The following is a 922,746-nucleotide window of genomic DNA, read 5'->3' as shown; positions in this document are numbered from 1 at the left end:
TTCAATGCCGGCTAAAGCATTAGGATTTACCAGGTCTTTTTTACAGCCAAAAAGAGAACATGCGGCCAAAGCCAGGGAGAGGGTTTTTAGGTTCATAGTGAAAGTATTTATCTTAAAAATACAGGACAATACCGTTTGGTTCATTGCAGTGGAAATTAATTGTGGGTTAACAATCTTTGATGTGGAATTAACAAATCCGGCAGGTAACGAAAACGTGTGATTTTTTATCAGCACAGGAATGTCTATCTTTATACCACGTAGTACCACATCAACCAGATTCGCTTGTTATAGGAAGTGTCCAAATTTATTTTGAATACCGTGCAATTAAATAGTGAACCGGATTTACTATTAAAAGTGTCGCAGGGCGATGAAGCTGCCTTTGCACACCTGTTCCACACCTACCAAAACAGGCTGGGAGCCTTTGTTATGCAGCTTACGGGATCCAGGCCGCTCGCAGAAGAAATTGTACAGGAAATATTTATCAGGATATGGGAAAAGCGGGAGAAATTAAGCCAGGTGGAGCATTTTCATTCCTACCTGTATACGGTGGCCCGCAACTATAGCTTGTCTTTCCTGAAAAAGCTCGGAAAGGAACTGGCCCAAAAGCAGGCATGGGAAATGAGCATGGCTACACGGGCGGAAGAGGAAGATACTGTTATCAGGAATTACCGGCGCATAATAGACCAGGCCATCTCAGAATTGCCCGCCCAGCGTCAGAAAGTATACCTTTTAAGCAGAGACGAAGGGCTCCGCCAGGCTGAAATTGCAGAACGTATGGCAATTTCACTGGAAACAGTAAAAAAGCATATGGTACTTGCGCTCCGCTCTATCCGGAGCTATGCAATGGCTCACCCGGAAATCAATATACTGATACTTGTTCTGGCCACGCCTTTCAGCATTTGAAAAAAGAATTCTCATCCATTACCTCTTTTTAGTACTTCCTGCTGTCTTATAGTATAGAATCAATCTATGCTAATGGACAACACCCGGTTGCGATACCTGCTTAGCCAATACGCGGGCAAAACGATCACCCAGGCGGAAGAATCCGAATTAAGTGATTTTTTAAATGCGGCAGATAATCAAACGCAGCTGGAATTGCTGATAGAGGAAGCCTGGATAAAGTCAGGTGAGGAAGATGAAAACATTTTTCCCTCGCCCGAACTGAACCAGGGATCGTTAGCCGCTCCATTAAGACCGGTTCGCTGGCTGCGTTGGGCCGCTGCGATATTGTTGCTGATTGCCGGCGCCGGTGCATGGCTGCTGGTTGCAAGGAGGGGGAAAATGGAAAAAGAACCATCTGCCATAGCCGTAAACACAAAAAAAGATGTAGGGCCGGGCGGGTCGAAGGCGATGCTTACGCTGGCCAATGGTAAGGAAATAGCGCTCGACAGTACCCTTAAAGGTACATTAGCCAAACAAGGAGAGGCGAACCTGCACGTGAGCCCCGGAATGCTTAAATACGACCCAAACAGGCAGTCATCTGTCAATACAATAGCCTATAATATATTAAAAACGCCCAAAGGAGGACAGTACCAGCTAGAATTGCCCGACGGCTCAAAAGTGTGGCTCAATGCGGCATCTTCCCTGAAATTCCCTACCGCCTTTCCTGGAAAAGAAAGACGGGTGGAACTAAGCGGAGAAGCTTATTTTGAAGTGGCCCGGAATGCCAGTCAGCCTTTTTTTGTATCGGTAAATAACGCCAGCATCGCGGTACTAGGCACCAGTTTCAATGTAATGGCCTATGCGGACGAGGCGGCCATGAGAACCACCCTGCTGGAAGGCGCCGTAAAAGTAAGCCAGGCAAGTACTTCCAGCTTGTTGAAGCCGGGAGAACAATCACTACTGGAGCCTAACGGCCGGATGGAAGTAATAGAAAAAGCCGATGTAAACCTGGCAGTTGCCTGGAAAAACGGTCTTACCTCTTTTAAAAGCGCAGATATCCAAACAATCATGCGACAGGTGGAACGCTGGTATGATGTGGAGGTGGTATATAACGGAACTATACCCTCCCGAAGGTTCACAGGAGATATTCCACGCGATGCCAACCTGTCTGAATTATTACGGCTACTGGAAATAAGCAGGATCCATTTTAAAATGGAACAACGGAAGCTGATCGTTATGCCGTAAGCAACTGAATCTAATTATTATATCAACCAAATCACTATTACCATGAATAACGGTCCCTGAACGACGTGTGGTAAGAACCGGGGCATAAAAAACCAGGAGCGATCTCACCCGTTCCTGGTAAAAAAGCCTGGGTCTGATACCTGACATCAATACTTAGCAGAAATCAAGAATTATCTCAACCCAAACACTACAAATGTATGCAATCTAATTGTCATGCAAAGCCCGTCTATATACCCGGGCTATTATCAACCATCAAAGATCGTGTCCTGACATTCCGGAAATCAGGTGCCCATCTGAGGATAAAAAAACAACTGATTAAGCAAATGAAAATTACAGCTATCCTCTTAACGGTAGTTTGTTTGCAGATCAGCGCAAAAAGTCTGTCGCAACAGATCACTTTGTCGCAAAAGAACGCACCGATCCAGAAGGTATTTGAAGAAATAAAAAAACAGTCAGGCTATCAATTCTGGTATGAAGATGCCATGCTTACGAAAAGTAAGCCGGTCGACATTTCCATCCGGAACGGATCCCTGGAGGAAGTACTGGCACTGCTGTTTAAAAATCAGCCTTTCAGCTATGAGGTGATAGGAAAGATCATCGCTGTAAAAGAAAAAGATATACAACTGCAGCATGCCTTACCCTATATGACGATACCTGAAGTAGTGCTTCGTAAAATAAGCGGCCTGGTAAAGGACAGCACAGGAGCGCCCATTCCGGGAGTCACCATCCTCATAAAAGGTACCAAAACCGGTGTTACCACCGATGTGCAGGGCCGGTTCAGTATCGATGTGCCGGATGGCAACGTGGTACTGGTTTTTACCTCGGTTGGGTTTGAACCCAGGTCCATCACACTGGGTACTTCCACTTTCCTGAACGTAACACTTACTACTGCCTCCAGCGGGCTGAATGAAATGGTGGTAACGGCGCTCGGTATCAAACGCCCGAAGGGTACACTGGGATACGCTATCAGCACCATTAAAGCAGATGAGCTTACAAAGGCAGGTACTACCATGAACCCCTTCCTGGCTTTGTACGGTAAGGCGGCAGGCGTTGGCGTAAACGTTGGTACCTCCGGTCCACAGGGTGGCGTAAGGATCAATATCCGCGGCGCAGCCAGTATGAACCCCGATCAGAACGTAAGGCCCCTGTTTGTGGTAGACGGCGTTATTCTCAGCGACCGTAAAACACAGATAGGCGGCGACGTAGGACAGGGTTTCGACTATGGCGCCGGTATCAACGATATCAACCCCGATGATATCGAATCTATTGATATCCTCAAAGGCGCAAAAGCTACTGTATTGTATGGCAGCGATGCAGCAAACGGTGTAATGATCATTACCACTAAAAACGGCCGCAATGTGAAAGGCTTCGGTATGACGGCCAACGTGCAGCAAACCATTGAACAACCGGTGTCTTACCTGAAACTGCAAACCAAATACGGCCTGGGAGATAACCTTTACGATACCACTTATGCCACCATTAATGGCGTACAAACCAGGATGCTGCCCAATAAACGCTTCAGCTTTGGCCCTGCTTTCGATGGCGCCGATGTGATGTTCTACGACAGCTCCATCGTGAAAAATTCGCCACACGCGAATAACTTTATGTCCCTTTTCCAGAACGGCCGTTCCACTTCTGCTAACGTAGCTATTGCCGGTAGCAATGAAAAAGGCAGTATCAGGGCTTCTTATACCAACTATAACTACCAGGATATTTCCGGCGATAACTCCTGGCAAAAAAGAAACTCTTTCAGCTTTAACGGAAATATCAAGGCCTCTGAACTGGCTTCCTTTGAAGTGATCTCCAATATTTACAGCATCTCTACACAAAACCGTCGTTCACAAAACGATGGCCCTGTGGCATGGGGATACCCGGTTGATTATGACTATAACCTTATATACCCTTATTATACAGATGCCACCGGTTATAAAAGAGACCTTTCCAATGCCCGCGTATCTGATGCGTTTACAAGGCTGGGCAGCTACCTGTGGAATACCAAAATGAACCGTTATAAGGATGAGAATATCCACATGATCACCTCTGCCAAGGTAACGCTGAACTTCACGAAAGAGCTGTTCCTCGTAGGTCAGGCAGGGCTGGATTATGATAACACTAACTACAACACGGAAGTAAGCGTAACAAGGGTGCTCCCAACGGTTGCAGGGGGAAGCTTTGGCGTGGCAAAGGAAAATTCCACCACTCAAACCTACCAGGCATTATTGAACTATAATAAAACCTTTTTAAACAACGATCTCCGCTTGTTTGCATTCGGAGGTGGCGTATACCGCCTGCGTAATGTAGATTATCTTGGTACAAATACCGTTGGTGGACTTACCTTCCCCGACTGGTACTCTTTTGCCAACCAGCTGGGCACACCTAATGCAGACAATGCCTACCTGCTGAGAAATTACACAAGAGGGTCTGACGTATTATATAGTTTACTGGCATCGGCAGCCTTATCCTGGAAGAATGAGTTTACATTGGAATTGCAGGGACGCCAGGACTGGAACTCCACACTGCCTCCTGAAAACAACAGGTACTTCTATCCTGGTGCTGCACTTACCTGGAACTATACCGAACGCTTCCCGCTTGCCGGCGTAAACACCGGGCAGCTGAGATTATCCTGGGCAGACGTGGGTAACGGTACCACCCGTTATTTTGCCAATAACCTGTATGGATACAACCGCCTTCCAAGCACGGATGCCAATTCCGTTTCACCACCGGATAAACTGTTGCCGGGCGCGCTGAAACCTGAGCGTAAAAGGGAATTTGAAGTGGGTATCAACAATACCTTCCTCCCTCAGGACAGGATCATCCTCGACTTCTCTTTCTATACCAATCACCGTTATAACCAGATCATCAGTCTGCCCATTTCTTCTGCCTCCAGTTCTACCGGTATGATCGTAAACGCCGGAGACGTAAAAGCCTGGGGCTTTGAGCTGGCGTTAACAGGCGTACCGCTGGTTGGTAAAAATTACCGCTGGAGCCTTACTCTGAATGCCGCCAGCCAGGGATCAAAAGTAATAGACCTGTACCAGGGTGTTACCAATTATCCTTTCAGTAACCTGATCAATGGCGCCGCTGCATCTATTCATGCAGATGAAGGCCGCCCTTATGGCGAAATCGTTATGCTGGACTATAAACGCGATGAAGCAGGCAATAAAGTAGTAAACAACCAGGGCATCTATATCCTTGATGATCAGAAAACAACCGTGGCCGGTAACATAATGCCAAAAGTTTACGGCGGGTTCATCTCCGACTTCATGTATAAAAACTTCAATTTCCGCATAGGGTTGGATTATAAATATGGCGGTACCATTTTCAGTTATACCAATAACCGCTTAACAGGTGTAGGCCAGCTGGAAAATACCATGCAATACCGTGATGAAGAAAACGGAGGGCTGGCTTATTACATCAACAGCAACGAACAAAAAGTGCCCTGGCAGCATTCACTGCCGGCGCCAGCCCAATCCCAAGACGGTAAAGTATATCATGATGGCCTGATCCTTCCTGGTATGAAATTGGACGACAATGGTAAATACGTAACCAATGATATTATCACCAGCGCTTCTACTTACTATGGAAGTTACGCCAACGACCTGGCCACTTCTTTCCCACCAGACAGGTTGTTTAAAAACAACTATATCAAGGTGAGGGAAGTAGCGCTTTCCTATACATTGCCTACCGATATCTCCAAAAGGATAAAGATGCAAAGGCTTACTATTACAGCCGCTGCCCGTAACCTGTTCTACCTTTATAAATCTATTCCCAATATTGATCCGGAAGGAGCGTTGGGAGCAGATGTTTTCGTGGAAAATACCATCTACCCTTCCCAAAGGACTTATTCCCTGGGGTTAAATGTTGCTTTCTAATGTATAAACTGAAAAAAATGAAAAAAGCTTATTTATATATTTTCCTGCTCTCAGCCTCCTTCCTGGGAGCTTGTAAAAAGGACCTGGAAGATCGCTTTTACGATAAGGACAAGCTCTCTACAGGCAGTGATATAGATGTGGTGCCCGGCTTATTCACCGGCGTGCTTACAAACAATAAAATATTTGCACAGGACTACGGAGAGTGGTATTACCTGCTCAATGGTGGTACCAGTATTACGGGGTATGAGCAGGTGGCGCAGCGTTTTGTGTCTTACCGTTACGATTGGTTTTCCACCTATAATGATTTAACCACGGGTAATGGTTTTGACGATTCACCTATCAACGGGCAGTCTTTTTTTCAGCATAGTTATACCCGGTTGAAGAATTATGAAGTGATCCGCGATTCCGTGGAGGCGCGTACCGGTCAGCTAAAGCTGGATGGAGATGTGTACCTGAAACTGGTGAGTTTTATCAAATGTTACCAGAGTGCAAAGCTGGTGGATTTCTTTAATTCAGTCCCTTATTCAGACGCTTTCCAGGGCGCTAAAAAAGAGCCGAAGTATCTTTTCCCTAAATATGATGATCCGAAAGAGATCTATCAGTCTATCATACAGGAATTGGGAACGATTGTAGATGAATTGCCTGGTGCATATTCACAGATGTCTGCTTCAGCTAAAACTGTTTTTACACAACAGGATATCGCTTTCAGTGGTGATATCAATAAGTGGGTAGCATTGATCAATTTTACCCGCCTGAAATTACTGGTAAGAATTGCCGGCGTGGAAGAAGCATATGCCAAACCACTGATCCAGGCAACGTTGGCAAAGCCATTGCCGCAAACAGATCTTTACTGGTTCTATTGGTTTGATATAGATCCAACCGGTGGTGGAACATGGATCCGCGGCGTGTATGAAAATACTTTCGCTTCTTTCATTCCGAATATCATTATGAAAAGGCTGAACTATGGTACACCTGCCTATCAGCAGGGAATTGATGATCCACGCTTACCGGTACTGGCTATGCCAACAAAATATATGGATTACCGTGGTGTGTCTGCCAATATCGAAGAACAATCTGTATTGTATAATAACGGAGAACGGTATTATCCATATGCAGATAATATAGCTTCTACCTTTTCTACCAATGCAAAATCCACTTACAATCATGCTACGTTCCACCGGAATTCGAAAATGCCGGTATATATGAGCACATTAGGGGAACTGGATCTGTTGCTGGCTGAAATTGCATTGAAAGGATTGGCAAACACAGGTAAATCAGCAGAAGAGCATATTAAGGATGAAGTAACGCATTCCGTTGCCTTCTGGTATACAATTAACCAGCTGAGCAGCTACGCTAAAACCCAGATGACACCTGAACAAACAGCAATGGTATATCCTACCAAACCATCTGATGCAGTGATAAGCGCATGGGGCGATGTTGTTAAAGCCAAATTCGCCGCCGCCCCCACACAGGACGATAAAATGGAAATCCTGATGCAGCAGAAATACATCCATCTCAACCTCTACCAGCCATATGAGCTCTGGGCAGAGCTGAGAAGGACCCGTCATCCGAAACTGGAACCGTTTACCTGGCATTCTTCTGTATGGAAGCCAATGCCGGAAAGAGTGCGTTATCCAACTATCGAGCTGACCAATAACCCGGATAATTTCAAAAAAGTGGCCGGTGAAAATAATCTGACCAGCCCAATTTTCTGGGTGCCTGCTGCGGCAAGAACAAAGAATCCTTACTGGGATAATTATAATTATCAATAGCAGAGAGCAATGACGTCGGAAGGGAGCTGGCTTATTTGGCCGGCTCTCTTTTTTAGTGCCATACTGCGATGCCCGCCGCCGCCAGTGTTAATCCCACCAGGGCATAGTAAGCTCCTTTGGTAAACGGTTTGTTGGTAAAACGTATATTGATCAACGTTATCAACAGGAATATACCGGTTTTGGGAACCACTTTATAGTAGTTAACATGCGGATATTTCAAAGCCACCATTATTATACCCGTTACCAGCAGCGCGATACCGAGCAGTAATCCTTTATGATCGCGGGTCTTTGTGTGATAATCGGATCGTTGCGTTACCAATACGGCAAGGTATCCCAAAAAACATCCGAAGTGAAGTAACAGAACTATACTAAAGAGCATGGGATGTTTTTTTAGCGGTGAAAGCAATATGATATACTCCCAGCCCCGATGCTATCACGATAGCCACCAGGTGAGGGATCAGTTTATCAATTGTATGTGCAGGGTTGTTCAGCACCAGGCAAAGATCCATTACGGGAACAATGGTGCCGGCAAGCAGCAATATGCCCAGTGCGCGGCGCTCCCCGGTCCATAGTATGCCCAGTATAGCGATACCAGTGAACAGGTCGCGGATACCTTTGATATAATGAAAGGAAAAATTACCATTTTCAGGGACGCTGATACCAAAGTCGGCTTCTGCTACTAATGGGCTAAAGAGAAAACGAAGGCCGATAAATACCAGCAGAGCTCCCATTGATAAGGTGGCATAGAAGGCGGTTTTTTCAGAGATGTTTTTCATTTGTTGCTTTTTTATGATGATGCAACAAAAGTACACACCGCTTTCCGCCTGTTCGTTCACCCAGGTTAATAAATCTACATCGCCAATCGTTTCCTGATCCTGCTCAAAGACGGAGGTTTTACGCCTACAAAGGAGGAAATGTAATATTGAGGGATGCGCTGCTGCAGGTCGGGGTAGTTATTTATAAAATGCAGGTAACGCTGTTCTGGCTGGTCTTCATAAAAAGAGGTGGCCTTTTTCAGTGCATATACATACAACTGTTCGCAAATTAAGCGGCCAAACTTTTCACCTTCTTTTACTTTACTGTAAATAAGTTGAAGGTTTTCATATGAAGCGCATAAAATTTCTGTTGGTTCAATGCACTGGATACTGCGCCGGGAAACCGAGTGATCAAGAAAGCTTTCATAGTTACAGGTAAAATCATTTTCCTTTCCAAAATCAAACGTCAGTTCTTCACCGGAATCTTTGATACTGTAGTAACGGATCAATCCCTTCTCTATAAATCCTGCTTCGCGGCATACCTGTCCCTGCCGCAGGAAATAATCATTTTTCCGGAACTGCCGGCTTACGAACAAAGAAGATATAAACTGTTTTTCGTCTTCATCCATGCGGATAAAATGCCCGATAACGTTGATCAGGTTAGTGTGTATGCTCATCTGTAAAACGGTTTAACTGGGCTTGTATGCCTTGTTTTTCGGTATCAGTTTTGGCCAGCTGGAAGGCTTTTTCAAAGCTTGCTTTTGCTTTTTTATTGTCGATATTCTTATACAGTTCTCCCAGCAGAACATAATAAAAGTGATTATTCTCCAGCTTTAATTTTTCTGCTTCAGCCAGCGCTTCGTGTTGCCCGTTTGCCTTATACAATGCAAAGGTACGGTTCAGGGCTACACTGGGAGAGTAATTGATCATTAGGAGGGCATTGTATAACTGAAGGATCTCGTTCCATTTTTCAGGCGTATCTTCCTTTATACAGTGCCAGTAAGCAATACGGGCTTCCAGGTGGTAGGAACTTACTTCATTTCCTTCGGCGGAAAGCTGCAGGAAATGAATGCCCTGGTTAATTAGTGAATAGTCCCATAGGGATTCGTTCTGCGCCTCGTACAATACTACCTCGCCTTCACCTGCCTGCCTGGCATTGAAGCGGGAGGCGTGAAAGCACATCAGGGCAATAAGCGCGTTTGTTTTGGGCAGATTGGTTTTGTCGTATGCAGCAAGCATTAAACCCAGGCGCAGCGCTTCCAGGCAGAGGTCCTGCTGCAGTATCTGGTTCTGTGTCTGCGAATAATACCCTTCACTGAAAAGCAGGTAAATAATATGCAGCACATTGTCCAGCCGTTGGGGGATATCATTTTCCGGCGGAAGCTCCATTTTGATCTTCTCCGCACGTAGTTTCTCTTTGGCCCTGAATAATCTTTTATTAATGGTTTCCTTATTGGATAAGAAAGCTTCTGCAATTTCATCTATCCCAAAACCGCAAAGGATACGCAGTGCCAGGCCTATCTGTGCTTCGCTGGCAATAGCGGGGTTACACACGGCAAAAAGCATCTGCAACTGGCTGTCCTGGATATTTTCCTGGGAAAAGCTCAGTGCTTCCGCCTCATCGGTCAGCTCCTGCCGGACTGTTATTTCAGGCAATACTTTTGTGTCAAATATTTTATTTCTCCTGAAATGATGTATCGCTTTTTGTTTGGCTACGGTATAAAGCCAGGCGGTTGGATTGGGCGGAAGCCCTTTCATACCCCACGTTTCAGAGGCCAGTAAAAATGTTTCACTCACAATATCTTCCGCAATTTCAATATGCTGTAACCCGAAAAGCCTGCTGATCACAGCCACCATCTTGGAGAATTCCTGCTTAAATAAATGCTTCAGTGATTCGAGTTCCTTTTCCATATTAAAACAGTAAAAACCACTCTAACGAAAGAGTGGTTTTTTATTTTTCGCTGATTACCGGTTACAAAACAATTTCCCTGATCTCAACACTGCCTCCGGTTTCCAGTACCGGGCAGCCGTGCGCCAGTGTGGTAGCCTCTTCCAGCGTATCGGACTTTACTACCAGGAACCCGCCCAGTCTTTCCCTGATCTCCACAAACGGGCCGTCTGTAATCACACCTCCCGGTTTCAGTACTTTTCCCTCCTGGGCAAGACGGCTGCCTTTGTTCCCCAGTTTGCCCTCTGCGGCAATACCGCCCGCCCAGTCCTGCCACTTCTTTGTCAGCGCCCGGAAATCTTCTGCAGATAGGTCGCGATAGGCGAAGTCTGCCTGGCGGAATAGCAATAAGAATTCTTTCATCTCTTCATAATTTAAATCGTGGTGAAATATAGGAATTAATTCGCTTTCACCTTGAATAATCCAGGTGTATAACTTCCTGCCGCGGTACGGAAGGCGATATTAAGACGGTTATAGCTGTTAATGGTGGTAATAGCTATGGTCAGGTCTACAATTTCTTCTTCTGAGAACTGCTGGCGCACCTGGTTGTATACATCGTCCGGTACATCGCTGTTGGTGATCCTGGTTACTGCTTCTGCCCAGGCAAAGGCTGCCCGTTCACGGTCGGTATATACAGTAGCTTCTCTCCAGCCTGCCAGCATATAAAGGCGTTGTTCCGTTTCTCCTTCTTCCCTTGCGTCTTTGGAGTGCATATCCAGGCAAAATCCGCAACCGTTCATTTCTGATACCCGGAAGTAAATTAAATGCTGCAGTGACCTTTCAATGGATGATTCCGCAAGGTATTTACTTACTCCGGATAATGCTTTCACTGCGTTGGCGCCATTGGTCAGCAGATTAATTCTCTGTTTCATGTTTATAAGTTTTATTGGTGAATATTTGTTTGTTTATACACCAATAAGGATCGGTAAAAAGGAAATTGGACATCTACCCGGAAATTTTTTTAATTTTTTTCGGGCAGATGGATAAAGGCTGTCAGCGCCTGTGCCTGGCAGAAATGAGAATTAATCATTTGTTAATCACCCCGCTTTCACAATTGTAAAACACTTTGGCGGGCCGTAATTTTTTCTTTTGACGGATGATTGCACAAACTTATCCGCGTACCGGGAAAATGCTGGCCTTTTTTATTTTCACATGGTCGTTTACAGTTATATCCGCTAAAGCTCAGGAGGTAAGGCCCCTCTATAAGGACTCTGTTCCCAACAGTATTGGTAAAACCGCCCCGGCAGATGTCCCTACCATCACCATCTATAAGCCTGAAAAGCCTAACGGCGCAGCGGTGATCATCTTCCCCGGTGGCGCATACGCGTTCCTGGCCTTTGCGGAGGAAGGCACCAAAATAGCTGAAGCGTTTATTACAAAAGGGGTTACCGCCTTCGTGGTAAAATACCGCCTGCCTTCAGATGCTACCATGCGGGATAAAAGCATGGGGCCTCTCCAGGACGCGCAGCAGGCCATTAAGCTGGTACGTATGAATGCGGCTGAATGGGGGCTGGATCCCCATAAGATCGGTATTGCAGGATACTCCGCCGGCGGCCATGTAGCGTCTACATTGGGCACGCACAGCGGACGTAGCTATATACCCAATAAGGAAAATACGGACCTGCGCCCCGACTTTATGATCCTCGTATATCCCGTGATCAGCATGAATAAAGACCTTGCCCACCAGGGCTCCAGCATTAACCTGCTGGGGAATGAACCATCCAAAGAAAAGATCGCCTTCTTTTCGAATGAAGAGTGGGTGAACAACAATACGCCGCCGGCCTATATCACGCATACCAGCGATGATGCCGTAGTGAATGTAAATAACAGTATTGCCTTTTACCAGGCCATGCTGAGAGGAGGTATCCCTGCTGAACTGCATCTCTATCCCACCGGCAACCATGGCTTCACCCAACGGTTACCAGTAAACGAATGGCTCGATCCTATGTTGTGGTGGATGAAAAGAGGGGGCTGGATCCCCAACACCCCCTGATCTGATATTAAATCATGGCATAGCCGTATGAACAGGTCGCACAGCAGGCTTTGAGTGCAGCAGCTTTATCAGCGGCCGCTCTACCTTGTAGTAGAAGAAAATGCCCACTGCCACCGCCAGTACCATATGCACAATAACCGAAAGGTCGGCATTCAGGAAGTAACCAGTGGAAGCATATATCTGCGCGATAAAATAATAGAAAGTATAGTGGGTAAGATAAATGGAATAAGAAGCGTCACCTATCAGTAAGCCCAGCCTGTTGTTCCAGAGTTTTGTCCATATACCCTGCTGTTCAAGGAAAATGCATCCGGCCAGGATACACGCACTGGGCAGGCCCCATAACAATACCCGTTTTAAACTGCCGGTACCGCTGGTAACACTGCTCAGCTCAGATATATTTCCAAAGCCATAAACAACATTATAAACATAACCGCCTATTCCCAGCAAAAGTAATAACCCGGCTATGCCGGTAGCTACCTTTACATGCCGGTACAGCCAGAAAATGATCACACCAAAAAGGAATTCCAGCATAATAGGGTTGGTATAAAATATCAACCGGAAATCAGTTGGCTTCAGCAGCTGGCCTATAGTCACCAGCACGGGGATAACAAGTAACAGCAATAAGGTCTTATATCTTGTACGGAATAAGATCAGGAAGAAAAAAAGACAATAGAACCACCATTCAAAACTAAGCGACCAGCCTACTACCAGAATTGGCGCCAGCCACTTCTGCGAGTTCAGTACAGGTAACATAAACACTGTGTCCCTCCATCCGTAAAGGATAGCCGTAACAGGATACATCCGGTCAAAAAAGCAAAAGAATACCATATAACAAACACTTGCTACATAGTAAATAGGATTGATCCGCAAGAAACGTTTTTTCAGGAAATCTATTCCATCACGCGCACCAAAATAATTACTGGCCACATAACTGATAATAAATCCTGAGATACCAAAGAAGAGGTCTACACCAATAGCGCCGAAGTTTTCAAGGAAATAGAATTTTTGCTGATGGGAAACGGTAAATGCTTCCTGCAGATCTATGGCATGCACATGTACCACAAGGATAACTGCTACTGCCCTTAATAACTGTATGCTGTTAATCTTCATAAATGGGATACTGATTGAGGGTAAAGGATGGCAACACCGGTCACTTTTGTGTAAAGCAAGTTAAGCTGGGCTGCTGTAATTACACCTCAGTCGGTATCGTGTGCTCAGCCATGCAACGATTGCCAGGTTTCCCTGCTGATGGTAAACCAGTTATGCAGTATTTCTTCTTCGTAAAAAGTACCATCCGGCCTGAAGCCGGCTTTTTCTAAAACACGTTTCGATGCAGCATTGCCTGCATCTGCCATGGCATAAATATTTTCCAGGCGAAGCCGGTTAAAGCCATAGTCCAGGCAGGCCTGTGCACACTCCGTAGCATATCCTTTCCCCCAGTATTTTTGGATGAAGCGGTAGCCAAGATCATAATAATTAACATGGCCATTGGTAGGCTTTTTCACCAGCTTTAATCCAGCCCATCCCACAAACCGGTTGCTCTCTTTTTCCACCACTGCCCATCTGCCAATACCATTCTCCCGGTATTGTTGCCGGATAAACCGGATCACTTCCCGCGATTCTTCAATAGTGCTTAAGGGCTTATTTCCCAGGTATAAGTGCACGGCCTTGTCTGAATCCAGTTCAAACATGCCGGCCGCATCAGCCGGTATCAGTTCCCTTAAGATCAACCGGGGCGTGGATGCAAAGATCTCCATACACGTGTTATTTGGCACCCAATTTAAAGGAACTATCTTAAACAGGAACAATAAAAAAGGAATTTATTCAGGTATCAGCAGGAAATTAGTGCCCGCTTCTGCTTTGGTGGATTTTTTCTGGTACTGGTAAGGAGAGAAACCGGCAAATTCTTTGAAAGCCCGGATGTAATGGGACTGATCGGCATAGTTGTGCTCAAAAGCAATATCAGACAGCTTACTGTAGTTATTGCTTTTTAACTGCTTTAATGAATTCTGAAAACGGCATATCCGGGAAAATAATTTCGGGGAGATGCCAACGCCCTGTTTAAACCGGCGCTCAAAACTTCTTTCCGTTAACTGCAACTGCTGCTGCAGGTCTTTTAATGCAATACTTCCGCCCGATTCAATGATCTGTGACAACGCAAAATGCGTGATCTCATCGGCCGATGCACTGTTTTTATTGATCTGGTTAAATAAAAATGTGGAAATGATATCTATCTTCCCTGTTAAAGAAGGTGCATTGCTTAGCCTTTCTGCCAGGTAAAAATCTTTGGTAACTGCCAGTATATCCAGGTCCATACAGGAATTGGTTAACTCATCGGCATTCAAACCAAAAATGGATTTCAACGCGTGCGGGTAACAAATTACCCCTATTGAACAAATGCTGCCCGTTACATGCAGCTCCGTATATTTGGTGGTTTGGCCGTACAACAGCAAGTCGGGTAGCTCTTTGTTTTCCTGGTAGAAAATACCATCCGCCGATTGCTGGATAATCAGGCCGGGACAGCCATCTGCCATTGGCCCCAGAATTTTAGGCTCATGAACAACGCCATTACTCTCCAGCGTCCAGAAATAACGAACGTGGCTTTTAAGATAAGATGGCGGTGGCAGCTCCTGGTACCTCATTTTATGGCAGGTGAATTACTTTCAAGGTAAGATTTTTTAATGATTTCATGATAACCCTTAGCTTTGCAAACTAATTAACTCGCCCCATGAGAATTGCATTATTCCGTTTTATCAGCAGCCTGGTGATCACAATAGCGACCAGCTTTGCATTTGCGCAAAATAAGATCGTTGTTTTTCAGTCTGATTTTGGTTTGAAAGACGGGGCCGTTTCAGCCATGAAGGGCGTAGCCAACGGGGTATCGACCGATCTGAAGTTGTATGACCTTACCCACGAAATCCCCGCGTATAATATATGGGAAGCTGCCTACCGGCTGGAACAAACAGTTCCTTACTGGCCCAAAGGTACGGTGTTTGTTTCTGTAGTGGATCCTGGTGTGGGCACCAGCCGCAAATCGGTAGTGCTAAAAACAAATAATGGCCACTTTGTGGTAACGCCCGATAATGGTACGCTTACCCTTATTGCAGCCTCGGAAGGCATTGCAGCAATACGTGAAATAGATGAAGCCGTAAACCGCCGTAAAGATTCTCAAAAATCCTATACCTTCCATGGCAGGGATGTATATGCCTATACCGGCGCGCGACTGGCATCCGGCGCCATTACCTTTGAAGAAGTAGGACCGTTGTTACCCAGTGAAGTAGTGAAGATTCCCTACCAGGCGGCGGTACTGGAAGGCGGAAAACTGAAAGGAAACATCTCTGTACTGGATGTGCAATATGGTAACGTATGGACCAACATCAGCGCCGACCTGCTTAACCAGCTGCATCTGCAATACGGCGATATCCTGCAGGTAACATTCTTCCACAACGGGAAAAAAGTACATCAAACCGCTGCGCCTTACAGTCAAACCTTTGGTGCGGTACCGGAAGGTAAGCCACTGGGCTACCTGAACAGCTTAATGCAATTATCGTTTGCACTTAACATGGGTAATTTTGCGGCTACCTATCATATAGGAAGCGGCAGTGAGTGGAGTGTGGAAGTAATATTATCTCCCAAAAAATAATTATAAGCCGATGGGATTACCGTGGCGGCCCAGTTTCGGAAGTATATACAATACACTGATACCGTAAATATCAGGCTGCCGCTTCGCCAGGCTCTTCATAAAAGAGCCCTTCACCTCAATGGCCCCGTTCTGTTTTTTACCAAGTCCTATCCGCATACCGATGTTTCCTACCGGCCCAAAGGAATGCTGGGTAATGGAATCTGTAAGGGTGCCGCCGTTAACGTCTTTGTACTTAACATTTACAGGACCGTAATGATAGGCGAATCCGCCGCCTGCAAAGAATCCCACGGCCTTTTTATTATCAAACGATGAAAACGAGCCGAAATTGAAGTTGATAATAAGCGGTATATCTACCATAGAACGGAACTTCTTCACCGGCCCATCTTTTCTTTCACCGGTGTAATAATATATGATATTACCATCGGCATCGTAATACCAGTCCATCTCTTCTCCTTCTCCAGATCCGCCGGAGCCGCCGGCCGTCAGAGGAATGCCTACAGATATCGCCATTTTATCCGTTTCCATTACGTTATAACGGATAGCATAGGTTAAACCGAAGCTTGGAATGCTTCCGCCCCGGGATGTATGATCAATGGAAGTAGTGAACCCGATACCATGCATAAAACGCTGTGAGAAAACCGGTAGGCCGGCAATACAGGCAATTGCTAACAGTACAATTTTTTTCATGTGGCAACGGTGGGATTAAGGATACAGTATAAAGTTAAAGTAAAAAGCTATTGAAACGGAAAACCGCCCCAATAGCTTTTTACAAACTTCTCTTGTGTTATTGTAGTACGTCCAGTATGGCGTGATCAATGCCCTGCAGGGTATTTGCAGCAGGTTTGATCAGTTCCAGTACGGTGATCTTATTGTTGCCTTTTTTCAGCCACTCAGCGGGTACATACAGGGTTTGCTGCGGACCTACCTGCCAGTACCTGCCCAGGTGATGGCCATTGATCCATACCACTCCTTTGCCCCATTGCGTCATGTCCAGGTAGGTATCGCCGGTAGCGGAAAGCGTGAAACTACCTTCTTTCAGCACGGGGACATCTGCAGCAGTAGCAGAAGGTGTAACTGCAGGCTGTACATCAAAAGGAAATTTAAACTGCTGCCACTGGTGTATGGCCTGGCCGTTAAATAATACTTCTCCCACAATTCCCTTCTTATTTTTCAGCAGGTAGGCACCAAAGTTGATGCGTCCAAGATTCTCCACGAGTATATCCAGGGTTACCGTACCGGCAGGAAGCGTTACTTCCACGCTGTCCTGCGCCAGGCGGCGGTCAAGGATAGCTACTCTTTTTCCGTTAACGAATATAAGGCCGTAATCGCGGAGGTCTTTTATTTTCAGCAAACCGCTATGTCCTCCCGGAATAGAAGTACGGTATAGTACAAATCCATAGGCCTGGTTCAGGTCTTCAAACGTCAACGGATCTACGCTTTTAATGGCGGCAGGCAGTTTACTGAAAACACCAGCACTGCGCTTAAAATTGATCACTGGTGTGGTGATCACTGGTTTCTTCGCGGCCACTTCCGGCAGGGTTACACCGGCAGGAAGATGGCGTGCAATCACTTCCCTGAACTTCATGAATTTAGGCGTAGCATTCCCTGCTTCATCCAGTGGCGCATCATAGTCGTAGCTGCTGATCTGTGGTTCGTAAGGGTTCTTGTCGTTGTAGTTGGCGCCGTTCATATAACCGCGGGTAGTACCACCGTGAAACATGTACATATTAATGGAAATACCAGCTGCCAGTACACGGTCTAACCGGTCGAGGAAATTTTCGTAAGGGATGGTGTGGTGCTTCTGCCCCCACGAGTCGAACCATGCAGGATACCATTCAGCAATATAAAAAGGGCCTTTGCCGTTATGGTTTTCCCTTACCAGTTGTTTTACTTTTTGCGGGTCATCTATACCGTTTACTGCAGGCAGTAAGCCTGGCAAATGCCCTTTGGCCACGTCTGCGGCAGGATCGCAGGTATACAGCAACCCATCGAATCCTGCATCAATAAACATCTTCCGGTTAATATCCAGGTAACTTTTATCATTGGAATAAGAACCATATTCGTTTTCTATCTGCACCATCAGAATGTTACCGCCATGGTTGATCTGCAACCCTGATAATTGTTTTCCTACAGCTTTGATATAGTTGTGGTAAGCAGCAAGATATTGTGGTTCTTTACTGCGCACTTCAAGGCCTTTTATATTCTGCAGCCAATAAGGATATCCGCCAAACTCCCATTCTGCGCAGGCATATGGGCTGGGACGGAGCACTACCCATAGCCCTTCTTCCTGGGCTATTTTTACAAAGGCTGCAACGTCGTTGTTACCGGAAAAATCATAATGCCCTTTTTGCGGTTCGTGCATATTCCAGAATACGTAGGTGCCTATGGTGTTCAGTCCCATAGCCTTAGCCATTTTCAGGCGGTCGCGCCAGCTTTCCCGCGGTACGCGCAGGTAATGGATCTCTCCGGAAATCATCTGGAAGGGTTTCCCGTCCAGCAGAAAGGTGGAGTCGCCCAGCTGGAATGTATGTTGTGCGGATAGCTGGAAGCTGCACAATATCATTAAAATAACAACGCTTAATTTTTTCATTGTCTACAGTTTATTGCTTAATGTTACCTGTCAATGTAACTACTGACCGTGGCGGAATAACGACTGTGTTTCCCGGAACATCGCCTGGCTGCAGGTTACCTGCTGAACTGGTGGTATAGCTGCGCATGCCGCCTGGTTTCAAGCCTTTGCAATGAATAATGGCAGTGGCTGCACTGCTGCCATTATTGATCACTACTATCCGGAGGGTATTGTCCTTGTTCTTATAGGCAGACAGATAGAGGTCCTTTGAAGCAGCGCTGTTGCTCATATCTGCCTGGACCCTTTTTGCGCCGGGTCTTATAAACCGGCTATAGTTGCCCAGCACCCACATCATTTTGCTATCGCGGGGCTGTCCGTCTGTTTTATTTTTATCGATATAAATCAACCCGTCTTTATAATTATAAGGGGAGATAGCCAGCCACCATTGCCAGGCGGCGGCGTTGGCAATGGTAAGATCCGAGTGGATAACACGCGCCATATACAATGCGGCATCCATGCCCAGGTCTGCGCCGGAGCCGTTTATTTCCCCGGCATTATCACCCAGGATGCAGTATTCCGATTGCCAGAACTCCAGCCCGTTCAGCGCTGTATGCAGCCGTTTTCGTATAGTGATGGCCGTATCTTCAGGTGAAGTGGTGAAATAACTGTGTGCGGCAATACCTTTATATACATTGGGAAGGTTGCCTATATAGGCGGCGCTGTGGGGGGCAAAGAAGGCGTTTATCTGTGAGCCCTTGTCCGGTTTGTCTTCCGCTGCATACAGGTAATTGATTTTACCAGCCTCTGTTACCAGTATTTTCGTTGGTAGTTTTGCTTCGCTGAAAGTTTTGCTGATAGCTTTGGTGAAGCCGGCAATCTGTTCGTTGTTATAAGGACAGCCTTCCTGTCCGCCGTCGCTCCAATCCCACTGTGGTTCATTTACCGGGCTGATATAATTGAGCTGAACGCCTGTGGCTGAGTGGATGCCTTGTATTACATCTTTCAAAAAAAGAGCAACAGCAGTATAATTTTTTTTGGGAAGATTACTCAGTCCTTTATCGGCAAATGCTTTACCATTGAGGGTATACGCCACCGGCGGGCTATTCAGGAAACCCAGGAACCGGGTAACGCCGCGTTGCTTTGCGGCCTGTAAGAACCATAATTGCCCGGATTGTTTTTTCCAGTTGTAGGTATTGTTTTCCTGCAGGAATGACTCCGCCCGGCGCCATTCGTCTTTTATGCCGCTGTTGTTACCCTGTTCAGCACTGCCAGCACCAATATTAAAGCGCCACATAGACAAGCCTATACCTTTAGGCTGGCCACCGGCGGTTGTATCGGTACTGAACAGCCAGTCGGCGATCTGGTTACGCTTGCTGTCCGGCCAGTTACCGGTAAACTGACCGGCCCACGCATCGGAGGCCGCAAAGTTGCGGATCGTCTGCGCAGTTTTTTGTAGGTCGATGTTTACCTGGATAATGTTGCTGTTGCTTTGCTGCGATGATGCAGTATGCAGCGCAAGGCACAGTGGCAGCAGGCAGAAGATTTTTTTCATGTTCCTAAAACGCTTTGCTTCACACAAAGCCGCCGGAAAATAGTAAAATGGCTGTTAAATATTTTTCAATTATGACAACCGGAAAGTCAACGCGGCGACTTTGTGTGAAGCGGATGAGGATTTAATAGCCTTTGTTCTGCTCCAGTTGCCCGTTGGAGGCCAGTATATCAGCTCTTGGAATAGGCAGCCAGTAATTTTTTTCACTGAAAAGGCGATCCTTCAGCGCTATTTTCCTTGTATAGGTATATACGCCGCCACTAACGGCAACGTCTATACCATAAGCGGGTACGTTTTCTGTTACGATCGCAGTTTTCCACCGCCGTACATCATAAAAGCGATGTTCTTCAAATGCCAGTTCAACCTGTCTTTCATGTTGAATAGCGGTCCGCATCTGGTCTTTGCTTAAGCCAGGCGTAAGTGCGGGTTGCTGCACGCTGCTGCGTTGGCGGATCTGGTTTACGGCTGCATATACACTGGCATCAGGGCCTACGGCTTCGTTTTGCGCTTCTGCATAGTTCAGCAGTATCTCTGCATACCGGATGTAGATCCAGGGCTGTAACCCGGCTACGTTCCAGGGATTGTCTATAGGGTTGTTATCGTCCATGAATTTGCGGAGATAGTAACCCGTTTTGGTGGAGTTCCAGTTGGAAGGGCCATCTTTTCCGTCTTTTCCACCGGGGGAAAATGTTTGTATGGTAGATCCCCGGTAAGAAGCGCCATTATAGAGGATGGTAGCATAGAACCGCGCATCCCTGTTCGCATAAGGATTTTGCGGATTGTAGCCGGAGGCAGGATCGGTGATCTGTTTACCGTTCTTCATTTCATAAGCGTCTACGAGGTTCTGCAGCGGTGTGTTACCGGCCCATCCTCCGTAGCCATTAGGGCCATTGGATATTTCCAGGCACACGTGGCGCGCGCCCACGGCATAGCGCCGGCCAAAAATAATTTCGTTGTTATCCGGCTTTATGAACAACTGGCTGTAATCTGCCGCCAGGGTGTATTGCGACAGGTCCATCACTGCTTTTGCGGCATCGGCAGCTGCCTGCCAGGTGCCAACATTGTAAAGAGGGCTGGCGGCATACAACAGCAGGCGTGCTTTCAGCGCCAGTGCGGCGCCTTTGGTGGCCCTGCCAAGTTTCCAGCTATCATCGTTGGTGAGCGGCAGGTCTGCTGCTGCGGCGGTAAGCTCGCTCACGGCATAATCCATGGATTCCTTCAGGGTTGCTCTTTTAAATAATGCCGGGTCGGTGAGGTTGTCGGTGAGCTGGTATTCTTTATCGCCCATCATCACTACGCCGCCATAGTTGCGGATCAGGTCGTGGTACCGGTAAGCGCGGATAAAGCGCAGTTCAGCGGTCAGCTTTTTACGGAGAGCAACGCTCATTTCCACGCTGTCGATGTTATTCAGTGCGTAGTTACATTCCCGGATACTGCGATAGCTTCTTCCCCAGATAGTACCCGCAATACCGGTATTTTCCGGCGCTACCTGTCCCTGCTGGATCACCCAGGTATTATCATCATTATTATAAATAGATTCGTCGGTAATGGAGCTCCACAACCCGTATTCAAAACCTCTTCCGAAACCTGGATTAGTACCTTCTCCTTCCTTGTCCTGCAGTTTGATGCTCAGGTACCGGTTGATCACATAATTCTGGAACAGGGCGGAATCGGCCAGTACGGCCTCGCCCAGGATACGGTCTGTTGGCGTAATGTTCAGGTAATCCTGCTTGCAGGATGCCAGCAATCCTGCGGCGGCTAAAGTTAAGCTGTATATAAAGTGCGTTGTTTTCATGACTTTTTTTTTCTGGTTTAGAATCTAACATTTACACCCAAATTGATAATCCGCTGTTGGGGGTAAAACTGCCCGCTGCTGCTGGTTCCTTCGGGATCATAATCTTTTACCCTGGTAAGAGTGAAAAGGTTAAATGCGTTGGCATATACTCTCAGGCTGCCAATTTTGATACGTGATAAAACGCCGGAGCTGAAAGTATAGCCCAGCGATACGTTTTTCAAACGCAGGAAGGAAGCGTCGTTGAGCCAAAAGGTGTTGGCAAAGCGGCCGCCGCTGATGGAAGAGGAAGCGCGTTCATCTACCCTTGGATAAGAGCCGTTGGGATTGGAAGGGCTCCAGCGGTTGTCTGCCCAGCTGCTGTAGTAATTACCGATGGTGCCGGATTCAGGGAGCACATACTGGCTCACGTTTGCTTGTCCGGCAAATAACAGCGACAAATCAAATCCTTTGTAATCACCTCCTAATATAATACCGTAGGTGATCTCAGGAATATTGCCATACTTTGTTCTTACCTGGTCGTCTGCATTGATTTGTCCGTCGTTGTTCACATCCCTGTAAATCAGGTCGCCCAGTTGTGTGCCCGCCGGATGGGGATACTTATTCAGCTCGTCGGCTGTACGGAATATGCCGATGGCATCATACAGCAGGGAGGTATTCATCGGGCCGCCGGTTTGTCTTTGATAAGGCAAGGTGCCGGGAGCCTCATCTATAAAGATGATCTTATTTTTTGCGTAGGTGATGTTACCTGATACGTTGTAGTGAAAACCGCCTCCGGTGGTATTGTCATATCCCAGGGTAGCTTCAATACCATTGCTGTTCACCTTACCGATGTTTTCGGCAGGCACCAGCGGTGTATTCGGATCAAACGGATTCACAATACCGGAAGTTTGCGGTAGCGATGCATTACGCTGGGTAAGGATCTTGGAACGCTTCTGCTGGAAGTAAATAAATTCCAGGTTAAAGTGTTGGAGGAAGGCCATATTGAGGCCAAGGTCCATTTTCCGGGCAATTTCCCAGGTAATGAACGGGTTGCCCAGTTTGGTAAGATCGATACCTGGTATGATCTGGCCACCTACTACGTATTGGTTAACGAAAGAGTAGTTATCAAAATACTGGAACAGTCCCACGTTGTCGTTACCCAATGTACCATAGGAACCACGCAGTTTCAGATCATTGATGAAGCTTATGTTTTTAAACCACTCTTCTTTTGAAACGCGCCATCCGGCAGATACTGACGGGAAGAAACCATATTGCTCACCTTTAGGGAAGGTAGAGGAGCCGTCGTAACGGGCCTGTACTTCCAGCAGGTATTTTTCCATATAGTCGTAGGCAATTCTTCCGAAATAACTTTTCCTGGTGAAGCTGTAGCTGGTACCGGAATTGTCTTTATCGGTAGCGGCAGATCCTCCCTGCGACATTTCCGGTGTTTGAGGTGTCGGGAAATTCAGGCGCGATGCACCCAGGGTATCCCTGTTGGTTTGGCTTTGCTCATAACCCACCAGGGCAGTTATATTGTGCTGGCCAAAACGGCGGGTAAAGTTCAGTTTAATATTGGAAGTGATCAGCGACATGTTCCGCTGTTGCTGGGCAAGGGATGCCAGCCCGTTGGAACCGCCTACTACGGTTTTGTCGTACGACTGTGTAGCGGCATTAAACGTGTATACTTTATAAGGTGTGCTGAAAACTTTATTGGCGCTCCAGGATTTGTCGGCCGATAAGAATCCGTCCAGGGATAAGCCTTCTACACCAGGGATGGCATACGATCCTTTCAGGATACCGTTAAATACCTGTGTGGGGTTGCGGGCAGTGCCACCGGCGTCGGTTACCTGCATGATAGGGTTATTGTTCTCAATACCGGTGGTAGGCAAACCGTTGGGATACCTGTCCAGCACTGTTGGGTAGGCGCGGTAAATACCCCGGAAAATGTCGCCGGCACTGGTAGTAGGATACAGGCGATCTTCCTGGCGGCCGGATAAATACAGGCTTACCTTTAACCGCTTGGTCACATCAGCATCTATATTAGACCGGAAGTTATACTGGTTGTATTTGGTCACCCCGCTTTTATACAACCCATCCTGGTTGATCATACCGAGAGACACATAGTACCGTACATTTTCACCGCCACCGTTTACAGATAAACTATGCTGGTTCTGGGTAGCTGTTTTTTTCAGCGTAGCCTTCTGCCAGTCGGTGTTAGGATAATTTACCGGGTCTGAACCGTCGCGGAATTTCTGGATCTGCTCATCGGTATAAAACTGGTTCATACCACCGGCAGGGTTGTTATAATACTGGATCTCATTCCTGATCTGCGCATAAGTGGCGGCATCGGCCATTTTAGGCAGGCGGCTGGGGGAGGAAAATCCCTGGTTAAAGCTGTAATTGATCACAGGTTTACCGGTTTTACCCCTCTTGGTGGTAATGAGCATAACGCCATTGGCCGCCCTGCTGCCATATACGGCGGCAGATGCGTCTTTGAGTATGGAGATGCTTTCAATATCATTAGGGTCCAGGCGCTCCAAACCGCCTATCTGCCCGGGCACCCCGTCCACTACCATCAGCACATCGTTGTTGCCGGTGGTGGCCAATCCGCGGATGGTGATGCGGGACCCATCGTATCCCGGTTCACCGGAACGGTTGTTGGCAATGATCCCGGAAAAGCGCCCTGTGAGGGCATTCGATACGTTAGGTTGGGGGCTCTGCACAATGTCTGCTCCTTTAACCACGGAAATAGACCCGGTTAGTGTGGCCTTTTTCTGGGTGCCATATCCCACTACTACCACTTCATTCACACTTTTGCTCAGTGGCGTCAGTGATATTGTTAAGGGAGACAGGTTCCTCACCGGCACAGTCAGCGCCTCGTAGGAGATATGGTTGAATATCAGGGTATCGCCTGGCGCAGCGTTGAGAGAAAATTTGCCGGTAGCATCTGTAAGTGTGCCGGCTGCCTTATTTTTCACACGTACTGTAACACCGGGCACCGGTTCGCTGGCGTCAGATACTTTTCCTGTAACAGTGCCTTGTTGCGCCTGCACTTTCATTCCCATCAGCAATAAAGTGAATGCCAGCAGAAGGCAAGGGAAAGGTTGGCTCCGCAAAAGGACAAACTTCTGATAGTCCGTTCCGGATAACAATTTTTTCATAACGTAATAGTTTAATGAATTGGAAGAGTGGAAAACCCGTTTTGGCTGCATGAAGGATACACACATCCTTATCATGATAGCTGCAATGTACTATGCCTGCCAGAGATCATAGAGGGGGTAAATCATTTAAAAAAGGGGGTAAAATCGTAAAATATAGCAGGGGGTATTTCCTGGCACCTCTCTCCTAAGTACATTCTAAAACGTTAACCATGGCGGATTCAGTAGTTTTACCCCTCACTTTCTGTAACATTGAAGTCCCGGTTAAAAGAATGCCGGTATTTCTTTACATAATCGGAGGGGTTCATTCCGAACAGCTTTACAAACTGTTCGCGGAAGTATTTCACATCGCCAATGCCTACCTGCATGGCGGCCTGCGTTATGGTATAGTTCTCCTTGAGTAACAGTACGGCGGCTTTCCGGAGGCGGATAGACCGGATGAAGGAATTTATGGTTTGCCCAGAAATGGATTTCACCTTTTTATACAAACTGGAATGGCTCATCCCTATTTCAAGGGTGAACTTTTTAATGGAGAATTCCTCGTTTTCCAGGTTGTCTTCAATAATTTCGATGCACCGCTTCAGGAAATCCTGGTATTCGGCAGGTACTTTAATATTGCTGTTTTTCAGGGTAATACGGTCAAAGAAATACTGCTGGAGCAGGTTGCGGTTCTTAATGATGTTATTCACTTTGGCCATCAGCAGGTCTTTGTCGAATGGCTTGGTGATATAGTCATCTGCACCGCCTTCAAGTCCCCGAAGCCTTGTATCGGATGCCGACGACCCGGTAAGCAGGATCACCGGGATATGACTCACGGTATCTGTTTGTTTGATCTTGGTACAAAGCTCCACTCCATCCATCCCCTGCATTTGTATGTCGCTGATCACCAGGTCGGGCATAAATTTCTGGACGGCGGCAAACCCGCTGGTCCCATTGTCGGCTTCATATACAATGAACCGGTCCTGGAACAGCTGCTGGAGATATTGCCGTATTTCGTCATGATCGTCGATCAGCAGGATGGATTTCTTCTCGGTAATGGTAGTAGTGGCGGGGGCAGCTTCCGCTTCCCGGTGCTCCGGTTTGGGTAAAGCAGCCACTGTGGCTAGTTCTTCCAGGAAAGCGGATTTTTGCGGCGCATCTTCCCTTAGTAAGATGCCCTCAAAATGCAGGTTCCCTTTCTTCAGGGTAATGTGAAAGGAAGTGCCTTTGTTTATTTCGCTCTGGTAGGTAATAGTGCCATGGTGACTGTCAATAAAATGTTTCACCAGGTACAATCCAATCCCAAAGCCAGTTTGCAGCGACTCTTTCCGGTCCTGCGCCCGCCGGAACTTTTCGAAGATCCGGTTGCCCGCGCTGCCGTCTATGCCACAACCGCTGTCTGTTATAATAATACCAATATCTGTTTCATTGCCGGATACCTCAAAAGTGATACTCCCGTTTTCAGGGGTAAATTTAAAGGCATTGGACAGAAGGTTGAAAATAGCGATTTCCAGTTTTTCACTGTCGCCACATATTTCCAGTTGCGTGTACTGGCACAGGAAGCGGTAATCGATCTGTTTTATCCTGGCCTGTTCGGAAAAGCACAGGTATACTTCTTTACAAAGGTGTACAATATCAAGCCTGGAAAGGTTCAGCTGATCAGCCTCCCGGTCGGCCTTACGGAATAGCAGGAGCTGATCCACCAGGCTAAGCAGGCGCCGGGCATTGCGATATACCACACTCAGATCGGGATAGTCCCTGTTTTGCAGCAGCTCCTTCAGCGGGTTGATGATCAGCGTAAGAGGCGTCCGGAATTCATGGGAAATATTAGTGAAGAAAGAGAGCTTCTTCTCATTCAGTTCTTTTTCCTTCTCATTTTCAAGATGGGCCAGCTTTATTTCATATTTTAATCTCTCTTCCCGTGCTTTATACTTTATATACCCGTAAATAGCGGCCATAATGCTGCTTATGTAAAGGAGGTAAGCCCACCAGGTTCTGTACCATGGGGGCAATACCACTACAGATACAGTATGTATGGCATGGCTCCACAACCCGTCGGCATTGCTGGCTTTCAGCTCAAAAATATAGCTTCCTTCCTGCAGATGGGTATAGTTGGCAGTCCTGGTTTGGCCCACGTAGTTCCAGTTGTTGTCCCATCCCTTCAGGCGGTAGGCGTAGCTGATCTTGTCCGGCAGGGTATATTCCAGCGCCACAAAGTCAAATGCAATGGTGGCTTTATCGTAGGGTACAGTTATTTCCCGGATCTCTTCCTGGCTCCGTTCAGACACATACTGGTCCTGCTCCGTAACGGAGGTATTATTAATCCTCACGGCGGTTAACAGCACCGGTGGGATGGTAGTTTGAGTGTAGATACTGTCAGGATAAAATATATTGAACCCTTTGATACCGCCAAACAGCATCTCGCCGGATTGTAACTTCAGGGCGGCGTTAAAACTGAACTGGTTACTCTGGAGCCCATCGGAGGCGGAAAAATTACGGAAGCTCTTTTTCTGTGGGTCAAATCTTGATAACCCGTTAAAAGTGCTGAGCCAAAGGTTGCCGCTTTTGTCTTCAAGCATCCGCAGGATGGAGTTGCTGGGAAGTCCTTCTGAGGTGGTGAATCGTGTATAATTTCCTTTTTTCCGGTCAAATCGCAATAGTCCGCCGCCGTCTGTACCTATCCAGAATGCTCCGTTCCGGTCCTGGTGGATGGAGCGCACAGTATACCCTATGTTAAAACGCTGGTGCTGTTTCCGGTCCTGGTCTATCCGGATAAGAGTGGAATAGTTGCCTCCCCACAGTTGTCCGTCCTGGTCTTCCGCCAGGCATTGCAGGTTCACCAGGCTGCTGTCAAAAAGCTCGAAGCGGTTTTGCTGCCGGTTAAACCGGTACAGGGTACCATTGTTGGTAGTGCTGGCCCAAACCTGTTGCTGCCGGTCTTCGTATACCAGCCATACGTTATTTTCGGCCGCCCGGGTGTGGGGATTAAAACATACAAAATGCTCAAAGGATCGGGTGGCGGGGTTATAGCGGTTTACGCCTCCAAACCAGGTGGAGATCCACAGGTCCTGCCGGGCATCCTGTACAATGGAGGTTATAAAATTACTGCTGATCCCTGTTTTGTTGTTCCCGGTATGGCTGTAGGTAGTCCAGCTGTTGTGCTCCCGGTTCCAGTATTTAAGCCCCCCACCATCGGTACCTATCCAGATATTCTGGTATTTGTCTTCACAAAAAGAGAAGATAAAATTTTCCACCACCCTGGCCACAGGATCGTTGTTGGGGATATTTAGTTCAAAAGGGTTGGGTTTTGGTTCCACGATATTGATACCGCCGCGCAGGGTGCCAATCCACTTCCGGCCCTGGCGGTCTTCATAAATGGAGTACACGGCGTTACTGCTCAGTTGTTGTTCGCCGGCAGAGGTAAAAGAACTGGCGGTACTGTTTAATGTATTTACCAGGTAAATACCGTTGCCATCGGAGGCGCTCCACATTATGCCGTCGTTACCAATGTACAGGTTCACCATTTTGCTGTTTACAGGTAACACATTCCCGGTGTATTTGCCGGTAGATGGAACATAACGGAATATACCGGTATCTGTTCCCAGCCAGATATTGCCGGCCTTATCGGCAGTAAGGCAGTTGCCCCTGGTAATGTCCCTGTTGATGATGGTTAACTGCTGCCTGGTTATATCATACCGGCATAAGCCTATATCCTGTACAAATACCCAGGCGGCAGTGCCGCTGAATTCAATGGCGGTTACTTCATAACCGGTAATACCGCCACGGTTTGTTGTTAAAGGAATCTGTTTGCCGGTAGCCTGCTGGTTGTTGAACAGCAGCAACCCGCTTTTTTCTGTGCCTATCAGAATGTTGCCGGCTTCATCTGATTTAATGGTATGGGTATTTTCGCTGATGATACGCGCCCCTTTGCTGTTAAGAGGGGTATAACGGGGCAATGAGAATTTTTCGCTTACCGGGTTAAATACACAAACGCCTCTGCGGCCGCCCACCCAAAGCTGGTGATGGGTATCGTCTGCCAGGGTGTATACGCCGTTATCCAGGAGAGAAGTGCTGTCGTTGATCTTATTACGGTAGATCCTGAATTTGTATCCGTCAAACCTGTTCAGTCCATCATAAGTGCCAAACCACATAAACCCTTTGTGGTCCTGGTATACGCTGAGAACGGCATTGTTCGAAAGACCGTCTTCTATACCCAGGTACCTGATGGGATAGTTGATAGCGAAGCTATCTCCCGTTATAATGCTCAACAATAATATGATAAAACAGATTTTCCTCACACCGTGCATAGGCTCATTTTAACAGCTATAAAGCTATTATTTCTGCCAGAGATTACCACCAATAAAATCTGTTTATGGGTTTAATTCTTCTATTGTTTGCTTCACCCGGTAAATCCTTCCTGCCCATATTTTCCATTGGAAATATGCCTGTGCCGCAATAACAAGGACGAGCAGGATCATCAGGAGGGACTTGTATTGTGTCCAGCGGACACTTAAAATGAAGAAGGCAAAGATACCGGCAAAGGCAAGGACTTTTGTGAAGATAGAAACCAGGGCATATTTCCTGATGTGCTGCAGTTTTTTCCGCATACTTTCCAGCAGGTTATATTCTGCCGCAGGATAACGGGCCAGTATATAACCGGTAACGCTTTGTGCAAGCATGCACAATACAGAAGCAACCAGCAACAGGTTCAGGTAAAAAGGTTTTTTGTCGCCGTCAAAAAAGTCGTAGTACACCAGGAGGAAAATACTGTACCCGATGGCTTCCAGTATTACCTGTTTCCTGATATCTTTTAATACGGGAGAAGTATGCCGGCTCATAATGGCGGCAATGTTGCTGCTGGGGGTGGGAGTGCTGTCCCAGGCTGATTTTAAAGGATCCATATAATTATAATTTTAAAATGTTTTTGATCTTACTTTTAATCCTGTTGAGTTTTACGCCTACATAATTTTCATCTATCCCGATGATATCAGCAATTTCCTGGTAGCTCATATCTTCCAGGTATAGCGCGATGATGGCTTTCTCTGCATCGCTCAGCTGTTTGAGCGCGGCAAAAAGCTGATCCTGCTGCACAGATGTAGGCTGTCCGCTGTTATCGGGTATATCGGGTAAGCTATCGGTATAGGTGATACGCGGTTGTTTACGCCGGAAGTCCGCCAGCGCGGTATTGAGCGCCACCCGGTAGATCCATGTACTGATGCGGGCATTGCCTGCAAATGAAGGATAGGATTTCCACAGCTGGTAGATCATCTCCTGGAACAGATCCTCCCTGTCTTCCCGGCTGTCGCGGTACAGGCGGCACAACTTATGCAGGATGCCCTGGTGCTGCTGTATCGTATCGGGAAATGCGGATTGGTCCATACAGTTTATTTACCTGGTTAGTTGTATTGCGTGGAAAAAACTTACACTCTCACCAAAAAATATCTTCAATCCTTTACCAGATTAGCTTGTTTACTGTTGCCCAGTTGCGGGTAGTGCAGGGGATGCCCAGTTTTTTTCCAGTCGTGCAATCACATAAGTGGCCAGCAACAGCTTTTCTATTTTCTCTGATAACGCCGCAGCATTATTGCTGCGGGAAGCAAACATCACATTCCCGCTCTGTATATAGGTGGTTACGTTTTTGAAGCCTGCTGCATCCAGCAGCTGTCGCAGGTGCTCCATCTTCACGATCCTTTTTCCGACATTCACCGCTCTTAAAAAAGCAACGTATCTGGTCATATGGTTATCAACTTTACTTTGTATGTTTGTTATCATGCACTATTTACAGATCATCCACAAATTATACAACTTACCGGAAGATGTCAATCAGGGGTATTCGGAAGCAGAAATTGCAGCACTGGAAAACCGCCTGAAGATTCAGTTACCTGCAACCCTGCGCCAATATTATCTTACCATAGGTAAAAACAAAATGGTGAACGATAGTTTTAACCGTTTAACTTCCCTGGGAGAAATTGGATTTTCGGAAGATGACCACCTGGTCTTTTATGAAGAGAACCAGGCGGTGGTGTTATGGGGGATTGAAAAGGCAGACCTGGGCATGCCCAATCCGCCGGTATACGGTACGTACGACAGTGCCCGGAGAGAATGGTTTACCGATGCTGATACCACAGAACACTTTTTATTGTCGATGGCCTGGTGGAACGGTGCTTTAGGCGGACTTGCCCATACGGCTTTCACCGACCTGGAAGAGGATCTTACACCGGAACGTATTGCCCATGTCACCGCCAACTGGCAGGAGCAAACCGGTATTTCCAACCAGCTGCTGCGTTTTTTCACCAACGATTATGAAGATATCCTGGTATTCACTACGGAACAAAACGGGCAGGTGAATGGCATTTATACAGGCACTAACCGGGAAGAGAAATACAATGCTATTATGAGCACGCTGCAAATGGAATGGAGCTACCGCATCGACCGCGATGAATAAGTGACCCACCAATACCACCCAACGGTAAGCAGCAACCCGTAGAAAACGCCCCCCAATGCGGTGGCCAGGTAATCCATGTTCTTACAGTCGATATGATGGAAATGCTCATTCAGCAATAACACCAGTCCGCTTAAAACAGCCAGTATAGCCCAGAAGCGGGCTTTCAGCCGCATGGACACTTTTGGAAGATTATTTACCCTGGGCAGTTTCAGGAAGAAATAAAGCATCACCAGCAAACCTGCTACAGAACTGATATATTGCATCAGGTACCACATTTTCATGGGATGACGCCCCACTGTAATATCCTTTTGTAAAAAGTGTATATGTGACACAAATTTTCCTTCCTGATGTGTGAATGCATCCAGGAAGAAATGGGTGAGCACGCCAATGAGGATGGAGTAGATCACTACGGCATAATGTTCACGGAAATAGGCATCCCAGTTAAACGGCCTGAACAGGTATAGCCGGTCGCTGGCCCATGCCGGCAGGTAAGGAATCACTACCGGTTTTATAATTCCGTGGTAGCCGTATGCCAGCAGGATGGCTAACGGTAAGTCATATACGAAAATTCCCCACCATTGATGCCCGCCATTGAAATAAGGGTTCAGTAAGATGAAGTACAAAAAATCGGGTACCATGCTGCCGATAATTAAACCGGTTGCTGACAGGTATTTGCGGGAGGTATTTGTAAAGGGAACAACAATCGCTGCGTGTGAAATCGTAAATGGCATCTTAGGGAATTGTCTTATAAATTTAATTGAATTTTAATAAATCTTATAACGAAATGTTAATGTTATAATCGTCCATCATTTCCGGTAAAATGTCCAACGCTGTTGCCATGATTTACACTTATTTTTATTAAGTCTTTGAAAACATAAAAACAATGTGCTATGGCAAACTGGAAAATTGATGAATCACACAGCGAAATAGGATTCAAAGTTAAGCATCTCATGATTACAAACGTGAGCGGATATTTTACCCGTTTTACCGGGACCATTCAAACAGAGAGCGACGATTTTCGTGACGCCAGGATCTCTTTTGAAGCAGCAGCGGATAGTATTGACACACAGAACAAGCAACGCGACGAGCATTTACGCAATGGTGAATTTTTTGACGCTACCAATCACCCGAAGATCAGTTTCGTTTCTAAAAGAGTAAAGAAAATAGATGACGAGAAGTACAAATTACTTGGTGAGCTGACGATTAAAGGAGAAACACATCCCATTGAACTGGATGTATTGCATGGAGGAGTAACTGTAGATCCATACGGGCAAACAAAGGCAGGCTTTGCGCTCAAAGGCCGCCTTCACAGGGCGGATTACGGCTTACGCTGGAACGCCACCACTGAAGCCGGCGGAATTGTACTTAGTGATGAAGTAAAACTTAACATGGAAATACAGCTGGTGAAAGAATAATTTTCACCCATAAGCAAAAATGGCCGCGGAGAAGAAGGATTTCCTTTCTTCTCCGCGGCCATTTGGTTAAAAAAGGAAAGCTAACGCCTATTGGCTATCTTTGTGCTTTCCAATAGTAGCACATGAAATTTGAACAGTATAATATCTCCCCGGAAATAAAGGAAAGTTTAGCAGAAATGGGCTTTAAAAAGCCTACAGACATACAGTTTAAGGCAATTCCCTCCATCCTTAATGGGGATGATGTAATGGCCGTAGCACAAACCGGCACCGGTAAAACGGCTGCTTTCGCCATTCCCATTCTGCACCGCCTGCAACAGCAGGACCGCCGCTACCGGAAGGGTAAATACGAGGTGAAATGCCTTGTCATGGTACCTACCCGGGAGCTCGCTATCCAGATCGCAGAAGTTTTCCAGTCAATCGCACAGTATACCGACCTCTCCATTCTCGCCCTCGTAGGGGGAGTGGACCAGGGGCCGCAGATTAAAGTGCTGGAAAAAGGTGTGGATGTGCTTATTGCCACACCCGGCCGGATGTTCGACCAGATCAACCAGGGGCATATTGACCTCAGCCAGGTACAGATCCTCGTGCTTGATGAGGCCGATCATATGCTGGACCTGGGTTTTATCCGGGATATCCGCGATGTGATCAAACACGTTCCACGCGAGCATCAGACCCTCTTTTTCTCTGCTACCCTGAACAAAGACATAAAAGACCTGGCATATTCCGTAGTGAATAATCCTATCCGCATACAAATATCTCCCAAAGATCCTGTTGCCAAAAATGTAAGCCATGCGGTAGCTTTTGTGGAAATGGATGATAAGCGTTTTTTCCTGGAAAGACTGATCAAAGAATTTCCTGAAAGCAAGATCCTCGTATTTGTACGCACCAAAGTGCGTGCAGAACGGGTAATGGCGGCTATGGCCCGTATCGGCATCAAATCCCTTACCATGCACGGTGGCAAGGAGCAGGGCGATCGCCTGGATGTAATGGAGGAGTTCAAAAAAGGCGATATCAAAGTGCTGGTTACCACAGATGTAAATGCCCGCGGTATTGATATCCCCAATGTAGACTATGTAGTGAATTACGACTTACCCGATGTGCCGGAAAATTACGTACACCGTGTAGGCCGTACCGGGCGCGGTGTACAGAAAGGCCAGGCTGTTTCTTTCTGCAGTACAGAAGAAAGGCCCATCCTTGATGAGATCCAGAAGTTCCTTGGTAAAGAAATTACTGAAATGAAGATCAATAAAGATGATTACCGGGAAACCATCAGCTTCTCTGAAGATATCCCCAACGACAACTGGCAGCTATTGCTGGATGAGCATAATAAAGAGATGGAACAGCTGCAGAAGAAAGTGAAGAAGAGAGCGGCGGCAAATTTGAAGAAGAAGGCAAAAAAGAAATAAACAAAACGGTCCCGGCTTAATACCGGGACCGCCATTCAAACATATTCTCTAAACCTGTAACTATTGTTTTACTGCTTCCACGTTTACAGTGACATCAACAGTGGGTGCTACTGCCCATACACCGGAAGGTAATTTGTCTGCATATTTTACGCCGAAATCAAGACGGTTAATGGTGGTTTTTGCAGTGAAGCCTGCTCTTCTTAAACCCCATGGATCTTTGATCACACCGTTGTAAGTAACGTCAAAGGTTACACGTTTTGTAGTGTTGCGGATAGTAAGGTCTGCTAACAATACATATTTATCTCCTGATACTTTTTTCAAAGACACGCTTTTCAGGGTGATGGATGGATATTCAGCCACATTAAAGAAGTCATCTGTTTTCAGGTGCCCGTCACGCTGATCAACACCGGTGGAGATGCTGGAGGCATCTACGGTGAAATCTACTTTTGCATTCTGGAAATTGGTGCTGTCGGCAGTTTCAATGGTACCATTGAATTTAGTGAAATGGCCCTGAACATAGCTCAGGCCTAAATGCTTCACGCCAAAGATGATGCTGGTATGCGCGGGGTCCGCGTTCCATTTTACCTGAGCAAAGGTAGTGATGCTGGCCAGTACCAGGAGGGTGGTGAAAAAGAAACCTTTTTTCATGATTGTTTTTTATTGAATTTAGTTAATTGTTTATTTGGAAAGCTGACGGTCAACAGACCAGCGTCCGGCGCCTTTGATGATCAGGGCAATGTTGATACCGATCACCAGTAAGTGATATTCAAATCCTTCTCCCGGTTGTGTACCGCCCCAGTTCATAAAGAATCCGTTGGCAGAGTGAATATTCATGGCTACCAGCATGATAACGGTCAGCATTGCTGCCCATATTCTGGTAGTAAATCCCAAAAGCAGCAGCAGGGAACCGATGCTCTCGGTAAAGATGACAAGAAAAGCAAGGATAGCCGGTGTGCCCTGGGAAGTGAAGTAGCTCATAGTGGCTTTGAATCCATAGCCGCCGAACATGCCGAGTAATTTCTGGGCGCCGTGGGGCAACATTACCAGGGCCACGGTAATACGGATAATAAAGGATGTGAGATGATCGTCTGTGCGAAGTATTCTTTTGAACATAAGATATTTATTAGCGTTTGTACTTTTATTGTATATACAAGTGTTAGGGCAAAAAAAATCAGTCGCGGAGTTTATCCAGTAATTTGTTGATGGTATTCACTTCTGCTACAGTGAGCTTTTGTGTTAGTTCCAGGTGGCTTTTCTCCATTACAGGATCGAGTTCCTTTAACAGGGCCTGTCCTTTTTCGGTGATCTCAATTTCCACTTTCCTGCGGTTACTGTCGCACTGCTTACGGGTAAGTAAGCCCTTCTGGCGGAGTTTTTCCACCAGCCGGGTGGCATTGCTCATCCTGTCCATCATTCGCTCCTGTATATCCAGGAGGTTTAAGGGGCTTGGACTGCTTCCGCGAAGTATCCGTAATACATTGAATTGCTGGCTCGACAGGTCGTATTGCTTCAGTATCTGTGAAGTCCATACTTCCAGCCAATTGCCGGTAAATATGATATTCAGCATGGCTTTCTGGTATTCGTCCTTAAACCGGGTCTGCTTCAGTTCCTCTTCCAGTTTCATAATTACATTTACAACTATTGTTTATACAACAAAGGTAGGTGTATTTTTCAAATTACCAAATTTGTGGGTGGGGAATTTGTCTTGGAACACTGATTATGATGATTATGGTGATTAGTTTGATTTTATTTTTGGGGGGATAAAGCGATTGTTTGCTGTTTATGGTTTCGCATTCAGGCAGGGGAATTTGTCTTGGAACACTGATTATGATGATTATAATGATTTGTTTGATTTATTTTTTTGGGTAGATAAAAGTGACTACCGGCTGTTGTTTTTTGGAAGCCAGCTTCAGCGGGGATTGGCCGGGAGCATTGAATGCGCTGATTAGTTTGACTTTACTTTTTGGTAGATAAAGAAATTATTTGCCAATCTATTTTGAAGCCGCCCACAGTGGGAAATTTGCCCTGAAACATTGATTACGTCGATTTGTTTGATTTTATCCCTGGAGAGAGAAAGTGATTATATTTTTTATAACTACTAAGGGAGATATAAGCGAATAAAAAGCTCATATCTCCCTTATAGTAAAAAGCCTAATGTTCTATCTCCCAATATCTCCCCTGATTTTACAAACAAAATCTAAAAATAAAATCAAGCTAATCATTATAATCATCATAATCAGTGTTCCAGGACAATTTCCGCTTAACTATTTAGTCCTCCGTCAATCGTCAGTGCAGAACCATTGATAAATCCACTTTCCGGGCCCGCCAGGAAACCTACCAGGTCGGCAACATCAGTGGCGGTGCCATAGTGGCCCAGTGCAATATGCTGGCGCTGATACTCCGCATGAGGGCCATCAGCGGGGTTCATATCTGTATCTACCGGTCCGGGTTGTACCAGGTTGGTGGTGATGCCCCTTGCCCCCAGGTCGCGTGCCAGCCCTTTATTGAAAGCTGTAAGCGCGGATTTGCTCATGCTGTACAACGTACCTTGCGGCCCCACTACACGGTCGGCCATACAGCTGCCGATAGTGATGATCCTGCCGCCGCTGCCCATATGCCGCGTAGCTGCCTGGGTGGCCATAAATACTGCACGGGTGTTTACGGCCATTGTATGCTCGTAATCTTCCAGGGTATAATCTGAAAATTCTTTCATTACTGCAGTGCCGGCGTTGTTAACGAGTATGTCTATACGGCCATAACTGTTAACGGTATGATCCACCGCCGCGATCACCGCGTTCACATCGGCGCTGTCTGCCGCTATTGCGGTCACTTTCTGCCCTTGGACAGTTAACTCCTCCACCAGCGCTGCTGCCGGCGCAGCACCTTTTACATAGGTAAATACTACCGTGGCGCCATCTCCAGCCAAACGTTTTACAATGGCGGCGCCCATACCGCGACTACCTCCTGTTACCAGGGCTATCTTATTTTCCAGACGTTTCATAATAAATGATTTTATGCTGGCAAAACTAGACCGGTTAACCCAGGTAAAGAAGAGGAGTGATAATTGTTAAATACTAACCTTCATGTTAGAATTGGGCTGGAGGTACTTTTCACGGAGTATGTTCAGATGATGTGCCTGGTGCCCTGCTATCGCAAATCCAAGTGCAAGTACCGAAAGTTCCGTTTTCCAGCTCATACCGGTTCTTAACAGTGCTGCTTCTGAAAAATTGTTGAACTGCATAATACTGGCATTACGCACTGCTTTCAGCTCCGCCAGTATTTCTGCTACGCTCCGCTCATCTATTTCCGCATTGGCGGCATAGTCGTCCTGTTCCATTCCCGGCGGCACCTGGGTGTCTTTCCGCGCAAATAACAAGGCACGGAAAGAAAATACCCGCTCCGTATCGGTAATATGCTGAAGCACATTCTTCAGGGGCCATTTATCTGGTCCATAGGCATAATTACCCAATGGCTCCAGCGCTGCTGCATCTAATTCGTTCAGTGTTTGCAACGACTGCTCCAGCGCGGTTTTAAGGTCTACGTCCGGTACAAGGTTGATATAAGTGGAGTAATATCCCGGGTCCGGTTTAATAGCGTTTTTTTCATCTGGTGAGTTTTAAGGGAGGATGAATATACGAACATTTTCCAGCGGTGGCAGACTCTTCGCACGGCCTTATTCATCTTAATAATATATTTAATATATTTGTATGCGATCGATATATCCTGACTACCTATAACCTCCTTCTATGAAATACCTGTTACGATGCCTGTTGTTGCCGGCACTCATGGGATTGGCCACCGCCCTGCCAGCGCAGGAAAAGAACGGTAATATTCCCACCCGCTGGGACGCCCGGTGGATCACGGCCGGCGATGCCACTCCTTCCGCCTACGGCGTGTTCCTTTTCCGGAAACAGTTCCAGCTGCTCAATTATTCCGGCCCCTTTATTATTCATCTCTCTGCGGATAACCGTTACCGTTTGTATGTAAACGGCCGGTTAGCCGGCATGGGACCTGCACGATCCGACCTGGCCAACTGGTATTACGAAACTATCGATATCAGCGCTTACCTGAAATATGGCCCCAACATCATTGCTGCGGAAGTAGTGAACTTCGGCCCGCATATGCCACGGGGCCAGTTCAGCAAAGCAACGGGCCTGCTGATCCAGGGACATACGCCCAGGGAGGCGGCTATTATCAATACCGGAACGGCCTCCTGGAAGGTAATGGAAGATGAATCCCTACACCCCGCCCCGGTAATAACCGCGGATAATGTTTTCTACGGCGCTTATCACGGCGATAGCATCACGGCACAGTATCATCCCTGGGGCTGGGAACAGCCTGCATATAATGATAGCGCCTGGGAGGTTGCCACAACTGCTGCCGGGGTGGCCCTGCAAGGTCGTAGCGCGGGCAGCTGGCCTTTACTTATGCCATCGCCCATTGGCCGCCTGCACCAGGAGCGGCAATCGTTCCCCGCTATTGTTTCACAACAGGGCGCAACCGCAGGCATGGGGTTGCTGAAAGGTACATCTCCACTAACTATACCGGCTAAACGAAAAGTGACACTGCTGCTCGATGCCGGGCAGCAAACCATCGGCTTCCCTGAAATGCTGATCAGCGGCGGATTGGAAGCAGCTATCAGCATTACCTACCGGCCGGCATATGCCAGCAGTACGGTGATAAAGGATATAATACACCCGGATGGCGGCACCCGTCGTAAATTCACGCCCTCGGGCTATAGAAGTTTCAGGTATGTGCAGCTGGATATCGAAACGGGGCGGTCGCCCCTCACATTGGTCGATTACTACAACGTATATACGCAGTACCTGCTGAACGACAGGTCGGCTTTCAGCGCCGGCGCAATGGCCGACTCGCTGTGGGCGGCCGGCAAAAGAGCCGCACTTAACGGAGCGCAGGATAACCTGTACAATGATCCTTTCAGCGAGCAACTGCAATACATACAGGATGCCCGTATCCAGGGGCTTGCCATCAGTTTTTTTTCGGGAGATGATCGACTGTTGAGAAATGCGTTGGTACAAACGGATCAGTCGCGCATTCCGGAAGGACTGGTCCGTTCCCGTTACCCGTCGAACGACCGGCTGGTATCAGTAACGGATGCACTGGCATGGATCGGTGCTGTTCAGGATTATTTACTTTACAGGGCGGATAAGGAATTAGCGAAACAATGTTTTCCCGGGATACGCAGCATCCTCGACTGGGTGGATCGCTACCAGGACCCGGCTACGGGCCTGCCTGGCAGTATGCCTTACGACGATAGTGTGGCATTGTCGCCAGCCACGGGTCAGTACCTGTATGCCCTCCGTCAGGCGGCTGTTATTGCTGGTTATTGCGATAAAACGACCGACTCGCTTACCTATACACGCACGGCCGATAAACTGAGGGAGGTATGGTACCAGCAGTGTTATGATGCAGGGAAAGGATTGTATGCAGAAACCGCAGCAAAGAAAACATTTTCCCGTTATACCAATGCCATGGCGGTGCTGGCACAGGCAGTACCGCCCCGGCAGGTGAAAAATGTAATGCAGCGTTTACTGGCTGAAAAAACGCCCGGGGAAGAATCGCTGCGCGAAAAGTATTATATTTTTAAAGCAATGCAGGAAACCGGTGTTACAGAAACTTTCCCTGCCGAATTGCAGTCGCTCGCAATACTGCTGGAACAAAACAACGCTGCAGCTTACCAGGCAAATGCTGCTGTGGCCAATCTTTTCCTGCTGGGTATCACCGCAGGTATCCAACCGGCTTCCTATGGCTTCAGAACAGTATTGATTGCACCAGATCCCGGCACATCGCCGCAGGTAAAAGCTACTATGGTACACCCCGAGGGTTTAATTAAGGTAGACCTGATATTTAAGAATAATCGTGTAACCGGTACCGTTGTAGTCCCGTTCGGTATAACCGGCAAATTCCGCTGGCGTGGTAAAGAGATCACTTTGTATGGAGGCCCGCAGGAAATTTCGCTCTGATCGCGAATTTTGTCTTGGAACACTGATTACGCTGATTATACTGATTAGTTTGATTTTATTTTTTAATTTTATAAATTATTAAGGGAGATAAGAGCGAATACCACTCTTATCTCCCTTAATAATTATAATAACCATCGCTTTCATCGGATTATGCAGATTTGCCTTATTGCTATCTTTTAAGGAAAGGCATAAACGAACATATCCGCTTATCTCTAAAAATCCCAAAAAATAAAATCAAACTAATCAGTATAATCAGCGTAATCAGTGTTCCAGGACAAAACTCGCATCGCCGAAGGCGATCTACGCGCGCTTTTTCTTCGCGTAAAAATAATTTATCGCCAATGCGCCAATGCAAATGAACAATCCAAAGAATTCCCGTGTTTCTTCAATCCAGGGTTTGGTAGCTTTCATGGTTTCAGCAAGGTTCTCTGCATTGTGTTTGGTGAACCAGTCTTCCACACCGTTCTGGTCAAAGAACTTATATATGGCGTAGGCCAGGTATACCAGTATACCCGCAATATACCATTTCGGGTAAAAGCGGTTACGCGAAGCCAGCCAGCAAAGCAGGGCACTGTAAAGGTAGATGGGCATCCACACGTAAGGATCAGGATCGTTATACTGCAAGCCTGCAAACAAAACAAACATCAGGCAAAACACAACATTCAATATTTTCATGACGCAAAGATTAGGGCTTAAACATACACAAAAGAATTTCAAAAGCATATTCCTTGTATTATTTTATCCCGGCAGTGTGGAATAGTGGAATGACAGTCTGCAATTTTGTCACTTTTAAAGAAAATGTTAAAAGACCACTTGTTTAGGCTAAAATAATGTTATATATTCGGTTCATTACATCGTTCCACGTGAGAACCAAAATCTGAGATTGAAATGTTTGTTACTAGAGCAAAAGATTCTCACTAATTATTAATTATTGTATTGAATTCACTATCGTAAACAATTAAACAACAGTCGGATGACCTAAATCAGCTTGACCATTAGTGTTTGTTTTATAGTTCATTCATTCTTTTAAAATCGTAGTTTTTGTTTAACTGTTGATCGGACACTATTTTCTTTTTTGACGCCGTGTAGCGCATCATGCACGGGTGATAAAAACTAATGCTTTGTATTTATTGAAAATTAACCTGCTGTAAAAATGAAATGCAGCGGGAACGGGTTCTGTATGCAAAGTTGTGACTGTTCAATAAGGTGACAGATAGATAGGAATCCTTATTTACTAACAATTTTTCTTAAACGTTTCCCTTAAATCACGTTATGAAAAAGCAATTTTACCAGGCACTCGCTGCACTATGCGGCCTCTTGTTGCTATTAGCCGGCAACAATGTATCAGCACAAACAAAAGTTACGGGTAAAGTAACCGACAAAGCCTCCGGCAATGCGCTGCCAGGCGTTACCGTGTTTGTGAAAGGCAGCAACCGGGGTACTGCCACAGATCCTTCCGGAACCTTTTCCCTTATGGCCAAATCAGGTGAAACACTCGTGTTCTCCTTCGTAGGTTATGATCCGCTGGAAACAGTGATAGGACCCGGTCCGGTAAGCGTTTCCCTAAGCGAAAAAGTAGGCTCGCTGGAAGAAGTAGTGGTAACCGGTTATGCCAGCCAGAAAAAGAAAGACCTTACCGGTTCGGTATCCATTGTAAAAGTGGAAAACCTCACCAAACAACCTACCTCCCAGATAGCCAATCAGCTGCAGGGCCAGGTATCGGGTGTTACTATTCTCGGCTCAGGCCAGCCGGGCCAGGAACCACAGGTGAAGATCCGTGGTGTAAACACCTTTGGAAACAATACACCATTATATGTGGTAGATGGAGTGCCCATCTCCAATCTTACTGATGTAAATCCCAACGATGTACAAACCATGCAGGTACTGAAAGATGCAGGCGCTGCCTCCATCTATGGTGCCCGTGCTGCCAACGGCGTTATCATCATCACTACCAAAAGAGGAACCGGTAAAGTAAAGGTGTCCTACGATGGCTACTATGGTACACAACGTCCTAAAAGCGGAAATGTATGGAACATCCTCAGTCCGCAGGAACAAGCCAACCTGAAATGGATGGCTATTGCCAATACTACTCCCAATCCTGTATATAATGATGAACAATACGGCTCTGGCGCAACACCACGCCTGCCTGATTATATCGCTCCGCAGGGCGCAATGGAAGGTGACCCCGGCACTGATCCATCTACCTATTTCGTAAATCCGAATTATAAAGTAGCCAGTGATGTGGATGCGTTCCACCGTATCGTAAAGGCCAATAAATCAGGTACCGACTGGTTCCACGAAATATTTAAACCAGCCCCCATCACAAGCCACAATATTTCAGTAGCAGGTGGCGGCGATATTGGCAGCTACTTCTTCTCGTTTTACTACTTTAACCAACAGGGTACTTTAACCAACACCTACAATAAACGTTATGCAGTTCGTGCCAACAGTACCTATAACATCACCAACAAGATACGTGTAGGTGAAAACCTGGAATATTCCCTCATCAATAACCCGCAGATCGGCGCCCTCACTGAAGGTAGTGGTATTGGTATGGCTTTCCGCGAAATGCCTATCATCCCTGTACATGATATTAAAGGGAATTACGCAGGTAGCTTCGGTAAAGGTTTGGGTAATGCCCGTAATCCCGTGGCCATCCAGGACCGTTTTGGTACCACCAAAACACTGGCCAACCGCCTGTTAGGTAATGTGTTTGCTGAGGCAGACATCCTGAATCATTTCACCCTCCGCACCAGCTTCGGTGGTGAAATCTATTCCTTCAATAATCATAGCTTTACTTTACCCGAATACGAAAACGCTGAAAACAATAAAGTGAATTCGTATACAGAAAATTCAGGAACCGGTTACGATTGGACCTGGACCAACACCCTCACCTATCATCAGAACTTTGACAAGGTACACGACCTCAAAGTACTGATAGGTACAGAAGCATTTGATAACCAAGGCAGTACTGTTGGTGGATCTAACCTTGATTATTTCACCTTCGATCCTGATTTCACCAACCTCAGTACTGGTTTCGGCACACCTACCAACTACAGCGGCCGTTTCTCTGATGGATTATTCTCCCTGTTCGCAAGGGTCGACTATTCCTATAAAGACCGCTACTTATTGGGCGCACTGATCCGTCGCGATGGTTCCTCCAGGTTCGGTTCTTCTAACAGGTATGGTAACTTCCCCGCAGTAAGTGCTGCATGGCGACTTACACAGGAAGAATTCATGAAAGGTATCAGCTGGCTCTCCGATTTGAAGATCCGCGGAGGCTGGGGTATTATGGGTAACCAGATCAACGTAGACCCGCAGAACTCTTTCACTGCTTATGGGTTTCATAAAGGAAATTCTTTCTACGATCTGAAAGGTACCGGTAACACCATCATGCAGGGTTTCTACCGCACCCGTATCGGTAACCCCGATGCAAAATGGGAAAGCAATGTGAACGCCAATATCGGTATAGATGCGACCCTCTTCAAAGGCGCCCTGGAAATAACGGCAGACTACTACCGTAAGGATGTAAGGGATTTGCTGTATAACCCTGAATTACCCGGCGTTTACGGTATCGCCAACGCTCCTTATGTGAATGTGGCCCAAATGAAAAATAAAGGGTTCGACTTCTCCGCTACGGCTAACCTGAATCTTACCAAAGATCTTAAACTGGACCTGAACGGTAACTTCACCACCTATAATAATGAGATCGTTAGAATATCCGACGCTGCTCCCTATTTCGACCAGGAGCAACGCCGGTTCAACGGTACCTTCATTATCCGTAATGCTATCGGACAATCCATTAGCGAATTCTTTGGTTATAAGGTAGATGGATTCTGGAACAGCCAGGCTGAAATTGATGCAGCGAACGAGGCCACCCGGAAACAGTATAACAACAACTCACTGGTATATCAGACAGACACCAAACCAGGCCGCTTCAAATATGCCGATGTGAACGGAGACGGAAGGATCACAGAGGCCGACCGTACTTACCTCGGTAATCCTAACCCAAAATTCAGCTATGGCCTGAATATCGGGCTTACCTATAAAGCCTGGGATTTCAGCATGTTCCTATATGGTGTACAGGGCAACAAGATCTGGAACCAGGTGAAATGGTGGACTGATTTCTATCCTTCCTTCGAAGGTGCAAAAAGCAAAACAGCACTGTATGATTCCTGGCTGCCAACCCGTCAGAATGCGAAAGCGCCTATCCAGGAAACATCTCCGTCTTTCAGCACCTCCAACGTACCCAACTCCTACTTCGTTGAAAACGGTTCTTACCTGCGTGCAAAAAATATGATGCTGGGATACACTATCCCAAGTAATGTGCTCAGTAGAGTAGGTATCACAAAATTCAGGGTTTATGCGCAGGCGGCTAACCTGTTTACCATCACCAAATACTCAGGTATAGATCCTGAAATTACTGGTGGCACCAGCAACTTCGGCGTAGATGAAGGAGCTTATCCTAATCAGCGTCAGTATCTGCTTGGTGTGAATGTAACATTCTGATAATTTTTTCCTGAAAAGCAAAATTGAGAAAAATGAAAACATTACGATATTTAAGTGTATCTCTTGCGTTGACAATAGGAATCAGTGCTTGCAGCAAGAATTTCCTGGAACGTGGACCACTTGGCTCCCTCAGTGAAGAAATAGTGCCCACTAAAGATGGTGTCAATTATTTACTGATAGGCGCCTACGCCTCGCTCGACGGACAGCAAACTGCCCAGGCTGCCCTTGGTGGTGGCGGCCCCTGGGAAGCTTCCCCTACCAACTGGATCTATGGAAGTGTAGCCGGTGGCGATGCCCATAAAGGCAGCTTCAGTGGTGACCAGCCAGGCATTGATCCCATCGCAAAATTTACAACAGATCCAAGCAATGGTTTTTTTAATACCAAATGGAGAGCGGTATATGAAGGGGTAATCCGTTGTAACACTGTGCTGGCAAAACTCCCGATTGTAACAGACATGACCGCCGCCCAAAAAACTGAGGTGGAAGCCGAAGCCCGCTTCTTGCGCGGTCACTACTATTTTGAACTGAAAAAAATGTTCAATAAAGTACCTTATATCTCAGATACTACCCTGGAAGTGCGTGTTAAAAATGATAAAGATATCTGGCCCTTTATTGAAGCCGATTTTAAATTCGCCACAGATAACCTGCCAGCTACACAAAGCGACGTAGCAAGGGCAAATAAATGGGCGGCTCAGATCTACCTGGCCAAAACATATCTCTACCAGAAAAAGTACGCGGAAGCAATGCCGCTGTTCGACCAGGCTATCGCATCAGGCGTTACTTCCAATGGTTTGAAGTATGCGCTCACAGCCAGGTTCGAAGACAACTTCGATGCCGCCACAAAGAATAACTCTGAATCTGTATTCGCCATCCAGATGACGGCAAATGATGGTACCAACACCATTGCCAATGCGAACCAGGGCGAAATGCTCAACTTCCCCTATAACAGCCCATTCGGCTGCTGCGGATTTTATCAGCCTACCCAGGACCTTGTAAACTCTTATCGTACAGACCCCGCTACTGGTCTGCCTAATCTCGATACCTGGAATGCAGACACGGTAAAGAATGATCAGGGCATTGTTTCCTCCAAACCGTTTACACCGGAAACAGGTACGCTGGATCCTCGCCTCGACTGGACCGTTGGCCGCCGTGGAATACCTTATCACGACTGGGGAAATCACCCGGGCGCCGACTGGATCAGGGACCAGGCTTATGCCGGGCCATATGCACCAAAGAAAATGGTATACTGGCAGTTTAACCAGGATAAATACAAAGATGCACACTCCTGGGCGCCAGGATCTGCCATCAATGTATTGCTTATCCGCTTCGCAGATGTAATCCTCATGTCGGCTGAATGCCATGCACAAACCGGCGATCTGCCCGGAGCTACCGCCCTGGTGAACCAGGTCCGCGACAGGATGATTAACCACCCTGAACACTGGCTGCATAAATACCTGGACGACAGCAAACCGATGTTAGGATTTGATCCTACCAAAATGGCTGCTAACTACAAGATAGGCAGGTATACTGCTACCTTCAGCAGCAAAGACCAGGCGCTAAAAGCCATCTATTTTGAACGCAAACTGGAACTGGCCACAGAAGGCCACCGTTTCTTCGATCTCGTACGCTGGGGTATTGCGGATGTGGCCCTGAATGCCTTCATCCAGTATGAATCAGGCATCACCAACGACCTGAAAGGCGGACATTTCACCAAAGGAAAGAATGAATACTTCCCGATCCCACAACGCCAGATCGACATCACTATGATAGGCGGGGTAAGGGTGCTGGATCAGAATCCGAATTACTAACAGCTATATCTGTCGCTTTTTTAATTGTTACGAATGCAGCGGATCTTTTCGCTGCATTCGTTTTTATACAACATTTCGTACTTTACAATGCCCGTTAAAATATTTACTGATGACCAATCAACCAATGAGTAACCGGAATTGTCTCGCTGCCTTATTTTTTATCATCACCAGCTTTGTCATCGGTATCAGTTGCCATACGCCCACTAAGGAAGAAAAAGGAAAAGCACTGGCAGATAAATATTGCTCCGGTTGTCATTTACCCGTAAATGCAGAACTGCTGGATAAAGAAACCTGGCTGAAACATGTATTGCCTGCTATGGCGCCCAAACTGGGCATAAAAGTATGGGGAGAGAATTCCTATTATCCACCCATGCCCGGTGATAAACCGGGGCTGATTTCCATCCAGGATTGGGAGCTGCTGGTGGAGTACTACAAAAATACCGCCCCGGAAAAACTACCGCCTGCAAAAGCGCCGCAGCCGTTGCAACGCGACTGGTCCGTTTTTACTGTGAAGTACCCCGTACTGAAAGATACCATCCCCGTAGCTACCACCATGGTGGCATTTAACCCGGATAACGGCCATCTTATGACCAGCGATGGGCTCACCAATACCCTCACGCAATGGGGCCAGGATTTACAAACCGTTAACATTCGCAGTTTGCCATCTCCCGCTGTTGACATACTCTTTGTAAAGGATACTGCAGGGCAGCAACAGGCCATTCTTACTGAAATTGGTAACATGAGGGCCCTGGATGCGCCTGCTGGCATTATTACCAGCGTGCAGCCCAACGACCCGGAAAGCAGGCAGCACGACCTCATGGCTTTCCTCAAACGGCCTGTACAAACCCTGCAGGCGGATTTTGATAAAGATGGCCTGCCCGATCTGCTGGTATGCGCATTCGGCCATAACCAGGGGGGCCTTTACTGGCTGAAACAGCTGCCGGATCACAGTTACAGGCAGTTGCCTATCCGGGAAGTGCCCGGGGCTATTCACGCAGAAACAGGCGATTTTAACCACGACGGCTATACGGACTTCATGGTATTGTTTGCCGCCGGCGATGAAGGGATCTGGCTATTTGAGAATGATAAGAAAGGAGGCTTCCTATCTACCAACCTGCTGAGATTCCCGCCACTCAATGGTTCTACCAGTTTCCAGCTGGCCGATTTTAATGGTGATGGTAAACCTGATATACTATATACCTGCGGTGATAACGCAGATTTTTCCATGGTGCTTAAACCTTATCACGGAATATTCGTCTACCTCAATGACGGAAATAATAAATACAGGGAAGCCTGGCATTACCCCGTGAATGGCTGTACAAAGGCGGTGGCTGCGGATTTCAATAAAGACGGCAAAACCGATATCGCCTCTATCGCCTTTTTTGCTGATTTCCGGCATCAGCCCGGGGAAAAATTTATTTTCTTTGAAGGTGGAAATAAAGCGCTTACGTTTACGCCCCATTCACCGCCGCTCGACAAAGAAGGCAGATGGATCTGTATGGACGTAAAGGATTATGATCACGATGGCGACCTGGATATTGTACTAGGAAACTACGCACAGGGTTTTATCATACTTGATGATTATAAGCCTGACTGGAAAGAATATCAGCCTTTTATAGTATTGCAAAACAATGTTGCCCGTTAAATGCAACGTAAAAATCGTTTGTTTATTTGGAATGAAAGGAGACAATATGTATCTTACGGCCGTATTTATTGCTACGTGCATTGTTGCTTGTTACAGGTCTAAACTTATAGAGAAGAGCACTCATATATTACAGATCTTTAAAGCACCTTCGTTCTTGATCAGTATTTTCCCAACATATACCTTATTGCATCGTGTCTGCCGTCAGAGACGCCGTGCTGTAAAGATATCCTGATGTATAATCAGGTTTTAGAATGGCGGAAGGAGAGGCAGTAATGCCTCTCTTTTATTTAGATGCCTCCCTATCGTTCAACCATTGATGTGAACGGTTTTATCTTCTTTTTTTGCCATCTATCATAAAAAAGTGGCCCGATTCTGAAAATCCCATTATTACTGGTTAATTTTATTGGGAAATCAGCATTATTAGTTTAAATAGGATATGTCAGTGGCTGAATATGTATACGATCAGGATAAAGTGAGCACGCTGCTTAGCACGGTCATAAGAAACAACGGAAACGAAAAAGCAAATAACTGGCTGCAACAGCGGTTGCAGCTACAACAGCAAACCGGTGCCATCCCGCAGTTTAATCAAACTTTCACAGCTATTCCGCGTTTCACAGGTAAAGAGATGATCCGTATTTCCACAACGGAAAGTGAACAGCTGCAGGCATTGTTGCCTTCATTTTTCGTACAGGGCTGGACGTTAGACCGTCTTGCGAGGGTATGGTGGCTGCTGCAATTGCCGGTAACCAACAAATCTGTGTACCTGGAAGTAGTGGAAAACCTCTTCAACGCGGCGGAAATGAACGAGCTGGCGGCCTTATACAGCGCCCTGCCCCTGCTGCCATGGCCGGAAGAATGGACTGCGCGCACCTCGGAAGGCATCCGTTCCAATATAGGCGTTGTGCAGGAGGCCATTATGCTCCGCAACCCTTACCCGGCAAAATACCTGTCGGAGCCCGCCTGGAACCAACTGGTAATGAAAGCCATTTTTACCGATAAACCACTACACCTGATCATTGGCTTGGACGAAAGAGCCAATGCCGCACTGGCAACGATCCTGGTCGATTTTGCCCATGAAAGATGGGCCGCCGGCCGAACGCTGGATCCTATGCAATGGCGGGTGCTGGTGAACTTTGTAGGAGAAGCCAACTTTGCAGATATCACCCGTGTATGGCATTCTGTGAACAGCACAGAGAAAGAAGCCGCCGCACTGGTGTGCGCCCAATGCCATTATCCACCTGCTAAGGCTTTGCTGGCCACCGACCCGGCATTACAGGCCGAAATTCAGGCCGGTAGCATAACCTGGGATACGCTGGCCCAAAAAATAATTAAATAACCAACAATAAAATTGATCAGATTATGTGCGGAATCCATGATTTAACAGAGAAAGATCTCCAACCACTTACCTATAGCCCCGCTTATCTTAATAAAATAAAAGGCATGCGCTTCTTTGATCCGCATGTACATATGACGGCCCGTACTACAGACGATTACCAGGCAATGGCCGATGCCGGCGTGGTAGCCATTATTGAGCCAGCATTCTGGTTGGGGCAGCCCCGCACAGGTGTTGATACCTTCCGCGATTATTTCAGCAGCCTCCTGGGGTGGGAGCGTTTCCGCGCTTCCCAGTTTGGTATCAAACACTATTGCACCATTGGCCTCAATTCCAAAGAAGCCAATAACGAAAAGCTCGCTGAAGCCGTAATGGAAATATTACCACAGTTCATTTATAAAGAAGGCGTAGTAGGCGTGGGCGAAATCGGTTTCGATGATCAAACCCCCCTGGAAGAAAAATACTACCGCGCCCAGCTGGAACTGGCCAAAGAAGCCGGTTTGCCCGTTCAGATACATACTCCTCACCGGGATAAGAAAAAAGGCACCCAGCGCAGTATGGACATCGCACTGGAGCACGGACTGGAACCTCACATGATCATTGTAGACCATAATAACGAAGAAACAGTCAAAGAAGTACTGGATCGTGGCTTCTGGGCTGCATTTACCATCTATCCTTTTACCAAAATGGGGAATGAGCGCATGGTAGCTGTAGTTAAACAGTACGGAAGTGAGCGTATTATGGTGAACTCCGCTGCCGACTGGGGTATCAGCGATCCCCTGGCCGTTCCTAAAACCGCCGCTTTAATGCACGAAAGTGGTATTGACTCGAATGACATTCATTTGGTAACTTACACCAATGCTGTAAAAGCCTTTGCGCAGAGCGGTCAGATAAACGAAGCGGATTTTGATGTAGCAGCAAATATTGATCAAAGTGAGAAATTTAACGGAAGCTCTATTTTGCGCGGAGGACAACAGCCTCGAATTGATAAAAACACAACCATCATCCGGTAACGGCCTGACAGCTTCGGTTCTGCTGGCAATGAACCATGAAAACCTAATTACACGGTGAGTTATATTGTTAGCAAATTGATCGGATATCTGCGCCTGATGCGACCTGCCAATATCGTAACTGCAATAGCAGATATATTGGCTGGCGTTGCTATTTCGGCCTATTTTATAAATGTTACGTTCAGTACTGTTACGCTGGATCTTATCCTCCCGGTTGTATGCCTTTGCCTTGCAACCATTGGCCTGTATGGCGGCGGTGTTGTTTTTAATGATGTATTTGATGCGGAACTGGATAGCACGGAACGTCCTGAAAGGCCTATTCCCAGCGGGGTTATCACAAAAACACAAGCCGTTATACTCGGCAGCTACCTGCTCCTGGTGGGTGTCCTCGCTGCCTTTTCGGTAGGCCGTCTCACGGGTTATGCCGGATGGCTCGCTATTGGAGTGGCCGCCTCGGCGCTCATTTATGATAAATGGGGAAAACATCATGCCCTGCTCGGCCCGCTGAATATGGGCCTCTGCCGCGGGCTTAATCTTCTCCTGGGCATAAGTATTGTGCCCGGAATGCTGGAAATATACTGGTGGATGGGCTTTATCCCCATTCTCTATATTGCGGCAGTAACCAACATCAGCAGGGGAGAAGTGCACGGGGGCAGTGTTAAAAGTTTACGCCTTACCGCTGCCTGCTATGCAGTGGTATACATTACAATGGGTATCCTGGCCTGCATACATCATCATTTCTGGCCGGCACTCCCGTTTATCCTGCTGTTCATTATTATGATTAATGTACCGCTGTTCAGGGCTATGAAAAACCCTTCCGGGCCAAATATCGGGAAAGCGGTAAAGGGTGGCATCATTGCATTGATTGCTATGAACGCAGCCTGGGTGGCGGCTTTTGCTACCATTCCTTTTGCAATAGCAGTCATACTGCTGTTACCAATATCACTGGTGCTGGGAAAACTTTTTGCCGTTACCTGACAACCGCTGCAGGCATCCGCCCGTTCAATGAAAAGCCGGTCAGGGCTTTATGATAGCCCGGTCCGCTGCCTGTTTGAATACAACAAATAAAAAGTAATATTCTCAGCATTTCTGATTCACTTTTAATCATTACAATAAACAACCCGGCGGGAATAGCTGGAAAAGCGATCCCCCCGCCATCGCAGTGCGTTGACGAAAGCTCAGCATGCAACAAAAGATGTGAAATACAACCGATGTTACAGGGTTAACAACACGGGTATCCCGTGTTTCTTTTCTGGTCAAACAATCTAATCTGGGCTGTGGAACTGTCATTATTTTCCGCAGCGGCATAAAGTGCTGTATTTCTCTTTTAATACACAACAGCAAACGGGATGAATGAAAGGAGGAATGTGCATGCGTATAACCCCGCCTGCCGGAATCGCCTGCCGGTAAGGATTTGACAGGCGCTATACAGAACTACGCAATTTATGAAATAATGGTTTATACTGTAGGGAAAATCCCTTACCTCAGGTTTTTTGCGTACCGGTGAATTGTTCTACCAGCTAACCCAAAAAAACAAGCCCTGTTCCCCTGGACCTTTTTCTTGTGAAAAATCACGTTTTTTCTATGTACTTTTAAAGGCTATAGTTTTTTTTAGTCAGATGATGCGGATTTAGCCATGGAATATATTCAACAAAACTTCGATGTCAACTTCTCTTACGGTGTTTTCTTCAGCAGCAATTTATTCGATCCTGCCAACACCTGTTTAGCTACCTTCCTGGAATCAAAAGCAGAGAGTGCATACGTAAAAAAATTACTGGTGATCCTGGATGGTGGCGTAGCCGCTCACCATCCGGAACTAACCCAACAGATCAATCGTTATTTTCAACAGGTGCGCGGCTTTCAGCTCGCCCCTGAAATTATTACCATCAGTGGCGGGGAAGCTGTAAAAAATGACCTGCCCCTGCTGTTCAGCCTCGTGGATGCCATCGATAAGTATGGTATCGATCGCCACTCTTACGTGATAGGCATTGGCGGAGGATCCCTGCTGGACCTCGTAGGATTTACCGCTGCTATTTCACACCGCGGTGTGAAGCATATCAGGATCCCTACTACCGTGCTGTCGCAAAATGATTCCGGTGTAGGTGTGAAAAACGGTATAAACTATAAAGGGAAGAAAAATTTCCTCGGTTCCTTTGCCCCTCCCGCTGCTGTATTCAATGACCCGGTGTTTTTAACTACGCTTGATCCGCGCGACTGGCGCTCCGGCATGGTGGAAGCCGTGAAAGTAGCGCTGATCAAAGACGCTGCATTCTTCAACAGCATTGAACAGAACGCAATAGCGCTTACCACAGGAGATATGGCAGCCATGCACGACCTGATTTACCGCTGCGCCGAATTGCATATTCAACATATCGGCGGTGCAGGCGATCCGTTTGAAAGCGGCTCCTCACGTCCGCTCGACTTTGGCCACTGGAGCGCACATAAGCTGGAACAGCTCACCAACTTTGAATTGCGCCACGGGGAAGCTGTGTCTATAGGTATTGCGGTAGACAGCGTGTATTCGTTCCTGTTAGGATGGCTGCCCGAAGCTGATATGCATCGCATTCTTACCGTGTTGAAAAATATGAAGCTGCCGGTATGGCATCCGTTGCTGGAAATGCAGGATGGTAAACCTTCTCCGGTAGTAGCCGGATTGGAAGAATTCCGCGAACATCTTGGCGGCCGCTTAACCATTTCCCTGTTGCGCGCAATTGGAAAAGGAGAAGAAGTACATGAAATGGATCTTAACTTATTATACAAGTCAGTAGACATCTGCAAAAATAATCAGTAATGAAAACAGCTGCGGGACATCTTACCTACTGTACAAATATTCATCCCGGCGAAAACTGGGGAGATCATTTTGCACAACTGAAAAAATTTATACCTGCCATTAAACAACAGGTATCGCCGGATCAGCCGTTTGGAATAGGATTGAGACTGGCTAATACCGCCAGCCTGGAACTGAGCAAGGAAGCGGCTTTGAAAGAATTTCAGCAATGGCTGAAAGAAGAGGATTGCTATGTGTTCACGATGAACGGGTTTCCTTATGGCGGCTTTCATAACGTAGTGGTAAAAGACCAGGTACATGCGCCCGACTGGACCAGCGCTGATCGTGTGGCTTATACCATCCGCTTGTTCAGGATCCTGGCAGCGCTGCTGCCGGAAGGAATGGAAGGCGGTATTTCCACTAATCCACTTGGATATAAACACTGGTGCAACCGTTGTGAGGAAGAAAAGAATTCCTACACGGAAAGCGCTACGCTCAATATGCTGCTGGTACTGGAACAACTGGTACGCATACACCGCAGCGGAGGACCGCTGATGCACCTCGATATTGAACCGGAGCCTGATGGCATGATGGAAAATACCAGCGAGTTTATCAACTGGTACTTCAATGACCTGCTGCCTGCCGGTATCCCGTTTGTCAAAGAGAAATTTAATCTGGAAGATGACCAGGCGGCGGCTGATATCATTAAAAAGCATATTCAGCTGTGTTACGATGTTTGTCATTTTGCACTGGTATATGAGGCGCCTCAGCGGGTGATTGAACGGATGCAGCATCACGGCCTGAAGATCGGTAAGCTGCAGATCAGCGCCGCACTGAAAGCCGATATGCCGGCGGATACCGCCGCCCGTAGCGTGGTAACGGATGCATTCCGTAAATTCAATGAGCCCGTCTACCTGCACCAGGTGATCGCAAAAAGAAACGATGGTACTTTTATTCATTATCCCGATCTGCCGGAAGCCCTGGCAGATGAAGGAAATCCGGCCGTAACAGAATGGCGCTCCCATTTTCACGTGCCGGTGTTCCTCGATAAGTTTGAAGTACTGCAATCCACACAGGAAGATATCAGGCAGGTGCTGGCTATACAACGTGAACAGCCTTTTACCACGCACATGGAAGTGGAAACCTATACATGGGACGTATTACCGCCCGCATTAAAACAGGAGATGTCTTTGTCCGTTTCCCGTGAACTGAACTGGATAAGAACGCAACTGTAAGCCATCTTGGAATTGTGCGCCCGGAATTATAGCTTTATGCCGGAATTGCAACGGCGATCGAATTTATGAGAAAGACAGTAGTAATTGATGTAGTAGGGCTCTCCTCTTCTTTGCTGGAGCACCTGCCTTTTTTAAAGGCTTACACCCAACAGCGCCATATGGCCACTGTGATGCCTATGTTACCCGCGGTTACCACGGCGGTACAAAGCACGTACCTTACCGGCGAATGGCCCAGTGAACATGGAATAGTAGGTAATGGCTGGTACGACAGAACCGATGCGGAAGTTAAATTCTGGAAACAATCCAACAAACTGGTGGATGCCCCAAAAATATGGGACCGCGCCAGGAAGCTGGATCCATCCTTTACTGTTTCGCAGATGTGCTGGTGGTACAACATGTATGCGAACGTTGATTACTCACTTACTCCCCGTCCCAATTACCTTTCCGATGGCCGCAAAGTGCCGGATTGCTATACAACCCCGTCGACGCTGCGGGATTACCTGACGGAACAACTGGGCAGGTTCCCGCTGTTTAATTACTGGGGCCCGACTGCCAGCATCAAATCAAGCCAGTGGATTGCAGCTGCATCTATCCTCACCGATAAATTATACGATCCCACCCTCACTTTTATTTACCTGCCTCACCTGGATTACTGCCTGCAGAAATTCGGACAGGACCCGGTAAAAAATGCAAAGGAGCTGGCAGAGATAGACGCTGTATGCAAACAGCTGATCACTTACTACCAGCAAAAGAATTGCGATCCGATCGTATTGTCGGAATATGGTATCACCAATGTGAATAATCCCATTCATCTCAACAGGATACTGAGGAATGAAGGCCTGCTGGCACTGCGCGTGGAAAATGGCCTTGAACTGCTGGATGCAGGAGCCTCAAAAGCCTTCGCCGTGGCAGACCACCAGATCGCGCATATTTATATCAACGATCCTTCCTGCTATAAAAAAGTCCGTACCATCCTGGAAAATGTTCCCGGGGTAGAACTGGTGCTTGACAGGGAAGGCAAACGTCAGCATCACCTGCATCATGCCCGCAGCGGCGATCTCATTGCAGTAGCCGATGCCCGCAGCTGGTTCACCTATTACTACTGGCTGGACGATAACAAAGCCCCCGATTTTGCCAGGATCGTGGATATTTTCCGCAAACCCGGCTACGACCCTGTGGAAATGTTCATGGATCCCGCCGATCCGTTCATCAAGCTGAAAGCGGCAGGAAAATTGCTCAGGAAAAAGCTCGGTTTCCGCTACCTGATGAACGTGATTCCACTGGATGCCACCCTTATCAAAGGCTCTCACGGCAGGCTGGAAGAGAACCCCGGCTACCACCCGGTGGTAATCAGTCCCCAGCCCATTACTACACCACAATTACAGGCAACGGACGTTTACGGTGTAATATGGAAGCAACTCACCGGCGAATAGCTAACTTCCTGGAATACAATCGTTTACCATTTTGCAAGTGATGTAACCGGATAGAAAAACGCCCCATAACTCAATGACAACCAATCAGTAGCCGATCAAGTCCACCTCAGCACCACATAGTCTCTGCATTTACAGCATGCGCTAAGCATATGCCATTCATGTCCAAGACAAACTTCGCGCTCATCAAAAAAACTACACATCCCTGATTTATTTTTCTACATTCATGCAACCGATTGTTTTTATGCACGAAAACGACAATAATATTAACGTTATGGAAAGAAGAGATTTCCTAAAAACCGGTAGCATGGCTGGTTTGGGAGCAGGATTAACTATTCTGAATTTCCCTGTATTCGGGAAAAATGCGCCCAGCAATAAATTAGTGCTGGGAGTAATGGGGGTTAACTCCAGGGGTAACTGGCTGGCCCAATGTGCCGCCAAACTGCCCGGGGCCGAAATAGGCTATGTATGCGATGTGGAAGACGGTGCCATTGCCAAAGGCCTTAAAGCCATTGCAGGCGCACAGGACCGTAAGCCGGAGGTGATCAAAGATATCCGCAAACTGCTGGAACGGAAGGATTTTGATGCGCTCCTGGTGGCAACCCCTGACCACTGGCACGCTCCTGCGGCTATTATGGCCACTGCTGCCGGCAAGCACGTGTACGTGGAAAAGCCCTGCGCCCATAATCCGGGCGAAGGCGAGATCCTGCTGGCGGCTGCAAAGAAGCATAACCGCCTCGTGCAAATGGGTAACCAGCGCCGCTCCTGGCCCAATCTTCAGCAGGCTGTAAAAGAAGTGAAAGAGCAAAACGTGTTGGGCAAAGTGTATTATGGCCGCGGATGGTATGTGAATAACCGTGAGCCTATCGGTATCGGGAAAAAGATCCCGGTTCCTTCCACGCTCGACTGGAACCTGTGGCAGGGACCCGCTCCCCGCCGTGATTACCTGGACAACATTGTTCACTATAACTGGCACTGGCGCTGGCATTGGGGAACCTCCGAAACCTGCAATAACGCCACCCACGAACTAGATTGCCTTCGCTGGTTTATGGATGTGGAATTCCCTACTAAGGTCACTTCTGCAGGCGGCCGTTATGCCTATGCTAAAGACGACTGGGAAACGCCGGACACCCAAACCCTGAACTTCGAATTTGAAGGAAATAAAGCCATCGCCTGGGAAGGACGCAGCTGCAGCCCCTTTAACCTGGAAGGAAGCGGCCGAGGGTTTGCCTTGTTTGGTGAAAACGGCAGCCTGTACAACTCGGGTGGCGACAGCTACAAGCTCATCGATCCGAAAGGGAAAGTGATCAAGGAGGTAAAACAGGCCGCTAATCCCAACCAGAGCGTAACCAACACCGTAAGCCCGGCCGGCGAGTTTTACGACGCCGTGCATATCAACAACTTCCTGGAAAGTATCCGCGGCAATGCCACTCTTAATTCAGAGATCAATATAGGTTATCGCAGTACGCTGCTTTGCCTGCTGGGAAATATTGCGCAACGTACCGGCCGTATCCTTCATACCGATCCATCAAACGGCCATATCCTGAACGATAAGGAAGCCATGAAAATGTGGGATAGGGAGTATGAAAAAGGCTGGGCTCCCAAAGCATAAATAAACATTTTTCTTCCGGGTAATAGGCACAAAAAAATTGGAAAAACACTTTGACTGTTACCCGGAATTCTTATCTTTATCAAACTATAAACCCTTCTCCTATTGGGTTTATAGGCTAACAATAAATATAATAAGTTGTTATCCCCCATAACTTTTAGTTATCACTACTATTAATTACGATCCCCTAATTTTGGTCTACCTGTAATATTTATAACCAACCAGACCAACCACGAAGTTGCGCATACCCGGAGGGATGAATTGAATGGAATTTTTACAACAATCTCAGTACCTGCCAGTATTGCTGATAGGGCTTATAGTAGGTTATTTGTCCGGTTTATTGGGAAAAGGGGGGAGTGCTATCAGTACACCAGCCCTGCAGATCTTTGCCGGCGTAAACCCGTTTTTGGCCCTGGCATCGCCGTTGCCGGCCTCCATTACCAGCACATTATCCGCCACGGCTGTATATAGTAAGGAAAAGCTGTTTAACAAACGCGTGATCCTGCTGAGCGCGGCTTTCGGCGTTCCGGCCACTATTTCCGGATCATGGCTCAGCAGCTACCTGCCCGGTAAAATGCTGATGATCATGACAGCCCTGTTTATTATGATAACGGGTATGTCGCTCATGTATTCCTTTATGCGGAACAAACCTCATGGTGAAACAACGGTATCATCTGAAGAGGTGCCTGCGGGTAAGCTGCTGATAGCCGCATTGTTTATCGGTTTTTTATCGGGGTTACTGGCAAATGCCGGGGGAATATTGTTCAGCTCCTTTTTTATAAAGAAATTAAAAATGCCTATAAAGCAGGCGCTGGCCTGTGCGGTGGTTTTATCAGCTATTTTATCGGTACCAGGCGTCTTAACTCACTGGTGGCTGGGGCATATAGATTGGAATATCGCACTGCTGCTATCACTTACGGCATTCCCTGCTTCTTATCTCGGGGCTAAAACAGCCGTGAAAATGAAAACTCCTGCCCTCGAAAAATTATTTGCACTTACCCTTATCGTATTCGGTGTATACGATATCTTCTTTACCATCATGAAATAATCAGGCGTGCGCTTTCATCTTATGGATGGCTTCCTGTTCATATGGCGGAAGTGTGCTCACTATAATCTCGTAGGCATTCTGCAGGAAGTTTTCCAGTTCAGTGGCTGGCAGCGCATCCTCCTGTTTCAGCTGTACCCAGTGATAACGCGCCAGGTGAGGCGCCGGCACAATACCAGGTCTGGAGATCAATTGATGGAACTGGTGCTGGCTGCACTTAAAAGATACCCTGTGGGGCGGCTCCAGGGAAATCATGCAGAATAATTTTTCGCCTACATAAAAGCGCAATTCATTGTCCCACTTTTGTTCAGTGATGACAGCCGGAAGTGACCGGCACAGATCAAGGGTATGATCAAACATAGCAGCAGGTTTTAAAGAATAATTATTAGGGCCGTTTTTTTAGGACGACTTGTGTCAATAGTTTACAGGCACAGACTAACATATCAAAATATGAAGTATGTGTGGTTAACGTAAATCTAAGCTGTAAATAGTGAATGAAACTGCACTATAAAAATAGGGAATAAAAACCAATCGCGAATGTTAAAAAGATTTTCCTTCTGGCAGAGAATTCTTATACCTGCAACCATTGCGGTTTTGAGGGAAAAATAGATTTCTTTCTTAATCGAAATTTAATCCGGTATATAAAAGGGTTTCCGGCTTGTACAGCTGCCTTTTTGAGTGGTGGTACAAGCCGGAAGTGAAGCCAGGTAAGCGTTTTTATGGCTGCGCCGCCGCCCAGCGCGCCATTTTCTGCTCCAGTACAGATAGCGGCACACAGCCGTCTTTCAACAGCTCATCATGAAAAGAGGACAGGCTGAACCGGTTGCCAAGCGAGGCTGTATACTGGTTCCGTAACCCGCGTATCTTCAGCTCCCCGATCTTATAGGAAAGCGCCTGCCCGGGAATAGCCATATAGCGCTCAATTTCAGCAGTAGCTTCCTGCGTGGACACGGGCTCATTGTCCATCATGTATTTGATGGCCTGCTCACGGGTCCAGCCTTTGGTGTGCATACCAACATCCACGACTAAACGAATAGCCCGGTGAATTTCATCCGTTAAACGTCCAAAGTACATGTATGGATCAGTATACAGTCCCAGCTCTTTTCCCAGGCTCTCACAATAGAGGGCGTAACCTTCGCCATAGGCGCCAATCCAGGAAAACCGGCGGAACTTAGGCAGGGAGTCATTTTCCTGCTGCAGTGAAATCTGGAAGTGGTGACCTGGAATGGCTTCATGTAAAAACAGGCATTCCATACCGGTGTACGGAAAGGCGCTTGCATCCAGGATAGGCACGTAAAATACGCCTGGCCGGGTACCATCTGCGCTGCCCTGCATATATTCGGCAGATGCGGAAACTGCCCGGTAAGCTTCGGTTTGACGGATCTCGAATTTTGTTTTGGGAAGATGACCATACATTTTTTTTACACCAGGCATGATCTTGTTTTCAATAGCTTTGAAGGAATCCAGGATGGCCGCAGGTGTTTTAAAGATGCGCAGCTTTTTATCGCTGCGTACAGATGCAAAAAAGGCCGGCAGGTCGCCTTTGAAACCCGTGCTGTTCTTCACCTCTTCCATTTCTCCTCTTATCCGGGCCACTTCTTTTTCTCCCAGGGCGAAAATTTCTTCCGGGGAAAGACTGGTAGTGGTCCAGCTTTTTATCAGGAAGGCATAATAGGCCTTACCGTCGGGAATATCCCCAATGCCGCTGCTGTTGCGGGCCTTAGGCAGGTATTCCTGCTGCATGAAGTCGCGCAGTTTGGCAAACGAAGGCAGTATATATGTTTCAATGGCTGTGTTGTAATCCTTTACCAGGCTGGTTTTGGCCGCAGCGTCCAGTGAGTCGGGTATGGTTTTCAGCGGAGCATAGAATACATTGCCGGCGGTATCTTTTTTAGCAAGAGCCGCTACCTGTGGTATTACTTTTACCACCAGGCTTTTGGGCAATACATAGCCGGTGGCCATCCCCCGGCGCATATTGGCAATGGCCGTATCGGTCCATACTGCAAAGCGCTCCATACGATGCATAAAGTTCTGGTAGTCCTTTACGGTTTTAAAGGGCTGGGCGGAGGAGCCGGAACCCAGCTGCGCCAGCGTAAGGGGCAGGCAGGTGAACTGCTGCACCGGCATCAGGTGGTCGTGAAAGGTAAGCGCCTCCCGGTTAATGCTGAATTCGCGCTGGAGCATATCGTACGTAATGCGGTCGTTGCCGGAAAGTGCAGCTGTATCAATGCCTTTAATAGCCTGTTGATAGCTGGTATAAAAAGAATCGAGTTTTGCGCGGTAGCCTTCACTGATGTCTATAGGCAACTGGTCGTTATATTGATTTTCTCCATTCTGGGTGGCCTGTAATGGATTGAGGGCCATACTTTCGTTGTAATACCGTTCGGCCAGGTGGCGCAGGGAGTCCTGCATGGCTTGCGGATTACCATGATTTTCCGGTTGCTGGCAGGCCCCGGCCAACAGGGTGGCCCACAGGAGAAGAGCCCCTTTTTGTTGTAACATTTTCATATTGATGCGTTGTGAACAGGTAGTAATTTACCGTTTTATCCAAGAAAAAAAGCATTCCGAAGAATCGGAATGCTTATTTAGAACAGTGAACAATGAAAAAAAAGGTAAAAAATATTATTTAAGATTTTTTATACGAATGCTTTTGAAAGAAACTTCATTACCATGATCCTGTAAAAGGATGTGCCCTTCGGGCAACAGGCCAAAGTTTTTCCAGTTTTTATACTTGCTGATGGCCACCAGATCCTTGAAAGCCTGGGAGCCTCGCTCATATTCCAATACTTTGAATCCATTTAACCAGTGCTCAACGTGGTTATTTGGATACACAATAATACGACCTTTGTTCCATTCTCCAATAGGGTTGATGGCACGTTTTTCCTGTTTTCTTGTCATGAGGTCGTAAAGACTTGCCAAAGTACGGTTTCCGTCGCGTCCCAACTTGGCATCCGGGTGCCTTTCATCGTCCAGTACCTGGTACTCCAGCCCGATGGCCGACTTACCGCCTGTTTCGTAGGCCTCGCTTACAAAGTATTTTACCCCGCTATTGGCGCCCGGCGTGAGTTTAAAGGAAAATTCCAGTTCAAAGGCGCTGTATTGTTTTTCCGTAATGATATCGCCACCACTGCCTTCTTCATCTCCTGTAGAATGACCAATGGTAAGCACGCCATTCTGCATGGTCCAGCCGGCAGTAGGGAAGTTCTTTTTATACACACCCCTCCAGCCTTTGCTGGTTTTTCCGTCCCATAACAGCTGGTAGCCGTTTTTCTTTTCCTGGCCGGAAATAGTGTTATCCACATTATTTACAACGTAAATATTGTCGTAGGGCGTATACTGGGAAGCTGCCGGATTTTCTATCAGGCGGATATTTTTCCAGTAGATATTTTTGTTTTCATCTGCCGCGTTTTTGCCGATGCTATGCACCTGTAAAGCAATGAAACCCTTTGGCAGCGCGGTGTCTACCAGGTGGGCGGCAGGCACTCCATTTACCCAGGTACGCATTTCATTGCCCCGGCATTCAATGCGGTATTTGTTCCAGCCATCTTTTTTGAAGGCGTTCTGCCCTGCAGGATTCAGTTCCATAGGATACTGCCAGCCCCTGCGGCCTTCTTCATAAATACCGCCACTCCATTTACGGTCGGAGGGATCAATCTCCATCTGGTAGCCAAACACACGGCCATTCTGGTAATCGGCCCGGCTTTGGCTGCGGAACTGGATGCCAGAGTTGAACTCCTTACCCAGCTTGAATTCCAGCTCCAGGATAAAGTCGCCGTACTCCTTGTCTGTAGCCAGGAAAGAGTTTGGCGTGTTCTGTACCGTGGTGCCCACGATTTCGCCGTTCTGCACATTATATTTTGCTTCTCCCCCCAGTTGTTTCCAGCCTTTCAGATCTTTACCGTTGAAAAGTTGCTGCCACTGGGCTTTCTGGGCGAAAAGGCCACCATACATACACAGTAGGGAGCCACATAAAAGGATCGTCTTTTTCATAACTAAAACGGAATAAGGTGACCAAAATAAACAATGAAAATGATTTTTACAACCGATTGCAAAAGATTAATCTTATTTTTTATTTTTTATGAACATGATAATCTGATCAATACGAGGTTTGACAGAATTATAATTAAAAATATTTCTGCAAACGATTGCAGCAATGTGAAAATATCTTATTTTGTTTCCCAATAGTCCACGTAGCGCAAAACCGAAATCGTCAGACCAATACTCTTTATCTACAATCATTATAAACTACGTTATGAAAAAAATTTTTTCACGTCTAACTTGTATAATAGCATGTTTGCTATTTTATCAACTCATCCAGGCACAAAACAACCCGGTTACCGTAGAAGGTAATGTGCTGGACGCTCAGAAGCAACCACTGGTTGGTGTAACAGTGGCCATCAAAGGAAAAAATTCAGGTACCCAATCGGATGGTAACGGGCATTTCCGCCTTAAAGTTGCAGATGCTGCCAATGCAACGCTCGTATTTACCTACATCGGATACACCACCTATGAAGAAGCTGTAAAAGGTCGTGCAATCGTTTCCGTAATTCTTCAGGAAGACAGGAAAAAACTGGAGGAAATAGTAGTAGTGGGATACGGTTCACAGAAGAAAAAAGATGTGACCGGCTCTATCTCCTCGGTGGGTACCAAAGCCATCCAGGATGTGCCGGTTACCAATCCCCAGCAAGCACTACAGGGCCGTGCTCCCGGGGTGGAAGTACTTAATAACAGCAGCAAGCCCGGCGATGAGCCCACTGTGCGTATCCGCGGCAGCCGCTCTCTCAGGGCCGGCAACGATCCGCTCTACGTGGTAGACGGTATTCCTTATGCTGGTACCCTCAGCGATATCGGCACAGGAGTAATACAATCGATGGATATTTTGAAAGACGCCTCTGCAACAGCCATTTATGGTTCCAGGGGCGCCAACGGTGTAGTGCTCATTACCACCCAGAAAGGCAAGGAAGGAAAACCCGTGGTTTCCTACAGCGGCTCCTATGGTTATGTACAGCAGCTCGGTGAAACGGACATGATGGATGCTTCCCGCTTCATCGAAATGCGCCGCGAAGCCAACCGTACCATCGGCAAATACGATGATGCCAACCCCGATGCCTCCGACAAGAAAATTTTTAATGCCGTTGAATATGCCAATATCAAGAAAGGCACAAACGTGGATTGGCAGGACCTGATGATCTCTCCGGGTTATCAGACAAATCATGGCCTCAGTGTAGCCGGCGGTACAGAAAGAACAAAATACACCGTGGGACTTGGCTACTTCAAAGACCAGGGCGTACTGAAACTGCAGGATTATGAGCGTTATAATTTCAATATAGGCATCGACCAGATGATCGGCAACCGTGTTCGTGTGGGAGCCACCCTGTTGGGCGCTTACAGCGAACGTAACGGAGAAACCTATAACGGTATCGATAATGCCCTGAAAATGCTGCCCATTGCCGCTCCCTACGATGATAACGGGAAACTGATCACTTATCCTACCGGCGACAGCCAGCAGCCTAACCCGTTGCTGGATTATGTGCCTGGTAACCGCATTGAATTAATGAAACGTTTCCGCATCTTTACCAGCCTGTTCGCAGAAGTAGAGATCATAGACGGTCTGAAATACCGCCTCAATGTAGGCCCGGATGTTCAGAACTACAACTATGGCCTTTTCCAGGGTAAAAACAATACCAACCTGCTGATCGGCGGCGGCGATGCTACAGCCTCCAAAGGGAACGCCGCTACCATGGCGTATACCATCGAAAACATCGTTACCTATAACAAGGAGATCAAGAAACATAATATAGGCTTTACCGGTTTATACAGCGTTCAGCGCCAGAACGTGGATATTTCCACTACCAACGTGAGAGGTATCCCTGTAGAAAGTCAGCAATATTATAACCTGGGCCAGTCGCTTAATGTAACAGGCGTAACCAGCAGTCTCAGCTCCTGGACCATCCTTTCCTATATGGGCCGTTTGAACTATGGATATGACGACCGTTACCTCCTTACCCTCACTCTCCGTGCAGATGGATCTTCCAGGTTTGCACCCGGAAAGAAATGGGGGTACTTCCCTTCCGTTGCAGCAGCATGGAATATGGTAAATGAAAAATGGATGAAAGGGCAGCAGGTACTGGATAACCTGAAACTGCGCGCCAGCTTTGGGCGTATCGGTAACACCGGTATTAATCCCTACGCTACCCAGGGGAACCTGAGCCGGATCCCGTATTCCTTCGGAAACAAAGGTGTGCTGGGTTTTGTGCCCCTGGATCTGCGTAATCCCAATCTCACCTGGGAGTCTACCACTTCTACCGATATCGGCCTCGATTTCGGGTTCCTGAACGGCCGTATCACCGGTGTGGTGGAATGGTATAATCAACGCACCACCGACCTGCTCATGCCGCAAACGCTTCCTTTCAGCAACGGGTTCAACGAAGTGCTGATGAACCTCGGTACTTCCCAGAACCGCGGTTTTGAATTTGGTCTTGGCGCTACCATCATCGACAATCCCAATGGATTCAGCTGGAAAATGGATGCTAACCTGTTCCTCAACCGGTCCAAGATCCTTTCGCTCGGCGATGGCAGAACAGCGGATATAGGCAATGCCTGGTTTGTTGGCCAGCCTACCTATGTGTACTATGATTTCAAGAAGATCGGCATATGGCAGGATAAAGATGTCGCACTGGCTAAACTGTACAATGTGAAGCCAGGTGAAATCAGGTTGGAAGATGTAAACAAGGATACGCTTATTGATGCCAAAAACGACCGGCAGATACTGGGCTCACCTCAGCCTAAATGGTCGGCAGGTACCACTCAGCGCTTCTCCTACAAAGGATTTGAATTATCGATCGTAGCCTTTGCACGCATTGGAAGCATGATCAAAAGTGATTTCTACCAGAACTATAACACGCTGTTTGGCCGATATAATAACCTGAACATCGACTATAATACACCAGCCAATCCAACCAACGATTTCCCACGGCCCAACGCCAACCAGGAAAGACCCAGCAATTACCAGTCGCTCAGCTATTTCGACGGCTCGTTCTTTAAGATCAGGAACGTTACACTGAGCTACGCCTTTTCAGACGCACTTGTGAAAAGCATGCACATGCAGGATTTCCGGGTGAATGTTGGGGTAAAGAACCCAATGATCCTGGCGCCTTACCGTCAAACCTGGAAAGGAGTTGACCCGGAAGACGTAAATGTGATCGGCATTGATGCCCCTGCCACCTGGATGCTGCAGTTCGGAATAAATGCCAAATTTTAAATCAACCATCTTTAAAAGAAAACGTTATGAGAAATATAATTCCTGTCATCATACTGCTGGCCCTTGCCGCCAGTTCCTGCAATAAAATGCTGGATGAAAAGATAGTCACCAACGTAACAGATGATTTCTATAATACCAAGGCGGGTTTTCAGACGGCCGTAAATGGTTCCTATGTGTCTATGCGCAACTTCTACAGTACAGAACGCGGTATGACGCTCACCGAAACAGGCACAGATATCATCACCAACGGTTCTGATGGTAACTATAAATTCACCAGTCAGTATACTTCACAGCTGGATTCCCGCTACGATCACGTAAGGGAAGTTTGGAACAGTTTCTATCAAACCATCAACACCTGTAATGTGGCAATTGACAGGGCAGATAAGATCACCGATCTCGATGAAGCCACGAAGAAAAAGGGCGTGGCGGAAGCGAAGTTCTGCAGGGCACATTATCATTTTGTGCTGATGGAGATGTTTGGCGATATACCGTTACGCATGAAGGAGAACACAGAAATTGTAAGAGAGGCGTACCGCGACTCGGTGTCTGCCGTTTATGATGCTGTGATCAGCGATCTGCAGGCCGCTGCAGCTGATTTACCCACCACACAGGCTGAATGGGGACGTGCTACCAAGCCAGCTGCAGAGCACTTGCTGTCGAGAGTATACCTGACCCGTGCTTCCTCTCCCCAGGCAAAGCCCGGCGATTATGCCAATGCCGCCAAATATGCCGATATGGTGATTAAGAACTATGGTTTTAAATTGCTGGCTGATGTTGGACAGGTATGGGCGCAGGGCAAAGAAAACAATGACGAAACCATCTGGGCGGCGCAGTATACTACCGATCCGCTGTATGGTTATCCCGATAACAATGCCTGCCGCTTTTTCCTGATGCAGTACGATGTGCTGAAAGGAATGAAGCGCGATTTGCCCAACGGTACGCCCTGGAAGCGTTTCAGACCCACAAAGTTCCTGCTGGATACGCTGTATAAAGACAGGGTTCACGATGTGCGTTATGAGAAGTTTTATACCGTGCTGTGGAGAACCAATGCCCCCATCGATAACCTGAAAATGGGGGATACGGCAGTGTACCTCCCGGGTTATGATGTATCCGACGCCGTGATTGCCAGTAAGCCTTACATGCTGGTGCCACCAAGATTATACACAGAAAAACTGTACCCTTCCCTGAATAAATTTGCTGATGCCCTTCGTCCGGATAACCAGGCCTCCGGCGTAAGGCCCTTTATTGCTATGCGCCTGGCAGAAGCTTACCTGATAGAAGCAGAAGCGCTGATGATGGATGGCAAAAAACAGGAGGCTGCCGATCTCGTAAATGCGATCCGCTGGAGAGCTGCACGCATTGGCGCTACCCCGGCTGAAACACAGGCTAACCGTGATGCCATGACTGTATCAGCCGCTGATATGAATATCGATTTTATCCTGGATGAAAGAGGCCGTGAGCTGGTAGGAGAACAAATGCGCTGGTTTGATCTTACCCGCACTCATAAGCTGGTGGAAAGGGTAAAGCTGCATAACGAAGAAGCCCGTAACAATATCAGGTCAACGCATATGCTGCGTCCTATTCCACAGGATCAGATAGACAGATCAGTGAACGAATTCCGGCAGAACCCGGGCTACTAATCGTTTTCCTTTATAAAAAAATGCAGCGGAGATCATACCCATGGTCTCCGTTGCATTTTTTGCTAAATGCTAAATGCTTATCTTCAGTAAGCCTTTTTTAACACAATAAAACCCTCATTTCTATGGCACAGAAAAAGATATTATTACTGACAGGAGATTATGCAGAAGATTATGAAACAATGGTTCCGTTCCAGATGCTGCAGATGATTGGGCATGAAGTACACGCGGTTTGCCCCGATAAGGCAGCCGGTGAAAAAATTAAAACAGCGATCCACGATTTTGAAGGCGACCAGACCTATAGTGAAAAACCGGGACACGGCTTTGTGTTGAATGCTTCCTTTAATGATGTGGCCGGCGCTGATTATGATGCACTGGTGATAGCCGGTGGCCGGGCTCCGGAGTACCTGCGCCTGAACAAAAATGTGCTGGAACTGGTAAGGCATTTTTTCCTGGAAGATAAACCGGTGGCAGCTGTTTGTCATGGTATCCAGATCCTGACCGCAGCCGACGTAGTACGCGGGAAGAAACTCACGGCCTACCCCGCAGTAGCACCTGAAGTTACTGCATCCGGAGGCACTTATGTATCTGTGAATGTGTACGAAGCGGTAGTGGATGGAAAGCTGGTAACAGCGCCTGCATGGCCGGCTCATCCGCAATGGATCGCGGCATTCCTGCAGGTACTGGGAACCAGTATCACACTATAATTTTTCTGATGTATAAATGGCTGATTAAAAAGTAAATAAAGAAAATTTAAATTATCTTTCAGCGGATTTTCAAATTAAACTGCCATTGCTTACCTTTGCAGCCAAATTCAGGAGGCTATCCCTGCATTGGTCATTGATAATTTGTAATTCGTAATTGATTTTTATATATGTCCGGACAGCTTAAAGAAGTTCGTAACCGAATCAAGTCTATTCAATCTGGTCAGCAGATCACTAAAGCCATGAAAATGGTAAGTGCTGCTAAATTAAGACGTGCCCAGGACGCTATCATGCTGATGCGCCCTTACGCCGTGAAGCTCCAGGAAATGCTGCAGAACATCGTTTCCAACAGCGAAGGCAATATTGACACGCCACTGGCAGCACAGCGCCAGATTGAAAAGGTACTGATTGTGGTCATTACTTCAGACAGGGGTTTGTGCGGAGCCTTCAACTCCAACCTGATCAAAACAGCAAAACGCGTGATCCGCGAAAAGTATGCGGAGCAGTTTGAACAGGGCCAGGTTGAGATCTTACCAATTGGTAAAAAAGGATATGATCATTTTGTACAGAACGGTTATAAAGTAAATGACAGGTTCTGGCAGCTTTTTGGCAATCTTACTTTTGATCATGTGAAAGAAGCGGCTGCCGTAGCCCTGCAGGGTTTTATAAACGGTACTTACGATGCTGTTGAAATTGTTTACAGCGAATTCAAAAATGCCGCTACCCAGATATTTGTAGCAGAACAGTTCCTGCCGATTGCAAAAGTGGAAAGTACGGATAAAGGTGGTCTGAAAGCAGACTACATCTTTGAACCGGAAAAAGATACCCTGATTGCTGAACTGATGCCTAAAATACTGAACACCCAGTTCTTCAAAGCCATCCTGGATTCCCATGCTTCTGAGCACGGCGCCCGTATGACTGCGATGGACAAGGCTACAGAAAACGCCAGCGAATTGCTCCGTTCCCTGAAGATCTCTTACAACCGTGCCCGTCAGGCGGCCATCACCACCGAGCTGACAGAAATTGTGAGCGGTGCTGCGGCATTGGCGAACTAAGCTGTTGAAGGGTTTATTAACACTAAGTCAACAACTGAATTAATATTTTCAGATTAGGGTCAAAGACTGTATTTTCGGTCTTTGACCTTTTTTGTAAATCCACATCTCCTGTTTAACGTATGGAAATATCACAGATCATCCCGCACGTGGAAGCATTAATTTTTGCGGCCGACAGGCCGTTACCTTTGCTGGAAATAGTGGATCTGCTCAACAATGCTCTGGCTTTCCTGGAAGACCGCACCAACCTGGACCAGGTGGAAGCCGCTATGGAAGCCATCAGGGAAAAATACAGCTCTGAATTTTATGCTTTCGAAGTACGCAGCAGCGGGGGAGGCTACCAGTTCCTCACCAAAAAAGATTATTACCAGACAGTAGCCCAGCTCAACGGGGATAAGTTCCTGAAGCGCCTTTCTACAGCCGCCCTGGAAACCCTTGCCATTATCGCTTACCGGCAGCCGATTTCCAAAGGTGAAATTGAATATATCCGTGGGGTGAGCACCGATTATTCTATCCAGAAGCTCCTGGAAAAAGAACTGATCGTGATCACCGGCCGTAGCGAAGATCAGCCCGGAAAGCCTTTGCTGTATGCCGTTTCCCGCTCTTTTATGGACTATTTCGGGATCAGTTCCGTAGCAGACCTGCCCAAACTGAAGGAATTATTTGATGAGGAAATGGTGCAGCCTACGCTCATCAACGATGATACCGCCACCTTAGGGCGAGGGGAACACGGTACTCATACCGCCGAAACTGCCCATTCGCTGATGGTATCGGAAGACGGGGAGCTCCTGGACCCCGATCGTCAGCTGGAACAGCTCACATCGCCCGACGCAGAAGAGGAACCACCAGCTTCGGAGGATGAAGAAGTGGAACCGGACGATGAAATTGTTCGCTTTGATGATATTATTGAAGAGGTGAATGAAGAATTGGGGGAGGAAAGCGAAACCAGCCTGGCAGAAACAGATGAGGCAGATGAAGATAGTGAAGATGAAGACCCTTATGCCGTAAAAGATACAGCTTCCCGCGCCAATGATGAAGAAAGCGAAGACCCGGATGGTATTATTGAAGATATCATCTCCGGAAAAGAAGAAAAGGAAATAGAAGAAGCAGCAGAACAGGAGGAGGAAGAAGAAGAACAGGAGGAAAAAGAACAGGAGGAAGAAGAAGATGGTGACGAGGAACCTGAGAGCACAATGGAAGACGCCATTTTAGGAGAAAAATTACTGGAAATAAGCGGACCGGGCATAGAGTATGATGATGAGGAGGAGGAAGAGGAAGATGATGAAGATGAGGATGACGACGACTACGATGACGAAGATGATGAAGAAGACGAAGAAGACGATGATGATGAAAACAGCAAGAATTCCGGAAAATAAAAGCAATTCCAAATAAAAATAGCGGCTCAAAAGGCCGCTATTTTATTAAAAAAATCATTGTAATCATCATAATCCTGAGTCAGACAACCTCCGCGGCTATTACCCGCGCAAAAAGCCCGCTCAGCAGCTTATCTGCCTTACCCGCCACGGCAATAATTTCTTCTATGGAAACAGGGTGCAGGTTATCGGGATCGCATTCGTCTGTTACTACTGAAACAGCTGCACAGGGTAATTGCAGCTGGTTGGCCACAATTACTTCCGGTACGGTACTCATGCCTACCAGGTCAGCGCCAATCATGCGGAGAAAGCGGTATTCCGCCCTTGTTTCCAGGTTGGGCCCCATAACGGAAACGTATACACCTTTTTTTAACGTGGCACCCATTGAAGCGGCAGCGCTTTGCAGTTTGCTGCCCAGTTCCGGGTTGTAAGGGTGGCTCATATCCGGGAAGCGGGGACCATACGCAGGTGCGTTGAGGCCACGGAGGGGATTTTCCGGCTGCATATTAATATGATCATCCAGCAGTACCAGGTCGCCTTTTTTAAAATCGGGGTTCATACCGCCGGCGGCATTGCTGAGCAGCAGCTGTTGGATGCCCATTGCTTTCATGACGCGTACGGGGAAAGTGATCTGTTGCATCGTATAGCCTTCATAGTAATGAAAGCGGCCCTGCATAGCTATTACCGGTGTATTATCAATATGCCCGAGGATCAGGTGACCTTTATGCGATTCCACGGTGGATTCCGGGAAATGGGGGATCTGTTGGTAGGGAATGGAATGCGCTATTTTGATATGATTTACCAGTTCCCCGAGGCCGGTGCCTAATACTACGCCAATGCGCGGCTGTTCAAAGGAAAAGGATTGCAAATAGGTGGTAGCCGCAGCTATTTGTTGCAGTAACAGGTCCATGTGTTTGTTGAATTTGCTGCAAATTAATTCCCTTTGCGCGCAATCAGGTAAAACAGTGGTGGAAAATATCGTTTAAACCATAGCAGGATCTTTTCTTCCCGGGCAATCAGCACTATTTTTTTTCGTGTATGCATGGCCTTTAGGATCTTCCGGGCGCAGCGGTCAGCAGGAATACCGTTTGCCTGGCCGGGGTCCATTTTGCGGTAAGGTTCGCCGTTGGCGGTAATGGCGGAATAGGTGATAGGAGTGTGGATGCGTCCGGGGCAAACGATGGTGGTATATAAGCCGGGGATGGGTTGTTCTGTTTGCAGAGTTTCGAAATAGCCCTGTAATGCGTGTTTGGCGGCATTGTAGCCGGAGCGCCAGGGATATCCCATAAGTCCGGCCATACTGCTGATCACGATGATCTGTCCGCTGCCTGTTTGCCTGAAGTGTGGCAGCAGGGCTTTGGTGAGCATTACGGCGCCGAAGAAGTTCACTTCCATCAGCTGGCGGATGGCGGCTACGGAGGTATCTATCAGTTTGGAACGTTGTGTAACGCCGGCATTGTTAACAAGTACATCTATTTTCCCGAAAAACTGCAGGGCGCGTTGGGCGCCTTCATTTACCTGCGATTCGCTGGTGATGTCCATCAGGAGTATTTCGCAGTGGGGTGTATGCAGCAGGCATTGCAGGCGCACTGTTTCCAGGGCAGGCTGGTTCCGTGCGGCGAGGATCAGCCGGGCTTTTTCCTTTGCCAGCAAAAGCGCCAGCTCATGGCCTATACCCGAGCTGGCGCCTGTGATCAGTATTACTTTATCTGTAAAGTGCATTTAACCGGTGTTACGATTTTAAAGGCACCAGTCTGATGTTTTTCCATCTTACCTTGATACCGCCACCGGAATGGATCTGCAGGGCTATCTGGCCATTAGCTGCACCAATCTTTTCATCTTTCAGGGTGATCATTTCGTGGCCATTGAGCCAGGTGGTTACATTATCGCCCTGTACACGCACTTTCATGGTGTTCCATTCACCCATTTTCAGGTATTTTTCTTTTTCCTTGTCGGGTTGAATGAGCCATCCACGGCCATATGATTCGTAAATACCGCCGGTGTGCATATCAGGAGGGGCTACTTCTGCCTGCCAGCCGGTAATTTTGGTGCCTTCCAGTGAAGAGTGGAAGAATACGCCGCTATTGCCGTTGGCTTCCTGTTTGAATTGCACGGTTAGCTCAAAATCCTTGTACTGCCCATCGGTGGCCAGGTAGCCATATTCTTTATCCGGGCCGCTTTCGCATATCAGTTCACCATTTTCCACATACCATTTCTCTGTACCGTATACTTTCCAGCCATCGAGATTTTTACCATTGAATAAAGACTGTGCTTTTTGGGCAAAGGCACTGCCGGTTCCCAGTAACAGGGCGGCTCCAAGTAGACAATTGAAAAAGGTTTTTTTCATAACACTGCTAAAGTTTAGTGATTGTTCTGTAAAAAAAAGTCCCCCGGGTAAACCGGAGGACTCCAATATAAGTTCAAATTCCTGAATTATTAAATCAGAAAACTATCTTGCTATATTCACTGCTCTTTTTTCACGGATCACAGTTACTTTAATCTGACCGGGATACTGCATTTCTGTTTGTATCTTATTGGCGATTTCGAAAGAGAGGCGATCAGCGTCTCCATCGGATACTTTATCGCTTTCTACGATAATACGCAGTTCCCTGCCGGCCTGGATAGCATAGGCTTTTTCCACACCATCGTGGGCAAGTGCCAGGTTTTCCAGGTCTTTGATACGTTGCAGGTAGCTCTGCATGATTTCGCGGCGTGCGCCGGGGCGTGCACCACTGATAGCATCGCAGGCCTGAACGATGGGAGAAATCACATATTGCATTTCCATTTCATCGTGGTGGGCACCGATAGCATTTACCACGGCGGCGTGTTCCCCATATTTTTCAGCGAGCTTGGCGCCGAGGAGGGCGTGGCTCAGTTCAGTTTCTTCATCAGGTACTTTACCTATATCGTGCAGCAATCCCGCACGTTTGGCTAATTTGGGGTTCAGTCCCAGTTCTGCTGCCATTACCCCGCAGAGGTTAGCGGTTTCTTTGGAGTGCATGAGCAGGTTCTGGCCATAGGAAGAGCGGAAGCGCATTTTACCTACCAGGCGTACCAGTTCTTTATGCAGGCCGTGGATACCCAGTTCAATTACGGTTCTTTCACCGATATCCATTACCTGTTCTTCCAGTTGTTTCTTGGTTTTTTCCACCACTTCCTCGATACGTGCAGGGTGGATACGTCCGTCCTGTACCAGGCGTTGCAGCGATAAGCGTGCAATTTCACGGCGCAGCGGGTCAAAGGAAGATAATACGATGGCTTCGGGGGTATCATCCACGATGAGGTCTACACCGGTAGCCGCTTCAATGGCGCGGATGTTACGGCCTTCACGGCCAATGATCTGGCCTTTGATCTCGTCGCTTTCCAGGGTAAATACAGTGATGGTATTTTCAATGGTTTGCTCTGCGGCAGTACGTTGAATGGATTGGATGATGATCTTCTTGGCTTCCTTGTTCGCTTTTAACTTGGCGTCTTCAATAATTTCCTGGATATGAGAGAGGGCCTGTGAGCGGGCTTCTTCTTTTAAGCTCTCTACCAGTTGGTGCTTCGCTTCTTCTGCTGTTAAGCCGGCCACTTTTTCGAGGCGGCGGATATGTTCTTCCTGGTGTTTTTCCAGTTCGGTGCGTTTGATGGTCACCAGTTCCATCTGACGGTTCAGGGTTTCCTTGATAGCGTCATTTTCGTTTAATTGCTTCTGGATTTGCTCATTTTTCTGGTTTAATGCCTGTTCCTTCTGTTTGATACGGTTTTCCGATTCTCCCAGTTTCTGGTTACGCTGCAATACGTCTTTCTCGTATTCACTTTTTAGTTGCAGGTATTTTTCTTTGGCTTCCAGTAATCTGTCTTTCTTAAGATTCTCTGCACTGATCTGTGCATCTGCAATGATTTTCTTAGCCTGTAGTTCAGCTTCATCTATCTTATGCTGCGTATTTTTGGCAAAAATCACCTTACCTAGCACAATCCCAATGATCAATGCCACTACTGCAGCTATTGTCGTGATAAGTGTAACATCCATATGAATTATTTATACTTGATTTATGTAGTATTCTCCTACCCATATCGCTGCTAAAACACGACAGGGGCGAGAACTGACCCGCGAAAATACAAAAAAATAGCAGTTAAAGCGTCTTTGATACGTGATAATTAACCAATTAGCTAATTCATTGTTAAGCAATGGGTAACGTGATCAACCCAATGCCTGGTTGATAATTTCTTCCAGCTTTTCCAGCTTCTCCTGCAAAAAAGGTGCAGTGCTAGCCTGGGCTTTACCGCCGCTGGTTACAGGATGTGTGGCGTACATGATAAGGGCCATAGCAATATAGTCCTGCAGGTCTTTCCCTGCATATGCTGTTTTAAAATCGACGATCTTCTCATTCACTTCTTTCATAATACGACGTACTTCCGCTTCTTCTTCCGGTTTGATCTTGATCCGGTAAGAGCGGTCGGCTACTATGATATTAACGGGAATGAGTTGCTCCATGATGTATGATTTTAGGTTAGCTGTTCAGCAAAGCAATGCAGCGGTCAATTTCTTTAATGTAATCATTGATCTTGCCGCGGATCTCTTTTTTGAACGCTTCATCTTCTGCTATGGTGGTAGTGGTGCCCTGGGCAGTAGATGCAATTTTCATCAGTTGCAGTCTTTCTTCCAGTCCCTGTACCGCCTGTTGCTGCCGTTGCAGCTCCTGTTGCTGTATGCTTACTTCTTCTTTCAGCAATGCATTCTCGGCCTGCACCTGCTGGAGTTTTTTGACCAGCAGGTGCAATCTTTCTTCTACACGTTGAATGTATTGCTCCAGAACCATTTCAATATACTTATTTTCTTATCTCCGCCTGTAACTGTGTTTCAAACGTTTTGATAAGTTTGTCCATTACACCATCAATTTCCTTATCTGTAAGTGTTTTCTGAGGGTCCAGGAAGGTAAAGCTCACGGCGTACGACTTCTTATTAGCCCCCAGTTTTTCACTCTCAAATACATCGAACAGGTTTACCTGTTGTAACAGGCCGGATTTCACGCTGCGAGCTGCTGATTCCACTGCGGCAAATTTTACCTGTTTATCAAGCACCAACGCCAGGTCTCTCCGTACTGCCTGGAATTTCGGTATTTCCTTGTAAAAGTTATCACTTTTTTGCAAGAGTCCCAGTATTTTATCCCAGTTGAAGGTAGCATACCATACCGGCTGGCGGATATCAAACTGCTTCAATTTAGCCGTGGGCACGCCTCCCAGTGTAACTACCACCTGGTTTTTTACCTTGATGTCCCACGACGGCTGCAGGCCCGGTTCAGTGCTTTCTGCCCAGGTGAACTGCTTATAGCCCAGTTGCTGCAGGATATTGATCACAAATCCTTTCAGGAAATAGAAGTCGACCGGACTGGATTTGTGCATCCAGGTTTCCGCTGTTTTTTTACCGGTGAGATATAGTACAAGGTGATTATTTTCACCATAGCCTTTTTCCAGCACACGGTAGGTTTTACCGAATTCGAAGAAAAGGAGGTCTTCGTTTTTGCGGTTCAGGTTATGGGCAACGCTTTCCAGGCCGGTTTCCAGCATGGAAGGGCGCATGATATCCAGTTCCACGGTAAGGCTGTTCATCATTTTTACCGCATGTTCCAGCACCTCCGGTGTATAGTATTTACTGTTGGTGATAGAGTTGGTGAATATTTCGTTGAACCCGTTACCGGCAAGATAATCAGCAACTTTCTCCTTCACCCTTTCGGCATCCGGCTGGGCGGAGAGGGCCGGGGAGATGGTAATTTTAGACGGGATCTCAATATTATCAAGTCCGTCGATCCGCATTACTTCTTCCACCAGATCGGCCGGCAGGCTGATATCCGGTTTACTGAAGGGCACGGCTACACGCAGACCTTCCTCGGTTTCGGACAGGATATCGAAGCCCAGGCTGCGCAGGATATTTTTGATCCTGGTGTCAGGATAATTGCCACCACTGAGTTTACGGATATAGCTATACGTAGTTTCCACCTGTGTTTTTACTTTAACAGAGGGATACAAATCAATGATCTCAGAAGCTGCTTTACCGCCGCTGAGCTCACAGATGAGATCAGCCGCGCGTTGAAGGGCAAACACCACATTGGAAATATCCACCCCTTTTTCAAAACGGGTGGCGGCATCAGTCCTCAGCCCGTGCCGGAAAGAGGTAGTACGGATCCCGCCTGCACTGAAAAAGGCGCTTTCCAGGAAAATATTATGGGTGGCATCTGTCACACCGGAGTACAATCCGCCAAATACGCCTGCTATGCACATGCCTTCGCCTGCGCCGTTGCAGATCATCAGGTCGGTAGCCTCCAGTTTCCTTTCTTTTTCATCCAGTGTAACAAAGGGAGTGCCCTGCGGCAGGTTTTTCACCACTATGGCATTGCCTTTTACAGCCGCAGCATCAAAAGCGTGCAGGGGCTGGCCGGTTTCATGCAAAATGAAGTTGGTGATATCCACAATGTTGTTGATAGGGCGAACGCCGATGGCGGTGAGCCTGGCTTTCAGCCATTCCGGGGATGGGGCCACCTGAACGCCGGTAATGGAAATACCGCTGTACCGGGGGCAGGCATCTGTGTTTTCGATGGTAACGCTGATGGCCAAAGGGGTATCTGCTTTAGGCAGGGCCTTTATTTCAGGCAGTTTTACCTGGTATTTATGTGTTTGTTCTATATTATTAAGGAAAGCGCAAACGTCTTTAGCCACGCCGATATGGCTCATGGCGTCCATACGGTTGGGGGTAAGCCCTATTTCGAAGATGTGATCCTGTGCGGGTTTAAACACTTCGCCGGCGGGAGTGCCCGGTTGCAGGGAGGCGTCGAGCACCAGTATGCCATCATGGCTGTTACCCAGGCCTATTTCGTCTTCCGCGCAAATCATTCCCTGGCTTTCTTCTCCACGGATCTTTGCTTTTTTCATGGTAAGCGGTTCGCCACCCAGTGGGTAGATGGTGGTACCAATGGGGGCCACCACTACTTTTTGCCCGGGGGCTACATTGGGAGCGCCGCAAACTATATGCAGGGGCTCACCGTTGCCGGTGTTAACGGTGGTGAGTTTCAGCTTGTCGGCGTTGGGGTGTTTTTCTGCCGTCAGTACTTCGCCGATCACTAATCCAGCCAGACTTCCCTTTACTGCCTCAAATTTCTCCAGGCTTTCCACCTCCAGTCCAATTCTGGTTAAAATGGTAGACAGTTCCTCCGGTGTAGGCTTTACCGGTAAATATTCACATAGCCAGTTGTATGAAATCGTCATTTATCTGCTCGGTTTATAAAGTGGCGTAAAGTTAACAACTAGAATTGATTTTCAGGCTTTGCGGCTTATCCACTTTGATTCTTTGGATTTAAAAACGCCATAGAACCGCCATGGTGCTGTATTTTTGCAGGATGTGGAAAATCTTTTCTCACAATGTGTGTGAATAATCAGACCTTTGCATGGGAATTTCCTGTGTTTTGGTGGATAACCATATTGCTGTCAGTGGACAACTGACATTTTGCTTGTGGATAACCTGTGTATGGGGCTTAATAAATTTAATAACGAAAGAGAGGGCATTAATCGGAAAAATGCCTTTACCTTAGTTTGCTCGGCTTGAAAAAGTTTACAATTTCTTAACGTAGCTATCGCCCTATAGAATGCGGGAAAATGCAGATATCGATTGTAAAAACAAAGGAAAGGCCCATTGACAGTAACCTTTTATTAACTTTTTTTAATACACTAACCATAAATGGATCTCAATCTTAAGAAGGACCGCAATGTGCGCAGAAAACCGTCCATTGATGTGTCATCCTTGGTGTATGGCAAGATACCACCACAGGCTAAAGAATTGGAAGAAGCTGTTTTGGGAGCCGTAATGCTGGAAAAAGGTGCATTCGACACCGTTATAGAGATATTGAAGGGAGAGTGTTTTTATGTAGAAGCACACCAGATTATTTTTAGTGCCATGACCCGCCTGGCGGGTAAGTCGATGCCGGTGGATATCCTCACCGTTACAGAAGAGCTGAAATCGATGGGCTTACTGGAACAGATCGGCGGACCATTTACCGTTATGAAGCTCACCAACATGGTGGTGTCTTCCGCAAATATTGAAGCGCATGCCCGTATCATCCTCCAGAAATTTATTCAAAGGGAACTGATCCGCATTTCAGGGGAAATCCTGACAGAGTCTTATGAAGACACGGCGGATGTGTTTGACCTGCTGGACAGCGCGGAATCAAAACTATTTGAAGTCACGAATAATCACCTCCGTAAAAACTACGATTCCATCGACCGTGTACTGGTGAACACCATGAAGCGTATCGAGGACCTGCGGAATAAAGGAGATGATATCACCGGGGTACCTTCCGGGTTCCCATCACTGGATAAGGTAACCTATGGCTGGCAGTCTACGGATCTGATCATCATAGCTGCCCGTCCGTCGGTAGGTAAAACCGCTTTTGCGCTGAACCTTGCGCGCAACGCCGCTCTTCACCCCCGCTTCCCGAAAGGGGCAGCGGTATTTTCCCTTGAAATGTCGTCCGGCCAGATCGTACAACGTATCCTCTCGGCCGAATCAGAAATAAAGCTGGAAAAGATTTCCCGTGGTAAGCTGGAAGAATATGAAATGAAGAAGCTGATGACCCATGGTATTGAACGCCTGGCCAAAGCCCCCATCTTCATTGACGATACCCCGGCCCTCAACATCTTTGAGCTGCGGGCCAAATGCCGCAGGCTGGTGCATAACCACGGTGTAGGTGTTATCATCATCGACTACCTCCAGCTCATGAGCGGCAGTGGCGATGGTAAAGGATCCAACCGTGAACAGGAGATCAGTAAAATTTCCCGCGATCTGAAAGGACTGGCAAAAGAGCTTCAGGTTCCGGTAATCGCCCTCTCGCAGCTGAGCCGTGATGTGGAAAAGCGTAAAGACGGTAATAAAATGCCCCAGCTGAGCGATCTCCGTGAATCGGGCGCCATCGAGCAGGATGCGGACATGGTAATGTTCCTGTACCGACCTGAATATTATGAAATCAATACCAATGAAATGGGCGAATCCAATAAAGGTGAAACCCACGTTCGTATAGCCAAGCACCGTAATGGTCAGCTGGATACTATCAAACTCAGGGCTGTACTGGAATACCAGCGCTTTGAAGATGATGGCAGCCTGGAAAACCCCGGCGGAGGCAGTCCATTCGCAGGAATCAACCGTCCGCAGCAGGGCGGAGGCAGCAACGACGAAGCGAAGCTGTATATCCAGAAGGGATCCAAGATGAATGACATGAACTTCGATGAAGGATTTGAAGATGCACCATTTTAGCGCATAAAAAAGATATTGCTAAAGGCCGGCATCGAGAAGATCGCCGGCCTTTTTTATACGCGCGCGGATTTTGTCTTGGAACACTGATTACGCTGATTATGATGATTTCGCTGATGTTTTTTTAAAGTCTTTTAGAACTAAATCAGCAGCTATTTTTTTGAACACTGATATGATGACTACGCTGATTTTTTTTAGAATCTTTTAGAACTAACTCAGCAACTATTTTTTGGAACACTGATATAATGATTTCACGGATTTTTTTTAATCTTTAAAACTAATTCAGCAGCTATTTTAAAGATCTTAAAAGGTGTTTCTTAAATTAAAAAAAACATCAGCGAAATCATCATAATCAGCGTAATCAGTGTTCCAAGACAAAATTCGCGCTTAATACCAGAGCAATCAATGAAACAGCTGTATTTAAAGTACAAAGGACACTACAAAGACAATTTCAGTTTAGCCTATCCAGTAGTTATATCCCAGTTGGGACACACGTTAGTAGCATTATCGGATAGTATTATCATTGGTCATACCGGGAAGGTACCGCTGGCAGCGGTATCACTGGGTAATGGTTTGTTCTCCATATTTATGGTGGCGGGTATAGGTATGTCTTATGGCCTTACTCCGTTGATTGCACAGGAAAACGGGCGTGGCAATAAAGGCGCCATCGGGCATTTATTGAGTCATAGTCTCATTATTAATATGGTAGTGGGCGTGCTGTTGTCGGCTGTAATTTATGTAGGCAGCGGCCATTTATCTTTCCTGCACCAGGAGGGGGATGTGGCGGACCAGGCGAGGCCTTTCCTGCGTTTCCTGGGCTTTTCCTTTATCCCGCTGATGCTTTTCCTTTCCTTCAAACAATTTGCGGAAGGGCTGGGCTTTACACGACAGGCCATGAACATCAGTATTATCGGGAATGTGCTCAATATCCTGATAGGGATCACCCTGGTGTACGGCTTGTTCGGCCTTCCCCGCATGGGCGTGATCGGCGTGGGGATTGCCACCTTTACAGACCGCCTGGTTATGGGGATCACCATGGCCATTTATGTGTTGCGTGCGCCCCGTTTTAAACCCTACCTGCAATCGTTCGGGTTTAAAAACCTGCAGGCGGCTGCCATTAAAAAGATCCTGGGCATAGGTACGCCGGTGGCCATGCAATATCTTTTTGAAGTAAGCGCTTTCAGCGGCGCCGCCGTAATGGTAGGCTGGATGGGCGCTGCGGAACTGGCCGCCCACCAGATAGCATTGAGCCTTGCTGCAATGACCTATATGATGGCCAGCGGTATCTCTGCCGCAGCCGGTATTAAAAGCGGCAATAATTTCGGGAAGAAAGATTTCCGGGAATTACGTTTGTCTGCCATAGCCAGTTATCATATGGTGCTGTTGCTGATGGGAGGCGCTGCTTTGTTGTTTACATTGGGTAACCGTCTGTTGCCATCTTTCTATATCCAGGATCCGCAGGTGATTGTGATCGCTTCCCGTTTACTGATCATTGCTGCGTTTTTCCAGTTGTTTGATGGTATGCAGGTAGTGGGACTTGGTATCCTGCGCGGTCTGGGCGATGTGCGTATCCCTACCGTGATCACCTTGCTGGCCTACTGGGTGCTGGGTATTCCTTTGGGTTACCTGTTGGGCATCAAACTGGGCTATGGTGTGGAAGGCGTATGGTGGGCGCTGCTGCTGGGCTTACTGGTGGCTTCCCTGCTGTTGTTCGCACGGTTCCAGATCAAAACAAAGAAACTGTAACGCGGATATCAGTCTTCCTATATTATCTTCGCAGGTCAGGAGAATTAAAACCACCATATGTCAGTTTTTTATGCGCCGGAAATACAGCCGGATGCCACAGCATATACTATGAACGAGGATACATCCAAGTATTGTATCCAGGTGCTTCGTCATGAAAAGGGCGATGAGGTGATACTGGCAGATGGGCGGGGCCATAAATTTACCGCGGTGATCACCGATGATAACCGTAAGAAATGTGTAGTAAAGATATTATCATACGAAATGGTGCCTGTTCCTGCCAGGGCGTTGCGGATCGCTATCTCTTTCACGAAAAACGCGTCGCGTATAGAATGGTTCCTGGAGAAGGCTACGGAGATCGGTATTCAGACCATTATCCCGTTGGTGACCCAGCGTACGGAGAAAGAAAAGATAAAACCGGAACGGCTGCAGAATATCCTTGTATCAGCTATGCTGCAGTCGCAGCAGTTTTATTTACCGGAGCTGCAGGAGCCGCAGGCGTTTGATAAACTGGTGAAGAATAATAAAGACCCGCAACGGTTTGTTGCGCATTGTTTGCCGGAGCAGAAGACCCCGTTGCAACAGGTGATGCAGCCCGGGAAAGATACAATTATACTGATAGGACCGGAGGGGGATTTTACATCGGAAGAAATAAAACTGGCGCTGGAAGAAGGTTTTGTTCCGGTATCACTGGGCGATACCCGCCTGCGTACAGAAACGGCGGGTATGGTGGCGGTAACGCTGATGAATGCCGGTTACTGACGTAAGCCGGCGCAGATCTTTTTCACAATAGTTGGGCCTTCATAAATAAAGCCGGTATAAACCTGTACCAGTGCGGCCCCTGCATCCAGCTTTTCCTGTGCGTCTTCAGCAGTGAAAATACCGCCCACTGCAATAATAGGAATACTGCCCTGGCTATGGGTATGAATATAGCGGATCACTTCTGTTGCTTTCTTTTTTACAGGCAGGCCGCTGAGCCCACCGGCGCCGATATCATTCACTTCCGCAGCAGGTGTTTTTAATCCTGCCCTGCTGATGGTGGTGTTGGTAGCTACAATACCTGCCAGCTTAGTTTCCTTTACAATTTCAATGATATCATCCAGCTGTTCGGTAGTAAGATCCGGTGCTATTTTAAGTAAGATGGGTTTGGGTTTTATTTTCTGTGCATTCAATACCTGCAGGTGATGCAACAGTTGTTTTAACGGCTCTTTTTCCTGCAAGGCGCGGAGGTTTGGCGTGTTGGGAGAACTTACGTTCACCACAAAATAATCTACGCCATCGTATAGTGCATGAAAGCACTTTTCATAATCGCTTACTGCTTCTTCATTCGGGGTCAGTTTATTTTTCCCGATGTTGCCACCTACGATAATATTGGATTTTTTGCGTTGCAGCCTTTTTGCGGCGGCTACGGCGCCTTCGTTGTTAAAGCCCATACGGTTAATAAGGGCCTTATCTTCCGGCAGGCGGAACAACCGTGGTTGCTCATTTCCCGGCTGGGGCAGCGGCGTTACAGTACCTATCTCCACAAAACCAAAACCGAGGCAGGTAAGTTCATCAATATACTTTGCATCCTTATCGAAACCAGCCGCCAGTCCTACCGGGTTAGAAAATTTAAGCCCGAATACTTCGCGTTCCATGCCCGGGGTTTTAACGCCGCAAAAGGCATTCAGGATATTTTTTCCCAGTGGTAACGAATAAACTGTCTTAATACCACGCATTACGCTATGGTGAATACTTTCCGGCGGATAGCGGAAGAGGAATTTTTTGATCAGGTTGTACATTGCGGGGACAAAGATAAGCATTACCCGGTTGGGAGCAAGAAGGGAGGCGAATTTTGTGCATGCAGGTGCAAGAACAAAATTCGCGCAAGTAAAAATCCTTCCTATATTTGCCCTTCATCATGCTCGAGCTCCAGACATTTGAAGCATTATTTAAGGAAAACCATGCTCATTGCCTGGCCTTTGCCACCCACTACACCGGGGATTCCCATGTAGCGGAGGAGATAGTACAACAGGTATTCCTGCGTTTGTGGGAAAAAAGGGATACTATCACTATTACCGGGCCGGTAAAAGCATATTTGTTTTCTGCCATTCGTAATACCGCCATCAGCCAGTGGCGCAAGGATGTTGTGCGTTCTGAAAAGGAGAACGGGTACGGGAAGAGCAAAGAGGTCACTGTTGGTGCAGGCGAAGAAATAAAAGAGCTGGAACGGCTGTACCGGCAGGCACTGGAAAGGTTGCCGGAGCGCTGTCGCGAAGTATTTATCCTCAGCCGCCAGCAGCATATGAAATATGCAGAAATAGCGGAGGCAATGAATATCTCCGTAAAAACGGTGGAAAACCAGATGGGCAAAGCATTGAAGATCCTCCATGAGGAATTGAAAGAGTACCTGCCATTGCTGACAGGGTTCCTGTTTTGAAAATATTTCCGGGCGCATAGGGGCATCGTTATTTCCCGCGCGTCTTATTAATATATTACCGCCCCAGGGCGACGACTGTAAAAACTTACAACAACAGATGACACCATCTTTTCCTAACGAGGCACTGCCCGACGAGGCGCTGTACACCTTGCTCTGCAAGTATCTGCTTGATGAAGCGGACGCGGAGGAGCGTGCGTGGGTGGAAGAATGGAAGGAAAGGGATCCAGGTAATATGGCCCTGCTGGTATCGTTGGGAAAGGTGCTCGATACAGCTGCCGCCAATGAAAAAACGGTGGCTGCAGATACCGGCTACGCCTGGTCCCAGCTCAGGGAAAAAATAGATGACAAGCCGGCACTGATCGCCATTAAGCCCAAACCACGTTTTACCTGGCTGAAAGTGGCCGCTGTATTACTGGTGGCTTTGGGTACAGGATGGTGGTTCCTCACACGCAGCAAGCCGGAACAGGTATACGCCGGCCCCATAAGCGCAGTTTTAAGCGATGGAAGCCAGGTGCAGCTGTCAGGCGGTGCGAAGCTGGCGCTTGCAAAGGGCTTCAGCAGCAATAACCGGAAAGTAACACTTACCGGTGCTGCCAGTTTTGATGTACACGGCAGCGCGGAAAACCCGTTTGTGATCATCCTCGGGCATAATGAAGTAAAAGTGCTGGGCACCCGGTTTATGATCAACTATGAACCTGGCGCCGCCACCCTGAAAGTGCATGTAAGCAGTGGAAAAGTAATGGTGATCAATCATGATAAGAAAGACAGCGTATTGCTTACCGATGGTATGTTGCTGCAGAGCGATGATAACAGGCCTTCTTTCCGTATCGCATCTCATGTAACTGATATGGGTAAAAGGTCATTGTCTTTTCATGATACGCCGCTGGAAGAAGTATTGCATACTATTACCGAAATATATGATATCAAAGTGGAAGTAATGGATACCGACCTGCTGAAACTCCCGGTACGGGCTAACTTCACGGATGAGTCGACAGAAGAGGTGATGAAATCGCTGGCACTTATGCTGAATGCTTCATATGAAAAAGTAAACGACCGTCAATACAAATTAAAATAGGTTTTAGTCCTCAGCTAGAGCTGTAGTCACACTTTCAATTTAGCTATATTATGTCGTTAGCCTTAAAACTGCTGACGGGAATATTGATATTAAGTTTTCCCCTCTCTGCTTTTGGGTGGGACTGGCAAACAAGAGTAACGGTAGTAGTAAAAGATCAGCCCATTGAGGCAGTATGTGGATTATTGGAAAAAGAATATGGTATTCATTTTTCATACAGCAGGGAACTTGTTAACCTGTCACGGAAAGTTACCTTAACCATCCATCAGCAACGTCTTAAAAAGGTACTGGATGAACTGTTTGCCCCCGATGATATCCGGTTTGCCCGTGTAGGCGAACAGGTTGTGCTATCGCCTGTGCAACGCAGCAGCCGTACCATCAGCGGCTTTGTCAAAGATGCGGTAAGTGGTGAGAACCTGATCGGCGCCACGGTATATTCGCCTGTGCTCAAACAGGGCACTACTGCCAACCAGTATGGATTTTATAGTTTAACCACGGTAAAAGATACCAACAGCCTCGTGATTTCTTACATAGGTTACCAGCCTTTCGTGCAAAAGGTTGCTGCAAAAGGTAACCAGATGATCAATATTCACCTGCAGCCCCTGGGTAGTTTAAAGGAAGTGGTGATCAGCGCAAAGGAAAGTGTAAAATTGCAGGAGCAGACCCAGATGAGCAAGGTAAACCTGAACACTTCTGAGCTGCAGGCCATGCCCCGCTTACTCGGAGAAGTGGATGTGATGCGCACGCTGCAATCGCTGCCAGGTGTGAGTGGTGGTGCCGATGGAGCCGGTGGCCTGTATGTACGGGGCGGCGGCCCTGATCAGAACCTGGTATTGATAGATGGTTCCCCGGTATTTAATTTCTCACATTTTTTTGGGGTATACTCCCTGCTGAACGCCAACGTGGTAAAAACAACCGATCTGTATAAAGGCGCCTTCCCCGCGCGTTTCGGCGGCAGGATCTCTTCCGTGGTGGATATTGCCATGAAAGAAGGCGATATGAAAAACTATCACGGAGATGCATCTATAGGGCTGATCGCCGCCAAGTTTAATATAGAAGGACCTATTGTAAAAGATAAAACCTCGTTCATGTTATCTGCCCGCCGCTCATATCCTGATCTCTTTATAAATGCAGCTTTTCAGGTAGATAATACACTGGGCTCCGGTGGCAATTTCCAGGCTTTCTTTTATGATATCAACGCGAAGGTGAATCATATTTTTTCCTCCAAAGATCGCCTGTTCCTCAGCTTTTACCAGGGAGAAGATAACCTGTTACTTAAACAAACGGTGGATGATACTTCATATGCCAGTAACCCATCGAAGTATGTTGGTGAGAAAATGAAATTTCATGTGGGCTGGGGCAATACCATTGCGGCTATACGGTGGAACCACATCTATGGGCCCAAACTGTTTTCCAATATCACGCTGAATTATTCGCAGTACAAATTTTTCACGGAGTTGGAACATAAATATACGCTGGCAGCTTCCGGCGAAAAGTCGGATGTATATGGAAGATACAGTTCGCGTATGGCCAACAGCGGCGGGCGCGTAGATTTTGATTACCGGCCTGATCCCCGCCACTCTATCCGTTTCGGAGCCATCTCCACTATGCATAATTTCAAGCCGGGGAGCTCCGTATTTGAAGATAAAGACAGCCATGTTACACCCCTGGATACGCTGGATGAATCGCCGGGAGTAACCGGCCTGGAATTGTCGTTGTACGCAGAAGACAACTGGCAGATCAAGCCAGACCTTTATGCAAGCATCGGTTTGCATGCGTCGGGGTTCCTGGTGGAAGGCCGTTCTTACTATTCGCTGCAACCCAGGCTGGGACTGCGTTATCTGCTTCCGCGCAACTGGGCGGTAAAGGCGGCATACACGCATATGAACCAGTATATCCATTTACTTTCCAGTAACGGTACCTCATTACCTACCGATATATGGGTGCCTTCCACGCAGAATGTGGCGCCTATGTTTTCGAAACAGATAGCTGCCGGTGTGGCAAAAACAACGGCTAACCTGAAGTATGAATTTTCATTAGAGGGATACTTCAAATCCATGCACAACATGATTGAAAATAAGGAGAGCAACAGCATCCTTGCCCCGGTTGAAACGCGCTGGGATGAAAACGTAACAGTAGGTAAAGGCTGGAGTTATGGTGCAGAGCTGATGCTACAGAAAAAAAAAGGAAACACCACCGGATGGGTGGGGTATACGCTGGCCTGGTCTACCCGGCGGTTTCCGGGTATAAACAACGGGGAAATTTATCCTTACAGGTACGATACACGCCACGATATTGAACTGGTATTGGTGCAGCAACTGGGGCCGCACTGGGAGTTTTCCGCTTCCTGGCATTTTAACAGCGGAATGCCGTTTACCTTGCCTGTATCGGGGTATGCAGGCACAGATGGCGCCTCGCCCTGGGAGCCCGGCACAGGTAATACGGGCATCGACCGGTACGATAACCGGAACAATTACCGGGGAGCAGCCGTACACCGGCTGGATGTAGGCATTACATGGAGCAGGCAGAAAAAGCGGTGGACCAGGAGCTGGAACCTGAGCGTGTTTAACGTATACAACCGGAAGAACCCATATTACTATTATATCAGTGCAGATCCTGTGCAACAGCAGCGTTATTTGTCTAAAGTAACTATTCTGCCCATATTGCCCAGTATCACTTATGCGATTAAGTTTTAAAGAGATTTGTATGAAGCAGTTTTTCGTAGGTGCGATCGGGTTATCCATGCTGTTAAGCGCATGTGAAAAAAGAGAAGAGATCAGTTTGCCTTATGAAGGCGATAAAATTGTAGTGAACACGCTGATACAACCGGATAGCGTGGTGTATATCCGTGTAACGCGCAGCGTGCCTTCCAGCGTGTATGACGATGCCGGGTATAAAGATATTCCCGGCGCCGCTGTGACCCTTACGGCCGGCGATGAGTCTGTATGGCCCCTGCAAACACAGGTAATAAAAGGGCTTTCTTATTATGTGTCGGACCGGAAAGCGGTACTGGGGCTGCAATACAAAGTAGCGGTAACGGCTCCTGGCCTGCAGCCGGTAACAGGCGCCGACACGCTGCCGGCGGCGCCACTGGCCTATAATGCCGGCGCACAGCGCAGCAGCAGCCGGGTAGAGTTTACCTTGAAAGATCATCCCTCCTCAGCGGATTACTACCGGGTAAGGATCTATATGACCGATGCCGCCACCGGCCGGGGTACATTCCTGTTGTTCAGGCTGGACCCCGCCTTCAATAACAGCCTGGCCGATTTCTTCTCCAAAGGCAATTACAACAGCCTTATCATGAATGATAAACGCTTCAATGGAAAACAGGTAACCTTTGTTTTGCAAACAGAGGAGCCTATCATGAATGCCGGTGAAATGACAGTGGAAGTAAGTGCGCTCACCTATGGCACTTACCAGTATCTCAATACACTCTTCGCACAGCGGGAATCCGGTAATGTTATTACCGGTTCGCCTGTAAGGGTATTCAGTAATGTTACAAATGGCTATGGTATTGTAGGAGGCATCAATACCCGGAAGATGGTGTTTAAAATAGAGTAACAGCCGGTTTAAAAATAAAGCCCCCTTCTCTCAATGATATTTGTAAATAAGATAATATCACAGTAAAGGCCTTCTTTGTTTATAGAAAGAAGTATGCTTTAAGCGTTTTCTCCCCTTATATTAATACTTCGCTATATTTTTGTTACCCCGTTCTTTCTTTTAAAAACCTCCCTATTTTTAGGATATATATTTTTGTATGCCTGAACAATTCCCCGTTGATCTTATTCATCGGCTACGTACTGGTGATTTTAAACTATTTGAGCTGATTTTCAATACTTACTGGGAAGAACTGTATGCCTACGCAGCTAAAGTAACAGGTAGTGAAGAGGATGCACAGGACATCATACAGGACTTGTTCACCAGTATCTGGGAGCGCCGGCAGCAGCTGGAGCTGCATACCCATGTCCGTTATTACCTGTTTAGCGCTGTGAGGAAGCAGATCCTCCGTAAGTTCCGCGATGACGGATTAAAAGAAAAACACCTGGAAAAATTTGTTACCCATAGCGAGCTGCGCTCAGAGCTTACTCTTAATACCCTGATCCATAAAGACATCCTGAACCAGCTGCAGCAGGATCTTCAGCATTTACCTGAAAAAGAAAGACAGGTATTTGAGTGGTACCATTTTGATGAGCTGAGCATCCGGGAAATAGCCATGATGCATGGTACGGCCGAGCAAACGGTACGTAACCAGCTGGGAAATGCCTATAAGAAAGCCCGGCCGTTGCTGAATCGCCTGTTAATGTTCCTATGATTTTCTCCTCCCGTATTACCATAATGTTAAGCCGTTAATCCCAATAGTTAAAAAGGGTGGTTTGTGGAACTTATTCATAAAACACCACACCTTGATCCGATCAAAAATAAATGCACTCATCAGCAAATATCTGGATAGCAAAGCTACCCCGGAAGAAGAGCATTTGCTTGACAGCTGGCTGGATGTACTGGCGAAAGATGCTGGTCCGGTAAATGAGCAGGATGCACGCAGCAGGGAACAGCTGCGTCGCAGCATTTTAAAGGTCATAAAAGAGCGTACAGGTCAACCTGCTACTATCCATACCCTGTGGAGGAAAATAGCCGCTGCTGCGGCTGTATTGCTGGTAATGGGCATAGGCGGCTGGTGGGTAATGAATAACCGGGCGGCACAAAAAGTAGCGTGGCTGGAATTGCATACAGCCATTGGGGAAAAGAAAATGTTGTTGCTGCCGGACAGTAGCTGTATCTGGCTGGGGGCCAATGCCATACTGAAATACCCCGATCATTTTACGGGCGACCGGCAGGTGCAGCTGGTAACAGGAGAAGCTTTTTTTGATATAGCACCGGCTCCGGGCCACCCGTTCAGCGTTATTACCGACAGTTTACAGGTGCAGGTACTGGGCACCTCGTTCCATATCAGGGCCTATCCTCAGCAGTTGCTGGAAATAGGTGTGAGCACGGGGAAAGTAAGCGTTCACAAAGGAGGCCAGGTAATGGGCATCTTAACCGCTAATCAGCTGTTGCAGGTTAACAGGAATAACTATACTTTCTCCAGGCTGTCGGTATCTTCGCCGGATATCAATGGCTGGAAGCAGGATAAAATTGTGTTCGATAATATGCCGGTGGAAGATGTCTTAATGTTACTGGAAAATTATTACCCGGTGAAGTTCCACGTTAAAAGGCCTGTTGACAGGCAAATTAGCGGATCGCTCAATATGCACTTAACGATTACGCAGATCATAAATGTAATGGAAGATCTTACGGATCATCAGCTGAAAATAACATCTGCCGGCGCAGGAAATTACTCTATAGACCAATAAATATTTATTCCCTGAACTGAAATTAAAACATCCGTTTATGAATGTACGTAGTATTCACTTGCGTACAAGGAGCTCTGTGAAACAGATTTTTCTTGTAGCGCTTATGCTGTCGCTATGCGGTAGCGTCATGTCCCAGCAGAAAACGGCCATTGTGCAGGAGCTGCACATTAATGCAGGCCCGCTTGCAGATGCGCTGAAACTGCTGCAGCAACAAAGCGGCGCCGATATTGTGTACGACGCAGCTTTATTAAAGAACCTGTCGGTGAAAACACAGGACTTCCGTTCACAGCCAATAGAGGAAGTGCTGCGTGCTTTGCTGAAGGGAAGCGGTTTCCAGTTCTCCGCAACGGAAGGCGTATACATCATTAAAAAGGAAAAAAGTAAAACCACTATCACCGGTAAGGTATCCGATGAAGAAACCGGTGTGGGCTTACCCGGTGTAAGCGTAATGGTAAAAGGAAACACACAGGGCAGTATCACTGATCCCAACGGGGCTTTTACCCTGCAGGCTGATAATACCGGCGATACCCTGCTATTTACTTCCCTGGGATATAAATCTACCCGTATAATTTTAAACGGGCAGCAACGGGTGGCTGTTAAACTAAAATCAGATGCCAGCCTGCTAAGCAGCGTGGTGGTAGTAGGATATGGCTCTACTACCAAAGGTGATCTTACCGGCGCGGTGTCGCATGTGGGCGCAGAGAATTTTAACACCGGTGTGTTCAGCTCACCGGAGCAGTTGCTGCAGGGAAAAGTGCCCGGCCTTAATATTACCCGCAGCGGTGATCCCAATGCCACACCAGCGGTGATCCTGCGTGGTCCTTCTACTTTCCGTGAAGGAGAGGCGCAGCAGCCTTTCTATGTAATTGATGGTGTTCCTGGCGCCAATATTCAATTGGTATCGCCTTCAGACATTGTATCGATGGATGTGCTGAAAGATGCGGCCTCCACGGCCATTTACGGCGCCCGCGCTGCCAATGGCGTGATCATGATCACCACCCGTCGCGCAAAACCCGGCCAAAGCTGGATCAGCTACAATGCCTATGTAGCCAGTGAGCGTATCTCCAATTCCATTGGCATGATGTCGAGCAGTGAGCTTACCAGATACCTGCAGGACAATGGAAAAACGATCACACCTGCATACGACGATAAAGCCAACAACAACTGGCAAAAACTGGTAACCCGCAATGGCTTGTCGCACAGCCACAACATCTCCTTCGGAGGCGGCAACGAAAAAACAGTATTCGACGGAAGCGTGAACTACCTGCAGAATAATGGCATCATGAAAACATCGTCACTGGAACGGCTAAACGTAAGAGCCAACCTGGAACAACGTGCTTTCAACGACCTGTTAAAACTGAACCTTTCTATCAGTAACAGTTTAAGCACACAGAACCAGATCCCTGAGCTGGTGTTTATGAACATGCTGAACTATATGCCTACCGTGAATATCTTTAACCCGGACGGCACTTATAAGGAGGACTTTTCACGTACCCGCAACTATCTGAACCCTGTGTCGCTGATAGATAATAACAGCGACCGTACCAAAAACAAGATCATGCTGGGAAATGCCCGCGCTGAACTGAAATTATTGCCAGGATTGCGTTATACCCTGAACGTATCCATGCAGGATGAACAGATCAACCGCGATATTTATAACAACCGTGCATCCGGCCTCGCACAGGGCGTTAAAGGAAGGGCTACCCGCAGCGCCTATACGAATTCAAGGAAAGTACTGGAAACTTATTTTAACTACGACCTGCTCACCGGGAAACATGACCTGCGCTTACTGGCCGGTTACTCCTGGCAGGAAGATCGCCGCGGCGACGGGTTCCAGACCTCCAACCAGGGATTTGTATCAGACGCCACACAAGGCGATAACCTCGGGCTGGGAAGCCCTGTGGATGGATTCCTGCCTAATTTTGGCACTACCCGTATCCAGACCCTGCGCTTTATCTCATTCTATGCAAGAGCCAATTACCAGTTCAATGAAAAATACCTGCTCACCGCTTCTGTGAGAAGGGACGGCTCTTCTGCCTTTGGCGCCAATAACCGCTGGGGCTATTTTCCCGCTATATCCGGCGCATGGAAAATCAATAAGGAAAGCTTCCTGTCCGGTGCTTCCTGGGTAGATGACCTGAAACTTCGTGCAGGCTATGGCGTTACTGGTAACTCCCTCGGGTTTGATCCGCTGATCGCTATTCTCCGGTATGACATCACCGGAAAATTCTATAACGATGGTAAACTGATAAATGGGATCGGCCCGGTACAGAATGATAACCCAGACCTGAAGTGGGAACGCACAGGTATGGCGAATATCGGGATCGACTTCAGTACACTGAAAGGCCGACTGGGACTGTCTTTAGATGTTTATGACAAGCGCACCACGGACCTGATCTATTCCTACAACGTGCCTACTACACAGTATTTTGTTCCTACCATGCTGGCTAACGTAGGATCTATGAGTAATAAAGGCATTGAGCTGCAGGTGAATGCAGTACCGGTGAAAACAGCGCATTTTACATGGACTTCCTCCGCCAACATTGCACATAACAAAAACAGGGTATTATCTCTCTCCAACGATATCTTCTCCGTAAAATACCTTGAAACTGCTGAACTGGGCGGTCGCGGACAATCCGGCAATAAATCACAACGGGTAGAAGCCGGTTATGCACTGGGCTCATTCTATCTGTGGCAGTACCTCGGTAAAAATGCCGATGGATTGTCGCAGTACCAGGGCTCCAAAGGAAACGTGATCACCGACCCTGCTTCCACCGACCGTGTATACAGCGGAGATGCACAACCTGCTTTCACTTATGGCTGGAGCAACAGCTTTACCTGGCGTAATTTTGATGCCAATATCTTTTTGCGCGGCGTATCGGGCAACAAGATACTGAATGCCACCCTGGCCAACCTGAATGCACCCAATGAGGCAGGAAGCATCAATATCCCGCAGTATTCACAGGGTGAATCGCCTAATGATACCAAAGCCTCTTTTATTTCTTCCCGGTTCCTGGAAAATGGCTCTTACCTGCGGCTGGATAATGCTACCATTGGTTACAGTATTCCAATGGAAAACAAGTATATCCGTAAACTGCGTTTATACGTTACCGGTAATAACCTTTTCGTGATCACGAACTATTCGGGAATTGATCCGGAAATCAATATGGGCGGACTTACACCTGGCATTGACAACAGCAATTTTTATCCAAAGACCCGTTCTTTCCTCTTTGGCTTAAATGCAACATTCTAAAAACTGACGGTTAAAAACAGCTACATGAAAAATATTTTTATCACTGGAATGACAATCGGTTTTACGTTACTTTCAGCATGTACCAAGCTGGATGTGGATGTGGAATCCGAATACATAAAAGAAAATTTTCCTACCACGGCTGATGCATTCATCTCCGCCTCGGGGCCTATTTATACGCAGCTCAGCAGCGGTTATGCGGTGGATTACTGGCGTATGCAGGAACTGTCGACCGATGAGGCAATTATCCCTGCACGCGGCGGTAACTATGTAGATGGTGGTGTGTATATGCAGCTACACCGGCATTCGTGGACACAGGACCATATCACCGTGAAAAATGTATGGCAATGGGCTTTTGGCGGCGTAAATACCTGCAACCGCATTATCACGCTTTTTGAAAAGGCGCCCGACAGCGATTCTAAACCACGCGCCATAGCAGAAGCAAAAGCAATGCGTGCATTGTATTATTTCTACCTGATGGACCTGTATGCCAAAGTGCCCATCATTACTACCTTTGGAGATCCTACGCCACCGGAACAATCGACCCGTGAGCAGGTGTTTGATTTTATAGAGAAAGAGCTGAAAGATGTATTACCATTGCTGAGAGCTGAAACAGGACAGGTCACTTATTCCAAGCCTACCAAATGGTTCGCTTTTGCACTGCTGGAAAAATTATACCTTAATTCAGTTGTGTACACCGGCAAGCCAAGATATACTGAAACCGTAGCCATGGCAGACAGTATCCTTGTTGGTAAGAAATATACGCTGGATGCTGATTACGCCAGCATTTTTATGCCGGATAACGGCCCGAAAATCACTGAAACCATTTTTGCTATTCCCTATGATGGAAACGTGATCAAAGGCAACCAGTTCTCCCGCTTTGGCCTGCATCCTAACCTGGTGGTGAAGTATTCCCTGCCATTCCGCCCCAGTATTGCCATGAGCACTATTGGTTCCTTCTATGAAAAGTTCAATTTAACCGGCGATGTACGTAATAATACCTGGCTGGAAGGACCACAGTTTAATCCCGATGGGTCGCCTATTATGATTAGCACTACTAACAAAGGTCTGAACGATAAGTACACCGGGCCTGAACCGGATAAAAAGATCAGCTGGCAGCTTTCCTTTTCAAAAGAGATGGTGCTGCGGGTGGATTCTTCTATGGATATCGGGAATGATGAACTGGCTAAGGCGGCCGGGGTAAGATCTATCAAATATTATCCTGATAAAAATACCGAACCTTCCGAACGGAACTCCAATAATGATGTGCCCGTTTTCAGGCTGGCAGATGTGTTGCTGATGAAAGCGGAAGCCATCCTGAGAGGCGCCGCAGCCACTGCTGTAAATGGAGAAATGCAGGATGCGGATGTACTGGTGAACAAGATCCGTACCCGTGCGCATGCCCCGCAGGTAAGCGGTATCAACCTCAACAGCCTGCTGGAAGAACGCGCCCGGGAAATGGCCTGGGAAGCGTGGCGCAGGAATGATATGATCCGTTTCGGTGCTTTTGAAGGCACCTGGGGCTTTAAAAAAGATGCCAATACCCTGCACCGCATTTATCCAATTCCAGTAGATGAAATAACGCTGAACCCCAAGCTAGTGCAGAACCAGGGGTATTGAGTGTCCTGAATGAATGCTGTTATCAAATTAGTTCTTTGATCATAGATATTCAATGCTGGTTAAATGATGATGGCAGGCCCATCGGGGGCGGTTTTCAGGAGCAGCCCTCAAACCACCTTCAGCTGCTGCAATTAAGAGTTGTGGTAGTGAGCATGAAAGGAAAAGGCATATTAAATATGTCAGGTGTGTGTTAAGAAGACGAACACTGTGAACTGTCGATAGAGGCGTCGAAAGGGTAAGAAGATGTCAAAACCAATGTCCAGTACCGTCATTGGGACAAGCAGCAAAGTTACCTGATTACTGTTGCTGTGGCATCCGGCGTATAGACAGCGTGATCTTAACACAGGCGTTTACCGGGAACAGGAGAACCTGTCGCGGGCATGTTAAGAGAAAATATCAAGCTGCAAGGACAGCAAGATAGAAAGTATCGATGGCCTGCACAGGGGCAGAAGCCTTCGTAGTAGTAAAGAAGTTCCTGTAATGGGAATGGAGCGAAGGGAGGCTGTTATCAAGTTTTTTTTTCATGGAAGAAAACTGAGCTGGAGCTCAGGAGGTACTGAAATGAGCAAAACAAAATCGTTTAGTATAAGTCGCCGATTGGTGAGTTTAGCCTATTATCAGGTAAGATCGAACAAGGGAGCAGGTGGAGTAGACGGAATCAATCTGGAATCGTTCCATATAGGATACAGAGATCATCTGTACAAATTATGGAACCGAATGAGTTCAGGAAGCTACATGCCCCCACCGGTGAAACTGAAAGAGATACCGAAGAAAGGAGGTGGACTAAGACCTCTGGGTATACCCACGATATCGGACCGAATTGCCCAGACAGTAGTAAGAGGCTTATTAGAACCGGGGTTAGAGCAGATCTTTCATGATGATTCTTATGGTTACCGGCCTGGAAGGTCGGCACTACAAGCGTTGTCGCGTGCAAGAGAGCGGTGCTGGAATCAGAGTTGGGTAGTAGATGTTGATATCAAAGGTTACTTTGACAACATTCCGCACGACTTGTTGATGAAGGCTGTCAGACTACATTGTAAGATTCGCTGGATGCTGCTGTACATTGAAAGATGGTTGAAAGCACCGTTGCAGCAATCAGACGGAAGGATAGAGGAAAGAACTAAAGGAGTTCCCCAGGGTTCAGTTATTGGTCCTGTACTGGCAAATTTATAACTGCATTATAGTATGGACAAGTGGCTGGAAAAGTGCTACCCGCACTGTCCTTTTGAAAGATACGCAGACGATGCTATCATTCATTGTGGAAGTATGGTAGAAGCGGTAAACCTGAAAGCATCGTTAAGTGATCGACTGAAAACATGTGGGTTAGAACTGCATCCAGAGAAAACCCAGGTGGTCTACTGCAAGGATAGCAACAGGAGGCAACAAGGAGTAACGAAAATGTCTTTCGACTTCCCTGGCTACACCTTCAAACCACGATTGGCACGAAATAGTCAACGTGGAGTTTGGTTTACCAACTGGCTACCGGCAGTAAGCATTGGGTCGATGCGCTCGATGAATGAGAAGATGGGTAAATGGGAAGTGCTGAAACGAACGACGAATACATTGCAGGAAGTAGCGGCAGAGATCAATCCGGTATTAACCGGCTGGATTAATTACTACAGTAAATTTTACAAAGCAACACTTGTGAATTATATGCACATAGTCAATGTAAAACTTGCGCGCCGGGCAAGACGAAAATACAAGCACCTGAGAGCCAGTGAAATGAAAGCGATACGGTGGTTGCACGGAATATCCGTCCGACAGCCCACGCTCTTTGCCCACTGGGCACTCTTAGGATCGAAACCAACGATTTGATAACCGGAGCCGTGTAACGGGAGACTGTTACGCACGGTTCTAACAGAATCTCGGGCTGAGATGCCCGGGTTTACTTACTAGAACCGCCGGAGACGATTTTCCCTTTTGCGTAAGTCGTTTTCCTGATCCGATCATTCTACCCCGATTTCCTGCTATATTTTTGTGAGATGTAATAATACCCCGGAGTTATTAGCTGTACATAGTTTATGCCTCCGTTGTTTGCTACCTCCATTTTCAGAGGTAAAGAGTGATGAATTAAGTCCTGACAGCGGCCCTGAACCGGCCGCTGGAGGCACAAACCCATAGCCCATGTGTAATTACCAGACATTATACCACGGTGCTGCAGGATATGTAATCCGCTGCCCGCATTGCAAAGGTATCCAGTTGGCCTTTGGCACGACGGTTGTTAACCTTGATATCACTGAGTTTGAGTGTTTCAAAAAAATGGTCGGCCGCTTATCAGACGATCATTATCATGCGTCGGAAAACGAAAAGATGATTTGTTTGCCCCTGCCGGCCGATCATGTAATGATGCTGGTAACTCCCGCTGAAATTACTGCGCTGGCAAATATAACAGCGGAGGTACAGGCATTGATCGATGCTTACAATATCCTGGAAACTTCTTCCGGATGCGAATCTGCAGGTTAATGGTGAAAGCCGCCGCCTTCTTTCCGTGAAAGCGGTTCTCTCACCGGATTTTCTTCCAAATATTTTACGCAGCGCGTGCAGCATATCCGGACGAATTAAAAAGATCGGCAGGCATATGCATACACCTGTGCCGTGATGGCATTGGGTTCAGCCGGCATGGTGCCCGGTAAATATGCCATTGCCGTATTTTCGCCTCCCCGGATAAGACGGGGCAACAGCGTAAGGGCGCAGAAAGCCATCCAATATATTTCCGATAAACTGAACGCCAACATTTACGCCGAGAAATAGTCCATATCACTGGAAAGGTAATTGGTGAACAGCGCCCGTACTGCCGGGGCTGTTCACCAATTACTTTTTCCCCGTTAATTCGTAAATTCATAAAACAAGTTATCACTTTAACATGTTTTAGAGCTATGGACGTAAAGGATTATTATAAGATACTGGGAGTAGAGAAAGCGGCAACAGCTGAACAGATTAAGAAAGCCTACCGTAAACTGGCGGTAAAATATCACCCCGATAAGAATCCCGGTGATAAAGCTGCTGAAGACAAATTCAAAGAGATCAATGAAGCCTACGAAGTGCTGAGTGACCCCGAGAAGCGGAAGAAGTATGACCAGTTCGGGGAAAATTATAAATATTATGAGCAGCACGGGGGCCGGCCGGAAGATTATGACTGGTCGCAGTTCGGTGGTGGCGGCGGACAGCGCCGCACATACTCCTATGGCAGCGGCGATATGGATGATATGTTCGGCGGCGGGGAAGGCAATTTTTCCGATTTCTTTGAACAGCTTTTTGGCAGCCGGTTTTCAGGGAGCGGTGGCCGCCGGCAGCAACAGGGGCCGGGCAGGGGCCGTGATGTACAGGCAACAATGGAAGTATCCCTGGAAGACGCATACACCGGCGCAACCCGGCAGGTGGAAGTAGGGGGCAGCAGGCTCAATATTAAGCTGAAACCCGGGCTGTACGAGGGCCAGGTGATCCGCTTAAAAGGAAAAGGGCATCCCGGCCGTAAAGGCGGTGAAAGCGGCGACCTGCTCATTACCATTCAACTGGCAGCAAATCCGCAGTATGAACTGAAGGGGAAAGATATTTATACAGATTTGGCAGTGCCTTTGTATACAGCTGTACTGGGAGGCAAGCTAACCGTAAATACACCGGGCGCATCCCTGAACATGAATATCCCGGCAGGAACAGACAGTGGTAAGGTTTTCCGTTTAAAAGGCAAAGGGATGCCTGCTTACGACAACAGCGGACCCGCCGGGGATCTATATATTAAGGCGGTCGTACATATTCCGTCGAAACTTTCCGACAAGGAAAAAGAATTGTTTCAGCAACTTTCACAATTAAATGAGAATGGTCATGCTTAAACTTTTTGATTATCTGGAAGAAGTGATTTCCACCGAAAGAATCTCACAACTTAATAATCCACGCCTGCTGTATACCGCCAGCGAAATTATGCAGGAACTGGGATACGGGCAATCGGGTATGGAACAGGAACCGCTTGACAGGGCCATGCACGCCTGTGCGGCCCTGAACATACCGGTGGACTATAATTTCAAGAAAGTATACTGCTTCAGGGATGGTGAGCTAACCACCGACTGGCAGCTGTCTGAACTGGCTACCTACCTGTTCATGATCAACTGTAACCCGCTGAATCCTTTTGTGGCGAAAGCCCAGCTGATATTTATGATGAAAGACCGGGTATGAGAGATATCAACCGGACAGGCATCCTCATAGTGGTGATAATGGGTACTACTATGGCAGGGATAGACTCGAGCATCGTTAATATATCCCTTCCCGTTATGAGTAAGCAGTTCAACTGTACGCTCGACGAAATTGAATGGGTAATTACCGTATACATGCTGAGCTTTTCCATATTGATGCCGCTTACCAACTGGCTGAAGAACAGGATCGGCTTTTTTAATCTCTATATTGGCGCCATTTCCCTTTTTACCTTAGGATCTTTAATGTGCGCCTTGTCTACCAGCCTGGATTCCCTGCTTACTGCAAGGGTGGTTCAGGCCCTGGGAGGCGGGGCCATGGCGCCCACTTCTATGGCCATCATTTCCTATGTGTTCCCCGCCAGGGTGCGGGGCACAGTGCTGGGATGGTGGGGCCTCGGCAACCTGGTAGGTCCGGCTATAGGCCCAACGCTGGGAGGAATACTCACTGAAAAATTCGGTTGGCCCTCCATTTTTTATATTAATCTTCCTATCGGGATCCTTACCGTGGCGCTGGCTTTCCGTTACCTGGGTGTGCTGCGGAAGCAACCGAGGCTGAAACTGCCTTTTGATCTTACGGGGTTTGTAGCGCTTACCATCTTCCTGGTTTGTCTGCAATATGGAGTGGCACGGGCGGAGGTAGTAGGCATTACCTCTCCCGGGATACTGGCCACTCTGGGCGTGGCAGTAATAGCGCTTGCTTTTTTTATCTGGATAGATAAACACAAAAAAGAACCGATCATCAATCTTAATCTGTTCGCCAATTATTCTTTTGTGAGTTGTATCCTCGTTACTATATCGCGGGCTGCTGCCCTGTATGGCGGGTTATTTCTTATGCCCTTCCTGTTGCAGGAGCAGATGGGCTTTTCTGAGGGAATGTCCGGCCTGCTGATATTGCCTAACTCTGTATTTATGGCCGCCATGATGCCTTTCGCAGGGCGCTGGTCTGATAAACATGGCTCCCGGGAAATATCCATGCTGGGAATTGCCCTGCTGGCTGTGTCCATGTACCTGTTTGCTTTATTAGATAAAGGAAGCAGCCTTACCGCAGTGATCATTGCCATGACGGTGAGAGGCTTTGGGATGGGGCTTTTACTTGCCCCGCTGAATGCCGCCACATTGAGCGCCGTGCGGCCAGGTGAAGTAACCATGGCTTCTTCTGTCAGTACTTTGATGCAGCAGGTAGGCGGGGCTATTGGTATTGCCGTACTGGCCATTGTTACCCAGGCTGCCTATAATAAACATGTGCTGGCAGGACAGGAAGGCCATTACGCGCATCATCTTGCCCTGAAGCAGGGTTTTCATATTTCCCTTTTTATATTACTGATAACCTTGATCCCCGCCTGGTTCCTGCCTCGCAGGAATGTGGTGCTGAAAGATATGGATACTCATATTGATACCTGATACTTTTAGTGCATGATTATTGGTGGAGATAGGTTAACTTTTCCGGCACTTATGGCAATAAATGGTAAGAAGCATATATTGATGATCGATGATGATGAAGATGACTTTTTCCTTGTAAACGCGTTATTACAGGACATTTCACCCGATCAATACGTTTTACAGTGGGTTTCTTCCTATAAAGAAGGCTTGCTGGCAATTGAAGCCCGGGCGCATGATCTATACCTGGTTGATTACCGTCTTGGTGCCTACACAGGTATTGATGTGTTGCATCATTTCCGCAACCTGGGATATAAAGCCCCCGTTATTTTATTTACAGGCAAAGGCGATTATCTTATAGATAAGGAAGCCATGCAGGCAGGTGCATCCGATTACCTGGTTAAAAGCGAGATCAGTGCGGCCCTGCTGGAAAGGGCCATCCGTTATACGCTCGATAAATTCAGTCATCTGCAAACAATCGAAAAAAGCGAGAAACGGTATTTCAGCATCTTCGAAAAATCCAACGACCTTATCCTGCTGGCAGACTGTGAGCACAAGATAGTAGCTGCTAACCCGGCTGCCCTTAACGTGCTGAAATATGAGGAAACGGAGCTGTATAACACCCATCTCCGTGGCCTGTTTGCAGATCAGGGAGTAATCAGTGATTTCCTGGATCAGCTTTGCGGGGAAGGAGGAGTGGTGCAAAAGGAGTATGTATTCCGCAGTAAATCAGGGCAGCAGCTGGATGTAATGATCAACGCCTCATTGCTGGATGAGAAGAAACAATTATACCTGTGCATCATCCAGGATATTACAGCCCGTAAACGGAAAGAAAGAGAAAAGCAGCAACAGGAAAAATTTGTGATTACCGGCCGCATTGCCCGGCTTATTGCACATGAAGTGCGCAATCCGCTCACCAATATCCTGCTGGCAGTTTCCCAGCTGAAAACGGAACCAGTGGCCGAAACAGAAGATGCCGCGCTGTACCTGGACATCATGGAGCGCAACTGCCATCGTATCAACCAGCTGGTAACAGAACTGCTCCAGTCGACGCGCATGTCGGAGCTGAATATGGTGCCACTTGGTCTGAACATGCTGGTGGAAAAGGCGCTGGACCTTGCGGCAGACAGGTTGCAGCTGAATGCTGTTACGGTGACTAAGGAAATATGTGAACCGGATTGTATGATCCTTGCAGATGAAGACAAGATCCTCATTGCTTTCCTGAATATTATCATCAATGGTATTGAAGCAATGAAAGCGGGGGAAGGAAAGCTCGGTATTAAAACATGGCAGGATACCGAGAAGGTATTCGTTCGTATAGCCGATAACGGTAGCGGTATTTCCCCGCAGAACCTGGCTAAACTGTTTGAGCCATTTTTTACCAATAAAACAAAGGGAACAGGGCTTGGGCTAACCGCTACCCAGAATATTATACTTCAGCACAAGGGCACCATTGCCGTGGACAGCGAATTGGGAGAGGGAACCAGCTTCCTGATGAGTTTCCCGATAGCGGGGGCGAACGAAAGCGAGTAATGTTTCAGCCGGCAAATACGCTGAAGTATCTACCGGCTGCGGCTATTTATATATCTTCTTCTTCCGACTTAATGCCTGTTTGTGTAAACACGATCTTCCGTTGTTTATACAGGTTGCCGATCGTCATTTTGAATGTTTTCTTGCTCATGCCAAAAAACTCCTGTATCTCCTCCGGGGAGGATTTATCATGATAAGGCAGGTAACCGTTATTCTCCTGCAGCAGGCGGAGGATTTTTTCCGATTCATCTTCCACTTTATTAAACCCGGGTTTACCGGCAATCACATCTATTTTATTGTCTTTGATCTGTCGGATAAAGCCTGTTAATTTTTCGCCTGTTTCCATAGGGCGGAATATATCGCTGTGATGCAGTATTCCTGTATGCTGATTGTTGATGATCACCACGTACCCGATATCTGTGCGGCGGTATACCACCATGTTTACCTGGTCTTTTTCCTTTACGGTAAGGTTTTCATTGCTGAGGTAACGGTCAATTTTTTCTGTAGCAGCAATGCGGCCGGTCAGCTCATCGATATATATTTTCACCAGGTATTCCTGCCCGGGCACCATGCGGGTGAGCTGCTGCGACGATGCCACAAAGAGGTCTTTCATCAGTCCCCAATCCAGGAAAGCGCCCTGTTTGGTAACACTCACTGCTTTCAGCATCACAATATCCCCTGCAATCCCGTACGGGCGCTGGGTAGTGGCAATCAGCCGGTTTTCAGAATCGTGGTAAAGAAATACTTCCAGTTCATCACCCACACGGGTACCATGAGGCACAAACCTTGCCGGCAGCAGGATTTCCTGGTCCACGCCTTCGAGGTATACCCCAAAATCAGCTTCTTTTTTCACCCTTAACAGGTTGTATTCACCCACCTTTATCATAAAAAACGATTAATTGTCCGGCTGCAAGTTACTTATAGATTGCCGGATTACGGGAATCATATTCTGCTTACTTTTGCAAACATCAGTTATCAGGCAATCCTTGAATGCCGGGTATCCGGTCTAAACCAACCAAACCATCTTATGACGATTTTATCATTCACCCTGATCCTCCTCTGCGGGGCCTTTATGGCTGGGCTGCTGGGGTCGCTGACCGGGCTTGGCGGCGGCGTTGTGATCATTCCCCTGCTAACCCTGGTGTTTCATGCCGATATCCGGTACGCCATTGGCACTGCTTTGGTGGCTTCCATTGCTACTTCCTCCGGCTCTGCTTCTGCCTATGTAAAGGAAGGTATTACAAATATCCGGCTCGGTATGTTCCTGGAAATTGCCACTACCACCGGAGCTGTTGTGGGCGCACTGTTAGCGGTGTATATGCCCACCAATGTAGTGGCTATCATTTTTGGCCTGGTCCTCATTTTTTCTTCCCTGATGTCGTTCCGTAAAAAAGTGGAATTCACCGCAGGGAAAGACGATAGCAAAGCAGCGGAGCAGCTACGGCTCAATGGCAGCTACCCTTCTGCCGGTGGGATAGTTGATTACAAGGTGCATCATGTGCCTGGCGGCTATCTTATGATGACCTTCGCTGGTGTAATGTCGGGGTTGCTGGGTATAGGTTCCGGCGCGCTGAAAGTGCTGGCAATGGATAATATTATGCGTATCCCCTTTAAGGTGTCTACCACTACCAGCAATTTTATGATTGGTGTTACAGCTGCCGCCAGCGCGGTGGTATACCTGCAGCGGGGATATATTTCCCCCGGGCTGTGTATGCCGGTTGTGTTGGGCGTGCTGGCAGGCGCTTTTGCAGGCTCACGTTTGCTTGCACGCGCCAATGTAAAATGGTTACGTATAGTCTTCAGCGTAGTGATCGGCCTCCTGGCGCTGCAGATGATCTACAATGGTGTCACCGGAAAACTATAAGCTATGAAACAGGTATTATCAAAATATTTCCGCGATAAGGATGTTCAGCAGCTTATTGGTAAACAACTTCGTATAGGCGTTATAGTTTCCAGTATTATCGTGTTTATCGGCGGAGTGATCTATCTTGTTCGTCACGGGCATGAGCAGCCCTCCTATGCCGATTTTACCGGTGTAAGGGAAGGACTGACCAGCCTTCCCGGCATCTGGCAGGGCGTAATGGAAAACAAAGGTATGAACATCATCCAGCTGGGAATTGTGCTGCTGATTGCTACTCCTATTATTCGTATAGCCTTTTCAGTGATTGCTTTTTTAGTGGAGAAGGATTTCCTTTACGTTGGTATTACCCTCCTGGTACTGGGCATCATTCTCTTCAGCATGCTGGGCGGAATAGCGGGATAAAATCCGCGTTGCCGCTAAAGCGTAACAGCTATTACCGTATCGATGTTGTCAACAGCGGAGGCTGGAACGTTGATAACAAGTTCGTCGCCGCTGGTGGCGGAGGTAAGCTGCTTGTTGTTGGCCAGCAGGCGGATGCTGGTCACTTTGCTTTTTATGCCGGGAACATGGAGCTTCCCGTTAGCGGGCCAGTTGAAAACATGCAGGTACAGCGTGGTAGTGTTACCTTTCACCTTTTGCGTACAACGTCCCCAGGATAAGGCTGGTAGCGGAGTCCCTTGTGTTCCATATATAGAAGCGCCGTTTACTTTCATCCAGCGGCCAATACCTTTCAGTGCGGTAATACTGCCTTCAGGAAACTGGCCCAGTGCATCGGGCCCTACATTCAGGAGGTAGTTGCCGTTTTTGGAAGCGATGTCTGCCAGGTTTCGTATAAGCGTTTCCGTGCTTTTCCATTTCTGATCGTAATCTTTATATCCCCAGGTACCGTTCATGGTCATACAGGTTTCCCAGTCGCGGCCATCCAGCTCCGACTGATTGGGAATCTTTTGTTCCGGTGTTTTATAGTCGCCGGGAAAGTTGGGGCGCTTTAAGCGGTCGTTTGTAATGATATTGGGTTGCAGTTTCAGCACTTCCTGCAGTTTTTGTGCATATTCGTCTGTCATATTGGTAGGAGTATCCCACCAGAGCACAGCCACTTCGCCGTAATTGGTGAGGAGCTCTTTTACCTGCGGCACGGCTACTTTATCTATGTAGTCTGACATGGTAGCGGAGGTTTGCAAAGGGTCCCAGTTGCCGGTATGCGCCTGCGTGTAGGCGTCTATCTGAGCAGAGTCAGGATTGGGCCAGCCTTCTGTGGCTACTTTGCGGGCAGCGGCCCCGCCGGGATTATTCCAGTCCTGCGCCTGTGAGTAATAGAACCCGAGTTTGATGCCGTATTTCTTACAGGCGGCGGCCAGCGGCGCCAGTACATCTTTGCCGTATGGCGTGGCATCAACGATGTTCCATTTGCTGGCGGCAGATTTGAACATGGCAAAACCATCATGGTGCTTGGCGGTGATCACAATATATTTCATGCCTGCGTCTCGGGCTGTTTTTACCCAGGCGTCTGCATCATATTTAACAGGATTGAATTGTTTGGCGAATTGCTGGTATTCCAGCACCGGTATTTTACCGCGGTTCATGATCCATTCACCGCCGCGCCCCACCTGGTGGCCTTTGTAGTTACCAGCCAGTACGGCATAATCGCCCCAGTGAATGAACATCCCGAAGCGGGCGTCCCGCCACCACTGCATGCGCTGGTCGCGGGTAAGTGTGTGCTGCGCGTGCAGAAGCGCTGTGGATAAGAGCATCACCAGGAATAGCATCACTTTTTTCATAAACATATGTGGAAATTGATATTGTTATTGCAAACGATTGCATAATCCATGTAAAAATAAGCGCTTAGCGCGCCGGTCTTTTTCAATTCACATAAATATCTATAAAAAAAATGGTCCCGGATGGGCTGATTTTACCGGAAACTGGTAGTTTTTTAGTTGGCTCTTTTATCCCGGGGAAAGGGATAAAAGAGCCAACTGGGGAATATATTTATTGGGCCACTTCCATTTCGCGGAGTTCCAGTACCTGGGTGGTCCATACACGCAGCTCATCGCAGAGTGCCGGATTGTTCAGGAGTGATTGTCCGTAGGAAGGGATCATTTTCTTTAATTTTATCTGCCATGCTTCTGTTTCCACGTCTTCATTAAAGCAGCGTTTCAGCAGGTTAAGCATAATGGAAACAGCGGTAGAAGCACCGGGAGAGGCGCCCAGCAGGGCAGCAATGGAGCCGTCGGCAGCACTCACCACTTCAGTACCAAATTCCAGGATGCCACCATGTTCAGGATCTTTTTTAATCACCTGTACACGCTGACCGGCAATTTCCAGTTCCCAGTCTTCCATTTTGGCCTCAGGGAAATATTCCCTCAATGCCTCCAGTCTGTCTTCCGGCTTCTGCCTTACCTGTGCAATCAGGTATTTGGTGAGCGGAATATTATCGAGGCCGGCAGACACCATTGGTACGATGTTGTTGGCTTTGATGGATAGAGGCAGGTCCATAAAGGAGCCGTTCTTCAGGAACTTGGTGGAGAACCCTGCATAAGGGCCAAACAGCAATGCCCGCTGTCCGTCGATCATACGGGTATCGAGATGCGGCACAGACATAGGAGGCGCGCCCACAGAGGCTTTGCCATATACTTTTGCACGGTGTTGTTCAATTATTTCAGGATTGTTGCAACGCAGCCATTGTCCGCTTACCGGGAAACCGCCGAAACCTTTTCCTTCCGGGATATCTGATTTCTCCAGCAACGGCAGGGAACCTCCGCCAGCGCCAATGAATACGAATTTGGTGTTGACGGATTGTTTTTCGCGGGTACCACGGTTCTTTACCTTGATGGTCCAGCTGCCGTCGTCTTCTTTTTTGAAGTCGCGCACATCATGGTTGAAGTGCATGGTTACGCCTTCCATTTTTTCGAGGTGACCGAACAAGGCACGGGTCAGAGCGCCAAAGTTCACGTCTGTACCCATTTCCATGTGTGTGGCCGCTACTTTCTGGGAGGCATCGCGGCCTTTCATTACCAGGGGCATCCAGTTCTTCAGCTTCTCCGGATCTTCAGAATACTCCATCGTTTTAAACAGATGGCACTGCTGCAGGGCATTATAACGTTTTCTGAGGTAATCCACATTCTCTTCTCCCCAAACAAAACTCATATGGGGAACGGATTGTATAAAATCGTGCGGATTGGAAATGATATTATTTTCTACCAGGTATGACCAAAACTGGCGTGACACTTCAAACTGCTCTGCAATGTTCACCGCTTTTTTAATGTCTACTGATCCATCCTGTTTCTGTGGCGTGTAGTTCAACTCGCAAAATGCGGAGTGCCCTGTGCCTGCATTGTTCCATGCATCGGAGCTTTCCGCAGCTGCCACGTCCAGTCGTTCAAAAATTGCAATGGTTAACCCGGGTTCCAGCTCTTTCAGGAGCATTCCAAGTGTGGCGCTCATGATCCCGGCGCCGATTAAAACCACATCCGGACCTGTTCCAGCTGTACTCTTGCTTCTAAACATAACCCCATTTTTATTCGAGGTGCAAAGTTACAATCAAAACATTTATGCAGGTAGAATAAATTGATCGTTTTACTACACTTTAACAATATTATTACAATTCTTTCTGAACGGATTGAAAGTTTTGAATTTGTTACATGGATATATATTTTTATCTTTTAGTTAAGCATTTGGCAATGAAATAATTGACTACCCGGAAAGTTTATTTTTATTCTATGATGAACAGACGCCTGTTTTTAAAAGGAGTATCCGCAGCAGTAGTTATTTCTGCCTGCGGCAAGATAGTAAGGGCCGTAACTCCCCGGCACTTCGACAGCAAAACCGTTTTCCGCTTTGCCGTAGGGTCCGACTGGCACTACGGGGAGCCCAAAACCAATTACGACCAGTACTTCCTGGACCTCCAAACAGCTTTCAGCCAATTCCACCGGCAATACCCCTGCGAGTTTTTTACGCTCAACGGAGATGTGATCCACAATGATCCCGCCCTGTTGCTGCCCGCAGCTGTCAAACTGAAACAGCTGCATCCCAGACTGCTGGTAACCCACGGGAACCACGACATGGTGCCGGCTGCTGCCTGGGAACAGGCCTGGGGAATGCCTCTCAATCATGATATGGTAATTGGCAACCACGTGATCCTGCTTGGTAATACCGCAGACGAGAAGGGAAAGTACATCTGTCCCGATGTTGACTGGTTCGCCCGTAAACTGGAGGAATATAAAACGGCTCAAAATATATTCATCTTCCTGCATATTACCCCGGTAAAATGGACAGACAATGGCCTTGATTGTGCGGAATTCCAGGCGCTGATCCGCAAATACCCTAATATCAGAGCTATTTTCAACGGCCATGATCATGACCAGGACAGCGTGAAGATGCTCGACAACTGCCCCATTCCCTTCCTGTTCGACGGCCATGTTGGCGGTAGCTGGGGCGTAGGCTATCACGGGTTCCGGGTAGTGGAGCTCAAAGAAGATGGCAGCCTGCTCTCCTTCATCATGAATCCGCTGAAGCGACAGAATGAACAGGTTTTTCCGAAAGTTTAGCTATTTTGCCGGACATTCGGGATGCTAAAAGAAAATCTATGCTGGAGGAAATTGAAAAGGACTACGGGTTTACCTATCCAACGCTGTACAAACAATTGTATAAGGATGGTATGCTGAACTGGGGCGAATTTGGAGAAGACTGGCTGGATAAGGTATATCCCGCCATCAAAACTGCGCCTCCATTACTGCTATACGCCAATGATCTTGAAATAATGTCCCTTTCCACGGTAGAGGAGGAAATGGATGAAGGACTGCTCTTTGCAGACCCGGTACACCGTTTTGTTCCCTTTGCCATGAGTGGCGCCGGCGACTGGTTTGCTTTTTACTATAACCTGCAAAACGGTGATGATGTGCCCATTGTACAGGTGTTTCATGATTCCAATGAAGCCTGCATCCTTGCCAAGAACCTGCAGGATTTTATTTTCCTGCAGATGCTGGAAGCTGTAACAGACCTGGATCCCAGGAATCCTTCCCTGATTGCCCATGGCAACATGAAAGAGAATTGCCGCAACTTCCTGCGTACACATGCCCCTTATCTGACGCCAAAACAGGCGGGGATTGTAGAAGCTGTATATGATTTTGGAAGACTGACCAATGTGGCCCTGCATGAAATTGTAGAGAAAGAAATGAATTTTGAATGGCTGGATAGCAGCTTCCCGTACCAGACAAGAGAATAACAGGTCTGCTCAGCATGTGAGCGCATGCTGAGCAGGCTCTATATATTCTAATCTTTGTAAAAATCTATCAGCGAGCCGAAATACTGTTCATTCCAGCCGGCAATGATATCTTCATAAGCTTCATCCGGGATATTCACATGTTTCAGCTCCACATCTGTTCCCTTGGGAGATGGATGTAGCTTGATGGTTACTATGGAAGGGTTTTCTTCTTCCTCTTCCTCATCTTCCATAAAATACCATTGCTGCACAATCTTTTTGTCCTGTTCAAACTCCAGGTTCTTACCTACGATACTCCCTTCCCATAAAGAGAATTCAGTGCCCGGCTCTGTCGACATTTCCGCTACTTCGCCTGTCCATAACTGGATAGTGGCGGGATTGGTAAGTGCAGCATACACTTCCTCCGGCGGCGCTGCGAGCATAAAATGTTTTTTGTAGTCCTTCATGCTTTCAAAGCTACTGAATTGACGAATTATTATTTACTTTCCTGTAAAATTTGATCATATGCAATTAACCAAACTGATCCCGAATATCTTTTATTCGGATATGAATGTGGGCTTGCAACTATTTGTGGATACGTTGGGTTTTTCAATGGCTTACCGGGATGATAATGCAGAACAGCCTTTTTGTATTATCAAGCGGGATACACTGGTGATCCACCTGGTGGAAAGCCATGAATGGGCGATCAAAGACAGGCCCCAGATAAGATTGGAAACAGATGATATAGAAGCAGCATACGCGCTGGTGAAGGGAAGTCACCCCGAACTGCTGCACCCCAACTTATCCGAGATAAAGCTGCAACCCTGGGGGGCGCTTGAATTTGCCCTGAGAGATGCCGAAGATGTTTGTGTTATCCTTCAACAACCGTCCTGATGTTCATTTCCGGCCGTTTATTGTCCATTTCCGAACGGGGAAAGTTGTGTTTACTCCCTGAAACCCTTTGTGGGTAAGGGGGTGCAACTATGGCGGCCTTCTTGTGTCTTTAGGGTGTCCATCAAATCAGCCTAGCCATGATCAGGAATTATCTGAAAATCGCCTTTAGAAACCTGTTGAAGAACAGGGGTACCTCCTTTATCAACATTTTCGGCTTATCTGCCGGTATGGCCGTTACGATGCTCATCGGGCTGTGGATATGGAATGAGCTGTCGTACGATAAGTACCACGCCAATTACGACCGTATTGCTGCAGTGTGGCAACGGATGACGAAGGGCGACGAAGGGGGAGCCTTTAATTCATTACCCATTCCCCTGGCAGCCCATTTACGCAGCACCTATCCCGACGATTTCAAACAGGTGGTAATGTCGGCAGACGGCATACATACTCTTTCAGCAGGCGATAAAAAGTTTACCAGAAGCGGTGTGTTTACAGAGCCTGGTGGTCCTGAAATGTATAGTATAAAAATGTTGAAAGGCACGCGCAACGGCCTGAAAGAACCAGCATCTATATTACTTTCCGCCAGCCTAGCGAGCGCTTTGTTTGGCGACAAAGACCCGATGGACCAGCTGGTGAAGATGGATAATAACCGTCACCTTGTGCTGAAGGTAACCGGTGTATATGAAGACCTCCCCGAAAATACCTCTATCAGCGGCACCGACTATATTGCGCCATGGGCACTGTTTATTAACAACTGGACCTGGATTGGCGATATGAAAGATAAGTGGGACTTCAATGCCGTAAAGTTACAGGTACAGATAGCCGATAATGCCGACATGGATAAGGTGTCCGCAAAAATCAGCAATGCACTGGCCTCCCACATCACCCTGGATCCGGGTGTGAAAGAAGAACTGTTTCTTCACCCGATGAGCAAATGGCATTTGTATTCTTCTTTTGAAAATGGTGTGAACACAGGCGGACAAATACGTTATGTGAGACTATTTGGCATCATAGGGCTGTTTGTATTGATGCTTGCCTGCATCAACTTTATGAACCTGAGTACCGCCAGGTCTGAGAAACGGGCAAAGGAAGTAGGGATCCGCAAGGCCATTGGCTCCATGCGCCGGCAGCTGATCTGGCAGTTCTTAAGTGAATCTGTACTGGTGGCATTCTTTTCTTTTGTTTTATCTATATTGATCGTATTAATAGTCCTGCCCTGGTTTAACCAGGTGGCCAATAAGCATATTGGCATTTTATGGGGAAGCCCGGTATTCTGGTGCGTGGGTATTGGCTTCACCCTGTTCACGGGCCTACTGGCCGGCAGTTATCCCGCGCTTTACCTGTCGTCTTTTCAACCGTTAAAAGTATTAAAAGGCACTTTCAGGGCCGGCCGCTTTTCTGCCCTGCCACGTAAAGCCCTGATAGTGTTACAGTTTACAGTATCTATTATTTTAATCATCGGTACTATTGTTATTTACCGGCAGATCCAGTTTGCGAAAAATCTCCCTGTGGGATATACCCGTAACGGGCTGCTTTCCATACAAATGACCACCCCGGAAATTTACCGGAATTATAACGTGATCAAACGCGAACTGATAGCTTCAGGCATGGTTACCGCAGTGGCAGAGTCGCAGGGACCGCTTACAGATATATGGGCCAGCGCAGGCGATTATAAATGGAGAGGGCAGCGACCCGATCAGATGGGTGGGTTTAACGTGATCGGAGGCAGAATGGATTATGGTAAAACGGTGGACTGGAAATTTATTGCGGGCCGGGATTTTTCTGAAGAATTTGCTACAGATTCCATGGGACTGATCCTGAATGAAGCTGCTGCAAAGTATATGGGATTTGATAATCCTGTGGGAGAGATTATCCGTAAGGACAGCCTGGAGTATCATGTACTTGGCGTAGTACATGACATGATCATGGCCTCCCCATACGAGAAAGTTCAACCCGCACTTTATTACCTGCTGAAAGAGCCCGGTAACTTTGTGAATATAAGGATCAACCCTGAAGTGAGCACTGGTAAAGCAATGGCCGCTATTCAGAACATCATGCAGAAATATAATCCTGCTGCACCGTTTGAATACAAGTTTGCCGATGAAGAATATGCAAAGAAGTTCAGTGAAGAAGAACGTATTGGTCAGCTGTCTACCTTCTTTGCCCTGCTGGCTATCCTCATCAGCTGCCTGGGCCTGTTTGGTCTTGCTTCCTATCTTGCAGAACAACGTACCAAAGAAATAGGCATCCGCAAAATACTGGGCGCTACTGTATTCCAGTTGTGGAAAATGTTGTCAAAAGATTTTGTGGTGCTGGTAAGTATCTCCTGCTGCCTTGCTATTCCCGTGGCCTGGTATGCCTTAAATAAATGGTTGTTGAAATACGAGTATCATACTACCATTGTATGGGAGATATTTGCATTCACCATGCTGGGAGCTTTACTGATAGCTTTGCTCACGGTGAGTTACCAGGCGGCAAAAGCCGCGCTGGCCAACCCGGTAAAGAGCCTCCGGGCAGAATAATTTTTCTTTTCCCTGTGCGTTAAAAAGGGTATTTTTATTGAATATCCTCAACCTGCATTGAATAATGAAAAACGCACGGCTGTTTGTTGCATACCTGTTCATCTTATTGTTCATAGCTACTAACGGCCATGCACAAACGCCTGCGGCATGGATACGCATTAACCAGCTCGGATACCTTCCGGGTGGCGTTAAAGTAGCTGTATGGGGTAGTAAAGGAAAGGAGCAACCCCGCACATTTGAGCTGGTGGCTGCCGGTTCGGATAAAGTGGTTTTTAGCGGTAGTACAGGTAAGCCTTTCGGTGCTTACGGGCCGTTTGATCAAACCTGCCGGCTGGATTTCTCCGCTTATTCATCTCCCGGAAAATATTACCTGAAAACAGGCAGTACCACTTCTCCTGTTTTTCGTATAGGCGATAACGTTTATACCGGCGCACCTGATTTTTTACTGCGTTATATGCGACAGCAGAGAAGCGGCTTCAATCCAACGCTCAGGGATTCCTGCCATATGTACGACGGGTATACCATGTATGGTCCTATGCCCGACAGTACGCATATTGATGTAGCAGGCGGCTGGCATGATGCTACTGATTACCTGCAGTATGTAACCACTTCTGCTAACGCCACCTTTCATTTACTGGCCGCTTATCGTGATTTTCCGGGTGTTTTTGAAGATAGATATTCGGCCAATGGCCTGCCTGGCAGCAATCATATCAGTGATGTGATGGATGAAGCAAAATGGGGGCTCGACTGGTTACTGAAAATGCATCCGTCGGATCACCTGATGTTTAACCAGGTGGCCGACGACCGCGATCATAAAGGTCTTCGCCTGCCGGGGGAAGATAATTTTTATGGTAAAGGCATTGAGCGGCCTGTATACTTTTGTACGGGTACGCCGCAGGGATTGGGTAAATACAAAAACAAAAGCACGGGTGTGGCCTCCACAGCCGGAAAATTTTCCAGCGCATTTGCATTGGGATATGAGCTGCTGAAAAACACTTTGCCCGGTTATGCAGCGTTGTTGAAAACGCGCGCGTTATCTGCCTGGCAAATGGGAAGGAAACAACTGGGCGTATGTCAAACCGCATCGGTATTGTCGCCCTACATTTATGCAGAAGATAACTGGACGGATGATATGGAACTGGCGGCTGCACAGTTGTACGGGATCACCCGGGAAACACAGTACCGCCAGGCTGCCAGGGATTATGCCGCCGGGGAAAAAGTAACGCCCTGGCTGGGCGCCGATACCGCCAATCATTACCAGTGGTACCCCTTCATCAACCTTGGGCATTATGCACTGGCGCAACAGGATGCAGCAGGAAAGGCACGGCTCACAGCCTATTACGAAACCGGTATTCAAAGAGTTTGGAGTAAAGCAAAACAGAATGCTTTTTACCGCGGTATTCCATTTATCTGGTGCAGTAATAATCTTACCGCGGCATTTGCCATCCAATGTTACTGGTACCGGCAACTGAGCAATAAAAATACTTTTGAGGCCCTGGAGCAGGCGAATATCGACTGGCTCTTCGGCTGTAATCCCTGGGGCACCAGCATGGTGTATGGATTGCCAGCCAATGGAGATTTTCCATCAGACCCGCATGCCGCTTTTTCCGCTATTGGCCACTATCCCGTGGATGGAGGACTGGTAGATGGCCCGGTGTATACCAACATCTATAAAAACCTGATCGGTATCCACTTATCGGCGCCTGATGAATATGCTGCTTTCCAGAGTGGCCTTGCTGTGTATCACGATGACGCAGGCGATTACAGCACCAATGAGCCCACTATGGATGGCACGGCTTCCCTGGTATACCTGATGGCGGCCAAAGCGCAGGAAGGGGCGGGGAAACGCCAATACGATCACGGAGGCCTGATCCGGGGAGATAGCAGTAAAAAACAACTGGTACTTGTTTTTACAGGAGATGAATACACGGACGGAGCACAAGTGATCCGGCATACATTGCAACAACAGCATGTAGAGGCAGCATTCTTCTTTACGGGGAAATTTTATCAACAACCCGCTAACCAGGCGCTCATCAGGCAATTGAGAGCAGATGGCCATTACTTAGGCGCGCACGGTGATCAGCATCTTTTGTATTGCGACTGGCATCGCAGGGACAGTTTGCTGGTCACAGAAAAACAATTTACGGATGATCTGCAGGCCAACTATGCAAAAATGGCAGCAGCAGGAATTTCAAAAGAAGAAGCACCCTGGTTTTTGCCGGCATATGAATGGTACAACGACAGCATTGCTGCCTGGACTGCCAATGCAGGTTTGCGGCTGATCAACTTTACTCCGGGAACACGTTCCAATGCAGATTACACCTACCCTGAGCTCGGAAAACAATACCGTACATCAACAGAGATTTATCAATCCGTTCTGCAGTTTGAAGCCAGCCATCCTGCAGGTCTGAATGGGTTCCTGTTGCTCATGCACATCGGCACAGATCCCCGCAGAAAGGATAAATTTTATAAGCGCCTGGATGCGCTGATCACCGTGTTGAAGCAGCGGGGATATCATTTCAATTCGTTGAGCCAGGTGTTGCAATAACATTATGCTCTTTTGGTGGCCTGCTGATTTTTAGCGAACTTAATGTATTGAGAATACACATAAATGCAAGAATCAAAGCAAAAGTAAAGACAACCAAAACCAAGAACTGGTAGTAATTGAATACTACATGTGACTGTAAATCGACCAAACTTAAACCCGCTAAATTTTTTCTATGAGCTTGTTTCTATTGAAAATGGCTAAAGGCCGGTCCTTTTTGCTGTTTCTGTTCATGAACGTGCTGGCTGTCACTGCCTATGCGCAGGTGAAAATTTCCGGCCAGGTTACAGATAACCAGCAATCGCCTATTCCCGGTATAACGGTGGTGGTGAGAAATACAAAACTGGGCGCCCAAACAGATGGCGAAGGGCGTTACACCATCAGCGGCAACCTGCCGCCGGGTAACTACACGCTGGCTTATACGGGAATTGGTTTTGCACCTGGTGAAAGAGTATTGGTGGTAAGCGCCAGTACGGGCAGTTATACGCAGAACATCCAGCTGACCGCGGAAGTATCCAAGCTGGATGAAATTGTGGTAACCGGTACTTCCGAGGGTACTACCCGCAGGCAGCTGGGTAACTACATCAGCACCGTAAAAGCCGATGAACTCAGCAAGAGCGGTTCCGGTAACGTGCTGGCAGCCCTGCAGGGTAAAACTGCCGGTGCGCAGATTTCCCAGAACTCGGGAGACCCTGCCGGTGGCATCTCCGTAAAACTCCGTGGTATCAGTACTATATCCGGTTCTACAGAGCCTTTGTATATCATCGACGGAGTTATTATCGATAACTCTACCACGCGTGTAACCAATGCCGATCCGAGCTACAGTGTTGGCGGCGCTGCTGATCCGGCGGGAGGCGCAGGGAACAACTTTGTAGGGAACGTAGGACAAAGCCGGATTTCAGACATTAACCCGGCAGATATTGAGCGTATAGAAGTATTGAATGGCGCCGCTGCCGCAGCTATTTACGGTTCCCGCGCCAATGCCGGGGTGGTACAGATCTTCACAAAAAGAGGCAGCGCAGGCGCGCCGGTAGTTAATTTTTCCACCTCCTTTTCAGTGAACCAGCTACGTAAAAAACTGGATGTAAACCGGGCACCGATTAAGTTTGGCGGATCGCCGGACGATTCCACACAAAACATCCTGACACCCGCCGTTCTGAGTACCACACCAGTAAACAGGTACGACTACCAGGATTACATTTTCCGCACGGGAGTGGGTACGGACAATAATATATCCGTGGCCGGTGGAAAAGACAAAACAAAATATTATGCTTCCGGCAGTTATTTCTATAACCAGGGCATTATCAATAAAACGGATTTCAGCCGGTTTAGTTTCCGCCTGAACCTCGACCAGGAGCTGGCCAGCTGGATCAGCTTTAACGCCAGCCTGAACTATGTGTACAGCAAGGCCAACGAAAAGCCTGATGGAAATACTTTCTATTCTCCCATGAATGGCGTTACCATTATCGGTAACTACTACGATATACAAAAACGTAATGCCCTGGGACAATTAATGAAAGTAGGGGAACGTGGCCGTGTGAACCCTGTTTCCATTATGGAAGACTTTAAACAGCAGCAACATGTAGGCAGGGTAATTGCCGGCGCAGGAGTTAAGCTGCGGCCAATTAAAAATCTTACGGTAGATTACCGGCTCGGTATTGATAACTACAACCAGGAAGGCACCACCTTTATGCCTGCATTCTCTTATTTTGTGAGCCCCGGTTTTTATGGCGGCGGACCTACCCTGGATCCTGCACAAAATGGTTATGCCAGCGCGGGTAATAATAATTCTTTCCTGATCAACCATGATCTTAATGCTACTTACAACTGGGATATCAGCGATAAGCTCAGTTCTGTAACACAATTAGGTTACTCTGTACAATACCAGCGCATGCACTATACCCTGGAACAGGGAAGAGGGCTGCCACCTTTTGTGCAAACAGCAGATAAGGCAACTACTATTATGCCCGGTGCGGATCAACGCACGGAACTATCCATTTCCGGTGAGTATATCCAGCAGAACTTTAAATACCGTAACCAGCTGTTTCTTACCGGTGCGCTGCGTGTAGACGGATCATCCGTATTTGGTGTGGATGAAAGGAATCAGCTGTATGCAAAGGTGAGCGGCAGTTATGTAATATCCGGCACCGATTTCTGGGAAAAATCAGCGGTGTCCAAATGGTGGAACCTGTTGAAGCTAAGGGCTGCCTATGGCGAGTCCGGTAACCTAACCGGTATCCCGGCATATGGCCGTTATAATACCTATAATGCCACCGCTTTTATAGGAGCCGCGGCTTTCCAGTCGCCCTCCACCTATACCAATCCCGATGTGAAGCCAGAGAAGCAAAAGGAACTGGAAGTGGGTACGGACCTGGCATTCTGGGATAATCGTATAGGCCTCTCCGTTAACTACTATCACAAGCGGGTGGAAAACCTCCTGATCAGTCGGGCTGTGGCGCCTACCAAAGGGTACTCTTTCTACCAGGATAATATCGGCACCTTACAGAATACCGGTGTGGAAGCAATATTGAATATCATGCCGGTGAAAACCCCCAACTTTACCTGGAATCTTACCGCTATCTATAACCGCAACCGCAATAAAGCGGTAGATATAGGGCAGGCGCTCATCCTGTATAATACGGTAGGCGGCGCTCCGGTAGGTATTGCTGCCGGGGAACCGATCGGGTTTTTCTATGGCACCTTTTTCGCCAGGGATGAAAATGGAAATCAACTGAAAACGCCCGCCGGTATACCAGTTACAGAAGCCGGCAAGCAAAACACGCCGCTCACCTATACAGTAGCACGCGACCCTGCCACCGGGTTACCACCGGTCGGCGCTACTGCACTGAATAAAAAGATCGGTGATCCCAACCCCGATTGGACCGGTACGCTCACCAGTGATTTCCAGTATAAAAAACTCGGGCTTCATATACAGGTAGATGCTGTACAGGGAGGAGATGTATTCAACGCCGATTGGAGAACCAGGCAAGGGGTGGATAACGGAAAAGTAGCAGAACAGGAAGACCTGGGGCTGCTTCCGCGTGGTTTTGTCGCAGGTAATTATAACATCCAGGAATGGAGGATTGACGATGGCTCCTTTGTGAAGCTGCGGGAAGTAGCTTTCAGTTACAGCTTTGGTAAGCTGAAGGGACTAAGTGATCTTACAATTAGTCTTGGTGGCAGGAATCTTATTTCCTGGGACAACTATAAAGGATATGATCCGGAATTGAATGCAGCAGGGCAAAGTACCGTATTGCGCGGTATTGATTTTGGTGCGGTGCCGGTACCACGAAGTTATAACCTTGCTATCCGTGCAAAATTCTAATCACAAAAAAAGAACAACATGAAACGACATATTCAATATAGCACTATCGCCATCGCTTTACTCTGCACTTTCACAGCGTGTAGGAAAGATTACCAGGACCCCTCAGGGCCCTCATCGGAAGGCGCTTACAGCTCACCCGCTACATTAGCCAATGTAGCAGTAGGTTTACAGACCTGGTACTCAAAGAACCGGGAAAGCCTTTTATACACCACCGTCACTTCCGGTAGTTTGCTGGTAGGGGAAACTTTTGTTACCAACCCGGGCAATACAGATGAAGCGCAAATTGGAGCAGGGGGAAGTAAAATTCTGACCACCAATGTAGTGGTAACCGGGATGTGGAATGTTTCCAATAAGATCAGGTATGAAGCAGACAGTGTTTTACGCCGTACGGCGGCCATTGTTGAAGATAAAAGCTTTGCCAGCGGTTTGATTGCCTACACCACTATCTTTAAGGCACTGGCCATTGGTGTACAGGCCAATTTCTGGGAGCAGGTACCGGAAAATACCAGTACGCCTGTATTGTCGTCCGGCGGTGTAAAATTTGTGCCTGCGAAACAGGGGTATATAATGGCTGTTGCGGCGCTGGACAATGCCATCAGTACTGTAACGGCCACGCCTGTAGGAAGCAGTTTTTTAGCCAATATACCCAAAAACGTGGACATCATTAATACTTTGTATGCCCTGAAAGCACGATATGCATTGTGTGCCGGCGATTATGCTGCAGCCATCAGGGCAGCTGATAAAGTGGACCTGAATGTAATCTCGACTCTTTCTTTTAATCCGCAGATCACCAACCCGATCTTTGCATTGGTAACAGCTACGAATAATATCTATAACGTGGTCGACTCTACGATGGGTTTACCGGTGCCCATCCAGCCGGATCTTGCCGACAAACGGATACCATTCTATATTGCGAGGCCTGCAAAGCCAAGGTTCAATATCAATGGTTTTTTTGCAGGCAACCTTACCGCTGTTCCTATTTATCTTCCCGGTGAAATGTTGCTTATTAAAGCGGAAAGTTATGCCAGGCAGCATGATATTGTTAATGGATTGCTTTACCTGAATAAAGTTGTAACCAAAACAGCCTCCGGAGATATCTATGGCGTTGGCGCATCACTGCCTCCCGTAACTGCAGCCACTGAAGCAGAATTGCTGACATTGATCTATAAGCACCGGAGAATAGAATTGTTTATGAACGGCCAGGAGCTGGAAGATAGCCGCCGGTTTGGCCGGCCCGTGGCAGAAAGGAAACGGAACTATTTCCCTTACCCGTTTGTGGAACGGAATGATAATCCAAATACACCGGATGATCCGGCGTTTTAGTAAAGCGCAGTTCTGGTTGCCGGGGGAGGTGGCAACCAGAACTGGTTTTTTATAAAAAGATATCTATGTCTTTAAAACTAATGATGTGTTTTTTGTTTTTGCTGGCAGTTATATCAGCTGATGGTCAGCGACCGGAGGATAGTATATATTCATTTGCAGAATTGCCACCGGCTTTTCCGGGCGGAGAAATAGAAACAAGATTTTATAATTTTTATTTAGGAGCAGAAACAGAAAAACTATCGTTAAAATATAATTATGAGAATAATGATATTGTAGCTGAAGGAAAGGAGATGTTAAAACAGAGAGACAAGTTGTTTGGAATAGTTACAGGTTTGGCGTATTGTATCTTGATACCGCATTACGTCCATGTTTTTCCCCGGTTAGTGTGTATAGGGCCTCAATAGATCCCTGCTCCCGTTCATTCTTACAGGAGATATTCTCTTTCTCAGATCAGCCGGAATTCATTATTGATAGTTTAAATCGCCTGCAGCAAACTTACAGGGCTGCTGATTTTAAGAGTTGTTTTGCCATGATCAGAAGTATCAGGGAGACAGATACTACAAGGTTTTGTATTGGCCGGATAAGGTTATCGGCCATCTGTTTTGACAAACAATATACCCGGGGAATTTTATACTATGAATTCCGTTGTGGCTGGTTATGTGCCAAAGGTGAGGTATTAGCCATTGAAAGAAAAGCTGGCCATTGGCGGATTGTAAATAGCTATGCAAAGTGGTTTTTCCTGAAACAGCCAAAGCAAACTCAGGAACACAATGCCACCGTTGTGGTGTAATTTTTGATTTGGCGTTTTGCTATTAGTGAACAGCATTCATCCTAAAAAACTGATGTCATGAATAGAAACAGACTTTCGGCCAGTTTACAGGCAGGACTTAATAATCAAATGACCCAGGAGGCACTGGCAGCGCAGATATATTTGTCGTATGGCGCCTGGGCTGCAAGCGCAGGATACAATGGAATTGCCAATTTCCTTTTTCGCCATGCAAACGAAGAGCGTAATCATATGATGAAATTCCTGGAGTATATCCTGGAAAGGGGCGGGAAGGTTGAGATAGCTGCTATCCCACAACCACCGGCTGATCCGACCAGTGTACAGCATTGTTTTGAGCAGGTGTTTCAGCAGGAAATCAATAATACTGCCGGCATTTATAAACTAGTAAAGATGAGTTTCGATGAAGGCGACTGGGCTTCATGGAATTTCCTGCAGTGGTTTGTGAAAGAACAAACGGAAGAAGAAACCCTTGCATTGGGTTTGTTGGACAAGATTAAAGTGGCAGGTGGTGAACGGGCTACGGACGAGGCATTGTATGCGTTAGACCGTGACCTGGAGAAAGAGCCGGATGAGGCCGAACTGGCAGAAACAAAAACTGTAGAGAACCCATAACGAAAGAGCTGATCATAATGTTATAAAGCAGGGGCAACAATGTAACCCCTGCTTTATAATTTATTGTACCCTGCAGGACGACATCTTATCGTTTGCCGAAGGGTTTAATGCTGTAAAGTCGGGAGTGTCGCTGGTGCGTGTCCAGGAGCTGCCCGAAAAGTTATCATCTCCATACATAATCAATGTGCGGCCGGCGGGTATTTTAACAGAAGAGGCCCAGTCGTTGGGAACTCCCAGTGCAGCCAATTGAGACATGGTATAATTGCCAACAGGCAATACCTGGCTGACAGTGCCGCCATAACTGGTATTCTGGTAAAAAGTTACGCCGCCTGCATTTACCACATGAGGAGTAGGATGTGCCCATACCAATGGTGTTTGCCCTTTGATCATTTTTGCGGCGTCACCTACCAGCCGTAAGTAAAAGTCGGATGATACATGTACCCCATCCGCATCCAGTGTCAGGAAGTATTGATTGGTAGGAATCATCGACGCATCTTCTGCAGCTTTAGCAATAGCAGTAGCTTCATCGTATTCATCAAACATACCCACATATACACTTGGTATTCCCTGGTTCCTGATATTGGCGAATTGCTGCCATATGAAATCTCCATGTAATCTTGGGATCTGGTTGGGCGCACCGCCTTTCCAGTTGGACCATGCGAAGCCAGGAAACGCTTCGGCCTGATAATCAATTCCATTACTGTTGCAATATGCAAAATCGGCTGCAATAGTGGATACATAATTATTGGCGCCGGTAATATTGCTGAAGGTACCGGTTGCCCAGGGCATGATCATATTGCTGGCGTTATAGGCGGGTAGGTTTGCCGTTTGGGTACGCCAGTCGCGCGGTCCGCCAACAATCACATAACAACCCTGATCTTTGAACCAGTTAATTACATCTGTCCAGGAAGTAACGTTACCCGGACGGTTCGTTACACCTACACCCCATATGCAAACTACCGGTTTGCCATTTTGTTTGGCATAGGCTGGCGAGGCGGTAAGATGAAGGGTATTTACGATCACATTTGTCCAGTCGGGTTTTATTTCTGTCTGGAAATTTGTCCATCCGGAGATATCGTACATCACATAAAACTTGCGTCCGTAGGTTTGTGCGGCAGCCATTACCTTACTGGCAATCCCGTCCTTTTGCGGGGTACTTTTACCAAATCGTTGCATGGCTGCACAGTCGATACCGTATTGCTGCATCCACATGAAATGCGTATTCACGGTTTGATCGGTCCAGGACGAGAATAACTTCGCAGGCTGACCATTGCCCAGGTTGGCATAACCGGTTTGAAAAGTAGTGGTATATTCTCTTGTATCGGGCCACAGCTCGAATGTTTGATTACCTGGTGAAGGAGGGAGGCCGCCGGGAGTACTGCCCCAATGTATCCAGTTATTGGAAGGGGAGCCATCATTTTTGCAGGCAAACCATCCCTGGTAGCCAACTACCAGTTTTCCTACCACATCGCCTACCGGCGAAGCGGCCATGGTACGGATGCCGCTTTTGATATGCGGGGTGGCAGGATCATCAGGTTGTTTTAGCATGTCTTTATTGGAACAGGCTATACTGGTCAACAGGAGGCAATGGTACCCCAGCTTTTGCATAACACCGGGCAGGGTGTTGAATAAGGAAATCATTTGTTTCATGAATTTGATTTTGATGATGGTTTATAAGTGGAATTGTATAGTACAGTTTGTTCAGGATGCCGGGTAAGGCAACACGTTATACGGAATGTGGAATTTGCATCAGGATAGCCTGGATTTTTAAGAGAGGAAAATTAGCTATAGCCTGTTGGCAGGCCTAATAATATAACCGGAAAATAATGGTGCAGTAAGGTAGAATGGCAGTGGTAGCGGGGTTTACAAGAAATATATTTTTCTGCTATATAATGCTGTCAGACCCGCTTTTACGCTATTAATATATTTGTTAGCAGCTGTGTTAATTTGTTTGTTAATCGGAGTTTAATCCGTAACTTATCTATATAATAATAAATGAAACACCCAATCCCTCAATAATAATATGATACAGGATCCGGTTAAATCCCAGCCTGCAGCCACCTCCAGCGCAGCTGCGCATAACCATAATACTGCGGGCATTGCCCGGCATGCACCGAAGGAAAAACCTGCAGCCTCCGGCCCCTTTGCAGTAAATCCGGGCGAAAAATTAATTACCTCTCCCTTTCAGCTGAAGCCCGCCGGAAAAGAAATATTCACGGCAACTCAGTTGCAGGCGGTACCTTTCCGGCTGCCAGTAAATACGGCCGCGGTGGTACAGCGGATAGAAACGATCACTGAAAAACAGATACCAGTGCAAACGCATGGCAACTGTGGCCTGTTTTCAATTATTGCAGCAATGCGGGCAATGGGATTTGATGAGGCCGTGCAGCAAAAGATGACAAAAACAATGGATAAATTCACCTCCCAATCACCGGATACATTTGTAGGGGAGATTTTTAACATTGATCTTATGTTGCAACTTATTAATAGTAATCTTAAATATGAAGGTAAGCAACTACTGACTGCAAAAACTGTTAGTTTTAAATCCCATAAAGAGCTTAAAAAAATACTGCATACCTATAATGCTATTCCGCAGGTTTCTTTGCTGATAGGTTATTCAAAGCCGGATGAATATGATGAGTATTATAGAAAGAGAGGAGAGTGGATAGGTAAGCTCAACGAAGGCGGAGAAAAATTGGAAATAGCTAAAAGTGAGATGGATGTAGCATTGGAGACAAAAGTATCGCACAAGGATTTTATTCCCCAACATGCTCATTGGGGAATGATCAACGGTATGGAAGGCCCCGGAATGGTAAAGATTGCAGACACCATTGAAGAGCATTCTCCTGACGCAAAACATGGATATAACACAAATTTTCGTACTGATAAGCTCTTTAATTCAAACATGAGCCTTGCATCCGGAAAGTTTGACTGGTCAACTTTTATAGATAAAGACAACGATGAAGTTACCTATAATAAAATGACCGGCACAAAGGAAACCAAAGACCTTAAAGATAATGAGCGCTATAAAAAGATTAAGGGAGATAACATGATGGAATCAATGGATCTGAGTGGGAAACTGGTTGTAGTGGAACTTACCGCAGAGGGAAGGGAATTGCTGGCTACAAAGCCTGTTGCTACTGATAAGGACCCAAAATGATGGCGAATGCTCCTGTTAAACCAGTCCATGCAGGCTTGCGGCCTTAATGAGCGCTGCTACATTTTTTACCTGCAATTTCTGCAGCAGGTTTTTACGATGATTTTCCACAGTGAACTTGCTTAAAAAAAGCATTTCTGCAATGCGCCTGGTGGTGATACCGGAAGCAATAAGTTTTAAAATTTCCTGCTCTCTCGCGGTAAGCACCGGAGCATCATTCATATTCTTTAATCCCGGCCTGGCGATAATTTCTTTCACAGCGTTACTGAATACGATCTGGTGCTGCAGGGCATCGTGGATACCACGCACCAGCTCCTCTATAGATGCATTTTTGAGAAGGTAACCACTCGCGCCGTTTTCCAGCATTTTCATAACAGCGCTGCGTTGATCATGGTTGCTCAATGCCAGCACTATAGTATCGGGTGCTTTTGTTTTGATGTCCTTACAGAGGTCCATCCCATTCCCGTCCGGAAGGATAATATCCAGTAACACCACATGAACAGGGTTACTATTGAAAAATTGAAGAAAGTCACGGACGTTGGTAAACGTACCTGCAATTTCAAATGCTTCTTCTCCTGAAAGCACATTCACCAGTCCCTGAAGCACTACGGGATGATCGTCAAGAATGGCCAGCCTGTATTTCGGTTGTAACATACATTTCAATGTTTATGGAAGTACCTGGTTGATTGCCTTTGGAAAGGATGTCTATTTTACCATTCAGATAGGCGACCCGGGTTTTAATATTGATAAAGCCCATGCCCTGGTTTTCATGCAGAACACTTTCATTGAAACCGGTGCCATCATCTTCCACAGTAATAAAAAATCTGTTGCTCCGCTGGTTACATTGCAACAGTATATTTTTCGCATCGGCATGTTTTATTGCATTGGTTAATAATTCCTGGGCAATGCGGTAAATGATCACCTGTTCTGCCTGCGGAATATTTGGCTGGATGTCAAAGCAAAGGAAGCGGACGGTTGTTTTTTCTGATTCAAATGTATTGCAAAGATCCTTCAATGCAGCTTCCAGCCCCAGTCGTAATAACATTTCAGGCATCATATTGTGGGCAATCCTCCTTAGTTCTGCCACAGATGTATCCATCTGGCCGATAACATTGTCCAGCTCCGGCCGTTGACCGGTATTTGCGCCGCCGGCAATTTTGGAAAGATTGATCTTCGTTGACGCCAATAACCCTCCCAGGCTGTCGTGAAGATCCCGCGCTACCCGTTTGCGCTCTTCTTCCTGGCCTTGCAGCATTGCATGTGAGATCTTTATCTGTTCCTGCTGGAGGGCTGTTTTCTTTTTGTTTTTATAAAAGAAATATCCCAGTAGTAAAACTGCCAGTAAAAGTACACTTATCAAGCCCAGCGACCAGCTTAACAGGACGGTTCGCTTTAAGGCATAACTTACTTTATCATTGGATGCGTTTAATTCCACAATTTTCCGTTGATTTTCTGCATTCCTGAATTTTATTTCCAGTGCATTGATCTTTGTTGTCAGGTTGCTTTGCGCAACACTATCGCTTAAATAACTATAGCGTTTCAGCCATACGAAAGCTTCAGGAATATTTTTCAGATCTTCATAGGTGGCCATCATGCCATAGTACAATAAGAGCCGGTTAGCAGAGGTATTCATAAATGGCAGCCTGCTGTAAAGATCAAGACCTACACGGCGGGCCTGGACCAGATCTTTCTTATTATACAGCGCATAAAATTTTTGCAGCAACAGGCGTTGTTCGGGATATGCCTGATGCAGTTGCTGCGCAAGCGCAATACCTTTTTCTGCCACTGCAAGGGACTGGTCAAATTTTTCGGCAATGGTAAGCCGCATACTTTCTCCTGCATAGTAATCCAGCCACTCGCTTGCCTGTGGATAAGGCGTCAGCAGTACCCTCATACTGTCAATGTACAAAGCGGCATTAGCTGAATCGCCCGATAACGAATAGTTCTCTGATAAGGTATGATAAGCGGTGGCGAGGTAGCTGGTATTTCCTTGCTTGTTCCGTAATGTTTCAATAGCAAGTTGCAGGTATATTTTAGCTTTGGCATGCTCTCTCAGGTTTTTAAACCCATAGGAAAGATCGAGGTAATTCTTCCCCAGGTAAAGCTGGTCGCCTGACTTTTGCGCCAATGGTATTGCCTGAGTTACAAGCAGGTTCACATAGGTTTCAGGATCATCTTTGTCGAAGTGGAATACCCGTGCGTAATCGTGCCAGCACATAGAACGGAAAAGTAAAGCCTCTTTGCCAGGAAATTTCTTTAATATACTTTCTGCCTGCATGAAAAGTTTAGCGGCTGAATCGGGCGCTGTGGTGGCAAGTTGCCGCCCTTTGTAGAATACAGAAATGCCTTCCAGGAAGGGGTGTCCTTTACTGAGCCCTATTCCAAGCTGCGCATATTTTTTTGATAGCACGGAGTCTTCATCTGCCCATTCATCAGACAGGAGAAAGCTCACGCTGGCTTTGGTACTATCATTTACTGCCTGCTCAAGAATATGGGCAAGACTGTCTTTATCAAATCTTCCCGGTGCTTGTTGGGCGTTACTCCGGGTAACAGACAGCATAAGAATAAATACGAGGGTAAAAAGTTTCATAACAATTCGCAAGTTGTTACATATAACCATAATAATAAAGATACATCAGAAGAATGACTGAAAACAGCTATATACAAAATGACCATTTCACGGCATTGCTTGTCCTTGTTTTTGTAAGTAATTTTGTTCCACGTACTGATATAAAAGGTTTGAAGCGATTGTTCTGTAGCTTTTAAAGATTCATCTTATAACGCCAGGCGCTTAATTTAGTCAGCTTGCGCTGCACATAAACAAACGGGGTAGCCGAAAACCGGGTTAATTCAGAGTAGGCTAAATTACAAATCATAGCATATGTACAGAAAATTATCCATTGTAAGTATCCTGTTCGCTGCAATGCTCACATCATCCTGCTCCAAAGATAAGGATGATAATCCAACATCCGTTACACATAAGGTACAGTTTAAAGCTACGGCTACGGCTGGGGGGAATATTAGCACTGCCTCTTATGGGGTAGATGGCGACGCTCATACAGCCACCAATCTTAGTGGTACTTCATGGACCAGTCCTGAGCTTACGGCTCCAGCCGGCGCATATAATGCTAACATTGTGGTAAATGGAACCGGTACCAGTAATACTTCTACGCTAAAGGTGGGAATTTATGTAGATGATGTATTGAAGAAAGAAGAAACGGCCAGTCCGGGTACGGTATTATCTGTTCTTCTCACGTATAAATTTTAATGTGGCCAAAACTGCCTTTCATGCAATACCTGAAATATATATCCGCTGTTATTTTTCTGATGTTTTTTTCTTTTACCGGAGGTGCACAGGCAAAGTTAGAGAAGAGAATGAAAGAAGCGCTGGAGCAGCGTTATAAGGATGATAAATATTATGCGGATCTTCAAAGAGGTATTTATAATAGGGAGAACTGGAAGAATTCATGGGTGGGAGTAAGCCTGACTGATATTTACAAAAATGGGGCGCTCCTACAAAAGCTTTCCCCGATGGAAGCGGGGCCAGGTGGTGGTATATGAAAAAGTATCCAATTATTCGGGAGGTAGCTATACCCCAGGATATACCATGTATTTAAAGCAATATTTACGGCTACACTGCTGATCTTAAGTTTCTCCGGGCGCTCACAGGGTAAGTACTTTGAGGTGGTTATTGAGAAGGGAACATATGGAAATTACGGGATGGTAAAGCCACTCAATGGCCAGTATGATGCGAAGCTTTTCTATAATGGCAAAAAGCAACGGCAACTTTTGGAAGGTATCCTGGAGTACCTGAAAAACCGGCCCATTCTGAAGATTGATATGATACTCAACGGCGGCACCGTTGTGGTTTACCGCGATTTTGCCACCATCGGGAACAAGCAAAACTGTTTTGCTGATCTCACAGGGATTATCTATATGTTTGCAGTTCCCGAAGAAGGATACATTTCCATCCGCGCCGGAGGTAACTCCAAAATATATGCTTCTGTTTTCGATGCAAAATTGCGCATAAGCCCCGGAGATGATGTAGTTTCAGAACAGGATGTACCGTTTAATGAATTTAAATTTATACAGCCCACTGATGGCCGTACACAAAGCGCTGTTTCCCCGCATGGCGGCCTTTTAGGGCAGGCAACTTCACGTAAGATCAATTATAAGTTGGCTTATCCCGACAGCATCTTTGATCCGGATGGAAAGATCGTAAATGCAAATAATAAAAAGATCATTGAAACTTTCTTTGATGGGTATGTAGCAGACCTGGATCAGTTTCTGAAATCGAAGTTTAATATGAAGTAACCGGATAGTAATTATCCTCCCTAATAACAGCTATCAATCAGGAATGTTAATGCTGATGTTTTCGCAGGTTTTCTACTTATCCGGTAGAAAATCTTTTTTTCTGGGTTTTACTTGGTTTCATTCCACTGAAATCATAATATCGTTAACCACACCGCATCCTGTGGCCTGTTAATGCAGCATTTAATAATCCTAAAGGACTTTTATTTACTCATTAAAACCCATATCCCTCAAACAGGAGAAAATTGTTTGTATGGATCCTCGGTGGATCACTGGCATTTGTTAACCAATCCTGCCAGAAAAGCGACATGGAAGATGCGTTATCTACAGAAAATGCAGCGATAGGCCATGAATCAATAGGTCTTTTAATTGTTGTCCATAATTTATGGAGATATGAAACATCCGGGATCGCTATGATTGCCCGTGATCCGGCCGGAAGAATTTCAACCCCGTTAAATCATTTCTTACCAAATGGCAAGTCCTCCGTCTATTTTATTATTGTCTTTTGTAATAGAAATTAAAATCACTTAAAATGGACAGGACAATTTTTATTACAGGAACATCATCGGGATTGGGAAAAGCTACGGCAAAGTTGTTTTCAGAAAAAGGTTGGACGGTAGTTGCAACCATGAGAAATATTGAAGAGACAGAACTTGCGCAGTTGCCCAACGTACACCTTTTGGAATTAGACGTTAATAACCCGGAACAAGTTATTGAAGTGACAAGAAAAGCTGAAGAAATCAGTCCCATAGATGTATTGTTCAATAATGCGGGTTATGTTTTAGCAGGAGCATTAGAAGCTATAACAGATGAACAATTAGATCATCAGCTCAACACCAACCTGCAAGGTACAATTCGAGTCACAAGAGCTTTACTTCCCTATTTCAGAAACAGGAAGGAAGGATTAATTATTACGACAACTTCTTTGGGCGCCTATATCCCCGAGCCATTCATGGCTGTGTACAGTGCAACTAAATCTGCATTGGAAGCCTGGACAGAAGGAATGTATTATGAATTAGATCGTATAGGGATCAGGATTAAAACTATAGTCCCCAGTTTTATGAATACTAATTTTGTAGGAAATGCCAAAATTGCACTTCATCCTGCTTACCAGGAAAGCCTTGACAAAGTCATTAGCACATTTTCTAACTCAGAAGCGGGAACAAACGCAGATAATCCGGAAGATATTGCATTAATTGTTTATGAAGCTGTGACCGACGGAAAAAAACAATTGCATTACTTTGCAGGCGATGACGCAAATACAAGATATCAATCGTTGAAAAAAGACGGAATAGATGTTGTAATTGATGCAAGGAGTAAATCCATTTTTGAACAATAGGAGCTATGGAACAGTTAATTAACTATTTATTGCAATTCGGGCAACTGAATCAAAAGCAAATAGATCTGATTGAAACCCGGGCCTCAGAAAAATTATTATCTAAGAATGAATATTTTTCCGAGGCGGGGAAAATAGCCCGACAAATTGCTTTTGTTAAGGAAGGCGTTTTAATGATTTGTTATTATAATAACAAAGGAGAAGAAACTGTTCACCATTTTATATGTGAGGATCATTTTGTGGTTGATTTGGAAAGTTTCAACCACAAAATTCTTTCAATGATCTATATACGGGCTGTTACAGACTGCAAATTAATTACATTTACTTTTGAAGATTGGCACGAGCTCGCTACGACTATCATCGATTGGAATGCGATTGTCAATAAAATTACCGTCAAAACATTATTGGATAAAGTTCATATGGTGCAGCCAATGGTCATGCTGGACGCGAAAACAAAATACTTGAATTTTCTTAAAAACTTTCCGAATCTAGCCAATAGGATTCCGCTTATATATCTTGCCTCTTATTTGGGAATTACGCCGACTTCGTTAAGCAGGATAAGAAGAAATATCCGCTAAAAACTATGGGATCCTGGCGTGGGAAGAATAGTTAATCAGAACGGACAATTTGAATGGAAGGATTTAAGTAAAAGTCAGATCAGCACTTCAGGGCAATGCAATGAGATTAGCAAATGTATGTTGTAAATCTGCTGACCATAACACTCACTTTTTAAAGTTTATCTATCTGAAAAAAAACAAGGAACCCGTGCAAATACCAGATTTACGCGGGTTCCTTTGCTTAACATTATTAGCTGAATACTGTGTGATGAGCCCTATGGCTCAAAACCCGAGTCACTTTATATGTGAAAGATATTGAGCGAATAGTAAAGGGCTATATTTTCTTGCCAAAATAAATATAGAGCTCCGGGTACACTAACTTAATAGCCTTGGGATAAACGCCGCGGTTTCTCCTGCTACCTACAGATGATTTAAGCAACGGGCAAAGCCCCTCCGTCGATGAGATAATTTGCACCGGTGAGATAAGCAGCGGCAGGTGATGCTAGAAAATATACCAACGATGCAACCTCGTTTGGCTCTGCCATCCTGCCCATCGGTATACCTCCAATTTCACGCATTAAATGTTGGAAAGCCTCGTCAGGTGTCAGCCCTGTAGAGCTGGCGATTTGCTGTATGAATTTTTCCATTGGCGGTGTTTTAGTTGCTCCTGGAGATACTGTTAATACCCTTATTCCCTTCCCGGCTAGTTCATTTGCCAATGCTTTGCTATAGCTGTTCAGGGCGGCCTTGGCAACTGCATAGGCCATATTATGCTGCCACAGAGGAAGCATACCGGAAACGGAAGACATATGAATGACAACACCGCTTTTCTGCTCAAGCATTTTAGGCAACAGGGCTCTGTCCAGTCGTATAGCAGCGAGCAGATTCAATTGAAGCTCGCTCTCCCAGTGCTGATCAGTCAAAGCACTGAATCCGCCACCCGGAGTGGTAAGTCCGCCTATATTATCAACCAATATATCAATTCCTCCAAACTTTTCGTTAATGTCCTGTGCCAGCTTCGTTACCTGCCCGGCTTGCATTAGGTCCGCTGCAATAAAATGATGATCAGAATTGCTTTCTTCTGGCGGGTTTCTGGCAGTGACGATAACTTTAGCCCCTGCCTGCTGTAATCTGTCTGCAATTGCTTTCCCGATACCTTTTGTTCCTCCTGTTACTAAAGCCGTTTTGCCTGTGAGGTCCTTGTGCTCATTTTGTTTGTTTTGCATTTTGTTGTCTTTGCTGATGTGATACAATGAACTAATGAAGCAAAGGTCGTTTGCAAACAACAAAGCAGGGTAACGAAAAACAATGCAATTGTTACAAAAATCAAATACTCCTGAATTGGGTAGGGGTAAGCTGCGTATATTTTTTAAAGAAGTTATTGAAGTGTGTTTTCTCCTTGAACCCCAAAGCAAATGCAATTTCTGAAACAGCTTTATCTGTATGCTTCAATAATATCTTGGCCTCTAACAAAATCCTTTCCTGTATGATCACTGAGGTAGGCTTATGCAGCATTTCCTGGGATACCTTGTTCAGGTGGTTCACATGAATTAACAGCCGCTTGGCAAAATCGGAGGAAGAACGCAGGCGCATCGGAGCGTTACCATCTTCTATTGGGAACTGCTGTTCCAAAAGTTCAATAAACTGCCTGGCAATCTTTTCAGAAGCACTGGAAAGCCTACGCTTAGCACTTTTAATTGGTTGCGCTTTTACGGCAAGGTGTATCAGCTCATAGACTAAAACCCGCATTCTGTCGTATTTGTATGCGTAGTCAGATATCCAGTCAGTATACATGTCTTCAAAAAGTTGAGCTGCCTTATGCGCCTGCTCGTCACTAAGTTCAATGACGGGCATTCCATCTGGCTTGAATACAGAATAATCTTCCGGATTGCCGAAATGATGGAAAAAATTTGCCGTAAAAATGCAGAAATGACCCCGTTGTTCCCCGGTAATATGTTTCCAGTTGTAAGGAACGCGGGGATTGGAAAACAGCAGGGCCTGCTTTTCGATGTTAAACTTTTTGTCAGAGTAATGAACCTGGTTTCTCCCTGCTATCAGACAGATTTTGAAATATGCTCTTATGTTGTACGGAATAGGTTTCAAACCACAGCCTTCCACCGAGTCAAATTTGAATACGTTAAAATGACCTATTTCTGCTTTGAAACTATCCGGAATTGATTCGAACCGTTCTTTATAAAAATCTTCTATGGTCTGCAACTGGATCATAATATGATATTACGAAAATAAAATCATAGTAGGCAATATGCAGGATAGCAAAGCAGATGAGGTTACCAGGGAACCTTACGGTACAAAGCCTGAAACATCTGCTAAGGTATTTGAAGAGATTGAGCGAAATTTAAACTGTGCAATGTAGCTGTCGTATATTATAAATATGAATTTCTGGGGGTAATAATTTACCAGTGAATTTCCCCTGTTTCAGGATTAGTTTCTTCACTGAAAAATTTAACGGTTGGACCGTTCTGGTCAATCAATGCGTACTTTACAATCCGGCTTGCCGCGGTATCTACGGGGCCACCATTGTTAAAGGTAAAATCAGTACTGGTATATCCCGGGCAAACTGCATTTACTTTGAAGGGTGTATCACGCAGTTCGTAAGCCAAATGAACGGTATAATTTCATTAACACCGAGATTATTTAATGTAAGCATGAAAGATAAAAATTAAAAAATTTAGATGTGCAACGATAAATCAACTCATCTACGGTATAACAAAAGTCATGTTCAATTCCAAGCTTTATCCCGGAATTGAACATGGCATTAAAGAAAAAGTCTGATAGGATTAAGTAATGTATGAACAATCGTGGCAAGCTTCCTTTCCAAGCTCTTTTCTTTCCGATTCAATAAGTGCCGACGGCTTAGATATTTCTTGTTCTGCTTCAGAAGCATTCTGAGCTTTGGTAGTCAAATTTATGCTGGTTAAACAAACGAGTAATTCGATAATATTATTTATATTATTAATGTTAATAAAGAAACACATTTTTTACCTATAAATTTATTTACATCCAGAAGGTGTGCCTTTCATTATTTGATTATATTTTTATTCGCTCCCTAGGCAATCGTATGGCTACCGGGTTCAGCCATATAAACGAAAGCTTTGAGCTAAATGGGAAGAAGTCTTTGGTAAAGCTCATAGCTCGTACAAATTTCGATTGTAACTCAGCCATTCCAATTTTAAGAGAATCAGTTGCCTCATATCTTAGCATAACAGACTGGATTATACAGGTAGAATTAGTAATTCCATTTCTTTTGCAATAATTTTCCCAGTAGGATTCTAGTCCTTGCTCACCTATTTCTAATAATGACAATTTCCTTCTTATATAAGCTATGAAATCGTCATCCAATCCATCTGAGTAATACAAATTTTCAATCTGCCCTTTTGTGTTTAAGATAATAGCCACTGTGTACATATCCACAGAGTCCATGCTTGAGCTATATGGATTTACGATTGCATTGCTGATCTCCTGAACCATTTTTTCGGGAAATGATTCTTTCTTTTGTCCAAAGCTAAATAAGAAGCTGAATGAGCAAATTACAAAAAGTATGAACTTCATAATCGATTCTTTATAAAACAGTGATTGGTCTCATTAGTTACTACATTTGGTGCCCTTCTCTCCACTTTTATATTTAAGTGCAAGGTTAATCAAATCGTTAAGATTGCTCGGAAATATACTAGCAAGGGCTGACCAGTAAACTGTATCAGAGGCGCCTATCCAGATAAGTGCCTGCGCGTCGTAAGGATCTAATCCTGGAAACATTGATTGCATCATAGCAACGGTACTTTTGTAATACTTTCTCAGCATATCATTGTGATCCATTGTTCCTGTAGAATTAATAATATTATTTCTCATGGTTGTTGGGACTATGCCTATTATTCAATTAACTGCTACAAAGAATTTATCTCCTCCATTTACCATACACTTTTTCAAACAGTCTTTGAAATACACTTTTATCTTCAGTTAGTATCTCGCCAATACCCTCAAATTGAGGTTGAATAGGTATTTGTTTGGCTGCGTTAGTTTTAAGCCCATCATTTAAACTGATCTCTAACGCAAAAGTACTGTCCATAGAAACAGTGGAGCGGGAAGTCACATAGCCCCGCAGCATGCCATATTCTTCAAAGGGGTAAGCAGATAGTTTGATTAATACTTTTTGGCCAGCTCTGATCTTTCCAGCACCATTAATGCCAATAGTACCCCTTGCAAGATATTGTTGCGTACTTGGCACTATCATTAATACTCCTTCTCCAGACTGTATAAACTGGTTCTCCTTCCAATATTTAAAAAATAGTACTTTCCCCGATATGGGACTACTAAGTACGTAATTTTGCCGCCAGACAGCATAGGCTCCTTGAAATCTTCTGGAAGCATCTCGTATTCGCTGTTGTAAATTATTTTCTTCACCTTGTAGCTGAAGCTCTGTTTCAGTAATGTTTTTCTGATATTCTTTTTCTTGCAACATACTCTGTAAAATGCTACTATAATTTCCTTCTGTATTCATTTTCTGGTCCAGCAGCTTTTTTCGTGCCTCTTCAAACTCAAAACGAGAAATAACTCTGTCGGTGACAAGTGTAGAATCAATTGCATAACGATTATGTTGTATTTTTAGTTGTTCCTGTAATACTACGTCCTTTTTTTTCAGCTCTGTCGCCAATTTAGCTTGATAGGTAGCCTGCGTGAGTAAATGTCCAACTTTTGCTTTGTAGCTATTGTGCGTCATAAAAAACCTATATTGTTCAACGGCCTGGAATAGCTCTGTGTATTGTGCTTGTAATTCACCCAATTGTAGACCCGATGGAATATTAAGTTGATCAATGATACGAAACAGATATATACTGCTGTCTATGCTGGCGCGGAAGGCAGTTACTCGTTCCACATCTTCATAATGGGCAGGATTGGAAAGTACACAAATCACCTGACCTGGCGCTACTTCTTTGTTATTTTGTACTAATATCCGTTGAATAGGGGCACTACTACGGGCAATCAACTTCACTGGTGGATTAATTGAAGAAATGGTAACCTTTGAAAGTATAATATCAGGATATTTCATAAAATAAGAACCAATGAAAATACCGATTATGAGAATACCGACTAAGCTAATACCCCATCGAAAAATCCAGGCAGGCATTTCCCCCATAATTTCCTGTACTTCCTCGCTGCGGATTTCATAACCGGTATGAAATTGACCGTTCAGCGGTTCTGCTGCAGGTTTCCTGCTAATGCTATTATTTACTTCTGATGTATCAGCCATATCGTTCAAAAATAAATGAAATAATCAGGCTCCCAATTCAAGTTGGTTCTTTACCAATTCAAAATAGTTACCCTTTAATGCGGTCAGTTCTTCATGTGTGCCCGTTTCCACGATCTTTCCTTTTTCCAGCACGACAATTTGATCAGCATTCTTTACTGTACTCAAACGATGGGCTATTACCACCACCGTTTTACCTTTAAAGAAACGATCCAAATTTTCCATGATCACCTTTTCGTTGTTGGCATCAAGCGCGCTGGTAGCTTCATCGAAAAAGAGATAGTGGGGATTTTTATAGACCGCCCTGGCAATAAGCATACGCTGCTTCTGACCCGCGCTGATTCCGTTACCGGTATTGCCTACCCTAGTGTTGTACCGCAAGGGTAATTCTTCTATGAAGTCACGAATATTGGCTACCTGCACAGCATGTAGCAGTTTATGTTCATTCACCCTTTCATCGCTTATTGCAATGTTATGAGCAATGGTATCAGAAAAAATAAAGCCATCCTGCATGACGGTACCGCATTGCTGCCGCCACCAAGCCGGTGATATCTGTTGAAGATCTGTTCTGCCGATCCTTACAATGCCTGCCGTTGGAGTATAAAATTGCAACAGCAGCTTTAACAAAGTTGTTTTTCCGCTGCCGCTAGAACCCACAATAGCAGTTATCTTTCCTTCGGGTATCGCAAGGTTGATATTTTGTAGAACGTAGGGGGACTGTGGGCCTTCATATTGGAAAGACAGTTGTTGCAGTTGTATACTTCTGTTTTTGCTTTCCATAAGTGAAAGTGCATGTCGCTCTTTATTTTCCTCTTCTTCGAGTCCGTGAATTTCATTCAAACGTTCCAAGCTAATTTTGGCATCCTGTGCTGTTTGAATGAATCCCAATAATTGTTCCAGCGGACTATTCATCTGGCCGATAATGTAACTCACGGACAACATCATACCCAGAGTCATGTTGCCATTGATGACTTCCCGAGCACTCAGAAATGAAATGAGTATGTTTTTAAGTTGGTTGAAGAACATACTGCCGAGCTGTTGATACTGCCCCAAGGCCATGCCCTGGATGCTGATCTTATAAAGCTTTAACTGCACTCGTTCCCATTCCCAGCGTTTGGCCGTTTCGCTATTGTTCAGTTTAATTTCCTGCATGGCAGTGATAAGCTCAAATAATACATTTTCATTCTCGGTCATCCGCTGAAAGCGTTTGTAGTCTATATCCTGACGTTTGCCTAAAAAAAGAAGTATCCAAATAAAGGAAGTAAGGCTGAATACAAGGAATATTGTAAGGATCTTCCAACTGTAAACAGCCATTACCGCCATAAAAATGATCAGGTTTACAAAGGAGAACAAGGTTGATAACGTGGTACTACTTAGGAAAGTCTGTACTCGCTGATGATCAGAAATCCTTTGACGTAAATCACCAATTAACTTAGTATCAAAAAACTTAATGGGCAGCGTCATCAATTTAATGAGAAAATCGGAAAGGATATTGATGTTGACTCGGCTGTTCATATGTAACAGCAGCCAATTTCGGAAAAACTCGATGGCCGTGCTTCCAACAAATAGTACTAGTTGAGAAATAAGTACCAGGTAAACAAATCCAATGTTCTGATGATTGATACCATAGTCCACCAAGCTTTGCGTTAAAAATGGCACCATCAGAGTAAGTAGACTTCCTATCAATACACTTATCAATAATTGAGTAATATACTTTTTATAAGGCCGAATATAGGGTATTAAGAACCTTAATCCACGACGCTGAGAACCATCCTCTTGGTATTGCCCTAACATTTCGGTTGGTTCCAGTAACAGTGCTACACCTTGGTTGTTATGAGAAATCCAGGATTTCAAAAAGGTCTCTTTATCTACCCTGATCAGCCCATGTGCCGGGTCAGCCAGTAGCAATTTTGTATTGTTCCTCCAAATACCACGTCTCTGTGGGGGAAGCACCACAAAATGCTCCTGGTTCCAGTGTAAAATACATGGCAACGGAGCTTGCCCAGTTAATTGTTCGAAATTAATTTTAGTCGCTAATGTTCGGAATCCTATTTTCTCTGCAGCCTCACTGATGCCTAATACACTGACACCATCCCGGCTAATATAGGCTAGATTACGCAGTTGGGCCAGGAAATAACTTTTACGATAATATTTAGCTATCATACGGAGGCAGGTAGGTCCACAGTCCATTACATCATATTGTCGATAGAAAGGAAATTTCATTTTGGAAGGATTAAGCTAATTATTATTTACATAAATATTTTGAATATGGGTTATGACATATTGTTATGAAATGTATAATATTTTTTATGTGAATTATTATTTAATTATTTTTTCTAGTAAAGAAAGCTGATTTATAGTAAAAAATAATTTACTAAATTCATATTACCTTAAACAGATTTTATTATTCAAAAATCTTTCTTATGAAAAAACAATTCCAGAGTTTGGACAACTCATTATTCCAGCCCATTCAATTAAATGAAATACAGAAATTAAGAGGTGGCATATACATCTCAAAACAAAAAACCTACGAAGTGACCACTAAAAAAGGTTCTGGAGAAGATAATCAGGATTCCAATACTGTGGAAGATTGATTGTAACTCAAACTATTTAGAAAGGAACTATTTCAGCCGCTATGGTTAAATAGTTCCTTTCTTTTACCTTCCTTTCCGTTTGAAGAGTTGTTTTTAATTTAAATATTGTATGGATAACCCGAAAGCCGTTGGTTGCTTAATGTTATTTTTATTATTAAGCTTCAACCTAAACATATCAGCACAAACTGTTTATTATCTTCTCAACAGATCAGATTCTTTATACAGGGCAAAAAATTTCAAAATGGCTGCAGATATGATGGATAAAGCCATATCATTAAAAAAAGGAATTATTACCAAAGGGCAATACTACGATGCCGCCTGCTATAATGCTTTAGCCGGCCAAACCGATAAAGCTTTTCAGTATTTGAACCAATCAATTCAAAAAGGTTTTTTAGATATTGATGCATTGCAAAAAGACGCGGACCTGATTTCCTTACATGCAAAAAGCAGCAGTTGGAACCGTCTCCTGGATTACTTAAAAAAAACTATTAAGGATCAGGAGCAAAAGCTGAATTTGCCCTTGAAATCGGAACTCGAAGTGATATATAAATTGGACCAGCAATATCGGTTGCTGCTAGATTCAGTTCAAAAAAAATTTGGCGCGAATTCAGCACAACTGAAAGAGCTTTGGTTCCAGATCGATGTAACGGACAGCATTAATCTTTCAAAAGTAAAAAGAATCATCCAAAGCTATGGTTGGCCGGGTAAGGATTTAGTCGGAACAACTGCTAATAGAGCTGTATGGTTAACAATCCAACATGCGGATATTACGGAACAGAAAAAATACATACCACTTTTAGAGGCATCAGTCAAAAAAGGGCAATCAAGTCCTGACAACCTTGCTTTTTTAGTAGACAGAATAAATGTGGAAGAAGGGAAGCCGCAAATCTATGGAAGTCAATTCAAAGAAAATCCCCAAACGGGAGAAAATGAATTCCTGAAAATCGAAGATATTAAAAATGTAAATAAGCGTAGAGAGACTATGGGCTTAGAGCCTATAGAAGTTTACGCCGAAAGGTGTGGGGTCAAATATTCCCAGACTCACCCATAATTTTTAGCTATTTTTTTACATTCTACACTTAATTTATGATCGTTATTTTCAGTCGGAGTGGTGGCGATTTAACAACAGATGAAGTGATGGCATGGGTCAATTACCTGGGAGAAGAAGTATACCGGCTAAATGTGGAAGATTACGAAGGACCGAACAGTTTTTTTAAGCTCCTCTTAGATGATTCCGGAAAGTCCTTCGATATACAGCGGTTGGACGATCCCCCTTTAGCAGTAGCGGATATTTCCGTGATCTGGCTAAGAAGGGGGCATAATCTACAAAGTATCCGGGATCGACTAAAGGAGATCCATGGAAAAGATTTTTTTTATGATTTAATGCTCTTCCTTTCACAGGAAATTAGAGCAACCAATAGACTCATTCAGTATTTTGCCGGGGAGCATACCCACTGGATAGATAAACTGGAGCACAGTAATCCTTCCAAGATCTACCAGCTTCAATGCGCCAGTAGTGTTGGTTTTCATATTCCCTCAACGATCATCACGAATAACAAAAAAGATGTCATTACTTTCCAGCAAAAGCATGGGAAGATCATAACCAAGCCCGTTGTAGATTCTACGTTTTTGTTCCCGGATAGTAACAAAGGGGGATACGGACTCTATACTGCTTTAGTTGAAATGGAGACGGTAGACCATCTACCTGAAACTTTCTTTCCTTGCTTGTTTCAATCTTGTGTAGAGAAAGACGTTGAGTTGCGTATTTTCTACTTAATGGGAGAAGCGTATACGATGGCCATCTTTTCGCAATCAAATGTAGAAACACAAGTGGACTTTAGATATTATTCAGGCAAGCAGAATAGATGGGTACCCTTTAATCTACCGAAGGCAATTTTGGAAAGAATACAAAAACTAATGGAGTTATTAAATCTTACTACAGGCTCACTTGATGTGGTTAAGGCAACAAATGGGGATTATGTATTCCTGGAAGTAAATCCCTCCGGTCAATTCGGAATGGTTTCCATCCCATGTAATTATCATTTAGAAAAAAAGCTGGCACAAAAATTAATCAGTTATGAAAGAAAGAGAAAAGAAGCTATTAAGTGAGGAAGTAATACAGCAAACAGGGAAGCCATTATCTCATTTCCCTCCCTCCTTCCAATTGAGCCAACAATTGGAGCAGGAAAGTTATAGCATCCGGAGAACAGATACCTGCAGTCATTTCCACTCCGACTCATATGTTTGTTTTGAATTCTATAAGCCCCTTTCGTTAATGATAACCTTTGAGCATGAACAACATATTTAAGCTATTCGCCTGTTGCCAACCGGTAAAAGGCTATAAAAGATCTATTATTTACGATATACAACGGATAGAGTATTTTTTTATTCCCAATATCCTTTATGAAATTCTCACCGAATGTAAAGGTGAATCCATACCGGCTATTATAAACAAATACGGTGATGAAAATGTAAGCACGATAAATGAATATTTTGATTTTTTATTAAAAAATGAACTTGGATTCTGGTGTCATGAAAGTGAATTGGAATTATACCCGGATTTAGATCTTTCCTGGGATCATCCTTCTTTTATTACCAATGCAATCATTGACTTTGACGCTAACAGCAGGCATGATCTGAAAAAGATAAGCCTTGAATTATCAAAGCTCCTCTGTCTTGCTATACAATTTAGGTTTTACCACGTTCCTACGATAGATTTCTTATTAGCTTTACTCGCTGATTTCAAAAATAGTACGGCAAGACATATAGATATTATGCTGCCTTTTCATAGTTCCTATAGCCAGAAAGCGTTAGAGCAATTACACGAATCTAATTACCGATTGTCTTACGTGACGCTTTTCAATACGAAGAAGATAAGGAAAATAGAATCAAAACAAAACAATTTTAGCGTATTTCACATCAAAGACGGCATAAAATCTGAACAACATTGCGGGCAAATTAACCCCTTGCATTTCCAAAACAGTTGCAATACCTCTTTTTTTACAGAGGCCCAATCCTTCAATTCCTGTCTTAATAGAAAAATTGCAATTGATGTACAGGGCAATATAAAAAATTGTCCTTCACTGTCACAGCATTTTGGTAATATCCAAGATACCTCGCTCATTCATGTTTTTAAAAAAGAAAATGGTCTTCAACAATATTGGATGATTTCAAAAGACCAAATAAAAGTATGCAGAGATTGTGAATTCAGGTACATGTGCACCGATTGCCGTGCATATACAACAGATCCTATCGACCTCTACTCTAAACCAGTAAAATGTAAATATGACCCTTATGAAGCAGAATGGTTACCGTAAAATTATTGTTTTTCAACAGCATAGGAGAAATTCTTAAATTACAATGACACACCTCCTTGGAGGTTTACTATTAAAAAGTATATTGATTTTTTTTAATGTGGCCCCAAATTACATGACTGTTGGGTGCGGGCCAAATATGAGGGAACATATGCTGATCTAATGCCACATAGATGGAAGATGGAGCAATTGCTATAGCAAAATATGCTGTCTCTAAAAACAGGGCGTTGCGCGAATGCTTACGTCCATATATTGAAAGTATTTTGACATTGAGATTACTTTGGGACCGCAGATGAGAGCTGCAAAGAAGCCGTCTATCTTCTCCGGATCCATTTAGGACAAGACTGGCTTAAAGTATTAGGAACACCTTACCATCTTTGAAGGTTGTAAACGATTTTATTCTCTTCCCTTCAATAAGAAAATACCTGACATAATTCTTGCTTTTATCAATTGCAATATAGGTTTGTCCGGCCTCATCTTTGGGTATTATCATTTTTTTAAGTGCTTGATCAGCGTTGCTGTACTTTTCAATTACTAAATCGTTTACATTAACTCCCTTATCTTTCAATTCAATACTTACTTTCTCCAACGCATTTTTTAACAATTCTTTCCTTTCACTGGTTGTGATATTCTTATTATTTGCCGGTTCAAAATTGAGATATCTGGTAGTAATCGTATCCAATGACCAGTTGTCTGACTCAAGATTTAATAGAAAGCCTCTAATAATATCTGCCTGAGGAAGAGATTGACTATTTGCTGTCATCAATGTAGGCGTAATACCTAAAATCATGAGTATCCCAAGAATAATTTTCATAAATAAATGTTTTTATACAATGAGACTTTTTAAATATTTATTTACATGATCCTAAATTAAGAGGAGCAGTACCACTGATCCCTATAATAGTCCCCAATGTCAGGACCGGTAATTTGTAGATCTAAGCTTTATCAAGTGCTAATAAAATGGATGCGCCTGCGCATTTATTTTGTTAGCACAAGCCCCGTCAGGGGCTAAGCAGCAATAGTTTTGTAAAGATCAGCTGGTGTTTTTGTATCCCAGTGATTGATGGAAGGGCTCTGTGTTATAAAACTCAAAGTACCGTTGCAATCCTTGATACAAACTTACTCCGTCTTCGTATACGTTCAAATAAATATTTTCATATTTCACGCTTTTCCATAACCGTTCGATGAAAATATTGTCAATCGCTCTGCCCTTTCCGTCCATGCTGATCTGTATTTCATGCTTTTTCAGTATGCCGGTAAATATCTCGCTGGTAAACTGGCTTCCTTGATCAGTATTGAATATTTCGGGCTTACCATTTGTTACTATAGCCTCTTCAACTACGCTTTTGCACCAGTCTGCGGTCATCGTATTGCTGACACTCCAATTTACTACGTACCGGGTATGCAAATCAATTACCGCACAAAGGTACATGAAGCCTTTACGCATAGGCACATAAGTAATGTCTGTTGCCCATACCTGATTGGCTTTCGTAATCGCTAGCCCTTTAAGTAAATAGGGGTATACTTTATGCGATGTATTCGGATCACTCGTACCAGGTCTTTTATATAACGTCTCCCAGCCCATTAGCTTCATTAAGCGGCGAAGCCGCTTGCGATTGACGAAATATCCCAGGCCGCGCAACCAGATCTTTAACTTCCGTTCCCCGAAAAATAGAGTCTTATAGTACTGCTATCAAGCAAGCGCATTATTGTCAGATTCTCCTCCGTTTCTGCAAGCGGTTGGTAGTATAATCCACTACGATGCAAGCTCAATAACCAACACTGTTGCCGAATCCTTATTGATGGATTTGAAGATTCAATCATTCCCCTACGGGAGACTAATGACTTCACCGCAACTTTTTTTCAAAAAGTCATTCTCCACCTTCAACTGACCGATTTGGGCATATAGCTTCTCCATTTGCGCCTCCTGGTCTTCGCTATTGCTTACCTGAACATCAAAGTCAAATGCTCCGGCCAATTTCGCGGCAGCTTCCCGCTTCCACTTGTTTATTTGTGTCGGGTGTAACTCATACTTCTTCGCCAGCTCTTCAATTGTGCTGCGCTCCTTAAGGACTTCTAATACTACTTTTGCTTTGAAGCCCCCGGTAAATTTACGTCTGCTCTTTTTAGTCATTACTTTGGCAATTTAAGATGATTTTTTCTAGCTTAAATACCGGACCTTTTTTCAGGGACCATTATATAAAATATCCTCATGAATCTAGCATATTTGCGCATTATAGGTAGCCAAAGGAGATGTACAAAATAGATTGGGGACGAATATTCGAACAAATTTTAAGGTCCACATAAAGTATAAGGGAGGATCGCGGAAAGACCAAGGCAACTAGATACTACTAGATTTGAAAGCTTATTGAGAGGCTGTTAACCCGAAAGTTATTATATGGCAAATAACAAAATGAACACAATATAAAGCTTACTTCAAGTTGGCCCAAGAGCGAAATACCAGTTTATAGTTAAAGAGGGCGTCTTCATCATTAAGAAATCTGAAGGAAATTTCGTCTATGCCAAAGTCCGAACTAAAGGTTTTGAAATAAATAATTTGCGAGCTTTTATCCTCAGAGATAAAATAAAAGATGGTGTAATTTGTTACACCCCCTAAATTGCCCATTCCGCCTGCAGTCGTCATTGGGGCGCCATAAATCGAAGTTAGAAAATCTTCAATAAGTTCGTTTGTGCTATTGGTATCGGGGTGAATTATAATTCTATTTATCTTCTGATTTGCATTTTTAGACAGAAAAATTGACTGGGCACTGATTACTTTTTCACCATTTGATATTGACGATGTTTCACCGTTGTATTTGAACCAAGATTCAGGATTGGGATCTGGAATGAACAATTCTCTATCTTGAGAGCTGAAAGGGGAGATAGGCGAAACTGATTGAATTGCTGATCCCAATATTATTTCATTAACACCGAGATTGTTTAAAATAAGCATGAAAGATAAAAATTAAAAAATTTAGATGTGCAACGATAAATCAACTCATCTGCATTATAACAAAAGTCATGTTCAATTCCAAGGTTTATCTCGGAATTGAACATGGCATTAAAATAAAAAGAAACTGATAGGATTAAGTAATGTATGAACAATCGTGGCATGCTTCCTTTCCAAGCTCTTTTCTTTCCGATTCAATAAGTGCCGACGGCTTAGATATTTCTTGTTCTGCTTAAGAAGCATTGTGAGTTTGGTAGTCAAATTTATGCTAGTTAAAAAAACGAGTAATTCGATAATATTATTGATATTCTTAATGTTAATAAAAAACACATTTTTTATCTATAAATTTATTTACATCCAGAAGGTGTGCCTTTCATTATTTGATTTATATTTTTATTCGCTCCCTAGGCAATCGTATGGATACCGGATTCAGCCATATAGACGAGCTAAATGGGAAGAAGTCTTTGGTAAAGCTCATAGCTCGTAAGGTTCCCGAACATAAAATCAGACCAATAAAAAACGAAAATTTCCTAAGCTATTCAGGGTTGCGAGAACTATTCTCGAATATCATTACTATCAAGCAATTGGTGCTCTTCTATTATTTGGTTCGAAGCGCTTTTGAAAATAGGACCAATAAAAATGGCTGAGCTTAGGTCGTATTTCGTATCGCCAAAATTGTAAATCTGCTCAAAATACCAGGATGGCTGGAACCCGTTGCGAGAGGCTGCAAATGCCAAATAATCCGCATTTATTATTGTATAGATTGTAAGGAGCAAATTATAAGTTTTTCCAGCAGGACGTCCATGCAGGAATGCAGACCATTTTATATCAGCTTGTTTTAATTTTAGCAGATCATTTTTAAACTCTTCTGGAGTATTCTCAGATAACTTAATGGAGGAAAGTTTTCCGTTTGGATTAACTGTTATCAAAAGAGCATAAATAGCTGATTTCCCGTTTTTGACAAACGAAGGCGACATGGGAACTTGCTTATAAAAAAACCTTGTTAGTTTGTCCTTCTGATCATCCAATAACTTGTTTTGTGCATACAGGCTGTATGGCTTAATTATAAAAATGAGAGTAGCCAATGCTATAAGGTACTTTGTCTTCATACATTTAAATTTAATGATCATTTCGCTATTTACAACCGGAAGGTGTTCCTTTTTGTCCGATTTGGTATGCTACTATTATTTTCATTATATTCAAAGCTGTTCCAGTATAGTTTTGAAGATCCTTCACCTGAATACTGGTAAACTGATATGTTTTAACCAAACCCTCCCATCCTAATGCACTGGCTTCAGTGTCACTCAAAGCAGGGAACAGCTCCTTTAACCCTTCCGCTATTTTTTGGCGATAACTCTCAGCCATTGCTTCATGCTGAACAATCCAGGGTACTTTATTGATTGCGAGAACGCCGTGGATAATTTCGTGATAAATAGCAGTAGCGATAAGTTCTTTCGATTTTCCAGGTAAACTGTCCTGATTTAAATCAATATAGATGGTACCATATTGCTCGGAACTCTTCTCAAGTTTAGTAAAGTGGCTGTCGTTTGGATTATATTGACCTATATTCTAGTACTCTTTTGGATACCTGGAATGGAAATATCTGTTGTATTGGTTAATATTAAAGTCTGTTCATCAACTTCCAGAACTAGAGACTGATCTTTGAAACAATCCTGAATATAGTTGCCCTTAACAGCAGTCAACAATCTTTTCTTGCTATTCCCATTGTCTCTTTTCATCTGCAATACGACCCTCGCATATGCTTGAATACCCATTGAACCAAGCATATTATCCTTGGATGGGTCTTTATCCTCTGACCCCTTCTTTTCATGATGCAAGGCCAAGATTGAGCAGCCATATTTTTTTACTAGCTCATTGTAAGGGTGGAGGGGAGCTCTTACAGAATTTGAAGCATTTGAATCCCCAGTGAAAGTATCTGTCCAAGTATCAACTATTACACAATCAACTTTTCCCTTTGAAAGTAATTCATCTAGTCTCTTGATGATGTTTGAAGCAGGGAAAACAAAAGTGATATTATCCAATATAGCTTTGTCTGGAAATATTTGTAGTTGCTTATTCATCAAAGCAGCAACATTCACTGCTAAATCCTCTGTAATGACAAGTATTACTTTCTGATATCTAATGTTAAGTGGGATATCAAGAAAATCCTCATCTCCATTAGCAATGGAAAGTGCAAACTGTCTTAAAAATGTACTTTTATTGCAATCACTAGCACCTGTTAAAAAGCTGATTCCATATTGGGGGATCAAGCCTTCCCATAAGTATGGAACACTCATTCCACTGAAAGCTGCAAGCTCAGAGCCTTTCATTACTTCTTTATTAAGAAGTTCCATTATAAGGCTGTCATCTTGGTTTTCTGAATTTGATTCTAAATCTATTTTTTCATTTTGCTTGATTGGACAGTCAGTGCTTAGTCCTGGTATTTGCTCTGACTGACTGCTTATTATTTGATTTTGATTCTCTTTGTTCATAAATTTTTAATTTTATGACACAAAGATTCTCCAATACAAAAAGTCCTAAAGTCATAAAAAGGTCTTTCAAGACTAATTAAGTATGGGAAACTCAATACAGTAAATGATTTATCTAATCACCTTTTTATTGGGCAATTCAATCCTATCTCCAATTTTTGCTTTCTTTTCCTGCTTATCAAAATAGCTTTGAACTGTACTTTCACTTAGTTCATCACCATTTTTATCAAGGAAATTATCAATAAGAAACTGCATTACATCTTTCTTATTGGCATGAATATAAGGCTCTCCTTTATCTTGACCATTTAGGAGATCATAAAAAAGAGTAGTTAAAACATTGGTTTTGCCTAGCCACTGTATTTTGGGATTATTACTTTTCTTCTTAGAGAAGGAAATAGTATCATCTGGCAAACCATATTTGGAATGCAGATAACTTTTAATGGAGGCAATTGTATCAATAATTATAGGATACTTACTAAGCCAGTTTCTTCCTTCCTGTATTGAAATCAGATGGTTAACTTCAAAAAGGCACTTTTGCAAATAGTCATGAGAAATTTTTATATCCTTCTCATGAAACACATAACTATCTAAGGAATTTAGAACCTCTCTTTCCTGCTCCTTGCAAAGTCTCTGAATGTGATCTTTAAAAAAAATCTTATAAGAATTTGCTCCATCTGCAAAAAAATCATCAATTACTATGTAACCTTCTTCCTTATTTATTTCTAACACAATTGAAATCTCTTCCTCCTCCTCAAAAAACTGCCTCTCTATCCTTAGAATAGCTAAAGGATTCTCCACTAAATCTTTGAAAAACTGTAATGGATGGGTATTGGTCATATTGTTTTCTATTAGAGAATATGGAAGATAAAGAAAAATGGCCAGTCAATTTCTTTCAGAGTAGGGCTTTTTGACTGGCCATCATACATCAAAGCAGCCTTTGCTTTAGTTTCCCCATATCCTCACTAATCTTAGTATCCACCACTTTGGCATAAATCTGTGTAGTAGCCAGATTAGTATGCCCTAACATTTTACTTACTGTCTCAATAGGTACCCCATTGCTCAATGTTACTGTGGTAGCAAATGTTCTCCTTCTAACATGGGTGATGATTTCTTAAGGATACCACATAATCCAGCAATTTCAGAAAGGTATCCATTCAGCTTTTGATTGGATAATACAGGCAAAACAGATTCATTATGCTGCTTAATCTGCCAATTGTACTTATCTAGTATTTTGATGGCTTTAGGAAGTAAGGGAATAGAAGATCTTTGATCTGTCTTTATCCTCCTTTTGATAATCCACCTGTTACCATCAATACCAATCTGTATTTCAGCTTTAGTTAATATCTTCATATCAGAGAATGCTAATCCTGTATAGCATTGGAAAATGAACAGATCTCTTACCTGTTCCAGTCTGGGAATGGTGAACACTTTTCCTTCTATTACAGCTAGTTCTTCTTTAGTTAGAATGCTCTTATTCCCTTCTTTGTATGGTGTTTTGTGCCTTAAGAAGGGATTATGTTCTAACCATTGATATTGTATACTCAAGTTAATGATAGCCTTTAGATTCTTGCAGTGCTTTACCACTGTATTATGGCTGTTTTGAAAAACTACTTTTAAATAAAGATCAAAACTGGCAACAAATTCCTGCTTTAGATCTCTCAAAAGGATATCTTTCTCCTTGTATTGATAATTCAGGAAATCCAGGTGGTAATAGCTGTATCAGTGCCAATCTTGCTTTTGAAGAGAGCATTATGATAGTCTACCAGTTGGAGAAGTGTTTTACTGGTTTCTTTTTTTATTCCAAAAACCTTGTTCTTTATGCTGGAAAGTGTTATAGTTTGCTGATTCAGCAATAGTTCATTGTATGCCTTAAATACTTCCAGCTTCTTTGTATTGATATAGTTATTAATTAAAACAGCTTGTTGGCTATCTCCTGAAACCTTTACAGCTTTGCCATTCCAGAGTTTTTCATCAATAGAGAATCCTGTAGAAAATTCATATCTGTCATGGTTTACTACAAGTCTTGCATAAATAGGAGCAAGATTTTTCTTGTTTTTCTTTTTGAGTTTAGCAAAAAAACAAAATGTCCACTCTGTTTTCCATGTTTTTCAATTTTGGGAGTAAAGGGTAAATGTGTAAGAGATTAAAAGTGAGAATGTTAGAGGTGGTAAAAAGTCCACCAGAGATTTTGGGTAAGTCCACCAGATTTTCCACCAGAGAGTTGGAAAAACATATAAAATGGGAGAGGGTAAAAACAAAAAAGGCCTACCAGACTTGTATCTGATAGAGCAATTCATTTTTCAGTGACCCCTTCGGTACGTTTTTCGAACTTTTTTATGGAAGATTTAAAAAGGCTCGCAAGCATGGTTGTTTAATAAACAGCCTGCCTGCGGGGCTTTTCTGTATATGATCATTGTGAACCTGAAAATTGTGCTGTATGTTAAAGTTATCATGTAAAGATGCCAGGCCGCTTGATTTGGTTGATTACCTGGCTTCCCTCGGCCATCATCCCCAAAAGATCAGAAACCAAGATTATTGGTATTTATCCCCGTTACGGCAAGAACGAACCCCCTCCTTTAAGGTTAGCCGTCGGCTGAACATGTGGTATGATCACGGCATTGGGAAGGGAGGTAATCTCATAGACTTCGGGCTGCTCTATTTTAACTGTCCAATTTCCGACTTTTTGCAGCGCTTGGCTCAATACCAGCCATCCCCAACTTTTTCTTTTCACCCGCCGGCCCCGGCGTCCTTTGCTGGTGAAAAAAAAGAACCAGATGAAGATAAAATAGTGGTTGTTGCCACCCCCCCCTTGAATGATGCGGCGCTGTTGGGTTATATTCACAAGCGGCGTATTCCAGTAGAAATTGCCCGCCGTTTCTGTGAGGAGGTGGATTTTCTTTTATATGGAAAGAAAAATACCGCTATCGGTTTTCGGAATGAGGCCGGGGGCTACGAGCTGCGGAGCGAGTATTTTAAAGGGAGTAGCTCTCCTAAAGATGTAACCTTTATCAATAATGGTACTGAACAGGTTTCCGTATTTGAAGGCTTTTTCAGTTTTCTATCTTTTCAATCTACTGCTCTTGATCGGACCACCTCACAGTCAAATTGTCTTATCCTCAATTCACTTTTTTTCTTTGAAAAGAGCCGCCCTCGCATGGAACAACACCAGCAAGTCCAACTGTTTTTGGATCGTGATACTGCCGGGATCAGCCATACCAAAATAGCCCTGAAATGGGGTGGAAACCGATACATAGATCGCAGTGATTTTTATCAAGGGCATAAGGATTTAAACGACTGGTTAATTAGTCAGCGCAACAACCCAAAAGAAAGCCAGCGGAGAGGCAAAGGGCTTTAAGTCGCTTAGGTAGCCAGCTATGTTTTGGTAAAACCAAAACTACTGGCTCACCTCATGCTACCGCATTCGGTGTGTAGCTTTTTTCATGCTATCGCATTCAAAAATCTAAAAGTGAAGTTGACTATGATGCAGGAGAATGAACCAATCAAAAAGAAGGTAGGCCGGCCCCGCAAAGGAACGAAAAGAGATCAATTCCTGGCTATCAAATGTAATCAGTGGGAACGATCCATTATTGAAGATAAGGCTAGAAATTCAAATCTTACTGTATCAGAATACCTTCGGAAAATGGGCGTTGCCGGAAAAATTGACAGACGGGAAAAGGTGTTCCCAAAAGAGGTATTGGAGTTAACCGGAACACTGAACCACCTTGCTGCCAACCTCAATCAGATTGCTAAAGTACGGAACGGCATAGAACAATTATCCCTAACGGAGCTAATACAGCTGAAAATGCAATCAGGCGACTTGAAAAAGCTAGCGGAACAGATTAAAAAGTATTTCCGATGATAGGTTATGTAGGTACTGGAAGTTCTTTCCTTGGCTGTATTCAGTATTGCCTGAATGATAAAGAAGAACTTTCCGAAAAACAAAAGGAGGAGCTTTCACGAATTGATGGCTTGCAACATAGTGGCCGGGCAGAAATTCTATCGTACAACCGGTGTTTTGGAAATCCGAAGGAGTTAGCCCAACAATTCCGAGATGTGGCTAAATTAAGTAAGCGGGTAGAGAAACCGGTGTTCCATTTTTCGTTGCGGCTGGCTCCGGGAGAATCTCTCAACCGCAATCAATTGGAGGAGATAGGGCATGAATGTGCAAAAGAGTTTGGGGTAGCCAATAACCAATATATCTGTGTGTTACATAAGGATATCAGTGAGCAGCATATTCACATCGTAGCCAACCGCGTAGGACTTGACAAGAAAGCGGCCAGTGATAGCAATAGTTATAAGCGGATGGCGGCACTTTGCCGGAGGTTGGAAAAGCAATATCATCTGCAAGAAGTGTTAAGCCCCAAGGCTTTTTTATCTCCCAATGAGCGATTATTACCCCGACATGATTCACGAAAAGCCCAATTACAAAAAAACATTAGGCAAGCATTGACAGAAGTTAATCATTTTGATAGTTCACAGAACGGATGAAAGAACTGGGGTATATCGTTCTTAAAGGTCGCGGTATTGCTTTTATTGATAATAAGAAGGTGAGGATTAAAGGTAGTGAAGTAGGCTTTTCTTTGTCCAAGATAGTGCAAATACTTGACCTGAAACAGAAGTTGGAAATCAATGTAAAAGAGCAGGAGAATTATAAACAGGCTATAAAACGAGGTGTGGCGGGGCAGAAATCTTTTACCGCCACACAAAGACTGTTATTAGATATAAAGGTAGATGCCTTGATGGAGCGTTCTCCTTTTGTTCCTATCATAAAGGAAGTTGTTAGCATATTAGATTTGCTTTTGAGGCCAGAACAGTCTTTTAATTCATTGCCTTATGAGCTGACAGCCGAAGGGTATAGAAGAATGAAAAGAGACGACGGCTAGGACTACATTGAATTAAAGAATACAATGACATTTAAAGGCTTTCATCTCGCGCTTAAAGCTACAGGTATTAAACCACTGGCAAAAGTCTGATGATCTTGTTGTTTAATGAATGCCGATATTCTAATCCTTAGGGATTACCTTCAAGTTGGTATGCTCAAAATCAGACAGCAATTGTTCATATTCGAACATATAAAATAATTGATAATTCATAAAATTATGTTATTTGCGTTTGTGCGGTTTGGTGGCATTATTGTACATTTATCTAGGGCTATATTCAAAGTCCATTTTCCATGCTGAGAAATTATATTAAGATTGCAATAAGACGACTTATAAAAAGTAAGTTCTATACAAGTATTAATATTTTGGGACTTACGATAGGCCTAACGGTTGGAATATTGATCCTGCTTTGGGTACAGAATGAGATAAGTTATGACAGGTTCCATGAGAAGAGCAGAGATATTTACATGGTAACATCAAATACAGGTTCAGGGAATAGTAAAGTAATGTCTTCCGCTACATTTGCCCCACTAGCAACTTTTGCCAAGAGAGAAATTCCAGATGTTAAGGAAGCCGTGCGTGTAAAAAACAATTGGGACTTTTCTCTATTTCAATACAAGAATAACAAATACACTGAAAAAAAGAAATGCTATGTTGATCCATCTTTTTTTACGATGTTCAGCTTCAAAATGTTAAGGGGAAATCCCGATGTACCATTTCAAGGTGATTTTAGTGTTGTGATTACAGCCAAGACTGCAAAACGTTATTTTGGTGATGCCGAACCAATAGGAAATATTTTGCAGACGGAGAAAAATGAGAATTTCGTGGTTTCAGGTGTTCTGGAAGACTTTCCTGAAAACTCAAGTATTAACTATGATATGTTTTTTCCAATGAGTCTCAGTGCTAAACTTTCCGTAAGAAGTGGGAGTGCTGTACCCATTGAAGAAGATTGGCAAAATTCCTATTATACGACATTTTTGCAATTACAACCAGCAGGAATCGTTAAGACTGTTGAGAGGAAACTATTGGTGAATCCCATTAAAAAAAGCCAAAATGATGGCCCTGAGCCTGTTTACCGTCTTCAAAGGCTAATTGATATTCATCTCTTCAATACAGATGGAAGTGAAGGACAAATGCAAACTGTAAGACTTTTCTTTATTATTGGAATTGCAATTCTCCTTATTGCATGCATAAACTATGTTAACCTATCTACGGCACGGGCTATGCTTAGAGCAAAAGAGATAAGTGTTCGAAAAATGGTTGGAGCGGATCGATCCCAGTTATTTATTCAGTTCGCAATTGAGACTGCTCTGATTTTTTCCTTTTCCCTGATAGCTGCACTTATTCTTACACCAATTCTAATGCCCTTGTATAATAATATATCCGGAAAAAACCTTACGTTCAAAGTAAGTGAGCCTAGTGTTTGGGGGCTAATTGGAACAACTGGCCTCATTTCGTTTATAGTATCAAGCGTCTATCCAGCCATGCTGTTATCCTCATTTGAACCCTTGAAAGTGCTTAAAGGAAAGCTATCGATCGGCATTAGTACAGCGCAATATCGAAGAATACTGGTTACTATTCAGTTTGCGGTTTCGGTTGCATTAATAACGACTACCCTGATTATTCATCTTCAATTAAATTACATTCACAGGAAAGAGCTTGGATATGATAAAGAACACGTATTGATGTTCAAGATGATGGATCTATTACCGAGTGCTCAATCATTTAAAGAAGAACTTGCAAGGCAACGAGGTATACAAGGCGTAAGCTTTGCCAGTGATGAGATTGTGGAATTAAAATCTTCGACGCCAGACACGGACTGGGAAGGGAAAAATCTAAATGATGGTTTTGATATTAAGACGTTAATTATTGATGCCGATTTTTTGAAAATTTTTAAACTTTCAATTGTAAAGGGCAAGGGTTTTACGAACATAACCTCTGATTCAATGCACTTTATACTCAATGAAACAGCGGTTAAAAATGCCGGTATTACGAATCCCATTGGCAAGAGATTTACTCTCTTTAATACTGAGGGTACAATAATTGGTGTAGTCAAAGATTTTCACTTTGCTTCCTTAAAGCAAAGAATTGAACCAATGGTTTTTTCGTATAGACCAGTAAGTCGGGAGATTTTTATAAAAACCACTGGAAAGGATGCACCATTTGCCATCGCTTCTGCTGAGAATCTATGGATAAAATATGGCTCCACTTTCCCATTTTCATATACTTTTCTTGATGAAACGTACGATAACCTGTATAAATCCGAGCAACGTTCAGGAAGGTTATTCAGTTTATTTGCAATTATTGCCATATTGATATCTTGCTTAGGTTTATTTGGGTTGGCAACATACACGGCAGAGGTAAAAGCAAAGGAAATCGGAATTCGGAAAGTAATGGGGGCGAGCATTATTAGTATTGTTGAGTTGCTGATTATGGATTTTATCTGGCTGATAATTATCGCGGTTATCATTGCATCACCGTTGGCATGGTACGGAATGAATCAATGGCTGCGGAATTTTGCTTATAGCATTGAAATTAAATGGTGGATATTTGCGCTTGTTGGAATATTGGTAACACTCTTTGCACTGCTTACTGTAAGTTTTCAATCAATTAAGGCGGCTTTGATGAATCCTATCAGAAGCTTGACAAGAGAATGATATATAAGAATAGTAGAGATTGAAACCTATATATTCGTGATCTATGGATTTTTTGGCGCTTGACTTTTATTCGTTCTTCCATAATTAATTACGTCCTTGTAGTATTGAAGTGACCATTCTTCTTGAGCTTTTTCAGGAAAGAATAGGAAGCTTCCTTTTACCTGTTTACTACGGACATAGAACAGGTAGGGCATGTCTAATCCGTCTATACCTTCGCCAATCGTTCCAAACGGTAAATTATAGGCCGGTATATCTGTATTAAAATCCTTCATTACGACCTTTAAGTCATTTATACCGTTATAACTTGCTAAGATAATAATGCTGCCATGTCCAAGCTTTCTATACAATTTCTTTAGCCGATCCACTTCTGATGATATACACTCCTGGCACATTCTATATGTGAATCTATAAACTAAAACACCTGAGCTGCTGACCAGTACATCCATTAAGGGTATCTCCTTTCCATCCACATCCTTGACCAGGGTATTAAAGTCAGGCAATTTTACATAGCTTCCCTGCAAATAATACATCCGCTGCCTTTGAGCGCAAAATTCATTTGCTTGAGAAATCTTTAATTGCAAGTCTGCCTGGAATCTTCCATTCATCAAATATCTTTGATAGACTAACGCCCCAAAGAAGAAAAGGATAGATATGGTCACAATTATGTACTTCACAAAAATATAATATTAAATATTGCCGATAACGAGGATTTTATGTATGAGTATTGAAGATTTAAACTTCGTCAATGTAGAGTCAATATTTGAATGGTGAAAAGTTATTCTATTCCGCTTTGAATAATTGCCCCAAATATTTGACAGGTAATACGATGATCCGCAACACACGATTATGTAAGTTGCCAAAACTATAACTGCAGTAGTTTTATGGTAAAAATAGTTCTTTATGGTTCTGATAGAAACTGAAGTTATTAGAAAAAAAACCGCTACGCTTGGAATATAAACATATCTATCCGCCATTAATGACCATCGAGCCATTGGAACCAAGTGCAGAAGTAGGATAATATTTACAAGGAAAAACAGAACACAAAATACTAGCGTTCCTTCGCTTCGATCCTTACGATTCCAGATTTTGATAGTATGAAAAATAAGCAATAATACCAATATTGGATAAATTATTAAGTAGCCTGGCATTTCCTGACTTGGTAGGAATGGGAAGGCGTTACTTTTCCACAAATAGACTGGAGAAATTAAGTTTATAATATAAGTGATAGTAGCATAACAGGCCAAAACTACCCTTTGATATAATGTATAATAATTTTGGCTATCTACTAATTTGAATCCAGTACTACGTTGAGCATATATTGATATAACTCCAAAAGCGAAGGCTATTATAAAAAAAATATACTTCTCCCTTATTAAATATAAAAAATTATGAGCCCTTTTACAGTATACATCAATTACTAATAAACACAACGGCAAAACGATTGCTTGTTCCTTTGCCCCAATTGATATGATAAATAACAAGAGCGAATACTTCAAATAGAGTCGTTTCCCATCCTTAACGAATTTAACATAACAGATCAACGATAAAAAGAAGAAGAAGGAGTATAGAATAATTTTTGATGAAGAAATCCACACTACGGCTTCAGTTTGCATTGGATGAAGACCGAATAAAAGACTGACAATAAATGCGATAATTTCTGCGTTTTCATCACCCGATCCAGATGATGAGATTAACACTCTAATCAACTTATATACCAGTAATGCATTTAAGATATGTACACTCACATTCAAGAAATGGAACCAAAAGGGATCAAGTCCAAAAAAATAATAGAGAAGTGAATATACAAAGGTGTTAATTGGAGAGTATTGACCATAATAGAAGCTTGTGAAGTAGTTAAAGATATTTGAGAATGCTAAATTATAAACTTGCTTATTATTTAGCAACTGCCAATTATCATCACTTTCATATAGGAAACCGTTATGAAGAGAATTGAAAAACACAATAAGTATCAAAGCAATGGTAATTAGCTGGTAGCGCAGATTTTTATACTTCAGAATGGCAGAAATTCCCGTATGTTTCTGAATAATCAACATTATTAGTTTAGTTTGTATTTTACAAGTATAAATTCTCCATTTGTGTGCTGGTCCATCAGGTTCTTAAATACTTTAATCTCATTGTCGGTTTTTCCATGCTCCCTCAAAAGATCATGCATTTCAATTAAATTACTTGAATTAAATACAGAAACAATTTTGTCACCGTCAATGCTCGAAGGAATCTGTATGGGAAGATAATTTATGTCGTCTATTATTCCACGAATATTGAGCGATTCTCCATTACTTGCATTGTAGATATAAAGACATATAGTATTATTGTAGTTGTAATTACATACATAAGTGCTGTCCTTTTGGTAAAAAAAATCCAGTAATGTTGCTGATGCAATTTGTTTAAATGTAGCTTCCTCTGTTGATATTTTGTTTTTTTGATAATCCCTGGGGAGAGACTTTTCCCCAAAATCATAAAACACGATTGGGGAAATCATTTTATCAGAGATTCCATAAATGGTGTCGCCTACAGAGGGAATAAAATACGTTTTATTATTTGAACTAATAAAGTGAGAAGCAGCAAGTGGAAATAATATCCCACTGCCATCTGATTTATATGGAAAGGCAAACATCTCAGGCGTTCCTTTCTGATCTGTTAGGATTATATTATAATGGACTGATTTTTTGAAAAATGAAGTGTTTTCGCGGTATTTTGTATAAAAAACATACTTGTTATCAGAAAGTATCTTAAACTTGAAACTATAGAACCTCGTAGCAATCTCATTCACAAATGAACCTTCATGAGTAAATCTTAAGATTCTCCTATCATCCGCCAGTAACTCTACTCCTTTACTTGTAACATCAAAGTCCCACAACTCCAAATATTCACCTGGCCCTCTTCCTGCCTTTCCGAATTTTGAAAGGAAATGTCCGCTTGAGTCATATACGAATATCGCCTTAGATATACTAAAATCTGCAACATATATCTTATGATCAAAAAAAAGAATTTTGTTTGCCGATCCCAGTATGTTTTTTTGATTAAACTCAAGGGGAATAATTTCGATAGAGGAAGGGGTTGCAAACTTGGATAATTTTACAATAGAAGATTTTTCAGCGTCCACTTTTATCTTTCTAAAATCGCCTTTTACTTTAATCTCAGCCACCTCTACAGAACCATCTTTGCAGCTAAGCAATAACAATATTAAAGTAATTAAAGAATAGTAATTGGAATATCTCATAATTTAAAGGGCTATTATTTTTTCTGGTTATTCATAACCATTTTCATATTACCATTGCTCATATAATTGTATGGCCAGAGCTTTTCTACTGGCCATACGATTATACTAATTAGTAAATATAGAAACAAAAACAAGGCCTTTTAAGTGCGGGCCTCAATAAGAAATCTTACTCCGTTGTTTGAGTTTGGGAAATAGAAAGATCAAGGGCATACCGGTTGTACGAGAGCACATGTAGTGGGTGTACAGTTTGGATTCTCGCCCGGAGGGCAGGACATTTTCTGACAACTCGTTGTGATTGTGAATGCATTTCCATTATCATCTACGCAATTAACAGACGCGCTTATTGTCGTAGGAGTTGGATTATACCCAGCGAAAGCAGCACCCTTTGTGTTGGAATGCAGGAACAATACAGTAGTAATGCTCACAACAGTTAGAATCGTTAGGAACTTGGATAGAAGGTTGTTTTTTTTCATAATGATAGATTTTGAATATAAGAATAGGTATTAAATATTAGCAATATTGATTTCTGTAAGGTAAATTTGGTTCTGACTTTTCTACCAACTCTCCAACGCTAAACTTGTGGTCAGGTTAAAACGAACAATTAATATAAAATAGTAGTATAGGACTATTGAGGAATATCAAAGCAGTTTACAAAATGTTTATTGAATATATAATTTATTCTTTAATTTACAAAAAAAGAATTTTTAGGATGAAATACTTCGCGATATGGTCGCCATAATTGACGCCTATGAAATAGATATTGACAATGTTGCAATTTAGTCTTTTGAGTGCTTATGTAATTAGATTATGCAATGGTCATTATTACTATAGATCTGGATAACTTGAAAGTTGTCATGCTAAATTGGACAAAATGGATAAGAGGTCAACATTGAATTCTAACATACTTGTATCAATCGTTATTCCTTGCTTTAATGAGGAAAGTAATATAGTGCCGCTATTTGAAGATTTGAATAAGAAGCTCATATATATACCAAAGTTTGAAATTATTTATGTTGACGATGGAAGTACAGATAATACTTTAATAGTCATCAAGCATTTGTCAAAGCAAGACACCAGAATAAAGTATATTAGTTTATCAAGAAATTTTGGACAGCAGAATGCGATAAAAGCTGGGTTAGATTATGCTTTGGGCGATTGTGTAATAACGATGGATGGAGATTTGCAGCATCCATCGGACATCATATTTGAAATGATAGAGAAGTGGGTAGAGGGTTATCAGATTGTCAATGCTATTAGAGAGACGGGAAATAATATCCCATACTTTAAGAAGATTTCCTCGCAAGCATTTTATCGTATCATAAATTCAACATCAGAAACATATATTGAACCAAAAGGTGCGGATTTTCGTTTATTAGACAGGTCAGTAGTGAACATTTTAAAGGAGATGAAAGAGCCGTCTCCTTTTTTTCGTGGACTGGTATCATGGATAGGTTTTAGGCGAACGACAGTTTCTTATAAAATGTCCAAACGGTATTCCGGCATAAGTAAATACTCTCTATCGAAAATGCTCATTCTTGCTGATAGAGGATTAACATCATTTACTACGTTTCCATTGAGAATCTCTTTCATAATTGGATTACTATCTACTATAGCAGGATTCTCGTACGGACTTTATGCATTATTCATAGCATTTTTCACGTCTAGTGCGGTTCATGGATGGACTTCTATAATAATATGTATATTGTTTTATTCAGGGATCCAGCTTATTGTTTTAGGAATATTAGGGGAATATGTTGGAAAAATTTATATAGAGAGTAAAGGGCGACCGACTTATATCATTAAAGAGAATAACTGTTAGATTATATTATTGATTGAGGAAGATAAATTGGAGTATATACTCCTGATCTAGCGAGAAAAGGATTTTTTTAAATACGATTCATTGATGTTCACGAAATTCTATTTTGATTTGATTCTTTAGAAGTTACTACGATATTATCCGTAATAAATAAATGTTTTCAACATATGAAAGTTTTGTCAGCACAACGGATATTACTTATGCTTTCCATAATGATAAGCCCTTTACCTGCCTATTTGATTTACTCATAGAAGTCGGTCAATAGATTAAAAATCTTTTCCACAGGGGCAGTCTTCAACTAGACCAGGCTCAAAAAGATTGATGAACTCTCTAACTGCGTACAAGCCTTCATTATATTTAAAGTTCAATGCTTTCTTATATAAATCAGAGTACTGTTTATATCCTTGTATATCAATTTTTGTATGTACTATTTCGTCTCTAAACTCCTTAACATTATTAAAATGTGCGTATCTAGGGCTTTTTGCGTAATCCTTATTGTACATCTTTTTAATAATGTTTAATTTTTCATCGAAACGAAGCCAACGTTGGGCCTGCTCTTTTGTATACACTTCAATAAACTTTGTTTTAGGCAGTGATATATCTTCTGATGGGAGAATCCTGTTTACAAATGCCTCTATAGAAGTCATTGCCATTATTATGAGACTACTAGCGTAACCGAAATACTGATAAAATTCTGTCATAGAGTTTTCTGAAATAGTAGTCCCCTCATTATTCCTAAAAAGTCCTAAGAGTTCTTTTCGTCGCTCCTGAATAGGTCTTAGCTGTGATTGGGCCATATTAAAATATAGCAAAACGGGATCGGCAATTGGAATAGCGCAGGCATTGCCTTGATCATTGTAACTAAAACATCTCACTGTTTCGTTTTCATAAAAGAGTAAAATATCTAGATCCTTCAAATCTGAATATTTATATTTTTTTGATATAGCCGCGTCTAACTCAATTTGGTCAACGGAATCATTGAACTTCAATTTTGTAGAGTTGACAGTTTTTCTTTTAATGTGGCGCAGTAGATCTTGATTTTTCATAATTCTTAGTTGAAAGGGACATTTTTGAAATCTCTTGTAACCTAGCGAACTTTTATTGATTTGTCAGGAATTCAAAGGCTTAAACCCTATTGGTTTGAGCGAATTAAAAGCGAATTCAATTCGCTGGTTATTGTTAGCTTCATATTTAGCGAGAAAGCTTTTCATTTCTTCTATACATTTACTAGATGATTGTAAATTGTTAGCTGTATTAAGCCACTCCTTGAATTTGGAATATTCAGGGAAACACCATGCTCGTTGCTCATCATCCAAACGGTAAAGATTTGAATTTGGAGTTTCTTGTCTTATGAATATGCCAAGTTCACAAGCTGTTAACTTCCTTATGAAAAAGTCTACAGCCAGGTCTTTGATATCGCCATTGTCACAAGGCGCAATGTCCCGCGTATTTTTGTAGAGAATGAAAAAATCGTTATTCACGGAGCTATTTTCTTTGCAAAAATCACGAAAATAGTCACAAAGAATGTTGCAGTACTCTTCTTGGGATAACGCTGTGGGGATGGAATAGTAGACAATGCCTTCAATAATCTCTCCTTCTATAATTTGTGGCATTTTTGATTCATTTATCAATAAATTTTGGAGAAAATTTTTATAATCCTCTTTGGAGTTATATAGATCCTGATGTTCTGTTGGATATGAAAGTAGCATTGCTATCTCCTTTAATTCTGTCTTGTTCCTTGATGCCCCTTCCTTGTATTTTATCCTTTCTAAATGGATCATTATCCTTATATGGTTCTCATATTCTTTGACACTGTTAAAGATGCTTATATTTTTAAGCTTGTGAATAAGACCAAAACGTTCACTGCTACTTAGCCATTTATTTACTATTTCTTTATAATCTGAGAAATCCTTTTGTCTTGCATCATCGAATTCTTGATATGATATTTCTCCCTCCGGGATTTGATAAGAGAAATACTTATAAAATGAATTTGGATCAATTATAGATTTAGCGTTTATGTTAGCATATAATCCCAAATTTCTGTTATCCCGATATGAGAAAATTTCGGTTACTAATTTCGTTATTAATACCCTTTGTATTTCAGTATAGCCACTTGTGTTGTTAATATGTTTAATAATGAATGTGTCTGAATCGTCATCTGAAGGTTGAGAGGTAGGCGTTTTGCTTTGATAATTTTGTATTGAAAGTATATCAGCGCGTGTCAGGTCGGAGAAATTTTTGTCAATTTCGTCTGTCCTTCTAAAGCGTAGGTAATAATGATTCTGTTTCTTGTTAAGTAAGAAAAAAATGCTTTTATACCTATATATATCGTTGTAAATATTAATGAATTTGAGTTTTAGTAGTTGAATGAGATAGAAGTCGTGAATTGATATTTCGGTAATTATCCCTCGTGAATCGAATATAAATGAGTTGCATAACCGAATTACGTCGCGGCTGTTTTTTACAATTTCGTCGGTGAAATTTACTTCTCCTCTAGTGTTAGTATTGATGATTATGGTTATTTGTTTCTCAATAGAAGCATCAAACTCTTGTGAATTTTGTAGCTGAGATGCAATCTCATTTCGTAGGAAGGTTACCGATAATTTTGGAAGATTGAATTCAAAAGGAATTATTTTTTCAAGAAAGGTATCGCTGTCGCATTCATTTATAATTTTGATTGCTGCGTTTACATATTCCTTATCATAACAAATCACGTATACAACATTGTTGAAATTGGCTGTGTTTCTGATTAGCCTTAGAACTTCGATTATCTCAAGTTTATTTAGTCGGTCTACATCATCAATGAACACCAAAATTTTTTTTGGTATTTTGGGAAGGGCGTCGTTAATCCGACCGTATAAATCTTTTTTCTCCTCCTTAGAAAATAGAATATTGATAGCTTCTGAAACTAATTTTCCATATTTACTTTCGCTTATAGTTAGTAATGAGTTGGCATAATCTGCTATGTCTTTTGATAAACTGGGATCGTAGTAGTTAATTTTCTTTATCAAGAGTTCAAAAAAATCTTCAATAATTTTAGTTGGAGAATGGCTCCTCCATGGATTAAAATCAATTATAATTGTATTCTCGTCATTTAAATGATTCTTTATAAGATTGCAGAATGAAGTTTTACCCGTCCCCCATTTGCCACTGATTCCAATTGCAAATGCTCCGGCGTTAGGCGGCTGGACTTCTATTTTTTGTGCTATATATTCTGCAGTTTTTGATCTATGGTATTTGTCCATAGAAGGAGTTGTTATTGGTTTGTCTTGTATAAATGGTTGTGTAGAGGCTTGAGGTAGGGGAGGCACTTGCTTGTTGTGATAGTTTTTTAAAAGTAGAACGTAGTAAGGAATAGAAAAGAGTAACAGTAGGTCTACATACCTGCATTGCTCTATGGTCTTCGTGCTTGTATAGATATACTCTTTTGAAATTAGACGAAAGCCTAATACTAGAATAAGAGAAATTGTAACAGGGACAAAGAAACTCGGATTAATGTTTAGTTTGTCTTTCCATGCCTTCACCGTAATCATAATTGCTAGGACAACCAAAAATACGAAAAGTAGGTCGTTTACATATGAGCTAGTGACTTTACAAAGGAGTTTTTGTATAACGAATCTATCATAGAGGGATGTTAGTGGATTGAAGAATAATACTCCTACTGATATTGATAGAACTATTAATAAGTACTTAGGGGTAATTATGAGATTTGAGAGAGATAGAAGGACTTTTTTCATATTGGAGCTATATGTACAGAGATAATGATATGTGTTCAACAGACCCTACGAGAGGTAGTAGTTAACCTCGTGATTTCTTCCCTTGGCTTTTAGTAGCCTTAATTATTAGAGTTGCCACTACTAAATCATCCACCCCAATCAACTCCGCCATTTTCATTATCTCCTTCACAGTAAACCGGCTACAATCAGCCTGCCTTTTCGTAAAATTATTATAATTAATACCCATATGCCTCGCCATCGTTGACGGCGGCATAATATCAAAGATTTTGTTGAAATCTGTGATGCCACCGCGTTCTATCAATTCCTTGATTGCATTATATCGCTTATCCTTTGCCATAGATTTAAAGTAGCAAAAAAGTTCTAAAGCATAATGAAATGATTACTAATGCTAATCAATTTGTTTAATTTTAATTATCAAATTGATTATCATTAGTCGCATTTCATTTGAAATGTTCCTTATCTTTGTAGTGTTATAAGGCCTGAAACGCTGTTTTAGGCATAATTAATAAAAATATTAGCTTTGCGGGGCTTCGTAAATGAATTATCCGCATTGCCATCGTTCTCATTCCCGTACGCCTTCGGAAGCCCGGGAATAGAGTAGGGCGGTGCCTGCACCTTATGGCGCAGGCTCGCTTGTTGGTTACCTGGGCTTCCGAAGGCGTACAGGTACCGCAAGTTGAGTTCTGCGCTATTTTTGTGCGCAGTGGTCAACTATTATCTAAACACTAACCCCCTTCTTTATGAACAGGATGATAGGACCACCGGATAATTTACTAGGTGAAATTTATTCAAAATTGATCGCCCTGCCCTGCTCCTTCCGTGAGAAAATAGAGGAGGAATGTGCATGGAGTACGCCTACTTTTTACCGCAAACAAAGGTTGATTTCAGGTTTGAGCAATACTGAAAAGGAAAAGATTGCCGAGATTTTTGAAGACGTGATTAAAAGTATTGCGGGCGACTGTGATAAATATCGTCGACCCAAACGGTGATTTGATAGTGTCCCATATGTGAAAAACCAACCACAATGGAAGCACTTTATATTGAAGATAATTTGATAGAACAGCGACTAATGATGCTCTACATGGGTGATCTTGGCGTAAAGTTGCACATAGCCGGAACTGGTTCGGAAGGCTGGACAATGGCGCATAAGGTGCTTCCATCTTTTATTATGATGGATATGGAAATGCCCGATATGGATGGCGAAACGTTATTGAAGTTATTGAAAGCTGATCATCAGTTACGTCATATACCATTGATCGTAATAACAGCAGATTTATTGATTGATAGAAAGGTAAATATTTGGGATATGGGGGTTATAGAATGCTTGATTAAACCGGTCAGCAAAAGCAGGCTTGCTGATTTACTAAAACAGCTATTCCCGTAAATGGGAGTGAGTAAAGTTCTTTGACATATTGAAGATTCTTTGGCTAGTAATCTATTGTATTATAAATGTGGGGGAAATAATGTCCTGTTGCCCGTGGAGGTTCAAGTCAATAACCGCTGAAATATGTATTGGTTGCGTGTTATTGGCTCGGCCTCCGTGGGATAGGGCTATATATGGTTTATATATCGCTCTATCGCCTTTTTTATCTCAGCTATTCCGTATTCGGGAAAGGACGCCGATAAAAAATGCTCCAACGCTGCTGCTGTCCCCAACTGCTTCCATTCAAAAACAGGGAAACTGATTAAACCTTTAGGATGCTGTTGCCGGACAAAGGCCACTAAGGGGATATATGGAGGAGCGTAAAAGATAGCATGTTCTATCATTTTGCTATATAGTTCAGGTTTGAAACCCTCTTTAAAAGTTTCAACTATTTGTATAGCTGTTAAGCTATCATAAATGGCCCTTACTATTCCGGCATATCTGGGAATACCTTCATCCATAAAGAAATCTACAAGGTAGTCCTTGAAACGTTCGTCCATTAGATCAAATAGGTCAGTAGATAAATATTTGTATTCTTGGGCAAACTGTTCAAGCGAGAAGGTATCAGTGTTTTTATCAACAATATACTCAATCAGGCGGCTTTCCTGTTCCTTGATCTGTTCTATACTTGTTTCCAGTTCCGCGTATTTGGGACGGGAGAATAGATCAAAGTAGTAGCTTTTAAAGAATATAGATTTCCGGTCAAAGGTAACCTGCATGTACAAGGGGTGAACATCCTTGCCATGAAACCGGACCGGCTTAATCCGTTCGTTGAAGTACGGTTTATAAGTGACTTTATATGTCTTTGCCAATACTTACCTCATTTTAAATTGTTACACGAATTTAAGAATAAAAGTTTTACCAAAATGTAATTATTATCAAAACTTTTCTTAAATTAGTATTCCTAGCCTTGCCCGTAAGGGAATTGTGCTGGTTGGTAACGTGAAAATGAAAGTGGGTTATGGAAAGAATGAAGCCGGACACAGCAGTAGAGATATTGCAAAGGCATGGTTTACAAGTAAGCAGGGAACAGGCCGTATTGATCTTAGAATTTGTTTACACTATGGCAGCAATTGCTATAGCACAATGTTTACGTGATGAAGACAGTAGACATTTACATTCGGGTGAGTACAGACGAACAGGCGGAGAAGGGGTATAGCCAACGTAGTCAGGAAGAGATGCTTCGCAAGTACTGCGAATTGAATGCTATTCAGGTACGCAGGATTATCTACGAGGACCATTCTGCCAAAACATTTAATCGTCCTGAATGGCAGAAGCTACTGGCTGATTTGCGTAAGCATATAGGACAAACGGATTTAGTTCTGTTTACAAAATGGGATAGATTCAGCCGGAACGCTGGCGATGCCTACCAAATGATTAGCCTGTTAAGGAAAGTAGGAGTTGAACCGCAGGCCATTGAACAGCCTTTAGATTTGTCAGTTCCAGAAAACAAAATGATGCTGGCGTTTTATCTGGCGGCACCTGAAGTGGAAAATGATCGCAGAGCATTAAATACCTTTTCCGGTATGCGCCGCGCAAAGAAGGAAGGAAGATGGATGGGAACAGCGCCCTTTGGCTATACCAACAAGGTTACAGAAGTAGGCCAGAAATATATCACTCCTAAAAATCCACACGCTGAAATTATCCAATGGGTATTTGAAACATTGGCTAAAGGGATATTTACTACAGAGCAAGTTTGGAAACAAGCAAAAACAAAAGGGCTGACTATATGTAAGAACGGCTTTTGGGTGCTTGTACGCAACCCTGTTTATTGTGGGAAGATCTTAATCCCCAAGTACAAAGAGGAAGAAGCGCATTTTGTGAAAGGACAACATGAACCAATCATTTCAGATGCACTTTATTATGAAGTACAAGATGTGTTAGACGGTAGAAAAAAGAAACAGCGGGTACAAATTGAGGTAGATGAAAATTTGCCGCTCCGTGGTTTTCTTGTATGTCCCCGCTGTGGAAGGGTGCTAACCGGCAGCGCATCTAAGGGGAAATACAGGTATTATCATTACTACCATTGTTCTTCATCTTGTGGCAGCCGGTTTAGAACAGATGCAGTCAACAAACTATTCACAGTTGAGTTGAGAAAGCTGGTGCCGCATCCAGGTATGATAGAGATTTATAAATCAGCCATGATCAGCGAGTATAACAGCCAGACAAAAGACCACATGAATGGCCGCCGGTTATTGTTAGAGCGACTGGAAGAATTGAACAAACAACTGGCAAAAGCAAGACGCCTGATGTTGAATGAAGAAATTACGCCTTCCGAGTACCGCAAAATAAAAGCAGAATATCAACCTGAAATTAATTCCCTAGAGGCACAAGTATCGAACTATGCAACCCCCTCCAATAAGATTGATGACTTGATTAACAGGGCTGTGGATAATGTTTCCAGGCTCGATTGCCTTTATGAAAATAGAACTATAACAGAAAAGCGTTTGATCGTGAGTTCGATCTATCCCGAAAAATTGACTTTTGACGGTTTGAATTATCGAACTCCCCGCATCAACGAAGCCGTTCGGCTGATATGTAGTCTGGACGAGGCTTTTGAAGAAATAAAAAAAGAACATTCCAGTAATTCTACCGAAATGTCCTTTCAAGTGACCCCCCTGGGGCTCGAACCCAGGACCTACTGATTAAGAGTCAGTAGCTCTAACCAACTGAGCTAGGGAGTCTTTCCACCATCTTTGTTAAAAAACGTGAGCGCAAATTTAACGGATCTTCTGAATATTTGTGTACTTTATTTAATTAAATTTGAGAAGAAGGACGAAATGTGGATAAATATCAATTATGTTGATAATCTAACCGTTAGCTCATTATAAAATTTTTTTTCATGCAAGAAGCGTATATAGTTGCCGGCTACCGCACCGCGGTGGGAAAATCCAAAAGAGGAGGATTTCGCTTTTACAGGCCCGATGATCTGGCTGTAGATGTCATCACCGGGTTACTGAAGTCCTTGCCACAGCTGGATCCTAAGCGGGTCGACGATCTGATTGTAGGAAATGCGGTACCGGAGGCAGAGCAGGGTTTACAGATTGGCCGTATGATTTCTGTAAGGGCTTTGGGTATTGATGTGCCGGGAATGACGGTGAATCGCTACTGCGCATCCGGGCTGGAAACAATTGCTATTGCTACTGCCAAAATACAAACCGGGATGGCCGATTGTATTATTGCAGGAGGTACTGAAAGTATGAGCCTGGTACCGGTAGCGGGTTGGAAAACAGTGCCCAACTACACTGTGGCCAGTACTAATCCTGATTATTATATTGGTATGGGACTCACCGCTGAAGCAGTGGCTAATGAATTCAAAGTAAGCCGCCAGGACCAGGATGAGTTCTCTTATAAATCACATCAGAAAGCCTTGAACGCTATTCAGAACGGCTATTTCAAACCAGGTATACTGCCCGTTTCCGTAGAAGAGGTCTATGTAGATGAAAAAGGTAAAAAGCAGAAACGTTCCTATATCGTTGATACCGACGAAGGGCCACGTGCAGATACTTCCCTGGAAGCGCTGGCAAAACTGAAACCTGTTTTCGCTGCCGGTGGTTCCGTTACAGCAGGTAATTCTTCCCAAACTTCTGATGGAGCCGCATTCGTGGTAGTAATGAGCGAGCGCATGGTGAATGAGCTGGGACTGAAGCCGATCGGGCGTTTGGTAGCATGTGTTTCCGCCGGGGTGCATCCACGGATCATGGGAATAGGCCCTGTAGCCGCAGTGCCAAAAGTATTGCAACGTGCAGGCAAATCATTGCAGGATATCGACCTGGTAGAGCTGAACGAGGCCTTTGCTTCACAGTCTATTGCCGTTATCCGTGAGCTGGGCATTAATCCGGATATTGTAAATATCAATGGCGGGGCCATTGCCTTAGGACATCCGCTGGGGTGTACAGGGGCCAAATTAACTGTACAGTTGCTGGGCGATTTAAAAAGATTAAATAAGAAGTATGGCATTGTTACTGCCTGTGTGGGCGGTGGACAAGGCATTGCAGGTATCATTGAAAATATCAACTGATAATACTGGTCAACTCACCTTAATACTAAAAAAGGAGCCATTGGCTCCTTTCTTTTTTTTATGTTTCATTTATTTCCAATGTACTCAGGTATTGATATACCGGCAATGGAACCCGTGTGCAGTCCACAAACACGATACGGTGCGGATTATCAGGCCGGCGCAGATCAATACCGAATTGCGCAATCATTCTCTCAAAAAAGAAATCACGTATTCCTTTCGATCTCCCGTTCTCATATGTATTAAGGCAGGCCCGCGATACTCCCAGCATATTACTCATTTCATGTTGTGTTAGTTTTAGCGATTTGCGGATTATTTTTATTACATGGTGATTGTACAATTGCATGGATTAGGTTTAAAAATGTTACAAAAATGTGCCACTGTAACAATTATTGACTATATTTGTATTGTAATGTGTAAGTGATTGATCTTAATAGTGTTGAATTGATACAGATAACAAATTTTTGAGAAATAGATTTTCATTTTGAGCATAGCATGCCCATTACCGGGATACCGGTAAAAAAGTAGTGGAAAGGCAATCACATTAATTACAGATACTAACAACTATTGGAATAACCCGGTGTAGAAAAAAGAAAAAGAAACGTGAGATAGCGGGGTGCGAGTACCAACCGGCAGGTCGCCGGAACTTTAAAAAAATCCATCACTGATATTTTTTGTTGTAAGACAAAAAACCAAAGGGGCTGTCTTTCTTTGCAGGAACGGGCAGCTCCCTTTAGGTTATAGTATATTTTCAAAATTAATGGATTTCAACGGATGAAGCAAATAAAATATTTTGTAAGTTATTGATTCAAAATGATATAAACATTGTTTAAATGATAATTTAAATATCAGGATGATATAAAAAATATCATCCTGATTCTTTTAATTAAGATAATATCACTTTCTTTTTTATTAGATTAAAGTTTTTATTAATTTGGCGGTATAAACGGCCCCTAAGCCATCAACCATATCGCTTTATGGATCGCAGACAATTCCTTACCTTATCACCTGATCGCCATCAAACGCGGACTGCCACTGCTATTGCCCGTACTGCCACCGGAATTACTCCATATACCGGCGCCTGGGATACACTGCAGCGCATTCACCTGCTGAAACGTACCCTGTTCGGGGTTACACCCGCAAACGTAAATGCCTTCAGCAGTCTCACTATGCAACAGGCGGTAGATACTCTCCTAACCGCACAGCCAGATCCATTACCGCCCGTTAATAACTATGGTATCGATGATACCGGCGTTACACCCGGCGCAACATGGGTCAAAGCTCCACTCGGCGATGAAATGCTTGAAAGGAAAAGGATTGCGTCCTATAAAGCATGGTGGACAGGCCAGATGATTAACCAACAGGCAAGCATACACGAAAAGATGGTGCTCTTCTGGCATAATCATTTTGTTACGGAAACAGGTATGGTAAACGATAGCCGTTTTCTCTATCAATATAATCTGACCCTGCGCCAACATGCCCTCGGTAATTTCAAGGCACTTACCAAAGCTATCACCCTGGATCCCGCTATGCTGGTATATCTTAATGGATACCTCAATTCCAAGGGAGCAGCTGATGAAAACTATGCAAGAGAACTGCATGAACTTTTTACAGTAGGAAAAGGACCGGATTCACATTATACAGAAGATGATGTAAGAGCTACCGCACGTGTGCTCACCGGCTTCCGTGTAGACAGGACTAACATCGTAAGCCTCTTCGATACTACCCAACATGATCTTGGCAACAAGGAATTTTCAGGATTCTATCTGAATAAAGTAATCTCCGGGAAAACCGGCCAGGATGGCGCCAAGGAGCTCGACGAGCTTCTCACGATCATCTTCCAGCAACCGGAAGTAGCAAAATTCATCTGCCGCAAACTGTACCGCTTCTTTGTATATTATGATATTGATGCAGCCACGGAACAAAACGTCATAACACCCCTGGCAGATATTTTCCGTAGCAGCGGCTACGATATTAAAGTAACGCTCAATGCACTGTTTACCAGCGAGCACTTCTTCGACCCGCTCAATATGGCCTGCCTTATTAAAAGCCCGGCCGACTTCTGCGTGGGTATCTGCCGCGAATATGGCATTCCCTTTCCGTCGGACTACACCAATCAATATAAAGCATGGGCAGTGGTGCACGACAGGGCCGCCGCTATGCTGCAGGATTTCGGTGATCCCCCACTGGTGGCTGGGTGGGACGCCTATTACCAGGCCCCCGCATTTCATGAACTCTGGATCAATACGGACACCCTGCCCAAACGCAACCGCTTCAGCGATGGCCTTGTAAGCGCTGGCGGGTTCAACGGCCTCCGTATAGATACACTCGCTTTTGCCAGCCGGCTTCCTCACCCGGAAGACCCGGTGGCGCTGGTCAATGATTCTCTCGATATACTTTATCGTGTAGGCGTTTCCGATACTGTGAAAGGATTCCTGAAAAATAAGATCCTCCTGAGCGACCAAAGTCCCGATAGCAACTATTACTGGACCCAGGCCTGGAACGCCTGGAAAGCCTCACCTACAGACGCCTCCCTGAAAGATAACGTGGAAAGCCGCCTCCAGGCACTGTATAAATACATTATGGACCTGTCTGAATATCAATTATCCTGATAGCAGAAAAACCTTTTTATGAAAAGAAGAGACTTCCTGAAATATACAGCGCCAGCTGCTATCCTGCCAACTTTAATCAATGGCTTTACTGTTAAAGCTTTCAGTTCATCTCCTATGCTGGATGCACTTAGTACCGCGTCGGCCGATAATGATCATGTACTGGTGATGATCCAGATGACCGGCGGTAATGATGGGCTTAACATGGTTGTTCCACTGGATATCTATGGTAAATACCAGGCCGCACGTTCAAACATCGCCATACAGGAAGGAAAGGTGCTCCGGCTCGATAACTACACCAAATCCGGCCTGCATCCTGCTATGACGGGCATACAGAAATTGTACAACGAGGGAAAGGTAAGTATCGTTCAAAGTGTGGGATACCCTTCCCCCAATTTTTCACATTTCCGCGCTACAGATATATGGCTCACCGGGTCTAACTCCAACGAAGTACTTACTACCGGTTGGGCAGGCCGCTATCTTGATACACAATACCAAGGATTTCCCGATGGATACCCTAACGACAAAGCGCCGGATCCACTGGCTGTTCAGATAGGCTCTATCGTATCACCCGCTTTCCAGGGACCGTATGCCAGCATGGGCATCGCTATTACCAGCGCTACAGATTTCTATAACCTGATAGATGGTGTTACAGACCCGGTTCCCAATACCAAATGGGGAAAAGAGCTGGAATATATCCGCCTGATTGCAAAACAAACCAATAGCTATGAAAAAGCTATTACTGCTGCTGCTAAGAAAGTAACCTCACAGGGCGCTTACCCGGCCAATAACAGCCTGGCCGAACAACTGAAAATAGTGGCTCGCCTGGTCGCAGGCGGACTAAAAACAAAGCTCTATATGGTAAGCACCGGTGGTTTCGATACCCATGCCAACCAAACAGAGGGCGGAGATACCAGTAAAGGCGGGCACGCCAACCTGCTTGGTGGCGTTTCAGATGCTATCAAAGCCTTTATGGACGACCTGAAAGGACTGCACGCTTCCCGCAGGGTAGTGGGCATGACCTTCTCCGAGTTCGGCCGTCGTATTAAATCAAATTACAGCATGGGTACAGATCATGGCGCTGCTGCTCCCATTATCATTTTTGGAGATTATGTAAACCAGGGAGTACTGGGAAATTCTCCGGCACTGCCAGACGCATCCTCTGTAATAGATAATATTCCCATGCAGTACGACTTCCGCTCTATCTACGCATCTATCCTGGAACAATGGTTCTGCGTGGACCAGACGGTATTGAAAACCATTCTCCGGGACGATTACCAGCGCCTGCCTCTTATCAGCGGCGTAGCCTGCGGTACCATTACCGGCCTGCCAGACCTTGATACGGAAGATAAAAAGCTCATCACCAACTCACCAAACCCATTCGCAAATTATACTACGGTCACCTATGTTACCGGCAGCGGCAACACATTGGTTCAGATCTTTGACACCACAGGCCGCCTCATTGGCATCCCCGTGAATAAAGTGCATACTCCCGGTACCTATACCTTCACCTTTGATGCGCATAACCTGCCCAACGGCATTTATTATGCCCGCTTCCAGAACGGCCCGGTACAACAGGTTCGCCCTATGCTCAAAGTAAACTGACCTTATAATTTCATTAATATTCGTGCAACGCTGTTGCAAATAGATGGATTTTGCTACCTTTGCTTCCGTGTACAAACGCTATCTGCATAAAATATTAGCAATTATTCTCCTGGGAGTATTTATTGTAAATACTGTCCCAAGGGAGTTTATACACGAATTTGCAGGTCACCACGATACGGCAGACGCCCTCCATCAACACGGCGGGCTTACCATCTCTGAACAACACCGGCACTGCGATTTCCTGCAGATAGGCGTAGAGCCCTACGAGTTATTTGTTACTATATACATACCACCGGTCCAAAAAGTAATCTGGATATTTTCCCCGCTTACATTACCGGAAACCACTCACGTACCATACTTCAATCTCACACCCAGGGCGCCGCCTGCCTCCCTGGCCTAGCTTTTTTATTGCAGCGTGAACCACCTGTTCACGTTGGGTATTCATTTTTACAGATTCTATACTTTTCAGATATGCATTATTTGCGTGTATTTATACTCGGGCTTTGGAGTGTAATGTTACTGGCGTTACCAGCTGCCTATGCCGGTACTAACCCCGAAGATGGGGAATATTCAAATTCACTGACCGGTAAAGTAGTGGACAAGTCAACCCATATGCCACTGCCGGGCGCTACAGTTTACCTGCCGGATCTTCGCGTGGGCGCTGCTGCCGATGCACAGGGAAATTATACCATCAAAAATCTGCCAAAAGGAAAATATGTGGTAGATGTACACTACATCGGTTATGCCGCTTATAGCGCTCCTGTAACGATATCTGGCGCTACCACCCAGGATTTCGAGCTTGGTGAAACACTGATAGAAAAAAATGAAATCGTTATCACAGGCGCCAACCTGGCTACATCTGCCAGGAAAACACCTACGCCCATCAGCGTGATCCGCCGCGATTATCTCGACGACAATATCTCTACAAATATTATAGATGCGATAGCAAAAGTGCCGGGTGTTACACAACTCTCCACCGGTCCAGCTATCTCCAAACCTTTTATCCGCGGTCTTGGTTATAACCGCGTAGTGGTAGTAGGAGACGGTGTGCGCCAGGAAGGCCAGCAATGGGGAGATGAGCACGGTATCGAAATAGACGACTACAATGTAAGCAGGATAGAAGTACTGAAAGGCCCGGCTTCCCTGATCTATGGATCTGATGCGCTGGCAGGTGTGGTGAACATTGTTCCGCCGGCACCGCTGCCTTTGGGAAAAATAAAAGGTAACGTGGAAGCCAACTACCAGACCAACAATGGGCTGATGGCATACCATGCAGATATTGCCGGTAATAGCAATGGCTTTAGCTGGGGCGCCTTCGTTACACAAAAGCAAGCGCACGATTATAAAAATAAATACGACGGCTACGTATTTAATTCCCGCTTTAACAATACCAACTTCGGCGCTAATATCGGTATCAACAAACAATGGGGATATTCTCACCTTTCCTTCTCATCCTTTAACCAGCACCTGGGCCTGGTGGAAGGTGACCGCGACAGCAATGGCGATTTTGTGAAACTGATCAATAACAACGGCACAGAGGAAGAAGTACCGGTAACCGGCAGCGATAATAAATCTTATAGCATGACGGTGCCCAAGCAGCAGATCAATCACCAGAAAATAGTATGGGACAATAGCCTGTACCTGCATAATGGTGGCCGTATTGGTCTTACCCTGGGATATCAGCTGAACCAGCGCCGCGAATTTGGCGATGTGCTGGCGCCATCTACACCGGAACTGTACCTGCACCTGCAAACTTTCAACTATGCGTTGAAGTATTACCTGCCCGAAATGAACGGCTGGCAAACAACCGTAGGTGTAAATGGGATGCAGCAAACCAATCAGAATAAAGGAGAAGAATTCCTGATCCCTGCATACGACCTGTTCGATTTTGGCGCATTTGCAGTAACCAGCAAAACATTCAATAAGCTCACCCTGACCGGAGGCGTACGTTTCGATAACCGCTCGTTGAATTCCAAATCACTACTCCTGGACGCAGATGGCAAACCGGCCAATACCGGGGATACAAAGTTTGACGCCTTTAAGCGCAACTTCAATAATGTATCTGCCAGCGTTGGGCTCAGCTATGAGGCCAGCGATCAGGTGGTGCTGAAGCTCAATGCAGCAAGAGGTTTCCGCGCTCCGAACATTGCAGAGCTTTCCGCCAACGGCGTTCATGAAGGAACTATCAAGTATGAATATGGCAACCAGGATCTCAAACCGGAGGTAAGCACACAGGTAGATGCGGGCGTGGATTTTAACACCGAACACGTTTCCCTGTCGGCCAGCCTGTTTTACAACCATATCAATAACTTCATCTTCTCCCGCAAACTGTTCAATGCAGCCGGCACGGACTCCATTCCTGCCACAGATAACGATGAAGGATATGCTGCGTTTAAATATCAGCAAACAGATGCCAACCTTTATGGTGGAGAGCTGATGCTGGATATTCACCCGCATCCGATCGACTGGCTCCATTTTGAGAATACTTTTTCTTATGTAAGAGCTACTACTGCTAACAGTTCCGACTCTACGAAATATCTTCCTAATATCCCGGCAGCACACTGGTTGTCTGAATTAAAAGGAAGATTTAAGAACGTAGGAAAAAGCCCGCTGAAGAATGCCTATATAGGTGTGCAGATGGATCTGAATTTTGCACAGAATGACGTGTTCTCTGCTTATGAAACAGAAACCCCCACTTCCGGTTATACCCTCTTTAACGCCGGGTTGGGCAGTGATTTTGTAAATAGGAAGAATAAAACATTGTTCTCCCTGCATTTCGCAGTCAATAACTTAACAGATGTGGCTTATCAGAATCACCTGAGCAGGTTGAAATATGCACCCATCAACGAGGTAACCGGCAGATCAGGTGTATATAATGTTGGCCGGAATTTCAGTGTGAAACTCGCAATCCCGATTGATTTTAAATAGTGTTAATGTTTCTTTTAAAAGGCTCCTGCATCCGCAGGGGCTTTTTTTATGCCGGTTGCTGTTTCTTTTACGGAATCTGCTATCCTGGTATAGGTAGCCTTGTTATTTTTTATTTTAAAGAAGATCTTCCGGGATGTTGCAGGTGTTGTATTGATTCCTACTGCAGTATCCGTTCCCGTTATTATCAGTTGGGGGACGGGGATAACGGTATCGCTGGTATCTATAGCCCGCATATAATTGATCAGCCGCCTGCCTTCCCTGGTAATATGAATGGTTTGCATACCTGTTCCGGAATTAGCAATAGATGCAGTAATGCCCGCCGCCTCAAATATGGCGCTATCGCTGTTAATATTTCCACTGGTAAGGGTAAAGGGCACTGGCTCAGCCTGTATATCCGATATAACAGCAGCTCCGGAAGAGGTTTTGGTGGCCGGCTGCTTGCAGCTCAGTATTAACACAGGGAGCAGTAATAAGGTTCTTTGCACGATGAATAACTTGTTTGAAAAGATAAAGCTATTAAATTTTATGGAACCGGTCATTGTCCACTGACTATATATAAAGGTTACTTATGTATTAATTATAGCAATAACATTATAATATTTAATGATTTGTATAATTTTACAGGGCCGAGGTAAACTCCCTGCAGGCGGGCTTGATAAGTAAAATCGTTTTTCCGGTACAAATACCGGCTTGTTTTACCATTGATGTAAAAATTTAGTTGAAATATTGATAGATTTTGTAGTTTAGAGGATCATTACTTAAGTAAGTGTCAGATTGAATGTCCTGCCAGGAGGAACAGTTCCCTCAGTTTTCAAAAATTGGTTTTTGTATTAAGATTTTTCTGACCACCATTGGTTCAGATTTTGGTTGAAAAAGAAAGGGGCTGTTTTCACAGCCCCATATTTTTTTCGGTTATCTTATTTTAATGTTGATGTGTGGGCTTATTCAGCTTTGCCGTTTCCTCATCATAGTATACAAAGAAATACAGATAAATAGCTCTCGACAACCGCATCAGCCATGGTTGTATAAGCACCAGCAGCACCCCGTTCACGCCAAGCCATATAAAGATGCTGTTATCTCTCCAGGTTAATCCAAAAAACAACCAGAACCAGATCAGGTTAAATACACTGAACGCCACTGATAAAGCATAACTAACATAGCCTGTTCCAAACCAGAAGCCCGTTTCCAGCTCATATTTCTGTCCGCATACAGGGCAGTTATCGTACATGTTGAAGATCTTCGAAAACCTGAGGTGAAACGGGTTCTGATCCCTGAACATATCTCCTTTCCTGCATCTGGGGCATTTCATAGTCAGCATGCTAACAAAATAATTAGGGCGCCTGGGCTGTTGTGTACTCATCTTACAAAATTAATCAATTACTTCTTAGCCACCCAAAGCGCACTATACCGCTTCTGTTTTGCGCTCACCGATCTGTTGTCTCCACATGGCATAATACAGGCCTTTTTCAGCCACCAGGTCTGCATGCTTGCCCACTTCCACGATATGTCCTTTTTCCAGTACATAAATACGGTCGGCATGCATAATAGTGCTGAGGCGGTGTGCAATCATCACGGTAATATGTTGCTTGGTGGCCGTTACTTCACGTACCGTTTTGGTAATTTCTTCCTCTGTAATGGAATCCAGCGCTGATGTAGCTTCATCAAATACCAGCAGGCGCGGTTTACGCAGCAGGGCCCTGGCAATGGATAAACGTTGTTTTTCACCCCCGGAAATTTTAATACCGCCTTCACCAATTACTGTTTCAAGTCCTTTGTCGGCCCTGGCCAGTAAGGAATAGCAGGAGGCTTTGTCCAGGGCTTCCATGATGTCTGCATCGCTGGCGCCAGGGTTTACAAATAACAGGTTTTCACGGATGGTGCCTGCAAAAAGCTGGGTATCCTGCGTAACGAAACCTACCTGGTGGCGCAGGTCTTCCATGTCTACGTCGTTGGCATCTACCCCGTTGTAGTAAATATGCCCTTCATTGGGTTTGTACAATCCAACCAACAGCTTTACCAGCGTGGTTTTACCAGATCCTGAGGGTCCTACGAAAGCAATGGTTTCCCCTACATTTACGGAAAAGTTCACCTTATCCAGGGCTTTGGTGGCCGCGGTGAGGTGTTTAAACCCTACCTGTTTGAACAGCAGCTCATCAATATGCGTCACCTTTACAGGGTTGGCGGGCATTTCCTCTACCGGCGTGTTCAGGATGCTCTGGAAATTCAGCAGCGACACCTGTGCCTCGCGGTAATTCAGGATAATATTGCCAAGTTCCTGTAGCGGCCCGAAAATGAAAAAGGAATACAGCTGTAGTGTCATCAGCTGTCCTATGCTCACTACATCACGGTAAATGTAAAACAGGAGCAGGAACAGGATGGCTGAGCGCATCAGGTTCACAAAAGTGCCCTGTACAAAACTGATACTGCGGATGCTCCGCACTTTTTTCAGTTCCAGTAACAGGATCTTCATGGTAGTGGAGTTTAAGCGCCCGATCTCCTGGTTGGAGAGGCCCAGACTCTTTACCAGCTCGATGTTCCGGAGTGATTCTGTGGTAGATCCTGCCAGTGCGGTGGTTTCCTTTACAATTGTTTTCTGTATCACCTTGATTTTCCTGCTCAGTACACTCATCAGGATGGTTAACAGGATACAGCCGGTGAGGTACACAAAAGGCAGGCTCCAGTGCACCGTGATGGCGTATACCATTACAAATACCACACCTATCAGCGATACAAAAAGCACGTTTACAAAGGCGGTTATGAATTTTTCACAGTCAACCCGTACCTTCTGGAGGATAGCCAGCGTTTCACCACTGCGCTGGTCTTCGAACTGCTGGTAAGGCAGGCGGAGTGAGTGTTTCAGCCCATCGGTATATACCTGGGCGCCGAATTTCTGCACAATAACATTCACAAAGTAATCCTGGAAAGCCTTGGCTATCCTGGACACCATTGCCACACCTATGGCTGCGGCCACCAGTAACAGTACCCCTGTAAGGTACTCGTTCTCCGGCCGGAATAGCCCGTCTTTAAAAGTTTTTGGATGAGAAGCGAACCTGTCAATGATCCATCCGAAGATCATAGGGTCCATCAGTGAGAAAAGCTGGTTAATACTGGCCAGAGCCATTGCTAATACGACCAACCATTTATATCTCTTCAAATAATGCAGTAATAGTTTCATATGTCCGTTTTCCTGAGGTGCAAAGTTACTGTATGTTGCAACATATTCCGGGGAAAAGTACTGGCTATTTTAGTCAAAAAACGTTAACTTAATAGTAAGTTCTTTGTAAAGACACAGGTGAGATATCTATTATCTAAATAAATCTCCACATATGAAAACGTATGATGAAAAACATATCAAAAACATCGTACTGTTAGGTGCACCCAAAAGCGGCAAAACTACCCTCTCTGAAACCATGTTATTTGAAGCCGGCATCATCAGTAAACGAGGCTCAATTGAAGAGAAAAATACCGTGTCTGACTACCACGATATTGAGCATGAACGGGGAAACTCCGTATATGCTACCCTGATGCACACTGAATGGAAAGATTATAAGATCAATATTATAGACACCCCCGGACTGGAAGATTTCATAGGGGAGGTAATTGCAGCCATCCGCGTATCTGATACGGCTGTTCTCCTGCTTAATGCCCAATACGGGGTAGAAGTGGGAACGGAGCTGGTATGGGATTATGTGGATAAGTACCGGAAACCCACCATACTGGCCGTTAACCAGCTGGATGGGGAACTCGCCAACTTTAATAAAACAGTGGAAGATGCCGTCCGGGTGCTCGGCAGCCCTGTTACCATTATGCAGTATCCCGTTAACACCGGTCCCGGGTTCAATGCCATCATCGATCTCCTGAAAATGACCATGTACCGCTTCCCGGAAGGTGGTGGTAAACCCGAAAAACTCCCCATCCCCGATAGCGAAAAGGAAAGGGCTGATAAGCTACACAACGAGCTGGTGGAGAAAGCCGCTGAAAATGATGACACCCTGATGGAACTGTATTTTGAAAAAGGTAGTCTTGATGAAGATGAGCTTCGCCAGGGTATCAAGATAGGTATGCTCAATCATCACGTGTTTCCCCTGTTCTGCTTATCCGCTAAAAATAATATGGGCAGCGGCCGCCTGATGGGATTTATCGATAATGTAGCCCCCGGTGCAGTGGAAATGCCTGCGGAAACCACTACCGGAGGCAAATCTGTTCCCTGTGATCCTGCCGGTCCGGCGGGATTATTTGTTTTTAAAACTTTACAGGAGCCACATATCGGGAGACTTACCTATTTTAAAGTAATGTCGGGAGAAGTAAAAGGCGGTATGGAGCTGGTCAACGAAGCAGGCAATACTACCGAGCGTATCAGCCAGCTGTTTATTGCAGACGGGAAAAATCGCAATAATATAGAACGCCTCCGGGCGGGGGACATAGGTTGCACACTGAAAATGAAAAACACAGTCACCAATCAGACACTGGCAGAGAAAAATTTCCCCGGGCAAATTACTCCTATCGATTTTCCAGCCCCTAAAGTGCGTGTAGCCATTGAAGCGAAGAACAAGGCCGATGATGAAAAGCTCAGCGAGGTACTGGCGGAAATTCACATGGAAGACCCTACGCTGATTGTGGAGTTTAACCGGGAACTGAAACAGGTGATCCTCCACGGACAGGGAGAACTGCATTTACTCGTTACCAAATGGCGGCTCGAAAATATTTATAAAATGCAGGTGGCATTCCATGCGGCAAAAATACCCTACCGTGAAACCATTCAGAAGCCCGCCCAGGCTTCCTATCGCCACAAAAAGCAATCCGGTGGTGCGGGCCAGTTCGGAGAGGTATTTATGAAAATAGAGCCCTGGTATGAGGGTATGCCGCCCTATAAAGAGCACACCGTGCGCGAATCTGAAGAGATAGCGCTGAACTGGGGCGGCAAACTGGTATTCAACAACTGTATCGTAGGGGGCGCTATTGATAGCCGCTTCCTGCCATCCATTCTCAAAGGGGTGATGGAGAAAATGCAGGAAGGGCCACTTACCGGCTCGTACGTACGCGATATACGTGTGAGCGTATACGATGGTAAAATGCACCCGGTGGACAGTAACGATATTTCCTTTAAAATAGCCGGTATGATGGCTTTCCGCGAAGCCTTCCACCAGGCGGCACCGCAGCTGCTGGAGCCGGTTTACGACCTGGAGGCGGTGGCTCCGGATGTTATGATGGGCGATATTATGAGCGAACTGCAAACGCATCGGAGCATTATAACGGGAATGGATACACTGAATGGTTACCAGGTCATCAAAGCACGCACGCCACAGGCGGAAATAGACAAGCTGTTTGCAGCGCTGCGTAATGTTACCCAGGGCAAAGCCAAGCTAAAGTCCCGGTTCGCTGAATACGCGCCCGTTCCCGCAGAAATGCAGCGGAAGCTGAGTGAAAGTTATAAAGAAGATCTGGGTGTGTAACCGCTATAGGCGCCGGATTTCATTTCAGAAAGAAGACCTGGATGTAATCGCCTGATAGTTGCGGGGAAGATTGCTCCTGCCGAACTTTTGTTGGCCGAATAGTGAAAGGAACATTGTTGCTTTGCATCAATTCCGCCATAGGCCACATTTCCAGCTGTGCTGATTGGTACTCAGGATTATGTTGGTTATAATTTTGAATTTTACTTTATTCCTTTCACCCTGTTCGGACTTAGTTCCCCCAATTTTCCCTGTCAAGGCTCCTGAACTGTATGGCTTCGGCCATATGCACAGGTTCTACACTATGACTTCCTTCAAGGTCGGCAATTGTTCTGCTTACCTTCAGTATCCGGTCGTAAGCACGGGCGGATAGCTTTAGTTTCTCCATGGCCAGCCCCAGTTGTTCCCTGCATTTATCACTGATCACGCACACCGTTGCCAACAGGCGGCTATGCATTTGCGCATTGCAGTAAATCCCTTCATAAGCGGCAAACCTGCTGGCCTGGATAGCCCTAGCAGCGATCACACGTTCACGTATATACGTACTTTTCTCTGCGGCATTGGTCGACGACAGGTCCGCAAACTTCACCGGCGTTACTTCCACGTGGAGGTCTATACGATCCAGCAGCGGCCCGGATACTTTATTCAGGTATTCCTGTACCTGCCCGGGAGCACAGGAACATTCCTTATCCGGATGGTTGAAATACCCGCAGGGGCATAGATGCGTTGCCTTTTTCCAAAATTGACGAGACAGTACCTAAACCATTGGGAAGCAAGTATTTAAGTAATCCCGTGACGCTGGGTGAGAAGGTGCGAAATCGACGAATTGAAAAAGGAATGCTCCAAATTGAACTAGCAGAACTGATGGGCGTTTCTGAATCAAGTGTTACTTTATGGGAAAACAATAAATCCCAACCCGGCATTCAACTTTACCCCAAGGTCATTGAATTTTTAGGCTACTTCCCCTTTACCTTAAATACTGATAAGCTAAGTGGAAGAATAACGATGTATCGCTATATGAACGGGCTCACTCAAGCTTCATTAGCTAAAATGTTAAGCGTAAATGAAATCAACAATCCAATATTACGAGTGCGGAAAATCAATGCCAGGAAGAAATATTCGAGGAAAAATTATTGCGCTTTCAACTGATAAACTTGCAATGTTTGACAAAAACGATTTTGATAATCGAGGAGCGGGATATGTCGAAAATCCAGTTACCATTGGAGAGAAATTAAGGAACAGGCGACTTGAAAAATTGATGACACGAGAAGAAGTTGCGGAATTATTTGTTGGATGAGCCCGATATATTTAGTACTCAAAGGAATCCGGTGTTGGCAATCTGCGCCAGTGCCATTGCCACTCAGGTTCTGGAATTGGATATCAAGGAATTTTATTCTTAAAAATATATGGCTGCAGATTGAAAGTCAGGTTGTATATCTCACCTTTTTTTACCGTTATCTTATATTGAATACTATTAAAGTTTAATCCTCTAACGAGTATATTATATGTGCCTGGATCTAGTTCCTTGTTGAAGAAACCGGCCTCATTGCAAGGTATTCGTTGTTTTTTGATCCATATATCACCCATGTTTATTGGAGTTGTATATGAATCCCTCTTAATGTATCCTTTAATAACCGAATTAGGGATGTCAGCTTTTTCAATTATCAAACGCACCTGTGATGTATCATTGGAATTAACATTAACTATCTTATTAGTATGTTTACAAGAATGAAAAACAAACATCCCACAACATGATACTATCACGGTTCCAATTGTTATTAATCTAGTGGCTTTCATGAATATATAATTTATTTACAAGTTCTCTTCCCGATCGGAGTAGCATTTTCATTAGCAACACCTGTTTGTTCTGCCTCAAGTCGTGCCTGTATTCTTTCTTTTGCTTGTTGTGTCATAACTTGACTATTATTCCAAAAATCCAATCCTCCCCACGCGAGATCCGAATAAATACCTATTTTTTCCGTATAACCAGCCGCATTACCATATCTAAACATTGCTTCGGCAATTTCACCCACAAAAAAATTAATCATCTGATCATGCTGAATTTTGTTGTAATCCGGGTTCTTTGAATTTATGTAAGCATTTACGATATCAGGATATGACTTATTAGCGTTTATTGGGTCGTTAATAAAATACAAAGAAATATGAGCATGTACCGCTTCATGGAATATTGTTCTTGCTATTGATAATTCAGTTGCATTTTTTAACACGTCATAATTGAGAACAGTTGTCACTGACCTCCCCTCTACATGGGTCTGTGCATTCAGACCTGTTCCCAATTTGCCTTCCTTGATCGTCCAGTTCCAACCGGGCGCGTTTCCATCTATTTTTCGAATCATTATCCCAAGTGTATAAGTCTGACCAAGCCCCCTAATCCTTTCAAGGATATTGATGAGACATGGATGAGTTAATGAATCTCGAATGCTGGCTGCAAACGCCTTAAACAAATTCTCTTCCTCTATTGTGTATCCTGTCTCCCCTGTTTCCCCGCCACCTTGTCCGGGAATCCTTGGCAATGGAATGCCAGGGTTTTCGCTATCCCTGCAATTTATATATTCTACGTTACTTATTGACCAACCTTTCGGTTGTCCATTCCATGCTGAACATTGCGCCCCCTGTCCAGTGGGAGTAGGACAAGCTCCTCCGGAACTTCCTGTAGTTGTAGTCACTGTAAAGTCTCCATGGCCAAGATCAGCTCCTTCACAATAGGAAGTCCAAGTACAATTTTGGTCACAAACAATCATTTCAGTTTTTGCACCACTTATGACCTCTACCTGCCTATGGGGGTCTTGTATCATACCAAAATTATAGTGCCTTAGCCAGGTGTTTCCCTTAAAATCATCAATCAAAACCCAGCCGGTAAACCGTGCAAAGTCAATTCGCCTAATCGTGTCGCCTTTATTATTATCCAATGAATATGTTCCTCTAAAAAATTGAGCATTTCCTTTTGGGTTCGCTTGTACAATAAGAAACTGAAGAGTCCCGACGGTTCTCACATTGTAGTGTGCATCGGATTTCTCATTGTGAAAAAGCCCCGGTTTCAAAGGAATATAGTAATAGTATAGGCTATCTTTTGGCAGAGCTGTAGACATTTGATTCCATTCAGGATTCCAATTAATATTCAATGTGTCATTAAACCGGGCTACTAATTGACGAGCAAATCCAGTTGAATCAAATTTTTTCTGAAAATCTTCTGTGCTATTAATCGGATGGTCTGATTTCGAAACAGAGGAATCTTTCTTGGTGCAACTTATAAACAAAATTACTAACCCTATTTTACAGAATATGGATATTAGGTTAATGGACGTTTTCATATGATTATTATTTTGCCGAAAACAATCGCAATTTGCTGATAAGCGGTTATAGAGCTGATATTAAAGTATCTTCAGCCATGCACTTTGGGGCATTGTTGGCTTTATCTGTGCAGATTATGCCTAATTCTAGAGCTAATTTTTCAATTTTTCCAAGCAGTTTTGATACACATTTGGCCTATTAATCACAATACTATCTATTGTTCAATGTAGCCCTTCTAGAGTTTTTTCCCCGGCTCAGAATATAAGTGTGAATGTATGAGCAATAGAGGACAGGGCCATTAAACTTGTGTAAGAAATTTCCAAGAGAACCGTCGGTTTGATCATCGGTCAGGCGCCGGATCTGTTCACCGCCATACCAGGATGGTAGTAGCTGGCGGTAGACCTCTTCCTGCGCTAGTTGCGGGGAGCGGCATGCCGTTATTTACGGGTAGTGACCAGCTCTACGCCTCTGCGTTTCTGAATTTTATCAACGGCAGCAATTTCTGGGCGCAGCTCACATCAACGTCAATGATACCTGTTATTAATCAAATTGAGCTTCCGCTGAGAAAACTGAATTCTCGGATAGTAGAAGGAATGACAGTTTTGCCGCCGCAGCGTTATAACGGGCATGGATACACTGAACGGGTACCAGGTGATCAAAGCCCGTACGCCACAGGCGGAACTGGATAAGTTGTTCGCCGCATTGCGTAATGTTACCCAGGGCAAGGCAAAGGTCCACGCTGCGTTTGCGGAATATGCGCCCGTGCCCCCGGAAATTCAGAAGAAACTCAGCGATGAATACCTGAAAGAAGAAGTAGTGTAACCTTCACCTCCAGCCTTCCCTGTCAAGGCTCCTGAACTGTATGGCTTCGGCCATATGCACAGGTTCTACACTATGACTTCCTTCAAGGTCGGCAATTGTTCTGCTTACCTTCAGTATCCGGTCGTAAGCACGGGCGGATAGCTTTAGTTTCTCCATGGCCAGCCCCAGTTGTTCCCTGCATTTATCACTGATCACGCACACCGTTGCCAACAGGCGGCTATGCATTTGCGCATTGCAGTAAATCCCTTCATAAGCGGCAAACCTGCTGGCCTGGATAGCCCTAGCAGCGATCACACGTTCACGTATATACGTACTTTTCTCTGCGGCATTGGTCGACGACAGGTCCGCAAACTTCACCGGCGTTACTTCCACGTGGAGGTCTATACGATCCAGCAGCGGCCCGGATACTTTATTCAGGTATTCCTGTACCTGCCCGGGAGCACAGGAACATTCCTTATCCGGATGGTTGAAATACCCGCAGGGGCAGGGATTCATAGATGCCAGCAACATGAAGTTGGCGGGAAAGTCGATAGCCGTTCTTGCCCGGGAAATGGTCACTCTTCTTTCTTCTACCGGTTGCCGCATTACTTCCAGCACCTTCCGTTTAAACTCAGGCAGCTCATCAAGGAACAGTACACCGTGATGTGCCAGTGAAATCTCTCCCGGCTGCGGGATGCTGCCGCCGCCTACCAATGCGGCATCACTGATGGTGTGATGCGGGGAACGGAACGGGCGGTGGGTGATCAGTGAAGTGTGCTCCGGCAACTTGCCGGCCACGGAATGAATTTTAGTGGTTTCCAGTGCTTCCTGTAAGGTGAGTGGCGGCAGTATGGTAGGCAGTCGCTTTGCCAGCATGGTTTTGCCGGCTCCGGGCGGTCCTATCAGTATTGCGTTGTGACCACCGGCAGCGGCAATTTCAAGGGCACGCTTGATCTGTTGCTGGCCTTTAACTTCACTGAAATCAATATTGAAACCGGTCTGCGTGGAATAGAACTCATCACGCCGTGCTGAAACAGGCGTAAGACTACCAGGATCATTCAAAAAGTTAATGGCTTCGGAAATATGTGAAATGCCATATACTTTCAAACCATCCACCATAGCGGCTTCCAGCGCATTCTGCCTGGGCAGTATAAACCCTTGGAAGCCGTCTTTCAACGCCTGCATGGCTATTGGCAGCGCGCCTTTAACAGGCTGGATGGTGCCATCCAGCGAAAGCTCTCCCATAAGCACATAGTGCTCCAGGTGCATGGGCGATACCTGCCCGGAAGCGGCAATAATACCGGCGGCAATGGGCAGGTCGTACGCTGCGCCGGCCTTGCGTATAGCCGCAGGCGCCATATTTACCACGGTCCGCGTTCTGGGCATGCGCAGTCCCATACACTGGATAGTGGACTCTATACGCCGTTCGCTTTCCTTTACAGCATTGTCTGGCAGCCCGACAATGAATAATTTATTGCCTTTGGAAGATACATTTACCTCTATGGTAATGGTAATGGCATTTACGCCAAGGATGGCGCTGCCGTAGGTTTTAACAATCATATGGATATCTGGGTTAACAGGTACGAATATAAGCATTTAACTGCTGGAAAACGTTGTTAAGCTCCCGGCAGTTAAATGCTTCCAGTTATTTTATCTGAGTAAGCAGATCCAGTACCTTCTCTCTTTTAAGGATCAGGTAACCAATTTTTTCTTTGGCGATTCCATCTTTCAGCAGGTAAGTAAAATGAAGGTCATCATCAATAACGGTCGATTCAAAATACTTGAACTGGATCCGTTTTTCATTGCTCAGTTCTTCCGCTACTTCATACAGGTGTGTGGAAAGGATGAACAGGCAGTTGGTGCTTTGAAGAAATCCCCTGATCACGGCCAGGGAACAATTCCGGGCATCTTCCACGTTAGTGCCTTTAAACATTTCATCGATCAGTACCAGCCAGTTTTTACCGTTGCTGATTTGCAGGATGGTATTTTTGATGCGTTGTACTTCACTGTAAAAATAGCTTTCTCCCTTAAAAATATTATCCTGTACCTGGATGTTACTGAAGATGCCGTGAAAGAAGCTCAGCTCCATATCCTGAGCAGGCACGCCCATGCCTATATGTGCCAGGAACACGGCCACTCCTGCGGCTTTGATAAAGGTAGTTTTGCCGGCCATATTGGCGCCGGTAAGAAACATGAAATGAGCCGCTTCATCGAGCTTTACATCATATGCCACGGGCTCGGGAAGAATGATATGATAAAGTTGTGTGGCTTTAATAACCGGCCTGCTGCTGCCGGAAAAAACAGGGAACTGCAGGTTGAAATGCTTAATGGCCTTGGCCATCGCATAAAAGGCATCCAGCTGCTGGTAAAGGGTTACCAGTTCCTGGATCACTTTCCTGTGTTTCTTCCGGATATAATTATCATAACGGAGGATCTCTACAAAATTCAGCTTGCCTTCTTCATCAGCTTTTAAAATATCATAAAATTCCTTTTTGGTAAGCAGCTGCTGTGCCCTGTCCAGCAACACTTTCAACACCGTTGGCGTTTCATCGGAATTGAAGGCATTGATAAATGTGCGGAAGCCTTTCAGTAATATTACCAGCTGCGTGAAAGAGAATTTGATATAACCGTAATCAGGCGCATAGATGGTTTTATTGAGTACCGCATGAAGGTATAAAGCAATGCCTTCGGTACTGGAAATGGGCTCAATCTGCGCATCCATATAGTTTTCCACCACTACTATGGTTCCGTTGGAGATGATAGACGGCCAGTTGCTTTCCCGTTCCAGGATGTATTGCAATGCACGCTGCCTGTTCTTAATGGCATTGATGTCGGATAAAGGATTACTGTACAGTTGCCGCAGGTATTCACGGCCGCCGGCTGTGGTAGTGAAATCAAGGCGGTGGAACAGGGAGAATTCTTCGTCGCGGTTAAAAATAGACAGGTCGTAGTAGGATGTTTTGTCCAGTTGCATGCAGCATCTTTTTGGTGAATATACGGTGGAAGATGCAAGGATAGAAAAATTCCATAAGAATTGAAAGGCTGTGCCGGCATTACCGTAAATGCAGCCATCCCAGCTGCATTTACGGTAGCAAAAATATTATCGGCTGAAGGCCAGTCGCTGCCCCAATACGTTCTCATTAAAAACGCCGTTGGCATAAGCGAGGTGGCCGCTTACAAAAGTATGTGTTACCGCAGCCGGGAAAGTATGACCTTCAAACGGGCTCCAGGCGCATTTATAATGAATATTCTCTTTGGTAACATTGGTCTGGTCCTGCAGATCCACTATTACGCAATCGGCATAATACCCTTCTCTCAGAAACCCTCTTTCCTTTATCTGGAAACAGATAGCGGGCGCATGGCTCATTTTCTCCACTACTTTTTCCAGGGAGAGGTTGCCTTTCTTTACATATTCCAGCATCAGCAGCAGGCTGTGTTGCACCAACGGAACGCCGGAAGGGGCCTGCAGGTAAGGCTGTTGTTTTTCCTCCCAGGTATGGGGGGCATGATCGGTGGCAATGATATCCAGCCGGTCGTCCAGGAGCCCCTGCCAGAGTGCGGTTTTGTTGTCGGCTGATTTAATGGCAGGGTTGCATTTGATCAGGTTGCCATATTGGGCATAATCATCTGCGGTGAAGTGAAGGTGATGAACACACACTTCTGCTGTAATCCGTTTTTCAGCCAGCGGCAGCATATTACCAAACAGCTGAAGCTCCCTTGCTGTGGAGATATGCAGGATATGCAGGCGGGCATTGTGTTTCTGTGCAAACTGGATAGCTACCAGGGAAGATTCAAAACAGGCTTCTACGTTGCGTATCAACGGATGATCCGCTGCGGTGAGGCGATCCCCTTTTTCCCGCTGGTAGGCTTCCATGTTGGCGCGGATGATTTTTTCATCTTCGCAATGGGTGGCGATCAGCAACTCACTGTTGGAGAATACGGTTTCAAGGGTGAGGTAGTTATCTACCAGCATGTTACCGGTGGAAGATCCCATGAATATTTTTACGCCGCAAACACTTTCTTTTTTGGCGTTTGTTTTCAGTATTTCTTCCACATTATCATTGGCGGCTCCCATAAAGAAGGAGTAGTTGGCCAGCGAATGTTGTTGGGCAATGCTGTATTTATCTTCCAGCAGTTCCTGTGTGAGCGCAGCCGGTTTGGTATTGGGCATTTCCATAAAGCTGGTGGTACCGCCGGCTACTGCAGCGCGTGCTTCAGTATAAATATTGGCTTTATGGGTTAAGCCCGGTTCCCGGAAATGCACCTGGTCGTCTATAACGCCCGGTAACAGGTGTTTACCTTCCCCGTTAATTTCAGTGTAGTTACCGCTGATGGTGATATTTGGCGCTATTTTTTCAATGCGGTGGTCTTTGATCCATACATCCTGTACCGTGGTGCGCCCTTCGTTTACCACGGCTATATTCCTGATGAGGTAGTTTTGCATGGCGCAAAGGTAAAAAAATCAGCGTAATCACGGTTGATCAGTCTGATCCTGAACAAGACAAGTCGCCGGAGGCGATCATAGATCCTATCCCTCCAAATGAATCGAAAACACAATCATTCTTGATTGCAGTTTCTCCACCACATTGGAATACCGCAGGTTGGGGTCTTTCACGTGTACATTGCCGAAACCGTTGCTGATCTTAAACTCCGGGGCAAAAATGAAGCTCTCGAAATAAAATTCAAAGCCGGCGCCGGCTTCATAGCCATAATCGCTCTTCCTGATCTTTACAAGATCTTCCGCCCGGCGTAAACGGGCATTGGAAGCAAGGTCATAATCATATTTAAGGCCTGCAATAGTATAAACGCGCATATTGCCTATGCGGTCTGATTTAAACTTGATCTGCAGGGGGAAGCTCAGTAATATAGACTCGATCTTTTTATCCGTATCCTGGGGTTTGGGGTAAGTGTCGCGGTAGTAAAGGTTTTTGGAAGCAAATATAAGCTGCGGGTTAAAGCGCAGGTCAAAATGCTCACTCAGCCTGGCATTGGCCAGCAGTCCCAGGTTAAACCCCATAGTTTTCAGCGGCTCCGCTATCATAATAGAGTCATTGGCCAGGAAAGCGGGGGAATGCTCCAGTTTGAAATACGACTGGTTTGCGGCCAGCGTAATACCAAAGTAATAGGGTTTTGCATCGTGTTCCAACATATTCATCTGGGTTTGCGCCCTTGCAGGAAGTACCCCGAATATAATGAATATCAGCGCGTAGCGCAATAAATGGAACATATGCCGAATGTTAGCGTTTTGCATGTAACGGCCTGGAAACGGGTATTGGTTAAAATAGTTCGCATTGCTTCACCCTGGGGAAACGCTTTCACAGATTCCGGCAGGTAACTGTAAGCCGCCTGGCTTTTGGCTACCCACTTCCCGATCAGGGGAGTAACATAACGAAAATACGAATTATATAATTGTTTAATAGGAAAAACTGTGGGATTCGAAAATTCAAGTATCACCAATTTACCACCCGGCTTTAAAACCCTGTACATCTCAGACAATCCTTTCTCCAGGTTCTCAAAATTACGCACACCGAATGCCACTGTTATCGCATCAAACGTTTGATCGGGAAAACTTATTGTTTCGCTATCGCCGGCTTGCAGGGTTATTTTGTTGCTTAACCCCGCTTTCAGGATCTTTTCCCGGCCGTGGCTCAGCATTCCCTCGGAAATGTCAATTCCCACAATTTTGTCGGGATGCAGCCGCTTTTCCGCCATAATAGCAAAGTCGCCCGTACCGGTAGCCACGTCCAGCATGAGTTTGGGCTGAAGCGATTTCAGGTACCTCAGTGCCTTTTTGCGCCATATAATGTCGATCCCGAGCGACATAAAGTGATTAAGAAAGTCGTAGCGGTAAGCAATATCATCAAACATGGTCGCTATCTGCTCCTTCTTGCTTAATTTTGATCCTTCAAAGGGAACGATCTTCTGAACATTTGCATTTTCTGACATAGTGCGCAAAGTTAAAGAAATGTAGTCATGTGACAGTATGCAAAAACAGGGATACGGGATTTTTAATGGAACAAAGCAATATCATTATGATTATTAAATCAGCAGAATATCTTATCAGCAGCCCCAGTTGGGAGAAATGCCCCAACCCCATATGGCCGGAATACGCATTCATCGGCCGTTCTAACGTTGGTAAATCTTCGTTGATCAATATACTGGCTAACAATGAAAAACTGGCCAAAACTTCCGGAACACCGGGTAAAACACAAATGATTAATCATTTTGCCATCAATAACGCCTGGTACCTGGTAGACCTGCCCGGCTACGGATTTGCCAAAAGAAGTTTGTCGCAGCGCCGCCAGTGGGAACAGATGATCGAAAATTACCTGCGTAAACGGCCCAACCTCGCCAGCGTATTTGTGTTGATCGACAGCCGCCATCAGCCACAGAAAATTGATATTGATTTTATTAACCAGCTGGGAGAATGGAATGTGCCGTTCAGCCTTGTGTTCACTAAGGCAGATAAAAGTACCCAGGCGGAAGTCAGTAAAAATGTAAAAGCATTCCTCAATAAAATGAGGGAAACCTGGCAGTTCCTCCCCCCGAACTTTATTACTTCTACCGTGAAGAAAACCGGCAGGGATGCCATCCTCACTTACATTGATGAGCTGAATGCACAATTCCGGGCCATCGCTTAGTAATGCTTTCTTATATACACATTATTGTTACCCCGGTATTCCGGGGTAATTTTTTATATTTATTTGTTTATCTCAGCCAGTGATGGTATTTTTTGCTTAAATACTGTTGGAATGCCGGATATCGCAGATGAAATACTGTGTAAAAAGATAATAGAGCAAGATGAAGATGCCTTCCGGGTGCTATACGAAAAATACCGGGATCACATATATGGCTATACCATGAAGCTCTGCGGGTTACCGGAAGTAGCATCCGACGCCGTTCAGGAAGTATTTATGAAGATATGGGTAAAAAAAGATACCCTGAAACCGGAGTTATCTATCAAATCTTACCTCTATACTACTACCCGCAATTATGTATTTGATTACCTGAGAAAAGCAGTACATGACCAGAAATTCCGTGAATATTTTCTGCAGATGTATACAGAAGATACCGGCCTTATGGACGATATCCTTTACACCAGGCAACTGGAAGTCATTAAAATGAATGCCATTGCCCGGCTGCCGGCCCAGCGTCAGCTGATTTTCAGAATGAGCAAAGTGCAGGGCTGCTCTAACCAGGAAATAGCAGATCAGCTGGGTATTTCCGTTAACACCGTGAGAGATCAGCTGGTAAAAGCTTCCCGCTTTGTAAGACACTATCTCTGCCAACACGCCGATATTTCGATTATCGTTACCGCCTTTTGCCATATCATCCGTTTCTGAAAAAATATTTTCAGGAACGATCGTCTTTTAATGTTATCCGATCGTATTAGTGTTATGTCAACCGTGAACAATGGAAGAAAGTAAGGAACGGATCAGGCTTCTCTTTATTAAATTAACCAAAAGGGAATGTACCCGGGAAGAGCGGCAGGAGCTTCTCGCCTGGTTACAGGAAAACCCTGCGCCGGAGCATTTGCCGGAGGTGGAGGATTTACTGCAGCAGGAAAACTGGCCCGTAATGCCGGCAGATACAGCCAACCGGGTTTTCACCGCCATTATGCAGCAAACACCGTCCAAACCGGTGATCCCGCTGTGGAGAAGAACCGTGTTCAGGGTGGCGGCGGCCCTGGTACCGCTTGTTGGCTTGGCAGCACTCGTATTGTTCTTTTACAGGGATAAAAATGATAAACGCCACTTTGCGAATAACACCCGCCAGGTGCAAACCATACGGCTGGAGGATGGTACCGTGATAAGTCTTAACCAGCGAAGCAGCCTCACCGTAAGCACATCTCCCGGTAAAAATAAACGCAGGGAAGTATGGCTGAAAGGAGAAGCCTTCTTTACCGTGATACACCAGGCCGGTAACCCGTTTGTAGTACATGCTGCCAGTGGTATTGATATAAATGTACTGGGTACTGCCTTTAATGTGAGCAGCATAGACAACAACGCTGCGGTAGTGCTGAACGAAGGAAGCGTAAAAGTTAATACCAGCACAGGAGACGCCCTGCTGCTGCATCCTGGCGAAATGGCCGATTACAGCGCAAGTACCAGAATGCTCACCAGGCTGAAAGTAGATACCCTCTTCCAGACATCCTGGAGATACAACCTGATGGCATTCAAAGGAGAATCCTTGAGAACAGTGATGCAAAAACTCGGTGAACAATATGACTATGAAATAGTATTTGATCAGGAAGAAACAGGAGAATTACTGTTTACAGGTTACATACCGTCTGATAACCTGCAACAGGCCATTGCTACGATAGAACAGACCTTTAATTTAAAATTCATTTTACAACACAGAATCATTCGTGTAAGCAACAAAAAAATCCTTTAGAGACAACCAAAACTTAGTTATGAAAAGAGTTAAATCAATCAGTACCCTACTGATAATGGTCACTGCTTTGCTATGCTGTTTGCAATGGTCAGAAGCACAGAAATTAAAAGCGGGCACCCCTGAAAACAAAGTAAACGCTGTACCACTTATTACCGTGATCAATGAACTGGAAGCAAAATTTGATGTACGCTTTAGTTACAACACCAATCTGCTGAAAGGAAAAAATGTGCTCCTGCCAAACACAAATACCTTTCAGGCAGATAATATTGAAAGTAACCTTAACAAGTGTATGGCGCCGCTTGGATTGGTATGCAGGAAAATCAACGGAAAACTATACGTGGTAAAAGCGGAAGATGCCACTGATGCAAAGTCCGTACAGGCTGCAACCGCTAACACCGCGCCACTGCAAAGTATTAAAGGTTCGGTAAGGGATTCTCTGGGTAATGCATTGCCAGGCGTTATTGTTCAGGTGAAAGGTACCTCCAAAGCCGCAATTACAGATAAAGACGGCAATTTTTCCATCGATAATGTAAAGGATGGCGATGTACTGTTGTTCAGCTTCATGGGCTATACGCCAAAAGAATATACCGTGAAAGGAGAACAGTCTGTTCACATTGTGCTCAGCGATCAGGCCATCAGTATCGACCAGGTGGTGGTTACGGCGCTCGGTATCAAACGCCAGGAAAAAGCCCTGGGATACGCTGTGCAACGGGTAAAAGGAGAAGCAGTACAAACCGTGAAAGGAGTAGATATGGCTACTTCCCTTACCGGCCAGGTATCCGGCCTTGTGATCAAGAACTCCACGGAATTTTTTGCGAAACCTACTATTGAACTAAGAGGGGAAAGCGCTTTACTGGTAGTAGATGGTGTACCCTATGGTAATATGACCTTACGCGATATTCCTACAGATGATATAGAAAGCCTCGATATCCTCAAAGGGCCCACTGCTTCGGCATTATACGGCTCAAGGGCTGCCGGCGGCGTAATCCTCATCACCACAAAAAAAGGAACAGGTACAGGATTATCTGTAAACGTGAACAGCAACACCATGTTCCAGAGCGGTTTCCTGGCCATACCTAAATCACAAACTTCTTACGGCCGTGGCCAGAACGGGAAAATTGATAACGACTACGTATGGGGGCCCAGACTGGATGCAGGAAATACAGCCAGGGACTGGAATCCCGTTACCAAACAGTTTGAAGATAACAGGCCGCTGAACTCCATAGGCAAAGATAACCTGAAGAATTTTATGGAACTGGGCATTGTTACCAATAACAACATCAACGTGTCTCAAAGTGGTAAATACGGCAGCTTCCGCGCTTCCCTGAACCATATCTACAATAAAGGACAGTTCCCCAATGCCAAACTGAATATGTATAATTTCACCCTGGGCGGGGAATTGAAGGCTTCCGAAAAATTCAGTCTCGAAGGACATATGGGCGTAAGCAAGCGGATGGCCCCACAGGTATGGGGAACCGGCTATGGTAACCAGGGATATATTTACCAGCTCACCATGTGGACCGGCCCCGAATACGATATCCGCCAGTACCGCGATTACTGGAAAACTCCCAATCAGACGCAGAACTGGATGTATACCAACTGGTACGATAATCCCTATCTCATCGCCTACGAAAAACTGGATGCCATTCAGCAGAATACTACCAATGCAAGTCTTACCGCCAATTATAAATTCACCCCGGATCTGAACCTGCTGGTACGCATCGGTTATGATGTTTACAACAACAAAGAGACCTTTACCAACCCAACCGCCAATATCTATTCTACCCGCGGTGGATGGAATGCCCGGGGATTATACAGTATCAATAATACCTGGGGCTGGAGCACCAACGATGATGCCATGCTTAGTTACAATAAAAAGGCGGGCGACTGGAACTTCGAAGCAATGGTAGGCGGAACTATTTATTACTGGGTGGATGAAGGATTGAAAGCCTCCACGAAAAACGGGTTAACAAGCCCTACTTTCTTTTCGCTCAACGGCTCTGTAGAACCGCCTACCTTCACGCCCGCCTATAGCAGCAGGCAGGTGAACAGTTTGTATGGAAGAGCTGCCGTAAGCTGGCGTAATACAGTGTTTATTGACGCTACTGGGCGTAACGACTGGAACTCTGCACAACCGGCAGACAACAGGGCATATTTTTATCCGTCCGTTGGTTCCAGTGTGGTATTGTCTGAGTTATTTAAGATGCCTGCATTTACTGATATGTGGAAAATACGCGGTTCCTGGGCTACGTTTAAAACGCCCGCAGGTGTGTATGATATCAACCGCTTGTACTCTACCGTTACGGGCGCCTGGAATGGCACCAATTCCGCCAGTTATCCCAGCAACCTGCTGGGCGTTAACCTGCTGCCAAGTTCACAACGCACCTGGGAAATTGGTACTGCCGCTTACCTGTTTAAAAAGCGCCTGAATATAGACGTTGCCTATTTTAATAAGTATTATTACAACCAGCAAACTTCCGTTTCTATTCCCGGCTCCTCGGGCTTCCTCAGCACACTGGTAAATACATCTGAAACCTATGTAAGGAAAGGCCTGGAAATTACTGTTGGCGGTACTGTAATGAAGAAGAAAGATTTTCAATGGTTATCTACCATCAACTGGTCCAACCAACACCGTTATTATGTAGACCTCGATCCTGTATACTCCGCGCAAAGCCCCTGGGTGAAGAAAAAGGAAAGACTGGATACCTATACAGATTATTACTGGCTGAGAGATCCGGATGGCAATGTAATACACAACAGCGGCTATCCCGTGGAAAGCGATTACAGGAAAAAGTACGGTTACAGTGATCCGGATTTCAGCTTCGGTTTTATTAACACCTTCTCCTATAAAAATTTTACCGCATCTCTCAATATAGATGGCCGTATCGGCGGACTGATGTACAACTATATCTATGATAAAATGTGGGACTCCGGTACCAACCCTGAATCCGATAATCAGTACCGTTATGATGAAGTAGTAAACGGCCTTACCAATTATGTAGGCCAAGGTGTAAAGGTTACTTCAGGAAGTGTGGCTTACGATAACTTCGGTAACATTACCAGTGATACCCGTAAGTATGCTGTAAACGATACAAAAGTATCTTACCAGAACTATGCACAGAACTTCAGGGGCGGTGATTATGGCGTGCAAAAGAAAACCTTTGTAAAGGTGCGTGAAATATCCGTTGGATACCGGTTTCCTGCCACTATGCTGGCGAAGAGCGGTATAAAAAATGCATCTGTTTCACTCACTGCACAGAACCTGTTCCTGTTCACCGCTTTCAAATTTTCAGATCCCGATGTGGATGATGAAAACCTGAACTCGCCATCGCAACGGATGCTGGGTATCAATTTCAGAGTAGGGTTCTGATATCTTTCAACATCAAAATAAATCTCATGAAAAATAATTCATTGAAATATATACTGGCAGTATCCCTTACAGCCGCGTTGACTGCAGGCTGCTCCAAATTTGACAAGATCAATACCAACCCCAATAAAACCACACAGGTGAGCTCCGCTATGCTGGCCACCAATATGATCCTGAGCATTACCAGGTCTGATATCAGCACCACCAAAAGCTTTATGCAGCCTTACCTGTTAGGCAAATATCTTACCTGGGGAGAAGGACAGGAGAGCTTCCAGTATAACAGGTTGGGCAGAACCAATTTTAACAGGATCGCATTGCTGCGTAACGTACCACCCATGATAGGTTATGCGCCGGATGAACAACTCCGGAAATCCTATAATGCCTTGGGACATTTTATCAGGGCCTGGCAATTTTTTCAGACCACCATCCAGGTAGGCGATATTCCTTATTCACAAGCTGTAAAAGGAGAGTCTGAGAATCTTATTCAACCTGAGTATGATACACAGAAAGCAGTGTTCCTCGGTATACTGAATGAACTGGACAGTGCTAACCTGCTTTTTGCAGAAGGTAAAGACTTTGGCGGCGATCCTGTTTATAACGGTAAAGTAGATAACTGGCGCCGGCTGGCCAACAGCTTCGAATTACATGTGCTGATGAACCTGTACAGGAAAACAACTGATGCGGATCTGAAAGTTATAGAACGGTTTAAAGATATAGTGGCCAACAGGCCGCTGATGCGTTCCTATGCAGATAATTTTGCGCTCACCTATACCGCTGCAGCCGGGCAAAACTATCCCTGGTCTGATGTACCGGCCGGTTCAGGTAACTCCTTTGTGAAATCCAATTACACGATGCTCACCGCCACGCTGATAGATCCGCTGAAGGCATTGCATGATCGTCGTTTGTTTTACTACGCCAAACCTTCGCCAGTTAAAATTGCAGCTGGTAAAACGGCAGATGATTATGATGCCTATGTAGGTGCAGAACCGTCTGACGCGTTTCCTGCTTTGCAGTCTGTCCGGTTGTCTAAAGATTATTCCGATCTGAACAACCGCTATGTGAACCTGGTAAATGCAGAACCGGTAAGTGTTTTCAGCTATTCCGAATTACAGTTTGTATTGGCAGAAGCAGCGCTGCGCGGCTGGATTACCGGTACGCCTGCGCAAAACTATTATGCAGCCGGCATCACTAATTCCATGAAATTTACAGCAGCATATACACCGGATGTAGAAGACTATCATCACAATATGAAAATGGACGACAGTTATATCCAGGGCTATGTAACATCGGTGGCGCTCACGGGCAGTATGCAGCAGCAGTTGTCGCAGATCATTACACAAAAATACCTCGCAGGGTTCCTGCAGGGAGCAAACTACAATGCCTGGTATGAGCAGAGAAGAACAGGTTATCCTGTATTCAAACTGAATGTAACCACTAACCTGAATACGCCTGCCACGCAGTTTCCTGTAAGATGGCTTTACCCTGATAATGAGCTGAGTTATAACAATGCGAATCTCAACAATGCTATCCAGCGGCAGTTCAGCGGTAGCGATAATGTGAACAGTGTGATGTGGTTATTGAAAGATTAAAGCAAGAAGGGGGATGAAAGTGATATTCGTTTTCATCTCCCTTCTTAATAATAATTTCTTCATCAGTAAGCTACTTTACCGTACGTCGTTATGCAGGCATCTGAAAGGTTGGGGGTTAGAATGATTGCATCGCTTTTAAAAGTGACGAAGAACTGATTGCTTTCGCCGATTGTCAGCACAGTTTCGTTGTTAACCTGCTTAATATGAAACGTGTCGGCGTTTTCTTTTACATCATTGACAAATAATGCATACTGATTGCCGTGGAAAACTATTTCCTGCTTATTGGTAACAGCTGCGCCTTGCCCGCTGAAACATCCTTCTACTTTTGCCAGCCGCCATTTTCCTTCTACGGAAGTAAGCAGAGGAGCGTCTTTCTTCTTACAGGCAGAAAAAACAGTTATTAAAAACAGGATAGGGAGGAAATAATAAAATTTCATAACAGGAGATTTGGGTGTTATTAAAACAACAATTTCCAGATAGGGTGATCAGTTAAATATTTTATTGTTGATGATCGTTTGATTGATCTTTTTTTCAAAATCTGCAAAATAAGCAGGGACTGATACAAGGGGTATATCTAAATAGATTTCAGTACTGTCTATTGGATTTTTTTGTACATATATAAATGCCCGGAAAGGGACATCAGTTGCACCACGCGAAGAGTAAGTATTTGGATCGGCTTTGATAGCTGTTCTTGGAAAGCTGCTTAGATAAGGCTTCAGGCTGTCATGCACATTACGGGGCAATTCCCTGGTGCTTTTCTCATTGTTTTTTTGAGTAATCACGTAGCTGCCGTTTGCTGTGATTTGCAAGGTTTGGCTTTCCACATTGGGAACGCTCCAGCCTCCGTCAAAAACAAACAATGAGGTAGTATCAGGAGCCTCCACCATATCTTTTTTACAGGAGAGCGCGCAGAGAGATGCCAGCAGCAATACGGCTGCCAATGATTTTGGTAGTATCATACAGAATGGGTGTTTATTGAATGTATAGAGCAGAAACCAGTGAAAAGTTACAATGGAAAGAGGGGATTGTATAGCTTGATAAGGGGAGAAAACGCCACCTGACGTGGTAGCACGTCAAAAAAATTGGAGAGAGGTACAAAAAAACGGGGCGCCTTAGTTCACTATCTTATTGGCGCAGCTGCTGCTGGCAAAGGCTTCGGGTTTGGCTTTAAAGGCAAAGCCCATCCCCAGGATATAGCCCATTGCTTCCCGTAGCGCCAGGTTGCTTTTGAACTGAGGGTTGGTATTGATGTCTGCGTGCACTTCCATGTCTACATCATATTCTGTAAACAGGTCGCACAGTTCATACGCAATTTCAATACTCTTGGCTACTTCTACCAGCATGCGCTCTTTGATAGAATAGCGGTCTTTGGTTTTTTCATTGTGAATAAACATAAATCCGCCATGACCTTCCCGCAGGAATACGATCACTGTGGCGAATTCCGTATCTACTCCTTTTACCTGGGAATCAGTTCCGATGCATACCTTCAGCCGGAATCCCTTTGCGGTTTCGCGGACGATGGCTTGTCGTACTTCTTCCTTTACCGGAAGGTGGATAACCTCTCCATTAAATCTTCTCCATTGCATACATGTATATATTAAGGGTGAACATGCGTAATTGGGTTATGCTATAATGCCTGCCTGCTGAAGTAATGCCATGCGCTAATTGGGTCAACAATATGGAATGCGTTCATTGGGGATAACAGCAATATATACGAATATACGAAAAAGCTGTTAGCAATAACCAACAGCTATATATTAAAAAAATAAGAAGATTCAGAGTGGAGGAGGGCTAGAACTGCCCCGTGCTGAGCATTACAAGGGTACATGCCTCAACCGGACGGATATTATGCTGCCGGGCAATATCTTCCAGCTCCGGGTTTTCTGCACCTGGATTGAAGATGATGCGGTTGGGCCGCAGCTGTAATATATAGTCGTAATATTCTTTCTGTGCCACCGGGTTCAGGTACATGGTCACAGTATCTACTTTTTCAAGCGGCGGATGTTCGGTGATTATCGGCGTATCACCAATGGTAGCCGCACGTTTTCCTATCGCTACTACCGGGTGCCCTTTGGCCTTCAGCCGGTTCACGGCCAGGTGGCTGTATCTTTCCGGGTTAGGCGATGCGCCCAGTACCACGGTGAGCTTTTTATCATTATTGGTTTCCATACTGCTAATTTACGGAATTCGGGGCAGGTGATAAGCGCTCCGGGCTTTTACAGGGGAAACGCTGATATGGCTGTTTTCGTATAGACGGCAGGGTGATTGCAACCGAAGGGAAACCGCTTCTTCCCGTAAGGTAATAATGCTTCTTCGTATAGATAACACGGTTATGGCAAGTATCAGGCCCGGAAGGAGGAGAAACGTACTGGTTGCGGTAAACGCCTGCAAAACATCTGTAAATGCAGGTGTATGGATAGGCAGCCACTTCTCTGCCCGGACCAGTAATGCAAACAATGCCACATTGCATAGTAAAAGGGTAATATCGACTGTGCAAATCACTGTCAGTATTCCCTGGATAATACCGTCTGCTATGTAAAACGGTTTCATCTTTTTGGTATTCCGGATTTTCGGAGAAATGGAAATATATCTCCAAATATTATTTGATCAGCTTTAGCAGGCTGCTATAGAACCAGCTTTCTTCTGATTTGATAAATGCGCCGATGGTTTTATCTGTTTGCTGCGCAAATTTGGTGATGTTGGAGATGGAATCCTTAAAGGCCTTCATCTCTTTGTCTTTAGGATCACCCTCTGCCTGCTGCAGCTGTAACAGCACTTTCATGATGGGATCCAGCTCGCGTTTCTTTCTTTCACGGGCTATATAGGTGGCTACTTTCCAGATATCTTTTTCTGCTACAAAGAATTCCTTTCTTTCCCCCGGGATCAGGATACGTTCTACCAGGCCCCAGTTAATCAGTTCCCGCACATTCATATTGGTATTTCCCCGGGAGATGTTCAGTTCCTCCATGATATCATCGGCACTCAAGGGATCAGGCATTACCAGCAATAAAGCGTGGATCTGGGCCATTGTACGGTTAATGCCCCACTGGGCGCCCAAAGAGCCCCATGTTTGGATAAACTGCGCTTTTGCTTCCACTAAATTCATGTAGGTCGTTATTTTATAGCGTTTGACGGTTTACAGCATCAAATGTATACCAGGTTTTTGAACTTTCAAAATCTAATGAAACATTTTACCGGTGAATGACGGGGCGATCAGCGGCAGGCATCAACGATATTCTGGTAGTTCAGGGCAACAAAAAGGCGGAGTATTCACTCCGCCTTTCGTATAGCTATTACAATTTTTTATACCAGCATGGTTACCGGGTTTTCCAGGAAACCTTTCAGGGTAGCCAGGAAACGGGCGCCTACAGCTCCATCCACGCTTCTATGGTCGCAGCTCAGGGTCAGTTTCATGATGTTGGCTGTTTTTATCTGGCCTTTTTCCACTACCGCAGTTTCTGTGATGTTACCAACCGCGAGGATCGCTGAATCCGGCGGGTTAATGATCGCAGTGAATTCGTCGATGCCCAGCATACCCAGGTTGGAGATGCTGAAAGTATTACCGCTGAATTCCTGTGGTTGCAGTTTCTTGTTTTTGGCTTTATCGTACAGGCCTTTTGCATCACTGGCAATCTGGCTCAGTGTTTTCTGATCTGCAAAGCGGATCACCGGTACTATCAGGCCTTCTTCAATGGCTACTGCAGAACCAATATGTATATGCTGGTTTTCGCGGATAAAGTCGCCCATCCAGCTACTGTTCACGGCAGGATGCTGACGCAGTGCCATAGCAGCGGCCTTGATCACCATATCATTGAAGGAAATCTTAACGGGGGAAATTTCGTTGATGGATTTACGGGCTTCTATCGCCTTATCCATATTCACATCTATTTTCAGATAGAAGTGAGGCGCACTGAATTTGCTTTCGCTGAGGCGTCTGGCAATCGTCTGGCGCATTTTGGTCAGCGGAATATCTTTGAAGCCTTCCTGGCCGGCAGGTACAAAGGCTGGAGCAGCTGGCGCTGTACCGGCTTGTGCTGCAGGAGCCGTTTTGGCAGCAGGAACATAGCTATCCACATCTTTTTTGATGATACGGCCACCATCGCCGGAACCCGGAACCTGGCTGATATCAATACCTTTCTCTTCTGCCAGTTTCTTTGCCAGCGGAGACGCTTTTACACGGCCATCAGTGGAGGTAGTTGCAGCAGGGGCAGGGGCCTGGGCTGGCGCCGGAGCAGGAGTACCGTTCTGGGAAGGGGCCGGGGCAGATGCAGCCTGGGCTGGTGCCGCGGGGGCAGCGCCTTCAGCTGCCAGGATCGCGTCTACATTAGTACCCGCTTTACCCACAATGGCTATAATACCATTTACTTTGGCGGCATCGCCTTCTTTTACACCTATATATAATAAAGTACCGTCGGCATAACCTATAACTTCCATGGTCGCTTTATCCGTTTCCACTTCAGCCAGTACATCATCGCTTTTTACAATGTCGCCTACTTTTTTATTCCAGGCAACTATTTTACCTTCTGTCATGGTATCGCTCAGGAGCGGCATCCGGATAACAGTAGCATTTTTCAGTGCTTCTTTTAATGCAGCATCATCAGCCGGAGCGGCAGCGGCCGGAGCAGCCTGTGGAGCAGGTGCCGGTGCGGCGGCAGTTGGTGCAGGAGCGGCAGCATCTTTTTTACCTTCGCCTTCCAGCAGGGAGCTGTAATCTTCTCCAGGTTTACCTACAATGGCAATGATCCCGTTTACCTTAGCTGCTTTCCCTTTCTCAACACCTATATAAAGGAGGGTTCCTTCTACATAACCCATCACTTCCATAGTGGCCTTATCTGTTTCCACTTCAGCTATAACATCGTCTGCTTTTACTGTATCGCCCACCTTTTTATGCCATTCCGCAATCACCCCTTCCGTCATCGTATCACTCAAAAGGGGCATTCTGATAACTTCTGCCATAGTGCTTTATTCAAAATTTTGTTCAAACCTACATGTTTTTGCGCAAAAACGCAAAGAAGGAATTGTAAACTGTTTAAAAATGTCTGTCTATCCTTAATATTTAATCAGCGTATGTACGCTAGAAATCCAATTCCATGTTAAGCCGGTCTTTCAGCTCTTTTACCAATGGGTATTTCTCTGCCATCTGCTGGAACTGCTCCCGGCTGGAAAGCGGGGCCGGACCAATATCCTGTACCTGCTGGCTTTCATCCAGCTGCAGGGTGAGCACAATGGCGGGGTTGTTGAATTTCTTCTTCAGGAATTCTGCAATCACCAGCTTTTCTTCTTCCATAAACCGGAACTGTACAATGTTCCGGCTTACAATTCCAACCTCAGCAGTACCCAGTAGCTTCAGCTGGGCCAGCTGCAAATTACTTACCACCGTCATTTTGTTGGCCTGCCGGTACAGATCAATAAATTCTTCCCAGTACACATGGATAGCTCCCATGGTAATAGGGGTGGATTGCACCTGAGTGGTGCCCTGCTGTTTGGCAGCCATTGCCTCTTTCATAGCGGCAAGCCCGGTCAGTTTGCCGGCAGGGGCCGTGGCGGCTGCTGAACCGGAAGTCCCTGCAGCAGGAGAGGCCACAGGAGCTGTGGCTTGAGCTGTTCCCGGTGAACTGGTAACAGGTATACTGGAGGAAGGCGCCATAGCAGGCGTATTAATCACTCCCGTATTTCCATTGGAAGAAGGCGTAGCGGGCACAGGGGCCGGTGCTGCTGGTGGTGGCGTTTGGACAACTGGCGCAGCCTGAACCGGCGGAGTTTGTACCGATGTTTTTTGCACCGGTGCTGCCACCGGTATGTCTACCGTTAAACGGGGGCCCGCTGCTGCAATGCTTTCTGTAGTGGCCGGAGTACCGGTAATGGTTTTAGCGGTTACCGGCTGGGCAACAGGCGCCCGCAGTTTTTGCGGCGGAGAGCCATCAGCTACCAGCTTTTTTTTTGAGACCTCTCCGTTGCTGTCGTCACTCACCAGCGTTACAGCCTGTTGCAGGAAACACAGCCTGATCAGGGCCATTTCCACATGCAAACGCTTATTACGTGCCATGCGGTAATTGATCTCGGTTTCATTCAGCAGGTGCAGGGCGGTGATCAGGTAAGCGGGGCTTACCTGGCCCGACAGCTGTTTATAACGCTCTTTCAGGTTACCGGAAACCTCTACCAGGTGAAGGGCCTTATCTTCTTTACATAATAACAGGTTACGTAAAAATTCCGCCCATCCGTTCAGGAAATTATCTCCTTCAAAACCCTTCTGTAAAATTTCATCAAATATCAGCAGGGCATTGGCTACGTCCTGTTGCAACACAGCCGTCATTACCCGGAAAAAATAATCGTAATCAAGAATATTGAGGTGTTCCAGGGTATTCTGGTAGGTAAGATGCCCGCTTGTAAAACTTACGATCTTATCCAGCGTACTCAGGGAATCACGCATACACCCGTCGGTTTTCTGCGCTACCAGGTGCAGGGCATCAGCTTCTGCCTGGATATGCTCCTTATTACATATCTCCTGCAAATGGTCTACCGTATCCTGTATGGTAATACGCTTGAAGTCGAAGATCTGGCAACGGCTCAGAATGGTCGGCAATATTTTATGCTTTTCCGTAGTAGCCAGGATGAAGATCGCATAAGACGGCGGCTCCTCCAGGGTTTTAAGAAAAGCATTGAAAGCCGAGGAACTGAGCATGTGTACCTCATCTATGATATAGATCTTGTACTTTCCTGCCTGCGGCGCAAAGCGCACCTGTTCCACCAGGGTGCGGATGTCATCTACAGAGTTATTGGAGGCAGCGTCCAGTTCATGGATGTTGAATGAACTGCCCTCATTAAACGATTTGCAGGAATGACACTCATTACAGGCTTCCCCATCCGGCTGCAGGTTTTCGCAGTTAATGGTTTTAGCCAGGATACGGGCACAGGTGGTTTTCCCTACTCCACGCGGACCGCAAAACAGGAAGGCATGTGCCAGCTGTTTATTGCGGATGGCATTTTTGAGTGTGGTGGTAATATGTGCCTGTCCTACTACTGTTGAAAAGTTCTGTGGACGGTATTTACGGGCTGAAACGATAAAATTCTCCATATGAGTGCTACGCTTTCGCGAGCGCCGAAAATACGCACAAATTCAGTAAGAGAAAAATGCGCAGCAGTAACGGCGCTTTAACGGGTCTATTCTCCCGGTTCCAATGATAAAACAAACTCCAGATATGACTTTTTTAGTAATATGATGCTGTTGCTAAAATGTTCCATCGTGGCAGAACTGATTTCATGTAGTTCCTGGATGGCTGCATAATCCGGTACCATATCCTGCATAAAAGTGCAATCACGCTCATTGAACCGCTTTAATCTTTCTTCCATGTCTTCAGGGAAATTTAGAAACAGCTTCCCCTGCCGGATGTTTTCCATAACCATCCGGAATCCCCAGCACTCGGCCGACAATTCATCAAACAATGCCTGCAACGATTCCATTTCTTCCCCGCCGGAATTAAACAACAGGCTGATACAATGAATGATCCGTATCACCTGTTCATTCAGCTGCCGACTGGTTTGCTGGTACTGCAGGATCTGTGTGTATTTTTCCATAAGCAGAACGGCCGTAGCCTGGCTGCGTTGCATAGCTATGCTGTAGTGATATTGAAACGCCTGCTGGTCGTGCTGCTGAAGCCACATTTCTTCGGCGGCAACATGTGTGGATAACATCCTGGCCAGCTGCGTGGCGCGTGCTGCACTGTATTTTTGCCCGTCAAATTCAAAATAACTGGTCTGGAACTGCCCGTTGCTGATGGCCTGAAGGGTTTCTGCATCCTGGCGGTCGCGGTAAAAAGCCCGCATTCTTGTAATGTTATCCGGATGATAGAGGTCCTGAAAGCTACTTGTCTTTATTTCCGCGGGTGTAAGCAGCCGGGTGAACTCCCCGCTAATGCCGGCGAACTCCCTGTTATCATAGTACTCATTAAATGCCCTGGGATACTCGTACAGCCGGTGATGGTGAGAAAGTTCTTCAATATACGTGGCCGGCGATATCTCAGTAAGCGGCGCTTCACCGGCATGCGTCGTAAAATTATACACCAGTGAAGTCATTTGTTCCTGGATACTTTCCGGCTCGTTAAACAGGTTCCAGGCGCTGGTGCTCACAGGTTTGCACTGTACTGCTGCCGCCAGATAATGCGCTTCCCGCGCTTCCCGCGAAAGGTGTGAGGTCCATTGCTCCCTCAACTGTACCCGGCTCTTAAGAAATGTCTGGAAATAATTGTCGGTAATAACCGGCAGCCCGGCAGCATCCAATGCCAGGTGGTTCTGGGCGGCATGATACCGGATCATGCCGCGTTGTGCCATAAAAATATTGGAAAAACGGAGTGCCCTTTCTGCAAGGTCCGGTAATTTATGAAAACAGTGATCCAGGCAATAACCGCCCATTTCCTGTCTTCGCAAACCGCTTACCGCTGTTTCTGTACTGGTAAGACCTACTGCTACCGTATCTGCATAGTGCTCCATTTCCCCGCTCAGCTCCAGGTACTGCCGGTTGATGACAGCATATATTTTCCGCAATACATATTGCATACCGTTCAGGATCCCTGTAGTGATGTGCGCAAAAAAATTCAGCGGGCTGCTCCCCCTGCTCCAGCGCAGTTCTATTTCATTCCAGCGGTCATTTTCATACAGCATGCTATATAACATCTTGTTCAGCGCATAGATATAGCTGCCAAGCTTCATACTACGCTGCGAAAAATGCGCAAATTCATGCGCCAGCAGCATTTTGAACTCACTCACATTTACGCTGTTGATCAACCCTAAACCAATTTCCAGGTTTTTCCCCGCCGGCCAGAATAAACTCAGGAAGCTCGAATGATAGAATACCGCGGTATTCATGTCTGGTACAACGAATATCTTTTTAGGAAAACTGATGCGCGTATCTTTTACCAGCCGTGTAATAAAGTCAAATAAACGGGGATGATGATCCGGAAAGATCTGTGTACGGTAAGGACTAACTGCGGGACGTTTGTTAAACAGAAATTTTATCAGAAAAAATAAGACCATGCCACCCAGTACAATAAAACTGAGCCCGGTGATGCCGGTACTCCAGGCCGGATAGGCACGGAATAACATGATCCCTCCCCATATGCAGGCAACAGCCAGGGCGATGGCTGCAAATAATAATACCACGTAGAGAATAAAAAACAACACAACGTAGCTGATGGCTTTCACTACTTGTTGCCTAAATAATAACGTGGGCTCAATAAGTGCCAGATCCGCGTTATCAGGGCACTCAGGGTATAAGTTGATCATAACAAAATGTCAGGTTAGATGCGGTCGTAACAGCAAAAGGGATTTAAATGAAGATAATATCATAAAATTATTCATCTCCCAACAGTATCGTATATTGATATGAGATGTATTATTCCCTCTGCTGTAACGGATCCATAGCAATTACTTTTAGTATTATATTATGGCTGACATATCTATCCACATGCTCTGAAAGAGTACTGTCTGCCTGAAGACAGTACTCTTTTATTGTTAATAATATATTTATCCTTTCTTATCCAAGTATCGGGTGCCTTTTATAGGGAGCTGTACGGTCAAATAAATAGCGGTAGGTGGCCAGCTTGCGGGAAGGAACAGCGCCAAGGCTTTCTGCCACATTTTGCATTCTAGGATTAAAATCGCCGATCCATTGCATTTCATATTCTTCGTAATTCGACTTTCCGTCCTGGATTAATTTTGCGCCTTCCACGATCATATAGGCATCTACGCCCTTTCCCTGGAATTCAGGGACGATACCAAATATAATCCCTACCATCTTTTTGCAGTAGCCGGTTTGTTTTAGCCACAGGAATTTCAGCTTTTGTAACAAACCAAACCTGCCGTTCATATGCTTAATATACTGGTTCAGATCCGGTAGGTTCAGCCAGATAGCAATGGGATCTTCGTTATAGTAAACAAACCAGGCAATTTTTTCATCCAGCAGTGGCTTCATCTGTTTAAACAACACCAAAGCCTGTCCTTTTGCCATTTCCTTACCACCCATATGCTGTGCCCATGCCTTGTTGTATACGATACTAAAGGCTTCTGCAAAACGCGGCAGTTCATTTTTACGGATATGCACCGCCCTGAATGCAGGATCCGCTTTAATTGCAGCATGCCGGTTGAAAAATTTCGGTTGCAGCTGATCGCTTACCTTCATTCCGTAGCAGATCTGGTTGAAAAAAAGCTGGAAGCCGTACTCCTCAAATAAACGTATATAGTAGGGAGGATTGAAGTTCATGCAGTATAATGGCTCATGAAACCCTTCTGTGAGCAACCCCCACCAGTTATTCCGTTCCCCGAAATTGATGGGGCCATCCATCGCGCCCATTCCTCTTTCCTGCAACCACTGCCTGGCAGTATCAAAAAGCAGGTTGGCGGCTTCCTGCTGATCTATACAATCAAAGAAACCCACGCCACCTACCAGGCATTCGTCTCCTTTGGTCTTATATTTTTTATTAACAAAAGCGGCAATCCTGCCGGCTAACCTGCCTTTGTCATCTTTTAAAATCCATCTGATGCATTCACCATGACGGAATGCCTTGTTTTTTTCAGAATCAAAAACACTGTTAATATCCTTGTCCAGCGGCCTTATCCATCCAGGTACATTCTTGTTTAATTCCACATGCACGTCGAGAAATTGCCGGGCTGTCCGTTCGTCATTTACAATAATCAATTGCATTGAAACCGTTTATACAAATGTAATAAAAATGCATTGGCATTATTTTTTCTTCTTTCCCCGGTATGAAAAGAAGCTACATTTATCCCGCTATCCTGTTCCTGCTTATTGTGGTATTCAGCCTGGGGTACTGCCAGCAGCAACGCTATGTCCGTAAAGTGCTGTCTGAAAACCAGCGCCTGTGGAACGAGAACCGCGATCTACGTAAAAGCCTTGACCAGTCCGGGGCCATGTCCGAGCAAATTACCAACCACCAGGAGCTTCGCCAGCGGGTAGCCGGCCAGTTTATTGAGCGCAGGGCGTATTACCGCCGGAACTGGCAGCAATTTATCGCTGTTACCGCCGGGGATTACCGCACCGGGCTGCTTGGCGGCATCAAAGATCTGGACATTATTGTAAGAAATCAAACGGAATATGCGCTCGATAATGTGGTTGTCAGTGTATCCTATATGCGCAACAACAACGAGGTTTTTAAAACAGAAAGATACACCATCACCAATATCCCCGGGAAAGGCACCCGCAGCATTGCCGCCTCCAACAGCCGCAAAGGCAGCAAGGTAGCTGTAAAACTGGTGAGTATTACCAGTCAGCCGATGAACTTCTGCTGGGCGGCTGATAAGCCCGTTCCCGCAGGTAATCCGGATCCGTACGAATGTGTGCCATCCGTGAAAAATACAACCGAATAGCCACCTGTACCACACGGGATAATCAGTAACTTCACCGCATGATCCGGCTAATACCTACTACCATCGCCAGTGAAGCGATAAAGAATTTATATGAAGAAGCTTTCCCCGAAGAGGAAAGAAGACCCTGGGATCAGCAATTGATGCTGATAGCGTCAGGAAAGTTACAGTTACTGCATATTGTAAATGACGATACATTCGCGGGCTTTATATTTTTCTGGCGTCTTCCCGGTTTCAGTTTTATAGAGCATTTTGCCATTCACCCCGGAGCGAGGGGAGGTGGCGCAGGCACGCAGGTAATGTTGCTGATGGAAGCTGAGCTGGGAGGGATTGTACTGGAAGTGGAACCGCCGGTAACGGAGCAGGCTATACGTAGAATTGGCTTTTATGAGCGGCTCGGTTACCAGGCATTTACAGAGCCTTATCACCAGCCCTCATATTATCCTCAATATCCGCCATTGGAATTGCGCCTGATGCAAAAGGGATTATCGTCCGGTACGGCCACTTTTCAAACTGTAAAGGACCGGTTATATAAATACGTTTATAATAAATAAAAAAGTACGGATAATATCCAGCGCATTAATGATGTAATCTCACAAACATCTTTGCCACTGTTATCATCCGTACTTTCGTCATATATCCAAAGGTGGTTTATCCTACACGTGAAGGACGGTCACCCTGCTGTCTTTCCTGCGGTTGCCTTGGCTGCTGCTGTTGCTGTATTCTTTGCTGTTGCTGCTGTTCCCTTACCCTCTGCTGTTGTTGTTGTTGTATCCTTTGCTGTTGCTGTTGTTGCTGTTGTTCTCTTTGTACCCTTTGTTGTTGTTGCTGTTGCTGTTGTATCCTTTGCTGTTGCTGTTGTTGCTGTTGTTCTCTTTGTACCCTTTGTTGTTGTTGTTGCTGTTGCTGTTCTATCCTCTGCTGTTGTTGCTGTTGCTGTTGTTCTCTTACCCTTTGCTGCTGTATCCTTTGTTGGTCTTGTTGCTGTTGTTGTTCCCTTTGAACCCTCTGCTGTTGCTGTTGTTGCTGCTGCTGAATTCTCTGCTGCTGTTGTTGCTGTTGTATCTGTTGTTGTTCGGCAGTTCTGTCTGGTGTTATTCTCGATGGCCTGTTAAAGTTGCCCGGATTATTGTTATTGTTATTGGCCGGATTCACCGGTTGTGTAGTACCTGTTCTCACCCTTCCGTTATTGTTACCAGGGAAGTTATTACCGGTATTGTTATTGGCCGGCTGGTTCACTTCACCGGGGCGTACCCTGTTACCTCCATTATTACTGTTGCCTGGTTGGGTAACAGTATTTCCGGGTGTAACACGGCCGGGACGGTTGTTATTATTGTTATTTATTGGTTGTACCGGTCTTGTACGGTCTATCTCACGTCCTCTCTGGATAGCGGCAGCATCCGGGCGGTAAATACGTAACTGGTTATTTTCAACCCTGCCACCAATTGGTCTGCTGGTGTTTTCCACTCTCACAGGGCGTATAGCCTGGCCTGAATAACGTTGTACCTCGTTGGCACTCGGACCGGCATATACTCTTCTGCCACCGTAATTATTGGTGTTATTGATAACAGTGGTATTGTTGATAATAGTTACATTCCTGCTGTTATTAACATAGTAGTTATTGATCCGTGGGCTGTTAATGTACTGTCGTGGTACAAACGCCCAATAATTGGCTGGCGCATTATAAGTATACTGTGGTCCCATTGGCGCCCATCCATAGTAGTCGCCGCCGGTTCTCCAGCTTACCCATGCCGGCGCCCAGTCGTAGCCGGGTACCCACATCCATCCCTGGAAGTCGTCATATAACCAGCGACCATAGTGGAACGCTGCCCAACCCCATGCGAAATCAGATGCCCAGGTCCAGCCGTAGTCGGTGTATACCCAGTGCCCGTTTGTATAGTAAGGCCTGAAGTCTGGCCCTGCATTAGGGATCCACACCCGGTCGTACCCGGGGTAGCTTGCCCAGCGGCCGTAAGGGCTCAATTCGTCGTAAAAGGAAATAGATCCGCTCACCTGTACCTGCGGTCCGCTGGCATAGGAAGAGCCATATTGATCATCGTAAGCCGGTGCATATGTAGATGCGCAACTGCTGACGAAAAAGCCCAAAAATAAAAGTGATATTCCTGTATGTTTTAATAAACTGTTCATAACTCCTGTTTTTTAGTCCTGTAGGTATTGTTTTTTGTAAGACCCTGGAGATGTAATGAATGCTTTGTAAAGATTGTCTTTATATCAACAAGCATTTTTAAATGGTTTGTGAAAAAGTATTAGAAGGCGGAATCATTTTAAATTGTTAAAGGATTATGTTAAAATTTTTATAACGCGCTTTGCTGCAGTTACAGCGCTATATATGCTATCAGACAAAAATGATTCCAAATTCGTAATCGCTGTAATAGCTTGCATTCCAGCGGATAACAGAAGCATATATGGAATAATAAAACATTCCCGTAATATTCCATCGGTTGCATTGATATATGCTTGGCTTTTAACCGGGATCCTGTCGTACAGTCGTTACGTTTAGTGTGTGTTACAGTAATGTTTCATGTGCAGGATAACATGTATAAATGCAGGCGGGGAGAGGAATAAGAAGGAAATGATAATTTGGGGCGATGCGGGGCAGTGAAAGCACTATTGTGCCGGGGTAAAATGCCGGAGCTCTCACCCCGGCATTTTGTACCTACACGGTGTATTCACCCACTTTAGTGCCGTCATCTTTCAGCATGGTGAGCACCAGTTTCTGCTGATCGGCTTTTATTTTTATCAGAGTACGATAACCATCTTTTGGTCCGCCGCCAATAATAAGCGGGTATTCATGCTCTCCTTTTACAGGCGCATATACGCCATATTTGTGGGTATGGCCGCAAATAAGGATATCAATTTTATGTTTGTTGAACAGGCTGCCAAACATCTCGCGGCAATGTTTCACGCCGTGCCAGTCGCCGGAATGGTAATGCGGAATATGCATCATTACAACTTTATGCTTTGCTTTTCTGAAAGCAGGACTTTGCAGTTGTTGCTCCAGCCAGCGTGCCTGTTGCTCGCGGTAGGCATCAAAATCAACGATGCCTGCATATACCGGGTGTTCGTCTTCCTTATCTTCTCCTGTGTCCAGTACAATGGCCGACACGGGACCTATGTTAAAAGTGAAATAATTGTTGTGGCCGGGATTGTCGAAGTACTGGTGCCATTCCCGGGCGTATTTGCCGCGGGTTTCATGGTTGCCGCGTACATACATGAACGGCGTTTGCGTGGAAAAGGTATCGCCGCAGGGAGTGAGCATATGGTCAATGATCTGTTGCTCGTCTGATTGGTAATCGAATACATCCCCGTTAAAAAACACGAAATCGTAAGGGTCGTTGCCGTTCAGCTTCATCAGGTGGGGAATAGAAGCAGGGCGGTCGTGGATGTCGTTGATAATCACCCAGGAAACTTCCTTCTTCTGCGGATCGGGCGCGGTAAATGTATAGGTGGCGCTTTCTATGGTATCGCCATAGGTAAGCTTATAAGGTTCAAACGACACAATATCTTTTGAGCAAACCTTGTAACTGTACTTTTTTCCGGGCTCCAGCTGTTCCAGTTCTATGCGGTGCAGGCGGTTATTGGCTTCTACCAGCCCGTTTGTAACGCGGTGGGCCTTTTTATTCAGCTGGCCGTCTGTTCCGTATTCCACCCAGCTGTAGCAGGGACGGCTGGTAAGCCACATCACTGAAATGGTATGCGGACCGGGATACTGAAGATAAGGTTTACACAGGAAGGCATGCTCAGGCCCTGCCGTGGGGGTAGTTCCCGGAAGTATAGCCGCTTTGGCCGCAGCCGGTACAATGCCGGTGATGCCCAGTAATCCTGCTTTGGAAAGGTTGCCCAGGAATGATCTCCTGGATTGTTCACTGTTTGACTTTATCATATTTATATATTATGTATATGTCAGGATAGCTGTTAAAAATAGCAAAGGAATTAAGAAAAGAAAGCTATTTTTATATGAATGGCGCCTGTAGCTTCACGTTATTTATGAATAATGAAAAAATATAATTTGATAGACTGCGCTTTACATTGCCGGGGCATAAAACTTTACTAATGATAAAATCGGTGAAAAATGCGGTGGGAAAAGGTTTTTTTTCGTCGTTAGCGTTTTGATTTTCATCCATTAACTATTACCTTTGCGGCAAATTTGGGAACTGTACGCTATAAATTGCTGCCGTTTTTGAACTATTACATTTTAGTATTTTTATAAACCTCTTTAAAAATATGCCTAACACAGGTAAGATCAAACAAATAATCGGTCCCGTGGTGGACGTGCACTTTGATGACAAATTGCCCGAAATCTACAGCGCATTGGAAATTACCCGCGAAAATGGTCAGAAAGTAGTATTGGAAGTACAGCAGCACCTGGGTGAAGACAGTGTTCGTACAGTGGCGATGGACTCTACAGACGGTATGGTTCGTGGCATGACCGTAGTTGATAAAGGCGCGCCTATTAAAATGCCAGTTGGCGACCAGGTTAAAGGACGTTTGTTCAATGTGGTAGGTGAAGCAATTGACGGCTTGGGTGATGTTGATGCTTCAAATGGTTACCCGATTCACCGTGAACCGCCTAAATTTGAAGATCTCGCTACTGAAACAGAAGTACTGTTCACTGGTATTAAGGTAATCGACCTCATCGAGCCATATGCAAAAGGTGGTAAGATCGGTTTGTTTGGTGGTGCCGGTGTAGGTAAAACAGTATTGATCCAGGAACTGATCAACAACATCGCAAAAGGTTACGAAGGTTTGTCTGTATTCGCCGGTGTTGGTGAGCGTACCCGTGAAGGGAACGATCTGATGCGCGAAATGATCGAAGCAAACATCGTTAAGTACGGCGACAAGTTTAAAGAATCAATGGAACACGGCGACTGGGATGTTGCCGCTGTAGATAAAGAATTACTGAAACAATCACAGGCTACGTTTGTGTTTGGTCAGATGAACGAACCACCGGGAGCACGTGCGCGTGTAGCCCTGTCCGGTTTAACACTGGCAGAATATTTCCGTGATGGAGATGGTTCTGCAGGTGGTGGTAGAGATATCCTCTTCTTCGTAGATAACATCTTCCGTTTCACACAGGCAGGTTCTGAAGTATCCGCGCTGTTAGGCCGTATGCCTTCTGCGGTGGGCTATCAGCCAACACTGGCTACTGAAATGGGTCTGATGCAGGAACGTATCACCTCCACTAAAAATGGTTCCATCACTTCCGTACAGGCGGTTTACGTACCTGCGGATGACTTAACGGATCCGGCTCCGGCAACAACCTTCTCCCATCTGGATGCTACCACCGTATTGGATCGTAAGATCTCCGATCTTGGTATCTATCCTGCTGTGAGCCCGCTGGACTCTACCTCCCGTATCCTCACACCGGCTATCGTAGGTGAAGCTCACTATAACTGTGCACAACGCGTGAAAATGATCCTGCAACGTTATAAAGAGCTCCAGGATATCATCGCCATCCTCGGTCTGGATGAACTGAGCGACGAAGATAAGCTGACAGTATCCCGTGCACGTCGTGTACAGCGTTTCCTGTCACAGCCTTTCCACGTAGCAGAACAGTTTACCGGTCTGAAAGGTGTACTGGTGCCCATCGAAGAAACTATCCGTGGCTTTAACATGATCATGGACGGTGAAGTAGATGAGTATCCGGAAGCAGCTTTCAACCTGGTAGGTAACATCGAAGCAGCTATTGAAAAAGGTAAGAAATTACTGGAAGCAGCGAATAACTAATTAAGTCAATGATCCCGGTATTGCCGGGATCATTACCCTTCACCATTTACGATCATAACATGCTATTAGAAGTATTAACACCTGAAAGAAAAATATATGCCGGAGAAGTGTACGGAGTACAGCTGCCGGGCATTGACGGTTCTTTTGAAATACTGGATAAACATGCTCCATTAATTGCAGCCCTCGGAAATGGTAAAATGAAAGTGCTGAAAGATAAAGCTCACTCCGAGTTTTTTACCATCAGCGGCGGATTTGTGGAAGTGTTGCGCAATAAGGCTACCGTACTCGTTGAAGGCGCTGTAGCAGTGGAAAAATAAGCATACCAGCAAAAATATAATAACCGGGCCGGGTAAGAATACCCGGCCTTCGTTTTGTCCTAACTATTCCAATCTTAGATGACCCGGTGAATGACAGGATTGCCCCACCGGGATTTCCTCTCTATTCATTATGTACAATACATTACCGGTACGGCTATACGAGATATCCGCAGTAACTACATGTACATCAATAGACAACCCTATCAAGGCTGTATATATTACCTAATGAATATGCCTTTGACGATAATCAGTTAGTGATCAGGTAAAATGCTGGTATCGATCTATAGAAGGAGCAAAAAATTTCATGGGTTTTGCCTTCATAGGTGTATCTTATCGGTTATTTTACTTACCTGAAAACGGGCTATGTAGCTGGTTTGACCTGCCAATTACTTTAGCAAGATATTTAATTTGTTTTAAATAAACGGCATTCATCCTGTTCATTTTTCACTTTAAATAACGGCCCCAGCCCATATTGTTCTTTTTCAGAATATTACCGCTAATTTAAGGAAGGATCAATTGGGTAGTTTGCCATCATGGCAAAGGTACTGCCAAGGTTTTTAAGGGATTGCTGCCATATTTGCTGCTCTCTGCGCTCAAATATCAGGGAAGTATCGCTGTCAGACAAGATCCAGGATTTGTCCTTCACCTCCTCATCCAGCTGCCCTTCGGTCCAGCCGGAATAACCAATAAAGAACTTTACCCTGTTGGGCTCCAGTAAACCCTTATTGATGGCATTCACCACCTGGTCAAATTTACCTCCCCAGAACACCCCGGGCAATATCTCCTGCCCGCCGCTGATCAGCTCCGGGTGCCGGTGCACAAAATGAATGGTATCCGTTTGTACAGGGCCTCCATAGTAAACAGGAATATTAGTGATCAATACCTCCGGCACAAGATCACTAAGCGTTTGATCAAACAACTTGTTAATTACAAAACCAAAACTGCCTTTTTCCTGGTATTCACAAAGAAGTACTACCGCGCGCGCAAAATTCGGATCTTTCAAAAATGGATCAGCTATCAGCAAAATGCCGGGCGACAAAGTTACCATAGACAAACAATTTTATAGCCTGTTCAAATTTAACTAAATGATTGAATAGTAAAGAAAAAAGAAAATAAGAAGGAAAGTAGGGAAAATAAAAAAGGAGGCTAGAAAACCTCCTTACCATTTTATCAACCAAAATCTAAATCGCTTATGGAACGAATCCACATCGATGTATGTAGAAAGTTTAATTACTTTGTTATGATCCTTAACTAATCAAAATTAGTACCAGATTCTGAAGCAAAGGTAAGGAAAGAAGCAATAATAAAATCAGCAACACCCAGTTAAAATTACGTTAAAGTGATATTGTATTGCGAAAATAACGCACAGAGGCAGGATACGGTCCGGAATTTTGTATCATAGTTGCTATAGCAAACATCTTTTTTAACATATTTTAATATTTCTATGCACTTATCTTTGAGATAATAAAGCCTGATAAAACTTACATGATACCACTGAAGAAGATTTTCCCCGTTATCGTTGTACTGATCACACTGTCACTGTTAGGCATTATCTATATCCAGGTCAGTTGGATCAGAAGTGCTGTTCTCATCAAACAGGAACAGCTTTTTCAGCGTGCCATCAATATGACCCAGGATGTATACAACGACATGATGTACCGCCGTCAGGCCGCAGTGATGTTTAAACTGGACGCCAAAGAGCCACCGGCTACTACAAAAGGATTCAGCCTGGATATTAACCGCGTGCCTTACCAGCCACCGGCAGTGAGCGACTTTTTTACCGTGCAGGAAGTGAGGCGTTGTATCCAGTCCAATATGAGGAAAAATCACCTCGATTCCACCAACTTTGAGTTCGCCATTCTTGGGATAGTGCCCGGGTCCGATCTGGCCAATATCAAGATGCAATCTGCCGGCTTTGTGCAGATGTACCAGAAAAGCCAGGAAGACAGCCTGAAGAGGCTCAACGACTATAAAGTACAGGTAATCAATCTCACGGAACAAACTGATTTCAGCCCAAGAGTGGAACGGCTGATGATTGTTATGCCTGCCGATGATTCTATTGCCAAACAGTTAGGGATCATGATCTCCGGCGGTGTACTGTTCACCATGATCATTATCACCGCCTTTGCGCTTACCATCCGCACCCTGCTGAACCAGAAAAAACTTTCGGAAATAAAATCCGATTTTATCAATAACATGACCCATGAACTGAAAACACCACTGGCTACTATTTCACTGGCCATCGACGCTATCAGGAATGAGAAAGTTATGTCAAAACCGGAAAAAATCCAGTATTTCTCCGGCATCATCAAGGAAGAAAATAAACGGATGAACAAACAGGTGGAAAGCATCCTGCAGTCTGCCCTCCTGGAGAAAGATGAAATAGCGCTGAAACTGCAGGCTACAGATGTACACCAGGTGATTGAAAATACCGCCAACAACCTGCAGCTGCAGCTGGCTGCAAAGAACGGCTCGGTAAGCCTCCAGCTGGATGCCATCAATCCCGTTATTATGGCAGACGATGTTCACTTCTCCAACCTCATCTTCAACCTGATGGATAACGCGATCAAATATTCCAATGATCAGCTGGAGATAAGGATTCAAACTTATAACACCCGTAAAAGCCTGTTCATCGTGATTGCCGACAACGGTATCGGTATGAGCCGCGATACTATTTCACGTATCTTTGAAAAGTTCTACCGCGCACATACCGGCAATGTACATAACGTGAAAGGTTTCGGCCTTGGGCTTACTTATGTTAAAGCCATTGTAGATGCACATAAGGGAAAAATTAAAGTGGAAAGCGTGGTAGGTAAAGGCAGTAAATTTACCCTCGAATTTCCACAGGAATTAGATAAAGGCTAAAGCATATGATACTGAGTGAAAAAGAAATACAGCATTTTAAAAATCCTATTGCAGTTCCGGGCCTGGGCATCACCATGCAGGAAAAACTGAAAGAAGCCCGCGTACTGGTAGTAGGCGCCGGCGGGCTCGGAAGCCCGGTGGTACAATATCTCAGCGCCAGCGGGGTAGGAGTGATCGGCATTGCAGATTATGGAGTGATCAATGATGAAGACATGCATCGGCAACCCATTTACCAGATGCAGGATATCCGCAAGCACAAAGCGAAAATGGCAGCCAGCCGGTTGTGGGCAGTCAACCCGTATACAAAACATTATCCCATTCTCATGCAGGTAAAACCTGAAAGCATTAACATGATGCTGGTGGGATTTGACCTGGTGATCGACTGTACCCAGCACCTGCCTACCCACCTGGTGATCAACGATGCCTGCCTGGTACATAATAAACCGTTTATTACAGGGGAAGTGCATAACTGGATGGCCTGGTTCGCCGGTTTTAATATGCCTATGCCGGATGGTACCACCTCCGCTTCTTACCGTTGTGCATTACCACTTACGGAAGAATACCGCAATTTCGATGCAGGCGCCCTCGGAGCTACTCATGGCGCCCTCGGCACCCAGATCGTTTGCGAAGTGATCAAATACCTGATCGGTGTTCCGCTGGGTATTGCCGGTAAATTTTATGGTATCGACTACCTGCATAACCAAACCATCGTGCACGACCTGCAACCCGACACTGCGTTGATTGACAGCACCCGTGCAGCCGGTGTTCTCACCGCAGAAGAATACGGCCTGGAAATAGTTCCCGACGTGGAGGATTAGCTAGTTCTCCCGCCTTCGGCGGGAAATTGTCTGTTGCAGGATTAAACTTATTAATCATGATTATCAGGATTTGATTATGTCGTGATTTTATGGTGAATAATTAAGGGAGATAAAAGCGAACAGTTATCCGCTTCTATCTCCCTTAATCTTTAAAATCAATGATGATCAAAATCCTGATAATCATGATTAATAAGTTTAATCCTGCAGAAAGACAATCGCCGAAGGCGATCCTCTCCGCTGCATTAAACTTCCGCAAGCACCGTTTTGGCGCCTATTTTCAGTTCATGCTTCACGCCCAGCTTAAGTGAGTAGTTCTCCACCTGGTGCCCGCTGGGAAAGCCAAAGCAAACGGGGAAGTCGTAATCTTTAACGAGATTGCTGATAATTTCATACTCCGACTGCCCGAAAGGCGTATCCGTTTCCTGGCCATCTGTGAAAGCGCCTACCACAAGCCCGGCGAGGTTATCCAGCCAACCGGCGCGTTTCAGGTTATACATCATACGGTCCACATTATACCGGTATTCACCGATATCTTCCAGCAGCAGGATCTTTCCTTTTGTATTGATCTGCGATGGTGTACCTGAAAGGTTGGCGAGGATAGACAAATTACCGCCCACCAGTATGCCGGTGGCTTTTCCTTCCCTGTTCAGCGGATGTGCCGGTGCGGAATAACGATAGGTTTTGCCCCGCAATGCTGCCGCCAGGCTTTCGGTATATTCATTGTCAACTGTGGCGGGAGTAATACCGCTGCACATCATGGAATGCAGTGTGGCAATGCCTAAACGCCTTTGTACATGCGCATGCAGCGTGGTAATATCACTGTAGCCGCAAAGCCATTTGGGATGCTTCCTGAAACGGGTGAAATCCAGTTTATCTATGATGCACACCATGCCATAACCACCACGGCCAAATATAATCGCTTTTATTTCAGGATCGTTTAGCATATCCTGCAGCTCTTCCAGCCGCAGCTCGTCCGGTGCGGAGAAATTGTGAAAGCTGGTTCCCACAGTAATCCCGAGATGCACCCGGTATCCCCAGGAAGTGAGTACGCCACGTGCATACTCCGCCGCCTGCAGATCCATTTTGCTGCTGGAGCAGGTAATTCCGATCAGATCACCTTTTTTCAAATATGGCGGAATTTTTACCATTGTTCCTTTTGTTTACCTTTGCAGATTAGTTAGCGTAAATTCATTCTTTTTTCGCCGACTAAGGTGATAAATTGTTATGGTGATTCCAAAAACAATCATCGATTTAAAGTTTATTTAAGCATTCGTTAAGAGAATATGGCAAAATTTAATAGATATTTAATAACTGCGGCATTACCGTATGCCAATGGCCCGGTGCACATCGGACACCTTGCCGGCTGCTATCTGCCTGCAGATATTTACGTACGTTATTTACGTGCAAAGAAAGCAGATGTAAAGTTTGTTTGCGGTACAGATGAGCACGGAGTTCCCATCACCATCAAAGCAATGAAGGAAGGAGTAAGCCCCCAGGATGTGGTAGATAAATACCACAAAGTGATTGGCGACAGCTTTGCTGCAATGGGTATTTCCTTCGACATTTTTGCCCGCACCAGCGCCCCTGTACACCATCAGACCTCGCAGGATTTTTTCCTGAAGATGTACAATGATGGCCTGTTTGAAGAAAAAGAAAGCGAACAGTTTTTTGATCCGGAAAAGGAAATGTTCCTGGCAGACAGGTACATTATAGGTACCTGCCCCAACTGTGGTAACGATAAAGCATATGGCGACCAGTGTGAGCGCTGCGGCAGAACCCTCAGCCCCGACGAACTGATTAACCCGCATTCTGCACTGAGCAATGCGCCACTGGTGAAAAAGAAAACCAAACACTGGTACATGCCGCTGCAGAATTATGAGCCGTGGCTGAAGGAATATATCATTGACGGGCATAAAGAGTGGAAGAATAACGTATACGGTCAGTGCAAAAGCTGGTTGGATAGCGGTCTGCAAAGTCGCGCTATGACCCGCGACAGCAACTGGGGTATCAAAGTACCCCTGCCCGATGCAGACGGAAAAGTATTGTATGTATGGTTTGATGCGCCTATTGGTTATATCTCCGCTACAAAGGAACTGACCGAAAACTGGGCTGACTACTGGTGTAAAGACGATACCAAACTGGTACACTTCATTGGTAAAGACAACATCGTTTTCCACTGTATCATTTTCCCCGCCATGCTGAAGGCGCACGGCGGATTTGTATTGCCCGACAATGTACCGGCCAACGAATTCCTCAATATTGAGGGAGAAAAAGTATCTACCTCCCGTAACTGGGCAGTTTGGGTAAATGATTATATCCAGGACTTTCCCGATCAGCAGGATGTGCTGCGCTATGTATTATGCGCTACTGCTCCGGAAACAAAAGATAACGACTTCACCTGGAAAGATTTCCAGGACCGGAATAACAGCGAACTGGTAGCCGTATTTGGCAACTTCGTGAACCGTGCTATGGTGCTGATGCATAAACTGTGCGGAGGAAAAGTACCGCCGTTACATCCGGAGTTCATCAACGACGGCGACACGGAAATACTGAAAGAATTTGCCCTGGCAAAAGAGAAGATAGAAACCAGTATAGAAACTTACCGCTTCCGGGAAGCATTGTCTGAAGTGATTGAATTTGCCCGTAAAGGCAACCAGTACCTCCAGAAGAATGAGCCCTGGATCCTGGCCAGTGTACTTGATAAGCTGAAGGCAGGGGAACAGCACCCGAAATACCCGCAATACGAAGAAAAGGATATGGCTTTTTTACAGGGACGTATCAACATCTGCCTGCACATCGCATTGCAGATGACCGCTAACCTGGCCATCTTCTCTCACCCGTTCCTGCCGTTTACAGCTAAAAAGATCTGTCACATGCTGAAGGTGGTAGACCGTATGCTGGAATGGGACAATGCAGGCAGCGACAAACTGCTGAGCGTAGGCTATTCCCTGCGTCCGCCGGAACTGCTGTTCAAACAGGTGGAAAATGAACAGGTCACTGCACAGGTGGAAAAACTCCATGCCGGTTTAAAACAGGCGATGGATGCCTCTGCAGCAGCGGCTCCTGTTGTGGAGGAAACACCACCGGCCCCTGCAAAACCCGAAATTCAATACGATGATTTCGCCAAGCTTGACCTGCGTGTAGGCACCATCCTGCAGGCGGAGAAAGTAGCCAAGGCAGACAAGTTACTTAAATTGCTGGTAGACATCGGCACAGAACAACGTACTGTTGTTTCCGGTATCGCTATGCACTTCAACCCGGAAGATATTGTAGGCAAACAGGTAACCCTGGTGGCCAACCTGGCCCCCCGCAAAATGCGCGGCATTGAAAGCCAGGGCATGATCCTCATGGCAGAAGATAACGGGAAGCTTATTTTCGTGAACCCCGCCGAAACGGTGAAACCAGGTAGCGGAGTAAGCTGAAACCAGGCAGGGTAGAGCGTTCCCGCTTCAAGTCCACCTCCCCTCCGCATCGCCTCTGTGTGCACAGCACGGATACTTCGGGTGCGAAGCAGGTGTAAAGCAGGTGTACAGGGAGCGCAAAGCAACTACAAAAAGGATGAAGGGGCTGTATCATAACTAACTTAATGGGTGTGAGAATCGCATATACGAAAATTTTCTCCACCCGGTACCCGAGTAAAATCGGGTAAAAGTTATTTATGATACAGTCTCTTCATCTTTATAAAAATCCAAAGAACAAAAATCAAGCTAATCAGCCTGATCATCAAAATCCTGGGTCAGACAAAATCCGCATCGCCAAGGGCGATCGCCGGTACAATTTTGTATCGGCTTTATTTTTATATGTGGATTATTATATGTTTATCTCCCTGCACCTGAAATATCCCTCAAATTGTTAAGCTCCTGCCCATTTTAACCGCCTTTACAAAAAAGTATTACAGAAATCGTATGCCCCCTGATGGTGGAACTCCAAAAAATGCTAAATTCAGGGATCGGTAAATTTAAGTTACAAATGCTGGAAGCTCCGCGTAAGCCGACAGCTAAAAGCCAAAGCAATGAGACACATCAACAAAGTAGCCGTTTTAGGTTCGGGGGTAATGGGATCAAGGATCGCCTGTCATTTTGCAGGTATAGGCGTACAGGTGTTACTGCTGGACATAGCGCCAAAGGAACTCAATGAGGCGGAAAAGAAAAAGAACCTGCCACTGGATCATCCGGCCGTGAAGAACCGGATTGTAAACGAAGCACTGCAGGCAGCTGTTAAATCGAACCCCTCGCCCGTTTTTACCAAAGATGTGATCAAACGCATTAAAACAGGCAACTTTACGGATGATATGAAACGCCTGGCAGATGTAGACTGGATCATTGAAGTAGTGGTGGAAAACCTGGATGTGAAGAAAAGTGTGTTTACCCAGGTGGAACAATTCCGGAAACCGGGTACACTCATTACCTCCAACACTTCCGGTATCCCCATCCACCTGATGACGGAAGGCCGCAGCGAAGATTTTCAGAAACATTTCTGTGGTACCCACTTCTTTAACCCACCCCGCTATCTCCGTTTACTCGAAATAATTCCAACACCACATACAGATCCCGCCGTCATTGATTTCCTCATGCACTACGGTGATCTTTTCCTCGGAAAAACAACCGTACTGTGTAAAGATACCCCGGCATTCATCGCCAACAGGGTAGGTGTATTCTCTATCATGGCCATTTTTCACATCATGCAGGAAATGGGTCTCGGCATCGACGAAATTGATGCGCTCACCGGCCCGGTAATAGGCCGTCCCAAATCCGCGACCTTCCGTACCGCCGATGTGGTAGGAATAGATACCCTGGTGAAAGTAGCCAAAGGCGTGATGGAAAACTGCCCGCAGGATGAAGCCATCGGCATCTTTAAAATACCTCCATTCCTCCAGAAAGTAGTGGAGAACAACTGGCTGGGAGATAAAACAGGCCAGGGATTTTATAAGAAAACAAAAGGCGAAGGCGGCAGCAAGGAAATTCTTACGCTGAACCTGCAAACAATGGAATACGGCCCCAAGCAACGGGCAAAATTTTCCAGCATTGATGCTGCCAAACCCATTGAAGACCTGAAACAACGCATTAAAGCATTGGCGGGAGCTTCAGACAAAGCCGGTGAATTCTACCAGCAGTTCCATGCCTTCCTTTTCTCTTATGTATCACACCGCCTTCCTGAAATAGCAGACGACCTCTATAAAGTAGACGACGCTATGAAGGCGGGTTTCGGCTGGGAAATTGGTCCCTTTGAAACCTGGGACCTGCTCGGTGTGGAAGCATCCGTAAAACTTATTGAAGCCAAAGGGCTCACCGTGGCTCAATGGGTAAAAGATATGCTGGCAAAAGGCATCACCAGCTTCTACAAAGCAGATAACGGCAAGAAATTATATTACGATATAAGTACGCAGGCCTACAAATCATTACCCGGGGAAGGACAGTTCATTATCCTGGAAAACTTCTCCAATAATATAATCTGGAAAAACAGCGCCTGCAGTCTTATTGATATAGGCGATGGCGTGGTTTGTTTCGACTGGAAAACAAAAATGAATACCATTGGCGGGGAAGTGCTGGAAGGTTTGAATAAGGCGGTAGACCGCGCTGAGAAAGACTTCCGCGGACTGGTTGTAGGCAACGAAGGCACTAACTTTTCTGCCGGCGCCAATGTGGGTATGATCTTCATGCTGGCGGCAGAACAGGAATATGATGAACTGGACATGGCCGTGCGCCTTTTCCAGCGCAGCACTATGCGTCTCCGTTATTCCTCCGTACCGGTAGTGGTGGCGCCACATGCGCTTACACTGGGCGGTGGTTGTGAAATGTGCCTGCATGCAGATAAAGTACAGGCCGCAGCCGAAACCTATATAGGGCTGGTGGAGCTGGGCGTGGGCCTGATTCCCGGCGGCGGTGGTACCAAGGAAATGACGCTCCGCGCCAGCCTGGAATTCAAAGAAGGCCGTATAGAAGAAGAGCCCCTGAAAGATTATTTTATGACCGTTGCCACCGCTAAAGTGGCCACCTCCGGTTTTGAAGGGTTTGATATGGGCGTACTGAAAAAAGGACATGATGAAGTAACCATGAACCTCAGCCGCCTCATCGCCGATGCCAAACGCAGCGTAATAGCGCTGGCCGACGAAGGATACACCCGCCCCCTGGAAAGAACAGATATCAAAGTAATGGGCCGCGGTGCTTTAGGAGCCTTACTGGCTGGCGTATACGCCATGAAGTTCGGTAACTATATTTCAGAACATGATCAGAAAGTAGCCAATAAACTGGCTTATGTAATGTGTGGCGGAGATCTTACAGAAGCATCTTTTGTAAGCGAACAATACCTGCTGGATCTCGAAAGGGAAGCCTTCCTGAGTTTGTGCGGTGAACGCAAAACGCTGGAACGCTTACAAAGCGTGATTAAAACCGGCAAACCGGTACGAAATTAAAAACTGTTATTTCAATGTATGGGAAATGTAGTGAAGATTAGCCATAAGATCATTCGCTGCATTTCCCTTTTTATTTTCATCTTTTTAGATTAATTCCCGTGTCAATTCTATCCTTACAGAATATTTCCAAAAGATATGGAGCCGTGCAGGCATTGTCAGGTGTATCCTTTGATGTGCCGGCTGGTAGCGTGTTCGGTATACTCGGGCCTAACGGCAGCGGTAAAACCACCCTGCTGGGTATCGTTACCGACGTGCTCAGGCCGGATACAGGCAGCTTCACCCTTTTCGACAGGGTTCCTTCTGCGGCAGAACGCCGGCAAATAGGCACGCTGCTGGAAACGCCTAATTTCTATCACTATCTCAGTGCATATAAAAACCTGGAGATATCCGCTGCCATCAAACAACGCGGTAAAGACGACATTGCAAGGGTGCTGGAAATCTGCGGCCTCACACAACGGCAGCACTCTGCTTTTAAAACCTATTCGCTGGGTATGAAACAGCGGTTGGCCATTGCCGCTGTACTGCTCGGTGATCCGGACGTATTGATCCTTGATGAACCTACCAACGGCCTCGATCCCTCCGGCATTGCCGAAGTGAGGGAGCTGGTGCGCAAACTGGCAGATAGTGGCAAAACCATTATCCTGGCCAGTCACCTGCTCGATGAAGTGGAAAAGGTATGCACGCATGTGGCCATTTTAAGAAGCGGCAAATTATTGTTGTCGGGGCCCGTAAATACTGTGATCAGCCGGAACGATTTCGTAGAAATGGCCGCGGCGGATCTTCCCGCGCTCTGCGCGGTGATGCTGAAGTACCCGGGTTGTACGGGCGCCGTTATACAGGGTAGTATCGTGAAGGCTTCGTTTGCAGAACTACCCAACCCTGCGGCTATCAACAATTATTGTGCAGAGCAGGGCATCTGGCTCGGCTACCTGCAGCTCCGTAAGAAAAGTCTTGAAACCGCATTCCTGGAAATCACTAACATCAACGCATCATGAAACAGATCATCTATACCGAATGGCTCAAAGTAAAGAGTTACCGCACATTTTGGGTAATGCTGCTGCTGGCGCTGGTGATTATTCCCGCAGGCAATTTCATGGTGGCCGATAAGTTCAGCGAAAACCTGGAACAGGTGAGCAAAATGTTTGGCAATCCCTTCAGCTTCCCGGAAGTGTGGCTCACCATGGCTTCCATGAACAGTTATATTTCCATATTGTTTGGGCTGTTGCTGATCATACTGGTAACCAATGAATACACTTACCGCACCAATCGCCAGAACGTAATTGACGGATGGGAGAGGAGTCAGTTTGTATACGCAAAATTATTCTGGCTGGCAGCTATCTCTCTGCTCACACTGGTAGTGGCTACCATCAGCGCCGCCCTGATAGGAGTTATATACGGCAATAAGCCATTCAGCTTGGAAGGATACCAGTATATGCTGTATTACTTCCTGCAGTTTAATGTGATGCTTATCATCGCCCTGTTGATAGGCGTGCTGGTAAAGCGGGCGGGGCTTGCTATTGTGCTGTTTATTGCCTACAATATGATGCTGGATCAGCTGTTGTCTTTTTTCGTGAAAAGATACATAGGGCCGGTAGGAGGCTTGCTGCCGCTGCAAAGCGGCGATGAACTGCTGCCGTTTCCACTGGTAAGTAAAATGGTGTCTGCCAGCGATCAGTATGAAACCTCTGTATACATAACGGCCATGATTGCCTACATCGCTTTAGGCATCTACCTGGTTTTCAGGAAAATATTAAAATCCGATCTGTAGAAATATCCATATATTTCACATTCTTTTAAAGCGAAATGTTTAGCAGAGAGCTTAAATTTGTTGAGTAAAGCTAAAAGGTGAATTATGGCAAAACAAGAGCGGATTATACTGGTAACAAACGATGATGGCATCACGGCGCCGGGTATCCGGGCGCTGATAGAAGCAGTAAAACCTTTAGGCAAAGTAGTAGTGGTAGCACCCGACAGTCCCCAATCGGGCAAGGGGCACGCCATTACCATCGGTATTCCGCTGCGTCTGGAAAAGGTGGACATCTTTGAAGGGATAGAAGCATGGCAGTGCTCAGGCACACCGGTAGATTGTGTAAAGCTGGCCCGTGATAAGATCCTGCATGGTAAAAAAGCAGATATCTGTGTAAGCGGTATCAACCACGGCGCCAATCACTCTATCAATGTGATCTATTCCGGTACAATGTCGGCCGCCATGGAAGCAGCTATTGAAGGTATTCCCTCTGTAGGCTTCTCCTTCCTGGAATACAGCTATGATGCAGACTTTTCGCTGCCCAAAAAAGTGGCGCAGGAGGTCACTAAAAAAATGCTGGCATCCGACCTGCCCTCGGGTACCTTGTTTAATGTGAATATCCCGATAGTAAGTGAAAAGGAATTTAAAGGACTGAAGATAAGCCGTCAGGCTGATGCTAAATGGGTAGAGGAGTTTGATGAGCGCCGGGATCCGCATGGTAAAAAATACTACTGGCTCACAGGAGAATTTAAAAACCGCGATAACGGACAGGATACGGATGTATGGGCACTGGATAATAACTATGCCTCTATTGTACCGGTGCAGTTTGATCTGACTAATTATACATTGAAAAAGAAGCTGGAAGAAGACTGGAAAGATCTGTGAACATTCGTTATATCGCCATTATAATTACAGTATGTTAAAAAAAGACAATCTTCCGTTAGGAATTTTACTGGGGTTTTTAACACCCCTGTTCGCGTTTTTCCTGTACTATTTCTTTGTTATCAAACCGCATAACAATGTGGGGCTGGGACAATTCCTCGGTATCCTGAAAGATAATAAGCAGATGATCCCGAAGCTTACCAGCATCTGCCTGTTACTGAACGGACTGGTGTTTTTCCTGTATACAAGGAAACGGCTGGATATTACCGCCAAAGGTATATTCCTGATGACCATGCTGTATGCCATTGGCATATTATTACTTAAACTGATCAGATAATTTTAATCAGACAATATTGAAATATTACATTATTGCAGGAGAAGCGTCAGGTGATTTGCATGGCAGTAATCTTGTAAAACAATTAAGACAATTAGATACGTCTGCGGATATACGCAGTTGGGGAGGCGACCTGATGGAAGCTGCAGGAGCCAAAGTGGTAAAGCATTACAAGGAACTGGCCTTTATGGGTTTCGTGGAAGTGGTGATGAACCTGCGCACTATCTTAAAGAATATAGAGATCTGTAAAAAAGATATTACCGCTTTTAAGCCTGATGTGCTGGTACTGGTAGATTACCCCGGGTTTAATATGCGCATCGCCGAATGGGGAAAGCAGCAGGGTTTTAAAATTGTGTATTATATCTCCCCGCAGGTGTGGGCCTGGAAAGAAAACCGGGTGAAAAAGCTCCGGCAGTATGTAGACAAGATGTTGTGCATCCTCCCTTTTGAACCGGAGTTTTATCATAAATGGAATTATGTAACAGAGTATGTAGGACATCCTTTGGTAGAAGTAATTAAAGCGGCCAAAGAACAGCCTGCAGATGCCCCTTTATCAGATAAACCGGTTATAGCTGTGCTGCCGGGTAGCCGTAAACAGGAAGTAAGTGTAAAGCTGCCTATTATGCTCACTATGGCCAAACATTTTCCGCAGTACCAGTTTGTAGTGGCGCAGGCGCCCAGTTTGGATGATCATTTCCTGGAAAGCCTCACCGGGCAGCATCCCAATGTATCCATGGTAAAAGGACAAACCTATAAGCTATTGCGACAGGCAAAAGCTGCGCTGGTTACTTCCGGAACCGCTACGCTGGAAACAGCTTTGTTCGGCGTTCCTGAAGTAGTATGTTACAAAGGAAATCCTATTTCTTACTTCTTCGCAAAGCGCCTCATCAAAGTAAAATATATTTCCCTGGTAAACCTGGTAATGGATAAACTGGTGGTGAAAGAACTGATCCAGCACGATCTTACGGAAGAAAACCTGTTGACGGAATTAAATGCGTTACTGAACGATGAAGCCGCCAGGAGCCGTGTCATGAACGACTATTCGGAGCTGTGGCATAAACTGGGCGAGAAAGATGCTTCCCGCCGCGCTGCGGAAGTGATCTACGAATACGCAGTTGCCTAGTGTCTCCTGATAAGCCTGATCACCATAATGATAATGGCGATTATAAAAAGTAACAGGGAAATTCTGTTCATCCCGTGCATCATGGCCACGTAACGTGTTTTTGGTGCATTGGGATCTTTCTTGCCTATATACAGGTACCTCAATATTTGTTTCCAGATACTTTTCATCTCCCAAAGATCGAAAAATCAATGCTATTTTTGGTCCTTCTGAAAAAATAGGACATGAAATATTTGCTGTTAACAGTGGTGCTGTTTTTAACCCTGTTTACCAATGGAATAGCGCAAACCAACCCCATGCTCAGCGGTTGGGAATTTTCCCGGGCCGATGAGGGCATCTGGCGGCCGGCCACCGTACCAGGTACCGTTCATACCGATTTGCTGGCACAGCATTTAATTCCTGATCCTTTTGTGGGTACCAATGAGAAAGCCGTACAGTGGGTAGATAAGAAAGACTGGCAATACCGCAAAAGATGGCATATTAAAAAACAGGAGCTGAGTGCAGAAGTAATAGAACTGGAGTTTAAAGGGTTGGATACTTATGCAGATGTATACCTGAATGAGCATTTAATCCTGCAATCGGCAAACATGTTTATTTCGCATACGGTAAATGTAAAAGAATGGCTGGTGGCCGGCGACAATGAATTGCGCATCCTGTTTAAAAGCCCTATCAGAACAGATATGCCGAAATTTCTGCAAGACAGCATCATCTATCCCGCAGGTAACGATGCCAGTGATATTCCTTTAAGTATTTATGCCCGTAAAGCTCCTTATCATTACGGCTGGGATTGGGGCCCGCGATTGGTTACATCTGGTATCTGGCGTCCGGTAGTGTTGCGGAGCTGGAATAAGGCAGTGATCCGCGATGTATACTGGCAGCAGCTGCAACTGGATTCTGCCAATGCAGACATGCAGGCGGAAGTAACCATTGAAGCTACTGTTGGAGGGGATTATACCCTGCAGGTAACACAGGGAAAAACCACTGCTGCGCTGGCCAAACTGCCTGTTAGCCTGCAGGCTGGCACCAATGTGATAAAAGTACCTTTCTCCATAAAAAAGCCAATATTGTGGTGGCCCGCCGGCATGGGCGATCCTTACCGTTATGAGCTGCAGGCAAGCCTGCTCAGTAATAAGAAAGTACTGGCGGCGCAAAGCAATATGTTAGGGCTGCGCACTATTGAAATAGTGAACAAACCGGATAGCTTGGGTGAATCTTTTTATGTAAAAGTAAACGGGCGCCCCGTGTTTATGAAAGGCGCCAACTATATTCCCCAGGACAATTTCCTGCCACGCGTTACAGCAGCAAAGCAGGAAAAACTGTTCCATGATATGGTGGTTTCCAACTTTAACATGGTACGTGTATGGGGTGGTGGAATTTATGAAGATGATAATTTTTACAGGTTGGCAGATCAGTACGGGATACTGGTTTGGCAGGATTTTATGTTTGCCTGTACCCTTTATCCTTCCGATCCGGCGTTCCTGGAAAATGTAAAACAGGAAGCGGCAGATAACATTAAACGTTTGCGCAATCATCCTTCGCTGGCGTTGTGGTGCGGCAACAACGAAATTGCAGTAGCCATTAAAAACTGGGGCTGGCAAAGCGGTTACGCCTATACGAATATGCAGTGGCAAAGTTTGCAGCAAGGATATGATAAATTGTTTAAAGAAGTGCTGCCTCAGCAGGTAGCCACGTATCAGCCGGGGGCTTTCTATTTTCATTCTTCCCCCATCAGCAACTGGGGCAAACCGGAAGACTTCACCAAAGGCGACAATCACTACTGGGGTGTATGGCATGGCATGGAATGGTTTGAAGCATTCAATACGCATATACCGCGCTTCATGAGCGAGTATGGCTTCCAGTCCTTCCCCTCTATGGAAAGCATCCGCACATTTGCCACGAAAGACGATTATGATATTTTTTCCAACGTGATGCAGGCCCACCAGAAAAGCCCGGCTAAAGGCAACACCGCCATTAAAACATATATGCTGCATTACTACCGTGAGCCAAAGGATTTTCCCTCGTTTGTTTATCTCAGCCAGGTATTACAGGCCGAAGGAATGAAAGTAGCCATAGAAGCTCATCGCAGGGCCATGCCATATTGCATGGGCACCCTCTACTGGCAGCTGAACGACTGCTGGCCGGGCGCTTCCTGGTCCGGCAGGGACTACGACGGTCGCTGGAAAGCATTGCAGTACTATGTAAAAGAAGCTTTTAAGCCACGGCTGGTATCCAGCGTTATTGAAAACGGGCAGCTGTGTACCTGGCTGGTAACAGATGCGTATGAAGGTAAAGCTGATCTGCTGATGAAAGCCGTGGATATAAATGGAAAGCTGATCTGGCAGAAAGAAATAAAAGACATCTCCGTAAAAGCGGATACCAGTGAAAAATTGCATGCCATCGATACCGCTGCTGTTTTGCAGGGAAATAACCCGGCAAGGGTAATATTCTATGCGCAACTGCGAATAGACAATAAGGATATGGAGCGGAATATCTTTTACTTTGCTCCGGCGAAGGAGATGAACCTGGAAGCGCCCCACCTTGATATTGTAACCAGTAAGGTGGCTAAAGACAAAGGCATTGTTTATATCCGTTTGAAAACAGACAAGCTGGCAAGAAATGTTTACCTGTCGCTGGACAATGCCGCAGTAACAGATCATTTTGAAGAAAATTATTTTGATCTGCTGCCGGGTGAAACCCGGACCATCCGGCTGCAAACGGGGCAATTGCCCGAAATCGTTCACCAGGGTTTGAAAGTAACTACTTTAGTATCGTCTTATAAAAACTAACAATGAAAAAGAAATACCTCCTCTTACTGGGATTTGCGCTGCTGGGCTTCAATAGCCTCCAGGCACAGCATGAAGAACCACCTTATGTGCCTGAAACAGACCAGGCGGTGGTAAAAAAACTGGACGAGTGGCAGGACTGGAAATTCGGGATGATCATGCACTGGGGCCCATACTCCCAATGGGGCGTGGTGGAATCCTGGAGCATCTGCCCGGAAGATGAAGGCTGGACACAACGTAAGCCGGCAGGCATTCCTTATTACGACTATCTGCAGAAATATGAGGCGCTGGGGAAAACTTTTAACCCGGTTCATTTCAACCCTGAGAAGTGGGCTAAAGCAGCCAAAGATGCAGGGATGAAATACCTGGTGTTCACTACCAAGCACCACGATGGCTTCTGTATGTTTGATACGAAGCAAACCGATTATAAGATAACAGCGGCAGACGGAGCTTTCAGCAAGAACCCACGGGCTAACCTTGCCAAAGAGGTGTTCCAGGCTTTTCGTGAAGAAGGGATCCATGCCGGGGCATATTTTTCCAAGCCCGATTGGCATACGGAATACTACTGGTGGAGCTATTTCCCGCCAAAAGACCGTAATCCTAATTACGATCTGAAGAAGTATCCTGAAAGATGGAACCAGTTCAAGCAATACACCTATAACCAGATTGAAGAGCTGATGACCGGCTACGGCAAACTGGATATCCTCTGGCTGGATGGCGGCTGGGTACGCCCTTTGAAACAGCAAACCAAGGAATCATTGTCCTGGAGCCAAACCGCTCCGCAGGACCAGGATATAGACATGGGTAAAATTGCATCCATGGCCCGCAGTCATCAGCCAGGGCTTATTGTGGTAGACCGTAGTGTGCATGGCTCTTACGAGAACTACCGCACCCCTGAGCAGCAGATCCCTGATAAGCCGCTCAGCTATCCCTGGGAAACCTGTATGACCATGGGTAGCTCCTGGTCGTATGTACCGGGCGACAAGTACAAATCCGTAAATGTGCTGATCCATAACCTGGTGGATATTGTGGCCAAAGGCGGTAACTACCTGCTGAATGTGGCGCCCGGTCCAGACGGGGAGCTGCACAACGATGCCTACACCACTATGAAACATATCGGCGAATGGATCCATATAAACGGGGATGCTATTTATGGCACCCGTGCAGTAGCCCCTTATAAAGATGGTAAGGTATGCTTCACCCGTAAAAAGGATGGCAGCGTGTATGCTATTTACCTGCTGGATGAAAATGAGCCATTGCCTGCCACGATCTCTTTCAAAGGCCTTACGCCTGCCAAAGGCGCCCGCTTACAACTGCTGGGAGCCAATAACAAGCTGGTGTGGAAAACTACAGCGGCCGGGGTGGAAGTGCAGATCCCTGCATCTCTCCGTAATAAAGGGTTTCAGCATGCGGTAGCTATTAAAATACCAGCTGTGGAAAAAATGTGATTATGATGTAAGTTAATGTGAATTAGTGTTGATAAAACAAAAAAGAGATGGGCGCATTACCCGCGCCCATCTCTTTTTTGTTTTATAGTCGAACTGATCACAAATGGTAGCTATATGAACAGAAACCCAAAAGTCTTGCTTGTTGAGGATGATAAGGCATTCGGCGGTATTGTCAAACAGCACCTGGAACAAGCCGGTTACACCGTTGAGCATTGTTTTGATGGCGTGGATGCCTGGAATCTTTATTCAAGGTCCAAATACGATATCTGCCTGATCGACATTGTACTTCCGAAAATGAACGGTTTTGAACTGGCAAAGGAGATCCGGAATGTTACCATGCTCACGCCCATTTTTTTCCTGTCGGCCGAAAAAACCGGGGAAGAAGACCGTATCAGCGGTTTCCAGCTGGGAGGGGATGGTTACCTCGTAAAACCATTCAGTTTTGAAGAGCTGGTAAAGAGAATGAAGGTGATCCTGAAATGGACCCGGCCCAACCGCACCGAGTTGCTGGTAGGGCATACGGTCGACAACATCACTTTCCATTACCGGAAAATGAAGATTTTTGAAGCCAACAGCAAGCTGGCCAGGGGGAGGATTTCTCCCATTGAGGCTAAAATGCTGCGGTATTTCCTCAGCCGCCCCAATATCATCGTACAAAAAGACGAGGTGCTGCTCCGGGTATGGGGAAAAGAAGATTTTTATGCCAGCCGGAGTATGGACGTATTCATTGGCCGCGTCCGCAGGTTACTCAAACTGGTGCCCCGCATTGAGCTGGAAACCGTTTATAACGTAGGTCTCCGGCTGAATGTACCGGAAGACATTCTGCCGGTAAAGATCACTGTGCCCCTTCATTGATTTATTTTTTCCCTGCTGAATAATCATCTGTCCACCCTTCCCGGTATCCGCCGGGTAAGGGTGGCTGTTTTTTGTCAGACACTGCTTTTTTCTTTCAGATTATATTAAATCGTAACTTTATAGTAATGGAAACAGTGGTTGTACAAAAATATAATTTAGACGAAGAGCAGGAAAAGAAGGAAATCGTTCGGCATTACCGTGCTTTATTGAGGGCGTTGAAACCCCGTTTGAAAAAAGGCGACAGGGAGCTGGTACGTACTGCTTTTGAAATGGCAGCAGATGCACACAAGGAAATGCGGCGTAAATCCGGGGAGCCTTACATATTGCATCCGCTGGCCGTAGCGCAGATCTGCGTAGAGGAAATAGGCCTGGGCGTACGTTCCGCCATATGTGCCCTGCTCCACGATACCGTGGAAGATACCGAAGTAACACTGGAAGATGTGTCGCGCGAGTTCGGGAATGAGATCGCACATATCGTTGATGGTCTCACAAAAATATCTACCGTAATAGATTCCAGTACCAGTACCGCACAGGCAGAGAATTTCAAGAAGATATTACTGACGCTGGCGGATGACCCGCGGGTAATCCTTATCAAGCTGGCAGACAGGCTGCACAACATGCGCACGCTCGATAGCATGAGCCGGGAAAAACAGCTGAAAATAGCTTCTGAAACCGTGTTCATCTATGCGCCGCTGGCTCACCGTCTTGGGTTATACAATATCAAATCCGAACTGGAAGACCTGGCGATGAAATATACGGAGCAGCAAACCTACCGTGAAATAGCCAAACGACTCAAGGAAACCAAACGTGAGCGTACCCGCTATATCAACGAATTTATCAAGCCTATCAAGGAAGTGCTGCAGGAAGAAGGATTTGAATTCGAGATTTACGGCCGTCCGAAATCAATCCATTCCATTCATAACAAGATCAAAACAAAAGGCGTTGCCTTTGAAGAAGTATACGATCTTTTTGCCATACGTATCATCCTGGACTCTCCTATAGAAAAGGAAAAGGCGGATTGCTGGAAGGTATATTCCATCATTACTGATTTTTACCACCCCAGCCCCGAAAGGACCCGCGACTGGCTCAGCAACCCGAAATCCAACGGCTACGAAGCGCTGCACGTAACGGTAATGGGCCCTAGCGGTAAATGGGTGGAAGTGCAGATCCGCTCCAAACGTATGAACGATTATGCGGAAAAAGGGGTGGCCGCCCACTGGCGGTACAAGGAAGGTAGCAATGCCTCCGCCCAGCAGGAATCCAAATTTGATCAGTGGTTTACCCAGATCAGGGAAATCCTGAACAATCCCGATTCCAATACGCTCGATTTCCTGGCCGATTTTAAGAGCAACCTCTTCACAGAGGAAATTTATGTATATACCCCCAAAGGGGACCTTAAAATATTGCCCGTAAATTCTACAGCACTGGATTTTGCCTACTCTATCCACAGTGCTGTGGGCAACAAATGTATTGGCGCCAAGGTGAACTACAAACTGGTGCCCCTGAGCCATAAACTGCGCAGTGGCGACCAGGTAGAGATCATTACCTCCAATAAACAGAAGCCTTCGGAAGACTGGCTCAACTTTGTGCTTACGGCCAAAGCCAAATCCAAGATCAAGGATGCGCTGAAGGAAGAAAAGCGTAAAGTGGCCATGGACGGGAAGGCCGCGCTGGAGCGTAAGTTGTCGCATTTGAATATTTCTGCCAGTCAGCATAATATCAATGAGCTGGTTCAGTTCTACAAACAACCTTCCCCGCTGGATCTGTATTACCAGGTGGCAGTGAGGAACATTGACCTGAAAGAGCTGAAACAGTTTTCTGTACTGGGCGATAAACTGGAGCCGCCAAAACCGGTGAAAGTGCCGGAGCATGTACCGGAAGAACATGTGAAACATCAGCTGCCCTCTAAAAAAGATGCAGAGCTGATCATTTTCGGGGAAAGCTCAGATAAGATCGCCTATAAACTGGCGAACTGCTGCCGCCCCATTCCAGGCGACGACGTATTTGGCTTTATCACAGCCAGCGAAGGATTGAAGATACACCGTACCAATTGCCCCAATGCCGCCCAGTTACTGGCTAACTACGGCCATCGCGTGGTAAAGACCAAGTGGGTGAAAAACCGCGAAATTTCCTTCCTTACTGGTTTGCGTATCATCGGTATGGATGATGTGGGTGTAATCCATAAGATCACCAACATTATTTCCGGTGAACTGAAGATCAATATTTCCGCCCTCAGCATTGAGTCGAAAGAAGGCTTATTTGAGGGGCTGATCAAGGTATATGTGCACGACAAGGAAGAACTGGATGAGCTGGTAGAAAGGCTTAAAAAGCTCGATGGCATACAATCCATCCAGCGCCTGGAAGAATCTTAATCAGACCTGTAAACAACGGATAAAGAATTATTGGCCATGGGAAGGTTTCTTGCTGAAATCTTCCCATTTCTCTGTAATTACGCCGGGGAATTAGTAATTTGTTTGTAATTCTTAATATTCGCCTTAATTTTGCGACTTCTTTTAAAGCAACAAACCTCCGATATTTAATTAAATCATTATGGTAGACGTTTTGTTAGGCCTGCAATGGGGCGACGAAGGCAAAGGTAAGATTGTGGACTATTTTGCCGGCAGGTACGACGTGATTGCCCGTTTCCAGGGTGGACCAAATGCTGGTCATACTTTGTATGTAAACGGTCAGAAAGTAGTATTGCGCACCATCCCATCAGGTGTATTTCATGATAAGACCATTAACCTGATCGGTAACGGTGTGGTGCTGGATCCTGTAGCTTTCAAGAAAGAAAGTGAAGATATTTCAGCTCTGGGAGTAGATCTGACAAAAAATCTGTTTATTGCTGAAAAAACGCATATCATTGTTCCTACTCACCGTGCACTGGACAAAGCTTCTGAAATAGCAAAAGGAAATGATAAAATAGGTTCTACTTTAAAAGGTATAGGCCCCGCTTACATGGATAAAACCGGTAGAAACGGTTTGCGTGTAGGTGATGTGTTATCCCCTGATTTTAAGGTAAACTACGAGAAACTGAAGCAGAAACACCTGCAGCTGTTATGTCAGTATGATATAAATGAATTTTCAGAAGATATTGCCAACTGGGAAGCTGAGTTCTTTGAAGCTATTCCTTTCCTGCAGAAAATGAATGTGGTAAGTGGTGAATATTTCCTGAACGAACAATTGAAAGCAGGTAAAAAGGTTTTGGCCGAAGGCGCCCAGGGAAGTATGCTGGACGTGGATTTTGGAACTTATCCTTTTGTTACTTCTTCCAATACCATTTCTGCCGGCGTTTGTACCGGTTTAGGTATTGCACCGCAGTGGATCAAAGAGGTAATCGGCGTTACCAAAGCATATTGCACCCGCGTTGGCAGCGGACCTTTCCCTACCGAACTGCATGATGCTACCGGTGAACAGCTGCGCTCCGCAGGTCATGAATTTGGCGCAGTAACCGGCCGTCCGCGCCGCTGCGGCTGGATCGATCTGGTTGCACTGAATTATACCTGCATGCTGAGCGGCGTTACCCAACTGGTAATGACAAAAAGCGATGTACTCGACGAATTTGATGAAGTGCTGGCCTGCACTGCTTACGAAATTGACGGAAAACAAACAAAGCAATTGCCCTTCCAGCTTAACGGTCTGGACATTAAACCGGTATGGGAAACGTTTAAAGGATGGAGTGATAAAACTTCTACCTGCCAGCAGTTCAACGAGTTACCGGCGGAAATGAAAGCATTTGTTGCAGCAGTAGATACTTACCTGGGGGTTCCCGTGAAATACGTTTCCAATGGACCTGGACGTGATCAGATCCTTGAAAAGTAAGAGCAAAAAAGTAAGGAAAAAAAACAGCAAAAAAAATTTGGCGAATAAAAAAAACTATTAAAACTTTACGGCAAAGAAATAAGGTAACCTATTATGAAATCAAAATCTGATAAAGAGAAAGAGACCAAAAAAACTACTTCTCCTAAGACTGCAAAAGACGCTCCCAAAGCTGCGGCCAAGCCTAAGAAAGAGGTGGATGACGATGATGATGAGGAGGAAGATGATGAAGATGTGAAACCTTCCAAATCTGCCTCAAAGAAATCAGATAAGTCTGCATCCAAATCCAAACGCAAAGACGACGATGAGGAGGATGATGACGATTCAGATGATGATGACGACCTGGATGATGCTTGGGAAAAAGGAGAGGATGATGATTATGATCCTGATTTTGAAGAATTTGACATGCCTAAGTCAAAGGGTAAACGCGGCCGCCCCAGCACCGGCAGCAAGAAAACCGATGACGACGATGATCTGGGTATCGATGATGAATTCAAAGATATGGATCTGTTCAACGATCGTTTTGATGATGACGATGACGATTTTTAGTTGTGATCTGATTGGAAATTGCTCTTTTGCAAACTCTTGACGAGATTTTTAAGTACTAAAAACACGATTGTTATCAGGATTTTCCACACTTTTCCGGTTGATGATCAGAAAATATTTAAGCAACAAATGTTGGATTGGGGAAACCAGTTCAACATTTGTTGTTTTTTAGACAATAATAACTACTCCTCCCCATGGCACCGGTATGAAGCCGTACTCGCCGCAGATGCGTTGCATACCCTCGAAATAAACGCCGGTAACGCTTTCCCCGCTTTACAGCAGTTTCATCAAACACATGGCGACTGGCTCTTCGGGCATCTGGCCTACGATCTTAAGAACGAAACAGCACCGGGCCTTCAATCCAGGCATTACGATGGCATCGGGTTCCCGGATATGCATTTCTTTGTGCCCCGTGTGATCATACAACTGCAAAATGAACAGGCACATATCGGCGGGGAATCTTTCACCAGGGAAGAAGCACAGGAAATACTCACCGCCGTTTTACACACACCTCCGGATGCAGCACAGGTGGTTACTTCCTCAGTACAACCGCTGCAAAGCCGCCTGGATCATCAACGCTATCTTACCGCAGTGAAAAACCTGCAGCAGCATATCCTGCAGGGCGACTGCTACGAGGTTAATTTCTGCCGCGAGAACTTTGTCGAAAATATAAGCGTACATCCCCCTGCCTTATTCACCCGGTTGAATGATCTTTCGCCATCGCCTTTCGCCGCATATTACCGCCTGCATCAATGCTACCTGGCCTGCTCCAGCCCTGAGCGGTTTATCCGCAAAGAGGGGAGTACCGTTATCTCCCAGCCTATTAAAGGTACCAGCAGGAAAGATGCGGATCCTGTTAAAGACAGGCAGTTGCAGCAGGACCTGCTGAACAGCGCAAAAGAACGTGCTGAAAATGTAATGGTGGTAGATCTTGTACGCAATGATTTGTCGCGCACGGCCATGCAGGGAACAGTGGAAGTAACTGAGCTTTTTGGCATCTATTCCTTTGCCCAGGTACATCACATGATCTCTACAGTTTCTGCACAGATATCTCCCGGAACACCTTTCACAGAAGTGTTGCGCAACGCTTTCCCAATGGGCTCTATGACGGGCGCGCCAAAGATCAGGGTGATGCAGTTGATTGAACAATATGAGCAAACCCGCCGGGGACTTTATTCAGGAGCCATAGGATATATTACGCCGGCAGGTGATTTCGACTTCAACGTGGTGATCCGCAGTATGCTGTATAACGCCGGTAACCGTTATCTCTCTTTCCAGACCGGCTCCGCTATCACTTTTTACAGTGATCCCGAAAAAGAATGGGAAGAGTGCTTACTGAAAGCCGCTGCTATGGAAAAAACCGTTACCGGCTGAATAACTGTTCCATCGCTTCATTGATGGTAGGATAAGAATACTGGAAACCGGTCCGTTGTATTTTGTCGGCGGAAGCCTTTACACTTTTCAACACTTCCACACTCATTTCTCCCAATGCCAGTTTAAGGGCAAAAGAAGGCACATAAGTGGTCATAAAGCTCTTGCCTTTGGCCATCCGGGCCATGCTGAGAATCAGCTCACGGTTGGTAACGGGGTTGGGTGCTACTGCGTTGTAGATCCCCTCCAGCCGGTCGTTTACAATGGCGTTGAAGTATAGCCGTACAATATCGTGGATATGTATCCAGGGAACAAACTGTTCACCGGATCCAAGTATGGTGGCAAATCCGAAGCGCAGCGGCTTGTAGAACTCCTTTAAGGCGCCGCCATCCTGGCTGAGCACAATGCCTGTCCGGAAAATTACCAGCTTTTTATCAAGCCCGGTTACTTTGGATATACTTTGTTCCCAGGCCTGGGTAGTAGTGGCCAGGTAGTCTGTTGCGGGAGGGTCTGTTTCTGTGAAGATATGATCTGAGTACTCTCCATAGAACCCGGTTGCCGACGCGCTGATCACTTTCTTTACCTTGTTGGGGAAGTTTTTCAGTGCGGTATAGATCAGTTCACTGCTTTTGGTGCGGCTGTCTGTAATTTCCTGTTTGCGTGCAGCCGTCCAGCGTTTTTCACCCACATTGGCGCCCGCCAGGTGTACAATATAGTCTGCCTGTTGAATGGCTTCTTTGTCTATTGTTTGCGTTTCTACATTCCAATGGGCATATGTAACATCCCTGTTGCTGCGTTTATCAGGGCGCCTGCTGAGGATAATCACTTTATAGCCGCGCTCCAGCAGCAGCCGGGTTAATGCCGTCCCTATAAGCCCCGTTCCACCGGTTATAATAACGGTATCCATTCAATAATAGCTGCTTTTAAAAAATAATTTAATAAAAATACACAATAAATCGGGCCTTTTGGAATTTATGTAAAAGCAGGGCTTACCGGCTTTAAATAGACAAGTTAATTTCTGAATTTTAATGTAAGTTTGAAAATGGCATCAACAAACGGGCCATCTGCATTATCATAAAAATAATCTGAAATCTATATTACCGCATGCATACGCTATACCGCCTACAATTATTATTGCTGCTGCTTTTCGCCGGCACAGTAGCAATGGCACAGAAAATAACCTATTCTGAACCGGAGAAGGACGACTATAAAAGCACCGAATTTGAGATTATAGGTAAAGTAGCAGGCAATATACTGGTGTATAAAACAGACCGCGGCGAGTATGTAGTGTCTGTTTATGATAACGGGATGCAGCTGAAAGAAAGGGTGAAACTGGACTTTCTGCCACGTAAGGTGATCAGTATGGACTTTGTGGCCTATCCAGACAGGGTGCTGATGATTTACCAGTTTCAGCGTAAAGACGCTGTATATAGTTTCTGCGCAACCATGTCGCCCGAAGCAAAATTTGCAGATGCACCCCTCCTGATCGATTCCACCCGCATTGGTATGTATTCCAAAGAGAATAAGGTATATTCTGTGGAAGTGTCGGAAGATAAAAGCCGTATCATGGTGTATAAGATCAACCAGGATAACGAGAACAACAATATATTCTACACCTTCCTGTACGATAGCGCCATGAGCCTGGTGAACAACAGCCGGCTTTCCATGCCCATGCAGAAGAGGCAATTCCTCAGCAATTTTAATCTTACCAATACCGGTGACCTGATCTTTAACAAACTGGAACGTACCTCCAACCGCGACTATGTCATCAGCGGAAGCATGATAGTGAAACGCCCGCTGGTCGACAGCTTTGAGACGTCTCCCATGGCGCTCAAGGCACAGTTGCTGGATGAGGTGAAAATGAAGCTTGATAATAATAAGCAAACGGCGCTTGTTACCGCTTTTTATTACAAACAGAAGAGGGGTAACGTGGAAGGGCTTTACCTGTATAAGTATGACTACGCCAACTATAAAACCATATACGAGAAATCGCAGGTATTTCCCGACGATCTGAAAGCCAATGCCCGCGGCGAATCCAGCACCAACGCCGCCTTTAATGATTACTTCATCCGTAAGATCATTAACACCAGCAACGGCGGGTTCCTGCTTACGGCAGAATCATTTTCCACTTCTTCCCGCTACCAGCCCTGGAACCGGTGGAATTACATGTATGGCAGTCCTTATGGCGGTATGTATGCCCCTTATTATTACTCACCCTATTCTTCCATGTATTACAACCCGTACTACTGGAACAATTCACAGGGATTACGCTACCATTACGACAATGTAGCGGTGCTTTCCTTTGACGATGAAGGCAACATGCAGTGGAATAACTTTGTACATAAAAGCCAGTTTGATGATAATGCAGACCTTTACCTGTCGTACCTGATGGTAAACGTGGGCAGCGAATTACGTTTTCTGTATAATGAACTGGACAGGAGAAGTTATATGTTAACAGATGTTAGTCTGGCCCCGGGAGGTAAAGTGAATCGCATGCCTACGCTGCGTAACCTGGACAAAGGTTTCACCTGGATGCCCCGGTATGGCAAACAAATCAGCGCCCGTACTGTGGTGATACCATGCATTTACAGGAATTATATTTGCTTTGCTAAAATTGACTTTTAATCACACCTTTGCACTGTGATAAAATTTTTTCGCTCAGGCAATCCGTTAACGGTATTGCTGTTGTTAATATACACGCTGGTTGTTAAGTTTTACTATCTGATCCATCCGTCCACTTACATGGCAGACGGATCAGAAGGGCTTTTGTATCACCTCCTGGTGAAATGGATGGCAACATTTACCGGCGGCAGCCCGCTGGTATTTACCTCGCTGGCAATATTGCTGCTGTTTTTACAGTCGCTGTTCTTTACCCGTATCATTAATCATCACCGGTTATTTCCCAAGCCCACCTACCTGCCGGCCATGTGCTACCTGTTGTTTACCTCCATGCTGCAGAGCTGGAATGTATTTTCACCGGCACTGATCGTGAACCTGATCATGTTATGGGTATTTACAAGCATAACGGAATTGTATACACGTACCTCAGCCCGTGATGTGGTGTTTAATATCGGGTTTGCCCTGGGAATAGGCGGGCTCTTTTATTTCCCGTCTGTTATATTCTGTTTCCTGTTGCTGGCCAGCATGCTCATTATGCGTGCCTTCCGGCTGGCAGAATGGATCATTGCCGTGCTGGGGCTCATTTGTCCGCTGTACCTGATGGGCACCTACCTTTTCCTTACCGGCCAGATGACCCTGCTCCGGAAGATCCCGAATATGGGAGCCTCCCTGCCTATGATCAGTGATTACAAGGTATGGGGAGCCATGGTCGCATGTTTGCTCTTTTTTGTGATAGGATGGCTGCTGTTGCAGCGCCCGCTTAAAAAAATGCTGATACAGGGCCGTAAAATATGGGCCGCATTAATCATATATGTACTGGTAGCCATCACGGTACCCTTCTTTAATGTTCACTTTTCGGCAGCGTACTGGGTCCTGGCAGTTTTGCCGATCTCCATGTTTGCCGGCAACGTATTCTGGTCGGTCACCAACGACACATTTGCCAACATTATCCACTTCATTGCCCTGGCATATGTTATCGTAATGCAATATTTCAGCTGATTTCCTCATTTTAAGGGCCTGATTACCAGTATTTTGTTAAATCAGGACAAACGGCAATGGAAAATTGCGAACGGCGAAGTAATTTTGTCCTTTCCCATTAGTTTTGTCATTCGTAAAAATGGTGGCAAAAACGAGGAAAAAAACGTTTTAAAAGCATTATTTACATATAAACACAAAACATTTTCAGATGAAATTTGGCGTTGTCACCTTTCCCGGTTCTAATTGTGATCATGATATGATTGATTCCCTGCGTAACGACCTCGGGCAGGAAGTTATAGAACTGTGGCATAAGGATAAAGACCTGAGCGCATTCAGTACGGAAGATTGCATCGTATTACCCGGTGGTTTTTCCTTTGGCGACTACCTGCGTTGCGGCGCTATTGCGAAGTTCAGCCCTATGATGCAGAGTGTGATCGAATTTGCCAACAAAGGTGGCCGTGTAATTGGTGTTTGTAACGGTTTCCAGGTGTTATGCGAAGCAGGTTTGCTGCCAGGCGTATTATTACAGAACCAGCACCAGCAGTTCATCTGCAAAAATGTATACCTGAAAAGTGAAAACACCACTGCATCCCTTACCAAAGATGTAGCAGGCAGGCCGTTAATGATCCCTATCGCACACGGAGAAGGCCGTTACTATGCAGACGACGCCACCCTGGATGAGCTGTTTAAGAACAACCAGGTATTATTCCGGTACTGCGATGAGTTTGGCAACATTATTGAAACTGCTAACCATAACGGCGCCATCCGTAACATAGCCGGCATCTGTAACAAAGCAAGAAATGTTTTTGGTATGATGCCCCACCCGGAAAGAGCTACAAGTCTCGCCCTGGGAAATACAGATGGGCAGCTGATTTTACAAAGTCTTATTAATAATAATTAGATAGATCAAACCTACCAACCAATTAAAAAGAAAAGCATGAAAAAATTATTAACAGCACTGGCTTTATTTGCCCTGCCTATCCTGGCAAGCGCGCAGATAGAGAACCCGGTAAAATGGAGCTTTACAGCGAAGAAGGTGAATGCCACTACCTACGAAGTACACGCTACTGCCACTATTGATGCCGGCTGGCATCTGTATGCACAGGAAGCAGGGGAAGGCCCGGTACCAACCTCGTTTAAATTTGCAAAAAACCCATTGGCCGCTTCTGTAGGAAAAGTGGAAGAAGTAGGCAAATTGCATAAATCGTTCGACAAAAACTTTAACTCAGAACTGAAGTTCTACGAAAACACTGTCGACTTCATACAAAAAGTAACGGTAAAAGGTAAAGCCGCTACCAAAGTAAAAGGTTCAGTAGAGTTTATGGTGTGCGACGATCATCAGTGTTTGCCTCCTAAGGAAGTGGAATTTGCAGTAAGTGTTGGAGGAAAATAAATTGAATCCGGTAACTGATAACAATACTCGCAAAACGAGTTCCTTTTGAGGAACTCGTTTCTTGTTTTCTCAGATTTATATTATTTAAAGCCTATTGACTATATGAAGCATTTGCTTTCATTTCTGATACCTGTCTTTGCCCTCTTTGCATTTCATGCAAACGCGCAGGACGCAGACCCGAAGCCTGTTAAATGGCAGTTTTCTGCAGAAAAGAAAAACGACCAGGAATATGCGCTGCATCTGAAGGGCACCATAGATAAAGGTTGGCTCCTGTTTTCCACTACCATGGGAAACGATGATCCCAATACCAGGGTAGCGCTGGATAGCAGCATTAAAGCCACTATTACCGGTATCACGGAAAATGGCAAACTGGAGAACCGTAAAGAACCGTTATTCGATAATCTCGAGATCAGATATTTTGAGAACGAAGTGGAACTGGTAGCGGCGGTAAAAGCCACCGGCCCCGTTTCAAAACTTTCCGGCACCATTACCTACATGGTATTGAAAGGAGAGGATGCGGTACCGGAAGAAACTACTTTCAGTGTACCGGTAGAAGCCCCGGCCACTGCCAAAGCAGCTGCTGATACTACAGGCGCCCCGGCCGCAAACGATGATATAGCCGATGATGATGCTTCCAATAAATCTTTGTGGTGGATCTTCCTGGCCAGTTTTGGCGGCGGGTTTATTGCACTGATCACGCCCTGCGTATTCTCTATGATCCCTATTACAGTGAGCTTCTTTACCAAGCGTAGTGAAACCAGGGCACAGGGGATTAAAAATGCATTTACTTATTCCCTGTCTATTATTGTCATTTATACACTGCTGGGCTTCCTGATCACCAAAATTTTCGGGGCAAGTGCCCTGAACTCACTGGCCAGCAATGGTGTTGCCAATATGATCTTCTTTGTGATCTTCCTGTTGTTTGGATTCTCGTTCCTGGGGGCTTTTGAAATAAGCCTGCCCAGTTCCTGGGCTAATGTGTCGGACTCCAAAGCGGGCATGGGCAGCATGTTAGGTATTTTCTTCATGGCGCTTACACTGGCCATTGTGTCGTTCTCCTGCACGGGTCCTATTTTAGGCAACCTGCTGGTACTGGCTGCCAAAGGAGGTAACTCCGGGCCGCTGATAGGAATGTTTGGTTTCTCACTGGCACTGGCTATACCATTTTCTTTATTTGCGCTGTTCCCCAGTTTGCTGAATAAGATCGGTAAATCCGGAGGCTGGCTCAATGCCGTGAAGGTAACATTGGGCTTCCTGGAACTGGCACTGGCGCTGAAATTCCTGTCGAATGTGGATATGGCTTATCACTGGAACCTGCTCGACAGGGAAATATTCCTTGCGCTGTGGATTGCCATTTTTGCGCTGCTCACGCTGTACCTGGTGGGTAAGCTGAAGCTGAGCCACGACAGTGATGTTCCTTTCCTCACCGTTACCCGTCTTTGTTTTGCCATTGCAGCCTTCACCTTCACCATTTACATGGTGCCTGGTATGTGGGGCGCGCCGCTGAAAGGGATCAGCGGATTCCTGCCGCATGAAGGCTCACAGGATTTTAATCTCAATAAATCACTGGTCGATATCCAGGCATCCCTGGAAAGTGGTGCCGGAAGCGGCGCCGGCGGCAATAATGTGAATGTGGTGAAACCAAAGAAACTGGTAGATATCCTGCATTCGGAAATTCCTGGTGTCGAAAACCTGTTCTTCAATTATGAAGAAGCGCTGGAAGCCGCTAAGGTGGCTAATAAGCCGTTGATGCTCGACTTTACTGGTCATACCTGTGTGAACTGCCGCAAGTTTGAGAAATCGGTATTGTCTGCACCTGCGGTAATGAAAATCCTGCGCAACGATTTCGTGGTGGCTTCCCTGTATACCGATGAGAAAACCTCTCTGCCGGATGAAGAGAAGTATGTGTCTAAAGCAACCGGTGAAAAGGTGAATAACGTGGGGCAGCGGAACCAGGATATCGAGGTAACTAACTTCAACCGTAACTCACAGCCCTACTACATCCCGGTAGACCTGGAAGGTAAGCCGCTGGCAAAGAAGGGCTATGGTTATGATCCGAAGGAAGACGTAGATGCTTTCGTAAAATATCTCGAAGACGCAAAAGCGGAATTTGCAAAACGTCATGCGAAATAGATAACTGTTTTAAAAAAAGAAGGCCGTTTGTATCATACAAACGGCCTTCTTTTTTTAAACAGTTATCAGAATGCATAGCTAATGAGTTCTGCGCCGCTAACTTTCTCCTGCTGGCCGGTGGTAAGGTTTTTAACGCTTACCAGGTTTTCCTGCAGTTCAGATTCACCGAGGATGATCACATAGGGAATGGCTCTTTTGTCAGCATATTTCATCTGTTTATCCATCTTGGCCGGTTCATGAAATAATTCGGCTGCAACTCCCTGCCGGCGCAATTGCATCATGTAGTTGAAAGCTGCGCGGGCGCTGGCTTCCCCCAGATTCAGGAATAATATTTTGGTAGATTGCTGCGCGGTTTGCGGGAATAATTTCAGTTCTTCCAGTACATCGTAAATACGGTCAACACCAAAGGAGATGCCAACACCGGAAATACCAGGAAGCCCGAAAAGGCCCGTCAGATCATCGTATCGGCCGCCGCCGCCAATGCTGCCCATTTTCACGGCAGGCGGTGCTTTTACTTCCACGATCATACCGGTGTAGTAATTGAGGCCGCGTGCCAGTGTTACATCAATGATAGGGGCGGTATTGAAAGTGGCATAGCCGGAATTGAGCACAAATGACAGTTCTTCAATACCTTTCAATGCAGTAGCGGAAGATTGCAGGAGTGTTGTCAGCTGCGCCAGTTTTTCTTCGCTGCTTCCGTCGATGGCCAGGAACTTTTCGATGGTATCAATATCAGTACTGCTTAACCCCCGTTCCTGTAATTCTTTTCTTACGCCGTCTGCCCCTATTTTATCCAGTTTATCTATGGAGATGGTAATATCGGTGAGCAATTCAGTTTTGCCGATCACCTCAGCGAGGCCAAATAATATTTTACGGTTATTGATGCGGAGCTCATATCCCTGCATACCTAATTTAGTAAGTACAGTATCGTAGATCAGCAGTAATTCTACTTCATTCAGTAAGGAGTTGCTGCCTACCACATCAGCGTCGCACTGGTAGAATTCGCGGTAGCGGCCTTTCTGTGGCCGGTCTGCCCGCCATACCGGTTGTATCTGGTAGCGTTTGAAGGGAAGGGCCAGTTCGTGCTGATTCATTACCACATAACGTGCAAAGGGAATGGTGAGATCGTAGCGCAGGGCTTTTTCGGTGATAGCGGCCACCAGTTCCCTGTTGTCGTTGGCTTGCCGGGCTTCGTCAAAAATCTCTCCGTTGTTCAGTACTTTGAACATCAGTTTATCCCCTTCCTCCCCGTATTTCCCGGTGAGGGTGGACAAATTTTCCATCGCGGGTGTTTCCAGCGGCTGAAAGCCGAATACTTCGAAAGTTTCGCGGATGGTCTGGAAAATATAGTTACGTTTTCTTACTACTACGGGGCCAAAATCACGGGTGCCTTTAGGAATACCGGGCTTTATCATCTCAAAAAAATATTAAAAGTTTTATGGTTGCTGGTCTGCGATGTTTTCGCAGGCCTCATATATCATTTTATAAACAGGAGCAAACAGTGCATCATCAAACCAGGGATCAGGAACATCCTGCTGATCCGGTAACAGGAAGGCTACTTTTGCTTTATCGGCGTTGTTACGGGCCTGCCGCAATACATCAGCATAATTATTCCTGTCCATAACATAGATGCGGTCAAAGGTATCAAAGTCGGCGGTCCGGAACTGCCTGCCCCGTAACCCGGTGATGTCTACGCCATTTTTCCTGGCTTCCTTTACGGAGCGGTGATCCGGTGGATGGCCCACGTGCCAGTTACCGGTGCCGGCGGAGTCAATTTCCCATTCCAGTCCCCTTGCTGCTGCGAGGTGCCTCATGATCCCCTCTGCCAGCGGAGAGCGACAAATATTGCCCAGGCAAACCATCAGTATCTTCATGCGGATGAATATTTGAATATCAGGCCGCAAACCTACAAGATATTATGGAAATCTGCGTCTATTTGCATCTTTTAACGGTAACAGGGGAAAAAAACAGAGATTTTCAAGTTATAGAGAAGTATTTACCGCAAACTGTAATAATCAGTAAATGATTATATTTTAAATCAAGAAATTACAACATGTTGAAAAAATGCCTCAGATTGCGGCTGGACAAGTAAAAGAGTGCGGTTTTAAGGCAGTTTTTTAACATTCTTCTAAAATTCTCTATACCCGATTAAAAAATTATTTTTTGTATAATTGTAATTCGCAACATGGAAACACACGAAGAACAAACAAGCAGACGGCAGGAAAACAGGTATCGGCCAATGGGTGAGCTGATCAGGGGAATATTCTTTATACTCTTTGGCTTGTTCGCAATTTTTGCGGAAAAGCTGGGACTGGGAGAATTCAGATTATCCCCGCAGATGATGAGTATTGTTGGCGCGGTTTTAATAGTCTACGGCCTCTTTAGGGTTTATAACGGAGTGAGAAAACTTTTTTTTAACAGGAACTAAAGAGGTGTGATATGTTTTTCAGTTTAAAAAGAATGAATGCTGTATATTTAGCAGCTATTATATTGGTGATGGCCTCGTGCGGGCCAAATCCCAATGCGAAAAAACTGGATACGGCAACAGAAGGCACCATCCATATCAGTGTGGATGAAACATACAAGCCGCTGATTGATTCAGAGATAAAGGTTTTTGAATCACTGTACCCGAAAGCACATATCATCCCTACCTATAAACCGGAGGCTGATTGCTTTAAAGATCTTTTAAATGATAGTGCCCGTTTGATAATCGTTACCCGCGATTTCAACCAGCAGGAACGCGACTACTTCAAGCAGATTAAAATTACGCCTAACAGCCTTTTACTTGCCTGGGACGCACTTGCGCTGGTAGTAAATAAAGATAATCCTGATTCTGTGCTGAACATGGAACAGGTGAGAGGGATCATGGATGGCACCAACGATGAAAGGAAATGGCAGCTGGTGTTTGATAATGCCAACTCAAGCACTGTGCGGTATATCATGGATTCCATTAATAAGGGTAAGCCTTTGCCAACCAATACAATGGCTGCGAAAACAAACCCGGAAGTGGTGGATTATGTAACAAAAAACAAGGACGCGATTGGTGTAATAGGTGTTAGCTGGATCTCTGATCCTAACGATTCATTGTCAATGGCTTTTACACGTGAAGTATCTGTAGTAAGACTGAGGGCAGATAATGGTTCGGAATTTGTTAAGCCATACCAGGCCTATATTGGTATTGGCACCTATCCGTTAAAACGCGGCTTCTTCTATTGCCTGAAAGAACCATATCATGGTCTTGGCAGTGGATTTGCAACCTTTCTCGGTAGTTATGAAGGACAGCTTGTAATGAAGCAGTTCCGGTTATTCCCGGCGAGATTGAATGTAGTATTCAGGGAAGCCAACCTAAAGTAGAAGAAAAACACAACTAAAACTAAAAAACCAGATTGCATGAACAAACGGAAAAGTTTAATCGTAGCATTGCTTTGCGCCGCCTCAAGCGGTGTGATGGCCCAATCTGTGGAAGACGGACTGAAAGACCTGTATTACGGTAAGTACCTGTCTGCCAAGCAGAATTTAGAGAAAGTGATTGCGGCAAAGCCTACGGAAGACAAAGCGTATTATTACCTCGGTATAGCCCAACTTGGTATGGAAGATGTTGCCGGTGCAACAGCCACTTTCCAGAAGGGTTTACAGGCGGTTCCTACCTCTGCTTTACTGCAGGTTGGTATGGGGCGTATTGACCTGCTGAAGGGAGATGCTGCTGCCGCTAAAGCCAAATTTGAAGGTGCCAGCACTGCCACACAGGGCCGCGACGGAGATGTTGCGCGTGCTATTGCCGATGCCAACACCGAAATCAAAGGTGGCGACCGTGCATATGCACTCACTGTAATGGAAAAACTCCTGAACAATGAGGGCCGTAAGAAAAAAGAACAATACACGCCAACTGCAGCCGACTATATTGAACTGGGAGATGCTTACCGCTTCCTGGGTGGTGAAAACGGTGGTAAAGCCATCACTACTTATGAGAAAGCACTGGAGCTTGATCCTAACAACGCTGAAGCAGTAATGAAGCAGGGTTTGGTGAACTATAACGCCAGGCTGAAAGCTGAAGCAGTGGCCGATTATACCAAAGCTACCAACATGGACCCTAAATATGGCCCGGCTTTGTATGAACTGTTCCTGTTCTATACTACTCCTAAGAAAGATCAGCTTTCCTGGGAAAATGCAGCACAATACCTGGAAAAATACATGGCGGTAGCCGATCCTGCTGATAAAACCAAGAATGAGCTGCTGGCAGCTTCTATCTCTTTCTTCAAGAAAGATTATGACGGCGCTATCAGCAAAGGTCAGGCAGCATTGGCAGGCGCCAGCGATGCCTATAAGAACCAGTTGGTACTGCTGATCGGTGACTCTTACCTCCAGAAAGGTGATTCCCTGAATGCGCAGAAAACAATGGATGCTTATGCGCAGCAGGTTGGAGAAAGCAAACTGGATTCTGCAGATTACAAACTGTTGTCAGCCATCTACATGAAGCTGAAATCTTCTGATTCTGCTACCCAGGAAGGTTACACCAACAAAGCGCTGGGTTACCTGGAAAAATATGCTAACTCAATCACTGCAAAAGATCCTGAAACATTCCTCCAGATCGCCGATCAGCTGAAAGCAGCTAAAAAATATACTGCTGCTGCAGAATGGTATGAAAAAGCGAATGCACTTAGCGTTGCAAATAAGGAACAATTACAGGCAATCGACTACTTTAACGTAGGTATTAACTACTACTATGGCGCTGTAACCGCAAAACCAATTGACACTGTTCTCCTCGCCAAAGCAGATTCCGCTTTCCAGAAGGTAATCGAAGTAAAACCAGATCTGGGAACTGGTTACTACTGGAGAGGTCAGAGCAATTTTGCGAAAGATCAACAGGCACAGGCTGGTGTTGCAAAGCCTTTCTATGACAAATACATAGAAATGTCTGAAGGAGATCCTGCCAAAAACAGGAGCACCCTGATCAATGCTTACACTTATGAGCTGTTATACTACTACTTTAAGGAGGATAAAGCCAATGTTAAGGTTTATGCAGATAAACTGACTGCTATCGATCCTAATAACATTTCTGTTAAGCAGATCACCGAAAACATGGCCGCCCGCGAAAAACCAGCCGCTAAGCCAGCTGCTAAGCAGGGCCAGAACAAGAAATAAGCATTATTTGCATATAATTGCTAAAAAACCTCCTGTACTCACAGGAGGTTTTTTAGTTTCCGTTTGGTGAAAAAAGATAATATTTTAACTCTTAATAGATTTGATAATTGGTCAACTTACAGTATTTTTGCGCATTCGGACACTGTTTTTATCGGGAAGCTTATGTATACAGAAACTGTATTTTTGTCAGCAACGACTACTCCTTTTAGCTATTTCCCTATAGTACTGCAATTAATTGCTGCTTTAGGTTTCGTTGGGATCACGATGTTAGCTACTCACTTTTTAGGTCCTAAACGCAAAACCAGCGACAAGCTTATTAACTTTGAAAGTGGTATCGAGCAAAAGGGCAATGCCCGTCAGCCGGTGGCCATCAAGTACTTTCTGACCGCTATTCTTTTCGTGTTATTTGATGTGGAAGTAATCTTTTTCTACCCTTATGCGGTTAATTTCAGGGAATTGGGATGGGAAGGCTTTACCGCTGTGCTGATGTTTGTAGGCTTCTTTTTATGTGGATTTATCTACATTACAAAGAAGGGTGCACTGAAATGGGAAGATTAATTAACTCTTTAAATTAAAACCAATGGCTCGTCCGGTTCAATATAATAACAAGGTGAAGATGGTGGAAATCCCCGAGGGATATTCCGGTGAAGGGTTTTATGCCACCTCTTTTGACAAGGTGATAGGTTTGGCGCGTAAAAACTCTATCTGGCCTTTACCATTTGCTACCTCCTGCTGTGGTATCGAATTTATGGCTACCATGGCCGCTACTTACGATATGGCCCGTTTTGGGGCTGAACGTATGGCCTTTACGCCGCGCCAGTGCGATTTGCTGATGGTAATGGGCACCATTTCCAAAAAAATGGGACCTATTGTACGCCAGGTGTACCTGCAAATGGCAGAACCACGCTGGGTAATGGCCGTGGGCGCCTGCGCTTCCAGCGGTGGTATATTTGATACCTATTCTGTATTACAGGGGATCGACCAGGTGATTCCGGTAGATGTGTATGTGCCGGGATGCCCTCCAAGACCAGAAGGTATCATCGATGGCTTCATGAAAATACAAGCCCTGGTAGGCCAGGAAAGTCTGCGCCGCCGTAACTCCGACAGGTATAAAGAACTGATGGAGTCTTACGGGATCAAGTAAGCAGAGGGGAATGGTTAATTGTAAATCGTAAATTTCAAATTGTTAATGTCTTTAACAAACGAACGCATACAGCAACGCCTGACGGAGAAGTTTGGAGATGTGCTAACCGGCTTTGAAGAGCCGTTTGGGCTGCTTACCCTCACCGCACAGAAAGATTATAACCTGAAAGTAATGCAATTCCTGTTTGATGATGAGGAATTGCGTTTTCGTTTTTTAACGGATATCACTGCTGTGCATTATCCCGAACGGAAGAACGAAGAACTGGCAGTAGTATATCACCTGCATAACCTGCAGGATAATATCAGGCTCCGTCTGAAAGTTTTTGCACCCGTAGCCAAACCAGACGTTTTTACAGCAACCAAACTGTATGAATCTGCCAACTGGATGGAAAGGGAAACTTACGATTTCTTCGGGATCAACTTTGTAGGGCATCCTAACCTGATCCGTGTACTGAATGTAGACGAAATGACCTATTTCCCCATGAGAAAGGAATTTCCGCTGGAAGACTCCATGCGCATCGATAAAGATGATGAGATGTTTGGAAGGGGAGGAAATCTTTAATACAACGAGGTTATGTTAGATCAAAAACAACATATAAAACTGCCGGAAGGCTCTATAGAAAAAGATACGCAAACGCTTAACCTGGGCCCTACACACCCGGCTACGCATGGCGTATTTCAAAACATTCTGGAAATCGATGGCGAACGTATCGTAAGCGCTGTTTCTACCGTAGGGTATATTCACCGCGCATTTGAGAAAATTGCAGAACGCCGCCCTTATTACCAGATCACACCACTCACAGACCGCCTGAACTATTGCTCAGCCCCCATCAATAATATGGGCTGGCTGCTCACAGTAGAAAAGCTCCTCGGCATTGAAACGCCTAAAAGAGTGGATTACCTCCGCGTAATCATCATGGAGCTGGCCCGTATAGCCGATCACCTGATCTGTAGCTCCGTAATGGGAGTAGATACCGGTGCATTAACCGGTTTCGTATACGTGATGACCTACCGCGAACTGATCTACGAAATTTACGAAGAGATCTGCGGGTCCCGCCTTACCACCAACATCGGCCGTATTGGCGGATTTGAAAGGAATTTCACACCGGCTGCCTTTGCAAAAATAGAACGCTTCCTGAACGAATATCCCGCTGTGCTGAAAGAGTTTGAAACCCTGCTTACCCGTAACCGTATTTTTATGGAACGTACACAGGGTGTAGGTGCTATCTCCGCAGAAAGAGCGCTCAGCTACGGCTTTACCGGTCCTAACCTGCGCGCTGCCGGTGTGGACTATGATGTACGCGTGGCCAATCCATACAGCTCTTATCAGGATTTCGACTTTTCTATACCGGTAGGTACTACCGGCGACAGCTACGACCGTTTCCAGGTGCGTAATGCCGAAATGTGGGAAAGCATCAGCATTATCCGCCAGGCGATGGATAAACTGAAAAGCCTGCCGGCAGATGTATACCACGCAGATGTACCTGCTTATTACCTGCCTGAAAAACAGGATGTTTATACAAAAATGGAGGCGCTCATCTATCACTTTAAAATAGTGATGGGAGAAGCAGATATACTTCCCGGTGAAGTGTACAACGCAGTGGAAGGCGCAAATGGGGAACTTGGTTTTTACCTGATCAGCGATGGTGGCCGCAGCCCTTACCGGTTGCACTTCCGCCGTCCCTGCTTCATTTACTACCAGGCTTACGCCGAACTGGTACAAGGCTCTATGCTGAGCGATGCGATCGTTTGTATGAGTAGCCTGAACCTGATTGCAGGTGAACTGGATGCGTAGTTGCGCTATTGAATATTTCGAAGATTAAAGCTGAATAAAAAAATGGCTGTGGTTCAATTTTCTGAAGAGAAACTGAATAAAGTAAAAGAAATCATTGCACGCTACCCGGAAGGAAAGCAGAAAAGTGCGTTGATACCGGTGTTGCACCTGGCTCAGGAAGCATTTGGTGGATGGCTGAGTGCAGAAACAATGGACTACGTTGCTACTTTACTGCAACTGAAATCAATTGAAGTGTATGAAGTAGCTACCTTCTACAGCATGTTTAACCTGAAACCCGTAGGCGCCTATTTATTTGAGGTATGCCAAACAGGTCCATGCATGGTAAGTGGCTCCGATCAGATCATTGATTACATTAAAAGCAAGCTGGGTATCGGCGTAGGTGAAACTACCGCCGATGGGCTGTTTACCCTTAAAACGGTAGAATGCCTCGGCGCCTGCGGTTATGCTCCCATGATGCAATTGGGCAAACATTACAGGGAACACCTTACGCCGGCCAAAGTAGATGAAATCATTGCGGAATGCAGGTCTAAAGCAAACGCGAACTGATGCATCCTAAAAACAACATGATCGTGCGTGCAAAGGAAATGTATCAGCGCCACAAATTATTAATAGCGGAAGCTATACTGCTGATGTTGTTACTCACAGCACTGTGGCGGATCGATAACTGGCTTGTTTCCGTTATTTGTGGTGTCAGCGCAGGACTCCTGTTCTACAGGCTGGCAGAACGCATTTCGCAACACGGCATACGTAAGGCATAAAAGATATACACAAATCTGGTAATGACGCCGGAAATACCGGTAACATTACACCATAAGGAAGACAATGGGACGCAAATTACTGTTAGATAAAGCACATATTGAAGGCATCCGGTACTTTGATACCTACCGGAGCAACGGCGGTTATGCTGCAGCTGAAAAAGCGCTGAAAACCCTGGGACCGGACGGCGTACTGGATGAAGTGAAGAAGAGCGGCCTTAGAGGTCGTGGCGGCGCGGGGTTCCCTACCGGCCTGAAATGGAGTTTCATCGCCAAACCGGAAGGCGTGCCACGCTACCTGGTTTGCAATGCCGATGAATCGGAACCAGGTACGTTCAAAGACCGCTACCTCATGGAATTCATTCCCCACCTCCTCATTGAAGGATTACTGATCTCCAGCTTTGCCCTCGGCGCTAACAGTTGCTATATCTACATCCGCGGCGAGTACGCCTGGATCCCGGATATCCTGGAACAGGCCATTGCAGAAGCAAAAAATAAAGGCTGGCTGGGAAAAAATATCCAGGGCAGTGGTTTTGATCTTGAAATATATGTACAACGCGGCGCCGGCGCCTATATCTGCGGTGAAGAAACAGCCCTGATAGAATCCCTGGAAGGCAAACGCGGTAACCCACGTATTAAACCGCCATTCCCCGCGGTGAAAGGCCTGTGGCAGTCGCCTACCGTGGTAAACAACGTGGAAACACTGGCTGCAGTAGTGCCTATTATCAATATTGGCGGCGACGAATATATTAAATACGGCACCGGCAAATCTACAGGTACCAAGCTTATCTCTGCCTGCGGTAATATCAACAAACCCGGTGTTTATGAAATCGAAATGAATATCTCCGTAGAGGAATTCATCTACTCTGATGAATATTGCGGAGGTATCAAAAATAATAAAAGGCTGAAAGCCTGTATCCCCGGCGGTTCTTCCGTACCGGTATTACCCGCTAACCTGCTGCTGAAAACTGCAAAAGGCGAAACCCGGATGATGACCTATGAAAGCCTTGCCGACGGCGGGTTTGCAACAGGATCTATGTTGGGCTCCGGCGGATTTATTGTAATGGACGAAGACCAGTGTATTGTTCGCAACACCCTTACCTTCGCACGCTTTTATCACCATGAAAGCTGCGGCCAGTGCAGCCCTTGCCGTGAAGGCACCGGATGGATGAAGAAAGTGCTGCACAACATCGAGTATGGTAAAGGCAAAATGAGCGACATCGATTTACTGTGGGATATCCAGCGTAAAATAGAAGGAAACACGATCTGCCCGCTTGGCGATGCAGCAGCATGGCCGGTAGCAGCAGCCATCCGTCACTTCCGTGATGAATTTGAATGGCATGTGGCAAATCCCGAAGAATCACAGACCCGTAACTTCGGCCTGGCCCATTACGCAGATCCGTTGCCGGTACCAACACCAGCAGCGGTATAACGGGTATGTATCTACTGAAAAAAAGAATCTATATATAACAAACGTTGCTCCCCGCGAGCACAAAAGATATTAAGATGGCGGAGGAAATAAAATTATTTAAGGTTAAGATCGATAACATCTCTGTAGAGGTGGAACCCGGTACAACCATACTGAATGCGGCCCGGAAGATAGGAGGAGAAGTAGTGCCGCCGGCCATGTGTTACTATTCCAAACTGCAGGGCAGCGGCGGTAAATGCCGTACCTGCCTGGTAAAAGTATCCAAAGGCTCCGATGCCGATCCGCGCCCCATGCCTAAACTGGTGGCCAGCTGCCGTACTACCGTAATGGATGGTATGGAAGTGGCCAACATCACTTCCCCGGAAGTACTGGATGCACGTAAGGGCGTGGTGGAATTCCTGCTGCTCAATCACCCGCTGGACTGCCCGGTTTGTGATCAGGCGGGAGAGTGCCACCTGCAGGACCTGAGCTACGAGCACGGCGCCGACAGCACCCGTTACGAGTTCAAACGCAGAACATTTGATAAAGTGGATCTCGGCGATCATATCAAACTGCATATGACACGCTGTATCCTTTGCTACCGTTGTGTATACACTGCCGATCAGCTCACAGAAAAACGCGAACATGGTATCCTGGGCCGTGGCGATGCTTCCGAAATCAGCACCTACATCTCCCAGTCGCTCGATAACGACTTTATCGGTAACGTCATCGACGTTTGCCCGGTAGGCGCGTTGACCGATCAAACCTTCCGCTTTAAAAACCGTGTATGGTTCCTGAAACCGGTAGATGCGCACCGTAACTGCGAAAATCCGAAATGCTGCGGTAAAACCGTATTGTGGATGCGTGGCGATGAGATATTCCGCGTAACTGCCCGTAAAGATAAATACGGGGAAGTGGAAGATTTTATCTGCGATACCTGCCGCTTCGATAAGAAAGATGCAAAAGACTGGATCATTGAAGGTCCGCGCAAAATAGAACGTAACAGCGTTATTTCCCAGGGTCACTACGTAAATACCGTAAAACCTAAAGATCCGCTGGTGGAAGTACTGGATGGAAGACAACCACGGTTGTTATTTGATATCCACTCTGAAAGCAAGGTAAACAGGCCTGATATCGAACTGTCGAAGATCGACGGCCCTGCTCACTCTGATGATTTTAAGAAGTAACAATCGTAATTACGTGTAAGTATGACCTTATTAAGCATAGATTGGTTTTTTATAATTGAAAAAGTGCTCCTGATATCGGGAGTGCTGGTACTTTCACTGGTAGTGGCCATGTATTCTACCTGGGGCGAAAGAAAGGTAGCTGCCTGGATCCAGGACCGCTTAGGCCCTAACCGCGCAGGTTTCATGGGATTGCTGCAACCGCTGGCGGATGGTGGTAAACTCTTCTTTAAAGAAGAAATCATTCCCACCAATTCCAACCGCTTTCTCTTTATACTGGGTCCCTCCATCGCTATGCTGGTAGCCTGTATGACCAGCGCCGTGATTCCCTGGGGCGATTCGCTGGTAATTGCCGGCCGCACTGTTTCCCTGCAGATCGCGGATGTGAACATCGGGATACTCTTCATCTTCGGCGTAGTGAGTATGGGCGTATATGGTATTATGATAGGCGGTTGGGCATCCAATAATAAATACTCCCTGCTGGCCTCTGTACGCGCAGCTTCGCAGATCATTTCCTACGAACTGCCAATGGGACTGGCACTGATCGCATTACTGATGCTCACCGGTTCCCTGAGCCTGAAAGATATTGTAGAGCAACAGCGTCATGGTTTATGGAACGTGGTGTACCAGCCATTAGGATTTTTTATCTTCCTGGTATGCGCTTTTGCAGAATGTAACCGCGCTCCGTTCGATTTACCGGAAGCCGAAAACGAACTGAATGGTGGTTATCACCTGGAATACTCTTCCATGAAACTCGGTTTCTTCCTGTTTGCGGAATATATCAACATGTTCATCAGCTCCGCGCTCATCTCCACTATGTATTTTGGAGGCTACGCCTTCCCTTACATGGATAAACTGGGCCTGGATCCGAACATGGTGACTATCCTCGGGTTCCTGGCATTGTTTGTAAAAACACTGTTGTTCATTTTCTTCTTTATGTGGGTACGCTGGACGGTTCCAAGATTCCGTTACGACCAGCTGATGCGCCTGGGATGGAAGGTGATGATCCCGCTGGCACTGGTAAATATGTTGATCACCGGCGCCCTTGTATTGGCCCGTCAACACTAATTATTATCTGATCAAATACACACAGAACGTGTGGATTAAATAAAGCATTCATTATGCAAGCATTAACTAACAGGGCAAAAGCAGTAGACCGCCGGCCAATGACATTGGCCGAGAAGATGTACATCCCTGCTATTGCCAAAGGTATGGGTATCACTTTTAAGCACCTTTTTCAGAAGAAAGCGACTGTTAGCTTTCCTGAAAAAAAGCGTGATTTCAGCCCCGTATTCCGCGGGTTACATGTGCTGAACCGGGATGAGGAAGGACGCGAAAGATGCACCGCCTGCGGATTGTGCGCAGTGGCCTGTCCTGCTGAAGCTATTACCATGGAAGCAGCAGAAAGAAAAGAAGGGGAAGAGCACCTATACAGGGAAGAGAAGTATGCAGCGAAATATGAGATCAATATGCTCCGTTGCATTTTCTGTGGTTTTTGTGAAGAAGCTTGTCCGAAAGATGCTGTTTATATGTCTGAAACATTTGCCCCGGCAAACTATCAGCGTAAAGGCTTTATCTATGGAAAAGATGATCTGCTGATTCCTCATCCGAAAGAAGGCAAATAATATTATTCACAGCGCACATTTAGCTAAAAATACAATAGTCAAACATAGCAGAGATGGGAATGAGTATACAACAAATAATTTTCATGGTGCTGTCGGTCGTAGCGCTGGTATCAGCGTTGGGCGTGGTATTGAGTAAAAATCCTGTAACGAGCGTGTTGTGCCTGATCGTAACATTCTTTACCATAGCGGGGCACTACATCATGATGAATGCCCAGTTCCTGGCAGTAGTACATATCATTGTATATGCGGGGGCTATCATGGTATTGTTCCTGTATGTACTGATGCTCATGAACCTGAATGCTGAACTGGAGCCCCAGAAACGGAACTGGCTGAAATATGCCGGCGCTATCAGCGGCGGTGCATTACTGGTGGTACTGGTAGCTGCATTGCGCGATGCCAGCATGCCGGCCCTGAGCACAAATGCTACTGATATCGGGTTGATCAAAAACCTCGGTATGATCCTGTTCAAACAATATGTGGTGCCGTTTGAGGTGAGCAGTATCCTGTTCCTCAGTGCAATGATCGGCGCCGTGGTAATCGGTAAAAAAGAATAGCCATACGGATTGATGATCCGTAATTTCTAACTCGTAATTTATTTTATGCCTGTTCAATATTACATATTCCTGAGTATCGCCTTGTTTTGTATAGGTGTGATGGGTGTTCTGATGCGCAGAAATGCGATTATTATTTTTATGTGCATAGAGCTGATGCTGAATGCAGTGAACCTGCTGATGGTATCATTTTCCAAGATGTGGGCAGATGCAGGCAGGGTTGATGCCGGTTCTGCACAACTCTTCGTATTCTTTATAATGGTGGTAGCGGCTGCGGAAGTAGCGGTTGGACTGGCTATCATTACAATGGTGTACAGAAACACACACTCAGTAGATATTAACATTCTTAACAGGCTGAAAAATTAATAATTCTGCTTTCTCAATTATTAAATTTTTCGACGTCGTAAATAGAATTGATAAATGATTAATCTTGTTTGGCTGGTACCATTTTTACCATTATTGGGTTTCCTGGTGAATGGATTGGGACGCAGATTTTTATCCAAGTCCCTGGTAGGATTTGTTGGCAGCGGCGCCGTACTGGCGTCCTTTGTGATTAGCTTATTAATATTTCTGGAAGTTAAAGCCCCGGGATTTTCTGCACAAACAGTACACCTGTTTGATTTCATATCTGTAGGCTCCCTGCAGATTCCTTTCGCTTTCCAGGTAGACCAGTTAAGTGCCCTGTTCCTGCTGGTGATCACCGGCGTTGGTACACTGATCCATATCTACTCTACTTCTTACATGCACGAGGAGAGCGATGAGAGCTTCGCAAGATATTTCGCTTATCTCAACCTGTTCGTCTTTTCCATGTTAATACTGGTGCTGGGCGCCAACTACGTGATGATGTTCATAGGCTGGGAAGGTGTTGGTCTTTGTTCTTATCTCCTCATCGGTTTCTGGTTTAAAAATACCAGCTATAACAACGCTGCTAAAAAAGCATTCGTGATGAACCGCATCGGCGACCTTGGTTTCCTGATCGCCATCTTCTTTATGATCATGCAGTTTGGAACAGTTACTTTTCCGGAAGTATTTGCCAAAGCAGCGCCACTGGGTATGAACAACGGCATTATCACTGCTATTGCCATGCTGATGTTTGTAGGTGCAATGGGTAAATCTGCACAGATTCCTTTATACACCTGGTTGCCGGATGCAATGGCCGGTCCTACGCCGGTATCTGCCCTGATCCACGCCGCTACAATGGTTACTGCGGGTATCTACATGATTGCACGCAGCAACGTGATCTATACCCTGGCGCCGCATATCCAGACGGTGATCGCGGTTATTGGTCTTGCTACTGCCTTGTTTGCAGCTTCTATTGCACTAAAGCAGAATGATATTAAGAAAGTGCTGGCTTATTCCACCGTGAGCCAGTTAGGTTATATGTTCCTTGCCCTGGGTGTGGGCGCTTACGGAGCTGCCGTGTTTCACGTAATGACACACGCTTTCTTCAAAGCCCTTCTGTTCCTCGGTTCCGGTTCCGTGATCCACGCAATGGGCGGTGAACAGGATATCAGGAAAATGGGCGGACTCAGAAAATTTATGCCTACCACTGCCTGGACATTCTTTGTAGGATGCCTGGCCATTGCAGGTATTCCCGGTTTCTCTGGCTTCTTCTCCAAAGATGAGATCCTGGCAGAAGCGTTTGCCAACAACCCCGTTCTATATGTACTGGGGCTGATAGGTGCGCTGATGACAGCTTTCTATATGTTCCGTTTATATTATATCACCTTCAGCGGTAAATTCCGTGGCACGCACGAACAGGAGCATCACCTGCATGAAAGCCCCGCTGCCATTACCATTCCATTGGTGATCCTGGCGGTACTTTCCGTAATTGGCGGTTATGTTGGTTTACCGGAAGTTTTTGGAACAAAGAATATGCTGGCAGAATACCTGGCGCCGGTGTTTGCACCGTCTGCGCCTTTTGCTGTGGAACATCACTTGTCGCACAACACAGAATGGTTGCTGATGGGCGTGAGCAGTGTACTGGTGATTGTATTTATCCTGCTGGCACGGCAGAAATTCACGAAGTTTGAAGATGCAGGTCAGGAAAGCACTGGTTTGGCAAAAGTGCTCGAAAACAAATGGTATATAGATGAACTGTATGATACTATTATCGTAAAACCATTGTATGAATTGTCCCGTTTCTTCCGCGATGTTGTGGAAAAAGCAGGTATCGACAAACTGGTAAACGGTGTAGGCCGCGGCGTACAATGGGGTGGTCAGCAGATCCGCCTGGTACAGAACGGACAGGTAGGTTTTTACATCTTTGCGATGGTCATCGGTATGATCTTATTATTTGTGATCGGATTCTTATTATAAACCAATAGCAGAAGTTACAAGCGCAGATAAATTATGTTGACAGTTTTATTAATATTGATTCCTTTCATAGCGGGCCTTATTGCATTTGGTCTGAAGGGATCCGGGCCAAAAGTGCTGGGCATGATCTCATCGCTGGCAACAGTGGTGATAGCAATTGGATCGTGGTGCCGCTTTCGTACTGCTCCCGACAGCCTGAACTTTGTTGCCAACTGGATTCCGCAGCTGGGGAGTCAGTTCCATGTTGGATTAGATGGAATGGGTGTGATGCTTTGCTTACTTACAGCGATTGCTTCCCTGCTTGTTTTCATTACTATTTATAACCGCAACTACGAAAAGGCGAATGTCTTTTATGGTTTGATGTTATTATCGCAGGCCGGCTTAACCGGTGTATTCACCGCTTTTGATGCCCTGCAGTTTTACATATTCTGGGAACTGGCCCTGATACCTGTTTATTTCCTCTGCTCTTTGTGGGGTGGTGAAAAACGGATCGCCGTTACCTTTAAATTCTTTGTGTACACTTTCCTGGGCTCGCTGCTGATGCTGATAGGTATTATCTACCTTTATTCGCAAACCCCGGATCACTCTTTCAGCTGGGCTTCCTTCACCTCCATGCAGGTGAACCCGGAAGACCAGAAATGGCTGTTCTGGCTGTTCTTCGTGGCTTTTGCCATTAAGATGCCGGTATTTCCGTTTCACACCTGGCAGCCCGATACCTACGAGCAATCGCCCACCCCTGTAACTATGATCCTTTCCGGTGTAATGGTGAAAATGGGTTTGTTTGGCGTGATCCGCTGGCTGCTGCCGGTATTGCCGCAGGGTGCTGCTATGTGGTCTGATGTGGCTATTGTACTCTGTATCATCGGCATTATCTACGCTTCCTGCATCGCCATGGTGCAAAACGACCTGAAACGGTTAATCGCTTATTCTTCCATCGCCCACATCGGTTTGATGTGCGCAGCTATTTTCGCCAATAACGAACAAAGTCTCCAGGGGATCATGGTACAGATGTTTAACCATGGTATCAATATCATCGGCTTGTGGATCATCGTGGAAGTAATCCAGAACCGCCTGGGTATTAAGAACCTGGACCAGATGGGTGGCATGGCGCAGAAAGCGCCGCGGATGGCTATTTTCCTCGTTATTATCAGTTTGGCTAACATCGGTTTACCACTCACCAACGGTTTCATTGGGGAGTTCCTGATGTTCAGCGGGTTGTTCCAATATAATCACTGGTTTATGGCATTTGCCGGGTTAGGTATCATCCTTTCTGCTGTATATACCCTGGGTATGATTCAGAAGGTGATATTTGGCGAGGGAAATGAACTGACCGCCACTACTACAGATCTGCAGCCGGGTGAAACACTGGCTCTGAGCCTGGTAGTGATCATGATCATAGTGCTGGGCGTTTATCCCAAACCTATGCTGGACCTGGTGAGCGGCACATCTGAAGTGGTAAGTAAATTATTCTGATCTTCAGCTGTCAGCTGAATACCGGAATGGAAAAATTTGTAACGGGGTTTTGTAACGCAAAAATATGAATGCACTAATTTCTACTGCTTTATCGGGCGTTGTACTGATGTTTGTTGGTTTATTTGTACGCAATAAGCAGCATATTAAATTTTTTGCCATCGCGGCCATCCTCATAGCATTTATTGCTAACCTGGCGCAATATCCGGCTGTAGAGCATGGCGGGTATATCATGTATGGCATGATTGAAGTGACCAAATTTGGTGTGTTGTTCAATGCTGTAGCATTGGGTGCCACCTTGCTATATTTCCTGTTATCAGGCAGTGAGTTTGAAAAGGTAGGAGAGCATGTGGCCGATTATTTCGCCCTGATATTTTTTATACTGGCGGGTATTTCGCTGGCCACCTCATTCAGTAACCTGCTCATGTTGTTCCTGGCGATTGAAATTATGTCTATCCCGCAGTATATCCTCGCGGGGGCTGATAAGAAAAGCCTGAAAAGTAATGAAGCTTCCCTGAAGTATTTCCTGATGGGCTCTTTCTCTACCGGTATCCTGCTCATGGGTATTACCCTGATTTATGGCGCTGCCGGCACTTTCGATATTTCGGGGTTAGGACTGGGCGCGGAAAGCGTACATCCGTTGGCGTTATGCGGTATCATCCTGATGGTATTTGCACTTGCTTTTAAGGTATCTGCGGTTCCATTCCATTTCTGGACACCGGATGTATATGATGGTTCTCCCACTGTGTTCACTTCTTTTATGTCTACCGTTGTAAAAGCAGGTGGATTTGTGGCTTTTCTGCGGATGTTCCACAGCAGCTTTGCCGGCGGTAACATCAGCGAACACTGGACACTGATCCTTTCCATTATCACTGCTGCTACCCTTGTACTTGGTAACTTCAGCGCAGTATTCCAGCAAAGTGTGAAACGCATGCTGGCTTATTCCAGTATCGCACAGGCAGGCTTTATGTTGTTTGCCATAGTGGCAATGAACAACAGGGGCGCAGAAGGAATTATCCTTTACGCTGCTGCCTACAGCATTGCCACCATTGGTGTGTTTGCAGTGCTGATGAAGCTGAAAGACTACACCTTCGAAGGGTTCAACGGCCTGGCCCGCAAACAGCCTTTACTGGCCGGAGCGGTGGCAGTGTTCCTGTTTTCCCTGGCAGGTATCCCGGTAACCGCCGGTTTCTTTGCCAAATACTTTGTTTTATCTGCAGCTATTGAGCACGGTCATATTCTATGGCTGGTGCTTATCGCGGTATTGTGCGCTGCCATCAGCGTATACTATTATTTCCGCGTGATCATCGCCATGTATTTTAAACAGGGCGAACCGGAAGTAGAAGCTGTTTCCGGTGGCTTTAAAGCAGCCCTGGTGCTGGCTATAGCCCTGGTACTGGTATTGGGCCTGTTCCCTAACCTGTTATTATGCTGGCTGTAAAAGCTGTTAGCTTATAAATTAACCGGGAAGACCGAAGCGATTTAAATGATCCGCTTCGGTCTTCTCTTTTATACAACACGCCGTTCATCCCAAATTGAATGGATTAAATAGGTATATTACGTTAACTTTATAGGTAACCCGTTATTATGCAATCAAGAGATATTTTTTCCCTGGCATACCGTTCTGTAACCAGCAACAAGTTGCGCACAGGCCTTACTGTGTCTATCATTGCATTGGGTATCACGGTACTTGTAGGGATCCTTACGGCAATCGACAGCATGAAGAGCAGTATCTACAGCAGTTTTGCAAGTATGGGCGCCAACAGTTTCTCTATCCGTAACCGCGGGATGCAGGTGCATATCGGGGATGACGACAGGAAGGCTTCTAAAGGGAACAAGAATATAAAAAAGGTCAAAAAATCCAACAGCAATAAAATTATCCGTTACCAGGAAGCCGTGGCATTCCGCGACCGTTATACGTTTCCTGCTACTGTTAGTGTGTCTTTCCAGGCTACCGGTATTGCCACCGTTTACAAGGATGATAAGAAAACCAATCCCAATGTACAGGTAATAGGAGGTGATGAGCACTATCTCCAGATCTCCAATTATGAAATTTCACAGGGAAGGGATTTTAACCAGCTGGATGTACAATCCGGAAGAAATGTAGCGATACTGGGAGTTGATGTGGCGGAAAAACTCTTTGGCAAGCAATTAAAGAATATAGTGAATAGTACCATCCGGGTGGGGGATATCCGCTACCGGGTAATAGGTGTACTGGCGTCTAAGGGTAGCAGTAAAATGATGAGTGCAGATAACGTGGTGATCACCACGGTGAATAATACCCGCAGGGTATTTAACCGCCCCAATGCCAGTTACCAGATCGCAGTGGCCGTGAAAGATATTAAGCAGATGGATGCCGCCCAGGGGGAAGCCATTGGGCTTTTCCGCATTATACGGGGATTGAATATCAATGAAGAAGATAATTTTGAGATCAGCAAGAGCGATAGTATTGCAGAAATGCTCTTTTCCAGTTTGGGTAAGGTAAACCTCTTTGCTATTGTGATAGCTTTTATTACACTGTTTGGTTCTGCTATCGGGCTGATGAATATAATGCTGGTGTCTGTAGCGGAAAGAACGCGTGAAATAGGCGTTACCAAAGCACTGGGAGCTACTAGTCATGTGGTACGCACCCAGTTCCTGTATGAGTCCATTATTATCAGTGTGATGGGGGGACTGATCGGGGTATTTGTGGGAATGCTGCTGGGAAATATCGTTTCCGCCTTATTAGAATCTTCCTTTATTGTGCCCTGGTTCTGGATCTTTGTGGGGGTATCTATCTGTGCTGCAGTAGGGCTCGTTTCCGGTTTATACCCTGCCTATAAGGCTTCCAAATTAGATCCTATCATTGCCTTGAGATACGAATAATATTTTATTATCTTGTTGTTTTCCATGTTCATGTAAAACAACAGCTGTATGCCCTTATTAATTGTTATTGCGGCCATTCTTTTGCTGGTAATACTGGTTGCCTGGTGGCGTTTAAATACTTTCCTCTCTTTCCTTATAGTGTCTTTGCTGATGGGGCTTGCGTTGCATATGAACGTAACAGACATCACGCAGTCTATTCAAACCGGTATCGGTAAAACACTTGGCTCCCTGATTGTTGTCATTGTTTTCGGCAGTATGCTTGGAAAGCTGGTGGCAGAAAGTGGCGCGGGGCAAAAGATTGCCGGCGGTTTGATGAACCTGTTCGGGCCAAAGTATGTGCAATGGTCGCTGATGCTTACGGGTTTTATAGTAGGCATCCCTTTATTTTATAACATAGGGTTTGTATTAATGGTGCCCCTGATCTTTACAGTAGCGGCACGTACAAAATTGCCGGTAGTGTACCTGGGCATCCCCATGTTGGCGTCTCTGTCAGTTACACATGGGTATTTACCGCCGCATCCTTCTCCCACTGCTTTGATACAGCAGTTCCATGCAAATATGGGGCTTACTTTGTTATATGGCTTTATAGTGGCTGTTCCTGCTATCATCCTGGCAGGACCGGCGTTTTCACGTTTTCTGAAGCACTATACCAATCCCCCGGGGCAAATGTTTGTAGCGCCTCCCATTCCTGAAGAGCAGTTACCAGGCATGTTTGTAAGTCTTTTTGCCGCGTTGCTGCCGGTATTTTTGCTGGCCATTACCGCTATAATGAAATTATGGATACCTGCAGATACATTCTTTTTCAGGTTGGCTAACTGGCTGGGAGAGCCATTGATAGTGATGTTGCTGGCAGTACTTAACGGCATGTATTTACTGGGGTTGAGAAGAGGCATGCCCGCAAAAAAAGTAATGGTGGTAATGGATGATGCCGTACGCGATGTAGCCGTTATTATCCTGGTAATAGGAGGCTCCGGTGCGCTTACGCAATTGCTGCACGACAGTAAGGTTAGCAGTTACATTGCAGCCACATTGCAGAATATGCACCTGCACCCGTTAATACTTGCCTGGGGAATAGCCGCCATCATCAGGGTGTGCATTGGATCTGCAACAGTGGCAGGCCTCACCACTGCGGGAATTGTTGCGCCAATGATAGCTGCTTCCGGTGTAAATGCCAACCTGATGGTATTGGCTACCGGCGCGGGCAGCCTGATGTTTTCACATGTAAATGACGCCGGTTTCTGGATGTTCAAGGAATACTTTAACTTAACTGTAAAAGATACGATCAAAACCTGGTCGGTAATGGAAACCATTGTGTCGGTAACCGGATTGATAGGATGCCTGATCTTAAGCTTGTTCGTATAACTTCAAAGAATACACGTAGTTAAAAAAATATTTCTTATGGAATGGTACCGGCTTACAAATATAGCGCAGGTTGATTCTCCGGCGATTGTTATTTATGAAGACAGGATAAAGGAGAATATATCATTGTTAAAAACAATGATCGACGACGTACAACGTTTACGCATACACGTAAAAACGAGTAAGATCGCCGAAGTGGTGCAGCTGATCATGGAAGCAGGAATAACAAAGTTCAAATTTGCCACCATTGCGGAAGGAGAAATGCTGGGGATGATAAATGCAAAGGACGCATTAATGGCATATCAACCGGTAGGACCAAAGATAGTACGTTTACTGGAGCTGGTGCAGAAGTATCCGCAAACTGCGTTTTCATGTGTTACAGATAACGTTGATGCCGCGCTGGCTATCAGTACGGTTTTCTCCGCGCAGGGCCGTCGTTTGCCGGTGTACCTGGATCTGAATGTCGGGATGAACCGGACTGGTATTAAACCCGGGCGGGAAGCGCTGGAACTGTACAAATACCTGGATACATTACCAGGTGTGGTACCGGTAGGGCTGCATGCCTACGACGGTCACCTGCATGATACGGATATGGATATACGAAGGGAGCGCTGCGATGCAGCATATGCACCCGTTGCCGAATTGGCGGAATCTATTGTAAATAATGGTTTCCCACAACCGGAAATTGTTGCCGGCGGCACGCCTACTTTTCCGGTGCATGCGGCAAGAAAAGGTGTTACCTGTAGCCCCGGTACTTTTGTTTTCTGGGATGCGGGTTACGCGGCGCACCTTCCGGAGCAAGCCTTTAAATGGGCTGCACTGGTGATCAGCCGTGTGATTTCAGTGATTGATGATGAGCATATCTGTATTGACCTTGGTCATAAATCGGTGGCAGCAGAGAACCCTCAACCGCGGGTACAATTCCTGAATGCACCGGAGGCCATACCTGTATCACAAAGTGAAGAGCACCTGGTATTGAAGGTGGAGAATGCTGCCTTATACCCGGTAGGTACCGTGTTTTATGGGGTGCCAAAACATATTTGTCCCACGGTGGCATTATATGAAAAAGCCTACGTAGCTGCGCATAACGCGGTAATGGCGAACTGGCGCGTAATAGCGCGCGACAGGCAAATTATCATCTGAAGAAAACACAAACGAAAAAGCTATTTAAAGGAATTTTAAATAGCTTTTTTGTTTAGTAATATAATTGCGATAAAACGTTTGTATCATCAAAGGTTTTGGGCTTTAATCCCAGGAACTCTGTGTATTGTGAAAGGGTGAGCAGTGGTTTCAGTTTTGCATGTAATCCATTCTGCATACTGTTCATCTTGGTGGTATATGCTTTCAGGTTGCTTTGCTGTAAGGGTTGGATATTGACTTTTTGCCGCAGGTAATTGGTCACTATATTGAGCAACCGTGGTTTCTGTGCATCTGTCAGCATCAGTGATTTATCCAGTTTACTGACAATGGAGCTGGCAGTACCTTCTATATTCATGGTGGGCGCCTGGAATGCCGTAGTGATGGATGAAGGCGTAGCAAAAGCCGTATAGCAACAAGCCAGTGCCATTAATAAACCAACGGTGAACAGTTTTTTCATGAGGCGTGGATTTGATGTTGTTGATCTCTCTAAATATACTGAATACTGTTATTGCATCACCATTTTTACATAGCGTATTTGTGTATTTCCTTCTTCATCGATAGTAATGTATTCAGACAGAACGGTTTTGTTATTGATCCAGTGTACAAGGCCGGGGCCCCAGTCGTCAATACTGGCTTCTCCCACTGCTTTTATGTCGTTACCATTTACTGAAAACAGTTGAAACCCATTCGGGTCAAAGGCGGCTACCAGGTCCATTGACGCGGTGAGGATATATTTTTTATCCGGTGAAATTGCAGGGGCAGACCAGGTCACCATGGAATCGCCATTCAGGACATTCACCAGCTCGAAGGCGCTGCCTTCATAGTACGAAACAAAAAAGCCTTTTCTTTTAATTGAAGGATAGTTGCCGGCATAGGTGTAACCTATATAATCCTCCCCATCGCTGTTATTATTGGCCATGATCCTTTGTTTTCCATTTTCCAGCCGGATGGTCAGTTTATTACCTTCTCTTTTCACAAGGGTATCTTTTGCCAGCACATCTGTTTCGTTGGAATCAACAGGTGCCAGCGGAAACTTATCGAAATCTGCTTTTTCGATAAAGTATACGAAGAAAGTTTTATTACCCAGCTGAACAGTATCGTCAGGAGTATTATTAATGGCAGGAGGTGTGGAATCGTTGGCAGCGGTGCTGGTTTTATCTGCTGTTTTGCTTTTGCAGCTCAATATTAGTATTGTGCATACACACAGCAGAAACCATAACTTATTCATCATCTTTTTGTTGCGTTTGAGTATACAAATGTAAGTAATTAGAATTTCGAAAGAGGCTCAGCGGGAGAGTCTTTCTCCATCTGCTTTGGTTAAAGTAAAAAAGAAAAGATACCCGGTAAGGGCACCGCTTAAAAAGCCCGCCAGGTGCGCGGCATTATCCACACCTTGTGAAACTGCGGCGGCAATTATATTCAGCGCTATAAATAAGCCGATGTAAGCCAGGAATGCCTTCCGTATCTCGCCAGGGAAGAGAGGAGTGGTTAGCAGCGCCAGGAATACGCCGTAAATACCAAAAATAGCTCCCGATGCACCCACACCTACTGCGCTTTTATGATACCAGATGCTGACATAGTCGGATATTAATCCTGTGATCACATAGGCCAGGCCATAACGGAAACTGCGTAATACCGGTTCCAGGAATATGCCGCCAATAAATAGTCCCAGCATATTTGTAAAAAGATGTACAAGCCCCGCATGGAGGAACATACTGGTAAACAGCCGCCAATACTGATGTTGCCCGATGGTAAGTGACCAGTAATTGGCACCGGCATGCAGCAGATGGGCTCCATCCCCCCACCATATATCCATTCCTGTTAGTATGGTGTAAAAAAACACCAGTGCGTTTATGCCGATCAGCGCCAGCGTAACCGGCATCGCCTTTAATCGGTCTGTGATTTTCATCTCCTAAAAGTTAATGAAAAAACACCAATTACGCACTATTCATATTGATATTGAAGAGCAAAATGATTATCGCTTCCAAGTTTCGTAAAACCTTCGCTGTGTAAATGTACCCATGCGCCTGCAGGATACTGCCGGCCCCCATTGTAATAGTAGGCATACTGAACAGTGGTGGAGCGTTCGTATTCCAGCAAATGCTCCTGGCAGCGGGTCTTTTCTTTTTCAGTGATCTTTACAAGAAAAGGATTGCGCGCATTCAGGTGTAAAAAAGCATCCGACAGATCACCCTGTGGAGAGGGATTTACTACAGGCGCTACTGCATGGCTGAGCAGCAACTGGTTTACCAGCGGGTGCAATGGATTAATGGAATCGTCACATTCGTACTTCGCGGTTCTTAAAGTGATGAGGGTATCTTCTTTTTTACCGGCGAAACTATCTATGCAGATGTCTTTTCGGACAGGATGCTCCGAATCATAATTCCAGCTCACCGCCTGGGTGGAATCGGAATACTTCATGGCGGCGGGTACGCCGTTCTTCCAACGTATATTCGCCACGCGCAGGAGGCGTTCGCGGGCGTCAAAATACTCTACTGTGGCAATATTGCCATCATTATCCCAGGAAGTTACCCTGGCGCGTTCTTTTACTTCGGTGATATTATTTTCCCGGTTGAATAGTATCATCCCGGTGATCCGGTGTGAGCGATCATAGGAAAAAGTACTGATGCTGGTATCGTCCTGTTGCCGGTGATGAACCAGTTCGGCCAGATTGCCTTGCTGGTCGTAACGGAAGATATACTGGGGGATATTATCGCCCTGGATACTGATGGCGGTAAGCCGGGGAAGCCCCGGGCGATGATTCCTTGTACTGCAGGCAGAAGCCGTAACAATGATAATAAAGAAGCAAATAATATTTCTCATACTCATGGCGGAATATGGTATGAAAATACTAATAAGATTTGAGTTTTTGGAGGGTGGAGCTGCTGAGGTTACAGAAGGGGGAAATGATGCGTATTCTCCAAAAAAAATCCCCGGCTGATTCAGCCAGGGATTCTCTTTTTTCCAACAGGTTGGAATATTACTCAGCAACCACTTCAAATTCCAGTTCGGTTTCGTTGCCTTTACCGAAATCGAGGCGTGCTTTGTATGTACCCAGTTCTTTTACATCATCCAGGATGTGGATGCGGCGACGGTCAATTTCATAACCTTTCTGTTCTTTAATTGCACGGGCAATCTGAACACCGGTTACGCTACCGAAGATCTTACCGGAAGTACCGGTTTTAGCGCCAATTTTAACAGGAGAAGCTTTCAGTACTTCAACTACTTTCGCAATTTCAGCCAGCAGTTTCTCTTCTTTCACTTTCTGCACTTTCAGGCGTTCCTGCAGTTGCTTCATGTTAGAAGGACTCGCTTCTACCGCAAATTTCTGGGGAATCAGGAAGTTCCTGGCGTAACCATTTTTTACGTTAACCAGTTCATTCTTCTGACCCAGGTTATCTACGTCTTGTATTAAGATAATTTGCATAACTTCTTACTTTAAAAGGTCAGTAACATAAGGCAATAAAGCCATTTGACGAGCTTTCTTAATAGCCTGGGCTACTTTACGCTGAAATTTCAGGGAGTTACCCGTAATACGACGTGGCAACATCTTGCCCTGGTCGTTCAAAAATTTCTTCAAAAACTCCGCGTCTTTGTAATCTACGTACTTGATGCCCAACTTCTTGAAACGGCAATATTTCTTCTGACGTTTCTCAGTTTTTACGGCTGTTAAGTACTTGATTTCTTGTTTAGGTTTAACTGCCATAATTTTAAGCTTCAGTGGTTTTAGATTCAGCATTCACGCCATGTCTTTTGCGACCGTTGTAAGCAACAGCGTGCTTATCCAGTGCAGTAATCATGTGACGTAATACATTTTCATCGCGATTCAGCTGGATTTTCAGCTTCTCATTGAGGTCGGATGGCGCATTGTATTCCAGAACAACATACATTCCTGTAGTTTTTTTCCGGATAGGATACGCCAGTGATCTTAATCCCCAGGGATTTTCGTGCGTGATTTCGCCGCCGTTATCTTTAATGATATCAGCGAACTTCTTTTGGGCGGCTTTGTAGTCGTCCTCAGAAAGCACAGGGGTAAAGATCACCATCAATTCGTAGTTCATAATTCCCTGTTTTAAATGGTTTAATTAAAAAATTAGGACCGCAAAGATACAGAACTATTCCTTATTTCCACGCAGGAACGGCCGATTTCCCTAAATATCTTGTCTTTTATCAAGAATAATGCGTAATTGGTTGATAACCAAATGTAAGAAGCCGTCCGGTTTCACGGAACGGCTTCTTTTTGCATGGTTTTTTCAAAAAAAGCTTAACGGTTAATGAGAATCTTTGTTACCTGCACCTGCTCGCCGGACTGTATCCTCAGGAAATAGATACCCGATGGCAGCTGGTCAACAGCTATGGTCCTGTAGTTCCGGCCTTTAATCAGCGCGGTTCTGCCCTGGTAGCGAACCCGGCCCTGTACATCTATCAGCGTCACGCTGGCATCGCCGCTGCGGGGCCAGTCGAGCCAATACTGCAACTGTTGCCCAAATATGCACCATAACAATTTCAGCCAGGAATCCCGGCCGGTAACCAATACCATTTTAACCGGACTGTACCTTACAGTGCTATCCAGGCCGGTTATTTTTAAACGGTAGGCAGAAAATCCGGGCCATGGCCGCTCATCATAGGAAATATAATCAGATCTTTCAACACTGCTGCCCTGCGCCATCACTGTATCCACCGGCTCATAGGTCCGGAGGTTCCGGGAACGCTCTACCACAAAATTACTGCTGTTGATTTCATAAGGAGTATGCCAGCTAACCAGCACTTTGCCCCCGTCGGCCTTTGCATCAAAGTTTTCTACCGGTAACGGGTTGGCTAAAATACCCAGGTTATAGCGGCTCAATACGGGGTAATGATCTGTGGTAGTAGTACCGTAACTGCTTACCAGCCCGGCCACTTGGGTTTGGATCCGTGCAGATGCCGGTAAATACGCAACGCCCACTTCGTTGGAACTGATCACATTATCTATCACCGATGCATAACTTACCGTAGAACGCTGGCCGGATAAGCTTAACGGCAGGGTCAGTGGCCGGTAATTAATGCTGTCGCGGATAAAGTCGATATAAGAAGTGGTGGTATCCGGCAATAATTCTGTCGTAATTGTTTTGGACAGATCATCATTAAAATCTCCCAGCATAATAAGGTTACTGTACGGATATTGCAGATCCAGTGTGTCTTTCAATTCCTTTAGCCCGTCTTTACGCCTGTTCCAGGAGGCAATCTTTTCCGGCTTGGTACCTGTATTGGCCTTGGCATGTAACAAAATGAACCGGATCCGGGCGGAATCATTACCCAGTTTCGCGGTAGCTTCCATTTCGTAAGGGAACCTGCCGGACGACCAGTTATAGTAAGCGTTACTGCTACCACCCTGTCGTAATATACCATAGGTGCTGATCTTCCTGATGACAGCGGTTTTATATACAAATGCCAGTTTCTGCGCTGCTACGTAATCAACGTCTGTGGTGCTATCGGCATAGGAGCCAAAATCAGATAATACATAGTTGTATCCTGGTAACTGGCTTACCACTGCGCGGAAACGGGCAGTATCCACCACTTCAGCCAATGCAAAAATGTCCGCATCCAGCTTTTTAAGGATAGTGGTTACATTGGCCTGCTGCAAACTGTCGTTGGCCGGGTTCTGAGCAGGGCTTCCAAACCATTCTATATTCCAGTTAACCACTTTCAGTGACCGTAATGAAGTGCCGCTGAGGGCAACAGAACGGCCAGCGAACCCGGTGGAATTAAATGTGAGGTTACCGCTGTAAGCCTGGTCAGCAGCTGTGGGCGCGAACTTCACCCATACTTCTTCCGGACCTTCGGTCAATGTTGCAGCGGTAAAAGTTAACTGGCTGCCGTAACTACCGCTACTGTCTGCCGATACTTTGAAACCGGCGGGGGCGGTGATTTTCAGATCTCCGGTAAAATCATTGGCCCAGAAGCTGACGCGTTGCGCTTCTGATGTTTGTCCTGATTTGACATAATCAAAATCAATGGCGGCGGGGCTGTTGTTCAGGCTGGGCGCCGGCGCTGCGGTGGTATCTGTAAGACTGAAATCATCAATGGTCCATCGTGCGGCCTGCACAGCCGGGCCTGAAGTATAAACAAAGGCAATATAAACTGCAGATTGCTTGTAGGCAGCGAGATTAATACCGGAAGACAAGGTCCACACATCGCTGGCAGCTTCAGGGAAACGGCCGTTCAGTGTTGTCCATGTAGCGTTGCGGGGATCGCCGCTGCCGGAGTAATTGGTAGAAACACGCAGGCTGAGTGCCGGTCCGGCAAACGCAGTTCGGCTGGAGAATTGCAGCAGCGGAAACTGCATTCCTGTAAGATCGAATGCAGGAGATATCAGCCAGTCTTCATTTTCAACCGCACCTCCGCTGTAACCGTTTATCTGTACACCATTGGTGTTTTGCTGTCCGAAATTGGTACAGCCCCAGAACTGTGCACCAGTCACACTATATTGAGTAAAACCTCCGCTCAGCTGGCTACTGCCAACCGGCGTACAGTCGTTGAAGTTATAGCTCAGCTCCTGGTTCCCTGTAGTAAAATGCCATTGTGTGGTATCTGTGATCCCGGCAAAGTCGTTATCCGACAGGTCCTTCACGATCCCGCTATCCAGTGTAATATAATAATGATGGTGGGGTTGCAGGATATGCTTCAGTGTAAGCGTGTTATTATTGATAATAACTGCGCTGCCGGTTACCGGGAAGCTATCTGTTATCCCGCTGTTGCTGTTGTGCAACCTGATATACCCGTTGCCTGCTTTTATATTTTCGCTGAAAGTAATTTCGGGAGATATAACAGGCGATACATCTACAGCTGAATTAGCCGGTTCCAGGGAGCTGATTACCGGCGGAGTGGTATCCCGGCCACTTCCCGATGCAGCTATATTGTCAACCGCAAATCCCGGCCTGGAGCCGGCACCGCTGATCTGACGGTTCACCCAGCGCAGTTGTACTATTGCCTGGTTACTGCATTCCGGCGGCAGTGTTATCAGCACGTTCACCAGATGTTGAGGTACGGTAACACCGGAACCCGTTTGCTGGATAGTGTCGTTCTGGTAAGTAGTTTCACCAATACTTGTGAAGGTACCGGCAATGCCTATACGATATTGTACCACTACCTCATTGATCCTGGTGTTGGAATTGCCATCGTAAGGATTCCTGATGGTCATAACGTCGTAGGCTAAACGCACATTTTGCTGACCGCTGGTATTAAGGGATAGTACCAGTGAATTGTCGGCGCTGCCACTGTTTAAGAATCCCAGTTTGCCGGCATAATTATAAACACCATTGGCGGTAGAGGACGCACTGCCGCTTATCAGCGGCTTGTCCGAAGCAGGGGCAGCCGTATTAAAACTACCCGATGGGCTGCCGCTCAGCAGCCATCCCTGCCATCCTGCGGGATATACCGTAGCAGACGAGGGCAAGGCATCGAAATTCTGTTCATAAGGCAAGGGCTGCGCCGCCGGATTGGTTTGGGCGCCCGCATTGCCGCAAACAAGAGAAGCAATAAGTAATAAAGAAAGTAGAGGTTTTTCCATAGTAATTTTTGAAAAATGGGGAATCAGATTTCGGTATAATAAATCTACTGAATAAACCGTTGCCCTGGATTTTTCAGATATGATTATTTTGTTAATTTGAAGGAAATGTAACATGGCCCTTTTTTTACATTTGTTTTGAAGCTGCCCTTTTTACAGCATTTCTAACCGGAGATAACCAATCCGGGCCGGATATTTCCCATCCTGTTTGCATTTTATGGTTTTGAGAGGGGTTACTTGCCATCTTGTCAGCCTTAGTCCTGCTGGCATACACTTTGGAAAAGGTCTGTAAAAAAATCAGATAATCAATGCAAAAAGGTGCAATACGTGTTCAGACAGAGAACATCTTTCCGATTATAAAAAAGTTCCTGTATTCAGATCATGAAATTTTTATCCGCGAACTGGTAAGTAACGCCGTGGATGCTACCCAGAAATTGAAAACCCTGGCCAGTGTGGGAGAATTCAAAGGAGAGCTGGGCGACATTGCTATTGATGTAAGAGTAGATAAGGAAAAGAAAACCATTACTATTGCAGATCACGGTATCGGTATGACTGCTGAGGAAGTGGATAAATACATTAACCAGGTAGCCTTCTCAGGTGCGGAAGAATTTCTGAAAAAATATAAAGGACAGGAGAACGGCACTAATATCATCGGGCATTTTGGACTTGGATTTTATTCATCGTTTATGGTGAGCAGCCAGGTGGAAATCTTCTCAAAATCATGGAAGGAAGAAGCGCCTGCCGTACGTTGGGAATGCGATGGAAGCCCCGAGTATGAACTGGAAGAGATCAGCAAGACCGACAGGGGAACAGAAATTGTAATGCACATCAATGAAGAAAGTGAAGAGTTCCTGGAAGATGGACGTATTCGTACCATTCTCGAAAAGTTCTGTAAGTTCCTGCCTGTTCCTGTTACCTTTGAAGGCACACAGATCAATAATACTACTCCGGCCTGGACAAAGAAGCCAAGCGAATTAACTACAGAAGATTACCAGAATTTCTACAAAGAATTATACCCGTTTGCGGAACCTCCTTTATTCTGGATCCACCTGAACGTCGACTATCCGTTTAATCTCACCGGTATCCTTTATTTTCCGAAGATCAATAAGAGTTATGAAATGCAGAAAGATAAGATCAATCTGTATTCCAACCAGGTGTATGTAACAGATGAAGTGAAGGACATTGTTCCGGAATTCCTGATGCTGCTGCATGGTGTGATCGATAGCCCGGATATTCCGCTGAACGTTAGCCGCAGTTACCTGCAGGGCGATCCTAATGTGAAAAAGATCAACGCGCATATCACAAAGAAAGTAGCGGATAAACTGGATGAGATATTCCGTAACGACCGTGCTTCCTTTGAAGAAAAATGGGATTCCATCGGCCTGTTTGTCAAGTATGGTATGATGACCGACGACAAGTTCATGGAAAAGGCCAATAAATTCCTTATCATGGAAGATGTGGATGGTGGTAAATTCTATACGCAGGAAGAATACCGCACCGCCACCGCAGCACTGCAAACCAATAAGGAAAAGAAACTGGTGATATTGTATGCTACTAACCCGGTACAGCAGGACAGCTATGTACAGGCAGCAAAAAATAAAGGATTTAAAGTAGTGAAGATGGAAACGTTGGTGGATGCGGCATTCATCAACAACATGGAAATGAAATGGGAGAATATTTCCTTTACCCGTGTAGATGCAGATATTGCTGATAACCTGATCGATAAAGAAGAGAACACGACTACCGTATTATCTGCTGAACAGGAAAGTACATTGAAGGAGCTGTTTGGTAACCAGGTAACGCAACCCAATATTAAGGTAGAAATGAAAGGGCTCAGCGCTGAAGCACAACCGGTAATTGTAACCCGTCCTGAGCTGATGCGTCGTATGAAAGATATGGCGGCTATGGGCGGTGGCGGAATGAACTGGTATGCAAATATGCCCGATGAAATAAATATGACCATCAATGCAAACCATCCGGTTTATACACAAATCCTGAAAGAAAATGACAACGCGTTGCAGCAGAAGCAGATAAAGAATCTGGCGGACCTGGCATTATTATCGCAGAATTTACTGACGGGCGCGGATCTCACTGCATTTGTGAACAGAAGCGTGGAATTGATGGGCGAAAAAAAGTAATAACACTACACAATAAATAAATTGACAGTATTTATTCTTTTTAGTTTTTATTTGTAGCGGGATGCCCATCTGAATAAAGAAACTGAAGGAAGAAAATATTGTAAAAACCTGTCCTCCGGCTCATGCCGGGGGACTTTTAGTTTGTAGTAGTTATATGAAAAAAAGAGCAATTAAAATTTTGTGCCATGTCTTTGTGCTGAGTGCGCTCGCACTTTTCTCCTGTTCAAAAACTGAAACGGCTAACCCGGTACAGGTTAATCCGCCGGGAGACACCATACCGGTTAATCCACCGCCGGCAGCCGGAGATACGTTCCCTCCACAGCAAACAGGTATCACTGTGCGAAAGATAGACACCAAAGGCGGGAATATCAGCAATTATGTGCTTTATATCCCTGATGGTTATAATGAGAAGAAAGATTATAAATGGCCCATCGTGATTTTTCTTCATGGAGTGGGGGAAATGGGGAATAATATTGATGTGATAAAACAGGCGGGACTGGTAAAAGTAGCAGCAGGGAAACCGTTTGTGATCATAGCGCCGCAATGCCTCAGCGGTTGGTGGAACCCGCAATATCTGGATATCTTATATAAGGAAGTGGTTAATAAATATCATGTGGATCCTATGAGGGTATATCTTACCGGGTTGAGTATGGGTGGTTATGGGACCTGGGACTGGAGCTCCGCACATCCTGAAAAATTTGCCGCCATTGTTCCTATCAGCGGTGGGGGAGATATAAACCGGATGAAGAATCTGAAAACTATGCCTATATGGGTTTTCCATTCGGCAGATGATCCTACTGTAAATGTGGAGAATTCACGTACCCTGGTGCAGCAGTTGAGGGCCCTGGGGAATAATGTGCAGTATACAGAATATCCAACCGGCGGGCATGATGCCTGGACAAGAGCATATGCTAACAAGGATCTTTACACCTGGTTGCTGAAGCAGCATAAATAAACGAAAGAAGCTGTCTCATAAATATTGAGGCAGCTTCTTTCGTTTATAATAATATTTCCGTCAATTTGATTTGAAAATTAAAAACCAAGGGTTCGCCAGCCATTTTAAGCAGCCTTCTTACGAAGATTATGTGCTAATGCTAATAATCCGGCTTCAATACTCACTTTGTCCAGCCCTCGCATCATAAATCGCTTAAATAGGTGATTATGCTTGATATTAGCAAAAACAGGTTCGGTGTCATGGCATCTTTGCTTACGTTTTTCGATGCCCCGCTTGGTTTTCAGCCTTTTTTCTGCTCGCCGTTTTAAGCGGTTTAAATTGTGATTTACCTCGATTATTCGATTCCCTTTTTGCCCATGGCAATCACTCCGTAATGGACATCCATTACATTTTCCAGCTTTATACCTGGTGATGGTTTGCTTAAAGCCAGCCTTAGTAAGATGCTGGTGACTACCAATATTTTTCATCGTTTTCCCAGACGGACAGATATATTTGTCTTTTTCCTGATCATAGGTAAGTTTATCTGTCCTATATGGGTTTTTATTCCGGCTATTTCCATGTTGATCACGGTCAAAATGATTATACTTTACATAGGCCGTAATACGTTTTTTTTCAAGCCATTCGTAGTTTTGTTCACTTCCGTATCCTGCATCAGCCGTGATATTGGAAGGCATTTTCCCATACTGGCGTCTAAATATATTCAGATGCCCCTGCAGGGTATTGGTATCAGTGGTATTCTGATGAAGACTGTAATTGACAATGTATTGGTTATTAGTGCTTATCTGTAGGTTATATGCTGGTTTTAATTGTCCGTTTTTCATATGATCTTCCTTCATTCGCATAAAAGTGGCATCTTCATCTGTTTTGCTATAGCTGCTTCTGTCATCCCCCATTATGTTTTCCTGTTCGGCATAACGCGCTAGTGCAGAAGGCCAATTTTTCTTAGCATAGTTTAATCTCTGCCTTATTTTTTTATCTATTGGTTTGTCTTTTAATGCCTCATTTATCGTGGCTATTGTTTGCTCAATTTTTTCACTGGCAATTTTATCAAAGCCCGATGGATCGTGATCGTCATCTAACTCGGCAGCAGCAATAGATTGAGCGTATTGCCATAATTCATTCAGCTGCTGCTGCATTTTTGCCTTGTTGTTTTTTATGGAATTGCCCCATACAAAAGTGTATCTGTTTGCATTGGCTTCTATTTTTGTGCCGTCGGTGTAAAGTTCTTTCAAACTCAAAACTCCTTCTTCACATAATAGTAATACTACCTGCGTAAAGATAGGTTGCAAGGTTTTTTGAAGACGTTGGCCCCGGAATCGGTTAATTGTATTGTGATCGGGCTTACTCATGCCACTTAACCACATAAAGTTGATATTCTGATGAAGGGCTTCCTCTATCTTGCGACTACTATATATATTATTTATATATGCAAAAACCAGTACCTTCAGCAACATTCGGGGATGATAGTTACTTGCCCCTCCTGGTTTATACTGCTGCATTAACTGCCCAATGTCTACTTTGTCCAGAATATCGCTGACTACCCGTACAGGGTGATTTTGAGCCACCAGCTCACTTAAATCAGGAGGTAGGAGCATTCCCTGATACTGGTGATTGCTCTTAAAGGACACTACTAATGATTTTCCTCTTGCCATAAATTAAAAATAGGCAATCATTTTGGCTGCAAATACCCCAAAATCAAAATATTTATCAACCACCAACGTGGATAAATGGACCCTAATTAGTAAATAAAAAAAGGCTGCATCATTTATTTATGATACAGCCTCTTTTTAAGGATTTATGACGGAATGTTACTGTCTGTCCAGAAACTTCCATGACCGGTAGATTAGATTCTGCTTTCTGGATGCCTCCGCGACGGTGGCAAAAAACATATTGATTACCGGGGGGCCTAGGTAGTTAGATGCCGGATTAAAAAAGGTGACCATGATTTTTCTATCACTTGGTGCCCAAATTTTAAAATCCGCGCCGTTACTGCCTAATAAACCCCTGATTCCTCCATCCCCTAACATTCCAGTCTGTTCGTATACCTCATTAATAATGCCTTCCACTTTAACAGAAGTACCGGGTTCTGGAAATATTGAGATCTTTACCAGTTGTTTACGTTCATCTACACCTAAGTATATCGACCTGGGATTAAATGATTTTCCGTTGCCCCATATCACAAGGTCATCGTCAATGTACCGATACCAGGATTGTGCGTCGGGAGCAGGAATAAAATATTCAGCGTCACTTTTACCAAATGGTGCTACTGATCCCAGGCTGCTTAAATCAGACCCTAGCCGGAGTTTCCCTATTCCTAAGTTGTGGAATGCTAGCATTGATATGCTCCTTTTAATTTTCACAATATAAATCATTACTGCCATATCTAACAGTCACGTCCATAGAATTTCAGAGGCCTCCATTTCGTTGGATCCAGCCTGGTAAACGGGTTTAAGATCAGCCATAAAAGCCTTCTGATCTTTACTGGCTACATATTTTAGAGAATTACGAATCTGGTGAACTACACAGCTTTGGACTTCCGTTTTAGGATAAATGCTAGAAATAGCCTCTGCAAAGCCTTTCAGGTTATCGATACAAGCTATCAATATATCAGAAACGCCACGTTGTTGTAAATTACTTAATACACCCAGCCAGAAGTTGGCCCCTTCACTTTCTGATACATACATACCCAGCAGATCCTTACGGCCTTCAGGGTTAATACCTAAAATATTGTATACACAGCGGTTCACTACCTTACCTTCATCCTTAACCTTATAATACATGGCATCCAGCCAGACAATGCAGTAGACCTGCTCCAGTGGCCTGTTTTGCCAGTCCTTTACCAGCGGTATAACCTTATCTGTAATGGTTGATAGAGTACTGGCTGATATATCTGTATCATACATATCTTTTATGTGAGCTGAAATATCACGAAAGCTCATGCCATGGCCGTACATGCCAATTATTTTATGCTCCAGACTCTCAGTCAGAATAGTTTCCCTTTTTTTAACTATTGAGGGCTCGAAAGTGGTGGTGCGATCACGGGGAGTCTCAAGATCTATTGTCCCTTCTGCGGTTTTGAGACGTTTTGAGGTGCGCCCGTTTTTACGATTGCCGTTATCCCGCTTTTCATCATCCAAATGTTCCTCCAGCTCTCCTTCCATAGCCGCTTCCAGGAACTCTTTGAGGAGAGGGGCAAACGCGCCATCCTTACCAAATAAGGATTTACCAGAACGAAACTGTTCTAAAGCCTTCTTCTTTAAGGCATCGTAGTTGAAGTTCTCTTTGCTCATAAAAAATAAACTGTATTAAAGGTCTGAAATTATTTTTAACCTTTGACACAGTTCATTTTACAGTCTCATATTTGAGACAGCTTCTTCCTTTTATCAATTATTTGAAGAGGTTCTGATATCAATCACTTTTAACTGGAGGGAGGTTTGTCCGTTCCATTCATTTTCATCGAGAGTAAATACCATATCAAACGGTTTTTTTCCTGCCATTAAGGGGAATTTATCTGCCATATAAAAGCCGATCCCCGACATAGTTGGACCATATCTTCCCTGTTTTACAGAAAATTTGATATGGTCATCTTTTACAATCTTCGAATAGCCGTTATCCACCAGGTTCCTGGCAAGAAAAACAGGACGGAGGTTTTCCGGTCCCAATGGCTCAAATTGCCGGAGAATATTATAAAATGCAGGTGTGATCTCCTGGAACTGGATTTCGGTATCAATTACAATTTCCGGTACCAGCTGATCCGGGTGGATGGTTCGTGCCACCACTTCTTCGAAACGTTCCTGGAATGCTTTTACATTTTCCGTTTTAAGTGTCATCCCTGCTGCGTAAAAATGCCCTCCATAGTTTTCAAGGAGATCTTTACACTGGTGAATTGCCTCATAAACGTTGAAGCCCATTACAGAACGGGCGGATCCTGCAACCTTATCATTCGATTGGGTTAGGATAATGGTGGGACGGTAATAGTACTTATCGATCAGCCGGGAAGCCACAATGCCTACCACGCCTTTGTGCCAGTGTGCCTGGTAAAGCACGGTTGATTTCCTGCGGGCAATGTCTGCATCATTTTGTAGCAGTACAATTGCTTCCTGGGTAATGGTGCTGTCAATTTCTTTCCTGTCGAAATTATCCGAATGAAGCACAGCTGCAATGGCAGCGGCTTTCTCCACATCATTTTCGATAAAGAGATTAACTGCTTTCCGGGCATCATCCATTCTGCCGGCAGCGTTTACACGCGGTGCGATAACAAATACCAGGTTGGCAATAGTTAATTTTTCTTTCAGTGCGCTGAGGGTGATCAGTGCTTTAATACCGGGTAGCGGATCTTCATTTACTTTTACAAGACCATGAAAGGCCAGTATCCTGTTTTCCCCGGTCATTGGAACAATGTCGGCTGCAATACTGGTAGCAACCAGGTCCAGGAATTTATTGGCTTCCGATTGGGGAAGGCCTCTTTTTTGTGCAAAAGCAGAAATCAGTTTGTAACCAATCCCGCATCCGCTAAGTTCTTTATAGGGATAGGGGCAGTCGTGCTGCTTCGGGTTCAGGATGGCCACAGCAGGAGGCAGTACAGCATCGGGCAAATGGTGATCACAGATGATAAAGTCGATGCCCCATTCTTTTGCCATGCTGATATGTTCCACCGATTTGATGCCACAGTCGAGCGCAATGATCAGGCTGAAATCATTGTCCCTGGCATATTCAATACCCTGCATGGAAATACCGTATCCCTCGCGGTAACGATGTGGAATATAAAATTCAATATTGGTGTAGAGCTTTTGCAGAAAGGCGTATACAGTGGCAACTGCGGTGGTGCCGTCTACATCATAATCTCCATAGACCAATATTTTTTCGTGCTGGAAAAAAGCCAGTTCAATTCTGGAAATGGCTTTATCCATATCTTTCATCTGCCAGGGATCATGAAGGTCTTCCAGTGTAGGGCGGAAAAATTGCCGGGCAGCCTCATAGTTGGTTACATTGCGTTGCACCAGTAACCGGCATAACAACGGATGTATGCGTAATGATGACTGTAGTAACTGTTCCTGATTTGGTTGATATGCCTTTACCGTCCAGCGTTTTTGCATTATTATATTTTAAAGGCCTAAGCTTTACGCTTCTTCCGCATATTACATTATTTTTTATTCTTACTAAAATGTTCTGTCGGTTGTAAATCGCACCAGGGATTCCAACCCGTTCCTAACCGCGTTTTCAGGAAATCTATTTAAGATGGCAAGGGCTTCGTCCCGGTATTCAAACATTTTCTGCCTGGTGTAATCAATACCGCCAGATGCTTTTACCAGGCGGATCACTTCTTCCACGCGGTCTTTCTCTGTATTGTGATTTTTTACTATATTAATAATCTTTCTTCTTATTTCGGTAGAAGCGTGTTCCAGGGTATAGATCAGGGGGAGGGTCATTTTTTTTTCACGGATATCGATGCCGGTTGGTTTCCCGATTTTGGCGGAGCCGTAGTCGAACAGGTCATCCTTAATCTGGAAGGCGATGCCTACTTTTTCGCCGAAAAGGCGCATTTGTTCCGTGGTATGATCGTCGTTGCTGCTGCTCCATGCGCCTGCAGCGCAGGCGGAAGCCAGTAATGAAGCTGTTTTGCGGCGAATGATCTCGAAGTAAATATCTTCCTTAATATTAAGTTTCCTGGTTTTTTCAATCTGCAACAGCTCACCTTCACTCATTTCTTTTACGGCTTCCGATAATATCTGTAAGGTCCGGAAATCGTTGTTGTTGAGGGATAGCAGCAGCCCTTTTGACAGGAGGTAGTCGCCTACCAGAACAGCAATTTTATTTTTCCAGAGGGCATTAATAGAAAAAAGGCCGCGGCGTTCGTTGGCGTCATCCACTACATCATCGTGCACCAGCGTGGCAGTATGGAGCAGTTCCACCAGCGCCGCTGCGCGGTAAGTGCTTTCCTGGATATTATCGCTGAAAAGTTTTGCGGATAATAAAACAAACATGGGCCTGATCTGCTTTCCCTTGCGTTTTACAATATAATGCATGATCCGGTCCAGTAATGGCACATGACTTTTTACTGAATCTGCAAATTTACTTTCAAAATCCTGTAATTCTTTACCTATCAGGTGTTTAATATCGTCCATGAATTAAATAAAAAGGATTGCTAAGCTAGCTTTTATAAATCATATTTTAACATTTTGGCCTCTAATTTGTATAGTGAGTATAACATTCCTTTAACAGGAGTTAAGGAATCCTTTAACAGGAGATATACATATCCTTAACTTAACTGGATTTAAGGTATATAAATACTTTCATTTAAGCTCTAATTTTGAGGGACTTATCAATGAAAATAATATTGCAAGAAAAATTTGTATATTCATTTATGATATTTACCTTTGCTAGGTAAAAAACGGGTTATTAGTAAATTTTTAACAGTTTTTAATAAAAAAAACAATTATGGCAAGCAAAAAGTACTTATTACTGGCAGGCGCTGTGGGTTTACTATCAGCATCTACTAGTTTTGCACAGGTTCAACCAACCGGCTACGATGCTCTGGATAGCACCAAAGTGTCTAGCAAGCGTATGGTACAGCAAAATAACTTCACGAACCACCAATCAAATTTCCCGGCTAAACCGAGAGATATGTGGGAACTGGGTTTTAGTGGTGGTTTACACCTGATCAGCGGAACTGTTCCTCCTCAACCAGGTTTTGGTGGCGGTATCTCCCTGAGAAAAGCATTGGGACATACTTTCTCCCTGAGAGCTGAGTACATCGGTTCTATCGATAAGGGTCAGGACTACAAACTGCGTCCAAACATGCCTGCTGGTGGTATCAACCCATGGGCTAAGACAGCTGCTTTAAACGGCGGTATGATCGTTCCTAACTACAAATCCCAGAACCATCAACTGTCTTTGGATGTGATCGCTTCCCTGAGCAACATCCTGTTCTACAGAGCAGAACCTAAAGTTAACTGGTATTTACTGGCTGGTTACTCTATTGTAATGGCAGACGTTGACGTTGACGCATTGGATGCAAACGGAAATGGTTATGACTATTCCAGCATTAATTTCGGTGCAAAACGCAGCGATATCAGAAAACAGATCAAGAATCTGAGAGATGACAAATACGAGCAGAACGCTCCTTCTCAGGGTAACAGAGTTTCCATCGGCCGTAACGATGACAACCAGCTGCTCCGTCATGCACTGGATCTCGGTACTGGTGTGGCGTTTAAAGTTTCTAAACGTTTCAATATTGGTATTGAAGAGAAAGTTACTATGCCGTTTGACGCTTACCTGGATGGATATCCTGGTCCGGGCGGTTCTACCAAGGACTTCTATTCTTACACCAGCCTTCGTCTGAACTTCAACCTGGGTAACCCAGCTAAACGCGTACAGCCATTATGGTGGATCAACCCACTGGAATACGCTTACAGCGAGCTGAGCAACCCACGTCACATGAAGCTCCCAGCTCCGGTTCTGCCTGATGCTGATGGCGATGGCGTAACTGATCAGTTCGATCGCGAACCTAACACTCCAGCAGGTGCACCAGTTGATGTTCACGGTGTTGCTAAAGATACTGATGGTGACGGTGTTCCTGATTACAAAGACAAACAGCTGATCACTCCAACTTACTGCCAGCCAGTTGACGCTGATGGTGTTGGTAAATGCCCAGATCCAGAATGCTGCAAAAACCGTGTTGAACAATCTTGCTCTACACTGGTTCTGCCTAGCGTTTCTTTCAAAGGCTCTTCTACCAAAATTGGTAACGATCAGGAAGCTATCCTGGCTTCTGTAGCAGCTACCCTGAAATCTAACCCTTCCTGCAACGTTCTGGTAACAGGTCACGCAGGTGCTAAAGGTAAGAAAGGTGGTGTTGACCTGAGCAGCCGTCGTGTTGATTCAGTAATCGACTACCTGGCTGATAAACAAGGTATCGACCGCGGTCGTTTCATCAAACAAAACACTCCTGGTGAGTCTGGCACTGTTGACTTAGCTCCTGCTAACTAATCAGTATCACTCATTAAGATGATAACTAAAAAGTCCTCTCCCGTTTGCTCGGGAGAGGATTTTTTTTTGAAGCAAACACTCCCCTGCGAAATATTGTTGGAGTGTCAATATTTACCCCTAATTTTGGAGGCTTTTTTAATAAACTTATTATTACGTGGGAATTAACATTAACAGGGTATCCCTGGCTGGACTGGTAGTAGCTCTTGGTATTATCTACGGCGATATCGGAACATCTCCACTCTATGTTTTCAAGGCCATTGTAGGAGGGAATCCCATCAGCGACCTGTTGGTGATCGGGGGTATTTCCTGTATCATCTGGACACTTACCCTGCAAACAACCGTTAAATACGTTATCCTCACCCTCCGGGCAGATAATAAAGGGGAAGGTGGCATTTTTTCACTCTATGCGCTCGTAAGGCGCCATGCCAGGTGGACTGTTATCTTTGGGATGATCGGTGGAGCTGCCCTGCTTGCCGATGGCATTATCACCCCGCCCATTACCGTTACATCCGCCATTGAAGGTCTCAGAACCCTGGAAGTCTTTAAAGACCTGGGACAGATGACCATCGTTAAAATAGTGCTTACCATTATCACAGGGCTTTTTGTGATGCAACAGTTTGGTACCGTTTCCATTGGCCGGATGTTCGGCCCTATCATGGTACTCTGGTTCTCCATGCTGGGAATACTCGGTATTTCACATATAGCGGATGATTTGAGCATTTTCAAAGCCTTTAGCCCCCATTACGCCATTGAACTCCTGACAACTTATCCTAAAGGATTCCTGATCCTCGGGGCCGTATTTCTTTGTACAACAGGGGCGGAAGCACTTTATTCCGACCTGGGCCACTGCGGTAAAGGTAATATCCGGGTATCCTGGATCTTTGTTAAGTTATGTCTTATACTGAACTACCTCGGACAAGGTGCCTGGTTACTGACACAAAAAGGACAAATCCTGCCAAAAGATCAGAACCCTTTCTTTACCATCATGCCAGAATGGTTCATCATTTTTGGCGTATTAATAGCCACACTCGCCTCTGTAATTGCCAGCCAGGCACTCATATCAGGTTCTTTTACCCTCATCGCGGAAGCTATGCGGCTTAACCTTTGGCCCAAAATGCGGGTGAACTATCCCACTGAAATGAGGGGGCAGTTATATATACCAGGCATTAATACCATGCTGTTTGTTGGCTGCGTTTCAATTGTCCTCATCTTCCAGGAATCATCGAATATGGAAGCGGCATACGGATTATCTATTACTATTTGTATGCTCATGACTTCCTGTCTCTTTGCTTTCTATCTCTATACAAAACGGGTATGGGTAGGCTGGATACTGCTATATCTTATTGTTTATTTCACCATAGAATTCTCATTCCTGTTCGCGAACGTGATCAAATTTATGCACGGAGGTTACGTGACGGTAATAGTAGCCGGCGGCCTCTTCCTGGTGATGATAGTATGGTTTAAATCGCGTAAGATCAAAAACCGTTATGTGGAATTTGTGCGACTGGAAGATTATCTGCCCATTATCCAGGAACTGAGTAATGATACCTCTATTCCCAAATATGCTACACATCTTGTGTACATGAGCAGTGCCGATAACCCGAAGGAAATAGAGCATAAGATCATCTATTCTATTCTCAATAAAAAACCCAAAAGGGCAGACATATACTGGTTTGTGCATGTAGATGTAGTTGACGAGCCTTACCTGAGCGAATACTCTGTACAAACAATTATTCCAAATGAAGTGATACGCGTAGAGTTCCGCCTGGGTTTCAAAGTGGAACAACGCATTAATCTCATGTTCAGAATGGTAGTGGAAGATATGGTACGTAATAAAGAAGTGAATATCACCAGCCGTTATGAATCATTGAGTAAGAATAATGTAGTAGGCGATTTCCAGTTTATTGTGATGGAGAAATTCCTGTCGCACGACAATGACCTGCCTTTATACGAGAGAATGGTGATGAAGATGTATTTCTTCCTGAAAAAGATCAGTTTGTCGGAAGAAAGAGGCTTCGGGCTGGACTCCAGTTATGTAACCATCGAAAAGTACCCGCTGGTAGTAGCGCCGGTAACCAATCTGCAGTTGAAGCGGATCGTACATTAACGATAAATCCTTATCATAGAAAGCCGGGTCTTATTAAGATCCGGCTTTCCTTTTTTTATATGACCAGTTGTCCTGATAAACGGAAAAAATCCACTTTTTTTATAGATATTGGGATTTCCGGATAACAATGATGAATAACCCATCATGTAATTCCAATATCTGAAAACGCTTAAATTTAGTATGGTGAACAAATTTTTTGGCGTGCTGGTAATGCTGGCACTGCAACAAAACGTATGGGCGCAAACATCTCCTGCCGCTGGTTACAGGGACCTGCCTGATCCCAAACCCGTTAATAAAGCTTCCTGGGCGGCTGTTAATGACACCAGGCTTCACGTTGCATTCGGTACTGCGGATACCCGTTATGAAAAAAGAAATGCACCGGATAATAATGGATTAGCGCCTTCCTGGGAAACAAAAGCCTGGAAAGGTGAAAAGGTTCATACACAACTGGTGATATGGTCTGCTGCAGCACAGCCTGAAGTTAGTATCCAGGCTTCCGCCCTGAAAGACAGCAAAGGGTATACAATTGCCGCTTCTGCGATCACCACCGGCTTTGTGAGATATGTGCTCACAGATGGCCTTAACAAAGATGGCAGCGGTTGCGGGCACCGTAACCCAAAAGATTTCGATTCATCGTTGGTAGCAGATGGCATTGATATCATTAATAAAAGCACCATCGCCGCCAGTACTACTCAGCCGGTGTGGCTGAGCATCCAGGTGCCGGCAAATACACCTGCAGGCGCATACAAAGGCTCGGTGAGTGTTAAATCAGGCACTACAACAGTGAATATGCCCTTTGGAGTAACAGTGCTGGAACATACCCTGCCCGCTCCGAAAAACTGGCAGTTTCACCTCGATCTGTGGCAAAGCCCATACGCAATAGCACGTGTATACGGTGTAAAACCCTGGAGCGATGCACACTTTAAAGCCATGAAACCGTATATGAAAATGCTGGCGGATGCAGGGCAGAAAGTGATCACTACTACTATCATTTATGATCCCTGGAACAGCCAGACAGAGGACATCTATGGTACAATGGTGAAATGGACGAAGAAGAAAAATGGCAGCTGGACCTATGATTACAGCATCTTTGATAAATGGGTGCAGTTTATGATGGATCAGGGTATCCGGAAGGAAATCAACTGTTACAGCATGATTCCATGGAACCTGAAATTCTATTATTATGATGAGGCGGCAGGAAAAGATACTTTCATTGTGGCCAAGCCGGGTTCTGAAGAGTATACCGGACACTGGCAACCTATGCTGACTGATTTTGTAAAGCACCTGAAAGCAAAAGGCTGGTACAACATCACTGCTATTGCTATGGATGAAAGGCCTATGGAGGCAATGCTGGAAACTCTGAAGGTAATCCGCAGTGCGGATAAGGATTTTAAGTTATCATTGGCCGGCAGCTATCATGAGCCACTGGCCAATGAAATACATGATTACTGTATCGCGCTGAAGGAATCTTTCCCTGAAAACATTATGAAAGCACGTTTGGAGAAAGGCTTGCCTACTACCTTTTATACCTGCTGTACGGAAGGGTTTCCAAATACCTTTACATTTTCTCCTCCGGCTGAATCAGCTTTTATGGGCTGGCATGCAGCGAAGAGAGGATACAACGGTTACCTGCGCTGGGCCTTCAACTGCTGGGTAGCTGATCCGCTACACGATTCCAGGTTCCGCACTTGGGCCGCCGGGGATACTTACCTTGTTTATCCCGGCCCGAGATCTTCCATTCGTTACGAGAGACTGATTGAAGGTATACAGGATTATGAAAAGATAAGAATCCTGCGGGAAGCATTTGTAAAAAGCGGCAATTCTGCAGGGCTAAGTAAACTCAATGATCTCGTAAAACCTTTCGAGGAAGAAACGCTGAGAACCACGCCAGCGGCGGATATTTTAAAAGTGGCAAAACAAGGATTAAACGAATTATAACAGGTATAACTCATAAAAAAAATCCTCCGGGGAACCGGAGGATTTTTTTTAACACAACTAAAAAACAATCAAATGTGTTCATCAATCGGGCTTTTTCCCATCTAAAAAGGTATTGATCGTATTAATTTCTGTATGATTATTAGGTCCCTGATCACCACTCACCGTATAGTTAGAGTAGAAGTGCTCAGCAGAACCAGCGCCATTATCCAGGTTCACATTTCTGCGCAGGTAAGCCGGTACATTTTCCAGTTCCGCATTATTGTCCATGTTCTTCACGTTGAAACTGATGCTGCGTAATTTGGCTACTCTTTCCGCCTGTTTGCGTTTTTGTTCTTCCAGATCTTCATAAGCCTGCTGCATGGGCACTTCGGGAGGAGCAGGCGGTACATTTGCTGCACTTTCTTCTTCCTCTTTATACACCATTTTCATTTCAGGCGCAGGGGTACCTGGTTCCACGTAAATGTGTGAAGGCCTGTTTAAATAACCTCCTGCTGCATTACCCTGTTGTGGCTGAATAATATTTACACCAGGCTGCTGCGTATGTGCAGGCGGGACTTGTTGTACAGGCTGTTGTTGTATTGGCTGCTGCTGAACAGGCTGCTGCTGAACAGGTTGCTGCTGAACAGGTTGCTGCATCTGCTGTTGCATTTGCTGCTGTATCTGTTGCGGGTCAGGCTGTTGTGGTTGTACAGGTGGTACCTGCTGAATATTCAGCACATAGTTCTGACGTGCAGGAGCAATAGGCGCCTGTTGTTGCGGCTGCGGTGGCGTATAAGCCATCACAGGCTCAGGATGGTTCACTACAGGCTCCATCAGGCGTGGTGCCATCAGGTCTTGTGGTTCCTGGAATAAAGTGCCTTGTGCCTGTTGAACGCTCATCTTTTTTTCATCACCGTCTTTGCCCAACTGCATTACAATTTTAGGCTCTGTGCGTTCAGTATTGGCGGGAGTAATTTTTTGCTGTGTGATGGGTTTTTGTTCAAAACCGGTAGCAATAATGGTTACGCCCAGTTGCCTGTCCAGTGTTTGATCGTAACCCACACCGAGGATCACATCGCAATCTTCACCAGCCTGGCTTTGCACGTATGCCTGGATGATATCCATTTCATCGAGGGTGTGCTCAAATTCGCCTTCGGAAGAAGAGATATTGATGAGGATCCATTTGGCGCCGCGTATATCGTTATCGTTCAGCAGCGGGGAAGTCAATGCGTCTTCGATAGCCCTTTGCGCGCGGTTTTCACCTTCTGCCAGTGCAGCACCGAGGATGGCCACGCCGCCGTTACGCATAACGGTACAAACGTCGGCAAAGTCAACGTTGATCTGACCAGTGGAATTGATTACATCAGTGATACATTTAGCGGCGGTAGCCAGCACGTTATCTGCTTTTTCGAACGCGGCCTTGAACTTCAGGTCGCCGAATTTCTGACGTAATTTATCATTGGAGATAATCAGCAGGGTATCTACATACTCTTTCAGGCGGGTAACACCTTCATCAGCCTGTAGCATTCTCTTTTTTCCTTCGTAGGAAAAAGGAGTGGTAACAATACCTACGGTCAGAATACCGAGCTCCTTACATATCCGCGCGATGATAGGAGCGCCACCTGTTCCGGTGCCACCGCCCATACCGGCAGTTATGAAGGCCATTTTGGTATTTACCTCCAGTATTTTTTTGATTTCTTCAAAGGATTCTTCCGTCGCCTGTTTCCCGATTTCAGGATTTGCACCGGCGCCAAGTCCCTGTGTCAGGTGCGGTCCCAACTGTATTTTATTGGGAACAGGGCTATTGGCAATAGCTTGTGCATCGGTATTGCAAATAATGAAATTTACCCCTTCAATGCGCTGGCTATACATATGATTCACCGCATTACTTCCACCGCCACCGATACCGATGACTTTGATGATAGAAGATTTTTCCTTAGGAAGATCAAAATGTATCATGACTCTATACTTTTATGGGTTAGTACGAATAATTAATAATGAACTATTAAGAATTAAGTGCGTGTATGCTTGTATGTTATTACTATGGTTCATTTGTCCTGTCATTATTAATTATCGTTCTTAATTCTTATTATATTAAACGTTTGCTTTTTGCAACAATTGCGCCACTTACTATTAAAGTTTTGCATCTTCTTCTTCCGTGAACATATCAATGATCTTTGTTTTCATTTTGTCCAGGAAGTTTTTCAATGAGGCGTTCCTTTCTTTTGCTTTCCGGTCCTGTATTTCCTGGCTGCTTGGAACCGTTTCTTCTATCCAGTCTTCGGTTGGAGCCACCGACTGTGCAGCCTGTTCTTTTGCCAGGTAACTGGTATTAATTTTTACATAATTTTCTTCCAGTGCTTTACGATCATTTTCAAAATCGTTGTATCCTTTCAGGATGAGGCCTACGCAGGTGGCATACATGGGTTTGGTTAACTCATCTATATGGCCGCTGGCGAGGTGCTCGTTGGGGAAACCTATACGGGCGCTTGCACCGGTAGTGTATTCTGTTAACTGTATAAGATGCTTTAGCTGAGATCCGCCACCTGTAAGGATAATACCGCCGTTCAGCATTTTGTTATCCATACCGATCTGCTTGAGATGATACACCACGAAATCGAGTATTTCACTCATGCGGGCCTGGATAATATGCGCCAGGTTCTTCACGGAGATCTCTTTGGGGCTCTGGCCTCTTAATCCCGGGATCGTGATATAGGCGTTGGTTTTAGCTTCATCTGCCAGTGCATAACCGAACTGTACTTTCATCTGTTCTGCCTGTGTTTTTAATACACCCAGGCCGTTCTTGATGTCGTTGGTAATGTTTTCACCACCGTATGGAATAACTGCAGTGTGTTTCAGTATACCTTCATAAAATACTGCCAGGTCGGTGGTACCGCCACCAATATCCACAATGGCTACACCTGCCTCAAAGTCCATATCGCACATTACCGCTGCAGCAGAAGCCAGTGGCTGTAATACCAGGTCGCGGATTTTAAGACCGGATTTTTCCACGCTGCGGTTAATGTTGCGGATGGCGTTTTTATCGCCGGTAATAATATGGAAGTTGGCGCCCACCTTTACCCCGGACATACCGATAGGATAAGTGATGTTCTGCAAACTATCCACTATATATTGCTGCGGGATCACATCAATGATCTGATCGCTTGCGGGAATAACTGTTTTGTACTGATCGTTGATCAGCTGGTCAATATCTTTTTGGGATATTTCCGCATCAGTGTCATTGCGTACAATATCTCCGCGGGTTTGCAAACTTTTTATATGATGACCGGCTATACCAACATATACCTCGTTAATTTCCAGGTTAGGGTTGGATGCATAACAATTTTCGAGTGCTTGCCTGATAGCTTTAATGGTTTGGTCGATGTTCAGCACCATACCGTGCTGTACACCAAACGATGTAGCTTTTCCGAATCCCAGGATTTCCAGTTTCCCGTATTCATTCTTCCGTCCTGCAATGGCAGCAATCTTCGTAGTACCTATATCGAGTCCTACAATGATGGGAGCTTCCTGATTCATGGCGTTTTTTGTTTTTTTGATGTGTTAACAGATTTATTCCCTGGCTTATACACTGCTTTGGGTTGTTGTTTGGCCGGCGCAGCTGCTTTTTCTTTCTTCACCTTTTCTTTTTCTTTCTGCGGTTTGGCTTTTTCTTTTACTGCGTGCGCCGGTTTTGACACCGGTTTGGCAGGTTCGGTATGTACCGGCTTTACTGTTGCCGGTGCTGCCGTTGTTGAATCTTCGCTGTCCGCTATCGGCGGTTCATCTGCACCAGCCAGTTTCAAACTATCTGTTTTGATCACTGGTTGCAATGGAACAACGCCATCTTTACGGGTACACACCACTTCGTTTTCAAATGCGATGTTGATGCGTGTATAATTATTCCAGCCTACTTTGTTCAATCCTTCTTTATAAAAAGCCAGCAGTTTGGTGAATTTTTTATCTATGTCTGTACCTTCTCCGAATGCAATCACCTGGTCGCCCAGCTTAGGTATGAACTCAAACCTGCGATCATCTGTGATCATGAGTTGTTCTACCTGTGCCATCCAGAAAGGATCTTTACCGATGTAGGTGCCCAGGTCCACGATTTGTGCGGCTAACAGGCTATCAGGTTTCTGCAGCTTTTCTGCATCCGTAGGAAAACCTGTAAATACCGGCACCCTGGCTGCATACCGGCTGGATACCGGTATATGTTCGCCTGCCCCATCGAGGTAAAAGCTGTTACCGGAGAAAGTAAATACCCTTGCCACCGGCTCGCGTTGCGTTACTTTGATATTCAGCTGCCGGCTGTTGTCAAAATAAATTTCCGCATTTTTTACCCAGGGATCCTGGTCTACAATGGATTCCAGTTCTGCTATATTGATATCGGCAATACTTTTACCAACCGGGTTCAGATTTTTATCTTTCGTGATCAAAGATTTTATATCCTTTGATTCTATAAAGAAATTATCATCTTTCCCCTCAAATTTTACCAGTATACTTTTACATTTACCGGCATCCTTGTCTTGTATAGCAGCCACCAGCAATACTGCAAAGCCTGTGAGCGCTGTTCCCCAGAGAACAGCGATACCCAGTCGTTTTAATATTGTGGCAGTTTTGGACAAGCTTTTTATTTTTTAATGTAATGTTGTTTTGTTTTTAAGGAGATGAGCCACAGGTTCTTTTAACTGATCTATATCTCCTGCTCCTGCTGTGATCAGTAACGGAACATCGTGCTTTCCCAGATATTCCATTACATCTTCTTTTGATAAAATTTTTACAGGCACTGTTATTTTATCCGCGATCATTTCGCTGCTTACCCCCGCTATCGGCAGCTCACGTGCCGGGTAGATAGGGAGCAGTATTACCTCGTCTGCCAGGGACAGGCTTTCTGCAAAGCCATCTGCCAGGTCACGGGTGCGGGTAAATAAGTGCGGCTGGAAAATAACCGTGCATTTTTTCCCGGGAAACAATGCCTTTGCACTGGTGATCAATGCACGCAATTCTTCCGGATGGTGTGCATAATCATCGATATATACCTGTTGATCTGTTTTTACCGCGTATTCAAATCTCCGTTTGATGCCTTTAAAACTGGCGATGGCAGCACGGATCCTGGCGGCGTCTATTCCCAGCAGCTGTGCTACTGTAATAGCGGCTACTGCGTTTTCCACGTTGTGCATGCCACCAATGTGCATTACAACGTTATCGATCATCCAGTCCTGCTGCATTACATCAAACTCGTATCCGCCGTTGATCATGCGGATGTTGGCGGCGTAAGCGTTGGCAGCATCGTTTTGTAAACTGTACAACAACTTGTTTGTTGCATTCAGCTCTTTGTTGCGGTGCAGGCCGAACTTAGCAATCAGCGTGCCATTGGGCTTGATGTTATGTGTATACTGGATAAAAGCGTCTTCCATTGCTTCCGGTGTGCCGTAAATATCCAGGTGGTCTGCATCCATGGCAGTCAGCACTGCGATATCCGGACTTAATTTCAGGAAAGAGCGGTCGTATTCATCTGCTTCAATTACTGCTACCGCTTTTTCGCTGCTCCAGAAATTTTTATTATAGTTTACACTGATACCACCGAGGAAAGCATTACAGCCATAACCGCTATCGGTAAGCAGGTGAGCGATCATGGTGGAAACAGTTGTTTTACCATGTGTGCCCGCCACGGTAATGGCAAACAGGGAACGGGTAATTTCCTGCAGCACATCACTGCGCTTTACCACTTCATAGCCATTGTCACGCAGCCACTGCAACTCTGTGTGTGTAGCCGGAATTGCCGGTGTGTACACTACCAGGGTAGCCGCTTTATCGATCAGGTTAATATCGTCTGTATAATGGATTTGCATACCTTCTGCCTCCAGCTGCTTTGTAAGCGCTGTGGAGGTACGGTCATAACCGCTTACCTGCACTCCCTTCTCATTGAAGAAGCGTGCAATAGCGCTCATGCCAATACCACCGATGCCGATGAAATAAACCCTTTGTATGTTGTTCAAATCCATATATTCTTCTAAAAAAATCTTTGCTAAATAATTCCCAGCACCTGGTTGGCAATTGTGACATCAGCATGGGGATTGCCCAGCTTGCCGATATTGCTTTCCAGTTGTTCCATCAGCGCTTTGTTTTGCAAAAGGCTGAACAGCACATTACCCAGTTGTGCAGGCACCTCTTCATCTTTAATGATCAGCCCTGCCTGTTTATTAACCAGGTTCATGGCGTTGGATGTTTGGTGATCTTCCGCTGCAAACGGGTAAGGCACAAATATCACCGGCTTCTTCACTACACACAGTTCCGCGATCGCCAATGCACCGGCTCTTGATAACACTACGTCTGCTGCTTTGTAAGCAAAGTCCATCACGTTGATGAAGTCGTATACTTTAATATGCGATCCATATGGCGCAGCGGCAGCTTTTGCTGTTTCGTAATAAAGCTTCCCTGTTTGCCAGATCAGCTGAATATCTTTTCCCGCTATCTCTTTCAGGAGCGGTTGCAATCCTTCGTTAATGGACTTAGCCCCCAGGCTGCCACCTACGGCGAAGATGGTTTGCTTTGCGGTGCTCAGCCCGAAATGCTGCAGGGCGTCTTCACGCGTTACGGCCGACTGTGATATGCTGTTTCTCACGGGATTGCCGGTCATTACCAGTTTTTCGGCCGGGAAAAATTTATCCATACCATCATATGCCACACAGATCTTCTTCGCTTTCTTGCCCAGTATTTTATTTGTTTTCCCTGCAAAGGAATTCTGTTCCTGTATCAGGGTAGGTGTACCATTTTTCTGTGCCCTGTTCAGCATCGGAAAGCTGGCGTATCCACCCACACCCACTACTACATCCGGCTGGAAATTTTGCAGGATAGCCTTTGCACGCCGAAGGCTTTTCCATATCTTAAAAGGCAGCAGGATATTTTTGAAGATATTGCTCCTGTTAAAACCGGCTATTTCCAGTCCTTCTATCGGATAACCTGCCTGCGGCACTTTCTCCATTTCCATTTTCCCGGTAGCACCTACAAATAATATGTTGATATCCGGTTCTATTTTTTTCAACGCATTCGCGATCGCTATCGCCGGGAAGATGTGTCCTCCCGTACCGCCGCCTGCTATGATCACTTTGCGTTGCATGTGTTGTTCCTGATTACTGATTATTGTTATAAATACGTATTAAGCGACGGCAGCGTTTTCCGCCTGCGCAATAACTCTTTCCAAACGTTCTTTCTCTGCCTGTTTTCCTTCCATTTCTTCCACGTTGCGGGATACACTCAGGATGATACCGATGGCCATGCTGGTAAACAATACCGAAGATCCACCCATACTCACCAGCGGGAGTGGAAGCCCTGTAACCGGGAACAGCTGTACGTTTACCGCCATATTGGTTAATGCCTGTATTACCAATGTCACACTGAGTCCTACTGCCAGGAATGCTCCAAAAGCATAAGGACATCTTTTATAGATCCTGATACTTCTCAATAATAAAATCATATAAGCCGCCAGTATCAGGAAAGCTCCAAACATGCCATATTCTTCTATGATGGTAGCATAGATATAATCGGAATAGGCATGCGGCAGGAAGTTACGCTGTGTACTATTGCCGGGTCCTTTTCCCAGTAATCCGCCACCCGCTATGGCAATGTTGGCCTGCTGTACTTGGTAGGGTGTTTCTGTATGATCACCGTGAATAAAGTTATCGATACGTTTTTCCCAGGTTTTGGTACGCATTTCCATTGATGTGAGTTTCGCCACCATGAAAAGAAGTACTATCAATACTGCTCCTGCGGCCACCATGGAGGCAAGGAACCTGATGGGTACCCTGCCTATAAAGCAGAGTAGCATACAGCTGGCTCCCAGCAGGAGCGCAGTGCTCATATTGGCGGGCATGATCAGCGCGCAGATGATGCCAACCGGGATGATGATGGGCAGAAATCCTTTTTTGAAATCGTCGATCAGGTTTTGCCTTCTTGATAACTGCCTGCTTACATACATGAATATGGCGAGTTTGGCCACATCCGATGTCTGGAAGGTAAGGTTGATGATGGGCAGCTTGATCCACCTGCTTGCTTCATTGATATTGGAACCAAAGGCCAGCGTGTACATCAGCAATGGTATGGATATAAGGAACCCTATCTGCGCCACGCGGGAATAAATGGTATAGTTCACGCGGTGAGCAAAATAGATGATCACCAGCCCCATAGCCAGTACCGTAAGCTGCTTCAGGAGATAATACTCCGTATGGCCGCCTCTTTCACGGTAGGCAAGTGAGCCGGTAGCGCTATATACAGCAAGCAGGCTTACCAGCGATAGAAAAAGTACTACCGCCCAGATAACCTTGTCGCCTTTTGTTCTATAGAGCAATGCCATCGGTTCCTGTTTTTGTTTTCTTTTGTTTTTTAGATATAACCCTTTATTCTGCTTATCAGCACCTGTTTACAATGCTTTTACTTCTTCCTTAAATTTCCTTCCACGGTCTTCGTAATTTTTAAAAAGATCAAAGCTGGCGCAGGCGGGCGATAATAAAACGATGTCTCCCTTTGCTGCCTGTTTAAAAGCTTCCTGTACGGCATCGTGCATACTGGTGGTGTTGATCATCACCGGTGTGTCTTTTGATAACGCCGTAAAGATGGGGGTGTTGTCCACACCCATACAAATAATTGCTTTTACCTTTTCTTTCACGAGATCGCGGATGGCATCGTAGTCGTTGCCTTTATCCACGCCGCCCATGATAAGCACAATCGGTTTATCAAAACTTTCCAGTGCAAACCAAACTGAGTTTACATTGGTAGCTTTGCTATCGTTTATAAAATCCACGCCTCTCACCGTGGTCACATATTCCATGCGGTGTTCAAGACTCTCGAATGACGCAAGGCTCTCGCGGATCTTTTCATTTCTTATATCCATGGTCCTGCCTGCAATTGCTGCTGCCATTGAATTATACAGATTGTGTTTTCCCTTTAAAGACAGGTCATACATTGACATGATAACCGGTTCTCCGTTGACATCTATGTGCAACTGGTCGTTGGCAATAGAGCCGCCTTCTTTCAGTGGTTTCATGATGGTAAAAGGTATTGATGCTGAATAAATGGGTTGCTGCGCTAAATGTCGCATGATCTCAGGATCATCCATGCAGTAGATGAAGTAATCTTCAGCTGTCTGGTTCATGGCAATTCTGAATTTGGAGGCTACGTAATTTTCCATTTTATAGTCGTAGCGATCCAGGTGATCAGGCGTAATGTTCAGCAGGATGGCCACATTGGGTTTGAAGTCCTTAATGTCATCCAGCTGGAAGCTGCTGATTTCAATCACATAATACTCCGCTGGTGCGGTTGCCACCTGCCTTGCGTAGCTCACGCCAATATTGCCTACCATAGCTACATCCAACCCTGCGTTTTTAAAGATGTGATAGGTGAGGGCAGTAGTGGTGCTTTTGCCGTTGCTGCCGGTAATGGCAATGATCTTTTTACCTGTCGAGAAACGGTAGGCCAGCTCAATTTCAGAAATCACAGGTATGCCTTTTTCGCGTACCTTTTTCATCAGTTCCGACTTTTCGGGGATACCGGGACTTTTAACAATTTCGTTTGCATCCAGTATGATATCCCAGGAATGATGTCCTTCTTCAAAAGATATCTGGTTTACCGCCAGTTCCTGTTTATAGTTATCTTTTATAGTTCCTCCATCGGATACAAATACTTCATACCCTTGCTGTTTTCCCAGCAAAGCCGCTCCTATTCCGCTTTCTCCTGCGCCTAATATGACAAGTTTATATCCCATTTCGTTTAGTCTGCCTGCTTGATTTTTATTATTATCTCATTTTTAATGTTGCAATACCTGCTACCACGCACATGATGGTCACGATCCAGAACCGCACTGATATTTTACTTTCATGATAACCGATCTTCTGGTAGTGGTGATGTAGCGGCGACATTTTCAGGATGCGCCGGCCTTCGCCATATTTCTTCTTGGTGTATTTAAAGTAAGATACCTGTAACATCACCGATAATGATTCCACCAGGAACACACCGCAGAAGATGGGGATCAGCAACTCTTTCCGCACAATAATGGCAAGGGAAGCGATGATCCCACCCAGTGCAAGGCTACCGGTGTCGCCCATGAAAACCTGCGCGGGATAAGCGTTATACCAAAGGAAGCCGATACATCCGCCCACAAAGGCTGCAATGAAAATAGAGAGCTCACCAAGATTGGGGATGTACATGATGTTCAGGTATTCCGCAAACTGGATGTTACCCGATACATAAGCAAAGATGCCAAGCCCTATACCTATAATACCTGAAACACCTGTTGCCAGTCCATCCAGACCGTCTGTAAGATTAGCGCCGTTTGATACTGCGGTAATAATAAAGATGACTATCAGGATGTAAAGAACGAACGTATATTTTTCTGCTCCCGGGATCCAGGAGATCAGTTTGGAATAATTGAACTCATGGTTTTTTACGAACGGAATGGTGGTGATGGGTGTTTTAACATCCACAAAACGGTGCCCGTCGCGGGTTACACGTTCCGGGTGATTGGTCACCTGTCTTTCATACGGTGCCAGTGGTTTTGCTCCTATTACTTCACGTGATACCACCACATCTGTATTAAAATAAAGGGTACAGCCAACGATCAAACCAAGTCCTACCTGGCCCATGATCTTGAAACGTCCTGCCAGTCCTTCTTTATTCTTCTTAAATACTTTGATATAATCATCCAGGAAACCGATCAGCCCCAACCATATAGTGGATAATAATATCAGCCAGATATACACATTGGCTATCTGTGCAAACAGCAGGGTAGGGATTACAATGGCGGATAGAATAATAAGCCCGCCCATGGTTGGGGTGCCCTTTTTGGAGTTCTCGCCCTGCAGGCCCAGTTCCCGGATGGTTTCACCGATCTGTTTTTTCTGAAGAAATTTAATAATCCTTTTACCAAACAGCAAAGAAATCACCAGCGACAGCAACAATGCCATCGTTACACGGAAAGTGATATACTGAAACATACCACCGCCGATGACGCTGATCTTAAATTCTGTTTTCAGGTAATTTAAAAAATAATATAACATATGTTTTAGTCGTAACCTGTTCTCCGCTGCAGGAGTACAGGCTTTTAAGTCATTGGATTATTAAGTATCTGTTCTTCAGTTTTAGTTTATTTCTCCAGTATTTTCATCAGCTCCAGCAACACTTCTTTATCATCGAAGTGATGTTTTACACCTTTGATCTCCTGGTATTTTTCATGTCCTTTACCGGCCACCAGGATAATATCTTCCCGGTTGGCAAGCGACAGTGCCGTTTTAATGGCTTCTTTTCTGTCGGTAATGGAAATAGCTTTCTTTTTCAGGTGAACAGGAATGCCGGCTTCCATTTCCCTGATAATTTCCGCTGGGTCTTCCGAACGGGGATTATCGGAGGTAAGAATAACACGGTCGCTGTTTTCCACTGCCACATCTCCCATCACCGGGCGTTTTGTGGTATCCCTGTCTCCGCCGCAACCAACTACTGTGATCACCTGCTCATTGCCTTTGCGCAGATTTTTGATGGTGGCCAGTACATTTTTTAATGCATCCGGCGTATGTGCGTAATCAACGATAGCGATGATCTGTTCTCTATCTGAAATGATATAATCAAATCTTCCTTCTGCGCCTGTGGTATCGCTCAGCGCCTGTAACACTTTAGCTTTATCTATTCCAAGTGATACTGCAGCACCATAAACAGCCAGCAGGTTATACGCATTAAACTCACCGATCAGGCGGAAATGCACTTCCGTATCTCCTACCAGCATGATTAACCCTGTGAGATTATTTTCCAGGATCTTGCCCTTGAAATCAGCCAGTGTGCGCAGGCTGTACGTAGCTTTCTTCGCTTTTGTATTCTGCAGCATCACCATTCCTCTTTTGTCGTCCAGGTTGGTGAGGGCAAAAGCGGAGGAAGGCAGGTTATCAAAGAACGATTTCTTTACCCGGATATATTCATCAAAGGTTTTATGATAATCCAGGTGGTCGTGGGTGATATTACTAAAGATGCCCCCCGCGAATTTTAGCCCGGCAATACGTTGTTGGTGAATGGCATGGGAGCTTACTTCCATGAACACGTACAGGCAGCCGTCGTCCACCATCTGTGCCAGCAGGGCATTCAGGCTGATGGGATCGGGCGTGGTATGTGTGGCCGGTATAACGGTGTCGCCTATCTGATTTTGTACTGTGGATAATAATCCGCAGTGGTATCCCAGTTTGGTAAACAACCGGAACAGCAGGGTAGCAATGGTTGTTTTCCCGTTGGTGCCGGTAACGCCTACCAGTTGTATTTTATGGGAAGGGTTATCATAGAAGTTGCCCGCCATGATACCGCTGCTGGCGGCACTGTTGCTTACCTGTACATAGCATATATTATCTGCCAGTTGTTCAGGTAATGTTTCACAGATCACCGCTGCTGCACCCAAACCAATCGCTTTTTCAATGTACACATGTCCGTCTGTGTGTACGCCCTTCACCGCAATGAAAGCATCTCCGGGCTTTATTGACCTGGAGTCGGTGGCGAGTGCGTGAATGGTAACATCGGTATTACCATGCACTGCCAGGATGCTTACATTATACAATATGTCGCGCAGCGTTTTCATCTAGCTCAGTTCTATTACGATGGTTTGTTCGTTTCCTATTTTTGTTCCGCCGGGGAGTGATTGCATTTTCACTTTACCGGCGCCTTTAACTACTACGCGTAGCCCGGCGTTTTCGAGCAGGTACAGGGCATCTTTGAGGCCCATTCCGGTAACATCCGGCACAGCGCCTTTTGTTTGCGTTACCTGTTCAAAAGCAATTTTGCGGTCTGCTACCCTGGCGCTTACCCAGCTGTTGTTAGCGGGGGCGTTGTTGATAGGCAGCTGCAGTTTACCCAGGATCTGTTTCCATTCACTGCCTTTGCCATTTTTCAGTGACAGCAGGGTATCCAGTTGCATGGTTGCCTGCATGGGTTTTTGTCTTTCCACTGCGATAGCGTACAGTTTATCTGCCACTTCCCTAAAAACGGGACCCGCAACGCCCGCACCGTAAAAGTGCAAAGCATGCGGTTTGTTTTTTATGACTACCACGCAGGTGTACTGCGGATCATTTGCCGGGAAGTATCCGGCGAATGACGACTGGTATATTTTATCTGCGTACCCGCGGTTACCGTTAGCCACGAGTGCGGTACCTGTTTTGGCTGCGAAGGTGTAGAACTGGCTGCGCAACTTCTTCGCGGTACCATTAACCGGTACGCCTTCCAGCATGGCCTGTACCTGTTTCAGCGTGCTTTGTGAGCAGATGCTGTCCATTAATACGGTAGGCTCAAACTGTTTTACTACCTGGCCGTATTCCTGTATGGAATTGACGAGGTAGGGCTTCATCATTTTCCCGTTGTTGGCCACTGCATTGTACAGCATGCACGTTTGCAGCGGGCTGATAAGTACTTCATACCCGAATGCCATCCAGGGTAGGGAGGTAGCGCTCCATGTTTTGGAAGCAGTTGTTTTAATGACTGGTCTTCCTTCGCCGATGAGGTCTATACCGGTAAACTGATCGAGCCTTAATTTTTTCAGATGGGCTACGAACTTGTTGGGTTGCCGGTTATAGAACTGGTAGGCCAGTTTTGCCATGCCTACATTTGAGCTCAGCTCAAATGCGTGTTTGATGGTTACGTTTTGCGGGCCGGGATGGGGTTCAGAATCGAATACGGTTCTGCGGCCTACCTGCCAGCGGCCACCGTCCATGTTTACCATGGAATTCATGGTGGCGTATTTATCTTCCAGCACTGCGATCATGGTGGCCAGTTTGAAAGTGGAACCGGGTTCTGCTACCTGCAGTGCATAGTTCATATCTTCCCAGTAGCCGTTGCCATCGGGTTGTTTGCCGAGGTTGGCTATAGCTTTTATTTTACCTGTTTTCACTTCCATCAGGATGCAGGTGCCGTGTTCGGCTTCGTTCTGCACCATCATGTTCATGAGGGCCGTTTCCACGATATCCTGCATATTCACATCTATGGTGGTCACTATATCGCGGCCGTTTTCGGGTTCAATATCGTAACCGTCAACGGGCACATAGGTACCACCTGCGATGCGGCGCATCAGTCTTTTACCGGTAACGCCTTTCAGGTATTCATTGTAGGTTCTTTCGAGGCCTACGCTCTGGGAATTCTCACGCGCCAGTCCGATGGTTCTGTTGGCAAGCAGTTTAAAGGGATTGATGCGCTTACTTTTTGATTCAGCGATCATGCCGCCTTTGTTTTTGCCGAGGCGGAACATCGGGAAGCTGCGTAATTCCTGGTATTGATTAAAAGGCACGTCTCTTTTTAATAAAAAGTAACGGTCCTTTGATTTATATCCTTCCTGTAGTTGTTGTTTCCAGGATGCTTTGCTGCGGTCGGTGAATATCTGGGAGAGGCGGTAAGACAGGGAGTCGAGGTTTTCCTTGAACACCTGGCCGTTTTTGTCCCGGAGGCCGTCTGCTGCAAAATCTATCCGGATGTCGAAATAAGGAATGGAGGTCGACAGCATCCTGCCTTCCTCCGAGTAGATGGTGCCTCTTTCCGCATCCAGCGCCACGTACCCGGTATGCAGGCTATCGGCCATACTGCGCCAGTAGTTGCCCTGTACGTTCTGGATATAGAACACTTTCACCAGGATAGCGATGCTAAACAGCGCCATGCCGATGAGGCACAGATACACTCTCCACAATATGTCCTTTTTTACATCCACGATGTTGTATTACCATTTTACCTTTTAGCCTTTAGCTGTCAGCTGTTTACCCTGAGGCAAACGGCTGACGGCTAAAGGCTGATAACTTATAAGAAGACGCCTGACACTGGCTGCATTTATAATTGAGATGCTTGCCATTGATTTGATTTACCAGCATCCCCGACCTGAGTTATGGGTCAGGCGGGCAGCGTCAGGCATCAGTATTAAAATCATTTTTCTGTTTCCTTTTTCAGTACAATCTTCTGTGGAGGGGAGCTGAGCTGTTTAAGGCCCAGCGGCTCTACGGATTTACTGACCTCACTCATTTTGCTTCGAAACATGAGCTCACTTTTCACATTGATATACTCCCACTTCAGCTCTTTAATTTCTTTGCCCAGTTTGTTAATGCGCCGGATTTTCTTTTCAGCGAGATGGCTATTGGCAATGTAGATCAAAGCCAGGAGGGAAAGGAACCCGATAAAGGGCATGTTTTGCACCAACGCTCTGTAGTTGATGCGCAAACGCCATTCTTTACGTTCCGGTGGGATGATGTTTTCCTCCGCCGGATTTTCCTGTATCTTTTCTAAATCGTCTCCCACGCGCTATGTCTTTTTAAAATTGACAATATAAACCTGAACGCAAATCTAAACGGATGTGTATAGGATAGGGTAGGATGTGATGGGCGGTTTGAACCGCGTCACGCTTGTTTTTCGGCCACCCTCAGCTTTGCACTTCTGGATCTTCCATTAAGCTTCAATTCTGCATCACTGGCGGTAACCGGTTTTTTTGTGATTAATCTGAACAATTTAGGGGGTGTTTCTTTTGCGAACGGATCTTCCGGTGCTTCTTCAAAACTTCCTGTCTTCATAAAATTCTTCACCATCCTGTCTTCCAGTGAGTGGAAAGTGATGATAGCAAGCCTTCCTCCGGGTTTCAGCACATTTGTAGCCTGTTCCAGTAAATCTTTCAGAGCGCCCAGTTCATCGTTAACGGCTATACGCAATGCCTGGAAAACCTGTGCCAGGTATTTTTGCGGATTGCCTTTTACAATAGGCTGGATCACGGATTTGAATTCTGTGATGGTGCGCATGGGGTGTGTTTTGCGCTGCTTTACAATTGTTTGAGCCAGGGTTTTTGCATTGGTTACTTCTCCGTAGTCCTGGAAAATCTGTTGTAACCTTGCTTCTCCCCATGTGGCCAGCAATTGGGCGGCAGTAAATGCTGTCCGTGTATCCATCCGCATATCCAGATCGCCATCGAAGCGGGTACTGAATCCTCTTTCTGCAGTGTCGAACTGGTGCGATGAAACGCCCAGATCCGCCAGTACGCCGTCTACCTGATCTGCTTTATGTAGTTTCAGAAAGCGTTGCAGGTGACGGAAGTTTTGTTGTACAAAAGTTACGCGTTCGTCTATAATCCTGTTTTGGTAAGCATCTTCGTCCTGATCAAATACTATCAGCCGTCCTTTTTCGCCTAGTTTTCCAAGTATGGCTCTTGAATGTCCTCCGCCTCCAAACGTGGCGTCTACATAGATCCCATCGGGATTTATCTGTAGCAGCTCCGTTGTTTCCAGTAGCAGAACGGGTAAATGATATTGTTGCTCGCCCATATGCTCCCCTCTTTAAATTGATATGTTGTTGTCTCCTCCTCCCATTACCTGTTGAGCCAGATCACTGAACGCTCCCGGTGAGAAATTTTCAAAGAACTCCTGGTATTTACCTTTATCCCAGATCTCGATTTTATTGGTTGCTGCTGCCAGCACAATATCTTTTTCCAGATTGGCGTACGACAGCAGGTTTTTTGGTACCAGCAGTCTTCCTGCGCTGTCTAACTCCAGAATAGTAGCCCCGTTTAAGAAGTAACGTCTGAATTCCCTTACTTTTGGATCAAAGTCATTCAACTTGCTGATACGCTCAAAAATAGGCTGCCATTCATTCATGGGATACAGGGACAAGCATTTTTCAAACCCTCGGTTAATCACAAACTGGTCTCCGGCCCCGTCTGTTAACTGCTTTTTAAACCCGGCAGGTAACAGAAAGCGTCCTTTTGCGTCCAGCGTCGATTCATATTCACCGAGAAATCCTGTCATACCATGGGGCAAAGTCCTTGAAAATCCTTTTCTAACACAAAATAACACTTTTTCCCACTTTTTAACGAAAAAATACTTTATAAATTTTTTCCACAGATGCAAATGCCTCCATCAGCGCCCTTTTCCTGCTATTTATGCACTAAAATGGTGTATTAGATAAGAATGCGTGTTGATAATATGTTGATAACTAGTGTCTGTGTGTTTATAACTTGTAGATAGCCTGTAGCGTAAGACTTATACCGGGTAACAACAGGTGGGAAAATGACGACAGGAAAATATTTATACGTTATATGTTTTTATAATTTAATGGAGGTTTTTAGCGTACCCTGAATAACAAAAAGTAAATTCTGCATCATCCCAGGAGATAACATCCGCCGGCTCAGCCATAGTGGAAAACCCCTCTTTCGGCGATTTAATTCCCTCTTTTGCAAAATTTTAACAGCAATGAAAATCTCTCTGCCTTACATTTACATTTAATTCTTAATTTTGCCACTCTTTTATGCGGAAATTTTTATTGTACATCAGTGTTCTTGTGGTTATTGTATCTACCTCCTGTAACAACCAGTTACGGAGAATAGAGAAAAGCAACAACTTTGAGAAAAAGTTGGACTACGCGAACCAGCTGTTCCAGAAGAAAAAATACAATACGGCAATAACACTCTATACAGACCTTGTACAGGTGTATAAGGGTACTGATAAGTTTGAGCCTATGTATTACAATTTCGCATATTGTTCTTATTATGTAAAGGATTATGTTCAGGCAGCGTTCCAGTTCAAAAACTACCTGGACCTGTTCCCAAACAGCCCCAGGGCTGTGGAGATAGATTATATGCAGGCATATTGCTATTATAAACAATCGCCCAAGGTATCGCTGGATCAAACCAATACCATGAAGGCCATTGCTGCAATGCAAACCTTCATCAATAACTATCCTACCGCCGATAAAGTGTCGGAAGCCAATCTGGTGATAGAGCTGTGCAGGCGTAAACTGGAAAAGAAAGAGTTCTCCAGTGCTGAACTGTATTATAACCTGGGCTTCTACAAAGCCGCCGGTATTGCCTTCAAAAACCTGATGCGCAACTACCCGGACTCTGATAAAAGCGACAGTTACAAAGTAATGGCCATCAGATCTTACTATAATTATGCTAAAAACAGCATTCCGGAGAGACAAAAAGAGCGCTACACAACGGTTCTCGACGAATACCTGGATTTCGCGGATCACTACCCGAACAGCAAATTAAAGCCTGATGCCGAAAAATTTTATACCTTAGCACAAAACAACATAAAAACACTGGATAATGAGCAAATTAAAGCGAAGTCTAACCAGTAGCCTTAATCCCTGGGTAGAAACCAAAAACACTACCGATATTAAGAACAGAACTGGTAATTTATATGAGTCTATTGCCGTGATAGCCAAACGCGCCAATCAGATCAATATTTCCGTGAAAGAGGAGCTCCATTCCAAACTGGAAGAGTTTGCCAGCCATACTGACAACCTCGAGGAAGTGCACGAGAACAAGGAGCAGATCGAGATTTCCCGTTTTTATGAAAGACTGGCAAATCCGGCTATCCAGGCTACTCAGGAGTTCCTGGACAACAAAATTTATTTCCGCAAGAACGACGACGATTTGTTTAGCTGATCCGCCACACATTATTTTGTGAGGTGCGCGATTGCGAAAAATAAAAATATTAATTTCATGGCGGCAGAATGATTTCTGCCGCTTTTGTTTTTATATATGTCCATGGACGCTATCAAAATGCTACAAGGAAAGAAAATCCTGCTCGGGGTGAGCGGCAGTATTGCCGCCTATAAAGCCGCTACCCTTATCCGCCTGCTGGTAAAGGAAGGAGCGGAAGTGAAAGTGGTGATGACCACTGCAGCTGCCGGTTTTATTACCCCCCTCACCCTGGCCACCCTTTCTAAGAATGAGGTTCCCCTGAATATCAGCGACCATAATAGCTGGAATAACCATGTTATGCTTGGCCGGTGGGCAGATGTAATGCTCATTGCACCCGCTTCCGCCAATACCCTCGCTAAAATGGCCCTGGGCCTGTGCGACAACCTCCTGCTGGCCGTATACCTGTCTGCCACCTGCCCTGTGCTGTTTGCCCCGGCAATGGATGAAGACATGTGGCACCATCCCGCCACCCGCGCCAATGTGGATAAACTCATTTCATATGGCCACCGCCAAATTCCCGTGGAATCCGGTGAACTGGCCAGCGGACTCTTTGGAGAAGGCCGCATGGCGGAGCCCGAACAGATACTAGCCTTCCTTGAACAGCATTTTCGCCAGGAAAACGGAAAAAAAGCACTGAATGGGACTACGGTCATTGTTACTGCTGGCCCTACCATAGAGCATATTGATCCTGTTCGATATATCACCAACCACTCCAGCGGGAAAATGGGTATTGCTATTGCGGAGGCCCTGGCGGATGCCGGCGCCAACGTACAACTGGTACTTGGTCCCACCTCCCGGAAAACGACCCATCCCGGAATTACTACCATCCCCGTGCAAACCGCCCAGGAAATGTTTGATGCAGTAACATCCCGGTACCCCGGCGCCGGAATAGTAGTGGCCGCTGCAGCAGTGGCAGATTACCGCCCGGCAAATGTGGCAGATAAAAAGATCAAGAAAGGCGAGGCCCAGCTGCACATCGATCTCGAAAAAACTCCCGATATACTCCGCTCATTGGGCGACCGCAAAAGGCCACAGCAGCTGCTGGTAGGATTCTCCCTGGAAACAAACAATGAAAAGGAATATGCACTGAAAAAACTGCGTGAGAAAAACCTCGACCTGATTGTGATGAACTCTCTGGCAGATGCAGGTGCAGGGTTTAATTATGATACCAATAAAGTAACGCTGTTTGACAGGAACGGGAACGAACGCAGTTTCCCGCTCAAATCCAAACAGGCCGTGGCACAGGATATTGTTTCCGCTATAATCGAATTGCAACATGCATAACCGCTTCCCCTTGATCCTGCTGCTGGCAGGCGCCTTTTTACTATTTTGCTGCCCTCCCGTTAAAGCCCAGGAAATCAGGGCCAATGTATCTGTAGTAGCCCAACAGATCCAGGGAGTGGATAAAAAAATATTCACCACCCTCCAGAACTCCATCCGGGACTTCCTCAATAACCGCCACTGGGCCGCTGATGCCTTTACACCGGCAGAACGGATAGAATGTAATTTCCTGCTGAATATTACCGGTACCTCGGGGAACGACAGCTACAAGGGAACATTGACCATACAGGCCACCAGGCCGGTATTCAACAGCAGCTATGTAACCAGCCTGCTGAACATCCAGGATCCCAACGTGGTTTTCCGCTACGTGGAATTTCAGCAACTGGAATTCAGCGACAACAGGGTGGTGGGCAACGACCCGCTGGCATCCAATTTAACCGCTATCCTCGCATACTATGTGAATATCATTCTCGGCCTGGATTATGATTCCTTTTCCCCCCGCGGCGGAGATCTGTATTTTAAGAAAGCACTGAATATTGTAAATAACGCACCGGATGGAAAGGAAATTTCGGGATGGAAAGCTTTTGAAGGGAACCGCAACCGTTACTGGTTGCAGGATAATCTCCTCAATGCAAAATTCCTCCAGTTTCATGATGTGATGTACCAGTACCACCGGCAGGGGCTGGACCTGATGTACGACGATGTGATGAAAGGCCGGGCAGCAATCCTGAACTGCCTGAACATGCTTTATTCTATCCACCAGGATATCCCCAACTCCATGCTGATGCAAACCTTTTTCCTTTCAAAAGGACAGGAGTTATTGAAAATATTCTCCCGTGCCACACCACAGGAGAAAAGCCGTGCAGCGGAATTACTGTCCCAGATGGATGTGCCCAATGCACAGAAGTATCAACAGATGAAGTAACAGCTATGATGAATATGATGATGAAATACGCCACCCTGGCCTTGTTAGTGTTGTTCCTATTCGCCTGCAGTGACGGCGACAAGGTGCCGCGTAAGTATATTTCAAAGGAGCGTATGACAGGGATCCTGGTAGATATGTCCATTGCAGACGCCTACAGCAACGAACAACAGATGCAGGTTACTTTCACGCCTAATTTTGATTCCCTCAGGCAGGAAAAGGTGAAGATCTATTACAAACAGATACTGGATCTTCACAAGGTAAGTGTGAAGGAGTTTATGGAAAGTTACCGGTATTATGAAAGCCATCCCAACAGGCTGAAGGAAGTATTTCAAATGGTACAAACTGATATTGCTGCAAGGAAACAGCGCTTGCCTAACCCGGTGGATGAAAATGCACCGCTCCGGTTCCGTATGAAGAGCATTTTCCCATATGCAGACAGCGTGCTATTGCTGCCGAAGGTGGACACCGTCCGCCCTTTTATCAAACGGCAGCCCTAATCTATAAAACACCAAAACATGAACAAAGTAGTAGCAAATGCCGACGAAGCCATACAAGATATCCGGGATGGCGCGGTACTGATGCTGGGAGGATTTGGTTTGTGTGGAATTCCGGAAAATTGTATCACCGCCCTGGTGAAAAAAGGCGTGAAAGACCTTACCTGTATCTCCAATAATGCAGGAGTTGACGATTTTGGTCTTGGCCTGTTACTGAAAACCAGGCAGATCAGGAAAATGATGTCTTCCTATGTAGGCGAAAATGCAGAATTTGAAAGACAGCTCCTGGCCGGTGAACTGGAGGTAGACCTCATCCCACAGGGAACCCTTGCCACGCGCATCCAGATGGCAGGTATGGGTATCCCCGCTTTTTTTACCCCCGCTGGTTATGGAACCGAGATCGCTGAAGGGAAAGAAGTGAGGGTATTTGATGGAAAGCCCCACCTGATGGAGCTGGCGCTGCACGCCGATTTCGCTATTGTAAAAGCCTGGAAGGGTGATACGCTGGGTAACCTGGTTTTCCGTAAAACCACCAGGAACTTCAGCACTTCAATGGCCCGTGCCGGGCATATTACCATTGCTGAGGTAGAAGAGCTGGTGCAGCCCGGAGAGCTGGATCCTGATCAGATACATGTGCCGGGTATTTATGTACGCCGCATCTTCAAAGGCGTTAACTATGAAAAACGGATCGAACGCAGAACGGTTAAGATCTAGTTCATCAAATTTTTCATTCTCAAATCTTACATTTTATGTCGCTCGATAAATATGGTATAGCCAAAAGAATTGCGCAGGAACTGCGGGATGGTATGTACGTGAACCTGGGCATTGGTATTCCTACACTGGTATCTAACTATATACCCGCCGGCATTTCAATTATGCTGCAGTCTGAAAACGGGATACTTGGTATGGGACCATATCCTGCTGAGGAAGATATTGATGCAGACCTGATCAATGCCGGGAAAGAAACCGTGACCCTCTTGCCAGGAGGGAGCTTCTTTGATTCTGCAGAAAGCTTTGGTATGATCCGCGCCGGCAAGGTAGACCTTACCGTGCTGGGTGCTATGGAAGTATCCGATACCGGTGATATTGCCAACTGGAAGATCCCGGGTAAAATGGTGAAAGGCATGGGTGGCGCTATGGACCTCGTAGCTTCTGCCAGGAACATCATTGTAGCCATGATGCACACCAATCCCAAAGGCGAAAGTAAATTATTACCCGCCTGTACCTTACCGCTTACCGGTGTTAACTGCGTAAAGAAAATTGTGACCGAACTGGCAGTGCTGGATGTAACGCCTGAAGGATTTAAGCTCCTTGAGCGTGCACCCGGCGTTACCGTGGAAGAGATCCGCGCTAAAACTGCCGGGAAACTGGTTATTGATGGCGATATCCCTGAAATGAAAATTTAGCGAAAACTTCGTATATACTTTACCGTGTCCTGCCTCCTTCCAGGAAGCAGGGCATTTATTTTCGTTAAAATGGACGCTTTAATAGCCTATATTTTGTTTTTGGAATACATACTACTCTGAAACAAAACATCTAAATCTCTAAACTTAAAAATCCCTAAATAATTGGTACCTTTCTACTTGCTAAAATAGTTCGAGGTGCAAGTTGGATTTCTTTGTTATAACGGTAAATATATTCCTGCAGCTGACCCGATTTTTACGGCAGATAATCGATCTTTCAGATACGGGGACGGCTTTTTTGAAACCCTGAAAGTATACCAGGGACAAGTATTGCTGGCGGACCTGCACTTTGAACGGCTGCTCGCCAGCTTACACCTGCTACACTTTGATATCCCTGCGCATTTTACAAAAGCATATTTCGTTAAGCAGATACTGGAGCTCTGCAGCAAGAATAATGTATCACAACTGGCCCGTGTGCGGCTCGCTATATTCCGCTCTGATGGCGGCCTCTATGATCCTGTCAATAATTTACCCAATTATATTATCCAATGCTGGGAATTGAGCAGAACCGTATTGGAATTAAATAATAACGGGCTGATAACAGATATCTTCCCTGATGTGAAAAAGAGCTGCGATAAGCTCTCTGCAATTAAATCAAACAACTGCCTGCCATATGTAATGGCGGCAATGTATGCCAAACAGCACCGGTTAAACGAAGCTATTTTGCTTAATCCATACGGCAGGGTGGCCGATAGTACCATTGCCAATGTATTTGTAGTACGGAATAAGGTGCTGTATACTCCGCCATTGTCTGAAGGCGGGGTATGCGGCGTAATGCGCAAATACCTGCTGAGAACAGAACTACCGTTCAAAATAGAAGAGAAACCCCTCAATATAGAAGACCTCGAAAATGCGGACGAAATATTTTTAACCAATGCGATCTATGGTATCCGCTGGGTAGGTTTATTCCGCGACAGCAGCTATGGCAACGCTACCGCCGCTATTTTACACGAAGTATTGCATGAAAGCATGCTGTAAAAAATAATCACCGGGATGGAACAAAAGATCAGTTTATGCTGGTTTCGCCGTGATCTGCGGCTGGACGACCAGGCAGCTTTCTATTATGCGCTGCGTTCTGGTAACCGGGTTGTACCGGTGTTTGTTTTTGATACCCATATACTGAATGACCTGGAAGATAAACAGGACCGTCGGGTTACCTTTATTCATGAAGTACTTGGGGAAATGCAAGCGCAATTACAACAGCTGGGCTCATCGATGGATGTGTTCTATGGTACACCGGAAAATGCGTTCGAACACTGGACCCATAAATACGAAGTAGCCGGCGTTTATACCAATCATGATTATGAACCATATGCGAAGAACAGGGAGGCCGCTATAGCAAAGCAACTCAGCCGGAAAGGAATATCGTTTTACAGTTATAAAGACCAGGTGATACTGGAAAAGGACGAAGTTGTGAAGGATAACGGTGAGCCATATACGATATTTACGCCTTACAGCAGGAATTGGTATGATACCCTTACCTTTTTTCATCTCAAACCATATCCCTGTAAAAAATATTATCAGCATCTTTTTAAACAACAGGTAATAAAGATTCCTTCCCTGGAAGAAATAGGATTTACGCCCGGAGAGAAGTATTTTCCTTCAAAAGATCTGGAAGAAACACTGATCAGGCATTATGATGAAACCCGTGACTTCCCGGCTGAGAATGGCACATCGAGACTAGGCATTCACCTGCGGTTTGGCACCGTGAGCATACGTGCCGTGATGCAAAAGGCCATGCAGCTTAATGCCACGTTTGCAAAGGAATTGATATGGAGGGAATTTTACCAGATGATCCTCTGGCATTATCCGCACGTGGTTGGAAATTCTTTTAAGAAGGAATATGATAAGATAGTGTGGCGGAACAATGAGGCTGAGTTTGAAAAATGGTGTAAAGGAGAAACAGGCTACCCGATTGTAGACGCAGGTATGAGGGAGCTGAACGCTACCGGCTTTATGCATAACAGGGTGCGTATGATCACTGCCAGCTTTTTAACTAAACACCTGTTGATCGATTGGCGTTGGGGAGAAGCTTATTTCGCAGCCAAATTACTGGATTACGATCTGGCCTCAAACAATGGCGGCTGGCAATGGGCGGCAGGTTCGGGTTGCGATGCGGCGCCTTATTTCAGGGTGTTTAATCCTGCGCTGCAAACGCAGAAGTTTGATAAAGACTTAAAATATATCCGTAAATGGGTACCGGAATTTGAAGGATTTGAATATGTGAAGCCGGTGGTGATGCATGAAGACGCGCGTAAACGTGCGCTGGAAGTGTATAGTAAGGCACTCCGTAAATAAAAAATGCAGTGAGCTAATCACTGCATTTTTTTTAGGAAAGAATTATTTGTTGAAGACCTCTTTCAGTTTGCTGTCCAACGCTTCATGTTCTTCTCCTCCTCCGCCATAACGCGCTATAATTACGCCTTTGGGATCAATTAATATCTGGGTGGGTAAAGAATGAATGCCGAAGTGCTCACTGATATCTTCGGGGTTAGGCTCATTCTTCATGCGTTTATTCATATCCAGTCCCCGTAGTACATGTTTCCATACACCGATACCGTCCTTTTCCACCGCCTTTTTCCAGGCATCATGATTACGGTCGTCGTCCGATACGCTGATCACTTCAAACCCTTTATCCTTGTATTGTTTATACAATTCCAGCAGGTGAGGGTTACCTGCACGGCAAGGCACGCACCAGCTGGCCCAGAAATCTACCAGTACATATTTTCCTTTGAAATCAGATAAGCTGAGTGGCTGATCATTGATATCTTTTTTGCTGAAGTTAAAAGCAATGCTGCCAGGAGAGCCTTGTTCAAGACTTTTTATTTCTTTGGCGATATCCAGGCCCTCTTTACTTTTTTGCAAGGCGGCGCTCAGGCTATTGTAATAGTATCTGGCGGAGTCCAGTGTCATACTGCCAATTTCAAAACGCATCAGGTAAACGCTGAGGAAGGAGTTATGATGTTCGCGGATAAATTTTCTTGACAGCTGGCTGTTGGCATTAAAGTACGGCGCCAGCTGCTCCCGGATGGCTGCTGCTTTATCATGGTCTTTTTCGTTGCGCAAGGCCTCCAGTAATGGTTTGTATTTTTCGGCAGCTGCTTCCTTTTCTTTTTCCAGCTGCACGTTTTCATCGTTACTTACAGAGCCTTTCATAACAATGGTGCTCAGATCGCCGTTTGCTATGTTGATAGTCATGGCGGCTGGCTCCAGGAACAGGTATGCCTGTTCTTTTTTATTGCCGGTCATATTCCTGATCAGCGTTGCGGAAACCACGCCGGGAGCTGGTTGTAACAATGTGCCTGTAAAGCTGAACCTGCCGTCTTTTACTTCAGCGCTGTCTGTTACATACTTTGCGCCATTGCTGTACTGCAGGTAATATTTGGCAGGTGCATTTCCGGTAACGGTGCCGGCTATACTGAGTTTTTTCTGTGCGTTAACCAGTTGACTTAATACTAACGGTAACGACAATACGCAGAATATTTTTTTCATAATTTTATTGTTCGTTTTGTGTAAGATTTGGATTAAGGATGATTTCTTCCTGCGGGATACGCAATAATATCTTAGGGCTGGTGGCCGGGATGGTCATGGCCCCACTGCTGGCAGAGGAATAGTCCCGTACCATTGGTAAGCCATTCCGGAAATAATCAAACCCTGAATGCCCTTCAAAGGCCAGCTCTATCCGGCGTTGCAATAGTATTTCATCAAACAGCGCCTGCCCGGAAAGATCCACGGCAGCAAGACCTGCACGGTTACGGATAATGTTCAGATCTGCCAATGCGGCATCTTTTTTACCGAGCTTTGCATTAGCCTCTGCACGGTTCAGATATACTTCTGCCAGGCGGATATAACGGAAGGGCGATTTGCTGTAAATGGCATTGTATAGATACATGTACTTAACGGTGGCAATACTGTCGTCGGGAAAGCCTGGCGTTACATTTACTTTGTAATGGGAACTGCGCAGGTCTGTTTTCGCAATGCGCGACAGCAGGTCGGAAGAAGGACGATAATAACCGCCTGTATAATTGATTTGTGGCGGGTACGCATATTGCTGGCTGATGGAGGCATTTCCGAAATCCATGTTGCCTGCAAAAACATCTTCCTTATTAGCTACATTGCTGCTGTTATAGTAAGCGCGGTATGCATCGTTTTGGAGTAGAATATACTTGTTACTGTTAATTACCTGGTCGGCGTAGCTCACTACTTTCTGGTTGAATGCAGCATCCGGCTGCTGGAAGGTACCGCCCATATAAAGATACACACGCGATAACAAGGCTGCTGCCGCCTGCTTCCCGGCGAAGCTGTTGGACTTTTCCTGGTTAAACAGGGAAATAGATGTTTCCAGGTCCGCAATGATCTGTTCATATACTGCTTTTGTGCTGCTGCGGGCGGGTTTATAATCGATGCCATTGGCAGCGGTAGTAATAAGCATTACACCCGGCGATGATGCCGCATCCTGGTAGTAGGGCCTGGCATAGAAGCGCACCAGGTTAAAGTATACAAATGCTCTCACGAACAATGCTTCTGCTTTGGCCTGCAGCACAACCGGGCGTTGCTCATCTTTGGTAACATTATCCAGCAATTTGTTGGCATGAAGAATAGTGAAATAGCTTCCTCTCCATAAGTTGTACGTCCAGCTATGATCCTTATCAGGAGAGTTGACATAGTTAAATGCATCGGTGTAAAAGTTAGGTCCCAGGTCCAGTGAATGGACATTATTGCTATGTGCTTCAGAAAGAAACATGGTGATATCACCATATCCAAAGCTACTTCCCATGGAAACTCCCGTGGTGATCATTGGGTAAAGCCCCAGTGCCGCCTGTGCAAATCCTTCAGGGCTATTGAACTGGGCCTCTTCATTGGTAACGTTGTGTGGGCGCAGTTCATCCAGTTGTTTATTGCAGGCGCTTAGTGAAATAAGAGTTACGGCGGCTATTATAATTGTACGCTTCATTTTTTCAGTAGTTTAGAATGTAACATTAAGACCGGCAGTAATGCGCCGTGGATTGGCATTTCCGACGCCTACACCTCCGTAGGAGGTAGAGGTGCCAATAGTAGCGCCTTCAGGATCGGCCCCTACATAGTCTTTATGTTTGATAACGAAAACATTGTCCATGCTAACGAATACGCCTGCACGCTGTGCATGTATCTTCGCTAATGTTTTTTGCGCCAGATCGTACCCGACCCTGATGTTCCGCATACGGATATGACTGGCATTGCCGTATATAAGCGAGGAACGGCTGTCGAACACCCGCCAGGTGCTCATTTTGCTGCTATATACATCGGGATAGTTCGCATTTTTATCACCGGGCTGCTGCCATACTTTCTGACTGGCCTGCCAGTTTACATTATTCCGGCCAAGAAAAGGAGCGGAGGGATCCTGGAAGTTATTGATAAGGCTCATGGCGGTATAGTTGCCTACCTGGAACCACATCTCCGCGCTCAGGGAAAATTGCTTATAAGTGAAGGTATTGGTGAAGCCGCCAAAGAATTTGGGTGTGGCGGAGCCAATCGTCTGGTAATTGCGGATATCTGCTATTCCGCCAATGCCTTCTACTACCTGCTTTTTTCCGGAGGCATCATAGTTTTCAAACAGTGGTGCGCCGTTATCAGGATTTACCCCTACATAACGGATAGCTTTAATTACATTCAGATCTTCTCCTCTATAACGGTAATACGCACGGTTGTAATTGTCGAGAAGAGAATCGCCGTACAGTTTTTTTATGGTGTTTTTATTAAAGCTTACATTAAGGTTGGTGGTCCAGCTGAAGTTCCGGGTATCTATATTGCGGGTGTTCAGCATTAGTTCAAGTCCTTTGTTCAGCACTTCTCCCACATTTTGATACTGCTGGAAGGAGCCTTGTGCAGAGCCCACAAATACCTGTTGTAGCAGGTTTTTACTGAGTTTTGAGTAGAGATCGGCCGAAAGCTCTATGCGTTTCCACAAGCCGATATCTATTCCTGCTGTATTATTAACAGTGGTTTCCCAGCTGATGTCGGGATTTTCCAGCTGTGTAATGGAGGAACCTATATTATTAACGTTATCATAGGTATAATTGGTGTTTGCTGAGTAAAGGGTTTGATTCAGATATCCATCGCCCACGTCCCTTCCGGAAGTTCCGTGCACTACCCGCAGCTTGAGTAGGTCTATAGCTTTCACATCTGCCAGAAATGCTTCTTTGTTAATCAACCAGCCGGCGCTAACTGCGTAGAAAGTACCGTATCTTTTATTGCGGCCAAAATTGGTGAAGGCATCAGTACGAAGAGAAGCGGCTGCATAGTATTTAGCGAGATAATTATAATTCAGTTCACTGAAGGCGGAAAAGCTGGCTCTTTCAGTATAACCACCCGAGGGTCTGTAAGGGGAATTGTAAGCGACGCTGATGGCGCTGCCAAAGTTTTTTGCTGCACCCATATTCCTTTCCCCGGGCAGCAGGTTATACATGTCAATGGTACTGGTTTCATTAGTACGTTTTGCCCATTCTGTACCAGCCAGGAAATTCAGGCTGTGGTTGCCAAACTGTTTGATGGCACTCAGTGTATTGGTAGAAGTAAAATTAAAGAACCTGGTGTCTGCTATGGTAAGCGTTCCATTGGGAACTGCGGCGCCTGGCGCAAACAGGTAAGGATAACCGCCATATTTCCCTGAATAGCTGCGGGAATCCATGTAAGAATTCCGGTGGTTGCTGATATAATCGATGGTATTGGCGGTTTTAACGCTCAGCCAGGGCAATACCTGGTAGCTCAGCCATGCAGTTCCGGTGAAGTGCTGGTTACTTATAACCGCCGTATTATCGAACTTCTTTTCACCTATAAAATTCTGCGACCAGGTAGTATAGGGCACGCCAAAATTATTGGATTGTTTCACAGGAATACTGTCGGCCAGCGATCCATCTGCATTGTATGGTGTTACAAAGGGCTGGGTCATGTAAATTACCGGCACACCGTTGCGGGAAATGGTTTTATCGATAATAGCACTGGTGTTCAGCCCGCCGGAAACCTTTTTGGAAAAATGCTGGACAATGTTCAGCCGGAGATTACGACGATCAAAAGTATTACCCACATTAATTCCTTTTTCCTTGTACCAGTCAACGGCGGCATACAGTGTTGTTTTATCATTGCCACTGTTAAGCCCCAGGCTGATATCAGAAAAATTTCCATCATCAAACATTGCTTTTTCCCAGTCGAAGTTCTTTGTTTTATCTTCATCGGTATAGATCCTTCTTTGCCGGATGAAATCTGCCGCAGTGGGGAACTGTTGCTGAAGGGAAGGTGTTTCCTCCCATCTGCGTTGCATCACTTTGTCCATCAGTGCAATATTTTCAGACGTATTCATCATGTGGATGGCGCGGTTCTGTTTTATAGCGCCATAGCGGGTATCCAGTGTTACATGCACGCCGCTGTTCGCAGCGGCCCTTTTGGTGGTCACCACAATTACACCCTGTGCCGCGCGCGACCCATAGATGGCGGTAGATGCAGCATCTTTCAGGATGGTAATGCTTTCCACATCAGCAGGATTTACCACGTCCTGTAAATTCTGCGAGTTGGAAATTACGCCGTCAATAACGATCAGTGGTCCAAAGTAGGCGCTGGTACCGGATGGGAGAGACGACTGGCCGCGGAGCAATACCTGTCCTCTTGCACCGGCATCGGCGGAAGGTTCCACTATATACATGCCGGTGGTTTTGGCCTTCAGCATAGAGAGTATATTGGAAGAAGAAACGGAACTGCGTAGCTGATCACCCGAAATCTTTTGGACAGCGCCGGTTAGCTCGCTGGCCTGTTTATTCGTATAACCCATTACCACTACGCCACCAAGACTGGTAGCATCTTCATCCATCGTAATATGGTTTTCTGTACCGGAAATAACCTGTGTTTTCTGGCGGTAGCCAATGCTGCTGATCATTAAGGGGCGACCTTCTTCAGAAGCAATAACAAATGCGCCGTTGGCATCGGTTACTGTGCCCCTGCCACTGATTATGTCGCGGACGGTGGTACCTGGTAGCGGCTGTCCTTTGCGGTCGGTTACTTTTCCTTTGATCATCGGCTGTGCTTTGGTAACGTTGATATTGTTGTAAGGCATTACCACGCCGATCATATTGCCGCTGGTCCTAAACTGAAGACCAGATGCATCTTCCAGCTCTTCCAGCACTTCCCGCAGGCTTCTCTGTTTAGAAGCCAGGGTGATCCGCCTGACCGGCAATGTACCCGCAGCATAGAAGAATTTTACCTGGTAGGTGCTTTCGATTTTTTTGAAGGCAGTGGCAATGTCTGCCTCCCTGAACGCAATTGATTTTCTTTGCTGTCCGTATGATAGCATACGGGTAGTTAGCATTAACAACACCAAAAGAGGGAACTGCCATTTTACCGCAGTGCTTAACGGCGCACGGAGGCGCGCATAATTAAAAGTCATGCATCAGATTTTTTAATGATGGTTGATGTGGGTAACTGCATGCAGGCACCGGCAGCCTGCATGTGATCCCGATTCAGCGATTTTGGTGGAAACGCCTGTTATTAAAATTGAATCAGCACTTTGTCCGGTTGTATTTGAAAACTACATCCGGCTGTAAAACAAAAGATGTTCAAAACCTTTTCTAATTTATCGTTGTCGAACGCGCCGGAAAACCGTTTGGTATATAACGGATTTCCATTTACGCGGAATGGTATTCCATACCAGTTTTCCAGTTGCCGTATTACTTCGGATACGCTGGCATTATCAAATACTAATTTGCCTGTTTTCCAGGTACGCAAAGCGATGGTATCAAAAGATGCTTTGCTCATTTCCTGTTTCGTTTCATTCCACTTCGCCTGTTCACCGGGCGCCAGGGTAAGTGGTGCAGCTGTGCCTGATTTTTCACTCACTTTTACTTTTCCGCTGAGCAATGATACTGTCGACTGTGGCTCATACGGATATGATTTTACCAGAAAGGAAGTGCCCAGCACTGTTGTCTGAATTTGTTTGCTGGTTACCATGAACGGATCTTCCGGGTTGGTTTGTACATCAAACAACGCTGCACCTTTTACCAGTTCCACGTGCCGGTGTTTATTGCTGTAATCGGAAGGAATCCTTACAGTTGTATTGGCGTTCAGGATCACTGAAGAGCCATCCGGCAAAGTGAGCAGTTTGCGTTGTCCCCATTCACTGGAGTATACCAGGAGGGTGTTGGAACCTGCAGCCGGCGTACGCGGTTTCAGCCGTGGCCAAAGCAGGGCGATGCCTCCCAGCAGCAGCACTGCAGCAGCACGCCATGCTATTTGCCGGTAGTTGATGCGGCGCACAGGGCGGGTAGCTTTTACTGCCTGTTGCAGCCTGTTTAATTGTGCAGCCCTGTCTTTTTCTGCTTCGGCTGCGTTAATATTATAATACAAGGCTACCGCTGCAGCTACCTTATCCTTTATTTCAGGGTGCTGCCGGATATAACTTTCCCACTTAGCAATAGCCGTGGCACTGTTTCCCCGGATATATTGCAGAAAGGTATCGTCAAGCAACAGGTCTAATTCATTCAGGTCCTTTGGCAGCATTCTCCATCCATTTTTAAAGTAGAGCGACAATCAGCTCTCTTTTACCGGGTATGTACCGGTAAATTTTCAGATTTTGATATTTTTTATTTTAAAGAAGCTTTATTGAAAATAATCTAACAAGGAATTTATAAGGGAAGTAACAGCAGTAATGTTCTCAAATGCAGGTTGCCGGATTTGAGATCCTGTTCAAGTGATTGTTTGAGGGATTTAAGTGCTTCGTACAAATGATTGTAGACGGTACGGTGCGTAAGCCCGGTGATGTCTGTTATTTCATCATAGCTCCTGCCTTCATAAAAGCGGAGATTAATTAGTTCTTTTTGCCTCGGGCTGAGTAAAGCGATGGCTTCCTGTATGCGCCCGATGGCTGCTTTGCTTTGTTGCTGCTGCATCAGCAGTTGTTCAGCAGAGGGTGTATCGCTGCCGGTTTCGGTTTCCATCCAGAGCGATAGCAGGCCATTGTCTTTTTTTTCCTGTTGAAGATGTAATAACAGTTTGCGTTTGAAAGAGGTGATAATGTAGCTGCGTACATTATTGACGGTATCCAGGCCTTCCCTTTTCTCCCAGAAATAAAGAAACACCTGTTGGATACAGTCTTTCACCGGTTCGCTTCTGGCGCATATTTTAAGGCCCAGGAAAAGGAGCAGGTGATAATACTTTTCATACAAGGTATATAGTGCCTGTTCCTCTCCTTGCCGAAACCTGTTCCACAGGTCTGTATCCTTATTATCGATCATACCGCAACAAAAGAACGAAAAAATCGGCTGCTTACGGACGGATTTTTTCCGCTGCTTCCATCAGCGCTTCCACAGCGGCTTTTCCCTCTTTGCCCAGATCCAGGCTAAAATCATTCACATACAGATCAATGTGCTGACGCATCACAGATTCATCCATTTCCTGCGCATGTGATTTTACATAATCAGACAATTGCGGATAAGTAGTATAACTATTCTGCAGGCTGTTATGGATAAGTGTGTCGAGTTGGGCACGGGCAGCTTCCGGTATATCCTTACGGATAAAGATCCCTCCCAGTGGGATAGGGTTACCGGTGGTTTGTTCCCAGTATTCACCCATGTCCATCAGTTTTACCAGGCCTTTAAGCTGGTAGGTGAAGCGGTTTTCATGGATGATCACGCCTGCATCCACATCGCCGTTCAGTACGGCGTTTTCTATTTCAGAAAACAGCATTACCTTTTTGTTGGTGGCTTCCGGGAAAGCAATAGAGAAAAGGAGGTTGGCGGTAGTGTTTTCGCCTGGAATGGCGATGGTCTTGTTTTTTATCTCTTCCAGGGGAATATCTTTTTTTGCAATGAGTAATGGCCCGCAGCCCCGTCCCAGTGCGCTGCCGCTGTTGAGCAGCTCATACTGGTCTTTTACTTTGAGATATACTGCAAAGCTCAGCTTTGTAACGGCCAGTTTGCCTTGCAGCGCCCAGTTGTTCAATGTTTCCACATCCTCAAGATGCGTATCAAAGGTAAATTCCTTTGTATCTATTTTGTTGTTTACCAGTGCATCAAAAATGAAAGTATCATTCGGGCAGGGTGAAAAACCTAAAGATAAATGCATAGCTGTCGAAATTTTATATGCTGTCGTTAAATGCCGGCCAGTGTTTCCACGGTCTTTATCAATTGTTCGTTAAGTGTTTTTACGGCCAGGAGGATCTTCCATTTACTTTTATCCCTGATTTCCACGTAGTTAGAGATGCTCCTGAGTTGAAGGAATGGTATTTCTTCCAGCAGGCAGGCATAATGAAAGGCAGCGCCCTCCATACTCTCTATGTCCGGGTCGTATTTGGCCACCAGCTTTTGTATGGTAAACTGGCTGCCGCTTACAAGGTTTACGCTCACGCCGGTTGCAAGGGGCAGGGGAGGCACTTCGGGCAGTCCCGCAAAGGTGTTCACCAGGCTGTTACCGGTAAATGGCGGTTGTGATGGCTGCCAGAGCTGTATATCAAATAAATCTTTAAACTGATCGTTGTCTTCCGCACCGAGGTCGGCCAGGTACTCCTTTTTAATGAGCATTACTTCCCCCAATTCGCGGTGATGGCGGAAACAGCCGCCAATACCGGCCTGTATGGCTATATCGGGGCGGTTTACCACCAGGTGCCTTCCCAGGCTGAAAGCGGTGTGCATCATGCCAATACCGGCAATCAGCACATCTATATTGCAGTTCGCGGCTTTAAGGGCCGGGATATGTGTGTCGAGATACTGTAAAAAGGGCTGTATTTCCAGTGTGGTAGCCGCGGTCACCAATATTTTCATCCGGTAAAAATAAGGCAAAAATGATTGCTTGCCGTGTAAAACAATTGACAGGAATTAGGATAAATTGGCACTACTCGTTTAATAGTGGTATTTTTGCAAAAATTTTTTGCAATAATGATTTATTTAACGCGAGTAGAGAACTTCAATGCAGCGCATAAGTTATCTAACCCGGGCTGGAGCAAAGAGAAGAACGAAGAAGTTTTTGGTAAATGTGCCAACGAAAACTGGCATGGTCATAATTACGAACTGCACGTCACTATAAAAGGTAATCCTGATCCGGAAACGGGTTTTGTATTTAATGCCAAAACTTTGGGCGTAATTATCCGGGATGCGGTGATAGAAAAGATAGATCACCGGAATCTTAATATGGATGTTGATTTTATGAAAGATAAATTCACATCCGCCGAAAATTTATCGATCGCTATCTGGGACCAGCTGGCCAAACACCTGCCGGCGGAAGTACAGCTGCACTGTATCAAATTATATGAAACCCCACGTATATACGTAGAGTATTACGGTGGGAAATAATACATCCTGTCCCGGCCTTTGAAATATATTAAATCATATAAGAATGGCGTATAATAAGAACGAAAGTTATGATGAAAAGATCACGTCCGGTCTTGTAGAAAATTATAAAGAATGTTTGCACTTGCTGGGGGAAGACCCTGAAAGAGAAGGGCTGCAGAAAACACCCGAACGGGTGGCCAAAGCCATGCAGTTCCTCACACAGGGATACCAGCAGGATGCACGTGAAATACTGGAGGGCGCAAAGTTTACAGAAGCATATAGTGAAATGGTGATAGTGAAAGACATAGAGTTGTATTCTATGTGCGAGCATCATATGCTGCCCTTCTTTGGAAAAGCGCACGTAGCCTATATTCCAAACGGTTATATCACCGGTCTGAGCAAAATTGCCAGGGTAGTGGATGTATATGCCCGCCGCCTGCAGGTGCAGGAGCGCCTTACGCACCAGATCCTGGATGCTATCCAGGAAACGCTGCAGCCACAGGGCGTTGCCGTGGTAATTGAAGCGCAGCACCTGTGCATGATGATGAGAGGAGTACAAAAACAAAATTCCCTTACCACCACATCCGCGTTCAGTGGCCAGTTTGAGCATGGCACCACCAGGGCAGAATTCATGAAACTGATCTCCAAATAAAAAATCTATATTACTAATTACGGATTTATGGGTAGATGATAATAGTAATTTACATTTATCAGCTACCTGTAAATCCGTAATTCTTATTTATATTTGAAAAAATATTAATTTATATCCACATGAAGCATGCTTTTGTATTTCCCGGACAAGGTTCCCAGTTTCCGGGTATGGGCAAAAATCTGTACGACACCAACGTAAAAGCAAAAGAACTTTTTGAACAGGCAAATAACATCTTAGGCTTCCGTATTTCTGATATTATGTTCAGCGGCACCGAAGAAGACCTGAAACAAACCAATGTTACCCAGCCTGCTGTTTTCCTGCATGCAGTGATTGCCTTCCTCTGTACAGAGCACGCACAACCGGAAATGGTGGCAGGCCACTCCCTGGGAGAATTTTCGGCCCTTGTAGCCAATGGCGTACTGTCGTTTGAAGCAGCCCTGAAACTGGTGGCCATCCGCGCCAATGCCATGCAGAAAGCCTGCGAGCTGCAACCATCTACCATGGCTGCTGTACTGGCCCTGGACGATGCCAGAGTAGAAGAAATATGCGCTGCTGTTACTGCAGAAACCGGAGAAGTGGTAGTGCCGGCTAACTATAACTGCCCCGGTCAGCTGGTGATTTCCGGTACCCTCAAAGGGGTGGAAATCGCCTGCGAAAGAATGAAGGCTGCCGGTGCTAAAAGAGCCCTGATCCTCCCTGTAGGCGGTGCTTTCCATTCGCCGTTAATGGCTTCTGCCAAAGAAGAGCTGCAGGCAGCTATCAACACTACTACCTTCAATACACCTTCCTGCCCGGTTTACCAGAATGTGGTGGCCGTAGCGGTAACCGATCCTGTACAGATCAAACAGAACCTGATAGATCAGCTAACGGGCGCGGTTAAATGGACACAATCCGTACAGGCCATGGTAGCCGACGGTGGTAAGGAATTTACGGAAGTTGGTCCCGGTAAAGTATTACAGGGTCTGATCCAGAAAATTAACAAGGAAACAGTGGTGAACGGTATCAACTGATAATATCATCTCTGTAAAATAAAAATGCAGTGGATAACCCGCTGCATTTTTATTTTATAATACTATTTCCATCTCGTATTGCGACAGGTAATTCGTTAATCCCGCCTGTTGCAGGAACCTGTCTATTTCAGGGAAATGCTCATCGATATTAATGATGCTCACGGCCGCTCCCATGAACAGATCGGAGGCATACTGCAGCATGGCGCTTCCTACGCCTCTTCTGCGAAACTCCGGGTGTACGGCTATATTCCTGATCCTCCGGGTGTCTTTATGCACACTGATAAATCCCGCTGTATGCCCGTCTATAACAGCCTCCCAGGTAACGGAGAACGGCGCTTCCCGTTGTATGCTGCTGATAGTGTTAGACCAGGTAGGAACCATATCCATAAAGGTGGCCAGCAGGGACCAGTTGGGTGTCCTGTTTTCTTTTATGGAGATGCCCGCTGGTTTTTTACGCGTATGTATATTCCCCTTGAAAGAATGAATGGTACGGGTTTTATCAAACCCGGTATTCGTATATGCCTTGATAGCAGGAAGGTTGGTACTGATCACCTCCAGGATAATTTTACGGATGCCCTGTGCCTGGTAAGCAGGTATGAACTGGTCGTACATTTTCTGCACGAGGTGCTGCCCGCGGTATTCGGGGATAATACCGGTTCCACCGTTGTATAGCATAGTGGGATGCACTTTGTTATCTGCGGCATGTAAAATGAAGCCGCCAAGTGTATTGCCTGCAAAGGCGCCGATAGAATAATCCCGCAGGATATTTTCACCCTGCATCTTTTGTTCCAGTATGGAGGGCGTAAGGTGCAGAGGTACTATATAATCGCTGAAAGCAGCATTGAAGGTATCGCAAAGACCAGGGGTAGATACGTTGTGAAGTGTACGGAAATCGTGGATATAGATCATAGTGGAATGGGTATGTCGCCAATATTAGCAAGGATTGACGACATACCGTCCCGGAATTTTATGAGCGGAAAAATTATTGCAGTTCTATGCTGACATTGATCCATTCGGGATCAAATTTATCAGTATATTTTTGGTAGAAATTAATGGCTGGCGTGTTCCATTCCAGTACCTGGAAAACAATTCCGCTGAACTGTTTTTCTTTTGCCTCGATCACCAGCTGGTCGAACAACAATTTCCCGATGCCTTGGCCCCGCCACTCCTTGGTAACAATGATATCTTCCAGGTACATCCGGCAGCCTTTCCAGGTAGAGTAGCGCGTATAGTAAAGCGCAAACCCATGGATCACTTCCCGGCCGTTGATCACTGTGCTGGCTACAAATGCCTTCCACACCGGGTTAGGGCCAAAACCGGCTTCTTCAAAATGCTCCTGGCTTACCGTAACCTGTTCCGCCGCTTTTTCATATGCTGCCAGCTCACGGATCAGCTCCATCAACCGGGCGCTGTCTTCTCTTCGTGCAACCCTTAACGTTATATCTTCCATATCTCGGTATATTAACCAAAAATAATCAAAATTTCAAGTTCCTTACCGGCCCGTTGGGATAAAGGACGTAGCAAATATCTATAGCTAAAATGACGAACAATATTGTAATTTGTAGGTTGTTTAGGTGAAAATGGCATTAATTGCTTCTTACATGAAAAATATGCTTGCGCATTATACAGCTTATAACAGCTGGGCTAATCAACAGCTGGCAAAGGTATTGCTTAAACTAACGGACGAACAGCTGAACAGGGAGCTGGGGGGAGGTTTTTCCACGTTACGTAATACCGTTTATCACATATGGTATACGGAAAGCCTCTGGCATCAGCGTTTGCAGCTCACTGAAAAAACAACGGATCCCACTGCAGGCTTCAGCGGCAGTTTTACAGAAGCCTGTGCCGCCTGGCTTTCACAGTCGGCCTTACTGGAAGAATGGGTGGAAAAAGCCAGCCAGGTAAAGCTGAACCATACCATTGCATATACCCTCAAGAAAAGCGAACACTATAAAATGGCCGTACAGGATGCGGTGATGGAGGTATGTAACCATAGTACCTTTTACCGCGGTCAGCTGGTATATATGTTAGGGGTATTGGGAGTGGGTAAGATACCGGCCACGGAATACAATCGTTTTAAGCCAAAAAAATAATCCGGTTTTATTATTTTTGATAGATTTTCCGCCTTTTAAAATTCCTATATGAATGCTGCTTCTTTTTATGCAAAGGCCCCGAAACACCTGGTGGCAGTGGATTGTATCATCTTTGGATTTGATGAAGGCCGCCTGAAATTATTGATCATGGAACGGAAGGTGGCGCCTATGGCCGGCGAATGGTCGCTGGTAGGCGGTTTTGTGCAGGAAGATGAAAGCACCGATGAAGCGGCCGCCCGTGTACTGGCGCATACCACCGGGCTGGACGATATTTATATGAACCAGCTGCATTGCTATGGCAATGTAGGCCGCGATACCGGCGCCAGGGTAATATCCGTTGCCTACTACGCCCTGATCCGTATCAAAAATCATGATAAGCCACTGGCCCGCGAACATGGTGCGCACTGGCTGGAGCTGCATGAAATACCAGAACTGATCTTCGATCATGGTAAAATGATTGAAGATGCACTGGCCGCACTTCGGAATAATGCACAGTTCCATCCCATAGGTTTTGAACTGCTGCCGGAGAAATTCACCCTCTCCCAACTGAGAAGCCTCTATGAAGAAATATACCGCAAAACCCTTGATAAACGTAACTTCCGCAAGAAGATCCTGTCGCTGGATGTAATGGAAAAACTGGAGGAAAAAGATAAAACCTCCTCTAAAAAAGGCGCTCACCTCTACCGCTTCGATCCTGAAAAATATGAGGCCCTGAAACGGAAAGGACTGGTATTCGAAATCTAGCCGGTAAAATGAACAAAATGGATGGAAGCAGGGACTGTAAATAAAATTATTTTACAGTCGGTTGATTCCCCATTATGTCATGTTTACACCGTATTGGCCTGTATGCCCTGCTTTTTATTTCGCAGGCATTATATGCCCAGCATAATGATATTATTGCAATTAAGAATGCGTTACCACGGATAACGGACAGTGCAAACTATGTGGATGCATTGAACAGGCTATCAACGCTCTATCTGCCCCGCCAGCTCGATAGCAGCGGGGTATACGCCAAACGCGCCAAGGAGCTGTCGGAGCGCATCAGTTACAACAAAGGACAACGCGACGCCCTGCGCGGTATGGGCCGCTATTATGCCCTACGCCCTCACCGGTATCTTTCCTATCTTTTCTATGACAACGCCCTTACGGCCTGCCGCGCCGCAGGCGACTCTGCCGGGGTGGCTGTAGCCCTGATGAATATCGGCACCTTCTACCAGTACCAGCAAAAACACGAGGAAGCGCAGCGTTATATTAACCGGGCACTGAAAGTGACCTGGGATATGGGACTGGACTCCCTGCGGACATGGGTGCTGGCCAGCTACTACCTCATTAATGAATCAGACTCCGTTGCATTGCCCGTTGCCCAAAAAGGGCTACAGCAGGCCATCTCGCTGGCTCACAGGTATCACGACGAACTGGGGATCCTGTATACCAGGTTATTTGCAGCCAATGAACAGCTGCGCGCAGGTGAAATAAAAAAAGCAGAAGAAAACCTGAAAGGTGTAATAGCTGCGGCCGACAGCGCCGGCCTTAATTATATAGCTATGTATGCCTGCCTCCAGCTAACAGGCTACCGCATCTGGCAGCAACAACCGGATTCTTTACAGTACCAGCGCCAATCGGTGAGCTACGCAGTAGCCGGCGGTTATGCCGGCTTAATGCTGCCGGTGATCACAAGCCTGTATAACAGGTCACTGCGAACGGGCGACTCCCCCCGGGCTGCCGGCTATAGCCGCCTGGCCCTCGGCGTAATGATGCAGCAACAGGAAGATATGCAGGCCGGCGAAGCAGATTATCTTTCCTATGCCTTTGGCGATGAATGGCTGGATTCCCTGCAACAACAAAACCAATCACAAAAACAACAACTGGCAGTTAATAAAGCCGCCAATCATTTCTGGTATTACCAGCTGCTGATCATAGCTGCTATCGCGATTTTACTGGTTATCCTGGTAACATATTTTGTGCGCGCTTACCGCCTCTCCCGGAAAAATACTGCTAGCATGGCCGCCCTGCAGGAGGAGATCCGGCTGGGTAACAACGCTCTCAGGGATAGCGACGACTTTAAAAATAAACTGATCTCCATGATAGCGCATGATTTCAGGACACCGCTGCATAACATCGTTAATATTACCGGGTTTATAGATGAAAAGTCGCTCACCGTAAGGGAAGCCGCCAACATGATCTCGGAAGTGGAACATACTGCTGCCGGTACCCTGGTTATTTTTGAAGAAATATTGCGATGGATCCGTACCCAGTTATCCGGTTTTGTATACCGGCCCGAAATATTCCGGCTGGAAGAAATGATCAGTCATACGGTAAAAAACCTGCAACACCTGGTCGCCGGGAAAGAGATCCGCATAGTAGTGGATATCCCGGCAAACACCACCGTTGCGGCCGACTATGAAATGCTACAGTTTATCCACCGGAATTTTTTACATAACGCTATTAAATTCTCCCCGGATCAGGGGATGATAACGGTAAAAGCTACATGTAAGGATGGCTGGCTCACCGTTGCCTTCACAGATGAAGGCTCCGGGATAGATGCCGCCATGCTTCCTCACCTGTTTAACTGGAACCGCAACGCCATTGAAGGAGAACGCGCCGGTAAAGGCGCAGGCCTTGCGCTCATCATCTGTAAAGATTTTATTGATAAAATGAACGGAAAGATACATGCTGAAAACAATGCCGATGAAGGCAGTACTTTTTATTACCAGTTGCCGGAGTGACCAGGAAAAAATATGACGCACAGTATCCGATATCTGTATTATAAACATATATACGCCGCCGGCCTGCTGGCGATGATATTGTTATGTACTACACAGCGGGCCGCCGCCCGGCAATCCCAATTACCGGGGCTGTTACAGGAACTGTCTGTTCAGCAGGACAGTATTGACCGTATTAATACCCTTGGCAAGATTGGGGCATTATATATGATGATTAACCTCGACAGCAGCTTTACCTATGCCATCAGGGAATATGAAATGGCAGAAAAATATCAATACAAAAAAGGATTGGCAGATGCCTTTGATGTAATGAGCTTCTGTTATGCCCTGAGAACAGATTTTAATATTGCCGGTATTTATGGCTACAGGGCACTGCAGCTTCACAAAGCTGTGGCCGACAGCGCCCGTATCGCCAAAACGCTTAGCAACCTGTATCTCTATTACCGGAATATGGGGCGACCGGAAGATGCCAACAATTATTTCTATGAGGCCTTTCATATGGCGGCCAGGCTGCCGGCGTCGCAGGACTCTGTTTATAGCATACTGCTGGTGAATTACGCCATGCGTTTTTACAGGGATACCACCCGTAAGGACTCCGTACTATGGGCGCTGAGAACTGCAGCAGATATCAGCCGGAAGTATCCTTACAGCCGGCTGCCGCTTTATATCGATGCCTATGCCGCTGATACATTGGTAGTACAGGGAAGGGGGAAAGAGGCAGAAGCGAGGATCAATCAACTGGCGGAGGCGGCGCTGAAAAGGGGATTGACCTATGTGGCAATGGATATTTATAACCGCCTGGAAGATTATAACCGGCTGGGGTACCGTACGGATTCAACCCGCTACCGGGAGCTGTCTTATGAGCTGGCAAAAAAAGCCGGTTGTATTGAGCTGAACCTGCCCACCCTCGCAGGGTTATACGACTACTACCGACAACAGCGGAATACAGCGAAAACAGGCTACTACAGCAGGGAAATAATGCGGCTGGCCGCACAGTACCGCTACCAGCAGGAAAAGGACCAGGTGAATTACATCGCTTTCTTTTTGAAGGAACAGTCGCTGCAACAACTGGCCCGTAACAACCAGCGGCAGCAGCAGGAGCTGGAACAGGTGCGGCTGCGCAGAAAACAAAGCCAGTTTATTATAGCAGGGCTGTTCATTATTGTGATCCTGTTATTCATCCTGCTTTACAGCCGGCACCGGCAATACCTGGCCTGGAAAAGACAGGAGCAGGCATTATCCGACAGCTATACCGGCGTTGCCCTTAAAAATATAGCCCTGCGGGCAAATGATGAGTTCAAGAATAAGCTGATCAGTATTATTACCAACGATTTCCGTGAGCCGTTACAATATATCTCCTCCGCAGCGCTGCAACTGCGCAACCAGGACGCAAGCCAGGCGGAAATGACGGCTCTGGTCAGGGAAATAGCAGCCGTATCAGGTAATACGCTGAGCATATTTGATAACATTTTAAAATGGATCCGTATGCAGTTATCGGGATTTGCCTACCAGGGAAAGCCTTGTTTGCTGGATGATACTGTTGATCATACGTTGAAGCAAATGGCATCCGCCATAAAAGAAAAAGGCCTGGTGGTGGTGAACCTGCTGCCTGCCGACTGTTGGGTAATGGCCGATCCTGAGATGCTCAGGGGGGCCCAGCTCCACCTGTTGCGGCTTTCCGTACAATATGCACAACCAGGCAGCCTGCTGGTATTATCGGCCTGGAATAAAGACGGGAGGGTGTATGTCCGCATTATTGCGGACACCGGCGCCGGTGCCGGTGATATCCTGCAACGCCTCTCCGGCTGGCAGCAGGATATGCACGCCCTTAGTTTTGCTATTACGCGCGACTTTTTAGATAAGATGAAGGGCGGCCTGCAGGCAACGGCCAGTGAAGGGAGGTACCTGGTGTTCACCGCCATGCTGGAGGAGGTTAAAAATACAAACGGATAACAGCTGCGGATGATCGCTGCTGTTATCCGTTTTAATATTGAGCAGTATATTATTTACCGGATTTATCCCCGTCGTACGCCCATTTAATATAGTTGGCGCCCCAGGTAAATCCTCCGCCAAAAGCAGCCATCATCACGTTATCTCCTTTTTTCAGGAACTTTTCATAATCCCACAGGCATAAAGGAATGGTACCTGCAGTAGTGTTACCATAACGGTGAATATTCATCATTACCTTTTCGTCGGGCACATTGATGTACTGGGAAGTAGCGGCAATGATACGTTTGTTTGCCTGGTGAGGGACCAGCCACGAAATATCTTCTGCAGTAAGGTTATTACGTTCCATTACATCCTTCGCAGCCTCCGCCATGTTGGAAACGGCATATTTAAACACCATTTTACCTTCCTGGTATACGTAGTGCTCACGGTTATTTACTGTTTCAATGGTAGCAGGTTTTACAGATCCGCCGGCTTTCATGTGCAGGTATTCGCGGCCATGACCATCACTTTTCAGGATGCTGTCTATTAAGCCAAAGCCTTCAGTATCCGGTTCCAGCAGTACGCCGCCGGCGCCATCTCCAAAAATGATACAGGTGGTTCTGTCGGTATAGTCAATGATGGAGCTCATTTTGTCGGCTCCGATAACCATTACTTTGGAGTAACGGCCACTTTCAATGAACCGTGCACCGGTTTCCAGGGCATATAAAAAACCGGAGCAGGCAGCGCTGATATCAAAGCCAAAGGCATTTTTTGCGCCAATTTTATCGGTTACCACGTTGGCGGTAGCCGGGAAAGTCATGTCAGGGGTTACAGTGGCCACAATCAGCAGGTCAATTTCTTCCGGGGAAATTCCTCTTTTATTGCAGATTTCCAGTGCTACGGGAACACACAGATCAGAGGTGCCTTTCCCTTCTCCCTTCAATATCCTTCTCTCCGAGATGCCCGTCCGGGTTATTATCCAGTCGTTGGTTGTATCTACTAATTTCTCTAATTCCTGGTTGGTTAGCACGTAATCGGGAACATATCCACCCACCGCTGTAATAGCGGCCGTTATTTTATTCATATAAACTAAATATGTGTTTAAAACGAGGCGTAAAAATACGATATAAACGTATATTTCCTAAAAAAGTCGCATATGACAAATATTAGGGATTGTCAATCCATTAAAAGTTAGCATCTTTGCCCCAGTTTTCCCGAATACATTATTAATCAATTTCCAAAAGTTTAATAAATTTACTGAACCTTACGTCGTCGTATGATTGCTTATCTGAATGGAAAATTAGCCTATAAGTCGCCTGCTCTTGTTCATGTGGATGTGAATGGAATCGGTTATGAAGTACAGATCAGCCTCAACACATATTCCCGGATACAGAATATGGAGAGTTGCAAACTGTTAACCTTCCTGCAGATTAAAGAGGATGCACACACGTTGTATGGCTTTTTTGAAGAGGCGGAAAGAAGCCTTTTCCTCCTGCTGATCAGTGTTTCCGGGGTAGGCGCCAGCACTGCGCGCATGATGTTGTCTTCCCTTCAGCCGGAAGACGTGCAACGTGCTATCATGATGGAAAACGAGAAAATGCTCGAAAGCGTCAAGGGAATCGGTGCGAAAACAGCCAAAAGAATAATTCTGGAGCTCAAAGATAAGCTGACGAAACACAAGGATACCGGTATACATTTATCTGCAAGTGTGAACAATACAATCCACGAAGATGCGTTAAATGCTCTGATAACTCTGGGAATAGCCCGGAATATGGCAGAATCGTCGATCCAGAAAGTCCTGAAAAATGAGCCGCTATTGCAAAATTTGGAAGAACTGATAAAGAAGGCTCTGAAAACGTTATAAAAGAAGTAAATAAAATCCTCTATAAAAACCTATTTTTCTTGGCAAGAAAGACATACTATGGTGCATTTGTGGTGATAACAATTGTATCCTTTATCATTGTTGATACTGCCGCTAGGGATCGTTCTGGGAATCTGAAATTATTGAGAAGTAGATGGCATCCGGATACCACCATTACTCCTCAAACCAAAATCGATACTACCGGGAAAAAAGATACCTTGAAATACCCCCTTCAAGACAGACGCGGCCCCAAAATAACGGATCAGGGGTCAGGGAACGCTATTGACCTCAAGGACCCCTCGAATATCAACAAGTCAGTAGAATACGACCCGGTTACCAAACAATATACCGTCACGGAGAAAATAGGGAACCAGTACTACCGGAACCCTACCTATATGAACTTCGACGAGTTCTATAAGCTGCAATCCAGACAAAGTGAACAGGACTACTGGCAGAAAAGGGCCAGCGCTCTCGGTAACCTGAACCAGCGCGCCAACGGGCCTGCGCTGTACAACGGCAACAACCTGTTCGACCGTATCTTCGGCGGCAGCAAAGTAGATATCCGCCCCCAGGGTAGCCTGGAGCTTACCTTCGGATACCAGGGCCAGAATATCAAGAACCCCGTACTGGTAGAACAAGCCAGGAAAAATGGCGGTTTCAATTTCGATATGGGCATCAATATGAACGTAGTAGGTAAGATCGGGGATAAACTGAAACTTATCACCAATTATAAGACCGAGTCGCAGTTCGACTTTGAAAACCAGGTTAAACTGGAATACACCGGCTACAATGATGAAATTATCAAGAAAATTGAAGCGGGTAATGTAAGCTTTCCCCTGCGCAGCACCCTCATTTCCGGTATCCAGTCGCTCTTTGGGGTGAAAACCCAGCTGCAGTTTGGCCGCTTAACTGTTACAAGTGTGCTCTCTAACCAGAAATCACAGAAACAGAACCTCATGCTCAAAGGCGGTACCCAGGTACAGGACTATAACCTCAGGGCCGATGAATATGAAGATAACCGGCACTTCCTGCTGGCGCAATACTTCCGCGACAACTTTAACACCGCCATGTCTAACCTGCCGGTAATTAAATCGCTGGTCAATATCACCAGGCTGGAAGTATGGGTAACCAATAAAACCGGGGCCACCACCCAAACCCGCGATATCGTTGGTTTGATGGACCTGGCGGAACAAAACCCCTACAATAAGAGAGACATCAATGTACTCACCAGCTCCAAGCTGCCGGACAGGGGAACCAACGACCTCTATTCAAAACTGATCAGCGACCCGGCCAGCCGGAACACCGGAACAGTGGTGAGCCGCCTCCTGAATATAGGCCTGCAGCCGGTATCAGAGTTTGAGAAAACATTTGCCCGTAAGCTCGATTCCACCGAATACATTTATAACCGCCAGCTGGGCTTCATCTCCCTTAACCAACAATTACAACCGGATGAAGTACTGGCCGTAGCCTACCAGTATACCTACAACGGAAGGGTATACCAGGTGGGTGAGTTTTCCCAGGATGTACCCCCGGATCAGAACAACAGCGCCAACCAGCCGGTTTTGTTCCTCAAATTGCTTAAAGCCACTTCCGCCCGTCCCACCCTCCCGGTATGGGACCTGATGATGAAAAATATTTACGCCACCGGCGCCTTCCAGGTAAATAAGGAAGACTTCCGCATGGATGTATATTATAAAGATCCCGGCGCCGAAGGACGCCCTCCCAGCGATAAACGGTATATCCCCGATGCCAAAGGCAACTACGCCGGCGCACCGATCATCACCATCCTCAACCTCGACCGCCTCAACAACCAGCTGGACCCACAGCCGGATGGCGTGTTCGATTACGTGGAAGGCTATACGATCAATTCCCTTACCGGTAAGATCATGTTCCCCGTACTGGAACCATTCGCAGACGGATTGAAAAAAGCCTTTAACGGCGATGCCGCCCTGGAAAAACAATATCTCTATAATGTATTATACGACTCCATTAAAGTAGTAGCGCAGCAGTTCCCGCAGCTGAACCGGTATGTGATCAGGGGATCCTACAAATCGGCCAGCAGCTCCGAAATCAATCTCGGCTCCGGTACCACCATCCCGCCGGGATCAGTAGTGGTAACCGCCGGCGGCCAGCAGCTCCGCGAAAATGTGGACTATATCATCGACTATAACCTCGGCAGGCTGAAAATCATCAATGGGGGAGTGCTCAACTCCGGCGTACCTATCAATGTGCAGTTTGAAAATAACTCCCTCTTCGGACAACAGGTCCGTAACTATTTTGGTACCCGGCTGGATTATCTCGTGAACGATAAACTGAGCCTGGGCGGTACTGTAGTGCGCATGAGCGAAAGACCATATTACCAGAAAGTGAATTATGGAGAAGACCCTATTAAAAACACCATGGTGGGCCTGGATGCGAACTATGCCTCCGAATGGAAAGGTCTTAACCGCTTCCTGGATAAATTGCCCAACTATACCAGCACCTCTCCCTCCAATATCCTGTTCACCGGTGAAGTAGCCCGCCTGTTCCCGGGTCACAGTAAACTGGTGAATGAGCCGGGCAGCAGGAGCGGTACCGCTTACATCGACGACTTCGAAGGCGTGAAAAGCGGTTATGACCTGAAGTTCCCTGCTACCAGCTGGGCACTCGCCTCCACGCCAAAAGGCGCTACCGACGCTAATGGCAGGGTGATGTTCCCCGAAGCAGAATTGAATAATATACTGGATTATGGAAAGAACAGGGCAAAACTGGCCTGGTATATTATTGAGCCCACCCTCCAGTTGCCCAAATCACCGAACCTGCCGGCAGGCATTTCTGTGGATGATCAGTCGGACCCCCGGGTAAGGCTGGTATACCAGAAAGAAGTATTTAAAAACAGGTCTACCGACTTCGGACAAAGCCAGCTGAGTACCCTCGATCTGGCTTACTATCCAACAGAAAGAGGTCCTTATAACTTTACCAATACGCCTATAGCTATGGACAACAACGGCCATCTGAGCCGTCCACAGGGTAAATGGGGCGGTATTATGAGGGCCATCGATAATAGCGACTTTGAAACAGCCAATATAGAATACATCGAATTCTGGATACAGGATCCTTTTATCAAACAGCCTAACAGCACCGGCGGTTCCCTGTATTTCAACCTGGGTAACGTATCGGAAGATATCCTCAAAGACTCCAAAAAATTCTTTGAAAACGGGATGCCCGATCCTAACCGGGACCCAAATAAGATCGATTCTTCCAAATGGGGACGTGTACCCAAGTTCCAGCAGCAGATCACCCAGGCATTTGACAATGATCCGAATATCCGCAACTACCAGGACGTTGGATACGACGGTTTAAAATCGCAGGATGAAGCGGCCTTCTTCAAAGGCTATATGGATACGCTGCGTCAGAACTTTGGCGGAAGCCCGGTATATAATCGCGCCGTTCAGGATCCGGCGAATGATGATTATAAACACTACCGCGACCCGGTATATAATGGTCTGAACATCCTGCAGCGTTATAAGAACTACAGCAACCCGGAAGGCAACTCCCCCGTATCTGATCCGAAATCACAGTTCTCTTCCGCAGCTACCAATATCCCCGAATCGGAAGACCTGAACAGGGATAATACCATGAACGAAACGGAAGAGTATTTCCAGTACCGGGTGGATCTAAAACCCAATATGGCGGTAGGCTCCAACTTCATTGTAGATAAAATAGAAGCGGATGTAACGTTGCCCAATAACCAGAAAACAACCGAAACCTGGTACCAGTTCAAAGTGCCGCTGAACCAGTACAACACCAAAATTGGTAACATACCGGATTTCAAATCCATCCGTTTCATGCGTATGTTCCTCACCAATTTCAGCGATTCCATCGTAGTGCGTTTTGGTAAACTGGAACTGGTGCGCAACCAATGGCGCCGTTACCTGTATGAACTGCGCCCCGGCGATCCTATCCCGCTGGATAATACCACTACCTTTAATTCATCTGCTGTAAATATTGAAGAAAACTCTTCCCGTACACCTATTCCATATGTGTTGCCTCCGGGAGTAGTTCGCCAGAATACCATCAGCACCAACAATACTACCCTGCAGCTGAATGAACAATCCCTGTCTGTTCAGCTCTGCAACCTGCAGGACGGCGAAATGCGCGCCATGTACAAAACACTGAATATGGATCTGCGCCAGTACAAAAAACTGCAGATGTTCATTCACGCGGAAGCAGTAGGTACCGCCACCTCGCTGAAAGACGGGCAGATACAGGCAGTGATCCGTATTGGTAGCGACTTTGTAAGCAACTACTACGAATACCGCATTCCGCTGAAAGTAACAGACTGGAATGGTCCGAAAACAGCGCTCGATATCTGGCCTGAGCGCAACAACCTCGATCTCCTGATGTCGCAGCTCAGCACCCTGAAACAGCAACGCAATATGTGCGATTCCTGTTCACCGCTGCTGCCTTACCCTGCCAACCCGGTAGCCGACCAGTACGGAAACTTTATGACGGTAGTAGGTAACCCCAGCCTGGGTGATGCCCGTACCATGATGATAGGTATCCAGAATCCCAAAGATGACGGACAACCCCGCTGCGCGGAAGTATGGCTGGATGAACTGCGCCTTACCGATTTTGATGAAAAAGGCGGGTACGCCGCATTGGCAAGGGTAGATGTACAACTGTCAGACCTGGGGTCCATTTCCATTTCCGGTAACATGCATACGGCCGGTTTCGGAAATATTGACCAGCGTGTAAACGAACGGTTCAGGGATAATTTCCTGCAATACGATGCAGCCGCCAATCTCGACCTGGGTAAACTGCTGCCAAAGAAAGCAGGGATCTCTATTCCCGTATACGCCGGCTACTCGCAATCGGCCAGTAACCCGGAATATGATCCTTACGACCTGGATATAAAACTGAAAGATAAAATTGCCCTCGCCAGGAGCCGACGGGAGAAGGATTCTATCCGGCGTGATGCGCAGGATTTCACTTCCATCAAAAGCCTGAACTTTACCAACGTCCGGAAACTCAACCTGGGCGGTGGTGGAAAACGGCACCTGTGGGATATAGAAAACTTTGACATCAGCTATTCCTTCTCACAGATCCTGCGCCATAACCCCATCATTCAAAGCGATGTGCTCACCAAGCACAGGGGAGGCCTGGGATACAATTTCGCCGGCCAGCCGCATTACCTGGAGCCGTTTAAAAAACTGATCAAAAGTAAAACGCATTGGCTCGACCTCATACGCGACTTCAATATTAACTATGTACCTTCTATCCTGAGCTTCAGGGCAGACGTTTCCCGGCAGTTTGGCGCTACCCGCGTGCGCAACGTAGGCGGCGATGTGAAATACCAGCTCCCGGAAACCTATAACAAGTACTTTACGTTCGACCGCTACTATACTGTTAAATGGGATCTGACACGAAGCATCAACTTTGAGTTCAATGCGGTGAATAATGCCCGTATCGATGAGCCCAACGGGCGTATCGATAACTCGGCGAAAAAAGATACGGTACGCCGTAACTTCTTCAAAGGAGGGCGTAATACCAATTACATGCACAATGCCAACTTCACGTACACATTGCCTACGGCGAAGTTCCCGGCGCTAAGCTGGACCAACATCGCGTTTGGCTACAGTACGGAATACCGCTGGACAGGCGCTTCCCAGCTGGCTTTGTATCTCGGTAACGCTATCGAAAACTCCCAGCAGAAAACACTGACGGCAGAATTCAAATTCGTAGAGCTGTATAATAAATCGAAATTCCTACGCGATGTAAATGCCAGGAAGCCGCAAAACAATAATCAAAACAATAACAATAACAATAAAAACGGCAACCAGCAGAACCAGAACCAGACCGCTTCTTCCGATGAAATTTCACCTTGGTTGAAAGGATTGCTGAAACCATTGATGATGCTGAAAAGGATAGGGTTCAACTTCAATGAGAACGCCGGTACCCGTTTACCTGGTTATATAGACAGTACCAGGATCATTGGTATGAACTGGGCCACCATGGCGCCGGGCCTGAACTTTGTATTCGGCTACCAGCCAGACCGGAAATGGTTCGACAAGTTTGCACAGAAAGGGCTCATTACACCGGATACCTTATTTAACATCCAGGCCCAGCAACAATTTACACAACGTTGGGATTTACAGGCCCAGCTGGAACCAATAAATGACCTGCGCATCGATCTGACCATGACCAAGTCGTTTACCAAAACACATACGGAACTGTTCAAAAATCTCACAGATCCAGTGGACTTCCAGCACCTGAGCCCATATGATGCCGGTGGTTTTGAAATTACTTATATCGCCATCAAAACTATGTTTGGTAAGATCAATACTTCGGATGGTATTTCACAAACTTTCCGCAACTTTGAATCGTACCGTAACGCCATTTCAAAACGGTTGGGCGCAGCGAATCCTTATAATAAAGATCCGGGCATTCCAAGCGGCGATCCTAAAGATCCAACTTACGCATACGGTTATACCCGGTATGCACAGGATGTGCTGATACCAGCCTTCCTGGCGGCATACACAGGTACCAGCCCCGATAAGGTGTCGCTGCTGAAACAGGGTAACGATAATGTGAGAAGCAATCCTTTCAGCAATTATATTCCAAAACCGAACTGGAGCCTCACTTATAACGGGTTAACCAAGCTGGAGCCATTCCGCTCTTTCCTGACCAATTTTACTATCAGGCACGCCTATACGGGAACGCTGAGTATGAGCTCTTATAATACTTCCATGTATTTTGAAGATCCGCGGCTCACAGGCTACCCGGCGTTCAGGGATACCATATCCGGAAACTATTACCCATATTTTATGGTGCCCAACCTTACGCTCACAGAGTCCTTCTCCCCGTTACTGGGAGTAGACCTTACTTTTGTAAACAGCCTCAATGCCAGGGTGGAATTCAGGAAGAGCCGATCTCTCAGTTTGAGCCTTATCGATTACCAGCTCACAGAAGTGCGCTCCAGTGAGATCATTATCGGCGCAGGCTACCGCGTAAGAGGCCTTCAGCTCCCATTCTCCTTCAGCAGGAATGGTGGCAAAAAGCTGCAGAACGATATGAACTTCAGGCTGGACCTCAGTTTCCGGGACGATAAAACAGCCAATAACCGCCTGGATGCCGACCTGGCCATTCCAACCAGCGGTCAGAAGGTAGTGGGTATCTCCCCGTCTATCGATTACGTAGTGAATAACCGGTTAAACCTGAAATTCTTCTACGACCGCAGGCAAACCATACCGGTAATCTCCACGGCATACCCGATTACCAGCACCAGTGGCGGTATTACCTTCAGGTTTGTACTGTCGCAATAGCAGCCGGATATATATAAACGGATTTATAGTTAGATGGACAACGGCGTGAATTGTCCCGTTTGTCTAACTATAAATCCGTTTTTTCATAACCGGGGATTGATAATTATTTACTAGGTTTGCGGCGTGAAAGGGTTTGGGATCATATGCATATTTCTGGGTCTGCTGTTACAAAACTTCAGCAGGAGCGTGATCTTCGTGCAGTTTAAAATGAACCAGTCCTATATCGCCGGCGTTCTTTGTGAAAATAAGAACAAACCTGAAATGCACTGTAACGGTCGCTGTCATCTTAAAAAGGAACTCGACAGGGATGCGCAGCAGGATAAAAATACCAACAGCGGGAAAGATAAATATGAGGTGATGTTTGTAGAAACGTTACAATCTTTCCACACTACGCCCCCGGTTGATCAACCCGTTTTTAACGCATACTATAAGGCGCCCCGCCTTCATTCGCTGGCCCTGTCCGTCTTCCACCCGCCCCAACTGGTAGTAGCCTGATTTTTGAACCTTAACTACCTGACTAATCCTGTTTGCTATCAGCGAACAGTATAACGACGTACATACATGAAACAATGTTGTTTACTCCTCATTGCATGCATGGCTGTGGCAAACAGTTATGCACAGCAGATACATGGGCGCGTGGCAGATGCTCAAACCAAAGAAGCCCTGCCAGGTGTAAATGTAAGGCTGTTACATACCGCTACCGGGCGTAATACCAATACACAGGGGAAATATGAATTAACTGTTGCTGAAGCAGATTCCATAGAAATATCATATGTAGGATATGTTCCTATACAGCTGCCCGTTGATGCAGCGGCAAAAACGCCGGTGATTTACCTGCGGCAGAGCACTACCAGTCTGAATGAGATCATCGTTTCTTCTTCGCGCGATAAGCAGCAGCGCTCAGAAGCGCCAATAGCCATCAGCACCATTTCCGCCCAAACACTGAGCGAAACCAAAGCCACTACACTGGATAGGGTACTGAATAAAGTGAGCGGCGTATACATGGTAGATCTGGGCAACGAACAGCATACCATGGCCATCCGCCAGCCTATTGGTTATAAAAGCCTTTTTCTTTACCTGGAAGATGGTATTCCTATCAGAACTATCGGCGACTTTAATCATAATGCACTGATCGAAATCAATATGGCTGCATTAAAATCCGTGGAGGTGATCCGCGGGCCTGCTTCCTCATTATATGGCAGTGAAGCGGTAGGCGGCGCCGTTAACTTTATTACAGCTTCTCCCACATTGGTGCCTACTGCCAGAATTCAACTGGAAGGTAGCAACTGGGGATACAAAAGAACAGACTTCAGCGTATCCAATACAGTAAAGAAGGCAGGCTTCGTACTGAGTGGTTACTATGCCAACCAGGCCAATAGCTATATGGACCACAGCGATTTTCATAAACTGGCGCTCACCGCAAAAGTGGAATACCAGGTGAATGAAAAGAATAAATGGACCAACGCTGCTACACTGATCAATTATAAAACAGACCAGACTGGTGGGCTCGACAGCACTCATTTCTTTGCAAAAGATTACCGCAACTTTCAAACATTTACCTATCGTGAAGTAAAAGCATTGCGGTTGCGCAGCACGCTGGATCATGAATGGGATGCTGGTAACCATACTACTTTTACTGCCTTCTTCCGTAATAATACTATCGGGCAAAATCCCTTCTATGCTATCAAAGACATAAGAGGTACTCTGAAAGCAAACGGGCAAATCAACAGCGATGGCTTCAACAGTTATGGCATTATAGCACAGCACAAAAAACAGTTCAGCTGGAAACAGGCAGCGCTCATTGCCGGTATAAGCGCGGATTATAGTCCTGCTACCTATATCGCTAACTATATAGATATTACGAAAGATGCTGCCGGTTATTACACCAGTTATCGTAACACTGATTCCCTGCTCACCGATTACCGCGTTGGACTACTGAACAGTGCCGTGTACACACAGTTTGAATTTTCACCGTTGCCGGAAATGAGGGTAGTAGCAGCTTTACGTTACGATCGGATGGATTATAATTTTGAAAATCATCTCACGCCTTCTGCATATACCGGCGCACCCAGTGAACGGAATAACTTTAATGCCCTGACACCTAAGCTGGGGCTTACTTATAACCTCGGTAAAGATCGTGGGTTGTATGCAAATTATAGTGTTGGGTTTGCGCCGCCTAATATCTCAGAATTGTATACAGGGGTAAAAGTGCCGGTGCTGAAATCTGCTACTTACCGGAACTATGAAGCCGGCGGCTGGTTTGCATTTGCAAAGGAGAAAGGATATGCAGATCTGAGTATTTACCGCATGAACGGCAGTAACGAAATTATCAGTGTAAGAAATGCCGATGGCGTGTACGAAAACCGGAATACCGGCGCTACCACCCACAGCGGCGTTGAATGGAATATTAAATATACGCCGCTTCGAAGTGTATTTGTACGCACCAGCGGCACTTATGCAGCGCATCTTTTTAAAGCCTATTCAGATGGAAGCAAAGTATATAACAACAACCAGATGAGCGGTGCGCCTAAATGGATCACTAATACCGAGATCACCTGGAAACCTGTATTCCTGGATGGTTTCAGGATAGGCGCCGAATGGCAGCATATCAGCAGATACTATATGGATCCTGCCAACACTTCCATATACAATGGATACGATTTGTTTAACGCCAGGGCAGGTTACAGCTATAAAGGATTTGAATGCTGGCTCAACTGCATGAATGTGGGAGATCAGCTGTATGCCACCACTGCAGAGAAATCTGCCTATGGCAAAACGTACAGGGTTGGCCCGCGTCAGACTTTTAACCTGGGCGTGGCCTATACATTTACCGGAAAAAAATAAGCAAATGAAGCAGGCAGCAGTATGGGTAGTAACGATGATAATATTTGCCGCATGCCAGCCGCACAGGTTGCAGCCAGGCAAAGCACTGGTAGTGTCGCATGCAGGAAAGGATGCTTCCTGTCCTTATCTTACAAAAGATGCGGAAGGCCGGCCGGTATTGAGTTGGGTGGAAACAGTCAAAGGCGCCGATACAGGTTTGATGTATTATTCGGTATCTAACGATAACGGGTATACGTTTTCTGAGCCGGTAGCGATCCCTGCTTCTTCAGGTGTATACCCGCATGATGAAAATTTACCTAAGCTGCTGTATAAGCCCGGCGGTACCGTAATAGCCCTTTTTGGAATAGAAGCCAATGACCCGAGGAATAAGTATGCAGGTAAAGTGATGTATACCCAGTCATTTGATAACGGGAAAACATGGCAGGCCGCCATACCTATGGTAACTGATACAGCGGGGTACGACCAGCGGTATTTCGATATGGCGCTGCTGCCGGGAGGGGAAGCAGCTGCTATCTGGCTGGATAACCGGAAGGATACCAGCGCGGAAGGTTCCACACTTTACTTTGCCACCACCCGGGGCCGCAGCGGGTTTCAAAACGCTGTTCCTGTAGCCACCACTATCTGCCAGTGCTGCCGTACCAAAATGTATGTAGCAGAGAATGGAGATATCCATTTGGCTTACCGTGATATTATCAACGATTCTATCCGCGATATGGTGCACCAGGTGTCTGCTGATGGGGGCCGTACATTTTCGGCACCGGTGCGTATCAGTGCAGATAACTGGGTGGTGAACGGCTGCCCGCATACAGGGCCAACACTTACTGCCAACAGTAAAGGGCTGCACTTCGCATGGTTTACAATGGGCGGCGGACAAGGCGCTTTTTACTGCCGCTCGGCAGATAACGGTAACACCTATACGCAAAAGGAATCACTGAGCAGATCGCCTATGGCAAAGCATCCGCAAATGGCTACCATAGCAGACCAGATCCTGGTGGTATGGGATGAACCGGTAAAGTGGAAAAACGATTTTAACAGCCGTATCGGTTTCCAGTATAAAGCAGCAGATGGAAAAACAAAAGAGGCAGGAGTCCTTACGGTCGATAGTGCCTATGCCAATTTCCCGGTGATCAGCGCAGTGAGCGCCGGTAAAGTATTGGTGGCCTATAAGAGAAGAGTGGGAGATAAGAGCGAGGTAGTGGTAAACCTGTTAGGTATGCCGTAACACAATTTTGGGATTTAGTCATTTGCCTCTTAAAAGGGATCAAATAACTAAATCCCAAAATTCAAAAACTTGTTTCAGCTGTAACCCAATGAAAAGCCTTTTTGTCCGGCCCAGTCTTTACGCGATGATGCCCAACGGCCATAATTGCCTTTCCGGGAATTACCGAAATAAAAGCGCCATCCTTCTTTCCACCGGGGATAATACAGACGCAGCAAATACATAGTCATAAATGTAAGCATAGGGATAGGTTTTCATGATCAGGATAGTTAGCATAAATTTTCTGCAATAAAAAAATCCACAGAAAATATATAAATGTTTCCAAATATAAAAACTATCCTCAAGCCACGAAATCACACCTATGTGTTATTTTTTATCTATGTAATAAGCGTTAGCCTGTTGTAAAGGCGTAAGTACCAGGTCGTTGATACAAACATGCGGCGGCAGCGATGTACAATAGTATACTACGTCTGCTACATCCTGGGCGCTAAGGGGAATAAATCCTTTATATACATCTTTCGCTTTATCTTCATCTCCCTTAAATCTCACCAGCGAAAATTCAGTTTCAGCGGCGCCGGGATGAATAGCAGTTACTTTTATCCGGTATGGCAGCAGATCAATGCGCATACCCTGGGAAATAGCATCTACCGCTGCTTTGGTGGCACAGTATACATTGCCTCTGGCATATACCAGTTTGGCCGCAGTAGAGCCGATATTGATAATATGCCCGGTGGTCCGGGAGCGCATCCATGGAATCACCGTGCTCGACACATACAGCAATCCTTTTACGTTGGTATCTATCATGGCATCCCAATCATCTGTACTGCCTTCATCAATGGTGTTTAAACCGGCAGCAAGACCTGCATTGTTCACAAGGATGTCAATTTTGCGCCAATCTTCCGGAATAGTGCCTAAAACAGCTTTTACCTCCTCCTCTTTTCTTACATCAAAATTCAATGCCAGCACATTGATACCAAATTCCTGCGTTAGCTGGGTTTGCAATGCTTCGAGCCTTTCTTTCCGGCGGCCGGTGATAATTACATCATAACCTTTACCGGCATAAGTAGTAGCGCAAGCCTGACCAAAACCGGCAGTGGCGCCAGTGATAAGAACAATTCCCATGAGCGGTTATTTTTTTCTGCAATTTACTAAGGTTCAGCGGACCAACGTAACAGTTCCTTTTTTCATGATCTCTTTCCCGTTGAAATCAGTACCCTTCAATATCCATATATAGGTGTCTATCGGAGCAGGCGTTCCTTTGAAAGTACCGTCCCATCCGGTGCGGAAATCAGTAGAAGAATAAATTTCCGTTCCCCAGCGGTTGAAGATCCGGAAAAATTTGTAAGTGGTAATGCCCACCGGGATAAACCGGAAGTGATCGTTCAGCCCATCCCCATTGGGGGAAAACGCATTGGGGATATACATGTCGGGGCCGGTATAATACTTTACATGCACGGAGTCGAACCCGAAACAGCCCTGCTGATTGGATACCCGCAGTGCAAAAGATATATCCCTGTTATAGTTAAGCACCGGTTGCGCAATGTTGGGGTTGCTAAGCCCGTCGGCGGGCGACCAGGAATAAAAATCGCCTCCGCTGCCCTGCATCACCATTTGCTGCCCTTTGGCCAGAATGGTGTCGTTACCGGCATAGGGATTCACTTCATAGATCCGTATATTTTTGCTGACGGTTTTTACACATTGCTTATCCGTTAACAGGGTCAGCGAAATCGTATATACGTCTCCTTTAGGGAACACATATCTCATGGCGCGCTCTGCGCCCGGTGTTATCACACTGTCGAGCATACCAAGGTCCCAGATATGACTGGTAATATTTCCATACACATAGGAGGAGGTATCATTGAACTGTATGGGATCGCCCCTGCAAACGCCGGTGCTGGTAAAGCCCGCTGTTAATCCGGGGTAATTGAATACTTTGCCTTCGGAGCTGTCGGTGCAGGCCAGTCCGGGATTCACTACCATTTTTACTTTATAAACACCGGTGTCGGGATATTGGTGATAGAACATTGTTCTGGTGTTGGTGAGGGTATCTGTGCCATCACCAAAGGTCCAGTAATAGGTAGATGTATAACCGGCTACGCTGGAATTGGTAATAGGAACATGTAAAGAAGGGTCTTCTGTACAGTTATTCAGCACAGATGGAAAGATGGCAGTGATCTTTGTCTGACAGTTGAATACGGTCAGCAGTATATCCTTACTGTGGGAGCCCAGGAATTGTTTGGTAACCGGATCATATTCATTTATACATACGGTTACCACATATTTTCCCGGTCGGTCTGGTGTACAGGTGATCAGTCCTTTGGAGGAAATGGAAATACCAGGGCTTCCGCCCATGGGGTTGCTGCCCGAGTAAGGAGGTATATAACTCACTGTGGAATTATAGGGAGGTGGGGTAGTGGAATTGCTTTCATTGGCGTTGGAGCCATCTGTTAATGCGCTACAGAGATTATAGGTCAGGCTGTCGCCATCTTCATCATAAGCAGCATAATCCAGTTGAAACGGCATGGCATTACAGATCACAATGGCAGTATCCCGGTCGAAGTACGCGCTGTTATTATTGGGTCTCGATTCTATACCCGGAATTACGGTGTAGTATGTGGAGCCTTCATGTTCGGAATTATAAATGTTACTCAGCTTTTCGCCCCGGCAGCACCGCTGTGAGGAAACATAATAGCCGCCGGCAATTGGCGGCAGCTCAATAGTGGCGGTATAAAAAGCTACTTCAAGGTGTTGGGCCTGCGGGGCAAGACAAGGATTTTTCAGCGTATCTATCAGCGGGCGGGTAAAAGAAATATAGAGGTAAACAGATGATAAAACTTTGGAGCCGTTGGAACTAAACACGTTGGCAGTAACGGGGTTCTCAAATCTGTCAATACAACCCTGGCGTTCGCCACAGGTAAAATCTGCGTCGCGGTATAATTTGAGAGTGATGAGATAACGGTAGCGGGAGTTATCTTCAGTCATTCCTAATGTCTTATAAAAAATTTCGCCACCAATGATATGATATCCAGCCGCAAAAACAGGGAACAAACAGCAGCTCAATATCATTAAAACTGCGCTCTTCATGATGGGGGATACTGCTCTCTGAATTTAACAAAAAAAGAGCATATCCGGTTCAATCACGCCAACTTTATCTTACAAGTGTGACGGTTCCCTTATGTTGAACGGTATTATTGTTAATATCTTTTCCCTGAACTACCCAAACATAGGTACCCACTGCAGCAATACTGCCGTTAACGGTGCCATCCCATCCCTTCAGATAAGCCGTGCTTGAGAATATCAGCTTACCCCAGCGGTCAAACACACGGAAGAATTCCATCTGCACAATACCTACTGGCAACGGGCGGAATATATCATTCAGGCCATCTCCATTAGGAGAGAAAGCGTTAGGAATATATATATCAGGTCCTTTTATAAAGCGTACAAAAATGTTATCTGTTCCGGAACAGCCTTCCTGCGTATAGGCGGTAACGGTATATGTAATATCGCGGTTATACGTAGTTACCGGATTATAAATGTTGCGGTTGTTTAATCCATCCGGCGGGCTCCAGGTATACCGCACACCGCCGGTAGCGTTCAGCTGGAACGGCGTGTTCAGCATGATAATGGTATCGTTGCCGGCAAACGCATTTACTTTGGGCACTACTTTTACCAATGCAGTGGCGGTAACCGGTTTGGGACATCCCAGTGTATCCGTTACAGTTACTGTGAATAAAGTGGTATCAGGCGGATGTGCCAGCGTAACGGCCGATGAGGCTTTATCTACATAAAAGGCAGGCGTCCATTTGTAGTAGGCGCCACCGGTAGCGCGCAGCGTAAGCGGAACGCCAGAACAAACGGTGGTGTCCGGAGCGGCAGTGGCCCTGGGAGGGTCCACTACTTTAAGTGTAACGGTATCGGCTGAACGGCATTTTCCCAATGTTACCTGTATCTCATAACTTTGTTTGGGCGGCGCAGGTGTTACATACGCATCTGCCAGTGTAGACACTACCTGGTTGCGGTCAAGATCCGTCCACCGGTAGGTATAAGCTCCATCGGTAACAGCCGGTAAATGCACTTCGTCATTGGTGCACACGGTGCTGTCGGAAATGGTTTTCACACGAATGGTATCTCTTACATCTACCTTTATATCCTTGAAATTGGTACAACCCTGTGCATCGGTAAACGTTACTTTGTATTCCGACGATTTTGGAGGGAATACAATGGCATCAGGCGTAGCGGGATTCAGGATAAAATAGTTATCGGGCGTCCATGCGTAAGTGCCGGGAAGTGTGCTGGTAGCCCACATCTGCAGGCTGTCTTTTGCACAAAGCAATGTATCGTTGGTAGCGGTAAAAGGAGGCTTATCGTATATTACCAGTGGCTTTGTAATGGTTTGCTCGCATCCTTTTACATTCCTTGCTAGCAGCTTTACATTATAGGTGCCCGGTGTTTTGTAGGTATAAAGGGGATTGACCAGGTTAGACGTATCGCCGTTACCGAAATCCCATTTGTAGTACTCGATGGCACCGGCGTCAGATTGGGTAGGTGCGGAGTTGAACCTGGTTTCTTTATTTACACAGGCGCCGGCAGTAGTGAATGCAGGCTTGAATACCGGGTACGCATATACGGTGGCAATGGCGCTGTCGCCGCAATTGCTGGCTTTATCCACATACAGCTTTACCGTATACGTGCCTTGCCTGGCATAAGTATGCTGAATAGGATCCGCACTGTTGGTATCGAGAAAGGTGCCGTCCCCAAAGTCCCAGTGGTAGGGTTTTCCCAGTGTACTGTTGTTGGTGAAGGTGATGGTTAAACTGCTGCAGTCTGCATATTTTTCCGGCATGGAAGCAGTGGCCAGCTTCACACAGGAAGTGATGTTGATGTGGAAATCTTTCCGTAATGTACCGATCTTCTGCCCCTTGCGGAATTCATTTACACACACCGTTACCACGTACTTTCCGGCTGCCGGGGCTATGCCGGAAATAATACCGGTTTTAGGATCTATGGTAACAGTAGAACCCAGCGGGCTGCTGCCGCTGAAGGGCGACACATAGCTGGCGAAGTTGTAAGGTGGCGCTACTGCTGCCGGGGGAATATCTCCTTCACTGGTTTGCCCGCCCTTATACGCATCGCAGAACTCGTAGCTGAGGGAATCCGCATCAGGGTCTGTAGCAGAAAAATCATAGGTAAATTTCTTATCGGCGCAAACAAGCGTTGCTTCTTCTTTATTAAAGACCGGGCTTGAATTATTGGTAGCGCCGGAGTTGCTGCCAGGTATATCTGCATAATAGGTGGCGCCGGTGCCAAGGTCGCCGGGACGGCCGCCGGGAATAGGCTCTGCTACTATATTCTCCATATAAGGGTCGCGGCAGCAGCTCTGGAAAGCAATGGTATAGCCGGAGCTGTTCACCGGGAGGGAAATAGTAGTGGTGTAAGTGCCTATCTGGTAACAGATCACCGGTGGATTAACAATACACGGATCAATTTTGGCAAGGGTTTTTACTTCAAAATTGGTACGGGTAATCTGGTAACGTCCTATGGTGCGGTAATCGCTTCTGTCGAAAGACGACAGTACAACAGCGCTGGGCATTTTGGCAATACGTTCCCCATCGCCGCAAATGCGGTATAATTTCAGCGTGATGGAATATTGAAGCATATTCCCGCTCTGCCCGAGATACTTATAGTAAACCTGTCCGCCTATGATATGGCTGGCCTGCGCCACCAGGGCGCACACCATGCATAGCAGGATGACAAGGAGTTTTTTCACAACAGGTATTTTTTTGATTTATAGTTGACAAAACGCTATAAACTGTTCCAATATCACATTGCTTTCTTCGGCTATTTCCCACATTCCCATGTGGCCTACGTTTTCAAAAATATGTATACTGCCTGTTGCCGGTAAAGTTATCTGCGGCAGTATGTTATCCAGTGGCACGGCATTATCATCTTTTCCGATCATAAATAATACCGGCGCCCGGAGGGTTTTCAACACTTCTGTTCTGTCCGGTCTTTTTGCCATTGCTTCATAGTACGCCACCAGAGCGGGAAGCTGGCATTCCATGCCCATTTTCACATAGGCGTCTACCAGGTCGTTGTGTTTACTTTTGGTAGCAGGGCTGAACATATTTGGCAATGTTTGCTTTAAAAATGTTTCGGCCCCGTACTGCTCCATTATACGAATGGATTTGCGCCTTCCTTCCTTTTTCTCTTCGCTGTCTGCCCTGGCAGTAGAATGAAAGAGGCCCAGTCCTTTCAGCAGTGCGGGGTATTTTTCCGCCAGTGCCAGCGCAATATATCCGCCCATAGAGTGACCGATGATAATTGCTTCACTGATATTTTCTGCTAACAGGATGGCATATACGTACTCCGCCATGGATTCAATGGTAAGCGGAGTAGTAAGGGGCGATAACGCGGTGCCGGGTAAATCAGGGATAATAATCCGGTAATGCTCTTTTAGCCGCATTGTTTGGTTGCTCCAAAGCGTTGCATTTTCTGAAAAACCGTGTATAAGCACTATCGTTGCACCCTTGCCTTCGTCGAGCCAGGTGATGTTTCCGTTATTGATTGATTTCCGCATGTCTTAAGCCGGGAATAAATCGTGAAATAAAAGCATGTACCACTAACAAGATACAAAATATTAGTGCTGCTTTCGAAACCAGATCACCATTTTTTACATAGAACGTAATACCTGCCTCCGGTGTTACAGTTGCTTTAAAAACAGCTTCTTTCCAATAGGGTTGCGGCTGATGAACGTTCCCTGCAGGGTCAATGACAGCGGAAATACCGGTATTCGCGCACCTGGCTATCCATCGCCGGGTTTCAATGGCCCGTATGCGTGCATATTGTAAATGCTGCCGGTGCCCTTCTGTGTTTCCCCACCATCCATCGTTGGTGATAATGACCAATAAGTTAGCGCCTGGTTTAATATGGGTGGCCATGTAGTTACTGAATACAGATTCGTAGCAGATAACGGGGAACACGTTGATACTGTCCTGCGGATTGGTAAACATTTCCACTCCTGGCATCCTGCCGTAGCTGCCTGTAATGCCGCCAAAATCCAGCGCCACGCTTTGCATAAACGATAAATAGCCTACATAGGGCACTAATTCGGCCCCGGGCACCAGCTCATACTTGTGATATACCTGGATGTTCCGGGAAGTATCCACCTGGATCGCGCTGTTATAGGCATCCCAGCGGGTGCCGTCGTTCATGGTCCTGGCGGTAGCCGGTATTTCATCGGTAGCGTTGTACCGTTTCGTGGTAGCAGCGCCGCTGATGAGTTTTGCCTTCGGGTAGTGCTGAAGCATCTCGCGGATGGCAATGATCTCCGGCTGATAATTCAGCTCATGTTCCCAGGCGCCCGTTGGGAATAGAGCAGTTTCCGGCCATATAATATAACGGGTATTGCTGTCTGCTTTTTCTTTTGTGAGATGTAAAAGTTTTCCAAGCTGCTCCATCGCCGATCCTGCGCTGAACTTTTCATCATAGGGATCTATGTTCGGCTGCACAATTACCACTTCGGTTTTCCGCGCAGCATTATCTGCCGGGGCGGATATAAAAGCTGATATGAGCAATGGTACACCTGTTACCAGCAGCGGTTTCCAGCATTCGCCCAGCAGGATCTGTTTCCAGGTGAAATCGTATAGGCGCGCCCGTTTCCATACATTGTAGATCACAATATTTGCCAGTAGTACCCAAAAGGTGCCTCCGCTGGTACCGGTATACTCATACCACTGGATCCATCCCGGCCTCAATGCAAAAGCATGGCCCAATACCAGCCATGGCCAGCTGAATTCCCAGGTTTGATGAATGTATTCAAATGTTAACCAATATACGATCAGTGCAAAGTAAGCCACCGCTTCCGGCAGCTTCCGCTTCGTGTTTTTGTATCCCAGCCAGGGAATGCTCATCAGCAATGCGTTGAAGCAATTGGCAAACACACCGCTCAGCGGAAGCGTGGTATTGCCTACCCACCAGGTAGACGCCACATTCCAAACAAGAAAAGCCAGGAAAAGAAGACCAAAATATTTCCAGCGGTGCTGTACTTTATCACTGATATACAACAGGGGCGTAAAAGCAACGAAAATGAGCGGGGTAAGCGGCATGGTGGGCCAGGCAAGCCAGCAGATCAAACCACTCAGTATACTCAACAACAGGTAAGGCTTCTTCATGTAGGAATTGCGGATTATGAATGACGAATTATGACGAAGATAAGCGCGGAATCACTGAAAACAAAAACGCCCGGTACTTGGTACCAGGCGTTTATATCTGACATGTTGCTTATCTGCTGTAGTTAGGTGCTTCCTTGGTGATCACCACATCATGCGGGTGGTTTTCCTTCACGGTAGCTGCGGTAATTTTTACAAACTGCGCACCTTGTAAGGCTTTGATATCTTTGGAACCGGTAAGGCCCATACCAGCCCGTAAACCGCCTACAAACTGCTGTACTATTTCAGACAGCATGCCTTTGTAAGGAACACGGCCTACAATGCCTTCGGGTACCAGTTTCTTGATATCATCCTCATCCTGGAAGTAACGGTCTTTACTGCCTTCCTGCATGGCTTCAATAGAGCCCATACCACGGTAGGATTTGAATTTACGTCCTTCGTAAATGATGGTTTCCCCGGGGCTTTCTTCCACACCCGCAAAAATGGATCCTGCCATGATGGTAGATGCGCCTGCTGCAAGGGCTTTCACCATATCGCCGGTATAACGGATACCGCCATCTGCAATAACCGGGATACCCAGTTTCTTCAAGGCATCAGCAGCTTCCATAACGGCGGAAAGTTGCGGGAACCCTGCACCTGTAACGATACGGGTAGTACAGATAGAACCTGGGCCTACACCTACTTTTACAGCGTCGGCTCCTGCCTGTGCCAGGGCCAGCGCACCTTCCGCAGTGGCTACGTTACCGGCAATCACCTGCAGTTTCGGGAATGTTTTCTTTAATTTCTTCAGGTTGTTCAGTACAGCAATGGAATGACCATGGGAACTGTCCAGGCAAACCACATCTACGCCTACATTGATCAGGGCCTGTGCACGGTCCAGCAGATCGGCGGTGATACCTAATGCGGCGCCTACCAGTAAACGGCCAAATTCGTCTTTTACTGCGTTAGGGTAGCTGGTCAGCTGCAGGATATCACGGTAAGTGATCAGCCCTGCCAGTTTGCCCTGCTTGTTAACAACCGGTAATTTTTCAATCTTATATTGCTGGAGGATTTTTTCTGCCTTTTTCAGGTCGGTGCCTTCGGGAGCAGTGATCAGGTTTTCGCTGGTCATCACTTCTTTTACAAGGCGTTTTTTATTTTTCTCAAAACGTAAGTCCCTGTTGGTCAGGATCCCCACCAGTTTGCTGTTGTCGTCAACAATGGGAATACCGCCGATACCGTTTTCTTTCATCAGTCGCAGCGCTTCTCCGATGGTGGCATCCACTTTCAGTGTAACGGGATCTATGATCATGCCGCTTTCACTGCGTTTTACACGCCTTACCATTTCGGCCTGCCGTTCTATGCTCATGTTTTTGTGGAGAATACCTATTCCGCCTTCCCTTGCCAGCGCAATGGCCAGCGTCGCTTCTGTAACAGTATCCATCGCTGCAGATACCATTGGTATATTCAGGCGTATGTTTTTTGTTAATTGCGTAGAGAGATTTACTTCTTTAGGCAGAACTTCAGAGTAGGCCGGTACCAGGAGTACATCATCAAATGTCAGTCCGTCAGCTACAAATTTGGGTTTAGATTTTCCCGCAGGCATGATGCAACTATTAATCAGTTAAAAAATAATTGCACGCAAATGTACACCTAATTACCCAATAAATAAAATAATCACTCCCCACCCGGCCTGGCAGGTTGTTAATTAATCATTAACAAACCAGTTCATAAAGTTGTCCAGGTAAGCTTCTGAGCACACTTTGCATCTCCAGGTTAAATACGGCGGTAGCTACCTGGCTGCCTGATAACCGTGTTTGCAGGTACAATTCCTCCAGGTGCCGCTGTGATTTTTCCCGGAAAAGCGACATGATCAGCTGTTCTTCTTCGCTCAGTTCCGGGAATAACCGGGTTTGTGCTACCGGTACGGAGCCGGCTCCCGTCTTTTCCTGCCAGCCCATAAATGCCAGTACATCCGCTGCACCGGTGAGCAGCGCTGCTTTATTTTGCCCGATCAGGTAATTACAACCTGCCGATTGCGGATCATGCAGCCTTCCGGGGATACAGAACACATCGCGGTGATAGCTGTTGGCCAGGTCGGCGGTGATCAGTGAGCCTCCACGCATTCCGCTTTCTATTACTATAGTGGCATCGCAGAGCCCGGCTACAATCCGGTTCCGCTTGGGAAAGTTCTGCCGGTCGGGCGCCGTCTGACTTGGATAATCAGTAAGCAGCCCGCCCTGCTCCAGCATCTGCACAGCCACCTGCTTATGCACCGGCGGATAGATCCGGTCCAGCCCATGTGCCAGCACCCCAATAGTGGGAATCCCAGATGTCAGGGCGGTTTTATGGGCAATAATATCAATACCATAGGCCAAACCGCTAACAATGGTAACACCAGCCTCTGAAAGGCCCGCAACCAGCGCCTCACAAACGCTCCTGCCATAGGCAGAAGGGTGCCGGGTGCCCACAATATTGATCATCCGCGCGGCATTCAGCGATGCATTGCCCCTGTAATACAGCATTGCCGGGTTATCATAGCAATGCAGCAACCGTTGGGGATATGCCGGATCTGTACAGAATAACGGCTGTATCCTGTGCTTCTCCATAAACGCTATTTCCTTTTCTATCTCCGTAAAATCACGGAAACTACGGATAGCGCCCGCTCTTATGGCGCCTACGGTTTCAATCCTTTCCAGCTCCTGCCTGCGGGCATTGAAAATGTTGCCGGCGCTGCCGAAATGTTCCAGCAGTTTCTTTATAGTTATATCGCCGATCAGGGGAATACGGGTTAACGCCAGTTGATACATGAGTTCCTGGGGCATAACAAACAATAATTTCCGCATAATTTACAATTTTCTCCCGGCACTTTTTTCTCCCTGGCATGAATTATTTTTGCAGCTACCAACGGATATTCTTATGAAGATGAAATGGATACTGACAGGCATAATGGCAGCAGGATTACTGGCCTGTAAAACTACCCGGCCGGTAGCAGAAAAAAATGCGGGATCGCCACTGCTTCCCGGAGGCCCCGCATGGGCTGCACTATGGCAGCAGCAATCCGGCGAATACAAAGCACTGTGCCTCCAGGCATACCAGCTGGCAGCCCTTCGCCTCGATCAGTACATCGCGGCCAAAGGCAGCAAACCACTGGCGGTAGTTACTGATATCGATGAAACCGTACTCGACAACAGTCCTTACTCGGTACACCAGGCGCTGGCCGGCAAAACATACGATGATAAAAGCTGGATGGAATGGACGGCCAAAGCCGTGGCAGACACAGTTCCCGGCGCTCCCTCCTTTTTTAAATACGCTGCTTCCAAAGGCGTGAAAGTATTTTATATCACCAACAGGCTGGAAGCCGAAAGGGCGGTAACCCTGCAAAACCTCCAGCACTACCAGTTCCCGGATGCAGACAATGAGCACCTGTTTCTGAAAACCACTACTTCCGGTAAAGAGCCGCGCCGGCAACAGGTATTACAGCAATATGAAATTGTAATGCTGTTTGGAGATAACCTTGGCGACTTCTCCTCCACCTTCGATAAAAAACCTTTTGAGGAAAGAAATACCGCTACATTACAGGCTGCGCCGGATTTCGGCAGCCGGTATATCGTTCTCCCCAATCCTATGTATGGCGACTGGGAAGGAGCGCTCTACAATTTCCAGTATAAGCTAACTACCCAGCAGAAAGACTCCATACTGCGAAGCAGGTTGCGGAATTACTAATGCGGCGTTCCCCGTCGCCGGCGCTGCAATGCTATCCTGATCCGCAATATCAGCCGATGAAGGCGCTCAGGTGCCGCTCTACGGATAATTGCAGCAGGACACTGGTACACGCATTGAAATAAAGGCTACCACTAAATTACCATCCTGGCAAAAAGCGGCCAAACCAATCCGCCGGTTCTGGCGCTTTTTGCCGGATTTTGTACCCGGAAGAATTATAAAAAAATACCCGGCAATCAGCTCAGCTATACGACAATGTAAACCGATTTCTGGTATCCTGAGTGCATGCACTAAGCACATTGAAAGTGCATTATTAGTTCGAGTTGACCACATAATGGGTGTATGAGGAGTATATCCTGAGTGTATGAGGAGTGCTACACATAGACGACTCCTAAGTATCCAACAAGTATCCAAGAAGTATTCGGAAAGTAACTCTATTCCCATTCATGCCTTAACCTGACAATACTGATGATTAAAAATAATTAAGGGAGATATAAGCGTCCGCTTACATCTCCCTTAATTATTACAAAATCCCAAAAGTATAATCAGCGAAATCATCATAATCCTGGAAAAGACAAAATCCGCTACAGGCTGATAATCCGGAACACCGTACGCCTGTTGGCAGCTCTTCCTTCTTCGGTGTCATTGGTAGCAACGGGGTTACTTTCGCCGTAACCCTTTGCAGTAAGCCGGTCTGGCTTAATGCCTTTCTCAGACAGGTAGCTCACAACTGCTTTTGCACGGTTCTGGGAAAGCAATTGATTGTCTTTGTCCGATCCTACATTGTCGGTATATCCTGAAATTTCAATTTTTACAGCCGGGTTATCTTTCAACAGGTTTACCAGTTTGTTGAGCTCTGTTACAGATTCAGGTTTCAGGTTATATTGTTTGCTGTCGAAGAAAATATTATTTAACACGATGCTCGCGTTGGCTGCCAGTGGTTGTAATGGAATATTTTTTTCGTAAGGTACACCCGGGTTATGTTCTTTCAGTGAAAAATTATCGGAGTAAAAAAGATATCCTTTCCTGTTCACGTGCATGGCATAATCTTTTCCTACCGGTAACGGGGCCAGGTAGTCGCCGTTTTCATTGGTGGTAACGGTAGCAATATTGTACCCACCCTGCAGATCGGTGATATCGATATTGGCGGTGAGGCGTTTATGCGTGAGCGTGTCGTACACATACCCTTTAACATACAGTGTTTGCAGGGGGCGTGCTTCGGGATAAAGTTCAAAGCTGTAAATATCCAGTGCGCCGCGGGTATCGGAGCGATCAGAGGCCAGGTAGGCGGTTTTCCCGTTTGCTTCCACTACCAGCGATGCGTCTTCATCAATGGTATTGATAGGATAGCCAAGGTTGGTGGCGGGCCCCCAGCTGCCATCCGGTTGGCGCCGCGAATAAAAGATATCCAGTCCGCCATACCCGGGATGCCCGTCGGAAGCGAAGTACAGTGTTTGCCCGTCGGCATGGATGAAAGGAGTTGTTTCCCTGCCGTTGGTATTGATATTGGGCCCCATCCTTTCCGGAACGCTCCACTGCCCGTTGGGTTGCCGCCTGGTTACAAATATATCTGCACCGTGATCTGGTGTTTCACGTGCAAAATAAAGTGTTTGTTTGTCGGCGCTGAGGCAGGGTTGTGATTCCCAGTCGCGTGTATTAATGGGCGCTCCCATATTCTTTGGTGTGGTCCAGCCTGAAGCCGTTTTTTCTGAGTAGTAGAGATCGCAGCTGCCTTTGCCTTCCGGAAATTCGCAGCCTGTGAATACCAGCATGGTACCATCTTGTGAAATGTTTTGTGCGCCTTCATTGAAAGAGGAATTTACAGGTTCACCCATGTTTTGTGCAGCAGACCAGTGATCGTTATCCCGGTTTGTAATATAGAAATCTTCGTTGCGGCCATTTACACGCCTGGTGAAGATCAATGTTTTACTGTCAATGGTTAATGAGGGGAAGTATTCCGGGTCTTTACTGTTTACCGGATCTCCGAGGTTTTCGGGGTGGAATGGTACTGCCTGCCTGCCATTGTTTACGGCGAATTCATAATTCACTTTCAGTTTTTCCGCATTGGCGCTTTTCGACTTTACAGTTGCAATGTATTGATTGATTAACTGTAACGCACCTACGAAATTACCTGTTCCCGCCATGGCTTTTGAATAGGGTACCATTACCGGGCGCAATCCGCTGCTGTCCAGCTGTTTTAATTTTTCAAAAGCAGCTGTGGCGGCAGCATAGTCTTTCAGTTCCACATAGCATAAACCCATTTGCCCGTAGGCATCCGTGAAATTGGGCGCTGCTTTAATAGCTTCCTGTAGCAGCCCGATAGCGGCTTTGGTCTGGTAAGTTCTTACGGCATCAATAGCGCGGTCAAAACTGGCTTTGGCCTTTTTAGGAGCGTTCTCATAGGTAACGGTCTGGGCTTGCAACAGCAGCCCGGAACCCAACAGGCAACTTAGTATTAACAGGGAGGTTTTCTTCATAGTATGTATTCGCAATGTAATTAACGAAATTACCGGGAAAAATAGTGTAAGCGAATTTTGTCTTGGAACACTGATTAGGCTGATTATAATGATTTGTTTGATTTTATTTAATAATAAGGGAGATAAAAGCGGATATACACCTTTTTATCTCCCTTATTAATATTTATTGCTTAAAAAAATAAAAGTAAAAATCAAACAAATCATTATAATCAGCCTAATCAGTGTTCCAAGGCAAAATTCGCATCGCCGAAGGCGATTAAGGAACGTTGATATACTTGTGGATCTGTAACGACATGGTCCATTCGGGATGATCCTTGATATACTCCGTGATCAGCGGCGTCATTTCGGCGCTGCGTTCCCACTCCGGCTGCAGGTACAGCTTACAATGTTTGCCCGCTAAGGCGGCATATTTTTCGGCCCAGGCGAAATCTGTTTTATTAAAGATCACCACTTTCAGCTCATGTGCTGCCTTGCAGATCTCCGGCAATGGCGCCTTGAATTTTTTGGGCGATAAAGTAATCCAGTCCCACTTACCACTGAGCGGGGAAGATCCGGATGTTTCAATATGCGTATGAAATCCCTGTTTATGCAGGGAGCGGGTAAGTGCATCGAGGTTATGAAGCAGCGGTTCTCCGCCGGTAATCACCGCAATGCGGCCCGGGTAAGCGGCTGCTTCCGTTACAATTTCAGAAACGGCTACCTGCGGATGTTTGTCTGCATCCCAGCTGTCTTTTACATCGCACCACACACAACCTACGTCACAGCCACCCAGCCTGACAAAATAGGCTGCCCTTCCCTGGTGGTAGCCTTCTCCCTGGATGGTGTAAAAGCGCTCCATCACAGGGAGAGTATCGGTATTAATATTTATTGTTGTTACAGACATGTCTTACTTCACAAAGGTCCGGTTTTTTTAGCGTCCGGCTGCATTTAATGCTAAATCAGTTTTCCGGTCTGCCGGTTAGTTCATACTTCCTCTCAAACCAATAGCGGAATGATAGGTGTTTTTAAGTAATGCAGCGATGGTCATGGGACCTACACCTCCCGGTACCGGGCTGATATAGCTGCATTTGGGCGCTACTTCATCAAACTTCACATCACCCTTCAGGCGGAAACCGCTTTTCTTACTGGCATCTTCCACACGGTTAATACCTACGTCCACAATTACAGCGCCTTCTTTCACCATATCCGCAGTTACAAAATCCGGCCGGCCTATAGCAGCAATGATAATATCTGCCTGACGGCAAATTTCAGCCAGGTTATGTGTCTGGGAATGCGTAAGGGTAACAGTGCAGTTACCAGGGTTGGTATTGCGGCTCAGCAAAATGCTCATAGGCGTACCTACAATATGGCTGCGGCCTATTACCACGGCATGCTTTCCTTTGGTGGGAATGTTGTAGTGCTCCAGCATCAGCATAATACCGTATGGAGTAGCCGGAATAAATGCAGGTAATCCGCTTACCATTTTACCTACGTTCATGGGATGAAAACCATCCACATCCTTGCTTGGATCAATGGTATTGATCACCAGCTCTTCGTTGATATGTTTGGGTAATGGCAATTGTACAAGGATACCATCCACATCCGGGTTCTCATTCAGCAGAATGATCTGGTCCAGCAGATGCTTTTCAGAGATCTGTGCATCAAAACGCAGAAGAGTGGAATTGTAACCGCATTCTGCACATGATTTTACTTTGGATGCTACGTAGGTTTCACTTGCCGGATTATTACCTACCAATATGGCAGCCAGGTGAGGGACCTTTTTCCCAGCGGCCTTCAATTCGGCCACCTGGGCGGCTAATTGGGCTTTTATAGCCTCAGAAACGAGTTTACCGTCTAAAATTTGCATGTGCAAAGGTAAGAAAAAGCTGTATGTAATCAGCTATGAAATCCGCTTTTTGGGAAGTGCCTGCTGCAGTAAGTAGGGGGAGGGGAAGAAAATATTTCCTAAGATCCGGCAAAACAAGCCCCTGTAAAGGAACTTGTTTTGCCCGGGCATTGCGCCCGTCAGGAACTTACGATTGGTTCAGTGGAAATTATAAGGCAAAACTTGAATATAATTCTTCCTGCTGATATACGCAACGGAAGAGCCAGATCACAGGTGTTATTAAATTTTTGGCGCCGCATCCAGGATCTCCGGTGCAGATGCGCCTGCATATTTTTCAAAATTACGGATGAACTGACCGGCCAGATCCTTTACCTGCCTGTCGTATGCAGCCTTGTCTTCCCAGGTATTGCGCGGATCCAGTATATCGGATGGAACGCCGTCGCAGTGATCCGGGATGGCGAAACCGAATACAGGATGCGGATGGAAGGTTGCCTTATCGAGACTACCGTTCAGTGCAGCAGTGATCATGGCACGGGTATACGACAACTTCATCCGGCTGCCGGTACCATAGGCCCCACCGGTCCAGCCAGTGTTGATCAGCCACACATTAACATCGTATTTGCGCATTCTTTCACCCAGCATCTGCGCATACTGTGCAGGATGCAAAGGCATGAAAGGCGCGCCGAAACAGGCACTGAAAGTGGATTTTGGCTCGGTGATACCAGCTTCGGTACCGGCTACTTTCGCGGTATAACCGGAAATGAACTGGTACATAGCCTGTCCGGGCGACAGCCTGGATACCGGTGGCAATACACCATAGGCATCGCAGGTAAGGAAGAATATGTTTTTGGGAATGCCGCCTATGGCAGGCTCCATCGCATTTTCAATATAAGGCAACGGGTAAGATACACGAGTGTTTTCCGTGATGGAACAATCTGTATAATTTACCGTATGGGTACCCGGAAAAAATTTGATGTTCTCCAATAACGCACCTTCACGTACGGCATGAAATATCTGCGGCTCTTTTTCTTCGGAAAGATCAATACATTTTGCATAACACCCTCCTTCAAAATTGAATACGCCGGTAGCGGTCCATCCGTGTTCGTCGTCGCCTATCAGCTTACGTGCAGGATCTGCGCTCAGCGTGGTTTTTCCGGTGCCGCTCAGACCAAAGAAAATAGCGGTATCACCGTCGTCGCCCATGTTGGCGGAGCAATGCATGCTCAGTACATTTTTGTTCTGCGGCAGTTCATAATTCAGGATGGTGAAAATACCTTTCTTGATTTCCCCCGTATAGGCGCTGCCGCCTATAAGAATGATCTTCCTGGTAAAGTTCACTACAGAGAAATTCTGTTGGCGGGTGCCGTCGGTAGCAGGATCCGCCAGGCAGCCGGGGGCCTGGATCACGGTCCAGTCGGTGTGCATTTCATCCAGCTCATCTTCCGAAGGGCGTAAAAACATGTTGTAGGCGAACAGGCTTGACCACGGCAATTCTGTGATCACTTTGATGTTGACCCGGTAATCCTGGTCGGCGCATGCATAGCAATCACGCACCCATACATCTTTGCCGCTGAAATAACGGGTGATCCTGCTGTATAAACGATCAAAATTTTCTTCAGAGATAGGGAGGTTAAAATCGTTCCAGTTAACAGTGCCCGTTGTGATGTTGTCTTTTACAATGAATTTGTCTTTGGGTGAGCGGCCGGTATACACCCCGGTGTTTACGGCCAATGCGCCTGTATCGGCATATACTCCTTGTTTACGGGCCACCGTTTGCTCCGCTAGTTGTTCGGGTGACAGTTGGTAATAGACGTTCGTTACGTTCTCTATGCCAAGTCCCCGTAAGTCAGCAACAGGATTCCTTACGCTACTTATTTGCATAAAAGCAAGATTGTTTTGGTGTATAAGCAAAACTAGCGATTTTTTGATATTATCGAATTCTATAGGTGTTATACCATTGAAATTTAGAAATTAGTTACCGCTTTATGGGTGATCGTTGCAATATCTTCAAAATGTGTGTGGTTCATTGCTAGATTGTCTAACCAAAAAAGAGAGAATATACTATTAATTAGTTGTAAGGAAATATTAGTACGATTTTGTCATTTAATGTTGCAGATATTGACCGATTTGCTAATTCAAGCCCTTTTCACATTTCTACCTCCCGAATTTTACATAGGTTTGAGCCCTCATTTGAAATTAAGCGACATGAAGAATCTGCCTTTGGATCCGCAGCTGTTTGTAAAGAACCGCCAGCGCTTTGTGGCTAAAATGCAGCCGCAGTCTATAGCTATTATCAACTCCAACGACGAACTGCCCACCAATGGCGACGCCTTGTACAAGTTCAAACAGAACTCAGATCTGTATTGGCTTACAGGTATTGAGCAGGAAGATACCATGGTGGTATTGTTTCCCGATAACCCGGATCCTAAGTACCGCGAAGTACTGGTATTGGTACGCCCGAACGAATTAAAGGAAAAGTGGGACGGGCACCGGTTACGCAAAGATGAAGCCTACGCTGTATCCGGTATGTCTACCGTAATATGGCTCGATAGCCTGGATGCACTTTTACAACAGTGGATCAACGATGCGGCCAACATCTATCTGAATTCCAATGAAAATAATCGCAAGGCAAACCTGGTACCGGTAAGGGATTACCGCTATGCACAGGAAATGAAAGAACGCTACCCGCTGCATAATTACCTGCGCGCAGCCGTTATCTTCAAAGAATTGCGTGCGGTAAAAACACCGGAAGAAATTAAAGTGATGCAGGAAGCAATGGATATCACGGAAAAAACTTTCCGCCGCCTGCTGAAATTTATCAAACCAGGTGTGTGGGAACATGAGATCCACGCGGAAATTTTGCACGAGTTCCTGCGCAACCGCTCCGGCGGCGAGGCTTACGGCTCTATCATCGCTTCCGGCGACCGTGCGCGCACCCTCCACTACGTTTCCAATAACCAGGAGTGTAAAGACGGGGAAGTGGTCCTGATGGATTTTGGTGCGGAATACGGCGGATACAATGCCGATCTTACCCGCTCAGTACCGGTAAACGGAAAATTTTCACCACGCCAGCGCCAGGTATATGATGCCTGCCTGCACCTGCATAACTACGCGAAATCCATTCTCCGCCCCGGTATTACCATCGCTAAATACCACGAAATGGTAGGAGAGGAAGCCACCAAACAATTTATAAAGATCGGGTTGCTTACAGAAGAACAGGTAAAAAACCAGGACCCGGAAACACCGGCCTACCGCAAATACCTGTACCATGGCATTTCCCATCATCTCGGCGTGGATGTGCACGACCTCGGTCCTTCTTTCCATCAGCCAATCCCGGTAGGTGCTGTAATGACCATCGAACCAGGGATTTATATTGAAGAAGAACAACTGGGTATCCGCATCGAAAACAATATCTGGCTCACGGCCGAAGGTAATGTGGACCTGATGAAGAATATTCCCATCACTGCCGATGAAATTGAAGCGCTGATGGCAAAATAACGATGGTGATTTTTATGATTATCCTGGTAAGCAAAGATTAAAAGACAATATTCTATCTTCGCTCACCAGGATAATCACAAATCATCATAATCATAGTTAATGAAACAATTACCGAATATTCTTACCCTATGTAACCTCTTTTGCGGTGCGCTGGCCATTATCTGTATATTGCACGCTCCTGAATACCGCGCAGAGATTAACGGTGCCGACTATACGATTATCAGCCCTGAACCGGTATACTGGGCTTCCGCCCTGGTAGTGATTGCAGGGATCTTTGATTTTTTTGATGGCATGATAGCCCGTCTTCTCAAAGTATCTGGTCCTATGGGAAAAGAACTGGATTCACTGGCGGATGTAGTTACTTTTGGCGTGGTACCTGGTATGATGCTGTACCGCCTCCTGCGCAGCGCGTATTTCCAGCAACCGGATGTTTTTGATGTGTCTGTCATCAACCTGGCGCCGGCCTTACTGGTGCCCTGCTTCGCCGCCTATCGCCTGGCTAAGTTCAATATTGATACCCGTCAGTCGGAAAATTTCATCGGGGTGCCAACTCCCGCAGTAGCCGTGCTGGTGGCCTCTTTCCCTTTGATCGTTTTATTTAACCCGTTCAACCTGGCCCACTGGTTCCAGAATATATGGGTGCTCTATATCATCATTGCCCTGCTATGTTACCTGATGGTGGCCGAAATCCCCATGATCAGCCTGAAATTTAAAAGTAAAAGCCTAGCGGCCAACTGGCCCCGTTTCCTGCTGATCCTTCTTACCATTATAAGCATACCGCTCCTGCAATTCGCTGCCGTTCCCTTTATATTTATTTGTTACGTAATATTATCGGTAGCAGTACCGCCGAAAATAGAAGCGGTTTAACATTCTGGATTTTTTGATGTAGGTTTGCGGCAAAATTTCTAGCACAATGACTTTTACTGCACATATCAATGTGATGCCACTGAAAGAATTATTAGATCCGCAGGGAAAAGCGGTAATGAGTGGTCTCAAGAACCTCGGCCTGGGCCAGGTACAAGATGTACGTATTGGTAAACACATTACTCTGCAAATTGAAGCCGCCAGCCAGGAAGAAGCAAGGCAGATCGCTGAAAATGCCTGCCAGAAGCTGCTGGCAAACCAGGTAATGGAATCTTTTGAAGTACAAATACAATAATTAATTGCGGATTACGGATTACGGAGCTGTGGGGAGATAACTGGAATTGTCTCCGGGCTGCATCTCCCCACACATTCGTAATTCGTAATTCGTAATTAAATTATGAAATTATATCTAGTTCCATCTCCCATCGGTAACCTCGCCGATATTACCTACCGGGCCGTAAAAGTGCTGGAAGAAGCAGACCTGATCCTCGCGGAAGATACCCGCACGTCCGGCGTACTGCTGCGGCATTACCAGATCAACAAACCCGTTACACCCTACCATCAGCATAATGAGCATAAAATAGTACAGCATCTCCTGCAACAGCTGCAGGATGGTAAAACAATGGCTATGCTCACAGACGCCGGTACACCGGGCGTATCTGATCCCGGCTTCCTGCTGGTAAGGGAATGTGCCCGTGCAGGCGTACCCGTGGAATGCCTCCCCGGCGCCACGGCCTTTGTGCCCGCCCTGGTGAACAGCGGCATCCCCATGACCCGATTTGCCTTTGAAGGCTTCTTCCCCCTCAAGAAAGGCCGCCATACCCTCTTTACAAAACTCGCCACGGAAGAACGCACCATCGTTTTCTACGAGTCGCCCATGAGATTGCTCAGAACCCTGGCCGACCTGATCCAGTACTTCGGACCAGACCGCCAATGCTGCGTTTGCCGGGAACTCACCAAAATGTTCGAGGAAAATAAACGGGGCACACTACAGGAAGTACACGATTATTTCAGCGAAAAAGGGGTAAAAGGAGAAATTGTGGTAGTAGTGCAGGGCGTTGAATAATTATTTTTAACTTCCCGTTGATTGCCGGCATACCCTTGCCGCACCCGTGCTGTTGTTTTGTATAACAAATCATTTAGCCATGCCCGTTACTGATATTGCCGCATTACGACTGCAACACCAGCAGTTGATCAAAACTGCGTTTAAAAAACCACAGGACCTTGTTGCCTACTTCGGCGCCATGCAGGCCCAGGAGCATGCCAACAGCAAATGGGGCGTTGGCGTCAGGCTTCCCGGCAGCACCGATGCAGATATAGAAAAAGCCCTTCTCAACAAAACCATTATCCGCACCACCGTATTCCGCGGCACCCTGCACCTGGTAGCCGCCGCCGATGTGCGCTGGATGTTGCAGCTCATCGCTCCTTCTATAAAAACCCGCATGGGCAGTATGATGCGTAAACTGGAAATGGATGAAGCCCTCCTGAAGAAAACCGGCCAGCACATCGCTAAAGCATTACAGGGAGGGAATCACCTTACCCGCAAAGAGCTGGTTACCCTGCTACAGGAAAAAGGCATCAATACAGACGATCATCGCATGAACCATATCATTTACCACGCCGCTATAAACGGTATCATCTGTAACGGCCCCCTGAGTGGTAAACAATTCACCTATACATTGCTCGATGAATGGCTTCCAGGTACCACCGCATACAATAAACAGGAATCGCTGGCAACGCTGGCAACGCGCTACTTTACCAGCCATGGCCCTGCTACTGTAGCCGATTTCTCCCAGTGGGCAGGCCTGCCCGTTACAGACGCCAAAGCCGGACTGGAAGGCGCACAATCCGCCTTAAAATCACTGGAAGTGAATGACACCACTTACTGGATGGCCCCGGGAAAGAAACAAACACCACAGGATACCGCATTGCTGCTGCCGGCCTTCGATGAATATTTCATTGGCTATAAAGACCGCAGTACGCTGATAGACATGCAGTTTGCCAAAAAAGTAATGACCATCAACGGCATTTTTAATCCTGTTATGGTGAGCAATGGCCAGGTCACCGGCACCTGGAAACGCACGTTTAAAAAAGACAGTGTAGCCATTGTTACCGACCCGTTTAAACCACTCAAAAAGGCTGCCCTTAAAGCATTTGAGCCTGCTGCACAACGGTATGCGGATTTTCTCGGGCTTACCCTCAGCAGTTTCTCCTGATTTATATCCCGGCCCTCCCGCATTCATCAAATATCAATGGCGAAATCGCTAAATGATCCTTATTTTAGCTGCTTAAACCAAATGAAACGGAATGAAGTACCCGGTTACAACAGGCAGCTGTATGGCCATCGCTTTGCTGGCAGGCAGCTGGTTAAAGCTAAGCGCGCAGTCGGACCGCTGGCAGCAGAGAGTAAAGTATACAATGGACGTGAAGGTGGATGCGCCGGCCAACCAGTTCAAGGGGCAACAACACCTTGAATATTACAACAACTCCCCCGATACATTAAAGAAGGTCTTTTATCACCTGTATTGGAACGCTTTTCAGCCGGGAAGTATGATGGATGTGCGCAGCCGTGAACTGGGTAAAATTGTGCTGGGAAAAGGTAAGAACGGCAACGAGCTCCGCGACTGGGACAACCGGGTACGCGACCGTATCTCCAAACTTAAGCCCGACGAAATAGGCTACCAGAAGATCATCTCCCTTAAACGCGATGGAAAACCACAGGATTTTAAAGTAGTGGAAACCATCCTGGAAGTGCCGCTGGATAAGCCGATCCTGCCGCACTCCAAAGCAGTGTTTGATATGGAGTTTGCCTCACAGGTGCCGGTACAGATCCGTCGCAGCGGCCGCAATAACTCGGAAGGCGTTGACTTTTCCATGGCGCAGTGGTATCCTAAAATGTGTGAATACGATTATGAAGGATGGCATGCCACTCCTTATATTGCCCGTGAATTTTATGGCGTGTGGGGCGACTATGACGTTAAGATCACCATCGATAAAAAATATGTAATAGGCGGTACCGGTTACCTGCAAAACCCTGATCAGATCGGGCATGGGTATGAAAAACCTGGCGCAAAAGTAACGCCGCCCTCCGGTAACACGCTCACCTGGCATTTCATTGCACCTAATGTGCATGATTTCATGTGGGCTGCCGATCCGGACTACAAGCATATCACGCAGAAAGTAGATGGCTTTACCGCCCACTTTTTTTACATCGACAATGAATTTACCCACAATACCTGGCCGCAGCTGGCAAAAATGGTTCCTGCTGCCTATGCCTATATCAAAGCACACTACGGCGCCTATCCTTACGAACAATATTCCTTTATACAAGGAGGCGATGGTGGCATGGAATACCCCATGGGTACCCTTATTATGGGCAACGGTAAAATGGGTGGCCTGTATGGGGTAGCCATGCATGAATGGATGCACAGCTGGTACCAGGGAATGCTGGCCACCAACGAAAACCTGTATCCATGGATGGACGAAGGCTTTACCACCTTTGCGGAAAACAACGTGATCTATAACACCATCGATTCACTGAAAGGACGTAATGCAATGGAAGGCTCTTACGCCGGTTATTTTGCGCTGGCAGGAAGCCCGTATGAAGAGCCGGCCAGTACACATGCCGATCACTTTAATACCAACTATGGCTACAGTCTTACCGCTTACTCCAAAGGCGCTGTGTTCCTGGAACAGCTGGGTTATGTAATTGGCGCTCAAAACCGCGACAATGGCCTGCTGCGCTACTATAACGAATGGCGTTTCAAACATCCTAACGTAAATGATTTTGTGCGGGTAATGGAAAAGGAAAGTGGTATTGAGCTGGATTGGTACAAGCAGTATTTTATCAATGCGGTGAAGCATATCGATTATGGTATCGACAGCGTTTTTGCAAAAGGCAATAAAACAGTGGTGCGTTTACGCAAAATAGGATATATGCCTATGCCCATTGATTTTATGGTAACTGATAAAAGCGGCAACAAAGTGCTGCATTATATTCCATTGTCCATCATGTACGGTGAAAAACCTAATGAGTACCCGGATGTAAAACGTATAGTCGATCCCGTTTGGTACTGGACAAACCCTGTTTATGAAGTGGAACTGGATACCCCGCTTTCAGATATCAGGGAGCTGGAAATAGATCCCAGCCAGCGTATGGCGGATGTGGACAGAAGTAATAATAAAGCCGTGTTTTAAAAAGATACGTTGTTAATAAATGAGTACCGGGATGTTGTTTATAAAAACAAAGTCCCGGTACTCATTTATGTCTATGTCAATAAAGCTGCAGCCCTGCGTTCTCCTTCTTCCATCATTTCTTTCATTACCTGCGGTATAAATTCCAGTCCTCCCATATGTACATCCAGCGCTTTTTCCGGGCGGATGACATGTAGCTTAATCTTTCGTTTTCCCCTGAAGGGATTGGCGGCAGGTGCATCAAAGTACCGTGCTATATCTGCGGCGCTGATGCCTGCTTTTTTCAGATTTTTTTTTACTGCATCAAGGTAGGTAAGTGCATTGTTGATGAGCTGTGTTACCAGGATATCTGTGGCAGCTATTTCATTGGTGTTGTTATCCACATGCTGTTCCAGGATATCGAGCAGGTTTTTAAATAAGATATCATTTTCGCCTGGTATTTCCGGGGTGAGAAGGATCACATAGATCTCCGTGGCGCCTTTTTCTATAGCCAGTTTCACAGGATGATAGTGGGCGCCTCCGGCGTTGGTGAACTGCTGTACATGGTCGGGGAGAGAGGCCACTTCCACTGGCGGCATAAATACAGGCATACTGCAGGATGCCTGCATAGCTTCACGGAAAGTGTAATTATCGTGAAGGGATATTACATCATAATCTTTCGTCACTATATCCGTACCTGACGGGGAAAAGTAAGTGATGCGGTTGGTTTGAAGACAACGGGCGCTCACGAATATTTCCTTGTTCAGTTGCTGCAAGGCACGGAAACGGGTATCCGTAAAAATATTGGTGATCTTATGCGTAAGGGCGGTGGCGTTGTAAAGGGAGTTGTTTTGGGGAAAGCGTTGTAGCATGGAGCTGGTGCTTACCAGGTCGGCGGTGGTGTTGCTGGTGAATAGTTTTTCCAGCAATGTTATTTCGCCCAAAGCCGCCAGGGGGGCAATTAAAGAGCTGATGCCGGTGCCGCAGAGAAAGTCGAAATCAATGGCTGGTTGTTGTGAATATAAGTGCTTCAGAGCGCCAACAGCAAATGCTGCCCTGGAGCCGCCGCCACTGATGACTAACGCAGTTGTAGCCATGAGGATTTTTTAGGTAGCGACAATTTAACTAAAAAATCAAAATATCAGCTGCTGTAATTGGTTTTCCCAGGTATGTCCCTGTAGTTCCTGGTCCTTTAATTTTCCTAGGTGATGGTCATTGTGATGCGCAATAAAATACAGCATCTCACGGATAGTAAGCTTGCCAAGCAGGGGATGGGGAAGGCGGTACTTGTCCAGGTCACTTTCCGGCCAGCCGGCCAGTTTGCTGATTAATTTATCTTTCTGAAGAAGAAAACCCTGTATCAATGCAGTTCGCTGCGCCGGGTAGATCACCCCTGGCTGGTAAGCCCTGGTCGACTTTGCACCGGCATTCAGTACCCGCTGGTAGTCTGCTACCAGTTGGTCATATGATCTTGACGGGATGGCGCTGGTGCCGAAATAAAGCAACGTCACTTTGGGAAATCCCAGGGCGCTGCTTACGGGCCTGATGGATTTTATGAGATGATCGAGCTGCTGGCCGGCAGACCATTTACCGTAAGGAGATGCGGTAAATCGTATATCCGGCAACGTATTCACAAAATCCACGAAGTTGTCGAAACTGGTATTTAATAGAGATTTGATCTCGTGCTGGTTCAGGTACATAGGAAACAAAATTTAGAGGATTTCAAATACACAATACCTGGCTTTGTAAACAATATACCCGGGGCACTGCATTCTCCTTTGAAGTTACGTCAGATTTGCGAGCCGGCCAATAGCAAGTTATATATAAAATGGATTTATGTATAATAAAACCGCCATGTAGCCCGGGAATATTGATCAGCTATGAAGAAAAACTTAAATTATTCCAGCACAGCGCATTCAAAGCCTTGTTTTTGAACGAATTCTATAATAATATTCTCTTCCACCTGGAGATCGGCAATGCGTAATACTTTATCGCAATCGTCCAGGTCCACATGGCAGGCGCCTACCGGAAAACTGGAAGCAATGGCCCGGATCATCTGCTGGCGTTCTTCCGGGCTGCCTATATTGGTTTTGAATATTCCTATCATCGCACAATGTTTTTAGTGTGATTCTTTTTCGTCGTTTTGAGGGGCTTCAGGATCGCGGTAAGGGCCACGGCCACGTTCCCGGTCGCGGTCATCACGTTCGCGTTCCCGGTCATCACGTTCGCGGTCACGGCCGCGGTACCAGTCGTCGCGTCTCCAGCCTTCAAAGCCGGTTCTGCAGCGGTTGCGCAGTTGTTCCCGCATTTTCTCCTGTTCTTCCGGCGTCATGGTGGCCATGCGTTCTTTCAGGCGGGCCTTCCATTCCCTGCCCCGGTTGAATTTATCGTGATGGTTGTGATGCCATCCGAAAAGCAGTTTGCCCAGTAACAACAGTCCCAGTGCCTGCCAGAAAGTGATTACCGGCCCATGGAACAGTTCAGGGATCAGGCAGTTCCATAACAACATGGTAGCAAATCCTACCGCCGTAATGAAAAGTGCGCCGAGTACTACAAATTTTAGTACCTGCAGACCACCTCTTCTTCTGCCAAAATTGTTTCTCATATCTTAATAATTAAATCAGTCGTTAAGTAATTCGTTATACAGCTCCGCCAGTCGCTCCCGGAGGAACAGTACTGCATAACGTTTGCGTGACAGGAGGGTATTAACCCCGATGCCGGTTTCTTCACTCATTTCCTTAAAGGATTTTCCCTCCAGTTCGTGTTGCAGGAATACCTGCCGCTGATCGGCCGGTAGCTCGTCGATGGCTTCCATAATGGCTTCCGACATAATTTTTTTCGTCATGGGGGTGTCTGCCTCCATATTCCTGTCGGAAAGCAGTTCGGGGAGAAATAGCACTTCTTCGCCTTCTATCTCGCGCGTGAAATCAGAAAAAGGAGTTTCTTTCTTCTTACGGAACCAATCGGTGATCTTGTTCCGGGTAACGGCAAACAGCCACCCGGTAATTGAATCCACCTGGCTGCCAAGGCGCAGGTATTCGGTAAACTGGTAGAAAACATCCTGTAAAATATCCTCAGCATCCGACGCATTACTTACCCGCTGCCGGATAAAGTGCAGCAATCGCTTACGCTCCTGCTTCACGGTTGCCTGTATGCGTTCGTTTTGCTCTATGGCCATAATGCTATTTGTAAGGACCAGTTGTTTCATCTTAATAAGGATGACGAAACAACAGAATGGATATTTTATAAGGACAAAAAAAATCTTCTTAAATTACGTACAAGGAAATCTGTTGTTTATGCATGATCATGCCCACGCTCATACCCCTCCTTTAAATAATGCCCAGGTTAACAGGGCTTTTATATGGGGAATTTCCCTTAACCTGGCTTTCGTAGCAACGGAGTTTATTGCCGGTTTTCTTACCCATTCCCTGGCCCTCATGGCCGATGCAGGGCATAATCTCAGTGATGTGGCCAGCCTGGCCCTGTCGCTGCTCGGTTTCCGCCTGGTCAAAATAACCTCCAACCCCGGCTATACTTACGGCTACCGCAAAAGTACAATTCTTATTTCCCTGTTTAACGCCATGCTGCTGCTTATTGTGGTAGGAGTGATCGGGTACGAGGCTATCCGCCGTTTCAGCCAGCCCTATGAAGTGCCCGGAACGCCAATTGCCATAGTAGCGGGCATCGGTATCCTCATCAACGCATTTACCGCCTGGCTGTTCTTTAAAGACAAAGAAAAAGACCTGAATATTAAAGGAGCCTATCTCCACCTGGCCGCTGATGCCCTGGTATCGCTTGGAACGGTGCTGGCCGGCATTATGATCATCTACACAAAATGGTACTGGCTGGATCCTTTACTGAGTATTATTGTAATGATAGTTATTGTATTTGGTACCTGGGGCCTGCTGCGCGACAGCCTGCGCCTGTCGATGGATGGAGTGCCAAAGGATATCGACCTGCAGGAGATCCGGAAAAAGGCCCTGGCCCTGGATGGGGTAAAGGATATTTATCATATCCATGTGTGGGCGCTCAGTACCACAGAAAACGCCTTAACGGCCCAGGTAACCATAGATCCCCGGCTGGACGCGGCCGGCATCGAAGCCCTGAAAAAAGCGCTGCGCCATGAACTGGAGCACCTGGGCATCCGCCACTCCACACTGGAAACAGGATTTGGATCTTAGCCAATACACCGGCGGAAACGTTGGGCATCCGCCATCCTGCACTGCAGACCGGGGTTTTAGCTCTTAGCCAATACCACGAACTTCTCCTTAAAACTTTCCTCCGGGAAAATATCATACACCTTTACCAGGCGCGGTTTTAAACCGCTATCTGAGATTTCCTGGGCCAGGTCACCGCCTTTGAGGCATATAAGCCCCTTTTCAAATTGCTTACCCGGCACAGTGGGTTTCTTTATTAAATGTTTGCTCCAGCGCCACAGGTCTCCAAGGGGAGCCACCGCACGCGATACCACAATATCGAATTTCCGGTTTTTGATATCTTCCACCCGGCTATGCGCCGCAGTGACGTTTTTCAGTTGCAACGCTTCCGCTACCCCTTCCACCACCTTGATTTTTTTACCGATGGAATCTACCAGGTGAAACTGTACTTCGGGGAAAAAGATGGCCAGGGGAATGCCGGGAAACCCGCCGCCCGTGCCCAGGTCAAGGATCTGGGTACCGGGCTGGAAATCTGCGATAGCAGCTATACTGAGAGAGTGTAATACGTGTTTTTCATACAAGGCATCTATATCTTTACGGGATATCACATTGATCTTCTCGTTCCATTCCTGGTATAATCCCTGCAGGGCCTCAAACTGCGACAGCTGTTCCGGTGTAAAGTCGCTGAAATACTTTAAAATAATCTCCATGCGGCAAAAGTAAAGCAAAAGCAAATAAGCAGGAAGCTATTTGCCTATGCTGGCTACCATTTGTTTTTGGACCTGAAGAACAGGGCAGGGGTAAAAATGATATAATACAATACCATGAAAATGTCCATCAGCCAGCTGAATTTAAACAGGTCGCTTTCATCCAGCCTGCGCATGGCGGAATAAGTAATAATGGACTGTATCAATACTTTACCTCCGAAAATTCCCAGCACATACCAGAGGATGGGCGGCGGAAAGAACAGCGCGAAAATAAAGGCCGGGTAAAAGAGGAAATGCGTCAGTGAAAATAGTCCCAGCACAAACTTGTGGCTGAAGCGGTAATGCTTGCCGGTAGACATATGCCTGGTTTTTTGCCGGAACCAGCTTTTCCAGCTCAGCTTAGGTTCTGAGTAAGTGAAAGCCTGTTTGTCGATCACCACGCCTACATTTTTCCTGTTGGCCGCTGTGTTTACAAACAGGTCGTCATCGCCGCTGGCGAGGTGCTGGTGGCTTGTAAAACCTTTATGTTTAAAGAAAAGTTCTCTTTTATAGGCCAGGTTACGGCCTACTCCCATATAGGGCATGCCGCTCATGGCGAAGGAAAGGTGCTGTAGCGCGCTGAAGAAGGTTTCATACCGGATGATCTTATTCAGGAACCCCGGCTTTTTATGATAGGCGCCGTATCCAAGTACAATTTCCTTCTTGTCTGTAAAGCCCTGGCTCATCAGGGAAAGCCAGTAGGTGCTGCCAGGTTTGCAATCGGCGTCCGTAAGCAGTACATTTTCAAACCGGGCGCCTTTCAAACCGATGGAAAGCGGGTATTTCTTACCGGGAATAAATTTCGCGGGCTGCTTGATCTCGATATGCCGGTAGTGAGGATAACCCGGCTCAATAGAGCGCAGGTAATACTTGGTATCGTCTTCGGAGTTATCGTTCACCACGATCACCTCGTACTCCGGTTTCATATGATGGTGATACCGCTGCTGCAATACCCCCGGCAAATTCTTCTGCAGGTTCAATTCTTCATCCTTAGCACAGATGATCACTGAAAAAGGCCCGTCCGGTGTGTGGTCCAGGTCAAATTTACGTCTATAAAAAGCTACCCGGGAAAATACAAAGAGAAAATAAATGATTTGTATCCCTGCTACGGCAGCAAAAAAGTATAAGGCAATTTCACCCAAATGGTCCATAATGCTGGCAAAAATATAATATTTTTATTATCTGTAAAAGAATTAATTATGAACATTGCACAGGGGCTTCCCGGCAACCCAACCAGCCGCTTCTTCCCCCGCGCTGATCTTCACTTCATTTCAATATCTTTGCGGCCTGAAATATCGATGAGTGAATTTTGAACTGATAACTACAGACAGCGGCAGTAATGCCAGGGCCGGGAAGATCACCACTGCCCACGGGGAAATAGAAACGCCCATTTTTATGCCGGTAGGTACTGTGGGCAGCGTAAAAGCTGTTACGCAGGAACAGCTGCGTGCAGATGTACAGGCCCAGATCATTCTTGGCAACACCTATCACCTGTACCTGAGACCCGGCCTGGAAGTATTATCACTCGCCGGAGGCCTGCATAAGTTCAATGGCTGGAACCGGCCCATCCTTACGGATAGCGGCGGTTACCAGGTGTTTTCCCTGGCTGCCAACCGTAAGATCAAGGAAGAAGGCGTGGTGTTCCAGTCGCATATCGACGGCTCCCGCCACCTTTTCACCCCTGAAAATGTGATGGATATCCAGCGCACCATCGGGGCCGATATTATTATGGCCTTTGATGAATGCCCGCCCTACCCGTCGGAATACCGCTATGCACGTAAGTCGATGGAGCTTACGCACCGCTGGCTCGACCGCTGCATCAAACGTCTCAATGATACCGAGCCTGCCTACGGTCATGAACAAACCCTGTTCCCTATTGTGCAGGGCAGCACCTATAAAGATCTCCGTAAAGCATCGGCTGAATATATCGCTTCCCACAACTGCGCCGGCAACGCCATTGGTGGCCTCAGTGTAGGAGAGCCGGAAAATGAAATGTACGAAATGTGCGGACTGGTATGTGAATCCCTGCCGGCAGAGAAACCCCGTTACCTCATGGGCGTGGGAACCCCCTGGAATATCCTGGAAAACATTTCCCTGGGTATAGATATGTTCGATTGTGTGATGCCTACCCGCAATGGACGTAATGGTATGTTGTTCACCTGGAACGGGGTAGTGAATATCCGCAATAAGAAATGGGCCACCGATTTCAGCCCCATCGATGCCAACAGTCCCTGCTTTGCTACCAGTGCCTATTCAAAAGCTTACCTGCGACACCTGTTTGTAGCCGGGGAAATTTTAGGCATGACATTAGCCAGTATCCACAACCTGGCATTTTACCTGGAACTGGTGAAGGAAGCCCGTAAACAAATACTGGCCGGCACTTTCTCTACCTGGAAAACCGGGATGATAGCACAGCTGAAAACACGGTTGTAAAAAGCCTGGACTATAAAATAAACTAATATCTTTGGGGTCATGACTAAAATTGACTGGTACATTTTACGTAAGCTCATAGGTACTTTCATTTATTCCCTGATGATATTCCTATTGATTTCTGTGGTGATAGACACTACGGAAAAGGTGGACGACTTCATGAAGCACCACCTGTCGCTGCATGAGATCATAGTGGATTATTATTTCGGCTTTATTCCCCACATCCTGGCTTTACTGTTCCCGCTGTTTATATTCCTGTCGGTGATTTTCTTTACTTCCAAGATGGCATACCGTTCGGAGATCATCGCTATCCTGGCTGCCGGCGTAAGCTTTCGCCGTTTCCTGCGGCCTTACTGGATGGGTGCATTCCTTTTTGGCGGGGTGCTCTGGCTGGCCAACTACTGGGTGGTTCCCAATGCAAACCGTATCCGTACCAGCTTTGAAAACAAATACCTCCATAGCCATGATGATGAGAAGTCGCAATACGACCGTACCACCCGTATCGATAGCTTCACTTATGTCACCTTTGGCACTTATGACCCCAACTATAAAAGCGGAAGCAACTTCGTGCTGTCTGTTGTAGATAAACAAAACATGACCTTCAAACTGAAGGCCGACCGTATCAGCTGGGATTCCACTTCCAAAAAATGGAAACTGGATTACGTGACCATGCGCACCATGAACGGTTTAAAGGAAACCTGGACCAGCAAGCAGGATACCCTGCTCAAAATACCCCTGGTACCGAAAGACCTTGTGGAAGAAAAGAACCTCCAGGAGGCCATGACCACTCCCGATCTCCGGCGTTATATCCAGCGGGAAAGCATCCGGGGGGCGGAAGGGCTGAATACCTATTGGGTAGAATATTACAGGAGAACTTCGGCAGCTTTTGCCGTGGTGATCCTCACGCTGATCGGGGGTATTATTGCCGCCAAGAAGGTAAGGGGAGGAAGCGGATTACACCTGGCGGTAGGTATCGTTATCAGTGCAAGCTATATTATATTCCTGCAATTCGCTACGGTGTTTTCTGTAAAAGCAGACCTGAACCCGCTGCTGGCAGTGTGGATCCCGAATATGCTGTTCGGCGGGCTGGCATTTTACCTGTACCGCAGGGCGCCGAAGTGATGGATAAAGCATGGATACTCCCTGGTTAACCCATATTTAACTCATATTTACGCCATACTTACGCCGTATATACCCCGTACCTATAAGATATGACGTATCTATATCTTATCACTTTCTTTCTGCAGGTATCGTATAAGTTGTACCTGGTACAATGCTGTTGTCATCCTATTTATGAAAAGCTGGATCTACCGTTCCCCGGCATTTTCCCGGGAAGTTCTCTTCAGGATAAAAATACATTTCTCATCTCTTAATAAATTTATTTCAAAGATTTTTTCTTTCAAAATTTTCAATTCATTCTGAAAATTTTACATTTCTTTAACGTCTCTATAAATATTCAATATTTTTCATTTGTAAGATGGTTATAATTATATAATTAAGTAGATGCGCCGCGGCAATATGGCTCCTGTTTTTCATACGCAGATCGTTGTTAATTTGGCATTAAATACCACTAAATGGTGGTAACTTCGTTAACAAATCATTACTTTTGACTATTGATCGATTTTGTTTTCATTACATAACAATAGCAGTAAAATGGGGTACATAAAAGAGAAATTCAAGGTTAAAGCAGATGAACTTAACATTGAAGTAAAAGACCTGGTAAAGAATCACGGCACCAAGAAAATTGAGGACGTAACACTGGCACAGGTTTATCAGGGTATGCGCGGCATCACCGGCCTGGTAACGGAAACTTCCCTGCTGGATGCCAATGAAGGAATCCGTTTTCGTGGATATTCCATCCCGGAATTAAGGGAACATTTACCAAAAGCGCCAGGTGGCGCAGAGCCATTACCTGAAGGCTTATTTTACCTGATGCTGATCGGAGAATTGCCTACAGAAGCAGATGTACAATATCTGTCCAGTATGTGGGGCCGCCGTTCTCATGTACCCAACCATGTTTTTGATGCTATTGAAGCGCTGCCCATCACCGCGCATCCCATGACCATGTTCAACGTGGGTATCATGGCCCTGCAAACAGAATCCTCTTTCGCACATGCTTACGCTGAGGGAATAAATAAAAAAGATTATTGGAGCTACACCTATGAGGATACCATGAACCTCATTGCCCGTCTGCCGCGTATTGCAGCATATGTTTACCGCCGCAAATACAAAGGTGGTCAGCATATTCAGCCAAACGGCATGCTCGACTGGGCCGGTAACTTTGCACACATGCTCGGTTACTCTGATGAAGGGTTCAAAGAATTGATGCGTCTTTACATGGTGATCCACGCCGACCACGAAGGTGGTAACGTGAGCGCACACACGACGCACCTCGTAGGCTCCGCACTTAGTGATGCTTATCTCTCTTTCGCAGCCGGTATGAACGGCCTTGCCGGTCCTTTACACGGCCTCGCTAACCAGGAAGTGATCAAATGGATCCTCCAGATGCGCGAAGAACTGGGTGGTGGCGTTCCTACCAAAGAGCAAATCGAAGCATACGTGCGTAAAACTTTAGCCGAAGGTAAAGTAGTACCAGGCTATGGTCATGCTGTACTGCGCAAAACAGATCCACGCTTCACCGCACAAATGGAGTTCGCCAAAAAACACCTGCCCGATGATGAACTGGTGAAAATTGTATGGCAGGTGTATGAAACCGTTCCACCGATCCTGCAGGACCTGGGTAAAGTGAAAAACCCATGGCCCAATGTAGACGCCCATTCCGGCGCATTGCTGGTACACTACGGTCTTGTTGAATATGAATTCTACACCGTATTGTTTGGTGTGTCCCGCGCATTAGGCGTACTGGCTTCCCTCTGCTGGGACAGGGCGCTCGGGCTTTCCCTGGAAAGACCGAAATCTGTTACCACCGAATGGATGAAACAGTTCGTGGAAGGAAAAGTAGATGCAATAGCCGAATAGTTTTAATAATTGTTTTTTTAGTAAAAGAGGCAAGTGGTGAATTTTTACCATTTGCCTTTTTTATTTTTGTTGTTCACCAAAAAGAAATAGCCATTTCTACTTTTACCGCCATATTATCCAATCCGATAGAATACCTGAAAGGAGTGGGTCCGCAGAAAGGAGAACTGCTGCGTAAGGAAATCAAAGTATATACCTTCGGCGACCTGCTGCAATATTTTCCTTTCCGCTATGTGGACCGTACCAGGATCGATAAAATAGCTTCCCTCAGTGGCTATGAAGATTTTGTGCAGATCCGCGGAAAGATCGTGAACATGGTAGTAATGGGCGAAAACAGGTCGAAAAGGTTAGTGGCCACCTTTAAAGACGAAACCGGTACCATTGACCTGGTATGGTTCCAGGGCTGGCAATGGATGCAGAAATCGCTCCGCGAAAATGTGGCTTACCTTGTGTTCGGCAGGATCTCTGTATTTAATGGCGTTACCCAGCTGGCACATCCGGAGCTGGATCTGCTTACTGAAGAAATAGCTACGGGCAAACAATTCCTGGAGCCGGTTTATTATACCACAGAAAAGCTCAAAGCCCGGGGACTAACGGCCAAGGCTATAGGAAAACTGACGAAGAACCTGCTGGAACAATTATCTCCCCTGGAGATCAGGGAAAACATCCCGCTGGATATATTGCAGCAGTATAGGCTCATGCCAAGGTCTATGGCTTATTTCAGGATACACATGCCTGCCAGCGAAGATGATGCGCGACAGGCACAGCGACGCCTGAAATTTGAAGAACTGTTTATTGCACAAATCCGCATATGCAGGCTAAAACTCAAAAGGCACAAGCAATCGCATGGATTTGTATTTGGCGCCGTGGGCGAATCTTTTAATGAATTCTACAACAATCATCTTCCCTTTTCTTTAACAGGCGCACAGAAAAGAGTATTGAAAGAAATACGTACTGATACTGTGCACGGACGGCAGATGAACCGCCTCCTGCAGGGAGATGTAGGCAGCGGTAAAACAATGGTGGCCCTGCTCACCATGCTGCTGGCAAAAGACAACGGCTTCCAGGCCTGTTTAATGGCGCCCACGGAAATCCTCTCGCAGCAGCACTTCAAAGGGATCTCTGAGTTGCTGGAACGTATGGATGTAAAAGTAGCCCTGCTAACCGGCAGCATCAAAGGCAAAGCGCGCAGGCAGATCCTGGCTGGCGCGCTCGACGGCAGTATCGATATCCTGGTAGGTACGCATGCCCTCCTGGAAAAAGAAGTGGAGTTCAAAAACCTTGGAATGGCCATCGTGGATGAACAGCACCGCTTTGGAGTGGCACAACGGGCACGCCTATGGGAAAAAAATACTATCCCGCCGCATATTCTTGTTATGACGGCAACGCCTATACCAAGAACACTGGCTATGACCATCTACGGCGATCTCGACGTATCGGTGATCGATGAAATGCCCCCGGGGCGTAAACCTATTACCACCGTTCACCGTACAGAATACCAGCGCCCGCAGGTAATGGATTTTATTAAGGAAGAAGTGAAGAAAGGAAGACAGGCTTACATTGTGTACCCGCTGATCGAAGATTCTGAGAAGCTGGACTATGAAAACCTGATGAAAGGATATGAAGAAGTAAAGGCCTTCTTTCCCGAACCGCAGTTTTATATCAGTATGGTGCATGGCCGCCAGCCGGCAGAGCAGCGGCAGACCAATATGCACCGCTTTGTTACCGGAGACACCAATATCATGGTGGCCACCACTGTTATAGAAGTAGGGGTGAATGTGCCCAATGCCTCGGTAATGGTGATAGAAAGCACAGAGCGTTTCGGGCTGTCGCAGCTCCACCAGTTGCGCGGAAGGGTTGGACGCGGAGCGGAGCAGTCGTTCTGTATACTCATGACAGGCAATAAATTAAGCCAGGATTCCCGGGAACGGATCAACGTAATGGTGCAAACCAACGACGGTTTCATTATTTCGGAGAAAGACATGGAACTGAGAGGCCCCGGCGATATTGAAGGCACCCGCCAGAGCGGGGTGCTGGACTTTAAACTGGCAGATATTGTGGCAGACAAACCGATCCTGGATGCCGCCCGCGCCAGCGCTGAAAAGATCCTCGAAGAAGATACCGATCTGCTTTTGCCTCAGAATCAGGCATTAAAAGAATTTTTGGCCGCCCAGAGAAGTAAATCTATCTGGAGTAAAATTTCCTGATGGTTTTTACGTTTATTAACCGATGGATGAATGAAAAAAGTATAGAAGCTACTGAAGCTGAGATTCACCTTGTTTCCCATTTAGCCTATCGTACCTCAATTCAGAAGTTTTTGTGCTTGTCCCGACCGTAACAATTTGAGTGGCTTCTGCGTTTAATAGTATTATATTAGTTTTTAAGAATAAAATAAATCTGATCCCGTTGAAATTTACCTTCCCGACCGGCCTTATTGGATGGATGATTTGCTTTTTGTTCACCGGACGATCCGCCCAGGCGCAACAGCAACGTGCAAACTTCACACCCCTGAATTTTATTGAGAACAAAGGCCAGTGGGATAGAAATATCATCTACCAGACAGAACTGGATGGCGCCGCTATCTTTCTTAAAAAAACAGGATTCACTTTCCTGATGATGAACCAGGAGGACCTGTGGAATCTCAACGACTATGTTCATGGCCACTCTCACCGCGCTGATACTGTGTTCGTTCCCAAAAGCAGCGTTAAACCGGTACAGCCCCAGCCAGGCAACGGCCAGCCGCCTCCGCGGCCCGGTAAAATTCCCGATGTTCGCGGGCATGCTTACAGCGTTACCTTCGTGAACGCCAATCCGGATGTACAAATAGTTCCCGAAAAAGAACAGGAAGCCAAAAGCAACTACTTCATTGGTAACGACCGTACCAAATGGGCCACCGGCGTAAGTTCCTTTCAGGGCATTAACTATAACTCACTGTATTCCGGCATCGATGCACATGTTTATTCAGAAGGCTCCCAGCTTAAATATGACCTGATTGTGCATCCCGGCGCTAATCCCGATAATATCCAGATGGTGTACGAAGGCGCTACCGGTATGGAACTGAAAAAAGGACAACTGTATGTGCATACTTCTGTGGGAGATGTGATAGAACAACTGCCCTTTGCATATCAATACATCGATAATCAACGTGTAACCGTTAAGGTGTCTTATAAATTGAACGGTAATAAACTGGGTTTCAGAATATCCGGGGAATATAACCCGGCTTACCCTTTGGTAATAGACCCGATCTATGTGTTCTCTACCGTATCCGGTGCACGTTCTGATAACTGGGGCTTTACTGCTACTTATGATGATGCCGGTAATTTATACGGCGGCGGTATCGTGTTTAACCCCGGGTATCCCGTAACAACCGGCGCCGTGCAAAGCGTTTATGGCGGTGGCACCTTTGATATCGCCATCTCCAAATTCAATCCCAACGGAACCCGGTTGGTGTACGCCACCTACATGGGCGGCAGCGGCCTGGAACAACCGCATAGCTTATTCGTAGATCAACAGGGCAACCTCGTCATTTCCGGCAGAACCACTTCCAGCGACTATCCCAATACCGCTGTAAAAGGAACACGCGGAGGATGGGATATAGCCATTACCAAAATAAATGCAGCAGGCAGCGCCATCATCGGTTCGCTGATCATTGCAGGTACCGGTGACGATGGTGTGAACATGCGGGCCGACCGCCAGGGTGGCGACTGGGTACTGCTGCGCAACTATGGCGACGATGCCCGCAGCGAAGTGGTAGTGGATGATGCAGGTTATATCTATGTAGCCAGCTGCTCCCGCTCTACTGATTTCCCTGTAACTCCAGGCGTATTCCAGGGTACCAACAGGGGCTCACAGGACGCCGTGATCATGAAGATAAATCCGCTTTGCCAGGACCTGGTATGGGCCAGTTACCTGGGTGGCACCAAAGAAGACGCCGCCTATGTAATTGCATTGAACGGTCTCAATAGCCTGTATGTAGCCGGCGGCACAGCCAGCGATGATTTCCCCGCAACAGCCGGCAGCCTGTATCCGCAATACCGCGGTGGCGTATGCGATGGCTTTGTGGTGCATATTTCCGGCGATGGAAGAAGTATTACACAGGGTACTTTCCTGGGATCAGATAATCCAGCTGCAGACCAGGTATACGGTATCCAGTTGGATAAAAACGGATTTGTGTATGTAATGGGCACTACCGAAGGCGCATGGCCCATTAAACAAATCAGCGCCAATGGATATAATGAAGACGGGTTGCAGTTTATTGCCAAATTACAGCCCAACCTGTCGGCCTTCGTGTATTCCACTACCTTCGGCAGAAAAAGAACACTGGTTTCCTCTCCCAATATTTCCCCCACCGCTTTCCTGGTAGACCGCTGCGAGAACGTATATGTGTCCGGCTGGGGCGGAGGTATCAATACTTCCCTGCATTATCCGAACTCGGGAACTGCCGGCTTAACCACCACCAGTGATGGATTGCAGCGCAGTACCGATGGGATGGATTTTTATTTTTACGTGCTGCAGCGCGATGCGGTGAGGTTTAGTCCTACCCAGGGTCCGCTGTATGCCAGCTACTTTGGCGGAAATGGTTTGTACGAGCACGTGGATGGCGGTACCAGCCGCTTCGACCGTAACGGTATTATTTACCAGGGTATTTGCGCCTGGTGTAATGTGAGTCAAAGCGGCTTCAAGCCACGGTATCCTACTACGCCGGGCGCCTACTCCAGCACGCCGCCGGCCGCCTGTAATTTCGGCGCATTAAAGATTGCCTTTAATCTTGATGGAGTGAAAGCCGGCGCAAAAACACTGGACCGGCGCACCAACTACTGCGTGCCGGAAACGATCACCTTTGTGGATACCACCCGTCTGCCGGGTAAATCATACCAGTGGTTTTTCCCCGACGATGGCACCACGCTCAACCTGGGCCCGGAAGGAGATACTGTACAGCATACCTTCAACAGGGTAGGTACCTTCCGTGTAAGGATGGTGAAATATGACCCGTCCAGTTGCAATGGCTCAGATACCGCCTATGTAACTGTGAAGCTGGGCAACAACAGGGCAGTGCTCCAGTTTGAGGCCAGGCGCCAGGATCCATGCGATAGCCTGAAGTATATGTTCACCAACGAATCCACACCGGCTGCTGATTTCAGGGATAGCTCATTTATCCTCGACTATGGCGATGGCACACCGCCATTCTATACCGGCATAGATACTTTTCCGCTGATCCATTACTACAAGAACGCGGGCATCTATAATGCCACCCTTACGCTGGTGGATACCAATTTCTGTAATGCGCCGCAAACAATCACCTACACACTTCGTGTAGCCCAGAACGTAGTAGCTAAGTTTACCGATCCGGGAACTATTTGCGTAGGCACTGAATTGCAGATGGATAATACCACTGAAGGTGGTGAAACCTTTACCTGGACCTTTGAAGATGATGGTTCTGTTTCCCATGATCCTTACCCGATACATAAATTCAATAAAGCCGGTCGCTGGAAAATTACCCTGGAGGTAGATGATCCGAATACCTGCAATAAAAGGGATGTTATTACACAGGAAATAGATGTGGCGGCGCTGCCTACAGCAGACTTTGACTTTTCGCCCACGAAGGCGATCGAAAATACACCGATACAGTTCCTGAACGGTTCATCAGCGAATGCTATACATTACCTGTGGAATTTCGGAGACGGGGATACTTCTTCCCTGGCCAATCCCAGTCATCAATACTTGAGAACAGGTACGTATAATGTATGCCTCACTGTTACTAACGCAGAAGGATGTACGGATACAAAATGCGAGGAAGTAAGTGCTATTGTGGTACCACTGTTTGATGTACCGAATGCATTTGCACCAACCGGCAAGAACAATGTGTTTTACGTGAAAGCATTTGGAGCCACCAAATTCAATCTTAAAATATTTAACCGTTGGGGACAATTGGTTTTTGAAAGTTCAGATCCTCAGATCGGCTGGGATGGCCGGTTTAAAGGGAATCTGCAACCTATGGATGTTTATGCCTATATCGTAAATCTTGAGTTTACGGATGGCACTAAAGGCAGCAGATCAGGAAGTGTAACCTTGTTAAGATGATGAGCCATGAATCAGATCGTTAAATTATCAACATGTCTGGCAATTTTATTAATTGTTTCAATGGGTGGGGCGTATGCGCAGGATCTCCATTTCTCACAATTCTTTAATTCGCCGCTGACAACTAACCCTGCCAATACCGGGTTTATCCCGGACGGCAATTACCGTATTGGCATTAATTACCGCGATCAGTGGACCAGTGTTCCGATCCCATACAGAACAATGTCGGCATATGGCGATTTCCAGTTATTCCGTGACCAGCTGGAATATGGCTGGGTGGGCATTGGCGGTGTATTGCTCCGCGATGTGGCCGGCGCCGGGAACCTGACCTCTACCAAAGGATATGCTTCCATTGCTTATCATCAGTTACTTGGGTTCAGCAGCTTATTGTCGGCCGGCTTTAACGTAGGCTCCGCCGGCAAACGGGTAGATATCACCAAGCTCACTTTTGCCGACCAGTGGAATGGTAAGTTCTTTGATTCGCAGATCCCCACCGGTGAACCTATTACCCAAAGCAGTGTCAATTATTTCGACCTGCAGGCAGGGTTGAATTATGCTTATTTCCCTACAGATAATATTTATGTAAACGCAGGCTTCTCTGTACAACATATCAACACGCCAAGAGAAACTTTCTTTGATGGCAACAACGTGGTGCCCCGCCGTTATATCGGCTTCTTAAATGCCAGTTTGAAGATGAGCGATAAGGTGATCCTGAACCCTGCAGCTTATTATGCTACACAGGCCGGCGCACGGGAACTGATGCTGGGCGCCAATGCCGCTTATAATCTTTCCGGCGACGGCGTACAGCAGCTCTATGGCGGTGTTTACTACCGCGCCAATGATGCGGCTATTTTCCTGGTAGGCTACCAGATCAACTCCATAAGGTTGATGTTTAACTACGATATCACTACCTCCAGCCTGTCTGCTGCCAACAACCGGCGGGGCGCTTATGAAATAGGTATTGTTTATACAGGTCTTTACAGCAACCGCACTTTTAACAATGCCAGGAGATCTACCATCTGCCCATCTTTTTAACTGCCGGGATATTATCACCTGACCGGCAATATGATTATTTTTGTTCCATGACAACGTTTAATAAAGTAACTGCCGCTCATGTAGCGGCATTACGTGAAATAGCCGGCGACCAGTACGTTCTGGCAGATGCGGAAAGTATGAGCCGTTACGCACAGGATGAAACCGAAGACCTGCATTATCTTCCCGAAGTGGTGGTAAAGCCGGAAACCACTGAACAGGTGAGCCGGATCATGAAATTGTGCAATGAAGCGCTGTTGCCTGTAACGCCCCGTGGCGGCGGTACCGGTCTTAGTGGTGGTGCGCTTGCACAGTTTGGCGGCGTGCTCATTTCAATGGAACGGTTTAACCGGATCACGCTTATAGATGAAAGGAACCTGCAGGTCATCACGGAGCCGGGTGTGATCACCGAAGAATTGCAAAATGCCGTAAAAGAGAAAGGATTGTTTTATCCGCCCGATCCGAGCAGTCGCGGTACCTGCTTTATTGGCGGCAATATTGCGGAGAACTCCGGAGGTCCCAAAGCCGTGAAGTATGGTGTGGTAAAGGATTATGTGCTGAACCTGGAAATGGTGCTGCCTAACGGGGAAGTGATCTGGACCGGCGCCAATGTATTAAAAAATGCTACTGGTTATAATCTTACCCAGTTGGTAGTGGGCAGCGAAGGTACCCTGGGCATTGTTACCAAAATTGTGTTGCGCTTAATTCCATTACCGAAAACAGACCTGCTGATGCTGGTACCTTTTCGCTCTGCGGAAAGCGCCTGTGCAGCGGTGAGCGCTATTTTCCGCGCGGGTTACACGCCTTCCGCCATGGAGTTTATGGAACGTGACGCCCTTGAATGGGTTACCAGATATGTACAAAGCAGTGCTGTAAAAATTGAAGACGATATACAGGCGCATCTGCTCATTGAAGTAGATGGCAACTACCCCGAAGTGCTGATGCAGGAAATGGAAGGCATTGCCGGTGTAGTGGAAGGTTTTGATATAGGGGAGATATTGTTTGCGGAGGATTCCCAGCAGAAAGAAGAACTTTGGAAACTGCGCCGCCGGGTGGCAGAAGCAGTAAAGGCAAATTCCGTTTACAAGGAGGAAGACACTGTTGTGCCCCGTGCGGAATTGCCGGTGTTACTGAAAGGGGTGAAAGAGATCGGCAAAAGGTATGGATTCCATTCGGTATGCTATGGCCATGCCGGCGATGGTAACCTGCACGTGAATATCATCCGGGGCACGCTCACCGAAGAACAGTGGAATGGTACCCTCACGGAAGGTATACGGGAAATTTTTCAGCTGGTGAAAACATTGGGTGGTACCATCTCCGGCGAGCATGGTATTGGCTTAGTGCAGAAGAACTATATGGATATTATTTTTGACCAGACCTCCATGCAGCTTATGAAGCAAATAAAGCAGATCTTTGACCCAAAGAATATATTAAACCGGGGTAAAATTTTTGATTGTTAAACCTTTCCACCGGTAAATAGTTAAATTAATAAATGTGCCCATGAAACGTTTACTTATATGTTTTTTCTTCCTGGCCGGAGTGCAGCTGGCCCAGGCCCAGTATTATAAAACAGACACTGCTACCCGTAAAGGCTTCGACCCTTCCCGTTTGGTACTGGGAGGCTCGCTGGGAATGGTGTTTGGCGATTATACCAATGTAGATATTTCCCCGCTGGTAGGTTACCGTTTTTCTGATTATATAGCCGCCGGTGTGAATATTAATGCGCAGTATGGCCAGAATAAATGGTGGGAATATGACCGCGTAACGCAGCGGGATAAATACACCATTTTTGGCGGTGGTATCTGGGGCCGTGTGTACCCGCTTCCAATGGTGTTTATACATATCCAGCCTGAATATAACTTCATCACGCAGAACACTACTTATTACCCGCAAAATGCGGAGAAGCAAACCTATAAGACCAACTATGGTGTTCCCAGCCTGCTGGTGGGCGCCGGCTATACTCAAAGCGTAGGCGGCAGGGTAGGTATTGGTATTTCCATCTTATACGACGTGATCCAGGATCGCCGTTCTCCTTATAACAACAACCTGGTATACAGGGTAGGAGCGGGTCTGGGCTTCTGATGCGGATTTTGTCCTGGAACACTGATTATGATGATTAGTTTGATTTAATTTTTAGTTTATTTATAAATGACGAAGGGAGATAAAAGCGGTATCCGCTTATATCTCCCTTAATTATTTTCAAACTCCAAATAAAAATCAAACTAATCATCATAATCAGTGTAATCAGTGTTCCAAGACAATCGCCGAAGGCGATCTCTTTCGCGCATATTAACCGCATATTAAATGTTTATAAATGCTAAACTTATTTTTAGTAAGTATTTATCTTTGCAGGGTATTAAATTTCAGGAACGATGGAGATACAATTAGTAGTTTTTGATATTGCAGGCACTACCCTGCATGATGAATCCAATGTAGCAAAGGTATTACAGCAAACTATCGGGCTGGCAGGAGTAGCCGTAACGCTGGACCAGGTGAATGAAGTGATGGGATATGCCAAACCCTATGCCATCCGCTATTTGCTGCAGCAGCAGAAAGACAGCCGCTATGGCAATGAAGCTTTTATTGGCGACCTGCATGGGCGTTTCGTAGCTGATATGAAAACGCATTATGCCACACATCCGGCAGTGCGGGAAAAAGACGGGGTATCGGCCGTGTTTGCCGCGTTAAAGGCGAAAGGCATAAAAGTAGCGCTGGATACGGGTTTTGACAGGGCAATCACCAACGTGATCCTGGAAAGGGTAGGCTGGCAGCAGAAAGGGCTGATAGATGCGGTAGCCACCAGTGATGAAGTACCTTTTGGCCGTCCTTATCCTTATATGATTTACCGGATCATGGAAGAACTGGAAATCCGAAGTATACAGACCGTCGCTAAAACAGGCGATACTATTTCCGACCTGGAAGAAGGCACTAATGCCGGTTGCCGCTATGTAATAGGCGTTACCACCGGTGCCTATACCCGCGAAGAACTGGCAAAAGGCCCGCATACGCACCTGGTGGCCTCACTGGATGAGCTTTTATCTATATTTTAATCACACTATCATTTTTATCTCATGCAACAACAACAGGCAGATGTAGCAGTAATAGGCGCAGGTATAGTGGGATTGGCCATGTCGTACCACCTGGCATCGAAGGGGAAAAGAGTAGTGCTGTTTGAGCGCAACAGCAAAGCGATCAGTGCTTCCATCCGCAATTTCGGGCTGGTCTGGCCTATAGGGCAAACCGCCGGTAAAATGCACGACCGGGCCATGCGCAGCCGCCGCACCTGGAAGGAGCTGGCCGCTGTGACCGGCCTGCAGTGCCAGGAAACAGGATCGCTTCACCTGGCGTATGAAAAAGATGAACTGGCCGTGCTGGAAGAATTTGTACAGGCCGCTCCCGGCAATGGTTACAATTGTGAACTGGTGCCCCCCTCGCAAATAGGAAAATATACTTCCGCTGTTAAAACAAACGGGTTGAAAGGCGCACTGTGGAGCGCCTCCGAAATGACGGTAAATCCACGGCAGGCAAGTGCCGCCATTGCAAAGTACCTGGAAGAGCACTTGCAGGTAACGGTCCGTTTTGGCACCGCGGTAAATGGCATCAGCATGCCTTATATAGAAACAAAAGACGAGCGCTGGAAAGTAGATGAAGTATTTGTATGCAGCGGTGCGGATTTTGAAACGCTTTATCCCGCTCAGTTTGCAGCCGCGCCCCTGAAGAAATGCAAGCTGCAGATGATGCGTACCATTCCCCAACCGGGCAACTGGCAGCTGGGGCCTGCGCTCTGCGCAGGTTTAACACTCGGGCACTATGCGGCCTTTGAAAGCTGTAAAACCCTGGAACCGCTGAAGCAACGCTACGCACAGGAAATGCCGGAGTATGTGAAATGGGGTATCCACCTGCTGGTTTCACAGAATGGCGCAGGAGAGCTTACCATCGGCGATTCACATGAATATGGTCCGGACTTCGAACCATTTGATAAGGCGTTTATCAATGATCTCATCCTGCAGTATATGCATACCTTCCTGCAGGCGCCGGAGTATACCATCCAGGAACAATGGCATGGCATCTATCCAAAATTAACTAACGGAAAAACAGACCTGGTGTTCTCTCCCGAAAAAAATGTCACCATTGTAAATGGTCTTGGCGGAGCCGGTATGACCTTATCATTCGGTCTCGCAGAAGAAGTGGTGGCGGGCATGCATACCTTTGCGTAACCTTGATAAATTTAAATTAGGTTATTGCTTAAATAATTAATAAATTAATTGCAGATTAAGCGTTATGAGAACATCTGTTGATGAAAACGATAGTACTATCTTACTAAATTTCAACATTATTTATTTTTTTAATTGCCAGCATTAGCAACGTTTCTGCAGCGATGTTTATTTAACAACGCTGCACGTTCATAACGTGTTAAATATAAAGCAGGTTTCTATATAGTTACCTGCTTTTTTTATGTGTACTGCCATTACTGTAAGCCAATTATTATATAAATTACATCATTCTTCGTGCCTTCACGGGAACATGTTTTAGCATAATAAAAAAGCAGTCGCATGAACAGTAGTATAAAGAATCTTAAAGAAAGAGACTGGACGGAAACAAGAGCGCATTCCAGCTGGCAGATATTCAAGATTATGGCGGAGTTTGTTGAAGGATTTGAGAAACTGGCAAAAATAGGCCCCTGTATCTCCATATTCGGATCGGCCCGTACAAAACCGGGGAACCGTTATTATGACCTGGCCCAGGAAATATCCACCAGGCTGGCAGAAGAAGGCTTTGGTATTATTACCGGGGGCGGCCCCGGCGTAATGGAAGCGGCCAACAGGGGAGCCCAGGCCGCCCATGGAAAATCAGTAGGCGCAAATATTACCCTGCCTCACGAACAGCATCCCAATATTTATATAGATCCGGAAAATAGCCTCAATTTCGACTACTTTTTTGTCCGCAAAGTAATGTTCACCAAGTATTCCCAGGGCTTTATAATGATGCCCGGTGGTTTTGGTACCATGGATGAATTCTTTGAAGTGGCCACGCTCATTCAAACCAGGAAGATGGATGAAACCCCGATGGTGCTGGTGGGAAAAGAATACTGGAGCGGCCTGCTCGACTGGATCCGCAACGTAATGATGGAAAAGGAAAGCAATATTAATCCTGAAGACCTTGACCTGTTGCAGTTGTTTGATACGGCAGATGAAGTGGTGGAATACTTCCGTGTTTTCTATACAACCAATAAATTAAGACCGAATTTTTGATAATTTCCATTTTAGGAAGCAAAAGCGGATATACATGAACGTAGCCCCGGATAGAATAAAACCCGGCAGAATAACGTTTATGGATATATCCGCTTTTGCTGTTTGAAGGCAACAGGCTCACAGTTAGCCGCTTTTCCTTAGCTTTGCAGAAATTTTAATATATGGAGCTTATACCGGCAGCAGTGGAAGCCTACGCAGAAAAATACACCAGTCAGGAAAGTGAATTGATGTACCAGCTGAACAGGGAAACACATCTGAAGGTAGAACAGCCACATATGTTAAGCGGGCAGGTACAGGGACAATTTCTCAGTATGGTAAGCCATATGATCCAGCCCCGCCGCATCCTGGAGCTTGGCACTTATACCGGTTATTCGGCTATTTGCCTGGCAGCAGGCCTTGTACCCGGGGGAATATTGCACACCGTAGATATCAACGAAGAACTGGAAGCCCTTTGTCATCAGTATTTCTCGGCAAGCGGGAATGCCGGCAAAATAAAAATGCATATCGGCAAAGCGGCTGACGTCATTGAACAACTGGACGAAGTATTCGACCTGGTGTTTATTGACGCGGACAAGTCCGGATATGAACAGTATTACGACCTGGTTTGGGATAAACTGCGCCCTGGCGGATTTATCCTGGCTGATAACGTGCTGTATCACGGCCAGGTACTGGCGCCTGAAAATGAACAGGGCCGCCAGGCAAAGGCCATGGTAAGCTTTTGTGAAAAAGTGCTGGCAGATGATCGTGCCGAACAGGTATTAATTACCATCCGGGATGGTGTATTGCTGATCAGGAAGAAATAAAACGCCCATTAAATCCGAACATACATGCAAGTAAGAAAATTCTTATTGGTAGTCAGTTTTCTTATTGGCTTCGTTACCATACTGCAGGCACAGAACATCACAACGCAGCAGTATATCGCCACCTATAAAAACTTAGCCATCGAGGAAATGCGCCGTTCAGGTGTCCCCGCCGCCATCAAACTGGCGCAGGGAATTATAGAAACACAGTCCGGCAACGGTACCCTGTGTTTGCAGTCGAACAACCACTTCGGTATTAAATGTAAAAATACCTGGACCGGCAAAACCATCAAGTACGATGATGACGCAGCCCAGGAATGCTTCCGGGTATACGAATCCGCCCGTGATTCCTACCGTGATCATTCCGATTTCCTGCATGCCAACCCACGCTATGCATTCCTTTTCCAGTTTGACGGGGAAGATTATAAATCCTGGGCCTTTGGTTTGAAACAGGCCGGGTACGCCACCAATAAAACTTATCCACAGCAGCTGATCAAAGTAATTGAAGATTACAACCTTCAGCAATACACGCTGATTGCTATGGGGAAAGATCCTTCCGATGGCGGCGCTGCTTCCGATGGTACCATGTATGCGGAAGTAACGGAAAAAGAAACCAGGACATCCACCGGAAGAAAAAATCATAACAACACTTCCACTGCCGGACCAACCCGCAATTATCCCAAAGGGATCTTTGAAATCAACGGCCGCAAAGCAGTATATGTAAAGGCCGGCAGCTCCCTGATCCAGGTGGCCGACCAGCGTAATATGCGCCTCCGCAAACTGGTGCGCTATAACGATCTGGAGAACGATAATCCGCCTGCAAAAGACATGATCATCTTCTTACAAAAGAAAAGCAAAAAGGGAAACAGGGAATTTCATAACGTAGTGAACGGGGAAACCATGCACGATGTAGCCCAGGCAGAAGGGGTACAGTTAAGATGGTTGCGCCGCCGTAATAAAATGCATGAGGGAGAAGAACCGGCAGCCGGCCAACGGTTAACACTCGATGGCTTTGCTTCCGCAGCACCGCGACTGGCCAAAAATACCAGGGTACTGAAAGAGGAAGACCAGGAACCTCCTGAAGATTTTTCCCCGCGTAAAGCGATTGATGACATTAAAGAAGAAGTAGCTAAAAATACAGCCGGTGGCACTGCTGTACCGGAAACAAAACCTGCGCAGCAGGGTGGCGTACCGGTAGCAATGATAGAAGACCTGAAGAAAGCCGGCCAGGTAACCACCTCCGGCACCGCGGGTACACCAAGGGCATCCACACCGCAACCTGCTCCCCGCCCGGCTACGCCGGCGCCGGTACAGAAATCCAATACGCAGTACCACGATGTGCAGCCGAAAGAAACATTGTATGGCATAGCCAGGATGTATAACAGGTCGGTAAGCCAGCTGCAGGAGTGGAATAACCTGCAGGGATCTGATATCAAAATCGGCCAGCGTTTGCTGGTAAATAAATAAGCAGCGATCTTTTTTTGCTGATGATTGTTAAATAAGGAAATGCAGAAGTATTATGTCAGTGATTAAAGTGCATGACAAAGAGTTCCAACCCTATATTGATGAAGTAGCATTGCAGCAGCGGGTAAAGGAAATGGCGGAACAGATCAACAAAGACCTGCAGGGAGAACGCCCTTTATTCATAGCTATCCTTAACGGCTCATTTATGTTCGCCGCAGATGTGTTTAAATATCTCACTATTGAAGCGGAGATCTCTTTTATTAAACTGGCGTCTTATAAAGGCACCAAATCTACCGGCAACGTGGTGCAGGCCATCGGGCTGGATGAAGATCTTTTCGGGCGCACCGTGGTGATCCTGGAAGATATTGTGGACACCGGCAAAACGCTGAGCCAGTTCCTGCCCCAGCTGGAGCATCAGCAACCCAAAAAATTACTGGTGGCCTCCCTGCTCACAAAGCCGGAGGCAATGGTGCATCCCATCAAAATTGATTACCTGGGCTTTTCCGTTCCCAATAAGTTCCTGCTGGGATATGGCCTCGATTATGATGGCCTGGGCCGGAACCTGCCAGCCATTTACCAGCTGGTGGAAGCAGGGCAGTAATTATTTTTTCCGGGCGCTTGCCCGGAAAAAATCTTAACTTAATACATGCTCAAGTACCTTTTACTCTTTCTTTTTTGGGGTGGAGGGCTGCAGGCGCAAACAATCTGGGTGTCGGGAGCGGTAGAAGACAGTTTATCCCACCGTCCCATTGCAGGAGTACAGGTGAAGGTGATGGATGACACAGTCCATGTAGTCACAAACGCTTTCGGTCTTTTTAAAATTGCTATCCCCACGGCATCTGCCACGTTATTGCTCACGCAAAACGGTTACCAGCCGAAACAGGTAACGGTGCGCAAATACGACAGGCTGTTAATAACGTTGTCGCCTATACGAAAGGATGCGGACCCCGTGGCCCTTGCCAAGGCCCGTTCAAAACTGCAGCATAACAGTAATCCCAATTACGGCAACACCGGTATGGGCACCCGTGCCTTTTACAACGAAACTTACGGCGCTACCTACGAAAATAAATTTGTGCCTGTTTCCACGCACCCGGTATCGGCTTTTGCGCTGGATGTGGACCGGGCTGCCTACAGCAATATCCGCCGCTTCCTGCGGCTGAAAGAACCCGTACCTGTAGATGCAGTGCGCATCGAAGAAATGATCAATTACTTCCACTACGATTACCAGTTGCCGTTAGCCGGTGAAACAATGGCGTTGTACAGTCATTATACCACCTGCCCCTGGGAAAGCGCCCACCGCCTGTTACAGGTGGCCATCCGGGCGAGGGCGCTGGAAACAGACAGCTTTCCCGCCAGCAACCTGGTTTTCCTGCTGGATGTATCCGGTTCTATGGGCACGCCCAATAAGCTGCCCCTGTTACAGGCAGCCTTCCGTATCCTGGTCAATAACCTCCGCCCGGTAGATAAAGTGGCGATAGTAGCCTATGCCGGTGAGCCCGGCGTTATTTTGCCTGCTACTCCCGGGGATCAGAAAGAAAAGATCCTCAATGCAATAGATAACCTCAGCGCCGGTGGCGCCACTGCCGGCGAAGCCGCTATAAAACTCGCCTACCGGATTGCCTCAGAGCAATATATCCCGGGAGGTAACAACCGCGTGATACTGGCCACCGACGGAGATTTTAACGTAGGGCTCAGCAGCGACGATGAAATGGAACAGCTGATCATTGAGCAGAAGGAAAGCGGCGTATTGCTAACCTGCCTGGGCTTCGGCATGGGCAATTACAAGGATTCAAAGCTGCAGTCGTTGTCCAGTAAAGGGAATGGTAATTTTGCTTATATAGACGACCTGGAAGAAGCCAATAAGATATTTGCCCGTGAATTCGGCAGCACCCTGTTCACCATTGCCCGCGATGTGCAGTCGGAAGTATGGTTTAACCCGGCGCTCGTAAAATCGTACAGGCTTATTGGTTATGAGAACAAAGTGCTCCCGGCAGACACTTCTGTGAAAGGGGAGTTCAGCGGAGGAATCATTGGCAGCGGGCATTGTTCCGTGGCATTGTATGAAATTGCCCCTGCGCAAACCGTTACAGATGATACCGTATTGGCTAAGGTGAAAATTTCCTGGCGTGATCCGCAGGATACGGTGATACAGCATTTAACCGGTGTTGTTCCCGCTGCCGTGGAAAATTTTGACAAGGCATCTAACGACTGCCGTTTTGCAGCAGCCGTTGCATTATTTGGGATGGTGTTGCGTAAATCGTCTTACTGCGGTAAAGGCAATGCCGGAATGGTGAGCGATATTGCGCGTCATGCACTGGGACCAGACAAGGGCAACTATCGCCAGGAGTTTTTGAAGATGGTAAAAATGCTGCGCAAAGGAAAGCATTGATCCCTTTATTTTATTAACCGGTAGCACTTCCTGATCATCTTCTGCTGAAAATCAAAAGGCAAGGTCTGATTGGTAATATCCTTAATGCTGGAGGCATTGATCTTATCGGCTTCCAGTACAAACCTGCGATAGTTATTGCTGAAGTAAACAACCCCTTCTTTTTTGGTAGCCAGCAATACTTTATTGAGCATGTCTGCATGATCCCGTTGCACATCGAGGAAATCCTTCATCCGCTTGCTGTTGGAGAAGGTGGGAGGATCTATGATCACCAGGTCGTAGGTATTGAGTTTAAGGGTGTCAAGGAATTGCAATACATCGGCATGTACAAAAGTATGTTTAGGGTTATCAAACCCGTTCAGTTTCATATTTTCTTCCGCCCAGGCCAGGTAGGTTTTGGAAAGATCCACGGATGTTACTTCTGCAGCGCCGCCGGCAGCAGCATATACGGAGAAGGAACCGGTATAGCAGAACAGGTTCAGCACCTTTTTATCTTTTGCTTCTTCTCTTACCATACCACGGGTAATGCGGTGATCGAGGAACAGGCCGGTGTCGAGATAATCGGAAAGGTTCACTTTAAATTGAAGACCCGCTTCATGGGCCGTCATGATATGGCTTTCCAGGCTTAGCTTTTCGTACTGGCTTTTCCTGTTTTCCTTACGCTGCCGTTGTTTTACCCATATCTTATTGGGGGCTACCTCCAGCACTTTACTGATCAGTTCCAGGCAGGTATCGAGCCACTCTTCATGAGCATCTTCTTCCATACCGTGTTTGCGGTGGTATTCTGCAATGTAAACATGATCTTCATATATTTCTATACTGAAAGGGAATTCAGGAATATCATCGTCGTACACCCTATAGCAGGTGATGTTTTGCCGCCTGGCCAGTTTGGAGGTATGCCGGAAAACTTTCGTCAGCCGGTTTTCGAACATCTGCATTTTTTGTTCCATCGCGTGTGGAGTTTAGAGCGCAGTGCGCCTTCGGCGCAGGAAATTTGTCTTGGAGCAGGATTACGCTGATTATACTGATTTGTTTGATTGGATTATGTACCGATTTTAATGATTAAGGGAGATAGGAGCGAGTATCCGCTTATATCTCCCTTAATCATTTATAAAATCCAAAAGTAAAAATCAAGCTAATCAGTATAATCAGCGTAATCCTGCTCCAAGACAATCGCCGAAGGCGATCCCCTTCGCTGCATTAGCTAAATATATCCCTTACCTTTTCGAAGAATCCTTTTTCAGATTTTTCCGGGTTGGGTTTAAAGTTATCGGACGATTGCAATTTATCCAGCATTTCCTTCTCTTCAGCGCTTACATGTTGTGGCGTCCATACGTTCACATGGATCAGCTGATCGCCTTTTTCATATGAATTAACGGAAGGGAATCCTTTGCCTTTCAGGCGGAATATTTTACCGCTTTGTGTACCGGCGGGTATTTTAATTTTGGCTTTCCCGTCGATGGTAGGTACTTCCAGGGAGGTGCCATATACTGCATCGGGGAAAGAGATGTGCAGGTCGTAAGCCACATTGAGTCCATCGCGTTGCAGTTCCTGGTGTGGTTCTTCTTCGATCAGGATGAGCAGATCGCCGGGAGCGCCGCCTCTTTCGCCGGCATTACCTTTACCGCTCATGCTCAGCTGCATGCCTTCCTGAACACCTGCCGGGATATCGATGCTCACCATTTCCTCACCATACATACGGCCTTCACCTTTACAGTGGCCGCATTTGCTGGTAATGATCTGTCCTTCCCCATGACAGGTAGGGCAGGTGGTAACGGTTTGCATTTGTCCGAGAAAAGTTTGGGTAACTTTTCTTACCTGGCCGGAACCGCCACAGGTGTTGCACGACTGGAATGCGTTCTTGTCTTTTGCGCCCAGGCCACCGCAATGCTGGCAGGGTACATATTTCTTTACTTTGATCTTCTTGTTGGCGCCCTTGGCGATCTCCTCGTAGGTAAGACGGATCTTTACCCGGAGGTTGGAGCCACGGGTACCGCGACCACGGCGGTTTCCACCACCACGTGCGCCACCGCCGCCAAAGAAGCTGCCGAAAATATCATCATTACCAAAAATGTCACCGAAGTTGGAGAAAATGTCGTCCATGTTCATTCCACCACCGCCATATCCACCACCACGGTTGCCATTCATACCGGCATGGCCAAAGCGGTCATATTGCGCCCTTTTATCGGGGTCGCTTAATACTTCATAAGCTTCAGCTGCTTCTTTGAATTTTTCTTCTGCCTCCTTGTTATTTGGGTTGCGGTCAGGGTGAAACTGCATAGCCACCTTACGGTAGGCCTTTTTGATTTCATCCTGGGAAGCAGATTTGGCAACAGCCAGAATTTCGTAATAATCTCTCTTGGTAGACATTATAAAAATCACTTAATGCCGGTGCAAGCACCAGCCTTTGTTTCGGTAAAAAATATTGTTTTACGTCATCGCTGGCATAGGTTATTATGCCACATCGTCATTTTATTTGCCCACAATTACCTTAGCATGACGGATCAATTTGTCATTCAGGTAATAACCTGGTTGCAGTTCATCTACTACCTGGCCAACCAGCTCCGGCGTGGGAGCGGGAATTTCGGTAATAGCCTCATGCAGATCCGGATCAAATGGGGTGTGTATACTCTCCATTGGCTTCAGTCCCTTTGCTTGCAGGGTACTTCTCAGTTTATTGAAAACCAGCATTACGCCATCTTTGGCAGCAGCAATGTCTGTGGTATTTTCCAATTGCTTTATGGCTCTGTCGGTATCATCCAGCACATCCAGCAAAGATATGATAACTTCTTTACTGGCTGTTTGCATCAGTTCTATACGTTCCCGGGCAGTACGTTTACGGTAATTGTCAAATTCCGCCTGTAACCGGAGATATTTGTCACGGATCTCGCTTACTTCTTTTTCTTTCTTCTCCAGTTCACTCACTTCTTCTGATTCAGTATTCGTATTTGAACTATTGCTTATATTTTCTTCTGGCATGCTTTCGTTTTCGCTACCAGCGTTAGCCTGACCGTTTGTCTGCATGTCTTTTTCGTTTTCTGTCATAATAAGTAATAATTGTCTGCGCAGATATCCAGTCAATTTCTTTGCCAACAGCGGTTTTGCCGACAAAAAGGCAGAATTGGGGCGAAAAACCAAAGGCTAACCGCTAAATAGCTACCTTTGCCCCTCGAAATACAATAGATGACTAAAGTTTTTTTAAAGAAACAGATACAGAACAGGGTATTACAAGGGCATCCCTGGATTTTCGGCAATGAAGTGGCCGAAATAAAAGGAGATATAAATGCCGGTGATATTGTAGATGTATATACGCATAAAGGTTTTTTCCTGGGCCGCGGGTATATCAACCCCCAGTCGCAGATCCTCGTAAGATTGCTTACCCGTGATAAGAATGAGGAGATCAATCCTGAGTTCTTTTACCGCCGGCTCCTGAAATGCTGGGAGTACCGGCAGAAACTGGGATATGTGGAAAACTGCCGCCTGGTATACGGGGAGGCCGATGATCTGCCTGCACTGGTGATCGATAAGTTCAATGATTACTTCGTTATACAGACACTCGCATTGGGTATGGAAAAATGGAAAGATGCCATCGTGGATGCCATCAACCGTATTTTTTCTCCCAAAGGGATCTATGAGAGAAATGATGTGCCTGTAAGGGAGCTGGAAGGGATGACCCAGCAGAAGGGCTTTCTCAGCGCGCCTTTCGACACTAACCTGATCATTAATGAGAACGGGTTGAAGTTCCATGTGGATGTAGTGAATGGCCAGAAAACCGGTTATTTCCTGGACCAGCAGGATAACCGCCGTGAGATCCGTCATATTGTAAAGGGCGCCGATGTAATGGAGGCCTTTTGCTATACCGGTACTTTTTCCTGCCACGCTGGTTTTTACGGCGCCAAAAGTGTGCTGGGACTCGATATTTCCGAAACAGCCGTAAGCACCGCCCGCCGGAATGCAGAGCTGAATAACCTGCAGAACATTTGCCAGTTCCAGGCAGTGAACGCATTTGATCAGCTGAAACAGTGGACAAAAGAGGAGAAGAAATTCGATGTGGTAATATTGGATCCTCCGGCCTTTACTAAAAGCCGTGAAAATATCTCCAAGGCTGTAACGGGTTATAAGGAAATCAATCTTCGCGGAATGAAATTGCTGAAGCCGGGCGGCTTCCTGGTAACGGCTTCCTGCACCAACCTGGTATCGCCCGACCTGTTCCTGCAAACCATTGACGCTGCGGCAAAGGATGCAAAGAAAAGACTGCGCCAGGTAACTTTCCAGACGCAGGCACAGGACCATCCTATCCTGAGAAATATTGAGAACACTACTTACCTGAAATTCCTGATCGTAGAAGTTTCCTGATAAGGACAATTATTAAAAAAGAAAAAGTCACGATCTAAACCGTGACTTTTTCTTTTTATTTTGATGCCAGATATATCTATATCTACTTTACAACATTGAATTTCCCGGATTCTACCAGGTTGCCCCGCTGATCCCGTAACTGGAAAATGTATAAACCATTATAATAATTATCCAGGCTAACCGTTGTTTTAGAACTGATGCCTTTTAACTGATCTATTTTTTTTCCGAGGAAATTATATACAATAAGATCGTACAAGCGATCGTTATTATGTTGTTGAACTTCAAATGTTATGACGGTTGTAGCTGGATTGGGATATAACTTCACAATTTTGCTACCCCCCTCCGTGTTTGGTTGGGATTTATCGCTTTGAGCCTTACCTATGCTGGTAAAAAGGCTGAAAACCATTATGAGAATCAGGGTAGAGGTTTTCCACATAGTATTATAAAAATAAAGTTTTTTTCAAATATTTCCTAATTTTTTGTTTGATAAATTCAGCCCGTCCAAGGCCCACGTGTCCTTACATAAAAATAACAAACTACAGGCCATTTTGTTAGCTTTTTCTCACATTTTATGTAATTTTTAACGCTAGAAAGTTTATTTTCATAAATAATTGATTTATAATAGTTTAAAATCTGGGACAATTTACGCTTTCCAGTGTCGAGTTCCGGCTGTTCAGGAAACCCTTGAAAACCAGTGAAATTTCGAAGCCTCCAAACGTCTGGCTGGCAGTTCTCAGCTTTGAAATATTGGTGTCGTAACTCATTCCTACCTCGTATTTATCCATATCAATTTTGATGGTGGGGATAATGGCATCGTTCCACCTGAGGAAGAGGCCGCCATAAATAGCCCTGGTCGATTCCAGTCCCTGGTCCATCAGGCCGTACCCGATTAATGCACCGCCAATATATTCCGAATAGGTGCCCTGGTGTAACTGGTTGTAGTGGGCGATCACCTTCAGCCTCTCATCTACTGGTATTGTAATACCCGCATTAAAGGTCAGCTTGGGGTGCAGCTCAATATTCTGATCATTGTAGAAAGAAATTTTAGCACGGTTAAAATGGAAGTAACCGGCCCCGATAAAATAATTCACATCTTCCCCAATCACACTGTTGTAGCTCAATCCCACGCCGGCATCCAGGTAGCTGTAGCCTTTCAGCGCCAGCTTGCCTTCCTCCCCTGTGGCGTTGGCAGGATCAAAACGCCCGTTGGTATACTGGTTGTTGAAGGTCATGTTGGTAGGATCGAATTGCCGTTGTACAAACCCGCCCATGAATCCCATGGAGAGGAAACTGCTTTTATCCCCGTTGAGGGATTTGTGATAGTTGATGGCAGGGAAGATCTGTGTGGACTGTAGTTTGGATGTTCCTGCACGGTCGTAGGTAAGCTGTAAGCCCGTGGTAATATAATCGTTGCTGCGGCCCACCGGGAATTTTATTTCACCGCTTACCGTACCGGTCTGGTAGGGAATGGTAACGCTGTTCCACTGGTTGCGGTATACGGCCTGTACACGCACATCGCCGTTGAAAATGCCTATCAATGCAGGATTGCGGAGAACAGGCGTTTCATAGAACTGTGAAAGATGTATATCCTGGGCATACAGCGGAGTTGCATACGTGATGCAAACAATCGACAGTAATACGCGGTATATGGTTTTCATGTTAGCCAGGTTAAATAATTATCTGAGTAATGTTACGTTGCCTTTCATCTTAAAAAATTCATTGGTATCACAATATGCTTCAATGAAGTAGATATATACATCTGATGGTTGGGGCTTGCCATTAAAGGAGCCGTTCCATCCTGTGCTGATATCATCAATGTTGATCCGTTCACGGTGATATACTTCCTGTCCCCAGCGGTTAAAGATCCGGAACGTTTTTATAAGGCTGATGCCCTTTCCGCGTGGATAGAATATATCATTTTGCCCGTCGCCATTCGGGCTGAAAGTGTTGGGAATAAACACCACATCGGTATTACAAACGAGGTCCACATTCATGATGTCACTTTTCGTGCATCCGTATTGGTTAGTGCCGGTAATACTGTAGGTAATGGGTTTCCTGACAGCGGCAGTAACATAAGGAGAGCTGGTGTTATCCAGGTAATCATCCGGGCTCCATTTCCATTTTACAATATCGGGGCTGCCACTGGCCATCAGCCGCACAACATCTCCCACCATTACCGTTTGGTCTTTACCTGCATTTACATGTGGTACCGGTTTTACAGCTACTTTTACAGACAGTGGCGCGCTCATCGGGCAAATGGCATCGTTGGTGCCGGTTACCTGGTAAGTGATATCTGCTATGGGTGTGGTTACCGGGTTGGCAATGGTATTATTGGTTAAACCGGTAACAGGCGTCCAGTTGTAGATAGCAGCGCCTGTTGCTTTCAGTTGCACCGAAGTACCGTAACAGGCAATGGTATCATTGTTTACGGTAAGATTTACTTTAGGTACCACCACCACATCTGTAGAATCAAATACCGTACAACCGTATACGTTAGATGCCTGAACCAGGTAACGGGTATTTACCAACGGAGAGGCAACAGGATCTGTACAGAGCACACAACTGAGCTGAGTGGCGGTAAGCCATTGAACAGTGCCGTCGGATAAGGCGTTGAGGTTAACGCTGTTTCCTTCGCAGATCTTTGGCTGACTGGCAGCTGCTTTTACAACCGGTGTAGGATGAATATTAATGGTTTTAGTGACAGAGTCCCTGCAATTACGGGCATCGGTTACCACCAGCTTTACTGCCTGTCCGCCGGAAGTACTGTACTTACCGGCTGGCGGCGTTTGGGCAGTGGAGCTCTGGCCGTTGCCCAGGTCCCAGTACCAGTTTGCAATCGGGATATTGGGTGAGGTAACAGTATTGTTGATAAAGCTTACCGGCTGGCCTGCACAGGTAACGGGGCCGGTGGTAAAATCAGCCTGCGGCGCCAGAATATCAATATCATCCGGTTTATACACAATATCATCACAATAGGCGGGATCATTATAACGAATGGTGAGCTGGTTATCGAAGGTGCCTGCAGTGGCCCATGTTTTTATATAGGTCTGATCCGTGGAAGTAAACGTAGTGCCGTCCCCAAACTGCCAGGTGTAGCTGGATACCAGCCCCAGTGGTACGTTCAGTACGCCATAGGTGGCTTTGCTGCCGCGGCAGACAGAGCTGACGCCTGCGGTAAAATCTGCCCGGAAATAATACACCGTCCGGAAACTGCTGTGGTTACAGTTGTTGTCTATCTCTCCTATAGTAAGACGAACGGTATAGTTACCAGGTGTTGTATAATTATGCACCGCATCCCGGGTGTTTACCAGCGGGGAGTTGTCGCCAAAATCCCACTGGTAGGTAGAGTTGGCGCTGGTGCCGATGGAATTATTGGTGAAGATGAATTTACTTTTATCATTGCAGTCACGTACTACGGAGAACTGTGATACCGGCCCGGTTACAGTTACAGTGGCAGGTGGCGCATCGGTGAAACAGCCATTACTGCCGGCTTTCATTTGTATTGTAAGGGTACCGTTGACATTAAAGGAATGCCGGATATCGTTGTTGCTGCCGGATGCCGTTTGCCCGTCCCCGAAATCCCAGCTGTAGGTGTCGGCGAAGCCGGCGTTGGCCAGTAGTCTTACCGGGGCGCCTGTGCAGGTGCTTTCCGGCGATACGGTGAAGCTCACATTGGAAGGAGGATTGCCTGTATGTACAAATTTATCGAAGGAGGCAGTTACCACACATTGCCCCTGTGTAGTAACGGTAACGCCTATATCATAAGTGCCGGTTTGTGTATAAGTGTGGTTTACATTGCCACCGGTGGTGGATTGAGTAGTGCCATCCCCGAAGTTCCAGGCCCATGATACTACGGGGTCACTGATATCGTTGGTGGAAACAGCCGTAAAGGCTGCAGTGAAAGGCACGCACCCGGAAAGCGGTGTTGACATGGTAATTTGTGGCAATGAAATATCGATGCAGGCGGCTTTCTTCAACGTGGCCGTACATCCGTTACTGTTAGTAACGGTGAGGGTCACATCATATTTGCCGGCCTGCGTATATTGATGAGGTATATAAGCGTTACTGGTAGTAACCGGAGCAGTACCATCGCCAAAATCCCAGGTCCGGCTGGCCGCGCCTGTTGTGGCATCGGTGAAATTGGCGGTGAATACTTTGCAGCTTTTTGTTACATCTGCCGAAAAAACCACCTGTGGGGTGGCACCTACTACAAGTTCCCTCCAGTAAGTGCTGGTGGTTGTTCCCCCGCTTACTTTATACACTGCTTCCAGGGTGATTTTTACGGGCCCGCCACTGGTATAAGTTACCTGAGGATGCTCTTCATGTGATGTTCTGCCATCACCAAAATCCCAATTATAGGTAAGAGGTGTGCCGGTGCTTGTATTTCTCAGGGTAAGTGTAACCGGTGTACAAAGGCTACCCGGCGAAGCGGTATAGGTGAAGTCGGCCTTCTGTGCCAGTAAGGAGTTGGCCTGCAAAAGGGATATGAGCAGTAAGGTCCAAAAACACTTTGCCTGTAGGTATTTCATAGGGTGCACAGGTTTTCCATAGACTAAATGACTACACAAATTAGTAAAAAACACATATATAATTTTTTTGATTTTCGGAATTTTCCGTACCGGGGGATGAAAATGCGGCGGAGTGCCTGCAAATCAATAACATCGGCGACAAAAAATCCGTTGGCAATGTTTTACCTGATCAGTGTAACATTCCCTTTCAGCAGGTTCACAGCGCCTTTATCACACACTACTTCCACATAGTATACAAATACATCCGGGTTCAGGGCAGTGCCTTTGTAACGCCCATCCCATCCGGACGAAGGATCATTGGTGTTCACACCGCTGCGTTCAAATACCAGTTGCCCCCAGCGGTTAAAGATCCGGAAAACACGGATGGATTGCATGCCCTGACCGCACACATAGAATATATCATTCTGACCATCGCCATTGGGTGAGAAAGTGTTTGGGATGAATATATTGCCTTCATTACACACCAGTTTGATGGCTATATCATCGGTACTTTCGCAACCAAAACGGTTGGTAACCTTTACATGGTAGGTGATATCATCTGTTGGGGTAGCCGTTGGCGTCAGGCAGTTGTAACAGCTCAGGCCTGTTACAGGCGTCCATTCGGTTTTAATAATGTCGTCGCTTCCTGTTACGGGCAACGGAATAACAGAACCGGTGGCAATCACCATGTCCGGGCCGGCGTTCACTACCGGCGCCGCACGTACGTAAACTTTTGCCAGCACCGTATCTGTAAAACAGCTGCTGTTATTATAACCTACTACCTGGTAAGTGATGGTACCATCAGGACTGGCCACTGGGTCGGCGACATCGGCCCGGTTCAATCCCCTGGCGGGAATCCACTGGTAGCGCAAGGCGCCGCCTGCATTCATTTTTACGCTTTCGCCGGCGCATATTTCCGCATCCTGTGCATATATTCTGAAAGGCTGGGTAACCGTAACGGCCACTTCGCCTGTATTCGTGCAGCCGTATTCGTTAGTTGCTGTAACATGATATACTGTATCGATATCCGGCCTTACCTGTGGTGATATACTGGCCACATCGGAGATGTTGTAATCAGTCCAGTTCACCATTACATTGGCGGTAGTATTTGCCTGCAGCTGTAGTACAGCACCGCGGCAGATAGTAGCGGTGGCAGGGGAAGGGTTTAATAACGGTGAAGGATGTACGATCATTTCAGCAGTAGCCTCTGATGGACAGGAGCCATCCCCGTTGGTAATTCTTAATACTACCGGTATGGTGCCTGTGCTGTTTAACAGTATTTCCGGCGGAGCAGGCACGTCGTATGTTTGCCCCGTACCGAGGCTCCACAGCCATTTGGTGCCCGCAATGTTTTTGCTGTCGCTGCCGGATAGCTGTACTTTGCCGGATACGCAAAGTGGGGCAATGGGTGCAATGACAGCTGCTGGCTGAGGGGGAATTACCACCGGCAACGTCTTCTCGTTTATACAGCCATAAGCGCTGGTTACCACCAGCTTAACGTTGGTAGTACCGGGCCGGGGATAATTGAACAATCCATTCAGGCCTGTGGCATTATTATCCGGGTTGCCCGGTACGCCAAAATCCCAGCTGTTAGCGAAATCCAGGCCAAGCGAATCTTTCGTTAACGTTTTACTTTTATTGGTAAATGTAACTTCCCCACCACCACATACCTGGAAATCGTTCGTAACGAAATCTGCTATTGCCTGATCCACGATGATCTTATCATTTCCTTCTGCTTTAACCACGCAACCCTGGTTGTCGAGTAATGACACGCGTGGATAATAGATACCTGCTTTCGTATAGGTGTGTGCGGGAGAAACCGGTGTGGTGGAAGTGAGCACGGTACCATCATCAAAATCCCACATATAGCTGTCTGTTTTAACAGAAGTGGCGCTGATACTTACCCTTAAAGGTACGCAGCCCTGGGTTGGCGTGGTTTTCATATTGCCGTCGGGTCCTTTGATGGTGATGGGCAGCGTAGCCGTACTGGAGCAGCCCCCTTCGGAATATACCGTTAGTACTACATCATAGGTACGGGCGCGTGCGTAAATATGTACGTCCGGATCGTTTTTGGAAGAAGTGCCATTGTCCCCGAAATTCCAGCTGGAGCTTACAAAATCCGTTGAGGTGTTTGTGAATAACACTTTCACCGGTGGGCACAGATCCAGGTTGTCCGGAATAGTAAAAGAAGCTTTGGGATCAGGAACGGTGACCACATTTGTTTTGGTGATTTCATCCGTGCAGCCTGCAGGAGTGGTTACCTTCAGGGTTACATTGTATTTACCCGGCGCACTGTATACCTTTACAGGCCTGTTGCCGGAGCCGGTGGTATTGTCGCCGAAGTTCCAGGCATAGTTCTGGATAGTGCCTTGCGACTGATCCACAAACGTGAAGGATTTATCAAGACAGGCAATATTGGAGGGTACCATGAAATCGGCCTTCACCCTGTCGAAACGGATCACCTTCTGCACTTTTACCACACAGCTGAACTTATCGGTTACCGTTAATGAAACCGTATAATCGTTAGCGTTAGTATAAGTATGCTTTATATCAATTGGTTGTGTGGTGTAATTTTCTTTATTGCTCTGATCGCCGAAGTCCCATTGCCAGTTGAGGATACTGTTGCCACTGTTCACAGTAGATCTATCAGTGAAGCTGAAGATCTCATCTTTGCATCTTTTACCGGTATAATCAAAATCAGGCGTAGCGCCGTTCACATCAATGCTTGCTGGCGGCGCCTGGCGGGTGCAGCTGTTCTTGTCTGTAATGGTGAGCCTGATGGTGAAGGTGCCTGTTTGATTATAGGTATGCGCAATACCTGTGGCCGGATCAAAATTATAGGCCGGTATATTTTGTATGGGGCTGCCATCTCCCCAATCCCAGCTGTATTCATTGATATTCGAATTATTTAGTGGTCCTAACGATATATAAATATTTTCGCCCCTGCATATTCCTGGTTTATCGGGAGTAATGACTGGTTTTTCATCGATGATGTTAACCGATTGGGTAGTGGTGGATGTACAGATCCCGTTATCGATAGTAAGCCGCACCTGTTTCAAACCCGTTGTCTGGTATTTGAAATCCGGATGCTGATCTGTAGAAGTGGCGCCGTTTTCGCCAAATTCCCATAACCATGTTTTTATGGGCGTAGGGATTGGGCCGAAGGTAGAGTTGTCGGTAAATTTCCGGTGATAGGGATCCACGCAATCGGGGGGTGTTTCAAACCTTGCAACAGGTGGAATGATCTGGATATAATTTCGTTTTATTAACTGTTCAATACACCCGTTGTTGTTTACCACGAGGATAATGTCGTGGTTACCGATTTCATTAAAAGTATGATTAGGGTTTTCTTCTGTGCTGGTGCTGTTATCCTGTACAAACGTCCATATCCAGGAAGTACCGCGGGGAACAGAAAGGTTAGTGAACTGCACCGGATCTTTAGCGCATGATTTCAGAGGAGTGGCAGAAAAATCCACCACCGGCCTTGTTCCGGCCATGATGATGGTGGTACCGCTGGCCGTACATCCGCTGGCCGTTGTTACTGTAACAGTAACAGAGAAAGTGCCCTGGGTGGTGAAAATATGGTGTGGCCTTGCTGCGGTGGAAGTGGCGCCATCTCCGAAATTCCACTGATAGCTAACAATGGGATCTGTAACATCCAGTTCTGCATAGAAATCTACAGGTAACGGAATACAGCCTTCGGTGATATTGCGGTAAATACTGAGATTAGGTTTCGCAATATTGATATACCCGGGAAGGGTGATGGTTTTATTGCAGCCGGAGGCGTTTGATGCAGTAAGAGTAACCGTAAAGGATCCTTCGCGGGTATAAGTGTGGGAAGGATTTTCCAGGGTAGAAACAACGCCATCGCCAAAGTTCCAGTTCCAGGAAGTAGCGTTAACCGATTGAGCGCTGAATTGTGTAGTAAAAGGAGTATTACAGGCGCTGAGCGGTGTAGCCATCGGGTTGATCTGCGGAGAGGGATTGATGTGAATGGTTTGCTGTGTTTCCTCCATGCAACTGCCAAGCGTAGCCTGCATTTTTACGATATAGTCGCCCGGTGTGGCAAATTGTTTGATGGCATTGGCAGTGGTTTGTATGGTACCATCGGGGAATGCCCATGTTACCTGACCGGGAACCGGTTGTGTGGTATTGGTGAAGTTAACCGGTTGATCTGCACATGGAGTGGAAAACGTAAACGCCGGTTTTACTTTTTCAATAGAAATATAATCTGTTTTGGTGAGCGGAACAGTGCACCCGCCTGAAGTGACAGCCGTTAATTTTACTGTAAAGCGGCCTTCCCTTGTATAGGTGTACTGGTTGGCTGTGCCCGTGGAACCATCGCCATAATCCCACGTATAGGTAACCGGATCAGGGGAGTTGTTGATGGTATTATTAAAGAAGGTGACGGCAAACGGAGTGGTGCAGCTTTGGGTTTTGTCTGCCGAAAAAACAGGTGTAGGCGCGCTCTGTATTTTTACGGGTTCAGGACCTTTGAATGCCGTACAGCCGTAACTGTTAGTAACTGCGCTGAGCACATTATAAGTACCCGCCTGTGTATATGTGTGCGTTACATTGGCGCCAACCGCGCCGCCTCCATCGCCGAAATCCCAGGTAATATCTGCAATGCTGCCATCACCGGGTGTTGAAAGATCCCTGAATGTAGCCATGAAGGGCGCGCACCCGGTAGTATTAAGTATGCTGAAGTTGACCACCGGTTTATTATACACCTGGATATCAAGCTGTTTTACGATGACATTGGCGCCATAGGTAGCCGTCAGTTTAACATGGTAGATCCCGGGATCCTGGAATGTTTTGGAAGGAGTGAGGTCGTTGGTAACATTGGCGCCAAGTCCGAAGTCCCATTCAATCTGCTGGTAGCCGGGGTCCGCTGCAGCGGTAAAGTTTACCAGGAAAGGAGGACATCCGGCTTTTTTATCTGCATTGATGGTAACTGATTGTGCGCGGACAGTCGGTGCCGTCAGCAGCCAAAACAAAATATGTTTAATGACAATCCGTAAATAATAGCGTAGGCTTTTCATGGCATAGGTTGGCGTTAAGGCCGTTTCACAGGTATCTTCAAAGCATAAAAATAACAATAATGTTTGGAAAAGCGATGTATTTATGTATGTGGCTGAATGGCCGTAACTTAGCATAAAAAGAGTTCCGGATATGGATAGTCAGTATTGGAATGACCGCTATCTTAAAGGAGATACCGGCTGGGATATGGGAATGGTATCACCACCTTTAAAGGAGTATATTGATCAGCTGGTAGACAGGGATATTCGTATACTCGTTCCCGGTGGGGGCAACAGTTATGAAGCCGCTTACCTGGCCGGACAGGCTTTTGGCGATGTAACCGTGTTGGATATTGCACCGGTATTGGTGGAACAGTTGCAAAAAACGTTTGCCCGTACCCGTGTGAAAGTGTTGCAGGAAGATTTTTTTGATCATAAGGGCAGTTACGACCTTGTATTGGAGCAGACTTTTTTCTGCGCCCTGCCTCCGTTTCTCAGGACAAATTATGTGGAGCATATGTATTCGCTGATCAAACCGGGCGGGCATCTGGCAGGAGTTTTGTTTAACCGTCACTTTCCGCAGGAAGGCCCGCCTTTCGGGGGAACAGAGGAAGAATACAGGAAGTTGTTTTCTCCTTTGTTTGATATCAAAACGTTGCAGCCCTGCTATAACTCGCATCCGGCAAGACAGGGAGCAGAATTGTTTATTAATTTTATGCCGAAAATAAAGACGATATGGGACGAGTTCTATTAGCCGTTGTGATGATGCTTACAGGTATTACTGCAATGGCACAACAGGAAAAGATGGTAGACGCCGCTGAATTTGATAAGGATATCCGTCAGCCGGATGTACAGGTATTTGATGTACGCACCGCCGGGGAATTTAGCACCGGTCATCTGCCACATGCTTTACAGGCCGATTATACAAAGAAAGCGGAGTTCAAAGAACGGGTACAGTATCTCAACAAGAAAAAGCCGGTGTATATTTATTGCCTGAGTGGTGGCCGGAGCAGTGCTGCCGCTAAATGGATGAGGGAAAACGGTTTTACGGATGTAGTTGAACTGGAAGGTGGCATCAATGCCTGGAAGCAGGCCGGAAAGCCACTGGATGGCGTGGCAGAGAAAAAGCCTCAACTCAGTATAGCTGAGTATAATAAGTCGGTGCAGGCAAAGGGCTATGTGCTGACAGATGTAGGAGCCGCATGGTGTCCTCCCTGTAAACAGATGGAACCGGTGCTGGGAAAATTCTTCCAAAAACATCCGCAGGTGAAAAAAGTATTTGTAGATGGCGGTAACGACCAGGAAGTGATGAAGTCTGTAAATGCGGCTAAGCTGCCCACTTTTATTTTTTATAAAGATGGTAAGGAGATAGCGAGAAAGGAGGGAGTAATGGAATTGGCGGAGTTGGAGAAGCTGGCAGGATTATAGCTGAACAAAGAATTTTAAAAGCCCGGAACTAACAGGAAGTTCCGGGCTTTTATTTTAAAATCCGTATATCCCGCCATATTTCGTTTTCGCGTATTCCAGGAATTCCCCGAATGCCAGTTGTTTCCCCGTTACTTTCTCACACAACTCGCTTGATGTATACAATCGTCCGAACGGATGGATATTGGTACGTAACCATGTCAGCAAAGGCTCATAATTACCGGCGGCAATGCCTGCATCTAAACCGGGTACCTGTTTTTGTGCGGCTGCAAAGAATTGTGCGGCATAAAAACTACCCAGTGAATATGTAGGGAAGTAGCCAAAGCTGCCATGCGACCAGTGGATGTCCTGTAGTACGCCGTGTACATCATCCGGTACGGTTACGTGCAGGTATTGACGGTAGTATTCATTCCAGGTATGTTTCAGATCTTTTACATCAATGCTGCCATCGATCAGCCCTTTTTCAATTTCATACCGGATCATGATATGGAAATGATAGGTTAGCTCATCGGCTTCTGTGCGGATGAGGGAAGGCTGAACTTTATTAATGGCTTTATAGAATGCGTCCAGGGGAATGTTTCCGAGGTTTTCAGGGAACAGTTGCTGGAGGCGTGGGTAATGATATTGCCAGAAGAGAAGGCTGCGGCCTACATTGTTTTCCCACAGCCGGGACTGCGACTCATGGATACCGAGGCTGGTGGCTTCACCGCAGGGAAGGCCATATTGTTCCGTGGGCAATCCCTGTTCATAGAGGGCGTGACCGCCTTCATGGATGCAGCTCCAGGTCATATTGCCAAAATCGTTTTCATCAATGCGGGTGGTCACCCTTACATCAAGCGGGTTGAAGCTGGTGGTGAATGGATGCTCTGAAACATCCTGCCTTCCTGCTTTCAGGTCGTATCCCATCTTTTCAAGAAGGGAGATACCGAATTTCCATTGTACATCGCGGTTATAGTGCAGGTGGAGGAAGTCCTTGTTAATAACGGGTTGCTGTTCTATCTGGCTGAGCAGCGGGGAAAGGGCAGTTTTCACCTCGTTGAAAATAGTATCCAGCATACCGGTATGCGCGCCTTTTTCATACTCGTTAAGCAGTGCATTGTAGGGGTGTCCTTCATAGCCGAGAATACCGGTTTCCTGTTTTTTCAGTTCCACCATCCGTGCAAGTGCGGGGGCGAAGAGAGAGTAGTCGTTCGCCTTACGTGCCTTGATCCAGGCGTGATAGCTTTCGTTGGTCGCTTTCGATAGGTCAGCTACAAAGGAGGCCGGGTATTTTTTATTCTTTTCGTAATCCTCGGTAGAAAGAAGGATATTCTTTTGTTCTACCGGATCCAGATCTGTATTTCCTTTCAGCGCCAGGAGGATGGCGTCCAGCTCAGGGGCAGTGAATAGTTCATGTGCGATAGCGCTGAGGGTAGTGATCTGCTGACCCCGGAACCCGGCTCCTTTTTCCGGAAGATAGGTTTCCTGGTCCCAGCCAAGTACGGCCAGGGCGTTTCTTACGTCCGCAATTTTTTGCATTTTTATTTTGTAATCCGAATACTGTTCTGCTGTAGATTTGCTTCCGGGCATAAAAGATATTTTTTGCAAATTTAGCTGATGCCACGAATGAACCATTAATTTTTGCACATATGAAGATAAAAGAGATCATACAGGCCATTGAACAGTTTGCGCCTTTGCAATACCAGGAGAGTTACGATAATGCCGGGCTGATTTTCGGGCGTGCAGATGTGCAGGTCACCAATGCCCTGCTCACACTGGATGCAACGGAGGAGGTGATTGATGAAGCCATAGCAAACGGATGTAACCTGGTGATAGCCCATCATCCGATTGTTTTCGGGGGATTAAAGAAGATCAATGGGAATTCCTATGTGGAGCGGGTGGCAATTAAGGCTATTAAACACGATATAGCTGTTTATGCGGCACATACCAACCTGGATAATGTTCGTAACGGGGTATGCGCGCAGATGGCGGCTAAACTGGGGCTGGAACAAACCCGGGTATTACAGCCCAAACGGGGATTACTGAAAAAGTTATACACATTTGTGCCGGTGGCGGACGTGGAGATAGTAAGGGCTGCTTTATTTGAAGCAGGCGCCGGTCATATCGGGAATTACAGCGAGTGCAGTTTTAACAGTGCCGGTGAGGGCACCTTCCGGGGGGCCGAGGGCACAGATCCTTATGTGGGTACGCCTGGTAAAAGACATTTTGAAGCTGAAATAAAGTTGGAAGTAATTTTTCCGGTATATTTGGAAGGAAAAATTTTACAGGCGCTGTTAGGTAGCCACCCTTATGAAGAGGTGGCCTACGATGTGATAAGCCTGGAAAATGCTTATCAGCAGGTGGGTTCGGGATTGATTGGCACCTTGCCGGAGGCAATGGATGAGCTGGATTTTTTACAGTTTGTGAAAAAGCAGTTCCTTACCGGTTGTGTGAGATATACCCCTTTGAGAGGGCGTTCCGTAAAAAAAGTAGCGTTATGTGGGGGAGCGGGCAGTTTCCTGTTAAAACAGGCGATAGCTGCAGGGGCAGATGCCTACATTTCTGCTGATTTTAAGTATCACGAATTTTTTGATGCTGATAATCAATTAATTATAGCAGATATCGGACATTTTGAGAGTGAGCAGTTCACTGTGGAATTATTTTATCATATATTGACCGAAAAATTCCGTAATTTTGCGCCTCTTAAATCTACGATTAAAACAAACCCGGTAAATTATTTATAATACATGGCAACCGTAAAAGAATACTCCGTTGAAGAAAAATTAGCGTCTGTACTCAGATTGCAAAAGATTGATTCCAAGCTGGATGGGATCCAGGTGCTGAAAGGGGAGTTGCCGATGGAGGTAAAAGACCTGGAAGACGAGATCGAAGGCCTGAATACACGTCAGTCTCACATTGAGAATGAAATGAAAGGTATACAGGACTTTGTTGCCAGCAAGAAGAACGCCATCAAGGAAGCGGAAGCGTTGATCAAGAAGTACGAGAAGCAGCAGGATAATGTGAAGAATAACCGTGAGTTCGAGGCCATCACCAAAGAAATGGAGATGCAGGCGCTGGAAATCAAGCTGGCTGAAAAGCATATCAAGGACGCTAACGAAGAGATCAAGGAAAAAAGCCGCGTATTGGAAGTAGCCAAGAAAGCGGTGGCGGATAAAGAAGCGAACCTGAAGCATAAGAAAGGCGAACTGGAAAAGATCATCGGCGAAACAGATAAAGAAGAGAAAGCTTTCCGCAAAGAAAGTGAAGAAGCTAAAACCAAGGTAGATCCCCGTTTATTACAGGCTTACGAAAAGATCCGTAAAAACTACCGCAATGGTTTGGCTGTGGTAACTGTAGAGCGTGATTCCTGTGGCGGGTGCTTTAATGCCATCCCTCCTCAGCGCCAGGCGGAAATCCGTCAGCATAAAAAGATCATCGTTTGTGAACACTGCGGACGTATCCTGGTGGATAATGATCTTGAAGCTACCGTGACGATCTAACCATCCCGGCATAAACATTTTGAAAGGACATCTGAGGATGTCCTTTTTTTATTGGCGTATGTGTATAAAAAAATATACTAATTTATTTAGTTTTGTTTTACTAATTATATTAGCTTTGTGATGATTGCCTTTGCGCAGGTACCTTGCGTAGTAGTTCTTTTATTTTGTGGCAGGGAATTAGCTAAACAATACAACTTTAAAAAATGTGAGGTGTTATTTGGGATTTGGAAGATGTTATGAGAGATTTGGCCTTTAATTCAGGAATTTTTCCCGTATGCGTATTATTTTTTCTTTGTTGTTATTGTTGAGCGTCGGATTTAACGTGAGCGCCAGGCAGAAAGTTTTTGATTTTAATACCCGCTGTGAGCAGGCGTATGATGCTATCATGCAGTTGAGGTTAAACACCGGAAGGGCTTTGCTGGAAGCAGAGAAAAAAGAACACCCGGATAACCTGGCGCCTTATTTCCTGGATAACTATGCGGATTTTTTCCCGCTCTTCTTTAATGAAGATCCCGCAGAGTATTCAAGGAAAAGGAGCCTGCGATCGTTCCGGCTGAATAAAATGACGGAGGGATCACCGGATTCTCCTTACTACCTGTACACACAGGCGGCTATTAAATTCCAGTGGGCGCTGATCAAAATAAAGTTTGATGAAAAATGGGATGCCACCTGGGAGATCCGGAAAGCTTATATGATGCTGAAAGAAAACCAGCAGCGGTTTCCCGGTTTTGTGCCCAATAACCTGTTGCTGGGCGCTATGCAAACCGTATTCGGGACCATTCCGGAAGGATATAAGTGGATCACCAATATCCTGGGCCTTAAAGGCAGTATGAAAGAAGGAATGGCCAATGTGAACAAGTTCATTGAGAGCAATGCGCCGGAAGCGAAGATGTTCCGGGAGGAATCCTACTATTATTATTGCTACCTGATGTTGTTTATTGTGAATAAACCGGAAGAAACGTGGGAATTCCTGCAAAGAAAACAGCTGGATACAAAAAACAATTACTTGTTTGCTTTAATGGTGGCAAACCTGTCGCTGAACAACCAGAAGGCTGCCACCGGGATAAAAGTGCTCCAGGAGCGTAATGATACAGCCGAGTATGCGGACATCCAATATTACAACTATGTAATGGGCTTACTGAAACTTACCAGGTTAGACCAGGACGCGCACATTTACCTGGAACGGTTTGTCAATAACTTCAAAGGCAAGTTTTATGTGAAGGAGTGCCTGCAGCGGCTCAGCTGGTACTACTACCTGGAAGGGAACCAGGCAGCGGCAGATAAATACCGGGCTTTGATCCTTACAAAAGGCGGGCTGGAAACGGATGCAGATAAACAGGCACTGAAGGAAGCCAAAACCGGCAAATGGCCTAATCCCTTCTTATTGCGGGTACGTTTACTGAGCGATGGCGGGTATTTCACCAAGGCGCTGGCATTACTGCTCACAAAAAAAGCCGCGGACTTCCCGGCAATGGAAGATAAACTGGAATATGCCTACCGCCTGGGCCGCATTTACGACGAAAGCGGGCAAGACGATCAGGCTATTGCCATGTATGAAGTAACCATAAAAGTAGGCAGCAACAGGCCGGAATATTATGCGGCACGCGCTTCCCTTCAAATGGGTTACATTTATGAAAAAAGAAATGATAAAACAAAAGCCATAGAATGTTATCAGCGTTGTCTGAACATGAAAGGCCATGATTATAAAAACTCCCTTGACCAGCGAGCCAAAGCAGGCATGCAACGGGTCAACGGAACCTGAGCTTTCAACATCATAAAGGAATTTCCTTACTTATGTTACAGCGATTAACCATCAAGAACTACGCAATTATCGATCACCTGGAAGTAGACTTTTCAGGAAACCTGAACGTGATCACCGGGGAAACCGGTGCAGGTAAATCTATTCTGCTCGGGGCCCTTTCCCTGATACTGGGAGAAAGAGCGGATCCCGGGGTATTGTTCGATAAAACCGGCAAATGCATCATAGAAGGATTTTTTAAAGTGAAAAAATCACAGGTGGCCAATTTCTTCCAGGAACATGAACTGGATCTGGAAGACCAGCTGATCATAAGAAGGGAAATAAGTGCCGCAGGTAAATCAAGGGCCTTTGTAAATGATACGCCGGTGAATATCTCCCAGCTGGCAGAGCTCAGTGGCTACCTGGTAGACCTGCACCAGCAGTTTGATACACTGGCGCTCGGCAATGCCGATTTCCAGAGGGAAGTGATCGATGCACTGGTGAACAAACCCGCGGAACTGCAACAATACCACCAGGAGTTTATTCAGTACACACAGGTACAGAAGAAATATAAACAACTGCTCGATAACCGTGATAATGCAAACAAAGAGCTGGACTATAACCGTTTTCTCCTCGATGAACTGGCGGAAGCAGGTTTTGATCCGAACGAAATAGAAGACCTGGAAGCGGAGCTGCAAACATTAAGTCATGCGGAAGAGATCAAGAATACCCTCAACCGTGTTTATTTTCAGCTGAAAGAAGATGAACAACCCATCCTGCAGCAGCTAAAGCAGCTGCAGTCGTCACTGCAAGGGTTGTCAGGTTTTCATAAAGATGTACCGGCAGTGGCTGAACGCCTGTTATCTGCTTATCTGGAGCTTCAGGATATCGCCGGGGAAGTGGAAAGTATTAATGATCATGTACAATACGACGCCCAACGGATAGAGCTGGTGAATGAAAGGATGGCGCTGGGTTACCGGTTATTCAAGAAACATGGTGTACATACCACGGGTGAACTGCTGGCTATAAAGGAAACGCTGACACAGAAGGTAGACGATGTACTGAACCTGGATGAGCAGCTGGCATCGCTGGAGCAGGAACAAACGCGGCTGAAAGAAAACCTTATGAAAGCAGCCGGCGTTATTACCGGTCACCGCCAGGAACAGGCGGGGCCTTTTGAAAAACATGTGAATACCCTGCTTGCACAGGTAGGTATGCCCAATGCCCGTCTGAAAGTAGCTATCACACCCGGAGAGCTCAATCCATATGGACAGGACACCATCGAATTCCTGTTTGACGCCAATAAGAGCAACCAGTTTGCACCGGTAGGTAAGGTGGCATCCGGTGGTGAATTGAGCCGCATTATGCTATGTATCAAGTCGCTTGTAGCGCAGTCAGTAGCATTACCCACGCTGATCTTCGATGAAATTGACACAGGGATTTCCGGAGAAGCGGCCCGCCAGGTAGGGGTTATCCTGAAAGGCCTTGCCAAATCGCACCAGATCATCTGTATTACCCATCAGCCGCAGATTGCAGGCAAAGCAGATGCACATTACTTCGTGTATAAGGATGCCAAAGCTGATAAAGTAACTACCAGTGTACGTTTGTTGTCGCCGGATGAACGGGTAAATAAGATCGCCCAGATGCTGAGCGGAGAGCGGCCCACCGCTGCCGCGCTGGAAAATGCACGTGAAATGCTGGCTGTACATTAACAACAGCCTTTCCATAACAGCTGTTAGCCTTTAGCAGATTGCCTTTAGCTGGTATAAAACCATCTAAATGCCGTTGCAGACAGCTAACAGCTTTTTTTTTCAACTATAACGACTATTTTTGCCGAAATTAATTTTTGACCAAATGGCTCATAACTTATTAAAAGGGAAGAAAGGTATCATCTTTGGCGCACTGGACGACAAGTCTATTGCCTGGAGAACAGCACTGCGTTGCGTGGAAGAAGGCGCTGAAATTGTGCTTACCAATGCCCCTATTGCCCTGCGTATGGGTGAGATCAACAAACTGGCGGAAACCTGTAAAGCACCTGTTATTCCGGCTGATGTTACCAATATGGACGATCTGACCAACCTGTTCAACAAATCCATGGAGCATTTTGGAGGCAAGATCGACTTCATTCTCCATTCTGTTGCTATGGGTATGAACATCCGTAAAGGCAGAAGCTATACTGATCTTGATTACGATTTTAATCACAAAACATTTGATATCTCTGCAATGTCGCTGCACCGCGTTCTGCAAACAGCCTATAAACTGGATGCACTGAATGAATGGGCCTCTGTTATTGCATTGTCTTATATCGCGTCTCAGCGTGTATTCCCGGACTATGGCGAAATGGCAGATGCCAAAGCCCTGCTGGAGTCAATTGCACGCAGTTTCGGCTACCACTATGGCACACATAAGAAAGTACGCGTAAACACTATCTCCCAGTCGCCGGTTAAAACAACTGCAGGTGGTGGTGTGAAAGGTTTCGATGGCTTTATGTCTTATGCGGAAAAAATGAGCCCATTGGGTAACGCCACTGCAGACGAGTGCGCCAGCTATGCTGTGGCCATGTTCTCTGACCTCACCAGGATGGTGACTATGCAGAACCTGTTCCACGACGGTGGTTTCTCCTTCACTGGTGTTTCCAAGCCAGTGATCGACCAGATGGAAAAATAAATATTCTATTTATTGAGCCCGGCGATGTGGCAGATGATGACATCATCATTGCAGCATCGCCGGATCAGCAGATACCAAAATAAAAGCCGCTTCCTTATCAGGAGCGGCTTAGTAATTATTTGTCATAGTAAAACGGGAGTGTGCGGTAAGCGATAGTGGCTAATATTCATCCTCGTTAAAGAAGAAGTCGTCCTGCGACGGATAATCAGACCAAATATCTTCAATCCCCTCATAAATTTCTCCCTCATCCTCCAGCTCCTGAAGGTTCTCGATTACTTCGATCGGTGCACCGGAACGAATGGCGTAGTCGATAAGTTCGTCTTTAGTAGCTGGCCATGGAGCGTCCTCCAGGTATGAAGCTAATTCTAATGTCCAGTACATCTTATTAAAATTTTTACTTTTTAATTTTCCGCAAAAGTATTATTTAATTTGAAATAAACAACTTTTACTATTTTATCGGTTAATTACTTTTCTTTGGGTTATGCTAACCGCTCGCAATGTCACCAAAAATTATTCCAATTTACCCATATTAAAGGGGGTAGATATTACTGTCAGTAAGGGAGAGATAGTAACTATCGTAGGATCGTCCGGGGCGGGCAAAAGCACATTGCTGCATATCCTCGGAACCCTTGATACGCCTACTGCGGGGGAGATATGGCTGAATGATGTCAATCTGACGGCTTTAAAGGGAAATACCCTGGCCGATTTCAGGAACCGTCATATTGGCTTTATTTTCCAGTTCCATCACCTGCTGCCGGAATTCACTGCTCTTGAAAATGTTTGTATCCCCGGCTACATTGCCGGCACCCGGAGAAGCCAGGTAAAGGAAAAAGCCGTGTTCCTGCTGGAAACGCTGGGCCTCAAAGACCGGCTTGAGCACAAACCCAACGCCCTCTCCGGCGGAGAGCAGCAAAGAGTGGCCGTGGCGCGCGCCCTGATCAATGATCCGGACGTGGTAATGGCCGACGAGCCAACCGGTAACCTCGACTCCCGCAACGCCAGGGAGCTGCATCACCTTTTTATGGAACTGCGGGATCAGCTGAAGCAAACCTTTATCATTGTTACGCACAATGAAGAGCTGGCGCCTATGAGCGATCGTCAGCTGGTGATGAAGGATGGTAAAATTATTTAGCCGTAAATACGGATGCCGGCCCTGAAAGTATTACAGTGCGCATTTACGATATCGCGGATCTGGGTGGAATAACCGCCTCCCATGGCCACTGCACAGGGAATATGATGTTGCCGCAGTGAATGGAAAACCATTTCATCCCGCTCAAGGCAGCCCTGCTGCGTTATTTTCAGCTTCCCGAACTTATCTGTTTCCAGGATATCCACCCCGGAGAGATAAAAAACGATATCGGGTTTTACCCGGTTAATCAGCACGGGCAGAGCATCTTCAAGTAATTGCAGGTAGGCGCCGTTATCCATACCATCTGCCAGGGGAATATCCCAGTCGGACGCTTCTTTGTGAAAGGGATAATTGTGCGCGCCATGCATACTAAACGTATATACATGGGGGTTACCTGCAAACAGCGCCGCGGTGCCATTGCCCTGGTGAACGTCCAGGTCTATCACTAGCGCCTGCCGGATCAGTTGCCTGTGAAGCAGGTAATTGGCGGCTACGGCAAAATCGTTGAGCAGGCAGAAACCTTCCCCATGATCTGCAAACGCGTGATGGGTACCTCCCGCCACGTTAAAGCCAATACCGTGATCCAGCGCATGCAGCGAAATGTTAATGGTGCCCTGTGTAATAACGATTTCGCGTAAGGTGAGGGCGGGCGACTGCGGGAACCCTATCTTCCGCTGTTCACGCGGTTCCAGCGTTTGATCCCGCAGCCTATGCCAGTACTCAGCGGTGTGTGTGAGGAGGATAATGTCTTCTGTGGCGGGTTCAGGGGCAAACAACTGCCCGGGTGTAATAACACCTTCCCGCAGCAGCTGGGCAGGTATCAGTTCATATTTGAGCATCGGGAAGCGATGATCGGCCGGCAGGGGATGGATATATATATCGTGACTGGCAATTATCATTGTGCGCGTATAATCGATTTTCCGGCTATTACAAACACGGGGTCCCTTTCGCCAGGTTCAAGGGTAGCCGAGCCGGTAAAGTGGCCAAAAGCGGGTAAAATGCCGCAATGGCGGCCAAAATAAAAACAAGGTAAACGCAGTCGTTGCCTGCCTGCACCCTGCATTACAAAAGCCGGGTGCAGGTGCCCGGAAAAAGTATAGGCGAAGCCATTGTTATCTTCACAAGGCTCATGGATAAAATGAATGTTACGCAGGGTAAGCGCAGGATGTACGTTGATCTGCAATTGTTCGTACACATCATCGGCCATGATATCATGGTTACCTTTTACCAGGTCGAAGGAGATCCGGGAAAACTGTTGCCGCCATAGCCTGAAATACTGCACCTCGTTGTTTTCCCGGCTATGGAACATATCGCCCACTATAATGATCCGCTCCGGCAGGTAATGGGTGATCAGCTGTTGCAACCGGAAGAGGTCTTCCTGTACAATGCCCGCCGGTACTGCAATTCCGGCCTTCCGGAAATGAGCGGCTTTCCCCAGGTGCAGATCTGAAAGGATCAGCGCTTTCTCTTCTTCCCAAAAAATTGCCCGCTGGGGCGATAAATGCCAATGCTGCTCCTGAAAGTGAAATATTTCCCCAACCACTGGTTCAACTGTTTTTTAATGAGGTGCAAATTAGAGATTTCTTAGCCGTTCACCGTGATCAATTTTTTGATCCTGTCTTCCAGCTTTTCGCTGGTCATGGTATCACGCAAGCTGTCTACCTTAATAGGAAAGCAGAAAGGTGTAAGTTTTTGCGGCGTGGTGATCACAATCCGGCTTACTGCGATACGTTCCAGCGTTTCCCTCAACCGGGCTTCTTCCATCTGGTAAAAGAAAGCTTCATTGAATGCCTGTTTCAGCAACAGGTTTTGCGGATCATAATCCCTGAACACATTGAACAGCAGCGACGCCGATGATTGCAGGTGACGGTTGGCCTTGTGTTTGCCAGGATAGCCCTGGAATATTAAACCGGCTATTACGGCGATATCGCGGAATTTGCGGCGTGCCATTTCCGTGGCATTTACACTGGTTTGCAGTTCGGCCAGCAGGTTTTCGGTAGAAAACAGTTCTTTGGCATTTTCGGCCGTTAAGGGAATAGGCTGGTCGGATAACAATTCAAAGCCATAATCGTTCATAGCCATAGAAAAAGTAATGGGCTGGATACGGCTGATCCGGTAGGCCAGCAGTGCTGCCATTACTTCATGTACCAGTCGCCCTTCAAAGGGATATACGAAAAGATGATAACCATCCTTTGTATTGATCTGTTCAATCAGCAGCTCGCCTGCTTTGGGAATATGCGACAGCTCTTCCTGCAAATTGAACAGCGGCTGCAGGGCGATCAGCTCAGGATCTTTTGTGTTCCTTGATAAGGCTTCATTGAATTTTTCCCGGAGCATGCGCCCCAGGTTCGACGACAATGGGATACGGCCTCCCTGGTAGCTGGGTACGATGGATCTTTTCGAATTTGATTTGCGGACCAGTACCGTCATATCCTTGATCAGCACAAATTCAAGGTTGCGGCCAGCCAGCGTAAAGGAGTCGCCGGGAGATAACCGGGAAATAAAGCTTTCCTCTATTACGCCAATATAGCCACCGCTCATAAACTTCACTTTCAGCATGGCATCACTTACAATAGTACCGATGTGCAAGCGGTGGCGCATGGCCATCATGCGGCTGCGGCAGATATAGAAATTACCTTCCCGTTCTACTTTTTTGAATTCATCATAACTGCCCAGGGCGTCACCACCGGTGGTAAGAAAGGAGAGGAGCCACTGCCAGTCATCTTCCGTGATATGCTGATAACAAAAGGTATGTCGTACTTCTTCCCAGATGTCGGTGGCATGAAAGCCGTCGGATACTGCCAGTGTCATCAGGTACTGGAGCAATACATCATAGGCAAGTAGCACAGGCATCCGGCTTTCAATGAGGTCCTGTTCCATAGCAGCTTTCAGTGCAGCCGCTTCTACCAGTTCCAAAGCATGTGTGGGCAGAAAGAAAATTTTGCTGATAGCCCCGGGCTGATGCCCGCTACGGCCGGCCCTCTGGAGAAACCGGGCCACTCCTTTAGGGCTGCCTACCTGTATCACACTGTCTACCGGCCGGAAATCCACGCCCAGATCCAGGCTGGCGGTACATACCACCGCTTTCAGGATGCCGTTGTGCAGGGCTTCTTCCACCCATATGCGCAGTTCCATGTCTATAGACCCGTGATGCAGTGCCAGTGCGCCGGCCAGCCTGGGATCTTCCCGTAGCAGGGCCTGGTACCATAGTTCAGATTGGGACCGGGTATTGGTGAATATCAGCGTGGTTTGACTGTCGTTGATAACAGGAAGCGCCTGTGGCAGCATTTTGATCCCCAGGTGCCCTGCCCAGGGATAGTTTTCTATTTCATGGGGGATCACGCTTTTCAGGGTAATATTCTTTTTCAGTTTGGCGCGGATAATAAGCCCATCGCTGTGATACGGTCCCAGCAATACTTCCATCGCCTCGTCGAGGTTGCCGATAGTAGCGGAGATCCCCCACACCTTCAGCTGGTTTTCATGCAGTCCTCTCAGGCGGCTGAGGCCAAGCTCCACCATCACGCCGCGCTTGCTGCCTATGAGTTCATGCCATTCATCTACCACAACGGTGTGCAGGTGTTTAAAAACGGAGGGATATTCTTTTTGTGCCAGCAGCAGGTGCAGGCTTTCCGGTGTAATGATCAGCACTTCCGGCATTTGCTTTTTTTGTGCTGCGCGGGTAGAAACAGGCGTGTCGCCGCTGCGGATGCCTACCTGCCAGGGAACATTGAGCTCCTGCAGCGCGCTTTCCATGGCTCTGCCAAGGTCTTTGGCGAGTGCGCGCAGCGGTGTTATCCACAAAAGCTGTAAGCCATTTTTTGTTTTACGGGTATAATCCTTTGGGTGCGCATCAATCCATGCGATAACGGCTCCCAGGAACAGGGAGAAGGTTTTCCCGAAGCCGGTAGGGGCATTTACAATTCCCGATTTACCCTGCAGGTAAGCCTTCCAGGCATCCTCCTGGAATTTGAAGGGCTTCAGGTCTTTTTCGCCCAGCCAGTTATTGATCACTTTCCATCCACCCGAACGTTGTTGCATAGGAATGAAATTAGCATAAAATGATAAATCGTGAAACGCTTATTTTTGCGTTATGCTCGCAAAATTTTTCCATCTCACCGAACATAAGACAACTGTAAAAAAAGAGATACTGGCAGGGTTAACCACCTTTTCCACTATGGCGTATATACTGGCGGTTAATCCCAGTATCCTGTCGCGCACAGGAATGGATTTCAATGCGCTGATCACCGCTACGGCATTGGCGGCAGCCATTGGTACGCTGGTAATGGCGTTGTATGCCAGGCTGCCTATAGGCGTGGCGCCCGGAATGGGATTGAATGCTTTTTTTGCTTATACTATTGTGTCCTCTATGGGCTATAGCTGGCAATTTGCGCTGACCGCCGTGTTCCTGGAGGGGATTATTTTTATTTTTTTGTCGATGTTCCGGATCCGGGAGGCGATCATCAACAGCATACCGGAGAACCTGAAACATGCCATTTCAGTGGGTATCGGCTTATTGATTGCATTGATAGGGATGGCCAATGCGGGCATTATTGAAACGGGTATGCACCATGTGGGCAACGGAAAACTGGACGGAGTGATCCTGAAAATGGGAAACATTACCAGTATAGGCCCCCTTATTGCATTGATAGGGCTGATTGTCAGCGCTGTGCTGATGTACCGTAATGTGAACGCTGCATTGCTGATCGGTATACTGGCGGCCACGGTGGTGGGAATCCCGCTGGGAATTACGCATCTCCCGGCAAACGGCCAGCTGGTAAGCCTTCCGCCCCCGCTGACACCGGTAGCCTTCAAACTGCAGTTTGATAAGGTATTCAGCCTGGATATGGTGATGATCCTCTTTACCCTGCTGATGGTAAATCTTTTTGATACTGTAGGTACGCTGATAGGGCTTTGTAATAAAGCCGGGCTGCTGGATGAGAAAGGACGGCTGCCCCGCGCCAAACAGGCGTTGATGGCCGACGCAGTAGGCACCACGGCGGCAGGGCTATTAGGTACCAGCGTGGTAACGGCTTATGTGGAAAGCGCCAGTGGTATTGCTGCAGGAGGTAAAACCGGTTTAACATCCCTTACGGTGGCTGTAATGTTCCTTCTCTCCCTGTTCTTTGCCCCGGTGTTTGCCATGATCCCGCAGGCGGCTACAGCACCCGCGCTGATCATTGTAGGTATGCTGATGATGGGGGCTGTTACCAAAATAGATTTCAACGATGTAACAGAAGCGATTCCTGCGTTTTTAGCTATTGTGATGATGCCTTACAGTTACAGCATAGCAGAAGGGATTGTGTTTGGTATGTTGTCTTACGTATTGTTGAAAGTATTAACCGGGCAGTACAAAAGCATCAGTCCTGTTATGTATGTACTGGCAGTGTTGTTTATCATCACTTTTCTTGTGAAGTAATTATTCTTTTAGTGTAACGGTATCATCGCCTACGTAAAGGGTATGCATCATACCACATTTAAGGGCATAGTTATTTTTCTGATGCCCTACGGGGAAATTGAAACACACGGGATAATTGAAATCCTTTACTTTTTCCAGCACCATATCGTATACTGTTCTGCCAAATTCTTCGCCCGGATCATCCGGTTTAATGCGGTTAAACCCGCCAATGATAAGACCAGCGAGGTTGTCGAGCTTATGTGAGCGCTGGAGGGTGCCCAGCATACGGTCAAGGCTATACGGATATTCCCCTACTTCTTCCAGGAACAGGATCTTCCCGTTTGTATCAATTTCAGAGTCGGTGCCCGACATACTTTGGATAATGGAGAGGTTGCCGCCGGTGATCACGCCCCGTGCTTTTCCTTTGCGGTTACGGGTATCCGGCAATACGGTGTATTGCATTTTTTTACCGGTGAGCGCCTGGTAAATAGACATGATGGTATCCTGAACAACAGGGTCTGATTTTCCGAAATCATCGGGGAAGCTATTGCACATTTTTGAGTGCAGGGACGCTATGCCGAAATGCCGTCCGATATGGCAATGCAGTACTGTCGCGTCGCTAAATCCGATCACCCATTTGGGTTTCCGCTGAAAGTGTGAGAAATCGAGCTTGTCAATGATCCGCGCGGTGCCATAGCCTCCACGGCCACACATAATTGCTTTTATATCATCATCGTTCAGCATGGTCTGCAGGTCCGCAAGCCTTTTGGCATCAGTTCCGCCGAAGCTGTAGTCGCGGTCGCCAACGGTTTTGCCTATACGTACATTAAACCCCCAGCTTTCCATAATACGGATAGCAGGTTGTATTTCATCCCTGTTAATGTATCCCGCGGGACAGGTAATGCCAATGATATCGCCGGGCTTCAGATAAGGAGGAACAAGTGGCTCCTTCTTATCTGAAGGAACGGATAATCCAATGCCGGCAAGTGTTTGCAGCGCAGGTAATCCTGCGCCGGTGGTAATAAGGGCAGACAAAAAGTGTTTCCGGTTCATACGCTTAAAATAAGCATATTTCGCCAGATAACTATACTGTGATCATTTCGCGGATAGACCAGTGGGCAACGTATTGTTCATCTTTCAACCGGATGATGTCAATAATGCGGAGAGTAGCTTTCCGGCCGGTGGGCGCCTGGCCCATAAAAGGAGCGGAGAAGGTTCCTGTAAATGCTTTATGGGTAACTACTTTATCATCTTCCGCTATCATATCAAAAATTTCCAGCTGAAGATCCGGCATAGCAGGATGTAACAATTTTAAAATAAAATCGCGGGTGGCATTGCGGTCCTTGCTGCCTTCCGGCGCCGTATGATTTACAAAGTCCGGCGCAACGATTTCTTCAAACGCCTGCAAGTTGCCTTTCACCAGGAACTCTTCATTGAAGCGTTTTACCACTGCCTTATTCTTTTCGGATAATGTTTGCATCTTCTTTCTTTTTTATGCACACAAAATTATCGCGGAATATTTACGGCCGGTAACGGGAAAAGCTCAGATGATCGCCTTTTTGGCTCTGATATGATTGGGAGTGAGGCCATAGCGCTGTTTGAAGATGCGGATAAAATGCGATGAGCTTTCAAAGCCACAGGTGGCGGCTACTTCGGCTACCTGCTGTGTAGTGGATTCCAGCAATGTGCGTGCATAAGACAGCCGTTGTTCATTGATCCACCGGCGCGGGGATATTTGATACTGCTGTTGGAAATCACGTTTAAAAGAAGCCAGGCTGCGGCCGGATAACCTTGCCATCTCATCCAGGGTAACCGGTTGAAACAGGTGTTGCTTTACAATGAATGTAATGTCCTGTGGTTGCGCATATACAATCTGCTGCATAAAGGCAAGTACGGAAGCATGCTGTGGTGTACCCAGTAATAGGAGGAATGCCTCGTATAACTTTACAGACAGCAAGGCAGCCAGCGTAGATGGCTCCTGCCTGAAGTAAGCAGTATACTGCTCCCTGAAAGCCTCCAGCAAAGGGGTTACCGGGACTGTGAGATAGTTGGTGGCAGCAGCTTTTACCGGCGTTGTATAATTGTATTTGTGCAGGAACCTGCGCAGTTGTTCATCTGAAAAATATAACAGCAAACTTTGAAACTGTAATCCATCTTCCACAAAATCCGACATCACATAGAAGCCACGTTTCATCAATAGTATAGAGCCTGCTTCTACTTTCACGGTGTGATGGTCGAAATGTAAAAGTTTATGCCCTGTTAATACAAATATCATTACATTTTCCGTCAGGAATATGGTGCGCTTATCGGCCCTGTTTCTTTGCTTTAGCTGGGCAAAATGGATGTTGCCTGCTTTAAGGATCTGTTGTCCCTCCTGGTTTGTTGGAAATTTGACTAACATAGGATAAAGGTAAGGGAAATTGATTTTTAACCTTTCCACATCCCAAATGTTATTATGGCAGCATTTTTGAATCCATTTCCAAAACCTGATGCTATGCGTCTCCTCTTTTTTTGCTTATCACTTCTATTTGTTACCACTGTGGTAACCGCCCAGAAAAGCGCCTGGCTTATTACACCCGGAAAATCTATAGGACAGATAAATCTTGAAGCTCCTGCCCAGAGCCTTTCCGTATTGGGAAAACCGGATGGCGGCGATGCAGCCATGATGAAAGCATGGCGCATCTGGTACAGCCGCAGAAAAGATAACAGCATCGATTCATCACATATGCTGGCGGTATTTACTGCTATGCGTACCCAGGATACGCAGTTTGTAAAACAGATACGGGTTAATTCACCGAAATTCAGAACCAGTAAGGGAGTAGGACCGGGAAGTACTATTGCCGCTATCAGGAAAGCATATCCCGGTGTGGAGAAAGCGCAGGCTTATGAATCGGCAAATAAAGCAAGAAAGATTGTGGTATATGAAGACAAAAAACTGGGAATTGCCTTTGAAACGGCTAATTCCCGGAGCAGGAAACCGGTATGTTCCATGGTAGTTGTTTTTGATCCCGGTGAATCAGCTGCGGGTGTCCTGGATTTTCATACGGGGTTTGATCTTATGAACCCCGTAGTTCCATAGTTTTTTGCCGGGCTTCTCTTTTTCTCTGTCGGGCCGGGATCTACAAAGCACCGGCCATTATGCGCAATTGATAAACTCTCCTTTTTAGAAAATTCATAAATGGAGGGATAAGCCATTTGGTTACTATAACCGCTAACTTTTATGGATCATTTTATCTTGTGTTCTTTACACCCTATATTATAACTGACAGCGACGCCGGCTATACCATGAATATCGGGGTTATATTGATTGTTATTAAAGAGATAAGAAAAACTAACACCGAATGAGTGATGACTAACCGGGAATCTTATCCCCGTACCAAGCGCAACGCCCGATACATGTACCTGGTTGGTGGTTACTTCTTCATCATCCACAAATTCCACACTGCGGGTGGAGTTCTGAAATCCATAACCTGCTCCTGCATAAAATCCCCATTTTGTAAAAGTTTTCCTGGTGGCCGCGTTCCCGTAATTCCATGTTAAAAGGAACGGTACGTTGGCCATGAAGATACTGGTAGAATTGCCACCGGTACTACTGTTGTAATTATCACCGATAGAGGTGCCAAGACCAAGCTGCACACCGGCAGAGATAACCGATTTATCGGAGAAACGTATCATGTTCAGCCGGGGAGAATAAACGATTCCTCCACCCAGGAAATTATGTGTGGAAAATAATCCGCCGCCTATTGCATGGGAAAACAAGGGCGATTGCGCCCGGGCAGTAACACATTGTATTAAAAAGCATCCTGCACACAGTAATGCGTATGGTCGTAACATTGGTACCGGGAATAGTTTCAGAGATACTGCGTTAGCGTTAAAAAACTACCTGGTGTGTAGCTTTAATCACTGAAATAACAAATATACTTTGTGTATGGCTCAGATTATCCAACTCACCAAGTTTGTTCACATAAAATTCACGGTATTCGTCCATGTCTTTCACCTGTACCTTGATCATGAAGTCGAATTCACCGGAGATATTAAGGCATTCCGTTACTTCTGTAAAGCTGAGTATTTCCTGGATAAATTTCCTGCCGCATTTTTTATTGTGTTCTTTCAGTGTGATATAACATAACACGGTAAGGCTCTTATTAATTTTCCGGGGATCTACTATGGCGGCGTATTGCTTGATAACGCCTGCCTGCTCCATCTTCCGTATACGTTCATATACCGGGGTAGTACTGAGGTTTAACTGACGGGCTATATCCCGGATGGTCATTTTAGCATCCTCTTGTAATAATTTCAGGATGCCAAGATCTTTCTCATCCAGGTTTAATTGTATATCCGTATTATTTTCTTTTTTACCGGCCATGAGTATTTCAATTTGGAACAAATATCTGATTTATTGAAAGATAATAGCTGTTTATTCTAATTTTTTAATAATTAAATGTCGTTTGAGATGTTTTGCTAGGTTTGTGCCGTGAAACGAAAACAGATTATATTGACCGTAGCCTGTATGGCTATTTTCTTTGAAGCGCTGGATGTGTCTGTGCTTAATATGGCCATTCCACAGATGGAATCATTTTTCCATTTCGGTGTAAACGCCATTCAGTGGGTGCAAACAGTGTATGTATTATTTTATGCAGGATTTGTATTACTTGGCGGCAGGTTGGCAGATACCGTCGGGAAGAAGAAAGTATTTGTGACAGGCGCCAGCTGTTTTGTGATGGCATCCCTGGTGGCGGGATTTGCCACAGGCTTTTCCTGGCTGCTGATATGCCGGGCCTTGCAGGGAGCAGGCGTGGCGCTGGCCATCCCGGCAGCAATGGCTGTTATTACCAATACCTTTACTGAACCTGCTGAAAGGAACCGTGCCTTTGGTGTTTTTGGCGCCACTGCTGGTATCGGGTTTGCTACGGGGCTGGCTACGGGCGGCTTAATCAGTAATTATCTTGGCTGGCAATGGGTGTTTTTTATTAACGTGCCGGTAATAGGATCGGCTATTATACTGGCCATGATCTATATTCCGGCAGACGAAAAGCCGGTGATAAAGCCGGAGCATAACCTGTTGAGCGCTCTGCTGATCACCTGCCTTATGATGCTGGCGGCGTGGCTTATCCATGATCTTGGTAATATTGCTCATCACTTTGTTCAGTACGGTTTGTGGTTGCTGTTGTTCCTCGCCGCAGGTATATTTTTTATACGCCGGGAACGCGTACATCCTTCACCGTTAGTAAACTTCCGCTTGTTCCGGTTACACGGAGTGATCACAGGAAACATTGGTGCAGTAATGCTTGGCAGCATCTTTCTGAGTTATATCTTCATGCTTACCTTATACCTGCAAAAAGATCTCCGTTTCACATCCTCACAAGCGGGGCTGCTGTTATTCCCTTTCAGTATTTTATCCGGTATTGTTTCGAAATTCATACTGCCACATCTTTTCAGAACATTGGGTGTAATAAAAACAGCCATGCTTGGTAATACATTTATGGGGGGCGGCATCCTGTTTTTTATGGCCAGTTATTTTACGGATTATTCTTTTTTATTTATTCTCTGCGCAGCTGCCTGTATTAATTCATTTGGTATGGCTATCACATTTCCCTGCGTCACCATCCTGGCAGTGCAATCTGTACCGGAGCCGCAGCAGGGGCTTGCCTCGGGGATCAACGGTACGGCCAATGCATTGGGAGGCGGACTGGGCCTATCTTTATCAGCACTGGTGATGCAGCTGGCAGCAACAAAAGGCTGGAGCAGTTATAGTGTCGCGTTAACCATGCTGGTGATCATTGCGGTGCTGTCTGTTGTACAACTAGGGGTGTTCTACCGGAAGAATGCCTCAGCTCCCGGTATTGTGGCCGTTCACCCGTAACAGCTCTTTCAGGTCTTCAAGGGTATTGATCTCTGCTACTGGCTTGTCTTTCCTCCAACGGTTAATACGTGGGAAACGCAGGGCAACGCCGGATTTATGACGGTTGGAAGCGGCAATGCCTTCAAAGGCAATTTCAAATACCAGTTGGGGTTGCACTGTTCTTACCGGTCCGAATTTTTCAAGGGAGTGGCGTTTGATCCAGTTATCAACTTCGGCAATTTCTTTATCTGTAAGGCCGGAATAGGCTTTGGTAAAGGGTACCAGCTGATCCCCGTCTTTCACGGCAAAAGTATAATCGGTATATAAATTTGAACGACGGCCATGGCCTTTCTGTGCATATATCATCACCGCGTCTATGGTGAGCGGGTCAATTTTCCACTTCCACCAGTCGCCACGCTTGCGGCCTACCTGGTAAGCAGCAGCCTTTCTTTTGAGCATTAATCCTTCGCTGCCTTTATCGCGCGACTGTAACCGTAGTTGTGTTAATTCATCCCAGCTACCGAAAATAATTTCCGGTGATAATTGTAACACTGGTGCCTGTATGTTTTGCACCAATGTTTCCAGCAGGGCACGCCGTTCTGCCAGTGTTTTTTCCCGGATATCTGTTCCTTCCCATTCCAGCAGGTCATAACTAAGGAAGATGACCGGCGCTTCCTGCAGCTGTTTGCGGGTTACATTTTTACGGCCAATCCTTGTTTGCAGTGTCTGAAATGGCAATGGTAATCCATCGGCAAAAGTGAGTATTTCCCCATCCAATACAGTTCCATCTGGTAATGCAGTATTCAGGGGAACAAATTCCGGGAACTTCTCGGTGATCAGTTCTTCTCCCCGCGACCATACGAACAGTTGTCCTTCCCGCTTGATGATCTGCCCGCGGATCCCATCCCATTTCCATTCCGCCTGCCATTCTTTTTCCGTTCCCAATGTTCCGGGCGGTCCTTCCAGCGCGTAAGCCAGATAAAATGGGTAGGGCCGCGACGCGTCTGCACCGGTGGTATGCTGATGTAACAATTCTTCGATGGTAACATTATGCGGATCCCAGTTGCCGCTGATCATATGTGAAAGGGTAGCAGGCTCGATGTCGTAAGTTCTGGCCAATGCGTTCACCATCATTTTCTGCGACACGCCTATACGAAAGCCCCCGGTGATCAGTTTGTTGAACACAAACCTTTCCCCGTTATCCAAAGCATCCCATGCCTGTAAAATAAAAGCCTGTTTGGTTTCTTCCGTTGCCTTTTCCAGTTGCTGCAACTGTTCCAGCCAGTAATGAAGAGGGGCAGCCACAGGATTTGTCCGCGGGGGAAGCAGTAATGCGATAGTTTCACCAAGATCGCCTACTGTATGATAACATTCTTCAAAAAGCCAGTCGGATAACCCCGTAACCTGTATGCACCATGTTTTAAGCTGTGTGCTGTTAACCGTCCGTTTAGGGCGTCGCCCGGAAAACAAGGCCAGCACCCATGTTTTATCTTTATCCGGCGCTGTGGCAAAGTATTGGCTCAGCGCCCCCAGCTTCTCGTTGGTTTTGGTGCTGTTGCTTAATAATTGTACCAGTTCAGCAAATTGTTGCACGGTTTAAGATTCTGGGTTATTAATAATTTCTTCATCGCCATAGGAAGTAGTTACTTCTCTGGCGGCAATACCTTTCTCTGTCAGATAACGGGCAAATACGCTGCTGAAGCCATGTGTGGAATATACCTGTTCGGCGCCGGTAGCGGTAACTGCGTCCAGCAGCCCGGCCCAGTCGGCATGATCAGATAACACAAAGCCCGCATCCGCATTCCTGCGCCGCATATTACCGCGTACCTGCATCCAGCCGCTGCAGATGCCCAGGGAATAAGGCTGGAACCTGCGCATCCACACATTATCTTCTGCCGAAGGCGGTGCAATGATCACAGCATTCTTAAAAGCTGTTTTTGGTGTTTCAGGAGTGATCCTTTCCACGGGAGGTAAAGGCCAGCCTTCCTGTAACAGTACTTCATGCGGAATGGCAATGGCGCCATGCGCCAGGAAGTGATCCACTTTATCTTTCAGGTGATACAGCAGCCGTTGTGCTTTACCAAGACTGTAAGCCAGCAGTACACTGGCTTTACCGGCCTGCTGGTTTTCGTATATCCATTGGGTGATACCATTGAAGATCTGTTGCTGAGGCGCCCACCGGTAAATGGGCAGGCCGAAAGTAGATTCTGTGATAAAGGTATGGCAGCGGATGGGCTCAAACGGGGCCGATAGCCCGTCGTTCTCCAGTTTGTAATCGCCGCTGGCTACCCACACTTCTCCATCCTGCTCTACCCGTATCTGTGCTGAGCCAATAATATGACCTGCGGGATGCAGGGACACTTTCACGCCATTAAAGAAAATCGTTTCCCCGTAAGCAGCGCCCTGCACCTTTATATCGTTACCAAGGCGTAGCCGTAGCAAGGGAACACTGGCATTTTCACATAAGTAGTATTGATTTCCCCAGCGGGCATGGTCAGAATGCGCATGTGTGATCACAGCGCGCTTAACGGGTTTCCAGGGATCAATGTAGAAATCCCCGGCAGCGCAGTATATGCCGTTATCGGTGAATTGCAGCACGTTCATATAGGGAATGTACGCAAAAAAAATCGTGCCACGACAACCATCGTGGCACGATTCAGATGATGTTGCAAGGCAACTATTTATTCATTTTAATATCTGCGCTGTCCCCCTTCTGGATAATGTAGATATTTTTATTTTCAAAGTAGGAAGGTGTTTGTTCTCCTTCTTTCAGGTACACCGGCAGGAAGTTGTAATTAGTGATCACTTTAGGTGCATTACTCACCATGCTGTTGAAATAAACGCCATTTGAGTACAGCAGCTTTATAAAATAGTAAGTCAGGTCAAAACCTTTGAAAGCCATGTCCGACGGGCGTGCTTTATATACCCTGCGGAAATAATCAGAAATATACCGGCTGTAGTAGTCTGTTTTGTCGTTGAAATAGGGAGATGAATAGTATACCTGTAAGCCTTTAAACTCGGGTTCTTTCAGCTTGATCACATCCCAGGTGGGCATACCAAAGATCTGCAGGGGATAAGTGGCGGCGGAAACGCTCAGCTTGCGCAGCATGCTTTTGGCGCCGGCTTCATCCAGGGCAGTTATAATGACAGCATTGGTGCGGTCTGTAAGCAGGTATTTGGAAATTTCTTCCGGTGTGGTAGCTTCATTCCATACTACTTCTCGGATCCTCGATTTCCGGGTGCTTTCCATTTTTTCGTAGGAAGCCTTGAAATCTGCTGCCAGTCTTGTTTCAAAGGCAGTATTCCTGCGGAACAGCACGATGTTCTTATTGGTGAAAGCGTCCTGGATATAATTCTGGAGCGCATCACAATGTGTTTTTAATGTGCTGTTGGAGATATATAAAAACGGGTTGTCGCTGATACCGCCATCGTTGGGATAGGTACCGGAAACGAAATTGATCTCTTTGCTTTTGGCAAAATCGCTAAGCTCTTTCAGTTCGGGATTGCTTACTGCTCCGAGGATCAGATCTGTTTCGTCGAGTGCTTTGCTGCGGATCAGGGAAGATACGCTCTGCCTGGCTTTGCTGTCGTATACGGTCACTTTCAGGTTATATCCCAGTTGCTGCAGGGTATCCAGTGCAAGCTGGGCGCCTTCATAAAATTCAAGACCGGGCAATACATACCGGGGCATAGTGCGGCCGGGGATTTCTGTACTGTTGGCAAAAACGGAATCGAGGTATAATGGTGCAAAGAATGCAATGTTGTAAGAGGCTTTTTTAACTTCTTTACCGAATGCAGGTACATTAAAAGGCGCCTTTGCAGCTTCTTTCTTATTATCCTCCGGTTTTTTTTCCGGTTTAGGTTTACTCAGAGATGGCGGTGGCCCGTCTACCTTACTGGTGCTTTTCCTGGTAGATGAGCAGGAGCTGATCAAAACCAATAAAGCCAATCCGGATAACAGGTGCTTAATAGAAACTAAGTGGTTCATAATTGGCGCTAATTTACAAAAATCATTCCGGGGAATGTGAAATAAAGCATTACGGAGTTATGGATAGAAGAAATTATTCTGTCTATCCACAACTCCGTAACTATAGCTCAGTATTTTATTGCCTCCTTTTTATTCCCACTCAATAGTAGCAGGCGGCTTGGAGCTGATATCGTATACCACGCGGTTGATGCCTTTTACCTTGTTAATGATGTCGTTAGACATTTTAGCGAGGAATTCATATGGCAGATGCGCCCAATCGGCCGTCATACCATCTACGGAAGTCACTGCGCGTAAAGCTACCGTAAATTCGTAGGTACGTTCGTCGCCCATTACGCCTACGCTTTGTACCGGCAGCAGGATGGTGCCTGCCTGCCAAACCTTGTCGTATAAGCCTGCTTCTTTCAGTCCTTCTATATATACATTATCTGCTTCCTGCAGCATGTGTACTTTTTCGGGGGTAATGGCGCCGAGAATGCGGATAGCCAGTCCGGGGCCTGGGAAAGGATGACGGCCCAGGAATATATCGCTGATGCCTATTTCACGGCCTACGCGGCGTACCTCGTCTTTAAAGAGAAAGCGCAGCGGTTCTACCAGCTGCATGTTCATTTTTTCCGGTAAACCGCCTACGTTGTGGTGGGATTTGATGGTAACGGAAGGGCCGTTCACAGAAACGGACTCAATTACATCGGGGTAAATAGTGCCCTGGCCCAGGAAGGAAATATCGGTAAGATGGGTGGCTTCCTGCTGGAAAACATCGATGAACAGGCCACCGATGATCTTGCGTTTTTGTTCCGGATCGGAAACGCCTGCCAGTTTCCCGTAAAAAAGATCTTTTGCGTTGACCCCTTTTACGTTCAGGCCCATATGTTTATAAGATTCCAGTACGGTTTCAAATTCGTCTTTCCTCAGCAAGCCATTATCCACAAATATGCAGAACAGGTTTTTACCGATGGCTTTATGGATCAGTTCTGCGGCAACAGTAGAGTCAACGCCGCCGCTGAGGGCCATTACTACTCTTTTATCGCCTACCTGTGCTTTGATCCTTTCCACTGTTTCGTGTACAAAAGCGGCCGGAGTCCAGTCCTGGCTGCAGTTACAGATATGTAACAGGAAGTTGCGCAGGATCAGTTTTCCTTCCAGGGAGTGGGTTACTTCCGGGTGGAACTGTAAGCCGAACATGGGGTTGGCTGCCAGGGTAGTATTTTTGAAAGCCGCTACCGGTATATTTTCTGTAGTGGCAATGATTTCAAATCCTTCAGGGATGCGTTTAATGCTATCTGCGTGGCTCATCCATACCTGGCTTTTTGCAGAGATATCATATAACAACTTTTCCTCTTTGTCGTTGTGCTCCATAAAGGCGCGTCCATATTCGCGGAGGTTGCTTTTAGCTACTTCGCCGCCAAAAACTTTGGCCATCATCTGGGCGCCATAGCAGATACCGAGTACCGGCACCTTTGCGGCGATGGCCGCAATATCAAGGATGGGCGCATTTTCGTCATTTACCGAAAAAGGACTGCCTGATAATATAACACCTTTAATGGTTTCATCCCAGGCAATAGGCTGAAGGCAAGGTTTAATTTCGCAATAAACATTCAGTTCACGGATGCTGCGTGCAATCAGCTGTGTATACTGGGAACCGAAATCGAGGATAAGTATCTTTTCTGTCATGGTGGTGCAAAGATAAAGTCCTTCCACGAATTTCGGATTTGGAAATTCGAATTTCGGAAATCTGGCGTATCTTTCTGTTATAATTTAAACCCATGATATCAACAAAATCGTTCCTATGTCAGGCCGCTATGGCCTTTTCTGCTGCTGTACTCCTTTATTCCTGCGACGTAATCGGACAAAATCGTGTAAAAGGCAATGGTCATGTAATTAAAGAGGAAAGGAAGGTTGCGCCTTTTCACAGGATCAAGGTAGAGGGCAGCATGAACGTATATCTCACCCAGGGCGCTGCTAAAGCAGCTGTTATTGAAGCAGAGGATAATATTGCTCCGCTGGTGGAACTGGTGGAAGAAGATGACCGTCTCGTTGTAAGGATCAGGCGGGGCGTTTCCATCAGCACCCATAAAGACCTGAACGTGTTCCTCACCACTCCTGAGATAGATGACGCCAGCCTGGCAGGTTCGGGCGATCTGAAACTGGATGGAAAATTTACTTCCCGTTCTGATGTGAAATTCAGCCTGTCCGGTTCCGGTAATCTCAAAGGAGAAATCAATGCGCCTGCAGTAAAGGCTTCTATTGCCGGTTCGGGCGATATGAAGCTGAAAGGGGAAACAAAAGATGTGAACCTTTCCATTGCCGGCAGCGGTAACTTCGAAGGTGATGAGCTGCTGTCTGAAAATGTAAATGTTAATATTGCCGGTAGTGGTGATGCAGATGTTTACGCCAGTGTAAAACTGGAAGCGAAAATTGCAGGTTCCGGAAACGTAAATTATAAGGGTTCTCCCCAGATATCCTCTTCTGTAGCGGGTTCAGGCAATATTAATAAAAGATAGGCATCAACATTTACAAATCTTTAACATTTTAAATATCATATTTGTTAGTGTCAGAGAGTTTATAGAGATGTTTTGAAGAAAACATATCAAAGTCCTTGAGTCCAGGTACAGCATTCGCTATAATTAACCCGCTGATGCTGTACCTGGCTGGGGCACAAGACAGAACCCCATAAAAATATCCCCGCTCCATCAACATTTCGCGTCAAATTATCATTAAATCACATGAATGATTGCTGTTTTTTTGTATGTTTACGGCTTGAATTGCAGATTTTACCGTTTGAATTGTTGATTTACGTTTTGAATTGTTGAACTCCTATTCCTTTTATGAACGAAAGACCGAAGGTCCTGGTGGTATATTATACACAAACAGGACAATTGAAAAGGATTATTGATCATGTGCTGGCCCCGCTGGAAGGCAAAGCCGACTTTACATTTGAGGAACTGGTGCCTGTAACGCCTTTCCCTTTCCCTTGGGGAAAGCAACAATTTTACGACACTATGCCGGAAACTGTTCAATCCACCCCTCGTGGTATTGAACCGCTGAAAGTGGACGTGAATGCGCATTTCGACCTGGTTATCCTGGCTTATCAGCCCTGGTTCCTTTCCCCCTCACAGCCAACCGCTGCCTTCCTGCAAAGTGAGGCGGGCAAACAGCTGCTGAAAGGTAAAAAGGTGATTACGCTGCTGGGAAGCCGTAATATGTGGCTGAACGCACAGGAAAGAGTAAAAAATTACCTGCACCAGGCGGGTAGTACCCTTGTGGGTAACATTGTGCTGGTAGACAAATCACCTAATCTCATTTCTGTGATCACTATTCTGCGGTGGGCTTTCAAGGGAAAAAAAGAGGCCACCCGGTTTTTGCCGCAGGCAGGGGTGCAGGAAAACGAGATCCTTACTTCCGAACGGTTTGCCGGGCCCATAGCCGCAGCACTGCAACATGACAAATGGGACACACTGCATTCGGAACTATTGTCGCTCGACGCCGTGGAACTGCTTCCCAACCTGGTAGTTCTTGAAAACAAAGGTATCAGGGCATTCCGTTTCTGGGCTAAGTTCATCAGTGCAAAGGGCGGTCCTGGTGCGGCCTCCCGCCAGGGACGTGTATCCATGTACCGGGCGTTACTGCTGGCAGGTATCTTTGTTTTAACACCTATATCCCTGGTTACTTCCATTATACAGTTAAATCTGAAAAAGGCCAAACTGCGCCGAGAAGTGGACTATTATAAGGGTATTTCCCTGAGATAAAAGCGTATCAAGTCCACCTTAAAGGTACACCAAAGCCTGGTGTAATGCCGGTACAAAGCGACCTTTACACCATGGCTTGATACTTGTAATTCCAATTAGAATTCTATATTTACGTCTGTATACAACGTATATTAAATTAAAATATATTTTACTGTGAGCTGGCTGGCAAGGCAGGACAGTTCAGACCAGGTTTTACATGTAGCCTTAAAAGACGAATAAATTCAAATGAAGGAAGTTTATATTACCAGGCTGTCTAAATTTTTACCGAACAAGCCTGTAGAAAATGATGAAATGGAGAGCATTCTCGGCATGGTAGATGGAAAGGCTTCCCGTGCGCGTTTGAAGATACTTGGTAACAATAAGATCAAAACCCGTTACTACTCTTTGGACAAGGAAGGGAAATCCACCCATTCCAATGCGGAAATGACAGCAACAGCTGTATCGCAGTTATTCGATGAGCAGTTCCCCATCAGCAAACTGCAATTACTGGCCTGCGGTACTACTTCTCCGGATCAGTTGTTACCCAATCATGCCGCCATGGTGCATGGCATCCTGAAATGCCAGCCGGTGGAGCTGATTGCAGCTACAGGCGCTTGTGCTGCAGGGATGCAGGCATTTAAATATGCCTGGATGTCTATCCGTTGCGGTAATACTTCCAACGCTGTAAGCACTGGCTCTGAAAAATTCTCCGCCTGGATGCTGGCGCAGAAATTTCAGCCGGAAGCTGAAAATCTGAAAAGTCTCGATGAAAATCCCATCATCGCCTTTGAAAAGGATTTCCTCCGCTGGATGTTATCAGATGGCGCCAGCGCCGCCCTTTTCCAGGATAAGCCTAATGAAGAAGGTTTATCCCTGCGGGTTGACTGGGTAGAAATACTCTCATATGCCAATGAGCTGGAAACCTGTATGTATGCCGGCGCTATCAAACAACCGGACGGTACTACCACCGGTTGGATTGATATGACCCCGGAAGAATGGGCACAGCACAGCGTATTCTCCTTTAAACAAGATACCCGGTTACTTGGTAAAAATATTGTTCCTTCCGGAGCACAGATGTGGAAAGAGCTGGTAGAGCGCCACAATATTAATCTCGATGAAATAGATTTCTTCCTGCCCCACTTGTCATCTGAGTTTTTCAGGTTAAAGATAGATGAGGAAATTACCAGGTTAGGTGTTCCTATTCCTTTGGAGAAGTGGTTTACCAACCTGGCCAGCGTAGGTAATGTTGGTACTGCATCCCCTTACCTGATGCTGGAAGAACTGATGAACACCGGCCGTTTTAAGAAAGGACAGAAAGTTGTAATGATGGTTCCGGAAAGCGCACGTTTTTCATATGCTTATGCACACATCACTGTGGTGTAAGCAATCATTTCTAAAACTGCTCTCATGAAAAAAGAGGAAGTACCGCAGGATAGTGATAATCTGCATGAAGGTACATTCAAGCAAATTATGTATGCGGTGGATAATTCCGGCAATTATGTAAAGGTGCAAAGTGCCGGCTGGGAGCCGGAAAACATTGCGCTTGACCAGGCCTGGGAAGAAGTAAATGAAAGGGTAAAAGCGGCGCGCGCCCGGGTGGAAGCCGGCGAAATAAGCCCTGTAGCCTATTACATGGAAAAGAACCTGATGGACCTGCCTTTGCTGGCCAGCTATGTAGGTAAATTTCAATGGCAGGTGAAAAGGCATATGAAACCAGGCGTTTTCAAAAAGCTCAGTCCCAAACTATTGCAGCGTTATGCAGATGCCTTCAAAGTGAGTTTAACAGATCTCCTGCAGATCAGATAAGCATAATGTCAATAACGGATTTGTGGGTAGGTGTTATCCGATGATCTTCCCACAGATCCGTTATTCGTAATGCTGCTACAAATAATATTATGACTAATTCTTTTTTCCAACACAACCAGACCGCGCATTGTGAAAGTGGTGTAATATCAAACCTGCTGGGGCATTATGGTTTACAGATCAGTGAACCAATGGCATTTGGTATTGGTGCAGGTATTTTTTTCGGCCACCTGCCATTCCTAAAGGTAAACGGAGTGCCGGGCACCACCTACCGGATATGGCCGGGGGCCATTTTCCAGCGGGTGTGTAAGCGGTTGGGTGTGCGGATGGAGTCACAGAAATTTTCCACACCGGAAAAAGGAATGCAGGCGCTGGATAAAGTAATTGAGGCAGGTATCCCTGTAGGGCTGCAGTCCAGCGTATATTACCTGCCTTACTTCCCCGCTTCCTACCGGTTTCATTTTAATGCACATAACCTGGTTGTTTACGACAAAAAGGATGGGCAATACCTGGTAAGTGATCCGGTAATGGATTCAGTGACCACCATTGACCCGGAAAGCCTGGCGCAGGCCCGCTTTGCCAAAGGATTCCCGGCGCCAAAAGGAAAAATGTACTACCCTGTACATGTACCTCCTACCGCCTCATTTGAAAAGCCGATCAAAGCGGGTATAGAACAGGCATGTCACTTTATGCTGAAAGTGCCTATCCCCATGTTTGGTGTGAAAGGGATCCGTTTTCTTGCCAAAAGAGTAGCTAACTATGCTGAAAATCCTGGCGACCGGAAAGCGACGCTGTACCTGGGAAATATTATCCGGATGCAGGAAGAGATCGGTACCGGCGGTGCAGGCTTCCGTTTCCTGTACGCTGCATTTTTACAGGAAGCAGCGGTGTTACTGAAGAAAGATGAACTGAGCAAACTGGCGGGAGAACTGACGCAAACCGGGGACTTATGGCGTAATTTTGCATTTGCCGCCGGCCGTGTATGTAAAAGCAGATCAGCAGATAATGTTTCCTATAAAGAGCTGAGCCAGATGTTACTGGAATGCGCGGCCTCCGAAGATGCTTTTTTCCGCAAACTGGCACAGGTGAAGTGGTAATTAAATATTTAAAAAATCATGTCCGGCATATCTGTAAAAGAATTATATAAAACCTACAAGGGGAGTACAGAGCCTACACTGAAAGGACTTACATTTCAGTTCGGGAAGGGAAAGATTGCCGGTTTGCTTGGCCCTAACGGTGCCGGCAAAACTACTACTATTTCAATATTATGCGGCATTGTGCGGGGCGACAGCGGGGAGGTGATCATACAGGACTTAAAGCAGGAGGCTTCCCACAGGGAAGCCATCAAACATATTATCGGAATAGTACCGCAGCAGATAGCCCTTTATCCGCAACTCTCTGCCGTTGAAAATCTTACTTATTTCGGCAACCTGTACGGTTTTAAAGGGAAACCGCTGCAACAAAAAATTATGCATTACCTGGAACTGTTTGGCCTGGAGAAAAGTGCGCACAAGGAAATACATAAATATTCCGGTGGAATGAAGCGGAGGGCCAACATTATTGCCGCTATCCTGCACAACCCCAAATTACTGGTGCTGGATGAGCCTACTGCAGGAGTGGATGTTCAGTCGCGTAGTATGATATTACAATTCCTGCGTGATTACAACAGACAGGGAGCCAGCATCCTGTATACTTCCCATTTGCTGGAAGAGGCACAGTCGTTATGCGAAGAAGTAGTGATCATGGATGCAGGTAGAATGATAGTGCAGGGTAACCCGTTAACCCTGATACATCAGCATCCCGGCTGTAATAACCTGGAAGACGTATTCCTGCATTTTACCGGAAATGCGCTCCGGGACTAATTTTTAAATGCTAAAGCGAAGGGCTAAAAAGCGATGTTAAGACTACTGGCAACAATCAGGAAAGAGTGGCAATTACTGTTACGCGATAAAACAGGGATCATCCTCCTGTTTATAATGCCCGTGGTATTAATTACTGTAATGGCGCTGATCCAGGATGCCCCATTTAAAGATTACCAGGATATCAGGTTCGATATTTTAACGGTAGATAATGATCATGGCCGTTTGGGCCGCTCTGTGAAAGAAGGGCTGGCTTCAGGCGGACAATTCAATATTATCGATTCCCTTGATGGCCGGCCGGTAACTGCCGGACAGGCCAAGCAACTGGTGAACGAAGGTAAATACAAGATCAGCATTATTATACCTGCAGGTGCTACAGCAGCTATTGTGAGCAATGCCAACCGTATTGTAAATGACATCACCCACAGGATGGGAATGTCGGTATCATTACCGGTAAAGCAAACGCCCGATTCACTAAACGTGACGATCTATTTTGATCCGGCTGCAAAGAAAGCATTTAAAGGCGCTATCCACCAATCGGTAGATAACTTCCTTACACAAGTGGAAACCGATCTGCTGCTGAGCCGCATTAAACAACAATTGCGGAGCAAAGACAGTAGCGCCGGCACTGCAGACACTTTAGCCATCCGTTTACAGGCGGTAGGACTGAAGGAACAAAGCACCGGTTCGGGGAAACAATTGGATGTAATATCCAATTCTGTTCAGCACAACGTACCTGCCTGGAGTATTTTTGCCATGTTTTTCATTGTGATACCTATTGCAGGGAACATGATCCGGGAAAGGGAAGATGGCAGCCTGTTGCGGATGAAACTGATACCGGGATCTTACCTCGCCATCCTTGCCGGTAAGATGCTGTTTTTTGTAGGAGTTTGTGTCCTGCAGTTTTACCTGATGATGCTGGTGGGTATTTATGTGCTGCCGCTGCTCGATCTGCCGCAGCTGGTAATGGGCCATCATCCGGGGGCAACATTACTGGTAGCAGGCGCAATTGGGTTGGCAGCAACGGCTTATGGTATCCTGATTGGCACGGTATTTAAAACGCCTAACCAGGCGCTTAATTTCGGAGCTATCTCTATCGTGATCTTGTCGGCCGTTGGCGGTATATGGATACCGCTGGAGGTAATGCCCGCCAGGATGCAGCTGCTGGGGCATTTGTCGCCTTTAAGCTGGGGGCTTGATGCCATCAACGATATTTATTTGCGTAACGGAGATATGGCATTTGTGTGGAAGAATGTGCTGAGATTAATACTTACCGGACTAGCCATGCTGGCCATAGCCGGATGGGTGGAAAAAAGAAGAATGAACTGATAAATGTTTTCAAAACAATAGTAAAGCTGTATTTTTACTCCCCACAAGGGCATTCGCCTGTTGTGAACAACAGGTGATAAACCTACAACATTATGGAAGAATTAAAAAAGAAACTGAAAGAACAAATCATTGAGGCGCTCAACCTTCAGGACACCAAACCGGAAGATATTGATGACAATGCACCGTTATTTGGAGAAGGCCTGGGACTCGATAGTATCGATTCACTTGAATTGATGGTATTACTGGAAAGACAGTATCACATCAAAGTAGAAGATCCCCGCGAAGGCCGTAAGATTTTGCAGTCAGTTCAATCTATGGCAGAGTTTATCCAATCGAAACAACCGGCATAAGTAAGCAGGCTACATGGCGGAAAGAGTGTTTATAACAGGGATAGGAATGATCACCGCTATTGGTGATAATGTAGCCGGAAACCTGCGCAACCTGCGGTTACAGCACAGCGGGCTGGGATATAGCAGCTATATTGATACCGTTTACAAGAATGTATTGCCGGTTGCAGAAGTGAAACATGCCAGTGATTCCCTGTTTGCACTTGCCGGCATGCCGGCAAAGGAGGGCTATACCCGTACCACCTTACTTGGGCTGGCTGCTATGCGGGAAGCATTGCAGGATGCAGGTATTACCGACATACAATCTGCCCCCACGGGCTTTATCAATGCCAGCACAGTAGGCGGCATGTGCGATACCGAGAAGTTATATTTTGATATCATTGATCCCGGAAAGACAGGATCCTTTTTACAATACATAGATACACTGGATTGTGCGGACTGCACACAGCGTATAGCCGATACCGTAGGGTTCAGTGAACATATTGCCACCATCAGCACTGCCTGTTCCTCTTCTGCCAACGCGCTGATGTTTGGCGCGCGAATGATTAAGCAGGGCATGCTGCCACGGATGGTATGCGGCGGTACAGAAGCGCTCACCCGTTTTACATTGAATGGATTCAACTCACTCAAGAATGTGGATAAGCAGTTTTGCCGGCCATTCGACCAGCAACGAACCGGTTTGAACCTGGGGGAAGGTGCGGCATACCTGGTGCTGGAAAGCGAAACTTTCGCCAGGGCCAATAACAGTCGTATCCTGGCAGAGCTGAGCGGGTACTGCAATACCAATGAAGCTTTCCATCCAACGTCTCCCTCGCCGGATGGAGACGGCGCCTATGAAGCCATGAAAACGGCGCTTGAAATGAGCGGGCATTCACTGGAGGAGGTATCCTACATCAATGTGCATGGTACAGCTACCCTCAATAATGATGTTTCCGAAGGAAAAGCACTGGAGCGTTTATTCGGCGATAAAGTGCCCCTTTTCAGTTCCACTAAACCGTTTACCGGTCATACACTGGCAGCGGCAGGTGCCATAGAAGCCATTTACTCTATACTGGCTATTCAACATGGGTTAATTTTTCCCAATCTCAATTTCTCGGAAAGAATGGAGGAATTGACCATCAGCCCGGTTACCACCCTGATGGAAGGGTACCCGGTAAATCATGTTATTTCAAATTCATTCGGCTTTGGGGGCAACAACGCTTCCCTGGTGATCAGCAAATATGAAGGGTAAGTGTTACATACAAGCAATGGCGGCCATCTCCCCGCAGCCAACTTTTGAAGGGGATATTTTTTCGGCGCAGCTGGTACATACAGACAGTAATCTGCTTGCCTGTGCAGAGCCTGATTATAAACCGTTTATTCCGGGTAACAGCCTGCGTCGTATGACAAGGGTGCTTAAAATGGGATTAACGGCTGCGCTTAAATGCAGCCAGGAGAGCGGCATTACCACACCAGGCCCTATTGTTACCGGTACCGGTAAGGGCAGTTTGCAGGATACTGAAAAATTTATCAAAGAAATCGTTGAGTACAAGGAAACCGCGCTGAATCCTACTCCTTTTATTCAATCCACCTACAATTCTGTAAATGGTTTAATTGCCTTACAGCAAAAATGTACGGCTTATAATAATACTTTTGTACACCGTGGTTTTTCCTTTGAAAATGCTTTACTGGACAGCATGATGTTGTTGCAGGAAGGCGCCACGCATACGCTTACCGGCGCTTTTGAAGAAATTACAAAGGAGCATTTTTACATTAAAAGCCGGATCGGATTCTGGAAAGATCAGCCCACAGATAGCAGGGAGCTATACCGTCATCTTTCACCGGGCAGCATTGCCGGGGAAGGCGCAACATTCTTCACACTAACGGGCACGCCTACCCCACAAAGCTATGCTGCTATTTCAGATTTCAGGATGCTGTATAAGCCAACCGGCAATAAATTAACGATTGCCCTGAGAGCCTTCACCGAAGCTCCCGATCTTATTATTACCGGCCGCAATGGGGATAGCAATTTTGAGCACTATTACCAGGAGCTGGATCAATGTTTCCCTGGCATACCACAGCTGCCATTCAAGCATCTTTGCGGTGAATATGATACGGCGGGCGCATTTGGGTTATGGTTGGCCGCGCGGATCCTTAAAGCGCAGCAAATACCCGCAGCATGGTTTCCCGGTATAGGGCATTTGCCTACGCCTGTTCATTCCATCCTTTTCTATAATCACTTTTATGGCGAACAGCATGTTATGCTGAAGCTGGAGAAAGTTTAGCCTGCCTTTCTTTTCTATTGCTTCCCGGAGATCCATGAATTCAACGAATATACTTTTCTGATGAAATCGGCAGGTGTTACCAGGCTTTCCGTTGATTGCTGTATTAACCTGGAAGTTTATGCAGATCTTTGTCCTGGTGATGCAGTCCGGAAATTATAACATCTTGCCTAATGCTTCTGCGTCAGGCAAAAACTCTTTCATATTTTCAGGCACAGTGTGCGCCTGGTAATGAGTATAAGTGCCTACGCTCATGGCTTTATCAATGGATTTGATGGCATAATCCACTACCATATTGTCTTTCTGTTTGCAGAGCACAATCCCGATACTTGGGTTTTCATGAGGCAGCTTTACTTTATCATCCAGTACGTTCAGATAAAAATTCAGCTGGCCGGCATATTCCGGTTTAAATTTTTTACGTTTAAGCTCAATGGCCACAAGGCACTGCAGGTGCCGGTTATAAAAAAGGAGATCTACAAAGAAATCCTGGTTATTTACTTCCAGTTTATACTGGTTGCCGATAAAAGGATATCCTTCCCATACTCATAATAAACTTCCTGATATTGTTTACTATTTCGTTTTCAAGGATACCTTCATCATCTTCTTCATTGATATTGACAAAGTCGATGAGATATTCATCTTTAAATACTTCCAGTGCTTTAGATTTGATATTTTCCGGCGGGGTTTTATTAAAGTTATGGGGCATGTTGCCCTGGTGTTTGAAAAGATTGGCGTTGATCTGACGTTCTAATTCCCGGACGGACCAGAATTGTTCTGCCGATTGAATGATATAGAACAAACGCTCACTTTCACCAGTGCACTTTTCAAGAATGCGGTTATGATGTGTAAAACTTATACTGTAAAAGCAGGTTTGAAGTTGGCCCATCACTGATGGGCCAATTTCAAACCTGCCATATACATCAAAAAACTGGCGCATTCTTTTTAGACTGCTTGCGGAAAATCCTTTAAGGCCAGGTAGTTGCTGTTCAAGATCAAGTGCTATTTGCTCTATCACTTTTGCTCCCCAGTTCTCAGCATTTATCTTCTCAGAAAGCATCTGACCTATTTTAAAATACAGCTTTAACTGTTCCTGGTTGGCCAGCCTGGCAGCAATGTACCTGCTGCGGACAATGTTTTGTTTTAAATCCTGTACAAATTCCTTGTAAGACATGTCTTGGTTTTTTTATAAAGTGTATGATATGAATAGCCTGATATGGTTTATAACAGAGGAATCATCGTAGTCAACAAACATTTAAACGGGCATGAATTTAAAGGATACTTTATTAAAATCCCGTTCATTTTATTCAGGGGTGAAATGATCCGTTCATTCTCATGAACAGCATGCACAAAAAAAGCGGAGACATAAGCCCTGCTTATATCTCCGCTTCAATTGGTGAGAATATTTTATCGTACCCTGTATACCGGGTAGCGCATATATTCCGGCTCTGCGTAGGGTGAATTTTTAAACACAAAATTTAACTGCGCACTGGCACTGTTGGCAAACGCAGTATCAGCCGCTTTCTTCTTATTTAATAATTCCTGCAGTTCCGGATGTTGTTTTAGATATTCAGCGCCGGTATCTTCAAAAACATAAGGAGAATATCCTTCCTTTTGTCCGAGTATAGCATCAAAAAAGTTCCATGCAAAAAATGAATCGCCGCCAGTGGGTTCCAGTGTTTCTATCAGGTAACGGTTAGCGCTCTGGTTCATCGGGATATAATAATCGCCTTTTCGGAACCTGATGGAATCTTTGCTGCTGCTTACTTTGATATTGGTATGCAGGTAATGTTTTTCAAATGGTTTTGTATAGCTCTGGAAGTCGGCAATATGATATACTTCCACGAGTATGGTGGTATCATGTTGTAACGGCTGCATTTTTACCTGGTTATTTTTCAGGAGGTTGATCACCGTCCACCAGCCTTGTGGGATGATATATGCTTCGGGTTTTTCCACAAAATTTTCTTCTGTGGCATAGTTATAGAATTTCACCTGCCGGGTATAGGGCTTGGTGCGGTCATAATATAACCTGGGCAGCCCGGAAATAGCGCTGGGCTTGTGCCCCGACGCGAAGCCACGGAAAGTGATCAGGCTGTATTTATTCATATCAAACTGCCAGGCCAGCGGGAAGGTTTTTTGTGTAAGTGCGGCTTGTTTTGCGTGTTCGCGCAATTGTTTAATTGTTTCGCTGTGTGTGGAGGTAAATTCAATGAAGCATTCCATCAGGGCGTAGGTAGCTTTTACGCGCAACGGATAGGGTTTCAGCATATGTGTTTCCGGCACAAAACCGAACGTGTGGAAAAGGGTGGTATAACCGCTGGAATAACGGGGTAAGTCGGCAAATTCTACCCAGCCGCTATCGGGTGTTTCCCCGAAGTGATTTACATAGGGCACCAGGTCGTATCCTTTCTTTTTCATGAGGGCATATAAGCCGGGTTCAAATGTTTTGTTCATGAATTCGCCCATTGCTCCCCCTAGCTTATTATGTTGGGTGGTGAGCAGGGTCATGATATGCTGATAATCGGCCCCGTTGCTAACATGGTTATCTATAAACACATCCGGATCAGTGAGGTGATAGATCTGCTGGAAGGCAAGGGCGTTCTTTGAATCGGCTTTTATAAAATCCCGGTTAAGATCCAGGTTTTGGGCATTGCCACGGGAACCAAAGGCATCGGGACCGTTCTGATCTACCCGGTACCAGGGAGAACGGTTCAGCATTCCGCCGATATTGTATACCGGGATAACAGCAAGAATAATGTTTTCAGGGAGATGGATTTTGCCCTGTGCCAGGTCGCGCAGGAGCATCATACTGGCGTCTATGCCATCGGGCTCACCGGGATGAATGCCGTTATTGATGAGAATAACCCGTTTATTTTGCCGGTGAAGGCTTTTAAAGTCGAAATTTCGCCCGGGGGAATAAGTAACCAGGTGCAGGGGAAAACCGGCATCTGTAGCCTCGATAGCCTGTATATTTATTTGTGGAAAACGTTTGGCGAGCTGCTGGTAATATTGTATAACTTCAGTATATGTAGCCGTTTCGCGGCCATTGGTCTTTTCATATCTTGTTGTGAGGTCCTGCGTGTAGGAGAGCAGGGGAAACAGGGCGGCAAAAAGCAGAAGTATCTTTTTCATCATCTTGCTTGATATAACGGAAAAACAAAAAGCCCTTCCTTTTGGAGGAAGAGCTGTAAATATTGTTACTGAAGCAATTAAGCCAGAGTTAATACTCTCTTAGCCAGCTTGCTTTTCAGATTTGCAGCTTTATTCTTGTGAATAACGTTACGTTTAGCGAGTTTATCAAGCATAGAAGCTACCTCTGCCAGATCTTTCTCCGCTGTTGCTTTATCGGTAACTGCTTTCAAATCACGGATGGCGTTACGGGTAGTTTTACCATAGTAACGGTTACGCTCATTACGCTTTCTGCTTTGACGTACGTCTTTTTTTGTTGCTTTATGGTTTGCCATTTTTCAAATTTCAAGTTTCGGACGGCAAAGGTAACTATATTACCTTTACAAAACAAACTAAATGTAGTTTTTCCGGTGAACTGCAAATATAAGTACCTTTTATCACAGATAATCACTTGATTTTTTCTCATTTTTTCCAACCAGCGTATCAAAAAACGAGCGATATTTGCAATCCCATATATTAATATATTGGGATCAACAGAAAAGTATTTGAACTGAAGATCAGCAAAACTCGTTGTAAATGAAGGACTTCTCATTCGTCACCAACTCACATCCTGCTTACATTGAATCGTTATACCAGGATTTCCGCAAAGATCCCAACTCTGTAGACCCGGATTGGGTTAAATTTTTCGAAGGATTTGATTTTGCAGTATCCAATGTTAACGGCAAAGCGGCGGCAACAGCGCCGGTAGCAGGAGGCAGCACTTCGTTGCCGGTGAGCGACGACCAGCTGGCGAAAGAACTGGGTGTATACCGCCTGATACAGGCATATCGCAAAAAAGGCCACTTAATTGCTAAAACCAACCCCATCCGTGAAAGAAAAGACCGCAAGGCCAACCTCGACCTCGCCAGTTTTGGATTAGGGGACGCTGATCTTAAAACAGAATTTTACGCAGGAACCACCATCGGTGTGGGTAAAACCACCCTGGAAAAGATCGTTGCTTACCTGCAGCAGATTTATGCCGGTTCCGTAGGACTTCAATACACCTACATCAACGACCGGGAAAAGGCGAAATGGATGGAGAAAGAGTTTGAGACAATCATGCTGCAGCCTTTATCCCTTGAGCAACGTAAACGCATCCTGCAAAAGCTGAACCAGGGCGTTATTTTCGAGAAGTTTCTTCACACAAAATATATAGGGCAGAAACGTTTTGGCCTGGAAGGCGGCGAAGCCACTATTCCCGCGCTGGATGCTATTATCAACGTGGCGGCTGAATACGGGGTGCAGGAATCCGTGATAGGAATGGCGCACCGCGGCCGTTTGAACGTACTGGCCAATATCCTGGGTAAAACCTACGAGCAGATCTTCAATGAATTTGAAGGACTGGCTGTTCCGGATATGACCATGGGCAGCGGCGACGTGAAATACCACCTCGGCTTCCGCTCCCAGGTAACTACTCCTGCAGGCAAACCGGTTAACCTGCAACTCATGCCCAACCCTTCCCACCTGGAAGTGGTAGACCCGATCGTTGTAGGATTTGCACGCAGTAAAGCGGACGTGATCTACAACAGCGACTACGATAAAATACTGCCCATCCTCATCCATGGTGATGCCGCAGTGGCAGGACAGGGAATTGTGTATGAAGTGGAACAGATGAGCAAACTGAAAGGATACTACGTAGGTGGTTCCATTCACTTTGTGATCAATAACCAGATCGGCTTTACCACCGATTTTGACGATGCCCGCTCCTCTGATTACTGTACCAGCGTGGCATCTATTGTACAGGCCCCGGTGTTCCATGTAAACGGTGACGATGCAGAAGCAGTGGTGAAAGTATCCCAGCTGGCCGCCCGTTACCGCCAGGAATTCAACGAAGATGTGTTCATAGACATGGTTTGCTACCGCAAACATGGCCACAACGAAGGTGATGAGCCTAAGTTTACACAACCGAGCCTCTACGCCCTTATTGAAAAACACGCCAATCCGCGTGAAGTATATACCCAGTTCCTCCTGAACAACGGCGAATCTGAGGCACAGGCGCTGGCCAAAGAAATGGAGAAAAGCTTCTGGGACGACTTACAGGCCCGCCTGGATGATGTAAAACAACATCCGCTGCCCTATGTGAGCCAGAAACCGGAACAATGGTGGCAGGCCCTGCGCAAAGCTACCCCCCAGGATTTTGAGACTTCCCCGGTAACCGCTATTAAGGAAGAAGATTTTAAACGGCTGTTCGACAGCCTGATGAAATGGCCGGACAACTTTGTTCCACTGCGTAAAGTGAGTAAACTGCTGCAGGATAAAGTAAAACTTTACCAGGAGGAGGGTAAGGTAGACTGGGCCACCGGCGAACTGCTGGCCTATGCCAGTCTCCTGATTGAAGGTAAAGATGTGAGAATGAGCGGGGAAGATGTAAAACGTGGTACCTTCTCCCACCGCCATGCAGTATTGTTTGATGAAAATACCAATGAAACTTACAGTCGCCTCGGTCATTTGCAGGAAAACCAGGGTAAGTTCAGAATTTATAACTCTTTATTGAGCGAATATGGCGTATTGGGCTTTGAATATGGTTATGCCATGGCCAATCCCAATAACCTGGTATTATGGGAAGCGCAGTATGGCGATTTCGTAAACGGTGCGCAAACGGTTATTGACCAGTATATCAGCAGTGCAGAACAGAAATGGACTACGCAGAACGGCCTGGTGATGTTATTGCCACATGGTTATGAAGGAGGTGGACCAGACCACTCCAATGCCCGCCCGGAACGCTTCCTGCAGCAATGCGCAGAGGAAAATATGGTGATCACCAATATTACCACTGCGGCTAACTTCTTCCATGCGTTACGCCGCCAGTTAACCTGGCAGTTCCGCAAACCACTCATTAACTTCTCTCCAAAAGCCAATCTGCGGCATGTAGGCGCTTATTCGGCTATGGAAGAATTTACACAGGGTGGCTTTAAGGAAGTACTGGATGATCCGTTTATAGACGATGCAGCAGTAGTGAAGAAAGTATTACTTTGCTCCGGTAAAATGTATTTTGATCTGAGTGATAAACAGGCTAAGGATGATCGCAAGGATGTGGCGATTGTACGCCTGGAACAATTGTACCCGCTGCCGGTTAAACAACTGGAAGCCATTGCACAGAAGTATAAAGGCGCTACCTTCTTCTGGGTACAGGAAGAACCGCTGAATATGGGTGCTGCAGCATTCCTGCAAATGAACCTGAAACAGATCAACTATGGTGTTATCAGCCGCAACCCGAGTGCTTCCACAGCAACGGGGTATGCAAAAGTGCACGCACGTGAGCAGCAACAGATCATAGACACGGCTTTTAACATCTAAAAAAATTCAAAGTATAAACAGAATAACCAGGCTTTACGTTAAGGTTAACCACTCAACGAAAAACCTGGTATCACCATCAACTGATTAAATATGGTTATCGAAATCAAAGTCCCTACGGTAGGAGAATCTATTAGCGAGGTAACAATTGCAAAGTGGTTGAAGAAAGACGGAGATTATGTTCAGCAGGACGAGGTATTGTGTGAAATGGAATCTGAGAAAGCAACCTTCGAACTGAATGCAGAAAAGGCGGGTGTCCTGAAGATAGCCCCTGCTGCACAGGAAGGAGCTACTTTGAAGATTGGTGATGTGGCCTGTACTATTGATACAGATGCCGCTGCACCGACCACCAGCGCTGCTCCGGCTGCTGAACCTGCTGCAGCTGCAGCTACTGCACCGGCGCCTGCTCCCGCAGCGGAAGCACCAGCAGCTCCAGCGGTAAATAAAGGGACGATTGAAATGAAAGTGCCTACAGTAGGAGAGTCTATCAGTGAAGTAACACTGGTGAAATGGTTAAAGAATAATGGTGATTATGTAGAGCGTGATGAAGTGGTTTGTGAGCTGGAATCAGAGAAGGCTACCTTCGAGCTTAATGCAGAAGAAGCCGGTTCGCTGATTACCGTAGCAAAAGAAGGAGATACTTTGAAAATAGGTGATGTAGCCTGCAAAATAGATACAAGCGTTGGCAGACCGGCGGGTAAAGCCGCACCAGCGGTGGCAGCTCCTGCTGCACAACCGGCAAAGGCTGCACCACAACCGCAACAGGCGCCTGTTACCAGCATTCCCAATGATGTGAAAGCATCACCGGTGGCTGCAGCAGTGATTGCCGATAAACATGTGGATCCCTCCAGCATCAAAGGTTCCGGCGCCCATGGCAAGATCATGAAAGACGATGTATTTGCCGCCCTGCAAAACCCGGGCGTGGCTATCGGTCAGGAAATGTTCTCCCGCAATGAACGCCGCGAAAAAATGAGCAACCTGCGTAAAACCGTTTCCCGCCGCCTGGTGGAAGCGAAAAATACAACGGCAATGCTAACTACCTTCAACGAGGTAGACATGACCGAAATCATGGCGCTGCGTGCCAAATACAAGGAAGTGTTCAAAAAACAGCATGAGGTGAATCTCGGCTTCATGAGCTTCTTTACAAAAGCATGCTGCTTCGCTTTACAGGAATTCCCTTCCGTAAACGCCTATATCGACGGAGAAGAACTGGTGTACCACGATTACTGCGATATTTCCATCGCCGTATCTGCTCCGAAAGGGCTGGTAGTACCGGTGATCCGCAACGCAGAAAGCCTGGATATGGCAGGTATTGAAAAAGCAGTAGTAGAGCTGGCTACCAAGGCCCGCGACAACAAACTGACCATGCCCGAAATGACAGGCGGTACCTTTACCATTACCAATGGCGGCGTATTCGGTTCCCTGATGAGCACACCTATCATCAACATCCCGCAATCCGCTATCCTGGGTATGCACAAAATCCAGGACCGCCCGATGGCCATCAACGGTCAGGTGGTAATCCGTCCAATGATGTACCTGGCGCTGAGCTACGACCACCGTATCATTGATGGCCGCGAATCAGTAAGCTTCCTCGTAAGAGTAAAAGAAATGCTGGAAAATCCTGAACAGCTGCTGTTCGGGAAAGACCCGCTGAAAGCATTGCTGAAACTCTAGTTTCAGCTTGCAACATATAATGAAATCCGGTCTGGCAACAGGCCGGATTTTTTTTATGCTATTTCCCGGGACGTCAGTATTAGCCCGTATCTTCGCATATGACCCGTTGGGAAAATTACTTAGCATCTGCAGAAAAAATTATCGGCGCCTACCAGGGCAGCCTGCCATTACATCATTTCCTTAAATCGTTTTTTAAGGAGCACCCTTATATGGGAGGGCGCGACCGGCGCTGGATTTCACAGCTGGTATATCATTATTTCCGGCTTGGGAAATGGGGAGAATCGCTTTCTGTAAAAGAGCGGATTATTGCCGGCGCATTTCTTTGCGAAACTGCCTCCAGCGATTTCCTGGCTGCTATCCGGCCGGCCTGGAATGAGCAGGTTGCGTTGCCGTATGCAGACAAGGCAGCACTGCTGCCTGCTCCATTGACCGCCGATGCCCTGTTCCCATTTTTGACTGAACTGTCGGATACAATAGAACCTAACGCATACGCCTATACTATTTTAAAACAGCCCCTGTTATTTATCCGGGTGCGCAATAATAAGCTCGATAAAATATTGCAGCTACTGGATAAGGCGGCCATTGCATACGAGCTGTTTCCCAATAATGCCACTATAGCATTGCCCAATGGCACTAAAATAGAGGCAATAGTGCCGGAGAAAAGCTGGTACGAGGTGCAGGATGCTTCCAGTCAGCGCACGGGAGAATTATTTCATCCGCAGAAGCAGCAGCGCTGGTGGGATTGCTGTGCAGCCAGTGGCGGTAAGTCCGTTCTGCTCAAAGACCAGCAGCCGGGTGTGCAGCTATTGGTATCCGACGTGAGAAGGTCTATCCTGGAAAACCTGCAGCAACGCTTCGCAGTAGCTGGAGTGAAGAATTATGAAGCCCGGGTGGCAGATCTTACTGCAGAAAATTTTCCTGCCTCCATGGGCAATCAGCAATTCGATGGTATTATCCTGGACGCGCCCTGCAGTGGTTCCGGCACCTGGGGCCGTACACCGGAAAGTATTACTTTCTTTAAAAAGGAAGAGATCAGCAAATACCAGCAGTTGCAACAGAAGATAGCGCGTAACGTAGCGCCGTTTGTAAAAAAAGGCGGCTCACTGATCTATATCACCTGTTCTGTTTTTAAGCAGGAAAATGAAGAAGTGGTAAAATATATACAAACCATCTGTGATCTGCGGAAACAGGAAGGGGGCGTGATTGCCGGGTATGATAAAGGCGCGGATACGATGTACGCTGTGAGATTATCTTAGTTTTTTGATAAAAGAAAAAGGGTGGAAAGATCTCATCTTCCCACCCTTTTTCTTTTATCTGATTTGCAAAATTATAACACAGGCATACTCCGCTGGATAATTCCACCACCGATCACATCATCGCCTTCATAAAAAACTGCGGACTGTCCCGGTGCAATTCCCTTCACACTTTCATAGAAGTTTACCTTTACCTGTCCGTTTTCGTTGTACAGGTTACTCAGTGCGCCTTTATCTTTATAACGGATCTTGGTAACAGCCTCCATACCTTCGGGAATGGTATCATATTTACCCATGTTAATGCCGCTCACAAACATTTCGCTTTTCTGGAGTTCGTCTTCATTACCTAAAACCACTGTATTGGTTTCTGGGATGATCTCAGTTACAAACACCGGGCGACCGAGGGCAATATCAAGCCCTTTACGCTGCCCAACGGTATAGAAGGGGTAACCCTTGTGATGACCTACGATCGTGCCGTCTGCCAGTACAAAATTGCCTCCGTTTACCCTTTCTTCCAGGCCTTCTACTTTTCTTTTCAGGAAGCCCCGGTAATCGTTGTCAGGAACAAAGCATATTTCATAGCTCTCGGCTTTTTTAGCCAGTTCCGGGTACCCGAAATCAAATGCCATCTGGCGTATCTCTGTTTTACGGTATCTGCCCAAAGGAAGAATAGTGCGGGCCAGTACATCCTGGTGGATACCCCACAGCACATAGCTCTGGTCTTTGGTTTCATCCAGGCCTTTACTGATCACATAGCGGCCGTTGTCGTGCTGACGGATCTGGCCGTAGTGGCCGGTGGCAATAAATTCGCAATCCATCGCGTCTGCACGTTTCATCAGTGCGCGCCATTTTATATGCGTGTTGCATAGTACGCAGGGATTAGGCGTGCGTCCTGCAATATATTCCTCGACAAAATTATTCACTACAAAATCACCGAATTCATTGCGGATATCCAGCACGAAGTGCGGGAACCCATGATGCACCGCTGCAGCGCGGGCGTCGTTAAAAGAATCCAGGTTACAGCAACCGGTTTCCTTTTTACTGGCACCGGCAGATGCATAATCCCAGGTTTTCATGGTGATTCCTACCACTTCGTAACCCTGTTCATGCAGCATCAGCGCTGTAACAGTGCTGTCGATACCGCCACTCATGGCTACCAGCACTTTACCATGCTTGCTCATTTATAAAAGTTTAGAGCAGCAAAATTACTTAAATTTAAGCCAACGGCCATCTGTGCTTTATTGATCCTGACAATGGGCTGATTGATTCTGATTATATTTAGCCCGTTTTAGTGATTATTCAGAGAAAATTATAAATTCTTAATTGTGAATTATATATTTATTAGTTTTAGCCACCTTTTAGCATAAATCAGTTACGATGCTGCCTATATTAAATAAAGAATTTATATTAAAAAATCCAGATTCCGGTGTTCCTGTAAACACTTTCAGCTTTCCTGAAAAGATCCTGCAATTTGGTACTGGCGTGCTTTTGCGCGGTTTGGTAGATTACCTGGTAGACAAAGCCAACCGGCAGGGTATTTATGAAGGAAGAATTGTTGTCGTGAAATCGACTGATGGCGATACTGCCGATTTTTCCAGCCAGGATAGCCTGTTTACTACCCACATTAAAGGTGTTTCCCAGGGAGAACTGGTAGATCAGGTCCTGATCAACGCAGCTGTTAGCCGGGTTTTGCAATCGAATGCAGAATGGGCGGCAATTTTAGCCGCTGTTCATCAGCCCGCTTTACAAACCATTATTTCAAATACCACGGAAGTGGGTATCCAGTATGTCCCTGAGAAAATCGCAGATGGTGTGCCGGCTTCCTTTCCCGGAAAGTTGCTGGCTGTGCTATGGGAGCGGTTCACCTATTTCAAAGGCAGCGCCAATACCGGTTTTGTGATTGTTCCTACGGAACTGGTGGTAGATAACGGACGCCTGCTGAAAGATATAGTACTGCAGCTGGCCGCTTACAACGAATTGCCGCATACCTTTATATCATGGGTAAACCAGGATAATCATTTCTGTAATTCACTGGTAGACCGGATTGTTCCGGGCAAGCCCCGCAACCTTGCTGAAATTGAGCAAAAAGCCGGGTATACCGATAAATTATGGATAGAAGTGGAGCCTTACCTGTTATGGGCTATTGAAGGGAATGAGCATGTTCGTTCTGTATTATCTTTTTATAAGGCAGATGAAAGAATGCTTATTGAACCAAGCATCACACCATTCCGGGAACAGAAGCTGCGGTTGCTGAATGGTAGCCATACGGCAGCGGTGCCATTGGCTTTCCTTTCCGGCCTTAATACGGTTTATGAATGTATGCAGGATGACTACATGAGCCATTTCTTTAAAGAAGTGGTGCTCCGGGAAATACTGCCTACTATTGAAGAGGCCTGTCCTACCGCTACTGCATTTGCACCGGAAGTGCTGGATCGCTTTGCGAACCCGTTTATAGCACATAAGCTCATCAGCATTACCTTCCAGGAAAGTTCCAAGATGAATGCCCGCAATGTGCGCACACTGCTCCGTTATTACGAGAAATATAAAACGCTTCCGCATCACCTGAGCCTGGGTTTTGCAGCCATGCTGCTATTCCTTTGCCCGGTGCGGGAGGAGGCCGGAAAATATTATGGCAACAGGAACGGGGAAGAGTATGTTATTACAGACGACAATGCCGCTGTATTTGCTACCTGGTGGCGTGATCACAGCAATATAGACGATATGGTGGCAGGTATCTGCAGCGATAAACGGTTATGGGAAACAGACCTGGCCGCTATTCCGGGATTTGCCGAACAGGTAGCCCATCTTTTAAAAATGTTGAAAAGTAACGGTGTAAAAGCATTTATTCAATCGCAGCTGCTCAAAAATTAATGATGTTATGAAGGAATTCCTGTCTGAAGATTTTTTGCTACAAACGGAAACGGCTAAACGGTTATATTTTGATTATGCCGCTTCAATGCCGGTAATAGATTATCATAATCATCTGCCGCCTGATGAAATAGCTGCGAACAAAACATTTGCCAACCTGTATGCCATCTGGCTCAAGGGAGATCATTATAAGTGGCGCGCCATGCGCGCGAACGGCGTACCAGAAGAGTTTATTACCGGTAGCGCCGACGACTATACGAAATTTCGTCACTGGGCCGCTACTACACCTTATACCATGCGGAACCCTTTGTATCACTGGTCGCACATGGAATTAAAAAACCCTTTTGGCATCACTGATCTTCTCAATGAAAAGACGGCAGAAAAGATATACCACGACTGTAATGCACAATTACCACAGTTATCCACACAAACACTGCTGCAGCATTATAAAGTAGATACATTGTGCACTACGGATGATCCGGTGGATTCACTGGAACATCACCGGGCCATTGCCGGTAAACCTTTTGGGACAAGAGTACTGCCTACTTTCCGCCCCGACCGGGCTATGGCGGTGGATAACCCTGAAGTGTTCAACCGGTTTGTTAATGAGCTGGCAGCAGTTGCCAATAAGGAAATCAACGGGTTTGATGACCTTATGGAAGCATTGCACAGCAGGCATACTTATTTTCATGAAGCCGGCAGCCGCTTAAGCGACCATGGCATCAGTACTTTTTATTTTTCACCTGCCAGTGGAAAGGAACTGGACACCATTTTCCGGAATGCCCGTCAGCACGGGACTGTTACGCCATATGAAAATGCGCAGTTTAAAACTGCAGTGTTGCAGGCGGTTTGCGAATGGAACCAGGAAAGAGGATGGGTGCAACAGTTCCATGTGGGAGCTATCCGTAACAATAATTCCCGCTTACTGCAGCGGGTGGGGGCAGACGCCGGTGTGGATTCTATTGGTGACTGGCGTGTTGCTGAAACGATGAGCGCATTTTTTGATGCACTGGATAAGAAGAATAAACTGGCGAAGACGGTAGTATACAACCTGAACCCATCCTATAATGAGGTTTTTGCCACCATGGCAGGCAATTTCCAGGATGGCACTGTTCCCGGTAAGATCCAGTATGGCTCCGGATGGTGGTTCCTGGACCAGAAAGATGGCATGGAAAAGCAAATGAACGTGTTGAGCAATATGGGATTATTGAGCAGGTTTGTGGGAATGCTAACAGATTCCAGAAGTTTTCTATCTTACTCACGACATGAATATTTTCGCCGTATTTTGTGTAACCTGATCGGCAACGATGTGGAACATGGTGAATTGCCAAATGATATTGCCTGGTTAGGAAAAATGGTACAGGATATATGTTACTATAACGCAAAAGCATATTTTGGATTCTAATGAAGCCGGTAAAAGTTATCACATTCGGAGAAATATTATTACGCTTGTCGCCGCAACTGGCGAAGAATACAGCCGCCATTTATGTTGGTGGCGCAGAAGCCAATGTGGCAGCGGCATTGGCGAGCTGGGGCACAACAGTGGCCTATATCAGTAAAGTTCCTGAAAACGGCTTGTCGAAAGATGTGCTGGCGCAGCTAAGTAACCGCGGTATTTATACCGACAGGGTCCTCTGGGGTGGTGAGCGTATCGGTATTTACTACCTGGCGCAGGGCAGCGATCTTAAGCATGCTGAGGTGGTATATGACAGGGCCTGGTCTTCATTCAGCCAGATTACGCCGGGCACTGTAGATTGGGATGCCCTGCTTGGAGATGCTGAATGGTTCCACTGGAGCGCTATTACGCCGGCATTGAACCCTGATGCAGCTGCAGTCTGCAAGGAAGTATTACAGGCAGCTACCCGGAAGGGTATGACCATCTCCACGGATCTTAATTATCGCAGCAAGTTATGGCAGTATGGGAAAAAGCCGGTGGATGTAATGCCGGAGCTGGTGCAGTATTGCGATGTGACCATGGGAAATATCTGGGCCGCCAACAATATGCTTGATACTGCACTGGATACTGTTGCGCTGGCAGCCAATACAAAAAATGTATTCCTGCAGCAGGCGGAAAAGGTAGCCGAAGAAATTACGGCTACGTATAAACGTTGCAAACGGGTGGCTTTTACTTTCCGTTTCAGTAATTCAGCCACGCATAATCTGTATTATGCCTTTTATTATAATAATGGGCAGATGAGCATTTCACGGGAATACGACACCAATGAAGTGGTGGATCGCGTAGGAAGCGGGGATTGTTTTATGGCCGGGTTGATCCATACACAGCTGCAGGGGCTGGATGATCAGCAGATCATTTCTTTTGCAGCGGCCGCCGCCTATTCCAAATTTTTTGTGGAGGGAGACTTCAATACCACTTCTGAAAAAGAAATAATAAAACTGATATAACAATATGGCACCAAGTTCCGAAACAATTATAGCTGCATTCGAGCAAAGCGGGATTATCCCGGTTTTTTATCACGACGACGAGAATGTTTGCCTGGAAGTACTGCAGGCCTGTTATGATGGCGGTTTACGCGTATTTGAATTTACCAGCAGGGGAGAAAATGCACGTAAGAACTTTGCTGCTATGCGCGACAGGAAACTGGCTGCTATGCCTGATCTGTACCTGGGCATCGGTACAATAAAGAATGCTGCGGATGCTGCAATATATGCCGGTATGGGTGCTGATTTTATTGTATGCCCGGTAGCGGATCCGGAAACGGCCGCCTATTGCCGGTCTGAGAACATCACCTGGATCCCGGGTTGTATGACGCCTACTGAGATCTCTGTTGCAGAAAAGAATGGCGCCGGGTTGGTAAAGCTTTTCCCGGGTAACGTGCTGGGCCCCGGCTATGTGAAATCCATTAAACCCCTGTTCCCGCAATTGAAATTTATGCCTACCGGTGGAGTAGAGCCCACACAGCTCAGCATGGACGCCTGGTTTGACGCCGGCGTGGTTTGCATGGGAATGGGATCCAATTTACTGTCCAAGTCCCTGATAGAAAGTAAGGACTGGAGCGGGCTGAAAGAGAAAATAATGCAAACGTTTGCATTTCTCAGCGCGATGAAGTAACTTATGCACATTATAAATTCCAAATAGACCGTAATGAATTCCACAACTTTAGGCAAGTATCGCTGGCGGGTATGCGCACTTTTATTCGTAGCCACAACCATTAATTATATAGACCGGCAGATATTGGGGCTGCTTAAAACGGATCTGTCGGCAGAGTTCCACTGGACAGAAACGGATTACAGCAACCTGGTAATGGCGTTCTCCGCCTGCTATGCGATTGGCTTGCTTTTCTTTGGGGCATTGGTAGACAAGATAGGATCCAAACTGGGATATGCGCTTTCTATTGTTGTGTGGAGCTTGTCGGCCATGGCGCACGGACTGGTACGTTCCACGCTGGGATTTGGCGTGGTAAGATCCATATTGGGAATAAGTGAGGCAGGTAACTTTCCTGCTGCTATCAAAGCCACTGCAGAATGGTTTCCCAAGAAAGAGCGGGCACTGGCCACGGGGATCTTTAACTCAGGTTCCAATATAGCCGCGGTGGTTGGCCCGGCAATGGTGTACTGGCTGGCTACTAATCATGGCTGGCGGAATGCCTTTGTATGGACAGGCGCCATTGGTTTTATCTGGCTGATATTCTGGTGGATCTATTATGAAGTTCCTGCCCGTCATAAGAAATTATCTAAGGCAGAATTTGATCATATTCATTCCGACCAGGAAGTGGAAGAGGTGAAGCCCAAACCGGTTAAATGGGCTAAGCTGCTGGGGATCAGACAAACCTGGGCTTTTATATTCGGTAAGTTACTTACTGACCCGGTATGGTGGTTCTTCCTTTTCTGGTTACCCGGTTACCTGGAATCCATTTTTCATGTAAATATGAAAGAATCATTAGGATTGCCGGTGATCATTATTTATTCCATTACAAGTTTCGGCAGCATTGGTGGTGGCTGGTTATCTTCCTACCTCATTAAATCCGGCTGGCCGGTTTTCAAAGCGCGTAAAGTATCTATGCTGATCTTTGCGTTGTGTGTACTGCCTATTATGCTCATCCAGTACTCAAATAATGTATGGTTTGCCATCGCATTGATCAGCCTGGCTACGGCTGCGCATCAGGCATGGTCTGCTACTATATTCACCACTGCTTCAGATATGTTCCCTAAACGGGCGGTAAGTTCTGTTGTTGGTATTGGCGGTATGGCAGGATCCATTGGCGGTACCCTGTTCCCGATGCTGATCGGTGCCATGCTGGATCACTATAAATTAATCGGCAACATTGGTATCGGATACAATATCCTGTTCACTATCTGTGCATTGGCCTACCTGATAGCCTGGCTGGTGATGCACTTCTTCGCACCTAAAATGGAGCAGGTGAAACTTGATTAGCATGGATCTTGCCGCGAAGGTTGTCTGACAACCTTCGCGGCAAGATCCGCGTTAAAGCGAAACGCCTCTCTTCCACGGAATGAAATCGTCCTGGTTGAGTTGTTCTGCCTTAGTATGGACTTCACCACTGGCGGTTTTGATCACATATTCAAGGATCTCTTCGCCCATACCGGCAATGCTTTGTTCTCCGCTGATGATGGTACCGGTATTGATATCGATGATATCTTTCATACGGGTAGCCAGTTTGGTATTAGTGGCCAGTTTTACCACGGGGGCAATGGGATTGCCGGTAGGTGTGCCAAGTCCTGTAGTAAACAACACTATATTAGCGCCGGAACCAACTTCCGCAGAAGTGGATTCCACATCATTGCCTGGTGTGCAAAGCAGGTTCAATCCAGGTTTAGTTACATATTCTGTATAATCCAATACATCGGTTACAGGGGAAGTACCTCCTTTCTTTGCCGCTCCGGCAGATTTGATGGCATCTGTAATAAGGCCATCCTTGATATTTCCGGGAGATGGATTCATATAAAAGCCGGAACCAACAGACTGGGCCTGGTTTTCATAAGCACGCATAATGCGGATGAATTTATCGGATATTTCTTCCGTCTGACAACGGTTGATCAGTTCCTGTTCCACTCCGCACAGTTCAGGGAATTCAGAAAGAATGGATGTACCACCCAGTGCAACCAGCAGGTCTGAAGTATGACCTACCGCGGGGTTAGCCGAGATGCCGGAAAACCCGTCGGATCCGCCGCATTCCAGTCCTATTACCAGTTTGGAAAGAGGACTTGGTTTACGCGTCTGTTTGTTAGCCTCCACCAACGCAAGGAAGGTATCCTTGATAGCGGCAGACAACATTGCAAATTCCGAGGCACTTTTCTGCTGTTCGTATACCAGTACCGGCTTGTTGAAGGCCGGGTTTAACTTTTTGAGTGATTCCTGGAGAATTGATACCTGCGCATGCTGGCATCCCAGGCTAAGAATGGTGGCGCCTGCCACATTGGAGTGATGGATATAGCCGGCCAGGAGGGCACATAAGGCATCTGAATCCTGGCGGGTACCACCGCAACCTCCTTCGTGAGTAAGGAACTTTATACCATCAATATTTGGGAAAACCACATTTCGTTTGCCCGTTTCCGTTAGTTCGCCTGCTTCATAATTTTTAATGGCTTCCAGGTCGCCGCTCCTGTAAAGAGCTACCAGGTCTGTTACCTGTTCGTTATATACTTCTGCAGGAGAGAAACCCAATCCCTTTTCGAAAGCGGTTTTAATCACCCCTACATTCCTGTTCTCACAAAAAACCAATGGAATTACCAGCCAGTAATTACGGGTGCCTACCTGTCCATCGGCCCGGTGGTAACCCATAAAAGTGCGGTTTTTCCATTTACTCACATCAGGGGCCTGCCATTCCAGTGAACTGTCTTTTTCGTGAAATGCGTTGGCATCATGTATCACATTTTCAGTGGTAATGGATTCCCCCTTTGCAATATTCTTGCTGGCTTTTCCAACCAGTACACCATACATTGTGATGGGATCCCCCTCCAGGATATCGTTGATCAGGAATTTATGTTTAGCAGAAATATTTTGTTGCAGTTGAATGTTATGTCCGTTAAATGAGATATCGGTTCCTACCGGTATATCCTGTAAGGCTACCAGCACATTATCGTCAGGATGAATTTGTAAATAAGCGTTCATAGCAGCTAAAGTAGTAAATAACTGCTCCGGCTGGTGATAGTAAAATGTTAATCCTTGATAAGATTTTGACTATTTGATTATATGGCTGTAACACTTTGTGGGTGCCGGTCAGGAAAGAATTAGAAATTGTTAATCCGCTATCAGTTGGGTTGGGCTCCCGGTATGCAAAAAATATGTTTTGATGTAATATTATGCAAACGTTTGTAATTACAGCATATTTTGATATTTTTAAGTATGACAGCGGGTTTCAGGCGGCAGGGCCGATGATCCCTTTGCAAAAACGGGCACATTTGTCGGAACCGGCCAACGGTAGTAAGCAGCTTTAGAAGGTTTCAGCCGGGAACAGTATTTGGCCGGATACTCCAGGGAAGAGCAATTGAGTATTAATATTTTATCATTCTGACAATTATTCCGTAGTGCCTTCAGCCATCTCTTATTAGATCCTGTTATTCATCTTATAAAAAAATAAATGTCAATGCACGTTAAAAAACTGATCTGTACCTTATTGCTTTTTTCAGGTATATCCATCAATCCCAAAGCCCAGGATGCCGGTAAAGGAAGGAACTATCTATATGAGGAATACAGGAAAAAAGGGAGTGATGCTGCTTTTAAAGACATTACGCAATGGAGGGAAGAGCGATACAGGTCTGTTACAGAAAAAATTGCAGCACTGCCTGTAGCCAGCAAAGCTTTGTTGCTGAAAGAGGCAGATAAGGCATTGTCATTTAGCTGGCCATCGTTACCGGCTACTTTATACCTGCAATACCGTGATAACGGCAACCGTGTAAATTTTGAAAATGCGCAGTTTGAGCGCCGCAAAGTTTTGGCTGCATTAGTAGCGGGTGAGCTGGTGGACGGCAAAGGAAAATATATCCCGCAGATAGTAAATGGCCTGTGGTTGATACTGGAAGAAAGCACCTGGGTGTTACCGGCTCATATAGGCGCACAGAAAGCGGGCAGTGGGTTGCCCGATCCCACTGAACCGGTGGTGGATCTGTTTGCCGGCGAAACTGCTGCCACGCTTAGCTGGGCCCGGTTTTTACTGCATGATCAGCTGGATAAATTTTCGCCGGTAGTAAATAAGCGGATCAACTTTGAGTTGCAGCACCGCATCATAGCGCCCTTCCTGGAACGAACCGATTTCTGGTGGATGGGATGGGCCGGCCGTTCTGTGAATAACTGGAATATCTGGATCAATACCAATGTATTGCAGACAGCTTTACTGAGTATAAATGAAACGGATATACGAAATAAGGTAATTGAGAAAACAATACGCAGTGCGGATAACTTCGTGAATGGCTACCCTGATGATGGTGGTTGCGACGAAGGCCCTACCTACTGGGGACATGCCGGCGGGAAACTTATCGAGTTTATTGACCTGTTGAGCAGTGCTTCAAAACATCAGCTTGACTGGAGCCACAACGAATTGATTCATCGTATTGGCGCCTATATTTACAAAATGCATGTAGATAGCAGCCGGTTTGTGAATTTTGCAGATGCCTCTGCCAGTACTATCCCGCCGGCGCATACAGTTTATTTGTACGGAGCGGCCTTCCATGATCCATTACTTACCAATTTTGCCGCTTATTTGTCGCGGTTGGAAAACCCAGACAGTAACCGGGTTAAAACACCTTCCCTGGCTTTCTTTGTGTACAATATAGAATACCGTAGTGCATTGCTGCAGGCCAAAGCAGCGGCGCCCTATACTGCTGAAAACTGGCTTCCCGATCTGCAGGTATTGTCCCTGCGTTCATCAGCCGGTGAAGCAAAGGGTTTGTTCTTCGCAGCACAGGGTGGTCATAATGCAGAAAGCCATAATCATAACGATGTGGGGAACTTTGTGCTTTATATGGATGGTAAGCCTGCTCTTATTGATGTTGGTGTGGGCACTTATACCAAACAAACTTTTAGCGCCGACCGCTACAGGTTGTGGTTTATGCAGTCGCAATGGCATAATTGTCCTACTATAAATGGTATTCAGCAACGCGATGGCCGGCAGTTCGAGGCCACTGCTGTGCAGTATGCCAATAATAAGCTGAGTATGGATATTGCCGCTGCGTACCCTGCAGAGGCACAGGTGCAGTCGTGGAAACGTACCTTTACATTCAATCCTGCAAAAACTTCCCTGCAATTATCTGAAGCATACCAGCTTAAAGAATGGAAGGAGCCTTTCCTGTTGCATTTCATGACCTGCCTGCCTGCCGATACCAGTGCACCGGGGCAGATACTGTTAAAAGGCAGTACCGCTAACCTTTTACTTACTTATGATCCGGCCTTGTTTGAAGTGATAGTGGAAAAGCAGGAGGTGAAAGACGGCCGGTTATCACCGGTGTGGGGTGATCATGTTACACGCATCAGCCTGAAATCACGCGGCAAAGCACTGACCGGTAAGCATTCCGTTGGATTTACCATGAGCCATAACCCAAGGTGACAGCTTTTGATGGATGGTTTTACTGGTAGAGCAGGGTTGTTCTGGTTGCCGCTTCTTTTGCCCTGGCTCATGTGTTTGATCAGCGGCGCCATAAAAGACTTTTTAAATAAATACTTGATTTTTGCAAACGTTTGCATTATTTTAGAGCTTTCGCCCGAAACCGTTATGCTGAAAGGGCTGTATCCAGCTATGTTATCAATAACCTGAAAATATTAAAACACAATATGAGTACCACGTTCGAATCAAGATATGCCAGCAGTCCGGCTGAAGTAAAGCAAATGGACACCACTCAGCTCAGGCAGGCATTTTTAATAGAAAAAATTTTTGACGCAGATCATATTGCATGGACGCATACGCATTACGACCGTTACCTTACAGGTGGTGCAATGCCCGTGAAAGGCCCGGTGGCACTGGAAACAATTGATCTGCTGAAAGCTGCTTATTTCCTGGAGAGGAGAGAACTGGGAATGATCAACGTAGGTGGTGATGGAATAGTGGAAGTAGATGGAGAGAAATTTGAGCTGGCGTACAAAGAAGCGTTATACATCGGCAAAGGAAAACAACAGGTGATCTTCTCCAGTAAAGATCCGCAAACACCCGCTAAGTTTTACCTGAACTCCACACCTGCGCATCATAGCTATCCAACCCGTAAAGTGTCCAGGAAAGATGCGGAAGTAGTAACACTTGGCGCATTGGAAACTTCCAATCACCGTACCATCAACAAACTGCTGGTGAACAGTGTACTGGAAACATGCCAGCTACAGATGGGTATGACAGAGCTGCAACCGGGCAGCGTATGGAATACGATGCCCGCGCATACGCACGACAGGAGAATGGAAGTATACTTTTATTTTGAAGTGCCGGAAGGGCAGTCTGTATGCCACTTTATGGGGCAGCCGCAGGAAAGCCGTCATATATGGATGCAGAATGAACAGGCGGTGATATCCCCGCCCTGGTCTATCCACTCCGGTGCAGGCACCAGCAATTATACTTTTATATGGGGTATGGCCGGTGAGAATCTCGACTATGGTGACATGGATCACTGTAAGATCACTGAACTACGTTAATGAACTGATAATAGCTGCTATCATGATGATGAAAAAAATTATCGCAGGAAGCTTGCTGGGCTTGTCTTTCCTGCAAGCCGGGCTGCCGGTATATGCAACAGGGCCGGTTACCGGCCGGCATACCGTGGTTGCCGCCGATGCTTTCACTGCGGCTGCAGTGAGAGCACAAATGGAAAAAGTTGCTTCCTGGCAATGGCATCATATTACAGCCAATGGCTGGAATCATGCGCCCACCGATTGGACCAACGGCGCCATGTACGCCGGTATGATGTCGCTGGCACAGGTAACTTCCAACCCTTTCTTTATTGACCGCCTTGTGCAGGTAGGGAAAGATAACGACTGGAATACAGGACCAGACCGTTTCTTCGCAGATGAATACTGCGTAGGACAGCTGTATTCACAATTGAGCAGTGTGTACAAAGATCCGGTAATGACAGAGAAGTTCCGTAAGCTGGCAGACAGTATTGTAGCGGCGCCGCATACCGAATCGCTCGAATGGAAAGATGGTATACATCACCGGGAATGGGCCTGGTGTGATGCATTATTCATGGGCCCTCCGGCATTGGCTTATTTAAGCACTGCTACCGGCGATCCCCGCTACCTGGAAACAGCAGACAAGTTATGGTGGAAAACCACCGATTATCTGTACAACAAGAAGGACAGTCTTTATTACCGTGATGGAAGTTACATCGGCAAAAAAGAAAAGAATGGTACCAATGTGTACTGGAGCCGGGGAAACGGCTGGGTGATGGGCGGCCTGGTACGTATGCTGGATAATATGCCGGCCGGTTATGCCGGCAAGGCACGTTTTCAGGATCTGTATAAGCAAATGGCTTACCGCATCGCGGCACTGCAAACAGCAGATGGCACCTGGCATGCCAGCTTACTGGACCCGGACAGTTATCCGGCAAAGGAAACAAGTGGCACCGGTTTTTACGTATATGCGTTGATGTGGGGTATGAACAATGGCCTGCTTCCTGAAAAGGAATTTTTACCGGTGATACAAAAAGGATGGGAAGCGCTTACCGGTTGCGTACAACCAAACGGTAAACTGGGCTTTGTACAGGAAATAGGCGCTGCGCCAGGAAAAGCCACTGCCGGTGATACAGAAGTATACGGCGTAGGTGCGTTCCTGTTAGCTGGCTCTGAGCTCATCAAATATGATCTCAGGAAAAATGCTGCAGCCCACCTGGTCATCTCTAATAACACTGGTATCAACAGGATAGAAGAAGTAACAGAAATTCCCTACGCTGATTTCAGTGCAAAGCTGTCCAAACAAACGCTGAAGGGGTTTAAAGTAACAGATGTATTAAGCGGGCAGGAAATCCCTTACCAGTTAGTTTATGAAGGCGGTAAATTTGTAAAGCAGATATTATTACAGGTAACCGTACCGGCAGCCGCCAGTTTATATGCGGCAGTGGCAGAAGGAACTCCTTCGCCTGTAAAAGCAAAAGCCTATGGTCGTTATGTGCCGGAGCGTAAAGATGATTATGCATGGGAAAATGACCGCATGGCTTATCGTATGTATGGTAAAGCGCTTGAACAGGTGCCGAAGGAAATGGCCTATGGCATTGATGTTTGGGCCAAACGCACTACCGATATGGTCATTGACACCTGGTATAAACTGGATAACTATCACCACGACAACGGGCAGGGACTGGATTATTACAGCGTAGGCTTAACGCTGGGAGCCGGTGATACCGCGCCATACGGAAAGGATACCATCTATTTCCCCAAAAATTACCGCCATTCCAAAACTCTTGATAACGGACCGTTGCGTACCACTTTTTCCCTTACTTATGATACCTGGCAGGCAGGCAATACTGCCGTTACCGTTACCAAAACCATTTCCCTGGATGCAGGTTCCCAGCTTAACAAAATGCAGGTACAGTATAGTTTCAAAGGGAGCAGTATTCCTGTGTTAACAGGTATTGTAAAACGCAAGGAAGCTGGTACAGTGCTGCTGGATGAGAAAACCGGCGTGATGGGTTACTGGGAGCCGGTGCATGGAGAAGACGGTACACTGGGCGTAGGCTGTGTTTTTGCCCGTGAAATGCCCGGGATGAAAACTGACCAGGTACATTTGCTGAGCCCTGGAACAGCGGAAAACGGGCAGCCATACGAATACTATTTCGGAGCGGCATGGAATAAAGGGGGGAGGATCACTTCAGCCAAAGAATGGTTCCACTACCTGGAAACATTTGCGCAAAAGATTAAACAACCTTTACAGGTAAAAATTCAATAACTTTTCAGCAGGCTGGTGAATGGCCTGCTGAAAAATACCTATCTCATTTATCATGGATTTATTTCAGTTAAAAGGAAAAACTGCGCTGGTTACCGGCTGCAAACGTGGTATAGGAAAGGCAATGGCGGTGGCGCTGGCTTCCGCAGGCGCTGATATTATAGGGGTTTCTGCCTCCCTGGAGCTGAACGGCAGCGAAGTGGAAAAGGAAGTAACGGCACTGGGCCGCAGTTTTAAAGCCTATCAGTGCAACTTTTCCGACCGTACCAGTCTCTATGCCTTTATCAGGCAACTGGAGCAGGATGTGCCGGTAATAGATATCCTCGTTAACAATGCAGGGACAATTCTCCGGAAGCCCGCGGCAGAGCACCCGGACGAGTACTGGGACGAGGTAATTAACATCAATCTGAACGCCCAATTTATCCTGACCCGTGAAATCGGGAAGGGAATGATTGTCCGTGGAAACGGAAAAGTTATCTTTACAGCATCTTTGCTCACCTTCCAGGGAGGAATTAATGTACCAGGGTATGCCGCCAGCAAAGGCGCTGTAGGATCGCTGGTAAAAGCATTTGCCAATGAATGGGCTTCAAAAGGGGTGAATGTGAATGCCATTGCCCCGGGATATATTGCTACGGATAATACCGCGGCCCTGAGGGCGGACCAGCAACGCAGCAGCTCCATACTGGACCGTATTCCTGCAGGCCGATGGGGTGAACCGGAAGATTTTGCAGGACCTGTAATATTTCTCGCCTCAAAAGCGGCGGATTATGTGCATGGTACTATCCTTACAGTGGATGGTGGCTGGATGGGAAGATAAAGAACATTTACAGCTAATAGTCTCTATACATGAGCAAACGTACTGAAAAAACGATTGTAGATATTGCAGAAGAACTGAAGCTCTCAGTATCTACCGTATCCCGTGCCCTGAATGATAATCCTAACATCAGCGCACGTACGAAAGACAAGGTGAAGAAGATGGCCCGTAAATTAGGCTATCGTCCCAATGCGCTGGCTGCCGGTTTGCGTAACAATAAAAGCAAAACCATCGGGCTCATTGTGCCGCGTATCTCTATGTTCTTTCCAGCTGCAATCAGTACTATTATTCAAAACAAACTGCAGGAACATGGTTATAACCTTATCATCTGCCAGTCGAACGATTCATATGAACAGGAAGTAGCGTTGGTAAACACGCTGTATTCTGCACGGGTCGACGGCCTGGTTGTATCCACCACTTTGTATACTACCGATTTTTCCCATTTTGATGTATTCAAGGATAACAAAATACCATTGATATTTTTTGACAGGGTGCCCAAAGATTATAATGTAAAAGTAATTAAGGGAGATGACTACGTAGGAGGTTACACCGCAACTACTCACCTGATAGAAAAAGGATGCAAGGATATAGTTCACATATCGGGCCCGCTTAGCTGTAATCTTTATGTGGAAAGGGTAGCGGGCTATAAGAATGCCTTGCAGGAATTCAAATTACCATTCAAAAAAACACGGGTGTTCTACCATGAGCTTACCCGCGACAATGCCTGGCAAACCTGCGAGAAAATATTCTCGCAACCACCGTTTCCCGATGGCATATTTGCCTCCAATGATACTACTGCCATTACCATTATGCAGTATTGTCGTAAGATCAATGTAAGGGTGCCGGAAGATCTGAAAATAGTGGGTTATTCCAACGATCCGCGCACCGAAATAGTTACGCCGTCTGTTACCAGCATCGACCAGTACCCGGCCATGATGGGCGAGCGCGTGGTAGCTGCCCTGATGGAACTGATCAATACTGCACCATCCAATACGCCACGTTATTCACAGGAAATAATACCTATTCAACTGATAGCCCGCGAGTCTTCTGCCGGTACAGCAAAGCGCGGCGGAAAAAAGAAATGATCATACTATAATCACGTTATTATGAGAAAGAACCTGCTCTTTACGGTACTGTTGTTACCCGCTTTCTTCATGCAATCGTATGCACAAGCGGGAAAAGCAGATAAGGCTTTACTTGCCAAAGCAGATGCCACCCTGCAATTTGCCGCCCGGCAATATAAGCTGATGATGACCCACGTACCCGATACCGTATTACCACGCAGCACCAGCAAAGATGGCAGCCTGATGACATCCAACTCCAGCTGGTGGACATCTGGTTTTTATCCCGGCACCAACTGGTATCTTTTTGAGTATACAAAAGACCCGGCCTTTAAGAACGAAGCGCTTAAGAGAATGGCCTTAGTAAAAAAAGAACAGTATAATACAAATACACATGACCTTGGATTTATGATGTACTGTCCTTTCGGAAATGCGCTGCGCATTACGAAAGACACTGCCTGCAAAGCTATTTTGCTTACCAGCGCGCGGTCATTATCCACCCGCTTTAATCCAACGGTAGGGTGTATAAAATCCTGGGATCATGGCACCTGGAAGTTCCCTGTGATCATTGATAACATGATGAACCTGGAACTGCTCAACTGGGCCACCCGGGAAAGCGGTGATAAAAGGTTTGCAGATATAGCACGCACACATGCCAACACTACCATGAAGCATCATTTCCGCCCGGATCACAGCTCTTATCATGTGGTAGACTATGATCCTGTCACCGGCGCCGTAAATGAGCGTAAAACGCACCAGGGGCTGGCAGACAGCTCTGCCTGGGCCCGTGGACAGGCATGGGGATTATATGGTTATACACTTATGTACCGCGATACGAAAGATAAAGCTTACCTGGAACAGGCACGTCATATTGCCGACTTTATACTGAATAATCCGCATATGCCGGCCGACCTGGTGCCATACTGGGATTACGACGCACCGGATATTCCAAATGCCCTGCGTGATGTATCGGCCGCTTCTGTGGCTGCATCTGCCCTGCTTGAACTGAGCCGCTATACAAACAAGGCGGATGGCAAACGTTACTGGAACGCAGCAGAGAAAATGCTGACAAGTCTTTGCAGCCCTGCTTACCTGGCAAAGGAAGGGGAGAATAATGACTTTATATTGATGCATAGCGTAGGCCATCTGCCTGCTAAATCCGAAGTGGATGTACCGCTTACCTATGCTGATTACTATTTTGTTGAAGCATTGCTGCGGTATAAACAATGGGCGAAATAATACGGTAAATTTTTTTGCATGGACAGACGTTTTTTTATCAAAGCTATTCCCATGGCGGGCATAGCCAGTTCCATAGGTTCGGGGAAAGGAGTTCTGACAGCAGTGGCCGCGGATAAACCGTTGCCGGGCGACAGGGCATATAATGTGGATCTGATGCTCCGTATATGCAGCCCCGTTATAGAGCAGCTTAGCAGGGGAAAACTGAAGGCCACTATGCCTACCGAAGTGGCACCCGGGTACTCAAAACCGGTGGAGAAAGTAACCTACCTGGAGGCGTTTGGCAGAACCCTTGCGGGGATTGCTCCCTGGCTTGAGCTGGGAGACGATAATACACCTGAAGCCGGCAAACGTATGGCCATGCTGGAAATGACCCGTAAGGCAGTTGAAATGGCAGTAGATCCTGCATCGCCTGACTATATGAACTTTACCGGTAAGTTTGATGCACAGCCGTTGGTAGACGGCGCGTTCCTTGCACATGGATTATTGCGTGCACCCAAACAGGTATGGAGCCGGTTACCGGCAAAAACGCAGCAGCAGGTGATTGACGGATTGATCAGCCTGCGCAGCATTAAAGCATTTACAAATAACTGGGTATTATTCTCCGCCATCATTGAAGCGATGTTGCTGAAGTTTGGCGCCAACTGGGACCGCAAGCCAATAGACCTCGCCGTGCAGAAGATCATGGAGTGGTATAAAGGCGACAGCATGTATGGGGATGGCGCACATTTTCATTACGACTATTACAACTCTTTTGTGATCCAACCTATGCTGGTGGATGTGCTCAAGGTGATGGCTGAAAAAGAAGAAAGCAGTAAAGCAAACTATGAACTGGCATTGAAACGTATGCAACGTTATGCCGCTATCCTGGAAAGACAAATATCCCCCGAGGGCACTTTCCCTGTTGTAGGCCGCTCTATGCCCTACCGCAATGCAGCATTTCAGGCATTGGCACAAATTGCACTGGAGGAAAAGCTACCGGAAGAGCTTTCGCCGGCCCAGGTAAGATGCGCACTAACGGCAGTGAATAAACGAATATTCGAGGCGCCTGGTACCTTCGATAAAAAGGGATGGCTGCAGATAGGCTTTTGCGGGCATCAGCCGGACATTGCGGATATCTATACCTCTACAGGCAGCCTGTACCTGTGCAGCACCGGCTTCCTGGCATTGGGATTACCGCCTGCGAATCCATTCTGGTCGGATCCCGCGCAACCATGGACAGCCGTAAAGGTATACAGTGGTGCTGCGGTAAAAAAAGATCATGCTATTGACTACTGATGTAACATTGTTTAAGATGCCGGTTCAGCAATAATGCGGATGTCTGTAGCGCAGGAATTGCTACCTCCTGCCGGGCGATGGCGGAAATAGCCGGACTGGTTTTTCTCCGTCGGGTGTCAGCCATTTTTCATACACCAGCCGCACCGGTTCATAATTTTCCGATACCAGGAACTGTTGCATACGGTGGTTGTTGGATAACGTATACCTTACTATCCTGCGTACACCCATCTCTACGTATATCCGTTCCAGTTTGTCATTCATCATCCTGTAGATGCCCTGCCTGCGGAATTCACTGGCCACATAACCATCGGAAACATACAACGTATGGCCGGTGTAATCTTCAATCCGGCTTTCATCTGCTTCTTCCAGGTAGGCAAAAATAAAACCCGCCGGCGTAGCATCTGCATAGGCCAGCAGGCAGGTGCCGTTGCAGGTTTCCTGCATTTCCATCACGTGCTGCATATAGTCGACAGCGATGTTATCCCAGTTTGCTGTTTTGAGGAAAAATGCTTTTTCCGAAAGATGCAGCTGTTTCATCATGGCATTGATGAGATCGTAGTGCTCCCTGATCTGTATAGATGTAATAGTGATCATTTCGTATAGCTGAAAACGTTAGTCTGGTTTAACCGGGCTACCTGTCCAGCTGGTACCCGGTTGTAAGTTTTCTCCTTTCATCAGCAGCGATAGTGGCGCAATGTTTACATCATCTCCCACTTCACTGTCGTACAGGATGATAGACCTGGCGCCAATGCTGCTCCTGCGGCCTATTTTAATAGGTCCAATCTTCATTACCCTGTCTTCAAACAGGTGTGTTTGCGGACCGCTATCTTCATTCAGCACACTGTCTGTACCTATTTCCACCATATCAAATTCGGTGATGTCTGCGGTGTTCAGTAGTACGCGGCGACCTGTTTTTACGCCCAGTAAGCGAAGCAGTACGGGTAGCCATGGAGTGCCCTTCAGGTATTCCAGCAGGAAGGGGATAGAAAGCGCTTCGTAGGTAGAAGTGATAGCTTCACTGCGCCATACCTTGGAAGTCCACATAGGGCTTTGTAAAGCCTTGTATTTGCCGGTAAGTATCCACTTAAGCAATACGGTAAAGAGGAATGCAGGCAGCCCCAGGAAAAAGAGATAATAGAAAGGGAACTGCAGCAGGATCATCCACCAGGATTCATCTGTTACCAGGTCATGCGCATAGGCGATGAAGAGGATACTGCAACAGATCACCACTGTTTCAGGAATAAGGATACGGATAAACTCCACAGTAGCCCTTGCCAGTTTACGTTGCGGAGAAGGATGGGTAGTTAGTTCCGGTGGAAAGAAATGACTTTCCTGGCGCCGTGGCAGCGCAATAGCCGGCGAACCAAACCAGTCGCGCGCGGTGCTTGCAGCCAGTTGTTCCTTGGAGGGGGGTGTGGACAACACGCCTATCAGCATATTTTCCGGCAGTTCATATCCCTGTGGTATCAACGCGCTGTTGCCTACAAAACTTGTATTATGGATAATCGTTTTTTCCAGTATCAGTTTTTGTCCGCGTACATCTGATTCACCGAGTGTTACTGCGTCGGCAATAAAGGCGCCATCACCAATTTCCAGTAAAGGATGGGTAACGCTGCTGGCGGTAGATACTTCTGTGTTACGGCCGATTTTAGCTCCCAGCGCGCGGAACAGGGAAGAAATATACACCGTGGCAAAAATGGGATGTATCACGATCAGAGATAGAGACATGAGCTGATCGGCGAACCACTTACGAGCATAGAATGCACTGTAAACCGGGTAAGTGCCTGGCTTTATTCCCCATTGCAGTAAACGGGTGAGCAGCACGGTTTGCGCGGTGAATAGTATAATATAGCTCAGCGCCAGCGCCGGTGTGATCACCATGTAATTAAAATTGTAATCCGGCGCCGCGTTATCCATCTGGTTCAGTGTGATGATGGTAGGCAGTAACGGGAGTAACACCGTGAATGGGAATACCAGCAGGAACATGGAAAAGATAACACTGTATTTTCTGCGGGTTGCATTGGATACCGGTAATGGTTGCGGTAAGTCGCTGACATTTTTGGTTACTTTTAATACAGCCGGACTGCCTTGCCATACTTCACCGGATTTTACTGTACTGTTGGCAGGCAAAAAGCTAAGGTCCTGTAATTCGCTCCAGTCTTCCATTACAGTGCTGCCGCCAATGACCGCGCTGCTGCCTATATAGGCGTGATCACCCAGGTGCACTGTACGCAGTTTTAACAGGCCGTCTTCGATAAAAGCATTATTAATCACGGCCTGTGAACTGATGCTCACATCACTGCCAATGGTAACAAGATCTTCAGCGCCGATCGTCACCGCACCAAGTTGCGCATCCGGCGCTATTTTCACGCCAAGCATCCGCAGGTAAGCGGGGTATAGCGGTGTACCATTAAGAAACTGGGATGGCATCAACCGCTGGATTGTTTTTACCAGCCACCAGCGGAAGTAATAAGTACCCCATAATGGATAATCACCTGCTTTCATTTTTCCTATCACCAGCCATTTGGTACTGATAATAAGAATAGAGAAAAGAGGTGGTAGCAGGCAAAACATCACGAGCGCAGTAATAATAGCATATCCTAAATGACTGGTATCCTGTTCTACATAATAGTATCCCAGGTAAGGCAGGAATATCTGCATCGCAAATAATCCAAAAATCACCAGTACAGCAATGGTTTGGGCTATCCAGCAGCTGAGGTGGCGCCACCAGGGTATTTTATTAAATACACGTGGTGGTTTCTGATCTGCCTGTGGTTGTGCAGCCCATACGTTTACCAGTTCCTGTAAGGGGCGGTGTATATAAATATCTTTGAGAGATGCATTAGGCACATTGGCCTCGCGGCGCAATCGTGATACAAAAGCGGCTGCCAGTAAGGAGTGTCCGCCGAGGTCTGTAAAAAAATCCTGTTGAAGATCGATGGCCCGGTCAGGAAATATTTTCGATAGTATAGCGGTGATCCTTTCCGCTACAGGTGCATCCGGATCGATAGCTTCGTGGGTGGTTATTTCTGCGAAGGCTGCCGGCAGGGGCAGGGCTTTGCGGTTTATTTTTCCGCTGGGAAGGCGGGGCATATCTTCCAATGCTACAATGGTGCCCGGCACCATATAGGGCGGTAATACTTTGGCGAGTGCGGTGCGGAGGGCCTGTTCATCAAAAGGGGCATTATCTTCTTTCAAGATATAACCCACCAGCTGATCCTGGTCGTTGCTGTCTTTTTTTACAGCCACTGCTGCTGCCGCGATACCGGCAATGGTATGGAGCTGGTTTTCAATTTCTCCCAGTTCGATCCTGTATCCCCGTAATTTGATCTGGTCGTCCAGCCGGCCCTGGAAATCGATACTGCCATCGGGTAAAATGATAGCGGCGTCGCCGGTGCGATACAGGCGGTCGCCGGGCAGTTCAGTCATACTGGCTGGTTTATCCACAAACTTCTCATGTGTAAGCTCGGGTCTGTCGATATAACCTGCGCCTACACCGGGGCCGGAGATCACCAGTTCTCCACGTTCTCCCAGTGGGAGGATATCCAGCTTCTCGTCTACAACCGCCATGTTGTAATTAGGCAACGGCTGGCCGATGGTAATATAATCCCCGGGTTTGAGCGCAGCGAAAGTAGCGCTTACAGTGGTTTCCGTAGGGCCGTAACTGTTATAGAAGCGGCGTGGAGGAATGGCCCACCTGGATAATACCTGGGGGGTACATGCTTCTCCGCCGGCATTGATGAGGCGTAGCGAAGGAATATTATCGTCCATGATGGCAAGTAAACTTGGAACAGCATGCAATATGGTGATATTTTCCCGGCGCAATACATCGCCCAGTTCATCGATAGCCTTGGCCGTAGTTGCATCGGCCACCCAGAGGGTAGCGCCGGCAAAATAGCTAAGCCAGGTTTCTTCGCACCACATATCGAACGATACGGAGAAGCCCTGGTATACTTTATCAGTAGTGCGGATGTTTAATACGGTTTGTTCCGCCCTGATCAGATGGCAGATCTGCCGGTGGCTGATCGGGATGCCTTTAGGCTTACCGGTGCTGCCGGAAGTATACAGTACATAGGCGAAATTTTCCGGCTGCGGACCAGCGCTGAGGGAAAACACCTCGGAATGATCCGGTACCGGAGGTACGGTTAATATTTCGGCGTTCAGCTGCAGGGGCACTTCGCTGAAACAGGCCGCAGCCTTTACTTCAGTAAGCACTCCTTCCACTCTTTCCGCGGGCATTTCCCGGTCGAGCGGTACATAGGCAGCACCTGCCTTTATAATGCCAAGTATAGCAGCATGCAGCTCCAGGCTGCGTGGCCACCATATGCCCACCACGCTTCCAGGGCCTATTCCTTTTGATTGAAGATAGGCGGCAATAGCGTCACTCCAGTGATCCAGCTGTTGGTATGTAAGTGTTTGCTGCCGGAATACCAGTGCGGTGTGTTGGGCGTGTTCCTGCACGGTTTGGGAAAAGATATCCGCCAGTGTTTCATGATGAAGCAGCTCTGGCTGTTGGGGCCCTTTAACTATACTGTAAACATTCATAAGTTCGCGTTCCCGTAGGTTTGGTATTGCAAAGTTAGGGGGAAGAATCGGAGCACAGCCTTATAATAGGCTTAAAAATAATAGGTTCTTTGGGGAAAAAAGCGTATAATTTGTTAAGGTATTTTTAAGGTTACATCTTCAGACAGCTAAACTTTAAATATCATTCATGCAAAAAAGGCGGATTACCTTTGCAGGTATGCTTCTATTTTATCCAATACACCTTTCCAGTAATCGTTCATTTTAATTCTTTCTTCCTCATTTTTCAGCCATTCGTGATGAAAGGCGATAACAGTTTTTTCCCTGGCCGGAATCACCCTTATTTGCAGGGTAGACGCATCTGTATCGGGAGCCTGCTGCCATTTTATCCTGATCACTTTCCCGGTAGTAACGGAGGTAACCCTGATAGTGATACCTGAGCTGGTGGTATAGGTATCGCTTTTTTCGAAGGGAAGGCCAGCGTTACTGTCCAGCCAGTATCCGAGAACGGGTTGGGTAAACAACGTTTCCCAGGCATCTGCCGGAGCGATGGTAAAAGTGCGTCGGATGCCGGTTTCCCAGCCCTGGGAGTTAGTGAGGCCAACAAGTTTCTTTCCGGAGGTCATTGTTTTTCCGGAAAGATAAGAAAACCCACGGATATTGGTATATGTAAAGGATTGATGCTGAATATTGATATAGCTTTTATTCCTCCCGTGGAACAAACGCAAAAATTTATATATGGAAATGCGAAATAATTTTTTATTTTTAAGGTAACCTATTAAGCACTACTGAGCATCTGCGAGAGGATGTGTTTATAGCAACCAAAATCTGAAAAACGGAATTATCACAAGCGATATACTAACTTGATTAACATCTAAACCAGGCGCTGATCTTTCGTGAGAAACTAATGCGCATGCCTGCAGGCATGTGATGACGCTTATACAATAGTGATATTTTTGACTTTCTGATAAATTTTTTTTCCTCGTCTAACCGGCAGGCACTATTTAGTGCTGGTCCTTTTTTTCATAAGCAAAAACGGGGCTGTCCTACACAAGCGGGCAGCCCTTTGTTTTGATTGCTATTGAATGTTGGTAAGAAGAGGAAAGGGGAAGATGATTATATTTTTCATCCGTCTTTATTCTCTTTTTTTGCAGCTTCCCAGCCGATGATCGCGCTTTTGCGTGTGCTTCCCCAGTGGTATTGGCCGGTATCGCCGCTGGCTTTAATAACACGGTGACAGGGGATCAGGAATGCCACCGGGTTTTGGGCTACCGCGGTGCCTACTGCCCGGGATGCGTTCGGATGCTTAATGGTTGTTGCCAGATGCGAATAAGTAGTCAGGTTCCCCACCGGGATTTTCAGAAGCGCTTCCCATACTTTCAGCTGAAAATCGGTTCCCCTCAGGTGCAGTTTAATTTCAGACAGCCGGCTCCAGTCCTGTGTAAAAATATACAGGGTATTTTGCTGGATAAGATCTACCATCTGGGTAAACCGGGCATGGGGAAATTGGGCGGTCAGATCCTCAAAGGCCTGCTGCTGGTTGTCTGCAAAGGCCATGTGGCAAATACCTTTGGAAGTAGAAGCCACTATGATATCGCCAAAGGGGCTTTCTGCAAAACTATAATTAATGTGCAGTGCTTTACCGCCGTTTTTGTATTCGCCCGGTGTCATGCTTTCTATATTGATGAACAGGTCATGCAGGCGCCCGGTACCTGAAAGCCCCGCTTCAAAGGCTGCATCGAAAACGGTCACCTTTTCCTCCCTCAGTATTGTTTTTGCATAATCCAGTGTGAGATATTGAAGGAACTTTTTAGGAGTTACTCCTGCCCACTCTGCAAACACCCGCTGAAAATGAAACGGGCTCATATGTACGGCTGCGGCAATTTCCTGGAGATCAGGCTGTGTTTTGAAATGCGCTTTTATATAGTCTATTGCCGAGGCAATGGTGTTGTAATGATTCATGGCTTCAATGTTTTTTAAACAAAGGTAGCTTCGTGAATATCGGCAAAAAACCCGGTTATTGCGGATTAAATACTGCGGCAGGTACTTTTTTGAGGGATCCGCGACTGTTATGCCGTATTGCTGTACAGGCAAATTGAACCGCTGCAGGTAGACGGGTACCTGCAGCGGGCAGGGGATTGATGAACAGAAATATCCCGGCCCTGAATTGCCGCCGCTCCGGAAGCTGTATCCGGCAGGTACCGGTGATGCCTATACGTTAACAGGATAGGATGAGTAGAAAAAATTCATTTGTGAATTAAATATATAAGATGCTGATAGCTAGTATCGGCGGATGCTTAACCTATTTCTGAAAGAATGAACCGGCAGTAATTTTTTTTACTGCGATGAAAATTGGAATTTCTTTTTTATTTTTAAGCTACCAGTAATACTGGCAACCTTATGATGTAATTGTAGCGGCAACCAAAAACCTGAATCTAAACCTTTAAATATTGCAACTAAACCTAAAATTCAATACTGTAGAGCATTGTAGCTAATTTAGTAACCTGGTCCTTTTATGCATCCCAATCCGGTTTCATGAGCCGGAACAGGGTGTTTATTGCCAAAATCTGAATACTACCATTGTAATTTTTATCAACAATTAAATCTAACTGACATGAGGAAACTTCTACTCGTGCTGGCAGGTGTGCTATTGATCGCTACCTCGCTGCTGGCACAGCATTCCCGTACCGTGAAGGGAAAGATAACAGACGATACAGGGAATGGATTGCCCGGTGTTTCTGTAAGCCTGCCCGGAGGAAAAACAGGCACGGTCACCGATTCAAAGGGAGAGTTTTCCCTTTCTGTACCAGAGAATGCGCAATCACTCAAAGTATCTTTTGTAGGATACGAAACAAAAACATTAGCTATTAACGGTAACACAGTAGGCAGTGTAATCCTGATGCCAGATTCAAAAGCTATTTCAGAAGTAGTGGTGGTTGGTTATGGTACGCAGCGAAAGAAAGATGTAACCGGCAGTATTGCTTCTGTTAAAGGAACCGCTATCGCTGAATTGCCGGTACAGAGCTTTGAAGCCGGGCTGGGCGGACGTGCCGCCGGCGTACAGATCACTGTGCCCAACGGGATTGTGAATAACCCGCCGGTATTCCGTATCCGCGGTTCCAACTCTATTTCCATGAGCGCATATCCGTTAATTGTTATTGACGGGGTACCTGCATTTTCAGGAGATGTAGGCGCCGGTATTTCCAACTCTCCCCTGAACCCATTATCAAGCATTAACCCGGCTGATATTGCTTCTATCGATATTGCAAAAGATGCTGCTGCTACCGCCATTTACGGTAGCCGTGCTGCCAACGGTGTAGTGTTTGTAACTACAAAAAGAGGAAAGCCCGGCCGTCCGAAAGTAACCTACGATGGATGGGTTGGTACCACCAGGCCTACCCGCCTGCCGAAAGTGCTGAACACGGAACAGTTTCTTGAAATGAAAAATGAAGCACTGGCAAATGCCGGTAATACCGATCGCTATGTAGCCAATCTGGATGCCAACGGCAAAGTGATCGATACAAAATGGATGGATGTGATATACCGCGATAAAACAATATCGCATAATCATAACGTGAATGTTTCCGGCGGCTCGGAGAATACCAGTTATTATTTTTCAGCCGGATACACCAAGCAACAGGGTATCCTGAAGAAAAATGACTTTGCCCGTAAAAGCCTGTTGTTCAGTATAGACCAGCAATTAGGAAAAGCATTTTCCATTGGAGCGCGGATGTCTTATTCCAATGAACAAAGCCTGATCTCCGGATCATCCGGCTCGCTGGAAGGAGAAGCCTTTAACTCGGGAGGGCTTGCCCGTCTTGCTTTTCTTACTTCTCCACTGGTATCCCCATATAACAACGACGGAAGCTATAATATCAGCGGCTCGGGTATGAGCGGCGGAAAAAATACACTGCCCATCGGTATCTATAACCCACAGGTACTGCTGGATATGGATCATTCCAATACAGAAGCCAGTCATATCCAGGGTAATGTTTACCTGCAGTTAAAGCCGGCCGACTGGATCACGTTAAAGACCCAGTATGGTGCAGACTATATCCTGATGAATAATGATATCTATCTTAATTACCTCTCGGGCGATGGTGTTTCTTCTACCGGCGATGTTAACAGTATTTATACGCAGAACAAACGTTGGGTATGGACAAATACCGCACAGCTGGACCGTTCCTTTGGAAAGCACAACCTTAGCCTGCTGGCAGGTTTCGAACAACAGCGTGATGCCCGCGAACGCTATGGCCTGCGGCGTCAGAAGCAGATGGATAATTATTTCAATAACAGTGAAGGTGGCTGGCTCACGGACCTGTCGCGCTATTTGCTGCGTAAGGAGAACTACCTGTTATCTGCCTTCGCCCGTTTAAATTATAATTATAACGAGAAATATTATTTAAGCGCCAATGTGCGACAGGACCAGTACTCTGCCTTTGGTCCTAATTTTAAGAAAGGTACCTTTTATGGTTTTTCTGCAGGATGGGAAATTACGAAAGAAGCATTCTGGACAAACGCCGGTCTTAATAATGTGTTCAGCAGTTTCAAGATCAGGGCCAGTCATGGTAAGGTGGGCAACTTCGCGGGCCTTGGCGACTATGATGCCTTATCATTGTACAAGCCTTCTCCTTACGGCGGCAGTCCTTCTATTTATTTTAACCAGGCGGGCAATCCTGATTTGAATTGGGAAACCAGTAAGAAAACAGATATAGGGTTTACCTATGGCATATTAAACAACAGGATCAGTGGTGAATTTTCTTACTACTATAATGATATCAACGGGTTAATCCTGTTTGTACCGCAGATGCCGTCTGCCGGTATCCCTATTACCAGTATCACTGCTACTATTGCCACTATTCCTACCAACGTGGGCAGTATGTATAATAAAGGAGTTGAGTTCAGTGTAAATGCAGTAGCTATCGATAAGCGCGATTTCTCCTGGAACATAGGTTTCAATATTGCGCACAATAAGAATGAGATAACATCGCTCGCCGGAGATATCACTGCTATTCCTTTCGTTACCAGCAGCCTGGAACAAACCAGTATCAATAAAGTAGGGTATCCTGCCAGTATGTTGTATGTAGTGCGTACCGATGGTGTAGACCCTGCCACCGGCAGAAGGATCTTTATTAATGCAAATGGCGATAAGGTCTATTTTAATAATGCCGATGCGGTTAAGTATAAATATGAAGACGGTAAAACGGCGCCTACTGTTGGTGTCAAAGATGCTGTTGCCTACAGGAACACAAATCCGAAAGTATTGGGCGGACTGGAAAATACTTTCCGTTATAAAGCTTTTGAATTGAATGTACTGCTTACCTATCAAACCGGTTTTTATGTTTACTATGGCAGTAATGCAGGGTTAAGGGATCAGCGTTACTGGAACAACAGCACAGATGTGTTGAACAGGTGGAGGCAACCGGGGGATCAGACAGATATGCCGCGCGTAGTATATGGCGATAACATTTCCAACGGTTCTTCCTTTGCCATTGCTGCGAATGTTTTCAAAGGCGATTTTGTAAAATTAAGTACGGCAGCACTTACCTATAATATTCCTGATAATGTGGCAAAATCCATACGGTTACAGGGCGCCAAAGTGTATGTAAGGGGCCAGAACCTGGCGTTGATCACAAAGTACCCGGGACCCGACCCGGAAGTTTCCTCCAATGGTAATAATGCTTCCGGCCAGGGTGTGGACCGTAATACACTTGGCAATGGCCGGACATTTACAGTGGGGCTTAATGTTAACTTTTAAACTGAAGGAAGATGAGAAAATATGCTTTAAATATATTGGTTGTTGCAGTGATAGGTTTGAACGCCTGCCAGAAAGATTTGCTGGACCCAGTGCCATCTACAGATATCCCCGATTTCAGGGCTTTTGAAACCAAGGAGCGGATTGCCAGCCAGGCGAATGGGCTGTATTCTGTAATGAAGCATGGTAAGTTCCTGGGCGGGAAATACCTGATCGCCAATGAAGTGAGAGGAGAGGACTTTGTAAATGAAAAATCCAACAACGTAACATTGAATGCCAGCTGGAGAATGGTGCCAACCGGTGAAACGCAGGAAGTAAAGGAGATATGGTCGCAGGGATATATCACTATTAACAACGTAAATGTTTTCCTGGCAGGCATGAATGCAGTTGGTAACCAGGTAGTGGGCGATTCTGTAGCAAAGCTGTATGCCGGCGATGCGAAGTTTGTACGTGGCGTAAGCTATTTTTCACTGCTGCAACTATTTGCACGTCCTCACTGGGACGGGGCAGGCAGTAAACCCGGTTTAATCATTCATACAGAAGGCCATGCTAAAATCGGAAATTATGCACGTGCCCGCAGCACTGTGAATGAAACCTATGCACAGATTATCCGCGACCTGGATTCAGCGGAGGCATTATTACCAAAACCCGCTGCCGGGGCATTAACTTCTATTACACGTGCCAATGCCTATAGCGCCATCGCTTATAAAACCCGGGTATACCTGTTTATGGAGCAGTATGATAAGGTGATAGCAGAGGCGGCAAAGATGGTATCCGGCAGCGCACCGTTTGTTTCACCGGGAGGGCACGCATTGGAAGCAGATATTCAAAAGGTATTTGCACCGCCGTATTCTACAAAGGAATCAATATTCTCACTGCCATTTACCGGTTCTACAGATGATTTCCCGGGTACGCAAACCCAGCTGGGATATTATTTTACACCTGCTTCCAAACCGTTTACAGGTAATGGGGAATATTCAATGCATCCCAATGGCGTGATCGCTGATTCTTCCTGGAAGCCGGCCACAGATGCTCGCAGGAAGTTCATTGTTCAATCGCTCGGGAAGAACTACTGGACGAAGTTCCCTACTCCCAGTCCCTTTACAGATTATATTCCTGTGATCAGGTATGCAGAAGTGTTATTGAACCTGGCAGAGGCCAGGGTGCGGCAAACCAATTCAGTTGATCCGACTGCAGTGGCGTTATTATCCGCAGTAAGACACCGCTCCGATGCCACGATCACTTATACCATTGCCGATTTTGCCAATGCTGCTGCATTGCTGACAGCCATTACCCGGGAAAAACATATTGAATTGCTGGGAGAAGGCTTCCGGAGCATGGAAGTTACCCGGCTGGGTATCCCGTTCCCTGCCAAAAGCAGTACAGTGCCTGTTATTGCACCAACTGCAGCGCAATACATATGGCCTATATCTTCCGATGAGCTGATCTATAACAAGCTTTGCGTTGACAATAACTAAGTCCTCTTAATAGCAAAAAAAGCCCCCCGTATCCATTTGGGTGCGGGGTTCTTTTTTCAGTCGTGCAGCGGTATGTTTGGAGCCGGCGCCTGTTGCACAGAAGAAAAAGCCGGTAGATACCCCTACTACCTATTGTTCTTTTTTGTAGATTCCTTTCTGAAGGAAGCATTTATAGACTTATTTAAACCCATTGTCAATGAAAATCAGGAAAAGCTATGTAGTGGTGGCGGCATTTATGGCTGTCGGTACCCTATGTTCACACGCATTGCCTCAGGAGCCGGAAAAGGCCACTAATCTAAAGGTATTACCGAAAGACATCAGTCACGACGACCTCATTAAGGTAATGCGGGGCTTTAATGCCGCCCTGGGTGTGAAATGTAATTTCTGTCATGAGCCTCGAAAGGACGATGCAAAGAAGCTGGATTTTGCCAGCGACGCCAATCCGCATAAGGGCACTGCCAGGGATATGATGAAGATGACCAAACGTATCAACAAGAAGTTCTTTAAGGGCAGTGAAGTAATGGCGGTTTCCTGCTATACCTGCCACCACGGGAATGAAGAACCAAAAACCAAACCCGATGCCGCACCGGAAACGGCAAAGTAAATTTTTAGAGAGGGCGTATCAAAGTATGATATGCCCTTTTTCTATCAGGAACCTCATGGACCGGCCGCTGTTTAAACAAAACCCGGTGCCTTCATTTATTTTTTGATACACCTTTTTTATGTAATCCCCGGATAACGGCAATTTCAGGCGTTTTTGCCTCCGGGCAGACCTGGTTCATATGTCTTTTTTTTAATTTATCCACATCCTGACGAGAAAAATCAGTATCTTTGCTCCCGTCTGTTGAGTTAAAAGCATAAAGCACAGAAATATCTATTCTCTCCAGTCCGGAAATCTTTTCTTTACTGCTCTCCTCAATTGTGATAACGCTAAAGACGAAGAAGCGTTATTTTATATTTATTACATCAGATATATCAATATGTTATTTGAACAACTAGGGCTTATTGAGCCCATTTTAAAAGCAGTTAAAAACGAAGGGTACACCACACCTACTCCTATACAATTGCAATCTATTCCTATTGTATTGGAAGGGAAAGACCTTCTCGGCTGCGCACAAACGGGTACCGGTAAAACGGCCGCGTTTGCTATCCCCATCTTGCAGTTATTACATAACAGTACCCCGGCAAAACAGGGCTTTAAACATATCCGTACACTGATCCTCACACCTACCAGGGAGCTGGCGGTGCAGATCGATGAAAGTTTTGCCGCTTATGGCAAACACACTGGTCTGAAACATGATGTGATCTATGGTGGTGTTCCCCAGCACAGGCAAACCATTGCCCTGCGTAACGGAACCGATATCCTCATTGCTACCCCAGGCCGTTTGCTCGACCTGATGAACCAGGGGTATATATACCTCAGTCACCTGGAAATATTTGTATTGGATGAAGCCGACCGTATGTTGGATATGGGCTTTATCAACGATATCAAGAAGGTGATCAGGGAGCTGCCACAGCAACGCCAAACGCTTTTCTTTTCGGCTACTATGCCGCCAAGCATTGCGCAACTGGCTAACTCCTTGCTTTATAAGCCGGAGAAAGTTACCATTACACCGGTATCTTCCACCGCAGAAAGGATTGAACAATCTGTTTATTTTGTAAAGAAGAAAGATAAACAGTCCCTGCTGGAAACGATTCTGAAAGACCGCCGTATTGAGCGTACCATCGTGTTTACGCAAACCAAGCATGGCGCCGACAGGATCGCTAAAAACCTGAAGAAATGCAATATCAATGCGGATGCCCTGCATGGTGATAAATCGCAGGCTTCCCGTCAGAATACCCTGAACAATTTTAAGAGCGGCCGCCTGCGTGTATTGGTAGCTACGGATATTGCCGCCAGAGGAATTGATGTGGATTCACTGGAGCATGTAATCAATTACGATCTGCCAAACGTGTCTGAAACTTACGTACATCGTATAGGCAGAACCGGTAGGGCAGGTGCAGCAGGTTATGCGCTTTCTTTCTGTGATACCACTGAAAGGCCATATCTCCACAGCATCAATAAACTTATCCGGCAAACGATTCCATCTGTGTCACACCCGTTTGAAGAGGCGGCCCTGATGGAAGCCAACAGTGCCAACCCCGATATGCCAAAGGCCCCACCAAGAAGGCCCAGACCGCATAACCGCAGAGGCAAAATTGATAAGCGCGACAAAACGTTTTAGTGTTAGAAGATAGTTATAGTGACAGGGATGTTGTACCACAGCATCCCTTTTATTTTGCATATACCCGCCAGCCTGCAGCCAGTGAACAGCAAGATGCAGGTGCGCGCCAGCCGGGAACTGAAGGCACTACCGGTAACGGGTAAACGTGTATTTCACTTTATTCCGGGGCCACAGACGGCCCTCTCTCAAGCGGTTATTGAGCTTACTTTTTCCTGAATAAGAGATACGTATCAGAACATTATCTATATTTGCTGTACCTAAAGAAAAATCTTTACCCCGGTTTTATCCGTAAATACCAGGAATAAGCTCATTTTAACCGAACCCTTAACCAATCCTGATGGATCAGCAGCACTATATGGAGCAGCAACTGCGTAACATGGGTCTTAGTGAAGAAGCTATTGCCATGTACAAGCAGCAACTGGCACACCCGGCTAGCCGGTCTGATTGGCCAGCCCTTTATAGGGATAGTGTGAAACAATTCAACCAGTTATTTTCAGGCGATGATGCAGATGTAACCGATGGAGATGAACATCCGCCGGTCATATATCTGAATCAGCACAGCAGGCTGGATGCCGCACAGCAATGGGCCGTTGCCTGCGGGGCGGATGTTGCCTTTGTAAACCGCCAGTACCTTAACGATCTTAGCACCGGCGCCGGTAAGGAACAATGCCGTGAGCACTTGTTGGAATGGTGGGACATCAGGGATACTGCTACAATGCAGGAAAAGCTGGGCTGGTTACTGGAAAGCGGCCACCGGATAGAATATGATATTATCTGGCAGGCCATCAATGCAGTATCTATGAAAGAAAGTAAGGCCTTTCTGAGAGAACACATTGCTACCAATGAGCTTGAAGAGGCTGTAGTGATGGAGCGCCTGCGTAATACCCGCGATGCGCTTGACCTTTTCAGAAAGCGAAAACTGATCAGTGAAAACCTGCAGCCGGATATGCTTATCTGGGACTTTGCCCGCATTATAAACCTCAGCCGCCTTGGGTATGATGCCGGTTATACCAGTTATGAGCAGTCAAATGAGTATATCCTGGCCTGTGTTCCGCTGATTAAACGTACCTATTCTTCCTGGAAACAGCTTTCCGTTTCCTACCAGTTTGCCCGTTGTGTATGGAACGGTGTGGAAATGGGCAGCTTTGATATCCTGCGTAATAATATGGAATACCTGTTATCTGCACCCGAAAGCCCCTGGGTGCAATTGTCGTTCAACCCTGGCCGTTAGTGCTGCATAATCCTTCTGCTCACTGTTTTTCGGTTATACCGGGATATGCTTCGGCAAACTTTCGGGGTCCAGGTTTTTCAGCCGGCGATGAAATCACGTTGACGGTTAAACGTAGAGTTGTTCATAATAATAAGGATGTAATTGCATAGGAGATTATAATTACCCCTTCCTGTGTGCTCTTTTGTTGCCCAATCTATATTCAGTGCGGATCTTAAGCTGCATCCCCTGCTTTAAATTTATAGCCAAACAGTATTCTGTTATATAGACCATCGTTGATGGTTAATGAAGTGGATAAACTTCCGGTTTACACCACGGCTCCATTCTGTTTTTGAAACCTCTTCCCGGCTTACCTTTTTAAAGAATTGATAAGCGGTATAATTTGTCAGCAGTTCCTTCCCTACTTATAATAATACGATTATAATACGGAAACAGGTCGGCGTAAGATACGCGCAAGACTTTAGTATTCTTAGATAATTTCATCTTAGTGGTAACAATAAAAGATGAAATTATGATGATGAAAAACAACCAGTTCATAGCTTTATCACCAGGTAAATTGCTATGGGAAAAGATCAATAACTTCCCTTTGGATGAACCAGGGATAAAGCTGCCGTTTTCAAAGAAGCTGGCCCGGGAACAGGGCTGGAGTGAGGCTTTCACGAGACAGGCGGTACAGGAGTATAAGCGGTTTATTTATCTTTGCTGTATTTCTCCAACGGGTGCTTCTCCTTCCGGGATCGTAGATAAGGTCTGGCATCAGCATTTGCTTTACACGCAGAATTACTGGGAATTATTTTGTGAGAAAACATTGGGCAGAAAGATCCACCACTTCCCTTCCGGTGGAGGGATGGCAGAGAAACGGAAGCATGCCGCCTGGCAGGAGGATACGCTGCAGCTGTACCGGCAGTGTTTTGGAGAAGATCCCCCGGAGGCTATCTGGTTAAATAAATCCCCCATTATTTTTTCTTCCCTGTTCATGCGCTTTAACTTGTTTCCCCGGCGCTGGTTAATCCTTCTCCTCTTCCTTTCTTTCTTTTTCTTTACCGGTTGTGCAGGTAACAATGGTTCTTTATTTGGTTTTATGGCAGTACTAATGCTGTTTGCATTTCTCCTTACGGGAAGTAATAAAGACAAAAAGACGAAAGCGGACGGGGATGTTGATACCAGTGGAAATGGCTGTAGCAGTGGCAGCAGCTGCGGTAGCAGTTGTGGCAGTGGGTGCGGAGGTGGGTGTGGAGGCTGCGGGTCCTGATCTGAAAAAATGAGCTATGAAAAATAATATGTTTCCCCGGGTGCTCTTCGTTTATATTCTCGCTGCCGGCATGTTTTCTTTGCCCTTCTTATATGTTTACCATGTTACCTTGCAGTGGAATCCTTTTGCCATTAACGGGAAGGAATTCCTGGTTTTCTATGGCACCGGCATTATCACTGGGTACTTCACATTGTTATTATCCCGGAAATTCGCCGTTTTTCCCCTTTTTTTAAGCAAATGGATGATTGTATTACTGGTGGCCGGCTTAGCCAGGTTGTGCCAGGGACTTTATTATCATAAGCCGGTTGGTTACCTGCTGTTATTAGTGATGAGTTTGCTGCTGCTCTGGCAGCAGGTGTTATATATTAAAAAGAGATAGACAAATTGCCTATCTCTTAGAGCTGTAAGGGGGAATTCATAGTGTTTCCATAGAATAGAATAGTATTAGCAGGTAGATGTTCTTACCCTCGCCTGTAGTCTTTTTGGAGTTCACAAGGGACAAAATTCGCTAGGTTTTCTGACCAGATTGGTGTAATATTATTAATAAATCGAATGTCAATTTTTTAAAGTGACAATGGTAACAACAATGGATGAAAGGTATCTTTTATGCAGCGGACTGCACTTCATCATTGTTTTTGTAGAATTTGTAACGGCAAAGAGCTTAGCCAACGAATATATTCAGGCTTACATATCAAAAGTCAGCATTTAATAACTGGTAATTAAACTTATTAGATGAATTGACCAATAAACGCGATGAAAATGCGGTTGTGTCCAACATTGTGTACTTTGAGAGATTCCGGAAGGCATTCATAATGTGTAAGTTATAGAAAGGAAATACTATTTGTATAATAGTAATAATTTATATGATAAAAGAAAATTCAGATTCGTAAAGTATTTTTATTTTACTTGCTTCCTGCTTACTGTAAATTATTTATATTCAGGGATACGATGCGAGCTTTTTTCAGACGTAAGACCAACGGAGAGCCGCCTGATATCAGCCGGAAGCTCATGGAATGGTTTTCTTTTTTCCTATCTGATAAGTATTATGGAACTAGAGTAAGGATATGGGCCCATGTGCTTATGTGGGGATGCATGGCATTATTATATGCTTTTCTGTTGAGCTCAAGTTTCGGGGTATCAATAAGCGCCAGCCTGGTGTTTGTAGTCCGCAATATTCTGGGCGCAATGTTTTTCTTTTACATTGTTTTTTACTTTATTATACCCAAAGTTTTACTTAAGGGCTATTTCTTTCTGACGATATTATTTTTGCTGATACCTTTTTTGTTCTGGTCTATCATCAATTATCTTTGTTCATTGTATGCGGTTGTTTTTCTGGATATTACGGATAGCGCGCTGAAAAGTTTCCTGGTAAGAGTAGTAAATGCGGGATGGGTTGATACTTTTTCACCTAATCATCTCTTTAAAATTTTTCTTCCTGTATTGATGACTGTAGCGCCACCTATGTCACTCAAGCTGATCCTGGACATTATCCGTGCGTCTACCCGGACGTTGAGGCTGGAACGGGATAACCTGAACCTGGAAGTAGATTTTCTCCGTTCCCAGCTCAATCCGCATTTCCTTTTCAATACGTTGAATAATATTTATTCACTATCTATCAGGAACGATTCGCTGGCATCAGACTTGATTATGCACCTGTCGGAAATGATGCGCTATACACTCTACGATTCCAACACGGAAATGGTGCCGCTGCACCTGGAAGCAGAGTTCTTAAAAAACTACATAGAGCTGGAAAGTGTGCGCTATGGAAAAAACGCCAGTATACGTTTCGATTGCGATACAGAAAAAATGGATGGTTACCAGATAGCGCCATTATTGATGTTTCCTTTTGTAGAAAATGCTTTTAAATATTCGCATAGCACCACAACAGATAAATGCTGGATCTATGCATCAATGGACGTATCAGATAACAAACTGAAATTTGAAATTTCAAACAGCAAAGGAGAGCTGCCGGAAGGTAAAAAGATAGCTGGAGGGATCGGATTGAGCAACACCCGTAAAAGGCTTATTCTGTTATATCCTGATCAACACATTTTATTTATTGAAAATAATCCCGAATATTACAAAGTTGTCTTGACACTAACGCTGAATTAAAAAAATATGGATCAAGTAATTACCTGCCTTGTAGTGGACGATGAGCCGTTTGCGAGGGATCTGATGGAAAATTACATTGGAAGGGTGCCTTATCTGCAACCTGTAGCTTTTTGCGAAAACGCCTTTGATGCAATCAATGAACTGCAACGGCAATCTGTAGACCTGCTGTTCTCCGACATCCAGATGCCCAATATTAATGGTATTGAAATGATCCGTTCTTTGAGCAACCCGCCTGTTGTGATTTTTACTACCGCTTCAAAGGATCATGCCATTGCGGGATTTGAACTGGATGCAGTAGATTACCTGGTGAAACCCATATCTTTTGACCGCTTCCTTAAAGCGGTAAACAAGGCACGGGCCCACATCAGCCAGCGATGGCAGCCAACAGCTGCTGAAACAGCCAAACCCAAAGCCCAGGTTGCCAATCACCTGTTTGTAAAAGACAATAACAAGCTGACAAAGATCCTTTTCGATGATATTTATTACGTGGAAGGGATGAAAGACTATATCAAGATCGTGTGCAGGGAAAAAAATATTATCACCTACATGCGGATGAAGGCTATAGAAGATATTTTGCCGCCCGACCAGTTTATGCGCATCCATAAATCATACATTGTGCGGCTTCAGGCCATTAAATCCATCATGGGGAATACGGTGGAAGTGGTTAACGGTCAGTCTGTGATCATTTCCAAAGCTTCCCGGCAGGACCTTAAGCGCCTGCTTGGCATTGCTAACTATAACGATGAGGAGGAAGAATAGCAATAGGCTCAACCCGGTCAGTTTGTCGAAGAAATGTGTAATTATGTCTAATAAAATATGATATTTGGGATCATTGCGCGAGCTTCGGTTGTGAATTTATAGATCAGGTCACTTTAAATGCATATTTTATGTTGGAAAACAAATTGTCTGTGAATTGCCGCCCTATGTTAATTTTAGAAAAGGAAATTATTTCAAAAGCTGATATAAATGCAATAGAAAACATAAGGGCTTCCAAGAATGAAGGAGCGGTAACAATACCATCCAGTATTCCGACTACTCCTACTACTTTAACAGGAGGTTTGTACGCTAGATCTTAAAACAAATTTGATTATTATTCCTAATTGATTAACCCCTTTGGTCAGAAATGCAATACAGATGTGCCATAGTAGATGACGAGCCTCTGGCATTAGATATACTGGAAAGCTATATCCAAAGAACCTCCTATCTGAAACTTGTAAAAAAAGCATCAGAGCTGGATACTGTGGAAAGCCTGATCGCTGAAAGAAAAGTGGATGTTGTTTTTTTGGATGTTAACCTGAGAGGCAATACAAGGGAAATTATAGCGCAGTTTCTGAAAAAGGACTGTGTTTTTATTCTTGTTACTGCCTATTCCAGTCGTGAGGTACAACATCTTTGCCGGGAAGAAAGACAGGGTTACCTGGGTAAACCCGCCAGTTACAAAAAGTTTGTAGATGAAATGGAAAGAGTGATTCCGGGTGTCAAAATAGCAGTTACCTGAGATCCTGAAAACATTTTATCTTTATTCAGGCATACGAAGCAGGGAAGCCTGGCTTTCCCACTAAAGTAAGTATGCCCGTTATGTATGTCCCGTCTGCGTATCTGCGATTTCTATTTACTGAGAATGCCATTATTGTCATATGAAGAAGTGTTGGAACTTCACCGTAACACTTCCAATGACCAGGACGCCTTTGTAGCTGCCCTCCGGAAAATATATTCCCGCCCGTTACTACAGGAAGCTGTTTTCCTTGCCAGCCCGGAACTGTATACTGAAATGATGAAGTGGCTGCCGGCAGCGGATAATTCCCTGAAGCTACCGCTCGCCCTGTATCGCTATCTGCTGAGGATGAGCACCCGCTGTACTCCCTACGGTTTATTCGCCGGATGCAGTACAGGGTATATTCATACAGGCCCTACACAGCTGCCGGCCCCGGCCCTACAGCAGCATCAGCCGGTGGCCAGGCTGGATATGGCGTATTTATCCGAACTGATGGCGGCACTGACCCGGCTGCCTGAAATTGGTAATCAACTGCACTATTTCCCCAACAATAGTTTATACCGCTCCGGCGACGGCTACCGGTATTTTGAGTACCAGCTGCGCGATAAAAGACGGCATTATTTTCTCAGTGCCTTTTCACAGAATGATTATACGGAAGCGCTGCTGGCAGCCGCCCGCAAAGGAACAGACCTGCCAGGGCTGATTGCTGTATTAACGGGCATGGATATCCCGGATGCCGAAGCCAGGGCTTTTATTGAAACCCTCATCCATAACCAGATACTGGTAGCCGACTTATCACCGCAAATTACCGGTGGCGACAATCTGGGCAAACTGATCGGAAGTCTGCAGGCCCTGAGCCCTGTTCCGGCCTGTGTGCCTGCATTACAACAGGTACAGCAGCTTTTACAGCAGCCTGCAGAGGGCATAAGTAGCTACCGGGAAGTGATTGATATCCTCGCCTCACATTTCCCGGCCCTGGGCGCCAAAGATCCTATACAGGTGGATCTTTTTTTTAGGCCCGATTCCGTCCGCCTGGCTGAAACCGTCACTAATACCTTGATGCAACGGTTGGAACGGCTGCGTGTATTCGGCAATCCGGGCGCCGGTGGCGACCTGCAGCAGTTCAAAGAAAGATTTCTCCGGCAGTACGATCAGCGGGAAATACCCCTGATGATGGCGCTGGATAGCGAATCAGGTATCGGATACGGTGTAGCAACCGGGGAATATGCCAGCTATACCCCTCTTATAGACGATCTTGTAATGCCTGTGGGGAAAAAGGACAACATGGTTAACTGGAACGCCCAAACGAAGTTTGTATTAAAACATTTCCTTGCGTCCCGGGTCTCGCAGGCTGCCGTGATTTCGTTAACGGATGCAGACCTGGATGAACTGGCAGCGGGTACAGACCAACCGGAATTGCCCCCTTTCCTTTGCCTTATGGGCTCACTGATAGCTGCTACTGCGACCGACATGGATAATGGCAACTTCAGTTTTTTACTTAAAGCCTGTCATGGCCCCAATGCCCTGGCCCTGATGGGCCGGTTTGCCGCTGGTAACCCCGGGCTGGAAAACCTGTTACGTGATCTTACTAGAAAGGAGCAGTTGTTGGAGAAAGACAGGCTGCTGGCAGAAATTGTGCATTTGCCGGAAGGTCGTATAGGAAATGTTCTGCTGCGGCCATCCCTGTACGATTATGAAATACCGTTCCTGGGAAAGAGCAGCCTGCCTGAGGATTTCCAATTGCCGTTAAGCGATCTGCTGGTAAGTGTGCGAAACAACCGGGTGGTATTGCGTTCGCAGCGATGGCAGAAAGAAGTAGTTCCCCGGCTCACCAGCGCTCATAATTTTACCCGCGGGCTATCCGTCTATAAATTTTTGTGCGATCTACAACAGCAGGACGCCTTTTCTGTGCAGTGGAACTGGCGAATATTACAGGAGGAGCCTTTTCTTCCCAGGGTGGTATACCATGAAGTAATCCTGGAAAGAGCCAGGTGGTACCTGACCCGCGAAGCCTTTGAATCACTGCTGGCATCTCATCCGGCTGATGAGGCATTACTGCTTTTAAAAGAGCAACGCCAATTGCCCCGGCATGTACAGCTGGCGGAAGGGGATAACGACCTGCTGATAGATTTCACCAGCGCTTTTGGCCGCATGTTGCTGACAGATAAACTGAAGAAAGGAAACGTAATATTATATGAATGCCTGTTTAATGAAACCACCCGCCTGTCTGTAAATGAACAGGGCGCTTTCTGCAATGAAATTATTATACCGCTATGTAATACCGCCTGGCAGCCGCCTGCCGGTTTAACGGCAGTGCCGTCCGCAACAAGCCTGCAGCGTAGCTTTGCCCCCGGCAGCGAATGGATGTATATCAAAATATACTGTGGCCCTAAATGGATGGATAAGCTGCTGCTGAAAGTATTGCAACCCCTGACCAGGGAATTGCAGCAGGCCGGGATAACGGACCATTGGTTCTTTACCAGGTACCAGGATCCGGATCATCATATACGGCTCCGGTTTCATCTTCCACAATATCATCAGCACAGCAGCATGGCGATGCAGCGGATAGAAGAAATATTACATCCTTATCTTAACAACGACATTGTCCGGAAAATACAACTGGATACATATGTACGCGAACTGGAGCGTTATGGTCCGGCTTTAATGGAGCATAGCGAAGCTTTCTTTTTTCACGACAGTGAAGCGGTGTTGCAATTGTTGCAAACCATTGGCGGCGCTGAAAACCAGGAACGATGGCTGCTGGCATTAAAGGGGGCTGATGAGTTATTGAACAGTTTTGGCTATACACCAATGATGAAAATGAAACTGCTGCAGCAGCTGCAACAACAGTTCTTTGCAGAATATCATGGGAATGCCGCATTGCTATTACAGCTAAACAATAAATACCGTACACACAGGAGACTGATCAATGCTGCGCTGCTGGATAACGTACACGATTATACGTTGCCCGATGGGGCGCGCAAAGCATTCATGAAACGTGCGATGGCATGGAAGGATATTATTCGGGACCTGCAAACTATACAGCAGAATGCAGTAACGGAATTACCACCGCATTACCTGCACATGTTCCTGAACCGGATGTTTACAGCCAATGCACGTTTACATGAGCTGGTAATTTATCATTACCTGATGAAATATTATGTATCCCTGGTTGCCAGGAGCTAATGCCATTCATCCATAAATTACGGATTCCATAAAAACCTTATTATTTTTACAGGGTAGTTTAAATATCCCCTCATCAATCATTGTAAATAGAAAATCATGAAAACACGAATAGTTCTCCTGGGATGTTTGTCCGTGATGACCCTGTTATCTGTTCAGGGCCTGGCCAATAACGGTGACAGCAGTGCCATTCGCCGTACCGCAGCAGATCCCGGCAATGCAGGACTGAAGCTGCCTGCCGGCTTTAAGGCCACCGCAATAGCGGAAAACCTGGGCGCCGCCCGCCATATAGCGGTAACACCGCTGGGGGATGTCTATGTAAAAATACAGACTTCAAAACCGGGAAAAGCCATTGCGGTTATACATGGGAAGGACATAAAAACCTTTGGCACCTACCGGGGGACCGGCATGGTGATTAAAGACAAATACCTGTATGCCTCCTCCGATGAGGAAGTATACCGTTACGCCCTGAATGACAAATTTGAAGTGATCAATCCCGATCAGCCGGAGAAGATCGTAACGGGGTTGATTAACCGCCACCAGCACGAATCCAAATCTTTAACGCTGGATAACGAAGGCAATATTTATGTGAACATCGGGGCTTATTCCAATTCCTGCCAGGTACAGGATCGCGCGAAAGGGTCCAAAGGAATAGAAGGATGCCCTATCCGTGATTCCGCAGCAGGGATCTGGCAGTTCCGCGCAGATAAGCAAAACCAGACGTATGGCGATGGTACGCGTTATGCTACCGGTCTCCGTAACGTGGTGGGGCTCGACTGGAACACGCAGGATAATCAGCTGTTTGTAATGCAGCATGGAAGAGATGGCCTGTTTGATATGTTCCCTGAATATTACAGCCTGCAGCAAGGCAACGAGTTGCCTGCGGAATGCATGTATGCCCTGAAGAAAGGAGACGATGCCGGCTGGCCTTATATTTATTACGATGGACAGCAGCATAAAAAAATACTGGCGCCTGAATATGGCGGCGATGGGAAGAAAACAGGTGGCGAAAACGCGATTGACCCGGTAGTGGCATTCCCTGCGCACATGGCGCCCAACGGTTTATTATTCTACACCGGCAGCCAGTTCCCTGCAAAATATAAGAACGGCGCCTTTATTGCCTTTCATGGTTCCTGGAACCGTCAGAAAGGACAAAAGGGTTATTTCGTAGCCTTTGTGCCATTTAAAGATGGTAAGCCATCCGGCGAATGGGAAATTTTTGCAGATGATTTTGCCGGCGTGCCGGATATCCAGTCGCCGGGCCAGGCAAAGCACCGCCCCTGCGGACTGGCACAGGGGCCCGACGGTTCCTTGTATGTAACAGACGATGTGAAAGGAACGGTTTACAAGATCACCTACAGTGGTAAATAATGATATGTATGAAGAAGATTATTTTAACAGGTGTTGTACTCAGTACAACACTTTCTTTTTTATCTGCACAAACAAAAAAGCCCAATGCCGGCAGCGCTGCAGCCAGAGGGAAAAAAGTGTATGAACAGTATTGCCTTACCTGCCACCAGGTAGATGGCAGTGGTGTACCACATTTAAATCCTCCTTTGATCAAAACCTCCTTTGTGCTTGGCGATAAACCAACATTGATACAGGTGATATTAAAAGGAATGCAGTCGTCTGTTCCGATAGATGATGAGTATTATTCCAATAATATGCCCCCGCATAATTTCCTGAAAGACCAGGAAATAGCGGATGTACTTACTTATGTAAGAAACAATTTCGGTAACAAGGCCAGTGCGGTTACAGCCGCTGAAGTAAAAGCGGTCAGGGCTAAAAATTAACTGAAAACTCCGTAGAAGAGGCCGGATCAAACGCTGATCCGGCCTCTTGCCGTTTAATGCGGCCCTGTATTATGTGCCTCGTTTATCGTATTTTTAAAATATGAAGATCCTCTGGAACTATTTGAAGCCTCACAGGTGGCTTGTCGTTTTATCTTTATTACTGGCGGGTATCAGCCAGATACTGGTGATGACAGATCCGTTGATCTTCGGCAAGATCATCGATGATTACGCAGGTAATGTAAAAACACTGCCGGAACAGACACTGGTAAAAGGCGTATTGTTCTGGCTGGGTGTTGCCATTGTGGTGGCCCTGATGGCCAGGCTGGCTAAATCCTTCCAGGAATATTTCCTGCGCCTGGCGGTACAAAAGTTCGGTATGCTGGTATTCAACGACGGGCTTAAACAAACCCTGCGGCTGTCGTTTGAGGAATATGAAGAACAACGCAGCGGCGAAACGCTGGCTATATTGCAAAAGGTAAGAACAGATACAGAAAGGTTCATCACTGCTTTTATTAATATTTTGTTTACCTCGCTGGTAGGCATGGGCTTCCTGATCTGGTACGCTATTACCAAACACTGGGCGCTGATTCCGGTATTTGTGATCGGTATTATTTTCCTGGGTGGACTCACTGGTTTGCTCAGTAAGAAGATGAAAACGGTACAAAGGGCTATCAACCGTGAAACCCTGCAGCTTTCCGGCGCTATTACGGAATCTCTCCGGAATATAGAACTGGTAAAGAGCCTGGGGCTTACCTTCCCCGAAATAAGACGGTTGAAAACCTTTACCAAAGAGATTTTTGACCTGGAAATGGAAAAGACCCGGCAGGTAAGAACGTTGTCTTTTTTACAGGGCACCACGCTCAATGTGTTAAAACAAAGCATCCTGTTTATTTTGCTGTGGCTGATCTTCCGGAATATACTTACCACCGGTGAGCTGATCACCATGCAGTTTATTACCACGGCTATTTTTGTACCGTTGCAGGACCTGGGTAACATCATTATCCAGTACCGCGAAGCAGAGGCATCGTTGCAGCTGTTTCATAAACTCATGCAACGCCCGGTGGAAGAGCGTCCCGAGGAGCCCGTGGAAATCGGCGATTTGCGGCAGATGCGCTTTGATGAGGTAGTGTTCCGTCATAAAACCGCTACTTCCAATGCTATTGATCATATTTCATTTTCCGTGAAAACCGGCGATACTATTGCGTTTGTCGGTCCGTCTGGCTCAGGGAAATCTACCCTGGTAAAATTACTGGTAGGACTGTATAAACCTGTGGAGGGAGAAATATATTTTAATGATGTGCCATCAGGTGATATCCGGTATAATGCGCTGAGAAGGCAAATCGGATTTGTAACACAGGATACGCAACTGTTTGCGGGCACTATCAAAGAGAACCTTTTGTTTGTAAAGTCGGATGCCACGGATGAAGAAGTGATTGAAGCCCTGGAGAAGGCCTCCTGTACCGCCCTGTTGGCGCGTTCCGGCAAAGGGATCTATACCAGGCTGGGAGAGGGTGGTGTGAAGCTATCAGGCGGGGAAAAGCAGCGGATCTCCATTGCACGCGCGCTGATCCGGCACCCGCGCCTGCTGATCTTTGATGAAGCTACTTCCGCGCTGGATTCTATTACAGAGGAGGCGATTACCGATACTGTAAGGAGCATTTCCGCCCGCAGGGAGCAGATCACGGTGCTGATTGCACACCGGTTGTCGACCATCATGCATGCCGACCGGATCATTGTACTGGAAAAAGGTAAGATCGCTGAAACAGGTACACATGAAGAGCTGGTGGAGCATAAGGGACTGTATTACGCCATGTGGCGCCAGCAGATTGGGGAAAGAAGGACTGCGGAATTAGCTGTGGAAAAGGAAACGCCTGATGAAGAAGATGAGCCTGGCTGGGATGCTTTATAGCATTCTATGGTTCCACCAAATAAAACTTAGTAAATAATACCCGAATCAAAAGAGGCTGACCATTACTTTTTGGTCAGCCCCTTACTTAACTATTGAGCTGGTGTCAAAATTATGTCATCAGCTATTACTAAGAGATTAATTTTATATGCTGGGAACTCAATGCTGAATTCAGCTCAAATAGGACCCTTTTCCATTAATGTATTAACGGGCCAGATATATCCAACCTTTAAACTCTCTGCCATTTGGATAAGTACAATTATAAAACGTCAGCGAGTAAAAATAGGTGCCTACTGGAGCCTCTTCTAGCGTGCCCTGTTTGAATCCATTCCAATAAGACATCCCACTAATTAGTCCTATGTCTTTCAGATTATCTCCAAAACCGTTTACCCCCACCTCATTTTCAAGATTTGCATAAGATCTTCCGTCCCTATCAACGATATTTAATTTGTATTTATAAGCACCAATAGGCTTGTTACTACTGATTGGATCTTTAGAGGCAGTTCTTATTTCCCAGGCGTCATTTACCTTATCAAAATTTGGACTAAAAGCGTTGGGAATAAATAGATTATCCAATGATCCTGTAGCTACTGGAGATACAGTAACCGTTTTCTGACCTATAAACGCCATATTATTTCCTTGGTCTAACACAGTTACAATGTATGTTGTAGGAGCGGTGGGCTGAGGTTCAATAATAATTTGTGCTTTATTCTCTGATTTGATAGTGGATCCCGGTGTAACAGCTCCATACAAATAGAAGTAGTTTCCACTACCTCCTGAGGCCGTTGTGGTTAGATCTCTTTGGCGACAATCTCTTATTCCAACAGTTATACCGTTAGATTTACCTGACCAGATACAGGATTAAACAAAACGAACATTGTAGAAATGAGGGATAAGCTAAAAAAGTAGATATTGAAGTAAAAGGTTTTCATATATGACTAATATAATTGGCTAAGAAAGGACGAAAATTTGTATCATGTTTAGTAAAGATCCTGGAATTAACACAGGGAGATTACTCGGGAATGCAAGAAACCCAGAAACGGCTTTCATTGGAACAATTACTTTAATTTTGGAGGATGAAACATGAATAACGTTCCCTGATAAAGGAACATCTCCTGGTTCAAGTAAGATGTGCCCATCAGAGGTTGCAGGTAAAAAAAGTATTCTCTTTTCATCTCTACCTTTGACGAATCCCTCCCCTGTGATAGTGATGGTATCTCCAATACGTACGGTAGTTGGTACAACTGAATAGATCCTGGGGGTAAGGCTTGAATAGAAATAAGCGGTGTCTACATATGGCCCCCCTTCTTTCTTAAGTACAAGCTGTGCTAGTAATTTATCCGAATCTGGAAAAACCCCAGTAGGCAATTTTAGTTGTATTCTGTTTCCCATGACGTTTCCTTGAACGGGGATACCGTTGATGGTAATAACATTTTTTTCCGGGTCAGGACTGAAATTTTTTCCGTAAACAGTAAAGGATTGTCCTTCCTTGACAAAGAGAGGACGAATGGAGTCAATGTTGAATTTATCGCTGGGTAACTGTATTGGAGGTTGTTTGTTACAGGCATTCAACATAACGCTCAACAAACAGAGGATCCGGAAATGACGTTGGTTCATTGTGGAGCAGTATTGGTCTGAATGGACAAGAGATGTTGGTTTTGTTTGCTAACAGATTTTAGTAATGCCGGATCATCCTTTACATCTGTTATTGTAATAATTTCAACAGTAGTTTTAAGCGAGTCTTTGGATTGGATGCTGGCAGTTGGCTCTTTGATTTCCTCTAACAGGTAATCCTTTTTGCAGGCATAAAGCAAGATACCTACTGAAATCAGAAGGAGGGGCAGTAGTGTTGGTTTTTTCATATATACTTTAAGGGTTTCTTAATATTGGTTGACGACAACAAACATCTTCATAGTGATACAGTTACAATGAAATGATACAACCACTACTATTTTTTACCCTTTGAAATCAGTACTTTTTCTAAATTTAATATTGAGGACAGGGTCTATGCAGGCACTTTCAAGGGTTGGGTATCATAATCAGGATCATAAGGGGTAGCACGACGTACTACTGCAAACACGGTGTGCAGTATTTTATTGCGAATATTGTTTCTGACCAGGTTGGAATGTTTTCCTGCAGCCGTTTTACGCTCGAAGTATTGCTGGGTATGGCGGTGGTGGAGTAATAAGGTACTGACACCACTACTAAGTAAAGACTTGAGCTTTTTATCAGCCTTTGACGATACTCTGGTTCCCCCTTTGATACTGCTGCCACTACTATGCTCAAGGGAGCGCCCCCACTGTAACAAGCCATTTGACGGCTTTTACTGAATAAGGTAAAGCATTCAGTGACTACTAACAGGTATGTTCCTGTGATAATTCCAAGTCCTGGCACAGAATGGACGAGTTTAAAGCATTGCTCTGTTTGTGGGTCACTATTAATCAGTTCCAACATCAATTTTTCCACTCTTTTGATCCTGGTATGCAGCAGCTTTATCACCTCCAAAGTATCAGCTACTACTTCCGCACCGCCCTGAATAGCCAGGCTGCGGACTTCCCTGGCAGGCACCGCCAGCAGGACTTTGGCTTTTACTAAACGATCCCTATAAGCCAGCAGCATTTTTAAGCGCTGTAAAAGTTGTGCTGGTAACTTATGTGGTTTTAACTCATCGGCATAGCGCCTGGTAAAACGAGCTATACTTAATGCATCCTGCTTATCAGTTTTTCCTCGTTTGACAGACAGTCCGTTGCTGATGGCCGAACCTGCTACCACACTGTATTCAATCCCTTTTTCGGTAAGATAATACCAAAGTGGTTGGCCGTAGATTCCAGTATGTTCCATGCAGATCAGGTACTCGTCTATGGCAGCTTTTGAGGTCAGCCATTGTACCATGCGTCTGAACCCTGTTTTGTTATTATCTACTCTGAGATAGACATTTTGGATATTGTTGCCTACCAGGCATACGTCTAGCCATTGTTTGGAAATATCAATTCCAACAAACAAGTTTTTCATATATGCTTAAATTACTGATGATTAAACGGTTAAATATCCTGACGCCCTTACTGGGTACATGTGCCCCGGCATTCTATTTAGGTTCTTTAACCTGAGAAGCAACTGTGGACTCATGCAACGATTAGGTCAGGAAACCTAGCGACGCTCTTAGTTTACCATAGTTGCCATTTATTTTAAGCAAGTTACGTATTATCATTAATATAATTACAATGTAGTCAGCTTTTAGATTTCTATACAAATCTAAGGGCGACGCCCGGGGCACACATAAATTCCGGGAATTACAAGATTGCCTGTTAAATCCTATTTAAACTTATATTTTTGTGCTCCAAATGATCGTTCCGTGGGCAAAAAATATTATATAATTGATTTCGACAGCACCTTCACACAGGTGGAAGCATTGGATGAACTGGCGCGTATATCCCTGCAGGACCATCCGGAAAGAGAACAGATTTATAAAAAGATTGAAGATCTGACCAACCTGGCCATGGAAGGGAAGCTTTCTTTCAGGGAAAGCCTGGCTGCCAGGGTACAATTACTGGAGGCCAACAAAGACCACCTGAAGTTATTGGTAAAACATCTGAAAAAACTGGTATCCACTTCTTTCTCCCGTAATAAAAATTTTTTCAAACATCATGCTGATGATGTGTTGATCGTTTCCGGTGGGTTTAAAGAATTTATTACACCGGTGGTGTTACCTTTTCATATCAAAAAGGAGAATATTTACGCAAATACTTTTTTGTTTAATGAAGAAGGGAAAATAGTGGGCTATGATGCAGCCAATCCTCTTTCCAACGAAGGCGGTAAAGTGAAACTGCTGCATGAATTGCAGCTCCAGGGTGAAATTCATGGTATCGGCGACGGGTATTCCGATTTCCAGCTGAAGGAATCGGGAATGATCAAGAAATTTTATGCGTTTACAGAAAATATAGAACGCAAGTCGGTTACCGAGAAAGCAGATCATATTACGCCAAGTCTCGATGAATTCCTGTATGTGAATAACCTGCCCTCCGCGATTTCCTATCCCAGGAACCGTATTATTTGCCTGGTAGCAGGAGATGTACCGGAAGCTGCTGTAAAATACCTGAAGAAAGATGGCTTTACGATTAAGCATGCAGGAACAGATGATAAGTTGTTGTCGGCTGCGGGGATATTGTTGTTGGGAGAAGGAGAGAAGATCAGTGCAGAGCAGCTTAAAAAAGCGGTGAAACTAAAAGTGATAGGTTACGCGGGCAACAGCAAAAAGCATATACCGCAGGAGCTTTGCACGGAAATGGGGATTGTGATTTTTGACAATATCCGCAAACCTGAATCCGTGGCAAAAAGAATTGCCAGGTTTATCAACAACGGAGATTCGTTTAAGAGCAGTAACTTTCCCAATATCCAGCTGCCCGAAGTGAAGAATGCGCACCGCTTTATCCACATTCACCGCAACGTTCCGGGCGTAATGGCAAAAGTGAACCAGGTACTGGCAGATCATCGTATCAATATAGTTTCACAGTTCCTTATGACCAACAAAGCGATCGGGTATGTGATCACTGATACCGGTAGTGAGTATGATAAAGGAATATTAAAAGAACTGAAGAAGATTAAAGATACTATCAGCTTCCGTGTATTGTATTGAGCAAGCCGGATAAATATTGAAAGCCGTATCGTTCAGCAGCGATGCGGCTTTTTTCTGGTAGTATTAAATCCTTTGTGTAAATAAATGTAAGTAACTGTATTAGGGGGATAAACCACCCGGGCAGGTGGAGCGAAGCGTAGCGGAGCCTCACTTCGCTCCACCTGCCCGGGGACGGCGGCAAAATGTGCCCCGTTTTTTTTACCTTTAAATACAGTTTTTTATGGACGAACAACAATCACAACTCCCGAAGGACTTTTTCAAACAGTTCAAAAGCAAGGAAGAATTCAATTCTTTTTTCAACAGCCTGTATAAGCAGGGCGTGGAAGAGATGCTCAAAGGTGAACTGGACGAGCATCTGGGCTACGAGAAGCACGCCCCGGAAGGCCGTAATTCCGGCAACAGCCGCAATGGTTCCTACAAGAAGAAGGTCAAAACCGATTCGCTGGGCGATATGGTGCTCAACATTCCCCGGGATCGCAACAGCGAGTTTGAGCCCCAGTTGATCCCTAAGGGCCAGCGCATGAGCGATAAATTGGAAGAAGCCATTATCGGCATGTATAGTCGAGGTATGACCAACTCCGATATCAGTGAGCAGGTAAAGGAGGTCTATGGCGTAGACGTCAGTGAAGGCACCATCACCAATGTTACCAACCGGGTGATCGAGCTAGTCAAGGAATGGCAGAACCGGCCCCTGGAGCCCTTATACTACGTTGTTTGGATGGACGGCATCGTGCTGAAGGTGAAGCAAAACGGTAAGTATATCAACAAGTGTATTTACCTGGTCATCGGCCTTAAAAAGGACGGTCTCAAGGAAGTGCTGGGGATGTGGATGGCAGAGACCGAATCGGCCTCTTTCTGGATGGCGGTTCTAACGGACCTGAAGGCCCGTGGAGTAGAGGATATCCTGATCGCCTGTACGGACAATCTCAAGGGCTTTACAGACGCCATTAGGGGCGTTTTTCCGGACACCGTTACCCAACTGTGTATTGTCCATCAGATCCGCAATAGCTGCAAATATGTGGTCTGGAAGGATCGGAAGGAGTTTTGTGCTGACCTGAAGGAGGTCTATGCCGCTCCCAATAAGGAGGCCGCCGAACATGCCCTGGAAGGCTTTGCCAAAAAGTGGGAACAAAAGTACAAGCATGCTATCCTGTCCTGGCGCAATAACTGGGACAACCTGACCAGCTATTTTGCCTTCCCCCTGGAGATTCGTAAAATCATCTACACAACCAATACTATCGAAAATGTGAACCGGGGGATTCGGAAGTATGTCAAAACCAAGGTTCAGTTTACCGATGATATGGCTGCCCAGAAGGCGGTCTACCTGGCCCTGATGAATATTCAAAAAAAGTGGAATGCGCCCTTGCACAATTGGGGGTTCTTACTACATCAATTTGTTACTATCTTTGAAAACAGATGCCGCGTCTAATGCCAGTTACTTCTGATTTACACAAACTATTTTATACTCTCTTTTTTCTGGCTCTTTGCCAACGCCCGAGTTGGGGTTTATAATAAAACCAAATGTCTCATTTATACCAATTGTGCTTTTAAACTAAGGTCCATACTTACGGCATGGTTTATTATTGCACCTACCGATATATAATCTACTCCTGTGGCTGCATAGTCTGCTACTGTATTCAAATTTATGCCGCCCGATGCTTCTGTTTCATATTTACCATCTATCAATTGTACTGCCTTGGTTAATGTGGGCAGGTCGTAATTATCCAGCATGATGCGGTGTATATTGCCCACACTCAATACGCGTTTTACATCATCAAGGTTGCGGGTTTCTATTTCTATTTTCAAATCCAGATTATTTGTTTGCAGATAGGCCACCGTTTTTTTAATAGCTTTTTCAATGCCGCCGCAAAAATCTATATGGTTGTCTTTGAGCATCACCATATCATAAAGGCCCATACGGAGGTTGACGCCGCCGCCTATGCGCACTGCTTCTTTTTCATACACACGAAACAATGGGGTGGTTTTGCGTGTATCCAATATTTTGGTTTTATAGTTCTTTATTTTTTCTACATACTGATTGGTAAGGGTAGCAATACCGCTCATGCGTTGCATACAATTAATACCAGCCTTTCTGCCATTAGTATGGTATGTACATCGGCAGCTACTTCAAAAGCTATCTCACCATTCTGTACGTGGTCGCCATCTTTTTTGTATAAGGTAAATGTTGCGCCGGGTTGCAGGTAATGGAATATTTCCTGTGCCAATGTAATGCCGGCCAGTATGCCACCTTCTTTTATCTTTAGTACGGCTTTCCCTTTTGCCGCCTTATCTATAGCGGCTAGTGTAGAGTGGTCGCCGTTACCAATATCCTCTTTAAGAGCTGCTGCAATAAACATCGTATTATCCATATACGCACAATATGAGTGCAAATATAATAAATGCCTTTTTTCTGCCTTCTTCCACCAATATTGTAATACTTCCGGATTTTCCGCATTGCGCAAACCATTTTCCCGAATCCATAACCTTGCTTTTATACCAGCAGCTAATTTTGCGCCTGATTTTTAAAATGATTCAACTAACCTATATGCGTTTACTTATCAACCGGACTGCGGTACTTTTATGCTTTTTTTGTACTGTATGTTTTTCCGTTAATGCGCTGGCTGTTGCTGAGCCCTTATCTGCTATCAGGGGACTGGTAGTTACATCAGATGGAGCGCCCGCAGCTTATGTAGCAGTGCAGATCAAAGAAAAGAACAGGGGAACTCTTACCAATGAGAAAGGTGAATTTGTATTCAGGAAGCTGATGCCCGGAAAATATACCTTGCAGGTGATGCTGATCGGTTATAAAACAATGTCGAAGGAAATTGTTGTGGAAGAAGACCAGATTGCGCAGGTAAGATTACAGCTGGAAGCGTCTGACAAGCAACTGAAAGAAGTAATTGTAAGCGGTGCCAGGAACAGGTATAAGAATGATAGCCTTTCCGGCTCATTGCGATTGAGAACTCCCATTCTTGAAGTGCCGCAAAATATCCAGGTAGTATCTGCGAATGTAATGGCTGATCAGCAGGCGTTTGACCTGGTAGATGGTATTACGCGCAATGTAAGCGGCGCTACGCGCGTAGGCCATTGGGATAACCAGTATGCCAACATCCGGATGCGTGGTTCCAAGATCCCGGCTTTCCGTAATGGTATGAATATAGAGGCCAGCTGGGGACCAACAGCAGAAGATGCCGCTATGATTGACCGCATTGAATTTGTAAAAGGACCTGCAGGTTTTATGCTGGCAGGGGGCGAGCCCGGTGGTTTTTATAACGTGGTAACAAAAAAGCCAACCGGTATCACCAAAGGAGCAGTTAACATCAGTATGGGAAGTTTCAGCACTTATCGCGCCGCCTTGGATTTTGATGGTAAACTGAGCAAGGATGGTAAGCTGCTGTACAGATTGAACCTGGCAGGGCAGCAAAAAGATTATTATACCAGGTACAATTATAACAATCGTTACCTGTTTGCGCCGGTATTGAAATACCTGGTAGATGACCGTACGTCCGTTACACTGGAATATACTTACCAGGGAGCCACCTACCTGGCTAATGGCAACTATGTTTTTTCTAAAAATAAATTATTGGATGAAAAGATTTCCAATGATTTCTTTTATGGAGATCCTTCCTTTACCCCGGGCAAACTGAAAGATCATAGCGTATACCTGTACTTCGATCATAAGTTTAACGACAATTGGGAGGCGCATGCGCAGGTGGCATATTTTAATTTCAGTATGGTGGCTAACAGCGTGTGGGCCGACAGCGTAGCGGTAAACGGGGATATGCGCAGGGCATACAGCATTGCTGACGAAGCAGGACAAAACCGTTTTGCACAGGCTTCCATTTCGGGGGAGGAATACACCGGAACGGTGCGGCACAGGATATTGGCTGGTGTGGATATGGGCAACAAAAAATTCTGGGGGGATTTCAGGCAGCTGACTTCTGATCTTAAAATGGGTGGAGGAAAAATGTTCAATGTGTATAACCCCGAATACAGCATTCCATTTGCATCGTTCCCGGTAACAGATCGCACCCAGCCTTTGGCTATAAGGGCGGGGGCCGGTGGATATGTTACATCTGTAAATTACACCTCCGCCTATGCGCAGGATGAGTTGGGCTTTTTCAATAACCGCCTGCGTTTATCGCTGGCAGGGCGTTTCACTTATGCTGAGACAGTTGGAAAAACCAAGGCGCTGGCTATTAAGGATAATGTATTTACGCCACGGGTTGGCCTGAGCTATTCGATAGATAAGTCCACTACCATTTATGGTTTGTTTGACCAGTCGTTTGTGCCGGTGGCTGGTGCTGACTCGAACCAGAACGCATTTAAGCCCATTAAAGGCATAGATGTGGAAGCGGGAGTGAAGAAGGAATGGTTTGATGGTAAATGGGTGGCATCGGCTACTGTATACCGCATTGCCCGCCAGAACGCTGTGGTGAACCTGGATATAAAGGACAGTCGCGGCGCTAACGTACAGGAGCAGCTGGGAGAAACACTTACCAAAGGTGTGGAAATAGATATTAACGGGGAAATATTACCGGGGTTGAATGCAACTTTGAACTATGCTTACACCGATTCAAAAATCTCCAAAGAAGCGCCAACAGCCATTACAAAAACGGTGGGAAATATTACGCCGAATACCGCCACGCATATTACCAATGCCTGGCTGAATTATCGCATTGGTAAAGGGTTTTTAAATGGATTTGGTGTAACGGGAGGCATCCAGTGGATGGCAGACAGGTATGTGGGGAGCGCTACGAGAGTGTTTAGTATTCCTAACTATTTCCGTACAGATGCCGGATTGAGCTATGTGAAAGGGAAATACAATGTATCCCTGCTGGTCAATAACCTGCTGGATAACCAGCGGTTGCTTACAGCCGCTTCTATTCCTACTACTGCCAGCGGCTTTTATAATTACATTGTGGAAGCGCGGCGCAATTTCAGGATGACGATCGGGTACCGTTTTTAGTATCCATCTTCCTAAAATAAAAAAGGAAAAAGGTGCACAGTTACCCGTGCGCCTTTTTCTTTTACAGGGAGGAAGTCGCAAATGGCCCTGTATAATGTCGCGTTAATACCTTCCGGGAATGCAGGGATTGTGGTAATTTTCAGTAAGAATTAAGCGATATGAAAACAGTAAGCACTATTGATCAGTACATAGCAGATTTTCCCCGGGAAATACAGGTGTTGCTGCAGCAAATGAGAGCAGCTATCAAGGCAATTGTACCTGAAGCGGGTGAGAAAATAAGTTACGGTATTCCAACATTTACATTGAACGGTAACCTGGTGCATTTTGGGGGCTATAAGCAACACATCGGGTTTTATCCGGGGGCTTCCGGTATTAAAGCATTTGAAAAAGAACTTTCTGTTTATAAGAATTCCAAAGGCGCTGTGCAGTTTCCGTTGGACAAACCGCTGCCCATTGCATTAATCAATAAAATAGTAAAGTTCAGGGTGAAGGAGAGCATGGCCAAAAATGCTGCCAGGCATACCGCCGCTCCCGGGGATCTTTTTGCTTCCCTACCGGCGCCGGCACGCCGTGCATTGGAAAGTAAAGGGATCAGGACTGTGCAGCAGCTTTCCAGGTTCAGCGAGACGGAAATACTGGCGCTTCATGGTATGGGTAAAAGCTCCGTGCCTAAATTGCAGCATGCGCTGGAAGAGAAGGGATTATCGTTTAAAGGGGGGAAGTAATTATTGGAGGAAACTGCTGAGCTCTTCCACTGTTTGCCGGGCGGTTCGTCCTACGCCTATCAGGGTAGCGGAGGCGAAGCCGGTCCACGAGCCGTAACCGGTTAACCAAAGGCCGTTGATACCTGTTGCTTTGGTGTTGTTTGTTTTAATCCTGCCATCTGGTTGTATTATTCCAAGTGGGGCCAGGTGTGAGAGGGCGGGCCGGAACCCTGTACAGAAGATAATTGCATCTGCCGCTTCCTGTTGGCCATTGGCCCACGCTATCCCATCTTTGTAAAAGTGATCGAATGCCGGGAGGAAATGTGCATACACACCTCTTTCTTTTGCTTCTTTTACAGAAGGCACCATTACAATATGCCCAAGTGAAGGTGGTTGATAATCCCTGCCCTGTTGTTTTGCTTCGTATTGCCGGGTAGCTGCGTCAAAAAGATATTTTCCGTCTATATCGTCCGGTAAAAATCTGGGTGGCTGTAGTGTGATCCAAAGGGTTGCAGCTACTTTCGAAACTTCTGCAAGGATCTGGGCGCCTGAGTTACCTTCTCCTACAATGGCCACGCGTTTCCCCGCGAATATTTCGGGTTCTCTGTATTGCGATGAATGAATCAGTGTTCCATTAAAAATGCCTGTGCCGGGAATATGAGGAATGAAGGGGTTGCTGAAAGTGCCGGTAGCGCTCACTACAGCCTTTGCATAGTAGTAGCCGGCGGTAGTGGTTAGTATAAATGTATCCTCCCGTTTATCCACTGCCGTTACTGTTACGGGCCTTTCTACCGGGAATTTGTATCGTGATTCGTAAGCGGTTAGGTAGGCGATGGTTTCTGCACGGCTGGGGTAATGATGCTGGCCTCCTGGCATAATAACACCGGGGAGTGAGCTCCATTGCGCCGGTGAGAACAGTGAAAGGGATTTCCAGGCATGCTGCCAGCTTCCTGCCGGAAGGGTAGCCGCATCGAGCAGGATATATTTCAATGTGGTTCTCCGGAGATAGTATGCAACAGATAGAGCGCTTTGTCCTCCGCCGATAATGATGACGTCGTATATGGTTGGTCTTTCGTTTGTCATATCCACAAATTACTAAACATCTGCTTATTGCGCATAGCTATCACTGCATACCAGGAAACATCAGGGTATTTATGTTATATCACCTTTTACTTCAGTAAAATTTCATTGTGAGGAGATATTGGAACACCGAAAGAATGCCAGTGGTAAATGTGAGGCCAGAGGATATCACAAAATAACGGAATTGCCGGAATATTTCCATTTTGACTAAATATTAGTCCGCTCAGGCTAAACCGGTATTGCGATTTGTTCCGAATTTTGAGCTATGAAAGCATATTTATTATATGAAGCAGGAGGAGCCGATAAACTGGTTCCCGGCGAAGCACCAAAACCTGCTTTAAAAAGCGGGGAAGTTTTAATCAGGGTAAAGGCTATCGGCATAAACCCGGCAGATGCAATTTATCGTAGTACACCAGCATTTATCACCCATATATTCGGCGAAGAGCGCCCCGTGATCATGGGTTGGGATATATCCGGAGAGGTTGTCGAAAAGTCAGATAACACTGATGGATTTGAGGTTGGTGATGCAGTTTTTGCACTTTTACAAAATGCCCGCGGTTATGCCGAATTTGTGGCGGTCAATGTAGGGTTGTTAGCTCATAAACCAGCGCATATTACTTTCGAAGAAGCTGCTGCTGCACCCATGGCTGGTTTAACAGCATGGCAGCCACTGGTGCATGGGATGAATATCAAAAAGGGTGACAAAATTCTTATTCATGGAGCATCAGGTGGTGTGGGGCACTATGCGGTACAAATAGCCAAATACCTGGGTGCGGAAGTAATTGCAACGTCTTCAGGGAAGAACCGGGATTTTGTTATGGCTCTCGGTGCGGATAAACATATTGATTATCAAACAGAAAATTTCCGGGAAGTAATTAAAGAGGTCGATTTTGTTTTTGATACTGTGGGAGGAGAAACATTGGAACATTCTATTGATATAGCTAAGCCGGGTGGCACCATTATTTCAATTGTGGCGCTTACACAGGAAGATATAATGTTCAAAGCGAAAGAAAAAGGCGTAAATTTATCTTTAAGAGCGTTGCAATTTAACGGGGATGATCTCAGGGCATTCGCGGGTTTAATGTCTAAAGGCATAATAAAGTCTTTCATCGACAGAATTTATCCTTTTACTGCTATCGCTGAAGCGCACACCCAGGTAGAAACCCGCCGTACCGCAGGGAAAATCGTACTTACAGTTTAACAGAATGATTCATCAGATAAAAACAATCGGGCAATTTTATAAGTTAAGAAATTTACCTCAACCGGAGCATCCTCTGATTAGTGTTATCGATATTGCTACTGCCCCTATATATAACCAGATAGAATCGGGAAATGTAGTCTTCGGATTTTATGTGATATCATTAAAAAAAGGCAGTACAGCAGAGACAAAATATGGCCGGCTACCCGAAGATTTTAACGCGGGCGTTTTAGGCTTCCGGGCACCCGGGCAGGTAGTAAAGGTAACACCCAACAAAGCTGTAAGTGCTATTGCATCAGGATGGATGCTTTGCATTCACCCGGATTTCTTATGGCATACGCCGCTTGCCAGGAAAATTAAGGCCTATGATTTCTTTTACTATGATTTCAATGAAGCGCTGTTTTTATCTGAAGAAGAACAAACTACGATCAATACAATTGTTGCAAATATTGCTCACGAGTTTCAAAAAGCCAGGGATATATTTAGTGAAAAGATTGCGATTGCTTTAATTGATGCATTGCTGGCATATATTGAACGGTTCTATCAGCGGCAATTTAATACCAACAAGGTTGCCAGTCATAAATTACTTGACAAATTAGATGATTTACTGAACAGATATTTTGATAGCGAAAAGTTATCCAAACCAGGTTTGCCAACTGTTGCAGCGGTGGCTGAAGCATTACATATTTCTCCACACTATCTGAGCGCAATGTTAAGATCAATCACCGGGAAGAATACCCAACAACATATCCATGAAAAACTCATTGTCAAAGCCAAAGAGCTGTTATCCACTACCGATTTGTCAGTTAGTGAGATCGCTTACGCTTTAGGCTTCGAACATTTGCAATCGTTCAGCAAATTGTTTAAAACAAAAACCAATCAATCACCGTTGGAGTTCAGACAATCCTTTAATTAGTATGAACCCGCAGCTAATTATTTGCTATACAAGAGAAACGGAATTACAGCGGAACGGTATATAGGTAAGCAGGAGAGGACGGAACAAGTTATAAGTAATAACTGACGGCGATAGTGTAATCGTACATTACCTTCGCCAGTAGACTAAGAATTTATGCCTTCAATGCGGAGCAAGTTGAAAAGTTGGGGGATGTCCATAAATTTTAAGCATAGAGTTTAGTTAATCTATAGAGAAAGAATTCTACATCCCGCACCCCTCGTAGTGCATTTCTAAAGGCCTTTACTTTTGCATTGAATGATTCTGCCGCCGCATTGGTGGCTCTGTTGTTGAAGAAGTTGAGGATACCCAGATAATGAGTTCTGATAGTCCTGGCAACGGTCTTGAAGGATAAAATCCCCGCTTCCTCCACGTCATTATACCACAAAGCCAGCTTCTTAAATGCTTCTTCTTTACACTTACAATGTCTGTAAACCTCACCGAGTCGCAGGGATAGCTGGTAGGATTTATGAATAAGGGGGTAATGACTAAATAAAAGTTCCGCTCTCTGCTGCTGCTCTCTGGTCCATAGTCTGGGATGCTTAAATAGCAAGTATCGGCTTCTGGCCAGCAGCTGTTTAGCTGTATCGCCGTTAGCGAGCCTGACTGGCTCATACTTCATTGCGGCTCGTTTTGCCTGCTCGTATTCCAGATTCTCCTGTTCCAGGGCTTCCCAGCGATGCTTTATTCTGATTTCCTGTACCGCATCAAAAGCCAGGTGTTGCACATGGAAGCGATCTATCACCCGATGGGCGTTAGGGAAACAGGCTTTAACAGCGCTATTAAGGCTACCAGACATATCGATGGTAACTTCCTGTACCATCCTACGCAGGCGCTTAGGGATTTTAAACAGTATTTCTTTCAGAAATTCAGACTGAGTGCCCTTGATCATAGCCACTATTGAGCCTTTGCGCCCTTTGGCCAGCTTATTAGTGACAATTGTATACAGTTCTCCACTGGAAAAGGCTGTCTCGTCTATACTTAAAGCGGCACCAATGTTTTGTTCAAAAAGCATCCATTCAGTAGCATGTTCTTTCTGCTCCCAACTGGAAAAATCACTTAAATGATGTTTGTATTGTTGCCCGAGTTGTTTACCGTCAACATTGTAAAGATGGCCAAGTTGAACGGGGCTGATGGGGTGATTATCTAAGTAGTCCTTTTAAAAAATAACCGAATTCCAATGTCATTCGCGTTCCTTTTTTCACTATTTCCCAATCTCTTGTTACTGTTTCTCCGGTGGCTACAACCTCCCACCGACGCCGCTTTACATATAAAGTAACCTTCTTTCTGCGGATAGGAAAATCCTGAACAGCAACGGGAGGAAGAAAGTCTTTGGCGTGAAGTTTTTTATGCTGATGCTCAGCTGGAACAATATTCTTTTCTTCTAAATAAATACTTATTTCAGTCTCACTTTGACAAGCATCAGTTATCTCGAAATAATATAAAATCCCTTCTGGTAGCAGGGCCTCGATCAGAAGGCTAAAATTCTTATCCACGGCTATTAATCTTAATTGGGTGCAAAAAAACTATTTTTTTACATATCCCCCAACTTTTCAACTTGATCCGTTTTGCGCCAAAGGTCACCTGTCAATACCCCCGAAAATGCAAAAGGGACAAATCATCCGTCTGATGATTTGTCCCTTTTCGCGGACCGGACGGGACTCGAACCCGCGACCTCCGCCGTGACAGGGCGGCATTCTAACCAACTGAACTACCGATCCTTCCTACAGTCAAGCTTTTCAGCCATTCTGTATTCCCCGTTTGGGGTTGCAAATATATAAATAATAAATTCAATTCTCCAAATATTTCTCTCAGGTTCCTTTTTTATACTCCAGTAATGCCAGCCGCCCATAGTGATCTGATATGCGCGTGGTTTCCGGCAAACGGTATTGTGTGCATAGTTTCAGCACAATACCTGTAGCAGTTGACAGGGATATTTTATGACCTGTGGAAACAAATACAGGGTTAATAGCGGTTTGTGTGCGCAGGGCATTGCCTATATGTTCCCCTGCATCCAGCAGTGGAGCAATACTTCCCCTTTCTTCTCCCAGCTGGCTGTATTCACCACATAGCCGTGTTTTACCGCAGCCGATCACGGGTTTGTTAACTGTAACTCCAAAATGACAGGCCATTCCAAAACGGCGCTGATGGGCCAGGCCCTGGCCATCGCAAATAATGAGGTCTGGCTGCAGGGGCAGTTTTTCCCAGGCCTTTAATAACGGGGGCATTTCCCGGAAAGAGAACAACCCTGGTATGTAGGGAAAAGTAACTTCCATACAATGGGTAGCTATGGCCACTACCTGCAGGGTAGCATAATCCAGCAGCACAATGCTGCCTGCAATCAGGTTGGAATCTTTATCGTATTCCACATCGGTGCCGGCAATAATTTTTATGGTATCCGGCAATTCATCTGTGATGATCACCTGCCGGCGTAATTCTTCCTGAATGGCAATAGCTGCATCTTCGGTTAGCATAAACAGGCTTTAAAAACAAACCGGAAGATACCACTTTTGAGGTAAGATGTACACTTATAAATATTCTTTACCGTTTGAAAAAGTAAATTTATATTTGGCTGACGCCAATCAGTCCACATTAAACGATCAATCAAAATACAGTAACAATTTTTTTTACGAATGAATAGTACAAAAGTGGTACTACTTCCTTTTGTCGGGATTTGCTAAATCGATTTTTACTAGAAAAAAGAGCCTGGAATTCGCAACGTTAATATCCACGTAATATTAGACATTTACTTTTGTAGGGACTGTTATATTTCAACTTATGTCTGCGCTTAAGAAAGTATCTTTCCATCATACAACCGGTATGTCCGGTCAGGCTCATTTCGAGGCTTCCGTAGCTGCCTACTGGGATAAGTTACTGGGCATTGCCGTGGCGAAAACAAACCCGCACGACGCATTTGATATTGTACAGGATGTGTTACTTTCATTATGGATGAAATGGGAGGAAGTGCCGAAAGATGAAACACTGGAATTTTACCTGCTCAACGCATTGAAGCTGCGTATCTTTAAATATTACCGTACAAATGGCCGTTACCAGGCACACCTGAAAAAGCTGGAAATATTATTGAATAATACCCTGGAATCACCTGGCGCCATTGCTTCCGATGAGTTGCACGGATTAAAGGAAACCATTATCAATGAAGCCCTGGAAATACTTTCTCCCAGCCAGCGGCAATTATTTATTCTTCGCGTAAACCATCATTATTCTTACCAGAAAATAGCACAGCAACTTGGTATAGACGCAGGATCGGCGCGGGTTTTATACAGCCGTGCCCTCAAACAGGTAAAAGCACATATTAAAGCAAATCCGGCTTTGTCTGCCAGCCTTGTTTCCTCTTTTTTGCTGTTTACAATTTCTTAACCTTAGGGCGAGTTAACATTTTTTGTGTTGCGGGTATTCATTAACAGATGGCAACACAAAAATATCCCAGGGCCGAAGCCCTGTTGAAAAAATTTCATGCGGGAAAATGTACGCCCGAAGAACTGGCACTACTGGACAACTGGTATGACGGTTTAAACAGCGATGCAAACCTGTCAGCCCTGGAATCAAACCTTTACCGGCAACAGTTCCTGGCCAACTTCCATAGTATGCTGCCGGCTACACCTGTGGCCTGGTGGAAAAAACGTTCCATCCAATGGGCAGCTGCAGCCAGTATATTATTACTGGCAGGCGCCGGGTTTATGTGGGCCCGTTATACACAGAAATCATCTGCTCCCCTGGCTGGCTTAAAATCATTCCAGGTAACCAATGAAACCAATGAGATAAAACTGGTGGTATTGCCGGATAGTTCCCGCATCTGGCTGAATACAGCAGCTTCACTTCGGTGGAAGGAAGACTTTAATAAACAGAATCGCAATGTACAACTTACCGGAGAAGGCTTCTTCGAAGTACAGGGCAACCGGAACAAGCCATTCGTTATCCGCACCCGCGATCTTGCTATCCAGGTGCTGGGCACACAATTTAACGTGGAAGCCTATGCCGGCGAAGGACTTACCCGCGTGTCCCTGGTACAGGGTAAAGTAAAAGTACGCACGGGAAAAGACAGTACTGTATTGAAACCCGGCTATGCCGCTGCCTATAATAATGAAGACAAAGCACTAAATATTTCCGCTACGGAAGCAGGAAAAGTGGCTGCCTGGAAAGAAGGCGCCTTCAGCGCTACTGATCTCCCTTTCAAAGATGCCGTAATGCGATTGTGCACACGCAACGGTTATCAGGTGAAATGGGAAAATACACAGGGCATCGAAAAGAATGTATCTGTGCTTTTCAAAAAAGACAGCTTCAGAAAAATGCTGGGAAATCTATGCTACATCAGTCGTAAACAATTCCGTATTTCTGACAGACAGGTGATCATCTATTAAAAAACACGTGAACGCTCCTGAAAAATTCAACACATGAAAATGACATTTACTTCCGCTGATCAGCATACCCGCAGCAGCGGGCCGGCTGTATCCCGCCTGAAAAGATTCCTGCTATTGGGATGTGCCCTGTTGCCAGCTACCTTTGGATACGCCAGGCAGCAAGGGTTGAGCGAAAAAGTGAAACTGGATATTTCCCGCGCCTCCCTCTCCCAGGTGCTGAGCGCCCTTGGGCACCAGAGCAGTTTTACATTTAACTATGTTAAACAGGACTTCGACAAAATTATTGTCAGGGATTACAAGGCAGATAATATTACATTGAACGAAGCCCTCAATATACTCCGTAATAAATCAGGTATAGAGTATAGCGTGAGCGATAAAGCCATCCTGCTGAGGAAGGCGGAAAAAGACCCGGAAGTGCAAACTACCCAGGCAATCACCCGCAAAATCGCCGGCCGTGTAACTGCAGAAAATAATGAGCCTATTCCCGGTGTATCCGTTTGGGTAAAAGGCACCAAAATAAGAACGGTGACCGATGCGGATGGTAAATTTGAAATCACCCTGGAAAACGACAAGGCAATACTCAGCTTCAGCTTTGTGGGCTATGAAACAGTGGAAATGCCGGCCGGTACTTCCAATACGCTGAACCTCACGCTGAAAACGAGCAACAACTCATTGAATGAAGTAGTGGTACTGGGTTATGGTACCGCTAAAAAGGGCGATCTGTCCGCAGCGGTGTCAGTAGTGCCTGATATGAAACAGATCAAGGAACGTCCTGTACTGGATGTGGCCAATATGTTACAGGGTAAGGTACCTGGTATCACGGTTGTAAGTAATGGGGGGCATACCAGTAATGCCAACAGTGTAGTGATCCGTGGGGTAGGATCTCTGAACGATAATGTACTGTATGTGGTAGATGGTGTGCCCGGCGCACCCTATAACCCTGCAGATGTGGAGTCGATCACAGTATTGAAAGATGCGGCTTCCGCCTCCATTTATGGTGCTTTCTCCGGCGCCGCAGGGGTTATCCTCATTACTACCCGCCAGGCCACAAAAGGAGTGCCCAGTGTGCAGTATACCGGTTTTGTAGGCGCCAAACAACCATGGCGCACCTTACAATCGCTTACAGCAGAACAACAGGGTAAAGTATCCGATCTGGCACAAACCAATGCCGGCCTGCCTCCGCTGGAAGGATGGAATCCTGCCAAAAACCCGGATGGCCTGGTAACCCGTACCAACTGGATGGATGAAATTTTCCGCACCGGCCTGATACAACGTCACAATATCAGCGTAAACGCCGGAACAGATAAATTCTCTACCCTCTTCCAGGCCCGTTACGAAAAGGAAGAAGGTACACTGATCAATACCTATAATAAAAATATCTCCCTGAGATTTAATGCGAATTACGAGTTTAACAAGCACGTTAAACTGCGCCAGGATCTCTTCTGGAATAATAATGATAACAGGGATGCGGAAACTGCCAGCGGTTACAGTGGCGTTATCCTCTCTGCCCTGTACATGCCACGCTCTGCTACCCCATACTACAGCGACGGTACCTTTGGAGGCGTAGGACCGAGAGGTTCCCAGTATAACGGTATCTATGGAGATGTGATCAATCCTGTAGCCACCCTGCTGAGAAATCAGCCCTATAACAAAAGAAATGACCTGCAGTCGGTGACCGAGTTAACGGTGTCAGATATTATTCCCGGCCTTACTTACCTCTCCCGCTTTTCTTACCGTCAGCAAAATGCGCTGTGGAAAAACTTTGAGCCTAAAAGAACAGAGCCTGGAAAACCAAATGATCAGAATACATTAACCTATTCTACCGATAAAGGTTATAAATGGATCTGGGAAAATACCCTTAACTATAATAAGATCATTAACCGGCATAACATCGGTGTAATGTTATCCATGACCGGCCAGGAAGAAGCTAACCGCAATTTTTCTGCCGCTGCAAAAGGATTTGAGAACGAGGCCGATTGGGCACAGTTTTTTACCAATGCCACCATCTTTGATCAGAATCAGCCGGCTGATGATGAATGGAAAGACAGAACAGTATCTTATGTAGGAAGGGTATCCTACAGCTGGGCCGACCGCTACTTTGTAACTGCCAGTTACCGTAATGACGTGGCTGGTAGATTGGCGGAGGGGCACAGGTCTATAGGAGTTCCCGGTGTAACTGCCGCATGGAAGATCAGTTCGGAATCTTTTATGGATAATGTAAAGTGGCTGGACCTGCTCAAGATCAGGGGCAGTTGGGGAAGAATCGGTAACCTGGGCTCGATTGGACACTATTACGGTTATGCCAAGCTCACGCCGGATTATACATTTCAGATCGGGGATGGCGCGCCAAGGTCCAATTCCCTTGCAGTAACAAGTGCATTTAATCCATCGCTTTCCTGGGAAACTTCCCAACAATCAGATATCGGTATCGATATCGCCATTCTGAAACAACGCCTGTCAATTACCGCCGATTATTTTGATAAACTTACCTATGACCTGATCCAGCTGCAGCAATCCAACTGGCCTAATACTTTTGGTATAGGCGCACCGCTGATTAACAAAGGGGAAATCAGTAATAAAGGTTTTGAAGTAGCGGTAACCTGGAACGATCATATCGGTATGGTAGGATATAACCTGGGAGCTAATATTGCAACATTAAAGAACAGGGTGAAATCTATAGATGAAGACCCGGCTTCTGTATGGTTGCATGGCGATGCTTTCAGGGGCGTGCTCACACCTTTCCGTTCTAAAGCAGGAGAGCCATTCTATTCTTACTGGCTGATAAAAACCGCCGGCATCTTCCAGTCGGACGATGAAGCAAAAGCCTACCAGAAAGATGGTAAAATGATCCAGCCCAATGCAAAGGCCGGCGACCTGAAATTTGTAGATCAGAATGGAGACGGCGCTATCAATGATGGCGACCGCGTATATATGGGGAACGCATTTCCCAAACTCACTTACGGGTTCACTGCCAGCTTTACCTGGAAAAATTTTGACCTGAGCCTGTTTATGCAGGGCGTAGGCGGTGTAAAACTGTTCAACGCTTTCAAAATGACTACCCTAAGCGGCTCCGAACAGGGATACAACCGCTGGGATAAAATCCTTGATGCCTGGTCTCCGGAAAATAAAGGATCCAGTATTCCCCGCATCTCCGCTAATGATCCCAACAAAAACTTTCAGACCAACTCCGACTGGTACCTGGAAAACGGTAATTACCTGAGATTAAAGAACCTGCTGATCGGCTATACCTTTAAGAAAATGAGCTGGAACCAGGGACTTCGCGTATACTTCAGCGGCGACAACCTGCTCACCTTTACCAAATACACCGGTATGGATCCGGAAGTAGGCGGTGTAGGGCTTGATGGCGGCCAGTTCCCGGTATCACGCGTGTTTTCCCTGGGTGCAAATATTAAATTCTGATCAAACCAAATGCTTTTATGAAAACAACATTCAAACATATATTTCTTGCGGGGTCACTGATGCTGGGGGCAAGTGCCTGTAACAAATGGGTAGATACAAAACCCAACGGTGCGCCTACTACTGCCTATTTCTGGCAGAGCGATAATGATCTGCGGAAGGCTACCAACGACATGTATGTGGCCATGCGTAATGAATCTACCTGGGGCCGCGACCTTTTCTGGGTGCAGGATGCCAGCGACGACCTGATTGTAGGAAGAGCGAAGGCCGATGGTGAAAATATCAAGAACTTCATTCCAAGTGGCCGGGAAGGCTACCTGACAAGCGGCTGGAGCGATCTGTATAAAATGATGAACCGGGCCAACCAGGTGATCCAGAATGTGCCCACTTCAAAAAATACCACGGAAGCTGCCCGCAACCAGGCATTGGGCGAAGCGTATTTTATGCGCGGATTTGCTCATTTCTGGGTAGCCTATCTCTGGGGGCATAAAGACCAGGGTGTGCCTTTCGACGGACCAGAAAACCCGGAATTCGGAAAACGCATTCCGCCACAACTGCCATCTGTAACAGATAACTATGCACAGATCATCAGCGATCTGGAAAAAGCAGCCAGCCTGCTGCCCCTGTTTGAAACATACAGCACCTCCGACCAGGGTCGCGCACATCGCGCCGCAGCCTGGGGATACATGGTAAAAGTATATGCTTACTGGGCACAGTACGACGCTTCCAAATGGGCACTGATCCCCGCTCTCGCAGATAAGATCCGGGACGAAGGGCACCGCGCGCTCATCAAGGGCCAGGCAACCAGCCAGCAGAATTACCGCGCTGTATTCAGCATCGCCAATAACTGGAGCTCAGAATATATGTGGTCTGTAACTTCCGGTGTACAGGGAGGCTCCGAGTTTCCCGGCGTAGTACTGGAAAATACCGGTTGGGCTATCTTCAACGGCTGGGGCTATTTCCAGCCTACAGAAGAACTGTATGACGAATACGAAGCCAATGACCCAAGACGGGAAGTGACCATCCTGAAATTCGGAGATAAATTTACCTTCTTTGGCCTGGTGCGCTCTTACTACTCCACCAACAGCTTATCCGGTTTCCAGATGAATAAGTACATGGAGCCTTATTCCTATGGTAAAGACGGCGTGATCACTACCAACACCAATATTAACCAGAGCCCGGACTATCCAACCACTGCGCTCAATTTACCATTGATGCGTTATGCAGAGATCCTGCTCTTTAAAGCAGAGGCGCTGATCAAGCTGGGCCGGAGCGGCGAAGCTGCCGCGCCGCTGAATGAAGTGCGCAGCCGCGTAGGATTGGCAGGCATAGCAAATCCTACCATGAATGATCTCAAACATGAGCGCCGTGTGGAACTGGCCTGCGAATGGACAGACAGGCTGCAGGATCTGAAACGTTGGGGCGATTATGCGAAGATCAATGCGCCTTTGCATGGCCGCATCCACAGCGATAAGGTAAACCCGGCATCGCCTTACGAAATAAAACAGGTATGGCCTGCACGTAATTTTGATCCGGCTAAGCATATGGCATGGCCGATGAACCCTGATGTAATAGCGCAGAGTAACGGCGTTTACAAACAGGTGCCTGGCTGGAGGAATTAACCGGCAATAGCGAACAATGATACCGGCGGATGGTAAGCGTAAAGATATTTGCATATCTTCATGCTTGCCATTCGCCTCTTTTGTTCATTCCTTATGCTATTGTACTATGCCACGGAATCATTTGTTTACCGCCATTATCTTCTTCTTTGCCACGTTTACAGTTAGTTGCGCGGAACGCAGCCCTGCACAAACAGAACCTGATACCACCGATTCAATACCCGGTACCAGCCGGCCGTTGTTCAGGGATTTTATGGGACTTAACGGTCATGTTACGCTCAAACCTGACCTGTACAAACAGGTATGCAGGTTGTTACGCAGTTATCATAACATCAGCTGGGATGTAAAAGCTCCCGGCGATGCCATCACCATTCCCAACACCATTAATAACATTAACTGGAAACGCGATGTATACGGCCCGTGGAAAGCGGCAGGGTTTGAAACAGATATCTGTATGCAGTTCCTGGGAGTGGGATTAGGTAACCCGGATTATAAAAAGTTATGGGCAGGGCATGAGCAATGGGCATATGATTACGGGAAAGCAATGGCCACCTATTACGGCCCTTCCGGCGCAGAAAAATTATGCACCTCCGTGGAAATTGACAACGAGCCGGGAACGCGTTTTGATCCGGCGCTATTCAAAACCCTCTTCACGAAGATGGCGGAAGGCATACGTGCCGGGGATCCGCTGATGAAGATCGTTACGCCTGCAGTGGCCGTGAAAGCAGATCCTTACTCACAGGGATTGAATGATTTGTATGGAGATAAAAAGATACTGCCTCTTTATGACGTGATCAATATACATACTTATCCTACCATCGAAAAATCGGCCAACAGCGAAAACAGCTGGAACAGGAGTTACCCTGAAGATAATTCCCTGCAATACCTGAAGGTGATTGAAGAGGCAATTGCCTGGCGTAACAGGTATGCAAAAGATAAGGAAGTTTGGGTAACAGAATTTGGTTATGATGCCTGTACACCGGAGGCCATGAAGCACCGGAAAGACTGGGCATTGAAACTAAACTGGCAGGGGGCAAGCGATCTGCAGCAGGCGCAGTACCTGGTGAGGTCTTTCCTGGTATTTGCCACGCTGGACATCAGGCGGGCTTACCTGTATTATTACAATGATGAAGACGAGGCCTCTTTCCACGCTGCTTCGGGGCTTACGCGGAATTTTGTTCCGAAGATGTCGTTCTGGGCGGTAAAGCAATTGTACCATACATTGGGCGATTACCGTTTCCGGCGGGTGGTGAAAAAAGAAGCAGATTCCCTGTACGTGTTTGAGTTTGTGAAAGGAAATGATTCACGGTCGATGGCCTGGGTGGCATGGTCGCCAACCGGCGCCCGGACCCATGAACAGAAAGGGTACCAGCCGCGTGTAGTAAATGCGGAACTGCATGACCTGCCATCATTGCCGGTAAGCGTTACTGCTATGAGCACAACCAGCGAACCTGCAAAAGAGGTGACATGGGAGAAGACGGGAGTTACCAGTATCCGTTTACCGGTTAGTGAAAGCCCTGTTTACATGATGTTCCGGGCCGACAAATAGTTTTTATATTAGCCGGATGAATCAATAGCAAAATAACCCGCCGGTGAGATCACCGGTCTGCCGGGACGTTCCACGGATGCAGACAACCTCGGACAAAGCTTTGCCATGCTGGCAGGAATTGCGCTGGTAGCTATTATTATTCAACGGAGCTTTTTACGTCCGGAAGCAAATGATATTGACCTGGTAAATAATAAATGATAATGATTAAAAAGATAGTAACAGCGTTCCTGGTGATGTGCCTGGGCACTGTATATGCACAACAAAAAGAAGTCCCTGTTTTTGTTTCGGGAGCAGATGGTTATAAATCATTCCGTATTCCCGCTATCATCGCATTGCCGGATGGCGAACTGCTGGCCTTTGCAGAAGGCCGTGTAAATGGTGGTGATGATTTCGGGGATATTGACATAGTGATGAAACGTAGCAAAGACAAAGGCAAAACCTGGTCGCCCATGCAGGTAATAGCAGGAGGCGACAACCTGCAGCTGTCCAACCCCGCACCGGTAGTAGATCTTACCGATCCGGCCTATCCGCAGGGAAGGATCTTTCTTTTTTATAACACCGGTACCCACCGGGAAAAAGATATCATTAAAGGGATAGGAATAAAGCATTGTTATTACATCACTTCCACAGATAGCGGCCGTACCTGGGCGCCGCCAGTGGATATTACGCTGCAGGTGCATCGCCCCAGGCAACCGCAGATAGATACTGCGTTTAATTTTGCGGAAGACTGGCGCTATTACGCCAATACGCCGGGGCATGCCATGCAGTTTTCCGAAGGAACTTTTAAGGGAAGGATCTTTATTGCCGCCAATCATACTGCGGGTAAGGCATTACCGGCTGCGCGGCACTACATAGCGCATGGCTACTATACCGATGATCATGGTAAAACATTTCATTTAGGCAGCAACGTGGATATACCTGGCAGCAATGAATCTATGGCGGTGCAGCTTTCCGGTAACAGGTTGATGATGAACAGCCGCAACCAGGCCGGGGATGTGAAAGAGCGGATCGTATCTATCAGCAGCGATGGCGGCGCCACCTGGGATACTACTTATTTTGATCATCAGCTGCCGGATGCCGTATGCCAGGGCAGTATACTAAACGTAGGCACCTTCAAAGGAAAAAACATCATTGCTTTTTGCAACGCCGCTGATTCACTGGAAAGGAATAACCTTACGCTCCGTATCAGTTTTGATGACGGGCGAACCTGGAAAAAAAGTTATGTGATCTATAGAGGAAATGGTTCAAAGAAAGCCGGTTATGCCTATGCTGCTTATTCTGATATTGTGCAGGTGGGGAAACGGAAAACAGGAGTGCTGTATGAAAAAGATCATTATACTTCCATTGTATTTACAGTGGTGAACTGGAAATAAACCATATTGCGGAGACTGTCGCAAATAGTACGCTATTTTGTCGGATTTGGCCATGCCGGGAATAAAATACTCGTGCTATGTTTGCATTAACAACAACGGTTAACATTTAAATCTTACAAAAATGCAAACAGCTAATAACGCCATCAAGATCACAGTAACTGCAACTATTAACGCACCCGTTGCAAAAGTCTGGGAATTCTGGAATGCACCGGAGCATATTGTAAAATGGAATACTGCTTCCGATGACTGGCACAGTCCGAAATCTGTAAATGACCTGCGCCCGGGCGGTAAGTTTGAAACACGTATGGAAGCAAAAGACGGTAGCTTTGGTTTTGATTTCGGCGGTGTATATGACGAAGTGAAAGAAAACGAGCTCATTGCCTACACCATGGGCGATGGCAGAACTGTAAGGGTTATTTTTTCTGCCGCTGGCAACACTACTACTGTTACAGAAACCTTTGACGCTGAAGATACGCACAGTATCGAAATGCAACAGGGTGGCTGGCAGGCTATCCTGGATAATTTCAAAAAATATACAGAAGCGCTGGCGGGTTAATTTCCCGGCTGTTCCTCGTTCTCCGCAAAATATTCTGCCGCATGGATCAAGCGGTCCATGCGGTTTTTTGTATCTTGACGGTATCATTTAAACAGGTAGCATATGGGACTTATTTTCCTGCAGATCTTACTGGGAATTACGGCAGTCTCCACTGCATTAATAGGGGGACTTTTTTACGCCTATTCCTGTTCCGTGAATCCCGGGCTTGGCCGGTTACCCGATAGCGGTTACCTGCAGGCCATGCAATCCATCAACCGGGCTATTCTCAATCCTGTATTTTTTGCTTCCTTTTTAGGGTCGCTGGTGTTGTTGCCTGTTTGTACATGGGCGTATTTCAGTTATGAGGTATCGCCAGGGAGCTGGTGTTTGCTGGGAGCTACTGTTGTTTATTTCGCGGGTGTTTTTGGGGTGACGATGGGCGGTAACGTGCCGCTCAATAATGCGTTGGACAAAGCGGATCTTACAGTCGCCGGAAATGCTGAACTGGCACGGCACCGGGCTGCTTTTGAACAGCGGTGGAACCGGCTGCATACAGTGCGTACGGTAGCGGCGGTGGTTGCTGTAGGGTTAGTGGTAGCGGGGTGTATAGGATTAAAATGACCGGGTTTTATGTTTGAGGTAAGTTTGTTTCCCATGCACATAATAATAAAACAACGCTCCTCCAAAATATGCCACCACGTCCCAGGTATCCCCGGTATAAACGGACGAAAACTGTGGCATTAGCCATTCAAGAACAACAGACATATAAAAAGCAATGAAAAGTAAGTAGTACAGCGGATAGTTGTAGTGGTTATCATGTACAAGGTACCTGCGGGTAAAGGTGAGGGCAATATGTGCCATAACCGGCACTGCAATGAAATCGGTAAGGTAGCCGTTCAATAGCGGAACAGGCAGGTGTAAATACCTGAAAAAATGGATGATACACCAAAGGGCGCAATAAATAAGAAATAACGGATCAAATAAAGGTTTCATTTTATAACACGAACATAATGGCGCCTCCGAGCAGCAGCGTTACCAGTAATACCATTACAGCAAACAGGTAGAAGCCGCTGTTCTTCAGCAATTTTACGGGTATGGAGTCTGTTGGCTTAACCGGGAGAACACTGCTCCTGAGCCTTTGCCATATAGGTTGATTTTCCTCCTGCTGATCATGCGTTTCCCCATTCATATCATTTGTATTTAGAACAAATGTACTAATTTATTTAGAACATTTGTTCTAAATACTCTTTTTTTAGATCAATTGTTCTAAATTTGGGAATGGATACACGGACAAATATTCTCAAAACAGCATTGGAGCTTTATAACAGCCAGGGTGTGAATGCCATTACCAGCAGGCATATTGCTGCAAAAATGGGGATCAGCCCGGGTAACCTGCATTATCATTTCAGGCAAACAGATGAAATCATAAGCACACTTTATGAATCACTGGCAACTGATTTTGACAGGTTGATGTCGGAACTGGAATCAGTTAGCCCTGCTACCCTGGATACGCTCCGTGATTTTTCCGTCCGGTCGCTGGAGCTGGCATACAAGTACCGGTTTATATTTTTGCATTTTGTGGAGATCACCCTGCGGATACCATCCATCAGGAAAGATTATTATGCCTTAACCCGGCGCCGCACAACGGAGTTCTTTACTATTTTCAGGCAGCTGAAAGCAGACGGGGTGTTTCGGGATGATTTGCCGGAGAGCATCTGGGAGGCGCTGGTAACCCAGATATTTATTGTGGGCGACTTCTGGCTGTCGAATAACGAGTTAACAGGGCGGCTGAGGGGAGGCAATGCCATAAAGCATTACAGTAAAATTATTGCAGGTATGTTTTATCCCTACCTCACCCCGGCCGCGCAACTACGTATAACGGAGTAGCTGCTATTATGATTTAAGAAATTCAATGATCATGGTAGTTACCAAGGCAGGTAATTTGCTCTGCTTATCGGCCGCGCAAACTTCACCTATGTAATCCCCGTGGCCGCCCGGCAGTATGGCCACCTGGGCATGCGGCAATGTACGGCCCAGTAGCAGCGAATGTTCCGGCAGGATCGCATCTGTATAACCACTAATCACGAGCGCCGGCGCCTGTATGCTTTTTATAGCTTCATCGCTGATGTCCTTAAAGTTTTTCATTCTCGCCACATCCCGGCGGAACATGGCTTCAAATCCTTTTGGATCGGGGTTGGCTGCGAGGAAGGCTTCTTTTAACGGAGGAGGTACCTGATCAATAGTTGGGTTATTAAAGCCGTCGAAGAAACCTGGTGGGGTACCATTACGTTTGTAGAGCGCGGAAGCCAGCACCAGTTTATTCACCAGTTTGGGGTGCCGTATGGCAATTTGCAGTGCCGTAGTGCCTCCATTGCTGAAACCCATAATGTTTGCTTTGGCTATATGCAGCTGCGCGAGCAGGGCGGCCACATCATCTGCATCCTGTTCAAAGCTCAATGGCCGGTCTATATCCGCAGTGTGGCCGTGCGCCTGTAACTCTATAGCAATTACCTGCTGGGTTTTTGATAACTCCGGTAAAATGGTACCATATGTAGAAACGATGGTGGACCCACCGCCATGCAGCAATACCAGCGGGGCACCGCTGCCATGGATCTCGTAATACATTTTTAAGCCGTTCACCGTTGCATAGTGGCCTGTTTGCTGCTGTGCATTCATCTGGAAATGTGTTAGTATTAATAAGAGAACAATAATGGAGATACGTTTCATGCGATACTAATTTTGATAATGTAAACCTACATTAAAAGAACAAACCGGGATGGGTGCAAAAATGTCAAATTGAAGGGCTATTACGACAAAACAATAAGCAGCTTTAAGCATGGCTTTTTTCCCAACTTGGCTTATATTGGCGTTATTTAATTGTTTAACCTGATATTCTTATGACTCCCGAAGAATATAAGCAAAGATTTAAAGAAGAAGATCCTGTTGGATGGTTTTCCATAGATGAAGCTCTGGAAAAGGTATATGGTAAAACTGAGCCCCGTCATTATGGGCCGCTTTGCGGGATACATTATATGGCCGGCGGAACAGATCCGATAGATGGCGCCAGCATTTATGATTCTGCCAAACAGGACTTCCACCGTCATATTATCAGTTATGGAATGTCGGAGCTTTACTACGACAGTGAAAAGGCTGGTGGTGAATTCAGTAAATGGGGCTTTGAATTTACTTTCAGGCTGAAGCCGTTTGCCGATGACCAGGCAGACCCTTTATGGGCAGTGCATGTAATGAACAACCTGGCGCGTTACGTATTTAACAGCGGTAAGTGGTTTGAAGAGAATCATTTTATACCTGCAAAAGGCCCCATACGGCTGGATACCCAGACGGAAATTACTGCATTCGCACTGGCGCTTGATCCGGAATTGGGAAGAATAGAAACCCCGCATGGGGAAGTATCCTTCCTGCAATTGGTAGGGATCACTAACAGTGAACTGGAGCAATTAATGCGGAATCCTACCACTACAGAGGTAGCTGCATTGATCAATGATTTAAGGAAAGATAACCCGTTACTGATAACGGATCTCAACAGGAAATCTTAAATGATAAACCGGGTGAAGAGATCCCGTTTTCACCCGGTTTATATCTTACAAAAACTGGCTTAACTGCGCAGCAGAATAGTTGACAGATTTCAACGTTTTATTATCTGACTTCCTGTACACCAGGTAAAGATCATCTACCTTTGTATAATAACATGCTGTATTTTCAGTTTTGCTGTAATGTGCAACGGTGCTTTCCGCTTCTTCGGTCGATTTACAGGCTTTACTCATATTAGACCTGTGCACTTCATTAAAAAGCGCACTGAATTTCTCTCCCAGCCCAAACTCCAGGATAGCGCCGGATAATACGTATTGAAGGTCGCAGAGTGCATCTGCTATTTCCACTATATTTTTTTCCGCAATAGCCGCTTTCAGTTCGTTCAGTTCTTCCTGGATCAGCGATACCCTTAAATCACATCTCTGCGGACTTGGGATAACAGGTGCTTTTTCAATTGGATGCCTGAAGGTGCTGTGAAATTCTGCAACACTGTTTAGCGCTTTTACATCTTCCATGATCAGATAATATTTATGTCCGAATGTAAGGATTATTTGAAAATTATGTATTACGGCAGAAGATGTATGGTTATTGCGCAACGATTAGGTAACTTTCCACGCAAATTGATATAGATCCAATGGACGGCCAGGCACTGATTCTCCGGAATGTAAGCAATTATATCTCCATTACCGGGGAGGAGCAAGCATACTTCCTTTCGCTCCTGCAATCAAGAAATTATCACAGGAAGGAATATCTGCAGCGGGAAGGCAGCAATTGTAATAACTTTACCTTTATCACTACCGGGTGTGTGAAAAGTTATCTCCTGGATCAGAAGGGAGATGAACATATACTTACCATCGCGCCGGCAGACTGGTGGGTGGTTGATTATATGAGCTTCGTTTTTGAACAACCCGGCAACCTGTTTATTGAAGCCATCGACAATACCAGTACACTTATACTTACAAAAGAGAAGCGGGAAGAATTGTTCAGGAAACTTCCTCAGTTTGAACGGTACTTCAGGATCCTTACAGAGAGGGCCTTTGCAGTAAGCCAGCAGCGGGTTACAGATATATTAAGTCTTACAGCAGCTGCGCGTTTTGAAAAGTTTCAGCAACGTTATGCACACATTGCCGCTTCGCTCACGCAGCAACAAATCGCTTCCTTTATCGGCGTAACCCCTGCCTTCTTCAGCCGGATGCTGAAAGCAAAACGCAAATAATTTTCCTGCCATTATTTAACATCCGGATTGACCTAGGTCAACCCGGATCTGTTTCCATGTGCCCACCTTTGTGTAAATTTTTCAGTAAAACAAGAAACAATGGGAAAACAGGCATTACTTATTATTGATGTTCAGAACGATTACTTCATTGGAGGTAAAATGGAATTGGTAAACCCTGAAAATGCTGCAGGAAATATCAATAGGTTATTGGAGAATTGCCGGAAAGAGGGCATACCAGTCGTTTACATTCAGCACATGGCCATCGATCCTTCTGCAGGGTTCCTGGTAGTCGATACGCCAGGCGCCGAGATTCACCAGGCTATAGCCCCTGTAAACGGGGAAAAGGTGATTGTAAAGCAGTATCCCAATAGCTTCCGTGAAACGGCATTGCACGAATACCTGCAGGCGCAGGAAATTACAGACCTGGTCATTACAGGAATGATGACGCATGTATGTGTGGATGCAACCACCCGGGCGGCGAAAGACCTGGGCTATAGCTGCACCGTTATTTCTGATGCCTGTGCCACCAGGGCGCTGGATGTTGAAGGGGAACAGATAACGGCTTCACTGGTGCAGAAAACTGTAATAGGCGCACTGGCATTTTATTACGCGGACATTCAAACTACGGATGAGTTCCTGGGCCGTTGATTACATCCGGGGAATCCGCCCTTTAAGCGGAGCCCCCGGTAGCTGTATCATACTTGTCGGATACTTCTCAGTAGCTTAGGAATCGTCTATGCATAGTACTTCTTATATAGTTTTCATACTGTCTTTATGCACTTCTCATGCTCTTTCAATGCACTTCCAATGCACTACTAATGCACTACTAATGCACTAGGTCTAATGGTTTAGTCCTGGGTCTTGTCCTGAGCTGGTCGCCAGGGGTAATTTTTCGTTTTTTTAACCTGTTATAAAAAAAATCAGGAGAGCCGATTTCCTGTGTGACATAGGGTTGTCACACCCCACCCTTAGCTTTGTAAAAGCAACAATTTATTTACACCTAAAACAGCAAATGAAAATGGAAAAAAGGATCATCGATCCCTGGAAATGGGGGGAAGCAACTAATTCAGCCCAGGCAGTTGAAGTGAAAAACCCAACCGGAACGCTGTACTGTTCAGGACAGGCAGCCATAGATGCCAACGGGGCGCCAAGCGCTGCAGATATGCGTACCCAGCTTATCCAGACAATAGAGAACCTGGAACACCTGATTAAAACCGCAGGTTACGAGTGCAGTGGAATTGTAAGGCTAAATGTTTACACCACTTCCGTTGCAACCTTTTTTACGGAATGCGGAGATGTGTATGCAGGCTTCATTGCCAGATATGGTATCAAACAGGCAACTACCCTGCTGGAGGTGAAGGGGCTTTTTGCAACCTTAACAGTTGAGCTGGAAGCGACTGTTGTAAGATAATCAGCGTAATGTACAGCAGGGACTGATGCTACATCAGTCCCTGTTCTTTTTAATAAACGGTAATTAATACTATTCCGATGGATATTAAAAGGCGGCTGGAACGAATTGTACATATTTTCTTTTTACTGCAATCCAGGTCTGTTGTTACCAATAAGGAACTGCAGGAGCGGTTTCATATCGGGCGCAGAACAGTTTACAGGGATTTAAAAGTGCTGGAACAGGCCGGGGTGCCCGTAATTAATGAATCCGGGCAAGGGTTTTCTATTATTGAGGGATTCAGAGTGCTGCCATCCAGGTTTAGCCAGGAAGAGGTACTAAGTTTAATGGTGGCAGAGAAAGTAATGCAAAAGCATGAAACGGCGTTTGTAAGACAACATTTCGAAACTGCTTTAATTAAGATAAAGGGCTCGTTTCGCGCGCAACAGAAAGATCACCTATCACACCTCGAAAATAAACTGCAGATCAACGAGCCGTTCAGGGAAACTAAGTATCTGCCTGATATCATTGATGTACTGTTAAAAAGTATCCTCAGTAAAAGAGTAGTGGAGATCTCCTACGTAAAGAGTGGCACCAGCCTGAAAGTGGCCCGCACAATTGAGCCTGTTGGCCTGTTTTATGAAAACGGCTCCTGGTATGTGCTTGCCTGGTGCCGGTTAAAATCGGGATACCGGAATTTCCGGTTAGACAGGATCCAGAGGATAATACGCTGCGATGATAACTTTAAACAGGAGCATCCATCTGTTGATGAGTTACGGAAAGCTGATTCACAAAATAATATTACCCCTGTTGTTATAGCTGTTGACCCGGATTATGCACACTTCCTGTATTGGGAACGTCAGAACTATGGGTTTTCGCGGGAAGAAATGCTAAGTAATGAAATAATAATGTATTTTGATTGCAGGCAAAGCCCTGTTTCTTTTGCCAGATGGTTTATGCGCTTCGTTGATGTAGCAAAGATCCTGGAGCCGGCTTATCTTCCTGCCGAAGTTAGGCGCATATTGGAAGCAGGTATGGATAATATAGGGAAGTAATTGAAAATGATTATACCTACTTTTGTTTTTCTTTGTACGATGAATATTCGATATTTAAGATCCGCCATTTAATACTCTCCTGCGAAAATCCATATTTCAGAATTATTCTATTTTACAGTCTAATTGTTAACAGCATAGGATTGAGCAACAATAATTTAAATATGGAACAGGGTGAACGGGAGACGCTGAAACTGGTTGCACTGGGGGATGAGCGGGCATTCAACCGTATTGTCAGGAAATATTCCCAGGTAATCTATCCCTATCTGCTTTACTGGCTTAAATCGCCTCAGCTTGCCGAAGAGGTTGCCCAGGACGTCTTTTTACGTATCTGGAAAAACAGGCAGAAACTTCCCGATGTCAGCAATTTCCCGGGTTATGTGTATGTGGTTACCTGGAACCGCGTTCATTCCCAGTTCGAACGAGGGCTGCTGGAAACAGAAGCCCCTGATGTTGCGCAGGCGGACCAGGCGCTGACCAATCCTCAAACAGCCCTTGAAACCAAAGAGCTCGCAGCAATTATGCGCCGGGCTATTGAATCACTGCCACCCAGGCGCAAGGAAATATTCCTGTTGAGCCGCAACGAACATTTAACCTATGAGGAAATTGCCGCCAGGTTGGGGATTTCGAGGAGCACCGTAAGGGAGCACATGGTGGAGGCATTGGTTTTTCTACGGGCTTATTTAAGGAGAAATGCCGGAGTTATTATCGCCCTGTTATGGGCGTTCATAAACCTGTTGTGAGGAAGTAATTAAATGAGTATAAATTTTTTTTTATTCCGACCCGTCCTACCGGTATTTAAACCGGGTCTTTAGTACTGAATAGAATGACTGAACAGCAACTGACATATTATTTTGAACGATACGCAGAGGGAAACCTGAGTAAAGAGGAGCGTGTTGTTTTCGCTGATTTGCTGAAAGATCCGGCAAACAAGGAAATGGTGCAGCAGATCCTGGATAGGGACTGGCCATTATGGGAACGTAATCAGCTGGATTTTTCGCAGGAAATTGACCGTATAGAACTGGGGGTAGCTGCTATGATCCGGGCGGATCATAGCTTCTCAGATCCTCCTCCTGTCCGCCGGGTACGTTTCCTGGAAAAATGGGGCTGGGCGGCGGCAGTATTGATCCTGCTGGGCGCCGGTACCTACTTCTATATAACATCAAAGAAAGCGGGGCAAGAGGTAGTGAAAGGAAAGGCAGTACCCGGTATTTTACCCGGATCCAATAAGGCGCTGCTTACTTTGTCTGATGGAACTACGATTACACTCGACAGTGCTGCCAGTGGAGCCATTGCCCAACAAGGGAGTTCTTCAATTGTCAAAACAGCCGGTGGTGCAATTATCTACGATGCGAGGGGCGTTTCCCAGGGAGAGGTAATGATGAATACCATGTCTACACCACGTGGTGGGCAATACCGTCTCACACTTCCCGATGGAACAACCGTGTGGCTGAATGCAGCAAGCTCCATTACTTTCCCTGCTTCATTTACAGGAAATAGCCGCAAAGTAAAAGTAACCGGTGAAGTGTATATGGAGGTTGCGAAAAACGTTAAAATGCCTTTTATGGTGGATATTGATGGAAAAGCTACTATTGAAGTGCTGGGAACCGGTTTCAATATTAATTCCTATGCCGATGAGGGTACAATTGCCACAACGCTTGTTGAAGGTAAAGTCAGGGTATGGCCTGGTAATATCACAACCGGTTCTGCATCAGAAGAGGAACAACATATGGCTGTTACGCTAACGCCCGGTCAGCAGGCGTTACTGCCAAACAATACAACCACTGTTAACATTAGTTCCAACGCCAACCTGGAACAGGTGCTGGCATGGAAGAATGGTATTTTCAGTTTTACAGGTAAGTCTTTTCAGTCTGTAATGAAAGATGTTGAAAGATGGTATGATATCCAGGTCCGATATGAAGGAGCTATTCCAACAAGAAAATTAAAAGGAGAAATGGACAGGGGAGTTCAATTAAATGATTTAATCCGTTTCCTGCAGGGGTTCGGCCTGCATGTTGAATTGAAAGACAGGATATTGATGGTAGGAGAAAAGTAAATAAATCCAGGCTCTGAAATATGATATGTTCGTAAAATAGTTTTGCCAGTAAACCAACCAATCAACCAGGACAGCACAATATAAGCATCGCCTCTCGCGATAGGATATTGCATGTCCGCCAATTTCTCCCTTAACAGGGCATTATATATATTCCCTTACTTAAAACAAAAGGCCAATGATGGGGAAACATCATTGGCCGGGCAGTTTAGGTAACATTCAAAGACAAAGTCTGCACAGACCGCCTATTAAGCACCTAAAACAGTTTCAAAGGTATGACAAAAACTGCTTTTTGTGGATGGCCCGCCCGTGGGGGGAGCCGTCCCTTAACCAAAATCGTGTTAGTGATGAAACTAACTTTCTTTTTTCTTACCGCGGCTTTCTTTAATGTGGCTGCCAAAGGGTTCTCTCAAAGTATCACCTTCTCCGGAAAAAATGTAGCGCTCGAAACAATTTTTTCAGCCGTAAAGCAACAAACCGGCTACCTGTTCTTATACCAGGAAACCGATCTGTCCAAAGCCAAACCAGTGACTGTTCAGGCTACCAATGAGCCGCTTTTTCAGTTCCTGGAAAATGTATTCAGGAATCAGCCTTTAAAATACCTGGTTGTAAGTAAAACAATAAGCATCTATCCTGTTGTGCAGCCGGCCGGAAATAACACCACGGCGGCGGCCGTATTTCCTGAACCGCTCCCGGCATTTTCCGTTAACGGCATTATTCTTAACCGCGAAGGAGAGCCGCTTCCTGGCGCCAATGTATTTATAAAGGGTACCAGAAAAGGCACTGCAACAAGGGTCGATGGCTCTTTTACTATCGATGCCAATACAGGCGATGTTTTATTGATAAGCAGGATTGGATACGGAAGTATAGAGTTAAAATTAACCTCTGCCACAAATGCCGTTATAGTTGCTTACCCGGAAAATAAAGCCGGTAGCGGGACGCTGAAAGTCGGTCAATCTGTTTTCTCCGGTTCATCTGGATTTACATTAATACTTCCTCCCTCTGTCTCTAAACTGGATGAAGTGCAGGTGATTGCTTACGGCACCACTACGCAGCGCTTTAATACCGGCAATGTTACCAGTGTGAAAGCAGAAGAGATAGAAAAACAACCGGTAAGTAATGTATTGGAAGCATTACAAGGTAATGTACCGGGGCTCTTCATTACCCGTTCCAGTGGCAGCCCTGGCAGCCAGATGAATATTTCTATCCGGCAGCAGCAAACGATTCCGCTGCCCAATGTCAACAAAAGTATGCCGCTGTTTATTATCGATGGAGTGCCTTTCGTGGAAACACCATTTTCAAGCGCAGGAGCTTCCGGACCGGTAGATCCTATGAACTCCATTAATCCGGCAGATATTGCGGAGATATCCGTACTGAAAGACGCCGATGCCACTGCCATCTATGGCTCCAGGGGCGCCAATGGGGTTATCCTGGTCACCACTAAAAAGGGTAAAACTTCGGAACCACATTTCGATTTCAATATTTATTCAGGGGCAGGTAAAGTAACCAATTATTTACCGATGCTCAATCTTTCTGAATACCTGGCTATGCGCAGAACCGCTTTTGCCAATGATAATGTAACACCTGATTTTTCGAATGCCCCGGATCTCACTGTCTGGGACACTACAACATCCAGGAATTTCCAGAAAGATTATATCGGCAACACCGCCAGGCAAACAGAGGTTACCGGTGCATTTTCAGGCGGAAATCAATATTTGCGCTACCGTTTTTCAAATACTTTCAGGCAGGAATCTACGGTGTTTCCGGGCGACTGGGGATATAAGCGCTACTCATCCCATCTGAGCATTGACAACACTTCGCGTAACGGTAAATTCACACTGGGAGTTTCGGCAATGTACACCAAAGAATCCAACAACCAGGTAGCTACTGATCTTACACGCGTAACATATATATTGCCACCCAACTATCCTGTACATAACCAGGATGGCAGTTTAAACTGGACCGGCGGATTTACTAATCCTGATTCCTACCTGTTGCAATCGGCCAATTTCAGTTCGAATAACCTGTTGGCGAATGCCAGTTTACGGTATACTATTCTACCAGGATTAGAAGCGAAAGTAAATCTTGGATATAATAAGATAGCACAAACAAACGAAACCTATCTTCCTAAAACCTCTCTTGATCCCAGCAGCAGCTCAGGAGAGTCTGCTGCTACCTATACTTCCGATTACATCGAAAGCTATATAGTAGAGCCGCAACTCACATATAATAAAACATTGGGTGATGGTCAGCTCAGCGTGCTGGCGGGAGGAACCTGGCAGCAATCCAGTTTTGCCGAGCCATATTATGTAAGAGCCACAGGCTTTTCCAACGATAAGCTGATGAGCTCCTGGACAGCCGCTTCCAACATCTCGTACAAGAGCAGCAGCTTCAGGGAATACAAATACGTTTCCGCATTCGGACGTATTAATTACATACTGAAGGACCGTTACATTTTTAATTTAACCGGCCGCAGGGATGGTTCCTCCCGCTTCGGCCCCAACCGCCAGTTCGGTAATTTCGGATCTGTTGGAGGAGCCTGGATATTCAGCAGTGAGGAGTGGACAAAATCAACCCTGCCATGGTTAAGCTATGGTAAGCTCAGGGCCAGTTATGGAACAACCGGTAACGATCAGATCCCGGACTATGGATACCTGGCGTCCTATGGTAATCTTTTTTACCAGTATGGCAGCACCGGCATTTATCCATTGCGGAGCGCCAACCCCGATTTTGGATGGGAGTCCAACCGCAAACTGGATATTGGCCTGGAAACCGGGTTCCTGGATGATCAGCTCTTCTTCTCCGCTTCCTGGTTCTCCAGCCGTACGGATAACCAGTTGGTCATTTCGCCGTTATCTTCCCAATCAGGATTTTCTTCCTTTACCGGGAATATGCCGGCGCTGCTGCAAAGCTCAGGATGGGAGTTTGAACTGAAAACAAAAAATATCAGCCGCAAGGGATTCTCCTGGAACAGTTCTTTTAATATTACCATCCCCCGCAATAAGCTCATCTCTTTCCCTGGTTTAAAAACAACCGCTTATGCCTATGTTTATATAGAGGGACAGCCTATCAATAATTTAAACGGCTATCATTATACAGGCCTGAAAGATGGTATCGCTACCATTGAAGATCTCAACAAAGATGGAAAATTTACAACAGGGTTATTACAAACAGCTAACGGAGATTACCAGGTGATAGCTTCCGGTATGCCTGATTTCTATGGCGGTTTCAGCAACTCTTTCAAGCTCGGCAGGTTCCAGCTGGATATCCTGTTACAATTTGTGAAGCAAACCAAATCTTCTGTTCGCTCTTCTGTAGATATGCAGCCCGGGGGATTATCTAACCAGGATAACAGGATTATTTCCGATGGCTTCAGGCCATCCGTACTATCCGGCAGTGAGGCTACTTATGCCTATAAAAATTACTACCTGTTATCGGATGCCGGTTATTCCGATGCCAGTTTTATAAGACTTAAAAACCTGAACCTGTCTTATGAACTGCCATCTTCCTGGACAAAATCAATCAGGTTAAAATCGGCCGGGGTATTTGTGCGGGCGCAAAATTTATTTACCATCACCCGTTACCTGGGATTTGATCCTGAAACCGCCGGGGCCGTGCTGCCGCCGTTAAGGCAGATTGCAGCGGGCATCCATTGCTCACTTTAAACAATAAACAAATGAAAAAACAACTCTTTTTATATACTTGTTGGGTGTTATTGGCCGGATCGATGATGAGCAGTTGTAAGAAGCTGATAGAGATAGGACCGCCCAAAGACCAGCTGGCTTCCAACAGTGTGTTCCTGGATTCCACCACGGCGGAAGCGGCCATGGTGGGCTTATACGCCAATGTGGCTAACCCCAATCCCGGCAACGATATGGGTACTTTAATTACGCTGTTCAATTGTATGTCGGCCGATGAAGCATACGCCTATTCCATGAATTATTATGATGATTTTACCAACAATTCCTTAACGCCCCTGTACTATTATATAGACGGTTTATGGAGCACAATTTATAAAAATGTGTACATCGCCAATTCTGTTATAAGCGGGATGCCCGGATCTCCTTTATCTGAAGCATACAAACAAAGAACGGTAGGAGAAGCTAAGTTTATCCGTGCATTCTGTTATTTCTATTTGGTGAATGAATACGGAGCCGTACCATTAGTATTGTATACCGATGTAAACACTACTACCATGCAACCCCGCGACAACGTGGATGCCGTGTATGATCAGATAGAAAAGGACCTTACAGATGCGCAAAAAGTATTGCCCGCTACATTAGACTATTATGGCGGTAAGCGTATACGCGCTACTACCTGGGCTGCAGAGGCGCTGTTAGCGAGGGTATATCTTTACAGGGGAAAATGGCAGCTGGCCGAAAATATGGCTACTTCCGTGATCAACAATCCCGGGCTGTTTAGTTTGAATGCGGCTGTTGACCAGGTATTCCTGGCCAACAACCAGGAAGGAATCCTTCAGTTTGTAAATGGGATTACCAGTTCATGGATAGCCAACAATTTTGTTCCTTCTGCATTGAGCACAACGCCGAAATTTGTATTAAAGGATGGTCTTCATGAAGATTTTGAACCGGGCGATAAACGCAAAACCAGCTGGGTGGGCTATAAAAATTATGGAGGCATTAACTATCCATATCCTGCGAAATATAAGTATATGGCAGGTGTTGGCCCGGTGGAATATAACCAGGTATTGCGCTTGTCTGAACAATATTTAATCCGTGCCGAAGCCCGGGCGCAACAATCCAATTATACCCAGGCCGCAGCAGATATTAACAGCGTCAGATCAAGAGCGGGTTTGCCGGCTACCAATGCCGCCGATAAGGCTGCGCTGATGACTGCCATTGAACATGAGCGCCGTATTGAGTTTTTCTGTGAATGGGGATATCGCTGGCTGGATCTGAAAAGATGGCCGGGTGTAAGTAATCCTGCTGTGTCTAGGGCGGATGAAGTATTATCCCGTCTTAAAGGAAATCAATGGCAGCCAACGGATGCGCTTTATCCTATTCCGCAATCGGCTATCAATTCCAATGTAAACCTAACCCAGAACAAGGGATACTTTTAGCGTAAACAGCAACCAAACATATTATGCGTTATCTATCATTATTCAGGCAATGCTTGCCTGCCGCCCTGCTCATGACCGGAACGGTTGTGGTACAGGCACAAACCGGTGGCGGCAAACCGTTCACACTAACCGGGCAAATAACTGCTCCGCAATATACCGGTACACTTTATCTTCAGTATGAGCTGAACGACAGGGAAATGGCAACTGATTCCGTGTTGCTGCAAAAGGACGGGCGTTTCGTATTCAATGGCAGGTTAAGCCGGCCGGTATCAGCAAGCGTATATATGCAACCATCAGCTGCTAAATATATTTCCCGGCGTTTTTATTTAGAACCCGGGAAAGTTGAAATGAGGGCAACCGGTTCCCTCGATGCAGCCACGGTAACAGGTAGTCCCAATACAGCTGTGCTGGATGAATTTGTCAGGAATGGAGAAAAGTATGCAGCTGCTTTTACTTCCCTGAGCACACGGGCCTACTACAATCGTGGTATGAAAGATTCCGTACAGGCTATAGATGCGGAAAAAAAACAGGTGGAGATAAAATTTAATGAGGGAGTAGCCAGCATTATCAGGCAGCATCCAAACGCTTATGCATCCTGGGATATGGTGTACAGTTACCGCATAGGCCTGGATCCTGAAACGATCACTCCTTTGTTCGAGGCGCTCAGTGCCCGGTTTAAGAATTCGGAAGAGGGAAAAGCACTGGCAAAGCAGATCAGCAATGTCAGGAAAATAATGGTAGGCTCGCCCGCTCCGGATTTTATACAGGCAGATGTGGCAGGAAATACCATCAAACTATCTTCTTTCCGTGGTAAGTACACACTGGTTGATTTCTGGGCCAGCTGGTGTGGCATCTGCCGCGCAGAAAACCCAAATGTGCTGCGTGCCTATAATGCCTACAAAGATAAAGGCTTCACGGTGCTGGGCGTATCGCTGGATGATTCCCTGCACCGTCGTCAATGGTTACAGGCCATAAAGGATGACAACATGCCCTGGCAGCAGGTATCGGACCTGAAAGGAAGAAATAATGAAGCTGCTGTGCAATACGGTATCAAGGGGATTCCGCAGAATGTGCTCATAGACCCTGATGGTAAAATAATCGCCAAAAATAAACGTAACAGGGACCTGATGAATACGCTGATGAATATTTTTGACCAGGGATACAATATGCGCATGGATGGAAATATAACAGGTGAGAACAGCAGCAGGATCATTTTTAAATATTATAAAGACAATAAATACCAGTATGATACCGTACCTATTCACAACGGTAAATTTACCTGGCTGACTGAAATGCAGGAACCACAAAGGGTCAACGCAATCATCTTTCCCCAAAACGAGCAGTTTAGCTTTTTCTCCGATATTGGTTACCTGCAATTATCAGCTAACGTAGATTCATTACCCAACTTCAGTTTGGATGGCTCTGATATGCAGTATGAAGCTAACCGCTTCTATGTTACTACAAGGGAACTTAGCCAGGAGCAAAAGGAACTGCTGCAGCAACTCACTGATGCGCCACAGGAGGAAAAACCAAAAGTCGGAGAGCGGATCCTCACGCTGGCAAGAAGCCGGTACATGGAACATGTTGAGCAATATGTAAAGGCACATCCCAACAGTTTATTTTCATTACAACTGGTAAAAGATATGGCAGAAGATATTTCCGGCCCCAAATACAACATCGTTTATCCGCTTTATACATTGTTGCCGGAAGTAATCCGTGGAACGCCTTCAGGCAGACGAGTAGCTGAGATGTTGCCTGTGATGAAAAGAAGTGCAGAAGGAACCATGATTGCGGATTTATCCCAGGCTGATTCCAGCGGACATGAAGTTTCTCTTGCCGGCTTTAAAGGAAAGTATGTGCTGATAGATTTCTGGGCGAGCTGGTGTGGTCCCTGCCGTGCGGAGAATCCTAATTTGCTGAAAGCATATAATACCTTCAGGTCCCGGGATTTTACAATAATAGGCATCTCTCTCGACAGCGATGCCAGCAAATGGAAGAAAGCCATTAAAGAAGACAATCTGCCGTGGACACAATTGTCTGATCTGAAAGGCCGCGAAAATGCTATTGCACAATATTATAACGTACGTGGCATTCCCTGGAATATCCTGGTTGACCGCGACGGGAAAATTGTAGCTAAAGATTTAAGAGGCTTTGCCCTGGAGAAGAAATTGCAGGAGTTGATAAAATAATTTATTGTCCCAAAAGCGCGCCTGCCCGGGTCATACCCGGGCAGGCGCGCTTTTTAAAATATCACTATTTAAACAGGTGAACGGTAACACCTATTTCATAGGTACCGTCAACATAGGTTTTAATGCCTCCTGTTTGTGTGGTATACATCGCCTGTATGCCTACCATTTTCATAATATTCACACCAATACCTCCCGTAATACTTTTCGTGGTATGATACATGGTCATAACGTTGGCCACATCATTAAGAAAAGAAACGTTCACACCGGCATCAAGAATGTTATCAAAACCACGTACTCCACGGTAACAGATCTTAGGCTCAATGGAAGTGACGGCTTCATTTACTGTAAACTTGTACGAAGCTGCTGTAAAGAATATGCCGCCACCGTCTGCTTCTTTGTCGTCACCGGTAAACAGGCTTCTTACATTGGGCAGAGAGGCTTGTATGTTCAGCTTCTTATTCATATAGGCCATACCGTATTCAGCTTCGAAGTAATCATCCCGGCGGTTGAACGCGCCTACGGAGGGGTCGTTCGGGTCGCCATTCAGGTTCTTATAATCGATGCGTTGCACATTCCATACCATGGACAGGCCGAAGTGCAGTTGCTGGTCCTGGTTGCCCAGTGGCAGGTGATAGGCGTAGGTGAGGCCAATGCGTGTTCTGTTGATCAAACCCGCTATATCATTGAAAATATGTAAGCCTGCGCCCACCCTGTTGCCTACAGCATAGTCGGCGGAGAAGAACTTGGTAACCGGAGCGCCCTCGATGCCATTCCACTGGTTACGGTAGGCTGCATTCAGGTGCAACCCTTCTTCGGCACCAGCCATAGCAGGATTAGCCAGGTACTGATTCTGGAAGTACTGGGTGGCGGATGGCTCCAGTAAAGCCTTTGCATTACTGAGCGACTGGCCGCTGACCTGGCTGTTAATGCCGGCAGCCAATAAAAGGCCACCGGCAATGAGCGAACGTATATTGAGTTTATGGCTCATAATAGATAGTTGTTACTGAATTAATTTCTGTCTCTGATGATCGTGATATAACCTTTTGCTGTTTTCGCTCCACCGTCAATCGTTAAGATGTAGTAGTAAGTACCTTCTGCCAATGGGCTGCCATTCATAGTACCATCCCAGTCATTGCTGTAATTCCTGCGTGTGTATACAAGACGGCCTGTGCGGTCGAAGATCTTCACTTCATTATTCGGATAGCTATCCAGGTTCCGGATCACCCATCTATCATTCTTACCGTCTCCATTTGGTGTAAGGAGGTTTACTGCGTCTACCTTGAAGTCTGTCATTACCGTAACTGTGAAGTCGGCGGTATTGCTACAGCCTGCACTATTGCTTGCAGTAACACGATAAGTAGTGTTCTGCATTGGTCTTACTTTCAGAACAGCGCTTTGCCGGTCACTGATGATACCATCGGCATTATCCCACTGGTAACTGTTGCCGCCTGTTGCGCTGAGCTGTACAATATCTCCTTTGGAGATATTGCTGCCTTTATCGCTGCTGATGGTGATAGCTCCCAGCGTAGCCACTTCCATATTGAAGGAGCGGCGTAGAGTATCTGTACCGCCATTTGCCGTACCACCATTATCCCTGATAGTAACAGTTATGGAAGATATACCGGTAGCGTTACCTTTCAGCTGGTAAGTGATAAGACCTGCTGCGCTTATGCTCAGCTTATCGAAATTGGCAGCTTTGTTGGTGAAGATGCTAAAGCTATAGGTCTGTCCCGCTTCTACTGCAGAGGCGCCATTCAGTTGGATCGTGTGTTCCCGGCCGTCGGGGCAAATCGTTACATCGTTTATTGCAGCGAGGGTTGGCGCCTGGTTCACTGCTTTCACCTGTATAGTTACCGGTACAGCAGCACTGGTGTTCAATCCATCACTAACGGTAATAGCCAGGGTAACAGTGGTATTCACCCTGCTGTTCAGTTTTACCTGGTCTTTTACCAGGATGTTGCCATTGGCATCTATTGAGAAAGCGCCGTTGGAGTCATCAGCAGTGATGATCCAGTTCTGCAGGCTGCCTGCTGTTTCAGTAGCGGTCACTTTACCGGCCAGTGTGCCTGGTGCGCTTCTTTCCAGTATACTGAAGGCCAGTCCGCTGGTGATAATTGGTGCCGTGGCATCATAAGTCGCCGTAAGTGTGTTAGACGCTGTGTTGCCATTGGCTCCTGCGTTCTGTGCCTTATCAGCAGGAAGCTGAACTGTAACAATGCCGTCGGACGCAGGTATTATTGTTACTGTGTAAGTGATATTGTCTGTTGTTTGCAGGTTACCGGCCGTACCGTTAGTCACGGTGAAATCGCCTGCTGCCAGGCCGGTTACAGCTTCATTGAAAGCAACAGTCACTATAAACGGAGCATTCACACGCGTAGCGACAGCAGCAGATAATTGTACGGATGGAGATCCTGTTTGAATAAATACGCCGGAAGTATTGCCAACATTGTTCAGTGTTAACACCGCATTGTTGCCGGCAACATCTTTTATTACGGCGCCGTTCAATGTCAGCGTGCCCAACGCGATACCATCCGGATCCATATCCCCTGGTTGTACGGTGTAGCTGAATACCAGCCTGTTTGCCGTAGCGGTAGTGCAGGCCGCTTTAACCGTACCGGAGTTAAGGATAATATTAAGATAAGGAGCGCCGCTTGTATTAAGCTGGATGTTTTCACTGAAGGATACGGTAAAGTTCATTACATCACCGGCTTTATAATAACCGTTTGCCGGTACGGTTACTGCATTTACTATAGGCGCGGTATTGTCATAAGTAAAGTTGAGCCTGTTGGAAACTGTATTGCCATTGCCGCCGGTATTTACTGCCGCATTGGCGGGAAGCAATATGCTTACTGCACCATCTGCAGCTGGTGTTACCGTGAAGGTATAAGTGATGTTGTCTGTTGTTTGCAGGTTACCGGCCGTACCGTTTGTTATAGCGAAATCTCCTGCTGTAAGGCCTGTTATAGATTCACTGAACGCTGCTGTTACTGTGAATGGCGTATTCAGCAATGCATTGGCAGCGGAAGACAGTATTACAGTGGGATTGCTGGTGCTCACTCTTACATTGGCAGTATTCCCTATATTATTCAGTGTTGGCACCGCATCGTTGGTAGCAAGGTCCTTTATAGTGGAACCGTTAAGCGCCAATGAATTAACAGTGATACCATCCATATCATTGTCGCCGTTCTGTACGGTATAGCTGAAGTTCATTGCATTTGCACCGTTAGTACCGGTGTAAGCTGCATTGACCGTTGCCGATCCGATCGTGATACCCAGTGCTGGAGTGCCGCCAGTGGTATTAACGAGGATATCTTCGTCAAAGTTAACTGTAAAGCTCAGTATGGTACCTGCATTGTAGTACCCGTTTCCAGGAACCGCTACAGATGTAACCTTAGGGGCGATGCCATCATAAGTATTGGTTAATGTGTTGGAAGCCGCATTGCCATTGCTGCCTGTATTTATAGCTGCATCCGCCGGTACGCTGATGCTTACATTACCGCTGGAGGCAGGCGTAACCAGCATGGTGTAGGTGATATTGTCTGCGGTTTGCAGGTTACTTACCGTTGCATTCACCGCTGTAATACCGGCAGCAGTGAAGCCCGTTACCACCTCGCTGAAGGCGGCAGTTACCGTGTAAGGACCATTCACTATGGCTGGTGCTGCGGTAGACAATGTTACCGTTGGATGCTGCGTATTAACAAATATGCCTGTGGTATTGCCTGTATTATTTAATGCCAGGTTTGCATTGTTATTGGCGGCGTCATGAATGGTACTGCCATTTAGCAACAGGGAGCTTACTGCAATTCCATCCATATCCATATCTCCATTCACTACAGTATATCTGAAGTTCAACGCATCTGTACCGGAAGTGCCGGTATAAGTAGCATTTACCGTTGATGAACCAATGATAAGGCCCAGCTGGGGAGTACCGCCGCTTGTATTCAGTATGATATTTTCACTGAAGGATACCTTGAAATTCAATACATCACCAGCTTTATAGTACCCGTTTGTTGGTACGGCTACTGCATTTACGATTGGCTTAGTGCCATCGTATGTAAAGTTAAGTGTGTTGGAAGCGAGGTTAGCGTTACCTCCAACATTAACTGCTGCATTAGTAGGTATCTGTACGCTTACAGGACCATCGGTACCTGGTGTTACCGTTAAGGTGAAAGTGATATTGTCCGGAGATGTAAGACCGGAAACAGTGGCATTGGTGAGTGAGAAATCGCTTTCGGTCAGTACTGTCACCGGCTCGCTAAAAGTAGCTGTTACAGTGAATGGCCCATTGATCAATGCGTTGGCAGCAGAAGTCAATACTACGGTCGGATTGACAGTGTTTATCCTGACATTAGCAGTATTCCCTATGTTAGTCAGCGTTGGCACAGCATTGTTGGTAGCAAGATCTTTTATTGCGGAACCATTAAGTACAAGTGAATTAACAGTGAGGCCATCCATATCATTATCCCCGTTTACTACCGTATAACTGAAGTTGAGTCCTCTTGCGGTGGAAACACCTGTATAGGTAGCATTCACAGTAGTGGTGCCGATAGTAAGGGTGAGATAAGGGGGACCGCCGATGGCATCCAGTTGGATGTCCTCATCGAAGTTGACGGTAAAGTTCAGCACTTGTCCAGCTCTGTAATATTGATCTGCCGGTACGGTTACAGATGCAACAGTTGGCTGGGTGATATCGTAGGTAACGCTCAGCGTATTGGAAGCCGCGTTACCATTGTCGCCGATATTTACTGTTTTATCTGCCGGTAAGGCAATGCTTACAGGGCCTTCGGCGAGTGGCGTTACTGTTAATGTATAAGTGATATTATCTGTGGTGTAAAGGCCGCTAAGCCCCGCAGACACTGTGGTGAAATCACCCATCGTAAGGCCGTTCACCGGCTCGCTGAAAGTAACAGTAACAACAAATGGCATATTAACATAACTGGCCGCAGTAGTAGATAGCGTTACTGTAGGGATAGCAGTATTTACCCGTACAAATGTTGTGTTGCCAATATTATTCAATGCCAGGTCAGCGTTGTTAGTCGCATCATCCCTGATGGTAGCGCCATTTAATGACAGGGTGCTTACATTGATGCCATCCATGTCCATGTCGCCGCTTTGTACTGTGTAACTGAAGTTTAGCCCATTCGTACCGTTGGTGCCGGTACAGGTGGCGTTAGCAATTGCAGTACCGATGTTGAGCCCCAGTGAAGGAACACCGCCGGTTGTATTCAGCGTGATGTCTTCGCTGAATCTGACAATGAAGTCGAGCGTTGTACCTGCTTTGTAGTACCCGTTTGCGGGCACCGCTACGGCCGTAACTGTTGGGACGGTACCATCAAAGGTATTATTGAGCGTGTTGGAAGCAGTATTGTCGTTGCCGCCGATATTTACTGCCGCACCTGCCGGTAAGCTGATGCTTACGGCGCCGTTGGAGGTAGGCGAAACCAATACGGTATAGGTGATATTGTCTGTAGTAAGTGGGGCGCTGACGGTTGCATTTGTTACACTGAAATCATCCCCGGCCAAACCTGTTACGGCTTCGCTGAAGACAATAGTGATATAGAAAGGAGCATTTACTAATGCTGGCGCTGTTGTAGACAGTGTTGCGGATGGATGCTGTGTATTGACAAATATACCTGTGGTATTGGCCACATTATTCAATGCCGGGTTTGCATTGTTACTGACAATGTCTTCAATGGTACTGCCATTAAGCAGGAGAGCGCTTACTGCAATACCATTCATATCCATGTCGCCATTCACCACAGTATAACTGAAATTCAATGCATCTGTACCTGCCATGCCGGTATAGGTAGCATTTACGGTAGATGAGCCAAAGGTAAGACTCAGTTGAGGATTGCCGCCGGTTGTATTCAGCGTAATGCTTTCGCTGAAATGAACAGTGAAGTCCATTATGGAAGATGCTTTATAATAACCATTGGGTGGTACATCTACTGATGTTACTGAAGGGGGAGTAGCATCATTGATGCGGGACAGCGTGTTGGAGGCGTTGTTGCCATTGGCGGCGATATTCTCTGCCACATCGGCGGCTATGTTCACGGTTACAGCGCCATCAGTAGTTGGTGAAACTGTTATGGCATAAGTACGGGAGTCAATAGTAGTAAAATTAGTTACGGTACCATTGGAAACGGTCACATCGCCTGCCACAAAGTTGATTACGGATTCGCTGAAAGTGATGGTAGCATTGAATGGTGCATTTATAATAGCAGGGGCAGTGCTTGTAACCGCTACGGCCGGATGTGATGTGTTTACACGTACATTCGCCGTAGAGGCAATGTTGTGAAGTGTGAGATCGGCAATATTGGTAGCAATATCGCGAATGCCTGAACCATTGAGCAGAAGCGCATTTACTGAGATGCCGTCCATATCCGTATCGCCGTCCATTACGGTATAACTGAAGGTGATACTGTTGTTGGTAGCGCTGCTGTAAACAGCATCCGCGCCCGCCGATCCTATACCGAGTTTAAGCTCCGGTGAACCACCCGTGAGGTCCAGTGTGATGTTCTCATTGAAGTTAACCGTGAAGGTTAATGCTTCTCCTGCTTTATAGTAGCGTGGTGTTGGTACAGATACAGAAGTAACTACCGGACGTGTTACGTCATAGGTATACACTAAGGTATTGGAAGGGGTGTTCGGGTTATGCCCAATGTTTTGAGCTGCATTTGAAGGAAGACTGATCGGCCGGGTACCTTCGGAAGCTGGGGTCATCAACACCTTATAAGTGATATTGTCGGAGGTTGACAGGGAGCTTACCGTTGTATTCAGCACACTGAAATCGCTTACGGTAAGGCCGGACACCGGTTCACTGAAGGTAGCCGTAACAAAAAACGGTGCATTGGTTGGCATAGGCACAGTTGATAATGTTACAGACGGTATGGAGGTGTTTACCCTTACCAGGGCAGTTGAGGCAACGTTCTGTAATGTGGTGGATGCATCGTTACCCAGTGCATCTTTGATAGTGCCGCCGTTGTTTTGTAATAGTGGTGCTACAGTGATACCGTCCATGTCCATTTGGTCAAACTGTACAGCATAGCGGAATGTTAATTCATCGGTACCGGTCCCGCCAATATATGAAGCCTCTACCATATCAGCGCCAATAATCAGGTTGATATATGGAATACCTGTGGTTTGGTCTACAATAACCACCTGATCATATTTTACTTTAAAGCTAAGGGTCTTATAAATTCCGTAGTAGTCGTTTGCCGGCACAGTGACGCTTATGATTTGTGGACCGGTGGCAGCTGTTGCAGGAGAAGAAGGATCTTTGAAATGCCTGTCGGCTGCAAAGCTGCTGGAACCAACCAGTATAAGGAAAAGTATCAGCAGGTTCCTGTTGATAGCCCGGATAAATAGGTCGCTCATATAAAACTGTTAAATGCAGGGGAAAGGGTTTTGCCAGCCAGTCACTGGTGCTTTCACAGCATAGCGCATTCCTGCTCCCTGATCAAGAATTAATTTGTTTACGTTATTATTGGTTGTACTGATCTTGATAATTTTGACTGCAGGTAATCTGGTGAGGGATAAAGTTCTCTTGTTACCCTGGTCCATCTGTCCCATCAGTACGGAGTTGTTATTTTACTTTGATCGGCTAAGGTTGATCCATAGAATCGGTTTTAATGAGGGTTTAATTTATATAACTGGTTTTCTGAACGCTGTGAATTGCCTTGCCCCGGTTGGTTGCTGCCGTATTGGTTATACAAACGGCACTTACATGCGGATCTTTGTATTGGTAAACCTGATAACCGGTATCCGTGAACGCGACACGAAACTCCGGTCCTGCTCCAACCACCAGGGTAGACGGCAAAAAGATAAGTATGAGAGATAAAATAGCGGCATTCTTTGAAAAATGCCTTCTGTTTTGTGTATGCATAGGCCAGGTATCTTACGACACAATAAAATGAGCTCCAAAAAACAGATGTAAAATTAGCTTCCCTCTAAACGGCAGAATATTACGTTTGGGTTGAGCGGTTTTCAAAAGATGAGGGTTAAAACTTGTTGCGAAAAGTGCTGGACAAATGTATATCTTCTTTTTTTCAGGAGCAAGTAAAATTTAACCGGCAAAGCCACTCATAGAGAGTGGCTTTGGGGGCTGCGCGGCCCTTGTTGATTTATACCGTAATAAAGCTGGATAAGTAAATTGAATCAGAATCCAAACTTACCGTTGTTGTTCTTCCATTCCTCTTTGGCAGGAATTTCTTCAATTGTATCCCAATGTTCTGCTATTTTCCCATTTTCTACCCTGAACAGGTCATAGAAAGAATTATGTTTACCTCCCAGCTGACCTTCACTTACAACAAGCACAAAGTTGCCTTCGCCTAACACCTGGTGTATTTTATCGTATTTCATGGTAATCCCTGCTTTGGCCATCTCACCTAATGCTTTTCCTAAACCGGAAAGCTGGTCAGGGATCAGGGGATTATGCTGGATGTAATTATCACCATCAAAGTAACCTGCTAACTTTTCCATCCGGCCGTTCACCAGGATATCATCTACAAATGTTCTTACCAATGTTTTGTTGGCTGCTGTTTTATCCAGGTCTGTTATCTGTGTTGCGCCATCCGTCATGGTATGACCACTGGGGTTAGGGCCTGCTGTTGTTTGCAGGTTATCCCAATGCTCCACGATCTTTCCATCTTCAAAACGGAAAACATCAAAACCAATCTTAGGGCCAAAGAAGTTATAATCAGTATGTGCAAATACATAGTTCCCATCTTCAAAAACCCTCACGGTAGTTACTTTTGCGGAACCTTTTGGCAGTTGCTGAAGGGCTGCGCCAAAGCCAGCCAAACCGTCTGCAACTGCCAGGTTATGTTGCTTGTAGTTGTTCGGATTGATGACGGCAACCGGTGCTGCTGCACCTGTTTCAATTGCTTTTAAAAGGTCGGTGACCTGCTGTTTTTTTGTGCTCATACCTGTATTGTTTATATGTGACGTGTTTGTGAGTTTGGGTGAACATGAAGTAATGCTGATGACTGCAGCTATTTGCCATGTTGTTTTTAGTGCTTTCATTCTTCTTTTTTTGTGGTACAAAGATGGCACAAGTAAAAAGGCCGGGAAAGGTAGAAAAGGGAAGAAGAATGATACTTTTGGGAACTTACCGATGAAGGCAGGCTGCCCTGAACTCGATAGGGGTCTTTTCTGTATGCTTACGGAAGTACTTAATGAAATTGGTAGGTTCTTCAAAGCCAAGATCGTAGCCAATTTCTTTAATGGAAAGATGCGTATGGGTAAGCAACCGTTTGGCTTCCAGCATTACTCTCTCATCTATAATAGTTTTGGGCGACTTACCCATTGTTTTGGAGGTGGCATTGGTCAGACGTTTCTCTGATATATTCATCCGGGAAGCATAGCCACTTACTGATTTAAGGGTTTTGAAATGTGCTGCCAGCAAGTCTCTGAATAATATTGTATAGTCAAGGTCGGGGCCTTTGGCGATCTCTTTAAAGCCTTGCTTTCTCCTTTCTCTTTCTGCAAGTAAAAGCAGGTTATGAAGCAGGTTGTGCAAGAGCTGGTAATGGTAGACATCATTGTCTTTTGTTAGCTCTGTTTCAATAGCATTGAAAATAACCTGTAATGAAGGAGAAGAGGCAACACTGATAACAGGAATATCCAGGAGGTCATTGAAAAGAATTGTACTGTGCAGGTACATTGCATCTTCTGCCGTTTTCCCAAAAAAGTTATCTGTAAATAACAGGAGCTTACCATCATGCCTGCTCCTGGTATCAATTGCCTGTACCCTGTCTTTGTTAACAAAGAGAAAGGAAGGTCCTTTTACCTTTACAGGCTCAAAGTCTATAAGATATTCAGCAGTTCCCTTTTGTACCCAAAAAATATGATAGAACTCCGCCCTGTGAGGTATAGCAATAGTATCGCGGTGTTTTGCAACGGTATCTGCAATTGAAATAATTTCAATTTCCAAGGGAAGCCCTGCTTTAAATTTTACCTGCGTGATTGCCGATTGCATACACAAAAGTATTGGTTTTTCAGATCAGTTGTCTGATTGGTGATAAAGAATATTCTGGCTAAATTTGAAGGAAATTCCCAATATTGAATAAAGATAGAATATCTAACATTATATCAGGGATCAGGCGTTATTACCATGTTTCAGAAGCTTCTCTTGATCTGCTGGCCGGGCATTTGGAAGAACATAAGTATTCCAAAGGGCAGTTGCTTACCAGGCCTGGTACAAAAGACCATTATGTATATTTTATAGAAGAAGGATGTACCCGCACTTATTTTCCTGTAAAAGGAAAGGAGGTAACTAACTGGTTTAGTTGTGAAGGTGATATTACTTTTTCATCTACCTCATTTTATCATAAGATGCCCGCTTATGAATTTATAGAAGTACTGGAAGATGCCAGCATATATTTGATCAGCATTGAAATCCTGGAGCAACTATTCGCATCGGATATAGACCTGGCCAACTGGGGCAGGGTAATTCACCAGGAAGTATTATTTAAAATGCAAACTTTGCGGCTGGATAGATTAAATCTTACAGCGCATGAACGGTATGATAAATTTTGCCGGGAAAATCCTACTCTTTTAAACCGGGTAAATTTAGGCTACATGGCTTCCTTTCTTGGTATCACCCAACAGTATTTAAGTAATTTGAGGGCGCAGAACAGGATTTTAAGATAGATGAAAAAAAAGCTGCCAAAAGGATTTTACCTTCGGAAAATAAATACATGAAATGAAGTCTGAGATAGAAAAATGCCTTGATGGACAGCTGTTCAATACCTCTGATAGTGAAATTCAGTCGCTTATTCACAGGGCAAGAAAACTTACCCGGGAATACAATAGTACAGCCAGTGATGATACTTCCAGCCGAAAAGAAATATTATCGCAGTTATTCAATATTATCGGAAGTAATGTGAATATTGATACGCCATTTTATTGTGATTATGGCAAGCATATTTCCATTGGCAATAATGTTATTATTAATATCAACTGCACCTTTGTTGATTGCAATAAGATTGAAATAGGTAACAATGTACTGATCGCTTCCAATGTACAGATATACACTGCCACACACCCGGTAGAAATGCAGGAACGATTGGTGGAAGGTTGGACAGGGAATAAAGAGATCCCCTATTTCCGCACTTTCGCACTGCCGGTTAAAATAGAGGATAATGTGTGGATAGGAGGTGGAGTAATTATACTACCCGGTGTAACCATCGGAAGAAACGCTGTAATAGGCGCCGGTAGCGTTGTAACCAGGTCTATCCCTGAAAATTGTGTAGCCTTTGGCAATCCGTGCCGGCCAGTGCGTTCAATCAATGAATCAGGAGAGTAAATTCCCTGTTACTGTTTCAGGTAATGATGCGCCACACATCCGGATTTGAAAGGGATGGTTTCAACCAGCTTTAAATTAATGTTTTCATGAAGACTGCCATCATCCATCAATCGTCTGCCTTTCCCCACTATTACCGGATGAATAACTAAGCGGAATTCATCGATAAGACCTGCTGTTATCAATTCCGGAAGCAGGCTTACGCTGTCTACCGCAATTTTTTGCCCGGGTTGCTGTTTCAGTTTAAGAAGCTCTTCTACGGGATTACTACGAATGATCCGCGTATTATCCTGTACACTGTCTAATGTCCGCGAAATAACAACTTTGTTGATAGAAGTAAGTTTTTCCGCAAACCTGTTTTCATCTGCTGTGCCGGATTGGTTTTTGGCAACGTCAGACCAATAGGGGAACATGAGCTGGTACATAACGCGGCCGAAAAAGATCAGGTCTACGCCGTCCATCATTCCTGTGAAATAGTCATGAAGCTCCGCATCAGGAGTAGGAAAAGTATGATCACAATACCCATCCAGGCTGATGTTCAAACCGAAAATTACAGTTCTCATTTTAGTGGCTTTGTTGGATTAGAGATATAAGCCAAAAATAAGACATGACATTAAATATGGGGAGGGCAATCCGGACAAAAAAAGGGACTTTCAGGCCAAAGAATATCTTCCTGGCTCTATTTTCCCCGAGCCATCAACGAATCGGATTTGGCAGCAATCCTGCGCAGAATCCATGTCCGTATCAAAAATAATTTTTACATTTTGTGCTAACGCCGGATGAAATAACAACAGGTTAATGATCAGTAAACCGATATACTTCGTTCGTTTCATAATGTCAGTAAAAAGCCGTCCCATTCTGCAATGGGACGGCTCCTTGTGTTTAGATTTTAATAATCCGGAAGGTTTTGTTTTTCTTGTCGCCTTCCAGTATCAGCATATAAGTGCCTGCTGCCAAAGCGCTGATGTCTTTGCTGATTTGCCGTTCACCTTTCTGAATATTCCATTGCCGCAATATATTGCCCCGGATATTCAGCAGGGTCAGCCGCCGGTACGATTGACCACGCAGGTCTATGGTCAGTTGCCCGTTGGTTGGATTGGGATAAAGGACAGGCCCTTTGCTATCTGTTTCTGCCGCAGGATATTCCGCTTTGCTGTAAGCCATACGGGCTGCGGGTTCGTTTGCCGCGCAATTATCAATACTGAACCAGTTAAATTTCGGGCTGCCAGACAGTATATGCACGCCGGTATAATTGAGTGCCGGCAGCCTGATGGTATCCGTAACCGTTTGCCATACACCACCGGTGGATGGTATATAGATAGTATCAAATTTATAGGTACTGTGACCGATCCATATTTTAGACGGAGCTGTGGACAATACCCTGAAACTGATATTGTATCTGCCGGCTACAGGCACCACCAGGTTACTGTATGCGAACCAGTCGCCCGCTTTCAGGCTGGTAAAGTTTTGTCCCCCTCCTGTGTCTGTACAGGTTTCCAGTACCGGCCCGGGAGCGCGGTTGGAAGCGCTTTCGGCCTCGTATTTATTATTAACGGTACAGGTATAATCAACGTTTACAACAGCGCTGTCGGATATACCATTTCCTGTGGCTATGATGGCGAATGTTCCGGGCGTTGCACCGGCAGTAAAGACGCCGTTTGTATCGATGCTGTTTCCTGTGCCGGTGATACTCCAGTTCGCCTTAAAGGTATAAGGGTTGTTGTACTGGTCATATCCTTTTGCCGCGTATTGCTGGGAGGCACGCAGTGGTACCGTTAACGAATCCGGTGTGATCACAATGCGCGTAAGCGCAGGAGGAGTAATTACATGCACGATAGCGGTGTCTTGTTTATTTCCGTCGGTAGCCATCACCAGGTAATCACCTGCAACATTGCCATTAAACAAACCGCCGCTGCTGATACTGCCACTGCTAGAGGCGGACCATACCGGCAACACAGGTAACTGGCTACTGTCCTGCGCATATCCTGTTGCAGTAAACTGCTGGACCTGTCCTAAAGTAATGGTTGCGCTGTCTGGTTTTACCACAATGCGCTCAAGATGAACAGAGTCTGCGTAAATAATGCGCAGCCAGTTGAAGTTCCATCCGTCTTTGTTGGCGATAATGCGGATGGTTTGCTGACCTTGTTCCAATCGTATAGGCGCTGACGTAACAGTGACCCATTTCTGCCATCCGCCACTTGCCGGCAGGCTTACCGTTTGCAGTGTGGTGGTATCCAGTTGAACACGGAGACTGGAAGCGCTGTTGGCGGCAACACGAAACTGTATCCTGTAGGTGTCGCACACCGGCACATTAATATCGTACTCAAACCAGGTACCGGATCCTATATAGCTCATATCGAGTCCTCCTCCAACGTCTGAGCAGGGTTCTGTGCGATTGGAATTACTATTGTCGAAATTTTCCGCTTCTATTTTAGCGGGTATGAGCTTGTAGTTGGCAGTGCGCCGGTTCACAAAGGCCTTGCCGGTCTTGGTGGTGCTGTCTACGGTAGCAGTGGCAATTACCTGCCCTGAATTGTTCAACGTAGCAAGCCCGTTGGCCGTTATCGTATTACCCGTGCCGGTGATGCTCCATACCGGTGTAATAGCTATGGTATGGCCGTTTTGGTCCAGGGCGCTGGCAGTATACTGTTGCTGCTTCCCTGGTAGGAATGACAGGTCTGCCGGTGTTACCGTGATGCTGTCTAATACCGGTGTACCAAGGCCTTTCTGGTAAACGCGTGCATAGTCTACCAGCATACTGTCCGGCCAGTCGGCCTCCACAATTGAGCCGCCCATTCCCCCGCCAATAGCCAGGTTCAGGATGAGATGGAATTTCTGATCAAAGGGCCAGTCTTTCCAGTCGGTATGCGGGTTGGCGTAAGACAGGATCTGCGTGGTGTCATATATGAACCTGATGGTATCCGGCGCCCATTCCATAGTGTATACATGGTATACAGTATCAGCATCCATCAGTTTTTTGCTGTTACTGATACCTCCGCCATTGGTCCAGTTATGGTTTTGTGTGTGAATGGTTGACAATACTGTTCCGAAGTTATTGCCAACATGCTCCATAACATCCAGTTCCCCGCTTTTAGGCCATCCGCCATAGGCGCTGGTGGTGGGCATCAGCCATATAGCAGGCCAGGAGCCGCGCGCGCGTGGCAGCCTGGCTCTCACTTCAACCCTGCCATAAAGGAAATCAAATTTGCCTTGTGTAATGAGCCGGGCGGAAGACCAGGGCTCAGCAGTGTTCCCCGTGGGGAAATCTTTTTTCCCGGTGATCACCAAACGGCCGTTCCTCACCTGGGCATTATCGCGGGTTGTATCTGTATATACCTGTTGTTCCCCGTTGATCCATCCTTTGGGGCGCGGATCCACTGTCCATTTGGTGCGGTCGGGTTTTCCACTGCCATTGAATTCATCTGCGAATACCAGTGTCCAGTTGGGATTGCCTTCAAATAGCACGTTTCCTTTTGCCGTATAGCTGGCAACGTTAGCCGTGGTCAGCTCTGCACCGGCAATACTGAGTTTCAGGGTGGTCCTTGAATAATTGGCCGGAGAATTTCCGCTGAGCGTAATACTTGCCGTGCTGTCATTCACCCGTTGAACACTGCTGATAGTAACTCCTGGCGGCAAATTAAGGGCCGACCAGTTAGAGGGTGTCAGCGTTGGCCTCAGTGTGCCTCCTATTACGGATGCCGTCAGCACCGCCCCGTTCTCATGTCCCATCAGGATGGTGGTATCTTTTAACACAATGGCGGTGGGGTTTGGTCCCTGTATCAGGTCGAAATACAGGATACCATTCGCTTTTTTGCCATCAATGTATTGTATGGCGATGGTGCTGAAATCTGTCCGGGTCTTCACGCTCTGGAAATTATAGGTGGCTTCTTCCCAGTGGTTCACACGGGAAGGCTTGAAGGTAAAGAAGACGGCTTTGCTATAGTTGTTGCCGGGTTGCAGTTTGAACATAATTTCATCCAGCGTGCTGCTGTATACGAGCATTTTGAATGTACTGTTGGTAGAGAGATCAAACGAATCTCTCAGCTGACAGCTCGCGCTCATATACTCAAAGCAGCTGGTGTCTTTTGTGAATTTGGCTACCAGCGGACTGGTATTCAGGCCTGAAGGATCAGGATTGGCTACGCCAAACTCCACTTTGCCGGTAGTGGTATTGCCGGCATAATAAGTCCATTTGCCGGAGCAGAGGCCATGCCCCTCCATATCGTCCAGCAGTAGGTATTGCGCGTTAAGTGTGCTGCACAGCAAACATAACGGGAGCAATAATAAAGGGAATATTTTCAACCGGTTGCTGCAAACCTGCAGCAACCAGGTAGTACGTCGCAAAGAGGTCCTTTTGCGGGCGTCAGATCTTGGTTTGCTCGTTTTCATAACGTTTCATTTTAGGGTGGAATAGCCGGTACAGCTGTTAGCCGTACCGGCAGGGTTTTTCGGGCTTTCGATGTTACAAAAGAAAGAACAGGAGCTTCAATCGTCTATAGGTCATAAATTGGGATTCACTACTGCATCTGCGCCGGGTATAGGCATCCAGTAGTTTGCTTTGGTAATATTGCCGTTCAGTTGCAGATCGCCCGCAGCCTTGTTGGCATTGGCGGCTTCTACCAGCTCCAGTCTTACCAGGTCGAACCAGCGGTTCCATTCACCTGCAAATTCCCACGCCCGCTCGTTTACAACAGCTGAGGCAAAGTTGGCGCCTGACATACCGCTTTGTAGATCAGGTAAACCGGCCCGGCGCCGTACAGCATTAATTGCCGTATAGGCTTCACTGTTAGGCGTGCCTGTGGAACGTGCCTGCGCTTCTGCATAGATCAGCAGTACATGCGCATAACGCATCATAATAACGGGGTTATTGGACATGTACACATCTTTTTTACCCGACTGGATAGTGAACTTTTTATAATAAGGGTGATGTGTACTGGTTTGCTGCCAGGGAATGGTGGTGCCATTACTCAGTTTGAACTCCGTGCTGAAGGTGGCGTCTTTCCTGGGGCCGGCGGGGAAGTTGTTGAAGAAATTAAGTTCCGGGAAGAAGTCGCTCCACCCTCCTTCATCTTCCGGCATGGTAGACAATCCGTAAAATGAATTGTAAGTGACCCAGTTTCCGCGTGTGAAAAGCGTAAATACATCTTCCACGGTTCCTCCTGCAAAAATTTTCAGGTAATCGCCGCTGTAAAGGTCAAAACCATAGGTCGCTTTGTTGTCTATTACCTCTTTGGCTTTGGCAGCTGCCAGTGCATACTTTGCCTGGTCTTTCAACGGCCATCCTGCTTCTGTAAGATATACGTCTGCCAGCAGGGCTTTTGCCGATCCTTTATTGGGCCGTCCCCCGGTACGTCTGCCATTGGGCATCCATTCTTCGGCCCGGAGAAGGTCTGCTTCTATCAGCTGGTATATATCAGCCGGTTTACTTTTTTTCAGGTTAAGGTATTCGGGCAGGTATTTCTCTGATGGAATGATGGGAACTTCTCCCCAAAGCCTCGTCAGCCAGTAATAGGAAAGCGCACGTAAGTAGCTGGCTTCGCCCACCATCGCCCGGATAGTGTCCTGATTGCCATTCAGTACCTTGTTATAGTTGTTAATGATGTTGGTGGTTGACTGTATCGTCTTGTAACAGCCCAGCCAGATGGGATTCATCCTGCTGTTCAGTGATGATACTTTAAAAAGATCAAATTCCCTGAATTCCTCCTTATTAGAGCCCGGATGTGTAGTGAGGTCGTCTCCGCCCATTGTCATGGCAATTTGTGATACGGTAGTGAACCCACTTGTCCAGGGCACCATCAGGCTTCCGTAGGCGCCCGTAAGCACGGTTTCCAGGCCAGCCTGACTGGTTAATGCGTCGTCGCCAGCCACCAATCCCCTGGGGCTTTCTGTTAGTTCCTTACTGCATCCCGCTGCCAGGATCAGGCCGAGGAACAGGTATATCGTATATTTCAGATAGTATCGTATAGTCATAACTGTTATTTTTAAAAGCTCAGTGTTACCCCTCCGGTGATGGTTTTTACATTTGGATAAGTCCCAAAATCAATACCCTGGCGGATATCGCCGGATGATGAATTGCTTTCCGGGTCTATGCCGGAATAGTTGGTCCATGTCAGCAGATTGGTAGCGCTTACAAATACTTTGATGCCTGCAATATTTTTCAGTCTGGATTTGGAAATACTATATGCAAGGCTGATATTTTTCAAGCGCAGGAAGTCGCCCTTTTCCAGGAAGCGGGTGCTTTGCGTGATGTTTTTGTTGGTTGAGCTGAACGCAGGTATATCTGAAGTTTCATTCACACCGGGAATATAACGGTCCTTGATGTCAACATAGGTGGCTTCACGTGCATCAGCGCCATAATACATGGCAACTGCTTTATTGTAGTTCAGCCTGTCGAACCCAAAGAGCCCCTGGAACAACAGGTTCAGCGTAAATGCCTTATAGGTGATGGTGTTGTTCCAGCCAATGGATGTTTTAGGAATACCGGTACCGATGATATGATAGTCGTCAGCATCTATTTTTCCATCGTTGTTCAGGTCTACATAACGGGAATCGCCTGGCTTGGCGCCAAACTCACCTGCTTTGGCATCGCCCGGTTTCCATGTACCGAGATAAGTGAGCCCCCAGATAGAGGCCAGCGGTTGGCCTGGCATCACTACAAATTCAGACTGGGGAGACATGCCGCCGCCAATCTTACGGGTATTGGGGTCAAAGATCCTTGTTTTACCTTCACCCAGGGAAACTACTTTGTTCTTAATGAGAGACACATTGAACCCCGTATTCCACCGGAAGGCTCCCTTATCGATCACATCTCCATCAACTGAAAATTCCCAGCCTTTATTCTGTACAGCTCCCACATTTCGTGTAATAGAGTTGCCTCCCAGGTACATCGGAACGCTTTCCTGTAACAGCAGGTCACGTGTATCTTTGATAAAATAATCGGCGCTGACAGATATTCTGCCTTTCAGCAACCCGATGTCAACTCCTATATCTTTCTGTTCTGTAGTTTCCCATTTCAGATCAGGGTTACCGATATTGCCAATCACCAACCCTACCTGGTGACTGCTGTTGTTAAACGATGTTGCTATATTTGAATAGGATGAAATGGTGCTGTAGGGACTAATTGCCTGGTTACCGGTTAGTCCCCAGCTTCCGCGTAGTTTTAAATAGTTGACCGCGCTCACTTGCTGCATAAATGGCTCATTACTTATTACCCATCCCGCCGACACAGAAGGGAAATAGCTGTACCTGTTGCTGCCACGGAATTTGGAAGAGCCATCCCTTCTTACTGCGGCAGATAAAAGATATTTGTCGTTATATCCATAGTTCACACGTCCCACCAGGGAAAACAATGCCCATTTGGAATAGCCGGAGCCGGGATTGCCTGCTGTGCCAAGAGCAAGGTTATTCCATTGAAAATTTTCATAGGTGAGGTTGGAAGATCCGGCGGAAGAGTAATTGTAGGTAGATTGCTGATACTCCATTACTGCGGTAGCGTCCAGGCTATGCACTCCGTTGAATACCCTGCTGTAATTCAGGGTATTGGTATTCTGGAGCACAATTTCCTTATTGGATCTTATACTGGCGCTGGAGGTATTATTATTGGTGATTTTTCCACCAAAGGACTTGTCTTCATACTGCAGGAAGTTAGCTCCATATTGCATATTGAAAGTCAGTCCCGGCAGTATTCCGAATTTAAAACCACCAATGAGGTTCGCAAGCATCCTGTCTCTTACAGCCAGCCTGTTAACGGTTAGCGCCACCGGATTATATGACAGTGAGCCTACCGGATCATTCACCACAAAACTGCCGTCTGCATTATACACAGGCGTTGTAGGAGCCCAGGTAATGGCCTGTGCCAGTGGGCTGCTGGCGCCATCTGCCGGAATATCTATATTTTGCGCTGTACTGTAAGACCCGGTAATATTCAGAAAAGTAGAGATGCTGTTGCTAAGGTTGGCGTTAATATTGGAACGTAATGTATACCGCTTATAAAAGGAATTGTTGATCACTCCATCCTGGTTGAGATAATTGCCAGAAATGAAATAGCCGCTTTTATCGGTACCACCGGCCAGGCTGAGCATATATTCCTGTGCCGGCGCTCTTCTGAAAATTTCATTTTGCCAGTCTGTACCACCTTTAGCGCGGAAATCGGCGATTTGTGCATCTGTGAATTTGGGTGTGGTACCAACAGCTGTAGCATGTGCATTAACCGTTTCTGCAAAGTCGGCGGCGTTCAGCAGGTCCAGTTTCTTAATAACCGTGGATGTTGACTGCCGTGTTGTGAAATTCACTTTCAATCCGCCTTTGCTGCCTTTACGGGTAGTGATCAGAATTACACCGTTAGATCCGCGGCTACCGTAAATGGCTGTTGCAGCCGCATCTTTCAGTACCTGTATGGAAGCAATATCATCCGGGTTGATGGCAAAAAATTCTGCACCTACAAAACCATCTACCACGTATAACGGGTCATTACCGCCATTCACAGAATTGGAACCGCGGATGCGGATACGGGCGGCGCCACCGGGAGATCCGGCGGAGTTGGTAACCTGTACGCCTGTAGCGCGGCCTTGTAATACCTGGTCGAGACGGTTCACCGGCGCATCCTGGAAATCTTTGGCAGTAATAGAGGAGATAGCGTTAGTAAGTGTTCCTTTCTTCTGCTCTCCATATCCCACTACTACCAGTTCGTTGATATTGGAGGAAGATGGCTCCAGTGCGAGAGACAGCTCCTTCTTCCCGTTCAGCGGCATCTCCACTTTGTTGTAGCCAATGGAGGAGATGATCAACACGATGTTGCCATCAGGCACGGTGATTACATATTCTCCATCCACATTGGTGAACACCCCTTTGGTTGTACCTTTCACCAGAACCGTGACGCCGGGTAGAGGCTCTCCTTTTTCATTGGTGATCCTGCCCCTGACTACCTGGTCTGGCGGGGTAACAATCTCATCTCCCGCAGGTTTGCGTTTAATGACGATGGTTTTGTCTGATATGCTGTAGGTAAACGGCAATCCCCTGAAGCACGCCTCCAGTGTTTCTTTCAGTGAAGCTTCCTTCAGTTGCAGGTTTACCTTCCGTTCCTGTAGCAGCTGTTCATCGGTATAAAGGAAGGTATACCCGGTCTGTTTCCTGATCTCCTCGAAGATCTTGTCCAGTGGCGCATTGCTCCGTGAAATGGTAACTGTCTGAGAATACCCTGTTGCATGCACCTGCAGTAGGACAACGGTTAGTAAGAGTACCGTCAGTTTCATGATCAGTAATATTTTTTTCGATAATCGTGGAAATTTTTTATCCCACGCAGCGCGAAGCTGCCTGCTTTGGGAATAAAGCATCAATTGCATACTTTTGTATGGTTTGGGTAAATAATGAATAATTGCTACGAGCGATTTTACATACAGACCCAGCTTTCACCGGGAGCGGGCCAACGCTTCCGGTTTTTTGTGTCCGTATGGTACAGGGAGTGGAATTTTAAGGACTCATGTTGTATCAGTTTTTAGTATAAATGCATCAGGGAGATACGATGATCTGTTTTCCTTTGATCTCAAAGTGTACTTCTCCGGTCATTTCCATCATATTCAATACCCGCGATACCGGCACATTCCTGGGTATGATACCCCGGAAATGCGCAGGAACGGAAGCGGTGTATACCACATCCACATCATACCAGCGTGCGATCATACGCATGATGGATGTTATATCGTTCCCTTCCAGCTGAATAAAACCGTTTTTCCATGCTACTGCTTCTTCGGTATCTGCATGCTGTTGTAAAGCAAGCGTATGATTTTGCCTGTCCAGGTAAGCGCCCTGTCCCGGCGCCAGTTGTTTACTGACCCCGCTATTGCTCACTTTTACCGCACCCTCCAGCAAGGTGGTTTTCACCATGGTTTCATCGGCATATGCCATGATATTGAATTGTGTGCCCAGCACGGCTACTTCGAGGCTGTCGCGCTGACCGGTGCGCACCATCACTTTAAACGGCATTGCCTTGTTATGCGCTACCTCAAAGTAGGCTTCCCCGCTTAGCTCTACCTGCCTGGAACTGCCATTGAAGGCAACAGGATATTTCAGTGAGCTGGCCGCGTTGAGCCATACATTGGTCCCATCAGGTAAGGTTACCCGGAACTGTCCTCCCCGTGGCGTACGCAGGGTGTTATATTGAACAATATCAACGTTCTCGGGGCCTGCTGTTTGCGGGGTATACAGCAGTTGCCCACCAGCCGGTTGTATAATACTGGTGTTGCCCTGTTGCGTCAGCGCCCCGTTGGTGGCACTGTCTAAAGGGATTTCGGTACCGTCTGCCAGTACCAGCATGGCCTTGTTTCCCCCGGGAGTAACATCATTGGATACCGTGGTTTTGGCAATAGTGGTGGATTTGCGGGCAGCTGGCTGTAAAAACCAGTAGAGGCCGAAGGATAATACCAATGCGGCGGCAACAGCTGAAATCCAGCGCAAACGGCGCCATGGGCTGAGGCGAATAATCGCAGGCGGTAAATCTGTGTCTCCTGTTGAATTATCTCCCTGTGCTGTAATTTCGTTTTCCGGCTTATCGGCTGTCAGGATCCTGCTTGCTATATTATCCCAATAGTTCATATCATAGCCGGCAGCGGCATTATCCGGAAGTTCCTTTAACAGCATAGCCTCCACCTGCCGGGTAATGTTGCCATTATCATCTTCCCTGATCAGCGTTATCAGTTCCTGCAGCTCTGTATCAGTAGCAGAGCGCTGCATTGCCTGCCCAAGCAGGTATGTAAGGCGGTTTTGTGTTGACAATTTGAGATTGGTTTACAGTTTTTAAACGGGATGATTTTGGTGTGTTCTTCAAACGTGAAATATCCCTCCTATATAAAAGACGCGCAAGTTTTCATTTAGGACCTATGGGAGGGAAAAATATTTTTATAATTTCAATAACCACAGAATAACTACAGGAAAGAGCATGCCCAACTGCTCCAGGTGTTCGCGGATGGAATGCAGGGAACGAACAAGGGAATTCTTTACAGTATTGGGCGAGAGGGAAAGCTTTGCGGCTATTTCGGGTATCTTCAGTCCCTGTTCCCGGCTTAGCAGGTATATCCGTTTGGCCTGTGGGGGTAATTGCTGTACGGCAATACCTACCTGTTCTCTCATGAAGGCATAGGTCATATCCTCTTCCGGGCTAAATACCGCCTCGGCCGGGAGATTGGCTATGGCCTTATGATGCACTGCCTGTTTACGCAGATAGGTAAAGCATTGATAGAGCGCGATACGGTATAACCAGAAACGGGGTTGTTTTATTTCCTTCAGTTTGTCGCGGCTAATCCACAGCCTGAGAAATGTTTCCTGGATGATATCTTCGGTGACAGACTCATTTTGAATGATGCGGAATGCCATTGCCCTCAGGTGGGGAGCATATATGTGAAAAAGCTGTCTGAAAGCCGTTTCATCGCCTTCGGAAATTAATTGAAAAAGTTGGTTGTTATCCTGTAGGTATGCATTCATGTGGGACAGCCTTCCCGCGAAAGTAGCAAACATTTTCTGATGGTGCATACCTGGAGCCGGCTATTTCGCCAGGCCCTTCCTGCTGCGGAGGAGCTCATATACATAAAGCGGCACCGCCCATCCCATCCAGAACAAAGGTGTAGATATTTCTTCATAGCTGCCCAACTGCTGCACATAAGGGATCTTATAGGCAAAGCCCGAAATGAGGAAAGCCACCGTAACGATATAACTGCGCGTCATCCATTCCCGGTGCAGCTGGAATTTCTTTTTAACCGCGGTATAATAAGCCATGAAAGTAGCGCTGATCCATACGGTTGCCCATACCTGGAGCGTAAAGGCATTGGCCCAGTTCACCTTGTAGGCTGTAGTAAAGGCCAGTACCAGGGCACAGCTGCTGCTCACCAGGATCGCCAGCAGGTATACAAAACCAATAAAGCGATGCAGTTTCCAGCTGTAGTTGCGCAGCTTTGGCCAGAACTGGATAATACCGGTAATAAGCGCTCCGCCTCCTGCCGTAATATGCGCGATCAGCACCCAGCGTAATTCGAAATATTTGCCAAGGGCTTCAGGTGTCAGTTCCAGGAAGCGGTCGGCGCCATGCATAAACAGCCAGGTCATAAAAATGACGGCGATCCAGATCAGTAAAGGAACCATGTCGGTGGAGGAAGGCCTGAATGCCGCTTTGCTCTTGTTGTTCATCTGTAGTCTTATTTTATACAAATGTCTTACCCGGCCTGCAACCATACAATAACCGAAAAAAAATTCGGTAAGCACCATCATCATTCCTTAGAAAGGAATGCTTAATTTTACCGAAACCTATATGCGATGTACACCAAAAAGATAGAAGAAGACCTTGACTGTGGTATCCGCGTAGCTTCTAAAGTGTTTGGCGGCAAATGGAAATGCTGTATCCTCGATGCTATCAACAGGGGCATTAACCGCCCGGCCGATATTGGGCGTTATATTACCGATGCTTCGGCCCGCGTGATCGAAATGCAATTGGCTGAACTGCTGTTCTTTGGTGCTATTGAGAAATGCGCAGAAGAAAGTTTTCCCAAGCGTACTGAATACCGCCTTACGCCGCTTGGCGAAAGTATACTGCCCATCCTTGAGCAGATGGACCGTTGGGGGCTCACCCATTCCGGATTCATCAAGGACCGGCAACAAGAGCTGGAAAATGCGGAGGTGTGAGGAGCCTTCTCACAAAATATCGGGTTTATCCTGCCACCGACCTGGTTTTCTATTTAACAACAGGGAAATTCCCACCATCGATAATCAGATTCGTTCCTGTTAAATAGGACGCAGCCGGCGACACAAGGAAGTAAATAAATTCCGCTGTTTCTTCCGGTTCTGCCATTCTTCCTATCGGCACGCCCCCAACTCTTTCAAAAAGTTTACCGGACATTTCTTCTACAGTGATATTTGCTTTATTCGCGTAGTCTTCCAGGAAGGCAGTCATCGCCTCAGTTTTGTTTAAACCCGGAGATACCGTAAGTACTCTGACGCCTTTATCTGCGACCTCTGTAGCCAGCGCCTTGCTATAGGTGTTTAGTGCCGATTTTGCAGCGCTGTAGGCCATTGTAGATTCCCAGATAGGAAACTGGCTACTGGTAGAGGATATATGAATGATCACCCCTGTCTTTTGCTCCAGCATTAATGGCAGCAAGGCCCTGTCTAACCGTACGGAAGAAAGCAGATTAACCTGCAGGGCTTGATCCCAGTGCTCATCTGTCAACGTGTTAAATCCTCCTCCCGGATAGGTGTTTGCTCCCATGTTGTTAATCAGGATGTCTATTCGTCCAAATTGCTCACGAACAACAGTTGCCACTTTGTTAACATCTTCCGGGCGGGATAAGTCTGCCGCAATAAACGGATAGGTAGCCTCCGGTTGGTTTCGGGCCGTAACGATAACTGTTGCTCCTGCTTGCTGCAATCTGTTAACTACGGCTTTGCCAATTCCCTTTGTTCCACCGGTTACAAGCGCAATTTTACCGTTTAATACACCATCGGCTGTTTGTTCTCTTTTCATACTATTTGTTTTAGTAGCGTATTGCTCGTTTTGAAATAATCTATTTACTTTAGTTCCATAAAGTAACTATAACGGATGCTAACATTCATATTGACCACACAAATTGGCGGTAACATCCAGGTAACTAAAGCCAATAAGTGGTAACATTCATGTAACTAATGAAGAAGTTTAAAGAACATACTTCCACCTGCCCAATCGTTCATACAATGACCTATATCGGGGGCAAGTGGAAACCGATAATCCTAGGCAGGCTTGTAAATGGAGCTGTCCGCTTCGGCAAGTTGGGCGTACAAATACCGGATATATCGCGCAAAATATTAACCGAGCAATTAAAGGAATTGGAAGAAGATGGATTGATTATCCGGCACAGCTATAACGAAAAGCCACCGCGCGTAGAATATGAGCTGAGTGAAATCGGAAAGACCGTTATCCCTGTTTTGATGGCTATGACCGAATGGGGAGCACAGATGCAGGATGCTATAACCAAACATAAGCGCAACACCATACAATCCCGCTGATATTTTCACGCAACACTGCAGTAGCTGTTCCAATAGACTGTAATCACCCGGAGTATTTATGTTTTGATTTTAACCCGTGAATTTTGTCGGCAGATACGTTCAGATCAGCCAGCAATTCATAGCATTCGGCTTCTTTGTTTGGATCATTTAACAGTTTCGCAAGTTCAGCCCGTATGATCAGCGCTTCTGCATACAGATCATTCCCGGTTTCAATTCCTGGTTTTTAAAAGCATTGTCAAGTGCCCTGGTCGCAGCTACGTAATCTTCTTTAAAATCCCTCAGTCTTACCGCAAGTGCAATAACCTTTCCAAGATCAGTTAAGCCCTTCTGGTCTGTACTTTCATACTCCGCTTCATCTTTACCTCCCCGCTGTATGAGTATAACCGCATTGCCTGAAGGATCTGTTACAGTGAAACGTGTCTGCAAAGGTTTCATGCCCGAAATCCTCGGTAAACCTGATGAAGGTACTCTTCCAAGCTTCTTTTTAAGGCGACTGGAAAACTCCTGGTAAACACTTTGAATATCATCTACGATGATCAGGCAGCCATTACCTGGAGTTGAAATATCCATACCTTTGTTGTAATAGAAATGTAGCTGGCAACCATCCCTTTCAGTAACAGCATACTTATAGGGCCTGTCCTGTCTGTAAGTGATTTTAAAACCCAATGTTTCCCAGAAGGTAAGCGTTGCATCTACAGCAACATATTTCAAAACGGGTATAGTAGCCCATGCGCTGTCTTTCATTGCATTTTTAGATTAAGCCTCAAAAATACAGGCACAAAAGAACTTTATGGCTTTACATACTTTTTTCACAGTAAAGCTTTGGCGGCTTTCTATTGGATTATAATAGATAAATTTGATTTATGCAGGATTTTATACACGATAAAAAGCTTTATTATAGTCCGGTGGAATTTGCATTCTCCCATATTGGAGGCACCTGGAAAATACCTATTTTACTATGCCTGAAGGACGGTCCGGTGAGATATGGGGACCTGAAAGAGAGGATTCCGCGCATAACAGACAAGATGCTGCATACGCAGTTAAGGGAAATGGAAGGTAAACAAATGATCAGCCGGAAAGTTTTCAGGGAGAAACCTCCGCGGGTGGAATATGCATTGACCCAACGTGCAAGGGATGCTTTTCCTTTAATCGAAGTCTTGAAGAAATATGGAGAATTATTGATGATACTGGAAGACAAAAATATTGAAAAGGTAAAATCTGAGTAAGGCCTGATAGGGTAAGATGTTTTTAGTACCTCGGTCGGATAAATACTTCAGAAAAGCTAATGGTGGTGTAAAACAGAATTAAGATCAGGCTATTGTCGGATTAAGAAAATCATAGCAGACCAGGAGCATGCAGTGTTAATTCAAGCGGGTTTAAATAAAAAAAGAGGCTGTATCATAAATAACTTTTACCCGATTTTACTCGGGTACCGGGTGGAGAAAAATTTCGTATATGCGATTCTCACACCCATTAAGTTAGTTATGATACAGCCTCTTTGCGGGCTGAACGGGGCTGTAATCGAACCCCTAGTGCCTCTTTTGACGTTTATTGGCAGTATCGAACTTGACAAATCAATTGAAAACCATTTATCAAATAGTAAGAAAGTAGGCGTAAAATCAGGTAAGAAGAGAACAAAGGGACAACGCTTATAAATTCCAAACGATACCGGAAGCAGGAAATTCTTTGAACACCTTACTGAATTTATTTGCAAACTGGAACATATTAATACAAAAAAAACTATAATATTGATAGTCAATCACAGAAAAAAGTAATAGGAAAAAGGGCTTTAGAATGCTAAAATTATGATTCTCCTCTTTCTCCCGGAAGAGGAGATTGAGTTTGAACCCATTGTCCTCGTAAATTTGGATATCTATGACTTAAGAAGCTCGAAATGCTCATCGTTTTTCCTGAATGAATTGTTGCACATGAGCCCGCCTATTTTGATTTTATCTGCCCTATTACAGAAAAATATAAATCTTTAAAAGTTATAGTACCCTTCGCTTTCCAGTCAAACTTTAAGTCAAATTGTTCATCCCAAAGTTCCAAGCCGATGCAAGCGAATGCCCAAGCGATACTATCTTCATTTACTTTCATCCTATTTAGTGCGTTGGTAAGCCGATCTTCTATATTTGGATGTTTTGTGCCGTTAGTAGTTGAACGGAAAAAGATCATAGACAAAATCCCAATTACAACACCCAATTCAAGAATGAATTTATTGCCATTGGCTCCTTGTAAAATATTATCGATTGCTTCGTTATCAGCATCATATTCCATTTCTTGAAAACAGGATGGGCAATCTTCATCAGGTAAGTTGTCAAGGTGCTTCTTAGCATGGGCCACTTCATGGCATAGAATAAACTTAATTCCCTCTGTGAATAGAATATTTGTCTGCTCAATATAGTTTCGGTCGGCAGCGTTATATCGTTCTGGATTTGGTAACAAATCCTTATCCCACTGATCAAATACTCTTATGAGAAATCTACCATAATCAAATACTTCCTTGGCCTTTTCAATTTTATCTGGACTTATTGGGTTTACAATTTTTCCATGTTCGGCGTTAATTTTCGGATAATCTATCGTTTCTACATAAAGAGTATAAATTGCATATGTTATACACCATTGATACGAAAGGAAGGTTTCATGTAATTGAATAGTACGGGTATCATTAATAATTCTTGGTGTCCGATATCTGGTGTCTGTCTCTTGGATTTGAACCTCGCCAAATTGTAAGTCCAACTCTCTATTTAGCTTTCCATCTGTAGTTAACTTCACCAATTGATCGAAAAACTCTTTATTCGTGTTTTGAAAAAAATGAATTGTAACGGCTATAACGGCACGTATTGGTTGAGTGCCTGACAACTTACGTTCTTTCCCATGATCAATAATGCCTTCTTGTTGCCAAAGCCACTTATCCATACCCAGTTTTTTTAAAACTTCAAAAATGTTCATTTTTTTCTTTTTAAACCGATTCCAAAATTCACCTTTCTCCAAAAACTTTTTCTCTCCTTCGGTTTTTGTGAACTATTAAACTCTTCTTTACTGCGTGTATCCTTTCGGCGACCTTTTTCTACTTCCACATCATTCCATTTTCTTGCATATTCAATTTTACTTTTGTTGATAAAGTAGTGTGATTTACAATCAAAATTCCAGTTGCCGATTGATGGATATAGCGAAACTGTTTTTCCATCAAATGTAAGTTGCCAATCGGTCGGCGACAATGGAGTAACTACCTCTTTGCCACAGCCACACACACATTTGTGTATGGCTGTACAAAAAGGGATGGAAATATACAGGACATTATCCTCAATATCAACCGGAATGGAATTTACAAATCTATGCTGTAGCATCTTCATTAAATATTTTGGATACTCCAATAGAATATGAGCAATGGTGCTCGTTTTCCATATCTACATAAAATCCGCATAACTTCTTCCATTTCAGAATTGCTAGGATGGCATTAAGCGCATTAAGCTCTGCAATTTGAATATTGGTGGCGTAGTCGTTATTATCTGAATTTTCAGAAAATATACGGATAGGTAGATGATCGTGTTTATCTGGTGTACCTGTTGTTACGCGGACAGCACCAGTCAATTTATCATCTACAACATTTACACCTAACCCCACATCAAAGAATGGAACTTTCACTTCTGCCAAATAATCCGTAATCAGTTTACGTACTGCGTTATTATCCACACAAACAAATACATAACGCATTGTCTTTAGCTCATGCAAATTCTCTTTAGTGAGATAATAGTCGTGAGCATGAATATGCTTGTGCATATTTGAATACTTCCGTTGATAATATACAACCTTCGGAAGTTGTTCATTCAGATCTTCAGTTGACGCTGCACCGGGTGAACGGAAGGCATTGTGCTGATCAAAACGGTCTCCATCATACAGATGAATAGCCTCTACCGGGCATTTGGCAATAAAATCCAAAATATACGCTCCTGTGCCACCAAGGCCAATAATAGCAATTTTTTGCCCCGACATTTTTTTGCTGATTACATCAATGTTAGCTCTGCTCGAGTTAGTATCGATGTATTGGAAAACTGTCTCGTTGCCAGAGTCAGCAATAACCTTAAATGTCTTTTCCGTTACATCAGGAAACTTATACTTTGCCGGAGCACTAATAATATCTGCATAGCGCTTCACCTTTTGATAATAGTCAGGGTAGCCGGTAACTGGCTTATTAGAAAAGGATCTGTTGACTGTAATGTCTTCCCCTAACTTATTATTTGCATTGCTATGCTGAATTGCGCTAATAACAGAACCGTCCATCTCACACGGATTTTCTCCAATAAAATGAATCACATGGTTATCTGGTGTGGCAGTCATGGTAGAATTAGCCAGCGTCAAAGTGCTAACTAAAATCCCATACTGAAGATGTTGTTGTTGATTCAGGTAAGGAATGTGGTGGATAAGTAAGTATCCACCACGAACCTCGATTTCATATCCTTCGTCACGAAGACGCTTCAGATCCTGACTATGATTTATCAGTTGCAGTTGCATCGAAGATCATTTTGTTTTTGACACGAACAATAGAACCTTTAACCATAGTGCCTTCTGGCTTAGGTTCATAACCTTTAATGTATGTGACTGTATATCCGATGTTCGGATTGTTGTTGTTAGGGCCGAAAGCCAATTCAACAACCTGTTCAAAAGATATTTCGGGATGCTTCCAGGCTTTTTCGCGAGAGTTCACATATATAATAAACTCCGTTGGATTGGGTTTGGAAATAAAGCGTTCCTTGCCATCGCGGGCAAGATCGACCACTTCATCATCGGTGATGTAATCATCTTCCCAGCCTTCCTTAATATCCAAGAATATATCATGATCTGCCGGAATGTTACCCAACTCGCGAATCTGAATACCACGAATGAATTGCTTATACCAGGTAAACTTTACACCATTGATATAAAACTCCAGCTTCTTTTTTACAAAGAAGTACTCTTTCTCTGGCCTGGCAAGGTTTACCTGCTTGTCGTTTTCGATAAGCTCATCCTTATATGGTTTGCTGATAGATAAGAACAGTTCTGTATCCAAAGGAATGCCGGCCAACTTCTTTAATTCTTTGCCGGTCTTGTATTGATCAAATGTTTCGTATTCTTTGCCTTCGATCACAAATCTCAAAGGCTCTTTTGGCTTGTGGGAATGCAATTTCCCTTCATGAATGTTAGTATTCATTTCTTAAATAATTAAAATTTCTAAAATTAAATTCCAGTCTACTGCATCTATCATTTCAGCAATAGGTGTACGGTTAAACCGACCTGTCAAAATCCTGTCTGTGCGATAATAATATTTAAGCTATGATACCAGTCCAACAACCCCGGAGTGAGGTCGTAGGGTTAAAATCACGAAAGGGCTTGTTTATTTCAATTAAAGGAGGTAGTTTTGAAGTGCAAGAACAATACTACCGAATGCCTCGCAAGGGCTTTGGGTTCCTTTAAAGGAATTAAAGCCAGGTGATTTTCGCCTGGTTTTTTAATTAATTTCCATCATTAGTTTTTAGTGTCTTTTACTGAACTTGGATCGTTACCCGGTTTTACGGTATCACTATCCCTTATCGGCCCTCCATTTGGTCTATGTATGCGAACTTCACCGCCACCGTTATTCGATGAAAACTGCTTAGCAAGTTGTTCTGCTTGCTTTTGAGTTTCAACTACAGCAGACGCTTTTTTGCCGCCTTCCTTTTGAACATTCCAGTTGTCTTGTCCTTTTTTTTGTGTTACATGATAGTTTGCCATTAGTATATCAGTTTTTTTCAATAATTAAACTCTTGGAACAACACGCGCCGCAGTCTTAATATCGACAGCTTGCACGCCTAATGACTGAAGCATTTGCCGCATGTCATTAAATACAGGTTGTTCATTATTAGGGTCCGAAATGGTTAGTATCGCGGTAAAAGGAACCCCTTCACGTGGTATTGCAACGCCGTCTCGTGCCAGGTATTCTACATCCAGACTCCAGTCTGTTGTTGGCCCCACACCACGTGGGAAAGTCTTTTCATAAACTTTTACAGGACTCCATTTAAATGAATGTTCAATCTGGTCTTTTTCAAACAAACTACCTTCTCCTTCATCCGGTGTATAGATAGCATTCAGGCGACCCAGGTATTTTCCGTTTTTCTGCTGCTGCCGTAGCGCAGCGTCTATATTTATTCTAACGAATTCGGCTCCATACCGGTAATCGAATCGCGGAGTGCTTACGATGGTCAGTTTCGCATGCCCAAAACATTTGCCATCTCGTACAAGGCTGGGCGGCCACGAAAACTTAAAACTCAATTTATGTCCGATTATCGCCCGATTTGCAAAAACCAACGTGATTGCAGAAGGCGTACCATTTAAAATTTCTTCCGACCCTTTTGGCATACCAAAACCAACCAAATGTTTGGTCACATTTCTTAGATTTTTGTCGTTTAGCGAATCCGGCAAGGAAGCATGGTGAATGCCAAGACCTATCAGTGTTTCTCTTGATACGCTGCCTTCAATAGCATGATCAAGGCTTGCCAGTGTTTTGGCTACATTTGGCGCGGCGTAACTTGTACCGCAACCATCTACTATTTTACCTTTAGAATCCAGAGATAGCAAACCATGTCCCAATGTTGGATGAATAGTTCCCGAACCGCCTACATGGGCAAAATCCGGCTTAAGCCCAACCCTAAGTCCAGGCCCCCTGCAACTGTAGTTACTCAGTGTATATGGAATGACCCCATCAATATTGGGTGGATTAAGTGCTGACACGCTAACATTACGGCAACTTTCAGCGGGCTTTTTTATTGTATCGTTCCTTGAAGAAGCTAAAATCTTCAAGGCCTCAATTGTATCTTCCGGCCACTCCCTTCTCATATCAACAGGACGGGTATTGCCAGCAGAAATAGCAAAAACCACATCATTTTCCTCAGCAATCTTATCCAGCAATTGGGCAAAAAGACTATAACCGGTTGTTGATGCGTGTTCTTCTATATTCATACTAAAGTTGAATACCCGAACACCTGTTCTTGCTTTCAACTCTTGAACAGCGCTTTCTAATTCGCTAAAAAACTGAAATGGTTTTGGAAAATAAGTATCATACTTATGCTCAAGGGGGAGAATATCTAAATCAATAATTTTACATCCATCAATTTCCCTGCAAATAGCGTTACCATTGAGGGTTTGTCCTGCGATTGCCAACCCGGCTATGAACGATCCATGATTCTCGTCTTTATCCGAAGGGCTTATTAAGCCCCATCTATCTTCAATCCAGTCGCCATATATATCTGAAACTCCGCCATCTACCACGCATATTTTTGGGTAAGAGACATCATCTTCCATTGAAGGAACTACAAAGTTCTTTCCTCTCTTTATAGAAGTGGCTGCGCTACTTTTCATAATGATAGGAGGTAGCGATATTTTTTTTACCAGTGGGTGTTTGTCCAGAAATTCTAGTAGTTTGTTGTGTTTTTTTATGTCAAGGTCTATAATGTGCTTTTCTCCTGATTTAGATTTTGCCAGTGAAGACGATACCGGGAATGATTGTATCACGGGAGAGGATGAACTTTTTTCCAGTTTTACTCCAAAAATAACCGCAGCTCCGGCTCCAGTAATAACCCGTGAGGCAAAAAGACCGTTACCAACATTTTCTAAACCGTCAATAAAGCTTTCAAATAGATCAAATTTATGTGCACTCAATAAATCCCAGTCTTTTCTTGCAGGTGGTGCTTCAAATAACTCAACCACGTAAGAACCACCTGTTTGAGGATTGGATAGCCACTCGATAGCTTCTTTTACTGAAAATTTTCTTTTATCACTAGCGGTGTAGGCAGTAATATTCTCAATAGCACCTATCTCACTTCTTAGCCGAGTTGGTTTAGGTTCGCTTTTCCCATCTTTCTCTTTATACTTAACTTCTGTTTCTACCCGGTTAAATTTTCCATTAATTACGTCAATGCTTTCGGGGGTTAGTTCAACAAATAATTCACCCAAATCTCCTGCGCCTACCACAGGGGCAATATCTCTTTTGAATATCTGAGAAGTAGGTCTATGGCTTTTTGCTAATGCCGCCTGCTTTAAAGTTACTTTAGCGTAAGATACCTTTGTATAGCTGCTTACCAACTGCATGTTCCTGATCTCGCCCAATTGTTTTTGAAGATTGTCTCTGTGGTCAACGAAATCAGCATCGTTCCCGTCAAAAAAGTCTTTGGGGGAACCTCCGCCATTGTGCTCCAAAGCTTCAATGAAGTCATTGGTGTTTAAAACTATTTGAACAGGACTATTTGCCATAACTTATATTTTTTCCGAATCTTTAAACTTTGATAACTGTTTACTTAAAGTAGACGGAGTTATTCCGAACAAAGAAGCTATATCTTTTTGTTTGAAAGAATACGCTCTGTCTTCCAATAACATTGTAATAAAATCTTCATCACTATGTAGCATAACATTTCTTTTGCCCACATCCACTCTCCCTGAATTGAGTAATGCAAATTGTTTCATTACAGAAATGATACTACTTCCTTTTTCCAAAACGAAAGCCCGTTTCAGCCACTTTGATAACATTTCAGCATCCGCACCCGACGATCCTTCAAGACACCATGCTAGAAATTTTATCTCACTTTCATTAAATTCTAACGGAGTTAGGAATTTTTTCAACAAATGCATCATTACCTCTGGTGATGGTTTAGGAATTTCTATCTGGATGTCGAATCTTCTCCAGATAGCGGGATCTAAGAGGCTTTCATGATTGGTTACTCCTATTGTAAAACCTTTTTCATGGCGAGAATCAAGGCTTTGCAATAATGTATTTACAACCCTTTTTACCTCCCCAACTTCCTGTGGATCGTTTCGCAATTTGGCAATGGCATCAAATTCATCAAGAAGCAGCACACATCTATATCTATTCGCAAAAGCAAACAAGTTCCCAATATTTCGTGATGTAGTTCCTAAAAAGGACGACATTAATCCTTCCAATCTTGCCAGTACTACCGGTAGTCCGATTTGCTTTGATATCCATTTTGCAAGATGGGTTTTGCCGGTTCCAGGAGCCCCATAAATCAGGCATGAACTAGCTGGAGTGGCATTTATTTCTAAAAGCTTTTCAAACTTCATCCACTCATTTACAATTGACTGTATGGCCAATTGGATATTGTCATCAAACAGAGGCATTTCATCAGGCAGCTCTGCCGGAAAAAACACTTCAGCAAGGGGGGTTGACGTTTCCTTGTCAACAGGAATAGGCGTTTTGGCTGTTAGCGTTTCACCTATGGTTGCTACGAAGGATTGCTGAATTTTGCTGGGAGACATTTCCAGGCTTGCTTGCGAAGAAGACAGTAATCCTTCCAATGACTTGGCTTCCTTTTCGTGTCCATCCTTCTCCAGACCGTCTTTTAGCCGGTTAATCTGATGTAATATAGCCTCATTAGGATTTGCCAACGCGGATCTACATAATGCCTGAATTATATTAAAATATTTTACCATTATCGATTTGTTTATTGTGGCCTTTAAATGCAAATATAAGACATTAATTTCCATTTTTCAAAATAAATTTCCATAATCTGACAATAAATTTCCAATTAGGATATATTGTGTCTCAATAGAACAGACTTTATTGGTCTTTCTCGGTTATTAGATAATCTATCGGGTTACTCAGCAGCCCGATCCATTTACAGACTGAATAAAACCTCATTGCGCTAAACTAGCAGGGTGCCACTCTAACGCCCATTGATGTTGTAGTGTTGCCGATACTGTGCCTGTGCAATGATAGACAGTGAGATTAGTGATCTATTAAGAAATAGACTACTATAGGATTTAATCCAGAATAGAATTGAAAAAAGTGCTGCTGAATAAGAAAGAAATATTCAGTAAGGCTGAAGTAAATCTCCTGGCTCAGCATTTAATGCAGTAGCTAAGAGCGTAAGGTAGGAAACAGAGAAATTGACTTTCCCTAGCTCTATTCTATCAATTTGAGAATATCTTTTTCGCCACAAGCAAAGGCAAGCTCCATTTCTGTTAGACCCTTTTCAGAGGCAAAGTCCTGATGTTTTCTCCCAACTTCCGGAGAAAACATCATCTCTATAATAAGACTTTCGGGTCTTCCTTTGCACTCAGCAAAAGAAGATTTTATAGATAATTCGATATAGGGATAATTATTCTACTTTTGTAGTAGCTAAGTGCCACGGCTTAGTCAATTGACCTGAAATGTTTTTGGCACATGTCATCTGCATTCTTATATGTTAGAGTAAGTACTGATGAGCAGGCGCTCAGGGGATACTCGCTTTCATTTCAGGAAAAGAAATTACAGGAGTACTGCTCGCTATACAAAATACAAGTCGTTGATATTATTAGAGAAGATCATTCTGCTAAAACATTCAATAGACCCGGTTGGAACAAATTGATGCGTAGCTTGAAAGAGCGGCAGATTTCTTTCCCGAACTTTCTTTTATTTACCAAATGGGACAGGTTTAGCAGGAATGCATCGGAGGCCTTCGCTACAATTGCACTGCTTAAAAAACTGGGAATAGTTACACAAGCAATCGATCAACCGCTTGACCTGTCAATTCCAGAGAACAAAATTCTGCTTGCAGTCTATATTGCCACCTCAGAAGTGGAAAATGAAAGACGTTCGCTAAATGTCAAGCAAGGAATACATGAGGCAAGAGAACAAGGAAGATGGACTTCTCATCCACCTTTAGGCTATACCTATATTTACACCAGTCAGGGAGAAAAATGTCTGGGCATTAAAGAGAATGAGGCCACATTTATCGAAACTGCATTTATACTTATCGCGGCCAACCCAAAACGTAATGTTCAATCTATATATGAACAATTACTTGCTCAGGGAATGCAGTGCAGCAGAAGTAATTTTTGGCGAATTCTACAAAATCCGGCGTATTGCGGTAAAGTCAACGTTCCAGCTTTTGAAGACGAACCTTCACACTTTGTCAACGGCAAGCATACAGGAATAGTCTCAGAACTCCTATTTAAACAGGTACAGCAGACTCTGAAAGATAAACGGAAACAGACCGTGATTACTGAATCCCTAAACCCCCAACTTATTTTAAGAGGTTTTGTCTATTGTCCTCAATGTCATAAGAGGTTAACCGGGAGCCGTTCAAAAGGACGACACACATATTATTCCTATTATCACTGTCAACATTGCAAACATTTTAGAGCCTCTGCGGACAAAGTCAATCAGCTATTTCAAAACGAAATCGAAACCTTAACTGTTGGTGAAGGCTATATAAATATCTTCCATCGTATACTGAGCCATTTTCTGCAGCAGGAAAAAGAAGATATTAATAGAACACAACTTTTGCTCTCAAATAGCATACACAAGCTAATCGATCGTATTGTTAAGACTAATAGGCTTCAGTTAATGAATGAAATAACAGTTGAAGATTTCCAGCTCATAAAAGTCGATTGTGAGCGTTACATCAAGCAACTTGCAATAAACTTTCAAGAATCTAAAAAGAAAGGGAAAGCAACTAATTATATCCTAAAATCGACCCTAAGGAAATTAAATGACCCTGGCTGGTTTTGGTCTACCGCGGACGCTCTCAATAAAAGGCAATTTCTACACCTTTTAATTGACCAGGAAATTATATTATCAGAACATCCAAAAATGACCAACAGTTTAATCTGGCAAGCACAGATGGTATATGGTGTGGCTTGCCAGGAAGAGTTTAAGGAGCCTCGGAGATTCAATTGGGTTAATGAGCTGGAATCAATTAATGAGGAACTGATAGCGGAGATAATGTTCTATGAACAATCAAGGTGTAGAACCATTAATGCTCAAAAGGCGCAGTATATTCTCGATTTTATGGTTAATATGGTTTTGTTGGTGTTAAGAATAACGTGATTGGGTAGGGGCGTGGAGATATTCGTTCAAATTTGGCAACCTGTTAAGGGAACTAAGAAATGTCAATATATTCATTAAACAGCTTTTTTACTTACATTTGTAAATAGAAAAGCCCCATAGAAATGGGGCGACCACTATCTGTGATACAGTGGTTTTCTTTAGTTCGAGATCTTTCTAAACCTGACGTGAGGAGAATAAGAAATGAGCTTATAATCTTTGTCAGAACTCTAATGTGATCGATGGTATATCTTTGCCATCATCTAGAACGAATACTCGAGAGGATTTGTAACAGAAGCCCACTATCAGGTGGGCTTTTTTTTGTAAATGAATGCATTTTAGCGTATCCATCTGTATTTCTTTTCTCTACCTTTTCCAGTTAATTCCCCAATCACTTTGTTAACCAACACAAGCGCGTTGAGTGTCGAAGATATACTTGCTACGCAATCCCGTCTGCTACTTTCCTGTAGTTTTGTTCCAATCTCTGACGTCAATAGTCCATTGAATATTTCTGAGGTTGTGTATGCCCCATTATTTTCCTGCAGGTAGCTTTCTACAAAAGGCCTAATGGTCTTCTGGCTCACTTTGAAATCATTATTATACAACGCGGAGCCGCTAGCCTTTTTTGGTGGCAATGACTGTACTATTCCCTTATTAGATAATAAGCTAAGAGCTTTTTCCAGTTCTTCAATTTGAAGTTTATGGTGACTGATCTGAGACAGATGGTACTTTATCTTCTCAGTCAAAATTGTCTCTATGGGCAGATCTATGTTCAATTGGGAATTGAGGTCCATTACGTGTCTGTTTGGTGCGAAATTACTAAACCCAAATAAAACAAACAAGAACTTGTTTGTTTTATTTGAAAAAATATTTGATAGAATGATTGGGTTTTGGATTTCTTGCTTTCATCAATGGAGGGACGCTCTCTGGAAACTTAAGAAAAGACTGATTTGCGCTAAATGGCCAATTGGAATTTCTAATTGATTTGTTAGAAAAGACTATTTGTTATTAAATGCAGATATATAAGCTATTGGTATTTTATACTAATAAGGGGTTCGATTCCCGTTCAGTATCATTATGTATTAATAAGGCCACTCAGTCGCTGCTTATCAACTGATAGAGTTTAAATTGTTGATAATGAATTTGTTTGCCGTATTTGCAGTTAAAAGTGGAAAATTAAGGCAAAAGGAAGAGGATAATAGTGAGGTTCGAATGTAAATAATTAATTTACGGTGCTTTAAAAGGAAAAAGGGAACCAAAAATCTTATTTGACTTTTGATTCCCTTCTGCGGACCGGACGGGACTCGAACCCGCGACCTCCGCCGTGACAGGGCGGCATTCTAACCAACTGAACTACCGATCCTTAATACAGACGGGCCTTTCAGCCGATCTATATCCCCCTTTGGGGAGTGCAAATGTAGCAACAATATTTTCAAACAACCAAATTTTTTTGAAGAAAACTGCAAACAATCCGGATTTTGATATATTTAAAGTATTTCCCATATTGCAGCGGTGTTTGAAAACGACCCGTCAATAAAATGAGCTATACCGGTATCATCACCCTGGGTATCATATTCCTTAATGTGCTTACATCCTGGAAAGGATTTAAAAGCCGCACCCTTTTCAATAAGTATGAGTTTGAGGTGGAAAGGATCCTGCTATACAGGGAATACCGGCGTCTGATCACTTCCGGCTTCCTGCATGTAAGCTGGAAACATCTTATATTCAATATGATTTCCCTGTTCCTGTTCAGCATAATGCTGGATGCACATACAGGGCCGGTTGCCTACACAGCTATTTACACCGGAAGCCTCATAGGTGGGAACCTGCTTTCTCTTTACATTCATCGCCGCGAAAGCGATTACAGCGCAGTAGGCGCCTCGGGAGCTGTTTGCGGGATTATTTTTGCTGCTATTGCCCTGTACCCTGGTATGATAGTGAGCTTTTTCGGATTGTTCCCCTTGCCCGGATGGCTGTATGGCATCGGGTATGTATTATATTCGATTTATGGTATTAAGTCGCGCCGCGATAATATAGGCCACGATGCGCACCTCGGGGGCGCCATGGCAGGAATGTTTATCGGGTTATTGATAACACCGGAAGCTATCCTGCAAAACATGGCCGTTATTATTGCGCTTACGCTGCCCTGCATATTTTTTATGTATGTAATTATCCATAAGCCTCACCTGCTCCTGGTAGACAACTTTTACTATAACCAGCATCATATAGAGGGAGATATAGACGACCTGTATAACGCGGAAAAAGCCAACCGGCAGAAAGAGCTGGATGCTATCCTCGACAAAATCCATCACAAGGGCATCAACAGTTTAACCAAAACAGAAAAGGAAAAACTGGAACAGTATTCCCGGCAGATAAGCTGATAAATAATGCCGGCCTTTGCCCTTACCGGATAACCGGGCGCCGATGGTTTTATACCTGCCGGCGTTTAGATTACTGTCCATTATTTTACTTTACCTATGTGCCAATTTTCATTACTTTAGCAGCGATACCACCAACCTTATCATCAATCATCAGCGTATTCTGCAACGATAATGCACGATAGTACCTATATTGACAAATCACTGTTTCAGCGCATTTCAGAGGGCGATGAAGCGGCATTTGGTATCCTCTTCAATACTTCCCTGATAACACTGGAGCCATTTATACGGAAAATGGTGAAATCGCCCGAGAGCGCCAAAGAGGTGATCCAGGCTACTTTCCTCCGGGTATGGCTCAGCCGCGACAAGCTCACTGATATTGATCATCCCAGGGCCTGGCTTTATAAGGTAGCGGCCAACGAATGTTATACCTACCTGAAAAAGGAAGCCACTGAATACCGGCTGCGGGGTACGGTAGCTGCAGCAGAAACCGAAACCGATACTGCCACCCGGCGGCTCACATTAAAGGAGTTGCATGCTATCATTGAAGAGGCGGTGATGTCATTATCGCCGCAGCGCCGGCGCATTTACCAGATGAGCCGCAACCAGGGTATGAAAATACCGGAAATAGCCACTGAACTGGATCTGTCGCCCAGCTCAGTGAAAAATGCACTGGTGTTTTCCCTGAAAGCCATAAGGGAGCATCTGCGTCGTAACGGGCATGCTATTCCCCTTGTTTACCTGATTTTTATCTGTAAGTAAAAAATATTTTTAAGCAGATAGGTCCTTTATGCCGTCGGCTTATTCTTAATATCGGGGAACCGTTTAAATCCCGGTTTTCTTTTTATGCATGCAGGAGCAAAGGGCCATATATTTATTACAGCAGCGGCTTTCAGGTAATGAAACCCCCGCAGAGCAGGAAGAACTGTACACATTGCTGGAAGACGACGGTAACATGGAAATACTCATGGCCGCGCTCACAGACCTGATGTGGCAGGCGCCTGCCGGCACAGAGCCAGTGGACATGGATGCCCGTAACGCTTTGCTGCAAAGTATTACCGGAACAGATCTTACCACTCCTTTCGTGGAAACTGTAGCGCCGGTGAAAACTATTCAGCGCTTCTGGTGGGCCGCGGCCCTTGTAGCCGGCCTGTTGCTTGCAGCAGGGCTGTACTTCCTGTTACGCCCTGCAGCCACTGTGAAGCCGGTGCCCGCACTGGCCCAGCGCTATAAAAATGATATTGCCCCGGGAGGAAATAAAGCCATGCTCACCCTGGCAGATGGCTCCCGCATTGCGCTGGATGAAGCCCTGAATGGTACTCTCGGTCAGCAGGGCAATACCCGCATTATCAAAACCCGGAATGGTCAGGTACAGTATTATGCCGCCGGCAATAACGCCGTTGTTACCTACAATACATTAAGCACTCCCCGGGGAGGCCAGTACCAGCTTACCCTGCCGGATGGCACACGGGTATGGCTCAATGCCGCCAGCTCACTGCATTTCCCTACGGCGTTCACGGGCAGTAACAGAACCGTGGAGCTCACAGGGGAGGGTTATTTTGAAGTGGCTGCCTTGCCCGGAAAACCTTTCCTGGTAAAGGCCAACGGCGCCGATATTACTGTGTTGGGCACACATTTTAATATCATGGCCTATGCCAACGAACAGTCCATGGCCGTTACTCTCCTGGAAGGCGCTGTGAACGTAGGCCGCAATGGCACGGTAAAAAAACTGCTGCCCGGGCAACAGGCCCGTATCACGGGTAATAGCAGCATCACGGTTTCAGATACAGATGTGCAGGAAGCGGTAGCCTGGAAGAACGGCTTTTTTATCTTCGACCGTGCAGATATCACTACCGTCATGCGTCAGCTGGTGCGTTGGTACGATATAGAAGTGGTGTATGAAGGCACGCCGCCTGAAATACGCTTTGGGGGAGGGATGCAGCGTAGCCTGCCACTGTCGGCCATTCTCAGGCTACTGGAAAAAAATGGAGTATTATTTAAAATAGAAGGAAGAAAAATAACCGTATTACGATCGTAAGTAAGCCATATTTTTTAACACTTAAATCTGACCAGCTATTGAATTGAAAATAATCAGCTAAAACCAGCGCCATTAAAAAAACCAGTGATGGGCAAACATCACTGGTTAGCGGCAATAAATTATTCGTGTAAACTCATTTTTATCACCGAAATCAAATGTATGATTTTAACTGCTTTGTTCCAAAACAGGGAGGAGGGATCGTGTTCCCCTGCCCGCAGGCCTGATCATCAGTATATCAACACTTCCGGAACGCATCACCACCAATGCAGATCTTACATGCCGGTATTTGCCGGCTCAATGAAAAAAAATAATCTGCCAACCAAAATTTGGAGGATCATGAGGTTATTTGCTCTTTTACTAATGGCAGGTATGTTGCAGGTGAGCGCCAAAAGCACGGCGCAACGGGTTAGCCTGACTGTCAGAAACACACCGTTATCAACGGTCTTCAGTACCATTAACCGGCAAACGGGGTACATCTTTTTTTATAATTATGATGCACTGCAAACTACCCGCCCCGTTACGCTGGACGTAAAAAACGTTACCATCCAGGAACTATTGCGCGCCTCGCTGATGGGGCAGAACCTGGAATATGCCATTGAAGACAAAACCATTACCGTTACCCGCACCATTCCGCGCATGCCAGAATTGCCGGTGGCGCCGGCACAGATAGTTATTACCGGCCGTATTACCAATGAAAACGGCGTTCCGCTGCCCGGTGTTTCCGTAATGGTAAAAGGTACTTCCAAAGGCACACAAACCAATAACAACGGAGAATATACCGTGGTAGTAAAAGATGAAAATGCGGTATTATCATTCTCCTATGTGGGTTATGAAAAACAGGAGCTCATAGTAGGAAAAAGCGGAGTTATCAGCATACAGCTGAAACCATCCAATAATAAGCTCACCGCCATTGATGTGGTAAACACCGGCTACCAGACCATTTCCCGCGAAAGGGCCACTGGATCTTTCTCCGTGATAGATCCGTATCGCCTTCGCAGTAAACTGAAACCCGATGTGAAATCGGCCCTGGAAGGACAAGCCACCGGCGTGGTGCTTACCAAAGAAGGCAACCTCGAAGTACGCGGCGTGTCTACCCTGCTGGGTACCGCTGCCAGTGCGCCTTTACTGGTAATAGACGGCTATCCTTCCAGCGCAGGGCTGGAATCGCTCAACATCGATAATATCGAATCGATCACAGTACTGAAAGATGCGGTAGCCGCCTCTATTTACGGCGCACGCTCCTCTAACGGCGTGATCGTAATTACCACCCGCTCGGGCAGGAAAGGCGCGCTGCAGGTGGAATATAAAGGGTCTACAGGTATCACGCTCAAACCGGATCTGTCTAACCTCAACAGGGCCTCTTCTGCTGATTATATAGATGCGGAAGTTGAACTGTACAACCAGGCCCCTAACAGCTATCTTACCAGCTACAACAACTACCAGAGCACCTCCCGGGTAAACTACCTGATGATCGCAAAATCTCAGGGATGGATGAGCGAAAAAGATGTGACAGCGGAACTGGATGCCCTGAAAAAAAATGATGGGCTGGCGCAGATGGAGAAATATTATTTCAGGAACCAGTTCACACAGCAGCACAATATTTCCCTGACCGGCGGCAGCGAAAAAAGTATGCTCAATGCTGCGGTAAGATATGTGTCTAACCAGAATAATACAGTCCGCAATTCGGATAACCGCCTCATCTTTGATGTGAAGAACGACTGGCAGCCGCGCAAGGGCGTGAATATCCGCTTGTTCTCCAATGTGAACTATACTACTTCTTCTGCACCGGTAAGAGGCTGGCAGGATATGCTGGCATTCACAAACGCCTCGCTGATACAGCCGTATAACCTGCTGGTAGACCCGGCTACCGGAGAGCCGCAGAATGTGCCTTCCAAAAACCAGAAGAAGGAAGACAGGTATGCGGCCTTAACAGGTATGAAACCACTTTACTATAATCCTTTGGAAGACCTGGGACTGGAAACCAGCAGTACCAAAGCATTACAGATCAGGCTGGGAGGCAGCATCAATGTGAGGCTCCTGGAAGGTTTGAACGTGGAAGCAGGAGGTACCTGGAGCCGCGGCGATGCACAAAGCCGTTCCCTGTACGATAAAACGGCTTACCGTGTGCGGCTCTGGTATGACGATAATACTTCCGTCTCCAACAGTTCCAAACACTATATCCCCGATGGGGCCGTGGTGAATGAAGCAAGAAATTTCAACCAGAGCTACATGTTCCGCACACAACTTAATTTCAACCGTACCATCGCCCGCAAACACCGCGTAAGCGCTATTGCAGGTAATGAGATCAGCCGGAACACGTTCGATAACAATACCCTGCCAACCCGCTTCGGGTATAACGATCAGGCAGGTACGTTTTCTACTTTTAATTATGCCGATTACAATGCAGGTTCCTATAATGCAGATATGCTGGGTACCAGCAGGCCCACAGCCAGTATAGGCAATTATGCTTACCAGGACAACCGTTTTGTTTCCTGGTATGCCAATGGCTCCTATGAATACGACAACCGCTTTATTCTCAGTGGAAGTATACGGCTGGATCAGACCAACTTCTTTGGTACCGATCCCCGCTATCGCTATAAACCGCTGTGGTCTGCCGGCGGTACCTATAAACTGGCGCAGGAAAAATTCTTCAATATACCGGTCATCGACCGGCTTGATCTGCGGGCCTCTTATGGTATCAATGGAAATATCTCTCTGAACTCAGGTCCTTTCCTGATCATTGCCCCCGGCAGTTATTCCATTTATACGGGAGATGTGTCTTACAGTATCTCTTCTCCACCCAATAACTCGCTGCGTTGGGAAAAAACAAAAAGCACCAACTTTGGTGTGGATATTTCGCTGCTGAACAGGAGGATCAATGTAACTGCAGATTATTACCTGCGCAACAGCAGTGACCTGTTGGCATCCGATGCGATAGATCCTACAAGGGGCTTCAGCTCACTCGTGAAGAATATCGGGGAAGTGCAAAACAAAGGATATGAAATTTCAGTAAATGCGGATGTGTTGCGTAAGCGCAATTTTGTATGGAATACCTTCCTCAACTTCAGCTACAATAATAATACAGTAGTTACTTACAATGTGAATTACCAGTATCCTTCCAATATCACCAACGGCGCCATCAAAAAAGCGGGCGATCCGCTGGATGCCCTGTACAGCTACAGGTTTGCCGGCCTGGATAACAACGGCGTGTCGCAGTTCTATACCACTAAAGGAGGAAAAAGCGGCGGTGGTAACGTAGATGTAAGCGACCTGGTCTATAGCGGTACCCTGCGTCCTAAATATGCCATCAGCTTAACCAACTCCTTCCGCGTGCAGAACTTTGACCTGTCGTTCATGTTTATTGCAAAGATGGGGAATGTGTTAAGGAGAGATGCTTTCAGCGGATCTAATATTCTTAATAAACATGTATCGGAAAGATGGAAACAACCAGGTGATGAAGCCCATACCATTTACCCGAAACTCAGCAGCTGGAATATGGATATGTTTTATTTCCCTTATTCTGATATACTCATAGAAAGTGCGAATTACCTGAAGCTGCGCGATGTGACTTTAACATATGACATCAATCCCAGCCTGCTGAAACGTATTGGTTTCACCAGCACACGCATTTATTTCCAGACAAGGAATCTGTTTATGATCACCGCCAACAGCGACCACCGCGATCCTGAAACATCAGAGCTGAACCTGTCGGGCGGTACCGGCGCGTTTACAGAACAGGGATTCTCTTCCCTGTCGCTGCGGCCCGAATTCTATGTAGGGTTATCATTCAGTCTTTAACAATTAATACGGCGATCATGAAACAGCGTATACTCATACTCGTTATTATCATAGCAGGAAGCGTCAGTTCCTGCCAGAAATTCCTGGATGTAAAACCCAAAGGAAAACTGATCCCTTCGGAGGTGGCCGATTTTGATCACCTGCTGGATAACAGTAATATTGCCCAGTGGGTGTTTGTCGACAACAATAGCGGTTGTAATCTTGGTTATTTAACAGATAACCTGTCGCTTTCCGAGGGAATAGGAAATATCAATTATAAGGCAAACAACCATCCTAACATCGACCGGTACTGGGCCTATGTTTTCAGGCAGCCTTACAAGAATCCGGCTACATCGGATTATTTCTGGGACTGGGGTACCTACCGGTCCATGGCTTATTTCAACAACGTGATAGATGGGGTACGGGCCATTCCCAATCTCACCGCAGAAAACCAGCAGTATGCAAAAGCAGTGGTAGCGCAGGCGCTGGTAAACAGGGCATGGTCGTATTTTATCACCACGCTGGTATATGGGCCTGTGTATAAGCCCGGTACACCCAACGATACAAAAACGATCCCATATGTAACCAGTGCTGATATGGGCGCTCCGTTGCCGGATCTGTCTACCCAGCAGCAGGCTTTTGCCCAGGTGGCCGGCGACGTGCTCACCGCCCTGCCGGATGTGCCGGAAGTAACCAACTGGCCATCACGCCCCAATAAAGCGGCAGCCCAGGCTTTGCTGGCATACTATCATTTGTTTACACAGAAGTACGACAGTGTAGTGTATTACGCCAATCTTGCATGGACTGCTGCCAGCAAAGGGGGGACCGACAAACTCATCTACGACTATAACAGCTTTTCATGGACGGATCCTTCCAACCTGATCAACAGCACTATTATAGGACCGGATAATTTCCTGAATGCAGCCAACAGCCGGGAGAACCTGTTCTACCGGAACCTTGATGCAGGCGCAGGCCAGTCTTCTTCCAGCTATCCTTCCGATGAAGTGATTGCATTGTATGACCAGGCCAATGACCTGCGGTTCAAATATTTCTTTTTAACTGCACCCGGTTATAAAACCACTTATAATAATGTTGTTTATGACGATGGCAACCGGATCCAGTATTACCGCGGTTCTAAAACAAACATGACTGCAGGCTTCACTTACCCGGAACTGCTGCTTATGCGCGCCGAAGGATATGCCCGTACCAACCAGTTGTCTGCCGCCATCGCCGATCTGAACACGTTGCGCCGTTACCGTTATAAAACAGGTACCCCTGCGCTGTCCGCAGGCTCTCAGGATGAAGTGATCAGCCAGGTGCTGGAGGAAAGAAGAAGAGAGCTGCCGCTTGGATCGTTCAAGCGTTTCCTGGATCTGAAAAGGCTTTGCCTTGAAACCGGTAAACCCTGGAGCAAACAGAAGATACAACACCGGATAGGAACAGAAATACACGAGGGAACGGTGGATTCAAAAGATTTTATTTTAACCATCTCCAACGTGGTATTGAAGTTTAACCCGCAATGGAATATACCGCTGGATGGAAGACCATTTTAAATCATAAATCAATATCACATGAAGCACATCTTAGTATCAATGCTGGCTTTATTCCCTGCTGCCCTTATGGCCCAGGATGGAGTATATGTACTGAAAGGAAAAATAGGGACCCTGAATGCACCCGACAAATTGTTCCTGACCTATAGGGCCAACGGAACTACCATAAGGGATTCCGCTGCGTTGCAGCAGGGCGTATTTGAATTTAAAGGCAAAGTGGGTGATCCTGTGAAAGCCACGCTGGTATTGCGTCACGGGCCACCCACCAATATGATGTCGTACAAATCGGATATGCTGGCCGTATATCTTGAAAAAGGCACTATTGTTCTCAGCGGTAAAGACTCCGTGTATAACGCCACCGTAAAAGGTTCCCGTTTGAACGACGATCAGCAGCGCCTGCAGGCGAAGCTGAAACAGACCACAGCACAGCGGGATCAGCTGATGGAAGATTATATTGCTGCCAGCAACGAAACCCGGAAGTCGCCTGAATTCAAAAAATCCTACGATGAAAAAGGTAAAGCCATCCGTGATGAAGAGAAAAAGATTTACCAGGCATTCATCAAAGAAAATCCAAAATCGCTGGTGAGCATCGATGCCCTGCAGAGTAGCGCCAGCTCAATTCCTGAAAATCCTGCGGAGCTGGAAACGCTGTTTAATACACTTTCGGCTTCCGTAAAAGAAAGCACGAAAGGGAAGGAGATGGCGGCGCTGATCAATGGCTGGAAGCAAACTGCTATCGGCGCTACTGCTCCTGTGTTCACACAAAATGATACACTGGGCAAGCCGGTGAATCTTACTGATTTCAGGGGTAAGTATGTACTGGTTGATTTCTGGGCAAGCTGGTGTGGCCCATGCCGTGCGGAAAACCCGCATGTGGTGGCGGCCTTTAACAAGTATAAAGACCAGTCTTTTACCATCCTGGGCGTATCACTGGACCAGGCCAACGGGCATGATGCCTGGCTGAAGGCCATCCATACCGATCAGCTCACGTGGACGCATGTATCAGACCTGAAGTTCTGGGAAAACGAGGTAGCGAAATTATACAGCGTGCGGGCTGTGCCACAGAATTTCCTGCTGGATCCCAACGGGAAAATTATAGCGAAGAATTTGCGCGGGGAAGAGCTGGACAAAAAACTGGCGGAAATACTGCCACACTAACTGCCATCCTCTGTTGTTTGTAAAAAGGGTGTATCCAAACAGGATACATCCTTTTTGTTGGGCATTATCTCCTTCCGGCGCCCGGATAAATAATTCCGGGATCTTCATTTGTTTTTTGATAACGTGCTGTTTTTATTTGATTTTTTCGAAGTCGTAATGCCCTTTGATATGTTTGTTAAGATAGATGCCCTTTGAGCCTGACGACTTCATTGCCAGGTATACGCTTTCGGGTACATCTTTATAATCATATACCATCCCCGATACAAATATGATCCGGAGCGTACGCTTCTCAGCGTCATAAATCATATGGGCTACCACGGAAGAGGGCATATCTGCGCCGGATCAATTATCATACCGTGAGCCACTTATCAGGCTGCATTTTATGGTCCTCCAAACCGGGAATATCTTTGGTTGTTACCGCCTTGTGCCGCTGTGCCGGCCGCTCAGGTCTCGCTGCATGGAAATGTTACAGGTGCCGGTTCAACTGATGTTTAATCGCTTTCATGGAAAATAAGCACTGATTTTACCTGTTGGTCCGGCGTTGATGCAAACGTTTGTTGTTTGAAGACCGCTGGATTTATTTTGCTTTAAACTGATATAAAATTAACATTTATTTAATGAGTTCTTGTAGTTTTTGGAGAATTATGTCCAACTAATTAAAATTTTCATAAAAGTTCTTGCAGGATTTAAGGAAGTTTGCCTATCTTGAATCAGCATTTTACTCTAATGTTGTTCACTTGTACCAAATTGATGTAGATTTAAACTGTAGCAAACAATCATCTAAATGGTGACCGATCGCCAGGAAACATTCAAAAAAACGTTATTAAAGCACCTTTACTTCAACAGGGAGTTGTCTTGTGCTGATCTCACGCTGCTCACCGGCAGGAGCCTTCCGCATACCACCAAAGCCTTGAATGAGCTTGTGAAAAGTGGCCTGGTACAGGAATCGGGCTATGCCATTTCTACAGGCGGGCGCCGTCCGCAGATGTACTCTGTGAAACCGGACTACCTGTATATACTGTCCGTAGCAATGGACCAGTTTGTGACCAGTATCAGTATACTGGATATGCAGAACCGGGTAGTGGGAGAGGAACGCCTGGTATCGCTGGATTTATCCGCGCATCCGGATGCGATCGCACAACTGGGACAGGAGCTGAAAACGTTTATGGATGCTTCAGGTATCGCGGTGGAAAAGTTTGCAGGCATTGGTATTGGAATGCCGGGCTTTGTAGATGTAACAAAAGGTATCAACTACTCTTTTTTCGACAGGCACTACGGCAGTATCAATGAATACCTGGAGGCGCTTACCGGCGTGCCGGTGATTATTGACAACGACTCCAGTCTCATTGCGCTGGCGGAGTGGAAACTGGGTGCAGCACGTAACCGGCAAAATGCACTGGTCATTAATATAGGCTGGGGCATTGGTTTGGGAATGGTGCTGAACGGAGATCTTTTCAGGGGAGAGAACGGGTTCGCAGGGGAGTTCTCACACATCCCGCTTTTTACCAATAATAAGATCTGCAGTTGTGGAAAAATGGGATGCCTGGAAACAGAAACATCTTTATCGGTGATTGCAGAAAAAGCAGTGGCCGGGATCAGTGAAGGCAGAACCACCGTTATGAAAAATTTGTCGATGGACAACCGCGACGACACGTTTAGAAAAATAATGGATGCAGCGGTAAAGGGAGATAAGTACGCAGTGGAATTATTATCACAGGCGGGTTATCATATCGGGCGCGGCATCGCTATACTTATTCACTTGTTAAATCCAAACCTGATCATCTTAAGCGGGAGAGGAACATTGGCCGGAAAATTATGGCTGGCACCTGTACAGCATGCATTAAATGAGCATTGTATACCAAAAATTGCAGAAAATATAGAGATTATGATATCGCCTCTGGGGTATGCGGCGGAAAGACTTGGAGCGGCAGCACTTGTTATGGAACACCTCGATAAAGGCCAGCTTAGTAAAATAGAGTATTAAACACGTTCACTTGTAATATCAATCCAAAAATGAGGCAGTAACTACCTGCTGCATGAGGGCTTCCCCATGCTGTCAGAGGAACTATGCCTTGATTATTTATCCACATCTAAATTCACAGTAATGAAAAGGTGGCTAGGCTTTCTGCTGCTAACATGTTTAGTAGCGGTGTGCTGTCAAAGCGTTTACGCACAGGAAAAAAAATGGGTATCAGGTACCCTGAAAGACGCTTCCGGCGCTCCCGTTATCTATGCAACAGTCATTGAAAAAGGTACAACCAATGGTGCTACAACCAATGAAAAAGGCGCATTCAAACTCCAGGTAGGCCCTGGTGCAACATTGGTTATTTCCAGCATCGGTTTTACAACCAAAGAAGTACCGGTAGGTACATCCCTTCATTTTAACCTGGTACTGGAAGATGCTTCCAAAGGATTAAATGAAGTGGTAGTTACTGCATTGGGCATCACCCGTCAGAAAAAATCTGTTGGATATGCAGTGCAGGAAGTAAAAAGCGCTACACTGGTGGATGCGCATGAACCAAACCTTACCAACGCCCTAACCGGTGTGATAGCAGGTTTACAGGTAATCCGCTCCAGCACCGGCCCTGCAGGTTCTTCCAAAATTAACCTGCGCGGAAACAATTCCCTCACAGGAAACAACCAGCCATTGATTGTAGTGGATGGTATCCCTGTCGATAACTTCGTAGGCGTAACAGATGGCAATAACGATTTCTGGAACCCGTCACTGGATATGGGTAACGGTCTTGCTGATCTGAATGCAAACGACATCGCCAGCATCTCCGTATTAAAAGGCCCTTCAGCAGCTGCATTGTATGGCAGCCGTGCCGGTAACGGTGCAATCCTGGTTACTACAAAAACAGGTCGTAAGTCAACCGGTATGGGTATCAACGTATCATCCACCCTGGGTTTTGAAAGTGTTTTCACTAATCCCGATATGCAGAAAAGTTTTGGCCAGGGATCTGTTGGCGACTATGATCCGATTGGTACTACCAGCTGGGGACCAAAAATTACAGGCCAGGATGTTACCAACTGGAACGGGAAAACAGAAAAACTCCGCTACTTTAATAACATCGGCAATTTTTATAAAACAGGAGTAAATCACAATGAGAATATTTCCTTCCAACAACAGCTGGATAAAACATCTGTATATACTTCCCTCAACTACATGAACGATAACAGCATGATTCCGGGTACAAAACTTTCCAGGGTAAACCTCATGGCAAGGGCTACTACCAAATACGGCACATCCGAACGTTTATCTACCGATTTTAAAGTACAATATTCCAATACCGATGCCCGGAACAGGCCTACAAGCGGTGTAAACAGCAGGAACTACTCTTCCCTGTTGTATACCATGCCGGGTACTATGGATATCACCCAGTTTAAAGACCCGTTGAATGAACTCGGCAAAATGCGCTGGTACGGTACAGGTAACCAGGTGAACCCATACTGGGCAAGCCGTTACAGCCAGAACGAAGATACACGTAACCGCTTTATCATGAACGGAAGCATTAAGTACGAGTTCACCGACTGGTTAAATGCGGAAGTAAAAGCAGGTGCGGATATTTATACTACCAACACCGAAGCCAAAACATATTCCGGCAGCCCGCTTTCTACCAATGGCAGCTATAGTGTGGGTAAATTCACCTTCTCTGAGCTGAACTACAGCACCCTGATCTCCGCTAAAAAAGATAACCTTTTCAGCCGCTTTGGCGGATCTGTAAGCGTAGGCGGTAACCTGATGCAACAGCATTCTTCCAGGTTGAGCAACAACGCAGCTTCCCTGCTGGTACCGGACCTGTTCAGCATTAAAAACTCTGAAGGTAATCCCGGTATTACAGATGAAGTAACAGAACAGCGCATTAATTCAGTATATGGTACGGTAGGCGTAAACTGGGATGGTTACCTGTTCCTCGATGGAACCATGCGTAACGACTGGTCTTCAACGCTCAGCCCTGCCAACCGCTCTTTCTTCTATCCTTCTGTGAGCTTCTCTTATGTTTTCACAGAACAGTTTAAGAGCCTGCCCAAATGGCTTAGCTATGGTAAGCTTCGCGCTTCCTATGCCGAAGTAGGTAATAGCCTTTCTCCTTACCAGTTACTGAATACCTACACCATCGACAGGGATCCGAACGGTCACCCGATTGCTTCCAGGAAAACTACCCTTTTCGATGCAAACGTGCGCAGTGAGCTGATCAAATCCCATGAAATAGGTGCTGAGCTTCGCTTTGTGGACAACAGGTTTGGTATCGACTTCAGTTATTATAAATCCAATGCTACCCGCCAGCTGATCGATCTGCCAATGGACCCTGCCAGCGGTTATGAAAAAAGAAAGATCAATGCCGGTAATATTCAGAACAGCGGATTCGAGATCATGGCAGATGCCAGAATCCTGGACAAAGGTTTTCTCTGGAATATTTCCGCTAACCTGTCTATGAACCGGAATAAAGTGATAGAAATATCTGCTGCTGATAATGTGAACAGGTACCAGCTGGGCGGCTTTGATGATGTATCTATCGTAGCAGTTACAGGCCAGCTGTATGGAGAAATTTATGGTAGCAAATTCCTTCGTGTAACAGATGAAAAAAGCGAGCATTACGGACAGCTGCTGCTTACTGCTGAAGGACGCCCTCAGCGCGGTGAACAGAATGTGCGTTTGGGTAACCAGCAATCAAAAGCATTACTTGGTATCACCAACAGCTTTGGCTACAAAAACTTTACCCTGGCCTTCCTGATTGATGCCCGTTTTGGTGGCGACATGTTTTCTGTAACCCAGGCAATGATGCAGAGAAGCGGAACCGCGGAAGTAACAGCGCCGGGTGGCCAGAGAAATGACATGGTGATTGCAGGCGTAGTGTCAAATGGCAGCGGCGGATATACTGCCAATACCAAATCCATTACCACCCAGCAATACTGGGAAGCGGTAAACAGCAACGTGGGTAACCTCGGTGTTTCTGAGCTCAATATTTATGATGCTTCCAATATCCGTTTGAGGAACATCCAGCTGAGCTATAACCTGTCAAAAAAATTACTGGGCAGAACACCTATCCAGTCAGCTAAGGTAGGTGTATCCTGCAATAACGTATGGATGATTTCCAGTCATATGCGCGGCCTGGACCCGGAATCTGTATTTGCGGTAGGTACAAATGCCACTGGTTTTGAAAACGGTGCTCCTCCAACCACCCGCACTTTCCTGGTGAACCTGAGCCTTAGTTTTTAATTTTTAATTGTAACTGAAATGAAAAAGATACTCATAAAATCAGGTTGGGCGCTGACTGCTTTTGCGATGGTGATGTCTGCCTGTAATAAGTTTGAAGAGATCAATCAAAATCCAAAAGATGCCAGCCTTAACCAGGTACAGGTGGAATACTTTATCAACAATTCCATCATTGGCGCTCAAATGGATCCGAATATTGCAGAACGCTCTTTTGTATTGTACTGGAAAACTGCCAGTCGCCAGCACCTCAGCGGCGGTCTCTCTTCCGGCGCGGTAGACGATGGATGGTCTTCTGAATACTACCGTTACAGCTCCACCTGGCTGAACAGCATTAACACCGCTATCCAGATCGCGGATGAAAAAACAAAAACGGGAGATACCAAACCATATACAGACAACCTGAAACAAGTAGCACGTATATGGCGCGCTTACCTGTTAAGCGAGTTGTCCGACAATTTTGGCCCCATTCCCATCAACGCATTTCAGGGCGTTAACCCTGAATTCGTAAGCGTAAAAGATGTATATTATTTTGCGCTGGATGAATTAAAGGATGCCAGTGCTAAATTAAATACCAGCATCGTTGCTTCAGATGAACTGAAAAAAACAGATCCTGCTTTCGGTTATGATTTCATGAAATGGAAACGTTATGCCAATTCTATGCGGTTACGCCTGGCCATGCGTTTGTCTGAAGTGGATCCCGGTAAAGCTAAACCTGAATTTGAAGCAGCAGCTGCAGGAGATCTAATGACCAGCATGGACGATATTTTCCAGGTACAGGAAAAAGCCGGCTGGGATGCGCTTACCGGCGTAATGAGCCGTGAATGGAACGCCCAGATACTGTCTACAACGCTGGAGAATATTTATACCGGTTTGGGTGGCGTAAAAACTGCCGACCAGGTAGATGTTTCCCTGCAGTCTTATATCAGGCCTGCAAACTGGGCGGGGCTGCAGTTAACAGATCATTTCTCCACTATGACCAATGATCCGTTCGCCGGTTTCTGGTTTGATGGTTTGCCACAAACCATTGATCCCCGTGCATACAAAGCATTTATTCCGGCAGGCGATTTCAACAATCCTAACTTCAGCAAATACCCTTCCTACGATCAGCCAACCTGGGAAACTACCGCGCGTAATCTCCTGGATGCCAAAGGAGACGTGGTGAAGAAACTGGATGGTAAGTTTGCCTGGAATGGCTCCAATGCCGGTGCATGGGGCGTAAAAGGCACCCGTAACCAATGGAGGGCTTTCCCCGGGGCGGCTCCCCGTTTGGGTCAGCAATTCAGGAACAGCACCAACAAACGTATCTTCTTTGCACCATGGGAAACACATTTCCTGCTGGCGGAAGCTGCTGTAAGAGGATGGACGGTACCACTGGGCGGCAAGGCTGCCTACGAAAAAGGTATCGCCCAGAGTTTCGAATACTGGAAAGTAGATGGTTTCCTGAGCGCCTATCTCACTTCCACCAATTATAACATGACAGGCACTTCTGTAAGCTGGGATCATACTGCTGAGCCACCGGCCACGCATACAATGGATTTCAAAAACGGTTACACAGGCACTGCAGGTACAGTGGCCATTAAATACCCCGTTAATAACCTGTATAAGAACGGTACTGTTAAAAACGATCTCTTAACAAAAATCATCACTCAAAAGTATATCGCGCAGGTTCCCTGGCTGCCGCTGGAAGGATGGAATGATAAACGCAGGCTTGGGTTGCCTTTCTTCGAAAATCCAAACGTAGAAGAGCCACTGGTAACATTGCCGGCACTCAATGCTTCCAATTATATGACCAGCAATGTGAAATTCTTCCCGCAGCGTATTAAGTATCCTTCTTCCCTGAAGAATACCAATGCGGCAGGATATAACCAGGCTGTAAGCTTCCTTGGAGCAGGTGGCGATGAGGTATTAACACCATTATGGTGGGCCATTAAGCAATAATTTGCTGTTCACTTGTAAAATAGCCGGCCGGAGAGCTCTCTGGCCGGCCATTTGTTTTTTTAAGTGAGCCCTGCCGGTATTTTAAAAAACTCTTTTAGGTAGCATGGATAATTAAGACTATCTTGTGCACAAATACAATATAATGCAACAAGGTACAGTTAAATTTTTCAATGAATCCAAAGGATTTGGTTTCATTACCCCATCAAACGGTGGCCCGGATATTTTTGTTCATATTTCCGGTACTTCCAGTGAGCTCCGTGAAAACGACACCGTTATGTATGAAGTAGAAAATGGTAAAAAAGGTTTGAATGCAGTTAACGTAAAAGTTATCTAAGTTTACATATCTTATCTTATTTCTAGGAGGGCTGATCAGATGATCAGCCCTCTTTTTTTATGATCAGCCTTCCTGTTTCTTATCCCTGAATGCCTTAGGCGTTTGTTGGGTACGGGCCTTGAATACCGTCGAAAAATAAGCCGGGGATGAAAAGCCGCATTCATAGGCTATTTCGGCAATTGATAGTTTTGAATTTACCAACAGGTACCTGCCTTTTTTTACCCGCGCTTCCAGGATATAGTCGTTTACATTGCAGTTCAGCAGCAACTTCACCTTACGGTACAGCTGCATCTTTGAAATAGCCATTTCCTGGCAGATGTCTTCCACACCAAAATGGTCGTTGCCCAGGTTCTTTTCCACAATGGCTGTGAAATCATTTACAAACCTGCGGTCAGGCTTGCTGGATTGTTCACTGTGTACCCGGGTTTCGGGTTCTGCGATGTAATGATCTTTCAGCAAGGCCCGGTTGTTAAGCATGCTGCTGATGCTTTCTGCCAGATATTTCAGGTGGAAGGGCTTACTGATATAGGCGTCTGCGTTATGCTGCATCCCTTTTATCCGTTGTTCCTCGCTGCTATTGGCGCTCAGGAGGATCACCGGAATATGCGAGGTACGGATATCCTTTTTCAATGTTTGCAATACCTGTATGCCATCCATACCGGGCATCATGATATCGCACAGGATAAGGTCTGGTATATGTTCAAAGGCCAGTTTCAGCCCTTCTTCACCACTGCCGGCATGAAACACTTCGTAGTGCCCGCTGAGGAAATCAGCAAGGAAATGATTCAGGTCGGGATGGTCTTCGATCAGCAGCACGGAATGCGGGTGTGCCTGTACAGACGCCGGCAGTTCCTCTGCGGGAGTGTTGTTAAGATCGTCGTCTGTATAGCCGTGCAGGGAATGATTGATCACGTTCATGTGCTCATCTTCCTGCTGTATTTCTTCGGGGGCAAAAGGGGCGGAAGTACCGGGCAGGGTGATACTGAAAGTAGTGCCGGCGCCCTTGCTGCTTTTTACGCTGATGCTGCCATGATGCAGGGAAATGATCTCCCGGGTGAGTGCCAGCCCTATGCCGGTGCCTTTATGTTCATTGTTCCGGCTCTGGTAAAACAGCTCAAATGCATGCGCCAGTGTATTTTCATCCATGCCGCTGCCGTCGTCTTCAATACGGATCACTGCTTCCTGCCCGGCCCCGGGCTGTTCAAGATAGATATGCACCTTGCCATAGTCGCCCGTAAATTTAAACGCGTTGGACAGCAGGTTATACAGCACCCGGTCAAACAGGTGCTGGTCGAACCAGGCTTTAATGCCCGGCTGCCGGCTGATGAGGCGGAAGTCGATATGTTTTTTTACGGCAATGCCTTTATAGGCTTCCATTATATCCAGCATAAAGCCGGGCAGGTCGTTTTCAGCTACTTTCAGCTGCAGTTTCCCGCTTTCGATCCGCCGGAATTCCAGCAACTGGTTCACCAGGCGCATGAGATGCGTTACGTTTCTGCGCATCAGCTCCAGCTGTTGTTTTTGCGGGGAAGAGAGTTGCCTGCTGCCCATCAGGTTTTCCAGCGGCGCCTGTATCAGTGTGAGCGGGGTGCGGAACTCATGTGAAAGGTTGGTGAAGAACGTGAATTTGGCTTCTGTGGCTTCCTGGGCCCTGGCGGTCATTTCCACCAGCTGGTCACGCTGCTGGAGGATCTCATCCCGTTGCTGCTTCAGTTGCCGGTTAATCCGCCTGTTGGTGCGTAAAATAAAGAACAGCACGATGCCCAGCAGGAAAGCAATGCCCAGTGTGGTTACCACTATGCGCAGCAGGTGCTGCTGGTCCTGGTACAGGGAGCGTTGTTCCTGCAGCAACGATTGCTGTTGTTCTATTTCCTGGTGCTGGGCCTGGATCTTATCTATCTGTAACCGCATCAGCTTTACATTGCTGCTGTCTATCAGTACAGTCTGCAGCAGGGTATTACGCGGCACCTTTTTCCCGGAGAGTATATCGGCGGCCATGCTGATGGCCTCTTTGCCGCCGCTGGGGTACAGCAGGGAGGCGCTGAGGATATCGCGGGATACGAGGTCTATGCCGGCATCGGGGTAGGGCGAAGCGTCTACGCCGATGAAACGGGTATGCATGTTGCCTTTTGCCCGGCAATAACGGTACATACTATACGCCATTACGTCGTTCTGCGCAAAAATGATATCGGCCTGCTGCACAGCGGAATCGTTGCGCGCAGCGGCTTCCCGGGTTTTATCAGCTACCCAGCTGCCTTCCAGCGTGGCTATCACTTTCAGGCCGGGATAGCGTAGCAGCGCATCATGAAACCCCTGGTGCCGTTCTACTGTAGGGGAAGAGCCCCGCAGCCCCGTTACTTCTATAATGCGTCCATGCCCGTTCAATTGTGCAGCTATATATTCTGCCGCCAGTTTGCCGATGTTGTAATTATCGCCCCCTATATAAGCGGTGAAGGAATCAGTGGCGGCCTTGCGGTCCAGGATGATCACCGGGATGCCCTGGACATAGGCGGTGGCAATTACCGGCGCCAATGGCGCTGCCTCATTGGGCGATACTACCAGTATATCAATTTTCCCTGCCAGCAGTTCCCGGATCTGCTGCACCTGCCGTTTACTGTCGCTTTCTGCGTCGCGATACAGTAACTGCATCTCCGGATGATAAAAAAGCTCCCGCTTCATTTCCGTAAGCATGTTCCGGCGCCAGTCGTCGTTACCGGTACACTGGGAAAACCCAATCCGGTACTTCGGCCCTGTTTCCGGGCGGCATCCTGTTATATATAATAACAGGGGAAGACATATTAAATAGAGATATCGTGCTGGCAATGTGGGAATAATTTTGGTCCTATTTCTAAAAACAATGATACAAAATTGAAAGAGATCCTGTGGTAATATATCTGTAATGATATATAAATTGTTATTTATCAGCATAATAAATGAAATTATGCACTTTGTTATAATTTCAAAAGAAACTGGTGTGATACAATAACGGCAGCCTTTTTCAAAGAAGTAGGTTTGACACATCGATCAAACTATTTCTACGTTATGAACAACAACATTGTTTTCTTTTGGGCCTTTGTAGTAGCGCTTGGCGGTTTTCTTTTCGGTTTTGATACTGCTGTTATCTCCGGTGCGGAGCAGCATATTCAGCAATACTGGCATTTAACAGAAGTACAGCACGGTCTTACCGTGTCTATCGCCTTAATAGGAACAGTGTTTGGCGCATTGGGAGGCAGTACGCCGTCGGATAAGCTGGGGCGCCGCGCCACTTTATTGCTGGTGGCTTTAATATACCTGGTATCGGCAATCGGTACTGCCATGGCCACCAACTGGTACTTTTTCCTGGTATGCCGTTTTATCGGCGGCCTGGGAGTTGGCGCTTCTTCGGTAACTGCCCCTGTATATATTTCAGAGGTTTCCCCCGCATCCTACCGGGGCCGAATGGTCGCTTTATTCCAGTTTAACGTGGTTTTTGGTATTCTCGTCTCTTATTTATCAAACTACTTCATTGGTGGATATGGCGGTGAAAACTCCTGGCGTCTTATGCTGGGCATCCAGGCTTTCCCCGCAGCCCTGTTCCTGGTATTGCTCCGCTGGGTACCGGAAAGCCCGCGTTGGCTGCTGCTGCGCGAGAAGAAAGAAGCGGCTGCCATCAAAACCCTGCAGATCATCAACCCTGGGGGGTATACGGAAGATATCAATACCATCCGGCAGTCGAGGCACCAAAGCATTGGCGCGCCGAAGGAACGGCTGTTCTCCCGGAAATACCGCACACCGGTAATGCTGGCGGTATTATTCGCGGTGTTCAACCAGGTGTCGGGCATTAATGCCATTATTTATTACGCTCCCCGGATCTTTGAAATGTCCGGTTTAGGGACGGCCTCGTCCCTGCTTTCTACAGTAGGACTAGGCGTCGTGAATTTCATTTTTACGTTAACGGCTATACGGTTCATTGACCGTATCGGCCGCCGGCAGCTGATGCTGATAGGCACTGTGGGGCTTATTGCTACACTGGGACTTACTGCCATCTCTTTTTATACCCACACGGGTGGTATAGCGGTGATCTCTTACCTGCTCATCTATATAGCTTTCTTCGCCTTCTCGCAGGGCGCCGTGATATGGGTATTTATCTCTGAAATATTTCCAAATGCCGTACGCGCCAAAGGGCAGACGCTGGGAAGTTTCACCCACTGGATCATGGCGGCCCTCATTGCTTTTACCTTTCCCTGGCTCGCCAGCCACATCGGCGGCGGTCACATTTTCGCCTTTTTCTGCGGTATGATGGTATTGCAACTGCTTTTTGTGTGGCGACTGATGCCGGAAACAAAAGGGCAAACACTGGAAGAAATTGAAATGACAATGGTGGTGCATTAAAAAAATAGTTTATGAAAAACAAGTATAACATTGCCTGCCTCGGGGAAATATTGTGGGACATTTTACCAGACCAGGAATTGCCAGGCGGCGCTCCTATGAATGTAGCGTATCATTTGCAGAAACTGTCCCAGCAGGTAGCGATGGTATCGGCCACAGGAACCGATGGTCATGGCAGGCGGTTGCTGCAGCTCATGCACAACATGCAGCTCTCTAACGCTTACGTACAAACGAATAATACTTATGCCACCGGTAAAGTAAATGCCTGGATGGACGCGCATAGCGATATGCAGTACGATATCCTGTATCCCGTAGCCTGGGACCATATTGCCTGGAATGATTCCCTGGAAGATCTGTTATCGGGAGATGACCTGCAGTATATTGTTTTTGGCAGTTTGATGGCCAGGCACGAAGTATCCCGCAATACGCTCCGGAAAGCGTTGCAGTCGCCCGCCGTAAAAGTACTTGACATTAACCTGCGCGCACCCTGGTATTCCCGCGAAACGCTGGAGTGGCTCATGAGCAGCTGCCAGCTGCTGAAGCTGAATGTCGGGGAACTGGAACTGATCAGCGCCTGGTACGGAAGCTGGTCAGCTCATGAAGACCAGGTACAGGCTTTGTCCTCACGTTTTGACATCCCTACGATAGTCGTCACCCTGGGCAGCAAAGGCTGCATGGGATATATAGACGGGGCCTTTTATTACCAGGAAGGGCAGCCGGTGAAAGTTGCAGATACCATTGGCAGCGGAGATGCATTCCTGGCAGGCTTTCTTGTAAGCAGGTTGCAGCAGCGCTCTCCCGCCTGGAGCCTGGCCTATGCCAATGCGCTCGGCGCGCTGGTGGCATCCCGCCACGGCGGTTGCCCTGAATACCATCCAGCCGATATATACAGCATGATGAAAGTACCACAGCACACTTAGCCAATTATTACATTTCCACACCACCATTTCACAAATTCCATTTATGAAAAAATTGTTTTACTTATTACCGATGTTGCTGTTCAGCCTCTTCGCTATGGCACAGCAACGTAACATTACCGGTACCATTATCAGTAAACAAAACAGAACACCATTGCCCGGTGTTACCGTACAGGCGGGCAACAGGAACACCATTACCAATGGCAGCGGGCAATTTACACTGCCGGCTGCTGTTGGCGAAGTGCTTAACTTCTCCTACATCGGCATGAAACCTATGTCGTTGAAAGCAACGGAAGGTAATATGTCCGTAGAAATGGAAGAAAACGCCACCGATCTGAACCAGGTGATTGTAACCGGTTACCAGACGCAGAAAAAGGCAGACCTGACCGGCGCCGTATCCGTAGTGAATGTGAGCGAAATAAAAGACATTCCGCTCGGCAACCCGGTGAAAGCCCTGCAGGGCCGCGTTCCCGGCGTGTTCATCACCACCAGCGGCGATCCCAACAGCAATGCCACTGTACGTATCCGCGGTATCGGTACTTTGGGCAACAACGACCCGCTTTATGTAATTGATGGTATCCCTACCAAAAGAGGATTGCAGGAACTGAACCAGAATGATATTGAATCCATCCAGGTATTGAAAGATGCATCGGCAGCTACTATCTATGGCTCCCGTGCGGCCAATGGCGTAATCATTGTTACCACCAAAAGAGCTAAGAAGGGCTATAGCCGCATCACTGCAGATGTATCTGCTTCCCTGCAGGATTACAGTACCAAGCTGAAAACACTGAACACGGATGGCCGCGGCCGTGCCTACTGGCAGGCTGCTGTAAATGATCATGCCAACCCGAATAATAACCAGATCTACCAGTACGACTGGAACGGTGATTACAATAACCCCGTGCTCAACAAAATTATACTGCCGGAATTTATTGACGCCGCTAAAACCATGAAACCAGCTGACACCTACTGGTACGACCAGATAGCCCAAACTTCCCTGCTGCAAACCTACAACGTATCCATCGCCAACGGCAACGAAAGAGGTAATTCCTATTTCTCTGTAGGCATGTATAATAACAAAGGCATCGTAAAAGAAACGCAGCAAAGGAAAATAACCGCCCGCTTCAATACAGATTATTCCTTTTTTAAAGGCAGGCTGAAGATCGGTGAAAATCTCTCTGCCACTTATATCAGGGACGCATTGGTGCCGGCCGGCGATATACTTTTCGCTGCCCTGGTACAACAGCCTGTTGTGCCCGTGCACACCGTTGATGGCGGATGGGGCGGACCCGCTCCCGGTATGACCGACAGGCAGAACCCGGTAAGGCTCATTGAAGATAACCGGCAGAACAAAAGCAATTTCCTGCGTTTGTTTGGCAACGTATATGCTGATGTGGAGATCATTCCCAACCTCCACTTCAAAAGCAGCTATGGTATAGATTACAATGGTACTTATCAGCGTACGCTGCGTAGATCCTATACTTCAGGATTTCTTTCCGATCCATCCAACTTCTCCCAAACATCCCAGGATTATAATGGCAACTGGGTATGGCAAAATACGCTTACCTACAACGTAGCCTTACAGAAACACCGGTTCGATTTTCTTTTGGGAGAAGAACAGATTAAATATATGGCGCAGAACTTTTACGCCAGCCGGCAGGGATACGCCCTGGAGAATATTGATTATGCTTACCTGAATGCAGGATCTTCCAATAAAGATAACGGCGGTACCGGTAGCGGCTATACGTTATTATCTTATTTTGGTAAAGTCAACTATTCTTATGATAATAAATACCTCGCATCGGTTACCCTGCGCCGTGATGGATCTTCCCGCTTTGGAAAGGAAAACCGTTTCGGGATGTTCCCCGCAGTATCGCTTGGATGGCGCGTGAGCGAAGAGAACTTCCTGAAAGAAAACCTGCCTTTCCTGTCGGACCTGAAACTGCGCTATGGCTGGGGTAAATCCGGTAACCAGGAAATTGCCAACAATGCTACCTACACGCTGTACTCCGCTATTTATGGCATAGATCCCACCTGGGATTTTGACAATGGCAGCGCGTATGACCTGGGCGGGGCCGGCTCCGGGCAGTTGCCGTCAGGCTATACCTTCATCCAGCGGGGCAACCCGGCACTGAAATGGGAAAGCACCATGGAATCTAATGCCGGTATAGACTTTGGCCTGTTCAATAATCACCTTAGCGGTTCTATAGATTATTTTGTTAAGAAGACTTCCGATATCCTTATCAGCCCGGCTTACCTTGCTGTGATTGGTGAAGGCGGTGCCAAATTCGTGAATGGCGCCTCCATGCAGAATAAGGGGCTGGAAGTGCTGTTATCGTACAATGGCAATATTGCGCCCGGACTGGCCCTCACCGTTACCGGTAACGTGGCCACTTACCGCAATAAGATCACTAAACTGCCGGAAGATGTGCTTACTTCCTATGCCGGCAACGGGCAGGATAAAACTATCCTCGGGCGTTCTATTAATTCCACTTTCGGATACGTAGCAGATGGCTTGTTCCATTCACAGAAAGAAGTGGACGAATATGCCGACCAGATAGGGAAAGGCGTGGGCCGCATCCGCTATAAGGATCTGAACGGCGACAACGTTATTGATGATAAAGACCGCGATTATATCGGGAAAGGTGATCCTGATTTTACCTACGGACTGAATGTAACACTGGAGTATAAACACTTTGACCTTACCTTCTTCCTGCAGGGAATACAAGGCATCCAGGTATATAATACCTATAAAACGTACACTGATTTTGCTTCCATATGGCCGGGTACTAACTGGGGCGCACGTACGCTGGATGCGTGGACGCCACAGCATCCAAACGCTTCTATCCCTGCGCTTACACTGGTAGACCGTAACAACGAGAACCGCACCTCTACCTATTTCCTGGAACCGGGCTCCTATCTCAAACTGAGGAACCTGCAACTGGGATACAGCTTCCAGCACCTGTTCAGCAAGCGTTTACAAACAGCACGGGTATACCTGCAGGGCAGCAACCTGCTCACCTTCAAGAACAAAGGCTTTACCGCTACCGATCCCGAGAATCCCAACAACGCGTATCCCATCCCGGTGATAGGTACTGTTGGCTTCAACCTGTCTTTCTAAATACTTAACACTGCCATCATGAAGTACACAAAATATATACTTTTACTCAGCTGCCTGTTGCTCGGCGCATGCAGCAAATTCCTGGACCAGGAGCCACAGGGCGTTATTTTGGGCGATGACCTGAATTCGCCGGCCAACCTGGAGAAAATGGTGACCGCCGCCTATTCTTCGCTGGGTAATGATCATTACACTGCTCCCTATTCCAGTATGTGGCCCTATGGCAATATCCGCAGCGGCGACGCCTACAAAGGCGGTGATGGGGCCGGGGATATCAGCGACTTTCATTTTTACGAAACCTTTTCCCTGAACAGGATAGACAACGGTTCTTCCGATTTGCTGTGGTTTCGCCTGTATGTATGCATAGGCCGTGTTAATGACGCCCTGGGCCGTTTGAACAAGGCGAATGAAAATGATTTCCCTGAAAAGGTAGTAAGGCAGGCGGAAATGAAATTCCTGAGAGGACATTATTATTTCCTGCTGAAAACATTGTTCAAATACGTTCCTTACATCGATGAAAATGTGCCTAAGGAAAGCTACGATACCATTTCCAACCGCACTTATTCCAACGTGGAACTATGGACAAAGATCGCGGATGATTTCACTTTTGCCGCTGCTCATCTCCCCGATATACAACCACAGGTTGGAAGAGCCAATAAATTTGCAGCAAAGGCTTACCTGGCTAAAACACTGTTGTACGAAGCTTATAAACAGGATGAAAATAATAACGTAACAGCTATTGATGCTACGCTGCTGCAACAGGTAAATTCATTGTGTGATGAAGTGATCAGCTCCGGTAAATACCAGCTGGCAATTGATTTTGCCAATAACTTCCTGTCGAAGGGTGAAAATGGCCCGGAATCTGTGTTTGCTATCCAGTATTCAAAAGATGATGGTACGCCCAAAGGCCGCCTCGACTACGGTCATGCGCTGGATTATCCTATGAACCAGGACTATGGCTGTTGCGGGTTCCACTCGCCCAGCAGTAACCTGGTGAATGCTTTTCAGACAGGCGCCAACGGGCTTCCCCTGTTTGAAACATTCAACAATACCAACATCGCTACAGAAGCAGATTTTCAAACCCATACTTTTGATCCGCGGTTAGATCATACAGTAGCTATTCCGGGGCATCCGTATAAGTATGATCCTGCATTTATTTACCAGCGTGCCTGGGCGCGCGCTCCTGAAGTGTATGGCAGTTATCTTAGTTTGAAAGAAACGGTATTGCCCGGAGATGCTACGTTTCAGAAAGTGCCGCCTTTTATGTCGAGCTCCAAGAACTGGGAAATTATCCGTTATGCAGATGTGCTGTTGTTTAAGGCAGAAGCATTGATAGAACTGGGCCGCGCTGCGGAAGCATTACCTCTCATTAACCAGGTGAGAACAAGAGCCGCTGCCAGCACCGGTTTATTAAAGCAGGCAAATGGCGCTTCTACCTCCAGTTATAAAATGAACACTTATCAGCCGGGCGTTAACTGCACCTGGACCACCGGTTTCGCCCGCCAGGCCCTGCGTTGGGAACGCCGCCTGGAATTTGCCATGGAAGGCTCCCGCTTCTTCGATCTGGTGCGCTGGGGTATTGCAGCTGAATATCTCAATGCTTATTTTGCTGTGGAAAAAACACGCCGGGCTCACCTGAATGATGCTTCCTTTAAAAAAGGCAGGGATGAATACCTGCCCATACCATTAAACCAGATTAACTACAGCAAAGGGTTATATAAACAAAACACTGGCTGGTAAAATAAAATATCATTGTTATGAAGAAGAGACTTTTTTCCATCTTGCTGGCAGCTTTACTACCCGGATGGCTATATGCACAGGACAATGCAACGCCTACTCCTCAGTGGAGACCGGTGTATCACTTTACCGCGCCCCGGAACTGGCTGAACGATCCCAATGGGTTAATTTACCTGGATGGCGTATATCATCTGTATTACCAGCACAACCCGTTTGAAAATAAATGGGGGCATATGAGCTGGGGGCATGCCACCAGTAAAGACCTGCTGCACTGGAACCATCTGCCGGTAGCTATACCAGAAATAGAAACAAAAGATACCACCACCTGGATCTTTTCCGGCTCGGCGGTACTGGATAAGCACAATAGCAGCGGTTTTGGTAAGAACGGAAAAGCACCGCTGGTGGCCATTTATACCGCCGATCAGCCAAAGCAGCAAAAGGAATCACAGTTTATTGCATACAGCAACGATGGAGGTTTAACCTATACAAATTATGAGGGCAACCCGGTAGTGGATATTCACAAAAAAGATTTCCGCGACCCCAGCGTGATATGGCTGGAAGACCAGCACAAATGGCTCATGACAGTAGCTGTGCCTGCTGAACATAAAGTGCAGTTCTATGCATCCGACAACCTGAAGAACTGGGAACTGCTGAGCGAATTCGGCAACCAGGGCGATACCCGTAAAATATGGGAATGCCCCTCGCTCACACCCATGAACGTTGATGGTAACCCGGCAAAAAAGAAATGGTTGCTGATGATCTCTTCCGGGAACCAGGATGCTGCTACAGGCATGCAGTATTTTATTGGCGACTTCAACGGCAAAACATTTATTAACGATAACAAGCCGGAAGAACAGCTGTTTGTGGATTATGGCAGGACTTTTTACGCCGCTATTCCCTATAACAACCTGCCGGATAATAAGCGCATGATGATAGGCTGGTTAATGCCATTTGAAACGCCAACCTCGCCATGGCGCGGGCAAATGTCTATTCCCCGCGACCTGCAACTGAAAACTACGCCAACGGGTATACGTTTATTTCAGCAGCCTTCTGCACAGATCAGTACTTATCTTCATAAACTTCCCGCTGCACAACAACTGCAACTGAAAGCGCAATCGCTTAACAATAAGGAGTTGCAGTTGAGCAGCAGCAAAGGTTTCAACGTGAACGCCTATTGGGCAGACGCAGAGTTTACACCGGGCACAGCTACTGACTTCGGCTTTAAAATAGCGCAGAACGTAACAGTAGGCTACAACGTGCAACGGAATGAGCTGTATATCCGTGATGGAAAGGATACACAGCACCTGAACATCCAGCCTGTCAGTAACAGGATCAGGTTACAGGTATTGCTGGATAAATCGTCGGTAGAAGTGTTTGTAAACGATGGGGAAAAAGTGCTTACTACTTTGATATTCCCGGATAAGGCAGCTACTGGTTTTTCGGTATTCGCAGAAAACGGGGAGGTAAAATTGAACGGGTTAAAAGCATGGGATTTAAGTAAATAGCCAATTTCTGAAAACATAAGGCGCCGGCTCTTTTGAGTCCGGCGTTTTTTGTGTTAACTTGTGGTGTATTAAGTTTGTCCCATGCCCGTTAGTAAGCAGAAAAATGTTATCAATGTTGCCATTGCCCTTGTATGGATCATAAACGGGATATACTGTAAAGTATTGGATTATGTTCCCCGACACCAGCTGATCGTAGCCCGGATACTGGGGGAGGCTCATGCAATCGCGCTTACACGCATCATCGGTATCCTGGAGGCAGGGATGGCCATATGGATCCTTTCCCGTATGAAATCGTGCTGGTGCGCTATTGCACAGATCCTGCTGGTAGCCGCCATGAATATCATAGAATTTATTGTTGTGCCCGACCTGCTGTTGTTCGGACGAATAAATATTATCATAGCCGCTGTTTTTATCCTGGTCATTTACCGCAATGAATTTAAAACCCATGTTAGCCTTTATTAAAAATCATCCTTTTGCAGTTGAAGCGTTCTTTGAAAGTTCGCTGGTGCTCACCTATGCTTTTCCTGTAGCGGTGTTGGAAACCTTACTGCCTCCCCAGCTGGAGCCGGATGTATTCCAGGACCAGTGGGCTTTCATAGCTATTGCTATCGTGAAAACCAAAAACCTGAGACCAAGGGGATTTCCCGCTTTTATGGGAAATGATTTTGTATTGGCGGGCTACCGGGTGTTTGTGCGTTATACCAATAGCGAAGGTAAGCGGTTAAGAGGCTTATATATTTTGAAATCAGAAACAGACCGTAAGAAGATGCAGCTTTTGGGAAACCTGTTTACCCGTTACCGTTATACCACTACAGATATTACCGTTAGCGGGGAGAAGGATATCATTTCTGTCAGGTCAGTAGCTTCGGGATTGGATATTACTGTTGATGCGGGGGATGTAGCTGCTGCATTGCCGGAAGGCTCCCCGTTTAATAACTGGAAGGAGGCAAGGCGGTTTGCAGGCCCGCTCCCTTTTACATTTACCTGTAACGAACAATCGGATGAAGTATTGATCATTGAAGGGGTAAGAGAGCACTGGACGCCGGTACCGGTTGCTGTATTGCATAGCGAGGTCGGGTTCCTGCACCATCCTGCACTACAGGGAGGGCGGCTGGCGAACGCATTTATCATCCGGCAGATTCCTTATTACTGGAAAAAAGGAAAAGTGGATATATGGAGAAGATAAACAGAGCACCGTTTCAGGGTATCGGAAATATTATCCGGTTCAACTGGCATTTTTATGTGATGTTTTTACTGTTGCTAGCAGTGGGTTTGCTGTTCACGCAATATACATTAACCAGGTTGATGTTATGCGGAGCTGCTATTGCTACCTTGTTGTCGTTATTGGTCTCCTGGTATATTTACGACCATTCAGATCTGTATACCCTGCGGTGGTTGGATAAGATGGGGCTCCGGCCGCAGCGTATAGTGAATATTCATGCCGGGTTTGATGAAACCAGTCATTTGCTGGCGCATAAATACCCGGAAGCGCGTTTACAGGTATTTGATTTTTATAACCGGGAGAGGCATACCGAGGTGTCTGTTGAACGTGCCCGGAAAAGGTATGCGCCTTATGCCGGTACGGAAGTGATCAGCACCGCCGCTGTTCCGCTGGAGCCTGCATCGGTGGATCTAGTGTTTCTTTTGCTGGCGGCGCATGAAATCAGGGATCCCGTGGAAAGAACCGCTTTTTTTAAAGAGCTGCATCGTTGCCTGGCAGCAGATGGAAAAATTGTAGTATTGGAGCATTTAAGGGATGTGCCTAACTTCATCGCCTATACGATTGGGTCCCTGCATTTTTTTTCAGGAGCAACCTGGAAGAGAACATTTAGCAGCGCCCGGCTGCAGCTGGAAAATGAGAAGAAGATCACCCCTTTTCTGACGGCCTACATATTACGGAAAAATGGAACTGCATCTTAGAATTGCCGGTTATATACTGGTGTTATTATCCCTGGTACATGTTTTCTTTCCCCGTTACTTTAACTGGAGGAAGGAGTTTGCCGTGATCAGTCTCTTGAGCAGGCAGATCATGTATGTGCATACTTTTTTTATAGGGCTGATGGTGCTGCTGATGGGGATGGCGTGTATATATGCCGCGGAGGATATTGTGCATACACGGCTGGGGCACCTCCTTGCGCTGGGGTTCTTTATTTTCTGGTTATGCCGCCTGGTTTTCCAGTTTTTTGTTTATTCCCCGTTGCTATGGAAAGGGAAACGTTTTGAGACAACTGTACATATTGTGTTTTGTTTTCTCTGGGGATATTTTAGTGTTGTTTTCCTGTTGGTATTCCGGTCATAAAACCACCTCATCCCACGCCGCATTGTTTTTTTCGTTTACTTTGTCTACCGAAGCAGCTGATTTATGTTCCACGCAAACGACATAAAGGAATGGCAACGCCGTATTAGTTTATACGACGATGAGGTAGCGTACAGGGAACTGTTCCTGCACTTCTATAAGCCTCTGCAGAAGTTTGCGGTCTCCTTTGTTAAATCTGCCGAAACGGCGGAGGAAGTGGTGTCGGACGTATTCATCAGCCTGTGGGAACGCCGCCAGCAGCTGGAGAATGTGAATAACCTGCAGGTGTACATGTATGTAAGCGTAAAGAATACGGCCCTGAAATACCTGCTCAGGCAAAAGAAGCAATCGGCCATTACCATCGACGAATTGTCTGTAGAGCTGGCAAGCCCGCATCAGGACCCTGAACAGATGTTACTTACGGCAGAGATGCTGACCCGCATTGAAGCCGCCATAGAAGGATTGCCACCCCGCTGTAAGATCATTTTTAAGCTGATCCGTGAAGATGGCCTGAAGTATAAAGAGATAGCAGAAATCCTGAATGTGTCTGTTAAAACCATCGATAACCAGCTGGCTGTTGCCCTTGCTAAAATAGCCAGGGTACTGAATGTACAGCTGAAGAAATCGTCCCGCTGATACCCCGTCTAATTTTTTTTGTTTCTTTTAGTAGATATTGATCCCAAAAGGTACCTATATACAGAGTAGCTATCGAAACGTTATGAATAATAAGCGCATATGGGAACTGATAGGCAGGAAACTGGCCGGTGAAGCATCTGCAGAAGAACTGCAGGAGCTGGAAGGTTTATTGCGCGAACATCCTGATCTCCACTTCCCGGTGGAAGCCATTTCAAATATCTGGAAAACAACACCTGATCCGGCCGAAAGGGCGGAAGGAGAGGAGGCGCATACCCGCCTCATTAACCGCATGCAGGAACGCGGCATCAGCATTGGTTTGCCGGCTGAAGAACAGCAGGCCGCTGTATTCCAGCTGGAGGACGGTAAGAGAAGGTCCTGGCTTCGTTATGTGGCTGCCGCTGCAGTTGCCGGGGTGCTCATCGCTGCTGCTGCCTGGTGGTGGCAGCCTTCAGGGAAAGCTGCTCATTCACCTGCTATCAGCGAAGTGGCCACCCGAAATGGTTCCCGCACTTCCGTACAACTGCCCGATGGTTCCCATGTATGGCTCAACGCCGGCAGCAAACTTACCTACGGCAAAGATTTTGGCAATAACAACCGCGAGGTGAACCTCAGTGGTGAAGCCTTTTTTGATATCGCTAAAAATGCAGATTATCCCTTTATCATCCATACGGCCAGGATGGATGTAAAAGTGTTGGGTACCCGTTTCAATTTAAAGGCTTATCCGGGCGATAAAATAACGGAAGCCACCCTGCTGCAGGGAAGTATTGAAGCTTCCCTCAAAGGGCGCCCCGGTGAGCGGATCATCCTTAAGCCCACCGAGAAGATACTGGTATCAGATGATTCCAGCGCTTTACACACGTTGAAAACCAATGAACCGGTGATGGCCGTGAAACATCTTACCTACTATGCAGAACAGGAAGATGCTATTGTGGAAACTTCCTGGATGGAAAATAAACTCGTATTCCGCGATGAATCGTTTGCATCGCTGGCAGCGCGTATGGAACGCTGGTACGGCGTAACCATTCAGTTTGCAGATAAACAGAAAGAAGAGTTGCGTTTCACAGGTGTATTTGCACAGGAGAATATTCAGCAGGCATTGCAGGCATTACAAATGACTGCTGCATTTAATTATACCATCCACGGTACTGAAATTATTATTAACCAGTAATATTTCCGTTATGAAAAAAGGTAACAGGTTTAATTCGTCTTGAGCTGCTGGTAATAAAAAAGGGAAATGCGCCAACATTTCCCCCTGAAGCATAACAGGAAGCTTCGCCAATCCTTGAAAACAGCTGGCTTCCATTTTATTACCTCTAGATCTAAAAGTATGAAAAAATCGCTAACAACTGCGAAGCGACCCTCCTATGCCTTCAAAAAAGTCTTATTAATTATGAATTGGACCGCCGTACTGCTGCTGGCAGGTGTGCTCCAGGTATCTGCCAATGCGAAGGGGCAGGGAACAATAACCCTCCGGCTTAAAGAAGCGGAGATCGCCAAAGTGCTGAGTAGCATTGAAAAGCAAGGCGAATACCGTTTTCTGTATAATAACGCATTGAAAGATATCAGGAAAAAAGTGGATGTGGATGTGACCAACACACGTCTGGCTGACCTCATGAGCGAAATACTGAACAATACCGGCCTTAAATACAAAGTGATTGACAACAATCTGGTAGTGATCATGGCTAACACCGGTGAACTGCAGGATATTAAAATCACCGGTAAAGTAACCAGTAAAGATGGAAATACACCGGTGCCCGGTGCTACTATCAGTATTAAAGGTACTTCCCGCGGAACAGTTACCGGGCCGGATGGCACCTATACGCTCACGGTGCCGGAAAACGCCACTCTGCTGGTATCCTTTATCGGCTTTACCAGCCAGGAAATACCGGTGAACAGCCGTTCGGTGATCAATGTAACCCTGGTGGAATCGGTAAGCATGGTAGAACAGGTGGTGGTGGTAGGTTATGGCGTACAGCGTAAAGTAGATGTTACCGGCGCTATCAGCCAGATCAAAGGAGAAGAGATCAACAAACAACCTATCAATAACCCGGTAAGCGCCCTCCAGGGGAAAGTGCCCGGTGTAACCATCACCAACCTCGGGAAGCCTGGTGCTGCCCCTGAAATCAAGATCCGCGGCATGGGTACCGTATATGGCAGCACAAACCCATTGTATGTAGTGGATGGTGTATGGTATGATGATATCAATTTCCTTAACCCCGCTGATATCGAAAATATGAGCATCCTGAAAGATGCTTCCAGCGAAGCCATCTACGGTATACGTGCAGCAAACGGGGTGGTGCTCATTACTACTAAGAAAGGAAGATCCGGCAAACCAGTAGTGAACTACAATGGTTATGTAGGCTACCAGAAAGTAACCAACGATGTGAAAATGGCGGATGCCAGCCAGTATGCCACACTGGTAAATGAACTGCAGGAACGCAACGATAAAGCTCCTCTGTTTGATGATCCTTCCCAGTTTGGAAGAGGTACAGACTGGTACCACCAGACACTGAGGAACGCATTGGTCACCAATCACCAGTTATCTGTAAGCGGTGGGTCCGATAAATCTACCTATAATTTCTCTGTGGGTTACCTGCATCAGCAGGGCCTGGTAAATACTAACGATTTTACGCGTTACACCGCCCGGTTGCAAAACGATTTCCAGGTATTTGAGCCCCTGAAGATCGGTTACACCGTTACTGCATCTGCCAATAAATCAAATGACGTTCCCGATTTTATCTGGCGCCAGTTTTATGCTGCTGGCCCCGTGGTACCGGTGCACTATGCAGATGGCACCTATGGCGATCCGAACGATTATAACCTCGGTGAAGGCGCTAATTTCAACCCACAGGCAACTCTCGACTTTTTCAACCAGATCACAAAAAAGCAAACCGTTACCGGTAGTGTATACGCCGACCTGCGGTTTGCCAAACACTTTACCTTCCACACCAGCGCCGGAGGCGAATATGGAGAGAACCTGATGCGTAACTATGTACCTGTATTTGCAGCTACCATCGCGCAACGCGCCACTAACAGTAAACTCACCCGGGAAAATACCGACACCCGCAACTGGATCGTGGAAAATACACTAACCTACCAGAATAAATTCAAAGACCATGATCTGAGAGTATTGCTGGGCCAGGGTGCACAACGTTATCAAACCTATAAGCTCACTGCCACCGCACCTAATGTACCTAATAACAGTGAAGGCGATATGTACCTGAAACTTGGAAGTACAGCAGGAAGGGAAATAACAGACGAAGGCGATGTTTATACAGTATCCTCTTACTTCGGAAGGATCAACTATTCCTTTAAGAACAGGTACCTGCTTAATGCTTCCCTGCGTGCTGATGGAGCCTCCCGCTCCTATGGCAATCAACGCTGGGGCTATTTCCCTTCTGTAGGGGTGGGCTGGATCATCAGCGAAGAAAGCTTTATGAAGCAGCAGCACTTCTTCGACAACCTGAAATTGCGTGGTAGCTGGGGACAAATAGGAAATGCTTCTATCATTTCCAATATCTCTGTATTGAGAGTGGCCCAGGACCCTTATCTCACGGCCGTCTTCGGCGGTAATGTATATACCGGCGCCAGTATCAACTCTGTAGTGCCGCCAACCACTTATTGGGAAAAAGGCGTAGGTACAGATGTAGGCTTGGAAGCCAGTATGCTCAATAACCGTTTATACCTGGAAGCAGGTTTCTACAACCGTAAAACAGTACAGGCCATTTTTGATGTAAATATCCCCGGCTCTGTAGGTACCAATTCCGGTACTATTATCGCCAACCAGGCGGATCTGCAGAACCGCGGACTTGAAATAGCATTAAGCTGGAAAAGCCAGATAAAGAAAGATTTTACCTACTCTATTGGTGGCAACGTGGGATATAATGAGAACAAAGTATTGAGCGTTGTTTCCGGTAAAAACCCAATCTATGCAGGTGGCGGCGGACTTACCAGCGGGGCCCGCAGCACGCGTACTATGGTAGGCAGGCCCATTGGCGAGTTTGTTGGCTACATCGTGGATGGAATTTTCCAGACAGATGCGGAGGCATTAAGCTCTGCACAACCTAAAGCAAGGGCTGGCGACTTTAAATACAGGGATGTAAGCGGTCCCAAAGGTACACCCGATGGCGTAATTGATGCCAACGACCGTGTTCCGCTGGGCAATCCCAATCCCCGCTTCAGCTATGGTATCAATACCTTTTTTTCGTGGAAACAATTTGACCTCACTCTCGACTTCCAGGGTGTTGCAGGTGTGGATGTATACAACGTGAACCTCGGTGCGCGCTTTGGTAACGAAAATTTCACGAAAGATTTTTATGATAAACGCTGGCATGGGGAAGGTACTTCCAATACCTATCCTTCTGCTTTCATTGGCGGACGAGATAACTACCTGCCAAACTCTTTCTTCGTGGAAAACGGTAGCTACTTCAGGATCAGGAATATCCAGCTGGGTTATAATTTCCCGGCTAAAATGACGGAAAGATGGGGTATGAAAAACCTGCGGGTATTTGCAAATGCACAGAATGCATTTAACTTCTTCCAATACCGGGGATTCACACCAGAAATTGGTGGTAAGCCTAAAGAAGCAGGTATCGATAACAACGTATACCCGCTATACGCGACCTACAATTTTGGAGTAAATGTTACTTTCTGATAATAAAGCAGACTTGTTATGAAACGAAATATCCAACTTAATATACAACGTTTAGCCGGAGGCGTTATAGTACCGGTATTACTCGCTATCGCAGGTTGCGGGAAATCATTCCTTGATGTGCCGCCCCAGGGACAGCAACCCAGCGAGCAATTCTGGAAAAGTGAAGCAGATGCCACCAAAGCGGTAAACGCCATCTATGCGAATCTCCGCGAGTGGAAACAAGTGGGGTTCGCAGCGATAGCCATAGAAAGCCTGGGCTCCGATGACACGGAAAAAGGAAGTAATGCTGCCGATGCGAGCTTCCTCAATAAGTACGATGATTTTTCAGTGACCGCTACGGAAGGCCAGATCCTCGATTTCTGGAAATCACAATACCAGGAAATCAATTTCTGTAACCAGGTGCTGGATAATATTCCTGCCATCAGTATGGATGAAGCGCTGAAGAACCGTTACCTCGCGGAAGCGAAATTCGTACGTGCGTATGCGTACTTCCGCCTGGTTCGTGCCTTCGGTGATGTGCCGCTGCGTTTAAAAGTACCTGTGGATGCCAGTGAATATAATATGCCAAGAACACCTCAGGCTGAAGTATGGGCTGCTATAGAAAAAGACCTGACGGAAGCTGCAGCGGTGCTCCCTCCGGCTTATCCCGCTTCCGATGCAGGAAGAGCTACCAAAGGCGCGGCGCTGGCGCTTCACGCAAAAGTGGCCATGTACCTTAAAAAATGGCCGGATGTGCTTAACTATACCAACCAGGTAATGGGCCTCGGCTATACGCTGTTTCCCAACTACGAGCAGCTGTTCCGCATCGCCAATGAAAATTCAAAAGAATCGGTATTTGAGATCCAGTGCCAGCTGATCCTGAACAGTAAAGACGCCTCCAATTCCCAGTACTCGCAGATCCAGGGAGTGAAAGGGGTTGTTGGCGGCGGATGGGGATTCAATGTGCCTACACAAAGCCTGGTAAGTGAATATGAAGCCGGCGATCCCCGCAGGGACGCTACCATCATTTTCAGGGGAGAAACCACACCGGAAGGGGATCTTATTCCACCTACCGGCGATAATCCTATGTTCAACCAGAAATCGTATGTGCCTTTCCGTTTGTTTGTAACGGGCTATACGGAAGGTGCTGATCAGAACGTACGCGTGATCCGCTACTCGGAAGTGCTGCTCATGAACGCAGAAGCTGCCAACGAACAGGGCAATACCACCCAGGCGCTCTCCTCGCTGAATGCAGTACGGGCCCGTGCACGCGGAGGCAACGCTGCCATCCTGCCGGATGTAACTACTACCAATAAAGATGCATTACGCAACGCTATCTGGCATGAAAGAAGGGTGGAACTGGCCATGGAAAACGATCGCTATTTTGATGTGATCCGCCAGGGAAGAGGTGCGGCGGTATTTGGCTCCAAAGGCTTCGTGGCCGGGAAAAATGAAGTATGGCCTGTTCCGCAGGATGAAATTGATATCAGCGCAGGTACACTGACACAAAATCCGGGTTACTAATCTCTAATACAATTACTATGAACTTCAGATATCAATCATACCTACTGCTGGCAGCCATCACGCTGTTTGCATCGTCTTGCTATAAAAAGTTTGATGCAGATAGCTATAAGCCGGCATTGTCGATCGGTGGCTATACCTCCGCTTCTGAGATCGCTCCCACCAACCTGGTGGCCTACTGGGGATTTAATGGCAACCTGGTAGACAGCGTTTCCAAAACCAGCTGCGACAACCACGGGACTTCCTTCACCACCGGTATTAAAGGCACTGCGCTTAAAGGCGCGGATAAAGCATACGCCTTATTCACACCGGGAACATCTATCACCGGCCTCAAAGCGTTTACCATAACACTGTGGGTAAATAACCCGCAGAACACCAACGGTATCGTAGAACTGCTGAGCCTCAGCAATACCAAAAGCTTCTGGGGCAATATCGATATCTTTTTTGAGAACGGCAGCACAGATACAAAAGCGGTGCTTAAAATGCATGTGGCCAGCTCGCATGGAGAAGCATGGCTCGGCAATTACGATGTACAGAACGTGTGGGGAAAATGGACCAGCTTCGCCTTGTCTTACAACGGGGTGGATTCCTTTAAGGTATATGTAAACGGCCTGAGGATTGCCACACAGGTGGTAACAGGCGGTGGACCACTGGAGTTCCTTAACCCCGGTAAAATGGTATTTGGCACATCACAGTTCCAGACCGTTCCCAGTCTTACTTCTGAAGCTACTGCACAGGATTGGGCAAGCTATCTCACCGGCGGCCTCGATGAAGTGAGGATCTATAACAAAGCATTGGAAGAAGCAGATGTAAGCGCCCTCGTAAAACTGGAAGGACGGGGAAAATAGTTTTTTGTATGAGATGGATAGCTTGTTTATTAATGATAATAACAGCAGGCTGTAGTAAGGGCGGGGGCGACAATACGTCGCCTCCGCCCGTTACGCCGGCTTCGTTCAGCTTTCAGTTGCTGAGTGTGGATAGCGTATCTGCCGGGTTTTCCTATTACGGCACCGGCACTCAACCTGCTGTCAGGATTACTTTTTCTGATGCAGTAATGCGTAGCTCTGTTGCGGCCGCCTGTTCCTTTACCGGGAGTAATGGTAACGTGGCATACCATGTTACATGGGAGCATGGCGATAGTACCATTGTGCTGAAACCCGCAGCGCCGCTGTCTAACCTTACCGCCTATACGATAAATGCAAGTGTTGGTTTGCTGTCGGTGAAGAACGTAAAACTTCAAACGGCAGTATCCCTTTCACTGGTAACAGCCATCGATACCACCGATAAATTTCCCCGCATCTCCGATGAGGCGTTGCTTACACTGGTACAGCAACAAACCTTCAGGTACTTCTGGGACTTTGGTCACCCGGTGAGCGGCCTGGCCAGGGAAAGGAATACCAGCGGGGAAACCGTTACCTCCGGCGGCTCCGGCTTTGGTATTATGGCCATCATCACCGGTATAGAACGGCACTTTATTACCCGCAGTGAAGGACTGGCGCGTATACGGCAAATAACCACTTTCCTCGGCACTAAAGCGGCACGGTTTCACGGCGCCTTCCCACACTGGCTCAATGGCAGTACTGGGGCAGCTATCCCCTTCAGTGAAAAAGATAATGGCGCCGACCTGGTGGAAACTTCCTATCTCGTCCAGGGCCTCCTCGCCGCACGCCAGTATTTCAAAAATACAGATATAACGGAAACGCAGCTACGAAATGATATCAATGCTATCTGCAACGCGGTGGAATGGAACTGGTTCCGGAAAGACAATGCCAACGTGTTGTACTGGCACTGGAGCAACGAATATAAATGGGATATGAATATGCCGGTGAAAGGATGGAACGAATGCCTCATCACCTATATCCTTGCTGCATCTGCTCAAACGCCTGTGCCCAAAGCCACTTACGACAGCGGTTGGGCAAACAACGGCGCCATGCGTAACAATAATTCGTACTACGGCATTAAACTGCCGCTGGGACCTGCTTTGGGAGGACCGCTGTTTTTCTCTCACTACTCCTTCCTGGGTATTAATCCTAAAGGATTAAAGGATGCCTATGCAGATTATGAGGAACAGGTGGTGAATCATACCCGCATCAACTATGCTTATTGTGTAGCCAACCCGGCGAATAATTATGGCTATGGCCCCGATTGCTGGGGACTCACAGCCAGCGATATCCCCAACGGCTATACGGCGGGCTCGCCCACTAATGATGCAGGCGTTATTGCACCCACTGCTGCATTGTCGTCGTTTCCTTATACGCCGCAAGAATCCATGCGGGCGCTGAAATTCTTTTACTATAAACTGGGCGATAGAATTTGGAAGGAATACGGTTTTACAGACGCTTTCTCGCTGCAGCACCTTTGGTTCGCAAACTCTTTCCTGGCTATCGATCAGGGCCCGGCGATAGTGATGATAGAGAACCACCGCAGCGGGTTATTGTGGAACCTGTTAATGAGCTGCCCGGAAATAAAAACCGGTATGCATAACCTGGGCTTTACCAGCCCCCATCTTTAAAAAAAGAAAAGAAACAAAGAAATGAAGCATATACTGTATATCAGCTGTTTGTTTTTCCTGTTGCAGCCTGCTATAGCGCAAAAGAAAATGCCTGTTGACCGGAAAAAGATATCCGACGACCAGTTGCTGGAACTGGTGCAAAAACAAACCTTCCGTTACTTCTGGGATTTTGGTCACCCTGTATCCGGCATGGCGAGGGAACGCAGTAACAAAACATTTGATTATGGCGATGAAGTAGTAACCACCGGCGGTACAGGCTTTGGCGTAATGGCCATCATCGTGGCGGCAGAACGGAAATGGATTACCCGGGAAGCAGCTGCTGAACGGCTGCTGAAAATAGTGAACTTCCTCCGTAAGGCCGACAGCTATCATGGCGTTTTCCCTCACTGGCTGAATGGCGCTACCGGGAAAACGATCCCCTTCAGCCGTAAAGACGATGGGGGCGACCTGGTGGAAACCTCCTTCCTGTTCCAGGGGTTACTCTGCGCCCGCCAGTATTTCAATAACGACTCTCCAACGGAAACGGACCTGCGTAATAAGATCAACTGGACCTGGAATGAAACGGAATGGAACTGGTACACACAGGGCGGCCGCAATGTGTTATACTGGCACTGGAGCCCAAACAACGGCTGGAGCATGAACCACGAAATAAAAGGCTGGAATGAATGCCTTATTACCTATGTGCTGGCAGCTTCCTCTCCGCGTTATTCCATCAACCCGGAAGTATACCACCAGGGCTGGGTGAATAATATCTACTTCAGGAACGACCGTACCTTTTATGGGGTCAAACTGCCGCTGGGATTTGATTACGGCGGACCATTGTTCTTCTCCCACTACTCTTTCCTGGGGTTGAATCCACATGGGCTGAAAGACCGCTACGCCGATTACTGGGAACAGAACCTGCATCATACGCTGATCAACCGCGAGCACTGCATACGCAATCCAAAAGGATTTAAAGGATATGGCGCCAACTGCTGGGGCCTCACTGCCAGCGATACCTATGATGGCTACAATGCACATTCACCGGAGAACGACTGGGGAACCATTACGCCCACAGCAGCCCTGTCGGCCTTCCCATATACGCCCGAATATTCCATGCAGGCGCTGAAGCACTTCTATTACGACCTGGGAGATAAGATCTGGACGGAATATGGTTTTGCGGATGCTTTCAACGAAAGCAAACAATGGTATGCGGATTCGCACCTGGCTATAGACCAGGGACCTGTTATTGTGATGATAGAAAATTACCGTACAGGGTTATTATGGAAGCTGTTTATGAGCTGCCCGGAAGTGAAGCAGGGATTGAAGAAACTTGATTTTCAAATTGCAGAAAAATAGTGGTGATGAAAAGATGGATATATGCGCTGATAGTGATGTTAATAAGATTGGATGCAAACGCACAAACCACGTATTGCAATCCCGTGAATATCGATTACGGGTACTGTCCTATTCCTAATTTTACCACCTGGGGAAAACACCGCGCTACGGCCGACCCGGTGATCGTAAATTATAAAGGCGACTACTACCTGTTTTCCACCAATCAATGGGGATACTGGTGGAGCCCCGATCTGCTCAACTGGCATTTTGTGGAACGGAAATTCCTGAAACCATATCATCATGTATACGATGAATTATGCGCCCCCGCCGCCTGGGTAATGGGCGATACGCTGCTGGTATTCGGTTCTACCTATACCAGCGATTTTCCAATCTGGATGAGCACAGATCCCAAAGGCAATCAATGGAAAGAAGCGATAGATTCATTGCAGATAGGCGGCTGGGACCCTGCTTTTTTTGCAGATGATGATGGCCGCCTGTACATGTACAATGGCAGCAGTAACCGCTACCCGTTGTATGGTGTGGAAATGGACCGTAAAACCCTGCAACCCAAAGGTACACGTAAGGAAATGTACCTGCTGGAGCCGGATCGCTATGGCTGGCAGCGGTTTGGAGAAAACCTGGATAACACTTTCCTGGATCCTTTTATTGAAGGCGCCTGGATGACGAAGCATCATGGGAAGTATTACCTGCAATACGGCGCCCCCGGAACGGAGTTCAGCGGCTATGCCGATGGAGTAGTGGTAGGCGATCACCCGTTGGGGCCTTTCACTCCCCAGCCTGACCCGGTTTCGTATAAGCCTGGGGGTTATGCCCGCGGGGCAGGGCATGGTGCTACGTTCCAGGATAATAAGGGCTTCTGGTGGCATGTATCTACCATGGTTATTGCTGTCAAAAACAGCTTCGAGCGCCGTATCGGCTACTGGCCTGCCGGCTTTGATAAGGAAGATGTAATGTTCTGTAATACTTCTTTCGGAGATTACCCGCATTATATTTCCAGGGGTGCAGACACCAGCGCTTTTGACAATGCAGGATTCACCGGCTGGATGCTGCTGAATTATAACAAGCCGGTCACTGTATCTTCCGTATATGGCGGGTATCTTCCCAATAATGCCGTGGATGAAAGTATAAAAACTTACTGGAGCGCTGCTACCGGTAATAAAGGAGAGTGGGTACAGACAGACCTTGGTAAAGTAAGCCGGGTAAATGCAGTACAGGTAAATTATGCCGACCAGGATGCTCCTTTTCTGGGCAAGCAAACGGATATTTATCACCAGTATATACTTTGGTTTTCAGAAGATGGAAAGCATTGGAAGATGCTGGCTGATAAAAGCAAACAGCGTAAAGATGTACCCCACGATTATATTGAGCTAACAAAGCCGGTGCAGGCGCGTTATATCAAAATGGAAAACATCCATATGCCCGGCGGAAAGTTTGCGCTCAGCGGGCTAAGGGTATTTGGAAACGGCAATGGTGCTGTACCGGATGCTGTGAAAGACCTGCTGGTGCTTCGCACGGAGAAGGATAAACGAAGTGCATGGATCAAATGGTCGCCGGTAGATAATGCATATGCATATAACATCTATGCCGGTACTTCTCCGGATAAATTGTACAACTGCATCATGGTGTATAATAACAACGATTATTACTTCAAAGGAATGGATAAAGACCGCCCCTATTATTTCTGTATAGAGGCCATCAATGAAAACGGCGTATCAGCCAGGACAAAAGTGATAAAATCAGAATAAAACAAACAGTATGAAACATAAACGTACCCGTTTTAAAAGCGCGCTTGCGGCAGTGGCACTGCTGGCTGCAGGCCAGGTACAGGCGCAATCTTCTCCGGCAAAAATGAATGCCTTCATTAATACGCTGATGGGAAAGATGACGCTGGAAGAAAAGATAGGCCAGCTTAACCTGCTTACACCAGGCGGCGGCGTAGCAACCGGCGCTGTAGTGAGCAGCGATGTGGAAACAAAGATCAGCAAAGGTAATGTGGGCGGTTTGTTTGGTGTAATTGGTGTGGAAAAGATCCGCCAGGCACAGGAACTGGCAGTTACCAAAAGCAGGCTTAAAATTCCGCTGATCTTCGGATCAGATGTGATCCACGGATACAAGACCACGTTCCCTATTCCGCTGGGGCTATCCTGCAGCTGGGATTTACCGCTGATTGAGCACAGCGCAAGACTGGCAGCAACGGAAGCCAGTGCCGATGGCCTGTGCTGGGTGTATTCACCTATGGTAGACATTGCCCGTGATCCGCGCTGGGGCCGCGTTGCAGAAGGCTCGGGGGAAGATACCTATCTGGGCTCAAAAATAGCCGCCGCCATGGTGCATGGCTACCAGGGAAAACAACTCGGCGATAAAAACAGCGTGATGGCCTGCGTAAAACATTTCGCCCTGTACGGCGCCGCGGAGGCCGGCCGTGATTACAACACTACCGACATGAGCCGCATCAAAATGTACGAATACTACCTGCCCCCGTATAAAGCAGCTATAGATGCAGGCGCAGGCAGTGTAATGACTTCCTTCAATGAAATTGATGGGGTTCCTGCTACAGCCAACAAGTGGTTGCTTACAGACCTGCTCCGGAAGCAATGGGGCTTTAAAGGCTTTGTGGTAACAGATTACACCGCTATCAACGAAATGATGGAACATGGCCTGGGTAACCTCCAAACCGTATCAGCGCTCGCATTAAAAGCCGGTGTGGATATGGACATGGTAGGCGAGGGGTTTGTTGGCACGCTGCAGCGATCACTTAAAGAACATAAGATAACACTGGCTGAGATCAACGACGCCTGCCGTCGTGTGCTGGAGGCAAAATATAAGCTGGGCCTGTTCGATGATCCTTACCGCTACTGCAATACTGCCACTGCCGCCAAAGAAGTGCTGAGCGCCGATAAAAGACAGGCTGCAAGAGAGCTGGGCGCACGCTCCTGCGTGTTACTGAAAAATGACCGGCAAACATTACCGTTGAAAAAGTCGGGCACCATTGCATTGGTAGGGCCGCTGGCCAATAACAAAAGCAATATGCTGGGCACCTGGGCGGTAAGTGGCGATACCGCATTGTCTGTACCCGTTCTCGATGGCATGAAACAGGTAGCCGGCAGCAGTGTGAATATTCTTTACGCCAAAGGCGCCAACATCAGCGATGATACCACCTTTGCAAAAAAGGTAAATGTATTTGGCGAAAGGATCGATATTGATGCCCGTACTCCTGGACAGTTGCTCACGGAGGCAATTACTACCGCCTCAAAGGCAGATGTAGTGGTAGCCGTGGTGGGAGAGGCCTCCGAAATGAGCGGGGAAGCCGCCAGCAGATCGGATATCGGTATCCCGGAAAGTCAGCGTAAACTGCTCGCCGCACTGGCACAAACAGGCAAACCACTGGTGGTAGTAGTAATGAGCGGAAGACCATTAACGCTCACCACTGAAAATGAGCAAGCTACTTCCTTGCTGGAAGTATGGTTCCAGGGCCACGAAGCCGGCAACGCCATCGCCGATGTCCTCTTCGGAAATTATAATCCTTCCGGCAAGCTCACCATGAGTTTTCCCCGTAATGTAGGACAGATCCCCATCTACTATAATTATAAAAATACAGGCCGCCCTCAACCGGAAGGCCCTACACAGAAATTCCGCTCCAACTACCTGGATGTGCCCAATGATCCGCTGTTCCCTTTTGGATACGGCCTGAGCTACACTACGTTTAAATACGAAGGGCTCACGCTCAGCTCCAACAAAATAAGCGGCAGTAAAACGATAGATGTGGCATTTAAACTCACCAATACGGGCGCCTATACCGGCGAAGAAATTGTGCAGCTGTACCTGAGAGACAGGGAAGCATCTGTTACCAGGCCGGTAAAAGAACTAAAGGATTTTCAGAAGATAAAACTGCAACCGGGTGAAAGTAGAACCATTCATTTTACGATCGACAGGGAAAAGCTGTCTTTTTTTAACAGCCAGTTGCAATGGGTGGCCGAGCCGGGAACATTCGACCTCATGATTGGCGCCTCCTCTGCCGATATCAGGCTGAAAAACACATTTGAGCTGCAATAACCCCCTGAATTTTTATTACTGGTTAAAAGAAAGCAGGGTCGCCCGGAAGGGCGGCCTTTGCTTTTGGAGCACCTGCAAAAACCGCCGCTGAAAGCTTATATTTGAGAACAGACTTTAAGCTTTTTTTATGGAACCCATCACTGCAATTCAACTGAAAAATATTCCTTCTCTGAAGGATGTGCCGCTGGAACAGCTGCAGTGGCTGATTTCCCAATCGGAAGAAAAACTGGTGCCGGAAGGGGAGCTGCTGTTTAAAGCCGGCGACCCGGTAATAGCCACTATCATCCTGATTTCAGGAAAGGTGCGTATCTCTGCCACCGTTAATGGGCATTACCGGGAAATTGTGGAACTGAACGACGACAACATCACCGGGTGGCTTCCTTTTTCCCGCGTAAAGAACGCCATGGGAAATGGTCTTTGCCTGAAAGACACCAGGGTGCTGATTTGCCCGGCAGAAAAGATCAAAGCACATATTGAACAGCATTATGAACTAACAGAAGCGCTGGTGCATATCATGACCACCCGCGTACGGGAAACCACTTCTTCCCAGCAGCAGAATGAAAAAATGATGGCGCTCGGGAAGTTATCTGCCGGCCTGGCCCATGAACTGAATAACCCGGTAGCCGCTATTTGCAGAAGCTCAGACAAACTGTTTGAGAATATCAGCCATATCCCCGTTATATTTAAAGAAATGGTGGCATTGTGCCTGTCGCAGGACCAGGCCACAGCCATTGTGGATAACCTGCAGCAATGGTGGGCCAACAAACCAGCGAAGGCATTATCCGTGCTGGAGCTTTCTGATAAAACGACTGCTATTGAAGATTGGCTGGAAAGCAAAAACATCTCCCGGATTGAAATAGCGGAAATACTGGCAGAATGCGGTGTGGAGCCCGCTGCATTGGAGGATTTCAGCCGCTTGTTCGATCCCGCGCACCTGGAAGTGATCTTAGGCTGGATAGATAGCTCGCTGGAGGCGAACAGGATGGTAGGCGATCTGCAGATCTCCTCGAAAAGGATTTTTGACCTGGTGAGTGCCGTGAAAAGATATACTTATATGGACCAGGAACCCGACAAACAATTTATCGATATCCATACCGGTATCCGCAATACGCTCACGATGCTGGATTACCGGTTCAGGAAAGGTAATGTGGAAATAGTGGAAAACTTTGATGCCTCGCTGCCAAAAATAAAAGCCCTGCCCGGGGAACTGAACCAGGTATGGACCAACCTGGTGGATAATGCCCTGGATGCCATGGAGCCGGCTCAGAAAGGACGGCTGGAAATAGCCACCACAAAGGACCGGCAATGTGTGCATGTTACCATCACCGACAACGGGCCGGGTATCCCGGAAGAAATACAATCGCGTATATTTGAGCCTTTCTTTACCACCAAAGACCTGGGAAAAGGAACCGGGCTGGGACTGGATGTGGTAGCACAGATCGTACAGCGTCATCGCGGATCTGTGAAACAAACTTCTGTGCCAGGTAAAACAATTTTTACCATTTCATTTCCCATAGAGAACAATTAAGAAGATATGAGCTTGCCAATAATATTTGTTATAGATGACGACAGACAGGTGCTGAATGCAATTACGCAGGATCTGAAGTCATACTACCGTAAATCGTACCGCATTTTAAGCACGCTTTCCGCCAACGAAGCGCTGCAAAGCCTGGTAGAACTGAAAAACAGGAACGACACTGTAGCCATATTCATTTCAGATCAGCGGATGCCGGAAATGGAAGGCGTTGATTTCCTGCAACAGGCCATGGAAATATTCCCTGCTGCTAAACGGGTATTGCTGACTGCTTACTCTGATACCAATGCAGCCATAAAAGCCATCAATGAATTACGGCTGGATTATTACCTGCAGAAACCCTGGGACCCGCCGGAGGAGAAGTTATATCCCGTTATCAATGATCTGCTGGAAGACTGGCAAACCAATTACCGGCCTGAATTTCAGGGAATCAAGGTGCTGGGTTTTCCTTTTTCGTCTGATGCTTACCGCATCAAGGAATTCCTGGCGAGCAACCTGATCCCCTATCATTCTATTGATGCCGGCAGCGATGAAGGAAAATTGCTGTTGCAGCTGAATAACCTGGAGCCATCGGCATTACCGGTGGTGATACTGGAACAGGGAGAAGTAATGCCATCCCCGGCTATCATTGATATTGCAGCAAAAATAGGATTGAATCCCACGCTTAAGAATGAGATCTATGATGTTGTGATCATCGGCGCGGGGCCTGCCGGTTTGGCGGCTTCAGTATATGGTGCGTCTGAAGGATTGAAAACGTTGCTGATAGAACGGCATGCGCCAGGCGGACAGGCAGGTACCAGTTCCCGTATTGAAAACTACCTGGGCTTTCCATCAGGACTAAGCGGCGCGGAACTTACCCGGCGTGCTATTACACAGGCTACAAGATTTGGTACGGAATTTTTGTTGCCGCAATCGGTGAAAGAAATCAAGCTTAAAGCAGATTATAAGATCGTTTGCCTGGAAAACGGCACAGAAATAAATGCAAGGGCAGTAGTGATCACCACCGGTGTGGATTACCGTAAACTGGATACAGCGGGAATAGCACAGTTCACCGGTGCGGGTATTTACTATGGTGCGGCTACTACGGAAGCTGCTTCCTGCCGCGACCGCAGCGTGTATATATTGGGTGGCGGTAATTCTGCCGGCCAGGCAGCCGTGTACCTGTCGAAGTTTGCAAAGGAAGTATTTATTTTGATCAGGAAGGAAAACCTGAACGCTACCATGTCGTCTTACCTGATAGACCAGATCAATGCGATCGCCAATATCACGATCCTGAACAATAGTGAAATAGTAGAAGCATCGGGCACCGACCGGCTGGAGAAACTGAAAATAGAGAACCTGCAAACCCATGAAATAAAAGAAGTACCTGCAGATGCCTTGTATATTTTTATTGGCGCAAGGCCATATACCGAATGGCTGGGAGATCTTATCATCAAAGATGAAAAGGGTTATGTACAAACCGGAAGGGAAATGAAATCGTTTGATTATTTTGGTAAACTCTGGAAGCTGGCGCGTGATCCTTATTTGCTGGAAACCAGCTGCCCCGGCATTTTTGCAGCCGGCGATGTAAGGTCCGGCGCTATGAGTCGCGTGGCCTCCGCCGTAGGCGAAGGTTCTATGAGTATTAGCCTGGTGCATAAGTACCTGGCGGAAGTTTAAAATATTTTTTTATGGCTTTATGTTCACACCTTGAAGCAATTACTGAAATAAAAGTAAGCAGTGATCATGTTTGCGAAGAATGTATAAAGCATCATGGCAAATGGCTGCACCTGCGTACCTGTCAGACCTGCGGCGTTACACTTTGTTGCGATGATTCGCCTTCAAAGCATATGACACAGCATTTTCATGAAACGGATCATCCGGTGGTCGCTTCAGCAGAACCGGAGGAACGGTGGCTGTGGTGTTATAAGGATGGGGAGGTGGCGGAGTATTAAGATAACAAGAGGAAGGCAATGGTCTTCCTCTTACACCACCGTTACTTTCACGCCCATATCTTCCATTTTTTTAACAACATGTTCTGATATACCACTATCAGTAATTACCTCGTCTATTTCTTCCAGGGAGCAAATGCGCCCGAATCCTCTTTTGCCAAACTTACTGGAATCGGCCAGTACAATGGTTTTCTGGGCAGTGGCCATCATTTTCTGGTTGAGATGCGCTTCCATAATATTAGTGGTAGTAAGACCAAACTCCAGGTCAATACCATCTACACCGAGAAATAATTTACTGCAGGAAAAATCTTCCAGTATCTTCTCCGCATAAGATCCTGTTACAGAAGTAGAGCTGTTGCGCAGATGCCCGCCAAGCTGGATCACTTCGATGTCGGGCCGGCGCAGCAGTTCCAGCGCCACGTTCAGCGCCCCCGTGATAACGGTAAGGTGCCCTTTGGGCTGTATATTTTTTGCCAGCGCCTGTACAGATGTACCGGAAGCAATAATGATGGCATCGTTCGGCACTATCAGCGCAGCGGCTGCGTGCCCGATCAGTTGTTTTTCCTCCCGGCGTATATTCTCTTTTTCATTCACCGGTTTATCCATCGTATATGGATTGTGCACCGTAGCGCCTCCGTGTGAGCGGAACAAAAGCGACTTATCTTCCAGCAGCTTCAGGTCTTTTCGTATAGTCACTCCCGATACATCCAGCTCCTTACAAAGTTCCAGTACATTAACATATCCTTTCTCGTGCAGCTTGCCGAGAATAAACTTATGACGTTCTGCAATATTGATCATAGACATATCAGATAAAAGTAACGTATTAAAATGTGTTGACACGGGATCATCTGAAAAAAAATCCTGATTACAAATATCCGCGAATTTTGTTTCAATTAGTTAAATATGGTTACATATTAATCGGTTAATATCCTTCGTTTCTCTCCATAGAAACTTTAAAATGAAATAAAAAGAAAGTTATAGATATATAATAAATATATGTATTATGACTGCAAATGAGAGAATTGTATTTTTCTTTTTATTTCTTTTCCGTTCATCAATAACTTTTTCAGCTTTTTCATTTTATTTTATACTTTGGTTTCAAATTATTTCTTTTTGTTTTTATTACTATTGTAGAGAAATTAAGTGAAACTAATTAAAAGTTATGTGGCAATAAAATGAAAAGAATCGAATCAATCAGGCAATTAAGGGAGGCAGGTGAACAACCATGGGATCTTATCATTATAGGCGGTGGAGCTACCGGTCTTGGTATAGCCATGGATGCCGCTACCAGGAATTACCGCACGTTGTTGCTTGAGCAGGCCGACTTCGCCAAAGGTACTTCCAGTCGCAGTACCAAACTGGTGCACGGCGGGGTAAGATACCTGGCGCAGGGCGACATTGCCCTGGTACGGGAAGCCCTGTACGAAAGGGGACTGCTGCTTAATAATGCCCCGCACCTGGCTCACAACCAGCAATTCATTATCCCTCAGTATAACTGGTGGCAGGGCCCCTTTTATACTATTGGCCTGAAGATCTACGACCTCCTGTCAGGAAAACTGAGCCTTGGACGTTCCAGGCATATCAGCCGGAAAGAAGTTATTAACCGGCTTCCCACCATCCGCAGGGAAGGACTGAAAGGAGGTATTGTTTATCACGATGGCCAGTTTGATGATGCACGCCTCGCAGTAGACATTGCACAAACTGCCGCTGAAAACGGGGCCGTACTGCTCAACTATTTCAAGGTAAATGGTCTTCTTAAAAACAATGCAGGCAAAATAAGCGGCGTATGCGCACAGGACCTGGAAACGGCAGAAACGTTTACGCTGCAGGCCAGAACAGTGATCAATGCTACCGGCGTATTTGTAGATGAAGTACTGCAACTCGACAACCCGGCTGCGCCAAATATGGTGAAACCCAGCCAGGGCGTACACCTGGTGCTGGACCCTTCTTTCCTCAACAGCAAAAGCGCTATCATGATCCCGAAAACGGACGATGGCCGCGTATTATTTGCAGTGCCCTGGAATAATAAAGTGTTACTGGGCACTACCGATACACCGCTCGATGAGCACAGCATGGAGCCTATCGCACTGGAAGAAGAGATCAGCTTCATCTTAAATACCGCCGGTAAATATCTTGACCGCCCGCCTGCACGCGAGGATGTACTCAGCGTGTTTGCAGGGTTACGCCCGCTGGCAGCCCCACAGAAGGAAACAGGCAGCACAAAGGAAATCTCCCGCAGCCATAAGATCCTGGTGGCGCCATCAGGGCTCATCACCATCACCGGCGGTAAATGGACCACCTTCCGCAGGATGGCGGAAGATACCGTGGACCAGGCCATTAAAACCGGGGGGCTGGTACCGGTGGGCTGTAAAACAAAATCACTGCACATCCACGGCTACCAGCAACAACCTTCTGCAGCTGCGCCACTGGATATATATGGCAGTGATGCCGCCAGGATACAGGCTTACATTTCCCTGAACCCTGACATGAAAGAACAGCTGCACCCACGCCTGCCATACATCAAGGCACAGGTGATCTGGGCAGTGAGAAATGAAATGGCCCAAACAGTGGAAGACGTACTGGCCCGTCGTTTACGCGCACTCTTCCTGGACGCGCAGGCTGCTATTGACCTCGCGCCCGCTGTAGCCGCAATTATGGCTGTTGAGATGAACAAAGACATGGAATGGCAACAAAAACAGGTAAAGGATTTTCTGCAGGTAGCGCAACATTATCTCCTGAAGAACGGAACTACCTATAAACAACTGAAGGTTACGGTATAGACTAAACGAAAAAAAGCACCCACGTAAACATCCACGTAGAAAAAGAAAGACATGATCAGATACATTATGGCAATGGATCAGGGCACAACCAGCTCGCGGGCCATTATTTTCGACAAAGCAGGCGCAGTTATTTCCACGGCGCAGAAAGAATTCACACAACTGTTTCCACAACCGGGATGGGTGGAGCACGATCCTTCTGAAATATGGAGCAGCCAGATCGGGGTAGCTACCGAAGCTATGGCCAAGGTAGGCCTGGAAGGAGGCAACATCGCAGCCATTGGTATTACCAACCAGCGGGAAACAACCCTGGTCTGGGACCGGGAAACCGGTAAGCCGGTGTATAACGCCATTGTTTGGCAGGACAGGCGCACGGCTGGTTTCTGCGATGAACTGAAAGCAGCCGGCAGGGAAACCATGGTGCGCGAAAAAACAGGATTGGTAATAGATGCTTACTTCTCTGGAACAAAAATCAAATGGATCCTTGATAATGTGCCCGGGGCACGGGAACGCGCCAACGAAGGCAGGCTGGCCTTCGGAACGGTAGACGCCTGGCTGATCTGGAACCTCACTCATGGCGCCGTACATGCCACCGATATCACTAATGCCTCCCGCACCATGCTGTTTAATATCCATACCCAGGCATGGGATAACGAACTGCTGGAGATGCTTGGTATCCCCGCATCCATGCTGCCGGAAGTAAAGCAGTCGAGCGAAGTATGCGGCGAAACCGCCCCCGGCATCTTTGCCGTGCAGATCCCTATTGCAGGCATCGCCGGTGACCAGCATGCCGCCCTCTTCGGGCAAATGTGCACTGCACCCGGCATGGTGAAAAACACCTACGGCACCGGTTGTTTTATGCTCATGAACATTGGGGAAACACCGATCATCAGCAAGAATAATCTCCTTACCACCGTGGCATGGAAAGTAAACGGGCAGGTACAATATGCGCTGGAAGGTAGCATCTTCATTGCAGGAGCTATTGTGCAATGGCTGCGCGACGGGCTTGGTATTATCAGGGCCTCTTCTGAAGTGGAAGCACTGGCGGCCAGCGTGGCGCAGAATGATGGCGTATACCTGGTGCCTGCATTTGCAGGTCTTGGCGCCCCACACTGGGATCAGCACGCACGCGGCACACTGGTGGGCATGACACGCGGTACCAACGCAGCCCATATTGCACGTGCGGCATTGGAAAGCATCGCGTATCAGACCATGGAAGTACTGAATGCCATGGAAGCAGATGCCGGTATCAGTATCAGGGAATTAAGGGTAGATGGAGGCGCCACCGGCAACAACCTGCTCATGCAGTTCCAGGCTGATATCCTGCAAACAAAAGTAGTTCGTCCGGGTATCACAGAAACAACCGCTCTCGGCGCCGCTTATCTCGCCGGACTGGCCACCGGTTACTGGCAGAACCTGGAAGAAATTGCCAGCCAGTGGAACATGGAAAAGTGCTTCTCTCCAAAACTGGAACAGGAACAAAGGCAGCAATGGATCAACGGATGGAACCGCGCAGTAAACGCTACAAAAGCATGGGCTCATCAATAAAATCATAAACTATGTATCCTTATTTAGCTGAATTAATAGGTACCGCCCTGCTGCTCCTGCTGGGCAATGGCGTGGTAGCTAACGTAGTACTGCACAATACCAAAGGCAACAACAGCGGCTGGATCGTGATCACCACCGGCTGGGCGCTGGCCGTATTTGTAGGAGTAGTGTTTGCGGGCCCATACAGCGGCGCACACCTCAATCCTGCTGTCACCATTGCACTGGCCACTGCCGGTAAATTCAACTGGGCAAATGTGCCTTTGTTCATTGCCATGCAGATGCTGGGCGCTATGCTCGGTACCACGCTGGTATGGCTTAATTACAAAGACCATCTGAACAATACGCCCGACGTGGGATTGCAGCGCGCCGTATTTTGCACGGAGCCGGCTATACGAAATATCTGGCGCAACTTTATCTGCGAAGCTACCGGCACCTTTGTGCTGCTTTTCACCATCTTCTATTTTACCGGGGCAGAATTAGGACCGGAAAGAACGCCGGTAGGGCTGGGTTCTCTCGGCGCACTACCCGTAGCTTTCCTGGTATGGTCTATAGGGTTATCCCTGGGTGGTACTACCGGTTACGCCATCAACCCGGCCAGGGATCTGGGCCCGCGTATCATGTATGCACTGCTGCCTATAAAAGGAAAAGGTCACAGCGACTGGAACTACTCATGGGTGCCCGTTTTTGGACCAGTCGCCGGCGCTGTGCTCGCAGCTTCCTTATACCTGTTACTGAAGTAATTAACGCTTACCCATACACGCAATTAATAACACGTTAGAACCACCTGCAATGAAAAAAAAGTTCAATATCAGCCTGATCAGTTGTGCAATGGCAGTAGCAGCCATGTGCAGCTTCAATGCCTGTAAAACATCCAGGACAACGGCTGCTGCCAAAAAAGATTATCCTTCATTTTATAAAGTAGGGCACCGCGGCACCAGGGGACTGATGCCTGAAAACACCATTCCGGCTATGTACCGCGGACTGGAAGAAGGCGCCAATACCATCGAGTTTGACGTGCACATCACGAAAGACGGACAGGTAATGGTATACCACGATGCATCTTTTACGCCGTCTTACACCACCACGCCCGACGGGAAAGATATCCCGGCGGAAAAGCGTAAGGATTATATTTTTTACCAGATGAACTACGCGGATATCCGCCCGTTTATTATTGGTGAAAAACCATATCCGGCCTATCCGGAACAACAACGCATGCGCTCCTATGCGCCGCTGCTGTCTGAACTGATAGACTCCGTGGAGGCCTATACGAAAGCGCATCATCTGCCGGCGCCTTATTACCTGCTGGAGATAAAATCTTCCGAAAAAACAGACGGTAAAGAACAACCCGCGCCGGAAGAATACATGGATAAACTGATGGCGGTAAAACAATTGCAGCCATTGGGAAAACGCCTGCTGGTGCAATCGTTCGATATGCGCCCTCTACAGGTGCTGCACCGCCGCTACCCCGGTATGGCACTCGGATTTCTGACAGATGATAAAAAGAACGGATTCGATCAGCATATTGAACAACTGGGCTTTACACCGTTTTTCTACAATCCTAACTACAAACTGGTAACACCCGAGCTGGTAAGCAAATGCCACGCTAAACATATTCAGATTGTTCCATGGACAGTGGACGATGTTAATGAAATGAAGAAACTAAAAGGACTGGGCGTTGATGGTATTATTACCGACTACCCAAACAGATTACGCGAAGCAGGGCTCTGACCATTATCTTATCTACCAAAACACTAAAAAAAACAAGCACTTATGAAATGGTTTTCACGACTCCGCCAGTTAAAACCGGCGATTTTTCTGTTGCTGTGTATCGGGATCACAGGCATTGGCAGCCTGTCCCTGCAGGCACAGGATATTCCCGTTACTGGTAAGGTAACTGCCGCCAATGGTACGCCACTGATAGGGGTGAATGTACAGGTAGCAGGTACCAGCCGCGGCGCCGCTACTGATGTAAACGGCGCTTTTAAATTGAATGCACCCAAAGAAGCTACACTGAAATTTACCTTTATTGGTTACCTGCCAAAAGAAGTAAAAGTAAAATCTTCCACTGTACAGGTAGTATTGCAGGAAGATATCCAGAAACTAAACGATGTTGTGGTAGTAGGTTATGGCACACAAAAGAAAGCCACTCTCACCGGCGCCATCACCACTGTAAATATGGTAGACAAGGAAGGGCAGCCGCTTACCAACGTGAGTAACGCCCTGCATGGTGTGCCCGGCGTATTCGCCAACCTGAGCAACAGCCAGCCTGGTGTGGATCGCAGCACCATCCGTATCAGGGGAGTGAATACCTTTGGCAGCACGGATCCCAGGGCCAACGATCCGCTGGTGCTGGTAGATGGTATTGAATATTCTATGGACGAGCTCAATCCAAATGATATTGAAACCGTTACTGTACTGAAAGATGCTGCTGCTGCCATTTATGGCTCCCGTGGCTCCAACGGCGTTATCCTTGTTACCACAAAAAAAGGAAGAGGCAGTTCCCGTGTAAACTACAGCTATTATTATGGCCAGCAGAAAGCTACTTACCTGCCGGATGTGATCAGTGATCCCATTGTTTACATGAAACTGAAGAACCAGGCCCTTATTAATGAAGGCAAAGCAATCGAATACAAGGAATCTGATATTGAGGAATATAAAAAAGGAATGGCGACAGATCCTTTCACTTACCCGGCCAACAACTGGTATGATATTGCGCTGAAGAATGGTGTAATTCAAAAACATGACCTGAGCATTTCCGGCAGCGGCGAAAAGTATAATTACCGCTTATCTCTCGGTTATCTCGACAGGAACGGTATTCTTTTCGGGCCCGGTAACCATGAGAAGAAATATTCTGTAGGACTGAATGCTTCCATGGATGTAACCAAACGCCTGCGCGCCGGTATTACTATGGACGGTTATTACAGAACCTACACCACACCGTTTTATACTGATACCTGGACCTACCTGGCCCGTACATTGCCTATCCTTACAGATACGCTGCCGGACGGCCGTTATGGCAACTCCTGGCTCAGAACCGCCGGCCGTAACAACTGGGAAAACCCCCGCATGCTGGCATACAACGGGTTGCAGACAAAACAGATCCAGCGTTTCCTGACCACCGTTTTTGCAGAATATAAACTGCCCTTCGATATCAACTATAATATTAAGTTCGGTGTGGATAAATACGATGGCTTGCTGAGCGGCTTCACACCACGTATGCAAACCTTTAATCCGAAAACCGGCGATACCATCAACTGGAATAGCCCGGCCACCGCGCCACGGTCGGCCAAAACGGATTATAATGATATGAACATCCACTTCTATAATACGCTCGACTGGAAGCACCAGTTCAAAGAGAAACATAATGTTTCCGCCATGGTGGGCGCCAGTTACGATAACTTCGACTCCGACTCCTGGGCAGCCAGTATGTATGGTTACCTGGATGGCCGGCTGGATGCGTTAAGTGCTGGTACTATCTGGAATGCGACATCGGGCAATCTTACCCGCGATGTACTGGAATCTTATTTTGGCCGTTTCAATTACGACTATGATGGGAAATACCTGCTGGAGGCTACTTTCCGTTATGATGGCTCCAGTCGCCTTGGAAGACATAGCCGTTGGGCATTTTTTCCTTCTGTATCTGCCGGCTGGCGTATTGATAAAGAATCCTTCTTTCATTCTGATTTCATAAACGTACTGAAGCTGCGGGCCTCCGTCGGCAAATTAGGTAACCAGGCCATTGCATTGTACACCACAGAGCCAACAGTAAACCTTGGTGAAGACTACAGTTTTGGCGGCGTACTGAATTCCGGTGCGGCCAAAACGGCTGATGCGGATTCTACACTTAAATGGGAAATCACCACTGCATACAATGTTGGCGTTGATCTTAACTTCTGGAATAATCGTATAGGCCTTACCGTTGATGCCTATAAAAAACGTACAGATGGTATCCTGCGCGAGGTGGGCATGCCATCACAGGTGGGAAACCTGGCCGGCGCAAAACAGAATGTGGGCGTGGTAGATAACACCGGTTTTGAAGTAACAGCCCAGTACCGGGATCATATCGGTGAAGTAGATCTGAATGTTTATGGAAGCGTTGCCTATAATAAAAACGAAGTAGTGGATCTGCATGGTGAAATTATTTATGGTTCAGGTACCATCACGCAGGCCGGATCTCCTATTGAGTCTTTTTATGTATTACAGGCAGAGGGTATTTTCCAGAGCCAGGCGGAAGTGGATGCCAGCGCAAAGCAATCTGCCAATACAAAACCAGGCTACATTAAATTCAGGGATGTTAATAACGACGGGATCATCAATGGCGATGACCGTGTAGTTGTGAACAGCTCTTCTTCCGTGCCGAAATATACTTATGGTTTCGGGTTTAACGTGGGTTATAAAGGGATCACACTCAGCGCTTCCTTCCAGGGCATAGGCGGCATAAAAGTATTGCCTACCGCTAACCTGGCATATCCGTTCAACAATGGCGCCAATGCCACCTGGGAATGGACAAGGGATGCCTGGACCCCCGAGAAGCCAAACGCACGCCTGCCTATCATAACCACCAGCACCGGCAGCATCGACAATTTCCAGCGCTCTACTTTCTGGTTAAGGGATAACTCCTACCTGAGAATGAAGAATATACAGCTGGGATATGCGCTGCCACAGCAATGGTTGTCGAAAGCAAAGATCCAGAAAGTAAGCGTGTTTATCAATGCGGAAAACCTGCTCACTTTCTCCCGTTATAAGGATTTCGATCCGGAATCCATACTGGATCAAACAACGTTGTATACTTATCCCATGTTGAAAACCTTTAACGGTGGTATCAACGTTACCTTCTAAACCTCCAAATCATGAATAGTATGAAAAAGATATATCTCTTACTTTCCTGCACCGGTCTCCTGGCTGCAGGTTGCAACAAGGACCTGCTGAACACCTCCCCGCACGACCGTTACCCGGAATCAACTTTCTGGCAAACGCCGGAAGCTGCCAACGCAGGCCTGGTAGGCTGTTACTCCGTACTGCGCAACCAGGGCATATTTGGTGGTAAAACATCCAACAATGCCACTGCCCTCTGGGAAGAAACCATTTCTCCGAATGCTTATAACCAAACGGATGCAATGAGCTTTAACTCCATTGCACGCGGTACCCAGATGTCCAGCACAGGCGGTATCGTTACCTCTCGTTATTCTGATTGCTACAGCGGCATTGGGCGTTGTAATACATTTCTGAAGAAGGTAGATGAAGTGACTGCGCTTGATGAGGATACCCGGAAGAGGATGAAAGGAGAGGCTTATTTCCTGCGTGGGCTTTATTACTTTATACTGGAGAATTATTATGGCGCAGTACCGCTGATCCTGGATCCACCTGATAGAAACGCACAGGCCAAACTTCCACGTACACCACGTGCAGAAGTGGTAGCTAATGTGTTGAAAGACCTCGATATGGCTGCTACGCGGCTGCCGGTGAAATTCACCGGGGCGGATCTCGGTCGCGCTACAAAGGGCGCTGCAATGGCACTGAAAGCAAGAGTGTTGCTGTACGAAGCCAGCCCCCTGCTGAACCCTTCCAACGACGTGGCCAAATGGAAAGCCGCAGCTGATGCCGCCAGGGCGGTAATGGACCTGGGAGGTACCGGCTACGGCCTGTTTGCAAATTACCGTGGGTTGTTCCTGCAACCCAACGAAAATAACAAGGAAGTTATTTTTGATGTGCAGTACATCTTCCCGCAACAAGGTAGTTCGTTCGACCTGATCTGTACGCAATACAACACCAACGCACCGCTGCTGGACCTGGCCAAAACCTATTACATGAACAATGGGTTGCCCATCACCGATCCGGCTTCCGGGTATAAGGCAGATAGCCCTTACCTGCGCCGTGATCCCCGTTTATACGGTACCTTCACTTATCCCGGCGATATGTACCGTGGCGCCATTATCCCTGCTACCCGCTTTGCTATTACCGGTTATGGTATGAAGAAATATAGCCTTTACGACAGCATTGTACCGCCAAAAGATAAGTCGGATCTGAAAGACGGCCAGTCTGATATTAACTTTATTGTGCTGAGATATGCCGACATCCTGATGATGTATGCAGAAGCGCAGAACGAAGTAAGCGGCCCGGATGCCACCATTTTTGCCGCACTCAACGCTATCCGCGACAGGGTGAAAATGCCGCATATTTCCAATACCTTATCTAAAGAGGCGCTGCGTGCAGAGATCCGTCATGAAAGACGCGTGGAGTTTGCAGGGGAGGGATTGTATTACAATGATATCCGTCGCTGGAAAACTGCTGAAACAGTAATGAACGGGCCTATTGAAAATTATGCCGGTAAAAAGATAGAAACCCGTACGTTTGATAAACTGCGCGACTACTGGTGGCCGATACCGGTAGGTGAAAGAGATCTGAACCCTAACCTGGAACAGAACCCGGGTTACTGATTGCCAGGTATAGTGTGGCTGACCAAAAAGTAAAAGAACGCTTTTTGGTCAGCCTTCTTTTTTCAGGTGATAATTTTCCTGAGTGCCAAAAATACTGTCTGCAATGATGTTTTCCGGGATGTGGAACCATGCTTTTGCTGTTGTGTCAGATATTCTTTAAACCAGGCGCCGTTATTGTTTTTTTGATGAACGCTGTAACCGGTAATGAACTGCTTTTCCGTGCCAATTAACACATTATTTGTTCCCCACGGTAACAGACTTGTTTAAATTAAACCATAACCGTTGTAAAAGGCGCAAATCCCGGTTGATAACAATGGCCTGGGCTGTGAGGCCACTCTTGTAAGAAATGGGGCGGCCGGTATTGGTCACAAGGCCGTGGTCTAGCTGTACAGTTGCCAGGAAACCACTGTCGGAGGCCACATGAGAGATATAGTTGATGGTGCCATCCACAAATCCTGTTTCCTGGTAGGGGTAGGCGTCAAAGCGCAGTTGCACCTTTAATCCTATACTTGCCTTCCCAAAATTATTTTGCGGTAAATAGGTTTCCGCGTAAAAATGGGAATCATCGGGATTAATATATCCGATTAATTTGCCGGGTTGCAGGAATTGGTTTTCCTGTAACGGAATGATAAAAAAGATATTGCCATCAACAGGTGATTGCAACACATATCTTTTTTTCCAATCGTCGATCACACTTTTAAGTGATTGCAATGCCTGCTGAAATATGATACGTTGTTGTGCGATATCATGATTCAGGTGAAGATTATATTCGCTGCCAGCAGTCAGGCAGAAGATATCAAAACACCTCCGGTCAGGCACTTGCTGGCTATTGCCGGTAAAAAAGATGAGAGATTGCTCAAACAGGCACTGGACGACTGGTACCTGGCCCCGGAAAGGGAATATACCAGCTTTGCAACCAAATACCCCATGAACGGCGAGTTAAACATGCAGGACGATAAGATAAAAGCAATGGAACAATGGTGCAGCCAAATGGAGATCTCATTCACTCCCGTATTTTTTATTAATGGATATCAATTGCCTGAAATATACAGTGTAAGCGATCTGAAATATTTCCTTACTGTTTAAACTCGAGTAACAACAGCAAGGAATATTCTTTATCCCTGACGGATAAAGTCTCATTCTGTTAATCATCAAAGTAAAAACATGAAAAAACTACAATTAAAAGCAATGCAGTTTGGTGCAAATGAGATCCTCACCAGATTCGTAAGCCAATACAGGGTGATGTCGTCCATTATCTCATCTTTTGTCAGCGACTTCTCTGCATTTCCACCGCTGTAAGTCCATTCATTCATTTTATCGGGGAAAAAAAGCAGCGAGACCTGCCGGCGAGTCTGACAACCCGTAACCCATCGTCTGCAGGCGTGTTACCATTATACCGGCATAAAACGATCTGGAAGAAGCTGGAACAAGCGGCCAGACTGTTACAAAAGAACAAATTGCAGAACAAAGCAGTAGGCTTGACAAAGTTATTGAACAACATGGACAATATGAGCCAGCAGCTATCAAAGCTGATAGCATATTTGGCACCCGGGAGAACTATGAGCTAATGGATGATAAGGAGATTGCCGCGTATGTAAAATTTCCGCTGTATCATAGAGAACGAAGTCGTAAATATGGTGAAACCCATTCCGTAAAGAGAACTTTGTCTATGACCAGATTAGTGAAAGTTGCATCTGCCCTAACAATAAAATACTTCGTTTTCGCTATGTCAAAACAGATCGTAATAAAAATGGGTATATCAGCTTTAGCCGGTTATATGAGTGTGAGAATTGTCAGGATTGCCCTTTTGCCCGGGATTACAAGGGTACATTAGCATCCAATCACACAATAAAAATCAACCAGTCTCTTGAGTATTATAAACAACAAGCCCGCAACAATCTTAAAAGTGAAGAAGGATCCATAGCTGCCTGAAAGGCAAAATTGACCACAAAAACGCTGTTTACTTCTTTTGAATAGCTCTACAGTTATTTATGCCAAAACAAACTATAAAACCAGTCCAAAAAAATTGAGGCTGCCAAAAAGCCCTTTTTACTTTTTGGTCAGCCCCTTTTATTTCCAGGAGTAATGGGGCATTAAGGGAAACGGGCTCCTGTATGGCAGCTGTTTTATTTTGCCGGTAAGCATATTATCTTCAATGCGGGGGTCTGTAATATGCGGGCCAAAGTGATTGCCGGATGCCATTTTATTGAACTTTCCGGGAGTATAAAACAAAACATAGGGCATCAGTGGATTTTTTATCAGGGAGATATAAAAAGGGAATATTATTTTTGTCGGAATAGAATAGGACAGCTGCTATTGCTTTCCCGAAAAAACACTATTAACAGTGACAACTTAATTAACCCTTATGAACCACGTATTTGAACAGATTTACGAGATGGAGGCAGTGAGCGGATTATCCAAACATGAACAACTGGTAAATGGTATTTTAAATGCCATACAAAATAAAGGGCTTGCACAGGGCGATATGCTGCCTTCTGTGAATGAGCTGATCAATGAATTCGGGTTCGCCCGGGAAACAATTGCCAAGGCCTACAAGGAACTGGTAAGCCGGGGAATTGTGGAGCCCAGGAACCGCGTTGGGTTTTTCGTGGCCAATGTGAATATAAAGCAACATCTGCGCATCGCATTGGTGCTATTTGCATTCGATGCTTTCCAGGAGATGTTCTATAAAACATTTCGTGCAGGTTTGGGAAAAGATGTGCATATAGATATTTTCTTCCACCACAATAACATAGAAATACTGCAAAGCATTGTGAACAGTGTGAAAGGTAAATACGGCATGTACGTGGTAGCGCCCATCCCGCATAACAAAACCGCCGGCATCCTGGGCACGCTCCCGATGGATAAGTTCCTGATGATTGACCGTTATGAGCCCATTCCGGGTGATTATTCCTATGTAGCGCAGGAGTTTAAACATGCATCCTATAAAGCCTTTTCTGCGCTGGCAGGCGTGATCAAACAATATAAAGGCATGATATATTATCATCGCCCGGTGGCAGATACGCCTATAGAAATTCTCCAGGCGTTTAAGAAGTTTGTAAAGGATTTTAATATTAAAAGTGAGATAAAGCCCGAATACCTTCCCGGCACCCTCGAAAAGGGAAAGGTATATTTCACTATTAACAATGCCGAGCTTTGGACCATGCTCAAAGACTGTAAGCAGATGAAACTAAAGCCGGGCAAAGACATCGGTATCCTGTCGCACAACGACGACATTGTAAAAGAACTGATCTTCGACGGTATCACCACCTATACTACCGATTTCAAACTAATGGCGGAAAAGGCCGCTGCTTTTGTATTAACCCGGGAGAAGATCCAGGAAATCATTCCCACTGTACTCATCAGGAGGAAGTCGTTATAACCCCACTTTATTAATTGCCGCACAAAAGGGACTGTTATTAAACGTGCCCTTATGCCTGTTCTGGTACTCTTTTAGCCTAACCTGATTGCCGTTTAACCTGCTCCCCGTTTTTTTGCGGATACGCAAAAAATAATCGCGCATTTCTTTTGGCGGTTATGAAAAAAATATATATTTGCTATAGGATAGTATAGGATAGTACAGAATAGAATTCCTATTTCACGTGATACCAGAATCAATCATTAGTTACTTAGGATCAGTTTCCAGGTTAAGATGGAAAGAATGAAGTAAACGTTATGAAATAAAACTTTTTTCTCCCTTTTATTGCTGAATGCCACGTACACTCATAATGGCCGTTTGCCCCGCCGGGCGCGGAAAACACCGTTATGCACATAAACGCACGTTATGTTTTTTTATTCCTCCAATAATTGCTCTTAATATGTTCAGGAAATTTACTTGCTACAAGAAGAGATTTATTGCCGTGTTGCCAACGGCATTATCCGCTCCCTGCTACCTTTTGATCCTGCTGTTTATGATAATGGCAGGAAGCGCCACTGCGCAAACACCCGCCCGGGTAACTATTACCGGGTCGGTGTCTGATACTGCCGGAAGGGCGCTGGAAGGCGCCACCATTGCTGTAGATGGCAGAAGTTCCGCTGGAACAGCCACCGACAGGAATGGTAAATTTATCCTTGATGTAGCAGTAGGCGCTACCATCCAGGTAACTTTTGTAGGCTTTATTGAACAACGCTTCGTGGTAAACGCCACACAAAAAGATTATCACATCCGGCTGAAAAGTGTGATCGCTTCGGTAGATGAAGTAGTGGTAACGGCATTCGGCCGCAAACAAAGAAAAGAAGCCGTAGTAGGCTCTGTTACCAGCATCAATCCCGGCGACCTGAAGATCCCCACCAGTAACCTTACCAACGCCCTGGCCGGGCAGATGGCCGGCGTAATCGCCTTCCAGCGGGGAGGACAGCCCGGGGCCGATAACTCACAGTTCTTTATCCGCGGGGTTACCACCCTCGGGTACAGCGCCAGCCCTCTCATCCTGGTGGATAACGTGGAGCTGAGCGCCAACGACCTGGCCCGCCTGCAGGTAGACGATATCGCCAGCTTTTCTATCCTGAAAGATGCCAGCGCAGCAGCCCTCTACGGCGCCAGGGGCGCCAACGGCGTGATCCTCGTTACTACCAAGGAAGGCAAACCGGGCAAAGCCAGGGTAAGCGTTCGCCTGGAAGATGCCATTTCCACACCCACACAAAACCTGAAACTGGCAGACCCTATTACCTTCATGAAACAATACAATGAAGCTGTAACAACCAGGAACCCACTTGCTACACCTTATTTCACCCCCAATACCATACTTGCTACCCAGGCTACCATCGATAAAGCACCAGGCAGCAATCCGTATGTATACCCGGCGGTAGACTGGATGAAGACATTGTTCAAAGACCAGACCACCACCAAACGCGCTAACTTCAGCGTACAGGGAGGATCGGATGTTACCAAGTATTATATGGCCGGATCCTATTCCCGCGACAACGGTATCTTACAGGTAAACCCGGTGAATAATTTTAACTCCGGGATGAAGTTTGAAAACTACCAGCTACGCTCCAATGTGAACGTAAAGATCACCAAAACAACGGAAGCAGTGGTACGCCTCTGGGGTAACTTCAACGACTATACGGGGCCTATTACCGGCGATGCTTCCGGTTTGGCCACCGACCTGTACTCAAGAGCGCTGCATACCAGCCCCGTGGCATTTCCTGCCTACTATGAACCGGATGCAAATAATGTGAACACCAAACATATCCTGTTCGGCAGCGCTTATGGCAACGATGGTTCCCTGCTGAATAATCCCTACGCCAGCCTCATGTACGGGTATAAGAACTTTTCAGAATCCAGGATGTCGGCGCAGTTTGAACTGAACCAGGACTTTAACTTCCTCACAGAAGGGCTTACCTTCAGGGGTATTTTTAGTACCAATCGTTACTCTTATTTTGATCTGAGCCGTTCCTACAAACCATTTTATTACGGTGTAGGAAGCTATGATCCCGATGCCAATACCTATGTGCTCAACTGGCTGAACAGCTCACCTGGGCAGGCCCAGGAGTTTCTTGGGTATTCAGAGGGCGCCAAAAATATTTATAGCTATATCTATTTGCAGGGCGCACTGGATTATAACCGCGACTTTGGAAAAAATAACCTGAGCGGCACACTGATAGGTACCCGTCAGCAAACGCTTTACGGCAATGCCGGAAGTTTGTTAGGATCCCTTCCTTACAGGAACCTGGGCTTTTCCGGTCGCGCTACCTACTCGTTCGATAAGAAATATTTCCTTGAATTTAATTTTGGTTATAATGGCTCGGAAAGATTTGCACCACAACACCGCTGGGGATTCTTTCCCACTATCGGCGGCGCCTGGGTGGTATCCAACGAATCATTCTGGGAAGGTGGTATCGCTAAAATCATTTCCCGCCTGAAGGTCCGCGGAAGCTATGGCCTGGTGGGTAACGACAATATCGGCAACCAGCGCTTTTTCTATCTCTCCAGCGTAACGCCGGATGATGGCAACGGCCCCGGCGCCACTTTTGGCACCAACAACAGCTTTACCCTCAAAGGCACTACCATACAGGCATACCCCAACCCGGATGTAACCTGGGAAACTTCCAGAAAAGGTAATCTTGCAGTGGAAATGACCATTGCCGATAAACTGAATGTAACAGCGGAAGTATACAATGAGAACCGTTACAATATCCTGATCAGGCGTGGCTACATCCCGGTTACCGCAGGTATCGAAGGCTCTGCCTCCGCCAATCTCCAGGCAAACCTCGGTAAAGTGGATTCAAAAGGATTTGATCTTCATCTTGATTACAAACAGAATTTTTCAAAAGATATGTGGTTATCTGTGATGGCCAACCTCACGGTAACAGATAACAAGGTGCGATATTATGAAGAACCGGAGTATAAATATGCTTACCGGTTCTCTACCGGTAATCCGGTTAACCAGCAGTTTGGATATGTAGCAGAACGGCTTTTTGTAGATGATAAAGAAGCCGCCAACTCACCCGTGCAAAACTTTGGCAGCGAGTTTCCCAAAGGCGGTGATATCAAGTACAGGGATATTAACGGCGATGGCGTGATTAACCAGGACGACCAGGTGCCCATCGGCCTTCCTACCACACCGCAGATCATTTATGGTTTCGGTTTTTCATTCGGGTATAAAAGCTTTGATGTAAGCGCCTTTTTCCAGGGACTGGCCAGGGAATCTTTTTTCATTGATCCCAAAGCTACAGCGCCATTTGCAGATAATGCCCAGCTGCTGCAGGTGTATGCAGATAATCACTGGTCTGAGGAAAACCAGAACCTGTACGCCCTTTGGCCACGCTTGTCGACCACGCACATTGCCAACAACGAACAAAGCAGCACCTGGTGGTTGCGCGACGGCAGTTTTATGCGGTTGAAGTCTGTTGAAATGGGTTATTCACTGCCCAAAAGATGGATCGCACCATTGAAGTTAACCAGCTTCCGTGTGTATTTCAGCGGCCTGAACCTGCTCACCTTCAGCAAATTCAAACTGTGGGATCCTGAGCAGGCGGGGAACGGCTTTGCTTACCCTATCCAGAAAGTATTCAACCTGGGCGTAAATCTTAATTTCTAAGTATAAAAAATATAAAACAATGAGATTTTTTAAAAGAACATTGTTGGTAGTATTGCCGGTCATCTTATCAGTATCCTGTAAGAAATACTTAGATGTAACACCGGATAATGTGGCTACGCTGAACAGTTCATTTGCCAACGCAAATGAAACACAGGCTTACCTGTTTGGTTGTTATTCCAACATGCAGGGCCTGGCGGATGTAAGGCGCAATGCGGGTTTTACCAGCTCCGGTGAAGTGATTTTTCCGATAGACCTGCTGGATAAGAACACACTCGGCGGCGCAGGCGGCGATAATGGTTTCAATGTGATGCGCGGCCTGCAGAACAGCCCCAATCCTTTATTAAACTTCTGGGATGGTTATAACATGGGATTAAACCTGTGGCAATCCATCCGCATGTGCAATACCTTTCTCGACAACGTAGACCAGCCGCTGGACCTGCCACAGTTCCAACGCAACAGGTGGGTGGCAGAAGCAAAATTCCTGAAGGCGTATTATCATTACTGGCTTATTAGGATGTATGGTCCCATTCCAATTTCTGATGTGGCATTACCGGTAAATACGCCCACAGAAGAAACCCGGCTGAAACAACAATCCGTCGACTCCTGCTTTGGCTATGTAGTAAGCCTGCTGGACCAGGCCATTCCCGACCTGCCGGATGTGATCCAGAATGCAGGAGCAGAAGCAGGACGCATTACCTCCGTAATTGCAAAAGCCGTGAAAGCAGAGGTCCTGGCTACGCAGGCAAGCCCGTTGTTTAACGGCAACCCTGATTATGCCGCTATCAAAGGAAAAGAAGGACAAAGCCTTTTCCCTGTAGCCTATGATGCCTCAAAATGGCAACGTGCCGCTACCGCCTGTAAAGCAGCCATTGATGCAGCGGTGGCCACAGGTGCCGCTATTTACCAGTTCAGGGCCAGCGGCGGGATTGTACATATGTCCGACAGTACCAAACAACTGGTAACATTGCAGGGCGCCGTTACTGACCCGTGGAACACCGAACAGGTATGGACCCTCAACCCCCAATTCGGATGGCAGTACATGGCTTCACCAAGAGTAACGGCGGATGCAGCCTCCAACGGTTTTGCCGTGTATTCCAATTTCTCCGTTCCAATAGCGCAATCCGAACTGTTCTATACACAAAACGGCGTGCCTATTAATGAAGACAGGACCTGGGATTACGCCAACCGTTATAAAACGCAGGCAGGCGACGATGCCCACAGGTATTATATCCGCAAGGGTTATACCACCGCCCGTGGCAACTTCTACCGGGAAGCCCGCTACTATGCAGATGTAGCCTTTGACGGCAGCATCTGGTTCGGCTCTGCCAATACCGACGATAACAACGCCAATTATGTAAATGCTGTGAATGGCTTTGCTGCGTATACCCCTACCCGTTATAACATCACCGGCTATTGGCCAAAGAAACTGGTGCCGTGGCAAACTGCTTTCGGTCAAACTACCGTGCAAACAAACTACTCCTGGCCCTTCATGCGCTTGCCTGCCCTGTGGCTCCTGTATGCAGAATGCCTGAATGAAGTGAGCGGCCCCGGTACGGAAGTATACAGCTATATCGACAAAGTAAGGGAAAGAGCCGGTTTACCGGGAGTGGTACAGGCCTGGTCCAACTTCTCCCGAAATCCCACCAAATACGGCTCCAAAGAAGGACTAAGAGCCATCATCCACCAGGAAAGAAGAATAGAACTGGCCTTTGAAGGACAGGCAGGATGGGATCTCCGGAGATGGAAAGAACTGCAGGCAGTGCTCAACGGACCTTTCCAGGGCTGGAATGCAAAACAGCGCACTATACAAGGTTTCTACCAGCTCACCAACGTATACCAACCGGTATTCGGGCTGAGGGATTACCTGTTCCCCATCCAGGACTACGACATGCTGACCAATCCCAACCTGGTACAAACACCATACTGGTGATAACAGGCAGGTAAGGACAAAATCATTTCAAACCAGTTTTAATTTTTTATATGGATGCTATATATAAAATATGCCGTGTGTTAATACCGGTAGTTACCATACTGATGATCCAGTTCTCCTGTAAGAAGAGTGATGGATACAATGATATTATCTCCGGTGATAAAACAAAACCACAACCGGTTACCAATATAAAAGTGATCAATAAGAACGGCGGTGCATACATCACTTATACATTGCCGCCATCAAAAAATGTATTGTATGTGCAGGCGGAGTATATGATCAACGATACGAAAAGCAGGCAAACCAAATCCTCTTTTTATTCAGATACGATTGCCGTTGGCGGATTTGCCAAAAGCCAGGATCATACAGTAACACTCTACACGGTTACACGTGCAGATGTTAAGTCGGACCCCGTGCAGGTAACCGTACATCCCGGCACGCCCACTTACCTGGAGGCATTGCCTACAGTAGTGTTGCGCCCTGACTTTGGAGGGATTAATATCAATGTTACCAATACAGCAAAAGATAACATAGGTGTGATCACCATCACCGAAGATGCGACCACAAAAAAAATGGAGATCAAAAACCAGAACTATACCAACCTGGAGAATATCAACTATAGTATCAGGGGATATGATACCATCCCGAGGAAATTTGGTGTATACCTGACAGATGAGTTCGGGAATATTTCTGATACGGTGTATGCTACTATTAAACCGATCTACGAAACGATCATGGATAAATCGAAGTTCAACGTTTATAAGCTCAATTCCGATGATGGATCCAGCTTTGGATGGGAACTGCGTTACATGTGGGATAACAACCTGGGCAGACCAGGTTATCACTCCACCTATCCAACTACAGTGCCACTGCCTAAATGGGTAACATTTGATATGGGCCAGGCGGCAAAGCTTAGCCGGTTCACGCTCTGGGGCCGGGGCCTGGATGATGGCAATTACCTCTGGGGATACGGCAACCCCGATACCTGGGTAATGTGGGGCCGTGCAGATGAACCGGTGGATGAAATATTGCCCGATACCATGCACCTCCCGGCAGTAGGACAGGCAACACCAGGTGGCTGGATCAATATGGGCATCTATCATCTGCCCGCGCAGCCATCCGGACTGGTGTCGCCGGCATATGACAATGCCGACCTGGCTTTCTGGAATGCAGGCTTTGGTTACAATTTTTCCCTGAACCTGCCCAAGGTAAGATACATGCGGTTTGAATGTGTAACCAATGCAGCGCACAGTAATGAATTCTTTCACATCATGGAGCTCAGCATATGGGGCGATAACAGGTAGCGTATTCCCTTTATTGATATTGTTTAAAGTTATTTTATTAAAAATATAAAGAGATGAGAAAGTATCTTATTGCTGCAAAACTCCTCTTACCATTTTGCGGCTTATTTTTCTTCATAGCCTGTACACGGAAGGCCACTGATTTCCGCGACTTCCTGGGTAATACGGAAGTCCAGTATCCGGGCACGGTATCAGGAATTACCATACTTCCGGGTAACGGCCGGCTGGCCATTGCCTGGAAGCCCAGCCCGGATCCCGGCATCAGCAAATATGTGCTGTTCTGGAACAACCGCCAGGATTCCGTAACCATCAATGCCACTTCGCATAATCCTTCAGATACGGTACATTGCCTCATCACTGGTTTGAACGAATACGCCTATACGTTTTTCCTGTATTCGTATGATGCCGACGGGAACCGCTCTATTGTAACAGAAATAGATAATGCGCATGTATATGGCAATATCTATAGAAGTACACTTCACAACCGTTTGCCTGCTGCCGCTACACCATATAAAATACGTGACGACGGTTCCGTAACCTTGTTCTTCTCCGTGCCTGATACCATTAATATCAATACTGTTATTAAGTATACCAATGCCGCAGGGGTAGCTGCCATCGCTACCATTGCAGGCAACCAGGATTCTGTTAATATACCGGGATACAAAGCCGGGCAGCCGGTAACCTATCAATCGTCCTATATCCCTTCTAAAGGCGCCCTGGATACTTTTTATACCAACAGCTACGATACTTTTCCCGACATCTACAAACTGGTAGCCTGCGATAAAAGCCTGTTCCAGGAACATGACCTGCCAAATGATATGGGCATCTACCAATCAGACACCCGTGTCAGCAAATTATGGGACGGGAGTGTAGGGCCACAGGGATATCCTAACATTTTCCACAGCGACGATAACGGTTCCAATTCCCCGCTGCCGCGCACCCTTACTTTTGATATGGGAAAAACGTACAACCTTGGCCAAATAGAAGAAACAGGCAGGGATTGCTGTAATAATCCTTCCGAATTTGAAGTATGGGGAATTGCAGAAATCACCAATGCCGCCACCTCGCTGAAAAGTACCGATCCGGGCTGGGCCGCTGAAATGAGCAGCAAAGGATGGACGCTTTTAACCACTGCTGTCAGGGGCGATAACGGTAACGACCCTATGAAATTTAACTTCATCCCCCAGGCGCCACCTGTACGCTATATCCGCATAAGGGTTTTGCATACGGTGAATAATTCCAACTCTATCAACATGAGCGAAATAACCATGTTCAGCAAACAGTAAACTTGTTTTCAAAGCAGCAGGAAGTTTATCTCCCTGCTGCTTCGCGGTGCAATAACCATAACATACCAGACAAGCTGCCAGGAGATAAGCAGGTGATAACCCTTATGGCCCATTAATTTCAATACCTCCCGGCGGCAGGTTTAAGGCAGGAATTTTGTGGCTTACAAAATCCTGTGATCCAGGTATTGTATAACCTTTAAAAAGCAACATGATGGCAAACATGAAAACCGTTGACGGAGCTGAAAACCATAAAGTGGTCTCAAAAGAAGAGTGGCTGGCCGCCAGGCTTGAGCTGCTGGAAGCCGAGAAGGAACTGACAAGGCGCAGCGACGAACTGGCAGCGCGCCGCCAGTCGCTTCCCTGGGTGAAAATAAACAAAGACTACCAGTTTGAAACAGCAGAAGGGAAGGTTTCCCTCGCAGATCTGTTCAGGGGACGCTCCCAGCTGCTGATCTATCACTTTATGTTCGGGCCGGACTATGCGGCCGGCTGTCCCAGTTGTACGGCTATTGCCGACGGTTTTAACGGTTTTGCTACCCATCTGGCCAATCATGATGTGATGCTTTGGGCGGTATCCCGTGCGCCAATCGAAAAGCTGCTGGCTTACAGGCAACGGATGGGCTGGAACTTTCCATGGGCTTCCTCCTATAACAGCGATTTTAACTACGATTTCAACGTCAGTTTCACAGTGGAGCAACAGCAATCGGGCGATATTGATTATAACTACAGTAAACCTGTATTTGAATGGCGCCCGGGCCAGAAGAGAGGCGGCGCTGAAGCAGAAGATAAGTTTGCAGCAATGGCCGGTACAGATACAGCCACGTATCACCGGGAAAGGCCCGGTATGAGCGCTTTCGTGCTGGAAGACGGGGTTGTTTATCACACCTATTCCACCTACGCCCGCGGATTGGATGCGCTATGGGGAATGTACCAATGGCTGGATCGCGCCCCAAGAGGACGGAATGAAACAGGAGGCATATGGTGGCGCCGGAACGATGAATATGGTAATGACTCCGCCGGTAACATGGGTGCAAAAGATTGCTGCAGGTAACTGATCCATCTAGTTAGGACGGACATATTTATATATAATGTAGTCGGTTAACGGTCTTAGCCTCTTCTGGTGGTATATGGGATGGTATCCGTCGGATGTATAAAACTCTATCCCCTCATCTACCTTCACATACCAAACATATCCCTTTGCCCTTCCGGTGATGGTATCAGGTTTGGTTATTTTTTTGAAACGATGCAGCATTACGGAATCTAAGGCCACTACCAGCGTATCCTTAAATTTCTGATTGCAGGAAACGGGTTCATAATGGTCACCCGCCCAATACATACAGCTTTCTTTACCGGTTAAAACTATTTTAGACGGTTTACGATTCAGTAGCCAATAAGAACCACTGCCAATAAATATAATCAGGAATGCTAATATGATAATGACCCGGTTTTTAGAGCCGGGTTTTGCTTTTTCAGGAACATGCTCAAACATCTTCATTACCCCTACATTTGTTCCACTCTTATCAACTTTCCCTGTAACAGCTTCCTGTTCCTCTTCTTCTTTTTCTTCTTCAGTGAGCTCCGGACCAGCACCGGCGGCATCATACTTTTTCCCTAATTGAAATGGCCTTGGCTCAAAATTGATCAGCCACGCCAGCAGCTCAGTATTTTTCTGATCGGTGCTTGCAACCTGGCCTCTCAGGTAATTTACCAGGGGCTTAAACCTGTCTGTGTCGTGTTTTCTTATCGCCAGGATATAGCCCGCCACATCATCCCTCTTTCCAAAAAAAGTTCTCAACACCTGTTCATCTTTTGCCTGGTACCGCTCTTCACATACAGCAATACATTCATCTCTGATTTGCGCAGGCGTAGGAGATCTCAGGCGTAGTGAAAGTGCATTCCCTGCCTTTTTTTCCTGGTAATCTTTAAGGACTAACGACTGATAATCAGGATACATTTTACAAGTATAAGGGTGAAAACTGTCGGAATTTATGGAATCCGTCCGGCATTTCAGGAATCTCCCCGGAATTACCGGAATTATCGGAATATGTTACTAATCAACCACTTACCCCGGAATATCTTTGCTTTGAAATCAATTGGATCCCGCATTAGCTAGCGGTTTTTACTGCGCAGAATTGGTTTCACCCTGAGCAACGAAAGCGGTGGTTGATAGCCGGCCTGGGAAGCGATTACCAGCTTCCGCAATCAATGCTCTCCCTCTCTTCCCAAAAGTGTAAGAAGCGCTTCTTACCCCTTTGCAGTGCAGCCTTTGGGCTGACTGCCCCCCAATTCTTTCACTTTAAACTTAACTACAATGTTTTCTATTTTTATAGCCTTGTTTTGGGCATTGGTGTGCCCCGATCATACTAACACGACAAAAAACTGCAATCATGGTTCACAGGTAACCACTATGGATGATACCGGCGGAGAAACAGGTCATGTGCCTCCTCATCCCCCGATTCCTCCAAAAGGATAACAGACAATAAAGATAAGGCAAGTTTTTACTTGCCTTATCTTTTATCCTATACCTGAGCATTGTAGCCCTGTTTTTTATTTTTATTCCTTATTTTTCCATGGACAATCCTATTTTTTAAGCAAAATTGTCGTTTTGAGAACGCCCCTTTTTTCCCTTATACTAACCGCCTGCCTTTTTGCATGTAACAGGAAGAACAGTATTGTTGCTGTAGAAAGAGAGCCTGATTTTAAAAAGGCTGAGTCTTTTTTATACCATAAGAACGATTCTGCTTTTTATTACTTTAATAAAGTTGTTTCCAATTCAAAAGACAGTCTGCAAATTGCCATGGCCTATAATGGCATGGCAGTAATCCTGTCTGATGCCGGTGATTACTTCGGCGCCCAGGAGAACCTCTTAATATCTCTCAGCTACCTGGATGAGCAAAAAGAAAAGGACCGCTATTGTATTTCGTCGGATTATAATGAACTGGGCGGCACCAGTTTAAATTTAAAAAATTACGACGCAGCCATTGATTATTATGACCGTGCACTAAAATTTGCAGAAGATGATGGGTTTAAGCTGATGTTTTTGAACAATAAGGCGGTTGTTTACCAAAAGACACGGGATTTTGCAAAGGCTATTGCCATATATGACTCCATACTGGGCAAAGGTAAGAAAGATGAAAAGGCATATGCAATGGTGTTATCCAACAGGGCCCGGACGAGATGGCTGCAGGATTCCGGTTACCGCGCCACCCCGGAGTTACTGGAGGCATTACAGATAAGGGTGAATCAGAAGGATTACTGGGGACAAAATGCCAGTTACGCTCATTTGTCTGATTATTACGCCAATTCCCATCCTGACTCCGCATTGATGTATGCAGATAAAATGTATGCAATTACCCGTTATCTCAATAGCCCTGACGATGAAATAGAGGCGCTGCAAAAACTGATATTACTCAGTCCCCCGCAAAATATCCGGCAATACTACAAACGATACCAGTATTTAAGCGATAGTGTTCAAACCGCCCGCAATACGGCTAAGAATCAATTTGCGCTTATCCGTTATGATGCGGAAAAAAATAAGGTCGAAAACCTGAAGCTGCAAAAAGAGAATGCTGATAAAAAAGTGCAGATCCTACAGCAACGTTTAATGATTTATGGTGCGGCAGCGGCCATGATACTAGGTGTTTTTCTGGTTGTCATCTGGAGCCGGAAACGCAGGCAGCAAATGGCATCAAGGATTCGCGATCATAAACTGAAGACCTCGCAGAAGGTGCACGACGTGGTAGCCAATGGCCTGTACCGTATTATGACTGAAATTGAGCATCAGCCCATTGAAAAAGAAAGCCTGTTGGATAAGATCGAGGATATGTACGAGCGCTCCCGGGATATCTCTTATGAACAACCTGAAATTACCAGCACCGATTTCCAGGCCGAGATAGCCCTGTTACTGAAAGCATTCAATACAGATACTACCAGGGTGGTGACTGCAGGCAATGATAAAGGCCTTTGGGAAAAAGTGGACACCAATATTCAAAAGGAAGTAAAGCATATCCTGCAAGAGCTGATGGTTAATATGAAAAAGCATAGTGGCGCCAGTTATGTGAGTATCCGGTTTAAACAATCAGGCAACAAAGTGGAAATTCAATATACTGATAACGGCGCAGGGCTGCCGCCATCCTACAGTTTTGGAAATGGATTAACCAATACGGGAAACCGTATTAAGAATATAAACGGTGAGATTACTTTTACCAACGTAAATAAAGGACTTAAAATCCAGGTTTCTTTTCCAATAGTAAATATGAAATGATTAAAAAAGTACTTATAGCTGAAGATCACGAAAGCGTGAATATTTCTGTGGAGAAAACCCTGGAAGAGCTGGGGATGACTCAAACAGATTATGTGTACTATTGTGATGATGCACTCGCAAGGATACAGAAGGGTGTACAGGATGATCAGTCTTACGATCTGCTGATCACGGATCTTAGTTTTATTAAAGATTCACGGGTACAGAAAATTTCCGGCGGACTGGAGCTTATACCGGCTGTTCGGCAGGTTCAGCCCGACTTAAGGATAATCGTTTTTTCTGTATCGTGTATTCCCTCAACTATTGAAATGCTATTTGGTCAATCAGATATCGATGGTTATGTATGCAAAGGCAGAAATGATGCAAAAGCGCTTAAAGAGGCAATAGAAACGGTGGCTAAAAATCAACGTTATTTTCCAAGGCATCTTACACAGAAGATCAGGCAAAAAAATGTACATGATTTTACAGAGTATGATATAAAGATTATCACCCTGCTTGCAAATGGTATGCGTCAGAAAGATATTCCTGCTTACCTGATCGAAGAAGGGACTAAGCCAGCTGGCTTAAGCAGTATAGAGAAGCGATTGAATTATATAAAAGAAACATTAGAATTTACAAAGAATGAACAGCTGATCGCGTTTTGCAAAGACATGGGCATTATATAAAAAGAAGGAAGAGTTACGGTTTCCCGTAAGAATTATCATCATCAGATATCTACTTTTGATATATAACAATTGTGAAAATCTATGAAACGGAATTATTATGTATCAAAGGTTGCGCAAAACAGCAGTGGCGATCATGAAGTGCATGATCAAACCTGCAAGTACCTGCCGGCATCTGAGCACCGCTTATTCCTGGGGGAATTTGAATCCTGCCGCGAGGCAGTAAGCACTGCTAAGAAGATCTATTATAATGCTGATGGCTGCAGGTTTTGCTCACCGGAGTGTCATAGAAGATAGGGTGTTTAATATTCCGCTGGATGAAAACTTTTTTACTCATATTCTTTCTTTTCAGTACCGCCGGATGCGCCGGCCCCAAAACGGTGTATATCTGTAACAGTAAGAATGCCCGGAAGTATCATTATACAGCGGACTGCAGGGGATTAAGCGATTGCCAGTACCGGATTGTAAGAACAACGCTGAAGAGCGCAGTTAGCAGTAACAAAACACTCTGCGACTGGGAGCGTGATTCCTCAGGTACAGCATCGCCGGATCTCTGAGCACAATACTTTATTATCATCCCATACCCCCATCAACCCTAAATTACCCTGGCTATTATTTCATCTGAACACAATCTTTTATTATGGGCTGGTCTTACCGGAAATCTTTTGGTGTATCACCATTCAGAATAAATTTGTCTAAGAAAGGCATTAGTTATTCGTTAGGCGTGAAAGGAGCGCGCGTTAATATAAGCTCCCGCGGAACATATGTCAGCTTAAGCTCTCATGGCATTACCTATCGTCAGAAGATATCCGGGCCTGCTGTTCCTGTGCGGCAGACAGCGCCCCCCATACCATCAGGCGGATTAACTGATAATATAACATCCGCCCATGTTGATCAGCTGACAGATGCGGATTCACAGGCATTCATTACAGAATTGAACCAGAAAAGCAGGCAGGCTTCCTATGTAAAGCGATGGGGCATTTTACCATTATGCACCATATTACTGATATTGTTATTAACTCCCTATGGCCGGCAGGAAGAAGTAATGAAACCGGCATTGATCCTCTGTTTTTGTTGCTTTGCGCCCCTTATTTATTGGTTGGGGAAACTGGACAGGAAGCGGTTCACTATGGAGCTTTATTATGATATGGACGACAGGTATCAACAGGTGTACCGGCAGTTTAAGGATCATTTTGCCACCTTTTCCCAATCTTCAAAGATCTGGCAGTATCTCAATACAAAAAATATAACTGATTATAAGCGGAACGCAGGCGCAGGCAGGTTGATCAAAAGGGCCAGGCTACGCGGGGTATCGGCCAGTAAAATGCCTATGCCATATTTTATGACCAATGTGGCCATTCCCTGTATCTCCCTTAATAATATGGATCTGTTTTTTTTGCCTGAACGCCTGTTGATAAAACGTGGTAAAACTTTTGCCGCCGTATTTTATAAGAATTTGCGCATTACCAGCAATGTTACCAGGTTTATTGAATCCGAGCTATTGCCTGGCGATGCCAAAGTGGTTGACTACACCTGGCAGTACGTGAATAAAAGCGGAGGGCCCGACAGGCGTTTTAGCAGTAACCAACGGCTCCCCATATGCGCCTACTCAGAATATATGTTTACCTCAGACACCGGGGTCTTTGAAGTGATTTCTACTTCAAAGCCATTAGCCATGAATGATTTTGCTGATTTTCTTTCAAAAATAGGGCAGATGCAGAGGTACCGTTAACAACCGCAACTGCAACTTGGGCGGGCGGCTCCGCAACCAGCTCCTGTACTAAAGAAATTAGCTGTTTTTTTGAAGAAGGGAACATCCCAAACGCCGTTGATGCGATCCAGGATGATCGCCCGCTGTTGTACAGTACTGATATTGTTAAGAACAGCACGTTTTTTCCTGATTGTTCTTTCCATAATAGTATGATCACTGTCCGGGCAAAGCCAGGAAATAAATGAAATGAAGCACAGGAAGAAAAATATGCCATATAAGAGACCGGTGAACAAATTAACTTCTTCGGCAGGGAAACAAAAAAACAGCATAAGGAATAACGCCGGCCAGACAAGGTAAAGCATGTCATCCCTTTGCGGGGGCGCTGTTTGTACGGTAGCAATGGGATGCAGGTAGCCGTTTACCGCAGAAGACAGCTGGGCTAGACTGAATTTTGATTTATTATGCAGTTGATCCATGGATTGAAGTAAAATTTCCGGCCGGATGAAATTTTGATTTCCGGAAGATGCTGTTTGATCAGCTATGAGCGAGGAGTATTTTTTTGCAAATTCATTTTTTGTATCGCGTATCCTGATCCAGTTGTTTTCCACAAGGTCATTTACCAACAATAAAAATGCATTGTTATAGCCACCCGATAAATAAGCCAGTTGATACCTGTTGTAAAGTGGCAGGTTCCTGATAACAGGTTTAAGATGCCTTTCCTCTCTCATGGCAACAAGTTTTCTGATGATAAAGAGCAAGGGTGTAAAAAGAACGAAGTACTGCAGCACGGAAAGATCATGAAGCGGCAACTCACCAAATACCAGCCAGGTGAATATAAAGGGAAGCGCTATTGTAAGATAATAAGCCAATTGGCCTGTACCGGTGCGGGAGCCCACGGAGGATGGCTGAATGCCGGGGATTTTGTCTGGATACAGGAATGGCGTTAACGCCGGAGGAATGCGCCAGAACTTCGCTGGTGGATTTTGTTTAAACACCTTTATGTATAATAGGAGGGTTTCCAGGTACCAGTCGTGATGTTTTGTATAATCTATAATGCCACCCACATTTGGAAAATGGTGAAGCTCGCGTTGCAGGATATTGGGGCAGAAGTTTTTCCAGTATTCGGTAGTATACAATAAATGCATATGCCAAACCTTATCTACAATAACAGACGGGGAAGCTCCGTTTCCGGATATACAGCAGAGATAAACAAACCGCTTATATTCCAGGATAGCATCTTTCGTAAAATCACCGGTCCAGTTCTCTGTTTTTGCCAGTTTTTTTGAAAAAGGAATGGCGGCATTGGCGTCATCAATAACATAATTCTCAATCCTTATCCAAAGTGCATTTTCCCGGTAGTTTATATGTTCGTCGGTTAACAGAATATTTGAATGCAGCGGTTTCATGGTGTTGTTTTAATACTAACTTCTGCAAATTGTAAAACATAAAAGTCTTACATTGGTATTATCTGATGCTGTTTTTATCTTATATTCGTCTTATGAAAAAAGAGGATCTGTTACACCTTGAAAAGCTGATGAGTTTTCTGGCGGCTCATTTTATCCGGAAGAGCTCATGGAAAGATGTTTCAAAATCGGAGTGGATGTATATTGCCGGGGAGCTGAACAGGTTGCTGCTCGAGCAGCACAGGAAACTCAGGATAGGAAAGGATGCGGATTTAATGGGTGCAAATTATCTTTATGAGCATCTCATCATTAATAAGCTAAAAGCATATGAAGGGAAGAAAAACCTTGCCGGTGCCAGTACGCCTAACCTCAGTAAATTAAATCGGATCGTACAGGTTTTAGGATACGATAATTACTTCGATTTTATTAATTCACACAAGGAGGCTTTCAGTTTTAATGATTTAAAGATCGAGATTCCAAAAGCCACAGTGAACACCAAACTATTGGATGAATTAGTTGGATTCTGGTATTCCTATAATCGTAATTTGCCCGATAACCCGGATAAGATAAATGAAGAAAGGATCTGGCGCTCATCAGTGGAAATATACAGATCAGAATCTTCAGGCGAATACCTGATAGAGAGGAGCGGAGGCGACAATCATAAGTATTACGGCAAAATAACGGCTTATGCGGATTATGTTTTCATTATTATGAACAGCAATACCTTTATCCGGCAGCGGCATTTTATTTCCCGTCTGAAAGATATTAATGAGAAGCTAAAGCAACCGGGTTATAAATTAAGCGAGATGCATTTTATCAGCACCTGTATCAGTTTTAACCAGGAGCCGATAGCGTTGTTTGAAATCTTCCAGAAAGTAAACAATACCAGGAACTTTGTTGCCGATTCTATAAGTTTCCTGATAGAAAGCAAGGAGCTTCCGGCAAGCGTAGTGGCCCATTTAAAGAATACGGAAGGGAGCCGTATTAATTACAGGTAATCCAGCACTAATGCCGCGATGTCTCCTGTTACTTTCGTCGGGGAAAAACAGTCACAATTACTTAGGCCTATAACATAAATATCTTTTGCCGGAATGTAAATACCCATGCATCTGTTTGGAGCGATCTGCCAGGTTATGCTTCGGGGTAAAATCAAAGTTTTGGGGGTAACACAATGGATATGATAATTATTTTTTCATTTTTATAATATCCGTTTTAAGTGGTTTTCATTTTGAGCGCAGTTTCGTCGGTCATCTCCTTTGGCATCTTCCCACTATAATCCTTTAATGTCTATATTTGCTGTCCAAAGGTTTTGAATTTAATTCAATCAAACAATAAGTCAGATTAATATGACCACACGCAATAGCACTGCCAACCAGGAAACCTGTCCCGCGCAGGCACTGCTTAAATTGTTATCCGGAAAGTATAAAGCGGAAATTTTCCGTCTTGCTACCGCCGGCCCTGTACGCTTTAGCAGCTTATTGCGCGATATCCCGGAAGCCAACCGGCAATCCATATCGGTAGCCCTGCGTGAGCTGGAGGAGCATGGATTGCTGAAAAAGGACATTATTAAAAACAAGCCGCTTCACATTGAATATCAGCTAAGCCCAAGAGGAGTGGAGGTCATTTCTGTTTTTAAGCAATTGGAAGGATTGATAGGATAACATTATACTAACCCTGGTCCGGCTTTAAGATACTTCACTCCCCCGGCAAAATAAACACCGGAGATCCGCGTTCCCGCCCGGGAGGCCGCGGCACAACAATATGCCATAAAGAAACTTTCAGCTACATGTTTTGTCACACTGTAAAATATCAGCAGGCAACCTGCGTTAATGACTTGCCGTATAATATATTGTCATTTTAACAATTATAATTGGAAAACCTATGAGAACTAAGAGGCTATGCACTGTTGGAGTAATATTTTTATTTTTCGTGGCAGCGGCATGTAAAAAAGAGATGGGCAACGCAGCGGAGAAGCTGGCGTTAAATAATCATGACACTGTTTTTGTGCATCCGGGATTATTGCATAAACAATCGGATTTTGACCGCATGAAAAGTAAAGTGGGCGCAGGAGCAGAGCCCTGGCTGTCGGGCTGGCATCAGCTGACCGCCAATCCGCATAGTGCGCTCAGCTGGCAGCCCCACCCGGCAGATACCGTTTACCGCGGTAGTGATGGTGTTCACAGGGAGAACTGCGCTCAACTATATAATGATATCGCTGCGGCCTATGCCACGGCATTAAGATGGAAGATCTCGGGGGAAGACGTTTATGCCGATAAGTCGATACAGATCATGAATGCGTGGTCGGGCACACTTAAAGGCCTTGGCGGGAATAACGATGTTAACCTGGCTGCGGGGTTATACGGCTATCAGTTTGCGAATGCGGCCGAAATCATGAGGACTTACAAGGGCTGGGCGCCGGCGGACTTTTCCCGGTTTCAGAAAATGATGCGTAACATTTTTTACCCGATGAATCACGCTTTCCTGACAAGGAGGGAGCGGTGTATGAGTCATTTCTATGCCAACTGGGACTTGTGCGTCATGAATTCCATCCTGGCAATAGGCGTGTTATGCGACGACCGGGACCTTTACAATGAGGCCATCAGCTATTTTAAATACGGTGCCGGTAACGGCGCTGTCAGGAATGCCGTTTACTTTATTCATCCGGATGGCCTGGGGCAATGGCAGGAAAGTGGCCGTGACCAGGGGCATACCACCCTTGGCATCGGTTTAATGGGCGCTTTTTGCGAAATGGCCTGGAATCAGAACGACGATATGTATGGTTATGATAATAACCGCTTCCTGAAAGGTGCAGAGTATGTAGCTGCATATAATCTCGGCGACGCTGTGCCCTATAAACCTTACACCAACTGTGTGGGAGTAGTACAGAATGAGATCAGCAGTGGCAGCCGTGGAAATAACCGCCCGGTGTGGGAACTGGTGTACAATCATTATGTAAGCCGCAAAGGGCTGGCTGCTCCCAATTGTGCGCGCTTTGCCCAAAAGGTACGGCCGGAGGGTGGCGGTGGAAATTACGGGCCTAACAGCGGAGGCTATGACCAACTTGGTTATGGAACATTAACCTGCACGCTGAAATAGGAAGAGACCCTGGCTTAAAAAAAGGAGGATGTATCAGATTTGATCGTATACCTGATGAAGAAAATTTCATCTCGGTGTTATCAGGTTATTTTTGATACAACCTCTTATTGGTATAGTTGAACATACCGGATCAGTTGTATAGGTATTGACTATGGCAAACGTTCACTGTAGTTAGGACCGGGATTTAAATACCTGCCGGAGATCCCGTGTCAGCCCGGAATTTGCTGTAATAATATTTATATGTTATTTTGACACTTAAATATGAATATGCTGAATTATGGTATAAAATGTTACAGTGCCCTGGAAATAAGTATCTTTCCGGCAAACATGAATGGAGCGCAGTGCGTGCGGAAAGCACATTGATGCCGGGCGGGCTAAGTTTTTTATACCTAAAACCTACAGTGATGCGTTACCTTTTAGGAGTTGTTTTATTGTTGCAATCAGTTGCAGCTTTATCACAAAGTGTGCATTTTAATTTTTCAAAGTTCAATACCTTTAATGGACTGTCTCATAACCAGGTAAACGCAGTGTTAAAAGACCAGGATGGTTTCCTGTGGTTTGGAACTATTTATGGGCTGAACCGTTATGATGGGTATTCCTGCAGGATATTTCGCAAGGATCACAACGACAGCACTTCTCTGAGGGCTAATAATATCATCAATTTTTACGAGCTGCCCGGCCGGAAAATGTGGGTATCTACCACGGGAGGACCCTGTATCTATAACGCAGATACGGAAAAGTTTGATGCTGACTATGATGGCTATTTATCTTCCATTGGTTTACCTGCAGGTACAATTTCCAATATAGTAAAGGGAAAGGAGGGAAGATACTGGTTCCTTTATGATTACAAGGGACTATATTTATATTCAGCCAATGATAAAGGTGTAAAGCCATTTAATCGGGCGGGAACAGCTTCTCCTGCTGAAAAGATCACCTCCATAAAAGAAACAGCGGATGGAAAGCTATGGCTGGTATATCAGTCAGGATTTTTACAGGAGTATGATATAAGATCGGAGAAAGTTATTTTTTCCAGTACCGCAATACAAAAGCAGCATAAGGGCGTGGATAATCCGTTATCCCTTTTGGTTGACAATGATGGTGACCTGTGGTGCTGGAACTACAATAGTGGCCTCTTCTTTTTCCGTCCGGGGATTAATACTGCTACCCGGATAGGCAAAAATTCGTTTCCTGCAAAGCTGAAATCGGAACTGGTAAGTCAGGTTGTCCAGGACAATAATGGCCTGCTCTGGGTAGGAACAGACCATGGAGGCGTAACCCTGATCGATAAAAAAAATAATTTCAGTTCCAGTTACCTGCTGAATAATCCCAATGACCCCAAGAGCATCAGCCAGAACAGCATCACTGCAATTTATAAAGATGATCAGGGAATCATCTGGCTGGGTACCTACAAGCAAGGCGTAAATTACTACAACAGCAGCATTATCCAGTTCCCCTATTATCATCACGTTGAGGCAGATCCAAAGAGTTTGCAGTTTGACGACGTAAACCGTTTTGTTGAAGACAGGTTGGGTAATATATGGATAGGTACCAATGGAGGAGGGCTGATTTATTTTGACAGGAAAAATAATACTTTCAGGCAATACCTGCACAACCCCAATAATAGCAATAGCCTGAGCAATAATGTGATTGTGAGCCTGTGGATCGACAAGGAAAACATCCTTTGGGTGGGCACTTACCTCGGCGGCCTCGATAGATTTGATGGCAGGAAATTTACAAACTACCGGCATCACGACAATGATTCTTCCAGCCTGGCGCATGATATAGTGTGGGAGATATTTGAGGATAGGGACCGGCAAATGTGGATAGGCACTTTAGGGGCAGGACTGGATCGCTTTGACAGAACAACCAACCGGTTTACGCATTATAGAAGCAGTGGAGGAGGGAATTATGTTTCAGTTGTTATGCAGGATAAAAAAGGTGATTTATGGATCGGTTCAAGTGGAGGGATCACTGTTCTTGGAAAGGATAATACGACTACTACTTATCAGCATATAAACGGGAAGAACAGCCTGAGCGACAATGGTATTTTCTGCCTGCTGGAAGACAGCAAAGGCCGGATTTGGGCAGGAACGAGGGAAGGACTTAATTTGTTTAACAGGCAAACAGGGGAATTTCAGACTTTTACGACATCAGACGGGCTGCTGGACAATATGATATTGGATATCCTGGAAGACGAACATCAAACACTCTGGATTTCCACCCCTAGTGGTTTATGCAACGCAATTCCCAGGCAAAATAATGGCCATATTGGTTTTTCTGTTATTAATTACGATGCCACCAATAACCTGCAGAACCGGGAGTTCAATAATAGAGCCGCACTAAGAACACGGGCAGGTGAATTGATCTTCGGGGGCCCATCAGGGTTTAATATCATCAACCCTGCTTCCATTAAGCAACCTGTAAGACACTCAGCAATCACTTTCACAGGTTTCCAGATACTGGATAAACATATTGAGCCTGGTGAACGGGTTAATAACCGGGTATTGTTAAACCGTGCTTTATCGCAGTTGCAAAGTATTGACCTGAAATATAAGGAGAATGTTTTCTCTATCGACTTTGCTTCTCTCGATTTCTCCCATAGCCCCAATGATAAGTATGCATACATGCTGGAAGGATTTAACACCGGCTGGCTGTATACGGACGATAATCAACGGAGAGCCACCTATACCAATCTCAGCCCGGGCCATTATATTTTCAAAGTAAAAGTAATGGACAGAACAGGAGCCTGGAGTGAAGTAAAGACTTTACAGATCAATATTGAGCCGCCATTCTGGCGAACTCCCATTGCTTACTTTATATATTTGCTGATTGCTGCGGGTCTCTTTTTGCTCATCCGGCGTATTACTTTAGACAGGATCCACATGCGCTTTGAAGTCAGGCAGCAACGTAAAGAGGCGGAAAGGGCTCATGCCCTGGAGCAGTTAAAGACAAAGTTCTTTACCAATGTGAGCCATGAATTCCGTACGCCGTTAAGTCTTATCATAGCGCCATTGGACAGGATCATTAAACATGCAACCGACGATGAACAGATAGCACAATTGAATCTGGTACAACGGAATGCCAAACGTCTTTTGAACCTGGTAAACCAGCTGCTTGATTTCAGGAAGATGGAAGTACAGGAGATAAAGCTGCATCCTGCCGTAGGAGATATTATCAGTTTTTGCAGGGAAACCTGTCTTTCTTTCACCGATATTGCGGAGAAGAAGAAAATCCTGTTTTCATTCTCAAGTAACATTGATCACCTGGAAATTTATTTTGATAAGGACAAAATAGAGAAAATTTTATTTAACCTGCTGTCTAACGCGTTTAAGTATACATATGATAATGGAAATATAAGTGTCAAAATGACATATAACGCGCCGGGTACATATGACACAGATGGAACGCTGGCCATCAGCATAAGCGATTCGGGTATCGGTATCCCGGCAGATCAGCATGGGAAGATATTCGAACGCTTTTTTCAGACAGAAGTGCCGGATAGCATGGTGAACCAGGGTACAGGTATAGGTTTAGCCATCACAAAAGAGTTTGTGAAATTGCATAATGGTACCATCACTGTAGAAAGTGAGCCGGATAAGGGAACCTGTTTTACGGTACTGCTCCCTGCAAAAAGGATGCATGTTCCGCCCCGTCCTGTAACTCATCCAACACCTGTGGATGAAGGAGAACAAATAATAGTGGAGGAAGGGAAAAAGAGTTCCGGCAGGAAAGTAATAATGATAGTGGAAGACAATGAGGATTTGCGCTTTTATCTGAAAGACAATTTAAAGGAGCAGTATCATGTTGAGGAAGCTACTAACGGAAAGGAAGGCTGGGAGAAAATAAAGCGGCTGAATCCCGATCTCGTGGTAAGCGACATTATGATGCCGTTGATGGATGGGGTTGAACTGGCCGGAAAAATTAAGTCGGAAATGCTCACCGCGCATATCCCTGTTATTTTACTTACCGCCATAGGCAGCGAGGAGAAGCAACTGGAGGGATTGAAAGCAGGAGCCAATGATTACATTACAAAACCCTTCACCTTTGAGATCCTGGCTTCCCGTATTAATAACCTGCTGGCACAGCAACAGTTATTGAAAAAAAGATTTAAGAAGCAGATAGAGGTCAATCCGGAAGAGGTGACCATAACGCCTGTAGACGAAAAATTCCTGAAGCAGGCAATGGAGATAATTGAAAAGCAAATGGATAACCCGGATTTTTCGGTAGATGAATTTAGCAGGGAGATGTTTATGAGCCGGGTGACCTTATATAGAAAGATCAATTCCCTCACCGGCAAATCGCCGTTGGATTTTATCCGGTCCATCCGTTTGAAAAGAGCGGCTCAGTTATTAGATAAAAGTGGAATGTCTATATCAGAAGTAACCTACCAGGTAGGGTTTAATAATCCCAAGGTATTCCGTAAACTTTTTAAGGATGAATTCGGAATGACACCTTCCGACTATGCAGCAAATCTCAGGAAGAAAACCTCATAGCCACCCCTTGCCGGCATTATAGGTGGTAATATTCATTCATTTGTAACATTTGAATCCTGTTGTTGAATCATTTGAGCCCCTGTCCTTTTGTAGTGTAGCAGTAGTTTTACAGCAACTAATCCACGTGTATGAAATTGCGATCGTTGCTACTGGGTATGCTAACCTTTGTATTATTAAATAAGTTGGTAGCTGTACCGCCATCCTATATTACTTTCCCCAACGGGGTAATGATTTTCACAGATTCTCTTAATACGGGTTCTCCGCATGCCGTTAAGCTGGAAGTGATAGCAGATAATATTATAAGGGTGATTGCGGCGCCGGGTAAAGAAATAGCAACCGGAAACAGCCTGGTCACCGTGTATGACAAGAGGCCGGGACTTACCTGGGATATCATCCCGTCTAAAGAGAACCTGGTGCTCAGGACCAAAAAACTGGTTGCTACAGTCAACCGTAAAACCGGTGCTGTTACTTTCACAGACCTGGCAGGCAAAAAAATATTGGCTGAAAAGCAACCGTTCGGAAGAAATTTTCAATCGGCCGTATTTGACGGCAAGCGGTATTATACGCTTACACAAACATTTCAGGCCACAGCCGGAGAGGCGTGGTACGGACTTGGTCAGCACCAGGATGGTGTTATGAATTACCGGGGGCAGCAGGTTACCTTCTTCCAGAATAATACCGAGGTAGCCGTTCCTTTTTTGATCTCCAATAAAAACTATGGTATCCTGTGGGATAATTATTCCCTGACCAGGGCAGGCGACGTCAGGCCGCTTCATCCACTTTCTTCCATGCAGATTTTTTCGAAAAAAGGCGAACCGGGATGGCTCACTGCCAGTTATGCCAACGATTTGAATAAACCGCAGGAGATAAGTGTTGAAAGAGCTGAGACCAGTATTAATATGGAGTTCCTTGGAGAGTCGAAGATCCAGCTGCCACGGGAATTTACACCTGCCACCGGTATGGTTACCTGGGAAGGTATGCTTTCCAGTAACCTGGAGGGTGTTCACCAGTTCAGGTTTGTTTATGGCGGTTCCCTGAAAGTATGGCTGAATGGAAAACTGGTGCTGGATCGCTGGAGAAAGGCCTGGAACCCGGCGTCTGCGGTAATTCGCTGGGATTTCGCAAAAGGGGCAAAGGTGCCTGTGAAAATTTTATGGATACCCGAAGGAGGTGAATCTTATCTCTCTTTAAAATGGCAGGAGCCGTTGAGCGAAGAACAACAAAACAGCTTTGGCTTTTGCTCCGAAGCGGGTAAACAGGTTGATTATTATTTTGTGTACGGTAATAATATGGATGAGGTCATCTCCGGTTACAGAACGCTTACAGGTAAAGCGCCTATTGTACCAAAATGGGCATTGGGCTTCTGGCAAAGCAGGGAGAGATACAAAACGCAGGAAGAAATAGTTACTACTATAGACGAATTCCGGAAAAGGAAGATCCCCATTGATAACATCGTGCTCGACTGGAGCTATTGGAAGGAAGCCGAATGGGGCAGCCAGGAATTTGACGAAAAACGTTTCCCGTCTCCCGATAGTATGATTGATTTGTTGCATAAAAAATACAACGCCCAGATCATGATATCGGTATGGCCCAAATTCTATGATGGGATATCCACCTATAAGGAGTTTGACAAAAACGGCTGGCTCTATAAAAGAAATATTGCGGATCAGCAAAGAGACTGGATAGGTAAAGGATATATTTCTACTTTTTACGATGCTTTCAATAAATCTGCCAGGAAAGGATTCTGGGATCTGATCAATAAAAAGATTTACAGTAAGGGAATTGACGCATGGTGGATGGACGCCAGTGAGCCGGATATCCTTTCCAATGTAAACCCCGAGAGAAGAAAGCTGCAGATGACGCCAACAGCTTTAGGCAGCGCAGCAGAGTTCCTGAATGCTTATCCATTGCAGAATGCAAAAGGGATTTATGAAGGGCAGCGCTCCACAGATCCTGATAAAAGGGTTTTCCTGCTAACACGTTCCGGCTTTGCGGGCTCACAACGTTATGCTGCAGCCATATGGAGCGGGGATATTGGTTCCACCTGGGTGGATATGAAGGCGCAAATAGCTGCAGGCATTAATTTCTCTATGTCGGGGCTTCCGTATTGGACCATGGATATAGGTGGTTTTGTGGTGCCGGGGAAGTTTGAAAAACCCGATAGCGAAAGCAGGGAAGAATGGAGGGAGCTGATGACCCGCTGGTCGCAGTTTGGGGCATTTGTTCCTTTGTTCCGTTCGCATGGGCAGTTCCCATATCGGGAGGTATTTAACACTGCACCGGAGGATCATCCTGCCTATAAAAGCTTTCTCTATTATGACAAACTGCGTTACCGTTTGCTGCCTTATATCTATTCGCTGGCAGGATGGGCATATCACGACGACTATACCATTATGCGCGGCCTGCCGATGGACTTTTCAAAAGATACTGCAGTATTAAACATCGCGGATCAATATATGTTTGGTCCTGCTCTCCTGGTAAACCCGGTTTATAACTACAGGCAAGCCGAGCGTAGGCTGTATCTGCCGGAGTGCGCAGGGTGGTATGATCTTTACTCAGGAAAATGGTACGCGGGCGGGCAAAGCATTACTGCCGCTGCTCCATATGAACGCATGCCTTTATTCGTGAAAGCCGGATCTATAGTCCCTTTCGGCCCAGAATTACAGTACACCGCCGAAAAACAGGCGGATACCATCACCTTAAACATTTATACCGGCGCCGATGCATCTTTTAATCTTTATGAAGATGAGGGAACCAATTACAATTATGAAAAAGGCGCTTTTTCCATTATCCCGATAAAGTATAGCGAAGGAACCGCAACAGTTACTATAGGGGACCGGAAAGGCTCATATAGCAATATGTTAGCCAAAAGAACATTCCGTATTAATATGATAACGCCAAGTAAAGCCATGCACCTTGATCCTGGTACAACATGCGATAAAGAAGTAGTGTATGAAGGAAAGTATATAACTATAAAAAAGTAGCCAATTTAAATCCACACGTATGAACTCAGCCAGATTTATTCGCTTGCGAATATTATTGCTATGGGGTATTATTTTACTGTTTGCCCATAGTAAAAGCACTTTTGCTCAAACTGCGAAAGTAAGTGGGACAATAACCAGCCAGACCACTGCCTCGCCGGTTCTGGGAGCCTCAGTCACTGTAAAAAGCACTCATGTCTCTACTGTTGCTGATGAAGCCGGCAAGTTTACTATTGCGGCATCCATCGGTGATGTACTTGTAATTTCTTCAGTTGGGTTTATTCAAAAGGAAGTAAAAGTTACATCCTCTGAATTGAAAATTCAGTTGCAGGATGCCGAAACCCAATTGGAAAACGTAGTGGTGATTGGATACGGGGTACAGAAGAAAAAGCTTGTAACGGGCGCCAATGTGCAGGTGAAGGGCGCGGATATTCAGAAACAGAATACGACCAATGCCCTGCAGGCATTACAGGGACAGGCTCCCGGCGTACAGCTCACCACTTATTCAGGACAGCCTGGAGCTGGTATGAATGTGATTATCCGTGGTAAAGGTACTGTTGGTAATTTTGGGCCTTTATATATTGTGGATGGTGTTCAGACCAGTGATATTTCCTACCTGAACCCCGCTGATATAGCATCAATAGATATTTTGAAAGATGCAGCTTCCGCCGCCATTTATGGCTCTCAGGCAGCGAATGGTGTTATACTGGTTACCACCAGAACAGGAAAAAACAATCAGAAGCCACAGGTAACCCTGGATGCTTTCTATGGTTTACAGAATGTAGCGCGTAAAGCAAAATTGCTGAATGCAAAAGAGTATGCCACCATCATCAATGAAGCGGCTACCAACTCCGGCAAAGCGCCCTACTTCAGCGACGAGGTAGTAAACAATCTTCCGGTAAATACCAACTGGATGGATCAGATGTTTAAAAGTAACGTACCTACTCAAAACTATGTATTAGGAGTACAGGGAGGCGGAGCTAACTCCACTTATTCTATGTCTCTTGGATATACCAGCCAGGGAGGTATTGTTGGTGGGTCTGATATTTCTTATTTCGACCGTTATAATTTCAGAATAAACTCTGAACATAATTTATATGAGAATATTGTTAAGATAGGAGAACATCTTACGTTCAATTATCAAAACAGTCATGGGATTTTGGTAGATGGGCAATACAATAACACTTTACGTAGTGCTTTCGGTGTTAGCCCCTTTTTGCCTATGTATGACGATGCCGGTAATTATTACCCCAGCGACAGAAAAGGCTGGTATCCCGGAAAGCCCGACCAGTCATGGAATAACGGAGAAGCCAATCCCTATGCTGTAATGGATTATACCACGAGGAACAGGAACAGCAGCCAGGGGTTATTTGGGGATGTGTACCTGCAGGTAGAACCCATTAAAGGGCTTAAGTTCCGGTCAAGCCTCGGTTTAAATTATTATTCAAACCAAAGTCATGGCTATACGCCGGTGTATCACCTCTCTATTTATTCATTTAATGACACCGCTAAAGTGACCCAGTCTATGGGTAATGGACGGACGATTCAGTTTGATAATTTACTCAGTTATGATTTCAATGTGCACGCAGATCATCATTTTAGTGTAATGGTGGGTAGTTCTTCGCTGAAACAACAAACGGTGGCTATGAACGGCAGCAACTGGGATCTGCGTATTGCCGATATGCAACACGCTTATTTATCTGTTGCCCAGAATGTGACCAGGGGTGCACCTTATATGAGTGTTGGAGGAGGTCCAACTGCAAGCGCGCTCATGTCTTATTTCGGAAGATTCCAGTATGATTTCCAGGAGAAGTATTTACTGAATGTCACTTTCAGGGGAGACGGATCATCGAGGTTTGCGCCGGATAAACGTTGGGGCTATTTCCCTTCCGTGTCTGCAGGATGGGTAGTTACCAGGGAAAACTTCATGCAGGATGTTCACTGGCTTGATTTCCTCAAGATACGTGGTAGCTGGGGACAAGTGGGAAATCAGAATGTGGATGCTTACCAGTTTTTATCGCCTATCAGTTTCGCCAATGCGGGTTACATCTTCGGACCTGTTGAAGGGGTAAATACACAGGGTGCTTATCCCAGCCGCATTGCCAATCCTAATGTAAAATGGGAAACTTCAGAACAAACCAATATAGGCTTTGACGCTACGGTATTACAGCGCCTGAATGTGACTTTTGAGTATTATGTCAAAAAAACAAAAGACTGGTTAATCAGAGTCCCCATCCTGGCTACTGCCGGAGCTGATGCGCCTCTTATTAATGGTGGTGATGTGAAAAATACGGGTGTTGAACTGAGCCTTAGCTATAGCAATAGTATCGGTAAAGACTTTAATTACAGTATTGGTGTAAATGGTGCGTATAACAGAAACAGAATAGGAAATATACCTACCAACGATCATGTGATCCATGGCAATACCAATTCACTGTATGCCAATGCGGGCGAGTTTTACCGTGCCGCAAACGGAGAACCTGTTGGTTACTTCTGGGGATACAAAACTGCCGGTCTTTTCCAGACAGAAGATGAAGTACAGGCTTATAAAGGTAAAACAGGAGCGCCTATTCAACCTAATGCCAAGCCTGGCGATGTTCGTTATGTTGATTTAAATGGAGACGGCGTTATTGATGCCAGCGACAAAACAAAAATCGGAGATCCTAATCCTGATTTGACATTTGGGTTTAATATAACCCTTGGCTGGAAAGGTTTTGATTTCTCCGTACAGGCATCCGGTGTATCAGGTAATCAACTGGTGCAGTCATGGAGAAGCCCGGGCGGTTTTGCCAATTACTCCACTGAGATCCTTGGTCGCTGGCATGGTGCGGGAACATCTAATAGAATTCCGAGAGTAACGGAAGATGGTGTCAACTGGGCCCAGTTCTCCGACCTGTATATTTACGACGGTAAATTTCTTCGTATCAACAATATTACGCTAGGCTATGATTTTTCCAGATTGGCAAAGAAAAGTTACCTGGGTAAATTGAGAGTTTATGCGTCTGTACAAAATGCCTTCACCTTTACCAAATATAATGGCATGGACCCTGAGGTAGGATATAATGAAGGTTTTTCATCCGGAGTGGATGTAGGTTATTATCCCCGGCCCAGAACTTTTATGGTAGGCGCAAATATCCGTTTTTAATTTAAAATGAATTGGCGATGAAAAACTTAAAATCTTATATACTGGTTACCGCATTGTTATCATTGATGGCCTGTAAAAAGAGCTTTCTGGATACGGAAGACGTGACCTCTGCTACTGAGCAGAACTTTTACAAAACACCGAATGATGCCTGGAAAGCGCAGGTAGGTATTTATGATGGATTACAACGTGTATGGTCCGGTGGGGTAGCCTTTCCTGTTGCCTCCACCATCATGTCTGATGAGGCGTTTGGCGCTACAGGCAATGCTGATGGCTTCGGCTATCAGATGATGGATGAATTTGACAAGCTCCGTTCTCCTTCCGACCAGGATATGTTTGGTGATTCATGGAGCCTTTACTATAAGGCTATTTACCGCGCCAACATGCTGTTGTCGCACCTCGACGGGATAGATTGGCAGGGGAATACCAGTTTGCGCAATACCTATGAAGCGGAAACAAGATTTATCCGTGCCTATTGTTACTTTGATATGGTAAGGTTGTGGGGTAATGTTCCATTGATCACCAAGCCTACCACTGATAATGTGCCACAGGCCAATCCGGACGATGTTTACAAACTGATTACCGACGACCTGAAATTTGCGGCCGCTAACCTGGCAGCCACCAGTTATGGCAGCCAGGACCCTTCCACCCGCGGACGGGTAACCAAATGGGCCGCTGAGGCACTGATTGGCCGCGTGTTCCTGTACTACACCGGCTATTATAATAAACCGGACCTGGTAGGAGCCGTGTCAAAAGCACAGGCCCTGGCTTACCTGGAGGATGTTATTAATAACGGCGGATTTGGTTTGGTCGACAAATTTGCCAACTTATGGCCCGCAGCTTCGCTGAATAGCTATGTAGGGGAGGATAATAAAGAAACCATATTTGCTATCAAGTATACCTATACGAGCGACTGGAACGGAAATGTAGATGGTAACACCTGGATGGTAATGTATGGCATCCGTATTCAAAGTATTTATCCATACGGAATGGGCTGGGGAGGCGCCACGGTGAATCCAAAGCTCTGGAATGCCTATGCTCCGGGCGATAGCCGCAGAAATGCTTCTATCATCTCTATAAAGGATGAAAAGCTTGATTTTCAGAATATAAAAGATCAGCGGGAGTATACAGGCTACAACATTAAAAAATATACCCCTATGGCAGATGAGGCAGGGAGAAGCCTGGCGGAAAAAATGGGCGGAGCGAGTTTTATGATCAGCCAGTTCCAGGATTATGTGTCTATCCGCTATGCCGATGTATTGTTAATGGCAGCTGAATTGGGCGCTGCCGGTGCGCAAACTTACTTTGACGATGTTCGCAAAAGGGCATTTGGTGCTGCTTTTGTGCAAATCCCGGTAAATAAGGAAAATATTATGAACGAAAGAAGACTGGAATTCGCCGCAGAAGGCGTCCGTTACTGGGATTTGCTTCGCCAGGGTATAAATGTTGCCGCAGCGGCCATTGCCGAGTCTACAACGGTTCAAAATGGAGGCGTAAATACCACCAAAACCATTTTAGCCTCGAAGATCGTGGAAACAAAAGGCCTGGTGCAGGTACCATATTCCCAGATTACTTTATCTAATAATGTATTGAAACAAAACGCCGGGTGGTAAGATCCCCCTGTTTCCCTTAAAATCCTCCATTCTAATAATATAATATAGATCAGGAAAGCCGGTTTGGGAGAAATTGCCGATGTTGGATGAATGCAAACATGACGCTTCCGGCTTTCCTGATTTTTAATAACCGGGCGTTATTTCTATAACGCGTAACCGGGAAAACGATAATCTCTATACAGGCAGCGATCAGGGTATCTGAAGAATGACAGGCTATTTGTAACATTTGGCGCCCCTAGTTGAATCAACCAGGCCCCATGAATGAGCTGCTATAACTATAGCTTTACAACATTTAATCCACGTATATGAAACTACAATTACAACCACTTCACATGCCAGCCTATACCCATTTTAGGAAGTTGGCAGGCCATTCTGTCCATAGGATAGAACACGGCCGTCCTTTTACCGTTATGATGTCTTTACCATTTCACTCACCTCAAAAGTACATTTTATAGTTATCAGGTCATATTTAATAAATGGAGAATAAGACCAGCTCTTGAAAGAATTGCCGCTTTAATAGCCTGGCTCCCGTTATGAATGTACTGGCCTAATGAAATGTCATCTCCGCCTATCGGGGATAATCATCCACACAAGTAAAAAATTATCAAATGAAGTCAACCAAAATGATTCGCTCGCGAATACTGCCGCTATTGGGTATCCTTTTGGGGTTCCTTTCCAGCGCAAGCCTTTCTGCACAAACAATAAAAATAGCCGGTAGGGTCATCAATAAAAGCAATTCTTCTGCCATCCCCGGGGCAACCGTTACCTTAAAAAACACCAATCGCTTTGTTATTACCGACGAAGCGGGCAAATTTACCATTGATGCTTCTCTGGGGAACACCCTGGTAATTACCATAATAGGCTATCAGAAAAAAGAAGTAGTGATAAACAAAGCCACCCCTATCGAAATAGCGCTGACGGAAAATATTTCGCAGCTGGGAGATGTGGTGGTGATTGGCTATGGTAAGGTAAGACGCCCTGATGTAACTGGCGCTATCTCTTCTGTTTCCGGTGATGAACTCCGTAAAACGCAACCGGTGACCTTTGACCAGGCCCTGCAGGGAAAAGTTCCCGGGCTGGTAGCCCAGCAAATATCTGGTCAGCCCGGCGGAGCGGTGTCTGTACAGATCCGCGGCCTGTCTTCTTTTGGAGGCGGCTCGCCTATGTACGTTATCGACGGGATTATTATTGGCGGTACTGCCACATTGGGCGCCGGTGTGAATCCACTGGCAGGGATCAACCCGTCTGAAATTGAATCCGTTGACGTATTGAAAGATGCTTCTGCAACGGCCATTTATGGTTCCCAGGCCACCAACGGCGTAATAGTGATAACCACCAAGCGGGGTCAGATCGCTCCGCCCAGCATTACTTACGACATGTACACCGGCTACCAGCAGATACCTAAAAAATTGCCCCTGATGAACCTGAGAGAATATGCCTCTTTTATAAACGACAGGAACACCGGATTGGGATGGGGATTTGATACCCGCCCGGAATTCGCGAATCCCAAGTACCTTGGTGATGGCACCGACTGGCAGAAAGAGCTTTTCAGAAATGCCCCGATGTCCAGTCACACGCTCACTATCAGCGGGGGAGATGTCAGAACCCAATACCTGCTGTCGGGTTCCTATTTCAACCAGGAAGGTATAGCCCTCGGCTCCAACTTTCGCAGGATGTCATTAAGACTGAATCTTGACAATAAAACGACCAATTGGTTAAAGATCGGTACCAGCCTGCAATTGGTTAACATAAAAGAAAGTGTGAATTCTACCAGTTCCAACGTAATTAATACGGCATTAAGTCAGACACCGGATATAGCGGTGAAAAATGAAGATGGCAGCTGGGGTGGCGCCTATAATCCGAATGGATGGGTGAATAGCACTGTAAATCCCTATGCCATCGCCCTTATTAATAAAGATGAGGTAAAGAGGAACCAGCTTTTTGGAAATTTATATGCTGAAATTGCATTTACCAAAGACCTGACCCTTCGGAACGAGCTAACAGGAAGTTTTTCGATGGCTACAGAAGACCGGTTTAATCCCTCCTATACCTTTGGGCTGGTAAAAAACACTACCAACAGCGCATCTTATAATTTTTCCCAAAACCTGTATAGTACCATAAGGAATTTCCTGACCTATGCGCATTTGTTTAAAAACAAGTACAATGTAAATGTGTTGCTGGGCCACGAAGCACAATTGGGAACCAATGAAAATTCTTCTGCAGGCAGAACTAATTTCCCTTCCAATAATGTACAGGTGATCAGCAGCGGGGATCCAACCACCGCCACCAACGCCGGCAGTAAAGGACAAAATGCCCAGGAATCATACTTTGGCCGCTTAAACTTTGGCCTCAATGATAAATACCTGTTCACCGCCAATGTCAGGGCAGATGGCTCCTCTAAGTTTGCTCCTGAGAACCGCTGGGTAACTACCTACTCAGGCGCCTTTGCCTGGAAATTAAATAATGAAGAGCTCCTGAAGCAGGTTAAGGCACTGAATGAGTTAAAGCTGCGGCTGGGCTATGGTTTAACAAATAACCAGAATATCCGGGATTACGCCTATACATCAACGCTGGCTACCGTAGCTACCGGGCTAACAGGTATCGCACAGCTCACCCAGAATGTGGGTAATCCATATGTACAATGGGAAAAAACAAAGTATGCGAATATAGGACTGGACGGTACGCTCTTTAACTGGAGAATAAATTTCTCTGTGGATTTCTATAATCGTAAAACGGATGGACTGGTGCTGCAGATCCCTTTACCCCTGTATTCCGGTACGTCTATTGGCTACGCGCCGGGTGCACTGGATGCGCCTTACGTGAATGTGGGCACAGTTAACAACAAGGGCTTTGATTTTAGGATCAGTTCTACCAATATTAAAGGGAAAAATTTCACCTGGAAAACTGATGTAACAGTTTCGCGCAATATCAATGAAGTATTGAAGCTTAATACTGATGGCGCTTCGCTGGACAGGCAATATAGCAAAACCGTTGTGGGCAGGTCTATTGGAGAATTTTACGGGTATGTGATCGATGGAGGAGTATTTGCGACACCAGAGGACTTCAAGACACACGCTTTGCCAACTAAAAATGGCGTGCCTTTACCTGTAGGGGCTGCCGGTGGAAGCATCTGGTACGGGGATCTGAAATTCAAGGATTTTAATGGCGACGGCGTAATTGATGAACATGATCAAACGTTTTTGGGTTCCCCCATACCTAAATACCAGCTTGGTTTCAACAATACCTTCTCGTATAAAAATTTTGACCTGAATATATTTTTTGCCGCCAACGTTGGCAATAAAGTATATAACCAGCTTCGTATAAATGGTGAATATCCTGGTACCAGTTATGGATATCTCAGGTCATTAATGGACTATGCGAAACTTACATTAATTGATCCGAACGGAAGCGCTACTGATATTAATAATATAAAGGTGACCAACCCGGAAACCAGGATTGTGGGAATAAGAAATGATAATACCAATGATAATAACCGGAACTCTGATAAGTTCGTGGAAAATGGATCTTTTTTAAGATGTAAGAATATTTCTTTAGGATATACGCTTCCCGAAAGCCTGATTTCAAAGGCCAGTATTAAGTACCTGAGAGTTTATGTCAATGTTTCAAATGCTTTCATCATTACCAACTACAAGGGAATGGATCCTGAGATCGGATCATGGGATCCGCTGAGCGCCGGTGTGGATGGCGGCTATTATCCGCAGCCCCGTGTGTTTACCGTTGGAGCCAGCATTAAATTGAATAAATAAAATATTCATCTGTTAATATCAATAGTTATGAGATCAATATTGGATAAAATAATTGTGTTCCTGTTTATAATAATAGCAATGACAGGATGCTCCAAAAGTTTTTTGGACCGTCCGCCATTGTCACAAATAAGTGCCGATAATTTTTATAAAAGCACTAATGATCTGAGGCTGGCAACGGCAGCGCTGTATGCCGGCAGCCCCTGGGCCGACTGGAACTATAACTGCTATTTGCCTGTTGGAGATGTGCTGAGTGGAAATATGGCGGTAGGTTACTGGGGAGATGCGGTACAATTGAATACTTTTACCGTTACCGGTATGAATGGGATTATGATCGCCAACTGGAAGTCGATGTATAAAGTTATCGCGCATTGTAATGTTACCATTATTGCCATCCAGCAAAAAGCGCCTGATACAATTCCCGATAAGGACAAGAATGCTGCAATTGCTGAAGCCCGGTTCATACGCGGGTTTGCCTATTATAACCTCGCAGTGCATTGGGGCGCTGTTCCTGTGATTGAAGATAACAGCAAGTTGATTATCACTCCCCTGGTTAACCGTATAAAAACGGAAGACGTATATAAATTTGCGATCAATGACCTGACATTTGCAGCCAATCATCTTCCCGCTGCAGACGTTAGAGGAAGAGTAACTACCTGGTCCGCACAGGGTATGCTGGCAAAGGTTTATTTGACAGCCGCGGGGTTGAACCAGCAGGGCACCAGGAACCAACAATTCCTTGATAGCGCTGCAAAATATGCAGGAAATGTGTGTAAGAACAGCGGGCTGGCGTTGGTAGATAATTATGCAGATATTTTTAAAACCCAGTTTAATGATAATCCTGAGTCGCTGTTTGCATTGCAATGGGCTCCGGGCGGCGCCTGGCTGGAAGGCAATATGCTGCAGATCTACTCCACGAGCCCCGAAATATCTGCCAATGGCTCGGCCGGCTGGTTTGGCATAGGGCCAACAGTGGATATGTACAAGTTATACGCTACAAGAGATTCAATAAGGCGTAAAGCTACGTTTATGATCAACGGCGACTATTATCCTGAACTGAATGCCGCCGGCGGTGGATTTAAATATACCGGCTCATGCGCGCTGAAAAAACATATTATCGGTACCAACAAGGATAACAGCGCTCCCACCATGACTCAAACCTCTTCCACGGAGCACAATGCGTTACTAAGACTGGCGGATGTTTATCTTCTGTATGCGGAGGCCATACTGGGTAACAATGGTTCCACAAGCGATGCTGATGCCCTTTTATATTTTAATAAAGTTCGCACGAGGGCAGGAATGCTCCCGGCTCCTAAAATAGATGCCGATAGCGTGCTGCTTGAAAGAAGAATTGAGCTGGCAGCAGAAGGCCAGTATTGGACTGACCTGGTGAGGTTATCTTATTATAATCCCACAAAAGCAATCAATAAATTAAAAGGCGAAGCGCGTGTGACCTTTACGTTGACAGACGGTGTTTTAACACCTGCCAGTCCATACGGGGTGATCACTCCTCCCACTATCCAGAGCTTTACTTTCCCAATACCTTCTTCTGAGGTGACTGCTAATCCAAAACTGCAGGAACCCCCGGTATCATATTATTAAAAAAAACTAAAACTATTATACCGTGAATAAAGTAACATTCCACCAAATATATAGAGGCTGGCCGCTTTTTGTGCTCGCGATGATTTTTACCTGTATACAATCTGCCTGTAAGAAGGATGTAACAACAGGAGCCCCGGAGATAACAAGCGTTAGAAATTACGCAGCGTCTCCTGCAGACACCCTTGTCAGCACTATCATTACCGGCCAGCGGGTAGTGTTGATAGGGCACAATTTAAAGGATGCAGTGCAGATATCCTTTAATGGCGTACCGGCTTCCATCAACAGCGTATTGTTTTCCGATACCAGCGCTACAGTGCAGGTACCTGCTGTGATACCATTTCCATCGGTACCTGCGGAAAGCCTTAACACCATTCGCTATGTTACCCGGCAGGGGGCCACTACTTTTACATTCAGCATTGCTGCGCCACCGCCGTCCATCACCGCTGTTTCCAATGAAAATGCCAAAGAAGGTGATTCCGTGTACATCTCCGGGCTGAATTTATTTTTTATAAGTGAACTTTCCTTTGCCGGTACAGCGATCACCCATTTTTCGGAAGCTACTGATGGTACCTCTGTCGGATTTGTACTGCCTGCGCTTACCCAAAGCGGGCCGGTGGTGGTCAACACCAAATCCGGGATTGCTACCACTCCTTATAATGTGAATGACGACAAAACAGGTGTGCTCTGCAATTTTGATGATATCAACACCTTTAGCTGGGGCACCAACACCGATAACAGCAGCGTCGCTTTCCCGGGAAACAGGGGCTACTATGCAGTGTTGAAAAACGACGTATTGCCGGCAGGTGATGGTAACTGGTGGAATGGAGGACGGAGCATAAACACCAATGATGTTCAGTGGATCCCTACTGATAGTTTAGGCGTTTCCATTGATGATTATGCTTTGAAGTTTGAGATCAATGTTCCGGCTGCATGGAGCGGTACTTCTATTTATGTAGTAAAAGGTTACGCATTTGATTACCTGGCCCGGTACGAACCCTGGCAAGGCACTAATGGTACTGTTACTCCTTTTACTACAAAAGGCTGGCGTACTGTAACGATTCCTTTATCGCTGTTCAGAACCAATGATGGTAAAGGCACGGCAGCTGCAGACCTGACCACTTTATTGGGAGCCACTGCCACCGGTGCTGTAAATATCCAGACCAAAAACTTTTCCGGCTCTCCTTCAGCTTCCGGTTTACAGGCCGCTGTTGATAATATCAGGGTGGTGAAAATTAAGTAGCATCAATAACTTTTAACCCGATTATATGAATGTGAGAATCAGCAGAAGGTATGTAATTATAGGCCTTCTCCTTTTTGCCATGACGGCTGTGTGTTGTAGTAAGAAGAGCACTGTTACACCAGAGTTGTCAGTTTCTTTATCAGAAATTATTTTCCAGCCCGAGGGAGGCGCTACGGACGTTTCTATTGCGAGTAATGTAAACTGGAGCGTCAGCAATCCGGCTGCCGCCTGGCTGCAGGTAAGCCAGACAAGTGGTAATAGTGGAAAGGCAGCTGTCAGGGTAACCACCGTACCTAATAACACCGGCGCAAGCCGGTCGGCGGTGTTGATGATCAACGCCGGAAGCAGCCAGGTACGCAGGATTAATATACAACAGTCGGGCAGTTTATACCCGGGCTACAATATATCACCGGCGCCGGCAGATGCAAGCGGTATGGGAAGCAATGCCGTGCAGCTGGCGGCAAAATTCAAACTGGGCTGGAATATCGGAAATACTTTGGAAGCTATTGGTGGAGAAACTGCCTGGGGAAATCCCCTGATCAGTGAAAGCTATATCCAGGCCGTAAAACAGCAGGGATTTAATGCCATCCGCCTGCCTTGCGCATGGAACCAGTATTCAGACAAAGCTACTGCCAAGATCCAGGACGACTGGCTAAACCGCGTAAAACAGGTAGTGCAGTATTGCGTGAATAACGACATGTATGTTCTGCTCAATATCCACTGGGACGGCGGCTGGCTGGAGAACAATATCAGCAAAGCAAAGCAGGATTCTGTCAACGCGAAACAAAAAGCATTCTGGGAACAGATTGCCACCAAAATGCGTGATTTTGATGAGCACCTGATGTTTGGCAGCGCCAACGAACCCGCAGTGGAAACCCAGGAACAGATGGACGTGCTGGCCAGCTATCATCAAACCTTCGTTAATGCAGTCCGCTCCACCGGCGGCCGTAATAGTTACCGGGTACTGGTGGTGCAGGGCCCATCAACGAATATTGAAAAAAGTAATGACTGGATGAATACACTTCCTGCGGATAAAGTGAAAGACCGTATGATGGTGGAGGTACACTATTACTCTCCTCCCCAGTTCTGTATACTGATGGACGGCGATGCATCCTGGGGCAAAATGTTCTACTACTGGGGAGCCGGCCATCATTCTACCATTGAGCCGGAACGAAATGCTACCTGGGGTGAGGAAAGCGAGGTGGATAAATCTATGAGTCTTATGAAAACGAAATTCACCGGTAAACAGATCCCTGTTATATTAGGTGAATACGGTACTTATCGGCGCGGAAACAGCAGGTACGTGCCCAAGGATCTGGCCACTCACAATGATGCCGTTGATTATTGGCTGACGTACGTGACCAGGCAGGCAATTGCCAATGGTATGAAGCCCTTTTACTGGGACACCGGTGGCGCGCTGGACAGGCGTAATAATACAGTGCTTGATCAACGCACTATGAATGCACTCAGGGCAGGTGGTAACTAACTTTACAATTCTTCCTGTTAAAGAGCGGTTTAAGCGTAATAAAAGAATTTGAAACCTGATGGAAATGAAAAGAATAGTAAGGCAACTGGTGCTGGCGCTTACCGGCCTGTTGATAGGAGGTATGGCCAGCGCACAGTTGCCGGTAAATGACAGTAAGTGGGAAGAAAAGATCCGTTCCCTGGTACGCAGGATGACCCTGGCAGAAAAGGTTAGCCTGCTGCATGGAAATTCAAAGTTTTATGTATCAGGAGTAGAGAGATTGGGTATACCGGAGTGGGCATTGAGCGATGGCCCGCATGGGGTGCGTGCGGAAATAAACCGGAACGACTGGGCTTATGCCGGGTGGACCAACGACTCCGCTACCTGCTTTCCGCCGGGAACTGCACTGGCGGCTACCTGGAATCCTAAGCTGGCTTATGAGCGTGGGATTGTATTGGGAGAAGAGGCCCGTTACCGGAAAAAGGACATCTTACTGGGACCGGGCATCAACATTATCCGTTCGCCGCTTTGTGGAAGGAATTTTGAGTACATGAGCGAGGATCCGTTGCTTATTTCAAAAATGTCTGTTGCCTATATCAGGGCGTTGCAGTTGAAAGATGTGGCCGCAAGCGTGAAACATTGGCTGGCCAATAACCAGGAAACACATAGAGATTCCGTTGATGTGCACATGAGTGAGCGCGCCTTGCGGGAAATTTACCTGCCGGGATTTAAAGCATCAATAACGGAAGGCGGCGCCTACACGGTAATGGCGGCGTACAATAAATTCAGGGGCGACTGGTGTTCTGAAAATGAATACCTGAACAGGGAAATCCTTCGTAAAGAGTTTGGTTTTAAAGGGGTATTGATGACCGACTGGGCAGCAGCACATTCCACTGTAAAAGCGGCATTAACCGGGCTTGACCTGGAAATGGGAACGGATAAGAAAGACTACAATGAATGGTACTTTGCCGATCCATTGATCAGTGCTGTAAAGGAGGGAAAGGTTCCCGTTGCGGTTATTGATGAAAAGGTAGCGAACATATTGCGGGTGATGATGGCGACAAAAATGTTTGATGAAGGAAAACGGGAAAAGGGAAAAATGAATACGCCGCAACATCAACAGGCAGCATATAACGATGCCGTTGAAGCAGCAGTATTGTTACAGAATAATGGAAATATACTTCCGGTTGATTTCAAAAAAATAAAGTCGGTTGCCATTATCGGCGATAATGCTACGCGCAGGCATTGCGATGGAGGGCTTAGCTCTGAAATAAAGGCGCTGTACGAAATTACGCCACTGGAGGCTATCCGGAAAAAATTCGGAGCTGATGTGAAGATTAATTTTGCCCAGGGATATGAAAAGCAATCCTCTTTTAAAGAAGGCAGCAGTACCGGTCAGACAAACGTTAATAAGGTTGATTGGAAATTAATTGACGAAGCTGTTAAAGTGGCAAAAGAATCGGAAGTGGTGATCGTTTTTGGAGGATTAAATCATGATTTTGATACGGAATCTTCTGATAAGCAGAATATGGACCTGCCTTATGGGCAGGATGTATTGATCCGTGAAGTAGCAAAGGCTAATCCAAATACCGTGGTGGTTATTATAGCCGGATCACCGGTAAAATTATCAGGCATTGTTCAACGGGTGCCTGCAATATTATGGTCCTGGTTTGGCGGGATGGAAGCAGGCAATGCGGTGGCTGACCTGTTGAGTGGTAAAGTGAGCCCTTCGGGTAAGTTGCCATTTACATTGCCTGTATCACTGGACCAGTCGCCTGCGCACGCATTGGGTAATTTCCCGGGAAGAGATCTTAGTGTAAATTATGAAGAAGATATTTTAGTAGGATATCGTTGGTTTGATACAAAGAAGATTGTTCCTCAGTTTCCATTTGGATACGGGCTCTCCTATACCGGGTTTTCAATCAGTAATTTTTCTGCAGACAAAACCAGTTATGGTAAGGATGAAACTATTCATGCAAAATGCACGATAACAAATACAGGTTCCAGGGAAGGTGCAGAAGTGGTGCAGTTGTATGTAAGTGATCCGCAGTGTTCCGTGTTTCGCCCTGAAAAAGAATTGAAGGCTTTTGAAAAAGTTTTTCTTCAGCCTGGCGAAACGAAAACGGTTGAACTGGTGGTAAAAGTTGCTGATCTGGCATTTTATGATGAGGCAAAGAAGTCCTGGAATGTAGAAGCAGGTGATTTTGTATTACATATTGGAAATTCATCCCGCAGTATTTCATCCTCTGTGAATATCCTGGTGAAGTGAGATTAAATACCAAAGATCGCATAGAACATTATAAAAAATAAAATGAGTAACAGGTATTTATTTATTTCGATCCTATTTATTATTGCCAGCCATATCTGCCTGGCGCAAACAGATAAGGTTTCCGTTAAGGCGGATACGGTACCTACTTTTCCTGATCCGCCTGCCGGGTTTAATGTGCAGCGTAGTAATGTGCCCCACGGGAAATTAACAGTGGTTCAGTACGAATCCAAAACGCTTGGGAAGCTCCGGGAAATGAGCGTATATACGCCTCCCGGGTATTCCCCGGATAAGAAATATCCTGTGTTGTACCTGTTGCATGGTTTGGGGGCAGATTACCGTCAATGGATTGAATGGTGCCAGGCAGATAACATTGCAGACAACCTCATTGCAGAGGGCAAAATCCAGCCTGTAGTGATGGTTTTTCCCAACTGCGATACCAGGCTTACTGTAACAGATACATCGTCTGCCAGCCGTTCAGGAAGAGCAGATAATTTTGAAGGATACAGAAAACCATTTGAGGATGACCTGTTGAAAGATATAATTCCCTACATCGATTCGCATTACTCCACTATCAGTAACAGCGAACACCGTGCATTGGCGGGTTTGTCCATGGGCGGCGGGCAATCATTGAATATAGGCTTGCATCACCTGGAAACATTTGCCTATATAGGTGGATTTTCTTCTGCACCCAATACCAATAAATTTGGTGGGATGTATACGGATGTTCAATTTGTTCCGGATATTAAAGCTGCCCGGGAAAAGCTGAAACTGTTATGGATAGGATGCGGCAACAAAGACGGCCTTTTCCGGATCAGTGAAAAGGCCCATCAGTACCTTAGTGAAACTGGCATTCCACATGTCTGGAATGTAGATACTAACGGGCACGATAATACTGAGTGGGACCGTAACCTGTACCTGTTTTTCCAGCAGGTTTTTAAATAGTTATAAGAAAGATAAAAATAGCAGAAGATGAAAGTTCTCCTTTTTTTGTTGATCCTGCTTTCTGCGATGGCAGAAGCATTGGTTGCACAAAGAATAAAGCAAACAGTTATCCCTGAACGGATCATCAATATTGACTTCAGTAAAACAGCCGGTAAGCTCAATACCATGTTTAATGAATGCGTTGGTGCAGGCCGTGCCAACGAAGGGCTTCGGGCCGACTGGCAACAACAGCTTTCTTATGTAAGAAAGGAATGCGGTTTCAGGTATATCCGTATGCATGGCCTTTTAACAGACGACATGGCTGTATATACTGAAGACCGTAAGGGAAACCCAGTTTATAACTATATGTACATTGATGCTTTATTCGACTTTTTGCAAAGCATTGGAATGAAACCCTTCGTAGAACTGGGCTTTATGCCTTCCGCGCTGGCCAGCGGGTCTAAAACAATTTTCTGGTGGAGGGGCAACGTGACTCCACCAAAAGATTATGAAAAGTGGGGAGCATTGGTAAAGGATCTTACCCGGCATTTTACAGAACGTTATGGCGCCGATGAAGTAAAGACCTGGTATTTTGAAGTTTGGAATGAACCTAACCTGGATGGATTCTGGGCAGGGAGCCAGAGCGACTATTTCAAATTGTATACTTACAGCGCCAGGGCGATTAAGAGCATAAACCCCTCTTACCGTGTAGGAGGGCCGGGAACTGCGGGAGCCGCCTGGGAGCCTGAAATGATTGCCTATTGTGAGAAGAATAATGTACCTATAGATTTCATCAGCACTCACGCCTATGGGGTGAAGCAGGGATACCTCGACGAATTTGGTAACTCGGGTACCGTACTCGATAAAGATCCTATGAGCGTAAGTGGCGATGTGATTCAATCACGGAAAGAGATTGCCGGTTCCGCTATGCCTCATCTGGAGCTTCATTATACCGAATGGAGCGCTTCTTATACTCCGGCTGATCCTATCCACGACAGCTATCATGAAGCCGCCTATGTGCTGCAAAAAATTAAACAGGCAGGCAAAGCTGCCAATTCAATGTCTTATTGGGTTTTTACTGATATTTTTGAAGAGCCAGGTCCCCGTTTCACGCCTTTTCACGGAGGCTTTGGCATGCTGAATACGCAGGGTATTAACAAACCGGTATTTTATGCGTACCAGTTTTTGAACAGGCTGGGGAACACGGAGTTGGTAAATACCGATTCTACTTCCTGGATATGCAGGGATTCCGCAGGAAATATTCAGGCGTTGGTCTGGGATTTTACCAATACGCATCCGGGCGACTCAGTGCACAACCAGCAATACTATATTCGTGACCTCCCTTCCAGATCAAAAGGAAAGCTGAAGGTCAATATTGTAAATGTTCCCCACGGTACCTATGCTCTTGAAATTTATAAAGTAGGATACCATATTAACGACGCTTATTCCACCTATCTCTCCATGGGAAAACCGGCACAACTTACCAGGCAGGAAGTAGAACAAATAAAGAAGCAAAACGATGGTTCGCCGGTTACCAGGGAAATTGTTACTGTAAATGCTGATGGCTCCTTTGCACGGGAGCTGGAGCTCCGTGAGAACGATGTTTTCTTTTTGAATATTATCAGATTGCAGTGATGCCGGTTATGTAGTTCGGGTAGGGACCGTAAAATAGTTAAGACGGTAGAATAAATTAAAAGGAATGAATATTATTAATGAGAGGATTGTTAGCAAAATGAAGCGCTTACTGTATAGGCTTATTCTTGGTCTTTGTTCAAGTGGTACTATTCATGCGCAGGTAAAAGCGCCGGCTCCCTGTGGGCCCGTGCCTACGGAGAACCAGATGAGATGGCAGGAAATGCAGTATTATGCTTTTGTTCATTTCTCATTAAACACTTATACGGATCAATCCTGGGGATTTGGTAATGAGGATATCAACTTATTTAATCCTGCAAAACTGGATTGCCGTCAGTGGGCGCGTATATGCAAAGAAGCGGGCATGAAAGGAATTATATTAACTGCGAAACATCACTGCGGTTTTTGTCTCTGGCCATCCAAATACACCGAGTATTCCGTAAAGAATGCGCCATGGAAAAATGGAAAGGGGGATATAGTGCGGGAAATGGCGGATGCCTGCAAGGAATATGGTTTGAAGTTAGGAATATATTTATCGCCCTGGGACAGGAATCACCCGGATTACGGAAAGCCTGAATACATCACCTACTTCCGGAATCAGCTCACGGAGTCCTGATCTCTTCCTCAAGGCCGGGAGGACCGCCGGCTAATTTGCAGGGCATCTGGAACAAAGAGCTGAGAGCTCCGTGGAGCTCCAAACTATACGATTAATATCAACACGCAGATGAATTACTGGCCGGCAGAGAGCACCAATTTATCTGAAATGCATATGCCGCTGTTACAGTGGCTAAAGGGGCTTTCAGTAACCGGCGCCCGTGTAGCCCGTGAGTTCTATCGTTGTAATGGCTGGGTAGCGCATCATAATTCGGATATATGGGGTTGTGCCAACCCGGTGGGCGACTTTGGAGCCGGCGATCCTGTGTGGGCCAACTGGTACATGGGGGGCAACTGGCTTTGCCAGCATTTGTGGGAGCACTATGCTTTTACACGGGATAAGAAATTCCTGGAAGAAGCATACCCGATCATGAAACAGGCAGCTTTATTCAGTCTTGACTGGCTGGTAAAGGATAGCAGTGGTTATTGGGTTACGGCGCCTTCTACTTCTCCCGAAAATAAGTTCCGCGATGCAAAAGGTCGTGCACAGGCTGTATCTGTTGCTACAACAATGGATATGTCCATCATCTGGGATCTTTTTACGAATGTAATAGAAGCTTCCGAAGCGTTGGATAAGGATCAGTCATTTCGCAACCGGTTAGCCGGCGTAAGAAAGGACCTGTACCCATTGAGAAAAGGGAATAATGGGGAATTACTGGAATGGTATAAGAATTTTACCGAAACGGATCCCCAGCACCGCCATGTATCCCACCTGTTTGGTTTGCATCCGGGACGCCAGATATCAAAGAGTAATACGCCGGAGTTTTTTGCAGCAGCAAAGAAAACATTGGAAGTAAGAGGAGATGCCGGTACAGGCTGGAGCCGCGGATGGAAGATCGACTGGTGGGCGCGTTTGCTGGATGGGGATCATGCCTATAAGCTCATTCGCCAGCTGCTGAACTATTCCGGCGCCGATGGAAAGGGCGGAGGCGGTACTTATCCTAACTTCTTTGATGCGCATCCACCGTTCCAGATAGACGGTAACTTTGCCGGAACAGCCGGCATGACGGAAATGCTGTTACAAAGCCATTTGGGAGAGATACATCTTTTACCTGCACTGCCATCTGCATGGAAAGAGGGAGAAGTAAACGGGCTGAAGGCCAGGGGTGGATTTACGGTAGATATGCAATGGTCTGAAGGGAAGCTGAGTAAAGCCACGATCATAGCCGCCACCGACGGGATCTGCCGGATCAGGAGCAACAGGGCGTTTTTTGTGAATGCAGCCAGGGCAAAACAGGACGCTGATGATTTTGTGCTTTCAGTAAAAATGAAGAAAGGGCAGCAATGCAATATCCGCCCGCTGGAACACCCTGGTGATTAAAAAGCTTTGGCTATGCAAAAGTGTATGCTCAATAAATGTTAGCCCGCATTTTCATTTGTAGGGTATGGATATTATATTTAACCCCCAAAGTATTAAGCGCGATTATGAAGAAACTTCTCCTTTACGGCATTGTATTACTGTTTCCTGCAGTACTTCATGCCGCTATCAGGTTGCCGGGGCTCGTTGGCAGCAACATGGTGCTACAGCAAAACGACAGTATAACCATCTGGGGCTGGGCAAGCCCTTCAGAGAAAGTTACCGTATTTACGGGCTGGGATAACAAAACAGCGACTGTCACCACCAGCGGAGACGCAAAGTGGGCTTTGAAAGTACATACACCGGCCGCAGGAGGACCTTATGAAATAAGACTGAAAGCATCCAATGAGATTGTATTGAAAAATATTCTGATCGGCGAAGTCTGGCTATGTTCAGGGCAATCCAACATGGAATACAGCTACTATAACGGCATCCGGCAGATTGCAGAGGAGCTGCCTGTTTGTAATAACAATAATATCCGGTTCTTTAACATACCCAAAACTACAGCAGTATATCCCCAGGAGAATTGTCCCGGAAGCTGGGAAGTGTGCGACAGCAATAGCCTGAAATCCTTTAGTGCAGTAGGGTATTTTTTCGGGGCGAAACTACAGAAATCCCTGGGGGTACCAGTTGGACTGATCAATGCCAGCTGGGGAGGAACACCGGCAGAAGTATGGGCGCCGGAACATATTGTAACAGGTGAGCCCTCACTTGCTGCAGCTGCTGCTAAGCTGGCCCCTGCTGCCTGGTGGCCGCATAAACCGGGTTATGCCTATAATGCGATGATAGCCCCTCTTACAAATTTCAACATAAAGGGAGTTATCTGGTACCAGGGAGAAGCCAATGTGAACACCGCGGATACCTATACCCCGTTGTTTACCGGCATGATAGAGGCATGGCGTGGTGCATGGCAAAAACCGCTGCCCTTTTACTATGTCCAGATAGCACCATTTACCTACGAAAAAGAATATCAGGCTGCACTGCTTCGCGAAGCGCAGGCGCGTAGCAGTTGTCTTGCCGGAACCGGTATGGTAGTAGTAACCGACGTTACAGAAAATGTGAAAGATATTCATCCCCAGGATAAGAGAACAGTTGGCAACAGGCTTGCCGCCTGGGCACTTGGAGAAAATTATGGTAAAACCGGGTTTACCTGGAAAAGCCCGGTATTCAAAGAAATGAGCATCAGTAAAAACAAAGCGGTACTCCGTTTCACCAATGTTCCCACTTCTCTCAAAATCAATGGAAAGGCACCGGCTGCCTTGTATATAGCCGGGGCAGACCACGTTTTCTATGAAGCATCCGCAAAGGTGGAAAAAGATGCGTTGATCGTTTGGAGCAAAAAAGTGGATAAGCCTGAATCAGTGAGATATGAATTCTCCAATGCCGCTATCGGTAATATTTTTTCTTCGGAAGGATTACCTGTTGCTCCTTTCCGTACCGATAGCTGGCCGGTTTCACGGTAAGTGTTCAGCTGTTTCCGGCTATATCTGATCATTCACGCCTTACCGTGAATATTATAAAAATTGTAATCCGTCATAGGGGCATCAGTAAAACCAAGTTGCCGGCCAATAGAGGTAATCTGGCCCCTGTGATAAGTACTGTGGTTCATCACCTGCATGACGTATTCAAAATTGGCAAAATCGCATTGGAACCATTGACTTGTTATTAAAGTAGGGTTGGTTACCTCCTCAGCGGTCATAGTATCCACAAAAGCCGCAAATTCTTCAGATTGCTTAACAAAGGTGTCCAGGACTACATCAAGCGAGCCTCCTACGCCTTCAAAAGTTGCTTCACTCTTTTGTATAATGGATAGCCAGTATTGCTGGCATTCCAGGATGTGGGAGATGGTCTTTTTTATACTGGAAAAGCTGGAAGGCATTTCCTGTTCCAAGAGATTTTGCGGTTTGGTCCTGAGCCAGTTTACAAGGGTTTTATTAGCCCAGAAGTTGTAATTGGCGTAATTCTTCATTAAAGATACGATGGCAGTTTCAGTGATAGCGGCGGTAGTAGCTTGTTGCATATGTTTCAGGTTTTAATTGTAATACAAAGTAACAACCGCAGTGTGACAACGGTATGTCAGTTGGGTTTGAGAAAGATAAAGTTTTTTTAGAAAGGACTTATTTGGGGCAACATAACAGAGCAGCAACATTTGGAGCTTAACTGAAAGCCCATAGTCAGTTACTGTTTATTTATCAAAGGATAGGAAAACGACATAGTTTGCTCTTCGAAGCCTCCTGTTGCCCTGTAGAAATCAACAGCATACTGATCTTCCACGTCAGCTTGCACAAACACTTCTTCATAGCCCAGGCTTTTTGAGTATTCCTTCACTGATTCTATGAGCATTCTGCCAATGCCCTTTCGCTGAAAAACAGGAAAAACCGCAAGATCAAAAATATAAACGTAGGAAGATGTAACATAATAAGCTGGCAGGATATAACAGGTAAGCCCGCCAATGATTTTATTATCATATACCGCAACGAAAGAGAAAAAAGTTTCGCCAGAGAGTACCTTCTGCAGGTGTGTTTCTGATGGCATTACGAAATCCTTTATAGCACTAAGTAATTACTTAGTATAGAGGAATATAAATATAGGATGAAAAACCGGAAGATTTAAATATAAATACCTACAGTTGTACTATGATATGAGCATTCTAAACATTCGGGAATTGTTGGGGCAGATTTTAGTTCAGGATGTGATTATAATGCAGGTATAAATAGTTCTGGTGATTCATATTCTAAAGCATACCCCCGAGTTATATAAATGGAAAATGGGAATAATTAAGCATAATCATACTTAACTATTCCCATTTAATCTGCGGACCGGACGGGACTCGAACCCGCGACCTCCGCCGTGACAGGGCGGCATTCTAACCAACTGAACTACCGATCCATCCTAAGAACTTGTGTCCCAATTCGTTGTGTTCTTCCGTTTTGGGATTGCAAAGATAGCAACAAAGTTCCCAATTAAGCAAATCTTTTTTAAAAAATATTTTCAGCATTATCTTTACACCCGATCTTTAACCAATTAATCAAATTATGCAATTCCTGGATTTCGAGAAACCTATCGCTGACTTATACGATCAGCTGGAAAAGCTGAAGGAAAATGGTGCAAAATCAGGCGTAGACGTTTCTGCTACTGTAAGCGAGTATGAGCAAAAGATTGCTGATACCCGGCAGAATATCTACGATCACCTTACTCCCTTCCAGCGCGTACAGCTGAGCCGTCATCCGGATAGGCCCTATACACTGGAGTACATCGAAAAAATGTCCACCAATTTTACGGAACTGCATGGCGACCGGAATGTAAAAGATGACAAGGCCATGGTAGGCGGTTTCGCCGACCTTGATGGTGAAACAGTCATGTTTATTGGTCAGCAGAAAGGCGTAAACACTAAAATGCGCCAGCTCAGAAACTTTGGTATGGCCAACCCGGAAGGGTACCGCAAAGCGCTGCGCCTCATGAAACTGGCTGAAAGATTTAATAAGCCCATTGTTACCCTCATTGATACTCCCGGTGCTTATCCCGGTCTGGAAGCGGAAGAAAGAGGGCAGGCGGAAGCCATTGCCCGCAACCTTTTTGAAATGGTAAAGCTCCGCGTTCCGGTTATCTGCATTATCATCGGTGAAGGCGCTTCCGGTGGCGCGCTGGGCATCGGTATCGGCGACCGTGTATTTATGCTTGAAAACAGCTGGTACACTGTTATCTCTCCCGAAAACTGCTCTACTATCCTCTGGCGCAGCTGGAATTTCAAGGAAAAAGCAGCTGAAGAGCTGAAACTGACTTCTGATTATATGAGCCAGTTTGGCCTGGTAGATGGTATCGTACGTGAACCGCTGGGCGGAGCACATGTAAATCCTGATGAAATGGCCAGCCTGTTGAAGGCACGCATCAAGGAAACACTCGCGGAATTGAAGAAAATTGATCCGGATACGCGCATAGAACAACGTATCGATAAGTTCTCCCGGATGGGTTTCTACGAAGAGAAATAAAAAATATTTAGAGATAACAATAAAAATTTCGAATTTCGGCCTTCGAAGTTCGAAATTTTTATTTTCCCGTAAACGCAATATGGAACAACTAAAAGGCACCGGGGTGGCATTGGTAACACCCTTTAAAGCAGATGAAAGCATAGATTGGAATGCTTTGGAAAGGTTGATCAACTACGTGATCGATGGCGGCGTGAACTATGTTGTGTCTTTAGGCACAACCGGCGAAACGCCTACTCTTTCTGCAGATGAAAAGCTGGATTTGATAAAATTCACTTTCGAAAAGGTGTCGAAGCGGGTGCCTGTAGTGATTGGTGTTGGCGATTATAACACACGGGATGTAGTGAAGCGCCTGGAGAAATGCCCGCTGGATGAAGCGGCTGCAGTACTCAGCGTAGCCCCTTATTACAGCAAACCTACCCAGGAAGGTATTTACCAGCATTATAAAACCATTGCTGCTGCTTCTCCCAAACCGGTGATCCTGTATAATGTTCCGGGTCGTACCGGCCGGAATATGACGGCAGAAACCACCCTGCGCCTGGCGCATGAAGTGGAAAACATCGTGGCTATGAAGGAGGCTTCCGGCGATATGATGCAGTGCATGCAGATTATCCGCGATAAACCAAAGGATTTCCTCGTTATCAGCGGTGATGATGCCCTGGCCCTGGGTCAGTTGGCCTGCGGCATGGATGGGGTGATTTCAGTGGCAGCCAACTATTTTGCCGCCGATTTTTCCAGCATGGTGCATGCTGCCCTGGCAAATGATTACCCGGCTGCGCGTATCCTTAATAACAAAATGTTGGAAGGATTTGAACTGATGTTCTCCGAAAACAATCCTGCTGGTATCAAAGCATTCCTTCATCATGCAGGGATTGTGGAAAATAGTTTCCGCCTGCCTGTGCTGCCCGTTACAGACGGATTGTATGGCAAGATAGCTACCTATCTGAAGAAGTATTAATAACACAATATTAAATAAGAAAGCAGCAGCGGCTCCTTCGGGATCGCTGCTGCTTTTATTTTATAGCTTTAAATAATATAGGTTACGCCCTCTTCCGCAATTTCCGTATCCCGGAAAACCGGCCTGGATTCATCCAAAAAAGGCTGTAGGTCGGTGTATTTAGAGGAAAAGTGCCCGATCAGCAGTTTTTTTGCCGCCGCTGCTGCCGCCAGGGAGGCGGCCTGAACGGAAGTGCTGTGAAAGCGCTCTGCTGCGCGGTCCTGCAGGTTATGCAGGTAAGTGGTTTCATGATATACCAGGTCCGCATCTCTCAGGTGTGGTAAAAGGGTTACGTCATACAGGGTATCAGCACAGTACACATAACGCTTGCCTGGAGGCGGCGGGAGGGTAACCCAGTCGTTTTTCACCAGGGTACCGTCTTTCCGCTGGTAATCGGCTCCATCCTGTAACTTGCTGAAATAAGCAGCCGGGATCTCATAAGCCCTTGCCTGTTCAGGGATCAGCTTACGTTTACGCTTCTGCATCTCAAAAGAAAAACCAAAACAGGAAATCCGGTGCTGGGTGGGAAAACACCGCACTGTGAGCTCCTTATCCTCCAGGATAATACCGCTGAAACCTGGTTGCAATGGTATAAACGAGAGTTCAAATTTTAACACGGTAGCAGAACAATCCAGCTGCAACTGGATGATTTGTTCCAGCTCCGGTGGCGCATATACGCTGATCGGGTCGGTACGGCCCATAAGACTGAGGGTGTTCAGCAGGCCTATAAGACCGAAATAATGATCTCCATGCAGATGGCTGATGAAAATATACCTCAGCTTACTGCGCCTGATCCGGTACTTTGCGATCTGTATCTGTGTTCCTTCTCCGCAATCTACCAGCAGGAGCTGCTCATTGCAGGTAACTACCTGGGCGGTGGGGTGCCTGTCCAGGGTGGGGATAGCAGAATTGTTACCTAATATTGTGACTGCGAACATGTAAATAGCTTTAATCGTTCAATTGCCTGCTTTCCCTGCATCACCCTAATGTGGGAGTCCAAAAAGCCGGGCAATCCATCTTTATTCCAATCCATCCAGCAACTCCCTTTCCAGCTCTTCCATCATAACAAGGTCGATTGCCTCTGCCATTGTAGGAGCAAGATTAAGCATATCGCCGCCGGCAGATTTCAGAGTTGCTGTTAAAGTGTTGTTAAGACCTGTAACGGCACAGGATAAATTATTGTCATACCTACGCTGATAAACTGTTAAAATGGCTTCAACGCCTGTTGTATCCATTTTTTGTACCAATGTCATATCCAGTATGAGATTGCGTCCTTCCAGCTCAGGCAGCGCGGTCACTGCAGCCGTGAACTGTTCTGCCAAATTAGCATCCAGAACGGCTTCCTCCGGACAAAAAATGACTATTTTTTCTTTGGTATCAATTTTGAATTTCATGCGTTGGACGTTGTTTTATACTTTTAGTAAAAATAAATTTGAACAGAGGGAACCCGCCTATAAAATATAACCGCAAGAGATCGAAACAAAAACCTCTTTTTCTTCGTAGATATTTTTAAACGAACGTACCCGCATTAACGCAAAAATAAATCTTATACTATTAAAGTGTAAGAGGATTGAGTTTAAAAAGAAATAACTTCATTTCATTAAAAAGCGTGATAATCGTAAGTCAGAATTATTCGTTATTATTGTATAAGCAAGCCCCCGTAAGGGTTTTTGATAATTTAATAATCTCACAATGGACCAGAATTTTTCACCGCAAGTTAAGGAGATCATTTCGTTCAGCAGAGAGGAAGCTTTACGCCTGGGAAATGACTTCATAGGTACTGAACACCTGCTGTTAGGTATTATTCGAGAAGGCGAGGGCACGGCCGTAAAGATTCTGCAGGCTTTGAACGTAGATCTGTATGAGTTACGCAAGGAAGTAGAACTGGCTGTTAAAGATAAGACAGGAAAGAATATCGCTAACATCAATAGTCTCCCGCTTACCAGACAGGCAGAGAAAGTTATACGGGTTACCGTACTGGAAGCCAAGGCACTGAAAAGTGCTACGGTGGAAACGGAACACCTCATGCTTTCCATACTCAAGAATAAGGAAAACGTTTGTACACAAATCTTACAACAATTTGACGTGGACTACGATACTTTTAAAAACGAACTGGGCTTTGTAAAATCTGCGGACCCTAAGTCAGAATTTGACGATCCGGGCGAAGAAGAGTTTGAGGACGAAAGAAAGAGTTACGCATCCAAAGCCAAACAGACAAATACCAAATCCAAGACGCCCGTACTGGATAACTTTGGTAGAGATATTACCAAGCTGGCCGAAAGTGGCAGCTTAGACCCGATTGTTGGCCGCGAGCAGGAAATTGAAAGGGTATCCCAGATACTTTCCCGCCGTAAAAAGAACAATCCGATTCTTATTGGTGAACCCGGTGTGGGTAAAACCGCCATCGTGGAAGGTTTGGCGCTGCGTATCGTGCAGCGTAAAGTTTCCCGCGTGCTGTTCGACAAGCGCGTGGTAAGCCTCGACCTCGCCGCCCTGGTGGCAGGTACCAAATACCGTGGCCAGTTTGAAGAAAGAATGAAGGCCATTATGAATGAACTCGAGAAGAACAGGGATGTGATCCTGTTTATCGATGAAATTCATACCATCGTCGGCGCTGGCGGCGCTTCAGGTTCCCTGGACGCTTCCAACATCTTTAAACCGGCCCTGGCAAGGGGAGAGCTCCAATGCATTGGCGCTTCCACCCTCGATGAGTACCGTATGTACATCGAGAAAGATGGCGCACTCGACCGCCGCTTCCAGAAAGTGATGGTAGAACCGCCTACAGTGGACGAAACCATCCAGATCCTCAATAACATCAAGCCCCGTTATGAAGAATACCATAACGTAAGCTATACGGATGCAGCCATTGATGCCTGCGTGAAACTGAGCGACCGCTACATGACCGACCGTCTCCTGCCCGACAAGGCAATTGATGTGCTGGATGAAGTAGGAGCAAGGGTGCACCTGAAAAACATCAATGTTCCCCAGAATATCCTCGACCTGGAAAAACAGATCGAAGATATCAAGCAGGAAAAAAACAAAGTGGTAAAAAGCCAACGCTTCGAAGAAGCCGCTGCCTTACGCGATACTGAAAAGAAACTGGGTGAAGACCTGGAACGCGCTAAAGCAATGTGGGAAGAAGAAGTGAAGCATAAACGCTACCCGATCGATGAAGAAGCTATCGCGGAAGTGGTAAGCATGATGACCGGTATTCCTGTTAAAAGGATGGTACAGGCTGAAACTGAAAAACTCCGCCGTATGGGTGAAGACCTGAAAGGCGCCGTGGTTGGACAGGACGAAGCCATCAGCAAAGTCACCAAAGCCATTCAGCGTAACCGTGTGGGTCTGAAAGATCCGAAGAAACCAATTGGTACCTTCATTTTCCTCGGTCCTACCGGTGTGGGTAAAACAGAGCTTGCCAAATCACTGGCCCGCTATATGTTCGACTCAGACGAAGCGCTGATCCGCATCGATATGAGCGAATACATGGAGAAATTCTCTGTTAGCCGCCTCATTGGTGCGCCTCCGGGATATGTTGGATACGAAGAAGGTGGTCAGCTGACCGAAAAGGTTCGCCGCAAACCTTACTCCGTGATCCTCCTGGATGAAATAGAAAAAGCGCATCCGGATATTTATAACCTCCTGCTGCAGGTACTTGATGATGGTATCCTCACTGATGGCCTCGGCCGTAAAGTGGATTTCAAAAATACCCTCATCATCATGACCTCCAACATCGGAGCCCGTCAGCTGAAGGATTTCGGCGCCGGCGTAGGTTTTACCACCAGCGCAAGAGCCGTAAATGAAGAAGAGAATACCAAATCAGTGATCGAAAAAGCACTGAAACGTACCTTCTCTCCTGAATTCCTGAACAGGATCGATGACGTGATCATCTTTAACTCCCTGGCGAAAGAGCATATCTACACCATCATTGACATTACAATGAAAAGTGTACTGAAACGCCTGAATAACCTCGGATTCAGCCTGGAACTGACAGACGAAGCAAAAGGCTTCCTGGCAGATAAAGGTTACGACCAGCAGTTTGGCGCCAGACCACTCCACAGGGCTATCCAGAAATACCTGGAAGACCCGCTGGCAGAGGAAATCCTCAACATGAACATTCATGATGGAGATATCCTGGTGGCAGACCTGGATAAGGAAAATCAAAAGCTGATCTTTACCCTGAAAAACAACTCTTCCAAGAGTAAATCAGAAAAATCAGAAGCGTAAATAAGTACGTAGTAAATAAATGAAGGGCTGACCAATATACCGGTCAGCCCTTTTTATTTAGTTATTTGCCCCGGAAAACCAGGCAGCTTCATTTTCCGGTTGTTCCTTTTATAACATGAACATGTTAACCATCCTACCTGTACTGGATTAGTTTAAACAAACGCATCCATTTGAAGCCTTTGCAACTTCCCTTATATGCAACCTTCAACCCGTTTACCGGTATCCTTATACCCGGAATTGGTGAGATAGAATATTCATCAGAACTAATTATTCAAACTAAAATGGTATGATCATGCCATTTTTTAGAAAGCATAATATATCACATTTGTATAATGTATTTAATATAATCTATGTTATTATTTATTTATTAAACTATAACGATTTAATAATTTTATTATTATATAGATCAATATAAAATATGACCGATGAATTCCTTATACTTCTAATCGGATCTATCTATCCTTATGACTGTCACACCGGCAAATATTAATGCCGGAGGTGTACTTGACATTAACTATTTATCCCTATATCTATGAGAAAATCTCTACGTATTGTAGCGCGGGTAATGCTGGCTGGCGGTGTAGGCATGATCGCCTCACAGGCGAATGCACAGCTGAAAGTTGGTAAAAACCCTACTACGATAGAAAAATCCGCTATCCTCGACCTGGATGCAGACAAACAAGGTTTACTACTGCCACGTTTAACAGACACCGTTGGCATCACGGGCTTAACCCCACCGGACGGTATGGTCATCTACCTGAAAAAAGCCGGGGAAGAAGGCTTTTATGTCAGGAACCATGGCTACTGGCAAAAAATGGCTAACTCCGGCGATGTTGCCAATACCTGGGGCCTTAGAGGAAACCCTGGTACTGCTGGCGACTTCCTCGGAACTATCACCAACATACCGCTTTCCCTCAGGGCAAACAACGTGGAAGGTTTCGTGATAGACAACGGTTATGCCTTCCTGAAAAAGCTCGACCTGGTAACTACGGGTGTTGATGTATTACTTATTGATCCTACGACTGGAAAGATCAGCAAACGTACAATTTCAGAAACCGCTTTCACTACAGCAATCAATAAGATCAACGGGTTAACTGCTGCCGATCAGAAACTGACCACTGCAGCGCCGGCAGCTACCCCCAGCGATTATGTTTTTTCTACCACCGGAACAGACACGCACGTACTCACCATCGCCACACAGAAAGGCCTGACCGGCGCAGGAGAGGTGACAGCGGGTTTGCTCAGTCTTGCCGACTATAAACGTTTTGATAAAGCCACGCTGGCAATGATCATCGGTGCATTCGACGCTACACCGGTAGCGGAAGGTCTTTCGATCGACAATACCAATCCCGCCGTTGCGCCCAAACTGGTCCTGCACGCCGCAGATGCCACGCATCCAGGTGCCGTGTCAACCGGTACACAGTCGTTCGACGGTTTAAAAACCTTCCTGCAGTCGGTTACAGGTAATGAAGACCTGACCATCCTGAAGAAAGGTCAGTTCGGAACCGGGTTAACCGTACTGGCAAATGGCGCCACTATTACGGGTAACTCTACCATTACAGGTAACCTGTCGTTACCGGGAACAACCAGCAATCTTTCTGTAGGAGGTAACTCCGCCCTGGCCGGCACCCTGGATGTAACGGGCGCCACTAAACTGGCGGGTACTCTCGGCGTTACCGGTAAGGCTACGCTGGATAATGATTTGCAGGTAAAAGGCAATACACAGCTCGACAATAACGTAGTGCTCACCAACATTGCAGATGGAACCACCCAGGATGTAGTATTGCTCCGTGATGCAACCTCGGGTAATGTTGTAAAGAGAAAGCTTTCCGCCACAGCATTTAAAGACCTGACCTTTAAATCGGACCATGTGGGTCTTGACCTCGCTGTAGCGCAGGTAGCTGATGAAGTTACCGTAAGCGTTCCCGTGGCTTCACCCGCTACCACCGGTGGTTTGATGAGCAATACCGCACAGAGTTTTGCCGGCGCGAAGAAATTCGGCAACGAAGTGTCTATCAAAAAAAATGTACATATCGGTGATACCAATAACATCGGCAATTCCACTTTACAGGTGAGCGGTTCCGTGTCCATGTCTATCACTACCGTGACTGCTGCAAGCTACACAGTGGCAGCAACAGATAACACCATTCTTGTTAGCGCCGGCACTCCCAGCAGTATAGTGCTGCCCGATGCTACCACCTGCACAGGGCGTATTTATACCATTAAGAAAATACCTGCCGCATCAGCCCCGGACGATACCCAGATCAACAATGATGTGCAGATCACTGCTGCAGGCGGTACGCTCGAAGGCGGCGCCAAACTCACCATTTACAACGACTGGACCTTTTACACGCTCCAGTCGAACGGAGCAAACTGGTACGTGATCAAGAAATAAGCTGAGATATAACAGGAACGGCTATGTGAAAAACCATAGCCGTTCCATCCTTTGGGTACATTCCTAAAATGTTGATGTATGAAGCTGCAAGGGCTTATGAAAGTATGTGCTGTAATGCTGTTTTGCTTAGGTAATCAGCAGCTGGCGGCACAACAGTTAAAGCTGGGAACTAATCCTTCTCTGGTAAAACAATCCGCCTTACTTGAACTGGAAAGTAAAAAGCAGGCGCTCCTCCTTTCCCGTATCGCGGATACCAATCAGATCGTTTCCCCGGTAAACGGGATGATCATCTACCTGGAATCCGATAACACTTTGCGTATCCGCGCCAATAACTACTGGACAAAAGTAATAGCCGAGGGCACTGCCATTCAATCTATTAACAACAGTTTTTCCCCTACTCAGGAAATTAAAGCAGTGTATACGCCAGGCGGGGCCTTTGGTTTTTCCACCACCGGCGGTATCCATACCCTTACTATCCCGGATGCTTCTCCCGCTGCTTCCGGGTTTGTTAACTACAGTTCCCAGTCGTTCAAAGGATTAAAAATTTTTACAGAAGGACTGCAAGCTTACTCATTGCGTGTATCCAATGACGTTAGTACGCCCATAAAAATACTGGGAAAGGACGCCAGCGGGGATGTTGGCTCCCTGACCATTGATAATAATTTATCCGTTACAGGCGGGCAGCTTGGGGTAAAGAACAGCAGCAGCTTATGGAATGCAAACAAAATAGCGAACTACGACGTATTGTTTGGTGCTGCTCCGGTAAATAATGATGTGCTTACTTTTAATGGCACGCAGTGGATCGCGAAAGCGCCCGGTGGCGTTACCTCAGTGGGATTATCACTGCCATCAGTATTTAATGTAACAACGCAATCGGTAACTTCTTCAGGAACGTTAACGGCTATACTGAACACGCAAACTCCCAATACGTTTTTTGCAGGGCCGGCTTCGGGAGCTGCTGCCGGTGTTCCGGCTTTTCGCGCGCTGGTAGCCGCAGATATTCCTGCTTTAAGCGGCTATATTCAGAACAGCACAGCCACGCAAGCAGGCTCAAATTTTAATATATCGGGGAATGGTATTATTGGCGGCACTTTGAGAGTCGCCGGCAGTTCCGGTACTGCAACAAACATACTTGGCCGCGATGGAACGGGAAATGTGAGCAATGTAGCCATTGACGCCACCACACTTAAAATAACAACCGGTGCGCTGGGGGCAAAGAATACAGATGCAATATGGAATGCCGCCCAACTGCAGGGGAAAGCAATTGCTGCCACCGCTCCCACAGAAGGGCAGGTGTTGAAGTGGAATACAGCTACAGCTGCCTTTGTACCGGCAGACGATATCACCGGCGGCGCATCTTACGGCACTTTACCGGATGCGGATATTATGGGCGCTATTTCTTCCGATCCTAATTACCGGATGAAGATATGGAAAGGAGGAGGATCAAAAGTTGTAAACGGCCCGGAAACAGGCTCCAATGGTGCTGCGGCATGGAGCGTATTGTCGTTTCAGAATGCATCAGGTACAAATCTTTATACCACCCAACTCTATTTTGACAAAAATACACTGGCTCTCAGGGAATGGGGCGGCGCTGACCCCCTTGTTGGAAACCCCTCCAATCCCTGGTATAAGGTAGTGACTACACCCGGTAACAAACAATTTGAAAATGGAGGAGTGATATATGGTAACATGTCTTTTGATGCCACCTCTGAGGTGGACCAGGATGCCGCTAACTTTAACTGGAACAGCAGCACAAAACGCCTGGGTTTAAAAACCGGAACGCCTAATTCTACTTTACAGGTAGCAGGATCTGTTTCAACAAACATCCGCACCATTACCTCATCGACTTCATTTACCGTGGCTGACGACGATTATACAGTGATCATCAATACACCGGTCCCTGCTTTAATCACCACCACTGTTACAGTCACCTTACCCAATGCCGCGGCGGGTAATAAAGGAAGGATCTATGTGATCAAAAGGATCAACGCGGGATCAAGACTCGTGGTAAATGTGACTTCAAACAGTATAGAAGCCGGTACTTCAACGACTTTAACAGCTGGAGTTAGCTACCACTTTCAATCAGACGGTACCAAATGGTGGATTATCAATTAAGCCCCATGAAATTATTCCCTGTCATATTAATCCTGTTATTGAGTGGTTTTATGAAAGTTTTCGCCCAGCAAGGCGTTTACATCCCTGCCGGCGCCACCGTATGGCTTTCCGGTAATACCAAGGTAGGCATCTTCGCAGATATGACGAACAACGGTATCCTCGGCTCCAACGCTAACGCTACCTTTTATATTCTCAGCAGGATGTGGACTAACGGTAATGGGTCTACGCTTCCGGACGAAAGCCCGGATGGTAGCTCCGGTACGGGCGGTACCTTCCTTTTTTCGGGCACTGGTCAGCAAAGGGTATTTGGCGCCTACAGCTTCATCAGCGGAACAGGAACCAGCTTCCCCAACCTGCAGCTGAATAATCCCGCCGGCCTGTTGCTGGAGGACTTCAGCGACCTGAAGATCAGGAACAACCTGCATTTCGCCAGCGGCCGCATTTATCTCAATGGCTGGAACCTCCAGGTGGGTGATAAAACACCCGGCTCCATTACCGGCTATAACGATTACCGCTATGTGGTGACAGGGAAACGCATTGCCGGAGGGCTGCTCTATCGTGCCGCCATTACCAATGCAAATGGAAAAGTAGTGTTCCCCATAGGAACAGACGATTATAATTATTCGCCCGCCGCCGTGCTTATTACCGGTGCAAAGGATATGATAGGCGCCCGTGTATACGACAGCGTATTCACAGTGGCTGCCGGTGGCGTTGCTTATGCAGACAGCTTTGTGAATAAATCCTGGAATATCCGCCGGGTAGAAAACAGTGGGGGAGAAGTGGATGTGATCCTGCAGCATATGGATGTAAGCGAGTTACCGGCATATGCTGCTTCCCGCGACAGCAGTTTTATTACCCGCTTCGTTAGCGGTGTGTGGGACGCCGTACCGGCTATTACCACCCGGCCATTGCCCGGTATATTAGCCACTACCGCCATGACACAGCAGGCCACTATGCACCTGCGGCATTTCGAGAGGTTGGGCGCCAGCGAATATTTTGCAAAAACAGCCCTCATCGGCTCTGCCAAACCGGCCATGTTCCTCAGCTTTGAGGCTTTCAGAACAGCCCCACTGCTGGTGCAGCTGAACTGGACCACCAGCCGCGAAATCTATAATGCTACCTTTGAAATAGAACGCCGGTATGAACGGCAGGAACAATTCGTGAAAATCGGCGTACTGCCGACAAAAGCCATTAATGGCAATAGCAGCGTGCCTTTGAGCTATATTTTCCCGGATGTGAATGACTATGAGGACTGGACCTATTACCGCGTCAGGGCAATAGGCCGGAATGGAAAGGTCACCTATTCCAAAATACGCGCCGTGCCTCCGTTTGTACAGATCAAGGTATTCCCCAATCCGAATAATGGTAACTTCAGGGTCACTATCCGCGGCATCCGCGGGGATATGCTGATGCAACTGCACGATACCTGGAGCCAGGTAATGCGCCAGTATGAAGTAAGAAGAGATGCCGACGTAAGTATTTCTGACCTGCCATCGGGCGTTTACTTCCTTATCATCTACCATAAAGACACTATGAAAGTGGCCTATACCTGCAAAGTGGTGGTTACACAATAAAAGGCCGGAGTTTCCCTGCCGGAAATTCCAGCCTTTTGTTTTGATTTTCTCGGGGATTTCCCCCAATTTTGTAGGGTTCTTCCCAACAGGCGATTCATTTTAAACAGATAGTTTTGAAAAAAATAATCATCACGATAGATGGCTACTCTTCATGTGGCAAAAGCACTTTGGCCAAGCAACTGGCTAAAAAGCTGGACTATACATACATTGACAGTGGCGCCATGTATCGTGCAATTACGCTTTATTTTATTCAGAACAGGATCGACTGGCTATCACATGAAGCAGTAGCCACTGCGTTGAAAGATGTACACCTGGATTTTGTACCTAATTCGCTTACCGGTGTCAGTGAAATGTACCTCAACAGCGAAAATGTGGAACACCTGATCCGGGAAATGATAGTGGCCGAAAAAGTAAGTGAAGTGGCTGCAGTGAAGGAAGTACGTGACCTGGCGGTAGCACAGCAGAAAAAAATGGGCGTCCGCAAAGGTATTGTGATGGATGGCCGTGATATTGGTACGGTGGTATTTCCCCATGCAGAACTGAAGATCTTTATGACCGCCGATATTACTATCCGCGTGCAGCGCAGGTTTAAGGAACTTTATGAAAAGAATAAGAATATCACCCTGGAAGAAGTAAAACAAAACCTCGAGCTGAGAGATTATATAGATGCCAACAGGGAAATAAGCCCGCTCCGCAAGGCAGAAGATGCTATTATCCTGGATAACAGCCACTTGAGCCTGGATGACCAGCTTCAGCTGGTGATGCAATGGGTGGAAGACGCTATAATGGCGCACTCCTCATAAAATTATTTTCTTTTATTAAAACTCTTTTATACATTTGTTATGTGGCTGTTAGTCACAAACCCAATAATTTTTCCACATCCTCCCGAATTTCCAGTAGAATTTTATTTTCATGCCTGAATGATGTCAGCTTTTTATTGACGCTTTCCGCATACCTGAACCTGATCCTCCCTGAAAAATACTGCTTAGGTAATTTTTGTATGGACAAAACAATTGTGCTGTTGATGAAGTGTGGCTGGACCTTTTAAGACATTAAGAACAAGTGCGTAAGACGCGTTATTATATATCGTGCTTCCGGGGAAGGTCTTATCCTAGCTATATCCATAAAGGACCCTTTGCTATTAACCGACTATAATATTGCTATATATAAAATACAGTCTGTTCCGGTATAACCGCTGCCGGCAGACATTTAAAGGTAATGTGGGATGGCATGGCACGCCATAGCCGTTCCATATTTTCAGTAGGTGTATTCGGTTAATAGGAAGAAGGGGCGAATTCTTTCGCCCTTTCGCTTTTTTGAACCTTTTGATTGTCAGTGCATATAATGGCCTATAGCGTTATCCCCGTTTAACCGGATATCTTTAAATCGCTACATGTTATTCGTAATTCTTTTTTAAATTGTGTAGTCACACAGACCGGCCAATGTCTATAAGAGGTGTATGTTTTCTATACTTGCTCCTGTCGGGGGCCTGTTTTACGGCGATAGCCCAGGACTCCCTGCGTATATACAAACAGCTCGACTCAGTACACCGGCTTCCTTCAGACACCGGCAAAGTATCAGCACTGCTGAAAAAAGGTGGACAGAACAACCGCTTCTTTGAAACGCATAAAATAGAAAACCCCTTCTGGCAGGAAGCGCTTACTTTATCACTCCAGCTTAAATATCCTAAAGGAGTATCGCAGGCTTACAATGAACTGGGCACTGCAAAACGGAATAGATCATTGTACATTATTGCTGAGGACTACCACGAAAAAGCCCTCAAAGCCGCAGAAGAGGCAAGAGATACTTTTCTCATCGTATTCTCACTGAATAATGCAGGGGTGGATTGCCGCCGGCAGGATAAACTGCAAAAGGCATTTGACTACCACGTAAAAGCCCTGATCCTTGCTGAAAAGATCAATGATATCCGCAACGTTTGTGTGGCCACCAACAGTATTGGAAATATCCAGCTTTCCACGGAAAAATATGAAGATGCCATCACGCACTTTACCCATGCCCTCGAACTGGAAGAGAAAAGCAACAACCAGCTGGGGGTAGCCATTAATCTCGGCAACCTCGGATTCGCTTACCAGGGCCTGAATAAACTGGACATGGCTATTCAGTATCATAAACGTTCCCTTGCCATCAACCAGAAAATGGACCGGCCAATTGGTATGGCCATATGTTATAACGCCCTCGGTGCTGCCTACAAGGAAAAAAAAGACTATGCGGCCGCTATGGAATACCTGAAAAAAGCGCTGGAAGTAAATGATAAGGTAGATGACAAGGTACATGTGGCGGAAAGCTATTTAAGTATAGGCAAGCTGCTTAGCGCACAGGGAAAGCACGACGAAGCACGGAAAAACATTATGCAGTCGATAGACATCAGCACTTTCTGGGGCTTTAAAGCCATGCTGATGGATGCTTACAAGGCATTGGCTGCTGATTTCAAAGAAAGCGGGGAGTTTAAAAAATCGCTGGAAGCCACTGACAGATCACTGCTCTATAAAGACAGTATCCTCGACGAAAAGTCGGCCATGGCCCTTACCCAGATGCAAACCATTTATGAGGTAGACCGGAAAGATAACCAGATCCGCAATCTTGAGCATGATAAAATGGTGGGAGAGCTGCGTACCAAACGTAATGTGGTGATCACCTTTGCCCTGGCGGCATTCCTGCTGATGGCCATTGTGGGTGGCCTTTTTTATATCCGCCACCGCAACCTGAAGGCCAATAAACGAACCCTGCAACTGGAGCTGCGTTCGCTGCGCTCCCAGATGAACCCACATTTCATCTTTAATTCTCTCAGTTCCATCCACCGGTATATCTGGAGCAATAACCAGGAGGAGGCATCTGATTACCTGACCAAGTTCTCCCGGCTGATGCGCCTCATCCTTGATAACACCCAACATACTTTTGTTACACTAAATAAGGAATTGGAGTCATTAAGGTTGTATCTTGACCTGGAATCATTGCGTTGTAACGGCATCTTTGAATACCGGTTCCTGATAGATGCGGAAATTAACGACGAAGAAGTGCTGATACCCCCTATGATATTACAACCATATGTGGAAAACGCCATCTGGCATGGACTTGTACACAAGCACCCGGATGAAAAGGGCCTGCTGGATATTGAAATCGTGTTACAAAAAAGAAGCCTGGTATGTACCATCACAGACAACGGAATAGGCAGGAAGAAAGCAATGGAAATAAAAGATAAGAAGGGACGGCTGCATAATTCTGTAGGCATGAAAGTAACGGAAGGCAGGATAGACCTGATCCGGAAAATCAATAACAAAGAAGCAAAGGTAACTGTCACAGATCTTGAAGATGAGTCTGGAAAGGCCACTGGTACAAAGGTGACCATCATTTTACCTGCGGAATTTATATTTTAATTTACCCACTGATAAACCTAAAACAGCTGATAGCTAACAGCTACAAAAGCTACTTGTATGAGCGAAATAAAAGCTATCATCATTGATGATGAGCAACACTGCATTGATGCATTACAAACGATGCTGGAAAAAAAATGTCCCGGTGTTCAGGTGACCGGCACAGCCAAAAGCGTAAGGGAAGCAAAAGTGCTGATAGACGACCTGCAGCCGGACCTGGTATTTCTGGATGTGGAAATGCCTTATCAGAACGGGTTTGAGCTGCTGAAATTATTTGATAAGGTATACTTTGACGTTATTTTTACCACTGCGTATGAACAATACGCCCTCAAAGCAATTAAGTTCAATGCACTGGATTACCTGCTGAAACCCTTCAGCGTAAAGGAATTACAGGATGCGTTGGAAAAATGCAGGGAGAAGAAATTAAACAGGCATAAAGACCAGGGCATATCACCCATGGAGGTGTTTCTGCAGAACATGAAAATCATGCAGCAAACCCATAAGAAAATTGCCCTGCCCACTATTAACGGCCTGGTGTTTATGCCCGTGCAGAACATTGTGCGTTGCGAATCTACCGGTAACTATACCCGTATCTTTTTTACCGATAAGAAAAACCTGATGGTATCCCGCCCGCTGAAAGAGTTTGAAGAGTTGTTGTCTGATGTGGATTTCTTCCGGGTACACAATTCCCACCTGATAAATATGCAGCAGATGCAGTCTTATATCCAGGGCGAGGGAGGGTTTGCGCTCATGAGTGATGGTACGCAGGTAGAAGTGTCCAGAAGACGCAAAGCAGACTTCCTGAAAAAGGCCATGCAGTTTTAAGTAGTGATTCTCAGCGGATTCTTAAAAGCGGCATTCCGATTTTATTCGTTTTTATGCCAGTTATGACTAATAACCTACCATATAATAAATGGCTATTGCGGGCATATTGCAGATAAGCTATTTTTGAATTACGATTTCAATATAACCACAATATAAAGATTTTATACTCTGCATTACTAGCGTGATTAGCCCCAAAGAAAAAAGACACCATCAGGTGTCTTTTTTGTTATGATGATTTTTAAGCCAGTGTTATACAGATGGCTGATTTTAATCAATTATAGCCATTTCATCTGCTTTATGCTCCAGTTGGTAAAAGGAAAGCAGCCGGCGTATTACTCCTTCCACAAGGGCATCCGGGCAGGATGCGCCACTGGTGAGCAGGATGGTCACCTTTTCTTTTTCCGGTAAAAAACTATCATGGCTGATCTCTTCTTTATGATGAAAGTCCCAGTGGTTGATAGCGTTTGCGGATAGTATTTTTTCGGGAGATGAAATAAAATAAGTAGGCAGCCTTTCTTCGCACAGTTCCACGAGATGCGATGTGTTGGAACTGTTGTATCCCCCTACCACGATCGCCAGGTCGGCCGGTTCCTGTAACATACCGGTAACGGCAGTCTGGTTGTCGTTTGTAGCATAGCAGAGCGTATCGCGGGTATCTGCAAACCGTTCTCCTGCTGTGGCTTCCGTAAGCTGGAAATGCGTGATCATCACCTGCCGGATATAGTCGGCAATAGCCTGTGTTTCGGTAGCCAGCATAGTAGTCTGATTTACTACGCCTACCCGTTGAAGGTCGGTAACCGGGTTAAAGCCCGGTGAGTACTGGCCTTTGAAAAGGGTATTGAACTCTGCGGGAGCGCGTTGGCCGGTAATGAATTCTGCCAGCAGTTCCGCTTCTTTAATATCTTTTACCACCACGGTAGGGGTACCGGAGGCGCTATGTGAAAAGGTAGCCCTGGTTTCCTCGTGTTTGGGTTTGCCGTGTACTATTACGGTATAGTTCTTTTTGCCGATCTGGTCGGCTTTATTCCATACCCTTTCCACAAAAGGGCAGGTAGTGTTGTATTTAAGCGGTTCAATACCCAGAGAAGACAGTTGCTGTTCGGTTTCAAGGGTAGTGCCAAAGGCAGGGATGATCACAATATCATCTGGTTGCAGGCTTTCCCAGGGAACCAGCTGTTTGCCTGCCGTATCCATAATAAACTGAACGCCGCGATCCAGCAGGTCGTTGTTCACATGCGGGTTATGGATCATTTCACTAAGTAGGAAGATCCGCTTGCCGGGGTTTTCCTCCACTGTTTTAAAGGCAATTTCGATGGCGTTTTCCACGCCGTAACAGAACCCGAAATGCCTGGCCAGTAAAATCCGGATGGGCCCAAAATCAAGCTCAGTGGGGCTGAAGTCCTTTTTCATGCGGTCCTGCTGTTTGCGCTGGTTTTTAATGGCGCTGATCAGCGGGCTGCGATATATAACCGGGACGTTGAATGTTTTCATGTGTTAGAATAACGGAATTAAAGAACAAAGTTAATCAGTTTTCTTTGCTCACTTTGTCCAGCCATGCTTTTTCTTCTGCACTGAGACTGTTGTAACCTCTCTCATTGATTTTATCCAGCAGTTGATCCAGCCTGGAAGGGTCTTTATCTTCCGTTTTTTTCACCACTTTCAGCGGTGATTTTTTGGGTTTGAATTTACGGGTAACAGGCCGTTGCTGGCGGCGGTTGTTGAAATCAAACAGCCATATCAGGGGCTGACACAGGTCGGTGCCCGCCTGCAGGATACGTATATAAAGGAAGCCGAGCAGGGAGCCTCCCATATGGGAGATCAACCCGCCGATATTCCCATCGGGAATGGAGATCAGTCCAAGCAGCACCAGGCCCAAGGCCAGCCATTTCAGTTTTACGCTGCCCAGGAACATGAGGCCGATCTCGAAATTGGGCATCAGGGTAGCGGAAGCCACCAGGATACACATGATGGCGGCGGAAGCGCCTACCATGGAACTACCTACATACCCGGGGAAAAGACTGGCGCTCAGCAGGTACAATAACCCGCCGGCTATACCGCCCAGCAGGTAAAGGGGCAGCACCCGCTTGTTGCCAAGGAAATCCCTGAACAGGTTACCAAACCAGTATAGGTTGATCATATTAAAAAGAGCATGGAAGATCGCTACGTGGGTAAACATGTAAGTAACCAATCCCCAGGGCTTTAGTATAAATGCGCCCAGCGGCACGTTCATGGCCAGTTGCTCGTAGGTCCAGTCAAAAGGAGCGGGCTGTTTGGTGATGAACGCAATAAGTCGCAGAATATTTAATCCCAGGAAAACGACGATATTCCAGAAAAGCAGATGATTGACTGTGTTTCCTTGCCTTAGCCAGTAGCGAATATCCGATTGAAATGAGGTCCCGTTCATATATACAAATTAAAATAAAATCCGGGATTTAATAATTGTAATTAACATTTTGAATGAAGGAAAAATAAGCGCGTTCACTGCAAATGAATATCACCTTCCCATCTCCTGTTAACAACAATTAATCCGGCTGCCGGTTCTTCCCGCGTCAAAAAAAATGCCCGTTTATGCAGTTTAATTTTTTATCGTAATAAAAATATTAATAATACATTTTAAAAATATCTGAAAATACCGTTCCATACCGCAGCGAACGTTGATTTTCTTCAATAAAAATACGTATAAACGGGTATTTTTTCGTATTTTTGCCGTCCCATAAAACAGGGTATCCGGGTATTCCGGGTAAAATTTTAAATTTTTTATGAGCGAAAACAACATTTCTAACGAACAAAACGCTGAACAACAGGCTCCGCAAGCAACAGCTGCGGTTGAAACAGCGACACCAAAGGCACCTGTAGCAAAAGTTGAAACTGCACACGACGATTTCGACTGGAGCGTTGACAAACGTAACGTTTCTTCTTACAGCAAAGAAGAAAAAGAAAAGTACGACCAGACTTATGACAGCACTTTCAAGGTGTTTGAAGAAAACAGCCTGCTGACTGGTACTGTTGTAGGTTTAACCAACACAGATGTGGTGATCAACATCGGTTTCAAATCTGATGGCCTGATCTCCCTGAACGAATTCCGTGATTTACCAGGTCTGAAGATCGGCGACGAAGTAGAAGTACTGGTAGTGGAAAAAGAAGACCGCGATGGCAACCTGCACCTGAGCCGTAAACAGGCCCGCCAGAAACGTGCATGGGAAAAGATCGTGGAAGTTTACAAAACAGGCGAAGTGGTTACCGGTACCGTTACCAGCAAAACCAAAGGCGGCCTGATCGTAGATGTATACGGTATGGAAACATTCCTGCCGGGTTCTCAGATCGATGTGAAACCAGTTACAGATTACGACCAGTTTGTAGGCAAAACTATGGAGTTCAAGGTGGTGAAAGTAAACGAAACCATCCGCAACGCCGTTGTTTCCCACAAAGCGCTCATCGAAAGCGATATCGAACAACAGAGAGTGGATATCATCAGCAAACTGGAAAAAGGCCAGGTGCTGGAAGGTACTATCAAAAATATCACCGACTTCGGTGCGTTCATCGATCTGGGTGGTCTGGACGGTTTGCTGTATATCACCGATATCAGCTGGGGCCGTATCTCCCATCCGAGCGAAGTACTGCAGATGGATCAGAAAATCAACGTTGTTGTGCTTGACTTCGACGACGAAAAACGTCGCATAAGCCTGGGCTACAAACAACTGACCCCGCATCCGTGGGATACTTTACCAGCTACTATCACCGAAGGTGCTAAAGTGAAAGGTAAAGTTGTGAACATCGAAGATTACGGTGCATTCCTGGAAATCATGCCAGGTGTGGAAGGTTTGGTTCACGTATCTGAAATCTCATGGGCTTCTACGCCTATTAACGCTAAGGAATTCTTCAAATTAGGAGAAGAATACGAAGCCGTTGTAGTTACCCTGAGCAAGGAAGAACGCAAAATGAGCCTGTCTATCAAGCAACTGACAGAAGATCCATGGTCTACTATCGAAACCAAATTCCCGGTTGAAAGCCGTCACAAAGGTATCGTGAAGAACATCACTCCTTATGGCGTTTTCGTTGAACTGGAAACCGGTATCGGCGGTATGATCCACATCTCTGACCTGAGCTGGATCAAACGTTTCAACCACCCTTCTGAATACACTAAAGTAGGTAACGAAATAGATGTAGTGATCCTGGGTATTGATAAAGACAACCGTAAACTGAGCCTCGGTCACAAACAGATCGAAGAAGATCCATGGAACACTTTTGAAACTATCTTCCCGATCAACTCTATCCACGAAGGTACTGTTGTGAAGAAAGATGATAAAGGTGCTACCGTTCAGCTCCAATACGGTCTGGAAGCATACGCTCCTGCACGTCACCTGAGAACTGAAGATGAAAAACCAATCAACGTAGAAGATGTGAAAGAATTCATGATCATCGAATTCGATCGCAGCGAAAAACGTATCCTGGTTTCTCACACCCGCGTTTGGGAAAAAGCTCAGGCTGAAGAAAAACAAGCTGTTGTTAGAGAGAAGAAAGAAGAAGCTGACAAAACCCGTAAGGCTGTGAAAAACATCCAGGGTAAAGTTGAAAAAGCTACTTTAGGTGATCTCGGCGCTTTAGCTGAACTGAGAGAAAAACTGAAACAATCTGAAGGCGGCGAAGAAAAAAGCGCGCAGTAAGATCCGGTTTCATTAAATAATAAATCCCGCTCCTGCAAAGGCAGCGGGATTTTTTTTGCCTGTAATTTGTCTTGTTAAATTATTCCCCGCAAAAAATTTGAAATAGTAAACTATTTATCTAATTTGTTTGCTGTAGAGAATACCCCGTTGCTGCTTGATAAACCATACCCTCATTTTAAACAGAATAATTCACAACATGAACCCTGATAACTATGGCTTTGCCCTCGTTATGTAATTACCAGTAAAACCTTCAGGTTATTCCACGTTTTTCTTTAATTATAAATTATAGTATTTATGAAAACAATCCGTATTACCTGTAGCATGTTACTTGCTGCCGCCCTGTTTACCGTATTGCCTGCTATGGCAAAAACAACTTCTTCCGCCGCTGCTCCTGCAAAAGTTTGGAAGCCTATAGTAATGAAACCTTTCGCTGTTGTAACCAAGACTTATTTTTTTAATTTTGCCAACAGCCCTTATCATTCCCTTAAGATCTCCCTGTTGTTCGATGACACGGATAACCATCTGATTGACGGTAACATCCAGAGCAATACCCCTGGCGTATACATGCAGGAAGAAACTCAGCACACCCTTACACCAAATGCCTCTTCCAATGTAAGAACTGTAAATTTTGTATTCAGAGGCTATCAGAATGTTTATGGCAACAGAACCAGCTACTGGATCGAAGGTATCTGGTATATAGATCCAACAGGCGCTGAAAACTGGTACATTACAAGAAATACCTATTAAAACAGGTGCACCTGGAAAACAAAGAGGCTGTATCATAAATAACTTTTACCCGATTTTACTTGGATACCGGGTGGAGAAAATTTTCGTATATGCGATTCTCACACCCATTAAGTTAGTTATGATACAGCCTCTTATAGCAATTTCATCATTATAGCACGCTTATAGCCTATAATTATCTTATTTTCTTAACAGCTCCAGCCTTGCATCATTAAATTCCAGCAAGCTGTCCAGTTTCATATTGGCCAGTGCATACCTCGGATCATGACGGTTGTGCGCTTCAGGAACCACCACTGTGGTCATTCTTGCTGCCTTGGCAGCGGTCATTCCCGTCACAGAATCCTCAAAAGCAATACAGTCCAGCGGGTCGCTTCCCAACGCTTTGGCACAGGCCAGGTATACGGCAGGATGCGGTTTACCATAATCTTCAAACTCGGCAGAATATACCGCCTGAAACGCGTCTTTTATCTGCAAATGTTCCAATGCTGCATTGATCAGGCGAAGCGGCGAAGAAGATGCCAGCCCCATTTTGAACCCTTTCTCACGGAAAAACTGAAGGATATACTGTAAACCCTCCATGGGATGCCCTTCTGTTCTGATCTTATGGATCACGCTGTCGATGATCTCATTTACCACCTGCTCGGCACTTTTTCCTTCCCATTTATAGTAATTATGCCAGTAACTTACCACCTCTTTGGTGCGCAGACCAGTGGTTAAATGCGTTAGCTCAGGAGAAAGGTTCACCCCTACCGTAGCAAACACTTCCCGCATGGCAATGCCCCATAAAGGTTCTGAGTCGATCAACAGGCCATCCATGTCAAATATTACCGTATCTATCATATGTTTTCCGTTTATGCGCGGCAAAGATAAGAAGTTATGGGAGGAGATGGCAGCCAATGCAAAGCAATACCCCACCGTCATTGAGGTGTAACTGTTAAAAACAGCCCTGATTCCCCAGGACCAGGTAAACGTCTGCCCCCGGGGCGCCATTCATTCCGTCGCTCCCATAACAATAAGTTATACGCCATAAACTTTGGTTATCACGCCTGCTGCGGCGGCTCATAACCGGATAGGCTCAAATCCCTTCCGGACCAGGGTTTACATCCCTTATGCTGCTGTAAACCTGCTGTTTCTGCCAATTTCCCTCTTTTTTTGGACCTTATTGAATGTGGAAAAAAGTTTTGGAAAGATGCCCTGCATTTATATCTTTGTATTACTCTACTAAAATTATAGGGAATATGGGTAATGATAGAAAGAATTGTCACAAAAACAGTTGTTGTTCATCAACACCCATGAGGCGCGTGTAATATGGAAGATCAGTGATCACATTACTGTAAATCAACATTATACAAGGCCTCCGAAAATATACCGGGGGCTTTTTGATGCTAAAAAACGACCAACACCCCCAACCAGAACAAAATTGCTTTTTACCACCACCTGAAAATACTTTTTATGCAAAGCTTCAGAACAGAACTAGAAAATCCAATTGTTGAACAAGATATTATAGACCTGGAGAAGAAGATCCGCCTGTTCCGCGAGGGCGCTGTGACCGACGAAAAATTCCGTAGTCTCCGCCTGGCCAGAGGTATTTATGGTCAGCGTCAGCCCGGCGTGCAGATGATCCGTATCAAACTGCCATACGGTAAAATGACCCTGCAGCAATGGCACCGCATTACCGAAGTATCTGATGAATATGCTACCAGCAACCTGCACCTCACTACCCGCCAGGATATACAAATCCACTACGTGAGCCTCGACAGGACGCCTGAATTATGGTCCAAACTGGAAGAAGATGGTATCACCATCCGTGAGGCCTGCGGAAATACCGTTCGTAATGTTACGGCATCCGACCGCGCAGGCATTGATCCGGATGAACCATTTGATGTGACGCCTTATGCAGATGCCACATTCCGCTATTTCCTGCGCAACCCTGTAAGCCAGGAAATGGGCCGTAAGATCAAGATCTCTTTCTCCTCTTCTGAAAAGGATACGGCCTGGTCATTTATGCACGACTTTGGCATGATCCCTAAAGTAAAGATCATCGACGGGAAGGAAGTGCGTGGCTTTAAAGTATTGGTAGGCGGCGGTTTGGGCGCACAACCCTTTCTCGCTAAAGTGGTATACGAATTCTTGGAAACAGACCAGGTCATCCCATATATAGAAAACGTACTGCGCGTATTTGATCGCTACGGCGAAAGAACCAGCAGGAATAAGGCTCGCATGAAATTCCTCATCCAGAAAATAGGCATGGAGGAATTTGAGCGCCTTATCAAAGAAGAATACAAAGCCATAAAAGTAAAAAGCGTACCGGTGGATGCGGATGCATGGCAGGCTACCACACCGCCTCCACCAGCGCCGGTACCGGCTTACAGCATCAAGGATCCTAAAAAGTACGAAGCCTGGAAAACCACCAACACCTTCGAACAAAAACAAAAAGGATACATTGCCGCTTATGTTAAAATAACGCTGGGTAATATCGGTTCAGCTGTGAGCCGCAAACTCATCGAAGCCCTGCGCCCGGTAATAGCAGATGATGTGCGTGTAACCGCCAACCAGGGCCTGTTGCTGAAATACATCTCACCGGCAAATCTTCCCTATGTTTACAGTGTATTGGAAGAAGCTGGCTTTGCAGAGCCCGGGTTCGACAGCATCGCGGATATCACCGCCTGCCCCGGTACCGATACCTGCAACCTCGGTATCTCCAGCAGCACAGGCATTGCCAAAGTGCTGGAAGATGTGATCACCGGGGAATTCCCCGACCTCGTTTATAATAAAGACATCAAAATAAAGATCAGCGGATGTATGAACTCCTGCGGTCAGCACGGTATTGCCAGCATCGGTTTCCATGGCAGCTCCATGAAAAGCGGAGGTAAAGTGCTTCCCGCCCTGCAGGTACTGCTTGGTGGCGGTATTGTAGGCGATGGCGTTGGCCGTGTGGCAGACAAGGTGATCAAAGTACCCAGCCGCCGTGGTCCGGATGTATTGCGCAGCTTACTGCACGACTACGAAATCAACGCCGGCGAAAATGAACTGTTCAATGAATATTATGACCGCCAGGGGGAAAAGTATTTTTATGAACTGCTGAAACCACTGGCTGATCTGAGCTCCCTCACAGCGGGCGACTTTGTTGACTGGGGTCAGGCACAGGATTATGCTACTGCTATCGGCGTTGGCGAATGTGCCGGCGTGATCATCGACCTGGTAGCTACCCTGCTGCTGGAAGCAGAAGAGAAACTGGAGCTGAGCAGCGCGGCCATCATTAAAGGAGCCTACTCAGATGGTATTTACCATGCTTACTCTTCCTTTGTACAGGGTGCAAAAGCACTGTTACTCGGTGAAGCAATAAGCGGCAATACACAAATCGGTATCATCAACGATTTCGATAAACATTTTGTGGCTACCGGTAAATTCAGCTTTGAGCCCGACTTTAAATCAGTTGTGTTGCAGATTAACGGTAACGAGCCTACGGAAAATTTTGCAAAAACCTATTTCCAGCAGGCGCAGTCATTTTATAACGCTGCACAGGTATACCGTCAGAAAGCCAGCGAACTGGTACAGGCTTAATTATTTATTTATCAAAAACACAACCACTCATGCAAAAGATACAACCCAAACTCACATTGATAGGTGCAGGCCCAGGTGATCCGGAACTGATCACTGTTAAAGGGTTAAAGGCTATTCAAAACGCCAGGGTAATCCTTTATGACGCATTGTCCAGCAACGAATTGCTGGACCATGCGCCGGCTAACTGCCTTCGCCGTTTTGTGGGTAAGCGTGCAGGTATGCATGTATACTCCCAGGACGAAATAAACAGGATGATTGTAAAATATGCATTAACTTATGGCAGCGTTGTCCGCTTAAAAGGAGGCGACTCCTTTGTATTTGGCCGTGGCCAGGAGGAAATAGCCTTTGCACAGCAGTTTGGAATTACCGCGGAAGTGATTCCCGGTATTTCCAGTGCGATCTCTGTTCCGGGTGTGAACAAGATCCCCGTTACCGCACGTAATGTAAGCGAGGGGTTTTGGGTGATCACCGGTAACACACAGAACGGGAATTTATCCCGCGACCTGGATCATGCCATCAGGGCCAATACTACAGTGATTGTACTGATGGGGATGAGCAAACTGGCAGAAATTGCAGGGATCTACAGCGCAGCAGGAAAAGGGGAAACCCCTGCCGCTATTATCCAGAACGGTACGCTTCCTACCCAGAAAATGGGAGTGGGTAATGTAGCCGATCTGCTGGAAATAGCCGCTACGCACGATCTGCACAATCCTGCTGTTCTGGTAATAGGTGAGGTGGTAAGCTTCCACGAAGCTTTCCAGGCCCTGAAGAACAAGGTGTCAGAAGAACTAAAAATTGCCGTATAATGGAAGAGAATCATTTATTCCCGGTGTTTTTCAAATTACACCGTTTGCACGTACTCGTTGTAGGCGGTGGTAATATCGGACTGGAGAAAGCCAATGCCATGCTGGAAAATTGCGCAGATGCAACTATTACAGTAGTGTCATTGGATTTTTTGCCTGAGCTGGAAGCGTTAACGCACCAGTATCCCAATATCACCCTTGTTCAGAAATCATTTTCATGTGGCGACCTCCTGGGAAAAGACCTGGTGATTGCCGCTACCAACAACAGGGAGTTTAATTACCACATCTGGGAAAAAGCCAAATGCAGCAAGGTGCTGATCAATGTGGCGGATACCCCGGAGCTTTGTGATTTTTACCTGGGCTCAATTGTAAAAAAGGGCAACCTGAAAATTGCTATCTCTACCAATGGTAAATCGCCCACCATTGCCAAGCGCCTGAAGCAGGTACTACAGGAAGCCATTCCCGATACCCTCGATGAAGTACTGAATAAACTGTCGCTGATCCGCGAAAAACTGAGCGGTGATTTTGCCAGTAAAGTAAAGAAGCTCAACAGCATCACCGAGGTATTGGTGAAGCCGGAAAGCGAAGGTGTATAATTATTTTTTCAGCAACTCCAGCAGTACCTGTGCCTGGTTGTGTGTTTCGTCTTTAGCCCCGTATAGTAAAGTTACCCGTTGCCGTTTTGCCCTCTTTTTGATGGCGGCCAACAATTCACTTTTCTCCTGTAATTCATGTTTATATTTTGTTTTGAATTCAGCAAACCGCGTTGGATCATGGTGAAACCATTCGCGCAGTTCATTGCTGGGAGCTATTTCTTTTGCCCATTCGTCGATATGGGCGCGCTCCTTTGAAATACCCCGTGGCCAGAGCCGGTCTACCAGGATCCGGTAGCCATCGGTATCCTCATAATCCTCATAAATTCGTTTAGCCTGTAACATACTTACATAACGCCCGGGGAAACCGTATTGTTTTTCATGTTTCTGTCTTCCTGAAAATTAATATCATTGCACCTATGATACATCACGAACAGGTTATCACCGCAACGGTGAATTTTGTAAAAGAGGAATTACAGGGAGCAGAAGGGGGCCACGACTGGTGGCATATTTACAGGGTATGGCAACAGGCAAAACATATTGCCGCAGCAGAAACCGCCAATGTGCTGGTAGTAGAGCTGGGCGCCCTGCTGCACGACATAGCAGATTCAAAATTTCATAACGGCAACGAAGATATTGGTCCCGCAAAAGCAACAGCGTTCCTGCAAACGCTGGAAGTACCGGCGGATATAATTGTACGGGTGGAAAATATTATCCGTCATATTTCTTTTAAGGGCGGTAACCAGGAACGGACCTTTTTTTCTGCAGAACTGGCCATTGTACAGGACGCCGACAGGCTGGATGCCATTGGGGCTATTGGTATTGCAAGGGCTTTTAATTACGGAGGCTTCAAAAACAGGTCCCTGTATGATCCTGCTGTAAAACCCAATATGCAGATGACAAAGGAAGAGTATAAGAGCAGCACGGCTCCTACCATCACGCATTTCTACGAGAAATTATTACTGCTGAAAGACAGGATGAACACTACCACGGGTAAAAAGCTGGCAGAGGAAAGACATGCGTTTATGGAATTGTTCCTGGAGCGGTTCTACAAAGAGTGGGAGGGCGGGGATTTTGTCTGACTCAGGATTATGATGATTTTACTGATTTTTTTAAATAGTAAAGGGAGATAAAAAGCAAAATATATTCCGCTTATATCTCCCTTAGTTTTTTTATATCTCCAAAAAATAAAATCAGCAAAATCATCATAATCCTGAGTCAGACAAAATCCGCTTAGATCTTCTCGAAGAAGAGCGCTTTTAATTCATCCGCATCCTCGGGTTTCATTTTGCCACCAAGGATCAGGCGGAGCTGGCGGCGGCGCAATGCGCCATCATATAATCTTTTTTCCTCTTCTGTGTCGGTGATGATACCTGGTACCGGGCGGGAATTGCCGTTAGGGTCCAGGGCTACGAAGGTCATGAAGGCCTCATTTGATTTATAACGGTACTGCTGTACGGGATCTTCCCCCCAAACCCTCATATGTACTTCCATGGAAGTATTGAAGGCCCGGCTTACTTTAGATTCAATATGTACCACGTTTCCCAGCTTAATGGGATTTTCGAAAGATATATTATCTACGGAAGCGGTTACTACGGGAACGCTGCAGTGTTTCATGCAGGCCAGTGCTGCGGCAATATCCATCCAGTACATCAAACGGCCTCCCATAAGGTTGCCGAATGTATTGGTATCATTCGGTAAAACCAGTTCGGTCATCTGTATCAGCGAGTCTTGGGCTCTCTTTGGCGTTAAAGTCATCTTTAATGTATTTCGGACGCAAATTTACTGTTTATATATTTATAGTCGCGCACGCATTTACCGCGGCGTTGCACCGGCTAAAGGTTTTTAACAAATAATTTCCGGTACTTGAAAATTCTTTAAAACGCGCTACAGATCAGTGATGAGAGCTAAATATAATCTCTAAAAAATTAACAAACAAATAAAGCGCTGCCGTAAAAAACTTGGGAGCGAAGCAAATTTGTGTAACTTTGCATGACCTTCGGAAGTAGTTTACTTGATCGGTTTTACACCAAACGCAGTCCGGCACTTCCCCGTTTATAGGTCAAGTATTCGTAGCAGAATTTTAGTTTTATGGCAAAATATATCTTCGTTACAGGAGGTGTTACATCTTCTTTGGGTAAAGGAATTATAGCTGCCTCACTTGCAAAATTATTGCAGGCGCGCGGCTTTAGAGTGACTATTCAGAAATTTGATCCATATATCAATGTGGATCCGGGTACATTAAACCCTTATGAACATGGTGAATGTTATGTAACGGAAGATGGTGCGGAAACCGATCTGGATCTCGGACACTACGAACGTTTTTTGAATACTCCTACATCGCAGGCCAATAATGTTACTACCGGCCGTATTTACCAGACAGTGATCAACAAGGAAAGGGAAGGCGCTTACCTGGGTAAAACCGTACAGGTGATCCCTCACATTACAGATGAAATCAAACGCCGTATCCTCCTGCTGGGTAAAGATGGCAAGTTTGACATCGTTATCACGGAACTTGGCGGTACAGTGGGCGATATCGAATCCCTCCCTTATATTGAGGCGGTTCGCCAGTTGCAATGGGAGCTGGGTGAAGAAGACTGCCTGGTAGTGCACCTTACACTGATCCCGTACCTGCGCGCAGCGAAAGAGCTGAAAACCAAACCTACACAACACTCTGTACGCCTGCTGAGCGAATATGGCGTACACCCCGATATTATTGTTTGCCGTACAGAAGAACCGCTGTACCGCGACCTGAAAAAGAAGATCGCCCTGTTCTGTAACGTACAGGTAGATGCTGTAATCGAAGCAAACGATGTTCCCACCATCTATGAAGTACCATTGGAAATGATGCGCGAGAAACTCGACGTGTCTGTACTGAAAAGACTGGGATTACCCGTGGAAAAAGAACCTGAACTGGTTAAATGGCGCGAATTCCTGGATAAGCTGAAGTATCCCAAATCCAAGGTTACCATCGGTTTGATCGGTAAATACGTGGAATTGCAGGATGCCTATAAATCTATCCTGGAGTCATTTATACATGCCGGTTCCCTGAACGAATGCAAGGTAATTGTACAAAATATCCACTCAGAACATATTACGCCTGAAAATGTAAGTGAAAAACTGAAGAACCTCGACGGGCTCCTGGTAGCTCCGGGCTTTGGTCACCGCGGCATTGAAGGTAAGATCACCGCTATCCGGTATGCCCGTGAAAACCAACTGCCGTTCTTTGGTATCTGCCTGGGAATGCAGATGAGCGTGGTGGAATATGCCCGTAACGTACTTGGCTGGAAAGATGCGCATTCCGTGGAAATGAACCCTGATACCGCTCACCCGGTGATCAACCTCATGGAAGAGCAGAAGAAAGTTACAGCAAAAGGTGGTACCATGCGTTTGGGCGCTTATGCCTGTGAACTGGCGCCAGGTTCCAAAGCAGCTGAAATATACGGCAGCACCAGCATCAGCGAAAGACACCGTCACCGCTATGAATTCAATAACGACTTCCTTCAGCAGTTTGAAGATGCCGGCCTGGTACTTTCCGGTAAAAACCCTGAAAGCGGCCTTGTTGAAATCATAGAACTGCCTGGTCATCCGTTTTTTGTGGGCGTACAGTTCCACCCCGAACTGAAAAGCACCGTGGAAAGCCCGGCTCCTGTATTTGTATCCTTTATCAAGGCTGCAAAGCAATACGCGGAGGCTAAGAATGGCAAAGCCAAAATGGAAGAGACGATCACAAAGTAAGCGGGGAGGATCGCCTTCGACGATGGGAATTGTCCTGGCTCAGGATTAAACCTATTAACCGTGATTATCAGGATTTGATTAATATTTATTTTAAAAGACTAAGGGAGATAGCGGATTGCTCGCTTATCTCCCTTAATTATTATTATCTTTTTCAGGATTAAAATGATCACGCCAATTATCTTTTTGTGATCCAGGAGATATATGAATAAGTGTTATTATGTGTTTTATTATATTTCCTTTATTCTTCTAAAATCCAAATGATCAAATCAAATTAATCAGTATAATCAGCGTAATCCTGAGCCAGACAACCTTCGCACAATCGCCGAAGGCGATCGTATTCGCTTTGATCCTCAATGTAATACGCATCTCCTTTACTTATTTATTATTTTAACCGCATTTAACAGGGGTTTCACCTAAAAAGCATGGTCATTTCATAAAATCCTGCTTACCTTTGCTGCCTAAATTTTAATTGCATTTCATGGATAGAAATTCGGTCATTGGGTTTTTACTGTTGGGCGTTTTGCTGGTAGGATATATATTCTTTAACCAGAAACAACAGGCAGGAGCCGCAAGGGAAAAAGCCAGGCAAGATTCCATCGCAGAGCTTAACAAGCCTAAAACACCTTTAGCTGATACTGTCAGCCTTGCTGCCGCCGCCGCAGGAGGACAGCTGGATTCAGCCCACCAGGCGCTGTTAAACGGTGAATTCGGCACATTTGCCGCTGCCGCTACCGGCAATGTGCAAAATACAGTACTGGAAAACGACGTGGTAAAGATCACTTTTTCCAATAAAGGTGGCCAACCGGCAAGTGTACAACTGAAACAATACAAAGCTTATGATGGCGGTCCGCTGATGCTGGTGGAAGGCTCGTTTAACCGTCTTTCGGTAGAAGTGCCAGCCAGCTTAACAAAAATGCTGAACAGCGCGGATCTGTTCTTCACCGCCGGCCAGCCACAGGAAGGTGCGGGTGGTGTAAAAACAATCGCTTACCGTCTTAATACCAGTAATCCTGCTTCTTACCTGGAGTTTATTTACTCCCTGAAACCAGGCAGCTATCTGGTGGATTATACTATCCATGCGGTTGGTTTGCAAAACCTGCTGCCGGGTAACCAGAATTACCTGAGCCTGCAGTGGAATACCCAGGAAGATAAACAGGAGCATGATATAGAAAACGAGCGCCTGAACAACCAGGTGCACTATATGCTGGAAAATGACAAGCATGATTACTTTACCCTTAACCGTACCAGTCATGAAAAACTGGAAAACAAACTGAAATGGGTAAGTGTAAAACAGCAGTTCTTCAATACCACGCTGATTGCTAAAAAGGAACTTTTCAATAATGTGGATGTAAACACGAAAGTTCCTGTAAGCCCTAATATCGTAGGACAAACCTTCAGCACCATACAGATCCCGTACAACCGCGCCAACGATTTCTCCTTCCCGGTTGAAATCTATTATGGCCCTAACCACTATAAAACACTGAAATCTTTTGATATTGGTCTGCAGAAGATCATCCCGCTGGGTACCGGTATCTTTGCTTTTGTGAAGTATGTGAACATCTTTATTATCATCCCGGTGTTTAACTTCCTGAGCGGATTTATCAGCAACTACGGTATCATCATCATCATGCTCACCATTTTCATTCGTTTGCTGATCGCTCCTTTTACTTACCAGAGCTATGTTTCCCAGGCGAAGATGAAAGTGCTGAAACCTGAAATTGATGAACTGAAAGCGAAATACGGCGATGATCAGCAGGCATTTGGTGTAGAACAGATGAAGCTCTTTAAGAGCGCCGGCGTAAATCCGCTGGGCGGATGTTTACCTGCGTTGCTGCAGCTGCCTATCCTGGTGGCGATGTACAGCTTCTTCCCGTCGTCTATTGAGCTGCGCCAGGAAAGCTTCCTGTGGGCAAAAGACCTGTCTACTTACGATTCTATCCTGAACCTCGGCTTCAACATACCGTTCTACGGCAACCACGTGAGCCTGTTCACCATCCTCATGACCATCACCAGTTTGATCCTGGCCTTCTACAACCGTGGAATGACCGATCAGAGCAACCCGGTGATGAAGTATATGCCTTATGTGATGCCGGTAATGCTGCTGGGTATCTTTAACCGTCTCGCTGCGGCGCTTACCTTCTACTATTTCCTGTCTAACGTGATCAGTATCCTGTTACAATTCGTGATCCAGAAGTTTATCATTAACCATGATAAGATCCACGCGCAGATCCAGGAAAACAAAAAGAAACCAAAGAGCAAATCCAAATGGCAGGAAAAACTGGAAGAGGTCCAGAAACGCCAGCAGGAAATGCAACAGAAGAAAAAGTAGGATTAATACAATCTGAACATTTCAATGATATTTTTTCGCAGAAGGCTTCCCCTTAAGGAAGCCTTCTCTATTTTTGGACGGATATGATAAAGAGATGGATTTTATTGATGTGCGCTGCCGGCTCAATCACGGCCGTACAGGCACAGGATACCATTCCTGATGCCGCAAGGATACAGGGAATAGTGAACTACCTGGCTTCTGATAAGCTGAAAGGCAGGGGCACCGCGGAAAAAGGAGGGCAAACCGCCAGCCGCTATGTAGCCAAACGGTTTAAAAAACTGGGATTGCGGCCGGTGAATGGCGGCAGTTTCTTCCAGGATTTTACATTCGACAGGAAAGCGCATAAAAACATTCCCAGCCGGAATGTGATCGGGTACCTGGATAACGGGGCCGCACGTACGATTATTATTGGCGCCCACTACGATCACCTGGGAACGGCCGCATTATTTGATGGTAAATATCCGGTTGGCGAAATCCACAACGGCGCGGATGATAATGCTTCCGGCGTAGCCGGCCTGCTGGAATTGGCCAGGCATTATGTGAAAAACCGGGGCAAAGAACCGTTTAACTTTCTCTTCATTGCTTTTGGCGGGGAAGAGCTGGGACTGCAGGGATCAAAATACTACACCGCGCATCCATTGATGCCGCTGGATAAAATGCATTTCATGCTCAATATGGATATGATAGGGCGTTATAACCCGGAAAGAGGAATTGGTATTGGTGGCTATGGCAGTGCGGAAGAATGGCCCGCCGTATTTAAGGAAGTGCAGCAACCCGGTATTAAGTTCTTTACAGATGCGGCCGGGAAAGGCGCGTCCGATCATCACAATTTCTATGTAAACGGAGTGCCGGTGATGTTTTTTCATACCGGCGGGCACGACGACTATCACAAGCCCACTGATGATGCGCCAAAGCTCCAGGCAAAAGCAGAAGCGGAAATCCTTCAGCTGGAAATCCAGCTGATTAACCGTGCCATGGCTTACCCGGTGTTGCATTATGTAGGGGAGAAGAGCTAGGGAATAAGCTCCACTTCGTATACAGGACTGAAAAGGAACCATTTTTTAGACGCTATCTCTTCACAGCGGTAGCGTTTTCTTATTTTCTCCCCCCTGCGGAATACGCGTCCATCTTTGGTTTTAAACAGGCCATGTAACGGTACCTGCTCAACGAAGAAATGATTTTCCCTTTGCCGGTCGTAGTTTTTCAACACCCGCATCAGGTTTTCATCGGCGCAGGAGCTGGCAGCAGGATTGGCCATACTTTGGCGCACGGCGGCTTCCACATCGGGAGGCAGCAGGTTCTTTCCTACAAAATCGCGCAGGATAAAAGAAAATTCCTGTTTCCATTCTTTGCCATGTGAGGCCACCCTGTTGGCATATTTATTAAAAGTGGTGAGATGTGCAATTTCGTGCAGCAGGGTAAGGAGGAATGCATATTTATTCAGGGAGCCATTCACGCTGATGCGGTGACCTTTACCCTGGCCGTCGGGGTGCCGGTAGTCGCCAAGTATACTGGACCGTTCGCGTGTAACAGTCAGGTGTACCTTATAGGTAGTAAGAAAATCCATTACCTGTCCGAAAGTCCCTTCAGGCAGGTAGGACGCTAAAGCATTTAAAGGCGCCTCTTTTTTCAAATAGATTACTTTTTTAGCCTGGTCAGCCGGAAAAGGCTGATTGTTTCAAATACAGTATATACCAGGTACAGGAACAACAGCATGAAAATAGTCAGCTTGCTTACGTTGGGCTTATAAATAAGCACATAAACAGCGATGCCTATAACGCAAAGAAAGAGTTTGCTGAGGGTGGCGCCATAAACGGCCCTGATAAAGGCATTGTGGTTGGAGGAAGCGAGTCCCCGGCGGCTCATCAGATAAGACACCAGGGAGATAACAGCCATGATCAGGTTACCGGCCATCAGCACATTCACATGCGTACCGAGGTCCAGCAACCTGGGTTTGAATATGATAACAAGTCCGTTTAAAATTCCAAAAACTGCGAATAACCGTATAAAAAATCTATCACTCATTCCGTCGGGTGTCTTTTATAATTTGCCACAAAAGTATGGCTAATGCAACTAAAGAAAAAATGATCAGGAAAACCGGGAACCGCCAGCCTATCCAGTGGTCCAGTTTATATCCTGCAAATACACCCAAACCCAGCGTGGTCATCATCTGGAAGGCCAGGCCGGCGTAACGTAACAGCGGATTCCGGTTATTCTGCTTCCTGGAGGACGGTTTTTCCATGTTTCTGATTATCAGCCGGCTGCTGATCGTCCATGTAGCAGCGGCCATTGAACTTAGCAGTAGGCTCCATTTCGAAATGAGCGGTGTATACATCACCTTTCACCAAAGCATTTCCTTTCAGGAACAGTAATTCATCCACCTTGATGATGCCTGTTACCCGACCCAGGATATCAGCGCTCTGGCATATCAGGTCGCCGGTGATCTCCCCTTCAGGACCCACCACTATTTTAGCTTTTGTAGATACCAGCCCGTTTACCTGGCCATCGATCCTGATGTCGCCTTCACACACAATATCACCCTGGATAGATGTGCCATTGCCTATAATGTTGACAGTTGATGTAGGCAGCATGGCTTTGTTGTCGCCTTTCGATTTCTGATTGTTATTAAACATAGGGAATCAGGTTTTTCAAGTTTAGTGTGTAATTTAAATAAATATATATAAATTTTTTTATTTATATATTAATAGGTACTGTTATCTACAGCAGGCACCTTTAACATAGTGGTGTCCACTTTCCCGTTAAAGGCGCCGTTAATCACCTGTTTGATATTGTTCAGGTACTGGTCGCGGGCGTTGATGGCGGTTTCCAGCGAGTCCGCCCTCATTTTAAGATGGATAAATTCTTTCCTTTGCTTCAGGTCTCCGTAGCCTGGTATGTAATACCGCAAAGGCGTAAACACTACGGTAGCCACTGTAATGGCCACCAGTAATACAAAAAGGGTACTAAAGGCTATGTACACGCTCATCCGGGATAGTTTGAACGAGGTCACTTCTTCATAGGTATCATCATTCATAATTACCAGACGGTATTTATGACTCAGTTTCTCCAGGTTTCGTCTGCTGTTTTTATTACCCTTCTTAGCCATGTTTTGCGGTACTTCTTAAAGAACACTGTTTCTTTTAAGGCGGGCTAAAGTTAATCATTATTGTAAAATAGGAAACAGTGTTTTACGGATTACCGGCAGAAAGAGGGGTTTTTATCTGAAAACCAGGAGGTTAAAATATATCCTTTGTTGGAAAAAAGTCGGCAGCACTTCTCCCGCACTCATATTCAATCAACTATTTTATCCTATCTTTAAAATATTTTTTCAAACTATAAGTTATATATATTTAGCCTATACACCCTGGCATCCATGAACTGCATCAAACTGCTACTAAAATATCTGGGAATAATAGTATTGTCATTTTGCCTGGTTTTGCCGGCTGCCCGGGCACAAAATAAGCCTCAGCAAACAAATCCCCAGGCCCCCAATAAACAGCAACAGCAGCAAAGACCTGTTGCCAAGCCCCTTTTTAAACCACGTGAACAACGGGTACAGGATCGCCGTCCCCCTTCCGAAGTAATGCTGGAAAAAAAGAAATGGACCTGGAAAAGACAATTCTTCCAGAACATGGCTACCCGGTTCAATTATTACTTTCATGCCAGGGTGAAGCTCGACAGGGTGGTGAAAACCGCTAACCGGGACGGACAGGACAACTACAACATCCTCCTGCCGTTTTACCCCTTCAGCCTGCAGAGCCAGGGTTTCAGCAAAGGGGAACTGGATTCCGTTATCGATAAAACAAGCATGGCCATCCAGCTTCACGATCCCCGCGGTAAATGGATCGACGACTGCTTCCTGCTCATGGGACGCGCCTACTTCTATGAAGGAGACCTGGAAAACGCCAATAAAACCTTCCAGTATATCAATATCGCTTTCGCCCCGAAAACAAAGTCGGAGTACAAAACAGTAGTAGGTGCGCACGAAAATGACCAGATCTCCATCGCCACCAAAGAAAAAAGAAAAGGCTTCTTCGGTCGCCTCAAACATACCAAAGCACGTAACGATGCCTTCCTTTGGAGAGCCCGTACCCTGTTGGAACAAAAGGAATATGATGAAGTACAGGCGCTGCTAAACATCCTGAATACGGATCCGAATTTCCCGCACCGCCTCGATGGCGACCTGGCGGAAGTACGCGCCTACAGCCATTATATCCAGAAAAGATACCCGGAAACCATAGAGCCGCTGAAAGTGGCCATCGATAAAAGCCACGATAAAGTAGCCAAAGCCAGGATGTCGTATATACTCGGCCAGCTCTATCTTCAGCAGCAACACCCGGATTCCTCTCTGGACCAGTTCCGTACGGTGATCCGCATGAAACCCGATCCCATGATGGACTTCCAGGCCCGGTTACAGATTGCCAGAACCAATGCGCAAACTACCGGTAATGTGGCCGCCAGCATTGCAGGGCTCCGCCGTATGCTCCGGAAACAGCGGTTCGAGCGCTTTCGCGACGGGATCTATTATACCATGGGCGTTCTTGAATACCCTGATCACCCGGAGGCCGCTCTCAGCTATATGAAGCAATCACTGAAAATACCCAGTGACAACCTCATGCAACGCGCCATTACCTACAAAGGCATGGCCGATATTTACTATGACCTGCGTAACTACACCGAAGCAAAGAAATATTATGACAGCACCGCGGGCGTAATGACCAAGGACTTTGTGGATGCGTCTACAGTGGAAACCCGCAAAAATGTGCTCACGGAAGTGGTAGCCCGGCTAGAAACCATTCACCGGGAAGACAGCCTGCAGCGGTTAGCCGCCTTATCTCCCTCAGACAGGAACATCGTACTGTCGAAAATGGTCGCTGCAAGGGAAAGCGAAGCCGCCGAAAAGAAAAAGAAAGAGAAACTGGCCGCCGCCAATCCCCAGGAAAACCCTGCCGCTTTCAGCATGAGCGGAGGTACCGCCTATTCGCCAAAAGAGGAGACAGGCGACTGGTATTTCTATAACTCGGCCAGTAAATCGGCCGGCTATTCGGAATTCAAACGCAGGTGGGGCAGCCGCCAGTCTGTAGATAACTGGCGCCGCAGCCAGAACGGCGTGGTTAATGCCACCAACAGCAATGGCCCTATAGAAATAACAGAAGAAACAAAATCAGTTACCCTGGGTGAAGTGCCACCAGACAGCGTTAGCACGGAAACACTGGCAGCGGGCCTGCCACTCACGCCGGAGAAACTGGCTGCCTCCCAAAAAGCAGTGCAGGATGCCTGGTTTGACCTGGGTAAACTGTATTACGATAAGCTGGAAAATTATTCCCTGGGAATAGAAACCTACGACTCCCTGCTGATCCTCTTCCCGGATCACCCCCGTAAGCCGGAGGTATTATATTCCCTGTATGTATGGCATGGAAAACAAAATCATACCGCCCAGGCGAATCACTATAAAGCAATGGTACTGAACCAATACGGCAATACCAACTTTGCAGATATTATCCGTTCCGGCGGGTTGAGGGATATTGATGCCCAGAAAAAGAAAGAGATCAGCGCGGCCTATGACGCAGCTTATGAAGCTTTCCGCAAGGGCAATTATGCGGAGTCTATGGCCATGAAGAAGCAGGCCGACAGTACCTTCGGCATCAATTTCCTGCAGTCTAAATTCGACCTGCTGGAAGCCATGCTGATCGTGAAAACCGATACATTGTTCGCTGTAGACAGCCTGCGGGCCGGAGATACCCTGCAGCTGTCGCGCAAGGCTGTGCAGGCCGTGCTTACCAAATACGCTGCAGATGAACCTGTGCGCAACCAGGCTCAGGCCCTCATGGATGCCCTGAACCACCGTGCGGAACTGACCGATTACCTCGCCAAACTGGAGGTAAGGAAGAAAGACGCCAATGGCGTATTGCTGGATGAAGACATTTCCATGCGTTATCCCTGGCAGAACCCGCAGCCCGTGCTGGCTGACAGGATCAATACGGCAAAAGCGCCGGCAGATTCCGCTAAAATAGCCGCCGGGGTAACCGGCACATTGCCGGCTCCAATGGCCACCGTTGCACCGCCCAAACCGGTCACCCCTTATAAATTAACGGCTGATAACCCGTTTTTCGTGGTGCTCTCTTTCCAGCGCGTGTCTAAAGAACTGATGGATGAAGGGCTTAACCAGTTTACCCGGTATAATGCGGCCAAACATGCGGCAGATAAAATTGAAGTAGGCAGTTTCGTGCTCACCCCCAATGATGTGATGCTGATATTCCGGCTTTTCCCTAACGAAGACAAGGCCCTGGCCTACTACGATGAGATCCGGGATGAAGCCGCCTCTAACATCATCCCCCGGATCAGGCCTACAGAGTACAATTTCTTTGTGATTTCCAGGGATAATTTCATCCTATTAAACAGTACTAAGGACCTAACAGGCTACCGCAAGTTTTTTACAGATAATTATGTGACCCAGTAAGTATTTTTGGAATTTTAAATAGCTTTGTCGGTCAGACTGTCACAAAACAGGCTTATTTATTGCGTATTGACCTTATCGGGAAAATCATAGCCAACAGATAGTGTTAAATCATTTCATATAAAAGAATTCAGGCAAATCTGGCCATAAAACAAATTAACTAGCGCATGAAAAAATCGGTGAAAATATTGTGGCGGGTGGCTTTTGGTATCTTAGCATTCCTTGTTCTGTTAGTTTTACTCATTAACTTCCGGATCATTGGCAGTATGCCATCACTGGAAGAACTGGAAAACCCGCGGGCAGCACTGGCCGCAGAGGTGATTGCCGACGACGGTACCATTTTGGGTAAATACTACCAGGTAGACCGCTCCAGCAGCGACTATAATGAGATCTCCAAAAACGTGATCAACGCGCTGATAGCAACAGAAGAAACCCGTTTTTATGATAATTCAGGTATCGACCCAAAAGGCACACTGGCCATCCCTTTTTACTTGCTTATTGGTAAAAAACGAGGATCCAGTACCATCACCCAACAGCTGGCACTGAACCTGCAAACGGATAACCTGGGAAAAACGCGCTCCGGTAACCCTATCGGCAGGGCCTTCCAGAAAATACAGGAATGGATCATCGCTGTAAAGCTGGAAAGGAACTTCACCAAGCAGGAGATTCTTACCCTGTATCTGAATACCGTAGCTTTCGGGGATAATGTATATGGAATAGAAAACGGGGCCAGGACTTTTTTCAGTAAAGACGCCGGGCACCTGTCCATTGAAGAAGCCGCCATCCTGGTGGGAATGCTGAAAGGCAATACCCTTTACAACCCGCGCAGGAATCCGCAAAATGCCCTCCTGCGCCGCAATACCGTTATCAGCAACATGCAGGAAGCCGGTTTTATTACCCCGGCCGAGGCGGCAGCTGCCAAAAGCAAGCCTATTGTACTGCATTATAACAAAATTGACCATAACAAAGGATTGGCTCCTTATTTCAGGGAAGTGTTGCGGGATGAGCTGAAAGGCTGGTGCAAAACACATAAGAAAGCCGATGGGTCTGAATATAACCTCTACCGCGACGGGTTGAAAATATATACCACCATCAACCCTAGAATGCAGTTATATGCAGAAGAAGCTGTGGCCAAACACCTGGCTGTACTGCAAAAGTCGCTCTCTGCACAAAACGATGTAAAAACAGGCAGTGTTTGGAAGAAATGGCCCAAATACCTGGATCAGTATATGAAAGAATCTGACCGGTATAAGGCTATGAAAGATGACGAAGCAGACGATTCTACCATTGCACGGGCGTTCAATACCCCTGTGAGAATGAAGGTATTTGGCTGGAGAAGTTCTACTGAACCGGACCTGAATGAAATAGATACTACCATGACCCCGCTGGACTCCATTAAATATATGCGCGCTATTTTACAGGCGGGCTTTATGGCAATGGACCCCGAAAGCGGAGAAGTGAAAGCCTGGGTAGGCGGACCGGATTTCCGTTATTTCAAGAACGACCACGTGGCTAAAACCCGCCGCCAGGTTGGTTCTACCTTTAAGCCTTTCCTGTATTGCTTTGCGATCATGAATGGTATGTCGCCCAATACAATGCTGCCCAATGAGCCCATCTCCATCAACGGATGGACGCCACATAACTCGGAAGGAAGCACCGGTGGTACCATTACCATGGCTGGCGCGCTTGCCAAATCACTAAACCTGGTGGCCGCCTACCTCATCAAACAGATTGGCGCCAAACCGTTTGCTGATTTTGCCAAGAACAAAGTAGGCTTTACCAGCGATATTCCTGCTTACCCTGCCATTGCACTGGGCGCCGTGGAGTTATCGCTTTATGAGCTGATGCAGGGATATACCATGTTTCCTGCCAGGGGAATTAACACCAAGCCTATTTATATTACCCGTATTGAAGACAGGAACGGCAATATCCTTGAAACATTTGCACCGGTAAAACGTGAAGTGATCAGTGAAAGGGAATCTTATACCATGGTGAAGATGATGGAAGGAGTGGTAGCGCCCGGAGGTACCGGTGCGCGTATCCGTTCCCGTTTCAACATCCAGGGCGAAATAGCCGGTAAAACCGGTACTACCAACGACAATACCGATGGCTGGTTTATGGGCTATACACCGAAATTACTGGCAGGTGCGTGGGTAGGCTGCGAAAACAACTTTATCCACTTCAGCACTACAGCCATTGGGCAGGGCGCCAATACGGGTTTACCTATCTGGGGTTATTTCATGCAGAAAGTATATGCCGACCCCACCCTGAAGATCAGCTCCAATGATCATTTCCCGGTGCCGCCGAATATGAGTGAAGACGATATTTACATGAATTACGATTCCAACGTAAAACCCGGCGCCGAATCAGAAAACGTGGGCAACGGATCTGCAGATGACTATGGCTCCGGCGATGTCAGCGATTACGCCACACCTGGCGCCGACAGCCAGGAACCTGCTCCGGCAAAGCCGAAAGAGGAGCATAAGGACAATAAAGAAAACAAACCCAAGGCTACCATGCCGGCCCCGGCGCCTAAGAAAGGAGAGTAGGGCGGATTTTGTCTTGGAACACTGATTACGCTGATTTTGCTGATTAGTTTGATTTTATTTTTTAGACTTTATAAAATTAAGGGAGGTAGATGCGATATCAGCATTTATCTCCCTTAACTATTTATAAAAGCCTGAAGTGAAAACCTGTAAATAATTAAGGGAGATAAAAGCAAACCTTCGCTTTCATCTCCCTTAAATATCTATAAAAAATTCAAAAATAAAATCAAACTAATCAGCAAAATCAGCGTAATCAGTGTTCCAAGACAAAATCCGCTGCGATCAGCTAACCGCTTTGTTCACCAGGGCAGCTGCTTCGCTGAGCAGGATAGCTGACTGTACTTTCAGACCGCTTTCTTCGATCAGTACTTTGGCTTCTGCAGCGTTAGTACCCTGTAAACGGACGATAATAGGAACGCTGATGTTACCAATGGATTTGTAAGCATCAATAACACCCTGGGCAACCCTGTCGCAACGCACAATACCACCAAAGATATTGATCAGGATAGCTTTAACTTTTGGATCTTTCAGGATGATACGGAAGCCTGCTTCCACGGTTTGAGCGTTGGCAGTACCGCCTACGTCCAGGAAGTTGGCTGGTTCACCGCCGCTCAGTTTGATCATGTCCATGGTAGCCATGGCCAGGCCGGCGCCATTTACCATACAGCCTACGTTACCATCCAGTTTTACAAAGTTCAGGTTGTATTTGCTGGCTTCTACTTCTGTAGGATCTTCTTCAGAAATATCGCGGAGCGCTTCCAGGTCGGGATGACGCATCAGGGAGTTGTCGTCCAGGTTTACTTTGGCATCAACGGCAATGATCTTGTCGTCACTGGTTTTGAACAGCGGGTTGATTTCCAGCATGCTGCAATCCAGTCCTACGTATGCGTTATAGAGGTTGGTCACAAATTTCACCATGTTTTTGAACGCTTCACCGCTCAAACCGAAGTTGAAGGCGATGTTACGTGCCTGGAAAGGCTGCAGGGTCATATTTGGCTTTACCCACTCTTTAAATATTTTCTCAGGAGTGCTGTGTGCTACCTCTTCGATATCCATACCACCTTCAGTGGAATACATGATAACGTTCTGGCTTTTAGCACGATCCAGCAGGATAGACAGGTAAAATTCCTTTACCGGGTTAGCGCCTGGATAGTAAACATCCTGCGCTACCAGTACTTTGTTTACAAGTTTACCGGCTTCGCCGGTTTGAATGGTCACCAGGGTGCCTCCCAGGATATTTCCTGCTATGTTTTTAATATCTTCTGCATTTTTTCCTACTGCCACACCTCTCTGTTCCGTACCACGGATCTTACCCTTTCCGCGTCCACCCGCATGAATCTGGGCTTTTACAACGGCAAATTCATTACCAAATTGCACTTTCAGCTGCTTATATGCTTCCGCAGCCGCTTCAGGGGTATCCACCGGAATACCTTCCTGTACCGGTACATTATATTTTTTCAACAGTTCTTTAGCCTGGTACTCGTGTAAGTTCATCGGAATAAAATTTGCCGCTAAAATAGGTCATTATGATTTAAATATAAAACTGCAGTCATTTGTGAATTAAAAAATAACTTTGCGCGGGTTTGTTTTTTAAACCCGGCTTTTAATTAACGTATAAACAAATGAGTGAACTAACAGCAAGGATCACAGCAGCGGGGGAATATATCAGCAAATTCTGGCAGCATAAGCCGGTGGCAGGGATTATACTGGGCAGCGGCCTGGGCAACCTGACCGCGGAAATTGAGGACAGCATCGAAATTCCATACAGCAACATACCCCATTTCCCCGAATCAACGGTGGAAGGGCATTCAGGCAAACTAATCCTGGGGCATATGCAGAGAAAGCCGGTTGTGGCGATGGCAGGGCGTTTTCACTTTTATGAAGGGTTTTCCATGCAACAGGTAACTTTTCCGGTGCGCGTTATGAAAGCCCTGGGTATCCATACCTTGTTTATTTCCAATGCCGCCGGGGGAATGAATCCATCCTTCCAGGTAGGCGATCTGATGATCATCAGGGATCATATCAACCTGCAGCCGGAGCATCCGCTGCGCGGTAAGAACGAGGACTCACTGGGCCCCCGTTTCCCCGACATGAGTGAGCCCTATGCCAAAACACTGATCGAGGCAGCAGGTAAAATTGCTGCAGCCAACAATATATCTTTGCATAGCGGCGTATACGTAGGGGTTCAGGGGCCCACCTTTGAAACCCGGGCAGAGTACAAATACATGCACATCATCGGTGGCGACGCTGTAGGAATGAGCACCGTACCTGAAGTAATTGTAGCGGCACATGCCGGTTTGAAAGTATTTGCCATGAGTGTGATCACCGATATCGGTATCCGTGAAGAAGAAAATGTGATCACCCATGAAGAAGTACTGGCAGCTGCGAAAGCGGCAGAACCCAAGCTTACGCTGATATTTAGTGAATTAATCCGGCAACTATAAACGCTTTTGTTACTTTCGGATGAGGCAAATTTTCATTTCCATAGCCCTGCTGTTCTTGTGCGGGAATCAATTAATGGCCCAGTTCAACTCTGGACGCTTCGGTAACATGGGCGGCGGTGGCGGCGGTACCAGCAAAATGCAGCGGGATACCTCAAAACATGAGCATGAACCGGATACGCTGACATTAACCTACCGCATCCTCGGTGAGCCCACCGATTATAAGCTCGACTCGTCCATATCGGATTTTCAGACCAATTACCTGAGGGTGCCCTCTTCATACACCACACTTGGGAATACCGGTGGCGCCGCCTATAACATGATCTTTACACCACGCATGAAACCCGGGTTTGATGCAGGTTTTCATGCTTATGACGTATATTCCAACACGCATAAGGATGCCCGTTTCTATTATACCACACGCCCCTACACAGAGCTGCAGTACCTGGTAGGCAGCAAACAGGAACAGGTAATAGGGCTTTCCCATACGCAGAACAGGACGGAGCGCTTCAACTTTGCTTTCGACTACCGCAAAATCAATGCGCCGGGATACTATCGTTCGCAAAACACCAATCATGATATTTACCGCTTTACCGCCCGGTACCAGAGCAAAAACAAACGCGCCAATACCTACTTGAGCTTCTATTATAATAAGATCAACGGTGGAGAGAACGGGGGGATCCAGAGCGATACGTTCATGACCAACAATACTTTCAAGCAACGGAAAACCATCCCGGTAAACCTCGGTAACAGTGCTTCTACAACGTATGCCTTTTTCGGGGGCTCCATCCCGGTGAAATCCAATTACCGGGAAACCGGATTCCTGATCCAGCAGCAGTACGATTGGGGCCGGGGCGATAGTATCCATGTGAACGATACCACCGATTATTATAAGTACGACCCGATATTCCGTGTGCAGTACACCTTCAATTACCAGAACAATAACTATGAGTTCCTCGACTCCAGCCCGGATACCGCTTTCTATTCCAGCCACTATAATTTTTTACCCGGCGATACGGTAGCCTCCAAACACCAGTGGAAAATGATTTCCAACGACCTGTCGCTCATCCAGTTCCCGGTGCTTGGCAACCTGGGGCACTTCATTAATATAGGAGCGAGGTTTGAAAGTCTTACCGGCACCTTCCTGGATGCGGATATCAATTTCAGCAACCTGGCAGTACATGGCGAATACCGTAATAAAACCCGTAACCAGAAATGGGATTTTTCTGCAAGAGGTGAGTTTTATGTAGCAGGACAGAATATCGGGGATTATGGATTTTATGGGATGTTAAAAAGACATATCAACGATTTCCTGGGAGATGTACGCTTGTCGGTGAGCAACGTAAATAAGGAACCATCTTACGTTTTCAAGTATTTCGCCAGCACCAATGATGCCTGGTACAATACCAGCCTGTCCAAGGAAAATATTACCCAGCTGCAGTTTGCCACTGAGAATAAAAAGCTGGATTATACCCTGGCAGCCAATTATTTCCTGTTTACCAATTACACCTATTTCAGGGATTTTTATCACAGCGATCAGTATAACTCCCTGTTTAACCTGTTACAGATCACCTTTAGCAAGAAGTTCAGCATAAAACCGTTTTCCTGGTACCTGGATATCGCTTTCCAGCAGCTGCATGGCAACGGGCCGCTCAATGTACCTGCTTTCTGGACACGTAACCGGTTTGCCTTTGAGAAAAGATTGTATACGAACCTGAACCTGATGACGGGCATCGAGCTGCGCTATAACACCGGTTATTATGCAGATGATTATTCTCCGCTCACCGGTCAGTTTATTTACCAGAATAGAGCGAAGATCAGCAATCCGCTCCCCGATATTGCCGCATTTGCCAATTTCCGTATCAAATCCTTCTCTGCCTATGTACGCGCAGAAAACCTGAATACTTTTATTGGCAACAACAATTATGCAGGGCCGCTATACCCATATAATAACTTCGCCTTCAGGGTAGGGCTCAGATGGTGGTTTATTAATTAACTTTTGTATCTGACTATATGATGACCGGTATGGTGGCAACACGATACCGGTCATTTTTTTTATGTATCTTTGTAATTCATCATGAAGCAATTTTTTGCCATATTATTTGCCACACTGTATATTACGCTCACCAGCGGGTTTGCAGTAAACGTGCACTACTGCATGGGCAAGCTGGCGTCCATTGACCTGCAGGAAGCTCCGGCCGATCACTGCGGTAAATGCGGAAAGCCGGTAAAGGGCATGGACTGTTGTAAAGATGAGTTTAAGTTCTGTAAGGTTACCGAAACGCACCAGGCCGCAAAAGCCTTGCAATCCGATTTTGGTCCTTCCACAAACATGCAGCAGCCGGTAAGGATCTTACCTGCTTCCGTTTTGCCGGTGCAGGAAATGCTTAATGTCAGTCGTCCCCACGATCCGCCGGACATCCCGTTCGCACCTATTTTCCTCCGGAACTGCGCTTTCCTGGTCTGATACAGTTTTTAATGTAATGTTGGCTGCTGTCATACAGCATCCTTATTGCCTTAACTGTTATTATTCTTTTATTCAATTTTATTCATCAGACCATGAAAATAGTATCCATTATATTGCTCGCGCTGGGCTTATCTTTCGGCGCAAATGCTCAATTTAAGAAAGCCAGTGTTCACGCTACAGGCCTTACCTGCGCTATGTGCTCAAAAGCTACTTACGAGGCGCTGGAATCACTGCCTTTTGTTGATAAAATAGATACGGACCTTGATAATACCACCTTTGTGCTGATCTTTAAACCCGGGGTACCGGTAAGCATCGATGCCATAAAAAATAAAGTGGAAGATGCCGGGTTTTCTGTAGGTAAACTGGTAATGACTGCCAGCTTTGACGGGGTAAGCGTACAGAACGACGCACATGTGCCGTTTGCCGGCAGCACCCTGCACTTTATGGATGTGAAGAACCAGGTATTGTCGGGTGACAAAGATCTTACGGTGATCGACAAGGACTTTGTTTCTGCCAAACAATTTAAAAAATTCAGTACCGAAACCACTATGGCCTGTTATAAAACAGGTATGATGGGCGACTGCTGCAAATCTGACGGAGCTTCTGCTTCCAAAAGAATTTATCACGTCACCATTTAACAACTGGCCGGTATATGAAAAGATTTTTAATAACAGCCCTGGTCATCATGGCCGGCTATAGTATGGCCGTTGCCCAGGAATTATATGTGAATACAGAGCCAGCGAGCAACATGCCCGCCAACTCACTGGGCATCCGGCTTTCCAATAAGTTTTTTGACATGAAGCATTCCGGTGACAATGGGATGCGTTTTGAGCCGGAAGTGATGTGGGGCGTAAATAAAAAGCTCATGTTACATGTGCTTGGATATGCCTCCAACATGATGCAGCCATCTGTAAAACTGGAGGGCGGCGGCGTGTATGCCAAATACCGCTTCCTGTCGCTGGATCAGCAGCATGCGCATTTCCGTATGGCAGCCTATGTACGTGGCTCCGTGATCAATAACCCGTATTACCCGGAGATGCCGGATGGAACTCATGCCATGCGCCCGTACAACAATAAGGAATTGGACCTGGAAGGTGCTACCTCAGGCGTAAACGGAGGGATCATTGCCACACAACTGTTGCATAAACTGGCATTATCCACAACGTTGGGGTATTCCCGTTATATGAACAATGTGAAGGACAATATCCCGGACGAATTTTCCAGGAATGCGGTGAATTATAGTTTGTCGGCCGGCTACCTGGTGTTGCCCGTAAAGTATAAAAGCTTTCAGCAAACCAATTTAAACCTGTACGTGGAGCTGTTGGGTAAAACCAATACAGACGCAGCAGGCAAAGGCTCCTACCTGGATATTGCCCCGGCAGTGCAGTTTATTTTTAACAGCACTACAAGACTGGACCTGTCTTACCGCACCCAGCTAACCGGAAGCATGCCGAGGAATTCCTCCAACTCTTTTTTGATCAGGGTGGAGCATAACATTTTTAATATTAAAAAGTAACCGATGTCTACAACAGATCTGTTTATAAAGAATATGGTTTGTCCGCGTTGCATCAAAGTGGTTACTAATACTATTGCCGCGCAGCAACTGAGCGTTAAGGAAATACAGCTGGGTAAAGCAGTAGTAAACGGAACCGTTTCGGAGCAACAGTTACAGCAGCTATCAGCAGCACTTCAGCAGGAGGGATTTTTATTGATAGATGATAAAAAACAACAGCTGATCGCAGGCATAAAAAGTATTATTGTACAGGCAGTGCATCATTCAGAGCTGGATGAAATGAAGGAAAACTTTTCCACCTTACTGGCAGGGAAGTTGCAGAAAGACTATCATTATCTCAGTAATCTTTTTTCTGAAACTGAAGGTACTACCATTGAACAATATATTATTCAGCAGAAAATAGAGCGGGTGAAAGAATTACTGGTATATAACGAATTAAGCTTAAGTGAAATCAGTTACAAGCTGGGATACAGCAGTGTAGCACATCTATCGGCGCAATTCAAAAAAGTAACAGGTCTTACACCCAGTAAGTTTAAACAATTGAAGGCCCCTGAGCGTATACCAATAGACAAGATCTGAATATGCCGGGTAAAGAAATAAAAGTTAGTTGTTTTAGTTTTAGTTTAAAGAGAAGCTGCTGCACACCGTGGCTTCTCTTTTTAAAAAATCCGGACATGAAAAAAGTAGTTGCAGGTATATTAAAGTTTCTCCAGTCACTTTTTGTGAAGAAAGACTGCTGCAGGTAGGGAATAGGTGTAACCGCAGAGAAGTCCCAGGTTTCATCGCACAAAAATTTTCAGCACAGTATTTGTAAATTCCTATCTTTACCATAGCGATTTACTGCAGATGAAGAACAAAATTTTTATTATCAGTTTGTTATGCGGATCTGGAGTGTGCTTGTTGTTAGCCTGCGTCAATAAAAAAAAGCATACCGCCCCAAAACAAAAACAGATTGTAGCAAACATCAGACAGTTGGACGAAGTGATCACCGAGAGTATCACTGAGCGATTGTCGGCCCTGAAAGATAACGAAGGCGAACTGGAAGACAGTTTGCAATCCTTCCGACCTTCAGCAATACAGGAATTTTATGGCGCTGATAAACCGGCAAGCCAATGGTCAAAGAACGGGATTACCAATCCTGCTGCGGACTCCATGTTGTATATGATCCAGCATGCGGAAGACGTGGGACTGCTGCCGGGGCAATATCATGAGCCTGCGCTGACTGCTGCATGGGAACAGATCAGCAGCGATGCCACTGCAAAAAAAGATGCAGCCCTGTGGGCAAAAGTAGACGTACTGATGACGGACGCTTTCATGAAAATGGCATCGGACCTGCGTTATGGCGTTGCGCCGCGTGATAGCATTACTCTCAGAAAGGATTCAGCATTTACGGATGAACAACTCATTACACAGTTGAGGCAGGCGCTTGAAGAGAAGAATGTAACAGGTATCCTTCATTCACATGAACCCACCCATGAGGGATATCTTGCCTTGAAGGAAGGGATCCGGACATTCAAAGCCAAATATGCGGACTATCACTGGGATACATTACCACTTAATTATACAGATACGCTTGGCTTCCGTCAGCTGGTGTTCAACCGCCTGGTGCAGAGCGGACATCTTGATACCACCGGCCGTGAGCTGGATTCAGCGTTGCTGAAAACGGGTGTAAAAGCATTTCAGAAAGAGTTCAATATCTATCCGGATGGGGTGGCCGGAAAAAGAACGGTGATGGCCATGAACCGCTCTGCGCACGACTGGATCATGCAGGCGGCAGTAAACCTTGATCGCTGGCGCAAACTGCCAGACACATTGCCTTCCAGGTATATCCTTGTGAACCTGCCGGGCTATAACCTGAAAGTGGTGGATAGCGGGGAAGTGGTGCTGGAATCCCGTGTAATTGTAGGCACGCCGCGCACGCGTACACCGCTGCTCAATTCCTATATGACCAATTTTATGATGTTCCCTTACTGGCGCGTTCCTTACAGTATTGTATTTAAGGAAATGCTGCCGGCTATAAAGAAGGATATCGGTTATCTCGCTAAGAAGAACCTGGAAGTAATTGATAGGAATGGTAATGCAGTGGATCCTTATACCATCGACTGGTCAAAGCTCGGTAAAGGGCATTTTCCTTATGTGCTCCGGCAAATGGATGGAATTGACAATTCATTGGGCGTGATGAAATTCAACTTCAGGAACAAGTATAGCGTATACCTGCATGATACCAACAACCGCGGGCTGTTTAGGAACGCTATGCGTGCTATGAGTCATGGTTGTGTGCGGGTGCAGCAATGGGATAGCCTGGCGCAGTACCTGGTGCGTGCTGATAGCCTGAGACATAGTGGCGATAGTATCCGGGTATGGCTGGCACGGGAAGAAAAAAGACAGATAGATCTCCCTAAACATATTCCCATCTATCTCCGGTACTTTACTGCAGAGGGAAAGAACGGAGAGCTGGTTTTCTATGATGATATTTATGGAGAAGATAAAATATTAAGAAAGAAGATGAAGCTATAAAGTCTTCACCTGGTTAAAATAAAAAAGCAGCGGAATGATATTCATCCCGCTGCTTTTTTTATTATTGGTAAATTAAGCCAGTTTCGCTTTCAGTGCGGTATCCAGCGCTTCCAGGAACTCTTCGGTATACAGGTAGTGTTTACCATGTTCTACTTTATTTCCATGGATACAAACAGCCAGGTCCTTTGTCATTTTACCACTTTCCACAGTTTCGATACAAACCTGTTCCAGCGCCTGGCAGAAGTTGATAAGTTGCTGGTTGTTATCCAGTTTACCACGGAACTCCAGGCCGCGAGTCCATGCGAAGATGGAAGCGATGGGGTTGGTGGAAGTTGGTTTACCAGCCTGGTGATCGCGGTAGTGACGGGTTACAGTACCGTGAGCGGCTTCTGCTTCCATTGTTTTACCATCAGGAGTGATGAGGGTGGAAGTCATCAGGCCGAGAGAGCCAAAGCCCTGTGCAACGGTGTCAGACTGTACGTCGCCGTCATAGTTTTTACAGGCCCATACAAAATTACCGTGCCATTTCAGCGCACTGGCCACCATGTCATCGATCAGGCGATGCTCATAGGTTAAGCCGTTGGCCTGGAATTCAGCTTTAAATTCCTGTTGATAGATTTCTTCGAAGATATCTTTGAAACGGCCATCATATTTTTTGAGGATGGTGTTCTTGGTGCTCAGGTATAAAGGCCATTTTTTCATCAGTGCCTGGTTGAAACATGCACGGGCAAAGCCTTTGATGGATTCGTCGGTATTGTACATAGCCAGTGCAACACCATCGCCTTTGAAGTTGTATACTTCATGTTCAATCACTTCACCGTTTTCGCCTTCAAACTTAATGGTCAGTTTACCCTTTCCTTTTGTAACGAAATCGGTAGCGCGGTACTGGTCGCCAAAAGCATGACGGCCAATGCAGATCGGCGCAGTCCAGTTTGGCACCAGGCGTGGAACATTCTTTGTTACAATTGGCTCACGGAATACGGTACCATCCAGGATATTACGGATAGTTCCGTTGGGTGATTTCCACATCTGCTTCAGGTTAAATTCCTTTACACGCTCTTCATCCGGTGTAATGGTAGCGCATTTGATACCTACGCCTACTTCCCTGATAGCGTTGGCTGCATCAATGGTTACCTGGTCGTTGGTAGCATCGCGGTGCTCCATGCCCAGATCAAAATATTTGATCTCAACATCCAGGTATGGAAGTATCAGTTTATCCTTGATGAATTTCCAGATGATTCGTGTCATTTCATCACCATCCAGTTCAACTACCGGATTAGCAACTTTAATTTTTTCTGCCATTTCGGGTTTTTTAAAATTAGATTAAAAGCATTTCACAACAATTATTCAAGCGAGTCCCAATTGGGATAATCACGAAAAATACGAATAGCTGTGAAAAAAACAAAATTTCGCGGAAATTGTCTTGGAACACTGATTACGCTGATTATACTGATTTGTTTGATTTTATTTTTTTGAATTAAACAGGCTGGGGAGATGGACGCGGATTTTGTCTTTTCCAGGATTATGATGATTTCGGGGATATTTTAATAAATAATTAAAATGGGTCGGGGAGATAAAAGTGGGTTTATCCACTTCTATCTCCCCGAATTATATAAAAATTTATCAGCTTAATCAGCGTAATCCTGAGTCAGACAAACTCCGCTTAGTGCTGCATTTGCTTGATCACTTCATCCGCAAATTCGCTGGTTTTTACCAGGGTGGCGTCATCCATCAGGTTGTAGAAGTCGATGGTAACGCGTTTGCGCATAATGGCGGTGCTGAGGCCGTGAACAATGATCTCAGCGGCTTCTTTCCAACCCATGTATTCCAGCATCATTACGCCGCTCAGGATCACTGAAGACGGGTTCATGGTGTTGGTATTGGCAAAGCGTGGCGCAGTGCCGTGAGTGGCTTCAAATACGGCATAGCCGGTGAGGTAGTTGATGTTGGCGCCCGGAGCAATACCAATACCGCCTACGGCGGCCGCTAATGCGTCGGAGATATAGTCGCCGTTAAGGTTCAGAGTGGCTACCACAGAGTAATCCTGCGGCGCCAGCAGGATCTGTTGCAGGAAGTTATCGGCAATTACATCCTTGATCAGCAGCTTTCCTTTTGCGGTGGCCACTTTCAACTCTTTATTGGCTTCTTCCTCACCCAGTTCTTTCTTTGTTTTTTCCCAGTGTTCCCAGGTATATACTTTATCGCCGAATTCTCTTTCTGCCAGTGCGTAACCCCAGTTTTTGAAACCGCCTTCGGTGAATTTCATGATATTGCCTTTATGCACCAGGGTAAGCGACGGGCGCTTATGTTCCAGCGCATAAATAATAGCGGCACGTACCAGTCGTTCTGTACCTTCAATGGATACCGGTTTAATACCCAGGGAAGAGGTTTCTGGGAACCTGATCTTCTTAACGCCCATTTCATTTTGCAGGAAATCGAGCAGTTTTTTTGCTTCAGGTGTACCCGTCATATATTCAATGCCGGCATAGATGTCTTCGGTATTTTCGCGGAAAATCACCATGTCCACTTTTTCCGGGTGCTTTACCGGAGACGGCACTTTGTTGAACCAGCGTACAGGCCTTACACAGGCGTAGAGGTCCAGTTCCTGGCGCATAGCAACGTTCAGGGAGCGGATACCGCCGCCAACGGGAGTTGACAGGGGGCCTTTGATAGATACCAGGTATTCTTTCAGTGCATCCAGTGTAGCCTTTGGCAGCCATTCGCCTGTTTGCTGGAAGGCTTTCTCACCTGCCAGTACTTCTTTCCATTCAATTTTCCTGTCACCGCCATAAGCTTTCTCTACAGCTGCGTCGAATACGCGTACACTGGCTCTCCAGATGTCCGGGCCTATTCCGTCGCCTTCTATAAATGGGATGATGGGTTGTGCAGGGACCTGTAACAGGCCATTGTTCATCGTTATTTTTTCTGCCGGCATAAAACGGTTTCTTTATGCGTTACGTAATTGTTGTAATCGCGTGCAAAGGTAAGGCTTTTCAGTTTACGCAATGGGAAGATTTGCTCTTTATTCTGCAAATTTAACACCTGCATATAACTTTTTGCTTATGTTAGGATTAATGTTATTTTGCTGCTCATTTTTTTGCAGCAACAAAATTTCAGCTACCAGCATGATACCAGTTACGTATCTCGCCCTTGGCGATAGTTATACTATAGGTGAACAGGTTGCCTATTCCGAATGTTTTCCTGTACAGGCCGCCGCTTTGCTGCGGGAACAGGGCATAGCAGTGGAAGCCCCGCAGATCATAGCCACTACAGGCTGGACCACCGGCGAACTGGAAGCCGGTATCACGGCTGCTCATATACATAAAACTTACGATATAGTAACGCTGCTGATCGGCGTAAACAATCAATACCGTGGCCGCCCGGTGGAAGAATATGCAACGGAGTTTACCGCCCTGCTGCAAAAGGCTATTGCCTTTGCAGGTAACAATCCGGCCCATGTGGTAGTGCTGTCTATCCCCGACTGGGGCGTAACGCCCTTTGCGGCAGATCGTAACCGGGAGCAGATCAGCCGGGAAATAGATGCCTACAATGCTGCCAATAAAACTATCGCGGGGGAATGGCTGGTGCCCTACCTGGATATCACGCACTTTACCCGGGAAGCTGTGCAGGACCCGGAACTGGTAGCGGCAGATGGACTGCACCCTTCGGGAAAAGACTATAGCCGCTGGGCAGCAGCATTGCTGCCTTTATTGCTGCAGGCATTGCGCTGAGACGAAAAATTACCCTACTTTCATATCCAAGAAAACCTGAACAAATGGAAAGCCATATTGTAAAAATCCTGGCTGTAGCCCCTGTAACACACAATGTCCGCCAGTTTACCGTGGAAAAGCCCGCCGGATACACCTTTGTGCCCGGCCAGGCCACAGAAGTATCTATCAATAAACCCGGATGGGAAGAAGAAAGACGCCCTTTTACCTTTACAAGCCTTACCTCGTGGGATCAACTGGAATTCACCATTAAGATTTACGATGATCATAACAGCGTTACCCATGAACTGGGGCTGCTGAAAGCCGGAGATGAACTTATCCTGCACGATGTATGGGGTACCATTCATTATAATGGGGAAGGCGTATTCATTGCCGGGGGAGCGGGCGTTACCCCCTTTATTGCCATCCTGCGCGATCTGCAGCAGAAGGGCCAGCTGGGCAACAACCAGTTGATCTGTTCCAATAAAACCCTGGCAGATATTATCCTGAAAGATGAGTTTGAAGCCATGCTGGGCCCCCGCTTTATTAATACCCTCACTGAGCAGGAGGTACCCGGCTACGATCATCATACCATCGATGAAAGTTACCTGAAAGAGAAGATCCGGAACTTTAACCAGCATTTCTATATCTGTGGCCCCGATCCTATGGTGCAGCAGCTGAAAGCCATCCTGGTAAAACTGGCCGGAAACGATGCCCTGGTAACGGTGGAAATATAACCCGTCATTTTCACCGGCTATTTCCTGCTTTTTACCGGTTAGGGTGCTTTATTAGCCTAAACCCTGTTTCCAATAACAAGGGGCCGTTCTACATTTGTATCATAAACAATAAAACAAATGAGAAACGAAGATATCGAAGCATCAAGAAGAAAAGGCCGTTTTGTAGGCGGTGCAGTTCTTATCATCGTTGGTGCCTGCCTGTTATTACAACGCCTGGATCTGAACCTGCCCCACTGGCTGTTTTCCTGGCAAATGATCCTGATAGCGGTCGGTATCGTTATTGGTGCAAAACATAATTTCAGGTTGGGAGGATGGATCGGGATGGTTTTGCTGGGCGGAATCTTCCTGGCAAACGAAATATTGCATCTGCCTTATGCCACCGCCAAGTTTATATGGCCGGTAGCATTGATCCTGGTGGGAATTATGCTGATCTTTAAAAGGAATTATCCCGGGAAAGATTGGGCAGCCCGGAAAAAGAGCTTCGGCGCAAGCCAGGAGTTTGCAACCGGTGAAGATGTGCTGGAAGCCACCGCCATTTTTGGCAGCGTGAATAAGGTGATCATGTCCAGGGACTTTAAGGGAGGCGACGTAACCGCTATTTTCGGAGGCGCTGTACTCAACTTCATGAAGGCAGATATCAATGGTGCCGCTGTAATAGACATATCAGCCGTTTTTGGTGGTTGTGAAATTGTTGTGCCGGCCAACTGGAAGATACAGGTGGATATCACTACCATCCTGGGTGGCGTGGAAGATAAACGCCACACGGATCTGATAACCAACGGCCCCGCTGAAAAGCTGCTGATCCTGAAAGGCGCCTGTGTATTCGGTGGCGTGGAAATAAGAAGTTACTGATCATAAAATATCCATATCTCAACCTTTATTCTATCTTCTCCAACTTTTAAATTTAATTTTATGCATTGGTTTGTTGCGAAAGTTGTATACCAGATCATCTGTGGCGAAGGCAATCATACCCCGCAGTTTGATGAACAATTAAGATTAATCAGCGCTGTTACCAAGAAAGACGCCTGCGATAAAGCCCGCGAAATTGGTATGCAGGAACAATATGCTTTTAAGAATCAACAACAGGAACTGGTACAGTGGAAGTTCATCAATGTACCGGAAGTATATACCCTGGACCAGCTGACAGATGGCATGGAACTGTACTCCCGCATCGAAGAACCGGGAGATCCTAATTCCTACATCGCCTGGCTGCAGATGAAATCTGCCCAGTTACAGGGCCAGCAGTACATTGAGCTTAACGTATAACAAGAAAAAACGGCTTCTTTGTTTAAACAATTGATGAAAGGCAATTCCTGGTGGGCTTTCCTCACTTCCTTCGCTATATGGATGTTCTTATATAGCGGGCTGTTGTGGTACTGGTACGACCTCCCCATCTGGGAATCCGCTACAGACAGCGCAATACACGTGATACTACTGGGAGCCGCCGGTATTATAATCAGCCATAACGTGGCTTATTACCGCCCGGCAGACGGCACCATGAAGTTTGGCTACGTGGCCATCGTGAGCTTTTCCCTGTCTGTACTGTGGGTATGCCTGAGCCGCTGGCTCCTCGTCTCCGCCTTTCCCGACAACGCACGGTATATCAATTGGCTGAATAATGCTATTCCCATCCATGCCTTTGTTGGATGGATGCTGATTGCTGGTATCGGCTTCAGAAGCCAGATGTTGTACGATGTGGAAGAACAACAGGAATCCCGCGACCGTAAAGAAGCTACAGAGAAAATAGTAAGAGAAGCAGAGCTCTTTAAACTGCGGCAGCAACTGCAGCCGCATTTCCTGTTTAACAGCCTCAACTCTATTAACGCACTGATCATGCTGCGGCCCAAAGAAGCCCGCCAAATGGTATTGAAGCTTTCTGATTTTCTGAGAGGATCCCTGAAGCGGGAAGATGACCAATGGATCACACTTGCCGAGGAACTGAACTACCTGCAGCTCTACCTGGATATAGAGAAGGTGCGGTTCGGTCATCGGTTAACCACCAACATTACTTCCTATGAGGAGACAGATAACATGCTGCTGCCACCCATGCTGCTGCAGCCTGTAGTAGAGAACGCCATTAAATTCGGACTATACGATACCACTGGTGATATCACCATCAGCATAAAAACATGGTCGCAGGATAATATGTTGTACATCGCGGTACAAAACCCGTTCGACAACGAACTGCAGCAACCAAACAAAGGAACAGGCTTTGGTTTGTCGTCTATACAACGCAGGCTCTACCTGCTGTTTGCACGACAAGACCTGCTGGAAACCTCCGCTGTTGAAAATATATTTACTACCACTATTAAAGTACCACAGTCGCATGATAAAAGCAGTATTAATTGATGATGAGCCATTGGCCAGGGAAGTGGTAAAGGAATACCTGTTAAACTTCCCCCAGATAGAAGTAGTACAGGAATGTAATGATGGATTTGAAGGGTTAAAGGCTATACAACAACATCAGCCGGATATTATTTTCCTGGACATTCAAATGCCCAAGATCACCGGTTTTGAAATGCTGGAACTCGTGGAAAATATGCCTGCAGTGATCTTTACAACCGCCTTTGAAGAACATGCTATCAGGGCTTTTGAAGTACATGCGGTCGATTACCTGCTGAAACCTTTTTCCAGCGACCGCTTTGATAAAGCGGTGCAGAAATGGCTGGATCATTTTCAAACAGCTACCGCCGGCAATAATACGGAAGCACTGCTGGAAACCGCGGCAGCAACACCTTTGCAAAGCAATCGTGTGGTAATAAAGATCAACGGGAAAATCAAGATCATCCCGGTACAGGATATCCATTACCTGGAAGCAGCAGATGACTACGTGAAAATAGTAACGCAGGAAGGTAGCTTCCTGAAGAATAAAACAATGTCGTTTTTTGAGAAGATGCTGGACCCGCAACAGTTCACACGGGTGCACCGCTCCTATATCCTCAATGTAAACCAGGTAACCCGTATAGACCCTTATGAAAAGGAAAACCACCTGGCCATCCTGCGCAGCGGTGCAAGGGTACTGGTAAGCAAAACCGGTTACCCGCGGCTGAAGGCGGCGCTGGGATTGTAGCGGAGCTTGTCTGACTCAGGATTATGATGATTTTGCTGATTTCCCTGATTTTATTTTATAAAATATTAGGAGAGATGAGAACGGATATATCCGCTTTCATCTCTCCTAATAATAATTGCAAGTATCTAAAAAATAAAAATCAGCAACATCATCATAATCCTGAGTCAGACAAGCTCCGCGGCGATCAACGCGCGAAAAGTTTTGCCAGTTTTTCTTTGGGGAGGATCTTTTGCACCTGCACCCCCCTGGCCACCACACGGCCATTGCAAACGGCTTCATAGTTACAGGTAATTTCGTGATGATGTATCTGTGTAATAACGGCTGTAAAATCCACCCGGCTGCCGGCTACGGCAGGGGAGAGGTGATCCACGGTAAGCCGGGTGCCAATGCCTTCTTCATGCGCCTCCTTCATTTCCAGTACAAACAACCGGCAACACCATTCTGCATCCCGCGCCAGTGCAAAGGTGGCATATACGGGATGAACACTGCCACTGTCGAAGGTGGCACAGTCTTCCTGCCGCACTGTGCGACTGAAATACCTGGTATCTCCCGGCTTGAAAATGGAAAGCATATATTTATCGTTTACCCGTTATAGTTAGTATGTTTATTGCACCACCAACACGGGGATCTTTACCTGGTGTCTTACCTGGTTAGCGGTTTCCCCATACAGCCAGTCTTTGAAACCCCGGTGCCCGTGCCCTCCCAGTACAAGGAAGTCGGCCTTTTCCTGGCGTACAATGCGGGCAATTTCACGGGCCCGCCTGCGGAAGCCAAGCACGCCTTTGGCCTTGATATTGCGGCTTTTCAGCAGGGCAATATAAGTATCCAGCTGTTCCTGGTCGCGGCGTGTTTCCAGGTCGTCCGATTCTTTCCCGAAGTATTTGGCGGAGGCGCTTTCCACGATGTGAATAAGGATATACTGCGTGTGTTCATTACCGTGAGCAATGGCGTTGGTCACTATGTCCTTATCGCGTTGCGAAAAATCCAGGGCCATTGCGATGCACTGATAAGAGGGCTTTTCCATTTCTCCCAGCGATACCTGCGTGGTATGGATACCGGCAGCTGCATCTTCGCGGTAGCGGCGCCGCAGGGGATATACAATGGTGATGAGGAGCAGCACCACGAAACCGATGCAGCCGGCCATAATCAGTCCATCTACAAATATATTCCCGGTACCAGACATATACTCAAAGGCTTCTGACAATACCATCCGCATGTTAAGGTACACCAATAAACTGGTGACCAGCCAGCTGAAGATTTTAGTGACAGGCTTAATGGCGAATGCGCCCATTGTCTTTTTATCGCTTACAAAATGGATGAGTGGGATAATGGCAAAGCCGAGCTGCAAACTGAGCAGCACCTGGCTGAACACCAGGAGTGCTCCTACTTCTTCATCGCCGGCAATGAGTATTACCAGCAGGGCGGGGATGATGGCCAGCAGCCGGGTGAGGAGCCTGCGCAGCCAGGGGTTGATACGCAGGCGCAGGTAGCCTTCCATTACAATCTGCCCGGCCAGTGTACCGGTTACCGTGGAGCTTTGTCCTGCCGCGATCAATGCTACTGCAAACAGGACCGGCGCCAGCTTGCTTCCCAGCAACTGATCCAGCAGCCGGTGCGCATCCTGTATTTCCGCCACATCTGTTCTGCCGCTTTTGAAAAATACGGTGGCCGCTAGTATCAAAATGGCGGCATTTACCAGGAAGGCGAGGTTCAGCGCAATAGTGCTGTCAATGAAATTTATTTTAATAGCCTGCCTGATACCTGTATCATCCCGTTTTATTTTCCGTGTTTGCACCAGGGCAGAGTGGAGATACAGGTTGTGCGGCATCACGGTGGCGCCTATAATACCAATAGCGATATACAGGGCGGTGTTGTCGGGGATGGAAGGAATAAAGCCTTTCACTACCTCGTTCATCTGCGGTTTTACCAGGATCAGTTCCACGAGGAAAGAGGCGCCTACAATGGCAACAAGACTGATAATAAATCCTTCCATCTTACGGATGCCGTAGCGCTGCAGAATGAGCAGCAGGAAGGTATCCAGTACGGTGAGGCTCACGCCCCATACCAGCGGCAGCCCTGTCAGCAGCTGGATACCGATGGCCATTCCCAGCACTTCCGCAAGGTCGGTAGCTGCTATGGCTATTTCTGCCAGTATGTACAGGATGAAATTTACCAGGGGTGGATAGGTTTCCCGGTTTGCCTGTGCCAGGTCACGCCCGCGCACAATGCCCAGCCGGGCGCTCAAACTTTGGAGCAGCAGGGCCATGAGATTACTCATGAGCAATACCCACAATAATTTATAGCCGTACTGGCTGCCACCTGCCAGGTCTGTGGCCCAGTTGCCGGGGTCCATATAACCTACGCTCACCAGGTAGGCGGGGCCAAAGAAAGCGAAAATCTTTTTCCACCTGGATTTTCCGTTTGTTTCTACACTCTGATGTACCTCACTTAACGATGCTGATGAATGTGTATGCTCGATGCTCATAGTATATGCTGATGATTATAGAGGTCTGACCATAATATTTTTCGCCACCTGTTCGCTGATGGTGATGGGAGATTGCCCTTTTACTTTTATTTCTATAGAATTATCGTATTCGTAATGCGCTATGATTTCCAGCTGGGTGCCAAGCTTTATCCCTTTGGCGTTGAGAAAGGCCAGCAGGGCGGTAGACTGGTCCGTTACGGCGGTTACCACCAGCCGTTTGGCATTGGCCTGATCCAGCGAGGTTTGAGGGCGGGGTTTGACCAGTTTCCCGTTGGCATCCGGGATAGGGTCGCCATGAGGGTCTATTACCGGGTTACCCAGGAATTCGCTGAGCCGGTTGGTAAGCTTTTCGCTGCGCACATGCTCCAGCTCCTCTGCCAGTTCATGCACTTCTTCCCAGCTGAACAATAGTTTATCCACCAGGAAGCACTCCCACAGGCGATGGCGGCGCACAATCTGCAGGGCGGCCTTCCTGCCGTCGGCGGAGAGCGTAATACCCTTGTATTTCTCGTATTCAATCAGTTTCTTCTCTTTCAGCTTTTTAGCCATGTCAGTAACCGATGCCGGCTTTGTATCCAGCTCATATGCCAGTGCATTAGTGGTAACTACCGCATCGCCCTCCTGCAGTTTATAAATCGACTTTATATGGTTCTCCTCTGCGATCGATAAATTCATGTTATCTAAAATATTATTTAGACAAATCTAAATAATAAATCTGAACATTTATCTATCCGGTATGTTTTTTGATTTTTTAACGCGCACATATAAAAATTATATATAACTTTTCGCTCAGAATTAACTATTGTAATGAAGCGTTTCCTCTTATTATTACTGGCCATCGGTATGCTGGCAGCCTGCAAATCAAAAAAGAAAAAGGGTGATGGCAATGAGCCCATGACATTTGAAGACTTTCAGGCATTGTTTACCCCTGGTACATTGCCCTACAGGCTCACCCCGGACACGCTCCAGCTGAAACAACCGGATTCATTGCGGCTGGATACTGCCGCCATGCGGTTTTTAACAGATACCCTCACGAAAGGTGATTTCTCCAGAAGTGAGCCGGTGAAATATTTTCCGTTACAGCGGATCCCCGGCAATACGGTGAATTATATGACAGTGAAGGCTACAGGCAGGTCGCAATCTGTAGGTTATCTCTGCTTCCTGGATAAAAAAGGCAAATATCTCAACAGGATACGTGTAGCCGGCACAGGTAGTGCGGATGGCACAGTTACCTCCCTGTTAATAGACAGCAAAAATGTAGTAAAGATCAGCAATGAAAAGAAATTGTCGGGTAGCCGCAGCGCATTGAAAGAAGATTTTTATATGGTAAATCCCGATGGAACTGTTACACTGATCATGACTAACTCCAACGGGCCTACGAATCCGGGACAGATCTTTAACCCGATCGATACCTTACCACGTAAACATAAGTTTTCCGGCGACTATACTTCCGGCGATATGAATATTGTATCCATCCGCGATGGGGATGATACCAAATCATTTCAGTTCTTTATCACCTTCTCAAAAGACAACGGTAATTGCAAAGGAGAACTGAGCGGAAGAGGGCATTATATTGGCGGTAACAGGGGAGAGTACAAAGACAAAGAATCATCCTGCGGCATCGCTTTCCAGTTTACCGGCAATCGCGTCAGCATCCGTGAAATAGGTGGTTGCGGCGCTTATCGGGGTATCAAATGCTTTTTCGAAGGCGGCTTCACGAAGAAGATGGAAAAGAAAAAGAAGAAGTAACGTGAATTTTGTCTGACTCAGGATCATGATGATTTTGCTGATTACCCTGATTTTACTTTTACTATTGATTTTAATAATAATAATTAAGGGAGATGTGAGCTGGTACGTTGCTCATATCTCCCTTGGTCTTTATCAAATTCCAAAAAATAATCAGCAAAATCATCATGATCCTGAGTCAGACAAAATCCACGTTTTTTCAAAAAATATTTGGTGAAATAAAAATAGTTTATACCTTTGCGATCCAATCGAACGAAAGGGACGATAGGTTAGAAACAAAATGGGAGCTTAGCTCAGCTGGTTCAGAGCATCTGCCTTACAAGCAGAGGGTCACTGGTTCGAATCCAGTAGCTCCCACACAAAGTAGTTTGACATATTTCCGAAGATCTTTAAGAGGGAGCTTAGCTCAGCTGGTTCAGAGCATCTGCCTTACAAGCAGAGGGTCACTGGTTCGAATCCAGTAGCTCCCACACAAAATTGTTTGACATATTTTCAGAAGATCTTCAGGGGAGCTTAGCTCAGCTGGTTCAGAGCATCTGCCTTACAAGCAGAGGGTCACTGGTTCGAATCCAGTAGCTCCCACACTACACACAATAAAAAAGGTCCTGCAGAAATGCGGGACCTTTTTGCGTTTAGCCACCGGCTGCCGGTAGTAACCATTATTTTTTGAATATCCGTTTCACTGCTTTACCCAGTTTATTAAGGTTTGCAATCTGCTCCTGGATGGGCGCCAGCGTAAGGTCTTCTGATTGCAGCCCTGCTTCCAGTGAATCAAATTCTCTCTGTTCCGGGTATAAAAGGATCACATTATTGTCTTTGAAATGACGCTCCAGTTTAGCGGGAATACCATCCATATACGCATGATAGGAAAGCGTGCTTTTACGGGCTGTAACCACCACCACCAGGTCGTCGCGGTTGATTTCCCTTGAAAGCACCAGGAAATCCTCAATGGTATCAAACTGCCGGAAATCCAGGTCCACGCTCATCTTTGTCTGCTCCGCAAATGCCGTAGTAATGGTTTGTGTTTTTTCATTACAGAAAACCAGTAACCTGGCGCCTGCCTGTTTAGCGAGCATAAACATTTTTTGCATGTAATGCAGGAAGCCCAGCTCATATTCTGCATTGGGCGGTATTATCAGCGCCATCTTTTTAGTGGTGTTCAGGGGGGAATGGAAGTTACATACATATACCGTTTCCCATACACGCTGTAAAACGTTATCCAGTGTAGTACCAAAAATGTTGCCCAGCCAGCGGTCGGTGGTGCTTGTTTTATCAGTCCAGCCAAGTATCACATCGCTGATCAGCAGTTCCTTTGTAGCACGTGTAATACCATCGGAAACGTTGAGGTCAATACGGGTAACCACCTGTACATCACTTTCCGTGGCGGCGGCATGTATCACAGCCTTTTCCAGCATTTTATTGGTGAGGTGAATCTTTTCTTTTGCTTCTTCATTATCCTGTACTACCGCCAGCGGGTAAATAGGCGTTTGGGCGCTGTGGTCTTTGATCATCACGGCAAAGTCGAGCAGCGCTTCAATACGGTCGGGGTTGGAAACCGGCACCAGTATACGTTCCGGCTGATCGTCCGGTTCCGGTTTGCTTTCTGCTTCCAGGATGGCCAGCCGGCGGCCGGCATTTTCTGTAACAAAAGATCCCACCAGGCAGGTAATAAGAATAAGTATCACGGTACCATTCAGTACATGTTCATCCACAATATGCATATTATACCCGATGAGTATTACTGCGATAGTAGCGGCAGCATGGGCGCTGCTGAGCCCGAAGATCACCTTGCGCTGGTTGGGGCTGTATTTAAAAACCAGCTGCGTGAACATTGCCGCCAGCCATTTGCTGCTAAGCGCCATCAGCGTGAGCGCGCCGGCTATGATCAGTGCTTCGGGGCCTTTCAGTAATACCCGCAGGTCTACCAGCATACCCACACTGATGAGGAAAAAAGGAATGAAAATAGCGTTGCCTACAAATTCGATGCGGTTCATCAGCGGGGAGGTATGCGGGATCAACTGGTTGAGCGCCAGCCCGGCAAGGAATGCACCGATAATACCCTCTACACCAGCCAGTTCTGCCAGGAAGGCGGAGGCAAATACCAGCGCCAGCACAAAAATGAAATGCGAGGTTTTATCGTCTTTTATCTTCTTAAAAAACCAACGGCCAAGCATAGGCATCAGCCAGAGGATAATAGCGGCAAAAATGGCTAGTGAAATGCCCAGCCGTACCCAGAAATAAGTATTGAGATTGCCAGCCTGCGCACCGGTGATCACTGCCAGTATCAGCAGCACCGCTGTATCGGTAATAATAGTGCCGCCCACTGCCACGGTTACGGCTTCATTTTTAGTGATGCCGAGCCGGCTTGCCAGCGGGTAGGCCACCAGCGTATGGGTGGCAAACATGCTGGATACCAGCAGCGTGGCCATGAAGTTAAACTCCAGCACATAGGTACACACCACGTATCCCATTGTAAGGGGAATAAAGAAGGTAAAGGCGCCGAACACCATGCTCCGGTAGCGGTTCTTGCGAAATTCGGTCATATCCAGCTCCAGGCCCGCCAGGAACATAATATACAACAGCCCGGCCTTGGCAAAGAGGTCGATACTGTCTTTCTGAATTATTTTAAAACCATGATCACCGATCAGCATACCTGCAATGATCAACCCTATAATACTGGGTATCCGCAACTTACGTAACAGGATGGGCGCCAGCAGTATTATAAACAATACCAGCGAAAAGATCGGCACCGGATCTTTCAGCGGTAAATTAGTATTCATCAGTAAAACCAGTCCGTTCATCATAACCATTTTTTAAATTCGAAGCATCCTGAAATCCGCAAATCTCTGCTAAATATGGATAAATTAACGAATAATCCATGTAATTTTGCATAAAGCTTTTATTAAAGATGAGCGATCATACAAGTACAAAAGGATTACCGGAGGAAGAGACAGATGTGCTGGTAGCGGAAGATGAGCAGTTTCCGTTCAGCCTGGTAGTCTGGAATGATGAGGTGAATACATTCGATTGGGTCATTTCTTCACTGATGGAGGTTTGCGGGCATACGCACGAGCAGGCCGAACAGTGTGCGCTGATTATTCATTTTAATGGAAAGTATGCTGTTAAACAGGGCGAATATCTCAAGCTTCGCCCCCTTTGTGAAGCCCTGCAGGAGAGAGGACTTAGTGCCACTATTGAAGAAATGGCAGGCAGCTGATTCCTGATATGACTGTTTTTCGTCTTAATAAACAACTGGTTTTTCCACCTGTTCAGCTTTCCGAGCCGGACGGATTACTCGCCGTAGGAGGGGACCTGTCGGTGGAGCGGTTGCTGCTTGCTTACCGTTCCGGTATTTTCCCCTGGTACGATGAACCACCTATTTTGTGGTGGAGCCCTGACCCCCGCTTCGTATTATTCCCCGATGAACTGAAAGTATCCGCCAGCATGAAACAGGTATTACGTAAAAAGCAATTCCGGATCACTTTCAATGAAGACTTTGCAGGTGTGATTGCCCGCTGCAGCAGTATTCCCCGTCCCGGCCAAACCGGCACCTGGATTACGCGGGAAATGCAGGAAGCCTATACACGGCTGCACCAGGCAGGCTATGCCATGTCTGTAGAATGCTGGCAGCATAATGAACTGGTGGGTGGCCTCTATGGCGTTAAAACGGGTCCTTTCTTTTTTGGGGAATCCATGTTTGCTACCGTGAGCAATGCCTCCAAAGCGGCGTTTATCACTTTTGTGCAAACTTATGCACATGAGCTTCAGATGATCGACTGCCAGGTACATACCGACCACCTGGCCTCACTGGGCGCAGGATTTATCACCAGGGAGGAATTTCTGGAGATCATCGGTTTTTCGTAATTTGTCTGTCTTCTGATCAATAACTCCAATTTCCTGGCACTTAAATTTTAACCACGATGAAAAAGTTACTACTGCTGCTGACAATAACCGTTTTTTCAGCAGTTACCGCTTTCCGCCCTGTACCGGGCGTAAAGGAAGACAGATCCCTTCTGCTGGCTCAGCTACAGCAAACAAAGGATCAGCTTCTGAAAGACGTGCAGGGCCTCACGGATGCACAATTGGAGTACAAGCCCTCGGCCGACCGCTGGTCGGTGATCGAATGCGTGGAGCATATTACCCTGATTGAAAAGGCTATCATGGAAGGAGAGCAGAAACTGGTACAGCAGCCAGCCAATCCCCAAAGAAGAAAAGATATTAAAACTACGGACGAACAGATCATTAAAAATGTGGAAGACCGCAGCCATAAAGTAAAAGCGCCTGAGTATGGCGTTCCCAAACACAACTACTCCTCCAATGCGGAAGCGATCAAAGCATTTATAACCCAACGCGATAAGCTCATCGAATATGTAACCAACACCCAGGACGTAATGCGTGATCACATTACCGACCACCCTGCGCTGGGCCCTATCGATGCTTACCAGTTGTTACTGCTGGATGCCGCACACACCAACCGCCATACGCAGCAGCTCGAAGAAGTAAAGGCAGACCCGGGTTTCCCGAAGTAATACGGCCATCCCTGCTGTTTGGCATGGTATAATCATTGCCGGTGCACGGGTATCTGTTTATACTGAAAGCTGAAAGTATGAATCTGAGACCGCGCACCGACATCACCGAATCTGAAAGGGCACAGGGAATGAAGCTGATCATAGGCGACGGGCTGGCGGCTGAAGCCATGATCACGCTTACCGGAGGGGCATTCCTGGTGGCAATGGCACTGTTGATGGGAGCCAATAACCTGCAGATAGGGTTGTTGTCCGGCCTCCCCACTTTCACCAACGTGTTCCAGTTAATATCCATATGGCTGGTGCGCCGTAGTAATAACCGGCGACTGGTAACGGTGCTGTGCTCCCTCCTGGCCAGGATCCCGTTACTGCTTATAGGCGCCATTCCCCTGCTGTTCCCGCAAACGGGCAATATCAATTTCCTGATCTTCTTCCTTTTCTTTTTTTACTTCTTCGGCTCTATCGCCGGGCCCAGCTGGAACGCCTGGATAAAGGACCTCATTCCCGAACAGGTCATGGGGAGTTACTTCGCCAAAAGAAGCAGCTACACACAGGGATTGAATGTGATATTAAGCCTGGTGGCCGCTTTCGGTGTGGATTATATCCGGCGGTATTATCCTGCCTATGAGCTCACTACCTACTACTGTATGTTTATTGCTGCTGGTATTGCTGGTATTGCAGGTGCATTTATACTGGCCGGGGCGGTGGAGCCGCAGTCGTATATGGATAAAGGAAATTTTTTCAGGTTACTGATACGCCCTTTGCACGATAATAATTTTCTCCGCCTGCTGATCTTCAACTCCGCCTGGGTATTTGCATTAAATATAGCCACACCATTTTTTACTGTATTCATGATGCAGGGCATGCAGCTGTCTCTTTCCGTGATTACCATATTGCTGATGGTAAGCCAGCTTACAGGTGTATTTACTTTCCGTATGTGGGGAGTATTTGCAGACAGGTACAGCAATAAGACCATCCTGGCCATCAGTGGCCCCTTATATATTGCCTGTGTGGTAGGATGGTGTTTTGTAGGAATTTATTCAAAGGTGTATGCCAATATAGCATTGCTGGTACTGATCCATATTTTCACCGGTGTTGCCAATGCAGGCATTAATCTTTCGCTAACCAATATCGGCCTCAAACTGGCCCCCGCAAAGGATGCGGTAATATATTTATCTGCGAGGAATATCATCACCGCCGTTTTTTCTGCGCTGGCGCCACTGGTGGGCGGTTACCTGGCGGATTTCTTCGAATCAAGGCATGTACAGATCGATGCTACTTTCTCCGGGCCGCATACCACAAAAGTCCTTCACCTGTTGGCGCTGCATCAATGGAACTTCCTTTTCCTCATTAGCGCCATCCTGTCGCTGGTATCGCTGGAGTTATTACTGCTGGTTCAGGAGAAAGGAGAAGTGGGAAAAAGTATAGTAGTGCGGATTATGCGCAGCAGTATCAAAAGCAGCCTGAAAGATTACTTCCTCATAGGCAACCTGATCTCCTGGCATGATCATTTCCGGGGCTTCCTGCTCCGGAGGAAATCCGGTTAGCGCAGGTTCCAATCGATCAGCTGGTTATGCCATTCCTGGCGGAAAGGAGTGGTTACTTTGATGTAGTTATCCGTATAGCCTTCCATCATACCATCTTTTCCCAGCGATTCAAACAGCACTTTCCTGGTTTGATGCAGGTGCTGTTCATTAAAGAACTGCTGCTTTTTGTGGCTGAGATTGCGCAGCATTTTGTTGCGCTCGTTCCTGGTATGTACAGGCACTACCGGCCTGATATCCAGTGCAGCGGTATTGGGACGTTCCGAGTAGGTGAATACGTGAAGATAGGATACATCCAGTTCATGCAGGAAATCGTATGTTTCGCGGAAATGCGCATCGCTTTCACCGGGGAAACCTACGATCACATCCACGCCAATGGCGCAATGCGGCATAAATTGTTTGATCAGGGCCACTTTTTCTGCATACAGTTCACGGCGGTAGCGGCGGCGCATGAGGCCCAGTATCTCGTTACTGCCGCTTTGCAGCGGAATATGGAAATGAGGCATGAACCTGCGGCTGTTGGCTACAAATTCAATGATCTCATTGGTAAGCAGGTTAGGTTCTATGGAAGAAATACGGTACCGGGAAATGCCCTCTACTTTATCCAGTTCCTGCGCCAGTTCAAAAAAGGTTTCTTCCCTTTTTTTCCCGCCTTCAAAGCCTTTACCAAAATCGCCCAGGTTTACGCCGGTGAGCACAATTTCCTTCACACCGTTGGCAGCCAGGTCCTGCGCGTGTTTTACCACGTTGGCAACACTGTCGCTGCGGCTTTTGCCACGAGCCATTGGAATGGTACAAAAGGCGCAGGTATAGTCACAGCCATCCTGTACTTTCAGAAAGGTGCGGGTGCGGTCGTTCAGCGAATAGGAAGCATGAAAACTATTCACCTCCTCAATATCACAGGAGCAGATCTTCGCGCTGTCTCCCTTGGTGAGCGTTTTGAGGTGTTCGGCGATATTAAATTTCTCTGCCGCGCCCAGTACCAGGTCCACGCCTTCAATAGAAGCAATTTCTTCAGGTTTCAGCTGGGCATAACAGCCGGTGATCACTACCATGCTGCCCGGCGCGCGGCGCTGTATGCGGCGCACCAGCATACGGCACTCCTTATCGGCATTATCTGTTACAGAACAGGTATTGATCACATATACATCTGCTGTTCCTTCAAAATCCGTTTTTACAAACCCATCCTGTTCCAGTAACCTGCTGATTGAAGAGGTTTCTGAAAAGTTCAGCTTACAGCCGAGTGTATGAAATGCTACTGTTTTTACCTGTTCCATAAAGGGAGGCAAAGGTAGGAACTTTTTATGTCATAGTTAGGTAAGGAATTTTTAACTATTTTGCGCGCCGTTCTGTTGCTTTATGAAATCAATGCAAAAATATCTTCCGGTTTTCCTCTTATCCCTGCTGTTGCTGGCCGGCTGGCAGCAGAAATGGTGGAAAAGCACGCCCGCTCCGTCCTCTACCGGCAGCCGCCCCGTTGTGGCCCGTAGTAACTCCGGCAGCCCCGCCATTGACGGGGAAGTGATCAACAGGCACGCCCACCTGGAATATACGAAACACGCCATCTGTCGGATGGATTGTCGCCAGGTGACAAGGGCAGAAGTAGAGGAAATCCTTGCCGAAGGGAAAGTTAACCCGGAAAAATCCAACCCCAACGATCATCCCTGCCCAACCTATGCGGTGGAAGGCTATTCCAGCGAAGGACAGCATCTCCGGATCGTTTTTGCTCCCTGCGATTCACTGAATGCTAAAGTAATTACCTGTATAGATCTTGATAAGGACTGGACCTGCCACTGCGATTAATTCAACGCCTCTTTCCGCGTAATTCGTAATTTTCTTCGTAGTTTTCCGCCATATTAAACCTTCAGAGGCGTCTATGAATTTTTTACTGAAACCGTTGCGTGTTATTTATGTGATATACGCCGCTGCTGTTTTCCTGGGCATCATGTTCCTGATATTGCCGCCTATTTTCCTGGCTTCCCTGCTGGGCAGGCAAAAGGGAGGTAATATTATATTTTATTTTCTCCGTTTCTGGGCGCATGCCTGGTTCCCGCTGACAGGTATGTGGGTAACACGCAAATATTTATGCGAGCGCGACAATGAGCCCTGCATCTACGTGGTGAATCACCGCTCTTATCTCGATGCAGCCATCGCCGTAAAAGTAATGCGGCTCCCGTTCCGCCCCCTGGGCAAAGTGGAAATGTCAAGGATCCCCTTCTTCGGGTTTATCTATAAAAATTCAGTAGTACCGGTAGACCGTTCCAGCGCAGCCGCCAGGGCGCGCAGCGTACGGGAGATGATGACCGCCCTCAAAGCGGGTATCTCCATCCTCGTATTCCCGGAAGGCACCACCAACGACACCGATCAGCCACTACGCCCTTTCCATAACGGTGCATTCCGCATGGCCATTGAGCTGCAGAAACCGATTAAACCGGTACTGTACCTCGATGCAGGCCATCGCTTACCACATAAAGGACCCATGCACCTTTCTCCCGGTAAATGCCGCGTGGTGTTCCTCCCGCCAATACCTGTTACAGGAATGACGCTGGATGATATCAATACCCTCAAACAACGGGTGTTTGATGCGATGGACACCGAATTACGTAAATATCATAAATACCCAACCCTGCAGCCAATAGGATGAAGTACGCAGATGTAATATTGCCGTTGGCGCTACCCAAAAATTACACCTACTCGGTTCCTGAAAATATGTTCGGCCTCCAGGTAGGATGCAGGGTAGCCGTGCAGCTCGGAAAACAGAAAAAGTACGCCGGTATCGTGAAAGCTATTCACGAACAGGCCCCCCTGTATAAAACAAAACCATTGCTGGATATGCTGGACGCATCGCCCATCGTATATCCTACCCAGTTAGCCTTCTGGGAATGGGTGGCCAGCTACTATATGTGCACGGAAGGAGAGGTGCTGAATGCCGCACTGCCGGCCCATCTCAAGCTTTCCAGCGAAACGCTCCTGCTTTTTAATGATGCCTTCGGCGACGACTTTACCTCTCTCGACGATGATGAATACCTCATCGCGGAAGCCCTGCATATCCGCAAGGAACTGCGCATAGAGGAAGTACAAATGATCCTCGACAAATCAGAAGTATATTCTGTTATCAAGAAACTGATAGAGAAAAAAGTATTGCTGGTATATGAGGAACTGAAAGAAGTATATAAGGAGAAACAGGAAAATTATGTGCAATTGCATGCACACTACCAGGAAGAAGAGCAACTGGCCGCCCTCTTCAACGATATGGGCCGGGCCCCGAAGCAAATGGAACTGCTTCTCGCTTATCTTCACCTGCTGAAAACACAGGGCGCTGTACTGCAGAAAGAATTACTGAAGAAATCCGGCGCCACGGTTGCCCAGCTGAAAGGCCTGGTAGATAAAAATATCCTGTGGGTGGAGAAACGTACGGTAGACCGTATCGCTACCGGCAAAATGGATGCACAGATCGATTTTGACCTGAGCCCCGCACAGGAAAAAGCATTGGAGGAAGTACAAACGCATTTTAAGAATAAACAGGTAACCCTGCTCCACGGGGTTACTTCCAGCGGTAAAACGCAGGTATATGTGAAGATGATGGAAGCCTGCCTGGCCAGCGGTAAACAGGTACTGTACCTGTTGCCCGAAATAGGGCTTACTGCGCAGATAATCCGCCGGCTGCAGAAACACTTCGGCACCAGCATTGGCATTTATCACTCCAGGTTTAACAATAACGAGCGGGTGGAAATATGGAACAAGGTAAAAACAGGCGAGCTGCGTATCATACTGGGCGCCCGTTCCAGCCTGCTGTTGCCCTTCCCCGACCTGGGCCTGATCATCCTTGATGAAGAGCATGATGCGTCTTATAAACAACAGGACCCCGCGCCCCGTTATCACGCAAGGGATGCTGCCATCTATTATGCCGGTCTCTTCAAAGCCAAAGTGCTGCTGGGCTCTGCCACGCCATCCCTGGAATCGTATTTTAACGCCCAACAGGGAAAATACGGACTGGTTGAACTGAAAGAACGGTTCGGTGGTGTGGAAATGCCCGTTATTGAAATAGTGGATATCAAAAAGGAAATGGCAGAGAAAACAATGGACGGCCATTTTTCTTCTGCACTGAAAGCTGCCATCACACAAAGTATGACTGATGGAAAACAGGTGATCCTTTTCCAGAACCGCCGCGGATATGCGCCTTTCCTGCTATGCACTACCTGCGGCTGGATACCGCATTGCAAACAATGTGATGTATCTCTCACATATCATAAAAACCAGGATAAGCTCCACTGCCACTACTGCGGCACAAGATATCCCTATGTGCATACCTGCGATGCCTGCGGCTCTCAAACCATTGAGCCCAAGAGCTTTGGCACGGAAAAAATAGAGGACGACCTGCAGACGGCCTTCCCGGAAGCCCGTATCGCCCGTATGGATGTAGATACAGTGAGAAATAAAGACAGCCACAATAAACTGATCCAGTTGCTGGAAGACCGCAGTATTGATATACTTGTAGGCACTCAGATGGTGGTGAAAGGATTGGATTTTGAAAACGTAAACCTGGTAGGGATCCTGAGCGCAGACAATCTCCTGGGTTTCCCCGATTTCCGGGTGAATGAAAGGGCCTTCCAGATGATGGAACAGGTAAGCGGGCGCGCCGGCCGTAAAAACGGGCTGGGTAAAGTACTGATCCAGGCCAGTAATACAAGGCACCCGGTATTGCATTATGTAACGGCGCACGATTATAAAGCGATGTTTGAAGCGGAAATTGCCGAGCGGCAGGTATTTGGTTACCCGCCTTTCTTCCGTTTACTGAAATTAACTATCCGGCATAAAAACCAGCAGACTGCAGAACAGGCTGCACAGATCCTGGCCAGCTGGCTGCAACCGCATATAGGCGCCCAACTGGTTGGACCGGCAGCACCACTGGTGGCAAGAGTACGTAACAATTACTTACAGGAAATGCTGATCAAACTGCCCCGTGAAACGAGACTGATTGCTCATGTAAAAAGAGTATTGCAGGAATTCATTATCCAGCTTAAAACGGAAAAAAGATTCCGTTCCGTGGTGATTATCCCGGATGTAGACGGCGTATAAAGTTATTCTTTCACCAATACCAGGTCCTGTTGCTGGAGCACCTGCATCCTTTTCAGCAACTGCCCGAATGCAGCTTTACTGTTGCCGGAAAAGTCGGTTTGCTTATACCACTCCAGCACAAAAATGCGCAGCTGGCCGCCATCCTGTTCACACCGCATTTTAAAGCCCAATGCGCCTTCTTTATCATTGATCTCTGCGGAGAAATCTTCCTTATTCACTACCTTATAACCGGTTGGCACGGGGATGACTATACGTTTTTCCTGGTAATAGGGAAAATTGATCTGCACCGGCAGATCGCCGGGTGGAAGCGGCATCTCGGCAGTCAGGTTATTTCCCAGCAAAGGTCCTGCGTGGATCACTATACTGCTTTCTTTATTTTCTACGGAAGATGTGTTAAGCAGCGTACTGTTCAGCAATACAGGCTTATCCAGGGAGCGGTTATTAAATACCTCGTTTTCGGCTTTTACTTCCAGGGGCTTCCTTACGCCGGGTTCAAAAGGAAGGATGGCATTATATACCTGCAGCCGGCCCTCCGGTGTGCTGCCGGTGCCGGCAAAAGCAGTTTTCAGGTTAGAGGCAGGGTAACCTCCAAAGGATTGCTTTACTTCCCAGGTAGGATCCGTTACTGACCGGAGCGTGGCTTCCATGGTGATGTTACTGAGCGTATACGGTGGCGCCGGTGTTTGGATAAAGTCTGTGAGCACCTTGTTTTCCGTGCCTACCAGGGTATCGCGGCAGCGCAATGCCGGAATGCCGGTCTGTAAAGACGGGTAACATGGAAAGCGTGTATTCATTTCCGTAGGAGCCAGCGCCTGTTGCACCGCCGGGAAATAGAGCAGCACATTAATGGGCAGTTGCCGGTATACCAGCTGGCTGTCCATCAGCAGGCTATCGCGCGAGGTAGTGAATAATACCTGGGTTTGAATATTCAGCATATAATACACCGCATTCAGCAAACGGGTGAAGCCCGCTTTTTCTGCCTGCTTATTGCGGATGATGGAAATGATATCCACTGTTTCGCCGGTTTCGGAAGGCGCCACCAGGCTGTAATTGGATTTTATATATTGCTCCACCAGGTAGATCATCTGTGGAAGCGGGAGACGTTGTTTTACAAAAGGCCATTTCTGCAGTTCTTTTTCCAGTTGTTTGAATTCCGCTTTGGATACTGCCACAATGGGAATATAATTATCTTCCCCAAATTTCTGCCAGGTCATACGCACGGTATCTTTCCCTTCTATGGCCTGCTTCAGCCCGAAATCAACCCGTTTCAGTTGTGGCAGGTAAAAGAACAGGTCGTTGGCAGGAAGATCCGGTACGTGTTGCATATTCAGCCAGTAATAACGGTTGTTGCCGCTAACGCTGTCCTGCAATGCAGGCAAACCGGCACCTGGCTTTATCACAAAATCAAGTGTTTTGGGGGCTATTAATACATAGCTGAGCTGGTTGCAGGGGATGCCCGACTGCAGGTAGTCGGTGCCCGCATAATCGTATTGCACCTTCAGGCTCATTTCATATTCGATCTCGCAACCGGCTTCCAGTACGAGGTTATTGGCTACTATGGCTTTCCGCCCCTGGTTCATCTCAATCATCCTTACTTCGTCGTTCAGGTTCGTTATGCTGCCGCCGGGATGTATCACCCTTATGCGTAGGCCACGCAGTGCTTCGCTTGGCTCCATGGACATCACCAGCCGTGTGAGGCTATCCGCCGCGCGCTGTGTATTCACCCTGATATTTTTATACAGCATTTTATAATGCGAGGTGGCCTGTGCCTTATCACGGGTGCTCACATTAAAATCCCTGACTATCCTGTAATCCAGGATGGTATAAGGATCATTTGCAGAAGAAGTGGTATGCAGTTGTGGATTTTCTTTCCATATCCCGGGAAAGTAGCTGTTCACCTGCGCTTGCATAGATAGCGGCAGCATGGCAATAGCTGCAACAGCCAGAAGAAGGGCCCATTTTTTCATACGCGCTAAAGATAAGACGCAATTCCGGATTTTCATGACTCACCCATGCTTTGGATAGCATCGGATTCATAGATGCTCACTCCTTCATCATTCTCTTTTGCGGCTACTATCATGGCATTGGCAACGGTAGCAGCTTTGATACCCCGGTATTTTTTCCATCTCCCCTGTAATAAAAAATAGAACAGCTGGATAAGATATCTTCCTATCCATTCACCTAACCGGAATTCTTTACGCTGGCCTATCAGTACAGAAGGACGGAAAATATTCACACTGCGGAAACCCGTTTGCTGGATAGCGTCTTCTGTTTGTCCTTTTGTACACAAATAGAAGTTGCGTGAGCGGGGATTGGCGCCAATGGAAGACATCAGCAGGTATTGGGAAACGCCTTGTTCCTTCGCTATCCTGGCGCATTTTACCGGAATGCCATAATCCACCGCCCTGAAATTTTCCTGGCTGCCGGCCTTTTTAATGGTAGTGCCAATGCAGCAGAAAAGGATGTCGCCCTGCAACGCTGCGGCCAGGCTTTCATCATCATCAAAGTCCACGATAATGCTTTCCAGTTTCGGCCTCGCATGTGCCCATGGCTGCCGCACCAGTACCTTCACTTTGCTGAAGGCAGGGTCGTGCAGCAGTGCCGCCACCAGGTGCGTGCCTGTAAGTCCTGTTGCGCCTAATACAATTGCCGTTTTATTCATGGAACCAGATTATGGGATGTATGATTTCTAAATGATTTGCGGCTATCTTTGCTGACCATAAATTTAAGTTATTATGCAGGTATCAGAAAATGTTCTGCTCAAATCATATAATACTTTCGGGATCGACGCCACTGCACGTTATTTCGCGTCATTTTCCTCCATGGAAGAGCTGATGGATATTACCAGGCGGCAGCAGCAGGATGGCCTGCCCCGGATGATCCTCGGCGGAGGCAGCAATATCCTTTTCACTCAGGACTTTAATGGCTGGATGCTGAAAAACAATATCAAAGGCATCAGCGTTACCGGCGAGGATAACGATTACGTATATGTGAAAGCAGGAGCAGGAGAGAACTGGCATGGGTTTGTGCAGCATTGTATTGCGCAAAACCTGGCCGGACTTGAAAACCTCTCACTGATACCCGGCAATGTGGGCGCCAGTCCCATGCAGAATATCGGCGCGTATGGCGTAGAAATAAAAGATGTGTTCCATGAGCTGGAAGCCTTCCACCTGGATGATCACAGCATGGTTACCTTTAATAACGCCGGTTGCCATTTCGGCTACCGTGAAAGCATCTTCAAAAAGGAATACAGGAACCGGTTTGCTATCTTATCTGTAACCTACCGGTTAAGCAAGCGGCCGCATTTTAATACCAGTTACGGCGCCATCAATGAGGAGCTTCAGCGCATGAATATGCAGGAGCTTTCTATCCAGGCCATCAGCCAGGCGGTGATCAACATCCGTTCTTCCAAATTACCCAATCCTGCGGAAATAGGGAATGCGGGCAGTTTCTTTAAAAACCCTACGGTGACGAAAGAAGTTTATGAAAAATTGCATGCGGAATTTCCCGCCATGGTGGCCTATCCCGTAGCAGATGATCATTTCAAGCTGGCGGCCGGCTGGCTTATTGAGCAATGCGGCTGGAAGGGATACCGCAACGGCGATGCAGGCGTTCATGCCCGGCAGGCACTGGTATTGGTGAACTACGGCCATGCAAAAGGCAGTGAAATCTATCACCTGTCCCAGCAGGTGCTGGACAGCGTGAAGGAGAAATTCGGTGTGGAACTGGAGCGCGAGGTGAATATTGTTTGATTTTGTCTTGGGACAAGACAAAATCAGCGTAAAGATAAGCGCCGAAGGCGCTCCCTACGCGCCCGCGCGGATATGCGCCATGATCTTCCCTGCATGGTCCCTGGAGTTTTCAATGAACCACACATGGGTGTTCATCCCGCCACAAACCACGCCGGCCAAATAAATGCGCGGCATATTGGTTTCCATGGTAATTGGGTTATAGGCCGGCAACCTCAGCTGGTCATCTGATAAGGCGATGCCTGATTTTTCCAGCAGGCTGAAGTTGGGCTGGTAGCCGGTCATGGCGATAACAAAATCGTTGGCAATAGTGATAGGGCCATCGGGTGTTGCAATGTCCACTTCCTTATCACGGATGGCGGTGAGCGAAGATTTAAACCATGCTTTGATGGAACCTTCCTTTATGCGGTTTTCAATATCCGGGCGTACCCAGTATTTTACACGGGAGCCAATGTCTTCCTGACGGATCACCATGGTAACGCGGGCGCCTTTGCGATAGGTTTCCAGTGCAGCATCTACGGCGGAATTATGTGCTCCTATCACTACTACGTTCTGTGTGGCATAAAAGTGAGGATCCTTATAATAGTGGGTTACTTTAGGAAGCTCTTCGCCAGGGATGTTCAGCAGGTTGGGAATATCGTAAAAGCCGGTAGCAATTACCACGTGGCGTGCATGATAGGTACCTTTGCCGGTAGTGATCGTATATTCGCCGGCGTTAGGCGTTACCTGCGTTACCTCCTCAAACAGTTTTATATTCAGCTCATGTGAAGTGGCTACCCGCCTGTAATATTCCAGTGCTTCCGGCCTGGTAGGTTTCGGGTTGATAGACACAAAGGGCACGTTACCAATTTCCAGTCGCTCGGAAGTGGAGAAAAAAGTCATGTACAACGGGTAGTTATACAGGGAATTTACCACGCACCCTTTTTCAAGGATAATATAGCTCAGTCCTGCTCTTTTGGCTTCCAGTCCGCAGGCGAGGCCAATGGGGCCGCCACCGATAATCAATACATCAAACGCAGCATTCATACGGTCATATTTTATTTACAGCGCTGCCATATAATCCAGCAGACGGTACATGGTTTCAGTGTTTTGTGTAAGCAGGTTAGCGTGTTGCAGTATCTTCTCTTCACTTTGTACAAACGGTCCTCCTGCTGCAATGGCGTCGCTGCCATGCAGGATCATTTCCTGCAAACTTTCTGCCGTTAATTCCAGGTGGAACTGCAGGCCTATTACACGGTCGCCGTAAATGAAAGCCTGGTGACTGCAGGCTGCGGAGGCTGCAAAGCGGGTAGCGCCGGCCGGTATATCAAATGTATCGCCGTGAAAATGGAAGGTGCTGAAATGGGAGGGCAGCACGCCTTGCAGCGGAGCGGCCCGCTCCTGGAAGCTCACATCCAGCGGGAACCAGCCTATTTCAGGCTGCGTATGCGGGTATACATTGGCGCCCAGTGCCGCCGCAATCAGTTGTGATCCCAGGCAAATGCCCAATACTTTTTTATTCTGACTGATAGCTTCCCTGATAAGCGCTATCTCTGTAGTCATCCACGGATGATGATCCTGTTCATATACGCCCATTGGCCCTCCCATGATAATGAGCCAGTCGGCAGCCGCGAGGGAAGATGTGTCGGTGCTTTCATACCAGCGGGTGTGGGTTACTGTGTGCCGGTGATCGTTGGCCCAGCCGGCAATGCAGCTTAATCCTTCAAAAGGTACATGCTGAAAGTAGTGAATATGCATATGCAGAACGCTAAATAATACACCGAAGATACGGCTGCTATTTCACTTCTGCTCTTACTACCCTTAAATATTCATAGCCTTTCATATGCCTGCTCTTTTCGCCGAAATATTTTGCGCGGTAATCATCGGCGCCGCCATCGTAATGCAGTTGCAGGTGATAGGATTCCAGGTAGGCATACAGCTCTTCCGGGCAGATACCGAAATCCCAGTTCTCACCGGCACGGCGCAGCAGCCGGTTAATGCGCACAAATCCATAAAAGGCTGTCGGGTTTTCCAGCACTGCTTTTTCCACATAAGTGAAAATGATCTGTGTGCCCGGATGAAAATTCTTCACATGATGAAAGATTGTTTCCGCCTGTTTGGCTTCCTGCCTGGTAGTAAGCCCTTCCCAGAGGAACAGCGTTTTATAATGCGGGCCATAGAACAGTTTGGGAAACACTTCGGAAATCTGCTGCCGGTTCATATCCAGCTCCACGTAATCCACATGGATAGCGGGCAACCCTACCAGGGCCGACAGGATCTTCTTCTTTGTATACTGAAGCGAGGGATGATCCATTTCCACATAATGCAATGGCATGCCAACATTCAGGCGGTACGCCCTTGTATCAAATGTGGCATTGAGAATGATCACCTGGTTAATTCCCTGTGATTTTACCGCATGAATGATCATATCATCTATCAGTCTTGTTCTGGCAACAGCAGCGGTGAAGCTGCCCGGCCAACGGAACTGGATACACGCAGTAACAATTCTCCTGACAAAGGGAACCATACAACCTGCCAGTATAAGCTGGTAGAACTTCGACAGGAAAGCGCCGGCAAAAGGATCGTATAAAAGACGTTCTTTCTCCGGTTTGGTACTTTCTATTGCCCGGAATGCTGCCATGTAAGTGCCGGATTTTGTAGCTGGAGACCGGCTCATAGATTGTGTGTAGTCATCATGGTTATTGAGATAAATGCTGCCAGTATCACAAGGATCAGTGATCAAATATATGTAAAAATGAGAATAGGATTATCACGGGATTTTCCCCGGTATCAGGCCATAAAACAAATGGCCAGCAAGATACCGGCACTGATCAGTACCCATAGTATAACCCCGTGTATGAATGGTTTGCGGCCTATACAGCGTAATGCTTCCCGGCTCAAATGGGTACCTATCAGGAACAGCGTGAGGGATAAGCCCGTTTTGGCGCTTTTTACCAGGAAGAGCCCAGTTGGCTGAAACTGAGGTATCCAGGTATTAAGTGCCATGGCGCCTGCAAATACAGCAATAAACCATGGGATCCTGATGCTGCCGGTATCCGTTTTAAATAACAGGGTAGTTATGAATGCTACGGGAATGATCCACAAAGCGCGCGACAGCTTCACGGTGGTAGCTACCTGCAGTGCTTCATCTCCATATTTGCCTGCAGCGCCTATAACAGAGCTGGTATCGTGAATGGCAATGGCGCTCCAGAGGCCAAACTGCTGCTGGGTTAAATGCAGTCCGTGACCCACTGCAGGGAATATGAAAAGGGCCAAGGCATTCAGCAGGAAGATGATGCCCAATGCGGCGGATACCTGTTTTTCCCCCGCTTTCATCACGGGTGCAATAGCGGCTATAGCGCTGCCCCCGCAAATGGCTGTGCCGCAGGAAATAAGATGAGACGTTTTTTTATCGATCCCCAGCAGTTTGCCCAGTAGTGCACCCGTTAATAAGGTAGCAGCAATAGCCGCAATAGTGAACAGGAATCCTTCTTTACCGGTTTGCAGCGCGCTATGCACATTCATACCAAAGCCCATTCCAATGATCGACAATTGCAGCAACCAGTGCGTAATGCGCGGGGTGACTGCCGCAAAAGGGTTGCCGCTGGTTTGCGCCAATGCTACTCCCAGCAGCAAAGCTACAGGCGGTGTTACCACCGGCAGCAGTGTGATGGCTGCTGCCGTGAGGAAAATTATTTTCTGTGTGTTCTCCGGCAGCCTGGCGGCTGCTGTATTCTGTTGTTGCATACACAAAACGTTTGTAACTGGATCACAAAGTTGCGTATCACAACCCCCCGGAGTCAAATGTTTATAAGTGATAGATGATAACCAAAAGTTATGGGCTTAATCAACAGAAAGAATAAACTTGTTGAACTTCACGGCGAAATCTTCTTTCAGGCTTTTGTCGATGCCATTGAGATAGCTAACGGTAAAACCGCGCTGCAGCCTGCGCGCACTGCTGCCATCCAGCTGAAGGGGCCGGGCATGCAGCACACCGATCAGCTGTTTTCCCTGGAACACAAGAGCCAGCCGGTACAAGGGGCTGGGATCATCGATGCCGCTTTCATAATTGAAATACAGCACATAGGGCTTAAGGGTAGTTTCTTTTTCCAGTTTGAAATTGTGGATAAAGGGATCCATATCATCCATGCTGCGGCCTGTATGTTGCTTCAGGTAGCTGCTTAACGCAGATTCGATGATGCTGCCATTGCGGATATTTTTCTTCTGCGTATAGCCGGTAACGGTAGCCCACATCCTTTCGCCGTTGGTAGCTACCGGTAGTTTGATATCGCGTTGCAGCACGCCTGCTTCCACGCCATTTACTTTTATTTTACGGCCTTTGTGAAAAAGGGGTTTGCTGAATTCATCTTTCGTAATATCAAAGTCCAGGCTCACCGGGTACCAGTCTTTTTTTAGAGGTGCACAGCGTAACGGGATATAATCTACCAAAGTAACCAGCGGTTCTCCACCGGGATTATTCAGGATAGCAGCAGCGCCATTAATCCTTTCACCTATGATGGGAGCCTTGCTGCGGGCAGGTTTGGTGGCAGGGGCAGTGGATGACTTTTTTTTATTGTTGGCTATATCTTCTTCGTTGTCGTATTTGCTTGGTTTGTTATTCAGGTTGCATGATGCCAGTAATACTGCCAGTAGCAGGCAGGATAATTGTTTGTTGAGATGCATATGAAAGTTACTGTTTTAGGTGGATGGAAGTACTCCGGCTTCCATCCTTGCTGCATCTGCACAAAGATTGGGCCTAGAATTCAGTGAATATAACGGTGTCGGTTATCTGCAAACGGTATACCTGTTTCATGGTGGAAAACGGGTCCAGGGGCGACCAGTCCTGCGTGGTGTAAAGCTGTATGCTTTTACCCGTCAGCTGCTGCTCAAGTGTTTTTAAAGATATACCGGTATTGGTTTTACGGGAGATGTAATAAATTTTAGGGTCCTGCTTCAGGTGGATCATGATGCCGGGAGGCCCGTTTTTAATTTCCTGTACTACGCCGGTAACAGGGGCACAGTTTTCCTTTTTAGCCTTCCTGGCAGATGGAATACCGGAAATAAGCAATACCAGTATCAAGGTGGCCACCAGCAACAATGCTGCTGCTGTGCCTTTTTTGTTGGCTTGTTTCTTCATGATCTGTTGGCGTAAGTCAGGTTAGGTACAGTAAACCCAAATTACAAAATATATGAATAAAAAAAGCAGGCGGTAAGCCTGCTTATATTCAAGGTATTATTTTTCTTTTTGATCCCCGGCATCTTCATCCCAGTCGTCTTCTTCCTGCCAGTCTTCATCTTCTTCCCAATCGTCGTCCTCCTCTTCTTCATCGATCAGCAGGCTTTGTTCGGAGCCGGGCTCTATATGGTTTGCCCGCCAGTGAGCTACAATTTCATCTGCTTTTTTCTGTACAGGATTGAAATCGCTGATGGCGGCGCCTTCAAATTCCACTTCCACATCGGGCAGGGCTTTGAGGGTATGGAAGCAATCCTGGAGAAGGCTGATGGTGGCGGGTGCATTGCGCAGGGCGCTGTAAGACAGCCTTATGGCATCGAAAGGGCCGCTGTTGTGAAACACTTCTTCCCCGTTGATCATGGGGAAAAGCCAGATCAGCACATCATCGCCTGATTCTTCGCTGTTAAGGATACCAAAAAAATCATCGAGTTGTTCAAAACCCAATGGGGCCAGTTGTGCGAATGCTTTGTTCCTGGCTGGAAATTTAGGATGCTCTTCTCCTGTGATCAAGAATAATTCACCGAACCTGGGCTTCTCTTTTGCAGCGAACCTAAAATCAATGAGGATGTCGTTTTCCATTGATGGCTATTCTGTTTTCTACTGTAATTTAATAGTTTAATCGGAAGGCGTTGAAAAAATATTCTACTGGATAACGGCGGCCGCTATCCGGCGGTAAGCGTGCAGGTATTTGTTCAGGCGGGCTATATCCTGCTCTTTTATTGCTGTCATACGCCTGATATCCATGTTGTCGGTCAGGTCGTTGAGCTTAACCATGCAGGCCAAACGGTTCTGAAGGGTACGGTCTACGAAGTGGTTGTAATCTTCATCCTCCTCCAGTTTCGTAACACAGTAAAGGGCTGCCAGCAGGTGAGGGGCCAGTCCTTCCTGTTCAAGGGCCTCAAAGGTCCAGTCGGTATCTTCTACCACGTCATGCAGTACGCCAACAATTTTCTCGTCTTCGGTGCGCCCCATTTGCATTACCCGGAACACGTGTCTTATATAGGGTTGCCCGTATTTGTCTACCTGGTCTTTATGGGCGGTAGTAGCTATTTCGATCGCTCTGCTCAGATTCATATAAAAAAATAAAGGGGCTGCGATGGTTATCACAGCCCCCTAAAATTATGATTTTATTTACATAAAATGATAACGTACAAATGCTTCCATGGCGGCATACTTCTGCAAGCCCAGGCGGTCGTACAGGTCGGCCGTGTTGGCGTTGCGGTCTTCAGCACGCTGCCAGAACTCGCGGAGATCTGTTCCCTGGAAAGGCACCACATCTTTCTGGCTCTGGTGGATGAAGATACCCAGGCGTTTCTGCATTACCTGGTCGGGGCTCATAGGAACGGCCATTTCAATTTCATGAATATCCCATTCCTGCCACGCGCCTTTGTACAGCCATACCCAGCAGTCTTTCGCCCAGTCTTCAGTTTTCACGATCTCCAGGGCTGCAAAGATAATGTCCAGACACACCTTGTGGGTTCCATGCGGATCGGCAAGATCGCCGGCGCAGAAGATCTGTTGTGGTTTCAGTTTACGCAGCAGTTCTACGGTCACTGCCACATCTTCAGGTCCCATTGGTTTCTTTTCCACCAAACCGGTTTCATAGAAAGGCAGGTTCATGAAATGGGCATTTTCTTCCGGGATACCTACATAACGGCAGGTGGCTTTTGCTTCGCAACGGCGGATCAGCCCCTTGATAGCGCGGATCTCAGGGGTATCTTTCTGGCTTGGCTTCTTGGTACGGATGAATGCTTTTGCTTCATCCAGGATCAGGGAGCTTTTGCTTTTATCAATGTCGAACATTCCTTCAAAACCTACGGCAAAGTCGATGAAGCGCAGCAGGAACTCGTCTGTTACGGCAATGTTGCCGGAGGTCTGGTAAGCTACATGTACATCATGGCCTTGTTCATGCAGGCGGATGAAAGTACCGCCCATAGAAATGATATCATCATCGGGATGTGGAGAGAAGATCAGCGCGCGCTTTTTAGCGGGTTCTGAACGCTCAGGATGATTGGGTAACTGCGGGCCTGGTTTACCTCCGGGCCAGCCGGTAATAGTATCACGTATAGCGTTGAATTCTTCAATATTCAGCTCATAGGCAGAACCATACTGTACGATCAGGTCGTTCAAACCATTTTCGTTGTAGTCCTTATCGGTGAGCATCAGGATAGGCTTGTTCAGCTTCAGGGCCAGGCTGGTTACCGCTTTGCGGATCAGACCCGGTGTCCACTCGCAGTCGCCGGTGAGCCATGGTTCATTGAAACGGGTGAGTTCAGCCGCTGCCTGTTCGTCGATCACAAACTTGCAGTTGGCATGTTGCTGCAGCAGGGAAGCAGGCACCTGGTCGGTACTATGCCCTTCTACAGAACGGCGAACGATCTTTGATTTATGGGAACCCCATGCCATCAGGATGATACGCTTTGCTTTAAAGATGCTGCTGAGCCCCATGGTGATAGCAAGGCGTGGCACCTGGCTCATATTCGGGAACTCATAGGCATTGGCTAAACGGGTGCTGTTGTCCAGCGTCACCAAACGGGTGTGGGAATTAATGTTGGCGCCGGGTTCGTTGAAACCAATGTGACCGTTGTTACCAATACCCAGTACCTGGATATCGATACCGCCTAAGTCTTCAATACGTTTGTCGTAAGCCTCGCAATATTTCTTGATCTGGTCCTTTGGAATGGTACCATCAGGTATGTTGTACCGGCCTTCAGGAATATCAACATGATTGAACAGGTGCTCTTTCATAAAGCGGTTGTAGCTCTGTAAAGCATCCGGCTCTATGGGGTAATACTCATCCAGGTTAAATGTGATGACGTTCTTAAAGCTAAGCCCTTCTTCTTTGTGCAGGCGTACTAATTCTGCATACAGATATTTAGGAGTAGAGCCGGTGGCCAGTCCTAAAATGCAATCCTGGCCGGCAGCCTGCTTTTCGCGGATCAGTGCGGCAATTTCCTGTGCTACTGCTTTGGAACCTTCTTTGGCAGAAGGATGTATTTCCACAGCAATTTGTTCAAAGCTGTCGATCAGTTCGATTTCCTGATGATTAATCGTCATTTGTAAACGTTTTTGATTAGATGCGGTTTAAAAACGAGCCGGAAAATTAAAGAATTTACTGCTAACGCGCATTTTTATGTAGCAATATTTAAATTATAATTTCTTCAGCTTATAATAAACCATTTAATATTTGATCTCGTTAATATGTTTAGCGCACAGCGGTTGAAGGCCGTATCACATATTTTTGGTGTAGGAGTCATAAAATGAAAACCGTTCTGCATTTTGCCGGGACGGCTTTCTGTTTTAATTGATGATAAACTCATCAGCAAACAGCCATGCACCGTTGCCTGCTCCTGGGGCTCCGGCGGGAATCTTACCAAAGTTCTGCATCTGCACTTTCACAAACTTTCCACGCACCGCCTGCAAATGGCCTCTTACTTTGCTGATACCCTGTTGTGCAAAGGTGTTTTGTTTGTATACCTCTTTAAATGTTTTACCATCGTCTGATACCGCAAACACTACCTGTTTCGGCGGGTAGATCCAGTCGCCCTTTGCATTGACAGTATTAATGCCCACCAGGTGAATATCCTGTACACTGTCCAGTTCCACTATTGCTTCCATATCCTTTCCGTTGAATCCAAACCACTCATTGTCGTTGTAAGCGGCATTTCCTTCTATGCCATTTACAAGCACGAAATTGGTATCCGGCCGGTGGCCAGCATCTGCCGCTGTCATGCTGCTGATCTTTTTAGCCAGTCCTTTGTGAAATAAAAATGCCTGGTTGTATTCATTGCCAAAAGGTTTGCCATCCAGGAATACCTGTGCACGCAGCGTGCCGGTATGCGTGATCTGCACGGGCGCGGTATAAGGAGTCGCCTGAGGGGTAGGAGCAGTACTATCGGTGGTAAAAAATATTTTACCGCCATCCAGTTTGGAAGCCAGTATTACATCCACACCGCCTTTACCGTTATCCGTTACTTTGCCGGTCACTTCAAAAACATGTTTGGCATAGTTTACTTTTTTCAGATCCAGTCTTTTTAGATGCACTTTCAAACGTTCGGTAAAGTTGTCGTAGTTACGTTTATCTTTTGGCGACCAAAGCACTTCCGATAAAGCAGCTGCACGCGGATATACCATGTATTCGAGATAGTTGGTGTTGTTAATGTACTCTGTCCATACGTTGGCCTGCGCGCCTTTGATATATTTGGCTTCATCGCTGTTCAGTTCTGAAGGCACCGGTTCGTAGGAGTATACTTTGCTTACAGGCAGGAATCCGCCGATAGCCAGTGGCTCATTGGGGCCTCTCGACTGGTAATGATCAAAGTAGCAGAATTCGCCCGGTGTCATAATTACATCGTGTTTTTGTCTGGCTGCAGCAATGCCACCTTCAATGCCTCTCCAGCTCATTACAGTGGCGTTGGGCGCCAAACCTCCTTCCAGTATTTCATCCCAGCCGATGATCTGCCTGCCTTTGCTGTTCAGGTATTTCTCCATTCGCTGAATAAAATAGCTTTGCAGGGCATGTTCATCTTTCAACCCTTCCTGTTTCATGCGTGCCTGGCATTTAGGACATTTTTCCCAGCGTACTTTGGGCGATTCATCACCGCCAATGTGGATATACCTGCCGGGAAACAGCGCCATTACTTCGTCCAGCACATCCTGCAGGAAAAGATAAACGCTGTCGTTACCGGCGCAGTATACATCATCGTATACGCCCCAGCGGGTGCCTACTTCATATGGCCCCCCGGTACAACCCAGGTTGGGATATGCAGCAAGCGCCGCGAGTGAATGTCCCGGCATTTCAATTTCCGGGATCACCGTGATGAAATGATCAGCAGCATACTGCACTACTTCTTTTACCTGTTCCTGTGTATAAAAGCCACCATAAGGCTTGCCATCGTATTTATTGTCGGCATAACGGCCTGCCATTGTTTCTTTCCGTTTGGAAGCCACTTCCTGCAGGCGCGGATATTTTTTGATTTCAATTCGCCAGCCCTGATCTTCTGTTAAGTGCCAGTGAAACGTGTTCAGCTTGTGCATCGCCATCAGGTCGATATACTTCTTTATAAAATCAACAGAAAAGAAGTGACGGCCCACATCCAGGTGCAGTCCGCGGTAAGCAAAGCGTGGCGCGTCGGTAATGCTTACGCCGGGTACAAACATGGCGCGTGCTTTCTCCACTGGCAGCAGCTGGATCAGCGTCTGTACGCCGTAAAAAGTACCGGCCCCGCTGTTGCCTTTAATGATGATGTTGTTGTGACTGGCAGTAAGCGTATAGCCTTCTGCGTTAGTACTGTCGTTACCGGTTTGCAGGAGGATGGCATTTTTATCTCCCTGTGCTTTAACCTCCAGTTCATAGCCTGTAAGTTCTTTGAGCCAGGCATTGAATAAAGCGGCTGTTTTTTTGTCGCTTTCATTGCCGGCAACAATCACGGTTTGCTTGTCCAGTAAAAAAGAATCAGCTGTTTCGCTGATGCTGGCAGGCATAGGAATGATGCTCACATTGCCCCTGGGAACAGCCGGCTGCCGTTGGGAACAGCTCCACAGGCCGGCTGCAGCCATCAGTAGGCACAGGTGAATTACGCTTTTCATTGTCATATAATGGATTGTTTTTTCTTATTTCATTTCCAGCTCACACAGCACCGGCCGGTGGTCTGATGCTACGGTTTCTTCAATGATCCGTGCACCGGTGACTGTCCACCGGTGTTTGGGAGCAATCATGATATAATCCAGTTTTATCTTCGGCGAATCGGAAGGAAATGTAGGTCCCATCTGGCTGGTTGCGTCCATGAACACTTCTTTCAGGATGTTCACTTCCTTTGATGCAGGTGCGGCGTTAAAATCTCCGGCAATAATAACGGGAGTAGCCGTTGCCCTGAAATAGCCGGCCAGTTCGTTCGCCTGTGCAATACGGTCGCCGGCCTTTTTGCCTGCATCCAGGTGAGTGGTCACAAACTGCAGGGAGCTGTCGCCAGGCAGTTTTACGGTAACAATACCTGCTGCCCTGGGCTCATTTCCTTTTCCGGAAGGTAATAAAAGGGTAGTGTTGCTGCTGATGGGAAAGCGGGAAAGGATACCAGTGCCGTAACCACCGCCATCAAAATCCATTGCCTTGGCAAAGTAGGTATACATGCCAGTGATGGAGGCCAGTTCTTTCAGCTGGTCCGACTGGCTGGTACGGCCGGTAGCGCTGTCTACCTCCTGCAGCGCCACCAGGTCGGGATTGGTGGCCAGGATCACGTTGGCAATTCCCTGGATGTCCAGCACCTGTTTCATGTTCTCCCCATGATGAATGTTGTAGGTGAGCACTTTTACTTTTTGTGTTTGTGCAAAGAGGGCGCCACCCGCCACACACACCATCGTAATAAGCAGCATTTTTTTCATATGAATATCATTTGAACGCTTCCGTCACGGGTCTTCCGGTCCACACCTGCGGTGTTTTCAGCCCGAAGATCCAGGCAAGAGTTGCAGCAGTATCGTAGGTAACCACGCTGCTTTTGATCTCTTTGTTTTTTGCCACACCAGGGCCACGGATGATCCAGGGGATCTGCATTTCTTCCATCGTTTTGCCGCCATGTCCTTTCCTGATACCGCCATGATCTGCCGTGAGCAGGATAATGGTGTTATTCCATATCCCTGCGTCTTTCACTGCCTGCAGAATTTTCCCCAGCAACACATCATTCTTTGCTACCTGGTCGAAGTAAGGTTGTATATTATGACCAATATTGTGCCCCGTTCCGTCGGGCTCATCAAAATGGATGAACAGGAAATCCGGTTTCTTCTCCTTGATGTATGCTACAGATGCCGCGGTGGCAAGACTGTCGTTATCATGCGTACCAAAGTCTTTGTTAACCGCCGCTTTGGGAAACAGGTAACCGATACCATCCCAGCTGTAAATAACGCCTATTTCTGCCTTTGGCTGCTGCCCGCGCAACAGCGTGTAAATGGAAGGGAACATACCATACTGATCCAGTTCGCGGGAAGGCAGTTCCGGTTTGCGGCTGTCCCATTCTGTATAACCATGTACTTCAGGACCCGCGCCCATCACCATAGAGGCCCAGTTAACTGCACTGGAGGAAGGCAATACACTACGGGCCTGCAAGGTCCATGCACCGTCCTGCATCATTTGTTTCATGTTGGGGTTGTCCACTTTCGGGAAACAGTAAGCGCCGAAGCCATCCATGCCTATCAGGATAACATGCTTTACCCCTTTGACCTGTGCCTGCGCGAAGAACTCGCCAAGCAACAAGCCTGTTGCAATGATCAATTTTTTCATTTCGTTGTTCACTTTTGGGACCGGTATGTGCCGGCCGCTATAATTATCATTGGGTTTTCAATAAAGCGTTCAGCTAAACATCAACGGCTAAGATAATAATGTTTTCTCGCCTATTTCACGGATCAATGCTACTTCTTTTTTCTGTGTGGCAGAGATGCCATACTCAGGAACGCCGGGAATGCCGCCCATGCTCACATTGGGATTGCGGTAAATCATGCCGCTTTCTTCATAGGCTTTTGCGGAGGTATGATATTCCGTAACACCGGTAGCAGTGATCAGTTGTGCAATATTAGCCGCCCGCACACCGGAGCCGGCCATAATGGCAATACGGTCGTTAGCCCTTTCCACCAGCTCTTTCAGCAGAACGGCGCCTTCCAGGGCAGTATTGCGTGCTCCTGAAGTGAGGATCCTTTCGCAGCCAATGGAAATAATATCTTCCAGGGCTTCAAACGGGTTGTCTGTCATGTCGAACGCACGGTGAAAAGTAACGCCCATTGGCCATGCCAGATCCACAAGTATTTTACATCTTTTTTTATCCACCCGGCCATCCGGCATAAGGATACCGATCACCACACCATTGCAGCCCAGTTGTTTGCTCAGTTCGATATCACGCTTCATTACTTCAAACTCCAGGTCGGAATAAAGAAAATCGCCGCCACGCGGGCGGATAATAGGGTAGAGATCTATCTTCACTTTTTCCCTTGCCAGCGCAATGGTGCCATAGCTGGGCGTGGTACCACCTTCCAGCAGGTTGTCACAAAGCTCTATCCGGTTTGCGCCGCCTTCTTCCGCAGCAATGCAGGAGGCTACGGAACCTGCGCATATTTCGAGGGTGAACGACATAAACACAACTTTAAAGATAAGATGCAGGTACAGGGATCAGCATTGTAGTACTGATCCCTGCCTGTCAGAAATAATGTTTTCCGTCAATTAACACATTGCTGGTGTCGCTGGTGCACACGGCATAGCTAAAGCCTTTCTGGAGGCAGTAAGCGCCATGTTCGCCTTTTTTATTGAGGGCCAGGAAACCAACCTGGATTTCTTTTGCTTTGGAGGGACTTCTTTTCACGATGCGCTCTACTGCTTCTTTACAGGCCTTTTCAGGCGGGTAGCCCTGGCGCATCAGTTCCACTACAAGGTGGCTGCCTACTATTTTTATCACTTCTTCTCCAACACCGGTACTGGTAGCAGCGCCTACTTCATTGTCTACATACAATCCTGCGCCAATGATGGGCGAATCGCCCACGCGGCCATGCAGCTTGAAAGCCATACCGCTGGTAGTACAGGCGCCGGACAGGTTGCCGGCAGCGTCCATGGCTACCATGCCTATGGTATCGTGGTTGTACACATTCCCTGGCAGCATCAGCGGATTAAAGGCAGTGGCGCCGTTGGTGGGTGTATACGATTTGTTTTCTATGTTGATGACCGGTTTGTATTCTGATGTTTTCAGCCATTCTTTCCATGCTTTTTCAGATTCCGGCGTCAGCAGGTTTTCTTTTTGGAAACCGTTGGCCAGTGCGAACTGCAATGCGCCGTCGCCTACCAGCATTACGTGCGGTGTTTTCTCCATCACCATGCGGGCTACGGAAATAGCGTGAGTTACATGTTCCAGCGCGCCAACCGAGCCACAGTTGCCATGTTCATCCATGATGCAGGCATCGAGGGTGACGCGGCCGTCGCGGTCAGGGAAACCGGAGAAACCAACGGTATGATTATTTGGATCTGCTTCCGGGATCTTTACGCCTGCTTCTACCGCATCCAGTGCGCGGCCGCCCTGTTTCAGCACTTCCCAGGCAGCTGCGTTGGCCGCACGGCCAAAGTCCCAGGTAGATACCACAACAGGCTTCCCTTTTACCGGTCCCCGCTTCCCCTGCGAACGTGCAGGCGTTCCCGTTACTCCATCCAAAGAGAAAACAGCGGCGCTAAGGGCCGCTGTTTTCAGGAATGATCTTCTATTACTCATATAAAGCATTTTATACTTTTCTGCTGCTGAAAGTTAATCTTTCATTTCCCATGCCAGCGCGCTGGCGCCCAGGATAGCTGCATCGCTTTCTTTCAGTTCAGAGAACAGCAATTTAACCTTATTCTGGAAAATAGGAAGCAGGTTCTTTTCCATATGCTCCCGTACCGGTTTCATAATGAGGTCGCCGGCTTTGGTAAGTCCGCCGAACAGCACAATGGCTTCCGGGCTGGAGAACATGACGAAATTGGCGAGGGCTTCACCGAGTATCTTACCGGTGAACTCATATACCTCCATGGCAAGCGGATCGCCTTTCATGGCTGCTTCATAAATGAGCTTGGAATTGATCTCTTCATTGGTATGTTCCCGCATCATGCTCGGTGTATCCGGGCGGTTGGTCAGGAACTCGATAGCGGTGTTGGTAACGCCGGTAGCGGAAGCATAGGCTTCCAGTGAACCATGCGCACCTGTGCCCGCATGCAGCCTGCCACCGGGGATCACAATGCAATGTCCCAGTTCGCCGGCGAAGCCGTCGTGGCCATAAATCAGCTGCCCGTTGGCCACAATACCGCTTCCCACGCCTGTGCCCAGGGTGATCACGATAAAGTCTTTCATGCCCCGGGCTGCACCGTAGATCAGCTCGCCCAATGCTGCTGCATTGGCGTCGTTGGTGAGTACGGTAGGTAAACCGAATTTCTGTTCCAGCAAACTGGCTAACGGCACTACGCCTTTCCAGCGCAGGTTTGGCGCATATTCTATATTGCCGGTGTAGTAGTTCCCGTTGGGAGCGCCTACGCCGATGCCTTTCATGTTTTCAATACCGCCGGCTTCATTAATAAGAATAGACAGGTGTCCGTGTAATTCATCCAGGAAGCCGTCTACATTTTCATGCTGATTGGTCAGCATACGACCATCACCAATAATATTACCCCTGCGATCTACAATACCGAATTTGGTGTTAGTACCCCCGATATCAATGCCCACCGCTAACTGCTGACTCATAATCAATTCCTTGAGATTTTAAAATGGTTTTAACTCTAAATGCGAAGAACGCGAGATAAGCAAAGCACAGCGCCGGAATAATATAAGAGGCGTGGATACCAATGCTTGAAATGTCTGCCAGACCGCCCTGTACAGGAGGAATGAGGGAACCGCCGAGGATCATCATTACCAGGAATGCAGAACCCTGACCGGTATACTTACCCAGGCCTGCGATAGATAATGCGAAGATGCTTGGCCACATTACAGAGCAGAACAATCCGCCGCTGATAAAGGCAAATGTAGCCAGCTGCCCGGTGGTGAATAACCCGATCAGCACAGAACCAACTCCCAGCAAACCAAAGATGGTGAGGGTTTTGGCAGGTTTGTCCTGGCCGGCGAAGAAACCTATGATCTGTACCACAATACAGATGGCATATGGATATAAAACACTGATATCATTGCCTTTGATACTGTTGGCGCCGAGAATAACACCGTAAGCTACAAAAGGTACAATTACACAGAGAATATTACGGGTTGTTTTGGAAACATTGAATACGCTGATAGCGCCGGTCCAGCGGCCAATCATCATACTGCCCCAGAACAGCGATACATAGGGATCCAGTTCTGATTCAGCCAAACCTTTCACTGTAAGGAAACCAGGATGTTTCAGCAAGGCGCCGAGATTACTGGCAATGGATACTTCCACCCCTACATAAATAAAAATGGCCAGCATACCGAGGATCAGCTGCGGATATTTCATGGCGCCCCATCCTTCGCTGTTATTCGCGGACGACATTTTAGTATAAAAGAGTATGCCTATAATACCTACAATACCTGCGATGAACATAGGCAGCTCAAATTTCAGTACCAGCCCGAGGAGGATGAAAATAAACATCAGCGTGATACCCAGCAATGACCTGGTGGCTTTGGGAGATGATTCAAAACCTTCGGTATCCTGGCTTTCCGGCATCTTCACAAAAGCAAAAATAGCAGCGGCAATCAGGAACAGGGCAATGAGCAGGAAATATAAAGTGTTGATCTTACTGATATCGGTGCTTACTTCGCCGCCTTTAATATTACCAAACAGCAGCATGCTTACGATAATAGGCCCGATGGTAGTACCAAAGGAGTTAATACCACCTGCCAGGTTCAAACGGTGAGTACCTTTGGCAGGATCTCCCAGTAAAATAGCGAATGGATTGGCAGCGGTTTGCTGCAGTGAAAATCCTAAGGCAACTATAAATAAGGCCATCAGGATAAGGGCAAAATATCCGAACGTAACGGTTTGTTTAAAATCTGTGTCCAGCACGGTAACTATTTTTTCCAGGTTGGCTTTGGAGAAGGTGGCAGCATACTGGTGATGCTCTTCATCTTTTGTAAAACCTCCGGAAACCGCGGAAAGTAGCTGGGTATTGGTGGTGTACTTTTCAGCAGATTCATTGTTGCTGATCAGGAGAGAGTAAGTGTCAGGATCTTTTTCGCGGCGGATCTTTACCTGCCTGTCGGAAGTCTGCAGCTGTTGCTCTACCTGGAAACCATTGATGTCGCTTACAGTTTCCTTAATGGGAACAATCTTTTCCTTATTCACACATGGAATCATGATGACCGAACCCAGCACGGAAATCAGCAGGCCGTATATGATACCCTTTTTATACCCGATCTTGTTGAGGATATCCACTTTTCTTGCTGTGGAAGCCAGGTACAGGATCAGGGAACCTATAAAATAGGCGCTGTAAAAAGAGAAGTCAATAAGTTGTGACTCCAGTTGGGTAAGGTTAAAGTGAGATTTGCAGAAAGGGATAAAGATACTGTTGGATGCAGCCAGAAATCCCCAGAAAAAGAAAACCAGAATAAGCACAAAGAACGAAGGATGGGTACTTTGTGCGGTTTGTTTTGATTGCTGAATCATAAACGTGTTAAGTTACGGTGAAATTTTGCCGGTTAAATGTATAATTATTTTTTTAAAATTTTTTAAAAAGTCAAAATATTCTTGCAATTTAGTAATTGGGTAAAACGTTTTAGCAAAAATAATTGCGAAATATACAAGAAATATAGGAGAAGTTTAGTTATGTTCGTGCTTATCAAAAAAAATAATTCTGACAGCTTATGTCCAACCAAACAGTAACAATGAATGTACCCTCTAAGCAGGCCGGGTATGCGCAATCAATGGCTATCATCGGCATATTGTTTTTCGTATTCGGTTTTGTTACCTGGCTCAATGGAACGTTGATCCAGTTTTTCCAGATCGTGTGTGAACTGAATGTATCCCAGGCATTGCTGGTAACCATGGCCTTTTATATGGCCTACTTCTTCCTTTCTATTCCTTCTTCCTTTATCCTGAACAAAACGGGTTTCAAGAACGGGATGGCCTTAGGACTCCTTATTATAGCCATAGGCTCACTGGTATTTATTCCTGCTGCCAATGCGCGCAGCTTCGCTATGTTCCTCACCGGCCTGTTCATCCAGGGTGCAGGATTATCGTTACTGCAAACCGCTTCCAACCCCTATGCCAGTATCATCGGGCCAAAGGAAAGCGCCGCCAAACGTATCAGTATCCTTGGTATCTGTAACAAAAGCGCAGGCGCCCTTGCTCCATTGATCCTCAGCTCCATTGTACTGAAAGGAGCCGACAAGCTGGAAAAGGATATTGCTGCAGCGGTAGACGCTGTACAGAAAAATGCATTACTCGATAGCCTGGCCTCCCGCGTGATCGGGCCTTATGTGGCTATCGCCATCATATTGACCATACTGGCGTTTCTCCTGAAACGTTCTTCTTTACCGGAAATAGATACGAATACGGAAGATGAAGCTACTGCTGCAGCTACTACCGGTAAAACAAGCGTATTCCAGTTCCCCCAGCTGGTACTGGGTGTTCTCTGCATCTTTGTTTATGTGGGCGTGGAAGTAATGGCCGGCGACGTAATCGGCCAATACGGAAAAGCACTCGGCATGAGCGTGGACGATACCAAGTATTTTACCACCTTTACCCTGATAGCCATGCTGGCAGGTTATGTAATAGGTATTGCCACCATTCCCAAATACCTCACCGGTAAAAAAGGATTGCAGATCTCCGCAATACTGGGCGTATTGTTTACCGTAGCTGCTTATTTCAATACCGGGTTCTCCGCGGTAACGTTCATTGCTTTACTGGGACTGGCCAACGCGCTCATGTGGCCCGCTATTTTCCCCATGGCGATCGACGGGCTGGGTCGCTTTACCAAAATAGGTTCCGCTTTACTGGTAATGGGTATTGCCGGTGGCGGCGTTATCCCGCAGATCTACAGCGGTATGTTCGACCAACACAGCATGTTCAGCTTCCTGTACAGCAGCAGCATCGATTTCAGGCACGCATTCCTGTACTGCATGGTACCCTGCTACCTGTATATCCTCTTCTATGCCCTGGTAGGCGATAAAGTAGGTAAGAATTAACTACTCCTGATATTATTTGAAAGGTTGTTCTGTTTTTCAGAACAACCTTTTTTATTTCTGAATCATTTTTATATTTTTAGGTGTAAATTTTACGTTTAATATTCTATTAATGATACAAGAAACCAGGGAGCAGTTTATCCACTTATTTGAAAAAGAGCCACTGATGGTCGTTTCCCCCGGAAGGATCAACCTGATCGGCGAGCATACAGATTACAACGACGGATTCGTTTTACCCGCAGCTATCGATAAAAAGATTGTATACGCCATTGCGCTTAATAATACCAGGCAATGTAATGTACACGCGGTTTTTATCAATGAAACCGTGTCATTCCAGCTGGAGGATGTAAAACCAACCCCGGGATGGATCAACTACCTCATGGGCATAGTGTATCAGCTGCAGGAGCGCGGGTTGGAGGTGCAGGGCTTTGATTGTGTACTGGCAGGCGATATCCCTGTGGGCGCCGGTATGTCGTCGTCCGCTGCAGTTGAGGGCGGCCTTGTAGCGGCACTGGACCACATTTTCAAATATGGTCTGGACCGTATGCAGATGGCCCTCATCGGCCAGAAGGCGGAACATACTTTCCCTGGTGTAAAATGCGGCATCATGGACCAGTTTGCCAACCTGCATGGTAAAAAGGACCAGGTAATGTGCCTCGATTGCCGCAGCCTGGAGTTTGAATATTTCCCATTCAATTTCCCTGATTATAAAATAGTACTGTGCAATTCCATGGTGCACCACTCCCTTGCTTCTTCCGAATATAACGTTCGCAGACTGCAATGCGAGGAAGGCGTGAAAGCCATCCAGGTAAATCACCCTGCGGTTAAATCCCTGCGGGATGCGAACATGGACATGCTCAATGAAGTACGCGCAGAGTTATCTGATAAAGTATACGACCGCTGTAATTACGTGATCGCTGAAATACAGCGCGTACAGGATGCCACGGCATTACTGAAAAAAGGCGACCTGCAGCAGTTCGGTGAACTGATGTATGCCACTCACGAAGGACTGAGCAAACTGTATGAAGTAAGCTGTCCCGAACTGGATTTCCTGGTGTCGCTGGCAAAGGAAAGAAAAGAAGTGGCCGGCGCCCGCGTAATGGGAGGCGGTTTTGGCGGTTGCACCATCAACCTGGTAAAAGCAGACAAGGTAGACGAATACGTATCTTTTATCAAATCAAGATACCAGGATCGATATGGTAAAGAGCCGGAAGTATATGTAACGGTCATCGAAGAGGGAGTGTCTATTATCGACTAGAGCGGAGGGATCGCCTGCGGCGATTGTCTTGGAACACTGATTACCGTGATTTTGATGATTAGTTTGATTTTATTTTTTTAAATGAGAAAGGGAGATCAAAGCAGATATACTTGCTTCAATCTCCCTTCTTTTATTAAAGAAAAACTCAAAAAAACATCAATGTAATCATCAAAATCACGGTAGTCAGTGTTCCAAGACAGAATCCTAGTACTCGTCGTTCAGCGCGAAGATCGGTGTTCTATTCATCCAGCGGCCACGGGTAAAGTCGGGGATGAATTGTACGCTGCCGCCTTCTGCTACTGATTGCTCACTCAGCGGAGTGATGGCATACCAGGTAGCCATATCGTATACATCCAGCGGGTATGGAGCGCCGCGTTTAATACATTCTAGGAAGGAGTTCAGTACAAACCAGTCCATGCCGCCATGACCAGCGCCTGCTGCATCATTGGCATATTTTTTCCACAACGGGTGGTCGTATTTGCCAAAGTAGCTGTTAGGATCGTTGAAGTCGCCGGTTTTTTCCCACTCGTCGTATTTGCTCTTCTTCTCTATATAAATAGAGCTCTGATCATCCATCCATAAACCGTTGGTTCCCTGAACACGGAAGTTCAGCGAATAAGGACGCGGAGAGTTGGTATCGTGCGACAGCATGATGGTTTCACCATTGTTGGTTTGGATCAGGGTAGACACGATATCGCCCAGTTTGAACCGCACCTTTGCATTTGGATGATTTTCACCGCCGTTATCCACAATGTACTTATGCAGGCCACGTGATTTGGTAGCTACGGATGTAAGCGACACCAAACGGTTACCGCGGTTAATGTTGATATAGTTGTTAACAGGGCCCAGACCATGGGAAGGGTAAAGATCACCATTACGGTGCACAGAGTGGTTGGTTCTCCATTTGGCTTCAGACAGCGCTTTTTCACCAAACTCTACGCCACCGCCATAATATTGCTTGCCATTGTTGAATTTCACCGCGCGAAGATCGTGCTGGTAACCTCCCTGTAAGTGGGTAAGCTCGCCGAATAAACCCTGGCGTACCATGTTCAGCACGGCCATCACATCCCTGCGGTAACATACGTTTTCCATACCAAATACAGGGATACCGGTTTCTTCACTGGTGTTCACCAGTTCCCAGCATTCCTGGATATCAGATGCGCCGCATACTTCCACCGCCGGCGTTTTACCTGCTTTCATACAGGCCACTGCCATGATGGAATGCCATTCCCATGGAGTGGCAATGATCACTGCGTCGATGTCATCGCGCTTCAGCATGTTGCGGAAATCTTCAGGGCCATTGGTGTACTCTGCTACTTTTCTTTTGCCGCCGTATACCTTTTCAATCATTGCTCTTACCTTTGGCAGAGTGTAGGCAGTGTCGGGATCAGCGAAAGCAACAACTTCCGCATCTTCGCGATGGAGGCAGAAATTCAGGTGACCAAGTCCGCGGGCGCCAACGCCGATCAGGCCGATTCTAACCTTGGGTTTCTTTTCGCTGGCAAATAATTTGGCAGAAGAGCCAAGCATAGAAAGTCCTACGCCAGCCGCTACCGTGTTTTTCAGAAAGCTTCTGCGATGCAGTGGATTTTTATTCATTGTTCAAAGTTTATCAGCGTATACATTATACGTCTTAGAAGGGACTAAATTTATAAAAATTGATTTATCAAAACCAACCCAATGAGAAATAATCTTACATTTTTGTGATAAACGGTGGGGAAAACACCACTAATCCCGTTCCCGAACATGGGGAAATTTAATATGGGCAAATTTATTGATCGCGGCAGCTTACGGTATGGATACTCCCTGTTTCCGCCGTATCCCCACCGTATTTGAAAAGTAGTTACCTTATATCTATATAGATACAGGTTATCTGAAGCTTATGATTGTGGCTCCCGCAGGCGAAGTATAAATAGCTGTGCCGGTTACATAAGGCTTGCCTGCCTTAAACGCCGGTAAAGCTAAAATTGAATTACTAATGGGGAATTTGAGATTGAACCAATCTGATAATCTGCCCTATCTTCGCTGACATCCTAATCCGTAACTTTTATTTCCGGCAATGAAGAAAAACACGTTACTCCTCGCAGGACTGCTTGGGTTTAATATGGCAATGGCCCAGGAGATCAAGCCTTATGGCGCGCTACCTTCAAAGGCACAGGTATCCTGGAATGATATGGAATATTATATGTTCATTCATTTTGGCCCCAATACCTTTACCAATAAGGAATGGGGACATGGAGACGAAGATCCGAAGGTGTTCAATCCTACCCACCTGGACGCCCGTCAGTGGGCGAGAACCGCTAAAGCAGCCGGTATGAAAGGCATCGTTATCACTGCCAAGCATCATGATGGCTTCTGTCTCTGGCCCAGTAAATACAGCACCCACACTGTGCGTGAAAGCGCCTGGAAAGATGGGAAAGGAGACGTGCTGGCAGAACTGTCGGCCGCCTGTAAGGAGTACGGGCTGAAATTCGGTGTGTACCTCTCCCCCTGGGACCGCAACCATCCCGAATATGGTAAGCCCGGTTATAACCAGGTGTTTGCCAATACGCTCAACGAAGTGCTCTCCGGCTACGGCCCTGTATTTGAACAATGGTTCGACGGCGCCAACGGAGGTAATATCAAGCAGCCGTACGACTGGAACCTTTTCCACAGCGTGGTGTACAAGAACCAGCCCAACGCCGTTATTTTCAGTGATGTGGGCCCCGGATGCCGCTGGGTAGGTAATGAAAACGGTATTGCAGGTACTACCAATTGGAGCACGCTGAATGTAAAGGGCTTTTCTCCCGGCGCCAATGGTCCGTCTACCAAATCGCTCAATGAGGGTAATGAGGATGGCGAACAATGGATCCCTGCCGAATGTGATGTATCTATCAGGCCTGGATGGTTTTACAGCCCGGAAACGAACGATAAGGTAAAATCAGTGTCCACACTGCTCAATATTTATTATGGCTCTGTAGGCCGCAATGGTAACCTGATCCTGAATGTACCGGTAGACCGCGATGGGCTTATCCACCCGAACGATTCTACGCGGCTGATGGAGCTGCGCCGTGTGCTGGACGCATCTTTTAAAAATAACCTGGCAAAACAGGCAGTGGTAACAGCTACCAATACACGCAGCAATAATAAAAACGTAAAGGTGTCGAACCTGAACGATGGCACCAATACTACTTACTGGGCCACCACAGACGATGCCACCACTACAGTGATCAACCTGCGCTACAAGCAGCCGGTCACCTTCAACAGGGTGGTACTGCAGGAGTACATTGCACTGGGTCAGCGGGTGAAAGTCTTCAGCGTGGAGGTCCTGGAAAATGGCAGCTGGAAAGAGATTGCAAAGGAAACGACCATAGGGCATAAACGTATCCTGCGTTTTAAGGACTATACCACCACACAGGTGCGTATTAACATCCTGGATGCTAAAGCAGCGCCCGTGATCAGTGAGGTACAGCTGTACAGAGCGCCGGGCTTACTTACCCTGCCGCAGATTGGCCGCACTGCTGATGGAAAGGTATGGATCCGCAGCGAGTCCGGCGATACAGAAATACACTATACCCTGGATGGCAGCGAGCCCACTTTAAAATCACCGGAGTATACATCAGCCGGAGGGGGAACTGTTATCAATCTGCCAGGAGGCGGCGTGGTGAAAGCGAAAGCCTTCCTGGATAAGGGCAAAACCTCCAGTGAAACAGTGACCGCCACTTTCGACATTGCACCTGCCAAATGGAAGGTGATTTCCCCCGAAGCAGGCAACGACCCGGCTAAGGCCATTGATGGCAACACTGCCAGCGTTTATGTGGCAGGTAACAAAGAGGCATCCGCCAGGTACCCGCACGAACTGCAGGTAGACCTGGGCGAAAACCTTTCCCTGAAAGGATTTACGTATACGCCTGCCGGCAGTGGCATCATTTACGGCTATGAGTTTTACACCAGCGCTGACGGTAAGAACTGGGGCAGCCCGGTAGCCAGCGGGCAGTTTGCCAATATCAAAAACAATCCTGTGCAGCAAACCGTAACGTTCAAGAAAACGACCGCCCGTTATATCCGCTTCGTAGCCACTTCACCGGCCGACGAAAAAGACACGCAGGCTGCTATTGCTGAATTGGGAGTACTTACCCGCTAGGCACGGCGCCTGGAGCGGATTTTGTCTGACTCAGGATTTTGATGATTTCGCTGATTTGATTTTTTTGGGATTTTTTAATGATTCAGGGGGATAGAAATGGATATGCCATTTTTATCTCCCTGAATCATTATTACAAAATGCAATGGATATTCCCGTTTAATTTCAAAATCTCTAATCTTCTAATAATCAGTATAAAATCACAATATTATCAGCGTAATCAGTGAAATCATCAAAATCCTGAGTCAGACAACCTCCGCGACAAAATCCGCGCGTTTGTTAAAATTCTTCTCCACCCAAAAAAAATTCGACCATTTAAAAAGATATTGTTATAACTTTGCCGATAATCTAAACTAAAGACAATATTTATAACAATTTAACGCTGAACTGAAGTTGGAAAAAACCGCAACTCATACCAACATCTCTGCATATCATCCCGCTTTAAACAAAGGGGTATATTCTGTTGGGTTCAATGTCTTTAGATTCCTTTCCCGACGACCTAGAATTTGATAGCGCTTGTCTGATATAACCGCTATCGCACCGTGATTCCCCAATCCTCCGGTGAACCTTTCCATTAATGGAATTTCAAGTTAGTTTATTGATTCACGATTTCAATTTTTAAAAAGTTGGAAAATCAACATATCATCGTTAGGGTAGCCACTCCTGACGATATTCACTATTCAAATACCATCACAGACGAGATGGAGTCATCTGCAAAAGCAAGAGGAACCGGCATTGCCAAGCGTTCCCCTGATTATGTGGAGCTGAAAATGAAGGAAGGTAAGGCCGTTATTGCTGTTACCGACCAGGGCGATTGGGTGGGCTTCTGTTATATTGAGGCCTGGGGGCATGAGAAATTTGTGGCAAACTCAGGACTGATCGTTAATCCCGCCTTCAGAGGTCACGGTGTTGCCAAATCAATCAAGAAAAGAATATTTGAGCTGTCGAGAGAGAAATACCCGGACGCAAAGATCTTTGGTTTAACCACCGGTCTGGCCGTAATGAAAATCAATTCCGAGCTGGGTTATGAGCCGGTAACCTATTCTGAGCTTACCGACGATGAGGAGTTCTGGAAGGGTTGCAGAAGCTGCGTGAACTTCGACATCCTTACTGCCAAGAACAGGAAGAACTGTTTATGTACCGCCATGCTGTACAATCCGCTGGAGAAGCTGAAAGAAGCAGAAGAAAAAGCGATGGCCGAAAAAGCTGCCGCCACGGAATCACAGCCACAGCCACAATTATCTGTGAGCGCCAGTGGTCATATGCATCACGCCAGGCGTCGCCGCAGATTTAAAGGAAACATAAAGCTCTATGAGCGTTGGTTACGTTTTAAAAGATTTGTTTTGCTGAAAAGCAGGAAAGAAGGTGGCGCTACGGGGTCTAAAAAGAAATTTTTCCTGTTCTGACTACAGGGTTGTCAATATTGTTATCTGGATCTATAAAAAAAGATGTCATAATGAAAAAAGTAGTACTGGGATTTAGCGGAGGACTTGATACTTCCTATTGCGTTAAATATCTGACCGAAGAAAAAGGATATGAAGTGCATTCAGTGATCGTAAACACTGGTGGTTTCTCTGAGCAGGAACTGCAGGAAATAGAAAAGCGCGCTTACAGCCTGGGCGTTAAAAGTCATAAAACTGTTAATGCAATACGTTCTTATTATGATGGTGTGATCAAATACCTCATCTTCGGTAATGTACTGAAAAACAATACCTATCCCTTAAGCGTAAGCGCAGAGCGCATGAGCCAGGCGCTGGCCATCGCAGGATATGTGAAGGAAGTGGGCGCCGACGCAGTGGCGCACGGCAGCACCGGCGCAGGTAACGACCAGGTGCGTTTTGATATGGTATTCCATATCATGATCCCCGGTGTGGAAATCATTACCCCTATCCGTGATATGAAACTGAGCCGCGAAGAAGAGATCACTTATCTCCGGTCAAAAGGAGTGGAAGTGAACTTCGAAAAAGCCATGTACTCTATTAACAAAGGTATGTGGGGAACTTCCGTTGGTGGTAAAGAAACACTGACCTCCAATGGCATGCTGCCTGAAGCTGCATGGCCTACCCAGCTTACAAAGCAGGGAGAAGAGCAGGTGAAATTAACATTTGAAAAAGGAGAGCTCACCGGTGTGAACGATAAAACTTTTGGTCACCCGTCTGAAGCCATTCAATATTTACAAACCATCGCCGGCCCGTTTGCCATTGGCCGCGATATCCACGTAGGCGATACCATTATCGGTATCAAAGGACGTGTTGGGTTTGAAGCTGCTGCGCCTATGGTGATCATTAAAGCGCATCATGCATTGGAAAAACATGTGTTAACCAAATGGCAGCTGAGCTGGAAAGACCAACTGGCGCAGTTCTATGGTAACTACATGCATGAAGGACAGATCATGGACCCGGTAATGCGCGATATCGAAGCTTTCCTGCAAAACACCCAGGAAAATGTATCCGGCGAAGTATTTGTAACCCTGATGCCTTACCGTTTCCAGGTAACCGGTATCAGTTCCCCTTACGACCTGATGAGCAGCAAGTTTGGTAAATACGGTGAAATGAACACCGGCTGGAGCGGCGATGACGTGAGAGGATTCAGCAAAATTTTTGGTAACCAGACCATGATCTGGCACCAGGTGCGGGAGAGCGTAAAGCCGAAAGCGTAAAGCTGTTGCGTTGGAGATTAAGTAGCAGATTGTGTAAGTGATTGTGTGTTTAGTATAGTCCGGTTTAAAATATTTTATAATGTTAAATTAGGACTATATGAGAGATTACAAGAAACTGGAGGTTTGGAAAAGGGTACATTTAATGACGACATTTGTTTATAAAGATGTAGTTGTTCAATTGCCGAAGGATGAGATGTTCGCGCTGGTAAGCCAGATGAAGAGAGCTGCCTATAGTGTGCCGCTGAATATTGTTGAGGGATGTGGTAGAACAACAGAAAAAGATTTTGCGAGGTTTCTTGATCATGCACTGGGTTCTGCACATGAAGTAGAATATTGCGCATTGCTGGCATTTGATTTGAAATTTTTGGATGAATCAGTTTATACTGATCTCAACAAAAAGGTTAACGAAGTAAAAGCTATGTTAATAGCGTTTATCAAAGCTTTAAGAGTATCATGAGCTAAAAAAGAAGAATAAAAGCATCATCAATCGCTGTAATAGCTTTGGGCTTTATGCTTTGTCCTTTCAGCTTTTTAGCACAATAAATCATAAATGAAACCATCAAAAATAAAAGTAGCTATTGTAGGTGGGGCAGGTTATACAGGCGGTGAAATGATCCGGCTTTTACTGAACCACCCGGATGTAACTATTTCGTTTGTGCATAGCCGTAGTAATGCGGGCAACCCGTTGTATGCTGTGCATGCCGACCTGCTGGGAGAAACAGAACAGCTGTTCACCGGCGACCTTAGTAACGATATCGATGTGATGTTCCTTTGCCTGGGCCATGGCGAATCAAAGAAATTCCTGGAAGCCACAGATGTGGCGCCTCATGTAAAAGTGATTGACCTGAGCCAGGATTTTCGTTTAGGCGAAACCGTTAAAGAGCGCGTGTTTGTATACGGCTTACCGGAAATGCAGCGGGAGCAGATTAAAACTGCGCAGAACATCGCCAATCCCGGTTGCTTTGCCACCGGCATCCAGCTGGGCCTGTTGCCGCTTGCAAAAGCAGGGCTGCTGGGAGAAGTGCATACCACCGGTATCACCGGTTCCACCGGTGCCGGTCAGAGTTTACAGGCGACCTCCCACTTTACATGGAGAGCCAATAATATTTCCACCTATAAAGTATTGACGCATCAGCACCTGAAAGAAATACGACGAAGCCTGCAGCTGTTGCAGCCAGGCTACAATGGTGAGGTGAACTTTGTTCCGGTGCGTGGCGATTATCCAAGAGGAATCTGGGTAACCTCGTATATGCAAACCGACTTATCGCTGGAAGAGGCTGTGAAGCTGTATAAGGACTTTTACGCCGGTCATCCGTTTACACACGTAAGCGATAAACAGATAGATCTGAAGCAGGTAGTGAATACCAACAAGTGTTTGATCCAACTGGAAAAAACCGGTAACAAACTGGTGGTCCATTCCATTGAAGATAACCTGCTGAAAGGCGCTTCCGGTCAGGCAGTGCAAAACATGAACCTGATGTGCGGACTGGATGAAACGGCAGGACTGAAACTGAAGTCCATCGTGTTCTAAACGTTTTTATCATTCTCAATTTTATTTGCCAGCATGAAACTCTTCGACGTATATCCCGTTAACGATATCATTATAGAAAAAGCCCTCGGCTCCCATGTTTGGGACGATAAGGGTACGCAATACCTGGATCTGTACGGCGGGCATGCCGTGATCTCTGTTGGCCACACGCACCCGCATTATGTAAAGCGCCTTACAGACCAGTTACATAAAGTAGGCTTTTACTCCAATTCCGTAAAGATGCCTTTACAGGAAGAACTGGCCGCCTTGCTGGGTAAAGTATCCGGTAAGGACGATTACCAGTTGTTCCTCTGCAACTCCGGTGCGGAAGCCAATGAAAATGCGTTGAAGCTGGCTTCGTTTTACAACGGTAAAAAGAAGGTCATCGCTTTTAAGAAAGCATTCCATGGCAGAACATCCCTGGCAGTAGCCGCTACCGACAACCCGAAGATCGTAGCGCCGGTAAATGAAACAGACAACATAGTGTTTTTACCATGGGAAGACCAGGCCGCACTGGAGCAGGCTTTCCAGCAATATGAAGTATCCTCCGTGATCATTGAAGGCATACAGGGCGTAGGTGGTATCAACGTAGCCAGCGAAGCTTTCCTGCAAAAGATCAGGAGCCTCTGTGATGCGCACAACGCCGTGTTCATTGCAGACTCCGTACAGTGTGGATATGGCCGCAGCGGTAAATTTTACTCGCACGATTTTGCAGGTGTAAATGCAGATATCTATAGCATGGCAAAAGGAATGGGTAACGGTTTCCCTATCGGCGCCATCATTATTGCACCTAAGTTCCAGGCCGTGTATGGCATGCTGGGCACTACCTTTGGTGGTAATCACCTGGCCTGCGCAGCAGCGCTGGCCGTACTGGAAACCATTCAGGCGGAAAAACTGGTAGAGAATGCTGCTGCCATAGGTAATTATCTCATGGAAAACCTGCGCACCTTTGATAAGGTGAAAGAAGTAAGAGGCCGTGGTTTGATGATCGGTATAGATCTTCCCGAAGAATTATCACATGTAAGAAAAGAACTGCTGCATACCCATAAGATCTTTACCGGTGAAGCAAAACCAAACGTGATCCGTTTGCTGCCTTCACTGGCCCTTACACAAGCGCATGCAGACCAGTTCCTGGAAGCATTCGGAAAAGCAATAAATAAATAAGTAAAACAACCATGTATGGCAGGCAGTGTGCCTTTACATCTTTCCACTGCCTGTTTAAAGCCTATAAGCGAAATGAAACAATTTATTTCTACAGCAGATGTTCCCAGTGTCCCGCGGTTAGTGGACATTGCGTTGAACTACAAGAAAGATCCTTTGAGGGATAAGGAATTAGGTAAGAACAAAACAGTGGGAATGATATTCCTGAATCCCAGTTTGCGAACACGCTTAAGTACACAGATCGCTGCAAAGAACCTGGGTATGGAAGCAATCGTGTTTAACATTGATAAGGAAGGCTGGGCGCTGGAAATGAATGATGGAGTGGTGATGAATGGCAACACCACGGAGCACGTAAAAGAGGCTGCAGCGGTAATGGGTCAGTATTTCGATATACTGGCTATCCGTACATTTCCTGGTTTGAAGAATAAAGAAGAAGATTATACAGAGAAATATATTAACCAGTTCATTAAGTATGCCGGTGTACCGGTAGTAAGCCTGGAAAGCGCTACCCTGCACCCTTTACAGAGTTTAACAGATGTGATTACCATTAAGGAGAACTGGCAGCAAACCCGTAAACCTAAAGTGGTAATGACCTGGGCACCTCATGTAAAGGCGCTGCCACAGGCTGTTCCCAACTCTTTCGCACAATGGATGAACGCATGGGGAGAAGCAGATTTTGTGATCACTCATCCTGAAGGCTATGAACTGGATGAACAGTTTTCCGGTAGTGCACACATTGAATACAACCAGGATAAGGCATTGAAGGATGCAGATTTTGTATACGTGAAAAACTGGTCTTCTTACAAAGACTATGGCAAGATCACCTGTACAGATCCTTCCTGGATGTTTACCAACGAAAAGCTGGCGCTCACCAATGCTGCTAAAGTAATGCACTGCCTGCCGGTAAGAAGGAATGTGGTAATTGCAGATGAAGTACTGGATGGTCCGCAATCCATCGTTATCCGCGAAGCGGGTAACCGCGTATGGGCTGCCCAGGCGGTTTTGAGTGAAATACTGAAAGGATAATTATGATCGACTTATTTATTATCAAAGTAGGCGGAAACGTGATCGATAACCCGGCATTGCTGCAAACCTTCCTTGGGAAGTTTGCAGCAATTCCCGGTAAAAAGATCCTGATACATGGAGGCGGTAAAATCGCTACCCGTATCGGAGATAAGCTGGGCATAGAATCAAAATATGTAGACGGCAGGAGGATCACGGATGCAGACACTATCGATGTGGTGACAATGGTATACGGCGGTTTGGTGAACAAGCAACTGGTAGCCCGGTTGCAGGCCAATGGTTGTAACGCCATTGGATTAACCGGTGCAGACGCCAACATTATCCCCGCGGTAAAAAGACCGGTAAAGGAAATTGACTATGGTTTCGTAGGCGATATACATACCGGCACCTTGCATACGGCTCCGCTGAAAGCCTTACTGGACACCGGTGTTACGCCGGTGTTTGCACCGCTTACGCATGATGGTAAAGGACAGATCCTCAATACGAATGCAGACACCATTGCATCTTCGCTGGCTATTGCTTTATCTGAGCATTACAGCGTGAGACTGATCTACTGCTTTGAAAAGAAAGGGGTATTACGGAATCCTGCAGATGATGACTCCGTGATCAATCTCATCAATAAAGAAATTTACCAGCAGTTGCTGGAAGAAAAAATACTGACAGACGGGATATTGCCTAAACTGCAAAACGCTTTCGAGGCAATAGACAATGGTGTAAAAGAAGTGCTGATAGGGCATGCAGATGATGTTCTGAGCAATACAACCCCGGAAGTGGCAGGCACTCTAATATGCTAACCTATGTGGAACGAAAAACTATATGATGTGGCGGTGGCCCTGTTGAAACAGATGATCGCCACCCCTTCATTAAGCCGCGAAGAAGACGGCACCGCGCAACTGATCAGTGAGTTCCTGACGGCTATGGATATTCCGCATGAGCGGCATCTCAATAATATCTGGGCCTTCAATAAACATTATGATCCCTCCAAACGTAATATACTCCTGAACTCCCATCATGATACCGTAAAACCTAATCCACAATATACCCGCGATCCTTTCAGCCCGGATGTGGAAGACGGAAAGCTCTACGGGCTCGGTAGCAATGATGCCGGCGGTTGCCTGGTAAGCCTGATCGCAACGTTCCTGCATTTTTATCACCGTAGCGATCTTAGCTACAACATCATCCTTACAGCTACCGCAGAGGAAGAGATCAGCGGCGCTAACGGGATAGAAAGTATCCTTCCAAAACTGCCCGCTATTGAATTTGCCATTGTAGGCGAGCCTACTTTAACGCAACTGGCTATTGCTGAAAAAGGCCTGATGGTACTGGATTGTACCAGTTACGGCAAAGCAGGTCACGCGGCGAGGGAAGAGGGTGAAAACGCTTTGTATAAAGCGTTGCCCGATCTTAATTGGTTTAAGGATTTCCGCTTCCCTAAAATATCGGAAACACTGGGACCGGTGAAGATGAGCGTTACCGTGATCAACACTTCCAATAAAGCGCATAATGTAGTGCCGGCCGACTGTACCTTTGTGGTAGATGTACGGGCCACTGATCAATATACACTTGAGGAGCTGCTGGAAATTATCCGGGCCAATGTGTCCTGCGAAGTAAAGCCACGGTCCATGCGGATGCGGCCATCCTTTATACCGATGGACCACCCGTTTGTACTGGCAGGTGTAAGCATAGGCAAATCCTGCTACGGATCGCCTACCACTTCTGACCAGGCGCTGATACCGGCAACCTCGGTAAAAATGGGCCCCGGTGATTCCGCACGCTCACATACCGCAGACGAATATATTCATCTGCACGAAATCAAAGACGGCATCCAGAGTTATATACAATTGCTTGAAATGATCCAGTAGCATGAATTTTGAGCCTGTTTTGAAAATATGATTTTTAATTTCATGCTGTAACAACGTATGAAAAAACTATAGTATCATGAAATTGTGGCAAAAAGATAAAGCCTCCTTAGCGGCGGTGGAAACATTCACTGTAGGAAAAGACCGTGAAATGGATGCCTTCCTGGCGCCGTTTGATGTGCTGGGCTCTATGGCACATATCACCATGCTGCAAAGTATAGGATTACTGGAGAAGGAAGAGCTCACCATACTGAAACAGGAACTGAAGAACATCTACCAGGAAATCCAATCCGGCAATTTTAAACTGGAGGAAGGAGTGGAAGATATTCACTCACAGGTAGAACTGTTACTGACCCGCCGTTTGGGCGAAGTAGGAAAGAAGATCCACAGCGGCCGTTCCCGTAACGACCAGGTGCTGGTAGATCTGAAGCTGTTCCTGCGTCATGAGCTGCGAACCATGACAGAAGAAGTACTGGCCTTATTCCACCTGCTGCAGCAGAAAAGCGAGGAATATAAAGCGCACCTCATACCGGGCTATACTCATTTGCAAATTGCCATGCCTTCCTCTTTCGGACTATGGTTTGGCGCTTATGCAGAAAGCCTGGTAGACGATCTTACCATGTTACAGGGCGCTTACCGGGTAGTGAATAAAAACCCGCTTGGCTCAGCTGCCGGTTACGGATCTTCGTTCCCCCTTGACCGTGAGCTTACCACCGCATTGCTTGGTTTTGATGCGCTCAATTACAACGTGGTATATGCGCAGATGGGACGTGGTAAAACGGAAAAAATAGTCGCTTTTGCACTGGCAGGTATTGCGGCTACTATCGCTAAAATGGCCATGGACGCCTGCCTGTTCATGAACCAGAACTTTGGCTTTATCAGCTTCCCGGATGAACTGACTACCGGCTCCAGCATCATGCCGCATAAAAAGAACCCGGATGTGTGGGAACTGATCCGCTCTCATGGCAACAAGCTCCAGGCGTTGCCTAACGAAATAGCCATGATGATCACCAACCTGCCTTCCGGCTATCACCGCGACTTACAGCTGCTGAAGGAGAATCTGTTCCCGGCTTTCCAGACGTTGAAGGACTGTATCCGCATGAGCCGCCTGATGCTGGAAAATATCCGCATTAAGGAAAATATACTGGACGACGATAAGTATCAATACCTCTTTAGTGTGGAAGTAGTGAACAACCTGGTATTGCAGGGCACTCCTTTCCGTGAGGCCTATAAGAAAGTGGGGATGGACATTGAGAATGGTACCTTTTCGCCAGACAAGGCTGTAAATCACACCCACGCAGGTAGCATCGGCAATTTAGGCACACAGCAGATTGCAGCACAGATGGACGTGGTGATTAAAGGGTTCCCTTTTGAATCGGTAGATAAGGCGATAGAAAAATTGCTTAATAGCTGATAAACATATTGCATAAAAAAAGCGGAGATCAATATTGATCCCCGCTTTTTTTATGCAATTAAATCAGAGCCCGATAGTTATCCCGGCAAAGAAATTAATGCCGGCCATCGGGTAATAATAACTATCATATACCACGCGGTTGCCGGCCAGGTCGTAGCTGCTGTAAGTGCTTCCGTTGGGTTCATATTTTACGTTGAAAACATTGTTCAGCATGAATTGCAGTCCCAGTTCCCTGAATAACGGTTGCGGTACTACGTAGTTGATACGCAGGTTGTTTACAAAGTAAGGATCCAGGCTACCGTCTTTGTTGGATGTGTTATCCATGTACTGGCGGCTTACATATTTACCAAGTACATCGATGTTCAGGTTTTTAACCGGTTTCACGGTTAACGTGAACCCACCTACGAAAGAAGGGGAGAAGGAAATGTCTGTTTTGTTGAATACCTGTGTATGTGCGGCCGCGTCGCCATCGTAAGTAACGGCATGATAATCCAGTACTTTGTTCTGGCTCAAAGCTGCATTGGCGGCTATGTTCACAATGCTGCCCAGTTTTACATTACCATTCACTTCAATACCCATGCGATAGCTTTTAGGAATGTTGGTGCGCATATAGGCGCCTACATCGGTGAGCATACCGGTTTGCACCAGCTGGTTTTTGTAATTCATGTAGTATAGGTTGGCCTGTATTGCGGCAATGTTGTTGTTCCATGAATAACCGGCTTCCACATCGCGGAGTATTTCCGGTTTGGGGGTTGCCACGCCATAGTTATTTTCAAAGTCGCCGCGGTTGGGCTCTTTATGAGCAATGGCAACAGACGCGAATACCCGGTTAGTGGGATTGATGTTATAAGAGATACCTGCTTTAGGGTTGAAGAAATTATAGTTCGCATGCGCGATGTAGGAAGGCGCCGCTTCAAAGCCATCCATGTTGTACATGATGTTGCGGTATTGCATATCTGCAAAAATGCTCAGCGCAGCAGTGAGTTTATATTCACCTTTCCAGTAAATGTTGAAATCATTTTTTGCTGCAGGATACCTGTAATATTCGTGGTCTTTACCGATGCCGGTTTGTGCCCAGATGATTTTGCCGTAGTGGTCGCCGGTATAGCGGTTCCAGCCGCCACCCAGGCTCCAGTTGAACTTTTCGCCGGTACGGTTTACAGAGAACACGGATCCATAGAAATAGTTGTCCAGCCACAGCTGCCGAACGAGATCGGTGGTATCAACACTTTTGCCGTTGATCACCGGTCCCTGTAATCCGTAGCCGGAAAAAAGCTGCTGCGCTTTGTATTGTTCGTAGTAACCACGTCCGCGGGTGAGGTGGAAGGCTACGTTGAAGTTGACATGTGAATTCACTTCCTGGTTCAGGAACAGCTGGTAATGATCCTGCTGGTAATTATCGGTTTCATTATCGTAAGGGCTGCCTGGTTTTTCCGTGCCGGCCGGATTGTACGTGCGGTCTGTTTCCAGGAGTGCCTTTGGTACGCCGTACCAGGCCTGGTATGTTTTTTCTTTCCCGGAGAAGACGTTCAGTCTTATGGCTGTTTTGGCGGAAACGTAGGCCGCGGAAGTATAGAAAGAGCTCAGGTCGGAAGTGGCGCGGTCTATATACCCGTCTGATGAAATTTTAGAGAGGCGCGCATCTATGGTGAAGTGATCGTTGATGAGGCCGGAACCGGCTTTCACTGTATGTTTCCAGCTATTGAAGGAGCCGTAGCTGTTGCTGATCTCGCCGTATGCTTTTTCATTGAATTCGTTGGTGCTGAGGTTCAGCGTAGCGCCGAAAGCGCCGGCCCCGTTGGTGGAAGTACCTACGCCGCGCTGCAGCTGAACGCTGCTTACAGAGGAAGCAAAGTCCGGCATGTTCACAAAAAAGGTTCCTTGCGATTCCGCATCGTTCACCGGGATACCGTTTACGGTAACGTTGATACGGGTAATATCAGAACCGCGTACGCGCATGCCCGTATAGCCGATACCGGTACCGGCATCTGAACTGGTAACTACGCCGGGTTGCTGATCCAGCAGGATGGGCAGGTCTTGTCCGAGGTTTTGTTTTTTGATATCCGCTGCGGTTAAAGTAGTGTTTACGAAGGGAGAATTTTTACCTGCGCGTAAACTGCTGATCTCTACCGGTTTTACAAACAGCGCTGTTGTTTCCAGGGAAATGTCGGTAAGCTGTGTGGTATTATTGGCGGTAATGGTGGTGGTGAATGTTTTAAAACCTACAAAACTGGCTGTTAAAGCATAGTTTCCTTTTTTAGGAAGATGGATACTGTAATGGCCCCTGCTGTCGGTAACAGTGCCGGTTTGGTTGACGGAAATAGTAACACCCTCCAGTGGCTGGCCGCTGGCTTTACTGGTAACGGTACCGGTTACCAGCGATTGTGCATGTAAAGTGCCTGCTACAGATAGCAGCACCAATAACATTAGCTGTTTCATTTTAAATATGTCTGTTTTCTGTTTGTTCATTCCTAACCAGCATTACCTGGTCCAGGTTCATTGGGTGTGATCTCAGCCTGAAAGTAAGGCACCCCATGTGTTGCGTTACTGCAAAGGTATACTTGTATGAACTATAAATCAGAAATTATTTTTTGAGAGAAGGAAATTGCTTAATTTTCAGGATACTTCTCTCAATCATCTTTTATAAATTTTTAATCATTTAAATCTTTATTTCTGATGATGAAACTTCAGTTTATCGGGCATCTTGGCCGCGATGTAGTGAAAAAAGAAGTCAACGGCGCCACTGTGTTCAATTTTCCGGTAGCGGTGAATGAGCGTTTTAAGAACGCACAGGGCATACTGGAAGAAAGAACCACCTGGGTGGATTGCGCGCTTTGGGACAAGTTCAATGTTGCTCCTTTTTTAACGCAGGGTGTAATGGTATACGTAGAAGGCGCTCCAAAAGTGGAGGCATACGTAAGCACGGCAACCGGTGCGTTATGCGGGGCATTAAGGTTACGGGTGTTTTCACTGAAGTTGCTCAGCCGTAAGGATGAGGAAAAACGGAAAATCACGGTGCCTGAAATAACCGTACCCGAGGCAGAGCCCGTTCAGGAACAGCCCGCTGACGACCTCCCATTTTAACAATGTATGAAGCATTCCAATATGAAAGCCAACCTTTTATGGTTGGCTTTTTGTATTTTTTTCAAAAAAGATTTGGCGCTGAATGAAATAATTGTATCTTTGCACCCTCATTGCGAGGTAGAGCAGAGGTAGCTCGTCGGGCTCATAACCCGAAGGTCAGTGGTTCGAATCCGCTCCTCGCTACAAAATAGTACTGAAGAGTGCGTAAAAAGATTAAGAGCCGAAGAAATTCGGCTTTTTTTATTTCGGTAAGTTTGAGTTGCAACAGCAACGTCATCAGGTTTAATTGTCATCATGCATAAAGCAGGTTTTGTAAATATTTTTGGTAAGCCCAATGCCGGGAAAAGCACATTGCTGAACGCCATTATTGGTGAAAAGCTCGCTATCATTTCCCCTAAAGTGCAAACTACGCGTCACCGTATCACCGGGGTATTAACGGACCCTGCGTACCAGATCGTTTTTTCCGACACGCCGGGCATCATCGATCCAAAGTACAAGCTGCACGAAAAAATGATGGGAGCGGTTAAATCGGCCCTGGAAGATGCAGACGTGGCCCTGCTGATCATGGACGCCAAAGATAATATGGAAGAGAACCTGGAGCTGTTTGATTCGCTGAAACTGAAAGTACCCATCATTCTCATCCTTAATAAAATGGATAATATCCTGAAAGAGGATATGGAAGTTTTAACGGAACGTGCCAAAGCCTGGGGCAAAGCGGCAGCTGTAGTGCCTATATCTGCCATGCAGAAAAAAGGAATAAAGGAGCTGCTGGCTGAAATAGTAAAACTGTTGCCCGCCGGCAACCCGTTCTATCCTGATGACACACTAACGGATAAGTCTACACGCTTTCTAGTGGCAGAAATGATCCGTGAAAAAGTATTCCAGCTGTTTGAAGAAGAGATCCCGTATCACACCACGGTAATTGTTACACAATTCCAGGAAAAGGATACGTTAACGAAGATCACTGCTGAAATTATCGTTACCCGCGATACCCAGAAAGGCATTATCCTGGGTGAAAGGGGCAAATCCATCCGTGAGCTGGGAACATTGGCCCGGCAGGAGATAGAGAAATTTATCGAACGGAAAGTATTCCTGGAACTGTTTGTAAAGGTACGCGGCAAATGGCGCGACAACGACACATTCCTGAAGGAATACGGGTATTAACACTAAAAAATTCCTGGGTGTATTATCCAGGTTAGTACGACAAAATATAATAACAAAATGGCAGGATTTACAGTAGCTATAGTGGGCCGTCCCAACGTAGGCAAGTCAACGTTGTTCAACCGTTTACTGGAACAGCGGAAGGCCATCGTGGACGACCAGAGCGGTGTAACCCGCGATCGTCAATACGGTATTGCTGATTGGAACGGCAAAACCTTCAATGTAATCGACACCGGCGGATTTGTAACCCACAGTGATGATGTATTTGAGCGGGAGATTCGCAAGCAGGCAAAAGTGGCTATGGAAGAGGCCAATGTAATCATCTTCATGTGTGATGTAACTACCGGTATTACAGACCTGGATGCAGATGTGGCGGATATTCTGCGCCGCACCTCCAAACCGGTTTTCCTTGTGGTTAACAAAGTAGATAACAGTCAGCGCCAGCTGGAGGCCACAGAGTTTTACAGTATGGGCTTTGAACGTACCCACTTCCTTTCTTCCATGACCGGCAGCGGCACCGGCGAATTGCTGGACGACGTGGTAACTTTTATTACCCCGGATATGGAAGACGCCAATCAGAATGCAGACATTCCAAAAATAGCGATCATAGGTCAGCCTAACGTAGGGAAATCTTCCCTGCTGAATGCACTGGTGGGCGTGGAGCGTAATATTGTGTCTGATATTGCCGGTACAACCCGCGATACCATTCACACCCGTTACAATATGTTCCAGAAAGATTTCATGCTGATTGATACTGCGGGTATCCGCCGTAAAACAAAAGTGAATGAAGACCTGGAATTCTATTCCGTGATCCGTGCTATCAAGGCGGTAGATGAATCCGATGTGGTAATGCTGCTGCTGGATGCGGAAAAAGGTATCACTGCGCAGGATCTTAGCATTTTTAGTCTTGCTGCCCGAAAAGGCAAGGGCGTAGTGGTCCTGGTGAATAAATGGGACCTTGTGGAAAAAGCCACCAACACTGCCAGGGACTACGAAAAAACACTGAAAGAGCGACTGGCGCCTTTCTCCGATGTGCCTATCATCTTCACTTCCGTAACAGAAAAGCAACGTATTTTCAAAGCTATTGAAACGGCCCTGGAAGTATATGAAAACCGTACCCGCCGGATCCAGACATCCGTGCTGAACGAAGTGCTGCTGAAAGCGATTGAAGCATACCACCCGCCGGTGGTGAGGGGTATTCCTATCCGTATCAAATATGTAACGCAGCTGCCTACACATACACCGGCATTTGCCTTTTTCTGTAATCTCCCGGACGATGTGAAAACGCCGTACCGTAACTACCTGGAGAACCAGATCCGGACAAAATTTGATTTCAAAGGAGTACCGCTGAAGATCTTCTTTAGAAAAAAATAAATACTTACCGGAAAAGAGGTAAAGCAGATTTTGTATTTTATAAAATTTGCATACCTTTGCGGCGGTTTTAAAAATAAAACAACCTAAAAAATGAAAAAATTATTCGTATTAGCTGCTGCCGCTGGCCTGTTCTTCGTTGCTTGTAACGGTGGTAGCACTCCTGCTACTGATTCTGCTGCAACTGCACCTGTAGACACAATGAACGCTGCTCCGGTAGTAACTGCTCCAGTTGACTCTGCTGCTCACGTTGATTCTGCTGCTGTAACTGCTCCAGTTGATTCAGCTGCTGCTGCAACTCCAGCTAAGTAAGAGATTAATATCTTTTCTTGCAAGAAATCAGGAAGCCCATCGCTTATGCGGTGGGCTTTTTGATTTGCGCTGCGCCTTCGGCGCGCGTGCGAATTTTGTCTGACTCAGGATTAAACTGATTACGCTGATTACGCTGATTTGATTTTTTGGATTTTATAACTGATTAAAAAATGATTTGAGGAGACATAAGCGAATATCCGCTTAAATCTCCCCAAATCATTTTAAATCACATTACAAAATCAAATCAGCGTAATCAGCGTAATCAGCGTAATCAGTTTAATCCTGAGTCAGACAAATTCCGCGTTAATCTTCGAGTATACTCGCCAGGTTCATCAGTTCATCCGTTTTGTAGGCGTCTTTGTCGTCGCGAAAACACTTGGACAATTCCTCCAGTAAGAACTGCACGATGCGTTTGTTGGATTGTGGTTTGAAGTAGGAGGGGACCGGTGGTACGGATACTCTTTTCAGGTAAGTGTCCACGTCCTGCTGGGTATAGATCTGGCCCTGGATGGGGTCTATAAAGAACAGGATGCGGTGGTCGCCGGGTTCCACGGGGGTGGAAAAATCAATATAGCTATCGAAATACGCCAGGATAAACTGCCTGGGGATATTCACCGCGTATACAGGAAGGTCCAGCATGGCGCAGAGGCTTTGATAGATAATCCCGTTGGTAACAGGATTTCCCTTTTTGGACTCTACCACCTGGTTGATAAAGAACTGGTTTTTGCGTTGGTAGGAAACTTCTTCTCCCTTAAGACCGAAATAATTATAGATCATGCTGTTCAGCACATTGATCTGTTCCAGCGGGGTAAGATAATTATTCAGTTCCAGCCATATATTACGTTTGATGCGATCTATTTCTGCAATGATAGGTGCATCCATAAGATCGGGGAACTGGTATCTGGCAGCCAGTATGGCGCCCTGCATCAGGTCCTGGGATGATGAAAGCCCCCATACACGTAACGCTGCCTGCAAATCCTGGTAATGAACCCGGTGGATCAGCAGCTCTATCCTTTCCTGAATAGCCTCGTCAATTGTATTCTCCCACAAATTCTCCAGGTTCGGAATGATATCTTTACCGTACAGTAATATTTTACTTGCAACCGTATCAAATACCTCCAGATCCGGATCATCCAACAGGTGGAACAAAGCGTTTATTTCTCTGTTTTCGTTCATACCATTATTATGATCATGTGGTAATCATTAAATAATGTGATCCTGTCGGCAAATTTAATAATAAACATACCATTCACACTGCAGTTATTATCATTGCCCCGATTTTCAGCATATTCTTACCACAGCGTTATTCAGCTTTCTTCTTCCTGGGAGGCGCCTTTTTCTTAGGTGGATTGGCTTTAACGTCCTCAATAATCGCTTTGGCTTCTTCCACGGTCAGATCAGCAGCGTTATCTATTTTTTCCTTCGGTATCTTATAGTTCTTCAGGCCTTGTTTGATATAAGGGCCATACGGTCCTTTCAGGATCTGAATTTTTTCCTTTTCAAATATTTTGATGGTCCGTTCATCCTTGGCAGTACGTTTTTCTGCAATCAACGGTGCTACTTCATCCAGTTCCACGGTGTAAGGGTCCATTTCCTTTTTCAGGGAATAGAATTTCTTATCGTGCTGTGCATACGGACCAAAACGGCCGATGTTGATAATCACATCGGAATCTTCAAACTGGCCGATGTTACGGGGCAGTTTAAACAATTCCATAGCCTCATCCAGTGTAATGGTTTCAATGCTTTGTGTGGCCTTTAACTTGGCAAAGCGCGGCTTTTCCTCATCTTCCACGCTACCTATCTGGATCATAGGTCCATAACGGCCCATACGTGCTACAATCGGTTTACCGGTAGCGGCATCGGTACCCAGCGGACGTTCGCCTTTCACCCGCTCTGCATTTTCGAGGGTGTTTTCCACATCTTTATGGAAAGGAGAATAAAATTCGCTGATCATCTTATTCCATACCTTTTTACCGCTGGCAATTTCATCAAATTCCTCTTCAATCTTGGCAGTAAAACCGTAGTCCATTACATTATTAAAGTACTGGTTCAGGAAGTCGGTTACAATCATTCCCAGGTCTGTAGGGAATAATTTCGACTTTTCTGCCCCGGTATTTTCTGAGTCGGTTTGTTTGGTGATCTTATCGGCCTTAAGCAGCAGGATACGGAAATCCCTTTTCACGCCTTCCTTATCCCTTTTCTCCACATAATTACGTTTCTGAATGGTGGTAATAGTAGGAGCATAAGTAGATGGACGGCCAATGCCCAGTTCCTCCAGTTTCTTTACCAGGCTGGCTTCCGTATAACGGGGAGCCGGGCGGGAGAACCTTTCGGTGGCTTTCATTTCTTTCAGATCCAGGGATTGTTTTACGGCCAGTGGAGGTAAAGAACCTTCCTGTTCTTCCGTTTCATCTTCATCATCGTGGCTTTCCATGTATACTTTCAGGAAGCCGTCGAATTTCAGTACTTCCCCGCTGGCGGTCAGCTCTTCGTGGTTGGTAGAGATATCGATCTTGGCGATGGTTTTTTCCAGTTCTGCATCAGCCATCTGGCTGGCAATGGTGCGTTTCCAGATCAGTTCGTACAGTTTGCGGGTGTCGCTGTCGTCTACCGTGGTGTTTTCCATGTAGGTAGGGCGGATGGCTTCGTGCGCTTCCTGTGCGGACTCATTTTTATTTTTGAATTTCCGGTGCTGATGGTATTTGTCACCGAAACTGGTTTTAATGGCTTTTTCAATTTCACTTACCGCGGTATCAGACAGGTTTACGGAGTCGGTACGCATGTAAGTGATATTACCGCTTTCATACAGCTTCTGGGCCAGCAACATGGTTTTGGAAACGCTGTAGCCGAGTTTGCGGCTGGCTTCCTGTTGCAGGGTGGAAGTGGTGAACGGTGCTGCGGGCGATTTCTTGCCGGGTTTTACCTGTATATCTTTTACGGTATAGGCGGCGCCAACACATTGCTGCAGGAATTTCTCCGCATCTTCCGCGGTTTTGAATTTACCCGGGCCCTCGGCTTTGAAGGAAATATTCTTACCATTAATATCCTTACCGGTGAAATAAGCTTCCACTTTAAAGGTGCTCACGGAATTGAAAGTGTTGATCTCTCTTTCCCTTTCCACGATCAGTCGAACCGCTACGGATTGCACACGGCCGGCCGACAGGGAATTGCGCATACTCATTTTACGCCACAGCACGGGGGAGATCTCAAAGCCTACAATACGATCTAAAATACGGCGGGCCTGCTGCGCATTTACCCGGTCCATATCCAGCTTGCGCGGATGTTGTACGGCATTTTCTATGGCAGGCTTGGTAATTTCATGGAAAACAATACGTTTGGTCGTTTTGGGGTCAAGGTTCAATACCTCGCACAGATGCCAGGAAATGGCCTCCCCTTCACGGTCCTCATCCGTGGCCAGCCATACCTCATCGGTATCCTTCGCCAGCTTCCTCAGTTCCTTCACCACCTTTTCCTTATCTTCCGGGATCACATACTTAGGCTTGAAGTTGTTATCAATGTCTATCCCCATGTCATCCTTCTCCAGGTCACGTATGTGACCGAAGCAGGACTTGACTTCGAAGTCTTTGCCCAATATTTTTTCTATGGTCTTGGCTTTCGCCGGGGACTCAACTATAACTAAATTTTTTGCCATGTATGCTTCTTTAATGTGCTGCTAAATACGCAAAATTCTACAAAATAATTACTTCTATGAATTCCGCAATAATATAAAAGTACCTTCAAATTAAAAAATAAGGTCGCTTTTAAACGTTAAAATACGTTGTAATGTAATGAAAAAAACGGGTACCCGCTAAAACACGTATATTAGAAACCACGAATCCGATCGATACCGGCGGTTTGTTATTTTAAAATTAAATATAATGGATGTAGTTATCGTTGGCACTGGCAATGTTGCGCATTGTTTCGGACATCTCCTCAAAATTCATGGTCACCAGGTAAAACAGGTGGTGAGCCGGCAGAAAGATCATGCCAGGGAGCTGGGAGAGATGCTCCATGCAGATTATACGAATGATCTGCAGGATATAAATATGGACGCGGATGTATACCTGCTTGCAGTGAGTGATGCGGCCATCCCTGAGCTGAACGACGAACTGCGCCTGGGAAAGCGTATGGTGGCGCATACGGCCGGAGCGGTGCCCCTGGCTGCCATCTCCAGGATATCCTCCAATACAGGGGTGGTGTATCCTTTACAGTCGATCCGCAAGGAGGTGAAAAATTACCCGCCCATCCCCGTGATGCTGGAGGCCAGCAACGACGAGGTGCTCAGGCGGCTGCAATCACTGGCCCAGAGTATTTCAGGCAGCGTTACGGTTACTTCTTCCGAACAGCGGTTGAAATACCATCTCACGGCCGTGCTGTGTAATAATTTTACCAATCACCTGATCGCCCAGGCAAAAGCCTATTGTGAAAAAGAGCAGCTGGATTTTAATTTACTGCAACCTATTATAAAGGAAACCTTCGACCGGCTGGAGAAATTTGCGCCGGAGCAGGTACAAACAGGGCCTGCATTGCGGCAGGATGATACTACAATGAGCCTGCACCGGGATCTGCTGGCCGGCGATCCCTACCTGCAGCTGGTATACCAGGTCATGTCAGACGCTATTTTCCAGTTCCATAATAAATAGGGAATAATCGATTGTTAATGCGTAATTGGCTATTTTTGGCCCCATGAACGTATTGGCTTTATTTAAATCTATCACCACCTTTGTACTGGATGTGGATGGTGTGCTTACGGATGGCACCCTGCAATTGCTGCCGGGCGGCGAAATGTCGCGCAGAATGAATATTAAGGATGGCTATGCGCTGCAACTGGCGGTGAAAAAGGGTTACCGGGTAGTGATCATCTCAGGGGGAAAATCGGAAAGCGTGGTGAGCAGGTTACAGGGGCTGGGTATAAAAGATATCTATACAGGGGTACACGATAAGCAGGAGAAACTGCAGGATTATGTTTTTGAAAATGATCTTCGCTGGGACGAGATATTATATATGGGAGATGATATCCCGGATTACCTGCCTATGCAACTGGTAGCTTTACCCACCTGCCCCGCAGATGCAGCAGCCGAAATAAAAAGTATTTCGAGGTACGTGTCCCCTCTGCCCGGGGGCCATGGTTGCGTAAGAGAGGTAATGGAAAAAGTATTGAAACTGAACGGACATTGGTTAATGGATGAAGGAATCGCATCGAAATAATAAAAGAGAAAACTATGAAGCTCTGGGCTGCATTTTTTAAACTGATCAGGTACCCGAACCTGGTATATATTGCCCTCACCCAGTTTTTACTGCAATACTGCGTGGTAGAGCCGGTGTTACGCAGCTCCGGCGAAGAGCCGTCGCTACCGGTTCCCCAGTTTGTTTTACTGAGCCTGTCTACCATACTGGTGGCGGCTGCGGGTTATATTATCAACGACTATTTTGATATAAATATAGACATCATCAACAAGCCGGATAAGATGGTGCTGGATAAAATCATCAGTCGGCGCTGGGCAATGGCCTGGCATACCATGCTTAACCTGGCCGGCGTATCGCTGGGGTTTGTGGTGGCATGGAAAACCGGGCAGTTCTATCTTGGCTTTACACAGGTGATCTGTTCACTACTGCTCTGGTTTTATTCCACTTCTTTTAAAAGACAGGTGCTGATCGGGAATGTGGTCATTTCCCTGTTAACCGCCCTGGCCGTGGTGGTGGTGGGCTTTTACGAAAGCCAGATCTATCATAGTTTTGAAGCCATCATTTCGCCTACCGGCAGGAAGCTGATACAGATCATTGGGGTATATGCATTATTTGCTTTTCTTATTTCCATGGTCCGGGAAATTGTGAAGGACCTGGAAGATATGATGGGCGACAGTAAAGACGGATGCCGCACCCTGCCCATCGCCTGGGGAGTACTGGCAGCCAAGCGTTTTTGTAATGCCCTTTTGCTGGCATTGGTAATTATTATCCTCCTGGTAGAGATCAGGGTATGGATTTTGGGCTGGTATGCAGCCATCGGTTACCTGCTCCTGTTTGTACAGGCGCCCTGTGCCTACATTTACGTGTTGCTGAAAAAGGCAAGTCTCCCAGAACATTATCACAAGGTAAGCTCACTGGTAAAAGTGATTATGCTCACCGGAATTTTATCAATGATATTTTTTAAACTTTATTTATAGAGATGTATAACCGTGCACCCGTTGTCCTGGCTTCGCAGTCGCCGCGCAGAAAGCAATTGCTGGAACAGGCCGGCATTCCTTTCCAGGTGAAGGTGATAGAAACAGCAGAAACTTTTCCTCCCGAATTAGCCATTGTGGATATTCCCGTGCATATTGCGCGCCAGAAGGCCGCCGCCGTGCGGAAGCTGTGCGCTCCCGGCGATGTTATTATTGCTGCGGATACCGTGGTGGTACTGGACAATGATATTATCGGCAAGCCAAAGAACCGGGAAGATGCCATTAACATTTTATCGCGGCTCAGCGCAAGAGAACATCGTGTAGTCACCGGCGTTATTATCAGGCAGGGAGAGAGGGAAGTAGCTTTTTCCAAAACAACGGCTGTACATTTCAAGCCGTTAACCACGGAGCAGATCACTTATTATGTGGATGAGTACAAACCTTTCGACAAGGCAGGCGCCTATGCCATACAGGAATGGATCGGTGCTGTGGGGATAGACAGTATAAATGGTTGCTTCTATAATGTAATGGGGCTACCGGTAAGCAGGGTAGTGGAAGAGCTGGAAAATTTTTAATCAATAAGAACGGCGCAGAGAACTGCGCCGCAATCATGATTGGTTTTTGCTTTATTACATCTCTTTTATTCCAATACCAGGATATTCACATCTTTATTTTTCAGCCAGCCGGCTTCTCTCAGCTTCTGCAGGTTGATAGCACCTACCACATAGCGCCATTCAGTAGACTCATATTTTTCAGAGATATTAAAGAACTCTGCCAGGTCCACCTGGTCGGGCGATTTGTAGCGCAGGTATACTTTCAGTTTTACATCATTCGTAAAGCTGGGCTGGTTGTTTTGTTTGATCTTTTTGTACTCGTAGCGGTAGTTGTACAGCAGTGCGGAGATATCCGATAATACGGCGCTGCCGGTGGCGGTACCGCCTGCGCCTTTACCTACAAAGAACTGTTTGTCGGTGAATGCGCTTTCCAGCAGGATACCGTTGTATTCGTTGTACACATCGTAGAGCAGGTTGTGCTCCCTGATCAGGTGTGGCAGTACATAAGCGAATACATGCCCGTTCTGACGGCGGCATTGTGCAATGAGTTTGATAGTACAATTCCTTTGTTTGGCAAACTGGATATCAAAATCATTCAGGTGATGGATACCGAAGTTGAACACTTCTTCCGGTTTCACAAAAGTACCGAATGCGTGGAGCAGCAGGATCACTATTTTGAATTTCGGATCATATCCTTCGATATCCAGTGTAGGATCTGTTTCCGCGAAACCCAGGTCTTGCGCTTGTTGCAGGGCGGTGGTAAAGCTGAGGTTCTCTTCAAATATTTTTGTAAGAATATAATTTGTAGAGCCGTTACAGATACCTTCCACTGCATTGAGCAGGTCGTTATCGTAGTATTCTTCCAGGTTACGGATAATGGGAATACTTGCGCAGCTGGATGCTTCATACAGGAAGGGTACTTTGTTTTCCGCCTGCAGCTGGTACAGAGCCGGCAGGTTTTCAGCGATCATTCGTTTGCTGGCGCTTACTACGGCTTTACCGTTGCGGAGCGCTTTGCTCACTATTTCAAAGGCTGCTTCGGTTTCATTGATCAGCTCTACTACTACGTCAATGGTAGGATCTTCGAGTATTTCATTTTTGTCTGTCGTAAAATAACTGCTGTCGATCGGCCTTGATTTATTAGGATCTTTAATACAGATCTTTTTGATCCGTGCATTAATACCTTTTGTTCTGTTCAAAACTTCATAGAGTCCTTGTCCTACGACGCCGAATCCGAAAATGCCTAAATTGATGATCTTGTTTTCCATACTTTTTTTGAGCTTGCAGCCTTAGCAATCAGTCTTTCGCCGTGCAGAGATGATCAGTTTCCGTACATTGAAAGTGGTGTTACCAACCACTAATGGCTTTATTGTAAAACTGTAATTTGCTTGCCGGCCGGATGGTTTAGTCTGTCCAGCGCCTGTTTCAGGTCGTTGATCAGGTCATCGGCATCTTCAATGCCTACTGATAAACGGATGCAGGAATCCTGTAGTCCTGTTTTTCTACGGAATTCTTCCGGGATGGTACGATGCGTCATGGTGGCCGGGTGGGCCAGCATGCTTTTCACGCCGCCAAAGCTTTCTGCCAGCTTAAATAATTTGGTAGCGTTTACGATACGGATCGCATTTTTGATATTGTCGCTTTTCAGGGAAAAGCTTACCAGAGCGCCGTAATTTTTTTGTTGTTTACGGGCGATGTGGTGATTTTTGTGGGTGGCCAGCCCGGGATAGAACACTTTATCCACTGCAGGATGTGTGGCCAGCCAGTTAGCGATGGCGCTGGCGTTGCTGCATTGTTTTTCCAGGCGGAGGTACAGTGTTTCAATACCGCGTATAGTAAGCCATGCTTCAAAGGGGCTGAGTATACTGCCGGAAATATTCTGGTTATAGCGGATCTGGTCTGCCAGTGTTTTTGAGTTCACTACTACAAGGCCGGCGATCACATCGCAATGGCCTGCCAGGTATTTGGAGGCGCTGTGGATCACAAGATCTGCGCCCAGTGTTAACGGCTGTTGCAGTAATGGGGTACTGAAGGTATTGTCTACCGCCAGCAGGATATTATGCTGTTTGGCAATTTTGCTGATAGATTTAATATCAGATACGCGCAAAGTGGGATTGGTGGGCGATTCCAGCCAGATGATCCTTGTATTGGGCGTAATGGCGGCCAGTACTTTATCGAGGTTGCTGGTATCTACAAAATTCACTTTGATCCCAAAGCGTTCAAACATGTGGTTAAAGATCTGGAAGATGCCGCCGTAGGTGTCTTCCACGGCCATGATCTCATCGCCGGACTTTAACAGCTTCAGCACTGCATCTATGGCCGACATACCGCTGGCAAACGCAAACCCGGCAAACCCTTCTTCCAGGTTGCAGATGAGGTCTTCCAGCACTTTTCTCGTGGGGTTGTTTGCCCGCGAAAATTCAAAGCCTTTATTGATGCCGGGTGATTCCTGCACAAAAGTGGACGTTTGATAGATAGGCACAGAAATGGCGCCTGTCAGTTCGTCTACCGGTATGCTGTGAATCAGTTGTGTAGCTGTTTTCATGTTATAAATTATTTTTAATGATGTTCAATGTGCACAATTGCCAACTGCAACGATATCATTAAAGATCAACTTAAACAACAACAAATCCATGAAAGGGGCGGGGAGGGGGCATAAAAAAAGCTCTCCCGTTTGTTGGAAGAGCTCCTTTAGAAAGTTATATATATCTGTGAAGTATTATCTCTGCCAACTTATCTTTCCCCGGTTTGCACCAGGGCAGGAATTAGCACCTTTTTCCTGATCATAGATCAGGAAAGGTTGCTAAGGCATCGCAGGGCCAAGTCCCTCCGCCTTTCTGGATAAGTGATGTGTAAGAACTGGCGCAAAGGTAATATCACTTTAGGCAGATTTCCAAATTGGAGTTGTTTTTTATTTATTAACCGGTGTTTTATTACCTTTGGATGATATTATTTTATACCCAACCATATCTTTTATGTTTGTTAACCCGTTGCTCTCAGAAGAGCTGTTCCAGCATATCTGGGCCTTCCGGCTATTTAAGCAGGATCATCTGACCACTACCGGCGGAGAGCCGGTACAGGTAATATTTCCAGGCGTTCATAACCACAATGGCGGACCGGATTTTTCGGCTGCAAAGATCAGGATCGGCGCTACTTTATGGGTAGGCCAGGTGGAGCTGCACCTGCGCACATCCGACTGGTTCCGGCACGGGCATCAGTATAATGCACAATACGGCCGTATTATCCTGCATGTGGTGTTTGTGCACGACATGCCCGATGTTGTTACCGGGAATGCCCCCTGCCTGGAATTGCAGCAGCATATCCCCAAGGTGCTCCTGCAACGTTATGAGCAGTTGAAATCATTATCGCCCTTTGTGCCATGTGCCCCCCATGCCGTGCAGGTGCCGCAGCTGATCTGGCTAAGCTGGAAGGAGCGGTTGCTGGCGGAGCGCTGGGAACGTAAGATCAGCAGCCTGCGGGCCTGGCTGCAGCATAATCATTACAATTGGGAGGAAGTGTGCTACTGGGCAGTGGCGCAGAGTTATGGTACACCGGTAAATGCCTTGCCTTTCCTGCAGGTGGCGCAGTCGCTTCCCTATAAAACGCTGATGCGGTACCGGCACCTGCTGCTCCAGGTAGAGGCGCTGCTGTTTGGCCAGGCAGGGATGCTGGAAGCCCCGCAAACCGACGGATATGCGTTACAGTTACAGGATGTTTACGGGCACCTGCAGCACAAATTCCGGCTCAGTCCAATTCCAGCCCACCACTGGAACTGGCTGCGGATGCGCCCTGCAGCCTTTCCCACCATGCGGCTGGCCACTTTTGCCGCATTGCTGCAACAATCCACCCACCTGTTTTCCCGGATCCTGGAAGCCCCCGATGTAACGGCCCTGGAACAACTTTTTTTCGTGCAGCCATCGGCGTACTGGCATACGCATTACCGTTTCGGGCACCCCGTAGCGCGCACGCAGCGGCCCGGGAAGCAGGCGGTACAGGGTATCCTGATCAACACGGTGCTGCCCCTGCTGTTCCTGTACGGACAGGATAAGAATGGCAAATATTACCAGGAAAAAGCCCTGCATTTCCTGCAGCAGCTGCCGCCGGAAAGGAACCATATCACTAACAGCTGGAGCCAGCTGGGCATTGGCCAGGAAAGCGCTTTGGAATCGCAGGCACTGCTGCAGCTGAAACAGCATTATTGTGATGAGAAAAGGTGCCTGCAGTGCGCTATAGGAGTGAAGATCATTTCAGGTGTGTAAGTGGATTTTGTCTTGGAACACTGATTACGATGATTTTGATGATTACTTTGATTTTATTCTTTTAAGCGTATAAAAATATTAAGGAAGACATAAGCGGATATCGCTTTTATCTCCCTTTATTATTACAAAAACTCAAAAATAAAATCAAAGTAATCATCAAAATCATCGTAATCAGTGTTCCAAGACAAAATCCGCATCGCCGGAGGCGGTGCATTACCAATTAAAGGTGACATCCTGTACAATGTCCGGGTGCACGCTCATGGCCACCGGGCAGGTATGTGCCGCCCTTTCCAGGATGGTCCGTTCTTTTTCACCAAGGCCATGGCCTTCGGGGAAGTCGAATACGATGGTGATGCCCGTGATACGGCGCGGGTCTGTGCCCATTATTTTCTGTACGCTTACTTTGGTGCCCTCAATGGCCCAGTTATTATCCATAGCCTTAATGCCCATAATGCTGAGCATACAGGAGCCCAGGGCAGTGGCTACAAGGTCGGTGGGAGAAAATCTTTCCCCCCTGCCACGGTTGTCAACAGGTGCATCTGTTTCGATAACAGTGCCTGATTGCAAATGGGTGGCGGTGGTACGTAACTGGCCGGTATAGATAATAGATGCTGTTTGCATGATATCTTTTTAAATGATCAATCCGTAAAATTAAATGTATTTTTATTATAAGTGTATCCATGGCAGTAAAGGTCCCTGGTAAACTAAAAAAAAATTAGCTACGTTTGTAATATATACATAACAATACCTTTGTTCAAGCGTTTATTTATTATAATAATAGCCCACTGTGAAAAAAATATACTTAATCCTGTTTTTAGCAACAATATCCGGCGGTTTGTTTGCGCAAACCACCACCCGGCAGCAAAGCACCAAGAAAAGTGATAAGGAACAGCGTAAGCTGAAAAAGATCTCCATTTTCCGCGAACAGGAAGAGGGAGAGAATGTTTTCCAGCGTGATTTTTCTGCAGGGGCAAGGCTGAACACCGACGGATGGTCTGGTTTTGCGGAACTGGGATACCGGAAAACGAGGAAAAAAGTGAATTATTTCCAGTTTGAGTTTGGGGAGAAGAAGAGTAATAAGGAAGTAAAGGTCAATAGCGGGTATGCCTTTACCCAGCGCCCATATATATACGGTAAACAGAATAATTTTTACCAGGCCAAACTGGGTGTAGGCCAACGGTACCTGATTGGCGGTAAAGCCAATAAAAACGGGGTGGAGGTAGACGCTGTCTATTATGGAGGCGTATCCCTGGGGCTGGTAAAACCCTATTACCTGAATGTGCAGAATGAAACGGGTGAAAATGTGGATATCAAGTACACCCCTGAAACTGCAGACCTTTTCCTGCACAAAGAGCAGATCAACGGCGCGGGTGGTTTCGGAAAAGGATGGAACAACCTCAGCGTGGTTCCGGGATTGCATGCCAAATTGGGTATGCGGTTCGACTGGGCCCATTTCAACGAGGTGGTGAGCGCCCTGGAAGTGGGAGTGAATGGTGAATATTATACCAAAAAGATCCCTATTATGGTGGTAGTAGATGGAGTTGACCCGAATAAACAGTTCTTTTTTAATGCATATGTCAGCATCCAATTCGGGAAGCGCTGGAATAAGAGATAAGTATTAACTTTGCTTTTCTAAAGAAAGGAATAAGCGATGCAAGAACTACCCGTAATAGCCGCCGAACCGGCTACAACAAGAGTGAAAAAGCCCGACTGGCTGCGCGTTAAATTACCCATAGGCGAGAATTATAAACAGGTTAGAAACCTGGTAGATACCCATAAATTACATACGATCTGTGAAAGTGGCAACTGCCCTAATATGGGCGAATGCTGGGGAGCCGGCACCGCTACTTTTATGATCCTGGGAAACATCTGTACCCGTAGCTGCGGCTTTTGTGCCGTAGCCACCGGCCGTCCGGAAGCAGTGGATTTCGATGAGCCGCAACGAGTGGCGGAAGCCATTTACCTGATGAAAGTAAAACATGCCGTTATCACCTCTGTAGACAGGGACGAGCTGAAAGACGGCGGTTCCATCATCTGGGCCAACACCATCAATGCTGTAAGGGCGCTGAATCCTGAAACCACCATGGAAACCCTTATCCCGGACTTCCGTGGCCAGTGGGAAAACCTCCAGCGTATCATTGATGTGGCGCCTGAAATTGTATCACACAACCTGGAAACGGTAGAACGTTTAACCAAGCAGGTAAGGATACAGGCCAAATATCACCGCAGCCTGGAAGTGATCCGTCGCCTGAAAGAAGGTGGCATGCGCACCAAGAGCGGTATTATGCTCGGTTTGGGCGAAACAAAAGAAGAAGTGGTACAGGCCATGCAGGACCTGTACGATAACGGTTGTGATGTGGTAACGCTGGGCCAGTACCTGCAGCCTACACCAAAACATCTGCCCGTGGCACGCTTTGTTCATCCTGATGAATTTGCAGAATTACGCGAGATAGGTTATAACATGGGACTCGACTACGTAGAGTCAGGACCGTTAGTAAGATCATCCTATCACGCAGAAAAACATATTGTCAGCGGTCGTAATAAAGGATGACCGGAACTGATTTTCACTTATTTGTTAAAATCCACCCGGAAGGGTGGATTTTTGTTTTCATAACGTTATCTTAGCGCCCGAATTCGTTTTACCTAAACAACAAGATTAGTTGTTGTATACCTACTTCGCTGTTATACGTTGTATTCAGATACCTGGAACCACTCTGGAAACCGTGCGTTAAAGTTCCAGATGATTTTGAATCCGCGACTCTCTAATCAACCTACCTGTTTGCTGTAATTATTACAGCCTGACATGTTTTTGCGGCAATTAAAAATGTTGTGATGCGGATAGCGTCGCAACAAATACAGGACAATAATGCTATGCCATTAAAAGCCGAGCTTTTTATGTATGCGTTATTTCCTTTCGATTGGTACAATGATGAACTGAATGTCAAAAGCCTTTTATGAAAAGAGCATTTTATTTGTTAGCTGTGGCATGCGGATTAATTATATCCCCGCAGGTATTTGCACAGCAATCTTCTGATTCCCTGTTAACCAGCGCTACCCTGCAGGACTGTGTAAGGTATGCCCTTACCCACCAGCCGGTTATCAGGCAATCGCTTATTGATGAAGCGATCACCGACCGGACAGTAAAGAGTAAACTGGCCGACTGGTACCCGCAGGTAAACCTGGATTATAACATCCAGCATTACCTGGAACTGCCCACTTCTATTTTTGGAGGTAATCCCACCAAAGTAGGCGTGGCAAATACTTCCACTGCATTGTTCGGGCTGAACCAGAACATCTTCACCCGTGACCTTTTACTGGCCACCAATACGGCAAGGGACATACGGAGGCAAAGCCGGCAAACAACCGCGCGTAACCAGATAGACCTGGTAGCAGATGTAAGCAAGGCCTACTATGATGTGCTTCTCACTACCGAACAGATCAAGGTACTGAACGAAGATATTACCCGCCTGGAAAGAAGCCTGAAAGATGCGAATAACCAGTATGCCAGCGGTGTGGTAGATAAAACCGATGCCAAACGCGCTACCATTTCGCTGAACAATGCACGCGCACAACAAAAGGCAGCGCGTGAGCTGCTTACAGCCAAACAGGCCTACCTGAAACAGCTGATGGGATACCCGGTGAACAGCGGAGATGTACCGCTTACAGAAGACTCTGCAGCTGTGGCCGCACAGGTAACCGGCGCAGATACCCTGCTTACCGCAGATTATAAAAACCGTATCGAGTACCAGTTACTGGAAACGAATCAAAGCCTGCAGCAAGCCAACCTGAAATATAACAAATGGAGCTATCTGCCCACGGTATCTGCATTTATCAATTACTCCTTTGCTTATCAGAACGAACAGTTTGGCAAATTGTACAGCGAGAACTATCCGAACTCCTTACTGGGATTGAAGCTATCCTTACCCATTTTCCAGGGAGGAAAAAGAGTGCACAACATCCGCATGGCAGAGCTGCAGTTACAGCGTACCCAATGGGATTTTGCGGCTTTAAGAAGCCAGATCAATTCGCAGTATGCGCAGGCGATGGCCAATTATAAAAGTAATTACAACGACTATCTCACATTGAAGGAAAATGTGCAGATGGCACAGGATGTATATGATATGTTACAGCTGCAGTATAAGGAAGGGATCAAAACCTATCTCGATGTACTGGTGTCTGAAACAGAACTGCGTACCGCGCAGCTGAATTTTTATAACTCCATGTACCAGGTATTGTCCAGCCGGATAGACCTGCAAAAAGCATTAGGAACCTTAACAGCTAATTATTAAATGGTAACCGGAACGGATATGAAAAAAATGAACCACATTGTCTTAATCAGCGCTGCCAGCATCCTGGGCTTTACTGCCTGTAAAGGTCCGGCCCAGAAGGGAGCGCCCGCTATGCCCCCTACACCGGTGAATATTACGGAGGCATCCGTAGCACCGGCCGTTTATTACGATAAATACCCCGCCACGGTAGTAGCGTTGAACCAGGTAGAACTGCGTTCCCAGGTATCAGGGTTTATTACCGGGATCTTTTTTAAAGAAGGTGAAGTAGTGCAGAAAGGAAAGCCCCTGTATGAAATAGACCGCCGCAAATATGAAGCGGCTTATTTGCAGGCACAGGCCAATGTAGCCAGTGCAAAAGCCAGCTTTGAAAGGGCAAAGAAAGATGACGACCGTTACCAGCGCCTGGCCGACCAGGATGCGGTGGCCCGCCAGATACTGGATAATGCGAAAGCAACCCTGGAAACTTCCCGCAGCCAGCTGGCTGCAGCAGAAGCCAATCTTGCTGCCGTTCGTACAGACCTGGATTATTCCCTGATCAAAGCGCCGTTTACCGGGCGTATAGGTATTTCACAGGTAAAGCTCGGCGCACAGGTGAGCCCCGGTACCACCCTGCTGAATACCATCTCCAGTGAAAACCCGATAGGAGTTGATTTCGTGATAACAGAAAATGAGATCTCCCGTTTTGCAGGCATGCAGGGTGGAAAAGCCAGCGACTCTACTTTCCGTCTGCAGTTATCCGATGGCACTGAGTTCGTACACGCCGGTAAGATCCTCGCCATTGACCGCGGGGTAGATAATCAAACCGGTACCATCCGTGTGCGTATCGAGTTCAATAACCCGGACGACAGGCTGAAAGACGGTATGAGCTGCGTATTGCGCGTGCTGAATGAGCAGTCCGGCGAAAGACTGATCATCCCTTATAAAGCGCTCACTGAGCAGATGGGGGAATACTTTGTATTTGTTGCAAAAGATTCCGTGGCTGCCCAGCAGAAAGTACACCTGGGACCGAGGATCGGCGACAGGATCGTGATCATGGATGGTATCCAGGCCGGTGATAAGGTGATCACAGAAGGCTTCCAGCGTTTACGCGATGGCGGCAAAATACAGATAGGAATACCAGCCGCTCCAACAGGTGCGCCTGCGAAGAAATAGTTTATCAGTAGAATCAACAGCAGAAGATCATGATTGCAGATACTTTTATAAAACGACCCGTGACGGCTATAGTAATATCTATAGTACTGGTACTGGTGGGAATACTGGCGATGATGAACCTGGCCATAGGTCAGTACCCGGAAATATCGCCTCCCACCGTACAGGTAACAGGTACCTATACCGGGGCGGATGCACAAACGGTGGAACAAACCGTAGCCACACCCGTGGAAGTGCAGGTGAACGGTACGCCGGGCATGACCTATATCAACACGAACAACACCAGCAGCGGGCAGATGAGCATGACGGTAAACTTTGAAGTGGGTACCGACATCAATATTGCCGCGCTGGATGTGCAGAACCGTGTGGGAATTGCGCAGCCTACCCTGCCACAGGAAGTACAGCGTTTAGGGCTCACCGTTAGAAAGCGTAACCCCAGTATCCTCATGCTGGTGGCACTGTACTCACCTAAAGGCACACACGATATCACCTTCCTGGATAACTATACCAACGTATATGTAAAAGATGCATTGCTGAGGGCAAAAGGGGTGGGCGATATCTTCACCCGTGCGGATGATTTCAGTATGCGTATCTGGCTGAAACCCGACAAGCTCGCTGAAATGGGCGTAACCGCCGATGATATCCGCGCAGCGCTGGCAGAGCAGAACGCGCAGATCACCGCTGGCTCTGTAGGCGCGCCGCCGCAGCAGGCAGGGCAAACATTTGAGTACAACATCTTCACAAAAGGACGTTTATCCACCCCGGAAGAATTTGGAAATATCATTGTTAAAACCCGTCCTTCAGACGGATCGCTGGTATACCTGAAAGATGTGGCCCGTGTACAGTTAGGTAAATTTAACTACTCCGGTAACAACTTCGTTGATGGTAAACGTGCTGCCTACCTGCTTGTATACCAGGCGCCGGGAAGTAACGCGATTGAAACTGCCAAAAATGTGACAGCTGCCATGGAAGAGCTGAAGAAGCAATTCCCCAACGATGTGGAATACGTAGTGCCTTTTGAATCCATTTCCGTAGTAAAAGTATCTATAGAAGAGGTGGTGCATACTATTGTGGAAGCGCTGATCCTGGTGGTGATCGTAGTATTCCTGTTCCTGCAGAGCTGGCGCGCTACGCTGATCCCGGTACTGGCTATCCCGGTATCCATTATCGCTACCTTCATCTTCTTTATACCACTTGGATTTACCATCAACACGCTTACCCTGTTCGGTTTCGTACTGGCAATCGGTATCGTGGTGGATGACGCCATTGTGGTGGTGGAAGCGGTGCAGCATAATATAGACCATGAGAAGATGTCGCCCAGGGATGCTACCGCAATGGCCATGAAGGAAATATCCGGACCGGTGATTGCGATTGCGCTGATCCTTGCAGCGGTGTTTGTACCGGTAGGATTTATACCAGGTATCGTAGGCCGGCTTTATCAGCAGTTTGCGATCACTATTGCCATCTCTGTAATGATCTCCGCATTTGTGGCGTTGTCATTAACACCGGCATTGTGTATCCTCCTGCTGAAACCCATGCACCTGGACAAAGATTCGAAAGGGCTGAACAAGTTCTTCTTTAAATTCAACCGCTGGTTTGGGCATACTACTTCCCGCTATTCTGTGGGCGTGAAAAAGAGTATCCGTTACTTCCGCTTTGTGATAGTGATCCTGGTCTGCATTTTTGTAGGTACCATGATGTTGTTCAAGAGCAAGCCAACAGGTTTTATACCAACGGAAGATGAAGGCCGTATCTACATTACGTTCGATTTGCCGGAGTCTTCTTCAACAGAGCGCACCCTGGCCGTAATGCAGCAAATGATGAAAGACCTGGATAATACGGAAGGTATTGCCCACTATGCTGCGCTCGGAGGATTGAACGTGGTAAACTTTGCTACTAAATCGAACAGTGCTACTATCTTCTGCCAGCTGAAACCATGGGATGAACGTAAGCCGGATTCCCTGCAGGTGTTCGGGCTTGTGGCCACGCTGCAGAAGAAATTGTCGAAATACAAAGAAGCCAATGTGGTGGTAATTCCACCGCCGGCCATTCCGGGCCTGGGTTCCACAGCAGGGTTCTCCTTTATACTGGAACAAAAGGGCGCCGGTGAAGTAAAGGCATTTGAAGGCGTGTTGCAGAACTTCCTGGCTGCTGCCAACAAGCGCCCGGAAATAGCGAAGGCGTTCTCTTTCTTCACCGCACGCACACCCGGCTACCAGCTGGATATTGACCGTGAAAAGGCGAAGAAAATGGGCGTGAAGATCTCCGATATTGCTACTGCATTACAAACATATATGGGTAGCGCCTATATCAACGACTTCACCATTTATGGCCGTAACTTCCGCGTGGTAACGCAGGCGGATTCCACTTACCGCGGTGATATCAAAAACCTTAGCCAGCTGTTTGTACGCAACAGCGCGGGTTCTATGGTGCCGTTAAGCGCTCTTACTTCCTATAAGGTAATAGAAAGCGCCCCGGTGATTTCCCACTATAACCTGTTCCGTTCTGCGGAAATAAACGGTAACCCGGCTCCGGGATACAGTAGTGGTGATGCCATCAATGCACTGAAGGAAGTGGCGGCGCAAACGCTGCCGGAAGGATATGGTTATGAGTTCTCGGGTTTGAGCCGTGAAGAGCTGTTGTCGGGATCCAAAACCATATATATTTTCGCCTTGTCTATCATCTTTGTATTCCTCTTCCTGGCCGCATTATACGAAAGCTGGTCTGTTCCGTTCTCCGTGCTCCTGGCGGTGCCTATCGGCGCCTTTGGGGCCATTACGGTGCTTACCTTCCTGCCTAAGCTGAGCAACAACGTATATGCACAGATCGGGTTAATTACACTGATTGGTTTGTCGGCCAAGAATGCGATCCTCATCGTGGAGTTTGCAAAAGAGCGGGTGGATAAGGGGATGGACCTGGTAACGGCGGCAGTGGAAGCAGCGAAGCTGCGTTTACGCCCCATTATCATGACATCGCTGGCCTTCCTGCTGGGTATCCTGCCACTGGTATTTTCTTCCGGTGCAGGTGCGGAAGCGCGTAAAACGATGGGCTGGACAGTATTGGGCGGTATGTTCACCGCTACATTCCTGGCCATCTTTATTGTGCCGGTGCTGTACGTGGTGATTACCCGTTTGGCTTACGGTAAGGAAAAGCTCCGTAAAATGAAAGAGAGCTACCAGGCAGTGCCAGAGCACGATGTGCAAGGCAGACTGTAATAATCAGCAGGGTTTATAATTGTACATACACAAGAAGGCGTTGCGAAAGCAGCGCCTTCTTTGCTTTATTCAGGGAGAATACGCTTGCCGTCTTTATCGAAATGCCGGGTTAATTCCCATTCGGTATCACCAACCAGGTACATGGTACCGGCTACCACAGCCCCCACGGTGATATACCAGAACCAATCCGACTGGCTCTCAAAAATAAGTGCGCATGCCACGCCGGTGAGCAGGAGCACAACGCCTACACGCCGTGAAATATAGGCTGCATATTCATTGGCAGAGCGCCACATTTCCGGTGTTTTGGTAGATAATACGCTACGGTAACCATACCATGATTTTGTGCTTTTAGGAGGAAAGCGGTGTATGAAATAACCCATGAGATAGAACAGTATGCCTGCAAAAATAGCCGCGTTGCAGTAAGTGGAATGAAAGAAGCGTAACCACATGGTCCGGGGTTTTGATTACCATAAGTTACGCAAAAAAGCCGAATTTGTCTTGGTGCACTGATTTTGATGATTCGTCTGATTTTATTTTTTTAGATTTTTATAAGAATAGTTAAGGGAGATAAGAGCAATATACCGCTCATATCTCCCTTTATTATTAATCAATAGTTCGGTAGTTATTTAAGCGCGCATCGATCCAATATTGAGGCATTTGGCGTATAGTTGTTTTATTTTATTGCAATTCAGCTCCAGTCCTAGGTTTGAAAAAATAGTTTCGGTCATACCTGCAAAATGCATGGCATAGAGCCTTACAGCTGGCTTAAAGATGTGCTGCAACAAATAGCAGATCATCCAATCAACAGAATACAAGAGCTCCTCCCTCACTGATTTAAAAAATAACTCTCCTTCGGACGTTACAAGTATTACCTCATTCTGGCAAGATGTATTTGCTCGGAGGGATACTTTGAGTGTAGAGACAGAAAGAGTAGGAAGGGGAGGAGTATCCGGGAGCATGTCATAGAAGGAAGGTACGGAAATATTTTTTGTGGGGAGCAAGGCGGTTGCAGCAAGGATAAATACGGGGTAGTATTCCGGAAGCTCAAATAATACTACGGACGGTTGAAAAATATAAGCCCAGGCACTATAACTTGGGCTTATACTTCCGTTTCCTCGAGAGTATAAAATAGTTTGTGTAAATCAGAAGTAACTGGCATTAGACGCGGCATCTGTTTTCAAAGATAGTAACAAATTGATGTAGTAAGAACCCCCAATTGTGCAAGGGCGCATTCCACTTTTTTTGAATATTCATCAGGGCCAGGTAGACCGCCTTCTGGGCAGCCATATCATCGGTAAACTGAACCTTGGTTTTGACATACTTCCGAATCCCCCGGTTCACATTTTCGATAGTATTGGTTGTGTAGATGATTTTACGAATCTCCAGGGGGAAGGCAAAATAGCTGGTCAGGTTGTCCCAGTTATTGCGCCAGGACAGGATAGCATGCTTGTACTTTTGTTCCCACTTTTTGGCAAAGCCTTCCAGGGCATGTTCGGCGGCCTCCTTATTGGGAGCGGCATAGACCTCCTTCAGGTCAGCACAAAACTCCTTCCGATCCTTCCAGACCACATATTTGCAGCTATTGCGGATCTGATGGACAATACACAGTTGGGTAACGGTGTCCGGAAAAACGCCCCTAATGGCGTCTGTAAAGCCCTTGAGATTGTCCGTACAGGCGATCAGGATATCCTCTACTCCACGGGCCTTCAGGTCCGTTAGAACCGCCATCCAGAAAGAGGCCGATTCGGTCTCTGCCATCCACATCCCCAGCACTTCCTTGAGACCGTCCTTTTTAAGGCCGATGACCAGGTAAATACACTTGTTGATATACTTACCGTTTTGCTTCACCTTCAGCACGATGCCGTCCATCCAAACAACGTAGTATAAGGGCTCCAGGGGCCGGTTCTGCCATTCCTTGACTAGCTCGATCACCCGGTTGGTAACATTGGTGATGGTGCCTTCACTGACGTCTACGCCATAGACCTCCTTTACCTGCTCACTGATATCGGAGTTGGTCATACCTCGACTATACATGCCGATAATGGCTTCTTCCAATTTATCGCTCATGCGCTGGCCCTTAGGGATCAACTGGGGCTCAAACTCGCTGTTGCGATCCCGGGGAATGTTGAGCACCATATCGCCCAGCGAATCGGTTTTGACCTTCTTCTTGTAGGAACCATTGCGGCTGTTGCCGGAATTACGGCCTTCCGGGGCGTGCTTCTCGTAGCCCAGATGCTCGTCCAGTTCACCTTTGAGCATCTCTTCCACGCCCTGCTTATACAGGCTGTTGAAAAAAGAATTGAATTCTTCCTTGCTTTTGAACTGTTTGAAAAAGTCCTTCGGGAGTTGTGATTGTTGTTCGTCCATAAAAAACTGTATTTAAAGGTAAAAAAAACGGGGCACATTTTGCCGCCGTCCCCGGGCAGGTGGAGCGAAGTGAGGCTCCGCTACGCTTCGCTCCACCTGCCCGGGTGGTTTATCCCCCTAATACAGTTACTTACATTTATTTACACAAAGGATTTAATACTACCGTTTCCTCTCAATGAACTATTAGCTCAGCCTTCGCAATATAATTTCGAGGGTTCAACCAAATCAATGAAATGTTTTTTTGATAGAGGAATGATGGATCTTCAAATGTCAGTGCTCTTGTAAATTTTTCTGCGGCCTGATCAACTATAATTTTTCGGGAATTACAATTAGCAAATCGAACAAATACGGGTTGAATGATGCATTTTTTTTATATGTTTGCCGTAAATTTATGAGGTTGATTTTTTAGACATAATTCTAAATATTTTTGACTTAAAGGTTTGATTATCATCCGTTCTACCTCAAAAAATGTATTCAGTTCCTTTAGCGGAATTCGTTTCATTTGCCATGTACCATTCATTTCATTGCCGATGGTATTTGGATGGAATTTTCCATCAAACCAACCTTCAAACTGACTTATCTTAGTGGTTTCAAAGCGAAAATGCTTGAATATCATATCAGCTATTTCATAGATGCTTTTATCCGAGTCGCCCAGAATGGGGTCAGCTACGCCTACCCAACATTCGGGAGAATTAGTATCTTTTACATACGCATCTCCCGAACCATGCCATATCCATATAAATGAGATTATAGGGATTTGTTTTATAGATGTATTGACAACGTCTGTCCTATCTTTTACCGATGAAAAATCAGCATAGAACCTTCCTAACCAGGATGGGGTCCATAAATAAAATGGATAGTCACTGTCATCTGAAAGCTTGTACCCACTGTCATTTGAAAAAAAGGTGTTTTTTGATACGCTTTCTAAATTAACACCATACTCCTTTACTCTAAATCTTATTTCTATAAAATTAAAAAGTGCTCTAATATCCTGATAATAATCTTCAAGGCCATTAATTGACAAGGGTAGGTTCTCTATGGTTTGATTTCTGATAATTGACATAAATCTTATTTTATTGTTTTAAATAAATTTCGTTTTTAACCAGTTTGGCTTTGAAAGCCCTAAATTATTTTGCAACATCTTTTCGCTAGTTTCTAAAGCCCCTTGAACTGACCCCGGTTCTTTTGCCCAACTCTCACCTACTATATAAACTTTCTCTTTTGGGAAAGGCTGCCTCATATAATCCATAGATTTTTCCGATGAATAGCCTTTATCCCAAACATGCCAGCCCGGACGACCTTGGGATTCGAGCCATAACTCGTAGAACACATCAATTGGCAAGGGGGCATTCATAATACCAATCGCTTCTGTCAGAAAAACATGAGCTACTCTTTTTAGTTCTTCTTTAATGTAGTAATCCTCACTATTTGGCATTTTTTTTTCGAGACAACTTTGTTTGGTATCATTTATCAAATCGTTCCAATAAATCACGTCAGGGCCATTACAATAAGCCGCCATTATTAATGCCGGAGTACTAGATTTGTCATTAAACTTATTATAGTAGAATTGTCTTATGGGAAGGTCTGTTGTATCCCTGCCTTTGTCACCTCTGGCCTTTTCCCACCAAGCGAAAGGATAGGTTAAAAAGAGTTTGAAAGCATTAACACTCTTAATGCTTTCAAATATTTTCTTATTAATTTTTTTGCTAAAAGAAGTATTATCAATTAATTTTACCAATGCTGGTTTAGGCACAGTTAATATTAAAAATTGAGTGCTAATTTGCTTAATTTCTTTCCCATTTTCAAAAGAAAGTAAATACTTATCATCACTTTTGCTAACTGCAATCAATTTATAGTTAAGTTTTAGTATTCCACCATTCTTAACAAAGTCACGACAAAGTTTAGCTGGTAAACTATTAAAACCAGAGGAAAGGCATTTATATTGTACGTTTTTTGGAGTGTAAAAAATGTTGTCTAGCCATGAAGACGCATTCCCATTCGAATTAACGATTTCATAACCACCGATATCCTGTATAAATGCAATGGCTTCTGTTGAAAGAAATGCATTCAAAAATTGAAACCAAGAGATAGATTCTATGCTATTTCCTTCCCAATTAGTTTTACTTTTTATATCTTCATATTGTTTTGAAACTTCATCGACTAAAGCCCAATTCTTTTCTTTGTAGCATTGATGATAATGATCATGTAATGGATAGAACCAATTGAAATGTTTTTTAATAGCGAATTCAATAAGCCCCTCAGCAGAGGTAGATTGCTCATCAGGTGACAAACTGTAAAGCGTGTTAATTAATTCAAAATCATCCAATCTTACGGACCTTTTCTTAAGATAGCTTAAATTACAATTCGAGCTGAAGTCGAATTGTTTTACCTTCGAAGTTAGATTCAGGTGTCTGAGTAAATCTGATAGTATTGGGATCTCCTCAAAAAAACGCATTCCTCCTAGTTCAATATAATGCTCGCCAAATTTTATAGATTTCAATCTACCCCCAATAAAATCATCTTGTTCGTATAAAACTATTTTTTGTCGACCCTCTCTTTTCAGCAGCCTATCTTCAGACTTTAATCGATAACTTGTATAGCATCCCGCTATACCGGCGCCAATAATCGCAATATCGACGGTTTCATCATCGTCAGTTCCCGGCATGTTTTTATTTTCTTTGTTCATGTTTTCGAATTTAACTGTAATGCAGTATCAAAAAACGGAGCTTTTACAAATAGAAACACAAAAAACGAGAGCTTAATGTTTAACTTGACCTGCCTTCATTATATAGTCTCATTTTTTGTAACGCCACCCCAGTCAGGACGCCATTTGATATTCAATATATCATTGAATCGGGATGCTAATTTGCTCTCGATATTTAACTTTTGCAGCTCCGTCCTTAAATTGATTACTTTCTGGTTCAGCGCGGTAGTAGGAGTAGAATTATCCTTTTTACCCCCATTGATTAGGAACACTAATAGGGACAAGACAGAAAATGTAAATTTTATGCCATGTATTAACAGTTTCATGGTAATTAATTAGAATGTAGGGCTAAAGGGTTACAATTAAAAGCTTACATTTTTCATCCAAGATCAGAACACATATAATGTTAGGCATTTTGATCAACATATTTATTAAAATAGTTTAATAAATCAGAATGTTATTAATGAATTTTTGAGCACTGATTGAATTATTCAATATTCTCCGTTTTATAAAACGGTATTTACAGTAACCGGTCAATTTTATACAAGGTATATACATAATGAGAAAATATTATAATCCGATTTCGCCAGATGGATTTAGAGCACGAGCATAACTATGCTATCATTTATATGATTGGTTCTGCAACAAACAGAGGTCACTATAAATTAGGTTTATATTTCTGTTTGCTTTCAATGAACTATTTGTTCAGCCCTCGCAATATAGTTTCGAGGGTTCAACCAAATCAACGGAATATTTTTTTGATAGAGAAATGATGGACCTTCAAATGTTAGTGCTTTTGTAAATTTTTCTGCGGCTTGATCAATTATAATTTTCCGGGAATTACAATTAACAAAGCGAACAAATACAGGTTGAATGACGCATGCCGAAGTTTGTATTTTATAAGCCTCTGCGATTTGCTTCAGGGAATAAGGTCTGAACTGGTAGCATTAATGAAGTTAGCGTGTTGGGCCAGTTTGCCCGACAAGGAGAATACTCCTTTCTCCATGCGCAGTATCAAAACCTGGTTCTATAACAAGCATCTGACCAAAACTATTTTTTCAAACCTAGGACTGGAGCTGAATTGCAATAAAATAAAACAACTATACTCCAAATGCCTCAATATTGGATCGATGGCCGCTTAAATAACTACCGAACTATTGATTAATAATAAAGGGAGATATGAGCGGTATATTGCTCTTATCTCCCTTAACTATTCTTATAAAAATCTAAAAAAATAAAATCAGACGAATCATCAAAATCAGTGTACCAAGACAAATTCCGCGTTAATGCTTCGTACTATCCGCGGCCGGTTTCTTCTTGCCGAACAAGCCGTTAAGGGTATTCTTCACGGACTCACCGGCTTGTTTGCCCACATTTTCAAGTGGCTTGCTGGAAGAGGTTTGTGAGGAGTCCTTCTTTCCGCTGAGCTGATTTTTTAATTCGTTTTTCAGGGAATTGACTGCTGTATTTTTGATCTGGTTAAGACTGTCCTTTACCGTGTTTTTTACGGTGTCGATCTTGTTCTTTACCAGCTCCGCTGCCTGTGATTTCAGGTTGTTGGCAGTTTCACGCAGGTCTGTTTTTACACTTGGCTTGAGGATATTGCCGGCCATTAACACCTGCAGGCGAACGCTGTCGCCCAGTTGAACAGGAATGCCTTTGCTTTGTGCCTGTGAGGCCAGGTTATTTACCAGTGTGTTACCGGCAGTGCCCATCAAACTACGTGGCAGTGCCAGTTGCAGCGTGTAATCGAGCGACTGGTCAAAGCCGTGCGAGCCCGCAATGTCCATTCGTATACCGTTCACCGTTACTTTGAACGGGTTTACTTTTACACGGCCGTTTTCAAAAGAGAAATAATTTTTGATATCACGCAGTGAGATATCTTTCAGCTGTGAAATATTCAGGGAATTGGCCAGCTGGTCAACAGGGGCAAACTGTTTCAGGAATCCTTGTACAAGCAGCAGGCTGCCATCTCCGGTAAGCGTACTCAGATCGGGCGACATATCTTTTCCCAGCTTGCCATGCATGGTTAACTGCGATGTAATTTTACCCGAAAGGAATTTGCCGATAGGCATTAATTTCTGTACGGTATTAAAGGTGTTGAATGTTTGTTGTACATCCAGGTTCTGCACATCATAAGCCAGGTTAATGTCGGGATTTATTTTGCTGGCCTTAGTGCTGTAGCTGCCGTTGATTTCCATAGTACCCTGCAGGGCATTGGCTTTCAGCTGTTGTATGGTTACTGTTTCATCTTTCACCAGCAGCTTACCGGATACATTGGTAAGATCAGCCTTATCGTAATGGATCTTATTCACATTGGCCTGGAGTCCCAGGTTAAGATTGGCAGGCACCGCAAACGGTACAGCGGCTGCGGAATCTTTTTGGGCAGCAGCCGGGGTGGAGGAGGTAGTGCTGGTGGTACCCATCCATTTGTTGAGATTGATCTCATCTGCCTTGAAATTCATTTGTCCGTCCAGCGGCTCGTTCTTAAACGTATAGGCGAGGAGGTTATTAACTTCACCATTGGCCTCAAAGTTGGTGCCCAGGTATTGCCCGTTCAGATCCTTTACTGTTACGTTTTTGGGATTGAACTGCAGGGAGAGGTTATTCACTTTTACGCCGTCGGGATAATCTTTGCTTTTATACAACATATTGCTCAGTTGCAGGGTGCCGGCGGCATAGAAGCGGTCGTACTGTTGTTTTTCGATGGCGCTCATATTGCCTCTGGCGCTGATGTCCGCATCGAGCAGGCCGGATAAATTGGTACCGGATTCCAGTTTTACGAACTGGGTGATCTTGGAAAGATCCAGCTTGCCTTTGGCGGCTGCGTCTACATAGAGGTCGGATACCGGTGTTTTGATGAGCATACGCAGGTCAAGCGGGGTGTTATCCATTTCCAGGTGACCGGTAGGCATATCTATTACCGTATGATCCGGTACCCCGTCCGGATTGCTGATCTTCATAGCGATCTGGATATTTTTTACCGGTTTGGGAAGATCCGGGTATTGGAAGAAGCCGTCTTTCACGGAAAGATCCAGTCCAAATGCGGGCATCTGCACAGGTGAGTAAGTACCTTTTACAAATCCGCCAAAAGCGGCGGTACCGCTGGTTTTTATCTTATCGAAATCTGTTTTGTATACGGCAGGTATTAAAGACAGCAGGTCTTTAAAATTGGTGGAAGGTGCTTTGAAGCTCATGTCCATGCCATAGGTAGAGTCGTTTACCAGCTTAAAGAAGCCCTGCAGCGCCAGTTCCAGGTTGTTGAGCGATGCTTTGCCGTCTTTAAACGTATAGGTGTTACTGTTATTATCCACCTGGATAGCTGCGTCCAGGGAAGTTTTTACCTGTGATAAATAAGGGATAAGGCCATACCGGAAAGTAATGCCGGAGGCGGTGGTGCTGGTTTGCAGCAGGAACTGGTCCTGTGTAAAATCGCCTTTACCCTGGTGGTTCAGGCCTGTAACCAGTAATTCCATGTTGCCCTGCCGGTCGTCGTAATCGATCCAGGCATCCTCAATTTTATATTGCTGCAGGCGGAGGGCAAAGGTGCTTTTACCGGTATCTGCCGGGTTTACCGCTGCGGTATCCGGTTTGGTGATATTCCAGTTAGCGGCGCCGTCTTTATTTACAATAGCGTGTATACGTGGCTGTAAGAGGGCAATATTGTAGATGTCCATCTTATCTCCTTTAATAACGCTCATCAGGTTAAGGGCTACGTCTATCTGTTTTACAGAAAGGAGGGTATCGGCGGCAAATTCACCGGTGCCGATCACCTGCAATTCTTCTAGGCCTACCGCCAGTCGCGGAAAATGACGGAATAAGCTGATATCCACGTCTTTAAAATCTACTCTGGCGGTCAGCTGCTTATTCAGTTCTGTTTTTACTTTCGCTATTATCTTGTCTTTAAAGAAATAGGGGATGGCAATAGCGGCCAGTATCAAGACCACTATTGCGATACCCACAATTTTCAGGATCTTTTTGATCATAGGGTATTTATATTTTGGGGGTGAAGATAAGCATAATGTATTAAGGAGAAAATGAGGGTGCGGGACCATCTCTGCACTATTTCGTATTTTAGCGGCAATATTCAGCGTATGACACCGGAAAGAAGAGAAAAACTATTATCTGTATTGAGCAGGCGGCAGGCTAATCTGACTGTAGTGCTGGAAGATGTACAGGACCCTCATAATGTGTCGGCGGTGATGCGTACATGCGATGCCGTGGGCATACAGGATATTTATATCATTACCTCAAAAGCGCCGCGGAGAAAGAACTGGGGCCACAGAAGCAGCAGCAGTGCCAAGCAATGGCTCACCATACATGATTTTGATAATGCGGCAGACTGTTTTGCAGCATTGCGTAAACGGTATGATAAGATACTGACCACTCATCTTGCTGCAGATGCGGTAAGTCTTTACGATATTAACTTCAGCGGCTCCGTAGCGCTGGTATTTGGCAATGAGCAGAATGGCGTGAGCGATGCCGCCAGGGGTATGGCGGATGGTAATTTTATCATTCCGCAGATGGGCATTATCCGGTCGCTGAATATTTCGGTGGCCTGCGCGGTGAGCATTTATGAGGCCATGCGCCAGAAAACCATTGCCGGGCACTATAAGCAGCAAAGCCTTCCTGAAGAGCAATATCAATCCCTGTTAAGCGAATGGGGCTTCAGGGCAGAGGATCTTGAAGCAGAAAATTAACCGTTTCTTATGGCATACGAAGGAACACATTTCGAGGTTGTACCGCCGTTGTCGGATATTGTGAAGCATTTTTATGTGATCCGGTCTGGTGAGGATGCCGCTGCTACTGTTGCGCATCTTTCTCCCAACTATGAAATGATGTTGCTGTTCAATTTTGGGGCTCCTGTAAGATTTTCTTTTGCAGCTGAAGCATTGGGTAATTTGCAGATAGAGAAAGCAGCTGTTTTGGGCCCTTTAAGGAAGATGCTGAACTACGAGTTGCTGCCGGGGGCAGATCTGCTGGCCGTGGTATTTAACCTGGATGGTTTTTACCGGTTGTATCAGGTACCGGTAGATGAGTTGAACGGGGAAGAGCTACATTATCCTGAGGATGCCCGGGAACTGTGGGAGGTGTTGAAAAGATGTGCATCCCCGGCTGAAAGGGTAGAAATATTAAAGGATTATATTTCTGCAACTGCACTTGCTGCAGAGGAAGGGGCGCAGCCTTTGCTTAATGGCGCCGATTATTTTAACGATCCGCTGATACAGCCGGCTAAAGCCATTGCAGCAGATGCAGAACTGTCTGAACGTACCGTGCAGTTGCGTTTTAAAAAGTATGTGGGTTATTCCCCCAAGGAAATGTTACGGTTTCTCCGCTTCAAACAGGTGATCAGCAGCATAGAACATAGTACAGCTGCGTCTGTAGATTGGTTTGATCTTATCCACGATTTCGGTTATCATGACCAGAGCCACCTGATCAAGGATTTTCAGCACTACCTGGGCACTTCTCCGGAGGTATTTATTAAGCAGATAGCGGGTAAGGAATTTTGTACCACGAAGCCGGGAAGGCGGTATTAAATTGCGTACACTGTCCAGGCTAGACTTTGACCTCACCATGTCGTGTAAAACCAATTATATTACGTGGTTCCTGCGGAGGACTTAGTAATTCCCTCAGGTATTCAAAGATCAGTTGTATATCTGCATCATGGCTGCCGGACTTCCTTTCCAGCTGTTCCAGTTTCAGTAGAATATCTTTGTTAGTGGACAACATCTCCCGCATCTTCACAAAAATTTCAATAATACGGATGCTCACTTGTATGGCTCTTTCACTACGTAATACATTTGCCAGCATTAATACGCCATGTTCAGTAAAAATATACGGGAAATGGCCACCAAGGTGCTTTTTGGATGGTATCGCAAAATGCGATACCATCCTTTCTGTTTCCTCTTCCGTTAACTGGAACATAAAGTTTTCCGGGAATCTGTCCATATTCCGTTTTACCTGCTCCCTTAACCGTATTGGTTTTACATTATATAGCTCTGCAAGATCACGGTCTAGCATTATCTTGTGCCCTCTGATGTAATAAATTTTACTGATTAATACATCATCAGGTAAAACCACTTCTATTCTTTCTTTACTCATAGTTAAATAGATGATTATAATAACTACTTATTGTGTCGGATGGTAACGGGTAACAATTTTTTGTAACCTATTCTGTTCATTGACTTATACACATGAAAGTTCTTTAAGGTCACATTCATTACCTCAATTCTTTGTCAGGTTAAAAAAAATCCCTGGCCATTTGGGCCAGGGATCCGCATTTATACTTACATAAACCCTTATGCACTGCAGGTAACGCAACCTTCTTCCATAGTGCAAACAGCACCCACTACAATCTCTTCTTCTGCATTGCCGCCGGTAGCAACTACTGGCTGGATTTGCTGACCGCCTTGTTTTTCAACGGTAAACTGAACGGCCTGTGCAGCAGCCTGGGTACGCAGGTAGTACATACCGGTTTTCAATCCTTTCTTCCAGGCGTAGAAGTGCATGGAAGTAAGTTTGCCGGTAGTTGGCGTATCAACGAACAGGTTCAGTGATTGCGACTGGCAGATGAACGCTCCGCGGTCGGCCGCCATATCAATGAGGTTACGTTGTTTGATTTCCCAAACTGTTTTGTACAGTTCTTTAATATTGGCAGGTATTTCCGCAATGTTCTGGATAGATCCATTGTGTGAAATGATCTTTGTTTTCATGTCATTATCCCACAGTCCCAGTTCTACCAGGTCTTTCAGCAGGTGTTTGTTTACCACTACAAATTCTCCACTCAGTACACGACGGGTGTAGATGTTGGAAGTGTATGGTTCGAAGCATTCGTTGTTGCCGAGGATCTGTGAAGTAGAAGCGGTAGGCATTGGCGCCAGCAACAGGGAGTTGCGGATACCATCTTTTATGATAGATTGCTTCAGGCTGTCCCAATCCCAGCGTGCGGAAGGTTTTACATCCCACATGTCAAACTGGAGGATTCCTTTGGAAGCCGGGGAGCCGGGGAAGCTTTCGTAAGCGCCGTCTTTTTTAGCGAGATCGTTGGATGCGCTCAACCCTGCGAAGTAAATGGTTTCAAATATTTCGCTGTTCAGTTTTTTAGCCTCATCGCTTTCAAACGGGTAACGCATCAGGATGAACGCATCAGCAAGACCCTGTACACCCAGTCCTACAGGGCGGTGGCGCAGGTTGCTGCGTCTTGCCTCTTCGATAGGGTAGTAGTTGTTATCGATGATCTTGTTGAGGTTCAGGGTAGCCTGGTAAGTTACTTCGTATAATTTGTCGTGATCAAATTTACCGTCAATTACAAAGCGTGGCAGCGCCAGGGAAGCCAGGTTACAAACAGCTACTTCATCTGCATCGGTATATTCGATGATTTCAGTGCACAGGTTGGAGCTCTTGATGGTACCCAGGTTCTGTTGGTTGGATTTGCGGTTGGCGGCGTCTTTATACAGCAGGTAAGGGTTACCGGTTTCGATTTGTGCATCGAGGATGGCAAACCAGAGGTCCTGTGCCTTCACTGTTTTACGGGCGCGTCCTTCTTTTTCGTACTGTTCGTACAGTGCTTCAAATTTTTCACCCCAGCACTCATGCAGTCCCGGTGCTTCATGAGGGCAGAACAATGACCAGTCGCCATTGGATTCTACGCGTTTCATGAACAGGTCTGGCATCCAGAGGGCATAGAACAGGTCGCGGGCGCGCATCTCTTCTTTACCGTGGTTCTTACGCAGGTCCAGGAATTCGAAGATATCGGCATGCCATGGTTCCAGGTAGATAGCGAAAGCGCCTTTGCGTTTGCCACCGCCCTGGTCTACATAACGTGCGGTATCATTGAATACGCGCAGCATCGGGATGATACCGTTGGAGGTACCGTTAGTGCCGCTGATATAAGATCCTGTAGCGCGGATGTTATGAATGCTTAAACCGATACCACCTGCGCTCTGAGAGATCTTCGCGGTTTGTTTCAGGGTATCGTAAATGCCCTCGATGCTGTCGTCCTGCATGGTGAGCAGGAAGCAGGAAGACATCTGTGGTTTTGGCGTGCCTGCGTTGAACAGGGTAGGTGTGGCATGTGTGAACCAGCGTTCGCTCATCAGGTTATATGTTTTGATGGCGGAGTCGATGTCTTCTTTATGAATGCCAACGGCTACGCGCATCAGCATATGCTGCGGGCGTTCCTGTACTTTACCGTCTGTTTTCAGCAGGTAAGAGCGCTCCAGTGTTTTGAAACCGAAGTAGTCAAAAGCAAAGTCGCGGTCGTAAATGATGCTGGAATCCAGTATCTCTGCATTTTTCCTGATGATGTCCCATACGTCGTCAGACAGCAGTGCTGCTGGTTTGCCGGTTTTTGGATCAATGTATTCATACAGTTTCTTCATCGTTTTGGAAAACGACTTGATGGTATTCTTATGCAGATTGCTTACTGCTATGCGTGAAGCCAGCAGTGCATAGTCCGGGTGCTTGGTTGTGAGGGATGCGGCTGTTTCTGCAGCCAGGTTGTCGAGTTCGCTGGTGGTTACCCCATCATACAAACCTTGTATTACTTTTTTCGCTACGTCTATGGCATCTACGTATTCAGTATTGAAACCATAGCATAGTTTCTCAATACGCGCAGTGATCTTGTCGAACTTCACTGCTTCTTTCCTTCCATCTCTTTTGATTACGAACATGGGTTTGTGAATTTAAGAGGTTAGTAATTCAAAATGTTTTTAAAAATCTTCTTCCAGGCTGAATGTCTGTGATTCTTTTGTACCACCCATTACGCCGGATTTCTGGTAATCGCCCACACGTTTTTCAAAGAAGTTGGTCTTACCCTGTAAGGAAATCATTTCCATGAAATCGAAAGGATTAGACGCATTAAATATCTTGGAATAGCCCAGTTCCCCGATCCATCTGTCGGCCACAAATTCAATGTATTGCGACATGAGCTCGGCATTCATACCGATCAGTCCAACCGGCAGGGCTTCTGTAATAAATTCTTTTTCGTAGGACACCGCGTCACGGATGATCTGGTGTACCTGTGCTTCGCTCAGCTTATTTTCCAGCATGCTGTACAGCAGGCAGGCAAATTCGCAGTGAAGGCCTTCATCCCGGCTGATCAGCTCGTTAGAGAAGGTCAATCCCGGCATCAGGCCTCTTTTCTTCAGCCAGAAGATAGAGCAGAAGCTGCCGCTGAAGAAGATCCCTTCTACCGCGGCGAAGGCTACCAGGCGCTCAGCGAAGGTGCCGTTCTCGATCCAGCGTAAAGCCCATTCTGCTTTTTTCTTTACCGCAGGCACGGTATCGATCGCATGGAACAGGCGGTCTTTTTCCGAAGGGTCTTTTACGTAGGTGTCAATCAGCAATGCATATGTTTCAGAGTGGATGTTTTCCATCATGATCTGGAAGCCATAAAAGCAACGGGCTTCCGGGATCTGTACTTCACTCATAAAGTTTACTGCCAGGTTTTCATTAACGATCCCGTCGCTGGCAGCGAAAAACGCCAGTACATGGGAAATAAAATGACGTTCTCCATCATTCAGGCCTGCCCAATCCTTAAGGTCGCTGCTTAAATCTATTTCTTCTGCTGTCCAGAAACTGGCTTCATGTTTTTTGTATTGCTCCCAGATTTTCGGGTATTTGATCGGCAATAGCACAAAACGGTCCTTGTTCTCTTTTAAAAGAATTTCATTCTCGTTACTCATCTTTAATTATTTTATGGGTACTGTCGAAGGTTTTTGGTTTTTCTTCCTGGGGTCAGCATACTGAAATCTCACTGTCCTGTCTCCCTCAAATCATATTTCAACATCATCGTTTCCTAAAATCCATACGCTCAGGATTACAAATGTAAGCATCCCGCTCACCGTGTATAACTTTAGTTACTAACAGGTGTGGAAAAGATATACAACTTTAATAAAACTATAGTGGCAGCGCGTGTTTCACGGGTTTTGCACCTTGTGCATATGCAATATCCTTTGTATGTGAATGGACTGGTGTGAAAATCTGGCTTATATGATTATTTTTTTAACTGCTACGGCTAAATGAATGATGATCAGTAGAAAAATGTGCCGGGAAAATTTTTGTTAAAAAGATAGCCGTCCGTAGATATATATGCGTTAATTTTTCATATTTACACTTTTAAGCATTTTCATATGTCCGAACCGGTTATAGCCCTGCATGCAGTTAAGAAGAATTACCAGGATGTGCCCGTCCTGGATATTGCCCGGCTGGAGCTGCCCGCCGGCATCTACTGGCTGCAGGGGGAGAACGGCGCCGGCAAAACCACCTGTATGAAGGTAATGGCAGGACTGATCCCCTTTAAAGGCGAGATCCTGCTCCAGGGGAAGGTGAGCAGCCGCCAGCACCCGGTACAGTTCCGCCGCCTGATCAACTACGCAGAAGCAGAACCGCTTTACCCGTCGTTTCTCACCGGCCGCGACCTGCTGCAACTTTATCTGAATACCAAAGGCGGCAACCCGGATGATATCCGGGCTATCAGCGAAAAACTGGGAGTACACCTTTTTGTGAATAACCCGGTAAGCAGCTACTCAAGCGGAATGCTGAAGAAGCTTTCCCTGCTGCTGGCCTTCACCGGCACACCGGCCCTTATCCTGCTGGATGAGCCCCTGATCACCATAGATACCCGCGCACTGGCGGTTTTATACGACCTGATCCGGGAATACAGCGCCAAAGGCGTTTCTTTTTGTATTACTTCCCACCAGCCGCTGGATGCGGAAGAATTAACGGTAACGGGCACACTGAAAGTAGCCCATAAAAACATTACGCTCAGCTAACATGCGTACTACCTCCGCTATACTTGGTAAAATATTTACACAACGGTTCTATATTCAGAATACGGGCTTCTTCCTGGTACTGTTTTACCTGCTCTTCGGGGTTGTGAACAGCGCTAACCTCCTGGCCTATCACAAAGGACTGATGCTCGGTTTCCTGGGCAACTATACCTTCCTGTTCCTGGTACTGCTGCTGTGGACTTCCTACGCGCTCAAATGCGTGGGTTTTATACTGAAAACATTCCAGTTGCAGGGATATGATTTCCTGTATCCTACCATGGGAAGTATAGACAGATCCGCCCGCCGTATGATCTGGCTGCGGCTTCATACGGCCATTTATATGCCGGTACTGGTATATGTGGCTATTACACTTGTTGTTGCCATCCGGCAAGGGTATTATACACAGGCAGCCATTATCGGAGTTATCAACATTGCCAACTGCATATGGCCGTTAAGGTTATATGAAAGGAAGCTGGAACAACCAGATGTGATCTTTTTTACCGGTAACCTGCAACGGTGGCTCAACCGGCATTTTACAAAACCGCCGGTATTGTTTTTCCTGTATGAACTGTTTACAAATTTTTCCCGTCGTATTGTGAGCACCAAGCTGGTGTCGGCGGGAGTGCTGTGGCTTACCTTCCTGATAATGGACAGGGGCGGTTATTTTGATCTGCGCGGATTACAGCTTGGCGTTATGATCAGTGTGCTCACGCATATGCAGCTGATGGTGCATCACCGCGCATTTGATGATACCTATCTCAATTTTATGGAGAACCTTCCGGTTAGTTTGTTCTCCCATTACATGCGGCTGACCGGTGTGTATGTCATTACTTTTTTACCGGAGATGATCATCATCGGTGTTAATGCATATGCGAAAACAACGCCATGGGGGCTGATAACGGTTTTCTGCACGGCATTGTCATTATTGATCCTGTTCCGTACCATGTTGTTTTTCCCCAAGATGAACCCGGAGGTACATGTACGTTATACCATGCTTACTTCTTTTATTGTGCTGTTCATGGTGCTTGGTCATTATGAATGGCCGGCTGTACTGCTGCTGCAGACAGCTTCGGCCATCATCTTCTTTACAAAATACCGTACTTACGAACCTTATATAGAATCGGGCTCGTGACCCATTTTATCGCTCAGGCGGGCCAGCGACTGCAATAGCAGCGGCAATTGCTTAATATAAAACTCATCGGTGAGGTTGCCGTTTTCATCAAACTTATGCTGGGCACTGCTGATCATGATCTCCGGCTTATTGATCACAAACGCGTTCAGGAACACCATTACCTGGCGTAAATGATATTGCATCCTGGCGGTACCTATCTGGCCCTGGGAGGCGCCCATAATGGCCACCGCTTTTTCACTGAAAGGCTTGTCGGGGTGCCTGGAAACCACGTCTATGGCGTTCTTCAGCGCACCGGGAATAGAGTAGTTGTACTCCGGTGAAACAATGATCACCCCATCGGATTCCTTTATCTTATGCACCAGCGGTACCACTTCTTCCGGCAGTTGTTCTGTATGGAGGTCGGCGTTGTACATGGGGATCTTGTCGAAGAATACCTGTTCAACGGTAATGTTGGAAGGCGCCAGTTGTTGCAGGGCTTTCAGCGCCATGGTGTTGTAGGAGCCCTTCCGTAAACTGCCGGAGAGGGCAACAAAATGATAATGTTTTTCAGCAGACATATGCTCGTATATTATTTAAATGCGTTTCTCTTTATTCACAAATTTCCGGTGGATCACTTCCTGTACCGGTATGCCTTCAATCTTGCTTTCCAGCCAGGAAATAATATCCAGGTAAAGGAAGGAACGGCGTTCGTACGGATCCTCTGAAATCTGTTCCAGCCGGTCTTTCAGATCCACAAAGGCATTGCGCAGCGCTTTGGGATTGGCATAAATATAACGGCGGAGGAATTTCATGATCTCTTCCATCACCAGGCCAAGATCCTTGTGCTTTGAAATGAAATGGTAAACAGATTTGATCAGGTATTCTACCAAACTGTAGTTCTCCAGTTCATAATGAGCAATGAGATGCAGGATACGTGCAAAGCATTGGATATCTGCCCGGAGGTTGCCGATCTTTAAATTGATAATTTTATTAAGATAAACGATGGCTTTATCGTTATCGCCACTACCAAAATATAAGCAGGCAATCTTATAGTAGAATACCAGCACGCGATGCTGGTCTATTTTCAGGGTATGTTTGCTGATCTCTGTTTCCAGTTCGGGCACCATCGCCAAACCCTGGCTGAATGTGCCTTCCAGGAAGTAACGGTTTATTTTCGCGGTGTACAGGTATACAAATGCCGATGTACGGGTGTTTTCATGGAAATTATCCTGGTTGTCGCGGATAAATTCTTCCAGGTCGCACAGCGCCGCCTTGAATTTTTCAAAATTGGAAGTATAAAAATGCGCAGTGAGCAGGTTATGCTGTGCTTTGATGTACAGGTCCATATCCGTTTGCTGCAGCGAGGGGTATTTACGGAACAGGTCCACCCACTTCTGCGTGTAGCGGTAATACATCACAAAGTCCTGCAAAATATAGTAGTACCAGCTTGATGCCTGGTACATGTACACTTTTTCATAAAAGCTCATGTGCGCATGCTGCAATGCCGGCAGCTGGCTTTCAAAAAAGGACTTCACCATTTCAGCGTCGCGCTCGTTGCGCGCATGGCCCAGCTTCAGATACAGGCCATACATCCGCAGGGAAAGGGTAGAGAGGCGGCTGATATTGGTAAGCTGCTGCTCAATTTGCCTGGACTCCGTGCTCAGCACCTCCGCCCTGTTTTCCAGGCTCCGTGTGATATGGCGTGACTCAATCAGTTTTTCGAACTCCACAATTTCATAGGTGAGCATTACCTCTTCCTGTTCCTGCGCCATGGTTTTGGCTTTGGCCAGTATTTTCAGGCTCTGGTTATACAGTCCTTTATTATACAGCACCCGCGCATGATCCAGCTGCTCGCGCAGGTCGATCAGGGGGTCTTTTTGTTTATATAACTGCCGCAGGCTGGACAACAGGTGTTTGTAAAGATGTGCTTTTACGTTCGACAGCTGCTGCTTTTTGATATCGGTTATTTTCTTCAGGATCTGCTCTTCATCATAGTCCTTCATTTTGTCCAGCGTGTTGAACAACTGGATAAAAAGTACGTCCTCTTTGGTATTGTTTTTATTGAACGCGAGCTGAAAATTGCGTTTTTCTGCTTTTGTTAAGGTTTTTATTAATATGAATAATGCATCACTTTGACTGTTGGGCATCGTTATTAAAATCTTGTAAATAATTGATAAACAGTATTTTAATGTGTATCAGAGGTGTTTAAAGGTTGTAATTAAAGCAAATTTAGCGATATGGCAATTAATTAATGACCATTAGATTTGAAGGTATAAACAATTATAAAAGGAAGCAAAAGGATGGGAAAAACGTTATTTGATAAAATCTGGGACAGCCACATCGTGGTGAGCAAGCCGGGGCATCCCGATGCCGTGTATATCAACACGCACTTTATTCACGAGGTAACGAGCCCCCAGGCATTTGACGGGCTCCGCAAGCGTGGCATCCCGGTGTTCCGCCCGGCTAAGACCAGGGCTACCGCCGACCACAACGTACCTACCCTGCACCAGGACCAGCCTATTAAAGAAGCATTGAGCCGGCACCAGGTGGAAATGCTCACTAAAAATACAGCCGAGTTTGGCGTGGAGCTATATGGACTGGGCCACCGGTTCCAGGGCATAGTGCATGTAATAGGACCGGAGCTGGGAATTACCCTCCCGGGTATGACCATCGTTTGCGGCGATAGCCACACCAGCACCCACGGTGCTTTTGGCGCGGTTGCTTTCGGTATCGGTACCTCCGAAGTGGAACAGGTGCTGGCCACCCAGTGCATTTTGCAGTACAAGCCTAAGCGGATGAAGATCGAAGTGAACGGGCAACTGGGCAAGGGCGTACTTTCTAAAGACATCATTCTTTATATTATCTCCAAAATATCCGCCTCCGGCGCTACCGGTTACTTCGTGGAATATGCAGGGGAAGCTATCCGCAGCCTTAGCATGGAAGCCCGTATGACCATCTGTAATATGAGTATCGAGATGGGCGCCCGCGGGGGACTGATCGCTCCCGACGAAACTACTTTCGATTATATCAAAGGCCGTGAGTTTGCTCCCAAAGGAGCGGACTGGGACAAATCCCTCGAATACTGGAAAACCCTGTACTCCGACAGCGATGCCGAATTTGATAAGGTACTCACCTTTGATGCCGCCGATATAGAGCCGCAGATCACCTATGGTACCAATCCGGGTATGGGCATGGGCGTTACCCGCCACATCCCTGCCCTGGACCAGCTCGACGAAAAGGAAAGACCCTCTTTTAAAAAGTCGCTGGAATATATGGACCTGCAACCCGGGGCTGAACTGCTGGGTAAAAAAATAGATTATGTATTCATTGGCAGCTGCACCAACTCCCGTATTGAAGACTTACGCCTGGTAGCAGATTTTGTAAAAGGCAAACATAAAGCCGATGATGTGGTGGTATGGATCGTGCCCGGCTCCAAACAGGTAGAAGCCCAGGCGATGGAAGAAGGTATCGATAAAATATTTGCCGAAGCCGGTTTCCAGCTGCGCGAACCAGGCTGCTCCGCCTGCCTGGCCATGAACGAAGACAAAGTGCCTGCGGGTATGTACTGCATTTCTACCTCCAACCGTAACTTTGAAGGCCGCCAGGGCCCCAATGCCCGGACCTTCCTGGCCAGCCCGCTCACCGCGGCGGCTGCAGCCATTACGGGTAAAGTAACAGATGTAAGGGAATTGCTGGTAAACAGTTAATAAAAGCCGGAAGCTATGGACCAATGGAACGCTGATTTATACAAAGAGAAACACGCCTTCGTGTTTGAATATGGCAACAGCCTGATCGACTGGTTACAGCCACAGTCGGGGGAAAACATCCTGGACCTGGGCTGCGGTACAGGAGAGCTTACGGCGCAACTGGCGCAAAAAGGCGCCACCGTAACAGGAATAGACGCTTCCGCCGCCATGATAGAAAGCGCCCGTGCGCACTACCCGGGTATTACCTTTGAAGTGGCCGACGCTACTACCTTTTCACTGCCACAGCTGTTCGATGGTATCTTTTCCAATGCCACCCTTCACTGGGTACGCGAAAAGGAAAAGGCTATCAGCCGCATGTACGCACAACTGAAAAAGGGCGGACGGCTGGTGATTGAAATGGGTGGCAAAGGCAATGTGCAGCAGATCCTTACTTACCTGGAAAAAGCCATGCAGCAGCGGGGTTACACCTACGAACCGTTCTGGTATTTCCCTTCACCGGCAGAATATATTCCCCTTTTGGAAAAGGAAGGCTTTAAAATAGACAGGGTACATTTTTTTGACCGTCCGTCGAAACTGGTGAACCCGGAAACAGGCATCATCGACTGGCTGGAAATGTTTGGCGCCCACTTTTTTGCCGGTGTGCCGGAGAAAGATAAGAACGCCATCCTGCAGCAGGTACAGTATGAGCTGGCGCCGCACCTGATGAAGAACGGCGAATTGTATGCAGACTACGTGCGCCTGCGGGTGGCTGCCACAAAAATTTAAACTGGAAAATCAACATGAGTAAAATATTTCAACACCTCGTTTCATCTGCGGTACCTGTACCCATCGAAAATATAGATACAGACCAGATCATCCCGGCGCGCTTCCTGAAAGCCACTACCCGCGAAGGCTTTGGTGAAAACCTGTTCCGCGACTGGCGCTATAACCCCGATAATACGCCGAAGGCTGATTTTGTAATGAACAACCCTGTTTACAGCGGCCAGATCCTGGTGGGTGGTAAAAACTTTGGTTGCGGTTCCTCCCGGGAGCACGCCGCCTGGGCCATTGCAGATGCCGGCTTTAAAGTAGTGGTAAGCAGTTTCTTTGCAGATATCTTTAAAAATAACGCCCTTAATACATTTATTTTGCCTGTCCAGGTATCAGAAGGCTTCCTGGACCGTATCTTTAAAGCCATAGAAGCGGATCCTAAAGCACAGCTGGAAGTAGACCTGGAAAACCAGTTCATAAAAATTGTAAGTACCGGAGAAAAGGAGGATTTTGATATCAACCAGTACAAAAAAACATGCCTGCTCAACGGGTATGATGATATCGACTACCTGCTGAGCCTCCGTAAGGAAATAGAACAATATGAAACCACAAGAACATATAATTTCTAACCATCAAAAAGCCAAATACTAAAAGCTAAAAACATATATGGGCGTTGAGAAGAAAATACTAGTTATACCAGGAGATGGGATCGGACAGGAAGTGACGGCATGGGGACAAAAAGTGCTGACAACGATAGCCAAAAATTATCATCACACTTTTACCTTTGAAGAAGGTATTATGGGCCACGTAGCCATTGAAGCCACCGGAGATCCGCTACCTGAAGAAACACTGCAGAAAGCAAGGAACTCTGATGCTATCCTGTTCGGCGCTATCGGTCATGCTAAATACGATAACGATCCTACCCTGAAAGTACGGCCTGAACAAGGTTTGCTGAAGATCAGGAAAGAACTGGGATTGTATGCAAATCTCCGCCCGATAAAGTTATTTGATGAACTGCTGGAAGCATCCAGTATTAAACCTGAAATACTCCGTGGTTCTGATATTCTCTTTTTCCGGGAGCTCACCGGTGATGTATATTTCGGTGAAAAGGTAAGGACTGCCGACCGTAACACGGCTTCCGACCTGATGATCTATCATCGCTATGAAGTGGAGCGTATAGCGCGCAAGGCATATGAAGCTGCACGCACCCGTCGCAAAAAACTATGCTCTGTGGATAAGGCAAACGTACTGGAAGCAAGCCGCCTGTGGAGGGAAGTAGTACAGGAAGTGGCAAAAGAATATCCGGATGTGGAAACAGAACATATGTTCATTGACAATGCCGCCATGCAGCTCATCAAAGATCCGAAACGCTTTGATGTGGTAGTTACAGGTAACCTGTTTGGCGATATCCTTACCGATGAAGCGTCACAGATCGCCGGTTCAATGGGGATGCTGGCATCCGCCTCTGTGGGGGACAGCACCGGTTTTTATGAGCCCATCCACGGATCTGCGCATGACATCGCCGGTAAAGGCATTGCCAATCCGCTGGCGTCTATCTTATCTGCCGCCCTTATGCTGGATATTTCCTTTGGCCTGAAAACAGAATCACAACGCGTGATCAAGGCGGTGGAAGCTACGCTCAGACAAGGCTACAGAACAATGGATATCGCCAACAAACATACGGTGAACGATTTCATTATGGGCACCGACGCTATGGGCGCCAAAGTATTAGAGAATCTGAATTAATCATTCAATAAAATTATTACACTATCATGGATAAAAATCGTGTATACGTCTTTGATACCACCTTGCGTGATGGAGAACAGGTCCCTGGCTGTCAGCTGACAACCGTTGAAAAAATTGAAGTAGCCAAAAAACTCGAAGCACTCGGTGTAGATATTATTGAAGCAGGTTTCCCCATCTCCAGTCCCGGCGACTTCCAGAGCGTGGTGGAAATATCCAAAGCTGTAAGTGAACCGGTAATATGCGCGCTTACCCGCGCCAATAATAAAGATATAGACGCTGCGGCAGATGCCCTGCGCTTTGCAAAACGTAAGCGTATCCATACTGGTATCGGTTCTTCCGATATGCATATCAAATACAAATTCAACAGTACCCGCGAGGAAATTTTACAGCGTGCAGTAGCCGCTGTTTCCTATGCCCGCAAGTTTACCGATGATGTGGAATTTTATGCAGAAGATGCCGGTCGCGCTGACAATGAATACCTGGCCCGCATGATCGAAGCGGTGATCGCTGCCGGTGCTACCACCGTTAACATCCCGGATACCAACGGTTACTGCCTGCCCGACCAGTACGGCGCAAAGATCAAGTACCTTGTAGACAATGTTTCCAATATCGATAAGGCCATCATCTCTGTTCACTGTCATAACGACCTCGGTCTGGCTACCGCCAATACCATTGCAGGCGTTATCAACGGTGCCCGACAGGTGGAGTGTACCATCAATGGTATCGGTGAGCGCGCCGGTAACACCTCCCTGGAAGAAGTGGCCATGATCCTGAAAACGCATCATGCGCTGGGATATCATACCCAGATCAATTCAAAAGGTATCTACGAAATCAGCAATCTCGTGGAAACCATGATGCACATGCCGGTACAGCCCAACAAAGCCATTGTGGGCCGCAATGCTTTTGCGCACAGCTCCGGTATTCACCAGGACGGTGTGCTGAAACACCGTGAGAACTACGAGATCCTGAACCCTGAAGATGTAGGCATCAACTCCAACTCTATTATCCTCACCGCCCGCAGCGGCCGCCATGCGCTGAAACATCATTTGTCGAGGCTCGGATACAACCTCGAAAAAGTGAACATCGATGAGGTGTATCAACGCTTCCTGCTGATGGCGGATACCAAAAAGGAAATCAACGATGCGGACCTGCTGGAACTGATGGGTGATGGCGATGCTCAAACCTATGGTGATAATGCTATTAAGGTAACCTTACTGCAGGTGGTATGCGGTGATCCGCTCCGCCCTATGGCTACTGTTAAGCTGCGCATTAACGGCGAAGAAAAAGAAGCCAGCGCTGCCGGTAACGGCCCGGTAAATGCTACCATCAATGCTATCCACGATATTATTAAAGACGATATCGAACTGGATGAATTCAATATTCAATCCATGCGCGGCGGTAGTGAAGATGTAAGTAAAGTGAATATGAGGGTAAAGCATAACGGGCAGTCGTATTATGGTTTCGGTATTTCTACCGACATTGTGAACGCTTCCGTACATGCTTACGTAGATGCGCTGAATAAAATATACTAGGATCGCCGCGGATTTTGTCTTGGAACACTGATTACGCTAATTTTGATGATTACATTGATATCTTTTTAGCGTTTTATGATAAATGAGGGAGATATACGCGAATATACCCGCCTATATCTCCCTTAACTATTTATAAAATTCAAAAAGTAAAAATCAAACTAATCATCAAAATTAGCGTAATCAGTGTTCCAAGACAAAATCCGCGCTGTAACCTTTGCTTTGCTCTCCCCGTTTTACAGGCGTGAAATAAACCCTGATGAAAACAATTCCCTTACTCCTGGTTATTTTATTTTTTGCCGCCTGCAGCAAAGAAGCGGATAATTGCTCTCAATACGGATGGGTGCCCGTTCAGGGGGCGAAATACCTCGGGAAAAGCTCTGGTAATGCGAGTGGGCAGAATGGTGTTTTTTATGATGTAAGCTGCATTTTTAATAATTCTTGTTACTCCATTAATAAAATAGTGGCTTCCAAAAACAGGGATACCGTGGTATTGAAAGCGGAATATCTTTTTAATACCTGTACCATCTGTACCCAGGCATTTATTACGCAAACAAAAACCTATTCTTTTGTTCCTCCCGGTAATGGTACCTATTACCTGAAGTGGGACGGAATTGCCAACCGCGTGGATACGATAACAATCCCCTGATCGCCTCCGGCGATGCGGGTATTGTTTTATTCCAGGACAAAATCTGCAAAGGGAATATCCATCAGCGGGTATTTTTTATAATCAGGGAGATAGAAGTGCCACCATTCTGTAGAGCTTCCTTTAAAGCCGTGTTGCCGCATGGTATCTCTCAGCAATTTGCGGTTAGCCGCCACTGTGGGGTCCGGAGGGGAGTAGTTCTCATGTGCTTTCATGGTAAAATCGTCGAAGTCCGTAGGCATAGCCACGGGCTTGTTTGTTTTGAGGTTAACCATACTGAGATCTATGGCTACGCCGCGGTTATGTCCCGACCCTTTGCGGGGATCGGCAGCATACAGGTCGTTGGGAACTATTTTAAACATTGCTTCCGTTACATGATAAGGACGATAGGCATCGTAAATAAGGAGGCCATATCCTTTTTTCCGCAGCGATTCCTGCACTGCTTTTAATGCTTTGGCCGCAGGCAGGCGGAGGTAAATTGCGGTGTTGGTGTATAATTGCTGTTTGGTGAAATTATTCGTGGTAGCGTAACGCACATCTTTTTTAATACCCGGGATATACTTTTCAAGATTTACCAGTTGCTGGTTGCTGTCGGCTTTTACCAGCTGTGTATATTGTTGTTTAGTGCCCAGAACGGCGAGCCCGTATTTATTAACCGGTATTTTCTGGGCAGGCAGCTGGCGGGAGATGCTCCACAGGAGCGCTGTTAACAGTATTATTCTCATATGCTTAAAATTGCAGAAAAAGCCCCGGATTTGGTCCGGCTTATTGAATTTTATGAAAATTAGGCAAGAAAGTATGAAATACAGTGAAAATACAATTGCAATCACCTTATATTAATAGGTATTTTAGAACCCTTAAATTTTTATACGATGGAACTGTTCAGATTAGATAATAAAGTAGCGGTTATCACCGGTGGCGGTAGCGGCATAGGACAGGCAATTGCAAAAACATTCGGGGCACGGGGTGCGCAGGTGCATATCCTGGAGCTGAATGAAGATGGTGGTAAAGCTACAGCAGAAGAAATCAGGACAGCAGGCGGCCAGGCGACCGTGCATGCGTGTAACGTGGCCGACCAGGCAGCCGTGATCGGCGTAATGGATGGGATTGTGAAAACCGCGGGTAAGCTGGATATCCTGGTGAACTGCGCGGGCATTGCCCATGTGGGTAACCTTGAAAATACCGCTGAACAGGACTTCGACAGGGTGTACCAGGTAAATGTAAAGGGCACCTATAACTGTATGTATGCAGTGATCAAACAGATGAAAGCACAGGGCGGCGGCGTGATCCTGAATGTGGCTTCCATCGCCTCCAGTGTGGGTATACCGGACAGACTGGCCTACTCTATGAGTAAAGGCGCGGTACTGACCATGACGTTATCCGTGGCTAAGGATTATCTCGGCGCTAATATCCGCTGCAACTGTGTGTCGCCCGCAAGAGTGCACACTCCGTTTGTGGATGGGTTTATTGCCAAGAACTACCCGGGCAAAGAAGCGGAGATGTTTGAAAAACTGAGTAAAACCCAACCGATAGGCCGTATGGCCAAACCCGTGGAAGTAGGTAACCTGGCGTTATACCTGTGCTCCGATGAAGCAGGTTTTATTACCGGCACCGACTACCCGATTGATGGTGGTTTTATCAGGTTGAATAACTAAGAATTAATGCGATGTGTGTTTTAAAGTGCGGACGATTACCCGTATCTTTCAAGTTATTCATTCATTAATTTTTAGTTATATCATGCAACATTTTCGAATAGGGCTGGCGTTAGCACTGGCCATATTATCTGCCTGTAATTCCGGTACCAACAAGGAAGCCGCTACCGGGGAATCCGCATCTGTAGTAAAACCGGCAACACCGGAAGGTACCATATCGGTTACCTTTTCAGACAAGGAAAAAGATACATCGCTGATCAACATTAAGATTCAGCTAAAAGAAGGAACAAAAGAAAAGAGCTTTGAACAGGCCATCCTGAAGGATGTACCGGAATCGGACCTTTACAAGGTATTATGGAATGAGCCCAACAGCTGTTATATCGGCGTTATGAAACCGAACCATCAGCCACGTTATTACCACGCTTTTGTAGACAGCAAAAAAGATGTGAAAATATTATGGGCCGCCACGCCGCCTCAGCCTATCTGGGAGTATATGGAAGGAACACTGGGTCTTGGAAAGGTGACTGCCGGCGGTGAAATGTTGCAGCAATATAAAAAGAGCTTCCAGTCCGGTAATATCCTCGCGGATTTCATCGTGGAAATAAAACCGGATGCTTCGCCCGACAGCCTGGAGCTGTACGTGGAATTTGGCGGTTTGCGTAAAAGCATGTTCATGCCCGTGCCTTCCGGCAGTAAAGGCGTGATCCAGCCAACAGGACAGGATGATCATGTGTATTTCTCTTTTGTAAAAGATGGAAAGGCAGAACCGGTGATCGACCTGCACGTGGAAAGCGGAAGACTACAGATTAAAACACTGAAAGAAATTAAGTAAGAAAATAAATAGTATTGATATGAAACTGATCAGGTTTGGTTTACCGGGAGAAGAGAAACCGGGTGTTGCCACCGCAGCAGGAATGTTTGATGTGAGCGCATTCGGTGAGGATTTTGGAGAGAAATTTTTTGAAACCAATGGGCTGGCGCGTTTATCTGAATGGTATGGCGCACATGCTGCGGAATGCCCGCAGGTGCCTGCCGGTACCCGTTTGGGCTCGCCTATCCTCCGTCCTTCCAAAATTATCTGCATCGGGCTGAACTACGCAGACCATGCGCGTGAAACCAATGCAGCCATTCCTGCAGAACCTATCGTGTTCTTTAAAAGTACCAGCGCACTGGTAGGTCCGAACGACGACCTGGTGATTCCACGCAACAGCCAGAAAACCGACTGGGAAGTGGAACTGGCAGTAGTAATTGGCAAAAAGGCCAGTTATGTGGAAGAAAAAGACGCCATGGACTATGTAGCAGGTTACTGCTTGCATAACGACTATAGCGAAAGGGCCTTTCAGATCGAAAGAAACGGACAATGGGTAAAAGGCAAGAGCTGTGATACGTTTGCACCTTTAGGCCCATGGCTGGCTACCAAAGATGAAATTGCCGATGTGAATAATCTTCGTTTATGGCTTACCGTTAACGGTCAGAAAATGCAGGATGGCAACACCTCCAACTTCATCTTTAATGTAGCTTACGTAGTGGCTTACCTGAGCCAGTTTATGACCCTGCTCCCGGGAGATGTGATCTCTACCGGAACACCGGCTGGTGTAGGCCTGGGCATGAACCCGCAGGTATACCTGAAAGCCGGGGATGTGATTGAACTGGGTATCGACGGATTAGGTACTTCCAAACAAACTGCTGTAGCGTATAAACAGTAATTATGAAAAGATATTGCCTGGCGCTGGATCTGGTAGATGATCCGCAGCTGATCAGCGAGTATGAAGCCCATCACCGCAATGTATCTCCTGAAATAAAAAAGAGCATTACTGATGCCGGTATTACCGTAATGGATATTTACCGCGCGGGTAACCGCCTGTTTATGATCATGGAAGTAGATGATACCTTTTCCTTTGAACGTAAAGACGCCATGGACGCAGCCAATCCTGCCGTGCAGGTGTGGGAGCAGCTTATGTGGAAATACCAGCAGGCATTGCCGGTAGCAAAAGAAGGAGAGAAGTGGATCATTATGGACCAGATTTTTGCATTGTAAAGAATACCGGGCGCCGGTAACTTCCGACGCCCGGCAAAAAAATATTTACATGGTTATTGACGCACATCAGCATTTCTGGCAATACGATCCTGTACGCCATGCATGGATAGATGAATCCATGCAGGTGATCCGCCGTGATTTTTACCCGGAAGACCTGGCTCCTGTGCTGGCCGGCAACGGGGTACATGGCTGTATAGCGGTTCAGGCCGATCAATCGGCAGATGAAACTGCCTTTTTACTGGCACTGGCAGATAAGCATGATTTTATTAAAGGCGTAGTAGGATGGGCAGACCTTCGCGCTGCCAATATCAGTGAACAACTGGAACAGTACGCCGCATATCCCAAACTGAAAGGCTTCCGGCATATTGTACAGGGAGAACCGGATAACAGGTTTATTCTCGGTGAACATTTCTGCCGCGGTATCAAAGCGCTGCAGCAACATCAGTTCACCTATGATATTCTCGTATATCCGAAACAGTTACCTGCGGTAGAAGAATTTGTGCAGCAGTTCCCCGAACAGGCGCTGATCATTGACCACCTGGCCAAGCCGGATATTAAAGCAGGAGAATTGGATGCCTGGGCAGCACATATGCGCCGCATTGCACAATCGCCCAATGTATACTGCAAACTGAGCGGCATGGTAACGGAGGCCGACTGGCAACACTGGGAGCCGGGACATTTCCAGCCTTTTATGGAAGTGGCGCTGGAAGCCTTTGGTGCAGGCAGGCTGGTATATGGCTCCGACTGGCCCGTGTGCCTGGTGGCAGCAAAGTACCGTAAAGTAAAAGAACTGGTAACAGATTTTATCAGCACATTATCAATAAGTGAACAAGAGCAGATAATGGGAGGCAATGCCCGCTCATTTTATCATCTATAAAAAATAATATCATACAAACTATGGATTTAGGGTTACAGGAGAAAGTGATCATCGTTACCGGTGGTGCAAAAGGGATCGGGGAAGCTATTTCAAAGCTGGTAGCGGCAGAAGGCGGCATCAGCGTGATTGCCGGCCGCAGTACTGCCGATAATGAAAAAACAGTGGGCGAGATCATCGCCGCAGGCGGTAAAGCCATGGCTATTACGGCAGAACTGGGAAAAGTGGAAGACTGTAAAAAAGTGATCTCTGAAACAATAGCAAAGTATGGTAGAATAGACGCCCTGGTGAATAATGCCGGCGCCAATGATGGCGTAGGACTGGAAAGCGGCAGCCCGGAGAAATTTATGCTGTCGCTGCAGAATAATTTATCGCATTACTACAACCTGGCACATTTTGCATTGCCTTACCTGAAAGCCACCAAGGGAAATATTGTAAACATCGGTTCTAAAGTAGCCGATACCGGCCAGGGTAATACCAGTGGCTATGCGGCTTCCAAGGGCGGTATCAATGCGCTCACCCGTGAATGGGCCGTGGAACTGCTGCCTTACTCTATCCGCGTTAACACGGTGATCCCTGCTGAAGTATGGACCCCGCTGTATGAAACCTGGATCAATTCATTGCCAAATCCAAAGGAAAAACTGGCATCTATCACCGCAAAAATTCCATTTGAAAAAAGAATGACCACATCCACGGAAATTGCCAACAGCACCGTGTTCCTGTTGTCGCCACGTTCCTCTCATACAACCGGACAAATTGTATACGTAGATGGTGGTTATACCCATCTCGACAGATCCATCAGCTAAGGATAAGAGCCAACACCTGTTACAATATTCAATCACCTGAAACATTAAATTCTTCGTTATGGCCGGAGGCGCAGTAAGTAATTCCACCTATACCACCAATAAAGATACAGGCGCAAAGCCGGGCAGTTATTTGTTCCCGCTGATCCTGGTTACCAGCCTATTTTTCTTATGGGGACTGGCATACGGGCTGCTGGATGTACTGAACAAACATTTCCAGGAGGTATTAAACATCACTACCAAACGTTCTACTTTATTACAGGGCGCTTATTTCGGGGCTTATTTCCTCATGGCATTACCGGCAGGTATGTTTATGAACAAGTTTGGTTATAAGAAAGGAATTATTCTCGGTTTGTTGTTGTATGCCACTGGTGCTTTCCTGTTTTTCCCGGCAGCCGGAGCACTGAGCTTCGACTTTTTCCTGCTGGCATTATTTATTCTTGCCTGCGGGCTGGCCTGCCTGGAAACGGCTGCCAATCCGTATGTAACGGTGCTGGGAGATAAGGCCACATCTGAACAAAGGCTGAACTTATCACAATGCTTTAACGGGCTGGGATCTTTCCTGGGTCCTATTATTGGCGGTAAATTATTTTTTGGCAGTGGCAGCGGTGATCTTACTACCGTGAAGCTCACCTACATTGTAATAGGCGTGGTAGTACTGCTGATCGCAGGGTTTTTCTACAGAACTCCATTGCCTGAAATCAAAGAGGCCGAACAGGAAGGTCCTGAAGTAATGGCAGATACCCGCCCGCTTTCTGCCCATCGTCATTTTGTAATGGGCGTAATAGCGCAGTTCTTTTATGTAGCGGCGCAGGTAGGTGTAGGCGCATTGTTTATTAATTATGTAACCACATACTGGCACGGAATCACTACGGAAAACGCTTCCTACCTGCTATCGGTAGGACTGGGATTATTCATGGGCGGCCGTTTTGTGGGCACTGCGCTTATGCGTAAAATAGCGCCCAATAATTTGTTGTCTGTTTATGCCCTTATCAATGTGGCGTTAAGCGTTTTTGTAATGACCGGCAATGGCGCGGCTTCCGTATATGCGCTGATCGCTATTTTCTTTTTTATGTCTATCATGTTCCCCACTATTTTTGCGTTGGGGGTTAAAGACCTGGGCGTGCATACCAAACGCGGCGCTTCTTTCCAGGTAATGTCTATTGTGGGAGGGGCTTCTGTTCCTTACCTGATGGGGGTTGTAACGGAGTGGCAGTCGCTTGCCATTTCCTTTGGCATTCCTGCTTTCTGCTTTGTAGTGGTGTTTTTATACGGCTGGAAAGGATATAAGAGAGTTTAGCCGGAGGCTTCTTTTTAATATTTAATCCGCAAAATCATTGTAACTTTCTTTCACAAAAGAGGATACCATGATTTTGCGGATTTTTGCTTCCTATGCTTGCTGGTTCCTGGTTATAACCACGTTATTTGCCGGGGCGCCTGCCGGTTCCGGGCCTGTACTTTCCCTGCAATTGTCGTTCACCCATCTGATGGGGCAGCAGCCGCTGGTAAGGAACCAGGCTACCTATACCAACGCATCCGGCGAAACATTTACGATCAGCCGTTTCCGTTATTTTCTCAGCAATTTTTCACTGGAAACCAGCGATGGGAGTGTGGTCACTTTACCCCCGGCTTATTTCCTGGTAGATGATGCCATTGACAGTTCAAAAAATATCCGGCTGGACAGTATCCCTGCCGGCACCTATAAAAGCATCCGTTTCCTGATCGGGGTAGACAGTATCCGTAACGTAAGCGGTGTGCAGTCCGGTGCGCTGGCGGTGGAAACCGGTATGTTCTGGACCTGGAACAGCGGCTATATCATGGCGCAGATAGAAGGCCATTCCCCTGCGGTTAATACACCTATGCAGGAGTTCCTATTTCATTGCGGGGGATATAAATCAAAAGACGGGGTGTTGAAATATGTAACGCTGCCACTTCCGGAGCCGCTCACCGTCCCGGCTGAGCGCCAGCCACAGATCAATCTTACAGCCAACGTGGAAAAATGGTTTTTACCTGATACGGTGAGTTTTAAGAAGATAACAGTGATCATGGCGCCGGGAGTAAAAGCAAGACAGGTAGCCGGTAATTACCAGCATATGTTTAACATAACAGGCATCTCTAATTAACCACATTGAATCAAAGGGCATTATATATCATCGGGACGTTTTGCCTGCTACTGGCGCTGGTGCAGGCTGGCACAAAGAAACGCATAACAAAAGGGCCCGAGCCTTTTTTGCTGCAGCTGCCTGCCCACTTTCCCCGCCCGGTATATGATTTTACGCGTAACCCGCTTACCAAACCAGGTGTGGCATTGGGGCGGTTTATGTTTTATGATTATCGTCTTTCGCAGGATAGCACGGTTTCCTGTGGCTTCTGCCACCAGCAGTTTGCGGCCTTTGGCCATTTCGATCATGCACTGGCGCATGGCGTTGCAGGCCAGCAGGGTATCCGCTCGGTGCCGGTGCTTTTTAATATGATCTGGCAAAAAGCATTCATGTGGGACGGCGGTGTAAACCACCTGGAACTGCAGGCGCTCACCCCCCTAACGGACCATAACGAAATGGCGGTAGACCTGAAGGAACTGATGCAGAAAATGCAGGCTGACCCTCAGTACCGGAAGATGTTCAAAGCCGCTTTTGGTACAGAAGAAATTACCAGCGAGCGCATGTTCAAGGCATTCACACAGTTTGTGGCCACCATGGTATCTGCGGGTTCCAAGTACGATAGCGTGATGCTGAAAATACCTGGTGTGGCTTTTACAGCAGAAGAAAATGCAGGGTATACCGTTTTCCGGGATAAGTGCGCGGCCTGCCATAAAGAACCGTTATTCACCGACCTGACCTACCGCAGTAACGGGTTACCTTATTTACCTGCATTAAATGATGTGGGCAGGATGAAGATCACAGGTAACACAGATGATAATCTTCATTTTAAAGTACCTTCCCTGCGCAATATCCTTAAAAGCGCCCCTTATATGCACGACGGCCGTTTCTTCGATATTTTCCAGGTATTTGACTTCTACGATCATGGTGTGAAGGTTACTCCCACCACCGACCCGCTGGTGAAACAGGGAATTAAATTATCCGGCCAGGAAAAGCGGCAGCTGTATTTCTTTTTGAATACCCTCACCGATCACACTTTCATCAACAATGCAGCACTCAGCGAGGTGCGGATAGAGTAGCGGATTTTGTCTTGGTTCCAAGACAAAACCCGCTATTTTTTCCAGCAATCCTCCGCGTGGTCATCCACCATGCCGGTAGCCTGCATATAGGCGTAGCAGATAGTGGAGCCCACAAATTTGAAGCCCCGCTTCAGCAGGTCTTTGCTCATGGCATCGGAAATGGCTGTTTTGGCAGGAATGCCGGGCATGCCTTTACGGTAGTAGTTTACGATGGGTTTGTGGTTTACAAATGACCAGATGTATTTGTCGAAGCTGCCGAATTCCTTTTGAACTGCGAGATATGCTTTTGCATTGCCGATAACAGACTTTATTTTAAGGCGGTTGCGGATGATGCCTTCATTCTGCATCAGCTGCTCCACCTTTTTTTCGCTGTATTTCGCTATTTTTTTAGCATCCCAGTTATCAAAGGCTTTGCGGTAATTCTCTCTTTTGGTAAGTACGGTATACCAGCTGAGGCCCGCCTGTGCGCCTTCGAGACATAACATTTCGAAGAGATGCTGATCATCATGACTGGGCGTGCCCCATTCTTTATCGTGGTAATCCTGGTACAGCTTGTCTTTGTTGGACCAGCTGCATCTTATTTTTTCTATAGCTGCCATTCGCTGATAGTTTTATTTACCTGCAATTTATATATTTCCAGGTCTTCAGCGGTTTGTTTAATGAAACTATTGTCTTCCAGGCTGCCTACTACTGCGTTCATTTCTTTCTCACTTTCATAAGCCAGCTGACGGAAAGGGTTTTTATAATCCTTTTCCCTGGAGCGCCTGATCTGTGCGGTGATCCATTCCATGGTAGCAACGGAATCGTTCATCCATTGCGCCAGGTTAGCGGCGGAAAGATCGCTGTTTTTGAGCTCCAGTAAACAGGCTACGGCATGTTGTAATTTATCGGCTGCATATTCTTTGCCTATTTGTTCATAGGCGGTATGCAGTTCAGGCCAGCTGGCGATCTTGTTTTCCCGGATCTTTGTTTTGAGGGCGGCCACGGTTTCTGCTTTCATCAGCTGCCCGCCAATGTTTTGCCAATCGCCGCGTTTGGCTGTTTTAACCGCATCCTGTAAATCAGCAAAGGAAGATTTTTTTGCTGCCAGGATGTTTTTTACTGCATACAGCACCACCATGTCATTGAACAATGGATAAGCCCTGTGTACTTTCAGCAGTTCCACATCGCGGGAGCTGTTTTCAAAACCTTTGGAGAGAATGGTCAGTGCGGCTACTTCTTCCGGGTTATTTTTTAACAGTTCTTTTCCTTTATTGCGTATATCCTGTTCCGTTAGCTCTCCTGTGGGAATATTTTCCTCCAGGGCATACCATGCTTTACCGGTGGCGGTTTCCATGATGGCCAGTGCCTGGAATATTTCCTCTACCGAATCAGGGGCCAGGTAATCGTATTCAATGAGTTGTTGTTTATCGGTGCGTTTGTCGCGGTCTACATATTTCCAGGAGTTGCGCGCAATAGCGTACATATTGTAGAGGAACCAGTAGCCCGGCATTATTTTCAGGCGGTTTTCATGTTCGTCGTTTACCACCAGGCTGAATGGAATGGAGATATTCAGCTCCGACATGTAATTGCCTTTGGAAATGAGCGTAAAGCTGGCGAAGCGGGAGTTATGTTTGAGGCTTACGCAGAGGCCTGGCCAGAATCCCCTGCCGGCAATGATTTCACCGTCGGCCCCACGTGAGTTGTGATTGGAACCGATGGTAGCGCCGGCGGCCATATTGCTTTGCCCCATGATAAGCGCTGCACAGAGGAACGAGTTATTATGATGTTGTTCATGTGCGGGGAAGATGAGCGAGTTGAGCACTTCGCAGCAGGAAATAGTGGCGTTGTTGCCAAGGTAGGAGTTGATCAGCCTGGCGCCGTATTTCAGTTGTGAGTGGGAGGCCATTACAAAGCGAACGGCTTTCACGCCATAAAATACGCGGCAGCCGTAACCAATTATACCATTCACCATTTCGCAGCCCTCACCGATCTGTGAAGAGGCTTTGCTGTTGCTGTTGATGGTAAGGTTTTTCAGTTTGTTGGCGCCTTTCAGGTAAGCATCCGTACCAATGGTAACGTCTTTGATCATCTTACAGTTCTTGATCACTGTACGATCACCTACCATACCATAGTAGCCGCGTTTTTTATCAAATTGTTTTTCTGTGAATGTTTTGAACTGTTGCTGCAGTTGTTCATCGTCGCGGTAGCGGGTCCACAGGTAAGCGTCTCCGGGGAGCATGCCATCAAACGGCATTACGCTTCTGCCGCCGTTTTCATTGCATAATTCCATCCAGATGCGCCCGCTTTCGTTTTCCCCTTCCTTTACGATGCCGTTTCCGAATTTGGCGTAATCAGTGGTAGCCATTTCATTTACATTGGCTACAATCACTTCATTGCCGAGAATATAATGCGACAGGTAGTTTACATTATGCACCACTACATTGTCGCCGAAATCGCAGGCGCAGATGGTGCTGTTGTACAGTCCTACCGGCATCCGCAGGTTGTGGAACTCCAGGTAGTAGGGCTCCAGTTTGCCGATACGCACCATCCCGAAAAAGTGGCAGTGCTGTACCAGTTGCGGATCAAATTCGTCGGAAACAAAAATAATATTCCAGTCATCGGAGGTATTATCATTACGTACCAGCGATTCTATTTCATGTGCGGTTAATTTCCTGTATTTGTCTCTTCTGCTCCATTGTTCATTACGGAGATAGTATTCGTCTTTGCCTTCCGGTAACGTGGTTTCAATGAAATTATACCCCAGATCAGAGAGGGGTCTTTTTTGGATATTATTCATGAGGATACATCATTTAGGGAAATGACCATCTGGTTATTTTATTATGCGTGCAGATAATAAAATAACCAGATAAGGTATCTCCATTTTCTTTATTCTACTGTAACTGATTTTGCAAGGTTCCTGGGCTTATCAACGTCCAGGCCTTTGAGCACGCCTATATGATAAGCGAGCAGTTGTAACGGCACTACAGAGATGATGGGTGCTACCATTTCATCTGCCGCAGGCACAAAAATCACATCATCCGCCATAGGGGGGATGGTGTTGTCGCCTTCTGTTACAACGGCTATCACTTTACCTTTACGGGCTTTGATTTCCTGGATGTTGGACACTACTTTTTCATAGTAGCTGTCTTTCGTGGCAACAATTACTACCGGCAGGTTTTCATCTACCAGTGCAATAGGGCCATGCTTCATTTCCGCAGCGGGATAACCCTCCGCGTGGATGTAGGAAATTTCTTTCAGTTTAAGCGCTCCTTCCAGGGCTACCGGGAAGTTGTATCCACGACCCAGGTAGAGGAAATCGCGTGCGTCTTTATATTTATCAGCCACCTGTTTGATCTGGTCATCCAGTTTAAGGGAGGTAGCTACTTTTTCAGGAACCTGTTCCAGTTCATCGAGCAGGTGCTGGAACCTTTGAGGAGTGATGGTGCCTTTATCGGCGGCCAGTTTGAGGCCTACCAGGCAAAGCACTGCCAGCTGGGCGGTGAAGGCCTTGGTACTGGCCACGCCTATTTCAGGGCCTGCGTGCGTATAGGCGCCTGCGTGAGATAAGCGTGCAATGGAAGAACCTACTACGTTACAAACGCCAAGGATGATGGCGCCTTTTTCTTTGGCGCTTTCAATGGCCACCAGTGTATCGGCAGTTTCGCCGGATTGGGATACGGCAATGATCACATCGCCGGGGCCTACAACCGGGTTACGGTAACGGAACTCGGAGGCGTATTCCACTTCCACGGGGATACGGCATAGTTCTTCGATCATGTATTCGGCCACCAGGCCGGCGTGCCAGGAGGTGCCGCAGGCCACAATGATGATACGTTTGGCATTGCTCAGTACATCCGCATATTCGCGCATACCGCCCATGGTGAGCGTGCCTTTCTTTGCATCAAGACGGCCGCGTAAACTATCGAAGATGGTTTGGGGCTGTTCAAAGATCTCTTTCAGCATGAAGTGTGCGTAGCCTCCTTTCTCAATGGCGGCCAGCTCTATATCCAGCTTTTGAATGTAAGGCGTTTGCCTTTCATTGGAAATATTTTTCAGGATCAGCTCATCCGCTTTGATGATGGCAATTTCGTAATCATTCACATACACTACTTCTTTGGTGTATTCAATGATGGGGGAGGCGTCGGAGGCCAGGAAATGCTCGCCCTTGCCTACGCCAATTACGAGCGGACTTCCCTTACGGGCAGCGATCAGTGTATCGGGGTTCTCTTCATCGATCAATACAATCACATAAGCGCCTACTACTCTTTTTAAAGCGATGCGCAGGGCTTCTTCCAGTGAGCACTGGTTTTGTTTTTTGATCTCCTCGATAAAATGAAGCAGTACTTCGGTGTCGGTATCACTATGAAAAACGTGGCCCTGATTGACGAGCTCCTGTTTCAGCTGTACATAGTTTTCAATGATGCCATTGTGGATCATGGCCAGTTTACCGTCGCCTGATAAATGCGGATGCGCATTCCGGTCGCATGGCTCACCATGTGTAGCCCAGCGGGTATGCCCGATGGCAATATGGCTCCTCAGGTCTTTTCCCTCAACAAATGCTTCGAGGGCGGCAACTTTGTCTTTTTTCTTGTATACTTGAAGCCCGTTGTTGATCAGGGCTACTCCCGCGCTGTCGTATCCGCGGTATTCCAGTCTTTTGAGGCCTTTTAATACTACCGGGTAGGCTTCTCTCTGCCCGATATAAGCTACTATTCCACACATAAGGTTTTTGGATTTGTGCTAGGTTTTATCATTGCAATATCGCATTAAAATGTTAAGATCACATCAGGAAATGTGAATATTGTTTAATTAAAGATATGGTCTACATAGTATTCTACATCGTCTAATGTAAAATGAAAAAGGGAATACGGAAACGATATTGACGAAAATTAAGATTCCTTAACATTCGCCTGCATCATTCACCGTATTCCCTTTTATATTTTTTTTATTGAGATAGAACTAAATAAAAAAAATTAAAATGCAATCATCTCTTCAAGAGCGTACTCTCGAAGAGCAAAAGTATTCTTTTATATTCATCTGTCCAGCTGCTGGGGGTAGTAAATCCGTGATCTTCTACAGGATATACTGCCAGTTCCCAGTTATTCTTCCCTAATTCTATCAGGCGTTGTGACAGGCGCACAATATCCTGGAAATGCACATTGGTATCTACCATGCCATGACACATCAGCAGTTTGCCTTTCAGTCCTTCTGCAAAATAGATGGGCGAAGACCTGCGGTAGGCAATACTGTCAGTGAACGGCTCATTTAATATATTGCTCGTATAGCCGTGATTGTAATGGGCCCAGTCCGTTACCGACCGCAATGCAGCGCCGGATGCGAACACATCTGGCTGGGTGAAAAGGGCCATCAGCGTCATAAAGCCGCCGTAACTGCCTCCGTAGATACCAATACGACGGGCGTCCACCTGCAATTTTTCTGCCAGATATTTTGCGCCGTCCACTTCGTCATCCAGGTCTTTCCCGCCCATATGGCGATAAATGCCGGTCCGCCAGTTGCGGCCGTAGCCTGCACTGCCGCGGTAATCCATGTCCAGCACCGTATAGCCTTTATCGGTAAGCAGGTTATGAAACATGTATTCCCTGAAATAGGAGCTCCACCATTTATGCGCATTCTGTAAATAGCCGGCGCCATGCACAAAGATCACCGCGGCGCCATTATTTTTAGCAGGGTCGGGCGTGTACAGGCGGGCGTATACGGGCTGGTTATCGCGGGCAGTAAAAGTGATTACCTGCGGATCGCGCCAGGGGTATGACCTGAATTCGTCCGACTGTGCCAGGTTGGTTACCTGTACCGGTTTCGAGCCCGGGGTATTGGGTTGCAGATATAATTCCCAGGGCTTGTTGGAATAGGAATAGCGGAAGGCGATCCATTTGCCATCGGGTGATATGCTTACATCATTGGCGCCGGGCATGGTGGTGATCTTTTCCGCCTTTCCACCGGCAACGGCTAAACGATAATATTGCTGTTCGCCGGGATGTACTTCGTTGGTGGTGATATAGAAATATTTTTTATCGGGAGATAGTTGTGCGGTTTGTACTTCATAATTGCCGCTGGTGAGTGGTTTCACATCGCCACTAGTCACATTGGCGGTATACAGGTGGGAGTAACCGGTGGCTTCAGACTGGAACCAGCAGATGTTTTCATCTATCCACCCGAGGTTGGCGCCGCCCATGCTCCAGCCAATACCAGGACCGGCTATCCAGGCTTCATCGCGCTGGCGATTGATGGTTTTCAGTGTTCCGGTAGCCCCGTCCAGTAAGGCGATCCAGCGGTCTTTGTTGTCCTGCGAACGGATGTCAACGATAGCATGCGTGCCTTTATCCGACCAGTATGGACCGTTCACGATCACTTCCCTTACTTTGGGCGTATCTTTTTTCGTGTAGTCCTTAACGTAATCGGGCTGGTCTTTGATGCCGGGGAGATCTGAGATTTTGATGGGGAGTACGGTATCGCGCTGCCGGTCGTAAACAAAGCTTTCAAAGCTGCCCTGTGGCGCGCCTACTTTATCGCGGGCGGCGATATCGGTGGTGAAGCCGGAAGCGGTTACAAACTCGGGCACAATGGTATTGCGGGCATCGGCAGGAGCAGCGAACAGGCTGTATGTAATGAAGCGCCCGTCTGTGCTGATCTGTACGTCCCTTAGTCTTTTATTCTGGAGGTACAGTGATCTCAATGGTTTGGGATCATGTGCTTTATCGAAGGCTTCAGCGGCATCTCTTTTTGTTTTCTTATCACGCACCACCTGCATCAGTTCCAGCTGCTGGGCTTTCAGGAATTGTTCTTCCTGGTTGCCGGATTTGCTTTCGTCTTTATCGGCAGGTTTGCTACCCGTTTCAAAACTGGTAAGCTGGCTGATAAGGCCGGAGGCTTTCTCCCATCCGTACAGGTCGCGGTTTTGCCTGAACACCACCTGTTTACCACTGAAACTGAAAGCCGGGTAAAACTCAACGGCTTTGGTATTGGTGATGCGCGTGGTTTTACCGGTTTTTATCTCCAGTAAATAAATATCGCCTTCATAGGAATAAGCAAGCAACGACCGGTCTGCGCTCCACGCGCCGGCGGCCCTGGCATTAATCAGCGAACGTTCATCCGCTATTGTTTTTCGGGGTGTGTTGTTCTTTACACCGGCATAGTAAAGGGAATCACTCAGTTGTTTATCCGGGTTCCAGCTGAAGTAAACGGTCTGGTTGTCGGGCCCCCAGAAAACGTTATCAGGAGAAGTTCCTATCCATTTGGGATCGCGCATGATCTTTTCTACCGTAAGCGGTGCTGCCTGCTGGGCGCAGAGGCGGTTGGCTGATAAAAAAATAATGGCGGGCAGTACCCATTTTCTCATAGCGGTTCATTATTTTGTTGGGGAATAAATGTAACGGTTTAATCATAAATTGCCGTAAGTTTTGGATGGACGTAACGCGGTCATCTGCCTTAAATCCGTTCTATGCGTATATTGCCACTATTGCTTTCCTTCCTTTCTTTTGTCGCCTGCAAGCCCAAACGGCCCGTGCGCCAACCCGTGTCCGTGTCTGAGGATACCACTTTTTTAACCGGTACTTTTTATGTGATCAGGCATGCAGAAAGAAACCCCGGCCCGGATTCTACATTAACGGTAGCCGGCCAGGAAAGGGCAGGCGCTTTATACCGGCTGCTGAAAGATTCAGGGCTCAATAAAATTTACTTCACACCTTACAAACGAACCGTTGCCACGGCCGATAGTATGCGGATCCGTTTACATCTTGATACCTGTTTCTATGCAGCGGATACCAGCGGAGAGTCTTTTATTTACCAGGTTACCCGGCATGGCGACTGGGGCAAGCGTCTCCTTGTGATAGGGCATTCCAACACGGTAGTACCTATCCTTCGCAGCCTGAAAGCCAATCCCCATATGGATATTATAGGAGAGAACGAATACGACAGGTTGTTTATAGTGCGGAAAACAAGGGAGGGTACGGAGCTTAAAGAAATATGTTACTAGCGGAGGAAAAGCTTTTCCCCCGCTATAGTGGCGCGTTACAGCAATATGCCTTTCATAAGCGTATAGGCCACGGTGAAGTAAATGAGCAGCCCTGTTACATCCACCAGGGTAGCTACAAACGGGGCAGAAGACGTGGCCGGGTCCGCGCCGCATCTCTTTAGCAGCAAGGGCAGCATAGAGCCGGACAGCGTTCCCCATAGTACAACGCCTACCAGGGAAATGCCTACTGTGGCCCCAATCAGTACGGTATGATCGCCATAAGTATGGAACAGGGAGTTCCAGAGCAGGATGCGCAGGAAGCCGATGGCGCCCAGCACGCCGCCAAGCAGCAGGCCGGAAATGATTTCCCTGCGCATTACCCGCCACCAGTCGCCTATGCCGATCTCACCCAGGGCCATGGCCTGGATGATCAGGGTAGATGCCTGTGAGCCGCTGTTACCGCCGCTGGAAATGATAAGCGGCACAAACAGCGCCAGTACTACGGCTTTTGCAATTTCATCTTCAAAAAATCCCATGGCGGTAGCCGTGAGCATTTCACCGATAAACAATACTACCAACCAGCCTACCCGTTTTTTCACGAGGCGCAGCAGGGGCATATCAAGGTATGGCTCATCCAGGGCTTCGGTACCACCAATCTTCTGGATATCTTCTGTGTGCTCTTCATTGGCAATCCACAACATATCGTCGATGGTCACAATGCCGAGCAGCACGCCCTGGTCGTCTACCACGGGCAAGGCTACCCTGTTTTCCATCCGGAATACCTGTATGGCCTCTTCCTGGTCATCGTTGGCATGGAGCGATACAAAGCGGTCGTCCATCAGGGTATGTACCACCGTATCCGGCGATACCAGCAGGAACTCGCGTATCCGGAAATCATCCAGCAGCTGTCCTTTTTCATCAATTACATAAATTACGTCGATGGTTTCACTGTCTTTGCCATGTTCCCGGATATAATCCAGCACTTCCTTTACGCTCCATTCTTCCCTCACGGCAATATAGTCGGGCGTCATGATACGGCCCACACTGTTCTCCTTGTAACCCAGGAGGGAAAGGGTGATCCGGCGCTCTTCGGGGTCCAGCAGTTTGATGAGTTCTTTTACCGCTTCGCTGGGAAGCTCTTCCAGGAAGGCGGTACGGTCATCCGCAGGGAGCTCGTTCATGAGCTCTGCTATTTTCGCGGGCGATAAAGCGCGTATTACATCTTCCTGCAGAGGAAAGTCCAGGATACGGAAAGCCGCCGCCGCTCTTCCGATCGACAGGTGATTGATGATTGTTCCGGCATCTTCAGGGACCTCGTGAATCAATTCGGCTATATCCGTAATCAGCTGGTCATCCAGGTAAACTGACAATTCGCGGTAACTTTTCTCATTTGTCAGTGTCTGGAATTTCTCCAGTAAAGCTTCATTTTCCATGTACAATTTGCCTCTATCTGCGAAATTAAGTTAAAATAGGCACGCTGCCGGGCAGCCCTTATAATAATTCTGATACATGCAGGCGGATGTTGCTGCAAATGTTATCCAGCGGCAAATCGTTGGCATCTTTGCCGAAGGGGTCTTCAATTTCTTCTGCAATGAGCTCCAGGCTTGCCAGCACAAAGAATACGAACACAATCATGGGTATAATCAGATAACCCAGGCTGAATACATATCCAAAGGGCATGGACATTACATAGAAGAAGATAAATTTCTTGATAAACACACTGTAGGAGAACGGGATGGGGGTGTTCCTGATCCGTTCGCAGGCGCCGCATACATCGGCAAAGGACTGCAGCTCGGTGTTCAGCAGGATGAGCTGATCGCCGGTCAGCTGCCCGTTGCGGTACAGGTCCATTGTTTTGGAAACAATGAGCTGCGACAACTGGTTAGGCACATGTTTGCTGATATCGGTATGCAGGGGTTCCTGCCCGGGGATGGCCTCCATCTCCTCATGGATATAAGTTTTACGCAAATGGTTTTTCAGGCTGTAGGCAAAATTCGGGATCATTACCTTAAAGAATTCCCTGTCGGCTTTGTTTTCTGCCGGCAGCATGGCCTGGATCTTAATGGCCAGGTTGCGGCTGCTGTTCACCAGGGAGCCCCATAGGCGGCGGCCCTCCCACCAGCGGTCGTACGCCGTGTTGGTGCGGAATACCAGTAACAGGGAGATCACGAAGCCCAGCAGGCCATACATCAGCGTTATATTCTTTAACTCGCTCTTTTCAGACAGCTTCCATACCTCCAGCTCCAGCCAGGCAATGATGGCAGAATAAACAGAAAGGGCAATAAACATAGGGAACAGCTTCCTTACCGTATCTGCTTTATGGAGACGGAAAATGAACGTAAACCATTCTTTCGGGTTATAATTGATCATATATACAGGTTAATGAAAGGCAAAAAAAATATTTTCCGGGCGGCAAACCTAAATTTTTTAAACATGATTTTGATAACTTCCTGCTTTAACTTTACTTTACGTCTTCTTTTATTTTTGAAATTGCGCTATGATAAAGCCGTATTTGTACATTGATAAGTCGAAAGGAAAGGGCCGGGGTGTTTATACCAAAGAAAGGATCCCTGCCGGAACAAGGATAGAGACTTCACCTGTGCTCGTTCTTACTTACGACGATACCGAGATTGTGGATAAAACAAGACTCCATAATTATATTTTCCTCTGGGGTGCAAAAGAAACCCGTTCCTGCGTGGCACTTGGCTTTTGCTCTATCTATAATCACGACTACGACCCCAACTGTGAGTATGAGATGGATTTCAAGGAAGAAACCATGAGTATCATCACCCGTCGTGAAATCAAGAAAGGAGAGGAGCTCTTTATCAACTACAATGGTGATGTAACAGACAATTCCCCCCTCTGGTTTGATACCAAAAAGAAACAGGCGGTAAAAAAATAACAGGTAGTACGAATAGCGCCGTTGCGGGCAGATAGCAGTGAACAACAATTCCTGCCAGGCAACGCTATTATTCGTATTTCTTTCGTAATATTGTATAAGTGCTTATATAATTTTAACGTCAACCTTTTATATGTCATTCTATCCCTCACTGGGCTACCTCGTTTTTGGCAGCCGCCTGCGCAGGCTGAGCGAATACTTTCTTATGGAAGTGAACAAAGTATACGAACAGGCAGGCATTCCCTTCGACGCCAGCTGGTTCCCCGTGTTCTACCTCTTATCAAAACAACAGCCGGTTCCCATGATAGATATCGCCGAACAACTGGAAATATCCCACTCCGCCGTAAGCCAGATGGTGACCAACCTGAAAAAGAAAGGGCTCCTCAAAACAACGCCCTGTAAGGAAGACGGGCGCCGGCAGCTGGTGGCCTTCTCCAAAAAAGGAGAGGAACTGCTGCAGCAGATACAGCCTGTATGGGAAGCCATTACCACGGCTATGGAAACACTGGTAACAGAGAATAAACAAAGCCAGCAGATACTCACCGCTATTGCGCAGATCGAACAATCGGTGCAGCAAAAACCTTTATCAGACAGGATCAGGCAACAACTATAATATATCATACACCAGAAAATCGAACGACATGAGTGATATTTTTAAGTACGGTATCGACCAGCTCACTGTTGCCAGCGCCATTGATATTGCCGCCGGCAGGATGAAAGGCATACTGGTACCGGAAGTAATTACACGTGTACAAACCAGCTTCGGCTATGTACAAACCATCGTGGCGCAGCATACCACGGTATATGGCATTAACACCGGTTTCGGCCCGCTATGCGATACCAAGATCTCCGAGGAGGATACCCGTGCGCTGCAATACAATATCCTGCAAAGCCATAGCGTAGGCGTAGGAGAAAATATCCCGGAAGAGATTGCCCGCATCATGCTCATCACTAAAGTGCAGGCGCTGGCCCAGGGTTACTCAGGCGTAGCATTATCTACCCTTGAAAGGATCATCTGGCATATTGAGCATGGCATCACACCGCTGGTCCCTGAAAAAGGCTCTGTAGGCGCTTCGGGCGACCTTGCCCCGTTGTCGCATCTCTTCCTGCCACTGATAGGGCTGGGGCATGTGATGTACCGTGGCCGGAAAACAGATACCGCTTCCATGATGCAGCAGGAAGGCATACAGCCGGTAGTACTGGGCCCTAAAGAAGGCCTGGCGCTTATCAACGGCACACAGTTCATCCTGTCGTTTGCAGTGAAAGCCGTGCAACGGCTGTATAATGCGCTGGAAGCCGCAGATATCATCGGGGCTTTATCTCTGGAAGGACTGATGGGCACTGCCAAACCTTTTGATCCCCGCCTGCATGTGATCCGGCCCTATCCGGGCAACCAGCTGGTGGCGCACCGTTTGAAAACGCTGCTGGATAATTCGGAGATCATGTCGTCGCATGTAGACTGCGGCCGTGTGCAGGACCCTTATTCCCTGCGCTGCATGCCACAGGTACATGGTGCATCGCGTACTGCATGGCAGCACCTGCGGGAACTTACCACTATAGAGCTGAATGCCGTTACGGATAACCCGATCATCTTCAGCGCGGAAGACACGATCAGTGGCGGCAACTTCCACGGGCAGCCCATGGCATTGCCGCTGGATTACGCTACAGTGGCCGCTGCGGAGCTGGGCAACATTTCCGACAGGCGTTGTTATATGATGATTGAAGGAAGATACGGGCTGCCGAAATTACTGATACAGGACGCCGGCCTCAACTCCGGTTTCATGATACCACAATATACCACCGCTGCATTGGTAACGGAGAATAAAACCTTATGTTTTCCTGCCAGCGCAGACAGTGTGCCTACCTCGCTGGGGCAGGAAGACCATGTATCCATGGGCTCCATCAGCGGGCGTAAATTAAACCAGGTGATCAGCAACCTGGAATACATCCTTGCTATTGAGCTGCTGTATGCCGCACAGGCGGTGGATTTCCGCCGGCCGCTGAAATCAGGCCCGGTGCTGGAAGCTGTGCATCAATACACCCGCAGGCACGTGACCTTTGCAGATAAGGACCGCATCTTCTCCAACGACATTGCCGCTTTGCATCATATTATTACTGACCAGTCGCTCGTACGCGTGGCCAACGAAGCAGCGGCTAACCATCAACTTAACTTAAACGGACTATATAATGACCAGTTTGGACTTTATTAAAACATATGCAGCTCACCCGCATTATAAAGCGCCGCGTGGTACACAGCTGCACGCCAGATCATGGCAAACCGAAGCGCCCCTGCGCATGTTGCTCAACAACCTCGATGCAGAAGTAGCCGAAAACCCGGACGAGCTGGTGGTGTATGGCGGTATTGGCCAGGCAGCGCGAAACCGGGAATCTTTGCAAAAGATCATCGATATATTATTAACACTTGACGATGAACATTCCCTGCTGGTGCAATCCGGTAAACCCGTAGGTATTGTGCGCACGCATCCCCAGGCGCCACGGGTAATGCTGGCCAACAGCAACCTGGTGCCCAAATGGGCTACCTGGGAGCATTTCAACGAACTGCGCTCCAAAGGACTGATGATGTATGGCCAGATGACTGCCGGCAGCTGGATCTATATCGGTACGCAGGGTATCCTGCAGGGAACCTATGAAACCTTTATGGAATGCGGCCGCCAGCATTTCAATGGTAACCTTTCAGGAAAACTGCTGGTAACCGCCGGTATTGGCGGTATGGGCGGTGCACAGCCACTGGCCGCTACTATGGCCGGTGCGGTGTTCATTGGCGCTGATATTGATCCTGCACGCATTCAGAAAAGACTGGACACCCGCTATATCGACCGGATGACTTACTCCTACGAAGAAGCCATTCAATGGGCGAAAGAAGCCCAGGCTAAAGGTGAAGCCTTGTCTATCGGCCTGGTAAGCGATGCAGGCGATATGCTGGAACGAATGCTGAAAGATAATATCATACCAGACATCCTCACAGATCAAACCTCTGCGCATGACCCGCTGAACGGGTATATCCCCAACGGCCTCACCCTGGAAGCCGCACTGGAGCTGCGTAAGGGCGAGGCTGCAAAATACAGGGAGCTATCGCTGAAAAGCATGGCCCGCCATGTAGGCTTTATGTTGCAGCTGCAGCAGAAAGGCGCCGTTACTTTCGACTATGGCAATAACCTCCGTGAATTTGCACGCGAAGGTGGGGAGCCCAATGCTTTCAACTTCCCCGGTTTTACGCCGGCATATATACGCCCGTTGTTCTGTGAAGGAAAAGGCCCCTTCCGCTGGGTAGCCCTTTCCGGCGACCCCGAAGATATTTACACCACAGATCGCGCGCTGATGGAGGCTTTCCCGGAAAATACCCACCTGATCAACTGGCTGAAACAGGCACAGGAAAAAGTGGCTTTCCAGGGATTGCCCGCACGTATCTGCTGGCTGGGATTGGGAGAGCGTGAGAAAGCCGGTCTTATTTTTAATGAACTGGTGAGAACAGGGAAAGTGAAAGCGCCGATCGTGATTGGCCGTGATCACCTCGACTGTGGCTCCGTGGCGTCTCCCAACCGTGAAACGGAATCCATGAAAGATGGCTCCGATGCTGTGAGCGACTGGACCCTGCTGAACCTCATGGCCAATACCGGCGGCGGCGCTACCTGGGTATCCTTCCATCATGGCGGCGGCGTAGGCATGGGCTATTCCCAGCATGCGGGAATGGTAGTACTGGCAGACGGCACAGACCGCGCAGCAGAATGTTTACGCCGCGTGCTTTTCAATGATCCTGCATTGGGCATTTTCCGTCATGCTGATGCCGGTTATGAAAAGGCACAGGAATGGGGAGAAAAATTTAATATCATCATTTAACAAAGATTACGCGAAGGTTGTCTGACCCAGGATTATGATGATTATGACGATTTTTATTTTGGGAATTTGAACAAAATTTAAGGGAAATAGAGCGGCTAAATTCGCTTTTATCTCCCTTAATTAAATACAAAATCAGTGTAATCAGCGTAATCATCATAATCCTGGGTCAGACAACCTTCGCATACAGCTTTTAATCAATTGCCCATGAAAACATTAATCGGACCTTTTGCCCAGATACTCCCAATGACCGGGCTGTCGCCTAAAGGCACCCTGCACGATGAGCAGTTAACCGTGATAGAAAAAGGCGGGGTAGTGGTGAAAAACGGTGAGATAGTGGCTATAGCGGATTACAAATCCCTGTTGCAGAAATACCCGGATTGCGAGATCGCTTTCCAGGATACACCACTGGTTTTATTGCCGGGATTTATTGATTGTCATACGCACATTTGTTACGATGGTACCCGCAACCGCGATTATGCTATGCGTATCGCCGGTAAAAGTTACCTGGAAATAGCCCGGGCAGGCGGTGGTATATGGGACTCTGTTACCAAAACGCGTATAGCCGATGCTGTTACCCTGGCGGAAAATACAGTAGCCCGTGCCAACCGCCACCTGGCAGAAGGAGTAACCACTATTGAAGTAAAGAGTGGTTACGGCCTGAACCTGGAAGATGAATTAAAGATGCTGCGCGCTATACAACAGGCGGGATTGTACACACCTGCCACCCTGGTGCCTACCTGCCTGGCAGCGCATATGAAACCCCGTGATTATGAAGGCAGTGAAGACGCTTACCTGCAATGGATCTTAGCGGAATTACTGCCGGTGATACAACAGGAGCAGTTGAGCAACCGGGTGGATATTTTCATTGAAGAAACTGCATTTTCTGCAAAGGCCGCCACCGGCTTCCTGCAACAGGCCATGCAGCAGAGGTTTGCGGCTACCGTGCATGCAGATCAGTTCAGCGCCGGCGGTGCTGAAGTAGCCGTAAATACCGGCGCATTATCTGCCGATCACCTGGAAGCCAGCACTGAAAAAGAAATTGCCCTGCTTGCAAATTCTGGTACGGTTGCAGTAGTTTTGCCAGGTGCTTCTCTGGGGCTTGGAATGGGGTATGCACCGGCACGCAAATTGTTGAATGCGGGCGCATGCGTGGCCATTGCGAGCGACTGGAACCCGGGATCGGCGCCTATGGGCGACTTGCTGGTACAGGCAGCAGTAATGAGCGCTGCAGAGAAATTGTCGACCGCAGAAGTGCTGGCCGCAATGACCGTGAGAGCAGCGCCCGCATTGCAACTGAAAGATGCAGGCCAGCTGCTGGCAGGTTATGCTGCAGACATGCAGGCATATCCCACCGCCGATTACCGTGATATACTTTATTACCAGGGTAAAATGAAGCCAACCCTGGTTTGGAAGAAAGGAATTGCAGTATGATAACAAAAGAAAACTACCTGCCCTCCACTGTTGCATCATGGAGCGGACGTACTGATGGTACGGAACCCGACCTGCTGCGCTGGCACCAGGTGATTACCATAACGGACCTGCTACAGGCGCCGCTGCCGGTACTGAAGCAGGGGCAGAAGGGCATTGTGTTCCTTGGCTTTGCCTGCGATGAAGGCGTACGCCGCAACAAAGGTCGCACGGGCGCTGCAGAAGGGCCTGCTGCTTTGCGTAAGGCCATTGCCAATTTCCCGGTTCACTTTAACGCACAAACGGTGTTACTGGATGCCGGCGATATCCTGTGTATCAACGGCGAACTGGAAAATGCACAGCTGGTGCTCAGTGAAGCGGTATATGCCATTCTCACTGCAGGATACCTGCCACTGCTGCTGGGCGGTGGCCATGAAATTACGTATGGGCATGCCCGTGGTATCCGCCGGTATGCCGGCAAACAACAAACAGGCTTTATTAATTTTGATGCGCATTTTGATATCCGTATACCCGGACCGGAAGGCGCCAGCTCAGGCACCGGCTTCTGGCAACTGGCACAGGATGCCAAACAGGACGGTACTCCCTTTCATTACCTGGCACTGGGCATACAAAAGAATGGCAATACCCGTCAGCTGTTCAATACCGCCGGAGAGGAAGATGCCACCTATGTGAGCGCCGATGCTTTTCATTTACAGGATAAAGACACGCTGTTTGCCGCCATACAGCATTTTCTCAGCCAGGTAGATAAAGTATACTTAACTACCTGCCTCGATGTATTTGCAGCGCCCTTTGCACCAGGAGTAAGCGCTACCGCTTATAATGGCATCATGCCGGGAGGCTTGTTCCTCCAGTGTTTCCGTAAAATATTGCAGAGTGGGAAAGTGGCAGGGGCTGATATTGCAGAGTTAAACCCTTCACTGGATATAGACAACCGTACCGCGAAACTGGCAGCTGCCCTGGTTTTTGAAATTGTGATGGCATATAGCGGGGAAGAAGCATTTTAGCGTGTAGCCGTTCACTTTAACGGGTATACGCTAAAAGCCGCCCGCGGCTTTCAGTTCCCTTACCTGCCAGGCGCATTGCGCCAGTTGTTCCTTCATATCTCTTTGCAGCAGCTGTTTCAGCTGTTGGGCATTTACAGGCAGCACGGTCTTTTCTTTTTTCAGCTGTGCCACGGTTGCTTTTACAAACAATAATAGTTCGCTGGTATCATGCCATTGCCCCAGCAGCTCGCCCGCTTTACGGGTGGGCGTGGCCAGGTTTTCTGTGAACACCGCGGGGAGCACCTGTTCCAGTATATTGAGCTGGTAGTATAAAGCCTTTACTTCTTTCCGTACTTCATGCCATACCGTATGATGGGCCTTGCTGGCAGGCACGGTGATCTTTTTATGCTGTTCCTGCAGGTAACTGATCAGCGCGGCGGTAGCGGCTTTGGTGTCTATATCCGCTATTGCATCCTTAAACCTTTCCGGCAGCGTATCCAGTTTTTTCAGAGAGGAAAATTTCACGGTGGCCTGTAACATTTCACTGGCAGTGGCAGCTTTGTTTTGCAGCAGCAGGTGCGCAAATGAAAAGCGCCACGATACCTTTTTTTCATAGTTGCGCAGGTTTTTTTCCTGGAGATGCGTGTCCCTGGAAGCGCCGCCTATAGACTGTATCAGCCTGGCTGTGCGCAGGTGCCTGCCAGCTCCGAAGGAATAACCCGGCAATTGTTTTGCCAGTGAAAAAAATGCCCGCAGTTTTTTTACGCTTACCCGCATGGCGTGAATAGCGGCAGCATCGCCGGGAGCCTCCCGCAGGGTATGGTATGCGGCTGTTACGGTATCGCACTCCTTACGGAGATAATGATATAAGGCAGTTTGTAGCATGCCTTTAAGTTAACGAAAAATTCACCGCGGAGATCAGAATACGATGGTTTTGTTCCCATGAAGGATCACGCGGTTATCGATATGGGCTTTTACCGCCCTGGTGAGCACCTGCCTTTCAATATCCCGCCCCAGCATTACCAGGTCTTCCACGGTATGTTTATGGCTTACCCTGGCCACGTCCTGTTCAATGATAGGGCCTTCATCCAGTTCATTGGTAACGTAGTGAGCGGTAGCGCCAATAAGCTTTACGCCCCTCGTATAGGCGTTGAGGTAAGGTCTTGCGCCTGCGAAAGCGGGCAGGAAAGAGTGGTGGATATTGATGATCCGCTGCGGGTAGCGGCTTACAAACTGCGGAGACAGGATCTGCATATACCTGGCCAGCACGGTAAAGTCTGCACGGTGCTCCTCCAGCAGCCCGATGGCGGCGCGTTCCTGCAGTTCTTTTGTATTGGCGCTAACGGGGAGATAATGAAAGGGGATGCCCAGGCTGGTGCATTCTTTTTCCAGGGCCGCGTGATTCGAGATCACGACCGGGATATCTACCGGCAGCTCACCGCTTTTCCATCTCCATAATAATTCCAGCAAACAATGATCATAAGCCGATACCATGATAGCCATACGCTTACGGCGATCACTGTAATCTATTTTCCATTCCATTTGCAGGGGAATAGCCACCTGCTCCCGGAATGCTGCTTCCAGCGCGGCTTTATCCAGGTTAGCCAGCTGGAATTCCATGCGCATGAAAAATAATCCTTCGCGGGGATCGGTACTGTGTTGACTTGCATCCAGTATATTTGCACCCAACAGGTACAGGAACTGTGAAACACCGGCTACAATGCCAGGCCGGTCCGGACAGCAAATAAGCAAACAGGCGGTGATATGAGGGATTTCTTGTGTTAACATATACTGCCAAAATATAAATATTAATACAATTTTCCCTTGAAAAAGATAGGATTGATGTCGGATACCCATAGCTATTTGCATCCGCAGGTATTCAAATATTTTGAAGAAGTAGATGAAATATGGCATGCCGGGGATATCGGAAATGTGGAATTAGCCGATAAACTGGAAAATTTTAAGCCTTTCCGGGCCGTTTTTGGTAACATCGACGGGGCAGATATCCGTATCCGTTACCCCGAAATCCTGCGTTTCAACCTGGAAGGAGTAGAGGTTATGATGACACATATTGGCGGATATCCGGGGAAATATGCCCCCGGTGTGAAGGAGCAGCTGAAACGGCATCCTCCCAAACTCTTTATCTGCGGACATTCCCACATCCTGAAAGTAATGCCGGACGCGGCACTTCATTTGTTACATATGAACCCGGGAGCATGTGGGCAACAAGGATGGCATAAGGTAAAAACGCTGCTGCGTTTTCAGCTGGAGGCAGGTAATATTCAACAACTGGAAGTGATAGAGCTTCCCTGATCAACAACATTGTTTCAACCTACAACGTTTATGAACCTACGATTTTTAGCATGGCTGGTAATATTGGTATTGGGAGCGGCGCAGGCCAGGGCGCAGGGAAGATTCCTGAAATGGCTGAAGACCGAAAATGATACCGCGTATATAGAAGATCATACGGAAGATATTACCTTCCGGCTGTACGGCTCCCGGAAATATACCAGGTACGATATCATGGACCGGAAAACGAAAACCGATATCCTGTACAGGCCCAACACTCCCTTTAATGTGGGGTTTGGCGCTAATTACCGCTTTATAGGCCTTAATATCGGGTTTAACCTGCCCCTTATCAACAGCAACGACCGGTACGGCAAAACCAAATACATTGATCTGCAGTCGCACGTATACCTCCGCAAAATTGTGGTAGACTTTTACGCGCAGTATTATAAAGGCTACTACATTGCCAATCCGGAAGAAGTATTTGGTAAAGCCTATACCGCTAAAAATCCTTACCCACGGCGGCCTGATATCAGGAATACCGACTTCGGTCTGAATGTTGGGTATATTTTTAACGATAAACGTTTTTCCTACCGCGCTCCCAACCTGCAGAATGAGTATCAGAAGAAAAGCGCCGGCTCCCTGATCGTAGGCGGGGAGGTGTTCCTGGCAGGCATCAAGGGCGATTCTTCCCTTATCCCCTCCAATATGGCGGATACCGCCTTTTTACGGGATGAGCATTATTACAGGACCGGTATTTCCTCCCTGGCCGCCAATGTGGGCTACGCCTATACTTTTGTGCTGAAAGAACATTTCTTTTTATCGCTCTCGGTTACCGGCGGGTTAGGTGGAAATATCACCTCACTGTTCCTGGTGAACGGGGATGTGAGCCGCAAGGTGGGGCTGCAATTCAGCAACACGGTGCGCGCTTCGCTGGGATATAACTCCAGCCGTTATTTTGCGGGGATCCACTACGTGGGTATGAATACCCGCAGCGGCATGTCTATACCACACACCTACCAAACATTTGGTACCGGCAATTTCAGGGTGAGCCTGGTGCGTCGTTTCACCCTGGAGAAGCCGTTGTGGAAAACCAAAACGATCTAGCTCTGCGCCGGCGAGATCCATTTCGACCTGGCAGGCGGCTGGTATCTTTCCATTTGTGATAACAGGTCGCTGATATCATTGCTGCATAACAGCATATCCCGGTTTTCTGCTGTGAGGAAGCCTTTTTCAAACATGGTTTGGGAAAGAGCGGTAAGGGCGTCGTAAAAGCCGTTTACATTCAGCAGGCCTATAGGTTTTTTATGCAGGCCCAATTGGCCCCAGGTGAGCATTTCAAACAATTCCTCCATGGTGCCGAAACCGCCTGGCAATGCGATGACCCCATCGCACAATTCATTCATTTTGGTTTTTCGCTCGTGCATGGTATCTACCAGGATCAGTTCTGTAAGGCCGGTATGCGCCAGTTCCTTTTGTTGCAGGAAATGCGGCAGTACGCCAATAGCTTTCCCGCCTGCGTTTAACGCGCCATCTGCCACTGCGCCCATGAGCCCTACTTTTGCACCGCCATATACCAGGGTGAGGCCGCGTTGGGCCAGTGCTGCGCCCAGCAGTGCAGCCTGTTCCATGTAAATGGGGTCGTGGCCGGCGCTGGAGCCGCAATAAACAACAATCCGATTCATATCTTCTGGTTATAAAGTGTTTAATTCTGCCTGGATGTTGGTCCTGGCGGTTGTTTCATATAATTCCCGGAAAACCCGCGTCACATAGATCACAGGCATATCCAGGAAGTGCTGCAATACTTTTTTACGTCCCGGTATATACACGTTATCCGGGTACACCTGGTATTCCTGCCTGATCTGCCGGGCATATGCCTGGTATGTTTCCGGGGAAGCGCCCAGGATCTGCAGGTCGAAATCCAGGAAGTAGTCCAGGTCCGGGTCCCGGTGGGTATTGATATGTGTTTTGGTGGCGATGATGAAATCGCTGGTCTTGCCGGTTTTTTCCGCGGGATAATTGATCCTGTGCAGATGGGCTACTGCGGCAGCAGCGCTCTGCTCCTCATTATCGGGCTGCAGCGGGTTGTAAATAATATCACGAAAGAAGATGGCAAAGAGCAGCGCTTCCGGATCTGTAAGCTGATGTACATAGGCCTGTTGCAGGATTACCAGCTGCTGAATATGCGACCAGTTGTGGTAATACCTGCCGGGCGACTGGTAGGCCTCCTGCAATGCAGCATAGGAGCTGTTGACCAGCGTTGCAGCGGTATTTGGATGAAGGGAAGACCAGATGGCGCTTAATTGCATATGGTGCTTTTTGGGTGGCTGTAAAAAGGGAACGGGCAGAAAAAGATTCCTGCCCGTTCCTGGTATGTGAAAGCTTTGTATTAAGCTTTTTTGGCAGCTTCTGCACGGATCACGTTCAGGGCGCCACCGGCTTTAAACCACTCGATCTGTTGTTCGTTGTACGTGTGGTTTACAGGGAATTCACTGGTGCTGCCATCTTTGTGATGAAGCACAACGGTGAGTTGTTTACCCGGGGTAAAGGTGGTAAGACCAAGGATATCGATGGTATCATCTTCCTGGATCAGGTCATAATCTTCTTTGTTAGCGAAGGTCAGACCCAGCATACCTTGTTTTTTCAGGTTGGTTTCGTGGATACGGGCGAATGATTTCACCAGGATAGCACGAACGCCGAGGTGACGGGGCTCCATGGCAGCGTGTTCGCGGCTGGATCCTTCACCGTAGTTTTCATCACCTACTACTACTGCGCCAAAGCCGTGTGCTTTGTAGTCGCGCATAGTAGCCGGTACAGCACCGTACTGGCCGGTAAGGGCATTCTTCACGGTGTCGCTTTTATCGTTGAATGCGTTGATCGCACCAATGAGCATATTGTTGGAGATGTTATCCAGGTGACCGCGGTATTTCAGCCATGGACCGGCCATGGAGATATGATCCGTAGTACATTTGCCTTTTGCCTTGATGAGGAGCTTCAATCCTTTCAGATCGGTGCCTTCCCATGCAGCAAATGGTTCCAGGAGCTGTAAACGGTCGGAAGTAGGGGATACTTTCACCTGAACGCCGCTACCGTCAACTGCAGGGGCCTGGTAACCGGCATCTTCTACTGCGAAACCTTTCGGAGGCAGTTCATAACCTACCGGTTCATCCAGCATTACTTCTTCACCGTTCTTGTTTTTCAGCTTATCGGTCAGCGGGTTGAAGGTAAGATCACCTGCAATGGCCAGTGCGGTTACAATTTCAGGGGAAGCCACAAATGCGTGGGTAGAAGCGTTACCATCATTTCTTTTCGCGAAGTTACGATTGAAGGAAGTGATGATAGAGTTCTTACGGTTTGGATCGTCGATATGACGAGCCCACTGGCCGATACACGGACCGCAGGCGTTTGCCAGTACTACACCGCCTACCTTGTCGAAGGTATTCAGCAAGCCGTCTCTTTCGATGGTATAGCGTACCAGTTCAGATCCGGGAGTGATGGTATATTCGGATTTCATTTCCAGTTGCTTGTCGATTGCCTGCTGAGCCAGGGACGCAGAACGGGAAATGTCTTCATAAGAAGAGTTGGTGCAGGAGCCGATGAGGGCTACTTCCAGTTTTTCGGGCCAGTTGTTTTCTTTTACAGCCTGTGCAAATTTGGAGATAGGCCATGCCAGATCCGGAGTGAACGGACCGTTTACATAAGGTTCCAGTTCATCGAGGTTGATTTCGATCACCTGGTCGTAGTATTTGGCAGGATCAGCGTATACTTCTGCATCCGGGCGGAGGTGATCCCTTACTTCATCAGCCAGGGTAGCCACTTCTGTACGTCCGGTGATTTTGAGGTATTCCGCCATTTTGCTGTCGTATGCAAAGAGGGAGCAGGTTGCGCCGATTTCAGCACCCATGTTACAAATGGTGGCTTTACCGGTAGCGCTGAAGCTGTCTGCACCTTCGCCGAAATATTCTACGATAGCGCCGGTACCGCCTTTTACGGTGAGGATACCTGCTACTCGGAGGATAATATCTTTGGCAGAAGTCCAGCCACTCATTTTACCTGTCAGTTTCACACCGATCAGTTTCGGCATTTTCAGTTCCCAGGGTAAGCCAGCCATTACGTCTACTGCGTCTGCACCGCCAACACCGATAGCCACCATGCCTAAACCGCCGGCATTAGGGGTGTGGGAGTCGGTACCGATCATCATACCACCGGGAAACGCATAGTTTTCCAGTACTACCTGGTGAATGATACCGGCGCCTGGTTTCCAGAAACCGATGCCGTATTTATCAGAAATTGAGGAAAGGAAATCGTAAACTTCTTTATTGGTGTCAATAGCAGTTGCCAGATCTTCTGTAGCGCCTACTTTTGCCTGAATGAGGTGATCACAGTGAACAGTGGAGGGAACCGCAACTTTATCGCGACCGCAGGTCATAAACTGGAGCAATGCCATCTGGGCGGTTGCATCCTGCATAGCTACACGGTCCGGTGCAAATTCAACATAGGATTTGCCTCTTTCGTAGGGCGTGGTACTCGGTGCATACAAGTGTGCGTACAAGATCTTCTCAGCCAGCGTCAGCGGGCGACCCAGCATTTTACGGGTAGCTTCCACTTTACCCGGGAGTGCCGCATACACTTTTTTAATCATGTCAATATCAAACACCATGGGAAAAAAATTATTTAAGAGCGGTTAAAAATTGCTCGCAAAATTAACTAAAATCAGCAAGTTTTTAAATTAAATACTTAACAGATAGCCAACTGTGCATAAACTCCCTGTACTTTAACAGTTCCTTAAAATCAATGCAGCATAAAGGGAATACAGGCGAAAAAGCAGCCATGAGGCAAGAATGCTGATATTCAGCCGGGTACGGGATACGCGTTACCAGGCCTTTTTTCCTTGTTTTTCCAGCCGGAATTTGATAAATTTGATGTATGAACCGGATAAAAGACTTCGTGGAATGGAAGGCGTTCGGTGTATGTGCCGCTATAGGAGATAAACTTGGAGTAGCCACATCCCGCATACGCATCTTTTTCATCTATGCTACTTTCCTGACAATGGGGTCCCCGCTCATTGTATATATGATCCTTGCCTTTTGGGTGAATATGAAAAATTATATCCAGAATGCCCGGAGAAATCCATTACGTTATTTATAGATAATTAATATAAAACAAAAGAGGTGGTTCGCGTTGTCTGTGAACCACCTCTTTTGTTTTATATATTGTTGCCGTTCATTCAAGATGAAACAGCGTCATACCGTGATAATGATTCTGTAGCTCATTTAGCGTGATGGGCGCCGTAAGGTTACGGGTTTCATCGCGGTAATGCAGCTGCATGAGGGGATCATGTCCTTCCTCGAACCAACGGATTGAAAAAGGCCCTCTCACATACAACGTTCCACCTGCCGGCGAAGATGCCGACTCCTCTTTATGAAACTGGAGTTTCAGCAGGGTGGCTTCGGTCAGATGGATTGGCTCCAGGTTATCGAGATCATACCAGAACTCATTTTCATCTGTAGCCACCAGCACTTTTTTGTCTTCATGATCTACCTGCAGGATCTTTCCCTCCTTTTCTGCCCCGCCATACTTTGTGATAATGGTATCACCTGATTTTAATTCATGGATATTGATCATAGTGAAGTGGATTTTATGTGTTTCATGAATTTACTGAAAAAAGTGCAAAGCTTCCTATAAAGAAAAGAGGCTGTATCATAACTAACTTAATGGGTGTGAGAATCGCATATACGAAAATTTTCTCCACCCGGTACCCGAGTAAAATCGGGTAAAAGTTATTTATGATACAGCCTCTTTAATATTATGTTCCGGGTATCTTAAAACTTCCTTACAACCTGGCGGAGCTCCACCAGTTGTTCCAGCAATGGTTCCAGCAGATCCAGGCGGAGCATATTTGCGCCATCGGATTTTGCGCAGGAAGGGTCGGGATGCGTTTCAATGAACAGGCCATCAGCGCCTGTAGCAATAGCTGCCCTGGCAATGGTGCTGATCATTTGCGGGTTACCGCCGGTAACACCGCTGGTTTGATTAGGCTGTTGCAGGGAATGGGTGCAATCCATCACCACCGGTTCGCCCAGGTGCTTCATGATAGGAATGTTGCGGTAATCCACTACAAGATCCTGGTAGCCGAAAGTGGTGCCACGTTCGGTAAGGATAATATGATCGTTGCCGGCTCCTTTGATCTTTTCCACGGCAAATTTCATGGATTCGCCGCTGAGGAACTGTCCTTTCTTTACATTTACTACTTTACCTGTTTCGGCAGCAGCCAGCAGTATATCCGTTTGGCGGCAAAGGAAGGCAGGGATCTGCAGCACATCCACGTAAGCGGCTGCCATGGCGGCTTCTGCGGCAGAGTGAATATCTGAGGTAACAGGAACATTAAAGGTTTTACCTATTTTCTGCAGCAGTTCCAGTCCTTCTACATCGCCAATTCCTGTGAAGGAATGTACACTGGTGCGGTTAGCTTTACGGTATGATGCTTTGAAAATATAGGGGATGGCTAAACGTTTACAGATAGTAGTTACTTTTTCCGCTACTTCCATCAGTATCGATTCTTCTTCTATCACACACGGACCCGCAATCAGGAAAAAATTTTCGGGGTTGTACTGCTCTTTAAACAAAGATTTTAAATGCTTCATATGTTGAAAAAATTGGGTCATTTAATTGAAGGTGCAAAGATAGGCATTCTCTGGCAAAGGGAGGTGATGCTGCCGTGTCATTAATGGCAATTGTCATGATATTGTAATCCGAAAACCATGTGCATAACCTGCTGTTAATTTTATTGTTATAGCATTGTCATGCGCTGGGGCGGGGTGTGTGGAAATACGGGGGAACCCGTTAATATTACGCTTCGATTTTAAAAAAAAGCTTACAATTATATTTTGGTATGAAGAAAGATAAGATACTGGTTATTGGCGCCTGCGGACAAATTGGCGTGGAACTGACGCTGGCCTTGAGAAAGATGTACGGGGACGCAAATGTGCTGGCCTCGGATCTGCGTGAGGAGCACGACCTGCTGAAGGGAACCGGTCCGTACGTATCGCTGGATGTGATGAACAAGGAGATGCTGCATGTGCTGGTGATCCGTCATAATATCACCCAGATCTATCTGCTGGCGGCGATCCTGTCGGCCACCGGTGAAAAAAATCCATTGCTGGCCTGGCATATCAATATGCAGAGCCTGTTGAATGTACTGGATATTGCCAAAGAAGAAAATCTTGATAAAGTATACTGGCCCAGTTCTATTGCGGTGTTCGGGCCTGATTCCCCTGCGCAGGAAACGCCGCAGCATACTATCATTGAGCCTACCACCATTTACGGGATCAGTAAATTTGCCGGCGAGCGCTGGTGCGAATATTACAATCACCGCTTTGGTGTAGATGTAAGGAGCCTGCGTTACCCCGGGCTGATCAGCTACAAATCAGCGCCTGGAGGAGGTACTACAGATTATGCCATCGAAATTTTCCATGAGGCGAAGGAACACCAGCAATACACCAGCTTCCTTTCTGAAAACACTTACCTGCCAATGATGTATATGCCGGACGCCATCCGTGCCACCATTGAGCTGATGGAAGCAGACGCCTCAAAGATCACCGTACGTTCCGCCTATAATTTAGGCGCCATGAGCTTCTCCCCGAAAGAGATAGGCGCAGAAATAAAGAAACATATTCCTGCTTTCAGTATGGCCTACCAGCCTGATTACCGCCAGCAGATTGCTGACGGCTGGCCCAACAGCATCGACGACAGCCAGGCGCGCGCCGACTGGGGCTGGAAACCGGAATATGATCTTGAAGCCATGACAAAAGATATGTTGGCGCATATATAATGCTTACCGCCTTCGGCGATCCCCGCACTATTCGATAAAACCCACCGCTACCGTGGTGTTGTTGAATTCGTCGATGAGAATAAAGGCCCCGTTGGCGGGGTTCTGTTCGTAAGGATCTGCAAATACAGGTGCGGCTGTTTTCAGTGTGATACGGCCGATATCATTCAGTGCCATAGAGGTTTTGTCTGTTACCTGAACATGATTGGTAACGTCTGTTACATAATTGATCTGCTGAACTTTTGCCTTCACGCGGTTCACGCCGTGCTGCAACAGGTAGGTTTTACCGGCAGCAAGGGGCAGCTGGTCCATCCAGCAGATGTTGGCGCTTATCTCTTTCAGTTGCTGCGGTATTTCGTTTGTTTTCACGAGCATGTTACCGCGACTGCTATCTATTTCACCTTCCAGGGTGATCACCACGCTTTCACGTGCATGCGCCACCGTTAGTTGTTTCTCAAATTGCTCAATGGTTTTGATGCGGCTCTTTTGCCCGGAGGGCAGGGAAACCACTTCATCGCCTACAGAGAAGTGCCCACTTGCCACTTTACCCGCAAAGCCGCGGAAATCGTGGTATTCAGTAGTTCTGGGGCGGATCACGCTTTGAATGGGGAAGCGGGCCGGATGGTTACGGTCCTCATGATCAAAAGACACCTGCTCCAGGTATTCCAACAATGTGCTGCCGTTGTACCAGTTGATAGCGCCGGTGCGGCTGGCCACGTTTTCACCATACAGGGAGGAGATGGGAATAAATTTCACTTCCTGTCCTTTGAATCCTGCGTTATCTAGCATCTGCTGGAAATCTTCCACTATCTGGTTAAAGCGGGCTTCGCTGTAATCAACCAGGTCCATTTTATTTACACAAACCACCAGGTAGGGAATACGAAGGAGGTTGGCGATAAAGAAGTGGCGGTGGGTTTGTTCCACGATGCCTCTGCGGGCGTCTATAAGGATCAGTGACACCTGTGCATTGGAGGCGCCGGTAACCATGTTGCGGGTATATTCAATATGCCCGGGTGTATCGGCAATGATGTATTTGCGGGTAGGGGTGGAGAAATAGATGTGGGCTACATCTATGGTAATTCCCTGTTCGCGTTCTGCTACCAGTCCGTCGGTGAGCAACGACAGGTCGGTAAAGTCCAGTCCTTTGCGTTTGCTGGCAGCGTGGAGCGCTTCCATTTTATCTTGCGGAATAGAATTGGTATCGTATAATAAACGGCCTATTAAGGTACTCTTACCATCGTCTACACTACCGGAAGTGGCTATACGTAAAACCTCCATTATTTTTATTTTTTGGCTTTCAGCGCCGGGCGTTGAAAGATGTGTTCAATTAAGTTGAGTGTATATAACAGGAAATGCTATTAGAAATATCCTGCCTGTTTTCTTTTTTCCATAGCGGCTTCAGAGCGTTTGTCGTCTATACGTGCGCCACGTTCGGAGATCTTTGCTTCCATGATTTCAGCAATGATGTCTTCCAGTTTATCTGCTTCAGACAATACGGCGGCAGTACAGGTCATATCGCCTACGGTACGGAAACGTACTTTCTGGCGGAACGGTACTTCGTCGGCAGTAGTGTTGAGGAAAGAGGAGTAAGGCCAGTAAAGACCATCGCGTTCTATGATCTCTCTTTCATGGGAGAAGTAGATAGACGGGATCTCCAGTTTTTCACGGACGATATAGTTCCATACATCCAGTTCTGTCCAGTTGGAGATAGGGAATACGCGAACGTTTTCGCCGATGTTGATTTTACCGTTGAGGATATCGAACAGTTCCGGGCGTTGCATTTTGGCGTTCCACTGACCGAATTCATCTCTTACCGAGAAGATCCTTTCCTTGGCGCGGGCTTTTTCTTCATCCCTGCGGGCGCCGCCTATGCAGGCGTCGAACTTGCCTTCTTCGATGGCATCCAGGAGGGTCACGGTTTGCAATGCGTTCCTGCTGGCGTACTTGCCGGTTTCTTCCTGGGCTTTACCCTGGTTGATGCTGTCCTGTACATTCCGGATAATGATATCCAGTCCGAGTGTATTCACGAGCCAGTCGCGGAACTGGATGGTTTCCGGGAAGTTGTGGCCGGTATCTACATGCAACAGGGAGAAAGGTATTTTACCGGGGTAAAATGCTTTCTGTGCCAGTCGTACGAGTGTAATGGAATCTTTACCGCCGGAGAACAGGAGCACCGGTTTTTCGAACTGTGCCACTGTTTCACGAAGTATGTAAATGGCTTCATCTTCCAGTGCCTGAGGAAATTCCCAATTTATCTGATTAGTCATGGACTATAATAATTTATTCAAAAAGCTAATATTTATTATCCGTGCAGCCCGCATTCTTTCTGCGACTGTTCCCACCACCAGCGTCCGGCGCGTGGATTTTCTCCCGGTTCAATGGCGCGCGTACATGGAGCGCAGCCAATGCTGATAAAGCCTTTGTCGTGCAGCTTGTTATAAGGCACTTTATGTTGCTCCAGGTAGGCCAGCACTTCATCGTAGCCCCAGTGGATCAGCGGGTTGAATTTGTAGAGGTGGCGATGTTCGTCCCATTCAAGGATTTCCATGCCCTGCCTGTTTTCGGATTGTTCTGCCCGGAGGCCGGTGATCCATACCTTTACGCCTTCCAGCGCCCTGTTGAGGGGAACAATTTTGCGGATGCCGCAACATTCCTTGCGGTTTTCCACGGATTCATAAAAGCTGTTGGGTCCTTTGGCGGAAATCAGTTTTTCTACTGCTTTGGTATCGGGGTAATACACTTCTACAGGCTGTTTATAACGGGCCATGGTGAGGTCCATTACATCGTATGTTTCCTGAAAGAGGCGGCCCGTGTCCAGGGTAAAAACTCTAACCGGCAATTGGTTACGCCAGATAATATCTGATATCACCTGGTCTTCCTGGCCAAAAGAAGTAGAGAATGCTACAGCGCCGGGGTATTGTTCCAGCAGGTACTGTATAGCCTCCTCCACCGGTTTGTTGACCAGCGCGGTGGTAATGTCTGTCATGTAGATCTTCCTTATTGAATTGATATGTCTAGTGCCAGCGGAGCAATTACGGTTGCTCCTGCAACAAAAATACATAAAACCTATAAAAAAGATAGACTAATAATGTAAAAAATTATTTCTTTCGGGAAGATGGGCTATGGTGGGGGATATGTAAAAAGAAGGGCCCAGGGGTAGGGCCGACCAGGGAGCTAACTTTTGGATACCTGGAGTCGGCGGAGGGTAATTGCCGGGCGGTTTAGCCAACATTGCTGGCTGGAAGGGCTTAATCTCCCGGGTTGGGGCCGCTTTGCAATGGGAGGGGAATTACTTTACGCTTACCTGGCACTGGCAGCGTTCCTGCCGGGAAAGTGGAGGGGAGGTGGACTTGATCCTGAAATCCTTTACAGGCGTGAAAAAGCCGGCTTAATGGCCGGCTTTGATATTTTTAACCCTGATCAGTGATCAGCTATTCCTGGTAAGAATATCCTTCAGTGTTTTGTTTTCAAGGATCTTGAGGGCGGAGTCCCTTACGCGGCCCATTACTTCGTTGAGGCCACATACCGCTTCGTCGCGGCAATTTTCGCAGCGCTCATAATAGTTGAGGCTTACGCATGGGAGCAGCGCAATAGGACCGTCTAGCAGGCGGATGATCTTAGCCAGGGCGATCTCTTTTGGAGGCCGCATGAGGTAATATCCCCCGCCTTTTCCTTTTTTACTACCGAGGATACCGGCATTCTTCAATTCCAGCAAAATGTTTTCCAGGAATTTGATAGAAATATTTTTCTCCTGTGCAATCTCCGATATAAGGATGGGGCCTTTATCTACATTTTCTGCCAGGTGTACTAATGCGTGAAATGCGTATTGTGTTTTTTTTGATAACATACAGACTTTTTTGCATCCCTCCACGGATGAACTTATAGTTCGGTTGCTAACTTTATATTCCTGCAAAGATAAGCAGTTTTTAGCTGCCAGCAGCGGGCGACTGGCTTTTAGCCGCCAGAAAGGGCTCCGGGGTTAAAAGTGTATCGTGCTGCTATCCCAGGTTCAGCACATCCCGCATGGTGAACACGCCGGTTTTGCCTTTCAGCCATTCTGCCGCTACTACAGCGCCGGCGGCAAAGCCTTCGCGGGAGTGTGCGGTATGGGTGATGGTGATATCGTCGATGGCGGAAGTATAGTTAACGGTATGTGTGCCTGGGGCCGGATCTATCCTTTTGGAAATGATAGGCAATGTTTCCGGTTGATCGCTGTCTTCGTTTACCCAGCCGGTTTTACGGGTCACCGATGCCAGTACCTGCTCAGCCAGTGTGAGGGCGGTGCCGCTTGGTGCATCCTTTTTCTGGGTATGATGGATCTCTTCCATCTTCACGTTGTATTGTGGCTGGCCGGCCATGAGGTCTGCCAGTTTCTTGTTCAGTTCAAAGAAGATATTTACGCCTATACTAAAATTAGTGGCATGAAGGAATGCCTGGTTCTTTTCCAGGCAGAGGGCCTTTACTTCCGGCAGCTTATCCAGCCAGCCTGTGGTACCGGAAACTACCGGCACATTGGCGTCGAAGCATTTCAAGATGTTGCGGTAGGCTGTTTCAGGGGTGGTGAACTCGATAGCTACGTCTGCCTGTGAAAGGTGTTCTTTTTCCAGCAGGTGTTTGCTGCTAATATCCACGCGGAGTATTATTTCATGACCTTTGGCAGTGGCAATAGCATCTATTGCCTGTCCCATTTTACCATATCCTATGAGCGCTATTTTCATGACCCTTGAAAGTTGTATTTTAAGTTGATGTATTAGTGAAGATCAGCGGCCTGCGAAGTAACGGCTTTTTCCCTTTTTACCGCCGAAGGAAATATTCAGGCCGATGCCGAGTGTACGATTGTTGATCAGTGTGGGAGAAACCCGCATACTGAGGTCATCCGACATATCGAAATTACGGAGATGTGCAAATACAGTAGCGTCTATAATGTTTACGCCGTATGCCAGGATGAAGAACAACACCGAATAATCCACATACTGCCGGAACTGGTCGCGGCCTACTTTGAGCGATTCGGTATCATAAGGTTTGGTATCCGGGCTGGTATCGTTGGTATCCGGGTTGCCGTCTACCCGGAGGCGGTAGGCATCGCGATACAGCTTGTACGTTTTCATGTTATCCACAAAGAAGTAAACACAGGTACCAATAGCGGCGTATGCGATGGGAATTTTCCAGTATTCTCTATTGTATGCCTGTCCGAGGCCCGGCACTACAGCAGAGTAAAGGGCTGCTTTACGGGGGCTGTGCGGGAGTTTGGAATCAGGAACATAGGCGCTGTCGGTGAAGATGGCTTTGTTTGCTTTTACGGTATCTGTACCGGGTGCGGGTATAGGCCGGATAATGGTATCCATTGTTTTGGCAATGGGGCGCAGAGTATCCTGTTGTGCATGTAATGGCGCAGCCATTGCTACTGCAACTAAAAACAATAAAGCGTACCGTAGTGAATAAAATATGTATTGAGCCCTATTAGCCACCGTATAGATCTATTTTTTCCAGGATACTATCCAGCTCTTCATCCGAATAGAATTCAATTAAAATGCTGCCTTTGCCGCTTTTGCCCCTGTCCAGTTTTACCTTGGTAGAGAAGTGGGAGGCAAGTTTGTCCTGTATTTTCTGGTAAGCAGGCGGTAGTTTTACCTTGGCTGCTTTTTGCTGATGATTTTTGTCGGCCTGGTTAATATTACGTGCCAGTTCTTCTGTTTGCCGTACAGACAGCCCGTTTTTCAGGATTTCATTGTACAGGAAGAGTTGGTTTTCCACGTTTTCCACACCGGTCAGCACACGGGCGTGGCCCATGCTGAGCTGGCCATTGCGCACGGCTACCTGGATATCCGGCGGCAGTTTGAGCAGGCGTATATAGTTGGTAACGGTGCTTCTTTCTTTGCCCATGCGGTCGGCCACCTGTTCCTGGGTGAGCGTGCATTCTTCCATGAGCCTTTTGTAGCTGAGGCCTACCTCAATGGCATTAAGGTTTTCCCTTTGCAGGTTTTCCAGCAGGGCGAGCTCCAGTAGCTCCTGGTCGTTTACCTGGCGGATATACGCGGGAATATCTTTCAGCCCGGCCAGTTTACTGGCTCTCAGGCGACGTTCCCCGGCGATGAGCTGGAATTTTTTAGCATTGATCCTTGCCACTGTGATGGGCTGGATCACATCATGCAGTTTGATGGACTGGCTTAACTCCTGTAAGGAAACTTCATCAAAGTCACGACGCGGCTGTTTCGGATTGGTTACAATCAGATCCAGTGATATGCGTTCAATGCCTGTAGCGGCAGCTACTACTTTATCACCCAGGGCGCCGGCAGTTTGCTTCAGATCTGTATCGATATTTTGAAGCAGAGAGCGGATGCCTTTACCCAACGCTTCTTTCTTACTTGGATTGGTCATCGTTTATAGCTAGGATTTTGTCTTTGGATTTAATTTTGGTGAAATTATGTTTCTGCAGGATTTCCTTGGCCAGGTTCAGGTAGTTAATAGCGCCTGTGCTGGCAGCATCGTACATAATAACGGATTTACCAAAGCTGGGGGCTTCTCCCAGTTTGGTATTACGGTGAATGATGGTATTGAACACGCTTTCTTCAAAGTGTTGTTTTACTTCATCCACCACCTGGTTGCTGAGGCGCAGGCGACCATCGTACATGGTCATCAGGATACCTTCAATTTCCAGTTCTATGTTCAGGCGGCTTTGTACAATCTTGATGGTATTGAGTAATTTGCCGAGACCTTCCAGTGCAAAGAATTCACATTGAACGGGGATGATCACGGAGTTGGATGCTACGAGGGCATTTACGGTGATGAGGCCCAGGGAGGGGGAGCAGTCAACAATTACGAAATCATAATCTGCTTCCACGGAGTCGATCACCTGTTTCATCACTCTTTCCCGGTTAGGGTGATTGATGAGCTCCAGTTCAGCGCCTACCAGGTCTATATGAGAAGGCAATACCTTCAGGTTGGGAGTATCTGATTCCAGGATCACATCTTTGGCCTGCACATCGTTCACCATACAATCGTACAAGCTCTGCTGCACATTGCGCAGGTCGAAACCCAGCCCCGTGGTGCTGTTTGCCTGCGGGTCGGCGTCAACCAGCAGTGTCTTAAATTCCAGCACAGCCAGGCTGCTTGCCAGGTTTATTGCACTTGTAGTTTTTCCTACGCCACCTTTCTGGTTAGCGATTGCGATTATTCTAGCCATTGTGTAATTTAAAAATTCAAAGGTTATTTATAGGATAAAGGATAAATCAGCAACGATCACTTCTTCCTCAAACCTCTATGGTACTACCTATTTCAGGTAATATCAGTTCAAGCCCGGCATCAATAAACTGCATTTTTGCTTCGTTGGTATCAATCTTAACGTAGCCGAAAGTGTTGTAGTGTACGCCGATTATTTTATCACATTCTATCAATTCAGCGGCTGCAATAGCATCTTCAATGCCCATGGTGAAATTATCGCCGATAGGCAGTATGGCAAAATCCAGCGAGGAAATGCCCGGTATCAGCTCCATATCCAATGTAAGCGCAGTATCGCCGGCATAATAAAAATTCCCTTCGTCCGTCATAAATATAAAGCCCATCGGGTTGCCGCCATAAGTGCCATCAGGCAAACTGCTGGAATGGTGTGCTACCACGCATTTTACGGTTCCGAATTCAAACTTCCATTTACCGCCGGTATTCATGGGATGTAATTTTTCAATCCCCTGTTTACCTGCCCAGGTCACTATTTCAAAATTAGATACTACAGTGGCATTGGTTCGTTTTGCCAGGGCTACCAGGTCGGCCGTATGATCCTCGTGCCCATGGGAAACAAAAATATAATCCGCCTCAATGGCATTGATATCTATTTTGGCCGCCAGTTCATTGTGGGTGATGAAAGGATCAAAAAGGATCTTTTTACCCATAATCTCCACTGCAAAACAGGAATGTCCATAGCAAGTATACTTCATAATCAGTCCATTTGAATTATTCACGACAACTTCCGGGGAGATCTGGTCTCCGTCATCCGTTATTACTCTACACCTATATCTAAAAGTAACTTTATTAAAAGTAGCGTAATCGGACAAAAATACAACGATTACCTAAAATTCGGGTGCTGCAGTATATTTATTTATACACAAACTGTTCGCAGAACGGGACCCATTACCCGTTAACGGGTTAATTTCTAGCCAGTTTCAGCAGGGGTAAGATTAATATATTAATAAAATATTAAAATTATCTATTGTATACCGGTCGCCAGCAAATGTACTGTTTCTCCATTCTTAATAAAAAAAATAAAAACATACAATTCCCGGCATTGTTATTCGTCTTGTAATAATACAACTGCCTTTTAACTTTTCAGACCAGGTAAGTTGTGTTAAATTGCTTAACTATTGTATATCCATATTAAATTTCTATAATGCGACCCGGGATTAATTCCATTATACTTATTGTTTTCCTTCTGTTACTGGATATTTATGTTTTCCAGGCTGTAAGAGCCATGGTGTATATGTCTGCTCCGAGAGTAAGGAATATTACCTATTCCGTTTACTGGTTTATTTCTCTTTCCTGTGTGCTGATGATCGCTTTGCTGCCCTATATTAACTGGCATAGCTGGCCTCCTACGCTGAAATCGTACCTGATGGCCATTTTCATGGGCCTGGTACTGGCTAAGCTGCTGGTAACGGTATTCCTGCTGATCGACGACCTGCGCAGGGGGGTACTGTGGCTGATCCGCAAGTTCAGCGGCGCGCAGGCAGCAGCGCCAGGCCCGGCGGTAAGCGGCTTATCCAGGTCGCAGTTCATTAACCGCCTGGGCCTTATCACCGGCGGCGCTTTTTTTGGTACGCTCATGTATGGCTTCTCCAACAAATACAACTACCGGGTACATAAGATCAAAATGGCCTTCAAACAACTGCCGGCCTCCTTTAAGGGTCTGAGGATCGTACAGATCTCCGATATACATTCGGGCAGCTTTGCCAACCGGGAAGCAGTAATGAAGGGGATTAAGATGATCAACGACCAGAAACCGGACCTGGTGCTGTTTACCGGCGACCTGGTAAACGACCGTGCCGTGGAAATGGCGGAGTGGCTGGATGTGTTCAGCGAGGTAAAAGCGCCAATGGGCGTGTATTCTACCCTGGGGAACCACGATTATGGCGATTATTACCCCTGGCCCGATAAAAATGCCAACGGCTACAGCGCGCTGCAGCACCAGAACCTGGAAGACTTAAAAGCCGTACACGGCAAGCTGGGCTGGAAGCTGATGATGAATGAAAATGTGATCCTGGACCGCAACGGGGAGCAGATTGCCCTCATAGGTATTGAAAACTGGAGCGCTATTAAACGATTTCCCCGCTATGGCGACCTGAAAAGGGCCTATGAAGGGGCGGAACATATACCGTTTAAGATATTGCTGTCGCATGACCCTACCCACTGGGATGCACAGGTACGTACCGAATACCCCGACATTGCGCTGATGCTGGCGGGCCATACCCATGGCATGCAGTTCGGTGTGGAAATACCCGGGCTGAAATGGAGCCCGGCGCAGTATTTCTATAAGGAATGGGCAGGGTTATACAAAAAAGGCGAGCAGTTCCTGTATGTCAACAGGGGCTTCGGATTCCTGGGATATCCCGGAAGAGTGGGTATCCTGCCTGAAATTACGGTGATAGACCTGGTATAAAGCGGGTACGCACTGACCGACAGAAAAGCATTGTTTAGCCACACATTTGTCCCATTCATGGGATGTGGGGTTAAACAATTCCCATTTACGCTTATATTGCAGCGACGTACTTTTACAACATGCGCCTATACTTCTTAACCTTCCTGTTGTTATGTAGCCGTGTAGCATCGGGACAAAGCCTCGCAGAGCTGGAGCGGCAGCTCGATTCGCTGTTGCAGAAACAACAGAAAAGCGAACTTGTGGCTGGTATCGGGTATGGGAACAATCCTGCTTATGGTAGTAAAGTAGTTGATTTCGAGCTGCCTGTTGTTTTAAAAACATTCGTTGCTCCTTCTTTAAGCTATTACCACAAAAGCGGGTTGTACGCAGGCGTAAGCGCCTATTATCTTTTCAACTCCATTAACAAGCCCTGGTTTGAATGGGACTTTACCGCCGGTTACGACTATACGAAGAACCGTAATTTTCTTACCGGTATATCTTACACGAAATATGTTTTTGCCGATTCTTCAGATGTTCCCGCCACGCCTATTAAAAATGAGATTTTTGCTTATTTCTATTACCGTAAGTGGTGGCTGCAACCCGGATTGAGCCTGGATTACGGCTGGGGGAAGCATGTATCGGAGGGACTGCATACCAAAGAAACCCTGAGGGGAAATGATTTTAATATTATTGCAGCAGTGAGGCATCCGTTTATTTTTTCAGGAGTAGTGGGAAGGTTTGATGTACTGATGGTGACGCCTTCAGTGAATATGACATTGGGAACGGCCAATTATTACAGTAACCTCAAAGCATTCCAGTATATCACAAGATCGCCACAGATGATAAAACTCAGGCCCTCGCAGGGAAAGGAGCTTAGTTTAGAGGACCATACCGAGTTTGAGCCCCGCGCAATAGATATCACCACAAGCGTATCCTATTTTATTGGCCGCCTGAACCTGGCGCCATCCTTCACCGTATTCAAGCCCTTAACCGGTACAGATCAAAGCATTATGAGCTACTTCACGGCCCGGATTTTATACAGTTTTTGATTTCTTTAACAAGTAGCACGGAATTTGTAATTACGGGAAATGTAATTGCAACATAGGGGTATTTTTTACTCCGGACGTCTATATTTTAACCATTACTAACAATACATAATTTATGAAAAAACTGTTTTTCGCCGTAGCAGTGCTGATGATAACTGCTGTTTCAACCGTGTCAACTGTGAATGCACAAACATCAAAATTCCTGCGTTTTGGTGTGAAAGGAGGTGCTAATCTTGGAAAGCTGGATGGTACCGGTTTCCAGGACGGGTTTAAATTAGGTTATCACATCGGTGGATTTGCCCAGGTAAACCTTGTAAAAGGATTCGGGGTTCAGGGTGAGTTGATATTTTCTTCTACCAAAACAAAAACTACAGACGATTTCAGTGAGATCTACAACACCGGAAACCTGGAAGATAATGGTAAGAAGATCACTATGAGCTACCTGAGTATTCCGTTACTGGCCAACATCGACCTGGGAACCCCGCGTTTAAAGCTCCAGGTAGGACCTCAGTTCAGTGCGCTGGTTAGTGATAGAAAAGTATTGGGTGCTGCCAAAGAAGCATTCAAAGGCGGCGATATTTCCGGTGTAGCCGGTTTATGGTTGCAGTTGCCGATCGTTAACGTAAGTGCCCGTTATGTGATTGGCTTTAACGACGTGAAAGACATCAACAGCGTAGCCAACACCAGCAACTGGAAGAACCAGAGCATACAGCTGGGTGTAGGTGTATCCTTCTAGTAACCCCGGCGTTCCGCATTAAATTTTTATGATGCAGCAAAGATTAAAGTGAATACTTTGATCTTTGCTGCATTTTTTTGTGGAAAACGCCAACTGCTACACTGCTGTCTGTTACTGCCAGAGCGTCACTTGGCACCAAACTTGACAATATAGGGGTACATAAAAAAACGAGGACTTTTGCCGGGTTGTATGACAGAATGTCCTCATGAGGCTTTAAATATCTCAGATGAACAGATTTTATTTAGGAAATTCGGAAGATGAAATGGAGTTCATGCCTATTATCCCTTTGAATGAAGACGGGGAAGGACAGGAGGATGAAAAGATTCCCGATGAACTGGCATTATTACCATTACGAAATACAGTATTGTTTCCGGGTGTTGTGCTGCCGATCACGGTAGGCCGGGACAAATCCATAAAAGCGGTGAATGATGCGTACAAAACCGACAAATCGATCGGGGTGGTGGCGCAGAAAGACAGTACCGTAGAAGATCCTGGAGTAGCGGATCTGACAGAAGTAGGCACCGTGGCCCGTATTGTGAAGCTCATAAAAATGCCCGACGGAGGCACTACCATCATTATACAGGGCCGTAAGCGCTTTAAAATAGATGAAATACTGTCAGAAGATCCGTATTTCAAAGCGAAGATCAGCGTATTGCATGATGAAGCGGCAGAAGATGATTCAGAATTTGAAGCATATATTTCTTCCATTAAGGACCTTGCCGGGCAGATCATACAGCTTTCTCCTAACCTGCCTTCGGAAGCAAGCATTATCCTGAAGAATATCGAGAATCCTTCTTTCCTGGTGCATTTTGTTTCTTCCAATCTCAATTCAGAACTGAAAGAAAAGCAGCAATTGCTGGAGATCAACAACCTGCGCACACGCGCAGAATTGCTCATGAAGCTGTTGCAAACAGAGTTGCAGCTGGCGGAGCTGAAGAATAAGATCACCAATAAAACCAAAGCGGACCTCGACAAACAGCAGCGTGATTATTTCCTGCAGCAGCAGATGAAATCGATCAAGGAAGAGCTGGGAGGAGATGCCAACGACCGGGAGCTGAAGGAAATGAAGCGCAAGGCCGAAGAAAAGAAATGGCCGGCCGCTGCCGCAGAAGCATTTGCAAAAGGCGTTGAGAAGCTGGAGCGTATGCATCCGAGCACGCCTGATTACAGCGTGGTATATAATCATCTGGACCTGCTGCTGGATCTGCCCTGGGGCGAATATACCACTGACAGTTATGACCTGAAAAGGGCGAAAAAGATATTGGACCATGACCATTACGGCATGGAAAAAATAAAGGAACGCATCCTGGAATACCTGGCCGTACTGAAACTGAAGGGAGACATGAAGTCGCCGATCCTTTGTTTCGTAGGTCCTCCGGGTATCGGTAAAACCTCCCTGGGACGGTCTATCGCCAATGCTGTTGGCCGTAAATATGTTCGTCTCAGCCTGGGTGGCTTACACGATGAAAGCGAGATCCGCGGGCACCGTAAAACCTATATCGGCGCTATGCCGGGCAGGGTGGTACAGTCGATCCGCAAAATCAAATCATCAAACCCGGTAATGATCCTTGATGAAATTGATAAGATAGGTAACGACATGCGTGGCGATCCAAGTTCAGCGTTGCTGGAAGTACTGGATCCCGAGCAGAACAGCACCTTTTATGATAACTACCTGGAGCTGGAATATGACCTGAGCAAAGTGTTGTTCATTGCAACCGCCAATAATATCAATTCCATTCATCCTGCGCTGCGCGACAGGCTGGAGATCATTGACCTGAGCGGGTATTCCATTGAAGAGAAAGTAGAGATTGCCAAAAGGCACCTGTTGCCCAAGCAAAAGGATGCACATGGTCTGAAGGATACTAAAATAAAGATCAGTAATACCGTGATTGAGCAGCTGATCGCTGATTATACGCGGGAAAGCGGTGTACGTGAGCTGGACAGGCAATTCGCCGCCATTATGCGTAACCTGGCCAAACAGGTAGCAATGGATGAGAAATTGCCGGATGCACTGACCGAAGAGGGGCTTCAAAAGATATTGGGTAAACCCCGTTATTCCAATGAGATCTATAAGGTGGGCAATCCGCCGGGAGTAGCGGTGGGGCTTGCCTGGACCTATGTAGGCGGCGATATCCTGTTTATTGAAAGCAGTTTGAGCGAAGGCAAGGGGGATCTGAAGCTGACAGGTAACCTGGGTAATGTGATGAAGGAATCGGCGGTTACGGCACTTACCTACCTGCAATCCCATGCAGAAGAACTTGGAGTGGATCCGAAGAAGTTCGTACAGAAGAGCGTGCATGTGCATGTACCTGAAGGCGCTGTACCAAAGGATGGCCCAAGTGCGGGTATTACCATGCTTACCGCATTGGCTTCTGTATTCACCGGGCGCAGGGTAAAATCCTATCTGGCTATGACCGGTGAAATTACGCTCCGCGGACAGGTGCTGCCGGTGGGCGGTATCAAGGAAAAGATACTGGCCGCCAAAAGGGCAGGTATCCGTGAGATTATTCTATGCTGGCAAAATGAAAAAGATATCAAGGATATTAATCCGTCTTATATTAAAGGGATGAAATTTCATTATGTGAAGCAAATGAACCAAGTATTGGAAATAGCGTTATTAAAGAAGTAACAGGGCGTAACATTGCTGCCAGTCATGACGGCAAACTATATATGTTCATACCGGTTTAGTTGTGACCCGTTATGAACTTCATGTTGATTGTTTTAAGGGTTGATAAAGCCATTCCGTAAATGCGGAATGGCTTTATTGTTTGGTATAATTAGTCTGTGAGTTGACGTTTGTAGAGCTGGATGGTATTTTCCAGGCCGAAGTAGAGGGCATCCACCACGAGTGCATGACCGATGGATACTTCCTTAAGTTGTGGTATATGCAGTTTAAAGAAGCGGAGATTATCGAGGTTGAGATCGTGGCCGGCGTTGAGGTCCAGGCCAATAGCGGTCGCTTCTTTAGCGGTATTTTTATAATCGTTGAACAGCTGCAGGTTTTGCGGCTGCGTACGTGCATTCGTATATTCTTCCGCGTAGGGGCCGGTATACAGCTCTATGCGGTCAGCGCCGGCAGTTTTGGCGCCTTCTACTTTGGATATGTCTGCATTAAGGAAGATGGACACGCGGATCCCTGCTTTTTTCAGGGTAGAGATCACATCTTTCAGTTGCGACTGGTAAGCAACGGTATCCCAACCTGTATTGGAGGTAATGGCGTTGGGCGGATCGGGTACCAGTGTGCATTGATGGGGTTTCACCTCCAGTACCAGGTCCATGAAGTCCTGCGACGGATATCCTTCTATATTGAATTCTGTTGTTACCAGGGGTTTCAGATCTCTTACGTCCTGGTAGCGGATATGCCGTTCGTCGGGGCGGGGGTGAACCGTGATCCCGTCGGCGCCGAAGCGTTCACAATCCTGTGCCACTTTTAGTATATCCGGTAGATTGCCGCCCCGTGCATTGCGCAGGGTTGCAAACTTGTTGATGTTTACACTCAGCTTTGTCATGCGGCAAAATTACGGCTTTTAGCTTTTACAAAAAATGCAGCGGGGAAAAAGTAATGACTTCTTCCCCGCTGCATTTGTATTGTTGGTCGTTTAAAACTAGTATCTGTAATAGTCTGGTTTGAAAGGACCTTCTACAGGAATACCGAGGTATTCTGATTGTGTAGTGGTGAGTACATCCAGCTCCACGCCGATTTTTTTCAGGTGTAAGCGGGCTACCTTTTCATCCAGATGTTTAGGCAGTACATATACCTTGTTTTCGTAGTTTTCTGAGTGCAGCCACAGTTCCAGCTGAGCCAGTACCTGGTTGGTAAAGGAGTTACTCATTACGAAAGAAGGGTGGCCGGTAGCGCAACCGAGGTTTACCAGGCGGCCTTCAGCCAGGAGGATAATATCTTTACCATCGATGGTATATTTATCTACCTGTGGTTTGATTTCCACTTTGGTGTTGCCGTAGTTTTTGTTTAACCAGGCTACATCAATTTCGATATCGAAGTGACCGATATTGGAAACGATGCATTTGTCTTTCATCAGTTTGAAGTGCTCGCCGGTGATGATATCGCGGCAACCGGTGGTGGTTACAATGATATCAGCTTCTTTCACAGCGTCGTTCATTTTCTTTACTTCATAACCTTCCATTGCAGCCTGTAAAGCGCAGATAGGGTCAATTTCAGTAACGATTACACGGGCACCTGCACCTTTGAGTGATTCAGCGGAACCTTTACCTACGTCGCCAAAACCGGCAACAACGGCTACTTTACCGGCAATCATCACATCTGTAGCGCGACGGATCGCATCTACGCAGGATTCGCGGCAGCCATATTTGTTATCGAATTTGGATTTGGTAACGGAGTCGTTGATATTGATAGCAGGCATTGGTAAAGTACCGGCTTTCATACGTTCGTATAAGCGGTGAACACCGGTAGTGGTTTCTTCACTTAATCCTTTGATATGCTGGATAAGCTCAGGGTATTTATCGAATACCATATTGGTAAGATCACCACCATCGTCAAGGATCATGTTCAGCGGACGGTCGGGGCTGCCAAAGAACAGGGTTTGTTCAATGCACCAGTCGAAGTCTGCTTCATTCAAACCTTTCCATGCAAATACGGGTATACCGGCAGCAGCGATAGCAGCAGCGGCGTGGTCCTGCGTAGAGAATATATTGCAGGAGCTCCAGCGCACTTCTGCACCGAGGGCTACGAGGGTTTCTATTAATACGGCAGTTTGGATAGTCATATGCAAACAACCAGCAACACGTGCACCTTGCAATGGCTTGCTGTTACCATATTCTTCTCTCAATGACATCAGCCCGGGCATTTCGGCTTCTGCCAGTTCAATCTCTTTACGACCCCAGGCCGCGAGAGACATGTCTTTTACCTTGTATCCGAGGTTAAAGTCAATGTTTGATTTTGCAATTGTTGACATTCTGAATTGTTTTTTGCAAATCTAGGGTTATTTTAACTTTTAACATAACTCCCATGCATATATAAGGTATTATAAGCGCTAAAAATTTGTTAATCACCCCTTTCTGTCTGCCCCCTTATTACCAGATAAAATAATTTGATTTAATATAAATATTATTATAGATTTGCTAATTAAAATATATGATTTTATATTTAATTGTTTGAAGATGTGGTACAGGTGGAAGGGTATAGTATAATTAAAGAAATCATAAATAACGCCCATAAGTGCGTTTTGAACCCACCACCACATGATCAGAGAGATAAATATAATTGCCGGCGGCTGGTTTTTCAGTTTAATCAGAAGAGAAGAAGAAGCAATACAGATGCCTGCCGGGGAGAGCCAATTTTAAGAGATCCGCATATAGGGTTTTACAAAGGACTGTTTTCACATTTTTGACTTAAAATCTATATGTATTAATAGAAATTTACACGCTTATATGTTACTCCTTTCCTATCCTACGAAATTAATCAAGCAAGGTATGCCCCATCGTATCCATGTGTTCCTGTACCAGGTTATTTTCTTCATAGCTGTTTTCTTCCTGACTGGTAAGAGTGTACAGGCACAGGTTACCATTAACCCGCTTGGAGGTAATACACTTACTGATGGATTGAGGATAAAGATCAATGCGGACGGTACCTATGAAATTACGAGGAATGGAAGATCTGAATCCAGGAAGGAGAACGCCAGTGCGGTAATGGGTATCCGCTCAAATTTCAAGATGGAGAATACCACCGGCTTTTTTACGCCTTCGCCACTTGATATCAATTTTACGAAAATATCCGAGATAATGGGGGCAGGCACAGTGGCAGACCCTTATAAGGTTTGTTTGGCCGGTACTCTTTCCTATTATGAAAATTTCGGCAGGGGACCCTTTGATCTCACTATGCTGATGACCATCACCTATGTGGTGCCCAACAGCTACTTTGTATTGGATTATACTTTTTATAACGACCGGCCCTCCACCACGTTTCACCTGTATCTGAGTGAATTTCCCACCATGCAGGATAACCCGGTGGCGCCTATACTGGATAATAACAAAAGCGCTACAGGGTTTATGAATCCTCCCGGTGGCGGCCCCAACCCGGATATTATCGGGTTTATCCGTCCTCCCGGCTATAACCCTGCATATCCCAACGCTACAGTCGGAACGTTTTCGCATACCTATCACGCCTATACGACGTTTTCTTCTTACGTGGCAAAGTCGGCAGGCGACCGGCAGGTATTCAACAATATGGAGCTGGTAAACGCAATTGATGAAGGTGGCGTAAACACTTCCACAAAAGGGCTTGCAGCGGCCATTAACCTCGGAGTGAAGCCCACTGCCAAAGCTATTGGTACCCGCGTGGCAGTTGACTACGGCTATGATAACTCACCGGTGCATATTAACCTGCAGGGAACACCCCTCAGTACCAATACAGAGCCTATTTCGGTATCATTTGAAAAAGATTCGGCCACCGGCCCTGAAGGAAATAACGGGAATCTCACATCACCTAATTTATACCTGGTAGTAAATAATACGGCTACCATTACTTCGGAGATGTATGTAAAAGTGGCGCTGGTGCCTCCGTCCGGCGGATCGCATAATGCTGTACAGGGCACAGACTTTACCTTTTACGGCGGGTTTATGATCCCTGCAAAGGCCTATGTCCCAGGCGATAAGATACAATTAAGCAATATTAAGATCATTGGTAACAATGCACTGGAATACAGCAGGCATATGACTTTCCAGCTGATACCTGTTACCGAGAATAAACTGGTGACCGTTACCGGCAAAACCACCTGTACCTATACGATCCAGGACGATGAACCACGGAATATTACCCTGTCGGCCCCTGCGAAGATCCGCGAAGGCAGTACTACAGACTCCATCCGTGTAACGCTCCCGCCGGGAGTACTGGCCTCCGAAAGAACCAGGGTGGATATATCTGTTGTATCTGCCGGAACAGAAGCCATTGCATCAGATTTTACCTATGATAATGTTGCCTATATAGAAGTAGATTCCAACGGGGTGAACATCCCGGTAAGACCTGTGAAAGACAGTATTCTGGAGAAAGATGAGCTGGTGAATTTCAAAGCAGATGCAATGGTTATGGGACAGGCCCAAACATTTTCCAGATCCCTGCATATAGAAGATGGTACAAGGCTGGATCCAACACTAACCGTACTGTCTTTTGTAACGGATGATCCAACACTGTTGAAAGAGCCGTACAACGGGTCGGTAACTATTTCCTTACCAAAGGATGTTACCACCGATCTGCCCATTGATGTAGTCATCAATAAAAAAAGCACTTCTACTGCTACTGATGGTACCGACTATGAGTTGAATGGCCCCGTTACCATTCCACAGGGTGCCGGCCAGGTTACCGTACCATTTAAGATCAATACCGACAATGCAATAGAAGGAACGGAAAAAATAGAGATTGAGCTTTCTGCTTCCGATCCCATACCCTCCACTACTTACACCTCCACTGTTACACCGTATGTAGTAAATATTACAGATGCGCAGTTGCCCATGACAGCCCCCATCATTTTACACATTTCCGCAAACAGTGTTAATGAAGGCGCTTCGCCAGGTGTGTGGGCAGAGTTGCCTGTAGGCCTTACTACCGAAATACCGATCCAGGTGGACTTTACCCGGGGCAGTTCCTCTACAGCAGCACCGGGAACATATACATTTCCTTCCGGTACAGTAACTATTGGACCCGGCAAAACATTGTCTGATACCATATTGATAGGCGCCACTGCGAACCAGGTATTTGATGATACCCGTAAGCTGGTATTAACAGGAAGTACGCCTGGAGCCGGTATCCTGGTGAAAGACAGTCTCACGCTTACTATTAACGACCAGACTGCACCAGCGCAAAAGAAACTGACTATCGCCCCGCTGAAGTATCACCTGAATGAAAGCGACAGCACCGGGTTTACCATTGCACTTCCTGCCGGGTATACTTCTGCAAAAGACATTGTAATTGCATTGAAAAGAAATGCAGTTGGCTCCGACGCAGGTGTAACCGATTTTGGCTGGATATCGGAAGATACCATTCGATTACCCGCCAATACAGCTTCTCCTTATACCACTTCTTACACCATTATAAATGCGGTGGGCGATGATAATATTATTGAGAAAGATGAACGACTGGCGCTGACCGGCAGTGTATACGGACTTAGCGGATACACCGTGTCAGATACTGCTGTTATTATTGATGACGCCACACGCAGAGATGCTGTCAAAACAAAGATCACCTTCACGCTGCCAATTGTAGCGGTGAATGAGAACAGTACCAACAATATTGGTTTCAGTTTACCATCCGGTGTAACTACGGAGATACCGGTGAAGATAACGCTTGGCGGCGCCACAGGTACGGCTATACGTAATACCGATTATTACCTTCCTGCGGATACTTCCTTTACAGGTGCATCCGGTATTGCGGAATTGAAAGTAGCGGGTGATATCCTGGTGGAAGATGCAGAAGATATTCACATCTCCCCGGCAGTGAGCGATGCGCAGGGCACTGTGTATACTTTCCTGCCTGCAACTATGGATATTAACATAAAAGATGCGCAGTATCCTTTCCCTGCAGGCGATTCAGTATTGCTTACCAGCACGCCCAACCCGGTAACAGAAGGAGGAAGCGCAGTTATCACCGCCACCTTCCCTCACGGCTGGAAAGCAGGCAAAGCCTGGACCATCAGCCTGGCAAAAGATGCAGTGAGATCTACTACAGCAGATACCAGTCATGGCGCCATACCCGCTTCTATTACCATTGCCGCCAATGCGCCATCCGGTGTAGCTACTGCTATTACCACCAAAACCAACAACGTATTTGACGATGAAGGATTTATAAAAGTAGATGGTAACACCGGTAACAGCAACATGCCAGCTACGAGCGCTATCATCAATATCACTGATGGCACTGATCCCGCTCAGAAGAAGCTGGTATTAACCGCAGTAACGCCAACGCTTACAGAAGGCAGCAGCACTGCGTTTACAGTATCCTTACCGGCAGGTCATTCCGCCGCCAGAGATGTGAGCATTGCATTAAGTACCAATCCAACAGGTACCGATGCCGCCACGGGTGATTACCAGGCTTTACAGGGCAGCATCATCTTCCCGAAGAACAGTAATACTTACACTACTACCGCAGCAGTGATCAAAGCTACTGCCGATGATGTGATAGAGAAAGATAAACAACTGAAGATACGCGGTACCGCTGCCGGCTATACGATCACAGACGCTGCCATGCAGCTGAATGATGCTACGCGCCGGGATGCTGCCAAAACAAAGATCACCTTCACATTGCCAACTGTAGCGGTGAATGAGAACAGCACCAACAATATTGGTTTCAGTTTACCATCCGGTGTAACTACGGAGATACCGGTGAAGATAACGCTTGGCGGCGCCACAGGTACGGCTATACGTAATACTGATTATTACCTTCCTGCAGATACTTCCTTTACAGGTGCATCCGGTATTGCAGAATTGAAAGTAGCGGGTGATATCCTGGTGGAAGATGCAGAAGATATCCACATCACCCCGGCAGTGAGCGATGCGCTGGGCACCGTGTATACTTTCCTGCCTGCAACTATGGATATTAACATAAAAGATGCGCAGTACCCTTTCCCTGCAGGTGATTCGGTTATCCTGAGCAGCGCGCCGGATAGCATTTATGAAGGCGGCAACGCTGTTATCACCGCCACTTTCCCGCATGGCTGGAAAGCAGGTAAGGACTGGGTGATCAACCTGTCAAAAAATGGGGCTGCTTCTACGGTGGCAAATACCCGTCATACTGCA

The 922,746-nt window shown here is 46.3% G+C and carries 742 protein-coding genes, 8 tRNA genes, 5 pseudogenes and 1 riboswitch (2 of these 756 cut by a window edge); of the genes and pseudogenes, 444 read left to right on the top strand and 311 right to left on the bottom strand.

Features of this window, described 5'->3' with window-relative positions; genetic code table 11:
* Nucleotides 1–96: the 5' portion of a phosphatidylinositol-specific phospholipase C gene (locus tag FN124_RS06735; protein WP_185937119.1), read on the bottom strand. 870 nt of this gene lie to the left of the window's left edge; 96 of the gene's 966 nt are visible here — the first part of the coding sequence; the start codon lies at nt 94–96; the stop codon falls past the left edge of the window.
* A 222-nt stretch (nt 97–318) separates the two neighbouring features.
* On the opposite strand from FN124_RS06735, the gene FN124_RS06730 reads away from it, so the two are divergent.
* The 4 genes from FN124_RS06730 (at nt 319) to FN124_RS06715 (ending at nt 7,771) form a co-directional block, all read left to right on the top strand.
* The gene (locus FN124_RS06730; RefSeq protein WP_185937118.1) at nt 319–903 is read left to right on the top strand and encodes an RNA polymerase sigma-70 factor; all 585 of its coding nucleotides are present in this window, start codon (nt 319–321) and stop codon (nt 901–903) included.
* A gap of 72 nt (nt 904–975) precedes the next feature.
* A complete protein-coding gene (locus FN124_RS06725; RefSeq protein WP_185937117.1) occupies nt 976–2,127 on the top strand; it encodes a FecR family protein in 1,152 nt (383 codons plus the stop codon).
* A 323-nt stretch (nt 2,128–2,450) separates the two neighbouring features.
* Nucleotides 2,451–5,999, top strand: coding sequence for a SusC/RagA family TonB-linked outer membrane protein (locus FN124_RS06720; protein ID WP_185937116.1), 3,549 nt, complete (start codon nt 2,451–2,453; stop codon nt 5,997–5,999).
* Nucleotides 6,000–6,016: 17 nt separating this feature from the next.
* Nucleotides 6,017–7,771, top strand: coding sequence for a SusD/RagB family nutrient-binding outer membrane lipoprotein (locus FN124_RS06715; RefSeq protein WP_185937115.1), 1,755 nt, complete (start codon nt 6,017–6,019; stop codon nt 7,769–7,771).
* A 52-nt stretch (nt 7,772–7,823) separates the two neighbouring features.
* On the opposite strand, the gene FN124_RS06710 is transcribed toward FN124_RS06715, so the two are convergent.
* From FN124_RS06710 to FN124_RS06685, 6 genes are all read right to left on the bottom strand, one after another.
* The gene (locus FN124_RS06710; RefSeq protein WP_142683969.1) at nt 7,824–8,150 is read right to left on the bottom strand and encodes a hypothetical protein; all 327 of its coding nucleotides are present in this window, start codon (nt 8,148–8,150) and stop codon (nt 7,824–7,826) included.
* Nucleotides 8,140–8,547, bottom strand: coding sequence for a DUF4267 domain-containing protein (locus FN124_RS06705; protein WP_260607350.1), 408 nt, complete (start codon nt 8,545–8,547; stop codon nt 8,140–8,142). The genes FN124_RS06710 and FN124_RS06705 overlap by 11 nt, the downstream gene beginning before the upstream one ends.
* Before the next feature lie 74 nt (nt 8,548–8,621).
* The gene (locus FN124_RS06700) at nt 8,622–9,203 is read right to left on the bottom strand and encodes a Crp/Fnr family transcriptional regulator (RefSeq protein ID WP_260607349.1); all 582 of its coding nucleotides are present in this window, start codon (nt 9,201–9,203) and stop codon (nt 8,622–8,624) included.
* A complete protein-coding gene (locus FN124_RS06695; protein ID WP_142683968.1) occupies nt 9,187–10,437 on the bottom strand; it encodes an RNA polymerase sigma factor in 1,251 nt (416 codons plus the stop codon). The genes FN124_RS06700 and FN124_RS06695 overlap by 17 nt, the downstream gene beginning before the upstream one ends.
* 61 nt (nt 10,438–10,498) lie before the next feature.
* On the bottom strand, nt 10,499–10,837 hold the full coding sequence (locus tag FN124_RS06690) for a YciI family protein (RefSeq protein ID WP_142683967.1): 339 nt from the start codon (nt 10,835–10,837) through the stop codon (nt 10,499–10,501).
* 35 nt (nt 10,838–10,872) lie between these two features.
* Nucleotides 10,873–11,346 carry a carboxymuconolactone decarboxylase family protein gene (locus FN124_RS06685; protein ID WP_142683966.1) on the bottom strand — a complete coding sequence of 158 codons (474 nt, stop codon included), beginning with the start codon at nt 11,344–11,346 and terminating at the stop codon, nt 10,873–10,875.
* 224 nt (nt 11,347–11,570) lie between these two features.
* Between FN124_RS06685 and FN124_RS06680 the strand changes: the two genes are divergently transcribed.
* Nucleotides 11,571–12,467, top strand: coding sequence for an alpha/beta hydrolase (locus FN124_RS06680; protein ID WP_260607348.1), 897 nt, complete (start codon nt 11,571–11,573; stop codon nt 12,465–12,467).
* Between the two features lie 12 nt (nt 12,468–12,479).
* Here FN124_RS06680 and FN124_RS06675 read toward each other — a convergent pair whose 3' ends face one another.
* The 3 genes from FN124_RS06675 to FN124_RS06665 form a co-directional block, all read right to left on the bottom strand.
* A complete protein-coding gene (locus tag FN124_RS06675; RefSeq protein ID WP_142683965.1) occupies nt 12,480–13,577 on the bottom strand; it encodes an acyltransferase family protein in 1,098 nt (365 codons plus the stop codon).
* Nucleotides 13,578–13,681: 104 nt separating this feature from the next.
* Nucleotides 13,682–14,224, bottom strand: a complete 543-nt coding sequence (locus tag FN124_RS06670) for a GNAT family N-acetyltransferase (RefSeq protein WP_142683964.1) — start codon at nt 14,222–14,224, stop codon at nt 13,682–13,684.
* Between the two features lie 63 nt (nt 14,225–14,287).
* The gene (locus tag FN124_RS06665; RefSeq protein ID WP_142683963.1) at nt 14,288–15,109 is read right to left on the bottom strand and encodes a helix-turn-helix domain-containing protein; all 822 of its coding nucleotides are present in this window, start codon (nt 15,107–15,109) and stop codon (nt 14,288–14,290) included.
* A gap of 86 nt (nt 15,110–15,195) precedes the next feature.
* Between FN124_RS06665 and FN124_RS06660 the strand changes: the two genes are divergently transcribed.
* Nucleotides 15,196–16,110 (top strand): SAM hydrolase/SAM-dependent halogenase family protein, encoded by a 915-nt coding sequence (locus tag FN124_RS06660; RefSeq protein ID WP_142683962.1) that lies wholly within the window; start codon nt 15,196–15,198, stop codon nt 16,108–16,110.
* Here the strand turns inward: FN124_RS06660 and FN124_RS06655 are convergent, their stop codons facing one another.
* The 9 genes from FN124_RS06655 to FN124_RS06615 all read right to left on the bottom strand — a co-directional run bounded on the left by FN124_RS06655 (nt 16,111) and on the right by FN124_RS06615 (nt 30,875).
* A complete protein-coding gene (locus FN124_RS06655; protein WP_142683961.1) occupies nt 16,111–16,797 on the bottom strand; it encodes a hypothetical protein in 687 nt (228 codons plus the stop codon).
* Between the two features lie 97 nt (nt 16,798–16,894).
* On the bottom strand, nt 16,895–18,700 hold the full coding sequence (locus FN124_RS06650) for a glycoside hydrolase family 35 protein (protein WP_142683960.1): 1,806 nt from the start codon (nt 18,698–18,700) through the stop codon (nt 16,895–16,897).
* Nucleotides 18,701–18,710: 10 nt separating this feature from the next.
* A complete protein-coding gene (locus tag FN124_RS06645) occupies nt 18,711–20,231 on the bottom strand; it encodes a glycoside hydrolase (RefSeq protein ID WP_142683959.1) in 1,521 nt (506 codons plus the stop codon).
* A 121-nt stretch (nt 20,232–20,352) separates the two neighbouring features.
* Nucleotides 20,353–22,023: a RagB/SusD family nutrient uptake outer membrane protein gene (locus FN124_RS06640; protein ID WP_142683958.1), complete on the bottom strand. Its 1,671-nt coding sequence runs from the start codon at nt 22,021–22,023 to the stop codon at nt 20,353–20,355.
* Between the two features lie 17 nt (nt 22,024–22,040).
* On the bottom strand, nt 22,041–25,163 hold the full coding sequence (locus tag FN124_RS06635) for a SusC/RagA family TonB-linked outer membrane protein (protein ID WP_142683957.1): 3,123 nt from the start codon (nt 25,161–25,163) through the stop codon (nt 22,041–22,043).
* A gap of 227 nt (nt 25,164–25,390) precedes the next feature.
* Complete coding sequence (locus FN124_RS06630; RefSeq protein WP_260607347.1) at nt 25,391–29,407, bottom strand: hybrid sensor histidine kinase/response regulator; 4,017 nt, start codon at nt 29,405–29,407, stop codon at nt 25,391–25,393.
* 102 nt (nt 29,408–29,509) lie between these two features.
* Nucleotides 29,510–30,040, bottom strand: coding sequence for a hypothetical protein (locus tag FN124_RS06625; RefSeq protein ID WP_142683955.1), 531 nt, complete (start codon nt 30,038–30,040; stop codon nt 29,510–29,512).
* Nucleotides 30,041–30,044: 4 nt separating this feature from the next.
* The gene (locus FN124_RS06620; RefSeq protein WP_142683954.1) at nt 30,045–30,518 is read right to left on the bottom strand and encodes an RNA polymerase sigma factor; all 474 of its coding nucleotides are present in this window, start codon (nt 30,516–30,518) and stop codon (nt 30,045–30,047) included.
* Nucleotides 30,519–30,608: 90 nt separating this feature from the next.
* On the bottom strand, nt 30,609–30,875 hold the full coding sequence (locus tag FN124_RS06615; RefSeq protein ID WP_142683953.1) for a DUF1697 domain-containing protein: 267 nt from the start codon (nt 30,873–30,875) through the stop codon (nt 30,609–30,611).
* Between the two features lie 22 nt (nt 30,876–30,897).
* On the opposite strand from FN124_RS06615, the gene FN124_RS06610 reads away from it, so the two are divergent.
* On the top strand, nt 30,898–31,584 hold the full coding sequence (locus FN124_RS06610) for an SMI1/KNR4 family protein (protein ID WP_142683952.1): 687 nt from the start codon (nt 30,898–30,900) through the stop codon (nt 31,582–31,584).
* Here FN124_RS06610 and FN124_RS06605 read toward each other — a convergent pair.
* Complete coding sequence (locus tag FN124_RS06605; RefSeq protein WP_142683951.1) at nt 31,560–32,315, bottom strand: DUF4184 family protein; 756 nt, start codon at nt 32,313–32,315, stop codon at nt 31,560–31,562. The genes FN124_RS06610 and FN124_RS06605 overlap by 25 nt on opposite strands.
* Before the next feature lie 159 nt (nt 32,316–32,474).
* Between FN124_RS06605 and FN124_RS06600 the strand changes: the two genes are divergently transcribed.
* Nucleotides 32,475–32,999 (top strand): YceI family protein, encoded by a 525-nt coding sequence (locus tag FN124_RS06600; protein ID WP_142683950.1) that lies wholly within the window; start codon nt 32,475–32,477, stop codon nt 32,997–32,999.
* 122 nt (nt 33,000–33,121) lie between these two features.
* Nucleotides 33,122–34,405 (top strand): DEAD/DEAH box helicase, encoded by a 1,284-nt coding sequence (locus FN124_RS06595; protein ID WP_142683949.1) that lies wholly within the window; start codon nt 33,122–33,124, stop codon nt 34,403–34,405.
* Nucleotides 34,406–34,465: 60 nt separating this feature from the next.
* On the opposite strand, the gene FN124_RS06590 is transcribed toward FN124_RS06595, so the two are convergent.
* From FN124_RS06590 to FN124_RS06570, 5 genes are all read right to left on the bottom strand, one after another.
* Nucleotides 34,466–35,053, bottom strand: a complete 588-nt coding sequence (locus tag FN124_RS06590) for a YceI family protein (RefSeq protein ID WP_142683948.1) — start codon at nt 35,051–35,053, stop codon at nt 34,466–34,468.
* 30 nt (nt 35,054–35,083) lie between these two features.
* Nucleotides 35,084–35,518, bottom strand: a complete 435-nt coding sequence (locus FN124_RS06585) for a DoxX family protein (protein WP_142683947.1) — start codon at nt 35,516–35,518, stop codon at nt 35,084–35,086.
* Nucleotides 35,519–35,576: 58 nt separating this feature from the next.
* A complete protein-coding gene (locus FN124_RS06580; protein WP_142683946.1) occupies nt 35,577–36,029 on the bottom strand; it encodes a MarR family winged helix-turn-helix transcriptional regulator in 453 nt (150 codons plus the stop codon).
* Between the two features lie 636 nt (nt 36,030–36,665).
* Nucleotides 36,666–37,406 carry an SDR family oxidoreductase gene (locus tag FN124_RS06575; protein WP_142683945.1) on the bottom strand — a complete coding sequence of 247 codons (741 nt, stop codon included), beginning with the start codon at nt 37,404–37,406 and terminating at the stop codon, nt 36,666–36,668.
* A gap of 66 nt (nt 37,407–37,472) precedes the next feature.
* On the bottom strand, nt 37,473–37,916 hold the full coding sequence (locus FN124_RS06570; RefSeq protein WP_185937114.1) for a DinB family protein: 444 nt from the start codon (nt 37,914–37,916) through the stop codon (nt 37,473–37,475).
* Between the two features lie 235 nt (nt 37,917–38,151).
* Here FN124_RS06570 and FN124_RS06565 point away from each other — a divergent pair, with 235 nt between their 5' ends.
* A complete protein-coding gene (locus tag FN124_RS06565; protein WP_142683943.1) occupies nt 38,152–40,389 on the top strand; it encodes an alpha-L-rhamnosidase-related protein in 2,238 nt (745 codons plus the stop codon).
* A gap of 300 nt (nt 40,390–40,689) precedes the next feature.
* On the opposite strand, the gene FN124_RS06560 is transcribed toward FN124_RS06565, so the two are convergent.
* Complete coding sequence (locus FN124_RS06560; protein ID WP_142683942.1) at nt 40,690–41,064, bottom strand: transmembrane 220 family protein; 375 nt, start codon at nt 41,062–41,064, stop codon at nt 40,690–40,692.
* Nucleotides 41,065–41,661: 597 nt separating this feature from the next.
* On the opposite strand from FN124_RS06560, the gene FN124_RS06555 reads away from it, so the two are divergent.
* From FN124_RS06555 to FN124_RS06505, 11 genes are all read left to right on the top strand, one after another.
* Nucleotides 41,662–44,898 (top strand): SusC/RagA family TonB-linked outer membrane protein, encoded by a 3,237-nt coding sequence (locus tag FN124_RS06555; RefSeq protein WP_142683941.1) that lies wholly within the window; start codon nt 41,662–41,664, stop codon nt 44,896–44,898.
* Between the two features lie 32 nt (nt 44,899–44,930).
* The gene (locus FN124_RS06550) at nt 44,931–46,706 is read left to right on the top strand and encodes a RagB/SusD family nutrient uptake outer membrane protein (RefSeq protein ID WP_142683940.1); all 1,776 of its coding nucleotides are present in this window, start codon (nt 44,931–44,933) and stop codon (nt 46,704–46,706) included.
* A gap of 109 nt (nt 46,707–46,815) precedes the next feature.
* On the top strand, nt 46,816–48,351 hold the full coding sequence (locus FN124_RS06545; RefSeq protein ID WP_221887740.1) for an FG-GAP repeat domain-containing protein: 1,536 nt from the start codon (nt 46,816–46,818) through the stop codon (nt 48,349–48,351).
* 436 nt (nt 48,352–48,787) lie between these two features.
* A complete protein-coding gene (locus FN124_RS06540) occupies nt 48,788–49,687 on the top strand; it encodes an EboA domain-containing protein (RefSeq protein WP_142683939.1) in 900 nt (299 codons plus the stop codon).
* Nucleotides 49,688–49,710: 23 nt separating this feature from the next.
* Complete coding sequence (locus FN124_RS06535; RefSeq protein ID WP_142683938.1) at nt 49,711–50,697, top strand: TatD family hydrolase; 987 nt, start codon at nt 49,711–49,713, stop codon at nt 50,695–50,697.
* 75 nt (nt 50,698–50,772) lie between these two features.
* The gene (gene eboC, locus FN124_RS06530; RefSeq protein ID WP_260607346.1) at nt 50,773–51,672 is read left to right on the top strand and encodes a UbiA-like protein EboC; all 900 of its coding nucleotides are present in this window, start codon (nt 50,773–50,775) and stop codon (nt 51,670–51,672) included.
* Between the two features lie 658 nt (nt 51,673–52,330).
* Nucleotides 52,331–53,485 (top strand): 3-dehydroquinate synthase, encoded by a 1,155-nt coding sequence (locus FN124_RS06525; protein ID WP_142683937.1) that lies wholly within the window; start codon nt 52,331–52,333, stop codon nt 53,483–53,485.
* Nucleotides 53,485–54,696, top strand: a complete 1,212-nt coding sequence (gene eboE / locus FN124_RS06520; protein WP_142683936.1) for a metabolite traffic protein EboE — start codon at nt 53,485–53,487, stop codon at nt 54,694–54,696. The genes FN124_RS06525 and eboE overlap by 1 nt, the downstream gene beginning before the upstream one ends.
* 65 nt (nt 54,697–54,761) lie before the next feature.
* Nucleotides 54,762–56,129, top strand: a complete 1,368-nt coding sequence (locus tag FN124_RS06515; RefSeq protein ID WP_142683935.1) for an alkaline phosphatase family protein — start codon at nt 54,762–54,764, stop codon at nt 56,127–56,129.
* Between the two features lie 271 nt (nt 56,130–56,400).
* Nucleotides 56,401–57,738 (top strand): Gfo/Idh/MocA family protein, encoded by a 1,338-nt coding sequence (locus FN124_RS06510; protein WP_142683934.1) that lies wholly within the window; start codon nt 56,401–56,403, stop codon nt 57,736–57,738.
* Nucleotides 57,739–58,000: 262 nt separating this feature from the next.
* Nucleotides 58,001–58,783 carry a sulfite exporter TauE/SafE family protein gene (locus FN124_RS06505; RefSeq protein ID WP_142683933.1) on the top strand — a complete coding sequence of 261 codons (783 nt, stop codon included), beginning with the start codon at nt 58,001–58,003 and terminating at the stop codon, nt 58,781–58,783.
* Here the strand turns inward: FN124_RS06505 and FN124_RS06500 are convergent, their stop codons facing one another.
* From FN124_RS06500 to FN124_RS06490, 3 genes are all read right to left on the bottom strand, one after another.
* Nucleotides 58,784–59,140 carry an MmcQ/YjbR family DNA-binding protein gene (locus tag FN124_RS06500; RefSeq protein WP_142683932.1) on the bottom strand — a complete coding sequence of 119 codons (357 nt, stop codon included), beginning with the start codon at nt 59,138–59,140 and terminating at the stop codon, nt 58,784–58,786.
* A 357-nt stretch (nt 59,141–59,497) separates the two neighbouring features.
* A complete protein-coding gene (locus tag FN124_RS06495) occupies nt 59,498–61,288 on the bottom strand; it encodes a DUF885 domain-containing protein (protein WP_260607345.1) in 1,791 nt (596 codons plus the stop codon).
* Nucleotides 61,289–61,402: 114 nt separating this feature from the next.
* Nucleotides 61,403–62,770, bottom strand: coding sequence for a 3-keto-disaccharide hydrolase (locus tag FN124_RS06490; RefSeq protein ID WP_142683931.1), 1,368 nt, complete (start codon nt 62,768–62,770; stop codon nt 61,403–61,405).
* 304 nt (nt 62,771–63,074) lie between these two features.
* On the opposite strand from FN124_RS06490, the gene FN124_RS06485 reads away from it, so the two are divergent.
* The 5 genes from FN124_RS06485 to scpB all read left to right on the top strand — a co-directional run bounded on the left by FN124_RS06485 (nt 63,075) and on the right by scpB (nt 70,810).
* A complete protein-coding gene (locus FN124_RS06485) occupies nt 63,075–66,041 on the top strand; it encodes a SusC/RagA family TonB-linked outer membrane protein (RefSeq protein ID WP_185937113.1) in 2,967 nt (988 codons plus the stop codon).
* Between the two features lie 26 nt (nt 66,042–66,067).
* A complete protein-coding gene (locus tag FN124_RS06480) occupies nt 66,068–67,681 on the top strand; it encodes a RagB/SusD family nutrient uptake outer membrane protein (RefSeq protein ID WP_142683929.1) in 1,614 nt (537 codons plus the stop codon).
* Between the two features lie 122 nt (nt 67,682–67,803).
* Complete coding sequence (locus tag FN124_RS06475) at nt 67,804–68,385, top strand: DJ-1/PfpI family protein (protein WP_142683928.1); 582 nt, start codon at nt 67,804–67,806, stop codon at nt 68,383–68,385.
* A gap of 167 nt (nt 68,386–68,552) precedes the next feature.
* A complete protein-coding gene (atpG, locus tag FN124_RS06470) occupies nt 68,553–69,437 on the top strand; it encodes an ATP synthase F1 subunit gamma (protein ID WP_142683927.1) in 885 nt (294 codons plus the stop codon).
* Nucleotides 69,438–69,556: 119 nt separating this feature from the next.
* Nucleotides 69,557–70,810, top strand: a complete 1,254-nt coding sequence (gene scpB / locus FN124_RS06465; RefSeq protein WP_142683926.1) for an SMC-Scp complex subunit ScpB — start codon at nt 69,557–69,559, stop codon at nt 70,808–70,810.
* 79 nt (nt 70,811–70,889) lie between these two features.
* On the opposite strand, the gene FN124_RS06460 is transcribed toward scpB, so the two are convergent.
* The 7 genes from FN124_RS06460 to pheT form a co-directional block, all read right to left on the bottom strand.
* Nucleotides 70,890–71,717 carry a purine-nucleoside phosphorylase gene (locus FN124_RS06460; RefSeq protein WP_142683925.1) on the bottom strand — a complete coding sequence of 276 codons (828 nt, stop codon included), beginning with the start codon at nt 71,715–71,717 and terminating at the stop codon, nt 70,890–70,892.
* 23 nt (nt 71,718–71,740) lie between these two features.
* The gene (locus tag FN124_RS06455) at nt 71,741–72,529 is read right to left on the bottom strand and encodes an SDR family oxidoreductase (protein ID WP_142683924.1); all 789 of its coding nucleotides are present in this window, start codon (nt 72,527–72,529) and stop codon (nt 71,741–71,743) included.
* Nucleotides 72,530–72,539: 10 nt separating this feature from the next.
* Nucleotides 72,540–73,154 (bottom strand): 3-keto-disaccharide hydrolase, encoded by a 615-nt coding sequence (locus FN124_RS06450; RefSeq protein ID WP_142683923.1) that lies wholly within the window; start codon nt 73,152–73,154, stop codon nt 72,540–72,542.
* A gap of 102 nt (nt 73,155–73,256) precedes the next feature.
* On the bottom strand, nt 73,257–74,822 hold the full coding sequence (gene rny, locus FN124_RS06445; protein WP_142683922.1) for a ribonuclease Y: 1,566 nt from the start codon (nt 74,820–74,822) through the stop codon (nt 73,257–73,259).
* Nucleotides 74,823–74,993: 171 nt separating this feature from the next.
* Nucleotides 74,994–75,287, bottom strand: coding sequence for a cell division protein ZapA (locus tag FN124_RS06440; RefSeq protein ID WP_142683921.1), 294 nt, complete (start codon nt 75,285–75,287; stop codon nt 74,994–74,996).
* Nucleotides 75,288–75,303: 16 nt separating this feature from the next.
* Nucleotides 75,304–75,612 carry a hypothetical protein gene (locus FN124_RS06435; RefSeq protein WP_142683920.1) on the bottom strand — a complete coding sequence of 103 codons (309 nt, stop codon included), beginning with the start codon at nt 75,610–75,612 and terminating at the stop codon, nt 75,304–75,306.
* A gap of 10 nt (nt 75,613–75,622) precedes the next feature.
* Nucleotides 75,623–78,052, bottom strand: coding sequence for a phenylalanine--tRNA ligase subunit beta (pheT, locus tag FN124_RS06430; RefSeq protein WP_142683919.1), 2,430 nt, complete (start codon nt 78,050–78,052; stop codon nt 75,623–75,625).
* 469 nt (nt 78,053–78,521) lie between these two features.
* Here pheT and dnaB point away from each other — a divergent pair, with 469 nt between their 5' ends.
* From dnaB to FN124_RS06415, 3 genes are all read left to right on the top strand, one after another.
* Complete coding sequence (gene dnaB / locus FN124_RS06425) at nt 78,522–80,090, top strand: replicative DNA helicase (protein ID WP_142683918.1); 1,569 nt, start codon at nt 78,522–78,524, stop codon at nt 80,088–80,090.
* 402 nt (nt 80,091–80,492) lie between these two features.
* Complete coding sequence (locus FN124_RS06420; RefSeq protein WP_142683917.1) at nt 80,493–81,833, top strand: MATE family efflux transporter; 1,341 nt, start codon at nt 80,493–80,495, stop codon at nt 81,831–81,833.
* A 57-nt stretch (nt 81,834–81,890) separates the two neighbouring features.
* A complete protein-coding gene (locus tag FN124_RS06415) occupies nt 81,891–82,592 on the top strand; it encodes a 16S rRNA (uracil(1498)-N(3))-methyltransferase (protein ID WP_142683916.1) in 702 nt (233 codons plus the stop codon).
* Here the strand turns inward: FN124_RS06415 and FN124_RS06410 are convergent.
* On the bottom strand, nt 82,586–83,611 hold the full coding sequence (locus tag FN124_RS06410; protein WP_142683915.1) for a quinone-dependent dihydroorotate dehydrogenase: 1,026 nt from the start codon (nt 83,609–83,611) through the stop codon (nt 82,586–82,588). The two genes, FN124_RS06415 and FN124_RS06410, sit on opposite strands and share 7 nt — an antisense overlap.
* Before the next feature lie 119 nt (nt 83,612–83,730).
* Here FN124_RS06410 and FN124_RS06405 point away from each other — a divergent pair, with 119 nt between their 5' ends.
* The 8 genes from FN124_RS06405 to FN124_RS06370 all read left to right on the top strand — a co-directional run bounded on the left by FN124_RS06405 (nt 83,731) and on the right by FN124_RS06370 (nt 95,542).
* Nucleotides 83,731–84,249, top strand: coding sequence for an RNA polymerase sigma-70 factor (locus FN124_RS06405; protein WP_142683914.1), 519 nt, complete (start codon nt 83,731–83,733; stop codon nt 84,247–84,249).
* 97 nt (nt 84,250–84,346) lie between these two features.
* The gene (locus FN124_RS06400; RefSeq protein WP_142683913.1) at nt 84,347–85,324 is read left to right on the top strand and encodes a FecR domain-containing protein; all 978 of its coding nucleotides are present in this window, start codon (nt 84,347–84,349) and stop codon (nt 85,322–85,324) included.
* 50 nt (nt 85,325–85,374) lie between these two features.
* Nucleotides 85,375–88,017 (top strand): TonB-dependent receptor, encoded by a 2,643-nt coding sequence (locus tag FN124_RS06395; protein WP_142683912.1) that lies wholly within the window; start codon nt 85,375–85,377, stop codon nt 88,015–88,017.
* A 10-nt stretch (nt 88,018–88,027) separates the two neighbouring features.
* Nucleotides 88,028–88,882, top strand: coding sequence for a DUF4249 domain-containing protein (locus FN124_RS06390; protein WP_185937112.1), 855 nt, complete (start codon nt 88,028–88,030; stop codon nt 88,880–88,882).
* Nucleotides 88,883–89,078: 196 nt separating this feature from the next.
* A complete protein-coding gene (locus FN124_RS06385) occupies nt 89,079–89,633 on the top strand; it encodes an RNA polymerase sigma factor (protein WP_142683910.1) in 555 nt (184 codons plus the stop codon).
* 91 nt (nt 89,634–89,724) lie between these two features.
* Nucleotides 89,725–90,672 (top strand): FecR family protein, encoded by a 948-nt coding sequence (locus FN124_RS06380; RefSeq protein ID WP_142683909.1) that lies wholly within the window; start codon nt 89,725–89,727, stop codon nt 90,670–90,672.
* A gap of 37 nt (nt 90,673–90,709) precedes the next feature.
* Entirely contained in the window at nt 90,710–93,925 is a 3,216-nt protein-coding gene (locus FN124_RS06375) for a SusC/RagA family TonB-linked outer membrane protein (protein WP_142683908.1), read from the top strand.
* 24 nt (nt 93,926–93,949) lie between these two features.
* Nucleotides 93,950–95,542 (top strand): RagB/SusD family nutrient uptake outer membrane protein, encoded by a 1,593-nt coding sequence (locus tag FN124_RS06370; protein WP_221887738.1) that lies wholly within the window; start codon nt 93,950–93,952, stop codon nt 95,540–95,542.
* A gap of 396 nt (nt 95,543–95,938) precedes the next feature.
* Here FN124_RS06370 and FN124_RS31380 read toward each other — a convergent pair whose 3' ends face one another.
* Nucleotides 95,939–96,067: a hypothetical protein gene (locus tag FN124_RS31380; RefSeq protein ID WP_260607288.1), complete on the bottom strand. Its 129-nt coding sequence runs from the start codon at nt 96,065–96,067 to the stop codon at nt 95,939–95,941.
* On the opposite strand from FN124_RS31380, the pseudogene ltrA reads away from it, so the two are divergent.
* The 8 genes and pseudogenes from ltrA to FN124_RS06335 all read left to right on the top strand — a co-directional run.
* A pseudogene (ltrA, locus tag FN124_RS31375) lies at nt 96,023–96,958 on the top strand (group II intron reverse transcriptase/maturase); the annotation flags it as partial. The gene FN124_RS31380 and the pseudogene ltrA sit on opposite strands and share 45 nt — an antisense overlap.
* Entirely contained in the window at nt 96,941–97,357 is a 417-nt protein-coding gene (locus FN124_RS31370; protein WP_312847225.1) for a group II intron maturase-specific domain-containing protein, read from the top strand. The pseudogene ltrA and the gene FN124_RS31370, both read left to right, overlap by 18 nt.
* 309 nt (nt 97,358–97,666) lie before the next feature.
* Nucleotides 97,667–98,005, top strand: a complete 339-nt coding sequence (locus tag FN124_RS06360) for a DUF6686 family protein (RefSeq protein WP_142683907.1) — start codon at nt 97,667–97,669, stop codon at nt 98,003–98,005.
* 135 nt (nt 98,006–98,140) lie between these two features.
* Nucleotides 98,141–98,293, top strand: a complete 153-nt coding sequence (locus FN124_RS06355; RefSeq protein WP_142683906.1) for a glutaminase — start codon at nt 98,141–98,143, stop codon at nt 98,291–98,293.
* A 125-nt stretch (nt 98,294–98,418) separates the two neighbouring features.
* Nucleotides 98,419–99,372, top strand: coding sequence for a DnaJ C-terminal domain-containing protein (locus FN124_RS06350; RefSeq protein WP_142683905.1), 954 nt, complete (start codon nt 98,419–98,421; stop codon nt 99,370–99,372).
* A complete protein-coding gene (locus tag FN124_RS06345; RefSeq protein WP_142683904.1) occupies nt 99,365–99,712 on the top strand; it encodes a damage-inducible protein D in 348 nt (115 codons plus the stop codon). Before FN124_RS06350 ends, FN124_RS06345 begins: the two co-directional genes overlap by 8 nt.
* On the top strand, nt 99,709–101,130 hold the full coding sequence (locus tag FN124_RS06340) for a DHA2 family efflux MFS transporter permease subunit (RefSeq protein ID WP_142683903.1): 1,422 nt from the start codon (nt 99,709–99,711) through the stop codon (nt 101,128–101,130). The genes FN124_RS06345 and FN124_RS06340 overlap by 4 nt, the downstream gene beginning before the upstream one ends.
* Before the next feature lie 51 nt (nt 101,131–101,181).
* On the top strand, nt 101,182–102,639 hold the full coding sequence (locus FN124_RS06335; protein ID WP_185937110.1) for a hybrid sensor histidine kinase/response regulator: 1,458 nt from the start codon (nt 101,182–101,184) through the stop codon (nt 102,637–102,639).
* A gap of 46 nt (nt 102,640–102,685) precedes the next feature.
* Here the strand turns inward: FN124_RS06335 and FN124_RS06330 are convergent, their stop codons facing one another.
* On the bottom strand, nt 102,686–103,522 hold the full coding sequence (locus tag FN124_RS06330) for a CvfB family protein (protein ID WP_142683901.1): 837 nt from the start codon (nt 103,520–103,522) through the stop codon (nt 102,686–102,688).
* 141 nt (nt 103,523–103,663) lie between these two features.
* On the opposite strand from FN124_RS06330, the gene FN124_RS06325 reads away from it, so the two are divergent.
* Both FN124_RS06325 and FN124_RS06320 read left to right on the top strand, forming a co-directional pair.
* Complete coding sequence (locus FN124_RS06325) at nt 103,664–104,500, top strand: sulfite exporter TauE/SafE family protein (protein WP_142683900.1); 837 nt, start codon at nt 103,664–103,666, stop codon at nt 104,498–104,500.
* A gap of 3 nt (nt 104,501–104,503) precedes the next feature.
* Nucleotides 104,504–104,899 (top strand): DUF1634 domain-containing protein, encoded by a 396-nt coding sequence (locus FN124_RS06320; RefSeq protein WP_142683899.1) that lies wholly within the window; start codon nt 104,504–104,506, stop codon nt 104,897–104,899.
* Between the two features lie 14 nt (nt 104,900–104,913).
* Here the strand turns inward: FN124_RS06320 and FN124_RS06315 are convergent, their stop codons facing one another.
* The gene (locus FN124_RS06315; protein ID WP_260607344.1) at nt 104,914–106,281 is read right to left on the bottom strand and encodes an alpha-L-fucosidase; all 1,368 of its coding nucleotides are present in this window, start codon (nt 106,279–106,281) and stop codon (nt 104,914–104,916) included.
* Nucleotides 106,282–106,483: 202 nt separating this feature from the next.
* A complete protein-coding gene (locus FN124_RS06310) occupies nt 106,484–108,001 on the bottom strand; it encodes a malate:quinone oxidoreductase (protein ID WP_142683898.1) in 1,518 nt (505 codons plus the stop codon).
* A 212-nt stretch (nt 108,002–108,213) separates the two neighbouring features.
* On the opposite strand from FN124_RS06310, the gene FN124_RS06305 reads away from it, so the two are divergent.
* Both FN124_RS06305 and FN124_RS06300 read left to right on the top strand, forming a co-directional pair.
* Nucleotides 108,214–109,041, top strand: a complete 828-nt coding sequence (locus FN124_RS06305) for a metallophosphoesterase family protein (protein ID WP_142683897.1) — start codon at nt 108,214–108,216, stop codon at nt 109,039–109,041.
* A 38-nt stretch (nt 109,042–109,079) separates the two neighbouring features.
* Nucleotides 109,080–109,718 carry an SMI1/KNR4 family protein gene (locus tag FN124_RS06300; RefSeq protein ID WP_142683896.1) on the top strand — a complete coding sequence of 213 codons (639 nt, stop codon included), beginning with the start codon at nt 109,080–109,082 and terminating at the stop codon, nt 109,716–109,718.
* A 47-nt stretch (nt 109,719–109,765) separates the two neighbouring features.
* Here the strand turns inward: FN124_RS06300 and FN124_RS06295 are convergent, their stop codons facing one another.
* Nucleotides 109,766–110,161: an SRPBCC domain-containing protein gene (locus tag FN124_RS06295; protein ID WP_142683895.1), complete on the bottom strand. Its 396-nt coding sequence runs from the start codon at nt 110,159–110,161 to the stop codon at nt 109,766–109,768.
* A 58-nt stretch (nt 110,162–110,219) separates the two neighbouring features.
* On the opposite strand from FN124_RS06295, the gene FN124_RS06290 reads away from it, so the two are divergent.
* The 7 genes from FN124_RS06290 to FN124_RS06260 all read left to right on the top strand — a co-directional run bounded on the left by FN124_RS06290 (nt 110,220) and on the right by FN124_RS06260 (nt 121,702).
* A complete protein-coding gene (locus tag FN124_RS06290; RefSeq protein ID WP_142683894.1) occupies nt 110,220–110,588 on the top strand; it encodes a VOC family protein in 369 nt (122 codons plus the stop codon).
* Between the two features lie 137 nt (nt 110,589–110,725).
* Nucleotides 110,726–113,110, top strand: a complete 2,385-nt coding sequence (locus FN124_RS06285; protein WP_142683893.1) for an ABC transporter permease — start codon at nt 110,726–110,728, stop codon at nt 113,108–113,110.
* Between the two features lie 64 nt (nt 113,111–113,174).
* Nucleotides 113,175–115,658, top strand: a complete 2,484-nt coding sequence (locus tag FN124_RS06280) for a bifunctional glycoside hydrolase family 9 protein/polysaccharide deacetylase (RefSeq protein ID WP_142683892.1) — start codon at nt 113,175–113,177, stop codon at nt 115,656–115,658.
* Between the two features lie 172 nt (nt 115,659–115,830).
* Complete coding sequence (locus tag FN124_RS06275; protein ID WP_142683891.1) at nt 115,831–118,980, top strand: SusC/RagA family TonB-linked outer membrane protein; 3,150 nt, start codon at nt 115,831–115,833, stop codon at nt 118,978–118,980.
* Nucleotides 118,981–118,998: 18 nt separating this feature from the next.
* Complete coding sequence (locus FN124_RS06270) at nt 118,999–120,303, top strand: RagB/SusD family nutrient uptake outer membrane protein (RefSeq protein ID WP_142683890.1); 1,305 nt, start codon at nt 118,999–119,001, stop codon at nt 120,301–120,303.
* Between the two features lie 65 nt (nt 120,304–120,368).
* On the top strand, nt 120,369–120,707 hold the full coding sequence (locus tag FN124_RS06265) for a hypothetical protein (protein ID WP_142683889.1): 339 nt from the start codon (nt 120,369–120,371) through the stop codon (nt 120,705–120,707).
* Between the two features lie 443 nt (nt 120,708–121,150).
* The gene (locus FN124_RS06260) at nt 121,151–121,702 is read left to right on the top strand and encodes a ferritin (RefSeq protein WP_142683888.1); all 552 of its coding nucleotides are present in this window, start codon (nt 121,151–121,153) and stop codon (nt 121,700–121,702) included.
* A gap of 60 nt (nt 121,703–121,762) precedes the next feature.
* Here the strand turns inward: FN124_RS06260 and FN124_RS06255 are convergent, their stop codons facing one another.
* Nucleotides 121,763–123,352 carry a lectin gene (locus FN124_RS06255; protein WP_142683887.1) on the bottom strand — a complete coding sequence of 530 codons (1,590 nt, stop codon included), beginning with the start codon at nt 123,350–123,352 and terminating at the stop codon, nt 121,763–121,765.
* Between the two features lie 373 nt (nt 123,353–123,725).
* Here FN124_RS06255 and FN124_RS06250 point away from each other — a divergent pair, with 373 nt between their 5' ends.
* A complete protein-coding gene (locus FN124_RS06250; RefSeq protein ID WP_142683886.1) occupies nt 123,726–124,862 on the top strand; it encodes a hypothetical protein in 1,137 nt (378 codons plus the stop codon).
* A gap of 15 nt (nt 124,863–124,877) precedes the next feature.
* Here the strand turns inward: FN124_RS06250 and FN124_RS06245 are convergent, their stop codons facing one another.
* Both FN124_RS06245 and FN124_RS06240 read right to left on the bottom strand, forming a co-directional pair.
* Nucleotides 124,878–125,513, bottom strand: a complete 636-nt coding sequence (locus tag FN124_RS06245) for a response regulator (protein WP_142683885.1) — start codon at nt 125,511–125,513, stop codon at nt 124,878–124,880.
* Nucleotides 125,479–127,449 carry a sensor histidine kinase gene (locus tag FN124_RS06240; protein WP_185937109.1) on the bottom strand — a complete coding sequence of 657 codons (1,971 nt, stop codon included), beginning with the start codon at nt 127,447–127,449 and terminating at the stop codon, nt 125,479–125,481. Before FN124_RS06240 ends, FN124_RS06245 begins: the two co-directional genes overlap by 35 nt.
* 291 nt (nt 127,450–127,740) lie before the next feature.
* Here FN124_RS06240 and FN124_RS06235 point away from each other — a divergent pair, with 291 nt between their 5' ends.
* From FN124_RS06235 to FN124_RS06215, 5 genes are all read left to right on the top strand, one after another.
* A complete protein-coding gene (locus tag FN124_RS06235) occupies nt 127,741–128,127 on the top strand; it encodes a hypothetical protein (protein WP_142683883.1) in 387 nt (128 codons plus the stop codon).
* 20 nt (nt 128,128–128,147) lie between these two features.
* On the top strand, nt 128,148–128,420 hold the full coding sequence (locus tag FN124_RS06230) for a hypothetical protein (protein ID WP_142683882.1): 273 nt from the start codon (nt 128,148–128,150) through the stop codon (nt 128,418–128,420).
* 159 nt (nt 128,421–128,579) lie between these two features.
* Nucleotides 128,580–129,173 carry a hypothetical protein gene (locus tag FN124_RS06225; RefSeq protein ID WP_142683881.1) on the top strand — a complete coding sequence of 198 codons (594 nt, stop codon included), beginning with the start codon at nt 128,580–128,582 and terminating at the stop codon, nt 129,171–129,173.
* Between the two features lie 529 nt (nt 129,174–129,702).
* The gene (locus FN124_RS06220) at nt 129,703–130,509 is read left to right on the top strand and encodes an SDR family oxidoreductase (RefSeq protein WP_142683880.1); all 807 of its coding nucleotides are present in this window, start codon (nt 129,703–129,705) and stop codon (nt 130,507–130,509) included.
* Between the two features lie 5 nt (nt 130,510–130,514).
* Entirely contained in the window at nt 130,515–131,084 is a 570-nt protein-coding gene (locus FN124_RS06215) for a Crp/Fnr family transcriptional regulator (protein ID WP_142683879.1), read from the top strand.
* Between the two features lie 410 nt (nt 131,085–131,494).
* On the opposite strand, the gene FN124_RS06210 is transcribed toward FN124_RS06215, so the two are convergent.
* From FN124_RS06210 to FN124_RS06185, 6 genes are all read right to left on the bottom strand, one after another.
* A complete protein-coding gene (locus tag FN124_RS06210; RefSeq protein ID WP_142683878.1) occupies nt 131,495–132,289 on the bottom strand; it encodes an SDR family oxidoreductase in 795 nt (264 codons plus the stop codon).
* Between the two features lie 100 nt (nt 132,290–132,389).
* Complete coding sequence (locus FN124_RS06205) at nt 132,390–133,181, bottom strand: helix-turn-helix domain-containing protein (RefSeq protein ID WP_221887737.1); 792 nt, start codon at nt 133,179–133,181, stop codon at nt 132,390–132,392.
* 296 nt (nt 133,182–133,477) lie between these two features.
* A complete protein-coding gene (locus FN124_RS06200) occupies nt 133,478–133,684 on the bottom strand; it encodes a Rossmann-fold NAD(P)-binding domain-containing protein (RefSeq protein WP_221887736.1) in 207 nt (68 codons plus the stop codon).
* Between the two features lie 427 nt (nt 133,685–134,111).
* Nucleotides 134,112–134,633: a hypothetical protein gene (locus FN124_RS06195; RefSeq protein WP_142683876.1), complete on the bottom strand. Its 522-nt coding sequence runs from the start codon at nt 134,631–134,633 to the stop codon at nt 134,112–134,114.
* A 343-nt stretch (nt 134,634–134,976) separates the two neighbouring features.
* Nucleotides 134,977–136,329 (bottom strand): HlyD family secretion protein, encoded by a 1,353-nt coding sequence (locus tag FN124_RS06190; protein WP_142683875.1) that lies wholly within the window; start codon nt 136,327–136,329, stop codon nt 134,977–134,979.
* A 24-nt stretch (nt 136,330–136,353) separates the two neighbouring features.
* The gene (locus FN124_RS06185) at nt 136,354–138,549 is read right to left on the bottom strand and encodes a peptidase domain-containing ABC transporter (RefSeq protein ID WP_142683874.1); all 2,196 of its coding nucleotides are present in this window, start codon (nt 138,547–138,549) and stop codon (nt 136,354–136,356) included.
* Nucleotides 138,550–138,749: 200 nt separating this feature from the next.
* Here FN124_RS06185 and FN124_RS30850 point away from each other — a divergent pair, with 200 nt between their 5' ends.
* The 4 genes from FN124_RS30850 (at nt 138,750) to gwsS (ending at nt 142,237) form a co-directional block, all read left to right on the top strand.
* Nucleotides 138,750–138,920 (top strand): hypothetical protein, encoded by a 171-nt coding sequence (locus tag FN124_RS30850; RefSeq protein WP_185937108.1) that lies wholly within the window; start codon nt 138,750–138,752, stop codon nt 138,918–138,920.
* Nucleotides 138,921–139,029: 109 nt separating this feature from the next.
* Complete coding sequence (locus tag FN124_RS06180) at nt 139,030–139,971, top strand: DUF6624 domain-containing protein (RefSeq protein ID WP_142683873.1); 942 nt, start codon at nt 139,030–139,032, stop codon at nt 139,969–139,971.
* A gap of 35 nt (nt 139,972–140,006) precedes the next feature.
* Entirely contained in the window at nt 140,007–141,029 is a 1,023-nt protein-coding gene (gene gwsG / locus FN124_RS06175; RefSeq protein ID WP_142683872.1) for a grasp-with-spasm system ATP-grasp peptide maturase, read from the top strand.
* Nucleotides 141,030–141,211: 182 nt separating this feature from the next.
* Complete coding sequence (gene gwsS / locus FN124_RS06170; protein WP_142683871.1) at nt 141,212–142,237, top strand: grasp-with-spasm system SPASM domain peptide maturase; 1,026 nt, start codon at nt 141,212–141,214, stop codon at nt 142,235–142,237.
* Nucleotides 142,238–142,583: 346 nt separating this feature from the next.
* On the opposite strand, the gene FN124_RS06165 is transcribed toward gwsS, so the two are convergent.
* From FN124_RS06165 to FN124_RS31720, 11 genes and pseudogenes are all read right to left on the bottom strand, one after another.
* Entirely contained in the window at nt 142,584–143,048 is a 465-nt protein-coding gene (locus tag FN124_RS06165; protein ID WP_142683870.1) for a hypothetical protein, read from the bottom strand.
* A 219-nt stretch (nt 143,049–143,267) separates the two neighbouring features.
* Nucleotides 143,268–143,891, bottom strand: a pseudogene (locus FN124_RS06160) (IS3 family transposase); the annotation flags it as partial.
* A gap of 171 nt (nt 143,892–144,062) precedes the next feature.
* Nucleotides 144,063–144,368 carry a transposase gene (locus FN124_RS06155; RefSeq protein WP_142683868.1) on the bottom strand — a complete coding sequence of 102 codons (306 nt, stop codon included), beginning with the start codon at nt 144,366–144,368 and terminating at the stop codon, nt 144,063–144,065.
* 297 nt (nt 144,369–144,665) lie between these two features.
* Nucleotides 144,666–145,187, bottom strand: coding sequence for a hypothetical protein (locus tag FN124_RS06150; protein WP_142683867.1), 522 nt, complete (start codon nt 145,185–145,187; stop codon nt 144,666–144,668).
* Between the two features lie 551 nt (nt 145,188–145,738).
* The gene (locus tag FN124_RS06145; protein WP_142683866.1) at nt 145,739–146,293 is read right to left on the bottom strand and encodes a hypothetical protein; all 555 of its coding nucleotides are present in this window, start codon (nt 146,291–146,293) and stop codon (nt 145,739–145,741) included.
* 25 nt (nt 146,294–146,318) lie between these two features.
* Nucleotides 146,319–146,549: a hypothetical protein gene (locus FN124_RS06140; RefSeq protein ID WP_142683865.1), complete on the bottom strand. Its 231-nt coding sequence runs from the start codon at nt 146,547–146,549 to the stop codon at nt 146,319–146,321.
* 197 nt (nt 146,550–146,746) lie between these two features.
* Nucleotides 146,747–147,676: an AAA family ATPase gene (locus tag FN124_RS06135; RefSeq protein WP_142683864.1), complete on the bottom strand. Its 930-nt coding sequence runs from the start codon at nt 147,674–147,676 to the stop codon at nt 146,747–146,749.
* 108 nt (nt 147,677–147,784) lie between these two features.
* Nucleotides 147,785–148,510: a hypothetical protein gene (locus FN124_RS06130; protein ID WP_142683863.1), complete on the bottom strand. Its 726-nt coding sequence runs from the start codon at nt 148,508–148,510 to the stop codon at nt 147,785–147,787.
* A gap of 88 nt (nt 148,511–148,598) precedes the next feature.
* Entirely contained in the window at nt 148,599–148,736 is a 138-nt protein-coding gene (locus tag FN124_RS31725; protein ID WP_185937106.1) for a tyrosine-type recombinase/integrase, read from the bottom strand.
* Between the two features lie 2 nt (nt 148,737–148,738).
* On the bottom strand, nt 148,739–149,368 hold the full coding sequence (locus FN124_RS06120; RefSeq protein ID WP_260607444.1) for a site-specific integrase: 630 nt from the start codon (nt 149,366–149,368) through the stop codon (nt 148,739–148,741).
* A pseudogene (locus FN124_RS31720) lies at nt 149,365–149,730 on the bottom strand (Arm DNA-binding domain-containing protein); the annotation flags it as partial. The pseudogene FN124_RS31720 and the gene FN124_RS06120, both read right to left, overlap by 4 nt.
* Before the next feature lie 380 nt (nt 149,731–150,110).
* Between FN124_RS31720 and FN124_RS06110 the strand changes: the two are divergent.
* From FN124_RS06110 to FN124_RS06090, 5 genes are all read left to right on the top strand, one after another.
* On the top strand, nt 150,111–151,028 hold the full coding sequence (locus tag FN124_RS06110; RefSeq protein ID WP_142683861.1) for a DUF8464 domain-containing protein: 918 nt from the start codon (nt 150,111–150,113) through the stop codon (nt 151,026–151,028).
* A 123-nt stretch (nt 151,029–151,151) separates the two neighbouring features.
* Nucleotides 151,152–151,532 (top strand): plasmid mobilization protein, encoded by a 381-nt coding sequence (locus FN124_RS06105; protein ID WP_142683860.1) that lies wholly within the window; start codon nt 151,152–151,154, stop codon nt 151,530–151,532.
* A complete protein-coding gene (locus FN124_RS06100) occupies nt 151,529–152,161 on the top strand; it encodes a relaxase/mobilization nuclease domain-containing protein (protein ID WP_142683859.1) in 633 nt (210 codons plus the stop codon). Before FN124_RS06105 ends, FN124_RS06100 begins: the two co-directional genes overlap by 4 nt.
* Nucleotides 152,158–152,556 (top strand): hypothetical protein, encoded by a 399-nt coding sequence (locus tag FN124_RS06095; RefSeq protein WP_142683858.1) that lies wholly within the window; start codon nt 152,158–152,160, stop codon nt 152,554–152,556. The genes FN124_RS06100 and FN124_RS06095 overlap by 4 nt, the downstream gene beginning before the upstream one ends.
* A 290-nt stretch (nt 152,557–152,846) precedes the next feature.
* Nucleotides 152,847–155,210, top strand: a complete 2,364-nt coding sequence (locus FN124_RS06090; RefSeq protein WP_142683857.1) for an ABC transporter permease — start codon at nt 152,847–152,849, stop codon at nt 155,208–155,210.
* 41 nt (nt 155,211–155,251) lie between these two features.
* Here the strand turns inward: FN124_RS06090 and FN124_RS06085 are convergent, their stop codons facing one another.
* Both FN124_RS06085 and FN124_RS06080 read right to left on the bottom strand, forming a co-directional pair.
* Nucleotides 155,252–155,884 carry a hypothetical protein gene (locus tag FN124_RS06085; RefSeq protein WP_142683856.1) on the bottom strand — a complete coding sequence of 211 codons (633 nt, stop codon included), beginning with the start codon at nt 155,882–155,884 and terminating at the stop codon, nt 155,252–155,254.
* Between the two features lie 1,382 nt (nt 155,885–157,266).
* Nucleotides 157,267–158,451: a DUF4934 domain-containing protein gene (locus tag FN124_RS06080; protein WP_142683855.1), complete on the bottom strand. Its 1,185-nt coding sequence runs from the start codon at nt 158,449–158,451 to the stop codon at nt 157,267–157,269.
* An 871-nt stretch (nt 158,452–159,322) separates the two neighbouring features.
* Between FN124_RS06080 and FN124_RS06075 the strand changes: the two genes are divergently transcribed.
* Nucleotides 159,323–160,270 carry a glycosyltransferase family 2 protein gene (locus FN124_RS06075; protein WP_142683854.1) on the top strand — a complete coding sequence of 316 codons (948 nt, stop codon included), beginning with the start codon at nt 159,323–159,325 and terminating at the stop codon, nt 160,268–160,270.
* A 263-nt stretch (nt 160,271–160,533) separates the two neighbouring features.
* On the opposite strand, the gene FN124_RS06070 is transcribed toward FN124_RS06075, so the two are convergent.
* The 3 genes from FN124_RS06070 to FN124_RS06060 all read right to left on the bottom strand — a co-directional run bounded on the left by FN124_RS06070 (nt 160,534) and on the right by FN124_RS06060 (nt 164,341).
* On the bottom strand, nt 160,534–161,313 hold the full coding sequence (locus tag FN124_RS06070) for a hypothetical protein (RefSeq protein ID WP_142683853.1): 780 nt from the start codon (nt 161,311–161,313) through the stop codon (nt 160,534–160,536).
* Nucleotides 161,314–161,376: 63 nt separating this feature from the next.
* Complete coding sequence (locus tag FN124_RS06065; RefSeq protein WP_185937105.1) at nt 161,377–163,512, bottom strand: KAP family P-loop NTPase fold protein; 2,136 nt, start codon at nt 163,510–163,512, stop codon at nt 161,377–161,379.
* A 553-nt stretch (nt 163,513–164,065) separates the two neighbouring features.
* Nucleotides 164,066–164,341, bottom strand: a complete 276-nt coding sequence (locus FN124_RS06060; RefSeq protein ID WP_142683851.1) for a hypothetical protein — start codon at nt 164,339–164,341, stop codon at nt 164,066–164,068.
* A gap of 403 nt (nt 164,342–164,744) precedes the next feature.
* Here FN124_RS06060 and FN124_RS06055 point away from each other — a divergent pair, with 403 nt between their 5' ends.
* Complete coding sequence (locus FN124_RS06055) at nt 164,745–164,993, top strand: hypothetical protein (protein WP_142683850.1); 249 nt, start codon at nt 164,745–164,747, stop codon at nt 164,991–164,993.
* Nucleotides 164,994–165,028: 35 nt separating this feature from the next.
* Complete coding sequence (locus FN124_RS06050; RefSeq protein ID WP_142683849.1) at nt 165,029–165,388, top strand: response regulator; 360 nt, start codon at nt 165,029–165,031, stop codon at nt 165,386–165,388.
* Nucleotides 165,389–165,555: 167 nt separating this feature from the next.
* On the opposite strand, the gene FN124_RS06045 is transcribed toward FN124_RS06050, so the two are convergent.
* Nucleotides 165,556–166,239: a hypothetical protein gene (locus FN124_RS06045; protein WP_142683848.1), complete on the bottom strand. Its 684-nt coding sequence runs from the start codon at nt 166,237–166,239 to the stop codon at nt 165,556–165,558.
* Between the two features lie 285 nt (nt 166,240–166,524).
* Between FN124_RS06045 and FN124_RS06040 the strand changes: the two genes are divergently transcribed.
* On the top strand, nt 166,525–168,072 hold the full coding sequence (locus FN124_RS06040) for a recombinase family protein (protein ID WP_142683847.1): 1,548 nt from the start codon (nt 166,525–166,527) through the stop codon (nt 168,070–168,072).
* On the opposite strand, the gene FN124_RS06035 is transcribed toward FN124_RS06040, so the two are convergent.
* Nucleotides 168,038–168,111, bottom strand: a tRNA-Lys gene (locus FN124_RS06035). The two genes, FN124_RS06040 and FN124_RS06035, sit on opposite strands and share 35 nt — an antisense overlap.
* A gap of 158 nt (nt 168,112–168,269) precedes the next feature.
* Here FN124_RS06035 and FN124_RS06030 point away from each other — a divergent pair.
* The gene (locus FN124_RS06030; RefSeq protein WP_142683846.1) at nt 168,270–169,448 is read left to right on the top strand and encodes a thiolase family protein; all 1,179 of its coding nucleotides are present in this window, start codon (nt 168,270–168,272) and stop codon (nt 169,446–169,448) included.
* 58 nt (nt 169,449–169,506) lie between these two features.
* Here FN124_RS06030 and FN124_RS06025 read toward each other — a convergent pair whose 3' ends face one another.
* Nucleotides 169,507–169,791: a helix-turn-helix domain-containing protein gene (locus tag FN124_RS06025; protein WP_142683845.1), complete on the bottom strand. Its 285-nt coding sequence runs from the start codon at nt 169,789–169,791 to the stop codon at nt 169,507–169,509.
* A gap of 631 nt (nt 169,792–170,422) precedes the next feature.
* On the opposite strand from FN124_RS06025, the gene FN124_RS06020 reads away from it, so the two are divergent.
* From FN124_RS06020 to FN124_RS06005, 4 genes are all read left to right on the top strand, one after another.
* On the top strand, nt 170,423–172,057 hold the full coding sequence (locus tag FN124_RS06020; protein WP_142683844.1) for a DUF1800 domain-containing protein: 1,635 nt from the start codon (nt 170,423–170,425) through the stop codon (nt 172,055–172,057).
* An 18-nt stretch (nt 172,058–172,075) separates the two neighbouring features.
* Nucleotides 172,076–173,659: a DUF1501 domain-containing protein gene (locus tag FN124_RS06015; RefSeq protein ID WP_142683843.1), complete on the top strand. Its 1,584-nt coding sequence runs from the start codon at nt 172,076–172,078 to the stop codon at nt 173,657–173,659.
* 43 nt (nt 173,660–173,702) lie between these two features.
* The gene (locus FN124_RS06010) at nt 173,703–174,059 is read left to right on the top strand and encodes a hypothetical protein (RefSeq protein WP_142683842.1); all 357 of its coding nucleotides are present in this window, start codon (nt 173,703–173,705) and stop codon (nt 174,057–174,059) included.
* A gap of 71 nt (nt 174,060–174,130) precedes the next feature.
* Complete coding sequence (locus FN124_RS06005; protein WP_142683841.1) at nt 174,131–176,587, top strand: TonB-dependent receptor; 2,457 nt, start codon at nt 174,131–174,133, stop codon at nt 176,585–176,587.
* 14 nt (nt 176,588–176,601) lie between these two features.
* Here the strand turns inward: FN124_RS06005 and FN124_RS06000 are convergent, their stop codons facing one another.
* The 3 genes from FN124_RS06000 to FN124_RS05990 form a co-directional block, all read right to left on the bottom strand.
* Nucleotides 176,602–177,072: a hypothetical protein gene (locus tag FN124_RS06000; RefSeq protein ID WP_142683840.1), complete on the bottom strand. Its 471-nt coding sequence runs from the start codon at nt 177,070–177,072 to the stop codon at nt 176,602–176,604.
* Nucleotides 177,073–177,509: 437 nt separating this feature from the next.
* Entirely contained in the window at nt 177,510–177,947 is a 438-nt protein-coding gene (locus FN124_RS05995; RefSeq protein ID WP_142683839.1) for a DUF983 domain-containing protein, read from the bottom strand.
* A gap of 42 nt (nt 177,948–177,989) precedes the next feature.
* The gene (locus FN124_RS05990; RefSeq protein WP_142683838.1) at nt 177,990–179,762 is read right to left on the bottom strand and encodes an ABC transporter ATP-binding protein; all 1,773 of its coding nucleotides are present in this window, start codon (nt 179,760–179,762) and stop codon (nt 177,990–177,992) included.
* A 151-nt stretch (nt 179,763–179,913) separates the two neighbouring features.
* Here FN124_RS05990 and fusA2 point away from each other — a divergent pair, with 151 nt between their 5' ends.
* The gene (gene fusA2, locus FN124_RS05985; protein WP_142683837.1) at nt 179,914–182,040 is read left to right on the top strand and encodes an elongation factor G2; all 2,127 of its coding nucleotides are present in this window, start codon (nt 179,914–179,916) and stop codon (nt 182,038–182,040) included.
* Between the two features lie 229 nt (nt 182,041–182,269).
* Here the strand turns inward: fusA2 and FN124_RS05980 are convergent, their stop codons facing one another.
* Complete coding sequence (locus FN124_RS05980) at nt 182,270–182,791, bottom strand: magnesium chelatase subunit ChlI family protein (RefSeq protein ID WP_142683836.1); 522 nt, start codon at nt 182,789–182,791, stop codon at nt 182,270–182,272.
* 38 nt (nt 182,792–182,829) lie between these two features.
* Between FN124_RS05980 and FN124_RS31715 the strand changes: the two genes are divergently transcribed.
* Both FN124_RS31715 and FN124_RS05970 read left to right on the top strand, forming a co-directional pair.
* Nucleotides 182,830–183,186 (top strand): helix-turn-helix domain-containing protein, encoded by a 357-nt coding sequence (locus tag FN124_RS31715; RefSeq protein WP_376765843.1) that lies wholly within the window; start codon nt 182,830–182,832, stop codon nt 183,184–183,186.
* Nucleotides 183,101–183,334 carry a hypothetical protein gene (locus FN124_RS05970; protein WP_142683834.1) on the top strand — a complete coding sequence of 78 codons (234 nt, stop codon included), beginning with the start codon at nt 183,101–183,103 and terminating at the stop codon, nt 183,332–183,334. The genes FN124_RS31715 and FN124_RS05970 overlap by 86 nt, the downstream gene beginning before the upstream one ends.
* A 511-nt stretch (nt 183,335–183,845) precedes the next feature.
* Here the strand turns inward: FN124_RS05970 and FN124_RS05965 are convergent.
* On the bottom strand, nt 183,846–185,369 hold the full coding sequence (locus FN124_RS05965; RefSeq protein WP_142683833.1) for a hypothetical protein: 1,524 nt from the start codon (nt 185,367–185,369) through the stop codon (nt 183,846–183,848).
* A 598-nt stretch (nt 185,370–185,967) separates the two neighbouring features.
* Here FN124_RS05965 and FN124_RS05960 point away from each other — a divergent pair.
* Nucleotides 185,968–186,171 (top strand): hypothetical protein, encoded by a 204-nt coding sequence (locus FN124_RS05960; protein WP_260607443.1) that lies wholly within the window; start codon nt 185,968–185,970, stop codon nt 186,169–186,171.
* Nucleotides 186,172–186,174: 3 nt separating this feature from the next.
* Here FN124_RS05960 and FN124_RS05955 read toward each other — a convergent pair whose 3' ends face one another.
* From FN124_RS05955 to ubiE, 5 genes are all read right to left on the bottom strand, one after another.
* Nucleotides 186,175–187,710, bottom strand: a complete 1,536-nt coding sequence (locus tag FN124_RS05955; protein WP_142683832.1) for a YifB family Mg chelatase-like AAA ATPase — start codon at nt 187,708–187,710, stop codon at nt 186,175–186,177.
* An 85-nt stretch (nt 187,711–187,795) separates the two neighbouring features.
* Entirely contained in the window at nt 187,796–189,124 is a 1,329-nt protein-coding gene (locus FN124_RS05950; RefSeq protein ID WP_142683831.1) for a MutS-related protein, read from the bottom strand.
* A 126-nt stretch (nt 189,125–189,250) separates the two neighbouring features.
* Complete coding sequence (locus FN124_RS05945) at nt 189,251–190,594, bottom strand: dihydroorotase (RefSeq protein WP_142683830.1); 1,344 nt, start codon at nt 190,592–190,594, stop codon at nt 189,251–189,253.
* Between the two features lie 84 nt (nt 190,595–190,678).
* Entirely contained in the window at nt 190,679–191,377 is a 699-nt protein-coding gene (gene porT / locus FN124_RS05940) for a type IX secretion/gliding motility protein PorT/SprT (RefSeq protein WP_142683829.1), read from the bottom strand.
* Nucleotides 191,350–192,096 carry a bifunctional demethylmenaquinone methyltransferase/2-methoxy-6-polyprenyl-1,4-benzoquinol methylase UbiE gene (ubiE, locus tag FN124_RS05935; RefSeq protein WP_142683828.1) on the bottom strand — a complete coding sequence of 249 codons (747 nt, stop codon included), beginning with the start codon at nt 192,094–192,096 and terminating at the stop codon, nt 191,350–191,352. The genes porT and ubiE overlap by 28 nt, the downstream gene beginning before the upstream one ends.
* 86 nt (nt 192,097–192,182) lie before the next feature.
* Between ubiE and yihA the strand changes: the two genes are divergently transcribed.
* The 5 genes from yihA to FN124_RS05910 all read left to right on the top strand — a co-directional run bounded on the left by yihA (nt 192,183) and on the right by FN124_RS05910 (nt 199,500).
* On the top strand, nt 192,183–192,791 hold the full coding sequence (gene yihA / locus FN124_RS05930; RefSeq protein ID WP_142683827.1) for a ribosome biogenesis GTP-binding protein YihA/YsxC: 609 nt from the start codon (nt 192,183–192,185) through the stop codon (nt 192,789–192,791).
* 111 nt (nt 192,792–192,902) lie between these two features.
* Nucleotides 192,903–193,493 (top strand): RNA polymerase sigma-70 factor, encoded by a 591-nt coding sequence (locus FN124_RS05925; RefSeq protein WP_142683826.1) that lies wholly within the window; start codon nt 192,903–192,905, stop codon nt 193,491–193,493.
* A gap of 70 nt (nt 193,494–193,563) precedes the next feature.
* Nucleotides 193,564–194,544, top strand: a complete 981-nt coding sequence (locus FN124_RS05920; RefSeq protein WP_142683825.1) for a FecR family protein — start codon at nt 193,564–193,566, stop codon at nt 194,542–194,544.
* A 19-nt stretch (nt 194,545–194,563) separates the two neighbouring features.
* The gene (locus FN124_RS05915) at nt 194,564–197,914 is read left to right on the top strand and encodes a SusC/RagA family TonB-linked outer membrane protein (RefSeq protein ID WP_142683824.1); all 3,351 of its coding nucleotides are present in this window, start codon (nt 194,564–194,566) and stop codon (nt 197,912–197,914) included.
* 26 nt (nt 197,915–197,940) lie between these two features.
* Nucleotides 197,941–199,500, top strand: coding sequence for a SusD/RagB family nutrient-binding outer membrane lipoprotein (locus FN124_RS05910; RefSeq protein WP_142683823.1), 1,560 nt, complete (start codon nt 197,941–197,943; stop codon nt 199,498–199,500).
* Nucleotides 199,501–199,562: 62 nt separating this feature from the next.
* Here FN124_RS05910 and FN124_RS05905 read toward each other — a convergent pair whose 3' ends face one another.
* The 10 genes from FN124_RS05905 to FN124_RS05860 all read right to left on the bottom strand — a co-directional run bounded on the left by FN124_RS05905 (nt 199,563) and on the right by FN124_RS05860 (nt 210,196).
* Nucleotides 199,563–199,937 carry a hypothetical protein gene (locus FN124_RS05905; protein WP_142683822.1) on the bottom strand — a complete coding sequence of 125 codons (375 nt, stop codon included), beginning with the start codon at nt 199,935–199,937 and terminating at the stop codon, nt 199,563–199,565.
* A 48-nt stretch (nt 199,938–199,985) separates the two neighbouring features.
* Complete coding sequence (locus FN124_RS05900) at nt 199,986–200,459, bottom strand: hypothetical protein (protein WP_142683821.1); 474 nt, start codon at nt 200,457–200,459, stop codon at nt 199,986–199,988.
* Between the two features lie 153 nt (nt 200,460–200,612).
* A complete protein-coding gene (locus tag FN124_RS05895; protein ID WP_079470056.1) occupies nt 200,613–201,086 on the bottom strand; it encodes a ribonuclease H-like YkuK family protein in 474 nt (157 codons plus the stop codon).
* A gap of 205 nt (nt 201,087–201,291) precedes the next feature.
* The gene (locus tag FN124_RS05890; protein ID WP_142683820.1) at nt 201,292–201,669 is read right to left on the bottom strand and encodes a CoA-binding protein; all 378 of its coding nucleotides are present in this window, start codon (nt 201,667–201,669) and stop codon (nt 201,292–201,294) included.
* A 9-nt stretch (nt 201,670–201,678) separates the two neighbouring features.
* Nucleotides 201,679–202,050 carry a hypothetical protein gene (locus FN124_RS05885; RefSeq protein WP_142683819.1) on the bottom strand — a complete coding sequence of 124 codons (372 nt, stop codon included), beginning with the start codon at nt 202,048–202,050 and terminating at the stop codon, nt 201,679–201,681.
* Between the two features lie 49 nt (nt 202,051–202,099).
* A complete protein-coding gene (locus tag FN124_RS05880; RefSeq protein ID WP_142683818.1) occupies nt 202,100–202,606 on the bottom strand; it encodes a GbsR/MarR family transcriptional regulator in 507 nt (168 codons plus the stop codon).
* Between the two features lie 197 nt (nt 202,607–202,803).
* Entirely contained in the window at nt 202,804–204,456 is a 1,653-nt protein-coding gene (locus tag FN124_RS05875) for a pyruvate dehydrogenase complex dihydrolipoamide acetyltransferase (protein WP_142683817.1), read from the bottom strand.
* Between the two features lie 118 nt (nt 204,457–204,574).
* Entirely contained in the window at nt 204,575–206,575 is a 2,001-nt protein-coding gene (locus tag FN124_RS05870) for a DNA polymerase III subunit gamma/tau (RefSeq protein ID WP_142683816.1), read from the bottom strand.
* 86 nt (nt 206,576–206,661) lie between these two features.
* Nucleotides 206,662–208,779 (bottom strand): M48 family metalloprotease, encoded by a 2,118-nt coding sequence (locus tag FN124_RS05865; protein WP_142683815.1) that lies wholly within the window; start codon nt 208,777–208,779, stop codon nt 206,662–206,664.
* 250 nt (nt 208,780–209,029) lie between these two features.
* Nucleotides 209,030–210,196, bottom strand: coding sequence for a hypothetical protein (locus tag FN124_RS05860; RefSeq protein ID WP_142683814.1), 1,167 nt, complete (start codon nt 210,194–210,196; stop codon nt 209,030–209,032).
* Nucleotides 210,197–210,258: 62 nt separating this feature from the next.
* On the opposite strand from FN124_RS05860, the gene FN124_RS05855 reads away from it, so the two are divergent.
* On the top strand, nt 210,259–210,879 hold the full coding sequence (locus tag FN124_RS05855) for a hypothetical protein (protein ID WP_142683813.1): 621 nt from the start codon (nt 210,259–210,261) through the stop codon (nt 210,877–210,879).
* Nucleotides 210,880–210,917: 38 nt separating this feature from the next.
* Nucleotides 210,918–211,430: a GNAT family N-acetyltransferase gene (locus FN124_RS05850; protein ID WP_142683812.1), complete on the top strand. Its 513-nt coding sequence runs from the start codon at nt 210,918–210,920 to the stop codon at nt 211,428–211,430.
* Between the two features lie 97 nt (nt 211,431–211,527).
* Here the strand turns inward: FN124_RS05850 and FN124_RS30845 are convergent, their stop codons facing one another.
* Together FN124_RS30845 and FN124_RS05840 are read right to left on the bottom strand one after the other, a co-directional pair.
* Complete coding sequence (locus FN124_RS30845) at nt 211,528–213,024, bottom strand: DUF6600 domain-containing protein (RefSeq protein ID WP_185937104.1); 1,497 nt, start codon at nt 213,022–213,024, stop codon at nt 211,528–211,530.
* Nucleotides 213,025–213,553: 529 nt separating this feature from the next.
* On the bottom strand, nt 213,554–214,780 hold the full coding sequence (locus FN124_RS05840) for a purple acid phosphatase family protein (RefSeq protein WP_142683811.1): 1,227 nt from the start codon (nt 214,778–214,780) through the stop codon (nt 213,554–213,556).
* 341 nt (nt 214,781–215,121) lie between these two features.
* Here FN124_RS05840 and atpD point away from each other — a divergent pair, with 341 nt between their 5' ends.
* On the top strand, nt 215,122–216,624 hold the full coding sequence (atpD, locus tag FN124_RS05835) for a F0F1 ATP synthase subunit beta (RefSeq protein ID WP_142683810.1): 1,503 nt from the start codon (nt 215,122–215,124) through the stop codon (nt 216,622–216,624).
* A gap of 59 nt (nt 216,625–216,683) precedes the next feature.
* Complete coding sequence (gene atpC, locus FN124_RS05830; RefSeq protein WP_142683809.1) at nt 216,684–216,941, top strand: ATP synthase F1 subunit epsilon; 258 nt, start codon at nt 216,684–216,686, stop codon at nt 216,939–216,941.
* Nucleotides 216,942–217,437: 496 nt separating this feature from the next.
* Here atpC and FN124_RS05825 read toward each other — a convergent pair whose 3' ends face one another.
* Nucleotides 217,438–217,989 (bottom strand): YqgE/AlgH family protein, encoded by a 552-nt coding sequence (locus FN124_RS05825; RefSeq protein WP_142683808.1) that lies wholly within the window; start codon nt 217,987–217,989, stop codon nt 217,438–217,440.
* A gap of 437 nt (nt 217,990–218,426) precedes the next feature.
* Here FN124_RS05825 and FN124_RS05820 point away from each other — a divergent pair, with 437 nt between their 5' ends.
* Nucleotides 218,427–219,806, top strand: coding sequence for a sensor histidine kinase (locus FN124_RS05820; RefSeq protein WP_260607343.1), 1,380 nt, complete (start codon nt 218,427–218,429; stop codon nt 219,804–219,806).
* Between the two features lie 5 nt (nt 219,807–219,811).
* Nucleotides 219,812–220,624, top strand: a complete 813-nt coding sequence (locus FN124_RS05815; protein ID WP_142683807.1) for a HesA/MoeB/ThiF family protein — start codon at nt 219,812–219,814, stop codon at nt 220,622–220,624.
* 242 nt (nt 220,625–220,866) lie between these two features.
* Here FN124_RS05815 and FN124_RS05810 read toward each other — a convergent pair whose 3' ends face one another.
* Nucleotides 220,867–221,751 carry a S66 peptidase family protein gene (locus tag FN124_RS05810; protein WP_260607342.1) on the bottom strand — a complete coding sequence of 295 codons (885 nt, stop codon included), beginning with the start codon at nt 221,749–221,751 and terminating at the stop codon, nt 220,867–220,869.
* A 156-nt stretch (nt 221,752–221,907) separates the two neighbouring features.
* Here FN124_RS05810 and metG point away from each other — a divergent pair, with 156 nt between their 5' ends.
* The 7 genes from metG to lpxB all read left to right on the top strand — a co-directional run bounded on the left by metG (nt 221,908) and on the right by lpxB (nt 231,122).
* Nucleotides 221,908–224,046: a methionine--tRNA ligase gene (gene metG, locus FN124_RS05805; protein WP_142683805.1), complete on the top strand. Its 2,139-nt coding sequence runs from the start codon at nt 221,908–221,910 to the stop codon at nt 224,044–224,046.
* 590 nt (nt 224,047–224,636) lie between these two features.
* The gene (locus FN124_RS05800) at nt 224,637–227,036 is read left to right on the top strand and encodes a 3-hydroxyacyl-CoA dehydrogenase/enoyl-CoA hydratase family protein (RefSeq protein WP_142683804.1); all 2,400 of its coding nucleotides are present in this window, start codon (nt 224,637–224,639) and stop codon (nt 227,034–227,036) included.
* 98 nt (nt 227,037–227,134) lie between these two features.
* Nucleotides 227,135–228,031, top strand: coding sequence for an ABC transporter ATP-binding protein (locus tag FN124_RS05795; RefSeq protein WP_142683803.1), 897 nt, complete (start codon nt 227,135–227,137; stop codon nt 228,029–228,031).
* Nucleotides 228,028–228,804, top strand: coding sequence for an ABC transporter permease (locus FN124_RS05790; protein ID WP_142683802.1), 777 nt, complete (start codon nt 228,028–228,030; stop codon nt 228,802–228,804). The genes FN124_RS05795 and FN124_RS05790 overlap by 4 nt, the downstream gene beginning before the upstream one ends.
* An 84-nt stretch (nt 228,805–228,888) precedes the next feature.
* On the top strand, nt 228,889–229,668 hold the full coding sequence (surE, locus tag FN124_RS05785; RefSeq protein ID WP_142683801.1) for a 5'/3'-nucleotidase SurE: 780 nt from the start codon (nt 228,889–228,891) through the stop codon (nt 229,666–229,668).
* 31 nt (nt 229,669–229,699) lie between these two features.
* Nucleotides 229,700–230,002 (top strand): hypothetical protein, encoded by a 303-nt coding sequence (locus FN124_RS05780; RefSeq protein WP_079469450.1) that lies wholly within the window; start codon nt 229,700–229,702, stop codon nt 230,000–230,002.
* Nucleotides 230,003–230,018: 16 nt separating this feature from the next.
* The gene (gene lpxB, locus FN124_RS05775; protein ID WP_142683800.1) at nt 230,019–231,122 is read left to right on the top strand and encodes a lipid-A-disaccharide synthase; all 1,104 of its coding nucleotides are present in this window, start codon (nt 230,019–230,021) and stop codon (nt 231,120–231,122) included.
* On the opposite strand, the gene FN124_RS31625 is transcribed toward lpxB, so the two are convergent.
* Complete coding sequence (locus FN124_RS31625; RefSeq protein WP_312847214.1) at nt 231,119–231,289, bottom strand: DUF6728 family protein; 171 nt, start codon at nt 231,287–231,289, stop codon at nt 231,119–231,121. The two genes, lpxB and FN124_RS31625, sit on opposite strands and share 4 nt — an antisense overlap.
* Nucleotides 231,290–231,343: 54 nt before the next feature.
* On the opposite strand from FN124_RS31625, the gene FN124_RS05770 reads away from it, so the two are divergent.
* The 7 genes from FN124_RS05770 (at nt 231,344) to FN124_RS05740 (ending at nt 241,944) form a co-directional block, all read left to right on the top strand.
* Nucleotides 231,344–233,905 carry a beta-mannosidase gene (locus tag FN124_RS05770; protein ID WP_260607341.1) on the top strand — a complete coding sequence of 854 codons (2,562 nt, stop codon included), beginning with the start codon at nt 231,344–231,346 and terminating at the stop codon, nt 233,903–233,905.
* Between the two features lie 2 nt (nt 233,906–233,907).
* Nucleotides 233,908–235,350, top strand: coding sequence for an alpha-L-fucosidase (locus FN124_RS05765; protein WP_142683799.1), 1,443 nt, complete (start codon nt 233,908–233,910; stop codon nt 235,348–235,350).
* A 114-nt stretch (nt 235,351–235,464) separates the two neighbouring features.
* A complete protein-coding gene (locus FN124_RS05760) occupies nt 235,465–236,205 on the top strand; it encodes a response regulator transcription factor (protein ID WP_142683798.1) in 741 nt (246 codons plus the stop codon).
* Between the two features lie 125 nt (nt 236,206–236,330).
* Nucleotides 236,331–238,577: a RelA/SpoT family protein gene (locus FN124_RS05755; RefSeq protein ID WP_142683797.1), complete on the top strand. Its 2,247-nt coding sequence runs from the start codon at nt 236,331–236,333 to the stop codon at nt 238,575–238,577.
* A gap of 178 nt (nt 238,578–238,755) precedes the next feature.
* Nucleotides 238,756–240,027: an adenylosuccinate synthase gene (locus FN124_RS05750; RefSeq protein WP_142683796.1), complete on the top strand. Its 1,272-nt coding sequence runs from the start codon at nt 238,756–238,758 to the stop codon at nt 240,025–240,027.
* Nucleotides 240,028–240,120: 93 nt separating this feature from the next.
* Nucleotides 240,121–240,573 (top strand): hypothetical protein, encoded by a 453-nt coding sequence (locus FN124_RS30840; RefSeq protein ID WP_185937103.1) that lies wholly within the window; start codon nt 240,121–240,123, stop codon nt 240,571–240,573.
* A 126-nt stretch (nt 240,574–240,699) separates the two neighbouring features.
* A complete protein-coding gene (locus FN124_RS05740) occupies nt 240,700–241,944 on the top strand; it encodes an anthranilate synthase component I family protein (RefSeq protein WP_142683795.1) in 1,245 nt (414 codons plus the stop codon).
* Here FN124_RS05740 and FN124_RS05735 read toward each other — a convergent pair.
* Nucleotides 241,934–242,848, bottom strand: a complete 915-nt coding sequence (locus FN124_RS05735) for a TIGR01777 family oxidoreductase (protein WP_142683794.1) — start codon at nt 242,846–242,848, stop codon at nt 241,934–241,936. The genes FN124_RS05740 and FN124_RS05735 overlap by 11 nt on opposite strands.
* A 197-nt stretch (nt 242,849–243,045) precedes the next feature.
* On the opposite strand from FN124_RS05735, the gene FN124_RS05730 reads away from it, so the two are divergent.
* The 5 genes from FN124_RS05730 to FN124_RS05710 all read left to right on the top strand — a co-directional run bounded on the left by FN124_RS05730 (nt 243,046) and on the right by FN124_RS05710 (nt 249,064).
* The gene (locus tag FN124_RS05730; RefSeq protein ID WP_142683793.1) at nt 243,046–244,566 is read left to right on the top strand and encodes a hypothetical protein; all 1,521 of its coding nucleotides are present in this window, start codon (nt 243,046–243,048) and stop codon (nt 244,564–244,566) included.
* Nucleotides 244,567–244,581: 15 nt separating this feature from the next.
* Nucleotides 244,582–245,559, top strand: coding sequence for a hypothetical protein (locus tag FN124_RS05725; protein ID WP_142683792.1), 978 nt, complete (start codon nt 244,582–244,584; stop codon nt 245,557–245,559).
* 187 nt (nt 245,560–245,746) lie between these two features.
* Entirely contained in the window at nt 245,747–246,439 is a 693-nt protein-coding gene (purQ, locus tag FN124_RS05720) for a phosphoribosylformylglycinamidine synthase subunit PurQ (protein ID WP_089892832.1), read from the top strand.
* Between the two features lie 36 nt (nt 246,440–246,475).
* Complete coding sequence (locus tag FN124_RS05715) at nt 246,476–246,931, top strand: protein-disulfide reductase DsbD domain-containing protein (RefSeq protein ID WP_142683791.1); 456 nt, start codon at nt 246,476–246,478, stop codon at nt 246,929–246,931.
* Nucleotides 246,932–247,033: 102 nt separating this feature from the next.
* Nucleotides 247,034–249,064 (top strand): protein-disulfide reductase DsbD family protein, encoded by a 2,031-nt coding sequence (locus tag FN124_RS05710; RefSeq protein ID WP_142683790.1) that lies wholly within the window; start codon nt 247,034–247,036, stop codon nt 249,062–249,064.
* A 65-nt stretch (nt 249,065–249,129) separates the two neighbouring features.
* Here FN124_RS05710 and hisS read toward each other — a convergent pair whose 3' ends face one another.
* Both hisS and FN124_RS05700 read right to left on the bottom strand, forming a co-directional pair.
* On the bottom strand, nt 249,130–250,479 hold the full coding sequence (hisS, locus tag FN124_RS05705) for a histidine--tRNA ligase (protein WP_142683789.1): 1,350 nt from the start codon (nt 250,477–250,479) through the stop codon (nt 249,130–249,132).
* A gap of 21 nt (nt 250,480–250,500) precedes the next feature.
* A complete protein-coding gene (locus FN124_RS05700; RefSeq protein ID WP_142683788.1) occupies nt 250,501–250,938 on the bottom strand; it encodes a low molecular weight protein-tyrosine-phosphatase in 438 nt (145 codons plus the stop codon).
* 565 nt (nt 250,939–251,503) lie between these two features.
* Between FN124_RS05700 and FN124_RS05695 the strand changes: the two genes are divergently transcribed.
* The 20 genes from FN124_RS05695 to FN124_RS05600 all read left to right on the top strand — a co-directional run bounded on the left by FN124_RS05695 (nt 251,504) and on the right by FN124_RS05600 (nt 271,820).
* A complete protein-coding gene (locus tag FN124_RS05695) occupies nt 251,504–252,418 on the top strand; it encodes a substrate-binding domain-containing protein (RefSeq protein WP_142683787.1) in 915 nt (304 codons plus the stop codon).
* 36 nt (nt 252,419–252,454) lie between these two features.
* Nucleotides 252,455–254,206, top strand: coding sequence for a tetratricopeptide repeat protein (locus tag FN124_RS05690; RefSeq protein ID WP_142683786.1), 1,752 nt, complete (start codon nt 252,455–252,457; stop codon nt 254,204–254,206).
* A 66-nt stretch (nt 254,207–254,272) separates the two neighbouring features.
* Nucleotides 254,273–254,764 (top strand): NADH-quinone oxidoreductase subunit A, encoded by a 492-nt coding sequence (locus FN124_RS05685; protein ID WP_260607340.1) that lies wholly within the window; start codon nt 254,273–254,275, stop codon nt 254,762–254,764.
* Between the two features lie 22 nt (nt 254,765–254,786).
* Nucleotides 254,787–255,350, top strand: a complete 564-nt coding sequence (locus FN124_RS05680) for an NADH-quinone oxidoreductase subunit B (protein WP_142683785.1) — start codon at nt 254,787–254,789, stop codon at nt 255,348–255,350.
* A 45-nt stretch (nt 255,351–255,395) separates the two neighbouring features.
* Nucleotides 255,396–255,911, top strand: a complete 516-nt coding sequence (locus FN124_RS05675) for an NADH-quinone oxidoreductase subunit C (protein ID WP_142683784.1) — start codon at nt 255,396–255,398, stop codon at nt 255,909–255,911.
* A 12-nt stretch (nt 255,912–255,923) separates the two neighbouring features.
* On the top strand, nt 255,924–257,144 hold the full coding sequence (locus FN124_RS05670) for an NADH-quinone oxidoreductase subunit D (protein WP_142683783.1): 1,221 nt from the start codon (nt 255,924–255,926) through the stop codon (nt 257,142–257,144).
* Between the two features lie 42 nt (nt 257,145–257,186).
* Nucleotides 257,187–257,690: an NADH-quinone oxidoreductase subunit NuoE family protein gene (locus FN124_RS05665; protein WP_142683782.1), complete on the top strand. Its 504-nt coding sequence runs from the start codon at nt 257,187–257,189 to the stop codon at nt 257,688–257,690.
* On the top strand, nt 257,690–257,902 hold the full coding sequence (locus tag FN124_RS05660) for a hypothetical protein (RefSeq protein ID WP_142683781.1): 213 nt from the start codon (nt 257,690–257,692) through the stop codon (nt 257,900–257,902). The genes FN124_RS05665 and FN124_RS05660 overlap by 1 nt, the downstream gene beginning before the upstream one ends.
* 64 nt (nt 257,903–257,966) lie before the next feature.
* A complete protein-coding gene (gene nuoF, locus FN124_RS05655) occupies nt 257,967–259,331 on the top strand; it encodes an NADH-quinone oxidoreductase subunit NuoF (RefSeq protein ID WP_142683780.1) in 1,365 nt (454 codons plus the stop codon).
* 74 nt (nt 259,332–259,405) lie between these two features.
* Nucleotides 259,406–260,494 carry an NADH-quinone oxidoreductase subunit G gene (locus FN124_RS05650; RefSeq protein WP_142683779.1) on the top strand — a complete coding sequence of 363 codons (1,089 nt, stop codon included), beginning with the start codon at nt 259,406–259,408 and terminating at the stop codon, nt 260,492–260,494.
* Between the two features lie 21 nt (nt 260,495–260,515).
* A complete protein-coding gene (gene nuoH / locus FN124_RS05645) occupies nt 260,516–261,559 on the top strand; it encodes an NADH-quinone oxidoreductase subunit NuoH (protein WP_185937102.1) in 1,044 nt (347 codons plus the stop codon).
* A 53-nt stretch (nt 261,560–261,612) separates the two neighbouring features.
* Entirely contained in the window at nt 261,613–262,116 is a 504-nt protein-coding gene (gene nuoI / locus FN124_RS05640) for an NADH-quinone oxidoreductase subunit NuoI (protein WP_142683778.1), read from the top strand.
* A 59-nt stretch (nt 262,117–262,175) separates the two neighbouring features.
* Nucleotides 262,176–262,670, top strand: coding sequence for an NADH-quinone oxidoreductase subunit J family protein (locus FN124_RS05635; protein WP_142683777.1), 495 nt, complete (start codon nt 262,176–262,178; stop codon nt 262,668–262,670).
* Nucleotides 262,671–262,715: 45 nt separating this feature from the next.
* Nucleotides 262,716–263,033 carry an NADH-quinone oxidoreductase subunit NuoK gene (nuoK, locus tag FN124_RS05630; RefSeq protein WP_079469422.1) on the top strand — a complete coding sequence of 106 codons (318 nt, stop codon included), beginning with the start codon at nt 262,716–262,718 and terminating at the stop codon, nt 263,031–263,033.
* A gap of 54 nt (nt 263,034–263,087) precedes the next feature.
* On the top strand, nt 263,088–264,986 hold the full coding sequence (gene nuoL / locus FN124_RS05625) for an NADH-quinone oxidoreductase subunit L (protein ID WP_142683776.1): 1,899 nt from the start codon (nt 263,088–263,090) through the stop codon (nt 264,984–264,986).
* Nucleotides 264,987–265,019: 33 nt separating this feature from the next.
* Nucleotides 265,020–266,456 (top strand): complex I subunit 4 family protein, encoded by a 1,437-nt coding sequence (locus tag FN124_RS05620; protein WP_142683775.1) that lies wholly within the window; start codon nt 265,020–265,022, stop codon nt 266,454–266,456.
* 64 nt (nt 266,457–266,520) lie between these two features.
* The gene (locus tag FN124_RS05615) at nt 266,521–267,894 is read left to right on the top strand and encodes an NADH-quinone oxidoreductase subunit N (protein WP_142683774.1); all 1,374 of its coding nucleotides are present in this window, start codon (nt 266,521–266,523) and stop codon (nt 267,892–267,894) included.
* 146 nt (nt 267,895–268,040) lie between these two features.
* On the top strand, nt 268,041–269,318 hold the full coding sequence (locus FN124_RS05610; protein ID WP_142683773.1) for an ABC transporter permease: 1,278 nt from the start codon (nt 268,041–268,043) through the stop codon (nt 269,316–269,318).
* Nucleotides 269,319–269,366: 48 nt separating this feature from the next.
* Complete coding sequence (locus FN124_RS05605; RefSeq protein ID WP_142683772.1) at nt 269,367–270,680, top strand: gluconate:H+ symporter; 1,314 nt, start codon at nt 269,367–269,369, stop codon at nt 270,678–270,680.
* A 36-nt stretch (nt 270,681–270,716) separates the two neighbouring features.
* Nucleotides 270,717–271,820 (top strand): D-TA family PLP-dependent enzyme, encoded by a 1,104-nt coding sequence (locus FN124_RS05600; protein ID WP_142683771.1) that lies wholly within the window; start codon nt 270,717–270,719, stop codon nt 271,818–271,820.
* A gap of 52 nt (nt 271,821–271,872) precedes the next feature.
* Here FN124_RS05600 and FN124_RS05595 read toward each other — a convergent pair whose 3' ends face one another.
* The 8 genes from FN124_RS05595 to FN124_RS05560 form a co-directional block, all read right to left on the bottom strand.
* A complete protein-coding gene (locus FN124_RS05595) occupies nt 271,873–272,274 on the bottom strand; it encodes a hypothetical protein (RefSeq protein ID WP_142683770.1) in 402 nt (133 codons plus the stop codon).
* Nucleotides 272,275–272,322: 48 nt separating this feature from the next.
* The gene (locus tag FN124_RS05590; RefSeq protein ID WP_142683769.1) at nt 272,323–273,000 is read right to left on the bottom strand and encodes a hypothetical protein; all 678 of its coding nucleotides are present in this window, start codon (nt 272,998–273,000) and stop codon (nt 272,323–272,325) included.
* Nucleotides 273,001–273,102: 102 nt separating this feature from the next.
* Complete coding sequence (locus FN124_RS05585; protein ID WP_142683768.1) at nt 273,103–273,726, bottom strand: rhomboid family intramembrane serine protease; 624 nt, start codon at nt 273,724–273,726, stop codon at nt 273,103–273,105.
* A gap of 35 nt (nt 273,727–273,761) precedes the next feature.
* Nucleotides 273,762–274,640 (bottom strand): hypothetical protein, encoded by an 879-nt coding sequence (locus tag FN124_RS05580; RefSeq protein ID WP_142683767.1) that lies wholly within the window; start codon nt 274,638–274,640, stop codon nt 273,762–273,764.
* 157 nt (nt 274,641–274,797) lie between these two features.
* Nucleotides 274,798–275,244 (bottom strand): 50S ribosomal protein L9, encoded by a 447-nt coding sequence (gene rplI / locus FN124_RS05575; RefSeq protein ID WP_106527275.1) that lies wholly within the window; start codon nt 275,242–275,244, stop codon nt 274,798–274,800.
* Between the two features lie 6 nt (nt 275,245–275,250).
* Nucleotides 275,251–275,523 carry a 30S ribosomal protein S18 gene (rpsR, locus tag FN124_RS05570; RefSeq protein WP_079470050.1) on the bottom strand — a complete coding sequence of 91 codons (273 nt, stop codon included), beginning with the start codon at nt 275,521–275,523 and terminating at the stop codon, nt 275,251–275,253.
* Between the two features lie 4 nt (nt 275,524–275,527).
* On the bottom strand, nt 275,528–275,878 hold the full coding sequence (rpsF, locus tag FN124_RS05565) for a 30S ribosomal protein S6 (RefSeq protein ID WP_260607339.1): 351 nt from the start codon (nt 275,876–275,878) through the stop codon (nt 275,528–275,530).
* A gap of 203 nt (nt 275,879–276,081) precedes the next feature.
* Nucleotides 276,082–279,366, bottom strand: coding sequence for an Ig-like domain-containing protein (locus FN124_RS05560; RefSeq protein WP_185937101.1), 3,285 nt, complete (start codon nt 279,364–279,366; stop codon nt 276,082–276,084).
* A 305-nt stretch (nt 279,367–279,671) separates the two neighbouring features.
* On the opposite strand from FN124_RS05560, the gene htpG reads away from it, so the two are divergent.
* On the top strand, nt 279,672–281,501 hold the full coding sequence (htpG, locus tag FN124_RS05555) for a molecular chaperone HtpG (protein ID WP_142683764.1): 1,830 nt from the start codon (nt 279,672–279,674) through the stop codon (nt 281,499–281,501).
* Nucleotides 281,502–281,655: 154 nt separating this feature from the next.
* Nucleotides 281,656–282,456 carry a carboxylesterase family protein gene (locus FN124_RS05550; RefSeq protein ID WP_142683763.1) on the top strand — a complete coding sequence of 267 codons (801 nt, stop codon included), beginning with the start codon at nt 281,656–281,658 and terminating at the stop codon, nt 282,454–282,456.
* A gap of 104 nt (nt 282,457–282,560) precedes the next feature.
* On the opposite strand, the gene FN124_RS05545 is transcribed toward FN124_RS05550, so the two are convergent.
* The 5 genes and pseudogenes from FN124_RS05545 to FN124_RS05525 all read right to left on the bottom strand — a co-directional run bounded on the left by FN124_RS05545 (nt 282,561) and on the right by FN124_RS05525 (nt 288,581).
* Entirely contained in the window at nt 282,561–284,108 is a 1,548-nt protein-coding gene (locus FN124_RS05545; protein WP_142683762.1) for an IS1182 family transposase, read from the bottom strand.
* A gap of 156 nt (nt 284,109–284,264) precedes the next feature.
* On the bottom strand, nt 284,265–284,837 hold the full coding sequence (locus FN124_RS05540) for a hypothetical protein (protein ID WP_142683761.1): 573 nt from the start codon (nt 284,835–284,837) through the stop codon (nt 284,265–284,267).
* Nucleotides 284,838–284,873: 36 nt separating this feature from the next.
* Nucleotides 284,874–285,746: pseudogene (locus tag FN124_RS05535) on the bottom strand (IS256 family transposase); the annotation flags it as partial.
* Nucleotides 285,747–285,839: 93 nt separating this feature from the next.
* A complete protein-coding gene (gene recJ / locus FN124_RS05530; protein WP_142683760.1) occupies nt 285,840–287,552 on the bottom strand; it encodes a single-stranded-DNA-specific exonuclease RecJ in 1,713 nt (570 codons plus the stop codon).
* A 63-nt stretch (nt 287,553–287,615) separates the two neighbouring features.
* Nucleotides 287,616–288,581: a polyprenyl synthetase family protein gene (locus FN124_RS05525; protein ID WP_142683759.1), complete on the bottom strand. Its 966-nt coding sequence runs from the start codon at nt 288,579–288,581 to the stop codon at nt 287,616–287,618.
* 313 nt (nt 288,582–288,894) lie between these two features.
* Here FN124_RS05525 and FN124_RS05520 point away from each other — a divergent pair, with 313 nt between their 5' ends.
* From FN124_RS05520 to FN124_RS05510, 3 genes are all read left to right on the top strand, one after another.
* The gene (locus FN124_RS05520) at nt 288,895–290,445 is read left to right on the top strand and encodes an OmpA family protein (protein ID WP_142683758.1); all 1,551 of its coding nucleotides are present in this window, start codon (nt 288,895–288,897) and stop codon (nt 290,443–290,445) included.
* Nucleotides 290,446–290,599: 154 nt separating this feature from the next.
* The gene (locus FN124_RS05515) at nt 290,600–292,552 is read left to right on the top strand and encodes a KUP/HAK/KT family potassium transporter (protein ID WP_142683757.1); all 1,953 of its coding nucleotides are present in this window, start codon (nt 290,600–290,602) and stop codon (nt 292,550–292,552) included.
* 180 nt (nt 292,553–292,732) lie between these two features.
* Entirely contained in the window at nt 292,733–294,490 is a 1,758-nt protein-coding gene (locus FN124_RS05510) for a DUF4091 domain-containing protein (RefSeq protein ID WP_142683756.1), read from the top strand.
* Nucleotides 294,491–294,571: 81 nt separating this feature from the next.
* Here FN124_RS05510 and ftsZ read toward each other — a convergent pair whose 3' ends face one another.
* From ftsZ to mraZ, 13 genes are all read right to left on the bottom strand, one after another.
* On the bottom strand, nt 294,572–296,428 hold the full coding sequence (gene ftsZ, locus FN124_RS05505) for a cell division protein FtsZ (protein ID WP_142683755.1): 1,857 nt from the start codon (nt 296,426–296,428) through the stop codon (nt 294,572–294,574).
* A gap of 174 nt (nt 296,429–296,602) precedes the next feature.
* Nucleotides 296,603–298,006 carry a cell division protein FtsA gene (gene ftsA, locus FN124_RS05500; protein ID WP_142683754.1) on the bottom strand — a complete coding sequence of 468 codons (1,404 nt, stop codon included), beginning with the start codon at nt 298,004–298,006 and terminating at the stop codon, nt 296,603–296,605.
* Nucleotides 298,003–299,091 (bottom strand): cell division protein FtsQ/DivIB, encoded by a 1,089-nt coding sequence (locus FN124_RS05495; RefSeq protein WP_142683753.1) that lies wholly within the window; start codon nt 299,089–299,091, stop codon nt 298,003–298,005. Before FN124_RS05495 ends, ftsA begins: the two co-directional genes overlap by 4 nt.
* 12 nt (nt 299,092–299,103) lie before the next feature.
* The gene (murC, locus tag FN124_RS05490; protein ID WP_142683752.1) at nt 299,104–300,471 is read right to left on the bottom strand and encodes a UDP-N-acetylmuramate--L-alanine ligase; all 1,368 of its coding nucleotides are present in this window, start codon (nt 300,469–300,471) and stop codon (nt 299,104–299,106) included.
* A gap of 23 nt (nt 300,472–300,494) precedes the next feature.
* Nucleotides 300,495–301,586, bottom strand: coding sequence for an undecaprenyldiphospho-muramoylpentapeptide beta-N-acetylglucosaminyltransferase (gene murG, locus FN124_RS05485; protein WP_142683751.1), 1,092 nt, complete (start codon nt 301,584–301,586; stop codon nt 300,495–300,497).
* A 39-nt stretch (nt 301,587–301,625) separates the two neighbouring features.
* Entirely contained in the window at nt 301,626–302,819 is a 1,194-nt protein-coding gene (locus tag FN124_RS05480; protein WP_142683750.1) for an FtsW/RodA/SpoVE family cell cycle protein, read from the bottom strand.
* A gap of 66 nt (nt 302,820–302,885) precedes the next feature.
* The gene (gene murD, locus FN124_RS05475) at nt 302,886–304,226 is read right to left on the bottom strand and encodes a UDP-N-acetylmuramoyl-L-alanine--D-glutamate ligase (RefSeq protein WP_142683749.1); all 1,341 of its coding nucleotides are present in this window, start codon (nt 304,224–304,226) and stop codon (nt 302,886–302,888) included.
* A 31-nt stretch (nt 304,227–304,257) separates the two neighbouring features.
* The gene (mraY, locus tag FN124_RS05470; protein WP_142683748.1) at nt 304,258–305,517 is read right to left on the bottom strand and encodes a phospho-N-acetylmuramoyl-pentapeptide-transferase; all 1,260 of its coding nucleotides are present in this window, start codon (nt 305,515–305,517) and stop codon (nt 304,258–304,260) included.
* Between the two features lie 86 nt (nt 305,518–305,603).
* Nucleotides 305,604–307,070 (bottom strand): UDP-N-acetylmuramoyl-L-alanyl-D-glutamate--2,6-diaminopimelate ligase, encoded by a 1,467-nt coding sequence (locus FN124_RS05465; protein WP_142683747.1) that lies wholly within the window; start codon nt 307,068–307,070, stop codon nt 305,604–305,606.
* Nucleotides 307,071–309,149 carry a PASTA domain-containing penicillin-binding protein gene (locus FN124_RS05460; RefSeq protein WP_260607441.1) on the bottom strand — a complete coding sequence of 693 codons (2,079 nt, stop codon included), beginning with the start codon at nt 309,147–309,149 and terminating at the stop codon, nt 307,071–307,073.
* 239 nt (nt 309,150–309,388) lie between these two features.
* Complete coding sequence (locus FN124_RS05455; RefSeq protein ID WP_260607338.1) at nt 309,389–309,757, bottom strand: FtsL-like putative cell division protein; 369 nt, start codon at nt 309,755–309,757, stop codon at nt 309,389–309,391.
* Between the two features lie 98 nt (nt 309,758–309,855).
* Nucleotides 309,856–310,767: a 16S rRNA (cytosine(1402)-N(4))-methyltransferase RsmH gene (rsmH, locus tag FN124_RS05450; RefSeq protein ID WP_142683745.1), complete on the bottom strand. Its 912-nt coding sequence runs from the start codon at nt 310,765–310,767 to the stop codon at nt 309,856–309,858.
* A gap of 12 nt (nt 310,768–310,779) precedes the next feature.
* Complete coding sequence (gene mraZ, locus FN124_RS05445; protein ID WP_142683744.1) at nt 310,780–311,247, bottom strand: division/cell wall cluster transcriptional repressor MraZ; 468 nt, start codon at nt 311,245–311,247, stop codon at nt 310,780–310,782.
* A gap of 499 nt (nt 311,248–311,746) precedes the next feature.
* On the opposite strand from mraZ, the gene FN124_RS05440 reads away from it, so the two are divergent.
* The 9 genes from FN124_RS05440 (at nt 311,747) to FN124_RS05400 (ending at nt 319,387) form a co-directional block, all read left to right on the top strand.
* Nucleotides 311,747–312,577, top strand: a complete 831-nt coding sequence (locus tag FN124_RS05440) for an outer membrane protein assembly factor BamD (protein ID WP_142683743.1) — start codon at nt 311,747–311,749, stop codon at nt 312,575–312,577.
* Entirely contained in the window at nt 312,546–312,887 is a 342-nt protein-coding gene (locus FN124_RS05435; protein ID WP_142683742.1) for a DNA-directed RNA polymerase subunit omega, read from the top strand. Before FN124_RS05440 ends, FN124_RS05435 begins: the two co-directional genes overlap by 32 nt.
* Before the next feature lie 102 nt (nt 312,888–312,989).
* Entirely contained in the window at nt 312,990–314,210 is a 1,221-nt protein-coding gene (coaBC, locus tag FN124_RS05430) for a bifunctional phosphopantothenoylcysteine decarboxylase/phosphopantothenate--cysteine ligase CoaBC (protein WP_260607337.1), read from the top strand.
* Nucleotides 314,203–315,132: a type IX secretion system protein PorD gene (gene porD / locus FN124_RS05425; protein WP_142683741.1), complete on the top strand. Its 930-nt coding sequence runs from the start codon at nt 314,203–314,205 to the stop codon at nt 315,130–315,132. The genes coaBC and porD overlap by 8 nt, the downstream gene beginning before the upstream one ends.
* 14 nt (nt 315,133–315,146) lie before the next feature.
* Complete coding sequence (locus FN124_RS05420; RefSeq protein WP_185937100.1) at nt 315,147–315,629, top strand: DUF4296 domain-containing protein; 483 nt, start codon at nt 315,147–315,149, stop codon at nt 315,627–315,629.
* An 18-nt stretch (nt 315,630–315,647) separates the two neighbouring features.
* Nucleotides 315,648–316,340 (top strand): CoA transferase subunit A, encoded by a 693-nt coding sequence (locus FN124_RS05415; RefSeq protein WP_142683739.1) that lies wholly within the window; start codon nt 315,648–315,650, stop codon nt 316,338–316,340.
* Between the two features lie 35 nt (nt 316,341–316,375).
* Nucleotides 316,376–317,032, top strand: a complete 657-nt coding sequence (locus tag FN124_RS05410; RefSeq protein ID WP_142683738.1) for a 3-oxoacid CoA-transferase subunit B — start codon at nt 316,376–316,378, stop codon at nt 317,030–317,032.
* 195 nt (nt 317,033–317,227) lie between these two features.
* Entirely contained in the window at nt 317,228–318,067 is an 840-nt protein-coding gene (locus FN124_RS05405) for an aminotransferase class IV (protein WP_142683737.1), read from the top strand.
* 15 nt (nt 318,068–318,082) lie between these two features.
* A complete protein-coding gene (locus FN124_RS05400) occupies nt 318,083–319,387 on the top strand; it encodes a cryptochrome/photolyase family protein (RefSeq protein ID WP_142683736.1) in 1,305 nt (434 codons plus the stop codon).
* A 42-nt stretch (nt 319,388–319,429) separates the two neighbouring features.
* Here FN124_RS05400 and FN124_RS05395 read toward each other — a convergent pair whose 3' ends face one another.
* The 7 genes from FN124_RS05395 to mqnB form a co-directional block, all read right to left on the bottom strand.
* Nucleotides 319,430–320,581 (bottom strand): TlpA disulfide reductase family protein, encoded by a 1,152-nt coding sequence (locus FN124_RS05395; RefSeq protein WP_142683735.1) that lies wholly within the window; start codon nt 320,579–320,581, stop codon nt 319,430–319,432.
* A gap of 4 nt (nt 320,582–320,585) precedes the next feature.
* Complete coding sequence (locus tag FN124_RS05390; protein WP_142683734.1) at nt 320,586–322,043, bottom strand: RagB/SusD family nutrient uptake outer membrane protein; 1,458 nt, start codon at nt 322,041–322,043, stop codon at nt 320,586–320,588.
* A gap of 12 nt (nt 322,044–322,055) precedes the next feature.
* Complete coding sequence (locus tag FN124_RS05385) at nt 322,056–325,502, bottom strand: SusC/RagA family TonB-linked outer membrane protein (RefSeq protein WP_142683733.1); 3,447 nt, start codon at nt 325,500–325,502, stop codon at nt 322,056–322,058.
* Between the two features lie 101 nt (nt 325,503–325,603).
* The gene (locus FN124_RS05380) at nt 325,604–326,611 is read right to left on the bottom strand and encodes a FecR family protein (RefSeq protein WP_142683732.1); all 1,008 of its coding nucleotides are present in this window, start codon (nt 326,609–326,611) and stop codon (nt 325,604–325,606) included.
* 125 nt (nt 326,612–326,736) lie between these two features.
* Entirely contained in the window at nt 326,737–327,345 is a 609-nt protein-coding gene (locus FN124_RS05375) for an RNA polymerase sigma factor (protein WP_142683731.1), read from the bottom strand.
* Nucleotides 327,346–327,376: 31 nt separating this feature from the next.
* Entirely contained in the window at nt 327,377–328,174 is a 798-nt protein-coding gene (locus FN124_RS05370; protein WP_142683730.1) for a 1,4-dihydroxy-6-naphtoate synthase, read from the bottom strand.
* A 26-nt stretch (nt 328,175–328,200) separates the two neighbouring features.
* Nucleotides 328,201–328,869: a futalosine hydrolase gene (gene mqnB / locus FN124_RS05365; RefSeq protein WP_142683729.1), complete on the bottom strand. Its 669-nt coding sequence runs from the start codon at nt 328,867–328,869 to the stop codon at nt 328,201–328,203.
* A gap of 114 nt (nt 328,870–328,983) precedes the next feature.
* Here mqnB and FN124_RS05360 point away from each other — a divergent pair, with 114 nt between their 5' ends.
* The 3 genes from FN124_RS05360 (at nt 328,984) to fabD (ending at nt 331,038) form a co-directional block, all read left to right on the top strand.
* Entirely contained in the window at nt 328,984–329,397 is a 414-nt protein-coding gene (locus FN124_RS05360) for a 6-pyruvoyl trahydropterin synthase family protein (RefSeq protein ID WP_079469374.1), read from the top strand.
* A gap of 43 nt (nt 329,398–329,440) precedes the next feature.
* A complete protein-coding gene (gene folE / locus FN124_RS05355; protein ID WP_142683728.1) occupies nt 329,441–330,028 on the top strand; it encodes a GTP cyclohydrolase I FolE in 588 nt (195 codons plus the stop codon).
* 119 nt (nt 330,029–330,147) lie between these two features.
* Nucleotides 330,148–331,038 (top strand): ACP S-malonyltransferase, encoded by an 891-nt coding sequence (gene fabD, locus FN124_RS05350; protein WP_142683727.1) that lies wholly within the window; start codon nt 330,148–330,150, stop codon nt 331,036–331,038.
* Between the two features lie 54 nt (nt 331,039–331,092).
* On the opposite strand, the gene FN124_RS05345 is transcribed toward fabD, so the two are convergent.
* Both FN124_RS05345 and FN124_RS05340 read right to left on the bottom strand, forming a co-directional pair.
* A complete protein-coding gene (locus FN124_RS05345; protein WP_142683726.1) occupies nt 331,093–331,947 on the bottom strand; it encodes a GNAT family N-acetyltransferase in 855 nt (284 codons plus the stop codon).
* A 73-nt stretch (nt 331,948–332,020) separates the two neighbouring features.
* Nucleotides 332,021–332,488: a GNAT family N-acetyltransferase gene (locus FN124_RS05340; protein ID WP_142683725.1), complete on the bottom strand. Its 468-nt coding sequence runs from the start codon at nt 332,486–332,488 to the stop codon at nt 332,021–332,023.
* Between the two features lie 151 nt (nt 332,489–332,639).
* Here FN124_RS05340 and FN124_RS05335 point away from each other — a divergent pair, with 151 nt between their 5' ends.
* From FN124_RS05335 to FN124_RS05320, 4 genes are all read left to right on the top strand, one after another.
* Nucleotides 332,640–333,131 carry a DinB family protein gene (locus FN124_RS05335; RefSeq protein ID WP_185937099.1) on the top strand — a complete coding sequence of 164 codons (492 nt, stop codon included), beginning with the start codon at nt 332,640–332,642 and terminating at the stop codon, nt 333,129–333,131.
* 48 nt (nt 333,132–333,179) lie between these two features.
* Nucleotides 333,180–333,875, top strand: coding sequence for an NUDIX hydrolase (locus tag FN124_RS05330; RefSeq protein WP_142683723.1), 696 nt, complete (start codon nt 333,180–333,182; stop codon nt 333,873–333,875).
* 74 nt (nt 333,876–333,949) lie between these two features.
* On the top strand, nt 333,950–335,857 hold the full coding sequence (locus tag FN124_RS05325) for a sensor histidine kinase (RefSeq protein WP_142683722.1): 1,908 nt from the start codon (nt 333,950–333,952) through the stop codon (nt 335,855–335,857).
* A gap of 12 nt (nt 335,858–335,869) precedes the next feature.
* Nucleotides 335,870–337,807, top strand: a complete 1,938-nt coding sequence (locus FN124_RS05320) for a sensor histidine kinase (protein ID WP_142683721.1) — start codon at nt 335,870–335,872, stop codon at nt 337,805–337,807.
* 49 nt (nt 337,808–337,856) lie between these two features.
* Here the strand turns inward: FN124_RS05320 and FN124_RS05315 are convergent, their stop codons facing one another.
* A complete protein-coding gene (locus FN124_RS05315) occupies nt 337,857–338,867 on the bottom strand; it encodes a beta-ketoacyl-ACP synthase III (protein ID WP_142683720.1) in 1,011 nt (336 codons plus the stop codon).
* Between the two features lie 192 nt (nt 338,868–339,059).
* Between FN124_RS05315 and ruvA the strand changes: the two genes are divergently transcribed.
* The 5 genes from ruvA (at nt 339,060) to FN124_RS05290 (ending at nt 351,014) form a co-directional block, all read left to right on the top strand.
* Nucleotides 339,060–339,647, top strand: coding sequence for a Holliday junction branch migration protein RuvA (gene ruvA, locus FN124_RS05310; protein WP_142683719.1), 588 nt, complete (start codon nt 339,060–339,062; stop codon nt 339,645–339,647).
* Between the two features lie 140 nt (nt 339,648–339,787).
* On the top strand, nt 339,788–346,948 hold the full coding sequence (gene sov, locus FN124_RS05305) for a T9SS outer membrane translocon Sov/SprA (RefSeq protein ID WP_260607336.1): 7,161 nt from the start codon (nt 339,788–339,790) through the stop codon (nt 346,946–346,948).
* 186 nt (nt 346,949–347,134) lie between these two features.
* The gene (locus FN124_RS05300; protein WP_142683717.1) at nt 347,135–347,443 is read left to right on the top strand and encodes a hypothetical protein; all 309 of its coding nucleotides are present in this window, start codon (nt 347,135–347,137) and stop codon (nt 347,441–347,443) included.
* A 66-nt stretch (nt 347,444–347,509) separates the two neighbouring features.
* A complete protein-coding gene (locus tag FN124_RS05295) occupies nt 347,510–349,792 on the top strand; it encodes a TonB-dependent receptor (RefSeq protein WP_142683716.1) in 2,283 nt (760 codons plus the stop codon).
* 4 nt (nt 349,793–349,796) lie between these two features.
* Nucleotides 349,797–351,014, top strand: coding sequence for a sialidase family protein (locus FN124_RS05290; RefSeq protein WP_185937098.1), 1,218 nt, complete (start codon nt 349,797–349,799; stop codon nt 351,012–351,014).
* Between the two features lie 74 nt (nt 351,015–351,088).
* On the opposite strand, the gene FN124_RS30835 is transcribed toward FN124_RS05290, so the two are convergent.
* The 8 genes from FN124_RS30835 to dprA form a co-directional block, all read right to left on the bottom strand.
* Entirely contained in the window at nt 351,089–351,253 is a 165-nt protein-coding gene (locus tag FN124_RS30835; RefSeq protein WP_185937097.1) for a hypothetical protein, read from the bottom strand.
* A gap of 124 nt (nt 351,254–351,377) precedes the next feature.
* A complete protein-coding gene (locus tag FN124_RS05285; protein WP_142683714.1) occupies nt 351,378–352,133 on the bottom strand; it encodes an SDR family NAD(P)-dependent oxidoreductase in 756 nt (251 codons plus the stop codon).
* A gap of 33 nt (nt 352,134–352,166) precedes the next feature.
* Nucleotides 352,167–353,993 (bottom strand): T9SS type B sorting domain-containing protein, encoded by a 1,827-nt coding sequence (locus FN124_RS05280; RefSeq protein WP_185937096.1) that lies wholly within the window; start codon nt 353,991–353,993, stop codon nt 352,167–352,169.
* Nucleotides 353,994–354,159: 166 nt separating this feature from the next.
* Complete coding sequence (locus FN124_RS05275; protein WP_142683712.1) at nt 354,160–356,778, bottom strand: PKD domain-containing protein; 2,619 nt, start codon at nt 356,776–356,778, stop codon at nt 354,160–354,162.
* Between the two features lie 18 nt (nt 356,779–356,796).
* A complete protein-coding gene (locus FN124_RS05270) occupies nt 356,797–357,588 on the bottom strand; it encodes an alpha/beta fold hydrolase (protein ID WP_142683711.1) in 792 nt (263 codons plus the stop codon).
* Entirely contained in the window at nt 357,569–359,182 is a 1,614-nt protein-coding gene (lnt, locus tag FN124_RS05265) for an apolipoprotein N-acyltransferase (protein WP_142683710.1), read from the bottom strand. Before lnt ends, FN124_RS05270 begins: the two co-directional genes overlap by 20 nt.
* Before the next feature lie 109 nt (nt 359,183–359,291).
* Nucleotides 359,292–360,764 carry an IMP dehydrogenase gene (gene guaB / locus FN124_RS05260; protein WP_142683709.1) on the bottom strand — a complete coding sequence of 491 codons (1,473 nt, stop codon included), beginning with the start codon at nt 360,762–360,764 and terminating at the stop codon, nt 359,292–359,294.
* A gap of 109 nt (nt 360,765–360,873) precedes the next feature.
* On the bottom strand, nt 360,874–362,004 hold the full coding sequence (gene dprA, locus FN124_RS05255; protein WP_260607335.1) for a DNA-processing protein DprA: 1,131 nt from the start codon (nt 362,002–362,004) through the stop codon (nt 360,874–360,876).
* Between the two features lie 79 nt (nt 362,005–362,083).
* Between dprA and FN124_RS05250 the strand changes: the two genes are divergently transcribed.
* On the top strand, nt 362,084–362,884 hold the full coding sequence (locus FN124_RS05250; protein WP_142683708.1) for a 5'-nucleotidase, lipoprotein e(P4) family: 801 nt from the start codon (nt 362,084–362,086) through the stop codon (nt 362,882–362,884).
* Nucleotides 362,885–363,465: 581 nt separating this feature from the next.
* Here the strand turns inward: FN124_RS05250 and FN124_RS05245 are convergent.
* From FN124_RS05245 to pckA, 4 genes are all read right to left on the bottom strand, one after another.
* Complete coding sequence (locus FN124_RS05245) at nt 363,466–365,358, bottom strand: OmpA family protein (RefSeq protein WP_142683707.1); 1,893 nt, start codon at nt 365,356–365,358, stop codon at nt 363,466–363,468.
* A 256-nt stretch (nt 365,359–365,614) separates the two neighbouring features.
* On the bottom strand, nt 365,615–366,241 hold the full coding sequence (locus tag FN124_RS05240; protein WP_260607334.1) for a 7-carboxy-7-deazaguanine synthase QueE: 627 nt from the start codon (nt 366,239–366,241) through the stop codon (nt 365,615–365,617).
* Between the two features lie 75 nt (nt 366,242–366,316).
* On the bottom strand, nt 366,317–367,204 hold the full coding sequence (gene folD, locus FN124_RS05235; protein ID WP_142683706.1) for a bifunctional methylenetetrahydrofolate dehydrogenase/methenyltetrahydrofolate cyclohydrolase FolD: 888 nt from the start codon (nt 367,202–367,204) through the stop codon (nt 366,317–366,319).
* Between the two features lie 258 nt (nt 367,205–367,462).
* Entirely contained in the window at nt 367,463–369,064 is a 1,602-nt protein-coding gene (pckA, locus tag FN124_RS05230) for a phosphoenolpyruvate carboxykinase (ATP) (protein ID WP_142683705.1), read from the bottom strand.
* A gap of 324 nt (nt 369,065–369,388) precedes the next feature.
* On the opposite strand from pckA, the gene FN124_RS05225 reads away from it, so the two are divergent.
* The 6 genes from FN124_RS05225 to FN124_RS05200 all read left to right on the top strand — a co-directional run bounded on the left by FN124_RS05225 (nt 369,389) and on the right by FN124_RS05200 (nt 375,742).
* On the top strand, nt 369,389–370,681 hold the full coding sequence (locus FN124_RS05225) for an aminopeptidase P N-terminal domain-containing protein (RefSeq protein WP_142683704.1): 1,293 nt from the start codon (nt 369,389–369,391) through the stop codon (nt 370,679–370,681).
* Between the two features lie 99 nt (nt 370,682–370,780).
* The gene (locus tag FN124_RS05220) at nt 370,781–371,548 is read left to right on the top strand and encodes a CDP-alcohol phosphatidyltransferase family protein (protein WP_142683703.1); all 768 of its coding nucleotides are present in this window, start codon (nt 370,781–370,783) and stop codon (nt 371,546–371,548) included.
* Between the two features lie 46 nt (nt 371,549–371,594).
* The gene (gene purS / locus FN124_RS05215; protein ID WP_142683702.1) at nt 371,595–371,840 is read left to right on the top strand and encodes a phosphoribosylformylglycinamidine synthase subunit PurS; all 246 of its coding nucleotides are present in this window, start codon (nt 371,595–371,597) and stop codon (nt 371,838–371,840) included.
* A gap of 102 nt (nt 371,841–371,942) precedes the next feature.
* Nucleotides 371,943–372,611 (top strand): 16S rRNA (cytidine(1402)-2'-O)-methyltransferase, encoded by a 669-nt coding sequence (gene rsmI, locus FN124_RS05210; RefSeq protein ID WP_142683701.1) that lies wholly within the window; start codon nt 371,943–371,945, stop codon nt 372,609–372,611.
* Between the two features lie 79 nt (nt 372,612–372,690).
* Entirely contained in the window at nt 372,691–373,761 is a 1,071-nt protein-coding gene (locus FN124_RS05205) for a winged helix DNA-binding domain-containing protein (RefSeq protein ID WP_142683700.1), read from the top strand.
* 91 nt (nt 373,762–373,852) lie between these two features.
* A complete protein-coding gene (locus tag FN124_RS05200) occupies nt 373,853–375,742 on the top strand; it encodes a M1 family metallopeptidase (protein ID WP_260607333.1) in 1,890 nt (629 codons plus the stop codon).
* 71 nt (nt 375,743–375,813) lie between these two features.
* On the opposite strand, the gene FN124_RS05195 is transcribed toward FN124_RS05200, so the two are convergent.
* The 5 genes from FN124_RS05195 to FN124_RS05175 all read right to left on the bottom strand — a co-directional run bounded on the left by FN124_RS05195 (nt 375,814) and on the right by FN124_RS05175 (nt 378,926).
* A complete protein-coding gene (locus FN124_RS05195; RefSeq protein ID WP_142683699.1) occupies nt 375,814–376,815 on the bottom strand; it encodes a patatin-like phospholipase family protein in 1,002 nt (333 codons plus the stop codon).
* 36 nt (nt 376,816–376,851) lie between these two features.
* Entirely contained in the window at nt 376,852–377,418 is a 567-nt protein-coding gene (locus FN124_RS05190; RefSeq protein WP_142683698.1) for a DinB family protein, read from the bottom strand.
* Nucleotides 377,419–377,615: 197 nt separating this feature from the next.
* Nucleotides 377,616–377,825, bottom strand: a complete 210-nt coding sequence (locus tag FN124_RS05185) for a hypothetical protein (RefSeq protein ID WP_142683697.1) — start codon at nt 377,823–377,825, stop codon at nt 377,616–377,618.
* Between the two features lie 12 nt (nt 377,826–377,837).
* Entirely contained in the window at nt 377,838–378,323 is a 486-nt protein-coding gene (locus FN124_RS30830; protein ID WP_185937095.1) for a PX domain-containing protein, read from the bottom strand.
* A gap of 15 nt (nt 378,324–378,338) precedes the next feature.
* Entirely contained in the window at nt 378,339–378,926 is a 588-nt protein-coding gene (locus tag FN124_RS05175; RefSeq protein ID WP_260607332.1) for an RNA polymerase sigma factor, read from the bottom strand.
* 88 nt (nt 378,927–379,014) lie between these two features.
* Here FN124_RS05175 and FN124_RS05170 point away from each other — a divergent pair, with 88 nt between their 5' ends.
* Nucleotides 379,015–379,899, top strand: coding sequence for a cation diffusion facilitator family transporter (locus tag FN124_RS05170; protein WP_142683696.1), 885 nt, complete (start codon nt 379,015–379,017; stop codon nt 379,897–379,899).
* A gap of 56 nt (nt 379,900–379,955) precedes the next feature.
* Here the strand turns inward: FN124_RS05170 and rsmG are convergent, their stop codons facing one another.
* Both rsmG and FN124_RS05160 read right to left on the bottom strand, forming a co-directional pair.
* Nucleotides 379,956–380,585 (bottom strand): 16S rRNA (guanine(527)-N(7))-methyltransferase RsmG, encoded by a 630-nt coding sequence (rsmG, locus tag FN124_RS05165; protein ID WP_142683695.1) that lies wholly within the window; start codon nt 380,583–380,585, stop codon nt 379,956–379,958.
* A 53-nt stretch (nt 380,586–380,638) separates the two neighbouring features.
* Entirely contained in the window at nt 380,639–381,772 is a 1,134-nt protein-coding gene (locus FN124_RS05160; RefSeq protein ID WP_142683694.1) for a glycosyltransferase, read from the bottom strand.
* 151 nt (nt 381,773–381,923) lie between these two features.
* On the opposite strand from FN124_RS05160, the gene tgt reads away from it, so the two are divergent.
* The 15 genes from tgt to FN124_RS05085 all read left to right on the top strand — a co-directional run bounded on the left by tgt (nt 381,924) and on the right by FN124_RS05085 (nt 403,042).
* Nucleotides 381,924–383,054, top strand: coding sequence for a tRNA guanosine(34) transglycosylase Tgt (gene tgt, locus FN124_RS05155; protein ID WP_142683693.1), 1,131 nt, complete (start codon nt 381,924–381,926; stop codon nt 383,052–383,054).
* Between the two features lie 39 nt (nt 383,055–383,093).
* A complete protein-coding gene (locus tag FN124_RS05150; RefSeq protein ID WP_142683692.1) occupies nt 383,094–384,173 on the top strand; it encodes an LptF/LptG family permease in 1,080 nt (359 codons plus the stop codon).
* Nucleotides 384,174–384,704: 531 nt separating this feature from the next.
* The gene (locus FN124_RS05145) at nt 384,705–386,030 is read left to right on the top strand and encodes a citrate (Si)-synthase, eukaryotic (RefSeq protein WP_142683691.1); all 1,326 of its coding nucleotides are present in this window, start codon (nt 384,705–384,707) and stop codon (nt 386,028–386,030) included.
* Between the two features lie 62 nt (nt 386,031–386,092).
* Nucleotides 386,093–388,234: an ATP-dependent DNA helicase RecG gene (recG, locus tag FN124_RS05140; protein WP_312847227.1), complete on the top strand. Its 2,142-nt coding sequence runs from the start codon at nt 386,093–386,095 to the stop codon at nt 388,232–388,234.
* 199 nt (nt 388,235–388,433) lie between these two features.
* Nucleotides 388,434–392,108, top strand: coding sequence for a DUF7948 domain-containing protein (locus FN124_RS05135; protein WP_142683689.1), 3,675 nt, complete (start codon nt 388,434–388,436; stop codon nt 392,106–392,108).
* 6 nt (nt 392,109–392,114) lie between these two features.
* On the top strand, nt 392,115–393,140 hold the full coding sequence (locus tag FN124_RS05130; RefSeq protein ID WP_142683688.1) for a PorP/SprF family type IX secretion system membrane protein: 1,026 nt from the start codon (nt 392,115–392,117) through the stop codon (nt 393,138–393,140).
* 47 nt (nt 393,141–393,187) lie between these two features.
* Nucleotides 393,188–394,597, top strand: coding sequence for an FAD-binding oxidoreductase (locus FN124_RS05125; RefSeq protein WP_142683687.1), 1,410 nt, complete (start codon nt 393,188–393,190; stop codon nt 394,595–394,597).
* A 40-nt stretch (nt 394,598–394,637) separates the two neighbouring features.
* The gene (locus FN124_RS05120; protein WP_142683686.1) at nt 394,638–395,219 is read left to right on the top strand and encodes a hypothetical protein; all 582 of its coding nucleotides are present in this window, start codon (nt 394,638–394,640) and stop codon (nt 395,217–395,219) included.
* 290 nt (nt 395,220–395,509) lie between these two features.
* Nucleotides 395,510–396,187, top strand: a complete 678-nt coding sequence (locus FN124_RS05115; protein WP_142683685.1) for an HAD hydrolase-like protein — start codon at nt 395,510–395,512, stop codon at nt 396,185–396,187.
* Nucleotides 396,188–396,208: 21 nt separating this feature from the next.
* On the top strand, nt 396,209–397,354 hold the full coding sequence (locus tag FN124_RS05110; RefSeq protein WP_142683684.1) for a TIGR03364 family FAD-dependent oxidoreductase: 1,146 nt from the start codon (nt 396,209–396,211) through the stop codon (nt 397,352–397,354).
* Nucleotides 397,355–397,690: 336 nt separating this feature from the next.
* On the top strand, nt 397,691–398,389 hold the full coding sequence (locus tag FN124_RS05105) for an LOG family protein (RefSeq protein WP_142683683.1): 699 nt from the start codon (nt 397,691–397,693) through the stop codon (nt 398,387–398,389).
* A 161-nt stretch (nt 398,390–398,550) separates the two neighbouring features.
* Nucleotides 398,551–399,192: an O-methyltransferase gene (locus FN124_RS05100; protein ID WP_142683682.1), complete on the top strand. Its 642-nt coding sequence runs from the start codon at nt 398,551–398,553 to the stop codon at nt 399,190–399,192.
* Nucleotides 399,193–399,216: 24 nt separating this feature from the next.
* Nucleotides 399,217–400,656 carry a glucosaminidase domain-containing protein gene (locus FN124_RS05095; protein ID WP_142683681.1) on the top strand — a complete coding sequence of 480 codons (1,440 nt, stop codon included), beginning with the start codon at nt 399,217–399,219 and terminating at the stop codon, nt 400,654–400,656.
* Nucleotides 400,657–400,708: 52 nt separating this feature from the next.
* A complete protein-coding gene (gene hpt, locus FN124_RS05090) occupies nt 400,709–401,254 on the top strand; it encodes a hypoxanthine phosphoribosyltransferase (protein ID WP_142683680.1) in 546 nt (181 codons plus the stop codon).
* Between the two features lie 45 nt (nt 401,255–401,299).
* The gene (locus FN124_RS05085) at nt 401,300–403,042 is read left to right on the top strand and encodes a YfbK domain-containing protein (protein WP_142683679.1); all 1,743 of its coding nucleotides are present in this window, start codon (nt 401,300–401,302) and stop codon (nt 403,040–403,042) included.
* Between the two features lie 5 nt (nt 403,043–403,047).
* On the opposite strand, the gene FN124_RS05080 is transcribed toward FN124_RS05085, so the two are convergent.
* From FN124_RS05080 to FN124_RS05070, 3 genes are all read right to left on the bottom strand, one after another.
* Complete coding sequence (locus tag FN124_RS05080) at nt 403,048–403,989, bottom strand: class I SAM-dependent methyltransferase (protein ID WP_260607331.1); 942 nt, start codon at nt 403,987–403,989, stop codon at nt 403,048–403,050.
* Nucleotides 403,990–404,239: 250 nt separating this feature from the next.
* The gene (dnaJ, locus tag FN124_RS05075; RefSeq protein ID WP_142683678.1) at nt 404,240–405,409 is read right to left on the bottom strand and encodes a molecular chaperone DnaJ; all 1,170 of its coding nucleotides are present in this window, start codon (nt 405,407–405,409) and stop codon (nt 404,240–404,242) included.
* A 102-nt stretch (nt 405,410–405,511) separates the two neighbouring features.
* Nucleotides 405,512–406,084, bottom strand: coding sequence for a nucleotide exchange factor GrpE (locus tag FN124_RS05070; protein ID WP_260607330.1), 573 nt, complete (start codon nt 406,082–406,084; stop codon nt 405,512–405,514).
* A gap of 138 nt (nt 406,085–406,222) precedes the next feature.
* Here FN124_RS05070 and FN124_RS05065 point away from each other — a divergent pair, with 138 nt between their 5' ends.
* Nucleotides 406,223–407,395 carry a class I SAM-dependent rRNA methyltransferase gene (locus FN124_RS05065; RefSeq protein ID WP_142683677.1) on the top strand — a complete coding sequence of 391 codons (1,173 nt, stop codon included), beginning with the start codon at nt 406,223–406,225 and terminating at the stop codon, nt 407,393–407,395.
* 82 nt (nt 407,396–407,477) lie between these two features.
* Here the strand turns inward: FN124_RS05065 and FN124_RS05060 are convergent, their stop codons facing one another.
* The 4 genes from FN124_RS05060 to FN124_RS05045 all read right to left on the bottom strand — a co-directional run bounded on the left by FN124_RS05060 (nt 407,478) and on the right by FN124_RS05045 (nt 416,945).
* Nucleotides 407,478–407,801: a T9SS type A sorting domain-containing protein gene (locus tag FN124_RS05060; protein ID WP_260607439.1), complete on the bottom strand. Its 324-nt coding sequence runs from the start codon at nt 407,799–407,801 to the stop codon at nt 407,478–407,480.
* 220 nt (nt 407,802–408,021) lie between these two features.
* Entirely contained in the window at nt 408,022–409,053 is a 1,032-nt protein-coding gene (locus FN124_RS05055) for a PorP/SprF family type IX secretion system membrane protein (RefSeq protein WP_142683675.1), read from the bottom strand.
* Nucleotides 409,054–409,071: 18 nt separating this feature from the next.
* Nucleotides 409,072–411,924 carry a PKD domain-containing protein gene (locus FN124_RS05050; protein WP_142683674.1) on the bottom strand — a complete coding sequence of 951 codons (2,853 nt, stop codon included), beginning with the start codon at nt 411,922–411,924 and terminating at the stop codon, nt 409,072–409,074.
* Nucleotides 411,925–412,085: 161 nt separating this feature from the next.
* On the bottom strand, nt 412,086–416,945 hold the full coding sequence (locus FN124_RS05045; RefSeq protein WP_185937094.1) for a PKD domain-containing protein: 4,860 nt from the start codon (nt 416,943–416,945) through the stop codon (nt 412,086–412,088).
* 130 nt (nt 416,946–417,075) lie between these two features.
* Here FN124_RS05045 and FN124_RS05040 point away from each other — a divergent pair, with 130 nt between their 5' ends.
* Together FN124_RS05040 and FN124_RS05035 are read left to right on the top strand one after the other, a co-directional pair.
* The gene (locus FN124_RS05040; protein WP_142683672.1) at nt 417,076–417,675 is read left to right on the top strand and encodes a methyltransferase domain-containing protein; all 600 of its coding nucleotides are present in this window, start codon (nt 417,076–417,078) and stop codon (nt 417,673–417,675) included.
* Nucleotides 417,657–418,349, top strand: a complete 693-nt coding sequence (locus tag FN124_RS05035) for a rhodanese-like domain-containing protein (protein WP_142683671.1) — start codon at nt 417,657–417,659, stop codon at nt 418,347–418,349. Before FN124_RS05040 ends, FN124_RS05035 begins: the two co-directional genes overlap by 19 nt.
* A gap of 54 nt (nt 418,350–418,403) precedes the next feature.
* Here the strand turns inward: FN124_RS05035 and FN124_RS05030 are convergent, their stop codons facing one another.
* The gene (locus FN124_RS05030; protein WP_260607329.1) at nt 418,404–419,864 is read right to left on the bottom strand and encodes a carboxypeptidase M32; all 1,461 of its coding nucleotides are present in this window, start codon (nt 419,862–419,864) and stop codon (nt 418,404–418,406) included.
* Nucleotides 419,865–419,974: 110 nt separating this feature from the next.
* Between FN124_RS05030 and FN124_RS05025 the strand changes: the two genes are divergently transcribed.
* The 5 genes from FN124_RS05025 (at nt 419,975) to FN124_RS05005 (ending at nt 426,230) form a co-directional block, all read left to right on the top strand.
* Nucleotides 419,975–421,069: a Nif3-like dinuclear metal center hexameric protein gene (locus FN124_RS05025; RefSeq protein WP_142683669.1), complete on the top strand. Its 1,095-nt coding sequence runs from the start codon at nt 419,975–419,977 to the stop codon at nt 421,067–421,069.
* A gap of 3 nt (nt 421,070–421,072) precedes the next feature.
* Nucleotides 421,073–421,825 (top strand): zinc ribbon domain-containing protein, encoded by a 753-nt coding sequence (locus tag FN124_RS05020; protein WP_142683668.1) that lies wholly within the window; start codon nt 421,073–421,075, stop codon nt 421,823–421,825.
* A gap of 274 nt (nt 421,826–422,099) precedes the next feature.
* Entirely contained in the window at nt 422,100–423,587 is a 1,488-nt protein-coding gene (locus FN124_RS05015) for a tetratricopeptide repeat protein (protein WP_142683667.1), read from the top strand.
* A 32-nt stretch (nt 423,588–423,619) separates the two neighbouring features.
* The gene (gene recN / locus FN124_RS05010; RefSeq protein ID WP_142683666.1) at nt 423,620–425,275 is read left to right on the top strand and encodes a DNA repair protein RecN; all 1,656 of its coding nucleotides are present in this window, start codon (nt 423,620–423,622) and stop codon (nt 425,273–425,275) included.
* A 142-nt stretch (nt 425,276–425,417) separates the two neighbouring features.
* Complete coding sequence (locus FN124_RS05005) at nt 425,418–426,230, top strand: enoyl-ACP reductase FabI (RefSeq protein WP_142683665.1); 813 nt, start codon at nt 425,418–425,420, stop codon at nt 426,228–426,230.
* A 159-nt stretch (nt 426,231–426,389) separates the two neighbouring features.
* Here the strand turns inward: FN124_RS05005 and FN124_RS05000 are convergent, their stop codons facing one another.
* Nucleotides 426,390–426,611, bottom strand: coding sequence for a DUF2795 domain-containing protein (locus FN124_RS05000; protein WP_012794455.1), 222 nt, complete (start codon nt 426,609–426,611; stop codon nt 426,390–426,392).
* A 100-nt stretch (nt 426,612–426,711) separates the two neighbouring features.
* Between FN124_RS05000 and FN124_RS04995 the strand changes: the two genes are divergently transcribed.
* Complete coding sequence (locus tag FN124_RS04995; RefSeq protein WP_142683664.1) at nt 426,712–427,362, top strand: ABC transporter ATP-binding protein; 651 nt, start codon at nt 426,712–426,714, stop codon at nt 427,360–427,362.
* On the opposite strand, the gene FN124_RS04990 is transcribed toward FN124_RS04995, so the two are convergent.
* From FN124_RS04990 to FN124_RS04980, 3 genes are read right to left on the bottom strand one after another with little or no spacing between them, the layout of a single operon-like run.
* On the bottom strand, nt 427,359–428,258 hold the full coding sequence (locus FN124_RS04990; protein WP_142683663.1) for a histone deacetylase family protein: 900 nt from the start codon (nt 428,256–428,258) through the stop codon (nt 427,359–427,361). The two genes, FN124_RS04995 and FN124_RS04990, sit on opposite strands and share 4 nt — an antisense overlap.
* The gene (gene pdeM, locus FN124_RS04985; RefSeq protein WP_142683662.1) at nt 428,255–428,902 is read right to left on the bottom strand and encodes a ligase-associated DNA damage response endonuclease PdeM; all 648 of its coding nucleotides are present in this window, start codon (nt 428,900–428,902) and stop codon (nt 428,255–428,257) included. Before pdeM ends, FN124_RS04990 begins: the two co-directional genes overlap by 4 nt.
* Nucleotides 428,903–428,943: 41 nt before the next feature.
* Nucleotides 428,944–431,397: a ligase-associated DNA damage response DEXH box helicase gene (locus FN124_RS04980; protein WP_142683661.1), complete on the bottom strand. Its 2,454-nt coding sequence runs from the start codon at nt 431,395–431,397 to the stop codon at nt 428,944–428,946.
* 52 nt (nt 431,398–431,449) lie between these two features.
* On the opposite strand from FN124_RS04980, the gene FN124_RS04975 reads away from it, so the two are divergent.
* Nucleotides 431,450–432,775, top strand: a complete 1,326-nt coding sequence (locus FN124_RS04975; protein ID WP_142683660.1) for an NCS2 family permease — start codon at nt 431,450–431,452, stop codon at nt 432,773–432,775.
* Here FN124_RS04975 and FN124_RS04970 read toward each other — a convergent pair whose 3' ends face one another.
* The 3 genes from FN124_RS04970 to FN124_RS04960 all read right to left on the bottom strand — a co-directional run bounded on the left by FN124_RS04970 (nt 432,776) and on the right by FN124_RS04960 (nt 435,155).
* Nucleotides 432,776–433,807 (bottom strand): S66 peptidase family protein, encoded by a 1,032-nt coding sequence (locus FN124_RS04970; protein WP_142683659.1) that lies wholly within the window; start codon nt 433,805–433,807, stop codon nt 432,776–432,778.
* A 31-nt stretch (nt 433,808–433,838) separates the two neighbouring features.
* Nucleotides 433,839–434,234 carry an ester cyclase gene (locus tag FN124_RS04965; protein ID WP_142683658.1) on the bottom strand — a complete coding sequence of 132 codons (396 nt, stop codon included), beginning with the start codon at nt 434,232–434,234 and terminating at the stop codon, nt 433,839–433,841.
* 63 nt (nt 434,235–434,297) lie between these two features.
* On the bottom strand, nt 434,298–435,155 hold the full coding sequence (locus tag FN124_RS04960) for an AraC family transcriptional regulator (RefSeq protein ID WP_142683657.1): 858 nt from the start codon (nt 435,153–435,155) through the stop codon (nt 434,298–434,300).
* A 93-nt stretch (nt 435,156–435,248) separates the two neighbouring features.
* On the opposite strand from FN124_RS04960, the gene FN124_RS04955 reads away from it, so the two are divergent.
* A complete protein-coding gene (locus tag FN124_RS04955) occupies nt 435,249–435,833 on the top strand; it encodes a hypothetical protein (RefSeq protein ID WP_142683656.1) in 585 nt (194 codons plus the stop codon).
* Between the two features lie 146 nt (nt 435,834–435,979).
* Here the strand turns inward: FN124_RS04955 and FN124_RS04950 are convergent, their stop codons facing one another.
* Together FN124_RS04950 and FN124_RS04945 are read right to left on the bottom strand one after the other, a co-directional pair.
* Nucleotides 435,980–436,588, bottom strand: a complete 609-nt coding sequence (locus FN124_RS04950) for a porin (RefSeq protein WP_142683655.1) — start codon at nt 436,586–436,588, stop codon at nt 435,980–435,982.
* Between the two features lie 37 nt (nt 436,589–436,625).
* Nucleotides 436,626–437,120 carry an Lrp/AsnC family transcriptional regulator gene (locus tag FN124_RS04945; protein ID WP_142683654.1) on the bottom strand — a complete coding sequence of 165 codons (495 nt, stop codon included), beginning with the start codon at nt 437,118–437,120 and terminating at the stop codon, nt 436,626–436,628.
* Between the two features lie 144 nt (nt 437,121–437,264).
* On the opposite strand from FN124_RS04945, the gene FN124_RS04940 reads away from it, so the two are divergent.
* Nucleotides 437,265–438,617, top strand: a complete 1,353-nt coding sequence (locus tag FN124_RS04940; RefSeq protein ID WP_142683653.1) for an MFS transporter — start codon at nt 437,265–437,267, stop codon at nt 438,615–438,617.
* Here the strand turns inward: FN124_RS04940 and FN124_RS04935 are convergent.
* The 4 genes from FN124_RS04935 to guaA form a co-directional block, all read right to left on the bottom strand.
* Nucleotides 438,585–440,189 carry an ATP-dependent DNA ligase gene (locus FN124_RS04935; protein WP_142683652.1) on the bottom strand — a complete coding sequence of 535 codons (1,605 nt, stop codon included), beginning with the start codon at nt 440,187–440,189 and terminating at the stop codon, nt 438,585–438,587. The two genes, FN124_RS04940 and FN124_RS04935, sit on opposite strands and share 33 nt — an antisense overlap.
* A gap of 3 nt (nt 440,190–440,192) precedes the next feature.
* The gene (locus tag FN124_RS04930) at nt 440,193–441,200 is read right to left on the bottom strand and encodes a ligase-associated DNA damage response exonuclease (RefSeq protein ID WP_142683651.1); all 1,008 of its coding nucleotides are present in this window, start codon (nt 441,198–441,200) and stop codon (nt 440,193–440,195) included.
* A gap of 73 nt (nt 441,201–441,273) precedes the next feature.
* Nucleotides 441,274–442,584, bottom strand: coding sequence for an ABC transporter substrate-binding protein (locus FN124_RS04925; protein ID WP_142683650.1), 1,311 nt, complete (start codon nt 442,582–442,584; stop codon nt 441,274–441,276).
* Between the two features lie 129 nt (nt 442,585–442,713).
* Nucleotides 442,714–444,279, bottom strand: coding sequence for a glutamine-hydrolyzing GMP synthase (gene guaA / locus FN124_RS04920; protein ID WP_260607328.1), 1,566 nt, complete (start codon nt 444,277–444,279; stop codon nt 442,714–442,716).
* A gap of 65 nt (nt 444,280–444,344) precedes the next feature.
* On the opposite strand from guaA, the gene FN124_RS04915 reads away from it, so the two are divergent.
* From FN124_RS04915 to FN124_RS04870, 10 genes are all read left to right on the top strand, one after another.
* Complete coding sequence (locus tag FN124_RS04915; RefSeq protein WP_142683649.1) at nt 444,345–445,082, top strand: head GIN domain-containing protein; 738 nt, start codon at nt 444,345–444,347, stop codon at nt 445,080–445,082.
* Nucleotides 445,083–445,406: 324 nt separating this feature from the next.
* The gene (locus tag FN124_RS04910; protein ID WP_142683648.1) at nt 445,407–446,327 is read left to right on the top strand and encodes a dialkylrecorsinol condensing enzyme; all 921 of its coding nucleotides are present in this window, start codon (nt 445,407–445,409) and stop codon (nt 446,325–446,327) included.
* 225 nt (nt 446,328–446,552) lie between these two features.
* Nucleotides 446,553–447,689 (top strand): dialkylresorcinol biosynthesis protein DarB, encoded by a 1,137-nt coding sequence (gene darB / locus FN124_RS04905; RefSeq protein ID WP_142683647.1) that lies wholly within the window; start codon nt 446,553–446,555, stop codon nt 447,687–447,689.
* 24 nt (nt 447,690–447,713) lie between these two features.
* A complete protein-coding gene (gene DarG / locus FN124_RS04900) occupies nt 447,714–448,112 on the top strand; it encodes a flexirubin biosynthesis protein DarG (protein ID WP_142683646.1) in 399 nt (132 codons plus the stop codon).
* Nucleotides 448,113–448,201: 89 nt separating this feature from the next.
* Nucleotides 448,202–449,206, top strand: a complete 1,005-nt coding sequence (darH, locus tag FN124_RS04895) for a BtrH-related acyltransferase DarH (protein WP_142683645.1) — start codon at nt 448,202–448,204, stop codon at nt 449,204–449,206.
* Nucleotides 449,207–449,224: 18 nt separating this feature from the next.
* Nucleotides 449,225–449,971, top strand: a complete 747-nt coding sequence (locus tag FN124_RS04890; protein WP_185937093.1) for an ABC transporter ATP-binding protein — start codon at nt 449,225–449,227, stop codon at nt 449,969–449,971.
* Between the two features lie 33 nt (nt 449,972–450,004).
* A complete protein-coding gene (locus FN124_RS04885) occupies nt 450,005–451,297 on the top strand; it encodes an ABC transporter permease (protein WP_142683644.1) in 1,293 nt (430 codons plus the stop codon).
* A gap of 92 nt (nt 451,298–451,389) precedes the next feature.
* Nucleotides 451,390–451,647 carry a phosphopantetheine-binding protein gene (locus FN124_RS04880; RefSeq protein WP_127035163.1) on the top strand — a complete coding sequence of 86 codons (258 nt, stop codon included), beginning with the start codon at nt 451,390–451,392 and terminating at the stop codon, nt 451,645–451,647.
* Between the two features lie 13 nt (nt 451,648–451,660).
* Entirely contained in the window at nt 451,661–452,875 is a 1,215-nt protein-coding gene (locus FN124_RS04875; RefSeq protein WP_142683643.1) for a beta-ketoacyl-[acyl-carrier-protein] synthase family protein, read from the top strand.
* Entirely contained in the window at nt 452,865–453,908 is a 1,044-nt protein-coding gene (locus FN124_RS04870) for a beta-ketoacyl synthase chain length factor (RefSeq protein WP_142683642.1), read from the top strand. The genes FN124_RS04875 and FN124_RS04870 overlap by 11 nt, the downstream gene beginning before the upstream one ends.
* Nucleotides 453,909–454,061: 153 nt before the next feature.
* Here FN124_RS04870 and FN124_RS31135 read toward each other — a convergent pair whose 3' ends face one another.
* The 4 genes from FN124_RS31135 to rpsT all read right to left on the bottom strand — a co-directional run bounded on the left by FN124_RS31135 (nt 454,062) and on the right by rpsT (nt 457,366).
* Complete coding sequence (locus FN124_RS31135) at nt 454,062–454,409, bottom strand: PDDEXK nuclease domain-containing protein (protein WP_260607438.1); 348 nt, start codon at nt 454,407–454,409, stop codon at nt 454,062–454,064.
* Nucleotide 454,410: 1 nt separating this feature from the next.
* Entirely contained in the window at nt 454,411–455,076 is a 666-nt protein-coding gene (locus FN124_RS04865; protein WP_221887732.1) for a DUF1016 N-terminal domain-containing protein, read from the bottom strand.
* Between the two features lie 233 nt (nt 455,077–455,309).
* Nucleotides 455,310–457,034 (bottom strand): M14 family metallopeptidase, encoded by a 1,725-nt coding sequence (locus FN124_RS04860; RefSeq protein ID WP_142683641.1) that lies wholly within the window; start codon nt 457,032–457,034, stop codon nt 455,310–455,312.
* A 77-nt stretch (nt 457,035–457,111) separates the two neighbouring features.
* Complete coding sequence (rpsT, locus tag FN124_RS04855; RefSeq protein ID WP_142683640.1) at nt 457,112–457,366, bottom strand: 30S ribosomal protein S20; 255 nt, start codon at nt 457,364–457,366, stop codon at nt 457,112–457,114.
* A 241-nt stretch (nt 457,367–457,607) separates the two neighbouring features.
* Here rpsT and FN124_RS04850 point away from each other — a divergent pair, with 241 nt between their 5' ends.
* The 3 genes from FN124_RS04850 to FN124_RS04840 all read left to right on the top strand — a co-directional run bounded on the left by FN124_RS04850 (nt 457,608) and on the right by FN124_RS04840 (nt 463,294).
* The gene (locus FN124_RS04850; RefSeq protein ID WP_142683639.1) at nt 457,608–460,367 is read left to right on the top strand and encodes a 2-oxoglutarate dehydrogenase E1 component; all 2,760 of its coding nucleotides are present in this window, start codon (nt 457,608–457,610) and stop codon (nt 460,365–460,367) included.
* A gap of 90 nt (nt 460,368–460,457) precedes the next feature.
* Nucleotides 460,458–462,038: a 2-oxoglutarate dehydrogenase complex dihydrolipoyllysine-residue succinyltransferase gene (odhB, locus tag FN124_RS04845; RefSeq protein WP_142683638.1), complete on the top strand. Its 1,581-nt coding sequence runs from the start codon at nt 460,458–460,460 to the stop codon at nt 462,036–462,038.
* Nucleotides 462,039–462,136: 98 nt separating this feature from the next.
* Nucleotides 462,137–463,294: an RsmB/NOP family class I SAM-dependent RNA methyltransferase gene (locus FN124_RS04840; protein WP_142683637.1), complete on the top strand. Its 1,158-nt coding sequence runs from the start codon at nt 462,137–462,139 to the stop codon at nt 463,292–463,294.
* Between the two features lie 71 nt (nt 463,295–463,365).
* Here the strand turns inward: FN124_RS04840 and mnmA are convergent, their stop codons facing one another.
* The gene (gene mnmA / locus FN124_RS04835; RefSeq protein WP_142683636.1) at nt 463,366–464,472 is read right to left on the bottom strand and encodes a tRNA 2-thiouridine(34) synthase MnmA; all 1,107 of its coding nucleotides are present in this window, start codon (nt 464,470–464,472) and stop codon (nt 463,366–463,368) included.
* Between the two features lie 196 nt (nt 464,473–464,668).
* On the opposite strand from mnmA, the gene FN124_RS04830 reads away from it, so the two are divergent.
* From FN124_RS04830 to FN124_RS04810, 5 genes are read left to right on the top strand one after another with little or no spacing between them, the layout of a single operon-like run.
* The gene (locus FN124_RS04830) at nt 464,669–466,162 is read left to right on the top strand and encodes a tagaturonate reductase (protein WP_142683635.1); all 1,494 of its coding nucleotides are present in this window, start codon (nt 464,669–464,671) and stop codon (nt 466,160–466,162) included.
* 7 nt (nt 466,163–466,169) lie between these two features.
* The gene (gene uxaC, locus FN124_RS04825; protein ID WP_142683634.1) at nt 466,170–467,564 is read left to right on the top strand and encodes a glucuronate isomerase; all 1,395 of its coding nucleotides are present in this window, start codon (nt 466,170–466,172) and stop codon (nt 467,562–467,564) included.
* Nucleotides 467,564–468,562 carry a sugar kinase gene (locus FN124_RS04820; RefSeq protein ID WP_142683633.1) on the top strand — a complete coding sequence of 333 codons (999 nt, stop codon included), beginning with the start codon at nt 467,564–467,566 and terminating at the stop codon, nt 468,560–468,562. Before uxaC ends, FN124_RS04820 begins: the two co-directional genes overlap by 1 nt.
* 4 nt (nt 468,563–468,566) lie before the next feature.
* Nucleotides 468,567–469,229: a beta/alpha barrel domain-containing protein gene (locus tag FN124_RS04815; protein WP_142683632.1), complete on the top strand. Its 663-nt coding sequence runs from the start codon at nt 468,567–468,569 to the stop codon at nt 469,227–469,229.
* Between the two features lie 33 nt (nt 469,230–469,262).
* Nucleotides 469,263–470,552, top strand: a complete 1,290-nt coding sequence (locus FN124_RS04810; RefSeq protein WP_142683631.1) for an MFS transporter — start codon at nt 469,263–469,265, stop codon at nt 470,550–470,552.
* Between the two features lie 51 nt (nt 470,553–470,603).
* On the opposite strand, the gene FN124_RS04805 is transcribed toward FN124_RS04810, so the two are convergent.
* Nucleotides 470,604–472,250 carry a UxaA family hydrolase gene (locus FN124_RS04805; protein WP_142683630.1) on the bottom strand — a complete coding sequence of 549 codons (1,647 nt, stop codon included), beginning with the start codon at nt 472,248–472,250 and terminating at the stop codon, nt 470,604–470,606.
* Between the two features lie 475 nt (nt 472,251–472,725).
* Between FN124_RS04805 and FN124_RS04800 the strand changes: the two genes are divergently transcribed.
* From FN124_RS04800 to FN124_RS04770, 7 genes are all read left to right on the top strand, one after another.
* Entirely contained in the window at nt 472,726–474,681 is a 1,956-nt protein-coding gene (locus FN124_RS04800) for a heparinase II/III domain-containing protein (protein ID WP_185937091.1), read from the top strand.
* A gap of 224 nt (nt 474,682–474,905) precedes the next feature.
* Nucleotides 474,906–475,748: a 5-dehydro-4-deoxy-D-glucuronate isomerase gene (gene kduI / locus FN124_RS04795; protein ID WP_142683628.1), complete on the top strand. Its 843-nt coding sequence runs from the start codon at nt 474,906–474,908 to the stop codon at nt 475,746–475,748.
* Nucleotides 475,708–477,993: a BT3233 family polysaccharide utilization protein gene (locus FN124_RS04790; RefSeq protein WP_142683627.1), complete on the top strand. Its 2,286-nt coding sequence runs from the start codon at nt 475,708–475,710 to the stop codon at nt 477,991–477,993. Before kduI ends, FN124_RS04790 begins: the two co-directional genes overlap by 41 nt.
* Before the next feature lie 52 nt (nt 477,994–478,045).
* Nucleotides 478,046–478,807, top strand: a complete 762-nt coding sequence (locus FN124_RS04785) for an SDR family oxidoreductase (RefSeq protein WP_142683626.1) — start codon at nt 478,046–478,048, stop codon at nt 478,805–478,807.
* Between the two features lie 29 nt (nt 478,808–478,836).
* On the top strand, nt 478,837–479,889 hold the full coding sequence (locus FN124_RS04780; RefSeq protein ID WP_142683625.1) for a LacI family DNA-binding transcriptional regulator: 1,053 nt from the start codon (nt 478,837–478,839) through the stop codon (nt 479,887–479,889).
* A gap of 21 nt (nt 479,890–479,910) precedes the next feature.
* Nucleotides 479,911–481,104: a glycoside hydrolase family 88 protein gene (locus FN124_RS04775; protein WP_142683624.1), complete on the top strand. Its 1,194-nt coding sequence runs from the start codon at nt 479,911–479,913 to the stop codon at nt 481,102–481,104.
* Between the two features lie 18 nt (nt 481,105–481,122).
* Complete coding sequence (locus tag FN124_RS04770) at nt 481,123–482,379, top strand: DUF2264 domain-containing protein (protein WP_142683623.1); 1,257 nt, start codon at nt 481,123–481,125, stop codon at nt 482,377–482,379.
* 60 nt (nt 482,380–482,439) lie between these two features.
* Here FN124_RS04770 and FN124_RS04765 read toward each other — a convergent pair whose 3' ends face one another.
* The 4 genes from FN124_RS04765 to FN124_RS04750 form a co-directional block, all read right to left on the bottom strand.
* On the bottom strand, nt 482,440–482,973 hold the full coding sequence (locus tag FN124_RS04765; protein ID WP_142683622.1) for a GNAT family N-acetyltransferase: 534 nt from the start codon (nt 482,971–482,973) through the stop codon (nt 482,440–482,442).
* 18 nt (nt 482,974–482,991) lie between these two features.
* A complete protein-coding gene (locus tag FN124_RS04760) occupies nt 482,992–486,924 on the bottom strand; it encodes a Pls/PosA family non-ribosomal peptide synthetase (protein ID WP_142683621.1) in 3,933 nt (1,310 codons plus the stop codon).
* A 182-nt stretch (nt 486,925–487,106) separates the two neighbouring features.
* Nucleotides 487,107–487,622, bottom strand: coding sequence for an SRPBCC domain-containing protein (locus FN124_RS04755; protein ID WP_142683620.1), 516 nt, complete (start codon nt 487,620–487,622; stop codon nt 487,107–487,109).
* Between the two features lie 403 nt (nt 487,623–488,025).
* Nucleotides 488,026–488,862, bottom strand: a complete 837-nt coding sequence (locus FN124_RS04750; protein ID WP_142683619.1) for a bifunctional transcriptional activator/DNA repair enzyme AdaA — start codon at nt 488,860–488,862, stop codon at nt 488,026–488,028.
* A 652-nt stretch (nt 488,863–489,514) separates the two neighbouring features.
* On the opposite strand from FN124_RS04750, the gene FN124_RS04745 reads away from it, so the two are divergent.
* The 15 genes from FN124_RS04745 to FN124_RS04675 all read left to right on the top strand — a co-directional run bounded on the left by FN124_RS04745 (nt 489,515) and on the right by FN124_RS04675 (nt 509,330).
* On the top strand, nt 489,515–492,658 hold the full coding sequence (locus FN124_RS04745) for a SusC/RagA family TonB-linked outer membrane protein (protein WP_142683618.1): 3,144 nt from the start codon (nt 489,515–489,517) through the stop codon (nt 492,656–492,658).
* Nucleotides 492,659–492,669: 11 nt separating this feature from the next.
* Entirely contained in the window at nt 492,670–494,133 is a 1,464-nt protein-coding gene (locus FN124_RS04740) for a RagB/SusD family nutrient uptake outer membrane protein (protein ID WP_142683617.1), read from the top strand.
* 196 nt (nt 494,134–494,329) lie between these two features.
* Complete coding sequence (locus FN124_RS04735; protein WP_142683616.1) at nt 494,330–494,737, top strand: c-type cytochrome; 408 nt, start codon at nt 494,330–494,332, stop codon at nt 494,735–494,737.
* A gap of 376 nt (nt 494,738–495,113) precedes the next feature.
* The gene (locus FN124_RS04730) at nt 495,114–496,358 is read left to right on the top strand and encodes a DEAD/DEAH box helicase (RefSeq protein ID WP_142683615.1); all 1,245 of its coding nucleotides are present in this window, start codon (nt 495,114–495,116) and stop codon (nt 496,356–496,358) included.
* Between the two features lie 27 nt (nt 496,359–496,385).
* Nucleotides 496,386–496,574 (top strand): hypothetical protein, encoded by a 189-nt coding sequence (locus tag FN124_RS04725; protein WP_142683614.1) that lies wholly within the window; start codon nt 496,386–496,388, stop codon nt 496,572–496,574.
* 121 nt (nt 496,575–496,695) lie between these two features.
* A complete protein-coding gene (locus tag FN124_RS04720; RefSeq protein ID WP_142683613.1) occupies nt 496,696–497,589 on the top strand; it encodes a DUF1266 domain-containing protein in 894 nt (297 codons plus the stop codon).
* Nucleotides 497,590–498,097: 508 nt separating this feature from the next.
* Nucleotides 498,098–498,838 (top strand): glycine-rich domain-containing protein, encoded by a 741-nt coding sequence (locus FN124_RS04715; protein WP_221887731.1) that lies wholly within the window; start codon nt 498,098–498,100, stop codon nt 498,836–498,838.
* Between the two features lie 16 nt (nt 498,839–498,854).
* A complete protein-coding gene (locus FN124_RS04710) occupies nt 498,855–499,217 on the top strand; it encodes a hypothetical protein (RefSeq protein ID WP_142683612.1) in 363 nt (120 codons plus the stop codon).
* 887 nt (nt 499,218–500,104) lie between these two features.
* The gene (locus tag FN124_RS04705; protein WP_185937090.1) at nt 500,105–500,950 is read left to right on the top strand and encodes a sensor histidine kinase; all 846 of its coding nucleotides are present in this window, start codon (nt 500,105–500,107) and stop codon (nt 500,948–500,950) included.
* Between the two features lie 6 nt (nt 500,951–500,956).
* Nucleotides 500,957–501,709: a LytR/AlgR family response regulator transcription factor gene (locus FN124_RS04700; protein WP_142683610.1), complete on the top strand. Its 753-nt coding sequence runs from the start codon at nt 500,957–500,959 to the stop codon at nt 501,707–501,709.
* Nucleotides 501,710–502,073: 364 nt separating this feature from the next.
* The gene (locus FN124_RS04695; RefSeq protein ID WP_142683609.1) at nt 502,074–502,448 is read left to right on the top strand and encodes a response regulator; all 375 of its coding nucleotides are present in this window, start codon (nt 502,074–502,076) and stop codon (nt 502,446–502,448) included.
* 123 nt (nt 502,449–502,571) lie between these two features.
* Nucleotides 502,572–505,631 carry a lantibiotic dehydratase gene (locus tag FN124_RS04690; protein ID WP_185937089.1) on the top strand — a complete coding sequence of 1,020 codons (3,060 nt, stop codon included), beginning with the start codon at nt 502,572–502,574 and terminating at the stop codon, nt 505,629–505,631.
* A gap of 96 nt (nt 505,632–505,727) precedes the next feature.
* Nucleotides 505,728–506,999 carry a PQQ-dependent sugar dehydrogenase gene (locus tag FN124_RS04685; protein WP_142683607.1) on the top strand — a complete coding sequence of 424 codons (1,272 nt, stop codon included), beginning with the start codon at nt 505,728–505,730 and terminating at the stop codon, nt 506,997–506,999.
* 8 nt (nt 507,000–507,007) lie between these two features.
* Nucleotides 507,008–507,421 (top strand): c-type cytochrome, encoded by a 414-nt coding sequence (locus tag FN124_RS04680; protein WP_142683606.1) that lies wholly within the window; start codon nt 507,008–507,010, stop codon nt 507,419–507,421.
* A gap of 100 nt (nt 507,422–507,521) precedes the next feature.
* The gene (locus FN124_RS04675) at nt 507,522–509,330 is read left to right on the top strand and encodes an ABC transporter ATP-binding protein (protein WP_142683605.1); all 1,809 of its coding nucleotides are present in this window, start codon (nt 507,522–507,524) and stop codon (nt 509,328–509,330) included.
* A gap of 201 nt (nt 509,331–509,531) precedes the next feature.
* On the opposite strand, the gene FN124_RS04670 is transcribed toward FN124_RS04675, so the two are convergent.
* The 4 genes from FN124_RS04670 to FN124_RS04655 all read right to left on the bottom strand — a co-directional run bounded on the left by FN124_RS04670 (nt 509,532) and on the right by FN124_RS04655 (nt 512,339).
* Nucleotides 509,532–510,080: a T9SS type B sorting domain-containing protein gene (locus tag FN124_RS04670; RefSeq protein ID WP_142683604.1), complete on the bottom strand. Its 549-nt coding sequence runs from the start codon at nt 510,078–510,080 to the stop codon at nt 509,532–509,534.
* Nucleotides 510,081–510,278: 198 nt separating this feature from the next.
* Entirely contained in the window at nt 510,279–510,944 is a 666-nt protein-coding gene (locus FN124_RS04665) for an IPT/TIG domain-containing protein (RefSeq protein WP_142683603.1), read from the bottom strand.
* The gene (locus tag FN124_RS04660) at nt 510,941–511,189 is read right to left on the bottom strand and encodes a hypothetical protein (RefSeq protein ID WP_142683602.1); all 249 of its coding nucleotides are present in this window, start codon (nt 511,187–511,189) and stop codon (nt 510,941–510,943) included. Before FN124_RS04660 ends, FN124_RS04665 begins: the two co-directional genes overlap by 4 nt.
* Before the next feature lie 205 nt (nt 511,190–511,394).
* Nucleotides 511,395–512,339 (bottom strand): IS110 family transposase, encoded by a 945-nt coding sequence (locus tag FN124_RS04655; protein ID WP_142683601.1) that lies wholly within the window; start codon nt 512,337–512,339, stop codon nt 511,395–511,397.
* 340 nt (nt 512,340–512,679) lie between these two features.
* Here FN124_RS04655 and FN124_RS04650 point away from each other — a divergent pair, with 340 nt between their 5' ends.
* Together FN124_RS04650 and FN124_RS04645 are read left to right on the top strand one after the other, a co-directional pair.
* Nucleotides 512,680–513,960 (top strand): HAD-IB family phosphatase, encoded by a 1,281-nt coding sequence (locus FN124_RS04650; RefSeq protein WP_142683600.1) that lies wholly within the window; start codon nt 512,680–512,682, stop codon nt 513,958–513,960.
* Between the two features lie 220 nt (nt 513,961–514,180).
* Entirely contained in the window at nt 514,181–515,389 is a 1,209-nt protein-coding gene (locus FN124_RS04645; RefSeq protein ID WP_142683371.1) for an IS256 family transposase, read from the top strand.
* Between the two features lie 101 nt (nt 515,390–515,490).
* Here FN124_RS04645 and nadC read toward each other — a convergent pair whose 3' ends face one another.
* The gene (gene nadC / locus FN124_RS31365) at nt 515,491–516,033 is read right to left on the bottom strand and encodes a carboxylating nicotinate-nucleotide diphosphorylase (RefSeq protein ID WP_260607327.1); all 543 of its coding nucleotides are present in this window, start codon (nt 516,031–516,033) and stop codon (nt 515,491–515,493) included.
* Entirely contained in the window at nt 516,021–516,329 is a 309-nt protein-coding gene (locus FN124_RS31360) for a beta/alpha barrel domain-containing protein (RefSeq protein ID WP_260607326.1), read from the bottom strand. Before FN124_RS31360 ends, nadC begins: the two co-directional genes overlap by 13 nt.
* Before the next feature lie 176 nt (nt 516,330–516,505).
* Between FN124_RS31360 and FN124_RS04635 the strand changes: the two genes are divergently transcribed.
* Both FN124_RS04635 and FN124_RS31355 read left to right on the top strand, forming a co-directional pair.
* On the top strand, nt 516,506–518,929 hold the full coding sequence (locus FN124_RS04635; protein ID WP_221887730.1) for a TonB-dependent receptor: 2,424 nt from the start codon (nt 516,506–516,508) through the stop codon (nt 518,927–518,929).
* A gap of 158 nt (nt 518,930–519,087) precedes the next feature.
* Nucleotides 519,088–519,654: a DUF1801 domain-containing protein gene (locus FN124_RS31355; RefSeq protein ID WP_142683599.1), complete on the top strand. Its 567-nt coding sequence runs from the start codon at nt 519,088–519,090 to the stop codon at nt 519,652–519,654.
* Here FN124_RS31355 and FN124_RS04625 read toward each other — a convergent pair whose 3' ends face one another.
* The gene (locus tag FN124_RS04625; protein WP_142683598.1) at nt 519,655–520,716 is read right to left on the bottom strand and encodes an ArsO family NAD(P)H-dependent flavin-containing monooxygenase; all 1,062 of its coding nucleotides are present in this window, start codon (nt 520,714–520,716) and stop codon (nt 519,655–519,657) included. It lies immediately after the preceding gene.
* Nucleotides 520,717–520,978: 262 nt separating this feature from the next.
* On the opposite strand from FN124_RS04625, the gene FN124_RS04620 reads away from it, so the two are divergent.
* Nucleotides 520,979–521,914, top strand: coding sequence for an NADP-dependent oxidoreductase (locus FN124_RS04620; RefSeq protein WP_142683597.1), 936 nt, complete (start codon nt 520,979–520,981; stop codon nt 521,912–521,914).
* A 4-nt stretch (nt 521,915–521,918) separates the two neighbouring features.
* Nucleotides 521,919–522,827, top strand: coding sequence for a helix-turn-helix domain-containing protein (locus tag FN124_RS04615; protein ID WP_142683596.1), 909 nt, complete (start codon nt 521,919–521,921; stop codon nt 522,825–522,827).
* A 202-nt stretch (nt 522,828–523,029) separates the two neighbouring features.
* Here the strand turns inward: FN124_RS04615 and FN124_RS04610 are convergent, their stop codons facing one another.
* From FN124_RS04610 to nfi, 4 genes are all read right to left on the bottom strand, one after another.
* On the bottom strand, nt 523,030–523,998 hold the full coding sequence (locus tag FN124_RS04610; RefSeq protein ID WP_142683595.1) for an ISAon1 family transposase: 969 nt from the start codon (nt 523,996–523,998) through the stop codon (nt 523,030–523,032).
* Between the two features lie 7 nt (nt 523,999–524,005).
* Nucleotides 524,006–524,359: an ISAon1 family transposase N-terminal region protein gene (locus FN124_RS04605; protein WP_260607324.1), complete on the bottom strand. Its 354-nt coding sequence runs from the start codon at nt 524,357–524,359 to the stop codon at nt 524,006–524,008.
* Between the two features lie 151 nt (nt 524,360–524,510).
* Nucleotides 524,511–524,584: transfer RNA gene (locus FN124_RS04600), tRNA-Asp, on the bottom strand.
* Nucleotides 524,585–524,674: 90 nt separating this feature from the next.
* A complete protein-coding gene (nfi, locus tag FN124_RS04595) occupies nt 524,675–525,337 on the bottom strand; it encodes a deoxyribonuclease V (protein WP_142683593.1) in 663 nt (220 codons plus the stop codon).
* Between the two features lie 304 nt (nt 525,338–525,641).
* Here nfi and FN124_RS04590 point away from each other — a divergent pair, with 304 nt between their 5' ends.
* The 8 genes from FN124_RS04590 (at nt 525,642) to FN124_RS04555 (ending at nt 536,356) form a co-directional block, all read left to right on the top strand.
* Nucleotides 525,642–526,241, top strand: a complete 600-nt coding sequence (locus tag FN124_RS04590) for an RNA polymerase sigma factor (RefSeq protein ID WP_142683592.1) — start codon at nt 525,642–525,644, stop codon at nt 526,239–526,241.
* 47 nt (nt 526,242–526,288) lie between these two features.
* On the top strand, nt 526,289–527,242 hold the full coding sequence (locus FN124_RS04585; protein ID WP_142683591.1) for a FecR family protein: 954 nt from the start codon (nt 526,289–526,291) through the stop codon (nt 527,240–527,242).
* A gap of 33 nt (nt 527,243–527,275) precedes the next feature.
* Nucleotides 527,276–530,662 (top strand): SusC/RagA family TonB-linked outer membrane protein, encoded by a 3,387-nt coding sequence (locus tag FN124_RS04580; protein ID WP_260607323.1) that lies wholly within the window; start codon nt 527,276–527,278, stop codon nt 530,660–530,662.
* Nucleotides 530,663–530,679: 17 nt separating this feature from the next.
* Nucleotides 530,680–532,281, top strand: a complete 1,602-nt coding sequence (locus FN124_RS04575; RefSeq protein ID WP_142683590.1) for a RagB/SusD family nutrient uptake outer membrane protein — start codon at nt 530,680–530,682, stop codon at nt 532,279–532,281.
* 106 nt (nt 532,282–532,387) lie between these two features.
* Nucleotides 532,388–533,827, top strand: coding sequence for a hypothetical protein (locus tag FN124_RS04570; protein WP_142683589.1), 1,440 nt, complete (start codon nt 532,388–532,390; stop codon nt 533,825–533,827).
* A 200-nt stretch (nt 533,828–534,027) separates the two neighbouring features.
* Nucleotides 534,028–535,200 (top strand): sialidase family protein, encoded by a 1,173-nt coding sequence (locus FN124_RS04565; RefSeq protein WP_142683588.1) that lies wholly within the window; start codon nt 534,028–534,030, stop codon nt 535,198–535,200.
* A 121-nt stretch (nt 535,201–535,321) separates the two neighbouring features.
* Complete coding sequence (locus tag FN124_RS04560) at nt 535,322–535,756, top strand: SRPBCC family protein (RefSeq protein ID WP_142683587.1); 435 nt, start codon at nt 535,322–535,324, stop codon at nt 535,754–535,756.
* A 102-nt stretch (nt 535,757–535,858) separates the two neighbouring features.
* Nucleotides 535,859–536,356: an anthrone oxygenase family protein gene (locus tag FN124_RS04555; protein WP_142683586.1), complete on the top strand. Its 498-nt coding sequence runs from the start codon at nt 535,859–535,861 to the stop codon at nt 536,354–536,356.
* Here FN124_RS04555 and FN124_RS04550 read toward each other — a convergent pair.
* Nucleotides 536,348–536,728: a hypothetical protein gene (locus tag FN124_RS04550; RefSeq protein ID WP_142683585.1), complete on the bottom strand. Its 381-nt coding sequence runs from the start codon at nt 536,726–536,728 to the stop codon at nt 536,348–536,350. The two genes, FN124_RS04555 and FN124_RS04550, sit on opposite strands and share 9 nt — an antisense overlap.
* 1 nt (nt 536,729) lies before the next feature.
* Complete coding sequence (locus FN124_RS04545; RefSeq protein ID WP_142683584.1) at nt 536,730–536,924, bottom strand: hypothetical protein; 195 nt, start codon at nt 536,922–536,924, stop codon at nt 536,730–536,732.
* An 89-nt stretch (nt 536,925–537,013) separates the two neighbouring features.
* On the opposite strand from FN124_RS04545, the gene FN124_RS04540 reads away from it, so the two are divergent.
* Nucleotides 537,014–537,622: a TetR/AcrR family transcriptional regulator gene (locus tag FN124_RS04540; RefSeq protein ID WP_142683583.1), complete on the top strand. Its 609-nt coding sequence runs from the start codon at nt 537,014–537,016 to the stop codon at nt 537,620–537,622.
* Between the two features lie 6 nt (nt 537,623–537,628).
* Here FN124_RS04540 and FN124_RS04535 read toward each other — a convergent pair whose 3' ends face one another.
* Entirely contained in the window at nt 537,629–538,462 is an 834-nt protein-coding gene (locus tag FN124_RS04535) for an alpha/beta fold hydrolase (protein WP_142683582.1), read from the bottom strand.
* Nucleotides 538,463–538,632: 170 nt separating this feature from the next.
* On the opposite strand from FN124_RS04535, the gene FN124_RS04530 reads away from it, so the two are divergent.
* Nucleotides 538,633–539,292: a suppressor of fused domain protein gene (locus FN124_RS04530; protein ID WP_142683581.1), complete on the top strand. Its 660-nt coding sequence runs from the start codon at nt 538,633–538,635 to the stop codon at nt 539,290–539,292.
* 45 nt (nt 539,293–539,337) lie between these two features.
* On the opposite strand, the gene FN124_RS04525 is transcribed toward FN124_RS04530, so the two are convergent.
* Nucleotides 539,338–539,802, bottom strand: coding sequence for a pyrophosphohydrolase domain-containing protein (locus FN124_RS04525; protein WP_142683580.1), 465 nt, complete (start codon nt 539,800–539,802; stop codon nt 539,338–539,340).
* Nucleotides 539,803–539,921: 119 nt separating this feature from the next.
* Between FN124_RS04525 and FN124_RS04520 the strand changes: the two genes are divergently transcribed.
* The 9 genes from FN124_RS04520 to FN124_RS04480 all read left to right on the top strand — a co-directional run bounded on the left by FN124_RS04520 (nt 539,922) and on the right by FN124_RS04480 (nt 552,264).
* Nucleotides 539,922–540,503, top strand: a complete 582-nt coding sequence (locus tag FN124_RS04520; protein ID WP_142683579.1) for a Crp/Fnr family transcriptional regulator — start codon at nt 539,922–539,924, stop codon at nt 540,501–540,503.
* 99 nt (nt 540,504–540,602) lie between these two features.
* A complete protein-coding gene (locus FN124_RS04515) occupies nt 540,603–541,151 on the top strand; it encodes a cysteine hydrolase family protein (protein WP_142683578.1) in 549 nt (182 codons plus the stop codon).
* 370 nt (nt 541,152–541,521) lie between these two features.
* Nucleotides 541,522–541,914: a RidA family protein gene (locus tag FN124_RS04510; RefSeq protein ID WP_142683577.1), complete on the top strand. Its 393-nt coding sequence runs from the start codon at nt 541,522–541,524 to the stop codon at nt 541,912–541,914.
* Between the two features lie 77 nt (nt 541,915–541,991).
* On the top strand, nt 541,992–542,945 hold the full coding sequence (locus tag FN124_RS04505) for a helix-turn-helix transcriptional regulator (protein WP_142683576.1): 954 nt from the start codon (nt 541,992–541,994) through the stop codon (nt 542,943–542,945).
* Nucleotides 542,946–543,106: 161 nt separating this feature from the next.
* Nucleotides 543,107–543,685 carry an RNA polymerase sigma factor gene (locus FN124_RS04500; RefSeq protein WP_142683575.1) on the top strand — a complete coding sequence of 193 codons (579 nt, stop codon included), beginning with the start codon at nt 543,107–543,109 and terminating at the stop codon, nt 543,683–543,685.
* Nucleotides 543,686–543,768: 83 nt separating this feature from the next.
* Complete coding sequence (locus FN124_RS04495; RefSeq protein ID WP_142683574.1) at nt 543,769–544,998, top strand: FecR family protein; 1,230 nt, start codon at nt 543,769–543,771, stop codon at nt 544,996–544,998.
* A gap of 344 nt (nt 544,999–545,342) precedes the next feature.
* Entirely contained in the window at nt 545,343–548,660 is a 3,318-nt protein-coding gene (locus FN124_RS04490) for a SusC/RagA family TonB-linked outer membrane protein (RefSeq protein ID WP_185937088.1), read from the top strand.
* Between the two features lie 11 nt (nt 548,661–548,671).
* On the top strand, nt 548,672–550,075 hold the full coding sequence (locus FN124_RS04485) for a RagB/SusD family nutrient uptake outer membrane protein (RefSeq protein ID WP_142683572.1): 1,404 nt from the start codon (nt 548,672–548,674) through the stop codon (nt 550,073–550,075).
* A 23-nt stretch (nt 550,076–550,098) separates the two neighbouring features.
* The gene (locus FN124_RS04480) at nt 550,099–552,264 is read left to right on the top strand and encodes a redoxin domain-containing protein (protein ID WP_142683571.1); all 2,166 of its coding nucleotides are present in this window, start codon (nt 550,099–550,101) and stop codon (nt 552,262–552,264) included.
* Nucleotides 552,265–552,328: 64 nt separating this feature from the next.
* Here the strand turns inward: FN124_RS04480 and FN124_RS04475 are convergent, their stop codons facing one another.
* The 4 genes from FN124_RS04475 to FN124_RS04460 all read right to left on the bottom strand — a co-directional run bounded on the left by FN124_RS04475 (nt 552,329) and on the right by FN124_RS04460 (nt 562,243).
* A complete protein-coding gene (locus FN124_RS04475) occupies nt 552,329–553,252 on the bottom strand; it encodes a PorP/SprF family type IX secretion system membrane protein (protein WP_142683570.1) in 924 nt (307 codons plus the stop codon).
* Between the two features lie 20 nt (nt 553,253–553,272).
* Nucleotides 553,273–559,641: an Ig-like domain-containing protein gene (locus tag FN124_RS04470; RefSeq protein ID WP_142683569.1), complete on the bottom strand. Its 6,369-nt coding sequence runs from the start codon at nt 559,639–559,641 to the stop codon at nt 553,273–553,275.
* Between the two features lie 780 nt (nt 559,642–560,421).
* Nucleotides 560,422–561,189 carry a nuclear transport factor 2 family protein gene (locus tag FN124_RS04465; protein ID WP_142683568.1) on the bottom strand — a complete coding sequence of 256 codons (768 nt, stop codon included), beginning with the start codon at nt 561,187–561,189 and terminating at the stop codon, nt 560,422–560,424.
* A 184-nt stretch (nt 561,190–561,373) separates the two neighbouring features.
* Nucleotides 561,374–562,243, bottom strand: coding sequence for a helix-turn-helix domain-containing protein (locus FN124_RS04460; RefSeq protein ID WP_142683567.1), 870 nt, complete (start codon nt 562,241–562,243; stop codon nt 561,374–561,376).
* Nucleotides 562,244–562,326: 83 nt separating this feature from the next.
* On the opposite strand from FN124_RS04460, the gene FN124_RS04455 reads away from it, so the two are divergent.
* Nucleotides 562,327–562,917, top strand: coding sequence for a Crp/Fnr family transcriptional regulator (locus tag FN124_RS04455; RefSeq protein WP_142683566.1), 591 nt, complete (start codon nt 562,327–562,329; stop codon nt 562,915–562,917).
* Nucleotides 562,918–562,969: 52 nt separating this feature from the next.
* Entirely contained in the window at nt 562,970–563,572 is a 603-nt protein-coding gene (locus FN124_RS04450) for a sugar O-acetyltransferase (protein WP_142683565.1), read from the top strand.
* Nucleotides 563,573–563,580: 8 nt separating this feature from the next.
* Here FN124_RS04450 and FN124_RS04445 read toward each other — a convergent pair whose 3' ends face one another.
* From FN124_RS04445 to FN124_RS04415, 7 genes are all read right to left on the bottom strand, one after another.
* Nucleotides 563,581–564,132 carry a dihydrofolate reductase family protein gene (locus FN124_RS04445; protein WP_142683564.1) on the bottom strand — a complete coding sequence of 184 codons (552 nt, stop codon included), beginning with the start codon at nt 564,130–564,132 and terminating at the stop codon, nt 563,581–563,583.
* 319 nt (nt 564,133–564,451) lie between these two features.
* Nucleotides 564,452–567,958, bottom strand: a complete 3,507-nt coding sequence (locus tag FN124_RS04440) for a carbohydrate-binding protein (protein WP_142683563.1) — start codon at nt 567,956–567,958, stop codon at nt 564,452–564,454.
* A 111-nt stretch (nt 567,959–568,069) separates the two neighbouring features.
* On the bottom strand, nt 568,070–569,539 hold the full coding sequence (locus FN124_RS04435; RefSeq protein WP_142683562.1) for a RagB/SusD family nutrient uptake outer membrane protein: 1,470 nt from the start codon (nt 569,537–569,539) through the stop codon (nt 568,070–568,072).
* 11 nt (nt 569,540–569,550) lie between these two features.
* On the bottom strand, nt 569,551–572,820 hold the full coding sequence (locus FN124_RS04430) for a TonB-dependent receptor (protein ID WP_185937087.1): 3,270 nt from the start codon (nt 572,818–572,820) through the stop codon (nt 569,551–569,553).
* A 256-nt stretch (nt 572,821–573,076) separates the two neighbouring features.
* On the bottom strand, nt 573,077–574,339 hold the full coding sequence (locus tag FN124_RS04425) for a FecR family protein (protein WP_142683560.1): 1,263 nt from the start codon (nt 574,337–574,339) through the stop codon (nt 573,077–573,079).
* Nucleotides 574,340–574,462: 123 nt separating this feature from the next.
* Nucleotides 574,463–575,044 carry an RNA polymerase sigma factor gene (locus tag FN124_RS04420; RefSeq protein ID WP_185937086.1) on the bottom strand — a complete coding sequence of 194 codons (582 nt, stop codon included), beginning with the start codon at nt 575,042–575,044 and terminating at the stop codon, nt 574,463–574,465.
* 60 nt (nt 575,045–575,104) lie between these two features.
* A complete protein-coding gene (locus tag FN124_RS04415; RefSeq protein ID WP_142683558.1) occupies nt 575,105–575,743 on the bottom strand; it encodes a DUF2306 domain-containing protein in 639 nt (212 codons plus the stop codon).
* Between the two features lie 126 nt (nt 575,744–575,869).
* Between FN124_RS04415 and FN124_RS04410 the strand changes: the two genes are divergently transcribed.
* Complete coding sequence (locus FN124_RS04410) at nt 575,870–576,235, top strand: winged helix-turn-helix transcriptional regulator (RefSeq protein ID WP_142683557.1); 366 nt, start codon at nt 575,870–575,872, stop codon at nt 576,233–576,235.
* A gap of 49 nt (nt 576,236–576,284) precedes the next feature.
* Here the strand turns inward: FN124_RS04410 and FN124_RS04405 are convergent, their stop codons facing one another.
* Nucleotides 576,285–577,073 (bottom strand): SDR family oxidoreductase, encoded by a 789-nt coding sequence (locus FN124_RS04405; RefSeq protein WP_142683556.1) that lies wholly within the window; start codon nt 577,071–577,073, stop codon nt 576,285–576,287.
* Between the two features lie 158 nt (nt 577,074–577,231).
* Between FN124_RS04405 and FN124_RS04400 the strand changes: the two genes are divergently transcribed.
* Entirely contained in the window at nt 577,232–577,591 is a 360-nt protein-coding gene (locus FN124_RS04400) for a winged helix-turn-helix transcriptional regulator (RefSeq protein WP_142683555.1), read from the top strand.
* Between the two features lie 177 nt (nt 577,592–577,768).
* Here the strand turns inward: FN124_RS04400 and FN124_RS04395 are convergent, their stop codons facing one another.
* Complete coding sequence (locus FN124_RS04395; protein ID WP_142683554.1) at nt 577,769–578,335, bottom strand: DUF8817 family protein; 567 nt, start codon at nt 578,333–578,335, stop codon at nt 577,769–577,771.
* Between the two features lie 119 nt (nt 578,336–578,454).
* On the opposite strand from FN124_RS04395, the gene FN124_RS04390 reads away from it, so the two are divergent.
* On the top strand, nt 578,455–578,817 hold the full coding sequence (locus FN124_RS04390; protein WP_142683553.1) for a winged helix-turn-helix transcriptional regulator: 363 nt from the start codon (nt 578,455–578,457) through the stop codon (nt 578,815–578,817).
* A gap of 712 nt (nt 578,818–579,529) precedes the next feature.
* Here FN124_RS04390 and FN124_RS04385 read toward each other — a convergent pair.
* The 7 genes from FN124_RS04385 to FN124_RS04355 form a co-directional block, all read right to left on the bottom strand.
* Nucleotides 579,530–580,543: a phage exclusion protein Lit family protein gene (locus FN124_RS04385; RefSeq protein WP_142683552.1), complete on the bottom strand. Its 1,014-nt coding sequence runs from the start codon at nt 580,541–580,543 to the stop codon at nt 579,530–579,532.
* A complete protein-coding gene (locus tag FN124_RS04380; protein ID WP_260607322.1) occupies nt 580,540–580,941 on the bottom strand; it encodes a ubiquitination-like system serine protease family protein in 402 nt (133 codons plus the stop codon). Before FN124_RS04380 ends, FN124_RS04385 begins: the two co-directional genes overlap by 4 nt.
* Nucleotides 580,928–582,106 (bottom strand): ThiF family adenylyltransferase, encoded by a 1,179-nt coding sequence (locus FN124_RS04375; RefSeq protein ID WP_142683550.1) that lies wholly within the window; start codon nt 582,104–582,106, stop codon nt 580,928–580,930. The genes FN124_RS04380 and FN124_RS04375 overlap by 14 nt, the downstream gene beginning before the upstream one ends.
* On the bottom strand, nt 582,081–582,782 hold the full coding sequence (locus tag FN124_RS04370; RefSeq protein ID WP_142683549.1) for a multiubiquitin domain-containing protein: 702 nt from the start codon (nt 582,780–582,782) through the stop codon (nt 582,081–582,083). Before FN124_RS04370 ends, FN124_RS04375 begins: the two co-directional genes overlap by 26 nt.
* 314 nt (nt 582,783–583,096) lie before the next feature.
* A complete protein-coding gene (locus tag FN124_RS04365; protein ID WP_142683548.1) occupies nt 583,097–583,342 on the bottom strand; it encodes a DUF2188 domain-containing protein in 246 nt (81 codons plus the stop codon).
* 24 nt (nt 583,343–583,366) lie between these two features.
* Nucleotides 583,367–585,856 carry a S8 family peptidase gene (locus FN124_RS04360; protein ID WP_142683547.1) on the bottom strand — a complete coding sequence of 830 codons (2,490 nt, stop codon included), beginning with the start codon at nt 585,854–585,856 and terminating at the stop codon, nt 583,367–583,369.
* A 3-nt stretch (nt 585,857–585,859) separates the two neighbouring features.
* The gene (locus FN124_RS04355) at nt 585,860–587,047 is read right to left on the bottom strand and encodes an AAA family ATPase (RefSeq protein ID WP_142683546.1); all 1,188 of its coding nucleotides are present in this window, start codon (nt 587,045–587,047) and stop codon (nt 585,860–585,862) included.
* A gap of 733 nt (nt 587,048–587,780) precedes the next feature.
* Here FN124_RS04355 and FN124_RS04350 point away from each other — a divergent pair.
* The gene (locus FN124_RS04350) at nt 587,781–589,427 is read left to right on the top strand and encodes a recombinase family protein (protein ID WP_142683545.1); all 1,647 of its coding nucleotides are present in this window, start codon (nt 587,781–587,783) and stop codon (nt 589,425–589,427) included.
* A 335-nt stretch (nt 589,428–589,762) separates the two neighbouring features.
* Here FN124_RS04350 and FN124_RS04345 read toward each other — a convergent pair whose 3' ends face one another.
* Both FN124_RS04345 and FN124_RS04340 read right to left on the bottom strand, forming a co-directional pair.
* Nucleotides 589,763–590,218: a hypothetical protein gene (locus tag FN124_RS04345; RefSeq protein WP_142683544.1), complete on the bottom strand. Its 456-nt coding sequence runs from the start codon at nt 590,216–590,218 to the stop codon at nt 589,763–589,765.
* A 495-nt stretch (nt 590,219–590,713) separates the two neighbouring features.
* Nucleotides 590,714–590,787, bottom strand: a tRNA-Asp gene (locus FN124_RS04340).
* 175 nt (nt 590,788–590,962) lie between these two features.
* Between FN124_RS04340 and FN124_RS04335 the strand changes: the two genes are divergently transcribed.
* From FN124_RS04335 to FN124_RS04310, 6 genes are all read left to right on the top strand, one after another.
* Nucleotides 590,963–591,805 carry a rhomboid family protein gene (locus FN124_RS04335; RefSeq protein WP_142683543.1) on the top strand — a complete coding sequence of 281 codons (843 nt, stop codon included), beginning with the start codon at nt 590,963–590,965 and terminating at the stop codon, nt 591,803–591,805.
* 171 nt (nt 591,806–591,976) lie between these two features.
* Nucleotides 591,977–592,564: an RNA polymerase sigma factor gene (locus FN124_RS04330; RefSeq protein ID WP_142683542.1), complete on the top strand. Its 588-nt coding sequence runs from the start codon at nt 591,977–591,979 to the stop codon at nt 592,562–592,564.
* 88 nt (nt 592,565–592,652) lie between these two features.
* Nucleotides 592,653–593,840 (top strand): FecR family protein, encoded by a 1,188-nt coding sequence (locus FN124_RS04325; RefSeq protein ID WP_142683541.1) that lies wholly within the window; start codon nt 592,653–592,655, stop codon nt 593,838–593,840.
* A 336-nt stretch (nt 593,841–594,176) separates the two neighbouring features.
* A complete protein-coding gene (locus FN124_RS04320) occupies nt 594,177–597,638 on the top strand; it encodes a SusC/RagA family TonB-linked outer membrane protein (RefSeq protein WP_185937085.1) in 3,462 nt (1,153 codons plus the stop codon).
* 17 nt (nt 597,639–597,655) lie between these two features.
* Nucleotides 597,656–599,170, top strand: a complete 1,515-nt coding sequence (locus tag FN124_RS04315) for a RagB/SusD family nutrient uptake outer membrane protein (RefSeq protein ID WP_142683539.1) — start codon at nt 597,656–597,658, stop codon at nt 599,168–599,170.
* A gap of 18 nt (nt 599,171–599,188) precedes the next feature.
* Nucleotides 599,189–600,325, top strand: a complete 1,137-nt coding sequence (locus tag FN124_RS04310; RefSeq protein ID WP_142683538.1) for a TlpA disulfide reductase family protein — start codon at nt 599,189–599,191, stop codon at nt 600,323–600,325.
* A 132-nt stretch (nt 600,326–600,457) separates the two neighbouring features.
* Here the strand turns inward: FN124_RS04310 and FN124_RS04305 are convergent, their stop codons facing one another.
* Complete coding sequence (locus tag FN124_RS04305) at nt 600,458–600,655, bottom strand: KTSC domain-containing protein (protein WP_142683537.1); 198 nt, start codon at nt 600,653–600,655, stop codon at nt 600,458–600,460.
* Between the two features lie 454 nt (nt 600,656–601,109).
* Here FN124_RS04305 and FN124_RS04300 point away from each other — a divergent pair, with 454 nt between their 5' ends.
* The 4 genes from FN124_RS04300 to FN124_RS04285 all read left to right on the top strand — a co-directional run bounded on the left by FN124_RS04300 (nt 601,110) and on the right by FN124_RS04285 (nt 607,815).
* Entirely contained in the window at nt 601,110–602,309 is a 1,200-nt protein-coding gene (locus FN124_RS04300; protein ID WP_142683536.1) for an ROK family protein, read from the top strand.
* Between the two features lie 120 nt (nt 602,310–602,429).
* The gene (locus tag FN124_RS04295; RefSeq protein ID WP_142683535.1) at nt 602,430–605,546 is read left to right on the top strand and encodes a SusC/RagA family TonB-linked outer membrane protein; all 3,117 of its coding nucleotides are present in this window, start codon (nt 602,430–602,432) and stop codon (nt 605,544–605,546) included.
* Between the two features lie 18 nt (nt 605,547–605,564).
* Nucleotides 605,565–607,481: a SusD/RagB family nutrient-binding outer membrane lipoprotein gene (locus FN124_RS04290; RefSeq protein ID WP_142683534.1), complete on the top strand. Its 1,917-nt coding sequence runs from the start codon at nt 605,565–605,567 to the stop codon at nt 607,479–607,481.
* Nucleotides 607,482–607,623: 142 nt separating this feature from the next.
* A complete protein-coding gene (locus FN124_RS04285; protein ID WP_142683533.1) occupies nt 607,624–607,815 on the top strand; it encodes a cold-shock protein in 192 nt (63 codons plus the stop codon).
* Between the two features lie 63 nt (nt 607,816–607,878).
* On the opposite strand, the gene FN124_RS04280 is transcribed toward FN124_RS04285, so the two are convergent.
* On the bottom strand, nt 607,879–610,743 hold the full coding sequence (locus FN124_RS04280) for a hybrid sensor histidine kinase/response regulator transcription factor (RefSeq protein WP_260607321.1): 2,865 nt from the start codon (nt 610,741–610,743) through the stop codon (nt 607,879–607,881).
* 114 nt (nt 610,744–610,857) lie between these two features.
* Between FN124_RS04280 and FN124_RS04275 the strand changes: the two genes are divergently transcribed.
* The 21 genes from FN124_RS04275 to FN124_RS04175 all read left to right on the top strand — a co-directional run bounded on the left by FN124_RS04275 (nt 610,858) and on the right by FN124_RS04175 (nt 639,917).
* Nucleotides 610,858–612,186: a sugar porter family MFS transporter gene (locus FN124_RS04275; RefSeq protein WP_142683531.1), complete on the top strand. Its 1,329-nt coding sequence runs from the start codon at nt 610,858–610,860 to the stop codon at nt 612,184–612,186.
* A gap of 11 nt (nt 612,187–612,197) precedes the next feature.
* The gene (locus tag FN124_RS04270; RefSeq protein WP_142683530.1) at nt 612,198–613,103 is read left to right on the top strand and encodes a carbohydrate kinase family protein; all 906 of its coding nucleotides are present in this window, start codon (nt 612,198–612,200) and stop codon (nt 613,101–613,103) included.
* A gap of 43 nt (nt 613,104–613,146) precedes the next feature.
* Nucleotides 613,147–616,221, top strand: coding sequence for a SusC/RagA family TonB-linked outer membrane protein (locus FN124_RS04265; protein WP_142683529.1), 3,075 nt, complete (start codon nt 613,147–613,149; stop codon nt 616,219–616,221).
* An 18-nt stretch (nt 616,222–616,239) separates the two neighbouring features.
* Nucleotides 616,240–617,958, top strand: a complete 1,719-nt coding sequence (locus tag FN124_RS04260; RefSeq protein WP_142683528.1) for a RagB/SusD family nutrient uptake outer membrane protein — start codon at nt 616,240–616,242, stop codon at nt 617,956–617,958.
* 17 nt (nt 617,959–617,975) lie between these two features.
* Nucleotides 617,976–619,460, top strand: a complete 1,485-nt coding sequence (locus FN124_RS04255) for a glycoside hydrolase family 32 protein (RefSeq protein WP_142683527.1) — start codon at nt 617,976–617,978, stop codon at nt 619,458–619,460.
* Nucleotides 619,461–619,541: 81 nt separating this feature from the next.
* Nucleotides 619,542–619,922, top strand: a complete 381-nt coding sequence (locus FN124_RS04250) for a DoxX-like family protein (protein ID WP_142683526.1) — start codon at nt 619,542–619,544, stop codon at nt 619,920–619,922.
* Entirely contained in the window at nt 619,906–620,646 is a 741-nt protein-coding gene (locus tag FN124_RS04245) for a DUF2071 domain-containing protein (protein ID WP_142683525.1), read from the top strand. The genes FN124_RS04250 and FN124_RS04245 overlap by 17 nt, the downstream gene beginning before the upstream one ends.
* Entirely contained in the window at nt 620,634–621,380 is a 747-nt protein-coding gene (locus FN124_RS04240; protein ID WP_142683524.1) for a class I SAM-dependent methyltransferase, read from the top strand. The genes FN124_RS04245 and FN124_RS04240 overlap by 13 nt, the downstream gene beginning before the upstream one ends.
* Nucleotides 621,364–621,759 carry a hypothetical protein gene (locus FN124_RS04235; RefSeq protein WP_142683523.1) on the top strand — a complete coding sequence of 132 codons (396 nt, stop codon included), beginning with the start codon at nt 621,364–621,366 and terminating at the stop codon, nt 621,757–621,759. Before FN124_RS04240 ends, FN124_RS04235 begins: the two co-directional genes overlap by 17 nt.
* A 63-nt stretch (nt 621,760–621,822) precedes the next feature.
* On the top strand, nt 621,823–622,392 hold the full coding sequence (locus FN124_RS04230) for an RNA polymerase sigma-70 factor (protein WP_142683522.1): 570 nt from the start codon (nt 621,823–621,825) through the stop codon (nt 622,390–622,392).
* Between the two features lie 82 nt (nt 622,393–622,474).
* A complete protein-coding gene (locus FN124_RS04225; protein ID WP_142683521.1) occupies nt 622,475–623,560 on the top strand; it encodes a FecR family protein in 1,086 nt (361 codons plus the stop codon).
* A gap of 222 nt (nt 623,561–623,782) precedes the next feature.
* Nucleotides 623,783–627,046 carry a TonB-dependent receptor gene (locus FN124_RS04220; protein WP_221887729.1) on the top strand — a complete coding sequence of 1,088 codons (3,264 nt, stop codon included), beginning with the start codon at nt 623,783–623,785 and terminating at the stop codon, nt 627,044–627,046.
* Nucleotides 627,047–627,064: 18 nt separating this feature from the next.
* On the top strand, nt 627,065–628,549 hold the full coding sequence (locus FN124_RS04215) for a RagB/SusD family nutrient uptake outer membrane protein (RefSeq protein WP_142683520.1): 1,485 nt from the start codon (nt 627,065–627,067) through the stop codon (nt 628,547–628,549).
* Nucleotides 628,550–628,566: 17 nt separating this feature from the next.
* A complete protein-coding gene (locus FN124_RS04210) occupies nt 628,567–629,394 on the top strand; it encodes a LamG-like jellyroll fold domain-containing protein (protein WP_142683519.1) in 828 nt (275 codons plus the stop codon).
* Between the two features lie 8 nt (nt 629,395–629,402).
* Nucleotides 629,403–631,058 carry a glucoamylase family protein gene (locus FN124_RS04205; protein WP_221887728.1) on the top strand — a complete coding sequence of 552 codons (1,656 nt, stop codon included), beginning with the start codon at nt 629,403–629,405 and terminating at the stop codon, nt 631,056–631,058.
* Nucleotides 631,059–631,079: 21 nt separating this feature from the next.
* On the top strand, nt 631,080–632,396 hold the full coding sequence (locus tag FN124_RS04200) for a glucoamylase family protein (RefSeq protein ID WP_142683518.1): 1,317 nt from the start codon (nt 631,080–631,082) through the stop codon (nt 632,394–632,396).
* 5 nt (nt 632,397–632,401) lie between these two features.
* Entirely contained in the window at nt 632,402–634,141 is a 1,740-nt protein-coding gene (locus FN124_RS04195) for a family 43 glycosylhydrolase (protein WP_142683517.1), read from the top strand.
* A 10-nt stretch (nt 634,142–634,151) separates the two neighbouring features.
* On the top strand, nt 634,152–636,449 hold the full coding sequence (gene bglX, locus FN124_RS04190) for a beta-glucosidase BglX (protein WP_142683516.1): 2,298 nt from the start codon (nt 634,152–634,154) through the stop codon (nt 636,447–636,449).
* 127 nt (nt 636,450–636,576) lie between these two features.
* Complete coding sequence (locus FN124_RS04185; RefSeq protein ID WP_142683515.1) at nt 636,577–637,977, top strand: ATP-binding protein; 1,401 nt, start codon at nt 636,577–636,579, stop codon at nt 637,975–637,977.
* Nucleotides 637,978–637,983: 6 nt separating this feature from the next.
* Entirely contained in the window at nt 637,984–639,642 is a 1,659-nt protein-coding gene (locus FN124_RS04180; protein WP_142683514.1) for an NAD(P)/FAD-dependent oxidoreductase, read from the top strand.
* 11 nt (nt 639,643–639,653) lie between these two features.
* The gene (locus FN124_RS04175) at nt 639,654–639,917 is read left to right on the top strand and encodes a UBP-type zinc finger domain-containing protein (protein ID WP_142683513.1); all 264 of its coding nucleotides are present in this window, start codon (nt 639,654–639,656) and stop codon (nt 639,915–639,917) included.
* A gap of 30 nt (nt 639,918–639,947) precedes the next feature.
* Here FN124_RS04175 and FN124_RS04170 read toward each other — a convergent pair whose 3' ends face one another.
* Nucleotides 639,948–640,712: a DeoR/GlpR family DNA-binding transcription regulator gene (locus FN124_RS04170; protein WP_142683512.1), complete on the bottom strand. Its 765-nt coding sequence runs from the start codon at nt 640,710–640,712 to the stop codon at nt 639,948–639,950.
* A gap of 377 nt (nt 640,713–641,089) precedes the next feature.
* Here FN124_RS04170 and FN124_RS04165 point away from each other — a divergent pair, with 377 nt between their 5' ends.
* The 6 genes from FN124_RS04165 to FN124_RS04140 are packed head-to-tail and all read left to right on the top strand — an operon-like array spanning nt 641,090 to nt 650,676.
* The gene (locus tag FN124_RS04165; protein WP_142683511.1) at nt 641,090–642,694 is read left to right on the top strand and encodes a glycerol-3-phosphate dehydrogenase/oxidase; all 1,605 of its coding nucleotides are present in this window, start codon (nt 641,090–641,092) and stop codon (nt 642,692–642,694) included.
* A 51-nt stretch (nt 642,695–642,745) separates the two neighbouring features.
* A complete protein-coding gene (glpK, locus tag FN124_RS04160; protein WP_142683510.1) occupies nt 642,746–644,239 on the top strand; it encodes a glycerol kinase GlpK in 1,494 nt (497 codons plus the stop codon).
* A gap of 11 nt (nt 644,240–644,250) precedes the next feature.
* A complete protein-coding gene (locus FN124_RS04155; protein ID WP_142683509.1) occupies nt 644,251–644,979 on the top strand; it encodes an MIP/aquaporin family protein in 729 nt (242 codons plus the stop codon).
* Between the two features lie 49 nt (nt 644,980–645,028).
* Complete coding sequence (locus FN124_RS04150) at nt 645,029–645,967, top strand: glycerophosphodiester phosphodiesterase family protein (RefSeq protein WP_221887727.1); 939 nt, start codon at nt 645,029–645,031, stop codon at nt 645,965–645,967.
* A 42-nt stretch (nt 645,968–646,009) separates the two neighbouring features.
* Entirely contained in the window at nt 646,010–649,078 is a 3,069-nt protein-coding gene (locus FN124_RS04145; RefSeq protein WP_142683508.1) for a SusC/RagA family TonB-linked outer membrane protein, read from the top strand.
* Nucleotides 649,079–649,098: 20 nt separating this feature from the next.
* On the top strand, nt 649,099–650,676 hold the full coding sequence (locus FN124_RS04140) for a RagB/SusD family nutrient uptake outer membrane protein (protein WP_142683507.1): 1,578 nt from the start codon (nt 649,099–649,101) through the stop codon (nt 650,674–650,676).
* Between the two features lie 234 nt (nt 650,677–650,910).
* Here the strand turns inward: FN124_RS04140 and FN124_RS04135 are convergent, their stop codons facing one another.
* Nucleotides 650,911–651,387, bottom strand: coding sequence for a beta-barrel domain-containing protein (locus tag FN124_RS04135; RefSeq protein ID WP_185937083.1), 477 nt, complete (start codon nt 651,385–651,387; stop codon nt 650,911–650,913).
* A 45-nt stretch (nt 651,388–651,432) separates the two neighbouring features.
* On the opposite strand from FN124_RS04135, the gene FN124_RS30825 reads away from it, so the two are divergent.
* From FN124_RS30825 to FN124_RS31710, 3 genes are all read left to right on the top strand, one after another.
* Nucleotides 651,433–651,762 (top strand): DsbA family protein, encoded by a 330-nt coding sequence (locus FN124_RS30825; protein WP_185937082.1) that lies wholly within the window; start codon nt 651,433–651,435, stop codon nt 651,760–651,762.
* A 78-nt stretch (nt 651,763–651,840) separates the two neighbouring features.
* Nucleotides 651,841–651,975, top strand: a complete 135-nt coding sequence (locus FN124_RS31350) for a hypothetical protein (RefSeq protein ID WP_260607320.1) — start codon at nt 651,841–651,843, stop codon at nt 651,973–651,975.
* Between the two features lie 378 nt (nt 651,976–652,353).
* Nucleotides 652,354–652,608: a transposase gene (locus FN124_RS31710; protein ID WP_142685465.1), complete on the top strand. Its 255-nt coding sequence runs from the start codon at nt 652,354–652,356 to the stop codon at nt 652,606–652,608.
* A gap of 138 nt (nt 652,609–652,746) precedes the next feature.
* Here the strand turns inward: FN124_RS31710 and FN124_RS30820 are convergent, their stop codons facing one another.
* Nucleotides 652,747–652,920 (bottom strand): hypothetical protein, encoded by a 174-nt coding sequence (locus tag FN124_RS30820; protein ID WP_185937081.1) that lies wholly within the window; start codon nt 652,918–652,920, stop codon nt 652,747–652,749.
* A 121-nt stretch (nt 652,921–653,041) separates the two neighbouring features.
* Between FN124_RS30820 and FN124_RS04120 the strand changes: the two genes are divergently transcribed.
* The 6 genes from FN124_RS04120 (at nt 653,042) to FN124_RS04095 (ending at nt 663,287) form a co-directional block, all read left to right on the top strand.
* The gene (locus FN124_RS04120; RefSeq protein WP_142683505.1) at nt 653,042–654,058 is read left to right on the top strand and encodes a GntR family transcriptional regulator; all 1,017 of its coding nucleotides are present in this window, start codon (nt 653,042–653,044) and stop codon (nt 654,056–654,058) included.
* A 436-nt stretch (nt 654,059–654,494) separates the two neighbouring features.
* A complete protein-coding gene (locus FN124_RS04115) occupies nt 654,495–657,719 on the top strand; it encodes a SusC/RagA family TonB-linked outer membrane protein (protein ID WP_260607319.1) in 3,225 nt (1,074 codons plus the stop codon).
* Between the two features lie 19 nt (nt 657,720–657,738).
* Nucleotides 657,739–659,649, top strand: a complete 1,911-nt coding sequence (locus FN124_RS04110) for a RagB/SusD family nutrient uptake outer membrane protein (protein ID WP_142683504.1) — start codon at nt 657,739–657,741, stop codon at nt 659,647–659,649.
* A 50-nt stretch (nt 659,650–659,699) separates the two neighbouring features.
* The gene (locus FN124_RS04105) at nt 659,700–660,953 is read left to right on the top strand and encodes a DUF4959 domain-containing protein (protein WP_142683503.1); all 1,254 of its coding nucleotides are present in this window, start codon (nt 659,700–659,702) and stop codon (nt 660,951–660,953) included.
* A 53-nt stretch (nt 660,954–661,006) separates the two neighbouring features.
* Nucleotides 661,007–662,236, top strand: a complete 1,230-nt coding sequence (locus tag FN124_RS04100) for a DUF4998 domain-containing protein (protein WP_142683502.1) — start codon at nt 661,007–661,009, stop codon at nt 662,234–662,236.
* Nucleotides 662,237–662,447: 211 nt separating this feature from the next.
* Complete coding sequence (locus tag FN124_RS04095; protein ID WP_221887726.1) at nt 662,448–663,287, top strand: DUF899 domain-containing protein; 840 nt, start codon at nt 662,448–662,450, stop codon at nt 663,285–663,287.
* A gap of 9 nt (nt 663,288–663,296) precedes the next feature.
* Here the strand turns inward: FN124_RS04095 and FN124_RS04090 are convergent, their stop codons facing one another.
* Complete coding sequence (locus FN124_RS04090; RefSeq protein ID WP_142683501.1) at nt 663,297–664,190, bottom strand: hypothetical protein; 894 nt, start codon at nt 664,188–664,190, stop codon at nt 663,297–663,299.
* Between the two features lie 651 nt (nt 664,191–664,841).
* On the opposite strand from FN124_RS04090, the gene FN124_RS04085 reads away from it, so the two are divergent.
* The 5 genes from FN124_RS04085 (at nt 664,842) to FN124_RS04065 (ending at nt 668,891) form a co-directional block, all read left to right on the top strand.
* On the top strand, nt 664,842–666,500 hold the full coding sequence (locus tag FN124_RS04085) for a tetratricopeptide repeat-containing sensor histidine kinase (RefSeq protein ID WP_260607318.1): 1,659 nt from the start codon (nt 664,842–664,844) through the stop codon (nt 666,498–666,500).
* Complete coding sequence (locus FN124_RS04080) at nt 666,497–667,162, top strand: response regulator (protein ID WP_142683499.1); 666 nt, start codon at nt 666,497–666,499, stop codon at nt 667,160–667,162. Before FN124_RS04085 ends, FN124_RS04080 begins: the two co-directional genes overlap by 4 nt.
* An 81-nt stretch (nt 667,163–667,243) precedes the next feature.
* Nucleotides 667,244–667,456, top strand: a complete 213-nt coding sequence (locus FN124_RS04075; RefSeq protein WP_142683498.1) for a hypothetical protein — start codon at nt 667,244–667,246, stop codon at nt 667,454–667,456.
* 20 nt (nt 667,457–667,476) lie between these two features.
* Nucleotides 667,477–667,716, top strand: a complete 240-nt coding sequence (locus FN124_RS04070) for a hypothetical protein (RefSeq protein WP_142683497.1) — start codon at nt 667,477–667,479, stop codon at nt 667,714–667,716.
* Nucleotides 667,717–667,799: 83 nt separating this feature from the next.
* On the top strand, nt 667,800–668,891 hold the full coding sequence (locus FN124_RS04065; RefSeq protein WP_142683496.1) for a DUF4236 domain-containing protein: 1,092 nt from the start codon (nt 667,800–667,802) through the stop codon (nt 668,889–668,891).
* On the opposite strand, the gene FN124_RS04060 is transcribed toward FN124_RS04065, so the two are convergent.
* Nucleotides 668,888–670,276 (bottom strand): UCP032817 domain-containing protein, encoded by a 1,389-nt coding sequence (locus FN124_RS04060; protein WP_142683495.1) that lies wholly within the window; start codon nt 670,274–670,276, stop codon nt 668,888–668,890. The genes FN124_RS04065 and FN124_RS04060 overlap by 4 nt on opposite strands.
* Nucleotides 670,277–670,368: 92 nt before the next feature.
* Between FN124_RS04060 and FN124_RS04055 the strand changes: the two genes are divergently transcribed.
* The 18 genes from FN124_RS04055 to FN124_RS03970 all read left to right on the top strand — a co-directional run bounded on the left by FN124_RS04055 (nt 670,369) and on the right by FN124_RS03970 (nt 701,965).
* On the top strand, nt 670,369–671,271 hold the full coding sequence (locus FN124_RS04055; protein ID WP_142683494.1) for a hypothetical protein: 903 nt from the start codon (nt 670,369–670,371) through the stop codon (nt 671,269–671,271).
* 348 nt (nt 671,272–671,619) lie between these two features.
* Complete coding sequence (locus FN124_RS04045) at nt 671,620–671,934, top strand: winged helix-turn-helix transcriptional regulator (protein ID WP_142683493.1); 315 nt, start codon at nt 671,620–671,622, stop codon at nt 671,932–671,934.
* Between the two features lie 220 nt (nt 671,935–672,154).
* The gene (locus tag FN124_RS04040) at nt 672,155–673,369 is read left to right on the top strand and encodes an alginate lyase family protein (protein ID WP_142683492.1); all 1,215 of its coding nucleotides are present in this window, start codon (nt 672,155–672,157) and stop codon (nt 673,367–673,369) included.
* Between the two features lie 404 nt (nt 673,370–673,773).
* Nucleotides 673,774–677,862, top strand: a complete 4,089-nt coding sequence (locus FN124_RS04035; RefSeq protein WP_185937080.1) for a hybrid sensor histidine kinase/response regulator transcription factor — start codon at nt 673,774–673,776, stop codon at nt 677,860–677,862.
* A gap of 128 nt (nt 677,863–677,990) precedes the next feature.
* Complete coding sequence (locus tag FN124_RS04030) at nt 677,991–680,846, top strand: TIM-barrel domain-containing protein (protein WP_142683490.1); 2,856 nt, start codon at nt 677,991–677,993, stop codon at nt 680,844–680,846.
* A 19-nt stretch (nt 680,847–680,865) separates the two neighbouring features.
* Nucleotides 680,866–683,988, top strand: coding sequence for a SusC/RagA family TonB-linked outer membrane protein (locus tag FN124_RS04025; protein ID WP_142683489.1), 3,123 nt, complete (start codon nt 680,866–680,868; stop codon nt 683,986–683,988).
* 17 nt (nt 683,989–684,005) lie between these two features.
* Complete coding sequence (locus tag FN124_RS04020; protein ID WP_142683488.1) at nt 684,006–685,598, top strand: RagB/SusD family nutrient uptake outer membrane protein; 1,593 nt, start codon at nt 684,006–684,008, stop codon at nt 685,596–685,598.
* A gap of 608 nt (nt 685,599–686,206) precedes the next feature.
* Nucleotides 686,207–689,365: a SusC/RagA family TonB-linked outer membrane protein gene (locus tag FN124_RS04015; protein WP_221887725.1), complete on the top strand. Its 3,159-nt coding sequence runs from the start codon at nt 686,207–686,209 to the stop codon at nt 689,363–689,365.
* Nucleotides 689,366–689,392: 27 nt separating this feature from the next.
* Complete coding sequence (locus FN124_RS04010; protein ID WP_142683487.1) at nt 689,393–690,964, top strand: RagB/SusD family nutrient uptake outer membrane protein; 1,572 nt, start codon at nt 689,393–689,395, stop codon at nt 690,962–690,964.
* 22 nt (nt 690,965–690,986) lie between these two features.
* Nucleotides 690,987–692,204, top strand: coding sequence for a glycan-binding surface protein (locus FN124_RS04005; protein WP_142683486.1), 1,218 nt, complete (start codon nt 690,987–690,989; stop codon nt 692,202–692,204).
* A gap of 25 nt (nt 692,205–692,229) precedes the next feature.
* Nucleotides 692,230–693,690 carry a cellulase family glycosylhydrolase gene (locus tag FN124_RS04000; RefSeq protein ID WP_142683485.1) on the top strand — a complete coding sequence of 487 codons (1,461 nt, stop codon included), beginning with the start codon at nt 692,230–692,232 and terminating at the stop codon, nt 693,688–693,690.
* Between the two features lie 64 nt (nt 693,691–693,754).
* Nucleotides 693,755–695,938 carry a glycoside hydrolase family 3 C-terminal domain-containing protein gene (locus FN124_RS03995; protein WP_142683484.1) on the top strand — a complete coding sequence of 728 codons (2,184 nt, stop codon included), beginning with the start codon at nt 693,755–693,757 and terminating at the stop codon, nt 695,936–695,938.
* Between the two features lie 42 nt (nt 695,939–695,980).
* On the top strand, nt 695,981–696,880 hold the full coding sequence (locus FN124_RS03990; RefSeq protein WP_221887723.1) for an alpha/beta hydrolase: 900 nt from the start codon (nt 695,981–695,983) through the stop codon (nt 696,878–696,880).
* 27 nt (nt 696,881–696,907) lie between these two features.
* Entirely contained in the window at nt 696,908–698,494 is a 1,587-nt protein-coding gene (locus FN124_RS03985; protein ID WP_142683483.1) for a GH39 family glycosyl hydrolase, read from the top strand.
* A 64-nt stretch (nt 698,495–698,558) separates the two neighbouring features.
* A complete protein-coding gene (locus FN124_RS03980) occupies nt 698,559–699,107 on the top strand; it encodes an alpha-L-fucosidase (protein ID WP_260607317.1) in 549 nt (182 codons plus the stop codon).
* Between the two features lie 35 nt (nt 699,108–699,142).
* On the top strand, nt 699,143–699,202 hold the full coding sequence (locus FN124_RS31705; protein WP_376765842.1) for a hypothetical protein: 60 nt from the start codon (nt 699,143–699,145) through the stop codon (nt 699,200–699,202).
* A 13-nt stretch (nt 699,203–699,215) separates the two neighbouring features.
* On the top strand, nt 699,216–700,466 hold the full coding sequence (locus tag FN124_RS03975) for a glycosyl hydrolase family 95 catalytic domain-containing protein (protein ID WP_221887722.1): 1,251 nt from the start codon (nt 699,216–699,218) through the stop codon (nt 700,464–700,466).
* Between the two features lie 104 nt (nt 700,467–700,570).
* Nucleotides 700,571–701,965 (top strand): sialate O-acetylesterase, encoded by a 1,395-nt coding sequence (locus FN124_RS03970; RefSeq protein WP_142683482.1) that lies wholly within the window; start codon nt 700,571–700,573, stop codon nt 701,963–701,965.
* Between the two features lie 32 nt (nt 701,966–701,997).
* On the opposite strand, the gene FN124_RS03965 is transcribed toward FN124_RS03970, so the two are convergent.
* The 3 genes from FN124_RS03965 to FN124_RS03955 all read right to left on the bottom strand — a co-directional run bounded on the left by FN124_RS03965 (nt 701,998) and on the right by FN124_RS03955 (nt 703,391).
* Nucleotides 701,998–702,522, bottom strand: a complete 525-nt coding sequence (locus FN124_RS03965) for a DinB family protein (protein ID WP_142683481.1) — start codon at nt 702,520–702,522, stop codon at nt 701,998–702,000.
* A 158-nt stretch (nt 702,523–702,680) separates the two neighbouring features.
* Nucleotides 702,681–703,037 carry a GNAT family N-acetyltransferase gene (locus FN124_RS03960; RefSeq protein WP_142683480.1) on the bottom strand — a complete coding sequence of 119 codons (357 nt, stop codon included), beginning with the start codon at nt 703,035–703,037 and terminating at the stop codon, nt 702,681–702,683.
* A gap of 280 nt (nt 703,038–703,317) precedes the next feature.
* Nucleotides 703,318–703,391, bottom strand: a tRNA-Asp gene (locus FN124_RS03955).
* A gap of 146 nt (nt 703,392–703,537) precedes the next feature.
* On the opposite strand from FN124_RS03955, the gene FN124_RS03950 reads away from it, so the two are divergent.
* Together FN124_RS03950 and dapA are read left to right on the top strand one after the other, a co-directional pair.
* Entirely contained in the window at nt 703,538–704,491 is a 954-nt protein-coding gene (locus FN124_RS03950) for an acetyl-CoA carboxylase carboxyltransferase subunit alpha (RefSeq protein WP_185937079.1), read from the top strand.
* 79 nt (nt 704,492–704,570) lie between these two features.
* Nucleotides 704,571–705,446, top strand: coding sequence for a 4-hydroxy-tetrahydrodipicolinate synthase (dapA, locus tag FN124_RS03945; protein WP_142683478.1), 876 nt, complete (start codon nt 704,571–704,573; stop codon nt 705,444–705,446).
* 68 nt (nt 705,447–705,514) lie between these two features.
* Here the strand turns inward: dapA and FN124_RS03940 are convergent, their stop codons facing one another.
* Both FN124_RS03940 and FN124_RS03935 read right to left on the bottom strand, forming a co-directional pair.
* The gene (locus FN124_RS03940) at nt 705,515–706,423 is read right to left on the bottom strand and encodes a ribonuclease Z (protein ID WP_142683477.1); all 909 of its coding nucleotides are present in this window, start codon (nt 706,421–706,423) and stop codon (nt 705,515–705,517) included.
* An 81-nt stretch (nt 706,424–706,504) separates the two neighbouring features.
* On the bottom strand, nt 706,505–706,879 hold the full coding sequence (locus FN124_RS03935; protein ID WP_142683476.1) for an STAS domain-containing protein: 375 nt from the start codon (nt 706,877–706,879) through the stop codon (nt 706,505–706,507).
* Between the two features lie 298 nt (nt 706,880–707,177).
* Here FN124_RS03935 and FN124_RS03930 point away from each other — a divergent pair, with 298 nt between their 5' ends.
* The 7 genes from FN124_RS03930 to FN124_RS03900 all read left to right on the top strand — a co-directional run bounded on the left by FN124_RS03930 (nt 707,178) and on the right by FN124_RS03900 (nt 720,013).
* Nucleotides 707,178–709,712 carry an ATP-dependent Clp protease ATP-binding subunit gene (locus FN124_RS03930; RefSeq protein WP_142683475.1) on the top strand — a complete coding sequence of 845 codons (2,535 nt, stop codon included), beginning with the start codon at nt 707,178–707,180 and terminating at the stop codon, nt 709,710–709,712.
* 532 nt (nt 709,713–710,244) lie between these two features.
* Complete coding sequence (locus tag FN124_RS03925) at nt 710,245–712,107, top strand: phage tail-like protein (protein WP_142683474.1); 1,863 nt, start codon at nt 710,245–710,247, stop codon at nt 712,105–712,107.
* 78 nt (nt 712,108–712,185) lie between these two features.
* The gene (locus FN124_RS03920; protein WP_142683473.1) at nt 712,186–714,222 is read left to right on the top strand and encodes a phage tail-like protein; all 2,037 of its coding nucleotides are present in this window, start codon (nt 712,186–712,188) and stop codon (nt 714,220–714,222) included.
* Between the two features lie 50 nt (nt 714,223–714,272).
* Entirely contained in the window at nt 714,273–715,796 is a 1,524-nt protein-coding gene (locus FN124_RS03915) for a T9SS type A sorting domain-containing protein (protein ID WP_185937078.1), read from the top strand.
* A gap of 113 nt (nt 715,797–715,909) precedes the next feature.
* Entirely contained in the window at nt 715,910–716,599 is a 690-nt protein-coding gene (gene cmk, locus FN124_RS03910) for a (d)CMP kinase (protein ID WP_142683471.1), read from the top strand.
* 639 nt (nt 716,600–717,238) lie between these two features.
* The gene (locus FN124_RS03905) at nt 717,239–719,191 is read left to right on the top strand and encodes a tetratricopeptide repeat-containing sensor histidine kinase (protein WP_142683470.1); all 1,953 of its coding nucleotides are present in this window, start codon (nt 717,239–717,241) and stop codon (nt 719,189–719,191) included.
* A gap of 57 nt (nt 719,192–719,248) precedes the next feature.
* Nucleotides 719,249–720,013 carry a LytR/AlgR family response regulator transcription factor gene (locus FN124_RS03900; protein WP_142683469.1) on the top strand — a complete coding sequence of 255 codons (765 nt, stop codon included), beginning with the start codon at nt 719,249–719,251 and terminating at the stop codon, nt 720,011–720,013.
* 267 nt (nt 720,014–720,280) lie between these two features.
* Here FN124_RS03900 and FN124_RS03895 read toward each other — a convergent pair whose 3' ends face one another.
* Both FN124_RS03895 and FN124_RS03890 read right to left on the bottom strand, forming a co-directional pair.
* The gene (locus FN124_RS03895; RefSeq protein WP_142683468.1) at nt 720,281–721,504 is read right to left on the bottom strand and encodes a 4-hydroxy-3-methylbut-2-enyl diphosphate reductase; all 1,224 of its coding nucleotides are present in this window, start codon (nt 721,502–721,504) and stop codon (nt 720,281–720,283) included.
* Between the two features lie 34 nt (nt 721,505–721,538).
* On the bottom strand, nt 721,539–722,417 hold the full coding sequence (locus FN124_RS03890; RefSeq protein WP_142683467.1) for a rhomboid family intramembrane serine protease: 879 nt from the start codon (nt 722,415–722,417) through the stop codon (nt 721,539–721,541).
* 355 nt (nt 722,418–722,772) lie between these two features.
* On the opposite strand from FN124_RS03890, the gene rpsA reads away from it, so the two are divergent.
* Nucleotides 722,773–724,677, top strand: coding sequence for a 30S ribosomal protein S1 (gene rpsA / locus FN124_RS03885; protein ID WP_142683466.1), 1,905 nt, complete (start codon nt 722,773–722,775; stop codon nt 724,675–724,677).
* 294 nt (nt 724,678–724,971) lie between these two features.
* Nucleotides 724,972–725,424 (top strand): hypothetical protein, encoded by a 453-nt coding sequence (locus tag FN124_RS03880; RefSeq protein ID WP_142683465.1) that lies wholly within the window; start codon nt 724,972–724,974, stop codon nt 725,422–725,424.
* A gap of 177 nt (nt 725,425–725,601) precedes the next feature.
* Here the strand turns inward: FN124_RS03880 and hxpB are convergent, their stop codons facing one another.
* Nucleotides 725,602–726,261, bottom strand: a complete 660-nt coding sequence (hxpB, locus tag FN124_RS03875; protein WP_142683464.1) for a hexitol phosphatase HxpB — start codon at nt 726,259–726,261, stop codon at nt 725,602–725,604.
* Nucleotides 726,262–726,873: 612 nt separating this feature from the next.
* Between hxpB and FN124_RS03870 the strand changes: the two genes are divergently transcribed.
* From FN124_RS03870 to FN124_RS03860, 3 genes are read left to right on the top strand one after another with little or no spacing between them, the layout of a single operon-like run.
* Nucleotides 726,874–728,985: a ferredoxin-like domain-containing protein gene (locus tag FN124_RS03870; RefSeq protein ID WP_142683463.1), complete on the top strand. Its 2,112-nt coding sequence runs from the start codon at nt 726,874–726,876 to the stop codon at nt 728,983–728,985.
* A 29-nt stretch (nt 728,986–729,014) separates the two neighbouring features.
* Nucleotides 729,015–729,791, top strand: coding sequence for a uroporphyrinogen-III C-methyltransferase (cobA, locus tag FN124_RS03865; protein ID WP_079469057.1), 777 nt, complete (start codon nt 729,015–729,017; stop codon nt 729,789–729,791).
* Complete coding sequence (locus tag FN124_RS03860; RefSeq protein ID WP_142683462.1) at nt 729,791–730,384, top strand: precorrin-2 dehydrogenase/sirohydrochlorin ferrochelatase family protein; 594 nt, start codon at nt 729,791–729,793, stop codon at nt 730,382–730,384. The genes cobA and FN124_RS03860 overlap by 1 nt, the downstream gene beginning before the upstream one ends.
* Here FN124_RS03860 and FN124_RS03855 read toward each other — a convergent pair whose 3' ends face one another.
* Nucleotides 730,385–730,726, bottom strand: coding sequence for a DUF488 domain-containing protein (locus FN124_RS03855; RefSeq protein WP_142683461.1), 342 nt, complete (start codon nt 730,724–730,726; stop codon nt 730,385–730,387).
* Between the two features lie 74 nt (nt 730,727–730,800).
* Between FN124_RS03855 and FN124_RS03850 the strand changes: the two genes are divergently transcribed.
* The gene (locus tag FN124_RS03850; protein ID WP_142683460.1) at nt 730,801–731,463 is read left to right on the top strand and encodes an HD domain-containing protein; all 663 of its coding nucleotides are present in this window, start codon (nt 730,801–730,803) and stop codon (nt 731,461–731,463) included.
* A 151-nt stretch (nt 731,464–731,614) separates the two neighbouring features.
* On the opposite strand, the gene FN124_RS03845 is transcribed toward FN124_RS03850, so the two are convergent.
* A complete protein-coding gene (locus tag FN124_RS03845) occupies nt 731,615–732,139 on the bottom strand; it encodes an acyl-CoA thioesterase (protein WP_142683459.1) in 525 nt (174 codons plus the stop codon).
* A gap of 333 nt (nt 732,140–732,472) precedes the next feature.
* Between FN124_RS03845 and pyrG the strand changes: the two genes are divergently transcribed.
* From pyrG to FN124_RS03830, 3 genes are all read left to right on the top strand, one after another.
* The gene (gene pyrG / locus FN124_RS03840; protein WP_142683458.1) at nt 732,473–734,119 is read left to right on the top strand and encodes a CTP synthase; all 1,647 of its coding nucleotides are present in this window, start codon (nt 732,473–732,475) and stop codon (nt 734,117–734,119) included.
* Nucleotides 734,120–734,597: 478 nt separating this feature from the next.
* Complete coding sequence (gene yidC / locus FN124_RS03835; RefSeq protein ID WP_142683457.1) at nt 734,598–736,448, top strand: membrane protein insertase YidC; 1,851 nt, start codon at nt 734,598–734,600, stop codon at nt 736,446–736,448.
* Nucleotides 736,449–736,531: 83 nt separating this feature from the next.
* Nucleotides 736,532–737,464, top strand: coding sequence for a M20/M25/M40 family metallo-hydrolase (locus FN124_RS03830; protein WP_142683456.1), 933 nt, complete (start codon nt 736,532–736,534; stop codon nt 737,462–737,464).
* Here FN124_RS03830 and FN124_RS03825 read toward each other — a convergent pair.
* From FN124_RS03825 to FN124_RS03805, 5 genes are all read right to left on the bottom strand, one after another.
* The gene (locus FN124_RS03825) at nt 737,461–738,081 is read right to left on the bottom strand and encodes a SprT-like domain-containing protein (protein WP_142683455.1); all 621 of its coding nucleotides are present in this window, start codon (nt 738,079–738,081) and stop codon (nt 737,461–737,463) included. The two genes, FN124_RS03830 and FN124_RS03825, sit on opposite strands and share 4 nt — an antisense overlap.
* A gap of 5 nt (nt 738,082–738,086) precedes the next feature.
* Nucleotides 738,087–738,473 (bottom strand): hypothetical protein, encoded by a 387-nt coding sequence (locus FN124_RS03820; protein WP_142683454.1) that lies wholly within the window; start codon nt 738,471–738,473, stop codon nt 738,087–738,089.
* Complete coding sequence (locus FN124_RS03815; protein ID WP_142683453.1) at nt 738,466–738,690, bottom strand: AtpZ/AtpI family protein; 225 nt, start codon at nt 738,688–738,690, stop codon at nt 738,466–738,468. Before FN124_RS03815 ends, FN124_RS03820 begins: the two co-directional genes overlap by 8 nt.
* Nucleotides 738,659–739,081 carry a bactofilin family protein gene (locus FN124_RS03810; RefSeq protein ID WP_142683452.1) on the bottom strand — a complete coding sequence of 141 codons (423 nt, stop codon included), beginning with the start codon at nt 739,079–739,081 and terminating at the stop codon, nt 738,659–738,661. The genes FN124_RS03815 and FN124_RS03810 overlap by 32 nt, the downstream gene beginning before the upstream one ends.
* Before the next feature lie 68 nt (nt 739,082–739,149).
* Complete coding sequence (locus tag FN124_RS03805) at nt 739,150–739,554, bottom strand: hypothetical protein (protein WP_142683451.1); 405 nt, start codon at nt 739,552–739,554, stop codon at nt 739,150–739,152.
* A gap of 267 nt (nt 739,555–739,821) precedes the next feature.
* On the opposite strand from FN124_RS03805, the gene porW reads away from it, so the two are divergent.
* Together porW and FN124_RS03795 are read left to right on the top strand one after the other, a co-directional pair.
* Entirely contained in the window at nt 739,822–742,908 is a 3,087-nt protein-coding gene (gene porW, locus FN124_RS03800; protein ID WP_142683450.1) for a type IX secretion system periplasmic lipoprotein PorW/SprE, read from the top strand.
* 164 nt (nt 742,909–743,072) lie between these two features.
* Nucleotides 743,073–745,454: a penicillin-binding protein 1A gene (locus tag FN124_RS03795; protein ID WP_142683449.1), complete on the top strand. Its 2,382-nt coding sequence runs from the start codon at nt 743,073–743,075 to the stop codon at nt 745,452–745,454.
* Nucleotides 745,455–745,733: 279 nt separating this feature from the next.
* Here FN124_RS03795 and sucC read toward each other — a convergent pair whose 3' ends face one another.
* The gene (gene sucC / locus FN124_RS03790; RefSeq protein WP_142683448.1) at nt 745,734–746,945 is read right to left on the bottom strand and encodes an ADP-forming succinate--CoA ligase subunit beta; all 1,212 of its coding nucleotides are present in this window, start codon (nt 746,943–746,945) and stop codon (nt 745,734–745,736) included.
* A gap of 128 nt (nt 746,946–747,073) precedes the next feature.
* Between sucC and FN124_RS03785 the strand changes: the two genes are divergently transcribed.
* The 7 genes from FN124_RS03785 to FN124_RS03755 all read left to right on the top strand — a co-directional run bounded on the left by FN124_RS03785 (nt 747,074) and on the right by FN124_RS03755 (nt 754,389).
* Nucleotides 747,074–747,895, top strand: a complete 822-nt coding sequence (locus tag FN124_RS03785) for a purine-nucleoside phosphorylase (protein WP_142683447.1) — start codon at nt 747,074–747,076, stop codon at nt 747,893–747,895.
* A gap of 73 nt (nt 747,896–747,968) precedes the next feature.
* On the top strand, nt 747,969–749,888 hold the full coding sequence (locus FN124_RS03780; protein WP_185937077.1) for a putative porin: 1,920 nt from the start codon (nt 747,969–747,971) through the stop codon (nt 749,886–749,888).
* 81 nt (nt 749,889–749,969) lie between these two features.
* On the top strand, nt 749,970–750,359 hold the full coding sequence (locus FN124_RS03775) for an HYC_CC_PP family protein (RefSeq protein WP_142683445.1): 390 nt from the start codon (nt 749,970–749,972) through the stop codon (nt 750,357–750,359).
* A 92-nt stretch (nt 750,360–750,451) separates the two neighbouring features.
* Complete coding sequence (locus FN124_RS03770) at nt 750,452–750,997, top strand: heavy-metal-associated domain-containing protein (protein ID WP_142683444.1); 546 nt, start codon at nt 750,452–750,454, stop codon at nt 750,995–750,997.
* A 14-nt stretch (nt 750,998–751,011) separates the two neighbouring features.
* The gene (locus FN124_RS03765) at nt 751,012–751,875 is read left to right on the top strand and encodes a hypothetical protein (RefSeq protein WP_142683443.1); all 864 of its coding nucleotides are present in this window, start codon (nt 751,012–751,014) and stop codon (nt 751,873–751,875) included.
* Nucleotides 751,876–751,878: 3 nt separating this feature from the next.
* The gene (locus tag FN124_RS03760; RefSeq protein ID WP_142683442.1) at nt 751,879–752,451 is read left to right on the top strand and encodes a helix-turn-helix domain-containing protein; all 573 of its coding nucleotides are present in this window, start codon (nt 751,879–751,881) and stop codon (nt 752,449–752,451) included.
* 402 nt (nt 752,452–752,853) lie between these two features.
* Nucleotides 752,854–754,389 carry a L,D-transpeptidase family protein gene (locus FN124_RS03755; protein ID WP_260607436.1) on the top strand — a complete coding sequence of 512 codons (1,536 nt, stop codon included), beginning with the start codon at nt 752,854–752,856 and terminating at the stop codon, nt 754,387–754,389.
* Nucleotides 754,390–754,461: 72 nt separating this feature from the next.
* On the opposite strand, the gene FN124_RS03750 is transcribed toward FN124_RS03755, so the two are convergent.
* Both FN124_RS03750 and icd read right to left on the bottom strand, forming a co-directional pair.
* Nucleotides 754,462–755,691 (bottom strand): NADP-dependent isocitrate dehydrogenase, encoded by a 1,230-nt coding sequence (locus tag FN124_RS03750; RefSeq protein WP_142683440.1) that lies wholly within the window; start codon nt 755,689–755,691, stop codon nt 754,462–754,464.
* 361 nt (nt 755,692–756,052) lie between these two features.
* Entirely contained in the window at nt 756,053–757,324 is a 1,272-nt protein-coding gene (gene icd, locus FN124_RS03745) for an NADP-dependent isocitrate dehydrogenase (protein WP_142683439.1), read from the bottom strand.
* Between the two features lie 190 nt (nt 757,325–757,514).
* Between icd and FN124_RS03740 the strand changes: the two genes are divergently transcribed.
* The 6 genes from FN124_RS03740 to FN124_RS03715 all read left to right on the top strand — a co-directional run bounded on the left by FN124_RS03740 (nt 757,515) and on the right by FN124_RS03715 (nt 761,903).
* Nucleotides 757,515–758,120, top strand: coding sequence for an SGNH/GDSL hydrolase family protein (locus tag FN124_RS03740; protein WP_260607316.1), 606 nt, complete (start codon nt 757,515–757,517; stop codon nt 758,118–758,120).
* 44 nt (nt 758,121–758,164) lie between these two features.
* The gene (locus FN124_RS03735; RefSeq protein WP_142683438.1) at nt 758,165–758,833 is read left to right on the top strand and encodes a ferredoxin reductase domain-containing protein; all 669 of its coding nucleotides are present in this window, start codon (nt 758,165–758,167) and stop codon (nt 758,831–758,833) included.
* A gap of 117 nt (nt 758,834–758,950) precedes the next feature.
* Entirely contained in the window at nt 758,951–759,685 is a 735-nt protein-coding gene (locus FN124_RS03730) for a LiaF transmembrane domain-containing protein (RefSeq protein WP_142683437.1), read from the top strand.
* 60 nt (nt 759,686–759,745) lie between these two features.
* Entirely contained in the window at nt 759,746–760,099 is a 354-nt protein-coding gene (locus tag FN124_RS03725; RefSeq protein WP_142683436.1) for a DUF4288 domain-containing protein, read from the top strand.
* Nucleotides 760,100–760,117: 18 nt separating this feature from the next.
* Nucleotides 760,118–761,182 carry a sensor histidine kinase gene (locus FN124_RS03720; protein WP_221887720.1) on the top strand — a complete coding sequence of 355 codons (1,065 nt, stop codon included), beginning with the start codon at nt 760,118–760,120 and terminating at the stop codon, nt 761,180–761,182.
* Complete coding sequence (locus FN124_RS03715; protein WP_142683435.1) at nt 761,160–761,903, top strand: LytR/AlgR family response regulator transcription factor; 744 nt, start codon at nt 761,160–761,162, stop codon at nt 761,901–761,903. Before FN124_RS03720 ends, FN124_RS03715 begins: the two co-directional genes overlap by 23 nt.
* Before the next feature lie 184 nt (nt 761,904–762,087).
* Here the strand turns inward: FN124_RS03715 and FN124_RS03710 are convergent, their stop codons facing one another.
* From FN124_RS03710 to FN124_RS03700, 3 genes are read right to left on the bottom strand one after another with little or no spacing between them, the layout of a single operon-like run.
* Nucleotides 762,088–762,474 carry a thioesterase family protein gene (locus FN124_RS03710; RefSeq protein ID WP_142683434.1) on the bottom strand — a complete coding sequence of 129 codons (387 nt, stop codon included), beginning with the start codon at nt 762,472–762,474 and terminating at the stop codon, nt 762,088–762,090.
* 33 nt (nt 762,475–762,507) lie between these two features.
* On the bottom strand, nt 762,508–764,388 hold the full coding sequence (locus FN124_RS03705) for an Nramp family divalent metal transporter (RefSeq protein ID WP_142683433.1): 1,881 nt from the start codon (nt 764,386–764,388) through the stop codon (nt 762,508–762,510).
* A gap of 15 nt (nt 764,389–764,403) precedes the next feature.
* Nucleotides 764,404–765,063: a metal-dependent transcriptional regulator gene (locus tag FN124_RS03700; RefSeq protein WP_142683432.1), complete on the bottom strand. Its 660-nt coding sequence runs from the start codon at nt 765,061–765,063 to the stop codon at nt 764,404–764,406.
* Between the two features lie 132 nt (nt 765,064–765,195).
* Here FN124_RS03700 and FN124_RS03695 point away from each other — a divergent pair, with 132 nt between their 5' ends.
* The 4 genes from FN124_RS03695 (at nt 765,196) to FN124_RS03680 (ending at nt 766,716) form a co-directional block, all read left to right on the top strand.
* Nucleotides 765,196–766,137: a hypothetical protein gene (locus FN124_RS03695; protein WP_142683431.1), complete on the top strand. Its 942-nt coding sequence runs from the start codon at nt 765,196–765,198 to the stop codon at nt 766,135–766,137.
* A 279-nt stretch (nt 766,138–766,416) separates the two neighbouring features.
* Nucleotides 766,417–766,491 (top strand) — tRNA-Val (locus tag FN124_RS03690).
* A 38-nt stretch (nt 766,492–766,529) separates the two neighbouring features.
* Nucleotides 766,530–766,604: transfer RNA gene (locus tag FN124_RS03685), tRNA-Val, on the top strand.
* Between the two features lie 37 nt (nt 766,605–766,641).
* A tRNA-Val gene (locus tag FN124_RS03680) sits at nt 766,642–766,716 on the top strand.
* Nucleotides 766,717–766,793: 77 nt separating this feature from the next.
* On the opposite strand, the gene FN124_RS03675 is transcribed toward FN124_RS03680, so the two are convergent.
* Nucleotides 766,794–768,938: a cation:proton antiporter gene (locus tag FN124_RS03675; RefSeq protein WP_260607315.1), complete on the bottom strand. Its 2,145-nt coding sequence runs from the start codon at nt 768,936–768,938 to the stop codon at nt 766,794–766,796.
* A gap of 104 nt (nt 768,939–769,042) precedes the next feature.
* Between FN124_RS03675 and FN124_RS03670 the strand changes: the two genes are divergently transcribed.
* The 4 genes from FN124_RS03670 (at nt 769,043) to FN124_RS03655 (ending at nt 772,207) form a co-directional block, all read left to right on the top strand.
* The gene (locus FN124_RS03670; RefSeq protein WP_142683429.1) at nt 769,043–769,351 is read left to right on the top strand and encodes an ATP-dependent Clp protease adaptor ClpS; all 309 of its coding nucleotides are present in this window, start codon (nt 769,043–769,045) and stop codon (nt 769,349–769,351) included.
* An 8-nt stretch (nt 769,352–769,359) separates the two neighbouring features.
* Complete coding sequence (gene aat, locus FN124_RS03665; RefSeq protein WP_142683428.1) at nt 769,360–769,998, top strand: leucyl/phenylalanyl-tRNA--protein transferase; 639 nt, start codon at nt 769,360–769,362, stop codon at nt 769,996–769,998.
* Between the two features lie 56 nt (nt 769,999–770,054).
* Nucleotides 770,055–770,663, top strand: coding sequence for a DinB family protein (locus FN124_RS03660; RefSeq protein WP_142683427.1), 609 nt, complete (start codon nt 770,055–770,057; stop codon nt 770,661–770,663).
* 77 nt (nt 770,664–770,740) lie between these two features.
* The gene (locus tag FN124_RS03655) at nt 770,741–772,207 is read left to right on the top strand and encodes an MFS transporter (protein WP_142683426.1); all 1,467 of its coding nucleotides are present in this window, start codon (nt 770,741–770,743) and stop codon (nt 772,205–772,207) included.
* Here the strand turns inward: FN124_RS03655 and mtaB are convergent.
* Complete coding sequence (gene mtaB, locus FN124_RS03650) at nt 772,204–773,481, bottom strand: tRNA (N(6)-L-threonylcarbamoyladenosine(37)-C(2))-methylthiotransferase MtaB (RefSeq protein WP_142683425.1); 1,278 nt, start codon at nt 773,479–773,481, stop codon at nt 772,204–772,206. The two genes, FN124_RS03655 and mtaB, sit on opposite strands and share 4 nt — an antisense overlap.
* Nucleotides 773,482–773,572: 91 nt before the next feature.
* Between mtaB and FN124_RS03645 the strand changes: the two genes are divergently transcribed.
* From FN124_RS03645 to priA, 3 genes are all read left to right on the top strand, one after another.
* Nucleotides 773,573–774,007, top strand: coding sequence for a DUF4258 domain-containing protein (locus tag FN124_RS03645; protein WP_185937075.1), 435 nt, complete (start codon nt 773,573–773,575; stop codon nt 774,005–774,007).
* Between the two features lie 73 nt (nt 774,008–774,080).
* Nucleotides 774,081–774,848: a lysophospholipid acyltransferase family protein gene (locus FN124_RS03640; protein WP_142683423.1), complete on the top strand. Its 768-nt coding sequence runs from the start codon at nt 774,081–774,083 to the stop codon at nt 774,846–774,848.
* Nucleotides 774,845–777,283, top strand: coding sequence for a replication restart helicase PriA (gene priA / locus FN124_RS03635; protein WP_142683422.1), 2,439 nt, complete (start codon nt 774,845–774,847; stop codon nt 777,281–777,283). Before FN124_RS03640 ends, priA begins: the two co-directional genes overlap by 4 nt.
* 2 nt (nt 777,284–777,285) lie before the next feature.
* Here priA and FN124_RS03630 read toward each other — a convergent pair whose 3' ends face one another.
* Together FN124_RS03630 and FN124_RS03625 are read right to left on the bottom strand one after the other, a co-directional pair.
* Nucleotides 777,286–779,250, bottom strand: a complete 1,965-nt coding sequence (locus FN124_RS03630) for a hypothetical protein (RefSeq protein ID WP_142683421.1) — start codon at nt 779,248–779,250, stop codon at nt 777,286–777,288.
* 32 nt (nt 779,251–779,282) lie between these two features.
* Nucleotides 779,283–779,945 carry an oxidoreductase gene (locus FN124_RS03625; RefSeq protein WP_142683420.1) on the bottom strand — a complete coding sequence of 221 codons (663 nt, stop codon included), beginning with the start codon at nt 779,943–779,945 and terminating at the stop codon, nt 779,283–779,285.
* Nucleotides 779,946–780,018: 73 nt separating this feature from the next.
* Here FN124_RS03625 and murB point away from each other — a divergent pair, with 73 nt between their 5' ends.
* Nucleotides 780,019–781,035 (top strand): UDP-N-acetylmuramate dehydrogenase, encoded by a 1,017-nt coding sequence (murB, locus tag FN124_RS03620; protein ID WP_142683419.1) that lies wholly within the window; start codon nt 780,019–780,021, stop codon nt 781,033–781,035.
* A 54-nt stretch (nt 781,036–781,089) separates the two neighbouring features.
* Here the strand turns inward: murB and FN124_RS03615 are convergent, their stop codons facing one another.
* The 16 genes and pseudogenes from FN124_RS03615 to FN124_RS31120 form a co-directional block, all read right to left on the bottom strand.
* Complete coding sequence (locus FN124_RS03615; RefSeq protein WP_142683418.1) at nt 781,090–782,058, bottom strand: YpdA family putative bacillithiol disulfide reductase; 969 nt, start codon at nt 782,056–782,058, stop codon at nt 781,090–781,092.
* Nucleotides 782,059–782,073: 15 nt separating this feature from the next.
* A complete protein-coding gene (locus tag FN124_RS03610) occupies nt 782,074–782,769 on the bottom strand; it encodes a type 1 glutamine amidotransferase (RefSeq protein WP_142683417.1) in 696 nt (231 codons plus the stop codon).
* A 37-nt stretch (nt 782,770–782,806) separates the two neighbouring features.
* Nucleotides 782,807–783,652: a class I SAM-dependent methyltransferase gene (locus FN124_RS03605; protein WP_185937074.1), complete on the bottom strand. Its 846-nt coding sequence runs from the start codon at nt 783,650–783,652 to the stop codon at nt 782,807–782,809.
* A gap of 149 nt (nt 783,653–783,801) precedes the next feature.
* Nucleotides 783,802–784,758, bottom strand: coding sequence for a YeiH family protein (locus tag FN124_RS03600; protein ID WP_142683415.1), 957 nt, complete (start codon nt 784,756–784,758; stop codon nt 783,802–783,804).
* A gap of 96 nt (nt 784,759–784,854) precedes the next feature.
* The gene (locus FN124_RS03595) at nt 784,855–785,694 is read right to left on the bottom strand and encodes a hypothetical protein (RefSeq protein ID WP_142683414.1); all 840 of its coding nucleotides are present in this window, start codon (nt 785,692–785,694) and stop codon (nt 784,855–784,857) included.
* Between the two features lie 73 nt (nt 785,695–785,767).
* A complete protein-coding gene (locus tag FN124_RS03590) occupies nt 785,768–786,148 on the bottom strand; it encodes a hypothetical protein (protein WP_142683413.1) in 381 nt (126 codons plus the stop codon).
* Nucleotides 786,149–786,244: 96 nt separating this feature from the next.
* The gene (locus tag FN124_RS03585; RefSeq protein ID WP_142683412.1) at nt 786,245–786,823 is read right to left on the bottom strand and encodes a hypothetical protein; all 579 of its coding nucleotides are present in this window, start codon (nt 786,821–786,823) and stop codon (nt 786,245–786,247) included.
* 63 nt (nt 786,824–786,886) lie between these two features.
* The gene (locus tag FN124_RS03580; protein WP_142683411.1) at nt 786,887–787,318 is read right to left on the bottom strand and encodes an HD domain-containing protein; all 432 of its coding nucleotides are present in this window, start codon (nt 787,316–787,318) and stop codon (nt 786,887–786,889) included.
* A 57-nt stretch (nt 787,319–787,375) separates the two neighbouring features.
* Nucleotides 787,376–789,307 (bottom strand): annotated as a pseudogene (gene nagB, locus FN124_RS03575) (glucosamine-6-phosphate deaminase); the annotation flags it as partial.
* Between the two features lie 237 nt (nt 789,308–789,544).
* Nucleotides 789,545–791,839 carry a glycoside hydrolase family 20 protein gene (locus tag FN124_RS03570; protein WP_221887719.1) on the bottom strand — a complete coding sequence of 765 codons (2,295 nt, stop codon included), beginning with the start codon at nt 791,837–791,839 and terminating at the stop codon, nt 789,545–789,547.
* Nucleotides 791,840–791,857: 18 nt separating this feature from the next.
* A complete protein-coding gene (locus FN124_RS03565) occupies nt 791,858–792,625 on the bottom strand; it encodes an endonuclease/exonuclease/phosphatase family protein (protein WP_142683409.1) in 768 nt (255 codons plus the stop codon).
* A 7-nt stretch (nt 792,626–792,632) separates the two neighbouring features.
* On the bottom strand, nt 792,633–793,517 hold the full coding sequence (locus FN124_RS03560; protein ID WP_142683408.1) for an alkaline phosphatase family protein: 885 nt from the start codon (nt 793,515–793,517) through the stop codon (nt 792,633–792,635).
* Between the two features lie 87 nt (nt 793,518–793,604).
* Entirely contained in the window at nt 793,605–794,360 is a 756-nt protein-coding gene (locus FN124_RS03555) for a copper homeostasis protein CutC (RefSeq protein WP_142683407.1), read from the bottom strand.
* 64 nt (nt 794,361–794,424) lie between these two features.
* Nucleotides 794,425–795,480, bottom strand: a complete 1,056-nt coding sequence (locus FN124_RS03550) for a glycosylasparaginase (protein ID WP_142683406.1) — start codon at nt 795,478–795,480, stop codon at nt 794,425–794,427.
* A gap of 33 nt (nt 795,481–795,513) precedes the next feature.
* Entirely contained in the window at nt 795,514–796,479 is a 966-nt protein-coding gene (locus FN124_RS03545) for an ROK family protein (RefSeq protein WP_142683405.1), read from the bottom strand.
* Entirely contained in the window at nt 796,451–798,367 is a 1,917-nt protein-coding gene (locus FN124_RS31120; protein WP_221887718.1) for an MFS transporter, read from the bottom strand. The genes FN124_RS03545 and FN124_RS31120 overlap by 29 nt, the downstream gene beginning before the upstream one ends.
* Before the next feature lie 197 nt (nt 798,368–798,564).
* Here FN124_RS31120 and FN124_RS03530 point away from each other — a divergent pair, with 197 nt between their 5' ends.
* Together FN124_RS03530 and galK are read left to right on the top strand one after the other, a co-directional pair.
* A complete protein-coding gene (locus tag FN124_RS03530; protein ID WP_142683404.1) occupies nt 798,565–799,887 on the top strand; it encodes a sugar MFS transporter in 1,323 nt (440 codons plus the stop codon).
* A 109-nt stretch (nt 799,888–799,996) separates the two neighbouring features.
* Nucleotides 799,997–801,142, top strand: a complete 1,146-nt coding sequence (galK, locus tag FN124_RS03525) for a galactokinase (protein WP_142683403.1) — start codon at nt 799,997–799,999, stop codon at nt 801,140–801,142.
* A gap of 204 nt (nt 801,143–801,346) precedes the next feature.
* Here the strand turns inward: galK and FN124_RS03520 are convergent, their stop codons facing one another.
* A complete protein-coding gene (locus FN124_RS03520; protein ID WP_142683402.1) occupies nt 801,347–802,741 on the bottom strand; it encodes a Gfo/Idh/MocA family protein in 1,395 nt (464 codons plus the stop codon).
* A gap of 460 nt (nt 802,742–803,201) precedes the next feature.
* Between FN124_RS03520 and FN124_RS03515 the strand changes: the two genes are divergently transcribed.
* The 10 genes from FN124_RS03515 (at nt 803,202) to argH (ending at nt 814,906) form a co-directional block, all read left to right on the top strand.
* Nucleotides 803,202–805,265, top strand: a complete 2,064-nt coding sequence (locus FN124_RS03515) for an alpha-L-fucosidase (RefSeq protein ID WP_142683401.1) — start codon at nt 803,202–803,204, stop codon at nt 805,263–805,265.
* Nucleotides 805,266–805,888: 623 nt separating this feature from the next.
* On the top strand, nt 805,889–806,668 hold the full coding sequence (locus tag FN124_RS03510) for a GNAT family N-acetyltransferase (protein WP_142683400.1): 780 nt from the start codon (nt 805,889–805,891) through the stop codon (nt 806,666–806,668).
* A 50-nt stretch (nt 806,669–806,718) separates the two neighbouring features.
* Nucleotides 806,719–807,921, top strand: coding sequence for an argininosuccinate synthase (locus tag FN124_RS03505; RefSeq protein ID WP_260607314.1), 1,203 nt, complete (start codon nt 806,719–806,721; stop codon nt 807,919–807,921).
* A 97-nt stretch (nt 807,922–808,018) separates the two neighbouring features.
* Nucleotides 808,019–808,378, top strand: coding sequence for a four helix bundle protein (locus FN124_RS03500; RefSeq protein ID WP_142683399.1), 360 nt, complete (start codon nt 808,019–808,021; stop codon nt 808,376–808,378).
* A gap of 93 nt (nt 808,379–808,471) precedes the next feature.
* Nucleotides 808,472–809,452, top strand: a complete 981-nt coding sequence (argC, locus tag FN124_RS03495) for an N-acetyl-gamma-glutamyl-phosphate reductase (RefSeq protein WP_142683398.1) — start codon at nt 808,472–808,474, stop codon at nt 809,450–809,452.
* A 33-nt stretch (nt 809,453–809,485) separates the two neighbouring features.
* Complete coding sequence (locus tag FN124_RS03490) at nt 809,486–810,613, top strand: aspartate aminotransferase family protein (protein WP_142683397.1); 1,128 nt, start codon at nt 809,486–809,488, stop codon at nt 810,611–810,613.
* 15 nt (nt 810,614–810,628) lie between these two features.
* Nucleotides 810,629–811,636, top strand: a complete 1,008-nt coding sequence (locus FN124_RS03485; protein ID WP_260607313.1) for an N-acetylornithine carbamoyltransferase — start codon at nt 810,629–810,631, stop codon at nt 811,634–811,636.
* 2 nt (nt 811,637–811,638) lie between these two features.
* Nucleotides 811,639–812,427 (top strand): acetylglutamate kinase, encoded by a 789-nt coding sequence (gene argB, locus FN124_RS03480; RefSeq protein WP_142683395.1) that lies wholly within the window; start codon nt 811,639–811,641, stop codon nt 812,425–812,427.
* 3 nt (nt 812,428–812,430) lie between these two features.
* A complete protein-coding gene (locus FN124_RS03475) occupies nt 812,431–813,495 on the top strand; it encodes a M20 family metallo-hydrolase (protein WP_142683394.1) in 1,065 nt (354 codons plus the stop codon).
* Between the two features lie 76 nt (nt 813,496–813,571).
* The gene (argH, locus tag FN124_RS03470) at nt 813,572–814,906 is read left to right on the top strand and encodes an argininosuccinate lyase (RefSeq protein WP_142683393.1); all 1,335 of its coding nucleotides are present in this window, start codon (nt 813,572–813,574) and stop codon (nt 814,904–814,906) included.
* A 63-nt stretch (nt 814,907–814,969) separates the two neighbouring features.
* On the opposite strand, the gene FN124_RS03465 is transcribed toward argH, so the two are convergent.
* Complete coding sequence (locus tag FN124_RS03465) at nt 814,970–817,345, bottom strand: TonB-dependent receptor (RefSeq protein ID WP_142683392.1); 2,376 nt, start codon at nt 817,343–817,345, stop codon at nt 814,970–814,972.
* 237 nt (nt 817,346–817,582) lie between these two features.
* Between FN124_RS03465 and FN124_RS03460 the strand changes: the two genes are divergently transcribed.
* The 5 genes from FN124_RS03460 (at nt 817,583) to FN124_RS03440 (ending at nt 820,834) form a co-directional block, all read left to right on the top strand.
* Nucleotides 817,583–817,990, top strand: a complete 408-nt coding sequence (locus FN124_RS03460; protein ID WP_142683391.1) for a single-stranded DNA-binding protein — start codon at nt 817,583–817,585, stop codon at nt 817,988–817,990.
* Nucleotides 817,991–818,101: 111 nt separating this feature from the next.
* A tRNA-Met gene (locus FN124_RS03455) sits at nt 818,102–818,173 on the top strand.
* A gap of 111 nt (nt 818,174–818,284) precedes the next feature.
* Nucleotides 818,285–819,154, top strand: a complete 870-nt coding sequence (gene era, locus FN124_RS03450) for a GTPase Era (RefSeq protein WP_142683390.1) — start codon at nt 818,285–818,287, stop codon at nt 819,152–819,154.
* A gap of 57 nt (nt 819,155–819,211) precedes the next feature.
* A complete protein-coding gene (der, locus tag FN124_RS03445; RefSeq protein WP_142683389.1) occupies nt 819,212–820,525 on the top strand; it encodes a ribosome biogenesis GTPase Der in 1,314 nt (437 codons plus the stop codon).
* Nucleotides 820,526–820,615: 90 nt separating this feature from the next.
* The gene (locus FN124_RS03440) at nt 820,616–820,834 is read left to right on the top strand and encodes a hypothetical protein (RefSeq protein ID WP_142683388.1); all 219 of its coding nucleotides are present in this window, start codon (nt 820,616–820,618) and stop codon (nt 820,832–820,834) included.
* A 303-nt stretch (nt 820,835–821,137) separates the two neighbouring features.
* Here FN124_RS03440 and FN124_RS03435 read toward each other — a convergent pair whose 3' ends face one another.
* Entirely contained in the window at nt 821,138–822,010 is an 873-nt protein-coding gene (locus tag FN124_RS03435) for a transglutaminase-like domain-containing protein (protein ID WP_142683387.1), read from the bottom strand.
* A gap of 127 nt (nt 822,011–822,137) precedes the next feature.
* Complete coding sequence (gene topA / locus FN124_RS03430; RefSeq protein ID WP_142683386.1) at nt 822,138–824,486, bottom strand: type I DNA topoisomerase; 2,349 nt, start codon at nt 824,484–824,486, stop codon at nt 822,138–822,140.
* A gap of 226 nt (nt 824,487–824,712) precedes the next feature.
* On the opposite strand from topA, the gene FN124_RS03425 reads away from it, so the two are divergent.
* From FN124_RS03425 to FN124_RS03410, 4 genes are read left to right on the top strand one after another with little or no spacing between them, the layout of a single operon-like run.
* Entirely contained in the window at nt 824,713–825,477 is a 765-nt protein-coding gene (locus tag FN124_RS03425) for a Rossmann-like and DUF2520 domain-containing protein (protein WP_142683385.1), read from the top strand.
* A gap of 43 nt (nt 825,478–825,520) precedes the next feature.
* Nucleotides 825,521–826,042, top strand: coding sequence for a KdsC family phosphatase (locus tag FN124_RS03420; RefSeq protein ID WP_142683384.1), 522 nt, complete (start codon nt 825,521–825,523; stop codon nt 826,040–826,042).
* Between the two features lie 14 nt (nt 826,043–826,056).
* Nucleotides 826,057–826,998 (top strand): geranylgeranylglycerol-phosphate geranylgeranyltransferase, encoded by a 942-nt coding sequence (locus tag FN124_RS03415; RefSeq protein ID WP_142683383.1) that lies wholly within the window; start codon nt 826,057–826,059, stop codon nt 826,996–826,998.
* Nucleotides 826,999–827,000: 2 nt separating this feature from the next.
* Nucleotides 827,001–827,570: a Maf family protein gene (locus FN124_RS03410; protein WP_142683382.1), complete on the top strand. Its 570-nt coding sequence runs from the start codon at nt 827,001–827,003 to the stop codon at nt 827,568–827,570.
* Nucleotides 827,571–827,635: 65 nt separating this feature from the next.
* Here FN124_RS03410 and FN124_RS03405 read toward each other — a convergent pair whose 3' ends face one another.
* Together FN124_RS03405 and FN124_RS03400 are read right to left on the bottom strand one after the other, a co-directional pair.
* A complete protein-coding gene (locus tag FN124_RS03405; RefSeq protein ID WP_142683381.1) occupies nt 827,636–828,817 on the bottom strand; it encodes a homoserine dehydrogenase in 1,182 nt (393 codons plus the stop codon).
* 98 nt (nt 828,818–828,915) lie between these two features.
* Nucleotides 828,916–830,094, bottom strand: coding sequence for a trans-sulfuration enzyme family protein (locus FN124_RS03400; protein ID WP_142683380.1), 1,179 nt, complete (start codon nt 830,092–830,094; stop codon nt 828,916–828,918).
* A 185-nt stretch (nt 830,095–830,279) separates the two neighbouring features.
* A riboswitch (SAM riboswitch) is annotated at nt 830,280–830,397 on the bottom strand.
* A gap of 127 nt (nt 830,398–830,524) precedes the next feature.
* On the opposite strand from FN124_RS03400, the gene FN124_RS03395 reads away from it, so the two are divergent.
* Nucleotides 830,525–831,808, top strand: a complete 1,284-nt coding sequence (locus FN124_RS03395) for a DUF2851 family protein (protein WP_142683379.1) — start codon at nt 830,525–830,527, stop codon at nt 831,806–831,808.
* Nucleotides 831,809–832,021: 213 nt separating this feature from the next.
* Here FN124_RS03395 and FN124_RS03390 read toward each other — a convergent pair whose 3' ends face one another.
* The gene (locus tag FN124_RS03390) at nt 832,022–832,429 is read right to left on the bottom strand and encodes an OsmC family protein (RefSeq protein WP_142683378.1); all 408 of its coding nucleotides are present in this window, start codon (nt 832,427–832,429) and stop codon (nt 832,022–832,024) included.
* Between the two features lie 166 nt (nt 832,430–832,595).
* Between FN124_RS03390 and FN124_RS03385 the strand changes: the two genes are divergently transcribed.
* The 5 genes from FN124_RS03385 (at nt 832,596) to FN124_RS03365 (ending at nt 840,461) form a co-directional block, all read left to right on the top strand.
* Complete coding sequence (locus FN124_RS03385; RefSeq protein ID WP_142683377.1) at nt 832,596–833,423, top strand: hypothetical protein; 828 nt, start codon at nt 832,596–832,598, stop codon at nt 833,421–833,423.
* Nucleotides 833,424–833,459: 36 nt separating this feature from the next.
* Complete coding sequence (gene lipA / locus FN124_RS03380) at nt 833,460–834,359, top strand: lipoyl synthase (RefSeq protein ID WP_079468971.1); 900 nt, start codon at nt 833,460–833,462, stop codon at nt 834,357–834,359.
* Between the two features lie 403 nt (nt 834,360–834,762).
* Complete coding sequence (locus FN124_RS03375; protein WP_142683376.1) at nt 834,763–836,097, top strand: TolC family protein; 1,335 nt, start codon at nt 834,763–834,765, stop codon at nt 836,095–836,097.
* Nucleotides 836,098–836,124: 27 nt separating this feature from the next.
* Nucleotides 836,125–837,249 (top strand): efflux RND transporter periplasmic adaptor subunit, encoded by a 1,125-nt coding sequence (locus tag FN124_RS03370; RefSeq protein ID WP_260607312.1) that lies wholly within the window; start codon nt 836,125–836,127, stop codon nt 837,247–837,249.
* Between the two features lie 29 nt (nt 837,250–837,278).
* The gene (locus tag FN124_RS03365) at nt 837,279–840,461 is read left to right on the top strand and encodes an efflux RND transporter permease subunit (protein ID WP_142683374.1); all 3,183 of its coding nucleotides are present in this window, start codon (nt 837,279–837,281) and stop codon (nt 840,459–840,461) included.
* A gap of 65 nt (nt 840,462–840,526) precedes the next feature.
* Here the strand turns inward: FN124_RS03365 and FN124_RS03360 are convergent, their stop codons facing one another.
* Nucleotides 840,527–840,910 (bottom strand): SdpI family protein, encoded by a 384-nt coding sequence (locus tag FN124_RS03360; protein ID WP_142683373.1) that lies wholly within the window; start codon nt 840,908–840,910, stop codon nt 840,527–840,529.
* Nucleotides 840,911–841,198: 288 nt separating this feature from the next.
* Between FN124_RS03360 and FN124_RS03355 the strand changes: the two genes are divergently transcribed.
* Complete coding sequence (locus tag FN124_RS03355) at nt 841,199–841,294, top strand: transposase domain-containing protein (RefSeq protein ID WP_142683372.1); 96 nt, start codon at nt 841,199–841,201, stop codon at nt 841,292–841,294.
* A gap of 325 nt (nt 841,295–841,619) precedes the next feature.
* On the opposite strand, the gene FN124_RS03350 is transcribed toward FN124_RS03355, so the two are convergent.
* From FN124_RS03350 to FN124_RS03335, 4 genes are all read right to left on the bottom strand, one after another.
* Nucleotides 841,620–842,828 (bottom strand): IS256 family transposase, encoded by a 1,209-nt coding sequence (locus tag FN124_RS03350; protein WP_142683371.1) that lies wholly within the window; start codon nt 842,826–842,828, stop codon nt 841,620–841,622.
* A 370-nt stretch (nt 842,829–843,198) separates the two neighbouring features.
* On the bottom strand, nt 843,199–843,891 hold the full coding sequence (locus FN124_RS03345; RefSeq protein WP_142683370.1) for a hypothetical protein: 693 nt from the start codon (nt 843,889–843,891) through the stop codon (nt 843,199–843,201).
* Between the two features lie 18 nt (nt 843,892–843,909).
* The gene (locus FN124_RS03340) at nt 843,910–845,514 is read right to left on the bottom strand and encodes a flavin monoamine oxidase family protein (protein ID WP_142683369.1); all 1,605 of its coding nucleotides are present in this window, start codon (nt 845,512–845,514) and stop codon (nt 843,910–843,912) included.
* A 1,301-nt stretch (nt 845,515–846,815) separates the two neighbouring features.
* Entirely contained in the window at nt 846,816–849,518 is a 2,703-nt protein-coding gene (locus FN124_RS03335; protein WP_185937073.1) for an AsmA-like C-terminal region-containing protein, read from the bottom strand.
* Between the two features lie 108 nt (nt 849,519–849,626).
* Between FN124_RS03335 and FN124_RS03330 the strand changes: the two genes are divergently transcribed.
* Nucleotides 849,627–850,232 carry a TrmH family RNA methyltransferase gene (locus FN124_RS03330; protein ID WP_142683367.1) on the top strand — a complete coding sequence of 202 codons (606 nt, stop codon included), beginning with the start codon at nt 849,627–849,629 and terminating at the stop codon, nt 850,230–850,232.
* 9 nt (nt 850,233–850,241) lie between these two features.
* Nucleotides 850,242–851,069 (top strand): helix-turn-helix domain-containing protein, encoded by an 828-nt coding sequence (locus FN124_RS03325; protein ID WP_142683366.1) that lies wholly within the window; start codon nt 850,242–850,244, stop codon nt 851,067–851,069.
* 19 nt (nt 851,070–851,088) lie between these two features.
* Here FN124_RS03325 and FN124_RS03320 read toward each other — a convergent pair whose 3' ends face one another.
* From FN124_RS03320 to FN124_RS03310, 3 genes are all read right to left on the bottom strand, one after another.
* Nucleotides 851,089–851,634, bottom strand: coding sequence for an ORF6N domain-containing protein (locus FN124_RS03320; protein ID WP_142683365.1), 546 nt, complete (start codon nt 851,632–851,634; stop codon nt 851,089–851,091).
* 197 nt (nt 851,635–851,831) lie between these two features.
* A complete protein-coding gene (locus tag FN124_RS03315) occupies nt 851,832–854,204 on the bottom strand; it encodes a ribonucleoside-diphosphate reductase subunit alpha (protein WP_142683364.1) in 2,373 nt (790 codons plus the stop codon).
* A 39-nt stretch (nt 854,205–854,243) separates the two neighbouring features.
* Nucleotides 854,244–855,218, bottom strand: coding sequence for a ribonucleoside-diphosphate reductase small subunit (locus FN124_RS03310; protein WP_142683363.1), 975 nt, complete (start codon nt 855,216–855,218; stop codon nt 854,244–854,246).
* Nucleotides 855,219–855,665: 447 nt separating this feature from the next.
* On the opposite strand from FN124_RS03310, the gene FN124_RS03305 reads away from it, so the two are divergent.
* Together FN124_RS03305 and FN124_RS03300 are read left to right on the top strand one after the other, a co-directional pair.
* Nucleotides 855,666–856,307, top strand: coding sequence for an ABC transporter ATP-binding protein (locus FN124_RS03305; RefSeq protein ID WP_142683362.1), 642 nt, complete (start codon nt 855,666–855,668; stop codon nt 856,305–856,307).
* Nucleotide 856,308: 1 nt separating this feature from the next.
* Nucleotides 856,309–857,436 carry a hypothetical protein gene (locus tag FN124_RS03300; protein WP_142683361.1) on the top strand — a complete coding sequence of 376 codons (1,128 nt, stop codon included), beginning with the start codon at nt 856,309–856,311 and terminating at the stop codon, nt 857,434–857,436.
* Here the strand turns inward: FN124_RS03300 and FN124_RS03295 are convergent.
* Nucleotides 857,415–857,993 (bottom strand): NADPH-dependent FMN reductase, encoded by a 579-nt coding sequence (locus FN124_RS03295; protein ID WP_142683360.1) that lies wholly within the window; start codon nt 857,991–857,993, stop codon nt 857,415–857,417. The genes FN124_RS03300 and FN124_RS03295 overlap by 22 nt on opposite strands.
* A 15-nt stretch (nt 857,994–858,008) precedes the next feature.
* Nucleotides 858,009–859,562, bottom strand: coding sequence for a hypothetical protein (locus FN124_RS03290; RefSeq protein ID WP_142683359.1), 1,554 nt, complete (start codon nt 859,560–859,562; stop codon nt 858,009–858,011).
* A 153-nt stretch (nt 859,563–859,715) separates the two neighbouring features.
* Between FN124_RS03290 and leuC the strand changes: the two genes are divergently transcribed.
* The 6 genes from leuC to FN124_RS03260 all read left to right on the top strand — a co-directional run bounded on the left by leuC (nt 859,716) and on the right by FN124_RS03260 (nt 865,796).
* Nucleotides 859,716–861,122 carry a 3-isopropylmalate dehydratase large subunit gene (gene leuC, locus FN124_RS03285; RefSeq protein WP_142683358.1) on the top strand — a complete coding sequence of 469 codons (1,407 nt, stop codon included), beginning with the start codon at nt 859,716–859,718 and terminating at the stop codon, nt 861,120–861,122.
* A 15-nt stretch (nt 861,123–861,137) separates the two neighbouring features.
* Nucleotides 861,138–861,887 carry a class I SAM-dependent methyltransferase gene (locus tag FN124_RS03280; RefSeq protein WP_142683357.1) on the top strand — a complete coding sequence of 250 codons (750 nt, stop codon included), beginning with the start codon at nt 861,138–861,140 and terminating at the stop codon, nt 861,885–861,887.
* Between the two features lie 14 nt (nt 861,888–861,901).
* Nucleotides 861,902–862,501 carry a 3-isopropylmalate dehydratase small subunit gene (gene leuD, locus FN124_RS03275; protein ID WP_142683356.1) on the top strand — a complete coding sequence of 200 codons (600 nt, stop codon included), beginning with the start codon at nt 861,902–861,904 and terminating at the stop codon, nt 862,499–862,501.
* A 37-nt stretch (nt 862,502–862,538) separates the two neighbouring features.
* Nucleotides 862,539–863,618: a 3-isopropylmalate dehydrogenase gene (gene leuB / locus FN124_RS03270; RefSeq protein WP_142683355.1), complete on the top strand. Its 1,080-nt coding sequence runs from the start codon at nt 862,539–862,541 to the stop codon at nt 863,616–863,618.
* Between the two features lie 26 nt (nt 863,619–863,644).
* Nucleotides 863,645–865,150, top strand: a complete 1,506-nt coding sequence (locus tag FN124_RS03265; RefSeq protein WP_142683354.1) for a 2-isopropylmalate synthase — start codon at nt 863,645–863,647, stop codon at nt 865,148–865,150.
* Nucleotides 865,151–865,406: 256 nt separating this feature from the next.
* Nucleotides 865,407–865,796, top strand: coding sequence for a hypothetical protein (locus FN124_RS03260; protein ID WP_142683353.1), 390 nt, complete (start codon nt 865,407–865,409; stop codon nt 865,794–865,796).
* Nucleotides 865,797–865,822: 26 nt separating this feature from the next.
* On the opposite strand, the gene FN124_RS03255 is transcribed toward FN124_RS03260, so the two are convergent.
* Nucleotides 865,823–866,518, bottom strand: coding sequence for a M15 family metallopeptidase (locus FN124_RS03255; protein WP_142683352.1), 696 nt, complete (start codon nt 866,516–866,518; stop codon nt 865,823–865,825).
* 147 nt (nt 866,519–866,665) lie between these two features.
* Here FN124_RS03255 and FN124_RS03250 point away from each other — a divergent pair, with 147 nt between their 5' ends.
* The 9 genes from FN124_RS03250 (at nt 866,666) to FN124_RS03210 (ending at nt 874,338) form a co-directional block, all read left to right on the top strand.
* Nucleotides 866,666–867,448, top strand: a complete 783-nt coding sequence (locus FN124_RS03250; protein ID WP_221887717.1) for an SDR family NAD(P)-dependent oxidoreductase — start codon at nt 866,666–866,668, stop codon at nt 867,446–867,448.
* A gap of 82 nt (nt 867,449–867,530) precedes the next feature.
* The gene (locus tag FN124_RS03245) at nt 867,531–868,277 is read left to right on the top strand and encodes a hypothetical protein (RefSeq protein ID WP_142683351.1); all 747 of its coding nucleotides are present in this window, start codon (nt 867,531–867,533) and stop codon (nt 868,275–868,277) included.
* A gap of 19 nt (nt 868,278–868,296) precedes the next feature.
* Nucleotides 868,297–869,151, top strand: coding sequence for a fumarylacetoacetate hydrolase family protein (locus FN124_RS03240; RefSeq protein ID WP_142683350.1), 855 nt, complete (start codon nt 868,297–868,299; stop codon nt 869,149–869,151).
* A 2-nt stretch (nt 869,152–869,153) separates the two neighbouring features.
* Nucleotides 869,154–869,483, top strand: a complete 330-nt coding sequence (locus FN124_RS03235) for an L-rhamnose mutarotase (RefSeq protein WP_142683349.1) — start codon at nt 869,154–869,156, stop codon at nt 869,481–869,483.
* 49 nt (nt 869,484–869,532) lie between these two features.
* Nucleotides 869,533–870,360 carry an amidohydrolase family protein gene (locus FN124_RS03230; RefSeq protein ID WP_142683348.1) on the top strand — a complete coding sequence of 276 codons (828 nt, stop codon included), beginning with the start codon at nt 869,533–869,535 and terminating at the stop codon, nt 870,358–870,360.
* Nucleotides 870,361–870,380: 20 nt separating this feature from the next.
* Complete coding sequence (locus FN124_RS03225; protein ID WP_142683347.1) at nt 870,381–871,163, top strand: L-fucose dehydrogenase; 783 nt, start codon at nt 870,381–870,383, stop codon at nt 871,161–871,163.
* Between the two features lie 58 nt (nt 871,164–871,221).
* Entirely contained in the window at nt 871,222–872,460 is a 1,239-nt protein-coding gene (locus FN124_RS03220) for a sugar MFS transporter (protein WP_142683346.1), read from the top strand.
* 67 nt (nt 872,461–872,527) lie between these two features.
* Entirely contained in the window at nt 872,528–873,283 is a 756-nt protein-coding gene (locus FN124_RS03215) for an MbnP family protein (protein WP_142683345.1), read from the top strand.
* 5 nt (nt 873,284–873,288) lie between these two features.
* A complete protein-coding gene (locus FN124_RS03210; RefSeq protein ID WP_142683344.1) occupies nt 873,289–874,338 on the top strand; it encodes a cytochrome-c peroxidase in 1,050 nt (349 codons plus the stop codon).
* Nucleotides 874,339–874,370: 32 nt separating this feature from the next.
* On the opposite strand, the gene FN124_RS03205 is transcribed toward FN124_RS03210, so the two are convergent.
* From FN124_RS03205 to FN124_RS03190, 4 genes are all read right to left on the bottom strand, one after another.
* The gene (locus tag FN124_RS03205; protein ID WP_142683343.1) at nt 874,371–874,937 is read right to left on the bottom strand and encodes a DNA-3-methyladenine glycosylase I; all 567 of its coding nucleotides are present in this window, start codon (nt 874,935–874,937) and stop codon (nt 874,371–874,373) included.
* A complete protein-coding gene (locus FN124_RS03200; RefSeq protein ID WP_142683342.1) occupies nt 874,925–877,117 on the bottom strand; it encodes a DUF4954 family protein in 2,193 nt (730 codons plus the stop codon). The genes FN124_RS03205 and FN124_RS03200 overlap by 13 nt, the downstream gene beginning before the upstream one ends.
* 89 nt (nt 877,118–877,206) lie before the next feature.
* A complete protein-coding gene (gene glmS / locus FN124_RS03195) occupies nt 877,207–879,042 on the bottom strand; it encodes a glutamine--fructose-6-phosphate transaminase (isomerizing) (protein WP_142683341.1) in 1,836 nt (611 codons plus the stop codon).
* Nucleotides 879,043–879,304: 262 nt separating this feature from the next.
* Nucleotides 879,305–881,677, bottom strand: coding sequence for a prolyl oligopeptidase family serine peptidase (locus FN124_RS03190; protein WP_142683340.1), 2,373 nt, complete (start codon nt 881,675–881,677; stop codon nt 879,305–879,307).
* 102 nt (nt 881,678–881,779) lie between these two features.
* On the opposite strand from FN124_RS03190, the gene FN124_RS03185 reads away from it, so the two are divergent.
* Nucleotides 881,780–882,313, top strand: coding sequence for a histidine phosphatase family protein (locus FN124_RS03185; protein ID WP_142683339.1), 534 nt, complete (start codon nt 881,780–881,782; stop codon nt 882,311–882,313).
* 35 nt (nt 882,314–882,348) lie between these two features.
* Here FN124_RS03185 and mgtE read toward each other — a convergent pair whose 3' ends face one another.
* Both mgtE and FN124_RS03175 read right to left on the bottom strand, forming a co-directional pair.
* Complete coding sequence (mgtE, locus tag FN124_RS03180; protein WP_142683338.1) at nt 882,349–883,725, bottom strand: magnesium transporter; 1,377 nt, start codon at nt 883,723–883,725, stop codon at nt 882,349–882,351.
* Between the two features lie 58 nt (nt 883,726–883,783).
* Nucleotides 883,784–884,662: a bestrophin family protein gene (locus tag FN124_RS03175; protein ID WP_142683337.1), complete on the bottom strand. Its 879-nt coding sequence runs from the start codon at nt 884,660–884,662 to the stop codon at nt 883,784–883,786.
* A gap of 127 nt (nt 884,663–884,789) precedes the next feature.
* Here FN124_RS03175 and FN124_RS03170 point away from each other — a divergent pair, with 127 nt between their 5' ends.
* From FN124_RS03170 to hutG, 6 genes are all read left to right on the top strand, one after another.
* Nucleotides 884,790–885,194 (top strand): SET domain-containing protein, encoded by a 405-nt coding sequence (locus FN124_RS03170; RefSeq protein WP_142683336.1) that lies wholly within the window; start codon nt 884,790–884,792, stop codon nt 885,192–885,194.
* 130 nt (nt 885,195–885,324) lie between these two features.
* Nucleotides 885,325–885,804: a MarR family winged helix-turn-helix transcriptional regulator gene (locus FN124_RS03165; RefSeq protein ID WP_142683335.1), complete on the top strand. Its 480-nt coding sequence runs from the start codon at nt 885,325–885,327 to the stop codon at nt 885,802–885,804.
* A gap of 28 nt (nt 885,805–885,832) precedes the next feature.
* Nucleotides 885,833–887,401 (top strand): histidine ammonia-lyase, encoded by a 1,569-nt coding sequence (gene hutH / locus FN124_RS03160; protein ID WP_142683334.1) that lies wholly within the window; start codon nt 885,833–885,835, stop codon nt 887,399–887,401.
* Nucleotides 887,379–889,049 carry a urocanate hydratase gene (gene hutU / locus FN124_RS03155; protein WP_142683333.1) on the top strand — a complete coding sequence of 557 codons (1,671 nt, stop codon included), beginning with the start codon at nt 887,379–887,381 and terminating at the stop codon, nt 889,047–889,049. Before hutH ends, hutU begins: the two co-directional genes overlap by 23 nt.
* Before the next feature lie 204 nt (nt 889,050–889,253).
* The gene (gene hutI, locus FN124_RS03150) at nt 889,254–890,480 is read left to right on the top strand and encodes an imidazolonepropionase (protein ID WP_142683332.1); all 1,227 of its coding nucleotides are present in this window, start codon (nt 889,254–889,256) and stop codon (nt 890,478–890,480) included.
* Complete coding sequence (gene hutG, locus FN124_RS03145; RefSeq protein WP_142683331.1) at nt 890,477–891,481, top strand: formimidoylglutamase; 1,005 nt, start codon at nt 890,477–890,479, stop codon at nt 891,479–891,481. The genes hutI and hutG overlap by 4 nt, the downstream gene beginning before the upstream one ends.
* Nucleotides 891,482–891,511: 30 nt before the next feature.
* Here hutG and FN124_RS03140 read toward each other — a convergent pair whose 3' ends face one another.
* On the bottom strand, nt 891,512–892,345 hold the full coding sequence (locus FN124_RS03140; RefSeq protein WP_142683330.1) for a CHAD domain-containing protein: 834 nt from the start codon (nt 892,343–892,345) through the stop codon (nt 891,512–891,514).
* A gap of 33 nt (nt 892,346–892,378) precedes the next feature.
* Nucleotides 892,379–893,248 (bottom strand): formyltetrahydrofolate deformylase, encoded by an 870-nt coding sequence (purU, locus tag FN124_RS03135; RefSeq protein WP_142683329.1) that lies wholly within the window; start codon nt 893,246–893,248, stop codon nt 892,379–892,381.
* 36 nt (nt 893,249–893,284) lie between these two features.
* On the opposite strand from purU, the gene FN124_RS03130 reads away from it, so the two are divergent.
* Both FN124_RS03130 and FN124_RS03125 read left to right on the top strand, forming a co-directional pair.
* The gene (locus FN124_RS03130) at nt 893,285–893,773 is read left to right on the top strand and encodes a metallophosphoesterase family protein (protein WP_142683328.1); all 489 of its coding nucleotides are present in this window, start codon (nt 893,285–893,287) and stop codon (nt 893,771–893,773) included.
* A 30-nt stretch (nt 893,774–893,803) separates the two neighbouring features.
* Entirely contained in the window at nt 893,804–894,853 is a 1,050-nt protein-coding gene (locus FN124_RS03125) for a DUF4421 domain-containing protein (protein WP_142683327.1), read from the top strand.
* On the opposite strand, the gene FN124_RS03120 is transcribed toward FN124_RS03125, so the two are convergent.
* The 3 genes from FN124_RS03120 to FN124_RS03110 form a co-directional block, all read right to left on the bottom strand.
* Nucleotides 894,850–895,431, bottom strand: a complete 582-nt coding sequence (locus tag FN124_RS03120) for an LOG family protein (protein WP_142683326.1) — start codon at nt 895,429–895,431, stop codon at nt 894,850–894,852. The two genes, FN124_RS03125 and FN124_RS03120, sit on opposite strands and share 4 nt — an antisense overlap.
* 9 nt (nt 895,432–895,440) lie before the next feature.
* Nucleotides 895,441–896,055, bottom strand: a complete 615-nt coding sequence (locus FN124_RS03115; RefSeq protein WP_142683325.1) for an HD domain-containing protein — start codon at nt 896,053–896,055, stop codon at nt 895,441–895,443.
* 80 nt (nt 896,056–896,135) lie between these two features.
* On the bottom strand, nt 896,136–898,406 hold the full coding sequence (locus FN124_RS03110) for an aconitate hydratase (RefSeq protein ID WP_142683324.1): 2,271 nt from the start codon (nt 898,404–898,406) through the stop codon (nt 896,136–896,138).
* A 266-nt stretch (nt 898,407–898,672) separates the two neighbouring features.
* Here FN124_RS03110 and FN124_RS03105 point away from each other — a divergent pair, with 266 nt between their 5' ends.
* Nucleotides 898,673–898,894: a PspC domain-containing protein gene (locus FN124_RS03105; protein WP_089894158.1), complete on the top strand. Its 222-nt coding sequence runs from the start codon at nt 898,673–898,675 to the stop codon at nt 898,892–898,894.
* A 75-nt stretch (nt 898,895–898,969) separates the two neighbouring features.
* On the opposite strand, the gene FN124_RS03100 is transcribed toward FN124_RS03105, so the two are convergent.
* Together FN124_RS03100 and kdsA are read right to left on the bottom strand one after the other, a co-directional pair.
* Nucleotides 898,970–899,371, bottom strand: a complete 402-nt coding sequence (locus tag FN124_RS03100) for a hypothetical protein (RefSeq protein WP_142683323.1) — start codon at nt 899,369–899,371, stop codon at nt 898,970–898,972.
* A 197-nt stretch (nt 899,372–899,568) separates the two neighbouring features.
* Nucleotides 899,569–900,390, bottom strand: coding sequence for a 3-deoxy-8-phosphooctulonate synthase (kdsA, locus tag FN124_RS03095; RefSeq protein ID WP_185937072.1), 822 nt, complete (start codon nt 900,388–900,390; stop codon nt 899,569–899,571).
* 248 nt (nt 900,391–900,638) lie between these two features.
* Between kdsA and FN124_RS03090 the strand changes: the two genes are divergently transcribed.
* Nucleotides 900,639–901,577: an NAD-dependent epimerase/dehydratase family protein gene (locus FN124_RS03090; RefSeq protein WP_142683321.1), complete on the top strand. Its 939-nt coding sequence runs from the start codon at nt 900,639–900,641 to the stop codon at nt 901,575–901,577.
* A gap of 27 nt (nt 901,578–901,604) precedes the next feature.
* On the opposite strand, the gene FN124_RS03085 is transcribed toward FN124_RS03090, so the two are convergent.
* The 3 genes from FN124_RS03085 to FN124_RS03075 form a co-directional block, all read right to left on the bottom strand.
* Entirely contained in the window at nt 901,605–902,852 is a 1,248-nt protein-coding gene (locus FN124_RS03085; RefSeq protein ID WP_142683320.1) for a sulfate adenylyltransferase subunit 1, read from the bottom strand.
* Nucleotides 902,853–902,932: 80 nt separating this feature from the next.
* Nucleotides 902,933–903,841 (bottom strand): sulfate adenylyltransferase subunit CysD, encoded by a 909-nt coding sequence (cysD, locus tag FN124_RS03080; protein WP_142683319.1) that lies wholly within the window; start codon nt 903,839–903,841, stop codon nt 902,933–902,935.
* Between the two features lie 35 nt (nt 903,842–903,876).
* Nucleotides 903,877–904,560: a phosphoadenylyl-sulfate reductase gene (locus FN124_RS03075; protein ID WP_142683318.1), complete on the bottom strand. Its 684-nt coding sequence runs from the start codon at nt 904,558–904,560 to the stop codon at nt 903,877–903,879.
* Nucleotides 904,561–904,755: 195 nt separating this feature from the next.
* On the opposite strand from FN124_RS03075, the gene FN124_RS03070 reads away from it, so the two are divergent.
* Entirely contained in the window at nt 904,756–905,001 is a 246-nt protein-coding gene (locus FN124_RS03070) for a hypothetical protein (RefSeq protein WP_142683317.1), read from the top strand.
* On the opposite strand, the gene FN124_RS03065 is transcribed toward FN124_RS03070, so the two are convergent.
* The 6 genes from FN124_RS03065 to FN124_RS03040 all read right to left on the bottom strand — a co-directional run bounded on the left by FN124_RS03065 (nt 905,002) and on the right by FN124_RS03040 (nt 909,505).
* The gene (locus FN124_RS03065; RefSeq protein ID WP_142683316.1) at nt 905,002–905,421 is read right to left on the bottom strand and encodes an RrF2 family transcriptional regulator; all 420 of its coding nucleotides are present in this window, start codon (nt 905,419–905,421) and stop codon (nt 905,002–905,004) included.
* A 151-nt stretch (nt 905,422–905,572) separates the two neighbouring features.
* The gene (dapB, locus tag FN124_RS03060; RefSeq protein WP_142683315.1) at nt 905,573–906,292 is read right to left on the bottom strand and encodes a 4-hydroxy-tetrahydrodipicolinate reductase; all 720 of its coding nucleotides are present in this window, start codon (nt 906,290–906,292) and stop codon (nt 905,573–905,575) included.
* Nucleotides 906,293–906,334: 42 nt separating this feature from the next.
* Complete coding sequence (locus FN124_RS03055; RefSeq protein ID WP_142683314.1) at nt 906,335–906,973, bottom strand: DUF5683 domain-containing protein; 639 nt, start codon at nt 906,971–906,973, stop codon at nt 906,335–906,337.
* Between the two features lie 61 nt (nt 906,974–907,034).
* Nucleotides 907,035–907,952: a ParB/RepB/Spo0J family partition protein gene (locus tag FN124_RS03050; RefSeq protein WP_142683313.1), complete on the bottom strand. Its 918-nt coding sequence runs from the start codon at nt 907,950–907,952 to the stop codon at nt 907,035–907,037.
* Nucleotides 907,936–908,757 (bottom strand): ParA family protein, encoded by an 822-nt coding sequence (locus FN124_RS03045; protein WP_142683312.1) that lies wholly within the window; start codon nt 908,755–908,757, stop codon nt 907,936–907,938. The genes FN124_RS03050 and FN124_RS03045 overlap by 17 nt, the downstream gene beginning before the upstream one ends.
* Before the next feature lie 67 nt (nt 908,758–908,824).
* The gene (locus tag FN124_RS03040) at nt 908,825–909,505 is read right to left on the bottom strand and encodes a metal-dependent hydrolase (protein WP_142683311.1); all 681 of its coding nucleotides are present in this window, start codon (nt 909,503–909,505) and stop codon (nt 908,825–908,827) included.
* A gap of 449 nt (nt 909,506–909,954) precedes the next feature.
* Here FN124_RS03040 and FN124_RS03035 point away from each other — a divergent pair, with 449 nt between their 5' ends.
* The 4 genes from FN124_RS03035 to lon all read left to right on the top strand — a co-directional run bounded on the left by FN124_RS03035 (nt 909,955) and on the right by lon (nt 915,610).
* The gene (locus tag FN124_RS03035) at nt 909,955–911,220 is read left to right on the top strand and encodes a metallophosphoesterase (RefSeq protein ID WP_142683310.1); all 1,266 of its coding nucleotides are present in this window, start codon (nt 909,955–909,957) and stop codon (nt 911,218–911,220) included.
* Nucleotides 911,221–911,339: 119 nt separating this feature from the next.
* The gene (locus tag FN124_RS03030) at nt 911,340–912,248 is read left to right on the top strand and encodes a TorF family putative porin (protein ID WP_142683309.1); all 909 of its coding nucleotides are present in this window, start codon (nt 911,340–911,342) and stop codon (nt 912,246–912,248) included.
* Between the two features lie 112 nt (nt 912,249–912,360).
* Entirely contained in the window at nt 912,361–912,981 is a 621-nt protein-coding gene (locus tag FN124_RS03025; protein WP_142683308.1) for a porin family protein, read from the top strand.
* Between the two features lie 226 nt (nt 912,982–913,207).
* Complete coding sequence (gene lon, locus FN124_RS03020) at nt 913,208–915,610, top strand: endopeptidase La (protein WP_142683307.1); 2,403 nt, start codon at nt 913,208–913,210, stop codon at nt 915,608–915,610.
* A gap of 148 nt (nt 915,611–915,758) precedes the next feature.
* Here lon and FN124_RS03015 read toward each other — a convergent pair whose 3' ends face one another.
* Complete coding sequence (locus FN124_RS03015) at nt 915,759–916,490, bottom strand: pyridoxine 5'-phosphate synthase (RefSeq protein ID WP_142683306.1); 732 nt, start codon at nt 916,488–916,490, stop codon at nt 915,759–915,761.
* A 96-nt stretch (nt 916,491–916,586) separates the two neighbouring features.
* The gene (gene ahcY / locus FN124_RS03010; RefSeq protein ID WP_142683305.1) at nt 916,587–917,915 is read right to left on the bottom strand and encodes an adenosylhomocysteinase; all 1,329 of its coding nucleotides are present in this window, start codon (nt 917,913–917,915) and stop codon (nt 916,587–916,589) included.
* A 517-nt stretch (nt 917,916–918,432) separates the two neighbouring features.
* On the opposite strand from ahcY, the gene FN124_RS03005 reads away from it, so the two are divergent.
* Nucleotides 918,433–922,746 carry the 5' portion of a Calx-beta domain-containing protein gene (locus FN124_RS03005; RefSeq protein WP_185937071.1) on the top strand. The gene runs 3,912 nt beyond the window's last position, so 4,314 of the gene's 8,226 nt are visible here — the first part of the coding sequence; the start codon lies at nt 918,433–918,435; its stop codon lies beyond the right edge, outside the window.

The organism is Chitinophaga polysaccharea, from assembly GCF_902150045.1.
GTDB classification, from domain to species: domain Bacteria; phylum Bacteroidota; class Bacteroidia; order Chitinophagales; family Chitinophagaceae; genus Chitinophaga; species Chitinophaga polysaccharea_A.
Note: the sequence above shows the minus strand (reverse complement) of the source record. Positions and strands in the feature narration are given on the sequence as shown.

Excerpts from the sequence above, each read along its gene's own strand:
- FN124_RS04780 (WP_142683625.1), top strand. The coding sequence starts at position 478,837 with ATGAGCAAACGTACTGAAAAAACGATTGTAGATATTGCAGAAGAACTG.
- rpsA (WP_142683466.1), top strand. The coding sequence starts at position 722,773 with ATGAGCGAAAACAACATTTCTAACGAACAAAACGCTGAACAACAGGCT.
- FN124_RS03595 (WP_142683414.1), bottom strand. The coding sequence starts at position 785,694 with ATGCATCTCAACAAACAATTATCCTGCCTGCTACTGGCAGTATTACTG.
- FN124_RS06490 (WP_142683931.1), bottom strand. The coding sequence starts at position 62,770 with ATGAAAAAGACGATCCTTTTATGTGGCTCCCTACTGTGTATGTATGGT.
- FN124_RS04655 (WP_142683601.1), bottom strand. The coding sequence starts at position 512,339 with ATGAAAAACTTGTTTGTTGGAATTGATATTTCCAAACAATGGCTAGAC.
- FN124_RS03200 (WP_142683342.1), bottom strand. The coding sequence starts at position 877,117 with ATGAATAATATCCAAAAAAGACCCCTCTCTGATCTGGGGTATAATTTC.
- FN124_RS03940 (WP_142683477.1), bottom strand. The coding sequence starts at position 706,423 with ATGTTCGCAGTCACAATATTAGGTAACAATTCTGCTATCCCCACCCTG.
- FN124_RS03230 (WP_142683348.1), top strand. The coding sequence starts at position 869,533 with ATGGTTATTGACGCACATCAGCATTTCTGGCAATACGATCCTGTACGC.
- FN124_RS03760 (WP_142683442.1), top strand. The coding sequence starts at position 751,879 with ATGTCTACAACAGATCTGTTTATAAAGAATATGGTTTGTCCGCGTTGC.
- FN124_RS03705 (WP_142683433.1), bottom strand. The coding sequence starts at position 764,388 with ATGAGCATCGAGCATACACATTCATCAGCATCGTTAAGTGAGGTACAT.
- FN124_RS03920 (WP_142683473.1), top strand. The coding sequence starts at position 712,186 with ATGAAGCTGCAAGGGCTTATGAAAGTATGTGCTGTAATGCTGTTTTGC.
- FN124_RS03165 (WP_142683335.1), top strand. The coding sequence starts at position 885,325 with ATGTCATTCTATCCCTCACTGGGCTACCTCGTTTTTGGCAGCCGCCTG.
- FN124_RS03995 (WP_142683484.1), top strand. The coding sequence starts at position 693,755 with ATGAAAAGAATAGTAAGGCAACTGGTGCTGGCGCTTACCGGCCTGTTG.
- FN124_RS03970 (WP_142683482.1), top strand. The coding sequence starts at position 700,571 with ATGAAGAAACTTCTCCTTTACGGCATTGTATTACTGTTTCCTGCAGTA.
- FN124_RS03360 (WP_142683373.1), bottom strand. The coding sequence starts at position 840,910 with ATGTGGTTACGCTTCTTTCATTCCACTTACTGCAACGCGGCTATTTTT.
- FN124_RS03765 (WP_142683443.1), top strand. The coding sequence starts at position 751,012 with ATGAAAAGATTTTTAATAACAGCCCTGGTCATCATGGCCGGCTATAGT.
- FN124_RS04010 (WP_142683487.1), top strand. The coding sequence starts at position 689,393 with ATGAGATCAATATTGGATAAAATAATTGTGTTCCTGTTTATAATAATA.
- FN124_RS06580 (WP_142683946.1), bottom strand. The coding sequence starts at position 36,029 with ATGAAACTGGAAGAGGAACTGAAGCAGACCCGGTTTAAGGACGAATAC.
- murB (WP_142683419.1), top strand. The coding sequence starts at position 780,019 with ATGCAGGTATCAGAAAATGTTCTGCTCAAATCATATAATACTTTCGGG.
- FN124_RS05190 (WP_142683698.1), bottom strand. The coding sequence starts at position 377,418 with ATGTACCTGAACCAGCACGAGATCAAATCTCTATTAAATACCAGTTTC.
- dnaB (WP_142683918.1), top strand. The coding sequence starts at position 78,522 with ATGGATCTCAATCTTAAGAAGGACCGCAATGTGCGCAGAAAACCGTCC.
- der (WP_142683389.1), top strand. The coding sequence starts at position 819,212 with ATGGCAGGATTTACAGTAGCTATAGTGGGCCGTCCCAACGTAGGCAAG.
- FN124_RS04155 (WP_142683509.1), top strand. The coding sequence starts at position 644,251 with ATGTATCCTTATTTAGCTGAATTAATAGGTACCGCCCTGCTGCTCCTG.
- FN124_RS04540 (WP_142683583.1), top strand. The coding sequence starts at position 537,014 with ATGGATACACGGACAAATATTCTCAAAACAGCATTGGAGCTTTATAAC.
- FN124_RS05580 (WP_142683767.1), bottom strand. The coding sequence starts at position 274,640 with ATGAGAAATATTATTTGCTTCTTTATTATCATTGTTACGGCTTCTGCC.
- FN124_RS03725 (WP_142683436.1), top strand. The coding sequence starts at position 759,746 with ATGCATTGGTTTGTTGCGAAAGTTGTATACCAGATCATCTGTGGCGAA.
- FN124_RS03950 (WP_185937079.1), top strand. The coding sequence starts at position 703,538 with ATGCAATTCCTGGATTTCGAGAAACCTATCGCTGACTTATACGATCAG.
- FN124_RS03350 (WP_142683371.1), bottom strand. The coding sequence starts at position 842,828 with ATGGACGAACAACAATCACAACTCCCGAAGGACTTTTTCAAACAGTTC.
- coaBC (WP_260607337.1), top strand. The coding sequence starts at position 312,990 with ATGGACGCTATCAAAATGCTACAAGGAAAGAAAATCCTGCTCGGGGTG.
- FN124_RS03980 (WP_260607317.1), top strand. The coding sequence starts at position 698,559 with ATGAATATTATTAATGAGAGGATTGTTAGCAAAATGAAGCGCTTACTG.
- FN124_RS06330 (WP_142683901.1), bottom strand. The coding sequence starts at position 103,522 with ATGATAAAGGTGGGTGAATACAACCTGTTAAGGGTGAAAAAAGAAGCT.
- fabD (WP_142683727.1), top strand. The coding sequence starts at position 330,148 with ATGAAGCATGCTTTTGTATTTCCCGGACAAGGTTCCCAGTTTCCGGGT.
- FN124_RS05730 (WP_142683793.1), top strand. The coding sequence starts at position 243,046 with ATGCATACGCTATACCGCCTACAATTATTATTGCTGCTGCTTTTCGCC.
- nuoH (WP_185937102.1), top strand. The coding sequence starts at position 260,516 with ATGACCTTATTAAGCATAGATTGGTTTTTTATAATTGAAAAAGTGCTC.
- FN124_RS06285 (WP_142683893.1), top strand. The coding sequence starts at position 110,726 with ATGATCAGGAATTATCTGAAAATCGCCTTTAGAAACCTGTTGAAGAAC.
- FN124_RS04635 (WP_221887730.1), top strand. The coding sequence starts at position 516,506 with ATGCGTTTACTTATCAACCGGACTGCGGTACTTTTATGCTTTTTTTGT.
- FN124_RS04355 (WP_142683546.1), bottom strand. The coding sequence starts at position 587,047 with ATGGTAAAATATTTTAATATAATTCAGGCATTATGTAGATCCGCGTTG.
- FN124_RS04435 (WP_142683562.1), bottom strand. The coding sequence starts at position 569,539 with ATGACTATACGATACTATCTGAAATATACGATATACCTGTTCCTCGGC.
- FN124_RS06405 (WP_142683914.1), top strand. The coding sequence starts at position 83,731 with ATGCTCGAGCTCCAGACATTTGAAGCATTATTTAAGGAAAACCATGCT.
- FN124_RS03390 (WP_142683378.1), bottom strand. The coding sequence starts at position 832,429 with ATGCAAACAGCATCTATTATCTATACCGGCCAGTTACGTACCACCGCC.
- FN124_RS05480 (WP_142683750.1), bottom strand. The coding sequence starts at position 302,819 with ATGGCATTGCTCTATAGAACAAAAGGCGACAAGGTTATCTGGGCGGTA.
- recJ (WP_142683760.1), bottom strand. The coding sequence starts at position 287,552 with ATGCAAAAACGCTGGACGGTAAAGGCATATCAACCAAATCAGGAACAG.
- folE (WP_142683728.1), top strand. The coding sequence starts at position 329,441 with ATGGCGTATAATAAGAACGAAAGTTATGATGAAAAGATCACGTCCGGT.
- FN124_RS06460 (WP_142683925.1), bottom strand. The coding sequence starts at position 71,717 with ATGGACCTGTTACTGCAACAAATAGCTGCGGCTACCACCTATTTGCAA.
- FN124_RS06260 (WP_142683888.1), top strand. The coding sequence starts at position 121,151 with ATGAATAGAAACAGACTTTCGGCCAGTTTACAGGCAGGACTTAATAAT.
- FN124_RS06050 (WP_142683849.1), top strand. The coding sequence starts at position 165,029 with ATGGAAGCACTTTATATTGAAGATAATTTGATAGAACAGCGACTAATG.
- FN124_RS03675 (WP_260607315.1), bottom strand. The coding sequence starts at position 768,938 with ATGATGAACGGACTGGTTTTACTGATGAATACTAATTTACCGCTGAAA.
- FN124_RS03240 (WP_142683350.1), top strand. The coding sequence starts at position 868,297 with ATGAAACTGATCAGGTTTGGTTTACCGGGAGAAGAGAAACCGGGTGTT.
- FN124_RS06275 (WP_142683891.1), top strand. The coding sequence starts at position 115,831 with ATGAGCTTGTTTCTATTGAAAATGGCTAAAGGCCGGTCCTTTTTGCTG.
- FN124_RS05345 (WP_142683726.1), bottom strand. The coding sequence starts at position 331,947 with ATGATCTATATCCACGATTTCCGTACACTTCACAACGTATCTACCCCT.
- FN124_RS04945 (WP_142683654.1), bottom strand. The coding sequence starts at position 437,120 with ATGGCCGGTAAAAAAGAAAATAATACGGATATACAATTAAACCTGGAT.
- hisS (WP_142683789.1), bottom strand. The coding sequence starts at position 250,479 with ATGATAAAGCCCGGTATTCCTAAAGGCACCCGTGATTTTGGCCCCGTA.
- FN124_RS06195 (WP_142683876.1), bottom strand. The coding sequence starts at position 134,633 with ATGAAGTTCATACTTTTTGTAATTTGCTCATTCAGCTTCTTATTTAGC.
- FN124_RS05585 (WP_142683768.1), bottom strand. The coding sequence starts at position 273,726 with ATGAAAATCACAGACCGATTAAAGGCGATGCCGGTTACGCTGGCGCTG.
- ubiE (WP_142683828.1), bottom strand. The coding sequence starts at position 192,096 with ATGTCAGAAAATGCAAATGTTCAGAAGATCGTTCCCTTTGAAGGATCA.
- FN124_RS06015 (WP_142683843.1), top strand. The coding sequence starts at position 172,076 with ATGAAAAGAAGAGACTTCCTGAAATATACAGCGCCAGCTGCTATCCTG.
- FN124_RS04315 (WP_142683539.1), top strand. The coding sequence starts at position 597,656 with ATGAAACAGCGTATACTCATACTCGTTATTATCATAGCAGGAAGCGTC.
- FN124_RS06155 (WP_142683868.1), bottom strand. The coding sequence starts at position 144,368 with ATGACTAAAAAGAGCAGACGTAAATTTACCGGGGGCTTCAAAGCAAAA.
- FN124_RS05650 (WP_142683779.1), top strand. The coding sequence starts at position 259,406 with ATGGCGGAGGAAATAAAATTATTTAAGGTTAAGATCGATAACATCTCT.
- FN124_RS03055 (WP_142683314.1), bottom strand. The coding sequence starts at position 906,973 with ATGGCTGCGCCATTACATGCACAACAGGATACTCTGCGCCCCATTGCC.
- porW (WP_142683450.1), top strand. The coding sequence starts at position 739,822 with ATGAACTGCATCAAACTGCTACTAAAATATCTGGGAATAATAGTATTG.
- FN124_RS05250 (WP_142683708.1), top strand. The coding sequence starts at position 362,084 with ATGAAATGGATACTGACAGGCATAATGGCAGCAGGATTACTGGCCTGT.
- FN124_RS03325 (WP_142683366.1), top strand. The coding sequence starts at position 850,242 with ATGGCATACGAAGGAACACATTTCGAGGTTGTACCGCCGTTGTCGGAT.
- FN124_RS04045 (WP_142683493.1), top strand. The coding sequence starts at position 671,620 with ATGACCACACGCAATAGCACTGCCAACCAGGAAACCTGTCCCGCGCAG.
- FN124_RS03610 (WP_142683417.1), bottom strand. The coding sequence starts at position 782,769 with ATGCATATTCACTACTTTCAGCATGTACCTTTTGAAGGATTAAGCTGC.
- recN (WP_142683666.1), top strand. The coding sequence starts at position 423,620 with ATGTTACAGCGATTAACCATCAAGAACTACGCAATTATCGATCACCTG.
- FN124_RS03065 (WP_142683316.1), bottom strand. The coding sequence starts at position 905,421 with ATGTTATCAAAAAAAACACAATACGCATTTCACGCATTAGTACACCTG.
- nuoL (WP_142683776.1), top strand. The coding sequence starts at position 263,088 with ATGATTAATCTTGTTTGGCTGGTACCATTTTTACCATTATTGGGTTTC.
- FN124_RS03830 (WP_142683456.1), top strand. The coding sequence starts at position 736,532 with ATGATAAAGAGATGGATTTTATTGATGTGCGCTGCCGGCTCAATCACG.
- FN124_RS04815 (WP_142683632.1), top strand. The coding sequence starts at position 468,567 with ATGGCACCAAGTTCCGAAACAATTATAGCTGCATTCGAGCAAAGCGGG.
- FN124_RS04105 (WP_142683503.1), top strand. The coding sequence starts at position 659,700 with ATGGATGCTATATATAAAATATGCCGTGTGTTAATACCGGTAGTTACC.
- FN124_RS04930 (WP_142683651.1), bottom strand. The coding sequence starts at position 441,200 with ATGAACGTGCTGCAATTCACCGATAACGGCATATACTGCGCTGCCGGG.
- FN124_RS04295 (WP_142683535.1), top strand. The coding sequence starts at position 602,430 with ATGAAAAGGTGGCTAGGCTTTCTGCTGCTAACATGTTTAGTAGCGGTG.
- FN124_RS04925 (WP_142683650.1), bottom strand. The coding sequence starts at position 442,584 with ATGAACCACTTAGTTTCTATTAAGCACCTGTTATCCGGATTGGCTTTA.
- FN124_RS04180 (WP_142683514.1), top strand. The coding sequence starts at position 637,984 with ATGAGCTTGCCAATAATATTTGTTATAGATGACGACAGACAGGTGCTG.
- ahcY (WP_142683305.1), bottom strand. The coding sequence starts at position 917,915 with ATGTCAACAATTGCAAAATCAAACATTGACTTTAACCTCGGATACAAG.
- FN124_RS04205 (WP_221887728.1), top strand. The coding sequence starts at position 629,403 with ATGAGATGGATAGCTTGTTTATTAATGATAATAACAGCAGGCTGTAGT.
- atpG (WP_142683927.1), top strand. The coding sequence starts at position 68,553 with ATGTCCGGACAGCTTAAAGAAGTTCGTAACCGAATCAAGTCTATTCAA.
- FN124_RS03110 (WP_142683324.1), bottom strand. The coding sequence starts at position 898,406 with ATGGTGTTTGATATTGACATGATTAAAAAAGTGTATGCGGCACTCCCG.
- FN124_RS03750 (WP_142683440.1), bottom strand. The coding sequence starts at position 755,691 with ATGGCAGAAAAAATTAAAGTTGCTAATCCGGTAGTTGAACTGGATGGT.
- FN124_RS04870 (WP_142683642.1), top strand. The coding sequence starts at position 452,865 with ATGAAGGGTAAGTGTTACATACAAGCAATGGCGGCCATCTCCCCGCAG.
- FN124_RS03100 (WP_142683323.1), bottom strand. The coding sequence starts at position 899,371 with ATGATCAATATCCATGAATTAAAATCAGGTGATACCATTATCACAAAG.
- FN124_RS04510 (WP_142683577.1), top strand. The coding sequence starts at position 541,522 with ATGGAAAAAAGGATCATCGATCCCTGGAAATGGGGGGAAGCAACTAAT.
- dprA (WP_260607335.1), bottom strand. The coding sequence starts at position 362,004 with ATGCGGAAATTATTGTTTGTTATGCCCCAGGAACTCATGTATCAACTG.
- FN124_RS04120 (WP_142683505.1), top strand. The coding sequence starts at position 653,042 with ATGAACCACGTATTTGAACAGATTTACGAGATGGAGGCAGTGAGCGGA.
- FN124_RS03880 (WP_142683465.1), top strand. The coding sequence starts at position 724,972 with ATGAAAACAATCCGTATTACCTGTAGCATGTTACTTGCTGCCGCCCTG.
- FN124_RS04840 (WP_142683637.1), top strand. The coding sequence starts at position 462,137 with ATGACCCGTTGGGAAAATTACTTAGCATCTGCAGAAAAAATTATCGGC.
- FN124_RS04265 (WP_142683529.1), top strand. The coding sequence starts at position 613,147 with ATGAAAAAATTGTTTTACTTATTACCGATGTTGCTGTTCAGCCTCTTC.
- atpC (WP_142683809.1), top strand. The coding sequence starts at position 216,684 with ATGCTATTAGAAGTATTAACACCTGAAAGAAAAATATATGCCGGAGAA.
- FN124_RS05125 (WP_142683687.1), top strand. The coding sequence starts at position 393,188 with ATGACAACGTTTAATAAAGTAACTGCCGCTCATGTAGCGGCATTACGT.
- FN124_RS05865 (WP_142683815.1), bottom strand. The coding sequence starts at position 208,779 with ATGATCAACTTATACCCTGAGTGCCCTGATAACGCGGATCTGGCACTT.
- FN124_RS05600 (WP_142683771.1), top strand. The coding sequence starts at position 270,717 with ATGGAATGGTACCGGCTTACAAATATAGCGCAGGTTGATTCTCCGGCG.
- FN124_RS04470 (WP_142683569.1), bottom strand. The coding sequence starts at position 559,641 with ATGAGCGACCTATTTATCCGGGCTATCAACAGGAACCTGCTGATACTT.
- nuoF (WP_142683780.1), top strand. The coding sequence starts at position 257,967 with ATGGGACGCAAATTACTGTTAGATAAAGCACATATTGAAGGCATCCGG.
- FN124_RS06500 (WP_142683932.1), bottom strand. The coding sequence starts at position 59,140 with ATGTTTGATCATACCCTTGATCTGTGCCGGTCACTTCCGGCTGTCATC.
- FN124_RS06335 (WP_185937110.1), top strand. The coding sequence starts at position 101,182 with ATGGCAATAAATGGTAAGAAGCATATATTGATGATCGATGATGATGAA.
- mqnB (WP_142683729.1), bottom strand. The coding sequence starts at position 328,869 with ATGAAAATATTGGTGACCGCGGCTACCACACTGGAAATACAGCCCTTT.
- FN124_RS06695 (WP_142683968.1), bottom strand. The coding sequence starts at position 10,437 with ATGGAAAAGGAACTCGAATCACTGAAGCATTTATTTAAGCAGGAATTC.
- FN124_RS06350 (WP_142683905.1), top strand. The coding sequence starts at position 98,419 with ATGGACGTAAAGGATTATTATAAGATACTGGGAGTAGAGAAAGCGGCA.
- FN124_RS04585 (WP_142683591.1), top strand. The coding sequence starts at position 526,289 with ATGGCAACACAAAAATATCCCAGGGCCGAAGCCCTGTTGAAAAAATTT.
- FN124_RS05945 (WP_142683830.1), bottom strand. The coding sequence starts at position 190,594 with ATGCAAAACTACCTCATCAGGAATATAGCCGTGGTAAACGAAGGGCGC.
- FN124_RS03590 (WP_142683413.1), bottom strand. The coding sequence starts at position 786,148 with ATGAAGAAACAAGCCAACAAAAAAGGCACAGCAGCAGCATTGTTGCTG.
- FN124_RS06370 (WP_221887738.1), top strand. The coding sequence starts at position 93,950 with ATGAAAAATATTTTTATCACTGGAATGACAATCGGTTTTACGTTACTT.
- FN124_RS03735 (WP_142683438.1), top strand. The coding sequence starts at position 758,165 with ATGGAAAGCCATATTGTAAAAATCCTGGCTGTAGCCCCTGTAACACAC.
- FN124_RS03415 (WP_142683383.1), top strand. The coding sequence starts at position 826,057 with ATGAAGCTCTGGGCTGCATTTTTTAAACTGATCAGGTACCCGAACCTG.
- FN124_RS04360 (WP_142683547.1), bottom strand. The coding sequence starts at position 585,856 with ATGGCAAATAGTCCTGTTCAAATAGTTTTAAACACCAATGACTTCATT.
- nuoK (WP_079469422.1), top strand. The coding sequence starts at position 262,716 with ATGCCTGTTCAATATTACATATTCCTGAGTATCGCCTTGTTTTGTATA.
- FN124_RS05095 (WP_142683681.1), top strand. The coding sequence starts at position 399,217 with ATGCAAGTAAGAAAATTCTTATTGGTAGTCAGTTTTCTTATTGGCTTC.
- FN124_RS04715 (WP_221887731.1), top strand. The coding sequence starts at position 498,098 with ATGATGATGAAAAACAACCAGTTCATAGCTTTATCACCAGGTAAATTG.
- FN124_RS06675 (WP_142683965.1), bottom strand. The coding sequence starts at position 13,577 with ATGAAGATTAACAGCATACAGTTATTAAGGGCAGTAGCAGTTATCCTT.
- folD (WP_142683706.1), bottom strand. The coding sequence starts at position 367,204 with ATGCAAATTTTAGACGGTAAACTCGTTTCTGAGGCTATAAAAGCCCAA.
- FN124_RS04590 (WP_142683592.1), top strand. The coding sequence starts at position 525,642 with ATGTCTGCGCTTAAGAAAGTATCTTTCCATCATACAACCGGTATGTCC.
- FN124_RS06610 (WP_142683952.1), top strand. The coding sequence starts at position 30,898 with ATGTTTGTTATCATGCACTATTTACAGATCATCCACAAATTATACAAC.
- FN124_RS03810 (WP_142683452.1), bottom strand. The coding sequence starts at position 739,081 with ATGTTTAATAACAATCAGAAATCGAAAGGCGACAACAAAGCCATGCTG.
- rpsT (WP_142683640.1), bottom strand. The coding sequence starts at position 457,366 with ATGGCAAACCATAAAGCAACAAAAAAAGACGTACGTCAAAGCAGAAAG.
- FN124_RS06030 (WP_142683846.1), top strand. The coding sequence starts at position 168,270 with ATGCAAGAAGCGTATATAGTTGCCGGCTACCGCACCGCGGTGGGAAAA.
- FN124_RS04960 (WP_142683657.1), bottom strand. The coding sequence starts at position 435,155 with ATGTTAGTCAAATTTCCAACAAACCAGGAGGGACAACAGATCCTTAAA.
- FN124_RS06725 (WP_185937117.1), top strand. The coding sequence starts at position 976 with ATGGACAACACCCGGTTGCGATACCTGCTTAGCCAATACGCGGGCAAA.
- FN124_RS06550 (WP_142683940.1), top strand. The coding sequence starts at position 44,931 with ATGAAAACATTACGATATTTAAGTGTATCTCTTGCGTTGACAATAGGA.
- era (WP_142683390.1), top strand. The coding sequence starts at position 818,285 with ATGCATAAAGCAGGTTTTGTAAATATTTTTGGTAAGCCCAATGCCGGG.
- FN124_RS06245 (WP_142683885.1), bottom strand. The coding sequence starts at position 125,513 with ATGTTACAACCGAAATACAGGCTGGCCATTCTTGACGATCATCCCGTA.
- FN124_RS05205 (WP_142683700.1), top strand. The coding sequence starts at position 372,691 with ATGCCCGTTACTGATATTGCCGCATTACGACTGCAACACCAGCAGTTG.
- FN124_RS06525 (WP_142683937.1), top strand. The coding sequence starts at position 52,331 with ATGGAATATATTCAACAAAACTTCGATGTCAACTTCTCTTACGGTGTT.
- FN124_RS04915 (WP_142683649.1), top strand. The coding sequence starts at position 444,345 with ATGATATCAACAAAATCGTTCCTATGTCAGGCCGCTATGGCCTTTTCT.
- FN124_RS06555 (WP_142683941.1), top strand. The coding sequence starts at position 41,662 with ATGAAAAAGCAATTTTACCAGGCACTCGCTGCACTATGCGGCCTCTTG.
- FN124_RS05875 (WP_142683817.1), bottom strand. The coding sequence starts at position 204,456 with ATGGCAGAAGTTATCAGAATGCCCCTTTTGAGTGATACGATGACGGAA.
- FN124_RS04495 (WP_142683574.1), top strand. The coding sequence starts at position 543,769 with ATGACTGAACAGCAACTGACATATTATTTTGAACGATACGCAGAGGGA.
- FN124_RS31370 (WP_312847225.1), top strand. The coding sequence starts at position 96,941 with ATGTCTTTCGACTTCCCTGGCTACACCTTCAAACCACGATTGGCACGA.
- FN124_RS06625 (WP_142683955.1), bottom strand. The coding sequence starts at position 30,040 with ATGGATCCTTTAAAATCAGCCTGGGACAGCACTCCCACCCCCAGCAGC.
- FN124_RS30830 (WP_185937095.1), bottom strand. The coding sequence starts at position 378,323 with ATGAGAAACAATTTTGGCAGAAGAAGAGGTGGTCTGCAGGTACTAAAA.
- FN124_RS03560 (WP_142683408.1), bottom strand. The coding sequence starts at position 793,517 with ATGAAAAAATTGATCATTGCAACAGGCTTGTTGCTTGGCGAGTTCTTC.
- FN124_RS06615 (WP_142683953.1), bottom strand. The coding sequence starts at position 30,875 with ATGACCAGATACGTTGCTTTTTTAAGAGCGGTGAATGTCGGAAAAAGG.
- FN124_RS05225 (WP_142683704.1), top strand. The coding sequence starts at position 369,389 with ATGAAGAATCTGCCTTTGGATCCGCAGCTGTTTGTAAAGAACCGCCAG.
- FN124_RS05040 (WP_142683672.1), top strand. The coding sequence starts at position 417,076 with ATGGATAGTCAGTATTGGAATGACCGCTATCTTAAAGGAGATACCGGC.
- FN124_RS05690 (WP_142683786.1), top strand. The coding sequence starts at position 252,455 with ATGAACAAACGGAAAAGTTTAATCGTAGCATTGCTTTGCGCCGCCTCA.
- FN124_RS04515 (WP_142683578.1), top strand. The coding sequence starts at position 540,603 with ATGGGAAAACAGGCATTACTTATTATTGATGTTCAGAACGATTACTTC.
- FN124_RS06475 (WP_142683928.1), top strand. The coding sequence starts at position 67,804 with ATGGCACAGAAAAAGATATTATTACTGACAGGAGATTATGCAGAAGAT.
- FN124_RS03730 (WP_142683437.1), top strand. The coding sequence starts at position 758,951 with ATGAGAAACGAAGATATCGAAGCATCAAGAAGAAAAGGCCGTTTTGTA.
- kdsA (WP_185937072.1), bottom strand. The coding sequence starts at position 900,390 with ATGAAGCATTTAAAATCTTTGTTTAAAGAGCAGTACAACCCCGAAAAT.
- FN124_RS05850 (WP_142683812.1), top strand. The coding sequence starts at position 210,918 with ATGATCCGGCTAATACCTACTACCATCGCCAGTGAAGCGATAAAGAAT.
- FN124_RS04565 (WP_142683588.1), top strand. The coding sequence starts at position 534,028 with ATGATTAAAAAGATAGTAACAGCGTTCCTGGTGATGTGCCTGGGCACT.
- FN124_RS06450 (WP_142683923.1), bottom strand. The coding sequence starts at position 73,154 with ATGAAAAAAACCTTTTTCAATTGTCTACTTGGAGCCGCCCTGTTACTG.
- FN124_RS04060 (WP_142683495.1), bottom strand. The coding sequence starts at position 670,276 with ATGAAACCGCTGCATTCAAATATTCTGTTAACCGACGAACATATAAAC.
- FN124_RS03770 (WP_142683444.1), top strand. The coding sequence starts at position 750,452 with ATGAAAATAGTATCCATTATATTGCTCGCGCTGGGCTTATCTTTCGGC.
- FN124_RS04080 (WP_142683499.1), top strand. The coding sequence starts at position 666,497 with ATGATTAAAAAAGTACTTATAGCTGAAGATCACGAAAGCGTGAATATT.
- FN124_RS03420 (WP_142683384.1), top strand. The coding sequence starts at position 825,521 with ATGAACGTATTGGCTTTATTTAAATCTATCACCACCTTTGTACTGGAT.
- FN124_RS05735 (WP_142683794.1), bottom strand. The coding sequence starts at position 242,848 with ATGGATACCGTTATTATAACCGGTGGAACGGGGCTTATAGGGACGGCA.
- FN124_RS04210 (WP_142683519.1), top strand. The coding sequence starts at position 628,567 with ATGAACTTCAGATATCAATCATACCTACTGCTGGCAGCCATCACGCTG.
- FN124_RS05855 (WP_142683813.1), top strand. The coding sequence starts at position 210,259 with ATGAAAAGAAGCTACATTTATCCCGCTATCCTGTTCCTGCTTATTGTG.
- FN124_RS06720 (WP_185937116.1), top strand. The coding sequence starts at position 2,451 with ATGAAAATTACAGCTATCCTCTTAACGGTAGTTTGTTTGCAGATCAGC.
- FN124_RS05170 (WP_142683696.1), top strand. The coding sequence starts at position 379,015 with ATGCATGATCATGCCCACGCTCATACCCCTCCTTTAAATAATGCCCAG.
- rpsF (WP_260607339.1), bottom strand. The coding sequence starts at position 275,878 with ATGAACTACGAATTGATGGTGATCTTTACCCCTGTGCTTTCTGAGGAC.
- FN124_RS03355 (WP_142683372.1), top strand. The coding sequence starts at position 841,199 with ATGCATGGCATAGAGCCTTACAGCTGGCTTAAAGATGTGCTGCAACAA.
- FN124_RS06435 (WP_142683920.1), bottom strand. The coding sequence starts at position 75,612 with ATGGTTCTGGAGCAATACATTCAACGTGTAGAAGAAAGATTGCACCTG.
- FN124_RS03905 (WP_142683470.1), top strand. The coding sequence starts at position 717,239 with ATGTCTATAAGAGGTGTATGTTTTCTATACTTGCTCCTGTCGGGGGCC.
- FN124_RS30820 (WP_185937081.1), bottom strand. The coding sequence starts at position 652,920 with ATGCCCTATGTTTTGTTTTATACTCCCGGAAAGTTCAATAAAATGGCA.
- FN124_RS06410 (WP_142683915.1), bottom strand. The coding sequence starts at position 83,611 with ATGTACAACCTGATCAAAAAATTCCTCTTCCGCTATCCGCCGGAAAGT.
- FN124_RS03410 (WP_142683382.1), top strand. The coding sequence starts at position 827,001 with ATGTATAACCGTGCACCCGTTGTCCTGGCTTCGCAGTCGCCGCGCAGA.
- FN124_RS05675 (WP_142683784.1), top strand. The coding sequence starts at position 255,396 with ATGTCTTTAACAAACGAACGCATACAGCAACGCCTGACGGAGAAGTTT.
- FN124_RS04760 (WP_142683621.1), bottom strand. The coding sequence starts at position 486,924 with ATGAATGTTTACAGTATAGTTAAAGGGCCCCAACAGCCAGAGCTGCTT.
- FN124_RS04110 (WP_142683504.1), top strand. The coding sequence starts at position 657,739 with ATGAGATTTTTTAAAAGAACATTGTTGGTAGTATTGCCGGTCATCTTA.
- cobA (WP_079469057.1), top strand. The coding sequence starts at position 729,015 with ATGCAAAAGATACAACCCAAACTCACATTGATAGGTGCAGGCCCAGGT.
- FN124_RS06385 (WP_142683910.1), top strand. The coding sequence starts at position 89,079 with ATGCCTGAACAATTCCCCGTTGATCTTATTCATCGGCTACGTACTGGT.
- FN124_RS03310 (WP_142683363.1), bottom strand. The coding sequence starts at position 855,218 with ATGAGTAACGAGAATGAAATTCTTTTAAAAGAGAACAAGGACCGTTTT.
- FN124_RS03585 (WP_142683412.1), bottom strand. The coding sequence starts at position 786,823 with ATGGAAAACGACATCCTCATTGATTTTAGGTTCGCTGCAAAAGAGAAG.
- FN124_RS03515 (WP_142683401.1), top strand. The coding sequence starts at position 803,202 with ATGAAGAAAAACACGTTACTCCTCGCAGGACTGCTTGGGTTTAATATG.
- FN124_RS03660 (WP_142683427.1), top strand. The coding sequence starts at position 770,055 with ATGAAAAAGTTACTACTGCTGCTGACAATAACCGTTTTTTCAGCAGTT.
- FN124_RS06355 (WP_142683906.1), top strand. The coding sequence starts at position 98,141 with ATGGCATTGGGTTCAGCCGGCATGGTGCCCGGTAAATATGCCATTGCC.
- FN124_RS04380 (WP_260607322.1), bottom strand. The coding sequence starts at position 580,941 with ATGCTACAGCATAGATTTGTAAATTCCATTCCGGTTGATATTGAGGAT.
- FN124_RS04150 (WP_221887727.1), top strand. The coding sequence starts at position 645,029 with ATGAAAAAAAAGTTCAATATCAGCCTGATCAGTTGTGCAATGGCAGTA.
- yidC (WP_142683457.1), top strand. The coding sequence starts at position 734,598 with ATGGATAGAAATTCGGTCATTGGGTTTTTACTGTTGGGCGTTTTGCTG.
- FN124_RS05760 (WP_142683798.1), top strand. The coding sequence starts at position 235,465 with ATGAACAGAAACCCAAAAGTCTTGCTTGTTGAGGATGATAAGGCATTC.
- FN124_RS06515 (WP_142683935.1), top strand. The coding sequence starts at position 54,762 with ATGAGAAAGACAGTAGTAATTGATGTAGTAGGGCTCTCCTCTTCTTTG.
- FN124_RS03280 (WP_142683357.1), top strand. The coding sequence starts at position 861,138 with ATGGACCAATGGAACGCTGATTTATACAAAGAGAAACACGCCTTCGTG.
- FN124_RS04235 (WP_142683523.1), top strand. The coding sequence starts at position 621,364 with ATGGAACTGCATCTTAGAATTGCCGGTTATATACTGGTGTTATTATCC.
- FN124_RS06290 (WP_142683894.1), top strand. The coding sequence starts at position 110,220 with ATGCAATTAACCAAACTGATCCCGAATATCTTTTATTCGGATATGAAT.
- FN124_RS05755 (WP_142683797.1), top strand. The coding sequence starts at position 236,331 with ATGGAAACAGTGGTTGTACAAAAATATAATTTAGACGAAGAGCAGGAA.
- FN124_RS05695 (WP_142683787.1), top strand. The coding sequence starts at position 251,504 with ATGTTTTTCAGTTTAAAAAGAATGAATGCTGTATATTTAGCAGCTATT.
- FN124_RS05000 (WP_012794455.1), bottom strand. The coding sequence starts at position 426,611 with ATGTACTGGACATTAGAATTAGCTTCATACCTGGAGGACGCTCCATGG.
- FN124_RS05920 (WP_142683825.1), top strand. The coding sequence starts at position 193,564 with ATGGAAGAAAGTAAGGAACGGATCAGGCTTCTCTTTATTAAATTAACC.
- fusA2 (WP_142683837.1), top strand. The coding sequence starts at position 179,914 with ATGAAAACGTATGATGAAAAACATATCAAAAACATCGTACTGTTAGGT.
- FN124_RS03290 (WP_142683359.1), bottom strand. The coding sequence starts at position 859,562 with ATGCCCAACAGTCAAAGTGATGCATTATTCATATTAATAAAAACCTTA.
- argH (WP_142683393.1), top strand. The coding sequence starts at position 813,572 with ATGAAATTGTGGCAAAAAGATAAAGCCTCCTTAGCGGCGGTGGAAACA.
- FN124_RS06455 (WP_142683924.1), bottom strand. The coding sequence starts at position 72,529 with ATGCACTTTACAGATAAAGTAATACTGATCACAGGCGCCAGCTCGGGT.
- FN124_RS05115 (WP_142683685.1), top strand. The coding sequence starts at position 395,510 with ATGGAGATACAATTAGTAGTTTTTGATATTGCAGGCACTACCCTGCAT.
- FN124_RS05070 (WP_260607330.1), bottom strand. The coding sequence starts at position 406,084 with ATGACAGAAAACGAAAAAGACATGCAGACAAACGGTCAGGCTAACGCT.
- FN124_RS05595 (WP_142683770.1), bottom strand. The coding sequence starts at position 272,274 with ATGAAAAAACTGTTCACCGTTGGTTTATTAATGGCACTGGCTTGTTGC.
- FN124_RS03205 (WP_142683343.1), bottom strand. The coding sequence starts at position 874,937 with ATGGCAGCTATAGAAAAAATAAGATGCAGCTGGTCCAACAAAGACAAG.
- FN124_RS05130 (WP_142683688.1), top strand. The coding sequence starts at position 392,115 with ATGAATCAGATCGTTAAATTATCAACATGTCTGGCAATTTTATTAATT.
- FN124_RS03435 (WP_142683387.1), bottom strand. The coding sequence starts at position 822,010 with ATGAACGAAAACAGAGAAATAAACGCTTTGTTCCACCTGTTGGATGAT.
- leuC (WP_142683358.1), top strand. The coding sequence starts at position 859,716 with ATGGGAAAAACGTTATTTGATAAAATCTGGGACAGCCACATCGTGGTG.
- FN124_RS03605 (WP_185937074.1), bottom strand. The coding sequence starts at position 783,652 with ATGGCAGCATTCCGGGCAATAGAAAGTACCAAACCGGAGAAAGAACGT.
- atpD (WP_142683810.1), top strand. The coding sequence starts at position 215,122 with ATGCCTAACACAGGTAAGATCAAACAAATAATCGGTCCCGTGGTGGAC.
- FN124_RS05995 (WP_142683839.1), bottom strand. The coding sequence starts at position 177,947 with ATGAGTACACAACAGCCCAGGCGCCCTAATTATTTTGTTAGCATGCTG.
- FN124_RS05870 (WP_142683816.1), bottom strand. The coding sequence starts at position 206,575 with ATGGAGAATTTTATCGTTTCAGCCCGTAAATACCGTCCACAGAACTTT.
- FN124_RS06150 (WP_142683867.1), bottom strand. The coding sequence starts at position 145,187 with ATGCTTATTTTAAACAATCTCGGTGTTAATGAAATAATATTGGGATCA.
- FN124_RS03250 (WP_221887717.1), top strand. The coding sequence starts at position 866,666 with ATGGAACTGTTCAGATTAGATAATAAAGTAGCGGTTATCACCGGTGGC.
- FN124_RS04800 (WP_185937091.1), top strand. The coding sequence starts at position 472,726 with ATGCACGTTAAAAAACTGATCTGTACCTTATTGCTTTTTTCAGGTATA.
- FN124_RS06595 (WP_142683949.1), top strand. The coding sequence starts at position 33,122 with ATGAAATTTGAACAGTATAATATCTCCCCGGAAATAAAGGAAAGTTTA.
- FN124_RS04260 (WP_142683528.1), top strand. The coding sequence starts at position 616,240 with ATGAAGTACACAAAATATATACTTTTACTCAGCTGCCTGTTGCTCGGC.
- priA (WP_142683422.1), top strand. The coding sequence starts at position 774,845 with ATGAAGTACGCAGATGTAATATTGCCGTTGGCGCTACCCAAAAATTAC.
- nfi (WP_142683593.1), bottom strand. The coding sequence starts at position 525,337 with ATGCTAACCGAAGATGCAGCTATTGCCATTCAGGAAGAATTACGCCGG.
- FN124_RS04560 (WP_142683587.1), top strand. The coding sequence starts at position 535,322 with ATGCAAACAGCTAATAACGCCATCAAGATCACAGTAACTGCAACTATT.
- FN124_RS05550 (WP_142683763.1), top strand. The coding sequence starts at position 281,656 with ATGAAAAAAAGAGCAATTAAAATTTTGTGCCATGTCTTTGTGCTGAGT.
- FN124_RS03085 (WP_142683320.1), bottom strand. The coding sequence starts at position 902,852 with ATGGAGGTTTTACGTATAGCCACTTCCGGTAGTGTAGACGATGGTAAG.
- FN124_RS03295 (WP_142683360.1), bottom strand. The coding sequence starts at position 857,993 with ATGTCTGCTGAAAAACATTATCATTTTGTTGCCCTCTCCGGCAGTTTA.
- FN124_RS06025 (WP_142683845.1), bottom strand. The coding sequence starts at position 169,791 with ATGCAATTGTACAATCACCATGTAATAAAAATAATCCGCAAATCGCTA.
- FN124_RS05085 (WP_142683679.1), top strand. The coding sequence starts at position 401,300 with ATGCTCAAGTACCTTTTACTCTTTCTTTTTTGGGGTGGAGGGCTGCAG.
- FN124_RS03860 (WP_142683462.1), top strand. The coding sequence starts at position 729,791 with ATGGAAGAGAATCATTTATTCCCGGTGTTTTTCAAATTACACCGTTTG.
- FN124_RS05635 (WP_142683777.1), top strand. The coding sequence starts at position 262,176 with ATGAGTATACAACAAATAATTTTCATGGTGCTGTCGGTCGTAGCGCTG.
- FN124_RS06600 (WP_142683950.1), top strand. The coding sequence starts at position 32,475 with ATGGCAAACTGGAAAATTGATGAATCACACAGCGAAATAGGATTCAAA.
- FN124_RS05295 (WP_142683716.1), top strand. The coding sequence starts at position 347,510 with ATGAAACAATGTTGTTTACTCCTCATTGCATGCATGGCTGTGGCAAAC.
- FN124_RS04395 (WP_142683554.1), bottom strand. The coding sequence starts at position 578,335 with ATGAAAGACAGCGCATGGGCTACTATACCCGTTTTGAAATATGTTGCT.
- FN124_RS03520 (WP_142683402.1), bottom strand. The coding sequence starts at position 802,741 with ATGAATAAAAATCCACTGCATCGCAGAAGCTTTCTGAAAAACACGGTA.
- FN124_RS04910 (WP_142683648.1), top strand. The coding sequence starts at position 445,407 with ATGAACGAAAGACCGAAGGTCCTGGTGGTATATTATACACAAACAGGA.
- FN124_RS04860 (WP_142683641.1), bottom strand. The coding sequence starts at position 457,034 with ATGAAAAAGATACTTCTGCTTTTTGCCGCCCTGTTTCCCCTGCTCTCC.
- FN124_RS03670 (WP_142683429.1), top strand. The coding sequence starts at position 769,043 with ATGAGCGATCATACAAGTACAAAAGGATTACCGGAGGAAGAGACAGAT.
- FN124_RS06670 (WP_142683964.1), bottom strand. The coding sequence starts at position 14,224 with ATGGAGATCTTTGCATCCACGCCCCGGTTGATCTTAAGGGAACTGATA.
- dnaJ (WP_142683678.1), bottom strand. The coding sequence starts at position 405,409 with ATGTCTACCAAGAGAGATTATTACGAAATTCTGGCTGTTGCCAAATCT.
- FN124_RS05840 (WP_142683811.1), bottom strand. The coding sequence starts at position 214,780 with ATGATAAAGTCAAACAGTGAACAATCCAGGAGATCATTCCTGGGCAAC.
- FN124_RS03265 (WP_142683354.1), top strand. The coding sequence starts at position 863,645 with ATGGATAAAAATCGTGTATACGTCTTTGATACCACCTTGCGTGATGGA.
- FN124_RS04320 (WP_185937085.1), top strand. The coding sequence starts at position 594,177 with ATGAGGTTATTTGCTCTTTTACTAATGGCAGGTATGTTGCAGGTGAGC.
- FN124_RS05660 (WP_142683781.1), top strand. The coding sequence starts at position 257,690 with ATGCATCCTAAAAACAACATGATCGTGCGTGCAAAGGAAATGTATCAG.
- FN124_RS06585 (WP_142683947.1), bottom strand. The coding sequence starts at position 35,518 with ATGTTCAAAAGAATACTTCGCACAGACGATCATCTCACATCCTTTATT.
- eboE (WP_142683936.1), top strand. The coding sequence starts at position 53,485 with ATGAAAACAGCTGCGGGACATCTTACCTACTGTACAAATATTCATCCC.
- rsmH (WP_142683745.1), bottom strand. The coding sequence starts at position 310,767 with ATGGGCGAGCAACAATATCATTTACCCGTTCTGCTACTGGAAACAACG.
- FN124_RS04725 (WP_142683614.1), top strand. The coding sequence starts at position 496,386 with ATGTTGTACCACAGCATCCCTTTTATTTTGCATATACCCGCCAGCCTG.
- FN124_RS05390 (WP_142683734.1), bottom strand. The coding sequence starts at position 322,043 with ATGAAGCGTACAATTATAATAGCCGCCGTAACTCTTATTTCACTAAGC.
- FN124_RS05955 (WP_142683832.1), bottom strand. The coding sequence starts at position 187,710 with ATGATTGTTAAAACCTACGGCAGCGCCATCCTTGGCGTAAATGCCATT.
- FN124_RS05105 (WP_142683683.1), top strand. The coding sequence starts at position 397,691 with ATGAACAGTAGTATAAAGAATCTTAAAGAAAGAGACTGGACGGAAACA.
- FN124_RS06100 (WP_142683859.1), top strand. The coding sequence starts at position 151,529 with ATGATAGGTTATGTAGGTACTGGAAGTTCTTTCCTTGGCTGTATTCAG.
- FN124_RS03600 (WP_142683415.1), bottom strand. The coding sequence starts at position 784,758 with ATGCAACAACAGAATACAGCAGCCGCCAGGCTGCCGGAGAACACACAG.
- FN124_RS30840 (WP_185937103.1), top strand. The coding sequence starts at position 240,121 with ATGAAATCAAAATCTGATAAAGAGAAAGAGACCAAAAAAACTACTTCT.
- FN124_RS04890 (WP_185937093.1), top strand. The coding sequence starts at position 449,225 with ATGTCCGGCATATCTGTAAAAGAATTATATAAAACCTACAAGGGGAGT.
- FN124_RS05820 (WP_260607343.1), top strand. The coding sequence starts at position 218,427 with ATGATACCACTGAAGAAGATTTTCCCCGTTATCGTTGTACTGATCACA.
- FN124_RS06220 (WP_142683880.1), top strand. The coding sequence starts at position 129,703 with ATGGACAGGACAATTTTTATTACAGGAACATCATCGGGATTGGGAAAA.
- FN124_RS04675 (WP_142683605.1), top strand. The coding sequence starts at position 507,522 with ATGAAGATCCTCTGGAACTATTTGAAGCCTCACAGGTGGCTTGTCGTT.
- FN124_RS06110 (WP_142683861.1), top strand. The coding sequence starts at position 150,111 with ATGTTAAAGTTATCATGTAAAGATGCCAGGCCGCTTGATTTGGTTGAT.
- FN124_RS04580 (WP_260607323.1), top strand. The coding sequence starts at position 527,276 with ATGAAAATGACATTTACTTCCGCTGATCAGCATACCCGCAGCAGCGGG.
- FN124_RS06415 (WP_142683916.1), top strand. The coding sequence starts at position 81,891 with ATGTCAGTTTTTTATGCGCCGGAAATACAGCCGGATGCCACAGCATAT.
- FN124_RS04645 (WP_142683371.1), top strand. The coding sequence starts at position 514,181 with ATGGACGAACAACAATCACAACTCCCGAAGGACTTTTTCAAACAGTTC.
- FN124_RS05035 (WP_142683671.1), top strand. The coding sequence starts at position 417,657 with ATGGGACGAGTTCTATTAGCCGTTGTGATGATGCTTACAGGTATTACT.
- FN124_RS06080 (WP_142683855.1), bottom strand. The coding sequence starts at position 158,451 with ATGAGATATTCCAATTACTATTCTTTAATTACTTTAATATTGTTATTG.
- FN124_RS04290 (WP_142683534.1), top strand. The coding sequence starts at position 605,565 with ATGAAAAAGATACTCATAAAATCAGGTTGGGCGCTGACTGCTTTTGCG.
- FN124_RS04790 (WP_142683627.1), top strand. The coding sequence starts at position 475,708 with ATGGTGACATGGATCACTGTAAGATCACTGAACTACGTTAATGAACTG.
- FN124_RS05055 (WP_142683675.1), bottom strand. The coding sequence starts at position 409,053 with ATGAAAACCATATACCGCGTATTACTGTCGATTGTTTGCATCACGTAT.
- FN124_RS03985 (WP_142683483.1), top strand. The coding sequence starts at position 696,908 with ATGAAAGTTCTCCTTTTTTTGTTGATCCTGCTTTCTGCGATGGCAGAA.
- FN124_RS05615 (WP_142683774.1), top strand. The coding sequence starts at position 266,521 with ATGAATGCACTAATTTCTACTGCTTTATCGGGCGTTGTACTGATGTTT.
- FN124_RS05950 (WP_142683831.1), bottom strand. The coding sequence starts at position 189,124 with ATGCAACTGGACAAAACATCCTACTACGACCTGTCTATTTTTAACCGC.
- FN124_RS04015 (WP_221887725.1), top strand. The coding sequence starts at position 686,207 with ATGAAGTCAACCAAAATGATTCGCTCGCGAATACTGCCGCTATTGGGT.
- FN124_RS06040 (WP_142683847.1), top strand. The coding sequence starts at position 166,525 with ATGAAGACAGTAGACATTTACATTCGGGTGAGTACAGACGAACAGGCG.
- FN124_RS05510 (WP_142683756.1), top strand. The coding sequence starts at position 292,733 with ATGGTGAACAAATTTTTTGGCGTGCTGGTAATGCTGGCACTGCAACAA.
- FN124_RS05790 (WP_142683802.1), top strand. The coding sequence starts at position 228,028 with ATGAAACAGATCATCTATACCGAATGGCTCAAAGTAAAGAGTTACCGC.
- FN124_RS06665 (WP_142683963.1), bottom strand. The coding sequence starts at position 15,109 with ATGAGGTACCAGGAGCTGCCACCGCCATCTTATCTTAAAAGCCACGTT.
- FN124_RS05360 (WP_079469374.1), top strand. The coding sequence starts at position 328,984 with ATGATTTATTTAACGCGAGTAGAGAACTTCAATGCAGCGCATAAGTTA.
- uxaC (WP_142683634.1), top strand. The coding sequence starts at position 466,170 with ATGAAGGAATTCCTGTCTGAAGATTTTTTGCTACAAACGGAAACGGCT.
- FN124_RS04550 (WP_142683585.1), bottom strand. The coding sequence starts at position 536,728 with ATGAAACCTTTATTTGATCCGTTATTTCTTATTTATTGCGCCCTTTGG.
- FN124_RS04370 (WP_142683549.1), bottom strand. The coding sequence starts at position 582,782 with ATGAATACTAACATTCATGAAGGGAAATTGCATTCCCACAAGCCAAAA.
- FN124_RS04525 (WP_142683580.1), bottom strand. The coding sequence starts at position 539,802 with ATGGAAGATGTAAAAGCGCTAAACAGTGTTGCAGAATTTCACAGCACC.
- FN124_RS04485 (WP_142683572.1), top strand. The coding sequence starts at position 548,672 with ATGAAAAAACAACTCTTTTTATATACTTGTTGGGTGTTATTGGCCGGA.
- guaB (WP_142683709.1), bottom strand. The coding sequence starts at position 360,764 with ATGCCTGCGGGAAAATCTAAACCCAAATTTGTAGCTGACGGACTGACA.
- FN124_RS06270 (WP_142683890.1), top strand. The coding sequence starts at position 118,999 with ATGAAACGACATATTCAATATAGCACTATCGCCATCGCTTTACTCTGC.
- FN124_RS03715 (WP_142683435.1), top strand. The coding sequence starts at position 761,160 with ATGATAAAAGCAGTATTAATTGATGATGAGCCATTGGCCAGGGAAGTG.
- FN124_RS05610 (WP_142683773.1), top strand. The coding sequence starts at position 268,041 with ATGCAATCAAGAGATATTTTTTCCCTGGCATACCGTTCTGTAACCAGC.
- FN124_RS04195 (WP_142683517.1), top strand. The coding sequence starts at position 632,402 with ATGAAAAGATGGATATATGCGCTGATAGTGATGTTAATAAGATTGGAT.
- FN124_RS05765 (WP_142683799.1), top strand. The coding sequence starts at position 233,908 with ATGAAAAAGAAATACCTCCTCTTACTGGGATTTGCGCTGCTGGGCTTC.
- FN124_RS03640 (WP_142683423.1), top strand. The coding sequence starts at position 774,081 with ATGAATTTTTTACTGAAACCGTTGCGTGTTATTTATGTGATATACGCC.
- FN124_RS05240 (WP_260607334.1), bottom strand. The coding sequence starts at position 366,241 with ATGTCTGTAACAACAATAAATATTAATACCGATACTCTCCCTGTGATG.
- FN124_RS31625 (WP_312847214.1), bottom strand. The coding sequence starts at position 231,289 with ATGAAAAGTATCTGGAAACAAATATTGAGGTACCTGTATATAGGCAAG.
- FN124_RS05285 (WP_142683714.1), bottom strand. The coding sequence starts at position 352,133 with ATGGGAATTGTTCTTATCACTGGCGCCACTGCCGGTTTTGGTCAGGCT.
- FN124_RS04285 (WP_142683533.1), top strand. The coding sequence starts at position 607,624 with ATGCAACAAGGTACAGTTAAATTTTTCAATGAATCCAAAGGATTTGGT.
- FN124_RS04965 (WP_142683658.1), bottom strand. The coding sequence starts at position 434,234 with ATGCAAACATTATCCGAAAAGAATAAGGCAGTGGTAAAACGCTTCAAT.
- FN124_RS04185 (WP_142683515.1), top strand. The coding sequence starts at position 636,577 with ATGGAACCCATCACTGCAATTCAACTGAAAAATATTCCTTCTCTGAAG.
- FN124_RS05880 (WP_142683818.1), bottom strand. The coding sequence starts at position 202,606 with ATGAATTTAGTGGAAGCAAAAGCGCAGTTTATCCAAACATGGGGCTCT.
- FN124_RS05465 (WP_142683747.1), bottom strand. The coding sequence starts at position 307,070 with ATGAAAACGCTGCGCGACATATTGTATAATGTAAGCATCCTGGCAGTG.
- FN124_RS05815 (WP_142683807.1), top strand. The coding sequence starts at position 219,812 with ATGATACTGAGTGAAAAAGAAATACAGCATTTTAAAAATCCTATTGCA.
- FN124_RS06420 (WP_142683917.1), top strand. The coding sequence starts at position 80,493 with ATGAAACAGCTGTATTTAAAGTACAAAGGACACTACAAAGACAATTTC.
- FN124_RS05895 (WP_079470056.1), bottom strand. The coding sequence starts at position 201,086 with ATGCAATGGAGAAGATTTAATGGAGAGGTTATCCACCTTCCGGTAAAG.
- FN124_RS04220 (WP_221887729.1), top strand. The coding sequence starts at position 623,783 with ATGAATTGGACCGCCGTACTGCTGCTGGCAGGTGTGCTCCAGGTATCT.
- dapA (WP_142683478.1), top strand. The coding sequence starts at position 704,571 with ATGGAACAACTAAAAGGCACCGGGGTGGCATTGGTAACACCCTTTAAA.
- FN124_RS04995 (WP_142683664.1), top strand. The coding sequence starts at position 426,712 with ATGCTAACCGCTCGCAATGTCACCAAAAATTATTCCAATTTACCCATA.
- FN124_RS06165 (WP_142683870.1), bottom strand. The coding sequence starts at position 143,048 with ATGAAAATTATTCTTGGGATACTCATGATTTTAGGTATTACGCCTACA.
- FN124_RS06210 (WP_142683878.1), bottom strand. The coding sequence starts at position 132,289 with ATGCAAAACAAACAAAATGAGCACAAGGACCTCACAGGCAAAACGGCT.
- FN124_RS06375 (WP_142683908.1), top strand. The coding sequence starts at position 90,710 with ATGAATGTACGTAGTATTCACTTGCGTACAAGGAGCTCTGTGAAACAG.
- murD (WP_142683749.1), bottom strand. The coding sequence starts at position 304,226 with ATGGGATATAAACTTGTCATATTAGGCGCAGGAGAAAGCGGAATAGGA.
- glpK (WP_142683510.1), top strand. The coding sequence starts at position 642,746 with ATGATCAGATACATTATGGCAATGGATCAGGGCACAACCAGCTCGCGG.
- FN124_RS03475 (WP_142683394.1), top strand. The coding sequence starts at position 812,431 with ATGTGGAACGAAAAACTATATGATGTGGCGGTGGCCCTGTTGAAACAG.
- FN124_RS06320 (WP_142683899.1), top strand. The coding sequence starts at position 104,504 with ATGAAACAGGTATTATCAAAATATTTCCGCGATAAGGATGTTCAGCAG.
- FN124_RS04030 (WP_142683490.1), top strand. The coding sequence starts at position 677,991 with ATGAAATTGCGATCGTTGCTACTGGGTATGCTAACCTTTGTATTATTA.
- FN124_RS04250 (WP_142683526.1), top strand. The coding sequence starts at position 619,542 with ATGCCCGTTAGTAAGCAGAAAAATGTTATCAATGTTGCCATTGCCCTT.
- FN124_RS03815 (WP_142683453.1), bottom strand. The coding sequence starts at position 738,690 with ATGGAAAAACCGTCCTCCAGGAAGCAGAATAACCGGAATCCGCTGTTA.
- FN124_RS30845 (WP_185937104.1), bottom strand. The coding sequence starts at position 213,024 with ATGAACAGTTTATTAAAACATACAGGAATATCACTTTTATTTTTGGGC.
- FN124_RS03615 (WP_142683418.1), bottom strand. The coding sequence starts at position 782,058 with ATGAATGCTGCGTTTGATGTATTGATTATCGGTGGCGGCCCCATTGGC.
- FN124_RS05060 (WP_260607439.1), bottom strand. The coding sequence starts at position 407,801 with ATGGTTTTCAGCCTTTTTACCAGCATAGGTAAGGCTCAAAGCGATAAA.
- FN124_RS03105 (WP_089894158.1), top strand. The coding sequence starts at position 898,673 with ATGAACCGGATAAAAGACTTCGTGGAATGGAAGGCGTTCGGTGTATGT.
- FN124_RS04545 (WP_142683584.1), bottom strand. The coding sequence starts at position 536,924 with ATGAATGGGGAAACGCATGATCAGCAGGAGGAAAATCAACCTATATGG.
- FN124_RS03300 (WP_142683361.1), top strand. The coding sequence starts at position 856,309 with ATGCGTACTACCTCCGCTATACTTGGTAAAATATTTACACAACGGTTC.
- FN124_RS03320 (WP_142683365.1), bottom strand. The coding sequence starts at position 851,634 with ATGAGTAAAGAAAGAATAGAAGTGGTTTTACCTGATGATGTATTAATC.
- FN124_RS04680 (WP_142683606.1), top strand. The coding sequence starts at position 507,008 with ATGAAGAAGATTATTTTAACAGGTGTTGTACTCAGTACAACACTTTCT.
- FN124_RS04070 (WP_142683497.1), top strand. The coding sequence starts at position 667,477 with ATGAAAACTTTTTTACTCATATTCTTTCTTTTCAGTACCGCCGGATGC.
- FN124_RS06540 (WP_142683939.1), top strand. The coding sequence starts at position 48,788 with ATGTCAGTGGCTGAATATGTATACGATCAGGATAAAGTGAGCACGCTG.
- FN124_RS03345 (WP_142683370.1), bottom strand. The coding sequence starts at position 843,891 with ATGTCAATTATCAGAAATCAAACCATAGAGAACCTACCCTTGTCAATT.
- rpsR (WP_079470050.1), bottom strand. The coding sequence starts at position 275,523 with ATGGCAGTTAAACCTAAACAAGAAATCAAGTACTTAACAGCCGTAAAA.
- FN124_RS06700 (WP_260607349.1), bottom strand. The coding sequence starts at position 9,203 with ATGAGCATACACACTAACCTGATCAACGTTATCGGGCATTTTATCCGC.
- FN124_RS04720 (WP_142683613.1), top strand. The coding sequence starts at position 496,696 with ATGGATCAGCAGCACTATATGGAGCAGCAACTGCGTAACATGGGTCTT.
- FN124_RS06575 (WP_142683945.1), bottom strand. The coding sequence starts at position 37,406 with ATGAAACGTCTGGAAAATAAGATAGCCCTGGTAACAGGAGGTAGTCGC.
- FN124_RS06605 (WP_142683951.1), bottom strand. The coding sequence starts at position 32,315 with ATGCCATTTACGATTTCACACGCAGCGATTGTTGTTCCCTTTACAAAT.
- gwsG (WP_142683872.1), top strand. The coding sequence starts at position 140,007 with ATGATCGTTATTTTCAGTCGGAGTGGTGGCGATTTAACAACAGATGAA.
- FN124_RS31360 (WP_260607326.1), bottom strand. The coding sequence starts at position 516,329 with ATGGATAATACGATGTTTATTGCAGCAGCTCTTAAAGAGGATATTGGT.
- FN124_RS03335 (WP_185937073.1), bottom strand. The coding sequence starts at position 849,518 with ATGATCAAAAAGATCCTGAAAATTGTGGGTATCGCAATAGTGGTCTTG.
- FN124_RS05905 (WP_142683822.1), bottom strand. The coding sequence starts at position 199,937 with ATGAAATTTTATTATTTCCTCCCTATCCTGTTTTTAATAACTGTTTTT.
- FN124_RS03340 (WP_142683369.1), bottom strand. The coding sequence starts at position 845,514 with ATGAACAAAGAAAATAAAAACATGCCGGGAACTGACGATGATGAAACC.
- FN124_RS04095 (WP_221887726.1), top strand. The coding sequence starts at position 662,448 with ATGGCAAACATGAAAACCGTTGACGGAGCTGAAAACCATAAAGTGGTC.
- FN124_RS05435 (WP_142683742.1), top strand. The coding sequence starts at position 312,546 with ATGAGCAAATTAAAGCGAAGTCTAACCAGTAGCCTTAATCCCTGGGTA.
- FN124_RS06235 (WP_142683883.1), top strand. The coding sequence starts at position 127,741 with ATGTACAGAAAATTATCCATTGTAAGTATCCTGTTCGCTGCAATGCTC.
- FN124_RS04255 (WP_142683527.1), top strand. The coding sequence starts at position 617,976 with ATGAAGAAGAGACTTTTTTCCATCTTGCTGGCAGCTTTACTACCCGGA.
- FN124_RS04770 (WP_142683623.1), top strand. The coding sequence starts at position 481,123 with ATGGACAGACGTTTTTTTATCAAAGCTATTCCCATGGCGGGCATAGCC.
- FN124_RS06565 (WP_142683943.1), top strand. The coding sequence starts at position 38,152 with ATGAAATACCTGTTACGATGCCTGTTGTTGCCGGCACTCATGGGATTG.
- FN124_RS06660 (WP_142683962.1), top strand. The coding sequence starts at position 15,196 with ATGAGAATTGCATTATTCCGTTTTATCAGCAGCCTGGTGATCACAATA.
- FN124_RS04785 (WP_142683626.1), top strand. The coding sequence starts at position 478,046 with ATGGATTTATTTCAGTTAAAAGGAAAAACTGCGCTGGTTACCGGCTGC.
- FN124_RS05160 (WP_142683694.1), bottom strand. The coding sequence starts at position 381,772 with ATGGACCATTTGGGTGAAATTGCCTTATACTTTTTTGCTGCCGTAGCA.
- FN124_RS03465 (WP_142683392.1), bottom strand. The coding sequence starts at position 817,345 with ATGAAACAGCTAATGTTATTGGTGCTGCTATCTGTAGCAGGCACTTTA.
- FN124_RS04685 (WP_142683607.1), top strand. The coding sequence starts at position 505,728 with ATGAAAACACGAATAGTTCTCCTGGGATGTTTGTCCGTGATGACCCTG.
- FN124_RS03555 (WP_142683407.1), bottom strand. The coding sequence starts at position 794,360 with ATGTCGTTCACCCTCGAAATATGCGCAGGTTCCGTAGCCTCCTGCATT.
- FN124_RS06225 (WP_142683881.1), top strand. The coding sequence starts at position 128,580 with ATGGTAAAGCCACTCAATGGCCAGTATGATGCGAAGCTTTTCTATAAT.
- FN124_RS03805 (WP_142683451.1), bottom strand. The coding sequence starts at position 739,554 with ATGGCTAAGAAGGGTAATAAAAACAGCAGACGAAACCTGGAGAAACTG.
- galK (WP_142683403.1), top strand. The coding sequence starts at position 799,997 with ATGATACAAGAAACCAGGGAGCAGTTTATCCACTTATTTGAAAAAGAG.
- FN124_RS05700 (WP_142683788.1), bottom strand. The coding sequence starts at position 250,938 with ATGAAGATACTGATGGTTTGCCTGGGCAATATTTGTCGCTCTCCGCTG.
- FN124_RS03960 (WP_142683480.1), bottom strand. The coding sequence starts at position 703,037 with ATGCCATCAGAAACACACCTGCAGAAGGTACTCTCTGGCGAAACTTTT.
- FN124_RS04330 (WP_142683542.1), top strand. The coding sequence starts at position 591,977 with ATGCACGATAGTACCTATATTGACAAATCACTGTTTCAGCGCATTTCA.
- FN124_RS03425 (WP_142683385.1), top strand. The coding sequence starts at position 824,713 with ATGGATGTAGTTATCGTTGGCACTGGCAATGTTGCGCATTGTTTCGGA.
- hutU (WP_142683333.1), top strand. The coding sequence starts at position 887,379 with ATGACCAGTTTGGACTTTATTAAAACATATGCAGCTCACCCGCATTAT.
- FN124_RS03630 (WP_142683421.1), bottom strand. The coding sequence starts at position 779,250 with ATGAAAAAATGGGCCCTTCTTCTGGCTGTTGCAGCTATTGCCATGCTG.
- rsmI (WP_142683701.1), top strand. The coding sequence starts at position 371,943 with ATGAAATTATATCTAGTTCCATCTCCCATCGGTAACCTCGCCGATATT.
- purQ (WP_089892832.1), top strand. The coding sequence starts at position 245,747 with ATGAAATTTGGCGTTGTCACCTTTCCCGGTTCTAATTGTGATCATGAT.
- FN124_RS05885 (WP_142683819.1), bottom strand. The coding sequence starts at position 202,050 with ATGAAACCGTTTTACATAGCAGACGGTATTATCCAGGGAATACTGACA.
- DarG (WP_142683646.1), top strand. The coding sequence starts at position 447,714 with ATGAAAAAAGAGGAAGTACCGCAGGATAGTGATAATCTGCATGAAGGT.
- FN124_RS05245 (WP_142683707.1), bottom strand. The coding sequence starts at position 365,358 with ATGAAGAAAACCTCCCTGTTAATACTAAGTTGCCTGTTGGGTTCCGGG.
- FN124_RS06105 (WP_142683860.1), top strand. The coding sequence starts at position 151,152 with ATGATGCAGGAGAATGAACCAATCAAAAAGAAGGTAGGCCGGCCCCGC.
- FN124_RS05780 (WP_079469450.1), top strand. The coding sequence starts at position 229,700 with ATGTTAAAAAAAGACAATCTTCCGTTAGGAATTTTACTGGGGTTTTTA.
- FN124_RS03365 (WP_142683374.1), top strand. The coding sequence starts at position 837,279 with ATGATTGCAGATACTTTTATAAAACGACCCGTGACGGCTATAGTAATA.
- FN124_RS04230 (WP_142683522.1), top strand. The coding sequence starts at position 621,823 with ATGTTCCACGCAAACGACATAAAGGAATGGCAACGCCGTATTAGTTTA.
- FN124_RS05220 (WP_142683703.1), top strand. The coding sequence starts at position 370,781 with ATGAAACAATTACCGAATATTCTTACCCTATGTAACCTCTTTTGCGGT.
- darB (WP_142683647.1), top strand. The coding sequence starts at position 446,553 with ATGAAGGAAGTTTATATTACCAGGCTGTCTAAATTTTTACCGAACAAG.
- FN124_RS03125 (WP_142683327.1), top strand. The coding sequence starts at position 893,804 with ATGAACCTACGATTTTTAGCATGGCTGGTAATATTGGTATTGGGAGCG.
- FN124_RS06655 (WP_142683961.1), bottom strand. The coding sequence starts at position 16,797 with ATGAAAAAAATTGTACTGTTAGCAATTGCCTGTATTGCCGGCCTACCG.
- hutG (WP_142683331.1), top strand. The coding sequence starts at position 890,477 with ATGATAACAAAAGAAAACTACCTGCCCTCCACTGTTGCATCATGGAGC.
- FN124_RS04575 (WP_142683590.1), top strand. The coding sequence starts at position 530,680 with ATGAAAACAACATTCAAACATATATTTCTTGCGGGGTCACTGATGCTG.
- FN124_RS04175 (WP_142683513.1), top strand. The coding sequence starts at position 639,654 with ATGGCTTTATGTTCACACCTTGAAGCAATTACTGAAATAAAAGTAAGC.
- FN124_RS03580 (WP_142683411.1), bottom strand. The coding sequence starts at position 787,318 with ATGAATCTGAGCAGAGCGATCGAAATAGCTACTACCGCCCATAAAGAC.
- FN124_RS06095 (WP_142683858.1), top strand. The coding sequence starts at position 152,158 with ATGAAAGAACTGGGGTATATCGTTCTTAAAGGTCGCGGTATTGCTTTT.
- FN124_RS03775 (WP_142683445.1), top strand. The coding sequence starts at position 749,970 with ATGAAGCAATTTTTTGCCATATTATTTGCCACACTGTATATTACGCTC.
- darH (WP_142683645.1), top strand. The coding sequence starts at position 448,202 with ATGACTAATTCTTTTTTCCAACACAACCAGACCGCGCATTGTGAAAGT.
- FN124_RS04375 (WP_142683550.1), bottom strand. The coding sequence starts at position 582,106 with ATGCAACTGCAACTGATAAATCATAGTCAGGATCTGAAGCGTCTTCGT.
- FN124_RS03440 (WP_142683388.1), top strand. The coding sequence starts at position 820,616 with ATGAAAAAATTATTCGTATTAGCTGCTGCCGCTGGCCTGTTCTTCGTT.
- FN124_RS05100 (WP_142683682.1), top strand. The coding sequence starts at position 398,551 with ATGGAGCTTATACCGGCAGCAGTGGAAGCCTACGCAGAAAAATACACC.
- FN124_RS03460 (WP_142683391.1), top strand. The coding sequence starts at position 817,583 with ATGATGAAACTTCAGTTTATCGGGCATCTTGGCCGCGATGTAGTGAAA.
- FN124_RS04385 (WP_142683552.1), bottom strand. The coding sequence starts at position 580,543 with ATGAACATTTTTGAAGTTTTAAAAAAACTGGGTATGGATAAGTGGCTT.
- FN124_RS06505 (WP_142683933.1), top strand. The coding sequence starts at position 58,001 with ATGGAATTTTTACAACAATCTCAGTACCTGCCAGTATTGCTGATAGGG.
- FN124_RS04275 (WP_142683531.1), top strand. The coding sequence starts at position 610,858 with ATGAACAACAACATTGTTTTCTTTTGGGCCTTTGTAGTAGCGCTTGGC.
- aat (WP_142683428.1), top strand. The coding sequence starts at position 769,360 with ATGACTGTTTTTCGTCTTAATAAACAACTGGTTTTTCCACCTGTTCAG.
- FN124_RS06650 (WP_142683960.1), bottom strand. The coding sequence starts at position 18,700 with ATGAAAAAATTAAGCGTTGTTATTTTAATGATATTGTGCAGCTTCCAG.
- FN124_RS03305 (WP_142683362.1), top strand. The coding sequence starts at position 855,666 with ATGTCCGAACCGGTTATAGCCCTGCATGCAGTTAAGAAGAATTACCAG.
- FN124_RS03485 (WP_260607313.1), top strand. The coding sequence starts at position 810,629 with ATGGCAGGCAGTGTGCCTTTACATCTTTCCACTGCCTGTTTAAAGCCT.
- FN124_RS04440 (WP_142683563.1), bottom strand. The coding sequence starts at position 567,958 with ATGAAAACGAGCAAACCAAGATCTGACGCCCGCAAAAGGACCTCTTTG.
- FN124_RS04410 (WP_142683557.1), top strand. The coding sequence starts at position 575,870 with ATGTACACCAAAAAGATAGAAGAAGACCTTGACTGTGGTATCCGCGTA.
- FN124_RS04000 (WP_142683485.1), top strand. The coding sequence starts at position 692,230 with ATGAATGTGAGAATCAGCAGAAGGTATGTAATTATAGGCCTTCTCCTT.
- FN124_RS04405 (WP_142683556.1), bottom strand. The coding sequence starts at position 577,073 with ATGAAAAGAGAACAAACAGCCGATGGTGTATTAAACGGTAAAATTGCG.
- mgtE (WP_142683338.1), bottom strand. The coding sequence starts at position 883,725 with ATGGAAAATGAAGCTTTACTGGAGAAATTCCAGACACTGACAAATGAG.
- FN124_RS05965 (WP_142683833.1), bottom strand. The coding sequence starts at position 185,369 with ATGAAAACGTCCATTAACCTAATATCCATATTCTGTAAAATAGGGTTA.
- metG (WP_142683805.1), top strand. The coding sequence starts at position 221,908 with ATGGCAAAATTTAATAGATATTTAATAACTGCGGCATTACCGTATGCC.
- FN124_RS04345 (WP_142683544.1), bottom strand. The coding sequence starts at position 590,218 with ATGGACCTCAATTCCCAATTGAACATAGATCTGCCCATAGAGACAATT.
- FN124_RS05280 (WP_185937096.1), bottom strand. The coding sequence starts at position 353,993 with ATGACTGAAGATAACTCCCGCTACCGTTATCTCATCACTCTCAAATTA.
- hxpB (WP_142683464.1), bottom strand. The coding sequence starts at position 726,261 with ATGATAGATACGGTAATATTTGACATGGATGGCCTGTTGATCGACTCA.
- FN124_RS05005 (WP_142683665.1), top strand. The coding sequence starts at position 425,418 with ATGGCTCATAACTTATTAAAAGGGAAGAAAGGTATCATCTTTGGCGCA.
- murG (WP_142683751.1), bottom strand. The coding sequence starts at position 301,586 with ATGCAACGCAAAGTGATCATAGCAGGCGGCGGTACGGGAGGACACATC.
- FN124_RS05990 (WP_142683838.1), bottom strand. The coding sequence starts at position 179,762 with ATGAAACTATTACTGCATTATTTGAAGAGATATAAATGGTTGGTCGTA.
- FN124_RS03050 (WP_142683313.1), bottom strand. The coding sequence starts at position 907,952 with ATGACCAATCCAAGTAAGAAAGAAGCGTTGGGTAAAGGCATCCGCTCT.
- FN124_RS03115 (WP_142683325.1), bottom strand. The coding sequence starts at position 896,055 with ATGCAATTAAGCGCCATCTGGTCTTCCCTTCATCCAAATACCGCTGCA.
- FN124_RS06705 (WP_260607350.1), bottom strand. The coding sequence starts at position 8,547 with ATGAAAAACATCTCTGAAAAAACCGCCTTCTATGCCACCTTATCAATG.
- FN124_RS05620 (WP_142683775.1), top strand. The coding sequence starts at position 265,020 with ATGTTGACAGTTTTATTAATATTGATTCCTTTCATAGCGGGCCTTATT.
- FN124_RS06065 (WP_185937105.1), bottom strand. The coding sequence starts at position 163,512 with ATGGACAAATACCATAGATCAAAAACTGCAGAATATATAGCACAAAAA.
- FN124_RS03255 (WP_142683352.1), bottom strand. The coding sequence starts at position 866,518 with ATGAGAATAATACTGTTAACAGCGCTCCTGTGGAGCATCTCCCGCCAG.
- FN124_RS04775 (WP_142683624.1), top strand. The coding sequence starts at position 479,911 with ATGAGAAAGAACCTGCTCTTTACGGTACTGTTGTTACCCGCTTTCTTC.
- FN124_RS05395 (WP_142683735.1), bottom strand. The coding sequence starts at position 320,581 with ATGAAAAAAATATTCTGCGTATTGTCGTTACCGTTAGTATTAAGTCAA.
- FN124_RS04810 (WP_142683631.1), top strand. The coding sequence starts at position 469,263 with ATGAATTCCACAACTTTAGGCAAGTATCGCTGGCGGGTATGCGCACTT.
- FN124_RS04955 (WP_142683656.1), top strand. The coding sequence starts at position 435,249 with ATGCGTCTCCTCTTTTTTTGCTTATCACTTCTATTTGTTACCACTGTG.
- FN124_RS04880 (WP_127035163.1), top strand. The coding sequence starts at position 451,390 with ATGGAAGAATTAAAAAAGAAACTGAAAGAACAAATCATTGAGGCGCTC.
- FN124_RS06310 (WP_142683898.1), bottom strand. The coding sequence starts at position 108,001 with ATGTTTAGAAGCAAGAGTACAGCTGGAACAGGTCCGGATGTGGTTTTA.
- FN124_RS04480 (WP_142683571.1), top strand. The coding sequence starts at position 550,099 with ATGCGTTATCTATCATTATTCAGGCAATGCTTGCCTGCCGCCCTGCTC.
- FN124_RS06390 (WP_185937112.1), top strand. The coding sequence starts at position 88,028 with ATGAAGCAGTTTTTCGTAGGTGCGATCGGGTTATCCATGCTGTTAAGC.
- FN124_RS04400 (WP_142683555.1), top strand. The coding sequence starts at position 577,232 with ATGAAGAAGTTTAAAGAACATACTTCCACCTGCCCAATCGTTCATACA.
- FN124_RS04025 (WP_142683489.1), top strand. The coding sequence starts at position 680,866 with ATGAACTCAGCCAGATTTATTCGCTTGCGAATATTATTGCTATGGGGT.
- FN124_RS03870 (WP_142683463.1), top strand. The coding sequence starts at position 726,874 with ATGCAAAGCTTCAGAACAGAACTAGAAAATCCAATTGTTGAACAAGAT.
- FN124_RS05315 (WP_142683720.1), bottom strand. The coding sequence starts at position 338,867 with ATGAATAAAATAACGGCCGCTATTACAGCGGTGGGTGGATATGTTCCC.
- FN124_RS06190 (WP_142683875.1), bottom strand. The coding sequence starts at position 136,329 with ATGGCTGATACATCAGAAGTAAATAATAGCATTAGCAGGAAACCTGCA.
- FN124_RS05380 (WP_142683732.1), bottom strand. The coding sequence starts at position 326,611 with ATGCTGCCAAAGGACCTGAATGAATTAGACCTGTTGCTTGACGATACC.
- FN124_RS04310 (WP_142683538.1), top strand. The coding sequence starts at position 599,189 with ATGAAGCACATCTTAGTATCAATGCTGGCTTTATTCCCTGCTGCCCTT.
- hutI (WP_142683332.1), top strand. The coding sequence starts at position 889,254 with ATGAAAACATTAATCGGACCTTTTGCCCAGATACTCCCAATGACCGGG.
- FN124_RS03045 (WP_142683312.1), bottom strand. The coding sequence starts at position 908,757 with ATGGCTAGAATAATCGCAATCGCTAACCAGAAAGGTGGCGTAGGAAAA.
- FN124_RS06250 (WP_142683886.1), top strand. The coding sequence starts at position 123,726 with ATGATACAGGATCCGGTTAAATCCCAGCCTGCAGCCACCTCCAGCGCA.
- FN124_RS05030 (WP_260607329.1), bottom strand. The coding sequence starts at position 419,864 with ATGCAAAAAATTGCGGACGTAAGAAACGCCCTGGCCGTACTTGGCTGG.
- lon (WP_142683307.1), top strand. The coding sequence starts at position 913,208 with ATGAACAGATTTTATTTAGGAAATTCGGAAGATGAAATGGAGTTCATG.
- FN124_RS03965 (WP_142683481.1), bottom strand. The coding sequence starts at position 702,522 with ATGCAACAAGCTACTACCGCCGCTATCACTGAAACTGCCATCGTATCT.
- FN124_RS05665 (WP_142683782.1), top strand. The coding sequence starts at position 257,187 with ATGGCTGTGGTTCAATTTTCTGAAGAGAAACTGAATAAAGTAAAAGAA.
- FN124_RS06315 (WP_260607344.1), bottom strand. The coding sequence starts at position 106,281 with ATGTTTATGAAAAAAGTGATGCTATTCCTGGTGATGCTCTTATCCACA.
- FN124_RS06545 (WP_221887740.1), top strand. The coding sequence starts at position 46,816 with ATGACCAATCAACCAATGAGTAACCGGAATTGTCTCGCTGCCTTATTT.
- mnmA (WP_142683636.1), bottom strand. The coding sequence starts at position 464,472 with ATGAGCAAGCATGGTAAAGTGCTGGTAGCCATGAGTGGCGGTATCGAC.
- FN124_RS03890 (WP_142683467.1), bottom strand. The coding sequence starts at position 722,417 with ATGAACGGGACCTCATTTCAATCGGATATTCGCTACTGGCTAAGGCAA.
- FN124_RS05560 (WP_185937101.1), bottom strand. The coding sequence starts at position 279,366 with ATGGAAAAACCTCTACTTTCTTTATTACTTATTGCTTCTCTTGTTTGC.
- FN124_RS03795 (WP_142683449.1), top strand. The coding sequence starts at position 743,073 with ATGAAAAAATCGGTGAAAATATTGTGGCGGGTGGCTTTTGGTATCTTA.
- FN124_RS04865 (WP_221887732.1), bottom strand. The coding sequence starts at position 455,076 with ATGTCTTACAAGGAATTTGTACAGGATTTAAAACAAAACATTGTCCGC.
- FN124_RS04430 (WP_185937087.1), bottom strand. The coding sequence starts at position 572,820 with ATGAAACTGACGGTACTCTTACTAACCGTTGTCCTACTGCAGGTGCAT.
- FN124_RS04950 (WP_142683655.1), bottom strand. The coding sequence starts at position 436,588 with ATGTTACGACCATACGCATTACTGTGTGCAGGATGCTTTTTAATACAA.
- FN124_RS04305 (WP_142683537.1), bottom strand. The coding sequence starts at position 600,655 with ATGCCCTCTTCCGTGGTAGCCCATATGATTTATGACGCTGAGAAGCGT.
- gwsS (WP_142683871.1), top strand. The coding sequence starts at position 141,212 with ATGAACAACATATTTAAGCTATTCGCCTGTTGCCAACCGGTAAAAGGC.
- FN124_RS05370 (WP_142683730.1), bottom strand. The coding sequence starts at position 328,174 with ATGCATTTATCTTTAGGTTTTTCACCCTGCCCGAATGATACTTTCATT.
- FN124_RS03935 (WP_142683476.1), bottom strand. The coding sequence starts at position 706,879 with ATGAAATTCAAAATTGATACCAAAGAAAAAATAGTCATTTTTTGTCCG.
- FN124_RS04280 (WP_260607321.1), bottom strand. The coding sequence starts at position 610,743 with ATGCTGATAAATAACAATTTATATATCATTACAGATATATTACCACAG.
- FN124_RS03785 (WP_142683447.1), top strand. The coding sequence starts at position 747,074 with ATGAGTGAACTAACAGCAAGGATCACAGCAGCGGGGGAATATATCAGC.
- purU (WP_142683329.1), bottom strand. The coding sequence starts at position 893,248 with ATGTTAACACAAGAAATCCCTCATATCACCGCCTGTTTGCTTATTTGC.
- FN124_RS06005 (WP_142683841.1), top strand. The coding sequence starts at position 174,131 with ATGCATTATTTGCGTGTATTTATACTCGGGCTTTGGAGTGTAATGTTA.
- FN124_RS04875 (WP_142683643.1), top strand. The coding sequence starts at position 451,661 with ATGGCGGAAAGAGTGTTTATAACAGGGATAGGAATGATCACCGCTATT.
- FN124_RS04535 (WP_142683582.1), bottom strand. The coding sequence starts at position 538,462 with ATGAAACGTATCTCCATTATTGTTCTCTTATTAATACTAACACATTTC.
- hpt (WP_142683680.1), top strand. The coding sequence starts at position 400,709 with ATGTCAGTGATTAAAGTGCATGACAAAGAGTTCCAACCCTATATTGAT.
- FN124_RS03925 (WP_142683474.1), top strand. The coding sequence starts at position 710,245 with ATGAGAAAATCTCTACGTATTGTAGCGCGGGTAATGCTGGCTGGCGGT.
- FN124_RS03505 (WP_260607314.1), top strand. The coding sequence starts at position 806,719 with ATGAAAAAAGTAGTACTGGGATTTAGCGGAGGACTTGATACTTCCTAT.
- FN124_RS04460 (WP_142683567.1), bottom strand. The coding sequence starts at position 562,243 with ATGCAATCGGCAATCACGCAGGTAAAATTTAAAGCAGGGCTTCCCTTG.
- FN124_RS03490 (WP_142683397.1), top strand. The coding sequence starts at position 809,486 with ATGAAACTCTTCGACGTATATCCCGTTAACGATATCATTATAGAAAAA.
- FN124_RS05025 (WP_142683669.1), top strand. The coding sequence starts at position 419,975 with ATGAAGATAAAAGAGATCATACAGGCCATTGAACAGTTTGCGCCTTTG.
- FN124_RS05740 (WP_142683795.1), top strand. The coding sequence starts at position 240,700 with ATGTTGGATTGGGGAAACCAGTTCAACATTTGTTGTTTTTTAGACAAT.
- mraY (WP_142683748.1), bottom strand. The coding sequence starts at position 305,517 with ATGTTATATTATTTTTTAAATTACCTGAAAACAGAATTTAAGATCAGC.
- nadC (WP_260607327.1), bottom strand. The coding sequence starts at position 516,033 with ATGCAACGCATGAGCGGTATTGCTACCCTTACCAATCAGTATGTAGAA.
- FN124_RS03570 (WP_221887719.1), bottom strand. The coding sequence starts at position 791,839 with ATGACAATGAAAAGCGTAATTCACCTGTGCCTACTGATGGCTGCAGCC.
- pyrG (WP_142683458.1), top strand. The coding sequence starts at position 732,473 with ATGGCAAAATATATCTTCGTTACAGGAGGTGTTACATCTTCTTTGGGT.
- FN124_RS05925 (WP_142683826.1), top strand. The coding sequence starts at position 192,903 with ATGCCGGATATCGCAGATGAAATACTGTGTAAAAAGATAATAGAGCAA.
- FN124_RS04020 (WP_142683488.1), top strand. The coding sequence starts at position 684,006 with ATGAAAAACTTAAAATCTTATATACTGGTTACCGCATTGTTATCATTG.
- FN124_RS04165 (WP_142683511.1), top strand. The coding sequence starts at position 641,090 with ATGAAAAGAATCGAATCAATCAGGCAATTAAGGGAGGCAGGTGAACAA.
- FN124_RS03040 (WP_142683311.1), bottom strand. The coding sequence starts at position 909,505 with ATGAAGTATACTTGCTATGGACATTCCTGTTTTGCAGTGGAGATTATG.
- FN124_RS03565 (WP_142683409.1), bottom strand. The coding sequence starts at position 792,625 with ATGAAAAAAATGCTGCTTATTACGATGGTGTGTGTGGCGGGTGGCGCC.
- FN124_RS06265 (WP_142683889.1), top strand. The coding sequence starts at position 120,369 with ATGTCTTTAAAACTAATGATGTGTTTTTTGTTTTTGCTGGCAGTTATA.
- FN124_RS05340 (WP_142683725.1), bottom strand. The coding sequence starts at position 332,488 with ATGGAAGATATAACGTTAAGGGTTGCACGAAGAGAAGACAGCGCCCGG.
- scpB (WP_142683926.1), top strand. The coding sequence starts at position 69,557 with ATGGAAATATCACAGATCATCCCGCACGTGGAAGCATTAATTTTTGCG.
- FN124_RS05270 (WP_142683711.1), bottom strand. The coding sequence starts at position 357,588 with ATGCGGAAATCAATCAATAACGGAAACATCACCTGGCTCGACGAAGGC.
- FN124_RS31350 (WP_260607320.1), top strand. The coding sequence starts at position 651,841 with ATGAAAAAACTACAATTAAAAGCAATGCAGTTTGGTGCAAATGAGATC.
- FN124_RS30850 (WP_185937108.1), top strand. The coding sequence starts at position 138,750 with ATGAAAAAACAATTCCAGAGTTTGGACAACTCATTATTCCAGCCCATT.
- FN124_RS05015 (WP_142683667.1), top strand. The coding sequence starts at position 422,100 with ATGCGTATTATTTTTTCTTTGTTGTTATTGTTGAGCGTCGGATTTAAC.
- topA (WP_142683386.1), bottom strand. The coding sequence starts at position 824,486 with ATGGCAAAAAATTTAGTTATAGTTGAGTCCCCGGCGAAAGCCAAGACC.
- FN124_RS03235 (WP_142683349.1), top strand. The coding sequence starts at position 869,154 with ATGAAAAGATATTGCCTGGCGCTGGATCTGGTAGATGATCCGCAGCTG.
- FN124_RS04850 (WP_142683639.1), top strand. The coding sequence starts at position 457,608 with ATGAAGGACTTCTCATTCGTCACCAACTCACATCCTGCTTACATTGAA.
- FN124_RS05605 (WP_142683772.1), top strand. The coding sequence starts at position 269,367 with ATGCCCTTATTAATTGTTATTGCGGCCATTCTTTTGCTGGTAATACTG.
- FN124_RS03075 (WP_142683318.1), bottom strand. The coding sequence starts at position 904,560 with ATGACAGACATTACCACCGCGCTGGTCAACAAACCGGTGGAGGAGGCT.
- FN124_RS06640 (WP_142683958.1), bottom strand. The coding sequence starts at position 22,023 with ATGAAAACAACGCACTTTATATACAGCTTAACTTTAGCCGCCGCAGGA.
- FN124_RS06690 (WP_142683967.1), bottom strand. The coding sequence starts at position 10,837 with ATGAAAGAATTCTTATTGCTATTCCGCCAGGCAGACTTCGCCTATCGC.
- htpG (WP_142683764.1), top strand. The coding sequence starts at position 279,672 with ATGCAAAAAGGTGCAATACGTGTTCAGACAGAGAACATCTTTCCGATT.
- icd (WP_142683439.1), bottom strand. The coding sequence starts at position 757,324 with ATGCCGGCAGAAAAAATAACGATGAACAATGGCCTGTTACAGGTCCCT.
- FN124_RS03545 (WP_142683405.1), bottom strand. The coding sequence starts at position 796,479 with ATGAGTCAGCAGTTAGCGGTGGGCATTGATATCGGGGGTACTAACACC.
- FN124_RS03220 (WP_142683346.1), top strand. The coding sequence starts at position 871,222 with ATGGCCGGAGGCGCAGTAAGTAATTCCACCTATACCACCAATAAAGAT.
- purS (WP_142683702.1), top strand. The coding sequence starts at position 371,595 with ATGACTTTTACTGCACATATCAATGTGATGCCACTGAAAGAATTATTA.
- FN124_RS06345 (WP_142683904.1), top strand. The coding sequence starts at position 99,365 with ATGCTTAAACTTTTTGATTATCTGGAAGAAGTGATTTCCACCGAAAGA.
- FN124_RS03930 (WP_142683475.1), top strand. The coding sequence starts at position 707,178 with ATGGACCAGAATTTTTCACCGCAAGTTAAGGAGATCATTTCGTTCAGC.
- FN124_RS04490 (WP_185937088.1), top strand. The coding sequence starts at position 545,343 with ATGAAACTAACTTTCTTTTTTCTTACCGCGGCTTTCTTTAATGTGGCT.
- FN124_RS03740 (WP_260607316.1), top strand. The coding sequence starts at position 757,515 with ATGATACCAGTTACGTATCTCGCCCTTGGCGATAGTTATACTATAGGT.
- FN124_RS05440 (WP_142683743.1), top strand. The coding sequence starts at position 311,747 with ATGCGGAAATTTTTATTGTACATCAGTGTTCTTGTGGTTATTGTATCT.
- FN124_RS03645 (WP_185937075.1), top strand. The coding sequence starts at position 773,573 with ATGCAAAAATATCTTCCGGTTTTCCTCTTATCCCTGCTGTTGCTGGCC.
- FN124_RS04735 (WP_142683616.1), top strand. The coding sequence starts at position 494,330 with ATGAAAATCAGGAAAAGCTATGTAGTGGTGGCGGCATTTATGGCTGTC.
- FN124_RS04450 (WP_142683565.1), top strand. The coding sequence starts at position 562,970 with ATGAAGTCTGAGATAGAAAAATGCCTTGATGGACAGCTGTTCAATACC.
- FN124_RS03370 (WP_260607312.1), top strand. The coding sequence starts at position 836,125 with ATGAACCACATTGTCTTAATCAGCGCTGCCAGCATCCTGGGCTTTACT.
- yihA (WP_142683827.1), top strand. The coding sequence starts at position 192,183 with ATGATTATTAAATCAGCAGAATATCTTATCAGCAGCCCCAGTTGGGAG.
- FN124_RS06360 (WP_142683907.1), top strand. The coding sequence starts at position 97,667 with ATGTGTAATTACCAGACATTATACCACGGTGCTGCAGGATATGTAATC.
- lipA (WP_079468971.1), top strand. The coding sequence starts at position 833,460 with ATGCAAGAACTACCCGTAATAGCCGCCGAACCGGCTACAACAAGAGTG.
- FN124_RS05290 (WP_185937098.1), top strand. The coding sequence starts at position 349,797 with ATGAAGCAGGCAGCAGTATGGGTAGTAACGATGATAATATTTGCCGCA.
- FN124_RS06495 (WP_260607345.1), bottom strand. The coding sequence starts at position 61,288 with ATGAAAATGTTACAACAAAAAGGGGCTCTTCTCCTGTGGGCCACCCTG.
- FN124_RS04090 (WP_142683501.1), bottom strand. The coding sequence starts at position 664,190 with ATGTATCCTGATTATCAGTCGTTAGTCCTTAAAGATTACCAGGAAAAA.
- FN124_RS03375 (WP_142683376.1), top strand. The coding sequence starts at position 834,763 with ATGAAAAGAGCATTTTATTTGTTAGCTGTGGCATGCGGATTAATTATA.
- FN124_RS31380 (WP_260607288.1), bottom strand. The coding sequence starts at position 96,067 with ATGAAAAAAAAACTTGATAACAGCCTCCCTTCGCTCCATTCCCATTAC.
- FN124_RS04805 (WP_142683630.1), bottom strand. The coding sequence starts at position 472,250 with ATGAACGCTTATTTACAAATTCATCCTGACGATAATGTGCTGGTAGCC.
- FN124_RS05520 (WP_142683758.1), top strand. The coding sequence starts at position 288,895 with ATGGCAAGCAAAAAGTACTTATTACTGGCAGGCGCTGTGGGTTTACTA.
- FN124_RS06130 (WP_142683863.1), bottom strand. The coding sequence starts at position 148,510 with ATGACCAATACCCATCCATTACAGTTTTTCAAAGATTTAGTGGAGAAT.
- FN124_RS04035 (WP_185937080.1), top strand. The coding sequence starts at position 673,774 with ATGCGTTACCTTTTAGGAGTTGTTTTATTGTTGCAATCAGTTGCAGCT.
- FN124_RS06255 (WP_142683887.1), bottom strand. The coding sequence starts at position 123,352 with ATGAAACAAATGATTTCCTTATTCAACACCCTGCCCGGTGTTATGCAA.
- FN124_RS04170 (WP_142683512.1), bottom strand. The coding sequence starts at position 640,712 with ATGATCAATATTGCAGAACGTCATAAGTTTATTCTCGGCAAGCTGCAC.
- FN124_RS04145 (WP_142683508.1), top strand. The coding sequence starts at position 646,010 with ATGAAATGGTTTTCACGACTCCGCCAGTTAAAACCGGCGATTTTTCTG.
- FN124_RS04980 (WP_142683661.1), bottom strand. The coding sequence starts at position 431,397 with ATGCAACAACGTTCGGGTGGATGGAAAGTGATCAATAACTGGCTGGGC.
- FN124_RS04215 (WP_142683520.1), top strand. The coding sequence starts at position 627,065 with ATGAAACGAAATATCCAACTTAATATACAACGTTTAGCCGGAGGCGTT.
- FN124_RS03215 (WP_142683345.1), top strand. The coding sequence starts at position 872,528 with ATGATTTTGCGGATTTTTGCTTCCTATGCTTGCTGGTTCCTGGTTATA.
- FN124_RS03625 (WP_142683420.1), bottom strand. The coding sequence starts at position 779,945 with ATGAATAAAACGGCAATTGTATTAGGCGCAACAGGACTTACAGGCACG.
- FN124_RS06400 (WP_142683913.1), top strand. The coding sequence starts at position 84,347 with ATGACACCATCTTTTCCTAACGAGGCACTGCCCGACGAGGCGCTGTAC.
- argC (WP_142683398.1), top strand. The coding sequence starts at position 808,472 with ATGAAACCATCAAAAATAAAAGTAGCTATTGTAGGTGGGGCAGGTTAT.
- FN124_RS04325 (WP_142683541.1), top strand. The coding sequence starts at position 592,653 with ATGCAGGAGCAAAGGGCCATATATTTATTACAGCAGCGGCTTTCAGGT.
- FN124_RS05540 (WP_142683761.1), bottom strand. The coding sequence starts at position 284,837 with ATGGCAGTAATGATTTATATTGTGAAAATTAAAAGGAGCATATCAATG.
- FN124_RS03405 (WP_142683381.1), bottom strand. The coding sequence starts at position 828,817 with ATGGAAAACAAGATCATCAATTTAGGCATTTTCGGATTCGGCGTCGTA.
- FN124_RS05415 (WP_142683739.1), top strand. The coding sequence starts at position 315,648 with ATGAACAAAGTAGTAGCAAATGCCGACGAAGCCATACAAGATATCCGG.
- FN124_RS03855 (WP_142683461.1), bottom strand. The coding sequence starts at position 730,726 with ATGTTACAGGCTAAACGAATTTATGAGGATTATGAGGATACCGATGGC.
- FN124_RS04225 (WP_142683521.1), top strand. The coding sequence starts at position 622,475 with ATGAATAATAAGCGCATATGGGAACTGATAGGCAGGAAACTGGCCGGT.
- FN124_RS04040 (WP_142683492.1), top strand. The coding sequence starts at position 672,155 with ATGAGAACTAAGAGGCTATGCACTGTTGGAGTAATATTTTTATTTTTC.
- FN124_RS04240 (WP_142683524.1), top strand. The coding sequence starts at position 620,634 with ATGGAGAAGATAAACAGAGCACCGTTTCAGGGTATCGGAAATATTATC.
- surE (WP_142683801.1), top strand. The coding sequence starts at position 228,889 with ATGGCAAAACAAGAGCGGATTATACTGGTAACAAACGATGATGGCATC.
- FN124_RS03175 (WP_142683337.1), bottom strand. The coding sequence starts at position 884,662 with ATGATCAATTATAACCCGAAAGAATGGTTTACGTTCATTTTCCGTCTC.
- lnt (WP_142683710.1), bottom strand. The coding sequence starts at position 359,182 with ATGAAGAAGCCTTACCTGTTGTTGAGTATACTGAGTGGTTTGATCTGC.
- FN124_RS03090 (WP_142683321.1), top strand. The coding sequence starts at position 900,639 with ATGAAGAAAGATAAGATACTGGTTATTGGCGCCTGCGGACAAATTGGC.
- FN124_RS05045 (WP_185937094.1), bottom strand. The coding sequence starts at position 416,945 with ATGAAAAGCCTACGCTATTATTTACGGATTGTCATTAAACATATTTTG.
- ftsA (WP_142683754.1), bottom strand. The coding sequence starts at position 298,006 with ATGAATCAGGAAGCTCCCATCATTGTAGGACTCGATATAGGTACTACG.
- FN124_RS04065 (WP_142683496.1), top strand. The coding sequence starts at position 667,800 with ATGGGCTGGTCTTACCGGAAATCTTTTGGTGTATCACCATTCAGAATA.
- bglX (WP_142683516.1), top strand. The coding sequence starts at position 634,152 with ATGAAACATAAACGTACCCGTTTTAAAAGCGCGCTTGCGGCAGTGGCA.
- mraZ (WP_142683744.1), bottom strand. The coding sequence starts at position 311,247 with ATGACAGGATTTCTCGGTGAATATGAATCGACGCTGGACGCAAAAGGA.
- FN124_RS04710 (WP_142683612.1), top strand. The coding sequence starts at position 498,855 with ATGAAAAATAATATGTTTCCCCGGGTGCTCTTCGTTTATATTCTCGCT.
- FN124_RS04990 (WP_142683663.1), bottom strand. The coding sequence starts at position 428,258 with ATGATAATTGCCAGTCACGATATATATATCCATCCCCTGCCGGCCGAT.
- FN124_RS04570 (WP_142683589.1), top strand. The coding sequence starts at position 532,388 with ATGCCACGGAATCATTTGTTTACCGCCATTATCTTCTTCTTTGCCACG.
- FN124_RS06645 (WP_142683959.1), bottom strand. The coding sequence starts at position 20,231 with ATGAAAAAAATCTTCTGCCTGCTGCCACTGTGCCTTGCGCTGCATACT.
- FN124_RS06510 (WP_142683934.1), top strand. The coding sequence starts at position 56,401 with ATGGAAAGAAGAGATTTCCTAAAAACCGGTAGCATGGCTGGTTTGGGA.
- FN124_RS04335 (WP_142683543.1), top strand. The coding sequence starts at position 590,963 with ATGAGCTATACCGGTATCATCACCCTGGGTATCATATTCCTTAATGTG.
- FN124_RS03035 (WP_142683310.1), top strand. The coding sequence starts at position 909,955 with ATGCGACCCGGGATTAATTCCATTATACTTATTGTTTTCCTTCTGTTA.
- FN124_RS06055 (WP_142683850.1), top strand. The coding sequence starts at position 164,745 with ATGAACAGGATGATAGGACCACCGGATAATTTACTAGGTGAAATTTAT.
- FN124_RS04500 (WP_142683575.1), top strand. The coding sequence starts at position 543,107 with ATGGAACAGGGTGAACGGGAGACGCTGAAACTGGTTGCACTGGGGGAT.
- FN124_RS04075 (WP_142683498.1), top strand. The coding sequence starts at position 667,244 with ATGAAACGGAATTATTATGTATCAAAGGTTGCGCAAAACAGCAGTGGC.
- FN124_RS03120 (WP_142683326.1), bottom strand. The coding sequence starts at position 895,431 with ATGAATCGGATTGTTGTTTATTGCGGCTCCAGCGCCGGCCACGACCCC.
- FN124_RS06620 (WP_142683954.1), bottom strand. The coding sequence starts at position 30,518 with ATGGACCAATCCGCATTTCCCGATACGATACAGCAGCACCAGGGCATC.
- FN124_RS06680 (WP_260607348.1), top strand. The coding sequence starts at position 11,571 with ATGATTGCACAAACTTATCCGCGTACCGGGAAAATGCTGGCCTTTTTT.
- FN124_RS04055 (WP_142683494.1), top strand. The coding sequence starts at position 670,369 with ATGAAAAAAGAGGATCTGTTACACCTTGAAAAGCTGATGAGTTTTCTG.
- FN124_RS06185 (WP_142683874.1), bottom strand. The coding sequence starts at position 138,549 with ATGAAATTTCCTTTCTATCGACAATATGATGTAATGGACTGTGGACCT.
- FN124_RS03780 (WP_185937077.1), top strand. The coding sequence starts at position 747,969 with ATGGCCCAGTTCAACTCTGGACGCTTCGGTAACATGGGCGGCGGTGGC.
- FN124_RS06305 (WP_142683897.1), top strand. The coding sequence starts at position 108,214 with ATGATGAACAGACGCCTGTTTTTAAAAGGAGTATCCGCAGCAGTAGTT.
- FN124_RS03015 (WP_142683306.1), bottom strand. The coding sequence starts at position 916,490 with ATGACAAAGCTGAGTGTAAACATCAACAAGTTTGCAACCCTGCGCAAT.
- FN124_RS05150 (WP_142683692.1), top strand. The coding sequence starts at position 383,094 with ATGACTAAAATTGACTGGTACATTTTACGTAAGCTCATAGGTACTTTC.
- FN124_RS05525 (WP_142683759.1), bottom strand. The coding sequence starts at position 288,581 with ATGGACGATATTAAACACCTGATAGGTAAAGAATTACAGGATTTTGAA.
- leuD (WP_142683356.1), top strand. The coding sequence starts at position 861,902 with ATGAGTAAAATATTTCAACACCTCGTTTCATCTGCGGTACCTGTACCC.
- FN124_RS03500 (WP_142683399.1), top strand. The coding sequence starts at position 808,019 with ATGAGAGATTACAAGAAACTGGAGGTTTGGAAAAGGGTACATTTAATG.
- FN124_RS03530 (WP_142683404.1), top strand. The coding sequence starts at position 798,565 with ATGTCCAACCAAACAGTAACAATGAATGTACCCTCTAAGCAGGCCGGG.
- dapB (WP_142683315.1), bottom strand. The coding sequence starts at position 906,292 with ATGAAAATAGCGCTCATAGGATATGGTAAAATGGGACAGGCAATAGAT.
- FN124_RS05050 (WP_142683674.1), bottom strand. The coding sequence starts at position 411,924 with ATGAAATACCTACAGGCAAAGTGTTTTTGGACCTTACTGCTCATATCC.
- FN124_RS04445 (WP_142683564.1), bottom strand. The coding sequence starts at position 564,132 with ATGAGAACTGTAATTTTCGGTTTGAACATCAGCCTGGATGGGTATTGT.
- FN124_RS05110 (WP_142683684.1), top strand. The coding sequence starts at position 396,209 with ATGCAACAACAACAGGCAGATGTAGCAGTAATAGGCGCAGGTATAGTG.
- FN124_RS05175 (WP_260607332.1), bottom strand. The coding sequence starts at position 378,926 with ATGAAACAACTGGTCCTTACAAATAGCATTATGGCCATAGAGCAAAAC.
- FN124_RS04115 (WP_260607319.1), top strand. The coding sequence starts at position 654,495 with ATGTTCAGGAAATTTACTTGCTACAAGAAGAGATTTATTGCCGTGTTG.
- FN124_RS03975 (WP_221887722.1), top strand. The coding sequence starts at position 699,216 with ATGAATTACTGGCCGGCAGAGAGCACCAATTTATCTGAAATGCATATG.
- FN124_RS03025 (WP_142683308.1), top strand. The coding sequence starts at position 912,361 with ATGAAAAAACTGTTTTTCGCCGTAGCAGTGCTGATGATAACTGCTGTT.
- FN124_RS31355 (WP_142683599.1), top strand. The coding sequence starts at position 519,088 with ATGAAAACAGTAAGCACTATTGATCAGTACATAGCAGATTTTCCCCGG.
- FN124_RS06140 (WP_142683865.1), bottom strand. The coding sequence starts at position 146,549 with ATGGCTGAGAGTTATCGCCAAAAAATAGCGGAAGGGTTAAAGGAGCTG.
- FN124_RS06325 (WP_142683900.1), top strand. The coding sequence starts at position 103,664 with ATGACGATTTTATCATTCACCCTGATCCTCCTCTGCGGGGCCTTTATG.
- ftsZ (WP_142683755.1), bottom strand. The coding sequence starts at position 296,428 with ATGATACATTTTGATCTTCCTAAGGAAAAATCTTCTATCATCAAAGTC.
- FN124_RS04520 (WP_142683579.1), top strand. The coding sequence starts at position 539,922 with ATGGACGGCCAGGCACTGATTCTCCGGAATGTAAGCAATTATATCTCC.
- FN124_RS05970 (WP_142683834.1), top strand. The coding sequence starts at position 183,101 with ATGAAATCAACAATCCAATATTACGAGTGCGGAAAATCAATGCCAGGA.
- FN124_RS06340 (WP_142683903.1), top strand. The coding sequence starts at position 99,709 with ATGAGAGATATCAACCGGACAGGCATCCTCATAGTGGTGATAATGGGT.
- FN124_RS06060 (WP_142683851.1), bottom strand. The coding sequence starts at position 164,341 with ATGGCAAAGGATAAGCGATATAATGCAATCAAGGAATTGATAGAACGC.
- FN124_RS05770 (WP_260607341.1), top strand. The coding sequence starts at position 231,344 with ATGAAATATTTGCTGTTAACAGTGGTGCTGTTTTTAACCCTGTTTACC.
- FN124_RS03315 (WP_142683364.1), bottom strand. The coding sequence starts at position 854,204 with ATGTTCGTAATCAAAAGAGATGGAAGGAAAGAAGCAGTGAAGTTCGAC.
- mtaB (WP_142683425.1), bottom strand. The coding sequence starts at position 773,481 with ATGGAACAGGTAAAAACAGTAGCATTTCATACACTCGGCTGTAAGCTG.
- nuoI (WP_142683778.1), top strand. The coding sequence starts at position 261,613 with ATGCAAGCATTAACTAACAGGGCAAAAGCAGTAGACCGCCGGCCAATG.
- FN124_RS04940 (WP_142683653.1), top strand. The coding sequence starts at position 437,265 with ATGGCTATTTTCTTTGAAGCGCTGGATGTGTCTGTGCTTAATATGGCC.
- FN124_RS04245 (WP_142683525.1), top strand. The coding sequence starts at position 619,906 with ATGTTAGCCTTTATTAAAAATCATCCTTTTGCAGTTGAAGCGTTCTTT.
- FN124_RS03915 (WP_185937078.1), top strand. The coding sequence starts at position 714,273 with ATGAAAGTTTTCGCCCAGCAAGGCGTTTACATCCCTGCCGGCGCCACC.
- FN124_RS04465 (WP_142683568.1), bottom strand. The coding sequence starts at position 561,189 with ATGAGCACAAAAAAACAGCAGGTCACCGACCTTTTAAAAGCAATTGAA.
- FN124_RS04700 (WP_142683610.1), top strand. The coding sequence starts at position 500,957 with ATGGATCAAGTAATTACCTGCCTTGTAGTGGACGATGAGCCGTTTGCG.
- FN124_RS06535 (WP_142683938.1), top strand. The coding sequence starts at position 49,711 with ATGTGCGGAATCCATGATTTAACAGAGAAAGATCTCCAACCACTTACC.
- FN124_RS04200 (WP_142683518.1), top strand. The coding sequence starts at position 631,080 with ATGAAGCATATACTGTATATCAGCTGTTTGTTTTTCCTGTTGCAGCCT.
- kduI (WP_142683628.1), top strand. The coding sequence starts at position 474,906 with ATGAGTACCACGTTCGAATCAAGATATGCCAGCAGTCCGGCTGAAGTA.
- FN124_RS05545 (WP_142683762.1), bottom strand. The coding sequence starts at position 284,108 with ATGGCAAGAGGAAAATCATTAGTAGTGTCCTTTAAGAGCAATCACCAG.
- rsmG (WP_142683695.1), bottom strand. The coding sequence starts at position 380,585 with ATGGAGATTATTTTAAAGTATTTCAGCGACTTTACACCGGAACAGCTG.
- FN124_RS06180 (WP_142683873.1), top strand. The coding sequence starts at position 139,030 with ATGGATAACCCGAAAGCCGTTGGTTGCTTAATGTTATTTTTATTATTA.
- FN124_RS05325 (WP_142683722.1), top strand. The coding sequence starts at position 333,950 with ATGTCATGTTTACACCGTATTGGCCTGTATGCCCTGCTTTTTATTTCG.
- porT (WP_142683829.1), bottom strand. The coding sequence starts at position 191,377 with ATGTTCCATTTATTGCGCTACGCGCTGATATTCATTATATTCGGGGTA.
- FN124_RS05185 (WP_142683697.1), bottom strand. The coding sequence starts at position 377,825 with ATGATAGGAATATTCAAAACCAATATAGGCAGCCCGGAAGAACGCCAG.
- rny (WP_142683922.1), bottom strand. The coding sequence starts at position 74,822 with ATGGATGTTACACTTATCACGACAATAGCTGCAGTAGTGGCATTGATC.
- FN124_RS04885 (WP_142683644.1), top strand. The coding sequence starts at position 450,005 with ATGTTAAGACTACTGGCAACAATCAGGAAAGAGTGGCAATTACTGTTA.
- FN124_RS03990 (WP_221887723.1), top strand. The coding sequence starts at position 695,981 with ATGAGTAACAGGTATTTATTTATTTCGATCCTATTTATTATTGCCAGC.
- FN124_RS05020 (WP_142683668.1), top strand. The coding sequence starts at position 421,073 with ATGGCAACCGTAAAAGAATACTCCGTTGAAGAAAAATTAGCGTCTGTA.
- FN124_RS05900 (WP_142683821.1), bottom strand. The coding sequence starts at position 200,459 with ATGATACTACCAAAATCATTGGCAGCCGTATTGCTGCTGGCATCTCTC.
- FN124_RS03710 (WP_142683434.1), bottom strand. The coding sequence starts at position 762,474 with ATGCTTTCCATTTTCAAGCCGGGAGATACCAGGTATTTCAGTCGCACA.
- FN124_RS05330 (WP_142683723.1), top strand. The coding sequence starts at position 333,180 with ATGAATGCTGCTTCTTTTTATGCAAAGGCCCCGAAACACCTGGTGGCA.
- murC (WP_142683752.1), bottom strand. The coding sequence starts at position 300,471 with ATGGATTTGAACAACATACAAAGGGTTTATTTCATCGGCATCGGTGGT.
- FN124_RS04625 (WP_142683598.1), bottom strand. The coding sequence starts at position 520,716 with ATGACAAACGAAAGACCAACCATATACGACGTCATCATTATCGGCGGA.
- FN124_RS06230 (WP_142683882.1), top strand. The coding sequence starts at position 128,148 with ATGCAATACCTGAAATATATATCCGCTGTTATTTTTCTGATGTTTTTT.
- FN124_RS06685 (WP_142683966.1), bottom strand. The coding sequence starts at position 11,346 with ATGAAACAGAGAATTAATCTGCTGACCAATGGCGCCAACGCAGTGAAA.
- FN124_RS06395 (WP_142683912.1), top strand. The coding sequence starts at position 85,375 with ATGTCGTTAGCCTTAAAACTGCTGACGGGAATATTGATATTAAGTTTT.
- FN124_RS31120 (WP_221887718.1), bottom strand. The coding sequence starts at position 798,367 with ATGATTCAGCAATCAAAACAAACCGCACAAAGTACCCATCCTTCGTTC.
- FN124_RS05710 (WP_142683790.1), top strand. The coding sequence starts at position 247,034 with ATGAAGCATTTGCTTTCATTTCTGATACCTGTCTTTGCCCTCTTTGCA.
- FN124_RS03190 (WP_142683340.1), bottom strand. The coding sequence starts at position 881,677 with ATGAGAAAATGGGTACTGCCCGCCATTATTTTTTTATCAGCCAACCGC.
- FN124_RS04390 (WP_142683553.1), top strand. The coding sequence starts at position 578,455 with ATGCAGGATTTTATACACGATAAAAAGCTTTATTATAGTCCGGTGGAA.
- FN124_RS03140 (WP_142683330.1), bottom strand. The coding sequence starts at position 892,345 with ATGCTACAAACTGCCTTATATCATTATCTCCGTAAGGAGTGCGATACC.
- FN124_RS05825 (WP_142683808.1), bottom strand. The coding sequence starts at position 217,989 with ATGGTAACTTTGTCGCCCGGCATTTTGCTGATAGCTGATCCATTTTTG.
- FN124_RS04300 (WP_142683536.1), top strand. The coding sequence starts at position 601,110 with ATGGTGACCGATCGCCAGGAAACATTCAAAAAAACGTTATTAAAGCAC.
- FN124_RS03655 (WP_142683426.1), top strand. The coding sequence starts at position 770,741 with ATGAATCTGAGACCGCGCACCGACATCACCGAATCTGAAAGGGCACAG.
- ruvA (WP_142683719.1), top strand. The coding sequence starts at position 339,060 with ATGATTGCTTATCTGAATGGAAAATTAGCCTATAAGTCGCCTGCTCTT.
- FN124_RS03850 (WP_142683460.1), top strand. The coding sequence starts at position 730,801 with ATGATACATCACGAACAGGTTATCACCGCAACGGTGAATTTTGTAAAA.
- FN124_RS04555 (WP_142683586.1), top strand. The coding sequence starts at position 535,859 with ATGGGACTTATTTTCCTGCAGATCTTACTGGGAATTACGGCAGTCTCC.
- sucC (WP_142683448.1), bottom strand. The coding sequence starts at position 746,945 with ATGAACTTACACGAGTACCAGGCTAAAGAACTGTTGAAAAAATATAAT.
- FN124_RS05195 (WP_142683699.1), bottom strand. The coding sequence starts at position 376,815 with ATGGCTACAACTGCGTTAGTCATCAGTGGCGGCGGCTCCAGGGCAGCA.
- FN124_RS03845 (WP_142683459.1), bottom strand. The coding sequence starts at position 732,139 with ATGACTTTAACGCCAAAGAGAGCCCAAGACTCGCTGATACAGATGACC.
- FN124_RS06020 (WP_142683844.1), top strand. The coding sequence starts at position 170,423 with ATGGATCGCAGACAATTCCTTACCTTATCACCTGATCGCCATCAAACG.
- FN124_RS05200 (WP_260607333.1), top strand. The coding sequence starts at position 373,853 with ATGAAGTACCCGGTTACAACAGGCAGCTGTATGGCCATCGCTTTGCTG.
- FN124_RS06070 (WP_142683853.1), bottom strand. The coding sequence starts at position 161,313 with ATGAAAAATCAAGATCTACTGCGCCACATTAAAAGAAAAACTGTCAAC.
- porD (WP_142683741.1), top strand. The coding sequence starts at position 314,203 with ATGCATAACCGCTTCCCCTTGATCCTGCTGCTGGCAGGCGCCTTTTTA.
- FN124_RS04690 (WP_185937089.1), top strand. The coding sequence starts at position 502,572 with ATGCCATTATTGTCATATGAAGAAGTGTTGGAACTTCACCGTAACACT.
- FN124_RS05335 (WP_185937099.1), top strand. The coding sequence starts at position 332,640 with ATGAAAAATATGCTTGCGCATTATACAGCTTATAACAGCTGGGCTAAT.
- FN124_RS05400 (WP_142683736.1), top strand. The coding sequence starts at position 318,083 with ATGGAACAAAAGATCAGTTTATGCTGGTTTCGCCGTGATCTGCGGCTG.
- argB (WP_142683395.1), top strand. The coding sequence starts at position 811,639 with ATGATCGACTTATTTATTATCAAAGTAGGCGGAAACGTGATCGATAAC.
- FN124_RS06635 (WP_142683957.1), bottom strand. The coding sequence starts at position 25,163 with ATGAAAAAATTGTTATCCGGAACGGACTATCAGAAGTTTGTCCTTTTG.
- FN124_RS03330 (WP_142683367.1), top strand. The coding sequence starts at position 849,627 with ATGACACCGGAAAGAAGAGAAAAACTATTATCTGTATTGAGCAGGCGG.
- FN124_RS06135 (WP_142683864.1), bottom strand. The coding sequence starts at position 147,676 with ATGAACAAAGAGAATCAAAATCAAATAATAAGCAGTCAGTCAGAGCAA.
- pckA (WP_142683705.1), bottom strand. The coding sequence starts at position 369,064 with ATGCAAATAAGTAGCGTAAGGAATCCTGTTGCTGACTTACGGGGACTT.
- FN124_RS04270 (WP_142683530.1), top strand. The coding sequence starts at position 612,198 with ATGAAAAACAAGTATAACATTGCCTGCCTCGGGGAAATATTGTGGGAC.
- FN124_RS04530 (WP_142683581.1), top strand. The coding sequence starts at position 538,633 with ATGACTCCCGAAGAATATAAGCAAAGATTTAAAGAAGAAGATCCTGTT.
- FN124_RS03260 (WP_142683353.1), top strand. The coding sequence starts at position 865,407 with ATGAAAACAATTCCCTTACTCCTGGTTATTTTATTTTTTGCCGCCTGC.
- FN124_RS30835 (WP_185937097.1), bottom strand. The coding sequence starts at position 351,253 with ATGCTTACATTTATGACTATGTATTTGCTGCGTCTGTATTATCCCCGG.
- FN124_RS03030 (WP_142683309.1), top strand. The coding sequence starts at position 911,340 with ATGCGCCTATACTTCTTAACCTTCCTGTTGTTATGTAGCCGTGTAGCA.
- FN124_RS05860 (WP_142683814.1), bottom strand. The coding sequence starts at position 210,196 with ATGCAATTGATTATTGTAAATGACGAACGGACAGCCCGGCAATTTCTC.
- FN124_RS04820 (WP_142683633.1), top strand. The coding sequence starts at position 467,564 with ATGAAGCCGGTAAAAGTTATCACATTCGGAGAAATATTATTACGCTTG.
- FN124_RS03185 (WP_142683339.1), top strand. The coding sequence starts at position 881,780 with ATGCGTATATTGCCACTATTGCTTTCCTTCCTTTCTTTTGTCGCCTGC.
- pheT (WP_142683919.1), bottom strand. The coding sequence starts at position 78,052 with ATGACGATTTCATACAACTGGCTATGTGAATATTTACCGGTAAAGCCT.
- FN124_RS06280 (WP_142683892.1), top strand. The coding sequence starts at position 113,175 with ATGAAAAACGCACGGCTGTTTGTTGCATACCTGTTCATCTTATTGTTC.
- leuB (WP_142683355.1), top strand. The coding sequence starts at position 862,539 with ATGGGCGTTGAGAAGAAAATACTAGTTATACCAGGAGATGGGATCGGA.
- FN124_RS04730 (WP_142683615.1), top strand. The coding sequence starts at position 495,114 with ATGTTATTTGAACAACTAGGGCTTATTGAGCCCATTTTAAAAGCAGTT.
- FN124_RS04665 (WP_142683603.1), bottom strand. The coding sequence starts at position 510,944 with ATGAACCAACGTCATTTCCGGATCCTCTGTTTGTTGAGCGTTATGTTG.
- FN124_RS04975 (WP_142683660.1), top strand. The coding sequence starts at position 431,450 with ATGCTCGCAAAATTTTTCCATCTCACCGAACATAAGACAACTGTAAAA.
- FN124_RS05890 (WP_142683820.1), bottom strand. The coding sequence starts at position 201,669 with ATGGAAACCAATAATGATAAAAAGCTCACCGTGGTACTGGGCGCATCG.
- FN124_RS04970 (WP_142683659.1), bottom strand. The coding sequence starts at position 433,807 with ATGAACCGGAAACACTTTTTGTCTGCCCTTATTACCACCGGCGCAGGA.
- FN124_RS04365 (WP_142683548.1), bottom strand. The coding sequence starts at position 583,342 with ATGGCAAACTATCATGTAACACAAAAAAAAGGACAAGACAACTGGAAT.
- FN124_RS04415 (WP_142683558.1), bottom strand. The coding sequence starts at position 575,743 with ATGAACAACAAGAGCAAAGCGGCATTCAGGCCTTCCTCCACCGACATG.
- FN124_RS05065 (WP_142683677.1), top strand. The coding sequence starts at position 406,223 with ATGACTAAAGTTTTTTTAAAGAAACAGATACAGAACAGGGTATTACAA.
- FN124_RS03550 (WP_142683406.1), bottom strand. The coding sequence starts at position 795,480 with ATGAGTAATAGAAGATCATTCCTGAAAACAGCGGCCCTTAGCGCCGCT.
- FN124_RS04695 (WP_142683609.1), top strand. The coding sequence starts at position 502,074 with ATGCAATACAGATGTGCCATAGTAGATGACGAGCCTCTGGCATTAGAT.
- FN124_RS06010 (WP_142683842.1), top strand. The coding sequence starts at position 173,703 with ATGGATTTTGCTACCTTTGCTTCCGTGTACAAACGCTATCTGCATAAA.
- FN124_RS05420 (WP_185937100.1), top strand. The coding sequence starts at position 315,147 with ATGATGATGAAATACGCCACCCTGGCCTTGTTAGTGTTGTTCCTATTC.
- FN124_RS05410 (WP_142683738.1), top strand. The coding sequence starts at position 316,376 with ATGTCGCTCGATAAATATGGTATAGCCAAAAGAATTGCGCAGGAACTG.
- FN124_RS04140 (WP_142683507.1), top strand. The coding sequence starts at position 649,099 with ATGAAAAAGATATATCTCTTACTTTCCTGCACCGGTCTCCTGGCTGCA.
- FN124_RS06075 (WP_142683854.1), top strand. The coding sequence starts at position 159,323 with ATGGATAAGAGGTCAACATTGAATTCTAACATACTTGTATCAATCGTT.
- FN124_RS05670 (WP_142683783.1), top strand. The coding sequence starts at position 255,924 with ATGTTAGATCAAAAACAACATATAAAACTGCCGGAAGGCTCTATAGAA.
- FN124_RS05120 (WP_142683686.1), top strand. The coding sequence starts at position 394,638 with ATGAAACGTTTACTTATATGTTTTTTCTTCCTGGCCGGAGTGCAGCTG.
- FN124_RS05385 (WP_142683733.1), bottom strand. The coding sequence starts at position 325,502 with ATGACTTTTAATTATGCGCGCCTCCGTGCGCCGTTAAGCACTGCGGTA.
- FN124_RS04420 (WP_185937086.1), bottom strand. The coding sequence starts at position 575,044 with ATGAATGCATACCTACAGGATAACAACCAACTTTTTCAATTAATTTCC.
- FN124_RS05320 (WP_142683721.1), top strand. The coding sequence starts at position 335,870 with ATGACGCACAGTATCCGATATCTGTATTATAAACATATATACGCCGCC.
- FN124_RS04620 (WP_142683597.1), top strand. The coding sequence starts at position 520,979 with ATGAAAGCATATTTATTATATGAAGCAGGAGGAGCCGATAAACTGGTT.
- FN124_RS06480 (WP_142683929.1), top strand. The coding sequence starts at position 66,068 with ATGAGAAATATAATTCCTGTCATCATACTGCTGGCCCTTGCCGCCAGT.
- FN124_RS03245 (WP_142683351.1), top strand. The coding sequence starts at position 867,531 with ATGCAACATTTTCGAATAGGGCTGGCGTTAGCACTGGCCATATTATCT.
- glmS (WP_142683341.1), bottom strand. The coding sequence starts at position 879,042 with ATGTGTGGAATAGTAGCTTATATCGGGCAGAGAGAAGCCTACCCGGTA.
- FN124_RS04740 (WP_142683617.1), top strand. The coding sequence starts at position 492,670 with ATGAGAAAATATGCTTTAAATATATTGGTTGTTGCAGTGATAGGTTTG.
- FN124_RS04765 (WP_142683622.1), bottom strand. The coding sequence starts at position 482,973 with ATGATCACTATTACATCTATACAGATCAGGGAGCACTACGATCTCATC.
- FN124_RS04745 (WP_142683618.1), top strand. The coding sequence starts at position 489,515 with ATGAGGAAACTTCTACTCGTGCTGGCAGGTGTGCTATTGATCGCTACC.
- FN124_RS03225 (WP_142683347.1), top strand. The coding sequence starts at position 870,381 with ATGGATTTAGGGTTACAGGAGAAAGTGATCATCGTTACCGGTGGTGCA.
- FN124_RS05080 (WP_260607331.1), bottom strand. The coding sequence starts at position 403,989 with ATGGAACAAAAAATGCAGATGTTCGAAAACCGGCTGACGAAAGTTTTC.
- FN124_RS06090 (WP_142683857.1), top strand. The coding sequence starts at position 152,847 with ATGCTGAGAAATTATATTAAGATTGCAATAAGACGACTTATAAAAAGT.
- hutH (WP_142683334.1), top strand. The coding sequence starts at position 885,833 with ATGAGTGATATTTTTAAGTACGGTATCGACCAGCTCACTGTTGCCAGC.
- FN124_RS06145 (WP_142683866.1), bottom strand. The coding sequence starts at position 146,293 with ATGAAGACAAAGTACCTTATAGCATTGGCTACTCTCATTTTTATAATT.
- FN124_RS06295 (WP_142683895.1), bottom strand. The coding sequence starts at position 110,161 with ATGAAGGACTACAAAAAACATTTTATGCTCGCAGCGCCGCCGGAGGAA.
- FN124_RS06710 (WP_142683969.1), bottom strand. The coding sequence starts at position 8,150 with ATGCTCTTTAGTATAGTTCTGTTACTTCACTTCGGATGTTTTTTGGGA.
- FN124_RS03900 (WP_142683469.1), top strand. The coding sequence starts at position 719,249 with ATGAGCGAAATAAAAGCTATCATCATTGATGATGAGCAACACTGCATT.
- FN124_RS04615 (WP_142683596.1), top strand. The coding sequence starts at position 521,919 with ATGATTCATCAGATAAAAACAATCGGGCAATTTTATAAGTTAAGAAAT.
- FN124_RS05715 (WP_142683791.1), top strand. The coding sequence starts at position 246,476 with ATGAAAAAATTATTAACAGCACTGGCTTTATTTGCCCTGCCTATCCTG.
- FN124_RS05680 (WP_142683785.1), top strand. The coding sequence starts at position 254,787 with ATGGCTCGTCCGGTTCAATATAATAACAAGGTGAAGATGGTGGAAATC.
- FN124_RS05915 (WP_142683824.1), top strand. The coding sequence starts at position 194,564 with ATGAAAAGAGTTAAATCAATCAGTACCCTACTGATAATGGTCACTGCT.
- FN124_RS03395 (WP_142683379.1), top strand. The coding sequence starts at position 830,525 with ATGTTTGTTAACCCGTTGCTCTCAGAAGAGCTGTTCCAGCATATCTGG.
- FN124_RS03170 (WP_142683336.1), top strand. The coding sequence starts at position 884,790 with ATGATAAAGCCGTATTTGTACATTGATAAGTCGAAAGGAAAGGGCCGG.
- rplI (WP_106527275.1), bottom strand. The coding sequence starts at position 275,244 with ATGCAAATTATCTTAATACAAGACGTAGATAACCTGGGTCAGAAGAAT.
- FN124_RS06240 (WP_185937109.1), bottom strand. The coding sequence starts at position 127,449 with ATGAAACTTTTTACCCTCGTATTTATTCTTATGCTGTCTGTTACCCGG.
- FN124_RS04100 (WP_142683502.1), top strand. The coding sequence starts at position 661,007 with ATGAGAAAGTATCTTATTGCTGCAAAACTCCTCTTACCATTTTGCGGC.
- cysD (WP_142683319.1), bottom strand. The coding sequence starts at position 903,841 with ATGACTAATCAGATAAATTGGGAATTTCCTCAGGCACTGGAAGATGAA.
- FN124_RS04750 (WP_142683619.1), bottom strand. The coding sequence starts at position 488,862 with ATGAATCATTACAACACCATTGCCTCGGCAATAGACTATATAAAAGCG.
- FN124_RS04660 (WP_142683602.1), bottom strand. The coding sequence starts at position 511,189 with ATGAAAAAACCAACACTACTGCCCCTCCTTCTGATTTCAGTAGGTATC.
- FN124_RS04830 (WP_142683635.1), top strand. The coding sequence starts at position 464,669 with ATGCTGCCTATATTAAATAAAGAATTTATATTAAAAAATCCAGATTCC.
- FN124_RS04505 (WP_142683576.1), top strand. The coding sequence starts at position 541,992 with ATGGATATTAAAAGGCGGCTGGAACGAATTGTACATATTTTCTTTTTA.
- FN124_RS06215 (WP_142683879.1), top strand. The coding sequence starts at position 130,515 with ATGGAACAGTTAATTAACTATTTATTGCAATTCGGGCAACTGAATCAA.
- odhB (WP_142683638.1), top strand. The coding sequence starts at position 460,458 with ATGGTTATCGAAATCAAAGTCCCTACGGTAGGAGAATCTATTAGCGAG.
- FN124_RS05800 (WP_142683804.1), top strand. The coding sequence starts at position 224,637 with ATGAGACACATCAACAAAGTAGCCGTTTTAGGTTCGGGGGTAATGGGA.
- FN124_RS06560 (WP_142683942.1), bottom strand. The coding sequence starts at position 41,064 with ATGAAAATATTGAATGTTGTGTTTTGCCTGATGTTTGTTTTGTTTGCA.
- FN124_RS03820 (WP_142683454.1), bottom strand. The coding sequence starts at position 738,473 with ATGAGTGATAGATTTTTTATACGGTTATTCGCAGTTTTTGGAATTTTA.
- FN124_RS06590 (WP_142683948.1), bottom strand. The coding sequence starts at position 35,053 with ATGAAAAAAGGTTTCTTTTTCACCACCCTCCTGGTACTGGCCAGCATC.
- FN124_RS06300 (WP_142683896.1), top strand. The coding sequence starts at position 109,080 with ATGCTGGAGGAAATTGAAAAGGACTACGGGTTTACCTATCCAACGCTG.
- FN124_RS03695 (WP_142683431.1), top strand. The coding sequence starts at position 765,196 with ATGAAGCGTTTCCTCTTATTATTACTGGCCATCGGTATGCTGGCAGCC.
- FN124_RS05145 (WP_142683691.1), top strand. The coding sequence starts at position 384,705 with ATGGGGTACATAAAAGAGAAATTCAAGGTTAAAGCAGATGAACTTAAC.
- FN124_RS05375 (WP_142683731.1), bottom strand. The coding sequence starts at position 327,345 with ATGATCGATAATAAGGATACAGACCTGTGGAACAGGTTTCGGCAAGGA.
- FN124_RS06715 (WP_185937115.1), top strand. The coding sequence starts at position 6,017 with ATGAAAAAAGCTTATTTATATATTTTCCTGCTCTCAGCCTCCTTCCTG.
- FN124_RS05750 (WP_142683796.1), top strand. The coding sequence starts at position 238,756 with ATGGTAGACGTTTTGTTAGGCCTGCAATGGGGCGACGAAGGCAAAGGT.
- FN124_RS06440 (WP_142683921.1), bottom strand. The coding sequence starts at position 75,287 with ATGGAGCAACTCATTCCCGTTAATATCATAGTAGCCGACCGCTCTTAC.
- FN124_RS04475 (WP_142683570.1), bottom strand. The coding sequence starts at position 553,252 with ATGAGCCATAAACTCAATATACGTTCGCTCATTGCCGGTGGCCTTTTA.
- FN124_RS03700 (WP_142683432.1), bottom strand. The coding sequence starts at position 765,063 with ATGAATTTATCGATCGCAGAGGAGAACCATATAAAGTCGATTTATAAA.
- FN124_RS05910 (WP_142683823.1), top strand. The coding sequence starts at position 197,941 with ATGAAAAATAATTCATTGAAATATATACTGGCAGTATCCCTTACAGCC.
- FN124_RS03400 (WP_142683380.1), bottom strand. The coding sequence starts at position 830,094 with ATGAAAACAGCTACACAACTGATTCACAGCATACCGGTAGACGAACTG.
- FN124_RS03895 (WP_142683468.1), bottom strand. The coding sequence starts at position 721,504 with ATGAAAACATTCAACGTCCCGGTTATATATCGCAGCCCGCTGATCAGC.
- FN124_RS04350 (WP_142683545.1), top strand. The coding sequence starts at position 587,781 with ATGTCATCTGCATTCTTATATGTTAGAGTAAGTACTGATGAGCAGGCG.